Origin of the sequence: Pseudomonas lyxosi (assembly GCF_047758685.1) — a bacterium.
Classification (GTDB): domain Bacteria; phylum Pseudomonadota; class Gammaproteobacteria; order Pseudomonadales; family Pseudomonadaceae; genus Aquipseudomonas; species Aquipseudomonas lyxosi.
Map to the genome: position 1 here is coordinate 4948832 of NZ_CP180481.1, position 916511 is coordinate 5865342.

812 protein-coding genes, 7 tRNA genes, 3 rRNA genes, 31 pseudogenes and 2 riboswitches (2 of these 855 running past the window's edge) are annotated in these 916511 nt (G+C 58.7%); of the genes and pseudogenes, 401 read left to right on the forward strand and 452 right to left on the reverse strand.

Annotated elements, in window-relative coordinates; translation table 11 throughout:
- On the forward strand, positions 1-480 hold the 3' portion of the coding sequence (locus tag ACMXYI_RS22620; RefSeq protein ID WP_415769156.1) for a carbohydrate kinase family protein. It extends 459 nt beyond the left edge of the window; only the last 480 of its 939 coding nucleotides appear in the window; its start codon lies off the left edge, out of view; the stop codon is at positions 478-480.
- A gap of 116 nt (positions 481-596) precedes the next feature.
- Here the strand turns inward: ACMXYI_RS22620 and ACMXYI_RS22625 are convergent, their stop codons facing one another.
- Entirely contained in the window at positions 597-1898 is a 1302-nt protein-coding gene (locus tag ACMXYI_RS22625; protein WP_415769157.1) for an OprD family porin, read from the reverse strand.
- A 241-nt stretch (positions 1899-2139) separates the two neighbouring features.
- Between ACMXYI_RS22625 and ACMXYI_RS22630 the strand changes: the two genes are divergently transcribed.
- Genes ACMXYI_RS22630 through ACMXYI_RS22655 form a run of 6 tightly spaced genes read left to right on the forward strand, consistent with a single transcriptional unit; the run spans position 2140 to position 11275 of the window.
- Positions 2140-4194 (forward strand): type VI secretion system tip protein VgrG, encoded by a 2055-nt coding sequence (locus tag ACMXYI_RS22630; protein WP_415769158.1) that lies wholly within the window; start codon positions 2140-2142, stop codon positions 4192-4194.
- The gene (locus tag ACMXYI_RS22635) at positions 4185-5048 is read left to right on the forward strand and encodes a DUF4123 domain-containing protein (protein WP_415769159.1); all 864 of its coding nucleotides are present in this window, start codon (positions 4185-4187) and stop codon (positions 5046-5048) included. Before ACMXYI_RS22630 ends, ACMXYI_RS22635 begins: the two co-directional genes overlap by 10 nt.
- 36 nt (positions 5049-5084) lie before the next feature.
- On the forward strand, positions 5085-8324 hold the full coding sequence (locus ACMXYI_RS22640) for a hypothetical protein (protein WP_415769160.1): 3240 nt from the start codon (positions 5085-5087) through the stop codon (positions 8322-8324).
- A gap of 16 nt (positions 8325-8340) precedes the next feature.
- The gene (locus ACMXYI_RS22645) at positions 8341-9321 is read left to right on the forward strand and encodes a tetratricopeptide repeat protein (protein WP_415769161.1); all 981 of its coding nucleotides are present in this window, start codon (positions 8341-8343) and stop codon (positions 9319-9321) included.
- A 2-nt stretch (positions 9322-9323) separates the two neighbouring features.
- A complete protein-coding gene (locus tag ACMXYI_RS22650; protein ID WP_415769162.1) occupies positions 9324-10298 on the forward strand; it encodes a tetratricopeptide repeat protein in 975 nt (324 codons plus the stop codon).
- A gap of 5 nt (positions 10299-10303) precedes the next feature.
- Complete coding sequence (locus tag ACMXYI_RS22655; protein WP_415773954.1) at positions 10304-11275, forward strand: tetratricopeptide repeat protein; 972 nt, start codon at positions 10304-10306, stop codon at positions 11273-11275.
- A 118-nt stretch (positions 11276-11393) separates the two neighbouring features.
- Here the strand turns inward: ACMXYI_RS22655 and ACMXYI_RS22660 are convergent, their stop codons facing one another.
- A complete protein-coding gene (locus ACMXYI_RS22660) occupies positions 11394-11690 on the reverse strand; it encodes a hypothetical protein (protein ID WP_415769163.1) in 297 nt (98 codons plus the stop codon).
- 510 nt (positions 11691-12200) lie between these two features.
- Between ACMXYI_RS22660 and ACMXYI_RS22665 the strand changes: the two genes are divergently transcribed.
- On the forward strand, positions 12201-12470 hold the full coding sequence (locus ACMXYI_RS22665; protein ID WP_415769164.1) for a DUF2790 domain-containing protein: 270 nt from the start codon (positions 12201-12203) through the stop codon (positions 12468-12470).
- 91 nt (positions 12471-12561) lie between these two features.
- The gene (locus ACMXYI_RS22670; RefSeq protein WP_415769165.1) at positions 12562-12957 is read left to right on the forward strand and encodes a hypothetical protein; all 396 of its coding nucleotides are present in this window, start codon (positions 12562-12564) and stop codon (positions 12955-12957) included.
- Here the strand turns inward: ACMXYI_RS22670 and ACMXYI_RS22675 are convergent.
- Positions 12954-13223 (reverse strand): DUF1652 domain-containing protein, encoded by a 270-nt coding sequence (locus ACMXYI_RS22675; protein ID WP_415773955.1) that lies wholly within the window; start codon positions 13221-13223, stop codon positions 12954-12956. The genes ACMXYI_RS22670 and ACMXYI_RS22675 overlap by 4 nt on opposite strands.
- 305 nt (positions 13224-13528) lie before the next feature.
- Here ACMXYI_RS22675 and eco point away from each other — a divergent pair, with 305 nt between their 5' ends.
- Positions 13529-14011, forward strand: a complete 483-nt coding sequence (gene eco, locus ACMXYI_RS22680; protein ID WP_415769166.1) for a serine protease inhibitor ecotin — start codon at positions 13529-13531, stop codon at positions 14009-14011.
- 29 nt (positions 14012-14040) lie between these two features.
- Complete coding sequence (locus tag ACMXYI_RS22685; protein ID WP_074876451.1) at positions 14041-14346, forward strand: NIPSNAP family protein; 306 nt, start codon at positions 14041-14043, stop codon at positions 14344-14346.
- Between the two features lie 24 nt (positions 14347-14370).
- On the opposite strand, the pseudogene ilvA reads toward ACMXYI_RS22685, so the two are convergent.
- Positions 14371-15366 (reverse strand): annotated as a pseudogene (gene ilvA / locus ACMXYI_RS22690) (threonine ammonia-lyase, biosynthetic); the annotation flags it as partial.
- Positions 15367-15615: 249 nt separating this feature from the next.
- Here ilvA and ACMXYI_RS22695 point away from each other — a divergent pair.
- Positions 15616-15951 carry a DUF2834 domain-containing protein gene (locus ACMXYI_RS22695; RefSeq protein WP_415769167.1) on the forward strand — a complete coding sequence of 112 codons (336 nt, stop codon included), beginning with the start codon at positions 15616-15618 and terminating at the stop codon, positions 15949-15951.
- A 26-nt stretch (positions 15952-15977) separates the two neighbouring features.
- Here ACMXYI_RS22695 and ACMXYI_RS22700 read toward each other — a convergent pair whose 3' ends face one another.
- Together ACMXYI_RS22700 and ACMXYI_RS22705 are read right to left on the reverse strand one after the other, a co-directional pair.
- Positions 15978-17129, reverse strand: coding sequence for a PQQ-dependent sugar dehydrogenase (locus tag ACMXYI_RS22700; RefSeq protein WP_415769168.1), 1152 nt, complete (start codon positions 17127-17129; stop codon positions 15978-15980).
- A gap of 51 nt (positions 17130-17180) precedes the next feature.
- Complete coding sequence (locus tag ACMXYI_RS22705) at positions 17181-17537, reverse strand: hypothetical protein (protein WP_415769169.1); 357 nt, start codon at positions 17535-17537, stop codon at positions 17181-17183.
- 203 nt (positions 17538-17740) lie between these two features.
- Between ACMXYI_RS22705 and ACMXYI_RS22710 the strand changes: the two genes are divergently transcribed.
- Positions 17741-18589, forward strand: coding sequence for a Ku protein (locus tag ACMXYI_RS22710; protein WP_415769170.1), 849 nt, complete (start codon positions 17741-17743; stop codon positions 18587-18589).
- A 135-nt stretch (positions 18590-18724) separates the two neighbouring features.
- Here the strand turns inward: ACMXYI_RS22710 and lpxO are convergent, their stop codons facing one another.
- Entirely contained in the window at positions 18725-19624 is a 900-nt protein-coding gene (gene lpxO, locus ACMXYI_RS22715) for a lipid A hydroxylase LpxO (RefSeq protein ID WP_415769171.1), read from the reverse strand.
- Positions 19625-20107: 483 nt separating this feature from the next.
- Between lpxO and ACMXYI_RS22720 the strand changes: the two genes are divergently transcribed.
- Both ACMXYI_RS22720 and ACMXYI_RS22725 read left to right on the forward strand, forming a co-directional pair.
- On the forward strand, positions 20108-21697 hold the full coding sequence (locus tag ACMXYI_RS22720; protein ID WP_008149954.1) for an ABC-F family ATPase: 1590 nt from the start codon (positions 20108-20110) through the stop codon (positions 21695-21697).
- Between the two features lie 254 nt (positions 21698-21951).
- Positions 21952-23139: an MFS transporter gene (locus ACMXYI_RS22725; RefSeq protein WP_415769172.1), complete on the forward strand. Its 1188-nt coding sequence runs from the start codon at positions 21952-21954 to the stop codon at positions 23137-23139.
- A 162-nt stretch (positions 23140-23301) separates the two neighbouring features.
- On the opposite strand, the gene ACMXYI_RS22730 is transcribed toward ACMXYI_RS22725, so the two are convergent.
- On the reverse strand, positions 23302-24339 hold the full coding sequence (locus ACMXYI_RS22730; protein WP_415769173.1) for an alpha/beta hydrolase family protein: 1038 nt from the start codon (positions 24337-24339) through the stop codon (positions 23302-23304).
- 179 nt (positions 24340-24518) lie between these two features.
- Positions 24519-25130 carry an FMN-dependent NADH-azoreductase gene (locus ACMXYI_RS22735; protein ID WP_056740026.1) on the reverse strand — a complete coding sequence of 204 codons (612 nt, stop codon included), beginning with the start codon at positions 25128-25130 and terminating at the stop codon, positions 24519-24521.
- 128 nt (positions 25131-25258) lie between these two features.
- Between ACMXYI_RS22735 and ACMXYI_RS22740 the strand changes: the two genes are divergently transcribed.
- Together ACMXYI_RS22740 and ACMXYI_RS22745 are read left to right on the forward strand one after the other, a co-directional pair.
- Positions 25259-26167, forward strand: coding sequence for a LysR substrate-binding domain-containing protein (locus tag ACMXYI_RS22740; protein WP_415769174.1), 909 nt, complete (start codon positions 25259-25261; stop codon positions 26165-26167).
- Entirely contained in the window at positions 26164-26523 is a 360-nt protein-coding gene (locus ACMXYI_RS22745) for an MmcQ/YjbR family DNA-binding protein (RefSeq protein ID WP_415769175.1), read from the forward strand. The genes ACMXYI_RS22740 and ACMXYI_RS22745 overlap by 4 nt, the downstream gene beginning before the upstream one ends.
- Here ACMXYI_RS22745 and ACMXYI_RS22750 read toward each other — a convergent pair.
- Together ACMXYI_RS22750 and ACMXYI_RS22755 are read right to left on the reverse strand one after the other, a co-directional pair.
- Positions 26520-26936 carry a DUF1294 domain-containing protein gene (locus tag ACMXYI_RS22750; protein WP_415769176.1) on the reverse strand — a complete coding sequence of 139 codons (417 nt, stop codon included), beginning with the start codon at positions 26934-26936 and terminating at the stop codon, positions 26520-26522. The genes ACMXYI_RS22745 and ACMXYI_RS22750 overlap by 4 nt on opposite strands.
- Positions 26933-27763 (reverse strand): undecaprenyl-diphosphate phosphatase, encoded by an 831-nt coding sequence (locus ACMXYI_RS22755; protein ID WP_415769177.1) that lies wholly within the window; start codon positions 27761-27763, stop codon positions 26933-26935. The genes ACMXYI_RS22750 and ACMXYI_RS22755 overlap by 4 nt, the downstream gene beginning before the upstream one ends.
- A 294-nt stretch (positions 27764-28057) precedes the next feature.
- On the opposite strand from ACMXYI_RS22755, the gene ACMXYI_RS22760 reads away from it, so the two are divergent.
- From ACMXYI_RS22760 to ACMXYI_RS22800, 9 genes are all read left to right on the forward strand, one after another.
- Positions 28058-29692 (forward strand): methyl-accepting chemotaxis protein, encoded by a 1635-nt coding sequence (locus ACMXYI_RS22760; protein ID WP_415769178.1) that lies wholly within the window; start codon positions 28058-28060, stop codon positions 29690-29692.
- Positions 29693-29933: 241 nt separating this feature from the next.
- The gene (gene pnuC / locus ACMXYI_RS22765; RefSeq protein ID WP_415769179.1) at positions 29934-30497 is read left to right on the forward strand and encodes a nicotinamide riboside transporter PnuC; all 564 of its coding nucleotides are present in this window, start codon (positions 29934-29936) and stop codon (positions 30495-30497) included.
- Entirely contained in the window at positions 30494-31018 is a 525-nt protein-coding gene (locus ACMXYI_RS22770) for an AAA family ATPase (RefSeq protein ID WP_415769180.1), read from the forward strand. The genes pnuC and ACMXYI_RS22770 overlap by 4 nt, the downstream gene beginning before the upstream one ends.
- A gap of 330 nt (positions 31019-31348) precedes the next feature.
- Complete coding sequence (locus tag ACMXYI_RS22775) at positions 31349-31786, forward strand: hypothetical protein (RefSeq protein ID WP_415769181.1); 438 nt, start codon at positions 31349-31351, stop codon at positions 31784-31786.
- Position 31787: 1 nt separating this feature from the next.
- Entirely contained in the window at positions 31788-32360 is a 573-nt protein-coding gene (locus tag ACMXYI_RS22780) for an adhesin (protein WP_415769182.1), read from the forward strand.
- A gap of 51 nt (positions 32361-32411) precedes the next feature.
- Positions 32412-33929: a heme utilization protein gene (locus ACMXYI_RS22785; RefSeq protein ID WP_415769183.1), complete on the forward strand. Its 1518-nt coding sequence runs from the start codon at positions 32412-32414 to the stop codon at positions 33927-33929.
- A 62-nt stretch (positions 33930-33991) separates the two neighbouring features.
- The gene (locus ACMXYI_RS22790) at positions 33992-34672 is read left to right on the forward strand and encodes a C39 family peptidase (protein WP_415769184.1); all 681 of its coding nucleotides are present in this window, start codon (positions 33992-33994) and stop codon (positions 34670-34672) included.
- A gap of 34 nt (positions 34673-34706) precedes the next feature.
- Complete coding sequence (locus ACMXYI_RS22795; protein WP_415769185.1) at positions 34707-35447, forward strand: hypothetical protein; 741 nt, start codon at positions 34707-34709, stop codon at positions 35445-35447.
- A gap of 46 nt (positions 35448-35493) precedes the next feature.
- Positions 35494-36774 (forward strand): hypothetical protein, encoded by a 1281-nt coding sequence (locus ACMXYI_RS22800; protein ID WP_415769186.1) that lies wholly within the window; start codon positions 35494-35496, stop codon positions 36772-36774.
- 67 nt (positions 36775-36841) lie between these two features.
- Here ACMXYI_RS22800 and ACMXYI_RS22805 read toward each other — a convergent pair whose 3' ends face one another.
- A complete protein-coding gene (locus ACMXYI_RS22805) occupies positions 36842-38167 on the reverse strand; it encodes a sigma-54 dependent transcriptional regulator (RefSeq protein ID WP_123365003.1) in 1326 nt (441 codons plus the stop codon).
- A 342-nt stretch (positions 38168-38509) separates the two neighbouring features.
- On the opposite strand from ACMXYI_RS22805, the gene ACMXYI_RS22810 reads away from it, so the two are divergent.
- The 3 genes from ACMXYI_RS22810 (at position 38510) to nhaB (ending at position 41889) form a co-directional block, all read left to right on the forward strand.
- Complete coding sequence (locus ACMXYI_RS22810; RefSeq protein ID WP_008149930.1) at positions 38510-38779, forward strand: hypothetical protein; 270 nt, start codon at positions 38510-38512, stop codon at positions 38777-38779.
- A gap of 238 nt (positions 38780-39017) precedes the next feature.
- On the forward strand, positions 39018-40307 hold the full coding sequence (locus ACMXYI_RS22815) for a hypothetical protein (RefSeq protein ID WP_415769187.1): 1290 nt from the start codon (positions 39018-39020) through the stop codon (positions 40305-40307).
- Positions 40308-40386: 79 nt separating this feature from the next.
- A complete protein-coding gene (gene nhaB, locus ACMXYI_RS22820; protein ID WP_415769188.1) occupies positions 40387-41889 on the forward strand; it encodes a sodium/proton antiporter NhaB in 1503 nt (500 codons plus the stop codon).
- A 119-nt stretch (positions 41890-42008) separates the two neighbouring features.
- On the opposite strand, the gene ACMXYI_RS22825 is transcribed toward nhaB, so the two are convergent.
- From ACMXYI_RS22825 to gnd, 3 genes are read right to left on the reverse strand one after another with little or no spacing between them, the layout of a single operon-like run.
- Positions 42009-42830: an HAD family hydrolase gene (locus ACMXYI_RS22825; protein ID WP_415769189.1), complete on the reverse strand. Its 822-nt coding sequence runs from the start codon at positions 42828-42830 to the stop codon at positions 42009-42011.
- Complete coding sequence (gene zwf, locus ACMXYI_RS22830) at positions 42827-44350, reverse strand: glucose-6-phosphate dehydrogenase (RefSeq protein ID WP_415769190.1); 1524 nt, start codon at positions 44348-44350, stop codon at positions 42827-42829. The genes ACMXYI_RS22825 and zwf overlap by 4 nt, the downstream gene beginning before the upstream one ends.
- On the reverse strand, positions 44347-45327 hold the full coding sequence (gnd, locus tag ACMXYI_RS22835) for a phosphogluconate dehydrogenase (NAD(+)-dependent, decarboxylating) (protein ID WP_415769191.1): 981 nt from the start codon (positions 45325-45327) through the stop codon (positions 44347-44349). The genes zwf and gnd overlap by 4 nt, the downstream gene beginning before the upstream one ends.
- A 270-nt stretch (positions 45328-45597) precedes the next feature.
- On the opposite strand from gnd, the gene ACMXYI_RS22840 reads away from it, so the two are divergent.
- The 4 genes from ACMXYI_RS22840 (at position 45598) to ACMXYI_RS22855 (ending at position 50435) form a co-directional block, all read left to right on the forward strand.
- Positions 45598-45780 (forward strand): DUF6026 family protein, encoded by a 183-nt coding sequence (locus ACMXYI_RS22840; RefSeq protein WP_056739988.1) that lies wholly within the window; start codon positions 45598-45600, stop codon positions 45778-45780.
- A 200-nt stretch (positions 45781-45980) separates the two neighbouring features.
- Complete coding sequence (locus ACMXYI_RS22845; RefSeq protein ID WP_415769192.1) at positions 45981-47726, forward strand: phosphoethanolamine transferase CptA; 1746 nt, start codon at positions 45981-45983, stop codon at positions 47724-47726.
- Between the two features lie 168 nt (positions 47727-47894).
- Positions 47895-50132 carry a TonB-dependent siderophore receptor gene (locus ACMXYI_RS22850; protein WP_415769193.1) on the forward strand — a complete coding sequence of 746 codons (2238 nt, stop codon included), beginning with the start codon at positions 47895-47897 and terminating at the stop codon, positions 50130-50132.
- Positions 50133-50228: 96 nt separating this feature from the next.
- Entirely contained in the window at positions 50229-50435 is a 207-nt protein-coding gene (locus tag ACMXYI_RS22855; protein WP_415769194.1) for a hypothetical protein, read from the forward strand.
- 48 nt (positions 50436-50483) lie between these two features.
- On the opposite strand, the gene ACMXYI_RS22860 is transcribed toward ACMXYI_RS22855, so the two are convergent.
- From ACMXYI_RS22860 to ACMXYI_RS22880, 5 genes are all read right to left on the reverse strand, one after another.
- On the reverse strand, positions 50484-50975 hold the full coding sequence (locus tag ACMXYI_RS22860; RefSeq protein WP_415769195.1) for a GNAT family N-acetyltransferase: 492 nt from the start codon (positions 50973-50975) through the stop codon (positions 50484-50486).
- Between the two features lie 113 nt (positions 50976-51088).
- Positions 51089-51670, reverse strand: coding sequence for a DinB family protein (locus tag ACMXYI_RS22865; RefSeq protein WP_415769196.1), 582 nt, complete (start codon positions 51668-51670; stop codon positions 51089-51091).
- Positions 51671-51686: 16 nt separating this feature from the next.
- Positions 51687-52805, reverse strand: coding sequence for a cell division protein ZapE (gene zapE, locus ACMXYI_RS22870; RefSeq protein ID WP_415769197.1), 1119 nt, complete (start codon positions 52803-52805; stop codon positions 51687-51689).
- A 179-nt stretch (positions 52806-52984) separates the two neighbouring features.
- Positions 52985-53326, reverse strand: a complete 342-nt coding sequence (locus ACMXYI_RS22875) for a nuclear transport factor 2 family protein (RefSeq protein WP_415769198.1) — start codon at positions 53324-53326, stop codon at positions 52985-52987.
- A gap of 52 nt (positions 53327-53378) precedes the next feature.
- Positions 53379-54095 (reverse strand): helix-turn-helix transcriptional regulator, encoded by a 717-nt coding sequence (locus ACMXYI_RS22880; protein WP_415769199.1) that lies wholly within the window; start codon positions 54093-54095, stop codon positions 53379-53381.
- Between the two features lie 202 nt (positions 54096-54297).
- On the opposite strand from ACMXYI_RS22880, the gene ACMXYI_RS22885 reads away from it, so the two are divergent.
- On the forward strand, positions 54298-55350 hold the full coding sequence (locus ACMXYI_RS22885; protein ID WP_415769200.1) for an aldo/keto reductase: 1053 nt from the start codon (positions 54298-54300) through the stop codon (positions 55348-55350).
- Between the two features lie 49 nt (positions 55351-55399).
- Here ACMXYI_RS22885 and speB read toward each other — a convergent pair whose 3' ends face one another.
- Positions 55400-56359, reverse strand: a complete 960-nt coding sequence (gene speB, locus ACMXYI_RS22890; RefSeq protein WP_415769201.1) for an agmatinase — start codon at positions 56357-56359, stop codon at positions 55400-55402.
- Positions 56360-56372: 13 nt separating this feature from the next.
- The gene (locus ACMXYI_RS22895) at positions 56373-57464 is read right to left on the reverse strand and encodes a polyamine ABC transporter substrate-binding protein (protein WP_415769202.1); all 1092 of its coding nucleotides are present in this window, start codon (positions 57462-57464) and stop codon (positions 56373-56375) included.
- A gap of 101 nt (positions 57465-57565) precedes the next feature.
- Between ACMXYI_RS22895 and ACMXYI_RS22900 the strand changes: the two genes are divergently transcribed.
- From ACMXYI_RS22900 to ACMXYI_RS22910, 3 genes are all read left to right on the forward strand, one after another.
- On the forward strand, positions 57566-58459 hold the full coding sequence (locus ACMXYI_RS22900) for a LysR family transcriptional regulator (protein WP_415769203.1): 894 nt from the start codon (positions 57566-57568) through the stop codon (positions 58457-58459).
- Positions 58460-58656: 197 nt separating this feature from the next.
- Complete coding sequence (locus ACMXYI_RS22905) at positions 58657-60129, forward strand: nucleobase:cation symporter-2 family protein (protein WP_415769204.1); 1473 nt, start codon at positions 58657-58659, stop codon at positions 60127-60129.
- A gap of 57 nt (positions 60130-60186) precedes the next feature.
- Positions 60187-60660, forward strand: a complete 474-nt coding sequence (locus ACMXYI_RS22910) for an LEA type 2 family protein (protein ID WP_415769205.1) — start codon at positions 60187-60189, stop codon at positions 60658-60660.
- 10 nt (positions 60661-60670) lie between these two features.
- On the opposite strand, the gene ACMXYI_RS22915 is transcribed toward ACMXYI_RS22910, so the two are convergent.
- Entirely contained in the window at positions 60671-61594 is a 924-nt protein-coding gene (locus ACMXYI_RS22915; RefSeq protein ID WP_415769206.1) for a carbon-nitrogen hydrolase family protein, read from the reverse strand.
- Between the two features lie 85 nt (positions 61595-61679).
- On the opposite strand from ACMXYI_RS22915, the gene ACMXYI_RS22920 reads away from it, so the two are divergent.
- Complete coding sequence (locus ACMXYI_RS22920) at positions 61680-62615, forward strand: LysR family transcriptional regulator (RefSeq protein ID WP_415769207.1); 936 nt, start codon at positions 61680-61682, stop codon at positions 62613-62615.
- Here ACMXYI_RS22920 and ACMXYI_RS22925 read toward each other — a convergent pair.
- A complete protein-coding gene (locus ACMXYI_RS22925) occupies positions 62590-62841 on the reverse strand; it encodes a hypothetical protein (RefSeq protein WP_008155229.1) in 252 nt (83 codons plus the stop codon). The genes ACMXYI_RS22920 and ACMXYI_RS22925 overlap by 26 nt on opposite strands.
- A 164-nt stretch (positions 62842-63005) precedes the next feature.
- On the opposite strand from ACMXYI_RS22925, the gene ACMXYI_RS22930 reads away from it, so the two are divergent.
- On the forward strand, positions 63006-63323 hold the full coding sequence (locus ACMXYI_RS22930) for a DUF883 family protein (RefSeq protein ID WP_123364977.1): 318 nt from the start codon (positions 63006-63008) through the stop codon (positions 63321-63323).
- 91 nt (positions 63324-63414) lie between these two features.
- On the opposite strand, the gene ACMXYI_RS22935 is transcribed toward ACMXYI_RS22930, so the two are convergent.
- Complete coding sequence (locus ACMXYI_RS22935; RefSeq protein WP_415769208.1) at positions 63415-64455, reverse strand: Ldh family oxidoreductase; 1041 nt, start codon at positions 64453-64455, stop codon at positions 63415-63417.
- A 231-nt stretch (positions 64456-64686) separates the two neighbouring features.
- Here ACMXYI_RS22935 and ACMXYI_RS22940 point away from each other — a divergent pair, with 231 nt between their 5' ends.
- Together ACMXYI_RS22940 and ACMXYI_RS22945 are read left to right on the forward strand one after the other, a co-directional pair.
- The gene (locus ACMXYI_RS22940; protein WP_415769209.1) at positions 64687-69543 is read left to right on the forward strand and encodes a dermonecrotic toxin domain-containing protein; all 4857 of its coding nucleotides are present in this window, start codon (positions 64687-64689) and stop codon (positions 69541-69543) included.
- A 98-nt stretch (positions 69544-69641) separates the two neighbouring features.
- Positions 69642-70643 carry a FecR family protein gene (locus tag ACMXYI_RS22945; protein WP_415769210.1) on the forward strand — a complete coding sequence of 334 codons (1002 nt, stop codon included), beginning with the start codon at positions 69642-69644 and terminating at the stop codon, positions 70641-70643.
- Positions 70644-70698: 55 nt separating this feature from the next.
- On the opposite strand, the gene ACMXYI_RS22950 is transcribed toward ACMXYI_RS22945, so the two are convergent.
- On the reverse strand, positions 70699-73044 hold the full coding sequence (locus ACMXYI_RS22950) for a bifunctional acylase PvdQ (protein ID WP_415769211.1): 2346 nt from the start codon (positions 73042-73044) through the stop codon (positions 70699-70701).
- A gap of 245 nt (positions 73045-73289) precedes the next feature.
- Between ACMXYI_RS22950 and ACMXYI_RS22955 the strand changes: the two genes are divergently transcribed.
- Positions 73290-73661 carry a fe2+ zn2+ uptake regulation protein gene (locus ACMXYI_RS22955; protein ID WP_415769212.1) on the forward strand — a complete coding sequence of 124 codons (372 nt, stop codon included), beginning with the start codon at positions 73290-73292 and terminating at the stop codon, positions 73659-73661.
- Positions 73662-73680: 19 nt separating this feature from the next.
- On the opposite strand, the gene ACMXYI_RS22960 is transcribed toward ACMXYI_RS22955, so the two are convergent.
- Entirely contained in the window at positions 73681-73869 is a 189-nt protein-coding gene (locus ACMXYI_RS22960) for a hypothetical protein (RefSeq protein WP_033055104.1), read from the reverse strand.
- A gap of 157 nt (positions 73870-74026) precedes the next feature.
- On the opposite strand from ACMXYI_RS22960, the gene ACMXYI_RS22965 reads away from it, so the two are divergent.
- From ACMXYI_RS22965 to ACMXYI_RS22990, 6 genes are all read left to right on the forward strand, one after another.
- Complete coding sequence (locus ACMXYI_RS22965) at positions 74027-74164, forward strand: hypothetical protein (RefSeq protein WP_008155215.1); 138 nt, start codon at positions 74027-74029, stop codon at positions 74162-74164.
- 276 nt (positions 74165-74440) lie between these two features.
- The gene (locus tag ACMXYI_RS22970) at positions 74441-75682 is read left to right on the forward strand and encodes an MFS transporter (RefSeq protein WP_415769213.1); all 1242 of its coding nucleotides are present in this window, start codon (positions 74441-74443) and stop codon (positions 75680-75682) included.
- 21 nt (positions 75683-75703) lie between these two features.
- Positions 75704-76834 (forward strand): acyl-protein synthase, encoded by a 1131-nt coding sequence (locus ACMXYI_RS22975; RefSeq protein ID WP_415769214.1) that lies wholly within the window; start codon positions 75704-75706, stop codon positions 76832-76834.
- 1 nt (position 76835) lies between these two features.
- Positions 76836-79238 (forward strand): aldehyde dehydrogenase family protein, encoded by a 2403-nt coding sequence (locus tag ACMXYI_RS22980; protein WP_415769215.1) that lies wholly within the window; start codon positions 76836-76838, stop codon positions 79236-79238.
- A 62-nt stretch (positions 79239-79300) separates the two neighbouring features.
- Entirely contained in the window at positions 79301-80590 is a 1290-nt protein-coding gene (locus tag ACMXYI_RS22985) for a phenylacetate--CoA ligase family protein (protein ID WP_415769216.1), read from the forward strand.
- Positions 80590-81543 carry a GNAT family N-acetyltransferase gene (locus ACMXYI_RS22990; RefSeq protein WP_415769217.1) on the forward strand — a complete coding sequence of 318 codons (954 nt, stop codon included), beginning with the start codon at positions 80590-80592 and terminating at the stop codon, positions 81541-81543. Before ACMXYI_RS22985 ends, ACMXYI_RS22990 begins: the two co-directional genes overlap by 1 nt.
- Here ACMXYI_RS22990 and ACMXYI_RS22995 read toward each other — a convergent pair.
- Positions 81532-82458, reverse strand: coding sequence for a LysR family transcriptional regulator (locus ACMXYI_RS22995; protein WP_415769218.1), 927 nt, complete (start codon positions 82456-82458; stop codon positions 81532-81534). The genes ACMXYI_RS22990 and ACMXYI_RS22995 overlap by 12 nt on opposite strands.
- Positions 82459-82576: 118 nt before the next feature.
- On the opposite strand from ACMXYI_RS22995, the gene ACMXYI_RS23000 reads away from it, so the two are divergent.
- The 13 genes and pseudogenes from ACMXYI_RS23000 (at position 82577) to ACMXYI_RS23060 (ending at position 94331) form a co-directional block, all read left to right on the forward strand.
- Complete coding sequence (locus tag ACMXYI_RS23000; RefSeq protein ID WP_415769219.1) at positions 82577-83572, forward strand: aldo/keto reductase; 996 nt, start codon at positions 82577-82579, stop codon at positions 83570-83572.
- Between the two features lie 203 nt (positions 83573-83775).
- On the forward strand, positions 83776-84222 hold the full coding sequence (locus ACMXYI_RS23005) for a DUF411 domain-containing protein (protein ID WP_008155198.1): 447 nt from the start codon (positions 83776-83778) through the stop codon (positions 84220-84222).
- Positions 84222-84656, forward strand: a complete 435-nt coding sequence (locus ACMXYI_RS23010; protein WP_415769220.1) for a YqaA family protein — start codon at positions 84222-84224, stop codon at positions 84654-84656. The genes ACMXYI_RS23005 and ACMXYI_RS23010 overlap by 1 nt, the downstream gene beginning before the upstream one ends.
- An 85-nt stretch (positions 84657-84741) precedes the next feature.
- Positions 84742-85494, forward strand: a pseudogene (locus ACMXYI_RS23015) (alpha/beta fold hydrolase); the annotation flags it as partial.
- A 783-nt stretch (positions 85495-86277) separates the two neighbouring features.
- On the forward strand, positions 86278-86496 hold the full coding sequence (locus ACMXYI_RS23020) for a hypothetical protein (protein WP_415769221.1): 219 nt from the start codon (positions 86278-86280) through the stop codon (positions 86494-86496).
- A 121-nt stretch (positions 86497-86617) separates the two neighbouring features.
- Positions 86618-87127 carry a hypothetical protein gene (locus ACMXYI_RS23025; protein WP_415769222.1) on the forward strand — a complete coding sequence of 170 codons (510 nt, stop codon included), beginning with the start codon at positions 86618-86620 and terminating at the stop codon, positions 87125-87127.
- 47 nt (positions 87128-87174) lie between these two features.
- Positions 87175-89403, forward strand: coding sequence for a hypothetical protein (locus ACMXYI_RS23030; protein WP_415769223.1), 2229 nt, complete (start codon positions 87175-87177; stop codon positions 89401-89403).
- A 340-nt stretch (positions 89404-89743) separates the two neighbouring features.
- Positions 89744-90013 (forward strand): hypothetical protein, encoded by a 270-nt coding sequence (locus ACMXYI_RS23035; protein ID WP_415769224.1) that lies wholly within the window; start codon positions 89744-89746, stop codon positions 90011-90013.
- Entirely contained in the window at positions 90010-90210 is a 201-nt protein-coding gene (locus tag ACMXYI_RS23040; protein WP_415769225.1) for a hypothetical protein, read from the forward strand. Before ACMXYI_RS23035 ends, ACMXYI_RS23040 begins: the two co-directional genes overlap by 4 nt.
- Before the next feature lie 11 nt (positions 90211-90221).
- Positions 90222-90449, forward strand: coding sequence for a hypothetical protein (locus ACMXYI_RS23045; RefSeq protein ID WP_415769226.1), 228 nt, complete (start codon positions 90222-90224; stop codon positions 90447-90449).
- 593 nt (positions 90450-91042) lie between these two features.
- On the forward strand, positions 91043-92329 hold the full coding sequence (locus ACMXYI_RS23050) for a hypothetical protein (RefSeq protein WP_415769227.1): 1287 nt from the start codon (positions 91043-91045) through the stop codon (positions 92327-92329).
- 1044 nt (positions 92330-93373) lie between these two features.
- Positions 93374-93604: a hypothetical protein gene (locus ACMXYI_RS23055; RefSeq protein ID WP_415769228.1), complete on the forward strand. Its 231-nt coding sequence runs from the start codon at positions 93374-93376 to the stop codon at positions 93602-93604.
- Between the two features lie 151 nt (positions 93605-93755).
- Positions 93756-94331: a recombinase family protein gene (locus tag ACMXYI_RS23060; RefSeq protein WP_415769229.1), complete on the forward strand. Its 576-nt coding sequence runs from the start codon at positions 93756-93758 to the stop codon at positions 94329-94331.
- A 363-nt stretch (positions 94332-94694) separates the two neighbouring features.
- Here ACMXYI_RS23060 and ACMXYI_RS23065 read toward each other — a convergent pair whose 3' ends face one another.
- From ACMXYI_RS23065 to ACMXYI_RS23075, 3 genes are all read right to left on the reverse strand, one after another.
- Positions 94695-95561 (reverse strand): hypothetical protein, encoded by an 867-nt coding sequence (locus ACMXYI_RS23065; protein ID WP_415769230.1) that lies wholly within the window; start codon positions 95559-95561, stop codon positions 94695-94697.
- A 96-nt stretch (positions 95562-95657) separates the two neighbouring features.
- Complete coding sequence (locus tag ACMXYI_RS23070; RefSeq protein ID WP_415769231.1) at positions 95658-96263, reverse strand: hypothetical protein; 606 nt, start codon at positions 96261-96263, stop codon at positions 95658-95660.
- Positions 96260-97849 (reverse strand): recombinase family protein, encoded by a 1590-nt coding sequence (locus tag ACMXYI_RS23075; RefSeq protein WP_415769232.1) that lies wholly within the window; start codon positions 97847-97849, stop codon positions 96260-96262. The genes ACMXYI_RS23070 and ACMXYI_RS23075 overlap by 4 nt, the downstream gene beginning before the upstream one ends.
- A gap of 73 nt (positions 97850-97922) precedes the next feature.
- On the opposite strand from ACMXYI_RS23075, the pseudogene ACMXYI_RS23080 reads away from it, so the two are divergent.
- Both ACMXYI_RS23080 and ACMXYI_RS23085 read left to right on the forward strand, forming a co-directional pair.
- Positions 97923-98204: pseudogene (locus ACMXYI_RS23080) on the forward strand (alpha/beta fold hydrolase); the annotation flags it as partial.
- Positions 98205-98217: 13 nt separating this feature from the next.
- The gene (locus ACMXYI_RS23085) at positions 98218-99171 is read left to right on the forward strand and encodes a D-2-hydroxyacid dehydrogenase family protein (RefSeq protein WP_415769233.1); all 954 of its coding nucleotides are present in this window, start codon (positions 98218-98220) and stop codon (positions 99169-99171) included.
- Here ACMXYI_RS23085 and ACMXYI_RS23090 read toward each other — a convergent pair.
- Entirely contained in the window at positions 99168-99941 is a 774-nt protein-coding gene (locus ACMXYI_RS23090; RefSeq protein ID WP_415769234.1) for a class I SAM-dependent methyltransferase, read from the reverse strand. The two genes, ACMXYI_RS23085 and ACMXYI_RS23090, sit on opposite strands and share 4 nt — an antisense overlap.
- Positions 99942-100078: 137 nt before the next feature.
- Here ACMXYI_RS23090 and ACMXYI_RS23095 point away from each other — a divergent pair, with 137 nt between their 5' ends.
- Genes ACMXYI_RS23095 through pncA form a run of 4 tightly spaced genes read left to right on the forward strand, consistent with a single transcriptional unit; the run spans position 100079 to position 102617 of the window.
- Positions 100079-100612: a tetratricopeptide repeat protein gene (locus ACMXYI_RS23095; RefSeq protein WP_415769235.1), complete on the forward strand. Its 534-nt coding sequence runs from the start codon at positions 100079-100081 to the stop codon at positions 100610-100612.
- A 54-nt stretch (positions 100613-100666) separates the two neighbouring features.
- Positions 100667-101164, forward strand: coding sequence for a sigma-70 family RNA polymerase sigma factor (locus ACMXYI_RS23100; RefSeq protein ID WP_415773956.1), 498 nt, complete (start codon positions 100667-100669; stop codon positions 101162-101164).
- Positions 101161-101937 carry an anti-sigma factor family protein gene (locus tag ACMXYI_RS23105; RefSeq protein ID WP_415769236.1) on the forward strand — a complete coding sequence of 259 codons (777 nt, stop codon included), beginning with the start codon at positions 101161-101163 and terminating at the stop codon, positions 101935-101937. The genes ACMXYI_RS23100 and ACMXYI_RS23105 overlap by 4 nt, the downstream gene beginning before the upstream one ends.
- Before the next feature lie 50 nt (positions 101938-101987).
- On the forward strand, positions 101988-102617 hold the full coding sequence (pncA, locus tag ACMXYI_RS23110) for a bifunctional nicotinamidase/pyrazinamidase (protein ID WP_415769237.1): 630 nt from the start codon (positions 101988-101990) through the stop codon (positions 102615-102617).
- A 50-nt stretch (positions 102618-102667) separates the two neighbouring features.
- Here the strand turns inward: pncA and ACMXYI_RS23115 are convergent, their stop codons facing one another.
- Together ACMXYI_RS23115 and ACMXYI_RS23120 are read right to left on the reverse strand one after the other, a co-directional pair.
- Positions 102668-103969: an ATP-binding protein gene (locus ACMXYI_RS23115; protein ID WP_415769238.1), complete on the reverse strand. Its 1302-nt coding sequence runs from the start codon at positions 103967-103969 to the stop codon at positions 102668-102670.
- A 4-nt stretch (positions 103970-103973) separates the two neighbouring features.
- Positions 103974-104675, reverse strand: a complete 702-nt coding sequence (locus tag ACMXYI_RS23120) for a response regulator (protein WP_415769239.1) — start codon at positions 104673-104675, stop codon at positions 103974-103976.
- 293 nt (positions 104676-104968) lie between these two features.
- Here ACMXYI_RS23120 and ACMXYI_RS23125 point away from each other — a divergent pair, with 293 nt between their 5' ends.
- The 5 genes from ACMXYI_RS23125 (at position 104969) to ACMXYI_RS23145 (ending at position 111644) form a co-directional block, all read left to right on the forward strand.
- The gene (locus tag ACMXYI_RS23125; protein ID WP_415769240.1) at positions 104969-106126 is read left to right on the forward strand and encodes an efflux RND transporter periplasmic adaptor subunit; all 1158 of its coding nucleotides are present in this window, start codon (positions 104969-104971) and stop codon (positions 106124-106126) included.
- Positions 106127-106141: 15 nt separating this feature from the next.
- Complete coding sequence (locus tag ACMXYI_RS23130; RefSeq protein ID WP_415769241.1) at positions 106142-109234, forward strand: multidrug efflux RND transporter permease subunit; 3093 nt, start codon at positions 106142-106144, stop codon at positions 109232-109234.
- A 192-nt stretch (positions 109235-109426) separates the two neighbouring features.
- Complete coding sequence (locus ACMXYI_RS23135) at positions 109427-110068, forward strand: DUF1345 domain-containing protein (RefSeq protein ID WP_415769242.1); 642 nt, start codon at positions 109427-109429, stop codon at positions 110066-110068.
- A 76-nt stretch (positions 110069-110144) separates the two neighbouring features.
- Positions 110145-110984: an AraC family transcriptional regulator gene (locus tag ACMXYI_RS23140; protein WP_415769243.1), complete on the forward strand. Its 840-nt coding sequence runs from the start codon at positions 110145-110147 to the stop codon at positions 110982-110984.
- Between the two features lie 51 nt (positions 110985-111035).
- Positions 111036-111644 carry a LysE family translocator gene (locus ACMXYI_RS23145; protein ID WP_415769244.1) on the forward strand — a complete coding sequence of 203 codons (609 nt, stop codon included), beginning with the start codon at positions 111036-111038 and terminating at the stop codon, positions 111642-111644.
- Positions 111645-111704: 60 nt separating this feature from the next.
- Here the strand turns inward: ACMXYI_RS23145 and ACMXYI_RS23150 are convergent, their stop codons facing one another.
- Together ACMXYI_RS23150 and ACMXYI_RS23155 are read right to left on the reverse strand one after the other, a co-directional pair.
- Complete coding sequence (locus tag ACMXYI_RS23150; RefSeq protein ID WP_415769245.1) at positions 111705-115184, reverse strand: autotransporter outer membrane beta-barrel domain-containing protein; 3480 nt, start codon at positions 115182-115184, stop codon at positions 111705-111707.
- 41 nt (positions 115185-115225) lie between these two features.
- On the reverse strand, positions 115226-118045 hold the full coding sequence (locus ACMXYI_RS23155; RefSeq protein WP_415769246.1) for a hypothetical protein: 2820 nt from the start codon (positions 118043-118045) through the stop codon (positions 115226-115228).
- Between the two features lie 244 nt (positions 118046-118289).
- On the opposite strand from ACMXYI_RS23155, the gene ACMXYI_RS23160 reads away from it, so the two are divergent.
- From ACMXYI_RS23160 to ACMXYI_RS23180, 5 genes are all read left to right on the forward strand, one after another.
- Positions 118290-119312 (forward strand): LacI family DNA-binding transcriptional regulator, encoded by a 1023-nt coding sequence (locus ACMXYI_RS23160; protein ID WP_415769247.1) that lies wholly within the window; start codon positions 118290-118292, stop codon positions 119310-119312.
- Positions 119313-119368: 56 nt separating this feature from the next.
- Entirely contained in the window at positions 119369-120151 is a 783-nt protein-coding gene (locus ACMXYI_RS23165; protein ID WP_415769248.1) for a sugar phosphate isomerase/epimerase family protein, read from the forward strand.
- Positions 120144-121118, forward strand: a complete 975-nt coding sequence (locus tag ACMXYI_RS23170) for a sugar kinase (protein WP_415769249.1) — start codon at positions 120144-120146, stop codon at positions 121116-121118. The genes ACMXYI_RS23165 and ACMXYI_RS23170 overlap by 8 nt, the downstream gene beginning before the upstream one ends.
- A gap of 118 nt (positions 121119-121236) precedes the next feature.
- Positions 121237-122535, forward strand: coding sequence for an MFS transporter (locus tag ACMXYI_RS23175; RefSeq protein ID WP_415769250.1), 1299 nt, complete (start codon positions 121237-121239; stop codon positions 122533-122535).
- Positions 122536-122556: 21 nt separating this feature from the next.
- The gene (locus tag ACMXYI_RS23180) at positions 122557-123534 is read left to right on the forward strand and encodes an NAD(P)-dependent oxidoreductase (protein WP_415769251.1); all 978 of its coding nucleotides are present in this window, start codon (positions 122557-122559) and stop codon (positions 123532-123534) included.
- Between the two features lie 118 nt (positions 123535-123652).
- Here the strand turns inward: ACMXYI_RS23180 and ACMXYI_RS23185 are convergent, their stop codons facing one another.
- The 4 genes from ACMXYI_RS23185 to ACMXYI_RS23200 form a co-directional block, all read right to left on the reverse strand.
- A complete protein-coding gene (locus tag ACMXYI_RS23185; RefSeq protein WP_415769252.1) occupies positions 123653-124840 on the reverse strand; it encodes a pyridoxal phosphate-dependent aminotransferase in 1188 nt (395 codons plus the stop codon).
- A 41-nt stretch (positions 124841-124881) separates the two neighbouring features.
- Positions 124882-126507 carry a methyl-accepting chemotaxis protein gene (locus ACMXYI_RS23190; protein WP_415769253.1) on the reverse strand — a complete coding sequence of 542 codons (1626 nt, stop codon included), beginning with the start codon at positions 126505-126507 and terminating at the stop codon, positions 124882-124884.
- A gap of 375 nt (positions 126508-126882) precedes the next feature.
- Positions 126883-128025 carry a glycerate kinase gene (locus tag ACMXYI_RS23195; RefSeq protein ID WP_415769254.1) on the reverse strand — a complete coding sequence of 381 codons (1143 nt, stop codon included), beginning with the start codon at positions 128023-128025 and terminating at the stop codon, positions 126883-126885.
- Positions 128026-128297: 272 nt separating this feature from the next.
- On the reverse strand, positions 128298-129428 hold the full coding sequence (locus tag ACMXYI_RS23200; RefSeq protein WP_415769255.1) for a sugar diacid recognition domain-containing protein: 1131 nt from the start codon (positions 129426-129428) through the stop codon (positions 128298-128300).
- A gap of 170 nt (positions 129429-129598) precedes the next feature.
- Between ACMXYI_RS23200 and ACMXYI_RS23205 the strand changes: the two genes are divergently transcribed.
- The 3 genes from ACMXYI_RS23205 to rarD all read left to right on the forward strand — a co-directional run bounded on the left by ACMXYI_RS23205 (position 129599) and on the right by rarD (position 133083).
- Complete coding sequence (locus tag ACMXYI_RS23205; RefSeq protein ID WP_033055148.1) at positions 129599-130909, forward strand: MFS transporter; 1311 nt, start codon at positions 129599-129601, stop codon at positions 130907-130909.
- A gap of 125 nt (positions 130910-131034) precedes the next feature.
- On the forward strand, positions 131035-132042 hold the full coding sequence (locus ACMXYI_RS23210; protein WP_223429923.1) for an aldo/keto reductase: 1008 nt from the start codon (positions 131035-131037) through the stop codon (positions 132040-132042).
- Between the two features lie 153 nt (positions 132043-132195).
- Positions 132196-133083 carry an EamA family transporter RarD gene (rarD, locus tag ACMXYI_RS23215; protein WP_415769256.1) on the forward strand — a complete coding sequence of 296 codons (888 nt, stop codon included), beginning with the start codon at positions 132196-132198 and terminating at the stop codon, positions 133081-133083.
- 65 nt (positions 133084-133148) lie between these two features.
- On the opposite strand, the gene hppD is transcribed toward rarD, so the two are convergent.
- Complete coding sequence (gene hppD, locus ACMXYI_RS23220) at positions 133149-134225, reverse strand: 4-hydroxyphenylpyruvate dioxygenase (RefSeq protein WP_415769257.1); 1077 nt, start codon at positions 134223-134225, stop codon at positions 133149-133151.
- A gap of 252 nt (positions 134226-134477) precedes the next feature.
- Entirely contained in the window at positions 134478-135422 is a 945-nt protein-coding gene (locus tag ACMXYI_RS23225) for a DMT family transporter (protein ID WP_415769258.1), read from the reverse strand.
- Positions 135423-135501: 79 nt separating this feature from the next.
- Between ACMXYI_RS23225 and ACMXYI_RS23230 the strand changes: the two genes are divergently transcribed.
- The 3 genes from ACMXYI_RS23230 (at position 135502) to ACMXYI_RS23240 (ending at position 138619) form a co-directional block, all read left to right on the forward strand.
- Positions 135502-136374: a LysR family transcriptional regulator gene (locus ACMXYI_RS23230; protein WP_415769259.1), complete on the forward strand. Its 873-nt coding sequence runs from the start codon at positions 135502-135504 to the stop codon at positions 136372-136374.
- A gap of 113 nt (positions 136375-136487) precedes the next feature.
- Positions 136488-138023, forward strand: coding sequence for an EAL domain-containing protein (locus ACMXYI_RS23235; protein ID WP_415769260.1), 1536 nt, complete (start codon positions 136488-136490; stop codon positions 138021-138023).
- A gap of 233 nt (positions 138024-138256) precedes the next feature.
- Complete coding sequence (locus tag ACMXYI_RS23240; RefSeq protein WP_008155126.1) at positions 138257-138619, forward strand: histone-like nucleoid-structuring protein, MvaT/MvaU family; 363 nt, start codon at positions 138257-138259, stop codon at positions 138617-138619.
- A 173-nt stretch (positions 138620-138792) separates the two neighbouring features.
- Here ACMXYI_RS23240 and ACMXYI_RS23245 read toward each other — a convergent pair whose 3' ends face one another.
- Positions 138793-139317 carry a DUF4946 domain-containing protein gene (locus ACMXYI_RS23245; RefSeq protein ID WP_415769261.1) on the reverse strand — a complete coding sequence of 175 codons (525 nt, stop codon included), beginning with the start codon at positions 139315-139317 and terminating at the stop codon, positions 138793-138795.
- 145 nt (positions 139318-139462) lie between these two features.
- Here ACMXYI_RS23245 and gloA point away from each other — a divergent pair, with 145 nt between their 5' ends.
- The gene (gene gloA, locus ACMXYI_RS23250; RefSeq protein ID WP_017338616.1) at positions 139463-139984 is read left to right on the forward strand and encodes a lactoylglutathione lyase; all 522 of its coding nucleotides are present in this window, start codon (positions 139463-139465) and stop codon (positions 139982-139984) included.
- A gap of 81 nt (positions 139985-140065) precedes the next feature.
- Here gloA and ahpF read toward each other — a convergent pair whose 3' ends face one another.
- The 3 genes from ahpF to ACMXYI_RS23265 all read right to left on the reverse strand — a co-directional run bounded on the left by ahpF (position 140066) and on the right by ACMXYI_RS23265 (position 143407).
- On the reverse strand, positions 140066-141628 hold the full coding sequence (gene ahpF, locus ACMXYI_RS23255; protein ID WP_415769262.1) for an alkyl hydroperoxide reductase subunit F: 1563 nt from the start codon (positions 141626-141628) through the stop codon (positions 140066-140068).
- A gap of 125 nt (positions 141629-141753) precedes the next feature.
- Positions 141754-142317 carry an alkyl hydroperoxide reductase subunit C gene (gene ahpC, locus ACMXYI_RS23260; protein ID WP_129444510.1) on the reverse strand — a complete coding sequence of 188 codons (564 nt, stop codon included), beginning with the start codon at positions 142315-142317 and terminating at the stop codon, positions 141754-141756.
- A gap of 145 nt (positions 142318-142462) precedes the next feature.
- Entirely contained in the window at positions 142463-143407 is a 945-nt protein-coding gene (locus ACMXYI_RS23265) for a site-specific integrase (RefSeq protein WP_415769263.1), read from the reverse strand.
- Positions 143408-143585: 178 nt separating this feature from the next.
- Here ACMXYI_RS23265 and ACMXYI_RS23270 point away from each other — a divergent pair, with 178 nt between their 5' ends.
- Complete coding sequence (locus tag ACMXYI_RS23270) at positions 143586-144605, forward strand: DNA-binding protein (protein WP_415769264.1); 1020 nt, start codon at positions 143586-143588, stop codon at positions 144603-144605.
- Here the strand turns inward: ACMXYI_RS23270 and gorA are convergent.
- Positions 144602-145960 (reverse strand): glutathione-disulfide reductase, encoded by a 1359-nt coding sequence (gorA, locus tag ACMXYI_RS23275; RefSeq protein WP_415769265.1) that lies wholly within the window; start codon positions 145958-145960, stop codon positions 144602-144604. The genes ACMXYI_RS23270 and gorA overlap by 4 nt on opposite strands.
- Before the next feature lie 130 nt (positions 145961-146090).
- Complete coding sequence (gene galU, locus ACMXYI_RS23280; RefSeq protein WP_415769266.1) at positions 146091-146930, reverse strand: UTP--glucose-1-phosphate uridylyltransferase GalU; 840 nt, start codon at positions 146928-146930, stop codon at positions 146091-146093.
- Positions 146931-147196: 266 nt separating this feature from the next.
- Between galU and ACMXYI_RS23285 the strand changes: the two genes are divergently transcribed.
- Positions 147197-147385, forward strand: a complete 189-nt coding sequence (locus tag ACMXYI_RS23285) for a hypothetical protein (RefSeq protein WP_056739847.1) — start codon at positions 147197-147199, stop codon at positions 147383-147385.
- Between the two features lie 138 nt (positions 147386-147523).
- Positions 147524-147805: a hypothetical protein gene (locus ACMXYI_RS23290; RefSeq protein WP_056740098.1), complete on the forward strand. Its 282-nt coding sequence runs from the start codon at positions 147524-147526 to the stop codon at positions 147803-147805.
- Positions 147806-147816: 11 nt separating this feature from the next.
- Here ACMXYI_RS23290 and ACMXYI_RS23295 read toward each other — a convergent pair whose 3' ends face one another.
- Both ACMXYI_RS23295 and ACMXYI_RS23300 read right to left on the reverse strand, forming a co-directional pair.
- Positions 147817-148047 (reverse strand): hypothetical protein, encoded by a 231-nt coding sequence (locus ACMXYI_RS23295; RefSeq protein ID WP_415769267.1) that lies wholly within the window; start codon positions 148045-148047, stop codon positions 147817-147819.
- Between the two features lie 73 nt (positions 148048-148120).
- Entirely contained in the window at positions 148121-148477 is a 357-nt protein-coding gene (locus ACMXYI_RS23300) for a hypothetical protein (protein ID WP_123364929.1), read from the reverse strand.
- Positions 148478-148689: 212 nt separating this feature from the next.
- On the opposite strand from ACMXYI_RS23300, the gene ACMXYI_RS23305 reads away from it, so the two are divergent.
- The 6 genes from ACMXYI_RS23305 (at position 148690) to ada (ending at position 152363) form a co-directional block, all read left to right on the forward strand.
- Entirely contained in the window at positions 148690-148992 is a 303-nt protein-coding gene (locus ACMXYI_RS23305; protein ID WP_024164534.1) for a DUF1883 domain-containing protein, read from the forward strand.
- 29 nt (positions 148993-149021) lie between these two features.
- Positions 149022-149198 (forward strand): hypothetical protein, encoded by a 177-nt coding sequence (locus ACMXYI_RS23310; RefSeq protein ID WP_415769268.1) that lies wholly within the window; start codon positions 149022-149024, stop codon positions 149196-149198.
- Between the two features lie 126 nt (positions 149199-149324).
- Positions 149325-149831 carry a methylated-DNA--[protein]-cysteine S-methyltransferase gene (locus ACMXYI_RS23315; RefSeq protein WP_415769269.1) on the forward strand — a complete coding sequence of 169 codons (507 nt, stop codon included), beginning with the start codon at positions 149325-149327 and terminating at the stop codon, positions 149829-149831.
- A complete protein-coding gene (locus ACMXYI_RS23320; protein WP_415769270.1) occupies positions 149828-150532 on the forward strand; it encodes a 2OG-Fe(II) oxygenase in 705 nt (234 codons plus the stop codon). The genes ACMXYI_RS23315 and ACMXYI_RS23320 overlap by 4 nt, the downstream gene beginning before the upstream one ends.
- A gap of 4 nt (positions 150533-150536) precedes the next feature.
- Complete coding sequence (alkB, locus tag ACMXYI_RS23325) at positions 150537-151202, forward strand: DNA oxidative demethylase AlkB (RefSeq protein ID WP_415769271.1); 666 nt, start codon at positions 150537-150539, stop codon at positions 151200-151202.
- Positions 151203-151289: 87 nt separating this feature from the next.
- Positions 151290-152363 (forward strand): bifunctional DNA-binding transcriptional regulator/O6-methylguanine-DNA methyltransferase Ada, encoded by a 1074-nt coding sequence (gene ada / locus ACMXYI_RS23330; RefSeq protein ID WP_046047452.1) that lies wholly within the window; start codon positions 151290-151292, stop codon positions 152361-152363.
- On the opposite strand, the gene ACMXYI_RS23335 is transcribed toward ada, so the two are convergent.
- Positions 152327-152815, reverse strand: a complete 489-nt coding sequence (locus tag ACMXYI_RS23335) for a GyrI-like domain-containing protein (protein ID WP_415769272.1) — start codon at positions 152813-152815, stop codon at positions 152327-152329. The genes ada and ACMXYI_RS23335 overlap by 37 nt on opposite strands.
- A gap of 52 nt (positions 152816-152867) precedes the next feature.
- Positions 152868-153851 (reverse strand): acrylyl-CoA reductase (NADPH), encoded by a 984-nt coding sequence (locus ACMXYI_RS23340; protein WP_415769273.1) that lies wholly within the window; start codon positions 153849-153851, stop codon positions 152868-152870.
- 190 nt (positions 153852-154041) lie between these two features.
- On the opposite strand from ACMXYI_RS23340, the gene ACMXYI_RS23345 reads away from it, so the two are divergent.
- The 8 genes from ACMXYI_RS23345 to ACMXYI_RS23380 all read left to right on the forward strand — a co-directional run bounded on the left by ACMXYI_RS23345 (position 154042) and on the right by ACMXYI_RS23380 (position 160243).
- Entirely contained in the window at positions 154042-155106 is a 1065-nt protein-coding gene (locus ACMXYI_RS23345) for an NAD(P)H-dependent flavin oxidoreductase (RefSeq protein ID WP_415769274.1), read from the forward strand.
- 247 nt (positions 155107-155353) lie between these two features.
- Entirely contained in the window at positions 155354-156121 is a 768-nt protein-coding gene (gene modA / locus ACMXYI_RS23350) for a molybdate ABC transporter substrate-binding protein (protein WP_415769275.1), read from the forward strand.
- Positions 156122-156802, forward strand: coding sequence for a molybdate ABC transporter permease subunit (gene modB, locus ACMXYI_RS23355; RefSeq protein ID WP_415769276.1), 681 nt, complete (start codon positions 156122-156124; stop codon positions 156800-156802).
- A gap of 3 nt (positions 156803-156805) precedes the next feature.
- A complete protein-coding gene (gene modC / locus ACMXYI_RS23360) occupies positions 156806-157885 on the forward strand; it encodes a molybdenum ABC transporter ATP-binding protein (protein ID WP_415769277.1) in 1080 nt (359 codons plus the stop codon).
- Positions 157886-157960: 75 nt separating this feature from the next.
- Positions 157961-159001, forward strand: coding sequence for a DNA topoisomerase IB (locus ACMXYI_RS23365; protein WP_415769278.1), 1041 nt, complete (start codon positions 157961-157963; stop codon positions 158999-159001).
- Positions 159002-159073: 72 nt separating this feature from the next.
- Positions 159074-159295 (forward strand): hypothetical protein, encoded by a 222-nt coding sequence (locus ACMXYI_RS23370; protein ID WP_129444546.1) that lies wholly within the window; start codon positions 159074-159076, stop codon positions 159293-159295.
- A 125-nt stretch (positions 159296-159420) separates the two neighbouring features.
- Positions 159421-159651, forward strand: a complete 231-nt coding sequence (locus ACMXYI_RS23375) for a hypothetical protein (RefSeq protein ID WP_010460746.1) — start codon at positions 159421-159423, stop codon at positions 159649-159651.
- A gap of 307 nt (positions 159652-159958) precedes the next feature.
- The gene (locus tag ACMXYI_RS23380; RefSeq protein WP_046047412.1) at positions 159959-160243 is read left to right on the forward strand and encodes a hypothetical protein; all 285 of its coding nucleotides are present in this window, start codon (positions 159959-159961) and stop codon (positions 160241-160243) included.
- Here ACMXYI_RS23380 and ACMXYI_RS23385 read toward each other — a convergent pair.
- Positions 160240-160926 (reverse strand): TetR/AcrR family transcriptional regulator, encoded by a 687-nt coding sequence (locus tag ACMXYI_RS23385; protein WP_415769279.1) that lies wholly within the window; start codon positions 160924-160926, stop codon positions 160240-160242. The two genes, ACMXYI_RS23380 and ACMXYI_RS23385, sit on opposite strands and share 4 nt — an antisense overlap.
- 170 nt (positions 160927-161096) lie before the next feature.
- Between ACMXYI_RS23385 and ACMXYI_RS23390 the strand changes: the two genes are divergently transcribed.
- On the forward strand, positions 161097-161933 hold the full coding sequence (locus tag ACMXYI_RS23390; RefSeq protein WP_415769280.1) for an NAD(P)H-binding protein: 837 nt from the start codon (positions 161097-161099) through the stop codon (positions 161931-161933).
- Between the two features lie 172 nt (positions 161934-162105).
- Positions 162106-162315, forward strand: a complete 210-nt coding sequence (locus ACMXYI_RS23395) for a hypothetical protein (protein ID WP_415769281.1) — start codon at positions 162106-162108, stop codon at positions 162313-162315.
- A 223-nt stretch (positions 162316-162538) separates the two neighbouring features.
- Here the strand turns inward: ACMXYI_RS23395 and ACMXYI_RS23400 are convergent.
- Positions 162539-162646: transfer RNA gene (locus ACMXYI_RS23400), tRNA-Leu, on the reverse strand.
- 137 nt (positions 162647-162783) lie between these two features.
- Between ACMXYI_RS23400 and ACMXYI_RS23405 the strand changes: the two genes are divergently transcribed.
- Entirely contained in the window at positions 162784-163497 is a 714-nt protein-coding gene (locus ACMXYI_RS23405) for an SOS response-associated peptidase family protein (RefSeq protein WP_415769282.1), read from the forward strand.
- Positions 163498-163529: 32 nt separating this feature from the next.
- Here the strand turns inward: ACMXYI_RS23405 and ACMXYI_RS23410 are convergent.
- A pseudogene (locus ACMXYI_RS23410) lies at positions 163530-163861 on the reverse strand (cell wall hydrolase).
- Between the two features lie 83 nt (positions 163862-163944).
- Here ACMXYI_RS23410 and ACMXYI_RS23415 point away from each other — a divergent pair.
- Complete coding sequence (locus tag ACMXYI_RS23415) at positions 163945-165054, forward strand: acyltransferase family protein (protein ID WP_415769283.1); 1110 nt, start codon at positions 163945-163947, stop codon at positions 165052-165054.
- A 94-nt stretch (positions 165055-165148) separates the two neighbouring features.
- On the opposite strand, the gene ACMXYI_RS23420 is transcribed toward ACMXYI_RS23415, so the two are convergent.
- A complete protein-coding gene (locus ACMXYI_RS23420; RefSeq protein WP_415774011.1) occupies positions 165149-165316 on the reverse strand; it encodes a hypothetical protein in 168 nt (55 codons plus the stop codon).
- A 70-nt stretch (positions 165317-165386) separates the two neighbouring features.
- On the opposite strand from ACMXYI_RS23420, the gene ACMXYI_RS23425 reads away from it, so the two are divergent.
- The gene (locus ACMXYI_RS23425; RefSeq protein WP_415769284.1) at positions 165387-165569 is read left to right on the forward strand and encodes a hypothetical protein; all 183 of its coding nucleotides are present in this window, start codon (positions 165387-165389) and stop codon (positions 165567-165569) included.
- Positions 165570-165600: 31 nt separating this feature from the next.
- Here ACMXYI_RS23425 and ACMXYI_RS23430 read toward each other — a convergent pair whose 3' ends face one another.
- On the reverse strand, positions 165601-165753 hold the full coding sequence (locus ACMXYI_RS23430; protein WP_415774012.1) for a hypothetical protein: 153 nt from the start codon (positions 165751-165753) through the stop codon (positions 165601-165603).
- A 140-nt stretch (positions 165754-165893) separates the two neighbouring features.
- On the opposite strand from ACMXYI_RS23430, the gene ACMXYI_RS23435 reads away from it, so the two are divergent.
- Entirely contained in the window at positions 165894-166082 is a 189-nt protein-coding gene (locus tag ACMXYI_RS23435) for a hypothetical protein (protein WP_415769285.1), read from the forward strand.
- A gap of 11 nt (positions 166083-166093) precedes the next feature.
- Here ACMXYI_RS23435 and ACMXYI_RS23440 read toward each other — a convergent pair whose 3' ends face one another.
- From ACMXYI_RS23440 to ACMXYI_RS23450, 3 genes are all read right to left on the reverse strand, one after another.
- Positions 166094-166282 carry a hypothetical protein gene (locus ACMXYI_RS23440; RefSeq protein ID WP_415769286.1) on the reverse strand — a complete coding sequence of 63 codons (189 nt, stop codon included), beginning with the start codon at positions 166280-166282 and terminating at the stop codon, positions 166094-166096.
- A 175-nt stretch (positions 166283-166457) separates the two neighbouring features.
- On the reverse strand, positions 166458-166922 hold the full coding sequence (locus ACMXYI_RS23445) for a hypothetical protein (protein ID WP_415769287.1): 465 nt from the start codon (positions 166920-166922) through the stop codon (positions 166458-166460).
- 47 nt (positions 166923-166969) lie between these two features.
- Positions 166970-167224 carry a hypothetical protein gene (locus ACMXYI_RS23450; RefSeq protein WP_415769288.1) on the reverse strand — a complete coding sequence of 85 codons (255 nt, stop codon included), beginning with the start codon at positions 167222-167224 and terminating at the stop codon, positions 166970-166972.
- 100 nt (positions 167225-167324) lie between these two features.
- Between ACMXYI_RS23450 and ACMXYI_RS23455 the strand changes: the two genes are divergently transcribed.
- Both ACMXYI_RS23455 and ACMXYI_RS23460 read left to right on the forward strand, forming a co-directional pair.
- Positions 167325-167489 carry a type II toxin-antitoxin system HicA family toxin gene (locus ACMXYI_RS23455; protein ID WP_415769289.1) on the forward strand — a complete coding sequence of 55 codons (165 nt, stop codon included), beginning with the start codon at positions 167325-167327 and terminating at the stop codon, positions 167487-167489.
- Positions 167490-167556: 67 nt separating this feature from the next.
- Entirely contained in the window at positions 167557-168279 is a 723-nt protein-coding gene (locus ACMXYI_RS23460) for a type II toxin-antitoxin system HicB family antitoxin (RefSeq protein ID WP_415769290.1), read from the forward strand.
- A 278-nt stretch (positions 168280-168557) separates the two neighbouring features.
- Here ACMXYI_RS23460 and ACMXYI_RS23465 read toward each other — a convergent pair whose 3' ends face one another.
- From ACMXYI_RS23465 to ACMXYI_RS23475, 3 genes are all read right to left on the reverse strand, one after another.
- A complete protein-coding gene (locus ACMXYI_RS23465; RefSeq protein WP_415769291.1) occupies positions 168558-169016 on the reverse strand; it encodes a hypothetical protein in 459 nt (152 codons plus the stop codon).
- 125 nt (positions 169017-169141) lie between these two features.
- Positions 169142-169777, reverse strand: a complete 636-nt coding sequence (locus tag ACMXYI_RS23470; RefSeq protein WP_415769292.1) for an SGNH/GDSL hydrolase family protein — start codon at positions 169775-169777, stop codon at positions 169142-169144.
- Positions 169774-169944, reverse strand: a complete 171-nt coding sequence (locus tag ACMXYI_RS23475; protein ID WP_415769293.1) for a hypothetical protein — start codon at positions 169942-169944, stop codon at positions 169774-169776. The genes ACMXYI_RS23470 and ACMXYI_RS23475 overlap by 4 nt, the downstream gene beginning before the upstream one ends.
- 570 nt (positions 169945-170514) lie before the next feature.
- On the opposite strand from ACMXYI_RS23475, the pseudogene ACMXYI_RS23480 reads away from it, so the two are divergent.
- The 5 genes and pseudogenes from ACMXYI_RS23480 to ACMXYI_RS23500 form a co-directional block, all read left to right on the forward strand.
- Positions 170515-171369, forward strand: a pseudogene (locus ACMXYI_RS23480) (transposase); the annotation flags it as partial.
- Positions 171370-171857: 488 nt separating this feature from the next.
- Positions 171858-172019 (forward strand): hypothetical protein, encoded by a 162-nt coding sequence (locus ACMXYI_RS23485; RefSeq protein WP_415769294.1) that lies wholly within the window; start codon positions 171858-171860, stop codon positions 172017-172019.
- A 104-nt stretch (positions 172020-172123) separates the two neighbouring features.
- Complete coding sequence (locus tag ACMXYI_RS23490) at positions 172124-172279, forward strand: hypothetical protein (protein ID WP_415773957.1); 156 nt, start codon at positions 172124-172126, stop codon at positions 172277-172279.
- 277 nt (positions 172280-172556) lie between these two features.
- Positions 172557-173372: a DUF1206 domain-containing protein gene (locus ACMXYI_RS23495; RefSeq protein ID WP_415769295.1), complete on the forward strand. Its 816-nt coding sequence runs from the start codon at positions 172557-172559 to the stop codon at positions 173370-173372.
- A gap of 201 nt (positions 173373-173573) precedes the next feature.
- Positions 173574-173855 carry a hypothetical protein gene (locus ACMXYI_RS23500; RefSeq protein ID WP_415769296.1) on the forward strand — a complete coding sequence of 94 codons (282 nt, stop codon included), beginning with the start codon at positions 173574-173576 and terminating at the stop codon, positions 173853-173855.
- A gap of 501 nt (positions 173856-174356) precedes the next feature.
- Here ACMXYI_RS23500 and ACMXYI_RS23505 read toward each other — a convergent pair.
- Positions 174357-174518 (reverse strand): annotated as a pseudogene (locus tag ACMXYI_RS23505) (general stress protein); the annotation flags it as partial.
- A gap of 264 nt (positions 174519-174782) precedes the next feature.
- On the opposite strand from ACMXYI_RS23505, the gene ACMXYI_RS23510 reads away from it, so the two are divergent.
- The 4 genes and pseudogenes from ACMXYI_RS23510 (at position 174783) to ACMXYI_RS23525 (ending at position 176573) form a co-directional block, all read left to right on the forward strand.
- Entirely contained in the window at positions 174783-175340 is a 558-nt protein-coding gene (locus ACMXYI_RS23510) for an ATP-dependent Clp protease proteolytic subunit (RefSeq protein ID WP_415769297.1), read from the forward strand.
- Positions 175341-175409: 69 nt separating this feature from the next.
- On the forward strand, positions 175410-175544 hold the full coding sequence (locus ACMXYI_RS23515; protein WP_415769298.1) for a hypothetical protein: 135 nt from the start codon (positions 175410-175412) through the stop codon (positions 175542-175544).
- Between the two features lie 199 nt (positions 175545-175743).
- Complete coding sequence (locus ACMXYI_RS23520; protein WP_415769299.1) at positions 175744-176004, forward strand: hypothetical protein; 261 nt, start codon at positions 175744-175746, stop codon at positions 176002-176004.
- 39 nt (positions 176005-176043) lie between these two features.
- Positions 176044-176573, forward strand: a pseudogene (locus tag ACMXYI_RS23525) (cupin).
- Between the two features lie 10 nt (positions 176574-176583).
- Here the strand turns inward: ACMXYI_RS23525 and cydB are convergent.
- The 5 genes from cydB to ACMXYI_RS23550 all read right to left on the reverse strand — a co-directional run bounded on the left by cydB (position 176584) and on the right by ACMXYI_RS23550 (position 180755).
- Positions 176584-177585, reverse strand: coding sequence for a cytochrome d ubiquinol oxidase subunit II (gene cydB, locus ACMXYI_RS23530; RefSeq protein WP_415769300.1), 1002 nt, complete (start codon positions 177583-177585; stop codon positions 176584-176586).
- Between the two features lie 12 nt (positions 177586-177597).
- Positions 177598-178974, reverse strand: coding sequence for a cytochrome ubiquinol oxidase subunit I (locus ACMXYI_RS23535; protein WP_415769301.1), 1377 nt, complete (start codon positions 178972-178974; stop codon positions 177598-177600).
- Between the two features lie 298 nt (positions 178975-179272).
- Positions 179273-179719: a DUF421 domain-containing protein gene (locus ACMXYI_RS23540; RefSeq protein WP_415769302.1), complete on the reverse strand. Its 447-nt coding sequence runs from the start codon at positions 179717-179719 to the stop codon at positions 179273-179275.
- A 7-nt stretch (positions 179720-179726) separates the two neighbouring features.
- Entirely contained in the window at positions 179727-180245 is a 519-nt protein-coding gene (locus tag ACMXYI_RS23545) for a hypothetical protein (RefSeq protein WP_415769303.1), read from the reverse strand.
- Positions 180246-180254: 9 nt separating this feature from the next.
- Complete coding sequence (locus ACMXYI_RS23550) at positions 180255-180755, reverse strand: CinA family protein (RefSeq protein ID WP_415769304.1); 501 nt, start codon at positions 180753-180755, stop codon at positions 180255-180257.
- Positions 180756-180944: 189 nt separating this feature from the next.
- Here ACMXYI_RS23550 and ACMXYI_RS23555 point away from each other — a divergent pair, with 189 nt between their 5' ends.
- Complete coding sequence (locus ACMXYI_RS23555) at positions 180945-181394, forward strand: low affinity iron permease family protein (protein ID WP_415769305.1); 450 nt, start codon at positions 180945-180947, stop codon at positions 181392-181394.
- A 312-nt stretch (positions 181395-181706) separates the two neighbouring features.
- Here the strand turns inward: ACMXYI_RS23555 and ACMXYI_RS23560 are convergent, their stop codons facing one another.
- A complete protein-coding gene (locus tag ACMXYI_RS23560; RefSeq protein WP_415769306.1) occupies positions 181707-182897 on the reverse strand; it encodes a carboxylate-amine ligase in 1191 nt (396 codons plus the stop codon).
- 16 nt (positions 182898-182913) lie between these two features.
- Positions 182914-183225, reverse strand: coding sequence for a hypothetical protein (locus tag ACMXYI_RS23565; RefSeq protein WP_415769307.1), 312 nt, complete (start codon positions 183223-183225; stop codon positions 182914-182916).
- Positions 183226-183446: 221 nt separating this feature from the next.
- Here ACMXYI_RS23565 and ACMXYI_RS23570 point away from each other — a divergent pair, with 221 nt between their 5' ends.
- Together ACMXYI_RS23570 and ACMXYI_RS23575 are read left to right on the forward strand one after the other, a co-directional pair.
- Positions 183447-183704, forward strand: coding sequence for a DUF6555 family protein (locus tag ACMXYI_RS23570; RefSeq protein WP_415769308.1), 258 nt, complete (start codon positions 183447-183449; stop codon positions 183702-183704).
- Positions 183701-183934, forward strand: coding sequence for a hypothetical protein (locus ACMXYI_RS23575; RefSeq protein WP_415769309.1), 234 nt, complete (start codon positions 183701-183703; stop codon positions 183932-183934). The genes ACMXYI_RS23570 and ACMXYI_RS23575 overlap by 4 nt, the downstream gene beginning before the upstream one ends.
- A gap of 54 nt (positions 183935-183988) precedes the next feature.
- Here the strand turns inward: ACMXYI_RS23575 and ACMXYI_RS23580 are convergent.
- Positions 183989-184357, reverse strand: a pseudogene (locus ACMXYI_RS23580) (hypothetical protein); the annotation flags it as partial.
- A 281-nt stretch (positions 184358-184638) separates the two neighbouring features.
- Between ACMXYI_RS23580 and arcA the strand changes: the two are divergent.
- From arcA to ACMXYI_RS23595, 3 genes are all read left to right on the forward strand, one after another.
- A complete protein-coding gene (gene arcA / locus ACMXYI_RS23585) occupies positions 184639-185889 on the forward strand; it encodes an arginine deiminase (RefSeq protein ID WP_415769310.1) in 1251 nt (416 codons plus the stop codon).
- A gap of 485 nt (positions 185890-186374) precedes the next feature.
- The gene (locus ACMXYI_RS23590; RefSeq protein WP_415769311.1) at positions 186375-186614 is read left to right on the forward strand and encodes a hypothetical protein; all 240 of its coding nucleotides are present in this window, start codon (positions 186375-186377) and stop codon (positions 186612-186614) included.
- 1119 nt (positions 186615-187733) lie between these two features.
- Positions 187734-189029 carry an NRAMP family divalent metal transporter gene (locus ACMXYI_RS23595; protein WP_415769312.1) on the forward strand — a complete coding sequence of 432 codons (1296 nt, stop codon included), beginning with the start codon at positions 187734-187736 and terminating at the stop codon, positions 189027-189029.
- Positions 189030-189568: 539 nt separating this feature from the next.
- Here the strand turns inward: ACMXYI_RS23595 and ACMXYI_RS23600 are convergent.
- The 20 genes from ACMXYI_RS23600 to ACMXYI_RS23695 all read right to left on the reverse strand — a co-directional run bounded on the left by ACMXYI_RS23600 (position 189569) and on the right by ACMXYI_RS23695 (position 210439).
- Positions 189569-190600 (reverse strand): sensor histidine kinase, encoded by a 1032-nt coding sequence (locus ACMXYI_RS23600; RefSeq protein ID WP_415769313.1) that lies wholly within the window; start codon positions 190598-190600, stop codon positions 189569-189571.
- A gap of 9 nt (positions 190601-190609) precedes the next feature.
- A complete protein-coding gene (locus tag ACMXYI_RS23605) occupies positions 190610-192085 on the reverse strand; it encodes an RAD55 family ATPase (protein ID WP_415769314.1) in 1476 nt (491 codons plus the stop codon).
- Positions 192082-192516, reverse strand: coding sequence for a hypothetical protein (locus ACMXYI_RS23610; protein WP_415769315.1), 435 nt, complete (start codon positions 192514-192516; stop codon positions 192082-192084). Before ACMXYI_RS23610 ends, ACMXYI_RS23605 begins: the two co-directional genes overlap by 4 nt.
- Positions 192517-192672: 156 nt before the next feature.
- Positions 192673-193209, reverse strand: a complete 537-nt coding sequence (locus ACMXYI_RS23615) for a hypothetical protein (protein ID WP_415773958.1) — start codon at positions 193207-193209, stop codon at positions 192673-192675.
- 1076 nt (positions 193210-194285) lie between these two features.
- Positions 194286-194996, reverse strand: a complete 711-nt coding sequence (locus ACMXYI_RS23620) for a GntR family transcriptional regulator (RefSeq protein WP_415769316.1) — start codon at positions 194994-194996, stop codon at positions 194286-194288.
- A 67-nt stretch (positions 194997-195063) separates the two neighbouring features.
- Entirely contained in the window at positions 195064-196086 is a 1023-nt protein-coding gene (locus ACMXYI_RS23625; protein WP_415769317.1) for a proline racemase family protein, read from the reverse strand.
- Positions 196087-196099: 13 nt separating this feature from the next.
- A complete protein-coding gene (locus ACMXYI_RS23630; RefSeq protein WP_415769318.1) occupies positions 196100-197581 on the reverse strand; it encodes an aldehyde dehydrogenase family protein in 1482 nt (493 codons plus the stop codon).
- An 8-nt stretch (positions 197582-197589) separates the two neighbouring features.
- Positions 197590-198876: an NAD(P)/FAD-dependent oxidoreductase gene (locus ACMXYI_RS23635; protein WP_415769319.1), complete on the reverse strand. Its 1287-nt coding sequence runs from the start codon at positions 198874-198876 to the stop codon at positions 197590-197592.
- A gap of 105 nt (positions 198877-198981) precedes the next feature.
- Positions 198982-199863 (reverse strand): 4-hydroxy-tetrahydrodipicolinate synthase, encoded by an 882-nt coding sequence (gene dapA, locus ACMXYI_RS23640; RefSeq protein ID WP_415769320.1) that lies wholly within the window; start codon positions 199861-199863, stop codon positions 198982-198984.
- 22 nt (positions 199864-199885) lie between these two features.
- Positions 199886-200551 carry an amino acid ABC transporter permease gene (locus ACMXYI_RS23645; RefSeq protein ID WP_415769321.1) on the reverse strand — a complete coding sequence of 222 codons (666 nt, stop codon included), beginning with the start codon at positions 200549-200551 and terminating at the stop codon, positions 199886-199888.
- 10 nt (positions 200552-200561) lie between these two features.
- A complete protein-coding gene (locus tag ACMXYI_RS23650) occupies positions 200562-201233 on the reverse strand; it encodes an amino acid ABC transporter permease (RefSeq protein WP_339420497.1) in 672 nt (223 codons plus the stop codon).
- An 11-nt stretch (positions 201234-201244) separates the two neighbouring features.
- The gene (locus tag ACMXYI_RS23655) at positions 201245-202066 is read right to left on the reverse strand and encodes an amino acid ABC transporter ATP-binding protein (RefSeq protein WP_415769322.1); all 822 of its coding nucleotides are present in this window, start codon (positions 202064-202066) and stop codon (positions 201245-201247) included.
- 55 nt (positions 202067-202121) lie between these two features.
- The gene (locus ACMXYI_RS23660; protein ID WP_415769323.1) at positions 202122-203012 is read right to left on the reverse strand and encodes a transporter substrate-binding domain-containing protein; all 891 of its coding nucleotides are present in this window, start codon (positions 203010-203012) and stop codon (positions 202122-202124) included.
- A 401-nt stretch (positions 203013-203413) separates the two neighbouring features.
- The gene (locus ACMXYI_RS23665; protein ID WP_415769324.1) at positions 203414-204325 is read right to left on the reverse strand and encodes an AraC family transcriptional regulator; all 912 of its coding nucleotides are present in this window, start codon (positions 204323-204325) and stop codon (positions 203414-203416) included.
- A 25-nt stretch (positions 204326-204350) separates the two neighbouring features.
- The gene (locus ACMXYI_RS23670; RefSeq protein ID WP_415769325.1) at positions 204351-205319 is read right to left on the reverse strand and encodes an XdhC family protein; all 969 of its coding nucleotides are present in this window, start codon (positions 205317-205319) and stop codon (positions 204351-204353) included.
- Between the two features lie 3 nt (positions 205320-205322).
- Entirely contained in the window at positions 205323-207713 is a 2391-nt protein-coding gene (locus ACMXYI_RS23675; RefSeq protein ID WP_415769326.1) for a xanthine dehydrogenase family protein molybdopterin-binding subunit, read from the reverse strand.
- Positions 207710-208702 (reverse strand): FAD binding domain-containing protein, encoded by a 993-nt coding sequence (locus ACMXYI_RS23680; protein WP_415769327.1) that lies wholly within the window; start codon positions 208700-208702, stop codon positions 207710-207712. Before ACMXYI_RS23680 ends, ACMXYI_RS23675 begins: the two co-directional genes overlap by 4 nt.
- Positions 208699-209187 (reverse strand): (2Fe-2S)-binding protein, encoded by a 489-nt coding sequence (locus tag ACMXYI_RS23685; RefSeq protein ID WP_415769328.1) that lies wholly within the window; start codon positions 209185-209187, stop codon positions 208699-208701. The genes ACMXYI_RS23680 and ACMXYI_RS23685 overlap by 4 nt, the downstream gene beginning before the upstream one ends.
- A 219-nt stretch (positions 209188-209406) precedes the next feature.
- On the reverse strand, positions 209407-209742 hold the full coding sequence (locus ACMXYI_RS23690; RefSeq protein ID WP_415769329.1) for a hypothetical protein: 336 nt from the start codon (positions 209740-209742) through the stop codon (positions 209407-209409).
- A 109-nt stretch (positions 209743-209851) separates the two neighbouring features.
- The gene (locus ACMXYI_RS23695) at positions 209852-210439 is read right to left on the reverse strand and encodes a hypothetical protein (RefSeq protein WP_415769330.1); all 588 of its coding nucleotides are present in this window, start codon (positions 210437-210439) and stop codon (positions 209852-209854) included.
- Between the two features lie 61 nt (positions 210440-210500).
- Here ACMXYI_RS23695 and tnpA point away from each other — a divergent pair, with 61 nt between their 5' ends.
- The 3 genes from tnpA (at position 210501) to tnpC (ending at position 212816) form a co-directional block, all read left to right on the forward strand.
- The gene (gene tnpA, locus ACMXYI_RS23700) at positions 210501-210818 is read left to right on the forward strand and encodes an IS66-like element accessory protein TnpA (RefSeq protein ID WP_140682490.1); all 318 of its coding nucleotides are present in this window, start codon (positions 210501-210503) and stop codon (positions 210816-210818) included.
- Complete coding sequence (gene tnpB / locus ACMXYI_RS23705; protein ID WP_140682487.1) at positions 210815-211150, forward strand: IS66 family insertion sequence element accessory protein TnpB; 336 nt, start codon at positions 210815-210817, stop codon at positions 211148-211150. The genes tnpA and tnpB overlap by 4 nt, the downstream gene beginning before the upstream one ends.
- A 61-nt stretch (positions 211151-211211) precedes the next feature.
- On the forward strand, positions 211212-212816 hold the full coding sequence (tnpC, locus tag ACMXYI_RS23710; protein WP_415769331.1) for an IS66 family transposase: 1605 nt from the start codon (positions 211212-211214) through the stop codon (positions 212814-212816).
- Between the two features lie 390 nt (positions 212817-213206).
- Here tnpC and ACMXYI_RS23715 read toward each other — a convergent pair whose 3' ends face one another.
- Together ACMXYI_RS23715 and ACMXYI_RS23720 are read right to left on the reverse strand one after the other, a co-directional pair.
- Positions 213207-213809 carry a hypothetical protein gene (locus ACMXYI_RS23715; protein ID WP_415769332.1) on the reverse strand — a complete coding sequence of 201 codons (603 nt, stop codon included), beginning with the start codon at positions 213807-213809 and terminating at the stop codon, positions 213207-213209.
- Between the two features lie 182 nt (positions 213810-213991).
- Positions 213992-214738, reverse strand: a complete 747-nt coding sequence (locus tag ACMXYI_RS23720) for a YkgJ family cysteine cluster protein (protein WP_415769333.1) — start codon at positions 214736-214738, stop codon at positions 213992-213994.
- 337 nt (positions 214739-215075) lie between these two features.
- On the opposite strand from ACMXYI_RS23720, the gene ACMXYI_RS23725 reads away from it, so the two are divergent.
- The 3 genes from ACMXYI_RS23725 to ACMXYI_RS23735 all read left to right on the forward strand — a co-directional run bounded on the left by ACMXYI_RS23725 (position 215076) and on the right by ACMXYI_RS23735 (position 217668).
- Positions 215076-215918, forward strand: a complete 843-nt coding sequence (locus tag ACMXYI_RS23725) for an SDR family oxidoreductase (protein WP_415769334.1) — start codon at positions 215076-215078, stop codon at positions 215916-215918.
- A gap of 320 nt (positions 215919-216238) precedes the next feature.
- Positions 216239-217222 (forward strand): aldo/keto reductase, encoded by a 984-nt coding sequence (locus ACMXYI_RS23730; RefSeq protein ID WP_415773959.1) that lies wholly within the window; start codon positions 216239-216241, stop codon positions 217220-217222.
- 236 nt (positions 217223-217458) lie between these two features.
- Complete coding sequence (locus tag ACMXYI_RS23735; RefSeq protein WP_415769335.1) at positions 217459-217668, forward strand: hypothetical protein; 210 nt, start codon at positions 217459-217461, stop codon at positions 217666-217668.
- 115 nt (positions 217669-217783) lie between these two features.
- Here ACMXYI_RS23735 and ACMXYI_RS23740 read toward each other — a convergent pair whose 3' ends face one another.
- The 5 genes and pseudogenes from ACMXYI_RS23740 to ACMXYI_RS23760 all read right to left on the reverse strand — a co-directional run bounded on the left by ACMXYI_RS23740 (position 217784) and on the right by ACMXYI_RS23760 (position 222584).
- A complete protein-coding gene (locus ACMXYI_RS23740) occupies positions 217784-218518 on the reverse strand; it encodes an NADPH-dependent F420 reductase (RefSeq protein ID WP_415769336.1) in 735 nt (244 codons plus the stop codon).
- Positions 218519-218652: 134 nt separating this feature from the next.
- Positions 218653-219222, reverse strand: a complete 570-nt coding sequence (locus ACMXYI_RS23745) for a nitroreductase family protein (protein ID WP_415773960.1) — start codon at positions 219220-219222, stop codon at positions 218653-218655.
- A pseudogene (locus ACMXYI_RS23750) lies at positions 219199-219879 on the reverse strand (isocitrate lyase/PEP mutase family protein); the annotation flags it as partial. The pseudogene ACMXYI_RS23750 and the gene ACMXYI_RS23745, both read right to left, overlap by 24 nt.
- A 125-nt stretch (positions 219880-220004) precedes the next feature.
- Positions 220005-221312, reverse strand: coding sequence for a C4-dicarboxylate transporter DctA (gene dctA / locus ACMXYI_RS23755; RefSeq protein WP_415769337.1), 1308 nt, complete (start codon positions 221310-221312; stop codon positions 220005-220007).
- Positions 221313-221414: 102 nt separating this feature from the next.
- A complete protein-coding gene (locus tag ACMXYI_RS23760) occupies positions 221415-222584 on the reverse strand; it encodes a mandelate racemase/muconate lactonizing enzyme family protein (RefSeq protein WP_415769338.1) in 1170 nt (389 codons plus the stop codon).
- Between the two features lie 99 nt (positions 222585-222683).
- On the opposite strand from ACMXYI_RS23760, the gene ACMXYI_RS23765 reads away from it, so the two are divergent.
- Complete coding sequence (locus ACMXYI_RS23765) at positions 222684-223562, forward strand: LysR family transcriptional regulator (protein ID WP_415769339.1); 879 nt, start codon at positions 222684-222686, stop codon at positions 223560-223562.
- Positions 223563-223603: 41 nt separating this feature from the next.
- Here ACMXYI_RS23765 and ACMXYI_RS23770 read toward each other — a convergent pair whose 3' ends face one another.
- Positions 223604-223969 (reverse strand): histone-like nucleoid-structuring protein, MvaT/MvaU family, encoded by a 366-nt coding sequence (locus tag ACMXYI_RS23770; protein WP_415769340.1) that lies wholly within the window; start codon positions 223967-223969, stop codon positions 223604-223606.
- Positions 223970-224416: 447 nt separating this feature from the next.
- On the opposite strand from ACMXYI_RS23770, the pseudogene ACMXYI_RS23775 reads away from it, so the two are divergent.
- From ACMXYI_RS23775 to ACMXYI_RS23785, 3 genes and pseudogenes are all read left to right on the forward strand, one after another.
- A pseudogene (locus ACMXYI_RS23775) lies at positions 224417-224728 on the forward strand (hypothetical protein).
- 51 nt (positions 224729-224779) lie between these two features.
- Complete coding sequence (locus ACMXYI_RS23780; protein WP_415769341.1) at positions 224780-226348, forward strand: sensor domain-containing diguanylate cyclase; 1569 nt, start codon at positions 224780-224782, stop codon at positions 226346-226348.
- A 391-nt stretch (positions 226349-226739) separates the two neighbouring features.
- Entirely contained in the window at positions 226740-227489 is a 750-nt protein-coding gene (locus ACMXYI_RS23785; protein WP_415769342.1) for a substrate-binding periplasmic protein, read from the forward strand.
- 413 nt (positions 227490-227902) lie between these two features.
- Here ACMXYI_RS23785 and ACMXYI_RS23790 read toward each other — a convergent pair whose 3' ends face one another.
- The 3 genes from ACMXYI_RS23790 to ACMXYI_RS23800 all read right to left on the reverse strand — a co-directional run bounded on the left by ACMXYI_RS23790 (position 227903) and on the right by ACMXYI_RS23800 (position 230554).
- A complete protein-coding gene (locus ACMXYI_RS23790; RefSeq protein ID WP_415769343.1) occupies positions 227903-228202 on the reverse strand; it encodes an Arm DNA-binding domain-containing protein in 300 nt (99 codons plus the stop codon).
- A gap of 335 nt (positions 228203-228537) precedes the next feature.
- Positions 228538-229275, reverse strand: a complete 738-nt coding sequence (locus ACMXYI_RS23795) for an NAD(P)H-dependent oxidoreductase (RefSeq protein WP_415769344.1) — start codon at positions 229273-229275, stop codon at positions 228538-228540.
- Positions 229276-229306: 31 nt separating this feature from the next.
- The gene (locus ACMXYI_RS23800) at positions 229307-230554 is read right to left on the reverse strand and encodes an acyl-CoA dehydrogenase family protein (protein WP_415769345.1); all 1248 of its coding nucleotides are present in this window, start codon (positions 230552-230554) and stop codon (positions 229307-229309) included.
- A gap of 128 nt (positions 230555-230682) precedes the next feature.
- On the opposite strand from ACMXYI_RS23800, the gene ACMXYI_RS23805 reads away from it, so the two are divergent.
- Positions 230683-231675: a GlxA family transcriptional regulator gene (locus ACMXYI_RS23805; protein ID WP_415769346.1), complete on the forward strand. Its 993-nt coding sequence runs from the start codon at positions 230683-230685 to the stop codon at positions 231673-231675.
- Positions 231676-231771: 96 nt separating this feature from the next.
- Here ACMXYI_RS23805 and ACMXYI_RS23810 read toward each other — a convergent pair whose 3' ends face one another.
- Genes ACMXYI_RS23810 through ACMXYI_RS23820 form a run of 3 tightly spaced genes read right to left on the reverse strand, consistent with a single transcriptional unit; the run spans position 231772 to position 234147 of the window.
- Positions 231772-232668, reverse strand: a complete 897-nt coding sequence (locus tag ACMXYI_RS23810; protein WP_415769347.1) for an alpha/beta fold hydrolase — start codon at positions 232666-232668, stop codon at positions 231772-231774.
- 12 nt (positions 232669-232680) lie between these two features.
- The gene (locus tag ACMXYI_RS23815) at positions 232681-233682 is read right to left on the reverse strand and encodes an NADP-dependent oxidoreductase (RefSeq protein WP_415769348.1); all 1002 of its coding nucleotides are present in this window, start codon (positions 233680-233682) and stop codon (positions 232681-232683) included.
- 9 nt (positions 233683-233691) lie between these two features.
- Positions 233692-234147: a DUF2147 domain-containing protein gene (locus ACMXYI_RS23820; protein WP_415769349.1), complete on the reverse strand. Its 456-nt coding sequence runs from the start codon at positions 234145-234147 to the stop codon at positions 233692-233694.
- Positions 234148-234344: 197 nt separating this feature from the next.
- Here ACMXYI_RS23820 and ACMXYI_RS23825 point away from each other — a divergent pair, with 197 nt between their 5' ends.
- On the forward strand, positions 234345-235007 hold the full coding sequence (locus ACMXYI_RS23825) for a TetR/AcrR family transcriptional regulator (protein WP_415769350.1): 663 nt from the start codon (positions 234345-234347) through the stop codon (positions 235005-235007).
- Positions 235008-235181: 174 nt separating this feature from the next.
- On the opposite strand, the gene ACMXYI_RS23830 is transcribed toward ACMXYI_RS23825, so the two are convergent.
- Genes ACMXYI_RS23830 through ACMXYI_RS23845 form a run of 4 tightly spaced genes read right to left on the reverse strand, consistent with a single transcriptional unit; the run spans position 235182 to position 240346 of the window.
- The gene (locus ACMXYI_RS23830; protein WP_415769351.1) at positions 235182-236888 is read right to left on the reverse strand and encodes a GMC oxidoreductase; all 1707 of its coding nucleotides are present in this window, start codon (positions 236886-236888) and stop codon (positions 235182-235184) included.
- Between the two features lie 60 nt (positions 236889-236948).
- Positions 236949-238409: a class I adenylate-forming enzyme family protein gene (locus tag ACMXYI_RS23835; RefSeq protein ID WP_415769352.1), complete on the reverse strand. Its 1461-nt coding sequence runs from the start codon at positions 238407-238409 to the stop codon at positions 236949-236951.
- Positions 238410-238448: 39 nt separating this feature from the next.
- Entirely contained in the window at positions 238449-239375 is a 927-nt protein-coding gene (locus ACMXYI_RS23840; protein ID WP_415769353.1) for an alpha/beta hydrolase, read from the reverse strand.
- Positions 239372-240346 carry an enoyl-CoA hydratase/isomerase family protein gene (locus ACMXYI_RS23845; RefSeq protein WP_415769354.1) on the reverse strand — a complete coding sequence of 325 codons (975 nt, stop codon included), beginning with the start codon at positions 240344-240346 and terminating at the stop codon, positions 239372-239374. The genes ACMXYI_RS23840 and ACMXYI_RS23845 overlap by 4 nt, the downstream gene beginning before the upstream one ends.
- A gap of 211 nt (positions 240347-240557) precedes the next feature.
- Between ACMXYI_RS23845 and ACMXYI_RS23850 the strand changes: the two genes are divergently transcribed.
- Both ACMXYI_RS23850 and ACMXYI_RS23855 read left to right on the forward strand, forming a co-directional pair.
- Positions 240558-241406, forward strand: a complete 849-nt coding sequence (locus ACMXYI_RS23850; RefSeq protein ID WP_415769355.1) for an SDR family oxidoreductase — start codon at positions 240558-240560, stop codon at positions 241404-241406.
- A 131-nt stretch (positions 241407-241537) separates the two neighbouring features.
- Positions 241538-242215, forward strand: a complete 678-nt coding sequence (locus ACMXYI_RS23855) for a Crp/Fnr family transcriptional regulator (RefSeq protein ID WP_305489990.1) — start codon at positions 241538-241540, stop codon at positions 242213-242215.
- A gap of 130 nt (positions 242216-242345) precedes the next feature.
- Here ACMXYI_RS23855 and ACMXYI_RS23860 read toward each other — a convergent pair.
- Positions 242346-242528, reverse strand: a pseudogene (locus ACMXYI_RS23860) (acetyl-CoA C-acyltransferase); the annotation flags it as partial.
- A 472-nt stretch (positions 242529-243000) separates the two neighbouring features.
- On the opposite strand from ACMXYI_RS23860, the gene ACMXYI_RS23865 reads away from it, so the two are divergent.
- From ACMXYI_RS23865 to ACMXYI_RS23890, 6 genes are all read left to right on the forward strand, one after another.
- Positions 243001-244311: an outer membrane protein transport protein gene (locus ACMXYI_RS23865; RefSeq protein WP_415773961.1), complete on the forward strand. Its 1311-nt coding sequence runs from the start codon at positions 243001-243003 to the stop codon at positions 244309-244311.
- A gap of 480 nt (positions 244312-244791) precedes the next feature.
- Positions 244792-245451 carry a winged helix-turn-helix transcriptional regulator gene (locus ACMXYI_RS23870; RefSeq protein ID WP_415769356.1) on the forward strand — a complete coding sequence of 220 codons (660 nt, stop codon included), beginning with the start codon at positions 244792-244794 and terminating at the stop codon, positions 245449-245451.
- A 390-nt stretch (positions 245452-245841) separates the two neighbouring features.
- Positions 245842-247494 carry a GMC oxidoreductase gene (locus ACMXYI_RS23875; protein WP_415769357.1) on the forward strand — a complete coding sequence of 551 codons (1653 nt, stop codon included), beginning with the start codon at positions 245842-245844 and terminating at the stop codon, positions 247492-247494.
- A gap of 24 nt (positions 247495-247518) precedes the next feature.
- The gene (locus tag ACMXYI_RS23880) at positions 247519-248784 is read left to right on the forward strand and encodes an NADH:flavin oxidoreductase/NADH oxidase family protein (RefSeq protein WP_415769358.1); all 1266 of its coding nucleotides are present in this window, start codon (positions 247519-247521) and stop codon (positions 248782-248784) included.
- Positions 248785-248837: 53 nt separating this feature from the next.
- Entirely contained in the window at positions 248838-249719 is an 882-nt protein-coding gene (locus ACMXYI_RS23885) for an alpha/beta fold hydrolase (RefSeq protein WP_415769359.1), read from the forward strand.
- Positions 249706-250104 (forward strand): helicase, encoded by a 399-nt coding sequence (locus ACMXYI_RS23890; protein ID WP_415769360.1) that lies wholly within the window; start codon positions 249706-249708, stop codon positions 250102-250104. Before ACMXYI_RS23885 ends, ACMXYI_RS23890 begins: the two co-directional genes overlap by 14 nt.
- 226 nt (positions 250105-250330) lie before the next feature.
- Here the strand turns inward: ACMXYI_RS23890 and ACMXYI_RS23895 are convergent, their stop codons facing one another.
- The 4 genes from ACMXYI_RS23895 to ACMXYI_RS23910 form a co-directional block, all read right to left on the reverse strand.
- Entirely contained in the window at positions 250331-252703 is a 2373-nt protein-coding gene (locus ACMXYI_RS23895) for a hypothetical protein (RefSeq protein ID WP_415769361.1), read from the reverse strand.
- Between the two features lie 61 nt (positions 252704-252764).
- Positions 252765-253514 carry an ABC transporter permease gene (locus ACMXYI_RS23900; protein ID WP_415769362.1) on the reverse strand — a complete coding sequence of 250 codons (750 nt, stop codon included), beginning with the start codon at positions 253512-253514 and terminating at the stop codon, positions 252765-252767.
- 7 nt (positions 253515-253521) lie between these two features.
- On the reverse strand, positions 253522-254523 hold the full coding sequence (locus ACMXYI_RS23905; protein ID WP_415769363.1) for an ABC transporter substrate-binding protein: 1002 nt from the start codon (positions 254521-254523) through the stop codon (positions 253522-253524).
- Positions 254520-255359 carry an ABC transporter ATP-binding protein gene (locus ACMXYI_RS23910; RefSeq protein WP_415769364.1) on the reverse strand — a complete coding sequence of 280 codons (840 nt, stop codon included), beginning with the start codon at positions 255357-255359 and terminating at the stop codon, positions 254520-254522. Before ACMXYI_RS23910 ends, ACMXYI_RS23905 begins: the two co-directional genes overlap by 4 nt.
- A 136-nt stretch (positions 255360-255495) precedes the next feature.
- On the opposite strand from ACMXYI_RS23910, the gene ACMXYI_RS23915 reads away from it, so the two are divergent.
- Complete coding sequence (locus ACMXYI_RS23915; RefSeq protein ID WP_415769365.1) at positions 255496-256239, forward strand: GntR family transcriptional regulator; 744 nt, start codon at positions 255496-255498, stop codon at positions 256237-256239.
- An 80-nt stretch (positions 256240-256319) separates the two neighbouring features.
- Here ACMXYI_RS23915 and ACMXYI_RS23920 read toward each other — a convergent pair whose 3' ends face one another.
- From ACMXYI_RS23920 to ACMXYI_RS23940, 5 genes are all read right to left on the reverse strand, one after another.
- On the reverse strand, positions 256320-257702 hold the full coding sequence (locus ACMXYI_RS23920) for an LLM class flavin-dependent oxidoreductase (RefSeq protein WP_415769366.1): 1383 nt from the start codon (positions 257700-257702) through the stop codon (positions 256320-256322).
- Positions 257703-257849: 147 nt separating this feature from the next.
- Positions 257850-258317 carry a peptide-methionine (S)-S-oxide reductase MsrA gene (gene msrA, locus ACMXYI_RS23925; protein WP_095129322.1) on the reverse strand — a complete coding sequence of 156 codons (468 nt, stop codon included), beginning with the start codon at positions 258315-258317 and terminating at the stop codon, positions 257850-257852.
- Positions 258314-259234: a homocysteine S-methyltransferase family protein gene (locus ACMXYI_RS23930; RefSeq protein WP_415769367.1), complete on the reverse strand. Its 921-nt coding sequence runs from the start codon at positions 259232-259234 to the stop codon at positions 258314-258316. The genes msrA and ACMXYI_RS23930 overlap by 4 nt, the downstream gene beginning before the upstream one ends.
- Positions 259231-260280, reverse strand: coding sequence for an ABC transporter substrate-binding protein (locus ACMXYI_RS23935; protein ID WP_415769368.1), 1050 nt, complete (start codon positions 260278-260280; stop codon positions 259231-259233). Before ACMXYI_RS23935 ends, ACMXYI_RS23930 begins: the two co-directional genes overlap by 4 nt.
- Positions 260281-260295: 15 nt before the next feature.
- Entirely contained in the window at positions 260296-262296 is a 2001-nt protein-coding gene (locus ACMXYI_RS23940; RefSeq protein ID WP_415769369.1) for an ATP-binding cassette domain-containing protein, read from the reverse strand.
- Between the two features lie 310 nt (positions 262297-262606).
- On the opposite strand from ACMXYI_RS23940, the pseudogene ACMXYI_RS23945 reads away from it, so the two are divergent.
- A pseudogene (locus ACMXYI_RS23945) lies at positions 262607-262800 on the forward strand (helix-turn-helix domain-containing protein); the annotation flags it as partial.
- Positions 262801-262809: 9 nt separating this feature from the next.
- Here ACMXYI_RS23945 and ACMXYI_RS23950 read toward each other — a convergent pair.
- From ACMXYI_RS23950 to ACMXYI_RS23990, 9 genes and pseudogenes are all read right to left on the reverse strand, one after another.
- Positions 262810-263115, reverse strand: a pseudogene (locus ACMXYI_RS23950) (ABC transporter permease subunit); the annotation flags it as partial.
- Positions 263103-263282, reverse strand: a pseudogene (locus ACMXYI_RS23955) (LLM class flavin-dependent oxidoreductase); the annotation flags it as partial. The pseudogenes ACMXYI_RS23955 and ACMXYI_RS23950, both read right to left, overlap by 13 nt.
- A 165-nt stretch (positions 263283-263447) precedes the next feature.
- Positions 263448-263630, reverse strand: a pseudogene (locus ACMXYI_RS23960) (M20/M25/M40 family metallo-hydrolase); the annotation flags it as partial.
- The gene (locus ACMXYI_RS23965; RefSeq protein ID WP_123364891.1) at positions 263626-264027 is read right to left on the reverse strand and encodes an ExbD/TolR family protein; all 402 of its coding nucleotides are present in this window, start codon (positions 264025-264027) and stop codon (positions 263626-263628) included. The gene ACMXYI_RS23965 and the pseudogene ACMXYI_RS23960, both read right to left, overlap by 5 nt.
- A 1-nt stretch (position 264028) precedes the next feature.
- Entirely contained in the window at positions 264029-264751 is a 723-nt protein-coding gene (locus tag ACMXYI_RS23970; RefSeq protein WP_123364890.1) for a MotA/TolQ/ExbB proton channel family protein, read from the reverse strand.
- Positions 264752-264837: 86 nt separating this feature from the next.
- Positions 264838-265650 carry an energy transducer TonB gene (locus tag ACMXYI_RS23975; RefSeq protein WP_123364889.1) on the reverse strand — a complete coding sequence of 271 codons (813 nt, stop codon included), beginning with the start codon at positions 265648-265650 and terminating at the stop codon, positions 264838-264840.
- A 47-nt stretch (positions 265651-265697) separates the two neighbouring features.
- Positions 265698-266723 carry an ABC transporter substrate-binding protein gene (locus ACMXYI_RS23980; protein ID WP_415769370.1) on the reverse strand — a complete coding sequence of 342 codons (1026 nt, stop codon included), beginning with the start codon at positions 266721-266723 and terminating at the stop codon, positions 265698-265700.
- A 25-nt stretch (positions 266724-266748) separates the two neighbouring features.
- Positions 266749-267537 carry an ABC transporter ATP-binding protein gene (locus ACMXYI_RS23985; RefSeq protein WP_415769371.1) on the reverse strand — a complete coding sequence of 263 codons (789 nt, stop codon included), beginning with the start codon at positions 267535-267537 and terminating at the stop codon, positions 266749-266751.
- Between the two features lies 1 nt (position 267538).
- Positions 267539-268423, reverse strand: a complete 885-nt coding sequence (locus ACMXYI_RS23990; protein WP_415769372.1) for an ABC transporter permease — start codon at positions 268421-268423, stop codon at positions 267539-267541.
- Between the two features lie 476 nt (positions 268424-268899).
- On the opposite strand from ACMXYI_RS23990, the gene ACMXYI_RS23995 reads away from it, so the two are divergent.
- Together ACMXYI_RS23995 and ACMXYI_RS24000 are read left to right on the forward strand one after the other, a co-directional pair.
- Positions 268900-271335 carry a TonB-dependent receptor plug domain-containing protein gene (locus tag ACMXYI_RS23995; protein ID WP_415773962.1) on the forward strand — a complete coding sequence of 812 codons (2436 nt, stop codon included), beginning with the start codon at positions 268900-268902 and terminating at the stop codon, positions 271333-271335.
- A 27-nt stretch (positions 271336-271362) separates the two neighbouring features.
- On the forward strand, positions 271363-272451 hold the full coding sequence (locus tag ACMXYI_RS24000; RefSeq protein WP_123364884.1) for an LLM class flavin-dependent oxidoreductase: 1089 nt from the start codon (positions 271363-271365) through the stop codon (positions 272449-272451).
- A 61-nt stretch (positions 272452-272512) separates the two neighbouring features.
- Here the strand turns inward: ACMXYI_RS24000 and ACMXYI_RS24005 are convergent, their stop codons facing one another.
- Both ACMXYI_RS24005 and ACMXYI_RS24010 read right to left on the reverse strand, forming a co-directional pair.
- Entirely contained in the window at positions 272513-273307 is a 795-nt protein-coding gene (locus ACMXYI_RS24005; RefSeq protein WP_415769373.1) for a class II aldolase/adducin family protein, read from the reverse strand.
- 124 nt (positions 273308-273431) lie between these two features.
- Complete coding sequence (locus tag ACMXYI_RS24010; protein ID WP_123364882.1) at positions 273432-274337, reverse strand: LysR family transcriptional regulator; 906 nt, start codon at positions 274335-274337, stop codon at positions 273432-273434.
- 240 nt (positions 274338-274577) lie between these two features.
- On the opposite strand from ACMXYI_RS24010, the gene ACMXYI_RS24015 reads away from it, so the two are divergent.
- The 16 genes from ACMXYI_RS24015 to ACMXYI_RS24090 all read left to right on the forward strand — a co-directional run bounded on the left by ACMXYI_RS24015 (position 274578) and on the right by ACMXYI_RS24090 (position 296130).
- Entirely contained in the window at positions 274578-275186 is a 609-nt protein-coding gene (locus tag ACMXYI_RS24015; RefSeq protein ID WP_415769374.1) for a cysteine dioxygenase, read from the forward strand.
- Complete coding sequence (locus ACMXYI_RS24020; RefSeq protein WP_415769375.1) at positions 275183-276781, forward strand: rhodanese-related sulfurtransferase; 1599 nt, start codon at positions 275183-275185, stop codon at positions 276779-276781. The genes ACMXYI_RS24015 and ACMXYI_RS24020 overlap by 4 nt, the downstream gene beginning before the upstream one ends.
- Before the next feature lie 100 nt (positions 276782-276881).
- Positions 276882-277751 (forward strand): TauD/TfdA dioxygenase family protein, encoded by an 870-nt coding sequence (locus ACMXYI_RS24025; RefSeq protein WP_415769376.1) that lies wholly within the window; start codon positions 276882-276884, stop codon positions 277749-277751.
- Between the two features lie 94 nt (positions 277752-277845).
- A complete protein-coding gene (locus ACMXYI_RS24030) occupies positions 277846-280320 on the forward strand; it encodes a TonB-dependent receptor plug domain-containing protein (protein WP_415769377.1) in 2475 nt (824 codons plus the stop codon).
- A 340-nt stretch (positions 280321-280660) separates the two neighbouring features.
- Positions 280661-282271 carry an FAD-dependent oxidoreductase gene (locus tag ACMXYI_RS24035; RefSeq protein ID WP_415769378.1) on the forward strand — a complete coding sequence of 537 codons (1611 nt, stop codon included), beginning with the start codon at positions 280661-280663 and terminating at the stop codon, positions 282269-282271.
- The gene (locus tag ACMXYI_RS24040) at positions 282268-282645 is read left to right on the forward strand and encodes a 4Fe-4S dicluster domain-containing protein (RefSeq protein WP_415769379.1); all 378 of its coding nucleotides are present in this window, start codon (positions 282268-282270) and stop codon (positions 282643-282645) included. Before ACMXYI_RS24035 ends, ACMXYI_RS24040 begins: the two co-directional genes overlap by 4 nt.
- 12 nt (positions 282646-282657) lie before the next feature.
- Complete coding sequence (locus tag ACMXYI_RS24045) at positions 282658-283635, forward strand: ABC transporter substrate-binding protein (protein ID WP_123364875.1); 978 nt, start codon at positions 282658-282660, stop codon at positions 283633-283635.
- A 27-nt stretch (positions 283636-283662) separates the two neighbouring features.
- Positions 283663-285009 (forward strand): LLM class flavin-dependent oxidoreductase, encoded by a 1347-nt coding sequence (locus ACMXYI_RS24050; RefSeq protein WP_415769380.1) that lies wholly within the window; start codon positions 283663-283665, stop codon positions 285007-285009.
- Positions 285006-285689, forward strand: coding sequence for a peroxiredoxin-like family protein (locus ACMXYI_RS24055; RefSeq protein ID WP_415769381.1), 684 nt, complete (start codon positions 285006-285008; stop codon positions 285687-285689). The genes ACMXYI_RS24050 and ACMXYI_RS24055 overlap by 4 nt, the downstream gene beginning before the upstream one ends.
- Before the next feature lie 13 nt (positions 285690-285702).
- Entirely contained in the window at positions 285703-286713 is a 1011-nt protein-coding gene (locus ACMXYI_RS24060) for an ABC transporter substrate-binding protein (protein ID WP_313629324.1), read from the forward strand.
- Between the two features lie 36 nt (positions 286714-286749).
- Positions 286750-287937 carry an acyl-CoA dehydrogenase family protein gene (locus ACMXYI_RS24065; RefSeq protein WP_415769382.1) on the forward strand — a complete coding sequence of 396 codons (1188 nt, stop codon included), beginning with the start codon at positions 286750-286752 and terminating at the stop codon, positions 287935-287937.
- Positions 287934-288893, forward strand: a complete 960-nt coding sequence (locus ACMXYI_RS24070; protein WP_415769383.1) for a D-isomer specific 2-hydroxyacid dehydrogenase family protein — start codon at positions 287934-287936, stop codon at positions 288891-288893. Before ACMXYI_RS24065 ends, ACMXYI_RS24070 begins: the two co-directional genes overlap by 4 nt.
- Before the next feature lie 441 nt (positions 288894-289334).
- On the forward strand, positions 289335-291467 hold the full coding sequence (locus tag ACMXYI_RS24075; RefSeq protein ID WP_415769384.1) for a TonB-dependent receptor: 2133 nt from the start codon (positions 289335-289337) through the stop codon (positions 291465-291467).
- 34 nt (positions 291468-291501) lie between these two features.
- Complete coding sequence (locus ACMXYI_RS24080) at positions 291502-293076, forward strand: flavin monoamine oxidase family protein (protein ID WP_415769385.1); 1575 nt, start codon at positions 291502-291504, stop codon at positions 293074-293076.
- Between the two features lie 24 nt (positions 293077-293100).
- Positions 293101-293598 carry a RidA family protein gene (locus ACMXYI_RS24085; protein ID WP_123364867.1) on the forward strand — a complete coding sequence of 166 codons (498 nt, stop codon included), beginning with the start codon at positions 293101-293103 and terminating at the stop codon, positions 293596-293598.
- A gap of 36 nt (positions 293599-293634) precedes the next feature.
- On the forward strand, positions 293635-296130 hold the full coding sequence (locus ACMXYI_RS24090; protein ID WP_415769386.1) for a TonB-dependent receptor plug domain-containing protein: 2496 nt from the start codon (positions 293635-293637) through the stop codon (positions 296128-296130).
- Positions 296131-296196: 66 nt separating this feature from the next.
- On the opposite strand, the gene ACMXYI_RS24095 is transcribed toward ACMXYI_RS24090, so the two are convergent.
- From ACMXYI_RS24095 to gabT, 15 genes and pseudogenes are all read right to left on the reverse strand, one after another.
- Positions 296197-297759 carry a dipeptide ABC transporter ATP-binding protein gene (locus tag ACMXYI_RS24095; protein WP_415773963.1) on the reverse strand — a complete coding sequence of 521 codons (1563 nt, stop codon included), beginning with the start codon at positions 297757-297759 and terminating at the stop codon, positions 296197-296199.
- A 56-nt stretch (positions 297760-297815) separates the two neighbouring features.
- Positions 297816-298487, reverse strand: a pseudogene (locus ACMXYI_RS24100) (tyrosine-type recombinase/integrase); the annotation flags it as partial.
- Between the two features lie 172 nt (positions 298488-298659).
- Positions 298660-298746, reverse strand: a tRNA-Leu gene (locus ACMXYI_RS24105).
- A gap of 195 nt (positions 298747-298941) precedes the next feature.
- Positions 298942-299015, reverse strand: a tRNA-Cys gene (locus ACMXYI_RS24110).
- A gap of 248 nt (positions 299016-299263) precedes the next feature.
- Positions 299264-299359, reverse strand: a pseudogene (locus tag ACMXYI_RS24115) (DUF3079 domain-containing protein); the annotation flags it as partial.
- A 204-nt stretch (positions 299360-299563) separates the two neighbouring features.
- On the reverse strand, positions 299564-300004 hold the full coding sequence (locus ACMXYI_RS24120) for a CBS domain-containing protein (protein WP_415769387.1): 441 nt from the start codon (positions 300002-300004) through the stop codon (positions 299564-299566).
- The gene (gene nirD, locus ACMXYI_RS24125; RefSeq protein ID WP_415769388.1) at positions 300001-300381 is read right to left on the reverse strand and encodes a nitrite reductase small subunit NirD; all 381 of its coding nucleotides are present in this window, start codon (positions 300379-300381) and stop codon (positions 300001-300003) included. The genes ACMXYI_RS24120 and nirD overlap by 4 nt, the downstream gene beginning before the upstream one ends.
- Entirely contained in the window at positions 300381-302942 is a 2562-nt protein-coding gene (gene nirB / locus ACMXYI_RS24130; protein ID WP_415769389.1) for a nitrite reductase large subunit NirB, read from the reverse strand. Before nirB ends, nirD begins: the two co-directional genes overlap by 1 nt.
- Before the next feature lie 95 nt (positions 302943-303037).
- On the reverse strand, positions 303038-303283 hold the full coding sequence (locus tag ACMXYI_RS24135) for a hypothetical protein (RefSeq protein ID WP_415769390.1): 246 nt from the start codon (positions 303281-303283) through the stop codon (positions 303038-303040).
- Positions 303284-303303: 20 nt separating this feature from the next.
- Positions 303304-304647, reverse strand: coding sequence for an OprD family porin (locus ACMXYI_RS24140; protein ID WP_415769391.1), 1344 nt, complete (start codon positions 304645-304647; stop codon positions 303304-303306).
- Between the two features lie 66 nt (positions 304648-304713).
- On the reverse strand, positions 304714-305919 hold the full coding sequence (locus ACMXYI_RS24145; RefSeq protein ID WP_415769392.1) for a DUF1624 domain-containing protein: 1206 nt from the start codon (positions 305917-305919) through the stop codon (positions 304714-304716).
- Between the two features lie 28 nt (positions 305920-305947).
- A complete protein-coding gene (locus ACMXYI_RS24150; protein WP_415769393.1) occupies positions 305948-306718 on the reverse strand; it encodes a DUF4198 domain-containing protein in 771 nt (256 codons plus the stop codon).
- A gap of 384 nt (positions 306719-307102) precedes the next feature.
- Positions 307103-307591 carry an Lrp/AsnC family transcriptional regulator gene (locus tag ACMXYI_RS24155; protein WP_008055821.1) on the reverse strand — a complete coding sequence of 163 codons (489 nt, stop codon included), beginning with the start codon at positions 307589-307591 and terminating at the stop codon, positions 307103-307105.
- A gap of 45 nt (positions 307592-307636) precedes the next feature.
- Positions 307637-308293, reverse strand: coding sequence for an HAD family hydrolase (locus ACMXYI_RS24160; RefSeq protein ID WP_415769394.1), 657 nt, complete (start codon positions 308291-308293; stop codon positions 307637-307639).
- Between the two features lie 95 nt (positions 308294-308388).
- Positions 308389-309681 carry a 4-aminobutyrate--2-oxoglutarate transaminase gene (gabT, locus tag ACMXYI_RS24165; protein ID WP_415769395.1) on the reverse strand — a complete coding sequence of 431 codons (1293 nt, stop codon included), beginning with the start codon at positions 309679-309681 and terminating at the stop codon, positions 308389-308391.
- A gap of 272 nt (positions 309682-309953) precedes the next feature.
- Here gabT and ACMXYI_RS24170 point away from each other — a divergent pair, with 272 nt between their 5' ends.
- Positions 309954-310880 carry a 2-hydroxyacid dehydrogenase gene (locus tag ACMXYI_RS24170; RefSeq protein WP_415769396.1) on the forward strand — a complete coding sequence of 309 codons (927 nt, stop codon included), beginning with the start codon at positions 309954-309956 and terminating at the stop codon, positions 310878-310880.
- A gap of 123 nt (positions 310881-311003) precedes the next feature.
- Here the strand turns inward: ACMXYI_RS24170 and ACMXYI_RS24175 are convergent, their stop codons facing one another.
- The 13 genes from ACMXYI_RS24175 to ACMXYI_RS24235 all read right to left on the reverse strand — a co-directional run bounded on the left by ACMXYI_RS24175 (position 311004) and on the right by ACMXYI_RS24235 (position 327218).
- Entirely contained in the window at positions 311004-312083 is a 1080-nt protein-coding gene (locus ACMXYI_RS24175; protein ID WP_415769397.1) for a tartrate dehydrogenase, read from the reverse strand.
- A gap of 25 nt (positions 312084-312108) precedes the next feature.
- Positions 312109-313566 carry an NAD-dependent succinate-semialdehyde dehydrogenase gene (locus ACMXYI_RS24180; protein ID WP_415769398.1) on the reverse strand — a complete coding sequence of 486 codons (1458 nt, stop codon included), beginning with the start codon at positions 313564-313566 and terminating at the stop codon, positions 312109-312111.
- A gap of 242 nt (positions 313567-313808) precedes the next feature.
- Positions 313809-314966 (reverse strand): acetylornithine deacetylase, encoded by a 1158-nt coding sequence (argE, locus tag ACMXYI_RS24185; protein ID WP_415769399.1) that lies wholly within the window; start codon positions 314964-314966, stop codon positions 313809-313811.
- Positions 314963-316117: an NAD(P)/FAD-dependent oxidoreductase gene (locus ACMXYI_RS24190; protein WP_415769400.1), complete on the reverse strand. Its 1155-nt coding sequence runs from the start codon at positions 316115-316117 to the stop codon at positions 314963-314965. Before ACMXYI_RS24190 ends, argE begins: the two co-directional genes overlap by 4 nt.
- Positions 316114-317505: an NAD(P)/FAD-dependent oxidoreductase gene (locus tag ACMXYI_RS24195; protein ID WP_415769401.1), complete on the reverse strand. Its 1392-nt coding sequence runs from the start codon at positions 317503-317505 to the stop codon at positions 316114-316116. Before ACMXYI_RS24195 ends, ACMXYI_RS24190 begins: the two co-directional genes overlap by 4 nt.
- Positions 317487-317795 carry a (2Fe-2S)-binding protein gene (locus ACMXYI_RS24200; protein WP_415769402.1) on the reverse strand — a complete coding sequence of 103 codons (309 nt, stop codon included), beginning with the start codon at positions 317793-317795 and terminating at the stop codon, positions 317487-317489. Before ACMXYI_RS24200 ends, ACMXYI_RS24195 begins: the two co-directional genes overlap by 19 nt.
- Positions 317792-319633: an ABC transporter ATP-binding protein gene (locus tag ACMXYI_RS24205; RefSeq protein ID WP_415769403.1), complete on the reverse strand. Its 1842-nt coding sequence runs from the start codon at positions 319631-319633 to the stop codon at positions 317792-317794. Before ACMXYI_RS24205 ends, ACMXYI_RS24200 begins: the two co-directional genes overlap by 4 nt.
- Position 319634: 1 nt before the next feature.
- Positions 319635-320510: an ABC transporter permease gene (locus tag ACMXYI_RS24210; protein ID WP_033062146.1), complete on the reverse strand. Its 876-nt coding sequence runs from the start codon at positions 320508-320510 to the stop codon at positions 319635-319637.
- Entirely contained in the window at positions 320507-321463 is a 957-nt protein-coding gene (locus ACMXYI_RS24215) for an ABC transporter permease (RefSeq protein WP_033062145.1), read from the reverse strand. Before ACMXYI_RS24215 ends, ACMXYI_RS24210 begins: the two co-directional genes overlap by 4 nt.
- Before the next feature lie 45 nt (positions 321464-321508).
- A complete protein-coding gene (locus ACMXYI_RS24220) occupies positions 321509-323146 on the reverse strand; it encodes an ABC transporter substrate-binding protein (RefSeq protein ID WP_415769404.1) in 1638 nt (545 codons plus the stop codon).
- Positions 323147-323229: 83 nt separating this feature from the next.
- Positions 323230-324504: an NAD(P)/FAD-dependent oxidoreductase gene (locus tag ACMXYI_RS24225; protein ID WP_415769405.1), complete on the reverse strand. Its 1275-nt coding sequence runs from the start codon at positions 324502-324504 to the stop codon at positions 323230-323232.
- Between the two features lie 57 nt (positions 324505-324561).
- Positions 324562-325230 (reverse strand): haloacid dehalogenase type II, encoded by a 669-nt coding sequence (locus ACMXYI_RS24230; RefSeq protein WP_056743952.1) that lies wholly within the window; start codon positions 325228-325230, stop codon positions 324562-324564.
- Between the two features lie 515 nt (positions 325231-325745).
- Positions 325746-327218: an aldehyde dehydrogenase family protein gene (locus ACMXYI_RS24235; RefSeq protein WP_415769406.1), complete on the reverse strand. Its 1473-nt coding sequence runs from the start codon at positions 327216-327218 to the stop codon at positions 325746-325748.
- A gap of 242 nt (positions 327219-327460) precedes the next feature.
- Here ACMXYI_RS24235 and ACMXYI_RS24240 point away from each other — a divergent pair, with 242 nt between their 5' ends.
- Together ACMXYI_RS24240 and ACMXYI_RS24245 are read left to right on the forward strand one after the other, a co-directional pair.
- Complete coding sequence (locus tag ACMXYI_RS24240; protein WP_415769407.1) at positions 327461-328318, forward strand: GNAT family N-acetyltransferase; 858 nt, start codon at positions 327461-327463, stop codon at positions 328316-328318.
- Between the two features lie 40 nt (positions 328319-328358).
- Positions 328359-329072, forward strand: coding sequence for a cupin domain-containing protein (locus tag ACMXYI_RS24245; RefSeq protein ID WP_415769408.1), 714 nt, complete (start codon positions 328359-328361; stop codon positions 329070-329072).
- A gap of 27 nt (positions 329073-329099) precedes the next feature.
- On the opposite strand, the gene ACMXYI_RS24250 is transcribed toward ACMXYI_RS24245, so the two are convergent.
- Together ACMXYI_RS24250 and ACMXYI_RS24255 are read right to left on the reverse strand one after the other, a co-directional pair.
- Positions 329100-330326 (reverse strand): RtcB family protein, encoded by a 1227-nt coding sequence (locus ACMXYI_RS24250; protein ID WP_415769409.1) that lies wholly within the window; start codon positions 330324-330326, stop codon positions 329100-329102.
- A gap of 206 nt (positions 330327-330532) precedes the next feature.
- On the reverse strand, positions 330533-331468 hold the full coding sequence (locus ACMXYI_RS24255; RefSeq protein WP_415769410.1) for an AraC family transcriptional regulator: 936 nt from the start codon (positions 331466-331468) through the stop codon (positions 330533-330535).
- 265 nt (positions 331469-331733) lie between these two features.
- Between ACMXYI_RS24255 and ACMXYI_RS24260 the strand changes: the two genes are divergently transcribed.
- Positions 331734-332756, forward strand: a complete 1023-nt coding sequence (locus ACMXYI_RS24260; protein WP_415769411.1) for an alpha/beta hydrolase — start codon at positions 331734-331736, stop codon at positions 332754-332756.
- Between the two features lie 85 nt (positions 332757-332841).
- A complete protein-coding gene (locus ACMXYI_RS24265; RefSeq protein WP_415769412.1) occupies positions 332842-334041 on the forward strand; it encodes an MFS transporter in 1200 nt (399 codons plus the stop codon).
- Between the two features lie 74 nt (positions 334042-334115).
- Here the strand turns inward: ACMXYI_RS24265 and ACMXYI_RS24270 are convergent, their stop codons facing one another.
- Positions 334116-334859, reverse strand: a complete 744-nt coding sequence (locus ACMXYI_RS24270; RefSeq protein WP_415769413.1) for an SDR family NAD(P)-dependent oxidoreductase — start codon at positions 334857-334859, stop codon at positions 334116-334118.
- A gap of 11 nt (positions 334860-334870) precedes the next feature.
- Positions 334871-335281 carry a DoxX family protein gene (locus ACMXYI_RS24275; RefSeq protein ID WP_415769414.1) on the reverse strand — a complete coding sequence of 137 codons (411 nt, stop codon included), beginning with the start codon at positions 335279-335281 and terminating at the stop codon, positions 334871-334873.
- Between the two features lie 143 nt (positions 335282-335424).
- Between ACMXYI_RS24275 and ACMXYI_RS24280 the strand changes: the two genes are divergently transcribed.
- Positions 335425-335757, forward strand: a complete 333-nt coding sequence (locus ACMXYI_RS24280) for a winged helix-turn-helix transcriptional regulator (RefSeq protein ID WP_415773964.1) — start codon at positions 335425-335427, stop codon at positions 335755-335757.
- 39 nt (positions 335758-335796) lie between these two features.
- Here ACMXYI_RS24280 and ACMXYI_RS24285 read toward each other — a convergent pair whose 3' ends face one another.
- Entirely contained in the window at positions 335797-336726 is a 930-nt protein-coding gene (locus tag ACMXYI_RS24285; protein WP_415769415.1) for a LysR substrate-binding domain-containing protein, read from the reverse strand.
- Between the two features lie 229 nt (positions 336727-336955).
- Between ACMXYI_RS24285 and ACMXYI_RS24290 the strand changes: the two genes are divergently transcribed.
- Together ACMXYI_RS24290 and ACMXYI_RS24295 are read left to right on the forward strand one after the other, a co-directional pair.
- The gene (locus ACMXYI_RS24290) at positions 336956-338245 is read left to right on the forward strand and encodes a dicarboxylate/amino acid:cation symporter (protein ID WP_415769416.1); all 1290 of its coding nucleotides are present in this window, start codon (positions 336956-336958) and stop codon (positions 338243-338245) included.
- A gap of 10 nt (positions 338246-338255) precedes the next feature.
- Positions 338256-339737: an amino acid racemase gene (locus ACMXYI_RS24295; RefSeq protein WP_415773965.1), complete on the forward strand. Its 1482-nt coding sequence runs from the start codon at positions 338256-338258 to the stop codon at positions 339735-339737.
- Positions 339738-340046: 309 nt separating this feature from the next.
- Here the strand turns inward: ACMXYI_RS24295 and metC are convergent, their stop codons facing one another.
- The 10 genes and pseudogenes from metC to ACMXYI_RS24345 all read right to left on the reverse strand — a co-directional run bounded on the left by metC (position 340047) and on the right by ACMXYI_RS24345 (position 350293).
- On the reverse strand, positions 340047-342800 hold the full coding sequence (gene metC / locus ACMXYI_RS24300; RefSeq protein WP_415769417.1) for a cystathionine beta-lyase: 2754 nt from the start codon (positions 342798-342800) through the stop codon (positions 340047-340049).
- Positions 342801-342854: 54 nt separating this feature from the next.
- Positions 342855-342965, reverse strand: a pseudogene (locus tag ACMXYI_RS24305) (thiol:disulfide oxidoreductase); the annotation flags it as partial.
- Complete coding sequence (locus ACMXYI_RS24310) at positions 342962-343558, reverse strand: cysteine dioxygenase (protein WP_415769418.1); 597 nt, start codon at positions 343556-343558, stop codon at positions 342962-342964. The gene ACMXYI_RS24310 and the pseudogene ACMXYI_RS24305, both read right to left, overlap by 4 nt.
- Positions 343559-343575: 17 nt before the next feature.
- A complete protein-coding gene (locus ACMXYI_RS24315) occupies positions 343576-344412 on the reverse strand; it encodes an amino acid ABC transporter ATP-binding protein (RefSeq protein WP_415769419.1) in 837 nt (278 codons plus the stop codon).
- Complete coding sequence (locus tag ACMXYI_RS24320) at positions 344399-345187, reverse strand: amino acid ABC transporter permease (RefSeq protein WP_415769420.1); 789 nt, start codon at positions 345185-345187, stop codon at positions 344399-344401. Before ACMXYI_RS24320 ends, ACMXYI_RS24315 begins: the two co-directional genes overlap by 14 nt.
- Positions 345177-345911: an amino acid ABC transporter permease gene (locus ACMXYI_RS24325; protein WP_415769421.1), complete on the reverse strand. Its 735-nt coding sequence runs from the start codon at positions 345909-345911 to the stop codon at positions 345177-345179. Before ACMXYI_RS24325 ends, ACMXYI_RS24320 begins: the two co-directional genes overlap by 11 nt.
- Entirely contained in the window at positions 345908-347119 is a 1212-nt protein-coding gene (locus ACMXYI_RS24330; protein WP_415769422.1) for an aminotransferase class I/II-fold pyridoxal phosphate-dependent enzyme, read from the reverse strand. The genes ACMXYI_RS24325 and ACMXYI_RS24330 overlap by 4 nt, the downstream gene beginning before the upstream one ends.
- Positions 347116-348540, reverse strand: a complete 1425-nt coding sequence (locus tag ACMXYI_RS24335; RefSeq protein ID WP_415769423.1) for an FAD-binding oxidoreductase — start codon at positions 348538-348540, stop codon at positions 347116-347118. The genes ACMXYI_RS24330 and ACMXYI_RS24335 overlap by 4 nt, the downstream gene beginning before the upstream one ends.
- Complete coding sequence (locus ACMXYI_RS24340; protein ID WP_415769424.1) at positions 348537-349379, reverse strand: transporter substrate-binding domain-containing protein; 843 nt, start codon at positions 349377-349379, stop codon at positions 348537-348539. The genes ACMXYI_RS24335 and ACMXYI_RS24340 overlap by 4 nt, the downstream gene beginning before the upstream one ends.
- A gap of 71 nt (positions 349380-349450) precedes the next feature.
- Positions 349451-350293: a transporter substrate-binding domain-containing protein gene (locus tag ACMXYI_RS24345; protein WP_415769425.1), complete on the reverse strand. Its 843-nt coding sequence runs from the start codon at positions 350291-350293 to the stop codon at positions 349451-349453.
- A gap of 252 nt (positions 350294-350545) precedes the next feature.
- Between ACMXYI_RS24345 and ACMXYI_RS24350 the strand changes: the two genes are divergently transcribed.
- A complete protein-coding gene (locus tag ACMXYI_RS24350; RefSeq protein ID WP_415769426.1) occupies positions 350546-351415 on the forward strand; it encodes a LysR substrate-binding domain-containing protein in 870 nt (289 codons plus the stop codon).
- Between the two features lie 35 nt (positions 351416-351450).
- Here ACMXYI_RS24350 and ACMXYI_RS24355 read toward each other — a convergent pair whose 3' ends face one another.
- Both ACMXYI_RS24355 and ACMXYI_RS24360 read right to left on the reverse strand, forming a co-directional pair.
- Positions 351451-351666 carry a TOBE domain-containing protein gene (locus ACMXYI_RS24355; protein ID WP_008145745.1) on the reverse strand — a complete coding sequence of 72 codons (216 nt, stop codon included), beginning with the start codon at positions 351664-351666 and terminating at the stop codon, positions 351451-351453.
- Between the two features lie 136 nt (positions 351667-351802).
- On the reverse strand, positions 351803-353065 hold the full coding sequence (locus tag ACMXYI_RS24360; RefSeq protein WP_415769427.1) for an OprD family porin: 1263 nt from the start codon (positions 353063-353065) through the stop codon (positions 351803-351805).
- A 266-nt stretch (positions 353066-353331) separates the two neighbouring features.
- Between ACMXYI_RS24360 and ACMXYI_RS24365 the strand changes: the two genes are divergently transcribed.
- The 4 genes from ACMXYI_RS24365 (at position 353332) to ACMXYI_RS24380 (ending at position 359806) form a co-directional block, all read left to right on the forward strand.
- Positions 353332-354279, forward strand: coding sequence for a LysR family transcriptional regulator (locus tag ACMXYI_RS24365; RefSeq protein WP_415769428.1), 948 nt, complete (start codon positions 353332-353334; stop codon positions 354277-354279).
- Between the two features lie 91 nt (positions 354280-354370).
- A complete protein-coding gene (locus ACMXYI_RS24370) occupies positions 354371-355174 on the forward strand; it encodes a putative hydro-lyase (protein WP_415773966.1) in 804 nt (267 codons plus the stop codon).
- 604 nt (positions 355175-355778) lie between these two features.
- Positions 355779-356798, forward strand: a complete 1020-nt coding sequence (locus tag ACMXYI_RS24375) for a substrate-binding domain-containing protein (RefSeq protein WP_415773967.1) — start codon at positions 355779-355781, stop codon at positions 356796-356798.
- Positions 356786-359806, forward strand: coding sequence for an EAL domain-containing protein (locus ACMXYI_RS24380; protein ID WP_415769429.1), 3021 nt, complete (start codon positions 356786-356788; stop codon positions 359804-359806). The genes ACMXYI_RS24375 and ACMXYI_RS24380 overlap by 13 nt, the downstream gene beginning before the upstream one ends.
- A gap of 145 nt (positions 359807-359951) precedes the next feature.
- Here ACMXYI_RS24380 and ACMXYI_RS24385 read toward each other — a convergent pair whose 3' ends face one another.
- The 11 genes from ACMXYI_RS24385 to ACMXYI_RS24435 all read right to left on the reverse strand — a co-directional run bounded on the left by ACMXYI_RS24385 (position 359952) and on the right by ACMXYI_RS24435 (position 369681).
- A complete protein-coding gene (locus tag ACMXYI_RS24385) occupies positions 359952-360188 on the reverse strand; it encodes a hypothetical protein (RefSeq protein ID WP_415769430.1) in 237 nt (78 codons plus the stop codon).
- 313 nt (positions 360189-360501) lie between these two features.
- A complete protein-coding gene (locus ACMXYI_RS24390; protein WP_415769431.1) occupies positions 360502-361842 on the reverse strand; it encodes a putative bifunctional diguanylate cyclase/phosphodiesterase in 1341 nt (446 codons plus the stop codon).
- 41 nt (positions 361843-361883) lie between these two features.
- On the reverse strand, positions 361884-362108 hold the full coding sequence (locus ACMXYI_RS24395) for a hypothetical protein (protein WP_415769432.1): 225 nt from the start codon (positions 362106-362108) through the stop codon (positions 361884-361886).
- Positions 362109-362268: 160 nt separating this feature from the next.
- The gene (locus ACMXYI_RS24400; RefSeq protein WP_415773968.1) at positions 362269-363216 is read right to left on the reverse strand and encodes a Csu type fimbrial protein; all 948 of its coding nucleotides are present in this window, start codon (positions 363214-363216) and stop codon (positions 362269-362271) included.
- Between the two features lie 74 nt (positions 363217-363290).
- Positions 363291-365648, reverse strand: coding sequence for a fimbria/pilus outer membrane usher protein (locus ACMXYI_RS24405; RefSeq protein WP_415773969.1), 2358 nt, complete (start codon positions 365646-365648; stop codon positions 363291-363293).
- A 217-nt stretch (positions 365649-365865) separates the two neighbouring features.
- Positions 365866-366654: a fimbrial biogenesis chaperone gene (locus ACMXYI_RS24410; RefSeq protein WP_415769433.1), complete on the reverse strand. Its 789-nt coding sequence runs from the start codon at positions 366652-366654 to the stop codon at positions 365866-365868.
- A 30-nt stretch (positions 366655-366684) separates the two neighbouring features.
- Positions 366685-367185: a Csu type fimbrial protein gene (locus ACMXYI_RS24415; protein WP_415769434.1), complete on the reverse strand. Its 501-nt coding sequence runs from the start codon at positions 367183-367185 to the stop codon at positions 366685-366687.
- A gap of 4 nt (positions 367186-367189) precedes the next feature.
- On the reverse strand, positions 367190-367723 hold the full coding sequence (locus ACMXYI_RS24420; protein ID WP_415769435.1) for a Csu type fimbrial protein: 534 nt from the start codon (positions 367721-367723) through the stop codon (positions 367190-367192).
- A gap of 19 nt (positions 367724-367742) precedes the next feature.
- Positions 367743-368276: a Csu type fimbrial protein gene (locus ACMXYI_RS24425; RefSeq protein ID WP_432760531.1), complete on the reverse strand. Its 534-nt coding sequence runs from the start codon at positions 368274-368276 to the stop codon at positions 367743-367745.
- 109 nt (positions 368277-368385) lie between these two features.
- Positions 368386-368886, reverse strand: a complete 501-nt coding sequence (locus tag ACMXYI_RS24430) for a Csu type fimbrial protein (protein ID WP_415773970.1) — start codon at positions 368884-368886, stop codon at positions 368386-368388.
- Positions 368887-369096: 210 nt separating this feature from the next.
- On the reverse strand, positions 369097-369681 hold the full coding sequence (locus tag ACMXYI_RS24435; protein WP_415769437.1) for a Csu type fimbrial protein: 585 nt from the start codon (positions 369679-369681) through the stop codon (positions 369097-369099).
- Between the two features lie 675 nt (positions 369682-370356).
- On the opposite strand from ACMXYI_RS24435, the gene ACMXYI_RS24440 reads away from it, so the two are divergent.
- The 5 genes from ACMXYI_RS24440 to ACMXYI_RS24460 all read left to right on the forward strand — a co-directional run bounded on the left by ACMXYI_RS24440 (position 370357) and on the right by ACMXYI_RS24460 (position 375593).
- Entirely contained in the window at positions 370357-371208 is an 852-nt protein-coding gene (locus tag ACMXYI_RS24440; protein WP_415769438.1) for a sugar phosphate isomerase/epimerase family protein, read from the forward strand.
- A 14-nt stretch (positions 371209-371222) separates the two neighbouring features.
- A complete protein-coding gene (locus ACMXYI_RS24445) occupies positions 371223-372293 on the forward strand; it encodes an isopenicillin N synthase family dioxygenase (protein WP_415769439.1) in 1071 nt (356 codons plus the stop codon).
- 45 nt (positions 372294-372338) lie between these two features.
- A complete protein-coding gene (locus ACMXYI_RS24450) occupies positions 372339-373133 on the forward strand; it encodes an ABC transporter substrate-binding protein (RefSeq protein WP_415769440.1) in 795 nt (264 codons plus the stop codon).
- 64 nt (positions 373134-373197) lie between these two features.
- Positions 373198-374745, forward strand: coding sequence for an amino acid ABC transporter permease/ATP-binding protein (locus ACMXYI_RS24455; protein ID WP_415769441.1), 1548 nt, complete (start codon positions 373198-373200; stop codon positions 374743-374745).
- A gap of 59 nt (positions 374746-374804) precedes the next feature.
- Positions 374805-375593 (forward strand): SDR family oxidoreductase, encoded by a 789-nt coding sequence (locus ACMXYI_RS24460; RefSeq protein WP_415769442.1) that lies wholly within the window; start codon positions 374805-374807, stop codon positions 375591-375593.
- 134 nt (positions 375594-375727) lie between these two features.
- Here the strand turns inward: ACMXYI_RS24460 and ACMXYI_RS24465 are convergent.
- Positions 375728-377092: pseudogene (locus ACMXYI_RS24465) on the reverse strand (MFS transporter).
- Positions 377093-377162: 70 nt separating this feature from the next.
- Positions 377163-378359: a fumarylacetoacetate hydrolase family protein gene (locus tag ACMXYI_RS24470; RefSeq protein ID WP_415769443.1), complete on the reverse strand. Its 1197-nt coding sequence runs from the start codon at positions 378357-378359 to the stop codon at positions 377163-377165.
- Positions 378360-378478: 119 nt separating this feature from the next.
- Here ACMXYI_RS24470 and ACMXYI_RS24475 point away from each other — a divergent pair, with 119 nt between their 5' ends.
- The 3 genes from ACMXYI_RS24475 (at position 378479) to ACMXYI_RS24485 (ending at position 382805) form a co-directional block, all read left to right on the forward strand.
- Positions 378479-379438, forward strand: a complete 960-nt coding sequence (locus ACMXYI_RS24475) for a LysR family transcriptional regulator (RefSeq protein ID WP_415769444.1) — start codon at positions 378479-378481, stop codon at positions 379436-379438.
- A gap of 165 nt (positions 379439-379603) precedes the next feature.
- Positions 379604-381151, forward strand: a complete 1548-nt coding sequence (locus ACMXYI_RS24480) for a UxaA family hydrolase (RefSeq protein ID WP_415769445.1) — start codon at positions 379604-379606, stop codon at positions 381149-381151.
- Positions 381152-381224: 73 nt separating this feature from the next.
- Positions 381225-382805, forward strand: a complete 1581-nt coding sequence (locus tag ACMXYI_RS24485) for an aldehyde dehydrogenase (NADP(+)) (protein WP_415769446.1) — start codon at positions 381225-381227, stop codon at positions 382803-382805.
- 82 nt (positions 382806-382887) lie between these two features.
- Here the strand turns inward: ACMXYI_RS24485 and ACMXYI_RS24490 are convergent, their stop codons facing one another.
- Both ACMXYI_RS24490 and ACMXYI_RS24495 read right to left on the reverse strand, forming a co-directional pair.
- A complete protein-coding gene (locus tag ACMXYI_RS24490; RefSeq protein ID WP_415769447.1) occupies positions 382888-383760 on the reverse strand; it encodes a DNA/RNA non-specific endonuclease in 873 nt (290 codons plus the stop codon).
- A gap of 217 nt (positions 383761-383977) precedes the next feature.
- Complete coding sequence (locus tag ACMXYI_RS24495; RefSeq protein ID WP_415769448.1) at positions 383978-385021, reverse strand: GlxA family transcriptional regulator; 1044 nt, start codon at positions 385019-385021, stop codon at positions 383978-383980.
- Between the two features lie 126 nt (positions 385022-385147).
- Between ACMXYI_RS24495 and ACMXYI_RS24500 the strand changes: the two genes are divergently transcribed.
- The 3 genes from ACMXYI_RS24500 (at position 385148) to ACMXYI_RS24510 (ending at position 387486) form a co-directional block, all read left to right on the forward strand.
- Entirely contained in the window at positions 385148-385789 is a 642-nt protein-coding gene (locus ACMXYI_RS24500) for an HD domain-containing protein (RefSeq protein WP_415769449.1), read from the forward strand.
- A 98-nt stretch (positions 385790-385887) separates the two neighbouring features.
- On the forward strand, positions 385888-386769 hold the full coding sequence (locus tag ACMXYI_RS24505) for an NmrA family NAD(P)-binding protein (RefSeq protein WP_415769450.1): 882 nt from the start codon (positions 385888-385890) through the stop codon (positions 386767-386769).
- A gap of 96 nt (positions 386770-386865) precedes the next feature.
- Positions 386866-387486, forward strand: a complete 621-nt coding sequence (locus ACMXYI_RS24510) for a glutathione S-transferase family protein (protein ID WP_415769451.1) — start codon at positions 386866-386868, stop codon at positions 387484-387486.
- Between the two features lie 128 nt (positions 387487-387614).
- On the opposite strand, the gene ACMXYI_RS24515 is transcribed toward ACMXYI_RS24510, so the two are convergent.
- The 6 genes from ACMXYI_RS24515 to ACMXYI_RS24540 all read right to left on the reverse strand — a co-directional run bounded on the left by ACMXYI_RS24515 (position 387615) and on the right by ACMXYI_RS24540 (position 394825).
- Positions 387615-388211, reverse strand: a complete 597-nt coding sequence (locus tag ACMXYI_RS24515) for a DJ-1/PfpI family protein (RefSeq protein ID WP_415769452.1) — start codon at positions 388209-388211, stop codon at positions 387615-387617.
- Between the two features lie 308 nt (positions 388212-388519).
- Positions 388520-389839 (reverse strand): outer membrane protein transport protein, encoded by a 1320-nt coding sequence (locus ACMXYI_RS24520; RefSeq protein WP_415769453.1) that lies wholly within the window; start codon positions 389837-389839, stop codon positions 388520-388522.
- A gap of 160 nt (positions 389840-389999) precedes the next feature.
- On the reverse strand, positions 390000-391901 hold the full coding sequence (locus tag ACMXYI_RS24525; RefSeq protein WP_415769454.1) for an acyl-CoA synthetase: 1902 nt from the start codon (positions 391899-391901) through the stop codon (positions 390000-390002).
- Positions 391901-392857, reverse strand: a complete 957-nt coding sequence (locus ACMXYI_RS24530; protein ID WP_415769455.1) for a fumarylacetoacetate hydrolase family protein — start codon at positions 392855-392857, stop codon at positions 391901-391903. Before ACMXYI_RS24530 ends, ACMXYI_RS24525 begins: the two co-directional genes overlap by 1 nt.
- A 175-nt stretch (positions 392858-393032) precedes the next feature.
- A complete protein-coding gene (locus ACMXYI_RS24535) occupies positions 393033-394124 on the reverse strand; it encodes a VOC family protein (RefSeq protein ID WP_415769456.1) in 1092 nt (363 codons plus the stop codon).
- Between the two features lie 86 nt (positions 394125-394210).
- On the reverse strand, positions 394211-394825 hold the full coding sequence (locus ACMXYI_RS24540; RefSeq protein WP_415769457.1) for a TetR/AcrR family transcriptional regulator: 615 nt from the start codon (positions 394823-394825) through the stop codon (positions 394211-394213).
- A gap of 228 nt (positions 394826-395053) precedes the next feature.
- Between ACMXYI_RS24540 and ACMXYI_RS24545 the strand changes: the two genes are divergently transcribed.
- Positions 395054-396274 carry an NADH:flavin oxidoreductase/NADH oxidase family protein gene (locus ACMXYI_RS24545; protein WP_415773971.1) on the forward strand — a complete coding sequence of 407 codons (1221 nt, stop codon included), beginning with the start codon at positions 395054-395056 and terminating at the stop codon, positions 396272-396274.
- A 37-nt stretch (positions 396275-396311) separates the two neighbouring features.
- On the opposite strand, the gene ACMXYI_RS24550 is transcribed toward ACMXYI_RS24545, so the two are convergent.
- Together ACMXYI_RS24550 and ACMXYI_RS24555 are read right to left on the reverse strand one after the other, a co-directional pair.
- Positions 396312-396956: a TetR/AcrR family transcriptional regulator gene (locus ACMXYI_RS24550; RefSeq protein ID WP_415769458.1), complete on the reverse strand. Its 645-nt coding sequence runs from the start codon at positions 396954-396956 to the stop codon at positions 396312-396314.
- A gap of 2 nt (positions 396957-396958) precedes the next feature.
- Positions 396959-398617: a bifunctional 3-(3-hydroxy-phenyl)propionate/3-hydroxycinnamic acid hydroxylase gene (locus ACMXYI_RS24555; protein WP_415769459.1), complete on the reverse strand. Its 1659-nt coding sequence runs from the start codon at positions 398615-398617 to the stop codon at positions 396959-396961.
- 14 nt (positions 398618-398631) lie between these two features.
- On the opposite strand from ACMXYI_RS24555, the gene ACMXYI_RS24560 reads away from it, so the two are divergent.
- The 7 genes and pseudogenes from ACMXYI_RS24560 to ACMXYI_RS24590 form a co-directional block, all read left to right on the forward strand.
- Positions 398632-398898 carry a hypothetical protein gene (locus ACMXYI_RS24560; protein ID WP_415769460.1) on the forward strand — a complete coding sequence of 89 codons (267 nt, stop codon included), beginning with the start codon at positions 398632-398634 and terminating at the stop codon, positions 398896-398898.
- Between the two features lie 105 nt (positions 398899-399003).
- Entirely contained in the window at positions 399004-401901 is a 2898-nt protein-coding gene (locus ACMXYI_RS24565; protein WP_415769461.1) for an ATP-binding protein, read from the forward strand.
- Between the two features lie 120 nt (positions 401902-402021).
- Positions 402022-402237, forward strand: a complete 216-nt coding sequence (locus ACMXYI_RS24570; RefSeq protein WP_415769462.1) for a hypothetical protein — start codon at positions 402022-402024, stop codon at positions 402235-402237.
- A 117-nt stretch (positions 402238-402354) separates the two neighbouring features.
- On the forward strand, positions 402355-403869 hold the full coding sequence (locus tag ACMXYI_RS24575) for a TolC family protein (RefSeq protein ID WP_415773972.1): 1515 nt from the start codon (positions 402355-402357) through the stop codon (positions 403867-403869).
- A 30-nt stretch (positions 403870-403899) separates the two neighbouring features.
- Positions 403900-405012: an efflux RND transporter periplasmic adaptor subunit gene (locus ACMXYI_RS24580; protein ID WP_415769463.1), complete on the forward strand. Its 1113-nt coding sequence runs from the start codon at positions 403900-403902 to the stop codon at positions 405010-405012.
- A complete protein-coding gene (locus ACMXYI_RS24585; RefSeq protein ID WP_415769464.1) occupies positions 405009-408104 on the forward strand; it encodes an efflux RND transporter permease subunit in 3096 nt (1031 codons plus the stop codon). The genes ACMXYI_RS24580 and ACMXYI_RS24585 overlap by 4 nt, the downstream gene beginning before the upstream one ends.
- A 405-nt stretch (positions 408105-408509) precedes the next feature.
- Positions 408510-408800 (forward strand): annotated as a pseudogene (locus tag ACMXYI_RS24590) (HpcH/HpaI aldolase/citrate lyase family protein); the annotation flags it as partial.
- Between the two features lie 169 nt (positions 408801-408969).
- Here the strand turns inward: ACMXYI_RS24590 and ACMXYI_RS24595 are convergent.
- Entirely contained in the window at positions 408970-409470 is a 501-nt protein-coding gene (locus tag ACMXYI_RS24595; protein ID WP_415769465.1) for an Lrp/AsnC family transcriptional regulator, read from the reverse strand.
- Between the two features lie 119 nt (positions 409471-409589).
- Between ACMXYI_RS24595 and ACMXYI_RS24600 the strand changes: the two genes are divergently transcribed.
- The 3 genes from ACMXYI_RS24600 (at position 409590) to ACMXYI_RS24610 (ending at position 413318) form a co-directional block, all read left to right on the forward strand.
- Positions 409590-410624 carry a histone deacetylase family protein gene (locus ACMXYI_RS24600; protein WP_415769466.1) on the forward strand — a complete coding sequence of 345 codons (1035 nt, stop codon included), beginning with the start codon at positions 409590-409592 and terminating at the stop codon, positions 410622-410624.
- 51 nt (positions 410625-410675) lie between these two features.
- Positions 410676-411728: an ornithine cyclodeaminase gene (locus ACMXYI_RS24605; RefSeq protein ID WP_415769467.1), complete on the forward strand. Its 1053-nt coding sequence runs from the start codon at positions 410676-410678 to the stop codon at positions 411726-411728.
- Positions 411729-411902: 174 nt separating this feature from the next.
- A complete protein-coding gene (locus tag ACMXYI_RS24610; protein WP_415773973.1) occupies positions 411903-413318 on the forward strand; it encodes an amino acid permease in 1416 nt (471 codons plus the stop codon).
- 175 nt (positions 413319-413493) lie between these two features.
- On the opposite strand, the gene ACMXYI_RS24615 is transcribed toward ACMXYI_RS24610, so the two are convergent.
- Both ACMXYI_RS24615 and ACMXYI_RS24620 read right to left on the reverse strand, forming a co-directional pair.
- Positions 413494-414411 (reverse strand): LysR family transcriptional regulator, encoded by a 918-nt coding sequence (locus ACMXYI_RS24615; protein WP_415769468.1) that lies wholly within the window; start codon positions 414409-414411, stop codon positions 413494-413496.
- A 100-nt stretch (positions 414412-414511) separates the two neighbouring features.
- On the reverse strand, positions 414512-415711 hold the full coding sequence (locus tag ACMXYI_RS24620; protein WP_415773974.1) for an MFS transporter: 1200 nt from the start codon (positions 415709-415711) through the stop codon (positions 414512-414514).
- 377 nt (positions 415712-416088) lie between these two features.
- Here ACMXYI_RS24620 and ACMXYI_RS24625 point away from each other — a divergent pair, with 377 nt between their 5' ends.
- The 5 genes from ACMXYI_RS24625 (at position 416089) to ACMXYI_RS24645 (ending at position 421977) form a co-directional block, all read left to right on the forward strand.
- Complete coding sequence (locus ACMXYI_RS24625; RefSeq protein ID WP_415769469.1) at positions 416089-417288, forward strand: c-type cytochrome; 1200 nt, start codon at positions 416089-416091, stop codon at positions 417286-417288.
- On the forward strand, positions 417285-417758 hold the full coding sequence (locus tag ACMXYI_RS24630) for a (2Fe-2S)-binding protein (protein ID WP_415769470.1): 474 nt from the start codon (positions 417285-417287) through the stop codon (positions 417756-417758). Before ACMXYI_RS24625 ends, ACMXYI_RS24630 begins: the two co-directional genes overlap by 4 nt.
- Positions 417755-419992 (forward strand): xanthine dehydrogenase family protein molybdopterin-binding subunit, encoded by a 2238-nt coding sequence (locus ACMXYI_RS24635; RefSeq protein ID WP_415769471.1) that lies wholly within the window; start codon positions 417755-417757, stop codon positions 419990-419992. Before ACMXYI_RS24630 ends, ACMXYI_RS24635 begins: the two co-directional genes overlap by 4 nt.
- A gap of 149 nt (positions 419993-420141) precedes the next feature.
- A complete protein-coding gene (locus ACMXYI_RS24640; RefSeq protein WP_415769472.1) occupies positions 420142-421254 on the forward strand; it encodes an alkene reductase in 1113 nt (370 codons plus the stop codon).
- 222 nt (positions 421255-421476) lie between these two features.
- Positions 421477-421977: a helix-turn-helix transcriptional regulator gene (locus ACMXYI_RS24645; RefSeq protein WP_415769473.1), complete on the forward strand. Its 501-nt coding sequence runs from the start codon at positions 421477-421479 to the stop codon at positions 421975-421977.
- Between the two features lie 55 nt (positions 421978-422032).
- Here ACMXYI_RS24645 and ACMXYI_RS24650 read toward each other — a convergent pair whose 3' ends face one another.
- Positions 422033-427087, reverse strand: a complete 5055-nt coding sequence (locus ACMXYI_RS24650) for a trifunctional serine/threonine-protein kinase/ATP-binding protein/sensor histidine kinase (RefSeq protein ID WP_415773975.1) — start codon at positions 427085-427087, stop codon at positions 422033-422035.
- Between the two features lie 353 nt (positions 427088-427440).
- On the opposite strand from ACMXYI_RS24650, the gene ACMXYI_RS24655 reads away from it, so the two are divergent.
- Entirely contained in the window at positions 427441-428433 is a 993-nt protein-coding gene (locus ACMXYI_RS24655) for a response regulator (RefSeq protein ID WP_415769474.1), read from the forward strand.
- Between the two features lie 44 nt (positions 428434-428477).
- Entirely contained in the window at positions 428478-428843 is a 366-nt protein-coding gene (locus ACMXYI_RS24660; RefSeq protein ID WP_415773976.1) for a response regulator transcription factor, read from the forward strand.
- Between the two features lie 4 nt (positions 428844-428847).
- Here the strand turns inward: ACMXYI_RS24660 and ACMXYI_RS24665 are convergent, their stop codons facing one another.
- Positions 428848-429780, reverse strand: coding sequence for a helix-turn-helix transcriptional regulator (locus ACMXYI_RS24665; RefSeq protein WP_415769475.1), 933 nt, complete (start codon positions 429778-429780; stop codon positions 428848-428850).
- A 585-nt stretch (positions 429781-430365) separates the two neighbouring features.
- Here ACMXYI_RS24665 and ACMXYI_RS24670 point away from each other — a divergent pair.
- From ACMXYI_RS24670 to ACMXYI_RS24685, 4 genes are all read left to right on the forward strand, one after another.
- Entirely contained in the window at positions 430366-431715 is a 1350-nt protein-coding gene (locus tag ACMXYI_RS24670; RefSeq protein WP_415769476.1) for an MFS transporter, read from the forward strand.
- A gap of 98 nt (positions 431716-431813) precedes the next feature.
- A complete protein-coding gene (locus ACMXYI_RS24675) occupies positions 431814-432506 on the forward strand; it encodes a fumarylacetoacetate hydrolase family protein (protein WP_415769477.1) in 693 nt (230 codons plus the stop codon).
- 43 nt (positions 432507-432549) lie between these two features.
- Positions 432550-433308: an SDR family oxidoreductase gene (locus ACMXYI_RS24680; protein ID WP_415769478.1), complete on the forward strand. Its 759-nt coding sequence runs from the start codon at positions 432550-432552 to the stop codon at positions 433306-433308.
- Between the two features lie 33 nt (positions 433309-433341).
- Positions 433342-434298, forward strand: coding sequence for a 2-hydroxyacid dehydrogenase (locus tag ACMXYI_RS24685; RefSeq protein ID WP_415769479.1), 957 nt, complete (start codon positions 433342-433344; stop codon positions 434296-434298).
- 249 nt (positions 434299-434547) lie between these two features.
- On the opposite strand, the gene ACMXYI_RS24690 is transcribed toward ACMXYI_RS24685, so the two are convergent.
- The 3 genes from ACMXYI_RS24690 to ACMXYI_RS24700 form a co-directional block, all read right to left on the reverse strand.
- Positions 434548-437634, reverse strand: a complete 3087-nt coding sequence (locus ACMXYI_RS24690) for an efflux RND transporter permease subunit (protein WP_415769480.1) — start codon at positions 437632-437634, stop codon at positions 434548-434550.
- On the reverse strand, positions 437631-438752 hold the full coding sequence (locus tag ACMXYI_RS24695) for an efflux RND transporter periplasmic adaptor subunit (RefSeq protein ID WP_415769481.1): 1122 nt from the start codon (positions 438750-438752) through the stop codon (positions 437631-437633). The genes ACMXYI_RS24690 and ACMXYI_RS24695 overlap by 4 nt, the downstream gene beginning before the upstream one ends.
- A gap of 178 nt (positions 438753-438930) precedes the next feature.
- The gene (locus tag ACMXYI_RS24700) at positions 438931-439551 is read right to left on the reverse strand and encodes a TetR/AcrR family transcriptional regulator (RefSeq protein ID WP_415769482.1); all 621 of its coding nucleotides are present in this window, start codon (positions 439549-439551) and stop codon (positions 438931-438933) included.
- Positions 439552-439638: 87 nt separating this feature from the next.
- Here ACMXYI_RS24700 and ACMXYI_RS24705 point away from each other — a divergent pair, with 87 nt between their 5' ends.
- Positions 439639-441105, forward strand: a complete 1467-nt coding sequence (locus ACMXYI_RS24705) for an efflux transporter outer membrane subunit (protein ID WP_415769483.1) — start codon at positions 439639-439641, stop codon at positions 441103-441105.
- Positions 441106-441256: 151 nt separating this feature from the next.
- On the opposite strand, the gene ACMXYI_RS24710 is transcribed toward ACMXYI_RS24705, so the two are convergent.
- Positions 441257-442102 carry an SDR family NAD(P)-dependent oxidoreductase gene (locus tag ACMXYI_RS24710; protein WP_415769484.1) on the reverse strand — a complete coding sequence of 282 codons (846 nt, stop codon included), beginning with the start codon at positions 442100-442102 and terminating at the stop codon, positions 441257-441259.
- A gap of 151 nt (positions 442103-442253) precedes the next feature.
- Here ACMXYI_RS24710 and ACMXYI_RS24715 point away from each other — a divergent pair.
- Positions 442254-442424: pseudogene (locus ACMXYI_RS24715) on the forward strand (LysR family transcriptional regulator); the annotation flags it as partial.
- 91 nt (positions 442425-442515) lie between these two features.
- On the opposite strand, the gene ACMXYI_RS24720 reads toward ACMXYI_RS24715, so the two are convergent.
- Positions 442516-444084, reverse strand: a complete 1569-nt coding sequence (locus tag ACMXYI_RS24720; RefSeq protein ID WP_415769485.1) for a carbohydrate porin — start codon at positions 444082-444084, stop codon at positions 442516-442518.
- Between the two features lie 169 nt (positions 444085-444253).
- On the opposite strand from ACMXYI_RS24720, the gene ACMXYI_RS24725 reads away from it, so the two are divergent.
- The 6 genes from ACMXYI_RS24725 (at position 444254) to ACMXYI_RS24750 (ending at position 451091) form a co-directional block, all read left to right on the forward strand.
- Positions 444254-445528 (forward strand): ABC transporter substrate-binding protein, encoded by a 1275-nt coding sequence (locus ACMXYI_RS24725; RefSeq protein WP_415769486.1) that lies wholly within the window; start codon positions 444254-444256, stop codon positions 445526-445528.
- A gap of 21 nt (positions 445529-445549) precedes the next feature.
- Positions 445550-446512: a carbohydrate ABC transporter permease gene (locus ACMXYI_RS24730; protein ID WP_415769487.1), complete on the forward strand. Its 963-nt coding sequence runs from the start codon at positions 445550-445552 to the stop codon at positions 446510-446512.
- Entirely contained in the window at positions 446509-447351 is an 843-nt protein-coding gene (locus ACMXYI_RS24735) for a carbohydrate ABC transporter permease (protein WP_046048665.1), read from the forward strand. The genes ACMXYI_RS24730 and ACMXYI_RS24735 overlap by 4 nt, the downstream gene beginning before the upstream one ends.
- Positions 447352-447378: 27 nt before the next feature.
- Positions 447379-448524 (forward strand): ABC transporter ATP-binding protein, encoded by a 1146-nt coding sequence (locus tag ACMXYI_RS24740; RefSeq protein ID WP_415769488.1) that lies wholly within the window; start codon positions 447379-447381, stop codon positions 448522-448524.
- Positions 448521-450023: a glycoside hydrolase family 32 protein gene (locus tag ACMXYI_RS24745; RefSeq protein WP_415769489.1), complete on the forward strand. Its 1503-nt coding sequence runs from the start codon at positions 448521-448523 to the stop codon at positions 450021-450023. The genes ACMXYI_RS24740 and ACMXYI_RS24745 overlap by 4 nt, the downstream gene beginning before the upstream one ends.
- 75 nt (positions 450024-450098) lie before the next feature.
- On the forward strand, positions 450099-451091 hold the full coding sequence (locus ACMXYI_RS24750) for a LacI family DNA-binding transcriptional regulator (protein WP_415769490.1): 993 nt from the start codon (positions 450099-450101) through the stop codon (positions 451089-451091).
- Between the two features lie 467 nt (positions 451092-451558).
- Here the strand turns inward: ACMXYI_RS24750 and ACMXYI_RS24755 are convergent, their stop codons facing one another.
- The 12 genes from ACMXYI_RS24755 to ACMXYI_RS24810 all read right to left on the reverse strand — a co-directional run bounded on the left by ACMXYI_RS24755 (position 451559) and on the right by ACMXYI_RS24810 (position 470109).
- Complete coding sequence (locus ACMXYI_RS24755) at positions 451559-452179, reverse strand: hypothetical protein (protein ID WP_415769491.1); 621 nt, start codon at positions 452177-452179, stop codon at positions 451559-451561.
- A 365-nt stretch (positions 452180-452544) separates the two neighbouring features.
- On the reverse strand, positions 452545-452808 hold the full coding sequence (locus tag ACMXYI_RS24760; RefSeq protein WP_415769492.1) for a PAAR domain-containing protein: 264 nt from the start codon (positions 452806-452808) through the stop codon (positions 452545-452547).
- A gap of 66 nt (positions 452809-452874) precedes the next feature.
- The gene (locus tag ACMXYI_RS24765; protein WP_415769493.1) at positions 452875-453357 is read right to left on the reverse strand and encodes a DUF4265 domain-containing protein; all 483 of its coding nucleotides are present in this window, start codon (positions 453355-453357) and stop codon (positions 452875-452877) included.
- On the reverse strand, positions 453347-458032 hold the full coding sequence (locus ACMXYI_RS24770; RefSeq protein WP_415769494.1) for an RHS repeat-associated core domain-containing protein: 4686 nt from the start codon (positions 458030-458032) through the stop codon (positions 453347-453349). Before ACMXYI_RS24770 ends, ACMXYI_RS24765 begins: the two co-directional genes overlap by 11 nt.
- A complete protein-coding gene (locus ACMXYI_RS24775; protein WP_415769495.1) occupies positions 458029-460935 on the reverse strand; it encodes a type VI secretion system tip protein VgrG in 2907 nt (968 codons plus the stop codon). Before ACMXYI_RS24775 ends, ACMXYI_RS24770 begins: the two co-directional genes overlap by 4 nt.
- 131 nt (positions 460936-461066) lie before the next feature.
- On the reverse strand, positions 461067-461582 hold the full coding sequence (locus tag ACMXYI_RS24780; RefSeq protein ID WP_008153825.1) for an Hcp family type VI secretion system effector: 516 nt from the start codon (positions 461580-461582) through the stop codon (positions 461067-461069).
- Positions 461583-462064: 482 nt separating this feature from the next.
- Entirely contained in the window at positions 462065-463279 is a 1215-nt protein-coding gene (locus ACMXYI_RS24785; RefSeq protein WP_415769496.1) for an MFS transporter, read from the reverse strand.
- A 15-nt stretch (positions 463280-463294) separates the two neighbouring features.
- Positions 463295-463519, reverse strand: coding sequence for a tautomerase family protein (locus ACMXYI_RS24790; protein WP_415769497.1), 225 nt, complete (start codon positions 463517-463519; stop codon positions 463295-463297).
- An 11-nt stretch (positions 463520-463530) separates the two neighbouring features.
- Entirely contained in the window at positions 463531-467454 is a 3924-nt protein-coding gene (locus ACMXYI_RS24795) for an amino acid adenylation domain-containing protein (RefSeq protein ID WP_415769498.1), read from the reverse strand.
- A 180-nt stretch (positions 467455-467634) separates the two neighbouring features.
- Positions 467635-468384 carry a maleate cis-trans isomerase family protein gene (locus ACMXYI_RS24800; protein ID WP_415769499.1) on the reverse strand — a complete coding sequence of 250 codons (750 nt, stop codon included), beginning with the start codon at positions 468382-468384 and terminating at the stop codon, positions 467635-467637.
- Between the two features lie 71 nt (positions 468385-468455).
- Positions 468456-469337 (reverse strand): NAD(P)-dependent oxidoreductase, encoded by an 882-nt coding sequence (locus ACMXYI_RS24805; RefSeq protein WP_415769500.1) that lies wholly within the window; start codon positions 469335-469337, stop codon positions 468456-468458.
- 190 nt (positions 469338-469527) lie between these two features.
- On the reverse strand, positions 469528-470109 hold the full coding sequence (locus ACMXYI_RS24810; RefSeq protein ID WP_415769501.1) for a TetR/AcrR family transcriptional regulator: 582 nt from the start codon (positions 470107-470109) through the stop codon (positions 469528-469530).
- Between the two features lie 381 nt (positions 470110-470490).
- On the opposite strand from ACMXYI_RS24810, the gene ACMXYI_RS24815 reads away from it, so the two are divergent.
- On the forward strand, positions 470491-470922 hold the full coding sequence (locus ACMXYI_RS24815; RefSeq protein WP_415769502.1) for a RidA family protein: 432 nt from the start codon (positions 470491-470493) through the stop codon (positions 470920-470922).
- A gap of 570 nt (positions 470923-471492) precedes the next feature.
- A pseudogene (locus ACMXYI_RS24820) lies at positions 471493-472341 on the forward strand (transposase); the annotation flags it as partial.
- Between the two features lie 11 nt (positions 472342-472352).
- Here the strand turns inward: ACMXYI_RS24820 and ACMXYI_RS24825 are convergent.
- The gene (locus ACMXYI_RS24825; protein WP_415769503.1) at positions 472353-472529 is read right to left on the reverse strand and encodes a DUF2934 domain-containing protein; all 177 of its coding nucleotides are present in this window, start codon (positions 472527-472529) and stop codon (positions 472353-472355) included.
- 348 nt (positions 472530-472877) lie between these two features.
- Between ACMXYI_RS24825 and ACMXYI_RS24830 the strand changes: the two genes are divergently transcribed.
- Positions 472878-473174, forward strand: coding sequence for a hypothetical protein (locus tag ACMXYI_RS24830; protein ID WP_415769504.1), 297 nt, complete (start codon positions 472878-472880; stop codon positions 473172-473174).
- A gap of 670 nt (positions 473175-473844) precedes the next feature.
- Here ACMXYI_RS24830 and ACMXYI_RS24835 read toward each other — a convergent pair.
- Positions 473845-474459: an FMN-dependent NADH-azoreductase gene (locus tag ACMXYI_RS24835; protein ID WP_415769505.1), complete on the reverse strand. Its 615-nt coding sequence runs from the start codon at positions 474457-474459 to the stop codon at positions 473845-473847.
- A gap of 139 nt (positions 474460-474598) precedes the next feature.
- Between ACMXYI_RS24835 and ACMXYI_RS24840 the strand changes: the two genes are divergently transcribed.
- Entirely contained in the window at positions 474599-475498 is a 900-nt protein-coding gene (locus ACMXYI_RS24840) for a LysR family transcriptional regulator (protein WP_415769506.1), read from the forward strand.
- Between the two features lie 250 nt (positions 475499-475748).
- Entirely contained in the window at positions 475749-475991 is a 243-nt protein-coding gene (locus tag ACMXYI_RS24845; protein WP_415769507.1) for an AbrB/MazE/SpoVT family DNA-binding domain-containing protein, read from the forward strand.
- A gap of 202 nt (positions 475992-476193) precedes the next feature.
- Here ACMXYI_RS24845 and ACMXYI_RS24850 read toward each other — a convergent pair whose 3' ends face one another.
- The 3 genes and pseudogenes from ACMXYI_RS24850 to ACMXYI_RS24860 all read right to left on the reverse strand — a co-directional run bounded on the left by ACMXYI_RS24850 (position 476194) and on the right by ACMXYI_RS24860 (position 478027).
- Positions 476194-476700, reverse strand: coding sequence for an AAA family ATPase (locus ACMXYI_RS24850; protein WP_415769508.1), 507 nt, complete (start codon positions 476698-476700; stop codon positions 476194-476196).
- Positions 476701-476722: 22 nt separating this feature from the next.
- Positions 476723-476947, reverse strand: a pseudogene (locus tag ACMXYI_RS24855) (transposase domain-containing protein); the annotation flags it as partial.
- Between the two features lie 42 nt (positions 476948-476989).
- Positions 476990-478027 carry a GGDEF domain-containing protein gene (locus ACMXYI_RS24860; protein ID WP_415773977.1) on the reverse strand — a complete coding sequence of 346 codons (1038 nt, stop codon included), beginning with the start codon at positions 478025-478027 and terminating at the stop codon, positions 476990-476992.
- A gap of 320 nt (positions 478028-478347) precedes the next feature.
- Between ACMXYI_RS24860 and ACMXYI_RS24865 the strand changes: the two genes are divergently transcribed.
- Positions 478348-478659, forward strand: coding sequence for a hypothetical protein (locus tag ACMXYI_RS24865; protein ID WP_415769509.1), 312 nt, complete (start codon positions 478348-478350; stop codon positions 478657-478659).
- Between the two features lie 283 nt (positions 478660-478942).
- The gene (gene proP, locus ACMXYI_RS24870; protein WP_415769510.1) at positions 478943-480445 is read left to right on the forward strand and encodes a glycine betaine/L-proline transporter ProP; all 1503 of its coding nucleotides are present in this window, start codon (positions 478943-478945) and stop codon (positions 480443-480445) included.
- Positions 480446-480506: 61 nt separating this feature from the next.
- Here the strand turns inward: proP and ACMXYI_RS24875 are convergent, their stop codons facing one another.
- Positions 480507-481757, reverse strand: a complete 1251-nt coding sequence (locus tag ACMXYI_RS24875; protein ID WP_415769511.1) for an MFS transporter — start codon at positions 481755-481757, stop codon at positions 480507-480509.
- Positions 481758-481856: 99 nt separating this feature from the next.
- Here ACMXYI_RS24875 and ACMXYI_RS24880 point away from each other — a divergent pair, with 99 nt between their 5' ends.
- Positions 481857-482828, forward strand: a complete 972-nt coding sequence (locus ACMXYI_RS24880; RefSeq protein WP_415773978.1) for an AraC family transcriptional regulator — start codon at positions 481857-481859, stop codon at positions 482826-482828.
- 62 nt (positions 482829-482890) lie between these two features.
- Here the strand turns inward: ACMXYI_RS24880 and ACMXYI_RS24885 are convergent, their stop codons facing one another.
- On the reverse strand, positions 482891-483106 hold the full coding sequence (locus ACMXYI_RS24885; RefSeq protein ID WP_415769512.1) for a hypothetical protein: 216 nt from the start codon (positions 483104-483106) through the stop codon (positions 482891-482893).
- 223 nt (positions 483107-483329) lie between these two features.
- On the opposite strand from ACMXYI_RS24885, the pseudogene ACMXYI_RS24890 reads away from it, so the two are divergent.
- A pseudogene (locus ACMXYI_RS24890) lies at positions 483330-483527 on the forward strand (LysR substrate-binding domain-containing protein); the annotation flags it as partial.
- Positions 483528-483607: 80 nt separating this feature from the next.
- Here ACMXYI_RS24890 and ACMXYI_RS24895 read toward each other — a convergent pair.
- Together ACMXYI_RS24895 and ACMXYI_RS24900 are read right to left on the reverse strand one after the other, a co-directional pair.
- Positions 483608-484069, reverse strand: coding sequence for an HvfA family oxazolone/thioamide-modified RiPP metallophore (locus ACMXYI_RS24895; protein ID WP_415769513.1), 462 nt, complete (start codon positions 484067-484069; stop codon positions 483608-483610).
- A 280-nt stretch (positions 484070-484349) separates the two neighbouring features.
- A pseudogene (locus ACMXYI_RS24900) lies at positions 484350-484644 on the reverse strand (TolC family protein); the annotation flags it as partial.
- Positions 484645-484694: 50 nt separating this feature from the next.
- Here ACMXYI_RS24900 and ACMXYI_RS24905 point away from each other — a divergent pair.
- The 10 genes from ACMXYI_RS24905 (at position 484695) to ACMXYI_RS24950 (ending at position 494076) form a co-directional block, all read left to right on the forward strand.
- A complete protein-coding gene (locus tag ACMXYI_RS24905) occupies positions 484695-485687 on the forward strand; it encodes a ribose-phosphate diphosphokinase (protein ID WP_415769514.1) in 993 nt (330 codons plus the stop codon).
- Positions 485688-485705: 18 nt separating this feature from the next.
- Positions 485706-486818 carry a CapA family protein gene (locus ACMXYI_RS24910; RefSeq protein WP_415769515.1) on the forward strand — a complete coding sequence of 371 codons (1113 nt, stop codon included), beginning with the start codon at positions 485706-485708 and terminating at the stop codon, positions 486816-486818.
- A 484-nt stretch (positions 486819-487302) separates the two neighbouring features.
- Positions 487303-487893, forward strand: coding sequence for an amino acid synthesis family protein (locus ACMXYI_RS24915; RefSeq protein ID WP_053188241.1), 591 nt, complete (start codon positions 487303-487305; stop codon positions 487891-487893).
- A 43-nt stretch (positions 487894-487936) separates the two neighbouring features.
- On the forward strand, positions 487937-488770 hold the full coding sequence (locus ACMXYI_RS24920) for an alpha/beta fold hydrolase (RefSeq protein ID WP_046049786.1): 834 nt from the start codon (positions 487937-487939) through the stop codon (positions 488768-488770).
- Complete coding sequence (locus ACMXYI_RS24925; protein ID WP_033057762.1) at positions 488767-490248, forward strand: aldehyde dehydrogenase; 1482 nt, start codon at positions 488767-488769, stop codon at positions 490246-490248. The genes ACMXYI_RS24920 and ACMXYI_RS24925 overlap by 4 nt, the downstream gene beginning before the upstream one ends.
- A 12-nt stretch (positions 490249-490260) precedes the next feature.
- Positions 490261-490746, forward strand: coding sequence for a flavin reductase family protein (locus tag ACMXYI_RS24930; RefSeq protein ID WP_415769516.1), 486 nt, complete (start codon positions 490261-490263; stop codon positions 490744-490746).
- 61 nt (positions 490747-490807) lie between these two features.
- Positions 490808-492283: an NAD-dependent succinate-semialdehyde dehydrogenase gene (locus ACMXYI_RS24935; RefSeq protein WP_415769517.1), complete on the forward strand. Its 1476-nt coding sequence runs from the start codon at positions 490808-490810 to the stop codon at positions 492281-492283.
- Positions 492280-492669 carry a carboxymuconolactone decarboxylase family protein gene (locus tag ACMXYI_RS24940; RefSeq protein WP_033057758.1) on the forward strand — a complete coding sequence of 130 codons (390 nt, stop codon included), beginning with the start codon at positions 492280-492282 and terminating at the stop codon, positions 492667-492669. The genes ACMXYI_RS24935 and ACMXYI_RS24940 overlap by 4 nt, the downstream gene beginning before the upstream one ends.
- 88 nt (positions 492670-492757) lie before the next feature.
- On the forward strand, positions 492758-493510 hold the full coding sequence (locus ACMXYI_RS24945) for a GntR family transcriptional regulator (protein WP_056740516.1): 753 nt from the start codon (positions 492758-492760) through the stop codon (positions 493508-493510).
- Between the two features lie 2 nt (positions 493511-493512).
- A complete protein-coding gene (locus tag ACMXYI_RS24950; RefSeq protein ID WP_415769518.1) occupies positions 493513-494076 on the forward strand; it encodes an NUDIX hydrolase in 564 nt (187 codons plus the stop codon).
- Between the two features lie 6 nt (positions 494077-494082).
- Here ACMXYI_RS24950 and ACMXYI_RS24955 read toward each other — a convergent pair whose 3' ends face one another.
- Complete coding sequence (locus ACMXYI_RS24955) at positions 494083-494376, reverse strand: DUF1330 domain-containing protein (RefSeq protein ID WP_415769519.1); 294 nt, start codon at positions 494374-494376, stop codon at positions 494083-494085.
- A gap of 71 nt (positions 494377-494447) precedes the next feature.
- Between ACMXYI_RS24955 and ribBA the strand changes: the two genes are divergently transcribed.
- From ribBA to ACMXYI_RS24980, 5 genes are all read left to right on the forward strand, one after another.
- Positions 494448-495557 (forward strand): bifunctional 3,4-dihydroxy-2-butanone-4-phosphate synthase/GTP cyclohydrolase II, encoded by a 1110-nt coding sequence (ribBA, locus tag ACMXYI_RS24960; protein ID WP_415769520.1) that lies wholly within the window; start codon positions 494448-494450, stop codon positions 495555-495557.
- A gap of 241 nt (positions 495558-495798) precedes the next feature.
- Positions 495799-496824: an ABC transporter substrate-binding protein gene (locus tag ACMXYI_RS24965; protein WP_415769521.1), complete on the forward strand. Its 1026-nt coding sequence runs from the start codon at positions 495799-495801 to the stop codon at positions 496822-496824.
- Positions 496821-497765 carry an ABC transporter permease gene (locus ACMXYI_RS24970; protein ID WP_415773979.1) on the forward strand — a complete coding sequence of 315 codons (945 nt, stop codon included), beginning with the start codon at positions 496821-496823 and terminating at the stop codon, positions 497763-497765. Before ACMXYI_RS24965 ends, ACMXYI_RS24970 begins: the two co-directional genes overlap by 4 nt.
- A gap of 6 nt (positions 497766-497771) precedes the next feature.
- Positions 497772-498581, forward strand: a complete 810-nt coding sequence (locus ACMXYI_RS24975; RefSeq protein WP_415769522.1) for an ABC transporter permease — start codon at positions 497772-497774, stop codon at positions 498579-498581.
- A 17-nt stretch (positions 498582-498598) separates the two neighbouring features.
- Positions 498599-499747 (forward strand): ABC transporter ATP-binding protein, encoded by a 1149-nt coding sequence (locus ACMXYI_RS24980; protein ID WP_415769523.1) that lies wholly within the window; start codon positions 498599-498601, stop codon positions 499745-499747.
- An 883-nt stretch (positions 499748-500630) separates the two neighbouring features.
- On the opposite strand, the gene ACMXYI_RS24985 is transcribed toward ACMXYI_RS24980, so the two are convergent.
- Positions 500631-502037, reverse strand: a complete 1407-nt coding sequence (locus ACMXYI_RS24985) for a purine-cytosine permease family protein (RefSeq protein WP_415769524.1) — start codon at positions 502035-502037, stop codon at positions 500631-500633.
- A 324-nt stretch (positions 502038-502361) separates the two neighbouring features.
- On the opposite strand from ACMXYI_RS24985, the gene ACMXYI_RS24990 reads away from it, so the two are divergent.
- Both ACMXYI_RS24990 and ACMXYI_RS24995 read left to right on the forward strand, forming a co-directional pair.
- The gene (locus ACMXYI_RS24990; RefSeq protein WP_128872071.1) at positions 502362-502847 is read left to right on the forward strand and encodes a flavin reductase family protein; all 486 of its coding nucleotides are present in this window, start codon (positions 502362-502364) and stop codon (positions 502845-502847) included.
- Positions 502848-502959: 112 nt separating this feature from the next.
- Positions 502960-504003 carry an LLM class flavin-dependent oxidoreductase gene (locus ACMXYI_RS24995; protein WP_415769525.1) on the forward strand — a complete coding sequence of 348 codons (1044 nt, stop codon included), beginning with the start codon at positions 502960-502962 and terminating at the stop codon, positions 504001-504003.
- Between the two features lie 75 nt (positions 504004-504078).
- Here ACMXYI_RS24995 and ACMXYI_RS25000 read toward each other — a convergent pair whose 3' ends face one another.
- From ACMXYI_RS25000 to ACMXYI_RS25010, 3 genes are read right to left on the reverse strand one after another with little or no spacing between them, the layout of a single operon-like run.
- Positions 504079-504831, reverse strand: coding sequence for a PAS domain-containing protein (locus ACMXYI_RS25000; RefSeq protein ID WP_415769526.1), 753 nt, complete (start codon positions 504829-504831; stop codon positions 504079-504081).
- The gene (locus ACMXYI_RS25005; protein ID WP_415769527.1) at positions 504832-505503 is read right to left on the reverse strand and encodes a response regulator; all 672 of its coding nucleotides are present in this window, start codon (positions 505501-505503) and stop codon (positions 504832-504834) included. It lies immediately after the preceding gene.
- Positions 505472-506551, reverse strand: a complete 1080-nt coding sequence (locus tag ACMXYI_RS25010; RefSeq protein ID WP_415773980.1) for an ATP-binding protein — start codon at positions 506549-506551, stop codon at positions 505472-505474. The genes ACMXYI_RS25005 and ACMXYI_RS25010 overlap by 32 nt, the downstream gene beginning before the upstream one ends.
- Before the next feature lie 255 nt (positions 506552-506806).
- On the opposite strand from ACMXYI_RS25010, the gene ACMXYI_RS25015 reads away from it, so the two are divergent.
- The 10 genes from ACMXYI_RS25015 to ACMXYI_RS25060 all read left to right on the forward strand — a co-directional run bounded on the left by ACMXYI_RS25015 (position 506807) and on the right by ACMXYI_RS25060 (position 518656).
- On the forward strand, positions 506807-507319 hold the full coding sequence (locus ACMXYI_RS25015) for a dimethylamine monooxygenase subunit DmmA family protein (RefSeq protein ID WP_415769528.1): 513 nt from the start codon (positions 506807-506809) through the stop codon (positions 507317-507319).
- A complete protein-coding gene (locus ACMXYI_RS25020; protein ID WP_415769529.1) occupies positions 507316-508245 on the forward strand; it encodes a PDR/VanB family oxidoreductase in 930 nt (309 codons plus the stop codon). The genes ACMXYI_RS25015 and ACMXYI_RS25020 overlap by 4 nt, the downstream gene beginning before the upstream one ends.
- 9 nt (positions 508246-508254) lie before the next feature.
- On the forward strand, positions 508255-509271 hold the full coding sequence (locus ACMXYI_RS25025; RefSeq protein ID WP_415769530.1) for a heme-dependent oxidative N-demethylase family protein: 1017 nt from the start codon (positions 508255-508257) through the stop codon (positions 509269-509271).
- A gap of 34 nt (positions 509272-509305) precedes the next feature.
- Positions 509306-510436: an aminomethyltransferase family protein gene (locus ACMXYI_RS25030; protein WP_415769531.1), complete on the forward strand. Its 1131-nt coding sequence runs from the start codon at positions 509306-509308 to the stop codon at positions 510434-510436.
- Positions 510437-510467: 31 nt separating this feature from the next.
- Positions 510468-511334 (forward strand): formyltetrahydrofolate deformylase, encoded by an 867-nt coding sequence (purU, locus tag ACMXYI_RS25035; RefSeq protein ID WP_415769532.1) that lies wholly within the window; start codon positions 510468-510470, stop codon positions 511332-511334.
- Between the two features lie 51 nt (positions 511335-511385).
- Entirely contained in the window at positions 511386-512753 is a 1368-nt protein-coding gene (locus ACMXYI_RS25040) for an NAD(P)-binding domain-containing protein (RefSeq protein ID WP_415769533.1), read from the forward strand.
- 15 nt (positions 512754-512768) lie between these two features.
- On the forward strand, positions 512769-515111 hold the full coding sequence (locus ACMXYI_RS25045) for a DUF1989 domain-containing protein (protein ID WP_415769534.1): 2343 nt from the start codon (positions 512769-512771) through the stop codon (positions 515109-515111).
- Positions 515112-515186: 75 nt separating this feature from the next.
- Entirely contained in the window at positions 515187-516866 is a 1680-nt protein-coding gene (locus ACMXYI_RS25050) for an APC family permease (RefSeq protein WP_415769535.1), read from the forward strand.
- Between the two features lie 87 nt (positions 516867-516953).
- A complete protein-coding gene (locus ACMXYI_RS25055) occupies positions 516954-517862 on the forward strand; it encodes a bifunctional 5,10-methylenetetrahydrofolate dehydrogenase/5,10-methenyltetrahydrofolate cyclohydrolase (RefSeq protein WP_415769536.1) in 909 nt (302 codons plus the stop codon).
- A 572-nt stretch (positions 517863-518434) separates the two neighbouring features.
- Positions 518435-518656, forward strand: coding sequence for a hypothetical protein (locus ACMXYI_RS25060; RefSeq protein WP_415769537.1), 222 nt, complete (start codon positions 518435-518437; stop codon positions 518654-518656).
- Here ACMXYI_RS25060 and ACMXYI_RS25065 read toward each other — a convergent pair.
- The 5 genes from ACMXYI_RS25065 to glnT all read right to left on the reverse strand — a co-directional run bounded on the left by ACMXYI_RS25065 (position 518644) and on the right by glnT (position 524553).
- Positions 518644-519969, reverse strand: a complete 1326-nt coding sequence (locus ACMXYI_RS25065; protein WP_415769538.1) for an ammonium transporter — start codon at positions 519967-519969, stop codon at positions 518644-518646. The two genes, ACMXYI_RS25060 and ACMXYI_RS25065, sit on opposite strands and share 13 nt — an antisense overlap.
- A 209-nt stretch (positions 519970-520178) precedes the next feature.
- Positions 520179-521525 (reverse strand): FMN-binding glutamate synthase family protein, encoded by a 1347-nt coding sequence (locus ACMXYI_RS25070; protein WP_415769539.1) that lies wholly within the window; start codon positions 521523-521525, stop codon positions 520179-520181.
- Positions 521526-521545: 20 nt separating this feature from the next.
- Positions 521546-522229 carry a protein glxC gene (locus tag ACMXYI_RS25075; protein ID WP_415769540.1) on the reverse strand — a complete coding sequence of 228 codons (684 nt, stop codon included), beginning with the start codon at positions 522227-522229 and terminating at the stop codon, positions 521546-521548.
- Between the two features lie 11 nt (positions 522230-522240).
- Positions 522241-523146, reverse strand: coding sequence for a class II glutamine amidotransferase (locus tag ACMXYI_RS25080; protein WP_415769541.1), 906 nt, complete (start codon positions 523144-523146; stop codon positions 522241-522243).
- A gap of 72 nt (positions 523147-523218) precedes the next feature.
- Entirely contained in the window at positions 523219-524553 is a 1335-nt protein-coding gene (glnT, locus tag ACMXYI_RS25085) for a type III glutamate--ammonia ligase (RefSeq protein ID WP_415769542.1), read from the reverse strand.
- 272 nt (positions 524554-524825) lie between these two features.
- Here glnT and ACMXYI_RS25090 point away from each other — a divergent pair, with 272 nt between their 5' ends.
- From ACMXYI_RS25090 to ACMXYI_RS25120, 7 genes are all read left to right on the forward strand, one after another.
- A complete protein-coding gene (locus ACMXYI_RS25090; protein ID WP_046052997.1) occupies positions 524826-525425 on the forward strand; it encodes a helix-turn-helix domain-containing protein in 600 nt (199 codons plus the stop codon).
- Positions 525426-526387: 962 nt separating this feature from the next.
- A complete protein-coding gene (purU, locus tag ACMXYI_RS25095; protein ID WP_414883645.1) occupies positions 526388-527254 on the forward strand; it encodes a formyltetrahydrofolate deformylase in 867 nt (288 codons plus the stop codon).
- Positions 527251-528156 carry a bifunctional methylenetetrahydrofolate dehydrogenase/methenyltetrahydrofolate cyclohydrolase FolD gene (gene folD / locus ACMXYI_RS25100; RefSeq protein ID WP_415769543.1) on the forward strand — a complete coding sequence of 302 codons (906 nt, stop codon included), beginning with the start codon at positions 527251-527253 and terminating at the stop codon, positions 528154-528156. The genes purU (ACMXYI_RS25095) and folD overlap by 4 nt, the downstream gene beginning before the upstream one ends.
- Positions 528138-529379: an FAD-dependent oxidoreductase gene (locus ACMXYI_RS25105; protein WP_415769544.1), complete on the forward strand. Its 1242-nt coding sequence runs from the start codon at positions 528138-528140 to the stop codon at positions 529377-529379. Before folD ends, ACMXYI_RS25105 begins: the two co-directional genes overlap by 19 nt.
- 13 nt (positions 529380-529392) lie before the next feature.
- Positions 529393-529695, forward strand: a complete 303-nt coding sequence (locus ACMXYI_RS25110; RefSeq protein ID WP_415769545.1) for a sarcosine oxidase subunit delta — start codon at positions 529393-529395, stop codon at positions 529693-529695.
- Positions 529692-532589, forward strand: a complete 2898-nt coding sequence (locus tag ACMXYI_RS25115; RefSeq protein ID WP_415769546.1) for a 2Fe-2S iron-sulfur cluster-binding protein — start codon at positions 529692-529694, stop codon at positions 532587-532589. Before ACMXYI_RS25110 ends, ACMXYI_RS25115 begins: the two co-directional genes overlap by 4 nt.
- A gap of 3 nt (positions 532590-532592) precedes the next feature.
- Complete coding sequence (locus tag ACMXYI_RS25120; RefSeq protein ID WP_415769547.1) at positions 532593-533189, forward strand: sarcosine oxidase subunit gamma; 597 nt, start codon at positions 532593-532595, stop codon at positions 533187-533189.
- A 126-nt stretch (positions 533190-533315) separates the two neighbouring features.
- Here ACMXYI_RS25120 and ACMXYI_RS25125 read toward each other — a convergent pair.
- From ACMXYI_RS25125 to ACMXYI_RS25150, 6 genes are all read right to left on the reverse strand, one after another.
- Positions 533316-533391, reverse strand: a tRNA-Gly gene (locus ACMXYI_RS25125).
- 63 nt (positions 533392-533454) lie between these two features.
- On the reverse strand, positions 533455-534015 hold the full coding sequence (gene pgsA, locus ACMXYI_RS25130) for a CDP-diacylglycerol--glycerol-3-phosphate 3-phosphatidyltransferase (RefSeq protein WP_008150904.1): 561 nt from the start codon (positions 534013-534015) through the stop codon (positions 533455-533457).
- A 32-nt stretch (positions 534016-534047) separates the two neighbouring features.
- Positions 534048-535871 carry an excinuclease ABC subunit UvrC gene (uvrC, locus tag ACMXYI_RS25135; RefSeq protein ID WP_056741535.1) on the reverse strand — a complete coding sequence of 608 codons (1824 nt, stop codon included), beginning with the start codon at positions 535869-535871 and terminating at the stop codon, positions 534048-534050.
- Between the two features lie 2 nt (positions 535872-535873).
- Complete coding sequence (gacA, locus tag ACMXYI_RS25140; RefSeq protein WP_008015884.1) at positions 535874-536515, reverse strand: response regulator transcription factor GacA; 642 nt, start codon at positions 536513-536515, stop codon at positions 535874-535876.
- A 126-nt stretch (positions 536516-536641) separates the two neighbouring features.
- Positions 536642-537085 carry a GNAT family N-acetyltransferase gene (locus ACMXYI_RS25145; protein ID WP_415769548.1) on the reverse strand — a complete coding sequence of 148 codons (444 nt, stop codon included), beginning with the start codon at positions 537083-537085 and terminating at the stop codon, positions 536642-536644.
- Complete coding sequence (locus ACMXYI_RS25150) at positions 537085-537843, reverse strand: carbon-nitrogen hydrolase family protein (protein ID WP_415769549.1); 759 nt, start codon at positions 537841-537843, stop codon at positions 537085-537087. Before ACMXYI_RS25150 ends, ACMXYI_RS25145 begins: the two co-directional genes overlap by 1 nt.
- A gap of 160 nt (positions 537844-538003) precedes the next feature.
- On the opposite strand from ACMXYI_RS25150, the gene ACMXYI_RS25155 reads away from it, so the two are divergent.
- The 8 genes from ACMXYI_RS25155 (at position 538004) to ACMXYI_RS25190 (ending at position 546791) form a co-directional block, all read left to right on the forward strand.
- Entirely contained in the window at positions 538004-538132 is a 129-nt protein-coding gene (locus tag ACMXYI_RS25155) for a hypothetical protein (protein WP_024164522.1), read from the forward strand.
- Between the two features lie 336 nt (positions 538133-538468).
- Positions 538469-539557: a 3-deoxy-7-phosphoheptulonate synthase gene (locus ACMXYI_RS25160; RefSeq protein WP_415769550.1), complete on the forward strand. Its 1089-nt coding sequence runs from the start codon at positions 538469-538471 to the stop codon at positions 539555-539557.
- Between the two features lie 288 nt (positions 539558-539845).
- Complete coding sequence (locus ACMXYI_RS25165) at positions 539846-540727, forward strand: lipase family alpha/beta hydrolase (RefSeq protein ID WP_415769551.1); 882 nt, start codon at positions 539846-539848, stop codon at positions 540725-540727.
- A gap of 106 nt (positions 540728-540833) precedes the next feature.
- A complete protein-coding gene (locus tag ACMXYI_RS25170; protein ID WP_046048458.1) occupies positions 540834-541115 on the forward strand; it encodes a peptidylprolyl isomerase in 282 nt (93 codons plus the stop codon).
- Between the two features lie 135 nt (positions 541116-541250).
- Positions 541251-543119 (forward strand): extracellular solute-binding protein, encoded by a 1869-nt coding sequence (locus tag ACMXYI_RS25175; RefSeq protein ID WP_415769552.1) that lies wholly within the window; start codon positions 541251-541253, stop codon positions 543117-543119.
- A complete protein-coding gene (locus ACMXYI_RS25180) occupies positions 543119-544180 on the forward strand; it encodes a microcin C ABC transporter permease YejB (RefSeq protein ID WP_123368175.1) in 1062 nt (353 codons plus the stop codon). The genes ACMXYI_RS25175 and ACMXYI_RS25180 overlap by 1 nt, the downstream gene beginning before the upstream one ends.
- Positions 544180-545202, forward strand: a complete 1023-nt coding sequence (locus ACMXYI_RS25185) for an ABC transporter permease (RefSeq protein WP_046048461.1) — start codon at positions 544180-544182, stop codon at positions 545200-545202. Before ACMXYI_RS25180 ends, ACMXYI_RS25185 begins: the two co-directional genes overlap by 1 nt.
- A gap of 14 nt (positions 545203-545216) precedes the next feature.
- Positions 545217-546791, forward strand: coding sequence for an ABC transporter ATP-binding protein (locus tag ACMXYI_RS25190; protein ID WP_415769553.1), 1575 nt, complete (start codon positions 545217-545219; stop codon positions 546789-546791).
- Positions 546792-546793: 2 nt separating this feature from the next.
- Here the strand turns inward: ACMXYI_RS25190 and ACMXYI_RS25195 are convergent, their stop codons facing one another.
- From ACMXYI_RS25195 to ACMXYI_RS25210, 4 genes are all read right to left on the reverse strand, one after another.
- Positions 546794-548077, reverse strand: coding sequence for a hypothetical protein (locus tag ACMXYI_RS25195; protein WP_415769554.1), 1284 nt, complete (start codon positions 548075-548077; stop codon positions 546794-546796).
- Positions 548078-548172: 95 nt separating this feature from the next.
- Positions 548173-549453 (reverse strand): hypothetical protein, encoded by a 1281-nt coding sequence (locus ACMXYI_RS25200; protein WP_415769555.1) that lies wholly within the window; start codon positions 549451-549453, stop codon positions 548173-548175.
- A 34-nt stretch (positions 549454-549487) separates the two neighbouring features.
- Positions 549488-550426 carry a hypothetical protein gene (locus ACMXYI_RS25205; RefSeq protein WP_415769556.1) on the reverse strand — a complete coding sequence of 313 codons (939 nt, stop codon included), beginning with the start codon at positions 550424-550426 and terminating at the stop codon, positions 549488-549490.
- A 76-nt stretch (positions 550427-550502) separates the two neighbouring features.
- Entirely contained in the window at positions 550503-554303 is a 3801-nt protein-coding gene (locus ACMXYI_RS25210; RefSeq protein ID WP_415769557.1) for an RCC1 domain-containing protein, read from the reverse strand.
- Positions 554304-554763: 460 nt separating this feature from the next.
- Between ACMXYI_RS25210 and ACMXYI_RS25215 the strand changes: the two genes are divergently transcribed.
- From ACMXYI_RS25215 to ACMXYI_RS25230, 4 genes are all read left to right on the forward strand, one after another.
- On the forward strand, positions 554764-556179 hold the full coding sequence (locus ACMXYI_RS25215; protein WP_415769558.1) for a sigma-54 interaction domain-containing protein: 1416 nt from the start codon (positions 554764-554766) through the stop codon (positions 556177-556179).
- A gap of 287 nt (positions 556180-556466) precedes the next feature.
- On the forward strand, positions 556467-557858 hold the full coding sequence (locus ACMXYI_RS25220; RefSeq protein ID WP_415769559.1) for a GntP family permease: 1392 nt from the start codon (positions 556467-556469) through the stop codon (positions 557856-557858).
- A 7-nt stretch (positions 557859-557865) separates the two neighbouring features.
- On the forward strand, positions 557866-558651 hold the full coding sequence (locus ACMXYI_RS25225; protein ID WP_415769560.1) for a 3-hydroxybutyrate dehydrogenase: 786 nt from the start codon (positions 557866-557868) through the stop codon (positions 558649-558651).
- 157 nt (positions 558652-558808) lie between these two features.
- Positions 558809-560764, forward strand: coding sequence for an acetoacetate--CoA ligase (locus tag ACMXYI_RS25230; protein ID WP_415769561.1), 1956 nt, complete (start codon positions 558809-558811; stop codon positions 560762-560764).
- Positions 560765-560891: 127 nt separating this feature from the next.
- Here ACMXYI_RS25230 and ACMXYI_RS25235 read toward each other — a convergent pair whose 3' ends face one another.
- Positions 560892-562001, reverse strand: a complete 1110-nt coding sequence (locus ACMXYI_RS25235) for a PilT/PilU family type 4a pilus ATPase (RefSeq protein ID WP_415769562.1) — start codon at positions 561999-562001, stop codon at positions 560892-560894.
- 120 nt (positions 562002-562121) lie between these two features.
- On the opposite strand from ACMXYI_RS25235, the gene ACMXYI_RS25240 reads away from it, so the two are divergent.
- Both ACMXYI_RS25240 and ACMXYI_RS25245 read left to right on the forward strand, forming a co-directional pair.
- Positions 562122-564659, forward strand: a complete 2538-nt coding sequence (locus ACMXYI_RS25240; RefSeq protein ID WP_415769563.1) for a PAS domain-containing hybrid sensor histidine kinase/response regulator — start codon at positions 562122-562124, stop codon at positions 564657-564659.
- A gap of 52 nt (positions 564660-564711) precedes the next feature.
- Positions 564712-564987, forward strand: a complete 276-nt coding sequence (locus tag ACMXYI_RS25245) for a peptidylprolyl isomerase (RefSeq protein ID WP_007898282.1) — start codon at positions 564712-564714, stop codon at positions 564985-564987.
- An 11-nt stretch (positions 564988-564998) separates the two neighbouring features.
- Here the strand turns inward: ACMXYI_RS25245 and ACMXYI_RS25250 are convergent, their stop codons facing one another.
- From ACMXYI_RS25250 to ACMXYI_RS25295, 10 genes are all read right to left on the reverse strand, one after another.
- The gene (locus ACMXYI_RS25250) at positions 564999-565934 is read right to left on the reverse strand and encodes a sugar kinase (RefSeq protein ID WP_415773981.1); all 936 of its coding nucleotides are present in this window, start codon (positions 565932-565934) and stop codon (positions 564999-565001) included.
- A 160-nt stretch (positions 565935-566094) separates the two neighbouring features.
- Entirely contained in the window at positions 566095-567312 is a 1218-nt protein-coding gene (locus tag ACMXYI_RS25255) for an amino acid deaminase (protein WP_415769564.1), read from the reverse strand.
- 39 nt (positions 567313-567351) lie between these two features.
- Positions 567352-568116 (reverse strand): IclR family transcriptional regulator, encoded by a 765-nt coding sequence (locus tag ACMXYI_RS25260; RefSeq protein ID WP_415769565.1) that lies wholly within the window; start codon positions 568114-568116, stop codon positions 567352-567354.
- Positions 568117-568198: 82 nt separating this feature from the next.
- A complete protein-coding gene (locus ACMXYI_RS25265) occupies positions 568199-568588 on the reverse strand; it encodes a RidA family protein (protein ID WP_048392740.1) in 390 nt (129 codons plus the stop codon).
- A gap of 30 nt (positions 568589-568618) precedes the next feature.
- The gene (locus ACMXYI_RS25270) at positions 568619-569425 is read right to left on the reverse strand and encodes an amino acid ABC transporter ATP-binding protein (protein ID WP_415769566.1); all 807 of its coding nucleotides are present in this window, start codon (positions 569423-569425) and stop codon (positions 568619-568621) included.
- Positions 569422-570084 (reverse strand): amino acid ABC transporter permease, encoded by a 663-nt coding sequence (locus ACMXYI_RS25275; RefSeq protein ID WP_415769567.1) that lies wholly within the window; start codon positions 570082-570084, stop codon positions 569422-569424. Before ACMXYI_RS25275 ends, ACMXYI_RS25270 begins: the two co-directional genes overlap by 4 nt.
- A gap of 9 nt (positions 570085-570093) precedes the next feature.
- Positions 570094-570756 (reverse strand): amino acid ABC transporter permease, encoded by a 663-nt coding sequence (locus ACMXYI_RS25280; protein ID WP_008015908.1) that lies wholly within the window; start codon positions 570754-570756, stop codon positions 570094-570096.
- 52 nt (positions 570757-570808) lie between these two features.
- Positions 570809-571657, reverse strand: coding sequence for a transporter substrate-binding domain-containing protein (locus ACMXYI_RS25285; RefSeq protein ID WP_415769568.1), 849 nt, complete (start codon positions 571655-571657; stop codon positions 570809-570811).
- Between the two features lie 297 nt (positions 571658-571954).
- Positions 571955-572236, reverse strand: coding sequence for a type II toxin-antitoxin system RelE family toxin (locus ACMXYI_RS25290; protein WP_415769569.1), 282 nt, complete (start codon positions 572234-572236; stop codon positions 571955-571957).
- A complete protein-coding gene (locus ACMXYI_RS25295) occupies positions 572226-572474 on the reverse strand; it encodes a type II toxin-antitoxin system Phd/YefM family antitoxin (protein WP_095129765.1) in 249 nt (82 codons plus the stop codon). Before ACMXYI_RS25295 ends, ACMXYI_RS25290 begins: the two co-directional genes overlap by 11 nt.
- A gap of 391 nt (positions 572475-572865) precedes the next feature.
- On the opposite strand from ACMXYI_RS25295, the gene ACMXYI_RS25300 reads away from it, so the two are divergent.
- A complete protein-coding gene (locus ACMXYI_RS25300) occupies positions 572866-573309 on the forward strand; it encodes a thioredoxin family protein (protein WP_415769570.1) in 444 nt (147 codons plus the stop codon).
- Between the two features lie 123 nt (positions 573310-573432).
- On the opposite strand, the gene ACMXYI_RS25305 is transcribed toward ACMXYI_RS25300, so the two are convergent.
- Complete coding sequence (locus ACMXYI_RS25305; protein WP_415769571.1) at positions 573433-574299, reverse strand: LysR family transcriptional regulator; 867 nt, start codon at positions 574297-574299, stop codon at positions 573433-573435.
- Positions 574300-574402: 103 nt separating this feature from the next.
- On the opposite strand from ACMXYI_RS25305, the gene ACMXYI_RS25310 reads away from it, so the two are divergent.
- Positions 574403-575953, forward strand: coding sequence for an MFS transporter (locus tag ACMXYI_RS25310; protein ID WP_415769572.1), 1551 nt, complete (start codon positions 574403-574405; stop codon positions 575951-575953).
- Here ACMXYI_RS25310 and ACMXYI_RS25315 read toward each other — a convergent pair.
- The gene (locus ACMXYI_RS25315; RefSeq protein ID WP_415769573.1) at positions 575943-576347 is read right to left on the reverse strand and encodes a MerR family transcriptional regulator; all 405 of its coding nucleotides are present in this window, start codon (positions 576345-576347) and stop codon (positions 575943-575945) included. The genes ACMXYI_RS25310 and ACMXYI_RS25315 overlap by 11 nt on opposite strands.
- Positions 576348-576424: 77 nt before the next feature.
- Between ACMXYI_RS25315 and ACMXYI_RS25320 the strand changes: the two genes are divergently transcribed.
- Positions 576425-577651 carry an NADH:flavin oxidoreductase/NADH oxidase family protein gene (locus ACMXYI_RS25320; protein ID WP_415769574.1) on the forward strand — a complete coding sequence of 409 codons (1227 nt, stop codon included), beginning with the start codon at positions 576425-576427 and terminating at the stop codon, positions 577649-577651.
- 3 nt (positions 577652-577654) lie between these two features.
- Here the strand turns inward: ACMXYI_RS25320 and ACMXYI_RS25325 are convergent, their stop codons facing one another.
- The 5 genes from ACMXYI_RS25325 to cobW form a co-directional block, all read right to left on the reverse strand.
- The gene (locus tag ACMXYI_RS25325; protein ID WP_415769575.1) at positions 577655-579301 is read right to left on the reverse strand and encodes a phospholipase D-like domain-containing protein; all 1647 of its coding nucleotides are present in this window, start codon (positions 579299-579301) and stop codon (positions 577655-577657) included.
- A 25-nt stretch (positions 579302-579326) separates the two neighbouring features.
- Positions 579327-579866, reverse strand: coding sequence for a vWA domain-containing protein (locus tag ACMXYI_RS25330; RefSeq protein WP_415769576.1), 540 nt, complete (start codon positions 579864-579866; stop codon positions 579327-579329).
- 119 nt (positions 579867-579985) lie between these two features.
- Positions 579986-580984, reverse strand: coding sequence for an ATP-binding protein (locus tag ACMXYI_RS25335; protein WP_415769577.1), 999 nt, complete (start codon positions 580982-580984; stop codon positions 579986-579988).
- 151 nt (positions 580985-581135) lie between these two features.
- Positions 581136-584909, reverse strand: a complete 3774-nt coding sequence (cobN, locus tag ACMXYI_RS25340) for a cobaltochelatase subunit CobN (protein ID WP_415769578.1) — start codon at positions 584907-584909, stop codon at positions 581136-581138.
- A gap of 3 nt (positions 584910-584912) precedes the next feature.
- The gene (cobW, locus tag ACMXYI_RS25345; RefSeq protein ID WP_046048481.1) at positions 584913-585974 is read right to left on the reverse strand and encodes a cobalamin biosynthesis protein CobW; all 1062 of its coding nucleotides are present in this window, start codon (positions 585972-585974) and stop codon (positions 584913-584915) included.
- 98 nt (positions 585975-586072) lie between these two features.
- A riboswitch (cobalamin riboswitch) is annotated at positions 586073-586287 on the reverse strand.
- 92 nt (positions 586288-586379) lie between these two features.
- Positions 586380-586608: riboswitch (cobalamin riboswitch) on the forward strand.
- 121 nt (positions 586609-586729) lie between these two features.
- On the opposite strand from cobW, the gene ACMXYI_RS25350 reads away from it, so the two are divergent.
- From ACMXYI_RS25350 to cobM, 4 genes are all read left to right on the forward strand, one after another.
- A complete protein-coding gene (locus tag ACMXYI_RS25350) occupies positions 586730-586921 on the forward strand; it encodes a CbtB domain-containing protein (protein WP_415769579.1) in 192 nt (63 codons plus the stop codon).
- An 11-nt stretch (positions 586922-586932) separates the two neighbouring features.
- Positions 586933-587640 (forward strand): CbtA family protein, encoded by a 708-nt coding sequence (locus ACMXYI_RS25355; protein WP_415769580.1) that lies wholly within the window; start codon positions 586933-586935, stop codon positions 587638-587640.
- A complete protein-coding gene (locus tag ACMXYI_RS25360) occupies positions 587637-588050 on the forward strand; it encodes a cobalamin biosynthesis protein (RefSeq protein WP_415769581.1) in 414 nt (137 codons plus the stop codon). Before ACMXYI_RS25355 ends, ACMXYI_RS25360 begins: the two co-directional genes overlap by 4 nt.
- 83 nt (positions 588051-588133) lie before the next feature.
- Positions 588134-588880: a precorrin-4 C(11)-methyltransferase gene (gene cobM, locus ACMXYI_RS25365; protein ID WP_415769582.1), complete on the forward strand. Its 747-nt coding sequence runs from the start codon at positions 588134-588136 to the stop codon at positions 588878-588880.
- A gap of 78 nt (positions 588881-588958) precedes the next feature.
- On the opposite strand, the gene nfuA is transcribed toward cobM, so the two are convergent.
- Positions 588959-589543, reverse strand: a complete 585-nt coding sequence (gene nfuA, locus ACMXYI_RS25370; protein WP_008150988.1) for a Fe-S biogenesis protein NfuA — start codon at positions 589541-589543, stop codon at positions 588959-588961.
- A 188-nt stretch (positions 589544-589731) separates the two neighbouring features.
- Positions 589732-592026, reverse strand: a complete 2295-nt coding sequence (locus tag ACMXYI_RS25375) for a fatty acid cis/trans isomerase (RefSeq protein WP_415769583.1) — start codon at positions 592024-592026, stop codon at positions 589732-589734.
- Between the two features lie 155 nt (positions 592027-592181).
- Between ACMXYI_RS25375 and metH the strand changes: the two genes are divergently transcribed.
- Both metH and ACMXYI_RS25385 read left to right on the forward strand, forming a co-directional pair.
- Positions 592182-595892: a methionine synthase gene (gene metH / locus ACMXYI_RS25380; protein ID WP_415769584.1), complete on the forward strand. Its 3711-nt coding sequence runs from the start codon at positions 592182-592184 to the stop codon at positions 595890-595892.
- Positions 595893-596047: 155 nt separating this feature from the next.
- On the forward strand, positions 596048-596266 hold the full coding sequence (locus ACMXYI_RS25385; protein WP_046048490.1) for a DUF2970 domain-containing protein: 219 nt from the start codon (positions 596048-596050) through the stop codon (positions 596264-596266).
- Here ACMXYI_RS25385 and ACMXYI_RS25390 read toward each other — a convergent pair.
- Positions 596263-597336, reverse strand: a complete 1074-nt coding sequence (locus ACMXYI_RS25390; RefSeq protein WP_415769585.1) for an ABC transporter substrate-binding protein — start codon at positions 597334-597336, stop codon at positions 596263-596265. The genes ACMXYI_RS25385 and ACMXYI_RS25390 overlap by 4 nt on opposite strands.
- A 525-nt stretch (positions 597337-597861) precedes the next feature.
- Here ACMXYI_RS25390 and ACMXYI_RS25395 point away from each other — a divergent pair.
- Positions 597862-599520 carry a nitrite/sulfite reductase gene (locus ACMXYI_RS25395; RefSeq protein ID WP_415769586.1) on the forward strand — a complete coding sequence of 553 codons (1659 nt, stop codon included), beginning with the start codon at positions 597862-597864 and terminating at the stop codon, positions 599518-599520.
- Complete coding sequence (locus ACMXYI_RS25400) at positions 599504-599998, forward strand: DUF934 domain-containing protein (RefSeq protein WP_038982933.1); 495 nt, start codon at positions 599504-599506, stop codon at positions 599996-599998. The genes ACMXYI_RS25395 and ACMXYI_RS25400 overlap by 17 nt, the downstream gene beginning before the upstream one ends.
- An 83-nt stretch (positions 599999-600081) precedes the next feature.
- On the opposite strand, the gene sohB is transcribed toward ACMXYI_RS25400, so the two are convergent.
- Positions 600082-601107 (reverse strand): protease SohB, encoded by a 1026-nt coding sequence (gene sohB, locus ACMXYI_RS25405; RefSeq protein WP_283180488.1) that lies wholly within the window; start codon positions 601105-601107, stop codon positions 600082-600084.
- Between the two features lie 203 nt (positions 601108-601310).
- Here sohB and ACMXYI_RS25410 point away from each other — a divergent pair, with 203 nt between their 5' ends.
- From ACMXYI_RS25410 to ACMXYI_RS25435, 6 genes are all read left to right on the forward strand, one after another.
- Positions 601311-602021, forward strand: a complete 711-nt coding sequence (locus ACMXYI_RS25410; RefSeq protein WP_415769587.1) for a histidine phosphatase family protein — start codon at positions 601311-601313, stop codon at positions 602019-602021.
- A gap of 64 nt (positions 602022-602085) precedes the next feature.
- On the forward strand, positions 602086-602400 hold the full coding sequence (locus ACMXYI_RS25415; protein ID WP_008154977.1) for an SCP2 sterol-binding domain-containing protein: 315 nt from the start codon (positions 602086-602088) through the stop codon (positions 602398-602400).
- A 307-nt stretch (positions 602401-602707) separates the two neighbouring features.
- A complete protein-coding gene (locus tag ACMXYI_RS25420) occupies positions 602708-604555 on the forward strand; it encodes an amidohydrolase (RefSeq protein WP_415773982.1) in 1848 nt (615 codons plus the stop codon).
- A gap of 233 nt (positions 604556-604788) precedes the next feature.
- A complete protein-coding gene (locus tag ACMXYI_RS25425) occupies positions 604789-605652 on the forward strand; it encodes a LysR family transcriptional regulator (RefSeq protein WP_033061633.1) in 864 nt (287 codons plus the stop codon).
- A 107-nt stretch (positions 605653-605759) separates the two neighbouring features.
- On the forward strand, positions 605760-606905 hold the full coding sequence (locus tag ACMXYI_RS25430) for an SRPBCC family protein (RefSeq protein ID WP_415769588.1): 1146 nt from the start codon (positions 605760-605762) through the stop codon (positions 606903-606905).
- Positions 606902-607993: an SMP-30/gluconolactonase/LRE family protein gene (locus ACMXYI_RS25435; protein ID WP_415769589.1), complete on the forward strand. Its 1092-nt coding sequence runs from the start codon at positions 606902-606904 to the stop codon at positions 607991-607993. Before ACMXYI_RS25430 ends, ACMXYI_RS25435 begins: the two co-directional genes overlap by 4 nt.
- 56 nt (positions 607994-608049) lie before the next feature.
- Here the strand turns inward: ACMXYI_RS25435 and ACMXYI_RS25440 are convergent, their stop codons facing one another.
- Together ACMXYI_RS25440 and ACMXYI_RS25445 are read right to left on the reverse strand one after the other, a co-directional pair.
- Positions 608050-608265 (reverse strand): hypothetical protein, encoded by a 216-nt coding sequence (locus ACMXYI_RS25440; protein WP_415769590.1) that lies wholly within the window; start codon positions 608263-608265, stop codon positions 608050-608052.
- A gap of 110 nt (positions 608266-608375) precedes the next feature.
- Positions 608376-608618, reverse strand: coding sequence for a DUF465 domain-containing protein (locus tag ACMXYI_RS25445; RefSeq protein ID WP_033061630.1), 243 nt, complete (start codon positions 608616-608618; stop codon positions 608376-608378).
- Between the two features lie 217 nt (positions 608619-608835).
- On the opposite strand from ACMXYI_RS25445, the gene ACMXYI_RS25450 reads away from it, so the two are divergent.
- A complete protein-coding gene (locus ACMXYI_RS25450; protein ID WP_415769591.1) occupies positions 608836-609357 on the forward strand; it encodes a DUF4142 domain-containing protein in 522 nt (173 codons plus the stop codon).
- A 51-nt stretch (positions 609358-609408) separates the two neighbouring features.
- Here the strand turns inward: ACMXYI_RS25450 and ACMXYI_RS25455 are convergent, their stop codons facing one another.
- Positions 609409-609597, reverse strand: coding sequence for a hypothetical protein (locus ACMXYI_RS25455; protein WP_415769592.1), 189 nt, complete (start codon positions 609595-609597; stop codon positions 609409-609411).
- Positions 609598-609771: 174 nt separating this feature from the next.
- Here ACMXYI_RS25455 and ACMXYI_RS25460 point away from each other — a divergent pair, with 174 nt between their 5' ends.
- Positions 609772-611715, forward strand: coding sequence for a response regulator (locus ACMXYI_RS25460; RefSeq protein ID WP_415769593.1), 1944 nt, complete (start codon positions 609772-609774; stop codon positions 611713-611715).
- Positions 611716-611841: 126 nt separating this feature from the next.
- Here the strand turns inward: ACMXYI_RS25460 and uvrA are convergent, their stop codons facing one another.
- The 17 genes and pseudogenes from uvrA to ACMXYI_RS25545 all read right to left on the reverse strand — a co-directional run bounded on the left by uvrA (position 611842) and on the right by ACMXYI_RS25545 (position 632842).
- Entirely contained in the window at positions 611842-614460 is a 2619-nt protein-coding gene (uvrA, locus tag ACMXYI_RS25465; RefSeq protein WP_415769594.1) for an excinuclease ABC subunit UvrA, read from the reverse strand.
- 162 nt (positions 614461-614622) lie between these two features.
- Positions 614623-616734, reverse strand: a complete 2112-nt coding sequence (locus ACMXYI_RS25470) for a hybrid sensor histidine kinase/response regulator (protein WP_415769595.1) — start codon at positions 616732-616734, stop codon at positions 614623-614625.
- 335 nt (positions 616735-617069) lie between these two features.
- Positions 617070-617372: pseudogene (locus ACMXYI_RS25475) on the reverse strand (FCD domain-containing protein); the annotation flags it as partial.
- An 18-nt stretch (positions 617373-617390) separates the two neighbouring features.
- Complete coding sequence (locus ACMXYI_RS25480; protein WP_415769596.1) at positions 617391-620489, reverse strand: error-prone DNA polymerase; 3099 nt, start codon at positions 620487-620489, stop codon at positions 617391-617393.
- On the reverse strand, positions 620465-621880 hold the full coding sequence (locus ACMXYI_RS25485) for a Y-family DNA polymerase (RefSeq protein WP_415769597.1): 1416 nt from the start codon (positions 621878-621880) through the stop codon (positions 620465-620467). Before ACMXYI_RS25485 ends, ACMXYI_RS25480 begins: the two co-directional genes overlap by 25 nt.
- Positions 621881-621887: 7 nt before the next feature.
- Positions 621888-622505 (reverse strand): translesion DNA synthesis-associated protein ImuA, encoded by a 618-nt coding sequence (gene imuA / locus ACMXYI_RS25490; RefSeq protein WP_033061610.1) that lies wholly within the window; start codon positions 622503-622505, stop codon positions 621888-621890.
- Positions 622505-623122 carry a transcriptional repressor LexA gene (gene lexA / locus ACMXYI_RS25495; RefSeq protein ID WP_415769598.1) on the reverse strand — a complete coding sequence of 206 codons (618 nt, stop codon included), beginning with the start codon at positions 623120-623122 and terminating at the stop codon, positions 622505-622507. Before lexA ends, imuA begins: the two co-directional genes overlap by 1 nt.
- A gap of 160 nt (positions 623123-623282) precedes the next feature.
- Complete coding sequence (locus tag ACMXYI_RS25500; protein WP_415769599.1) at positions 623283-623576, reverse strand: DUF971 domain-containing protein; 294 nt, start codon at positions 623574-623576, stop codon at positions 623283-623285.
- Positions 623573-624535 carry a HEAT repeat domain-containing protein gene (locus ACMXYI_RS25505; RefSeq protein ID WP_415769600.1) on the reverse strand — a complete coding sequence of 321 codons (963 nt, stop codon included), beginning with the start codon at positions 624533-624535 and terminating at the stop codon, positions 623573-623575. Before ACMXYI_RS25505 ends, ACMXYI_RS25500 begins: the two co-directional genes overlap by 4 nt.
- Positions 624532-625380 carry an ABC transporter ATP-binding protein gene (locus tag ACMXYI_RS25510; RefSeq protein ID WP_415769601.1) on the reverse strand — a complete coding sequence of 283 codons (849 nt, stop codon included), beginning with the start codon at positions 625378-625380 and terminating at the stop codon, positions 624532-624534. Before ACMXYI_RS25510 ends, ACMXYI_RS25505 begins: the two co-directional genes overlap by 4 nt.
- Positions 625380-626153: an ABC transporter permease gene (locus ACMXYI_RS25515; protein ID WP_415769602.1), complete on the reverse strand. Its 774-nt coding sequence runs from the start codon at positions 626151-626153 to the stop codon at positions 625380-625382. Before ACMXYI_RS25515 ends, ACMXYI_RS25510 begins: the two co-directional genes overlap by 1 nt.
- Positions 626154-626281: 128 nt before the next feature.
- Complete coding sequence (locus ACMXYI_RS25520; RefSeq protein ID WP_415769603.1) at positions 626282-627688, reverse strand: ABC transporter substrate-binding protein; 1407 nt, start codon at positions 627686-627688, stop codon at positions 626282-626284.
- Between the two features lie 235 nt (positions 627689-627923).
- Positions 627924-628169 (reverse strand): 4Fe-4S dicluster domain-containing protein, encoded by a 246-nt coding sequence (locus tag ACMXYI_RS25525; protein ID WP_007946457.1) that lies wholly within the window; start codon positions 628167-628169, stop codon positions 627924-627926.
- Between the two features lie 26 nt (positions 628170-628195).
- Positions 628196-629926, reverse strand: a complete 1731-nt coding sequence (locus tag ACMXYI_RS25530; RefSeq protein WP_415769604.1) for a fumarate reductase/succinate dehydrogenase flavoprotein subunit — start codon at positions 629924-629926, stop codon at positions 628196-628198.
- 11 nt (positions 629927-629937) lie between these two features.
- A complete protein-coding gene (locus tag ACMXYI_RS25535) occupies positions 629938-630690 on the reverse strand; it encodes a GntR family transcriptional regulator (RefSeq protein WP_415769605.1) in 753 nt (250 codons plus the stop codon).
- 279 nt (positions 630691-630969) lie between these two features.
- Positions 630970-631938 carry a Gfo/Idh/MocA family protein gene (locus tag ACMXYI_RS25540; RefSeq protein WP_415769606.1) on the reverse strand — a complete coding sequence of 323 codons (969 nt, stop codon included), beginning with the start codon at positions 631936-631938 and terminating at the stop codon, positions 630970-630972.
- Between the two features lie 16 nt (positions 631939-631954).
- Complete coding sequence (locus ACMXYI_RS25545; protein WP_415769607.1) at positions 631955-632842, reverse strand: Dyp-type peroxidase; 888 nt, start codon at positions 632840-632842, stop codon at positions 631955-631957.
- Positions 632843-633146: 304 nt separating this feature from the next.
- On the opposite strand from ACMXYI_RS25545, the gene ACMXYI_RS25550 reads away from it, so the two are divergent.
- Entirely contained in the window at positions 633147-634772 is a 1626-nt protein-coding gene (locus ACMXYI_RS25550; protein ID WP_415769608.1) for an NADP-dependent glyceraldehyde-3-phosphate dehydrogenase, read from the forward strand.
- Between the two features lie 47 nt (positions 634773-634819).
- Positions 634820-635860 (forward strand): FUSC family protein, encoded by a 1041-nt coding sequence (locus tag ACMXYI_RS25555; protein WP_415769609.1) that lies wholly within the window; start codon positions 634820-634822, stop codon positions 635858-635860.
- A 14-nt stretch (positions 635861-635874) separates the two neighbouring features.
- Here ACMXYI_RS25555 and ACMXYI_RS25560 read toward each other — a convergent pair whose 3' ends face one another.
- Positions 635875-636771 carry a DMT family transporter gene (locus ACMXYI_RS25560; protein ID WP_046055161.1) on the reverse strand — a complete coding sequence of 299 codons (897 nt, stop codon included), beginning with the start codon at positions 636769-636771 and terminating at the stop codon, positions 635875-635877.
- A gap of 135 nt (positions 636772-636906) precedes the next feature.
- On the opposite strand from ACMXYI_RS25560, the gene ACMXYI_RS25565 reads away from it, so the two are divergent.
- Complete coding sequence (locus ACMXYI_RS25565; RefSeq protein ID WP_008155029.1) at positions 636907-637344, forward strand: Lrp/AsnC family transcriptional regulator; 438 nt, start codon at positions 636907-636909, stop codon at positions 637342-637344.
- A gap of 65 nt (positions 637345-637409) precedes the next feature.
- Here ACMXYI_RS25565 and ACMXYI_RS25570 read toward each other — a convergent pair whose 3' ends face one another.
- Positions 637410-638081 (reverse strand): Bax inhibitor-1/YccA family protein, encoded by a 672-nt coding sequence (locus ACMXYI_RS25570; protein WP_223432534.1) that lies wholly within the window; start codon positions 638079-638081, stop codon positions 637410-637412.
- 123 nt (positions 638082-638204) lie between these two features.
- On the opposite strand from ACMXYI_RS25570, the gene ACMXYI_RS25575 reads away from it, so the two are divergent.
- Positions 638205-638292 (forward strand) — tRNA-Ser (locus tag ACMXYI_RS25575).
- 398 nt (positions 638293-638690) lie between these two features.
- On the opposite strand, the gene ACMXYI_RS25580 is transcribed toward ACMXYI_RS25575, so the two are convergent.
- The 8 genes from ACMXYI_RS25580 to ACMXYI_RS25615 all read right to left on the reverse strand — a co-directional run bounded on the left by ACMXYI_RS25580 (position 638691) and on the right by ACMXYI_RS25615 (position 651678).
- Positions 638691-640028 carry a class I SAM-dependent methyltransferase gene (locus tag ACMXYI_RS25580; protein ID WP_415769610.1) on the reverse strand — a complete coding sequence of 446 codons (1338 nt, stop codon included), beginning with the start codon at positions 640026-640028 and terminating at the stop codon, positions 638691-638693.
- Positions 640029-640337: 309 nt separating this feature from the next.
- Complete coding sequence (locus ACMXYI_RS25585) at positions 640338-641981, reverse strand: fatty acid--CoA ligase (protein WP_415769611.1); 1644 nt, start codon at positions 641979-641981, stop codon at positions 640338-640340.
- Positions 641982-642012: 31 nt separating this feature from the next.
- Positions 642013-643791, reverse strand: a complete 1779-nt coding sequence (locus ACMXYI_RS25590) for an acyl-CoA dehydrogenase C-terminal domain-containing protein (RefSeq protein ID WP_415769612.1) — start codon at positions 643789-643791, stop codon at positions 642013-642015.
- A 7-nt stretch (positions 643792-643798) separates the two neighbouring features.
- A complete protein-coding gene (locus ACMXYI_RS25595) occupies positions 643799-646318 on the reverse strand; it encodes an efflux RND transporter permease subunit (RefSeq protein ID WP_415769613.1) in 2520 nt (839 codons plus the stop codon).
- Between the two features lie 31 nt (positions 646319-646349).
- On the reverse strand, positions 646350-647423 hold the full coding sequence (locus tag ACMXYI_RS25600) for a WD40/YVTN/BNR-like repeat-containing protein (protein WP_415769614.1): 1074 nt from the start codon (positions 647421-647423) through the stop codon (positions 646350-646352).
- Positions 647424-647571: 148 nt separating this feature from the next.
- Positions 647572-648930: a DUF1329 domain-containing protein gene (locus ACMXYI_RS25605; protein WP_134099679.1), complete on the reverse strand. Its 1359-nt coding sequence runs from the start codon at positions 648928-648930 to the stop codon at positions 647572-647574.
- Positions 648931-648971: 41 nt separating this feature from the next.
- The gene (locus tag ACMXYI_RS25610) at positions 648972-650984 is read right to left on the reverse strand and encodes a DUF1302 domain-containing protein (RefSeq protein WP_415769615.1); all 2013 of its coding nucleotides are present in this window, start codon (positions 650982-650984) and stop codon (positions 648972-648974) included.
- 127 nt (positions 650985-651111) lie between these two features.
- Positions 651112-651678, reverse strand: coding sequence for an RBBP9/YdeN family alpha/beta hydrolase (locus ACMXYI_RS25615; protein ID WP_415769616.1), 567 nt, complete (start codon positions 651676-651678; stop codon positions 651112-651114).
- A 355-nt stretch (positions 651679-652033) separates the two neighbouring features.
- Between ACMXYI_RS25615 and ACMXYI_RS25620 the strand changes: the two genes are divergently transcribed.
- Positions 652034-653083, forward strand: coding sequence for an AraC family transcriptional regulator (locus ACMXYI_RS25620; RefSeq protein WP_415769617.1), 1050 nt, complete (start codon positions 652034-652036; stop codon positions 653081-653083).
- Between the two features lie 289 nt (positions 653084-653372).
- Here ACMXYI_RS25620 and ACMXYI_RS25625 read toward each other — a convergent pair whose 3' ends face one another.
- From ACMXYI_RS25625 to ACMXYI_RS25660, 8 genes are all read right to left on the reverse strand, one after another.
- On the reverse strand, positions 653373-654383 hold the full coding sequence (locus ACMXYI_RS25625) for a YeiH family protein (RefSeq protein WP_415769618.1): 1011 nt from the start codon (positions 654381-654383) through the stop codon (positions 653373-653375).
- Entirely contained in the window at positions 654380-654706 is a 327-nt protein-coding gene (locus tag ACMXYI_RS25630; protein ID WP_415769619.1) for a Rieske (2Fe-2S) protein, read from the reverse strand. The genes ACMXYI_RS25625 and ACMXYI_RS25630 overlap by 4 nt, the downstream gene beginning before the upstream one ends.
- Positions 654703-655365, reverse strand: a complete 663-nt coding sequence (locus ACMXYI_RS25635; protein WP_415769620.1) for a DsbA family oxidoreductase — start codon at positions 655363-655365, stop codon at positions 654703-654705. The genes ACMXYI_RS25630 and ACMXYI_RS25635 overlap by 4 nt, the downstream gene beginning before the upstream one ends.
- Positions 655362-656690: an MFS transporter gene (locus ACMXYI_RS25640; protein ID WP_415769621.1), complete on the reverse strand. Its 1329-nt coding sequence runs from the start codon at positions 656688-656690 to the stop codon at positions 655362-655364. The genes ACMXYI_RS25635 and ACMXYI_RS25640 overlap by 4 nt, the downstream gene beginning before the upstream one ends.
- Positions 656691-656782: 92 nt before the next feature.
- On the reverse strand, positions 656783-657835 hold the full coding sequence (locus tag ACMXYI_RS25645) for a 3-keto-5-aminohexanoate cleavage protein (protein ID WP_415769622.1): 1053 nt from the start codon (positions 657833-657835) through the stop codon (positions 656783-656785).
- 87 nt (positions 657836-657922) lie between these two features.
- Positions 657923-658771, reverse strand: coding sequence for a TauD/TfdA dioxygenase family protein (locus tag ACMXYI_RS25650; protein WP_415769623.1), 849 nt, complete (start codon positions 658769-658771; stop codon positions 657923-657925).
- Positions 658772-658785: 14 nt separating this feature from the next.
- Positions 658786-659766 carry a quinone oxidoreductase family protein gene (locus tag ACMXYI_RS25655; protein WP_192407843.1) on the reverse strand — a complete coding sequence of 327 codons (981 nt, stop codon included), beginning with the start codon at positions 659764-659766 and terminating at the stop codon, positions 658786-658788.
- A 932-nt stretch (positions 659767-660698) separates the two neighbouring features.
- Complete coding sequence (locus tag ACMXYI_RS25660) at positions 660699-661100, reverse strand: DUF5329 domain-containing protein (RefSeq protein ID WP_415769624.1); 402 nt, start codon at positions 661098-661100, stop codon at positions 660699-660701.
- Between the two features lie 521 nt (positions 661101-661621).
- Here ACMXYI_RS25660 and ACMXYI_RS25665 point away from each other — a divergent pair.
- Both ACMXYI_RS25665 and ACMXYI_RS25670 read left to right on the forward strand, forming a co-directional pair.
- Entirely contained in the window at positions 661622-661825 is a 204-nt protein-coding gene (locus ACMXYI_RS25665) for a hypothetical protein (protein ID WP_415769625.1), read from the forward strand.
- Between the two features lie 120 nt (positions 661826-661945).
- Entirely contained in the window at positions 661946-662659 is a 714-nt protein-coding gene (locus ACMXYI_RS25670; protein WP_415769626.1) for a metallophosphoesterase, read from the forward strand.
- 99 nt (positions 662660-662758) lie between these two features.
- Here the strand turns inward: ACMXYI_RS25670 and ACMXYI_RS25675 are convergent, their stop codons facing one another.
- The 3 genes from ACMXYI_RS25675 to ACMXYI_RS25685 form a co-directional block, all read right to left on the reverse strand.
- Complete coding sequence (locus tag ACMXYI_RS25675; protein ID WP_007900300.1) at positions 662759-662956, reverse strand: YbdD/YjiX family protein; 198 nt, start codon at positions 662954-662956, stop codon at positions 662759-662761.
- A 14-nt stretch (positions 662957-662970) separates the two neighbouring features.
- The gene (locus ACMXYI_RS25680; RefSeq protein ID WP_134418055.1) at positions 662971-665028 is read right to left on the reverse strand and encodes a carbon starvation CstA family protein; all 2058 of its coding nucleotides are present in this window, start codon (positions 665026-665028) and stop codon (positions 662971-662973) included.
- A gap of 668 nt (positions 665029-665696) precedes the next feature.
- Positions 665697-667001 carry an IS4 family transposase gene (locus ACMXYI_RS25685; protein WP_415773907.1) on the reverse strand — a complete coding sequence of 435 codons (1305 nt, stop codon included), beginning with the start codon at positions 666999-667001 and terminating at the stop codon, positions 665697-665699.
- A gap of 291 nt (positions 667002-667292) precedes the next feature.
- Here ACMXYI_RS25685 and ACMXYI_RS25690 point away from each other — a divergent pair, with 291 nt between their 5' ends.
- Both ACMXYI_RS25690 and ACMXYI_RS25695 read left to right on the forward strand, forming a co-directional pair.
- Positions 667293-668660, forward strand: coding sequence for a cache domain-containing protein (locus ACMXYI_RS25690; RefSeq protein ID WP_056740519.1), 1368 nt, complete (start codon positions 667293-667295; stop codon positions 668658-668660).
- Between the two features lie 33 nt (positions 668661-668693).
- Positions 668694-669326, forward strand: a complete 633-nt coding sequence (locus ACMXYI_RS25695; RefSeq protein ID WP_033057767.1) for a response regulator — start codon at positions 668694-668696, stop codon at positions 669324-669326.
- A gap of 252 nt (positions 669327-669578) precedes the next feature.
- Here ACMXYI_RS25695 and ACMXYI_RS25700 read toward each other — a convergent pair whose 3' ends face one another.
- The 3 genes from ACMXYI_RS25700 to ACMXYI_RS25710 are packed head-to-tail and all read right to left on the reverse strand — an operon-like array spanning position 669579 to position 672819.
- Positions 669579-670925, reverse strand: coding sequence for a glutamine synthetase family protein (locus ACMXYI_RS25700; RefSeq protein WP_415769627.1), 1347 nt, complete (start codon positions 670923-670925; stop codon positions 669579-669581).
- Between the two features lie 24 nt (positions 670926-670949).
- On the reverse strand, positions 670950-671504 hold the full coding sequence (locus ACMXYI_RS25705; protein ID WP_129443513.1) for a helix-turn-helix domain-containing protein: 555 nt from the start codon (positions 671502-671504) through the stop codon (positions 670950-670952).
- A 25-nt stretch (positions 671505-671529) separates the two neighbouring features.
- Positions 671530-672819 carry an NAD(P)/FAD-dependent oxidoreductase gene (locus ACMXYI_RS25710; protein ID WP_415769628.1) on the reverse strand — a complete coding sequence of 430 codons (1290 nt, stop codon included), beginning with the start codon at positions 672817-672819 and terminating at the stop codon, positions 671530-671532.
- Between the two features lie 9 nt (positions 672820-672828).
- Here ACMXYI_RS25710 and ACMXYI_RS25715 point away from each other — a divergent pair, with 9 nt between their 5' ends.
- Positions 672829-673023, forward strand: a complete 195-nt coding sequence (locus tag ACMXYI_RS25715; protein ID WP_415769629.1) for a hypothetical protein — start codon at positions 672829-672831, stop codon at positions 673021-673023.
- Here ACMXYI_RS25715 and ACMXYI_RS25720 read toward each other — a convergent pair.
- Positions 672980-674182 carry an NAD(P)/FAD-dependent oxidoreductase gene (locus ACMXYI_RS25720; protein ID WP_415769630.1) on the reverse strand — a complete coding sequence of 401 codons (1203 nt, stop codon included), beginning with the start codon at positions 674180-674182 and terminating at the stop codon, positions 672980-672982. The genes ACMXYI_RS25715 and ACMXYI_RS25720 overlap by 44 nt on opposite strands.
- Before the next feature lie 283 nt (positions 674183-674465).
- Here ACMXYI_RS25720 and ACMXYI_RS25725 point away from each other — a divergent pair, with 283 nt between their 5' ends.
- Complete coding sequence (locus ACMXYI_RS25725; protein ID WP_415769631.1) at positions 674466-675035, forward strand: RrF2 family transcriptional regulator; 570 nt, start codon at positions 674466-674468, stop codon at positions 675033-675035.
- Positions 675036-675038: 3 nt separating this feature from the next.
- Here ACMXYI_RS25725 and ACMXYI_RS25730 read toward each other — a convergent pair whose 3' ends face one another.
- Together ACMXYI_RS25730 and ACMXYI_RS25735 are read right to left on the reverse strand one after the other, a co-directional pair.
- On the reverse strand, positions 675039-675374 hold the full coding sequence (locus ACMXYI_RS25730; protein WP_415769632.1) for a hypothetical protein: 336 nt from the start codon (positions 675372-675374) through the stop codon (positions 675039-675041).
- A gap of 69 nt (positions 675375-675443) precedes the next feature.
- Positions 675444-675662, reverse strand: a complete 219-nt coding sequence (locus ACMXYI_RS25735; protein ID WP_129443501.1) for a hypothetical protein — start codon at positions 675660-675662, stop codon at positions 675444-675446.
- Positions 675663-675832: 170 nt separating this feature from the next.
- Between ACMXYI_RS25735 and ACMXYI_RS25740 the strand changes: the two genes are divergently transcribed.
- Positions 675833-676072, forward strand: a complete 240-nt coding sequence (locus ACMXYI_RS25740) for a hypothetical protein (RefSeq protein WP_134417118.1) — start codon at positions 675833-675835, stop codon at positions 676070-676072.
- A 13-nt stretch (positions 676073-676085) separates the two neighbouring features.
- Positions 676086-676436 (forward strand): osmotically-inducible lipoprotein OsmE, encoded by a 351-nt coding sequence (gene osmE / locus ACMXYI_RS25745; RefSeq protein ID WP_415769633.1) that lies wholly within the window; start codon positions 676086-676088, stop codon positions 676434-676436.
- Between the two features lie 57 nt (positions 676437-676493).
- Here the strand turns inward: osmE and ACMXYI_RS25750 are convergent, their stop codons facing one another.
- Complete coding sequence (locus ACMXYI_RS25750) at positions 676494-676697, reverse strand: hypothetical protein (RefSeq protein WP_008154564.1); 204 nt, start codon at positions 676695-676697, stop codon at positions 676494-676496.
- Between the two features lie 211 nt (positions 676698-676908).
- Here ACMXYI_RS25750 and ACMXYI_RS25755 point away from each other — a divergent pair, with 211 nt between their 5' ends.
- On the forward strand, positions 676909-677271 hold the full coding sequence (locus ACMXYI_RS25755) for an NUDIX hydrolase (protein ID WP_415769634.1): 363 nt from the start codon (positions 676909-676911) through the stop codon (positions 677269-677271).
- 5 nt (positions 677272-677276) lie between these two features.
- Here ACMXYI_RS25755 and ACMXYI_RS25760 read toward each other — a convergent pair whose 3' ends face one another.
- The 8 genes from ACMXYI_RS25760 to ACMXYI_RS25795 all read right to left on the reverse strand — a co-directional run bounded on the left by ACMXYI_RS25760 (position 677277) and on the right by ACMXYI_RS25795 (position 684927).
- Positions 677277-678050: a 1,6-dihydroxycyclohexa-2,4-diene-1-carboxylate dehydrogenase gene (locus ACMXYI_RS25760; RefSeq protein ID WP_415769635.1), complete on the reverse strand. Its 774-nt coding sequence runs from the start codon at positions 678048-678050 to the stop codon at positions 677277-677279.
- 212 nt (positions 678051-678262) lie between these two features.
- A complete protein-coding gene (gene benC / locus ACMXYI_RS25765) occupies positions 678263-679276 on the reverse strand; it encodes a benzoate 1,2-dioxygenase electron transfer component BenC (RefSeq protein ID WP_415769636.1) in 1014 nt (337 codons plus the stop codon).
- Positions 679277-679286: 10 nt separating this feature from the next.
- Positions 679287-679775, reverse strand: coding sequence for a benzoate 1,2-dioxygenase small subunit (gene benB, locus ACMXYI_RS25770; protein ID WP_095129739.1), 489 nt, complete (start codon positions 679773-679775; stop codon positions 679287-679289).
- Positions 679772-681136: a benzoate 1,2-dioxygenase large subunit gene (gene benA, locus ACMXYI_RS25775; RefSeq protein WP_415769637.1), complete on the reverse strand. Its 1365-nt coding sequence runs from the start codon at positions 681134-681136 to the stop codon at positions 679772-679774. Before benA ends, benB begins: the two co-directional genes overlap by 4 nt.
- Before the next feature lie 281 nt (positions 681137-681417).
- On the reverse strand, positions 681418-682377 hold the full coding sequence (locus ACMXYI_RS25780) for an AraC family transcriptional regulator (RefSeq protein WP_415769638.1): 960 nt from the start codon (positions 682375-682377) through the stop codon (positions 681418-681420).
- Positions 682378-682492: 115 nt separating this feature from the next.
- A complete protein-coding gene (catA, locus tag ACMXYI_RS25785) occupies positions 682493-683422 on the reverse strand; it encodes a catechol 1,2-dioxygenase (protein WP_415769639.1) in 930 nt (309 codons plus the stop codon).
- A gap of 55 nt (positions 683423-683477) precedes the next feature.
- Positions 683478-683768: a muconolactone Delta-isomerase gene (gene catC / locus ACMXYI_RS25790; RefSeq protein WP_415769640.1), complete on the reverse strand. Its 291-nt coding sequence runs from the start codon at positions 683766-683768 to the stop codon at positions 683478-683480.
- A 10-nt stretch (positions 683769-683778) separates the two neighbouring features.
- Entirely contained in the window at positions 683779-684927 is a 1149-nt protein-coding gene (locus tag ACMXYI_RS25795; protein WP_415769641.1) for a muconate cycloisomerase family protein, read from the reverse strand.
- Between the two features lie 127 nt (positions 684928-685054).
- Between ACMXYI_RS25795 and ACMXYI_RS25800 the strand changes: the two genes are divergently transcribed.
- Complete coding sequence (locus tag ACMXYI_RS25800) at positions 685055-685939, forward strand: LysR family transcriptional regulator (protein ID WP_415769642.1); 885 nt, start codon at positions 685055-685057, stop codon at positions 685937-685939.
- Positions 685940-686115: 176 nt separating this feature from the next.
- Here ACMXYI_RS25800 and ACMXYI_RS25805 read toward each other — a convergent pair whose 3' ends face one another.
- The 3 genes from ACMXYI_RS25805 to ACMXYI_RS25815 all read right to left on the reverse strand — a co-directional run bounded on the left by ACMXYI_RS25805 (position 686116) and on the right by ACMXYI_RS25815 (position 688423).
- Positions 686116-686358, reverse strand: a complete 243-nt coding sequence (locus ACMXYI_RS25805) for a DUF1652 domain-containing protein (protein ID WP_056744830.1) — start codon at positions 686356-686358, stop codon at positions 686116-686118.
- 118 nt (positions 686359-686476) lie between these two features.
- Complete coding sequence (locus ACMXYI_RS25810) at positions 686477-687376, reverse strand: polysaccharide deacetylase family protein (protein ID WP_415769643.1); 900 nt, start codon at positions 687374-687376, stop codon at positions 686477-686479.
- A gap of 99 nt (positions 687377-687475) precedes the next feature.
- Positions 687476-688423: an ABC transporter substrate-binding protein gene (locus ACMXYI_RS25815; RefSeq protein ID WP_415769644.1), complete on the reverse strand. Its 948-nt coding sequence runs from the start codon at positions 688421-688423 to the stop codon at positions 687476-687478.
- A 296-nt stretch (positions 688424-688719) separates the two neighbouring features.
- On the opposite strand from ACMXYI_RS25815, the gene ACMXYI_RS25820 reads away from it, so the two are divergent.
- The 5 genes from ACMXYI_RS25820 (at position 688720) to ACMXYI_RS25840 (ending at position 692214) form a co-directional block, all read left to right on the forward strand.
- On the forward strand, positions 688720-689718 hold the full coding sequence (locus ACMXYI_RS25820) for an aliphatic sulfonate ABC transporter substrate-binding protein (protein WP_415769645.1): 999 nt from the start codon (positions 688720-688722) through the stop codon (positions 689716-689718).
- Positions 689719-689767: 49 nt separating this feature from the next.
- A complete protein-coding gene (locus ACMXYI_RS25825; RefSeq protein WP_415769646.1) occupies positions 689768-690604 on the forward strand; it encodes an ABC transporter permease in 837 nt (278 codons plus the stop codon).
- A gap of 3 nt (positions 690605-690607) precedes the next feature.
- A complete protein-coding gene (locus ACMXYI_RS25830; protein WP_415769647.1) occupies positions 690608-691321 on the forward strand; it encodes an ABC transporter ATP-binding protein in 714 nt (237 codons plus the stop codon).
- A gap of 301 nt (positions 691322-691622) precedes the next feature.
- On the forward strand, positions 691623-691895 hold the full coding sequence (locus tag ACMXYI_RS25835) for a hypothetical protein (protein ID WP_415769648.1): 273 nt from the start codon (positions 691623-691625) through the stop codon (positions 691893-691895).
- Between the two features lie 91 nt (positions 691896-691986).
- Positions 691987-692214, forward strand: a complete 228-nt coding sequence (locus tag ACMXYI_RS25840) for a DUF6555 family protein (protein WP_415769649.1) — start codon at positions 691987-691989, stop codon at positions 692212-692214.
- 63 nt (positions 692215-692277) lie between these two features.
- On the opposite strand, the gene ACMXYI_RS25845 is transcribed toward ACMXYI_RS25840, so the two are convergent.
- Genes ACMXYI_RS25845 through ACMXYI_RS25855 form a run of 3 tightly spaced genes read right to left on the reverse strand, consistent with a single transcriptional unit; the run spans position 692278 to position 693506 of the window.
- Positions 692278-692436, reverse strand: coding sequence for a hypothetical protein (locus tag ACMXYI_RS25845; protein ID WP_185753122.1), 159 nt, complete (start codon positions 692434-692436; stop codon positions 692278-692280).
- 60 nt (positions 692437-692496) lie between these two features.
- Entirely contained in the window at positions 692497-692808 is a 312-nt protein-coding gene (locus tag ACMXYI_RS25850; protein WP_415773983.1) for an AzlD domain-containing protein, read from the reverse strand.
- On the reverse strand, positions 692808-693506 hold the full coding sequence (locus ACMXYI_RS25855) for an AzlC family ABC transporter permease (RefSeq protein WP_415769650.1): 699 nt from the start codon (positions 693504-693506) through the stop codon (positions 692808-692810). The genes ACMXYI_RS25850 and ACMXYI_RS25855 overlap by 1 nt, the downstream gene beginning before the upstream one ends.
- Positions 693507-693925: 419 nt before the next feature.
- Here ACMXYI_RS25855 and dapA (ACMXYI_RS25860) point away from each other — a divergent pair.
- The 3 genes and pseudogenes from dapA (ACMXYI_RS25860) (at position 693926) to ACMXYI_RS25870 (ending at position 696175) form a co-directional block, all read left to right on the forward strand.
- A pseudogene (gene dapA / locus ACMXYI_RS25860) lies at positions 693926-694800 on the forward strand (4-hydroxy-tetrahydrodipicolinate synthase).
- 60 nt (positions 694801-694860) lie between these two features.
- On the forward strand, positions 694861-695235 hold the full coding sequence (locus ACMXYI_RS25865) for a DUF2784 domain-containing protein (RefSeq protein WP_415769651.1): 375 nt from the start codon (positions 694861-694863) through the stop codon (positions 695233-695235).
- A 22-nt stretch (positions 695236-695257) separates the two neighbouring features.
- The gene (locus ACMXYI_RS25870) at positions 695258-696175 is read left to right on the forward strand and encodes a LysR family transcriptional regulator (RefSeq protein ID WP_415769652.1); all 918 of its coding nucleotides are present in this window, start codon (positions 695258-695260) and stop codon (positions 696173-696175) included.
- 2 nt (positions 696176-696177) lie between these two features.
- On the opposite strand, the gene ACMXYI_RS25875 is transcribed toward ACMXYI_RS25870, so the two are convergent.
- The 6 genes from ACMXYI_RS25875 to ACMXYI_RS25900 form a co-directional block, all read right to left on the reverse strand.
- Positions 696178-697755 (reverse strand): sensor domain-containing diguanylate cyclase, encoded by a 1578-nt coding sequence (locus tag ACMXYI_RS25875; protein WP_415769653.1) that lies wholly within the window; start codon positions 697753-697755, stop codon positions 696178-696180.
- Positions 697756-698672: 917 nt separating this feature from the next.
- Entirely contained in the window at positions 698673-699440 is a 768-nt protein-coding gene (locus tag ACMXYI_RS25880; RefSeq protein ID WP_415769654.1) for an ABC transporter ATP-binding protein, read from the reverse strand.
- Between the two features lie 21 nt (positions 699441-699461).
- Entirely contained in the window at positions 699462-700175 is a 714-nt protein-coding gene (locus ACMXYI_RS25885; RefSeq protein WP_415769655.1) for an ABC transporter permease, read from the reverse strand.
- A complete protein-coding gene (locus ACMXYI_RS25890; protein WP_415769656.1) occupies positions 700172-700861 on the reverse strand; it encodes an ABC transporter permease in 690 nt (229 codons plus the stop codon). Before ACMXYI_RS25890 ends, ACMXYI_RS25885 begins: the two co-directional genes overlap by 4 nt.
- Positions 700862-700953: 92 nt before the next feature.
- Entirely contained in the window at positions 700954-701742 is a 789-nt protein-coding gene (locus ACMXYI_RS25895; protein WP_415769657.1) for an ABC transporter substrate-binding protein, read from the reverse strand.
- 39 nt (positions 701743-701781) lie between these two features.
- Positions 701782-702951, reverse strand: a complete 1170-nt coding sequence (locus ACMXYI_RS25900; RefSeq protein ID WP_415769658.1) for a M20 aminoacylase family protein — start codon at positions 702949-702951, stop codon at positions 701782-701784.
- A gap of 85 nt (positions 702952-703036) precedes the next feature.
- Between ACMXYI_RS25900 and ACMXYI_RS25905 the strand changes: the two genes are divergently transcribed.
- Entirely contained in the window at positions 703037-704026 is a 990-nt protein-coding gene (locus ACMXYI_RS25905) for a LysR family transcriptional regulator (RefSeq protein ID WP_415769659.1), read from the forward strand.
- Between the two features lie 204 nt (positions 704027-704230).
- Here the strand turns inward: ACMXYI_RS25905 and ACMXYI_RS25910 are convergent, their stop codons facing one another.
- Positions 704231-704758 (reverse strand): DUF3087 domain-containing protein, encoded by a 528-nt coding sequence (locus ACMXYI_RS25910; RefSeq protein ID WP_415769660.1) that lies wholly within the window; start codon positions 704756-704758, stop codon positions 704231-704233.
- A gap of 211 nt (positions 704759-704969) precedes the next feature.
- On the opposite strand from ACMXYI_RS25910, the gene ppnN reads away from it, so the two are divergent.
- Complete coding sequence (ppnN, locus tag ACMXYI_RS25915) at positions 704970-706343, forward strand: nucleotide 5'-monophosphate nucleosidase PpnN (RefSeq protein WP_415769661.1); 1374 nt, start codon at positions 704970-704972, stop codon at positions 706341-706343.
- Positions 706344-706507: 164 nt separating this feature from the next.
- Here the strand turns inward: ppnN and ACMXYI_RS25920 are convergent, their stop codons facing one another.
- Both ACMXYI_RS25920 and ACMXYI_RS25925 read right to left on the reverse strand, forming a co-directional pair.
- Positions 706508-707569, reverse strand: a complete 1062-nt coding sequence (locus ACMXYI_RS25920) for an alpha/beta fold hydrolase (protein WP_415769663.1) — start codon at positions 707567-707569, stop codon at positions 706508-706510.
- A gap of 64 nt (positions 707570-707633) precedes the next feature.
- Complete coding sequence (locus ACMXYI_RS25925) at positions 707634-707897, reverse strand: DUF2790 domain-containing protein (RefSeq protein ID WP_415769665.1); 264 nt, start codon at positions 707895-707897, stop codon at positions 707634-707636.
- Positions 707898-708081: 184 nt separating this feature from the next.
- On the opposite strand from ACMXYI_RS25925, the gene ACMXYI_RS25930 reads away from it, so the two are divergent.
- The 4 genes from ACMXYI_RS25930 to ACMXYI_RS25945 all read left to right on the forward strand — a co-directional run bounded on the left by ACMXYI_RS25930 (position 708082) and on the right by ACMXYI_RS25945 (position 710616).
- A complete protein-coding gene (locus tag ACMXYI_RS25930) occupies positions 708082-708822 on the forward strand; it encodes a response regulator (RefSeq protein ID WP_033057672.1) in 741 nt (246 codons plus the stop codon).
- A gap of 197 nt (positions 708823-709019) precedes the next feature.
- The gene (locus tag ACMXYI_RS25935) at positions 709020-709322 is read left to right on the forward strand and encodes a phage infection protein (RefSeq protein ID WP_415769667.1); all 303 of its coding nucleotides are present in this window, start codon (positions 709020-709022) and stop codon (positions 709320-709322) included.
- 230 nt (positions 709323-709552) lie between these two features.
- Entirely contained in the window at positions 709553-710284 is a 732-nt protein-coding gene (locus ACMXYI_RS25940; RefSeq protein WP_415769669.1) for a substrate-binding periplasmic protein, read from the forward strand.
- 107 nt (positions 710285-710391) lie between these two features.
- Positions 710392-710616 carry a hypothetical protein gene (locus ACMXYI_RS25945; protein ID WP_415769671.1) on the forward strand — a complete coding sequence of 75 codons (225 nt, stop codon included), beginning with the start codon at positions 710392-710394 and terminating at the stop codon, positions 710614-710616.
- Positions 710617-710855: 239 nt separating this feature from the next.
- Here ACMXYI_RS25945 and ACMXYI_RS25950 read toward each other — a convergent pair whose 3' ends face one another.
- From ACMXYI_RS25950 to ACMXYI_RS25980, 7 genes and pseudogenes are all read right to left on the reverse strand, one after another.
- A complete protein-coding gene (locus ACMXYI_RS25950; RefSeq protein WP_415769673.1) occupies positions 710856-712295 on the reverse strand; it encodes an FAD/NAD(P)-binding protein in 1440 nt (479 codons plus the stop codon).
- A gap of 23 nt (positions 712296-712318) precedes the next feature.
- Positions 712319-712405 (reverse strand): annotated as a pseudogene (locus tag ACMXYI_RS25955) (ABC transporter ATP-binding protein); the annotation flags it as partial.
- A 27-nt stretch (positions 712406-712432) separates the two neighbouring features.
- Complete coding sequence (locus ACMXYI_RS25960) at positions 712433-713338, reverse strand: AMP-binding protein (protein WP_415769675.1); 906 nt, start codon at positions 713336-713338, stop codon at positions 712433-712435.
- A 239-nt stretch (positions 713339-713577) separates the two neighbouring features.
- Positions 713578-714981 (reverse strand): LLM class flavin-dependent oxidoreductase, encoded by a 1404-nt coding sequence (locus tag ACMXYI_RS25965; protein ID WP_415769677.1) that lies wholly within the window; start codon positions 714979-714981, stop codon positions 713578-713580.
- Entirely contained in the window at positions 714981-715418 is a 438-nt protein-coding gene (locus ACMXYI_RS25970) for an acyl-CoA dehydrogenase (protein WP_415769679.1), read from the reverse strand. Before ACMXYI_RS25970 ends, ACMXYI_RS25965 begins: the two co-directional genes overlap by 1 nt.
- Positions 715419-715428: 10 nt before the next feature.
- Positions 715429-716631 (reverse strand): SfnB family sulfur acquisition oxidoreductase, encoded by a 1203-nt coding sequence (locus tag ACMXYI_RS25975; RefSeq protein WP_415769681.1) that lies wholly within the window; start codon positions 716629-716631, stop codon positions 715429-715431.
- A gap of 155 nt (positions 716632-716786) precedes the next feature.
- On the reverse strand, positions 716787-717350 hold the full coding sequence (locus tag ACMXYI_RS25980) for a helix-turn-helix domain-containing protein (protein WP_415769683.1): 564 nt from the start codon (positions 717348-717350) through the stop codon (positions 716787-716789).
- On the opposite strand from ACMXYI_RS25980, the gene ACMXYI_RS25985 reads away from it, so the two are divergent.
- From ACMXYI_RS25985 to ACMXYI_RS26015, 7 genes are all read left to right on the forward strand, one after another.
- On the forward strand, positions 717345-718373 hold the full coding sequence (locus ACMXYI_RS25985; protein ID WP_415769685.1) for a DMT family transporter: 1029 nt from the start codon (positions 717345-717347) through the stop codon (positions 718371-718373). The two genes, ACMXYI_RS25980 and ACMXYI_RS25985, sit on opposite strands and share 6 nt — an antisense overlap.
- Positions 718374-718614: 241 nt before the next feature.
- On the forward strand, positions 718615-721533 hold the full coding sequence (locus ACMXYI_RS25990; protein ID WP_415769687.1) for a monovalent cation/H+ antiporter subunit A: 2919 nt from the start codon (positions 718615-718617) through the stop codon (positions 721531-721533).
- Entirely contained in the window at positions 721533-721877 is a 345-nt protein-coding gene (locus ACMXYI_RS25995) for a Na+/H+ antiporter subunit C (protein WP_007986256.1), read from the forward strand. Before ACMXYI_RS25990 ends, ACMXYI_RS25995 begins: the two co-directional genes overlap by 1 nt.
- Complete coding sequence (locus ACMXYI_RS26000; protein ID WP_415769688.1) at positions 721874-723556, forward strand: monovalent cation/H+ antiporter subunit D; 1683 nt, start codon at positions 721874-721876, stop codon at positions 723554-723556. Before ACMXYI_RS25995 ends, ACMXYI_RS26000 begins: the two co-directional genes overlap by 4 nt.
- On the forward strand, positions 723553-724041 hold the full coding sequence (locus ACMXYI_RS26005) for a Na+/H+ antiporter subunit E (RefSeq protein WP_415769690.1): 489 nt from the start codon (positions 723553-723555) through the stop codon (positions 724039-724041). Before ACMXYI_RS26000 ends, ACMXYI_RS26005 begins: the two co-directional genes overlap by 4 nt.
- The gene (locus ACMXYI_RS26010) at positions 724038-724316 is read left to right on the forward strand and encodes a K+/H+ antiporter subunit F (RefSeq protein ID WP_008151692.1); all 279 of its coding nucleotides are present in this window, start codon (positions 724038-724040) and stop codon (positions 724314-724316) included. Before ACMXYI_RS26005 ends, ACMXYI_RS26010 begins: the two co-directional genes overlap by 4 nt.
- On the forward strand, positions 724313-724675 hold the full coding sequence (locus ACMXYI_RS26015) for a Na+/H+ antiporter subunit G (RefSeq protein ID WP_033057651.1): 363 nt from the start codon (positions 724313-724315) through the stop codon (positions 724673-724675). The genes ACMXYI_RS26010 and ACMXYI_RS26015 overlap by 4 nt, the downstream gene beginning before the upstream one ends.
- 143 nt (positions 724676-724818) lie before the next feature.
- On the opposite strand, the gene ACMXYI_RS26020 is transcribed toward ACMXYI_RS26015, so the two are convergent.
- Positions 724819-725256: a DUF3995 domain-containing protein gene (locus tag ACMXYI_RS26020; protein WP_415769692.1), complete on the reverse strand. Its 438-nt coding sequence runs from the start codon at positions 725254-725256 to the stop codon at positions 724819-724821.
- Between the two features lie 95 nt (positions 725257-725351).
- Here ACMXYI_RS26020 and ACMXYI_RS26025 point away from each other — a divergent pair, with 95 nt between their 5' ends.
- Positions 725352-725738 carry a DUF2946 domain-containing protein gene (locus tag ACMXYI_RS26025; protein ID WP_415769694.1) on the forward strand — a complete coding sequence of 129 codons (387 nt, stop codon included), beginning with the start codon at positions 725352-725354 and terminating at the stop codon, positions 725736-725738.
- 89 nt (positions 725739-725827) lie between these two features.
- Entirely contained in the window at positions 725828-727960 is a 2133-nt protein-coding gene (locus tag ACMXYI_RS26030; RefSeq protein ID WP_415769696.1) for a TonB-dependent receptor, read from the forward strand.
- A 5-nt stretch (positions 727961-727965) separates the two neighbouring features.
- On the opposite strand, the gene ACMXYI_RS26035 is transcribed toward ACMXYI_RS26030, so the two are convergent.
- The 3 genes from ACMXYI_RS26035 to ACMXYI_RS26045 form a co-directional block, all read right to left on the reverse strand.
- Entirely contained in the window at positions 727966-728982 is a 1017-nt protein-coding gene (locus tag ACMXYI_RS26035) for an ABC transporter substrate-binding protein (RefSeq protein ID WP_415769697.1), read from the reverse strand.
- A 118-nt stretch (positions 728983-729100) separates the two neighbouring features.
- Complete coding sequence (locus tag ACMXYI_RS26040) at positions 729101-729304, reverse strand: hypothetical protein (protein WP_415769699.1); 204 nt, start codon at positions 729302-729304, stop codon at positions 729101-729103.
- On the reverse strand, positions 729304-729774 hold the full coding sequence (locus ACMXYI_RS26045; protein ID WP_008151679.1) for a hypothetical protein: 471 nt from the start codon (positions 729772-729774) through the stop codon (positions 729304-729306). Before ACMXYI_RS26045 ends, ACMXYI_RS26040 begins: the two co-directional genes overlap by 1 nt.
- A 413-nt stretch (positions 729775-730187) precedes the next feature.
- Between ACMXYI_RS26045 and ACMXYI_RS26050 the strand changes: the two genes are divergently transcribed.
- From ACMXYI_RS26050 to ACMXYI_RS26060, 3 genes are all read left to right on the forward strand, one after another.
- Positions 730188-730436, forward strand: a complete 249-nt coding sequence (locus ACMXYI_RS26050) for a hypothetical protein (protein ID WP_415773984.1) — start codon at positions 730188-730190, stop codon at positions 730434-730436.
- Positions 730437-730593: 157 nt separating this feature from the next.
- On the forward strand, positions 730594-730824 hold the full coding sequence (locus ACMXYI_RS26055) for a hypothetical protein (protein ID WP_033057642.1): 231 nt from the start codon (positions 730594-730596) through the stop codon (positions 730822-730824).
- A gap of 131 nt (positions 730825-730955) precedes the next feature.
- On the forward strand, positions 730956-731195 hold the full coding sequence (locus ACMXYI_RS26060) for a DUF2789 domain-containing protein (RefSeq protein WP_033057641.1): 240 nt from the start codon (positions 730956-730958) through the stop codon (positions 731193-731195).
- Here ACMXYI_RS26060 and ACMXYI_RS26065 read toward each other — a convergent pair.
- The 15 genes from ACMXYI_RS26065 to ACMXYI_RS26135 form a co-directional block, all read right to left on the reverse strand.
- Positions 731192-731407 carry a hypothetical protein gene (locus ACMXYI_RS26065; protein WP_415769701.1) on the reverse strand — a complete coding sequence of 72 codons (216 nt, stop codon included), beginning with the start codon at positions 731405-731407 and terminating at the stop codon, positions 731192-731194. The genes ACMXYI_RS26060 and ACMXYI_RS26065 overlap by 4 nt on opposite strands.
- 889 nt (positions 731408-732296) lie before the next feature.
- The gene (locus ACMXYI_RS26070) at positions 732297-733901 is read right to left on the reverse strand and encodes a methyl-accepting chemotaxis protein (RefSeq protein WP_415769703.1); all 1605 of its coding nucleotides are present in this window, start codon (positions 733899-733901) and stop codon (positions 732297-732299) included.
- Between the two features lie 200 nt (positions 733902-734101).
- Positions 734102-734506, reverse strand: coding sequence for a TraR/DksA family transcriptional regulator (locus ACMXYI_RS26075; RefSeq protein ID WP_007907888.1), 405 nt, complete (start codon positions 734504-734506; stop codon positions 734102-734104).
- 328 nt (positions 734507-734834) lie between these two features.
- The gene (locus ACMXYI_RS26080; protein ID WP_008153855.1) at positions 734835-735857 is read right to left on the reverse strand and encodes an ABC transporter permease; all 1023 of its coding nucleotides are present in this window, start codon (positions 735855-735857) and stop codon (positions 734835-734837) included.
- Positions 735858-735914: 57 nt separating this feature from the next.
- Positions 735915-737480 (reverse strand): sugar ABC transporter ATP-binding protein, encoded by a 1566-nt coding sequence (locus ACMXYI_RS26085; protein WP_283188239.1) that lies wholly within the window; start codon positions 737478-737480, stop codon positions 735915-735917.
- Positions 737481-737550: 70 nt separating this feature from the next.
- Positions 737551-738477, reverse strand: a complete 927-nt coding sequence (locus ACMXYI_RS26090; RefSeq protein ID WP_415769705.1) for a sugar ABC transporter substrate-binding protein — start codon at positions 738475-738477, stop codon at positions 737551-737553.
- Between the two features lie 160 nt (positions 738478-738637).
- Positions 738638-739690 carry a Gfo/Idh/MocA family protein gene (locus ACMXYI_RS26095; RefSeq protein WP_415769707.1) on the reverse strand — a complete coding sequence of 351 codons (1053 nt, stop codon included), beginning with the start codon at positions 739688-739690 and terminating at the stop codon, positions 738638-738640.
- A gap of 135 nt (positions 739691-739825) precedes the next feature.
- On the reverse strand, positions 739826-740686 hold the full coding sequence (locus ACMXYI_RS26100) for a sugar phosphate isomerase/epimerase family protein (protein ID WP_415760175.1): 861 nt from the start codon (positions 740684-740686) through the stop codon (positions 739826-739828).
- A 157-nt stretch (positions 740687-740843) separates the two neighbouring features.
- Entirely contained in the window at positions 740844-741854 is a 1011-nt protein-coding gene (locus ACMXYI_RS26105; protein ID WP_415769708.1) for a Gfo/Idh/MocA family protein, read from the reverse strand.
- A gap of 39 nt (positions 741855-741893) precedes the next feature.
- Positions 741894-743825, reverse strand: coding sequence for a 3D-(3,5/4)-trihydroxycyclohexane-1,2-dione acylhydrolase (decyclizing) (iolD, locus tag ACMXYI_RS26110; protein ID WP_415769710.1), 1932 nt, complete (start codon positions 743823-743825; stop codon positions 741894-741896).
- A 147-nt stretch (positions 743826-743972) separates the two neighbouring features.
- Complete coding sequence (locus ACMXYI_RS26115; RefSeq protein WP_415769712.1) at positions 743973-744794, reverse strand: TIM barrel protein; 822 nt, start codon at positions 744792-744794, stop codon at positions 743973-743975.
- A gap of 25 nt (positions 744795-744819) precedes the next feature.
- A complete protein-coding gene (locus ACMXYI_RS26120) occupies positions 744820-746322 on the reverse strand; it encodes a CoA-acylating methylmalonate-semialdehyde dehydrogenase (protein ID WP_415769713.1) in 1503 nt (500 codons plus the stop codon).
- A 30-nt stretch (positions 746323-746352) separates the two neighbouring features.
- Positions 746353-747162, reverse strand: a complete 810-nt coding sequence (iolB, locus tag ACMXYI_RS26125) for a 5-deoxy-glucuronate isomerase (protein ID WP_415769715.1) — start codon at positions 747160-747162, stop codon at positions 746353-746355.
- The gene (iolE, locus tag ACMXYI_RS26130) at positions 747162-748052 is read right to left on the reverse strand and encodes a myo-inosose-2 dehydratase (protein WP_415769716.1); all 891 of its coding nucleotides are present in this window, start codon (positions 748050-748052) and stop codon (positions 747162-747164) included. Before iolE ends, iolB begins: the two co-directional genes overlap by 1 nt.
- Before the next feature lie 162 nt (positions 748053-748214).
- Positions 748215-750152 carry a bifunctional 5-dehydro-2-deoxygluconokinase/5-dehydro-2-deoxyphosphogluconate aldolase gene (locus ACMXYI_RS26135; protein ID WP_415769717.1) on the reverse strand — a complete coding sequence of 646 codons (1938 nt, stop codon included), beginning with the start codon at positions 750150-750152 and terminating at the stop codon, positions 748215-748217.
- Between the two features lie 311 nt (positions 750153-750463).
- Between ACMXYI_RS26135 and ACMXYI_RS26140 the strand changes: the two genes are divergently transcribed.
- A complete protein-coding gene (locus ACMXYI_RS26140; RefSeq protein WP_033057626.1) occupies positions 750464-751384 on the forward strand; it encodes a MurR/RpiR family transcriptional regulator in 921 nt (306 codons plus the stop codon).
- A gap of 77 nt (positions 751385-751461) precedes the next feature.
- Positions 751462-752073, forward strand: a complete 612-nt coding sequence (locus ACMXYI_RS26145) for a glutathione S-transferase (RefSeq protein ID WP_415769718.1) — start codon at positions 751462-751464, stop codon at positions 752071-752073.
- Between the two features lie 313 nt (positions 752074-752386).
- Here the strand turns inward: ACMXYI_RS26145 and ACMXYI_RS26150 are convergent, their stop codons facing one another.
- Entirely contained in the window at positions 752387-753325 is a 939-nt protein-coding gene (locus tag ACMXYI_RS26150; RefSeq protein WP_415769719.1) for a hypothetical protein, read from the reverse strand.
- A gap of 279 nt (positions 753326-753604) precedes the next feature.
- Between ACMXYI_RS26150 and ACMXYI_RS26155 the strand changes: the two genes are divergently transcribed.
- A complete protein-coding gene (locus ACMXYI_RS26155; protein WP_033058247.1) occupies positions 753605-754288 on the forward strand; it encodes a response regulator transcription factor in 684 nt (227 codons plus the stop codon).
- Positions 754266-755660, forward strand: a complete 1395-nt coding sequence (locus ACMXYI_RS26160) for a sensor histidine kinase (protein ID WP_415769721.1) — start codon at positions 754266-754268, stop codon at positions 755658-755660. The genes ACMXYI_RS26155 and ACMXYI_RS26160 overlap by 23 nt, the downstream gene beginning before the upstream one ends.
- 42 nt (positions 755661-755702) lie before the next feature.
- Here the strand turns inward: ACMXYI_RS26160 and ACMXYI_RS26165 are convergent, their stop codons facing one another.
- The 4 genes from ACMXYI_RS26165 to ACMXYI_RS26180 form a co-directional block, all read right to left on the reverse strand.
- A complete protein-coding gene (locus tag ACMXYI_RS26165; RefSeq protein WP_415768078.1) occupies positions 755703-756872 on the reverse strand; it encodes an IS4 family transposase in 1170 nt (389 codons plus the stop codon).
- 197 nt (positions 756873-757069) lie between these two features.
- The gene (locus ACMXYI_RS26170) at positions 757070-757825 is read right to left on the reverse strand and encodes an HvfC family RiPP maturation protein (RefSeq protein ID WP_415769723.1); all 756 of its coding nucleotides are present in this window, start codon (positions 757823-757825) and stop codon (positions 757070-757072) included.
- Positions 757818-758657, reverse strand: coding sequence for an HvfB family MNIO-type RiPP peptide maturase (locus ACMXYI_RS26175; RefSeq protein ID WP_415769725.1), 840 nt, complete (start codon positions 758655-758657; stop codon positions 757818-757820). The genes ACMXYI_RS26170 and ACMXYI_RS26175 overlap by 8 nt, the downstream gene beginning before the upstream one ends.
- 146 nt (positions 758658-758803) lie before the next feature.
- A complete protein-coding gene (locus tag ACMXYI_RS26180) occupies positions 758804-760138 on the reverse strand; it encodes an acetamidase/formamidase family protein (protein WP_415769726.1) in 1335 nt (444 codons plus the stop codon).
- Positions 760139-760578: 440 nt separating this feature from the next.
- Here ACMXYI_RS26180 and ACMXYI_RS26185 point away from each other — a divergent pair, with 440 nt between their 5' ends.
- Together ACMXYI_RS26185 and ACMXYI_RS26190 are read left to right on the forward strand one after the other, a co-directional pair.
- Positions 760579-761625 carry a class I SAM-dependent methyltransferase gene (locus ACMXYI_RS26185; protein WP_415769728.1) on the forward strand — a complete coding sequence of 349 codons (1047 nt, stop codon included), beginning with the start codon at positions 760579-760581 and terminating at the stop codon, positions 761623-761625.
- A gap of 89 nt (positions 761626-761714) precedes the next feature.
- A complete protein-coding gene (locus ACMXYI_RS26190) occupies positions 761715-762557 on the forward strand; it encodes an NAD-dependent protein deacetylase (protein ID WP_415769730.1) in 843 nt (280 codons plus the stop codon).
- 152 nt (positions 762558-762709) lie between these two features.
- On the opposite strand, the gene ACMXYI_RS26195 is transcribed toward ACMXYI_RS26190, so the two are convergent.
- Positions 762710-763624 carry a LysR family transcriptional regulator gene (locus tag ACMXYI_RS26195; protein WP_415769731.1) on the reverse strand — a complete coding sequence of 305 codons (915 nt, stop codon included), beginning with the start codon at positions 763622-763624 and terminating at the stop codon, positions 762710-762712.
- A gap of 151 nt (positions 763625-763775) precedes the next feature.
- On the opposite strand from ACMXYI_RS26195, the gene ACMXYI_RS26200 reads away from it, so the two are divergent.
- From ACMXYI_RS26200 to ACMXYI_RS26210, 3 genes are read left to right on the forward strand one after another with little or no spacing between them, the layout of a single operon-like run.
- The gene (locus ACMXYI_RS26200; protein WP_415769732.1) at positions 763776-764474 is read left to right on the forward strand and encodes a CoA transferase subunit A; all 699 of its coding nucleotides are present in this window, start codon (positions 763776-763778) and stop codon (positions 764472-764474) included.
- Between the two features lie 36 nt (positions 764475-764510).
- Complete coding sequence (locus ACMXYI_RS26205) at positions 764511-765176, forward strand: CoA transferase subunit B (RefSeq protein WP_054051104.1); 666 nt, start codon at positions 764511-764513, stop codon at positions 765174-765176.
- Positions 765177-765187: 11 nt separating this feature from the next.
- A complete protein-coding gene (locus ACMXYI_RS26210; RefSeq protein WP_415769734.1) occupies positions 765188-766369 on the forward strand; it encodes an acetyl-CoA C-acetyltransferase in 1182 nt (393 codons plus the stop codon).
- 266 nt (positions 766370-766635) lie between these two features.
- Here ACMXYI_RS26210 and ACMXYI_RS26215 read toward each other — a convergent pair whose 3' ends face one another.
- Positions 766636-767238, reverse strand: a complete 603-nt coding sequence (locus tag ACMXYI_RS26215) for an NADPH-dependent F420 reductase (protein ID WP_415769736.1) — start codon at positions 767236-767238, stop codon at positions 766636-766638.
- A gap of 111 nt (positions 767239-767349) precedes the next feature.
- Here ACMXYI_RS26215 and ACMXYI_RS26220 point away from each other — a divergent pair, with 111 nt between their 5' ends.
- Complete coding sequence (locus tag ACMXYI_RS26220; RefSeq protein ID WP_415769738.1) at positions 767350-768246, forward strand: LysR family transcriptional regulator; 897 nt, start codon at positions 767350-767352, stop codon at positions 768244-768246.
- A gap of 112 nt (positions 768247-768358) precedes the next feature.
- Here the strand turns inward: ACMXYI_RS26220 and ACMXYI_RS26225 are convergent, their stop codons facing one another.
- Positions 768359-769678 (reverse strand): Nramp family divalent metal transporter, encoded by a 1320-nt coding sequence (locus ACMXYI_RS26225; RefSeq protein WP_415769740.1) that lies wholly within the window; start codon positions 769676-769678, stop codon positions 768359-768361.
- A gap of 156 nt (positions 769679-769834) precedes the next feature.
- On the opposite strand from ACMXYI_RS26225, the gene ACMXYI_RS26230 reads away from it, so the two are divergent.
- The 3 genes from ACMXYI_RS26230 to ACMXYI_RS26240 all read left to right on the forward strand — a co-directional run bounded on the left by ACMXYI_RS26230 (position 769835) and on the right by ACMXYI_RS26240 (position 772358).
- Entirely contained in the window at positions 769835-770629 is a 795-nt protein-coding gene (locus ACMXYI_RS26230) for a hypothetical protein (protein WP_415769742.1), read from the forward strand.
- A gap of 58 nt (positions 770630-770687) precedes the next feature.
- A complete protein-coding gene (yddG, locus tag ACMXYI_RS26235) occupies positions 770688-771599 on the forward strand; it encodes an aromatic amino acid exporter YddG (RefSeq protein WP_415769744.1) in 912 nt (303 codons plus the stop codon).
- An 84-nt stretch (positions 771600-771683) separates the two neighbouring features.
- A complete protein-coding gene (locus ACMXYI_RS26240; protein WP_046049595.1) occupies positions 771684-772358 on the forward strand; it encodes a glutathione S-transferase family protein in 675 nt (224 codons plus the stop codon).
- A 313-nt stretch (positions 772359-772671) separates the two neighbouring features.
- Here ACMXYI_RS26240 and ACMXYI_RS26245 read toward each other — a convergent pair whose 3' ends face one another.
- Positions 772672-773040 (reverse strand): DUF6124 family protein, encoded by a 369-nt coding sequence (locus ACMXYI_RS26245; RefSeq protein WP_403139720.1) that lies wholly within the window; start codon positions 773038-773040, stop codon positions 772672-772674.
- Positions 773041-773594: 554 nt separating this feature from the next.
- Between ACMXYI_RS26245 and relB the strand changes: the two genes are divergently transcribed.
- The 3 genes from relB (at position 773595) to ACMXYI_RS26260 (ending at position 774878) form a co-directional block, all read left to right on the forward strand.
- Positions 773595-773786, forward strand: coding sequence for a type II toxin-antitoxin system RelB family antitoxin (relB, locus tag ACMXYI_RS26250; RefSeq protein WP_007902309.1), 192 nt, complete (start codon positions 773595-773597; stop codon positions 773784-773786).
- Positions 773776-774045, forward strand: a complete 270-nt coding sequence (locus ACMXYI_RS26255) for a type II toxin-antitoxin system RelE/ParE family toxin (protein ID WP_415769746.1) — start codon at positions 773776-773778, stop codon at positions 774043-774045. Before relB ends, ACMXYI_RS26255 begins: the two co-directional genes overlap by 11 nt.
- 245 nt (positions 774046-774290) lie before the next feature.
- Positions 774291-774878: a hypothetical protein gene (locus ACMXYI_RS26260; RefSeq protein WP_415769748.1), complete on the forward strand. Its 588-nt coding sequence runs from the start codon at positions 774291-774293 to the stop codon at positions 774876-774878.
- 3 nt (positions 774879-774881) lie between these two features.
- Here the strand turns inward: ACMXYI_RS26260 and ACMXYI_RS26265 are convergent, their stop codons facing one another.
- From ACMXYI_RS26265 to ACMXYI_RS26275, 3 genes are all read right to left on the reverse strand, one after another.
- Positions 774882-775598, reverse strand: a complete 717-nt coding sequence (locus ACMXYI_RS26265; RefSeq protein WP_415769750.1) for an alpha/beta hydrolase — start codon at positions 775596-775598, stop codon at positions 774882-774884.
- 189 nt (positions 775599-775787) lie between these two features.
- On the reverse strand, positions 775788-776900 hold the full coding sequence (locus tag ACMXYI_RS26270; RefSeq protein WP_415769752.1) for a succinylglutamate desuccinylase/aspartoacylase family protein: 1113 nt from the start codon (positions 776898-776900) through the stop codon (positions 775788-775790).
- A gap of 201 nt (positions 776901-777101) precedes the next feature.
- Positions 777102-777881: an ABC transporter substrate-binding protein gene (locus ACMXYI_RS26275; protein ID WP_415769754.1), complete on the reverse strand. Its 780-nt coding sequence runs from the start codon at positions 777879-777881 to the stop codon at positions 777102-777104.
- A 259-nt stretch (positions 777882-778140) separates the two neighbouring features.
- On the opposite strand from ACMXYI_RS26275, the gene ACMXYI_RS26280 reads away from it, so the two are divergent.
- A complete protein-coding gene (locus ACMXYI_RS26280) occupies positions 778141-778773 on the forward strand; it encodes a type 1 glutamine amidotransferase (protein WP_415769755.1) in 633 nt (210 codons plus the stop codon).
- Positions 778774-778883: 110 nt separating this feature from the next.
- On the opposite strand, the gene ACMXYI_RS26285 is transcribed toward ACMXYI_RS26280, so the two are convergent.
- A complete protein-coding gene (locus tag ACMXYI_RS26285; RefSeq protein WP_415769757.1) occupies positions 778884-779318 on the reverse strand; it encodes a rhodanese-like domain-containing protein in 435 nt (144 codons plus the stop codon).
- 101 nt (positions 779319-779419) lie between these two features.
- Between ACMXYI_RS26285 and ftrA the strand changes: the two genes are divergently transcribed.
- Complete coding sequence (gene ftrA, locus ACMXYI_RS26290; RefSeq protein WP_415769759.1) at positions 779420-780394, forward strand: transcriptional regulator FtrA; 975 nt, start codon at positions 779420-779422, stop codon at positions 780392-780394.
- Positions 780395-780519: 125 nt separating this feature from the next.
- On the opposite strand, the gene cobF is transcribed toward ftrA, so the two are convergent.
- The gene (gene cobF / locus ACMXYI_RS26295; protein ID WP_415769761.1) at positions 780520-781275 is read right to left on the reverse strand and encodes a precorrin-6A synthase (deacetylating); all 756 of its coding nucleotides are present in this window, start codon (positions 781273-781275) and stop codon (positions 780520-780522) included.
- The gene (locus ACMXYI_RS26300; RefSeq protein WP_415769763.1) at positions 781275-781847 is read right to left on the reverse strand and encodes a histidine phosphatase family protein; all 573 of its coding nucleotides are present in this window, start codon (positions 781845-781847) and stop codon (positions 781275-781277) included. The genes cobF and ACMXYI_RS26300 overlap by 1 nt, the downstream gene beginning before the upstream one ends.
- 341 nt (positions 781848-782188) lie before the next feature.
- Here ACMXYI_RS26300 and ACMXYI_RS26305 point away from each other — a divergent pair, with 341 nt between their 5' ends.
- The 8 genes from ACMXYI_RS26305 (at position 782189) to ACMXYI_RS26340 (ending at position 790393) form a co-directional block, all read left to right on the forward strand.
- Entirely contained in the window at positions 782189-783043 is an 855-nt protein-coding gene (locus ACMXYI_RS26305; protein ID WP_415769765.1) for a MurR/RpiR family transcriptional regulator, read from the forward strand.
- 2 nt (positions 783044-783045) lie between these two features.
- The gene (locus tag ACMXYI_RS26310; RefSeq protein ID WP_415769767.1) at positions 783046-783690 is read left to right on the forward strand and encodes an isochorismatase family cysteine hydrolase; all 645 of its coding nucleotides are present in this window, start codon (positions 783046-783048) and stop codon (positions 783688-783690) included.
- On the forward strand, positions 783687-785018 hold the full coding sequence (locus tag ACMXYI_RS26315) for a glutamine synthetase family protein (protein ID WP_415769769.1): 1332 nt from the start codon (positions 783687-783689) through the stop codon (positions 785016-785018). The genes ACMXYI_RS26310 and ACMXYI_RS26315 overlap by 4 nt, the downstream gene beginning before the upstream one ends.
- On the forward strand, positions 785002-785754 hold the full coding sequence (locus ACMXYI_RS26320) for an N-formylglutamate amidohydrolase (RefSeq protein ID WP_415769771.1): 753 nt from the start codon (positions 785002-785004) through the stop codon (positions 785752-785754). The genes ACMXYI_RS26315 and ACMXYI_RS26320 overlap by 17 nt, the downstream gene beginning before the upstream one ends.
- A 57-nt stretch (positions 785755-785811) precedes the next feature.
- Complete coding sequence (locus ACMXYI_RS26325; RefSeq protein ID WP_415769773.1) at positions 785812-787161, forward strand: APC family permease; 1350 nt, start codon at positions 785812-785814, stop codon at positions 787159-787161.
- A 119-nt stretch (positions 787162-787280) separates the two neighbouring features.
- Complete coding sequence (locus ACMXYI_RS26330) at positions 787281-788297, forward strand: arginine N-succinyltransferase (RefSeq protein WP_415769775.1); 1017 nt, start codon at positions 787281-787283, stop codon at positions 788295-788297.
- Between the two features lie 61 nt (positions 788298-788358).
- Complete coding sequence (gene astA, locus ACMXYI_RS26335; RefSeq protein WP_415769777.1) at positions 788359-789393, forward strand: arginine N-succinyltransferase; 1035 nt, start codon at positions 788359-788361, stop codon at positions 789391-789393.
- 130 nt (positions 789394-789523) lie between these two features.
- Positions 789524-790393, forward strand: coding sequence for an isocitrate lyase/PEP mutase family protein (locus ACMXYI_RS26340; protein WP_415769779.1), 870 nt, complete (start codon positions 789524-789526; stop codon positions 790391-790393).
- 68 nt (positions 790394-790461) lie between these two features.
- Here the strand turns inward: ACMXYI_RS26340 and ACMXYI_RS26345 are convergent, their stop codons facing one another.
- Positions 790462-791703 (reverse strand): M20/M25/M40 family metallo-hydrolase, encoded by a 1242-nt coding sequence (locus tag ACMXYI_RS26345; RefSeq protein WP_415769781.1) that lies wholly within the window; start codon positions 791701-791703, stop codon positions 790462-790464.
- Between the two features lie 150 nt (positions 791704-791853).
- The gene (locus tag ACMXYI_RS26350) at positions 791854-792927 is read right to left on the reverse strand and encodes a diguanylate cyclase (protein WP_415769783.1); all 1074 of its coding nucleotides are present in this window, start codon (positions 792925-792927) and stop codon (positions 791854-791856) included.
- A gap of 193 nt (positions 792928-793120) precedes the next feature.
- On the opposite strand from ACMXYI_RS26350, the gene ACMXYI_RS26355 reads away from it, so the two are divergent.
- From ACMXYI_RS26355 to hglS, 3 genes are all read left to right on the forward strand, one after another.
- A complete protein-coding gene (locus ACMXYI_RS26355; protein WP_415769785.1) occupies positions 793121-794575 on the forward strand; it encodes a flavin-containing monooxygenase in 1455 nt (484 codons plus the stop codon).
- A gap of 22 nt (positions 794576-794597) precedes the next feature.
- Entirely contained in the window at positions 794598-795539 is a 942-nt protein-coding gene (locus ACMXYI_RS26360) for an alpha/beta fold hydrolase (protein ID WP_415769787.1), read from the forward strand.
- Between the two features lie 279 nt (positions 795540-795818).
- Positions 795819-797204 (forward strand): 2-oxoadipate dioxygenase/decarboxylase HglS, encoded by a 1386-nt coding sequence (hglS, locus tag ACMXYI_RS26365; protein WP_415769789.1) that lies wholly within the window; start codon positions 795819-795821, stop codon positions 797202-797204.
- Between the two features lie 155 nt (positions 797205-797359).
- On the opposite strand, the gene ACMXYI_RS26370 is transcribed toward hglS, so the two are convergent.
- Positions 797360-798037 carry a type 1 glutamine amidotransferase domain-containing protein gene (locus ACMXYI_RS26370; RefSeq protein ID WP_415769791.1) on the reverse strand — a complete coding sequence of 226 codons (678 nt, stop codon included), beginning with the start codon at positions 798035-798037 and terminating at the stop codon, positions 797360-797362.
- A 444-nt stretch (positions 798038-798481) separates the two neighbouring features.
- Between ACMXYI_RS26370 and ACMXYI_RS26375 the strand changes: the two genes are divergently transcribed.
- The 9 genes from ACMXYI_RS26375 to ACMXYI_RS26415 all read left to right on the forward strand — a co-directional run bounded on the left by ACMXYI_RS26375 (position 798482) and on the right by ACMXYI_RS26415 (position 810116).
- The gene (locus ACMXYI_RS26375) at positions 798482-798997 is read left to right on the forward strand and encodes an Hcp family type VI secretion system effector (RefSeq protein ID WP_054051032.1); all 516 of its coding nucleotides are present in this window, start codon (positions 798482-798484) and stop codon (positions 798995-798997) included.
- A gap of 132 nt (positions 798998-799129) precedes the next feature.
- A complete protein-coding gene (gene tssI, locus ACMXYI_RS26380; protein WP_415769793.1) occupies positions 799130-801172 on the forward strand; it encodes a type VI secretion system tip protein TssI/VgrG in 2043 nt (680 codons plus the stop codon).
- Positions 801162-801902 carry a DUF4123 domain-containing protein gene (locus tag ACMXYI_RS26385; RefSeq protein ID WP_415769795.1) on the forward strand — a complete coding sequence of 247 codons (741 nt, stop codon included), beginning with the start codon at positions 801162-801164 and terminating at the stop codon, positions 801900-801902. The genes tssI and ACMXYI_RS26385 overlap by 11 nt, the downstream gene beginning before the upstream one ends.
- Entirely contained in the window at positions 801899-806881 is a 4983-nt protein-coding gene (locus ACMXYI_RS26390; RefSeq protein ID WP_415769797.1) for an RHS repeat-associated core domain-containing protein, read from the forward strand. The genes ACMXYI_RS26385 and ACMXYI_RS26390 overlap by 4 nt, the downstream gene beginning before the upstream one ends.
- Complete coding sequence (locus tag ACMXYI_RS26395) at positions 806878-807348, forward strand: hypothetical protein (RefSeq protein WP_415769799.1); 471 nt, start codon at positions 806878-806880, stop codon at positions 807346-807348. Before ACMXYI_RS26390 ends, ACMXYI_RS26395 begins: the two co-directional genes overlap by 4 nt.
- 801 nt (positions 807349-808149) lie before the next feature.
- Positions 808150-808620, forward strand: coding sequence for a hypothetical protein (locus ACMXYI_RS26400; protein WP_415769801.1), 471 nt, complete (start codon positions 808150-808152; stop codon positions 808618-808620).
- A gap of 268 nt (positions 808621-808888) precedes the next feature.
- Positions 808889-809224: a hypothetical protein gene (locus tag ACMXYI_RS26405; protein ID WP_415769803.1), complete on the forward strand. Its 336-nt coding sequence runs from the start codon at positions 808889-808891 to the stop codon at positions 809222-809224.
- Between the two features lie 166 nt (positions 809225-809390).
- Positions 809391-809687, forward strand: a complete 297-nt coding sequence (locus ACMXYI_RS26410; RefSeq protein ID WP_415769805.1) for a hypothetical protein — start codon at positions 809391-809393, stop codon at positions 809685-809687.
- A gap of 165 nt (positions 809688-809852) precedes the next feature.
- The gene (locus ACMXYI_RS26415; protein WP_415769807.1) at positions 809853-810116 is read left to right on the forward strand and encodes a hypothetical protein; all 264 of its coding nucleotides are present in this window, start codon (positions 809853-809855) and stop codon (positions 810114-810116) included.
- Between the two features lie 332 nt (positions 810117-810448).
- Here ACMXYI_RS26415 and ACMXYI_RS26420 read toward each other — a convergent pair whose 3' ends face one another.
- The 7 genes from ACMXYI_RS26420 to ACMXYI_RS26450 all read right to left on the reverse strand — a co-directional run bounded on the left by ACMXYI_RS26420 (position 810449) and on the right by ACMXYI_RS26450 (position 817027).
- Positions 810449-811261, reverse strand: coding sequence for a VanW family protein (locus ACMXYI_RS26420; RefSeq protein ID WP_415769809.1), 813 nt, complete (start codon positions 811259-811261; stop codon positions 810449-810451).
- 356 nt (positions 811262-811617) lie between these two features.
- Complete coding sequence (locus ACMXYI_RS26425) at positions 811618-812196, reverse strand: hypothetical protein (RefSeq protein WP_415769810.1); 579 nt, start codon at positions 812194-812196, stop codon at positions 811618-811620.
- A gap of 87 nt (positions 812197-812283) precedes the next feature.
- The gene (locus tag ACMXYI_RS26430) at positions 812284-812451 is read right to left on the reverse strand and encodes a hypothetical protein (RefSeq protein WP_415769812.1); all 168 of its coding nucleotides are present in this window, start codon (positions 812449-812451) and stop codon (positions 812284-812286) included.
- 11 nt (positions 812452-812462) lie between these two features.
- Positions 812463-812705: a hypothetical protein gene (locus ACMXYI_RS26435; protein WP_415769814.1), complete on the reverse strand. Its 243-nt coding sequence runs from the start codon at positions 812703-812705 to the stop codon at positions 812463-812465.
- 126 nt (positions 812706-812831) lie between these two features.
- The gene (locus tag ACMXYI_RS26440; protein ID WP_415769816.1) at positions 812832-813896 is read right to left on the reverse strand and encodes a lipocalin-like domain-containing protein; all 1065 of its coding nucleotides are present in this window, start codon (positions 813894-813896) and stop codon (positions 812832-812834) included.
- Positions 813886-816357, reverse strand: coding sequence for an ABC transporter permease (locus tag ACMXYI_RS26445; protein ID WP_415769817.1), 2472 nt, complete (start codon positions 816355-816357; stop codon positions 813886-813888). Before ACMXYI_RS26445 ends, ACMXYI_RS26440 begins: the two co-directional genes overlap by 11 nt.
- 1 nt (position 816358) lies before the next feature.
- On the reverse strand, positions 816359-817027 hold the full coding sequence (locus tag ACMXYI_RS26450) for an ABC transporter ATP-binding protein (RefSeq protein WP_415769819.1): 669 nt from the start codon (positions 817025-817027) through the stop codon (positions 816359-816361).
- 189 nt (positions 817028-817216) lie between these two features.
- On the opposite strand from ACMXYI_RS26450, the gene ACMXYI_RS26455 reads away from it, so the two are divergent.
- Entirely contained in the window at positions 817217-817525 is a 309-nt protein-coding gene (locus ACMXYI_RS26455; RefSeq protein WP_008153842.1) for an addiction module antidote protein, read from the forward strand.
- 13 nt (positions 817526-817538) lie between these two features.
- Here the strand turns inward: ACMXYI_RS26455 and ACMXYI_RS26460 are convergent, their stop codons facing one another.
- On the reverse strand, positions 817539-818351 hold the full coding sequence (locus ACMXYI_RS26460) for a class I SAM-dependent methyltransferase (protein WP_415769822.1): 813 nt from the start codon (positions 818349-818351) through the stop codon (positions 817539-817541).
- 447 nt (positions 818352-818798) lie between these two features.
- Here ACMXYI_RS26460 and ACMXYI_RS26465 point away from each other — a divergent pair, with 447 nt between their 5' ends.
- A complete protein-coding gene (locus ACMXYI_RS26465) occupies positions 818799-819185 on the forward strand; it encodes a hypothetical protein (protein ID WP_415769823.1) in 387 nt (128 codons plus the stop codon).
- 3 nt (positions 819186-819188) lie between these two features.
- On the opposite strand, the gene ACMXYI_RS26470 is transcribed toward ACMXYI_RS26465, so the two are convergent.
- From ACMXYI_RS26470 to ACMXYI_RS26490, 5 genes are all read right to left on the reverse strand, one after another.
- Complete coding sequence (locus ACMXYI_RS26470; RefSeq protein ID WP_415769825.1) at positions 819189-820619, reverse strand: sigma-54-dependent transcriptional regulator; 1431 nt, start codon at positions 820617-820619, stop codon at positions 819189-819191.
- Complete coding sequence (locus ACMXYI_RS26475; RefSeq protein WP_415769826.1) at positions 820588-822081, reverse strand: ATP-binding protein; 1494 nt, start codon at positions 822079-822081, stop codon at positions 820588-820590. The genes ACMXYI_RS26470 and ACMXYI_RS26475 overlap by 32 nt, the downstream gene beginning before the upstream one ends.
- Positions 822082-822183: 102 nt before the next feature.
- On the reverse strand, positions 822184-823206 hold the full coding sequence (locus ACMXYI_RS26480) for an SCO family protein (RefSeq protein WP_415769828.1): 1023 nt from the start codon (positions 823204-823206) through the stop codon (positions 822184-822186).
- Positions 823207-823223: 17 nt separating this feature from the next.
- A complete protein-coding gene (locus tag ACMXYI_RS26485) occupies positions 823224-826031 on the reverse strand; it encodes a multicopper oxidase domain-containing protein (protein WP_415769830.1) in 2808 nt (935 codons plus the stop codon).
- Positions 826032-826220: 189 nt separating this feature from the next.
- Positions 826221-827669: a sensor histidine kinase gene (locus ACMXYI_RS26490; RefSeq protein ID WP_415769832.1), complete on the reverse strand. Its 1449-nt coding sequence runs from the start codon at positions 827667-827669 to the stop codon at positions 826221-826223.
- Positions 827670-827952: 283 nt separating this feature from the next.
- Here ACMXYI_RS26490 and ACMXYI_RS26495 point away from each other — a divergent pair, with 283 nt between their 5' ends.
- The 3 genes and pseudogenes from ACMXYI_RS26495 to ACMXYI_RS26505 all read left to right on the forward strand — a co-directional run.
- Positions 827953-829299: a hypothetical protein gene (locus ACMXYI_RS26495; RefSeq protein WP_415769834.1), complete on the forward strand. Its 1347-nt coding sequence runs from the start codon at positions 827953-827955 to the stop codon at positions 829297-829299.
- A 35-nt stretch (positions 829300-829334) separates the two neighbouring features.
- Positions 829335-831578, forward strand: a complete 2244-nt coding sequence (locus ACMXYI_RS26500; protein ID WP_415769836.1) for an Ig-like domain-containing protein — start codon at positions 829335-829337, stop codon at positions 831576-831578.
- Positions 831579-831795: 217 nt separating this feature from the next.
- Positions 831796-832029 (forward strand): annotated as a pseudogene (locus tag ACMXYI_RS26505) (curlin); the annotation flags it as partial.
- A 275-nt stretch (positions 832030-832304) separates the two neighbouring features.
- Here ACMXYI_RS26505 and ACMXYI_RS26510 read toward each other — a convergent pair.
- Positions 832305-832622 carry a DUF6124 family protein gene (locus tag ACMXYI_RS26510; RefSeq protein WP_415769838.1) on the reverse strand — a complete coding sequence of 106 codons (318 nt, stop codon included), beginning with the start codon at positions 832620-832622 and terminating at the stop codon, positions 832305-832307.
- A gap of 733 nt (positions 832623-833355) precedes the next feature.
- Here ACMXYI_RS26510 and ACMXYI_RS26515 point away from each other — a divergent pair.
- Both ACMXYI_RS26515 and ACMXYI_RS26520 read left to right on the forward strand, forming a co-directional pair.
- Positions 833356-834699: a hypothetical protein gene (locus tag ACMXYI_RS26515; RefSeq protein WP_415769840.1), complete on the forward strand. Its 1344-nt coding sequence runs from the start codon at positions 833356-833358 to the stop codon at positions 834697-834699.
- Complete coding sequence (locus ACMXYI_RS26520) at positions 834696-835478, forward strand: hypothetical protein (RefSeq protein ID WP_415769842.1); 783 nt, start codon at positions 834696-834698, stop codon at positions 835476-835478. Before ACMXYI_RS26515 ends, ACMXYI_RS26520 begins: the two co-directional genes overlap by 4 nt.
- 456 nt (positions 835479-835934) lie before the next feature.
- Here ACMXYI_RS26520 and ACMXYI_RS26525 read toward each other — a convergent pair.
- From ACMXYI_RS26525 to ACMXYI_RS26610, 18 genes are all read right to left on the reverse strand, one after another.
- Positions 835935-837463, reverse strand: a protein-coding gene (locus ACMXYI_RS26525) for an IS3 family transposase (RefSeq protein WP_415768804.1) whose coding sequence is annotated in 2 segments (ribosomal slippage) — positions 835935-836998 and positions 836998-837463 — 1530 coding nt in all. Because the reading frame shifts where the segments join, the coding sequence is not laid out codon by codon here.
- 262 nt (positions 837464-837725) lie between these two features.
- Complete coding sequence (locus ACMXYI_RS26530) at positions 837726-838271, reverse strand: type II secretion system protein (protein ID WP_415769843.1); 546 nt, start codon at positions 838269-838271, stop codon at positions 837726-837728.
- A complete protein-coding gene (locus ACMXYI_RS26535) occupies positions 838246-838620 on the reverse strand; it encodes a type II secretion system protein (protein WP_056746582.1) in 375 nt (124 codons plus the stop codon). Before ACMXYI_RS26535 ends, ACMXYI_RS26530 begins: the two co-directional genes overlap by 26 nt.
- Before the next feature lie 4 nt (positions 838621-838624).
- Entirely contained in the window at positions 838625-839098 is a 474-nt protein-coding gene (locus ACMXYI_RS26540; protein ID WP_415769845.1) for a type II secretion system protein, read from the reverse strand.
- 2 nt (positions 839099-839100) lie between these two features.
- Positions 839101-840930, reverse strand: a complete 1830-nt coding sequence (locus ACMXYI_RS26545; RefSeq protein ID WP_415769847.1) for a secretin N-terminal domain-containing protein — start codon at positions 840928-840930, stop codon at positions 839101-839103.
- Positions 840927-841445, reverse strand: a complete 519-nt coding sequence (locus tag ACMXYI_RS26550) for a hypothetical protein (RefSeq protein WP_415769848.1) — start codon at positions 841443-841445, stop codon at positions 840927-840929. The genes ACMXYI_RS26545 and ACMXYI_RS26550 overlap by 4 nt, the downstream gene beginning before the upstream one ends.
- Complete coding sequence (locus ACMXYI_RS26555; RefSeq protein ID WP_415769850.1) at positions 841445-841993, reverse strand: GspMb/PilO family protein; 549 nt, start codon at positions 841991-841993, stop codon at positions 841445-841447. Before ACMXYI_RS26555 ends, ACMXYI_RS26550 begins: the two co-directional genes overlap by 1 nt.
- On the reverse strand, positions 841980-842525 hold the full coding sequence (locus tag ACMXYI_RS26560; protein WP_415769852.1) for a PilN domain-containing protein: 546 nt from the start codon (positions 842523-842525) through the stop codon (positions 841980-841982). Before ACMXYI_RS26560 ends, ACMXYI_RS26555 begins: the two co-directional genes overlap by 14 nt.
- 1 nt (position 842526) lies before the next feature.
- Positions 842527-843330, reverse strand: a complete 804-nt coding sequence (locus tag ACMXYI_RS26565; protein WP_415769854.1) for a hypothetical protein — start codon at positions 843328-843330, stop codon at positions 842527-842529.
- On the reverse strand, positions 843311-845017 hold the full coding sequence (locus ACMXYI_RS26570) for a GspE/PulE family protein (protein WP_415769856.1): 1707 nt from the start codon (positions 845015-845017) through the stop codon (positions 843311-843313). The genes ACMXYI_RS26565 and ACMXYI_RS26570 overlap by 20 nt, the downstream gene beginning before the upstream one ends.
- Positions 845018-845101: 84 nt before the next feature.
- Positions 845102-845635, reverse strand: a complete 534-nt coding sequence (locus ACMXYI_RS26575) for a response regulator (RefSeq protein WP_415769858.1) — start codon at positions 845633-845635, stop codon at positions 845102-845104.
- A 222-nt stretch (positions 845636-845857) separates the two neighbouring features.
- A complete protein-coding gene (locus tag ACMXYI_RS26580; RefSeq protein ID WP_415769860.1) occupies positions 845858-846811 on the reverse strand; it encodes a peptidylprolyl isomerase in 954 nt (317 codons plus the stop codon).
- A 15-nt stretch (positions 846812-846826) separates the two neighbouring features.
- Positions 846827-848377 (reverse strand): cytochrome c/ABC transporter substrate-binding protein, encoded by a 1551-nt coding sequence (locus ACMXYI_RS26585; RefSeq protein ID WP_415769861.1) that lies wholly within the window; start codon positions 848375-848377, stop codon positions 846827-846829.
- 9 nt (positions 848378-848386) lie between these two features.
- Positions 848387-849025: an SCO family protein gene (locus tag ACMXYI_RS26590; protein ID WP_415769863.1), complete on the reverse strand. Its 639-nt coding sequence runs from the start codon at positions 849023-849025 to the stop codon at positions 848387-848389.
- Positions 849022-849678: an SCO family protein gene (locus ACMXYI_RS26595; protein ID WP_415769864.1), complete on the reverse strand. Its 657-nt coding sequence runs from the start codon at positions 849676-849678 to the stop codon at positions 849022-849024. The genes ACMXYI_RS26590 and ACMXYI_RS26595 overlap by 4 nt, the downstream gene beginning before the upstream one ends.
- A gap of 14 nt (positions 849679-849692) precedes the next feature.
- Positions 849693-851645: a YncE family protein gene (locus ACMXYI_RS26600; protein WP_415769866.1), complete on the reverse strand. Its 1953-nt coding sequence runs from the start codon at positions 851643-851645 to the stop codon at positions 849693-849695.
- A gap of 36 nt (positions 851646-851681) precedes the next feature.
- The gene (gene mnxG, locus ACMXYI_RS26605; protein WP_415769867.1) at positions 851682-857513 is read right to left on the reverse strand and encodes a manganese-oxidizing multicopper oxidase MnxG; all 5832 of its coding nucleotides are present in this window, start codon (positions 857511-857513) and stop codon (positions 851682-851684) included.
- Between the two features lie 381 nt (positions 857514-857894).
- Complete coding sequence (locus ACMXYI_RS26610; protein ID WP_415769869.1) at positions 857895-858503, reverse strand: lytic transglycosylase domain-containing protein; 609 nt, start codon at positions 858501-858503, stop codon at positions 857895-857897.
- Positions 858504-858698: 195 nt separating this feature from the next.
- Here ACMXYI_RS26610 and gspG point away from each other — a divergent pair, with 195 nt between their 5' ends.
- The 3 genes from gspG (at position 858699) to ACMXYI_RS26625 (ending at position 861134) form a co-directional block, all read left to right on the forward strand.
- A complete protein-coding gene (gspG, locus tag ACMXYI_RS26615; RefSeq protein ID WP_415769871.1) occupies positions 858699-859133 on the forward strand; it encodes a type II secretion system major pseudopilin GspG in 435 nt (144 codons plus the stop codon).
- 12 nt (positions 859134-859145) lie between these two features.
- The gene (locus tag ACMXYI_RS26620) at positions 859146-860333 is read left to right on the forward strand and encodes a type II secretion system F family protein (RefSeq protein ID WP_415769873.1); all 1188 of its coding nucleotides are present in this window, start codon (positions 859146-859148) and stop codon (positions 860331-860333) included.
- A gap of 150 nt (positions 860334-860483) precedes the next feature.
- A complete protein-coding gene (locus tag ACMXYI_RS26625; protein WP_415769875.1) occupies positions 860484-861134 on the forward strand; it encodes a hypothetical protein in 651 nt (216 codons plus the stop codon).
- Positions 861135-861281: 147 nt separating this feature from the next.
- Here the strand turns inward: ACMXYI_RS26625 and ACMXYI_RS26630 are convergent, their stop codons facing one another.
- Positions 861282-862178: a LysR family transcriptional regulator gene (locus ACMXYI_RS26630; RefSeq protein WP_415769877.1), complete on the reverse strand. Its 897-nt coding sequence runs from the start codon at positions 862176-862178 to the stop codon at positions 861282-861284.
- Positions 862179-862317: 139 nt separating this feature from the next.
- Here ACMXYI_RS26630 and ACMXYI_RS26635 point away from each other — a divergent pair, with 139 nt between their 5' ends.
- Positions 862318-863337, forward strand: a complete 1020-nt coding sequence (locus tag ACMXYI_RS26635; protein WP_415769879.1) for an alpha/beta hydrolase — start codon at positions 862318-862320, stop codon at positions 863335-863337.
- Positions 863338-863474: 137 nt separating this feature from the next.
- A complete protein-coding gene (locus ACMXYI_RS26640; RefSeq protein ID WP_415769881.1) occupies positions 863475-864911 on the forward strand; it encodes a mechanosensitive ion channel domain-containing protein in 1437 nt (478 codons plus the stop codon).
- A gap of 195 nt (positions 864912-865106) precedes the next feature.
- Here the strand turns inward: ACMXYI_RS26640 and ycaC are convergent, their stop codons facing one another.
- From ycaC to ACMXYI_RS26670, 6 genes are all read right to left on the reverse strand, one after another.
- Positions 865107-865733 carry an isochorismate family cysteine hydrolase YcaC gene (gene ycaC / locus ACMXYI_RS26645; RefSeq protein WP_008032694.1) on the reverse strand — a complete coding sequence of 209 codons (627 nt, stop codon included), beginning with the start codon at positions 865731-865733 and terminating at the stop codon, positions 865107-865109.
- Positions 865734-865801: 68 nt separating this feature from the next.
- A complete protein-coding gene (locus ACMXYI_RS26650) occupies positions 865802-867640 on the reverse strand; it encodes an amidohydrolase (RefSeq protein WP_415769883.1) in 1839 nt (612 codons plus the stop codon).
- On the reverse strand, positions 867637-868230 hold the full coding sequence (locus ACMXYI_RS26655) for an antibiotic biosynthesis monooxygenase (RefSeq protein WP_415769885.1): 594 nt from the start codon (positions 868228-868230) through the stop codon (positions 867637-867639). The genes ACMXYI_RS26650 and ACMXYI_RS26655 overlap by 4 nt, the downstream gene beginning before the upstream one ends.
- The gene (locus tag ACMXYI_RS26660; protein ID WP_415769887.1) at positions 868223-868639 is read right to left on the reverse strand and encodes a DoxX family protein; all 417 of its coding nucleotides are present in this window, start codon (positions 868637-868639) and stop codon (positions 868223-868225) included. The genes ACMXYI_RS26655 and ACMXYI_RS26660 overlap by 8 nt, the downstream gene beginning before the upstream one ends.
- A gap of 503 nt (positions 868640-869142) precedes the next feature.
- Positions 869143-870063, reverse strand: a complete 921-nt coding sequence (locus ACMXYI_RS26665; protein ID WP_415769889.1) for a LysR family transcriptional regulator — start codon at positions 870061-870063, stop codon at positions 869143-869145.
- A 45-nt stretch (positions 870064-870108) separates the two neighbouring features.
- Positions 870109-871095 carry an MBL fold metallo-hydrolase gene (locus ACMXYI_RS26670; RefSeq protein ID WP_415769891.1) on the reverse strand — a complete coding sequence of 329 codons (987 nt, stop codon included), beginning with the start codon at positions 871093-871095 and terminating at the stop codon, positions 870109-870111.
- A 207-nt stretch (positions 871096-871302) separates the two neighbouring features.
- On the opposite strand from ACMXYI_RS26670, the gene ACMXYI_RS26675 reads away from it, so the two are divergent.
- Positions 871303-871743 carry a helix-turn-helix domain-containing protein gene (locus tag ACMXYI_RS26675; protein WP_415769893.1) on the forward strand — a complete coding sequence of 147 codons (441 nt, stop codon included), beginning with the start codon at positions 871303-871305 and terminating at the stop codon, positions 871741-871743.
- A gap of 211 nt (positions 871744-871954) precedes the next feature.
- On the opposite strand, the gene ACMXYI_RS26680 is transcribed toward ACMXYI_RS26675, so the two are convergent.
- Together ACMXYI_RS26680 and ACMXYI_RS26685 are read right to left on the reverse strand one after the other, a co-directional pair.
- On the reverse strand, positions 871955-872779 hold the full coding sequence (locus ACMXYI_RS26680) for an alpha/beta fold hydrolase (protein ID WP_415769895.1): 825 nt from the start codon (positions 872777-872779) through the stop codon (positions 871955-871957).
- Positions 872780-872810: 31 nt separating this feature from the next.
- The gene (locus tag ACMXYI_RS26685; protein WP_415769896.1) at positions 872811-873386 is read right to left on the reverse strand and encodes a flavodoxin family protein; all 576 of its coding nucleotides are present in this window, start codon (positions 873384-873386) and stop codon (positions 872811-872813) included.
- A gap of 320 nt (positions 873387-873706) precedes the next feature.
- On the opposite strand from ACMXYI_RS26685, the gene ACMXYI_RS26690 reads away from it, so the two are divergent.
- Complete coding sequence (locus ACMXYI_RS26690) at positions 873707-876511, forward strand: ATP-binding protein (protein WP_415769898.1); 2805 nt, start codon at positions 873707-873709, stop codon at positions 876509-876511.
- Here the strand turns inward: ACMXYI_RS26690 and ACMXYI_RS26695 are convergent.
- Positions 876476-877960 carry an ATP-binding protein gene (locus ACMXYI_RS26695; protein ID WP_415769900.1) on the reverse strand — a complete coding sequence of 495 codons (1485 nt, stop codon included), beginning with the start codon at positions 877958-877960 and terminating at the stop codon, positions 876476-876478. The genes ACMXYI_RS26690 and ACMXYI_RS26695 overlap by 36 nt on opposite strands.
- A 183-nt stretch (positions 877961-878143) precedes the next feature.
- On the reverse strand, positions 878144-879094 hold the full coding sequence (locus ACMXYI_RS26700) for a GlxA family transcriptional regulator (protein WP_415769902.1): 951 nt from the start codon (positions 879092-879094) through the stop codon (positions 878144-878146).
- A gap of 258 nt (positions 879095-879352) precedes the next feature.
- Here ACMXYI_RS26700 and ACMXYI_RS26705 point away from each other — a divergent pair, with 258 nt between their 5' ends.
- Positions 879353-880075, forward strand: coding sequence for a pirin family protein (locus ACMXYI_RS26705; RefSeq protein ID WP_415769903.1), 723 nt, complete (start codon positions 879353-879355; stop codon positions 880073-880075).
- Between the two features lie 160 nt (positions 880076-880235).
- Here ACMXYI_RS26705 and ACMXYI_RS26710 read toward each other — a convergent pair whose 3' ends face one another.
- Positions 880236-881111: a LysR family transcriptional regulator gene (locus ACMXYI_RS26710; protein WP_415769905.1), complete on the reverse strand. Its 876-nt coding sequence runs from the start codon at positions 881109-881111 to the stop codon at positions 880236-880238.
- 111 nt (positions 881112-881222) lie between these two features.
- On the opposite strand from ACMXYI_RS26710, the gene ACMXYI_RS26715 reads away from it, so the two are divergent.
- Entirely contained in the window at positions 881223-882437 is a 1215-nt protein-coding gene (locus tag ACMXYI_RS26715) for a YbfB/YjiJ family MFS transporter (RefSeq protein WP_415769907.1), read from the forward strand.
- Positions 882438-882511: 74 nt separating this feature from the next.
- Positions 882512-883510: an NAD(P)H-quinone oxidoreductase gene (locus tag ACMXYI_RS26720; RefSeq protein WP_415769909.1), complete on the forward strand. Its 999-nt coding sequence runs from the start codon at positions 882512-882514 to the stop codon at positions 883508-883510.
- Here ACMXYI_RS26720 and deoC read toward each other — a convergent pair whose 3' ends face one another.
- Positions 883511-884194, reverse strand: a complete 684-nt coding sequence (gene deoC / locus ACMXYI_RS26725; RefSeq protein WP_415769910.1) for a deoxyribose-phosphate aldolase — start codon at positions 884192-884194, stop codon at positions 883511-883513.
- Positions 884195-884315: 121 nt separating this feature from the next.
- Here deoC and deoR point away from each other — a divergent pair, with 121 nt between their 5' ends.
- Positions 884316-885086, forward strand: coding sequence for a DNA-binding transcriptional repressor DeoR (gene deoR / locus ACMXYI_RS26730; protein WP_178122705.1), 771 nt, complete (start codon positions 884316-884318; stop codon positions 885084-885086).
- Here deoR and ACMXYI_RS26735 read toward each other — a convergent pair.
- From ACMXYI_RS26735 to rbsK, 3 genes are read right to left on the reverse strand one after another with little or no spacing between them, the layout of a single operon-like run.
- Entirely contained in the window at positions 885079-886137 is a 1059-nt protein-coding gene (locus ACMXYI_RS26735; protein ID WP_415769912.1) for an aldose 1-epimerase family protein, read from the reverse strand. The two genes, deoR and ACMXYI_RS26735, sit on opposite strands and share 8 nt — an antisense overlap.
- On the reverse strand, positions 886134-887465 hold the full coding sequence (gene fucP, locus ACMXYI_RS26740) for an L-fucose:H+ symporter permease (RefSeq protein WP_415769914.1): 1332 nt from the start codon (positions 887463-887465) through the stop codon (positions 886134-886136). The genes ACMXYI_RS26735 and fucP overlap by 4 nt, the downstream gene beginning before the upstream one ends.
- 44 nt (positions 887466-887509) lie before the next feature.
- Positions 887510-888436, reverse strand: a complete 927-nt coding sequence (gene rbsK / locus ACMXYI_RS26745; RefSeq protein ID WP_415769916.1) for a ribokinase — start codon at positions 888434-888436, stop codon at positions 887510-887512.
- A 263-nt stretch (positions 888437-888699) separates the two neighbouring features.
- Between rbsK and ACMXYI_RS26750 the strand changes: the two genes are divergently transcribed.
- Positions 888700-889656, forward strand: coding sequence for an alpha/beta hydrolase (locus tag ACMXYI_RS26750; protein WP_415769918.1), 957 nt, complete (start codon positions 888700-888702; stop codon positions 889654-889656).
- 3 nt (positions 889657-889659) lie between these two features.
- Here ACMXYI_RS26750 and ACMXYI_RS26755 read toward each other — a convergent pair whose 3' ends face one another.
- Together ACMXYI_RS26755 and ACMXYI_RS26760 are read right to left on the reverse strand one after the other, a co-directional pair.
- Positions 889660-891474, reverse strand: a complete 1815-nt coding sequence (locus ACMXYI_RS26755) for an ABC transporter ATP-binding protein (protein ID WP_415769920.1) — start codon at positions 891472-891474, stop codon at positions 889660-889662.
- The gene (locus tag ACMXYI_RS26760; RefSeq protein WP_415769922.1) at positions 891471-892490 is read right to left on the reverse strand and encodes an AraC family transcriptional regulator; all 1020 of its coding nucleotides are present in this window, start codon (positions 892488-892490) and stop codon (positions 891471-891473) included. Before ACMXYI_RS26760 ends, ACMXYI_RS26755 begins: the two co-directional genes overlap by 4 nt.
- Before the next feature lie 165 nt (positions 892491-892655).
- Here ACMXYI_RS26760 and ACMXYI_RS26765 point away from each other — a divergent pair, with 165 nt between their 5' ends.
- From ACMXYI_RS26765 to ACMXYI_RS26775, 3 genes are all read left to right on the forward strand, one after another.
- The gene (locus tag ACMXYI_RS26765) at positions 892656-893507 is read left to right on the forward strand and encodes a 3-hydroxybutyryl-CoA dehydrogenase (protein WP_415769924.1); all 852 of its coding nucleotides are present in this window, start codon (positions 892656-892658) and stop codon (positions 893505-893507) included.
- Entirely contained in the window at positions 893494-894096 is a 603-nt protein-coding gene (locus tag ACMXYI_RS26770; RefSeq protein WP_415769925.1) for a TetR/AcrR family transcriptional regulator, read from the forward strand. The genes ACMXYI_RS26765 and ACMXYI_RS26770 overlap by 14 nt, the downstream gene beginning before the upstream one ends.
- Before the next feature lie 183 nt (positions 894097-894279).
- Positions 894280-894693, forward strand: coding sequence for a VOC family protein (locus ACMXYI_RS26775; RefSeq protein WP_123367371.1), 414 nt, complete (start codon positions 894280-894282; stop codon positions 894691-894693).
- A 222-nt stretch (positions 894694-894915) separates the two neighbouring features.
- Here ACMXYI_RS26775 and rrf read toward each other — a convergent pair.
- The 9 genes and pseudogenes from rrf to ACMXYI_RS26820 all read right to left on the reverse strand — a co-directional run.
- Positions 894916-895031: ribosomal RNA gene (gene rrf / locus ACMXYI_RS26780) — 5S ribosomal RNA — on the reverse strand.
- A gap of 156 nt (positions 895032-895187) precedes the next feature.
- Positions 895188-898079, reverse strand: a 23S ribosomal RNA gene (locus ACMXYI_RS26785).
- A gap of 252 nt (positions 898080-898331) precedes the next feature.
- Positions 898332-898407, reverse strand: a tRNA-Ala gene (locus tag ACMXYI_RS26790).
- Between the two features lie 27 nt (positions 898408-898434).
- A tRNA-Ile gene (locus ACMXYI_RS26795) sits at positions 898435-898511 on the reverse strand.
- 161 nt (positions 898512-898672) lie between these two features.
- Positions 898673-900211, reverse strand: a 16S ribosomal RNA gene (locus ACMXYI_RS26800).
- Together the 16S, 23S and 5S rRNA genes with 2 tRNA genes alongside form the textbook arrangement of a ribosomal RNA operon.
- 588 nt (positions 900212-900799) lie before the next feature.
- Positions 900800-901675, reverse strand: a complete 876-nt coding sequence (locus ACMXYI_RS26805; protein ID WP_415769927.1) for an SDR family oxidoreductase — start codon at positions 901673-901675, stop codon at positions 900800-900802.
- Positions 901676-901701: 26 nt separating this feature from the next.
- On the reverse strand, positions 901702-902850 hold the full coding sequence (locus tag ACMXYI_RS26810) for an acetyl-CoA C-acetyltransferase (protein WP_415769929.1): 1149 nt from the start codon (positions 902848-902850) through the stop codon (positions 901702-901704).
- 29 nt (positions 902851-902879) lie between these two features.
- Positions 902880-903935, reverse strand: a pseudogene (locus ACMXYI_RS26815) (acyl-CoA dehydrogenase family protein).
- 10 nt (positions 903936-903945) lie between these two features.
- A pseudogene (locus ACMXYI_RS26820) lies at positions 903946-905022 on the reverse strand (acyl-CoA dehydrogenase family protein); the annotation flags it as partial.
- A gap of 180 nt (positions 905023-905202) precedes the next feature.
- On the opposite strand from ACMXYI_RS26820, the gene ACMXYI_RS26825 reads away from it, so the two are divergent.
- The 6 genes from ACMXYI_RS26825 to ACMXYI_RS26850 all read left to right on the forward strand — a co-directional run bounded on the left by ACMXYI_RS26825 (position 905203) and on the right by ACMXYI_RS26850 (position 911670).
- Complete coding sequence (locus ACMXYI_RS26825) at positions 905203-906012, forward strand: response regulator transcription factor (RefSeq protein WP_415769931.1); 810 nt, start codon at positions 905203-905205, stop codon at positions 906010-906012.
- Between the two features lie 105 nt (positions 906013-906117).
- A complete protein-coding gene (locus tag ACMXYI_RS26830; RefSeq protein ID WP_415769933.1) occupies positions 906118-907245 on the forward strand; it encodes an ABC transporter ATP-binding protein in 1128 nt (375 codons plus the stop codon).
- A gap of 39 nt (positions 907246-907284) precedes the next feature.
- Complete coding sequence (locus ACMXYI_RS26835; RefSeq protein WP_415769934.1) at positions 907285-908427, forward strand: ABC transporter substrate-binding protein; 1143 nt, start codon at positions 907285-907287, stop codon at positions 908425-908427.
- 31 nt (positions 908428-908458) lie between these two features.
- Positions 908459-909376, forward strand: a complete 918-nt coding sequence (locus tag ACMXYI_RS26840) for an ABC transporter permease (RefSeq protein WP_095128547.1) — start codon at positions 908459-908461, stop codon at positions 909374-909376.
- Between the two features lies 1 nt (position 909377).
- Positions 909378-910205 (forward strand): ABC transporter permease, encoded by an 828-nt coding sequence (locus ACMXYI_RS26845; RefSeq protein ID WP_415769936.1) that lies wholly within the window; start codon positions 909378-909380, stop codon positions 910203-910205.
- A complete protein-coding gene (locus tag ACMXYI_RS26850; protein WP_415769937.1) occupies positions 910198-911670 on the forward strand; it encodes an aldehyde dehydrogenase family protein in 1473 nt (490 codons plus the stop codon). Before ACMXYI_RS26845 ends, ACMXYI_RS26850 begins: the two co-directional genes overlap by 8 nt.
- A gap of 241 nt (positions 911671-911911) precedes the next feature.
- Here ACMXYI_RS26850 and ACMXYI_RS26855 read toward each other — a convergent pair whose 3' ends face one another.
- From ACMXYI_RS26855 to ACMXYI_RS26880, 6 genes are all read right to left on the reverse strand, one after another.
- Entirely contained in the window at positions 911912-912868 is a 957-nt protein-coding gene (locus tag ACMXYI_RS26855; protein ID WP_415769939.1) for an NTP transferase domain-containing protein, read from the reverse strand.
- Between the two features lie 25 nt (positions 912869-912893).
- Positions 912894-914402: an aldehyde dehydrogenase family protein gene (locus ACMXYI_RS26860; RefSeq protein ID WP_415769941.1), complete on the reverse strand. Its 1509-nt coding sequence runs from the start codon at positions 914400-914402 to the stop codon at positions 912894-912896.
- Positions 914389-915456 (reverse strand): aminoglycoside phosphotransferase family protein, encoded by a 1068-nt coding sequence (locus ACMXYI_RS26865; protein ID WP_415769943.1) that lies wholly within the window; start codon positions 915454-915456, stop codon positions 914389-914391. The genes ACMXYI_RS26860 and ACMXYI_RS26865 overlap by 14 nt, the downstream gene beginning before the upstream one ends.
- Positions 915457-915461: 5 nt before the next feature.
- Positions 915462-915806 (reverse strand): cupin domain-containing protein, encoded by a 345-nt coding sequence (locus ACMXYI_RS26870; RefSeq protein ID WP_008145703.1) that lies wholly within the window; start codon positions 915804-915806, stop codon positions 915462-915464.
- A 191-nt stretch (positions 915807-915997) separates the two neighbouring features.
- Positions 915998-916366 carry a cupin domain-containing protein gene (locus ACMXYI_RS26875; protein ID WP_415769945.1) on the reverse strand — a complete coding sequence of 123 codons (369 nt, stop codon included), beginning with the start codon at positions 916364-916366 and terminating at the stop codon, positions 915998-916000.
- Positions 916359-916511: the final stretch of a nucleotide disphospho-sugar-binding domain-containing protein gene (locus ACMXYI_RS26880; protein WP_415769946.1), read on the reverse strand. Its footprint extends 1131 nt past the window's final position; 153 of the gene's 1284 nt are visible here — the last part of the coding sequence; the start codon falls outside the window, past its right edge; the stop codon is at positions 916359-916361. The genes ACMXYI_RS26875 and ACMXYI_RS26880 overlap by 8 nt, the downstream gene beginning before the upstream one ends.

Genomic DNA, 916511 nt, shown 5'->3' on the forward strand with positions numbered 1-916511 from the left:
CGCTTGATTAGCCTTGATCCGAACGTGCGGCTCAATCCTGAGCCGAATATCGACCTGTGGCGTTCGCGGATTGCGACCTTGGTTGAACTGGCCGACCTGATCAAAGTCAGCGATGAGGATTTGAGCCTGTTGTACCCCGAGCAGGATCCGCAACGGGTAATTGAAGGCTGGCTGCAGCATCGCTGTCAGTTGGTGTTTCTGACCCGTGGTGGCGAGGGGGCGACGGTGTTCAGCCGTATGCATGGCTCCTGGTCGGTGCCGGCGAGTTCAGTGAAAATTGCCGACACCGTAGGCGCTGGCGATACGTTCCAGGCAGCGTTGATTACCTGGCTGACGGAGCAGCAGCTGGATTCGGTTGAAGGTGTGCAATCGCTCGGCCGCGAGCAGATTGACGGGATGCTCAAATTTGCAGTGCAAGCGGCGGCGCTGACGTGCAGCAAGACCGGGCCGGATTTACCGTATCGCCAGCAGCTCACCTGACGATCGTTCCTACGCTCTGCGTGGGAATGCCTCAAGGGACGCTCCGTGTTCCAACTCGCGAAAGGGACGCGGAGCGTCCCGGGCTGCATTCCCACGCGGAGCGTGGGAACGATCAGTTAGAGCACCGAAAAGTTGTAACTCACGATCAACCTGGTCTCATCGACATCCCGGGCAAACTTCTCGTAGTTCGTCCGGTATGTCGCATTACGCAATCGCAGGCTGACATCTTTGAACGTCCCGCTCTGCACCACGTACTTGAGCTCGCTGTCGCGCTCCCACTCCTTTCCTTCCTGATCACTGCCCAGCACCTTGATGTGGTCACCGTTCACATAACGGGTCAGGAAACTCAGCCCGTTGATACCAATCGCCTTGAAGTCATAGTCATAACGCAGCTGCCACGAACGCTCCTGCGCAGCGGCGAAGTCGTTGACCTGTACATAGTTGACCAGGTACGGATTGGTCCCATCCAGGTACGGCATCGAATTGTCACCGTTCATGCGCTGCCAACCGGCGCTGAAGGTGTGACCGCTGATGGCGTAAGCGAGCATGCCGCTCAGGGCGCGGTTGTCGATGGAACCTGCACGAGCGGCGCCGCTGTCGGCACTCTTGAGCAGTCGAAGGTCAGCCTTGAGCATGCCGTCACCCAACGGCTGGTTGGCCAGCAAACCTACGAAGTGCTGACGGTAGATGTCCTCAAGCTCGGCGTAGTGATATTGGCCGGTCAGGCGCTCGTTGATCTTGTAGTCGAAGCCGTACATGTCGAAATGATCGGCGGTGACGTTGCAGGCATAACGCTTGTTCTTGCAGTGCACGCGGATGTCCTGGGAGTCGGTGGAATCCCGGGCGGTGTACTTGTCCAGCCGCGCCGCCATAAAGGTCAGGTCCTTGACCTCTTTGGAGGTGAGCATTGCGCCATTGAACATCGTCGGCAGCAAACGACCGTCGTTGTACTTGAGCAGCGGCACGTCAGGCAGCAGTGCGCCGTACTTCAATACGCTTTGCGAGAATCGCACTTTGGCGGTCAGTCCCAGTTTTGCGTATTCGTCTTTCGACCCACGCGGATCCTGCCCCGTGGACGGCAGCAAACCGCTGTTGCTGCTGTCGGCGCTGGAATCGAGCTTGAGCCCCAGCATGCCCAACGCATCGATACCAAAACCGACGGTGCCTTCGGTGTAACCCGATTGCAGATTGAGAATAAAACCTTGAGCCGACTCTTCACGCTTCGAAGCGCCCTGCTCGGCGGACGTGTGCCCATCCCGAAAGTCGCGATTGAAATACACCGTGCGCGACTCGAGTTTCGCCGTGGTGTCGTCGATAAAACCGCTCGCAAAAGCCGACCCGGTAAAACCGGCGCACAGGACTAAAGCGCCGAAGCCGAGTGACTGGCGCGCGGTGATGAGAGTAAAGGGGGGACGCATGAAAAAAAGCTCCAACAGTGCAGCGTTTGCGCAAGGCGCAATAAGCCAGAAAATAGCCTTCGCCCCGGACAAGTAACTTGCCAAGATGAAGTGGACACACAGAAGTGAGCGGCGATGATGGCAGAAGGCTGTTACGGGCTACAGACGACTTTAGTCGGTAAATGACTGTTCGTTTCCTTGAACGAGGCGCTTTAATCCTGCACCATCCGCCCCAGCTTATTCAAAGGACGGAATTAAAGGCATGCTGGACGCGAACGCAATCCATATTTCCCTGACGCTGGAAGGCGTTTCGGTTGACCTTCAGGTACTCAGCTTCGTCGGTCGCGAAACCCTCAATCAACCGTTCTGTTTCGACATCGAACTCGTCAGCGCGCGCCCCGACCTGAAACTCGAAGAGTTGCTGCACAAGCCTGGCTGCCTGACCTTCGGCGCCACCGGCAAAGGCATCATCCACGGTCTGGTCTACCGCATCGAGCAAGGCGATTCCGGCAAAAGCCTGACCCGTTACAGCATCAGCCTGGTGCCGCAACTCGCCTACCTGCGCCACAACCATGACCAGCAGATTTTCCAGCATTTAAGTGTGCCGAAGATCATCGCTCAGGTCCTCGAAGCGCGCGGTATCCTGGCCGACGCCTACAGCTTCCAGCTCGGCGCGATCTACCCGGAACGCGATTACTGCGTGCAGTACGACGAATCCGACCTGCATTTCATCCAGCGCCTGTGCGAAGAAGAAGGCATCCACTTCCACTTCCAGCACTCGTCCAGCGGCCACAAACTGGTGTTCGGCGATGACCAGACGGTGTTCCGCAAACTCGCGCCCGTGGCCTATCAGCAAGACTCCGGCATGGCCGCCAAGAAACCGGTGATCAAGCGCTTCAACCTGCGCCTGGAAACCCGCACCACCCGCGTCAGCCGCCGCGACTACGACTTCGAGAAACCGCGCATCCTTCCCGAAGGCGCCGCCAAAAGCGAATTCGCCCCGGACCTGGAAGACTACGACTACCCCGGCCGTTTCACCGACCGCGAACGCGGCAAACAACTGGCAACCCGCGCCCTGGAACGCCATCGCAGCGACTACAAACTTGCCGAAGGCAAAGGCGACGAGCCAACCCTGGTCAGCGGCCACTTCATGGCCCTGAGCGAACACCCGCGCGCCGAGTGGAACGACCTCTGGCTGCTGCTGGAAGTGGTGCACGAAGGCAAACAGCCGCAAGTGCTCGGCGCAAACGTCATCAGCGACGTCACCCAGAACAAAGACGATTTCCACCAGGGCTACCGCAACCGCTTTCTCGCCGCCCCGTGGGACGCGCACTTCCGCCCTGCCCTCGAACACCCGAAACCCAAAGTCTTGGGCAGCCAGACCGCCATCGTCACCGGCCCTAAGGGCGAAGAAATCCACACCGACCAATATGGCCGCGTCAAAGTCCAGTTCCATTGGGACCGCGAAGGCCAGGCCGACGACAACACCAGCTGCTGGCTGCGCGTCGCCACCGGCTGGGCCGGCAACGCCTACGGCGGCATCGCCATCCCGCGCATTGGCATGGAGGTGCTGGTGTCGTTTATGGAAGGCGACCCCGACCAGCCGCTGATCACCGGCTGCCTCTACCACAAGGAAAACGTCGTCCCCTACGACCTGCCGGCGAACAAAACCCGCAGCACCTTCAAGACCCTGAGCTCACCGGGCGGCAACGGCTACAACGAATTTCGGATTGAAGACAAGAAAGGCGCGGAACAGATTTATCTGCACGCCCAGCGCGATTGGGATGAAAACATTGAGCATGATCAGAAGATCCGCATCGGCAACGAACGGCACGACACAGTCGAGGCCAATGTTTTCAGTGAGTTCAAGGTTGAAGAACATCGGATTACCCATCTGGATCGCAAGACGGAGACCCGGGCTAATGATCACCTGACGGTTGCCGTGACTCAGCATGTGAAGGTGGGGACGGCGCAGTTTGTCGAGGCCGGTCAGGAGATTCACTACAACGCCGGGGAAAAGGTTGTGGTTGAGGGTGGCATGGAGCTGACGGCCAAGGCTGGCGGGAGCTTTGTGAAGATTGACGCGGGGGGCGTGACGATCAGTGGTGCGCAGGTGAAGGTTAACTCGGGGGGTGGACCGGGGTCGGGGACGCCTGCTGCGCCGTTGTTGCCGGGGCCGATGAAGGTGGCGGATGCGGATAAGGCCGGCAAAGTCCCGATACCACTGCCAAAACGGCTGAACGAGTCCGGCATCACTCCGTTGTGCGGAAAACAGAGCAACGGCGCCTGCAGCCGTAAGGATTGCACATGCATGTAAAAGCGTTGAACGCCCTCCTCGCCGAACCCCGCCATTCGTTCGAGCAACTGCCGAGAGAACCGTCGAGCCAGACGCTGTGCTTCATCATCGATCGCACCCGCCAGCCTGAGGCCATGAGCCGCCTCTACCGTGTCGGCGAACCGATGAACTCCCAAGGCTTGTTCATCGGCACCGATTTCGCCGAGATCGCCGCTGACGGCCCCTTGTGGCTCAACGCGCCATGGGGCAGCCGCTTGGCCGCCGAAGCCGCAAAGCTTTGTGAAGAAAACTTTTCCGGCATCGCCCTGACCACTGACGACCCGGTCAAGGCTTTGGCCCATGCGCGCTGGCTATTGCGCGCCAATGACGGTTCCGGCGGCCAAAGCCTGCTGAGCTATCACAAGCCAAGCCTGTGGGCCGCACTGGCCTACACCGCCGGCGAAACCTCGCATCAACTCTTCGGCCCTTGGCAACACGTCTACACCCCTGCCCCGGCTCATTTCGGTGCCGGCAACGGTCATTGGTTGAGCTGGGCCCCAACCTCGGAACTCGAATGGCTGGGCGACGTCTCAGCGTTCAACATCCCGGACGATGCACCAAAGGTTCAAGAGCCATTGGGTTGGGTCTACTGGGTCGATGAGCAATACACCGCATTTGGCGAGCCGACTGACGAAGAGCTGCCCAATATCGCGGAAAACCTTGATGTGCTGGTCAATCACAACATCTACGAAGGCCGGCATTTACTCAAACTGGCCCACATCGCCAACGGCCCGCTGCTCGAAACACAACCCCAGGCCATGGCCATCCTGCAATCCAGGGAAGAGTCGTTCATCAAGGTTGAACAGCTGAAGCAACTCGCTACCAGCGCCGCCTGATGAACCCGTCCGCGTAACGAATGAATGGAAGCATTTATGGAATCCAATACCAGCGCTGTACCTACTGCACCAACAGCCGAAGAAACCTGTGCGAAGCCGCCACGGGATCTGGGTGAACAGCCCAATGCACCTGATGAAACGCCAGGCTCTCATGACAAAGTAAAAACGCCGTGTTCAACAACCTACGGCAGCGCGATTTACGACACCGAAAATGAATCGTTCTGGCTACTGCCGGAACGCACAACTTCGGCGCTTAAAGAAGCGGCCAACGATCTGGAACAAAAAGTAAGTTCAAGCAAGTCTGCCGAGGAACGCAAAAAAGGCCTCTACAGCACAGGGTTGCTTGAATACTTCCTCGAACCCAAATTGGGCAACTTTCTCGCGGGCGAAGAGCAAGCGCGAATGCTCGAGATTGAAACGCAATACCCAAGCATCAGTGACCTGGATGCCACGTTGCTGGAGGCGCAGCAACAGAGAAAGGCTGCAACGCTACCGGCTCCGGCGCCCTCGACGCCTCTAACTCGACTTGAACAAGATGACATCAAAAAGTCCGAGTGGATGGCAGCGCAACAAGACGCAACGCGGGTGCACGGCGTTCATGCAGAATGGCAAAAGTTGAAGCGCACCGCCATCGTCGCCGCTAAAGAAAAGGGTTACGCCTACGAAAGCGGAAGTCTGTACTCCCCTGAAGCCCTTGCAGCGCGCGAGGGCGTTCAGAAATACCTCAAAGCTCGAGAAACCTTACTCAAAGAAAAAGACCTGGCCACATTAGGCTCGGCTGAACTTGCGCCGCTTCTGGCTGAAGACAAAAAGCGACTAGACGAGGTCGCGACTTGCGGGGCGAATAACCAACTCCCTCTTTGTACGTACGTGCGCGATCAGGAAGCACAGCGTTTAAAAAGAAAAGCGATCTATGTTGCTTACCTTGAGTCCATTACCAGTGTCGCTCAATACGGAATTGCCTTACCCGAATTCGCCCTGATTCCCGCGAGCGGTGCTTCGGTCGAAGGTGGCGTCGACCTGTTCAAGCAATACTTGGCGCTTGAGAAAAAGCAGACAGAGGTCAACGAACGCCTTAGCAAAAAATATAAAGGCTGGATCGAAGCAAGCGGCCGACAGGCCAAAGCGCCGGCCAATCTTGTTTCCCTCGAGCGCGCCGAATGGGACCGTCTGCAGGCAGATAAAGAAAAGTTACGACTGCAAGCCGAGAAAAACATGGAAACCGCACCTGTTCGCCGGCATCTGTTGTGGGAGCCCGAGCAGTTCCAGGCCAAGCCGATGGACCGGCTGGTCAAGGATGGTTTTCCGCTTCATGAAATGAGCATGCTGGATGACCTCAAAAAACCGCTGACTTACCTGAGCATGTATTCGCTTCCAAGACTTCAAGCCACCGTCAAGAACGACTGGAAAAAGGTCGGCGCCAAAGTCAAAGACTTGACCAAGCGTCCAGGCAACAGCACTGGCAAAGCCGCCACCGACAGTGAATTGAATTTGTTCGGCCAATGGCTCGAACAGGAAGGCGCTCTGCGGATCAAGGACCAGGAAAGCGACTGGTTTTCCCCCGAAGGCTGGTTCGAGATCGAAAAGTTTTACACCTTTCTGCAAACCAGGAATTACAAAGTCACTACCCTTGATAGTGCCGGCAGCCGCAAGGAATGGGGAGTACGCCTGCAACAGGTGTTGTTCAAAGACAACGTGCGCAAGACCTTTCGCATTTTTGATATCAGCCCCCAAGCGCAACTGGTTCGCTGCCTGACGTCGTCATCCACTGAGATCATTCACGGGTCAACAAAAGTCGAAGGCCCCGCTTTTAGCCTGGCGGAAGGATTTAAAGCTTCGGCCAAAGCGTCATTCGGCGTCGACCTCGCCCGAGGTGAAGTCGAACTGTTTAAAGTCGATTTGCCTGAACGCAGCAAAGCCAAAGAAATCACGTTTACCTATCTAGACGGCAATAGCGTCCAGCAAACACTCAATCTGGGCCGGTTTTCGTTGTATCTCGGCGCCAAGGCCTGGGGCTATGCCGGCGCCTCGCTGCTGCTTTCCTCCGAGATAGCGCTGGACGTTGGCAACGCGGGATTCCATTTGGCTCCGCCAGAACCCGTGGTGCGGACCGGAGACAAACGCGATTTCGTCCACACCGAAACCAGCGATCAAATCAAGGGAGTCAATAAAAACCTGCAAGTGCAGAATGGAGGCAAAGCCGCTTTCAATTTATTCGCCGGTTTGCAATCGGGAATCATGGTGACCGGCGCCTTGAACTGGGCCCCGCCCTCCGAAGTCGCCATGCTACAACGGGCACCCACATCGGGGTCCAAAGACTCGATGAAGACAAACGAGTGGTTCAGCCTCGCTCGTTTGACCGCCGAACTAAATGTGGCCGCAGGTTTGGGGGCAAAGGGCGAAGCGAGTATTTCGTTGTATGACGGCCGGTTGATTTTGGTACTGAAAGCTTCGTTGGTAGCCGGCCCCGGTGTAGGTGGGGCTTTCAAGTTCGAAGTGGGTTACGACGCAGTAACAGAGCTGATCAACTTGTTCCGTCGAGAGCTATATAAGAATAAGCAGAATCCGTTTATTTCGGTTGATGACCAGGCATTTACTTTGATGTCGAACCTGAATACTTTGGCTGTTTGTGGGTTTGATGTTGGGATGGTGTATTTGCAGGGGATTGACATGGTGATGTCACTCTACGAATCGCTGACTGCCACGGGTAAAGGTGGACCGATTGCAGATGCTATTATTTATTATGGGAACCAAGCAGAATTGGAGGAATGGTGCGTTAACGCGATTCCGGGAGCGTTGGGTCCACTATTAATGACTTTAATTAGTCCTGCAGACGAGTTCAGCATTAACAGTACCAACTCATCGGGCGATACAGCGAAAACAGAACGCAAATACGACAAAAGCCAAGCGTACCTGATTCAACAAAAAGCTATTGAGCAAGTTCTTAAGTGGATATTAGATAACGCAAAAAAACAGAATACCCTCGATAAAGCCCAGAACCAGTTCGAGGAGATCTGCATGCGGATGAATCGCTTTGGATTAAAGCCAGCAAATGAAAGGCAATTTTATTGCGAAAATCGACTAGCGCTTGATAACTTTATGTCAGATGCAGTCCTAAGACTTGCCGATCCAGAAAACGACAAAATGCGTACTCGCTATGCTCAACATGTGAAATTATTAGGCGCCAATAGTGATAATTACTGCCAACGCAGCCAATTTTATGGCCGGACATATTTACCCGCCGGCAAAGCCAAGTACATTGGTCCAGACCAGTAGAAACTGAGGACAACACATGCGCCAAAAACTCACACTCGTTACTGCAATTTTTTTCCTGCTTTTTTCTTGCCAATTGTTTGCAAAACCTACAGCTGAATTGAATGCAGCCAAGCAAACGGGAATAGTTCTTTACAATCAGTACAAGATGGCACCTGCAATACAGTATTTGACGATAGCCGCAACAGGTGGGGATGCGGAATCCCAGTACTATTTAGCTGAATCAATAAGAAATACAAAACGCTACATGACCGAGGATGCGCAAAAGTGGTACGAGGCATCAGCAAACCAAAATAACGTTTATGCGATGATTCAGCTCGGACGAAGTGATGATAATCTCTGCGTCAACATGGGCAACTGCCCTGCAAGTACAAAAACACCGGCGCAATGGTTGAAACACGCGCTAGATTTGACGAAACCTATTGCTGAAAGTGGTGACCCCGAAGCGATGTACTTAATGTATGAACTAACGCTTAAGGAGGAATGGCTTGAGAAATCTGCAAATTCTGGATATGCATTAGCTCAATACTGGATGGCAATTGGAGCTCGACAAGGAGACGGTTTTTTCTTGCCGTGGAAGCGGCATGAGGCAGTTGGAAACTGGCTGAAACTATCTGCGGAAGGAGGATACCCCCCTGCAATGATGGAATATGCTGCGTTTATTTATGAAGATCAAGGTGATTTAACAGTCGCTCGCCATTGGATTGTCGAAGCAGCTAAAAAGGGGTACAAGTCAGGCGTCAGCAGTTACGGCGCCTATTCGGCCCACTCACCATCGCTTTATGACTTCCCATTAGATAGGGTTAAAGGTTATGCGTTGACCTCGCTACTATCTGAACTTGACGGGGGCGGAAATGTACAGGTTTACGTAAACGAAACCCTTCCGGAAATTGCCGAAAAAATGACACCGGATGAAATTTCAGAAGCTAACGATTTTGCAAAGAACTGGAAGGCCACTCATCCCCCCCTGTCGTTTTTCCCGGAAAAATTGAGCCGTTAACGTTGATAAAGAAAAGTCTACTTACCGCACTGTTGATTATTGCGTTTGCAAATCCAGTATCCGCCGAACTCTCCTCGGAACAGCAAGCAGCAAAAACACAAGGAATAATTTTCTATAATCAATACAAAAGTGTTTCTGCCACCCCCTTCCTGACCATTGGTGCGGAAGCCGGCGATCAAGAAGCACAGTATTATCTGGGAGAATCGCTCAGGAGGAAAAATCACTTTATGAATCCTGAAGCTCGAAAGTGGTATGAGGCCTCTGCTGAACAGGGAGACCTGTACGCAATGATTCAGCTAGGGCGGAATGACGACGATCTATGCAAAAAATTAAAAAATTGTGCGCCCGAGCAAAAAGAACCCGTTGAATGGTTGAAGCAAGCGCAAAGCATCGCCAAACCAAAAGCAGAAAACGGCGATGCAGAATCAATGTATATAATGTACGAACTCACAGTTGATAAAAATTGGCTGAAGAGAGCGGCAGAGGCTGGGCACCCAATTGCGCAATATTGGATGGGTATAACGGAGAAACAAGGGGAAGGTTTTTTTCTCCCCTGGCAACGTCAAGACTCTATTGAAAAATGGTTTAAAGCATCTGCAGAAGGAGGATATCCAAAAGGGATGAGGGAATATGCAATACTTCTTGGAGAAAAGAATGATATTGAGGGCTACCGCCAATGGAACGAAAAATCCGCCCTCACCGGTTATGCATCCACAATATTTGAGTACGGTTCGGATTTAGCTCACGAGCCTGATTTATATGGATATCCTCTAGACGTTGTAAAAGGCTACGCACTAATTTACCTACTAAAAGAACTGGACGGCGGCGGAGGGATGCAAGCTGACGTAAAAGACCAACTGCAAAAAATCTCTTCAAAAATAACTCCCGAACAGATCATTGAGGCAAAAAAACTTGCCGAGACATGGACGGCAACCCATCCTCCACTGTCGTTTTTCCCGGAAAAGTTGAGCCGTTAACGTTGATGAAGAGAAGTCTATTTACCGCATTGTTAATTATTGCGTTCGCACATCCAGCATCCGCCGAACTTTCCTCGGAACAGCAAGCAGCAAAAACACAAGGGATAACTTTCTATAATCAATACAAAGCAGCTTCCGCCACCCCCTTCCTGACCATTGCTGCGGAAGCCGGCGATCACGAAGCACAGTATTATCTGGGAGAATCGCTCAGGAGGAAAAACCACTATATTAATCCTGAAGCTCGGAAATGGTACGAGGCGTCCGCTGCCCAAGGTGATCTATATGCAATGATTCAACTTGGGCGCATAGTGAAGGATCTTTGCACACTTTCAGACAACTGCCCTCCTAATCAAAAAATGCCAGTCGAGTGGTTAAATCAAGCTGAAAAAATAGCATTGCCAAAAGCAATCCAGGGTGACGCGGAGGCCATGTATATTATGTACGAATTGACCCTGGACGAATCATGGCTTGAAAAATCCGCTATAGCGGGCCATGCACTTTCTCAATATTGGATGGGGGTAATCTATAAACAAGGAAAAGGCTTTTTCTTGCCTTGGAAGCGAGGAGAAGAGGTTGAGAAATGGTTTAAAGCATCTGCCGAAGGTGGCAATCCAAGATCGATGATGGAATATGGAGCGATTTTGTTTGAGAAAGGAGACATTGAAGGTTATCGGCATTGGAATGAACAAGCGGCTTTAGCAGGTTATGCATCCACTGTCTATGGTTATGGATCAGACCTTGCCCACGAACCGGACCTGTATGGCTTCCCATTCGACATTATTAAAGGATATGCACTTATATATTTGCTGGGGGAGCTAGACGGCGGCGGTGGTCTGCGGGAGATGGCCGAAAGTAAACTCCAAAAAATTGCCGAAAAAATGACATCTGAACAGATAGTAGAAGCTAAAGAATTTGCGAAGGAATGGAAGACTACTCAAGCCCCCCTATCATTCTTTCCTGACAAGCTGAATCTCTAAGGCCAATTGGATGTCGCCTGACCGGCATGCTACCAATCCGCAAAAGTAGGGAGCAGCAAAATAGAAAGAATTGATTCTTCCTAAAGTCTTACTGCTTCCACTTTCTTACCGCATAGCGTCAGACCGGCGCCTTCCACCCCATCATCTGCTGCTGCGCAACCAGCAGCAAATCGCACCCATCCTGCGTCAGCAGATAAAGTGCATGAGTAATGTGCGGAATATCTTGAACATCACCGTTCTTGAAACACTGGCAATGGAGCGTTTCAAGCAACTGGCTGGCGGCTCGGACACGCTGTAAAGCGGCTTCGAGTATGTCTTGGGGATCGGCCTCGGTGTCGATGACCATGGGGTTTGAGTCGGTAACGCTGCTTTTGATTGAGCGATAGCGATCGGGAAACGGGTTGAACGTTGGCATAAGAATTACTCATACGTTAGTTAAGTAACCGTCAGCACCGTGACCAAACGATGGAGGCGGACTGTGTACAGGCTTGGTCAACCGATAACCCGCACAACTCGGCTCGCCCGAAGGCGTCCAGCACACAGCCGCCATAACAACGCACAACGAAGACAAAGATGTCCGCAGGGCGAATGATGGCACATATGTGTGCGGGATATCAGGTGACCAAACCTGCTCGCTGATTTTGCAGCGAGGTCAAACAGTAAACGCTGGTAGCTTGCGGGCGAAAGACGACAAAGAGTCCGAGCGTGTAGGAACTCGCCGAAGCTCCCTCAGTTTTTTTACCTACATGAAACCTCTGTCAGAAACCTCCTCACGACAGGCGGCATTCAGTGGGGTTAACCATCGCTTAACCCCGCGGTCCAAAACTTTACTGGACCGCACGCCCTCAGAGTTCTCTGACGCCCAGTGCGGCAGGTTCGACGCCTAGACGTCGAGCTGACTTTAAGCCTGCATCGGAGATCGTTCATGAACATGCGCACCTTGCTGATCACCACCGCCCTCGCCTGCACCACGTTTGCCGGCCTGGCCCAGGCCAATGACACTTCGAGCTCCCAGGCGGTGCCGTACCACTACGGTATGCCGCTGCACGTGGGCAAGGTCATTACCTTGACCGAACCGTCGACGCTGGACTGCAAAGTGGTCACAGCCGACATGAAGTACATCGATAGCACCTCGGGCAAGCCTGCGGAAATATCCTATCGGAAGCTTTCTGACGCTTGCAGTTATCAAAACTGACGGAAAGGTCTGATTCAATACTTTGCGGTATTCCTGTGAGGGGTTCTGGCGCTATGCTCTGCGCCTCCCCCCACTGCCGCAAGGATTCGCCATGCAGTTATCGTTTCGCGCCTTGTCGACCTTCACTTCCCTTCTGTGTTTTCTGCTGGCCCTGGTCTGGGGTTTGATGCCCGACTGGTTGCTGTCGATCTGGAGCATCGAATACTCGTTGGCGGTGGGCGTTGTCGCGCGGCGCAGTGCAATGCTGTTTGCGGCATTGGGCGTGATGTTTTATCTGGTTCGAAACGAGGCGCCTTCGATCACCCGCAATGCGTTGACCAATGGTTTCATGGTCGGCTGCTGGGGGCTGGCAGCACTGGGCTTCGGCGAATGGCTCAATGGCCATGCCGGTCCGGGCATATTGCTTGCGGTGGTGGTCGAACTGGCGCTGGGTCTGGCGTTTCTCCAGACCAAGCGCGTGTCGATGGAACTCGAAACCGTGGGTTAAAGGGCTTTCCTGGCTGGATGCAGCGTCTCGGCAACGGCTTGATGCTGCATGTCAGAGCGCAGTCCAGCAATCAGGTCATTGATTTCTCGGCAACCATTCAGCTGCTTGGCATTTATTCCGGTTTTCATGAGATCAAGGTGATCGGTTTCACGATCGGAATACACCTTAACGGTCATCGACAGGTCCGGCGACAGCGTGCATTGACAACGTTTCGGCAGAAAACTGCTTTCAATGATGTTGCGAAGTTCCAAGGCAGAAAGAAACATGGCGACCCTCTCCTTAATGTGAGACTGCCAATCAACGATCGATACTGACGCAATGAAATCCCCGGTCAGCTTAAGACCAGCTACAGCATAAAACATGCCTTGAATTCCGCACTGCAGCTCATCGGTAAATCAACGATTTAGCGAAACCGCGCGTAAATAGCCCATGCAATATGCAAGAAAGGCGTTTTGGTGCCTCTGCAATTTGCATACATCCAGCGACAAGTTTGCATTGGCCGACCACGCCAGTAAGAATGCGGCCAATCAATTCAGTATCCGCTGACCCCACTCGTACGCAAGGAGGCATCATGGGTTCTTTGACCTGTATCACTACCGTCGGGCTGATTCTTGCCGGGCTGTCGACCATCGCTCACGCCGCGAAACTCGAAGAAGTCGCGCCGTTTCCCAAAGCTGAAAGCGGTTTCACCCGCCAGGTCATTCACCTTCCGGCACAGACACAGGAAGACAGCTTCCAGGTCGAAGTCCTCGCCGGAAAAACCCTGACCGTCGACTGCAATCGCCAACGTCTGGGCGGCATTCTCGAGGAGAAAAACCTCGAAGGCTGGGGCTACCCGTTCTACCGACTGGAAAAAGTCATCGGCCCGATGAGTACGCTGATGGCCTGCCCGGACGGCAAAAGTAAAAAGGACTTTGTGCCGGTGGTCGGTGACGGTTTCATGCTGCGCTACAACAGCAAACTGCCAATCGTGCTCTACGTGCCCAAAGACGTCGAAGTCCGCTACCGGATCTGGTCGGCGTCGAGCAAAGTCGAGAAAGCCGTCCAGGAATAACCGTTCTATCCCGTTACAGGAGCGCCATTTTGATTACCTGCCACGTCAAATATGTGATCGATCCGTATCAACTCAGCGAATTCGAAGCCTACGCCAAGGCCTGGCTCGGCATCGTCGAGCGTTTGGGCGGTACGCACCACGGGTATTTCCTGCCTTCCGAGGGCGCGAGCAATATCGCCTACTGCCTGTTCAGCTTTCCTTCGCTGGCGGACTACGAAAGCTACCGGCATATCGCGATGACTGACGCCGAAAGCGCCGCGCTCGTAGCTTCGCTGGTCGAAAAGAAATTTATCGTCAGTTACGAGCGGACCTTCCTGCGTCCGCTGCTGGCCTGACACCGCTCACGCCGGGGCGCCGCTCAATGCCGCGCGCTCGGCCACATGGCGCAAACTGTCGAAATTGATATTGGCGCCTGAGTCGATCGCTACCAGTGTCTGACCACGGGCACCGGTTTGCGCCACGTATTTTTTGATTCCGGCCACGGCCAAGGCACCGGAAGGTTCGGTGATCGAGCGGGTATCGTCGTAGATATTCTTGATGGCGGCGCAGAGTTCGTCGTTGCTGACCGTCAATACCTCATCGACACAGAACCGGCAGACTTCGAAACCATAAGCACCGATCTGGGCGACGGCCACACCGTCGGCGAAAGTACCTACGGTTGGCAGGACAACTCGCTCGCCGGCCTGTAATGCCGCATGTAAACAGGCGGAATGCTCCGACTCGACGCCGATGATGCGGACTTCTGGTCGCAGGTATTTGACGTACGCCGCGATGCCGGCGATCAAGCCACCGCCGCCCACCGGGACAAAGATCGCGTCCAGCGGACCTTGATGCTGGCGCAGGATCTCCATGGCGACGGTGCCCTGCCCAGCGATCACGTCCGGGTCGTCGAATGGCGAGACAAAGGTGCGGCCGGTTTGCCGCGCCAGGTTCAGTGCATAGTCCAGGGCAAACGGAAAACTCTCACCGTGCAGCACGGCATCGGCGCCCCGACTGCAAACACCGAGCACCTTCAGTTCCGGCGTCGTACGCGGCATGACGATGGTCGCCGCAATTCCCAGTTCACGGGCCGCTAATGCCACGCCTTGAGCATGATTACCTGCGGAAGCGGTGATTACCCCGCGAGCCTTTTGCTCATCGCTCAGTTGCACCAGTTTGTTGTAGGCACCGCGGATCTTAAAGGAAAAAGTCGGTTGCAAGTCTTCGCGCTTGAGCAGGATTTGATTGCCGAGCGCCTCGGACAACGCTGGCGCCGGTTGCAGCGGCGTACGCACCGCGAGTTCATACACGGGCGCGGCGAGGATCTTTTTCACGTAATGCTCAAGCAAGGTCTGCTGGGCGGTGGTGCTGCTCATGGTCGTCTCCTGACTTTGATCGGAACCCAGGAGGCAGAAAGTAAAAACCCGCCTCTAGGGCGGGTTGGGTGCTGCAGTCGTGAGCTAGCCCGCCAAATAAGGAATGGCGGTAATAATGCTTGGCTGGCAGCGCAATACAGTGGAAGTCATGCCCGGAAATTAGCCGGACGCTGATGGCAAGTCAATGGCCAATTTTACTCGGCCTCTGTAGGCTGACGACTCTGCTCATTGTCCCCAAGGAAGGAAACCATGAAGTCTGTCGCCCTGCCCCTCATTGCCCTGATCGCGTTCGCCGCCTATACCGTTTCGGTGATGCTTCAGGCCGAACAGTCATTGATCGACTTCGGCATCAGCCTGATGTCACGCCCCGACACGGCGCAGGTGGTGATTGATTTGTACCTGCTGGCGGCGCTCGCAGGCATCTGGATGTACACGGATGCGCGCAAGCGAGGGCAGTCGGGATGGTCGGTGGTTCCCTACCTTTTGATCACCGCTATTTTCGTCTCTATCGGACCGTTGTTGTACTTGGTGGTGCGTGGGCTGCAGGATCGGAAAAAACCCGTAATCGTCCATCAAGTGACCTGATCCTGGAGTTTTGGGGCGGTGGATTTTTACTTCAATCCGACTTTGTACAACGCCCCATCGTCCTCATCGGTCAGCACATACAAATACCCGTCCGGGCCTTGCCGCACATCGCGAATGCGCTTGTTGAGTTCGCCCAGCAATCGCTCTTCGTGAACGACCTTGTCGCCATCGAACTGCAAGCGGATCAACTCCTGGCTCACTAACGCGCCGATAAACACGTTGTGCTGCCAGGCCTTGAAGCGGTCAGCGTCGTAGAACGCCATGCCGCTGAGGCCGGGGGACTTTTCCCAGACGTGGTGCGGGGCGACGGTGCCTTCGGCGGTCTTGCCCTTGGCTTCCGGAATCGGCTGGCCGGAGTAGTTGATGCCATGGGTTGCCATCGGCCAGCCGTAGTTCTTGCCACGCTCGATGATGTTGATTTCATCGCCACCCTGAGGGCCGTGTTCGTTTTCCCAAAGGGTGCCGGTCCAGGGATTGAGCGCCGCGCCTTGCGGATTGCGCTGGCCGTAGGACCAGATTTCCGGGAGTACGCCGGCCTGACCGACAAAAGGGTTGTCATCCGGCACCTTGCCGTCCGGGTAGATCCGCACGACCTTGCCTTGCAGCTTGTCGAGGTCCTGGGCGGTCGGCCGGTCATTGTTCTCGCCAAGGGTGATGAACAGATAGCCGTCGCGGTCGAACACCAGGCGCGAACCAAAGTGGTTACCGAGCGAAAGCTTGGGCTCCTGGCGAAAGATCACTTTGAAATCCTTGATGGCCGTCAGGTCGTCAGACAGACGTCCGCGACCGACCGCCGTCCCGGCCTTGTCGCCCTCACCACCGCCCTCGGCATACGACAGATAGACCGTGCGGTCTTGCTTGAAGTCGGGCGACAACGCTACATCCAGCAAGCCGCCCTGCCCCCTGGCCCAGACCTTTGGCACGCCACTGAGCGGTGCGGAAAGTTTACCGTCGGCGCTGACCACCCGCAGGTTGCCGGGCCGTTCGGTCACCAGCATCCCTTGGCGATCGGGAAGAAACGCCAAGGCCCAGGGATGTTCGAGCCCCTTGGTTATTGTCGTCACCTCAAGGGTGCCCTGTTCGCTTTTCAAATTCTGGGTCGGCGCCGCGAAAACGGGCGCGGTGGCGGTGATCAGTGCGCTGGCACACAGTGTGGCCAGCAGGGTTTTACGCAACATGCACGATTCCTTTTGTCGTTCGAATGGCTTGAAAGAGCGCTGTCCTGCCGTTCAACGGTTGCTGGTGTCTGCGTCTCGATGAGGTGGATTGGGAATGAATTTCGGTGGGGTGGCGGGAGGCGGCCGGTCTTGGGGATAGCGGTTGCCGATGCCACCATTATCAAGCGTCGGTGGCCGCGGCGCGGGCACTGTGTTCGGCCCACGAATGGCCGGCGCGCTGGGTTGCGTGCCTTGCATGCTGTTGGGGTTGGCCCGGCGAATCGGGCTGTTGTAAGGATTGCTGGTTTGGCCCGTCGGGCTCTGGGCCAACAGCAATGAAGAAGGTGGCGATGCGGTGTCAGCCTGGGCCAGATTGCTCAGCCAGCCGCTCAACGCCAACGCGGTGCAGCCGAGTACAAATCTGTTCATGGGGAGCCTCTCGACATCAGCGTGGATAGGAACTTCGATATCACGCTACGCCCGGGGTTCGGATTTGTTAACTAAAACCTCCTTCACAAGATGTAACACGAGTTGACCCGACCGCCGATACGCCCGCAGGACCGGGCCGCAGCCCGCTGAAACTTTTGCACAGCGTCACCGGTCACCTGAACATCACTCGCGAGAAGACGACCATGGCACGGGCAATCTGGAAAGGCGCGATCAGTTTCGGTCTGGTGCATATCCCTGTGGCGCTGGTCTCGGCGACGTCCTCGCAAGGGGTGGATTTCGACTGGCTCGACAGCCGCAGCATGGACCCGGTGGGCTACAAGCGCGTCAACAAGGTCACCGGCAAGGAAGTGACCAAGGAACACATCGTCAAAGGTGTGCAGTATGAAAAGGGTCGATATGTGGTCCTCAGCGAAGAGGAAATCAAGTCGGCGCACCCACTGTCCACTCAGACCATCGACATCTTTTCCTTTGTCGACAGCGAGCAGATTCCCCTGCAAAACATCGATACGCCCTACTACCTCGCGCCGGATAAACGCGGTGGCAAGGTCTATGCGCTGTTGCGCGAAACGTTAAGCAAGACCAATAAAGTCGCCCTGGCTCATGTTGTGCTGCACACGCGCCAGCACCTCGCCGCGCTGATGCCGCTGGAATCGGCAATGGTATTGGTGATGCTGCGCTGGCCCGCCGAAGTGAGAAGTCTGGATACGCTGGAGTTGGGCAGTGAAGTTACCAAGCCCGAACTGGCCAAGGGCGAACTGGACATGGCCAAACGACTGGTTCAGGACATGAGCGCAGACTGGAAACCCGAGGATTATCGGGACAGTTTTGAAGACAAGATCATGGCCTTGGTGGAGAAAAAGGCCAACGAAGGAAAAATCGAAGATGTCGAAACGGCGACTGGCGAAGAGGAACGGAAAACCGCTGATGTTATTGATTTGACCGAGCTGCTTAAACGCAGCCTAGGCGGCAAGAGCTCCGGTAAGGCCAAACCTGCTGCACAGAAAAAAGCCACGAAGACTTCTCGTGGCTGATTGATGATTTTGCGGTGAATGTTATGGCCCCATCGTCGGATCGCCGCCCGGAGACAAGCTCGCTCCCACAGGGAATCGCGGTTAACTGTGGGAGCGAGCTTGCTCGCAATGGCGTCTCCCGACGTAACGCAAAACTCAGATCAAAACGATAATCGCCAACAAACCACCAAAAATCGCCCACTTCTCCAGGTAATAGAGCTTGCGGTTGTGCTTCTTGAGCGCTTTGCCGCGCAAGCGAATCTTGTAGATTTTGGCGAACAAACGGTTGATACCGCCGGTCTTGTCACCCGCATCGTTCGGTGCGCCCGCCGCCGACATAACACTACGGCTGAACCAGCCATTGAACGCCGCCGCCCAGCGATACTTCATCGGCCGCTCCACGTCGCAGAACAGAATGATGCGGTTCTGCTCGGTGGTGTTTTCGGCGTAATGAATGAAGGTCTCGTCGAACATGACCGCTTCACCGTCGCGCCAGTGGTAGTTCTCGCCATCGACGTTGATGTAGCAACCGGCATCGTTCGGTGTTTCCAGGCCCAGGTGATAGCGGTAGGAACCGGCATACGGATCGCGGTGACGGACCAGTTTGGAACCTGGTGGCAACTCGGCGAACATCGCAGCCTTGATCGAGCCGATGCTTTGCACCAGTTCGGTGGTACGCGGGCAGAGTTTCATTGCCGAAGGATGGCTGTCGCCATACCACTTCAGGTAGAAACGTTTCCAGCCAGTCTTGAAGAACGAGTTGAAGCCGACATCGTCGAATTGATTCGAGCGCTTGATCTCCCCGGCCCTGAGCAGGTTCTGGCCCTCGGCGCGAATTTCTTCCCAATGCTGCTGCAACGGACTCAGATCAGGAAAGTCGGCCGGGTTGAGATAAGGCTTGTTGGGGATCTTCGAGAACAGATAAAGAAAGCAGTTGATCGGCGCCAGGAACGTCGAGTGGTCGCTCAGTTGGCGGCCCAACTTGTGGCGCACGCGTCCGCGCAAGTGGACGTACGCAATGGATACAACGTAAATAGCGGCAATGATCAATTTCACAAAAATCGTCACACGTCAGAAGTGAACATACTGCGTCCCTTGCCGGCCGATCGCCCCGAGGGTCTTGTGCAGCGTCTGAATACGAAACAGCGCGTCCTTGAGCCTATGCCGTCTGTCGGCATCAGGTGATAGATGGCATTTTAGCCACAGTTTGTAACCAATAGTTAACCTTCAGATGTGAAAATCTGTCCACTGATGCTGCCAAAGTGGCCGTGCGGCCTTAACGCCCTATCGTTTAAAGAGCCAGACCAGTACAATCGCCGCCAAACATTACGCGCCCCCCTTGGTTGATGACGGGAATGAACCCCGTCTCAGCGCACTTCGACTCGGGCCAAGCGCTCCATATGCTGCTGTCCACTTATTGCCAGATGGACCTTCCGCTTCTGACCGGGATGCATTTCCTGTGGTTCGAAAAGCGGAAACGGGTACTGAATCGGTACTGCCGCAACCCTAGCTACTCTGAATGCTTCGCAGGAAAAACCTTTGATCTCTACAGCTAACATCACGATGCAGTTCGGCGCCAAGCCGCTATTCGAAAACGTTTCGGTCAAATTCGCCGCGGGCAACCGCTACGGCCTGATCGGCGCCAACGGTTGCGGCAAGTCGACTTTCATGAAAATCCTCGGTGACGACCTCGAGCCGTCCGGCGGCCAGGTCATGCTCGAGCCGAACGTGCGTCTGGGTAAATTGCGCCAGGACCAGTTCGCCTACGAAGAATTTACCGTGATCGATACCGTGATCATGGGCCACGAAGAGCTGTGGAAGGTCAAGGCCGAGCGCGACCGCATCTACTCGCTGCCGGAAATGACTGAAGAAGACGGCATGGCCGTGGCCGAGCTGGAAACCGAGTTCGCCGAAATGGACGGCTACACCGCCGAATCCCGCGCCGGCGAACTGTTGCTGGGCCTGGGTATCGGCATCGAGCAGCATTTCGGCCCGATGAGCGAAGTTTCCCCAGGCTGGAAACTGCGCGTATTGCTGGCTCAGGCGTTGTTCTCCGATCCTGAAGTGCTGTTGCTCGACGAACCGACCAACCACCTGGACATCAACACCATCCGCTGGCTGGAAAACATTCTGACCCAGCGCTCCAGCCTGATGATCATCATCTCCCACGACCGTCACTTCCTGAACAGCGTGTGCACCCACATGGCTGACCTGGACTACGGCGAGCTGCGCCTGTTCCCGGGCAACTACGACGAGTACATGACCGTGGCGACCCAGTCCCGCGAGCAACTGCTGTCGGACAACGCCAAGAAGAAAGCGCAGATCTCCGAACTGCAATCGTTCGTCAGCCGCTTCTCGGCCAACGCCTCGAAAGCCAAGCAGGCCACTTCCCGCGCGAAGGCGATCGACAAGATCCAATTGGCCGAAGTCAAGCCGTCGAGCCGTGTGAGCCCGTTCATCCGTTTCGAACAAACCAAGAAACTGCACCGTCAGGCGGTCATCGTCGAGCGCATGGCCAAAGGCTTCGACGGCAAGACACTGTTCAAGGACTTCAGCTTCCAGGTTGAAGCCGGCGAGCGCGTGGCGATCATCGGCCCGAACGGTATCGGCAAAACCACCCTGCTGCGCACCCTGGTCAACGAACTGACCCCGGATGCCGGCACTGTGAAGTGGACCGACGCCGCGGAACTGGGCTACTACGCCCAGGACCACGCGCACGACTTCGAAGACGACTGCAACCTGTTCGACTGGATGGGCCAATGGACCCAGGGCGGCGAGCAAATCGTTCGCGGCACCCTCGGCCGGATGCTGTTCTCCAACGACGAGATCCTCAAATCGGTCAAGGTCATCTCCGGTGGTGAGCAAGGTCGCATGCTGTTCGGCAAGCTGATCCTGCAAAAGCCGAACGTGCTGATCATGGACGAACCGACCAACCACTTGGACATGGAATCCATCGAAGCGCTGAACCTGGCGCTGGAGAACTATCCGGGCACGCTGATCTTCGTCAGCCACGACCGTGAGTTCGTATCGTCGTTGGCCACCCGCATTATCGAACTCAGCCCGAGCGGCGTGATCGACTTCAGCGGTACGTATGACGACTACCTGCGTAGCCAGGGCGTTGTGTTCTAAATAGCTGCTGAAACTGAAAAGCCCTGTCCATGTGACGGGGCTTTTTTTGCTCTGATCGTTCCCACGCTCTGCGTGGGAATGCCTCAACGGACGCTCCGCGTTCGACTCCGGAAGGGACGCGGAGCGTCCCGGGCTGCATTCCCACGCAGAGCGTGGGAACGATCAGCCTGGGAGAAAGTAGTTAGCCTGCTTTCTTTTATTTAGCGCCCGCGCCATGATGCAGCTCTCCTACCGCCGCCCGCGAACGAGCCCTCATGTCTGTGCAGCAACTGCCACCACAAAGCTCCATGGCGATCACCCTGCAGATCGTCTCCATCGTCTTTTATACCTTTATTGCCTTCCTCTGCATCGGCCTGCCGATTGCGGTATTGCCAGGCTACGTCCACGAACAGCTGGGTTTCAGCGCGATCATCGCGGGGTTGACCATCGGCTCGCAGTACCTGGCCACCCTGCTCAGCCGCCCGATGGCCGGGCGCCTGTCGGACAGCATCGGCACCAAACGGGCGATTGTTTACGGGTTATCGGGGATTGTGTTGAGCGGCGTGCTGACGTTGATTTCAACGCTGCTGCAAAGTCTTCCGTTGCTGAGTCTGTTGATCCTGATCGCCGGCCGCTTGTTGCTGGGGATTGCCCAGGGCTTGATCGGGGTCGGCACCATCAGTTGGTGCATGGGTCAGGTGGGCGCTGAACATACCGCGCGCTCGATCTCCTGGAACGGCATCGCCTCCTACGGCGCCATCGCCATTGGTGCGCCGCTGGGCGTGGTGATGGTCGGCGAGCTGGGGTTCGCCAGTCTTGGGATCTCGCTGTCGGTGCTGGCGCTGGCGGCGTTGTTGCTGATCCGAAACAAACCCTCGGTGCCGGTGATTCGCGGCGAGCGCCTGCCGTTCTGGGCGGTGTTCGGGCGTATTGCGCCGTTCGGCGCGAGCCTGAGCCTCGCCTCCATCGGTTACGGCACGCTGACCACCTTTATTACCCTGTATTACGTCAGCCGTGGCTGGGCCGGCGCGGCTTATTGCCTGACGGTATTCGGCGTGTGTTTCATCCTGGCGCGACTGCTGTTCATCTCCAGCATCAGCCGTTTCGGTGGGTTCACCTCGGCCATTGCCTGTATGAGCATTGAAACAGTGGGCCTGGTTTTGCTGTGGCTCGCGCCTTCGACCGGTTATGCGCTGATCGGCGCTGGCCTGACCGGATTCGGTCTGTCGCTGGTGTATCCGGCGCTGGGGGTCGAAGCGATCAAGCAGGTGCCCAATTCCAGTCGCGGGGCGGGATTGAGTGCTTACGCGGTGTTTTTCGATCTGGCGCTGGCGATTGCCGGGCCATTGATGGGCGCGGTGGCGTTGAACCTGGGGTACACGTGGATTTTCTTCAGCGCGGCGTTGTTGTCGATAACAGGATTGGGCCTGACCTTACTGCTGAAACGTCGATCAATTGCTTAACCGCCGCACGATCCATGTAGCAGCTGGCGAAGCCTGCGTTCGGCTGCGAAGCAGTCGTAAAACCTGCTTGCACGGTCTTCCTGAAACACCGCAGTGGCTGATATTACGACTGCTTCGCAGCCGAACGCAGGCTTCGCCAGCTGCTACAAAGGTTTGTGTTATTTATTGATCGGCGGTCTGCATTCCGGCCCGGGTCGGCTTGGCGAGCGCATGAGAGAAGAAACGCCCGGCTTCGGAAATCATGTTGCGATGGATGTCTTTGCGATCGACACCATCGGCATCCGTGCACAGCGCCGGCATGGCGATGATCTGCTCTTCGTTGCAAGGCGCCAGGAACACGAAGTGCCCTGCCCCCGCCAGCAACTTGAAGTCCGGTGCAATCGGCAGTTTGCGCGCCAGGGCGGCGGCATTCTTGTCGAACGCCACCAGTTTGTCGCCGTCGCCGCTGTAGAGCAGCACCGGCACATGCACGTCGGCCAGGGTATGGCGGCCAAACTTCAGGCTCAGTGGCGCCATGAGCAGCAAGGCGCGAACCCGCGGGTCAGCCACCGGTTGCAAGTCATCGCGGTCAGCAATCAATTCACCTTGGGTGTTGCAGGCATCGCGGTCGTCCGGGCGTTCCTGACAATAGCGGCGCAGACGGTCCAGATCTGGCGTCGCGCCGGACAGAATCAGCGCCGTCTCCCCGCCCGCCGAATAACCGATCACACCGACCTGATCGGCATTGACGAAGGGCGCGAGCATTCGATCACCCAGCGTCGCGGTAATGGCTTCGGAAATCTGGATGGGCCGACCGTAAAGGTTACTCAACGTACCGAGGCGGCTGTGGTCTTTGGAGTTGTCACCGGGATGGATCACCGCCACCACCACAAACCCTTTGCGTGCCAGCGACGTGGCTAGATCGTTTAAAGCCAGCGGGGTTCCGGTGTTGCCGTGGGACAGCATCAGCATCGGGAAACGACCAATCGCGACCGGGGTGTCTTCGCCCGCTTCGACCGTGTAGCCCTCGATGAGGCTGGAGTGCTCCTTGTCGCTGGAGGGATAGAAGGCGATGGCGCGCATCGGCTGCAAGTCCAGAGGGTCAAGAAAGCTCATCTCATGGAAACCGACGCTCCAGTGAGGATGCGGCGCAGGCGCGGCGTGCACTGAGTTCAGGCTGCTGAGCAGGCAAATCAGTAAAGTTGCACAAAGACGCACCATGGGAGGCTCCACCTGGCTACTGACCGGGGACGTTAATCCTCGACTGCATAACTCGGGCCACTATTTAATGAAATTTCGAAACAGCCAGAAACAAAAAACTCCGTACCTGGCACTTGCGTGATCAGAATACAGAGTTTTTTTGGTATTGCCCGAGCTGTTTGATTTTCTTTACAGAAGCCTTACGCAGCGGCGAACAACTGCTCGCTGATTTGCGTGTGAGCGTCGCTCATGGCTTTGGTACGGACTTCGTCGCCGTAGGCAAGGCCATGGGCACGGACAAACTCGAGGTCAGTGATACCGATGAAGCCGAACAGCACCTTCAAGTACTCTTCGTGAGCTACACCCGTGGCCTGACCGGCATGCAAACCGCCGGAAGTCGATACGATCACGACTTTCTTGCCACCGCACAGGCCTTCAGGGCCGGCTTCGGTGTAACGGAAGGTCTGGCCGGCAACGGCGATGCGGTCGATCCAGGCCTTGAGTTGGGTCGGGATGGTGAAGTTGTACATCGGAGCTGCAATCACCACGGCATCGGCGGCGAGGAATTCGGCCAGGGTGGTGGCGCTCAGTTCAGCTTCGTGCTGCTGCGCAGCGTTGCGCAGTTCAGCGGTGGTGCCGGCGGCAACCAGGGTGGTGGCGGAAAAGTGGCTGATGGCATCAGCGGCCAGATCGCGGTAGGTCACCACGGCAGTCGGCTCGGCGGTTTGCCAGGCTTTAACGACTTCGCTGCTCAACTGACGGGAAGCCGAGTTGTCACCAAGAATGCTCGAATCGATATGCAGCAGTTTCATGTGGGATCTCCAGGTGAGGATCGCTACGCGGCGATCTGATGGAGAGAATCCTACAGGCGAAACCAATGGATGATTAGACCGCAACAATGCGATAGTTCGTCCCACTGATAGAACAATCGAGTTCAACCATGCAAGACCTCAATGATCTCTACTACTTCGCCAAGGTGGTTGAAGCCGGTGGCTTCGCGGCGGCCGGGCGTTTGCTCGGAATTCCCAAGTCGCGATTGTCGCGGCGCATCGCCGAGCTGGAAGAGCGTCTCGGCGCGCGCCTGCTGCAACGCACCACCCGACAACTGAAGCTGACCGCCGTGGGTGAACGTTACCTGCGGCACTGTCAGGCGATGCTGCTGGAAGCCGAGATGGCCGACGAAGCCGTCGCCAGCATGTCCAGCGAACCTCGCGGGCGTTTGCGGGTGTCCTGCCCCGTCGGGTTGGCCCACGAAATTCTGCCGACAGTGATCAGCGATTTCCTTGAGAAGTATCCTCAGGTTCAATTGGAGGTCATGTTGCTCAACCGCCGCGTCGACCTGGTGACCGAGGGCGTCGATGTGGCGCTGCGGGTGCGTGAGTTGGGCGATGAGGATCCGCTGCTGGTCACCCGACGTTTGCGCCAGGCACAGATGGCAATGGTCGCCAGTCCCGGGTTTTTGCACGGCCGTGAAATCAACTACCCCGAAGACCTGAAAAACCTGCCCGTGCTCGGCGCCCTGGAAGCCGACCGCCTGGTGCATATCCGCCTGCTCGACCAACAGGGCAAAAGCTGCGATCTCACCCTCGAAGCGCGATTGGGCATCGATGACTTTATCGTGCGCAAGGCCTGCACCCTCGCTGGCCAGGGTTTTACCATGCTGCCGATGATGTATTGCGAGCAGGAGCTGGAAAACGGCTCGCTGGTGCAGTTGCTGCCCAACTGGTCGTTGCCTGGCGGCTGGCTGCAAGCGGTCTACCCTCATCGACGCGGGGTGATGCCGGCCGTACGTGCCTGGCTCGACCATTTGATTGAATCATTCAATGAATGTGGGGACCGACTGATATGAAGGCTGGACGTATGAGCGAAGAGGATGTCGCGCAATTCTGTCTCGCGCTACCGGGTGCGCGGGAGGACTACAAATGGGGTGGCGTACGGGTGTTTTCGATTGCGGGGAACAAGATGTTTGCCTTGCAGAACCTGCGGGGCGAATCCCTGGCCTTCAAGGTCGACAAGGATTTGTTTCTCGGTCATTGCGACCGCCCGGGGATCCGCCCGGCGCCGTATCTGGCGCGGGCTCAGTGGATCATCATGGAAACGCCCTACCCGTTGGGCACTGAAGAGTTGCAAGGCTTGTTGCAGCGTTCCCATCAATTGGTGGTGAGCAAGTTGCCCAAGCGCACCCAGGTCGGGCTGCTGCTTTAAAACAGCGCGAACAGATGGGCGCCAAGAAATAGCTGGTCGATCCAGAACACCTGATGCATCAACACGATGATCCAGAACACCAACTGAAACGAGAGCTTGCGCGTCTTGTGACGGAACAACTGCTGCGCCAGCAAGGCACCCGGCCAGCCGCCGGCGAGTTCCACCGCATGCAGCACGTTCTCGGGTGTGCGCCAATGGTCGGCGCGAGCCTTGCGTTTGTCGCTCCAGTACAGCAAGAACGCCAGCAGGCTGACGCCCCCGTACGCAGCCAAGGGAATCACGGAAACACCGCGCAGCCACAACGACATTGAGCCGAACAGCGGCAGCGCGCACAGGACCGCGAACACCAGCAGTTTCAGCCGTGGTTGCTGGATCTCGCGTCCGGGGTTGTTGCGCGCGCTGGCGTCATTCATGGCTTGACCGCGGTCCAGTCGACCCAGCCGAACTGCCAGGTGGCCAGGATGACCAGGCCGAACGCGATGCGATACCAGGCAAACGCCGCATAGCTGTGGCTACCGATGAACACGAGCAAGGCTCTGACGGCAATCATCGCGAAGATGAACGCCGTGACGAAACCGATCGCGAACACCGGAAAATCAGACGGCACGAACAGGTCGCGATATTTGTACCCCGAGTACACCGCCGCGCCGACCATGGTCGGCATCGCCAGGAAGAAAGAAAACTCGGTGGCAGTCTTGCGCGACAAGCCGAACAGCAAACCGCCAATGATCGTCGAGCCGGAACGCGAGGTCCCGGGAATCATTGCCAGGCACTGGGCAAAGCCAACTTTCAGCGCGTCTTTCCAGGTGATTTCGTCGACGGTGTGGGCATGCACTTCATGCTGACGCTGCTCAGCCCACAGCATGACGATACCGCCCACGACCAACGCCGTGGCCACGGTGATCGGGTTGAACAGATACTCGTGGATCAGATCAGCGAAAATCACCCCCAATACCACGGCCGGCAGGAAGGCGATCAGCAGGTTCGCGGTAAAGCGTCGAGCGCTCGGCTGGGTCGGCAAACCGATGACCACGTCGAAAATCTTGCGGCGGAACTCCCACACCACCGCCAGGATCGCCCCCAACTGAATAATGATGTTGAAGGCCATGGCCCGCTCGCCACCGAAGTCGAGCAGGTCAGCCACAATGATCTGGTGCCCGGTACTGGATATCGGCAAAAACTCCGTCAGCCCTTCTACAACCCCAAGAATCAATGCCGAAAAGGCAGTCCAAAGATCCATCAATCCCCCAAGAAGCAATGCGCCACGGCATGCCCCGTTAATATTTTTCCAGAACGTTTACTGCGATCAGCCTAGCTGAAGTCCCGCGCACACAGGATCCAGACGGAACCATAAAAATTCCGTGAAAAATCAACTTGGATTCAGGTTTTTCCGTGCGGGGCCGAAATCCTATCAGACAAGTCTGATTAACGCTGCCGCGTTATTGGACTTGGGTCGGATATGACCGATCGGCAAAGTGTGATTGGATGCTGGCGATCATTTATTACAAGAAAAAGAAACCGGAGTGACAGCGTTATGAACAGCTTGCGCAATATGTCGATCAGCCGACGCTTGTGGCTCATCTTGATCGTGGCCGTCCTGATGCTAATGACGTTGGGCGTCTTGATGCTCAAGCAGATTCACGATGACCTGTACCACGCCAAGGCTCAGAAAACCCAGCATGTGGTGCAAACCGCCAGCGGTATTCTGACCTATTACCACGACCTCGAAACCGCCGGCACCCTCACCCGCGACGCTGCGCAGAAGCAGGCGCTGAGCGCCGTTCGCGGGCTGCGTTATGACCAGAACGACTACTTCTGGATCAATGACCTGACGCCGGTGATGATCATGCACCCGGCCAACCCGAAACTCGATGGCCAGAACCTCTCGGCGATCCGCGACCCGGACGGTTTTGCCCTGTTTAACGAAATGGTCGCCGTCGCCAAGTCCAAGGGGGCCGGCACCGTCGACTATCGCTGGCCGAAACCGGGCGCCAGCGCGCCGGTAGAAAAAACCTCCTACATCAAACTCTTCGAGCCTTGGGGCTGGGTGATCGGTTCGGGCGTGTATATCGATGACATGCAGGCCGAGTTCTATGGCCAGGTCTGGAAGGCCTCGTTCGTGGGGCTGGTGATCGCCCTGATCATGGCGCTGCTGGTCATCCTGATTGCCCGCAGCATCGTGCGTCCACTACAGGAAACCGTGAACGCCATGGCCAACATCGCCAGCGGCGAGAGCGATCTGACCCACAGCCTCGATTCCCATGGCCAGGATGAAGTCACGCAACTGGCACGCCACTTCAACGCCTTCACCGCCAAGCTGCGGCTGGTGATCAAAGAACTGCAAGTGTCCGCCAGTGCCCTGGGCCAGTCTTCCAGCGAACTGGGCAACGACGCCGCCCAGGCCCAGCAACGCAGCCAGCAACAGTCCCAGCAAATGGAACTGGTGGCTACGGCAATCAATGAAGTGACGTATGGCGTACACGACGTCGCGAAAAACGCCGAGCACGCCGCCAGCGAAATGCGCGATGCCGAGTCTCAGGCGCAACAAGGCCAGGTCAACATTGATGGCAGCCTGCAACAGATCGACAAGCTGTCGTCGACCATCGATCAGGCGGTGGAAGTGATTCGTACCCTGGCCGCCGAAAGCACGCAGATCGGCAGCGTTCTCGAAGTGATCCGTTCCATCGCCGAGCAAACCAACCTGCTGGCCCTCAACGCGGCCATCGAAGCCGCCCGGGCCGGCGAGCAAGGTCGCGGTTTTGCGGTGGTGGCCGATGAAGTGCGACTGCTGGCCCAGCGTACCCAGAAGTCCACGGCCGAGATCCAGTCGATGATCGAACGCCTGCAAAGCCACTCCGAAGCGGCGGTCAAAGTGATCGGCGACAGCAGCCGTGCATCGCAGTTGACCATCGAGCAGGCCGGCCTGGCCGGTGCAAGCCTGAATGCCATTGCCCAGGCGCTGCGCAACCTCAACGGGTTGAACGCCTCCATCGCCAGCGCAACCTTGCAACAGGCGCATGTGGTCGAGGACATCAACCAAAACGTCACCCAGGCGGCCGGCTTGTCCCACAGCACGGCGCTGGCGGCCGAACAGTCGAGCGTGGCCAGCGTTCACCTGAAGGAATTGAGTGAGCAATTGAACGGGCTGCTCAAGCAGTTCCGGGTGTAACCGCCTGCCCCTGTAGCAGCTGCCGAGCCTGCGAGGCTGCGTTCGGCTGCGAAGCAGTCGTCAATCCTGCCTGCAAGTTTTTTCTGACACACCGCGGTGTCTGATTTCACGACTGCTTCGCAGCCGAACGCAGCCTCGCAGGCTCGGCAGCTGCTACAAAAAGGACGGCGCACGCCGGTTCTACTTGGCAGCGCCTGCCGTTACAATCCGCCCCCTCTTCGACTTCCCCCAAGGAACCCCCATGTCCGGGCTTGAACTGTTTGCCGCTGCCCTCGGTGTCATTGCCGTCTGGTTGACCGTCAAACAGAACCCCTGGTGCTGGCCGATCGGTCTGGTCATGGTGCTGCTTTATAGCTGGATCTTTTTTGAGGTGAAGCTCTACTCGGACATGCTCCTGCAGGTGATCTACGCCGCATTGCAGCTCTATGGCTGGTGGCAGTGGACGCATGCGGGGGACGCGCGCCATGGTCGGCAGGTCAGCCTGCTCGACGGTAAATCGGTCGCTATCAGTCTGGTCATTGGAGCGGTCGGCAGTCTGTTGCTGGGCGCTGCAATGGCGAACTGGACCGATGCCGCACAACCCTGGCTCGATGCGGCACTCACTGGCTTCAGCCTGGTGGCGCAGTTATGGATGGCGCAAAAACGCGTTCAATGCTGGCCGCTGTGGTTCACCCTGGATGTGATCTTCGTCGGGCTGTTTATCTACAAAGACCTGTACCTGACCGCCGGGCTCTACGCGCTGTTCGCCCTGATTGCCGTGCAAGGCTGGCGGGAATGGCGGGCCGATCCGGCGTTGCGCACATGAAAGTTCTGGTACTCACAGGCCCCGAATCCAGCGGCAAGAGTTGGCTGGCAGCCGAGTTACAACAGCATTTCGGCGGGGTCCTGGTGGACGAATATGTACGCTGGTTCATCGAACAAAATCCACGAGACACCTGCCTGGCCGACATTCCGGAAATCGCCCGAGGACAGCTGAAATGGGAGGACGAGGCACGCGCCCGGCAGCCGCATTTGCTGATTCTCGACACTCACTTGCTGAGCAACATCCTCTGGAGCCAGACCTTGTTTGGCGCTTGCCCGACGTGGATCGAGCAAGCATTGCTGGCACGGCACTACGACCTGTATTTGCTGCTGAGCCCCGAAACAGTGGCCTGGCATGACGACGGGCAGCGTTGCCAACCGCAACTGGCAGAACGCCAGGCGTTTTTCCAGGCCAGCCGCCAATGGCTTGACCTGCACCGCCAGCCTTATCAGGTGCTGCAAGGTGATTGGCAACAGCGCAAGGATGCAGCATTCGAGGCTGTGATGCGTCTGGTCAGGGCCTGACAGCGGTACCGCGCCCTGCCGCAAATGTCCATTCCTGAAACACCATCCCCTGCGCAAACCCGCGAACTAAAGCGGCTCAAGCGCTCCAGCAAGAAAATGTTAAGCCACTGATACAACCTGCGTTCAGCGCCCTTAGCGAGCAATACCGCCAGCATAGACGGCGTTTTTGCGTGGCTTTGTCTCAGTGGCGTTACAAAACTTATTGACCACCTCGACAATTAAAGCCAACCCACTGTTTTTAAAAGAAAAGCGAAAACCGGCACACCTTCTGCTCTCTTCCTCGCAACGCTGATAAGGGCCAGCGTTCCACTTACAGAAGGAATTGCCGCCGTGGGGAAACTTGAAAACAACTTTTATAGCCTCCTGCTGATCGGATGCGCACTGGGCTCAAGTGTCTGCCTGCCTGTACAAGCTGACAACGGCATCATCATTATCAAACGTGATGTCCAACCACGCATGGCAACGCGTGCGCCGATTATTCCCGACCCTAGCCCCACGACCGCCAATGCCAACCCGTCCAAACAGATCATCAGTCAAACGAACGAATTGAGCGACGGCGACTTTGCCGGTGTCGCCAGTGGTGCAGGCATCTCCCGCCTGGTCACTCAAAACACCAACAACCTGGGCGGCAATATCAGCAATCAGACCCAGCTTTCCAACCTCCCCGCTGGACGTTCGGGAAATGCCGGCAACGGTATTGCCAACATGGTCAATTCAAGCGTCCAGCAAGGCCTGGGTGCTCTGAAAGTCATAACGGGAGACCGTTAAGATGAATCGTACGCTGCTGATTATCGCCATGTTTTGCAGTGCATCGACCTTTGCCCAATCTCCCGTCATCAACAACGCCGAAATCGACGGTTCGGGCACGCAGTACCAGGGCAACCTCGGGGTCAACCAGGCTGCCGGCGATCTACAGCAACAGGCTAACGCCCGGGCTATCGCCGTGGGCCATGGAGCCAGCGCGACCACACAGATTCGTCAACGGCTGCGTACGGTGGTCGACCCCAGGATCGATGCTCGATCCAGCATTCAAGGCGACTCCTTCAGCCACGGCAACGGCGTACTGGGCGTCAACCAGAGCGCGGGTGCCAGCAACCAGCAAGCCAATGCCCTGCGGATAAGCGTCAGCACACAGCCGCAAAGCATCGACGACAGCGTCCTCAGGCAACAGAACGTGACGCTGATCATCAACTCCGATCCAACTGACTCTGCACCAGGCTATCGCCAGGTCGCTACCAGCGATCAGGCCTTCACCGGTAGCCGTGGGGTGATCCAGTTGAATCAGAGCGCCGGGGTGGGAAACCGAACGGCCAATACCCTGAGCGTACGGGTCACGGATTGACCCAAACAGGTAGGTACAACACTTAACCTAAAATAAGTACGGAGAACCACCATGAAACCTTCGATGGCAATAAAACCTCTGGTTTTTGCAATCGCTGCGGTCTTGGCTGTTGCTGCACAAGCTGGACAGAACGATCGGCGTGGTCACCATAATGGTCATCACAACAATCACCACACTCCTCCTCCAACATGGATCCACACCGACGCGACCGCCAATGCGAACGACAGGCAGTCCAGTACCGGCAACCGCATCTACAACGAAGGGACTGAGAACTCAGCCGAGATGAGCAGCTCTGCCTCAGGCGCGAGCGGCAACGTCGGTGTCAACGTGGCAGCAGGCGCCGGCAACCAACAAGACAACGCGGCCGCCATCGCAAACGCTGGTTCCACCTCCACTCTCGATAACAGCTTCGTGTTCGGCAATGCCGACGCCAGCGCTCGAGTCACGCAATACAGCAACAACAACAAGGTCTGGAACTACGGCACCCAAAACTCTGCCGTGATGAGCGGATCGGCCGATGGCAGCAGCGGCAATATGGGGGTCAACATTGCTGGCGGCGACCTCAACCAACAGAAAAACACCATGGCAATTGCCAACTCCAATGCTCCATTGGGTAACGCATCAGCCACTGCCTCTGCCAATCAAGGCGGTCCTGGCCTGACAGTGAATAACAACGCTGATCGGACCTACCGCGTAGATACGATTACGGTTACCAAAACGGCCAGCGGTAGTTTCTCTAAAGATAAGTCGTTCGAGGTTAGCGGCAGTGAAAGCGCTTCGTCGAGCTGGGCCGCGGCCGGTGCCAAGAGCTCTGAATCCAGCGGTTCCCTTAGCGTTGATATAAGCGGTTCGAAGAGCAGCAATGCGAGCGGTTCCAACAGCAGTTCTGCGAGCGGTTCTAACAGCAGTTCTGCAAGCGGTACCAACAGCAGTACTGCAAGCGGTTCCAACAGCAGCAGTGCAAGCGGTTCTTCGAGTGCATCCTTGAACGCTTCCCTGGGCGCTACATTGGACGTGGATGCGGCGGCTTCCAGTTCCACTACCTTCAATAATGGCTTTGGCGATCGCACCCGCAGCAGGAGTTCCGAGGCATCGCTTAGCGCATCGCTTGACGCAACGCTTGACGTAGCGGTAAACAAATCGTTCGACAAATCGCGCGAATCCTCGTTCGACAGATCTCGCGACTCCTCGTTCGACAGAACTCGCGACTCGTCGTACGACAAGTCTCGCGAATCCTCGTACGACAAATCGCGCGATTCCTCGTTCGAAAAATCGTTCGATAAGTCGTTCGAGAAATCGAACGCCTCCTCGTTCGAAAAATCGGCCAGTAAATCGTCCGAATCCGAGTTCGCAAAAGCGGGAAGCTTCAGTGAGAGCAGTTCATTTGATTTGAGCAACACCTATTCCTATCAAGTGCTGACTCCAACTGGCTGGGCTAACCCTGTGACCAACACTGCAACCCTGAGCGGTTCGGTGAATGGCGGCAGTGGCAACCTGGGCGTCAACGTGGCTGCCGGTGTGGGTAACCAACAAAGCAACTCGCTGTCCATTGCCAACCAGTCGTTCTAATTGTTGTCTCTTGAGGCCCCCTTATGGGGGCCTTTTTCAACACAACCAGAAGGCGTCCCACTATGCGCATTATCGCCTTGGCATTTTTGCTTTGCGTGGCCAGTGTGATCGAGGCTGCACAACTGCCGCTTTCCATCCTGCCGGGCGGCGCGGTGGTGTATAAGCCGATCCAGAGCATACGCGAGCGTAAATTTGCCGACCTGGTGCAACAGAAAACAGACTTCAGTTGCGGCGCAGCTGCGCTGGCGACCGTATTGCGCCAGGCCTATTGGCTGGACGTGAACGAAGAACAAATCATCGAAGGCATGCTGGCACACTCCGATCAGGATCTTGTCCGCGTCCAGGGCTTTTCCATGCTCGACATGAAGCGCTACGTGGAAAGTATCGGCATGCGGGCCCGTGGCTACCGGGTAGCGACGGAAACGTTGAGCCAGATCAGAATTCCGGTGGTGGTGCTCATGGATATCCGTGGCTACAAACATTTTGTGGTCATGCAAAGAGTCCATCAGGGCTGGGTATATATCGGAGATCCGGTACTCGGTCATAAACGTTACAAAGTCGACGACTTTGTAAAAGGCTGGAACGGCATCATCTTTGCCGTCATCGGCCAGGGCTACGACAAAACCAATGCGTTGCTCACTCCCCCCCTGCCACTGACCGCCAAGAACCGCATCAACACCTTCAGCCCGGTGCAAGACGCAGAGTTGATGGATTTCGGATTCATCCAAAGCGACTTCTTCTAATAACAAGGGAGCACGACGCTCCGGGAGCATTCCAATGAAGACTCCAATCTGGCTGGCGATGGTTTGCCTGGCCGCCAGCCTGCCGACCCAGGCACAGATATTCAAACCCATTGAACTGAACGATCAGGAATTGGCGAGCCTGCGAGGCCGCTATGTCATGCCGGGGCGGATCATCAGTTTCGGCATTGTCATGACCAGCACTTGGCAAAATGCCAACGGTGAAGTGATCGGGGCAACTTCCTCGATGCAAATTCAACAATCGACCATCACGCCACAGTTCTATGTGTCGATAATCAACGAAAAAGGTAATGGCTCAACGAGTTCGCAAGGCACCGGTACCGTCACTGGCGGCAGCGGCCTCAATAGCACCGAAGGTGTCACTCAAGTCGTGCGTGCTGCCGGCGACCATAACACTGCCTACAACAACGTTGATATCAACGTCACAAGGGCTAACCAAGCGCCAACAACGCAACAGCAGGGCCAGGCATTGGCCGCAGGTTCGACGTTGGTCGACGCCAATGGCGCGGGCTCGCTGAGCATTTCCTCGACCGGTACTGGCGTGCAACTCAACATCGTGGCCAACAACAACCAGGGCAGTACCGTACAACGCCTGGCCCAGGGTGGGCTGATGCAGAATACGACTTTGCTCGGCGGTGGCAACCAGGTCCGCAACCTCACGTCCCTCAATGTCGTGCTGCGTGACAACATGGCGACAGGCGGGTCGCTGAACGGCAACCTGGACCAGCTCAAAGGTCTTCGCACTCAAGGATTCTGATCTACGCTCAGTCTCATCAGATGAAGTCAGAAGGGACGGCTAACCCATGCACCGATCGTTAACGTTCAGAGCTATCGTTTGTTTGAGTAGCCTGGCCCCGGCGACACTGCTGTACGCAGCACCGGACCCCCAGGTCGAGATACTAAAACAAGAACTCATGGAGTTGAAACAGCGTTACGAAGCACAACAGAACGCGCTGATGGTACTCGAGCAACGCGTTCGCCAAGTCGAAGAAACACCTGCGCCACCGGCTCCCAAACGCCTGACCAAATCCCCTGCCGAAACGACCAAGGGTGGCCAGACGGTGGCCGCCGGTGCGCCGGGAACCACAGGCAGTTCATACGGCCAATCGCTCAAGGATGATTCGGAGCCTGCGCAAAGCGTTTCCAACTTGTATGACGAAGCCAGCGGCTTCTTCGGTGGCGGCAAGTTCAGTTTCGAAACCGGCGTGACCTACACGCACTACGATACCCGTGCATTGGTACTTAACGGCTTCCTGGCACTGGACTCGATTTTCCTCGGCAACATCAACATCGACCGTATCAAGGCGGATAACTGGACACTGGACCTGACCGCCCGCTACAACACGGGACAACGCTGGCAGTTCGACATTAACGTCCCCGTGGTTTATCGCGAATCAACGTACTCCTCCGGTGGCGCTGGTGGCGCGGGCCCGGTGACGTCGGACGCAACCGTTACCCGCGACCCGACCATTGGCGATGTGAACGTTGGCGTTGCTTACAAGTTTCTGGATGAGTCGGCCAATCTGCCCGACGCGGTCGTTACACTGCGCGTCAAGGCGCCGACCGGTGATGACCCTTACGGCATCAAGCTGGTCAATGATCCGTCCAACGATAACCTCTCGGTACCCGAGGACTTGCCTACCGGCAATGGTGTCTGGTCGATCACCCCGGGTATCTCGCTGGTCAAGACCTTCGACCCGGCCGTGCTGTTCGGCAGCCTGGCCTACACCTACAACATCGAAGACTCTTTCAGCGACATCAGCCCTCAGGTCAACTCCAAGGTACCCGGGGACGTGAAACTGGGTAACTCCTGGCAGGTCGGCGCCGGCATTGCATTCGCCTTGAACGAGAAGATGAGTATGTCGTTCTCGTTCACCGATCAGTTCGCCCGCAAGAGCAAGATCAAGCCGGACGGCGGTGATTGGCAATCGATTACCAACAGCGATTACAACTCGGCCAACTTCAACATCGGCATGACCCTGGCAGCAACCAATAACCTGACGATCGTTCCCAACCTGTCCATCGGCCTGACCGACGACTCGCCAGACTTTTCCTTCAGCCTGAAATTCCCGTACTACTTCTAATCCACAACAACAAAGCCCCGCTGCGACTTCAATCGCAGCGGGGCTTTTTTTTCTTTGGATCTTGCGTCTAACGTATCTGATGCTTGTGCAACAAACGGTAGAAGGTAGGCCTGGATATCCCCAACACCTTGGCGGCGATGCTCAAATTATCGCTGTGGCGGTTAAGTACATCGCACAAGGCCTGGCGCTCTGCCCGGTGTTTGTAGTTTTCCAGCGTGCCCATCGGCGCGGCAACGGCCTGCTGGCTGATCAGCCCCAGGTCTCGCGCTTCGATCTGCCGGCCTTCGGCCAGTACCAACCCGCGACGTACCCGGTTGGCCAGCTCGCGCACATTGCCCGGCCAGTCATGCTTGCCCATGGCAATCAAGGCGTCTTCACTAAAGCTGCGCGGACGGCGGCCGGTTTCATGGCTGTAGAAATGGGAAAAATGGTTTGCCAGCATCGACAGATCGCCATTGCGCTCACGCAGGGGCGCGGTCGCGACCTGCAACACGTTCAGGCGATAATACAAATCTTCGCGAAAACGTTTCTTCTCGATCGCGGCCTCAAGATCGACATGGGTCGCGGCCAACACCCGCACATCCACGGGAATCGGCTGACTGCCGCCCACCCGCTCGATGTGCTTTTCCTGGAGGAAACGCAACAGGTTCGCCTGCAGCTCCAGGGGCAGATCACCGATTTCGTCGAGAAACAGCGTGCCGCCGTTAGCCGCTTCGATCCGCCCGACCTTGCGTTGATGGGCACCAGTAAAAGCACCCTTCTCGTGGCCAAACAGTTCGGACTGGATCAAGTGTTCGGGAATTGCGCCGCAATTGATCGCGACAAAGGGTTTGCTGTGACGTTGGGATTGTCGATGGAGCGTGCGGGCGACCAGTTCTTTACCGGTACCGCTTTCACCACGGATCAATACCGGAGACTCGGTGGGCGCCAGCTTGCTCAGCAACTTGCGCAGTTCGCGAATGGGTTTGCTGTCGCCAAGCAGTTCGTGTTCAGGCTGATCAATGTGAACCGTGCCCTGCCCACGCAGGCGTGCCATCCCGAATGCCCGGCCCAGCGTCACCTGAACCCGGGACACATCGAACGGCAAGGTATGGAAATCGAAAAACCATTCGCAGACAAAGTCCCCGACATTCTGCAATCGCAGGACTTCCTGGTTGAGTACGGCGATCCACTCGGTACCGCTACGGCTGATCAGCTCTTTGACGGCTTCCGGGCGTTCGAGGTGAAAAGGCTGCAAACGCAACAGGCCGACATCGCAGGTTTTGTCGGCTACGTTTTCCAGCGTGCAGCTGTCAACGTCCCAACCCACAGAGCGCAAAACCGGCAGCAGGCGATGACAGTCGTCGCAAGGGTCCACTACTAACAGACGTCGTAAGGCAGGCGCTTCGATCATGACTGTTCCTTGGCGCCAAATGTATGAAATATTATTAAAAACAGTCGTTTGGCGGACCTGGCTGTAACGTTAGCAATAATTTGACGTGACCTTGTACCGTTTGACTATAGAGCAGTTGCATTATTAGTTATAAGAAGCGACTTAGTTAGTTACCTAACGACTCCTTCCTTTCATTCAGCTTTCAAACCCTGTCCAAACCTTGAGCCCATGAAAGAAAGTTGATATTTCTTTTAATTGTATGTGACCCGCCCCCCGGTTGCGGGCATCAGTACAAGTAACCAGCCGAACGGTAAGCCCAACCGACGGCACATCACTTGATTGGGCATACAGAGAGAAAAACCCATGAACGCCCCGCTCCGCATCAACGAAGCTCTTTTGATTGCCGACCGCGCATTCCAACCGTTCCAATGCGTGGCCTGGGCTCCACAAGACGGCAATGGCGAACTCAGCCTGACCGTCATCGATCGCACCAACACCCGCAGCATCGGCCGTAAGCAGATCCCAAGCAGCGCCTATACCGATCCTGCGCAACTTGAATGCCTGCTTGAAGCGGCACGTGCGGAATTGAGCGAGGAGGGTTACAAACTCCAATCGTGGTCGATGCCACACTAAGCGTTTTGCGGGTTACTTAACGGTAACCCGCACCCTCCCCGATTATTATTCGAACTTACACGCGCCCAACTACTTGGCAGGCTTGTCAGTGGGTCGAAAAGACACTGTTCTGGCACACAGCGACCCTCCGTCTGTTAGTTATGACAGTTGTGCATCCAGGCGTTCAGGGATTGAATGTTTCCTTATACAGTCGCCACCCAAATTCCCGGTTCAGGACGACTCGCAAGGAGCTGCGTGCATGTCAATCCAGACCGCGTTTGCATTACCGGCAACCCTGAACAACGCTGGCAAACTTGATACAACCTTTGCCTCGGCTGGCAAAACCCAAGTGTATTTCGCTGGCAGCCTCTCAAGCATGGCCAACGGGGTCGCGATTGATTCACGTGGCAGGTTGTTAGTCGCGGCGAAGGTAGGAACGCCAGGCGGTAGCCGCTTCGGCGTGGCACGCTTGCTCGAGGATGGCTCGGCGGATCTGGCGTTCGGCAATCAAGGCAGCGTCATCGGGCAATTTGAACACGGCTTCGAGGCCATGGCCGGCAAAGTCCACGTACTGCCTGATGGGCACATTCTGGTAGCCGGCCTGCACTACGAAAATGCTCACCGGACACTGCCCGCCCTCGCCCTGTTTGATCAGCATGGTCGGCCGGCTCAATGTTTTGGCGACAATGGCCGCTGCGTCGTGCGTCTGCCGGGCGATCTTTCCCAAGGCGTGCGTGACACCTGGCTCCCTCCCGGCGTATCGGGCGCAGAAGGTTGTGATATCTGCGTGCAGGAGGATGGTCGAATCCTGCTGCAGGCCAATCATCACTTCGAACTGTCCGATCATGTCGGCATGCTGATACGCCTCAACACCGACGGCTCGCTGGACAACACCTTCAACGGTCGTGGCTTCGTGATTGTCAGGCACTTGTTGATGAACACCTGGCTCAGCAGCCTGATGGTGCAACGAGACGGCCGGATCCTGGTGGGCGGGTCGATCAACTTCCCTGAAGAAGGTCTGCTGGCCCGCTATCAAACCGACGGCAGGCTCGACGATAGTTTCGCCGTGGATGGTTTCATGACCTTCAAGGCACGTGGGTATAGCGCTCAGGTCAGCCGGATCGTCCAACAGGAAAATGGCGATGTGCAGTGCTTTGGCAGCAGCCGCGACCCGATGCATTGCCTGGCACTGAAAGTACACAGCAACGGCCGCCCGGACATTCATTGCAATGGAGGCCAGGCCCGACTGCTGGAAATCGGTCACAGTGGCTGCCAGTGGACCGACGCAAAGGCACTGTCGGACGGCGGCGTGGTGACGGTCGGTGCCACGATCGGCGGCGTCGAAGCGGATTTCATTCTGGCGCGGCATCTGCCCGACGGGCAACTCGATCGCAGCTTCGGCAATGGCGCCGGCTGGGTTCGCACCCGCCTTGGCCGCAGCCTGGATACCGCGACTTCAGTGGTCATGCAGGCCGATGGAAACATTGTCGTCGGAGGCTATTCACTGGACGGCAACTATCGAGCGATCGTCGCACGCTATCTGGGGTAGGCCAGCACAGCTTTTCCAACACTTGATCTTCCCTTCCGCTTACGGCAAGTTGCGCGCTTCTTAATACAAGGAGTAGCCGATGCCCGGTTCAATGGCTCAGGCGTTCGCGCACAATTTTCTCGGGCATTCACCCCGCTGGTACAAGGCAAGCATTGTCGGTTTCCTGATTCTCAACGCACTGGTGTTGTGGACCGTCGGCCCGGTGGCGGCTGGCTGGCTGTTGGTGCTGGAGTTCATCTTTACCCTGGCCATGGCGCTCAAGTGTTATCCATTGATGCCCGGCGGCCTGCTGTTGATCGAAGCACTGTTGCTGAAGATGACCACGCCCCAGGCACTCTACGACGAGCTGGTGCACAACTTCCCGGTGATCCTGCTGCTGATGTTCATGGTGGCCGGCATCTACTTCATGAAAGACCTGCTGCTGTTTCTGTTCTCACGACTGCTGCTCGGGATTCGCTCCAAGGCGCTGCTGGCGTTGCTGTTCTGCTTCCTGTCGGCGTTTCTGTCGGCGTTTCTCGATGCCCTGACCGTGACCGCCGTGATCATCAGTGCAGCCGTCGGGTTTTACTCGGTGTATCACCGCGTCGCCTCCGGCAACGATCCGCGTCAGGACAGCGAGTTTGGCGATGACCAGCACCTGCCCACACTCCATCACGCCGACCTCGAACAATTCCGCGCCTTTCTGCGCAGCCTGCTGATGCACGGTGCCGTGGGAACCGCACTGGGCGGTGTTTGCACATTGGTCGGTGAGCCGCAGAACCTGCTGATCGGCCACGAGATGGGCTGGCACTTCTCTGAGTTCTTTCTGAAAGTCGCCCCGGTTTCATTGCCGGTCCTGGTGGCAGGCCTGGTGACCTGCGTCCTGCTGGAGAAACTTCGCTGGTTCGGTTACGGCACGCTGTTGCCGGACAACGTGCGTGCGGTTCTGGCCAATTACGCCGCCGAAGACAATGCCGAACGCACCTCGCGCCAACGTGCAGCGCTCATCGTGCAGGGATTGGCAGCGCTGATTCTGATTGCGGGGCTGGCGTTCCACATTGCTGAGGTCGGCCTGATCGGCTTGATGGTGATCGTGCTGATCACCGCATTCACTGGCATCACCGACGAGCACCGTATCGGCAACGCGTTCAAGGACGCCATGCCGTTCACAGCGCTGCTGGTGGTGTTTTTCGCGGTGGTGGCGGTGATTCACGATCAGCAACTGTTCACGCCTTTGATCCAGTGGGTGCTGGCGCTGCCAGCGGATCAACAGCCGGGCATGCTGTTTATTGCCAACGGCTTGCTGTCGGCCATCAGCGATAACGTGTTCGTCGCGACCATTTACATCACCGAAGTCAAACAGGCCTTCATCTCTGGCCACATGAGCCGTGAACATTTCGAGACGCTGGCGATTGCGATCAACACCGGAACGAACCTGCCGAGCGTGGCGACGCCCAATGGTCAGGCTGCGTTTCTGTTCCTGCTGACCTCGGCGATTGCACCGCTGATTCGACTGTCGTACGGGCGGATGGTGTGGATGGCGTTGCCGTACACCGTGGTGATGGGTGTTCTTGGCTGGTACGCAGTGAGTTTCTGGCTGTAACACCAATCAACCTGTAGGAGCTGTCGAGTGCAACGAGGCTGCGATCTTTTGATGTTGCTTTTACAAGCGAAGATCAAAAGATCGCAGCCTCGTTGCACTCGACAGCTCCTACAGTGGTTTCAGCGTTTCAGGATATAGCGCTCGATTGCTTGCGCCGCTCCGTCCTCGGTATTGGCGCCCGTCACCACGTCCGCCTGGCGCTTTACCGCCTCTTCCGACTGCCCCATGGCAATCGACAAGCCTGCGCGGTGAAACATCGCCGGGTCGTTGCCGCCATCGCCCAGCGCCGCGGTCTGCTCCAGCGGCACACCGAGAAATTCGGCCAGTGTCGCCAGCGCCGCCCCCTTGTTGGCTTGCATCGCGGTCACATCCAGATAAATCGGCTGCGAACGGGAGACCTGTGCCTGGCCTTCCACTTTGGGCAGCAGGAGCGCTTCCAGCTCAATCAACAACTGCGTGTTGTTGCTGGTGGCGACGATCTTGTCGATGCGTTCCAGGTGCGGCTCAAAACTCTCGACCACCACTGGCGGATAACCCAGGCCGTGCTGTTCACGAGGCACCATTGGGCCGTTCGGATCTTTCAGCAACCAGTCGCCACCACTGAACACCCAGATTTCGATGTCCGGCCGGTCGGCAAACAGCGCCAATGCCGTCAGCGCCGCCGTCGCCGGCAAGTAATGCGCGACCAGCAAACTGCCGTCCGGATTGACGATGGTGCCGCCATTGAACGCTGCCGTTGGCAGGTCGACGCCCAGTGCTTCAATCTGCTGCAACATGGCCTTGGGTGGACGACCGGTGGCCAGGGTGAACAGCACGCCGGCCTCGCGCAAGGAGCGGACCGCTTCAATGGTGCGCTGGCTGAGGCTGTGATCGGGCAGCAACAAGGTGCCGTCCATGTCGCTGAGCAGAAAACGGATGGGTTGTTGCGTCGGCTCACTCATCCGAGGCCGTGCCAGACGCGACCGTCGCGAGTCAGCAGATCTTCGGCAGCCTGCGGGCCGTCTTCGCCAGCGGCATAGCTCTGCACGCTCGCGTCCTGCTGCCAGGCATCAAGGAAAGGCTGCACGGCGCGCCAGCCGTTCTCGATGTTGTCGGCGCGCTGGAACAGCGTCTGATCGCCGGTCAGGCAATCGTAGATCAGGGTTTCGTAGCCGGTGGACGGCTGCATTTCAAAGAAATCCTTGTAGGCAAAGCCCAGTTCGATATTGGCCATTTTCAAGGCCGGGCCTGGCCGTTTGGCCAGCAGGTCGAACCACATGCCTTCGTTGGGTTGAATCTGGATTCGCAGATAGGTCGGTTGCAGTTCATCGACTTCGGTATCGCGGAACTGCGCATACGGCGCCGGTTTGAAGCAGATGACAATCTCGGTGTCGCGCACGCTCATGCGCTTGCCGGTGCGCAGGTAGAACGGCACGCCGACCCAGCGCCAATTGTCGATCATGACTTTCAGCGCGACGTAGGTTTCGGTATTGCTGTCGGGCGCCACGTTGTTTTCCTGGCGATACCCCGGCGACTCCTTGCCGTCGATCTCACCAGCGGTGTATTGGCCGCGCACCGAGTTGGCCAGCGCTTCCTCAACTGTCCAGGGGCGAATCGCACCGACCACCTTGGCTTTCTCGCCGCGTACCGCATCGGCGCCGAAGGCGGCCGGCGGCTCCATCGCGACCATCGCCAGCAATTGGAACAGGTGATTGGGCACCATGTCCCGCAAGGCGCCGGTGTGTTCATAAAAACTGCCACGGGTTTCCACGCCGACAGTTTCAGCGGCGGTGATTTGTACGTGGTCGATGTAGTGATTGTTCCAGAACGCTTCGAACAGGCTGTTGGAAAACCGGCTGATCAAAATGTTCTGCACGGTTTCCTTGCCCAGATAGTGATCGATCCGGTAGATCTGGTTTTCCGTCATCACCTTGAGCAAGCAAGCGTTCAAGGCTTCGGCAGTATGCAGATCGGAACCGAAGGGTTTTTCGATAACTACCCTTCTGAACGCTTCTGGCGACTCTTGCAGCAAGCCGGCGGCGCCGAGACGACGCACCACCTCGCTGAAGAAACGTGGCGCGGTGGCCAGGTAGAACACCGCGTTGCCAGTGCCGCTGGCGGCGATTTTCGCCGCCAACGCTTGATAAGTGCTGTCGTCCAGGAAGTCGCCCTGGACGTAGCTGATGCCTTCGGCCAACTTGGCCCACAAGTCCGGGTCAAGGGCTTGATCGCCCTTGCCGACCTTGGCGGCCACCTCGGCCCGAATGAAGTCTTCGAGTTTTTTCGCAAAGGCTTCATCGGTGATGGCGTTGTGGTCAACGCCGATGATCCGCAGTCCATCCCCAAGCAGACCGTCACGACTCAGGTTGTACAGCGCCGGCATCAGCAGACGCTTGACCAGATCACCATGGGCACCGAACAGAAACAGCGTGGTCGGTGGTGCGGGTTCTGCCTTGGATTTATTGCGGATCAGACGGGTCATTTTTTCGAAGTCTCCACGTGGCCGCCGAAGCCGAAGCGTTGGGCCGAGAGAATCTTGTCGCCAAAGGTGCCTTGCCCGCGCGAACGGTAGCGGGAGAACAGCGAGTTCGACAGCACTGGTACAGGCACCGATTGCTCCATGGCGGCTTCGATGGTCCAACGACCTTCACCGCTGTCAGCCACTTCACCTGTGTAACCGTCGAGTTTCGGATCGCTGGCCAGCGCGTCGGCGGTCAGGTCGAGCAACCAGGACGACACAACGCTGCCACGACGCCAGACTTCGGCGATGTCGCCTACGTTCAGGTCGAAACGCTGATCTTCCGGCAGGTTGGTGCTTGCCTTGGTCTTGAGGATGTCGAAGCCTTCGGCGAAGGCCTGCATCATTCCGTATTCGATGCCGTTGTGGATCATTTTCACGAAATGGCCCGAGCCGGCCGGGCCTGCGTGGATGTAACCGCGCTCGGCACGATCGTCTTCGGACTTGCGGTCCTTGGTCCGAGGAATGTCGCCCAGGCCCGGTGCAAGGCTCTCGAACAGTGGATCAAGGCGTTTAACCACCTCGGCTTCGCCACCGATCATCATGCAGTAGCCCCGCTCCAGACCCCAGACGCCGCCGGAGGTACCGACGTCGACGTAGTGCAGGCCTTTTTCCGCGAGGGTTTTCGCCCGGCGGATGTCGTCCTTATAGAAGGTGTTGCCGCCGTCGATGATGGTATCGCCAGCTTCGAGCAAGGTGCTCAGGGTGTTGATGGTGTCTTCGGTCGGTGCGCCAGCCGGCAGCATGACCCACACCGCACGTGGCTTGGCCAGGCCAGCGACCAGCGCCGGCAGGTTGATGACGCCAGAGGCGCCTTCTGCGGCCAGGGTGTCGACAAAGGCGGTATTGCGGTCGTAAACAACGGTGGTATGACCGTTGAGCATCAGGCGCCGCGCAATATTGCCGCCCATGCGGCCCAGTCCAATAATCCCGAGTTGCATGTTCTGATGCTCCCTACTACAAATAATGTGTGTCAAAGGTTATAGCCCAACGCGACTATTGAGGGTTAGTCCAGAGCGCTGGCACATAGTTTCCGGGCATTGTGCCCGATCCAGATTGATAACGTCGGTAATCGCGCCGAAGACACAACGACCATGAAAAATAAAAAAGTTCCCTTCCGGGGCAAAAGAAATCAAAATCGCAGCCGATAGTAAATAAGCACCGATGTCGGGGCGGATTTACAGTTGAGCCAGCCATTTGCGAGGTGAGCAATGGGCACAGTACACGCAGCACTGCCAGCACAGACCCTTTACGTCACGATTCGTCGCGATGAATTGCGCCAGTTGAAAGACGAGCGCGACCAGTTGAAGCAGGAGCTCGCGCAATTGCGCTTGTTGACACAAAGCAATCAGGCCCAGCCTTTGCCCGTCACTCACCGTGTGCCTCACGCCTGATCCCCTCGCTTGATTCGGAAGCAGCCCACTGCTGTTTCCGACCTGCCATCCCCCTTTTGACAACCCCGGCAACTCACGAAGTTTTCACATCCGCTTGTTGATACTCCCGCGCCCTATGGCCGTTCGGTATCCGCGCGGCGCCCGTTCGTCGGTGATATTGATGTCGCGGCGATGGAAGTGATTATCGGCTGGAGCGCTGAATGGCTTTGTTTAAACGCAGCAGTACGTCTGCGAAAGGTTTCGACTGGACAGGATTTCTCTGGCTGTTCCTGTTCTTCTGGTATTTTTCCGGCATTACCCAACTACTGATCCAACTGACAGGCACCTCCGGTTTTACCGGGTTCCGCCAGGCCTTTGTGATGAGCGCCATCTGGCTTGCGCCGATGCTGCTGTTCCCCAAACAAACACGTGTCATGGCTGCGCTGATCGGTGTGGTGCTGTGGGCCTGCTCAATGGCCAGCCTGGGTTACTTCTTCATCTATCAGCAGGAGTTTTCCCAAAGCGTCATCTTCATTATGTTCGAGTCGAACGTCTCTGAAGCCGGCGAGTACATGACTCAGTACTTTGCCTGGTGGATGGTGGCGGCGTTCCTCGCTCACACCGCTTTCGCTTACTTCCTCTGGACTCGCTTGCGCCCGGTGTACATGCCTCGCGGTCGGGCGCTGGTGGCTGCAACGGCGATTGTGGTTGCCGTCGTCGGTTATCCGCTGATCAAGCAGACCGCGCGTACCGGCAGCCTTGCCGGCGGTTTCGAGAAGTTCGAAACCCGCATCGAGCCCGCCGTGCCTTGGCAGATGGCCGTGGCCTATCACCGCTACCTCGATACCCTGGCCGGTATGCAAGACATGCTCAATAGCGCCAGCAAGATTCCACCGCTGCACAATCTCAAAGATTCGGCGGCCAATCAGCCGGCGACCCTGGTGCTGGTGATCGGTGAGTCCACCAACCGTCAGCGCATGAGCCTCTACGGCTACCCTCGGGAAACCACCCCGGAACTGGACAAGCTCAAGGATCAATTGGCGGTCTTCGATAACGTCATCACCCCGCGCCCTTACACCATCGAGGCGTTGCAGCAGGTTCTGACCTTCGCCGACGAAGAAAACCCGGACCTGTATCTGTCGACTCCGTCGCTGGTCAGCATGATGAAACAGGCAGGCTACAAGACCTTCTGGATCACCAACCAGCAGACCATGACCAAGCGCAACACCATGCTGACGACCTTCTCCGAGCAGGCCGACCAGCAGGTGTACCTGAACAACAACCGCAACCAGAATGCCGCCCAGTACGATGGCGACGTGATCGAGCCGTTCAACAAGGCCTTGGCCGACGCTGCACCGCGCAAGCTGATCGTCGTGCATTTGCTCGGCACGCACATGAGCTACCAATACCGTTATCCGTCGTCCTTCGATAAGTTCAAGGACCGCAAAGGCGTTCCGGACGGTGTGCGCGACGATCAGGTGCCAACGTATAACAGCTATGACAACGCGGTGCTGTACAACGACTTCGTGGTTTCGAGCCTGATCAAGGACTACGCCAAGTCTGATCCGAACGGGTTCCTGCTGTACCTCTCCGACCACGGTGAAGACGTTTTCGATTCTCCTGGCCACAGCACCCTTGGGCGCAACGAAAGCAAACCGACAGCGCCGATGTACACCATTCCGTTCATGGCCTGGGCCTCGCCGAAATGGCGCGAAAACCATGACTGGAGCTTTGCCGGTGATCTGGGGCGGCCTTACAGCAGCTCGCACCTGATCCACACCTGGGCTGATCTGGCGGGTCTGAGCTTCGATGAACTGGATCGCAGCAAGAGCCTGGTCAGCGACAGTTTCAAGCCACGGCCATTGATGATTGGCAATCCTTATGAGCGTGAACAAAAGGCATTGATCGACTTCAGCCTGATGAAACCCAAGGCGGTGGCAGGCGCCCCGGCAGTCGTTCAGAAGTAATCCTTTCAGGGGCCGGTTCCGGCCCCTTTTTCATTGCGTCAATGGCGCGATTGCGTTGTCCGAAACACTTACAAATAACAATAATTCTCGTTAATCGCTAAATCCCTCCTCCCCTCTTCGTCTTTGAACAAACGGAATTTTTCCCTCGAAGACAAGGAGTCGGCTGCGATGTTCGCGCCTATCACCCGTTCCATGACCTTTACCCTGGGCCTGTGCAGTGCCGCCCTGTGCCCCGACTTGCTGGCTGAAACCGGCCCTGATAAAGAGCCCGGTCGCCCCCTCGAACTGGGCGCCACCAATGTCACCGCCCAAGGCTTGGGCAGCACCACCGAAAACACCGAGTCGTACACCACCGGCGCCATGAGCACGGCCACGCGCCTGAACCTGTCGATCAAGGAAACGCCGCAATCGGTGTCCGTAGTCACGCGCCAGCAAATGGACGATTTCAAACTCGGCACGCTGTCCGAAGCCATGAGCCAGACCACCGGCGTGGTCGTTCAGCACAACGATTCGGACCGGGTCAGCTATTCGTCACGGGGTTACTCGATCACCAATTTCCAGATCGATGGCATGCTGAACACCTTCAGCTACATGAAGTCCGATTCCGACACCATCATCTACGACCGCATCGAAGTGGTTCGCGGTGCCACCGGCCTGACCACTGGCGCGGGCGATCCTTCCGCCACCATCAACATGGTGCGTAAACGGCCGACGTCGCAGTGGCAGGTCCAGACCGGTGTCAGCGGCGGCAGTTATGACGACTACTACAGTTATCTGGATGTCGGCGGCCCGCTGGCTTTCGACGGCCGTTTGCGCGGACGCAGTGTGCTGGCCTATCGCGACAGCGATTCGTTCCGCGACAAGTACCAGCAACAACGGGAGGTCGGTTACGGCATTCTCGAAGCCGACCTGACCGATGACACCGTGTTGGCCGTGGGTTACGACTATCAGAACAAACACGTCCAGGGCACGTCCTGGGGCACGGTGCCGTACTGGAACGCCGACGGTGGCAAGGCCAACCTCGGACGCTCCACCAACATGGCCACGTCGTGGAGTTCCTGGCCGCTCAAGGACAAAACCGCGTTCGCCACGCTGGAACACCAATTGGGTGCCGGCTGGCACGCCAAGGCCGCCTACACCCATCGCGAGAGCGACACCGACGGCAAGATCTACTACGGCGGCGGGGGTTTCCCCGAGGCAGATCGCAGTGGCATGAGCGCCAACGTCAGCCACATGCTCAGTACGCAAAAAATGAAGGCTTATGACTTCAACGTGGCTGGCCCTTACTCGCTGTTCGGACGGGAACACGAAATGATGATCGGCTATGGCGAGGCCGAGCGTCGGGAAGATTCCCCCTACATGGTGGACGGCCCCCGGGCGGCGGATTACGAAAACATCCGCGACTGGAAATACATGGGCGACATCGCCAAGTTTCCCGACACCGTCACCAGCCTTTCAGGTTCAAAAGACAGTACCCGCCAGAAGGCCGGTTACCTGGCCACTCGCCTGAGCCTGACGGATGACCTGCACGCCGTGCTCGGCAGTCGTTATGGCAGCTGGAAGGTGTCGAGCAAGACCAACAAGTACGACGACAACCTGCAACTGAACAGCGTCGATGCCACCAGTCAGGAACACAACGACATGTGGACGCCCTACGCCGGGCTCCTCTATGACCTCACCCCCGAATACACCGCGTACGTCAGCTACACCGACATCTTCAAGCCGCAAGACAACCGCGACAGCCATCGCAAATACCTCGAGCCGGTGGTGGGCAGCAACTATGAACTGGGGCTTAAGGGCAGCCTGCTTGAAGAACGTCTGAACCTCGCCACCGCGCTGTTCTGGAGCAAACAGGACAACGTTGCCGAACGCGACGACTCGGTACCGCCGGACCCGGCGACCGGCGAGGAGTTCTTCAAGTCAGGCGGCAAAGGCAACAAGGTTCAGGGCTTCGAAGCCGAGGTCTCGGGCGAGGTCATGGTCGGCTGGAACATGACGGCCGGCTACACCTACACTCACTCGGCCGATGGCGAAAAGAAACGCGCCAATACCAACCAGCCGCTGAATATGTTCCGGCTCTCCACGGCCTATCGTCTACCCGGCGACTGGCAGGCACTGACCGTGGGTGGCGCGGTGAACTGGCAGAGCGATGTGTTCCGCGCCGCCAGTCGCCCGGCGGGACGTAATGCCAACGGTGCGGTGATCACCGAAAGGACCACCATCCGGCAGGAGGCCTACACCGTGGTCAAACTGATGTCGCGGTATGAGTTCGACAAGCACCTGTCCGCCTCGCTGAACGTCGATAACCTGTTCGACAAGAGGTATTACGACAACGTCGGGTTCTATAACGGTGTGTTTTGGGGTGATCCGCGCACGGTGACCCTGAGCCTGGACTGGAAGCTCTAGGCGCAGGTAATTCCCATTTAACGGAATCGGCGGATAATGTCCTTTCGACATTGCTTCATGGACGAAAGGACCCGACAACTCGTAGTGGGGCACACCATGAAACGTACAACCATGATCCTCGCCGGCCTGATGATGTTCAGTTCAACCGCTGCATTCGCCGAAGGTGGCGCTGAACGCATGCGGTATTACTTTGAGAGCCTGCGGTTCAGCCAAGAGGCGAATCAAAGTAACGCCAGCAACACCACTGAACTCAGGGTTCCGGATGATCAAACTGCGCAAGTGACGGAGCACTACAAACCGTAACGACAAAGGGCGTCCTGATGGACGCCCTTTTTCTTTGCCCGTAGTACCTTAAAGTGCCTTGATCCAGAACAACATCCGACCGTGCGCCGGGTCGAACATGCCTGCGGCAAAACCGAACTTGCCATAGGAAGCCTGGGCGATTGCATTACCTTCCAGCACCTCCAGCGTGATTTTGCAGCAGCCGCGCTGGCGGGCGATGTCCTCGACCTTTTGCAGCATCTTCTGGCTCAACCCCAAGCCGCGAAACTTCTTCACCACCATCACATCGTGCACATTGACCAACGGCCGACAGGCGAAGGTCGAGAAACCTTCAAAACAATTGACCAGCCCGGCCGGCTCGCCGCCGACAAAGGCCAGAACGCTGAACGCGTGGGGACGCTTGGCCAGTTCCGCCGGCAGTTGCTTCAACAAGTCGGCGGGCAACGAGTGGCCGCCGCCCATCGGGTCTTCGGCGTAAGCATTCAGCACCAGCCCAATAGCCTCGGCATGCACCGGATTGGTGTAACTGGCCTGAAGCACAAGAATTTCTGCGGATTCCATTTCCACCCTCGTTCACACATTAAGTTGCCCCAGTGCATCTCGCACTGAAGGGCCGACCGACAATATCGCGGGCACAGCCGTGTCGACAACCGGATCCTGCTGTAATTTTTCGCTCAAGCGCCCCAGATCAGCGCCTCGGTCCACCCCAGCTCGGCAAAATCCTCAGCCCTCAGGCCTGACTCACCGGCACAGAAAAACTCGTCCAGTTGCGGTGGTTTGACCGAGGTGCCGCTGAGCATGGCGTGAACCTGCCCGCGATGATGAATCTGGTGCTCGAACAGATGGGAGAGCATGCGTACGCGGCTCTCATGTTGCGGCGTGTCCCGGGCGATGGTCACGATCTTCCCAAGGTCGGCGTCGCGCATTTGCTCGCAGTAGGCGATCAGTCGAAGGTCCACCAGCGCTTGTTCGCGCTTGAGGTCTACTGCGTGCGTAAACGGCTCGTCCTGATTGAAAAACACATAACATTCGGGATGCGGGTCATCGCCGCGCAACTCCCGCTCCAACGCATCCAGGTAAAACCAGTCGCAGGTCAGGATGTGATTGAGGGTGGCGCGCAGACTGGGAAAGAAGCTGACCCGCGGTGCCGCCAGATCGACCGGGCTCAATTGGCTCCAGGCCTTGGCGAGTCGATGATTGGCCCAGGCGTTTTGATAGGCCATGGTCAGCAAATGATGCGACAAAGGCTGATTCATGTTCGCGGCTCCTTGTTCAAGCTTCGGCGAAACGTTGCAGCTGCATTTCCTGTAAACGGCTGAGGGTGCGGCGGAACGGAAACTCCAGATAACCTTCGGTGTACAACGATTCCATGGGCACCTGCGCTTCGAGGCACAGCGGCACCTTGCGGTCGTAGCACTCGTCCACCAGGGCAATGAAACGCCGTACACCGTCGTCATGCACCGACAATTGCGGCAACTCGCGATCGCCCGCCACCACCCGCTCGACGCCGTCTTCAGTGCCTCGGGCGATGCGCCCTTCGCGCTTTTGCGCGCTGAGGTTGGGCACGTCACTCAACAGAATAGCGCTGAAGGTGTCGCACAGGGCGATGAAATCCATGGCGGCAAAAGGCTGCTCACAGAGATCGGCATAACGAGTCCAGAGCACGGTTGGACTGGCCTGCACGACATTGAGTGAGCGGTAGCCCACCTTGATCGGGTCACTGGATACCGACTGGCCAACGGTCAATGCCTTGAACACTTCACCCAGCGCGCTGGGCTGCCCCGGTGCCGTCACCCAGTAACGTTGCAAACCTTTGCCGGGGTGCAGGCGATGATCTTCGCCACCATCCACCGCAATCACCTGCATATGTTTCTTGATGGCCTCGATGGCGGGCACGAACCGGTCGCGATTAAAGCCATCGGCATACAGCTGATCCGGCGGCTGATTGGAGGTGCAGACCACCACCACGCCCTGCTCGAACATCACCTGAAACAAACGCCCGAGAATGATCGCGTCGCCGATGTCGTTGACGAACAATTCGTCAAAGCACAGGACCCGCACTTCCTCGCTCAGTTCGCGAGCCAGCGCCTTCAACGGATCGGCGGTGCCGGTCAGCTGAAACGAACGCTGATGGACCCAGCCCATAAAGTGGTGAAAGTGTTGACGACGGGCCGGGACCTTCAGGCTTTGGTAAAACTGGTCCATCAACCAGGTCTTGCCGCGCCCGACCGGGCCCCAGAGGTACACGCCAGTGATCGGCGTGCGCCCTTCATGCAGCGCCTCGTAGCATTTCTGCAGCGCCCACACGGCATGTTCCTGGGCTTCGTCCTGGACGAAGCCCTTCTGTTCGATGGCGTGTTGCCAGGCGCTTAAGGGGGAGTCGATTTTCATGCGGCCGAGTATACGTCCCTGTAGCAGCTGGCGGAGCCTGCGTTCGGCCGCGGAGCGGTCGCCATCGGAATCGCGGATCTTGCTGAATTACCGCGTTTTCAGGTTTAACGACCGCTTCGCGGCCGAACGCAGGCTTCGCCAGCTGCTACAGGGGCTCTCGTTGCGACCTTGGTTTGCGGTTAGAGAGAGATGTCTAGCCGGGCAATCTTGCCCTGTTCATTCAGGCGAAACATGTAGCGCAATTCCAGAGGGCTGCCGGGAAACGTTCCGGAGATCAGGTTATGCACCAGCACCTTGCCGGTGCGCAGTTGCACGTCCAGCACTTCGACCCGTGGCTGGTAACGCTGGGCAGTGTCTTGCATCCATTGCGCGATAGCGTGAGTACCGACCTGGTGCTCACCTTCATCGAACACATTGGCATCCTCAGCGAAAAAACTGGCGACCCGCGAGGTGTCGCGGGCATTGGCAGCAGCAATGTAGGCGGCGATGGCGGGTGCCAGTGAAGAGGCGGGATTGGACATGGTTACGGCTCCTTGTTTGTTGATTCTGGAGCCATGCTAAAACAAGCCTGTGTCAGTTCTTGTCAGGAGTGAAGCGCCCTGCTTCGTCCAGTTGCATCTGCTTGCGCCAGGTGCGCAACAGGTCGCTGCGCCGCCCCGGATAACGCTCGCCCTGCTCGTTCGCTGCCGAGATCCGGTCAGTGCGAAAGGTGCGATAGGCGCTGCGCAATTCACACCAGGCGACGATGATTCGCACCTCGTTCAGAAACCCCAGGGCCAGCGGCCAGATCAGCCGCTGACTTGGCACCTGGTTGGCGTCCGCATAATCGATGTGCAGCTTGATCTGATCGCGGATGGCCTGGCGAAACACATTCAGTGGCACCGCGTTGGGCGCAAAGCCATAGCCGGGCGGCCCCGGCAAAACCGTCGGGTTGCGTAACGCGTCCAGCGCTTCAGGCGCCAATACAGCAGCAATCTTGGCCAGCGCATCCGCCGCAGCCCTGCTCAACACTTCATCGCCGCGCTGATCCACATAGCGCAACCCCAGCACGATGGCTTCGGTTTCATCGGCGTTGAGCATCAACGGCGGCAGAAACAAACCGCTGCGCAACACGTAGCCGATCCCCGCTTCGCCGTAGATTGGCGCGCCGAGGGCGGTGAGTTCGGCGATGTCGCGGTACAGCGTGCGTTCAGAAATCTCCAATTCGCCGGCAAGTGTTGCCGCGGTCACCGGACGACTTTTGCCGCGCAGCACTTGCAACAAGGTCAGTAAACGAGTGGTACGCGACACGATCGGCAGGCTCTGTCCGTAAAAGTTGTCGGAGCTTAGCAGAGGACCCTGTCAGAAAGTGGCAGTAGCAATGAGGCCGGTGGTCGGCCTTTCTTTTACGAATGAAAAAGCGCCTTGACGGCGAATATTACTCACATCATATTAAATACATGTCGATAGACATTTATATTCGACCCAGCGTCTTTTCCTTCAGGAGTCACCCATGCATTACAAAGTCTTCGGCCGTAAAACCGGCTTGCGGGTCTCGGAACTGGCGTTGGGCGCCGGCAACTTCGGCACCAGTTGGGGCCATGGCGCCGAGCGCGACGAGGCCAAACGCATCTTTGATGGCTACCTGGAGGCCGGCGGAAATTTCATCGACACCGCCAATGGCTATCAGGCGGGCCAGTCGGAAGCCATGCTCGGCGAGTTCATCGCAGCGGAACGGGATCGCCTGGTCATCGCTACCAAATACACCCTTGGGACAACGCCGGCTGCGGGCATTTCCCACACTGGCAACAACCGCAAGAACATGGTTCGCGCCGTGGAAGAAAGCCTGAAACGACTCAACACCGACCACATCGACCTGTTCTGGGCCCACATGAGCGATGGCGTGACGCCGATGGAAGAAATTCTGCGCGGTTTCGACGATCTGGTGCGCGCCGGCAAGATTCATTACGCCGGGCTGTCGAACTTCCCGGCGTGGCGTATCGCTCGGGCCGATTTGCTGGCCGAGATCCGTGGTTTCTCACCGATTGCTGCAATTCAGGTGGAATACAGCCTCGCCGAACGCACGGCCGAACGTGAACAGCTGCCGATGGCCGAAGCCTTGGGCCTGGCCGCTACGTTATGGTCACCGTTGGGTGGCGGGTTCCTCACCGGCAAGTACCGCACCAACGATGGCGACAACCGCGCCGCCAAACTCGGCATGCTGATCCACGCCGAGAAAAGCGCCCGTGAAACCGCCCTGCTCGACACTTTGCTGGCCGTCGCCGCAGAACTGGGCGCCAGCCCGACACACGTGGCCATTGCCTGGCTGCGGGAAAAAGCCAAGCGTTCGACCACGGCGCTGATTCCGATCCTCGGCTCGCGCACCCGTGAACAACTGGATGCGACATTGGGTGCTTTGGATGTGCAGTTGAGCGGGGATCAACTGTCGCGGCTTGATGGGGTCAGCGGTGTGACGATGGGCGTGCCCCATGAATCCATTGCCGGGTCGACGGCGCGATTTACCGGGGCTGAAACCCTGGATCTGCCAATCATCCCAGTGGCCTGACACAGATTAATTGTGGGAGCGAGCTTGCTCCCACATTTTGGTTTGTGTGTTACCGGTCGACCTTATGCTTCGCTGCATAGAGGCACAGCATTTCCATCGCCAACGTCGCTGCCGCCAGTGAGGTAATGTCCGCACTGTCGTAGACCGGTGCCACTTCCACGACGTCCATTCCCACCAGATTAATCCCGCGCAAGCCACCCAGGATTTCCAACGCCTGCACCGTGCTCAACCCGCCGCACACCGGCGTTCCGGTCCCTGGAGCGAAGGCCGGATCGAGGCAGTCGATGTCGAACGTCAGGTACACCGGGTGATCACCGACCCGCGCCCGAATGGCCTCGACGATCGCATCAACACCACTTCGATGCACTTGCCGCGCATCCAGCACCTGAAAACCCTGGTGATCATCATTGGTGGTGCGCAAGCCGATCTGCACCGAACGCGACGGATCCACCAAACCTTCCTTGGCCGCGTGCCAGAACATCGTGCCGTGATCGACACGCTTGCCGCCTTCGTCCGGCCAGGTGTCGCTGTGGGCGTCGAAGTGGATCAACGACAGCGGACCATGTTTACGCGCATGGGCCTTGAGCAGCGGATACGTGATGAAGTGATCCCCGCCGAACGTCAGCATCGCGCTACCGGCGTTGAGTATGTGTTCGGCATGGGCTTCGATGCTTTCCGGCACCGACTGCGGTGTGCCGTAATCGAAGTCGCAATCGCCGTAGTCGATGACCGCCAGATGATCGAACGGGTCGAAAGTCCACGGCCAATGGCGTTCCCAGGCAATCCCGGTGGACGCAGCACGAATGCCCCGTGGTCCGAAACGCGCACCGGGACGGTTGCTGGTGGCGGTGTCGAACGGGACACCGCTGACCGCTATATCAACGCCGCGCAAGTCGCGACTGTAGCGACGACGCATGAAACTGGTGATGCCGGCGTAGGTACTTTCGGCGGCAGTGCCGTAGAGGCTGTCGCGGGTCATGGCCTGATCGTTTTGCATCGGGACGTCCATCTCAGGTTCCTTATTATTGGCGGCTACGGAAAGTGGTCCACACGCGCGTGCGTTGACGCATGTCCTTGAGGCTCATGCTGCGGTCGGCGTACAGCCGGACACGCACGTCGGCGGGCGGGTAAATGTCCGGGTCGGTGCGCACGGCCTCATCCACCAGCGGCGTGGCGGCCTGGTTGGCGGTGGCAAAGAACAAGGTGTTGGTCAACGCCGCGACGGACTCCGGACGCAACATGAACTCAATGAACTGGCGTGCGGCTTCGGGATGAGGCGCGTCCTTGGGGATCGCCAGGTTGTCCTGCCACACGAGGGTGCCTTCCTTGGGAATCCGGTACACGATTTCGTACGGTTTGTTGGCCTTGCGCGCCTGATCGGCGGCCATGCTCGCGTCACCGTTATAGGCCAGGGCCAGACAGACGCTGCCGTTGGCCAGATCGTTGATCTGTCGGCCACTGGCGACGTACAACACGGAAGGCTGCAATTGATGCAGTAACGCTTGCGCCGCTTCAAGATCGTTCTTGTCTGTGCTGTAGGGATCTTTACCCAGATAGTGCAACGCCAGACCGATCACCTCCTGCGGCGAGTCAATGATCGCAATGCCACAGTCCTTCAGTTTGCTGGCGTACTCCGGTTTAAACAGCAGGTCCAGGCTGTTGAGCGGCACGTTCGGCAAGCGTTTCTGCACCGCTTCGACATTCATTCCAAGCCCCAGCGTGCCCCAGGTATAGGGCACACCATAGAGATTGCCCGGGTCGACCGCGGCGAGTTTTTCCAACAGATCCGGATCAAGGTTGGCGTAGCCCTTCAGGCCTTCGTGAGGAATGGCCTTCAGCGCACCGGCCGCCAACCCGCGTGCCAGAACACTGGACGACGGCACCACCACGTCATAACCGCTGCCACCGGTGAGCAGTTTGGTTTCGAGCACTTCCGGCGCGTCGAACGTGTCGTAACGCACGTGAATGCCGGTTTCCTGCTCGAACCGCTGCAAGGTTTCCGGCGCCACGTAATCGGCCCAACTGTAGAGATTGACGACTTTTTCCTCGGCCTGGGCCGATACAGCCATGGCGAGAAACAGCGCGGATAAACACAACTTGAAGGTGGGAGCCATGACGAACACCTGACCAGAGGAAGTGGATGCAGAATGCGTCGTCGGATACATTGGTAAAATACCAAGTTAATTATCCTGACTTTATCCGCGAGTAATGTTTGATGCTCGGCCAACTCCATGATCTCGATCTGCAACTGCTGCGCCTGTTCGTCAACGTGGTGGAATGCGGCGGCTTCAGCGCGGCTCAGGGTGAGTTGGGTTTGAGCCAGTCGAGCATCAGCCAGCAAATGGCCAAACTGGAAACCCGGCTCGGCTATCGCCTGTGCAGTCGTGGCAAGGGCGGCTTCAAAATCACGCCCAAGGGCGAACAACTGCTCAGCGCGACTCGCAACCTGTTCGAGTCCATCGAACCCTTCCGCCACCAATCCAACGGCGTGGCCGGGCGTTTGATCGGCGAGGTGCGTCTGGGGCTGTCCGAAGCACTCGACCAATCGGTGCTGCAACGGGTGGCCGATGCGATCCGGCGCTTTCGTGAACGGGACGAATCGGTCCGCATCGAGTTGATCAGCGCCATGCCCGGCGAAATGGAACGGCTGCTGCTACAACAACGACTGGACCTGGCGATCGGTTACTTCTCACAAGTGCAAAGCGCTTTTGACTACCGCGAACTGTTTACCGAAACCCAGCACTTGTATTGCGCATCCGGCCATCCGTTGTTCACCGACGATGCACCTGACGATCTAGCGCTACAGGCGTGTGATCGGGTCGATCACCCTTACCGCTTCCTGCGCAGCGACGAACCCTTCCAGGGGAAGATGTGTTCGGCGCGCTCGGAGCAAGTCGAAGGCACCCTCGCCTTCATTCTTTCCGGCAAGCATGTCGGTTATTTGCCCAGCCACTTTGCCCGGAGCTGGGAAGACAAAGGCTTGCTGCGGGCCGTGCGCCGAGGCGATATGAGTTTTGACGTGGCGTTCCACCTGGCCCGCCATCGCGCCCAGGTGCCGGGGGATGCGCAAAAGGCCTTTGAAGAGGATTTACTCGCGGCGTTCGCTTGATGATCGTTCCCACGCTCTGCGTGGGAATGCAGCCAGGGACGCTCCGCGTCCCAAGAGCGGACGCAGAGCGTCCGGTGAGGCATTCCCACTCGGGAGCGTGGGAATGATCAGTACGTTGTGCGTTGCCCTCGATGCCCGCTGCTGGCATCCTGCGCCTCCATTTTTTACCCGGCCCGCCTTCTGGCATGCACACCACCATGACCGCCTCTGAAAAAGCCCCTGCCCCGCGCAATAACGACCTGATTTACGGCCTCGACGATCGCCCGCATCTGACCGCCACCGTCTTCGCCGCCCTGCAACACGTGCTCGCCAGTTTCGTCGGCATCATCACCCCGACCCTGATCATGGGCGGCGCCCTCGGCTTGCAAAGTGAAGTGCCGTACCTGATCAGCATGGCGCTGTTCGTTTCGGGTCTGGGCACGTTTGTTCAGGCGCGACGTTTCGGCCCGATCGGTTCCGGCCTGCTGTGTCTGCAAGGCACCAGCTTCTCATTCATCAGCGTGATTCTCAGTGCCGGTTTCATGGTCAAGGCCCGGGGCGGCGGCACCGATGAGATCCTGTCGACCATCTTCGGTGTGTGCTTTTTCGCCGCCTTCATCGAAGTGGTGTTGAGCCAGTTCATCGGCAAATTGCGGATGCTGATCACCCCGGTGGTGACCGGCACGATCATCACGCTGATGGGCCTCTCGCTGATCAAAGTCGCCATGACCGACATCGCCGGTGGTTTCGGTGTGGCGGATCTCGGCGCGGCCAGTCATCTGGCCCTGGCGGCCCTGGTGCTCGGAACGATTGTGCTGTTGAACCGGGTCGATGTGCCGTTTCTGCGTCTCGGTGCAATCGTCATCGGCCTGACCCTCGGTTATGTCGTGGCCTGGCTGATGGGTGACGTCAACTTCGCCAGCTTGCCCGACGTCCCCCTGATGAGCGTGCCGGTGCCGTTCAAGTACGGCTTTAACTTCGATTGGGTGGCGTTTGTGCCGGTGGCGGTGATTTTCCTCGTGTCGCCGCTGGAAGCCGCCGGTGACTTGACGGCCAACTCGATGATTTCCCGGCAGCCAGTCAAAGGCCCGATCTACATCCGCCGGATCAAGTCCGGCCTGCTCGCCGACGGCCTCAACTCAGCCATGGCCGCCGTGTTCAACAGCATGCCGATGGTGACCTTCGCCCAGAACAACGGCGTGATTCAGCTCACCGGCGTGGCCAGCCGCTACGTGGCATTTTTCATAGCCGGTTTGTTGGTGCTGCTGGGGTTGTTCCCGATGATCGGCGCGGTGCTGCAACTGATGCCCAAACCGGTACTCGGTGGTGCTGAACTGGTGATGTTCGGCACCGTCGCCGTCGCCGGGATCAAGATCCTCGCCGAAGCCGGCCTGCATCGGCGCAACATGCTGATCGTGTCGATTTCGCTCGGCATGGGTCTGGGTGTCGCGGCGGTTCCGGAAGTGCTGCGCGAGTTGCCGAAGGCGCTGCACAACATCTTCGAATCGCCGATCACCGTCGGCGCGTTGTGCGCTATCGTGCTGAATATCTTCCTGCCCGAAGAGTTCATTGAACTGGAAGAGGACGATTTCGATCCGGAAGCCTCGATCCTGCGGGTCATGGAAAACCCGGATGTCCCGGCCAAGGGTGAACCCGTCTCGCCCGCAGCTGTCGCACCCTTGAACCGCTAGAAAATGCTCGAGGCCGAGCCACTGGCGGTTCGGCCTTTTCTTTAAGAGAGCATGTCCATGCGCAGTGTCCACGCCGTTATCCTTTCCCTGCTGTTGCTCTCCCTGAGCGCCTGCGCCCTGCTGCCCAATCGCGATCCGCTGAACATCAACGTGGTCGGCTTCGAGCCGTTGCAAAGCCAGGACATGGAAGTGCGCTTTGCCGTGAAAATACGCGTACAAAACCCCAACGAAACCGCCATCAATTACAACGGCGTGGCCCTGGACCTGGAAGTCAACGGCCAGCCACTCGCCTCCGGTGTCAGCGATCAATCGGGCTCGATTGCACGCTTTTCCGAAACCGTGCTGACCGTGCCGGTCAGCGTTTCGGCGTTCTCGGTGCTGCGTCAGACCCTGGGCCTGAGCAAAACCCAAACCCTCGACAACCTGCCCTACGTCCTGCACGGCAAACTCGCGGGCGGCTTGTTCGGCACCATGCGTTTCGTGGACAGTGGCAAACTCAGTCTGCCAACATCGACCACCGGCACCTGGTAATCCACAGAGATTATGCGTTGAAGCGGACACCCGGTTTGGCCCGCTCATCCACCGACAACTCAAACACGTCCGGGCGCGCGTAGTGCCCCACCACGTCGAAGTCGTAACGGGCACGGACCAGATCATCGGTGTCGATTTCTGCGGTGAGCAAACCGGCGCTGTCACGCAGCGGCCCCGCCAGAATGTCGCCCATCGGCCCGACGATCACGCTGCCACCGGCAATCAATGGCCGGTCCGCCGGCCAGTTGGCAACCTCCACGCCCAAGGATTGCGGTGAATCCTGAACCTGACAGGCGCTGACCACAAAGCAGCGCCCTTCATGGGCGATATGGCGCATGCTGACCTGCCACATTTCCCGCTCGTCCACCGTTGGCGCGCACCAGACCTCCACGCCTTTGGCGTACATCGCGGTGCGCAGCAGCGGCATCATGTTTTCCCAACACACCACCGCGCCGATCCGCCCGACCTGACTGTCGATCACCGGCAGCGTCGAGCCATCGCCTTTGCTCCAGATCAACCGTTCTGTGCCGGTGGGCATCAGTTTGCGGTGCTTGGCGACCAGCCCGGCCTGCGGATCGAAATACAACGCGGTGCAGTACAAAGTGCTACCGGCGCGTTCGATGACACCGATCACCAGGTTGGCGCCGGTGCGCGCTGACAACCCGGCCAACGCTTCGGTTTCCGCGCCGGGCACGTCGATCGCATTGGCGAAATACCGGGCGAAGGCTTCACGCCCTTCCGGCAGTCGATACCCCAATTGAGTGCCAAAGCCTTCGCCCTTGGGGTAACCGCCGAGCAACGCTTCCGGCATCACCACCAGCGCAGCGCCGGATTCGATAATCGCGTTTTCCCAGGCAAGAACCTGCTCCAGGGTCTCGACCTTGCCACCGGGCAAGGCGCCGATTTGCAGTGCAGCAACGATTGACTTGGGCATCGCAGTAACTCCGAAAGCAATGAGGTGTTGCTCATTCTCAAGCGTCACAGGATCATGAATAAAGCCCCATTCACTGCTGAATGATATGAACCAAATGAATATCGCCTCCATTGATCTCAACCTGCTAAAAGTCTTCGAAGCGCTGCATGAAGAGTCCAGCGCCAGTCGGGCCGCATTGCGTCTGGGCGTGACGCAATCAGCCGTCAGCGCCTCACTGCGTAGGCTTCGCGAGGTGTACGGCGATCAGTTGTTCGTGCGCACCGGCCGAGGACTCGCGCCCACGCTCAAGGCCAACCAGTTGAAACCGGTGGTCAGCGATGCCCTGAACAAATGCCGGCAAAGCCTGGCGATGGTCGATCCGGCCGCCCACCATTACGACGGGCGCTCGGTGACCGTGGGTATGTCCGATGATTTCGAAATCGCTTATGGGCGCCGGCTGATCGAGGAAATCGCCCGCGTCGCACCGAAGCTGCGGCTGATCTTTCGTCAGACCCACAGCCAGATCGTCGCTCAGGCGTTGATGGAGCGCAGCATTGATCTGGCGATCACCGCCGGTGGGTTTGCCGAGCGCTTGCTCAGCCGTCAGGTGCTGGGAGAAGGCGGTTATCTGTGCCTGGTGGACCCGCTCAGTCTGGCCGAGGGACAACAGACCCTCAGCCTTGATGAGTTCGTCGCCCGTGAACACATTCTGGTGTCGTCGGGCGGCTTTATCGGGATCACCGATGAGGGGCTGGCGGCGCTGGGGTTGAGCCGGCGGGTATGCGCTTCGACCACACACTTTGCGGCATTGCCGCACTTGCTCAAGGGCAGTCAGGCCGTGGCGACCATTCCGGCCCATGCGGCCCAAAGCATTGCCTCACTCAGCGGACTGGCACTGCTGCCCTGCCCTCTGGCGTTGCCGCGATACCCGATCGAACTGGGCTGGCGCACCAGTACACGCCTCGATCCGGTGGTGCTGAAAGTGCGGGAAGCGATTGTCGCGAGTTTTGCGAGCGCTACTTGGCAGCCATCAGGCGATTGACTTCACTGCGCACCATGTTCGCAAATTCCGGGGGCGACATGCCGTCAAGTTCGGCGCGGACCCACTCCGCCCATTTGCCTTTGCGCTTGGCGCGTTCACCGAACAACCGCGCGGCTTCGCCCTTGGACTTGCCCAGGTTGCTTTGCCAGAGATCGAACAGACGGGATTTCTCATCTTCAAGCGCAGCGCGCTCGGCAAGGGGTTTGTCGGCCAGATTGAAGCTCATGGGAGTTACCTGCTGCGTAAAATAGGCGACATCTTACACTGTAGGAAGAAATGTCCGACTCAGGATTTTTCCTCAGGGTTGGGTCAACGCGAAATCCACTGCAACTTTTTCGCTGACGACAGACTCCACTGTTCACTGTCCATTTATCTGCAAGGAGTACCTCAATGGCCCGGAAAACCGCCGCACAAGTCGCCGAAGACCAGATCAAGGATCAAGCCTTCAGCGAACTTCAGGCTCTGATCGAAGAGTCGGAAAAGCTGCTCAAAAGCAGCGCCTCACTGGTGGGTGAGGAAGCGGACACACTTCGTGGGCAGATCGCCCAGAAACTTCAGCAGGCTCGGGACTCCGTCACCAGCGTTCGTGACCGGACCAAACCTGCGGTCGAAGCCACTGAAACCTACATCGGTGGTCATCCGTGGCAAACCGTGGCGATCTCTGCCGGTTTCGGCCTGGTAGTCGGGTTGTTGCTGGGTCGACGGTAAGCGGTTCTGCTTTAGGTACAAAAGCAAAAAGGCGAGCATTGAGCTCGCCTTTTTCTTGCCCGGCTTTATGCAGACTGAGAGTATGCAGGACTCAGAGTCCGGCCAATTCCCGCAAACTCGCCAACGTCTGATCGTCGAGCCGGATGCCTTCGGTGCTGGACTTGGCCCGTTGTTGGTGACGTCGATCCCCCGGCAAACGCTTGAGCCCCACACCGTGCATCTGTCGGACCAGTTCCTGACTGCGCTCGGCAAAACTCTGCCCGGCCGCCTTGCTCGGGTCGATCACGATCAACAGTTGGCCAGTCCACGGCGTCTTGGCGCCCGGATGATTCGACCAATCGAACTCGAAGGAAAAGTTGCCGCCGGTCAACGCCGCCGCCAACAGTTCCACCATCATCGACAGCGCCGAGCCTTTATGCCCGCCAAACGGCAGCAACGCGCCGCCCTCAAGAATCGCTTTCGGGTCCTGGGTCGGCTGGCCAAGACCGTCCACCCCCATGCCTGGCGGCAAACGCTCGCCCTTGCGTGCGGCGATCTGCACATCGCCATGGGCAATGGCGCTGGTCGCCAGGTCGAAGACAATCGGATCACCGTCAGCCCGAGGGGCGGCGAAAGCAATCGGGTTGGTCCCGAACAACGGACGATCAGCGCCGTGCGGCACCACGCAGGTCATGCTGTTGACCACGCTCAGCGCCACCAGCCCTTCATAGGCGAAGGGCTCGACATCCGGCCACAAGGCCGCGAAATGGTGGGAATTACGAATCGCCAGCACCGCAATGCCCGCGCTGCGGGCCTTCTCCACCAACAGTGCGCGTGCTGCGGCGAGGGCCGGCTGGGCGAAACCATTACCGGCATCGACCCGGACAAAGCCCGAAGCCACGTCCTCGACCACCGGCACGGCCTGGCCATTGACCCAGCCGCTCCGGAGCGTCGACACGTAACCGGGAATGCGGAACACGCCATGACTATGGGCGCCATCGCGTTCGGCGCCGGCGCAGTTGAGGGCCAGTGTCCTGGCCACCTCGGCGGAGGTGCCATGGCGCTGAAAAATCTGCTCAAGCAAAAGAACGAGCGCGTCGAAATCGAGCGTTTGAGTGTTCGAACTGACGGCCACTTCGGGCGTTGCGGTCATCTGAAGCTCCAGTTTTATTATTGAGTACGGGCAACAGGGTGAAGCGAGGTTGCAGGGCAACCCAAAACAGTTGTCGATTAAGCGCTGTTCTACCGGCTTCCTGTCAAGTCTCGACAGCCTGTTCGCATCAAGCAATATGTACCGCACCCGAGCCTTCCACTGACCGTACTGTTTTTCCTCAATCCAACGACCGGCGATTACCCGCCGATCGCAGCACAACGAGGAAAAACCATGTCTGCTCCCCCACTGCCGTATTTTTTCGACGAAGCAGAACTTGCATCCAATGCCAGACAGCCTGATGAACGCGAAAATGAACTGTCCTTCACGATTGATGACCTGAAGTGGTTGAAGGTTGTTTATCTGGCGACGCATCAAATCCGTATCGCCAATAGCAAGCCCATGCACGTCGCCCAGCTGCTTTTAAGCGTGCCTGATGCACCCGATATTCCCCTGGCCGGCGCTTTTGCCATGAGCCGGCCCAACGATGGAGAAGTCACGCTCTACACACCGTGGAAAGGCCTGATCAAATTCGCGGACATGGAGGACCTCAAAAGCAGACTCAAGGAATGGTTGGCACAGCCCACCGGGAAGCGTGAGTTATTGCGCTTTCTCTCCATCGAGCAACGCAGCACTTTACCCCCCGCCACTGCGCCAGACATTGCCACGCAAACAATCGAAGGTGCGGTGTTCCAGGACCAGGAGCTCACCCTCGAGCGCAATCAGGCTCAGAACCTCAAGACGATGATGGGTGAGCTGCTCAAGCTGCCAACGCTGCAATCGATGCTGGACGAGACCCTCAAGAACGCATTGAACAAACCGTTCCCCAGTCTGGACCAGCGCCTTACTCGACTGAAGAGCTTTGTCATGACGACTTCAGCTTTAGGCAGAGATTACCAACACACGCTTTCCTCGCATTCACTGAGCGATGCCCTGCTGCATTACTACCTGACCAACGAGTGGCCGACTGGCGATTCCAGAGTCTTTTCCAATCCCCAACACAGTGTGAGCAGCGACGCCGATAACCAGGCCTGGGAAAGCGCAGTCAAAGAGCTCGCGCAAAGTTTTACCCCTCACTTGCAGAGCCTGCTCAGAACGTTCTGGAACACACCGATGAGCAACGGGCAGTCACGCTCGGCGTTTTTTGCCGAGGGTTTACGCGACACCTTTCACGTGAAGCTTTTGCTTCAGCGTCAGCAAGGTGTTCTAACGACGCAGGAATACCTGCGACTGATGAATGTCAGCCTCGAACCTGAAACCGTCGATCCTCTCCGCATCGAAAAAGTGCGTATCACCGCGCCCTTCAAGCATTACGCGCAGCTGGCCTCGACCTTGATGATCGGCAGCCGCGAAACCCTGGGCTTTCTGTACACACAGTCCAGAGGCATCGAGGCGACGACCGACCTGCCCGCGGTCAGGGAAATCGTCCTGGAGATGATGAAAAGCGAAGGCCACGAAGACACGCTGCTCAACTTCATGTCTTTGGACGAACGCGGCACGTTTCTTTCATTGGAGCCGAATGAGCGCGTCATTGTCGGTGAACCGATCATCAGCCCGGTTTTTGCACAATTGATGGACGACATCCTTGGCAAACAACGGGAGAACCTGTCCCACGCGCTGAGCCGTTACCGTGAAAGCGAAGGTACACAGGATCCTCATGCCTTGATCGACAAGGCACTGGATGTCCGGGGACTGATCGACGATCGACTGCTGGCGGCCGATGCCGCAGGACGCTGGAGTACACGCGCCGACCAGCGCTGGAGCGCGCAACCGGCCACCGTTCGTGCCGAATCAGCCAAAGAGCAACTGGCCCGGCTTTCCTCCGTTAAGGTGGCGCTCGACCAACTCCTCGACAACCATCCGGTCATTCCCACAACAACCCGCACGATTACCGAGGCGCAGCGCATCGTCGATTCTTCGCTCGGGAGCTTGCAATCGAGTTTCACTCACACCCTGTCAACGGCATTGCGCAGTGAATTCAAGCTGCACGCCGTCACGCGCACCCTGAGTGCGACGGAACAGGCGATCATCAAAACCGTGCTTGATACCCCGGTACGCTTGCAGCGAGCTGCATTGAACGGCTTTTTGCCGGACGTATTTTCCTTGGCGTTGAAGGCAAGCGAAGCCACGGCCCCGTTGAAACTGGCCAGTTGTTTTGTGCTGACTGAACGTGGAGGCCTGGACCCGAAGCATTCGGGCAAGGCGATTTTGTGGACGCCGGCGTCGGGATTTGAAGCCTTCAGGGCATTGACTCCGTTGCTGACCGAGCTGGATCGACGCCTCAAGGACGCCGAAGATCGCACCACCCTTCTGGAGAACCTTGTACGTAGCGAGAGAGTGGCTGGGCAGACTTACACCCTGGCACCGCTGCACCGAATAGATGAGCATTTTCTCGATCACGTGCAAAAGCCCTATGTTCAGCTGGACCAGGCGTGCGTTACCCGTGCGCTGGCCACCAGGCTTCCCGCGACGACCCTGGCCAGTCTTCTGAAGCTGGTGGCGCTGCGTCAACCGATGACGGGGTTAGACCGTGCGACGGACATTGCCCAATCCCTGACGACCCAGCAAAAACTGCCGGCATGGTTGGCCAAGGCGTCCATTCAAGACCAGATACTGCATGCGGAGCTGCTTCAGCAATACCTCGACAACGTCACCGACGACCAGGACTACCTCACCGGCATACGCTCCCTGGCACGCACGGCACACCATGCACTTGAAAAACAACTCAAGGCAGATACGTTCAACATCGATCCGGATAAGGTCCAGATCCAGATCAGCGCACGCTCGAGGTCTGCGGCCAGCACCCAAACCCTGACCGACTTCGCACTGACCCATTTCAAGGATCTGGACAAAACCCATTTCAAACTGGTGTCGCTTGATAACACCAAGATTCCCGAGGACATGGACCAAAGCTACATCAGAGACCTGATACGAAACTTGAAGCTGGGTGAACATCAACAAAAGACATTGAACGAAGCATTTGCAGACACCCAGGCGGATGCAACGGACCGCAGGAAGCGGTTTTACACGCAATTACCCTGGCAGCTGATGCATTACGCCCACACGGAAAAACTGCAGGAGCGCCTGAGCGAGACGGGGTTTGATCTGATACGCCAAGTCATGGATATGCCCGACGCCATCGCCCGCGCGGCAGTCGACGGCGCCCACGCGATCATCCGCCCACTTGAGCTCCTGGGCATCAAGAGTCAACAGGCGGTCAAAGTGCCAGGCGTCTATCTGATTGGCTCATCGGCCGATAGCACCGCGCCACAGGTCCTTGTCGCGCCTCATAGCCCTCGGCACGGGGTGAAAGAATATGAAAACGAGAAACAATTGCTGACAGAGCTGAAGACCCGCGGTTCGCTGCTCGATTGGGTACTCATGAATCTGCCGCAGCCTGATCGGATGCTGTTGGAAAACCGGATGGCGACCAGCAGCACCCGTGTCGCCAGAGCCGCACCACAGACCAACGTTAGTCGCGAAACCAATGTCACATTGGCGTCCAACCCGATCAAGGGGAGCCTGTTAAAGCACTTGTTCGATGATAACGCCGCGCTGTTGGCCCGATTGCTCGGTTGTCAGTCCGATGACAACAAGCAGGGCGAATGGGCAACCATCAAGCATGTGCTGGGTGAAGATTTGCATGAGGCATCTACGTTCTTGACGGGCAAGCTTGCCTACCCGATCACGGTGTGGCGCAGTTATCGCGACATCAAGCAATCCGCCGAAGACCTTCAAACGCACAAATGGGGGGCGGCGATAAAGGAATTTATCAGCGGCATTGCACAACTGGCCACGTTGCGACAATCGCTGGAAGCGCAAACGAAGCCATTTTCCACGCCAAGTGCACCTGCGCCAGAAACGCCCGATACCCGGTTCAAATGGCAGAATGTTGCCATTACAGCCCCCGAACGTACGCAGTTGAAGCGTCATGAAAGCATCGACGTCGATCTGAATTCGCTCACATTAAACTCAAGTCTTGGGCTCTATACCCATCCGACGACAAAAAAAACCTACGCACCGGTTGAAGGAAAGGTATATCCGGTCGCAAAGCGCGGCACACGCTGGCGCATCGCCGACACAAACATTCGCGGCCCGCGGCTGAGTCAGAACGTGTCGAAACAATGGGTTCTGGATAGGGAAACGCCAGCGCCCCGTTTCAGCATCGGCAATCGGTTGAGCACCGCATTTTTTGTTTGGCAAGGCATGAACGTTGATGCCAATGGAATGCCCGAAATCCGTCGACTGTTTCCACAAAAGGCTCGTCAGATTGACGAGGCGCTCGACCTGGCAACCACCTATGCCTGGAACTGCTTTCAAAACCTGCAATTGCTGAAGTCTTCCGACCACACGGTTACCCCCGTGCATCAACTCATCATGGATTTTATTGATGTACCGCAAGTGCAGCCCGCGCATGTGGAACAGCTTGAAAAAGTCATGAGCGACATTTTTGCGGCCTTGTTGGACCCCTCACTCAGAAAGCCGAAGACCAGTCGTTTTGTAATCGGCAGGCTGCTCAGTGGCGCGCAAACATCATTCGGTTTCACCGTTCCAACGGATGCAAAGCGGAAAATTTATCTGGCAGAAAAGTTCTTCGACACCGTTTTCGACAATTACCGCCCACATCTTACCGACCCTGCCTTCCCTCTCAACACCCATGCTCGAGCTGCAACCCTTATTCATGAGCTTTCCCACATCGTCTGCAACACCGAAGACATTGCTTACCTCGATTCCGGCAGACCATTCTCCCATCTGATCGATACGACCAGCCCAACCGGCCATGACCTCAAGGAGGCGTTGACTACCCTTCAGGACACCGCACTCTCGATCAAGACACCCCTGACTCAGCTGTTCATGACCGAGGATCCTGATACCGGTGTGTGGGAGGATCCGGGCAGCACTTCATATGAAAATACTGATCGGGTAAAAGCGCATATATTGACCTTGACTGGCGGAGAAAACCTGAGCGGTGCCCGCAAAATTTTCAAGAGAGATCCACTGGTCAGACTCAAGGTGCAACTCGGCAACGCCGACAGCGTTGCATGGCTCATCAGCCATATGGGGCGCCAACTGCACACCAGCATCCCGTGAATCAGAAAAATAAATTCCCATTTGATGGGTAATTGCCATGACGGTTGTTCTCGCAGACTTCCTCACAAGGTTAGAATGCAGGAAATCAGGATGAGTCAATGACCGACAACCCTCTCTCGCAAGCCCAATATGACGCAATCACCGATGCCGCTGCGCATTGGTGCATGCGTCTGCACGCCAACGATTGCACTGCTGAAGAGCGGCTGGCTTTCGAGCAATGGCATGACGCTCATCCGCTTCACGCGTTCGAGTACGAGGCCATGCTGGAGATCTGGGATGTCGCGGGGGACCTGCCACGTCCAGAAACCGTGGTCCCGATGGTCCGCGCCAAACCTGCCACGCCTTGGCGCACTTTCGGTATCGCCGCCGCGGTTTGCGCCATGGCATTGCCGCTGGCGGCCTATAGCGGCTGGAACCTGGGCTGGCTACCCAATTCCTACCAACATTTCGAGGCGAACGACAATGTCCGCCAGGTCACCCTGAGCGATGGCAGTCAGGTGGAACTGAACCTGGGCAGTGAGCTGACGTTCAGCAACTACAAGGATCAACGTCGGATTACGCTGAAAAAGGGCGAAGCCTTCTTCAGCGTCAGCCACGACACTCGGCACCCCTTCATTGTCAAAGCGGCCGAAGGCAGGATTCGGGTCACCGGAACCAAATTCAACGTCTGGATGTATGAAGATCAGGTACGCGTGAACCTGATAGAAGGTTCGGTGCTGGTGAGCAGTAATGACGCCGTTGCGGGTGACGGTTTGCGCCTCGAGCCAGCGATGCAGGCTAGCTATAGACGCGGCGACTTCACTCCCCGGATCAGTCAGACTTACGACAATGACAACTCACTGGCCTGGCGCAGCGGAAAACTGGTGCTCGATGATCTGGCGCTGACCGACGCATTGCCATTGATCAATCGCTACTTGAGCAAACCGGTGATGGTGGCCGACAACAGCACTGGCTCGATTCGCATCGGCGGCATCTACAACATCAAAGAACTCAACAACCTGGTGGCCTCCCTGCCCAAGGTATTGCCGGTCTACCTGACCCGCAACAAGGATGGCAATCCGGTCCTCAATTCCATTCCGCAACAAGCCCCAAAAAGCTGAAGGCCACAACCTTTGCAAGGTGCGGCCTTCATTCTTGGTTCAAACACCATCAGCGTTACTGTACGGCCACCTTCCCGGCTTTTTCATCCTGCTCGCGGATCGTCTGAACCTGGTACTGCGGATCGGACGTGATCTGCTGTTCGGTGAACGGCAACACACTCAACTGCTTCCTGGAAAATGCCACGGTCTGATCTCTGGAGTACCTGGAGGCCGGGTCACTGGATAGCGAGAATGCCAGCAGCCCCTGGGCCTGCGGCCCCTTGTCATCGAAGGTCACCACCTGCAAATAGCTGGTACCGCTGACGACCTCGAGTTTACCGTCGGTTCTCGGCACGCTCTGAATGGCGTTATAGACTCCAAGAGTGCCAGGTCCACCGTGAATCGGCGTCTGCTGGCCGCCGCTGCTGACCACCTGGATATCACCCCAGCGGCTATCGGCCTTGAGCCCCATCTTGTTCACCTGAGCTACCGACGCCAGCATCGCTTCGCGAACCGCCTTTGCGACTTCCGGACGATCGACCGCCAGGCCACGCGGGGTGTGTTGCGGGTCTTTCGGATCGAACGCTACACGCCACGGATCAGGCGTTTCCTGTAGCGACGCCATGACATTCTGGAAATGCACAAACCCCAGACCACTGTCCAGATTCGCACTGCGATCCCAAGCCTTGAGACTGGCACACAGCGGCGCGAGCGCTGGTGCATCGCTACCCAGTGCCGCCATACAGAACTGCAGCAGGTCCGGCATCACTTGTGCCGCCTGATACACCTGATCGTCCATCACCATGTGTTGCAGATCTGTCGCTGCTATCGGGCCTGCCTTGTTCAGCGTATTCAGGCGATCCAGCGCAAAACGCGAGCGCAGCCCCAATGGCTGGCCGTCCTGGCTGATCAGCGGCGAAAAACCGGTAAGCGGTTGCGCCGGGTTGGCCATCCAGGCCGAATCGTTGGAGTGCTGCACAAAATCCTTGCGCAACAGCTGCGGCAACTTGTCTGCGGCAAAAATGCCTTTTTGTGCAGCCGTCGGGTCGATGTCCCAGGCACACGCACTGCTGGAACCGTCGAGGACGATCATCTGTAATCCGGCCCGCGGATCACTGCACTTGGCCAGTTTGTCGGCACTGACGTTCGGCACGACCGAAAGATTCATGTACAGCGTCTGTCCCTGATCATCCGTCGCCAGGGTGTTGACCCACGGGATCCCCTGGACCTTGTGCACCGAGGCCTGCAAGTCCTTGAGGCTGACCGCGCGGTTCATCGCATACCACTGCTGCAAGACCCGGTCGTTATCCAGATTGGCGTCGCGCAAGCTGTAGGCGAACTGGTTGTCCCAGTCGAGCTTTCCGGGCCATTGCACGATCGGACCGAACTGCGAACTGTAGACCACATGAGAAACCGGTCTGGTCCGGCCATCCGGTTGTTTCACGTTCACGGTCAGGGTCTGTTTCTTCATCGGCAATGACTTGCCGTCGAGCAGATAACGGGTCGAATCCTTGGGATCGAGTTGCAGGCGATACAAGGTGAAATGCTTGGACGAGTCCACCGTGTGGGTCCACGCCAGGTGCTGGTTGAAACCGATGTTGATCATCGGCAGCCCCGGCAGCGCCGCGCCCATGACGTCCAGTTTGCCGGGAATGGTCAGGTGCATTTGATAGAAACGCATCCCGCCGACCCAAGGGAAATGCGGATTGGCCAGCAACATGCCGCGGCCATTGAACGAACGTTCACTGCCGACCGCCACGGCGTTACTGCCGCGATCCAGGGCAAAACGCTGCATGCGCGAGGCGGCCATTTGGAACGACACCGGTACGTCTGCCACATGTGCAACGGTTTTAGGGGGGGGGGCGCCGGCCAAGGCTTCGGCAAACTGCCCTACTCCGCCCTCGACCAGCAGACGTCGCGTCAACTTGACCAGATCCTGGGTGGTAATCTCGCGTACCCAGTCGCCCTGACACTGCTGCGGCAAACCCTGTGCCCGACGCTCGGTCAGCGAACGGTTATAGCCCGCCACATACCCTTCAACGAGATCGCGCACTTGCGGGGTTTGCGCCTGCCAGAAACCGGAGACGGCCTGTGGCGTATTCAGCCAATTGAAAAACAGATCGCTGACCAGGTTTTCGCGTTCTTCGACTGTGAACTGATCCGGGCCGAAATAGCGTGAACGCTCGCCGTTCACGGTAGTGATCTCATTGGCCAGCAGGCACAGGTTGTCCTGAGCGTAGGCGTAACCAATGCCATAACCGAGCCCGCGCTCGTTGTCGGCACGGATATGCGGCACACCGAAACTGGTCCGGCGAATGTCCGCGCTTGCCTGCTCCGGCTGACTGCGTGCGTTTGCCGCAAGACTCAAGCCCACCAACACGCCTGCAAGGCTCAACCGGGTTAACTGCCTGGAAATAATCACGCTCGCTCCTGATCGAAAAGACAAACACCCTGCGTCATACACGCACAGCGCCTTCCCCTAGGAACGAAACAAATGACAAAAATTTAAGCCCTGAAAGGCGCTTTTTCACGGGCATCTCACAGGCCGCTGACGTGATGGCGACAAAATTTCTACATTCGGGGCTTCATTATTTGTCCTGCTCGTACGTCTTATTGAGTGAGAGCACCCATCACATTTCCTGGCCGGCTCGGAAAAGGAGTTTTTGCATGTACAACTCGCAACTGCCAACGGACGGTAGCAATGCGCCAAAGGGCTCTGCCATGGGCTCCGGTGTTTTCAGTCAACGGGGCGAGCGCAATGGCAACGAGCGGATCAGGTTGCTGCTCAAAAGCTATGGTCTGCGAACCAGTCTGATCCGCCTGAAAGTCATCGACGCCTTGCTGACTGCCGCCGAAAGCGACCGTAGCCTTGGCGTGCGCGGCGTGCACAGCCACTTGCTGGACCTGGATATTCCCCTGTCCTTTCTCAGTGTGCGGGAAGTGTTGAAACGCTTGTGCAGCGAAGGCGTGATCACGCTCAATGCGGACAAAAGCTACAGCCTGCATCCGCACGCTGCAGCCATGCTCCATCGCGAGTGATCCGCTCAAGGTGCGTCGTTCAGGGTTTGACCTTGCGACGCATCATGCCATTGATCACCACCACGATCACCGCCACGCCGATGGCGATGTACTGAAACAGCTTCTCGCTGATGACGCCTGCGTTTTGCAGATACGAAAGGCCGAACATGATCCCCAACACCACGAGGGAGATCAGAATCGAGTATTTCAAACGTTGCGACTGAGTCATTGCGAGTTCCTGAACCTGAAAAATGTATCCGGTTTGTATCAGAACGCATGCCAAGCCCCTACCTTTCTCCGGGGATGGGACGCTACAAACGGGGTCTCATGTTACAGCCGATGAAGAGATTTGGCTTCATAGTGGCGATAACCATGAGGATTTTGAAATGTTCCGTCGAATCACACTGCTGATTCCCCTGCTCGCTCTCCTGACACTGAGCGGCTGCATCGTTTTCCCCCACGGCGGCTGGCACGGCGGTCACCATTATGACCGTGGCGGGCCGGGTTATTACCAGCATCGATAATGGTTGGTTGTGTCATAAAGCGTGAATAATTGAACATTCATTCGTAAGACAAATACCCCACCCAATAACTACTGAACAAATGCCCGCCCTGTCGCGGGCATTTTTCGTACATGCATATTCACTTCTTTTTTCCTTCCCTGTGCACATCGAAACATAGCGATAACCATTGAAGCTTTCGGTCTCAATCGTCCATTTGAGCTATTCATATTCGATGATTACTCTCGATGCATCGCAATAAAACCCGCTATTAAATTTTGAGCAAAGAACAGGGATGCCATGCACAAGCCTTTAATCAATATCAGCCCCCATCATTTGTTTGGCTTTTGCCTTGCAATCACTTTTTTCGAACTGCTGACCTATATGGCCAGCGACATGATTATGCCGGCTATGTTGACCGTCACCCGACAACTGGATGCCAGCCCCGACCATGTCCCCTACGCCTTCACTCTTTATCTGGCCGGCGGCATGCTTCTGCAATGGCTGATTGGCCCGCTGTCTGATCATTTCGGTCGCCGCCGGATGTTGCTCATCGGCTGTGCGGTATTCGCCCTGGCCTGTGTCGCAGCGTTCAACGTGCAAAGCATTTATGCGTTCAACGGCTTGCGACTGATTCAGGGCATGGGGTTGGGGTTTGTCATCGCGGTCAGCTACCCGGCCCTGCAAGAAGTTTTCTGCGAAGCCGACGCGGTCAAAATCATGGCGTTGTTGGGGAATGTTGCGCTGCTCTCCCCGCTTCTGGGGCCGTTACTCGGCAGTCTGCTACTGGAGTGGTTGTCCTGGCGGGAATTGTTTTTACTGCTGGGTATCGGCGGCGTGATGGTCTGGCTCGGGCTTTACCTGTTCATGCCGGAAACCGTGGGCACCCTGCGCCACGACGGTCAGCGAACGGAAGCCGTGCGCTTTGAATGGCACGGCACCGTGCGCCGCTATGCCGTTTTGCTGACTAACCCGCAATTCCTTTGCGCCGCTGTCGCGCTGGGCGTGATGAGCCTGCCCTTGATTGCCTGGATCGGGTTGGCGCCGCTCTTGCTGATCCACAACCAGGGGTTTTCAACTCTGCACTATGGCCTGTGGCAAATCCCGGTGTTTGCGGCGGTCATTCTGGGCAATCTGATCCTCAACCGACTGATTGCCAACATTGAACTGCCACAACTGATTCGCTACGCGCTTTGGCCGTTTTGCGGCGGGCTGATCGCGTTAGTCGCCGTCAGCTTCTACGGCGCTTCGACAGCCGTGCTGATCAGCTGCCTGGCGCTTTACGCCGTGGGTCTTGGCATGAGCAATGCGGCGCTGTACCGGCTTGCGCTGTTCGCCAGCGACGATAGCAAAGGTCTGGTCTCGGCCATGATCGGCATGATCTCGATCGCCGTCATGGGTGGCGGCGGCTCGCTTATTGCGGCCGTCGGTGCCGGTGACAGCCACGAATCCTTCGCCCTGATGGCGGGTCTTGCGGGGCTTCTGTGCCTGGCGCCCCTCAGTCTGTTTCTGCGGCGCTCTCACATCGCGCTTGCGGTCTGACACCACACAGTAGGTCTTTTGATGATCCATTTACCTCACACCGATGCGTTCTGCGCGTTAACGCAACCCTATTGCCTGGATTCCGTACCCGAGGGCCTGTTCGACCAGGCGATGGGGGAAATCAGCCTGTTTCATTGTCACCACACGCCTGGTTACGAACGCTGGCTAAACGCCAACGGGCTCGATGCAAAGGACCTGGAGACACTGGATGACTGGTCCAGGTTGCCACCGATTTTCGCCAACTATTTCAAACGTCACTTGTTGTTCGGCCCCACCGGCGAAGGCGCGCTGGAGCTGACATCGTCTGGCACCAGTGGCCAGAAGAGTCGCATGCGCTATGACCTTCGCAGCATGACAGCAGCTCAAGGCATGGTGAGCCACATTTTCCGGCACTACGGCTGGGATACTCCGCAAAGCCCCTGCAATTATTTGCTCCTGAGCTACGAGCCCGAGGCGGCCATCACCTTGGGCACCGCTTACACCGACCAGTTTCTTTGTAGCTATGCGCCCGTCAATCGGGTCGTCTACGGATTGCGCCGGACGGGTAATGGTCACGAGTTCGACCTGTTTGGCGTGATTCGCGCCTTGCAGGAGTTTTCCGACGAGGGATTGCCCGTGCGGATTCTCGGATTTCCAGCGTTCCTTTCCCATGCGCTACAGCACATGGAAGACACCAGTGCACCGAGTCTCAAGCTACCGGCCCAGTCGCTGGTGTTTCTGGGTGGCGGCTGGAAAACCCAGGCCGCGCAAGAGATCCCCCTGCTTGAATTGTATGCCCGACTCAATCGGCAATTGGGTATCGACCTGTCCCGCTGCCGGGATGGCTACGGTGCCGTCGAGCATGCCGTGCCCTACATTCAATGTGCCCGCCATCATTTTCATGCCCCCATCTACTCGAAGGTTTTCGTGCGCAACCCATCCGATTTCACGGTCCAGCCATATGGCCAGCGCGGCTTGCTGGAATTCGTCTCCCCGTACATTTCGTCAAGCCCTGCTCACGCGGTGGTCATGGGCGATCTGGCGACATTACACCCCGGCGCACATTGCGGATGCGGCCTGACGACCGATTGGTTCGAGCTGCACGGACGTGCCGGCACCACCGCCAGTCGCAGCTGCGCCATGGCGGCCTCTGAACTGCTGGGAGGGGCTTGATATGTACCTCATCAATGGCCAACTGCGTGACGACGTTACCCCGGAAAGCGCCCTCGAGCGCCTTCAGAAACAATTGCCCGGATTGCTTTCCGCACCGATCGACAGCGAGACCGTCATCAAGGCCGCAGCTCATTTCGCCACTCAATTACACACTCGCAGCCTGGATCTACCTCTCGATGACAATCAATGTCAGGGGCTGATCGAGTTCTGCCAGCGCAGCAACCTGAGCAGGAAGCTTGAGCGGGAACTGGGTTCGCAACCCCGTTCGCTGAGGCGTATCGACTACCGGCAGCCGCACTTTGAAAGCTGGCACCCCTTGGGGCTGGTGGTGCATGTGACGCCAGGCAATGCGCCGATGCTGGCGTTCTGCGCGATTCTCGAAAGCCTGCTGGCCGGTAACATTAACTGGTTACGCCCCAGCGCCAGCGATGCGGGTTTGACTGCACAATTGCTGGCCGCCCTTGTGCAGTGCGACACCAGTGGCAGGCTTGCCGAATTCGTCGCGGTGCTGCCCGTGGCCACTTCCCGAATAGCTGAACTCTGCGCTCGGGCCGATGGCGTGTCAGCCTGGGGCGGTGAAAAGGCGCTCAAGGCGATTCGTCAGCAGATCCCCACCGGATGCCGCTGGATCGACTGGGGGCACAGGATCAGTTTCGCTTATCTGTCGCCTGACGCGGCCAACTCTTCGGTGCTGGATGCGTTGGTGGATGAGGTGTGCAGTCTGGATCAGCAAGCGTGTTCCAGCCCGCAATGGGTGCTGGTGGACAGCAACGACCCGGCCATCCTGCAGGACCTGGGCGAGCGTTTGAGCGAAGCCTTCAAACGTCGCGCGTCGCACTGGCCGGCGCTGGTGCCCACGGACCAAGAGGCTTGCGAGATCACCACCCGTACCGCCATGGCGCAACTGGATTACTGTTTTGCGAACCAGAGCGGCCAGGTCTGGGCCGGCCACGGATGGCGGATCATCTGGGAACACCATCAAACGCTCGCACCGTCGCCGCTGTTTCGCACGGTGCTGCTCAAACCCGTACCGCAACACTTGATCGCCAAGACGCTGTTGCCCTGGCGCACCGTCCTGCAAAGTTGCGCGCTGATTTGCTCTCCGACAGAAACGCCAGGACTTGTGCGAACGCTGGTCAACGCTGGGGTCACCCGTATTGCGCCTTGCGCGGGGATTCATGACGGCTACGCCGGTGAGCCCCATGACGGCGTCTACGCGTTGACGCGCCTTAGTCGCCGCCTCTCGGTGAGTCTGTCGCCGGATGTTTTGCCTGGCCGGGCAACGCTCGACCCGGTCCCGCCCGCCCCTGACACCGCCCATGCGCCGATCATGGACAAAAACACCTTCACGACCCAGCCGATGGGCGCCGCGGCGCAATTGTATTTTCGCTCAGGAGGGAGCAGCGGCACTCCGGCCCTCGCCGGTTTCAGCTATCGCGACTTCCAACGGCAGATGCGCGCAGCGGCCGACGGCCTGTTCGCCGCCGGGCTCGATCCTTCACAGGACCGGGTCATGAACCTGTTTTACGGCGGCAGCCTGTACGGAGGTTTCCTCAGTTTTACCAAAATACTGGAACAGATGGGCGTCACACATTTCCCCATGGGTGCGCCCCAGGACGATGACTTCAGCGAAATCGCCCAACTGATCGTTGACCAGCGTGTCACCGTGCTGATTGGCATGCCGAGCACCTTGCATCGTCTGTTCTTCAACGAGCAGGCCCGACTCCGCACGTACGCAGGTATTGGCAAAGTGTTCCTCGGCGGCGAGCATCCGGGCCAAACCAGCCTGAGCCTCATGGAAAGCTGCGGGGTCTCGATGATCCGCTCGGCGATCTATGGCTCCGTCGACGCCGGTCCCTTGGGGCATGCGTGCGCAGCCACCGCGAATGGGGTGTTTCACTTGATGTGCGACACGCAGCATCTGGAAATTGTGCAGATCGAACGGGATGAACCGGTTCAGGCCAATGAGATCGGGCGCCTGTTGTTTACTTCTCGAGCGCGGCAAGGCCAAACCGTGCGCCGATATGACGTGGGCGACACCGGTCGCTGGATACCCGGAGCCTGCCCGTGCGGACTGGACTCACCCCGGTTCGAACTGCTCCAGCGCCACGGCAAACTGGTTCGAATGGGCACGGAGTTCATTTCGCCGTCGGCTCTGCAGGATAACGTCGGCGCACCCATTCAGATTGTTCTGGACCACACCCCTGACGGCGTCGAGCGACTTAAAGTTCTAACGGATGCGAACATCAACCAGGTTCGCAACGCATTGCTGAGCCATGAAGCACTGGCAAATGCCGTAAACGCCAAACTGTTAACTGTCGACGTTCAAATGTGTACCGAGCAAGCGTTCTTTCGAAACAAACACAGCGGCAAAACACCTTTGGTTATTGATAAAAGAAAATAAAGATATCGCCCACTAACTTGTCTTTAGTCACCAAAGACGCCTGATATAAAAAAGAGAATCCAGTGAAATCAACTTATTCGCTCGAACAACTGCTGCCTTATATCCGACAACATTCAAACTTCTATAGCAAACAGCTGGAATACTTACCGCCGCAGGGAATTACACTAAATGATCTACCGCTGACCAATGCGGCAGACTATTGGGCTGACAGCCATGACTTGAGTCATTGGCCGGTCCTGACCGGAAAGGTCGACGATGCGCTGGTGTTTAAAACCGGTGGATCGACCAGTCAGGGCAAACTGACGGTGTACACCTATAACGAATGGCAAGTACTGGTCAGTACGTTTGGAGAAAGTTTTTCCTCTCAACTGAACGACGGCGACCGTGTCGCCAATCTGTTTTTTTCCGGTGATCTCTACGCCAGTTTTCTGTTCATCCACGACTCCCTGGCACATGTCAGGCGATCCATTTGCGAGTTTCCGTTTACCGGGCACGTCGAACTGGACGTACTGGCCGATGCGATTGATCGGCATCGGATCAACGTGCTGGTCGGCGTACCGGCACAGCTGCTGCGATTTGCGGCCTACCTGAACCAGCATCGGCGAGTACTGTGCGGGGTTGAAACGTTACTGTATGGCGGCGAAAGCCTGTTTGCCCCGCAGCTGGCAATCCTCACCGACGTGTTTCCCAACGTGCGCATTGCTTCCATTGGCTACGCCAGTGTAGACGCCGGCCTTATCGGGGCCAGCGGTCGCGACTGCGCCTTGGGCGAGCATCGGGTGTTTGAACCACAAACCTTGCTGGAGATCGTCGATGAACTCACCGGTGAAGTCATCGAAGAATGCGATCGTACCGGATTATTGGTGGTGACCAATCTGACTCGCCGGCTCATGCCATTGCTGCGTTATCCGGTGGGCGACCGCGCGTGCTGGCGCGAACCCGGCTCAACCCCGAAGCGCAAATTCGCCCTCAAGGGACGTAGCGTGCACAGCCAGCGAGTGCGAGTCGGGGTGCTGTCGCTGCTGATCGACGAAATCCAGGAAATCGTCCAGCGCATCGCCCACAACGACCAATGGCAATTGCTGATCGAACATGATGGATATAAAGATATTTTGAGTGTGAAGTGGGTTCCCTCGGCTCAATCCATGGCCACCGTACCGGTATGCCGGGCGCTGTACGAGGCACTGGTTGAACACTATCCCGCCATCGAGGAACTGAGCCGCGAGGGTCTGTTGGAGTTGCGAGTGTTGTCCTGTGCGGTCACCGCATTGAAGCTTCACCCACGCTCCGGCAAACAACTGCGGGTCCTGGACTTGCGCGTGTATGACGCACCGTCGCCGGAGCCCGCATGATGCCGCATTTGATTTTTCGACCCTATCGGCCATCCGACGCACGTGCCGTGAGCCAGTTGTTTCGCGAGGTCTATGGCGATCATTACGTTCAGCCGGATGTTTACCTGCCGAACATGATCAATCAGCACAATGCCGAGGGGCGCTGGAAGTCGATGCTGGCGGTGGACGACGTACGCGTTCTAGGGCATGCCGCGTTGTGCCATGACACACCCGCGGACACCACCGAGCTGGCACTCAGCGTGGTGCATCCCGCCGCGCAGGGCCAGAGTATCGCAACCCGTCTGGGCCGGGAGTTACTGTCGCGGTCGGGTTCCCTGGGATTCAAGGGCATCTCGATCAAACAAGTGACCCACCATCCTTATACGCAACGCATGGCAGCAAACATCGGCTTCCACAGCACGGGTTTGCTTCCTGACTACGTCCCTTCGCCCTTCGCTGAGCCGCTGCCGGAAACCATCGTGATGGGTTGTCATGTAGTCGAAGGACATACGCGACCGCTCCCCGACATCCCATGGCCTGACAGCTGCCGCAGGTTTATGCAGCACTTGTGTTCCGTGTTCGGGACTCATCCGGACACGACGCCGCAGTCTTCTCTGCCCTTGCAACTCAAGCAACACCATAAAAGATTCGACATGGTCATTCAGCGTTTGACCAAACGTCTGCTTGAGCAGATCCGGCAATTGCCCAAGCACTGGCTGATCTCGGTCAAACTTCAATTGTCACGGTGTTTTGCCGGGGACTTGCGCAATTTGGCGGCCCTTGGCTTCGCCTTTACCGGGCTGATGCCTACGCCCTCCAGCAAAGGGTGGTTCGCACTGTTTCATCGAGGGGTACTGGCTCGGCACCTCAACCTGCACTGCCCGCATATGCAACGGTTGCATGACGATTTGCAGCAAAACGCCAACACGCAAAGTAGCGCCGGAGCGCTGAAAAGAGCCCGTTCAGCCGCGTGAGTCTTTTCGATAAAAATCATTGCCCGGTTGCGCGCAAAGCTCCACCAACCAATCGACAAACACCCTCACCCGCCGGGACAACTGGCGGTGTGGCGGGTAGAGCGCCGTCAGCGGCATCCCCGGTGTCGGCACCGTCCTGAGGACTTCACACAAGCGGCCTTCGCTCAGCTGGCGGGCTACGTGGTAATACGGGGTCTGGACCAGACCATACCCCGCCTCACAAGCGGCCAGATAACCATCGGCGCTGTTGACCGAGACTTGCTTGGGTAGATTAATGACCTGAACCTGATCATTGACCATGAATTCCAGCCCATAACGTTTGCCATTGCTGCTGGAGAAGTACTCCACCATCTGATGACCTTCAAGGTCAGCCAGACACTGAGGCGTTCCGAATCGCTTCAAGTAGTCGGGGCTGGCACACGTGACCTGGTCCAGCATGGCCAACGGCCGCGCCACCAGTGAATCGTCCAGTGAGTCGCCGCCCCGCAGCACGCAATCGACGCCTTCGCGTATCAGGTCGACAGGCCGGTCATTCAAGCCGATTTCCAGCTCGATCAAGGGATATCGAGCAGTAAATTGCGGTAATGCCGGGATCACCATCAAGCGTCCCACGCCCGCCGGCATGTCCACGCGCAACAGCCCCTTGGGGTTGTTGCGCGCAGCGCTGAACACCGCTTCGGTTTCCTCCAGGTCCGCCAGCAACCGCACGCAACGAGGGTAATAGGCCGCACCGTCGAGCGTCAGGCTGATCTGCCGCGTCGTGCGTTGCAGCAGTTGCACACCGAGATGCGCCTCCAGCTGCTTGATCAGAATGGTCACTGAGGCCCGGGGCAATTGCAGGCTATCCGCCGCCTTGGCAAAGCCGCCCAGTTCGACGATTCGGGTGAATACGCGCATGGCGTTAAAACGGTCCATTGCTTTTGCTTACCGGCTGATTATTTAGAAATTACGAACAGTGATAGCAGTTTTAGCCGGTTTATCTTGTTTCTGTCGAGGTCAACAATGGACTCCACATTCACAGGGAGCTGATTTCATGCAAACACGTCAACTGGGCAAAAACGGTCCACAAGTGAGCGCGATAGGTCTGGGCTGCATGGGCATGACCGATTTCTACACGACTGGCGTGGACATCCGCGAAGCCACGGCCACTCTGCACCGCGCGTTGGAGCTGGGGATCAACCTGCTCGACACCGCCGACATGTACGGCCCGCACACCAACGAAGAACTGATCGGCAAAGCCATCGTCGGCAAGCGCGACCAGGTGTTTCTGGCCAGCAAATTCGGCATCGTCCGCGACCCGGGCAATCCGGTTGCGCGGGGCGTCAACGGCCGACCGGATTACATTCACGCCTCTATCGACGGCACCCTCAAGCGCCTCGGTGTCGAGACCCTGGATTTGTACTACCAGCACCGCATCGATCCGCAGGTGGCCATCGAGGAAACCGTCGGCGCCATGGCCGACCTGGTGAAAGCCGGCAAGGTTCGGTACCTGGGTTTGAGCGAGGCCTCGGTCGCAACGCTTGAGCGGGCACACAAGGTTCATCCGATCAGTGCACTGCAGAGCGAGTATTCGTTGTGGAGCCGTGATCAGGAGGAAAACGGTTGTCTGGCCGCGTGTCAGCGACTGGGGGTCGCCTTCGTCCCCTACAGCCCTTTGGGTCGTGGCTTTCTCACCGGAGCGCTGAAAAGCCCTGATGATTTCGCGGCAGACGACTACCGTCGTTTCAGCCCGCGTTTTCAAGGTGAGAATTTCGCCAAGAACCTGTTGCTGGTGCAGCAAGTGCAGGACCTGGCCGCAGAAAAAGGCGTGACCGCCGGCCAACTGGCGCTCGCATGGGTACTGGATCAGGGTGATTACGTGATCCCCATTCCGGGAACCAAACAGCGTAAATACCTGGAAGAAAATGTGGCCGCGCTGGACTTGAAACTGAATCGCGAAGAGTTACACGCTCTGGAAGCAATATTTCCGGCCAATGCCACCGCCGGCTTGCGTTACCCGGAAGAGGTCATGAAGTTGCTCGATCGATAATCCCGCCTTACCCTGAGTGCCGTCCCCGGCACTCAGCGGCCAACCTGACAATCTTGTAATGTGCGCCTCATCTGACTGACAGCTTTGATCTACGATGATCAAGCTGCCCAGTTTTGTATTACTTCGAAACACACCTTGAATGTCTGCCCGCTAAAAATGGTCAGAATGCATTTTTTTGGCCGCAATTCGAAACGAGATTCCCCATGCGAACCCACCTGCGTCTGGTCGCCCTGAGCGCCCTGTTCATTTCCTCTCTGGCCCAGGCCGCCGACCTGATCCCGATCGAGGTTCACCGCGATGCCAATTGCGGTTGCTGCAAAAAATGGATCAGCCATCTGGAAGCCAACGGCTTCAAAGTCGACGATCACGTCGAAGCCAATATGAGCGAATTCAAGCAACAGCACGGCGTGCCTCCGCGCCTGGCGTCGTGCCATACCGGCTTGATCAACGGCAAATTCGTTGAAGGTCATGTCCCCGCCGATCAGGTGCTGGCCTTGAGCAAGCGCGACGATCTGTTGGGCGTTGCCGCCCCCGGCATGCCCATGGGTTCACCTGGCATGGAAATGGACGGCATGAGCGATGCGTATCAAGTGATCGGCCTGAAAAAAGACGGCACTGACGTGGTGGTGGCGGACTACCCTGCCCATTGATGTTCGGGGCGTACATCGGGCTATTCTTCGCCGCATTCGGCGCAGCCACCTTGCTGCCCTTGCAGTCCGAAGCGGTGCTGGTGGGGCTGTTGCTCAGCGGCAAGTATTGGCTCTGGTCGCTGCTCGCCGTGGCGACATTGGGCAATGTGCTGGGGTCACTGCTGAACTGGTGGCTGGGGCGCGGTATCGAGCGTTTTCGTGATCGGCGCTGGTTTCCGGTCAGCCCGCGCCATCTGGAAAAAGCCCGAGTCCACTATCAGCGCTACGGTCATTGGTCGTTGCTGCTGAGTTGGGTGCCCGTGATCGGTGATCCGCTGACCCTGGTGGCCGGCGTGATGCGCGAGCCGCTGGGGCGATTCCTGCTGATCGTGACCCTCGCCAAAGGCGCCCGTTATGGTGTGTTGGCCATGGCCACATTGGGCTGGATGGGTTGAACGATCATCCACGGCGATTGCCTGTGTTTAATGTCGCCCTAATCATGCCGATCCAGCATCGGCCGATTTCCAATGGAGTTCACCCATGTCCCTCACCCGCTCCAGCTGGCTGCCCGGCCTGCTGCTGACCGCTGCATTGCCTGTCATCGCCCACGCCGAAGGCCCGGAATATGGCCCGGAGCTGCAAGGCTTCGAGTACCCCTACACGGTCAAGCATTTCGCCTTTGAGTCCCAGGGCAAATCCCTGCAAATGGGTTACATGGATGTCGCCGCTCACGGCAAGGCCAATGGACGCAGCGTGGTGCTGATGCACGGCAAAAACTTCTGCGGTGCCACTTGGGACACTTCGATCAAGGCCCTCAGCGAGGCCGGTTACCGGGTCATCGCCCCGGATCAGATCGGCTTCTGCACCTCCAGTAAACCGGACAGCTATCAGTACACTTTCCAACAACTGGCGACCAATACCCAGCAACTGCTCAAGGCCCTGGGCATTCAGAAGGCCAGTATTCTCGGGCATTCCACCGGCGGCATGCTCGCGACTCGCTATGCGCTGCAATACCCCGATCAAGTTGAACAACTGGCACTGGTCAACCCCATCGGCCTGGAAGACTGGAAAGCCCTCGGCGTGCCCTATCGCACGGTTGATCAATGGTACGAACGCGAGCTGAAACTCACGGCCGAAGGCATCCGCACCTATGAACGCAACACCTATTACGGCGGCCGCTGGAAGCCGGAATTCGATCGCTGGGTAGACATGCTCGCCGGGATGAACAAAGGACCGGGGCATACACAGGTGGCGTGGAATTCGGCGCTGATCTACGACATGATCTTCACCCAACATTCTGCAAGGTGGTGTTAACGACAACGGCAGCCTTATATCAGGTAATTTCTCACAAGGCAAGCGTAAGTGAATGTTTTTCTTGACAAAATGTGAATATCGCGGTACAATATGTAAAGAGCTAAGGAAATGTGTTCTAAGTTTTATTCTTAGCCGAACTGCTCTGGATATACATTTCCCAACTCTCCAACGGCAGAGTGTAGAGCCTTCTACATTACGTTCAGTTCTTCCAGCAGAACGCCAAAAGCTGGACACTTTCCTCCATAGTTGTAGTTGTTATCAGGGTAACGGCTGTAGCTATTAAGACCGCAGGGACTCGATATCCTCAAGCAGCTTCTGACAGTAAGCTGGCGGCAAGACTGTCCTATCTCATTCATCAAACAATATTCGCAGAGGCTTAAAAGCCTGATGGCAACTCCGCCGGTAGTTGCTGCGTAACCGGCATTCAAACACAACACTTGCAGACTGCGTCCTCCGACATACACCTGCATTCTTTAAGCCAGCCCCGTGCTGGCTTCTTTTTAAGCCTCGTTCAAAATACTCACATATCCCACACACAAGGAGACTATATGTCTAATTCCCTACTCGTTCCCTGTGCCTGCTGTAACAAGCTGGTTATCACAAAGAACCGTTCTAAACGCCGTACCTGTAGTCATAAATGCTTTATGCGTCTTTGGCGTGCAGACAAACGAGACGCACAAGCCGCACAACAAGCAGCCAGTGCAGAACAAACCGTAATTTAAACCCCTCATCACTCTCGAATACATCAATAGGAGAAGTCAAATGAACATCACACTTAACATCAACATCGAAAGCATCAACATCACCTTGAATGCACAAGCTCCACTAGAGCCAGTGCTAACAGCAGAGCCAGAAGCCGTACAAGAAGACGTGCAAGAGATTGATACAGCCCCATCTCTTTTCAATAAGTATCGTCTATCTGAAAAGCTACGTGCAATGTTGGGCAATGAAGCAGCTAACAGATACCTAGGTGGCATTTAATGGTTACTGCCTTATCTCTGCTCTACGCCAGCGTTCCACTGGCATTCCTGGCCAAAGCTGTGACAACAGCAACAGACGCTACAAAACAAATCATTCACACCTATAAATTTGGAGAAGTAAAATGACAAAGTACGCACCCGAACAATTCCGCAAAATCCTAAAGTCTGAACAGGCGGAACACATCGAACAAGCAATTGAGATTGCCAGAACAGCCCCAGCCCAATACGAAGGAAGTGTTAACCCTACAGGCTCCACAGAGTTCTATCACAGAACAGTGCATGAATCCCTTGAGCATTACGCTGATTTGAAAGCTAATGGCTGGACACTAGAACACACAGCACCAGCGTTCTACAACAAACTATACAGTTTTGTTGCAGTCAAACCAGATCACGTATTTGAAGCTGATAAGGCTCTAATTGCCCAACGTGCAGAACAGGCTTATATCAAACAAGTTGAAGATCACAACAAAGAAGCTCAACGCCTGAAAGACAAAGCTACATTTGTCGAGTCTGAGTTCCAACGTCTTGAAGCTGAACGACTAGCTGCTCTACGTGCAGAACTAGAAAACCAATACGAAAATCGTGGTCGTATCCAACGTGTTAACAGCACAGACGTGAAACTCCACGCTTAATCAAAGAGGGACATTTGTTGTCCCTTTCATCAAGAGGATAACAAACAATGAGTATGAAGGAAGAGATTGCCCAGCTAACGGGTACGCTGAGGCTTAATGTTGAGAATTCTGGATTCCAACGCTTTAACCAAATGATGAGACGTGTATCCCAACAGATGCTACAGCTTGGCAAAGACGTTGATAAACTCTCTGTAAAGATGAGCAAGTCTCTGAAACTGAACGTGGATACCACAGGAGTTGATAAGGCTAAACAGAAACTTGATGCAGCCTTGAAACGACAAGCCCGTGCTGAAGCTGCCCTTAGTAATCAAGAACGAAAAACATTTGCAGAAAAACTGTCTCAGCAGAAGTTGAAGTATGTAGCAACAGAGAAACAAGCTCAGGCTGCGTCTAGTGTACTCAAGGCACAGCAAGAAGCCGCCGTAGTCGCCTCTAAGGCCCACGCAGCTCAAATGCGTAGTGCAGGAGTAACTAAACAGCAGCTCGCCTCACAGGACGCTGTAACGGCTTCTATGACCAAACAAGCAAGACTGGCTGCTATTACTCAGAAGTTGCAAGCTGCCACACAGAAAGCCAATGACCAACACCTGGCCTCAATGACAAAGCTGCAACGTATTCAGCAGCAGATGAACCACGCAAAGCAACAAGCACATATTCGTTCTCAACAAGTTGCTAACAGAGCAGCAGCACAACAACAAACAGCTCAGAACAAAACACAGAACGCTAATCAGAGTGCAGCACGCTTTCAGATGTCACAACAGCGTCACGCTGCATGGCAAGCTCGACAGAACGCCCCAGCCTCTAGCGGCGGTATGTTTGGTGGGTTAGGTGGTATGTCTGGCGGAATGCTCGCCCTTGGTGGTCTTGGTGCAGCCCTAACAGGCTTGACGATGGCACTTGGTGGCATGAATGAACGTATCCAACAGCGTAAAGCTGGTGTAGTTGATGCTGAGGCTTTTGAAGGAGTATTTACACCACTGGGTAAGACACCCGAAACTCGCAAGATGTGGCGTGACCAATACATCAAACTCTCCAATAAAACTGGTGCACCAATCGACAACGACTCTGCTAAAGAGTTCTCCAGTTTTGTGCAGATGCAGTCTAGTAAGAAAACCCCCGACCAAATCCTAGCTGAGTACGAACGTCGTAGAACAGCCATGACAATCTCCGGGTTAAATAGAGAACAGGGCCAAAGGCTCAACCGCCAACTTAACCAAATGTCTGGTGGTGACCAGCGAGGCGATAAGGCCGATTGGAATGAAATTTCTGAGAACGATACACTTCTCGCCAAGTATGTGATGAAGGCTTATGGCGAAAAGGCAGGTATCAAGGACGATGACAAATCGGCTGCTGAGTTCAACAAGAAGCTTAAGAAAGGCGAAGGCTTTAGTAACGATTTGGTGGTAAGAGCCCAAGAAATGATGATCTCTGAAAACCAAGAGACCCTAGCCGCCAAGAAGAAAGGTGTAGCCTACTCTCAAACTCTTGCTGATAGCCAATCCTTCCTAAACGAAGTGGGTATTAACAATAGTGCTGAACTGAATGAGGCAATGCGGGACAACATTCAAGCTCATAAAGAGCTGAATGAAGCTCTCCAGCCAACCAAACAACTTCTAAGCGATTTTGACGAAGGATTGACCCAAGCTCAGACAGGTTTGATTAGGTTTGCACTTGGTCTAAACATGGATGGGAGTAAGAAGTCTGAAAACCAACAAACTCAAGAGCGGATGACAACGGCAGACATGCCAGTCTCTCTAAGCATGGTTGGTACGCACGACTATTCCAATGTTGATGGCAACTCACAACATCAGGGCGGGCCAATTGGCGGCTTCTGGAACTGGGCACTTGGCATCAAAGACAAACGCGATGAATACAAGAAGCAAGCAATGGATTTGGCTCCTGACACCTTGGGACAACAAGTGACTCCAATGCCTGGGATCACTCCACAATTCCAAATCAGTGCAGACACTGTCAAACAGATGGCTGGCTTGTACAACAGATATGAATCTCCTTCTATCGCTCCTATTGCCGCTGCTAATTCTGCTAACTCTGGTGGTCCACAGATCAGTGCTCCAGTAACTATCGAAGGCTCTAACATCCATATTGAATTGCATGGTAGCGCCACAGACGAAGACAGAGCCAAGATTATGGATGCCGTAACAACAAAGCTTGACGAGCGAACTGCTGCACTCACAATGCAGATGCCAGCCCTTGCTGACAGTGCTATTCGGAATGCCCTTGGTGCAGCTAGATCACAACAGGCAGAACGCCAATAACTGTTAGGAGTGCAACGCTCCTAACATTCCACCCACTTTTAAGAATCCATCCCCAACAAATGAAAACTTTATACAACCTAATCAGAGTGATGCTCCTATCGCTCATCCTGCTCTTCTCGTTCTCTACGTACAAATCGCAACAAGAGCTGACAGAATCAATCAAAGAGTCAAGGACATACACCGACAATCGTATCCTCGCCAACAACGTGCAGCTATTGTCAGTTATTGGTGACGTATCCAAAACCACTTCACTTATCGCCTTAATCGAGTGCAAGAGGAACACACCTGATGACTATTGTGACATGCGTTTCAATCAACACATCCACCATAAGGAACCATTATGAATATCCAAGAATTGAAAGACAAAGCCTTCGCTCAATACCAGAGGCAAGGTCGGTACGAAGTGATTTACACAAACTACATCACAGATATGTTCAAGCAGTATGACGCCCTTGTAGCTAAAGGCTACACCCGTGCAGATGATGCCCATATCACAGCAACCAATATCAACTTTGCCGTACAGCAAGTGATTCACATGGTTAAGCCAGAGAAGCTACAAGCCCAAGAGTTGCAATCCATCTACGACAATATTGAAGGAGAGTCTAAATGAACAACAAAATCCAGTATCACCAAATCAGACATAGCCCTGACCCATACGAAGCTGCGTATATCTACCTTGAACAACAGTTCGGCACCCATGTTCCCTACATGTTTGCGGACCTCACCGGGCACCTTGTACGAGCTGTTGAGTACAACATTCTAGAGTCTGTATTTAAACGTGACGCACAACGCATGTACAACCTGTAAGGAAACCCCAAATGAAACCTTTTGATCCAATCCAACTAATGCTAAAGGCCGAATCACTCGGCCTTGGTGAACACCTTAGAGGTTCTGAGATTGCCTTCCACCTTGAAGCTATCCAATCTCTACTAACCAAAGAACAGACAGTTGCAAAAGCTGTTACACAGGATGCACAAGAGACGGACGTTGATATCACAGTGCGGATTCTTCAAGAGAAGTATGGCAAGAATGAACGACGATTTTGAAGACGAACAGCACACACCCAAGAGCAACACCAAACGTAATGGGAAACGTCGTAAGAAACCTGATGACGAGCATTCACACAAACAATCCAAATGGCAGTAGCCAATTAAAAATATTCACAGATAGTTGCTCTAAGCTATTGACGTGTGAACATTTCGTGGTAAAACTATAATAGTAGAGGTAGTTTTATTCATTCATCGACGCAACGTCGCATGTCTTCCTCTTCTTCCAGTAATTTCCTGAACTCACATATGCCTCTGTAAGCTCCTATAATGCGTTATAGGACGCTCTACTTTTAGAGCATTCTGCCCTACAGACCCCAACTCTTGCACACCTAGAAGCCGTCTTATACGAGCTTCCAAACTGCATTGTCTGGCATATCTAAGCTCTACACACCACTCACCATACATCAATGGAGAAAACTCTATGTCCGTTCAGAACAAACGTGCTGGCACGTTGAGAATCCTGACTTGCCGTGTTTGCAATAAGCAGTTTGCACGCAGAAAGGTTCAGGCCGTTTGCTGCCATGACTGCCACCTGATTTACAAAGAAGACAAAATCAAATCCCTAGCCGACCTTGAAGGAGCTATTAGCAATGACATCCAAGAACACCACAACTGCCGTTAAGAAGACACACCGCCGTACATGCAAGAACGTAGAGTGCAAAGCCAAGTTCAGCACTACAGACAGCCGCAAAACCTTCTGCACCAGAGAGTGCAAAGATAATTCCAGCAACACTGTCAAACGTTCCAAGACATACGAAATCCCAAAGACAAACCACTTCTTCATCTACATCACAAAGGAAGTGATTCGCTCCGGCACTCTCCACGTCCTGGACCCGCTGAGGAACTCCGTAGAAGCCCTACAAGCCCTGTATGAAGTCGTTAAAGGTCGTATGGTGGCTAATGTCCTTTCTGGTACAGAGTTGTTCAACGTGGCTCACATCGCCCCAAGCAAGCATGAATATGTGCTGGGCATGCTCAGTGCTGAAAACCTAATGATTGCTCCCGCATCTTTGAACAAACGCCACGCCAACACCCACGCTAACAAAGCTGGCGTCTTCATGTACCGTGCAGACATGGAAATCAAGAACACAATCCTCTCTGATGACAAAGATGTTCTAGATCAAATCATTGATTACATCGGCCTAGACACCATCATTGCTTTCTGCAAGAAGTCCAAGCTGACCCACTCCCAACGTCAAGCGGCTATCAAGAAACTGACTGGTCTTGTAGATGTTAACAACCAAGATCACGCGCAGTTCATCGCCCTGCTATCTGACACCAATGCCAAGACTCCACAGCTTGTTGCTGCAATCGAAGCCATCAATGGTGCTAAGGAATTCAAAGCCATGATGAAAGGACAGCGCCTGTCTGAGAGTGCAATGCTGATCAAAGAGCTAATCCGTCATGCTGAATTCCGTTGTGAACTAGAAGACTATGCAGCGATTGCACGCAAGTACACCCGTAGCAACTTCGCACACGTCGGCTTGAGCATTGATGCACAGAAGACTCTCTTCAACCTCCTACACGGCTACCTAGAGCCTGAAATGGAGAATGAAGTGGATTGCCTTATGTACGAACTGAGAGCGCCTGTGAGAGCTACTGAGGAGCTTGCAAGAGAAGCTGTAGTGCGTAGTCAAGAAATGTCTGAGAGACGTGCTGCCAAGCTTGAAATTGAGACTCTAGAGAAGGCCAAGCACATTGCCTACTTGAAGACTCCATCTGTTCAGTACGATAGTGCTGAGTTTGAGGCTATCCATTTCTACTCTACTGACTTCTGCCTGATTCCGTACATGGCTCACCCTACCTTGAACACCACCAAGGAACGTTATGCACCAGAATCCGGCTCTATGCTTCTTTACGGTGATATTGCGTTTTAACTCCTGCCAACAATCTGTGCCAAGGGCTGTCCTTTCGAGGATGGCCCTTTTTGTTTACTCGCAATCTACGTGCAAGACATTTTCAAATAGCACCCTCTAGGTGCTCTTATTTCTATTCCGAGATTGAAGGTGTAATCCTCTCTAGCCCTTGTGGCATAAGGGTTCCAGCCACTTAGGTCGTGCAAAACCAAGAGCGAGTAACAACACTTCAAGTAGTAACTCCGTGAACGTCAGTTCACAGTGGGACACTCCCCCGGCCTACAGCCAGACCAATTTATTAAAATAGTTCTTGACAGAGTTCAGCCTTCTTAAGACACTCCGTGTCAACGGAGTGGCTACACTCCAACTGGAATTGTGACCTGACATACTGTCAGACGATTACGCACTGTCAGACGTACATTGATAAATACAACAATCAACACAAATCAAAGCTCTTGCTCTTGATTGTCCGTAGGACAGAGTGTTCTTCCTTTACTGGTTTACCGTGTCGGTTACGACACAGTGTTACACCCCCCAAGAACGTCAGTTCTTTTGGTATTGGTTGTTATGTTTTGTTTTATCTGGTTGTAACACTTCAAGAGTGTCAGCTTGAACGGACGTTCAGAGTAATTAACCTTGAAGTGCGAACTGACGTTCGGTTTGCTGAACAATCAGCCAATACCAATACAAAATAACCTTCCAAAACATGACTGAAACTGAGGTTTTAGTCACATCCCCCTAGAGCTGTCCGCCCTTCTCCTGCACCATCGAGCAACGTCCTCCAGAACACTCAACGCACTCCCAAGCACCTCAAGCCCTGTATATCAAGGCTTCCAGCCATGTGTGAATGTTTTGTTTTCAGGCTTTGTGCCACTTGAGCGTCACGCTACACAGGGGCCAGCATCAAGCAAACCGCTTTCTCTCTCGCCAAATTTCAAAAATTGGCAATTCCACAACCAACCACAAGCAGTCGCTTGCACATCCTTGCGATTTTGTCAATGCTTTTTCTCTTGCTCGTTGAAATTTTCTGTGCGAAGGTTTCTCCACACAAACTGGAGAGACAGCATGACCAACTACAACGAAGACGATTTGAAAACCGCACTCACTGCCATTGCCAATGGAACCCTGACTCAGTGCAAAGAGAAGTTTTCGACTTCAAACGGCCTCTACCAAGATCTCTACAAAGAACGATTCATCACCGGGGCGAATTGTTCGACCATGGACAGCTTTGTACTTGATGGCGTGTCGCTCACCCGGAAAGGCCAACTTTGCTTGGAGTCATTCGCCACTGCCTGACAGCTCCACTGTGTGCAATAGATCAGGGTCTAGGGCACACATTCATTGCATACAGGATCAGCCGAAAATCCGTGTGCTTTAGGCTTGACTCAGATAATGCACACAGGCACAATGCACACATCTAGAGGCAAAAGCACACAGAGGCCCTGACATGACCAACATCGCCTACATCCGAGTTTCGACAGTTGATCAGAACACTGATCGTCAACTTGACGGCATGACATTCGACAAGACGTTCACTGACAAGCAGTCAGGCTCTAACGCAAACCGTCCTCAGTTGATCGCCATGATTGATTGGGCACGTGCAGGAGATGTCGTTCATGTGCATTCGATTGACCGTTTGGCCCGCTCTATGGTTGACCTGCTCAAGATCGTTGCTGAACTGAACGCCAAGGGTGTGCATGTCAAGTTCCACAAAGAAGACATGAAGTTCACTGGCGAAGACTCGCCTATGCAGAAACTCATGCTGAACATGATGGGCAGCTTTGCCCAGTTTGAACAGGAAGTGATGAAGGAGCGCCAGCGTGAAGGCATCGCCAAGGCCAAGGAGAAAGGTGTCTACAAAGGTCGAGTGAAAACAGTTGATGATGCTGCAATCCTGGCCCTGCTGAATGCTGGTAAGTCTGTTCGTGCTGTCGCAATGGAGTTGGACATAAATCCATCCACTGTCCAGCGTGCAAAGAAAGCAGCAACCTACGTGCAGGCATTTTCAAACACCCCCGTCTAGGAGGGTGTAAATCTATTCCTAGATGAGAGCACAACTCACCTGTAAGCTACGTCTTACAAGGGCTCCAACCCACACCCGCTTGCAAATTGTCAGTGCGAACAGCCTTACAAGGTGCGTCAATCGTCCGCCTGTTGCTCTCTCAGACTGCCACAGCAGGTACATCCTACAGACGGGCGTCAGGTTAATTTAGAATTACGAACGGTTCTCATTAGGCCGGTTGCACTTGATTGAATAGCTCTCGCTTGAAACCCACTTTCCAAATTTATATTTTCCAAGCCAAACTCCAAGACAATCAACAAGTGCTCACCTCTCGCGGCGCGGGATTTGGGTTTTGGTGCAGAAATGGCCTTGCAGCTATTCGAGCTATGTTTCTTCTTTCGCACCTTCAAGTTTAATACTTTCCTTCACTAGTAGTGCGTACTCAATCAATGTAGTGAAGAGACCACCCATCTCATCGTGACACGCCCCAGTAAGGGCACCCGGCCCGTCTTCTACAGGTAACTCAAGAAGATCAACCAGCTTGGCTCCCCGGTGTGGAATAAAGTATGACTCAACGTAAGAACGCACACCCTTCATGCTCACACCGTCCAACTCTTTCTGTATCAACCCCATCAAACTATTAAAATCATTGCAATATCCGCCTTCATGCACAATCAAGTGTCTTAGCTTCTCAATCAGAACAAATTGAACTCGGTAGTGATTTCCTTTTCTCGCTTCGTACTCGCGGAAATGTGCGGATCGTTCCCGAAGTGCCTTGAGCTGTAGGAATGGTGTTCCACTGCTTTTACGGCGTGGGTTGTAATAGTGGTTCAGGTCTGTTGACCCATCATACTTCCAGCCATCAGGCCGCACCCATAGGCTACTGCCTCTTACTCCACAGTCCGCATAAACTCTCTCAATAAAATCTTCAAACGCTTCGTATGCCTCTGCCAAAAGCCATTGATACGTTTTTAGCTTGTGAAGTGTGTTAAGTTCAAGCTGGTCGTCAAGCTTGTACGTCTTGGTTGTGATGGTGGTTTCCACCGCCGTCGATGGGGAAGAATATCTTACATAGTACGCTGGCCCATGTTTTTCTCGGTTGATCCAGTCGGGAAGCTGTTCATGGTGTTCGATTAGTCTGGTTTCGTGGTGTTGAAAGATTTTTGCAGTTTCTCTTTTGTACACGTCAGCGTTGATGATTTTTTCAAGGAGTTTATCAAACTCTTCTTGTACAAATGTCTTGCTGGTCATTCGTCACCTATTGTTCTGTTGACGTTGCGTCAAAATCCTTGCTGACTTGCTCATAATCACCCACACCTATATGCAGTTGGTGTGGAAACACTAACATTAGAAGAACGTCCAGCCCCTAACATTATGGAACCTGAGATAGTCCTTGAGCTGGTCTTCCAAGGCTAGTATATCCTTCTCCATAACACGGAAAGCTTCTACAGACTTTTCATAAAGGGCTCTAACAAGATCGTTTTTAGTCAAAGGGTCCAACTTGGACTCGTGCTGAGTCAAGATAACACCACCTGCCTTTTGTATCCGACTTAGCGTTTCATGAACCCCATCCTTCTCATCAAAGAGGAACCTTGATTCCCTGCACGCCTGTGTCAGCTTATTAAACTTATCTTTAATGCCACCTTTGGAACTGGTGCAGGCGCACTGATAAAGCTCCAACGCTGCTACATAAACACCAAACCTTTTGTTGTACAAATCAAGCTTAGTCTTAGCACTCGCAATCTTCATCTGTGACCATGCAACAGTTAGTGCAATCAATCCGACAACAGCACCAACAACACTTACAATCACCGTAACTTGTGAAGTTGAATCTGGAAGCTTTTCCGCCACCTTAGCAGCATGCTCTAGCACTATCACAAGGTTTCCATCCGCCATAACAGCCCCACTCCCCAACATCCCAACAAGTGCAGCCGCCATCAATCTTGTTTTCATTGTGCATCCTTTCCTTTTGGGAACCCTTTCACTGTGGCCTTTGCCAGCATTGTAGCCAACCTGGCCTTGATCTTATCCGCCGCACCTGTTGCATCCTTCATAGGCTTACGTTCTACGCCTAGACGATGAATTGGCAGCTTCATCATCTTTCCTTCAGGTGTAACAACCTTATGTACATCCTCAGCACGTCCCCAACCTTCATACCTGTATGTGCCTGACTCACTAACAACTGTAGAATCCTGATTGCAAACAATCCTATAACCAACAGACTGAAGCATTGCGTTAGCTTTAGCAGGATCAAGGTTAAACTTTACGACATCAACAATTTTGTCATAGGTTGAGACAGCAGAGTGTGCCAACCCTGCCTTCTCAGTCTCCAACGCTAAACGTTGAGCTTTTAAACCCCTAACCAATACAAGAATCTCTTCAGCATCATCGCCTAACTCAACAAGGGCGTGTGCAGCACGGGCAAGCTTCTTGTTAAGCTCCACCACCTCACCATCAATCTCAACTTCACGCTTTTGTGAAGCTGACAACACTTGACCCTGCAAGGCTCTCAGAGCGCCTCCACTAAACGATAGCGAGTAAACAAGGGCAATGACAGGCTCAGGAATAGAGCGACTATTATCACACGCTGTAGAGCCTCTACGGGCACGACTAGAACATTCCATAACAGACAATCCAGTCGCCTGATAATGTTTAGTGTTGAAATTCTTCCCACACTCACCACACACCACCAATCCCGTATACTTGTGTTTGGTTGGCGCTCCCCTTGGGGAGAATTTTTCTTCCATTCGTTTCTGTACACGATAGAACAATTCAGGCTCAACAACTTTAGGATACACACCAGCAATTCCTTGCCACTCACCTAACACAGTACGGTTTGTCATCCAACGCTTTACAGTGCTGGGTGCCATTCTTACAAAACAAGAATGAGCATTACCACCGTTCTCCAAGATACGTTCATAGATTCGACGTTCGCCCAATCCTGCTGCATAGTCTTCAAATGCCTGTTTGACGAATGGTGCAATGTCTTCTTTCAACTTGCCGTCTGATGTCAACCACACAGGTGTGTTACGTTTTGGCGTCTCCCCTTTTACAGCCTTCTCGTTACGGCTCTTATAGCTGGCCTTCATTCGCTCACTCAAAGCTTGCGAGTAGTTGAAAGCGGCCTGCACCTTACCCGCAAGAATATAAACGTTGCCGCCTTGCAGAGACTCACTTGTGTAAACAGCTTTGTCATCCAGAGTGATGATGGTGACGCCCTTTAACAGAATGCCTGTCAGGATGTGCAGCATCATGGCTGGTTCCATCCGCCCTGCCCGGTCGATAGCTTCAACTAGTACAACGTCCCCGGCGCCAATACCGCCCTTCTCGATTGCCTCCAGCAGCTTGCCAAACCCATTCTTGAGGTGCTTCCCGCTACGGCCAGAGATACCCAAGTCTTTGAACGTCAGCTCACGATTCAGGGTGTAAGTGGGGTTGGCTTCAGCCCATTCATCCAACATGGCTTGCTGACGCTCTAGGCTGCTACCCTTGAGCTGCTTACCGGTTGAGAAGCGAATGTATGAGTAGGCGTTGTTCACGATTACCTCTGTATCTATTGGGCTTACGGCCTATGGATTGGAGTCTATCACTCTTCTACACATTGCCGCTTCTTTCACCCAACCTGTGTACTACGAGTTCAAGGACCTGAAGGTGCCGACCCTGCTGCTGATCGGTACATCCGACATCACGGCCATCAGCAGCGACATCGCACCGCCCGAGGTCAAGGCGAAACTCGGTCATTACGACGTCCTCGGCAAGCAGGTGGCGAAACTGATTCCCCGGTCGACACTGGTCGAATTCCCCGGCATGGGCCACGCGCCGCAAATGGAAGAACCGGCGCAATTCCACCAGGCCCTGCTCGCCTGGCTGAACAAAACCAACCCCGTTCATTGATGAGGTAAGGCTGATGGCAGTGCAGATTGCGGTGATTGATGACTGGCAAGACGTGGCCCGTGACGTGGTGGACTGGTCGGTGCTGGACGACATCGGCCCGGTGAGCTTCATCCACGACTTCCCTGCCGACAACGAAACCCTGGCGGCCCGGTTGGGCGAGTTCGAGGTGATCTGCGTGATGCGCGAACGCACCCGGTTCGATGAGGACCTGCTGCGGCGCTTACCGAAACTCAAGCTGCTGGTCACCGGCAGCATGCGCAACGCCGCCCTGGACCTGAAAGCCGCCGCCGCGCTGGGCATTCAGGTCTGTGGCACCGACAGTTACAAGCACGCCGCGCCGGAACTGACCTGGGCGCTGATCATGGCGGCGACCCGCAACCTGGTGGTCGAAGCCAACGCCCTGCGCGCCGGTTTATGGCAGCAAAGCCTGGGTGGCGACCTGCACGGCAAGACCCTGGCCATTCTCGGTCTGGGCAGCATTGGCACTCGCGTTGCCCAGTTCGGTCAGGTGTTCGGCATGCGGGTGATTGCCTGGAGCGAGAACCTGACTGCCGAACGCGCAGCCGAAGTCGGCGTGACCTACGTCAGCAAGCAGGAACTGTTCGAACAGGCCGATGTGCTGTCGGTCCATCTGGTGCTCAGCGATCGCAGCCGAGGCTTGGTGGACGCCCAGGCGCTGGACTGGATGAAACCCTCAGCACTGCTGGTCAACACGGCCCGTGGTCCGATTGTCGATGAGGCCGCGTTGATCAAGGCGTTGCAGAAACGGCGACTGGCCGGCGCTGCGCTAGATGTCTTCGAGCAGGAACCCTTGCCGCCTCATCATCCGTTCAGAACCCTGGACAATGTGCTGGCCACGCCCCACGTCGGGTATGTCAGCCAGCAGAACTATCACCAATTCTTTTCGCAGATGATCGAGGACATTCAGGCCTGGTCTGCAGGAGAACCGATTCGGTTGTTGGGCTAACCGCCCTTCACCGCCACAAACGCTGCCGTCTCATAGGGTACCGTGACTACGTCTCTGCCACGCAGATCAGGCTCCGCCGCAATCAGCGCCCTGATCTGCTCATCCACCTTCGCCCGCTCCACCGCCGGTAATGCCGCCACAAAACTGGTGGAGCGCACGCGGTTGAAAATCACATCTTCCGGCGAACCTGTATGCCCATGGCTGAAACGCTGTTCTGCCAGCGGTCCGAACGCCACATGCGGAAACGCCTGCCGCCAGGCCCCGGTGTAATAGCGCGGCGTATCGCCCTCCAGCGCATTGACGATCGCATCCAGTTTCGGCACCCAGCTCACCCGGGAATCACGCAGGTTCCACACCAGTCCCAGCTTGCCGCCGGGTTTGAGTACACGGGCAATTTCGGTCAGCGCTTCGGTGCTGGCGAACCAGTGAAAGGCCTGGGCGCAGATCACCACGTCCACCGACGCATCCGGTAGCGGCAGGTCCATGGCGGTGCCGCTGACGGCCAGCACTTCGGGAAAGGCTTCGGACAATTTCTCGAGCATCTGCGCCACCGGCTCCACCGCGATCACTTGCGCACCGGTCGCCACTAGCCGACCGGTGAACTTGCCAGTGCCGGCGCCCAGATCAACCACGGCTTTGTCCGCGTTCAAACCAAGGGTGCCCGTCAACCAATCGGCCACTTGCGGCGGATAGTCCGGACGACCGCGAACGTAGGTCTCGGCACCGGTTTTATAGCCGGCGGCCGCCGAGTGATGGACCTGATCTTTCATGGCAGTGCTCCAGATCGACAACGAATGCTGTCGAGCATAGCGCCTCGATTTGAGCTTTCCTTGCACAGACCGCCAGAAAGAAATGAATAATTGTTCACCCTGTGGTGTTCACCTTTCACCGACCATGAGAATTGCCCATGACTATCCGCTTAGCTGTTTTTACCGTCCCGCTGTTGCTCGCTGCCGCGTTTTCCAGTTCGGTCGCATTCGCCAACGGCGATGACGAAGAACCGGCCAAACCCAACTGCCCAAAAGGCCAGGTCTGGGACAGCAAGCAGCAAAAATGCCTCAAGCAAACCAGCAGCCTGGTACCGGACGCCGACCGCACCGATTACGCTTATCGCCTGGCCAAGGACGGTCGCTACGAAGAAGCCTTGTCCCTGCTCGACACCCTCAAACAGCCAAACACCGCCAAGGCGTTGAACTATCGCGGCTACGCTACACGTAAACTGGGGCGCACCGACGAAGGCATCGGCTATTACCTGCAATCGGTGAAACTTGATCCGCACTACGCGCAAGTTCGCGAATACCTCGGCGAAGCGTATGTGGTCAAAGGTCGACTGGATCTGGCGCAGGAGCAGTTGCAGCAGATCAAAACCATCTGCGGCAGCACCACCTGCGAGGAATACCAGGACCTGGCCGAAGCCATCAATGATTCATCGAAAACCTGACACACCGAGCAGACGGAGGTCGCCATCGCCAGCGATCAGGCAATACGGGCGGAACTGGGCCAGCACCTGGCGCGTTTATGGCGCTACGGCCTGCTGTTGTCCCGGCAACGGCATGTCGCCGAAGACCTGGTGCAGGCGACCTGTGTGCGGGCACTCGAGCGAGCCGGGCAGTTTGTCCCGGGCAGCCGCATGGATCGCTGGTTGCTGAGTATTCTGCACTCGATCTGGCTCAACGAAGTTCGCTCCCGAAGAGTGCGTCATGGACAGGGGCTGGTGGATGCCGACAACGCCTTGTCGTTCGATGGTGAATACGCGGCGCAAACCCATGTCCTCGCGGCGCAGGTGATCCGGCGCGTTGATGCCCTGCCCGAAGCCCAGCGGGAAACGGTGTTTCTCGCCTATGTCGAAGGTTTGTCCTACCGCGAAGTGGCCGACGTGCTGGACGTGCCCATCGGTACCGTCATGAGTCGCCTGGCCGCTGCACGCGCGAAACTGGCCGAGTACCCGCCATTGCACACCGTGCCGAACCCTTCCACTGGAGAACGTCGATGAACGATCACGCACGCCCGACGACACCCTCGGATGAGCAACTGGTGGCCTACCTCGACAACCAGCTCGACAGCGAACAGCGCACCCGCATCGACGCAGCCATCCTTGAATACCCAACGCTCAACCTGCGCCTGCAGTGGCTGGCCCGCAGCAGCCTGCCGTTCAAGGAGGCCTACGATGAATTGGGCCGACAGGCGCCCGTGGACCGCTTGCAATCGATGCTCGACACCCTGCCTTCACCTGAACGCCCGGCCATGAATCGGCGCTGGTTTCTCGCGGCGGCCGCCGGGTTGGTGGTGAGTGGTGTGCTGGCGGATCGGCTGTTCCTCGGTTGGCAGTTGAGCCAGCAGAAGGAAAACTGGCGCGGGCTGGTGGCCGAGTACATGTCGCTTTACGTGCCGCAAACCCTGGACCACTTGGCCACTGACGAAGCCGCTCAGCGGGCGCAACTGCGGACCATCGATGCACGTCTTGGCCTGAATCTTGTGCCGGCGAAACTGGCCCTGCCACGGTCCGAGTTCAAGCGCGCGCAAATCCTCGAGTACGACGGCGTCGCCATTGCCCAAATCACCTACCTGGACCCGGCGCACGGCCCCATGGCACTGTGCGTCACCCGCTCCAACAGCGGCAGTCGGCATTTCGCCCAGGAGCGCCGGTACGGGATGAACATTGTCTATTGGGCTGACATGCAACATGCCTGGATGCTGATTGGGCATAACCCGGTGGCGGATCTGGAGGACATGGCGAAATTGTTGAGAAGTCGGCTGAGCGCGTGATCCAGTTTGTCACTATGCTGAGTGTCTCAATTCCAAGGAGGAACCTACCCATGCCGATTTCTTCACGCACAGCCTTACTGGTCATCGACGTACAGAACGACTTCATCCCCGGCGGCCAGTTGCCGGTACCCGAAGGTGACCTGATCGTCCCGCTGATCAACCGCCTCGGCGCCCGGTTCACCCAAGTCATCATCGCCCAGGACTGGCACCCGGCCGGACATGCGTCCTTCGCCTCCAGCCACCCGGGCCACGCACCTTACGACGTGATTCAACTGCCTTACGGCAAACAGACGCTCTGGCCGGACCATTGCGTGCGGGCCACGCCCGGTGCCGAGTTGCACAAGGATCTGGACTTGCCCCAGGCCCAACTGATCATCCGCAAGGGCTGCAACCCGGACATCGACAGTTACTCGGCGTTTCTGGAGGCCGACCGAACGACCACCACAGGTTTGGCCGGGTACCTGAAGGAGCGCGGTGTCGACACGGTTTATCTGGTGGGGCTGGCACTCGATTTCTGTGTGATGTTCTCTGCCCTGGATGCGCGGGCAGCAGGGTTCAACGCGTTTGTGGTGATGGATGCGTGTCGGGCGATTGATCTGGACGGCTCACTGGCCGCGGCGATCGAGCGGATGCAGGTGGCTGGGGTTGGGTTGATTTCAGCGGAGGAAGTGCCGGGTTAAGTCTCTGTAGCAGCTGCCGAGCCTGCGAGGCTGCGGCTACACTGAGTGCGTCAGGCTGAGGTGGGCAACCACAAACGAAACCGTGCCCCACCCAGCGGCGACGCTTCAACGGTCAGCGTACCGCCCTGCGCTTCCAGCGCCCGCCGACTGATCGCCAGCCCCAGACCAAACCCGCCAGTGGCCCGATCCCGACTGCGATCCAGCCGATAGAACGGTTCGAAAATCCGCTCACGCTCCTCATCCGGAATGCCGATCCCGTCATCGTCCACCCAGATTTCCGCCCCCTTGGCACACACCCGCACACCAATCTGAATGCGTTTTTCGCAGTAGCGCATTGCATTGCGCAGCAGGTTCTGAATAGCGCGGGCAGTCAGCCTTGGGTCGAGGGCGAAGCGTTCAAGTTGTCCGTGCAGGAGCACATCGATAACGATGTCCGGGGATTCCAATTCTTCGTCAACGCTGCCGAGGATGCTGTCGATAAACTCATCCAGCGACACCTCGACCCGCTCCGGCAGCCGCGCCGGGTTTTGCAGGCGGCTGTAGGACAACAGTTCCAGCACCAGCTCGTCGAGTTCGCGAATGTGCGCGACCAGACCTTGCAGACGCTCGCGACTGGCTACGGGTAAATCGTCGGACAGCGCCAGCGCCAGGCCGAAATCCAGTCGTGTCAGGGGCGTGCGCAATTCGTGAGAGACGGCATTGAGCAGGTCGCGCTGCTGGTTGAGCAGGTTCTCGATATCGCCGGCCATGGTGTCGAAGACGTTGGCCAGGCTACCGATGTTGGAGCTTTTGGAAATCTGTGTGCGCTCGCTCAAGTGACCCTTGCCGAAACGTTCAGCCGTACCCTTGAGGCGTTCCAGGTCGCGCCAGTGCGGGCGCAGCCACAGCAACAGGCAGGCGAGCATCGTTGCGCCGATCAGCACGTTGATGCTCCAGTACAACAGGCTGACGTCCATCGGGTCCGGCGGCACGACCATCTCCACCACCGTCCGCTCGTTCAGCGGCGACACCGCCAGGGTGCGCCAGCCCCAGTCGCCAATGCGCACGACGTTCTCGCCACGCTGCAGACGTTTGCGCTCATCAGGGGTGAAATCGGCATCGTCGTTACCGGTCAGGACGATGTGCAGCGGCTGGAATTCCTTGTCCATCTCCGCGGCCAGTGCCGGCCATTGCTCCGGGGGCACAGCGTGAAACTGTTTGACGATGAGGGTTTGCAGCCCGCGCGAGTAATCGAGGTTGTAGGTGACAAAGCGCTCCTGGAAGACCTTGATCACCAGATCCGGCACCAGATAGATCGCCGCGCTGTACGAAACGATGGTCACCAGATACAGGCGAAACAGGATTCTGAACATCGCCTCAGCATTCCCACTCGGAACGGCTGAACAGGTAACCCTTGCCCCACACGGTCTTGATCTTGCGCGCCTCGCCAGCGTGGTCGTCGAACTTGCGCCGCAGCTTGGAGATCGCCACGTCCACCGAGCGATCGGTGCCATTGAACTCGATGCCGCGCAGGCGTTGCAGAATCTGGTCGCGGCTGAGCACTTCGCCGGCATGTCGAGCGAGCACCACCAGCAGGTTGTATTCGCCGCTGGAGAGCTCGACCAATTGCTCGCGCCAGGTCACGGTGCGTTCGGACAGGTCGATGCACAGATTGCCCATCAGAATGCGGTCGTTGGCCGTCTGCGGTTCGGTGAGGCTGCTGCGCCGCAACAAAGTCCGCACCCGGGCCAGCAACACCCGCGGTTCACAGGGCTTGGTGACGTAGTCGTCGGCGCCCATTTCCAGGCCCAGCACCTGATCGTGACTGTCGTCGCGGGCGGTGAGCATCAGGATCGGCAACGTGGCCGAATCGGCGCGCAGCAAGCGGCAGACTTGCAGGCCATCGAGCCCCGGCAGCATCAGGTCGAGGACCACCAGATCCGGCGGATTGACCCGCGCACGCTCGCGCACATGGTCACCACGGCTGATCACGCTGACGCTATAGCCGTTGCGTTCCAGGTAACTGGCAATCAATTCGGAGAGCGCGGTGTCGTCTTCGACCAGGAGGATGTTGGGCATGGGGTGTTTCCAAAAAGTGCGGTGGCGACTGTCAGGGCCTCTTCGCGGGCAAGCCCGCTCCCACAGTGGTCGGTGGTGTTCACAAAATCTGTGTCCACATCAGATCCCTGTGGGAGCGGGCTTGCCCGCGATAGCGGTACATCTGTCGCAATAGAAATCAAGTCGCCAAGGATATACGCCCTCACCCATGCCTGAGTAAAACCCTTACACAATTTCACACAGCGCCTACAAAGCTTCACCGCTACCCTCGTCGCCTCCCCGTAGGATGCTGGGGGTCATTATTGGGGTATTACATGTCAAAGAATCTGCTTGCCAGGCTCAGCCTGATTGCACTGGCGGTGACGCTGAGCGCTTGTGACAAGGCCTCGACGGCCGAAGAACAGGCGCCTCTGGCCACGGTTCGCATCGAAACCATCCAAGCCAGCCCCCTGTCGATCACCAGTGAACTGAGCGGGCGGATTGCCGCGCCACGCATTGCCGAAGTCCGCGCCCGGGTTGCCGGGGTGGTGTTGCAACGGGCGTTCCGCGAAGGCAGTGATGTGAAAAAAGGCGAAGTGTTGTTCCGTATCGACCCGGCGCCGTTCAAGGCTGACCTGGACAGTGCCGAAGCGGCGCTGCGCAAGGCTGAAGCCAATGCGTTCCAGGCGCGCCTGCAAGAGCAGCGTTACGCGCAGTTGATCGAAGGCAATGCCATCAGCGGCCAGGATTATGACAACGCCCGGGCCAGTGCCCGGCAAACCGCTGCCGACGTCGCCGCGAACAAAGCCGCCGTCGAACGGGCGAAACTCAACCTGGGTTACGCCACCGTCACAGCCCCGATTTCCGGGCGCATCGGCCGTGCGTTGGTGACCGAAGGCGCACTGGTCGGGCAGAACGAAACCACACCGCTGGCATTGATTCAGCAACTGAACCCGATTCACGCCGACCTCACTCAATCGACCCGCGAACTCAACGACCTGCGCCGGGCGTTCCGTTCCGGCCAGTTGCAGCAGGTCGGTCAGGACCAGGCCAAAGCCACGCTGATCCAGGACAACGGCAGTCTCTATCCGTTGCCGGGCAAGTTGCTGTTCGCCGACATCACCGTCGACCCGGGCACCGGTCAGATCATTCTGCGCAGCGAATTCCCCAACCCGGACCTCGACTTGCTGCCGGGCAGCTTCGTGCGCGTGCGTCTGGAGCAAGCGGTCATTCAGCAAGGCATCAGCGTGCCGCAACGGGCCATCCAGCGTGACAGCGCCGGCATCGCCCAAGTGCTGTTGCTCGACGCCGAACAGCGGGTCGGCCAGCAACCGGTCGAACTGGGCGCCGTGCAGAACGATCGCTGGATCGTCATCGGCGGCCTCAAGCCCGGCGACCGCATCGTCACCGAAGGCCTGCAGCACGCTCGTCCCGGCGAAAAAGTGCAGATCGACGACACCCCTCTTCCACTTGCCCAGGCTTCTGGTCAGTAAGCAGGACGCTTCTTTATGCCGCAGTTCTTTATCGATCGCCCGGTGTTCGCCTGGGTGGTTGCCCTGTTCATCCTGTTGGCCGGCGCCCTGGCCATTCCACAGTTGCCGGTGGCGCAATACCCCAACGTAGCGCCGCCGAAAGTCGAAATCTACGCCGTGTACCCCGGCGCTTCGGCGCAAACCGTGGACGAAAGCGTGGTCAGCCTGATCGAGGAAGAACTCAACGGTGCGGACCATCTGCTGTATTTCGAATCCCAGAGCAGCCTCGGCAGTGCCACCATCACCGCGACGTTCCAGCCGGGCACTGACCCGGAAATGGCCCAGGTCGATGTGCAAAACCGCCTGAAAGTGGTCGAGTCGCGTCTGCCTCAAGCAGTGACGCAGCAGGGTTTGCAGGTGGAGAAAGTTTCCGCCGGTTTCCTGCTGCTGATTACCCTCACCTCCAGCGACGGCAAGCTCGACGACGTGGCGCTCAGCGATTACCTGGCGCGCAACGTGATGAATGAGATCAAGCGCCTGGACGGCGTCGGCAAGGCGCAGCTGTACGGTGCCGAACGGGCGATGCGGATCTGGATCGACCCGCAAAAGCTGATCGGTTTCAACCTGACCCCGGCTGACGTCAACGCCGCCATCGTCGCGCAGAACGCGCAAGTGTCGGCGGGCAGCATCGGCGACCTACCGACCCGCACCACTCAGGAAATCACCGCGACCATTCTGGTCAAAGGTCAGTTGTCGACGCCGGAAGAGTTCGCCGACATCGTCCTTAAAGCCAATCCGGACGGCTCAACTGTGCGCATTAAAGACGTTGCGCGCGTCGAGATCGGCAGTCAGGAGTATCAGTTCTCCACCCGCCTTAACGGCAAACCGTCGACCGCCGTCAGTGTGCAGTTGGCACCGGGCGCCAATGCCTTGAGCACTGCCACGTTGGTGCGGGCGAAGATGGACGAACTGGCGCGCTACTTCCCGGCTGGCGTGGAATACAAGATCCCGTATGACACCTCGCCCTTCGTCAAAGTCTCGATCACCAAAGTGGTTTACACCCTCGGCGAGGCGATGTTGCTGGTGTTTGCGGTGATGTTCCTGTTCCTGCAAAACATCCGCTACACGCTGATTCCGACCCTGGTGGTGCCGGTAGCGCTGATGGGCACCTTTGCGACCATGTTGGCGCTGGGGTTCTCCATCAACGTGCTGACCATGTTCGGCATGGTGCTGGCGATCGGCATCCTGGTGGATGACGCGATTGTGGTGGTGGAAAACGTTGAACGGATCATGGCCACCGAAGGCCTGTCGCCCAAAGAGGCAACGCGCAAGGCGATGAAGCAGATCACCGGGGCGATCATCGGCATCACGCTGGTGCTGGTCGCGGTGTTCATTCCAATGGCGTTCATGCAGGGGTCGGTCGGGGTGATTTACCGGCAATTCTCGCTGTCCATGGCCACTTCGATTCTGTTCTCGGCGTTCCTCGCCCTGACCTTGACCCCGGCGTTGTGCGCGACGCTGCTCAAGCCGATTGCCAAGGGCGAACATCACGAGAAGCGCGGGTTCTTCGGCTGGTTCAACCGGCGTTTCGAGCAACTGACCGAGCGTTATCAGGGCTGGGTCGCCTATGCGTTGAAACGCTCTGGCCGTTACCTGCTGATCTACGGCGTGCTGCTGATCGGATTAGGCGTGTGCTTCAGTCGACTGCCCTCCTCGTTCCTGCCGGTGGAGGATCAGGGTTACACCATCACCGACATTCAACTGCCGCCGGGTGCGAGCAAGAACCGCACAGTGCAGGTGGTTGAGCAAATCGAAGCGCACAACGCTACTGAACCCGGCGTTGGCGACAGCACGGTAATTCTTGGTTTCAGCTTCTCCGGCAGCGGCCAGAACGCGGCGTTGGCGTTTACCACGCTCAAGGACTGGTCTGATCGGGGTAGCGACGACTCGGCCAGCTCCATTGCCGATCGCGCCAACATCGCGCTGAGCCAGATCAAGGACGCCGTAGCCTTTGCGGTACTGCCGCCGCCGGTTGACGGCCTTGGTACCTCCAGCGGTTTCGAGTTCCGCTTGCAGGACCGCGGCGGCCTCGGCCATGCCACGCTGATGCAGGCGCGTAGTGAATTGCTGGCTGCCGCCGAGAAAAGTCCGATCCTGATGAACGTGCGCGAAAGCGCCCTGGCCGAAGCGCCGCAGGTGCAACTAGAAGTCGACCGCAAACAGGCCAACGCGCTGGGCGTTTCCTTCGCCGACATTGGCAATGTGCTGTCCACCGCCGTCGGTTCGGCCTACATCAACGACTTCCCCAATCAGGGGCGGATGCAGCGAGTGGTGGTTCAGGCTGAAGGCGATCAGCGCAGTCAGGTCGCCGATCTGCTGAAGATTCACGTGCGCAACAACGCAGGGAAAATGGTGCCGCTGTCAGCCTTCGTCCAGGCCAAATGGACTCAGGGCCCGGCGCAATTGACTCGCTACAACGGCTACCCGGCGATCAGCATTTCCGGTGAACCGTCGCCCGGTTACAGCACCGGCGAAGCCATGGCGGAAATCGAACGGCTGGTGGCGCAAGGGCCGGCGGGATTGGGCCAGGAATGGACCGGGTTATCGTTGCAGGAACGGTTGTCCGGCAGTCAGGCGCCGATCCTGCTCGGGCTGTCGCTATTGATCGTGTTTCTGTGTCTGGCCGCGTTGTATGAGAGCTGGTCGATTCCGACTTCGGTGCTGCTGGTGGTGCCGCTCGGCGTGCTCGGCGCGGTACTGGCCGTGACTTTTCGCGGAATGCCCAACGACGTGTTCTTCAAGGTCGGGCTGATCACCATCATCGGGCTGTCGGCGAAGAACGCGATCCTGATCATCGAATTCGCCAAGAGCCTGTACGACGAAGGCCATGACCTGATCGACGCCACCCTGCAAGCCGCACGCCTGCGACTGCGGCCGATTGTGATGACGTCGATGGCGTTCATTCTCGGCGTGGTGCCGCTGGCGATTGCCACCGGTGCCAGTTCGGCGAGCCAGCAAGCCATCGGCACCGGGGTAATTGGCGGGATGATCACCGCCACGCTGGCGGTGGTGTTTGTGCCGGTGTTTTTTGTGGTGGTGATGAAACTGGTAAAAAAACGCCACGGATGAAGATCGTTCCCACGCTCTGCGTGGGAATGCCTCAAGGGACGCTCTGCGTCCCCTAGCAGCAGGTGACGCGGAGCGTCACGGGCTGCATTCCCACGCAGAGCGTGGGAACGATCATGTTCGGCTTCAGGACTGTGGTCACAACGAACTGCGCTGGGCTAAGGTGTTTGCAAAGCCCTGACGTATCGAGTTCACATGCCCTTCCTCGCCCGCACCCACCCTCGCCTCTCCTCCGCCGCCGCGCTTGGCATTGCCGTGGGCATTCTGACTCCAGCCGACTCGATCATCAGCAAAATCCTCTTCGGCTGGAACGCCGGGGTCTGGACTTACCTGGTCCTGATGCTCTGGCTCACCGCGCGCTCCAAAGCTCCGGATGTGAAGCGCATCGCCGAGGTCGAAGACGAAAACGCCGGGCTGGTGCTGTTTGTTGTATGCATCGCCGCGGTGGCGAGCCTGGCGACCATCGCCTTTGAACTGGCCGGCAGCAGGGACCTGGAAACGACCCGCAAGCTGTTGCACTACGGCTTTACTGCATTGACCGTGATCGGTTCATGGCTGCTGATCGGGGTGATTTTCAGCGTGCACTACGCCCGCCTGTTCTACACCTGGGGCGGCAAAGACCCGGCACTGCGTTTTGCTGAAGGTCTGACAACGCCCAATTACTGGGACTTCCTGTACTTCTCGTTCACCATCAGTGCGGCGGTCCAGACGTCCGATGTTGGCGTGGCGACGCGTGATTTGCGCAAGATTGTCCTGGCGCAGTCGCTGATCGGCTTTCTGTTCAACACGGCCATTCTCGGTTTCTCGATCAACATCGCGGCGGGACTGTTCAACTGATCCCTGCACAAACGTTCTAGTCATCACGCTCGGCGCGGGCGTTAAATAAGTCGGCTATCCGTCTCACAGGTGCAGCATGACGACTCACAACTGGATCGACCTGGCCCAGGACGCCGACACCGGCATCGAGACCCTGCGCGCGCATTTCGAAGGCCATGCCTATGACCCGCACTGGCATGACAGCTATCTGGTGGGCGTCACCGAACAAGGGGTTCAGCAGTTTCACTGTCGGCGGGCAAAGCACCAAAGCACGCCGGGCAAGGTGTTTCTGCTCGAGCCGGGTGACATCCACGACGGTGAAGCGCCAACCGAAGACGGTTTCACCTACCGCATGCTGTACCTCGACCCGCAGTGGCTGAAACGTGAACTCAGTGCAGTCTTCGAAAATGCCCCCGACAACAGTCAATTGAGTTTCGCCAACACCCTGGCCAGCGACTCGCGACTCGCCCACGCCACCAGCCTGGCGTTTCAAACCCTGCATCACGGCGAACTGAAAATCGTCCGCCAGACCGCCCTCGACGGTTTGCTCGAACGCCTGACCAGTCACCTGCACTGGCGCGCCCGCTATGGCGAGGATCCGCGCCTGCCGCTGGTGGCGCAGAAGGCTCGGGAATACCTGCACGCCAACGCTCAATACGATATCGGCCTCGACCAACTGGCCGCCGCAACGGGCGTTGATCGCTTCCGCCTGACCCGCGCCTTCAAGGCCGCTTATGGTATGGCACCCCACGCCTACCTCGTGCAATTGCGTCTGGCCACCGCCCGGCGAATGCTGGCCCGTGGCGAGCAACCGGCGACGGTGGCGATGGAGCTGGGGTTTGCCGATCAGAGTCACCTGGGCCGCTGGTTTGTCCGGGCTTATGGTTTGACGCCAGCACTGTATCGCAAGCGCTGCTCAAATCTTCCAGACGCATGACCCGGACTTTGTGAGGATCGGCTCCTGAGATCATTCACGGAGTCCGCTGCCATGTTGTCCACCTTTCCCACGCTGCTGCCATTTTTGCTGTTCGCTTTCGTCGCCTCCATTACGCCGGGGCCGACAAACATACTGGTGCTGAGCAAGAGCGCGAGGTACGGTTTCAAAGCCGCATTGCCGATCATTTTTGGCGCCTGTGCCAGTGCGGCATTGATTGTGTTGTTAGTAGGCAGCGGTGTTGGTCAATCGCTTGCCGGACTACCACGGGTGCAATCGCTGATGCAATGGAGCGGGATCGCCTGGCTTAGTTACTTGGCCTGGCAAATATTCCATACACCGGTCACGACCTTCGATGTTGATGAAGGACACAAGCAAAGGTTTGGATTATGGGCGGCCGCTGGCTTACAACTGGTCAATCCCAAGACCTGGATGATGGCATTTGCCGTGGTCGGTGTATTTGCCGGATCCGGCGATAATCATCAGCTTCAAATTGTCTGCCTGTCGCTGGCGTTTTTCCTGGTCTCGCTGCCGTGTCTGGGTGTTTGGGCATTGCTGGGAAAGGGAGCAACCAGATGGTTTGGCTCGGCAAAAGCCATCCAGCGTTTTAATCAGGTAATGGCACTGCTGCTACTGGGTTCTGCCTGGCTCACGTTGACTTGACGTACTGTGTCAGCACAACAGGTACAAAAATGCCCCGAAACACTCGGGGCATTTTCTCAATTAGAAGAAGTAACTCAGCCTCAAGCTACCGCTCCAATCCTGACTGACCGTTGTTCCTTTGCTGCCACCCACCTGGCCGGAAACCTGCCAGTTGCGTTGCGCCGGTGTCCACTTCAAGCCGGCGCCATATTCGATAGAGCTGCTGGCGCGATCATCATCGAAGCTGTCGTCGTTGATCTTGACCTCGTTGGTTTTCACAAACTCATGATTGACCGCGGTGGACAGGCTCGGCTCTAGAAGGCTGCCGTTGTCGAGGGTGATGACACGCCCACCACGGACACCCACCTTGCCTTGAAAGGAACGCATGGTATCGGCTTTGACTTCGAGACCATTGTCGAGCCTGTAGCGCTCGCTTTGGATGACCCCCGTCGAGACCTGTACTTGAGGCTCGACAAAATAATCATCCTTGAGACGGATGTGCTTGCCTACGGCCACCGACCCACTGGCGCCCAAGGCCCTGTAATCACCCTTGGCCCGGGTGCCATCACTCATGGTGACCTTGGCCTTGTTATCGAACTGGTTGATCTTGGCCATGACATTGACGAATACACCGCTTTCAACATCGAACGTGCTGCCGTAAACACCGGCATTCAGGCTGTCGACGGTGGCGCTGGAGCCGTATTTGAGATCCATTTTGGTATGGCTTGTTCCGACAAATCCGCCCAGCACCCACGACCTGCCAACAAGATCCACTGTTGTGTCGGCACCACCAGTAATTCCGGTCTGATTCTGGGTGTAGCCATCACCATAGGCGTTACCAACGTTGTACTGGTTGCCATAAGTGCGAACCCAGACACTGTTGCTGAGGTTTTTCACCGAGCTGTCGTTCATCGAGCGCATCGATGCTTCCGGTCGGACGCTCAGGCTCCGGTCTCCCAATTGGTCGCTAAGCATGGCCCCTTCAGCATTCAGAACACTGCGCGCACTCCCGGCCAGGGCCAACGCAGTATTACTAGAGGTACTGACCGTTTCCTTATCTGGATTCAGGTACAAACCCTGACCTTCCCTGGCCAATCGGTACACAAACGTACCTGCGTCCACGGTTTCACGACCGCCCAGCGAGAAGCTCGCGTCGCCAGCGGCGATAGTACCGACCTTCACCGCTTCAGACGTGACAGGTGTCGTACCGGTAGCGCTGATCTGCAGTTGATGTTGCCCGCTCGCATTGCCGGTGACGTTCAGGAAATCGGTGTCACCGTTGCCCAGATCGCTGCCCATCACAAACGTACCCTTACCGGAAAGATCACCCACGTTCAGTTGCTGGAACTGCTCGTTGGAACCCATGCGAACCACGCCGTCATTCAGGGCAAGACGTTGCACGTTACTGTCACCGGTCATCACCCACTGCGCTGCGTTGTTGATATTGAGGTTGCCGGAATTGTTGATCTGGCCGGTCAGTACCGAACTGTTATCCAGCAGCACGATGCCATTGGTCTCCGTGTTGACGTCCCCGCTCATGCTGCTCGCATTGTTCAGCGCCAGACTGGCGACATTTTCGACATTGCCGTTGATCGCAGAGCCGTTGTTCAGGTCGACCGTGGCACCAGTGCCTGCAACGGCCAGCACATTGCCGTTCAATACGCTGCCGGTGTCGAGATTTACCCGCGAGCTGCCATTGGTACCCGTGTTGACGTCCCCGGTCATGCGGCTCGCATTGTTCAGCGACAGACTGGCGACATTTTCGACATTGCCGTTGATCACAGAGCCTTTGTTCAGGTCGACCGTGGCACCAGTGCCTGCAACGGCCAGCACATTGCCGTTCAATACGCTGCCGGTGTCGAGATTTACCCGCGAGCTGCCGTTGGTACCCGTGTTGACGTCCCCGGTCATGCGGCTCGCGTTGTTCAGCGACAAACTGGCGACATTTTCAACATTGCCGTTGATCGCAGAGCCGTTGTTCAGGTCGACCGTGGCACCAGTGCCTGCAACGGCCAGCACATTGCCGTTCAATACGCTGCGGGAGTCGAGATTTACCCGCGAGCTGCCATCGGTACCCGTGTTGACGTCCCCGGTCATGCTGCTCGCATTGTTCAGCGACAGACTGGCGACATTTTCGACATTGCCGTTGATCGCAGAGCCGTTGTTCAGGTCGACCGTGGCACCAGTGCCTGCAACGGCCAGCACATTGCCGTTCAATACGCTGCCGGTGTCGAGATTTACCCGCGAGCTGCCATCGGTACCCGTGTTGACGTCCCCGGTCATGCTGCTCGCATTGTTCAGCGACAGGCTGGCGACATTTTCGACATTGCCATTGATCGCAGAACCGTTGTTCAGATTGACCGTGGCACCAGTGCCTGCAACGGCCAGCACATTGCCGTTCAATACGCTGTGGGAGTCGAGATTTACCCGCGTAACGTTTTGAAGATTGCCTTCGATGGACGCGGCGTTTTGCATCGACAGCGCGACGGTACTGCCGGTGTCGACAATCACATTACCGCTCAAGGCACTGGCGTCGACGGTAAGGTTGGCCGCGGAGCGATTAGTCGCCTGCAACAGCGTGCCATTGCCACCCATCAGTTCAGTGCTGCCGAGGACATTGATGTTGGCGACTGTGCCGGGGGCCCCGGACGAACCCAGAACGATTGCCGACCCCGTTCCGCCCGTCACGCGGGTATTGTTGAGTGTTACCGTGCTGGCGTTGGCACCGGTATTGTCGGTAATGATTTGCAGGCCATCCTTCCCACCAGTAATCGTGCTGTCCGTCGCCGATAGCGTTGCGCCGCCCAATTGCACGCCGTAGCTGGTGGCACTTGTGCCGCGAACGGTTGAGTTTTCGAGGTTCAACACCGCAAAACCAACGGCATTGACGCCGCCTGGAGCGCCGGTGATTACACTTCCACCGGTGACCGTGGCGCTTGATGAGGCTGGGGTGTTGATGTTGCGTCCTAACAAAAGCCCAAAACTGTTGGTGCTGGTGATCGTGCTGAAGTCGATAGTGGCAGAACTATCGATCAGCTGAATTGCCCCCCTTCCGGCAGCGCTGTCGACTGTAGCCCCCGAGAGATTCAAGGCCGAGGTATTGGCATCTATGCGAAGGCTCTGGCCACCATTGAAAACGACATTTGCACGTTGTGCGCTGATTGTAAGAGCCTTCCCCCCCTCGATAGTAAGCGTTCCGCCATTGGAAACACCCCAGTTCTCAAGGGGAGATGCATTGTTGACTGTGGCGCTGTCACCGGGTGGAAGTATTGCAGCGAAAGCGTTGGAAGAAACTAAAACTACGGAACTGAGTAAACCAGCGGCTGTGCCACCGCGAACCAAACACGAAATACGAGACATTGTGTTTACCTGACAAAAAACGACACCGCAAAAATGATTTTTCCGACAGGATATAAAGATCCCTCCCAGAAAGCGTCCGACAGAATAGTTACCGACCCCCGCCCTGAATGTAGGAATAATCCTGCATGCAAAGCGGAAAATCCGAGCGCTGTTGTGCGTTAATTCGCTAATGTCGCTGCGACACATAACGACATCTGCCAAGGGAGATAACTCTCCCCTGACAGATTCGACCCTTGCTTTTGTTACGGCGCAGGAGGTGCAGGCAATCGATCGCAGTAATCGAAACTGGTATTAATGATGTCAAACGACTTGACCACCGGGTCCGAGGTCTGAACACCACCAATATCTGTTTCGTACCAATACTTGCCGAATGCTACTGCACCTTGTACTGGTTGGTTTAATTTGAACTTCGCAGCAGTACCCACCTGGGCAATATCAGGTGTACCGGCCGCCTTGATGGTGTAAGGCTGCGAGTCGCGAGTTCCCGGAACTTCGGTTGCCCCAGTAATATCGGTCACGCCAGCAAAGTAAACAGTGATATTTTTGCCTGTTGGCAAATTTACTGGATCTTTGGGGATGGTTACCGCCAACGTCCAGTTGGTCGTGGCATTATCCATTGCATAGCAAGCGATTTCATCACGACTGCGGACCCGGATGGTCGGATCTTTTAGCGGGATCTTTCTGGCGTTGACCACTACGCTCTGTAGTCTGGACTTAATTATGTTTTTATCGCTGCCCGCGAACTTGATCGTCCAGTAAGCCTCTACTGTGCCAGTTGGCAGCGCCTCAAGAAAAGCGGCCTCAACACCCGCCTCAAATTCGGTCTCACCTCCAAAGGGCTTGAATTCGCCGGCGATCTTACCGTCGATGTAAAATTCGATGTGTTCACCACCCACAATGGCCGGCAGACCAAACCATGCGGGGACTTTGATCTTGCCAGGCTTGTCTCGATCACCCGGTAGAATGGTGTTATCCGTATTGGAAGCGCCAGTCACCGTTACCAGGTCCAGATCAGGGTTGATCAGGTCAGGTAAATCAGGGTTTGTCGGGCCGGCGTGCACAAAGTCCAGATAAATAAAAATACCCGGGGCATCCACTATTTTCCCAGCCCGAACATGCTCGTACCAAATTTTTACTTCTTTAGGATCAGTGGCAGTGGCAAACAGCGTTGCAAGTTTGGCGTAATCAAGGGTGAAGTTTAAATCTGCGGTACCGAGCGGAAGCGGACCGAACTCAACGAACACCGTCGGATCAGCAGCATCTTCGACGATCAGTGTGATTTCATCCGTTGCGATACCATGCAGTGGTTGTCTGACCACCGCTAGAACCGGAGGAGCGCCGGCTACAAAGTCATCCAGATAAAGAGGAATGCTCTGGTCTGGATCGGTCTTGGGTACTTGCGGGGGGAGCAAAACAGGGTCCTGTGCAAGCCGAAGATCAAAAACAGGTGCAGCATCAGAGCGCAAGCTCAGGTTGCCAGGCAAATCCTGCCATTCGTACGAGTGAGAAACCCGTGTCAGATTTGGCAGTTTGCGTAGCTCGGCGGTGTCAACCTCAAACGCACCTGTTGTGGGAATCGCACCTTTGAAAACCTCAACGACGGTAGTTCCGGAACTCAGAAAATACCGAAGTTCATCATCAAGTCGCCGCAATGGGTAAGCGACGGGCACGATGCAAAGCAGTTTCGGGTTAGCTGTCATCCATGCCTCATCTACAATACGTCCCGGCGCTGCAGGCGGATTGGAAATGGTCACGGCTGGGGTTGGTTTGTTTTTTCGACGTGCGGGGGTTTTGACTTCGAACGGGGCTGTACGGTCGATGACAAACTCGATGACGTTCGAGTCATCGGCGTTACCACCACCCCCTTTAAAAAGCTCATAGCGAACTTCATAGCGGGTTGGCGCAGCAGGCGTTGGCTGTTCTGGAAACAGACTTGCATCCACTTCAAGTTCAACCGGGTATTGGCGTCCTGCTGCTGCTCCCAGCCTAAACGTCCCAGCTACTGTATCCGTGCCGCCCACGACCTTGAAATGAACATCAATTTCGTCGCCATCTTGTGGATCAGCAAAATTATTCGCCTTGAAAATTATCGTTCCCGAATCCAGAACGCTGACTGGAATAGAGTCATCTGCCAGTTTGTCGACAGACGCATCGACCGAAAGCACTCCGGAGCGCGCTGACATCAACCGAAGTATAGGAGGCAACATTTCATATTTCATTTTTGAAACTCCTTGTATACCAAATGAACTTACGCCTAAGCCATACGGCCCATTTTCTCCAGGGGTTACCCTATCGATCTTTACTAATCCTTTCTTGGATTCAGCAATCAGGCGACTGCCTCTGAACAGGCGACAAACAACAACTGCCGAGTCATTATCAATCAATGGTCTCACGTATTTTTCGAATGGAATCGTCTGCGAATAGCCTCTTTCAATATCATTCGAATTTAATTGCTTTGACCAAACACCCTCAGTGCCTTGCACTGGATTGCCACTGCCATTGAGACTGGAATATCCCGTCCAGTGCACTTCATTAACATCATCAACAAGAGCAATATTTCTACCGGGCGGAACAAACACAATGACCCCTTGGGTTAATGGCGGCACGGTGTTGTTATTGAGATACCCCCATAGCGTTGCATGAGGAAACTTTGGCTCTTTCATCACCAGCAAGGGTGTGTGATCGATGGTCAGTTTACGAAGGGGAGAATCATCCGAATTACCACCGCCGCGTTTCCAGACCCGGTATTGGACAAATGCAATTCCATCCATAGACATTTGTTGTGGTGATAACGGCACTTCAATATACGGGTCGTTTATCCTCGCGCGAAGCACATCATCGAAGATGATGGTCTGGAAGTTACCTTGCAGCCAAGTCACCACCAGTTGATCGTTGATTCCGGGATCCGCCCAAAGCGGAATAATAATGAGCGTGCCTTTTAATAGTAGCTCCAGAGGTACATGTCCGTCCGGATCGTTTTTATCCACACCATTGACAACCAGAGGATCAGCCAGAATACCAATAGAGCTGAGTTCTGATGATGGCGATTGTGAACTTGTCATAAATCAACTCCGGTCTGACTCTCGTGCAAATACATCGAAGACTCGTAAAACATTGCATGGAGAAATTAAGCGCTAGCGCTAACGTTTCGCCAACTGTCATATATGACAGGTTTTGCTACCGCTCGTCGGATACACCGCTGTTTTAACGTTTCCTATGGGGCTTCCTTCACTTGACGTAATACGGCAAGGTGGTGTTCTATGAAACCGGTTTCAGGAAACACCACCAATAACAAGAGTCCATGCCGTGAACGACTTCTCCGCCGCCCAACGCAGCCGCGTCACCATGCTCGACGTCGCCGAACACGCCGGTGTATCCAAAGCCAGCGTCTCGCGCTTCATCGGCGATGACCGCGCCCTGCTCTCCGATGCCATCGCCCTGCGCATCGAGCAGGCAATCGCCGAACTCGGCTATCGCCCGAACCAGATGGCCCGCGGTCTGAAACGTGGGCGAACCCGCCTGATCGGCATGCTGGTCGCCGATATCCGTAACCCTTATTCGATTGCCGTGATGCACGGGGTGGAAACCGCCTGCCGTCAGCACGGCTACAGCCTGGTGGTGTGCAACACCGACCGCGATGACGAGCAGGAACGCCAGCACCTGGCCCTGCTGCGCTCCTACAACATCGAAGGCTTGATCGTGAACACCCTCGGTCATCACCGCGACGAATTACGTGAACTGCATCGGGAAATGCCGCTGGTGCTGGTGGATCGCAAGGTCGAGCAGCTCGAGAGCGATCTGGTCGGGCTGGACAATCCTGCCGCCGTTGAAATGGCCCTCACCCATTTGCAGGAGCGCGGCTATCGCGATGTGCTGATGGTCTCCGAACCGTTTGATGGCACCAGTTCGCGGATTGAGCGGGTCAGCAGCTTCAAGGCGCAGATCGAACAACGTCCGACCCTGCGCAGCACCCTCGTCGAAACCGGTAGTGAACTGACCGCCAAACTGAAAACCTTCCTCGAAACACCCGGCCCCGGCCCGAAAGCGCTGTTCTGTGCCAACGGCATCGCCGCGTTGGCCAGCACCCATTCGTTGCGTGAACTGAAGTGCAACCTGTTCGAGGACGTCGGCCTGATCGCCCTCGATGATCTGGATTGGTACCCGCTGGTGGGCAGCGGGATCACCGCCCTCGCCCAGCCGACGGCCGAAATTGGTGCCAGCGCGTTCGAGTGTTTGCTCAAGCGTTTGCGCGGTGATGACGGGCCGGTGCGGACCCTGGATTTTTCGGCGCGGTTGATTGTGCGTGGGTCGACGAAAATCGCCACATAAGTCAGCAGCCCTATTTTTTTGAACAAAAATGAAACCGGTTTCAGAGGTATACAACAATGAATAAACCACCCGTTTCCATCAGCCTGTCGAGCTACGGCGCCGACCTTGTTCGCCAACGCGGCCAGGGATCGTTTATCGACGTGTTGGCCGCCGCGGGCGCCACGCGCATCGAATGGCGCGAAGAACTGCTGACCGTCGAAGACCCCGCCCAACTGGCCGATGCCACTCAGGCCCAAGGCCTCGAAAGCGTGTATTCCTCACCGATGGAATTGTGGCTGGCCGGCCAGTCCAAACCCAATCCCGAACTGATCTCTGCGTTACAGCGCGCCCAGGCATTCGGTGCCAAATGGCTGAAAGTGTCCCTGGGTTATTTCACCGACAACAGCGACCTCCAGACCTTGGCCCGCGTACTGGGCAAAAGTGCGGTGCAGTTGCTGGTGGAAAACGACCAGACCCTGCACGGCGGTCGCATCGAGCCCTTCCAACGATTTTTCGCTGACGTCGAGCAACACAACCTGCCGGTCAAAATGACCTTCGACATCGGCAACTGGCATTGGCAAGACCAGTCCGCCGCCAGCGCCGCGCGGTTGCTCGGTCGCCACGTCGGCTATGTGCACTGCAAAGCCGTGTCGCGTCGGGCCGACGGCAAACTGGTCGCCATACCGCCGACCGCCGGTGACCTGCATCTGTGGGAACAACTGCTGCGGCACATGGCCCAAGGCGTAATGCGGGCGGCGGAATATCCGCTGCAAGGCGACGACCTGGTGCAGTTGACCACCGAGCATGTCGCCACCCTCGCCCGCCTCGGTCAAACCCGTTTGGAGAGCGCTCATGTCTGAGATCGATATCCTGTCGTTCGGCGAAACCATGGCGATGTTCGTCGCCGAGCAGAACGGTGATTTGGCCGACGTCGGCCACTTCCACAAGCGTATTGCCGGGGCTGACAGCAATGTCGCCATTGGCTTGTCACGGTTGGGTTTTAATGTGGCCTGGTTGAGCCGGGTGGGCGCTGATTCGCTGGGACGGTTCGTGATCGACACCCTGGAAAAAGAAGGTCTGGATTGCAGTAACGTCGCCATAGACACCGCACACCCCACCGGTTTTCAACTCAAGTCACGCACCGACGATGGCAGCGATCCGGTGGTCGAGTACTTCCGCCGTGGGTCGGCGGCGAGTCATCTGTCGCGGCAGTCGATCGCGCCTGAATTACTGAACGCCCGACACTTGCACGCCACCGGCATTCCCCCGGCGCTGTCCGAAACGGCCCGGGAAATGTCTTTCGAGTTGATGACCCGCATGCGCGATGCCGGGCGTAGCGTGTCCTTCGACCCGAACCTGCGCCCGAGCTTGTGGGCCAGCGAACAACAGATGATTACCGAGATCAACCGACTCGCCGCCCTCGCCCATTGGGTGCTGCCGGGGTTGAGTGAAGGCCGCTTGTTGACCGGTTTTGAAGACCCGGCCGACATCGCGGCGTTTTACCTCGACCAGGGCGCTGAAGCCGTGGCGATCAAACTGGGCCCGCACGGTGCGTATTACCGCACGCATCTGGACCAGGGTTTCGTGGCGGGCGTGCCGGTGGAAACGGTGGTCGACACCGTCGGTGCCGGCGATGGATTTGCCGTCGGCATGATCAGCGCCCTGCTGGAAAACCACAGCTTTGCCGACGCCGTAAAGCGTGCCAACTGGATTGGCAGCCGCGCGGTGCAGAGCCGTGGGGATATGGAGGGGTTGCCAACCCGGGAAGAACTGCCACCGCCCTTAATTGATCGTTCCCACGCTCCTGCGTGGGAATGCAGCCCGTGACGCTCCGCGTCACAGGGGACGCGGAGCGTCCCTAGAGGCATTCCCACGCAGAGCGTGGGAACGATCTACGAATACCGTTACCTGCTGCGACAAAAACAACAAGCTCGGGAGCACCACTATGAAAACCGCAACACTCGCCGCCCGCCGCTGGTGGTACATCATGCCGATCGTGTTCATCACCTACAGCCTGGCGTACCTGGACCGCGCCAACTACGGGTTCGCTGCCGCCTCCGGGATGGCCGCCGACCTGATGATCACTCCGGGCCTGTCGTCGATGCTCGGCGCACTGTTCTTCCTTGGCTACTTCTTCTTCCAGGTGCCGGGCGCGATCTACGCCCAGAAGCACAGCGTCAAGAAGCTGATTTTCGTCAGCCTGATTCTCTGGGGTGGACTGGCCACGTTGACCGGGATCGTCTCCAACGCCTATTGGCTGATCGTCATTCGCTTCATGCTCGGCGTGGTCGAAGCCGCAGTGATGCCGGCGATGCTGGTGTACCTGTGCCACTGGTTCACCCGTGCCGAACGCTCGCGCGCCAACACCTTCCTGATCCTCGGCAACCCGGTGACCATGCTCTGGATGTCGGTGGTGTCGGGCTATCTGGTGCAGCATTTCAGCTGGCGCTGGATGTTCATCATCGAAGGTCTGCCAGCGGTGCTCTGGGCATTTATCTGGTGGCGCCTGGCCGATGACCGTCCCGCTCAAGCCAAGTGGCTGAGCGATCAAGAGAAGCAGGATCTGCAAAGCGCCCTGGCGGCCGAACAGGTCGGTATCAAAGCGGTGAAGAACTACGCCGAAGCCTTCCGCTCACCGAAAGTGATCATCCTGGCCCTGCAGTTTTTTTGCTGGAGCATTGGCGTTTACGGCTTCGTACTGTGGCTGCCGTCGATCCTCAAGGCCGGCGCGCAGATGGACATGATCGAGGCCGGCTGGCTCTCCTCGCTGCCGTATCTGGCGGCGGTGATCGGCATGTTGCTGGTGTCCTGGGGCTCGGACAAATTGCAAAAGCGCAAACGCTTTGTCTGGCCGCCGCTGCTGATCGCCTCGATTGCGTTCTACGGTTCCTACGCTCTGGGCGCTGAACACTTCTGGTGGTCCTACACCTTGTTGGTGATCGCGGGTGCCTGCATGTACGCACCTTACGGACCGTTTTTCGCCATCGTCCCGGAAATCCTGCCGGCCAACGTCGCGGGTGGCGCCATGGCGCTGATCAACAGCATGGGCGCGCTCGGTTCGTTTGGCGGTTCGTATCTGGTCGGTTACCTGAACAGCTCCACCGGCTCGCCGGGTGCTTCTTATCTGTTGATGAGCGGCGCGTTGATGCTCTCGGTGGTGCTGACGATTTTCCTCAAGCCCGGTGCCAGTGACCGGGTCGTGGCCAAGGCCGTTGTGCAACGGTCGACGGCTGCTCATTCCTGAATTGAAGTTGAGATGATGACGATGAAAAAGCAGGTTGTGCTGTACAAGAAACTCTCGCCGCTGCTGATGGCTCGCCTTCACGAGCAGACCGAGGTGACGCTGATCGACAACCTCAACGCCGACGGCCTGGCTTCGCTGCGCGAGGCCCTGCCCCGCGCCCACGGGTTACTCGGTGCGAGTCTGAAACTGGATGCCGGATTATTGGATCTGGCACCTGACCTGGAAGCCATCGCCAGCGTCTCCGTGGGGGTCGACAACTACGACATCGACTACCTGACCGAACGGCGGATCCTGCTCAGCAACACCCCGGACGTACTCACCGAAACCACGGCCGACACCGGTTTCGCGCTGATCCTGGCAACCGCCCGGCGCGTGGTGGAACTGGCGAACATGGTTCGCGCCGGCCAGTGGAACCGCAATGTCGGTCCCGCGCAATTCGGTACCGATGTGCACGGTAAAACCCTGGGCATCATTGGCATGGGGCGGATCGGTGAGGCCTTGGCCCAGCGTGGGCATTTCGGGTTTGGGATGCCGGTTATCTACCACAGCCACTCGCCGAAACCGGCGGTGGAACAGCGATTCGACGCGCAATACCGCAGCCTGCCGGAGCTGTTGCAGCAGGCGGATTTCGTTTGCCTGACATTGCCGCTGACCGCTGAAACCGAAGGGCTGATCGGCGCAGAGCAATTCGCCCTGATGCGCCCCGAAACCATCTTCATCAACATTTCACGGGGCAAGGTGGTGGACGAAGCGGCGCTGATTCAGGCCTTGCGTGACGGGCAGATTCGCGCTGCGGGGCTGGATGTGTTCGAACGCGAACCGCTGAACACTGACTCGCCACTGTTGCAGCTGAACAACGTGGTGGCGACGCCGCACATTGGCTCGGCGACGCATGAGACGCGGGAGGCGATGGCCGCCTGTGCGGTGGACAATCTGCTGGCGGCGCTGGCGGGTGAGCGGCCGGCGAATCTGGTGAATACGCAGGCGTGGAAATCCTGAGTAGACGATCGTTCCCACGCTCCGCGTGGGAATGCAGCCCGTGACGCTCTGCGTCACATGGGACGCGGAGCGTCCCTAGAGGCATTCCCACGCAGAGCGTGGGAACGATCGGGTTCGATCAGGCCCGGCGCGCCTCCAGAAGGTCCGCCGCACACAACGCTATCCGCTGGCACGCATCCGCCAGCTTCAGCTGATCCACCACCAACCCCAGTCGAATATGCCCCGCCGCACTCGGGCCGAACGCTTCACCCGCCAGCACCGACACGCCATAACCTTCCAGCAGCCGCTCGGCAAAACTCTGGGCACACAACCCGGTCTGGCGTACATCGATCATCACGAACATCCCGCCATCAGGCCGGATCGGCCGGATGCCCGGGCAATCCCTCAGGCTCGCGCACACCAGGTCGCGACGCTGGCGATACTCCTCGCGCATCAACGCCACTTCAGGCAGATCCTCATCCAGCGCCAATTGCGCGGCGTTCTGAATGAAATCCGGAATGCCAAACAGCATGCACAACGACAGGTGCACCAAATGTTCGGCCAAAGGTTTCGGCCCGATCACCCAGCCCACACGCCAACCGCTCATGGCGTGGGATTTGGACAGGCTATTGATGGTCGCCGTGCGCTCGGCCATGCCCGGCAGACTGGCCGGGCTGATGTGCTCGCCTTCGTACAACAGATCGCTGTAAACCTCATCGCTAATCAGCCACAGGTCGTGACGAACACACAGCGATGCCAGTTCCTGCCAGACCATCAGCGGCAAACTGGCGCCGGAAGGATTGTTCGGACTGTTGAGCAAAATGGCGCGGGTCTTGGGTGTGATCAGTGCCGCGACATCCGCCGGATCGACCCGAAAGCCGTTCTCGGGGCGCACCGCCACCGGCACCACTTTGGCGGCGCAGGCACCGAACACGCCTTCATAGGTCACGTACATCGGCTCGGCGACGATCACTTCATCGCCCGGGTCGAGCAGGCATTGCGCGACCGAATACACCGCACATTGCGCACCCGGCAGCACGATCACATGATCGGCATCCACTGCTTGACCACTGCGACGTCGATGGCGGTTGGCAATGCTGTCGCGCAACCCCCGACTGCCACGTACTGACGGGTAGTGGGTGTCACCGGCCAACAAGCTATCGATGCACGCCTGAACGATGGGCTGCGGCGTATCGAAGTCGGGATCGCCGATCGATAGCAGCAGCACATCAACGCCCTGCTCAAGTAATTCCAGTGCTCGGTCATGAATCTGCCAGGCTGCTGCGCCGTCACCGGCGATTCGTTTGGTCAGGGCTGAATAGCGCATGTAATTCTCCAGTCGCGCGGGTTCCAAGCCACAACCCTATCTCAAATCACGAAACGCGCCACCATGGCATTTAAATCCACGGCCAGGCGCGACAGTTCGTGAGTGGCGGCGCTGGTCTGGTTGGCGCCAGCGGCGGACTGGGTGGCCAGGTCGCGGATGTTCACCAGGTTGCGGTCAACTTCGCGGGACACCTGGGCCTGCTCTTCGGACGCGCTGGCGATCACCAGGTTGCGCTCGTTGATCAATTGGATCGACTGAGTGATCTGCTCCAGCGCCACACCGGCGGCACGGGCCATTTCCAGGGTGCTTTGGGTGCGTTGATTGCTTTGCTGCATTGAGGAGACCGCGTGGCCAGTGCCGTTCTGAATGCCGGCGACCATTTTTTCGATTTCCTGGGTCGATTGCGCCGTGCGATGGGCCAACGCCCGGACCTCGTCCGCCACCACCGCAAACCCGCGCCCGGCTTCACCGGCACGGGCGGCTTCGATCGCGGCGTTCAGCGCCAGCAGATTGGTCTGTTCGGCGATGGCGCGGATCACGTCCAGCACCTTGCCGATGTCGCGCCCCTGAGCGGCCAGGCCTTCGATCATCACCGAGGTGTTTTGCACATCGTGGGTCATGGTCTGGATCGCGCCGACGGTTTCCACCACACGGTCGCGACCTTCGCGGGCGGCTTGGGTCGACTGGTTCGAGGCTTCGGATGTCGACACTGCGTTGCGCGCGACTTCTTCCACGGCAGCGGTCATTTCGTTGACCGCAGTGGCGGCCTGTTCGATTTCGTTGGTCTGCTGTTGCAGACCGCGGGACGCTTCTTGGGTGACCGTGCTGAGTTCTTCAGCGGCGGCACCCAGTTGGGTGGCGGAACCGGCGATCTGTTCGATGGTTTTGCGCAGACTGGCCTGCATCGCGGACAAGGCACCGAGCAAACGGGCCGGTTCGTCCTTGCCGTCGTCCTCGATGACGTTGGTCAGGTTGCCGCCCGCAATGGTTTGCGCCGCCAGCAACGCACGGTTCAGCGGCGTGACGATGCTGCGGGTCAGCAGCCAGGCCAGCAGCACGGTCATCAGCGCCGCAATCACCGCTACCACAATGATGCCGGTAATCGCGCTGCGATACTGCTCGCCCGCTGCGGCCGAGGCGGCTTTCGCATCGGAATTATTGAGCGCCACCAGTTTGTTCAGCTGCTCGCCCATCTGGTCCGTACCTTCCTTGATCCGGGTGTTGATCAGCGTGCGAATCTCATCGAGCTTGTTCTGCCGCGACAGCTCCAGCATCTGGTTCTGGGCTTGCAGGTAGCTGTCCAGCGTTGCCGTGAACGTCTTGTACAGCGCGGCTTCTTCCGGGGTGGCCGACAACGCGGCATAACTCGATTGTGCGCTGCGAACCTTGTCGACCAGCACGCCGATACGCGTCTGGGCTTCCTGCAACGCGGCCGGATCACGGTTGACCAGCACCCGGAAAGAGAGAATGCGCAGACGCAGGACGTTTTCCGTCAGGTTACCGAGAAACCCGACGCTGGGCAGCTGCGTGGTTTCCATGTCGATGGAGGCTTGGTGAATGGTTGTCATGCGGTTCACGGCAAACACACCCAGCACGATGACGAGCAAGGCAATGAAAGCAAAACCCAGGAACGCTCGAGGCGCGATATTCAGATTACGCAGTGACATAGGATGATTCTCGGGTGATGGGGCTACGAGCATCCTTGCGTGATCACTGAATGGCGGGCGGTGGCGCACGCGCTTTCAGGTTGGCGCCACTGTTGGAATAGGTTTGTGTGGGCCTATTGGCTGTATCGGCTGGGGATGAGGATTCATGCGGGGGATTGGAGAAAAATATTTCACCGGATTACGAGTGCTTCAACCATGAAACACTCTAGCTCTATGTAGCAGCTGCCGAGCCTGCGAGACTGCGTTCGACTGCGAAGCAGTCGTGAAGTCATGCGGCGCGGTGTGCCAGGAAAAACCGGTTGCCGGATTTACGACTGCTGCGCAGCCGAACGCAGCCTCGCAGGCTCGGCAGCTGCTACAGGTGATCGTACGGCTTCAGGCTTTGCGAGCGGCCACCCGCCAGACCCGCGCCACATCACTCGCCCGCTCCCGCAACAACCGCGGCGCCTCGGCACATGCCTGCTCCAGCGTCATCGGTCCACTGGCCAAGGCAAACGCGGCATCGATGCCATGTTCGTACAGCGCCTGATAACCCTCACCCAGTGTTCCGGCGAGGACAATCACCGGCACGCCGTGCTGGCGAGCAATACGCGCCACACCAAACGGCGTCTTGCCACGCAGGGTCTGGGCATCGAAACGGCCTTCGCCGGTGATCACCAGGTCGGCGCCCTTGACCGCATCGTCCAGGCCGACCAGTTCGGCGACCACTTCGACCCCGGCCTTGAACTGCGCCCCCAAAAACGCCTTGGCGGCGAACCCCAGGCCGCCTGCCGCACCGCTGCCCGGTTCGTCACGAACGTCTTTGTTCAGGACCTGAGCGCACCGTTCGGCAAAGTGCCCGAGCGCGCGATCCAGTTGCTGGACTTGCTCGGGTGATGCGCCTTTTTGCGGGCCGAAAATCGCTGAGGCACCGTGAGGGCCGCACAGTGGATTATTGACGTCGGCGGCGATGTCGAATTGCACCTCGGCCAGGCGCGGGTCGATTTCACTCATGTCGATTCGCGCTAGTTGCGCGAGGGCCAAGCCGCCCGGTGCCAGTATTTGGCCCTGGGCGTCCAGCAGTTTGACGCCCAAGGCTTGCATCGCACCCGCCCCGCCGTCATTGGTGGCGCTGCCGCCAATCGCCAGAATCACCCGTTGCGCCCCGGCATCGAGCGCCGCGCGGATCAACTCGCCGGTGCCGAACGTGCTGCTGATGCAGGCATCACGCTTGCCCGGCGGAACCAGTTGCAGGCCGCTGGCCTCGGCCATTTCGATGATCGCGGTGTGGCTCTGGGGCAGCCAGCCCCAAACGGCCTCAACCGTTGCACCGAGCGGCCCACGAACAGGGGTTCGGCGCAGTTCGCCCTCACACGCCGCCAGAATCGACTCGACGGTCCCCTCCCCGCCGTCAGCCATCGGGCATTTGACCAGGAGCGCATCGGGCCAAACCTGCGCCAACCCCAGAGCAATGGCATCAGCCACACCCTGAGCACTCAGGCTGTCCTTGAACGAATCGGGGGCGATGACGATTTTCATGCGAGTTCTCCAGTTCCAATGCGTTCCATGCTGCCAGCAGGCAAGAACAATAACGCCGGTCCGCTGCACAAGCGGCCATGACGATTATTGTTCATTTCCACAAAACCTATCTGTCCCTACACATTCCTTGTAGCAGCTGCCGAGCAGCGCGAGGCTGCGTTCGGCTGCGCAGCAGTCGTCAATTCTAAAAGCAAGGTTTACCTGATGCTCCGCGGCGCATGATTTCACGACTGCTGCGCAGCCGAACGCAGCCTCGCGCTGCTCGGCAGCTGCTACGGGTTGGCGTTTGGGGGGTCGGTTTGGGGGAGGAGTTGGACGCCGAGGTAAAGCGCGAGCATTCCGTCCAGCCTTAGCGGATCAACACCGCTGAGTTCGGCAATCCGCTCCATCCGGTAGCGCAAACTGTTGCGATGGATGCCCAATGCATCGGCACACGCCTGGCTCTGCCCGTCGTGATCGCACCAGCTGCGCAAAGTCGCCAGCAGTTGGCCGTTGCCATCCTTGGCGATGACTTTGCGCAGCGGCTTGAGCAACTCGTCCAGCGCGTCGTCGTTGCGGTGCCGCCAGAGCATCACCGGCAACCGATAACGGTTGAGCGTCAGCAAACGGGAGTTCGGCAACACATCTCGCCCATAAGCCAGCAAATCACCGACACGTCGATAGCAACGACGTAGCCCGGACAGCCCATCGGCTTGCCCACCCACGGCAATGCGCAAAATGTTCCAGCCGAGCCCGTCGAGTTTTTCCAGCAACCGGTCATTCTCGATCGCCTGCGCCGCCGGTCGGCACCAGAGCAACGAGGACTTGGCCGAACTCACGCACCAACTGTCCGGGTAGCGTGAGGTCAACCAGGCGCTGAGCGCCTCGACGGTTTGCCCCGGACCGTGTTCCATCCCTAACTCGAACAGGTACGGCACTCGCGTCATCTGCGGCTTGAGCCCCAGTTGTTGTGCTTCGTCGATCAACCGCGGCGAATCCCCGGCCTCGCTGAGCAGCAACGCCAGCAGATCGTCGCAACGCTGGCGCCGCCATTGCTGTTCGGCCTGCTGATTGCGCTGGCCGACCAGCATCTCGGCGGTCATCCGCACCAGTTCGGCGTAGGTGCGCAATTGCTCGGGTTCACCGGTGATGCCCAGCACGCCAATCAAGCGCTGATCGAGCAACAACGGCAAGTTGATGCCCGGCTGCACACCTTTCAAATGAATCGCCGTTTGGGCGTCGATCTCCACCACTCGCCCGTTGGCCAGCACCAGTTGCGCGCCTTCATGACGGGTGTTGACGCGCTCCGGTTCGCCGCTGCCGAGAATCAGGCCCTGGCTGTCCATGACGTTAACGTTGTACGGCAGGATGGCCATCGCCCGGTCGACGATGTCCTGGGCCAGGTCGTGATCGAGTTCGAACATAGCGGTGATCCTTGAAAGCGTGATGGAGCGGATTGTTCACCCGCACAGGCCTTGGTTGCAAACCCTGTGCTCAGGCACAAAGACAATGACCCAAGCGGTGGCCGAGACTCACTGGGCGGTCAACGTTACCCTTTGCATCGCAAAAAATCATAATAAAGAGAGAGCCCGCCATGTCACAGAGCGCCGCCGCTACCCAGGCCATCGTTGACGAGAAAAACGCCGTCTACAAACGCATTACCCTGCGTTTGATTCCCTTCATTTTCATCTGCTACCTGTTCAACTACCTCGACCGGGTGAACGTTGGATTTGCCAAGCTGCAGATGCTCGACGCACTGAAATTCAGCGAAACCGTGTACGGCCTCGGGGCCGGGATTTTCTTTATCGGTTACGTGTTGTGCGGCGTACCCAGCAACCTGGCCCTGACCAAATTCGGCCCGCGCCGCTGGATCGCGCTGATGATGATCGTCTGGGGCTCGCTCTCGACCTGTTTGCTGTTCGTCACCACCCCGACCGAGTTCTACACCTTGCGCCTGTTCACCGGCGCGGCCGAAGCCGGGTTCTTCCCGGGCGTGGTGCTCTACCTTTCGCAATGGTTCCCGACCTTCCGCCGTGGCCGCATCATGGCGTTGTTCATGTCGGCGATACCGGTGTCCGGCCTGCTCGGCAGCCCGTTTTCCGGCTGGATTCTCAATCACTTTGGCGCAGGCCAAGCGGGTTTGGCCGGCTGGCAGTGGATGTTCTTGCTGCAAGGCATTCCGACCGTGATCCTCGGCGCCCTCGCCTACTTCCTGTTGAGCGACAGTTACGCCAATGCCAAATGGCTCACGCCGTTCGAGCGCTCGGTGCTGGAAGCCGACCACGCCGAAGACCTGGCCAACAAACCGAAAACCACCACCGACTCGCTGCTGGCCGTGTTCAAGAACCCGGCGATCTGGGCCTTCGGCCTGATCTATTTCTGCATCCAGAGCGGCGTCTACGCGATCAACTTCTGGCTGCCGTCGATCATCAAAAACCTGGGCTTCAGCGATAACCTGGTGATTGGTTGGCTCAGTGCGATTCCATACCTGCTGGCCGCGCTGTTCATGTTGATGGTCGGCCGCTCGGCGGACCTGCGCAAAGAACGCCGCTGGCACTTGGTGGTGCCGATGCTCATGGGTGCGGTCGGTTTGCTGATCGCGGTGAACTTTGCGACTACGCCGGCCATTGCCATCCTCGGTCTGACCATCGCCACCATGGGCGCCCTCACCGGCCTGCCGATGTTCTGGCCGGTGCCAACTGCGCTGCTCAGCGCGGGCGCTGCGGCGGGTGGTTTGGCGTTGATCAACTCCATGGGGCAGATGGCCGGGTTCTTGAGTCCGTATCTGGTGGGTTGGGTCAAGGACAGCACCGGGTCGACCGATGCCGCGCTTTACCTGCTGGCGGGCGTGATTGTTTGCGGGAGTTTGTTGGCGTTGCGTATGACGCGGACGTTGCGGGTTTAACGCATAGATCGTTCCCACGCTCTCGTGGGAACGATCGGCACCGGGTGTTCGATATTTCCGTTTGCCCCGCCCCACCATTCTGGTATTTGATTGAGCCTTTCTCCCACCGGTAAAAGGATTTCGTCATGAGCTATCGCACGCTGGGTCATTCGGGTTTACAGGTTTCCACCCTGACCCTGGGCACCATGATGTTTGGCGAACAGACCAGCACCGAAGATTCCTTGCGGATCATCGACAAGGCCTGGGACCAGGGCATCAATTTCATCGACACCGCGGACGTTTACACCAACGGCCGCTCCGAAGAGATCGTCGGCGAAGCGATTGCCGGTAACCGCCACGAATGGGTGCTGGCGACCAAGGTCGGTTTCGGTCCGGTGGACGGTGTGCCGAACCGCAGCGGTCTGAGCCGCAAGCACCTGTTCAATGGCATCGATGCCAGCCTGACGCGTTTGGGCACCGACTATCTCGACATCTATTACCTGCACCGCGAAGACCACAACACGCCGCTGGAAGTCACGGTGTCGGCCATCGGCGATTTGATCCGCCAGGGCAAGATTCGCTATTGGGGCTTGTCGAACTACCGAGGCTGGCGCATCGCCGAGGTGATTCGTGTGGCCGATCAACTGGGCGTCGACCGGCCGGTGATCAGTCAGCCGTTGTACAACATCGTCAACCGTCAGGCGGAAACCGAGCAGATCACCGCCGCGCAAAACTACGGCCTGGGCGTGGTGCCTTACAGTCCGCTGGCGCGTGGTGTGCTCAGCGGTAAATACGCACCGGACGTGAAACCGGACGCCAACAGCCGCGCCGGCCGCGCAGATAAACGCATTCTGGAAACCGAATGGCGCGTCGAATCCCTGCGCATTGCTCAGCAGATCCAGCAGTACACCCAGGGTCGCGGCGTGGGCATCGTGGAATTCGCCATCGCCTGGGTGCTGAACAACAGCGCCGTGACTTCGGCCATCGTTGGGCCGCGAACCGAAGAACAATGGGATGCCTACACCAAGGCGCAGGCGGTGAAGATTACGGCTGAGGATGAGGCGTTTATTGACTCGCTGGTTGTGCCTGGGCACGCGTCGACACCGGGGTTTAATGATGTGAGCCACTTTGTGTCAGGGCGTAAACCGCGCTAACAGCAAAAGATCGCAGGCTTCGCCAGCTCCTGCCTGGATCGGTGCACCCCGGTAGGAGCTGCCGAAGGCTGCGATCTTTTATCTGGCGACACATTCTCCGGCCGAACCACGTATCCTCTGCGCCCGTTTCACGTTCAACTTCGCGAGGACAGTTTGTCTAAAGGTATCGCTCTATCGGTTTCAGCCTCGGTGCTGTTTGCCGTCATGTATTACTACACTTCGTTGCTCACGCCTTTGAGCGGCGTAGAAATCTTCGGCTGGCGCATGCTGCTGACCCTGCCATGCATGACCGTGTTCATGGTGGTCTCCGGTGAGTGGAAACTTGTGGCCGCCCTTTTTCGGCGGCTGGTTGGCCAACCAAAATTGCTCGCCGGCCTGATCGTTTCCGCGACGCTGCTTGGCCTTCAGCTCTGGTTGTTCATGTGGGCGCCGCTCAACGGCTATAGCCTCGACGTGTCCCTGGGTTACTTCCTGTTGCCGCTGTCCATGGTGCTGACCGGGCGGTTTGCCTATGGCGAGCGACTGTCTTACCTGCAAAAGGTGGCAGTGTTTTTTGCGTCCCTCGGCGTGCTCAACGAGTTGTATCAGGTCGGCGGTTTTTCCTGGGCGACCTTGCTGGTCGTCATCGGTTATCCGCTCTACTTCATCCTGCGCAAGCGACTGGCGACCGACAACCTCGGCGGTTTGTGGATGGACATGGCGTTGATGTTGCCCGTGGCGTTCTGGTTCGTTCAGGGCGGTGAACAGGGTTTCGCCGTGTTCGATCAGCACCCGTGGCTGTCGCTGCTGATCCCGTTGCTCGGCGTCATCAGCGCATCGGCGCTGGTGGTTTACATCATCGCCAGCCGACTGCTGCCGTTCAGCCTGTTCGGGTTGTTGAGTTACGTCGAACCGGTGCTGTTGCTCGGCGTCGCGCTGCTGCTGGGGGAAAGCATCAAGCCCGGTGAGTGGCTGACCTACATCCCGATTTGGTTGGCGGTGGTGGTTCTGGTGTTTGAAGGGTTCAAACATCTGGTCCGGCATCGACGAAAATCGATGTAAGGACCGACACGAAAAAGCCCGGCCAGCATTGCTGCTGACCGGGCTTTTTTTACATCTGAAACGGCTTAGTCAGTGGAAAGCACACCACGACGAACCTGGTCGCGTTCAATGGATTCGAACAGCGCCTTGAAGTTGCCTTCGCCGAAACCATCGTCGCCTTTACGCTGGATGAATTCGAAGAACACCGGGCCCATCAGGGTTTCCGAGAAGATCTGCAGCAGCAGACGCTTGTCGCCCGACTCGGACGAACCGTCCAGCAGAATGCCGCGCGATTGCAGTTGATCAACCGGCTCACCGTGGTTCGGCAAACGACCTTCAAGCATTTCGTAATAGGTTTCCGGCGGCGCGGTCATAAAGCGCATGCCGATGCTTTTCAGGTGATCCCAGGTCTTGATCAGGTCATCGCTGAGGAAGGCAACGTGCTGGATGCCCTCGCCGTTGAACTGCATCAGGAACTCTTCGATCTGCCCGGCGCCCTTGGACGACTCTTCGTTCAGCGGGATTTTGATCATGCCGTCCGGGGCGGTCATGGCCTTGGAGGTCAGACCGGTGTATTCGCCCTTGATGTCGAAGTAACGGATCTCGCGGAAGTTGAACAGCTTCTCGTAGAAGTTGGCCCAGTAGGCCATGCGACCGCGATACACGTTGTGGGTCAGGTGGTCGATGATCTTCAGGCCAGCCCCGACCGGATTGCGGTCAACGCCTTCGATGAATACGAAGTCGATGTCGTAGATCGAACTGCCTTCGCCGAAACGGTCGATCAGGTACAGCGGCGCGCCGCCGATGCCTTTGATCGCTGGCAGGTTCAGTTCCATCGGGCCGGTTTCGATGTGAATCGGCTGAGCGCCCAGTTCCTGAGCCCGGGCAAACGCCTGCTGGGCATTCTTGACGCGGAACGCCATGCCGCACACCGACGGACCGTGCTCGGCCGCGAAGTACGAAGCAACGCTGTGCGGTTCATTGTTGAGGATCAGGTTGATCTGGCCCTGGCGATACAGGTGCACGTCTTTGGAACGGTGGGTCGCGACCTTGGTGAAGCCCATGATCTCGAAGATCGGCTCCAGGGTGTTCGGAGTTGGCGATGCGAACTCGATGAATTCAAAGCCCATCAGGCCCATTGGGTTTTCGTATAAATCTGCCATGGTTGGCGCCTCATCATTTTCTTGTCAATTAACGGATCGTTAGTTGCTAGCAATGCTGAGACCGGCGGGTGGCGCGCAGGAGATGCCCCGCACGCTGCGGGCGAGGAAGTCACCGTAGATCAATTGAAACCCAAAACTCTTCATTGTCGACCCAAGGCTATTGCGGGCGAGGCTTCTGCTGCCAGAAGACGATTATTCTTATATGCGTAACCCGATTCTACACAGCGTAAATAGGTTTGTCCGCCTTCTGTATCAAATCCCCTTTTTCCCTGCTCGCGCAAGGGGTTTGTTGCACAGGAAAATCCCCGCGAGGATCAGCCCTCCTCCCAGGCACATCGCCTGGGTCAACTGCTCGCCTAACAACAGCGCACCAAGGATCACCGCGGTCAGCGGGTTGAGGGCAATGAACACGCCTGAACGCGTTACGCCGATTTTGCGAATGCCGTCGTAATAGCCGATATAGGCCAGCGCCGAACCCAATACGCCCAGGTACATCAGGCTCAACCATTGCGTTGGTCCGAGGCTGGTGAGTGCAGCAACACTCAACTCACCGCGAACAGCACTGGTCACCCACAGCATCAGCGTGCCCAGCAGAATCGAGTACGTCACCGTTTGCAGCGGGCCCAGGGTTTGATTCAGGTCTTTGGAGAACAGCGAATAAACGCCCCAACCGAGCACACAGCCGAAAATCAACAGATCGCCGATCCACGCGTCGGCGTTGCCGGCCAACAACTGCGGGTTGCGGCTGACGATCACCAGGCTCGCCCCGGCAATGCAGATCGCGATCCCGAAAACCTTTGCTCGACTCAAGCGCTCCTTGAACAACAGCCATGACGCCAGCCCGATCACGGCCGGGTTCAACGCCACGATCAATGACGCCCGTGAGGCATTGATGTAGTGAAGGCCATAAAAGAAGCACAGGTTGTAGAAAAAGATCCCGAAAAAGCCCAGCAGCGCCAATTGCAGCCATTGCCTGGGGCTAGGCCTTGCGAGAGGCACGCGGGCCAGTAGCAGAAACAACAGCAACGCCACGCTGGCCAGCAAGAACCGCAGACTGGCGGCAAACAAGGGGCTGAGGCTCTCGGCCAGAAACCGCCCGGCGACAAAGGTGCCGCCCCAGATCATGGTGACGGCAGCCAGTTTCAGATAAACCGGCACGTCCGAAGGGTTGGACAGGCTCTGCTCATAGGTCGTCATAGGTTTCCAGAACGAGAAATCGGGGGAGATGACGTATCATTCGACTAATACTTTCTCATCGTAAAATGAGTAAATACTCATGACCCTTACCCAGTTGGAGATTTTTTCTCTGGTCGCCGAGCTTCACGGTTTTACGGCGGCAGCCAATCGCTTGGGGATTTCCCAATCCGCGGTCTCTCACGCCCTCAAGTCGCTGGAACAGGAATTGGGCGTCGAGCTGCTGCGCCGGCATCAGTCCCGGGTCGAACTCAGCGACATCGGCCAACAGCTTTTGCTGCGCGCCCGGGCGATGCTGGGCCTGGCCAACACCTTGCGCCAGGAAGCGGCCGATGCCCGCGGGATGAAACGCGGCACGTTGCGCATCGGCTCGTTTGGCCCGACCTCATCGATCAAACTGCTGCCACTGATCCTGCAGCACTACCGTGCGGCTCATCCGGGCATCGAGGTCCATATAGACGAAGGCCCGGACCGGCAGGTGATCCAGTGGCTTGAGGAGCGGCGTATCGATGTCGGTTTCGTGGTGTTGCCCGAGGAGCGGTTCGACACCTTTGCGCTGATCGAAGACCAAATGGTCGCGCTGCTGCCCGTCGATCATCCGCTGGCCCGTCGCGACAGCCTGACCCTGAGCGATTTGTGCAACGACCCGTTTGTGTTGACTGAGGCCGGCTCGTCGGAACTGGTGTCGCGGATGTTCAGTGCCGCCCGGCTGACACCGAACATCCGTTATCGCTGCTCGCAACTACTGAGTACGCTGGACACCGTTGGCCGAGGCGATGCGCTGACGGTCGTCGCCGAAGGCTCATTGCCCGATGATCGCGACAGTCGCTACGTGAAAAAACCGCTGTCGCCACCGGTCACACGCCAGGTGGGTCTGGCGGTACTCGACCAGCGCCAGTCATCCCCTGCGGCGCTGGCTTTTATCAAACTGGCCGAGCGCCTGAATGACCGTTGAGCGGCACACACGCCGAGGGCCAACTATCATGGCCTTCTACCTGAACTCTTTTTGGAAGGCGACCCGTCCTGCCAGCATTTGAGAGCCCTATTTCATCGTTACAGGTTTCGCAAATGCCACTGAACGCCAAAACCCGCCGCAAACGCGGTATCAGGATGGCTGTGACGCTACTGAGCGGATTACTCCCGGTGTTGTTGGGACTCGCCATTCTTTATATGCAAGCTGAGCGTACGCTCAAGCAAAGTACTGAACAGACGGCCGAAGAAGCCACTCGCCAATTCGAATTGATGCTCGACAACACCGCCCAAGCCGCTCAGGAACTGCTGCCGCTGGCCGGCCAAAACTGCAACGACGTCAAACTGGCCTTGCGCGAACAGGTCACCCGCCGGCCGTTCGTGCGCTCGACCAATCTGGTGTGGGACAACACCATTTACTGCAGCTCTTTGTTCGGTGACGTTCAGGAAACGATCGTTTCCGGCGACTACAGCAAAGGCGCGTTATTGCTGATGAAAGGCAACCCCGTCACGCCTGATACCGCATTGCTTGTGTATCGGCTCAGCAAAGAAAAACAGGGCGCGATGAGCACCCTGGACGGGTATCACCTGAGCAACGTACTGCGGCTGATTGGCCGCAAGACATTGCTGCTATTGCAAGTCGGCCCCCATTGGTTGTCCGCCGATGGCAAATTCCATGACGGTGCCCTGCCTGCCTTTGCGGTGGCACAAACCAGATTGGCGTCCTCGCGTTACGACTTTTCGGTGGAGGCCGGATTTCCTGAAGGTGAAACCTGGCGCTTCATGAGCAGTGAGTATCCGCCGCTGTTCAGCTTGCTGATCTTCTTCGGTGTGATTTCCGGATTGATCGGGCACTTTGTCCAAAAACGTTCGTCATCACCGAGCAATGAAATGCGGCGCGCCCTGGATGCTGCGGAGTTCATTCCATACTTTCAGCCTGTGGTGCATGGCGACAACAAGAAGTGGTCCGGCGCCGAGGTGCTGATGCGCTGGAATCATCCAAAGGAAGGTCTGGTGCGCCCGGAGCTGTTCATTCCGCTTGCCGAACACTCCGGGCTGATCGTGCCGATGACCCGCTCGCTGATGCAGCAGACCGCCGAATTGTTGGCGCCTGTTTCACCCTCCTTCGAGGGCGTTTTTCACATCGGCATCAACATTACCGCCAGCCACTGCAAGGACCTGGAACTGGTCGAGGATTGCCGTCAATTCCTCGCGGCCTTCGAGCCGGGTGCCGTCAGCCTGGTGCTGGAACTCACCGAGCGCGAACTCATCGAACCCACGGCCATCACCCACCAACTGTTCGAGCAGCTTCACGCGCTGGGCGTGATGATCGCGATCGATGACTTCGGCACCGGTCACTCAAGCCTGGGTTACCTGCGTCAGTTCAATGTGGACTTTCTGAAAATCGACCAGAGTTTTGTCGCCATGATCGGTGTTGACGCCCTCTCACGGCATATCCTGGACACCATCATCGAACTCTCGGCCAAGCTCGATCTGGGCATCGTCGCCGAAGGCGTGGAAACCACGGAGCAAAGTGATTATCTGACCGCCCACGGCGTGAACTTCTTGCAAGGTTATCTGTTCGGCCGGCCGATGCCCGGCGCGGACTTCATTAACGCATTAAGTCACCATTAACTAGCGGCGCTAAGCGGCAAGACAAGGAGGTGGCGCACCTATTTGAATCAAAAGACTACTGTTGTTACATGAAGAAAAAGACAGGATTTACTCTTGGCCAATTAACTACTACAATTTTTCTTGCCTGCGCTAGATTGGCAGGTGAGCCATTATCACCGAGTCGCTACAAGGCCCTTGGCTTATAGCTTTGTTTGCGGTTGGTATCAGCCAAACACACTATTGGAGTAAAGATATTGTCCAGACTCGCTGAATTTCGTGCAGCTGAAAAGGCCCTTCAAGAGCAGCTCAAGCAGCTGGAAACCCTGAAGAATGATGCCGGGCTCAAGAAAGAAATCGAATTCGAAGAAAAGCTCCAGGGGCTGATGAAAACCTACGGCAAGAGCCTGCGCGACATCATCGCCATACTCGATCCGAACCCGGCAAAATCCGGTCTGCAACAAGCAACGCCTAAAACCCGCCGCGCTCGCGTGGTCAAGGTTTATCAGAACCCGCACACCGGTGAACTGATTGAAACCAAGGGTGGCAACCACCGCGGCCTGAAAGCCTGGAAGGAACAATACGGTGCAGCTACCGTTGATTCCTGGCTGCGTGGCTAAGCACTCGCGGTGACAAAAAAGCCCTGCCAATGCAGGGCTTTTTCATGGACGCCTTCTAAATGCAACGATTGGCGTCGATCAACTCGCTACTTGTCGAATAACTTTGTGCTTAATCCCTTTGGTATCTAAAAATTTCCGAATGCCCTGAAACCGGCAGCCATTGAAATCTTTAACTAAAGTTTCAAGCTGTTACGAGCTGCCTCTATTTCATCCTGACTTGCCTTATAAACCTCTGCCTGCCCCGCGTAGGAAAGAACATAGGCCTTATCGGCATCCACGGCGGCAACCAATGTTTGAGAGAGCACATGCCTTCCGTTCTGCGTGATCGTGCAGGTAGTTTCCAGCGCTGATAAGCGGCTCAACGTCGTCGGGTGAATCTTGTTGCAGACACTTTGATAACCGCCTTGAAAGAAGTCCTTCTGCACCGACTTGCGCATCTCCAGCAATACGCCTTGCAGATTCACCTGATGACCACTTTCCACCTGAGTCATGGTCAACTCCATCACCATTACCGGCGTGCCGCCTTGATCGTTTTTCACCGCGCGCTGACGGGAAACGTGGGTGTTGGCGTCATCTTGCGGGACAGCTTCGACTTCCCAGCCGATCGGCCAGGTAATGACTGGCTCGTCTGCGAGAGCGCTGTTAACACCTGAAAGCACGCCGATCAGGACGAACATCGATTTACAGAAACGAATCATTGCAATGAGCACTCACGGATTGAACCGTAAAGTCTGAGCCTCGCCCGTCTGTCAGGCAAGAGCCGACGCTTTGGGTTTGGTGATGTCCGAACCCTTGCGTATCATTGTCGCCATTCGTTAGCCCCACTTATTTTCCGGAGGGCCCATGAGCCTGCACGAATTGAACACCTTCCCAGGCGTGACCGCCCAACCTGACACCGCCACCCAGAAGTTCGTCTTCAACCACACCATGCTGCGGGTCAAGGACATCACCAAGTCCCTGGATTTCTACACGCGCATTTTGGGTTTCTCGCTGGTGGAAAAACGCGACTTCCCGGAAGCCGAGTTCAGCCTGTACTTTCTGGCGCTGGTCGATAAAGACCAGATCCCGGCCGACGCTGCTGCCCGCACTGAATGGATGAAGTCGATCCCCGGCATTCTCGAACTGACCCACAACCACGGCACCGAGAACGACGCGGATTTCGCTTACCACAACGGCAACACCGACCCGCGCGGTTTTGGCCACATCTGCATCTCGGTGCCGGATATCGTCGCTGCGTGCGAGCGCTTCGAAGCGCTGGGCTGCGATTTCCAGAAACGCCTGAATGACGGCCGCATGAAGAGCCTGGCGTTCATCAAAGACCCGGATGCGTACTGGGTTGAGATCATTCAACCGGCACCGATGTAAGCCCGCTCCCACACTGGAATGTGTGATGCACAAAAAACCCCATGATCGCTCATGGGGTTTTTGTGTTTTCAGCGTCGGGTTTTATGCCGGAGCCGAGGTCCGGATCAGGTGATCGAATGCGCTCAAGGAAGCCTTGGCGCCCTCGCCCACCGCAATCACGATCTGCTTGTACGGCACGGTGGTCACGTCACCGGCAGCGAATACGCCCGGCATTGAAGTCTCACCGCGGGCATCGACGATGATCTCACCGCGAGGCGACAGCTCGATGGTGCCTTTGAGCCAATCGGTGTTGGGCAGCAAACCGATCTGCACGAAGATCCCTTCCAGCTCGACGGTACGCAACTCGTCCGACTGACGATCCTTGTAGCGCAGGCCGTTGACCTTCTGACCGTCGCCCAATACTTCAGTGGTTTGCGCACTGGTGATGACAGTGACGTTCGGCAGGCTGTGCAACTTGCGCTGCAAGACCGCATCGGCGCGCAGCTGCACGTCGAACTCCAGCAGTGTTACGTGGGACACGATGCCCGCCAGGTCGATGGCCGCTTCGACGCCGGAGTTACCGCCGCCAATCACCGCCACGCGCTTGCCTTTGAACAGCGGACCGTCGCAGTGCGGGCAGTACGCCACGCCTTTGTTGCGGTATTGCTGCTCGCCCGGGACGTTCATTTCACGCCACCGCGCACCGGTCGCCAGGATTACGGTCTTGGCTTTCAGGGTCGCGCCGCTGGCGAAGTGGACTTCGTGCAACTCGCCGTTCTTGCCCGGCACCAACCTGTCGGCGCGTTGCAGGTTCATGATGTCGACGTCGTACTGTTTGACGTGTTCTTCCAGTGCCACAGCCAGTTTCGGCCCTTCGGTTTCCTGCACGGAGATGAAGTTCTCGATGGCCATGGTGTCGAGCACCTGCCCACCAAAACGTTCAGCCGCCACACCGGTACGAATGCCTTTACGGGCAGCGTAGATCGCGGCCGAAGCACCGGCCGGGCCACCGCCGACGACCAATACGTCAAAAGCTTCTTTGGCGCTGATCTTCTCGGCTTGACGCTCGATGCCGCTGGTGTCGATCTTGGCGAGGATCTCTTCCAGGCCCATGCGACCCTGACCGAAATTCACGCCGTTCAGGTAAATACTTGGCACGGCCATGATCTGACGGTCATCGACTTCGGCCTGGAACAGCGCGCCGTCAATGGCGACGTGGCGGATGTTCGGGTTAAGCACGGCCATCAGGTTCAATGCCTGGACCACGTCCGGGCAGTTCTGGCAGGACAGCGAGAAGTAAGTCTCGAAGTTGAACTCGCCTTTGAGCGAACGGATCTGTTCGATCACTTCAACACTGGCCTTCGAAGGGTGACCGCCGACTTGCAGCAAGGCCAGCACCAGCGAAGTAAATTCGTGGCCCATCGGGATGCCGGCGAAACGCAGGCTGATATCGGCACCCGGGCGGTTGATCGAGAACGATGGTTTACGTGCATCGTCACCGTTGTCGAGCAAGGTAATTTGGGTAGAAAGACTGGCAACGTCTTTGAGTAATGCGAGCATTTCCTGGGATTTCGCACCGTCGTCGAGGGATGCAACGATCTCGATCGGCTGGGTGACCCGTTCCAGGTATGACTTCAACTGGGCTTTAAGATTGGCGTCCAACATACGGGCGATTTCCTTTTAACGTAGACATAAAAAAACGCCCGAGCGAATCTCGCCCGGGCGTTTTTATTGGGCGGTTGCAGCTTACTTAGGTGCGGAAATCCGCCCTGATGATGCGATCCACAGACTTAGATCTTGCCGACCAGGTCCAGAGACGGAGCCAGAGTGGCCTCGCCTTCTTTCCACTTGGCTGGGCAAACCTGGCCTGGGTGAGCAGCGACGTACTGAGCAGCCTTGATTTTGCGCAGCAGCTCGGAAGCGTCACGACCCACACCGCCGTCGTTCAGTTCGACGATTTTGATCTGGCCTTCTGGGTTGATCACGAAGGTGCCACGGTCAGCCAGACCTGCTTCTTCGATCAGTACGTCGAAGTTGCGGGAGATGGCGTGAGTCGGGTCGCCGATCATGGTGTACTGGATTTTGCTGATGGCTGGTGAAGTGTTGTGCCAGGCAGCGTGAGCAAAGTGGGTATCGGTGGAAACGCTGTAGATCTCGACGCCCAGTTTCTGGAACGCGTCGTAGTTGTCAGCCAGGTCTTCCAGTTCGGTCGGGCAAACGAAGGTGAAGTCGGCTGGGTAGAAGAACACGACAGACCATTTGCCTTTCAGGTCAGCGTCCGACACTTTTACGAAGTCGCCATTTTTAAAGGCGTCAGCTTTGAACGGTTTAACTTGGCTGTTGATGATAGGCATCGATGACTCTCCGTCAGGGTTGAAAAGTTTGGTTGAGAAGTTGATGGAGTGAATCCTACCGACTCGATTGCCGGATGGCTCATTGGCAAAGCTCATGCTGCTCATTGGTTTTCGCTATTAGCCGTACGTATTAATAGAAGAAAACTTACTTAGCAGCGCCAATGGTTTTTTCCGCGAGCGGTGTCATCCCGAGAAACGGGCTGGCTTCAACATAGCGCATGGCGGACTTCATATCCTTCCAGCCCACGTAACTCATCAACGACTTCAAGTCCCAACCGCTCTGATGAGCCCAGGTGGCAAAGCCGCGCCGCAAGGAGTGACTGGTGTAGTGCTCGGCCGGGATGCCGGCGCGCTCCAGGGCCTGGCGCAGTAACGGGATCACGCTGTTGGCGTGCAGCCCCTCCTCGCTCAGGTGGCCCCAACGGTCGATGCCCCGGAATACCGGTCCACGGACCAGCGCGGCTTCGGTAATCCAGTCGATGTACGCCTGCACCGGGCACAGGCGCTGCAATGCGGGTGTCTGGTAAGTCTTGCCGAGGTTTTCGCGGTCGCTCTTGGTTCGTGGCAAATAGAGCGTGATGCCTGAGCCGGCAGCCGCTTGCACGTGCTCGATCTGTAACCGGCACAACTCATCGCTACGAAAGCCGCGCCAGAAGCCCAACAGGATCAACGCCCTGTCGCGCCTGGCCCGCAACAGAGCCGGTTGATCGTGTTCAGATTTCGCGGTTTGCGCTTCTTGCTCCAACCAGGCAATCACTTGCTCCAGATGTTGAAGCTGTAACGGCTCGGCCTGTTTTTCTTGAGCCGGGTGCAGCGCGCGAATGCCCTTGAAGACCTTGCGCACCACTGGCGCCTTGGTGGGGTCAGGAAAACCCTGACTGTTGTGCCATTGCGCCAGTGCTGACAAACGCAACTTCAAGGTATTGATCGAAAGCACACCCGCGTGAGCGACCAGGTAACGCGCGACGCTGTCGCTGGTTGCCGGCAGGAAGCCGCCCCAACTGACTTCGAAATGCTCGATAGCCGCCCGGTAGCTGCGACGGGTGTTGTCGCGGGTGGCGGCTTGCAGGTAACGATCCAGCTCAGTCATCGGCTCAACTCTCTAAAACGTACCGCTTTGGCGGGTGAAAACGCGCCACAGGGCTCATCACACGGGGTAATACCAGTATATCCCGTACGAATACCCATCGTATTTTAAGTTTTTTGTTAGCGTGGTACATTGTGTACTTAGGTGGCATGTACCACAGTACGAAATCGTAGGAGAACTCATGGCTCGTGGCGGCGTTAATAAAGCAGTGGTGCAAGCGGCACGTTTGGCAATTCTCGCCCGAGGCGAAAACCCCAGCATCGACGCGGTACGGATCGAGATGGGCAACACGGGCTCGAAAACCACGATTCATCGCTATTTGAAGGAGCTGGATGACGGCGCCGAGCGCGCCGAAGTGGCGCCGGAACCGATTGATGACGAGCTGGCGGGACTGGTTTCGCGGCTGGCACAACGACTCAAAGAGCAGGCGCAGGAGCCCATCGATCAGGCTCGCGAGCAGTTCGATCAACAAAAGAAAGCGCTGGATACGCAACTGCATGAAGCCCAACAAGCCAACACGCAATTGCAGCAGCAGTACGAGATTCAAAGCCTGGCACTGACTCAAGAGTCCGAGGCCCTGCTAGAAACCCGCGCCATGCTGCAGACCGAGCAAACCCGCAACGCCGGTCTGAACCAGGCGCTGGCCGATTTCGAATTACGCTTGCAAGACAAGGATGAGCAGATCCGCTCACTGGAAGAAAAGCACCTGCACGCTCGCGATGCCCTGGAACATTATCGCAACGCTGTCAAAGAACAGCGTGAGCAGGAGCAACGTCGCCACGAAAGCCAGGTGCAGCAGATTCAGATGGAGTTGCGTCAAGCGCAGCAAAGCGCATTGGTGCGTCAGGATGAGATCACGCAACTGCACCGCGACAACGAGCGTTTGTTAACGGAGAACCGTGGCACCCTGAGAGAGTTGAGCCTGCTGCAGGATCAACTCAAGCAAACCAACGCTCGACAGGATCAGCTGCTGGAACAGGTAAACCGTATCGACAGCGAACGCACCCTCCTCCAGGAACGCTTGCGCGCTGCCCTGCTGGAAAGTCAGTCGTTGAAACAGAGCGTCGATGAGCAGTCGCAGATAAACAAAGCGCTGGAAATTGAGTTGCTCAAGACTCAGGCGAGCCTCGATGAGAGCGCGCGCCTGGCGGCCGTCATTGCGACAGCGCCAGACGCATCAGAGCCCCAAAAGGACGATTAACCCGCGACCGGCGTGCGCATGGTGACGAACTCTTCGGCGGCAGTCGGGTGCACGCCGATGGTTTCATCGAAATCGCGCTTGGTGGCACCCGCTTTCAAGGCGATCGCCAAGCCCTGCACAATTTCCCCAGCCTCCGGACCGACCATGTGGCAACCCAGAACCTTGTCGGTCTTGGCGTCCACCACCAGTTTCATCAGGGTGCGTTCCTGGCATTCGGTCAGGGTCAGCTTCATGGGCCGGAAGCGGCTTTCGAAGACCACCACATCGTGACCGGCCTCCCGGGCCTCTTCCTCGGTGAAACCGACCGTGCCGATGTTCGGCAAGCTGAACACCGCGGTCGGGATCATCTTGTAATCGACCGGGCGATACTGCTCAGGCTTGAACAAACGTCGCGCCACAGCCATGCCTTCCGCCAACGCCACCGGCGTCAGCTGAACCCGACCGATCACATCACCAAGCGCCAGGATCGACGGCTCAGCAGTCTGATACTGCTCGTCGACCTCGACGAAACCTTTCTTGTCGAGTTTGACGCTGGTGTTTTCCAGCCCAAGATTGTCGAGCATCGGACGCCGACCGGTGGCGTAGAACACACAATCCGCTTCCAGCTCACGACCGTCCTTGAGGGTCACCTTCAGGCTGCCATCGGCCTGCTTGTCGATACGTTCGATGTCGGCGTTGAACTGCAGGCCCATGCCGCGTCTGGTCAGTTCTTCCTGCAAGTGTTTGCGCACCGCACCGTCGAAACCGCGCAGGAACAGTTCACCGCGATAAAGCAACGTGGTCTCGGCGCCCAGACCGTGGAAGATCCCGGCGAATTCGACGGCGATGTAACCACCACCCACCACCAGAACGCGCTTGGGCAGTTCTTTGAGGAAGAACGCCTGGTTGGAACTGATTGCATGCTCATGCCCCGGAATCTCCGGAATCTGTGGCCATCCACCGGTAGCAATCAGGATGTTTTTGGCGGTGTAGCGCTCGCCGTTGATCTCGACCTGGTGCGGATCAACGATTTTGGCGTGGCCCTCATGCAAGGTCACGCCGCTGTTAACCAGCAGATTGCGATAGATACCATTCAGGCGATTGATCTCGCGATCCTTGTTGGCGATCAGCGTCGCCCAATCGAATTTCGCCTCACCTGGCGTCCAGCCAAAACCCGAAGACTGCTCGAAGTCTTCGGCGAAGTGTGCGCCGTAGACCAGCAGTTTCTTCGGCACACAGCCGACATTCACACAAGTGCCACCCAGGTAGCGGCTCTCGGCCACCGCCACTTTCGCGCCAAAACCGGCAGCAAAACGCGCAGCTCGCACACCGCCGGAACCGGCGCCAATCACATAAAGGTCAAAATCGTAGGCCATTTTCAATCTCCTCGGCAGTCCACAAGCATACCCGCAGACATCCGTTGGGCAAGCGCTGCAATCGATATGGGGACGGAAAATGAAAAAGCCACCCGAAGGTGGCTTTTCAATACAAGTGGGTCAGAGGCTATTAGTAGGCCTTGCCAGTCTTGTAGAAGTTCTCGAAGCAAAAGTTGGTGGCTTCGATGTAGCCTTCAGCGCCACCGCAGTCAAAACGCTGGCCCTTGAACTTGTAGGCAATCACGCAACCGTTTTTCGCCTGCTTCATCAGGGCGTCGGTGATTTGAATCTCGCCGCCTTTGCCTGGCTCGGTTTGTTTGATCAGGTCGAAAATATCCGGCGTCAGGATGTAACGACCGATGATCGCCAGGTTCGACGGTGCGTCTTCCGGGGCTGGTTTTTCGACCATGTTGCGAACGCGGTACAAATCATCAGCGATCAGTTCGCCGGCGATCACGCCGTACTTGTTGGTTTCCTGCGGATCCACTTCCTGGATCGCAACGATGGTGCAGCGATACTGCTCGTACAGCTTGACCATCTGGGTCAGGACGCCGTCGCCTTCGAGGTTGACGCACAAGTCGTCCGCCAGCACTACCGCGAACGGTTCGTCACCGATCAGCGGGCGGCCAGTCAGAATGGCGTGGCCCAGGCCTTTCATTTCGGTCTGGCGAGTGTAGGAGAACGAGCACTCGTCCAACAGTTTACGGATGCCGACCAGGTATTTTTCCTTGTCGGTGCCTTTGATCTGGTTTTCCAGCTCGTAGCTGATGTCGAAGTGGTCTTCCAGAGCGCGTTTGCCGCGACCGGTAACGATGGAAATTTCGGTCAACCCAGCGTCCAGTGCTTCTTCGACGCCGTACTGGATCAGTGGCTTGTTTACCACCGGCAGCATTTCTTTGGGCATGGCTTTAGTCGCTGGCAGGAAGCGAGTACCGTAACCGGCTGCTGGGAACAAGCATTTCTTGATCATAAAAGTCCTTGATAGGGCTGTGTGTACGAGTTTCGGCGCAGTCTAATCAGGCGGCGTGCACCTTACAATGCCCCGCACTGGCTAACCAATGCCATCATAGAGAAATATTCTCGCGGATAGTTCCCGAGATAGCTCCGCAGCCTTTATAGATAGCACAGACCATCAGATCTGCACGGCCGCGAATCGCACAACCCTACACCATCAGCACCGGTTGAGTGCATTTGGCGCTATCATTGCGCGATTGAACCAGTCAACGAGGCAGATAGATGTCGGAAGCAAAAAGTGTCAACGGGTTCCTGATCAATCAGGCGAAAGACGGCCAGTGGTGGGTAGACAGTGCCAGCGGCGAGAATATTGCAGGGCCTTTCCCGACCGAGGCGTCGGCGATTGAAGTAGCATCCGTATTGGAGCTCGAACACCCAGCCCCGAAGCGTCGCGGCAAGGACAAGTCCTGAGAAGCACCCGGCTCGACCCAAGCCCTGCTCGCGCAGGGCTTTTTTGTGATTGGCTGCAAACAAGTGGCCATTCGCTATAACCTTTTGATGCCAGCGCTGTCACAGGCTCAGCCCCTTCATCCTGACGACGACAACGACATGAATAAATTTTTGCCCCTGATCGCGGCACTGGCCCTGAGTGGCTGCGCCACTTCGGAAACGACCTACCTGAACAACGGCGAGCAAGGCCTGGCGATCGACTGCTCCGGGGAAGCCAATTCCTGGGCGACCTGCTACGAAAAAGCCGATGCCTCTTGCGCCGGCACCGGCTATCGGATCGTCGGTACCGACGGAACACCTTCGACCAAGGAAAGCGACAAGACGCTGGGCGTGGACGTCGGCAACTACAAGAACCGCAGCGTCGTGGTGGTCTGCAAGTAAGGTGCCCTGCCCTACATGTGAATTTCGGCGAACTTGATCCCGAGGCCGCGCACCGTCTCGATCAATTCATCGAGGCTACTGAAGGATTCGACTTCATCGTTTTCATCCACCAGAAAATAACTGCGCCCGGCGCTTTTCTTGAAAAACACGATCCATTCTTCCGGATCCGCCGGATTCTGAATCACGTGGGTGGCAGAGATGTGACCCTCTGCATGGCGCTCCCGTACCTGCTCTCGCTTCATGCTCGACTCCAGAAATGACAATGCCGCCAAAGCGCTGCTTTTGGCGGCATCGGTGCTGACGGGCGACAGTCTATCAGCCGGAAATGCACGCCGTAGCGGCATTGCGTACATCCATGGGGCGCAACGGCACATTGGAAATGCGCTCATGCAGCTTGATGCTGCTGCCAGTGGAGCGGTCTTCGATATCAAATACTGCCGCCGGGCCCGAGGAGAACTTCTGCGGCACGATAACTCGCATTCCGTCCTTGTGCGGCTCGACTTGCAGGGCTCCCCGGCTGCTGGCCAGTTTTTCGGTCAGGCATTGCGCGTACTCATGAGGCTTCTTGCCTGAAATCACGCTCATGGTCGGCAGCGTCTCATTGATTTCCGAGACACTCGCACAGCCACTCATCGCTATCGCCATAGGCAGGAACAGCACACCCCACTTCATACAACACCTCCGATAAAGACACTCCGACAGTACAAATCCTGTTTTTCTCCGAGGCTCGCTGCGTTTATCGCTCATAGAATTCCGTATTACTGTTTTTAATTGTCAAAGCAGAGCTCGACGACCGGATAATAACCCGTTCGGGCTGATAAACTGCGCCAATCGCACATGCTATCGTTTTGATTTTGTAGAAAAAGCCCTTCTGGAGGCGCCTCATGAAATTTATCCACCAGCGCGAGCACCTCAACGAAGACGATATCGTCGTCATTCAATGCTCCCAAACATGCAATATCCGCTTGATGAACGACGCCAATTTCCGCAGCTTCAAGAATGGCGGCCGCCACACTTACCATGGCGGAGCATTCGACACTTTCCCTGCCCGGATTACTGCACCGAGCACCGGTTTCTGGAACATCACCATCGACACGGTCAACCGCCGGCCGATCAGCGTGACTCGCAAACCGACCCTGACTCACACCATCAAGATCATCCGCCGCTCCAGCACGAAACTGAGCTGAGTGACACCCAAACACCAAGACAAGCAGGTATGACCGTGGCCCAAACGACCAAATACGTCATCAAATACAAACTCAATGGTGAGCGTCGCTTCGAATTTGCCCAGCTTGAAAACGGCACCGAAGAAGAAGCCAAGGCCGCGCTGGACGCCATTCATGGTTCGAGCGAAGACGTCATCAGCGAAATAAGCGTCAGCAAAGCGTTGTAACGGGATCCGGAGCGACAACATGGACGTCTGCTCCCCCGTATAAAATTCGACCGCAAGCGCCGGAGTGTTCACTCCAACCCCGTTCCCTAGACTGGCCACCTCAACCTTTGGTTAAGGAGTCAGAACATGCCTACTTCCTCGATTCGCTTCATCAGCGGCACTTCCAGCCTTGGCGTCTTGCTGCTCGCGTTCAGCGCCGAGGGTTTGTGTGCGCTGCTGATCGGTGATGATCTGGCCATGCTGGAACGCGATCTTTCGCAACGCTTCCCCGGCCAACAAGCACCGCAGCGCGATGAAGGCTTGATGCCTGCGCTGGAGCAAACCCTGCGCCACCTCGAAGACCCGCGCACCACCCTGGATTTTCCGCTGGATCTGACAGGCAGCGCTTTTCAACGGCGAGTCTGGGAGGCCCTGCGGCAAATACCGGTGGGTGGAACCGCCAGCTATCTGGATATCGCGCGACAATTGGGACAACCCACGGCTTTTCGGGCGGTGGCCAATGCCTGCGGAGCGAACCCGCTGGCGGTTATCGTGCCGTGCCATCGGGTGCTGCGCCAGGATGGCAGCCTTGGCGGCTACCGTTGGGGGCTGGAGCGTAAACGGCAACTGCTGGATCGTGAGGCGCAGCGATGAGCGAGCGTTCTCTCGATGGACTGGACTGGGAAGCGCTGGCACAGCAACTCGATCAGGATGGCTGCGCGATCATCCGGTCGCTGCTAACTCACGAGACGTGCGATGAAATCAGCGCTCTGTATGCCAGTGGCGAACCGTTTCGCTCGCAAGTGATCATGGCTCGTCACGGCTTTGGCCGTGGCGAGTACAAATACTTCAAATACCCGTTGCCAGATGTCGTTGCCCGTTTGCGCAGCGCGCTCTACCCTCGCCTGGTGCCGATAGCCAATCGCTGGTACGAGCACATGGACCTGCCGACCCGTTTCCCTGAAACCCACGAAGCGTTCCTCGAACGCTGCCATGCCGCCGGTCAGGAACGCCCGACGCCGTTGTTGCTGCAGTATGGACCGCAGGACTACAACTGCTTGCATCAGGACTTGTACGGCGAACACGTCTTCCCGCTGCAAGTGGCGATTCTGCTGTCAGAGCCCGACGAAGACTTCACCGGTGGCGAGTTCGTACTGACGGAACAGCGCCCACGGATGCAGTCGCGCCCCCAGGTCATCGGCCTGAAGAAAGGTGACGCGCTGATCTTTGCCGTCAACCAACGGCCGGTCAAAGGCGTTCGTGGCTATTACCGGGTCACCCTGCGCCACGGCGTGAGTCGCCTGCACAGTGGAAAACGGCATACCCTTGGAATCATCTTTCACGACGCGTTATGACCCTATGAACCCGATCACCTTCGACTTGTTTGCCGACGCCGAACCCGAGCAGCAACCTAGGCTCGATCGGATCGGCGAACAGTCCTGCGTCCTCAGAGGCTTTGCCCTGCCCTGGCTGGATCGGTTGCTGCCCGCACTGGACGCGGTTTTGGCGGCTGCGCCGTTTCGGCAGATGATCACGCCCGGGGGCTTTACCATGTCGGTCGCCTTGAGCAGTTGCGGCGCGCTGGGCTGGACCACCGACCGCAGCGGTTATCGCTATACCCGCCATGATCCGCTGACCGGAGAACCCTGGCCGAAAATGCCCGAGGTGTTTTTCGAACTGGCACAAGCCGCGGCGCGGGAAGCAGGGTTTGCGGATTTCGTGCCTGATTCCTGCCTGATCAACCGTTATGTTCCCGGGGCCAAGATGTCGTTGCACCAGGACAAAGACGAAGTTTCCTACGCAGCGCCTATTGTTTCAGTGTCCCTGGGATTGCCGGCGATGTTCCTGTTCGGCGGTTTCGAACGCAGCGATAAAAGCCAACGGGTACCGCTACTGCATGGCGACATCGTGGTCTGGGGTGGCGTGGATCGCTTGCGTTATCACGGGGTCTTGCCGATCAAGGACGGCCAACACCCGCGACTGGGCGAGCAACGGATCAACTTCACCTTTCGTACCGCTGGATGAAGCCTTCGAATTCGACCGCAAGACCCGGGGTGCAGCGACCCCGGCGGCTGGTTAATCTGCATGAAACGGATCAACGGACATGAAGCCATGACAAGCCATTCGACAAAGATTGCCACCGAGAACGATCCTCGCTGGGCCGCCGTCGTCGCGCGTGATCCCCGGGCAGACGGACAGTTTGTGTATGCGGTGAAAACCACCGGCATTTACTGCCGTCCCAGCAGCCTGGCACGTTTGCCGAAACCGCAGAACGTCGAATTCTTCGACACCGCCGAGCAGGCCCAAGCGGCGGGTTATCGCCCCAGCAAACGAGCGGCGAAAGATCAAAGCGACGTCGCCGCACAACATGCCGCGACCGTGGCGGCCGCATGCCGCCAGATCGAAACCGCGGAGAATCTGCCTGTTCTGAGCGAGTTGGCTTCTGCTGCGGGCCTGAGTAGCTTTCACTTCCATCGGGTGTTCAAAGCGGTGACCGGCCTGACGCCCAAGGGTTACGCCACGGCTCATCGTTCACGCAGGGTCCGCGAACGCCTCGCGGACGGAGACTCAGTGACCGACGCGCTGTATGACGCCGGCTTCAATTCCAACAGCCGTTTCTATGAAGCCGCCGATCAGCTATTGGGCATGAAACCCGGTGATTACCGCGCGGCCGGTCAGAACAACGACATTCGTTTCGCCGTCGGCCAGTGTTCCCTGGGGGCGATTCTGGTGGCGCAGAGTGAACGGGGTGTTTGCGCGATCCTGCTGGGCGATGATCCGCACCAACTGGTCTGCGATCTGCAGGACAAGTTTCGACGTGCGAATCTCATTGGCGCCGACCAAGAGTTCGAGCAACTGATCGCCAAGGTGGTTGGTTTTATCGAAGCGCCGGCCCTGGGCCTGGACTTGCCGCTGGATGTTCGTGGCACCGCTTTTCAAGAACGGGTCTGGCAAGCCCTGCGGGAGATTCCCGCCGGTTGCACCGCCAGCTACGCCGATATCGCTCAACGAATCGGCGCGCCAAAAGCGATGCGCGCCGTGGCTCAAGCCTGCGGCGCGAACAACCTGGCGGTGGCGATTCCGTGCCACCGCGTGGTGCGCAGCGACGGCAACCTTTCGGGTTATCGCTGGGGTGTGGAACGCAAGCGTCAGTTGCTTGAGCGCGAAAACCCGTCTGAGTCCTGAATGCCGATATAGACCGACACTGAATCCGGACTGGTATAGACCTCGAAATCTGTGGCGAACGAGCGGCAAACCTGCGGGTTGTCCTTAAAGTAGGCCCAGATCAGGCCCCACGTCTGAATGACGCTATCTGGCATCGCCCCTTTGGCGCTGAACACCAGGTATTCGCCTCCCTCCACCTGAACCTGCGGAAAGTCCTCGGAGGGCGCGGTGACCGCCGCCCCCGCGGTCACATCGAAGTGGCCCGAAGCGTCGGACTCGTAGTTGGAATAGACACCGTACATAAAGGAATCCGGCTGCTTGTGGGCGATCTTGTCGAAGATTCCCTCAACGAAAAATTGTTCCCACATCGGGCCGATGCGCGCCGTGTCTGGTTGCTGCTCTGCGGCATTGCAGGTGCGCACTTGCAGGCCCGAGACACTAAAGGGCCGCACTTCACGCTGCTTTACATCCATGGTCGATAGTCCTTGTCTCTGTCGTTTGTCAGTTTGATTGGCGGCGAGAAAGTCAACGATTGACGTCGACCACCACCCGACCACGCAATTGACCGGCGAGTAATCGCGGTGCAGCCTCGATCACTTCGCTCAAGCCGATTTCGTGGCTGATCAGCGGCAACAAGGTGAAGTCGAGATCCTTGGCCAGACGATTCCAGGCCAGTATCCGCCTGGCTTTGGGTTGAGTCACGCTGTTGATCCCGGCCAGGGTCACGCCGCGCAAAATGAACGGTGCGACTGAAGCCGGGAAGTCCATGCCTTGCGCCAGGCCACACGCGGCGACAGTGCCGTTGGCCTTGGTGCTGGCACAGGCATTGGCCAGGGTGTGGCTGCCGACCGAGTCGATGACCGCCGCCCAACGCTCCTTGGCCAAGGGTTTGCCCGGCTCGGACAGCGTGGCGCGGTCGATGATTTCGCTGGCGCCTAGTTGCTTGAGGTAATCGTGTTCGGAGGTGCGGCCGGTGGACGCGACCACCCGATAGCCGAGCTTGCTCAGCAGTGCGATGGCGAAACTGCCTACACCGCCATTGGCGCCGGTGACCAATACTTCGCCCTGATCGGGCGTCACGCCATTATGTTCCAGCGCCAGGATGCTCAGCATCGCCGTGTAACCGGCCGTGCCGATGGCCATCGCTTGCGCCGTGGTGAATGCCTTGGGTAACGGAATCAGCCAGTCGCCGTTCAAGCAAGCCTTCTGCGCCAGTCCGCCCCAATGTCCTTCGCCAACTCCCCAGCCATTGAGTACGACTTGATCGCCGACCTTGTAGTCCGGATGCCCGCTGACTTCGACAGTCCCTGCCAGATCGATCCCCGGCACCATCGGGAATTTTCGCACCACCGGGCTGCTGCCGGTGATTGCCAGGCCATCCTTGAAGTTCAGCGTGCTGTACGCAACCCGCACTGTCACATCGCCCTCGGGCAGTTGATCGTCATTGATCTCTTGCAGTGTGGCCCGGTAACCGCTGTCGTCTTTGTCGATCAAAATGCCTTGGAACATTGCTGCCTCCAGATGGAATCACTCAGTTGTCGTGCAATTGAAATAACACATTAGCAACATTTCACCGTACTCGACTTTAAGCCAAGAGTGGCACACGAACTGAAAACTCGACTGGCCTTATGTCAGTCATTGCTGATACAAAAACGGTCCTACCGTCCCTGCCCTGTTATGACGTCGGAGAACCCTTCAAATGAGCAAATGGCCAGACACCCGCATTCTTGATCTGCTTGGCATTGAGCTTCCGATCATCCAGGCGCCCATGGCCGGCGCGACAAATTCGGCCATGGTTATCGCAGCCAGTAATGCCGGCGGCCTGGGCTCGATGCCGGCAGCCATGTTGAGCATCGATCAGTTGCGCGAGGAGCTGAAAACGATTCGCCAGCACACTCAGCGTCCGATTAACGTCAACTACTTCTGCCATCAGACTCCCGCCGCCGATGAGCAACGCGCACGAGACTGGAAGAATCTGCTGGCCCCCTACTACCGGGAACTTGGTGTGGACTTCGACGCGCCGACGCCAGTGTCCAATCGAGCGCCGTTCGATAGCGCGGCCTGCGAAGTGATCGAAGAATTTCGCCCGGAAGTCGTGAGTTTCCACTTCGGCCTGCCGGAAAAATCCCTGCTGGATCGCGTGAAAGCCACTGGGGCGAAAATCCTTTCCTCGGCCACCACCGTCGAAGAGGCCATCTGGCTCGAACAGCAGGGTTGTGACGCGATCATCGCCATGGGGTACGAAGCCGGTGGCCATCGGGGCATGTTTCTCAGTGATGATCTGAGCAGCCAGGTGGGCCTCTTTGCGCTGGTGCCGCAGATCGTCGATGCGGTGAAAGTGCCGGTGATTGCTGCCGGCGGGATTGCCGATGCACGAGGCGTCGCGGCGGCTTTTTTGTTAGGGGCTTCGGCGGTGCAAGTGGGCACGGCGTACTTGTTCACGCCAGAGGCCAAGGTCAGCGCGTCTCATCACAAGGCGTTGCGCACGGCCAAAGAAAGTGAGACGGCCGTCACTAACATTTTCACCGGGCGCCCGGCGCGCGGCATTCTCAATCGGGTGATGCGCGAACTCGGGCCGATGAGCGCCAAAGCACCGGCCTTCCCGCTGGCGGGTGGTGCGCTGATGCCGTTGCGGGCCAAGGAGGAAGCGGATTTCAGCAATCTCTGGGCGGGTCAGGCATTCACGCTGGGCGCTGAAATGACCACGGCTGAACTGACCCGGCGTCTGGCTGATGAAGGATTGGCCAAGTTGTTGGGTCGGTAATGCACTCACCTGTAGCAGCTGCCGAAGGCTGCGTTTGGCCGCGAAGCGGTCGTAAATCCTGCTGCCACGATTAATCTGAAAGATTGCGGTGTCTGTTTCCACGACTGCTTCGCAGCCGAACGCAGCCTTCGGCAGCTGCTACAGGTTCAGCGTGACCTCAACAACGTTCCGTTTGCAGGCATTTCGCTATATATTCCGCTATATAGCGTTTCACCCCCTCGTTGCATGCCTACCACGGAGCCGTTTCATGACCATTCGTGCCTCACGTTTTGCCCCCACCTGCCTGGCAACCCTGCTGGCAGCGTTCGTTTTCGGGTCCGCCCAGGCGGACGAAGTCCAGGTTGCCGTCGCTGCCAACTTCACTGCACCGATTCAGGCGATCGCCGCCGATTTCGAAAAAGACACCGGGCATAAACTGGTCACCTCCTTTGGTGCCACCGGCCAGTTCTATACCCAGATCAAGAACGGCGCGCCGTTTGAAGTGTTCCTCTCGGCGGACGACACCACCCCGCAAAAACTCGAAACCGAAGGCGACACGGTCAAGGGCTCGCGCTTCACCTACGCCATCGGCACCCTGGCGCTGTGGTCGGCGAAAGAAGGTTACGTCGATGCCAAGGGCAAAGTGTTGAGCGACAACCAGTATCAGCATCTGTCCATCGCCAACCCGAAAGCGGCGCCTTACGGTCTGGCCGCTACTCAGGTGCTGGCCAAGCTAGGCCTGACCGACAAGGTCAAAACCAAGATCGTTGAAGGCCAGAACATCACTCAGGCCTACCAGTTCGTCTCCACCGGCAACGCCGAACTGGGTTTTGTGGCCTTGTCGCAGATCTACAAAGACGGCAAAGTCACCGGCGGCTCGGCCTGGATCGTTCCGGCCGATATGCACGAGCCGATCAAACAAGACGCGGTGATTCTCAACAAAGGCAAGGACAAGCCAGCTGCCAAGGCACTGGTTGAGTACCTCAAAGGTCCGAAAGCCGCCGCTGTCATCAAATCCTACGGTTATCAACTCTAAATGACGCTATCAAGTGCCGACTTTTCCGCCATCTGGCTGACCCTGAAACTGGCGTCGCTGACGACGGTCATCCTGCTGGTCATCGGCACTCCGATTGCGTTATGGCTGTCGCGCACCCGCTCGTGGTTGCGCGGCCCGGTCGGGGCGATCGTCGCTCTGCCCCTGGTGCTGCCGCCGACGGTCATTGGTTTTTACCTGTTGCTGGCGCTCGGCCCTAACGGGTTTGTTGGCCACTTCACCCAATCACTGGGACTTGGCACCCTCACTTTCAGTTTTGCAGGGTTAGTGATCGGCTCAGTGATCTACTCGATGCCGTTCGTGGTCCAGCCCCTGCAAAACGCTTTTTCTGCCATCGGCACTCGCCCATTGGAAGTGGCCGCGACCTTACGCGCCAATCCCTGGGACACGTTTTTCAGCGTGATCCTGCCGCTGGCCCGCCCCGGGTTCATCACCGCTGCCATTCTCGGTTTCGCCCACACCGTGGGTGAGTTCGGCGTGGTGCTGATGATCGGCGGCAACATTCCAGACAAGACTCGCGTGGTCTCGGTGCAGATCTACGATCACGTCGAAGCCATGGAATACGCCCAGGCCCATTGGCTGGCCGGGGCGATGCTGGTGTTCTCCTTTATTGTGTTGCTGGCGCTCTACTCCAGCCGTAAAACCAAAGCGGGCTGGAGCTGATCGATGATTCATACGCGTCTGAAACTGAGGTATTCGGGGTTCACCCTGGAAGTGGATCTGCAATTGCCCGGCCGCGGCGTCACTGCCCTTTACGGTCATTCCGGTTCGGGCAAGACCACTTGCCTGCGCTGCATCGCCGGCCTGGAGAAGGCCGAGCAGGGTTTCATCCAGGTCAACGATGAAGTCTGGCAGGACAGCGACAAGAAGATTTTCGTGCCGCCACACAAACGTGCGTTGGGTTACGTCTTCCAGGAAGCCAGCCTGTTTCCCCATCTGTCGGTGCTGGCCAACCTGGAGTTCGGCCTCAAGCGCATTCCTCGCCCGCAGCGACGGGTCGACATGGCACACGCGACTGAACTGCTCGGGATCGGCCATTTGCTGGATCGCCATCCGCAGCACCTTTCCGGCGGAGAACGGCAGCGGGTCGGCATCGCCCGCGCCCTGCTCACCAGCCCGAAACTGTTGCTGATGGACGAGCCGCTGGCGGCATTGGATAGCCAACGCAAAAACGAAATTCTGCCTTACCTGCAGCGACTGCACGATGAACTGGACATCCCGGTGCTGTACGTCAGCCACTCACAGGATGAAGTGGCGCGGCTGACCGACCACATCGTCTTGCTGAGTGAAGGCAAGGCGCTGGCCAGCGGCCCTATTGGCGAAACCCTGGCCCGTCTCGACCTGCCCCTGGCGCTGGGCGACGATGCCGGCGTGGTAATCGAGGGGCACGTCAGTGCCTATGACCCCGACTATCATTTGCTGACCCTGCAACTGCCGAACACAACCTTGAACATTCGCGTGGCTCACTCACCGATGACTCCGGGTCAGGCGCTGCGCTGCAAGGTTCAGGCGCGGGATGTCAGCCTGAGCCTGCAAAGCGTCGAGCAAAGCAGCATCCTCAATCGCCTGCCGGTCACCGTGATCAGTGAAATGGGCGCGGACAACGCCGCCCATGTGCTGATCCGTCTGGACGCTGGTGGCACACCGCTGCTGGCGCGGATCACCCGTTACTCCCGGGACCAATTGGGCGTGCACCCCGGCCAGCAACTCTGGGCACAGATAAAGGCGGTGGCGGTGCTGGCATAAATCCGCTGGCACGACTGCAACGGCATGCGGTCAATGGCTGTAACGGCCCCTGATCCCTCGCCAAGGACTACCGCCATGCCCGATACCGCGCTGCCCGATGCGCTGCCATCCGACCTGCATTACGTCGATGACACCCAGCCCGGCATCACCCGCAAGAAACTGCGCGGCAAGTTCTGCTATTACGACCCTGCGGGTCAGCGCATTACCGATCAAGACGAGATCAAACGCATCAACGCCCTCGCCGTACCCCCGGCCTACACTGATGTGTGGATCTGCGCAGATCCGCGCGGCCATCTGCAAGCTACCGGTCGTGATGCCCGAGGTCGCAAGCAATACCGTTATCACCCGCGCTGGCGAGAAGTGCGCGATGCCGACAAGTACTCACGTTTGCGGGACTTCGGGTTGGCGCTGCCGAAACTGCGCAAACAGCTTGAAGCACTGCTGGCGGCTCCCGGCTTCAGTCGCGACAAAGTCATGGCCACGGTCATCACCTTGCTCGATGCGACGCTGATCCGGGTCGGCAACACCCAGTACGCTCGGGACAACCGATCCTACGGCCTGACCACCCTGCGCAACCGTCACGTCGAGGTCAACGGCAATGCGATCCTGTTCCAGTTCCGCGGCAAGAGCGGCGTAGAGCATCAGATCACCGTGAAGGACCGACGCCTGGCGCGGATCATCAAACGTTGCCTGGAAATTCCCGGCCAAAACCTGTTTCAGTACCTGGATGAAAACGGTGAGCGACACACCGTCAGTTCCTCCGACGTCAACGCCTACCTGCAAACACTCACCGGTGCCGACTTCACTGCCAAGGATTACCGCACCTGGGCCGGCAGCGCGTTGGCGTTGGCGGTGTTGCGGAAACTGCAGTGGGAACCCGAGTCGGACGCCAAGCGGCATGTGGTGGAGATGGTCAAGAACGTTGCCAAACAACTGGGCAACACCCCGGCCGTCTGCCGCAAGTGCTACATCCACCCGGCGGTGCTCGATGGTTTTCTTCTGGGTGCGTTGGCTGAACTGCCCAGGCCTCGAGCGCGTAAAGGGCTCAGGGCAGAGGAAGTCGGGCTGGCGATGTTTTTGGAGAGGCGGGTCGCAATGGCTGAGGCGACGAACTGACCTGTCTATTTTTTGCATGATCGCCAATGGCTTCTATAGTTGATGTGAACCTGAATTAGCTGCGGTGACGCCATGGAAGACATTTTCGTTGTGAAGCGATGCAACAAGATCATCATCCATGGTCGCCGGGCCGGAGAACCCGATCATCCACCACCCGACGCCGCCGTCTGGTATCGCATCGCCGATACTCGAACCCGCGGCTTCATCGGTGACGGTTTCGATCGTGAAGAAGACGCCCTGCGTGAATGCTGGCAGCTCAATGCCAGGTCGCAAGTGACGGCCCGACAAGGCTGAGGTCACCTGCCATTTAGGGGTCTATACTGAAAAAGCTGAAGGAACAGCGACCCCAACGGCTGAAAGCTCGCTCCCTGCGGGCTTTTTGCTGCCAAATACAGGTTTCTTGAACGGAGGTGTTTGCCATGTCCGAAAAAGAGTCCATCACCACTCTGCTCACCCTGCTCGACTCCCGTCAGGCTCGCCTGGCAGCGGCATGCAAGGAAATCGCCGACTGGGTCGATCATCAAGGTGGTCATCCGACGGCCCTCAGAATTCGTGATCGTCTGAACGACATCGAGAAGGACGCGCCACTGATTCGCAATACGCTGTCGTCGCTCAAACCTGTCGACCCGCCCCTGCCGCGGTTCAGATGATTCGATCTGGACATCCTCAAGGACACGACCTGATTCAGGACGCATGAACGGCGACCTTATCGTCACCGGGTGCGTCCTTGCCTGAGCGCTTCCTGCTACATCCCCAACCCAGCCTGGCGCTGGGCTTTTTTATGGCTGCGCAGTCTGTTTCACACTGCGTTCACATCTCAGGCTCTAGATTGACCGGACTCCTTTGAAGAATTCCCCTGGCCCGCCCGCATGCGGGCCTTTTTTTTCCATTACGCAGGCAACGAACGTCACCGTATGCTGGAGGTCAAACGATTACACGTCACCAAGGAGGCGTCTGATGGTTACTCACTTCAAAGTCGGCGGGCATCTGGCCTGCGGTCACAAAGGCAGCAAGCTCGTTTCAACCAGCGAACTTACCCGGGTGAAATGCAGAAGCTGCCGCAACACCGACGCGTTCAAGGATGCGCGCAAAGACCAACGCAACGCTGCACGCCGCGCCGCACGCAAAGCCAAAGTTACGCATACAGCCAATGACTGGCGCGCGGCTTGGGTCGAACGGCTCACCGCCATGGAAGGACTGCAACGATTGCCTCGTGGTTTTACCGGTCAGCCTTTCGTTTAGCTGACAGCATCGGCGGCTGAATCGAATTCACTCGATCCGGCCGCTGGCGCCATGATTTCCAGCAACGACATGCGTTTGAAGGCCTCGACCAGACCACGCCCCTCCTCGGGTGCGCATGAGATGGCCAGCCGCATGGTCGCCTCCCCCAAATGCCAGATCAGAAACGCAGATTCCCGAACCCGCAACGCATCGCTGTCGGGGAATACCCGAAGCATCGCGTCGGCCAACAACCCGCCCGCAATACGACTCTCCTGCAGTTCCAATGCCATGAGCTGTTTGTCCGCCTGCATCCCGGACCAGATATCACGCATCGCCGGTGTAGCAAAAACGATCTCGTAATACTGATCGACCAGTTCCGAATAGGCTGCTTGCAATCCTTGCGCGTCCTCGACCGCACCTAACGCCTCTTCGAAGCAGCGACGGCTTTCGGCGTTATAGCGCTCGGCCAGCATCCGAATCACCGAACTTTTGTCGGGAAAGTATTGATAAAGCGATCCGATCGATATCTCTGAACGCTCGGCAATTTCACTCATTTTTAATTGATCGCTGCCCTTGGTCTCGATCAGCTGAGTTGCCACGGCCAGAATTCGCTCCTGCCGCTCTCGACTGCGTTGTTGTGTGGGGGTGCGCCGAGTCGGTTCTGAAACAAGGGGCTCGAGCACCTCTGGAATTTTCTTGGGCATGGGTGCACTTCCCGTTCAATAAACATGACATAGGCTCACCTTAGCACCGCTCAACAGGTAGCTTCCATACGTCGGTTTCCAGGGTTCTGTTGATTGACGGCATAACGTGAGGGTTTATCATTTTTTTTAACGTGAGCATCACTCACATTAACCCGATGGAGATGAACGCGATGAAAACCACTCAAGAGAGCATCCTGATTCTCGGCGCGACTGGCAAAACCGGTCGGCGAATTGCCCAACGACTGGAAGCTGCCGGCGTGCCTGTCCGCCTCGGTTCCCGTGTGGCGACCCCAACCTTCGACTGGGAAGATCGAGCTACCTGGGAAGCTGCGCTTGATGGCATTCACGCGGTCTACCTCTCCTTTCAACCAGACCTCGCCGTCCCCGGCGCGCTCGAAACGGTTCAGGCATTCACCGATCAGGCGGTCAAAAGCGGTGTCAGCAAACTGGTGCTGTTATCGGGGCGCGGCGAGGTCGAAGCAGAACAGGCCGAACGCGTCATCCAGAACAGCGGAGTCGACTGGACAATCCTGCGGGCCAGCTGGTTCTTCCAGAATTTCAGCGAGGCGCACTTCCTGGAACCTATCCTTCAAGGGGAACTGGCCCTCCCCGTCGGTCATATCGCAGAGCCCTTCATCGATGCAGAAGACATCGCCGAGATCGCTGTCGAGGCGCTGACCAAACCAGAACACTCCGGCCAACTCTATGAACTGACGGGCCCACGAGCGCTGACGTTTGCCGAAGCCGTCGATGAAGTCGGCCGTGCGACAAACCGTGAAATCCGTTTCGCCGCAGTGCCGCTGGAGGCTTATCGTCAGGCACTGGAACAGGAAGAACTTCCTGCACAGCTGATCGACCTGGTGCTGTATCTCTTCACCACCGTGCTTGATGGCCGCAATACACCGGTTGCCGATGGCGTACAGCGTGCGCTGGGTCGGCCTGCGCGGGACTTTACCGACTATGTTCGGCGCACGGCTGCTACGGGCGTCTGGGCAAATGAGGGATGAAATCGAAGCAGCCTGCGCTTTCGATCGGGATAACGGGTGTGCGTTAGTTAGATGATTCTTAAGCCCCTGGCACCTTGCCATTTTTTGGCGGCAAACAGATTTCTCGACTAGGGTTCTATCGAATCGAAATTGCGCCGACGGTGTTGGCGGGCACTCATCAAGGAGGGGACAGATGACATCAATTCGAGATACCGAGAAAACCTATCGCACCTGGTCCAGCCCAATCTTGCTTGAACTCAAGGAGAGAGAGGATCAGCTAGACGCTGCAGCCCGCCAGGCCCTTCAAAATGTCTTGGTAGAGAGAAGGCTTGTCAATATCGGCAACCCTGCTGGCGAAGATCGACGCGGCGCTAATCCAGGGGCTAGCGGCCGGGGTCAATAACTGCCGCGTGATAAAAAACAGCAAGCCAGAAACAAACAAGGGTTTGCATCAGCTTTCGCTCGCAAGCCCTTGGTTTCAGATGGCACTACAACGACAAACGCCGGATCATTTGTCAGGCGAGGACTTGGACGAGCGATAAAAGAACCATAAACGATTGACCAGGATGAAGAGCAAACAATCAAGGGTTTACGTCAGCTTTCGCCTTCAAACCCTTGATTTTAGATGGTGCCGAAGCCGGAATCGAACCGGCACGCCCTTACGAGCGGGGGATTCTAAGTCCCGCGCCAGAATCAAGCAGGTAGCGGCCTGAGGTGCGCGCTGAGATTTCAGCAGTGGCGCTCGACCCTCGACGACTTGCCTCGATCGTTTTGATCGGCGTGAAGATTGCCCGACTTGCGCTGACAGAGGGTTTGTAATGAAGCCGACGGCCACTGGTCTACCCTGAATGTACAGCCGGAGGGTTCAACCATGTGCGGACGCCTTTCACAGTACCGGGGCATTCATGACTTCGTCGCGGCGCTCAGCATTCCCAACGCATTGATCAACTATGCCGGCGACCAACCTTTCGAGCGCTATAACGCCGCGCCGACCACGCAGCTTGCCCTCTTTCACCAAGAGGGTCAGTTTCTGCGCGCTGACATGGTTCGCTGGGGCTGGCGCCCGCACCGGGCCAAGGACCGCGTCGCGCCGATCAATGCCCGAGTTGAGAAAGTCGCCCACGGGCCATTCTTCAAAGCCATCTGGCCTCATCGGGCGATCATCGCCATCGACAACTGGTTTGAGTGGGTTTATGAAGGCGGACCGAAGAAGCAACCCTACCTCATTCGCCACCGTAACCGGATACCAATCCTGTGTGCCGCAATCGGTCAGTACCCCATCGCCGAGCGTGAACCGAGCGAGCATGACGGCTTCGTTATCATCACCGCAGACAGCGCGGGCGGTATGGTGGACATTCATGACCGCCGCCCGGTGGCACTGTTACCCGAACTCGCTCGCGAATGGCTGGACCCGGCCACGCCGAAAGAGCGCGCCGAGGAGATTGTGCTGCTCCAGGGTGAGCCCACTGAGGCGTTTGAGTGGTACCCGGTGGACCGAGCTGTGGGCAATGTTCGAAATCACGGCCCTGAACTGATCGAGCCAATCGGGGAAATTACCGGCGGAGATGAGAACGGTATCGGGTGATCAGCTTCAGCACGTTACCAGCGCTCCGAGACTTAGGGCACATCCTTGAAAAATAAGTGGCGGCCGAGCTTCAGCGTCTGCTTGGCCCCCTTCGGCCAGACTGGTGGCTTCGGCATGGTGATCGCGTAGTAGTGCGTGGCGCCGCCGGTGGATCGGGCACCTTTCCGGCCATCAATTGGTCAGCAGCGATCTGCGCCTGAGCAAACTCGCGAAACGGGATCGGCTTCGCGCCACTCAGGTAAGCAAAGTTCGGGTCGCTCTTGTTCCAGCATCTGAACTGATACCTGGCCTGACAGACACCGGCGTAGCCCTCACCCCACAGCGTTCGGGCGAGGATGTCTCGGTCTCTTTCTGTTGTGGTCATCACTTTTCTCCAGGCAAAAAAATACCCGCCGATGCAGGTTGGTCATAGGTGCTATGGTGCTCGGCTTAAAAATGGATTTTCCGATGCCTGAACCTAGAAATATTCCTGCTCTAACATCACTTAGATTCTTTGCAGCTGCCGCGATATTCGCGCTTCATACAACGCAATTTTCCGGTTTTCCAACCAGCGATTTTCTGGGATTCACCCTGCCTCAGGGAGTGGCTTTCTTCTATGTACTATCCGGTTTCATTTTGCATTACAACTATCGAAGTCGATTGCAAAATATCAACTGGGCAAGTTTCTTCGTTCTTCGATTCGCAAGGATATGGCCACTACATGTCGTGACTCTTGCCGGAGCTGCAGCACTAGCATGGTCGGATATGCTAAGCTGGTATCATGGTTATTTGTCGCCTTATTCACTAGCAAGCATTATCTTGCTACTGCATGCGTGGTCCGTTAACAGTGCAGTTTACTTCGCAATAAACGGCGTTTCATGGTCTATCTCCGTCGAGATGTTTTTCTACGCAAGTTTCATCCCTCTAGCCTTCTGCATAAAAAGAAAGCCAATAATCACTTGCCTCGCTTATCTATGCTTCTTGGCTCTGTATATAATAATAGTTTGGGAGACCCCCTCTTTACGCACATTAAAAGACGCGCTACTTTCAATCAATCCGTTTTTCAGGCTAATCGATTTTATCGTTGGCATATTGGGGGCGGAGTTGTTGATACGCAGAAAGCACCGCCCTGATAACAGCACGCTGCAAATGACGTGTACAGAATTGCTCGTTTTAGCCGCTGTAATTTTTGCAAATTTCTTTAATCAAACAGCAGTGACAATTGGCATCCTGCCATTAAGAACTATTGCCTACACCTCTTTGACTGATCCTTTTTTTATCGTGATGATTTGCATTTTCGCACATAGCAAAGGGCTTGTTTCAAGACTGCTAAACTACAAGGCCCTCGTTGTACTTGGACAGTGGAGTTTTGCTATTTACCTAGTGCATCAACCATTGCAGCGATTTATTAGCGTTCACTTGGCAAGCTATTCTCCGTGGACCATGACGGCCTTTGCTATCGTTGCCACATTGGTCGTTTCTGCGGCATGCCATTATTGGGTGGAATTACCAGCATACGGCCTGGTTAAACGCCTCGTCGCCCATAAGGCCAATAGAACTGCGTATGCTGGTGCATGAATATTTTTTTGGGGCTCTTGGTTCGTTTTAAATCAGGCGGGGATAACAGATGTTCTCGGCGAAGCTGTCGTTGAGACCTGCGTACTTGCTCACGTCACTTCCTCAACTGAACGGTCCAGGTCGCGCCGATCGGGTCTTGACTCACGTTCAAAGCGCGCTTTCCGCCGATGATGCTTTGGGTCGATACGATCTCTCGGATGGAAAGCAGCCCGGCCCGGTAGGCGCGTTCGATTGCCTCCCAGTCGGGTTGCTTGGTTGTCATCGTTTGTCTCGGGACTAAAATTGATAATGAGTGAAGGTGCCAAGCAGCCCCATCTTTCGAGGGCATAGCCATGCGCAAGACTGAAGAATCGATAATTGCAGCAGCAAGATTGCGTGCCGCCTACAGGGGGGAGAACGAGGCAATGGCTGCGGCCTCAGCCCTAGAAAATCTAGCAGTTCTGAAAAAGTCATTATCGGAAGACCAGTACGAGGAGGCGCTCGAAAAGCTGTACCTCGAATACACAGCTTCCTGATATGCCCTTACCGCACTCACCTGCGGCACACCTACCCTTCTGCGTCGCGACCGCTCCCAGTACGCATGCCACAGACCGAGAAGGCTTCACGCTCACCTGACTCAAGGTCATCAGCGATCTTGCGCAGCGTATGAACAGCGTCACGCCAGCCTTCACGCTTGAACTCCAGCAGCTTAGCGGCCATTCAGTTCACCATCGGACTCATCGCCATCGTTGAACAGGCCAAGGCCCGCTGGAGGACAGGGACGTTTCATCGGTCCACCAACTCGCTCGGGACGATTGGTTTAGGGTTAATATCTGATCACGTCACAGAGGTAATAGGAAATGATCGAGCGCATACATGAAGACCTGGTAATTCAGGCCGCTAGAGAATGGGCGGCGCGAGCAAATAAAAACGATGTAGCAGCGGCCGCGAATGCCTTGGACGAGATTAGCGCCCTCAAGGCCAAACTCACCGGCGATGAGTACGATCAAGCAATAGAAAGACTTTATCGTGAGTACGATGAGTCGTAGTGGATGCGTATTCAGCTCACCATGATCGTGGTTTGTGAATGAACCTGGCCAGGAAGCAACGCGACGACCGGCCCCTGTGGCATGCCGGCGGCCTTGGCGTTATCGATCGCCTTGCGCAGGCGCTCATCCATCTCGTTGATCGCTTTCACGATCGCGGGACTCAGTGGCAATGCGTGATGCAGTCGGGTGATGTTGGTCATGCTCACTCCAATGTCTCCTACACATCAGGGGCTGGTGTTAGGCGGATACCGAAGTCGGATAACTCAGACAGGTCAAGCAGTGACGCTGGTGAGTGCGGCCTGATTATGCTTCACCTCAAAAACTAAAAACCCCGCAGATAAGCGGGGCATGATCAGCAGGCTTTGTTGTTGACGGCTAGTTGGCGCCTATTGAATAGAGCATGGACAGCCCGAGTCGGGCGACATCATTGTCCGAGCTTCCAGGATAACTGTCGCGGATCTCAACAGGTTCACCACCCTCATCTCCCGGATATACAACTCCATCATTGCTTATACGGACATGCCACACCGCTCGCCATGATTCTGCGCCATCAGAGTTCTTGACTGCTTTCTCGATCAGATATCGCCCAAAGACACCTTCTTTCCCTACATGCACGGTTGTGCTGGCGCGTGCGCGGCCAAAAGGTGACGTCAAGCTTGCAGTCTTGCCTGCGCCTTCCTGCACAAACGACAACCCCCAATATTCCTTTGCGTGAGCGCCACTAAACAACTGTGCGAACCGTTCGCCCAGGATACGAGCCGTTTTCAGTACTTGTTCCGACTCGCGGACCAGGTATCGAACCTTGTTTTGATCTTGCTCAGTCACCACTGGAAAACCCATACGAACCTACCATCCTAATTGGACGGGCAGTATGCCAGCCTAACGAGTCAACCGACCATGATGTTGATAGGTAGGGCGTGGCGCAAGCGGGTGACGTTGCTCATGCTCTTCTCCAATGTCGCGACACAATTTGCTGATTCGCGAAACGGTAAGGTCGACTCTTGCCTTGCCTCCGCAGGCAACCTCGGCAGTACAGGACTTTCGGGCGGCAATGAGGTCGGTGATTTGCTGCTGCAGGCTGCGAGCAGCCCAGCTGTGAACCCTGTATCCAACCTGTCGAGCAGGCGGTAGAGAAGCTCCATGCGCTCGACTCTGTGGGCATGATTGAAAAAATAACACATATTTGTAGTATTAACACAAAAGTGTTGTAAAGTAGACTCATCCAAACAACGAGGCGAGGTGATGAAGTTCAGCGAGTTCAGACGATGGTTGAAGGCCCAAGGGGTCACGTTCGAAGCAGGCAAAGGAAGCCACCTCAACGTCACCGCCCCAAACGGCAACAAGACCACCTTCGGGGATCACGGCAGCAAGGAAATGCCAGAACCGACCCGCAAGGCGATTCATTAAACAACTGCGGCTCTGAGCCCCCTTCACCACATCTGAATTGAACTCACCATCTCCAAAAGGAGTGACTATGTACGACTATGCAATTCGCTTTGAGGAAGTCGAAACCCCAGGACTGGCCGTCTTCTGCCGAGATCTTCCACAGCTCAACAGCTATGGTGACGACAAAGAGCACGCTATCCGGGAATCCATCAGCGCGGTCTACACCACCCTCTCTCTCTATGTCGATCAGCGCTGGGAGATTCCGGAAGCGACACCACCGAAGGATGACGAATACGTCGTTCCTCTGCCGGCTGTTACCGTGGCAAAGATCGCTCTCTGGAACGAGATGATCAAACAAGGCATGCGCAAAGCAGACTTGTGCCGGGCCCTTGGTGTGCACCAGGCCCAAGGCGATCGTCTTGTGGATTTCCTACACACGTCGAAGATGGAACAATTAGAAGCTGCACTTGCAGCGCTGAAGACTTCGATCCGCGTCAGTCCTGCGGAACCTGACTGGATTGATCTTCCATATGGTGGTGCCCAGGGCGGGTTTTATATCGAGCGCTTGGTGGATGCGTATCAGGAGGCTGGCGTGACCGAAATGCCTATCGGAAAAAACCGTGAAGGCCTAGCGAAGATCAAGCCGTACTCACTGGATTTCATCCTACGCACACGCTATGCGCGCCAACCAAACACGATGCAAGCGGTGGATGCCGTCCTCGATCAGATCGTGGTAACCGGTCGTTTCCGTCGCTCGTCAATGACAGATCAGGTAACAGGAAAACCCGTGGAAAGCCTCGCTCTGGTCTGAATAAATGCGCAGTCTTTCCCGCTGTCTGCCGTAGACTTTCACCGCGTCGACGCCCTATCGCATCGATCTCGCTGATCCAGTCGGCTCAGGCTTGGACGGAACAGAACCTTGTGTTTGATCCTCGAAACTCGAATCAATAGACATACCCACCTCGCTATTGAGGTCCAGCTTTTCTGGGCCGTATAGGTTTGAATTCCGCATTAGCGCAGGGTGCATTCGAGTTGATGAACGAGCACAAAAAACCCCGCACAATGACGGGGTTCTCAAAAGCGGATGACTTACCAAGCACCAGTCCCACAAGGGTTTTCTTTCGAAGCATAAGGTTTGGTCAATTTGCTGAACCCTTTGGCTGGGATCGAGCTGGTCAAGCCGTCAGCTTTCAACTCAATGGTTTTTGCCTTGCGCATTGCAGCCCAAAACGCAGGAAAGTTTCCGGAGCAGGCGTTGCACTCAACATAAAACGGATTGCTGTACTCGACACCGTCAACGATAACGTCGAAACCGCCTTTATCGTTGTGCGAGTAGAACTCCTTGCCCGAAATAGTTGCCGATCCGCTCACCGGGCTCATCTCGTCATTTTCGTCACAGGCGAAGTTGAGGTAACTCTTTGCTTCATCGCCAGCAAAAAACTCAGTCTTTCCTTGGCCCCAGCCAGTTTGCCATTCGTTGGTTGCGGCTGTTGCTGAAGCACAAGCCAAAGAAAGCAAAATCGCAAATGCAGCTCTGTTCATATCCATATCCCTATCATGTTCGGCTGGCCAAATGATGCCAAAGCGATATTACATGGATATCTTGGGAAAATTGAATTTCGCAAACGAAAAACCCCGCTGATTGGCGGGGCTCAGAATGATTTGAAGCCGGATTACAGTTGTTTGCTGATGCTCTTCGCAACGCTCTCTGCAATCTTTTTGTAGCCTGCTTCGTTGTAATGCACGTCGTGAGGCTCTCTGAACAGACTGTTCGGGAAAGCCTTGGTTTGGGCATGAAGATCATTTACCGGAATGCCGTGCTTGTTCATGACGCGAATTGCAACAGCGTTGTAAGGGTCTTCGTCACCGGCGTAACGGTTTGGCTCGCCTTCCGGGATAACCGTAATTGTCTGCCAAACCAGCTTGGCGTTAGTGAGTTTCAGCCTGGCAATGATCGCTTCAAGGTTCGACTCATACTTTGCAAGCGGCACGGCGACAGGTCCTTCATGACCCTGACCAGGGTACAGCGGGTGAACCTTACCAATATCCCATATCCCGAAGTTGAAGCTGATCACATCCCACTTCTTGGTACCGATCCAGGTATCCATGTTGGCCAGGCCGTAGTTCGTGTCTCGGGAATTGTCGTCGTAGTGGGTAACGACAGCACGATCGCCCATGATCTGTTGCACAAACGGCGTATACCCCAGGGAAATTGAGTCACCGATAATCAACACATTCGCCGCCATCGCATTGATCGAGAAGATCACCGAGAAGAACAGAGCGATTTTCATCCAAAAGCGTTTGATCATTGGTTGGCATCCACATCGACCATTTCTTCATCGACAGGCGCTTCGTCGTCCGGAGGCAGCGGAACCTCAGGTTCATTCCCCTTAGGATCATGGCCTGTTTCGTTATCAGTGCCGCCCGTTACGCCCTGCTGAGATTTGTTTCCAGGGGCATTCTCATCAATGTCCATGCTGGCTCTCCGTTTTGATGCACGGGATGTCCGTGCTTGTACATGAGAGACGACAAAGCATTTGCAAGTGCCGAGCTTTCGACGAACGGCGGGAACAAAAAAACCGGCGCGATGGCCGGGTTCAGGTATTCGTGTGCGTATTGCGTGAATTGCGCACTATGGAAAAAGCACGCGCAAACCCTTGATTTTAGATGGCGAAGCCGGAATCGAACCTTTCTCTTTGTTATTGAAAATAAAGGGAATTTTTTAGTTCGAAAATTTTTCTACCTCTATGTGTACCCTCACTGGGCCTCCAATGGTACGACTGGAACGCAGTGGGGCACCGCGTAGACGAAAATATCCCGGGTATTTTTTTCGTTCCTCGTGGAATTCGTCAAACTCCATGGAGCAATATTTGGAGCGGGAAACGAGACTCGCATCTGGCGTCCGACCCATTGAAATCTAAGGGGTTTACTTTCTTGCCAAAGCAGGAAAAGACTCAATTTTGGACTTGTTATGGAGGTGTTTCAAGAGCAAAAAAAGAGCAATTCCAAGGCAAGCTATTGGCTTCTGCTCCTAACCCCAGTTGACCGCTTAATCATCTACGGCTATCTCAACCGTATTCAATCGAGTCGGCGGCGGGAACGAGAAGCCCAACGCAACGTCGAACTGATGTGGTTGAGCGGGCGTTTGGCGCCGGACTTCAAGACCATCGCCAACTTCCGAAAAGACAACAGCAAGGTCACCCGAAGCCTCTGCTATCAGTTCGTTGTGCTGTGTCAACAGTTGGGATTGTTCGGAGAAAATCTGGTCGCCATTGATAGCAGTAAATTCAAAGCAGTCAACAACCGCGACCGCCATTTCGCCAGCGCCAAACTGAAACGGCGCATGGAAGAAATTGAATCGAGTATCAATCGTTACCTGGCGGCACTCGATGCTGCCGATCGGCAAGAACCCACATCGTCTGAGCCCCGCGCCGTGCGGCTGGAAGAGAAAATCGCCAAGCTCAAAACTCAAATGAAGGAGCTTCAAGCGATCGAAATCCAGCTCAATGAATCGCCGGATAAACAGGTCTCACTTACCGATCCAGACGCCCGTTCCATGGTGACGCGCGGCGCAGGAATCGTCGGCTACAACACAGCGGTCGATACTCAGCACCATTTGATCGTTGCACACGAGGTGACCAACGTCGGTTCCGACCGCGATCAACTCAGTTCAATGGCCAAGCAGGCCCGCGAGGCGATAGTGTCAGAAACGTTGTCGGTGCTGGCGGACCGAGGTTATTTCAAAAGCGAACAAATCCTCGCTTGTCACGATGCCGGCATCACCGCCTTTGTGCCCAAGCCGATGACCTCTGGAGCCAAGGCTGGCGGGCGTTTCAATAACGATGCCTTTGTCTATGACGCGGCAAAAAACGAATACACTTTCCCGGCTGGAGAAGCGCTGTCCGCACCCTGTTGCCCGTAAATGCGAGACGGTCCTACAGCGATATTGAAAGCCATCGCGGTCAATCACCTCTCCATAGAACGTGTGCCCAAGGGGACTCGTAAGCATTACAACCCAGTTCATATCGACTTCCGTTACCGGATCGACCGCCCGGAACTCAAGCAATACTCCACTTCAACGAATCACGCCAGCTGGCGAAGATCCTTATGACCCTGCAATTGATTTTTTCGCCGGACTCGACTGAATAAACAGCGCATTTGAACGACCCACTGATCCCGCTGGTCAACATAACCTGTTGGCCAGGCGGATCCCTAACGCTGAATTGCACACGACGGGCACCTGTTCCCACCCAAGCCGAAACCATCGACCCCATCATCATGTCGTTTCTGTCCGGCGTCGCGCACGTCGAAGAGCCGCTTGCTGAGCTCACTGACTCGAACGACCTTTGCGCTATCTAACCATCCGGCTCCAACCGTGAGGATCCCATTATGAAATTCCAAGTTGTCGATCGCTCTATCAATGGCACCGCGAAGTTCTCGGTCGATACCGAGTGCGGAAAGAACGTGGATTCATTCTCGACCATCGAGGAGGCTCGGGACCGCGCGGCCTGGCTGGAATCCGAATATGAGCGGATCAGTGAGACTCTCTAGCCGCGTCCTACTCGAAGGAATAACTCCGCCTCAACGAATCCAAAGCCCGGGCATGGCCCGGCATGGGACGTCCCGTGTCTACAGAAACCGCAAGATGATTTTATATCAGCGGCCCGATGACCGGCTTTGCTGACTTCAATTTCACAGCCTTCAAAGATATGGCCGGCACCCTGCGCGCCGCCGGCGCACTAGAACATCAACCCGAAGACGAGGCGCCAAAGGTTGGGTTTGCCGACTGGAAACCGGCGAGAGCCAAGTAGAATGGATAGGTTTGTCCGAAAAAAACGAGCTGGTTTTGCAGGCAAGCCAAGAGCGGCGTGGTGAAGTCATGGATACAGCACGTCACCTGACGTTCATGTTGGGTATCCTGAAACTCGGCAACGCTATGGAGTGGTTCGGAGCATGAAAAGCTTGAGCGCCTGCTAAATGAGCTTTGATACCGCAATGGAAATAAAGAATTGATCTAGACCTCCCTTCAATCGAACCCCTCACGTCTCAATAGGTCTGCTCCTGTATTACCTCTCGGGAATACATCCAATGTCCGCGCAATATAGCCTTGTTGTACTCGCTCGGGGCGGATATGCCGCTCGAGGCGTTCTTTATCTGATCATTGGGATCTTCGCTCTGCTGGCAGCACTAGATTCGACAAAATCGAAGGATAGTCACAGGAGCTTGGAGGCACTGTTAAGCCAGCCATTCGGTTATGTTCTAGTCGGGCTAGTGGTGGCTGGTCTGCTCGCCTTCGCCGCTTGGCGCGTTTTGCAGGCAACGCGTGACATTGATCATCACGGTAAAAAATTCAAGGGATGGGTGATTCGTGCAGGCTTGTTGGCGGGAGGGGTAGTCAACGGCGCGCTGGCGTTTTTTGCGTTGGGCCTACTGATGAGCGGCCTCAAAAGCTCCGGCAATTCCGGAGGTGGGCAAACCAAGGATTTACTGGCGCATCTTTTATCTTGGGAGCACTCAAATTTATTGGTGTACCTCGTCGCCCTCATCCCAATGGGAGTAGGCATTGCTCACATCATCAAGGGATGGAAGGCCTCGTTCGAGAAATACTTTGAAGCCGATGAAGACGTCATGCGGTATGTACGCCCCGTGTCTCGGTTCGGTCTTATAGCCCGTGGAATCGTCTTTATTGAGATCGCCCTACTGCTGATAATCAGCGGCTCGAATTACAAAGCCATGAATCCACCGGGCATGAAGGAGGCCCTCGATGCTCTCCAGAATCTGCCGGCCGGAGGTTTGATTTTGATGGTGATGGCCTTGGGGCTGATCGCTTTTTCGGTTTATAGCTTTTCCGAAGCCTTTTGGCGCAAGATAAACATGGATGTGCCTGGGGTATCGAGAGCATAGGGACGCAGTGGATACCGGACGGAACACCCCTAGCATCTGCAATTTGACACGTGAGTTGTGTTGGAAGTAATTGAAGTGTCGCTCCCTCTTTTCGAATCCCAAGGCCAGTGGCTGCCCCCGCAGTCCAAAAAGCTTGGAATTCCACCAACCAGTCACTCCCAGTCAATAACTGGGTACTTTGTTCCTGATAGGAGTAACAAATTGCTGAGTCGACCCGACAAAAATGCGCTTCGTTCGATGCTGGAATCTCAAGTTCAAGAAAAGCTACAGCACGACCCTGACGCGGTAACAACTTATGCGGCCAAACCTGAACCAGATCGAAAACCATACACCAGCAAGCCAACGGTTCAGGACAAGGCATTCCACAAGGAGCTTGATCAGATGCGTGCGGACGCCGAAGCAGGAGTAATTCATAGGCCGAAGCGCGAGCCGGAGGACAGAGGTGTGTCTAGCCTTGCGCTGGATGATTATCCGAATTTATAAAACGTACCACCGAGAGGCTAACCAAGTGTAGAACGGCTTGGTGCCCGCCCGACATCATTCGGTGAGCCCGCAGTTATTCATGGTGGGCCATCCTGGCGATCGGCATTCGCCTCTACGAATTGCCCCCCAACATATTCGTTGCTGAGTTTGTGAACCAAGGCTCGGATCTCCTGTCCGGCAATATCGAAATCGAGCCCCGAAAGATTCGGGGCTCGATGGGGTCAGACGGCATCAGGGTTTGCGGCCTCCACCTCCGCTCATCCCACCATCCTTGCTTCCCATTTCAGATGATTTATCGCGGTCATCGGCAAGGTTGCTGCCGCGTCCGCTTCCTTGCCCACCGCTGGACGATTGATCAGCCTTGTTGGGCTGCTGTCCACCTGAAGCCTGGCCGCCTTTTTGGCCGGGTTTGGACATGTTTTCTTTATCGTCGGCAAACTCGCCTCCGCGATTCGTACCCTGCCCGCCTCCAGACATGCGATCGCTATCGCGAGATTGTTGCCCGCCGGAAGCTTGACCACCTTTTTGGCCTGCTTCAGACGCGCGTTGTGGATCGTTGGCAAAATTTCCGCCAGAGGCTTCTCCACCTTTCTTTCCGGCTTCAGAAGCCTTGTCCCTGTCACTAGAAAAATTGCCTGGATTTTTGTTTCCTGTATTGGCCATTTTTGTTCACCTCTACATCGTTAGCACGAGCATGGGCTCGTCTAATTCGGAGGACGCACAAAACAGAAAGTTTGAACGGAAATATGGGGCTCGCGACGAGTGGATTCGGGTATTTGGTTCCATTGAAAATACGCGCATTCGACTGACGGCGTGTCGCCGTCCATCGATGGTGCCTTACGCCGGCTTTCGTACCAAATGTTCGATATTTACTAGACTTAATAACTCGTAGAAGCCCTCCACGCATCACACTCAGGAGGTCAATCGATGACTGAACACATCGTGCATTTTCATTGCCAGATCGATCAGGGAACGACTGAGCGCTTCCGGGACTGTTGCCTCGAAGCCATCGATCAAGGCGCCACCTCCTTGCTCCTTAATCTTTCTACAAGCGGGGGCAGCACCAACTTTGGCTTCACCCTATACACGTTCCTGAAGTCATTGCCGGTACCGCTGTGCGCGATCAATGCGGGCAATATCGAGTCGATGGGCATCATTATGTTTTTGGCGGCAGGCCGTCGAATTACCTCGCCCCACTCACGCTTCCTGATTCACCCGATGAATTGGTACTTCAGCCAAAAATCAGTCGACCATCAGCGCCTGCGTGAATACCTGTCGAGCCTCGACAACGACCTCGCGCGTTACGTGCAAATTTTCACACTCGAAACTGCTGACGCAGAGACCAAGCTCGATATTTTTCATTGCCTTTCAGCAGAAGAAAAAGTCATCGCTGCACACGAGTCTCTGGCATACGGGATTGCTCATGAAATGAAGCAAATGATGTTCGCTGATGATATCAAACATTGGAAAGTCAGCGGTGGATGAGCCGAGCCCTCTCCGCGATATCCTTGTATATCAAAGACTAATCACGAGAGAGCAATAGTTGCTGCCATCATGGAATTGACGCTTTGGGTTGAGCAGCGCGGATCTGCGGACGTTGCCGAAAACGTCCGTGGTGCTTTGGACACGATCCGCAAGAATGAGGAGTTCATCAACATTAGTCTCGCCGCGCTCATGGCACCTGAGTGATTTGTCCAGAGGCGTCGCTACCGGGCGAGGCTTAGGCTAAAGCAGTCAAATAGCCTAGGAAAACGCACGCCAAGCAGTGAGCATCGAAATACACCGTTGGGCCTTGGAGTTGAACTCAACCGTCACACGCTCCGTCTAGCGCATAGGTGGGGCAAAAGCTTAAGCCCTCTCATCCCTTGTACATTTCAAGGAGATTGCCATGGCTACCACTGCCGGACGCTTGAACTACTTCCACGACACTCTTTTCGGCCCTATAGCGAAAAGCGTTGATTGCGACCTTGTCATTACGCCTATCACCCCCGGCGCTTTTCAGGTGCAGGTGCTTTCTCCAGTACCAGATGACCTGCACAAGGCACATACCTTAACCATAATCCTTTCCCCCAAAGAACATCTGACAGGCACGGTGGCTCAGATGCGCAAGTTAGACAACGGTGATCTGGAATTCCAAATCGACGTATGAACATCCGTTGGCGTAGAGCTGAATGTCGGAGATCCTTTGATGAGTAAATCGCAAGCTATGACAGCTGCCGTGCAAATCCTAATGTTTGATCGCAACGAATGGGTTCCCAATAACCCTCGCTTGCCGGTACTCATTTACCCCAAAGCAATTGCCGTCCAGGACAGCGATCCAGCCGCACTGTTCGAGAAAGCCTTCATAGCCAATGGTGGCCGCCACAATGGCGATACGGGGTTTATAGCTACCACCACTACCATACCGAAGGACATGAAGTGCTTGGCATCGCCAGCGGCCAGGCTCGGTTGATGCTGGGCGGCCCGGATGGCCATGTACTTGAAGTCAGTCCAGACGACGTGTTGCTACTGCCTGCCGGCACCGGCCACTGCAATTTAGACTCAAACGAAGACTTTCTGGTCGTCGGTACTTATTCGCCGGGGCAGCATGCAGATATCTGCCGCGAGGCGCCAACCAGGGCCCAACTAGCGAGCATCGACACGCTGCCGTTTCCCGACCAGGATCCGGTGCAAGGCTCGCAAGGCGCCGTACACCGGTATTGGGCTGGCCAGCGTTGAGATGCTGCAGTCAATCACGAACGGCGCGAACCTTTCCGCTGAAGACTCTGAAGCCGTAGGTGTTGTAGATGAGCGTTACGGGGATCAGAACCGCAAAACCCACCAAAATGAAAATCTGACTGCTGGGACTGGATGCGGCAGCGTGCAAGGTGAGATGCGGTGGAATAATCAGTGGGTAAAGCGCCGTGATCATCAATGCAAACGCCAGTACGAAAACGCCCAATGCGGCGAACAGTGGCAGAGCATGACGACGACTTCGAAGGCCCAGCGCAAAGCCGATCAGCAGTGCAATGAGAAGTATGACTGCAGGCAACCACACAAGCCGATCTGAAAGCCGTTGCGCATAGCGAGTGTTCAGTGTGGCTGTCCACGCAACCAACGCGATCAGCAACACCACAGTCACGAGGGCCAGCGCCTTCGCCTGAAGACTGGATCGCCGTTGGAGGTCGCCTACAGTCCGCCAATATAGCCAGCAGGCCCCTAGCCACGTGTAGCCCACCACAAGCACTGCGCCGCAATACAGCGGGAACACGTTCAGCCACTCCGTGCTATCACCAATGTACTGCCCACCGTCATTAGGTACGCCTTGTACCAGCGTGCCCAACACCACTCCCTGAGATCCGCCGGCGAGCAGTGAACCGACGAGCAGCAAGCCGTCGACCATGCGCTTGAATCCGTCACTGGGCGAGTAATCACGAAATTCCAGCGCTACTGCTCGAAGAATCAACGCCAAAAACATCAAAATAAAAGGCAGGTAAAGCGCCGGCAACAGGATGGCGTAGGCTAACGGAAACAATGCCAGCAGGCCGCCGCCTCCTAGCACGAGCCACGTTTCATTGGCGTCCCAGATCGGCAGGATCGTCACGGCCATGGCCCGACGCTCCTTGCCGCAACGAGTCAGGCCCATCAGTACCCCAACACCCAGATCAGTGCCATCAAGTAGCACGTAGTTCATCACCGAGAACGCTAGGGCTCCAGCAGAAAGCAGGACTATCCAGTCAGTGTCCAACATGGATTCAGCTCCTCAGGAATGTCCTGTCTCGTCCGCCAGGGTCGGCTGTGGCCCGGCTTCGTCTTCGTGCGGTGGCTCACGCAGTATTCGCAGGAGCACCCAGAGGCCGATGCCGAATATCAGCAGGTAAAACACTAGGATCAACCAGGTTGAGTGAACCACCTGCTGTCTAGACACCGACGACAGACTGTCGGCTGTACGCAGCAAGCCATAGACGGTGAAAGGCTGGCGGCCAACCTCTGTGACTACCCAGCCACTGAGCATCGCGAGAAATCCAGCCGGCGCCATCAACACACACCATCGGAGCATCCAGCGCGTTGCGTAAAATCGTTGTCGCCATCGCAGTATCAAACTGGTCACGCCCTGCCCCAACATCAACAAGCCCAGACCGACCATGATGCGGAATGCAAAAAAGACCGTCGGGACAGGAGGGATATCCTCAGGTGGAAATTCGTCCAACGCGGCGATGGTGCCACTGAGGTCATGCGTCAAATACAGGGAAGCAATGCGGGGAATCGCCAATTCCCAATGGTTTTTCTGTTCAGTCATGTTTGGTAAAGCAAACAAGCGTAACGGCTCCCCTTCTCCTTCCGGCGGGCGAGTCCAAGAGCCTTCTATTGCGGCGACCTTCTGCGGCTGAACTTTGAGGCTGTGCTCACCATGAAGATCTCCCACCACGATTTGCACGGGTGTTAGCAAAACAATCACCCACAACGCCATGGAGTATGTAATCCGTGCTCGCGGATTCTCAGGCGCACGTAACAACTGCCAAGCACTGACGCCGGCCACCAGCGTGGCGCTGCCGAGCAGCGCGGCCAACGTCATGTGCACAAGTCGGTAAGGGAATGACGGATTGAAGATGATCGCCCACCAGTCCTCGGCAATGAAGCGGCCATCGGCGCCAATGACGTAACCAGCTGGTGTCTGCATCCAGGAATTGGCTGACAGGATCCAGAATGCGCTGATCAGCGATCCGAGCGCTACTGCGCAAGTGGCGAAGAAATGAAGGCGAGGCCCCACCTTCTTCATGCCGAACAGCATGATGCCCAGGAAACCCGCCTCCAGAAAAAAGGCAGCGAGCACTTCATAGAACATCAACGGGCCGAGAATATCTCCCGCCTGAGTTGACAGCCGAGACCAATTGAGCCCGAACTGGTACTCCAAAATCAGACCTGAGGCCGTGCCCACCGCCACGTTGAGGGCAAACACTTTTAGCCAGTAACGGTAGACGTCCAGATAGATCTTTCGCCCACGCCACAGCCAAAGCGCTTCAAGCACCATCAGAAAATTAGCCAAACCGATGGTGAATGCCGCCAGGACAATATGAAAGCTGATGGTGATTGCAAACTGGGTACGCGCTGCCACCAGCGCTGAATCAACCGCGTCCATACAGTCCACCCACAGTAAGTCGACCTTCATCGAAATCAGCTGTCGGCAGCAAGTGAAGGTCAGAAAGATAGTGAAAGGTGTTGGCAGATATGGGCATGACACCTATCCGGTGCAGTATTTGTCGGTTGACTCTCCCCGCTACGAATGATTCCGAAAGCCATAAGTTTGTTACGTAGGAATTTTTCAATAGTTAAAGGACGAGATCTCGCGCGAAGGTCTGAGATCTCGTCCTGCTTTTTAAAAGCTGGTCTTTTCAGACTAAAAAGCTAACTCCAGACATTCAGGTTGGATGGGTTACTTATGACTCGCGAGGTATCACCGAAATCTTACCGTTTCGCTCAAGGATCGCGAACTTGATCTGATCCAGTGTTTCGATACCCTGACTCGAACGGGCTGCCTCCATGACATCTGCCTCCCCCACTCGCGCATGTCGCAAACGTTGATGTAGAAGCTTGCCATTCTCGACGATGATCGTCGGCTCTCCCGAGATCAGGCGCGACACCCAGGTTGAGCGCTGTTTAAGTAACGACAGCCCAACATCGATTGCGAACAACGTCACAATCACGACCACCGAGTTGGTCAGTGAAAAGTCATCACCTAATAGCGCCTGCTGCGTTGCTTCGCCAATGATCATCAGCAACACAAAATCAAAGGTGGTCAATTCTGATAATGAACGTCGGCCTGCAATCTTGAACAACACCATGAGCGCTACGTACATCGCTGCGGCACGCAATACCGAATCCATAAATCACCTATGGAAGGACAAACTGATGGAGGTTCAACGTTTGCGCACCAGGGGACTTGAGACTTGTGCTAAATAGTCCTAGCCCGTCACCGCGCAGCGTCAGATAAATACTTGCTCGACCTTGAGCATCGGTTTGCAGCCACAACTTGATACCCCGCCCTGCACTGCTGGAGCGCACGGGCTCAGGTTGCATCGTCTCGATACTGAATCCTTCCATTAAACCGCCATCCAACTCCAGCTCGACAGTGGAATCCGGCGCCCCTATAACACTGATCTTCATTGGATTGGAGGAGCCATTGCGATGGAATAATTCATATTTGACAGTGAGTTTTCCATCGATGCCACGAGATTCCTGAATGCTCAGCGGCCCACGCGAGAACACTCCTGCCAATGCAAGCAGAACTACAAGCACCAAGCCGCACCAACCCCAGCGCTCGAAGCGCCATACTTTGACCTGATACGCCATGTCTTCGCGAACGGGGTAGTCGCGGCTTTGATAATCGGGATCGTCAGATTTTTCGCTCATTGCGTGTCCCTATCCTCGCTCGCCGGCCAACGCACGTTGATGAAAATACGGAAGTAGCTGTAATGAGTGATCTGCCGCCAAACGCTGCACCTGACAGCGGGAACCCATGAACCGATGCGCACGACTGAATACGCTCAGCCCCGATTCAGTCTGATAGGCCCAGGCAAAACAAATGGTGCCGGCGGGTATCCCGTCGACATCCTCTGGGCCGAGGATGCCTGTCGTCGCGACGGCTACATTGGCGGTGCTGTCGTGCAACGCGCCCAACGCCATTTCTCGTGCGACTTCACAACTGGTCAGATTGAAGGTTTCGATGGTGTATGGATTGACGCTCAACAGTCGCTGCTTTGCCTCGGGAGAGTAAACAACATACCCACTCTCGATCAGCTCCCCACTGCCCTCCACCTCAGAAAGCAGCGTGATGATTTTCCCCGCCGTGCATGATTCAGCCGTTGTCAGCAGCAATGAGTGTTTGCGCAGGTAGTGAACAGTATCGCCGGCGATAGACATGGCAATTGTCCGAGGTGGTCATACAAACGACATCAGAGGAAACGATTCATTCCCTCAATTCATGCGCTTCGGGTTTTCGCTTCTGCCTGACAAACCGAGCCGCTGCTGTCTAACGGAAAAAAGAAAACGGTAAGAAAGAATTTCAAGAATCTACGGTGGTCTATCTGTCACCATCGTAGAGGTACATTCATGAAATTTGCTCAATTCTGTCAATCCCTGTCCAACAGGGCTGGCAGTTCGAAGACGTTCCTAACCGCCATCGTTTTAATCGTTATCTGGGCACTGACCGGGCCATATTTTCATTACAACGACACCTGGCAACTGATCATCAATACGTCGACGACGATCATCACATTTCTGATGGTGTTCCTGATTCAGAACACGCAGAACCGGGACAACGACATTTTGCATCTGAAAATAGATGAGCTAATTCGAGCAACCAACGAAGCTCAAAATGCCACCTTATGCTTGGATAAAATGGGCTCAAGAGAACTGAGAAAACTGCGAGAGCATTACAGCGCCTTAGGTGCAGCCGATGAGATCAAATTCAACGCATCTGAGGAGGATGTTGCTGCAAGCCAGATGCCTCTTTCGTCCGAGTCACCCGAACCAGACCAAAGTGGCTCCGGAAAAAAATGAATTCTCATCTGCTGGTACAACGAAATCACCCAGCGTTTTCAACCTTTGGTTTTTTGTGGGTCAGCGGCTCGAGGAAAAATCCGTTCTTCCTGAATTTTGCCGCCCTCCTTATGAATCTTGAGTGACGCGGTTTTGTCCTCGCTACCGCAGTAATCTCCACCTTAGTAGTCGCCGTCTTGAAGCCCTTTGTGCGCCTTCCGTGGTCAGTACCCAGAGATTATCGCTCTTGGTGATGTGGTAGTTGTCCATCCGACCTCCTAGCGCAGTTGAGGGCATTTGCGATAGGTGGACGATTGCCTGCTTAAAGTTGAGTCATGGTGCCAGCGTTACCGAAGATGGCTGAACATGGCTCTGTGGGTGACACGACTTGGGTTCGTGTTGTACTGCTGCTGTTTCCATCAGCAAATGATCAACTACGTTTGAAAGGGCTTCATGGACACTGCGACCGCTGCCTACGGCTTCTTTGTAGACAAAACGTTGTCGCTCTGCACTGCTGCCGTCCCGGATAATTTTCCGAAGATGAGAAAAAACGCTCTCTACGCCAAGTGCCCGTGCTGTTTCGCCAAAAATCTGCTCTGCCATGACAAGCCATTGTTCAATCGTAAAAGGCCGGTCGTGCCCCTCAACCAGGAACTCTGCATAGATTCCTGATCTTTTGGCTCTCCATCGATTCTCCATCAATATCCATCTGGATTTTTGCGAGTAGGCCAATCCTGGGTGAGATTGATCGATAGCGTAAGCGATCATCAATCGGAAAAAAGACGCGATGCACAAAGCGTCATCTAGACGGGGACATGCGTCTGTCATTCGCAATTCCAGCGTTGGATACCTGGCGGAGGGGCGTACCCCCCACCAACAATCGCTGGGCTGTTTCATCGAGCCGGTTGAGATCAAAAATGCGATGTAGGCAGCATAGGCGACATCACCCTCGAGAAATTCGGGGACACCCATCCGGGGCCATTCATCACAGGCTGTCTGGCGATAGCTTGCAAATCCGCTGTCGTCACCATCCCAATAGGGTGAGGAGCTACTGAATGCCAATAAAAAAGGTATCCATGGGAGCACCTCGTTCATCACCTGAATTCGATCCAGGTGATTCGGAATCTCAACGTGCACGTGCAGACCCGAAAGCAGACTACGCCGAGCTACCCGTTGGTAATCTCTGAACAGCTGCTGAAAATGATTCTGGTCTGTCGCGTGTTGAACACGCCAGTCCGCCAAAGGATGACTGCCGGCACAAAGCAAACCTAGCTCAAAGAATTTGAGAGAGTGCTGCAATGTGCCGCGCGCGTTGGCTAGATAATCCGCTGCTTGCACAAGACTCGTGAAAATAGGTGAAGCCACTTCGATCTGTGCCTGGAACATCTCATACGCGAAGCTTTGCCCCAATTCAGCTTTGCACTTGTCACTCACCGCGCGAGATAGATTCCCTGGCATCTGTCGGGTGTTTAGGTCGGTGATGAAATACTCCTCTTCGATACCGAATTTCAGCTGGCCGTTCATTGCTCCTCCCCATGCCCTAAACGATTGTTAGATGAATCGACATAGCTGACGTCTCGCACGTTGTCTTATTGGGATCTGTCGAGTGGTAGTCCTCTCCTGCGACCGCACGTAAGTAAGCCTGGTCTGCCTCGACTCGTAAGTCTCTCCACTCCTCCCATTCAACGATACCTTGACGATCCATCTCATCCGCCTGTCGAAGGAGTTCCTCGTGATAGGTGTCCGGGCAGTCCATACGCAGCGGCCAATTCTCTAGCGCGCGATGCCACGAATCCAAGGCTTGGAGTCTTCGTTCTTGAGCTGGCGTCAGCAGATTTTTAAAAGAGTTCATGACTGCATGAGTCCTGGATTCATTTCTGAATGGATCAGCAGAGTTCGCCATGGGTTCATGAGGGCCGACCAGAGGTGTTTAATCTGTGTTGGCTATCCAGCCTGGTATCGCCCACTTCTGAAACAAAAAGCAGACGATTCAAAAGCCTGTCGGCTCTGAAAAACAGTTTGAATTTTTTTTGGTGCGCTCACTCCTTTGACTATGAGCATAAGGAGCGCCTCATGAACCGCACTGATCTTTTCGTCATTGAGTACAAGCTCCATGGAGAGCCGAAGTCCTTCATCATTCGGACAAAGACGATGCGCAATGCGGATGCTTGGCATTGGGCAAGCTGTGATGCTGGATTGGCCCCTATTCCGAAACCAGGAAGGCCGCCACTTAAAGTCGATTCCAAACCTCAAGCGGAAAGGAACGGGGTAACCGACGTGAAATGGCGTGAGTCTGCAACGTTGGATTGGACGGAGGTTTTAACGCCATGAGAGCAAAGATTTTGGCCGGTGATTCAAATCGAAGCGATCCATTAGCTCAAGCCGCTGAGCTCTTTTTTGAGGCGGATCGACTCGACTCCGCCGCTTACAGCATTCTGGAGGCAGAGTCGAAAACCGAAGCTGTGTGGAAAAAATTCACCGCAGCCAAGGCTCTTCAGATGCCAAACGAACGGAGGCTTACCAAAACTGGATGCGCATCAGACGGGAGAAAAAAACTCTAGCTCCACGGCACAGGGAATAGAGGAACACTCGATGCTGAAAAATTGGAAATACGCCTAGGCTCCAGGATTTGTGACCTCGGATGAATACCGCCCACGTTCCCAGCAGTATCCAAGTCGCAAAGATCCAAGGTGTACGCACCGAGAATAGCAGTGCCTTTCGGTACCCCTTATGAGTGGATTCGCGCTCACAAAACAAAGGTGATTCATCATACGCCAGTCCCATGAGCGGCTCGCTGCGCAGTAGTTCGCTCTGCTTGAAATACCAGTGATCGATGATGTCATATGCCGCACGAATACCAGGCAAGCATTAAGTGAGCTGAGCAGTCCCAATAGCGCGAGAAACGGTGGCACCACCAGTCTAAACAGCTTGCCCCACTCGGGATTGAGATTGGACATGCAAGATGCAAAGGCAATAACCTGAAATCTACATCGCGCAGGAAAACTCACATCCTCAGTAGAGTTATTTCGTAATTTTTTGAATCGTTCAGTAACTCCACTTGGCGGCTGACTGTTTACGTATGGTCGTCAGGAAGGGAGCGTGCGATCCCTTGACGAATGGAGCAAAACTATCGGAGCGACGGTCGATAGATTGAGCAGCACTGTGACTTCAAAAAAAATCGCCGAAGTCAGATCGACTTGCCCAATCCGCTCGCGTGCGTCGGGGCACCTCCTCCCGCGTGAATGTGAGTACGTGAGGAAAGACCATGACAAAACTCAAATTGGGCGTCCATTCCGAAGCCGGCAAACTTCACAAGGTCATGGTGTGCTCTCCTGGCCTGGCCCATCAGCGTCTGACACCGGACAACTGCGACGAATTACTGTTCGACGACGTACTCTGGGTCGCACAGGCCAGGCGCGATCATTTCGACTTCGTCGCAAGGATGCGCGAACGCAACATCGACGTACTCGAAATGCACAACCTGTTGACGGACATCGTGTCCACCCCTCACGCGCTCGACTGGATTCTGCAGCGCAAGATCACCGCCAATTTAGTTGGCTTTGGTTTGATCAATGAGGTGGATTCCTGGTTGCGTAGCCTGGAGCCGCGCAGGATTGCCGAGTACTTGATTGGAGGCGTTTGTGCAGAGGATTTGCTGACCAGCTTCGGTCGGAAGACCCTAGAACTGTTTCGCGATTTCCACGGCCAATCGAGCTTCATTCTCCCGCCATTGCCCAATACCCTATTCACGCGCGACTCGACTTCGTGGGTCTACGGCGGGGTGACGATCAACCCGATGTATTGGCCGGCGCGGCGTCAGGAAACTCAGCTGATGAGTGCTATTTACAAATTCCATCCCGAATTCACCGATGCCAACTTTCAGATCTGGTACGGCGACCCGGATCGAGAGCATGGCAACGCCACGCTAGAGGGCGGTGACGTCATGCCAATCGGTAACGGTGTCGTGCTGGTAGGGATGGGCGAACGGTCTTCCAGCCATGCCATCGGCCAATTAGCGCTGAATCTGTTCAAGCATGGGGCAGCGAAGCGGGTGATCGTAGCCGGACTGCCGAAATCCCGAGCGGTGATGCATCTAGACACCGTCTTCACCTTCTGTGACCGCGATGTCGTGACCGTCTTCCCGGAGGTGGTGAATCAAATCATTGCCTTTTCACTGCGCCCGGACGAGAGCAAACCCGATGGCATCGACATCCGCCGTGAAAAAACCAGCTTCCTCGACACAGTGGCAAAGGCATTGGATCTCAAAACATTACGCTTCATAGAAACGGGCGGGAATAGCTTCGCCGCCGAACGTGAACAGTGGGATGACGGCAACAACATTGTTGCCTTGGAACCGGGCATCGTCATTGGCTATGACCGAAACACTTACACCAATACGCTAATGCGAAAAGCCGGGATAGAGGTCATTACCATCAGTGCGGGTGAACTCGTTCGCGGACGCGGGGGTGGCCATTGCATGACTTGTCCTATCATTCGCGACCCTATCGATTATTGAATTGCTCAGTGCGGAATTTAGGTTCGAGCTCCGAAAATACGCGAAGAATTTTGCATCTCTCTGCTATGGATGAAGGAGCTATTGGATACAGCTGATCGGCTTTTTACCGCACGTCTCTTTTGACGAACTTCGGGCATTCCAGATGACGGAGCGCGTTATAGGGAGTTCCAATGAAATGATGAGTGAAGCAACCTGCTCCCTAGGTGCGGAAGGCTGAACGGACGGCCCCAGCGATCTGTACGCCTTTACGTCAGATCAATGGAATATTGTCTACAGCCCGTCCTCTATCGGCTTTTCTGAAGCCGCCTGGCGCAAGATAAACATGGACGTGCCGGGTGTGTCGGAAGCATAGCGCCTCTTCTCCTATGAAAGCAGTTGGAACTTTCGCGCGATGCTAACCCCATACAAGCAGCCCCAACAATCTTGGGTAGTGAATTTTGCGCATTGCGGCACAGCTTCGCAGTGGCAATTATCAGGAGATCCAAATGCTTGTACTCACGGACATGCAGCGCGCATACCTCAGGAAACTACGCGCCCTCGCAACTGACCTTCAGGGCAACGAAATATTTGCTGGCCTGACTATCGAGGAGTCAATGCGGTTCAATTTCTTGAGTGAGTCGCTTTTGGGGCAGGAGCATCGCACACAGGAAGACGTGAACGAGTATCTCAACCTCCACGAAAAACACGAACATGACCGACGTCAAGCGTCAAGCGTCAAGCATTAGGCGCAGAAACAGAGGCGCGGCAGAACGGATCGGCACGTCATTAAAAGTCATCTGACGTTGATAGATCCTGGCTTCCACTTGGTCGACACACTTGTCCAAGCGAATAGATCCAAAATACTTTAGCTACCAATATCAGCGTAACAGTGACTGAAGTCACCGGGAGCAGATGTTGTGGACAGAAGCGTGGATCCGCAGAGGTACCTTAGTTCTTAGGCTCCTCATCAGCAAAGACGGCTCTAAACCTGCAAACGAGGAACAATACCGTGAATCTAGAAGGTGTCCCGATGTGAGGGAACCCTTTGCAGCGGTCTCAAGTTAAGCCACTGGCATTCAGCCTCAGCCTCTTCACGGGTCAGAAAGGTAGCCTGTGAACGCAACTTTTTCTCGTTGTCATAAATGTTAAAACCTAAAGGGGCTGTTTTGCTGTAGGCGCGCGTTCCATTAAATGAGGAACCAGTTTCCGTGGGGACTGCAGGGACAACAACAAATCTCGAAATCATCTTCACGCCCTCTCCAAGCACCTCCTCACTATTAGCGGCTATAAGCCACCACAGCAAGTGAACGTCGACAGTTTCCGATGAGAAGCACGAGCGGCCTTTTAGCCGTCGGCTGCAACGCTGCATTTTACCTGTGCACTGGTTCGCCGCATTGAAAGGCACATCGTCGCGATATCCGCTGGCGCAAATATTTCTGAACGGGACATAGGTTCGCCTCGGGCGGCATGATCGACTACCATGCCGCCGCCGGTTTCCAAATGGGATTAATAGGGAATCCGTGATGCTACCAACGCATCAAACGGGTCATACCTTTGTTCAAGGCCATCCATTTGATCCGCCTGATCATGATGTAGCGACAAAAAGCCATTGTGGCACCCTGCCACCAAGGCGAACAATCGAATTGTACGCGCGAGAGCCCGCAAAACTTCTACGAATCGTTCTTGCCTCAAGGTCACATCCGAAGGACTCCCAATGATCTATTCGGAGCTGGTGATCGGCAGCCTTTGCCCAGAGCAGCCATTCCCCATGGGCAATACGCCTTCCTGAATTCTGCCAAGGAACTCCCGTTGAAGGGCCTCAGTCAAAACTTGGTGTGGCATCCGGTGCCCCTGAGAAATCAAAAATGAATAAGAAAGAGCTCATAGGCAAGCCTCTGGCTGTTCCCCATCGTTCGTGGATGAAAAAACTAGGGCCCGGCCTTATCACAGGCGCGGCGGATGATGATCCAAGCGGTATAGCGACCTACTCGCAAGCAGGCGCGCAATTTGGCTTTAATACGCTCTGGACGTTGTTTTTCACCTTTCCCCTGATGGTCGGCATTCAGATCATCAGCGCAAAAATAGGCCGAGTCAGCGGGCATGGGCTCGCTACCAATATCCGCAGCAATTACCCTTGGCCTTTTGTATATGGCATCGTCACCCTATTGATGTTTGCCAATACCATCAATATTGCAGCGGACATCGCAGCGATGGGGGCGGCGTTAAGGCTGTTGATAGGCGGATCGTCTCAATTCTACGCAGTCGGCTTTGGTCTGGTTTCTCTGCTTCTGCAGGTGTTCATTCCGTATAAGCGCTATGTGCGGGTACTCAAGTGGCTGACACTAGTGTTGCTGGCTTATGTCGGCATTATGTTTGCCGTGCAGATTCCATGGGGGCAGGTCGTTCGCCAGACTGTGTGGCCTCACATGTCCTGGAAGCCGGAGTATATAACCATGGTGGTTGCCATTTTTGGCACAACCATCAGCCCCTATCTCTTTTTCTGGCAAGCATCACAGGAAGTTGAAGACATGGAAGCTGACCCCAAGGCTCAGACGCTGATTGATGCGCCAGACCAAGCGCGAGCCAACTTTACTCGCATCAAAATTGACACAATAGTGGGTATGGGAATTTCGAACCTCATTGCGTTTTTTATTATGTTGACCACTGCTGTCACGCTAAATATGCATGGCACCACAGATATTCAATCGTCCGCACAGGCGGCGGGTGCTTTACGACCGATTGCGGGGGAGTTTGCATTTTGGTTGTTCAGCGCAGGCATTATTGGCACCGGCATGTTAGCGGTTCCCGTGCTGGCAGGCTCTGCTGCTTATGCCGTGGCCGGTACCTTTAGATGGAGAAATAGCTTGGCGGCCAAGCCGGAAACAAACAAAGCGTTTTATAGCATTATCACTGCGGCAACATTATTGGGTGTATTGATCTGCTTTGCTCCTATCGACCCCATCAAAGCATTGTTTTGGAGTGCAGTAGTCAATGGCGTGATTGCGGCGCCTGTCATGTTCATCATGATGTTGATGGCTTCACACAAAGAAATAATGGGGTCTTTCGTCATTCACCCTGGACTGAGGGCATTGGGCTGGATCTGTACTATAGCAATGGCTCTTGTCGTGACAGGTATGCTCTGGGGCATGTTTTCAGCGTAGAACCTTTTTCTGATATTTAGTCAGGTATCTCAGTCATAGCCAGTGGGTGGTTCCCCAGGAGAATCGTGACTTGGGCCATCATCCATAGCATTCAAGGCTTGGCCCGGTTGGTCGCACGACCGCTCTCTTTTCGATCAGTGACCCAGAGGTGATTTCTCGGACTTAAAGGATGGGAGCGTTCGGTAGAGATGACTCATTCAGATGAGAATTCCAAGCTGCATACGCGTCCGAATGTTGGGTTACAGCCGTACACCACCTTTCACCGGAAAGCTCGCGAGTTGCGACCAACATCATCATTTGGCTAATAGCTGCATCCAGATCTAAAAGCAGCTCATGAGATTTAAATCTAAAGTCGTCCGCTGCGTTCATGTCGGATCCTGTGCTCAGCGGGTCTGACTCGATGTTACGAGTTGCAGTACCCGCCAAGAATCTTGATTGCGGTTTTTTATGGATCAGCCAGAGCGATGGGCGGCAATAATCTTGTCTGGTGAGAGCTGGCCTACGCCCCTGGACTTAGATCAATCACTGTCCACGCCTTTTTATCCGTTTGAATGGATCACCATCGGTAACGTGACCACGAATTCGCTACCCATGCCATCACCCTCGCTCATACCGGTAACTTCGCCGCCGTGCGCCTCAACCAGCTCGCGGACTACTGTCAGTCCGATGCCCAAGCCTGACCCATTGAATCCGACGGCATGCACGTCTTGAACATAGGGATCGAAAATAAACGGGAGCGCTTTAGCGGAAATACCGATTCCATTGTCGGAAATGGTTATTTTCAAAACGTCGGACGCTACCGTTACAGACAGTTTGATCCTACCGTGGGTCGGGGTGTATTTCGCCGCATTCGCCAGAAGGTTGTGGAGAATCTGCGCGAGGCGCCCTGGGTCACCATTGACCATCAAGATCCCATCGGGAAGATGGACGTTGAAATGCTGCTCTTGTGCGCTCATCAAAGGGCGGCACGCATCAATGGCTTCACGCAGAACTTGAATTATGTCGACATCGCGGCGATTGAGTCGCAACTTGCCAGTGCTGGCACGGGAGACATCCAGCAGATCATCGACCAGCTGTGACATATGTTGCACTTGGCCTTCGATCAACTCCCGCATCCGAGGCAGCTGATCGCTAGGCAAACGCACCATACGTTCTGCAATCATACTGATAGGCGTTAATGGGTTACGTAGCTCATGAGCCACCGTCGCCAATATGCTTTTTTGCTGACTCAGTGCGCGCTCGGCTACAGCCTGAAGGTCTTGAGCGCTGAGTGCGGCTATGACCAGCTGGGCATTAGCCTCACGCAGTTCCTGGTACAAACGTTGCTCTTCCAAGCGTGGGGCGACTATAGCGTCTGACTGCACCAGCAGTTTCGCAGGTACTGGCTGCTGATTAGCCTCAATCACCTGCTCGACCTGCTGACTATCCACCAGCCGGCTGCTGGTGTCGCTCAACTCTTTTTGAAGTGCTGCCAGCACGGCGCGTGCTTCAACGGTTTTCTGGCCAAGCAGGAAGAGTTCGTGAGCAGCATTAGCGATCTCACGCTCATTCGTGCCATCGACATTACTCATGAGTCGGGCTCAAGCATTTTTATCTCCTGGATGTGATACACCTGAAATCCGCTTTGTGGGTCGGCCTCCGAGCAGACCTTCTTGGTCATGAAGCATTTCGCCAATCTGCAAGCCGTTTTCGTCGATGCGGTAAAGCCGTAACTCATCAGAGTGGGCGCTAGCCCGCAGCTTGACCACGGCCATGATGCGGAGCAAGCGGCTCTCTACTTCAATATAGCGCTGGACGATGATGGCGTCGGTCAGGAACGCCGTGCCGTAAGGGCTGAAACGCAGGTCGGTGTGGCGGTCTTCCAGCTCCGAAGTCATCAATACACTGACCCCAACACTGGTCAGCGCAGTGACCATGCGTGACAGCGATTCACGGAAGTCTTCGCGGAAAGTCGGGGCCAGCGCCAGTTCGAAGCCCGACAACGAGTCGATCACCACCCGAGTGGCTTTCAGTCGGCGAATCTCGCTGAGCAGCAACTGGACGATTTCGGCGATAGACAGATCCGGCGCGCTGCTGTCCACCAAGCCGACCTGACCGCTTTGGATCAATTGAGTGAGAGTGGCATTTTGAAAATGATTGGGCCGTTGTTCGAACACCGCGATCACACCGGTTTCGCCATTGCGAGCTCCTTCGGCGAGGAAGGTGGCCGCCAGAACGCTCTTGCCCGAGCCCGACGGCCCTGCCACCAGCAAGGAATAACCACGGGGCAGGCCGCCACCGAGCATCTCGTCGAGCTGCGACACGCCCATTTTCAGGCGTTTGATCGGGAATTCCAGCGGCGCTTCAGGCGCTTTGAGCACTGCCGGCGCAAAGACCTTGACCCCCGATGTCGTAATGCGGAAGGTGTGCAAGCCCGGTAATGTGGGCTGGCCGCGCATCTTCATGATTTCAATCTTGCGTACCATGGAATTGCGCTGCACGCTCTGGCGCAGCCAGATCAGGCCGTCGGCCACGGTGAAAATCGGGTTGGTGTCGGTTTCGGTGAAATATTCGCCAATCAGGAAGGTCGTCGCCTGCCAGGTGGTCATCAACATGCCCAATTGCTGAACGAACTGCGGCAGGTTGTTGTTCGGGTTGTCCTGGGTCTGGCTGGCCAGCACCACCGAACGGAACGAGTCGACGAACACCAGTGACGGGGAGTGAGCCTCCACCTCGCTGACGATGCGCCGCAGCACTTCGTCCAGATTCCCGGCCAGGGTGTCGTCAGCCAGGTTGATGTAGCGGATCGACTGGTTGATCGCTTCGCTGTCGAAAAAGTCGAATTGCTGCTGATACCGCAGCATCTTCAGCGGCGGCTCGCCGAGCACCGTAAAAAACAGTGCCGGGCGCTCGGGCGTCGCCAGGGCGAACATCATCTGATGCGCCAGGGTGGTTTTGCCACAGCCAGGGGGACCTGCGATCAGGTTGAACGAAAATTCCGGCAATCCTCCGCCCAGCACCTCGTCCAGTCCTGGCACGCCGGTGGCCAGGCGGTTGATAGTCACTTTGGTGCTCATGGCGAAATTTCCTGCGAAGGGGTGTCGCTCAAAGAAGGTTCCCACACGCCACGAAGCAAACGTGCGGTGAGCGAGGGCCCGATCAGCGTGGTCAGCAGTTCGTAAAACGTGGTCAGCAACATTTCACCGAAAAACAGCGCATCGGTTTCGCTTTGCTCAACGATTACGGACTTGAGGGCAGTCAGATCCATGCCGGGGGGCGCTCTGTCACAAGTGCCGGCCAGACGCGGATGGTGGGAGGCGCACAGATGAAGGCTGCGGCGATAAAGCGCGGCCCCCCCTTGCTGGCCGATAATGGGCGTGAGGGCTACATCCATATCCCGCAAGGTTGAAATGATCGCCTGGGCGATCCTTGCAGTGTCAGCGTTGGGGCCAACACGGTGCGCCAGAGAAGCTACGATCTGGCGGCTCTCTTCGCTTAGCGTGGACATGGCTCACTAATTTTTGATGGGCGCCTATCGATGGTACACCCTATAACCTGTGACCGAGTTTTCATTTGGACGCAGAGCTGATGATGTCCGGATACCAGCTCCGTGGCTGAAGAAAAGTAGTCCAAAACAGCAAGGATTTGCCTCTCTGTCCACGTCTCAAACACCTGGATTTGCGATTTGGATATAAACCGACCAAATGCCAAGCAATATCCAGAACGTCGCAAAGATCCAAGGTGTGCGAACCGAAAACAGCAACGCCTTTCGGTACCCTTTGTGCGTGGACTCTCGCTCACAAAACAAAGGCGATTCGTCATACGCCAACCCCATCACAGGCTCGCTATGCAATAGCTCGCTCTGCTTGAAATGCCAGTGGCCGATAATGTCGTATGCCGCACGTATACCGGGCCAAGCATTCAGCGAACTTAGTACCCCAAGCAACGTAAGAAACGGTGGTACCACTAGCGTGAATAACTTGCCCCATTCGGGGTTTAGATTGCCCATACAAGAGGCAAATGCGATGACCAAAAAGGACTGAGATGCCAGATAGGCGTCAGTTCGATTGGCCAAGATGCTGGTCTCGTACTGAATCTCCCTTCGGTAAAAATCCAAGCGCTCCTTTGGCGACCCGAACATCCTGGCATTGTGCTCGCTTAGTGCAGTGTCACTTATCTGGGAAGTCAAAATTCTCGGCAAGGCGGGCTCATCCTGATCAAATATGTGAAGCTCCGGCTTACTCCCCCATCCCAATCCGCGAATTGAACTGGATATCTCCCTCATCAGCGTTGGTCATTCACTAACGCCTGCCGAAGGGCATTTATTTCTGATTTCACCTTTGCACTAAAAGCTCCGCAATCATCCGCGCCCCGAACTCCCGTTCAGCAACCTGCACGAGCCCATGGTTATGGAAAGTCTGGTTACCCGCTACAAACGGAATCACCACCTCATCTATGCGCTTCAGCTTGACGTTGATCCGTCAGACTTCCTGGACTTCATCGTCCTCCTTGAACGTCATGTAATTCCAGAGCCGAAGGCCTTCGCGTCCGTCATAAATATCGTGTTTGGTCATGCGCCACAATGATGGCCGTATGCTCTACACAGAAAAAGAAAAAGGTGTGGTTCATTAGTTGACCGAAGGCCGCAGCGATCCGGTCATGTCGGCAAATTTAGATCAGCCTACGTTCTTAAATGTGCGATTAGCGTGGATTGTGGATCGGCGAGGACGCTGGGCGCGAAAGTCATCACACCGTATCTGAGAGGCTTCGGCCCGACTCGCTTCCTGGACAAACAAACACTTGGGTCAGGTCAGCAAGTGGCTAGGGACTAAGCCTCACAATTTTCCGTAAGCAGCCTGAATATGTGGAACCCCCATCTCGCTTGCCGATCAATCCAGTATGGGGAGCAAAGATGGTGATCTATGACGGCAAACGAAGACTTAATGGATTGGAATGCCCACTGGCGACTCTCTAACGGCGTCGTATCTTGCCGGGCGTGCGAATCGCAGCAACGAGAGTTGATCGGGGCGCCGCGTTTACACACTCTCCGGGCTGTGAACATGCAGGACAGAGGCGCAATCCGTGGGATGACCTGGATTCCATATGTAAAAAATTCGGCGGCAACATCTAGGCCCACACCTAAAACCGCCCTGGATAACTGTCATCAAAAAGGGCCATCACAGGGCCCTTTTGTACTCAAACCAAACTCACTTGGTCAGCCAGGACTCGAAAATGACCAGCTTATAGCCTTCGTTCGGAACAACTACAAAAAGTTGTCTACTTCACCGAAACAGCTTGGGTCAGATTTTGCTGCATATAAGCGAGAAAACGGCGCTGGAAGAGCATTGTATGCTCGTGAGCTGCTTGCTCAGCCTCGTCGGGATTTCGAGCAGCGATAGCCTCAATAATTTCATCATGGTCACGACCGAGACGTGTGGTAGTGCTCGCAGCACTGATGATGTAATCAAAATGCAAATGCGCAAGTCTTTGCCCCTCTCCTAGCAGCTTCTCGTAGTAACTGATGAAGTAGGGGTTTTTTCCTGCCTGAGCAATTGCAATGTGAAAGGCTTTGTTCGTCTCCGACATCGCCTGAAAATCGCCTGAGGTCACTGCATCGAGGTAGACAGCGTCAGCCGTGCGAATCCGCTCCAGATCCTCATCGTTATGTTGAGTCGCAGCCAGCCGCGTAACGGCTCTCTGAATGAGATCAAGCGCCGAAATATAGTTTGGAAAGTCTTCAATCTCGAATGGCGTTACCAGCGTTGTCCTGTTGGGCAGGATAGTGACCAGCCCCTCGCTGATGAGTCGCGCCAGCGCATCCCTTACCGGAGAACGAGAAAGACCGAATTGTGCGGCCAACGACACCTCATCCAGTGGAGATCCGGGCTTTAGCTTGAGCGTCAGTATTTGTTTACGAAGCTCTTCGTAGATGTAACGCCCACCATGGCGTTTGATGCTTCCGTTCGTCTCAGCGGTATCGTTGCTCATTGAGTTGCTCTCAGCGTACTGGCTGGTCGTTTGACCGAGTGTAAGACTAACACCAGCCATAGCCTGGTTAGAAACCTTCGCCCCAAGTGTCACTCAACATAAACCCATCGGCCAGTGGGTCATCAGGGTCGACGCCAATTTGATGCATGCCATACACCCAGGCTCGCCCGGTTATTCGAGGCAGCACTGCCGCCCGATCTCCAACTTCCGTCAAACCAAGAAGCTCGACCTTGAACTCGCCCCCAATAGTTGAGCGAGAGATCAGTTGATCGCCTGGCGTCACTTGCCCACGGGCGCTCAGGGTTGCCAGGTTCGCTGAGCTGCCAGTACCGCATGGAGAGCGATCTACGCGACCAGGGGGCAATGTCGTGCAGGTTTGCCAAGTAAGTTGATCAATACGATTGCGGAACATCACATACGCAACCTCATTCAGACTATCGATCAGCGGATGCTTCACGGACACCTGCTCGTTGATGATGCCTCTCAAGCGCACACCCGCATCCGCAAGTTCTCGAGCCTTACCGGGCTCGATACTCAGCCCGACCTGATCAACATCAATCAGGGCGTAATACACACCACCAAAGGCAATATCCGCTTTGATGGGGCCAAATTCGTCAGTCTGTATAACAGCATCCAGATGCTCCACAAACGACGGCACCATATCCAGCGAGACACTCACACAGCGACCCTCTGCACATTGCGCACGCGCGGTGACCAGACCGGCTGGAGTATCCAGAACAACGGTCGTGTATGGCTCTTCCATCGGCAGGATGCCGAGCTCAAGCAATGCTGTGACGACGCAGATGCAGTTACTGCCTGACATCGGGTGAGCCTTGTCAGCCTGCAAAACAATGAAGCCCGCCTGGGCCTCAGGTCGCGTTGGCGGCAGCAACAGATTGACCGACATCTGCAAGCATCCACGCGGCTCCAAAACCACCAGGCGACGAAGGCTATCGTCGACCTCGTTGATATAGTTCATCTTGTCGAGCATGGTCTTGCCGGGGATGTCGAGGACACCTCCCGTGATGACTTTGCCGATCTCGCCTTCGCAATGCACGTCGACCAATTGAAGCGTTTTCTTCCAGCGCATGGCGCCCTCCCCCTTACTTGATGTACCAGCCCCACGGTTGTTCACTGTCGTACCGGGTGATCTGTTTGGTTTCGAGGTAGTTATTCAACCCCCACTCCCCTAACTCCCTGCCGATTCCGCTTTGCTTGTAGCCACCCCAGGGTGCTTCGGTGAACGTCGGTTGGGAGCAATTAACCCAGACAATACCGGCTCGAAGGCGGCGCGCGACCCGCTCCGCGCGAATCAGGTCTTTCGACATGACCGCCGCTGCCAGACCGAAGCGTGAATCGTTGGCACTTTTCAGCGCTTCCACTTCATCGTCGAAGGGACGTACGCAAACCACCGGGCCAAAGATCTCTTCATTCCAGATCCAGCTATCGACTGGCACATCTGCAAAGATAGCGGGAGTGATGAAATACCCCGACTCGCAATGCGCCGGCCTCGTGCCACCGTACAGCAGAGTGGCGCCCTCTTCCTGGCCACGTGCAACAGCTTCCAGAATTTTGTTGTATTGACCGCTGCTGACTAAAGGCCCTAGCAGAACACCATCCTTCAATCCATCGCCAATGCTGAGCTTGCTCGTCTCCTCGACCAGGCGTTTGAGCAAAGGCTCATACAGACCGCGTTGTACCAGGACACGTGAGGTCGCCGAACATACCTCTCCCTGGTTCCAAAAGATTCCGAACATGATCCACTCGACAGCCGCTTCAATGTCGCTGTCATCAAAAATGATGAAAGGTGATTTACCACCCAGCTCAAGACTGATGTTTTTGATGTCGCGAGCGGCTGCTTGCATGATCCTGGAGCCGGTTGGAACACTGCCAGTGAACGCTAACTTATCGATGCCCGGATGCTCACTCAGGGGAGCGCCTGCGTCAGGCCCCAAGCCCGTTACCACGTTCAATACCCCTGCCGGCAGCCCAGCCCCATGTGCAATGTCAGCCAACTCAAGCGCTGTCAAAGGTGTGAGCTCCGATGGTTTGAGCACCATGCAGCAACCAGCGGCCAAAGCAGGTGCCACCTTCCAGGCGGCCATCAGCATCGGGAAGTTCCAGGGAATGATCGCCCCTGCCACCCCCATCGGCTCCTTGCGAGCTATGCAGCTGAATCGCTCATCAGAAAGGTTGATGCGCTTCTCTTGCTGAACATCAAGTTCTTCTGCAAGGTCGGCATAGAAATCGAAGCATCCTGCCGTGTCTCCGATGTCCCATTGAGCCTCGGGAAGCGGTTTGCCATTGTCACGCACCTCGAGCTCTGCAAGAACGTCCAGGCGCTCCCGAATACCCGCTGCGATACGGCGCAATACAACTGCCCGTTCCGCGCCGGCCATCTGCGGCCAAGGGCCGTCGTCGAAAGCTCTTCGTGCCGCTATAACTGCCAGGTCGACATCTTTTGCGGTGGCTGCAGCAACGCGCGTAATGACCGATTCATTACTGGGATCGATAGTTGCGAAAGTCCCGCCCAAGGCAGGTTTTACCCATTGGCCGTCGATGTAGAGATGGTCGTAGGATTTCATGATGAACCTCAGTTGAACGCAAAGCGTTTGGCGCTGAAAGGAGTCAAGTCTTGTGTAGGTTGGCGCCCGGCGACCATGTCGGTGATGAGGCGTCCAGTCGTTGCCCCGAGTGTCAGTCCAAGCTGGCCATGGCCGAACGCAAGGAAGACATTCTTCAGGCGCGAGCTTCGATCAATCACAGGCTTTGTGTCCGGCAGAAATGGCCGATAACCGATGCCGTATTCGATATCGTCGAGCTTCAGCTGCGGAAGGATTTTGCGGGCCTTTTCCAGAATGATTTCGGCACGTTTGAAATTCGGCTTGGCGTTGGGGCCGGAGAACTCGATAGTGCCGCCGATCTGCAAACCACGAGTCATCGGTGCAAAACAGAATCCGCCGTCGGCATAGATAACTGAGTGACGTACTTCCACGCCCGAGTGGGGTAACAGCACCTGGTATCCAGCAATGCCTGCAAGTGGCACTGAACCACCTATCTGGGAGAAAAACTGACTTGAACCAGTGCCAGCTGCAATGACGACGTGGTCAGCTTGGTAACGCTCACCATTGACCAAAGTTATGCCGCTGGCACGGTCAGAAACTTCGTCTATTTTTTGAACCTGCCCACGTACACGGACACCGCCCTGCTCAATAAAGCTTTGTGTGAGGGCGCCGATGAACCCTTTGGTATCACTGACCGCGCGCCAATCTGGGAACAATAAACCGTGACTGAATTTTCCAGCCAACGCAGGTTCCAGATCCGATATCGCCGCACGATCGAGCACTTCTGATTTGAAACCCAAGGATCGACGTAGATCCATATGGGGCCCCTCTTGGGCTAACCCCTCAGAGGTGTCAAATACCTCAATGATTGGACGTTCGCCCATTAACGTTTTGTCAGCGCATCGCTCCAGTAACGGCGCGTAGTCTTCGTAGACGTGGTGAGTCAATGTCGCCATCTCATTGGCAATTTCGACTATGCGCGAATGACGAGCGCAAGCAACGAAACGCAGAAACCAAGGCAAGATCCCGGGAAGAGCGCTAGGCCGAAGCGCTAGCGGGCCCTTTTGATCAAGCAACCAGGCAGGTATTTTTTTTAGAATTCCCGGCTTGGACAGAGGGATAACCTCACTCACCGCCATCTGCCCGCAACTCCACTTGGCGGTGCTGTCACCCGGTGCCTGAGGATCGACCAAGGTGACCCGGTAACCTTCGCGTTGCAGGTACAAGGCGCAGCACACCCCAACAATGCCACCGCCAATGACGACGGCTGATTCGCCACTGATGGCCTGATGGGTGGGCGGTTGCATAGTGATCATAAAGACTCTCGATTAGCGCAGAACCTGCATGCATGAATCCATCATGGACATTGACCAACGACTGAAAAACCCGCATCAGCACCTGGTGCCGATGCGGGATCGATATCAGCCCTGAAGCTTTTCGAACTCTTTGCGGAATTCGGATTTTTCCTCATTGGTCAGTGGCAACAACGGCATGCGCGCGACGCCCACATTGAAGCCTGCGAGCTCACAACCGTACTTGACCTTTTGAATGAACTTGCCGCTTTCCAAGTTGTTCATCAGCGGGAACAGCGAGCGCACGATCTGCTGGGCACCGGCGAGTTGCCCGCTGACGTAGTTTTCATAGAACGCCACAATTTGCGGCGCCAGGAAATTCGCCGGCGCGCAGATCCAGCTGGTGGCGCCCCATAGGAAGAAGTCCAGAGCCTGGTCATCAGAACCGCAAGAAAGCTGGATCTTCCCCTTGTAGCGGTCATCGATTTCGATGGCCCGCAGCAAGTTACCGGCGCTTTCTTTGATGGCGATGACCCGGTCATGATCCTTGAGCGCATCCATGACGCTGTAACCCACCTCCACGTTAGTGCGGATCGGGTAGTTGTACAAAACGATGTTCACGTCAGGTACCGCATCAAGGATGGCATTGTAGTGACCGATGAGTTCGTCCTGAGTCGGAATGGCATAGTACGGCGGAGCAATCAGCAAATTGCTGTATCCGGTATCCCGAGCCTGCTTGACCTGCTCGATGACTTCGCGGGTGCAAGAGCCATTCGCACCGGCAATCAACATAACGCGATCATTGGCGACTTCCCGAACAGTGGCCATAACCCGGCGTCGCTCTTCATTGGTCAATGCGTAGTATTCACCGGTTGAACCCAAGGGTACCAAGCCGCCTACACCCTGCTTGATTTGATATTCAACCAAGGAGGCCAGCACGTCGTAATCGACTGCGCCGGTTTTGTCGAAAGGGGTCACCAGGGCTGGCATGATGCCGTTAAGTTGCTGCATGGGAGAATCTCCAGTGTGATTATCAGTATGCGTAGCGTTTGAGCATCCGGGTTTCGACCACCCCGACCAGTCGGGTCAGGGGGAACGCCACAAGGAAATAGATCACCGCCACCGCCGATAAAAACTCCACCGGGCGTGCGGTACTGTTCGAAATGTTTTGCCCTACGAACATCAGGTCAGCGATGCCGACAGATGAAATCAGTGCACTCTCTTTGAAGAGGCTCACTACGTTGGAAAGAAGCGGTGGTACCGCTCTGAGAAGCGCTTGCGGGAAAATGACGTAGAGCACTTTGTTCCACTTGGCGACACCAAGGGCCGTGCAAGCATCGTGTTGCTCGCTGGGAATGGATTTCAGCGCGCCACGAAATGTCTCGCTGGTAATGGCCGTCATGTACAGGGTCAATGCCAACATCACGGAGACGTAAGGCGCAACAGAAATGCCGAACACCACAGGCAGGCAGAAGAAAATCCAGAACAATTGGATCAACAACGGCGTGCCGCGAAAGAGCTCCACATAAAGCCCCGTGGGAATGCTGATAAACCGGTTTTTTGAGAGACGTAGAAGACTCAAAAAAAAGCCGAAAACACTACCCAGCACCGCGCAACTGACCGTGAAAGCCAGCGTCAACGCGAGCCCTTTTGCCAAGACCTGCCAATAAGAAAAAACGACCGTAAAATCGAGTTGCATGACGATCTCCTCAGCGCGCGAGCGCAGTGTCCTGACGACGTTCGATCCACTGCACCAATTGCGCGATGGGCAGTGACAGAGCGAAGTAGATCAACGCAATGAGTGAGTAGGTTTCCAGTGGTCGATAGGCTTCTGTGGCAATGCTTTTACCGACGTACATCAGATCGGCAACAGCGACGATGGCGACCAGCGCACTCTGCTGAAGGATTGAAATGCCATTGGTCATCAACACCGGCAATGCGGTACGAAACGCCTGCGGCAAAATCACATAGATCGTTCGCTGCCACGGACGCAGGCCTAACGCGACACAAGCATCTTCGTGTTCCCTTGGAACAGCCTGTACACCTGCCCGATACGCTTCAGCATTGAACGCGGTGAGATTCAGGCCCAGGGCAAGCACGCCCATGGTGATCGGATCGATGAACACGTTGAACAGCATTGGCAAGCAGTAGAAGAACCACACGATCTGCAGCAGCGCCGGCGTGCAACGAAAGAACTCAATGAATAGCTGCGCCGGCCAGCGAATGAAGAACCATTTGCTCAGCGTCAACAGACAAAGACCAAACCCCAGTACCAAGCCCACCACATTCGATATCAAAGCGAGCTGTAAAGTGACCTTCAGGCCATCCCAGAGCACGCCGTAATTACCGGTCAGAAAATGAAAATCGAATTCATAATTCATGGACGCGAGCCTCAATCCAAGTGCAAGACTTTTTCCAGGAATTCGCGGGTACGCGGCTCCTTGGGTTTGGTAAAAATCTGCTCTGGCGGCCCTTGCTCGACGACTTTCCCGTTGGCGCAGAACACCACACGCGAAGCGATACTGCGGGCAAAGTGCATGTCGTGAGTGACTATGATCATGGCCATTTTTTCTTCTGCCAATTGCATCATCACGCTCTGCACTTCGGTGACCATTTCCGGATCAAGCGCCGAGGTGACCTCATCGAAAAGCATCAGTTTGGGTTCTAGCATCAAGGCGCGGGCGATTGCCACTCGCTGTTTTTGCCCGCCTGAAAGCTGACTCGGATAAACATTCAGTTTGCTTTCGAGGCCAAGTCGAGCGAGGAACACACGCGCCTTTTCTGTCGCTTGAGCTTTAGACAGGCCGTGTACCTTCATGGGCGCGAGAATCAGATTGCCCAATACAGAAAGGTGCGGGAACAAGGTGTAGTGCTGAAAAACCATACCCACCTGAGCCTGCAACTTTGCATCCAAAGGCTTACCGGCTCCACGCGTTGAACCATCAATGTAAGGCTTGCCCTGGAAGGAGATCTTGCCCCCTTGAATGCTTTCAAGGCCCATCATGACTCGCAGCAAGGAGCTCTTGCCGCTACCGCTCGGGCCAATGATGACCAGGCGATCATCCGAGCGCATATCGAGATCCAGGTGATCCATTACCACCAAGCCTTCGCCATACGATTTGTACACTTCACGCAACTGGATAAAGTCGCCCTTAGCCGAATTAAGGGTGAGCGAATCCTGCGGCTGAGCAGCCACCAGATAAGGAGCGGTCATAGAACTTTCTCCAGGAGAACGCTAATTCAAAGCCGTTCTCGGGATCGTCGGAAAATTACTGAGGGGTTTTATCGCCGGCATTGGCGAGCGCAGAAGCCTTATCAACAAGAGCGGATATCTCCCCTGTTTCTCGACGTTGCGTGAGATAGATGTTCAATACTTGAAGATCAGACGGTGTGGCATTGCGTGACAGGCCAAACGCAACCCCCTGCTTTGCCAGTGCGGGCACGGGCAATATTTCCTTCGTCCAATCAGGGTTGGCAATGGCGAAGAGGTGATTGGTATCGCTGGCATCGACCAGCACATCAGCGCGCTTGGACATCACAGCCAGACGTGTTTCGTCCATACCTGGCAGACGCATGATCGTGGCGCTTTTCACAACCGCTGTGATGGCTTTGTCGGCAGCAGTGCCAGACATCACGGCAATCGAAACTCCGGGCTTGTCATAGTCAGCGACGGCGTTACCCGCGCTCGCAAACTTGGGATTGTCTTTGTTGGTTAACAGGGAGATTTGGTAATCGGTTGCTGGCACCGAGAAGGTCACTGCCATCGCACGCTCAGGTGTCTGATTCAGCGCCATAGCCATATCCCACTTGCCGCCCTGAAGGCCTGCCACCAGGTTGTCCCAGTTCGTGTCCACGAATTCAACCTTGACCTTGAGAACCTTCTCTCCGAAGTCACGGCATAGATCTACAAAGTACCCACTGTATTGACCAGAGCGCGCATCACGCATGACGTACGGTGCAGCCACTGCCGCCCCGCATCGCAGAACACCTGCCTTCTGAATGCCTTGCCAAAGCGTTGAATCTGCTGCGTTCGCGGGTGCTTGGGCTAACAATGCGCCAAGAAAAGAAACGCCCACGAGCATTTTGCGGAGGGGGGAAGAAAGGAGCCGTGTCATGTTGACCTCACCGATATTTAATTTTTCTTGGGCAGAAAGGTACAAGCGTTTAAGCTGTGTGCGCCGTCATGTATGCAGCGCTGTATGCAGAGTAGTTTTGAACGAATTGATGTGTCAACAGTGCTCGTGAAATTTTTGCTATGGGGTGATTGACGGTCGGAGGTATGGCGCTGAAGAGCGCTAGGCGTCGCGAGGGAATAAAATTGCGTTTAAGCCAATGCTGGAGGGCGAAATTCTAGAAATAGATCAATGGGCGCGTAAGAGCGTTAGCTAGGATTTCCGAGACTCGCGCTCTAGATACATGTCATGCGCTCTCTTGGTCATGGATGCGGATGCAGGGTGTGAAATTTAGGTGTCCACAAATAAGGGCCCTCGCTGGGCCCTTATTTGTACACAAACCAAAATCACTTGGTCAGCCAGGACTTGGCGATGCCGAAGCCATACGGCTATTGCACACGCATGCGTTTTATATCCCTTTGAGGCGGCTCACCAAACAGGCGGCTGTACTCACGACTGAACTGCGATGAGCTTTCATATCCGACCAGACCGCCGGCACTACTCGCATCTACATTCTGACTCAACATCATCTGCCTGGCAGCTTGCAGCCTGAGCTGTTTCTGATACTGCAGCGGACTCATTCCGGTCACCGCCCGGAAGTGCTGACGAAATGTGGAGGGGCTCATATAGGCGGTAGCTGCCAGGTCATCCATGCGCAGCGCCCGACTGAAATTGAGCTTGAGCCAGGCCACCGCCTTCGCGATGTGTTGGCTCGGTGAGCCGGCACTGACGATGTGGAGCAATTGCGGCCCATGGGCGCCGTTCAGCAATCGAACGACGATCTCTTCTGTGATTAGCGGAGCAATTGCAGCGATCAAAAAAGGCTCATCGAGCAGTGCAACCAGCCGTTCAAAAGCGTTCAGCACTGACACGTCCAGTGTCTGCACAGTGACAGGTCTGAAGCCATCGTCCTTCATGCGTTGAGATAGATGCAGACGCTCAGCTACCTGCATAACCATGGTGTTGTCGAAAGTCAGCATGATGCCCAGATACGGATGCGCGAAACTGGCTTGGGTGACATTCGCTATCACTGGAAGGTCTACGCTTGTGACCAGCGACTGCCCCGGTGCATAAGTGAGCACCTCCTCACCGACCATGACTTGCTTGCTGCCCTGCAAGCACAAACCGATACCCAAGCCATATATGCAGTGCAAAGGCTGTGTAACCGCATTACGTCGATAAAAGCTCAGACCCGGGATGGCTGTCTGGTAATCGCAATCGGTGCGCACAATCTGGCTCACCAAATCAACCAGATGACCCGTGTCACCGGCGGCGAGATTCCTTTTAGAAGCAGCTTGCATTTTCATCTCCTAAAAACTCCCGACGCTATAGCGCGTCACGAACAATTCCATTTTTCACCCTTACGATGTCGGACATAACCGCAAGCGCGATCTCAGCTGGGGTTTTGCTCCCGAGGTTCAGACCAATAGGAGCATGGATACGGTCGACACTTTGATCATCCAAACGAGCAATTCGCCTGATCCGCGCCAGGCGGTTCTGACTGTTACGTCTTGAGCCCATGGCGCCAATATAGAACGCGGGGGTCGTAACGGCTTCCATGAGTGTCAAATCATCCAGCCGAGGATCGTGAGTCAGTGCTACGACGGCAGTCGCGGCATGACAGCCGCCTTGAGAGATGTAAGTCGCTGGGTGGACTTCAATCAGCTTCACGCCTGGCATATTGAAATGCGCAGTCAGTTCCGAACGTGGGTCACACACCACTACCTCAAAACCCAGCGCCGCAGCAAAGCCCGCGCAAAATTCGGCGACGGGTGAAAGCCCCGCAATAAGCAGCCTCTGAGCCGCGCCTATCCGTATACGAACATGATCGGGCTCGACAGAAATCGGCGCACACGCCGTAGTGTCTGCCTCGATTTGCACTTGGTCGGAATCTAATTTCACATGGCGAACTACCTGCTGACGCCCCTTCAGCGCATCCAATAGAACCGCGCAGTGTTCGCGACTCTGGCAGTCCGGTTCAAAGCGCTCCACCAGAACATCCAGTACGCCGCCACACGGCAGAGCAAGGTTTGGAGCAAGTCCACCCTCGCCATAGCGAATGATCTGGCTGCGATGAGCAAACTCCTGGCGACCCAGTCGCTCCAGGAAGTCCTCTTCAACACAGCCTCCTGACAGCGATCCGCAAAAGTCTCCCGTATGCAGCGCCACCAACATTGCACCTGGGCTACGCGGAGCCGACCCATAGGTGGCCAGGACAGTGCAGAGCCAGACGACCTGCCTCTGCTCAAGCCACTTCGCCGCCTGCTCGATTACCTGAAGATCAAGATTGTTCATGGGTCAGGAGAGCAGCTTGTCCATGGTGATCGGTAGATCCCGAATACGCTTTCCTGTGGCGTGGTAAACCGCGTTGCTGATCGCTGCTGCGACCCCAACGATTCCCAATTCACCCACCGCTTTCCCGCCCAGTACACTGGCGGCCAAGTCAGGTATGCCGACATCAATCGTGACGATTTCCGGGACATCGGCATTCACCGGAACCAGGTAGTCCGCGAGGCTTGCGTTCACGACGCGACCGTCACGCCGATCAATGTGGCCTTCCTCAAATAACGCTTGGCCGAGCCCCATGATCATCCCGCCCATCCATTGGCTCTGGGCAAGCTTCGGGTTGTACACCCTGCCGCTGTCGAACGCTGCAACCATGCGCTTGACCCTGACCGTACCGAAGTCCTCGTCAACCCGAACTTCGACGAAATGCACGCCCCAGCTATGGGCCGAGACTCCGCCGCTGGTTGCCGATTGCATTTGGCTAAACCCATGCGCTGCAGCGTCACGATCAGCCTCCGTAGCGCCGGCCTTGAAAGTGTCCGTGGATATCTCGAATCGATCCTTGCCAAGCGCCTTCAGCAGATCTGTCAATGCTATACCGTCGCCCGGTCGTTGTGAGGGTTTGATCCGACCGTTCTTGAACACCAGATTGCCAATGTCCATCCCGTGTAGAGGCGATTTCGGATCGGTTGTTGCGAGCCGCAGCAGTTCGATGCGTGCGACTTTCGCTGCCTTATACACGGCGCCAGTCAGATTGTTCGCCAACTGAGAGCCCCCCGCAACGGGTGCACGGGGCAAATCCGTATCGCCAAGGATCACCTTGACTGAACTCGTCGGAACATCCAGTACCTCGGCGGCGGTTTGCGCAAGGATCGTGTAGGTGCCAGTGCCCAAATCGGTGCCTCCACTGAGTACCTCAATCCGTCCATCTCGATGGATGATGATTTTGGCTTCTCCGGGAGTGCGCCAGACCGGGTAAGTACCTGCTGCCATCCCCCAACCAATCAGTTCGCGACCTTCGCGCATTGAGCGCGGCTGCGGATTCCGGCTGGCCCAACCAAATGCGTTAGCGCCGGCGGCATAGCCCTCCCTAAGACGCCGTGTCGACCACGGGATGTTGGCTTTCGGATCTTGAGAAGCCCAATTGCGCAGCCTTAACTCAATGGGATCGAGCCCGACTTTATAGGCCAGTTCATCCATGGCTGTTTCAAGCGCATAGGTGCTGATGTTTTCACCAGGCGCACGCATCCAACCTGGGTTGACGGTATTCACCGGGATAATGCTGTGGCGAGCGAGCATATTAGGCGTGGCGTACATAAGTGCTGTCACTGAAGTGCTTGGCTCCAAATGAGTATCGTCAATTGCGGTCTCGTTCCAACCCTCATGCACCACCGAGACAAGCACACCCTGTTTCGTGGCACCCAACGCCAATCGTTGGCTGGTGCGAGGCCGACCACCGTACCCGGTGAACGTTTGTGGACGTGTCAGCGACACCTTCAAAGGCCGACCCAATGCCTTCGATGCCGCACAGGCCATGGCGACATGCGGGTGTGGCGCCACTTTGCAACCAAACCCACCACCGATAAATGGAGAAATAACACGGACGTTTGCCATGTCCACCCCCATCCACTGAGCGATAACGTTGCGGGCACCGCCCACCCACTGACTTGACTCGTAAACTGTCAGATTGTCCCCACTCCAATGAGCGATGCACGCATGGGGTTCCATCGGCACGTTGTATTCGCGGGGCGTGGTGTAGATGCCTTCTACCTTGACCGCAGCTGACGCCAGGGCCGATGTCGCATCACCCCATTTCGCTTGTAGATCATCAATGAGCTGTGGCTTTGCGCGTGGATCATCAGGATCGATGATCGCATCGGTTGGCTCATAGCTGACCTTGATCAAGGTCGCGGCCTCAGTGGCTTGTTCAAAGCTTTCGGCAACTACCAAGGCGATATGCTGACCATTCCAGCGCACCAGGTCGTCCTGCAAAGGTGTAAAGTTTTCGGTGGCGGCTCCGCCTTTAATAAAGGGTGTGGCTTGCTGAATCGCCAGTCGGGTAAGGTGCGTATAGATGGCAACTACACCGGGCGCTTTTTCGGCCAGGCTAGTGTCGATGCCAGCGACCCGTCCGGCGGGAATGGTCGATTGCAGCGCAACGCCGTACAACATGCCATCGATGGCATGCTCAATGGCATAGCGCGCTTCACCTCGCACCTTAAGGCCGCCCTCTTGCCTGGGTGCACGCTCGCCAAGAGAGCCGTTGGGCTCTTTCTCAACAAGCTGCGCCGCCTCCCCGGTCAACGGGTTGAACACGAGGCCGGTGTATGCGACAGCAGATCCTGCAGCGACAGTTTTCAGCAGTGTCCGCCGATCAATTTTCGGGTTGAAGAGATCGTTCATGACAAGCCTCCGACGGTCATCAGTGCGCGCGCGACAATGCGGGGGGCTAGCACTATCTTGAAGGCGTTGTGCTCACGAGCTTGAGCACCATCGACGGCATGACGAGCTGCATCACGCAGCACTTTCTCAGTGAGTGGCTTACCGATAAGCGCTTGCTCGACCCCGCGTGCCCGCCAAGGCTTGGTGCCGACTCCACCCAGGGCAATGCGGACATCTTTGATGGTGTGGCCATCGTCCTCAAATTCGACACCGACTGCTGCGCTGGCAGCAGCAAATTCATAGGAAGCGCGATCACGCACCTTGAGGTAATGAGAGCGTTTGAGAGCTGGCACTACCGGGACTTCCACGCCGACGATCATCTCTCCTGCAGACAGATCATGCTCAATGTCTGGGTGGGCTCCAGGTAACTGATAAAAGTCATCTGCCGCCACTTGGCGATCTGTCACACCACGAATCAAAATTTTGGCATCGAAAGCAACCAATGCCACAGCCAAGTCACCGGGATAGATGGCTATGCAAGCATCGCTTACCCCTAGCACGGCATGGTTACGGTTGATCCCGTTGAGCGCCGCACACCCAGAGCCAGGGTTGCGCTTATTGCAGTTGGGGTAGGCCGCAGGATCGCGAAAGTAGCTACACCGGGTGCGCTGCAAAAGGTTGCCACCAATCGACGCCATATTGCGCAATTGCGGGGAGGCAGCACGCCACAGGGCTTCACTCAGAACGGGCGCCTGGCTCTGTATCGGAGCATGGGCTGCAACATGGCTCATCTTTGCCGAGGCACCAATATGGATCTGCTGAGTGCCGACAGTGATATCGCTCAAACCTTGTAGATGACTGATGTCGACCAAGCGTGCTGGACGCTCAACTCCACACTTCATCAAGTCGAGCAATGTCGTGCCCCCTGCCAGGAACCGAGTCTCGGGGAGACCAACTTCCTGGAGCGCGGTACTGATATCGTTGGCGCGAACGTAATCGAAGGCCCTCATGCCTTGCCCTCCTGCAAACGTACCGCCGCAGTCCGCACTGCCGTGACGATGTGCGGGTATGCGCCACAGCGGCAGATGTTGCCGCTCATGTACTCACGTATGGCATTGTCCGACCCCGTGTGTCCTTCACGTATGCAAGCAACAGCTGACATGATTTGGCCAGGGGTACAGAAACCACACTGGAAGGCATCGAACTCGACGAAGGCGGCCTGCACGGCATGCAATGTGCCGTCAGCCTGAGCTAAACCTTCAATGGTGGTCACGTTACGCCCTTCAACCTGTGCAGCTAGGGTAAGACAGCTCAATACCCGCTCGCCGTCGACATGTACCGTACAAGCCCCACACTGCCCCTGATCACATCCCTTCTTGGTTCCAGTGAGAGAGGCATGCTCACGAAGGGCATCCAGTAAAGTGGTACGAGAGTCGAGTTCAAGGGCCCGATGTTCGCCATTGATCGTGAGCTGAAGCCTGTTACGGTCTGCCATGGTGGCCTCTCCAATAAAATCCAACGGCGCTTAGCCAGGCGGGTACAAGCGCCAACTCTGGTTTTAAGTATGCTTCGTTGCGGGCTGTGAGGATTGCCTGATCGGCGGGGTTTGTTGCCTAATCCGATTGGGATTTTGTAGGCAACGTGCCCGTAACAAGATGTTACGGAGCACGTCAATGCTCGAAACGACGAGCGCATGTGCCCCCCATAAGCCGGCTCAGCAAAGAGTCCGTATGTCAGCGGCAACAACGAAGGTGCGGAAGATCATGGCGCTGGCCTGTAAATCGCTCGCAATTTGGAAGAGATCCAGCTCACCGTCTTTTGTCTTTGCCAAGGCTTCTTCACCGAACTTCCTTGATACCCAGCTGAGCTGCATGTGGACTGCATCCTCCTGCTCGCTCACCTGCACGAGCGCCCCGATGAACCCTGAGTAGGTACGAGTGAATTGATCTATCCGCGCTGTAAGTACGCTGACTAGCGCTGGAACATTGAGCGGACGGACTACGATTTCAACTGATTGGGTAAATCCAATTGGGCAAGGTGAACGACTCATGGAAGCTCTCCAACTAAGCTATCCAGCGACAAAAGGGACTATGTGAGGGCCTACATACGCTTCGCTGACTCCCGAATCTTTAAGGTCGAATCAAGAGCGCCGCAAAGATTCAACCAGCCCAGCTTTGCAGCCAATATGCGTATGGCGTCGGAAGTACAGAGGCTGGGTCAGGGATGTTCAATGTGCGAGCCGCCTGAAATGGCCAATGGGGGTTTGCTAGCATCGTCCGAGCAAAGCAGACCAGGTCGAGCTGACCATCTCGCACGAATCCATCCGCTTCATCGGCGTCAGTAATCATCCAGCTTGCACCTACTGGCAATCCTGTCTCAGCCCGCACGCGCTCCGCATACGGCACCATGAAGTTGGGCCCCCATGGCACGGGTTCACCAGCTGTTGCGAGCGAAAGAGAACAATCCACAAAGTCCACCCCAGCGTCTTTCAACCATTGAAGAACCTGAATTGACTCCGCCATGGATACTTCAAGATTGTCTCCGAAATCGACAACACCGAAACGCACAGTTAACGGGAGGTTGCCGGGCCATATCTGCTTCACTGCATCGACGGTTTCCAGCAAGAACCGCGCACGATTTGGCAGCGATCCACCGTATTGATCCGAGCGTGTATTGGACTTGGAAGACAGAAAGCTCTGGCCGAGAAAAGTAAGGGGCCGGCGAACACACCTTCCGAACTCCAGCATTAAGGGCGATGGTGTCCGCGTATTTTTAAGCGGACGCGATAGCCCTTACGTCAGGATTTCCATGCGCCAACGAAGCTCTTACCCGAAACCCTTCAAGGCCCAGGTTGTGCAGGAATGCCTGCAACCGGGCGCAACCCTATCCAGCGTTGCCATCAGCCACGGCATCAACGCCAACGTTATCCGCAAGTGGCTACCACTTTACCGAGACCAGCCGCCAGCGGCGTTGCCGGCTTTCGTTCCGTTGAGAGCTACGCCCAAACGGCAGGCGGAAGCGTTGGCGATTATTGAGCTGCCGCTTGGCGAGCAATCGATCACAGTGAAATGGCCAACTTCCGATCCTGAAGGCTGCGCCCGCTTTGTCCGTGGACTCGCGCAATGATTCGCGTCGATGCCATCTGGCTCGCCACCGAGCCCATGGATATGCGTGCCGGCACTGAAACTGCGCTGGCCAGGGTGATTGCGGTGTTCGGCGCGGCGAAGCCGCACTGCGCTTATCTGTTCGCGAACCGCCGCGCTACTCGTATGAAAGTGCTGGTGCATGACGGGATTGGCGTCTGGCTGGCTGCTCGCAGGTTGAATCAAGGCAAGTTTCACTGGCCAGGCATTCGACAAGGCTGCGAGATGGAGCTGGATACTGAGCAACTTCAGGCCTTGGTGCTCGGCCTACCTTGGCAACGCGTTGGGGCTGGCGGTGCAATCACACTGCTTTAACACCCGCCATTAGCCCATTAGTCTATCGCCGCGAACGGCCTGCTCTGGCAAAGTTCGCGGCATGACGTCCTCACCCAACCTCGACCAAATGTCCCCCGACCAACTGCGTGCCCTCGCGGTGCAGTTGCTGTCCCAGGTTGATTCTCTTGGGCAGCAAGTCGACAGGATGGGCAAAAAGAACGATCGCGACCAAACCATCATTGAGCAACTCACTCACGAAATCGCCTGGTTCAAACGTAACAAGTTTGCCAAGCGCAGTGAGCAATTGAGCCCTGTTCAAGGCAGCCTGCTCGACGACCTGCTCGACACCGACATCGCAGCCATCGAAGCCGAGCTGAAGGCGTTGAATCCGCCGGCTGCGCCGGCCGAACCACGCAAGCAGCCCAAGCGTGTTTCCTTGCCCGCGCAGTTTCCGCGTACTGTGATTTATCACGAACCCAACAATACCCAGTGCCCCTGCGGCTGCCAGCTCCAGCGCATCGGCGAGGACGTCAGCGAGAAGCTGGATTACACGCCGGGCGTGTTCACCGTTGAGCAACATGTGCGCGGGAAGTGGGTCTGCCGCGAGTGCGAAACGCTGACTCAGGCACCGGTTCCGGCCCAGGTAATCGACAAGGGCATCCCGACCGCAGGGCTGCTCGCTCACGTGATGGTGGCCAAATTCGCCGACCATTTGCCGCTGTATCGGCAAGAGAAAATCTTTGGCCGCGCCGGCCTGGCTATCGCCCGTTCGACACTGGCGCAATGGGTTGGCCAAACCGGTGTGCAGCTCCAGCCCTTGGTCGATGCGCTGCGCGAAACAGTGCTTGCTCAAGGCGTGATCCACGCTGACGAAACGCCGGTGCAGATGCTCGCACCGGGCGAGAGGAAAACCCACCGTGCTTACGTCTGGGCCTACTGCACCACGCCTTTTTCGGCACTCAAAGCTGTGCTTTACGACTTCAGCCCAAGCCGTGCGGGCGAACATGCACGCAACTTTCTTGGCCAGTGGAATGGCAAGCTGGTTTGCGATGATTTCGCAGGTTACAAAGCAAGCTTCCAGCAAGGCATCACTGAAATCGGCTGCATGGCCCACGCCCGCCGCAAGTTTTTCGATCTGCACGCGACGAACAAAAGCCAACTGGCCGAGCAGGCGCTGCACTCAATTGGCGGGTTGTACGAAATTGAACGGCAAGCGCGGGAGATGACCGTTGAAGATCGCTGGCGAATACGGCAGGAAAAAGCGGCGCCCGTTATCGACGCACTGCATACCTGGATGATGGCCCAGCGCGACCTTGTGCCCGAGGGGTCGGCTATCGCCAAAGCTCTGGATTACAGCCTTAAGCGCTGGACGGCACTGACTCGATATCTCGAAGACGGCGCTGTACCCATCGATAACAACGCGGTCGAAAATCAGATAAGGCCGTGGGCACTTGGACGCTCGAATTGGTTGTTCGCAGGTTCGCTGCGCAGTGGCAAACGGGCGGCGGCGATCATGAGTTTGATCCAATCGGCGCGGCTCAACGGGCATGATCCGTATGCTTATCTGAAAGACGTTCTGACGCGCTTGCCGACGCAGCGGGCGAGTGAAATCGAAGAGCTTCTACCTCATAAGTGGAGCGAATCACACTCGGACTGGATTGGTGAGCGCTACGTCTCGAATAGGGCCATTCCAAGCGATGGGTGAGAGTAGGAATACTACGATAAGAAAAGCTACCTGGGACAGGTAGAACGGCTCCAGCCACTGCTGCTTCAATGCGACGTAAAAAGTGTTATGAGTTACGTCGACCAAAATAATCGCTACCGTAAGCACGATTCCGGCTCTTGGTTTGATGAAAAGTAGCAGTGCTGCAAGCGGGTCAAAAAACGTAAGCGCCCCCCAGAAAATACGGCTAGCCAAGTAAGTGCTAGGCCCGTATCCGTAGTCCCAGAGCAATCCATGCGAAACGTCTGCACGGATGTGATTAGCGGTTGCGATGAAAAGGCAGCATGCGAACAAAATTCTGACGGCGAATGACAATCTTGGCATAGCGTTATCTACATTCGTGATCTACGCCCTGCATGATAGCGGGATCGATCAACGGCGCCAGCAGTTGCAATGGGAAGGTGTGATCGCTGAACGCTTACCGAGAAAACCGTGTGCAAAATGTAGCTCCAGCCAGTCATATCCTGCTCTGAAAGCCCGTGATGCGGCGTGCATGAAGTCGGCCTGGGTACGCCGAATATCGTCCACAGTCATTTCGCTAGGTATGTGGGGAGAGTCTGGCATGTATGGCAGAGCACTCGGGGCAACGGGCTGCCAAGCCTGCGAGTCAGATTCCGGCAGTGGATGCCCACCAAGCCAAGGTGGGGTACAGCCAGCCTTGCGTCCCGCATGACCTAGCTGTATGCCAGGAACAGCTCCGGCGTCCTTGATGGCCAACGCAACGGACGCGAGATTAGCAATGTGAGAGTCGCTCCATATCCCAGCATCTCCGGGAGTGATGCGCCCCCGAGGACAAACAGCGGTGGCCTCTACAATTACCAAACCGGCACCGCCCTTGGCCAAGGTTTCATAATGGGTTTGGTGCCAATCGGACAACAGCCCGTCATGAGCTTGGTACTGACACATCGGTGAAGCCACGATACGGTTGCGCAACGTGACATCTTTTAAGTGAAAGGGTGAAAACAGAGAAGTCATTAATCTATCCACGTCGAGATACGAATGAGTAGATTATGAATGTGACAACCTCTTTCATTTTTGCCTGATAAGAGCAACAAATTGCATTATTTGACGAGCTTCATATCGAGTCGGTGCTTCTACGCCTGTTATTTCAAGATGTTTCGTAAAGATCGAATGCATAAACCGAGCGTCTATATGCCCTACAGTTTGTGGAAGATGTAGCTGGAGGGTTCCGTTGTATCGACTTGCACACCCCTGTTTCTGACTGCCTCTCGCAACTCGTGATCTGCGATGCGCACGCGCCACGAGGTATGGGCCACTCTTTGAATTCCTGAATCATAATGATCGAATGCAGTCATCAGACGCTGTCTATCCGGCAGATACACAGCCAAAGCGTTTTCTTTCCACGCCGCAACCGTCATATCCATGGATTCGCAGATAGCTACTTTCGCGTGAGCATCTACCGTGTCCGCGTCCCTGGACTGCGCGATCTTAACTTGCAGCGCAGGGCTGGCTACCCGATCAGACACGATTATCTCCCCCGCCTCCCAAACCTCAGGGGGGCACACCTTATCCGCAGGATCCAAGGAAATGAACGGTGAAATTTCCGCAGGATAAATCCTGCACACCAGCGGCCTCTCCTCATAGATCACACACTGATTCTGATCGTCCAGATTTGGGCATTGGGTAAGCGCGTTCGCTGCGAAAATCGCAATAACGTTGATCTTGGCGTTACCACTGTCAATCTGCGCTGCACGTTTAGCGTTATGCCTGAATTTCTCAGACTCAGCGGGCCAAAGGGATTCGTCAAATGCTTCAAGTATCACGGCGACGTCATGACCCCGCTGTAGCCACTGTCTCGATTCTTTCAAGGTCAGAGGAATCAGGCGCCCCTTGCAACACACTCCACATCCATTGCAAGCAAATCGTAGTGCAGTATTTTCCATGCCTATCCTCGAGCTATTTATCCACGGGCATGAGCGGTTGGTACCGCTACATTCGGGCGAACGTGGCTTAGCCGAAAATTATGTCGGGGAGGCACAAGGACTGATTGCCCATTCCATCGGGATGGTTGCCTGTTCCAATTTAAATACTGTTGATCCAAGCCGCAGGCTTCAGGCGATGATGCTGAGGGCGATTCGATTCGTCGTTTTAGGCAATCTTTTACCCAGACCATGCAAACCTTCGCACCTTCTGAACGAGAGAATGGATCTTCGTGGTGACCGGGCGATATGGCCCCCGGCCAGACCAGACACAAGATCCTCAACCTCTAAGGAAAATCGTATGGCTGACAAAAAGGTTTGGCTCATCACTGGCGCAAGCAGAGGCCTTGGCGTCCACTTGGCTCAAGTGGCTTTGACAGCAGGCCACGCCGTGGTCGCCACCGGACGCGACCCCAAGAAGGTGGAGGCTGCCGTAGGTGCCCACAAAAACCTACTGACGGTGAAGCTCGATGTCACCCATCCTGAGGATGCAGAAGCAGCTGTAGCAGCCGCTATCAGCGAGTTTGACCGGATCGACGTATTGATCAACAACGCCGGCAATTTCTATGCTGGTTTTTTTGAAGAACTCACGACGGAGCATGTTCGTAGGCAGATCGAAACCGTGCTCTTCGGGCCCATGAATGTGACACGTGCGGTACTGCCTGTTTTTCGCAAGCAACGGTCTGGCCTGGTGGTAACCATTTCCTCCACCGCAGGCATCGTCGGCGGCACCTTCTGCAGCGCCTACGCAGCGGGCAAATTCGGGGTCGAGGGATGGATGGAGTCACTGGCCCCAGAGGTTGAGCAATTTGGCATCAAAACCATGCTGGTCGAGCCTGGCTTCTTTCGTACCGAGCTACTCACCACTGATTCCACTACCTTCGTAGATCCGGTAATCGAAGATTACGTGGAAAAGACGCTTGAAACCGTCAAAGCCTTGAGCAGCCTCAGCGGTAAGCAAAGTGGAGACCCTGCGAAACTGGCAGTTGCCATTGTTCAGCTCGCCACTAGCGAAACCCCGCCAGCTCGATTCATCGCTGGCGCAGATGCAGCCGAGGCTACCGAGAACAAGGCCAGGGTTCTTCTCGAGCAAGTCAGCGCCTACCGCTCACTGTCATCCTCACTGGCACACGATGAAGCTTGATCTGAAGTAGCCAGATTGCAATGACCTTTTCCGCCCACGGGCAAGCCCGTCGTAGTGGCTGTCTTGTCAGTGGATGACAGTTCTGTGCGCATAGAAGTGCGCCCCGCGAACAATTTTTCAGGAGTTTATCCATGGACAGCGATAAGCCAGAATCCAATTCAAGTTCTGACTTTTTCAAAACTATTGGACGCCGCGAGTTTGTGGCTAAAGCCACGCTTGCAAGTGTGGCATTGGCGATCGGTGCTTCGGCGTGGGCAGGCGCCTCAGTCCCCTCCTCCTCAATCCCACTACCAACAAGCCCGTCGAGAGGAATTGGAAAAATGAGTAAACGTCATCTAGGCAATCTGCAGGTTTCAGCCATCGGTGCCGGCTGCATGAGCATCAGTGCAAACTATGGCCCACCGGCTGATATCGACCAAGGGATCAATACCCTGCGAACCGCTTTCGAAAAGGGTGTTACTTTTTTTGACACCGCCGAAGTCTACGGCCCCTACACCAACGAAGAATTGGTTGGTAAAGCTCTCAAGCCGTTCCGAGACCAAGTGAAAATAGCCAGTAAATTTGGCTTCGCCATCGATGGCACTATTGGCCTCAACAGCCGTCCAGAACACATAAAAAAGGTTGTAGAACAGTCGCTAAATCGTCTACAAACCGACCACATCGACCTGTACTACCAACACCGCGTCGACCCGCACGTACCGATTGAAGACGTAGCGGGCGTCATCAAAGATCTGATCGCCGAGGGCAAGATCCTGCATTTCGGCTTGTCTGAAGCCAGTGCCCGAACCATTCGAAGAGCCCATGCCGTACAGCCTGTCTCGGCCATCCAGTCTGAATACTCGTTCTTCTGCCGTGATCCAGAACATAACGGTGTTCTTGCCGCGTGTGAAGAGTTGGGCATTGGCTTTGTGCCATGGGCGCCGCTAGGCGAAGGCTATCTCACCGGCAAAATGGATCAAAATACGAAGTTCGATACGAAGACTGACTTCCGGGGAACCTTTCCCCGGATGTTGCCAGAAAACATGGCGGCCAACATGCCAGTCGTGGATATCCTGAGGACGGTGGCCACCACCAAAAACGGAACACCGGCCCAGGTAGCTCTCGCCTGGTTGCTCGCACAAAAGCCGTGGATTGTCCCAATTCCAGGCACACGCAGAGTCGATCATCTGACAGAAAACCTGGGAGCATTGGATATCCAGCTTACGAATGAGGATCTGCTTGCAATGGAAGACGCATTTTCCAAACTCGAGGTGCACGGCGAACGAATGTCTGAAATGCACATGCAGCAGATTGATCCAGACTGAGCCGTCTTACCTTATTGCCACTTGCTTGGACTCAGTAACGGTAAGCTGTGAAAAAGAGATCCGCTGCGGCACAGAGCGTTGCTGGCGGCACAAATTTTTAACCAATAAAAAAGGCCCTCGACGGGCCTTTTTTTGTACTCAACCCAAATTCACTTGGTCAGCCAGGACTCGACGGTGTCCGTACTTTCCATCCGCTCTCATGCTGCTACGCTCTCCTCTTCCACGGAGGATTCGCGATGCCAAATTCAGACCTGCTCCCTTCCCTACTCTTAAAAATCAATCAAATCCAGCTTGCCCTTGAGGCCGCCATCATGGAACTCACGCTCTGGGTCGAGCAGCGTGGATCGGGCGAGGTTGGAGGCAACGTGCGTGGTGCGCTGGCGACGATCAGCAAGAACGAAGAGTTCATCAACGTGACGTTAGCCGTGCTAATGACGCCTAAGTGAGTAGTCTCTTAGTAGGCTACCCGTCTGCACCGTACCCTTTTTATGTAAACAGCGGAGCTTACCGACGTGGTCAAGCAGGTGGGAGTCTAAACACGGCTCCCACCTAATCCGATAGTCAAGCCGTCATGGCGCGATTGGTGGCAACAATTTGCTCGTGTGTAAACTGACTGCCGGGAGCCATAAACTTAGCGATCAGTGCGTCGCGGTTTTGAGGCGCCCGTGCCTTGTCTGCCGTGTTCAGTGCCAATTTCAGCTCCGGCAATGTCAGTTCGGTACAGTAGGCTGGTGTACCTGGTTGCTGACGCCACGAATCTTCAAGGCTGCCAGCGGCAAGCGCAATAAAGCCCGTATCCTCAACGAGATCCTGCGCGATTGCCTCAGCGGTGATGTTCCCCCCAGCTACAGGTAGGGCTATACGCGTTGAAGACCCGGCTGGTTGGCCTTTGTCGGCAAGGGTCGCTGCGAGGACGGCGTTCCATGCCTTTACGACCGGGCAGCCAATCTGCTCGCTTACCCAGACGCTCTCGGGCTTGCCGTCGTCAACTTCTTTGATCGCCCCGTCACGCCCCGGATAGTAATTGGATGTGTCAATGACGACGGTTTTCTCCGGAACATTACTCAAGGTCTGCTTGAGATCAGGGTAGTTTGCGAAGGGGATCGAGAGGATCACAACGTCTACCTCGGACACAGCATCTTCCTTAGTCACCGCATGTGCGCCGATTTCATTGGCAAGGTTCTGAATGCTCTGAGGGCCTTTCGAGTTTGCCAGTTTAACTTCATGGCCGCACGCAGCGAGCTTGCGGGCAAGGGTAGTTCCAATGTTGCCGGCGCCGATAATTCCGATTTTCACTTCAATAAACTCCTAACTACAACCAATACTTAAGTGACTGCTTGGCTGGTTGTGCGAATGAGTTAAGCGTGTCGCAAAGCCACAGCAATCTGGGATGTGTACGCATGTCGCTTGACTCAGGTAAATTCGAATCTTCAAGAATGAAAGGTCACGCTGTCGGTGATCGGCACACGATCCATATGGATGCGGTTGCCCGGAGCGCTCTCGTCTGGGTAGCCAAATGACATGCCAAACAGCATTTTCATTTCTTCAGAAATGCCTAGCGCCTCTCGGATCGTTGATGCATAGAAACCAAGCGAGGTTTGCGGAATGCCGCCTAACCCTCGGGCAGCAAGTGACAGTAGGAAGGTCTGCCCGTACATGCCAACGTCGCCAGCAGTTCGAACACTGTCGCCAAACACCGGCATGAATAAAAAGACTGCCTGGGGGGCATTGAAAAAGGACAAGTTCAGGGCTGCCGCACGTCGGCGCCCCTCCTTGTCTTCGCGCATAACATTCATAGCCTCGTAGTAGGCTTTACCTTGTGCATTCTTGCGATCCCCATAAATGCCGTAAAAAGCATCCATATCGAACGAAAAGTCTGGCGTGAATTCGCCTGCAGTATTTTTCGCGTGGAGAATTTGCGAAAGCTCTTTCAGTTTTTGGCCACGAACGATGTGTACATCCCAGGGCTGGGTGTTGTTAGCCGCACTCAATTTCTCCACATCGCTCAGTGCGGGATTACCGTAGTTGATGAGCATGATCGGGAGGCAGAGATGCGCTGTGAGTGCTTCCAAGTGCTGGAAGTCCTTAACGCCAACCAAGCAAATAGCATCTGCTCCAGCCTTTTGATAGGCCGTAGTCCGGGCAATCGAATCTTCCAAAGTGGTAACGGCCACATTCGTCCTGGCGATGATGCAAAGTGCATCATCTGACCGAGCAAATCGTGCCGCGTAGATCTTGCTCGCGGCCTCCTCCATATTGATGAGCACGTTCGATTGCTCGTCGTACTTGGCTGGCAGGTGCGTGTCTTCCAGTGTCAGCGCAGCAACACCGGCCTTCTGTAATTCTGTGACCGTTCGCATCACATTGAGCGCGTTTCCGAATCCATGGTCAGCGTCCCCAATGATCGGGATTTGGCTAGCGCGACCAACTCTGGAAACTTGCTCTGCAAATTCATCGAGAGTGAGCAACGAGATGTCTGGGGCACCGAGCACTTGAAGCGAGGCGACGGATCCACCCTGGATAGCGACCTCAAAGCCAAGGTCAGAGGCCATTCGAACGGAGATCGGATCGAATACGGATGCGGCAAATTTACAGGCTGTTCCATGAAGCAAATCACCGAACGCCTGACGCAGTTCATGATGTGATCGTTCAATCATTTTTTCGGCTCCATCACATTTCAACTGAGTACATCGCTTGAATCGTCCTGCGGGAACGAAACATCAAATCGGCTACCGGTCATTGCGCTCTGTTCGAAGCGGAATGGCCGGTAAGGCGATGCAGGTTACTTTTGCGCTAATAACGCTTTTCGCTCTGCCTTTTCGTTTTTCATTGCCGCAATTTCACGCTCGCAGGCCTCGACATCGAACGAGTTGTCCCACTTGGCAATCGCGATGGTGCCGATACCGTTGCCGATCAGGTTGGTCACGGCTCGCGCTTCGTTGAGGAACCGGTCGATGCCCAAGAGCAGGACAAGGCCGACCAACGGAATGGAGTGGATGGTTGTGAGCGTTGCCGCAAGGGTTATGAACCCGGCCCCCGCCACGCCAGCTGAGCCTTTCGAGGTCAGCAGAAAGACGCCCAACAGAATCATCTGATCCATAAACGTCAGCGGTGTATTGGTTGCCTGCGCGATGAAAATCGCCGCCATGGTGAGGTAAATGCAGGTGCCATCCGCATTGAAGGTGTAGCCAGTCGGCAGCACCATACCCACCACTGACTTCTTGCAGCCCAGCTTTTCAAGCTTGACCATCATTCGCGGAAGCACAGCCTCAGTCGAGCAGGTTCCGAGCGTGATCAGAATCTCGTCCTTGAAGTAACGGAGAAACTGAAACAAGGGCATTCCTGACCATCGAGCAACCGTGCCCAGCACTATCACAATGAAGATCAGGGTGGTGGCGTAGAGTGCTATCAACAACTGGCCGAGCGACAGCAACGTACCGATCCCGTACTTGCCGATAGTGAAAGCCATACCGGCACCAGCACCAATTGGAGCCAGACGCATGACCATTGCCACGATCTTGAACAGGCCTTGCAGGAACAGGTCGATCGTATTGATCAGCGGCTTACTGGTTTCACCCATTTGAACCAGGGCAACCCCCATCAAGACCGAAAGCAAGATGACCTGAAGCATGACGCCGTTCGAGAACGCGCCGACAAAAGTTTGCGGGATGATGTTCATGAAAAAATCGACGGTGCCACCCTGCTCACTGGCAGCTTGACTGTACTTAGCGATAGCACTGCCATCCAGCGTGTCGACATTGATGTTCATTCCAACGCCTGGCTTTACGACGTTGACCACAATAAGGCCGATGACCAGTGCGATGGTTGAAAGAATCTCGAAGTAGAGCAGCGATTTAACGCCAATTCTCCCTACCTCTTTGATGCTGCCCATCTTGGCTATACCGACAACCACGGTGCCAAAAATAATTGGGGCCAACAGCATTTTGATGAGTCTGATAAAGCCGTCTGCAAATGGTTGAAGCTTGGCTCCGAATTGCGGTTCAAAGTGACCAATTGCTGCACCGATTACGATACCGATCAGTACCTGCACATACAGCTGGCCGTACCAGCGGGACTTGGAGATTTCCACGGGAGCACCTCATTTTATTTTTGTGATGGGCGTGTGGCGTGGCGTCAGCGGGTGACGCCTGATAACTGTGGCCTCAACCAAGAGGCCACAGTTCGGGAGCTATCAGCCCTCACCCAGCTCGCGCATTACGGCGTACAAGGCGGATTTGGCTTCGAAGCCGACACCCGGAATATCCGGCAGACCCACGTAGCCATTTTCTACGCGAATCCCGTCAGCGAACCCGCCGAAAGGCTGGAACACGTCTGGATAGGATTCGTTGCCACCAAGGTGCAAACCTGCGGCGATGTTCAGGGACATCTGATGGCCACCGTGCGGAACTACGCGACGCGAAGACCAGCCCATGTCTTCCATCACTTTCAGGGTGCGCATGTACTCAACCAAACCGTAGGACAGGGCGCAGTCGAATTGAACGAAGTCGCGATCAGGACGCATGCCGCCGTGGCGCAGCAGGTTGCGGGCATCTTGATGGGAGAACAGGTTTTCGCCAGTGGCCATCGGCAGGTCGTAGTGCTTGGCCAGCTCTGCCTGGAGCGCGTAATCGAGTGGATCGCCCGCCTCTTCGTACCAGAACAGGTTGTACGGTTTCAGTGCTTCGGCATAAGCGATGGCGGTGTCTTGATCGAAGCGACCGTTGGCATCCACTGCCAGGCGACGGCCATCACCTACTACTTTGAGTACCGATTCGATTCGACGAATATCGTCCGCCAGAGGCGCGGCACCGATCTTCATTTTGACCACGTCATAGCCGCGATCCAGGTAGCTGCGCATCTCGTCTTGAAGCTTTGCGTCATCTTTGCCTGGGTAGTAGTAACCACCGGCAGCGTAAACCCAGACTTTATCGTCGGCCACGCCGTTACGGTAACGGTCAGCCAGCAGGCGATACAGTGGCTTGCCTTCGATCTTGGCGACAGCGTCCCATACGGCCATGTCGATGGTGCCCACCGCAACGGAACGCTCACCGTGGCCGCCTGGTTTCTCGTTGGTCATCAGGGCTTTCCAGATGGCGAACGGATCCAGGTTGTTATTTTCTTTATCGATCAGGGACTCCGGTTCGGCTTCAGTGATACGAGCCAGGAAGCGATCACGCATCAATGCGCCTTGACCATAGCGACCGTTGGAGTTGAAGCCGTAGCCGATGACAGGTTTACCATCGCGAATCACATCCGTGACGACAGCGACCACCGAGCAGGTCATTTTGGAAAAATCGATGTAGGCGTTGGCAATTGGGGAGGCAATAGAAACAGTTTTTTCACGGATGTCTACGATACGCATGACGGGTTCCTCTTGTTGTTGGTGGCCCCACGTTATGCTTTGCGATGACACCCGCCCAATGCTATTAATGCCGCACCCTATGCACAGGAGGCATGGCCCTTGGAACTCGTTTGGCTCGAGGATTTTTCAGCCCTTGCGGAGTACGGCAGCTTTGTTCGCGCGGCTGAAGCTCGGCACGTTACTCAGCCGGCATTCAGTCGCAGAGTCCGCTCTCTAGAGAATTGGATGGGGGTACAGCTGTTCGTTCGCACCCCTCAAGGGGCGACCCTGACCGAGGCTGGGAGGCAAATTTTGCCAAGCGCTCAGGAGGCAGCCAGACGCTTGTACAGGATGCGCAACGAAGCTCAAGAGGTGGCGGGAATGGCCGCTAAATCGCTGCACTTCGCTGCAACTCACTCCCTGTCGTTTACCTTTTTTCCAAGGTGGCTTCGAAGCGCAGAAAACGGTGCCCCAATCGAGGCTGTACAGCTGCACTCAGATAGCATGGCGGTCTGTGAGCAGATGCTGATACACGGCCAAGTTCAGTTTCTGCTCTGCCACCGCCACCCCGACGTCCCGCCATTACTGGCCCCTGATCAGTTCATCGGCAAGAAGGTTGGCGAGGACGTTCTCGTTCCGCTGGCGAGTGCTTCCGCCGACTTCGGCACTTCCCCAGCGGCATTGCCTTACCTCGCTTATACCCATGAGTCCGGACTGGGGCGTATCGTCGCTCACCGACTGCATGGCAAGGAAGATTACCTTCACCTCAAACCACTTTTCAGCAGCCACCTCGCGGCAGTGCTGATGTCTATGGCTCTGGAAAGCAAAGGCGTGGCGTGGTTGCCCAAGAGCCTCACCGAGCAAGAAATAATGGATGGGCGCTTAGTCAGAGCACTAGACGAAAGCTGGGATATCCCTCTGGAAATTCACCTGACCCGTCCAGCAGCGCCACTCAGTTCATCTGCCGAAGAGTTCTGGGCCAGGGTGGGCAGTGACTGATAACGCATCCAATAAAAAAGGCCCCTTGTACTCAAACCAATTCACTTGGTAAGCCAAGACTCGACTTTGTCCGAGCCATATTTTGCTTTCCATTCTTTCAGTGTTTTGTGGTTGCCACCCTTGGTTTCCACGACTTCGCCAGATTCCGGATTTTTGTAGACCTTCACTTGGCGAGGCTTGCGAGAGCTGCTCTTCGACTCAGCAGCGGGTGCGCGACGACCTGCCTTTGGATCAAGTAGGTTGACGATGTCTTTTAAGCTGAAGCCGTACTTCGCCAACAAGGCACGGAGCTTCGTTTCGAATTCGATTTCTTGCTTCAAGCCAGCGTCACCTTTGAGGGCTTCGAGTGCTTGAAGCTGTTCTGCCAGGTGTTTTTCGAGCTGGCGGAACTCTGCGAGCTTGGACATGAGAAATCTCTCCGTGATTGTTATTCTAACGTTACACCAAAAACTCCGATTTGCATGAAGTAAGAGCGTTTACTTTGCTCATTAGTTCGTATCCGTTGCAGGGTTCGCACTTGAGCAAATGTCCATTTATAAGCATTTAGAGACGAGAGAAGGTTCGTAATGTCGCAACGGAACATTGGTGTGATGGCGCCGAATCGGAATCTGGTTTGCGGAACGGAATAGCCAGCGGAGGTGTCGTTTGTATTAGACACCTTTGTGTCGAAATCCCGTTCAGATAAAGAGGTTGGTTTCATGAACAATATCATCTACATCGTTGGGGCAGTGGTGATCGTCCTAGTTATCCTGTCGTTTGTCGGTCTTGTATAGACTGCCAGCTGAAACCCATTCTGGTGGCGCCGGTAGCGGTTCAGTACGAGCCAAACCACGGAACTCGAAGGCATTTTACACATGTATCCGACGACTCCCGACGGTCGCTACTTTGTGGTCAAAGAGCAGCTTTGGCGTTGCACCAACCCTTCACTGATAGCGGATGCACGGCAGCGCCTCGTCGACGAACTCATGGCAGGGCGACGCCAGGTAAAGGCAGCGAAAGCCTCAGGTGATTCTGGGAGTTATCGGCAGCAAGGACAAAGGTTCAGAAGACCAAGGTTCAGCTCGGTGAGCGCGGGCCTGTTTGGTGGGACGATGGTAGTCCTGATTTTCAATAACCAGGTTGCCAATACACCCTATGCTGATTGGTACCTTTCCATAATGCACTAACCGCATGCATCCAGAGGGGCGTGTGCAGATCAGTCGTAGAAGGACAACTAGATGCTCGGACGCAAACAGCCAACGCAAAAGGCCGACAGCTCCACTGAACCCTACTCTGCGAAAGCTGTGCAGGCTGGAGCTACGTTCCGACTCACAGTGAGCTTCATGCTGGTGGTAATTGTCGCATTCGTGGCCGTTGAGGGTTGGCGGACGTGGCGCGACTATCGTTCAGCCTTTGCATCTGCCCGCGACTCCGTGACGAATCTTGCGCGTGCGACGGCTCAGCACGCGGAAGATACCATTCGGCAAGTAGATGTGTTGACCGCCGCGCTTGGTGAACGAGTGGAAGGAGACGGCTTACAGAGCATCAACATCCCTCGCATCCACAAACTATTGGTTCAGCAATCCAAAATAATGCCCCAGCTGCACGGACTTTTTATTTACGGCCCTGACGGGCAGTGGATCGTGACGGACAAGGAAGTCACTCCAGAGCCCGTGAACAACGCCGACCGCGATTATTTCCAGTATCACCTTGCGCACAATGATCGAAACGTACGCATCGGCGAAGTAGTCCGGAGTAGATCAACCGACGATCTCATCATTCCTATCTCTCGCCGCTTGAACAACCCAGATGGGTCGTTCGCGGGCGTACTGCTGGGGACGATCAAGGTCAGTTACTTCGTGGACTACTACGGCGATTTCAAAATTGATGACAAGGGCGCTTTGGTTCTGACCATGCGCAGCGGAACAATCCTGGTGCGTCGCCCCTTCATTGCATCCGTTGTTGGTAAAAGCTTGGCGAACAGCGAGATCTTCAAGCGCTACTTGCCAACGTCCAACGAAGGCATCGCTGAGGTTAAGGCCGTCATAGACGAGACCGAGCGCCTGTACGGTTATAGAGCATTGACTACCTATCCTCTGGTCGTTGAAGCCGGGCTGTCTCGTGATTCCATCACTGCACCTTGGCGCCGTGATCTACTGAAAACAGGGCTCGTGCTGGTGTTCTTGATCGCCGTGCTTGTGGTTTTTGGACTCATCGTTTTGAATCAGCTCCGTCAAAGAATGATGGCGGAAAGAGAGTTACGTCACGCGCACCAAGCCATGCGAGACATGGCCCTGACTGACAGTCTGACCGGACTGGGCAATCGTCGACGGCTGGATAGCGCACTGCTGGATGAGATTCGCTTGGCGACGCGCCAAGGCTCATCGCTTGCATTGGTCATGCTCGATGTCGATTACTTCAAACGCTACAACGACAGGTATGGACATGCGGCCGGCGATGACTGCCTGAGCGCTGTTGGAGGCGCGATCCAGCAAGCGGTCAAAAGACCCGGGGATCTGGCCGTCAGGTACGGTGGAGAAGAATTCACGGTTCTACTTCCCAACACCGACAGTGCGGGCGCAAAACAAGTCGCCCAGGATATCTTGGAAGCCATTCGATCATTGAACATCGAGCACTCCGAACATCCTTTGGGAAAGGTGACTGCCAGTGGAGGTATTACTACAAGCCAGCCGAGCGTCGAGGAAGTGACGCCGGCCACCTTGCTGAAGTCGGCTGACGCGCAGCTCTATTCAGCAAAACAGAGAGGACGAAATCGTTGGTGCTCCGCTGATGAGTCAACGCAATGATGGGCAGTGCTTTTTTCGACGTTTACAGCGTAGGTAGATAGGTGTGTAGCGTCGCCCCAAGATAATCGGTTCCCTAGATGTTCACCTTGGATAAAGCGCTTCATGGGCGATCCTTGCGATGAAATCCTCAGAAATCATCGCCAGGGTTCGCGGAGGCGTCTTTACACACTCTGTGTCGAAAGCAGACTCTCAAGCTATTTTTATGAACATCCACCTAGCGGCCCATTGGCCACTCTTATTGCATGATTGCGCGATGGATCGTTTGTATCAATCGCCGTGTTGATGGTTTACGGGACTGCATCAGGCGTTTGACGTATGTCAGGTTCTGTACTGATTCACCCTTTGAATCAGATCCACCCTTGATCACCGCACAGCCCACTAGGCAGAACACGTGAAACATTCGACACTTACTGCCGCGCTGCTCTGTCTATTACTCGGCACTCCCGTCAGGGCCGAGCAGTATCAGGTCGTTACTGAAGAGTGGGCGCCGTACAACTACCAGGAGAACAATCAGCTCACCGGCATGGCCACGGAGATCGTTTGGGGCATTATGGCGCTGACCGGGGATGACTTTGAGGTGGTGCTGCTGCCCAGTATGCGAAGCACCCGCGTATTGAAGACCCGGCCCAAGACCATAATGTATTCCCTGTTCCGCACGGCGGAGCGCGAACCGTTATACAAGTGGGTCGGACCGATCGTGGAAGAGTCTATTCACCCCTACCAGTTAGCCAATGCGCAGCAGCCGGTGAACTCCTTAGAGCAGCTACTGCACGCCCCACAGATCACGACGAGACATGCCGGCCTAATACCCGAGATTCTGCAGTCGCGGGGCTTCAACAACCTCGAAAAAAGTGCAACCGAGAGTCTGCAGCTCTATCGAATGCTGCTAGCCGGGCGCACCGACATCATCATTGGCGACACCGCTGCGGGGGTGACTTTCTACAGCCGCCAGTTGAACATCACTCCCGGCACGCTGCGGCAGATTCCCATCGAGCTCTATCGCTCATCGCTGTACATCGCCTTCAGCCGCGACTGTGAAGACGAACTGGTAGCGTCCTGGGCCAACGCCCTGGAGCAGATGCGCCGATCGGGCGAGCTGGAGCGTATCCAGGATCGATACAATCAACCCATCGGGCAATGAAAGCGCGGAACCAGCGCAAGCCCCCTTCGCACTTATCCACCCTTGCTCTCACTCAACGAGGAAGATAAGCCATGAACATTATGGCTACATACAGCCATCAACCTTGGAACAAGAGAATGGCTTGACCCGGCCACGCCAAAGGAGTGTGCCGAGCAGATGATGCTTCAGAGATGTATCCTTTCCCCGATTTTTATAGCCCGGCCCTGCGCCGGGCTTTTGGTATCTACCTGTCATGCCTTCGTCACACCCACCAAGCACAATGCGGTCAGCCAAAGGGATTTGGCCCCGCCTACAGAGAGCCCGGCCTGGCGCCGGTTTGTTTCGTTCCGCCACCACCCACCTGCTACGCTTTCCCCTACAACTGGAGGAACAGCCATGCCTGCGTACCACTTTCAATGCTGAACAACCGTTTCTTAGGCGTTGTCCGTGGCCATGCGCCTGGCATTACGCTCCAGCTGCCGATGGACACGCGGATCAATGCCCCTGGCGACCAGTGCCCGCGCAACATCACGCAGAGCACGAGCATCTCGTAAGCTAATTTCAGGATAGGTACCGAGAGAAATACGGGGTTGCTTATCCGCCCAGGAAAAGCGGAAGTGCCAACACTTGGCGCCTTTCGTATTCACGAAAAGGGCGAGGCCGTTGTAGTCAGGGAGGGTGTAGTCCTTGGCACGGGGTTTGGCGTGCCGGACTGCCGTATCGGTGAGAGCCATCGTACAATCTCCGTCTCGTTTGAATAGAGGAGATTTGTACGGCTTCCAGAGAGGCGAGTCCCACGAAAAAGTGATCTACCAAGCGCCAGATTAATGTACAAAAAATGTACTAAAAAAACGTGGATGGTAGTGTTTTTGAGTGGAGCTTACTGGAACGAAAAAAGAGGCCGAAGCCTCTTTTTTCAGTTTCTACAGACCTCAATAGAAGCCTGTAGAACAATAATTGGAGCGGGAAACGAGACTCGCATCTGGCGTCCGACCCATTGAAACATAAGGGGTTTCTTTTATTCCTGAAGCAGGAATGGACTTGATTCTGGACTTGTTTTCAGTGGGTATCAAGAAGAGAAAGGACGTGCCTGCTTGGAATTGGGAGCGGAAATCGGGTGCAATTTCTCATCGAACTCATCAAGTGAGACGAATGAAAGCGCTTGCAGTGTGTCCAGCGAACGCAGGTGCTGTCGATACATCGCTAACTGAGTGACACGTGCTTCCTGGGAAATGTACGGTACGTGATAGGCAACAAAGGTCGGAAGCACTGTCATCCCGGTATAGGCCAACGTTCCACGCAGGATAGGCCGGAGCATGTCGTTGAGTTCACCGTGCACGCCTCCGCTCACCAACATGTGTGGTTGACCGCCGACAGTAATGGCGAGCATGGCCTTCTTGCCAGCCAGGCCTCCCTGGTCGTAAAAGCGCTTTCCGCCATAGCAGACGCCAGAAACCAATACCCGGTCTATCCAGCCTTTCATGATCGCCGGCATCGAGAACCAATAAATTGGGAAGTTGAAGATCACCAGATCGGCCTTCAGCAACTTGTCCAGCTCCGCCTGGATATCCGGCGCCAGTGTGCGTTGCGAGCAATTGTGACGCTGTTCCAAGGCATACGTCAGGTACTCTGAATTTACGCGGCTGCCAAAGTCAGCCGCGCTGGCGATCGGATTCCAGCTCATGGCATACAGGTCAGACACTTCGACAGAGTGCCCTTGCTCCCGTAGTACTTCGACAGCCAGTTCTTTCATGGCCGCATTGAACGATTGCGGCTCGTTGTGCGCGTGGACAATGAGGATGTGCATTGGACAGCTCTCCATTGGGTTGGCCATCCAATCAGCCGGTGATGTCTTTACCGAAGATGGCACGTGCGATGACTAGCTTTTGAATCTCATTGGTTCCCTCATAGATTTCGGCGATCTTGCAATCGCGATAGATCTCTTCGACACGGTAGTGCGAACCATCCGCCGCGAGCTCGCGCATAAAGCCATAGCCACCAAAGATCTGTACCGCGTCGCGGGCGAATTCACCGGCAAGGTTGGTGCCGTACCATTTGGCCATCGCGGCCTCGGGCTCCGGAAAAGCGAGCCCTTCGTCCATGCGCAACGCCGCCTTGAGATACAGGTTGCGGGCGTTCTCGATTTCAGTGGCGCGCTCGGCCATCTTGAACTGCCAGTGTTGGAACTGTGCGATAGCTTTGCCAAACGCCCGGCGCGTCTTGAGCCGCGCGATACTGTGATCAAACAATGCCTGAGCCATGCCGGTCCCACTCGCGGCAATCCCGATGCGTCCGAACGTCAGTGTTTGCAACGCTATCTTGAGACCTTCACCGGGCTGGCCAACGACGTTCGTCATGGGCACTTTGACGTTGTCGAAGTAGATATCCGCCGTCAGTTGACCATGGTTGCCCATTTTCTTGTCGGGTTCGCCAACACGAACACCTGGCCAATTCAACTCGACCACCAACTCGGTCATGCGCGCGCCATCGACACAGAGCAGTACAACAAAGTCGGCAACTGGGGCATTGGAAATGAAACGCTTGCGGCCGTTGACGATGTAGCCATCTTCGGTGCGCGTAGCGTGGGTGCCCATGGCTTCAACGCTCAAGTCGGTACTGGCATCCGGCTCGGTAGTCGCGAAACTCCCGATCTTGTCGCCGCTGAGCAAAGGCCTGAGATAGCGTTGCTTGATCGAGTCCGACCCGTGGTTCAGCGCATTACCCGCGAGAATGCAGTGCACGTCCACGATGGCGGCCACCGAGTTCGAATGGTAGGCCAACTCCTCGATCATCACGGCAGTGGCCGTGGTGGGGTATTTGAGCCCTCGCCCACCCACATCGGCGGTAAAGGGAATGCCAAACAAACCGGCCTTGGCCATTTTGGCGAACAAGTCATGCGGGAACGCTGCAACGGACTCCTCTGTGTGGCCAATGGCGTAGGCCACCGGGGCGACGTGTTCGTCGGCGAAGCGACGAATCTCCTGGCGGATAGCCAGGATTTCCTGCGGGGTATCCAGGTCGTGATACAGGCGATCCTGGTGACGCGCAACAGTCGCATTGACCGAAGTATTGGCAAGATGGGTCATGGTTATCTCTTCTGTAGCCTGGGGAAGCAACGTGGTGTGAACGGTATGGAAACTGATGGAATGACGTAATAGGCAAAAACGACGGTAAATATGCGAATATCGCCATCTATGCCAAAAAAGGCTCCGCCATGACCACCGTTGCGATTCTGGGTTTTGACGACTCCTATGCCTCCGTTGTGGGAGGTTTTGCTGACATGCTTCAGGTTGCCAACGCGCACATGTCAAAACAGGGGATGCCACCGTCAGGTCTGTTTGAATGGCATTTCATATCGCAGAACGGGTTGCCTGTGCGCGCGAGCAATGGCCTCGAGCTTGGCATGCGGGCGCTGCCGAAGAACCAGCATTATGATTTGGTCTTTATTCCCAGCCTGCATTATCGCGGCTGGCAGCATTTCCAGGGCTTCCTGGAAAAACAGGGAGCGGTGCGTGACTGGCTGGTTAGCCAATGGCGAAATGGTGCATGGCTCTGTGCCAATTGCACGGGTACCTTCCTGCTTGCTGAGACGGGTTTGCTCGACAACAAAGTGGCGACGACCACTTGGTGGCTGGAGGGGCATTTCCGCAACAGATTCCCGAAGGTTGATCTGCAAATGCGTCCAGTGGTGACTGAATCTGAACGTCTGGTATGCGGTGGCGCACATGCCACATTTTTGTTGCAAGCGGTTCACGTGCTTAACAAATTCGCGGGAGAGGCCATCGCCAGGCAATGCGCCCGCAGCATGCTGATCGATTTGACCCAAACGACGCAGACACCTTTCCAGCCGCTTATCGCCGACAAGACCCACAATGATCCCTTGATTCAACGCGCGCAAAAGTGGCTTCAGGATCACTTGGCGGAACAGGTGCGCATGACAGACCTGGCGCAGAAGTTGGCCGTCAGCGAACGTACATTGATACGCCGCTTCAATAAGGTGCTTGAGCAGTCACCGCTCACCTATCTGCAGAACCTACGCGTTGATACGGCGCGAGCTTTACTGGAGGCTGGCGACCTGAGTACCGAGCGAATCGCTCACTATGTCGGTTACAGTGATATCAGCTCGTTTGCACGCCTGTTCCGTGAACGCGTTGGATTCACTCCGGGCGCTTATCGAGCCAGGTTTCAGTTACCCATGGAGGACTGACCAAGCACTGTCGCCAGCAGATCGCCTGACCCATTCGCTGCAAACCGCTACCCTCGCCTACCGTGCTGGCGAGGACGAAGAGTGCACGGGAGGTTTTCAGCAAGATTGCAAGGGATGGCTTGCCAAAAATGCGGCGACTCGCTCAATGACCTCGTCCGGCCGGGAATCAGCAAAAAAATGTCCGCCTACTATCGCAGAAGCCTCCATCATCGTGCAGCGATCCACCCAAGTGGCGGGTAAATCATAGTGCTTGGCCATCGCACCTGAGGCGCCATAGAGGATCAGCGCGGGCGCGGTGATGCGTCGTCCGGAATCGGACATGTCGTCTGCCAGATCCACAGTGAGTGCGGCGCGATAGTCGTTGCAAAACCCAGCGATCGTTGCCGGATCACGCCAGGCTTTCCGATACGCCGCCAGTTGGTCAGCATCAAAATCCTCCGGCCCTGCGGCACCCCAGCCGAAAAGGCAGCTCTCGAAAAAGAAATCGGGATCCGCCCCAATCATGCGCTCCGGAAAGGGTGCGGGCTGAGAAAGAAAAAACCAATGCCAGTAACTGTGGGCTATGTTCTTGCGCAGATCTGTCAGCATCACAGCCGTAGGAACGATGTCCATCAGCGTGACGCTCGCCACCACGTCTGGATGATCCAGTGTCATCCTGTATGCAGTGCGCGCGCCACGGTCGTGTCCCACAAGATGGAACCGTTCATGTCCGAGCACACGCATCAGTCCGACCTGATCCGCGGCCATGGCGCGAAATCCATAGTTTGACAGATCCGCTTGAAGCGGCGGCTTAGCCGATGCCCCATACCCACGCAAATCAGCACAGACAACCCGATAGCCACGCGCGACCAGCCCAGGTGCGATACGTGCCCAGAGCGCCATGGTCTGCGGAAACCCGTGGAGCATCAGGATGGGGTCGCCTTTACCCGCTGCAACACAGGCAATTTCCACATCGCCTACGGTAATTTGGTGCGTTTCGAAGTTTTCGAACATGGGGTCGTCTCGTTATTTCACCTTAACGATGACCTTGCCTTTTGCCCGACCGGTTTCAACATAAGCCAAGGCATCCGGGGTCGATTCGAATGGAAAAACCCGGTCCACCACCGGGCGTATGACACCGGAATCGATGAGCGCAGTAAGCTTACGCAACTGGTCACCGCTGGCTTTCATGTAAAGGAATGAATAGCTGACGCCACGGCGTTTAGCTTTTTTCCTGATCCCGTAACTCAACAGGCCCATGACCAGTTTCAGGAATCCGGACAATCCAGCGTTTTTCGCAAAATCAGCATCCGGTGGTCCAGAGATCGAGATGAGCTTTCCACCAGGCTTGAGTATGCGCAACGATTTCTCAAGTGTATCCGTGCCCAGGCTGTTCAAGACCACATCGTAATCGTGCAGGACCTTTTCGAAATCGTCTTTGCGGTAATCGATCACGATATCTGCACCGAGGTGCTTCACCCACTCAACATTCGCCGTGCTCGTGGTCGTCGCGACAGTCGCCCCCAGGTGCTTGGCCAGCTGAATGGCCAATGTTCCCACGCCACCGGAGCCCGCATGGATAAGCACCTTTTGACCTTTCTTCAGGTTCGCTTTTTCGACCAGCGCCTGCCAGGCCGTCAAGCCCACCAGAGGGATCGAAGCTGCTTCTTCCATTGTGAGACCTTTCGGCTTGATCGCCAGCGAGCCTTGATTGATCGCAATGAATTCAGCAAATGCACCGATTCGATCGTCATCTGGCCGCGCATAGACCTCGTCGCCCGGCTTGAATTGCTGCACTTGTGAGCCAACCCGCACGACGACCCCGGCCAAATCATTGCCCAGAATAAGCGGCATGCGGTAAGGCAAAATCATTTTGAACTCACCGTCCCTGATTTTTAAATCCAGAGGGTTCACACCCGCCGCATGAATCTGGACTAAAACGTCATCCTTGCCCAATTCAGGTTCTGGCATTTCGGTCGCCCGTAACGCAACTTTTTTTCCATAGCGTTCGATAATGAATGCTTTCATCGTACTTCCTTACTCCTGGCGTACCCAGGTCTGTGAACGCCCCAGCAGCGGCGTGCCAATGTAGCCGCGCACGCTGAGTTTTTTACCGTTGTCGATCAGGTGGACTTTACTGCTATAGACCTTGCCGTTATCCGGATCGAGGATTTCGCCATCGGTGTATTCTTCGCCGTCCTTGCGCAAACCGGTGAGAATGGTCAGGCCTACAATCGACGCATTCTTGTTCACGCCATCACATTTACCGCACTTCGGATTCTGGTCTTCGCTCGGGGCGGGAAACGCTTTTTCGATAACGCCCTTCAGAGTGCCATCGGACTCGGTGATTCGAATCAATGCCCTCGGCTTGCCACTGACGTCGTCGATGTTTTGCCACAGGCCAACCGGCGAATTGTCGTCTGCCCACAGTGCCGATGACATGACTGCTGCTGCCAGGGTGAGTCCGAAGACACCTGCTTTGAGCGTACGCATTGTCTGAATCCTCATGATTGAGCGAATTTTCTTGTCGGCCTGATGCCATTTTTCAGAGTATGAGATTGGCCCTGTGGCTCACGGCTATCGGATTGCGCTCGCTGTGTTCAGATCGCTTTCTGAGCAAGCTTCCAGTCGCGCCAGTAATATAACGCTGTTATTTGATTAACATAACGCCGTTATGGCAGTATTGCAACATGACCACTGATAACTCACTTCCTAATGCCCCCACCCGCCTCGTCGAGGCAACCATCCGTGTGCTTGCGACTAACGGCCCATCCGAAGTCAAGGCCCGTTCGGTAGCGAGCGAAGCCGGCCTGTCGACGATGGGGGTTTACACACACTTCGGCGGAGTGCCGGAACTTCTACAAGCAGTCGCTGACGAGGGATTCAAGCGGTTGGCTGCAGTCTTCAAGCGTGTGCCAATCACGGATGATCCGATAACGGACTTGTGTGCGATGCTCCTGGCTTGCCGAGACCTTGCACGAAGCAATCCCCATCTGTACGACTTAATGTTTGGTCTTTCGATTGACGGCAGATATAGCCCCTCACGAGGTACCATGAAATCGATTGCAGATGGGCAATCGGAAGCCTTCAAGGCGACATACGCGATTCTGATCAACGCGTGCGCTCGCTTGGTTGATGCCAAATGCGTTCGGAAAATCGATCCTGCCCTCATCGCGCCACAGCTGTGGAGTGCCGCGCATGGGTTCATCATGCTCGAACTCGCTGGCCACTTCGCAGGCACGGCCAATCCTGCTTCGCAGATCCTGGTAGCGACGTGTAACAACATTGTTGTCGGCTTGGGAGCGAAGCGCGAAAAAGTGGAATCTTCCACTGCTGGCGTAATTGCCGGGTAGGCAACTCCGCTAGAACCTTGAAAAAACCGCGCAACCCTGCAGTAACGCGCAGCGAACAGTATTTCAGTTCAAGTACGCAGCCACTCGGCATGTTCAGAGGTTGGGTCAACCGGTTCGCTCATGCAGAGAAGGAACCGGTCATGACAGATGCTCGTATGCTTTGCGGCTCAATGCTCATATGCGCAGCAGGATAGGGATCTGTATCGAGGCCACGCGCTGATTATCAGGATGGCTGAGCACGCCACTGGACGGTTTCGTAGCTACCGCCTCACCTCGCTCATGAACACCTTCGTTATTGCGGGCCTGTGGAATCTGCGCCATTGCGTACTCGGCGAGTGCCGTGATGGTCAGCGCAGGATTAACCCCAGGATTTGCAGGCATCGCAGCGCCGTCACAGACCAACATGTTCTGGTAACCAAAAACGTGTAGGTTCTGATCAATCACACCGCTTTGGGCATCGGCGCCGATCACGGCACCGCCCAGCACATGGGCTGTTGTCGGAATGTTGCCCAGCGCTTCCAGTACGTTGCTCTGGGCAATACCGCCGGTGTGCCTGGCCAACCATTGAGCCGCCTGGTTGCCCATCTCGATGTAAGTCGGATTTGGCTTGTCGCGATTCTGCTCGGTGACGAGGCGGTAGCCGCGACCCAGCCAACGCTTGCGGGGGCGAAGTGCGATCGCATTGTCCAATGTCTGCATCACCAGCAGCATCACCATGCGTCGGCTCCAGCCCCATGGCCATAGCGACTTGAGCCATCGCGCTGGGTGCAACACGATATTCCCCAGCCACTTCAGCGGCCGCGTCACGCGGTTACCCTTACCGACCAGCAACGTGCAAAGCAAACTGAGGAAGTCGGCGTTGCGACCGTAGGTGAGAAACTCGATGTGGGTATCCTGATCGACGTGCACACTGCTGCTGGCGGTAACATCGTTCCAGGTCTTGCGGTCCTCGGGCAAGCGCACGTTCAGAACCGATTCGCTGTTGGTGCGCACCAGTTCACCAAGGCGATCGCTGACCCGGGGCAACGAGCCGCCGTGCTTGCAGTTGGCCAATAATTCGTTGGTACCGAGAGCCCCGCCGGCGAAGATCACTCCGCGGGCGGTGTAAGTACGGCGATCACGAGTGAACCAGGCGCCGGGGCGCTGGGCGGTCACACGGTAACCGTCACTACCATCGGCTGCCCCGAGTGGGCTCACATCAACGACCTCACGCTCTGCCAATATCTGCACGCCGCGTTTCTCTGCGAACCACAGGTAGTTTTTCACCAGCGAGTTCACGGCACCGACGCGACATCCCACCATGCAGGCGCCGCAACGAATACACCCGGTACGGTCAGGCCCTTCCCCACCGAAATAGGGGTCCTTGACGGTTTTGCCCGGTTCGCCAAAGAACACTCCGGTGGGTGCTCGAGTGAATGTGTCTTCGGTTCCGAAGTGTTGCGCCATCTCCCGGGCCAGTTGCTGGTTCGTCGAGTCGAATGGCACCGTCTTTACCCCAAGCATGTGTTCGGCCGTATCGTAGTGAGGCTGCAATAGCCTTTCCCAGTGGCCGAGCTCCCGCCACTGCACGTTTTCGAAGAACTCTGGCTTGGCGCGGTACAACACACCGCCATACACGGTGCTGCCGCCACCGACACCTGACTGGCTGGGAAAAAAGACATGGCGAAACAGCGACATGCGCATGATGCCCTTCAAACCCAATGCGGGTGCCCACAGATACTTGTTGAACTGCCAGGCCGACTTGGGGAGGTCTTCGTCGCGATAGCGACGGCCGCGCTCGAGTACCCCGACGCGATAGCCTTTCTCCACGAGGCGCAGCGCCGAGACGCTGCCGCCAAATCCCGATCCGATCACCAGCCAGTCGAAGTCTGCGTTTTTCATGATGTGTCCCCTTCTACGTGCCGATTGCTTTGCGCCTAAAGTCCATCAGGTAATTACCTGTCAATCGACATATTCGGTCCACATCTTGCGCAGCCTCAGCTTGTCGACTTTGCCCACGGCATTCTTTGGCAGGCTGTCGATGATGTTGATCGTGGAAGGTCTTTTGTAACGGGTCAGCCGGTCAGTGCAGTGCTCGCTCAGGCCCTCCTGGGTACCGGCGAATCCCGCACGAAACGCGACATAGGCAACAACAATTTCGCCAAGGGTCTCGTGAGGGACACCAATCACTGCTGCTTCAAGAACCCCCGGAAATTCGAACAACACATCCTCGATCTCCTTCGGGTAGATGTTCTCGCCGCCGCGAATGATCATCTCTTTAAGGCGCCCGACGATGACCAGATAACCGTCTTCGTCGATCCGGCCAATGTCGCCGGTGTGCAGCCAGCCATCGACGATGGTCTTCGCTGTTTCCTCGGGCTTCCCAAGGTAACCACGCATGACGTTAGGACCTAGAACCAGCACCTCGCCAGTGGCGCCCTGCGGCAAATGCACACCGCTCGGGTCGGCGATTGCAATGCGTTGCCCGATGAAGGGCAGCCCGACCGTACCGACCTTGCGTAGGCTGTCGAAGGGGTTGATGGTCGAAGCGCACGTGCCTTCGGACAGGCCATATCCCTCAAGCAGCGGAAAACCGAAGCGAGCTTCAAATTTTTTCAGTAGTTCCGCCGATGCAGGCGCCGCGCCGCAGATGCCATACCGAAGACTGGAGGTATAAGGTTTTACCTCACGAGGTAACGCGTTAAGCATTGCGTAGATGGTTGGCACTGCAGAGAAGTACGTGGGTCGAAGCCACTCGACATCCTCAAAAAACGTGTCGACGTTGAAACGCTTGCGAATCGAAACCCGACCACCGCTTGATAGCGGGACGAGCGTGCTCACCACAATGCCGTTTACGTGAAAGAGTGGAAGTATCAATAAACAGTGGTCTGCTGCCGTGACCTTGAGTGAGTTTCGCCCCATTTCCGACATAGCCTCAATATTGGCGTGATCGAGCATCACGCCCTTCGGCAGGCCGGTAGTGCCACTGGTGTAGATCAACAGTGCCAGTGCGCCAGGCTCTTCAAAGGGTACGCCGGTGTAGGACGCCCCCGTTTCCAGAGTGGCAACAGGCAGGGACTGCAGATTCGGGACGATGACTTCGCCGCTGACGTTGATGAGCAGCTTCGCCCCCGAATCAACCAGTTGATGGGTTGCTTCCTTGCTGGTCAGCCCAGGATTGATCGGCGTGACCGCCGCCCCCAGACGCCAGGCGGCGAACATCGCCACTACAAACTCCACCTGGTTTGGCAACATGATGGCGACGACGTCTCCAACGCCTACCCCCCTATCCGCGAAGACTCCCGCCGCTGCGAGGACCCGGGAATGGAACTGCCGGTTAGTCAGATTGCTGCTGTCGTCAGCGATGCACAGACCATCAGGCTCTGACACCGCGCGTAAATCTGAAAGCTTGGAAAAACACATTATTGTTGTTCTCTCTGAAAAGTGACGAAAACGCTTGAATCAGTAGGTTGAAGAGCCGAGAAGATGTTTCGTCAGAAACTGGGTCTGATCCTTCACCAGTTCTTCGAACGCCTCGCCCATGTAGAACTCGAAATGCCCAGCGGAATAAAGCCTGGTCTCTCCATGCGGCGCCTTGCGCACCAGGGCAATCGTCTGTTCCGGTGGCGTGACGGTGTCAGTGGTGCTGACGCAAAACAGGATGGGAAACTTCACCTTGGAGGCGGAGCGTCCGGGTCGATAAGCCATGATCTCCGGGAGCACCCGCGCGGCGACGTGATTGACGAATACCATCCCTTTCGGCACCAAGGCCAGATAACCCGGCAGGGCATCATGGGCATTCATCAAGGCCGGCTGACCGGGAGCGGCAGCGATTGGCACCATCACTGGCGGACGACCCAGCAGCTTGGCCGCAAAATCACGCAAGAGCACCGGGGCTACCTGCAGCGATCCCTTCACACCCAGTGCGGCGGCGGAGGCCAGACCGTCGGTAAAGGGGCACTGACTGATGGCAGCCAGTAACTCGGGATGCCGACTGGCCACGGTGATCGCATGCCCTCCCCCAAACGAGCTTCCCCATACGGCAACCCGTCTCCCATCGACATCCGCGCAGCCTTTGACGAAGTCCAGCGCCGCATCCCAATCAGCAAGTTGCCGCTTCACAGACATCAACTGCCTGGGGCGACCACCACTGTCTCCGAAATAACGGTAGGTAAAGGCCAATGTAGCGATTCCCGCAGCGGCGAATCGCTCAGAAAAGGCGTCGAGGCGCATCTCGCGAACCGCACCGAGTCCGTGACCGAGTACTACAATCGGCGGTTTCTCTACTCCGACCGGCAGGTAGAGCCAGGCCGAACAGTAGGTTTCACCCGAGTCAAAGCGGATGTCTTGGCGAGTGAATAGGTAGGGAAGCTGTGACATTTGATTCATTTCGTGCCTCCCCCGCCTTGCAGGGGCAAGGAGCCTTGCGAGAGCGTTTGCTCGAAAATGGCCGGGCTGTAGAACGGCACATTGCCGTCGCGAACGGTGCGTTCAAGGTATTCGACCATTAGCGATTGCGCAGTCTCGGAAGGCGAGATCTTGATGAATTCGGTGCGCTCCATGTGCAACCCCTCATCGAGAGTGGCTGATCCGCCGAAGTACACAGCCCGCTTGATAGCCTCAATGGCACCCTTGGGTCGAGAGCCCAGATACCGGGCCAGCTCAATGGCTCGCTCAAGCAGCGCATCCGGAGCAACCACTTCGTCGATATAACCTATTTCGAGCGCTTTCTGTGGCGACACCGGCCTGCCTTCGAGCATCAGCATAAGCGCTCGATGGGCACCGACCAGCCGTGGTAATCGCTGAGTGCCCCCGCCACCGGGAAGGATTCCAAGAAGCACCTCTGGCTGCCCGATGAAGAAATCGCCATCCGCCATCAGGCGGGCGTCGCAGGCTAGCGCGAGTTCGCTGCCCAGCCCCAGCGCAGACCCGTTCAGAGCGGCGATGAAGATGACGCCGCTGCGGTTCATCCGCAGAAAAGTGTCGTGCAGCTTGTCAAGCTGCATCCCGCCCTCCAGCGGTGTCAGAGACGCAGCTGCCGCCAAAGGCGGAACTCCGCGAACGCTCTTTGCAGTTCGAGCGATAGCCGAGGCAGCAGTGCGCCCGACCGACGGGATACTCTTTCCACCTTCCTGCAGCCAACGAACGTCTGCATGACCGATGAAACGCTCAGGATGAGTTCCGGTGAGCACCACCGCTTTTACCGCGGTATCGGACTCTAGCTTGTCCAATAGCTCCGAAAGCTCATTGGCCATCTCCAACCCCATCAGCCCGTGTGGACCTCCATCCAGCCGCGCAACCAGGACAGAGCCTCGGGGCTCCACTTCAAGGTGCTCGGGCGGCGTATGCGTCTTCGTCATCTCTTAGATCCTCCGGGACAAGCGTGGAGAGCAAGCGCGCCCCCCATCATTAGCCTCCGGACAGTCATCAAATCAGCCGGAGGAACAAAATAACACTGTTATGAAGCAAACATAACACTGTTATATTACCGTCGCAATATGTACTCTTATGGCTCGCCCCCCCCCCCCCCCGAGTAATGCACCAACCAGCACCTGAAGGGAACTTCATAAAATGAAACCGCACATCACTGTGGTACAGATTAATCCGGCCACCAGGAATCCGTCTGAATCCCCTCTTCCAGAATGGAGGCCCGCAATCCTCGTCACAGGCGCTGCTTCCGGAATCGGTCGTGCCTGCGCTGAGTTGTTTGCGCTGCGCGGTTGGTTCGTTGGTCTATACGATATTGATTCAGAGGGTGTCGCCGCGGTCGCCGCGACCTTGGGAGAGGGAAACGCCATCTCTGGAGCTCTCAACGTAAGCGATCCTGCAGCATGGGAACGGGTACTTACGGATTTCTGGGCGCAAAGCGGCCAGCGGCTTGACGTGCTGCTCAATAATGCGGGGATTCTCACAGCCGGGCAGTTTGAAGCCGTTCCGTTGACCAGACACCATGCAATGCTTGACGTGAACGTTCTGGGAATGATCACCGGCTGCCACAGCGCCTTCCAATACCTGCGAGGGACGCCCTCCTCTCATGTCATCAATATGGCCTCGGCCACCGCAATCTATGGCCAGCCTGAACTGGCAACCTACTCGGCGACCAAGTTCGCCGTGCGCGGATTCACCGAAGGGCTCGACCTCGAATGGAGCAAGTTCGGCATCCGCGTGAGTGATATCTGGCCGAGCTTCGTAAAGACCGCAATGGCTGATGATTACGGTCGTATCCCCAGCGCCAAATCGCTGGGCATTCGGCTCACACCACATGACGTCGCATCCACGGTATGGGCTTGCGCGACGGCAAAACGATGCATCCACAAACCCCACTGGACTGTCGGTCTGCAAGCCGGATTTCTAGCGATCGCCACTCGTCTCGCGCCGCCGGCCCTCAGCCGCTGGATCGTCCAACGCATTGCGCGATAAAGGAGAGGTTTACGACTCTCGAAAACGAACCAGGACGAGACATCCGAAAGCGCGACCGGCCAGGCCCGGATCAACATCGCTTTCCATCAGGATTCCGATGCACATTGCCTACAATGGAGCTGCCACCAAAAATGAAAGGCTTCAACTGGATCGATGAACTGAGCCCTCAAGTACGGGATACCGTTCTGCGATGCGCTCATCCAAGAACCGTTGCCGATTCGAAGATCCTGTATCAAAACGGCGATCGTGTAACAGAAATTTTCCAGATCGTTTCTGGGGCCATCCGCAAATGCATTCTCACCGAGGATGGCCAGGAGGTTCTGCTCTATGTCTACGGACCCGGCGACATAGTAGCCGATGCTCCCGTGACTGATGACGAGCCTTCCCCCGTCACGCTGACTACCCGGGGAGAAACCAAATTGAGGGTCTGGTCGGCGAGTGACTTGAAACTGCTGCGCGAACAGCATCATGAAGTTGAAACGGCACTCGCATGCCAGATCAACCGCCGCTTGCGGGTAGCACTTCAGTTGATCGAGGAGCTGCTGACCTTGCCGGTCGCGGCGAGAATCGCGTCCCGCTTTGCTCAACTCAGTGACCTGCAGAAGCCTTCTGATCGAGGGATCGATTTACTGCTTTCTCAAGTAGATATAGGCCTCATGGTTGGAAGCACACGCCAAAGCGTCAATCGAGTGGTCAACGAACTGAGAGGGCTGGGCCTGATAGAGCCGCTCTACGGCAAGATCATTATCAAGGACCTGCCAGGGCTGAACCGTTACGTTCGAGAGCATCACCGCTTGAACGAACGATAGCCTACACAATGTAAGCCGGAATCAGAGAAGGTTACTGCTATCAGTGGCTTTCAAAAAATGGGGCGACGTAAAGGGACGTGGCTCCTTTCCGTCACCCCAAAACCTTGAGGCGAGGGTCTTGTTAAACGACCTAGACGACCTCGAATAACCCCGCTGCGCCCATACCGCCGCCGATGCACATCGACACCACTACAAACTTCACTCCTCGACGTTTGCCCTCGAGCAGTGCGTGCCCAACAAGGCGCGCGCTAGTCATGCCATAGGGATGACCAATCGAAATGCTTCCACCGTTGACGTTATAGTGCGCAGGATTATTGAGTGGCGCTTCCGAGACCGATGGTAGGAGACCCTAGAGTTCAACAACGTCGTCCAGAAGACATTGTTGTGTTTTTTTTCTATCACTCAGCTGTAGGAGATCCAATCACTCAGAAGCGAAATGAAAAATAGCTTACACAATGTAATCTGGAAGACGTTTCCTCCCAATAACGCACCCTACCATCAACTCCGTAAGCGCCATTGCCATAACAATAATCCAGGCGCTACCGGAGATCTCTTATGTATGCACCAACGCTCGTCACTATCCCTCGTCCCCCCGTCCCACCGACGTCTCATCGCACAGCCCATTTTTTACCCACCAATCTGTCAAGACCGCCAATGCCGCCATCGCTGATCTAGAGCCCCTTGTGAGCCTTGGACAGCATGAAGATGAGCACTCATTACGGTTACATCAGATCCGCTTCTTTGCACCTGTGCACGACGGAAAACGTGATCGCCTCAAAGTGGTGATGAGCCACGCTGTCACCCTGTTCGGAGTAAAAGCAGTGAACAAGATTATTCTCCAAAGCACTTTCGTACTGACCGCCTGCGCGTTTTGCGCCACCGCTGTTGCCAATGGCTTGGCCGTCAACGAGCAAAGCGCCAGCGGCGCCGGCACTGCCTATGCCGGCCGCGCCTCAACGGCGCTGGATGCCAGCACTGTCTATGGCAACCCCGCCGGCCTGAGCAAGCTCAAGCGCACCGAGGTCAGTGGCGGTTTTGCGGTAATCAGTGCCAAGGTCAATATTAGTGACGCTCAGAGCAGTGCCTCGGGTAGCAACAAAGGCGACTCAGTACCACTGGTTACGGTGCCTTTCGGTTACTTCTCTACGCCGATCAATCAGGACTTCACCTTCGGAATGGGTATTTATGTCCCCCAAGGCCTGGTCAACGATTATGAACGCAACTTCCAAGGCCGCTATCATGGCTCCTATAGCAAGGTACAGGTGATCACCTTGCAGCCGACTCTCGCTTATCGTATCAACGAGCGCATCACCATCGGCGGCGGTCCAACCATCAATCGCATAGAAGGCGATCTGCAGAGCGAACTGGCCACCGGCGCACTGAATGCCGGCACAGACACCCAGATCAAGATCAAGGGCGACGATACCGCACTCGGCTACAACGTTGGTCTGATGGTCGATCTGAGTGACGCCACCACCTGGGGCATTACTTACCATTCCAAGGTCGACTACCACCTCACAGGCCATACTGAAGTGAGCGACTCTCCGAGCGCGTTCGGCCTGAACGGCAAGTACAAGACATCGATGGATGCGACCCTTCCGGAGTCGGTGAATACCTCTTTCACTCATCGCTTCAACGAACGTTGGACCGGTTACCTGGGTACCACCTGGACGCGCTGGAGCCGTCTGCCAAAGCTCGAGGCAAAGAATAAAGGTGTGCCAGCGCTCGGGCAGCAACTCGGTTTTGACACCATTGGCGAAGAGCTGAACTGGCACGATACTTTCTCGGTGGCAGTGGGTGCATCCTATCAGCTTGATAAGCAGTGGGTGCTGCGTGCGGGCTTTGCCTATGATCCGTCACCGACCACCAATGCAGACCGGGAAGTGCGCATTCCTGTAGGCAATCGCCGAGCCCTGACCTTGGGAGCCGGTTACTCACCCAACGAGGATCTCACCGTCGATCTCGCCTACGCCTACCTGTGGGAAGGCAGCAGTTCGGTTAGCCAGGCCAACACCTCCGGACTCCAGCCAGCCTACAGCGCCAAGTACGAGAACAGCGCCAACGGCCTGGTGGCGCAACTGACGTATCGTTTTTGAGTCCAGCACACCGCTCTATCTGACATGGGTTGGCTCTTGATAAGCAAACCCATGTCAGCGTGCGGCCCAGCACGTGTAAAAACACATCCAATCTCATCGCGCAAATGCCAGACATAACTGAAGGCTTGTTCGGCAGGTGAAAGCCGCCCTATGAGCCATCAGTGATGTCGCCTTCCCGGACAACGCCCTCAGCAATCTCGAGACTATATTTTTCGTATAGTATTAAAGCTATATAATATGTATAGTTTGATCAATGGAGCCTCCCAACCAACTCAGGCAGTGAGCAATACATGACAACGGCTGTGAGATCAGCGGCAAAAGGCGCGGAAACGCTGCCCCCTTTCCATTGGGGGGCGGTGCGGTTAGCGGCGCTGCCAGAGGGCAAAATTTCTGGCCTTGAACTGCTGGAGAATTTCCAGCTTGGCTATCGGCTACCGCATTGCGCCGCGTATCGGCTGAGCGGAATATGTACAATGAGACATGACAAACAAAACCTACGGTCAACTCTGCCCAATAGCCCGGTCGCTGGACGTACTGGGAGATCGCTGGACGCTGCTCTTGATTCGCGAGTTCCTGTTGGGTCCGAAGCGATTCAAAGACCTGCTCGCGATTCTGCCTGCAATGGGTACAAACCGGCTGTCCGAACGCCTGGCCATGCTGGTGCAGAACGGCGTCATTCAACAAGTTACGCTACGCACGCCCCCAGCTACGCCAGCTTACGAGCTGACGGCTTTGGGCGAGCAACTACGCAAGCCAGTGCTCGCGCTGGGATTCTGGGGACTGGGTCTGCCGATCGACGAGCGCATCGATCCGGCCAGTGCTCGTGCGGAGCTCATAGCACTTTGCCTGACAGGCTCGAACGATTCGGCGGCGAGCGCAGGCTTACAGGAGTTGTACGAGTTCCAGGTGGAAGCAGAGGTCTTCCATGTTCAAGTAAACGACGGGAACCTGTTGGCGCGGTCTGGGCCGAGCGCAGAGCCCACCGACGTCAAGATACAGTGCGACATGGAAACCTTCATCGCGCTGGTCCTACGCCAGATCACTCCAACGCGTGCGCTTCGCGAAGGGCACGTAAAGCTGCTGCAAGGGGATCGTCCAGCGTTTACGCGAGTGTTCAAAGTACTCGAGTACAAGCCCTAAGACCGCAAGCCCTCCCCCTCCTTCCCTCGCATCATGCGAGTCGGGGGATGGCAGGCCTGAATGAACGGGTCGTTTCCAGCCCTGTATACCGTGGAGCAAATCAACTCCGCCCGGGTACCCACCGCCACCTCATTACCCGTGCTCAGCCCGCCGTGTTAGACGCGCACGCGCAACCCGGTCTTGGCTGCGAGCCGTACCTCTTTTCCTTTACCTATCCGAATCCGAATCCGATGTTGCCCGGTGGTGAGCCTGTGCTCGTCATACGGCAGACAACCCTCTCAGTAGTGCCTGTCCTGTAACTAGTGTCCGAAGCACCATTACAAAAATAAGGAGACGCAGCATGACCAGTTTTTTCACACCTGAAGGCGGTGCTCGCCTGAGCCGCACGCAATGAGTCCATCTTTCGATTTCGACTACATCGTTATCGGCTCCGGATTCGGTGGCAGCGTGTCCGCCTTCCGGTTGACCGAAAAGGGCTATCGCGTTGGCGTAATGGAGATGGGCCGACGCTGGACGGCTGAGGATTTCCCCTCATCCAATTGGGATGCGCGTCGCTGGATGTGGCGACCCGGACTGAAAATGTTCGGCTTCTACAACATGCGCCTGTTCCGTCACGTGATGATCGTCAGCGGCAACGCAGTCGGTGGCGGATCCATCACCTATGCCAACGCCTTGCTGACACCGCGCGATAGCGTATGGAATGAGGGTTCCTGGGCCGGCCTGGTGGACTGGAAACGAATCATGCCGCAGTACTACGCCACGGCGGAGAAGATGCTGGGCGTGACAGAGAGCAAGATCATGGGCGAGGCTGATCTACGCCTCAAGAAAATGGCGGATTTGCAAGGCGTGGGCCATACGTTTCACGCCCCCCGCGTAGGGGCCTTCTTTGCTCCCGACGGTGAAGCAGGCGGCAAGAGCTACCCGGATCCCTACTTCGAGGGTGAGGGCCCGGAGCGAGGGACTTGCACCGGTTGCGGTGGCTGCATGATGGGTTGCAAGCACAACGCCAAGAACACACTCGACAAGAATTACCTTTATCTCGCAGAAAAACGTGGCGCCCAGGTTTTTGCCGAAACCAGGGTGGTGGACGTGCGGCCGCTCAACGGAAAGGAGGATGGCAGTGACGGCTATGAAGTCCTCACTGAGTGCTCGACCACCTGGTTCGACAAGCAGCGCCGCAGCTTTCGCTGCCGCGGCGTGGTCTTCGCCGCGTCGTCGTTGGGCACGATGGAATTGTTGTTCCGGCTCAAGCAAAACGGGTCGTTGCCGCGCATCAGCGACGACCTCGGAAAACGTGTGCGCACCAATGCAGAATCCCTTATCGGCGTACGCTTCCCGGCAGCGGACAAGAGCATGTCGCCGGGACTGGCGGGGGGTGGCAGCATCTATCTCGATGAGCGCACACATATCGGAGTCGTGCGCTACCCGGAAGGCTCGGACGCCATTGGCCTCATGATGACCTTGCTGTGCGGCGGGCGCCCGGGATGGACGCGAATATTGACCTGGCTGTGGACGCTGCTCAAACATCCGCTGCAAGCATTGCTCGTGCACAACCCCGCCGGTTTCGCCCGTCAGACCATGTTATTGCTGGTGATGCAGACAGTGGACGCGTCGCTCAACATGCGGCTCAAGCGTCGCTGGTTTTGGCCGTTCGCAAAACAGCTCGCCAGCGAGGGTGGCCCCATCCCAACCTTCATTCCAGAGGCGAACGCGTTTGCCGAAAAGGGCGCAAAAGCGCTCGGTGGCATACCGACCACCTTTCTGTCCGAGATCTTATTCAACATCCCGACCACGGCCCACTGCATGGGCGGCTGTGCGATGGCGGACTCGCCGGAACGCGGCGTGATGGACGTACAGAACCGGGTCTTCGGCTATCAGAACTTGCTGGTTTGCGATGGCTCGATGCTCAGCGCCAATCTCGGGGTTAATCCAAGCCTGACGATTACCGCGCTGACCGAGCATGCCATGTCGTACATCCCATTGAAAAACACGCAATCCCGGCGGGTATCGGACTCCATCCCGCTGCACACCCTTCAATCATGAAACAGCCCTTATTGAGAACTCACCATGACCGCCTCCGCGCCTGAAGAAAATCTGCTGAACCAGCCTTTGCAACTCCCGAACGGCAGCGTTTTTCGCAACCGCCTCGCCAAGGCGTCCATGAGCGAAACGTTGGGCACCTACAACAATCACCCGACGTTGAAACTGGTCGAGTTGTACCGGCGCTGGTCCGCCTCGGGCATTGGTTTGCTCATCACCGGAAATGTGATGATCGACCGGCGTGCGCTCGGCGAACCAGGCAACGTGGTGATCGAGGATGTAACTGACATGCCTATGCTGCGCCAGTGGGCCGGTGCTGCAACCGAGCAGGGAGCCGCGATCTGGGTGCAGCTTAATCACCCTGGCAAGCAGTCGACCAAAGGCCTGAATGACAGCAACCTCGCGCCATCAGCGGTCCCGTTCCGCGAGGACATGGCCGCACTGTTCGAGACTCCACGCGAAGCCACCACAGCCGAGATCGAAGACATCATTCGGCGCTTTGGACGCAGCGCAGCCATCTGCAAGGAGGCCGGCTTCAGCGGCGTGCAAATCCATGGCGCGCACGGTTATCTGATCAACCAGTTCCTTTCGCCACACCACAATCGGCGTACGGATGAATGGGGTGGCAGCCCGGAAAAACGTCGACGTTTCGTGTTGGCTGTTTACGCCGAGATTCGCCGCCAGGTCGGCGCCGAATTTTCCGTCGGCATCAAGCTCAACTCAGCAGATTTCCAGCGCGGAGGCTTCACCGAAGAGGAATCAATGGCGACGATTCATGCACTTGCCGAAGCAGGCATCGACCTGATTGAGATTTCGGGGGGCACCTATGAGGCTCCAGCCATGAGCGGCGGGCTCCAGGAGACGAAAAAAGCATCCACCGTAGCGCGCGAGGCTTACTTTCTTGAGTTTGCTGAAAAGGTGCGCGCCTCGATCAAGGTGCCATTGATGGTCACTGGCGGTTTTCGCAGTGCCGCCGCCATGAACGCTGCGCTGCGTTCCGGAGCGCTCGATGTCATTGGCCTCGCGCGGTTATTGGCCATTGATCCCGAGGCACCGGCGGCCCTGCTGCAAGGTCAGGACAGTTCACACCGTGTACGGCCGATCACCACAGGCATCAAGCAAATCGATCAGATGGGCGTCATGGAAATCTTCTGGTACACGCTGCAGCTCAAACGAATCGCCAATGGCGGTGATCCGCGTCCCAACGAAAGTGGGCTGTGGGCACTTTCGAAATCAGTGATGAAAAGCGGCTGGGGCACGTTCCGTACTCGGCGCATGCGCGCACGGGCCTGAGCCCGAGGCTCGCTCGCATCGATCGCCACAATAACCACCTGGAAGACCTCAACATGACCGACACCCATTTCACCACCCCTACCCGCTTCGTGGAAGTTGATGGTGACCAATTTGCCTATCGCCGCTGGGGCAACAATACGACAGGCCAGCCCCCTCTGTTCTTCCTTCAACATTTTCGCGGCGGGATGGATCATTGGGACCCACTTATGACGGATGGTCTGGCTGCGGGGCGCGAGGTCATCCTCTACAACGGTCGAGGAATTGCCTCTTCTTCCGGCAAACCGCGTAACCGGATCGAACATATGGCCGATGACGCGGCTGCGGTGATCCGCACGTTAGGCCTGTCCAAAGTAGATGTTCTAGGCTTCTCACTGGGTGGTTTTCAGGCCCAGGACCTGACACGACGCCATCCCGACCTCGTCCGCAAGCTCATGCTGCTCGGCACCGGACCTCGTGGCGGTAATCCGGATTCAGACCCTGGAGTGCTGGAAGCTGCACCGCGCCCCGTTCCGACCCTCGAAGACTTTCTGTTTCTGTTCTTCGGTCGATCCGCGGCAGCGCAGCAGGCCGGGCGTGATTTCTGGGAGCGCCGTCATCAGCGTGTCGACCAGGACCCACCCAGCTCTCCTGAAGTGATCCAGGCCCAGATCGAAGCGAATATGTACTATTTGCCAAAGCTGGACCCGAACGATCCTTTCAATCATCTGCGCGAGATCAAACAGCCGACGTTCATTCTGAACGGTATGAATGACGTTATGGTTCCAACGGTCAACTCCTGGTACATGGCTCAGAACATCCCGAACGCCCAACTGTTCCTGTACCCGGATGCCGGTCATGGTGCTCAATTCCAATGCCCTGAGCGTTTTCTCAAACACGCCATTCAATTCCTTAACGAGTCCCACCCTGCGGAGAAAGCTCACCATGCTGAAGTTTAAATTTTTGTTATGGGCGTTGACCAAGCTATTACAGAGAACAATCAAAAAAAATCCTGACTGTGCAACATACGTTAAAGGCAAGGAGCTGGTCTTTCAAATCCAAACGCATGACGGAGTGGGTCGCTACTTCACCCTTAAAAACGGCAAGATAAAATCCTCTGCCGGTTTGACTGAAAAGCCAAAATTCACCCTGTCGTTTAGAGATGCAGCAAAGGGTTTCGCCATTCTGTCTGCCAAAGATAGTAAAGATGCATTTCTGACAGGATTGCGTAAAGAGGACTTGGTTATCCGCGGTGACTTTGTTGAAGTGATGTGGTTCCAGGGATTAACTGAATACTTGCAGCCCGGTAAAAAAACATCAGCATTTTACCCTTCGACGCGCTAGGAATTTGATGCAGTGAGCCCTACTTGATCTGACAGTCACCCGCTTTTTTAGGGTGCCTGTCAGATCTGACTTTCGCGAACCATGGCCAGCTTCTGGTCGGCACTCCAGCGGCGTCGGCGTTCCTGGTCGAGCAGCTCACCACCCTTATCGTTGCTGTTAGTCATAAACATACCCGTTTGCCTATCCCTTATCGTATCCAACGACGGTATTTTCCTCGACTACGACATTAGGCAAGCGTCAGGAATAACGCCGAGGTCCAGACTCTGGACTGATCCCGCTGACGCGCGCAGATGAACAACGGATGCTCACGACCCGGTTGCAGGTTGAGTCGCGCCAACTCGATCTTGCCTTGCAGCTCGCGCGGCAGCGGCGAAGCGGTTGTTCGTTCAAGCGAGACTTTCAACTCGGCGCCCGGCAATTCTTCAACCACTTGGGATTGCGCCAGCAGTTCTTCACCGGACAGTTCCATCAGTACGGTCGGCGCGTGCACGTAGGGTTGAGGTTCAGACGGGTCGCCGACCTTGATGTAGTTGTCGATGCGGCTGCGGATCTGCAACGTCGCGCCGGCCAATTGCGACAGGTCGATCTCGATGCTGTCGGTGTCGCCGTTGGTGTCGGTACGAAAGGCCAGGACCGTTGCATCCTTGCGCCAGACGGTTTGCTCGGGGTGATCCAGACCCAGGGCACGAAAGCCATTGATGACGGCCCCGGTCACGCGAATTTCGCCGGTCCAGTAAGCGCCGCGATAGCGGTCCTTGATCCGCGCACCACCGAGACGCAGACGAATGCGCTGGGCGGAAAACCCTAACTCCTGGTGCAAGTTGCGCGACCAGATCAGCTTGTCGCCATCGAACAGATCAACCTGCTCCCAGCCCGCTTCGCCCAGCAGTCGATAATCCAGCGTGGCATTCGAATCGGCGCTGAAGACTTCCCCCATAAAGTATTGGCCCTGGCGCAGGCTGGCAAATGAACGCTCGCCGGTGGTGGCAAAGGTGCGACGGGCGCGAAGTGCCTTGCCGACACTGGCGCGGTCGAACGCCTCAGCGACCACACCGGTCAGTCCGCCGCGAGAGCCGAACACCGCCGTGGCCGGCACCCCGCCGCCGCAACGGCCCTGATGCTCATCGCTGTTGGCTGCGGCACCGACCCGATAACCGCGCTGAAGCGCCTCAGCGTAGACCCAATGGAACTGGCCCCAGGCCGAGCCGACTTCGATCAACCGTTCCAGCTCCGGGTGATGCCAGTCGAGATTGCAACGGCGCCCACCGACGTGGGGCATCATCAGGTGGCCTTCGGGATCCTTGGCGTACGCGGCATACAACTCGTCCACCGGCCAGGCGCCGGGTTTGATGGTGCCGGCAGTGAACTCATTCCACTCAAAAGAGCGCACCAGCCGCCCTTGATTGTCGAAAGGAAACTCGGGCTTTCGATCGTGCAGGAACACCACATTGCGGTCGCCGCCGGCACAGGAGTTACCGCACCATTCGGTGCCGGGATAACACACAAAACGGCCCGGCTCGTTGAGTTCGTGAATCAGATTGACCGCCTGATCCCAGCGTTGCTCGGTGATATTGAAATCATTGGCGGTGTAACCGAGGACATCGAGGCCGGCGACATCGCGGCCGTAGCTGAGGTTGTACAAGGTGTCGTTGGTGCCCACGGTGTCATCGGAGTGCACATGCAGGTCGGCGTACAACGGACGCAATGCCGTGCCCGCCGGGTCGACGGTGACGAAAGCCTGGGCACCGCGCACGCCAGGCGTCTGCACCTCGGCGGACAATCGCCACTCGCCCACGGCCCCGAGATCAAAACCCTCGAGCCGCGCCGTCGCCCAGCCTTCATTCGCCAAAGTAAACGGCTGTTGGCGCTCGCCGCCTTCGGGATCAACGAGGATCAGGACACCACCAAGCGGCAAGTTGCGGCAAGTGTTGCCCCAGGCATCGTCCACCCGCAGCAAAACGTCGAACGCCTCACCAGCGCTGACCAGACGCGGCACAATGACCTGCACGCTTTGCGCCGGTCCCGGCACGATGTTCAACAACGGATCGCCTGGCACCTCGGCAAATTTCGAGCTGCCCAACGGGTCGATAAACAGCCGGAAACGGAAGTCTTTCTCGACGAAACTCTGCACCCGCGTCCCCGCGCCGCCCTGACGACGATCGCCCAGGCGAATAGTGATTTTGTCCCCGGGATTCAGGTAACCGTCGACGATGTCGATGATGATCGCTTTCTGGAACGGCCTTTCGTGGCCCTTCTGGTCGAAGCGTACTTTCAGGTGCTGCACGGTGGCCTGGCTCTGGCCGGGCGCCAGTTCGCCCGCCTGATATTCGGCGCTGACGTAGTTGGGCCCGGCCGGATTCGAAGTCTGGAACAGTGCCCAGTCGGAGTAGAACTTGAAGGCCAGTTTCAACCAGGCGCCATCCGCCAGACCACTGCCGCCGACCTCATATACGAGGGTGATTTCATCCCATTGCCCGGCAATCAACGTGTCTCGGTCACAGTCGATGCTGCCCAGGAACGGGCGTTTTTTGTTGCGTTCGTAGAGGCCTTGCGGGGCGATGTAATGCCCGGCTTCGCGGGGATCGAAAACGTTACTCACATGACACCTCGTGCAGTGGTCAACTGAAGGTTTGAAAGGGATCGAAGACAAAGGACGATGCTTACTGCACGCGCCATTTCTGGTAGTGACGCTCGATGCACCGGAAAACGAAACTCTCCATCAGCCACGCAATCAGGCCGATCAGCACGATGCCGAGCAACACCTGACTGCTGTTACCGATCTGTCCGCCCGTGGACACCATCCAGCCAATGCCTTGGGACGCACCGATCATTTCCGCCGCGACCAATGCCCGCCAGCCCTGGCTGAAACCGATGCGTAAGGCCGCCGTCACGAAAGGTAATGACGCCGGCAAATAGACATGTGCCAGCAATTGCCAGGCATTGGCGCCCAAGGTTCGTGCGGCGCGAACTTCGCCACCGCGAATGCTCTGCACGCCCTCCTGGATCGTCACCGTCATGGGGAACACCGCCGCGATGAAAATCACCAGCACAATCGAGACGTAGCCCAAGCCGAAAATGATCATGATCAGCGGCGCCCAGGCGATCGGCGGGATCGCCATGAACAGGCTATTGAGCGGCGAGATGAAATCGCGAAAGCGTGATGACAGGCCACCGGCCGTGCCCAACAAAATCGCAATAATCACTGCGGCGCAGAAGCCGCCGACCTCTTCAAGGACACTCGCCCTGAGGTGCTGCCACAGCGAACTATCGCTGAGCCAGCGCACAGCCTCGCGGGCGACATCCCATGGCTGCGGCAGGATGTAAGTGGGAAAACGACTCGCCAGGGCGATCCAGATCAACAGCAGGAACGGCAGCGAAGCCCATCCCCAATTCGGTTTTGGCAAGGACATGACAGACTCAGCGCGAGGCTTTTTGCAGGTAGGAGGTGTCCACGATCTGCTCGGTCTTGAGCGTGGTATCGATAAAACCGAGGTCGTGGGAGTAATTCATCAGGCGCTGGATGAATTGAATATCCGAAGCCTGCAAGTCGGCCGACCAGCCCAGTCGTGTCCGCGCCTGGGCGACGATGGTTTCTGGCGCGATGGTCTTGCCGTCGGGGCCTGGTACCGCTTCAAGCTTGAACGCCTCGGCGATGATGCGATTCGACTCGTCGGGATGCTCATTGAGGAACGCTATGGCCTTGCGGTGCGCACGCAGCAACTTGACCACGTCGTCCGGGCGCTCCTGCAAGGTTTTGGGTAGCGCGATCACTACGTACCACGGGTAATTCGGCAGCACCTGGTTGACGTCGAGCAAAATCCGGCTCGACCCGCGCAGCAACGATTGGCTGACAAAGGGTTCCCAGGAAAACGCCGCGTCGACGATGCCCCGCTCCAGTGCCGCGTTCATGTTGCCGGGGGGCATGTCGATGATGTCCAGGTCCTGGTCGGGGTTAAGCCCGGCCTTTTCTTTCAGCACATAACCGCGCAGCAGTACGTCCATGCCACTGCCCTTCTTGACCCCGGCGAGTTTTTTGCCCTTGAGTTGATCCAAGCTGGTAACCGGGCTCTTGGCGTCGACAATCACCGCCGCCTGGCCGTAATTGACCTTGGCCAGAATCCGGCTTTGCAGCCCTCGGGAGAACCATTGGTAAACCGGTGGCGTGCCGACATAGGCCACATCCAGCTCATTGGCGGCCAACGCCTGCTGGATAACCGGGCCATCGCCCAAGGCCTTGAGATCGACATTCAAGCCTTCCTCGCGGTAGTAACCTTGTTTGTCGGCGATCAGCGCCGGGGCATTGGCCATGGCGAAGACATAACCCACACGCAGGGGCTTTTCCTCGGTGGCCACGGCAAATGTGCTGCTTGCCAGGGCGGCAACAGACAATGAAAGGGCAAGCAGCGAACGTTTGATCATGCGGTTAACTCGGGTTGTCGGGTGGTGTGGGGAGTGGCTGCGGACACTTCCATGACATAGGAAATGCGCTCCATCAGCTCATTGCGGTAATCGAGAAAGTCCGGCAAGCGGCGGGTGTTCAGGTTGGAGCGAGGGCGCGGCAGATTGATCTTCAGCTCACTATGGATTCCGCCCGGAGCGATGTTGAGCACGATCACCCTATCCGCCAGAAACACCGCTTCGTCGATGTCGTGGGTAATGAACAACACCGTCTGACCCAGCTCGGCCCAGATACGCAGGGTTTCTTCATTCATGCTGTTGCGGCTGATGGCATCGAGCGCGGCGAAGGGTTCATCCATCAGCAGCACGCTGGGCTCCAGGGCCAGAGTCCTGGCCAGGGAAATGCGTTGCTGCATTCCACCCGAGAGCTGATGCGGCAATCGATGGGCCGCATCCTCCAGACCGACCAGGCGCAGGTACTGCAGCGCTTGGGCACGCTGTTGCGCCTCGCTGAGTTGCGCCGTCATCCGCAAACCAAAGCGGACGTTTTCCAGCGCGCTCAACCAGGGAAACAACTGCGGCGCCTGAAACACATAACCCAGCTCCGAACGCTCCGGCTTCACCGCTGTCTGGTTGATGCTGATCTGACCGCTCTGGGGTTGCTGAAAACCGGATAGCAAGTTCAACAACGTGGTTTTCCCGCATCCCGACGGCCCCAGAATCGCAACAAATTCGCCAGGCCGGGCGTTCAGGCTGAAAGCAGAAAACACCCGATGCCCGTTGGGGTAGCTGAAGCTGATGTCATCGACCGTCAGCGCGTCGGCTTGCTGCTGCAGGTAGGCGTTTGTTTTGAGCATGGCAAGTGTCGTCAGGTCGTTTACAATGGGAACGCCTGACATAATACGTATTAATACAAGTTATCCCAATAACCTATTTTTATAACCTTAGAAGTGACGGCGCACCGCCCCACTCCAAGGACCCTGGAAGCCGACCGTGTCCACGTCCATTCTTCGCGACAGCAGCACCTCGCTCTACGAACAGATCGCCCATCGTTTGCTGGAAGAAATTCAGCGCGGCGATTTCGAACCCACCGGCAAACTGCCGTCAGAAGCCGAACTGGGCGAACGCTTTGGGGTGAGCCGCGTCACGGTGCGCCTGGCGGTGGGCAAGCTCAGCGATGACGGCGTGGTGGAGCGCAAGCAAGGCAAAGGCACCTTCGTGGCGGCCAAGCAGGTTCGCCACGGCCTGGATGCATTGCGCAGCTTTCACGAAGCCTTGTTGCTGCAAGGTCTAAAACCGAGCATGCGGGTCATCAGCAATGCACAGCAGCCAGTCCCGGAGGCATTGCGTGGATTGTTTGAAGCAGCGGACGATTGCCTGCTGCTGGAGCGACTGCACTTTGTCGATGACGAACCCATCGCACTCGGGCGCAGCTATTTGCCGGCAGAGCTGGCCAGCGTGGTGTGGACTGATGTCGAGCACCAACCGATCTACTCCATTCTGGAGTCGATCACCGGCATGGCGGTCACCCGTGCCGATCTGGCGATCCGCGCTCAAGAAGCGGACAAAAGCCTGGCCAGTGCCTTGCACATCAAACGCGGCGCGGCGCTGTTGGTCATGGAACGCACCTCGTACTTCGCTGACGGCCGCTGCTGCGATCGCACGACGTTTTTCATCCGACCTGAACGCTACGCCTTCGTCCTCAGCGGTGTATTCAAATCCACAAGCGGCCGTTAGAACGACCGTTTGTGCACGGAGATTAATTATGCCTTCCCGACTGAATGGTCACCGGACGCATAAGCCGTAGTTCTACCGGCCTAGAGGTCACTGTCGAAACGGAACGACGCGCCATAAGCTGACGCTGGCAAATGGCTCGAACCGTCACCCCGTAACCGCGAACGAAAGGTACCGCTTTGCGGTTGGCTGCGGTATAGGCCACGTTTTTGCAGTTCAGGGATGACCAGCTCGACGAAGTCTTCAAGACTGCCAGGGCTGATCAACGGATTGAGCATGTAGCCGCTGGTGCCTGAAATGCGTGCGTGCTCTTCGATGCGCTCGGCCACCTGTTGCGGGGTGCCTACGAGGATTAGATCGCTCCCTCGGGTAACGTTGGCAAAGCGCTGTTTGACGTCGCCCGCGGTCAACGGTTTGCCACTGCCATCGGGACGCATCACATAAGAGGTCATGCCTTCCGTGTGGGTTGAAAGCGCGTCGCTGTCGGCGTAGCGGCTGATATCTATGCCGGTGTCGCCGGCGTAGCTCACCAATTGCGCCTGCAAGTGATAGTTGCTTTGCAGCTCATCATATTTGCGCTGAGCTTCGATCTCGGTCTTGGCCGTGACGATACGCAGCACTGTTAAAGACTTCACATCCTCGGGCTGACGACCACGAGCCTGAGCCTGGGCCCAGATGTCTTCCAGCCCCTGACGAATTTCCAGTGGGTTGGATTTGGCGACGAAGATAAGTTCTGCGTGCTTGGCCGCGAACTCCCGGCCACGCCCTGACCAGCCGGCCTGGATCAGTAAAGGTGTGCGCTGGGGCGATGGCGAGGTCAAGTGCGGCCCGGCCACCCGGTAATGCTCACCCACGTGATTGATTGGCCGTACACGATCACCCCGCGCGTAGAGCTGGCGAGCCTTGTCCGCGACCACGGCGTCGCCGGCCCAACTGCCTTCCCAGAGTTTGTAGACCACATCGAGGAACTCTTCAGCGCGCTCGTAGCGATCATCGTGCTTGATCATCTGTTCCAGGCCGAAGTTGCGGGCGGCACTGGACAGGTATGAGGTGACGATGTTCCAGCCCACCCGGCCATTGGTGAGGTGATCCAGCGTGCTGAAGCGTCGGGCATGGGTAAAAGGATGTTCGTAGCTGGTGGTCACGGTTACGCCAAAGGCCAGGTTTTCCGTCACGGCCGCCAATGCAGGAATGATCATAAGCGGATCATTGGCGGGTGCTTCCACGGCCCATTTCATCGCCGCATCGGCGCTACCGCCAAATACGTCGTAGAAACCCAGGACATCACCAAAAAAAAGCATGTCGAGGTGAGCCTGGTCGGCAATGCGCGCCAGGTTCGACCAATAGCCCAAAGAATTGATGGCTAGTCGTTCGTCAGCCGGGTGCGTCCAAAGGCTTGGCGCACCGCCACAGCCCACACTGGCTTGCTCATAGAGCGCAAACAAAAGAGGTTTTGGATCGGACATCGTGGTTCCTGTAAATAAAGTCATTAAACGGGGCGGATCACCGCTGAGGGCAAAGCCCCTTGTTCGAAAAAACTGACGGGAAAAAAAACGCCACAGAATCGAGTCAGTGGCGCTTGTATTGTTCAACCCGGAAACGCTGTTGCCTGTTCAAAGAGAGCAGGCACTGCCACCGTGCTTTTCAAGGTATCGCTGCTGAGTTTCATCCGCCTTTTGGAATTCACCCAAGGGAAGAATGACCGTCGCCACCGGTCTTTTCAGCTGACCGGAAGCGTCCAGGCGCTGTTTGGCGACCAGCGCCAACTGGGCCTGTTGAGCGGAGCTGAAAAACAATGCTGAACGGTATTTCTCCCCGACATCCGCGCCCTGGCGGTCGATGGACGTCGGATCATGCAGCGTCCAGAAGTGCTCGATCAGGCGGCTATAAGTAATCACCCGCGCATCGAAGTCGACCTGCACCACTTCGATCAGTGTCGCCTCCCCTTTGGCCGACCGTGCAAAACCGACCCTACTGTCGAGTACGCCCGGCAACTCCCTGAATGACGCTTCTGCGCCCCAAAAACAGCCGGCGCCAAACGTTGCCTGCTCAACCAGGGCTTCTCGCTGAAAATCAGTCATGCGCTGACCACCTCTTTGTAGGGCAGCAGATGCAGGTGCAACTGCGCAATATGTTCAGGACCGATGCCACAACATCCGCCGACGATGCTGGCGCCCGCGGCAACCCACGACCTCGACCAGTCAAGGTAGGACTCGGGGCCCAGATCGCGACGAATCTCCAACAACGTGCTATTGGCCTCGGCCTGTGCGCTGACGGGCGGGAAGGCGTTGGCGTAAACCCCCAGTTCAATGGCTTGGCCGAGGCTCTGGATAACATCCCGGGCCTCAGCCAATGCCGCTGCCATCACTTCCGGCTGGCTGCAATTGAAGAGCACCACTGTCGCGCCCAACTCCGCCGCCACGCGCACCGCATCGGCGACGGGCTCGGATGAACGCAATCGCGACGCCTGCCCAACTTCATCCAGAAGCGTAAACGACAGCCAAAGCGGCTTGGGTTGTGCACCCAGCGCCTCGGCTACTGCCCGAACTTCAGCGATGGAACTCTGGGTTTCCGCCAACCAGACATCGACGTGGGCCTGCAGTCCGGCGATCAGTTCCCGATGAATCGCCACCGAGCGTTGGTGATCAAACAGGTCCGGTCGATATGACCCCAGAGCGGGAGGCAAAGAACCCGCCACCGTGACCGGTTCAGTGCTCTCGGACGCCGCCTGGTGCGCGAGCCGACCAGCGCGCTCGGCCAGCGTTCGCCCCTGTTCGGCAAAGCGCTCATCACCAATGTGAAAAGGCACCACCGCGTAGCTGTTGGTCGTGATGATCCGCGCGCCAGCAGCAATGAACGCTTTATGCGCCTGAAGCACAAACTCAGGCGCCTCGATCAACGCAAGCGCTGACCATTGCGGCTGACGAAACGGTGCGCCTATACGCTGCAACTCGCGGCCCATACCGCCATCGAGCAAACGCAAGGAAGCATGGCTCATTGGGCCGAACTCACTTTTGGCGCCGACGCTGCCAGCCATTGATCAACCGTGGCGCTGTTCGCCTGTACCCATGCTTTGGCCGCGACGTCCGCCGGCTGTTTTTCCTTTTCGATCTTCAGGATCAGCTCATTGAGTTGCGCCGGATCGATAGCGACATTGCGCAAGAACTCGGCAATTTTCGGTGCGCGTTTCTGCAAGGCAGCGGAGGCCAGGACATGAACCTTGGCATCCGGGAAGGCGCAGGTAATCTGGCTCTTGTTCAGCCAGTCCGGGTCGACCGTCGGGCTGATGAATTTCCAGCAACCATCGGCCTTATACAACGGGTCATCCTTTTTGTTGTCCTGGGCGTAGCCGTCGAACGCCGGTTCCTCCAGGCGACGCAAGTCGAAGGCCGAGAAGATCCAGTCCGGGGTGTAGGCATAGAACACCACGCCACGTTGTGCCTTGTAAGCAGAGGCCAGTTTGGCGTAGGTCACCGAGGCTTCCGTGGACACCGACTCGAACTTATCGGCAAACCCGTAATCCTTGGCCTTGATCTGGCCGATATAAGTCGACTCCCAGCCCGCTGGCCCCACCAGCAACTCAGCCTTGCCGCCGCCCAGTGGTTCGAAGAGCTTGGTCACTTCCGGTTTTTTCAGGTCATAGATGGATTTGACCCCGTACTTGTCCTGCAAATAGCCAGGAATGTAAAACCCTTGTTCGCCCGCATACGGAAGCGTGTTCGGCACCAATGACCGGGTCCCGCCAGTGACGTACTTGGCCCAAGCGGCCGATTGATTGGGCAACCAGATGTCGGTCAGCACATCCACCGAGCCATCGCCTTTCGCCGCGGCACTGAACAGTACCGGGACATCCCCTGCCAGATACGACACATCGCCATCCAGGCGACTTTTGATCACTTCGCCAAGGATGTGCTGGATGGCGATAGCCCCCGTCCAGTTCTGCTCGCCAATGACTATTTTGTCCTTGGCCCAGACAGTGGCGGGAAGGATCAGGGAGGTCAGCAGTGCGGCGGCGCCCAAGGTGCGCAATACGTGTGTCTTCACAATAAGTCTCACTGTTCAGTTGTGCAGATGATCTTGCTTGCGCAAGCTCGATTGAATGATTCGATCAGGGATCAGCGCGCACAGGACGATCGCCACACCGGCCAGAACACCCTCGCCCCCCTTGATGTTGCGCAACGCCGTCATGACGTCATAACCCAGGCCGCCAGCACCGATCAGGGCGGCCACGACGACCATCGACAGGCTCATGACGATGGTTTGATTGATGCCCAGCAACAGCGAGCGGCGAGCCAGGGGCAGTTGCACCTTGATCAGGGTTTGCCAAGGGCTGGCCCCATGGGCGACCGCCGCTTCGACGGCATCCTTCGGGACTTCCTGGATACCCAGCGACGTCAGGCGAATCATCGGCGCCAGGGCGAAGATCACGGTCGCGATCACCGCGGGAGTCTTGCCGACAGAGAAGAACGCCACCGCAGGAATCAGGTACACGAACGTTGGCAGGGTTTGCATGACATCCAGCAAGGGTGTGATCAGGCGCCGTACAAGCGGGCGCTTCGCCAGCAGAATGCCGGTTGGTACACCGATGGCCAGGGCAATCAATACCGACGAGCCGACCAGCGCCAGCGTGGCAATAGTCCTCTCCCAAAAGCCGAACAGGCCGATGTACAACAAGGCTGCGCTACTGGTCAGCGCCAGCGTCAGGCCCGCCGAACGCCACGCCAGCAACACCAGCGCCAACGCCGAAACCGGCCATGGCAACCAGCCCAGCAGGTTTTCGATGCCTTCGATGACCGTGCGAACGGCCACGATCACGCCGACGAAAGCGCTCTCGAACGTGACCTGCGACCAGCCGATGAATTCATCAATGCTCTGCGCCGCCAGCAGCAGCGCCTGGCGATTGGCCGGGAACTGCAGCAGCACGTGAGTGGTATCAGGCGTAAACACGCGCCAGATCACCAACGCCTGACTGACCAGCAGCACCGCCAAAGGCAGCCCCCAACCCGATACGTTGCGTCGCACAGGCAGGCGGCTTAACGAGAACACTGTGAAGCGACTGGCCGCGAACACAATCACAGCCGCCAGAATCGCCAACCATGACGAATTGGCAATGCCTTGGCCCACTGCCGCCAGCGCTGCGAGCTCAGCAGCGAACCCGAGCCAGAAGAAACCGCCCTTGCCTCGCGCGGCCAGCGCTGCAGGCCCCAGCAACAGTGCTTGCCACCCGCGCAAGCCGGGGTGCGAGGGTTGCTCGCGCGGAACCGTTTCGGGAGCCTGGAAGTGACCGCTGTCGACGCTGCGCAGCGGTGATGGGGTTGGGGTGCAATCCCGGAAAAAGTCCGCAACTTCAGCATCAACCGGATGTTCAAGCAACTGTTTGGGTGTGCCCAACTGCACCAGGCGGCCACGGCGCAGCACGGCGATACGGTCAGCAAGACGTATTGCCTCCGTCGGGTCGTGTGTCACCAGCAATGTGCTGATACCGCGCTCACGCACCAAGGCCAGAAAATGGCTTTGCAGATCGCGCCTGATGGTCGGATCCAGCGCACTGAACGGCTCGTCCATCAGCAGGATGTCCGGATCGGTCACCAATGCCCGTGCCAGGCCGACCCGTTGCTGCATGCCACCGGACAGCTCATGGGGATAATGCTCGCCCCAACCTTCCAGGCCTACCGCCTGCAACTGCAGGATTGCCGCCGCATGACGAATCGACTCGGATTCGCCACGCAGCTCGAGGGGCAACGCGACGTTGTCCAGCACCGTGCGATGAGGCAACAGGCCAAAATGTTGGAACACCATCCCGATGCGTCGCGATCTCAGATCGCGCAAGGCCGTGTGACTCAAACCGCTGATGGCCTGCCCTTCGATCAATACCTCGCCACTCGAGGGTTCGATCAAGCGATTGATATGCCGCAGCAACGTGGACTTGCCGCTTCCGGATGTCCCCATCAGGCACAGAACTTCCCCGCGACGCACCTTCAAGCTGACATTGCTGACGGCCGGCAGCACCGACGAACCTTTGCGCAGATAGGCTTTGGTGACGTCTCGCAGCTCAAGCACAACGTCGCCCTCATTTGTGTGATCGCTGGAGGGTTGCGCAAGCCGTTTAGAGGAGTCGATCCGGGCAGTCGGCAAAGAGGTTTGAATAAGTGTCACAGGAGCTCCGGGCAAGCGACCCCTGGATGCGGGCAACGCGCTCGCCCCAGAGTAGGAAAATTGGCTGAGCCTCAGGCCATGACCCGAATACGGTTAGCCTGAAGCAAAAAAGCGCCGCGTGTGGACCGCAGCACTTCCCTGAGACATAAAGCTAATCGATCTTAAAAAACAGAAATAAATATCTTTTTGGAATTAGCTTAGGCCTTCTTTTCCGAAGGAATCGGTGGCCGCGTTTCTCCAATATCGGGCCTTCGAAGGCGTGGCCGCGCTGTCGGCGAGCCAGAGCTAACGCCTGGTCAGCGCCAACGATGCGTTTATCAGCCGCGCGCAGTCCCCATCGACGTGGCGCACCAATCGAAACTCTATGAACTACGCCTGAGCGCGCTGGGTGAGGATCAGTCCGAAGGAAAAACCATATCAACGTCGATGGACCAAGGAGCGCACCAGCCGATCGCCGAGGCTTTGCACGCTCTGGACCAGAATCACCAGCACCACCACCGTGGCGACCATCACTTGGTTGTTGAAACGCTGATAGCCATAGCGAATCGCCAAGTCCCCCAGCCCGCCGCCACCAATGACGCCGGCCATGGAGGAAAATCCGATCAGCATCACCAAAGTCAACGTGATGCCCGCCAGCAACGCCGGCAGTGCTTCGGGCAACAGAACCTTGAAAATCACATGCCAGATATCACCGCCCATGGCGAGGATGGCAGATGATCGGCCATGAAGAACGCATCGAAGCGAGCACGCTCCAGTGTTTGAGCAAAACGCTTGAGATGAGCAAAGTTGAAGTTGGCGTCACCATAAGCGCCGGGATAACGCCAAGCGCCGGTATGGATGCTGACCGGACGCATGAAGGCGCCAAGTTTGAGTTGGCGTCGAGCTGTCATGAAGAACTCCCTATTCAAGATGATCCCCAGAATCGGCCGGGCGGACTTTCCCTGTCCAATAATCAAACGTGCCGACTTATGCCGTATGGTCGAGAGTGGTGGTTCGGTGCAGCACTACCTTGGCCCTCGACAACCACGGCACGGACGAAATTATCCCGCTGACGGTCAGACGCCAGCCTTGGCCAGCATCGAAATCAGCAACACATCGACTCCGGCAGTGGCCCAGTGAGGATGAATCTCCTCGGCTTCGTTATGGCTGAGGCCGTCCACGCAAGGCACGAAGATCATCGCAGTCGGGGCCACACGGTTCAGGTAGCAGGCATCATGCCCGGCGCCGGGCCTCTTACTTCGCCGTAATCACCGACAACTTGGTAATCCCTGCCCGCTCGATAGAGGCCATCGCCCGCGCCACTTCGCCATAATTCACCCCGTTGTCGGCCTGCAGTTGCACGCGCACATCAGGGTTTTTCGCTTTGGCGGCTTGCAGGTTGAACTCGAGCAGATCCGGCTGGATTTCATCCTTGTTGATGAACACCTTGCCCTTGTCGTCGATGCTCACCACCAGAGGATCTTTCTGTTCCACCGGCGCCACCGCTTCGGTCTTCGGCAGGTTGATCGGGATCGCGTTAGTCAGTAGCGGCGCGGTGACGATGAACACCACCAGCAATACCAACATGACGTCCACCAAAGGCGTGACGTTGATTTCGCTCAGCACTTCATCGCTGTCTTGTGTGGAGAAGGCCATCTCAGGAGGCCTCCTTGACTTTCTGCCCGGCGACGGTGGCGCCGGACTTGCTCAGCACCGGGTGCAGCAGCACGCGGAATGAATGTTTCTGCGCCAGGCTATAGAAGTCGTGGGCGAAGTCGTCCAGATCGGCGGAGGTCAGTTTCAGACGACGCAGGAAGTAGTTGTAAACCAGCACCGCTGGCACCGCGACAGCGATCCCCACACCGGTGGCGACGAGTGCGGCACCAATCGGTCCGGCCACGGTTTCCAGGCTCGCCGAGCCGGCCGCACTGATGCCTTTCAAGGCCGACATGATGCCCCAAACGGTCCCGAAAAGACCGATAAAGGGCGAGGTGCTGCCAATGCTGGCGAGGATAGCCAGGCCCGTTTCCAGCGAGCGTCGTTCACGCACGATCTGCTGACGCAAGGCACGTTCGAGACGGTCCTGGTGATTGATCGACTGGCTGAGGTCGGCGTTCTGGTGGTCGCTGACCTGAATGGCCGCATAACCTGCCAGCGCCACACGGGCCGCAGCGCCAGGCAGGCTGTTGGCGAATTCGGCGGCAGAGTCAAGGCTTGAAGCGGCCCAGAATTGCTTATGGAATTTTCGATCCTGCGTCTTGAGTCGGGTGAACTGCACGCCCTTTAACAAGGCCAGGCCCCAGGTCGCAACGGAGAAGAGGATTAATAGCCAGATGACGGTGTGTTCGATGGATTCGAAGGGGGATGCGATCAGGTTCATGGTCAGGCTCTCCAACTAGGCATTAAATCGGTTGTAGCGATGCGCCTTTTGTCAGGTGGCCCGCGGTGTCTGTCTATAGGATTGAATTACTTTATTTTGAAGTCGATGGGCACGCTGACCCAGCCGTCCTGGGCGACATCGCCCTGCTTGGCTGGCACGAAACTCCAGCGTTTGACGGCTGCCAGTGCGGCGTCGTCGAGTTGATCGCGGCCACTGCTTTTCTGGATCTGGATCTCACCGGGCTTGCCGCTGGCCAATACATGCACCCGCAACATCACCGTACCTTCCCAGCCGCGACGCATCGCCAGCGACGGGTATTCCGGTGCCGGGTTCTTCAAGTAACCCGCGCTGGCCGACGCCGGAGTCACCGGTTTCGGTGCCGGGGGTGCCGCTGGAGCAGGCGCGGCGACTGGTTGTTGCGGCGCTGGCGGTGCGGGTGGCTGCTCCACAGGTTTGGCCACGGGTTTGGGAGTCGGTTTAACCACAGGTTTGGGCTTTGGAATCGGTTTCGGAGGTGGCGGCTTCACGGCCAGCTCATCTTCAACCGGTGGTGGCGGTTCGACCACTGGCTGCGCAATCGGCTCGGGCGGCGGAGGCTCCACCACGGGTGGCGCTGGCTGCGAGAACTCAATAGTCATCGGCGGGATCTCCGGCGGCACCACGGGCAGTGCCGCCGGTGGGTTCTGGTTGACCCAGACAATCACCGCGCCGTGCAACACCAAGGCAAATACCCCGAGCAAGACTCCTTCACGGCGACTCAACACCCGTTTAGGCGTGCTGTGCAGCCGCGACTGCGCCAGGGGTTCCCGGAGGACCCGGCCAAGGTCGAGCAGTTCGCCGCGAGATGCCGGGTGTCGGAACACCTCGAAGGCATTGGTGGCGCTCTGGACATTGCCCATTTATTTACTCCTGTAAGCCTTTGGATTGAACATGCGCCGGCACCGGATTACCGCGCTGGCACCGATTGAGTCACCGTCAAAGGCGTCAGGGAAAACACCTCAGAGTCCGTCAACTTTTCCACGTCGACGCGATGGGGAAAGATCTTCTTTTCCACGAACAAATCGTCGACTTGCTGCAGAGCCTGCACATCCCGCGGCTCCACCGGCAATAGCGACTCGTCGCCCCAACTGCGCAGCCGCTGCGAGACTTCAAGGGGGATGTCGTTGACCTTGGCGAAGACCCGGGCGTACTCATCAGGGTTTTGTCGGGCCCATTCGAAGGCCTTGGCAAACCGCTGCAATACGTCGCTGAGCGCCTTGCGTTTGAGCGGGTCGGTCAGCACTTCATCGGAAGCCGTGATAAACGTCAGGCCAGTGTTGATCCCCTCGCCGCTGATCAACACCCGGGCGCCCTGCTGCTCGGCAAATGCTTGATAGATACCGAACGTGGCCCAGGCTTCGATCTTCCCGGCATTGAACGCCGACAAGGCATCGGTCGGCAGGACGAAACCGACGTTGACGTCCTTCTCATCTACCCCGGCATTGGCCAGGGCGCGAATCAACAGGTACTGGGAAATGCTGCCGCGGGCCGACGACACCACGACGTTGCGGCCTTTCAGATCCGCGACGCTACGAATGGGCGAATCGGCTGGAACCAGGATCGCAATGCCTCGTGATTGGCTGCGCCGTACCGCGACGATGCGCAAGGGTGTGCCACCGGTTGCAGCGGCGAGCACCGGGGTATCACCGGCCGGCCCAAGATCTACCGCGCCAGCGCGCAAAGCTTCAAACAATGGCGCGGCGCCCTGAAAATTGGCCCACTCAACCTTGTAGTCAATGCCCTCAAAGGCATTCGCCGCCTCGACCACCGTGCGCAGGCCCTTGGCCTGATCGCCCAGCACCAGCGTGACGCCAGACAAATCTGACTGGGCGGTGGATGGGGCTTTGGTCTCGACGACATCGCCGCAGCCGCTGAGCAGCAACGCCGCGCCCGACAGCAGCAACATCGCAGATCTCCAGACACGAATCGGCATCGCGCAAACTCCCTGTTTCAAATGATCAACCATGGGCAAACCGCCGGACTGTGCTGTTCGTGGCCTGACGCTCAGCCACCGCGACGGTTTCCACCTCAACCCCCAACAGACTCAGCAGCCGCGCACGAATGGCCTGAAAGCCTTCCTGCCCGGTGTCTCGGGCACGTGGCAAGTCGATCGTCAGTTGCTCGGCGATCTTGCCGTTGGCCAGCACGATGACCCGATCGGCCAGCAGGATCGCTTCGTCCACGTCATGGGTCACCAGCAGCACGGCCGGTGTGTGTTTGCGCCACAACTCAATGATCAGCCGATGCATGCGAATCCGCGTTAGTGCATCGAGTGCAGCGAACGGCTCGTCGAGCAGCAACAGCTTGGGCTCGCGCACCAGACCACGGGCCAGCGCCACGCGTTGCGCTTCGCCGCCGGAGAGCGTGGCCGGGTAAGCTTCCAGTCGATGGGCCAGGCCCACCTCTGTCAGGGCCTGCACCGCACGCGCCTTGGCGTCCGGGATGTGCAGCCCGAGAATCACGTTCTTCCAGGCACGTTTCCAGGGCATCAACCGAGGCTCCTGAAACACCGCCGCCCTTGCCTTGGGCACCAACAACTGGCCGCTGTCGATACTGTCCAGCCCGGCCAGGCTGCGCAGCAACGTGGTCTTGCCCGAACCGCTCGCCCCGAGCAGCGCGACGAATTCGCCCGGGGCGATGTCCAGGTCCAGGCCGTCGATCACCCGTTGTTGGCCAAATTGGCGCACCACATTACGCAGTTGTACCGGTGCTTCTGACTGCAGGTTTTTTGCGGCGATAGTCGACATGTCAGTTCCTCACAAAAGATGGGCGCCAGGCCAGGGCAAAACGCTCCAGCGTGCGGATCAGTCCGTCGATCAATAAGCCGAGGACGCTGTAAATAAGCAGGCAGATGACGATCACGTCCGTGCGCATGAAGTCCCGCGCATCACTGGCCAGAAAGCCGATGCCGGCGGTGGTATTGATTTGCTCGACGAACACCAGCGCCAACCAGGAAATCCCCAGGGAGTAACGCAGGCCGACAAAGAAGGAAGGCAAGGAGCCCGGCAGGATCACGTGCCAGATCAACTCGCGACGATTCAGGCCCAGGGTGTTGGCGGCCTCGATCAGTTTGGGGTCGATATTGCGAATGCCGGCGAACAGGTTCAGGTACACCGGGAAGGTCGTACCGGTCACGATCAACGCGATCTTGGTGAACTCGCCGATGCCGAACCAGAGAATGAACAACGGCACCAGCGCCAGGGAAGGAATGGTGCGCAGCATCTGCATCGGCGAATCGAGGATCACCTCGCCGCGCTTCGACAGGCCGGTAATCAGTGCCGCAACGACACCGACGCTGACCCCGATACTCAAGCCCAGCAATGCGCGCTGCAGCGACACCAGCAAATGCTTGCCCAGCTCCCCGGAAACGATCATCGCCCAGAGCGTGCCGCCGATCTGCGACGGCGCTGCGATGACCCGTTGCGGAATAAGCCCGGCCTGAGACGCCAGTTCCCACAACAGCAGCAGCGCGATCGGGCTGAGCAAGCGCAGCAAGACTTCAGGGGTGCGCCAGTTGCGCACCCAGTTGGGGATCAACCTCGACGCGCCCTGCAGATCACCTGTGAGGCGTGCGGCCTTATCGACGGAAAACGAGCTACTGGCGCTCTGGGTATCGAAAGTCTTTTCAGTCATCAGGCTTCCTTCCTTATAAAGAACATGGCCGGAGGCGCCATGCATCAGCTTCGGATTCATGCTATTCGCATAAAAAACCGCAGTGAAATTCTTTTTAGGAATAACCTAATATGATTAAAAATCAGATAGCCGATCATCCAGATAAGTTATTTGCATAGTAAAACGGCTCAGCCCGCGCCCTTTGCCGTCTGCGTCGGATGAGCATCGTAAAATGCGTATTACTGATATCTAAAATTAACAATGATTAATTAATTTAATAATTAACTTAGAACAAAACGGCATTTCACAGCCTCACCCGTTACGCCTACTTTCGTCACCACAGACCGACCCCGATGCCAGGTGGAGGATTGAATCACGCCTATCCATGACCTGAAACGAGAGTCGTACCCATGCCCGCAACACCCTCCACCCTGTCTGACGCCACCCGGTATCACCGTCTTCGCTCTCCTTTCATTGTCAGCCTGGCCGCCTGCGGCATGGTCTTCGGCAGCTCGGCACTCAAGGCCGAAGACATCGAGCGCAGCGAGGACAAGGAGACCCGCCTGGAGAAGGTCACCGTGATCTCCACCGGTGTTCGGGGCACTCAGCGAACGGTCGCCGAGAGCCCGGCCCCGATCGACATTGTCACGGGCGAACAACTGCTCAGAACCGGTCGCGCCGATCTGACCGAAGCCATTTCCAAGCTGTTGCCCTCGTTCAACTATGGCACCAACATCGCCGGCTACAACTCGACCATTCGGCCCTTGTCCAATCGCAGCCTGGCGCCGGCCTATACCCTGGTGCTGGTCAACGGCAAGCGCCGGCATAACAGTGCCCTGCCCGCCAACGGCTCGACCGATAGCAGCGGCGCCAACTCGGTCGATATCGACATGATCCCGATCAGCGCCGTGGAGCGTATCGAGGTGCCCAAGGACAGCGCCGCCGCGCAATATGGCTCGGATGCGATTGCCGGGGTGATCAACGTGATTCTCAAATCCGGCGCCCAGGGAGGTCATCTGGGCCTGACCTACGGCAAGCTCTACAGCGGCGAAGGTGAGGTCACCAAGTTTGAGGGCGATACCGGATTTGCCCTGGGCGATGGCGGTTTCCTGCACCTGTCGGGCGATGCCCGCAAACGCGGCGATGCCAGCTGGAACGAAAAAGCCTCGAACACCGCCTACTTTCCGGGCGATCCCCGTGAAGCGACCTGGGACAAGGTGGGGGTGAAAAACGGCGACCCGCAGATCAAGGCGTTCAACCTCGGCTACAACGCCGAACTGCCCCTGGACGAGCAAACGAAACTCTATTCCTACGCCACCTATGGCGAGCGCAAGGCAATCATCAACAACTACTTCCGCTACCCCAATGGCAACGCCAACATCCCGGAACTGTTTCCCGACGGCTACTACCCGCTGAACAACCTGGACGACAAGGACTACCAGTTCCTGTTTGGTGGCAAGGGACTCGCGGCGGGTTGGGACTGGGATCTGAGCACCACCTATGGACGCAACACCAACCACCAGTACAGCGACCTGACCATCAACCCGTCGTTGGGACCGACCTCCCCGACTTCCTTTGACGACCTGGCCACCTACCGCTTCGATCAGTGGGTCAACAACCTGGACATCACCCGCGCCTTCGACGGGGTCTTCGGTTTTCCGCTGCAAGTGTCCGCCGGCCTCGAGCATCGCTGGGAGCGTTTCAGCACCTTCGCCGGTGACGCCCAGGCCTACACCATCGGCGGCTATCGCTTCCCGGCGACATTGCCCAACGGTCAGCCCAATCCGCTGGCCGGGCAGTTGGCGGCGATTGCCGCGCAGGCCGCCGCCACCATCGCGCCGCAGGATGAAACCAGCATCAAGCGCAACAACTACGCCGCCTATATCGACTTCGGCATCACCCCGATCGAGCGTTTGTTCATCGACGTGGCGGCCCGGGCCGAACACTTCGATGACGATTCGGGCAACACCGTCAGCGCAAAGGTCAATTCGCGTTATGAACTCACCGAAACCGTGGCCGTACGCGGCACGGTGGGCAGCGGGTTTCGGGCTCCGTCCCTGACCCAGATCGGCTACAGCATCACCGACAATCGCGTGGGTGCTGCACCTGACGGCACCATCGTCCCGGCCGTGACACGCATCGCCCCGGTGGACTCGCCATTGGCCCAAGCCTTGGGGGCGAGCAGCCTGGACCCGGAAAAATCGCGCAACTTCGGGCTCGGGGTGACGTGGCAACCGGCGCGACGCACCAGCTTGACCGTCGACGCCTACTGGATCGAAATTTCCGACCGTATCGCCCGTACCGAAAGCCTCTACGGTCCGGCGTTGGCGCCGACTCTGACGGGGCTCGGCATCGACACGTCCACTTGGACGTCCTACTACGCCAACGCCTTTGACACCCGCACCCGGGGCGTGGATGTGGTGGCCGATCACTTTACCGATATCGGCGCCTGGGGCGAGGTTCGCTGGAACGCCGCTTTCAATTACAACGACACCGTGATCACCGACCTCAAGGACGCACCCGCAGCCCTGCAAGGACTGGGTAGCAACCCCGGCGGCAGCCTGACCTGGGTCGGCCGCGCGCGTCAGGGCGACTTGACCGATGCACAGCCCCGGACCAAATGGATCCTGGGCGCCAACTGGAGGCTCGCGGACCTTGCGATCAATCTGCAAACCACCCGCTACGGCAAGGTCAAGACCCTACAGCAACTGGAGAGCGGCGATCGCAGCTTCGGCGCGAAATGGATCACCGATCTGGATATCTCCTACACCCTGCTCGACAACATCACCCTGAGCCTGGGCGGCACCAATATTTTCGACGTGCGCCCGGACAAGCATGCCATTCCCTCGGCCGTCGGCCTGAACCTGTACGGCAATCCGCCGTTCTATCCCGGCGGCGGGTTCTGGTACACGAAGCTGGCGTATGACTTCTGATTACCCCCCAACGACAAGGAACTCACCATGAGTATTGAATTCATCGGTTACATCGGTGGCCACCACGCTTCAGAGATCCACCCCCGCAGCGGCCCTGTCTTACAGCCTGAGTACGTGGAAACCGTCGCCCGAGCTCATGACGAGGCGGGTTTCGACCGTGCGCTGGTGGCCTTCCACTCCAACAGTCCGGACAGCACGCTGATTGCCTCGCATGCCGCCAGCGTGACGAAAAACCTGAAATTCCTGATTGCCCATCGACCGGGTTTTGCGGCGCCAACCCTGGCCGCGCGCCAGTTCGCTACCCTGGATGTGTTCAACGGTGGTCGCACCGCCGTGCACATCATCACCGGCGGTGATGATCGCGAACTGCGGGCCGACGGCAGTTACATCGGCAAGGACGAGCGCTATGCGCGCACCGATGAATACCTCGATGTCGTGCGCCGGGAATGGACCAGCGACAAGCCCTTCGACTATGAGGGCAAGTACTACCAGTTCGAAGGCGCGCACTCAGCCGTGAAGTCGCCGCAACAGCCGCACATCCCGCTGTATTTCGGCGGCTCGTCGACGGCGGCCATCGAGGTGGCGGGCAAGCATGCGGATGTTTATGCGTTGTGGGGGGAAACCTACGAGCAAGTGCGCGAGGTGGTGAATCAGGTGCGTGCCGAGGCGGCCAAACATGGCCGCGAGATTCGTTTCAGTCTTTCGTTGCGCCCAATTCTGGCGGACACCGAAGAGCTGGCCTGGGAACGTGCCGAGCGCATCCTGCAACAGGCCACCGCCCTGGCCGAACAGAATGGCTTCGTTCGCCGTGAGCCACCGAACGAAGGCTCCCGACGCCTGCTGGCGGCAGCGGCCCAGGGTTCGCGCCTGGACAAACGCCTGTGGACCGGCATCGCTGGATTACTCGGTGCGCAAGGCAACTCGACCTCACTGGTGGGCACCCCGGAACAAGTGGCCGAGGCCCTGCTCGATTATTACGACCTGGGCATCACCACCTTCCTGATCCGCGGCTTCGACCCGCTCGACGATGCCATCGACTACGGCAAGCGCCTGATCCCGCTGACCCGCCAATTGGTGGCCGAGCGTGAGCGGCAGGCGGCGGAAAAAGTGGCCTGATCCGATCAGCAAAAAAGGGGGTTTACCTTGCGGTAAGCCCCCTTTTTACTCCGAATCCTGATTACTCTTTATAAGCGGTATCGCTGCGCTCCAGCTGACGAATCAGCGCGCTCCAATGCCGTGCAACTCCCGGCCCCTCGCCGCTGGCGAATACTTCAGCCTGCTTCTCGACTTTGGCCACGACCTCTGCAGGCGGGAAGATCAACTCGGCATTGCCGCCGGCCTGAGCCGCGATTTGAATGTTGCAGGCACGCTCCAGCTGCTGAAGTTGCTGGAACGCATGTTCGACACTGACGCCCGCCGTGAGCAGTCCATGATTGCGCAGGATTAATACGCTCTTGGCCCCCAGATCCGCCACCAGTCGTTCACGCTCGTCCAGGTCCAGAGCGATGCCTTCATAGCCGTGATAGGCCACCCGCCCGGAAAAACCAATGGAATGCTGGGAAATCGGCAACAGCCCGTCGCGCTGCGCCGACACCGCGATACCGTCGCGGGTGTGGGTATGCAGCACCGCTTGCAGGTCGGGACGTGCACCGTGAATGGCGCTGTGGATCACGTAGCCGGCGTAGTTGATGCCCAGCCCTGTCGGGTCGTCGACGATAGTGCCATCGATGTCGACCTTGACCAGGTTGGAGGCGGTGATTTCGTCGAACAACAACCCGAAGGCGTTGATCAGGAAATGCTCGTCTGGCCCCGGCACCCGCGCCGAAAAATGCGTGTAGATATGATCGGTCCATTTGAACAGGGCCGCCAGCCGATAGGCCGCGGCCAGTTTGACACGCACGTCCCATTCTTCAGGGCTGACGCGCTGGCGAACATTTTTCGAGACGCTGGATAATGGACTGACGCTGCTCATGGCAAAACTTCCTGGATGGCCTTAAGGATTTCCAGCAAGCCTATGGGAAGTCAAAAAATAATAAAAAGCACATTTTAATCTAAGCTAATTATCATTTTTTTTTATTATATTTCGCTCCCCTTCTTCACGCCGCGCTCTTGATCTTCTGCAGCGATCCAGCGACCAGTTTGCCAAAGGCATCGACCGGCCCTTGCAGGTTGCCAAGAAAATGCGGGTAGATCAGCCACAAATCCATCACCGGTTTGAAATCCTTGAGCGGCATGACCGCCAACTGATCGAAATGGGCACTGCGCTCCAGCAACGGACGCGGCACCAACCCAAGCCCCAGACCGTCGGCAACCAAACCCAATTGCAATTCAGTACCGAAGGTTTCCAGGTTGACCCGCAGGGCCAGGCCCTGGTCCGACAGGGTGCGTTGCAAGCCGGCGCGGAAGCCGCAGCCATCGGGGTTGAGAATCCAGCCACTCTGGTAAACGTCGGCGAGTTTGCACGGACGCTTGGGCAACTGATCCTTGGCGCACACCACCACCAACTCCATCTTGCCGATGGACTCTCCAATGATGTTGTCCGGGAAAATCTTGCCCGCCGGGAACAGCGCCGCTGCGGCATCCAGTTCGCCGCGCTCGATTTTACCGACCAGTTGACTGCCCCAGCCCGTGGCCACCTGGGCGCGCAAGTCGGGGTATTCGATGCGCAGATGCTTGAGTGCGTCGAGCAGCACCACGTCACCGATGGTTTGCGGAACGCCGAGGCGCAACAGCCCGGTAGGCGGCGCATCGGTGGCAACCAGTTCGCGCAACGCATCCATTTCCCGCAGGATCAAACGGCACTGTTCGTACACCCGGGTGCCGATCAGCGTGGGCTTGAGTGGCTTGGTGTTGCGGTCGAACAACTCCACGCCCAATGCCTGCTCAAAGTTCTGCACGCGCCGCGTAATGGCCGGCTGGGTGAGTTGCAACGACTCGGCGGCATGGCTGATGGACTGGCAACGAATCACTTCGACAAAGGCATCGATATCATCAATTTTCATTTGGCCCGCACATAGAGAACAGTCAATAAGATGTCTGAAAAGCATAGTTCTATTGTTGGAATCTGGATAGCCCACAACCCTGCGAACGCTCTGCAGTGGCGATCAATAACCCCCAACGCTATACAACCAGTTTCTAAATTCCTTTCAGCTATAACCTAATCATTAAAAAATAGCATATTAAGATAAATCATTATGCTTAAATCAAGACGTCAACATTCAGAACGAACAATGGAAATCGCCATGACCCAGGCCCGACACCCGGAGAGACTTAGAGCATTCATAGGCGCCCTGGCGGAATTGATCGACGGTAACCCCCGCGAGGGTGATCTGTTGCATCGCGGCGGCAAGCTCCTCGCCCAACTGGTCAGTCATGACGACTGGCTGCCTGAAGAGTTTGCCCGGCCAGATCCAGAGCGCTATCAACAATTTTTGCTGCATGCCGATTCACGGCAGCGCTTCAGTATCGTCAGTTTTGTCTGGGGGCCGGGACAACGGACACCGATCCATGACCATCGGGTCTGGGGCCTGATCGGTATGTTGCGCGGCTCGGAGCACTCACAGGGTTTCGCACGCAACCCTGACGGCACATTGGTGCCCGAGGGCCAGCGGATACAGTTGCAGCCCGGTCAGGTCGAGGCGGTGTCGCCCAAGATCGGCGACATCCATCAAGTCAGCAACGCCTTCGATGACCAGGTCTCCATCAGCATCCATGTCTACGGCGCCAACATCGGTGCAATACGCCGCGCGGTGTATCAGGCCGATGGCAGCGAAAAACTGTTCATCTCCGGTTATTCCAACGCCTATCTCCCCAACATCTGGGATGTGTCCAAAGAGAGCCAAGCCCTATGAGCCCAAGTCCTGACAAAAGTGTACTGACCCGCTCCTTCGCCGAGATTCGAAAGGCACTGCTGAACAAAGAAGAACTGGCGCTGGTGGACGTACGCGAAGAGGCGTCCTTCGCCGAGGCGCACCCACTGTTTGCGGCCAACATTCCACTGTCAAAACTGGAACTGGAGGTGTACTCAAGAATTCCACGGCTCGATACCCACGTGACCGTCTACGACAACGGCGAAGGTCTGGCGCAGATTGCCGCTCAGCGCTTGCAGGGCTTGGGCTATGTGAATGTCAGCCTGCTGGAAGATGGTCTGGACGGTTGGCGCATCGCCGGTGGCGAGTTGTTCATCGACGTCAATGTGCCGAGCAAAGCCTTTGGTGAGCTGGTGGAAAGCCAGCGTCACACACCGTCCCTGGCCGCTGAAGACGTTCAAGCGCTGCTCGACAACGAGGCCGACGTGGTGGTGCTCGATGCCCGACGTTTCGATGAGTACCAGACCATGAGCATTCCCACAGGCATCAGCGTACCGGGGGCGGAACTGGTGTTGCGTGCCCGAGAGCTGGCGCCGGACCCGGCCACGCGCATCATCGTCAACTGCGCCGGGCGCACCCGCAGCATCATCGGCACTCAGTCGTTGATCAATGCCGGCATTCCGAACCCGGTGTCGGCCTTGCGCAACGGCACCATCGGCTGGACCCTCGCAGGTCAACAACTGCAACACGGTCAGTCGCGCCGGTTTGCACCCACCAGCGAAGAACACCGCCACATTGCCGCCCAGGATGCCCGTCGCGTTGCGGACAAGGCTTTGGTCGGTCGCGCCAGCCTGGCTGATCTTAAGCGCTGGCAACAAGAGTCGAGCCGCAGCACTTACCTGTTCGACGTGCGCACTCCGGAAGAATTCGAAGCCGGCCACCTGCCCGCCGCGCGCTCGACACCCGGCGGCCAACTGGTGCAGGAAACCGATCACTTCGCCAGCGTACGCGGTGCGCGCCTGGTGCTGGTGGATGACGACGGCGTGCGCGCCAACATGTCGGCGTCCTGGCTCTCGCAATTGGGTTGGGAGGTGCATGTGCTGGACGATGTGCAACCGGCGCATTTCAGCGAAAAAGGTGCCTGGCAGGCACCAGTTCCCGCGCCCCGACAGGCCGAGGAAATCAGCCCCGAAACCCTGGTCGAATGGCTGACCCACGGCGACAGCGTGGTGCTGGATTTCACTAGCAGCGCCAACTACGTCAAACGCCACATCCCCGGCGCGTGGTGGGCATTGCGCGGGCAATTGCGTGAAGCCCTGGCCAATGTGCCTAAAGCGGAACGCTATGTACTGACCTGTGGCAGCAGCCAATTGGCGCGGCTGGCCGTTGCCGATGTCGAGGCCTTGACCGGCAAACCGGTGTTCCTGCTCAAGGGCGGCACCGCCAGTTGGGTCGCTGCGCAATTGCCGCTGGAAGACGGCGAAACGCACCTGGCCTCGTCGCGCATCGACCGCTATCGCCGCCCGTACGAAGGCACCGACAGCCCGCGCGAAGCGATGCAAGCGTATCTGGATTGGGAATTTGGCCTGGTGGCGCAACTGGCTCGCGACGCCACCCATGGCTTTTTTGTGATCTGAGTTACCCGCCCCTGTGCCTTGTTGGTACAGGGGCATATCCACCCCACATCCGACCCCTCTCCAGGCGGAGGCTGAACCCACAACCGAGAGGAGTTACACCATGTCCGCTGTCTCGCACCGCACCGATTTACAGCCTCAACCGACTTTGCACATCACCCGCTTGGAACCGACGATCGGCGCCGAAATCAGCGGGATCGACTTGAGCCAGCCGTTGACGCCAGCCCAGCGCGATGAACTGCGCCAGTTGCTGCTCGAACACAAAGTGATTTTCTTCCGCGACCAGGTGATCAGCACCGAACAGCAGATTGCCTTCGCTCGTGAGTTCGGCGAGCTCTACGTTCACCCGACCACCCAGCAAAACGACCCGACGCAACCGCAAGCGCATCTGATTCAAGCCCAGGACGAACGCAAACTGTACGGCCCACGGATCAGCGGCCGTTGGCACACCGACACCAGTTGGCTGTTGCAACCCACCCTCGGCGCCGTCTTGCGCGCAGTCGATTTGCCCCCCGTTGGCGGCGATACCTTGTGGGCCGACACGGCCGCGGTCTATCGCGCCTTGCCCGATGAGCTACGCGAAGAAATCGATGACCTGCATGTAGTTCACGACTTCAAGTCGTCATTGGACAAGGTCGGCTACGACTACCCGATTCTGGCGCACCCGTTGGTGCGGACCCACCCGGAAACCGGCGAGGACGGCCTTTTCATCAACTTCTCGCAGAACCCTTCGGTGATCGGCTGGACGCCCGAGCAGAGCAAGCAACTGATCGCTCGGTTGCTGCTCGAGTTCAACAAACCCGAACATCAAGTGCGTTTCAAATGGCGTGAAAACTCGGTGGCGTTCTGGGACAACCGCTCGACGCTGCACTACCCGGTCTACAACTACGGCGATTACCCGCGCCGCATGGAACGGGTACTGATCGCCTATGACGACATTCCTCATCGGGTAAAACGCGCCAACGCGGCCTGACCCCACCCTCTAGAAAAGACCTGGCAACCCCTGCTATTCGCGAACACTCGCGAAGGGGTTTGCCTGTGCGTGCAATCTTTCAGGAATTCGCGTCATGAGCTCATCCAGCCCCCGAGTGAAATACGATTGTTACGCGGTCGCCGCCTTCAGCCTGCTGGCCGCCAGCCTCCAGGCTCATGCAGAGACCGCCGAGCCGGACAAGACCCTGAGCACGGTGGTGGTGACCGGCAACCGAGGCGGTCAACCCCGCACCATCACCGACAGCCCCTCGCCAATCGATGTGATCAGCGCCGAGCAACTGCAAGCCAGCGGCAAGGTCGGTCTCAAGGAACTGCTCGCCCGCCTGCTGCCGTCCTTCAATCTGCCGGCGATCAACGGCGGCGGGACGTCCTGGTCGGTGCGCGGCGTGACCATGCGCGGTTTGTCCGGGGACCAGGTGCTGGTGCTGGTCAACGGCAAACGGCGGCATAACACGGCACTGATCAACAACCTGGCGCGCATCGGCACGGCGGCGGTGCCGGTCAACCTCGACCTGATTCCGGTCTCGGCGATCGATCACATCGAGGTACTGCGCGACGGCGCCTCCGCGCAATATGGGTCGGACGCCATCGCTGGGGTGATCAACATCATCCTCAAGGAAAACGACAGCGGTGGCAGCGCCGAAACCTCATTCGGGCGCTACGGCAGCGGCGATGGCGACACCGTGCACCAGACGGTCAACTACGGCCTGGCGCTGCCCAACGACGGCTTCGCCAACCTGGCGCTGGACAGCAAGGAACAAGAACCCTTCGACCGCACCGGCAGCGCCACCGGCAACCTGTACTCATTGCCCGGTTTCCCCGACAGCCGCGACCAGACCGTCAATCGCCACGGCTGGAACCCCAGCTATGGGCTGGGCCGGGAGAAGGTCACCAATGCCAGCTATAACCTCGAGCTGCCAATACAGGACGACCTGACCTTCTATTCTTTTTCCACCGCCAGCTACATGGAAACCACCAAAGTCACCGGCAACTACCGACCCAACGACATCGTTTCCCTGGCCGGCGACCCGAATACGCCCTACCCCGACGGCATTCATGCCCAGCGTCACAACCGCACCAAAGACTTTCAGGTGGCGGGTGGCTTCAAGGGCGAGGTCGGTGGCTGGAACTATGACGCCAGTTCGACCTGGGGCGAGGACGATTCGACGCTCAATGCCAGCAATACCCTCAACCCATCCTTGGGACCGACCAGCCCGACCTCGTTCCATCTCGCTTCACAGATTTTCGATCAATGGACCAACAACCTCGACTTCACGCGTGGCTTCGACATTGGCCTGAAAAACCCGCTGCAAACCTCGTTCGGCTTCGAGTACCGCTGGGAAAAATACCAGATCGAACCCGGCGACTACGCCTCCTACACACCGGGCAACTACGTGATCCCGAGCGGTCCGTTTGCCGGCAGGACACCGTTGCCCGGGCTCGCCTCCTACAACGGCACCAGCCCTGCCGATGCCGGGAAAATCAGTCGCAGCAACGTCGCCAGCTACGTCGATCTGGGCCTGGATGTGACGGACAAATGGTACGTCGGCGTGGCGGCTCGCTACGAACGCTACACCCAGGACATCGGCAGCACCTGGAGCGGCAAGTTCTCGACCCGCTATAAAATCACCGACGCCTTCGCCCTGCGCGGCACGGTGAATAACGGCTTCCGCGCACCGTCCCTGGCGCAAACCATTTATGCCTCGTCGACCTTCACTTCTGGCGGCGTGGTTAACGGCCAGCAGGTTTCGGTGCCGGTCAAGGTCTTGCCGGTGGACACCACCGAGGCCCAGGCGCTAGGCGCGGAGAAGCTCAAACCTGAAAAGTCCTTGAACTACAGCTTCGGTTTCACCTACGAACCGACGCAGAACTATCGACTGACCACCGACCTCTATCAGATCGGCATCCGCGATCGCATCGTCTCCACCAGCCTGCTGGGCGGCCCGGAGGTCTCGCGGATCCTCGTTGCCAACGGGCTGTCCCCCGGCCTGTTCGCCCAGTACTACACCAACGCGGTCGACACCCGCACCCGCGGCATCGACATCGTCAACGAGTTCCGCCAGCAGCTGGACGAATACGGCCAGATCCGCTGGAGCGCGGCCTATAACTGGAACCAGACCAAGATCGAAAAGCTCCAGAGCAACCCGCCAGAACTTAGCGGCCTGGGCCCGAACTACCAGCTGTTTGACCGGCGCCTGCAGAAGGACCTGACCGTTGCCACGCCGCAATCGAAACTGATCCTGGCGGCGAATTGGAAAGTCACGGACTACAACCTGAACCTGGCGCTCACCCGCTTCGGCAGTTACATCGAGGGTGACAACAACCCGGTGAACGACCGTAAATTCAGCGCCAAGTGGATTACCGACCTGGACGTGGCCTACGACCTGAGCAAACACCTGACCGTGGCGCTGGGGGCCAACAACCTGTTCAACGTGTACCCGGACAAGAACGGCATCCAGGACTGGGCCGGAGGCTACAAATACGGACAGTTCTCGCCGTTCGGTTTTGGCGGGGCCTATTACTACACGCGATTGGCTTACAACTTCTGACGGTACTGCCCGCTGAGTCAGATCAATCACCGCGAACCTGTGGGAGCGGGCTTGCCCGCGAAGAGGGAGTGTCAGTCGACATCAATACCGCCTGGCACACCGCCTTCGCGAGCAAGCCCGCTCCCACAGGTTATGCGTTGGAGTTGATGAACTTTGGCCTCCTTTTAAATGCATTAATTTGATAATGACAAACACGATAATCAGCTAATTTAATAATTAGCATATAACCATAAAGAATTTCACAGCTGGTTTTTATAGAGATAACGTCAACTACAGGCCGACCCCTTTCTCCAGGTGGAGGTGAACCAACGTATCAAGACCTGCCTGGAGCCTGTATTTCATGACGATCAACTCGGCACACGCTGCCTCCCAACCGACGCTCGACCTGGTCACCGATGTGCTGGTCATCGGTGGTGGCCTGGCCGGCACGTGGGCAGCCGTCGCCGCTGCCCGTGAAGGCGCGCGGGTGGTTCTGGTCGATAAAGGTTACTGCGGCACCAGCGGTGTCACGGCCACCGCCGGCCCGGGTCACTGGTGGGTACCGCCGCAGCCCGGCGCACGCGAAGCAGCCATCGACAAACGTCTGGCCAGCGCTCATGGCCTGGCCGATGCACGCTGGATGGCGCGGATCATCGACACCACCTGGACCAGCCTGCCGACACTCGCCGGCTACTACGATTTCCCGAAAAACGAACAAGGCGTGACCCAATATCGCGGGCTGCGCGGGCCGGAATACTTGCGCGGCATGCGCCGCCTGGTACAGGACAGCGGTGTGACCATTCTCGATCACAGCCCGGCGCTGGAATTGCTGCGCAACGATCAGGGAGAAGTGGCCGGTGCCCGAGGCTGGCGTCGACAAGCCGGCGGCAACTGGCAGGTTCGCGCCGGTGCCGTGGTGCTGGCCAGCGGCGGGTGCGCCTTTCTTTCGCGGCTGCTGGGTTGCCACACCAATACCGGTGACGGTTACCTGATGGCCGCCGAAGCGGGCGCCGAATTGTCCGGCATGGAGTTCTCCAGTTACTACTGCATCGCCGCGTCAGGCAGCAGCATGACCCGTTCGATGATTTACAGCTTTGGCGAGTACTTCGATGCCGCCGACCGCCCCCTGCACTTCCCCACCGGACCGGACTTCACTGATGCCCTGGCCAAGGCCCTGCTCAACGGCCCGGTGTTCTGCCGCCTGAATCGGGTACCGGCGCAGATCCGCGCTCAGTTACCGGGCATTCAACCGAACCTGATGCTGCCGTTCGACCGCCGCGGCATCGATCCCTATCGCGACAGATTCGCCGTCACCCTGCACGCCGAGGGCACCATCCGTGGCGTCGGCGGCCTGCGGGTGATTGACGACACCTGCCAGACCACGGTGCCCGGGGTATTCGCTGCCGGGGATGCCGCCAGTCGCGAATCGATTGCCGGCGCCACCTCCGGTGGTGGTGCACAGAATTCCGCCTGGGCCTTGTCCTCCGGCCAATGGGCCGGGCGTGGCGCCGCGCGATTGGCCCGCCAGAAGCCCGACCACAGCACTTCGCTGCATGGATTTTCAGGTGCGGGCCTGCAGTCTCGGCCAGCACTGACCAAGTCGCGACCCAATGAGTTGATCCAGCGAATCCAGGCCGAAGTCCATCCGCTGGAGAAAAACCTGTTCCGCTCCGGCAACCAGATCGGTCGCTCTTTGCAGGCGCTGGAAAACGTCTGGGATGAGGTGCGTGAGGGGTTGCAGGTCGATGAACACAACCCGCTGAGAGCCCGGGAAATCGCCGCCATGGCCGCCACCGCTCGTTGGTGTTACAGCGCCGCGCAACAACGCAAGGAAAGCCGTGGCATGCACCAGCGCAGCGATGCTCCCGAACAGAATCCGTTGTTAGACGCCCACCTGCGCATCGCTGGCGTCGACCAACCCTGGACGCGCCACGACCCCATCAATCCGCTGCCACAAGGTCACGCCCAATGATCGAATTGATTTACCAGGACCTGTGCAGCGGCTGCGGCAAGTGTGTTGAGGTCTGCCCGACCAACACCCTGCGCCTCGACACGCAAGCCAAACCGCAGATCGTCGATCAGCAGGCCTGCCAGACCTGCTTCATGTGCGAACTGTATTGCGCCAGCGACGCGCTGTACGTCGATCCCGATTGCGAACACGTTCGCCAACCCGACCCTGACGCCATTCGCGGTGCTGGCCTGCTCGGACAGTACCGACGTGATTCGGGCTGGGACGAGTGGGCCGCTGACCCCAGACACAGCAATCAACACTGGCGCATGGACGGCATTTTTGCCTTGGCTCGCGACCTCGCCGACGCCACTCCGATTCCGACAAAAGCTCAATAAAAGGACGCCATCATGGCTACTCAACGACTGCCCTTCAAATACCTGCTATTGGGCGCCGTCCTCACGCTGGGACTGGGTGCGATGGCCCAGGCTGCCGACCTTCAACCGCTGCTGGTGGCCAATCAGAAGTCCTCGATCAAGGTGCTGCTGGAGGTGTCCGGTGAGCTGAAGAATGTGCCTTACGACATCCAGTTCTCCGAGTTCCCCGCCGCCGCACCTTTGGGTGAAGCGCTGAATGCCGGCGCCGTGGACATCGGCGCACTGGGCGACGCGCCCTACGTGTTCGCCCTCGGCGCCGGTGCACCGATCAAGGTCGTCAGCATCGTGCATGCCGAGGGTCGCTACACCACTGCCATCCTCGCGCCCAAGGATTCGCCGCTGAACAACCCCGTCGACCTCAAGGGCAAGAAGATCGTCACCACCCGCGGCTCCATCGGCCACTTCCTGGCGATCAAGGCCTTGCGCAGTGTCGGCCTGAGCACCCAGGACGTGCAGTTCATCTACCTGCTGCCGAGCGAATCGCGAATCCTGCTGGACAACGGCAGTGCCGACGCCTGGTCGACCTGGGACCCTTACACCACCATCTCGACCACGCAGAGCCAGGCCAAGGTGCTGGTCAGTGGCAGCAACCTGCTGACCAACCATTTGTACCTGGCTGCCACCAGCCAGGCCATCGCCGGCAAACGCCAGCAACTCGAAGACTTCGTCGCCCGGGTCGATCGTGCCTATCGCTGGACCAACGCCCACCCCGAGGAATACGCCGCCGCCCAGGCCCGCGTGACCGGCTTGCCGCTGGCCGTGCATATCGCCGTGGCCAAAGGCACGCACATGGAGCCGGTGGAGATCGACGACAAGGTCATCGACGGCCTGCAAACCACTGCGGACATCTATCAGGAAGAAGGAATCCTCACAAAACACATCGACGTCTCCCAAGGCTTCGACAAGAGCTTCAACGCCAAGCGCGCCCAACAAAACCAGGCATCTCGATAACGATGCGACTGATCCAGGAGTAGAACCATGAGCAAACAACGCCAACTGAAACTCGGAGCAATGGTCCATGGCGTCGGCCACGGCTGGGGCGAATGGCGCCACCCGCAAGCCCTGGCCAATGCCAGCGTGAACTTCGATTTCTACAAGCAACAGACGCAACTGGCCGAGGCGGCGAAGTTCGACTTCGTGTTCATCGCCGACAGCCTGCACATCCATGAAAAGTCCAGCCCGCACTACCTCAACCGTTTCGAGCCGTTGACCATTCTCTCGGCGCTGGCCGCCACCACTCGCCACATTGGCCTGGTGGCAACCGTCACCGTCAGCTACACCGAACCGTTCCAGGTCGCTCGCCAATTCGCTTCGCTGGACCACATCAGCGGCGGTCGCGCCGGGTGGAACGTCGTCACCTCGTGGCTCAGCGGCACCGCCGATAATTTCGGCAAGGCCGAGCACCCACCGCACGCCGTGCGCTATCGCATCGCCAAGGAACACGTAAATGTGGTCAAGGGTTTGTGGGATTCCTGGGAAGACGATGCCTTCGCCTACGACAAGCAAAGCGGCGAGTTTTTCACCCCCGGCAAACTGCATGCCCTGGAGCACAAGGGTGAATTTTTCTCGGTGAAAGGCCCGCTCAACATTGCCCGCTCCCGGCAAGGTCAGCCGGTGATTTTCCAGGCCGGCACCTCTGAGGACGGACGCAATTTCGCCGCCGAGAATTCCAATGCAATTTTCGTCAGCCCCGAGGGGCTCGACGACGCACGCGCCTACTATCAGGACCTGAAAAAACGCGCCAGCGGCTTCGGCCGGGATGCACAGAAGCTGTCGATCCTGCCGGGCATCCGGCCAATTGTCGGGCGCGATGAGGCGGAAGTTGAAAGCCGCTATCAGCAAGCGGTGGAACTGGTGACTATCGAGGATGCCATCGTCGCCCTCGGCCGACCGTTCAACGACCATGACTTCAGCCAGTACCCGCTGGATGCACCGTTCCCCGAGCTGGGCGATCTGGGCTCCAACAGCCAGAAAGGCGGATCGGACCGGATCAAACAACTGGCCAAAGACGAAGGTCTGACCTTGCGCGAAGTTGCCCTGCGCTTCTCCCGGCCACGGCGCGATTTCGTCGGTACGCCCGAGCAGGTCGCCGATGCGCTTCAAACGTGGTTTGAACAAGGGGCTGCGGACGGTTTCATCATCAATTCGTTGCTGCCGGATGGCCTGCAATATTTCACCGAGCTCGTCGTACCAATCCTGCAACAACGCGGGCTGTTTCGCGACGAGTACAGCGGCACCACCCTGCGTGACAACCTCGGCCTCGACGTACCCGCCAACCGTCATACCACTACCAACGTTCAAGAGAAAAGCGAGGCACTGGCATGAGCGAATCCCTCAACAGCCTGTTGGCGAACCTGCATGCCGAACGAGTGGCGACCTGGGAACCGGCGGCCCTGCAAGTCAATATCGATCAACGCCAGCGCCTGGTAGACGAAGCCAGGGTCGAAGACTTCGTCAAGGCTGGCGACTCGCTTGAGCCCTTCACCCTGTTGAAGGTCGAAGGGGGCAGCCTGAGCAGCGACGAGTTGCTCGCCAATGGCCCGGCGGTGCTGATTTTCTTCCGCTTCGCCGGCTGCCCGGCCTGCAACATTGCCCTGCCCTATTACCAGCGCCGGCTCTATCCGCACTTGCACGCCCTGGGCGTGCCGCTGGTGGCGGTCAGCCCGCAAGTGCCGGAAAAACTGGTGGAGATCAAGACCCGTCACAACCTCGGACTGCAAGTAGCCAGCGACCCGGACAACAATCTCGGCCGGCGTCTGGGCATTCTTTACAGCTTCGATGAAGCCTCGCGTAAGGCGGCACTGGCAAAGGGCAACGGCATCGGTGAAACCACCGGCACCGGCACCTGGGAATTGCCGCAGCCTACTGTGGTGGTCATCGCCAGGGACGGCTCAGTGGCCTTCGCCGAAGTCAGCCCGGACTGGCTGGTGCGTACCGAAGCCGACCCGGTGTTGCACGCGGTCGAACAATTGCTCGGGCAAACACCCTTGCGACTCGCCATCTGACCAGAGCCTGACCATGACGAAAAACATCACACAGAGACAGCTCAATCGTCGCGGCTTCCTCACGGCCAGTTCGATCGCCCTCGGGGCGCTGGGGCTGTCCTCCCTGGGGCTGGCCCCGCGTGCGTTTGCCCAAACCAACAGGTTCTCGGACCTGACGCTGGGCGTCGCCACCTACAGGGGCCAGGACTCGTATTTCACCGAAGACGCCGGCACCGCCAATACACCCTACAAGGTTGATTACTCGGAATTTGCCGGCGGCAACCTGATCGTCGAAGCCTTGGCTTCGGGCAGTCTGGACGTTGGCGGGATGAGCGAGATCCCACCGATCTTCTCGATTCAGAGCCATCGCCAACCGCGGCTGATCGCAGTGTTGCAAAGCGATGTGAACAACCAGGTGTTCCTCATACCCAAAGACTCGAAACTCGAATCGGTCGGGCAGTTGCGTGGCAAACGGGTCGGCTACGTGCGGTCTACCACGTCGCACTACTTCCTGATCAAGGCGCTGAAAGAACAAGGCCTGACCATGAAGGACATCACGCCAGTGGCGCTCACGCCGCAGGATGGTTTCAGTGCGTTTCAGAGTGGCCAGCTCGATGCCTGGGTGATCTACGGCGTGTTTATCCAGCTGGCGAAATTCCGCAGTGGCGCCCGGGTATTGAAAACCGCCCTGGGTTATCTGTCGGGCAACTATCTGATCGCCGCGCGCCCCGCCGCACTGGAAGACCCACTGCGCAAGCAAGCGATTCAGGACTACCTGCAGCGCCAGGCGCGCACGCTGGAATGGATCAACAACAACCCCGAGCCCTGGGCCGCCAAATCGGCGCAACTGCTGGGCGTCGACAAAGCGGTGTTTCTCGACATGTTCAACAACCGCAGCCAGCCATCGCGAATCATCGAAGTGAATGATCAGGCCATCACCTCGCAGCAGGAAGTGGCTGACTTGTTTTTCGACGCGGGCGTGTTGAGCGAACGGCTCGATGTCAGCCCGTTGTGGGACAAAAATTTCCCGTTGCTGCCCCTATGAGCCGACGCCTACCTTTTTTGATCGAGTGAATTCACCATGAGTCTTTCCTCTCAACACCCGCCTCTGCTGCGATCGGCCGAGGCGGCCAACTTCGAAGCGTTGCTTGCCCGCATCGGCGAACAACTGGCCGCCACTGCCCACGTGTATGACGAGAGCGGCGCCTTTCCGCAGGACAACTTCACGTTGCTGCACGAACATGGCCTGGTCGCGTTGACGGTGCCCAAAGCCCTGGGCGGTGGCGGCGCGAGTCTGGCGCAGGCGCGTAAGGCGATCAGCGCGATCGCCAAGGGGGAACCCTCGACAGCGTTGATTCTGGTGATGCAATACCTCCAGCACTCACGCCTGCAAGACAGTCGAACCTGGCCGGAAGCGTTGCGCCAGCAGGTGGCCCGGGACGCCGTCGAAAATGGCGCGCTGATCAACGCCTTGCGCGTCGAACCCGACCTCGGCACCCCGGCCCGTGGCGGTCTGCCCGCGACTATCGCTCGGCGCACCGCCGCCGGTTGGCGCATCAGCGGCCGAAAAATCTACTCCACCGGCAGTCATGGCCTGACCTGGTTCAGCGTCTGGGCGCGCAGCACCGATGAAGACCCGTTGGTCGGCGCCTGGCTGGTGCGCAAGGACACGCCCGGCATCCGCATCATCGAGGATTGGGACCATCTGGGCATGCGCGCCACCTGCAGCCATGAGGTGGTGTTCGACAATGTGCTGGTGCCACTGGAGCACGCCGTCAGCGTCAGTCCGTGGAGCGCCCCGCAACCCGAGCTCGATGGCGACGGGTTTCTGTGGATGTCGGTGTTGCTGTCATCGGTCTACGACGGTGTCGCCCAAGCGGCCCGTGACTGGCTGGTGGGCTGGCTGGAAACACGCAAGCCGTCCAACCTCGGGGCGACGTTATCGACCCTGCCACGCTTCCAGGAAACCGTCGGCCACATCGACACTCTGCTGTTCGCCAACCGCAGCCTGCTCGACGCCGCGGCTGAAGGTCACACGCCAGCGGCTAACGCGGCACAACTGAAATACCTGGTGACCGGCAACGCCATCCGCGCCGTCGAGTTGGCCATCGAGGCGTCCGGCAATCCCGGTCTGTCCCGCAATAACCCGCTGCAACGACATTATCGCGACGTGCTGTGCAGTCGCGTTCACACGCCGCAAAACGACGCCGTTCTGCAAGGCGTCGGCAAAGCGGTCTTCGCCCAGCGCCAGCCAAAGGAACGCCCATGAGCCAATTTGTTATCGCCAGCCAACTGGATGAAGACTTCAACGAAGTGATCCGCCAGCGCCTCGCTCAATCGCACCCCGGCGCCCGCGTCATTGGCGTGCCGGCCGGAGTGCCCAGCGATCTGCCGGCGGAAGTCGGCATCCTGCTCGCGCGGCCGATCAATGTGCGCGGTTATCTGGCGCCGGACACGCCGCCACCCGGCTGGCCCTATGGCTTGCAGTGGATTCAAGTGGTGTCTTCAGGCATCGACTTCTACCCGAAATGGCTGTTCAACGGCCCATCAGTGAGCACTTCGCGCGGCAGTGCTGCGGAGAACATCGCCGAATTCGCTTTGGCCGCGATCTTCGCTGCTGCCAAGCGTCTGCCGGATATTTGGGTGCATGACTCGCAATGGAATTTCACCGCGCTGACGCCTCTCAAAGGCACGACCCTGGGGATTCTCGGCTTCGGTGCCATCGGCCGCAGCCTGGCGAGCAAGGCTCACGCCTTGGGCATCAACGTACTGGCGCTGCGTCAGAGTCAGACGCCGTTCGAGGTTGAAGGTGTGGAAGCGGCGCGGGATATCCATGACCTGTTTGCCCGCGCCGATCACCTGGTGCTGGCCGCTCCGTTGACCGACTCGACCCGGCACATCGTCGACAGCGCCGTACTCGCCAGCGCCAAACCCGGCCTGCACCTGATCAACATCGCCCGTGGTGGCCTGCTCGACCACGGGGCGCTGCTGGAGGCACTGGAAACAGGCAGCGTCGGCCTGGCTTCACTGGACGTCACCGAACCCGAACCCTTGCCGGACGGACACCCGCTCTACGCCCATCCACGAGTTCGCCTGTCACCCCATACCTCGGCGATTTCCAGCAATAGTCGTCACGAGATTGCCGACAGTTTCCTGGCCAATCTCGAGCGCTACCTCAATGGCCTGGCATTGGAGAATCAGGCGAACGTGCAACGCGGGTATTGAGTACAACCGATCTACCGTCATCGCGGGCAAGCCTTGCTCCTACAGTTTTGTGTCGTTTGCAGATGTTGCATCCAACCGATACCTGTAGGAGCAAGGCTTGCCCGCGATTGCGTTATATCTGCCAAAAACAAAACATCAGATTTACGCATTTATATTATTAACTTAATGCCTATTTTTTATAATTAACTTATAACTAATCGGACTTTTACAGCGCGTATTTATACAAATATTGTTACAACCATCACCGACCCCTGACCAGGTGGAGGCCCACGGAACTGCACGTTTTTCCGGCCGACACCACCCCACGGTCAACGCCTCAGCCAAACCTGAAACCGGCTCAAGCCGCCACCGCCATGGCTTTCGAACCATGGCCCCGGCAACGCTTTGCCAAAAAAAAAACATAACAACGCCAACGCTGCACTTACACATCTGGGGTTCACCATGCACAACACTTTCCGTTCAAACCGTCTGACGCTGGCCGTGTCGCTGGCGCTGTTCGGCTTGTCGGCCCACGCCGACGAAAACACCAAGGATGGTGCCCTGCCTGTTGTGACCGTCACCGCTGAACACCACAGCGAAGACCTGCAAAAGACGCCGCTGGCGATTTCCGCGTTCGACGAAAAAGCCCTTGAAGACAAGCAGATCAAAAGCATCCGCGACCTCTCCGGGCAAGTGCCGAACCTGACCCTGAGTCGCCAGTCGATCTCCTACAGCGCCCAGACCTACGGAATTCGCGGTATCGGTGAGACCGATCCGATACAGGAATCCGCCGTCGCGGTCTACGCCGATGACCTGTACATCCCGCGGGCGATTTCCTCGATGCTCGACTTCAACGACGTCGAGCGCGTCGAAGTGTTGCGCGGCCCGCAAGGCACGCTGTATGGACGCAACAGCAGCGCCGGCGCGATCCGCGTGATCACCCGCGATCCGACCCAGGAAACCCGGGGTTTCTTCGAGCTCGGCGCCGGCAATTACAACGCGCAGAACGGCCGATTCCTGATCAGTGGTCCGCTGGTGGACAACACGCTGTTTGGCAGTTTTTCGGCGATTCGTCTGACCCGTGACGGCACCGTCTCCAACCCGACCCGTGGCGAGGATGTGAACAACGTCGACATCCAGTCCTACCGCGGCAAGTTGCGCTTCAACCCGATCGATTCGCCATGGGATGTGCAACTGACCCTGGCCGGCACCTTCGACCGTGGCGACACCACCAGCTACACGCCGTTTGATGCCGACGGCCACTTCGACAAATTCAAGAGTTACAGCAGCCTCGACCCAAAAAACCGCCTCGATCAGGGCCGTTCGGTGCTGCGCGCCATTTATACGATCAACGACAACCTGAGCTTCAAATCGGTGAGCGCCTATTCGGCATTCAACCAGCCAGTGGACTATGACAACTCCGGTCAGGCGGCGCTGATCCAGAACAACCTGATCACCTACAAACAGGACTACGCCACCCAGGAATTCCAGCTCAACGGCGACTACGACAAATTCAGCTTCAGCACCGGCCTGTACCTGTACCGCGAAAAATTTGAAGCCGACCGCGACAACCTCACCTATTCCGTCGCGCGCAACCGGGTAATCGGCCAGGGCCAATACAGCACGACCAATACCGAAAGCTACGCGTTGTATGGCCAGGGCAGTTACAAGATCACGCCGCAACTGTCGCTGATCGCCGGGCTACGGTTTACCCGCGAACACAAGAACTTCGACTACACCAACTACGCGATCAATACCAATCGGCAGATCACCGGGACCAACTTCAGCGCCGAGTCGAGCAAGTCCTGGCAGTCCACCAGCCCGAAACTCGGCTTCGAATACGCCTGGACACCGCACCTGAACCAGTACGCCTACGTGGCCAAAGGGTTCAAGGCCGGTGGCTTCGACAACCGTGCACCGACCCAGGCCGCCGCCGAACAGGCGTTCTCGCCGGAGGACGTAACCACCTGGGAAACCGGCTTCAAGGGTGACTTCTTCGACCAGCGCCTGCGCGCCAACCTTGCGTTGTTCTACAACGACTACAAGGACCTGCAAACCAATGCCTACGACCCGGCGCTGGGTGTCAGCCTGCGGACCAACGTCGGCAAGGCGCACACCTATGGCGTCGAGCTGGAAACCCTGACCGCGCTGACTCGCGACCTGCAACTGACCGCCAACGTTGGCTATCTGCAAAGCCAGTACGACGACTTCGAAAATGCCAGCGGCGCCGGTGTCGATGCCAACGGCAAACAGCTGGTGTTCTCGCCGCGCTGGAACGCCAGCGTCGGCCTCAACTACACAATCCCGGCCGGATTGCCCGGCACCTGGCTGGCCGGCACCGATGCCCAGTTCCAGACCAAGTCCTTCGCCAACGCGCTGAACGACGATGTTCAGGAAGTCCCCAAGCAGACCTTCTGGAACGCCAACACCCGCTACATCTCCGGTGACGGTCACTGGACCACCACGCTCGCGGTGAAAAACCTGCTCGATCGCGCTTACCCGCAATCGGTCGGCTTCGTGCCGTCAAGTGGCGCCCGTTACTACGCGATCAACGACCCGCGAACCCTCTTGTTGTCTGTGCGCTACGACCTTTAACCCCCAAACAAACAAGCATGCCAAGGAGCACTTTATGGCTTTCACTCGCAGGGAACTGATCTCCCGTATCGCCGCCGTCGGTGGCTACTCCGCCGCTGTCAGCGCCCTGGGCGCGCTGGGGCTGACGCCACAGGCGGTGGCAGCAACTTTCAATCCGTTGCAGCTGGGCAGCAGTGGCAAAGGCAAACATGTGGTGGTGGTCGGCGCCGGAATTTCCGGTCTCGTCAGTGCCTATGAGCTGCGCAAGGCCGACTTCACGGTGACGATTCTTGAAGCCCGTGAGCGGGTGGGCGGACGCAACTGGACCCTGCGGCGCGGCACCAAAGTCGATTTCGACGATGGCGTCAGCCAGACCGTCGACTTCGATGACGGGCAGTTTTTCAATGCCGGTCCCGCGCGCATTCCCAGCCACCACCAGACGATCCTCGGCTACTGCCGCGAGTTGGGCGTAGAGCTGCAAGTGCTGGTCAATAGCAGTCGCAATACACTGGCCTTGCCGGACCCGAAAAAACCGGCGTTCCAGTTGCGCCAGGCTGTCAACGACACCCGCGGGCAGTTGTCCGAACTGCTGGCACGAACGGTCAGCCGCAAAGCCCTCGACCAGGACTTGAGCGTCGAAGACCGCCAGGCGCTGTTGAATTTCCTCAAGGTCTATGGCGACCTCAACGCCGACTTCAAATACAAGGGCTCGGTGCGCTCGGGTTACGACCGTGTACCCGGTGCCGGTGATCAAACCGGCATCACCCGCGCGCCGCTGGAGCTGAAAACCCTGCTCAATCCCAAGCTCTGGGGTGCGCTGGTGTTCGATGAAATCCCGGAGTTCTCATCGACCATGTTCCAACCGGTCGGTGGCATGGACCGGATTCCCTATGCGTTCTACGAAAAGCTCAAGGACGCGGTGCGCTTCAACGCCGAAGTCAGTGACATCCAGACCTCGGAACAAGGCAGCCGCATCACCTACCGGGATCGCAAGACCGGCGCCACCCAGACCCTGAGCGCCGATTACGCCATCGTCACGGTGCCCCTGCCGTTGCTGGCCAAGCTGCCGAGCAACTTCAGTGCGCCCTTCAAGCAAGCGATTCTCAGCGCGCAAAGCGATCAGGCGAACAAGGTTGCCTGGCAGGCGCCGCGTTTCTGGGAGACCGACTTCAACATCTACGGCGGATTGTCTTACCTGGATCATGAAGTCAAAGGTTTGTGGTACCCCAGCGACCGGTTGAACAGTGCCCAGGGCATTCTGGTCGCGGCCTACAACACCAGCGAGTCGGCCCAGGCCTTCAGCAAGAAATCCCTCGCCGAACAGTTCGCCTCCTCCCGGCAAGCCGTGGAATTGCTGCACCCCGGCCACAGCGCCAAGCTGCAAAAACCGGTGGCGATCAACTGGGCCAAGGTGCCCTTCAGCAAAGGCCCATGGATCGTTAACGACGAGGTGGGCGAAAGCGCCTATCAGCTCCTCAACGAACCTCAAGGCCGAACGTATCTGGCCAGCGACGCCCTCGCCCACGGCGGCGTCGGCATCTGGCAGAACAGCGCCGCCGATTCGGCACGGCGCATCGTTTCGCTGATCGGCCGACATGCTGAACGCAAGCAACAGGGCGTTGCCGCCTGACATTTTCAATAAAAGGACTGAACGATGAAATCCATTACTTTGCTCACAGGACTCCTCATGACCGCGACCGCCCTCAGCAGCCAGGCCGACGAGATCAAACGCATCGCCCTGCCCAACTCCAACTTCCCGATTTCGCTGGCGGTGTCAGTGCCAGCGCAAACCGACCTGCTGTTCGTCAGCGGCCTGCTGGCTGACCTGCACGACCCGAAAGCACCGAAGGATTCCTTTGCGGCTTACGGCGATACCGCCACCCAGACCACCTCGATCCTCAACAAACTCAAAGGGGTCTTGCAGGGTCAAGGTCTGGACCTCGGCGATGTGGTGCAACTTCGGGTGTTCCTGGTGGGTGATCCGGCCAAGGGCGGCAAGCTCGATTTCGCCGGGCTGCAAGAAGGCTATACGCCGTTCTTCGGCAGCGCCGCGCAACCGAACAAACCGGCACGCACCGCCATTCAGGTCGTGGCCCTGCCGCTGCCCGGCGGACTGGTCGAAATCGAAGCCGTCGCCGCTCGCAAGAAGTGACACGGACATCACCCGCCATTCAGGAGCTTCACCTTTATGTTCAACCACCACGAGCGCCGAACAGCGCCGACGTACCGCCCACTATTGCTGCCACTGTCGATTGCCTGCGGTCTCGCCTCGTTCAACATCGAGGCCGCCGAAACCAGTTCACCGACCCTCAACACGGTGGTCGTCACCGGCAACCGTGGCACGGAGCAACGCACCGTCACCACCAGCCCGACACCGATCGATGTGGTGACCGGTGAACAGCTGCGCTCGGTCGGCAAACCGAGCCTGTTGGAGGCGCTGAGTAAATTCATCCCGTCCTTCAACCTGCCCGACCGCGCGGGCTGGGATGCCAGTGGCGTGGTTCGCTCGGCAACGCTGCGCGGGCTGACCGCCTCCCATGTGTTGGTGCTGGTCAACGGCAAGCGCCGGCATACCAGCGCCACGTTGAACATCAACGGTATCAACAGCGGCGCAGCGCCCAGCGACCTCGACCTGATCCCGGTGGCGTCCATCGATCACATCGAGGTGCTGCGCGATGGCGCGGCGGCCCAATACGGTTCGGATGCGATTTCCGGGGTAATCAACATCATCCTCAAGCAGACCACCGGCGGCAGTTCCGACACGACCCTCGGCCAGGGCTACGACGGTAAACGCGGCACCGGGCAAGAGGCGATCAACTATGGCTTTGAAGTCGGCGAAGCCGGTGTGCTCAATGTCTCGCTCGACACCCGCTATCAGGAGCGCGACAACAAGGCCGGCAGCAACGGCTACAGCTCGCACTACTATCCACTGGCCGATGGTTCGCCCGACCCGCGTGAGGCCGACGCCAGCCATCACACCTACAAAGGCTATGGCCTGCCCCGCAGCCAACTGGCAGATGCGGCCTACAACCTCGACCTGCCACTGAACGATGCCGTCACGCTCTACTCGTTTTCGACCGTGGCCACGCGCGAGAACAACGACGGCCAGAACTTCCGCCTGCCCAGCGGCCGCAACACCATCACCACCGGGCCCAATGGTTTTCCCGACGGTTACAGCCCTTATTGGATGGTTAATGAAACCGACTTCCAGTCCGCGTTCGGTGCCAAGGGCGATAACATCGGCATCGGCGGTTGGGCCTGGGACCTGAGCAGCACCTATGGGCGCAACTACGCCAAGCAACGGACCTACGACAACCAGAACCCGTCACTGGGCGAAAACACCCCGAACAAGTTCACCTCCGGCATTTACATCGCTGACCAGTTGACCAGTAACCTGGACCTGAAAAACAGCTATGAGATCGGTCTGGCCAAGCCACTGGATGTCGCCTTCGGTTTCGAGCATCGGCGTGAAAGCTACGAGACACGCGCGGGGTCCGAAGCGTCGTATATCGACGGTGGCTACGTGTTCCCGGCCGGTCATCCGCGTGCCGGGCAACGGCCTGATCCAGGTGCTCAGGTCACCAACGGCATTACCCCGGACGATGCGCAGAAAGTCAGTCGTAACAGCGTCGCCAGCTACATCGACCTGGGCTTTTATCCCGTCGAGCAGTGGTACCTTGGCGTCGCGGCGCGCTACGAGCACTACAACGAAGGCGTCGGGGGTACCCGCAGCGGCAAGCTCAGCACCCGATATGAATTCAACCCGGTGTTCTCGATACGCGGCACTATCAGCAATGGCTTTCGCGCGCCGTCGTTGGCCAACGAGATCTTCACCGCGCGCTCGACCGGGTTCGACACCATCAATGGCGTCTACCAGGCCTATAACTATGTGATCCTGCCAGTGGACTCGGCAGGCGCCCAGGCGCTCGGCGCCAGTGCGTTGAAACCGGAACGGTCGACCAACTTCAGCCTCGGTTTCGCCCTGACCCCCAGTGACGACCTGAGCCTGACCGTCGACGGCTACGTGATCAACCTGCGCGACCGCCTGGTGCTCAGCGAACGCTTCCAGGGCCCGGGCGTTGCCGCCCTGCTCGACAGCATCGGCGTGCCCGCCACCGCCGGGGCGCAGTACTTCACCAATGGCGCCAGCACCCGCACCTCGGGGGTCGATGTGGTCGGCAACTATCGGCAGAACCTGAACCAGTTCGGCTCGGTGCGATGGACCGCGGCGCTGAACTACAACCACACGCAAATCCTCAGCGTCAACGAAACCCCGTCGCAACTCACGGCCCTGGGCAGCAACTTTCAATTGCTCGGCCGCCAGTCACGAGCGCTGATCACCACAACCTCGCCCAGCAGCAAAATGATCTTCTCCGCCGACTGGGCGATCCACGACTTTGACGTCAATCTGCGGTTGACCCGTTATGGCACGTACACCGAGGTCAACAGCTCGAGCAATCCAAGCCTGGACCGCGAGTACTCAGCCAAATGGATTACTGACCTCGACGTGGCGTATGCGCTTACCAAGCAGCTGACCGTGGCGGTCGGTGCACAGAACCTGTTCGATAAATACCCGGACCATATCGGCGTACCGAACTCCTCGTTTGGCGATAACTGGGGTAGTTACTCACCGTTCGGTTTCACGGGCGGCTATTACTACACGCGGTTGCAGTACGCGTTCTGATTGCTCGGGAAACAGATCAAGAGATCGCAGGCTGCGCTGCCGCCTGCGACCAGGTCCAGCCGCCGTTCATGCCCCTGCGGCGGCGAGTTCGAAGGTGCGGCCAGAGGCCTCGAGGCTATGGCGCCGGCCCGGAATATCCGCCAACAGACTGCGCGTGTAGTCACTGGAAGGCGCCTGAAAGATCTGCTCACAGGCCCCCTGCTCCACCACCCGGCCCGCCTGCATCACAACCACCTGATCCGAAATCTGCCGAACCACCGCCAGATCATGGGAGATAAACAGATAACTCAGACCAAGCCTTGCTTGCAGTTCCCCCAGCAACTTCAGAATCTGCCCCTGAACCGAAGCATCCAGTGTCGACAAAGGCTCATCGAGCACCAGCAGTTCCGGTTCCAGCGCCAGCGCCCGGGCAATCGCTACACGCTGACGCTGGCCCCCGGACAATTCGGTGGGACGACTGCCGAGCAACCGCGCCGGCAGCTCGACCTGCTCCAGCAGGGTCGCCGCCCGTTGCCGGCGCCAGGCCGCATCCCCTACTGCAAAGGCTTGCAGCGGCTCACAGATAATCTGCTCCAGGTTCAAACGCGGATTGAGCGACGCATAGGGGTTCTGATAGACCACCTGAATCCGTCGGCGCAGGGCCAGCCACTCGCGCTGTGAAACCTTGCTGATGTCCTGACCATCGAACACCACACTCCCCGTATCGGGTCGCTCAAGACCGAGAATCAACCGCGCGGTGGTGGACTTGCCCGAACCCGACTCGCCCACCAGGCTGGTGGTGCCGTGTCGGGGCAAATGAAAGGACACCCCATCGACCGCCGCTGGCCCAGGGTTACGCCAGGTGGAGAAATCCTTGCTCAGGTTCTTCGCCACCAGTAGCGCGGCGGACTGCCCAGCAACCTGCGGCACTGCCGTCGGCGCACGCCGTAGTTGCACGGTCAGGCTCGGTGCGGCGTTGAGCAGTTGTTGGGTGTAGGCGTGTTGCGGCGCCTGGAAAATTCGCCGGGCATCGCCGGCCTCGACGATTCGCCCCTGGTGCATCACCAACAGCCGATCGGCGCGGTCCAGCGCCACCCCAAGATCATGGGTAATCAGCAACACGGCGGTCCCGCGCTCGCGGGCCAGTGCTTGCAAGCGGTCGAGAATCTGGCGCTGCACGCCGACATCCAGCGCACTGGTGGGCTCATCCGCGATAATCAGCGGCGGATCGTTGGCCAGGGCGATGGCAATCAGCACCCGCTGACGCATGCCGCCCGATAACTGATGGGGATAGCTGCGCGAAATCCGCTCGACCTCCGCCAGACCGACCTCGCGCAGCAGTTCCAGGCTGCGCTGGCGAGCCAGCGCTTTCGGCACCCCGTGCAGGGTCAGGGCTTCAATCAGTTGGCTGCCGATACGTTTGACCGGATCGAGTGACAACCCAGGGTCCTGGGGGACGAAGCCGACACGGCGTCCGCGAATCGATTGCCACTGCCGCTCGTTGGCCTGCATCAACTCCTGACCCGCCAAGCGGATACTGCCCGCCTCGATCCGCGCGTTGGTGGCGAGCAAACCCACCAGCGCCGCCGCCGTGGTCGATTTGCCCGAGCCGGACTCGCCGACAATCGCCAGTATTTCACCGGCCTGCAGCTGGAACGCCTACTTCATCGCACCACGTTTGACTTTTAATTGTGTGGCATTCCGGCCAGCCTGATTCCCAAATTCATGAGGCGTGACAGGGGCAATGCAGGCCGATGGGAGACTCGCGGCGGTTTGATCAAGCGCTGAAGATCGTACGCAGGGTTTATCGGAATAAGACGAAGGCGTTTTGCCTCACGCATAATACTTTGCAGGTATCTTTGTACCCTTAAGGCGACGTCAATCGTTCCTCGTTTCCTGATCGTTTCCAAAGGTTGCATCAGATCATAAGTATCGAGATCAGCAATCGCGCGAGCACCGATAAACGGGAAAACATAGTTATTCAGACGGTTCAACACATTCTTGGAATGGTCGGGTGTCCATCTGGCCGACATGTTCTTGTGCCAGTCCAACGCAACGCTTTCAAAGGTACGGCCGTTGACAGCATTTTCCGTTTTGGCTTTACGCTTGTTCTCGACGGGATCAATGCCGTCTGCGAGCATCCGCTTCGCCTCTAAACGCTTCTCGCGAGCTTCGGCCAGGCCAATCACGGGATAGCTGCCGAGGGAGGTCAACCCCTCCCGGCCGTCAGGCTTTACGTACCTGAGACGCCAGCCTTTACGGCCATTGGGTTGGATTAGGAGATAGAGACCGTCGCCGTCGAAAAGCTTGTAGGGACGGTCAGTTGGCTTGGCTAAACGGCAAGCAGCGTCGGTAAGCGGAGCAGTTGTGCGCGACATAAGGGTATCATCCTTAATCGAACCAAAGACTACCCCTAACTTTGCCCTCTAAATGACTGGATTCCAGAAGAATGGGCAAGACTCCGACGGAATGCTAAAACGAAAAAACCCGCCAGAAGGCAGGTTTTTCAAGGCTTCCAAAGAATTCAAAAGCGCTCAGTGGAATGCAAGATGGTGCCCGAAGCCGGAATCGAACCGGCACGCCCTTACGAGCGGGGGATTTTAAGTCCCATGCGTCTACCAGTTTCGCCATTCGGGCGGTAGCGCGGTGAAGCAGTCTGAAGACTGTCAAATAACGATCTGGCAGTTCTGACGCCTGTGCGGCAGAGGAGGAAATATATACATCCCGCTCCGGCGAAGCAAGTTCGCGACTGGCCTTTTCAAGACTAAATCTTGCAGCACAGGTCAAATAAAAAAGCTCCGTAAATCATAGATCTACGGAGCTCGTTTAAAGTGGAGGCCGAGGTCGGAATCGAACCGGCGTAGGTGGATTTGCAATCCACTGCATAACCATTTTGCTACTCGGCCTCAAACATCTGATGTCATGTAGCACAACATCAGACGCGTACAAACTTGGAGTAAGGTTCGTGATCTAACTCCTTGAAAACATTGAGCTTTTTCAGCGGTCAGTGCTTTCGATGGCGTGAATTATGTACTGATTTCCCGAGGCTGGCAACCCCTTGATTTCAAAAAAAATTCCGCCAGGTGGTTTCCATGTTTCCAGGGGGTTGCTCAGCCCTTTAGCCCGGGATCGTCCATTACATCTTCTACCGCGATCAACGGGTCAATGCCCAGTCGCCATGCAGATACCAATCGTCTCCGATCATTTCGACCGGATGCATTGTCCTGTCGGAGCCATTGCCGCACGCCAGGGGAATTGGCTGGAAAACAATGAGGCCAGTGGTGAGGCCAGGGCTGGCAAGTAGCGCAACCAGACCAAGCCCAGCCCCGCACCGAACAACACCAGCAGCAACCACGGCATCAGCGAGCGGGCGCGGCGGCCGTTACCGCAGGAATGGATATGTACCCCAACCTTAAAGTGAACAGCATTACCTCTCACCGTGGCGCCAACCCATTCAGTGCCCGCGAATGTAATGCTCCAACTGCCGAATCAGATCCGCCTGTTCAACGATGGCCTCCTTGACCAGATCCCCGATCGATAACAGACCGATCAGTTCACCACCGTCCACCACCGGCAGGTGACGCAGATGGCTGTCGGTCATGACCGCCATGCAACGCTCGATGCTCTGCTGACTGTCGGCAGTCACCACGGGCGCGCTCATGATGTCGCGCACCGGCGTACCAACCGAAGAGCGCCCCTGCAGCACCACCTTGCGCGCATAGTCACGCTCGCTGATCACGCCGACCACCTGCCCGCCCTCAATCACCGGAAGCGCGCCCACGTTCTTTTCGGCCATGATCCTCAAGGCTTCTAGCACCATTTCATCGGGCGCGATGCTATGCACCTGCCGGTTTTGCACGACCTTGAGTTTGAGCAGTTGAGCGGCTGTTTTCATACGTGTACCCCGACTTCCACCACGCCGCTGTTCAACCGCACGGGCCAGACACGCAAACGCTGTTGCGGATACTCCAGGCAGCTGCCGTCCTCAAGCCGGAAATGCTGTTTGTAGATCGGCGATGCAACCACCAGATCCCCCTTGATGCTGCCCACCAACCCGCGACCGATCACATTCGCCCCGGATTGCGGGTCATGGTTGTCGATGGCGTAGAGGGTCCGCCCCTCGGCACCCGGCAGGTAGAACAGCGCCACCTGTGCGCCATCGAGCCATACGACAACGCCGGAGTTGCTGACCAGGTCCTGTTGCTCGCACACCGTTTGCCAGGCCTCGGGGTTTTCCAGGGAATCGATGCGTTGGGTATTGGGCTGGCTCATCAGGCAATCTCCTCGATAACAGGGATAAGGTTAAGTTCGGCGGCCATGATCGGGCGCCGCTGGCCGCGTTCCTGGACAAAGTGGATGTCCGGGTCCGGGCGTTTATCGTTGACGAAGGTACGGAAGCGCTTGAGTTTTTCCGGGTCTTTGAGGGCGTTGGCCCACTCGCATTCATAGCGGTTGACCACCAGTTGCATCTGCGATTCGAGCTCTTCACCCAACCCGAGGCTGTCGTTGATGATCACATCCTTGAGGTAATCGAGGCCGCCCTCCAGGCTTTCGCGCCACACCGAGGTGCGCTGCAATTTGTCAGCGGTGCGGATGTAGAACATCAGGAAGCGGTCGATGTAGCGGATCAGGGTTTCATCGTCGAGGTCGGTAGCGAACAGCTCGGCGTGACGTGGGCGCATACCGCCGTTACCTGCGATGTAAAGATTCCAGCCTTTCTCCGTGGCGATCACGCCAACGTCTTTGCTCTGGGCCTCGGCGCATTCCCGGGTGCAACCGGACACCGCGAATTTGAGCTTGTGCGGCGAGCGCAGCCCCTTGTAACGGTCCTCGATGGTCAGGGCCATTTGCACGCTGTCTTGCACGCCGTAACGGCACCAGGTGCTGCCGACGCAGGACTTCACCGTCCGGGTCGATTTGCCGTAGGCGTGACCGGTTTCGAAACCGGCTTCAATCAGTTCAGCCCAGATGTCCGGCAGTTCATGCAACTGCGCGCCAAACAGGTCGATACGCTGGCCGCCGGTGATTTTGGTGTAGAGGTCGTATTTTTTCGCCACCACACCGATCGCGATCAGTTTGTCGGCGGTGATCTCGCCACCTGGGATGCGCGGCACCACCGAATAGGTGCCGTTTTTCTGCATGTTGGCCATGAAGGTGTCGTTGGTGTCCTGCAGCGGCACCAGCGACGCGTCCATGATCGGCTGGTTCCAGCACGACGCGAGGATCGAGCCCACCGCTGGTTTGCAGACGTCGCAACCGGTGTGGCCACGGCCATGCTTGGCCAGCAGTTCTTCGAAGGTGATCACCCCTTCTACTCGCACCAGCGCATAAAGCTCTTGGCGGGTATAGGCAAAGTGTTCGCACAGGCTCTTGTCGACGCTGACACCACGGGCAATCAACTCATGCTCGAAAACCTGCTTGAGCAGCCCGGCACAACCGCCGCAACCGGTGCAAGCCTTGGTCTGCGACTTGAGCAGGCCGAGGTCGGTGCAGCCACCGTCGATGGCCGAGCAAATGGAGCCCTTGGTGACGTTATGGCACGAGCACACCGTGGCCGACTCGGGTAACGCGCCCGGGCCCAGGGTCGGCGCGCCTTCGGACGACGGCAGAATCAGGCTGGCGGGTTCCGCCGGCAGCGTAATCGCGTTCTGCATGTATTGCAGCAGCGTGTCGTAGTAGCTGTTGTCACCGACCAGCACCGCACCGAGTACGTGTTGGCCCGTCGCGTCCACCACCAGGCGTCGATAGCTGGCCGTGGTTTCGTCGATGAACTGATAACTGCGCGCGCCCGGCGTGCTGCCGTGGGCGTCGCCGATGGAACCGACATCGACGCCCAGCAGCTTGAGTTTGGTCGACATGTCCGCGCCCATGAACGGCTCGGCGGTTTCGTTGCACAGCAGTGCGGCAACACCGCGGGCCATTTGGTAGCCCGGAGCGACCAGGCCAAAAATGCTGCCATTCCACGCGGCACACTCGCCGATGGCATAGATGTTCGGATCGCTGCTCAGGCATTGGTCGTCGATCACGACACCGCCGCGCGGGCCGACTTCCAGCGAGCATTGACGGGCCAGTGCGTCTTGCGCACGGATACCGGCGGAGAACACGATCAGGTCGGTTTCAAGGAATTCGTCATTGGCGAAGTTCATCCGGTAGCGATATTCCTCGCCTGCGCTGATCGATTGCGTGCCGCGTGACAGGTGCACGCCGACGCCGAGTCGTTCGATCTGCGCCTTGAGCGCCAGGCCGCCGTATTCGTCCAACTGCACCGGCATCAGGCGCGGGGCGAATTCCACCACGTGAGCTTCCAGCCCCAGGGTTTTCAGCGCGTTGGCGGCTTCCAGGCCCAGCAAGCCACCGCCGACGACCACACCGCGTCGGGCGTTGCTTGCTGCGGCACGAATGGCGTCGAGGTCTTCAAGGGTGCGATACACCAGGCGCGAATCGCCCTCGGCGCCTTCGATTGGCGGTACAAACGGATAGGACCCGGTGGCCAGCACCAGTTTGTCGTAGGAGACACAGCCTTGCGCGGTGATCACCTGGCGGCGTGCGCGGTCGATTTCCAGGACCGGCACCTCCAGATGCAGCGTGACGCCCGGGGTCTGGTACAGCGAGGCTTCACCGAGGGCCAGCGACTCGGCATCACGGCCAGAGAAATACTCGGAAAGGTGCACGCGGTCGTAGGCCCGCATCGGCTCCTCGCTGAAGACGTGCAGCCGATAGTGATCAAGGGCACCGCGTTCGATCAGCTGTTCGACACAATGATGTCCGACCATGCCATTGCCGATCACGATCAGCGTTTGCAGCTTGTTCAAAGTGGCAACATTGGAATTCATAAGAGACACCCGTCGATAGCTGTTCAAAAAGCAAAAAAAAACGCCTGAAACCTTGCGGTTCCAGGCGTCTTTGCCTGTTCGTTTACGGTGCTAAGTCAGGCATCTATGCCGGAGCCACCGATGTTGCCCGCGACCTGTTCGGCCAATCGATCGTCGTTGACCGAGGGGGCTGCCCACTCGACTGCATTCACAGTGGGCCTGAACAGTGTCTTGCAGACTTTGTGCCAGTCGGCCATTGGCAGTCCTTGGGCCAGTAAACGTTGACCACGGGTGCCCAGGAATGCCCGATGTTTGCCTTCGCATAGTGCAGAGGCGTGTTGCGCGGCCTTATAAAAGTGCACAAAGGCGATCCCGATCCGGATCAGAATTTGCCACCCAGCGGGTATTCGATCGCCAGGCGGATCTGATTGGCGTCCAGTTCTGCTTGGGCCGCATTTCCGCGATGAACCGCATGGCGCAGGCTGAATGCGAGGTTTTTCGCGACGCCCGACTGCACCACGTATTTGGCCTGCAGATCACGTTCCCAGTGCTTGCCGCCCTGCCCGTAACCCAGCCATTTGTAACCACCATTGGGGTCCATGTGCGTACCGTCGATGCCGCTGCCGCGCACGTACAGTGCGCCGAAGGTCAGGCCGGGAATGCCGTAACCGGCCATGTTCAGATCGTAGCGCGCTTGCCAGGAAGCCTCCTTGGGCGCGTTGAAATCGGACAGCGCCACGGCGTTGCTCAAGTAGATCGCGCCACGGGTCACGTAATCGAAGGGCGTGTCGCCATCGACCTTTTGATAGCCCAGGCCGAAGCTGTGGGCACCGAGCTTGTAGGTCGACAGCAAACTCCAGGTGGTGTTGTCGATGCGGCCGGACAAGGCCTTGCCGGTGTCCTGGGTTCGGTACAGATTGAGATCAAAGATCAGGTCCTGGCCTTCCGCCAATGGCTGGGTGTAAACCGCGCCCAGATAGTGCTGTCGCCAAGTGTCGGCGTAGTCCGCGCTGAACAGGCTGGCGTTGAGTCCTTTGACCGCCGTGTTGCGCACCCCCACCAAGTCGAAGCTGTCGCCCTGTTTGCCGTTGGAGTAATTGACCACAAACCCTCGGTCATGACTGGTGGCGTTGCGGTCGGTGCTCTCGTTGAAATGCCCGCCATACAGGGTGGTGGTGGGCAGTTCGCGACTGGTCAGCAGCCAGCCGGTGGCGGTCTCCGGGAGCAAGCGGCTGTCGGATGAACCGAAGACGGGCGTTTTCACCCGCTGCTCGCCGTAACGCAATTCGGTGGAGGAAATCCGCAGTTTGGCCACCGCGCCACCACGGCTGAATTCGTCTTTGGGATGCCCGTCATTGTCCACGCCCAACACCCGCGCCTTACCGGCCCGCCCGCCCCCACTGTCCAGTTCCCAGCCGGAATACACATGAGCATCCATACCCAAGCCCACGGGGCCGGCAGTGTAGCCGGAGGTGAAGTCGGCCATCAGGCCGTAGGCCCACTCCTCGGCCAGGTCGCTGCGTTCGGCGCGGGGCTTGAAGGCATTGCGCGCGCCATTGCTCAGTGAGCCGTGTTCATAGTCGCGACGGTCGTAGAGGCTGCGGTTGAGCAGGCTCCATTGGCTGTCCTCGATAAAGCCTTTTGCGGTGTCTTGCTCTGAAGCCAGGGCGAGCAGGGACTGCCCGCCCAATGCCAATAGCAGGGTATGCGTCGATAGGGTTTTCACAGTGCAACTCCACAGAATTCGGGGTCTGCAAGGTGTCCCGCCGAACGGGGGACACCGTAGGTCACCTCAGAGGTATTTGAGGATCGCGATATCGCGGCGGCGCTGTTTGAGGTTGGCGAACCAGCGCGTCGGGAAGAACAGCAACACCCCGAGGATCACACTCCACAGCCACACCGTGGGCAGGTTATCGAAGCCATAGTAGGCACCCTGATTGGTGCCCCAGATCGCGACTGCCACCAGGTACATGGCCTTGAGTACGTACAAGTGCAGCAAATAGAAGAACATCGGCGCCCCGCCGTAAATCGCCAGGGTCGCGGTGGACCAGCGATCCTGCAGCTTCTCGAACAGCGCCAGCAAGATCAGCGAAAGGCCAATCGTCGGCATCAGGAACATCAGCGAGGGCGGGTACTTCTTGGCGCTCATGAAACTCATGAAGGTGCGCAACGAGTCACCAGTCTGCACCCAGGGTTTCTCGCCATAGACGTTCAGGTAGCGAATGAACACGAACGCCACCAGCAGGCCTGCCCCCAGTTTGAGCAGGCGGGAAATCCGCTCGGCCGGGTCCATGTCCTTGCCGAACCACGGCCCGATCCCCCACCCCAGCAGGATCACGCCAATCCAGGGCAATACCGGGTACGTGGTGCGGGCCCGGGTGAATTCGGTGATGTCGATGAACACCCGCTGATGCAGGATCGACCACGGTACGAAGAACGGCGACTCCGGCCCCACGGTCACGCCATCGAGCAGGTTGTGCCCGGCGACAATGGCCACGCCGAGCACGATCAGCCAACTGCGTTTGAAGTGCAGCAAACCGGCGAGCACGATCATGCAGATGCCGATGCACCAGATCACCTGCAGCCACAGGGTCTTGGGCGGGAACTCGGCGTTCCAGGCAAAGCACACGAAGGTGACTTCGAGAAACACCAGGAACAACCCGCGCTTGAGCAGGAACACCGAGGTTTCTTTCGCCGTGTGTTTCTGGCTGTAGAGCCAGGCCGACAAACCGGTGAGGAGGATGAACGCCGGGGCGCAGATCTCGCTGAGCATGCGGGTGAAATACAGGTCCGGCGTGACGCTCAACGCATCGATCGGGTCGGTGACCTGACGGTGCAGCAGAAAGGTCTCCCGCACATGGTCGATCAGCATCAACAGCATGACGAAACCACGCAGGGCGTCGATCGCCAGCATGCGGGTGTTGGCCTTGACGGCACTGGTTGCAAGCGCAGGGGAAGCGGTTGTCGCCTGCCCTGCCAATCCTGAAGATGGGGTCATATCAGTCACTCATGTAGTGGTCGAGGGATCAGGCTTGTTTCTTCAGCCTGGCGACTTCCGATGCCGGCAGCTGCGACGGCGCGCGCGGCAATGGCGTCTGGCCCTGTGATCGATAGAACGACAGTGTCGAACTGAAGCTCTTTATATCGAACGGTTCGGCCTTGCCTTGAGGACTGATACGTTCGCCGGGCGTGCGGTCCTTGTATTCGACGGCCACCACGTAGGTGCCCTGCCACGGCAGCTCGAAGCTGATTTTGCCCGCGGCATCGGTGCGTTGGGTGAACACTTTACCGGAGCCGGTTTCCAGCACCACGTCCTGGTCGGCCAACGGCTTGGACGCATAGAACACCTGGAATTGCGCCTTGTCAGCATCGGTGACGCCGGTGGGCACGATGTCCAGGGTCAGTTCCGGAGTGCGGGCACGCAAGTCGCCAACCCAACGGGTTGCCGGCGTCCAGTGAGTCTTCAGCGCCTTGTCGGCCTCATGAATATCGAAGATCGGATAGTGCGGGTCCTGGGCCAGCAACGAGTCATCTGCCCGGGTTTGATGCGCTACCGCAAACGCCTGGCGCTGCAAGGTCAGTGTCAACGGCTGGGACCGGTTGCTGATCGACCAGCCCTTGAGTTGCTGGAACCGGTCCATCCCGCCCGGCGTGACTTCCAACATGTTCTTGTCATATTCCCCGTAGTACAACGCCAATGGCTGCCCGGGTGGTTGTTCATACCAGATTTGATGCGCCTCGCTGCTGCTCGCCAGCAGGAAGACGCCGTAACCCAATAGTGCTTTTGCGTTGCTCATTCGCATTTTTTCGCTCCGATTGGTGTTATTCAGCGATTTGTTGCAGCCGTCTCATTCTGTCAAATCAGCGACTTCAAAAACCGCGCCCCTCTCTCTGTACGCATTACAGCGCAGAGACTTTTGCGCTTTGCTCTGAAATCAGTGCATACGGGGCAATCGGCAACTGTTTTTGTGGCTTGAAACAGCCGTTTATGCGGCTTGCGCCAGGATGAAGCGCCTTGGTCGGTTCTGTGGACCGAATGTCCAAACGCAGTGCAAACTGTGGGAGCGGGCTTGCTCGCGAAGAGGCCGTGTCAGTCGGTAGAAATGTCGACTGACAAACCGCTTTCGCGAGCAAGCCCGCTCCCACAGGGGGATTCGTGTTGGTATTGGGAATGGAGGCTGTCAGTGGCGCAGAAGCTTGCGCAGCGGCACGCCGTCCTTGAGCACCGGGGACTTGATGACGATGTAACTGAAATACTTGGAGATGCCGATGTTCTTGTCCAGCAGGCTTTCGATCACTTCCTGATAATGCTGGATGCTGCGGGTCATGAAGCGCACCAGATAATCGTAGCCACCGCTGATCAAATGGCATTCGAGCACTTCGTCCACCAGACGGATATTGGACTCGAACTTGGCGAAGTCTTCGCGCTTGTGGTCGCTCAAGGTGATTTCGGTAAACACCGTCACCGAATCGGTGATCTTGGCCAGGTTCAGGTGCGCCTTGTAGCTGGAAATATACCCGGCCGACTCAAGCCGTTTGACCCGTTGCAGGCAGGGACTGGCCGACAACCCCACCGCATCGGCCAGGCTGACGTTGGTCATGCGCCCGTCCTTTTGCAGCTCCACCAGGATACTGATGTCGATTCGGTCCAGTTTGACTAACCCTTCCATTGCGTACCTCTTGACTGCCGTTTGTAAGACAATCTTCTAGCAAAATCAGCGCCGTAAAGACAGCTGATGCTGAGCCACCAGATCCGCCATGCTGTTAATACAGTAATCCGCCGCGCACGGCGTGGGGTGTTTTGAGCGGCCGCGACAGATCAGGCACACGTCTTTGGCCGCTTGTCGACCGGCCGAAGGACGGGTCACATACAGGATGCTGCCGACTTCAAGGTCGTTGGCTTTTAACCACTGCGGATCGAGCAAAGGGTCGCTGGCCAGTGAGATGAAATCGTCGGGCATGATCCCCAATCGCTCACACAGCAACCCTCGATCTTCGGCATCCCGGTCGCCGTGCACCAGCAAGCGATAGAACTTGCGCAGGTACAACATCGCCCCGGGCGCGTCCTCGAACAGCGACCAACCGGCCACCGAACGGGCAAAGCTCATGCCCTCCTCCCAGCTGGCTTTCAGGCCCCAGCGCTCGGCCAGTTGGCGATGGGCGAAACACAGCACGCCACTAAAGCCCAGCTCAGCGAAACGCGGATACAGCGCACGCACCACCTCGCTGTATTCGGCCAGCACCTGTTCCTTGTCCGGGTGACCGCCTCGGCTGTCCAGCAGCGGTTGCAGTGCCGTCCAGACACCCGAGTCCCGATCGACCAGGACCTCATCGCAATCGATGAGCAGCGCTCGATAATCAGTCAGCCCCATTGTGTGCAAAGCCTCCGATGATGCATTCCATCAATCCATGCTCCATAAACGCTCACGGGCGATGCCTTGTGGCACCGCCCCGAGCGGCCATGAGCTCAGTTCAAGACCCGTGCCAATGCCGCTTCAAGAATCTGCAGCGCTTCATCGACCTGTGCTTCAGTGGTCACCAGCGGTGCGAGGAAGCGCAACACGTTGCGGTACACCCCGCATTTGATCACCAGCAAACCGCCGGCCCGGGCTTCATCGATCAGTCGCTGATTCAGGTCAGCGTCCGGTGTGCGGGACGCGTCATCCTTGATCAGTTCGATCGCCAGCATGAACCCAGCGCCGCGCACGTCGCCGATTTGCCCGTGACGGGCCTGCAAACGCAGCAGCCCCTGACGCAAACGCTCACCGAGTGCTTCGCCTCTGGCCAGCAATTGTTCTTCTTCGAAAGCATCGATTACCGCCAGTGCGGCGGCGCAGGACAAGGCGTTGCCTCCGTAAGTGCCGCCCAGGCCACCGGGCAGCGGCGCGTCCATGATCTCGGCCTTGCCGACCACCCCGGACAACGGCAAGCCACCGGCCAGGCTCTTGGCGACGGTCACCAGGTCCGGCTGAATGCCGGCGTTCTGGAAACCGAACCACTTGCCGGTCCGGCCAAAACCGGTCTGGATTTCATCGAGGATCAGCACGATGCCGTGTTTCTCAGTCAGCACGCGCAGAGCCTGGAGAAACTCCGCCGGCGCTGACAGGAAACCACCGTCGCCCTGCACCGGCTCAATGATGATCGCGGCGACACGCTCAGGGGCAACCTGGGTGGCCAGCAACTCGTCGAGGGCCTTGAGCGCCATCTCACTGGTGACACCGCGATAGGCATTCGGATACGGGGTGTGGAAGACCTCCGGCGCGAACGGCCCGAAGTTCTGCTTGTACGGCTGGCTCATGCCGGTCAGCGTGGTGCCGAGCAAGGTACGACCGTGGAAGCCGCCGCGAAAGGCGATCACGGCCGAACGGTTGGTGTGGGCGCGAGCGATCTTCACCGCGTTTTCCACCGCCTCGGCGCCAGAGGTGAAGAACGCCGCTTTATACGCTTCCTTTCCACCGATCATTTCGCACAGGCGCTGGGCCAAATCGAGATACGGCTTATAGGCCACCACCTGGAAACAGGCGTGAGAGACCTTTTGCAATTGCGCCTGCACCGCAACGACCACCTTCGGGTGGTTGTGACCGATGTTCAGCACACCGATGCCGCCGACAAAATCCAGGTAGCGCTTGCCGTCCACGTCCCACAACTCGGCACCTTGGGCGCGATCGATCACCAACGGGTGAGCGGTAACCAGGCCACGCGGCACGAATTGATCGCGCTGACGGAGCAAATGAGGGGTTTCGTCGACTTTGCTATTCATGGCATTTCCCATCGTGAGTCCGGCAACCGGGAGGTGGTTGCGATGGTGTTCAGGTTAAGCCTTGCGCGAAACGATCTACGCCGAACTTGGCCCCTGAGAAATTCGGATCGACTGTTTTCACCCTGCCAAACGGCAGATTCCTTTCACCCGCCGAATCTGCCGGGGCGTCGCCGATCGAACATCGCGAAACCCGTTTAACCCGGCCCTTTCGACAGATCCTGCGCCGACGTTGCGCGATGATGGACAGCACCTTCATCCTTCAGGACATGCCCATGGCCCTGCTTTATAAAGCTGACCCTGTGCGCGGCGAACAGTGGAAAGCACTGTTCGCCGCGCACGCCCCGGATATCGAATGGCGCGCCTGGCCGGACATCGGTGATCCCGCGGACATCGAATACGTCGCCGCGTGGCAGGCACCCGACGATTTAGATGATTTGCTGCCGAATCTGAAAGTGTTATTCGCGTTGTCCGCCGGCGTCGATCAACTGGACCTCAGTCGCTTGCCCGCGAGCTTGCCGGTGGTGCGCCTGCTGGACCCTGGCATCACCCGCGGCATGTGCGAGTACGCCAGTTTCGCGGTGCTGAGCCTGCACCGGGACATGCTTCGCTATCGCCAGCAGCAAATGGCCCGGTGCTGGCAGGCGCACTTGCTGCAACCGGCGGCCACGCGGCGGATCGGTGTGATGGGCCTTGGCACCCAGGCTCGGCAGATTCTGGCGACATTGCAGCCATTAGGTTTTGCCTTGTCGGGTTGGGCGCGCAGTGCGCATCAGGTCGCTGGCGTGGAATGCTATGCCGGGCGCGAGCAACTGCCGGCGTTTCTCAGCCAGTGCGACATTCTGCTGTGCGTGCTGCCGCTGACTGAGCAGACCCAGGGCATTCTTGATCGTGAGTTGTTCCGGCAATTGCCCCATGGCGCGGCGTTGATCAACATGGGCCGTGGCGGGCATCTGGTGGAAAGTGATCTGCTTGAGGCGCTGGACAGCGGGCAGCTCAGTGGCGCGGTGCTCGATGTGCTGCAGGAAGAACCAGCGCCGGCGGATCATCCGTTTTGGGACCATCCGCAAATTCTGCTGACACCGCATATTGCGGCGATGACGCAGCCGGAGAGTGCGTTTGGGGTGTTGTTGGAGAATATTCGGCGGTATGAGCGGGGGGAGTTGATGGTAGGGGAAGTGGATCGAAAGCGGGGCTACTGATCGTTCCCACGCTCCGCGTGGGAATGCAGCCCGGGACGCTCCGCGTCCCTTTCGAGAGCTGGAACGCGAAGCGTCCCTTGAGGCATTCCCACGCAGAGCGTGGGAACGATCATTCACGGTAGCTTAGAGAATGTCGGCGATGGCTTTGCCAACCTCCTGAGTCGACCCCTTCCCCCCCAAATCCGGCGTAATCGGCCCCTCCGCAATCACCCGTTCAATCGCCTGCAAAATCCCGTCGTGCGCCGCGCGATAGCGCTCGTCCCCATTCCCCAGAAAATCCAGCATCAACGCCCCGGACCAGATCATCGCAATCGGGTTGGCGATGTTCTGCCCATAGATGTCCGGCGCCGAGCCATGCACCGGCTCGAACAGCGACGGAAACCGCCGCTCCGGATCAAGATTGGCCGACGGCGCGATGCCGATGGTTCCGGCGCAGGCCGGCCCCAGGTCGGACAGAATGTCGCCGAACAGGTTCGACGCCACCACCACATCAAACCGGTCCGGTTGCAGCACAAAACGCGCGCACAGAATGTCGATGTGCTGCTTGTCCCAGGTGATGTCCGGGTACTGCGCCGCCATTAATGCGGTTCGTTCATCCCAGTACGGCATGCTGATGGAAATCCCGTTGGACTTGGTCGCCGCCGTCAGGCGCTTGCGGGGTCGGGTCTGGGCCAGCTCGAAGGCGAACTTGAGAATCCGGTCCACGCCGCGCCGGGTAAACACCGACTCTTGCAGCACGAATTCATGCTCGGTGCCTTCGAACATCTTGCCGCCCACCGACGAATACTCGCCCTCGGTGTTCTCGCGGATCACCACGAAATCGATGTCCCCAGGTTTGCGTCCGGCCAAGGGGCACGGCACGCCGGGGAACAGCCGCACCGGGCGAATGTTCACGTACTGGTCGAAGTCGCGGCGAAACTTGAGCAGCGAGCCCCACAGGGAAATGTGGTCCGGCACCTTGTCCGGCCAGCCCACGGCGCCGAAGTAAATCGCGTCGAAACCCTTGAGCTGTTCGAACCAGTCGTCGGGCATCATTTGCCCGTGTTCCAGGTAGTAATCGCAATGCGCCCAATCGAGCACTTCGATGCTCAGATCCAGCTGCCATTTTTTCGCGGCTTGCTCCAGTACTCGCAGCCCTTCCGGCAGGACTTCCTTGCCGATGCCATCGCCGGCAATCGCGGCGATTTTGAATGTCTTGCTCATCAACCTGCCTCCCCGTGTCTGTGAATTACAGCCCACCGATGTGGAAGGCTTTGACTTCAAGGTATTCGTCCAGACCGTACTTGCTGCCTTCGCGGCCCAGGCCCGACTGTTTGATGCCGCCAAACGGCGCGACTTCCATGGAAATGATCCCGGTGTTGAGGCCGACCATGCCGAATTCCAGCGCCTCGCCGAAACGCCATGAACGACGCAAGTCCTGGGTGAAATAGTAGGCACCCAAACCGTAAGGCGTGGCATTGGCCAGCGCGAGGGCTTCGGCTTCATCGGTAAAGCGCATCAGCGGCGCCACCGGGCCGAAGGTTTCTTCGTTGGCCAACAGCATGCCCGCGTGGGCTTCCCCGAGGACCGTGGGCTGGACAAACTGGCTGTCGCCCTCGGGAATGCCGCCGCAGAGCAAACGCGCGCCCTGGCTCAGGGCATCGTCGATGTGCCGGGCGACTTTGCTCACCGCCGCCGGGTTGATCAGCGGACCGATAGTGACGTCGGCGTCCAGGCCGTTGCCGACCTTGAGCTTGCCCACCTCCTCCACCAGGCGCCGGGCGAAGCGTTCGTAGATGCCGTCCTGCACCAGAATGCGATTGGCACAGACGCAGGTTTGTCCGGCGTTGCGAAACTTGCTGAGCATGATGCCGGCCACCGCCTGCTCAAGGTCAGCGTCGTCGAACACAATGAACGGCGCATTGCCGCCCAGTTCCAGGCTCAAACGCTTGATGTGTTCGGCGCTCTGGCGCATCAGCAAACGGCCGACGGCGGTCGAGCCGGTGAAGGAAATCTTGCGCACGCTCGGGTTGCCGGTCAGCTCTTCGCCGATCCCGGCGGGCATGCCGGTCAACACGTTGAACACCCCGGCCGGGATGCCCACGCGTTCGGCCAGTACCGCCAACGCCAAAGCAGACAACGGCGTCAGGTCCGAGGGCTTGACGATGATCGGGCACCCGGCCGCCAGGGCTGGCGCGCATTTGCGCGTGATCATCGCGTTGGGGAAATTCCACGGAGTGATCGCGGCGCACACACCCACTGGTTGCTTGAGGGTCAGCAGTCGGCGGTCACCGCTGGGGGCCGGCATGGTTTCGCCGTAGACCCGTCGGGCCTCCTCGGCGAACCATTTGACGAAACCGGCGCCGTAGCGAATTTCGCCCTTGGCTTCGTTCAGCGGCTTGCCCTGTTCGCAGGTCATGATCAGTGCCAGGTCGTCGAGATTGTCGATCATGGCCTGATACCAGCGCTCCAGAAGCGCCGCACGTTCCGCCGCCGGGCGAGTTCGCCAGGCCGGCCAGGCTTTTTCGGCCGCTTCGATGGCGCGACGGGTTTCCGCGCCTTGCATCGCCGGTACGCGGCCAATCAACTGACCGTTGGCCGGGTCGATGACGTCCAGGGTCGCGGCGTTGTCGGCGCCGATCCACTGCCCGTCGACATAGGCGAGTTCTGCCAGAAGGCTGGGGTCTTTCAAACGATTCTTGAGCATGGTCGAGTCCTGATCCGAGACATGCTCCAGTCTAGGGAGGTGCTGCGGGTGAGGATGCTGAAAGTGCCGATTGGGCGGTGTTGGATGCTGAAATTCGGGATGGGACGGCAGGCTCTACCGAGGGCTTTATGATCGTTCCCACGCTCTGCGTGGGAATGCCTCTTCGGACGCTCCGCGTTCGGCTCTAGATGGGACGCAGAGCGTCCCGGGCTGCATTCCCACGCGGAGCGTGGGAACGATCATCACTGCTTCAGGGACCCGAGCAGGCCTTCCAGAAACCGCTCCGCGGCCTCCATCTGGCTGATCTCGATAAACTCGTCCGGTTTGTGCGCCTGTTCGATCGAACCCGGCCCGCAGACCACCACCGGCACATCGAGACGTTGCTTGAACAGCCCGCCTTCGGTGCCGAAGGAAACCTTGGCGGTGCCGGTATCCGGCGCAGCGAAGTTCTTCAGGAAGCGCACCGCTTCGACGCTCGGGTGCGTATCGAGGCCGGGATACACGTTGACGGTTTCAATGTCGATCGCTGCGACACTGGACAGTTTTTTGGCCTCACGCACGATGACTTCGGCACGCTCGCGCATCTGTTCCAGGAACTGATCCAGATCGTCCGCCGGCAAGTTGCGCACTTCGAAGTCCAGGGTGCACAGGTTCGGCACAATGTTCAGCGCCTTGCCGCCAACAATCTGCCCGACATGCACGGTGCTGTAGGGCACGTCGTAGTCAGCATCCTGGGCGCCCTGCTCTTGCAACTGCTGCTGGCTTTGACGCAGCGCGGCGATGAAATCGCAAGCCACGTGAATCGCATTCACCGAGCGCGGGGCCAGCGATGAGTGAGCCTCCAGGCCCCGACAATACGTGCGGTAAGAACCCTTGCCCTTGTGCCCCAACACGAACTGCATGTTGGTCGGTTCACCGATCAGGCACAAAAACGGTCGCACCGGCGCCAGGTGCAACACGTCCAGCAAACGGCGCACGCCGACGCAACCGGTCTCTTCGTCATGGGACAGCGCCAGTTGCAGCGGCCGGCTCAAGGGGCTGTCCGCTGCGTCGAGCATGGCGTCGATGGCCAATGCAATGAAGCCCTTCATGTCGCAACTGCCACGGCCGTAAATCCGCCCGTCCTGCACCGTCGCCTGAAACGCCGGGAAGCTCCAGGCCTGCCCCGCCGCCGGCACCACGTCGGTATGCCCGGACAGCAGAATCCCCGGCAACTCGCGAGGGCCGGTGCTGGCGAACAGGTTGGCCTTTTTGCCGGTTTCATCCTTGACGATCAGCGACTCGATGCCTTTGGTCAGCAGTAGCTCACGCACGTAGTCGATGAGGGCCATGTTCGACTCCGAAGACACGGTGTCGAAGGCCATCAGGCGTTTGAGAATATCCAGTACACGGGGTTTCATGAGGCCTTGCTCCGTTGCTCGGCTGAGAGGGCGAACCGGTTGATGGAGAACGGCTCAATCGACGTGCTGGTGCTGCCGGTGCTGATCAGTTCGGCCATCACATCGCCGACGCCAGGACCGAGCTGGAAACCGTGGCCGCAGAAGCCGAAGGCGTAGAACAAGCCATCGACAGTGCCGCTGGGGCCCATCACCGGCAGGGAATCGGGCAGGTAGCCTTCGATGCCGCTCCAGACCCGAATGATGTTCAGGTTGCCGACACCCGGCAGCAGGCGGCGCATCTGCTCCATCTGATTGAGGATGCTGCGTGGCTCGACATAGGCCCGGCGATTGAGCATGTCCGGTTTGCTGCGATAACCGCCGCCGATGACGATGTTGCCGCGCGGGATCTGGCGGAAATAGATCACTTCCTCGGGTATTTTGGTGTACACGCCGATCACCGTCGGCAAGGCGTAAGGCACCGGTTCGGTCACGGCCATTTGCGGGCCATGGGTGTCCAGCGGCACCGGCTCGCCGAACTGCGCCGACAGTTTCTGGCCCCAGGCGCCGGCGGTGATCAACAGCTGGGCGGCGCTGAATTGGCGGCCATCGGTGGTGGTGACGCTGAACTCGCCACCGACCTTTTGCACTTCGGCGACTTCGGTCTGTTCTTCGATCCGCGCGCCGAGGCGTCGGGCGGCACGGGCAAATGCCGGGGCGGCCAAACGCGGATTGGCGTGCCCATCGTGGGGTGCGTAGGAGCCGCCCTTCACGTCTGGCCCGAGGAACGGGAACCGCGCGTGCAACTCGGCGCCGCGAAAGATTTTCAGATCCAGTTGCGCCGCTTCGGGTGCTGCCGCGTAGGCTTCCAGCTCAGGGATTTCGTCTTCGCGGTAGCACACACGCATGTGCCCGCTGGCGATGAATTCGAGGTCGTCGTCGATCAACTCCGGCAAGCACTTCCACAGCGCCCACGAACGGTTGGCCAACGCCAGTTGCCCAAGGAACCGGCCCTGGCGCCGTACGTTGCCGAAGTTCACGCCGCTGGCGTACTGACCAATCTGGTCGCGCTCCAGCAGGATCACCGACTGACCGCGCTGACGCAGAAAAAACGCCGCCGCCGAGCCCATCAGGCCGCCGCCGACAATCACGACATCGGCTTTGTGAACCGTCATGGCGACACCTCCTCGGTGAGCATCGAAAGGGGTTTGACCGGCGCCTGACCGCGCTGTCGGCCGACCTGTTGCACGCTGACGCCAGCGGCGGCTGCAATCACCTCGGCCCCGGCCTGGGAGCAATAACGGCCCTGGCAACGGCCCATGCCGACCCGGCTGAACGCCTTGGCCCGATTAACTTCGCAGGCACCCTTTTCGCTGACGGTGCGGCGCAACTCCCCGGCGCTGATCATCTCGCAACGACAAACGATGGCGGTATCCGGCAAGGCTTTGGCTTGCGCCGACGGCCAAGGAAACGCCTGGGCCAGCCCCAGGCGAAACTGATCCATCACCGCCAGCGCGTGGCGTTGTTCGTCGCGCAACCCGGCATTCACCGATTGGTGCAGATCCTCCAGCAGTGCCATGGCGACCAGCCTTCCGGCGTGTTCAGCGGCGTCCGCGCCACGAATCTTCGAGCCGTCCCCGGCCGCGTACACACCACTGACCGAGGTTCGGCCGTCTTCATCAACCGCCAGCAACCATTGGCTGGACGCCTCATCGAAACGCAGGCGACAACCGGCCAGGTCGGCCAATTGCGTTTCCGGACGCAGGTGATAACCCAGCGCCACGGCATCGCAATTGACCGTCAGGGTTTCCCCGCGCGCCGTACTGACCCGCACGCCACTGACACCGCTCGCCGCGTCACCCAGCACTTGCTGAGGTTTGATCCCAAGATGTACCGGGATCTTCGCCTGATACAACTGCGCAAAGAGTTTCATTCCGATGAACAGTAATCCGGGACGCGCCAGCAGTTTGGGCATGGCAAGGATGCGTTTGCTCAGCGGCGAGGTATCGAGCACTGCCGCCACGTTGGCGCCGGCCTTGACGTATTGACTGGCGACCAGATAGAGCAAGGGCCCGCTGCCCATGAACACCACGCTGTGACCGATGGAAACCGCCTGGGATTTGAGCGCGATCTGCGCCCCGCCAAGGCTGTAGGTGCCCGCCAGTTGCCAGCCTTCGATTGGCATCAAGCGATCGGTGGCGCCGGTGCAGAGGATCAACGCGTCGTAATCCACCGTCGTATGCTTGCCCTGTTTCACACAGCACAATTGCCCCGGTGTGAGGTTCCACACCAGCGTGTCCGGTCGGTAGTCGATCGACCCGCGCAAGCGATCGAAGCTTTGGTGCAGGTCCCGGGCCTTGGCGGCTTCGGTGCCGTATAGCGTGGCGTAATCGCGGGTAAAACCTTCCGGCTGGCGACGGTAGATCTGCCCGCCATCCCGGCGATTTTCATCGATCAGGATCGGCTTTAAACCCGCGGCCAGCAGGGTTTCAGCACAGCGAATCCCGGCCGGCCCGGCGCCGACAATAACGACTTTATTAGAGCTCAGCCGTGCAGTGGCCATGTCGCCTCCGGTTGTGTGGTGACGATGTCCAGCCCTTCACGGACTTCGTTGGAACAGGCACGCAGGCGTTCGCCACTGCGAGTCCAGACCCAGCAATCCTGGCAGGCGCCCATCAAACAAAAACCGGCGCGGCGGCCCGAATCGAATTCCGACTGGCGCAACGCCGAGCCCTGGGTCAGCAACGCAACCATCAGGGTGTCGCCCTGCAACGCCTCGATGGGTGCGCCGTCCACCTTCAAATTGACGGTCGGCCGGCCCTGCTCGGCCAGCCTCACAAATCGCCCCTTCATGCGTAGGCTCCCTGGGTCATGATGTTCAAATCCTGCTGGGTTTTCAGCAGCTCGGCGGTGTCGTGGTGGCATAGGATTTCGCTGCCACCGGCGATGGTCCGGCGGTTCGGCGCGGTGCGATTGCACAGGCCGTCGACCCGCACCGGGCACCGATTGAGAAAGGTACACAGCTCCGGCACGTTGGCCTTGGCGCCGATCGGCGGCAGTTCGCCGCAAGTGGTGCCGCAGTTCTCCAGCCAGCCCTGACGCAGCTCCGGCACCGAATGGATCAACAGGTCGGTGTAAGGATGAAACGGTGCCTGGGCGAACGATTGACGAGTGCCCGCCTGAACCTTGTGGCCGCTGTACATCACCACAATGTCATCGCACAGCGCGCGGACGGTGGAGATGTCGTGACTGATGAACAGGTACGAAACCCCCAGTTCCTGACGCAGGTCGCGCAGGAGTTCGAGAATCGCCGCGCCGACCACGGTGTCGAGCGCCGAGGTCACCTCATCGCACAGAATCAGATCCGGTTTGGCCGCCAGGGCCCGGGCCAGGTTGACCCGCTGCTTTTGCCCGCCGGACAGTTCATTCGGACGCCGTTCAGCCATCGTGCGCGGCAAACGAACGAGATCTAGCAGCTCGCCGATGCGCTCGCGCAATGCGGCGCCTTTGAGACCGAAATACATCTTCAGCGGCCGGCTCAGAATGGTGCTGACGCTGTGCATCGGATTGAGCGCAGTGTCGGCGTTCTGGAAGACCATTTGAATGCGGCGGAACTGTTCGGCGGTGCGCTCGGACAGGCTGCCGCCCAGCGGTTGACCATCGAAGGTCAGCCCGCCGAGCGCCGGGGTCAGCAACCCCGCCACCACCCGCGCCAGGGTCGATTTACCCGAGCCCGACTCACCGATCACGCCAATAGCCTGGCCCCGGCGCACGGTCAGGTCGATGTCTTCCAGCACCCGAATCGACGGCATGCCGTGCAGGTTCTTGTTGCCGTAACCGGCGGTCAGGCCCTGGATGGTCAGCAATGGCGTGTCTTGCGCCACATCGCAGGGCGGGCGAATCGTCGTGTCCGGCCGCGCCGCCGCCAGCAGGCTGCGGGTGTATTCATGGGCCGGGCCTTTGAGTAACGGCGCAGTGGCGCTTTGTTCGAAAATTTCGCCGCCGTTGAGCACCACAATCTGATCGGCCATCTGCGCGACCACCGCGAGGTCGTGGGACACGTAAACCGCCGTCGCCCCACGTTCGCGCACCACCCGTTTGAAGGCACGCAGAACATCGATCTGGGTCGTCACATCGAGTGCCGTGGTCGGCTCGTCGAGCACCACCAGCAGCGGATCGCTGATCAGCGCCATGGCCGCCATGACCCGTTGCAGTTGCCCGCCGGAGACTTGATGGGGGTAACGCTGGCCGATGCGATCGGGGTCCGGCAGCGCGAGGTCGCGGAACAGCTCGATGGCCTTGGCTTCGAGCACGGCCCGGCTGCCCAGGCCATGAATCAATGCGCCCTCCACCACTTGATCGATGAGTTTTTTCGCCGGGTTGAACGCCGCCGCCGCACTCTGGGCGATATAGGACACGCGGTTGCCACGCAGGCCTTGCAGCTCGCTTTCGCTCAACGCGAGCATGTCGTGCTCGCCGATCTGCACCACGCCGGACGCCAGGCGACAACCGCGCCGGGCGTAACCGAGCAGCGCCAGAGCGATAGTGGTCTTGCCCGAACCGGACTCGCCGATCAATGCCAGCACTTCACCTTTGGCCAGGGAGAAACTCACGCCCTTGACGATTTCTACCTCGCCGCGCTCACCGCAAGCGACCACGCGCAGGTTTTCGACTCGAATCAATTCACTCATTTCAATGGCCTCCCGAACGTCGACTACGTCGCGAAGACAGGCGGTCGATAAACAGATTCACACCGATGGTCAGGGTGCCGATGGCCAGGGCCGGAATCACGATGGCCGGCGCGCCCTGATTGAGACCGCCGATGTTTTCGCGCACCAGTGAGCCGAGGTCGGCATCCGGTGGTTGAACCCCCAGACCGAGGAAGCTCATGCCGCTGAGCAGCAACACGATGAAACCGAAACGCAGCCCCAGGTCCGTCAGCACCGGGTTGAGCATGTTCGGCAGGATCTCCACGCACGCGATGTACAGCCGACGTTCACCGCGGGTACGGGCCACTTGCACGTACTCCAGGGCTTCGATGTTCACCGCCATGCTGCGGGCGATGCGGAACGCGCCGGGCGTGAAGCTCAGCACCGCGGTGCAGATCAGCAAGGTCACCGAGGAGCCGAAGGCCGAGACCATGATCAACGCCAGCATCTTGCTCGGGATCGAGATGAAGGCGTCCATCAAGCGACTGATCACCTCGTCCAGCCACTTCGGCGACACCACCGACAGCAGCGCACAACTGGTGCCCAGACCGCTGGCCAACACGGCCGCGACCAACGCCAGGCCGACAGTGAAGCGTGCGCCGACGAGGATGCGGCTGAGCATGTCGCGACCCAGGTAATCGGTACCGAACGGGTAAACGGCGCTGATGCTGTCGAAGACATTGTCAGAGACCACTTCGCCCACCGGGTGCGGCGCCAGCCAGGGGCCGAATATCGCCACCAGCAACCAGATAACGCACATCGCAGCCCCGATCAGACCCAGCCAGGCCGGGCCATGAGACACCTTGCCAACCGACAGGTCGGGGGTCGCAGGCGTCGATTTCACAATGAGATTGTTCATTGGTTTCTCAGCCTCGGATTGGACAGAATCGCGCACAGGTCGGCAATCAGCACCAACCCCAGGTACGCCGTGCAAAACAGCATGGTGCAGGCCTGGACCAGCGCCATGTCGCGGTTGGTCACCGCATCGACCATCAGGCTGGCGATGCCGGGGTAGTTGAAGATCGTCTCGACGATCACCACCCCGCCCAACAGGTAGGAAAGACTCAGGGCGATGGCATTGGCGATCGGCCCGATGGCATTGGGCAAGGCATGGCGCAGCACGATCCGCATCGGGCTCACGCCTTTGAGCCGGGCCATTTCCACGTAGGGACTGTCCAGTTGATCGATCACCGCCGCCCGGGTCATGCGCGCCATTTGCGCGACAATCACGCAGCACAGCGTCATCACCGGCAAGGCGTAAGTGCGCATGAATTGCCAGGGTGAGGTGATGTCGCTGGCGTACGACAGCGCCGACAACCAACCCAGGTTCACCGCAAAAATCAGCACCGCCAGGGTTGCCACCAGAAACTCCGGCACGGCGACCATGGCCAGGGTGAAGAAGCTCAGGAAGCTGTCAATGCGCCCGCCGCGACCCATCGCCGAGCCAATGCCCAGAATCAACGCCACCGGCACTGACACCAGCGCCGTGGCGGCCGCCAGCATCAGGGTGTTGGGCACCCGCCCGGCCATCAACTCGCTGACCGGCATGGCGTTGGAGACCGACTGGCCCATGTCGCCGCTCAGCAGGTTCATCAACCAGTGCAGGTAACGCAACACACCGGGCTGATCCAGCCCCAGTTTCAGGCGCAACGCCGCCACCTGTTCCGGCGTGGCGAACTGCCCGAGCGATTGTTGCGCCGCGTCCCCCGGCAGTACCGCCGTGATCGCAAACACGACCATGGACACGATCAACAAGGTCACGATCGCGGCGCCCAGGCGCCGGCCGATCAACCACAGTGTGTTGCTATTCATCGCCCTACCCTCATGCAATGTCCCCGTCGCTTCAATCACCGCTCATCAAGCGTCCAGCCAGACCTGCTCGGCGAACATGTAGCCCATGAAACCGCCCAGTGGGTTGCTGCCGTAGCCTTTGATGCGCTGGTCGACACCGTCGATGTTGCTGATGAACACCGGCACGCCGATACCGCTGTGGTCATGCACCAGGGTCTGCATGTCGGCGTACATCTTGGTGCGCTTGGCGTCGTCGGTTTCACCTCGGGCAAGCATCAGCAGCTGATCGAACTGATCGTTCTGCCAGCCCGATTCGTTCCACGGCGCTTTCGACTGGAAGAACTGCGAGAACATCACGTCGGCGTTCGGCCGCGGGTTGATGTTGCCGAAGCTCAGCGGGTGCTTCATCCAGTGGTTGGACCAGTAGCCATCGCTCGGCAGGCGATTGACGTCGAGCTTGAGCCCGGCCTGTTTCGCCGACTGCTGCAACAGCACCGCGATGTCCACCGAACCGGTGGCGGCCGGCGATGCGACCAGCGGCATGGTGATGCTTTCCATGCCGGCCTTCTTCAGCAGGAACTTGGCTTTTTCCGGGTCGTAGACCCGTTGCGGCAGGTCGGCGTTGTAGTAACGCGAACCGGGGGAAATCGGATGGTCGTTACCGACCACGGCAAAGCCCCGGAACACTGCGGATTTAACCTGTTCACGGTCCAGCAGGTGCTTCATGGCCTGAGTGAATTCGGCGCTTTTGCCCGGCATCTGGTCCTGGCGGATGATCAGGTCGGTGTAGTTGCCCGATGGCGCATCGACGACCCGGTGCTTGGGGCTGGCCTTGATGCGCGTGGTTGAGCGCGGGTTGACCTCGTTGATCATGTGTACGTCGCCCGACAACAGCGCGTTGACCCGCGACGGTTCGTCGGCAATGGCAATGAACTCGATTTCGTCCAGGTACGGCAGGCCCGGTTTCCAGTAGCCGGTATTGCGCGCGGCAATCGAGCGCACGCCCGGTTTGAATTCCTTGACCTTGAACGGCCCGGTGCCGATGCCCTGGTTGAAATCGGTGGTGCCTTCCGGAACGATCATCAGGTGCGACACGGCGAGGATCGACGGTAGCTCGGCGTTCGGCGCGCTCAGACGGATTTGCACTTCGTTGGGGCCGGTGGCTTTGATTTCTTCGAACTGCGCCATCAGCGGCATGACCTTGGAACCGGTCAGTGGATCCTTGTGGCGCGACAGCGAATACACCACGTCGGCGGCGCTTAGGGTTTTGCCGTTGTGGAAGGTCACGTCCTTGCGCAGGGTGATGGTCCACAGCGTGGCGTCGGTGTTGTCGATGCGCTCGGCCAGCTCCAGTTGCGGCACCAAGTGGGCGTCGAAACGGGTCAGGCCGTTGTAGAACATGAAATGGCGCACGTAGTCGGTCGACAACGCGCCTTTGGCCGGGTCCAGGGTATCGGCGGTAGAACTGGACATGCCGGCGACGCGAATCCGCCCGCCCGGTTTACCTTTGCCGGGGGTGGCGGCTTCTTCGGCGAACAGTTTACCGGCGGCGCCGAACAGGCTGCCGGCGCCCGCTGCGGCGACACCCGCCACGCCGAGCATTTGCAAGGCATTACGGCGCGACATGCCGCGATTGAGGCCTTCAAAGACTCGCAGGCTTTCTTGGCCGGAGATCAGTTGAGAGTCGATCTTTTTGTCAGTCATATCAGTTGTACCTGTCGATAATGAGAAGGCTCGGGTTGTCCGGAGCGTTGAAACGCAAACGACGGTGACGCCACAACATCAACTCAATGCAAATAATCCTGGAAGCGGTAATAGGCACCTACGAACGGCAGGAACCACGGTTTGCCGAAATGGCCTGGAATCGCCGGCCATTCGAGTTCACGCCAAGGGTTGGCTTCGACGTTGCCGGCCATGACATCGGCCATGACCTGGCCCATGTGCACCGACATCTGCACCCCGTGGCCGCTGTAGCCCATGGAGTGATAAATCCCGCCGTGCTGACCGGCACGGGGCAAGCGGTCGGAGGTCATATCCACCAGCCCGCCCCAGCAGTAGTCGATCTTCACGTTGGCCAACTGCGGGAACATCTGCACCATCGCCGCTTGCAGCACCTTGCCGCTTTTAGCGTCATTGACGCTGTCCGACATGGCGAACCGCGCACGGCCGCCAAACAGCAGGCGATTGTCCGGGGTGAGGCGGAAGTAGTTACCGATCATGCGGCTGGTGACATAGGCGCGGCGGCCCGGCAACAACTGCTCGATCAGCGACGGTGGAAGGACTTCGGTGGCAATCACGAAACTGCCCACCGGCACGATCCGCCGCCGATACCAGCCCAAACCACCATGCTGACAGGCGCCCGTGGCGAGCAATACCTGACCGGCGTGCAGCGATCCTTTGCTGGTGTTGACCTGATAGCCGCCGGCCTGGGCTTTCCAGTCCACAACCGAGGTGCCTTGATGGATCAACGCACCGTGGCGAGCCGCCGCCTCGGCCAGACCGACACCGAAGCGCCCGACATGCATCTGCACGCCGTTGCGCTGCAGCAAGCCACCGTGGAACTGGGCGGAATTGACTTCCGCACGGGTCTGCTCCGCGGACAGCAATTCGACGTCGGCATCGACTTCCTTGCGAATCAGGTCGCAGGTCCGCGCCAGGCCCTCGTAGTGCATCGGCTTGGCCGCCAGTTTGAGCTTGCCGTTACGAATCAGGTCGCAGGCGATCTGCTCCTGTTCCACCAACGACACCACGCTCTGCACCGCGCTTTCGTAGGCCTGGTAATAGGCCCGAGCCTTGTCGGCTCCGAGGCTGGCGCTGAGCCCGGCGTAGTCCTGGGCAACCCCGGTGTTGCACTGGCCGCCATTGCGCCCGGACGCTTCACCGATGACCCTTCCGGCCTCGAGCACCACCACACTGGCGCCCTTCAAGGCCAACGCCCGGGCCGCCGCCAGGCCGGTGAAACCACCACCGACGATGGCCACGTCGACCTGCCCGGGCAATGCGCCGAGCTGAGCACCGCTGAACGCCGGTGCGGTGTCGAGCCAGTAGGATTCACTGCCCATGTCTAACCCGCCTTTGCCAAAAAAAGAATGCGTTGAAGAGCACCGTTACCGTTCGACTCAGAGACCCACCAGCGCCGCCAGCCCGCCGATGTCGGTGATCTGCTGGTAGCCGTAGAAGGCATTGCCCGGGACTTCGTGACCACGGGCGACGAAGGCCTTGTTCTTGATCTTCATGTCGTGGGCCGGCATCAGGTCGTAACGGAAGCTGGAAGACACATGCAAGATGTCTTCCGGCCCGCAGTTGAGGTTGTCGAGCATGTACTCGAACGCCGCCAGACGCGGCTTGTAGGCCTGGGCCTGTTCGGCGGTAAAAACCTTGTGGAACGGCGCGCCGAGCTTGTCGACGTTGGACATGATCTGGCTGTCGCTGGCGTTGGAGAAAATCACCAACGGGATCTTGTCGGCGATTTTCGACAGGCCGGCCGGTACATCGGGGTGCGGGCCCCAGGTCGGCACGGCGTCGTAATACAGCTGACCTTCGTCACGGTACTCGATGCCCCAGCGCTTGCAGGTCCGCGCCAGTGCGGTCTTGAGAATCTCGTCATAGGGCATCCAGTCACCCATGACCTGGTCCAGGCGGTAGGCCGAGAAGTCCTTGACGAACTGATCCATCTGCTCGGGCTTCACGCGATCGGCGAACAGTTCGCGAGTCATCGTGCCCATGTGGAAATTGGTCAGCGTACCGTAGCAGTCGAACGTAATGAATTTGGGGCGAAGAAAGCTCATTGAGTGCGGTCCTGAAGTTCGTTGAGGTCATGGCGTGACAAGCATTCGCTCCGTTTCCGAAGCTGTGATGCAACGCTGCAGCACACCGTCATTACAACACTGTGAAATCAGCAGATGGCGTTAAAAGCGACCTTCGCTTGATACAAACCACCGTTTTAACACCCGCCCTCAGCAGACTTTGCGGCGCGCACAAGCCTTGGGCAAACCCCGTATTTATGCGCTCTAATGGGCCTTTATCGCCCTACAAGGGCCGATCACGCACCGATCTGCCGCAGAACCTGCGCCGGGCTGAACGAAAACGGGCGCTTCCTTGCGGAAGCGCCCGTTGGGGTGCGGTTTGAAACTTCACTCATGTAGCAGCTGCCGAGCCTGCGAGGCTGCGTTCGGCTGCGCAGCAGTCGTGAAATCATGCACCTCGGTGTGTCAGGTAAACCATGTCATCACGGTTGACGACTGCTTCGCAGCCGAACGCAGCCTCGCAGGCTCGGCAGCTGCTACAGATGGCGTGCTGTGTGTTACTGCACGATATCGATCAGCACACTCTTGAAGCGTAAATTGGCTTCGAACGCTTCGCGCCCCAGGTCCTTGCCGATGCCGGAGCGTTTGTAGCCGCCGGTCGGCAGGATGTAGTCGTTGCTGCGCCCGTAACGGTTGACCCAAACGGTCCCCGCCTCCAGCCGCCGGACCAGACGCAGGGCGCGATTGATATCGGCGGTGTGTATGCCCGCCGCCAAGCCGTAGGTGGCGTGCGCGGCCAGGCTCAGCGCCTGCTCTTCATCATCGAAAGCCTGCACCGTCAGCACCGGGCCGAAGATTTCTTCGCAAATGGCCGGGTTGTCATTGTCCAGACCCGCCAACAAGGTTGGTTGGTAATAAGCACCGCCCAGACCTTCAAATAATCCGCCGCCGGTCAGCACTTCAGCACCAGCCTGGCGCGAGCGTTGGACGATACCGTCGATGCGGCTGGCTTGCAGTCGGGAAATGATCGGCGACAACGTGCTCTCGGATGACCAGGTCGGCCCCGGGCGCAGTTCCTCGAAATACGCCTGCAAATGCGCGATAAACGGTTCCATGATCGAGCGCTGGATCAACAACCGCGAGCCGGACACGCACACCTGCCCGGCGTTACCGGTGATGGCCAGCGCCACGGTTCGCGCGGTTTTGGCGATGTCCGGTACGTCGGCGAATACCAGTTGCGGGCTCTTGCCGCCGAGTTCCAGTGTCACCGGTTTCGGCCCCACCAGCGCACAGGTCGACATGATGCTCGACCCGGTCGCCGTGGACCCGGTGAACGTCACCTTGGCCACGCGCGGATGCCGACACAACGCGTCACCGGTGATGCGGCCATCGCCCTGAATGACGTTGAAAATCCCCGCCGGAATGCCCGCCTGCAGCGCCAGTTCGGCAAAGCGCAGGCTGGAGAACGGCGTCAGCTCCGACGGTTTGAGCACCACGGCATTACCGGCGGCCAACGCCGGGGCGACTTTCCAGGACGCCATGCTCAAGGGGAAATTCCACGGTGCGATGGCGGCAATGACGCCGTAAGGTTCGGCGATCTGCATGCCCAGTCGATCGGTCTGGGTCGCCGCCACGTGGCCGCCATGCTTGTCCGCCAGTTCGGCGAAGAAGCGAATGCCTTCGGCGACATAAGGAATATCCCAGGCGATCACATCTTTATGAGGACGCGTCGAGCCCACGGCTTCCAGCGGTGCCAGGATGGCGGCGTCCGCCTCGATCAGATCGGCCCAGCGGCGCATCACCCGCGCCCGCTCCCGGGGTGGACGACTGGCCCAGTCACTGCGGTTGAACGCCTGCCAGGCATCAGTGACCGCTTCATCCACCAGGTCGGCATCGGCGATTGGCAACTGGGCATAGACCTGGCCGTCAGAGGGGCGCACCACCTCAAGCCCGGGTTGTGCGTCGCGGTACTTTCCAGCAATGAAGTGAGCGCTGCGCACAGCGATAAGGCGGGGATCGAAGCTATCCATGGAGCACTCCAAATAAGGGACGACGCGTCGTGAACTCAGGTCTCCATCGTAGAAAAAAAGCCCTGGCATTTGCTGCCGACCTTGCGGTGCATTTAAGTAGGAAGTGTGGTCTGTCGGCCTCGGGGTTGCGGAATCTGCCGAATGCTCCAGCCCCCCTTGTCAGGCCTTCGCACAGATGGGATACAGGCACCATCGCACTGGAAATCCGGTCGCTTGCGCACATTGTCCAACGGAGACTCGCCATGTCCGCCTTGCAACAACCTGCTTATGTCTATCGGCCGATGACGGCCGCCGACCTGCCCTCGGCCCACGCCTTGTCCGTGCAGTTGAAGTGGCCCCATCGCCTGGACGACTGGGCGATGCTGCAACGGGTCAGCGACGGCTTTGTGGTGCTGGATGGCGAGCGTCTGATCGGCACGGCATTCGCCTGCCCCCAGGGTGGCTTCACCACTATTGGCCTGGTGATCGTCAGTGATGACTATCAAGGCAAGGGCATCGGCCGCAAGCTCATGGAACAGGCGCTGGATGCCTGCCAGTCACGCACTCCCATGCTCAACGCCACACTGGCCGGCGCACCGCTTTACGCCAGCCAGGGCTTTGTCGAATTCGGCCGGATTCAGCAGCATCAGGGCAACGTCAATGCACCTGCACCCGCCGCACTGGCGGACGGCGAACAGTGCCGTGTGCTGAACTCGGCTGATCAGGCTCGCGTACTGGCTTTGGCCAACGCCGGCAGCGGGCTGGATCGCGAAGCGGTGCTCGCGGATCTATTTGAGGTGGTCGAGCATTCGGTGGGGATCGAACGCGACGGCCAGTTACGCGCCTTCGCCTTGCTGCGCCCCTTCGGCCGTGGTCGTTGCATCGGCCCGGTGGTCGCCGAAAACCTCGAACAGGCCAAACACCTGATCGCGGTGTTGTTGGCGCAAGTACCGGACGCCTTCGTGCGCATCGACATTCCGGCAGACAGCGGCCTGGCCGAATGGCTGGAGTCGGCGGGTTTGAAGCCGGTCGATACCGTGGCGCAAATGGCCAAAGGCACGCCACCGCAAACAGCCAATGGCGTCCAGCAGTTCGCTGTGGTGACTCAAGCCATTGGCTGATCGCTGTCCCCACAGTCCTTTTTTATGGAGTGTCACCCATATGTCTGAACCTACCGTTCTGCTGTTGGCTCGCGCCGACGGCAGCCGCGTTACCACGTCTTTTACAGCAGCGTCTTTGGGGGCTTTCGATCCGTTCAAGGACGGACGCCAGGTGGCCTACAACGGCCCGGACGGCGTGTCAGCGGGCATCGTGCACACCAGCGGAACGCTCGATAGTGATGATTTTCCACACACCGAAGTGATCGTGGTCCACGCCGGCCACGTCGTGCTGCATTCCGAAACGCAGACACTGGAATTGGGTGTCGGGGCCAGTGCCGTGATCGGTCGCGGCACAGCGCTGCGACTCCAGGCTCAAACGGATACGTGCTGGGCCTTTTGTGCCGTCACCAGCCCCAGCGCACAGCCGACACCCGGCCTGACCGCGCTCGACCCGCTGGACATGCTCTCGCCTTCGGCCGCACCGGAACCGCAGATTTTGATCGGGCCGACGCCGCAGTGCCGGTCACACAATGCCTTCGAAGACGACGCTACCCAACTGCGCGTCGGTGTTTGGGATTCGACACCGTATGAGCGTCACGGCCGGCCCCACAAACTCCATGAGCTGATGAACCTGATCGAAGGCAGCGTCACCCTGCTGACGCCTGATGGAACGAGCGTGGAGGTCAACACCGGCGACAGCGTGTTTGTGCCGCTAGGGGCACCGTGCGCGTGGAAAAGTACGCGGTATGTGCGCAAGTTCTATGCGGTGAGGTAGTGCAAGGCATACCCGTGCCCATTTCCCCTATCCCTTTACGCACACCAACTGACGCAAGGTGTGCAGCACTTCAACCAGCTCGCGCTGGGCGTGCATGACGTCGTCGATGTCCTTGTAGGCCATCGGAATTTCATCGATGACGGCAGCGTCCTTGCGGCACTCCACGTGGGCGGTGGCACGGATCTGATCTTCGACGGTAAACACGCTTTTCGCCTTGGTACGACTCATGGTGCGACCGGCGCCGTGACTGCAGGAACAGAATGAATCCTCGTTACCCAGCCCGCGGACGATGAAGCTTTTGGCGCCCATCGAGCCCGGAATAATCCCCAGCTCGCCCTTCCTGGCCGATACCGCGCCTTTGCGGGTGACCAGAATTTCCTGACCAAAATGGCGCTCTTTCTGCACGTAGTTGTGGTGGCAGTTCACCGCTTCCAGCGCAACCTCAAAAGGCTTGTTGATCACTTTCCGGGTCGCCTGAATCACCGCTTGCATCATCAATGTGCGGTTCTGCCTGGCGAAGTCCTGAGCCCAGCCGACCGCTTCGACGTAGTCATTGAAGTGCCGGCTGCCCTCTTTAAAGTAAGCCAGGTCACGGTCCGGCAAATTGGCGAGGTGCTGACGCATATCCGCCTGAGCCAACTGAATGAACAGGTTGCCGATAGCGTTGCCGACGCCACGGGAACCGCTGTGCAGCATGAACCAGACCCGGTCGGTTTCATCCAGGCACACCTCGATGAAGTGGTTCCCGCTGCCCAGCGTGCCCAAGTGCCCACGGTTATTGGTGTTGGCGAGTTTCGGGTACTTGCCGGTGATCGCCTTGAACCGCGAGTCCATTGCCGCCCAGGCCCGGTCCGCCTGATGCGGAACGCTGTCCCAGGCGCCCTTGTCCCGAACGCCGCGCCCAATGGTGCGGCCATGGGGCACCGCTTTCTCGATCGCGCAGCGCAAGCCATGCAGGTTGTCCGGCAAATCGCTGGCGGTCAGCGACGTGCACGCGGCGATCATCCCGCAACCAATATCTACTCCGACGGCGGCCGGAATGATCGCGCCAACCGTGGGAATCACGCTGCCGATGGTCGAGCCCTTGCCCAGGTGTACATCGGGCATCACGGCCAGATGCTTGAAGATGAACGGCATCTTGGCGGTGTTCATCAATTGCTGTCTGGCTTCGTTTTCTACCGGGACGCCTTCGGTCCAGAGCTTGATCGGTTTGCCGTTGGCGACTTCCAGCAGTTGGTAGGTATGTGCTTGCATGACTTCGATTCTTTTCGATTGGTCGACTGTTCGACGTTGTTCTGGCGCCGCTTTGATTTTCCTACTTTGCGGAGAAAAGGGGACAAATTTATTTACTCACCGTGTTCCCGCCTCCTGGCAATCGATTGTCATCGGCAGGTAGCGCTCAATCACCGCGATAATGCATTCCATGAATGTGAATCTGTCACGGTGCCCCCATTGATTTCTCATGACTGCTTTCGCGTTGCAGTGCCATTGGCGTTGCCGCGCAACACCGCAATATCCCGCTTGGGGGGTACGCCATACAGACGGCTGTATTCGCGGCTGAACTGGGACGGACTTTCATATCCGACCTTGTAAGCCGCACTGGATACGTCCTGATGTTCATTGAGCATCAAACGCCTTGCCTCGTTCAGTCGCAGCCATTTCTGGTATTGCAAGGGGCTCATTGTGGTGAGTTGGCGGAAGTGGTGGTGAAAGGTCGGAGTGCTCATCTGCACTCGGGCCGCAAGCTCCTCGACGCGAAGCGCCGAGGTGTAATTCAACTTCAACCAATCGATGGCTTTGGCGATCCGATAACCTTGTCCATCGACAGAAGTTATTTGTCGAAGCCGGCTCGCCTGATCACTCTGCAAGAGACGGTAGTGAATCTCGCGCTGGATCAAGGGGGCGAGAACGGGGATGGACTCCGGCTCATCGAGCAGTGCCAATAAGCGCCCGAATGACGCCAGCATTGCAGGGGTCACTGAACCAATTCCTACCCCCTTCGCAACTGAACGATCACGGGTTGGCGGCAGATCGCTTTGCGCTATCAGCTCTGCCAGCATGCGCAGATCGAGTTTCAAAGTCAGCCCCAGGCATGGCTGTTCCGGGCTTGCTGCCAGCACTTCTGAATTGGCAGGCAAGTCCAATGAGGTGATCAGAAAACGTGACGTGCCATACGGGTAACCCTCGCCCCCCACCCAGAGCTGCTTCTCCCCCCGGGCGACAATGATGATGCTTGGCTCGACCATGCAGACGACGGGCGGCGATGGATGTTCGCGCCTGAAGAAGCCGAGGCCCGCAATGGGCGTTCCGAAATCCCCTGGTCTGGAAACCTGCGTACCAATGACTTGGGCAAGCGCTTCCTGGGGCGATGTGGCGGTTGCGTGTTGGGTCGTCATGTTCATCTCGTACCTCTCGCTGAACTGTATCTCGCCAGCACACGACCGTCCTGCAAAAAAACAGAGACTCATAGAATCAGGCAAGTAATCCAGCGCAATGCACTACAGGGAGTTGGGGCAGCACGGGAGAATGTTCATCCGACAAACTCATTGAGGAATTGCCCATGACGTCATATCGCTTCTTGATCAACCCTCCCGACCTGGCTGACTAAACGCCGGGTCAAAAAACTCCAGCCGACAACTATTCAATCGAAAGGAATATCCAGTGAAAGGAATTTTGCTTGCCCTGGGGCTTCTCGTTACCTCGTTTTCTTCAATGGGAGCCGATATGTCAAACGGTGCGGACAACTTCTACAAAAGCGACAAGGTGACCGTAGAAAAGGTCACCTTCAAGAATCAATACGGCATGAAGGTGGCGGGCAACCTGTTCACCCCGAAAGACCTCGACCCCAAATCCAGGAACGCGGCCATCATCGTCGGCCATCCCATGGGGGCGGTGAAGGAGCAGAGCGCAAACTTGTATGCCACCAAAATGGCCGAACAAGGATTTGTCACATTGTCGCTGGACTTGTCCTTCTGGGGCGAAAGCGAGGGCACGCCTCGCCATGCAGTCTCGCCAGATATCTACGCGGAAGACTTCAGTGCTGCTGTCGATTTTCTCGGCACTCGACCGATTGTCGACCGTGAGCGAGTCGGCGTCCTCGGCATCTGCGGCAGTGGCAGCTTCGCTATCAGTGCGGCCAAGATCGATCCGCGTTTGAAGGCCATCGCCACCGTCAGCATGTACGACATGGGTGCGGCCAATCGTAATGGCCTCAAGCACGGCGTAACGGCTGAACAACGCCAGCAGATCATTCGCGAAGCGGCGCAACAGCGCGATGTGGAGTTCCAGGGTGGGCAGACCCGCTATACCAGCGGTTCACCACTCAAGCTGACCGGCAACGCCGTGGGTGACGAGTTCTACGACTTCTACCGCACGCCGCGAGGGGAAGTCACTCCGCCCGGCGCATCGGCGCAGACAACCACCATGCCGACACTGACCAGTAACGTGAAGTTCATGAACTTCTATCCGTTCAATGACATCGAGAGCATTTCCCCGCGCCCACTGCTGTTTATTTCCGGTGCCCAGGCACACTCACGCGAGTTCAGTGAGGATGCCTACAAGCGAGCCGCCGAGCCTAAAGAGCTGCTCATCATTCCAGATGCCGGACACGTGGATCTTTACGACCGAGTCAACCTCATTCCATTCGCCAAGTTGACCACGTTCTTCAAAAGCAACCTGAAGTAGCCCGATCGTGCCTTAGCCGGGCACCGGTTCTCTCGTAGCCCCGTGCCCGGGGTTGCGACGCTTCGCGTAATACAGGATTCAAACAATGACTGATCACCTCCTCCCAGAGCCCCATAAATCATGGGGCGCCGTATTCGCCATGTCGCTCGCCGCCTTCGTGCTCGTGGCGTCGGAGTTCATGCCCGTCAGCCTGCTGACACCGATTGCCGCAGATCTGCATATCACCGAGGGGCAAGCCGGCCAGGGAATCTCTGTCTCGGGGCTGTTTGCCTTGTTCGCCAGTCTTCTGATCGCATCGGTGGCTACGCGGGTTGAGCGTAAGCCGCTGCTCCTTTCACTGACACTGTTGATGATCCTTTCCGGAACAGTGGTCGCGTTCGCGCCGAACTACTGGGTGTTCATGATCGGCCGCGCGCTGATCGGTGTGGCGATAGGTGGGTTCTGGTCATTGTCGGCGGCAACCGCCATGCGCTTGGTGCCTGATGACCAAATCACTCGCGCCATGGCAATCGTCAACGGCGGCAACGCTTTGGCGACAGTGATTGCAGCGCCGTTGGGCAGTTTTCTCGGCGCCTTGATCGGCTGGCGCGGTGCATTCTTGTGCGTCATTCCGGTCGCGGTAGTCGCCTCTGTCTGGCTTTTGTTTAGCCTTCCAGCGATGAAGTCGCAAAGCGGTTCAGGCACTGGAAATGTCTTCAGGTTGATGAAAAGCACACCGGTCGCGTTAGGCATGGTGGCAGTCAGTGTCTTTTTCATGGGCCAGTTCATGCTATTTACCTATCTGCGCCCGTTCCTTGAAACGGTCACGCACGTCAGTGTTTCCATGCTGTCGCTGATGTTGCTCGTCCTGGGTCTGGCGGGTCTCGCTGGAACCTTTCTGATTGAAGCGTTCTTGAAAAATGGCCTGCATCGAACCCTCGTCGTCATCCCGATCTTGATGGCGGTGATTGCACTGGCGCTAGTTTCATTCGGTAGCTCGGTGTCCACCACGACTGTCTTGCTTGGCCTCTGGGGACTGGTTGCGACTGCCGCGCCCGTGGGATGGTGGACATGGTTGGCAAGAACGTTACCAGACGCTGCTGAAGCGGGAGGCGGCTTAATGGTGGCGATCATCCAACTGGCCATTGCGTCTGGTGCAACCATTGGCGGGCTGGTCTTTGACGCAAGCGGCTATCGAGCGACCTTCGAGTTGAGCGCAGCCTTGCTGGGCGTGGCAGCCGTTCTTGCATTACTGGCAGCACGCGTAGCAAAGCGGGAGTCTCCTGCATTGGCGAACATCGCTTGAAAATAACCACAAGACACGCCGAGGCATGTCTTGTGGTTTCGGTTGAGCATGCGCTCGGAAGTTGGACGTGTCAGTCAGCGTGCGCTGTCGATGATTTGGCCACCGTCCGGCGTCAGGCTGTATCCCGTCAGGAATTGTGCATCCTTGCTGGCGAGGAATAGCACGACCGGCGCGATGTCCTCTTCGGGCGATCCATAACGGCCAAGTACGTTCGTGGGCGCAGGCACATCGGCCGCAGTACCCCAAGTGTCTGCGACCGGCATGACATTGTTGACAGTGATCTTGTCAGCCCCCCACTCCCTTGCCGCCGAGCGAGTCAAGGCACGCACCGCCTCCTTCGCCATGTTGTAAGGGGCGTATCCCTGCAGGCCGATGACACCGGCCAGCGAGGCGAAGTTAATGACCCTACCTTCCCCGCTGGCTTTGAGGTGGGGGTAACAGGCTTGCATCGTGCGCAGATAGGCAATAGGCCCCATTTCCAAATTGCGTTGCAATTGCTCGGCCGACAGATCGAGAACCGATGAAAGAACCACCGAGGGGTCGAAGGCATTGTTCACAAGAATATCGATCCGGCCATACGCGGCCACCACCTTTTCTACGGCAGCTTTGATTTGATCCGGGTCGGCGATATCACAGACTACTCCGAGGGCGATCCCACCCGTAGCCTGGATCTCAGCGACAACGGCAGCGACATTTTCAGCCGTGCGTGAAACGACCGCCACCTTCGCACCTTCCTCCGCGAAAAGCTTCGCTGTGGCTCGGCCGATGCCGCGACCGGCTCCGGTGATAATGGCAACTTTTCCATTGAGTCGAGTCATATAAATCTCCTTTATTTAAGAGGCGTTTGGATGACTGCCGTCGCCAGTGCGTAAGGCGACGGAAGATCGCGAACAGCGTTTTGTGTCATGAAGGAGACGACCAAGAGGATGAGTCCTACGACCGCCGGGAGAGAGCCTTTGGGTTTGCGAACACCCAGGTGTGCTAAAGCGGAGAGCAGCAGGTGATAAAACATGCCGGCATAGGCAAGATCACTGAGCGCCACGTTAAAGCGCCACAGAATCGCGGCAGGACCCAGTACCTTGACCACGATCATGAAAGGCACCAGGTGGGACGCTGAATAGCCCAACTCCGCCTGTGCATTTCGAACATAGTCGCCCTTGGCGATGTACATGGAAGCAGAAGCGAAATAGAGCAGCGACAACAGCGTCGTGCTGATCCAATAAACATAGTTTTCGATCATCAGGTTTTCCTAAGCAGGTATTGTTACGTCGACTTAGGGCAAAGATGTCGCCTAACATGAAAACCCACAAGTAGGATGAAAAAGTGGTGCTTAGTATGGAAAACCAGACTATTGGCGACGATCAGATCAACATGCACGAGGAAATGCGCCGTGCATTTGCGCTGCTTTCAGGCAAGTGGAAGCTGGAAATCATGTGGTTGTTGAACCAGCGAATCTATCGTTTCGGAGAATTGCGCAAGGCGATCAGCGGCATCACCCAACACATGCTGACCGCGCAACTTCGTGAGCTCGAAAACGATGGCCTGGTATTGCGAACAGTCTTCGCGGAAGTGCCCCCGCGCGTCGAATATGAAATGACGGCAAAGGCCCGTGCCCTTGGGCCGACGATGGAGGCACTCGCGTTATGGTGGAGCGAGTATGGGAAGAGCGTACCGGTGAAGCCAGGCTCGCGCGGACGCAAGCCCAAAGGCACGTGAGCAGTAAACAGGGATAGTTTTCGAGCCTTGAAGCTTCGATCAATTGGCTATTTTGCCATGGAGATCACGGGAAGCTCCTTCGAGGGTTCTCCATAGGCTGCGCATCGTAGGGTTTTCATTGGTGATGGAGCAGTAGGAGCGGATCTCCAGTCGCGTACTCCATTCATCACCACCCGCTTTTACCAACTGACCTCGCTGAAGCTCGTCGATGACGGCGCTTTGTGGCAACCATGCCACGCCATACCCCTCTATCGCCATTCGCATCAAAAGCATCGCCATGTCTGCCTCATAGCACCGCTCCAGCACACTCACACTTGGGCCATTTTTGATGACTATGTCTGCTACGCGACCTAAAAAAGTGGTGGCCGTATAGGCGAGGTGAGGGACTGCTTTGGCTGAGGTGCCGGGCAAGCGATACAGCGGTTGCCCGTTGTTGTCAGGGGCACACAACGGAATAAAGGCGTCATGTCCCAGCGTCAGGCAACCGAATTTTTCCGGGTCCAGAAGAATGGGTGCCAAGGGATGGTGGTAGACGATCATCAGATCGCAACTCCCCTCCTCCAAGGCTATAACGGCGTCATGAATGTTCGCGGCAACGACTCGGGCGTTGAACTGCTCATTGTGCTGCTGAAATTGGGTTAGCCATTTCGGCAGAAACGTCATTGAAAGGCTGTGGCCAGCTGTGACCTGGATGGATCGCCCGGGCATTCGCTCAACCTCTCGCAGGGCTGAACGCAGCCTCAATAACCCCGCCAATGCCTCGCGGCCCTCTTCACAAAAACTTCGCCCCGCAGGCGTGAGCTGGACGGGATAAGTTCCGCGATCTACCAACTCTGCTCCGACCCATTCCTCAAGTGACCGTATGCGACGCGACAGTGCTGACTGGGTCACGCACCGTACCTCCGCAGCACGAGAAAAGTTTTTCCACTCGGAAATCGCTAACAGATCATCCAACCATTTGATTTGCATACCGGCACCTCACGCTCCGAATGCGCAGTGTACTGCGCCTCAGTCAGGACGAAGCAGCAGTTTCGAAAACTATTCCAAAAGCGCATGAGGCTATCGGGATTACTCATCACGACGCATCAAACCCGACCCTAGAATCGTAAACGTTGAAGCGAGGCCAGAGAGCTTCAACCCAATGACACTTGTCTCCTGCCAAGTAACAAAAGCAAAAAAACCACTTGAGGAAAGCTCCGTGAAGAAAAATAAACTTCCGCGTCGGATCGCAATTGGCATCGCCTCAGGCGTGCTTGTCGGTTGGGCGTGTCACCATTTCGCAGGGAGCGAACAAAGCGCCAAAGAGATCGCCTCTTACTTCTCGATGGTCACCGATATCTTTTTACGCATGATCAAGATGATCATCGCGCCTCTGGTGTTCGCGACCTTGGTCGGCGGCATCGCGAGTATGGGTAACTCCCGCTCTGTTGGCCGGATTGGCTTAAGAGCCATGGCCTGGTTCGTCACCGCTTCGGTGATCTCGCTGGCCATCGGCATGGGCCTGGTCAACCTGTTCCAACCCGGTGCGGGACTGAACATGGAGGTTGCCCAGCATGCGGCAAGTCCCATGGTGGTCAACACTGGGGATTTCAGCCTCAAGGTTTTCATCAGTCACGTGTTCCCTCGCAGCATTGCTGAAGCAATGGCCAACAACGAAATCCTGCAAATCGTAGTGTTCTCGTTGTTCTTCGGGTTTGCCTTGGCGGGTGTGAAGCGAGCGGGTCACACAAGGATTGTCGATAGCATTGAAGAGCTGGCCAAGGTGATGTTCAAGGTCACGGACTTCGTCATGGCCTTCGCGCCAATTGGAGTATTCGCAGCCATCGCATCGGCTATTACCACGCAAGGGCTTGGCTTGATAGTCGATTACGGAAAACTGATTGCCGAGTTCTACTTGGGCATTGTGATTCTGTGGTGCGTGTTGTTCGGTGCCGGCTACCTGTTTTTGGGTCGTTCAGTGCTTACCTTGGGCAAGCTCATTCGCGAACCCATCCTCCTCGCATTTTCCACTGCCAGCAGCGAATCCGCTTACCCGAAAACCATGGAGGCGCTGGAGAAATTTGGTGCGCCCAAGCGCGTATCCAGCTTTGTCCTTCCGCTGGGGTACTCATTCAATCTTGATGGTTCGATGATGTATCAAGCGTTCGCCATCATGTTCATTGCTCAGGCCTACAACATCGACTTGAGCTTCACACAGCAACTGCTCATCTTGCTGACGCTGATGATCACCAGCAAGGGAATGGCGGGTGTAGCCCGTGCCTCGGTGGTCGTGGTGGCGGCTACGTTACCCATGTTCAATCTTCCCGAAGCCGGCATTTTGCTGATCCTTGGCATTGACCAATTCCTTGATATGGCCAGGACGGCCACCAACGTCGTTGGCAACAGCATCGCGACGGCTGTGGTTGCCAAATCAGAGCCACATGAAGAAGCAGAAGACGCGCCCGGCGCTGCATCTCCGCGCCCAATTCACACTGCAGCCACCGCCTGAGAACCGAACCATGAAAGGTAAATCAAAGCCGTCCAGCGGGTCATCGTTTTCTCGCAAACTGGGCATTGTCGGCGGGCTAGGCTCACTGGCCGGCGGCGATCTTTTCTACAAATTGGTGAAGTCCAGAGCGGTTCTGGAGGATCAAGGTCGCTATCACTTTCTGTTTGAACAACACCCCTTCAAGGACGTGCTGATGCCTCTTGATCAGGGTGCCAGCATGACCTCCAGAAAGTTCTACGTATTTCAGGTTTGCCAGACGTTCGAGGCGAGCGAAGCCAATGCCGTCTTACTGCCTTGCTTTGCCAGTCACACCTTTCGGGAGGAGATCCAGGAGGAAATCGGGATACCCGTTCTGGATATGATGGCGGCGTTACGCAAGCATGTGGATCATGTCGCTGCCCCCGGCACAACACTGGGCATCATCGCGTCCGACTATGTTCGGCACTCCGGGTTGTTTGAGCGCTATTTCGGCACTGATTTCGAGCTGGTTTATCCAAACGAGAACGAGCAATCCGGGTTGATGGACGCCATGTACGGGGTTAACGGCATCAAGGATGGATTCCTTGACGGGGTACCACTCGAATGTGTTTATCAGGCCTGCCTGTCGCTTCAGGATCAGGGGGCCACAATCATCCTGCCTGGCATGACTGAGCTATCGTTGGTCTGCGGTGATCTTCAACGGCGTGGCTTGACTGTCCTGGATATCAACGAGATTTATGCCGCTTTCGCCACCTTGGAGAAAGGCCAGTCGACCCGTCCGCCTTTCAAGCTTGGGATCGTGGGTGGAGTTGGGCCAGCGGCAACGGTCGACTTCATGGGTAAGGTTGTGGCCCACACCCCGGCAGGTCGCGATCAGGAACACATCAAAATGGTGGTGGAACAGAACCCCCAGATCCCTGATCGCACAGCCAACCTGCTGAACGACGAAACTGATCCGACGATGGCGATGTACGCAACGTGCAAGCGACTGGAAAGCGCCGGCGCCAATGCCATTGCGATTCCGTGCAACACAGCTCACGCCTTCGTCGAGCGCATCCAGGCGCACCTGCGTGTACCTATTGTGAATATGCTGACCGAGACGGTAGAGGCTATCGTGCAGCGGTACGGTGCCGGCAAAACCGTCGGGCTGCTAGCGACGTCCGGCACAATCAAAAGTCAGGTTTATCACGAGGCTGCTCGCCGAGCAGGCCTTCAAATAATTGCCCCTGGCGTGGATTACCAAGCGTTGGTTATGCAGTCGATTTACGGAGATCACGGCATCAAAGCAGGTTTCACAGAGGGCATATGCAAAGACCAGCTCCTGACCGCCGCAGAGCACTTATGTGAATTGGGTGCTGATGTGCTCATCCTGGGATGTACGGAGCTGCCTCTGGTGCTTGAGCATAGCGAATCCTACATGATTAAAAATCATGAGGTCGCATTGGTCGACCCGACAACTATATTGGCATTGAAGTGCATTGAGCTTGCCCGAGTAGCGCTGAGTACACCGTAGAAAACAGCCGCCGACACTTTTCTCCTGTCAGCACCGATAACAGAAACGCCGCTTGCTGTTCACTTAAGCCGTAATGCGATCTGTAGCAGCTGGCGAAGCCTGCGTTCGGCTGCGAAGCAGTCGTGAGTCCGGCCGCCGTGGTGTACCTGACGCACCGCAATTGCTGATTTTACGACTGCTGCGCAGCCGAACGCAGGCTTCGCCAGCTGCTACAAAGAATGCGTCGCGGCTGAAATTGCTTAAGTGGACAGCGTTAGCTCAATGAGCGGCGTTTTTTGTGGAGCACCATTCAGCTGTTAGCGGTGGAACCTAGTTATCCATAGCCGCAAACCCGCGCTGCAGGTCCTCAATCAACGCCTCGACATCCTCAAGCCCGATATGCAACCGCAGCACCGGATTCAATGAACGATCCGCAGCACTGTCGCGATCCGTGGTATCGGCGACGGTGATCAGGCTTTCGTAGCCGCCCCAGGAAGCGCCGAGCCCAAACAACTGCAGCGAATCAATAAAGCGTTCGACGTAGGTCGGGTCTGCATCACGCAACTCGAAGGACAGCAAACCGTTGCTGCCATTGAAGTCGCGCTGCCACAAGGCATGACCGGGATGCTCGGGTAACGCGGGATGGAACACCCGGCTCACCTGCAGTTGCGCTTGCAGCCAATGGGCGATTTCCAGCGCCTGGCGCTCGTGAACTTCCATTCGCGGCGCCAGGGTTCGCGCGCCGCGCAGCACCAGATAGGCGTCGTCAGGGCTGACGGTGGCGCCAAAGGTGTCGCCCATGGATGCCAACGGCTGCCAGACTTCTTCGCGGGTGCAGACGCTGCCCATGACCACGTCGCTGTGGCCGCACAGGTACTTGGTCAACGCCATGATCGAGATGTCCGCGCCGAGGGTCAGCGGTCGATACAGGTAACCCGAGCCCCAGGTGTTGTCGACGGCCAGGAGAATGCCTCGCGGTTTGCACAGGGCGGCGATGGCCGGCAAGTCGCAGAGTTCATACAGCAAGGAACCCGGCACTTCGGTGTAGACCATTTTGGTGTTGGCTTGCAATTGCGCTTGAAGGCCGCTGCCATCCGGCGCGAAGTAGCTGATCTGGATGCCGAACGGCTCAAGAAACTCACGGGCCAGCCGCCGCACGGGTGCATAGACCGCGTCGCTGATCAGTACGTGATCGGCGGGCCGCAGGTAGGCCAGGAAGGTCTGCGCGATCGCCGCCAGCCCGGTGCCGAACAAGCGAGTGCGATAACCGCCCTCCAGCTCCGTCACCAGATCTTCCAGGGCGAAGGCGGTCGGATTGCCTCGGGCGCCATAGCTCAGGACCCGCTCGCTATCGCGGCGAGCACGGGCGTCGCGCATTTGCGCCAGGTTATCGAACAGCACCGTGCTCAACCGCGTGACCGGCACGTTGACTGCCCGACCGCCATTGCCCTGTTCGGTACGCGCGGAATGGACCAGACGCGTACGCACCCGGGCATCGCGAGGCACTGTGACGCGCAGCGGCTTGAGACTGGCGATCTCGTCGTCGCTCATCTGCGCCAACAAACCGATTTCCCAGGCCAGGTATTGGCGCGCTGCGTCTTTGTTGCCGGCGTGACGGTCATGGGTGAAGAACAGAAAATCGATGCACTGCTGATCGGGCGGTGTATGGACGGAGTCCTGCACGGAAAGGTCTGCCGCACGCCAGGCATCGAGGCCGCCGTCCAGTAGCCGCACGTGCAGACGCTGAGCTTCAGGCAATTCCAGCGCCGCGAAAGCGGCCAGCCGCGAATCATCGGCGACCAACACCAGTGGCCGTTGCTCACCGGCCACTTCAGAGGCCAGCAACGAGCGAATCGACCAGCGTGACCCGGCGATATGGCCTTTGCGATAAGTCATGCTCGGTCGCAGGTCAATCAGTGCCACCGCGTCATCCTTCAGCGCATCGGCCAAGGCCCGCGCCGTGATCGATGGCAGCGCCTCGTGATCGGCAACGTCGACAACGGCTAACGACAGACCGCTGCTCACGCCGCCCTTCAGGACATACGCTTCATGCCCCAATTGCCGCAACCAACTGGCAACAATCGGTGCCCGCACACCATCACTGTCGAGCAGCACCAACCGCGCCTGACGCACGCCGACATACAGATCCGTGGATTGAATCAACTGCCCGCCCGGCGTGTGTTGTGCTCCGGCCAGACTGCCCGCGGCAAACTCCTCGGCGGTGCGCACATCGCACAAAAACAGGCTACGGCCGGCTTCCTTGGCCCATTGTTCAACCTGCGCAGCCGCAACGGTCTTCACCCCGGCCCGTTCCGCCAGTTGCGCAGCAGCCAGTCGCTGCCCCGGCAACGTGCCGATCGACACCTCCTCGGCGTAACGTCGGGTACTGCCATGCTCCAGCCGAAAATCTTCCAGATACCAACCCTGGGTTCCGTTTTCCAATGCGTAGATCGGATTCTTCAACCCCAGATTGATCAACGTCTGGGCACCGATGATGCTGCGGGTCCGACCGGCACAATTGACCACGATCGGCGTGCTTTCGTCCGGTACCAGATCGTGGACGCGATAACCCAGCTCGCCATTCGGGCAGCACACCGAACCGGGAATCGTCATCTTGCGATACTCATCGAACGGTCGACCGTCGAGCACCACCAGCGGCTCGCCCCGGCGTTGCCATTCGGCCAGTTGTGTCGCAGTGACATGCGGCGTATGGCTGGCCTCTTCCACCAATTCACCGAACGCCTTGGAAGGCACATGCACCCCGGCAAACAGCTGAAAACCGGCAGACTGCCAACCATCGGCACCGCCATCGAGCACATGCACCTGGCTATATCCGAGCGCCCGCAGACGCTGAGCGGAACGCGCCGCGACATCCCCGCCGTCCTGGTCGTAGATCACCAGCCGAACCTGAGGATTCGGCGCCAGACGCCGGACCTCCAGCTCCAGACGGCTATAGGGCAAGTTCACCCCGAAAAACAGGTGCGCTTCGCCATATTGGCCGTGCTCGCGCACGTCAAACAGGGCAATTTCCTGCCCGTCGAACAGCCACTGCTGCAGTTGCCCTGGAGTTACGGTCTGGCTCATGAGAGTCCCGTTTTAAAAAGTTATTGAAGCGCTAGAGAGCGCTCATTGGCTCTACTCGCCTTCACGGATATTGACCGGCAGCACGCGGTACTCAAGCTCCAGCTCTTCAAGCAGGATGCCGATCTTCAAGCCATTGCCAGTCGGCCAGTAATACAGATCGATCATGCGTAGGCCTTGATCGACGGTGCCATTTGCGAGGCGTTGTAATTGAGAATGCGCCCGTCGGCCTCGACGCCGTAACGGCCGTTGAGGGACTCCAGCGGCAAACCGTACAGGTGGAAATGCAGGGTCGCCTGCTCGCCTTCGACACGAATGCCATGCAGGTCTTCGCCGAGAAACGAGATGGAGGTGCCGGGTTGCACGATCACTTCCTTTTCCAGGTGCAAGGTAGTGAAACCGGGCTCGCGGCCTTCGTCATCACGACGGTAGACGTAGTTGATTTCCTGGCCTTCGACGGCGCTGATGATCGCCCAGGTTTCATGGTTATGAGGGATCGTACTTTTGCCCGGCAACAGCGAGTTCAGGTACAGCGTCGGGGTGTCGCCGTCGTCATTGAGACGGTAGCGGAACGCTGTGCTGCCCTGCCCTGGCACTGGCGCGGGGAACTCGTCGAAATTGAACAGATCGCGGCGCTCGGCCAGGACTTCAAGCAAGGAAACGATTTCCACCAGCGCGGCGCGGTCGACGCCACGTTGATGGATGACGCGGATTTTCTTCAGGAAATCCTCGATGACGGCGGCACGGTTAACGGTACTCATGAACAGGCTCCTCGGTATTAGACGGACAGGCTGTAGCGACTCAGGTTGGTCAACAGATACGGATCATTGGCGATGGCCGGCCGGCGGCCCGGATCACCCAGGGCGTGACGCAAAAACTCTTGGGTGCGTTCACTGGTGGGGTGCTGAAAGATTTGCGCGGCGCTGCCGTGCTCGACGATCACGCCGTTCTCGGTGAAGTAGACGATGTCGCTGATCTCTTCGGCGAAACGCATTTCGTGGGTGACCAGCACGCAGGTCATGCCTTCTTCGGTCAGCTCACGAATCACCGTCAGCACTTCGCCGACGGTTTCCGGATCGAGGGCCGAGGTCACCTCATCAAACAGAATCAGTTCCGGACGCATGGCCAGGGCGCGGGCAATCGCCACCCGTTGCTGCTGACCGCCCGAGAGTTGGCCCGGATAGGCATCGGCCTTGTGTTCCATACGCACCTTGGCCAACAAGGCACGGGCGTCTTTCTCGGCTTCGATCCGGTTGCGACCCAGCACCTTGCGCGGGGCAATCACCAGGTTCTCCAGCACTGACAAATGCGGGAACAGGTTGTATTGCTGGAACACAAATCCCACGCGCTTGCGCAACTCGATGCGCTGGGCTTCCTGGGCCAGGGTGTGAACCTCGGTCGTACCGACGCGGATGCTACCGCGCTGGGGCTGCAACAGCCCGGTAATGCAGCGCAGGATGGTCGATTTGCCGGAGCCGGACGGGCCGATGATCGACACGGCCTGGCCGCGATGTACGTCAAGGTCGATGCCTTTAAGCACAGGGTTGTTGCCAAACGACAGGTGCAGGTCGCTCAGACTGACCAGGGGCTCGGCGACGGTTTCAGTAGAAGGCATAACGTCGCTCCAGGCGTTGGGTGAGTCGGGAAATCGGGTAGCAATAGGCAAAGAACAGCACCAACAGGCTCAGGTAAATCACCACGGTGAAGCCGGTCATGTTCACGGTGTTGCTGGCGATTTGCGCGGTGTCGATCACATCATGCACGCCCACCAGGGACGCCAGCGCGGTGCCCATGGTGATCACCGCATACAGGTTCATCCACGGCGGCAACATGCGTTTGAAACACTGCGGAAGGATGATCGAACGGAAAATCTGCCCACGAGTGAATGCCAGGGAACGTGCGGCTTCCCATTGGGTGCTGGGGATCGAGGCAATGGCGGCACGGAAGATTTCCGCGACGTTGGCACTCGCCGGCAACGCCAGGCCGAGGGTTACCTTGACCCAGTCCGGAAACGAGACATAGGCACTGCCGATGTGGATCTCGAACGGGAACACATAGGTGGTGAAATAGATCAGCACCAACCAGGGCGCATTGCGGAAAACCTGCACCCAGATCTGTGCCGGCAAACGCAGCAGTCGCAGTGGCGATAGCGCCAACGCGCCGACCAACAGCCCCAGCAACGACCCCAGGCCGATGGCGACGAGGCTGATCAGAATGTTCTGGCCAAAGCCTGCGGCCAGCGCCGGCGACCATTGCAGCAAGGCCTTGAACACCGGGCTGTGCGGGGTGAAATACACCAGCCACAGTACGACGCAAACCAACAACAGCAGCTTGCCGACATGCCGCCGAGGCCAGGCCAGCGGTGCGCTGACGGTCGATTCAATGGCCATAGCCGGGCATCCTCAGGCGCGCTTCAAGGTAGCGCCCCACACAATTGACGATAAAACTCAGCAGGCCGAAAAAGCTCAGGATCAGAATCATCAGCTCCAGCACGTTGTCGCTTTGGGTCCAGATCATGATCGCCGCGTAGGTGATGTCCCCCACGGCAATGGCCGAGGCCACGGCGGTCATCTTCACCAGGTCGATCAGGTTGTTGATCAGCGACGGCAAGGCAAAGCGCAGGGCCAACGGCAGTTGCACATTCCACAGCAACTGACGGCTGCTGAACGCCAGTGAACTGGCCGCTTCCAGGGTCACGGTCGGCACCGCCTCGATGCCGGCGCGCAAGGCTTCGGCATGGAACGCACCCTTGTGCAACGAAATCACGATCACCACCCAGGCGAACGGCGTCAGCGGGTTGGCCGCGCCGACGGCCTGAGTCAGCAACATGTTCAGCACCAGGAAGGCGCAATACAGCTGCACCAGCGTCGGTGTGTTGCGGGTGACCTCAACAAATATTCGGGCCGGTTTTGCCAACCAGGGTTTTCCAGAGGTCAGCATCGCCGCCAATCCAACACCGGCCAGCAGGCTGCCGACAATGGTGAACAAGCAAAGCAGCACTGTGGTCAACGCGCCCTGCTCCAGGGTTCCGCGTTGGTAGGCGTCCAGCAGAAAACCGTAGTTCAGGCCAAACCCGGCAGTCCATTGGACGAAAAGCGCCAGCCAATGACTCATGGTTCGCCCCGCAATTGCGCGCAGGCGTGAGCGATGCGACGTCCGGCTTCGGCAACGCTGTCGGTCGCCGTGGCGATGGACAGACGAAACCACGGCGACAAGCCATAAGCACTGCCCGCCACACCGGCCACGCCCTCCTCCAGCAAATACGCCACGACATCGGCGTCGCTGTTCAGGCATACGCCGTCCGGACGATAACGCCCCAACAACCCGGCGCAGCGGACAAACACGAAGAAGCCACCTTGAGGTTCGAGCACCTCGAGACCTTCCACTTTGCGTAAGGCGCTCACCAGTAAATCCCGGCGTTGCTGATAGGCCGTCACCTGTTCCGGCAAGAAATCCAGGCCACCCTCGAAGGCCGCCAACGCCGCGGCTTGTCCCACCGAAGAGGCCCCCGACGTGGATTGCGATTGCACGACCGCCATGGCGTTGGTCAGCACTTGCGGCCCGGCACCGAAACCGATGCGCCACCCGGTCATGGCGTACGTCTTGGACACACCGCCCACCAGCAGGCAGCGCGGCTGCAAGTCCGGCGCGACGTTGAGCAGGCTCTGGGCCGGATGACCGTCAAAGCGAATATGTTCGTAGAGTTCATCCAGCAGAATCAGCACCTGCGGATGGCGACGCAGCACCTCGGCCAAGGCTTGCAGCTCGGCCGCGCTGTACACCGCGCCGCTGGGGTTGCCGGGGCCGTTGAGGATCAACCAGCGCGTGCGTTCGCCAATGTGTTGCTGCAGCTGTTCTGCCGTGAGCTTGCAGCCCTGCGCCAGCGCGCACTCGATGAACACCGGCTCACCGCCATTGAAGCGCACGCTGTCCGGGAAGCTCGGCCAGTACGGCGTCGGCACCAGCACTTCATCGCCGTCGTCGAGGGTCGCGGCGAAGGCATTGAAGATGATTTGCTTCGCCCCATTGGCAATCACGATCGATTCCAACGCATAGTCCAGATGGTTTTCCTGCTGGAGTTTGCGTTGCACGGCGACACGCAAGGCTTTTACCCCAGGCGTCGGGGTGTACTTGGTGGCACCGGCGGCGATGGCGGCATAAGCGGCCTGCTTGATGTGTTCGGGGGTGTCGAAATCCGGCTCGCCGGTGGTCAGGTCGAGGATGTCGCGACCGGCATCACGCAACGCCGTGGCTTGGGATTTGGCGGCGGCATTGGCCGACAGCGAGACGCGCTGAACGCGTTTGGACAGGCGAAGACTCATGACTGAACCACCTCCAATACCTTGCCCGGATTGAGCAGGTTTTTCGGGTCCAGCGCCTTTTTGATGCGGCGCATCAGGTCGAGCTCCACCCGGCTTTTGTAGCGCCCGAGCATGTCCCGTTTGCGCTGGCCGATGCCGTGTTCCGCGCTGATCGAGCCGCCATGGGCGTGGGCGCTGTCATGAACCAGCAAGCTGAGCGCCGCGTAGTGAGCCATATGCGCCTCGACCGTCGAATCAAGCGGATGAGCAACGTTGTAGTGCAGGTTTCCGTCACCCAAATGACCGAACGTAAAATGGCGGACACCGGGGAAATGCACCTGCAACAACGCATCGGTCTGGGCGACAAACGCCACGACCTGGGAAATCGGTACTGAAATGTCGTGCTTCATGTTGCGACCGGCGCGCTTCTGCGCCTCGCTCATGTTCTCCCGCAACAGCCACAGGGCCTCGCTCTGGGCCAGGCTTTCGGCGATCAACGCATCGGCCAGCAACTCGCGCTCGAAGGCCTCCCCCAACACTTCTTCAAACGCTTCGCGGGCATGGGCTTCGCTGTGGTTATCGGACAATTCCAACAGTGCAAACCAAGGCTGCCTGGCGCCGAGAAAGGGTTGCGGACCTTCGGGGAATTGCTCGCGCAGCAGCGCGAGGCAGTCGGCACTGAGCAGTTCGAACGCCGTGAGGTTGGCACCGAAACCGGCGCGGGCATGGGACAGCAATTGCACCGCTTGGTCCAGGGAGTCGAAGGCCAAGAGTGCCGTCGCCTGAGCCTTGGGCAGCGGGAAAAGTTTCAGGGTCGCGGCGGTGATGATGCCGAGTGTGCCTTCGCTGCCGATGAACAGGTCGCGCAGGTCGTAGCCGGTGTTGTCCTTGCGTAACCCGCGCAGGCCATTCCAGATTTCACCCTCGGCGGTGACCACTTCCAGGCCCAGGGTCAGCTCGCGGGTATTGCCATAGCGCAGCACTGCGGTGCCACCGGCATTGGTGCCCAGATTGCCGCCGATGGTGCAACTGCCTTCGGCGCCCAGACTCAGGGGAAACAGCCGGCCGGCGTCCCGCGCAACGTCCTGGACGGTTTGCAGAATGCAGCCCGCTTCGACGGTCAGGGTGTCGTTGTCGGTGTCCACCGTCCGCACACGATTCAGCCGATCGAGCAACAGCAACACTGCTCGGCCGCTGGCATCCGGGGTTGCGCCGCCCATCAGCCCGGTGTTGCCGCCCTGCACCACCACCGGCGTATCGCTGGCCACGCACGCGCGAACCACAGCCGCGACTTCCTCGGTGTTCGCCGGATGCACCGCAGCGATGACCTGCCCGACGTAACGGCCCTGTTTGTCGGTCAGGTAGTGCGCGGCCTCTTCGCTGCTCTGCACATGGCTGGGGCCGAGCAGTTGCTGCAAGGCAACAAACAACGGCGAACTCATGGTTGCGACGCCAGCGGTGGCGAATTGCGGTATTGCTCATGCAGATCACGCAACGCCTTGGACGGCGTCATACCGGTGCGCTCGCCCAATTCGATCAGCCAGCCGCTGCGGTGCCAGTCGCGCACGATGGCATCCAGTTTTGCCTGGGTATCGTGTTCGCCTTTGCGCAGCCAGATCACCGAGTTGGACGGGATCAAATCACCCGGCAGCGGAATTTCATACTCAGCCCACTCGGCATCGCTCAACAGCGCATGCATGGTCGGGCTGACATGCACCGCCGCCACGCAACCATTGCCGCGCAGCGACAACAACGATTCGGATTGGCTGCGGAACGCCTTGATCTCTGCGCCGTAGGTTTCCTGCAAGGGCTTGATGAAGTTGCTGCCCTGGGACACGCATACCGGCTTGCCCTTGAGATCAGCCCATTGAGTCACGCCAGCGCCTTTGCGAATCAACGCGGCGCCGCCGACTTCTTCATAAGGCGTGGGCACGTAATCGAGAATCTCGCCACGCTCTTCGGTGAACTGCATATTGGCGATCAGGATGTCGACCTTGCCCTGCTGCAGGAACTGCACGCGGTTGGGCGCCAGCACCGAAACGGTCTTCGCTTCGACGCCCAATGCCTTGGCGATGCCCTTGGCCAGTTCGACGTTGTAGCCCAGGTGTTCGCCGCTCTTCGGGTCGATGGTGCCAAATGGCGGACCACTGAGAATCACCCCGACGCTGATGGCGTGGCGTTGCTCGATCTTGTCCAGCGTGGCATCGGCCTGGGCCAGGTTCGCACCCAAAGCAGCGCACCAGGCGAAGCACAGGGCTTTAGCGGAAAAATAACGGTTCATACACGACTACCTTGAACGACCGTCCGGCAAAAGGACGGTCTGTTGAAAACGATGAGGTGGAGAACCGGAGGTCAGGCGCCGTTGGCCTGGAACTGTTTCTGCAGTTCCACCAGAGCGGGCGACGCGGGCGTGATGTGGTTGCGGGTCTGGGCCTCAATCAACCAGCCGCTGCGGTGCAGTTCCTTGACGATTGGATCGAGCTTGGCCTGGGTATCGCTTTCTCCGGGACGGGTCCAGATCACCGACGGCGCGGGGTTGAGTTCCGGTGTAAGCGCGCGATAGCCCTGCCATTCGGCGGAGCCGGCGAGCAGCGGATTGATCAGCGTGGCGTCATGCACCGCCGCGACGCAGTTGTTGCCGCGCAGGGCCAGCAAGGATTCCGAAGAGCTCTTGAAGGCTTTGATCTCGGCGCCCAACTCGGTGAGCGGTTTGATGTAGCTGCTGCCCTGGGAGGTGCAGACCGGTTGGTTTTTCAGGTCTTCCCAACGGGTGATCTTGCTGTCCTTGAGCACCGCGGCGGTTCCGCCAACGCGGTAGAACGGTGTTGGCACAAACCCGAGGATCTCGCCGCGTTCGGCGGTCCACTCCATGTTGGCAATCAGCAAATCGACTTTGCCCTGCTGCAAAAACTGCACGCGGTTGGCGGGCAGTACCGGCACCAGCTCCACTTCGGCATTCAGTTGCCGGCCCAACTCCTGAGCGAGATCGACATTCAAACCGCGCGGCTTTTGGCTCGTAGGATCAATCCCGCCAAACGGGCCGCCGGACAGCAATACGCCGACCACCAGCACATGCCGTTGTTCGATCTTGTCCAGGGTTGCATCAGCCCGGGCACCGGTGCTGGCAACCAGCGAGATCAAGGCGCCCAGCATCACAGGTAAAATTTGTTTAACGGCTGAGCACTTTTTCGACATGGATCTTCCCCTGATGATTGATCGGCGTACCCCGACCTGATGTGGAGGCATCCTAGGTACAGCGTTGAAGTTACGGAAATTCAAATATCTAATATCGTTATAACTTCCCGTGTTCACTCCGAGAGCGATTTTCCACAAAGCCTGTATTTACTGGCGATAAAGATTCACCAAAGAAAAAACCAACAAAAATACATAAATAATCGTAATGTTTATGTTTTCAGCCTTGATATAAAAACAGTCCCGGAAATGGCCATGTCGACCTCACCCACCCTCGATCTCGAATTGCTGCGCACCTTCATTGCCGTGGTTGATCACCACAGTTTTGCCGAGGCCGGCGCGCAACTGGCCCGCACGCAATCGTCGGTCACCCAACACATGCAACGCCTGGAACAGCAAGTGGGGGTCAGCCTGTTCGAAAAGCGCGGACGGCAAAAACAACTCACCGAACCCGGCTTGCAGTTACTGCGTCATGCCCGGCAGATGCTGTCGCTCAACGACGAGGCGTTGAACTCACTGCGTGAAAGCAGCTTGAGTGGTGTGTTGCGCATCGGTTCGCCCCATGACATTGCCGACACCATCCTGCCGCCGATCCTCAGCCACATCGCCCGCTCGGCACCGCGCTTGCGCCTGGAAATCGATGTCGGGCGCAGCCCGTTTCTGATGGACGACCTGCACGGAGGCAAGGTCGACATGGTGATTTCTACCCGCCAAGACCCGAGCCTGGAAGGCTTCGCCTTACGCACTTCGCCGGTGTGGTGGATCTGCTCGGCGCAGTACATTCACAACCCCGGCGAACCGTTACCACTGATCCTCGTGGATGAACCGAGCATCTATCGGCGCTATGCCCTGGAGGCACTGGAACGCGCCAATATCAGTTGGCGCCAGGCGTACCTGGCGTCGAATCTGATTGGCATCAAGGCGGCGACACGTGCTGGTTTGGGTGTCACCGCCCGAAGCATGGAGATGCTCGGTCCAGACATGCGCGTGCTGGGTGAAAATGACGGATTGCCGCGACTGCCGGACGTGACCTACTACCTGTGGATCAGGCCCAACACCGCGAACTTGATTGCCCGAAAGGCCTATGACTTGATTCGCGCGAGCCAAGGGTTGTCCTTTTCTTGACGTGAGAGGCTCCGCGGATTCAAGCCCTGGCCATTTCAGAGCTTGGCGATCGAGACTTCGGTGGATTTGACGAAGGCAATCACCTCGCTCCCCACTTTCAATTCAAGATCGCGCACTGAACGGGTGGTGATCACCGAAGTGACAATGCCGGAGGCGGTTTGCACATCGATTTCGGAGACCACTTCGCCTGTCACAATTTCCTTGATGACACCCTTGAACTGGTTGCGGACGTTGATCGCTTTGATGGTCATGATGAGGCTTCCTGTCTGATGTCGAATACATCCGCACGGATGTGCAGGCCTTCAAAATGAACCTCCCGGATCAATATTAAAAGGAATATATATTGATTTGCTTATTCCTAAATCGAATATAAAGTCCGCCCGGCATTTACCACAGCGCCACGGTATAGCTGACGATCAGGCGGTTCTCATCCAGGTCATTACCGAAGTTCGAGCGCACTGACGCGTTGCGCCATTTGAGGCCGAGCCCTTTCAACGAACCGTCCTGCACCACGTAAGCGATATCAGTATTGCGCTCCCATTCCTTGCCTTCGCCCGGCGCAGTGCGTTGCACATTGTCGCCAGAGATGTAGCGGGTCATGAAGGTCAATCCCGGCACGCCGAGTGCGACAAAGTTGTAGTCGTAGCGCGCTTGCCAGGAATGTTCGTCGATGTTGGCGAAGTCACCGATCTGCACGAAGTTGACCAGGTACGGATCGCTGCGGCCGATATACGGAAACGGATCGTCGCCGCTCATGCGCTGATAGCCGAAACCCAGCGCATGACCGCCCAGGCTGTAGGTGAACAGCGCGCCGAAGGCTTGGTTGTCGATATCACGAAAGTTGCCGTCTTCGGTGCTGCGCGCATAGCGTACGTCGCTCTTGAGCGACTGGCCGGCGCCCAGGTCCAGCACGTGCACAAGCCCGAGGTAATTTTGCCGGTAGATGTTTTCCAGCTGGCCGTAGCGGTACTGCGCGGTCAGGTTCGGCAGGAACTGATAGTCCGCCCCGGCAAACTGAAACTTGTCACTCTGCCCGCCAATGCGGTTGGCGGTCATGTCCTGATAGTCGGTGGAGTCGACAAAATTGATCTGCGTGAGCTGACCGGCCGTGAGCTTCAAACGATCGATTTCCTGCACATTCACCAGGCCACCCTTGAACGTGCTCGGCAACAGGCGGGTGTCGTTGGAATTCACCACCGGGTCCTTGATCTGCAACGTCCCGAACTTCAGGGTGCTGTTGGACACGCGCATTTTGCCCGTCAGGCCTAACTCGCCATAGCGATCCTGTGAGCCACCGGACAAATCCGGTGGCAACAGATTAGTCCCCGCCGTCCCGCCACCGGAGTCCAGCTTGAAACCGGCCATGCCCAAAACATCCAGGCCAAAACCAAACGTGCCAGCGGTGTAGCCCGACTCCATCCGCAACAGAAAACCCTGCGCCCATTCCTCGGCCTTGTCGCGCGAACCGTCCTGGCGAAAATCACGATTGAAGTAGAAGTTGCGCGCTTCCAGGCTGCCTTTACTGTCCGCGACGAAATCCGCCTGAGCGGCCGGCGCACAGAGCAGACTCAGGCCGAGCAATGTGCCAACCGGGACGCACCCATTGAATGGGCGGGTGCGACCCGCTTTTGAAGGCACGTGGACAGTCATGATTTTTCCCATGGAAGAGGTTCCTGCGGCAGCAAGCGAAGATGACGGACACGCCTCATTGTTTTTTTGTGAAGGCGTTGTCGTGGGGGGCGGACGCAGTGACCTGCGTCGTGAGGCGGATTCTTCGTGCCGGGGCAGAACGGCGTCAAACGGGAAAAAGACGAGGTTATGCATAAGAAAATTTGATGCCCGCGATGGCGAACTCTGGAGTAACAATTGCAACACGCCCCTTCATTACAAGAGCCACAAGCGCCAAGGGAACCGCCATGAACCTCAAATTCCTCGAAACCTTCGTCTGGGTCGCCCGCCTGCAAAGCTTCAGCCTGACCGCCGAGAAAATGTTCAGCACTCAGGCCGCGATCTCCAGCCGGATCGCCGCACTGGAAGATGAGTTGGGCCTGCGCCTGTTCGTGCGCGATTCACGCGGGGTGTCGCTGACGCCCGAAGGTCTCAAGGTGCTCGACTACGCCGAGCAGATGCTCGAGGTCCAGCGCGCGTTGAAACACTCCCTGGACAACACCAGCCCGCAGCAGGGGCTGGTGCGCATCGGCGTGATGGATACGGTGATTCACACCTGGCTCAGCCCGTTGATGTCGACCCTGATGCAGACCTTCCCCGCCGTCGAAATCGAAATTACCGCCGACGCCGCACGCAATCTCTGCGAGCAACTGCAAAAGGGCTATCTGGACATCGTTTTCCAGACCGACCTGATCCGCCACGAAAGCGTGCGCAACCTCGAACTGGCGCACTACCCCATGCACTGGATCGCCGCCAGCAACTCGATCTACGCCCGGCCTTATGCCTCGCTCACCGAGATGGCCGGTGAGCGCATCATCACCTTCGTCAAACACTCACGACCGCATCAGGATGTGCTCAACCTGTTGCACGCTAATGGCATCAGCACACCGCGCGTCAGTTGCGTCAACTCGGTGTCGGCCATGACCCGGCTGATTCGTGACGGCTTCGGTATCGGCGCCTTGCCGGCGGCACTGGTGGCCAACCCCCTGGCCAGCGGCGAGCTGATCCAGCTGGATCCCGGCAGTCGCTTGCCGCAACTGGATGTCGTGGCCTCGTGGCGTGCGGGGGTCGGGCTGGAACTGATCGAGAACATCGTCGAGATGAGTCGCCAGGTGGTCTGCCAATACGCGGCGGATGTCGGTCCGTTGCTCATGGTGGCGGCGCCGGGCCTCGACAGCCGACTGCCCCCTGAATAACTTTTAGTTGTCTGGGGGCAACAACATTCCTTGTTGGACGGCATCACCGCGGTTTTCTAAAAAGGCTCAACGAACCTGCCGAGATGCCATGATGAATCAGCCCGCCCTGTCCTTCGAACAACTGCAGCGCAGCACCCCTCTCGCCCTGCGCCAAAGCATCGCCGCCGGGCACTATCAGGGTCACACCAGCGGCCTGGGCCAAGGCCGGGTGCAAGCCAATATCGTGATTCTGCCCAATGATTGGGCCAACGAGTTCCTCAGGTATTGCACCCTCAATCGTCAAGCCTGCCCATTGCTCGACATTACCGAGCCGGGTGATCCGTACTTCCGCAATCTCGGGACAGCCATTGATATTCGCCATGACGTGCCCCGATACAAGGTCTATCGCCATGGCGAACTGAGCGAAGAACCGCTGGATATCGAGCACCTTTGGCAGGATGACCTGGTGGCCTTCGCCATTGGCTGCTCGTTCTCCTTCGAACAACCGCTGCTGGATGCCGGCATCCCCCTCAAGCACATCGATCTGGGGCGCAATGTCGCCATGTACCAAACCAACATCGACACGCGCCCCACCGCTCGCCTCGGTGGCAAGCTGGTGGTGAGCATGCGGCCGATGAAAGCCGCGGCCGCCATCCAGGCCATTCAAATCACCGCGCGCATGCCCAACGTCCACGGCGCTCCCGTGCACATTGGCGATCCGTCGCTGATCGGCATCCACGCGCTCAACACCCCGGACTACGGCGATGCCGTTCCCATCGAAGCTGACGAAATACCGGTATTTTGGGCGTGCGGCGTGACGCCTCAATCGGTCGTGCAGGCCTCACGCCCGCCACTGAGCATCACCCATGCGCCCGGTTGCATGCTGGTGACGGATTTGTACAACAGTGCTTTGTAATGGCGTGGGTGTGCCGTAATGCCAATCAGTTAAGGAACGACAACATCCGTAGCAGCTGGCGAAGCCTGCGTTCGGCTGCGAAGCAGTCGTGAAATCAGACGATGCGGTGTTTCAGGAAGACCGCAAACGCAGGTTTTACGACTGCTGCGCAGCCGAACGCAGGCTTCGCCAGCTGCTACAAGGTTTGCGTTGCGGCTGAAATAGCTTAACTGATCGGCATTAGTCGAAGCCTTGTAAAACCACTCAATGTAGTCAACGATGCAATTGGCCTTCGTTCCTTGTTTTGTGCCATGGACCCTGCCCCATTTCCTGATTGTTCAGGACTAAAGTTCGCGCACATTACCCACAAAAGACCTGATGGCAGCAGAACCGACTATCCTTTCGGACAGTGAACGCTGCACTCTTGGCAAAAAGGGACGCCATGCCAGACCATGATCGCGCTATCGGCTCCAGACCCGGCATCACATGCGGTGATCGAACCTGTCTGATCAGGCCCGGGCTACCCTGGATGGCTTTAATTACGGTTTTCTGTCTTTTCACCGCAACTCCCGGATTCGGCCAGAACCTGCCAACCGCAGCGGCTGTCGAAAACGCCACGGTTACGGTGATTCAAGCGCAGGAAATCGTGTCCAGGGCCACCCTCGACGCCGTTCGCTGGAGCGGCCCTGAATCCGGCCCGCAAGCCCTGCGGGGCAAGAGCATCGCCTTTGTCGCAGAAGATTTGCGTAACGGAGGAATTGTCGGTGTCGCGCAGGGCGCTCGCGAGGCAGCCAAGGCGATGGGCTGGACGCTGAAGATATTCGATGGCGCGGGATCATCGGCCGGGCGCGCGAAGGCCTTTTCCGATGCCCTGGCAGCGAAACCCGACGGCCTCATTCTGTGCGGCTCCGATGCCGTTGAGAACAATGCGGCGCTGATCCTCTTCGCCAACAGGGATGTGCCGGTGGTTGGCTGGCACGCCGGGGCACGACCCGGGCCGATTGACGGCACGCCGGTGGCCATGAACGTCACGACCGACCCGCTCGAAGTGGCTCGCCTCACGGCCATGGCGGCAGTGGCACAGTCAAACGGACAGGCCGGCGTGGTCATCCTGACCGACTCCAAGTACAGCATCGCCATGGCGAAAGCCAAGGCCATGGAAAACGTCATTCGGGCCTGTCGGGAATGTACATTGCTGGAAGTGCGCGATGTCGCGATCTCTGAAAGTGGCGAGAAGATGCCTGCGATCACCAAGGAGCTGCTTCAGCGCTATGGCAAGCGCTGGACCCATGCGCTGGCCATCAACGATATCTATTTCGACTACTCGATCGCCTCATTGACCAACGCCGCAGTACCCAGCGACGGCATCAGCCTGTTGTCTGCCGGTGATGGCAGCGCTTCGGCTTTTTTGCGCATACAGGCAAAAACCTACCAGACCGTCACCGTGGCCGAGCCGCTCAACCTGCATGGCTGGCAAGTGATGGATGAATTGAACCGGCTGTTTGCAGGTCAACCGGTGAGCGGCTTCGTCGCGCCGATTCACCTGGTCAATGCCGACAATATCGCCTTCGACGGCGGGAAGAAATTCCAGTACGACCCTGACAATGGTTATCGAGACATCTATCGCCACCAATGGAACCCCTGACATTGGACGTTATTTCCCGGCTCGGACGCCGGCTATTGCCGCAATCGCTACGCGCACAGTTCACGCTGGCGTTTCTGACGCTGGCGCTACTGATTCTGGCGAGTGGTGCAACGGCGGTCTACGCGTTGCGCACGTCAAACAGCGCCACCCGCCAGCTGACGGATGAACGACTGGTCCGCATGCAAGATGGGCAAGACATGCTGCAGCGTACCTTGCTGATCGAACGCCAGACCGATCAGCTTCTGACAACCCGCTCCCCCGACACCCTGCGTTCAAGCTATGCGGCGACCGTCGAACAGCTTGAAGCCCTTGATCAACTGGTGCAGCAGCTGACTGCCGCGAACAGTGGCGTGGCGATACTCGACATGCATCAGTCGAGTCAGATGTTCCGCAATACCGCCAACATCGTTGCGCAGCTGCGAGAAAGCCTGCTGCAAACCGAGGTCACCTTCGAGCAAACCATGGAGGATCGCACCACCAGGTTAACCGCGACTCAGATCCGGGCCAACCTGGAACTGGCGGTGTTGCTTTTCGATCTGCCGCAGGCTGTTGACAGTGATGCCGTGCAACGGCTGCGGGTCCGATATGAGCGCCTGTCACGCACCGCAGGCAAGTTACCCAACGCTGATGTGGAGACGCCCGATCTCTTCTCCCTGCGCCTGAGGCTCATCAATCAGCACAACGTCATACAGCACTTCAATGAGGAACTGAAGAATGAGGCCGGGGTTCTGGTCGCGGTGGCCCGTGCGCAATCCAGTGCTTACACCGAAGACTATCGCGAAGCCCTGCAGCGCCTGGTCGAAGCCTCAAGTCGTAGCCAGCAATGGGTGCTGATCATGTTGGGCGCCAGCCTGGTGTTCGCCTGGTTCGTGACCCGGGTCTTCATGGGCCGTCATGTGCTCGTGCGTCTGAATGAAATCAGTCGGCAATTGCGTCAGGAACACACTGACAAAACGCATTTGATGATGGCGGAACATGGGAAGGACGAGATCGGCAATATGGCTCGCGCGGTGAATCAATTCCTCAACGATCGACTTCAGCTGGAAAAAAGAACAGTCCAATTGAGTATCGCCACAGAGCGGCTCGCCCTGCAAAACAGCCGATTAGAGCAAGAAGCCGTCATCCGTGCCGGACAACGTCATGTCCTTGAGCTGATCGCCAGGAGCACCGAGCTTGCAGAAGTCCTCGACAGCCTGGCTCACCTGGTGGAGTCCCAGCTGGTGGGGATGATGGTGTCCATCCTGGTGCTGGATGAGGATGGCAAGCACCTGCTGCACGGGGCTGCCCCCAGTTTGCCGAAAGCCTATAACCAGCTCATTGACGGGATTGCGATCGGTCCGAACGTCGGTTCATGCGGCACCGCGGTGTATCGACGAGAACCGGTCATCGTCACGGATATCGAGCTGGATCCGCTGTGGGAGGAGTACCGTTCAGCCGCTGCGCCCTATGGATTTCGCGCCTGCTGGTCGACGCCGATTCTGTCCCATGAGCGAAAGGTATTGGGTACGTTTGCCTTGTATTCCAACACCGTACGCAGCCCAAGCTCGACCGAGACGCGACTGATCGACATGGCGACACCGCTTGCCGGCATCGCGATAGAACGCCAGCTTACCGAAAAGCGCATTCGCTATATGGGCGACCATGACGCTCTGACCGGGCTGCCGAATCGCACACTGCTCGAAGACCGTCTCAAGCAGGCAATACTTTATGCTCAGCGCTACAACCGCCTGGTGACGGTGGTGTTTCTCGATCTGGACAAATTCAAACTGGTGAATGACAGCCTTGGGCACAGTGCTGGAGACGAACTGCTGAAAACCGTCGCCCAGCGCATGCAGGAGTGTGTACGCCGCACCGACACCGTCGTGCGATTGGGTGGCGACGAGTTTGTGATCATCCTGTTCGACCAGCCCTCAGACCTCGACGGCGTTACTCCAGCCCTGCACAAAATCCAGGAAGCCATCCTGCGGCCGATTCAGCTCAGCGGACATACACTCCACGTCACCTGCAGCATGGGGTTGGCCACCTACCCTGCCGACGGCAGCGACACCGACACGCTGCTCAGCAACGCGGACGCCGCCATGTACCGGGCCAAGGAACTGGGTCGCAACAGCTACCAGTTCTATACGAGCGAGATGAAAAACAAGGTTCAGGGCAAGCTCGCCATGCAAGACGGGCTTCGAAACGCACTCAACCATGACGAGTTCCTGCTGCTGTACCAGCCACAGGTGGACTTGCAGTCGGGTCAGATTATCGGCGTAGAGGCACTGATCCGCTGGCAGCACCCCGAGCTCGGCATGGTGTCTCCCATCAAATTCATTCCGCAGGCCGAAGAGACCGGGTTGATCGTGCCCATCGGCGACTGGGTGATTCATGCCGCGTGCAGACAGAACAAGGACTGGCAGGATGCGGGCTGTCCGCCGATCACCATGTCGGTGAATATTTCAGCGCGCCAGTTCATCGAAAGGGACCTGATTGACCGGGTGAGGCATGCCTTGCAAGAAACCGGACTGGACCCGATGTACCTTGAGCTGGAGCTGACCGAAAGCCTGATCATGCAAGACCTTCAGCAAGCCATCAGCAAAATGAAGGAACTGCAATCAATGGGGATCAGTCTCTCGATCGACGACTTCGGCACCGGCTACTCCAGCCTCGCCGCATTGAAAAGCTTCCCGATCGCGAGACTCAAGATCGACCAGTCTTTCGTGCGCGATCTGCCCGACAACGAGAACGACAAAGCCATCGCCACCGCGGTGATTTCGTTGGGGCACAAACTGAACCTCAAGGTCATTGCCGAAGGCGTCGAAACCGAAGAGCAGCAAACCTTCCTGCGTGAAAACGGCTGCGATGAAATTCAGGGCCACTTTTTCAGCAGAGCGGTCAGCGCAGAGGAAATCAGTCTGTTACTGCGTACGCCCCGGGTGCCTCAACCGAGCCGTATTGCGAGCCCTGACTCGGCAAGGCGGAAACGCGATGTAAAACGCCCAAGCAGTCCAATGCCGGGGCATTAATGACTCAGCGTACGGTAAAATGCTGCTGTGTCAGAAGCCGATCGCCCTGGAACGAGGCGCGAGTCGGGGAAACAATTGCAGAGCGTTTCCGTGGTCTATCGAAACATGCTCCGCTTTCGCGCATTGCTCGTCGCTGCACCTGGCATCAACTGGATTGATCGACGACCTTAATCTGCGTCAAACCTACCAGCTCAGCCTGTTCTAAAATCTCCTCCGGCGTCGCGTCCGCAGTGGGCATGATCAGGCTGTTTTCTCCATCCCCAAAATGCAGCTGTAGCAGGTGCATCGCCGCCTCATGTACGGGCAACTTAGGCTGTTTGAGTTCAAATATGTATGTGCGGGGCTCGCCGTTGAACAGGTATGCCAGGGTGTATTTACGCATGGTGGGATCCTCAAAACGGGAGAAGTGCAGCTGACTATCCTGACTAATAGTCAGCTTTTATATCAACTGCTGAAGACGGTAGCCGTCCGGGCATCGCACCTTGCGCTGCGATGCCGGTCAATTAAGACGATCTATTTAACGTCGGGATCCGCCGATCCACCCGGTTTGGGTCGATATCCTCGGCGCTCACCCGTTCAATTTAACTAATGCGCAAACGCGCTGGATATCGTCGAGATATCGGGCAGAAGCAATCCCTGGGCAATGCAATCGTATGTCATCGGATGTACCCCCGGGTCTGTGAGAGGCTGCTGAACTACTTGCGCTCTCGCTCTTCATACCACTGCATGAACGCTTCGGCGCTTACCGGTCGGCAGACGTGAAAACCCTGGGCCATGTCGCAGTGGTAACCGCACAGTGCATCAAGCACGTCGGATGTTTCTACGCCTTCGGCGATGACCGCCATGCCAAGATTGTGACCAAGATCGACAACGCTCCGTACGATTAACTCATTGGCTTGATCGCTTTGCATGGCCAGTACAAAGGATTTGTCGATCTTGAGTTCACTGATGGGCAAATCCTTCAACTGAGCCAGACTGGTATAGCCGACGCCGAAATCATCGATGGTGATATGGATGCCCAGCGTATGCAGCTGCGTCAGGATGGTACGAGCAGCATCGGAATCGAGCATGATGGCGGACTCGGTCACTTCGAGTACGAGCATGTTCGGGGTCAGTTTGTGGTATTCAAGCAGATCGACGATCTGAGCCACCAACTTGTCGTCCAGCAGGTTGCGTGCAGAAATGTTCACGGCAACCGGTATGCATATCCCGGCATCGGCCCAGGCCCGCACTTGAGACAGCGCGAGGTTCAGCACGTATTGAGTCAGGGAGCCGATGATCCCGGTGAGTTCGGCAAACGGAATGAACTCATCCGGATTCACGCGGCCGCGCACCGGATGCTGCCAGCGCACCAACGCCTCGACGCCGGTGACTTCTCCTGTGCTCAGACTGACCTTGGGCTGGTACTCCAGGAACAATTCGCCGCGATCCAGACCTCGGCGCAATTCGCCGAGCATGGCCAGGCGTTCCGGAGAGCGTCGATCCCCTCCCGGGTCGTAGGCGAGTATGCCCTTGCCCTGCTTCTTGGCCGCATACATGGCGATGTCGGCGCGCTGCATGAGCGTCGAAGGATCGTCGCCGTGCAGACCCGAAACCACCACCCCAAAACTGGCTTCGACATCCAGTTCGATCCCGTCGATTTCGAACGATGCGGTAATCGCGGTGTGCAGCCGTTGCGCTGCTTTCAATGCCCCCTCCAGGCCTTCGACGGCGGGAAGCAGAATCGCAAACTCATCACCTCCCAACCGGGCGACCGTGTCGATTTCCCGCGCTTCACTGATCAGCCGCTGGCCGATCTGGTCGAGCAGGCTGTCCCCGTAGTGGTGCCCCAGGGTGTCGTTGACGTCCTTGAATCGGTCAAGGTTGATCAGCAACAGGCCCGTGATTGAACCCTCGCGACGTCCCAAGCGCAGTGTCTGCTCGAAACGGTCGGCCAGGAGAGTCCGGTTGGCCAGCCCGGTGAGCTTGTCGTGCAGCGATGTGTGCAAGGCGTCCTTGCGTTGACTGTCGAGCTCGACACGTGTGCGCCGCAGCACTTGGGCGAACAGGCCGGCAAGAAGCAGCCCAGCGATAAAAACTAGTGGTCGGACAGAACGCTCGAGGCGATCGCCTCCTGCCCCAGGCGTCCGGTGGTAATAGAAGACCACACCGCGAAGCCGCTGATTGTCAGCAGAACGGCGACCAGACCATAGCGCGCCCACCTGCTGGGTACTGTTTTACTCCAGCGCATAAGCGTGGGTATGGCAATCCCCTGCGCAAAAGCTTCAGCATGCTGAGGACGTGCTGGCGGTAAATTGCTCATACGCTACTCCAGGGAAATGCAGGTGACGGCAGTCTTGTGGACCAACTGCAGACTGCCGATCAATCAAATAATCGACAGTGGTTAATTCCGGGCATTCTTAGTCGAACTCAGCCGGGCGGCCAGCTCCTACAACGGTCGCAATCCTGTATTCAGGCTCTTTCTAAAACCCCACATCCAGCACCACACTGTCCAGATAGGTTCCCGGTGGCGGCGTGCTTTGGTCGGTGTAGATTTTGGCGGTGTAGTTGAAGATCTGGCTGCCGGTGCCCAGGCCGTTGCCGGGGTTGACCTCGGCATCGGAACTGGCGCGGCGCGCCGTGCTGACGTTGCCCCAACGGGTGGTTCCGGCACTCTTGAAGATGTCGTAAGCCAGGTAATTGCCGCCCAGGATCATCCGCCTGCGCCCGCCCACGCCGACAGCATGCTGACCATCGTCCAGCCCCACTGTGTAGGCACTGCCCTTGGTGCACGCCAGGTTGATAGTCTGGCCAGTGACAGTGGCGAAGGAGCTGATTATCGAGGCGCTGCCAAAGCTGATGTTCGGTGCGGTGATCGTGCAGTCGTTGTCCACGGTCATATTGACCGTCAGGCTGGTGGAACCGCTGTTGATGTCTCGCCCCTGACAACTGCCGCCTCCACCATAGTCATGGCAATAATCCCAGCTCCAGAAAATGTTCAGGGTTTCAGAGTAAATCCCGGCGGCCACGTTGCTGCCAATAATCGTACTCAGGTAAATCGGAACGGCCTTGGCAACCACTGGATTGGACAGCAGGCCGAGGTTATCGATGATTGAGTGTCGGGCGAAGTCGAACGCCACGCCGCGAGTGATTGGATAGCTGGTGCTGTTGTTGGCAAACAGTGTGTAACCAATCACATCACTGGTCGGCCCGACCGCCCCAGCGGTTGCCGAGGTAATGGTGGCGTAAAAATAATCATCGCTGGCCAACGACGACGCCAACGAACCGGTGCAACTCAAACCGGCATTGGTGGTGGAACTGGTTTGCAAAGTGGTACGCACCGCGATCGAACTCATTGAGCCAAAACCAGCCGGTGAAGTGCTGACCACTTCGCACAAGGCATAGGCCTGCCACGGCAGAAAAATCGCCATCAGCCCGATCACTTTACCCGGCCATCGATTAGAAAATTGCACAATCCACCTCCCTGTTCTATTCATTGGCGTTTTCATTGACACAGCAGCGGTCCGATCAACGGCACCTGGTCCTGCTTCATCTCCAGCGTGAACTGCGCCTGGCAGGTCCGGCCATCGGCCAGGGTCACCTGCAAACTGTTGTGCTCTTCCAGGTTTTCCAGATAGACCAGCCCGTCCCACCCGACCACCGCATACGCCCCGCTCTGCTCGTGCCGCACACGGCTGCCCAATGGCAATTCGTGCTGCTGCGCGTCCACCAGCACAACACTTGCGGCGATGATCCGACTCAGAGAAAACTCCAGCAGGTAGCCACTGCCACGGCGCACCGAGACCCGTTGTTCGACATTCGAGCTCTGTACATTGCTCGGCAGGTTCAGTGGATCGATTTCATATTTTCCGCGGTAGTAGGCGCTGCTCCATGGCACCAGCAGGTGACCATTTTTATCCGTTTGGCCAACCCGTTGATTCTCGTAACGCACCGGAACATCGGCATATCCACCGGTGCTGACCACGACGAAGGCATCATCGATACGATTGGCGACGAACACCTGGCGATCCATCCACACCAGCGAACCGCTGGCATCGGCCCAACGCGTTTCGGCATCGCTGCTGCCGTAAACCCCAGCCTGCAATTGCACCGATTGCAGGCGCCAGGTCAGGTCGGCCTGACGATAATCCGGGCCTTCGTCGTGGGCATAACCGAGGTTGAAGCCCATACCGCCTGCGCTGGGCACAGCGCGACTGTAATTGACGCGCTGACGGCTTTCGCCGGTCTTGCTGCGCTCGCCACTCAGACTCAGGCTGCCATGCAGGTCGAAGGGGATCACCAGTTGCGCCTGCATCGCCCAGTCGCTATCGCCGATCTCGCGATTGGCCGACAAGTAAAAACTGGTATTGCGCCACAGTGGCTTGCTCCAGGTCAGGTTGAGTAACCGGGTACGCGAATCATCGGCCGCCCGCACATCGAAATAGCCCGCGCCGAGGCTGCCCCAGCCGTTGAGACTGACGCTCAGGGTCAACTGCTCGCTGCGCTGGCTTAGGCTGATAAAGGGGCTGTCGACAACAGTCAGGTCGGCGTACTGGTCGCGGCGCTGCATACGCTGATAAGAAACGCTGTAGTGCTGGCTGCTGTATTGATAACCGAGGCTGACTTGCTGACCGCGATTGCCATCGAACCGGCTTTGACTGACCGCCGTGTTGAGCACGCCGAAATTGCCCAGGCGCAGATTGCCGCCAACGCCGCCGAGGGTCAGCGCGTCCGAGGCCTCGGCATGGCTTTCGAGGGTCAGACTGTCGTCCAGACCGTAACGCAAGCTGCCGGAGGTCACACCCGGACCATAACCGAAATCACGAATCCCGAAGTCACGGCGCAGGGTACCGGCGGCCAGCGAGAAATCCACCAGGCCTTTTTGCAGCAGGTTGCTGGTGACATAAAACGGCACGGTGGTCGAGACCTGTCGACCAAGGGCATCGGTAGTCACCACCACCGCTTCGCCGGCACCGTTGATGAACGGAATGTTGGTCAGCGTGTAGGGACCGGGCTGTAGCTCGGCGCTACTGGATTTGAAGCCGTTGATGAACAGGTCGACCGAGGACGGTACCGCCGCTTCCCCGGCGAACTGCGGCAAAGGGTAGGTCACCAGGTCCGGGCGTACGCCGAAATCGCGCGACATCTGCACACCGCCCAGGCGCACCGAACTGCTCCAGGGCAAGGCGCCGCTGACCAGATCACCCGCCTCGTAAGTCAGCAGACGCTCGTCATCGGAGTAACGCCAGGTGGTGTCATAACGCCGATAACCATTGTTCAGTGTGCCATTGCTGATTCCGGAAATCGTGCGCCGGTATTGCCCGGTGTTGGACAGCGTGCCCCAACTGTCGAATAGCCGCACCTCATTCCAGGCCGCGAGGTACGTGCCGCTGTCGTCGGTGTCATTGAGGTACAGGTCGTAGTTGAGCAAGGCGCCAAAACTGCTCAACGCAGGGGTACGCGGGTACACTTCTTGACTGCCGACAAACTGCTCTGGCAACCAGTCCGGCGGGACGTTCAACAACAGCCGCTGACCCTGGCTGTCATAGTCGCTATGCAAGCCTTGCAGGCTGTCGAGGGCGACCTCACCGCCGAGCTCTTGTGGCAATTTCATACCGGTTTCGCGCAACGCCACGACGGGTACAAAGTAGCGCCCGCCGCGCTGTTCCACCGCCACCACACGCCCGGTATTCATTTGATTGACGACCAGTTCCAGAAACAGGTGTGCATCGGCCATCGCCTCCATGCCGCTGGGCGCTGGCGGCAGGTCGCCCGCCAGGCCTTGGTGGGCGAATACAAGACAGTACAGGCCAATCGCGGCCCACAGCGGACGCTTGATACTGCGAGCCCAATCCTGGCTCATCACCGCTTTACGTCCGTCAATGGACATTTCCTTACTGTGGCGATCAAGAGGCGCGCACAACACCTGTGGCGAGGGAACTTGCTCCCGCTGGGTCGCGGAGCGGCCCTAAAATCGGCGACATCACTTTGTCAGGTAGAACCCATCTGCCGGTTTTGCGACTGCTTCGCAGCCGAGCGGGAGCAAGCTCCCTCGCCACACTGTTTCCATTGCCGGGCTATCACCGCCCCGGCGCAATACTCTGAACCTGCGGCGCACCATTGACCCGTACTTGCAATGCCTGATCCGCAGTGATCGATTCCGGTGCCGGCCAACGCATGATCGCCCCCGGCAACACATAACCGAGCAACCCCTCAACCAGCGGCCGTGTCTGACCGCCCTGCTTGAACGCGACATCGGTCAGCCGGGCATGCACCGCGCCCTGATTGCGCACTTCAACGTAGGAGCGTCCATCGACCGCCACTTTGCGCCAGCTCAGATCTGCCACGCCGGCGCCTTTGGGGTCGCGTTTACGGGTCATGTCTTCTTTGCTCCACAGACCGGCACCGTAGGCAAACAGCGGCACTGAATAACGCATCTGAAACCGAATGGCCGCAGCGGTTTTGCCGTCTTCAGCCGTCACGGGTCTGGCCGAGGGGATTTCATCGATAATGATGCGGTAGGCCAGCTCCTGCCCCGGCGGTATATCGCGGGTACGGGTCAGGCGCACGAGTTGCTTTTGCCCGGGTTCGATTTTCGCTACCGGCGGGCTGCCAATGACATCGCGCTGGTTCTGATACTGATCGCTGAAACCACTCTGGCTCCAGGCAAACACCCGGATCTGCAGATTGGCCGTCTCGTTGCCGCGATTTTCCAGCCACAGCGCACTCGCCTGTTGATCGGCCTCCAGCACCGGATCGATCGGCCAGATCAGCACCGAACTGGCCGCCTGCACGTTGACCGCGCCCAGCAAGGCCATCACCAGCACGGCGCAACGCGCGACCGGTAACCTGCGAAAAGGTGAACACATATGCCTGCTCCTTATGCACGAATGACCGTGCTACCACGACAGCTGCACCTGCAGCACGTCGCTGTAAATCCCCCCGGGCTGATCACCCGGTAACTGCACTTGTCCGTAAATAGGCAATCTGATGTTGTTCGCATCGCTGTAGGCCACGGCCACGCTCTGACCGATGCCCAGGCTCTCACTGAAGGCCGGGTCACTGAATAACTGATAGGCCACCCGGGCACTGCCACCATCGAGCTGCAGGTGCCGCCCGTTGCTGTTGTACTGGCCGCCATCGACGCTCATGTTCAGGGTCACGCCCGGCGTGCATTGCAACTGCACGCCGGCGCTCAATTGCACCTGCACGGTGTTGCTCGCCAGCGCCGATTGAGTTCCGAAATCGAGGTTGCCGTAATTGGAAACCCCGCCCATCACCAGACAGGCCGCCGTCACTGTCGCGCTGACCTGAAAACTCTGACTGGTCACCGCCGCCAGCGGCAGCGGCAAACCGGTCGCGCAGAGCAGGATCAGGGCGGCACGACCGTGACCGGCCATCGCACTAGAAGCTCAACTCGACAGCGACGGTGTCGGAGTAGATGCCTGCGGGCAAGCCTGCCTTGCCCACGGCCTTGCCATAGATGTTCACGGTCTGCGCCGAGCCGTCACTGGGATCGAGGTTAATCACCCCGTCAATCGCCAGGATGTCCTGATGACCGGAGTCGGTGTACAGGTCGTAAGGCACGAAGTTGTTGCCGCTGACATCCATCAGCGCCCGGGTACCGCCGTCAGATCCGCCGTCATGGGCACCGGCGCGGACTTTCACCGCTGGTGTAGTACCGCTGGAGCAGAGAATCGACAGCGCGCCGCCGCCAGAGAGCACCTGCCCGTTCGCTGTGGTGAACAGACTGCCGGTGGAGCCGAAGTCCAGCGCACCGAAGTTCATCCCGCTAGTCCCGCCGGCACCATTGATCTGACAACTGTTGCTGAGCGTCATGCTGGAGGTGATCTGGCCGGTCGTCGTGTCCGCCTGAGCATTGCTGGCCAGTGCCAGAACTAGCACTGAAAATCCAATCCTTGATACAAGCATATGCATGATGTCCATCCTCTGGGGTTTACCAATCCAGCGTGACCGTCAGGGTGTCGGTATAGACCCCCGCCGGGACTGCGCTGGTATTCGCCACCACGGAGCCAAATACCGGGATTGGTATCTCGGCTCCATTGGTAACAGCGAAATAGCGTTGCTGGCCAATGCCGTAGCTGTCGCCACCGGAAGCATCGAAGAACAATCGATAAGGGATGGTCTGGTTGCCGTTGCTCAGGCGCCGTGTGGTGCCGTCGCCATGGGCGCCGCCATCGATGGTCACGGTGAACCCGGTGACCGAAGGGTTGCAGGAGACTTTCAGCTTGCCGTTGCCGGTATCGCTCAGGTTGGCATTGATCGGGTTGGTCCAGGTCGGACCTTGCGAGCCGAAATCCAGCAGGCCGAAATCACTGATCGGGCTGCCGGTGGAGTGGGTGGCACCATTGATCACTTCACAACTGGCGATGAGTATCAGCCGCACATCAATCTGCCCGCTGATCGCCGCTTGCGCCTCCTCAACCAGAAGTAGCGCTGTGCCAAGGGTCATCACCACCCAACTCTTCATCGTCTTGCACCGATCCTAATTCCATCAGGATTCAAACATTGGTCGTCCGCTACGAACGACGTTCCTTGTGCTGCCCGAATCCATCGGACAGGTGTCACTCAACGCCTTGCTACCAGCTCACGGTCACTTTCAAAAGGTCGGAATAACGGCCGGCATTGGGGATCTCGGCCAGCCTTTCAATACGTGCATACAGGGGCAAATCCACCGTGCCTGAATCCGGCACCCGTGCGCTCAATGACACGTTCACCGGCAGCGGAATCTGCCGCGCGGCGTCTTGATAGAGACGATAAGGAATGAGTTTGCTGTGCTCTGCGCTGCCCGCCAGATAGCGGACCTCGCCTGTGCCGCCATGCAGGCCACCGTCGACCTGCAATTGGTAAGGGGTATCGGGATTGCATTCCAGACGCGGCAGGCGTGCGTCAAGCAGTGCCGCGCTCAATGGCCCGGCCGGATCGTCCAGGCGGGCGGTGGTGCCGAAGTCGAGCACACCCAATTGCTCGATACCCGCCTCGCGCTGTTGACCAACCAACTGGCAACCGCGCTGCACATTGACCCGGACCTCAACCTGAAGCTGCACCGCCAACGCCGTCGCACTGAGCATCGTGCCCATGACTGCCAAAAAACCGAGTCCATTCAAATGCCCATTCCCTATAAGGGGTTATTCGCAAGCGGAGGTTAGCATCCAAGGGGGAAACAACCAGTCAAGGCGGCATTTAACACGTCAAATCCGCACCTTTGCGACGAAGGGGCATATTTCGTGTGTATCTGTGATTGCTTTGGTATCGATAGGATTTCTGGAGGGAAGACACGGCCCTTGAAGTCAAAAGGTGATGGTGGCCGTTATTGTGTCGGCGTACGTGCCCGGCGGACTAAGCAGCCCTGCCGTCATCCGGCCATAGACCGGGATCACCTGGGCGGAGCCACTGCCGGTTCCGGTGATGAGACCCGTGCCACCGGTGTCGCCCCAATTGATCGTCCGCGCGAGGTCCGAGTACAGCGCGTAGAACAGCTTGATACCCGGAGTACCGGACATCTGCATCTGCCGGGCTGTCGCGGTCCCGCCGCTCGTCCCGGCACCGAGGCCGACGCTATAGGCCAGAGTGTTGGTGCAGTTGACCGAGAGGCTAGTCTCGACATCGGTTTGCACGCCTGAATAGGCGCCGAAGGCCAAGGGAGAGGCCGTGATCCCGCAACCAGCCACAACGCTCGCGGAGACGGCGATGGTTGCGGTGTCGGAGGCTGACATGGCCGGAGTGGGCAGCAGACTGAGCGCGAAAGCCCCCAGGATACCGACACCGGTGTGAACGACCCGGTTGCGCCGCATACGAGCCTCCTTGCCTACCAGAATATCGCTACCGTCCAAATGGGCTTGTGAGGAGGACTGCGTGCAATGCGAAAACGGCATGGTCATAACTCCCTGTAGTACTTAGCGGAAGGTAAGGTTTTTTCAGTGCCCTGAAAGAATCTGAACTTTCCAGCCTGGAGTCCGAAGCGTAGTCCACATGTGAGTCTCACACGGATGTTTTCGTGGCACGGACGACTGGGGTCTGCCCCTATCCAATCGGAGGAATGTCATCAAGCTGGCGATAGCAATTGCGCAGGATTGACTCAAGATAAGTCCTCACCGAGAAGACGCTCCACCCAACTCACCGGTTAATTCACAACCGACTGTTGGCGATCCAAAGCTGTCTGTGGTGACGGGCAGCAATCGGCCCAGAAGCGAACCATCAACACCCCAGTGTCGCTTGGGACTCTTCAAAATGATGCCGTAACAATGGCACTCCTCGCTAATAGCCAGCGTAGACACCTGCTCGCCCATAAAACCTCTCTTGAAAACCGCGATAAATAGCTAGCTATTTGTTGACGAAAGTCTGAAGTATTCATTTGAATTTTCAGATTCTTCCACCCCGCCGCCTATGCCTAACATCGGCTCCACAGCGAACTGGCCTCGGCAGCGCTTAGTGGGACCCATCAGGCAGAGACCCGGCTCAAAGATCTTCCGCCGTTACTGGCCCTTGATCGCCGACTGGCTTTGTCGAAGTGCTTTTGCAGTAGGCCTAAGGATTTTCGAGGATCACCGATGAAGCTGGAAATTTTCCGCACGCTGTGGGGTTACACCGCCAGCAAGGCCCAGGCGCTTGAAGAGCTGCTGCAGGCGGGCTTTGATGGAATGGAAGCACGTTTGCCACTGGACGCCCGTGAACGGGCTGAGTTCGCCGCCTTTCTCCAGGCCAATCGCCTGGGCTATATCAGCACAGTCTTCACCGCTTACGACGTGCTGCCGGACCAGTCGGCGACCCCTGCCGTCCACCTCAATGACCTGGATCAGAAACTCGCCTGGGCCGCCGAACTCGGCCCACGTTTCGTCAACGTACTGGCGGGCAATGATCGCTGGTCCTTGCCACAACAAGTGGAGTTCTTCGGTCAGGCACTGGATCTGGCGCGCAAGCATGGTCAGGTCTGCAGTTTCGAAACTCACCGCTCGCGTTCGCTGTTCAACCCCTGGGTGACCCTGGAGTTGATCCGGCAATTGCCCGATCTGTTGTTCACCAGTGACATCAGCCATTGGGTCGTGACCTGCGAGCGTCTGTTGAATGACCCGGCCGATGATCTGAGCGCTTTCATCGAGCGGGTTCACCATATCCAGGCACGGGTCGGTTACGACCAGGGCCCGCAGGTTCCGCACCCGGCGGCTCCCGAATATGCAAAAGAACTGGCTTTTCATCAGCAGCACTGGGAAAGCATCTGGCGCTCGCAGCAAGCCCGCGGTTACCAGGTCAGCACCCTGACCCCGGAATTCGGCGCCGACGGCTACCTGCATCATTTGCCCTTCACCAATGTCCCGGTCGCCGACCTGTGGTCATTGAACGTGTGGATGGGCCAGACCGAGCGCGAACACTTCGAGCGTTTCCACCACTCAAGCAATCCTTAGGGAGCCGATGCGTCATGCCTGACAATAAAAACAACAGCGCCAGCACTGACACACACAAAGCCAACTTCAATAGCATTCCGGTGGTCAATATCGCCGGTCTGTTCAGCGTCGAACTGGAACACCGCCTGGCCGTGGCCCAACAATTGGGCCGCGCCGCCAGCGAAGTCGGGTTCCTCTATATCACCGATCACGGTATCGACCCGCTACTGATCGCCAACCTGCGCAAGGCTGCCAAGGACTTTTTCGACCAGCCCTTCGACACCAAGATGCGGCACTACATCGGCACCTCGCAAACCCACAAGGGCTTTGTACCCGAAGGCGAAGAGGTCTATTCCAAAGGCAAGCCAGACCACAAGGAAGCCTTCGACGTCGGCTTCGAAGTCCCGGCCGATGACCCGCTGGTGCTGGCCAACACCCCGTTGCTGGGGCCCAACGACTGGCCGCAGCTGCCGGGTTTCAAGGCGTCGGTGCAGGCCTACTATGAAGCGATCTTTGCCTTGGGCCGGCGCCTGTTCGGCGGCTTTGCCCTGACCCTGGGCCTGGAAGAAAACTATTTCGACAGCCTGGTCACCCGCCCGCCGTCCAAGCTGCGCCTGATCCACTACCCCTTCGACGGTGCCGCCCATGACGCACCGGGTCTTGGCGCCCATACTGATTATGAGTGCTTCACCATTCTCTTGGCCGACAAACCAGGCCTTGAGGTGATGAACAATCTTGGACAATGGATCGATGCACCACCGATTGCCGATGCCTTTGTGGTCAACATCGGCGACATGCTGGAAGTGATGACGGCAGGCGCATTCGTTGCCACTGCGCACCGGGTACGGAGCGTGAAGGAGGAGCGTTATTCCTTCCCACTGTTTTATGCCTGCGACTATCACACCCAGATCAAACCGCTGCCCGGGTTCGCCCAGGGAGGTAACGACTACGAAGAAATCACGATCGGCGAACACATGTATGGCCAGGCACTGCAGACCTATCAGTATCTGCGCCAGAGGGTGGCCAATGGGGACGTTCAACTGCCAGGCAAGGCACGCAAGCCCGCCAGTTTCGGACATTTGAAAAATCAGGCTCAACCGTCCTGATTGAAGTTTTCAGTTTCCCCTTACCTACGCCGGAGTCAGTAAAAAATGAAAAACAATAAAAAGAACCTGTTGAGCTTGGCTGTATTGGCAGCCGGTATGCTCGGTGCCTCAGTGAGCATGGCCGCATCAGACACGTTCAAGGTCGGCATGGAAATCACCTACCCTCCTTTCGAGTCCTATGACAAAGACAAAAACGTGGTGGGTTCGGATCCCGAACTGGCAACGGCCCTGGCCAAGCACATGAACGCCAAGGTGGAGTTCATCGACACCAAGTTCCCGAGCCTGATCCTGGGCTTGAACTCCGCCAAATACGACGCAGTCATTTCCGGCATGTACATCACGCCGGAGCGCCAGACTCAGGCCCAAACCATCGCCTATGCCAACACCGGTGCCGCAGTCATGGTGCCCAAGGGCAGCGAGATCAATGCGAAAAAACCTGAAGACCTGTGCGGCTTGAAACTGGGCCTGGAACAGGGCACCACCTGGGTCAAGGAATTCAAGAAGCTCTCCGATGAGTACTGCGTGCCGAACAACAAAGGCGCCATCACCGTCAGCGAGTACCCCTCGGCGCCCGAAGTGACCCAGGCCCTGCTGTCCAAAAACATTCAGGCCCAGGTTGAAATCGCTGGCGCTGCAAAAATGATCGCGGAAAAGACCAATGGCCGGGTAGTGATCACCACCGAACACCCGATCTATCAGCAAACCCTGGGTATCTTCGTCAAGAAAGGTAACGACGAAACATTCCAGGCCGTGCAAAAAGCCTTCGAAGAGACCAAAAAGAGCGGTGAGTACGCCGCTATTCTTAAGAAATATGGCTTGGAAGAACCGACTGCCCACTAAGAACGTGTCCTTGTAGTCTGGTCATCTGCCGCCCCTGCACCGGGGCGGCAGATCGAGGTGCCCTATGCAATTCGATTGGTCGTATTTCATCTCCCTGTTCTCCCTGCCGGACTTCTGGAAAGCCTGCGTCACGGTGGTCCAGCTCAGTGCCCTGGCCTGGTTCATCGGCATGCTCCTGGGTTTTGTCCTGGCCACGGCCAAGCTGTCCCAGTCGCCCTTACTGCGCATTCCCGCGGCGGTCTACATCTGGTTCTTCCGCAGCATCCCGTTGCTGGTGCTGGTGGTCTTCGTCTACAACTTGCCGCAATTGTTTCCCGGTAGCGGACCGATCCTGTCAAACCCCTTCTACTCCGGTTTGCTTGCCTTGGTGGTCACGGAAGCGGCTTACATGGCGGAGATCCACCGTGGTGGTCTGATCTCCGTGGCCAAGGGCCAGAAGGAAGCAGGCCGCGCGCTGGGTGTCGGCCTGTTCGGCATGCAGCGTTTGATCGTGATCCCCCAGGCTTTCCGTATCTCGCTGCCTACGTTGATCAATGAATACATCACGGTGGTCAAGCTGACGTCGCTGGTCTCGGTCATCTCCCTGACCGAAATCCTCACGGTCGGCCAACGCCTCTATGCCACCAACTTCCTGGTCATGGAAACCCTGGCGGCGGTGGGCGTGTACTACGTGCTGATCGTCACCGTGTTCGGCTTTTTCCTGCAGCGCCTGGAGCGCTACCTGGACCTGAACTTCCGCAAACCGCATACACTCGATACCGTCGCCGTGGCCAAGCTCAAGGCCTGCGCCGAAGCCTTGCCCGACAATGCGCGTAAAGCCGCGGGCAGCAACGCGACGCCAATCCTGCAACTGAAGAACATCCAGAAGAGCTATGGCACGCACCAAGTGCTGATGGGTATCGATCTGAATGTCGAATACGGCCAGGTGATCTCGATCATTGGCCCATCCGGTTCCGGCAAAACGTCGCTGATCCGCACGGTCAACGGTCTGGAAACTATCGATACAGGCCACATTCTGTTGTTCGGTGAAAAATTCATCGAAGCGTCGGACAAACCCAACAGCTCCCGTCTGCGCAAAGGCGTGCGGCACATTGGCATGGTGTTCCAGAACTTCAATCTGTTTCCGCACCGCACCATTCTCGACAACGTCACGCTGGCGCCGCGTTACCACGGCATCCCGGGCGAGCTGAGCGAACACCTTGCTTATGCGCTGCTGGACAAGGTCGGCCTGCTCGCCCACGCCCACAAGTACCCGCACCAGCTCTCCGGCGGACAGCAACAGCGCGTGGCGATCGCTCGTGCTTTGGCCATGGAGCCGGACATCATGCTGTTCGACGAGCCTACGTCAGCGCTCGATCCAGAGCTGGTGGGCGATGTGCTGAACGTCATACGCGACCTTGCCAGTGAAGGCATGACCATGATTATTGTCACCCACGAAATGGACTTTGCCATGTCGATATCCGACAGGGTCGTCTTCATGGAGAACGGTAATATCCAACTGGATGCTGCACCTGAAACCATACGCTGCGATGCCGAAGGTGAGAGAGTGCGGCGTTTTATGGGAATCAGTACTCGATCGCCAAACCTGCCTGTCACTGCGAATCATGCGTGAGCAGGGTTCTGCAGTAGGCAACTACTTTCTTTGAGCTTCCTTCTTTCAGGAAAACACGCATGAATCTCGGAATAGCAGGACGCTGGGCACTGGTGTGCGCGGCCAGCAAAGGCCTGGGTAAAGCCTGCGCACAGGCACTCGTCAGCGAAGGCGTGAACGTGGTGATCACCGCCCGAGGCGAACAGACGCTGAATGAAACAGCCCGTCAGCTCAGAGCGATCAATCCTGAAGTGACTGTCATTGCAGTAGCCGGAGACATTTCAACGCCTGAGGGTCGCGCGGCAGCCCTCATGGCCCATGAGCATTTCGATATTTTGATCAACAACGCTGGAGGCCCTCCTCCCGGGGATTTCCGCGAATGGAACCGCGACGCCTGGCTCAAGGCGCTGGATACCAACATGCTCACCCCTATCGAGTTGATTAAGGCAACGGTAGACGGCATGGCGACACGCGGATTTGGCCGAATCATCAACATCACGTCGAGTGCCGTGAAGTCCCCTATCGAAAGCCTGGGTCTTTCCAATGGCGCGCGCAGTGGTCTGACGGGATTTATCGCTGGGCTTGCCCGGCAGGAAAACATTGCCAGTCGTAACGTGACGATCAACAACCTGCAACCGGGCTCATTCGACACCGATCGACTGCGTGACAACCTGGTCGCTGCTGCCCAAGAGTTGGGGCAAGACAGTGAGGCATTCCTCGGCGAATGCCGTAGCGAAATTCCTGCTAAACGCTTCGGCTCACCCGAGGAGTTCGGCGCTCTGTGCGCTTTCGTTTGCAGCAGTCATGCGAGTTACCTGACCGGGCAGAACTTGTTGATTGATGGAGGGGCCATTCGCTCCAGCCAATAAAGACGACTGAGCGCCTTATCCCGCTGGTTCAGCCGGCTCTTCGATTGCACCGGCAGGATTAATGGGCAATAAAAAAGCCGAAGCCCTTAAAAGGCTTCGGCTGTTTTTATCGGTCTATTGTCGACGCTATGACTTCAAGGATTCGAAGGTGCCTGGGCGTTACTCGCCATCCCGTCCAGCGGACCTTGATTGACCTGCAGTTGCCCCTTCGGCACGCGCAACGTCCATAGCAGGTAAACCCCGACCAACCCCGCGGCCGACAACGACAACATCCCTGCCCGTGGATCGGTGAACCAGACCTCCATATTGGCCTTGAGCATTGGCGCAACGAAGCCGCCGATGTTGCCCATGGAACCGATCAGGGCAATACCGCCTGCCGCGGCGACCCCACCGAGGTAGCCGGTCGGCAGTGTCCAGAACAGCGGTTGAACAGTCACGAAACCAGCCGCTGCAAAACAGAAGGCCAGCAGTACCGGAGCAAAGCTGTTGAGCAAGGCCGAAGCGGCAATACCAAGGGCCGCCATACCGAGCATGCACATCGCCATCTTCAGGTGCGCCCCATGTCGGTCGGCATAACGCGTCACAAAGTACATGGCGATGGCGGCGCACAGCCATGGCAATGAAATGAACATGCCCACCTCCAAGCCGACCTTGGTCCCCAGCAGCTCCGCAATTCGGGTTGGCAGATAGAAGATGACCCCGTACACGCTGACCTGAACGCTGAAGTAGATCAGGATGAACTTCAGCACTCGCTTGTTGCGAACCAGCCCCAGCAGGCTTTTCGGTCCATGAGCCAGTTTGAGCTTGTCTTCCGCCTCGAGCTCCTGGCTCAGAGCGGCCTTCTCCTCGCGGGTCAGCCACGGCGCATCCTGTGGCTTACTCTTGAGGTAGAACAGCGCAATGATCCCCACGACGACAGCCGCCAGGCCTTCCACCAGGAACATCCACTGCCAGTTGGTCAGGCTGAACATGCCATGCATTTCCAGCAACCAGCCCGACAGCGGACTGCCCAGCATCAAGGCCATTGGCAAGCCGAAATAGTAGATGCCGATAGCCTGACCGCGACGCTGGGCCGGAAACCAGTAGGTCAGGTACAGGATGACACCTGGGGAAAAGCCCGCTTCGGCCACGCCGAGCAGAAATCGCAGTACGTAAAACGTGGTTTCATCCCGGGTGAACATCATGGCGGCGGACACCAGCCCCCAGGTGATCATGATCCGGCTGAGCCAGAGTCGTGCGCCGACCCGGTGCAACATCAGGTTGCTGGGGACTTCGAAGATCGCATAACCGATAAAGAAAATACCCGCGCCCAGGGCGAAGGCGGCATTGCTCAAACCGATATCGGTCTATAGTGCCGCCTTGGCGAAGCCGACGTTGGAGCGATCGATCATTGCCAGGGCGAACATCAATGCCAGGAACGGCAACAGCTTCCATCTGCATTTGGCGATGGCGCTCTCGATGGCTGCCGCGTGATCCGGTCTTGTTGTGTTTTTGGTCATCATTTGTGTGCCTTATTATTATTGTCCAGCGACCACTGTTTTTATCTGTCAGGAACCTCTGGCAGGCAAATCAGTGGATTGATTTACCTGCCACCAGACCGCGAGCAGCCAGGTTGCCCATCAATGCACGCACGCCAAACGTCCAGGGTGTGGCTTGATTGCTGTAGGTGACGCGATTGTGCAGCGTGCCCAGCAACGGGCTGCCGATGCTGACGCTATCGCCCTGTTTGTGGGTGAAACCGCTGCCCTGCTCTTCACGATCCTGCGTCGGAGCAAACAGGGTGCCCAGGAAGAGCATGAAACCGTCCGGGTACTGGTGATTGCTGCCCACAGTCTGGGCTACCAACTCCAGCGGATCGCGACTGATCTGCTCCATCGAACTGCTGCCGCGCAGGATAAAACCGTCATCACCTTCGACGACCAGGTCGACCACGCAGCGGCGCACATCATCCAGAGAAAAGCCTTCGTCGAACAGGCGAATAAACGGGCCGATCGCGCAAGACGCATTGTTGTCCTTGGCCTTGCTCAACAGCAATGCGCTGCGGCCTTCGAAGTCACGCAGATTGACGTCGTTACCCAGGGTTGCACCGAGTATCCGGCCTCGGCTGTTTACCGCCAGGACGATTTCCGGCTCAGGGTTGTTCCATTTCGATTCAGGATGAATCCCGACCTCGTTGCCGCTACCGACGGAAGCGAGTACCGGCGCCTTGGTGAAGATCTCGGCATCAGGGCCGATGCCCACTTCGAGGTATTGCGACCACAACCCCTGCCCGATCAACGCCGTCTTCAGCCGCGCCGCTTCGCTCGAACCCGGTTTGATCGAACGCAGGTTATCGCCGATAGCTGCCTTGACCACGTTGCGCACGCTCTCGGCCTTGACCGCATCACCACCGGCCTGCTCTTCAATCACGCGCTCGATCATACTGGAAGCGAATGTCACACCGGCGGCTTTGATCACTTGCAGGTCAGACGGAGGCAACAAGAACGCTTTGGCGGGGTCGGAGCCCATTCCTGTATTGGCCAACAATTCGTCAACACTGCCAATGTATCGACCCCGGACGCTGCGAACAGCCTCGAGCGGTGACGGGCTCTCAAGCAGATCGCTCAATGTCGCAAACTCCTGCGACACATCAAACACGCCGTCGGCGCGCAGTACCACTGGCGACGGGCCTGCGGCCTCCCCCGGTACCCAGGCGCGACCGATCAGCGTGCCTTCCAGGCCATCGATCGGGAGCGTGTTTTTACCAGTCAAATTCAGCTTGGGCATATGCAGATCCAGGTCAATTCGATAACGATCGGGCAAAACTAGTGGACTGGACCGATAAATCCCAATGACATATTTTCAGCATTTGATATCGTTTCGTTATCAATCAGATTGAGCGACTTATGGAAAACGACGAGATTTCCTACGCCAGCGTCAGCAAATGGCTCAAGATCAAGCACCTGATGCTGGTCGATACCCTGGCCCGGACCCGCAACATGCATACCACCGCCGAGCTGATGAACCTGACCCAGCCCGCCATCAGCAAGATGTTGCGCGACATCGAACTGTTGCTCGGCTTTGCCTTGTTCGAACGGCAGACCCGCAGCATGGTCCTGACCGAGCTGGGCGAGTTCGTGGTCCGCTATGCGCGGATGACCCTGGACGACACGCAATCTTTCGTCGATCAGCTCAATAAGCTGCGCAAAGGTGGACATGGCCATTTGAAAGTCGGCGCGATTTTCGCTGCGACCTCGGTCGTGCTGCCCGAGGCCATCACCCGGATCAAGCTGGACCGCCCGATGCTGTCCATCGAAGTGATCGAGCAAACCAGCAATCAACTGCTGGAAATGCTCGAGCATAAAAAACTCGATCTGATCATTGCCCGCTTCACCGATGAACGTTATCAGCAACCCTTCGAGTTTCGTGCGCTCGGGCCCGAGCCATTTTGCCTGGTGGTCAACAGTCGCCATCCCCTGGCGCAGTTCGATGAAGTGGCGACCGATCAGCTCGGTGATTGGCCCTGGGTCATGTACCCCTTCAATGCCCCCATACGGCGGCGAATGGAAAGTGCCTTCGCCGAGTTCAATGTGCGCACGCCCACCAATACGGTCGAGACCATCTCGATGCCGACCTTCCTGCAACTGCTGCAATCGGGACCGATGCTCGCGATGTTGCCCGAATCCATGGTCCAGTCGCAGGTCCAGAGCGGTTTGCTCAAGGTGCTCAACACGCCGTTCAAGGTCGAGCCCCAGGACTACGGCATCATCACGCGCAAGGATGAACCGCTGAGCGAAGCCGCCCGGGAGTTCGCCGATACGTTGCTGGAATGCGCCAGGCTGCGACGGGAAGCGGGCGACCGTTGAGCGATGTTTCACTCAAAAAACCCTGAACCAATGAGAAAAGGTTATCGATCAATCCAAAGGTCTCATTAGGCAGCCACGGGCGGAGGCTCTTATAGTGCGGCAACAAAGGTATGGCGCGGCCCGATTGCCAGCGACCTCCCACGCTTCATAGCCAGTGAGTTTCCGATGGAATTGATCATGAAAACCGGTGCAGCCGCCGTACTGCGCCTCAATCCTCTGGACGATGTATTGATCGCCCGTCGGCCGTTGGTGGCGGGTGAAGTACTCGAGCAGGAAGGCGTGACCGTACGCCAGCCGGTACCCGCCGGCCACAAGATCGCCGCACGCCGTGTCGAAGCGGGCCAGCCCTTGCGTCGTTACGGACAGATCATCGGTTTTTCCACCGGGGTTATCGACGCCGGCGATCACGTGCATGTGCACAACCTGACTATGGGCGATTTCGCCCGTGACTATGCCTTCAGCGTCGATGTGAAACCTGACAAGCCCTTGAACGACGAGCCCGTGTTCATGGGGATCGTGCGCCAGGATGGTCGAGTGGCGACGCGCAACTACATCGGCATCCTGACGTCGGTCAATTGCTCGGCCACCGTGGCCCGCGCCGTTGCTGACCACTTCCGCCGGGACATCAACCCTGCCGCGTTACTGGCGTACCCCAACGTCGATGGCGTGGTCGCCCTGACCCATTCCGCCGGTTGCGCCGTGGACCCCGCCGGCGAAGGCCTGGCACTGCTACGCCGAACATTGGCCGGCTACGCCACCCATGCCAACTTCGCCGCGGTGCTGGTCATCGGGCTGGGCTGCGAAACCAACCAGATCGAAGGGCTGCTCAGCACCCAGGGCCTGAGCCGCAGCGATACGCTGCATACTTTCAGCATCCAGGACAGCGGCGGGACCTCCAAAGCGGTCGCCAGCGGCATCGCCCAGGTCAAGGCGTTGCTTGAGGAGGCCAACCAGGTCAAGCGCGAACCCGTAAGTGCCAGGCATCTGGTGATTGGATTGCAATGTGGCGGCTCGGACGGTTATTCCGGTATCACCGCCAACCCGGCGCTAGGCAATGCCGTCGATCGTCTGGTCGCCTGTGGCGGTACGGCCATCCTTTCCGAAACCCCGGAAATCTACGGTGCCGAACACCTGCTGACCCGTCGGGCCGTCAACCGCGCCGTGGGCGAAAAACTCATCGCCCGTATTCATTGGTGGGAGGCGTATTGCGCGCGCATGGGCGCAGAGCTGAACAACAACCCTTCGGCCGGTAACAAGGTCGGAGGCTTGACCACCATCCTGGAGAAATCCCTGGGTGCCGTGGCCAAGGCAGGCTCCAGTAACCTGGTCGATGTCTATGAGTATGCCCAAGTAGTCAGCGCCAAAGGACTGGTGTTCATGGACACCCCCGGCTACGACCCGGTATCGGCCACAGGCCAGGTGGCCGGCGGCGCCAACCTGATCGCCTTCACCACCGGACGTGGCTCGGCCTACGGTTGCGCCCCCACGCCATCGATCAAACTGGCGACCAATACTGCCTTGTGGAACCGCCAGCGCGAAGACATGGACATCAACTGCGGCGAGATCGCCGAAGACACCATGACCATCGAAGAATGCGGTGAAGCCATCTTCAAACTCATGCTGCGCATCGCTTCGGGCGAACGCAGCATGAGCGAGCAGCACGGTTACGGGCAGAACGAATTCGTGCCCTGGCAGATCGGTGCTGTCACCTGACACCCTGCTCTCCTCCCCTATTGCCCTGAAATCCCCGCAAGGGGGATTCGAACACTCTTTTCTGGAGCCAGAAATGCCCACGATCATCGGCCAAAACTACATCGCCGGTCAGCGCAGCGCTGCCGGCACTATCATCGTCAACAGCGTTGATGCCAGCACGGGCGAAGCCTTGCCTCACGATTTTTACCAGGCCACCCTCGAAGAAGTCGATGCCGCTGCCAAGGCTGCCGCTGCCGCCTACCCGGCCTATCGCAGCCTGAGCGCCGAACGTCGGGCGCAATTTCTCGATGCGATTGCTGATGAACTGGACGCGCTGGGTGATGACTTTGTAGCGCTGGTCTGTCGCGAAACCGCGCTGCCCGCCGCACGGATTCAAGGCGAGCGCGGTCGCACCAGCGGCCAGATGCGCCTGTTCGCCAAGGTGCTGCGGCGTGGTGATTTCTACGGTGCGCGGATCGATCAGGCACTGCCGGATCGCCAACCGCTGCCGCGTCCGGACTTGCGCCAATACCGCATCGGCCTCGGGGCAGTCGCGGTGTTCGGTGCGAGCAACTTTCCGTTGGCGTTTTCCACGGCGGGCGGCGACACCGCGTCGGCGTTGGCCGCCGGTTGCCCGGTGGTGTTCAAGGCTCACAGCGGTCACATGGCCACCGCTGAACGGGTCGCTGATGCGATCATCCGCGCGGCGGAAAAAACCGACATGCCGGCTGGTGTGTTCAACATGATCTACGGCGGTGGCGTCGGCGAAGCGTTGGTCAAGCATCCGGCGATTCAGGCGGTAGGCTTTACCGGTTCGCTGAAGGGCGGTCGTGCGTTGTGCGACATGGCGGCCGCGCGTCCACAACCGATCCCGGTGTTCGCCGAGATGTCGAGCATCAACCCGGTGATCGTGTTGCCGCAGGCGCTGCAAGTTCGCGCCGAATCGGTCGCCCGCGACCTGACCGCTTCGGTGGTTCAGGGCTGCGGTCAGTTCTGCACCAATCCCGGTTTGGTGATTGGTATTCGCTCTCCGCAATTCAGTGCGTTTGTGCAGCAGGTGGCGGGCCTGATCGGCGATCAGCCGGCGCAAACCATGCTTAATGCCGGGACCTTGAGCAGCTATGGCAAAGGTCTGCAAAAACTCCTCGCGCATCCCGGTATCGAGCACCTGGCCGGCAGTCAGCAACAAGGCAATCAGGCGCAACCGCAGCTGTTCAAGGCCGATGTCAGCCTGTTGATCAAGGGCGATGAAGTGCTGCAGGAAGAAGTGTTCGGCCCGACCACGGTGTTTGTCGAAGTGGCGGATCAGACGCAACTCAGCGCCGCACTGAACGGCCTGCACGGGCAACTGACGGCGACGATCATTGGCGAGCCGGCAGACTTCGAGCAGTTCGCTGAGCTGACGCCGTTGCTGGAACAGAAGGTCGGACGGATCCTGCTTAACGGTTATCCGACTGGCGTAGAAGTCTGCGATTCAATGGTTCACGGCGGTCCGTACCCGGCAACTTCCGATGCGCGCGGCACCTCAGTGGGCACCTTGGCCATCGATCGCTTCCTGCGTCCGGGGTGCTTCCAGAACTACCCCGACAGCCTGCTGCCGGATGCGTTGAAGAATGCTAATCCGTTGCGCATTCAACGCCTGGTGGACGGTCAACCGTCCCGCGACGCCCTCTAACGGTTAAATGCAATCAATGTGGGAGCAGGCTCGCTCCCCCCATCGGTTGCATCCAGCCTTTGAGGTGCAATTCATCAAGCCATCAAGAGCGCCCTACGGAACCTGTGACCGGTAGATTCCCCAGCAAGTGGAGCCCGGTACTCTTCACGAAAGCGTCATAGTCCATCGGTCTCTCGATACGGGTTTCAGCGTTGGGTAGTACGTATGCCCAGGCACGCTTGGACGATGCGTCGTAAACCAGCTTGAACAGGCGGGTCGGCACCCAGACCTTGTTGTCGCCAATGGTGGTGTGGCCTGAGTCAAAGAGCGGGCCGGTAAAGACAAACACATTGCCATCGGCTCGCTTGGCAAATTTTCTGACATCCGCCTCGACCTTGCTCCAGATCTTCCGGTTGTTGGTGGGGTCTTGCGGCACCATGTTCGACAGCGCAAAGGATTGGGCCATTGCATTGGGGTTCGGTGCATCGGCTGCCGGGGATTGATGACCGCGGTCCACGGCCGGATGTTGGCTTCGGTAATCGCTCAACTCTGCCCGCCCACTCTTGGGGATACGTGGGTCCGGGTAGAACTGGTTGGTGCGCTCCTCCCCTTTGGCATCCTGCAGCTGTGCGGCATTAAGGCGCTCGACCACTACCAACGGCGTCTTACTGGTTTGCGAGTACAGCACCGCGAAGTTGTCCGAACACAGGGCCAAGGGTTTCATGGTCGCAGGCACAGTGGCCATGTTGATCGGTTTCGCAGCCGGGAACAGATCTGCGCAGCCGTCAAACGATGCCTGTTTCTGTTTGTTTGAATAGAGTTCCAGGGCCGCGTTCTGGCTGATCGAGCCCGAGCGCGACACTTGTTCCTGATGCTGGGTGGGCGGCTTGAGGAGATCCAGCAGACTGCGGGCTTCTGCCCCGGTCGAGAGCAAAACAAGGGCCGACAGCCCAACTGCAATTTTGCGTAGGTGCATGCTTTTAATCTTCGAATTGGATTGAGGGGTAAACGTACGGCGAGTCCCGATTCACGGAACCAGGTGGAGGCGGTTGCTGATTATCTTGCGGCGAGCATGCTTTCACTGTCCTTGATCAAAATGCCGATGCGGATCCGGTCGGCTCCGAGCAGTACGACCGCTGGCGGTCGTGCGGGATTTATTGACCATGACAAGTCACATAAGTGCTGAGCAGCGTTTACATTCTGCTTGCCAATGCCTGAGCGGGCTCGTTAACTGGCGCGAAACGTTGTGCGTACTCCTTTGGACTCACCCCCATGCGTCGCACGAAGGCTTTTCTGAGCACGTCGACACTGTGATAGCCGCATCGGCGCGCAACCTCCTCCATCGACCGCCTTCCCAGTTCTATTTGCCGACAGGCCGCTTCGACCCGGACGTCCTCGACGTACTTCGCAGGCGTTGTCTTGAATTCCCTCTGAAACATGCGAATCAAGGTCCTCACACTGGTGGCGAGCCTGTCTGCAAGTATCTCGACCGTAAGCTCCGAATGCAGATGCTCACTGATCCATACGCATAACTCATCCAGGTTCGAACCTGTCGCATGCTGCGACTGGAGTGCGACGCTGAACTGTGCCTGGCCGCCTGGACGTCGCAGAAACAGAACCAGATTTTTCGCGATCTCCAAAGCGATGTCGTCACCCAGGTCTTCGCTGACCAATGCGAGCGCAAGATCGATTCCCGCCGAGATGCCTGCCGAGGTGTACACGTTGCCGTCCTTGACCCAAATCGGGTTGGGGTCCACCTGCACGTTGGGATAACGATCGGCCAGGCTGCGCGCCATCCGCCAGTGGGTTGTTGCCTTTCGACCATCCAAAAGCCCTGTTTCGGCCAAGGCGAACGCCCCGACACAGATCGAGCACACACGCCTGACGCTCTTGGCTCGCACGCGAATCCACTCGATGGCCGTCTGATCCAGCTGATCCATGGCTTTCCAGCCCGACGTCACGATCAACGTGTCGATGGCCTTGTTTTCAAGACGCTCCTGTTCAAGCGTCTTGTGCGCCATGAGTGCGATGCCGGTGCTGCTCTCCAGGTGTTCATTAGCACCCGCGCAAACGAGCTCAAGTACATAGGGAGCAGAGTCGCCGCGATGCAGGTTGTTTGCATAGGCAAACACCTCTGCCGGGCCGATCACATCAAGCGAGTCCACGGGCGGCAAACCCAAGATCACCACTCGTTTTTGCGCCACGCCGACAAAGGAATGTTTTGATTTCGTCGTCATTTGCACAGTGATCTCCCGCATTGACCTGGCAGGAATATTGGCACAAATCATCTGAAAATAGTCAATTTTGCCAACCGTGCCTATTTAGAATGAACTGCGAGCCAACCTCATCCCCCGGGAGCAAACATGAGTACACCTGTGATCATCGGCGGCTTCAGCGCTCCAGACTCTGAACTCGCTCGCAAGGCCTCCTTCCTCGTCGAACGCATTCACTCGACAGTGCTCCTGCACCATGTGCATCGCACGTGGTGGTTTGCCGAATTCCTCGGCCAGCAGCGAGGCCTGAAATACGACCGCGAGGCCGTCTATCTCGCCGCACTGCTGCACGACCTGGGGCTGACGTACGAATTTGCAGGCGACCAACGTTTTGAGGTCGACGGCGCCGACGCTGCCAGCCGCTTCCTGTTGGAAAACGGTTATTCGGAATCGAAAGCCGAGCTGGTTTGGGATGCGATCGCCCTTCACTCTAGCGCCGGCATCGCCGACCGCAAACAGCCAGAGATCGCCCTGATCTACATGGGCGCCCATGTCGACGTGATGGGATTACGGCTGGAGGAAATCACGCCATCGCTGGTCGAGGATACGCTGGCCCTCTACCCCCGCATTGGAATGAAAACCGCGTTTACCCAAGCGCTCGCCGAAGTGGCCCGGAACAAACCTCTCACGGCGATTGGCACTGGGCTCGCGGATGTCGGACGTCGTCACGTACACGGGTTCGATTGCCCGAATGTGTGCGACCTGATTGATCACGCTCCTTTCGATAGCTGACTGCGGTGCGCTTCTGCGCAACATTTCCTGAATTGGTAACGCCTGATACGTGATATCGGCGCGAGCAATGTGTGTTCCTTTATTTTGGAGTATTCACCATGCAGCAACGTAAATACCTCGTCACCGGCGCTACGGGAAAAACCGGCGTATACACCATTCGCCACCTTCTCAACGGAGGCCATGCGGTTCGGGCTTTTGTGCACCAGGAGGACGAGCGCAGCGCAGCGCTTCAAAGCGAGGGCGCCGAAATATTTGTGGGCGACCTCCTTGAACATGACGACATCATTCGTGCGATGGAGGGGGTCACAGGTGCATACCTGTGCTATCCCGTGCGTCCTGGCTACATTCAGGCGACCGCCTATTTTGCCGATGCCGCCCGGCGAGCCGGCGTCGAGGTCGTTGTGGAAATGTCGCAGATTTCTGCTCGGGAAGACTCTTTGAGTCACGCCGCGCGCGACCACTGGATTGCAGAACGCGTACTCGACTGGTCGGGCGTACCCACCGTGCACATCCGGCCGACGTTCTTTTCCGAGTGGCTGATCTTTCCGTGGGTGCTTGATCAGATCAAGAAGGAGAACAAGATCACGCTGCCATACGGCACCGGCCGACATGCCCCCATTGCCGCTGAAGACCAGGCGCGGCTAATCGCCGCCGTTCTCACGCAACCGTCTGGCCATATCGGGAAAACCTATCCGCTGTACGGCCCTGTCGAGCTGAGTCATCAAGAGATTGCCGACGAAATCAGCGGCATCACAGGCCGCACCATCACCTACAGCCCTTCGACCCTGGAAGAGTATCGTCAGCATCTGGAGACCTACGATCTGCCGGAGTTTGTGATCCAGCACTTCCTGGCAGTCGCGGTCGACTACCAGAATGGAATCTTTAGCGGTGAGGACGGGGTTATCGGCGAAATCACCGGGCAAGCGCCTCAAACGGTGGGTGACTTTGTACGCGCAAACCGACAAGCGTTCGAGGTGTGATCACTATGGGCGTATGCACTTGGTCTTGAAGACATACGCATACGCCGCTTTTCACTTAGCATCCAGATTGTCCATTCATTTCCAATGGAGTGCCTGATGAACCCCAAAATAGAGCTGTATGGCGCTCAAACCGGCAACAGTCTGAGGGCTGCGATAGCCCTGGAAGAAGCGGGTATCCCCTACACGGCACGGAGACTGAATCTGCAAGCGAATGAGCAGCGCGACCTGGCGTACCTGGCGCTTAATCCGGCAGGAAAAGTCCCGACCCTGGTCGACCATACGTCGACACCGGCATTGGTCATCAACCAATCAAACGCAATCATTCAGTTCGCTGATTCCAAAGCTCCCGGTCGACTCGCACCAGCACATCCCGGACCGGAGCGCGACCGGGTGTTTGATCGTTACTTCTTTTTCGTAACGGACGTAATCGGGCCCAGCCATGCGGCATTTTTCCTGCGCCAAGCGGGATTAATTGATGCGGCCACAATCATCGATCTGCGCGTCATTGAACAACTTGTCTATGCAGAACGGTTTCTTACCGGAGACTTTATGGCCGGAGATCAGTTTTCCATGGCGGACATCTCTGCGTTCACCATTGCGGCATCAATTCGTGACCGGCTGGATTGGGCAGTGCTTTCACGCTTATCACGCTGGTTCGACGCGATCGAAGCCAGGCCCGCCGTACAGCGAGGATTGAAAGCGTTTCAAAATCACTGAGCGCTACCCCGCAGACCTGATTGTGTGCGCAAAAGAGCTTGACGACTCCTGCACGGACGTTGAAAAAAACTCTAGCCGAAGCCTCTCTTTTCAACGCGGAACGTAAATGTCACGCACAAAAAAACGCCTTAAAGAAACGGCGAAATGTTCGCCATTGCACGCGCCACATAAACCTCCTTCTCTCCCACCGGTGCCACATAATCAATCGCACTGCGTGCAGCCTCGACGCCTTCCAGGCGGGCGATGAACCAGGCGGCCAGATACTGCGATGACAGGCATCCGCCGGCCGTCGCAACGTTTCCCTTGGCCACGAACGGCTGATTGAGCACTGCCACGCCGGCCTCTTCGACCCACGGCTTGGTGGTCAGGTCCGTGCAGGCCGGAACGTCGTCCAGTAGGCCCAACTTGGCGAGGATGAGCGTGCCCGAGCACTGAGCCCCCAGTAGCTGTCGCGTCGGGTCGAGTTTCAGGCGAGACATCAGCGTGGCGTCAGCGACGACGTCCCGGGTCTTTCTCCCGCTACCCACCAGAACAGCGTCCGCGCTGCAGGCGTCTTCGAGCGATGTCTGCGCCTCGATCACCACGCCGTTCATCGACAGCACCTTGTCCGTGGGGCTGGCGATGGATACCCGCCAACCGGGCCGCTGGACCCGGTTGAGGATGCCGAGCGCGATCAGCGAGTCGAGTTCGTTGAAACCGTCGAAAGTCAGGATAGCGATGTGCATCAGGAGCCTCGTGCGAGTAGAGACGTTGTTGGCATCATCGTAAAATCGATAATCAATTCACTCAAAAAATTGTCATGGATACACTGGTCGACAATTTGGACTGACTCAGAAGACTCACGCGGCAAACTCATGGATTACAAGTAATAAAATGAAAACCCACCCACTACCGCGAAAGTATTCGCGGCAACGGGTGTTGATTGACAGGCAGAACGTCACCAAGCCCCGTTGGGATAGTTGATTAACGATCAAAGGTAAACTTTCAGGAAGGCTCGCAAAAATTGACTCTATTGAAAATAGAGTCGTGTCGATCAGTACCGATAGGTTGCCTGCACTGAAACTCCATTCGCACTATTGTCGTAGTTGGCACTGTATTCCGGTTGAAGACCGGAGTTGTTCGACTGCTTTATCGAGACTTTGGAATCCCAGAGATAACCATAAGCAAAGTCTATGGTCAGATCGGAATTCGGCGAATAAGCACCGCCCAGGGTCACGGCCTGGCGATTGCCAACTGGAATGCGCACGCTGCGATCGGCATTCCTGATAGGCGATGGATCATAGGCGTAGCCCGCGCGCAGGAGCCATTGCTGGTTCACTTGATAGGAGGCGCCAACTGCGGTGGACCAAGTGTCGCGCCAGTTCATTTCTTCGATCACCGTGCTCATGCCAGCCGCCTGGCCCACGGGGGAAAGACCGCTGTTGACTGCCTCGACCTTCTGGATCCGGCTCCAACGTTTCCAGGTGGTTCCCAGGTATCCCGTCCAGCGATCATTGAAATGATGGGTGATAGACGTGTCCACGGATTCGGGCATCGTGAGGTCTATCTTGTTGTCATAATTTCCGTCCAGCGGGATAACGCTCGGGGAGCCAGAAACCTGAGTATGCCCCTTAAGTTCATAGTCCACCTTCGAGTGATAGTTAATTCCCCAACTGGTTGCCTCAGTAAAGTCAATCAAGATGCCGACGTTGTAGCCAAGTGCCGTGTCATCGCCTTTGATGGTGACCAGTGTGTCCTCGCCGTTGTTCAGGGCGCCGGTGGCCAGGTAATTCTGAAGCTTTGCATTGAAACGGTTTATGGTCGGTCCCCCACCAATGGACACGTAATCATTGATCCGCCAGGCAATGGTGGGCTGCAGGGTTATTTCCTTGGTCGTGCTATAGGAGCCATGGTAGCGACCCTGAAAAGTGCTCTCGTAATCATTGATCAAACCACTTGGAGCATAGAGGCCCAGACCAATCGAAAAGCGATCATCAAGTGGCGTCGACATATAAGCGAAGGGCACAACCCCCAAAGGTACCGAGTCCCCCTCATTCGTTCCTGGGGCACTGCTCTGCGCATCACTGATGTCATCGCTCACCGAGACCACCGCTGCCCCGCCGGAAATCTCACTGCGCTTCAACTTGGTCAAACCTGCTGGATTTCCAAAGATGGTGCTGGCGTCCAGCGCGGAAGACGACCGTCCCGCATAAGCAGTTCCTGCACTGCTTGCACTTTGTTCGTTAAGGGCAATGCCATTGGCGCCTGCAATTGTAGAGGCGCTGAGGAGTGCCATGGCACTGGTGAACTTAATCCAGACAGCACACTTTCGCTGAGCAGAAAGACACGGGATCACACGGCTATTCAGTTTCATTGTCCACCTCTTGTTTATTGTTTTTGTTGATTGCACGCAGGCAAGGCTTCGCCGTCCTGTGCACTTCTCAGTGCCGGTTGGAGTTGATCGAAGTTGTGTAAAACGCCCTGGCTGAACAGCGCCAGGGCATGATTGCTGGATTTACAGATGCATCAGAGACTCAATTAAGCCACTCGATTTGAAAGCTATAGCGCCCCAGGAGCGGAGCCAGGATTTCCTGGTCAGTTCCGGCCCTGATGCAGGCGACATGCCCACGGCGATTGTCCTGCACGACCTCGACAGTAATATTCGAAAGCGCCAGGCGCTCCACTTCCTGCTGGACGACTTTGGCAATCTCCCGCTGTTGCAAAGCGGGCTTGAATATCTTGCCCACGGCCGTCAGTGGCAACGCTTCGAGGATTTCAATGCGCTTGGGAACGGCTGCCCGCTCGCTGATGTTGAGATGTGCGAATGCCTCAAGTTCTTCGGCGCTGCACACTTGCCCGGGGCGCAGTTGAACGTAGGCGACCGGTACCTCGCCCGAGTAGGCATCGGGGCTGCCGATTGCAGCGGCCAAGGCAACGGCGGGATGCGCCTGCAGAGCCTCCTCGATTTGCTTCGGATCGATGTTGTGACCGCCACGGATGATCAACTCCTTCTTGCGTCCGGTCAGCCAGAAGTAACCCTGCGCATCCTGACGACCCAAATCACCCGTGTTCAACCAGCGCTGACCGTCGATATCGATCCAGAGGCCATGGTTATGACGCTCCTCCAGATAGCCCTCGAAGAGGTTCGGGCCACTGATCGCAATGAGGCCGATCTCATCCACGTTGGCGTCGCGCAGGAACTCTCCAGAATCATTGAGCACCACCGCGCGCATATTCTGGTAGGCGATCCGTACCCCAATGGAGCCGATACGGCGCTCGCCATGGGGCGGATTGATTGAGGAGACGCAGGCGCCCTCGGTTAGACCGTAACCTTCAAGGATCTTTACCCCGGTCCGGCGCTCGAACTCTCGGAAAAGCTCAGCCGGCATGGGTGCGGCGCCACAGATTGCATAGCGAAGACTGGAGAGGTCGCGGCCCTGCCATTCATTTTGCAGAAGTGCAGCATAGACAGTGGGCACGCCGGAAAAGAGGTTGATACTGAAGTGCTCGACTATCTCCCAGAATCGTGGGATCACCCCCTCGCCACGATACCCATGAGGCGTCCCGAGGATCACGTGGTCGCCTTGAGTCCAAGGCATCAGTCCAGTCACCAGCTGGCCATTGACATGAAATAGCGGCAGGCCACAAAACATAACCTGGACACCACTGCGTGGCTGCATGTGAGCGGCGATGGCCCATGCGTTGAAGACTTCCGAGCCATGGGTACGCGCGGCGATCTTGGGGAGTCCGGTGGTGCCGCCCGTACAGATGTAGGAGGAGCACTCATCCCGGCGGATTTGCCGACCGCTCTTGAGGTGTGTGTGCGGCTGAGCATTCATCAGCGATTGCCAATCGTGGATCGCGATACCGCTGTGTAAGTCTCGCTCTTTCAGTGCCGCGGCTTGCAGCGCCTCACGCACAGGTTCGGCGACATAAGGTTCCATGCTGACCCAAACGACAGACCTGACCATGGGTAGCTGATCCAGCTGCGAAGCCAGTTTGGGCCACAGATCACTGCCCGTAGTCGGCGCAAGCGTTACCACCACGGATGCCTTAGCGGCATTCAGCAAGCCTGCCATCTGCTTGGCCTCAAGCAGAGGATTGATCGCCATGACGATCCCCGCCGCCTCCCCGCCCCATATCGTGAAATGGGTTTCCGGCAGATTGGGCAACATAAAGGCAATCACTTCGCCCGGTTTTATGCCCAGGTCATGGAAGGCATTTGCCGCGCGGGTGATATCCGCGAAGAGCTGGGAGTAGTTCCACTCGTAGGTGCGCTTGAAATCAGCGGCATCGGCGAAGAAACTCAGCGCTGGTGCCTGGGGGTTGCACTCGGTCGCCTGTCGCAGCGCTTCATAAGTGCTGCAAGCCAGGCCACGCTCCGACAAGGGGATTCGTTCGAGACTTTCGATGTCGTTCAGGGTCTGCACCACCATCAGGCTTCCCCCACGACTCGGTTGCGTTGCACACCGAGGTCGACCACTCCATCGGCGCTGCGAATGCGCGCCTCGACCACGTCACCGGCCTTGAGATACTGCGTCCGGCCCTCTTGCGCCTTGAGGAAAAGCTTCCACTTGGTGGCTTCGGGCAGCAGGGCTGCAATACGCATTTTCCCAGGCGATGGGATCGTTAGTGCGCAGCCGGCAGGTGTACCAGTGGCGATCAAGTCTCCAACGGCGAGATCTTGCAAGGCGGAGAGTTCGGTCAGGGTTTCAGCGGGACCGTAAACCAGGTTGGCCGTGCTGTCGTTCTGTCGCACCTGGTCGTTGACCGTCAGGCGCAGCTGCAGATCTTTCAGGTAATGAATGTTCGAAGCATCCAGAAGGCAGAGGTACGGGCCGACCGGGCCGAAAGTGCGGTAGCTCTTGCCCTTGTAGAACTGCATCTGGGGAATCTGAATGTCACGCGCCGAGTAGTCATTGACAATGACGACGCCTGCAATGAACTCATGCAGATTGGCGTCGGTGACAGCAACAGCGCCGGTGATCGAGCGCTTCATCACAAGGCCCAGTTCGATCTCGTAGTCAAGGAAGCGCACGTGGCGCGGTTTGATCAGGTCGCTGTCAGCCGCCACCAGGCAACTCGTCGCTTTGGTGAAGATCATGTTGAATTTCTTCGCATCCGGGTCCATGCCCGACTCGATCATGTGCTGCCGATAGTTGGCACCCTGGCAGACAAACTGCTGATTACGGGTCACCGGCGACAGCAGTTTTACTTCGCCCTCCGCAAGCTCCGTACCTTTCAGTTGAGCGAGGTCGTCGAGACTGTTCTGGCGAAGGAAGTCACCGGTGGTTTCAAACACACCGGGGATGACCGTGATACGGCCCTGGCGAAGCACACCCCAGTGGATACCGTTCTGATATTCAAAGCGGACTACGTGTACAGCAGACATTGAAGGTACTCCTGGAGCGGCGTTTGTCCCGCGTTCGGTGGCGTGGGAACTGTGGTGTTGTTCTGAAGGGGGGCTGGCAACGGTGTAGACCCACGCACTGCCAGCAATCAAAGCGCCGGCTTTAAGCACGTCCCGCCGGCCAAACCGGGTTGAGTTGTCCGACATGGCGGCAGCTCTACCCGAACATCCGCATGAGTGTTACCAACTTGCGAATGGTCAAGTCAGGGCTGCGTCGCAGGTTGCGGATCAGCAGACGCACATTGGTCAAGTTCATCTTGGGTTTTGTAAAACTCTTGGGCATGCGCTGACCCCACTGGGCCATTGCCTCGGGGCTTACCGGATGAATGCCCGTCGGCCGAGTGGCCGTGAAAATATCCCCGTCGCAGTAATGCTCGTGCTTATCGCCCCATCCGTCTTGCCAGTAATCGAAGATCTGACTGCCCAGAATGTGTCGGCCGATTCCCCATGAGTGTTCCCAACCGCGCTCGCGCAGGACGCGCTGCCCCATCCCCACCGCGTCTGCATCGACGACCTCATAGGCGCTATGGCTATAGGTCGCCATGAACCCTTGCGCAATCGCGAGCGTATGGTGATCCGCGGGAATGTCACCGAGATCAAGGCGCATGAAAGTGACGATAGGCGTGCCGTCGGGGAGTACCTGCACATCGCTGGGAATAAACCCGAAATGCTGCGTATACCAGGCACAGGTCGCTTGATAGTCGGCCACTTCAATGACGATGTGACCCAGTTTGAGTACTTCAGGGGGAGCAATCGGCGGGCGTTGCGTGGCGTTGACTCGCGGTTGCTCGTGCACCAGGTTCCAGTGCAGAGGGGCTCTATGTGCCAGCGTCTTGCCTGGAGCCTGGTCGCAAACGGCTTCCACAATGAAACCGGACGGATCAGTCAGTCTGACGCAATACCCTTTGCCAGGATGTGCGGACGTCTCTAGCGATGACGCACCTGGGATTCGAGTGAGTTTTTTCAGATCCTCTAGAGACTGCACTGCAAGTCCGAACCCGATAAAACGTGCCTGTTCGGCACGTTGGACACGGTAACAGTATGAAGTGGCGTCGGTGGCGCGTAGATAGAGCGTATCGGCGTCCTGCCGACTGACCGTCAGGCCGAAGTCGGTCAGGAAACGCGCCGCCTCATTCAAGTCCGGCCGTTGAAAGATCAGGTGAGTCAGAGCCTGGGCCTTCACCGTCGGCTGCGGATGCCGCGCGGGGTGTGGTGTCGCCAACCGGTGCAATTCGTTTTTGTTGTTCATTGTTCTTGTTTTCCGGGTTTTTAGGGCAAAGCTGTCCCGTACCCCTGAAAAACCAGGGGTGTTGTCTAGTTGAGTCAGTTAGGCGCTCAGTCGAGAGACGGAAGTGCCGGCAACTCTTTGGTCGCCAGCGCACGAGCCTCCTCTGGCGCCACACCCAATGCCCGCAGTACCAGCTCGGCGGTATCAGAGCCCGATTCGCGCCACGTTCTGTGACCTTCCAGTACCAGGAAAATCGAGCCGAGCACGCTGCTCGATATCAGCGTCAGTACCGAGAGCAATTGCTCCTGCGCAAACGTGTAGCGCCCAGTGGTAAGCCCGCTCAGAAGATCCTTCGTCGCCTGGCTGCTGAACATTTCGCGCAACGAAGAATTGCTCATGGCGAATTTATGGATGAACGCGCCCCACTGGGAGTCCTCGTGCGCTCGACGAATGAAGAATCGAATGCCATTGGCAAGGCGATGAGCCGGGTCCGAGAGGGAATCGAAGCTCTTGTTGACGCGCTCATGCATCTCCCTCGCGAGATGGCTGGCGACCGCCTCGAACAGGTTTTCCATGCTGTCGATGTTGCTATAGACCGTTCCGCGCGCCACGCCTGCCTCTTGTGCGAGGTCGAGAATGTTCACTTGCGAGGTGCCTCTCTCGGCAAACAGGCGAAAGGCGGCTTGATGGATGCGGCGCTGTGTTGGATTTAGGGATTCCACGGTTCTCTCTCCAGGATTACCTTATGGATCGATTGAACACTCGTGTTCATTTCGCGTCAACCATATTTTTAAGCAGTTCGGTTTTTTTGTCTGAAAACTGGCCTGAATCCTAATAATCTGGATGCAAGGATTGAGGTCGCCGGAGCAATCAAAGCCCTGAACATTGACATAATTGAACACGCGTGTTCAATTATGCTGGCCGACTTTTTATCAGCTGAAGGACAGAACATGACCGGCTCAAATCTCTTCAACCCGCTTCGATTGCCCAACGGCACGGTGATTCCAAACCGGATCGCCAAGGCTGCCATGGAGGAGAACCTTGCCAATGAGGATCACGCTCCAGGGGAAGCGTTGGTCAAGCTCTATCGGAGTTGGGCGGAGGGTGGTGCCGGTCTGATCATCACTGGCAACGTCATGGTTGACCGTCACGCCTTGACCGGACCCGCTGGCGTAGTGCTTGAGGACGATCGGAACCTGGGCAAATTCAAGCTATGGGCCGATGCTTGCCGCAGCCGCGGAGCCCAGGCCTGGATGCAAATCAATCATCCCGGACGGCAGTTGTTGGCTTCAATGGGGCAACCGGCAAGGGGCCCCTCCGCAGTGGCGGTCGATATCCCCGGCCTTTCAAAAGCTTTTGTGCCGCCCAGAGCTTTGGAGGAGCAGGAGATCGAAGAGCTGATCGGGCGCTATACCCAGGCGGCGGTGCTGGCCGAGCGTGCCGGATTCACCGGCGTGGAGATTCATGCCGCGCATGGCTACCTGTTCAGCCAATTCCTTTCGCCCCTGACCAATCGGCGTGACGACCGCTGGGGCGGCAGCCTCGAAAATCGTGCGCAAATCCTATTGAAAACCATCGACGCAATTCGCCAGCGAGTGGCACCGATCTTTTGCGTTGCTGTAAAGCTCAACTCCGCGGACTTTCAGCGCGGCGGGTTCGATGCCGCGGATGCGGCTCGCGTGGTGGAAATGCTTAACGCCAAGGCGGTCGATCTGGTCGAGTTGTCGGGCGGCAGCTACGAAAGCCCGGCCATGCAGGGGCAGACCCGCGATGGCAGCAGCCTGGCTCGAGAGGCCTACTTTCTCGAATTCGCGGAGAAAATAGGAGAAATAGCGCGCATGCCGCTGATGGTCACCGGCGGCGTGCGCAGAAAGGAGGTCGCGGAGCGAGTGGTGAGCGGCTCGGTGTCGATGGTGGGGCTTGCCACTGCACTGGCAATCGAGCCAGCCCTGCCGAGACAGTGGTTGGCAGGTCGGGACGCCAAAGTGGAGCCCATCGTCGTCCGCTGGAAAAACAAGACGCTGGCATCGCTGGCAGTGGCGTCGGTGATCAAGAAGCAGCTCGGCTTGCTGAGTCAGGGGAGACGGACAAAACCCGGGACGTCGCCACTCATCGCATTGATCGGCAATCAACTGAAGGCTCGTCGCCAGGCCAAGAACTATCGGCAATGAATTGACCGGGCTTAGCCGGCCGAGGATGACATCAGGACTAGGGTAGCGGCTTACCGGCGATTTTCTTGGCTTTGGCAGGTGTTACGCCCAGAGCCTTGAGAATCATCTCGGCGACTCGCTGGTCATGCTCCGCCACCACACGCCCTTCGACAACCGAGCGCATGGCTCCGGTTGTGCACGATACGACCATGTCCAGGGCGATCCCTTCGTCCTCGTAAGAGAAAGTCCCCGCGCGCAAACCGTCACGAAGATCGCCCAGCACATGGGCAGCCAAGCGCGAGCGCATGGCCTGATCGGAATGAATGATGCGCAGCAGTGCGTTGGCCCATTGATGGTCGTACGCGGCCCGGCATACGAACATGCGCACACCAATCGCCAGCCGCTGTGCACCGCAATGCACGTCCGAACTCAGGGCGGAAATAGCATCAGAGAACTCGCTCGCCATGGCGATGCCAACCGCCTCGAGTACTTCGTCGCGCGTTCGAAAATAGTTGTAGATTGTGCCGTTGGATACCGCCGCCTCCGAGGCGACATCGAGCAGTGCAATCTCCCCCACCTCCTTACGTGCGATAAGGCGCAATGCCGCGTCCACCAGGCCGCGACGGGTGCGCTCACGCTTCTTGTGGCCTCTCGTGAGAGGTTCTGGCGCATCAGCTTCTAAAGGAAGTGTGGGGGAATGCATGATCAAGCTCGTAATCTAATGGGCTCGTTGATGGTAATGGAAACGCTGTCCGGAGTGGCGCCTTCGCTAGCCAGCAGGTTCCTGCAGTCTCGAAGAAGGCTGCCGGCCTCTGAGCCAGGGGCGTGGTGCATGATGATACGGTCGGGGCGAACCGCGACGAGCGTTCCCTTGGCAGCCAGCGGCAGGATCTCATGGTTCATGTCTTCGATGAAGTCACAGCTGCCGCCGGAGCGTTGGCCACGTGCTCTGACCTCTAAAAAGTGGCCTCCCATTTTTTCCCAGGAAACGATCTGATCAGGGGTGAGCAGTGACAACGGGTCAACACCGAATCCAACCAGGGTCAGGCTATCTCCCAGAGCATCGTCGCTCAGTTTGATCTGCTTTTGCAGGTTGCGGGTCCAGGCCTGGGGAAACAGGCTGCCACGTACCAGTTTGTCGCCCCGACGATGCTGTACGAACAGGCCGTGTTTGAAGGTGTTCTTCGGCTTGATGTCCAACTGTTCGAAGTACCTCCTGGTAGCGGGAGTCAACGCCAGCGTGCGCATCAAGCCGTGGATAAAGAAAGCTGCGATCTTGTTTTTGGGCATCACCAGGCGACCCATGAGTTTCGCCAGATTGATCATCGCCTGGGCATGGGGGCGGCGCTCTACGTCATAGGTTTCGAGTATTGCAGGCGCGGCATGGCCGCGAATGACCCAGGCCAGTTTCCAGGCAAGGTTGGCGCCATCTCGAAGTCCCGCAACGAGGCCCTGTCCGACAAAAGGAGGGGTGATGTGCGCTGCGTCGCCGGCGAGAAAGACGCGCCCCTTGCTGAATCTGTTGCAGCAGCGCGCGTGAAATCGATACACCGCCTTGCGTTCGATTTCCAGCTCCTGCGGGTCGATCCATGGCGCGATCAGCCGGGCTATGCTTTCCGGGCTTTCCAGCTCTTCCCGGGACTCGCCGGGTTGCAGCATGAACTCCCAACGCTCCCTGCCGCCGGGTGCAGGCATGTGCGGCGTCGGGCGGCGCGGATTACAGAGAAACTCAACGTGATCAATCGCTGACTTATGCCGGTTCTTGACATCGACTATCAGCCAATCCTCCACATAGGTCTGCCCTTCGAATTCCTGGCCAATCAGACCTCTGACCCTGGAGCTAGCGCCATCCGCTCCGATCAGGTACTGGGCGCGAACGGAATGCAACTGCCCATTCTCATCCCGTACGGAAGCGAAGACGCAGTCTGACACCTCAACCAGGCTCTCCAGCTCGAAGCCACCCAGGCTGGTCACGGTTTTTAGCCGGGAAACCTGGCCGCGCATCGCGTGCTCGAGGTCGGGTTGATAGAACGTCACGAGTTTCGGATGGCCGTCGACGCACCCCTCGGTATTGGCTCGACCGAACTGCCCGAGTACCGGGGAGTGCATCCTCACTTCAGGGATAACGATCTTCTCAAAAGCGTCTTCCGACAAACCGGCTTGTTGCAGGATGCGCAGCGCCTCGTTGTCCAGTGCAATGGCACGCGGCATCAGTACGACGTCATGGACCTTGTCCAGTACCAGGGTCGTGACCCCATAACGGCCGAGCAGCGCAGCGATGGTCGCACCTACCGGGCCATAACCGATAACCAGCACGTCGACGGCGGCGGGAGGCAATTCGCAAACTTTCTTGTTGTTGTTCATCTCGAGCCCTTGTTGTGATTGAAGTCGTGAGACGCGAGGTCTCATCGTCAGGCAAGGTCAAGGTATTCAATATTGATGGATATTTCAATATTGATATTTTTGTCATTAATTTTTTGGGATCATGCTCAACCTGCGATGGGGCCAAGGGGCGAGCCGAAGTGCGCGGCGTGAACCGAGTTTGCGCGTGTGCCAGTTTCCGACCGGCGACGCTTGGCTTCTGCGCCGATCAGCGTTGTGATTGGACCAATGGTTCAAGACTGCTGAGGCTGGAGAGCCGTTGACTCAATGGCTGGTCGACAGGGAAGTCGGGCACACCCGTTTTCGGCATCGAACCCCCTGTGAAGCTTCCCGGCGCACAACCCTGTTTTAGTCTTTAGGAATCAACCGTGGCACGTCCGCAGCCCCATCCAGATCCAGTCTTGCTCTGCTTCTTCGAATTCGAGCTCGACGAGTCCAACGCCTGCTTGTTGCGTAATGGGGAAACCGTTGCAGTGGCACCAACGCCTTTCACGCTGTTATGCGTGCTGGCACGCCAGCCAGGGTCGCTGGTAACCAAGGATGCCTTGCTTGATGCCGTGTGGGGGCATCGGTTCGTCAGTGATTCGGTCCTGAAGACGGCCATCAGCGATCTGCGCAAGGTACTGGGCGACGACCCCAGGCAGCCCCGCTATATCGAGACCGTGTCGAGGCGCGGCTATCGCTTCATCGCCGCGCCCTCCTCCGCACTTTCGCTGCCGCCTGCATCCGCGACGGTTACAGCGACCGGCACACCTTCGTCACCGTCATTCATCGGTCGCACTGACGAGGTCGCGAGGCTGCAAAGGGCCTGGGAGCGGGCGAATGGCGGCCAGCGCGCAGTGGTCTGGCTCGCCGGAGAGCCGGGGATCGGCAAGACCACGTTGATCGAACATTTCCTCACTGGCCTTGGCGACATCGCCTGCGCACGCGGCCATTGCGTGGAGCACTTTGGCGCCGGCGAGCCGTATCTGCCGGTGCTGGAGGCGTTAGCCGATCTGTGCCGCAGCGACCCCACCCTGCCGGCGCTGATGCGCGCCGTGGCACCGGCGTGGCTGCTGCAACTCCCGTGGCTGAGTACCACGCAGGAGAAAGACGCGTTGCGGCGCGAGCTTGCCGGCGTCGGCCCGGATCGCATGCTGAGGGAAATGGGCGAATTGCTGGACCGCTACACGGAGCAGCGACCGCTGTTGCTGGTGACTGAAGACCTGCACTGGAGCGATCGGGCGACGGTCCAGCTCATCAACTATGTGGCGCGGCGACGTAGCCGCACGCGGCTGATGTGGCTGTCGAGCTTCCGCCTCGCCGAGGTGGTTGCGCTCGATCATCCCCTCAGCTCGTTGCGCCACGAACTGCGCCTGCAACGTCTGTGCGAGGAAGTGGTGCTCGATCCGTTCTCGGAAACCGAGGTCGCTGACTATGTGGCGCTGCGTTCGGCCTCGCTGGCATGCGATGAAACCTTCGTGCGTGCCCTGCACGAGCGCACTGACGGTGTGCCGCTGTTCGTATCGTCAGTCATCAGTGAAGTGATGGACCCAACGGACGACGATGCCACCATCGAGGCTCGGCTTGCAGATCTGGCGGTTCCCGAAAACCTCGCAGCCATCATTGATCACTACATCGCCAGGCTGGGTCCGGAGCAACGTACCCTCCTCTCGGCCGCAGCGGTGTGCGGGGTTGAATTTCGAATCGAGACGGTTTCGCTGGCCCTCGAGCGCGACCTCGCTTCGGTGGCCCACGCCTGTGAAGAGCTAATTCACGAGCAGGTTTGGCTTATACGGTCACGGACCACGGAAGGTGAAGAGACGGAGGAGCTACCCCACTCTTTCCGACATGCGCTTTTCCGCCAGGTGCTGTACGACCGCACGCCGCGCTCATTGCGCACCCAGCTCCATCGCCAGGTTGGCACTGCCCTCGAACGCGAGCGCGCAATCGGCGTACCGGTTGCGGCCTCAGAGCTGGCGATGCACTTCGATCGGGCTCGGCAGCCGATGATTGCGCTGCGTTACTACGCCGAGGCCGCAGAAGCTGCTCTGCTGCATTTCAGCCCGGACTTGAGCTACGGCCTCACTGAGCGCGCCTTGGTCCTGCTCATGCAGGCACCAGACGGGACGGAGCGCGATGTGCTCGAAATTACCTTGGCCACGCTGCAAGGAGTTTCGGCTTTCCACCGGTTCGGTGTCGGCAGCGAAGCCAAGAGCGCCTTCGAACGTGCATACAGGCTGTTGGCGGATGTACCCGAGCACCCCACGCGGGGTCGCCTGCTGCATGGATTCGGCTATCTGCTTGGTCTGCGCGGCGACTATGCGCTGGCGCTGGAAGTGGCGGAACGTGCCGAAGCCCTCTCCTGCGAAGCAAATGATCAAGAGCTCAGGCTGGCGGCATGCATCGTCCAGGGCGAGGTGCATCACCTCCAGGGACGCACGCAGACGACCCGCCGTTGGCTGGAGCGCGCCCTCGCGATCGCCGAACCGCTGGACATTGGGACGAACGAGATTTTTGCGGCTGATCCCCAGGTCATGCTGCACGGCATGCTGGCGATAGAACTCTTGCGTTCTGGTCTGGTTGAGCAAGCCCGAGTCCACCTGCAGCAGGCGCGGGTTCGCGCGCAGGCGTTGCGCCAGCCCATGACCTGGCTGGTCGCCGCCTGGCACGAGGTGTTGATCGAGGTGAGGATGGGGAACCACGTGCGTGTAGCAGCGCTGGCTGACGACATGCAGAAGTTAGTCGATGAATATTCGCTCGCACTGGGGCGTACGGCTTGCCGCTGGTGGCACGGTTGGGCCGACGCGCGCAGCGGCTCCCCGAGCGACGGCTACCGTCGCATCCGCGAAGCCTACGAAGAACACACCGGACTCGGCATGCGCTCCGGAGCCAGCGAGGTACTTGGCTACGCCGCTGAGGCGCTGCTGCTGGCAGGCGATTGCAACGCAGCGCAAGTCGAGCTACAGGAAGCATTACGGGTGGGAGAGGAATTGGGCGAGCGCGTCTACCTGCCGCAGTTATTGCTGCTGGAGGCAGCGATCGCGCGAGCGCAGGGTCGGCCCGACGCCGGCATCGCAGCGGAGCGGCGCGCGGTTGAAGAAGCTCGCGCCCAGGAAGCACCGTGGCTGGAGCTGCAAGCGCTGGTCGAACTGTGCGAGCACCCTGACGCTATGGCCGAGGACCACCAGGCATTGTCGACGCTGATTGACCAGTCACCCGAAACTGACGGAACCGAGCTGGCGAAACGTGCGCGCTCGCTGATTCACGCTGCCAAACCGACTTGAAGCGACGCGATTTCTCTGCTGTAAGAGTACTGTCCCGACCGAAGTCTGACCTTTCGCTTACGACTCGCCTCAGGGGGCGGCCTACGCTGTCGCCGAACTTTCTTGATCCCCTGGTCTGCGATGAGCCTGAACCCTGAATCCAAATACCCGAGCCGCCGCTCGTACGTAGTGAAGCTGCGTAGCGACGCCGCGCCGGGGGCCCTGGTGGGCCGCCTCGAAAACCTGGTCACCGGACGACAGCGCGAGTTTTCGTCCGCCGAAGAGCTGCTGGAGTCGATTGCCTCGGACCTCGCGTTGGCAGCCGGCGAGCACACGACCGATTCCGGCGACGAGTGACGCCTCCACCACGAACGAGCGCTCGATATGGCGACCGAACGGCGACCCTTCGCTGACGACTTCGCGCACACCGAGCCCTACGCTGATGCCACCTCGAATCTTCACGAGTCCAATCCGATGCCGCGACTTCAAACTTTCCGTCTGTTGACCCGCAACGGGCAGACGCCCCTGCAATATGCCGAACGCGTGGTCAGCATCGTCATGGGGGCAGCGCTCGCCGCGTCTGTTGCCCTGGTCTTGACAGGTTGCTCCACGGAGGTGCTCACGCCGTCGGTAGACCTGCCGAGCAACTTCTCCGCGAGCACGGCCTCCGAAATGGAACCCGAGGCGGCATGGTGGGAGGTTTACCACGACCCGGTGCTGACGGATCTGGTGCGCCGGGCAGCGCGCGAGAATCGCGACGTCAAGATTGCCGCCGAGCGCTTGCGTGCCGCGCGTGCCGGAGAAACGGTCAGCCAATCCTGGCTGTTCCCGAGTGTCGGCGCATCCGCCTCTGGCAGCGATCGCAGCAGCGGCTACAACTCAGCCACGAAACAGGGTTATCCGGATACCAAGACCACCAGTGTGGGTCTGGACGTGTCGTGGGAGCTCGACCTGAGCGGCCGTCTGCGAGCCGGCGCAGCGGCGGCTGACGCCGATGCGCTAGCCGCGGAGCACAGCATGCGCGGCGTGCGCCTGCTGGTGATGAGCGATGTCGTCAGCAACTACTTCACACTGGTCGGCGCTCAGCGCCAGGTCGCGACACTTCGCGCAATATCGGCGATGCAGGATGAAACGCTGCGTCTGGTCACCGCGCGTCAACAGGTGGGACTGGCATCCGCCTTCGACGTCGAACGCGCGCAGACCGACGCCTTGTCGGCGCGGGCGCAGATTCCGCCGCTGGAAACGCAGGTGGCTGTGTCGCGCCATCGTATCGCGGTGCTGATTGCCGACCAGTCCTTCAATACCGCGAACATCCAGACTTCGATCAGCGATGTGACAGTGGTGCCCGAAGCCAAGCCGGGCCAGCCCGCCGAACTGCTGCAACGCCGACCTGACGTGCTGGCGCTGATGGCGCAACTCGATGCAGCCAATGCGCGCCGCAAGCAGGCCGCGGCCGAGTGGTTCCCGCGGCTGTTCCTCGATGCCTCCTTCGGCCGCCAGGGCTTGAGCCTGAACGGCGCCGATCTCGGCGTTGCGCGCTTCACCAACGTGGCGGGTCTGCTGGCGATGCCGCTCTTCAACGCCGGGCGCACGCAAGCAATCAACGATGCTGCCGAAAGTGCTCAAAAAGAGGCGCTGCTGCGCGCCGAAGACGGCATCGTACGGGCGCTCGAGGATGTGGAGAACGCCCTCGTCACGCTGGCGCAGGAGCGGCGCCGCGCCGGGTCGCTGCAATTGGCCGCCGCGTCCTCCGAGGCTGCGCAGAACCGCGCCCAGTCGCTCTATAACCGCGGGCAGATTGACCTGTTGCCTCTGCTGGATTCGCAGCGGGCGCGCCTGGCGGCACGCCTGAACTCCAATGAAAGCAACACCCGCCTGCTGATCGATAGCGTGCAGCTTTATAAGGCACTGGGCGGGGGCTGGCAGGTGTTCGAACAACCTTCCAACCCAACCGCATCCGCCAAAGCCGACCGGCCACCACTTTCCTAAGAATCTGTCGTTTTCCAAAGAGGAACCGCCTTGAAAACCTCCCTTACTGCGGCCGGCGCCTTGGCCGTCGCCGTCATGCTTTGCGCGTGTAGCCCGGACCACCCGACCGTGCAGGCACCACGACCTGTACGCACCGTTAAAATCAACTACGACAATGCCCGCGACATCAGTCGCTACGTGGGCACCGTACAGTCGCGACATGAAGTCGACCAGGCCTTCCGCGTGGGTGGCAAGGTAGCCCAGCGCAAGGTCGATGTAGGCCAGTTTGTGCGTGAAGGCGACATCCTGGCTGTACTGGATGACAGCGACTACCGCCTCGCTGAGGAAGCGTCGCGACAACAGTGGACGGTTGCCGTCGAGCAGACGCGCCAGGCCGACTCGGACCGCCAGCGCCTGACCGCGCTGAAGGCTGACGGCTCGGTCAGTGCGGCCGACGCCGAACGCGCGCAGACCAATGCCCAAACCGCACATGCGACTGCCGAGGCCGAGGCTCGAAAGCTCGAGCTTGCGCGCAACCGGCTCAAGTACACCCTGCTGCGGGCTTCGCGTAGCGGTGTCGTCACGGCTATGCGCTTTGAGGCAGGCCAGGTCGTGGCGGAGGGCCAATCGGTTATCTCGATCGCGAATCCGGATGAATCGGAGATCGTCATCGACGTGCCCGAAGATCAGTTGTCCGTGTTCAAGGACGCGCGTTTCAAGGCGTCGCTGGCCAGTGCGCCGAACGAGACCTTCGATGCCACGCTGCGCGAGCTGTCGCCGCAGGCTGCAACGCAGACGCGCACCTATCGCGCGCGGCTCAAGCCGATGCAGGCGCTGCCGCTGGGCGCCACTGCCACGGTCATGGCCGAGCGCGAGATGACCAGTGTTTCGGTGGCGGCGGTACCCGCCACGGCACTGACGCAAATCGGTGGTCAGCCGGCGCTGTGGGTAGTCACGCCCGCGGGCAAGGATCCGGCAGGCATCGTCGAACTGGAGCGTGTGGCCGTTTGGGGCTACCGCAACGATGAGGTGCTCGTCTCCGGGCCGCAGGCTGGCGTATTGGTCGTCACCGCCGGCGTCCAGAAGATGACGTCCGGACTGAAAGTCGCCCTCCCCGACACGGCGATCGTTAACGCGAACACCACGCAGCAGGCCACCCGATGAACAACTTCAACCTCACCGACTGGGCGCTGCGTCATCGCGCCATTGTTCTGTTCATGCTCCTCATTGTCGCGGTGGCTGGCGCCTTCAGCTTCACCCGGCTCGGCCAGCTCGAGGATCCGAACTTTTCCGTGCCTTCCATGACCGCCATGGTCATCTGGCCGGGCGCCACTGCCCAGCAGTTGCAGGACCAGGTCCTCAACCGCATGGAGAAGAAATTCGAGCAGATCGACAACTTCGAGAAGGTGGTCACCTACGCACGGCAAGGCTATGCAGGCATGACGCTCACCGTGCGCGGCGGCACTTCCAAGGCTGACCAACGCGAAGCCTGGTATCAGGCGCGCAAGAAACTCAACGACCTGAGCCTCGAGATGCCTGACGGCGTGATCGGCCCGATCCTGAACGACGAGTACGGCGACGTGTATGGCCTGATGTACGCCATCAAGGGCGACGGCGTCGGTCACGCCGACCTGTCGCACGCGGCCGAGGACATCAAGCGCCAGATGTTGAAGGTGCCGATGGTCAAGAAGATCGATCTCATCGGCAAGCAGGCCGAGCGTGTCTACGTCGAGTTCTCGCACGAGCGCCTGGCCGCGCTGGGCATCACACCACTGGCCATTGCCGAAAGCCTCAAGAGCCAGAACACCATGGTGCCCGCAGGCCAGATCGACACCCGCGGCGACCGCGTCATGGTGCGCGTGAGCGGCCAGTTCGCCAGTGAAGCGGCTATCCGCAACGTGCCCATCGCCGCGGGCGGCAGGCAGATCAAGCTCGGCGACATTGCGACCGTTACACGTGGGTTTGAAGATCCGCCCACCTACACGGTCCGCCACAACGGCCAGCCCGTGCTGATGCTCGGCATCACAATGACCAGCGACGGCAACATCGTGGACCTTGGCAAGGCGATGGACACGGCAGTTGCCAAGATCCAGTCGGAACTTCCGCACGGCGTGGAGCTGGAGCTGGTGGCCGACCAGCCGACCACGGTGAAGGATGCAATCCTGGACTTCGGGCGTGCGCTGGCCGAGGCGCTGATCATCGTGATCGCGGTGAGCCTCGCCAGCCTGGGCTGGCGCGCCGGCCTCGTGGTCGCGGCCACGGTGCCGCTGGTGCTGGGCGGCGTGGCGCTGGTGATGCTGGCGATGGGCTGGAACCTCGAGCGCATCTCGCTCGGCTCACTGATTATCGCGTTGGGACTGCTGGTGGATGACGCCATCATCGCCATCGAAATGATGGTGGCGAAGATGGAAACCGGCATGGACCGCGTGAAGGCGGCCGCCTTTTCCTATCAGTCCACCGCCATGCCGCGCCTGACCGGCGCGCTGATCACCGTCGTAGGCTTCCTGCCGATCGGCCTCTCGAAGTCCACCACCGGCGAGTACGCGGGTGGCATTTTCTGGATCGTTGGCGCCGCGGTGCTGTTCTCGTGGATCTGTTCCGGCATCTTCACACCGTACCTGGCAGTCAAGATGCTGCCCAACGACTTGGGCACGCACCAGCACGCTGATCCGCACGACACCAAGTTCTACCGCAGCCTGCGCCGTCTGATCGACGCCGCCATCGAGCGCCGCTGGGTGGTCATCGGTGCGACGGTTGGCGCTCTGGTGCTTGCTCTGGCCTGTATCAAGCTGGTGCCGCAGCAATTCTTCCCCAACAGTTCGCGTCCTGAACTGGTCATTGATCTGCGCGTGAAGGAAGGTTCCTCGTTCGCCGCGACGACCGAGCAGGTCAAGCACATGGAGGAGATCCTGGCGAAAGACGAGGACGTGCGTTTCTATACCGCCTACACCGGCGCTGGCGCACCGCGCTTCTATCTCTCGCTCAACCCCGAGCTGCCCAATCCGGGTTTTGCCCAGTTCGTTGTGATGACCAAGGACCTGGATGCACGCGAGCGAGTACGTGCGCGGCTGGTGGCCTCGGCTGACCAACAATTCCCACAGGCGTGGGTACGTGTGACCCGGCTCGAGTTGGGGCCACCTGTCGGCTACCCGGTGCAGTTCCGCGTCGTAGGGCCTGATACCCAGAAGGTGCGCCAGATCGCCCGCGAGGTGGAGAAAGTGGTTGCGTCCAACCCGAAGGTGCGCGACCTCCAACTCGACTGGAACGACCCGGTGCGCACGCTGAAAGTCGAGCTTGATCAGGACAAGGCGAGCGCGCTCGGCCTCACGCCGGCCGATGTGTCGCTGGCGACCCAGACCGTGATGAACGGTGCAACCCTGTCGCAGCTGCGTGAACACGAGGAACTGATCGACATCGTCGCCCGTGCCGTGCCCGCTGAGCGCCTGAGCCTCGACACACTGAAGGACATCAACCTCTACACGCGCCAAGGCACGGTGGTGCCGCTATCGCAAGTCGCACAGGTGCGCTCTGAACTGGAGGAGCCAGTACTGTGGCGCCGCAATCGCGACATGGCGATCACGGTGCGTGCCGACGTGAATGATGGTGAGCAGGGTGTATCGGTGACGCAGGAAATCCAGCCGTTGCTCAAGGACATCGAAGCGAAGCTGCCGTCGGGTTACCGCATCGATGTGGGCGGAGCCGTTGAGGAAAGTGACAAGGCCAACAAGGCGCTGATCGCGGTGGCCCCGCTGATGATGATCACCATCCTGCTGTTGCTCATGCTGCAACTGCAGAACTTCTCCCGCATGTGGATGGTCGTGCTGACCGCACCGCTGGGCCTGATCGGTGTGGTGCCGGCGCTGCTGGTGTTCCAGTCGCCGCTGGGCTTCGTTGCGATCCTGGGCATCATCGCACTGGGTGGCATGATCATGCGGAACGCGGTGATCCTGATCGATCAAGTACAAATCGAGATCGCCGAAGGGCGCGATCCGTGGAACGCGGTGCTGGATGCCGCCATTCACCGGGCCCGTCCGGTGATGCTGACGGCGCTGGCCACCGTGCTTGCAATGATCCCGCTAACGCGCAGTGTGTTCTGGGGACCGATGGCAATTGCGATCATGGGCGGCCTTACCGTGGCGACGCTGCTGACGATTTTCTTCGTCCCGGCGTTGTACGCCGCATGGTTCAAGGTGGGTCGCCAGACAGCCGCTGACACCCAACAAGTACGGGGGGACGCCACGCTCGCCTCTAACTGATGAGTGCCGCGGCGTTGTTCCCCCGGTCCTCGCCGCTATTAGAACGGCTTGTTCAACGCCGTTTCTGACAACAACCGAGGTCACCCGCGAGGTCCTGCGAACGTTACTTTCTTTCGCTCCCTCGCGGTGGGCGCGCCCAGAATACTGAACTATTTCAATGCCCCCCGGCGTGGGGGGGCGTCAAGGGTATCGAACTCACTATTTTGGGGTGGTGCAGGAAGCGGTGTCATTTATCGCTTTGCCCTTCTGCGAACTGTCGTGCGTTGCCCCGCCTGTTTTAGTTCTCACCGTGCGATGTGTCTGAAGCACCAAGCGCCGGATTAATGTACTGGATTATCCCATAGGGGCTGGATTTGAGTGTTTTCAGAAGATCTCTACGTTTTGTCACCGATTGTTCCTCCCCCCGGCCTGGCCCCGGCGCTGGACGGTGTTTTCCCCTCAATCGAGGACACCGTCGGCCTGCACGATGCCGTTCAATTTGCCCGCGACATGGGCTTTGGTGGCGCGTTGTGCATCCATCCGAACCAGGTCGCAATCATCCATCAAGCGCTAAAACCCAGCCCTGAAGAATTGCACTGGGCGCACCGCATCATGAATGCCGCAAGCTCGGGAGAAGGTGTATTCGTAATGGATGGGCAAATGGTCGATGCGCCGGTCATTGGTCGTGCACAAGCCATTTTGGCGCGCGCGAACTAGCCCTGCGGCATCAATTTTTAATCCCCTGAGCAGCAGGACGGTGTCATGTGTCTAGTCCTGAAATAGGTTTACACCTTCTGATCTGTTTTTCAGGAGGACATGATTGTTCAGCGGCTGTCGCCCAATGTTGCCTGGGTCATCGTCGGGGCTCCGGACTACCTCAATCGTTTTACCCCCTGCTGGATTTGGGTATCGCTATACGGCTACTGGTCTTGACCTCGCGTAACGACAAACTGGACTGGATGGATGCAATTCCCACCTGACGCCTGAGTACCTGCTCGATAAAGTCGCTGTAGCTATCAAGATCCTCTGCCAGCACTTGCAGCACGTAATCGGCATCCCCGGTGATCTTGTGACAGGACAACACTTCGGGCAGTTGCGCAATCACCGCCTCGAAGGCGTCTGGAGCGTGATCGGCGTGGGTGGAAAAACGGATGTGCACGAAAGCCAGGATGTCCAGCCCCAGCATTCGTCGATCAAGGTTGGCCTGGTAGCCCTTTATCACGCCCGCCTCCTCCATTCTCTTACGCCGCCGCCAGCAAGGCGTAAGGCTTAACGACAGCCGCTCACTGAGCTCGGCGTTGGAAATACTCGCGTCCTCCTGCAGCAACGCGAGAATCGCCAGGTCGGTGTCGTCGAGACTGATGCGTTTGGATAATTTTTTCTGCATTACGCCACTTCTGAGTAAAAACTTCCGAATAATCTAGCAAACCACAAAAACAAAGCAAAGAAAGCGCCTCCCAGCCGGAACAGAATATTTGCACTGGCTCACATCAACGGATGCGCACAATGTTTACAGTTTTCAGTGATTCCCACCGTTTGCACCATGGCACCGAATTGAAAGACGGCGTGCTCAAGCCGTCCTTCGAACAGCCCAGTCGGGCCGATACCGTCCATCATCGGGTCAAACAGGTAGGGCTTGGCCAGGTCATCGAACCGCGAGTATTTGACAGGGCGTGCTATGTCAACGCACACAGCGAGCGCTATGTAGCCTTTCTGGAATCAGCCTGGTCTGAATGGAGTGCAACCGGACGCACCCACGATGCCTTGCCGCTGGTATGGCCAGTGCGTGATCTGGCCAACGAGCAAGTGCCGACTTTCATCGACGGCAAGCTGGGTTACTACGCCATGGATGCCGGGTCCCCGATTACCGCCACCACATGGCAAGCGGTAAAAACCAGTGCCGATATCGCGCTGACCGGACTGGCGCTGATCGATGAAGGCCACGACAGTGCCTTTGCCCTATGCCGTCCGCCGGGCCATCACGCCGCGCGTGAATACATGGGCGGCTATTGCTATCTGAACAACGCAGCCATTGCCGCACAGCAGGCCATTACCCAAGGCGCCAAACGCGTCGCGGTACTGGATGTCGACTTTCATCATGGCAACGGAACCCAGAACATTTTCTACGGACGCAGCGACGTCATGTTTGTCTCGCTGCACGGCGAACCGACGGTGTCCTATCCGTACTACTCAGGCTACAGCCACGAAGTCGGCGCGGGTCACGGCGAAGGTTACAACCTGAACTATCCGCTGCCGAAGAACACCACATGGGAAAGCTACCGCAACGCCTTGCTCCACGCCTGCAAGAAACTCCAGCAATTTGCCCCCGAAGTGCTGGTTATTTCACTGGGCGTCGACACGTTCAAGGACGACCCCATCAGCCACTTCTTGCTGGAAAGCGAAGACTTCATCGGCATCGGCGAGCTGATAGCGGGCGTGGGCTGCCCCACCCTGTTTGTGATGGAAGGCGGCTACATGGTCGATGAAATCGGGATCAATGCGGTCAACGTGCTGCATGGCTACGAGAGCAAACGCGCCTGAGTCATCCCCCTGAATCGCAGCGCTTCAACTAATGAATCGGAGAATAAAAACATGACTCTTTTTATAGACGTCGATCATGCCGCACGCCTGTTCGCCAAGGTGGGAATCCGCCGGGCTATCCGCGAAATGGCGGCGTACATCGAAGCTGACTATTCACGCTGGGCGCAGTTTGATAAGTCGCCCCGCACCGCCAATCATTCGGCCGACGGTGTGATCGAGTTGATGCCGACCGACGATGGCCAACAGTACTCGTTCAAATACGTGAATGGCCACCCGGACAACGGTCAAAGGAATTTGCTGACGGTCATGGCCTTCGGTGTCCTGGCCGATGTCCACAGTGGCTATCCAACCTTGCTCAGTGAACTGACGCTGACCACCGCCGTGCGCACTGCCGCGACCTCTGCCTTGGTTGCGAAGTCCCTGGCGCGGCCCGGTGCAAGCATCATGGCAATCATCGGCAATGGTGCTCAGAGCGAATTTCAGGCCCTCGCCTTCCACGAAATGCTGTCCATCAAGGAAATACGCATTTTCGATATCGATCGCGACGCTTCACTCAAGTTGAAGCACAACCTGTCCGCATTCCCGGATATCGAAGTGATTCTGGCCAACTCGGTACAGGAAGCGGTCAAGGGCGCGCACATCGTCACCACAGTCACCGCAGACAAAGCCTATGCGACGATTCTGACGCCCGAGATGATTGAGCCGGGCATGCATATCAATGCCGTCGGCGGTGACTGCCCGGGGAAAACCGAACTGCACGCCGAGATCCTGCGCAATGCTCGAGTCATTGTTGAGTTCGAGCCTCAAACCCGAATTGAAGGCGATATTCAACAACTGGAGCCCGACTTTCCGGTCGTAGAGTTTTTCCGGATTGTTCAGGGCGAGGCACTGGGCCGCGAGAACGACGCACAGGTCACCGTTTTCGATTCGGTGGGTTTTGCCCTGGAAGACTTTTCGTCACTGCGCTACGTGCACGACCTAGCGCGAGAGCATGCCATCGGTGAGCGCATCCATCTGGTGCCGACGCCTGCCAACATAAAAAATCTCTACCAACTGCTTGGGCAGCAACCAGCAGTTCTCTCGCGCCTGCGCACAGTCAGCTGATAGCCATAGGTGATACCCCTGAACAAGGTGCCAACGGACCACGCACCTTGTTCGTTGAGGAGAAACTCCGAGGCCTGCAAACCTCCACCGTCAGTAGCCGTTGCATCTCTAACAAGAACGCTAGACACCCACTTTCTGCCAAAACTCAAAAACATAAAATCAAGAGGTTTTGTAATGAAATCGACTCCGTCCGAGCGGGTTGAACAGCCCGCGCTGCAGCGCACGCTCAGCAATCGTCACATTCAATTAATGGCCATGGGAGGCGCCATCGGTACAGGCCTGTTCATGGGTTCCGGGAAGATCATTGCCCTCTCAGGCACGTCGATCATCCTCATTTATATGATCATCGGGATGTTCGTCTACTTCGTCATGCGCGCCATGGGCGAACTGTTGCTGTCCAACTTGAACTTCAAAACCTTCGCGGATTTTGCCGGCGCCTACCTCGGCCCGCGAGCGGCATTTTTCCTCGGCTGGTCGTACTGGCTGAGCTGGAGCGTCGCGGTGGTTGGCGACGCCGTGGTGGTAGGCGGATTCTTTCAGTACTGGTTCCCCCATGTACCCGCCTGGATCCCGGCCATCGGTATGCTGATGACGCTGTTCGCCCTAAACGTGCTGACCGTCAGGCTTTTCGGTGAAGTGGAGTTCTGGTTCGCGATCATCAAGATCATTGCCGTCGTCACTCTGATTGGCGTCAGCATGGTGATGATTGCCAGCTCCTTTGTATCACCTAGTGGCGTTACTGCATCCCTGAACCACCTGCTGGATAAACAGGCAGCCTTCCCCAATGGCCTGTTTGGTTTCTTTGCCGGATTCCAGATGGCAATCTTCTCCTTTGCCGGCACTGAGCTGATCGGTACTGCAGCCGCCGAAACCCGTTCCCCCGAGAAGACCCTGCCTAAAGCCATCAACTCGATTCCGCTGAGAATCATCCTGTTTTATGTGTTGGCACTGGCCTGCATTATTGCAGTGACTTCCTGGCAGCAGGTTTCGCCCAACAAGAGCCCCTTCGTCGAACTGTTTCTGGTTGCAGGATTTCCCGCAGCAGCAGGTATCGTCAACTTTGTGGTGCTGACGTCTGCCGCCTCATCGGCTAACAGTGGCGTATTTTCATCCAGTCGCATGCTGTTTGGACTGGCCAGTCACGACAATGCGCCTGGGATTTTCCGGCGTTTGTCGGGTAATAGCGTGCCTCTGCTGAGCCTGGCGTTTACCACACTGTTGATGCTGGTGGGTGTACTGCTGCTGTTCATCGTTCCTGAAGTCATGACAGCGTTCACCATCGTCTCTACCGTGTCGGCAATCCTGGTGATTTTCACTTGGTCGACCATCCTCGCGTCGTACATTGCCTATCGCAAAAGCCGACCCGACCTGCATGCGCAATCGACCTACAAGATGCCTGGCGGCGTGCCGATGGCCTGGTTCTCCCTGGCGTTCCTGGGGTTTGTTCTTTGTCTGCTGGCATTGAGACCTGACACTCGTATTGCCTTGCTGGTCATGCCAGGGTGGTTCATTTGGTTGGCAATTGCTTATCAGCTGACCCATTCCAGGAAGCTGAAATCCGCTGCTGGTTCGGCAAATCAGTACAGCTGATATTCACCTGCCGCCTCCAGGTGCCAATGCAGTGAAACGCGTTTGAGCAACGTGGCGTTTGTGGGGCGGCTGCAGGTTGAAGAGCGGCAAGCGGCAGGGCTCTTCACGCCGGACGTGTTCAATGTCGATTGCAGCCCTTCGCTTCAGGCGGCACTTATGTCTGCCACCCAAGGGACTATCGGTTATTCAATCGACCAGAAGTGAGGATCTCCTCAAGGAAATCGATGAACACATTGATGCGACTGGAACCCCGGTGATTGGGCAAATACAGCGCATTGATACAACTGCTCGCACTGCCGGGATTGACTTCGTAATGCTCCAACAAACGTGTCAGCCGGCCTTCGGCGACATCGTCGCGCACCAGCCAGTCGGCCAGAAGGGTCACCCCGCCGCCAGCGATTGCCGCTTCGCGCAAGATGTCGGCGTTGTTACTTTGCAGGCGGCCGTGCACGTTTAGCTGGATAGTTTGCTCGTCGCCCTGGAACGTCCAGTGATGATGCGAACCACCGTAATCGAAGCGCAGGCATTGGTGCTCGAGCAGATCACGGGGATGACACGGCACTGCATGACGGCTCAGGTAATCCGGGCTGGCCACCACCCAGCGCTGGAAGACCCCTACCCGTTTACTGACGATGTCCTCACTGACCACCGACGATCCGAGACGCACGGACACATCGATCTGCTCGCTCAACAGGTCACTGACCTGATCGCTCAACGACACGCTTATTTCCAGTCCAGGATGGCGCTCGAGCAATCGGCCCAGATGCGGCGCGATGATCCGCCGACCAAACTCGACGGGGACGCTGATCCGCAGGCGTCCTTGCGCCTCGCTGCCACGGTCGGCAACCACGGCATCGGCTTCGTCGATGGCGTCAAGAATGGCCACAGCCTTTTCGAAATAGGTTTGCCCGGCGACGGTCACGCTGGTGTTGCGTGTCGTGCGATTGAGCAGACTGGCGCCCAGTTCGTTTTCCAGTCCCGCCACCTGGCGAGTGACCGAAGACGTCGAGATCCCGAGTTTGCGTGCCGCCGAGGAATAACCGCCGCAACGCACGGTTTCAACAAACATCTTCAGTGCCAGCAACTTGTCCATAAGCGGAGCCCGGTCGAAAAGGAACGGTGATGATTGTGCATCACCGTTCGCCAGCCGTCTTGTACGACCGTGCTTCACCGGACTCCCCTGCGCCCGGCGCTCAGGCATTGGCCTTGCGACCCAGGAACATCGTCAGGGCCAGAGCCGGGAGCAATGCCACCGACACAGCAGACAGGCTCCAGCCAAAGTGTTCGTAGAGCGGGCTCGCCACCAGCGATCCCAAGGCACCGCCAACGAAGATGCTGGTCATGTACACGGCGTTGAGTCGTGCCCGGCTGTGCGGGTCGATGGCGTACACCTCGCGCTGGCCCAGCACCATGTTCAGTTGCACGGCGAAATCCAGCAACACCGCGCACACCACCAACCACAGGTAGCTGCTGCCGGGCAGTGCAGCGATCAACAATGAAACCGGTGCCAGTAGCAGTGCGACCAGTGTCCCGGGACGGCTGTGACCGGCATCGGCCAAGCGCCCGGCAATCGGCGCAGCGACTGCACCTACCGCTCCGACCAGAGCAAAAATCGCGACCTGCGCCTGGCTGAAACCGTGGTGACGCATCAGCTCAATGGGCGCGAGGGTCCAGAACAGGCTGAAGCTTGCGAACAACAACCCCTGATACAACGAACGTTGACGCAGCACCGGGTGGCGACGAGCAAGGGCAAACACTGAGCCGATCAACGCAACGTAAGTCGCCTGATGAGTCGGCACACGGCGCGGCAGCACAACCGCGGTGATCAGGGCGATGACCGCCATCAGTGCCGCCGCGCTGTAAAACACTCCGCGCCAGCCGAACACGTCCACCAGCAGGCTGGACAGCGGACGCGACAACAGAATGCCCAGCAGCAGCCCGCTCATGATATTTCCCACCACGCGGCCACGCGTTGCTTCAGGCGTCAGGTGCGCCGCCAGCGGCACCAGAATCTGCACCGCGACTGAAGTAAGGCCGATCAGCAATGAAAAAACGAGGAACATCGACGGCGAATGCGTCAGCCCGGCACACAACAGCGTAACGCTCGCCGCGAGGGTGAAGCCCACGACCAGACGCCGGTTTTCCATCAGGTCGGCTAGCGGCACCAGCAACAGCAGGCCCAACGCATAACCAAACTGTGTGAGTGAAACGATCAGGCTGGCATTAGCGCTGGACAGGCCGATCTGCGGCGCGATCAATTCGACAATCGGCTGGGCGTAATAGAGGTTGGCCACGACCGCACCACAGCAAAACGCCAGGAACGCGACCATCAGGCCGGAGAGTGAAGCAGGCTGTTCGGCCTTGGCCGCCGCTGCGGGGTTACCCGTAAGCATCATGACACCTCGTTGAGTTCGAGAAAGTGGTGGCAAGGCTAAGGGCACGGGTCGACGCAGAGAATCCATCCCCCGGGCAATGGAGTGATGCGCCATCCGCAACGACCCCGGCGTTGCTGTTGGCGCAATGCGCTATTGCACGACTTGGCAATACTCCGGCGTTTGCGCCTTCTCTACCCTTGGGCACTTGGCGCAGGGCTCTCCATCAGCGCCCTTCCGCGGCTGCTCAAGGAGCTGTTCATGATCCCGAATCCATCATCAATGCCCACCGCGCGTCTCTCGCGCTTCCAATCCTCATGAAGGGCAACTTCCTGAAGTCCAGCCCCCTATGGATCAGCGCGGCCGTCCTCGCTTCGATAGGCGCAATCGGTGCGGCGATGCTGATGTGGCGCCCGGCGATAGAGCCCATTGAGCGCCCCCGAGCGTTCGATGCCGCGCAATTGCAGCGCGGTGCGCGGGTTGTCGAGGCTGGCGATTGCGCGGTGTGCCATACGCGTCCCGGCGGTCAATACATGGCAGGCGGACTGGCGCTGGTGACGCCGTTCGGCACGCTCTACAGCACCAACATCTCACCTGACCCGCAGACCGGAATTGGCCAATGGTCACTGCCGGCGTTCGAGCGGGCGATGCGTGAAGGGATCGCCCGCGATGGCCACTTCCTGTACCCCGCCTTCCCGTACGTTCACTACCGGCGCATGACCGCAGGAGACATTGCTGACGCCTATGCGTACTTGATGAGCGGCCCTGCCGTGAACTCACCGGCCAGGCAAAACCGGATGAATTTCCCGATGAACATCCGGCCGCTGGTGTCGTTCTGGAATCTGCTGTTCCTGCATGCAAAGCCGCTGACGCCTGTGGCGCAGCAATCTGAAGCGTGGAATCGCGGACGTTATCTGGTTGAAGGCCCCGGCCACTGCGCAGGCTGCCATTCACCGCTGAACCTGATCGGTGCCGAGAAGTCCGGTGAAAGTCTCGCGGGCGGTGAGGTGGATGGCTGGGAGGCGCCTTCGCTGCTCGGCATGGCCCGTCGCGCAAACCCGTGGAGTAGTGATCAGTTGGTCCGCTATCTGCGGGCAGAAGTGGTAGACGGGCACGGCACAGCCGCAGGCCCTATGCGCCCGGTCAGCCTCAGTCTGGCTCGCTTGCCAGTCAGTGACGCAGAGGCGATTGCCGAGTATTTGCTGAGCCTGCAAACCAAGGCCGTGATCACCGAAACCCAACCCGGCGCTGCGAGCACCGAGCCCTCAGATCAGGCCAGTGGCCCCCGGCTGTTCGCCAGCGCCTGCGCGGGCTGCCATGCCCCGGCAGCGCCGATGCGCGAAATCGACGGACGTCCGGCGCTCGATCGCACGTCGGCACTGCAAGCTCCGAGCGCACGCAATTTCCTGAAAACCGTGCTCGAAGGCGTGCCGGCAACGCCGGGCCTGCCCGGACCGGTCATGCCGCCGTTTGCCGCCAGCCTGGACAACGTTCAACTCACAGCCCTGGCGTCATACCTGCGCCAGCAAGCCAGACCTGACCAACCCTGGACAAACCTTTCTTCCACTATTGAAGCGATACGTCAGGAGACGAAATGACCTCAGTCACGCTCAACGTCAACGGCTCGGCCCAAGCCTTGGAGCTGGAACCTGACATGCCGCTGCTCTATGCGCTGCGCAATCACCTGGGGCTGAACGGCGCCAAGTACGGGTGTGGTTTGGGGCAGTGCGGCGCCTGTACGGTCATCGTCGATGACAAGCCCGTCTTTTCTTGCGTGACGCCCTGCGCGGGCCTTGAAGGCAAAAAGGTTCGAACGGTTGAAAGCCTCGGCACCGCCGAGCGTCCCGGCCCTTTGCAAAAAGCCTTTATCGACAAACAGGCGGCCCAGTGCGGCTACTGCATCGCCGGTATGTTGATGCGCGCGCAGTCATTGCTGGAAAGCAATCCGCACCCGGACGAACAGACCATTCGCGAGTACATGGCAGGCAACCTGTGTCGCTGCGGAACGCACCTGCGGATTATCGAGGCAATCAGCCTGGTGGCCAGGCAACACGGGAGCGCGCTATGACGGTGGTTAAAGAGGTCGATCACAGTCGCCGCGCTTTCTTGCGTGGGGGCGCCTTGCTGGTGGCGTTTACTTTGGTGCCGGTAACGCGGCGTGCATGGGCGGACACCGAAGTCGATACGCTTGGCACAGTGGTGCTGGCGCCGGATCTTCCCGGCAGTCTGCGCACCAACCCCTATCTCGATGCCTGGATCCGCGTTGATCCTGAAGGTATCACCGTCTACACCGGCAAGGTCGAATTGGGCACCGGCGTCAAAACTGCCTTGCTGCAAATTGCCGCTGAACGTCTGGAAGTTGCCCCGACGGCGATCAACTTGCTCACCGCCGACACGGCGCTGACGCCCAATGAAGGCTACACCGCCGGCAGTCACAGTATTTTCGACAGCGGGACCGCGCTGTTCAACGCGGCGGTGCAGGTGCGTGAGTTGCTGCTGGAGTCCGCCGGGCGTAGCTGGGAGGTTGCGCCGGCACTATTGACGACTCAGGAGGGCATCATTCACGGCCCCACAGGACAACAAATGTCCTACGCCGACGCCGTCAGAAAAGTCGATCTGCACCTCTTCGCCAAGTCCGAATCGCCGACAATGGCTGCGACGCAGTTCAAACTGATCGGTCATTCGCTGCAACGGCTGGATATTCCGGCCAAAGTCAGCGGCGGCCCCGCATTTGTTCAGGACATTCGGCTGCCGGGCATGCTGCACGCTCGGGTCATTCGCCCTCCTCGTCCCGGCTGCACGCTGGAAGCCTTCGACGCGGAGTCGATCAAAACGTTGCCTGGGGTTGTGCAGGTGATTCGCGACGGCAATTACCTTGCCGTGGTGGCGCGTGATGAATGGCAAGCGATCAAAGCCATGCGCAGCGGATATGAATCAGCGCGCTGGAGCGGCGGACAGGCGATACCCGAGTCACGGGACATCCACGGATTGCTCGAACGCCTCCCTTCGCGCCGCTATCCGATCAGCCATGAGGGCACGCCACAGGTCGCGACCGACAGCAGCTATCGAGCGCGCGTAACCAAGCACTATCTGATGCACGGATCCATCGGCCCGTCCTGCGCCGTGGGCTGGTTCAAGGACGGCACCCTCACCGTCTGGACCCACACCCAAGGCGTGTATCCGCTGCGCGCCGGGATCGCCGAAATGGTGCAGCTACCTCCCGACCGCGTTCGCTGTATCCACACCGAAGGCTCCGGTTGTTATGGCCACAACGGCGCAGACGATGCAGCGGCCGACGCGGCGTTGATTGCCATGCGAATACCGGGCACGCCGGTGCGGGTGCAGTGGATGCGCGAGCAGGAAAATCTCTGGGAGCCCTATAGCTCGGCGATGGTGACCGAAGTGCAAGCCAATCTTGATGCGCAAGGTCGATTGCAGGACTGGAACTATGAACTGTGGACCACGCCGCATAACGAACGCATCGTCAATGCGGGTCGGTTGCTGCCTGCGCGACTACTGGCCCGCCCGTTCACCTCCGCGTCTTCAGTGCCCATCGCTCAACCTGAAGGCGACGGTGATCGCAATGCCGTGCCGCTGTACACGCTGGCCTCCACTCGCATCAACATGAACTTCGTCACTGAGATGCCGTTTCGCACCTCAGCCATGCGCTCGCTGGGTGCGCATATCAATATCTTCGCGATCGAAGCTTGCATCGATGAGCTTGCCACCAAGGCTGAGGTCGATCCGGTTGCCTTGCGCCTTGCCCATCTGGCGGATCCCCGGGCACGGGCCGTGGTGGAGCGGGTTCGCGACGCCATTAACTGGCCGCAAAAAAGCAGCGAGCCTGGCGCAGGCATCGGCTTCGCGTTTGCCCGCTACAAAAACATCATGGGCTATTGCGCGATTGCGGTGCGTCTTCAGGTACATCCGCAGACCGGCGAAGTGCAGATCGATCACGTCGTCACGGCGGTGGACGTCGGGCAGATCGTCAATCCCGATGGCCTGCGCAACCAGGTGGAAGGCGGGATCGTCCAGTCCACCAGTTGGACGCTGTATGAAAAAGTCGCCTATGACGCCGGGGGCATTCGCAGCTACGACTGGAGTGGCTACCCGATCCTGCGCTTTTCGCAGTTGCCTAAAAAGGTCGACGTTCATCTGCTCGATCAACCGGGACAACCGTTTCTCGGCGCCGCCGAAATCGTCCAGGGGCCAATGGCCGCGGCCATCGGCAATGCCGTGGCGAGCGCCACCGGCCGGCGCTGGTTGAACCTTCCACTGACCCGCTCGGAGCAGCCGTCCTGACCTGCGCAGCGTTGCGCTTTCCGCAATGCAGTGTGCTGGTTTTTACGGATTATCAAGCGGCATCCCGCAGATTAACTTACAGCCATCCGGTGCCTGGCCAAGCGTCCATCGCCGCCCTGCTTCCTCTTTTCGAAACCTGGAGAAATTCTATGACGCAGCAGCTGTTCCAACCCATCGCATTAGGCCCCTACACACTCCCGCATCGAGTGGCGATGGCGCCGTTGACACGCTCACGCGCCGGGCAACCGGGCGATATTCCAACGGCCATGAATGCCGAGTATTACCGCCAGCGGGCGAGCGCTGCGTTGATCATTACCGAGGCGACGCAGATTTCCCGGCAGGGCCAGGGCTATGCCTGGACGCCGGGAATCTACAGCGATGAACAGGTGCAAGCCTGGCGTGAAGTCAGCACCCAAGTGCACGAGGCCGGCGGCCTGATCTTCATGCAACTCTGGCACGTGGGCCGCGTCTCGCACCCCAGTTTTCAACCTGACAACGCACTCCCGGTTGCCCCGAGCGCATTACCCGTGCCGGGCAAGACGTTCATCGTCGACGCGGATGGCAACGGTGTCTGGGGTGATGTGCCGGTGCCGCGAGCACTGCAGACCTCAGAGATCGCGGACATCATCAGCGACTACCGCTGGGCCGCTCGCAATGCGCTGAACGCCGGAATGGATGGTGTGGAAATTCATGCGGGCAACGGTTACTTGCTGGACCAGTTCATCAACAGCAACAGTAACCAGCGCGAGGATGCTTACGGTGGCAGCCTGGAAAACCGTGCACGCCTGTTATTGGAAGTGGTCGCTGCAGTGGTCGACGAAGTAGGCGCAGAGCGCGTGGGCGTACGCCTCACGCCGATGGGACGCTTCATGGGCATGGGCGATGAGTCGCCGCAAGCGACGTTCGGCCACATCGTGCGCTCGTTGAACCAATGGACGCTGGCCTATTTGCACCTGGTCGAGCCAGCTGTCGTCGGCACCGTCAAGGACGAGAACTTCGATCCGCGCTGGGATGAAATTATCGGTCAATTGCGTGCGGCATGGGACGGCGTGTTGATGATCGCCGGTGGCTACGACCCTGAGACGGCGGAACAGGCCCTGATCGACGGCCGCGCGGACATCATTGCGTTCGGCAGACCGTTTCTGGCAAATCCTGATCTGCCACGGCGAATTCGCGACGGGTTGTCGCTCAATACGCCGGATCCGAGCACCTTCTTTGGTGGCGATCAGCGAGGATACGTGGATTACCCGGTTCATTCCTGACCTGGGTTCAATGGAGTTGACCGGGCTGAAAGTCGGCCGCCACCGTGGCGGCTAACTTCATCTCGGCCCGCAAAGTTCGCGGATCTGACGCTTCGTCCTGGCCATCGCCCATGAGCACACGCTAAAGCGGTGTGGCCATGAGTTTCATAATTTTTAAGGCTTGTTTAAGGACTTTAAAGGTCACCGGCGGACAGACTTTCCCTAACGATCAGGAGAGCTGCCATGAACCCGCAATCGGTGAATTCAGACCATCCATGTGAACTTGCGCGACCACTGGGCGCCTTGTCCAGCTGGCAAGAGCGCCGCGCCAAGGAACTGATGCTGCGTGATATGGGCAGCTGCGTTCGCATCAGCGAGATTGCCGAACACTGCAACCTGTCGCGCAGCCATTTTTCCCGGGCGTTCAAAAAGGGTACCGGCCACTCACCGCAAGGTTGGCTGGTGAGGATGAAAATCGAAAAAGCCAAAAGCCTGCTGATCACCTCGATGCCGATCACCGACGTCGTCTATGAATGCGGTTTCGCGGACCACTCGCATTTCACCCACACCTTTAGCCGGCTGGAAGGGATGACACCCAAGGCCTGGCGGCGGGCCGTTGATCACGTGATCACAAACCGACCTCCCAACACGCCAATGATTGATCGGGACATGCCCGACAGGAGAATTCCCGATAGCGTGGCCAACGGTTTGAGACAACCTAGCGCGCAGGCGCTGCACGCGTGAACTGATCGACTGATAGAACGAACTCCTCCCTTTTGGCCGCTCATGCGGCCTTTTTTTATCCGACGCTGGCCGCCGCGACCGGCAGATTGAAACAGATCCTGGCGCCCTGCTCGCTGTCCTGGACCACCAGCGTCCCGCCGTGCGCACCGATCACTGACCTGCAGATGGCCAGCCCCATCCCCATGCCGCTGCCTTTGGTGGTGTAGAACGCATCGAAGATTTGCCCGCGCTGTTGTGCGCCAATTCCCGGTCCATTGTCCTGGAAGCAGACTTGAACATGATCGTCCTTGACCGCTGAGCCGATGATGATGCGTCCGTCTGGCAACCCGGCTCCGGCGATGGCTTCCTGCGCATTGGTGATCAGGTTGAACACCACTTGCTGGATCTGCACCGCATCGACCCACACCGGGCATTGCGCATCAAGCCGGGTTTGCAGTTGCACGTTGCGGTTTGCCAGATCGGTGGCGGTCAGGCGCACGACGTCACCGATCAACTCGTCGATCTGCACCGGTAGCCGTTGCAACGGCGCCTGTTTGGCGAGCGCGCGAAGCGCCTGGATAATATCGGCGGCGCGGGCGCTGTCTGAACGAATGTCTTCCAGCCCCTGAATCGCCTCTTCCAGATCGGGCTGATCGCGTTTAAGCCAGCGCAGGCTCGCCGAGGCGTTAGACAAGATGCCCAGCAGCGGCTGGCTGATTTCATGGGCAATCGAAGCAGACAGTTCGCCCATGACTTTAAGGTGCGAGCTACGCGCCAGTTCTGCCCGGGAACTGCGCAAGTCCGCTTCCATTTGCGCTCGCAGCTCGGTGTCCTCGACCAGCCGCGCATACAGCCGGGCGGTTTGCAGTGACACGGCGGCCTGGGAGGCTAGAATTTCCAGCATGGTCAGGCGCTCGGCGCTGAACAGTTTGGGGACCAGGTTGTTTTCGAGATAGACCAGACCGATCAATGTGCCTTGTCTGAGCAACGGCAGGCACAACATGGAACGCGTCTGGCGCTGTAGAAGGTCGGCGCTGTAGGCCTCGGGACAATCTGCCCGGGCATCGTCGAGCACCAGAGTGTTGCGCGTGCGCATGCTGGCGTTGAGCACCGAGGTCGGCGCCATCTGTTCGAGCGGCTGCCCGGTGTCCAGCGCGACCCGCACGTTGCCGGCCTCGACAGAAGCGGTTGCCGCGAGTTGCAGCTCGGCGCCGCTGACGATCATCAGAGCGCCATGATCGGCACCCGCCTGAATCATCAGGTGGTTCATCAGGGTTTCGACCAGTCGTTCCAGCAATACTTCTTGCGAAAGTGCGCGCGCCGCCTCGATTCCCACTTCAAGATCAAGGCGGACCTGGGTCACAGGCCGGACAGGTTCGAACGACAACTCTGCGCTCAGAAACGGGTGCAAGGCTTCCAACTGGCGGGCCTTGCCGTCGGCACCCCAGAGGTTGTAACAGTCGCGCGCGACGCGCAGGTGGTGATTGGCACCCGACACCAGCCCGTTTGGTAAGCAGATCTCAGCCAGCTGCTCATGGGCCAGCGCCTGCTCGTGGATGAAACCGGCCGCCGCAGCAGCGATCTGGGACTGATCAAAGCAGCGGATAGCAACCAGTTCCTGACCGCGCAAACGGGCGATGACCCCTTCAATCAGCAGCAATTTGTTGCGGAAGGTTGTCGGGTTGAGCTCGACCCATGGCAGAAACCGCAGACGTTGCCGCTCGAGTTGTTGCAGTTTTTCGGCCACCTCTCCCGGAGCCTGCGCACTGCCCAGCGCCAGGCTGTAGAACAGGTAGTAATCGGCGAGATTGATGTGCGCCGGAATGGACCAGGCCAGCGCGGCCGCCTCTTCGAAGCGCCGCAATGCGTAAGGGATATCGCCGAAATGAAACGCAGACATGCCTGAATACAGCCACGTCCAGAACAGCGTCGGCTGTGACACGCTGGTGCGGTCGATGGGGCCGAAACGGTCATGTTCAGTGCCGTCCAGTTCGGTCAGCGGCCGGTGCGGACGCCCATCGCGCAGATCGCTGGCGTAGGCCTGTTGCGCCAGCAGGATGCGTTCGATGTCGATGTAGTGAAACTGACGCACCCAGGCCAGGCCATGCTCCAGCTCGTTCAACACGCCTTGTAAGGGTTCGCCCATGAACAACAGATCGGAGCCTATGTGGTTGCAGGCATAACAGGACATCCCCAGGTCACCGCCGGCCTGACCGCACTCGAATGCTGCAAACGCCTTCTGTCGGGCGTACGCCATCGGTCGGGTCCACGGGCTGACCTGATCAAGCGCCACCAGCGTACCTGTACGTCCGGCTTCGTAGCCGTGCTTGTCAGTGAGTTCAAGGGCCACTTCGGCGAAGGACTGCCCGTCCACATACTCGCCATAGCGCTCGGCAATCATCACGCCAAACCAGGCAAACCCGTAACCGCTACTCGGCGTGGTGCCATGCATCAACGTAAGTTCGACCATTTTCGCCAAATGCAGAAAACGAATGTCGTCGTTGACGAAGAACGAGGAAATCAACGTGCTGAGCAACTCCATAGCCACTTCGACAGGCGGGTCATCGGCCTTGGGCAAATGCACCAGATCGGCGATGCGGCGCGCGCCCACGAGTGCGCGTACCTGGGCAAACGCGAGGCTCAGCTGTTCGTGCGAGGGCTTGCGCTGCAGGGGAATATCCAGCAGGGCCAACCCGGTCAACGCCTCGGTTATCGCGCCCTCGTAATCGGAGTGCAACGTGCGCAAGGTGGCCCGTAACCGATAGGTTTTCGCGCGGTCGAGCGCTGTGGTGGCGTGATTCAGGCAGTCGTCGAGGCGGCGTTGGGCGCCGGCCAGATCGGCCAGCAGCATGTCACATTCGGCAGCCAGCCATTGGGTGGCGAACGCCTGAGTGTAAAGGTTCGACCACCCCGTCTGCCCGAGCAGTCGCTCGGCCGTGCGCAGATAGCCCACGGCCTGCTCGACAGCGGCGGTGTCCCTGGCACGTTCGGCGGCTTCGACCAACAGCTCGACGAACGCGGCGCGGCGATGCGCCTCCGGGTTGTCCACGTCAATGCGCTGAACCTGGCTGGCGACTTCAAATACACGCTCATGGATCTGCTCACCCCACTGATCAAGCATGGCGGCGGCAATACGGGCATGCTCGGCGGCGCGTCCCGCTGGCGCAGCCAGTTGACAGGCTGCTTCAAGTACCCGGTCGTGGGGAAACACCAGTTGCTCGCGCTCGCGCAACAGAAAACCGGCATCGAGCAGGCTTTGCACATCACGGTTGATCTGCTGCGGATCACACGGCAACAGCCGGTGCAGCAGCAACTCATCACAGCGCCCGCCGATATATCCAGCCGTACGCAACACTTCGCGTTCCATCGGCGTCAGCCGTTCGAGTCGCTGCACCATCAAGTCCGCGACGTTATCGGCGTAACGGTAACCCTCCACCTCCTCCTGGTTCCAGGCCCAGCGGCGACAGTGTACGTCGAAGCGCACCAGACGTTCATCGATCAACGCGCGCAACACCTGGCTGACGAAAAGAGGGTTGCCGGCCGTCTTGTAGTGCACGACTGGCGCGAGCGAGTCGATAGCCTCGGGGTCGGTGTCCAGTTCGGCGGCGATCAGTTCCGCGACTGCTGGCACCGACAGTGGACCGAGCATGACGCTTGCACAGGGTAACGATTGCCCATGCTCCAACACCTGCAGCAACCCACCCTCACGCTGGAGGGACTGCGATTCGGCCTCACGGTACGCCAGAATAAGCGCCAGATGCCGGGGCGGCCGGGCGATGAAGGCGTGCAAGAACGACAGCGTCGAATCGTCGGCCCACTGCACGTCATCGACGAATAGCACCAGGGGTCGTCCCGGCTGAGCGAAGACTTCCAAAACATCGAGTAGCGTTTGATTGGCACGATCAAGCGCATGCCGGGCCGGCATGTTCGGCAGTTCAGGCGCGACACCGATGACCAGCTCGGCCTCGGGCGCCAGCTCCGCCAGGAGTTTGCCCCGCCCCTTGAGGCGTTCAATCAGTTGCTCGCCCAGCGTCTCCAGTTCCAGAGCCGGCTTGCCCAGCAATTGGGTCATCAGCGACTTGAAGATCTCCGCCAATGGCGCGTAGGGAATTTCCTGCTGCAGCAGATTGCTCTTGCCGCTGGCCCAGTAGCCGGGCGCCAGAGGCCGGACACCCTGGTGGATCAGCGTCGACTTGCCGGCACCCGGCGCGCCACCGACCAGCAGGACCCGGGCGATGCCATCGCTGCGCACCTGACTTATCTGCTCGATCAACTGCGTGCGTTCCGACTCTCGACCAAACAGAACATCACCGCGGGCCACAGAAGGCAACGAATCGAAGGCACCCAGCCGAAACCCATCGATGCGCTCGTGTTCCAGCCACTGCTGTTGGCACCAGGCCAGATCCGCGGCCATCGATTCGGCGCTCTGATAGCGGGCACCCGGTTCCTTCGCCAAGCCTTTGAGCAGCACTTGGCAGATGCCTACCGGCAGATCGGCAACATGGACTGCCGGTGATTGCGGTTGCACGGCGGCGTGCACGTGCAGCCATTGCGAGGGGTCGCGGGCGGTGAGCGGCAGTCGGCCGGTCAGCGCTTGATAGAGGATGACGGTCAGGGCGTAGATATCGCTGCGTGCGTCAAAACAGGCGGCATCGCGCCGTACCTGTTCGGGCGCCAGGTACGGCCAATGTTCCAGGCCGGGCAATTCAGCGGTGGGCACCTCTGCGGCATGACTGTGAAAACCCAGGAGTCTGACCGAATCGGCGGTTTCCACCATCAAGTGGTGGGGCAGCAGGCTGGAATGTCGCACACCCGTTTTCTGGGCACAGGCCAGCGCGTTGGCCGCCGCCACGGCGATGGCCAGCAAGCGCCCCAGCGGCAGCGTGGTGTCACCGACCAGGTCCATCAGCGGCGTCCCCGAGGCGGGATAGATCAACAAGGGCCCCTCGGCCGAGCGGATAAACGCAACTGGGGCAATCGCCCAGGCCGGATCCAGGCGCAGATGAAAATCGCGCTCCAGCCGCTGGCACGTGGCGGGCAGCTGAATCGGTGCCCGGGCGGCGAGCCAGTGTGTGCCCGACGGCGGGTCCTGAAGCGTGAACCAGGTCAGGTCATTTTCCCGACGCAGCATGGAGAAGGTGCAGCGTTCCAGCCAGGCTTCATCGTGGACGACATCAAGACTGCGGGAACCGGATGTTGAGAGAGGACGGCTGGACATGAACAATCACCGCTGAAGATTCGTTTCGGGCTGGGCCCTGGAGTATACGCAAGGCTCTGGCCCGACGGCTGCATGCGGGTAATCCTGTCCGTCATCGGCACCATGATGGCTGTCGTAATGCCCTGTACCCGATAGTTTTTGCGCACTGAAATCACGGTGTGTTATCCCTCGGGATAATTGCATTATGCGAGGCCGTCCCCTAGCGTGTAGCCCTGATGAATCGATGCTCCGGCGTCACTCTCCGTCAACGCAGTGCAGAGGAACGCATGATCCGACTCGGCCAAGCCACTATTTCCCTGGAGCGGCGCGAAGCCTTTCTTGATGGGCGGCCGCTGCGTGTCGGGGGCCGCGCGTTCGAAATCCTCTCGGTGCTGATGCGGGCCGATGGCCGGATTGTCAGTAAAGATGAATTGATCACACAGGTCTGGCCCGACACCGTCGTCGAGGAAAACAATCTGCAGGTGCAGATCTCCTCACTGCGCAAGTTGCTCGGAGAAAAAGAACTCATCCAGACGGTCCCGCGTCGAGGTTACCGACTATTGAAAGAACGTGAACCGCCCCTGCCCCTGTTCCATCCGGTGGCACTGGGCCCTTTGGCGTCGGAGGATCAGGAGACGATCGATCCTGACAGCGTGCCGGTGTTCATCGTCGACGATGAAGCGACCGTGCGTACAGCACTCAGCCGACTGCTGCGGGCCGAAGGCATCGCGCACCGGATATTCGCCTCGGCCGAAGAACTGCTCAACGCTGACCTCGACGTCGGCCCCGCTTGCCTGTTGCTTGACGTCAGTCTGCCCGAGGCGACAGGCCTGGAACTGCAATCGGCGCTCGGACAGAGCGGTCATCCGTGGCCGGTCATTTTCATGACCGGTTTCGGCACCATCTCGATGTCGGTGCAGGCCATGAAAGCAGGTGCGGTCGAGTTCCTGACCAAACCATTCAACGACGACCAATTGTTGGACACCCTGCGCGCCACCCGTCAACGTGCAGCGACGGCGTTCGAGCAATGGCAACGCATACAAAGCGCACGTCAAAGGGCCGCCCTGTTGACCCCCCGTGAGCGCGAAGTGCTGCCACTGATCGTCGCGGGTCTGTCCAACAAGCACATCGCCAACCAGCTGGGCACCAGTGAAGTCACCGCCAAGGTCCATCGCAAACACATCATGGAGAAAATGCAGACGCGCTCGCTGGTCAATCTGGTCAAGCTGTATGGCTTGATCAGCACGGAGCCAGCGTTTGGCATGCAGGGTTCTTCATGACTATGGAGACTGGCTGCGCCCCCCCCGAATTATCCCGTAGCGCCATGATCATCGTCTGCATCGTGGACGACGATGCGTCCGTACGCAAAAGCCTGGCCAACCTGCTCCGGTCGGCCGGGTACCGTTCTCGGGTGTTCGCCTCGGGCGAGGAATTCCTGGCCCTCGAAAACTTCGATGACGTTGCCTGCCTGCTGCTGGATCTGAAAATGAACGGCCTCTCAGGGCTGGACGTCATGCGCGCGCTGACGCTCAAGGGCAGAAAATTTCCAGTGATTTGCATGTCGGCACACTGGGATGAAGCCACACTGGCCGAATCCAGCCGCTATGAGCCCATCGAGTGCTTGCGTAAACCCTTCAGCGGCGATGTCTTGCTGAGCGCCGTCGAGTTTGCGCTGCAATGTGAGCGATGAACAATCACGTATTGGACGGCGATTGCGGCGTATCAGGATTGAGTTGCTGACGCCTGAATTGTCCTGGAGGCTGGCCGTGGATCTGGCGGAAGCGTCGCGAAAAATAAGCCTCGTCAGCGAAACCGCACAATCTCGCCACCTCCCCCACCGGCCGCGTTCCATTGAGCAGATAATTGCGCGCCGCGTGCATCCGGCGTTCGAGTACCAGTTCAGTGAAGGTCTTGCCGATTTCCTTGCGCAACCAGTGCGTCAGATACGTCGGTGACAGGTAAGTCGCAGCAGCCACCTTGATCAGGTTGAGGTCGGGGTCGGCGATGTTCTTGCGCAAGTATTCCGACATCCTGCTCAGCGCATCGCGTCGGCTGACTTCGGCGGCATTCTCTTCGGCCAACCGTTTGAGCGGCTCGGCATACAGGGCACAGACGCTCCCCACCAATTGCAGCAGCAAGCCCTTGAGCATCTCGCGAGTGCCGAACTGACGGTTTTCATCGAGCACACGCATCTGTTCGATCAGGGCACAGACTTTGCTGAAATCTTCATCGGCCAGAATGAAATCCAGATGTTCCTGAAAGCGGAACGGCGATAACTCCGGGGCCAGGAGAATCGAGACTTCCTCCAGATCCATCGGGTCGCACTGCAAATGCGGCAGCAGGAAGGTCTGGGAAAAATTGATCACCATGAAATTACTGTCGGCCGGATGCGGAATCACGTGCACGCGATGCGGCAGGATGAAGGCCAGCGTATTGCGCGGAAACGGACGTTCGACGTTGCCGATGTGCTGCACGGTATCGCCACCGAGGTTGACCTGGATCTGGAAATACTCATGGCGATGCGGGTTGGTTTCGGCGCGCCGGCCCTTTTTGTCGCGGATGTAAAAGTCCGTCAATTCGCTGCGTTGCTGCATGACGTAAGTGGGCACTCGATCGGGTGACGACATCGCCTGGGATTCCTCGACTGGTACATGGACAGGTTGTCGTCGCGCCGGAATGCAAGCGGCGACTGCGGTGATTGTGAAGGCAGACACCGCTGGCTTCAACACGTCATAGGATGACAACGAAATTCAGAGAATTAATTGTATCGGTGTGTGATGTGTCGTCTGTCCAAAAAACTACGAGCACACGTAAATATTTAATCCTTTAAAAACAATAAGTTATTAAACACATGAAGCATAACGAAGGAAATGAGCTGATTTGGTTTTTCTTGGACACCTGCATTAATCGCCTTTTTCAGAAGAAAAAACGATCTAACGCCTCCGTTGATTTTGAGAGGTTGTACGACCACTGTGACAATCAATGCAGCCCGATCCTTCCAAAAACAATCAAAAGGTGCGCACGTGATGAACCTGTTTTTCCCCCTCGCCAACCCTCCCCCGATCGAGCCGATCCGAAGGCGTATCTGAGCGCCTGACAGCGGCTGTCCGCGCCTCTCATTCAAGTAGCGATTGCTCTGCCCGAACACTGAGGGCATCGGTTTCGGCTGCGCGCGAACATCTCGATTCTTCTAACAATAAAAAGGTCTACTCATGTCGAACTCGCAAACCTCCCCGTCCACCGCGCCGTCGGTGAACGCCGGCGCCCGGGACGCCCTGCTGCCTCAGCGACTGCCGACGCGTCGGCGCTGGTTCATGCTGTCGTTGCTGCTGATTGCGACCATCATCAACTACATCGACCGCGTGAACATCTCGATTGCCGCACCGTTCATGGCCAAGGACCTGGGCCTGGACAAGATCGAAATGGGCCTGATTTTTTCCGCGTTTGCGTGGACCTACGCACTCGCCTTGGTCCCCGCCGGGTTCATCGCCGATCGCTTCGGTTCCCGGTTCACTTACGGGGTGTCGCTGATCAGTTGGTCGACGGTCACCGTGTGCCAAGGCTTTGCCACAGGATTCGCTTCGCTGTTCGGGCTGCGACTGGCCGTCGGTGCCATGGAAGCTCCAGCGTTTCCGGCCAACAGCCGAGCGGTCACGGTGTGGTTCCCGGCCCGGGAACGGGGCCTGGCCAGCAGCATTTACGTGTGCGGCCAATATCTGGGCACGGCACTGTTTACCGGCGTGCTGTTATGGCTGGCCACGACCTATGACTGGCGCCATGTTTTCTACAGCACCGGGATACTCGGCATTGTGTTCGGTGTGATCTGGCTCTACTTGTACCGCGATCCGCTGAGCTGCAAGAACGTCAGCCCGGAAGAACTGAAGTACATCGAAGCCGGGGGTGGTCTGGTCAAGAGCAGTCAGGAGCGCACCCGGTTCAACTGGCGGCAGATCGCCGAGCTGTTCAGCTATCGGCAGATCTGGGCGATTTGCATTGGCAAGTTCGCCAGCACCTCGGCGCTGTACTTCTTCCTGACCTGGTTCCCGACGTACCTGATCGAAGAGCGCAAGCTGACCATGATCAAGGCCGGGATCTTCGCAGTGCTGCCGTTCGTGGGCGCAACGGTCGGCATTTTGCTCGCCGGCATCGTCTCTGACTTGCTGATACGCCGTGGTTACTCAATGTCCTTCGCTCGCAAGTTGCCATTGGTAGTCGGATCGATGCTGGGCATGTCGATTGTGCTGGTGAATTTCACCGACTCGAACGTGATCTGCATCGCCGTACTGACCATAGCCTTCTTCGCCCAGGGAATCGCCTCGTCGTCGTGGGCGGCGGTGTCGGAAGTCGCGCCCAAGGAGTTGATCGGACTGACCGGCGGGGTCACCAGCCTGGCCGCCAACATCGGCGGGATTGTCACCCCAATCGTGATTGGCGGCATCGTCCATGCGACAGGCTCGTTTGCCTACGCCTTCTGGTTCATTGGCGGAGTGGCGCTGATGGGGACCTTGTCCTATTCGTTGCTGCTCGGTCGCTTGTACCGCATCGAACTCAAGGTGCGCTGAGCCAAGAAACCGTTTTTCTCCAACACGAGGCGGCTTTCGTCCAACTTTGCAAAAGATTGCCGCCGTACGCTGACGCTTCAAACAGGACGACTACAAAAATGACGATGACCGAATATGTGTTTACCCCGGATCTGCCCATGACCTTGCCGGTTGCCGGCAGTCAGCAGCGCTTTCCCGTTGGCCGGGTATTTTGCGTCGGTCGCAACTACCCTTGGCCAGACACCCAAGGCCAGTCCCGCCAGCCGCCAGTGTTCTTCATGAAACCCGCGAGCAGCGTGGTGGATGCGGCGGGTGAAGTGACTTTCCCGCCGTTGACCGAAGAATTTGTCCACGAAATCGAATTGGTCGTGGCCATCGGTGAAGGCGGCGCCAATATTCCGGAGAGTCAGGCGCTGGCCTATGTCTGGGGCTATGCCGTCGGTCTTGACCTGACCCGTCGTGATGTCCAGCGCGCGGCCAAAAGCAATGGTTTGCCGTGGGAAGGCGCCAAGGTGTTCGACGGCGCCGCGCCGATGACCGCCATCGTGCCAGTGACTCGCGCCGGACACCCGGACGGCGATTTGTGGCTGAACGTCAACGGCGAAGAGCGCCAGCGCGACAGCCTGGACAGTCAGATCTGGTCAGTCAGTGAAATCATCAGCCGCATCTCGCAATCGGTAGCGCTCCGGGCCGGTGACTTGATCATGACCGGCAGCCCGGCAGGCGTCGATGTGCTGCAACCGGGCGACATCATTAACGCCGGGATTGACGGCATCGGCCAACTGGAAATGCGCGTCGGTCAGCGACCTTGAACCCGACATACGCGCTCGTGAATTACAAAGAGGAGATAACAGCATGTCCAGTCCTTTGAAAGTGGCCCTGGTCACCGGCGCCGGTAGCGGAATCGGCCGCGCCGTGGCGCTGGCTCTGATGGCCGACGGATTCACCCTGGTATTGGCCGGACGTCGGCCGGAGCCGTTGCAGGCCTTGGTCGAATTGGCACTCAGCGAAGGACACGAAGCGCTGGCGGTGCCCACTGATGTGCGCGACCCGGTCAGTGTCGATGCGCTGTTTGCCACCATCACCGAGGTATACGGACGCCTCGACGTGGTCTTCAACAACGCCGGGGTCAATGCCCCTCCCGTGCCGCTCGATGAGCTGACGTTCGAGCAGTGGCGAAACGTGATCGACACCAACCTCAACGGCGTTTTCCTCTGCGCCCGTGGTGCCTTCGCACTGATGCGCCGGCAACAGCCACAGGGCGGACGCATCATCAATAACGGCTCGATCTCGGCGCATACCCCACGCCCCTTCAGCAGCGCCTACACCGCCAGCAAACATGCGGTGCTGGGGCTGACCAAATCCCTGGCCCTGGACGGGCGCGAATTCAACATCGCCTGCAGCCAGATCGACATTGGCAACGCCCTGACCGAAATGTCGGTGCGCATGACCAAAGGCGTACGCCAGGCCAACGGCACCATAGCCGTGGAGCCGATGGTGGACGTCAAGCATGTCGCCGATGCCGTGCGCTACATCGCCGGCCTGCCGCTGGAGGCGAACGTCCTGAACATGACCGTCATGGCCAGTGCCATGCCGTTTGCCGGTCGCGGTTAAACCGGCCTTTTTATTCCGTTACGCGAGGTTTACATGAAGCCAGAAGTCTTGCAGCTCAGCCCGATCCTGATCCCTGAAATCAACGCGCGGCTCGATGAACTGTTTACCGTCAGACGTTACTTCCAGCAGGCCGACAAGCAGGCTTATTTGCAGGCACACGGCGCGAACATTCGCGGGGTAATCACCGGCGGGCATACCGGGATCAGCCAGGCACTGATGGCGCAACTGCCCAAACTGGAAGTGGTGGCGGTCAACGGCGTAGGTACCGATGCGGTGGATCTGGCGTACGCCCGGGATCGCGGAATTCGCGTGACCGCGACCATCGGCGCGCTGACCGAAGACGTCGCCGACCTGGCCATCGGATTGTTGATTGCCGTGTGCCGGGGCCTGTGCACCAGTGATCGTTATGTGCGTTCGGGGCAATGGCCCCATAGCCCGACGCCGTTGGCCCCGTTGCCGTTGGCGCGCCAGGTGTCGGGCATGCGCATCGGGATCGTCGGCATGGGCCGGGTCGGCCGTGCAGTGGCGACCCGGGCCGCGGCGTTCGGCTGCCCGATCAGTTACACCGATCTGCAGCCGATGAGCGATGTGAACCACACGTTCATCGCCGATCTGAAGCAACTGGCCAGCAACAGTGATGCGCTGATTCTCGCGGCCGCTGCCGACAAGACTGAAGCCATCATCAATGCCGAGGTGCTGCAAGCGCTGGGCAAGGACGGGTATCTGATCAACGTGGCGCGCGGCAAACTGGTCAACGAGGTGGATCTGGTGGCGGCGCTTGCCGCTGATGAGATCGCGGGTGCGGCACTGGATGTGTTTGTCGATGAACCGAACGTGCCCGAGGCCCTGTTTGGTAACGAGAACGTGGTGCTGCAGCCCCATCGCGCGAGTGCGACGCTGCAGACTCGCACGCGAATGGGAGAGATGGTGGTGGCGAGCCTGGTGGACAGTTTCGCCGGGAGAATACCGCAGGGTTCCGTGACTGACTGAACGTTGGCCACCGTGGGGACGTTGCGTCCCCTCGGTGGCTCGGTGTCAGGTAAACAGATCGACGCCCAACTGGAAGGCGACCCACAGCGCGAGGCCTGTAGCAAAGAGCAGCGTTAAATACCGTTCCACCCTGCAACCAATAAGCAGGAGCCTCAAATGGCTCACCGGGATCAAATTGCTCCACCAACCGGGCCAACGAAGTCATCTTGGTTCTCCTCTGCGTCTCGAAGCGGTCCAGGCTCGCATTGCTCATGCGGATTGAGTACGCGCAGCCACATCACTTGCAGACTCAGGTCTGATCTTGAACCAGAGGGAGTACATCGCTGGCAGGAACACCAATGTCAGCACTGTGCCGGCAAACGTACCGCCAATCAGCGTGTACGCCAGCGTGCCCCAGAACACCGAATGGGTCAGCGGAATGAAAGCCAACATCGCTGCCATCGCCGTGAGGATCACCGGCCGCGCCCGCTGTACAGTGGCTTCGACCAATGCGTCATAAGGCGCCAGGCCGGCTTGCTCATTGGAATGAATCTGACCGATAAGGATCAGCGCGTTGCGCATCAGAATCCCTGACAACGCAATCAGTCCCACCAAGGCGTTGATCCCGAACGGCTGTTGGAACAGCAGAAGAATCGGCACCACACCAATCAGCCCCAGGGGCGCGGTGGCGAAAACCATGATCATCGCCGACATCGAGCGCACCTGAATAATGATGGTCAGTAACATCAGCGCGATCATGATCGGGAACAACGGCAGCAATGCCTTGTTCGCTTTACCCGACTCCTCGATCGCGCCTGCCAACTCAATCCGGTAGCCCACAGGCAACTGTTCAATGATCGGTTGCAGTTGCTTCATCAAGGCGCTGGAGACATCCGGGGGCTGAAGACCTTCAGCTACATCACCGCGTACGGTGATGGTTGGAGTACGGTCACGGCGCCGCAGAATGGGCTCCTCCATGCGCGCATCCACCGTCGCGACCTGAGACAGCGATACCCGTTGACCCTGGGCACCAGTCAGCGTGAAGGCGTCAATTTTTGAAGGATCCAGACGTGTATTTCCCGCAGAGCGAGCGACCACCTGGACCGAACGGATGTCTTCACGCACTTGGGTGACAGGCGCTCCGCTCAACAGGAACTGCAGCTGCTGAGCAACATCAGTGGAGGTCAAGCCAAAGGCCTGCAAACGGTCCTGATCCAGTGTGAGATGGAGTGCCGGAGCGCGCTCGCCCATGTCGGTGTTGACGGTTCTCATCATGGGACTGGCAGCCATGACCTCGCGCACCTGTGCGGCGATATCGCGCAACACTGTCCGGTCCGCGCCCATAACCCGAAAGGCCACCGGGTACGGCGAATAAGGACCGAACACCAACTGTGTTACACGCACCCGTGCTTCAGGCGCCAAGCCATCAGCCACGGCTTGCCGGAGCCGGATTTTGAGCGCCTCGCGCTCTTCCTGGCTCGCCGTCAGCACGACGATTTTTGCAAACGAAGGATCGGGCAACTCAGGTGCCATCGCCAGATAGAAGCGTGGCGCGCCCTGACCAATGTAGGCGGTAACTATTCGAGCCTCCGGTTGTTTTGCCAACCACGCCTCGACTTTGGCCGACGCCGAATCGGTTTGCTCGATCGACGTCCCGTATGGCATCTGCACCTCAACTAGCACCTCGGGCCGGTCTGATGTAGGGAAGAACTGTTTCTTTACCACGCCCATGCCAAGAATCGCCACAATGAACAAGGCCACGACGGATATCGCTACAAGGCCTTTACGGCGAATAACCGCCCCCAACAGACGCCTGAAACGCAGGTAATTCGGTGTACCGTAAATCGCTGCATGCCCCCCCTCAGGCACCTTGATCTGCGGCAGCAGTTTGACGCCCAGGTAAGGTGTGAACACCACTGCCACCACCCAGGAGGTAATGAGCGCAATGCCGACGATCCAGAACATATTGGCGGTGTATTCACCGGCGGTGGACTTGGCAAAACCGTTTGGCATAAAGCCAATGGCAGTGACCAGCGTGCCGGACAACATGGGGGCAGCAGTATGGCTCCAGGCATAGGCGGAGGCTTTGATTCGGTCGTAGCCCTCCTCCATTTTCACCACCATCATTTCAATGGCAATGATTGCATCGTCCACAAGTAGCCCCAGCGCCAGAATCAACGATCCCAGCGTAATCCGGTCAAAGTCTTTACCTGTGGCGGCCATGACAATGAACACCGCAGCCAGAGTCAACGGCACCGCCGCAGCGACGACGATACCGACTCGCCATCCCATGCTGAGGAAGCACACCAGCAACACCACCCCTAGCGCCGCGAAAAATTTGACCATGAACTCGTTGACGGACCCGCCAATATTCACCGCCTGATCGGTGACCTTGGTCAGCGTCATGCCTAAAGGCATTTGCTCATTGATCGACGTTGTCTCGGCGTCGAGCGCCTTACCTAAATCAAGGCCGTTCCAGCCATCGCGCATCACTACGCCGAGCAACAATGCCGGCTCTCCGTTGTTGCGCACCGAGAACGTAGAGGGGTCCTCATAACCACGCTTGACCTCAGCCACATCGGATAATTTGAGGGTTCTGCCCTGCACTACCAACGGCGTATCTCGAATCTTCTGCAAGTCATCAAACGCACCATCCAGTCGGATGAATACCTGTGGGCCCTTCGCCTCGACCGAACCGGCCGGAGTCATCATGTTCTGCGCGTTCATCGCACTGAAGATATCTCGTGCGGAAACACCCAGTGTCGCCAGACGCTCGTATGAAAACTCGACAAAAATGCGCTCGGACTGCTCACCGATGATATTGACCTTCTTCACTCCCGCCACATGCAGCAGACGCTGGCGCAAGACCTCAGCCTCGCGCACCAGCAAGCGTTGCGGTTCACCCTTGGCCTTTAGCGCATATAGAGCGAAGGTGACATCAGCATACTCATCATTGACCATCGGGCCGATCACCCCGGACGGCAACCCCTTCTCCTCATCAAGGATTTTCTTGCGTGCCTGGTAAAACTCCTCCGGGACGGCGGAGGGCGGCGTGCCGTCGAGCAGATAAACTGTGGTGAAAGCCAAGCCAGGTCGGGTAAAGGTCTCGGTCCGGTCGTACCAACGCAGTTCCTGCATGCGCTTTTCCAGCTTTTCAACCACCTGGTCCTGCATCTCCTGAGCAGTCGCCCCAGGCCAAGCAGTAACCACCGTCATTTGTTTGATGGTGAAGGCAGGGTCTTCCGCGCGCCCCAGTTTGAAGAAGGCATACAGCCCACCTACGGAAATCAGCAGAATCAAAAACAGCGTGATCGAACGCTCACGCACCGCCAGTGCGGACAGATTGAACCCGATCATCGGCGCACCTCGGCCACCGGTGCTTGGGCGCTGACTGCCGTTTGAGACCTGACCCGCTCCCCTTCACTTAACAGATGCGCGCCCAGCGCGACGATACGATCGTCGATCTGGAGGTTGCCCGTAACTCGAGCAGTTTCTGCATTGCTTAGGCTGAGGATCGTGACAGGGCGCCACGTCACCTGCTCAGGCTCGCCTCCAACGGCCCAGACACCAGGACCTTTACCCGCGTCGTAGAGGGCAGCGATAGGCACTTGTAATTCATTGGAATTGGCGACTGGCGAACCGTCTATAGCAACTGAGATGGTCGAACCCAGGATGGCATCAGCAAGCGCGCCCTCCAACACATAGCGCGCCTCAAATGTACGGGTTTGCCGGTCAGCCGAATCGGACAACTGGCGTAAACGCGCGCTGCCTGCACGTTGGTTTTGCCCATAAAGTTCAACCGTCGCCGACGACCCTAACGCAGGACGTAGCGTTTCAGGCAACTGGATCACCGCCTCGCGCTGCCCGGAATGGGCAACACGGACCACTACCTGACCTGCGCCTATCACCTGCCCCGGCTCTGCCAAGGTCTCCACAACAACCCCGTCAGCATCAGCCAGCAACGTCGAATATCCGGTAGAGTTTCTCGCCACATCAGCCTGGGCTTTGGCCGCGTTAAGCTGCGCTTTCGCCGACTCGGCAGCCGCTTTGAACCCTGCGTAAGCAGAAGCAGAAACAGCACCAACAGACACCAAATCACGGTAGCGAAGCTCGTCATCGGAGGCCTGCCGGGATCGGGCCATGGCGGCCAGCACCGCTTCCTGCTGCGCCCGCGCGGTCAGCGCCAGATCATTAGCATCGATTCGCATGAGTGGCTGCCCGCGCTTGACACTCTGCCCAGTGTCCACCAAACGTTCCAGCACTTTGCCAGGAACTCGAAATCCGAGATCGCTCTGAACTCGAGCTGCGACGATACCGGTGAATACGCGATCTGCTGGCACGGAGGGTTGAACCACCGCGATGCGCACCAAGGGCGTTTGGAGGCGAGGATCTGAAGGTATGGCCTCGTTGCATGCGGCTAAGGCAAACGGCAATAAGCCAATGAAAATGAATGACATGTGGCGGCGCTGGATCATAGAGACCTCTTGGAAGCGGATGCACCATGCTTATTCAAGTGACCAATTATGTCAATGGTCACAATTCAGACAAATGAAAGTTGCCCTGATGATCAGGGCAACACAGAGGGGTTTGAGATCTGATTATTTAGATACGCATGCTGCTGCGGATGCGCAACGGGTCCATCAGCCAAGCCTTTTAAGGCATCAGGCCGCGTAGAATCAGGTTGGAAATGAGCCCAGGAGCCTCTTCAACAACATCGAGGTTGTACTGCAACAGCAAAGGATTGATGAAGGGCCGTAGAGCGAGATGAATCGATTCCACTGTCTCGTCCAGCGGTGTCTTGCGCTCAAACTCACCGAGTTCCCGCCCCTCTCGCACAATCTGCAGCACGAAGCTCTTGATACGCGCGTCATAAACTCGTGAGCTGGGCCAGCTTTCCGAAGCGGCGAACGCCGCGATGTCATAAAGTTTTCGGTCGTTAAAAAACAGGTCTACACCCTTGGCGATCAAGGTTTTGACCAACCGCCGAAAGCGCTCAGTCGGGGAGATACCCTCAACATTGGTGGCCTGCTCAACAGCCGAAACGATTTCCGACAGACAATTTCTACAAATAGCCTCACCAATCGCCTGCTTGGAATCGAAGAACTTGTAGATGTAAGCCTTGGAAAAGCCGATGGCTTTGGCCAGGTCGGAGACTGTTGTCTTGCTGTAACCGTATTGACTGAAATGTTCGTTGGCCGCCGCGACAATCTGGTCTCGGATCTCGTGATCGGCTGGGCCACGGGCGCTGGGCGAAGAAACTGATGGCTGGTTCATGCGAGCAGCTTACGCACCCTGAAGGTAGTTGACAACTTGTGACCAAATTGTAATATCGTCACAAATCGATCATTCCGAAGGTATCACATGCACCCTCCTCGTTTTGCCGTCTTGCTGTGGTTCGGTATGGTTGCGGGTTGCGCAGTGGGCCCTGACTATTCAGAGCCCGATGTGGAATTGCCTGAGCATTTTTTGGCGCAAACACCTAAAGCACACCAAGTTGATACAGCACCAACTGATCTCGCCGCTTGGTGGAACGCGTTCAATGACCCCGTGCTCAGTCAGTTGATCAATCGAGCACTTGAACAAAATCTCGATTTAGCTCAAGCAACAGCAAGGATCGAGCAGGCTCACGCGGGTTTGGGGGCCGCTAATGCAGCGCTTTTGCCATCGGCTACCGTCAATGGCCAAGCGGCCAGAGCCCGGCAGTCCGTGGAGACACCTTTGGGCCAAGTACTGAGTTCAGACCCATCCTTTAATCGCTACGGTAGCGCCTATGAGGCGAATCTGAATGCAAGTTGGGAACTGGACGTATTTGGCGGACTACGCCGAGGCAAAGAGGCAGCCTTCGCCGATTATCAGGCCTCCCAAGCCGGAGCGGTTGCCACACGCCTCGCGGTGGTAGCGCAGACTGCAGACCTTTACATCAGCATCCGTGGCCTGCAAGCACGCCTGGAAATTGCCCGAAAGCAAGTAGACACGCGACAACAACTGCTCACCACCATCGAGCACCTGTATGCAAAAGGAATAGCTGCTGAACTGCAGTTGAACCAGACCCAAGGGTCGCTGAATCAAGCACAGGCCACCGTGCCGGTACTGCAGGCTGGCCTTGCAGCTGCGATGAATGCGCTGGATGTCATGTTAGGCAAACCGCCGGGTACTTACAGCGCGCAATTGATTAAGTCGGCGCGCATCCCTGATGTGCCAAGTCTCGCCGACATAGGCTCTCCGGCCGATCTGCTGCGTCGACGTCCAGATTTGATCGTCGCTGAGCGCCGACTGGCGGCATCGAATGCTCGCATCGGCGAAGCCATCTCCGAGTACTACCCCAAGTTTTCTGTGGGTGCGCTGCTTGGCAGCGCTACATCGGTATCCAGCGGGAATCTTTTCAGCAACGGTGCCAGCCAGGCCTCGGCGGTCCTGGGACTACGCTGGAGGCTATTCGATTTTGGCCGTATCAACGCCCAAATTGACTTGGCGAAGGGTCAAGAAGCCGAAGCGATAGCCGTTTACCGCCAGTCAGTTCTGCGGGCCTGCGAGGATGTCGAAACCGCTTTTTCGGCACTGATCAACCGCGAGCAGCAATCCGAAAAGCTAGCCCAGGGCGAATCTGCTTATGCGGAAGCACGAGCGACGTCGTTTACCGCGTATGAAAAAGGCGTGGTCAGTCTGATAGAAGTATTGGACGCCGATGAAAATCTTTTAGCGGCATCTGATGGTAGAGCCCAAGCACAAACTGAATCGGCTCGCGCTGCAGTGGCCACATTCAAAGCATTGGGCGGCGGCTGGCAGCGCGAAGACTCAAATGGCCGTTCGATCTCGAGTGCACAATGAGCTTGCACGTGCTCGTCTACAACCTGAAACGGGTCATGAAAATCTTCGGTACCCATCACTTGATGAAGGCGTTAACGGCGTAAAAACCGGTCTGTTTTTTACTTCTCCCGGTGATCTGATGCGCAGACGCAGCTCTTCCTGAGCAGGAATTTCAACACTCCTTGATGTGGTCCCACAATTGAGCAATTTGCTCGGCGCTGGATGCCTTGACCCGGGCCAGGTCGACGGGATAGTCGACGCTCTCATTCTCGGAAAACCGTGTAGCGGTGAATTGGCCATTACTGGCTCGCAGAATGTAACCGGTGTCCTGACACAGCTCCGAAGCCAGGAAAATCACACCGGGAGCCACCCACTGAGGCTTCAGATTGTCCGGTTCCCCGGTCACGCCCCACATTCTGGTTTTGGCAACGGGCGATACCGCATTGACCAGGATGCCATCGGTCGCGCCTTCCATGCTCAGCGCGTTCATGATGCCCAGTTGCGCCATCTTGCCAGCCGCATAAGCCACCAGGCCTGGCTGAGCATATTGTTGATACATCGCCCGATCTGAAGAGGTCAGCACCACGCGCGCAGCCGCAGATTGCCGGAGGTATTTCCAGGCATGCTTGCACAACCAGATGGGCGTATAGATATTGATATCCACCGCGCGCTCGATAAATGACAACTCGGCCTCTTCAATCGATTGATAACCGACCCAACCGGCGTTGTGAATCACGATATCGAGTTGGCTGTAGGCCTCGATGGCCGTCTCGATCAATTGCCGACAACCGTGCTCGTCAGCCAGGTCACCGTGGTGACCGACAACGCTGTAACCTTCGGACTGAAGCGTTCGTGCAGCATCGAGGGCAATGGACGTATCCGCACCTTCGCCGATATTGTCCGAGCCGATATCACTGATCACGACATTGGCGCCCAGCCTTGCCAATTCCCGTGCGTAGATGAAACCCAGGCCTCGGCCAGCGCCGGTTACAATCGCAGTCTTTCCTGTAAAGTTCATTGATTCCCCCTCTTGATTGCCACCTCACCTTAACAATGAACAACTGGCTTGTTTAATACTAATGAGGGGCGAAGTTGATACCTGGCTCATATCAAATCAATGTCTGGAGCAAGCTCGCAGCACTGATCAATTCAAATGAAGGAACGGAAGAATGATCGAAACCCGACTGCTCAGGCAGTTCATCGCCGTGGCTGAAGAATTGCATTTTCACAAAGCCGCGATTCGCCTGCACATGGCCCAGCCGCCCCTGAGTCAGGCCATCAATCGCCTGGAAGACAAATTGGGTTTCAGCCTGTTCACGCGTAATAAGCGCGGGGTAAAGGCGCCCTGGCCGAACAGGTTCGCTAGAGCGCCAGGTTGTAGTCCTTGAGTCAAGCGTTACAGCACGAAGCCTGTCGCAGATGAAGCGGATATCAAAACCAGGTTTCCATCTGTATGCCGTACTGCCATACACCTCCGGCGTTGAAGTCCGACTTGCCGAAGTTGTCTGTGGAACTATATCTGTCCAGGTCCGAAGACCAATTCATGAGGCTTGCGAATACTCGCAATTCGGGACGTGTGAGCAGGTCTCCAACGTCAGGTTTGAATGTCGGGGCGATAGTGAATTTCCAGAAGTTGCCGTCGACCGCATTACGTTGTAGATAACCCTTGGGGTCGAGGTTCATGGTTTGCCAGCTCAACTCGTAGGCCATCTCGAAATTGCTGTTGATTTCATTGGCCAAACGCACGTTCAGTGTCATCCAGCGGTAGTCATCACCTTTGACGTATCGATCCTTGCTCTGTTCGGCCAGCAAACTGGGGCCGACTCGCCAACCAGACGCAAGGGGTGTCTCGCCATAAAGCGCCAGCCGCAGAGCGCGGGCGTCGTCGATCAGTTCGCCATCCGAGCCAATGTTTTTGACTTCTGCTCCCAGACCTTGCCCATAGAGCAGTGCCGTTTTGAAGAAGCCTTCCCTGCCGAAAAAGTCTTTCTGGTGATTGGCCAGCATGCTGTGCAAGCCGGAATCCGCGGGCGTCAGGCCCGCTTCATTGGTGCGGGTGCCGATGTCGTTTTTCTTTGAGCCAATACCATTGAACATCCACTGCCACTGACCACTGTCGAAGAACTGGTTGGAGGTCAGGATGTAGCTTTCCACATCGGCATTGACACCGCCCTCACTGAAATCCCCGTAGTTACGCCCGATCAAGGAGTAATTCGAGCGCCAATCCTTGTTCATCTGCACATCGTAGATACCTCCCCCGGTGCCAGCCAGAAAGACGACGTCCGAGTCCAGCCAGTGGATATCGAAATTGTCCCTGTCGAATCGCTTGCCTGCCCACAACGTGGAGTTTTCGAACACCGAGCTCCCCTTGAAGGCGGCGAGATGATCGAGCTCGGTGAATACCTGACGCACGTTCAGATTGCTTTCGTCGGCCGTCCAGTCATTGGAACTTTCCACACCATCGGCGATGGAAACCGTGAATTTGGAACGGGTGCCGTTCTGCGCATAGGCTTCTTTCGACAGGTCGATGCGCATGTAGGTGTCGTCTTCATTGCCGAGTCGCCCGACGGCGCCACCGACTGACCCGGCCGGGGTTGTATAGGGACCGCCACGCCCACCCCCCAGCCCATCGTTGATCAGTAATCCGGAGCGAGCGTAACCCTTGAAGCTGAACCCGTCAGTGAGGTGTCCTCCGGTACCGCCCTGCTTTTCCATGCTTTGCTGACGCGCTTCGAGTTTTGCCAGCCGGGTGTCCAAAGTGGGCCCCACAATGGCTGTCGCAGTGGACGCGGCGGGGTGCAATGCGGGAGCGGCGAGTTTGATCTGCTGCAATTCCCTGGCGAGTGCCTGGGTTTGCTGTTCGGCTGCGGCTGCACGCTTTTCCGCGGCGCTGGCACGGGCTTCAAACGCGGCCATGCGTTCTTCCAGAGTCGCGGCCTGAGAGGTCGCCGCCGAGGTGCCGAGCACGCCTGCGAGTAGCCAGCTTGATGCTTTCTGCATGTGGATTTCCCTGTTTTGTTTTTATTGTTTTGTTCCCGCGACCGGCCTTTTTTTCCTTAGGTATGAATTGTCAAAATCGACGAAAAAAAGGATGCCTCATCGCAAATACGCTGCTACATTTGGCGATGTTAACGTTAACTTTTCTAAAAACAAAAATAAAGAGGGCTTTATGAAACAGCTGAAATCTCTCCTTCCAGCAGCGCTGCTCACCCTCTGCGCCGGGCTTCCATCCCTCTCGAGCGCAGCCGATTTAACGATCTCGTGCGGTGCGGTAGGTGCGGAATTGCAACTCTGCAAGGAGGCTGTCGAGGCGTGGTCGAAACAGACTGGCAACAACGTCGAGGTGGTTTCCACGCCTAACTCGGCAACCGAGCGGTTGTCGTTCTACCAACAGATTCTCAGTGCGCAATCCAGCGACATCGACATCATTCAAATAGATATGGTGTGGCCGGGGATGCTGGCCAAACATCTGATGGATCTGCGCGAGGTGCTTCCCGCCAACCCGACCCAAGGCTACTTCCAGGCACAGGTGGATAACGCCACGGTGAACGGACGGCTGGTGACGATGCCGTGGTTCACCGACTCGGGTCTGCTGTACTACCGCAAGGACTTGCTCGAGAAGTACAACCAGCAGGTGCCACAGACCTGGGAAGAAATGACCGCTACCGCCAAGAGTATTCAACAGGCCGAGCGCACTGCCGGGAATCCCAATGCATGGGGTTACGTATTTCAGGGGCGCGCCTACGAGGGCCTGACGTGCAATGCGCTGGAGTGGATCAGCAGCCAACCGGAAGGCGGACTGGTCAATTCACGAGGCGACATCGTGGTCAACAATCAGGCCTCAAGAACAGCTTTGACCCTGGCGAAAAGCTGGGTCGGAGACATCTCCCCGCGGGGCGTGCTCAATTACACCGAGGAAGAAGGACGTGGCGTATTCCAGTCGGGAAATGCGTTGTTCATGCGTAATTGGCCTTATGTCTGGGCCCTGGTGCAAAGCCAGGACAGTGCCGTAAAAGACAAGGTCGGGGTCGCTCCCCTGCCCCGCGGCGGCGAGACCGGCAGCCATGCCTCCACCCTCGGTGGCTGGGGCCTGGCGGTATCGCGTTACAGCGCCCATCCAAAACTTGCCGCAGAGCTGGTGAGCTACTTGACCAGTGCCCAAGAGCAAAAACGTCGTTCCCTGATAGGCGCCTATAACCCGGTTATCGAGTCGCTGTATCAAGATCCCGAATTGCTCGCGGCAATGCCTTATTACAGTCAGCTGCACAGCATTCTCAACGATGGAGTGATGCGTCCCGCCTCCATCACTGCCGATCGCTATCCACGGGTCTCCAATGCGTTCTTCGATCGAGTGCATGGCGTGCTGGCGGGCGAGTTACCTGTCGATCAGGCGCTGGCCGAACTGGAAAGCGAACTCACGCGCATCAAACGCCGGAACTGGTAAGCCACAAGGAAGGAAATCACCATGTCTGTCTCTGCTACTTCTACCCCCTATGACGAGCACCTAATCACCCGGGAAACACCTGTACAGCGTCGCCGAGTACGCGCTGCCTGGTTGTTTCTGACTCCGATGTTGCTGTGTCTGGCCCTGGTGGCCGCCTGGCCGCTACTTCGCACATTCTGGTTCAGCCTGACCGACGCCAACCTGGCGGATACCGGTGGCGGAACCTTCATTGGCTTGAGCAATTACCTGTTCCACAACGGTACCAGTTGGTCGGGCATCCTGGTCGATCCGCAATGGTGGAACGCTGTGCGCAACACCTTGCATTTCACCGTGGTGTCCGTGGGACTGGAAGTCGTACTGGGGCTGCTGGTGGCGTTGTTGTTGAACATCAAGTTCACCGGTCGTTCCCTGGTGCGTGCGTTGATTCTGATTCCTTGGGCGATTCCTACCATTGTCTCGGCGAAGATCTGGTCATGGATGCTTAACGACCAGTTCGGCATCATCAATCATATGATGCTGAGCCTCGGCCTGATTGACGCGCCCCTGGCCTGGACGGCGGATGCGGACCTGTCGATGTGGGCGGTGATTATCGTCGACGTCTGGAAGACCGTCCCTTTTGTCACGCTGCTGATGCTGGCGGCTTTGCAGATGTTGCCGAGTGATTGTTACGAAGCCGCCAGGGTCGATGGCATTCACCCGCTGAAGGTGTTCTGGCGTGTCACGCTCCCCCTACTGATGCCCGCATTGTTGGTGGCGGCGATCTTCCGCATCCTCGATTCCCTGCGGGTATTCGACGTCATCTATGTGCTGACCTCGAACTCTTCGAGCACCATGAGTATGTCGGTGTATGCCCGCCAGCATCTGGTGGAGTTCCAGGACGTTGGTTACGGCAGCGCGGCCTCGACGCTGCTGTTTCTGGTCGTTGCGGTGATCGCCATGCTTTATCTCTACCTCGGACGCCGTCAACTGGAGGTCCGGTCATGAGCCCCCGCCTACTGAAAAAAGCGCTGTTGCGCCTCGGATTCTGGTGTCTGATCGGGGTGTTGCTGCTGTATGCGGTCTTCCCTTTCTACTACGCCATCGTGACTTCGCTGAAGCCGTCCAGCGCCTTGTTCGAGGTGAGCTACTGGATCGATAACCCCGACTTCTCCAATTACGCGGCGGTACTCCATCAAGCCTCATTCCTGCGGGCTATCGGCAACTCGCTGGTAGTTGCACTGTGCGTGGTGACGCTGGCGCTGTTCCTCAGCCTGACCGCTGCCTATGCCTTGGGTCGGGTGAAGTTTCGTGGGCGTGGCACGGTCTTGATGATGGTCCTTGGCGTGTCGATGTTTCCCCAGGTCGCGGTGCTGTCGGGGCTGTTCGAAGTGATCCGCGCCCTGGGCCTGTACAACACGTCCTGGGCATTGATCCTGAGCTACACGATTTTCACCCTGCCCTTCACCGTCTGGGTGCTGACCACCTTCATGGGGCAACTGCCCCATGAACTGGAAGAAGCGGCAATCATGGATGGCGCGTCCCCATGGGTCACGCTGACCCGCGTGCTGTTGCCCCTGCTCTGGCCCGCACTGGTCACCACTGGTTTATTAGCCTTCATCGCAGCGTGGAACGAGTTCCTGTTTGCCCTGACCTTCACCCTCACCGACACACAACGCACGGTGCCAGTCGCCATCGCCTTGATTTCCGGCGGCAGCCCCCATGAGTTGCCTTGGGGACTGCTTATGGCCGCATCGGTGCTGGTCACCGTCCCGTTGGTGATTCTGGTGCTGATCTTCCAGCGCCGCATCGTTTCCGGTCTCACTGCCGGCGCGTTAAAGGGTTGATGCCCGACAATTACAAGGAACAGCATCGTGATCAAATTGAAGCTAGACAATGTGAACAAACAGTTGGGCGGCATGCGGATTCTTCGCGACGTCAGCCTGGAAATCGCAACGGGTGAATTCGTGGTGTTCGTCGGCCCTTCGGGCTGCGGAAAATCGACCCTGCTGCGGCTGATCGCCGGACTGGATTCGATCTGCGGCGGTGACCTGCTGATCGACGGGCGTCGGGTCAACGACCTGGAACCGCGCGAGCGTGGCGTCGGCATGGTGTTTCAGTCTTATGCGCTGTACCCGCACATGAGCGTCTACGACAACATCAGTTTTGGTCTCAAACTGGCCAAGACTGAAAAGACCAGCATGCGCGAGCGCGTGCTGAAAACTGCGCAGATCCTGCAATTGGACAAACTGCTGCAACGCAAGCCAAAGGAACTGTCTGGAGGACAGCGTCAGCGTGTAGCAATGGGCAGAGCTATGGCACGGGAGCCGGACATTTTGTTGTTCGATGAGCCGCTCTCCAATCTGGATGCATCGTTGCGGGTGCAGATGCGCAATGAAATCGCCCGGCTGCATGATCGACTGGGCTCGACCATGATCTACGTCACCCACGATCAAGTGGAAGCGATGACCCTGGCCGACAAAATTGTCGTGCTCAATGGCGGTCGCGTGGAGCAGGTCGGCTCACCGCGCGAACTTTATGAACGCCCAGCGAGCCGCTTTGTTGCCGGCTTTCTTGGTTCGCCCAGAATGAACTTTCTGGCGGCGCGCCTGCATGCCTCAGGCAAAACCAGTCTGGTCGATTGCCCCGTATTGGGTATGACCTCCCTGCCCTTTGACAGCTCGAACCTGGCAGCGGACGCGCAGTTGAGCCTGGGGATTCGCCCGGAACACGTGTCGCTCAAGGCGGCAGACGGAACCGCCGGCGTCGTCGTGACAGTGGTCGAATACCTGGGCAGCGAAACCTATGTGCACCTCGATACAGGTCAGGACGAGCCACTGATCTGTCGTTGTGAGGTTAACGCCGGATGGCAGGTGGGTGATCGGGTCGAACTGCAACTGGAGATCGGCAATCTGCACTTGTTCGACGCCGACGGCGCGGCCCTGGAGCGCCACCCACAAGCCATTGAAAACCCGCCAAATGACGTCTCTCTGCGCTCAGTCCGAGCACGCGCCTTATGACCTTGTCTTTGAATACTATGAGCGATCCAACGTCTTCTTCTCTTGACCTTGCGCAGCATGCACTGAGTGACGGCCTGTCTCGCGTCATCCAAGATTATCGACCCGGTTATCATATTGCTCCCCCGGCAGGCTGGATGAACGACCCTAACGGGGTGGTGTACTTTCGTGGCGAATATCACGTGTTTTATCAGCATTACCCCTTCGAAGCGAAATGGGGGCCTATGTATTGGGGGCACGCCAAAAGTGCTGATCTGGTTCATTGGCAGCACCTGCCCATTGCGCTGGCACCCGGCGATGACTTCGACCGTGACGGCTGTTTTTCCGGTAGCGCGGTGGTGTGTGGAGATACCCTGGCGCTGATCTACACGGGGCACACTTGGCTGGGGGACGTGGGTGACGAGCGCTCGATCCGTCAAGTTCAGTGCCTGGCCACCAGTGTCGACGGCGTCCGGTTCGTCAAGCATGGCGCCGTCATCGAGACCGCGCCGCAAGACACGATCATGCACTTTCGTGACCCCAAGGTATGGAAGGAGGATGACTACTGGTTCCTGATTGCCGGCGCACGTCTGGACGATATGCCGCTGCTTCCGCTGTACCGTTCCACGGATCTGCATACTTGGGAGTTCCTTGATTATGTGTCCAGCGGCAGCGAGGGCGATGGCTATATGTGGGAGTGCCCGGATCTGTTTCGACTGAACGGCCGCGATGTGCTGCTGTACTCCCCCCAGGGCATGCAACCCCAAGGTTACGAACGGCTCAACAAGTACCAGACCGGTTATCGAGTGGGCCGACTCGACAGCGAGTGGCACTTCACCGGCGGGCCTTTTATCGAACTGGATAACGGCCACGATTTCTATGCCGCGCAAACGCTCCTGGCCGCCGATGGTCGGCGCCTTGTGTGGGCGTGGCTCGACATGTGGGAAAGCCCTATGCCGAGCCAGGCCCATCACTGGTGCGGCATGCTCGGTTTGCCGCGCGAACTTGAACTGTGCGCAGATCGTCTTTGTGTGTTTCCGGCACGGGAACTCACCGCTCTGCGCAAGACGCTATTGCCGGGTACGCTCTGGTGGGATGAAGCGGGAACCCGGTGGGTGCCGGAAGTGAATGGAGATATGCTCGAAATCCATGTGCATCTGGATTTGCTCGGCTGCACCGACGGCCACCTGGGAATCGCCTTGCGTTGCAGCGAAAATGGCCAGGAAGAAACCCTGCTCTACTACGATGCGTCACTACAGCGTCTGGTGCTTGACCGTAACCGCTCGGGTGCGCAAGTCACCGGTCAGCGCAGCGTGGCGATAGACCCGACACAAGGGCAACTGGAACTGCGTGTGTTTCTCGATCGTTCGTCCATCGAGGTGTTCGACGAAAACGGGCGATTCAGCCTCAGCAGTCGCGTCTATCCGCTGCCCGACAGTCTGGGTGTGAAGCTTCTTGCAAGCGGGAGTGGCGGGCGTGTCTCGATTCCCAGGGCATGGCCTCTCGCCTCGGGATGGCTATGAGCAGCCTCATTCGAGTCGCGAGAAGCGCGGGCGATGTGTCATGATTCTGCGTCAACCTGACCGGCCTCGCCTCGCATGACTTCAGTGAAAGACGTTGCACAGCTGGCCGGCGTGTCCCTGATGACGGTTTCTCGAGCGCTCAACAACCCGGAAAAACTGAGCCCCGAAACCCTTCTGCGGGTGCGTCGCGCCATTGATGAACTGCAATTCGTACCGAGCCTGTCGGCGCGCAGGATGCGCGGCGACAACCTCCAGTCGCGAACCATCGGTGTGTTCGCTCTGGACACCGCGACCACACCGTTCGCGGTCGAGTTGCTGCTGTCCATCGAACAGACCGCGCAGCAGGCGGGCTGGAATGTGTTCATCCTTAACCTGTTGAGCAACCCGCCCACCGACCAGAACATCGACCTGATGTTGTCGCACCGTCCCGACGGGTTGATCTTCAGCGCCATGGGATTTCGCCAGGTGTGCATTCCCGAACGCTTGAAGAGCAAACCACTGGTACTCGCCAATTGCCTGGCCGATGACAGTCGCCTGGTCAGTTATGTGCCAGACGACGAAAAGGGGCAGTATCGAGCCGTACATCACGCGTTAAGCAAAGGCTATCGGCGCCCGCTGTGTATCAATCTGCCAAAACAGAGTCTGGCCTGGGACCTGCGACAAAAAGGCCTGCAACGTGCCTGTGAGGCATTCGGACTGGCGCCAGAATCACTCCTGCAATACGACCTTTCCGATCATGACGCCTACGGTGAAACCGCAGCCATCCTCGACCGGCACATCATTGAGGGTCGCCCCCAATTCGACATTCTGATCTGTGGCAACGACCGCATTGCCTTCTGTGCCTATCAGCTGTTGTTGGGCCGGGGCCTGAAAATCCCCGACGATGTCGCCGTGCTCGGCTATGACAACATGATCGGCATCGCCGAACTGTTCATCCCGCCGCTGACCACAGTGCAACTGCCGTACTACGAGATCGGTCGCAATGCTGCCCGGCACCTGATCGAGGCCCTCGAGGCATCGGGAGCCCAGCCAGTCGATTGTCCATTGGTGGACAGGGCGTCGCTATGACAGATTGCGCCAGAAAATCCCGATGACCCAGGCAGGACATTTCCGGCTGCCTCGGCTCACTGTCGTAGCAGTCTTGGATGGCCTCTATGAGAACAATGGGCAAGAAAGCCCTAGCTGCGATCTGCCGTATTTTTCAAGTAGGTTGAGTCGATAGCTTCGGATCGATAGCCGTCAATCTGCGGAGGCCGCTTACGACCCAAGGTAGTGTCAGCACCCGCCCGCAGTTGAAGACTAGAACGCACCCTCTGACGGCCATTCCAGTTAGCATTGAGCCATTGTTTTCCGTCGGGGCTCTCGGCATAGAGCACGCACTTCACGCTCGAATCCGATCATCAATATTATTGTGTTTGACCACGTTGTGTAGAAAGCCCGCGACCACGGCGACGTTGGCCTTTCTAATCGTTCAAAGGCGACCCTGTCGTAGGCAATGAGAATAGCCAGGGGAAAATCTATTCTTTCCGATTCGCTCAATTGACCGCGGCTACCCGCCATACGCCTGATGCAGGTATAGCGGAAATCGGTTTACGGTAATCACATGCTGAAACGCCCATCTTCAGCCCGTTGAGACGAGTCACTCGACTTTTGAAGCTCGGGATGAGGATGGTTTGACTGACTTCATTAGACGTCAGCGATTCGTAATCGATGAGGAAAAGCCTGTCCTGCAGGTAGTACGCAAGGCCTTTGTACCGAGAGCGATCAAGATCATCGACCCCCGGGATACTGGACTGTAAACGCTCATGACGTTCATAAACGAAACAGTCGTCACTCTCCCGCATATGCACCAGCGAGCACGCGATGAAACCTGGATCCGACATTGCGTAGTAGTACCCCAGTAACGCCCGCATATGTGGTGATGATTGCTGTTGAAGATGTTCAATCGCTCGCTGCGCTGGAGTCAGTTCCAGAGACGTGCTTGACCGTTGGACCGGGCGCCTATTAGGTTGACGAACTGCTCTACGCAACGCCGCACGCCAGATGTCATCCGCACGCTTGATGCCCCATCCGATGGCCTTTAATTGCCCAGAAGGCAACGTAAGCGTTAAACAAGAAAACCCCAACCAGCGAGTGAGTTGAGGGGGCTTGGGCATTCCACTTACCAGGACCTTGGACGCCTGCCCTGCTCAGTCAACGGCTATCAACCCGTTGGAAGCAATGTTTAGAGACGCACAGGTGGAACCCAACCATTTCACCAGGCGAGAACTCTGAAAAGCTCCCTGATTCATTGGAACATCCCGCTATACCAGCACTGCAAAATGGCAGTTGCTGCCTTCGTCCGAGTCATGCAGGTTCAGTCCTTGTACCAATCCAAATCCAGGCATACACCAGCGCCATCACTTGGCCGGTATCGCATATCACGTACTGGCACTGGCAGGTTGGGTTCGATATCGACGGCCTTCACGCGACGAAAGGCCACTCAACTCGGACGCGTAGAGATATACAAATGAGTGGGGAATTAGCTGATTACCGCGCCATTGGGACCACTGGCAATCAGGCTGGCACCGCAGGTGGTTTTCATGCCGTGCAGTGCGATGGGAGTTCCGTCGACTGTGTAGGTGCTACTGCCCTCGGCGATGGGAAAAACTCCTTTGCACAGAGGGCAACTGACCTTATGGCCGACACCGGCAATGGGTTTGCCATTGAGGTCGGTTTGAGAGAATGCTTCTAGCACCACCCCACCATGACTGGTGGAGTCGCCTAGGCGAATGATGTCTTTCACTGTGTTCATCCTTAATCAGAGGTGATATCCATCACGCTAGGCGCTCGCCGATCACGACAGTAACCATCAACTATCTAGCCACCAGTTCAAAAGCGTATCGTCGTCATCATCGTCGAAATTTTTGTAAATGTTCGCGTAATACCACTGAATGCCGGTTTTTTCGCGGAACCTATCGAAAAAATTATTGATTTTATCCATCCCGTTTTTTGCAGGGACGGCTAACGATAAATTGCCTCCAAATATGCCGTCCAACGTCCCATTCAATTCACGAATGACGTCGTTTTCGAGTGCTGAAATATCTTCCGGAGGAATGTAGTCGGCGTAAATCTGAATACAGAAATTGCCACCTCGTTTCAAAACTTGCGCAGGCGCATTTTTATTTTTGATTGAAACAACATCTCCTCGCGCCAGATTCAGCGCGAGACCAGGTGAGGAGAGTAATTCGTAAGTATCCTGATCAATCTGACGAACAGGCAGTTCCTCAAAAACCGGGCCGTCGTCATCTGCCACATACACCTCAATCAGAAGAGGTGATTGTTTATCGTCCATAGGGTGCTCCACAGCTTCCACGTTCAACACACGACATCCCTTCTTTTACGTAACCACTATTCCCTGCGCTAAGGTTACACGATGCCCCTTCAAGATCCACGTTGACGTCTGCCAGGTTCCCCCCTTTTGAGGTCGGCACATTCTTGTGGCCAAGGTGCATATCATCTGGGTTCGTAGAGGTATGCCCACACCGCCAGCATTTGTAGACCCCTACAGGCTTACTTTTCTTGAACAACCTTTTACGGCAAGCGGTTTGCCCTGTTCGATCACCCCCACCTACTTTACTCGCGGCGATATCCTTTGGAGTTGCCCCGGCACCATCCTTGAGTGCGTATTTTGAGGGTGGCTTCTTCGCCAAACCAAGCGGGTCAATCCACTGAGTCGGATTGGGAGCGTATTGGTAGAGGTTGATACCACCTGCATACCCAACAGGATCTTTGGAGATAAAGCGTCCAGTTTCTGGGTCGTAGTACCGGTACCGGTTGTAGTGCAGGCCCGTTTCAGAGTCGTGATACTGCCCTTGAAACCGGATCGGATTGGTCAATCCGTGTTGCAGCGCCAATGCTGAGCGTTGTTCGCGAACTCCGCCCCACGCTTTGTACTGAGCACTCCAGATAATTTCGCCATGCTGATCAGTTAGCTCTAGAGGCGTGCCCAAGTGGTCGCACTGATACCAGGCCAAGACATCAAACGGTTGTGCGGTGACGGCATGGTTCCACAGCGGATCGTCGTCCAAGCTGTAATCGCCGCTGTACTCGGGCTGTCCTGGTAGATGAATCGCTTTATGCCGAAGTGCTTGAGCCACCGGCACGAAGGTGCCTGGCTCAAAGATATAGTGTACGGTGCGTCCCGCATCACCATCCAACTGAGCCGGGCTGCTCTCCCAAGCCAGGTTGTCGCCGTCCCAACCATACAAAGTCAAACCGCAGCCAAACTCGCGCTGTTTGCGGGCGTGCTCGTTCCGGTTCCACTGAGAACCAGCCTCAGGGCGCTGTTTGTAATGTGCACTGGAGTTCTTGTGCAGGCGTCGGCCTAAAGCGTCATAGGAGTAATCCACCGCCAGGCGAGCATCTTCAAAATGCACCAGACGGTCGAACAGGTCCCACTGCATTTCACTGTGGCTGCCATTGTGCCAGCGCTGGACTTGGTTACCGCATTCGTCGTACTTGTAGTGGGTGCCTGCGTACTCACGCAGTAAGTTGTCGACCAATTTGTTGCGCGGCAAATCCTGATCCAGCGGTCGTCGGACTTCTGTGTTCTTGTCATCCAGCAGATTGCTGGCTGGGTCGAAGGCGAAGGTTTCAATGCCGAGGCGACTGGTGGTGCTGAGCAGTCGTCCCACCGGATCATAACGGTAGGCTAACGGACCGCGACGACTGTCGTTGAGACCGGTTAACTGGCCAGCTGCGTCGTAGGTGTATTCACGCTTGAGCAATATGGACTTGTCATCGCTACGCCCAAGCAGTTGTTCCTGCAGGCGCCCCGCCGGATCCCACTTTTGCGTTTGCAGCAGTCGATTGCCCTGGTGGCGAGCCACCTCGCGGTGCAGATCGTCACGCTCGTAGCCGATCAGGTCATGCTCATCCAGTCGCAACCCTAGCAAGTGCCCGCTGCCGTAAGTCAGCGAGCTGACGCGATGACCGTCCGGACGGATAGTGGCGATGCACTGGTTGAGCACATCGTATTCGTGCCGCCAGACCGCAACCATCGGTTTTTCCAGCCCCAGATAGTGTTGGTGCTCGCGCACCAGGTTCCCTACCGGATCATAAAACCACTGCAACCGGCTCTGCTCGTTGGTGGCGAGCACCATATTGCCGTTGCCGTCGTAGGCGAAAGTTTCGCTCTGCGACCTGTCCCTTAAACTGGCGCGACGTTCGATCAACCGACCCATGGGGTCGAAGCTCACCGCGATGATACGCTCACCATTTGAGGTACTGGCCAATCGACCAGACTCAGGATCGTATTGATAGCGAGTGGTGCGTCCATCAAAGCCGGTTTCTTCCAGTAGTCGGCCGACTGGATCGTAATGGAACCGAGTGTGCTGCTCGTTTTCGTTTTCCAGTGCCAATAATCGGCCGAGGCGGTCCCAGCGATAGCGCAGGGTTTGTTCGGCGGCATCCACCCTTTCGGCAATCAAACCGGCAGCGGTGTAGCTCCAGGTGGTGCAACGATCCAGGCCATCGACGTGGGCCAACAGCCGACCCTCGGCATCACGTTCGAAGCGCTCCTCGGTCTTGTCCGGGTGTTTGATCAACACCAACTGCCCGGCCTTGTATTGGTATTCAGTGCCCTGCCCTGCAGGGTCGGTGAAGCAGATCATCTGCCCCAGTTCGTTATATTCCCAGGCGCTGGTCTTGCCCGAGCAATCGACGTATTCCACCAACTGACCGGCATCGTTGTAGTCCAGGGCCTTTTCGTTGCCGTTCGCGTCCTTGATAGCGATCGGCAGGCCGGCCTTGTTGTACGCGTACTCGGTTTTGTTACCCAGCGGGTCGACCGCTTCGACCAGATTGCCGTGATCGTCGTAAGCACGCTGCCATTGCCCACCCTCGGCATCGCTGATCTTGATCAGTTGATCCTGGTCGTCATAGGCGTAATGGGCCACGCTTCCATCAGGGCTTATATGTTCAAGTAGGTTGCCACGCTCATCGTAGCTATAGCGATTGGTGCCGCCATCTGTGCGAACGTGGCGGATCACGTTCTTGGCATCATCACGGAAGAACCATTCCGTACGCTCGTCGGGGTAGCGAATACGGTATGTGTAGCCAAGTATGTCGTAGTAGTGCCAAGTCTCGTTGCCGTGGGCGTCAGTGACGTAAGTGAGGCGGATATTCTCGTCCCACTCCAAACGAGTGTCGAAGCTGCCGTCGTCAGCCCATTCGCGCACCGCTTTGGCGTCAGCACCATGGCCTTGCCATTCCAGATTCATGCCTCGGCCAGTTCGGTCGGTGTAGCGAGTAATCAGGTGATGCTGGTACTGATACGACCAGGCCGCTCCATTCTCATCCTGCCCCTGGATGAGGTCGCCATAGGCGTCGTACTCATAGGCACATAGTTGGCGCTGCGGTACGCCGTCGCGAATGTCCCAGAGGCCGATCAACCGACCGTGATCGTCGATCATTGTGCCGAGGTGCAGATGGACTTTGGTGATTTCATCCTGATAGGTGATCAGGTCCGAGAGCACCGACAATTCGCCGTGACGATGTTCGTAATGCAGCATGATCCCGGCGCCGTTGCGCAGTACCACGCCGGTCAGCAGATAGCGCTGACCCCGGCGCACATAAGTTTCCTTACGTTCGAAGCCAAAGCAGACTAACAACTGGTCTTCGCTGGTGCGCACCAGAGTCAGGTTCTCGATGGCGTCATAATGGAGCAGGCCGACCTTCGGCAATGGGTAGTCGCTACTGCGGCCGTCGGCACCATAAAACACTAGGCCATCACCCTGACAGTCAAAACGGGTGGTGAACTCAGTCACCCAGCGTGCGCCGAGCTCGCTGTTATCGAAAGCATCGAAGCGTGAGCTATAGGTGCGCGTCCATTCGACGGGAAATGGTCCGGGCAGACTGAAATCGGTGTGGCTGAGGTTCTCCGACCCCAATGCAAAACTGATGCTATTGCACGTGCCGGTGCACGTGGCGTTTTTCTCTCCATTGGCTGCATTCGTTGCCGGCGCTTGACGACTAGTGGCCTCCAGCCGACCTTCACCAGCCTTGTGCTGTGCTTGACTAGTTGCTGCGGGCTTAACACTCGCACCCTGCCCATGGGATCGACGCTTGCGCCAGGTGGCAACAGCGCCGCCCAGCATCTGCAACAACCAGCCAATGGAATGCCGAGTACCTGGGTCTCCCAGCTTGCTCAGCTGTTTATTGATCTCCGGGCCCATCGTGCGCAGTGGACCGGTGTGGCTCAGTACCAGTTTTTTGGCTTGATCGGGCAGCAGATGTTTCGCCGCGCTGTTGGCCATGCCCTTGCCGACAGCCTTGTAGGCACTGTAAGTGGCGCCGAGAAAATTACTGATGGCGGCCTTGGGATCACTCAATAACTGACCGCCGGCCGCCGTTATTTTTCTACTGGCCGCCTGAGCGTCACCCTTTGTATCCAGGCTGCCCTTGACCACCGCCTCCAGTCCCGTGGCGATCTCGTCGACGACTTGTTCACCGAGCTTGCCGGCATCCGAAAGAATGCCCGACAGTTTGCCTTGCGCCTGCTTTACGAAGTCATCCAGGGTACCAATGATGGTCGCGTTGAGGTGCCCGACCAACACCTCAATCATTGAATCACCTAACAGCATTTTGGCGCTGTTACGCAGTTCCTGACGCACTAGGAATAGCGTCGGACGCAGACTCATCCGAGCCGCCGCCATGGTCGGTGGTGCCGGTAAAACCCCAATCAGGTTGATGCCCAGACTGACCCAGTCAAGCAACTCTCGTTGTTTGCTTTTAGTCAGCGTGACGATGTCGCCCAAGGCATCGACCAGCGCCATGATGTTGCCGATCACGGGCAAGCCACCGGCAACGTTTTTCAAACGTTCGAGGGTGACCACGCCGCCACTGATGGACTGCAGCCACGCATCGAATACCGCCGCACCGCGTCCGACATCCTTGATGTCGATGGTGTTGAGCGGGACGACCGCCACCTGGGGTTCACGTTTTACAACAGCAGCTTCCGTCGTCATGAGAGCATCTCACCCGCCAACAGGCCCGGGGTTTTAAAGGAAGTCTTGGGAGGTGTCACGGCCGGCAGACTCGGCAACTTGCCGCTCTTGCTCGCCGCGCCGAGGATGCTCGACGCACTCGGCATGGCCGCACTGGCAAGCTTCGGCAATCCAGCCACCCCACCCTGCACCGCGCCTTTGACTTGTTGTGCGTTTTGCATTGCGCCTTGGGCGGTTTGCACGGCGTTCATACCGGTCTGGGCCAGACTTTTGCCTTTCTCCAGCACGTCCCAGTTCTTGCTCGGCAAGGCCTGTGCGACCATGGCTTGCACCTGGCTTGGCACGTCATCGGCGCCCGGTGGGTTCAGCGGCCATTCCGGTTTGCCGATGTAGCTGCCGTCGCTCCAGGTGTCCGCCGGATCCTTGCCGAACAGCACGCGAGCCGGGCCCGGTGCGGCGCCGGAGACGCTGGCAAAGCCCTTCGCATCGAGCTTGCCCTTGATGCTCTTGCCCAGAGCGTCGATGACTTCATAATCGCCTTCCTTGATGCCCTGACGCCCGGCGTACTGGTTGAACAGTTCGAGGTTGCCCTTGCCCGGTTTCGGCTGTTCGGGGAACACGCCCGCGAGACTTTTCGCCCCGGTATAGGCGAAGTTCGCCGCGTGCGCGGTATACGGCCCGGTGGTGGCGTGGGTAATGCCGCCGGCGTTGTAAGTGGTGGCGCTGCCGCCGCCCTGAATCACCAGTTCGGTTTTGGCAGTAATGGTGATGCGATCGGCGTTGGCGGTGATGTTGAGCTTGGCCAGCAGGTTGATGCTGTCCTTCAGCGCGCGTACGTCGATGTCGCCGGAAGCGGCGACCAGTCGCCAGCCCATGCTTTGCACGAACAGGCGCATGCCGCGACTGGCGCTGGCGAGGAAGCGCTTGCCGATCGACAAACTGGTGTGGCCGGTGCTGCTCAAGGCCAGGTGTTCACCGGTGGCGATGTGGCTGGAGCGCGGGGTGCTCAGGGCAATGCCGGCGGGACTGGCGAGTACCAGATGCGGCTCGGTGAATTCCGGAAACTCGTTGGCGCTCATGTTCGCCGGGCCGCTGCCCAGAATGCCTTGATGCTGTGCGTGTAGAGCCTTGGCCACGTCATCCTGATCGCCCGCTTCCTGCGCCTGCACTTCACGAGCCTGCATGCCGAAGCCATCCTGCTGCTCGCTCGCGGTGGCCAGGCGTTCGGCGGTTTCCGGCAGGTCCTTGTGGTGCCTGGATTCGTTCGGTCGCGGTTCGGTGGTGATCAGCAAACCGGCGGCCGCACGCACCGCGCCATGGCGGTCAGTACGCAGCTCAAACCCTTCGCCGCGCGGCTGACCGCCGGACGGACGTGGATGGGTCAGATAACCGAGGTTGATCGCACTGGCGCCGTGGTCACTGCGCAGCGCGATGCTGATTTCGCTGGTGGTGTCGTCGATGCGCAGTTCGTTGGCGCGGCTGCCCTTGTATTCCTTGCTCTTGACCGTGGCCAGAGTCTTGAAGTCAGGCAGTTTGTACGGTGGCAAATTCACGCCGTGGTACAGGCAACCGGTGATCAAGGGCTGATCGGGATCGCCTTCAAGGAAGGTGATCAGCACTTCCATGCCGATGCGTGGCAGGTTGATCGAGCCAAAGTTCTGGCTGGCCCAGTTCGACGCCACACGCATCCAGCAACTGGTCTTGTCGTCGTGCTGGCCTTCGCGGTCCCAGAAGAACTGCACCTTCACCCGACCGTATTGATCGCAGAAAATCTCCTCGCCTTCGGGGCCGGTGACCACCGCGCTCTGGGTGCCGAGGACTTTGGGTTTCGGGTGATCGAGCGGCGGACGGTACGGCACGTCCCACGGGATCGCGCTGAAGCGGTTGCGATAGCCCTGGTGGAAATCGTCCTTCTGATCGGTAACGTCGCTGCTGATGACTTCTTCCAGCACCTGCGGTTGCTTGCCTTCGTGGAGGATTTCAGTCAGCAGCCAGAGGTCGTTCCACGCTGGATTGGCGTGCGCGGTCAGGGCGAGGAAATGCCCGGTGACCAGCAGCGGCTGATCGCCGGTGCCTTCGGCCAGGCGGTAGTCGCTGCGATGGCGTTCCAATGCGCGAGTGGCCAGGTGTTTGCCACGCTCGCGATCGACAAAACGGCCGGGGTAATCGTAATCCTCGAGGTCCGGTTTGGCCGCGCTTTTGGCGTCGCTTTCCAACTCGATTTTCGGTTTGGTGAAGTCGTAATCACGCCGGGTAGTGCGGCTGGTGCGGGTGGTCATGCGCAGGCCGAAGCGCTTGATCACCGCCTGATCGGCGACCAGCCCCGTGTCCTGCTGATAGGCCACCGGTGCCAGTTTCGGGAACACGGTCTGGTCGTCGCCGAACATCAGCAAATGGCCGCTGGCGCTGTGCTGGAAGTGGTAGTGAATCCCCTCCTCCTCGCACAGGCGCTGGACGAATTGCAGGTCGGATTCGTCGTACTGCACGCAGTAAATGCGCTCGGGGTACACCGCGTTGAGCTGGAACTTGTGCTCGCTGGCGAGGATGCCGTGCTCTTCCAGGACCTGGCTGATGATCTGCGGCACGGTCATCTGCTGGAAGATGCGCTGATTGACCCGATGCGCCAGGTACGCCAGTTGCGGACGCAGGGAAATCCGGTAGCGGGTCAGGCGCTTGCCGGCCTCGCCTTGGGCAATGCTGTAGACCAACCCATGAATGCCGGTGCCCGAGGGTGACAGCTGCAGAAAAGCCAGTTTGTGCAACACGCTTTCGAGGTTGATCGAGGCTTTTTCGCTGACCAGTTCCAGTTCGAACTCGAACGGCTGGTTGAGCGCTTCCCGGCCGGTGAAGGACAGCACCTGAAAATAGCTGTCCGCCCCATCGATGGTCAGGCTGAAATGGGTCTGATTGGCCGGTGCGAACATTCCTTGTTCCTCATGCGATGTTGCGGCACTCGTCGATGCCCGTTGGCGATCAACGACTGCAAAAATTCTTTAGGGGACAACAACCCGCCTCGACCAGCCGTGCTGGCCGAGGGGGAAACGGTCAGCCTGGATCAGGCGACCGGAACGCGCCAGTCATCGGAACCCGAAGTACCGGATACTTCGTGGGTCCAGGTGATTTTGCGGTAGGTGAATTGCACTTCTTCCAGGTGAGTGAAGTGCGAGTTCGACGGGTCCTGGCAGTTGTGCATTTTGTTGTTGATGGCGACGATGATCGCGTCTTCCAGTTTGGTGGTGTAGTAGTGCTCTTGGGTCCCTTGAGCCGAGGTGCGGTACCACTGGATAACGATTTCGCTCATGCGCTCGCCGGAGGTCAGAGCCGCCTGCAGCAGTGGCGAAGCCTTGTCGTACACCTTGGTGATCACGACTGGCTTGTGGACGCGCTGACCGGTCGGTTGGCCGGACTGCGGGTCACGCGGGATGATCACGTCGTGGCTGAAAGCCTGAACCATGACCTGGTCTTCGTGACCTTCCTGGTAGGTGTTGCCAACCGAGTCGGCGGTGAATGCGCCGGCAGTGATCAGACCTTGTTTCTCGCCAGTGACGGACATGTACGCTGGTGTTGCCATGGGAGGCTCTCCTTGCTCAAAAGACAGGACCGGACGGCGTGATTGCCTGCCCAGGTGTCGGCGGTGAGATCAAAATCCATACCAGCCATCATCTAGCCATTACGCATCAAGGGTTTGCGCGACATTCGCCGAATTTCTCTTCAACTTTTTCTGTAGGAAATAACGCCAAGTGCGCAAGAAGTTGCGCAGTACTGCGCAACTTCTTGCGCACTTGGCTGTAAGCCTCTAATGGCGTGGTCTGTAGCGACTTATCAGGCAGATTTTGGCAGTTGACTGCGCAACTTTTTGCGCACATTCGCAAAATGTCACCACTTCACGTTTGCCCTGTTCATGAGTGACTAAATTCAAGGCAAATGTCGGCTGTCTAATATGACCGCAAGGTCAAGCAGCACGGTAAGGCTGCAGCACTCCCGTAAAACAGGAGTACCACATTAGCTGTGACAAAGCCGCCAAATAATACGCAGTCGACAGTTCAAAAATACTTATGAACGACGACCAGGTTGGAATCCATGACTACTCGCATTCCATACGGCCAGTAGACTCAGGACTGCAAGAACGAATAGAGCCCAAGGGAAAGAGCCAGGACCTGCATACTGAAGTAACACGCCCCCTAGAAGCCCGCCGCCGGCGACCGCGAGATTAAACACGGTGACCAACATTGATTGTGCGACATCAGTCCCCTCACCCGCATTATCCGCGATAGCCGTCTGTAACAGCGTTGGCGCCCCACCAAAGGTCAGCCCCCACAAGGCGATACCCACCAGAGTGATAGTTGAGCTGCCATTGGCGATGCCAATGATTAATGCAGCCACGGCAAACAGCGCAAGACTAAGAATAGTCAGAGTCCTGAGTGAGCGATCTACAAACACCCCGGTTATCCAGATTCCCAGGACGGAAGACGCACCAAACAAAAACAACACCAAATCAACATACTCGGCGAGGCCGACAGACGCCAGGTAAGGCGCGATATAGGTGTAGAGAATGTTGTGGGCCAAGATCCAGGCGAATATCACGAAGAGCACTGACCGGATACCCGGAGTAAGAAAAATGGCTCGAATGGATTGACGCTTTGAAGACGACTGGCCTGGGAAATCCGGAACACAGGATCTGACCCAAATCAACAGAGCAAATGAGAGCCCTGACATTATCCAAAATACACCCCTCCAATCCGAAAGGCCGCCCAACCAGGTCCCCAAGGGAACGCCAATCGACAGAGCAATGGGTTGGCCCACACCGACAATGGCCAACGCTCGCCCCTGAAGATGGTTAGGTACCATACGTCTGGCATAGCCAGCCAGCAGTCCCCAAATAAGACCCGCGGCCATCCCCGCGATAAAACGCGAGACAAGTATCACGACGAAATTGGAAGAAAGCGCCGTAATCGAGTTGAAAACCAGCAAGCCAAAAATAGCCAGAAGAAACAGTGGTCTCCTCCGCCAGCTGCGGGTGGCCGCAACGATAGGGATCGCCGCTAAAACCGAACCCAAGGCATAAAGGGTTACCAACTGACCGGCAAACGCTTCTGAAACTCCGAGGCTCAACCCAATCTGAGGTAACAGGCCCGCCGGCATTGTTTCAGTCATGATGGCAATGAAACCCGCTAACGTAAACGCCAGCAGCTTCCAAATGGGAATACGCTCGCTATAGTCGATATCGGAAATCGGTCGACTGGAAAAGCTATTATCCTGAGCTGTCATAATACATTCACCGCTTTAATAATTTGGGACTTTGCAAAGTAGATGTGCACGCTGCAGGATCTCGGGCTCATAAACCTCCGCGTGCCATCCAAGGGGGTCAATAGGCTCGAGCGCTATTGATATTACATTTGCACTGCACGAAAAAATCGACTCCAGTAACTGCGAAACACTTTCGTTGATCTGTCGCTTCTGCTCTTCAGAAATGTCGTTACGAAAATACTTAATATTGACATGGGGCATGACGGCACCCTCTACAAAGAAATTGAAGCTTTAGGTGCCACCGCTTCAAGCTGCATCATTCTTGATGCAATCGCATCAACCAGGTTATTTACTCCTGCCTCCTTTAGAATTTCATAGTGATCAAAACCAAGTTCAAACACCTGATGAGTTGCTGTGAGACCGCCTAAAGAGGCCTCAAGGAACGAGTAATCATCACCAATCGCCTTGAAAATTGAAATCGGGGCAATGATCGTGTGTTCAGTCAGCTCCTTGAATGTGTATTTAAACTCATAGGTCAACTCAACAATTTTTACGATCCTTTCAATAACACTCGACTCTAAGCTTGGGTACCGAGCGGCCACAAACTCGATGAAGTCTTCATTCGTCGTCACCGACGACAAGCACTGAGCAAGTTCAGGATCTGAGATAGAACTGGAAAAAACAGAATAGAGAATTGTCAAATAATCCCGATTAAGTCTGTTTGTCGAGTGCACCGATACAGAATTTTCTGATTTCCGTGCTTCAGGTGAACCTGGAGCAATCAAAAACAAATTATCAACAATGTCCCCTGCCTGCTCGAGTTGATACGCAACCTCAAAGGAGACTCGCGCACCAAAAGAGTACCCCCACAGCGTATACGGACCTTGTTTTTGATGTTCCTTGATTAGTTTAATATCTTGCGCCGCCATCGCTTTGATCGTTGAATAGGGAACCTCCCCTTCATTGATACCCAGTGCCTGCACAGCAAAAAACGGCCTGTTCAAACCGTTACTTGTTGCAAGCAAGCGCAAATTCATTGGATATCCGCCAAGTCCTGGCCAGCAATAAATTGGCGCACCGGTTGATTCAACATTCAATTTAATTAAACGAGAAATTTGCTGTGTTTTCCTTTCCTCAAGAAGCATGGCAAGTGATTCAACCGTTGCAGCTGAGAAAATGGTTTGCAGAGGCAGCGAAGCTTTCAAAGCTTTATTGATCTTGTTGATTAACACAACAGCAAGCAGCGAGTTCCCGCCCACTTCAAAAAAATCATCGGTTACTGACAATGACTCACAACTCATAACATCTTGCCATATCCGCGCAACTTCTTTCTCCATGACAGAGCGGGGCAAGATATATGCTCTTTTTACGCGCTGCCCCTCAACGAGAGATTTAAGCAGCTGAATATTAACTTTCCCATTGGAGGACAGAGGTAATTTATCAAGTACAATAATTTTATTGGGAATCATGTACTCAGGCAAAAAACTGATCAAATCCTGCTTTATTATTTCCGCTGGCCCTTTTGAATGCACAGCATCTTCTTTCATCCCTTCACTACGAATCTGCTCTTCACTGACTCGACCAGCCAGGGCAAAATACGAAGGGCCAGAGCCGAAATCTGCATCTTTCAAGATCGCGTTCAATCTCTTGGCGGTCAGCAAATCATTTCCGGTCTTGCTGCTGTATCCAGAGGACATCAACCCGATATTAATTCCATTTTGCTGTAGTTGTTGAAGTCTTCTACCGAGGTCAATATAGTTGCTCCAACCGTCGAAGGTTTTACTGACAATTGAGATACCGAAACTTGAGTTTTCATACGTCCGCTGATTAATTGCAATCACATGCTTTTTCAATATCAAATCAGAGGAAATCTTCAAGAACTCACCGTTTGAATATCGATACTGACCTTCGTTAAGATCCATTACTTTACCTGCATGGGCCTGGACCAGTAACTCTACCGCCCCACCCAAACGTCTATCCGCCGAAGGCACGACATCGTAACTGCCGATATAAAAATTATCACTTGTACAATCCAAAAACATCCTGACATTAGGCGTAAAATGTCCAATTCCAATACCTAATCCATAAGCGGGCAAAACACAGTCGAGCAATCCGAGTATGTGCCCTGCTTCCATATCCAGAACTTCAATTACATTATTCTTGTAGACCGCTTCGATGGCTGACTTTTTGCCCATAAAGTGGATGGTTAATCCGTGAGTGCGCCCTCCCTCGATCGGTTGAATTAAAACGAGCTCATGGTCAACCGGTGAAAAATAGTAGTAACCTGAAATAATGCCTGCGACATTGTGAATTTCGAGATAAAGCTGCGTCGCATAAAGAGCACCTGGCGACGCATAAGCATACTTCGGTAACAAACGCTCCTGGCTTGTAAAGGGGCCGAGCGTTCGAAGTATTTCTCCGAGCGTGCTAATGGAAACTTCGCTGATACTTGTCGACTCTGTTGCGATGATGCGGTGCTCCAGCAATTCTAAAATATCTTTTTTACAGATCGCTTCGCCTTCGAAAAAACGGTATGTTTTCCGAGCAAACGCTTGCTTCCTTTGTTGCTTTGAAGCCATTTTATGAGGAAGAACGATGACCGGTTTCCCTGCATTTTCCGCATCGCTTCGCAACCCAAGGTTGCTCAGTTGTGCCTTGACCTGGACTCGACCCTCCTTCGATTGATGATGAGCACCATGGTTTCCTTGATCCATCAGCGTTGCCTCACGTGGATTCAACTCTAAACACGCGATTAGAGTCTGAACACCCGTGTGTGAATCACTATCAATAATAGCGGCAGCGCTTTTTACCCAATCATGATTCTCAATGGCCACACGAATTTCGTCCAACTCAATACGATAACCCCGTAGTTTTACTTGGTTATCGACGCGACCAACGAATTGAACACTGCGATCCCTATTCCAGCTTGCGAGGTCGCCAGTTCGATAAAGTCGAATCTTTTGTTTGGCGTCGCCTACCGATAAATTTATAAATTTTTCGGCCGTCTGCTCCGGCTTATTCAAATAGCCACGGGCGACCTGCAGACCACCAATATACAACTCACCGACCCTGCCAACTTCTGTATTCGGGACAACTTCATGACCATCGACAATATAATAACTAGTGTTACTAACTGGAAAACCGATGGAGATTACCTTAGGGCCATCTAAAACCATCTGGTTATCGACCGTGACGGCCGACGCATTGATCGTGCACTCAGTAGGGCCGTAAAGATTTATCAGGCTGCACCCCGGCATCACCTCGAGGCAGCTTTTCGCAAGCTTTCGCGTGAGTGCTTCACCGCCACTAAAAATCTGCGAAAGAGTTGTACACGCTACGAATTCTGGCTCATCAATCAGTGCCTGTAATAATGTAGGAACGCACTGAATAGTGCTGACTTTGAATTGTTGTATGGTTTCTATCATCGCGCAGGGATCGCGATAGATACCTGACTTGCCCATCACTATTTTGGAACCCAGTGCGACAGAGAGAATTTCCCATTGCGCAGCGTCAAAGCTCATGGGTGTTTTGCGCAAGATCGTTTTCTTACTATCAATTTTGTATTCTTTATTCAACCACAGCAACTGGTTAAGAATGCTACGATGCTCAATCTCAACGCCTTTCGGTTTTCCGGTTGTACCCGACGTGTAAATAACATAGGCGAGGCAGCTACCTACCAGCCTTTTAGTCCGCGCATTTGAGGAGTCGGCCTCAAAATTTGATTTCAGCTTGACGTCGTTCAGCGTGACAATGATCACGTCAGAAAGAGCCAGCTCCTTCAGCTTTTTGACTAAATGAACCTGGGTAAAAATCACTTTGATCTTCGAGTCCTCAATCATATAACGGACTCGTTCATCGGGATATTCTGGAGCCAACGGCAGATAGGCACACCCGGCGCGGAGAATCCCCCATGTACCAATCATCATATCCATTGAGGGCTCAGCATAAATGCCGATACATTCATTTACTCGAACACCGAAACTTACAAACTCATCAGAAAGCAACTTGCTTTTTACTTCCAGCTCTGAATAGGTCAAAGCTCCTTCCTCTCCAGTCACCGCTACAACTTCTGGAGACTCCGAGCATTGATGTAGAAACAAATCCACCAGTGTCAAGTCACTACCATCTGAAAATTTTTTGTACTTTTCTTTATCGGACGTCTGTTTCCCTACAGTGATTGAATCTGCGACCTTCATTTGATTCCTTTCCTTTATTTTAGTATTTGAAAAATCGGCACAGCAAAGCTAGACACATCATTAACATGATCGCCAAGTCAGATATTTCATTCGAACATTAGTCGGCGACTAGCAGTCGTCGCACCGATTTTCATGACGCAGAGTTCCGAAACGAAAGCTTCAGAACTGTTTAAATATTTATTAGTGATTTTCTAGAAGAGACCCAAATCCGCTGAAAGAGTCTACTAGGCCACTCTGTCTCAGCGCATGCCAATAGAGCACAACATTATTGGAGATGACTGGTTTATTTAACCAAGCCTCAGCAATCGCAGCCGCACGAGCCATTGCGACATTTGTACCTACCTGGACAATGGCTTCCACATCAGCGCTATCAACTTCCTTGATAGTCTGAAATATTTTCTCTTGGGAGATGTGCGATATCTGGGCTGGGCTGTAGGCTCCAAGCCCCTGAATTGCAACGACCTCATAACCATTATCCGTAAAGAACTTGCTGACAGTATTATCACCCACTGGCAGGTACGGGGTTATTACCGCGATACGCTTGATATTGCCAAAGGCTCTAAATGCCGCTTGATAGGCATCCGGACTGGTCGTTACGGGTACACCTCCGGTCATGGTCAAAAATGAATCCATTACACGTTCATGGCTCCCGGGGCCATCCCAATAACTCTCGGGTGAAACACCAATAATCACCCTGTCTGGCTTGCACGTGAGCAAGCTATGAATAGCATCCCCTGTGGACGTTCGGATATTGTTCAAGACACTATTGAAACCAGCTTGCTTGTCCATCAACTGGTCTTGAATCAGCATCCTGCTTGCATGATTGGTAACTCCCTGCACCCTGAGAGAGTCTGTTTCTGGCTGCATGGAAGTGTTAGTTGAAGGGAGTACAATCCCTACTTTCAGGCGAAATCCAAGTGCATCAAACATAATTTATCTCAAAGCCGATGGTATTAGCATCGGCCTATATAGTTCGTGGGGTCTACACAGTACTGCTGCTATTATTTAGCAAGGTACGAAGCGGCCATGTCCTTGTCGCCATGACCGGCTTGCAGAGCGCGGTTGAAACGATTGAGCCCGGCCGCTACAGCATCTACTTTTACGCCAGCCTCCTTGGCTGCCTCAACGACCAGCTCAGCGTCTTTGACAGCGTTCGCCACCGAGAAGCTAACGGTGTAATCGCCGGACAGAATCGACGCCGCCTTCAGCTGAAAATACATGCTGTCCATAGGACCGCCTTTCACAACATCAACCACTAGAGCAGGATCAACGCCTAGCGCCTCCGCGATAGACAAACTTTCTGCAATGCCGTGAGTGAGGGCGAAAGCCCAGCTATTAAGGGCCAATTTCAACTTGCTGCTAACACCGCTTTGCTCAGAAACCCACAAGGTGCGTTTGCCGATCGCATCGAAGATTGGTTGAATCGCTTCACGTTGCGACAGACTGCCGGATGCAATGATAATCAGTTGCCCTTGTTCGGCAGGTCCACGAGTGCCTTGAACCGGTGCGTCATAGAACTCGAGACCATGTTGCTCGGCAAATGCAGTCAGTTCTTCATTCGCTTTGACACCTACGGTGCTCAACTGAAGCCAAACTGTACCTTTTGCAAGGCCTGGCAGCGCGGCTTTCATCGCCTCAAGTACTGCTGGACCGTCTTTCAACACAGTCAGGACAATACTTGCACCACGTACCGCATCTTCTGCTTTTTCAAACACTTCGACGCCCGAAACCGAAAGAGCTGTTGCTTTCTCATAAGTACGGTTCCACGCATTTACGTTGAATGCATTTTTTTGGAGGTTACGCGCTACCGCAGCCCCGATAATGCCAGTCCCAAGTACCGCAACCGTTTTGGATTGAGCGGATGCTTGCGAAAAGTTAGTCATTTTATATCCCTATCGATCGTTAGCTTAAGTTTATCAATCAGTACAGCAAAGGCGCTTTAGCAATAGATATGCTCAGCGCCCGTTTACATCCCATTAACACGTTTGTCTAAAACAGCCTGCATTCTGGAACGATCGGTACAATACTAGGCAAAAAAAATCTACTCACCTAGCCACTGCAAAATCTTTGCTCTCAAAGAGCGCTTATTGCGACATCAACAATATCTTCCAGTCTTTCCGCGCGTTCTTCTTGTTCACTCCCTTTGCCGAGCACCCTAATACCCTGAATGGTACTGACAAAAAATCTGGCGAGGGCGCCCGGTTTTTTTTCTGCTGATATTTCACCGCTCTCCTGGCCTCGTTTTATCAACTCCTTGAGGGCACGCTCCATACGGGTAAAGTTTTGGGCGACCAAATTTGCTATGTCTTGGTCATGCCTTGCCAACTCCAACGAGGCATTGGCGACCATGCATCCCAGACTCTCTTTATCATTGAGTTCTTCCGAAACAATCTTCATCAGCAATTTGCGCACGATATCTCGTACCAACCCTTCCTCGGATAAAATCGAGATGTTTGGCGCAGTGAGTTGGTAATAACGACGTAGCGCAAACTCGTAGAGACCCAGTTTGCTACCGAACGCATTGTAGAGACTTCCGCGTCCAAGCCCTGTTCCTTCTACAAGATGCTGAATGCTTGCCCCGCTATACCCTCGCAACCAAAAAACACGCATAGCCGCTTCGGCTATGGCATCTGAGTCAAACTCCTTGGGTCTCATAGGGTTGCGCGCTCTGGAATGATCGTTCCAAATAATTTAAAGCTTCTATTTCAGATAGTCAACACCCGATTCCCACCTTGAAATCCGGGCTCCTGCCGTCCACCCCAGACAGCGCGATGGTTCAAGGAACAATCTTCACAGCAAAAAAACTCAGTGGACCTCCGCAAGTTTTTTTCATCTCTGGGGATTGTTTCGAAATTTCTTGCAACAAGGTTTGAAATCGTGCAGCGTAAAAAAAGCTCAGGCCTTGAGTTAATGCTGTTCACTTGATTTTTACTAAAGCTCATTCAACTCTCACGCTTACTCCGTACAGTTGCGTCCTCGATACTGTAAATCGAGCGGCTAGCTGACGTTAAAAACCTATCAGCAAAGGATTTATATATGAATATGGACATCGTGCGCACCGGCCTTGAAACTGCGGCGTATTCAGAGACTGTGACTATCCCGGCCACATCCTCTCTTACGTACGTCAGCGGTATTCTGGCGGATATTTCTGATATTGAAGCACCTCCAGGCACAGTATCGTCCTACGGCGACACAAAAACACAGACCCTTTCGGTGTTCAATAAAATCAATAAAATCCTGCAAGGGCGCAATTTGTCCATGGCGGATATTATTCAAATTCGAGTCTTTCTTGTGGGAACCGTAGAGTTGGAGGGAAAACTCGATTTCTCAGGCTTCCAGCAGGGTTACAATATGTTTTTCGGGTCTTCAGATCAGCCAAACAAGCCAACTCGAACCGCTGTTCAGGTTGTCGCCCTGCCGCTACCAGGTACATTAGTAGAGGTTGATGTTATTGCTGTTGGCAGTTGAGGACCAAGAGAGCATCTCAAAACTTTTTGTTGTTGTTATACATGGCCGATTCACCCCTTTGTATATCGACGCTCTGGTAACACCCAAGACGAGACGCAGTTGTAACTAGGGTGCAGTTTTAGAAAGATTTTACCCGCCGGCCTGTGAGGCCATCGCCTCACCGGCTCGCTGAATATTGCTCAAGATATTATTCGCCCCGACCTGGATTTCGACCGGATCGTCGGCGCCTCCTTTGGCTGGGCTGTTCTTGTCCTCACTACGTAACGATCTGTGCAAACTCAATCGCATCAGATTTTTCAGCCCCCCCTATCAGAGTCGAAAGCCGCCCTCCACGACCGGCCACTTCACGCCCTGAGGAAGTCAGCCGCGACAGGCAGAAAACGGCCCAGAGTGTGTAAAAACGCCTGCCACTCTCTCGCCGCCGACTTCAGGCGGAGCAGAATGCCAAGCTATCAAGATCAATCTCGGCGTAGCTCCCCAAATCGCCCTTGTAAAGAGAGATCCTGGACACTCCTAGCTCGGATTGTAAGAACTCAACAAGCTTTCTAAGGCTACCGTTTTTAGACATCGTTTGAAGGTACCATTCCAGCCGATACTGGCCGGCCGGCTTACCACCCCGCGATCTTGCTGAAGATCTACATCTACGGCTATCTCAACCGCATTCAGTCGAGCCGATGTTTGGAGCGAGAAGCCCAACGCAACGTTGAGCTGATGTGGTTGACCGGGCGTTTGGTGCCGGACTTCAAGACCATCGCCAACTTCCGAAAAGACAACAGTAAGGCGATCCGAGGCGTCTGTCGCCAGTTCGTTATGCTGTGTCAGCAGTTGGGACTGTTTGGAGAACATCTGGTCGCCATCGATGGCAGCAAATTCAAGGCTGTCAACAACCGCGACCGCAATTTCACCAGCGCCAAACTGAAGCGGCGAATGGAAGAAATTGAATCGAGCATCAACCGTTACCTGACTGCACTCGATGCTGCCGATCGGCAAGAACCCACATCCTTCGAGCCTGGCGCTGTGCGGCTGGAAGAGAAAATTGCCAAGCTCAAAACTCAAATGAAGGCGCTTCAGGCGATCGAAATTCAGCTCAGCGAATCGCCGGATAAACAGGTCCCACTGACCGATCCAGACAGCCGTTCCATGATGACGCGCGGCACGGGAATCGTCGGCTACAACGTGCAGACAGCGGTCGATACGCTGCACCATTTGATCGTTGCGCATGAGGTGACCAACGTCGGTTCCGACCGCGATCAACTCAGCTCAATGGCAAAGCAGGCCCGCGAGGCGATGGCGTCAGATACGTTGTCGGTAGTGGCTGACCGAGCTTACTTCAAAAGCGAACAAATCCTGGCTTGTCACAATGCAGGCACCACCGCCTATGTGCCCAAGCCGATGACCTCTGGAGCCGAGGCTGACGGGGATCGATAGAGCTACGCGGCTCTTCGCTTCGCTTGAGGCCGGATCAGGTGTGCGGCGTTAATCGACTGCACTTTGGCCTCGAGTTGTTCTTGGGCGAGACGCCAATAGAAAAGATCAGCACCTTCGGGACAAGCATCCTTTTCCCACAACGCATAAGCTCTTTCCCGGATTTTCGATTCTTCAATCATTGGACTTCCCTGTGATCGAGCTGCTGAAATGTTATGTGAATGCTGAACAACGTGCCCAAAGGCTGACGGTTACACTGCTTCGCCACGGTTTGTACAACAAACCCAATTAAAGCAGGTGATCTCTCTTTAGCAATGATCACCGTCGGCCGACTGGAGCTGGCGATCTCGGCAGCCCGAGAAACTAACGCGTGCGAATGGCGCAGCTAATGGTAGTGAGCCTCCCCACTTTCACTGCGCCTAGGGGCCTATTTTTTGGCTCCTGATATCAGCCCCAGCTAGACTGAACTATCGACGCCAGGCATCTGGTTTGACGCAATGCCGGACATTTGCTCGAAAGGAGATTCTCCTATGCCGCGCCCCGTCGACTCGCATGAGCTGCTCGACCCACGGCCCGTGCGCCTGCCGACCCCTACCCTGCAACGCGCTTGGCAACAAGCGCTACTAGGCATAGATCGGGCCACGAACACGCTGGTGATCCTTCATCATGTATCAACCGCCCAAGGCTTTGTCTGGGCCGTGCAGATTAGCAATCTGGTGACTGATGACGAGGCCCGGGAGATGAACGCGGCAATCAGTCACGCCGAGCGCGCCGCCTTCCTGTGCCTTGCGGGAGGCGGGCATCCTGACGACACCGGATTGACGTAAAGCGACTGCTCGTCGCCTCCCCCTCGCCGGATCGTCACGCCTACATTACTGTGCATACAACCAGTATCCGTACAGCGATCCCATCACATGAATTTCGACCAGGCTAAAGCGCTGAGACTTCAGCAGTGGCGCCGCGAGCACGCTTGCCGACCGTACGCGATCCTCCTACGACGGGAAGATCTACCGCGATGCCACTGGAGCGAACCTTGTGTCCACTCCATCCGGGGCTGTGGCGAGAATCATCGGGCGTACCTTGAACGCCTTTCCCAGTATCGGGGCATTCACGACTTCGTCGCGGCACTCAGCATCCCCAACGCCCTAATCAACTATACCGGCCGGAGCAAATTCGCAAGTTGCATCGTCGACGTCCGCGCAGCACACAATCCGGACACCGTCGCTTGTGGCGATAGTGTCCGCCTACGCGGACTCAAATACCCTTATCGGCCAGGCTCGGAAGGTGTGTTCGCCGGCCCCTTACGTTGCTGTTGATTCAACGGTGGAGTGACAGGCACGTTGTTCTGTTCCGTAGAGACAATGTTTCATGCAAAGTGTGGATGTTGGAGAGGCTATGACTGAGCAGGTGAGACAGGATCTAGCTTTTCGGGATTGGGCAGATGACTTGGCCGGACGCATACAGAGCAGAATCTGTAGGGGCTAAGAGAAATGCTGCCTAAACCAGCGACTTTTGAATTTGATGATCAAATGTATCTAGAAAATCGTGCATGCTGATTTCTCCGAGATCTACAGCTTTAGCGCCGCCGGCCGCAATAAAGGTGACATCAGTGATACCCAGGACGTTCAGGATCAGTTTCAAATACTGGGTCGCAATGTCACGGTCGCTAATCGGCGAGCCGCTGGTGTATACCCCGCCCGAGGCGAGCAGCACGGTTGCCTTTTTACCGGTCACCAGCCCTTTACCATCGAAGCCCAAGGTCAGGCCTTTACGTACCACGTGATCCACCCACGCCTTGAGCGCCGCAGGGACGTTGTAATTGTAGACCGGCGTTGAAATAACCAGGTGATCGGTTTCCAGCAACTCGGCCGCAAGCTCATCGGATAGCTGCAACACGGCTTTCATTTCAGGCGAATGTTGGGTTTCTGGGGTGAAGTAAGCCTGTAACCAGGGGGCCGACACGAACGTAAGTGGAGTGTCCGTTAGATCCCGTATTTTGATGGCGCCCCTAGGGTGTGCAGCTTCCCACGCGGCCACAAATCGGCGAGTGAGCTGCCGGGAGATTGAAGCATCCGCACGTGGGCTGGTTTCAATGGTGAGAAGCCTGGACATGAAAGTAACTCCTGCGCGGTGACGCGGCGGTATGTTTTGCGTTGTCGCTATAGGCGATGTGCGACACACTCTACCCAATGCGATCTCTAAGCAGGAGTGATGTAAATATGATTGAGTCCATCTGTTTAAGTGATGGTTCATGATCGGAAATCTCAGCTTGGATCAGTTGCGGATCCTGGTAACCATTGCTGATACAGGCAGTTTCTCGGCAACGGGACGTCTCCTGCGGCGTGCTCAATCTGCCATTAGCCAGTCGATTGCCACACTTGAGTCAGTTCAAGGTGTGAGGCTGTTTGATCGGAGCGGCCATCGTCCAACTCTCACTGAGGTAGGTAGAGTGCTAGTGGTTCAAGCGCGCGCAGTGCTGGCAAGCGCTGCCCAGTTTGAAGCGATGGCCGCAAGTACGGCAGCAGGGGTTGAACCGGAGTTGGCTCTCGCCATAGACCCTTTAGTCCCTAGCGCACCGCTCATTGAAAGCCTGCGCGCTATCCGTGAGGCTTTTCCGCATCTGGCAGTGAGTTTTTCCACAGAAGGCTTAGGCGGCGCAGAGCGCCGATTGCGCAATGGCGATGCGGCACTGGCGCTTTGCACATTGATTCCGACAGTGCCCGACGATGTCACCGCACTGCCGCTGCTCAGTGTCGACTTGAGGCCAGTAGTAGCCAGCGGGCATCCCCTGGCTATGTTAGGTCGTCGGGCAACAAGTGCAGACCTCAAGCCTTATGTGCAACTGGTACTTTCCGATCCGGTTTCTCCTGACGGCCCTAGCTATGGGGTGACGGGCAGTCACCAGTGGCGGTTTGTAGATTTGGCACGGCGGCTGGATTTTTTGCTCGCCGGGTTCGGCTGGTGCCGAATGCCAGAGCATCTGATTGCGGATCATCTGGCTTCAGGACGCCTCCTACCGCTTGAGTTAACCGCCGAACTTCAGCGCACACCAGACACACTTACGATCTACGCAGCGCACATGCAAAATCGCTCTTTAGGGAAAGCAGGACGATGGCTTCTGAATGATCTGACCCGTCGTCTGTGCATGTGATGATGCGAAGACGACTAACGTCAGCGGTTCGGTTATCCCGTTGGCCAAAGGGCTGATGCGGTTAATCGAACCGGTTGTGCAGGGACTGCCCGGGCCGTGATCGTTTGTGTGTATTTCGCAAGCCAAGGTGTGATGCCTGCCCGCTTACAGTACCTCTGAGCGTGTACAACTCGAACGTTGCTCGCTGCGCTCTGAGTCTGTACGCAAAAGCACGTTACCATTGACGACTCAGAAGCAATGGAGACCACACGTGAGAAAGCCACCTATGAAAATCATCATCGAAGAATGGGATGGTGACGGTGCGATTCGAATTCCTGATGAGGCGTTGCAGGAGCTGGAGCTGGATGTTGGCGACGCTGTGTATCTGATAGAAGAATTTGTCGGCAACACGCGCTGCCTAGTCCTATCAAAAGAACCTCAAATCACGGATCGAATAGACGAGCTCACTGAAGCCTGGAATAGCGAACAGCGCGGCAGCCTTGAAGACAAATGAGGAAGCCAAAAAATGCTTCGCTGAACCAGTACATCAGGCTGAACTTCAGAGTCCTCCGCCAAGCCGGAAACGCATATCTGGACACATCACCTAAGGCGCGAGATCAAACCGCAACACCAAATTACTCATCACTCTATTTAGATGCAGGAGCAAGGTAAGCGTCTGCTGATCACCCCTTGCTACGTTGGGCTTTTAGCTGGCGCTACTCCCCGGATAAAAATCGTCTAGTGATCATTGCCACTGCCTCCGCCGGAGACGTCAGGGCTGTGTCTATATTAAACGGAGCGTTATCCCACACCTCATATTCATGATCCAATACAGACTGCCAAGTTGGTGGAGTCAGCCCAGGAATATCAATCTTCCTGGTTTCTACCCGTCGTTGGTGTTCATGTTTATCAGAGCAAACCACCTGGATATTCACTAATGGAGCACCAGAACGTGTGGCGATTTCGCTCCACGCCTTTCGGCTTTCGATTACTGGGTTAACGCAGTCAACTATGACCGTGCTACCAAAACGAAGATTGCTCAGAGCAAGCTCATTAGCGACCATGTAACCGCTCCGCCCCACGTCTTGTGCCAGAGCACCGGAGTTTCGGATAGCCTGCTCAATCGTATCGATCCGCAGATACACGGCACTTGTTCTGGTGGCCAGGTCACTTGCGATGGTCGTTTTTCCGGTACCTGGAAGGCCGCTGAAGACAATGAGCATTCTATGTCCTTCGGTTAGTGAGTTAATCCAGTCTAGGTGGCTGCCAGTTATGCGGCAGCATTTGCGAAATATCACTCGCCCGTTGAGTCGGCAGGCATGTGAGAACGTCCTTCAGATAAGCATACGGATCATGCCCAATGAGCCGTGCCGACTGGATCAAGCTCATGATCGCCGCCGCACGTTTACCGCTGCGCAACGACTCCGCGAACAGCCAGCTCGAGCGTCCAAGTGCCCACGGTCGGATATCCTGCGCAGCTATGTGATTGCAGCTAGAGCCCGAACACCAGTTTCAATTCACTCGGTTGCGCCCGCTGCGCTTGGCTAGATAGAGCGCATCATCGGCCCGAGTCAGAAGGCTTTCCACATCGTCACCCGCTTTGGCGAGGGCGACACCCAAGGACGCAGTTACAGTGTCTAGCACTTCATCCGTGCCACGAACCTTGATCCGCAACGCCTGAATTTTCAGGCGCATCTGCTCAGCAAAAGTATGAGCACTGGTGAGATCAAAACACTCTTGCAGGACTACACAGAACTCTTCACCACCATAGCGTGCCGCCAGGGCCTGAGGCGGGATTGAGTTCCGTAACACCTGACCAACATGCTCAAGTACGCGGTCGCCCAAAGGATGGCCATACCGGTCATTGAACTGCTTGAAATGATCAATATCCAACATGACCAATGCCACCCCATGAGGAGCGTTGATCAATGCATGCTCCAGCAAGCGAGTGAAGGTAGCTCGGTTCAACACCTTGGTCAGACCATCCAAAGATGCAGCCAGTTGGGCTCGCTCGAGCTTGTCTCTCAGACTCTTGATTTCATTTTGCGCTGAGTGCAACTGGGAGAGGAAAAGCGCTTGCTGATCCTGCATGACCTGGGTGCTCTGTTGCAGCTCGCTCAGAATGGCGGGCAACCTCTTGTCGACCGGCTCCGCGAGCATTTCCATGCAATGGCCAAGACTGGCTTGAAAGTTGGAACTGCCATTCACGCTACGCGAGACATTACGCTCCATGTCGTCAACCAGATCGATCGCTTGTTGCTGCCCTGCGCGCGCCTCCTCCAATTCGTCACGAATGATGTAGTCGCGAAAAAGCTTCGTAGCGGATTCTGGAGGGAAACAGTCGAAGTCTTTGACCACCCTGTCCAGATGGCGATTAAGCTCTGGCTCCTGACCTTTGCTGTAGGTGTACCAGAGAGCATAGTGCACGGGATTTGGTGGAATGTTGTGACGCACCATCAGTGGTACGGCCTGCTTCAGCAGAGCCGCCGCCTCGCGGGAGTCCTCTGGATACAGCGCTAGGGCAGTCGCACGCGTCTCTGATTGGCTCATAACGTCACTGTGGTTGGTTTTATTGGCATATATGAAGTCGGGGGGCAGCATATCCTTACGTACACCAAGCAGCCATATATAAGTCCATCAGCAAGACGTCCAGCGTTCCTGTCGATTACGAAATCATCCCAGGCATGTACCCAATTTGACACGATCGCCGCGTTGGAAGAAATTGATGATTCGCCTCTTCTCTTCGACCTGAAATCCTGTGGCTGTATCTGCAGCCCAAATTCTCGACACGATCGATTGGATGTTCCCCAACCGGCCACTGGCTCAGTCGATTACTGGGCGCCTGGTTTTCCTATAATAGGAGTGACAAATTGCTGACTCGGCCCGACAAAGACGCACTACGTGCGATGCTGGAATCACAAGTTCAAGAAAAGCTACAGCATGACCCTGACGCGGTAACGACTTATGCAGCACAGCCTGAACCCGAACGAAAGCCGTACACCAGCAAGCCAACGGTTCAGGACAAGGCGTTTCACAAGGAGCTCGAGCAGATGCGTGCGGATGCTGAAGCCGGAGTGATTCATAAGCCGGAATCCGGCCTGGTTGAAGACGGCAAACCTCGTCTTGCCCTTGATGATTACCCGGGTTTAAGAGAAGCAGGCTCTACATCAAATCAATGGTAATACCTCAACACCTGATTTGCGGTGATTGGTACCTGCCAAATTCAGACCTGCTCCCTTCCCTACTCTTCAAGATCAATCAAAACTAGATCGTCCTTGGTTGACAGCTGTTGCCAGTAGCAAAAAATAACGGCGAAATATGAATTTTCTCGTGTCCTCGTGTATCTGATCAGAAAGAAGCCGTGCTATCAAAAAGATGGCATCGGTAAAGGCAAACCCGTCTGGCCTGCGCCACACCGGAGCTCAGCGGTTTGCATCAGGACGGATCAGTTACAGAGTGGCTTGCATGAAATCACGTGAGAAAGCCGTCAATCCGATCGGATTGGAAGACATCACCATTGTCGACGACGCGAAAATGCGCAAGGCGATCACGGCCGCTGCACTCGGCAACGCGATGGAGTGGTTTGATTTCGGCGTCTATGGCTTTGTCGCCTATGTTCTCGGCAAGGTATTTTTCCCCGGCGCTGATCCCGGTGTGCAGATGATTGCCGCGTTGGCCACCTTCTCGGTTCCCTTCCTGATCAGGCCTCTGGGTGGTTTGTTTTTCGGTACGTTGGGCGATAAGTACGGTCGGCAGAAAGTCCTGGCCGCCACCATCGTGATCATGTCGCTCAGCACCTTCGCCATCGGACTGATTCCGTCGTATGCCTCGATTGGCATCTGGGCGCCGGTCCTCCTGCTGCTCGCTAAAATGGCCCAAGGTTTTTCAGTGGGCGGTGAATACACCGGCGCCTCGATCTTCGTCGCCGAATATGCCCCGGATCGCAAGCGCGGTTTCCTCGGCAGTTGGCTGGACTTCGGTTCGATCGCCGGCTTCGTCTTCGGCGCAGGCCTGGTCGTGCTGATTTCCACCATTCTGGGCGAAGAGCAGTTTGAGGCATGGGGCTGGCGCCTGCCCTTCTTCCTCGCCCTGCCCCTGGGCATGATCGGGCTCTACCTGCGTCACGCGCTGGAGGAGACACCGGCGTTCCAGCAGCATGTCGAGCAATTGGAACAGGGTGATCGCGAGGGCCTTGCCAGAGGCCCGAAAGTGTCTTTCAAGGAGGTGGCCACCCAGCACTGGCGCAGTCTGATGACCTGCATCGGCGTAGTGGCGGCCACCAACGTTACTTACTACATGCTGCTCACCTACATGCCGAGCTACCTGACACACAACTTGCACTACAGCGAAAATCACGGCGTGTTGATCATCATCGCGATCATGGTCGGCATGTTATTCGTCCAGCCGATGATCGGTTTCATCAGCGACAAGATTGGCCGCCGCCCTTTCATCATCTGCGGTAGCGTCGGTCTGTTCTTCCTCGCCATCCCGGCCTTCATGCTGATCAACAGTGGCAAGATCGGCCTGATCTTTTCCGGGTTGCTGGTGCTGGCGGTGCTGCTCAACTTTTTCATCGGCGTGATGGCTTCCACCCTTCCGGCGATGTTTCCCACTCACATCCGCTACAGCGCCCTGGCCAGCGCCTTCAACGTCTCGGTGTTGATCGCGGGTCTGACCCCTGCCGCCGTGGCTTGGCTGGTGGAAAGCACGCAAAATCTGTACATGCCGGCCTACTACCTGATGGTGATTGCCGTGGTGGGTCTGATTACGGGCGTGACGATGAAAGAAACAGCAAACAAACCGTTGCGTGGTGCGGCTCCAGCGGCTTCCGACATTGAAGAAGCGCAAGAACTGCTGCAGGAACATCACGACAACATCGAGCAAAAGATCGAGGACATCGACGCAGAAATCGCCGAGCTGGAAACTAAACGTGAGCATCTCGTGCGGCAGCATCCGCGAATCGAATAAAGGGGTGCACTATCGGCCCAAAAGCAGCTATTCGCTGAACCCGAACAAGCGATCGCACATCTTAAAGCTGCGCAACCGGACTGCCCCCTGCGCCGTGCCCTGGCGCTTCGACCTTGACCCGCATCCCGATCAGCAGAGCTGCGAGCAGCATCAGGATGCCGGCGGCGACAAATACGCCGGCGATGCCACTGAAACTGAACATAGCGCCCCCGGCAGCGGCACCCGCAGCGATCGCCGACTGCACCGAGGCCACTACCATGCCTCCCGCGCTTTCCGCCTGATCTGGCACCGCCCGGGCTACCCAGTTTGACCACGCCACTGGCACACCGCCGAAAGCCATACCCCAGAGTGCCAACAACAACGCCTGACACGGCACAGAAGCAGGCAGCAACACCAGGGCTAATGCTGCAACGCCGACCAGCGTTGGCATCAGCACCATCGTCCCGCGCGGGCTGCGTTCAAGTAGCCAGCCGGCCAGCAGCGTGCCGACGAAGTTAGCCCCGCCGAAACCCAGCAACATCAGCGCCAATCCTTCGGCCCCCACGCCGGTTGTGCTTTCCAGAAACGGCCGGATGTAGGTGAACAACGCGAAGTGCCCTGTGTGCACCAACACGCAACCCAGCATGCCCACGGCAATGCCCGGACGCAGCAGCACTTCAAGCACCGTTCTCAACCGCGCCGTCCTGCGCGGTGCCAGAGGCGGCAGCGTGAACAGCTGGAAAACCAGCGTTATCACCCCGACGGCGGCGGCCGCCACAAAAGCACTGCGCCAGCCATACAGCCCGCCCAAATAACTGCCGAGCGGCACCGCCACCACAGTGCCCACGGCAATACCGCTGAAAATAATCGACAGAGCCCGCGGCAGCAGCGCCGCCGGCACCAGGCGCATCGCCACTGCCGCCGCCATGCTCCAGAAGCCGCCCAGTGCGATGCCTAGCAAAATCCGCATGATCAGCAGCACCAACAGGCTGGAAGAGAAAGCCACCAGCAGGTTGGAGGCAATCATCAGCGTGGAAAAGCACAGCAATACCACTCGCCGGTCGATCCCTCGCGTCAAGCCTGGCACCAGTAACCCGGAGAACAGCGCCACCACCGCCGTCACGGTCACCGCCTGCCCAGCCAAGGCTTCCGACACCCCCAGTTCAACGGCCATCGGCGTCAGCAAGCTGGCCGGAAGGTACTCCGCCGTCAACAATCCAAACACGCCCATCGCCAGCGAAAATACCGCCATCCAGGCCGGCGTCGCCGCTTCTACATCAGCCTCGTTGCCAAAGCGCGCATCGCCTGCAACCTCACACACCCCATTACTCATCACAAAATACCTCTGGAATTTATCTCAACCAGAAGTCTATGGACGCAGGCCCGGATGTTCTATGATGCAAAGTCTTTAGTTTTTGACCGAACCCCCGAAATGACATCTCTAGACCAGTTCGCCTTATCGTCCGATCTCATCAACGAACTGTTGCGCGGCATGCGCCTGCGGGGCGTCGAGTACCGTCGCATCCAGGCCGGGTCCTCTTTCGGGCTGGGCTTCGCTGCCAAACCGGGACACGCCTACTTCCACTTCCTCGCCGTCGGCACCGCCGTCCTACGTGCGGAAGACGGCACTTTGTACGAGTTGTCGGCCGGCAACGCCGTGTTCATCGCCCAGGGTGAAGCCCATCAGCTTCTCTCAAGCCTGGACGTCCCCGCCCAGGACATCGGCAGCTTCGACGCGGCCCCTCTTGGCGACGCGGTCTGCGCCGTGGATGCTTCCCCCGGTGCCGATGTCAGCCCCAGCACCATTATCTTCAGTGGCTGCATGGAGTTCGAACTCGGAAGCATGCAAGGTCTCGGCGGGTTGATGCCTGATCTAATGCTGATTGATGCCAGAGGGCAGCGTTACCCTGGGCTTATGCCGATTCTCGCTTCCATGGAGCGCGAAGTTCGCTCCGCACGCGTCGGCTTCGCAGGCATCCTCGCTCGCCTCGCCGACGTAGTGGCGGCGATGATCGTGCGCGGCTGGGTTGAATGCGCCTGCGGCAACGCCTCTGGCCTGGTGGCCGCGTTACGCGACCCCAGGCTGGCCGGCGCGCTCCTCGCCTTGCACCGAGAGCCGGCGCGTGACTGGACCGTGGCGGAACTGGCGGCGCAATGTAATACCTCTCGCTCGGTCTTCGCGGAACGCTTCCAGGCCACTATCGGCATCCCCCCGCTGCGCTACGTGACGGAACTACGGATGCGCCTCGCCAGTCAATGGCTGAGCCTCGAGCGACTGCCTATCGAGACTGTCGCGCAGCGCCTGGGCTACACCTCGCAGGCGGCCTTCAGTCGCGCCTTCAAGCGCATCACCGGCCAGCCACCCGGCGCCAGCCGGAAAATGGCTCGTTCCATTGCCTCCTGAAGTACGAAGATGTGGCGCGAGGGGCGACGGTCAAGCGCTGCGTTGGGCGCGCCAGCGGCCGGTCACGCGAGTTTGATGGAGACGCCCTGGACATCGTCGCGCGCCAATCGCAAATCATTGGCGTCCTGATTGAGCCTGTGAATCAGATTTAGCAACCGCTGGCGCAGCACATCATCTTCGAGCTGCTCAGTTGCGCGCATAACGTCCAATGCTGCGACCTCATTGTTGGAGGCGACCGAGTCGAGCAGTTTCCGCAAGTTTCTTGATGGTCGATTCATCTCTAACACCTTGGGTTTCCGTGATGCGGATCATACGGCCCGAATGTTTCGCCAGTGTTTCAGTTGGAAAGAGCCGGTTTTGCGCCACCGGTGGTCAGCGAATCTAAAGCCGAATTTTATGTAGGTCCTTCCGGTCCCGGGAAAGGATCTTCCGGTCGATAGGGTCCACCCCATCATCGACCAATGAAGAAGAGAGATGAGCAACCTGACGGATCAGCGGCGGCGAGCGTCGAGGGGCTGGGGCAACATGCCGATGGTTCGCGAAGATCTCGACACCGGGCGACTCGTGCACCTGAACCTGCCCGAATACCAAAGTGGAGCCTACGCCTTCGACGCCATCTATCGCAGTGATCTGCCGCCGGGTCCCGCTGCGCAGTGGTTGATTGACCGGTTTGTAGAACAAATCCCGGAGCAGGAGTAACTAATAAACACCAGTGCTGGCGTGATAGAAAAAAACCTATCTCGCCACACCGGTGTCGTAGTTGTTCGCGGCACCCACTATCAGCCCTGCGCTTTGCTCATTTTGGTGAACAGCTCGGTAGGCACTTTCTTGCCGTTGGAGGTGAACTGGTTGGTGCGGAATTTGTAGACCTCACCTTCGGAGAGGAATCCGTCGTTGTTGGTGTCCATCGCCTTGAACTCTTCAGCGCCCTGCGGGGCCACGGTCAGCAATTCTTTCAAGGAAACGCGGCCGTCGTCGTCGGTGTCGGTACGGGCGAAGGAAGCATCGCCGCATTTGCCTTCACCGCACTTGCCTTCACCGGCCTTGGTGACTTTGGCGCCGGTTTCGCTGGCGCCGCACTTGCCTTCGCCACACTTGCCTTCACTGGTCTTTTCCGCCGCGGCGAGTTGGTAGCCTTGAGGCAGTGCGTCAGCAGCGAAGGCGGATGAAGCGAGGTTCATGCAGCCAACCAGTGAAACAGCGATCAGACCAATACGGGATTTGTTCGAGAAACGGGACATGGTTATTACTCCGGATACTGTGTGCGGTGAGGCCGCTTAGGGTCATGCCACAAAGGCGAAAGCCGTGGTGCGAGGTGCGTTTGCTTTCTCGCCAAGGCCAGGCTATTTGACTGCATCCGTGTATCCCGGATGTATCCGGTTCGAGGGGCATTTGTACACCAGCATCCTTAAAGCGGGCCTGGATACACAGCGATACACATGCCCCGCTCTTTTCATCTTGGCGGTCAGCAACCCCGACCTCGGCATCATTTGGCGGCCACGACCTGTTGCCCCCACTATCCCACCCTCCCCCTAACGCTTTATAGATCGCGACAATTCCCCGGTACTGATCAATTTCACCCTGTGCCTGAGCGTCCTCGGCGTTCAGCCGTTCACGCTGTGCATCCAGCAACACCAGATAATCCACCGTGCCTTCCTTGTACTGGATAGCCGCCAGGTCTGCCGCGGCTCGACTCACTTTGCTTGATCAACGACAGCAGCCGCTGCTGGCGTTTGCCGTAGTCGCTGAAGGCGTTTTCCGACTCTTCCAGTGCCAGCAGCACTTGCTGCTCATAGGTGGCCAAGGCGCCTTCGGCATTGGTCAATGCGCTATGGTTAAACAATCAGTCACCATCAGGAGACTTCTATGCCGACCACACACGCGAGACGCCCTCTTCTGTTCGCTCTGCAAGGCAGTGAGCACTACGCTACCCGCGTGGCGCAACGGCTCGGCTGTCAACTGGCGCTCCACGAAGAACGCGACTATGAGGATGGCGAACATAAATGCCGACCGCTGGAGTCGGTCAACGGCCGCGAGGTAGTAGTGTTTCATGCTCTGTATGGAGATGACCGACAGAGCGCGAACGATAAACTGTGCCGCCTGCTCTTCTTCTGTGGCGCACTCAAGGATGCCGGTGCTCACCAGGTCCAAGTGGTGACTCCCTACCTCTGCTACGGGCGCAAGGATCGCCGCACCCAGCATCAGGATCCAACAATCACTCGTTACCTGGCGGCCATGCTCGAAGCGTGTGGCGTAGATCGTCTGGTTGCACTGGAGGTCCACAACCCGTCGGCGTTCGACAACGCCTTTCGCATTCCCACATGGAACTTGCAGTGCACGGAATTGTTCGCCGAGTATTTCGCCGGACTGGTCGGTGACACCGAGGTGGTTGCGGTTTCCCCCGACACCGGAGGTGTCAAGCGCGCCGAACAATTTCGCCAGGCCCTGGAGCGGCGACTGGGTCGCCCGGTCGGCGGTGCGCTGATGGAAAAGCACCGACAGCAAGCCACGCTCACTGGCTCACTGCTGGTGGGCGAAGCCCTGGGCAAGACCGCCATCATTTTTGACGACCTGATCAGCACCGGTAATACGCTGATGCATGCTGGCCGCGCCTGCCAGAGGGCCGGCGCCGTCCGCTTGCTCGCAGCAGCCACCCATGGCTTGTTCACCGGTGGCAGCGATCTGCTCGACAGCACGCTGTTTGAACGGATCGCCATCTGCGACAGTGTGCCACCGTTTCGCCTGCCACCCGACCGGGTGACCCAACGCTTGCACGTCCTCGACAGCACGGCACTGGTTGCCACCCTATTGGCTGAAAATGGAGCATGGGTTTCAGAGGAACTGACCCAGCCCCTCTGAACGCAGACTGAGGGTGCCATGGCAGCTATTACCGATACGCTGAAGCTGTTTCTCGCCGGCGACGTCATGACCGCCCGCGGCATCGACTCAATACTGCCGCATCCTGGCGATCCGCGGCTTTACGAAGCTTTTGTCAAGAATGCCGGCGATTACGTCCGGCTGGCAGAAAGACTCAATGGCTCGATTCCCCGCCCAGTCGATTTCACCTATGTCTGGGGCGCTGCGCTGGATGAATTCGAACTTCGCCAGCCACACGCACGCATCATCAATCTGGAAACGGCGGTGTCCCGCCGCGGACGACCGGAGCCAAAGGGCATCAATTACCGCATGACCCCGGAGAACTTCCCGGCCATCGGCGCAGCCGGCATCGACTGCTGCGTGCTGGCCAACAACCATGTGCTGGACTGGGGGGCCGTCGGCCTGGCCGATACGCTAGATACCTTGGCGAGCAACGGTATGTGCAGCGCCGGCGCCGGGCACAACCGGCAATCTGCCGAAGCGCCCGCCGTGCTGCCGCAGCCTGGCGGGTGGCGCTTGCTGGTGTTTGGCCTCGGAGCACCCGACAGCGGCATTGCGCCGGACTGGGCCGCCACGGATAGGCGCGCGGGCGTCGCGCGGCTGGAGGATCTGTCGATGCAAAGCCTGCGCCTTGTGGCCAAACGGATTCTCGAGGGTAAAAATCCGGGGGATCTAGTGGTCGCCTCCATTCACTGGGGCGGCAACTGGGGGTTCGATATCCCGCGGGAGCAGGTCCGGTTCGCCCATGCCTTGATCGACGAGGCCGGAGTCGACGTGGTGCACGGGCATTCCTCGCACCACGTCAAGGGCATCGAGGTGTACCGCGAACGCCTGATTCTCTATGGCTGCGGTGATCTGCTGAACGATTACGAAGGCATCGAGGGCCACACCGCCTTTCGCGGCGACCTGGGGCTTCTATACTTTGCCTCGTTGGACCCGGGCGGGCACCTGCAATCACTGGACCTGATACCCACCCGCCTCCATCGATTTCGCATCTGTCGCGCCGAAGGGGATGACCGTCAATGGCTGCACGACACCCTTTCTCGCGAGTGCGCACGCTTGGGCAGCAGCATCCATCCGGGCGCGAAAAATGCCTTCGAGTTGCGTTGGTAGGAGCGTCAGGACCCGACTAAAGTAACCGCTCCACAAATCCCCACCCTATCCAAGGCGGGGATAACTGCACTTGCCTTCGGATTCGAACGTCACCTAACTCATCGAGCATCGAATTCGATAGAAGCCGCAATCCAGAATCCTACGTACAGGTTGACCGATGTCCAGATCAAGGACGTCAACAGCAGCAGCGCGATCATGGCCTTCCCAAGGCGTGACTCCGAACAGCAACAAATCCCGGTGCAATGAACATCCTGGTTTTCAACCCAATAGTTACCGTAGTCGTACGCCTCACCGCCCATCAACCATCGACCGCTACAAGATCGATAGAACCAGTCCCGATGCAGCGATGTACTCCGAGCAACGGGGCAATACCTGCCCTCCTTTTATCGCCTTCCGACCAGAAACTCATTTCAGGGACTTGCGCTGCCGGTATTATGGTATACCATCAGACGCACAGACACTCTCACCCTACACGGAGCAGCTCATGAGTTTCGAAATCCGCAAGATCGTCAGCTATGTCGAAGAAACCTTTATCGAAGGCGGCAAGGCCACCGATAAGCCAGTGACCATGGTCGGCCTGGCCGTCGTGATGAAAAACCCCTGGCTGGGCCGCGGCTTTGTCGAAGACCTGAAACCGGAAATTCGCGCCAACTGCTCCGACCTCGGTGCACTGATGGTCGAGCGCCTGGTCGGCATCATCGGCGGTGCCGAGAGGATCGAGGCTTACGGCAAGGCCGCTGTCGTGGGCGCCGACGGTGAAATTGAACACGCCTCCGCTGTCATCCACACCCTGCGCTTTGGCAACCATTACCGCGAGGCAGTGAAAGCCAAGAGCTACTTGAGCTTTACCAACAAGCGTGGCGGCCCGGGCACTTCGATCCAGATTCCGATGATGCACAAGGACGACGAAGGCCTGCGTTCGCACTACATCACCCTGGAAATGCAAATCGAAGATGCACCGCGCGCCGACGAAATCGTGGTGGTGCTGGGTTGCGCCGATGGCGGCCGCCTGCACCCACGCATCGGCAACCGCTACATCGATCTGGAAGAACTGGCTGCGGAAAACGCCCAGTAATCAAGGTCGACAAGAACAACAAAAAGGCATGCAGGAGCGCTCCATGATTCGGCTCACCGCTGAACTCACCCCGGCTGGCACCAGTTACCTGGCGACCGGCCAAGGCCAGCCCGTGGTTTTGATCCACGGCGTGGGCCTGAACAAAGAAATGTGGGGCGGCCAGGTCGTTGGCCTGGCCACGAAGTACCGCGTGATTGCCTACGACATGCTTGGCCACGGCGCCAGCCCGCGCCCGGAAAGCGGCACGCCCCTGCTCGGCTATGCCGACCAGTTGCTGGAGCTGCTCGATCACCTGCAATTGCCCCAGGCGACGGTGATCGGCTTTTCCATGGGAGGGCTGGTCGCGCGGGCATTTGCCTTGCATTACCCGCAACGCCTGCAAGGTCTGGTGGTGCTCAACAGCGTGTTCAATCGCAGCCCCGAACAGCGTGCCGGCGTCATCGCCCGCACCGCTCAAGCGGCCGAACACGGACCGGATGCCAACGCCGAAGCCGCCCTGTCGCGCTGGTTCAGCCGCGAATATCAGGCGGCCAATCCGGCGCAGATCGCGGCCTTGCGCCAAACCCTGGCAGACAATGACCCGCAGGGTTACCTGACCACCTACGAACTGTTCGCGACCCAGGACATGTACCGCGCTGACGATCTGGGCAGCATTCAGGTACCGACTCTGATCGCCACCGGTGAACTGGACCCGGGTTCGACACCGGAAATGGCCGAGCAATTGGCCGCACGCATTCCCGGCGCGACAGTTGCCGTACTCGCCGAGCAGCGGCATATGATGCCCGTAGAATCACCGCGCTTGGTCAATCAGCTGCTGCTGGAGTTTCTCGACACCGCGCACTCCCGACAAAACCAAATAAAGGGGATCGTTGCATGACACTCGCACGCTTCCAGATGTGCATCGGCGGTGAATGGGTCGATGCCCTGTCCGGCAAGACTTTTGAAAGCCTGAACCCGGCGCTGGCCCAAGCCTGGGCTGAATTGCCCGATGCCGACGAAGCCGACGTCGAACGCGCTGTGCAAGCGGCGCAAACGGCCTTCGACAGCCCGGCCTGGCGCGGTCTGACCGCCACCGCCCGCGGCAAACTGCTGCGGCGCCTGGGCGATCTGATCGCTGAAAACAAGGAACACCTGGCGCAGCTGGAAAGCCGTGACAATGGCAAGCTGATCCGCGAAACCCGTGGTCAGGTCAGCTACTTGCCGGAGTTCTTCCACTACACCGCGGGGCTGGCCGACAAACTCGAAGGCGGCACCCTGCCCCTCGACAAGCCGGACCTGTTTGCCTACACGGTGCACGAAGCCATGGGCGTGGTCGCCGCGATCATTCCATGGAACAGCCCTCTTTATCTGACCGCGATCAAACTCGCCCCGGCCCTGGCCGCGGGAAACACCATCGTGATCAAACCGTCGGAACACGCTTCAGCAACCATTCTTGAACTGGCGCGTCTGGCGCTGGAAGCCGGCATCCCGCCGGGTGTGGTCAACGTCGTTACCGGCTACGGCCCAAGCACTGGCGCGGCCCTGACCCGCCATCCGCTGATCCGCAAAATCGCCTTCACCGGTGGTGCCGCGACGGCGCGGCACGTGGTGCGCAGCAGCGCCGAGAACTTCGCCAAGTTGTCGCTGGAACTGGGCGGCAAATCGCCGAACATTATCTTCGCCGACGCCGACCTCGACAGCGCGATCAACGGCGCGATTGCCGGGATCTACGCGGCCTCTGGTCAGAGTTGCGTCTCCGGTTCGCGATTGTTGGTACAGGACGAAATCTACGATGAGTTCGTCGATCGTTTGGTCGAACGCGCCAAACGCATTCGCATCGGTAACCCGCAGGAAGACAGCAGCGAAATGGGCCCCATGGCTACCGCGCAGCAACTGGCCGTGGTCGAAGGCCTGGTCGCCGATGCCATCGCCGAAGGTGCGCGCCTGCGCCTGGGCGGCAAGCGTCCGCAGAATCTGGGCGATGGCTGGTTCTACGAGCCGACCTTGTTCGAATGCGACCGCAACTCGATGAAGATCATGCAGGAAGAAGTCTTCGGCCCGGTGGCCTCGGTCATCCGTTTCAAAGATGAAGCCGAAGCTTTGGCGATTGCCAACGACTCGCAGTTCGGCCTAGCCGCCGGCATCTGGACCCGCGATTTGGGCCGCGCTCATCGCTTGGCCCGGGACGTGCGATCCGGGATCATCTGGGTCAACACCTACCGCGCCGTGTCGGCCATGGCGCCGATCGGTGGTTTCAAGAACAGCGGCTATGGACGCGAGAGCGGCATCGATTCGGTGCTGGCCTACACCGAGCTGAAAACGGTGTGGATCAACCTCTCCCAGGCGCCAATGCCTGATCCGTTTGTGATGCGCTAGGAGATTGACGAAATGATCGAACCCGGCATTTACAAAGACGTCATGAGCTCGTTCCCATCCGGGGTCACGGTGGTCACCACCCTGGACCCGGACGGCGGCATCGTCGGCATTACCGCCAGCGCTTTCAGTGCGCTGTCGATCGATCCTGCACTGGTGCTGTTTTGCCCCAACTATGCCTCTGACACCTACCCGATCCTGCGCGACAGCAAGCAGTTCGCAATTCACTTGCTGTCCGCCGACCAGACCGCCGAAGCCTATGCGTTTGCCGGCAAAGGCAAAGACAAGGCCAATGGCATCGACTGGCACTTGAGCGCGCTGGGCAATCCGCTGCTGGGCAACGCCACGGCGATCATCGAGTGCGAACTGTGGCGCGAATACGACGGCGGTGACCACGCAATCATCGTCGGCGCGGTGAAGAACCTGATTCTGCCCGAGCAAGCGGTGACGCCGATGATCTATCACAAAGGCAAGCTGGGTCCCCTGCCCACCCTTGCTTGACGCGCTTCTTCAGGGCCGCACACGTGATTTTCGCGGCCCTTTTTAATTCTTGGGAGCCGGCATGAACCCAGCAACCTCGCAACTGTTCCGCCAGCAGGCCTATATCGACGGCCAATGGCTGGATGCCCCGGACGGCGCCTGTCAGGACATATTCAATCCGGCCACCGGCGAGTTGATCGGCCAAGTGCCGAACCTTGGTGCCTTGCACGCCCGTCAGGCCATCGCCGCCGCCAATAAGGCATGGCCGGCCTGGCGTGCGCTGACCGCTAAAGAACGCAGCCAGACGCTGAAACGCTGGCACGCGCTGATGATTGAAAATGCCGATGCGCTGGCAGAAATCCTCACCCTCGAACAAGGCAAGCCACTGGCCGAAGCCAAGGGCGAAATCCTCTACGCCGCGAGCTTTATCGAGTGGTTTGCCGAAGAAGCCAAGCGCATCTACGGCGACACCATTCCCAGCCACAAAGGCGATGCGCGCATCGTGGTCAGCAAGGAGCCGATCGGCGTTGTTGCGGCCATCACTCCGTGGAATTTCCCGGCGGCGATGATCACCCGCAAGACCGGCCCAGCGCTGGCGGCGGGTTGCCCGTGCATTGTCAAACCGGCACCGGAAACGCCGTTCTCGGCATTGGCCATGGCCGCGCTGGCGGAACAGGCCGGCATTCCACCGGGCATTTTCAACGTGATCACCGGCGACGCCGTGGCCATCGGTGGCGAGCTGACGGCCAGCCCGTTGGTGCGCAAGCTATCGTTCACCGGTTCCACCGCGATCGGCAAATTGCTGATGGCCCAGTGCGCGCCGACGCTGAAAAAAGTCTCGCTTGAACTGGGGGGCAATGCGCCCTTCATCGTGTTTGACGACGCCAACCTGGAGCGTGCCGTTGAGGGTGCGCTGATTGCCAAATTCCGCAACACCGGGCAGACGTGCGTGTGCGTCAATCGCTTCCTGGTGCAGGATGGCATTCACGATGCCTTCGTCGCTCGCCTCGCTGAGCGGGTCAAGCAACTGCACGTCGGCAGCGGTTTTGAAACCGGCGTGAATCAAGGTCCGCTGATCAACGAGCGCGCCGTGGCCAAAGTCGAAGACCACGTTCAGGACGCGCTCGCTCAGGGTGCCCAACTACTCTGCGGCGGCGAACGTCATGCCCTCGGACACGGATTCTTCCAGCCGACGGTGCTGGCCGGCGTGACCTCTTCGATGAAAGTCGCCCAAGACGAAACCTTTGGTCCGCTGGCAGCCGTGTTCCGCTTCGAGACTGAAGCAGAGGCGATCCACATGGCCAACGACACCGAATTCGGCCTCGCCGCCTATTGCTACACCCGTGATCTCGGTCGCGCGTGGCGCATGAGTGAAGCACTGGAGTACGGCATGGTCGGGATTAACGAAGGGCTGATTTCCACTGAAGTTGCGCCCTTTGGCGGCATCAAATCCTCGGGCCTGGGCCGTGAAGGATCCAAGTACGGCATCGAGGACTATCTGGAACTCAAATACACCCTGATGGGCGGATTGGAAGACTTCGGGAGCACACCGCGATGAGCAACGAGAAATATAAACAGGGGCTGAAAATCCGCACCCAGGTGCTGGGCGAAGCCTACGTGAAACGCTCCATCGAGAACGCCGACGACTTCACCCGGCCGCTGCAGGAAATGGTCACCGAGTACTGCTGGGGCCATGTCTGGGGCCGTGAGGGTTTGTCGCTTAAAGAGCGCAGCATGATAAACTTGGCCATGATTTCGGCCCTCAATCGGCCTCACGAACTCAAGCTGCATGTACGTGGCGCCTTGCGTAACGGACTGACTCGTGAACAAATACGCGAAATTCTGCTTCAGGTCGGTATTTATTGCGGTGTCCCCGCTGCCGTAGACAGTTTCCGGCTCGCCCGTGAAGCGTTCGCCGAAGCCGATGCCGAGGCCTCCAGTTAACCCTTGGCTGTTTGATCTGACCGAGCACGGAGATTCTTGCAATCAAAGTGCTCTTTTTGCATGGACAGCCACATTCAGAGCGGACCCCATGAAACGCCTGCCACTCGACGACAGCTTCAAGGTCAATCGCAACCCCGTTACCCTGCGCGAAATCGTGCTGGATAAACTGCGAAGCGCCATCATGAACTTCCAGCTCATGCCGGGAGACCGTCTGGTCGAACGCGATCTGTGCGATCGCCTGGGCGTCAGCCGCACGTCCGTACGCGAAGCCTTGCGTCACCTGGAATCCGAAGGCCTGGTGGAATTCGCCGACGCCAAGGGCCCACGGGTCGCCATCATTACCCTCTCTGACGCCGGTGATATCTACGAGCTGCGTTGCGTGCTCGAAGGCCTGATCGTCCAGTTGTTCACCCTGCGCGCCAAGGCCAAGGACATCAAGGCCCTGGAAAAAGCCCTCGAGGAAAACCGCAAGGCCCTCAAGGACGGCGAGCTGCAACAGGTCATCGATTCGGTTCAGGGCTTCTACGATGTGCTGCTCGAAGGCTCCGGCAACCATGTCGCGGCCACTCAGCTGCGTCAGTTGCAGGCTCGGATCAGCTACCTGAGGGCGACGTCGGTATCCCAGGAAAATCGTCGCGGTGCAAGCAATCAGGAAATGGAACGCATGGTCGAGGCGATCAAGAGTGGCGACCCCCTCGCCGCCCACCAGGCTTGCGTCGACCACGTGCGCGCCGCCGCAACCGTGGCCCTCGATTACCTCAAGCGCAAACAGGAAGAGACCGGGAAAATTCCTGAGATCACCCTGCCGATCGCGCTTAAAGAACCGCGCATAGGTCGCTAAAGATGTTCAGCCCGAGCTTTTGCCCAAAGTGCGGCGGCAATGACCTCAGGTCTCAGCTGCCGCCGGGCGATACGCACGAGCGCCTGATGTGCCGCGGTTGCGGCTACATCCATTACATCAATCCGAAAATCATTGCCGGCTGCATCATCGAGCAGGACGGCAAATATTTGCTGTGTCAGCGCGCCATCCCGCCGCGTCCTGGTACCTGGACGCTGCCGGCGGGCTTCATGGAAGGCGGCGAGACCACCGAGCAAGCAGCGCTGCGCGAAGTCTGGGAAGAGAGCGGCGTGCGCGCGGAAATTCTCTCGCCGTACTCGATCTTCAGCGTGCCGAAGATCAGCGAGGTGTACATCATCTTCCGCGCCATTGCGTTGGAGATCACCGGCCAGTACGGGCCGGAAACCCTCGACTACAAATTCTTCGCGCCCGAGGACATTCCCTGGGACAGCATCTACTACCCGGCGATCCGGCAGATCCTCGAACGCTATATCGAGGAACGCCAGGCCGGGGTTTACGGCATCTACATCGGCAACGACGATACCGGCAAGATCCACTTCATCCGCTGACATCCCTCAGGGCGCCACGCCCTCGACAATAATGATCTGAGCCCGGGCCACGCCCTCGCGGTGCCGTTTCGCCTCCTGATATTCCGCCGACTGGTAGCAAGCCAGTGCCCGTTCGTACGAGTCGAATTCAATCACCACGTTGCGCTGCGGCGTGGGCCCGCCTTCCAGCGCTTCGCTGCGCCCGCCCCGGGCCAACATCCGCCCGCCATACAACGCGAAGGCTGCCGGCGCCCGCTGGGTGTATTGGCTGTATTGATCGGGGTCGGTGACATCTACATGAGCAATCCAGTACGCCTTCATAGTGACCTCTCGGTTTATTTTGTATTATGGTATACCACAAAATATTTCCATCAAACACTGAGAATCCTGACATGGCCTTCAACAGCATCGAAGAAATTATCGAAGACTATCGACAAGGCAAGATGGTGCTCCTGGTCGATGACGAGGACCGTGAAAACGAAGGCGACCTGCTGCTGGCCGCCGATTGCTGCACGGCCGAGGCCATCAGCTTCATGGCCCGGGAAGCGCGTGGTCTGATCTGCCTGACCTTGACCGACGAGCACTGCCAACGCCTCGGGCTGGAACAGATGGTGCCGAGCAATGGCAGCGTGTTCAGTACGGCGTTTACCGTGTCCATCGAGGCCTCCGTGGGCGTGACCACCGGCATCTCCGCCGCCGACCGGGCGCGTACCGTGGCAGCCGCCGTCGCCGTTAATGCCGGGCCCGCCGACCTCGTGCAACCCGGTCATATTTTCCCGCTCCGTGCCAAGGAAGGCGGCGTGCTGACTCGCGCCGGTCATACCGAGGCCGGATGCGATCTGGCACGCCTGGCCGGCTTCACCCCGGCCTCGGTGATCGTCGAAGTAATGAACGATGACGGCACCATGGCCCGCCGCCCGGACCTGGAAGTGTTCGCGCGCAAGCACGGAATCAAGATCGGCACCATCGCCGACCTGATTCACTATCGCCTCAGCACCGAAAGCACGGTCGTGCGTATCGGTGAACGTGAACTGCCCACAGTGCATGGCACTTTCCGGCTGATCACTTTTGAAGACCGCATCGAAGGCGGCGTCCACATGGCAATGGTCATGGGCAAGTTGCACCGGGACGAACCGACGCTGGTGCGCGTGCATGTGATCGATCCGCTGCGCGATCTGGTGGGCGCCGAATACAGCGGGCCGTCCAACTGGACGTTGTGGGCGGCGTTGCAGCGAGTGGCCGAGGAAGGTCGTGGCGTGGTGGTGGTGCTGGCCAATCATGAGTCGTCACAGGCGTTGCTGGAGCGTGTGCCGCAACTGACCCAGCCGCCACGGCAGTTCAGTCGTTCGCAATCGCGCATCTATTCTGAAGTAGGGACCGGGGCACAGATTCTGCAAGATCTCGGCGTGGGCAAGTTGCGTCATCTCGGCCCACCGCTGAAATACGCAGGCTTGACCGGTTACGACCTGGAAGTGGTCGAGAGCATCCCGTTCACCCAGTGATCCCCTCGCCACAAAAAAACCGCTTTTGGCTGATAGCCGGTAAGGCAAAGTGCTTGCACAAAGTTTGGAATACCATAATATGATATTCCATAGACCGAACGCTTCAGCCAAGTGCGCCCGACAGGGAAAGCACCAACAACAGCCCTTGGCACGGTCGCCTTTGAAGGCCAGATGGACCTACTGCTCCCGATAGGCGGGCACTACAAAGCCCGCTCAAAACACAACAAATGAGGGCGTGAAAATGGTGTTGAACAAACGTGCAACCGCAGTACTGTTCGCGGGTTTACTGGCCACGGCCAGTCACGTGGCAATGGCGGCCGAAAGCGTCAACTTCGTCAGCTGGGGCGGTAGCACCCAGGATGCGCAAAAGCAGGCCTGGGCCGATCCGTTCAGCAAAGCCAGCGGCATCACCGTGGTCCAGGATGGTCCGACCGACTACGGCAAACTCAAAGCCATGGTCGAAAGCGGCAACGTGCAGTGGGACGTGGTCGACGTCGAAGCGGACTTTGCTTTGCGCGCCGCCGCCGAAGGCTTGCTCGAACCCCTCGATTTCTCGGTCATCCAGCGCGACAAGATCGACCCGCGTTTTGTCTCCGATCATGGCGTCGGTTCGTTCTTCTTCTCCTTTGTCCTCGGCTACAACGAAAGCAAGCTCGGCGCCAGCAAACCTCAGGACTGGTCCGCGCTGTTCGACACCAAGACCTATCCCGGCAAACGCGCCCTCTACAAATGGCCAAGCCCAGGCGTGCTGGAACTGGCCCTGCTGGCCGATGGCGTAGCCGCCGACAAGCTCTACCCGCTGGACCTGGATCGCGCCTTCAAGAAACTCGACACCATCAAGAAAGACATCGTCTGGTGGGGCGGCGGTGCCCAGTCGCAACAGTTGCTGGCCTCTGGCGAAGCCAGCATGGGGCAGTTCTGGAACGGCCGGATCCACGCCCTGCAAGAAGATGGCGCACCGGTGGGCGTGAGCTGGAAACAGAACCTGGTCATGGCCGACATTCTGGTCGTGCCCAAAGGGACAAAAAACAAGGCTGCGGCCATGAAGTTCCTGGCCAACGCCAGCAGCGCCAAAGGACAAGCTGACTTCTCCAACCTGACCGCCTATGCGCCGGTCAACGTCGACAGCGTGGCGCGCCTCGATTCGGTGCTGGCCCCTAACCTGCCGACTGCCTACGCTAAGGATCAAATCACTCTTGATTTCGCGTACTGGGCCAAAAACGGTCCGGCCATCGCGACACGGTGGAACGAATGGCTGGTCAAATGAAAATGACGGCAACTGCGTCCCGCCAACCCGCGCAGACCGGGAGCGCCACTGGCGCTGCCGGCTCGGCACTCGGCAAGGCGGCTGCGATGAACCAATCCCCTTCACTGGCACAGCGCTGGCGTGGCGCAAGCAACCTGATTCCCGCCCTGCTGTTCCTCGGCTTGTTTTTTCTGGCGCCGCTGATTGGGTTGCTGTTGCGAGGCGTGCTGGAGCCGGTGCCGGGGCTGGGCAACTACGAGCAGCTGTTCGCCAACTCGGCGTATGCCCGGGTCTTGCTCAACACCTTCTCGGTGGCCGGACTGGTGACCCTGTTCAGCCTGCTGCTCGGTTTTCCACTGGCCTGGGCGATCACCCTGGTCCCCCGTGGCTGGGGGCGCTGGATTCTCAACATCGTGTTGCTGTCGATGTGGACCAGCCTCCTCGCCCGGACCTATTCCTGGCTGGTGCTGTTGCAAGCCTCCGGGGTGATCAACAAGGCGCTGATGGCGATGGGCGTCATCGATCAGCCGCTGGAGATGGTGCATAACCTCACCGGCGTGGTGATCGGCATGAGCTACATCATGATCCCGTTCATCGTGCTGCCGCTGCAGGCGACCATGCAGGCCATCGACCCGATGATCCTGCAGGCCGGTTCGATCTGCGGCGCCAGCCCTTGGACCAACTTCTTCCGGGTGTTCCTGCCGCTGTGCCGGCCGGGGCTGTTCTCCGGTGGCCTGATGGTGTTCGTGATGTCGCTCGGTTACTACGTCACCCCGGCGTTGCTGGGCGGTGCGCAGAACATGATGCTGCCCGAGTTCATCATTCAGCAGGTGCAGTCGTTCCTCAACTGGGGCCTGGCCAGCGCCGGCGCCGCGTTGCTGATCGTCATTACGCTGGTGTTGTTCTACTTCTACCTGAAGCTCCAGCCGGAATCCCCGGTTGGCGCCAGCAACGCGAGGTAAGCCGTCATGCTCCTGACCCCCAATGCCATGAGCCGCCGGATGCGTTTCGGGCTCTACTTCACCACGGGCTTGATCGCGCTGTTCTTGCTGCTGCCGATCGTGTTTATCGTGTTGCTGTCCTTCGGCTCCTCCCAGTGGCTGGTCTTCCCGCCACCGGGCTGGACGCTGAAGTGGTACGGCCAGTTCTTCTCCAACGCCGACTGGATGAACGCGGCCGTAGCCAGCCTCAAGGTCGCGGTACTGACCACATTTTTTGCTGTGGCCCTGGGCTTGCCCACCGCTTTCGCTTTGGTGCGCGGACGCTTCCCAGGACGGGAAATACTCTACGGCCTGTTCACCCTGCCGATGATCGTGCCGCTGGTGATCATCGCGGTGGCGGTGTACGCGCTGTTTCTGAAATTGGGCTACACCGGGACGATGTTCGCTTTCGTGGTCAGCCACGTCATTGTTGCGTTGCCGTTCACCATCATCTCGATCATCAACTCGCTGAAGCTGTTCGATCAGTCGATCGAGGATGCCGCGGTGATCTGTGGCGCCTCGCGCCTGCAGGCGGTGTTCAAGGTGACCTTTCCGGCCATTCGTCCGGGCATGGTGGCCGGCGCCCTGTTCGCGTTCCTGGTGTCCTGGGATGAAGTGGTGCTGAGCGTGATGATGGCCAGCCCGACCCTGCAAACCCTTCCCGTGAAAATGTGGACCACCCTGCGCCAGGACCTGACGCCCATGATCGCCGTCGCCTCGACGCTGCTGATCGGCCTCTCGGTATTGGTCATGGTGATCGCCGCCGCCCTTCGCCGGCGCAATCCAATCAGCGCCTGAGCGCCCAGGAGTACGACATGAGTGCAGTGATCAAAGCCCAACAAAACGATCAACCGTTAGTTAGCCTGCGTAACCTGAACAAGTACTACGGCGATTTTGCCGCCGTGGACAACATCTCGCTGGACATCAAGGACGGTGAATTCCTCACATTTCTTGGCTCTAGCGGCTCAGGTAAAAGTACAACGCTGTCGATGCTCGCCGGCTTCGAAACCCCGAGCAGCGGCGAGATCCTGGTCAATGGCCAATCGCTGGTCAACGTGCCGCCGCACAAGCGCGACATCGGCATGGTGTTCCAGCGTTATTCGCTGTTCCCGCACCTGTCGGTACGCGACAACATCGCGTTCCCGCTGGCCATTCGCAAACTGGCCAGCGCCGAGCGCGAGCGTCGGGTCGATGCGATGCTCAAACTGGTGCAGCTTGAGCAATTTGCGCATCGCCGCCCTTCGCAACTGTCCGGCGGCCAGCAGCAACGTGTGGCGATTGCTCGGGCGCTGGTTTATGAACCACGCATTCTGCTGATGGACGAACCGCTCGGTGCGCTGGACAAGAAACTGCGCGAAGACTTGCAGGATGAACTGCGTCAGCTGCATCGGCGTCTGGGCATCACCATTGTCTACGTGACCCACGACCAGGAAGAAGCCATGCGTCTGTCCCAGCGCATCGCGATTTTCAGCCACGGCAAGATCGTCGGTTTGGGCAGCGGTTACGACCTGTACCAGAACCCGCCGAATGCCTTTGTTGCTTCGTTCCTTGGTAACTCGAACTTCCTCAAGCTCAAGGCTCAAGGCAATGCGGTCGCTACGTTTGAAGGGCAATCGTTGTCGATTCGACTGACCGCAGGATTGCAAACCAATCAGGATGTTCTGCTGATGGTGCGCCCTGAAAAGGCTTTGGCATTGAGCGTTGAGCAAGCGGCTCAGGAACCGCTGGCGGCAGGCTGGAATGAAGTGTCGGCCATTGTGGGCGAAGTGCTGTTCCTCGGTGAAAGCCAGACCTGCACGGTGATGACTTCGGGCGGCACCTCGATGACCGTCAAGGCGCTCTCCGCTGCCGGCATGCCGCTGAAGACTGGCGACCCGGTGCGCGTGCGATGGGCCACTGCGGATGCTTGCGTTTATACCGAATGGGCTGAGAGTGATCTGAACAAGGCTGCTGGGGCTCATTGATTTGGCGCCGGTCCATGCCAGTGGGCCGTGATTTATCTGTCACCCTCAGGTCGCTGCAACGTCGGGTTGTGGCGGCCTTTTTTTTGCTTTTTGGGTTGGGGGCATATCCATTGTTTTGGTAACGGCGGCTGACGGTTTCGCTTTTACAGCGAGTCACTTTCGAAAAGCCTGCGCGGCCCGGCGGAAAGTAACCAAAGCGCTTTTGCCCCTCCATTCGGTGCCTCGCCTAGGCTCGGCATGCCCTCACTCCGGCATTGCTCCGGGGGCCCGCCGCCATCGGCCATCCATGGCCGGGGGCGGCTACCGCGGCATCCTTGCCGCGGTGCCCCCTGCGCAACGCCTGCGTTCGGCCTCTGGGAAAGGGGCAACAGATCAAAATCAAAATCAAAAACCAAAGCAACGGCAACGGCAACGGCAACGGCAACGGCAACGGCAACGGCAACGGCAAGATCAACAGCTTCGCGAGCAAGCCCGTTCCCACATAAAGCAGATCGGCGTACAGCTTTTGCTTCTCACCACTCAACAGGCCGAGCGTTAGCTCGCCTGCAGCTTTTGATCTTGATGCACCGCCCCCTCGAGAGGCCGAGTGGAGGTTCTGCGCAGTGGGCAACCCGGCATGGATGCCGGGTTAGCCGCCCCCGGCCATGGATGGCCGATGGCGGCGGGCCCACGGAGCAGGACCGGAGCGAGGGCATGCCGAGCCTAGGCGAGGCACCGAACGAAAGGGGCAAGAGCGTTTGGTTACTTTGCGCTTTTCAAAGTGACCCGCCGTAAGGGCGGAACCAATAGCCGCCGTTACCGAAGAAACGGATACACACACAACCTAGCGCAAATAAAAATGCCCGGCAGAGACCGGGCATTCCAGACGAACTCAAGTCGGGCGCTAGTTTGTGTAACCCAGTTTCGCTGCCTTGCTCTCTTGCCCCTGCCCACGCGTCGCCAGGCAGTAATACAACGGACAAGTCACCACCAACCCCACCAGCCACGACAAATCAGCACCTTCCACCAGATTGGCATACGGCCCGACATACAACGACGTATTGGCAAACGGCAGCTGCACGATAATCCCGATGAAATACGCAACAATCGCATGCAGATTAAACCGCCCGTAAATCCCGCCATCCGCACGGAAGATCGAGGCAATGTCATAACTGCCACGCTTGATCAGATAGAAATCAATCAGGTTGATCGACGCCCAAGGCACCAGCACCAACAACAGCGCCAGAATCAGCCCGATGAACTGCGAGATGAAGTCCGACGAAGCGCCCAATGCGATAAAACAGCAACCCGCCAGCACAACACTCGACAACACCACGCGCACTTTGATGCTCGGCGTCCACTGACTGGCGAAGGTCTGGATCGAGGTGATGATCGACAGCACGGCGCCATACAGATTCAAGGCGTTGTGGCTGATGATGTTGAGCAAGAACAGCACCATCAGGATCGGCCCCAACCAGCCGGTAGACTGCTTCACCGCGACCATCGCTTCGGTGCCTTCCGGGGTGGCCAGCACTGCCACCGCGCCGAAGGTGAACGACAGAATAGTGCCCAACGTCGCGCCCAGATACGTGGCGAAAAACGGCCGGGCGATCCCGATATCCGCCGGCAGGTAACGCGAGTAGTCCGACACATAAGGCGAGAAACTGATCTGCCAGATGATCCCCAACGACACCGTTGCAAGCCAGCCCGACAGGTTGAAACCGCCGCGGGTGAAGAAGTCCGCCGGCAGGTCATGGGCGAAGATGTAAAGGAAACCGGCAAGCAAGGCACTGCCCATGACCCAGGTCCCGATGCGGTTAAGGGTGTGAATGAAGCGGTAACCGATCACCCCGATCGCGGTGGCGCTCAAGGCGCCGATGAGGATGCTCGCCGGCACCGGAACCGAAGGTGCAATGCCGACAATGGACTTGCCGGCCAGCACGATGTTGGAGATGAAAAAACCGATGTAGATGATCGCCGCAAAGAACACGATCAGCAGCGCACCATAACGACCGAACTGGCCGCGGCTCTGCACCATCTGCGGAATCCCCATGCGCGGACCTTGAGCCGACGCGAGGGCAATCACCAGACCGCCGACCATATGCCCGAGCGCAATCGCCAACAGCCCCCAGAACAGATCAAGGTGGAACACTTGAACCACCATGGCGCCAGTCACGATGGGCAACGGCGCGATGTTGGTGCTGAACCATAATGTGAAAAGGTCGCGGGCCTTCCCGTGGCGTTCCGCGAGTGGGACGTAATCGACCGTGTGATTCTCGATCAGGGGGTCTTGCCGGGACATCTGGGACATGTGCATGAACTCTAGTTTGTCTGATCTTATAGTTGTACGAAGCCAAACCGGGGGAGCTCTTCGGCTACCCCTCAGATGCCGGCCATATTATGGTATTCCATCTTTTAAACAAGACTGATCCGGTCTTTTAGCGCCCATCTGCCTCGTAATCGTGGCGCCTCAGCGCCCGCAGAGACGGGTTAAAAGCCCCGTAAACATTGACTTAAAGACCCAAGGAGCACGTTTATCGGGTCGAAAAAAAAGCCCTTGCAAACTATGTATTACGGTATACCATCAGACCTACAAACACATAAAAACCGCATTACACCGCCAGAGGACCGTCCCATGATCGATGCCGCCATCTACAAACAAGTGATGGGTTCGTTTCCGTCCGGCGTGACCGTGATCACCACGCTGGATGACGACGGCCAAATCGTCGGCCTGACCGCCAGCGCCTTCAGCTCGCTGTCCATGGACCCGGCCCTGGTGCTGTTCTGCCCCAACTACAGCTCCGATTCCTATCCAGTACTGATCAAGAACAAACGCTTTGCCATTCACGTCCTGTCCGGCGGCCAGCAGAGCGAAGCCTATGCCTTCGCACGCAAAGGCAAAGACAAGGCGCAAGGCATCGAATGGACCTTGAGCGAACTGGGTAACCCGATTCTGGCCAATGCTACGGCGGTGATCGAATGCGAGCTGTGGCGCGAATATGAAGGGGGCGACCACGCGATCATGGTCGGCGCGGTGAAGAACCTGATCGTGCCCCAGCACAACGCCGGGCCACTGGTGTATTGCCACGGAAAAATGGGCGCCCTGCCCGTGCTCGCCTGATTCGACAATACTCAGAGATAGCTTGCGTACATTGCGAATATCCAGACTCCAATAATCAGCCCGGTCGACTCTCGATCGACCGGCCAACAACAAAAGATCCGAGGTAAGCGTCATGAAGTTTTCCCTGTTCGTGCACATGGAACGTTGGGACGAAAGCGTCAGCCACCGTCAGCTGTTCGAAGACTTGACCGAACTGACCCTGATGGCCGAAGCCGGCGGTTTCAGCACTGTCTGGATCGGCGAACACCACGCCATGGAATACACCATCTCGCCAAGCCCGATGCCGCTGCTGGCCTACCTGGCGGCCAAAACCACCACCATTCACCTCGGCGCCGGCACCATCATCGCGCCGTTCTGGCACCCGTTGCGGGTCGCCGGCGAATGCGCACTGCTGGACGTGATCAGTAACGGTCGCATGGAAGTCGGTCTGGCCCGTGGCGCCTATCAGGTGGAGTTCGACCGCATGGCCGGCGGCATGCCCGCCTCCTCCGGCGGTCAAGCACTGCGCGAGATGGTTCCGGTGGTGCGCGCCCTGTGGCAAGGCGATTACGCTCACGATGGCGATATCTGGAAATTCCCGACGTCCACCAGCGTGCCGAAGCCGATCCAGAAGCCCAATCCGCCGATGTGGATCGCCGCCCGCGACCCGGACTCGCATAACTTCGCCGTGGCCAACGGCTGCAACGTCATGGTCACGCCGCTGATGAAGGGTGACGAAGAAGTCCTCGACCTGAAGAACAAATTCCAGGCGGCCCTGGACAACAACCCGGACGTACCACGCCCGCAACTGATGGTGCTGCGTCACACCCACGTCCACGCGGCCGATGACCCGGACGGCTGGAAAGTCGGGGCCAAGGCGATCTCCAGGTTCTATCGCACGTTCGATGCCTGGTTCGGCAACAAGGAAGTGCCGGTCAACGGCTTCCTGGCACCGAGCCCGGAAGAGAAGTTCGCCGAACGTCCGGAGTTCAAACTGGAGAGCCTGCACAAGACCGCCATGATCGGCACCCCGGAAGAAATCATCCCGCGCATCAAGTATTACCAGGAACTGGGGGTCGACGAGTTCAGCTTCTGGTGCGATAACAGCCTGCCCCACGCGGAGAAGAAAAAATCCCTGGAGCTGTTTATCAAGCAGGTCGTTCCCGCGTTTCGTTGATTTAATGTGGGAGCGAGCTTGCTCCCACAGTTGATCTGCTGTGTTTTACAGATCTCAACTACCCAATGAATCGACTCAGGGCTGACCCGCCCTGCGCTCGAAAATCGCGCCCTCGATACCCAGCACTTCCCGGGTGTCGGCATAAATCCCCACACCCTTTTCCCAAACATGCTTGATCGACTGATCTGCGCAGCGTATCCGGTAATTGAGTTCGAACGGTTCCTGCCGTGACAGGGCATATTGCACCTCGCGCCAGACGTAGTCGGCATCCTGGGCCAGGATCAGGCTGTTGTAGGTGAACTCATGGTTGTCCACCAGCCGCTCCGGTGGATACCCGGTCAGTTGCAGGCAACCGGCACTGACGAATTCCATGGTCCAGTCGCGGTTGTTGCGGCCGCGATAGATCAGCCCCGGCATGCTGTCGAGCAGGCTCATGCTGCTGCGCTGGCTGGCCTGCAAGGCAATCTCGCGCCGCTTGTGCGCAGTGATGTCGCCGGCCACCAGATAGAAAGCCTGAAGCCCGCGCTTCAGGCTGACGTCGAACCAACGCAGTTCCCCCGAAGGATGAACAAAACGCAGCCGCTGGTTGAAGGAGGTTTCGGGGCGCCGACGCAGTTCATGCAGGGCCTGACGCCACAACGAACGGTCTTCGTGGTGCACATAGTCGATGAGGTTGCGTTCCGTACCCGGCAGATCCATCAGCTCGACCCAGGCCAGGTTGAAGTGGGCGATCTGACCGTTATCGCGCAGTTCGAGCAACGCCGCAGGAAAGCGATCCATCAGGTGCAAGGGCAGTGTCTGCACTAATGCCTCTGGCCGTTCCATCATCTAATGACGCTCCTCGTGTCTTACCGACGCGCCGTTGTGCACCCACGCAGCCAGCTCCAGGCGCGAGTGCAGGCTGAGCTTCTGCAAGAGATTCCTCACATAGATCTTCACCGTGCCATCGCTGATCCCCAGTTCCCGGCCGATCTGTTTATTGCTCATGCCGGCGGCGATCAGGGCCAGAGTCTGCCCCTCACGCTCGGTCAGGTTGCCGGTGTCGAGCGGATCCGAATCGTGCGCAGGCCGGGTCACCGACTGGCCCTGATCGGCCAGCAGCGCAATCAGGGTTGAATCCAGAACGATCGCGCCCTTGTGGCAATTGCGCATGTAAGCCAACAACGCATCAGGCTCGGTTTCCTTGAGCACATAACCACTGGCGCCCAGGCGCAGGGCCGTCAACAGCTCGGCGCGATCCATCGATGCGGTGAGCACCACCACTTGACAGTCGAGGCGCAACTGACGCAGTTCATCGAGCACCTGCAAACCGCTCAAGCCGGGCATGTGCAGATCCAGCAAGACCTGCTGCGGTGCCAGGCTCACGGCCAGGTTGATGCCTTCGCGGCCGCTGGCGGCCTGCCCCACCACTTCGAAGTCGTCGCTGGCACCGAACAGCTGTGCCAGGCCTTTGCGAAACAACGGGTGATCATCGATCAGTAATAAGGTCGTGCAGTCCATCGAAACTCCCCTGTGGCAGGTCTTGGTGGCGGCGAAGGCCAAGGTGTACGCGAACCCCGTGCGGGCGGATCGCCTCAATGGTCAGTCGGGCGCCAATGCTCGCGGCGCGCTCGCGGATAATCGCCAGGCCGAAATGGTTTTCCTCCCCTGACGCCGGGCTCAGTCCGATGCCGTCATCCTCCACCGATACGCAGGCTTCACCGTCCTGGTTTTGCCGCAACTCGATGCGCACATGCCGTGCATGGGAATGGCGTACCGCGTTGGCCAGTGCCTCGCGAATGATCTGCAGAATCTGCAATTCGGTTTCCGGGCTCAAAGCATCATCAGTCAGGCGATTGTCCAGTTCAAAAACGATGATGCAGCGCCGCGAGAACTCAGCGACAGAGTCGGCCAGAGCCTGACGCAGCGAGCGCCCGTCCATGGTCAGACGAGCGCTGGTAATCAGCTCCCGCACCTGACGCTGCAACTGACTCAAGCCGCCGCACAGTTCCTGCAACGCGGCGTTGGCGTGCGCAGGCTCGCCCAACTGCGACTGCAGCAAACGCGCCTGGAATGACAGATAACCCAACTGCTGAGCCACCGAATCGTGCAACTCACGAGCCAGGGCGCCGTGCCGGGAGGTCGCCTGTTTGCGCTGTTGCTCACGGGTGTAGCAGCGCAAACGCACGGTGACGCCGACCGCCTGCGCCGCCTCTTCCAACAACTGGCGCCAGCTTGCGTGGACCGGTTGTGGGGTATCCAGCAACAACACCCCTTTGCTCGAATCATCACTTTGCGGCAAGGCACACACCAGGCGATGAACGCCCCGTTGCCGACAAGGGCCACAGACCTGAGCCACATCATCCAGTGTTGAATCGCGCCAAGGGCAGCGTTCCACGTCCTGGCAGCCCTCGATCAATCCGCGCCGCGCCGGCCCCAGGTCTTCGCCGCCCAGGATCAGATTCAGCTTGCAGGTCGGCAACACTGCTTCGAAACGGTCCAGAAAACCTGACAAGGCACCGTCAGCGTGCACCTGACACAAGGGCAATCCGGTCAGTAGTTTGCGCACGCTGCGTGCCTGTTCGGGGCGGATACGCCCCAACCAGAGCGGCCACCACTGCGGTTGTGTTCGCACTATCGATAACTCCCCGTCCGGTTGCTCAGCCTTGAACAAAGACCAGCAACTTCCATGCCCCGGACAGGCGTTGTTCAGGGCTTATCTCCAAAGGCATAGCCCTTTTTCCGGATTGAGAAGATTTTCCCCATAGGAAAGTATCTTCCCCAACAGGAAACAAATTCCCAGTTCAACGCCAGGAAAGCTCACATGACGGATAGACACAGCGCCGCCCCGGACCGACTTCACAGCCTCCCGTGCTATCGCCAACCGCTGCCTCGTGAAAGCGTCACCCGGCACATCGTGGTCATGCAATCGGCGGCCGTCTGCACGCCCTTTGTCGGGGAACTGGAACAGCCCTTGGTGCTGAATGGCGAGAGCGCCGACTTTTCCCGCCGCCTGCATCAGGTGCTGGTTAGCGCCACCGTCGGCAGCCATCTCTACATCATGGGCGACGAGGCCTTTATCTGGCGTATCCACGGCGAGGCCCGCAGCGCCGGACTGGAAGATGACGAGATCGACATCACCCGTACGATTGCCGGCCAGCGCCTGGTGTATTGCGTGCACTGCGGCCTGACTCAGGCCGCCGGGCCGGAGCCGCTGCTGAGCTGCATCGGTTGCGCCGTCGGGCTGGAAGTCCGCGAACACTTTTCCCGACGCCTCGGGGCGTACCTCGGCGTCTGCACCGACCCCGACCAGCCTTACGCCGGAGTCCGGTCATGAGCGCCGTCATCGAGGTGCGGGTCAGTGCGGCGAGGATGCTTACCCCAGTGGTGCGCGAATTTACCCTGCAGACGTGCGCCAAGCCCCTGCCGGCATTCTCCCCCGGCAGTCATGTGCAGGTTCACCTGCCGCTAGCCGAAGGCAAGGTGCGCAATGCCTATTCACTGACCAGCGACCCTGCGGACAACCGCCATTACCGCATCGCCGTGCGCCTGCAGGAAGTCTCCCGCGGCGGCTCGCACTACCTGCATCGGCAGGTCCAGATCGGCGACACGCTGCAGATTTCGCCACCGGCCAATCTGTTCGCCCTGCACTCGACCGCCAGCCTGCACATCCTGATCGCCGGAGGCATCGGCATCACGCCGTTCATGGCCTACATCGCGGCCCTGGAACAACGCCAGGCTCACTTCGAATTGCACTACCTCTGTCGTCCGGGCCTGAGCGATGCCTATGTCGAGGCGTTGCAACAGCGGCTGGGATCGCGCCTGCACACCTACGCCAGCCGCCCGGACCTGAGCCGGATCCTGCGTGATCGACCGCTGGGCAGCCACCTTTACACCTGCGGCCCGCAACCGTTGCTCGACGCGGTTCGGCAACAGGCCAAGGCACTTGGCTGGCCGCCCAGTCGCGTGCACTGGGAAGCGTTCAATGCCGCACAACCGGGCCGCCCCTTCGAGCTGGAACTGCTGCGCAGCGGCCGGCGCCTGCGGGTCGGCACCGATCAAAGTCTGCTCGAAGCCCTGGAATCCGCTGGGCTGCAGATCCCCAACCTGTGCCGTGGCGGGGTCTGTGGCCAATGCATGACCCGCCACGTGGGCGGCGACATCGAACACCGCGACAGTTTCCTGAGCCCCGCCGAGCAGGCCGACTTTCTCATGCCCTGTGTCTCCCGCGGCTGCGGCCCTACCGTTTCGCTGGATCTTTAGGAGTCGACCATGACCATTCAACTAAGCCCCGTGCAGAGCTATCGAGACGATTTCAGCTTTCGCAACAGCCCAGCTGCCATCAGTCGTTTCCCTTTCCCCTTCACCGAGGACAGCTACCTGTATTCGGTGAACATCGAACCAGCGACTTCCCGGGATCCCGGCTCGATCTACCAGCACGGGTTCGACATCGACGAACACTACCGCTCGGAAATGGCCGAACGCGCCCTGGTGCTGGACAAGGATCCGCGCCGCTACCTGGTGATGCCGCACATGCAAGTGGCGGCCTGGGATGCGCTGCAGATGCTCATGGAGCACCTGGCCGCCGACTATCCGCAGTGGTTCACCCTTGAGCGTGACGCTGAACACTGGCATTGGCGCAACACCCTGCTGGATATCGATCAGCGCTTTGTGTTCGGTGATGCCGCGACCCTGCCTTGCGAACCGCTGGAGTTCATTGGCCGACAGGTGCAGGGGGATTTCGCCCTGCTCGATCAACGCGACGGCGATCTGTACATGGACGCCGGCCTGGTCACCAGCCCGGCCGACTGGTCCCTGGCCTTCGACGCCGGCATGAGTTTCAAGCAGTGGCATTCGCCGGTGCCCATGGCCCACCAGATGGGCATCTTCGACCGCGCGCTGAAGTACCTGCTCAACCTGCAGGTGGGGCAGCCGGTGCGGCGTCTGAACTGGACGCTGACCATCAACCCGCGCCTGGACTCCTCCCCCGAGACTTTCCATGAATGGGGCGCCGACCGCGGCCGCATTACCGCCGAGAACGTCGGGCAACAGGTTCACTTGCGGGTCGAGTTGCAAGTGATGGTCCGTCTGCCCCGCAGCAACGCGGTGATGTTCAGCATCCGCACCTACCTGATCAGCATGCAGGAACTGGTCACTCAGCCCGGCTGGGGCTGCCGCCTGCACCGTGTGCTGCGCGACCTGCCCGAGCCGATCGCCGACTACAAGGGCATGAGCCGCTACCGACAGACCCTGGTCGAGTGGCTGAGCCGCTTCGATCCGCAAGCCTGAACCCTGACCCACTCTCACCGACAAGGATCTTCACATGGCGCATTCATGGCGTATTTCTGCACTGGCCGAACGGCACCGCGCACTCGGCTCGAACCTCGAAGACTGGAACGGCATGGGCACTGCCTGGACCTACGACAGCGACCTCGCCGATCACCATCAGGCGATCCGCACCCGGGCCGGGCTGATGGACGTGTCCGGGCTGAAAAAAGTCCACTACGTTGGCCCCCACGCCGAGAGCCTGCTGCAATGGGCGACCACCCGCGACATCGCCAAGCTCTACCCCGGCAAGTCGGTGTACGCCTCGATGCTCGACGAGGAAGGCAAATTCGTCGATGACTGCATCGTCTACCGGACCGGACCTAACGCGTTCATGGTGGTGCACGGTGCCGGCAGCGGCCACGAAATGCTGGTGCGCTCATCCCAGGGCCGGCAAGTGGCGGTGCTGTTCGATGACGACCTGCACGACCTGTCGCTACAAGGGCCGCTGGCGGTGGACTTTCTCGCCGAGCACGTGCCAGGGATCCGTCAACTGCCTTACTTCCATCACCTGCAAACCCGCCTGTTCGACCGTCCGGTGATGATCTCTCGCACCGGTTACACCGGCGAGCGCGGCTACGAGATTTTCTGCAAGGCCGCCGATGCCCCGGCGCTGTGGGACACGATCCTTGAACAAGGCGCGGGCCTGGGCATCATCCCGTGCGCCTTCACCGCCCTGGACTGGTTGCGGGTGGAAAGCTCGCTGATGTTTTTCCCCTACGACAACTCGCAGATGTACCCCTTCGCCGATCAGAAGGCGGGCGACACCCTGTGGGAAATGGGCCTGGATTTCACTGTCTCCCCGGACAAGCGCGAATTCCGCGGCGCCGAAGAACACTTTCGCCTGCGCGGCCAGGAGCGCTTCAAAATCACCGGCGTGTTGCTCGAAGGCGTGCGCGCCGCCGAAGCCGGCGACACCCTGTGGCAAGGCAACCAGCAAGTCGGAGTGATCACCTGCGGCATGTATTCGCGCTTGAGCAAACGCTCGATGGCCATCGCCCGCATGAGCGTCGACTGCTCGGTCCCAGGCATTGCCCTGCAGGTGCGCGGCAGTCAGGAAAGCGCCGCCGTGACCCACGCCCTGCCCTTCGACGATCCGGAAAAAACCAAGCGCACGGCCAAGGGCTGAGCCTCCAACCACTTTATCCAAGGGACCTTCGATGGACACTTCCAACGAGCATTACATCCTCAAGATCAATTGCCCGGCAGCGTCCGGCATCGTTGCCGCGATCACCACCTGTCTGGCCGGACAGCAGTGCTACATCAGCGAGCTGGCGCAATTCGACGACGAGTTCACCGGGCAGTTTTTCATGCGCGCGGTGTTCCGCTTCAACACCGGCGTGACCGGCGATGTCGGTGCTCTGCGCGAAGGTCTAGGCGACTTGGCCGGCGGCTTCGACATGCAGTGGCAGCTGTTCTGCAGCAGTCAGCCGACCCGCGTGCTGCTGATGGTCAGCAAGTTCGACCACTGCCTGACCGACCTGCTGTACCGGCACCGCAAGGGCGAGATGGACATGCACATCACCGCCGTGGTTTCCAACCACCTGGACCTGCGGGCCATGGCTGAACGCGAAGGTATTCGCTTTATCTACCTGCCGGTCAACAAGGACAGCAAGGCCAGCCAGGAAGCCGAGTTGATGCGCATCGTCGAGGACACCCAGACCGACCTGGTGGTACTCGCCCGCTACATGCAAATTCTGTCTGACGGTCTGTGCCAGCAGCTGTCCGGCCGGGCCATCAATATCCATCACTCGTTCCTACCCGGTTTCAAGGGTGCCAAACCCTATCACCAGGCCTACGACCGTGGCGTGAAGCTGATCGGCGCCACCGCCCACTACGTCACCAGCGACCTCGACGAAGGCCCGATCATCGAGCAGGAAATCCAGCGAGTCGATCACACCTACCTGCCCGATGCGCTGGTCGCCATCGGCCGCGACACCGAAACCGTAGCGCTTTCCAAAGCCCTGAAATACCACCTGGAACACCGGGTGTTCATCAACCAGGACAAGACGGTGATTTTTCGCTGAGCGAGCCCTTTTCCGATCCATAGCCACGAGATACAGCCACGAGAGACGACCATGACCACACGCGTAGCAATCATCGGCGCCGGCCCTTGCGGCATGGCTCAACTGCGGGCATTTCAATCGGCCAGGGACCAGGGAACGCCCATCCCGGAACTGGTCTGCTACGAAAAACAGCAAGACTGGGGCGGCATGTGGAATTACACATGGCGCACCGGCCTGGACGAGAACGGCGAACCGGTCCACGGCAGCATGTACCGCTATTTGTGGTCCAACGGACCGAAAGAGTGCCTCGAGTTCGCCGACTACAGCTTCGAGGAACATTTTGGACGCCCTATCGGCTCGTATCCGCCACGGGAAGTGCTGTGGGACTACATCAAGGGTCGCGTCGAAAAAGCCGGGGTTCGCGACTACATCCGTTTCAACAATGTGGTGCGCCAAGTCACCTTTAGCGAAGAGACTCGCCGCTTCACGGTGGTCGCACACGACCATGGCAGCGATACCCGGACTTCGGAAGAGTTCGACTATGTGATAAACGCCTGCGGGCATTTTTCGACGCCGAAGATGCCGCACTTCCCCGGGTTCGAGCAGTTCGGCGGGCGTATCCTGCACGCCCATGATTTCCGCGAGGCGCTGGAGTTCAAGGGCAAGGATCTGCTGATTGTCGGCAGTAGCTATTCCGCCGAAGATATCGGTTCCCAGTGCTACAAATACGGCGCCCGCAGTATCACCAGCTGCTACCGCACCGCGCCCATGGGCTATGACTGGCCCGCCAACTGGGAAGAAAAGCCGCTGTTGCAACGCCTGGAAAAAAACCGCGCGTACTTTATCGACGGCACCCACAAGCACATCGATGCAGTGATCCTCTGCACCGGCTACAAACATCACTTCCCCTTCCTGCCGGACGAACTGTGCCTCAAGACTGACAACCGACTGTGGCCGATGAACCTGTACAAAGGCATTTTCTGGCAGCCCAATCCGCAACTGATCTACCTCGGCATGCAGGACCAGTGGTACTCGTTCAACATGTTCGATGCCCAGGCCTGGTACGCCCGCGACGTGATCCTGCAACGCATCGCTCTACCCGACCAGACACGAAGGGCCGCCGATATCCAGGAATGGCATGCCCGCGAACAGCAGCTTGAAACCAACCAGCAGATGTTCGAATACCAGGGTGCCTATATCCAGCAACTGGTGGACGCCACCGACTACCCGAACTTTGATATCGCCGGGGTCAACGACACCTTCCTGCACTGGAAGCACGACAAGGCCCACAACATCATGGGTTACCGCGACAAATCCTACCGATCGCTGATGACCGGCACCCAGTCGCCACCCCACCACACGCCTTGGTTGCATGCCCTGGACGATTCCATGGCGGCGTACCTCGCTGAACCGCCGATGTCCGTCAAGTCGATCGGTTGACCCGGGAGCCCCACCATGAATGCACCTCGTGTTTCCCGCCCGCGGGAGCCCGGACTCTTTGCCCGGGCCCCGGCCCTGGAGCGCTATCGAGTGGCCGCCGGCGGCCTGACCCTTGTCGCGTTGCAGCCCGGCGACAGCCTTCAGGTGATCGACCTCGAAGGCCGGCAACCCTGCGAATTGCTGGCCGTCGATACGCTGGGCCGCAGCGCCCTGGCGGCCTGGGCGCTGAGCGGTTCGACGGCCTGCGGGTTCATCGGCGCACGGCTCGCCGAGCCGACCTTGCAATCGCGTCGCATTGGCCAGGCGCTGAGCCGACGTGCGATTGATCCACATCACCTGCCCAGCGCCGCGTCACTCTGGGACGAGGAAAGCCCTGCCGACTTCAGCCGTCACTTCGTCGCCAGCGATGAGCTGCTAGTGATCGTCGCGGCACCCGCCGGGCCAACGGCCGTCGACCGCCAGTATCGGCCCAGCGAGCTGCGACTGCTGGTGACACGGGCCAATCCCTCGCCCCTGCTGCTGCCACACTTGCCCGAGCCGCTGGGTGAGCTGCTGGACGAGTTCACCATCGGCGCCGGCACCGCCCACAGCTACACCGTCGGCAAAGGTCAGTACGTGCAGGTGCTGGATGTCGCCGGTCGCCAGTGCTCGGACTTCGTCGCTCTGGATCGGCGGGCACTGGATCGCGGTCTGGAACTGGACCTTGACCAGACCGTGACCCGCACCCTGAACGGCAGCGCCTACCCGGCACCAGGACTGTTCTCAAAGTTTTTCGACCGACAGATGCAACCGATGCTCGAGGTGGTGCGTGACACCGTCGGCCGCCACGATTCCTTCGCCCTGGCCTGCGCCGCGCGCTACTACGAGAGCCATGGCTACTTCGGGCACGACAACTGCAGCGACAACCTCAGCCGAGTGCTCGCATCCCATGGGGTCAAGGCCCGCAATGGCTGGCCGGCGATCAATTTCTTTTTCAATACCGGAATCGACGCGCACCAGCAGATGACCCTCGATGAACCCTGGTCGCGCCCCGGCGACTACGTGCTGCTGCGGGCCATGACCGACCTGCTGTGCGGCAGTACCTCGTGCCCGGATGACATCGACCCGGCCAATGGCTGGAACCCGACCGATATCCATATCCGCATCTACAGCGAAAAGGAGCGTTTTTCCATCGCCATGAGCACTCGAACCACGGCCGATGCCGACCCGATACTCACCCGTGAGTCCGCGTTTCACTCACGCACCAGCGCCTTGACCGGCAGCTTCGTCGACTACCGCAACTGGTGGCTGCCGCTGCGCTATGACGGCTATGGCGCAATCGAGGAATACCTTGGTTGCCGCGAGCGAGTGGCGGTGATGGACCTGACCGCCCTGCGCAAATTCGAAATCATCGGCCCCGACGCGGAAGCCTTGTTGCAGTACTGCCTGACCCGCGATGTGCGGCGCCTGGCGGTGGGTCAAGTGGTGTATTCGGCGATGTGTCACGAGCACGGCGGCATGCTCGACGACGGCACCCTGCTGCGCCTGGGCCCGGACAACTTTCGCTGGATCTGCGGCGAGGATTACGCCGGTGTCTGGCTGCGCGAACAGGCGCAAAAGCTCGGGATGAAGGTCTGGGTCAAATCCGCCAGCGAGCAGATTCACAACTTGGCGGTGCAAGGCCCGATGAGCCGCGAGCTACTCAAACAAATGATCTGGACCGCGCCCAACCAGCCGAGTCTGGAAACCCTGGGCTGGTTCCGTTTCCTGGTGGGCCGCCTGGACGGTTACGACGGCTGCCCGCTGATGATCTCGCGCACCGGCTACACCGGCGAACTGGGCTACGAAGTCTGGTGCCAGCCCGAGGATGCCGAGCGGGTCTGGGACCGGATCTGGCAACTGGGCCAACCTTTGGGCCTGGTGCCGCTGGGCCTGGAAGCGCTGGACATGCTGCGCATCGAAGCCGGGCTGATTTTTGCCGGTTACGAGTTCAGCGACCAGACCGATCCGTTCGAGGCCGGTATCGGCTTTTCCGTTCCGTTGAAAGGCAAAACCGATGACTTCATCGGCCGCGACGCCCTGCTACGGCGCAGCGCTCATCCCGCTCACAAGCTGGTGGGCCTGCAACTGAGCGGCAATGAAGGCGTCCACCACGGCGACCCGGTGTACCGCGGCCGAGCCCAGGTCGGGGTCATCACCAGTGCCTGCCGCTCGCCGCTGCTGGCCAGCAATATCGCGCTGTGCCGGGTGGACGTGGCCTGCGCCGACGTCGGCACAGCGTTGGAGATTGGCAAAGTCGATGGCCTGCAGAAGCGCATCAGCGCCACGGTCACCGCAGCGATTTTCTACGACCCGGACAAGAGCCGGGTACGCAGTTGATCGATCACATGAGCTTAAGCGCCACCCGACTTTGACTGCCCCACTACCACTCTACTCAGACATGGGAATACGAAGATGGAAGCGACTACGTTCGAGGCCGTACCGCAGGCCGCCAGCTCAGTGGGCAGCCTGCACCGCAAGATCGATTGGCGCGGGGCTTTCTGGGTCGCCAGTGGCGTGCCCGCCCTGGTCCTGTTCTCTATCGGCGCAATTGCCGCCACGGTAGGCAAACCGGCCTGGATCGTCTGGATTGTGTCGATTCTGTTCGGCTTCATCCAGGCCTTCACCTATGCCGAAATCGCCGGGTTGTTCCCACACAAATCCGGTGGCGCGTCGGTCTACGGTGCAGTCGCCTGGGTGCGCTACAGCAAGCTGATCGCACCGGTCTCGGTGTGGTGCAACTGGCTGGCCTGGTCCCCGGTTTTGTCCATTGGCTCGGGGCTGGCAGCCGGTTACATCCTCACCGCATTGTTCCCCGCTGATGCGCTGATCAATACCTGGCAACTGACCCTGCTTGACCTGGGCTGGGTCAAGAGCGGCCTGTCGCTACGGATCAACGCGACGTTCGCCATCGGCCTGCTGATTTTACTGACAGTGTTCGCCGTGCAGCATGGCGGCATCTTGCGCTCGGCACGCCTGACCCTGGTGCTTGGCGTGACCTCGCTGATTCCTCTGTTGCTGGTGGGCGTGGTGCCGTTGTTCACCGGGGACGCGGCCCAGGCCAACTTCCTGCCTTTGTACCCGCTGGCCCATGACGCGGCCGGGCAAGTGATCGACGGGCCATGGGACATGTCCGGCTGGTCGTTGATGGCCGGCGGCCTGTTCATGGCCGCATGGTCCACTTACGGCTTCGAAACCGCGGTGTGCTACACCCGGGAATTCAAGGACCCTAAGCGTGACACGTTCAAGGCCATTTTTTACGCCGGCCTGCTGTGCATTCTGGTGTTCACCCTGGTGCCCCTCGCGTTTCAGGGCAGCCTCGGTCTCGGACAGCTGGTGACCCCGGCGGTGCTGGATGCCAGCGGCACGGTGGTCACACCGGCGGTCTACAACGGTCTGTTGTCGCCGGCGATCTACAGCGGCATGGGCGTCGGCCAGGTCATGGCGGACAGCATCGGCGGCGGCAAGCTGGTGGCCAACATCGTGCTGATCATGTTGGTCCTGGCCACGTTGCTGGCGATCATGACCTCGATGTCCGGCTCCTCGCGCACTCTGTATCAGGCATCGGTGGATGGCTGGTTGCCGAAATACCTGGGGCGCACCAACGAACACGGCGCGCCTACCGCAGCGATGTGGACCGACTTGTCGTTCAACCTGCTGCTGTTGCTGATGTCCGATTATGTGTTCGTGCTGGCCGCGTCCAACGTCAGCTACATCATCTTCAACTTTCTTAACCTCAATGCCGGCTGGATCCATCGCCTGGACCGTCCCGACTGGATACGCCCGTACAAGGCCCCGACCGTGCTGTTGGTCGCGGGTGGCGTACTGAGCTTTGTCAACCTGGCGTGCATGGGGCTGGGAGCCGATATCTGGGGCGCCGGCACCCTGGTGACCGGCCTGTTGCTGGCGTTGTTGATCCTTCCGGTGTTCTGCTTCCGGCACTATGTGCAGGACAAGGGACGCTTCCCTGAAGCGATGCTCAGCGACCTGTACATTCAGACCGATGCCGGTCAAAAACGCGCCGGCTGGTTGCCTTATGCCACGCTAATCGCGGGTGTACTGGTGGTGTACGGTTGCCATCAACTGGTAGCCTGAGCGCCCTTGCCTGCTGGTCTCTGATGGATCATCGGGGCGCAACGACGCCTCGATGATCACTTCGCCCCCCTATCAATCAAGACGACGGTGACTCTTTTGATCAGCACCACCCCTGCACTTGCCCGTGTTATCGACGGCAAAGCCATCTCTGCCCAGGTTCTCGACGAAGTTCGAGAAGAGCTTCTGGTCCTGGCCGGACAGCAGATTTACCCCGCCCTGGCCGTACTGCTCGTCGGTGAAGACCCGGCCAGCGAGGTCTATGTGCGCAACAAATTGCTGCGGGCCAAAGAAGTCGGGATTCGCTCCCTTGAATACCGTCTGCCGGACGACGCCAGCCAGGCGCAAGTGCTGGAACTGATTGCCCAACTGAATGCCGACGTCACGGTGAACGGCATTTTGGTGCAGTTGCCCCTGCCGGGACATATCGACGAGCCGGCAGTGATTCACGCCATCGACCCGATCAAAGACGTGGACGGTTTTCATCGGGAAAACGTCGGCGGCCTGGTGCAAGGCATCGAAGTCCTGACACCCTGCACGCCCAGCGGCTGCATGCGTCTGCTGCACGAAACCTGCGGTGAGTTGAGCGGCTTGCACGCGGTGGTCATCGGTCGTTCGAACATTGTCGGCAAACCCATGGCGACCCTGTTGTTGCAGGCCAACTGTTCGGTCAGCGTGGTGCACTCGCGCAGTGTCGATGCACCGGCGTTGTGCAGGTTGGCGGACATCGTGGTCGCGGCGGTGGGTCGACCAGAGTTGATCGACGCCAGCTGGCTCAAAGCCGGGGCGGTGGTGATCGATGTCGGCATCAATCGCATTGCCAGCGAAACCGGCCATCGGCTGGTAGGTGATGTCAATTACGCCAGTGCGCGCACCGTTGCCAGCGCGATCACGCCGGTACCCGGTGGGGTCGGGCCGATGACCATTGCTTATCTGCTGAAGAACACCCTGATCGCCAGTCAGTTGCAGCGTGCTGCTGGGCGGCCTCTGGTTTGTTGATCGAGTACATATCCGTTTCTTCGGTCACGGCCGCTATAGGTTCCGCCCTTACGGCGGGTCACTTGGAAAAGCCCCAAGTAACCAAGGGCTCTTGCCCCTTTCGTTCGGTGTCTCGCCTAGGCTCGCCATGCCCTCGCTCCGGTCCTGCTCCGTGGGCCCGCCGCCATCGGCCATCCATGGCCGGGGGCGGCTAACCCGGCATCCATGCCGGGTTGCCCACTGCGCAGAACCTCCACTCGGCCTCTCGAGGGGGCGGTGCATCAAGATCAAAAGCTGCAGGCGAGCTAACGCTCGGCCTGTTGAGTGGTGAGAAGCGTGCGTACACCCACTCCCCCCCGGCCTTGCTCGCGAAGCTGTTGATCTTGCTGTTGCTGTTGCCGTTGCCGTTGCCGTTGCCGTTGCTTTGGCTTCAGATCTGCCGCCCCTTTCCCAGAGGCCGAACGCAGGCATTGCGCAGGGGGCACCGCGGCAAGGATGCCGCGGTAGTCGCCCCCGGCCATGGATGGCCGATGGCGGCGGGCCCCCGGAGCAATGCCGGAGTGAGGGCATGCCGAGCCTAAGCGAGGCACCGAATGGCGGGGCAAGAGCCCTTGGTTACTTGGGGCTTTTCCAAGTCACTCGCTGTAAAAGCGAAACCGCCAGCAGCCATCACCGCAGAAACGGATATGTACTCAGACAACAAAACAAAGGTCGGCTATCAGGCCGCTTTCGCAAAAAACCCGGTCAGTAATGCCAACCGGGTTTTCAGTGGTTCAAGCGAGACAACGATCAACCATCAAGATCAATGGTTATAGGCACTCTCGTTGTGCTCGGCCAGGTCCAGCCCCATCTCTTCCACCGACTCGTCGGCACGCAAGCCGATCACCGCGTTGATCACCTTGAGAATGATCCAGCTGATGACGAAGCAGTACACCGTCGTCAGCAACACGCCCTTGATCTGCGCCACAACCTGAGCGCCCATGGTCACGCCTTCCACCAGTCCGCCCAGGGACGGAACACAGAAAACGCCAGTCAACACCGCGCCAATCATTCCGCCGATGCCGTGCAAGCCAAACACGTCGAGGCTGTCGTCATATCCGAAGCGGCGTTTCAGCACAGTGACGCTCAAGTAGCAGAACACCCCGCACAGCAGACCGATGGCCAACGCGCCGCCGACGCCCACATACGCACACGCCGGAGTAATGCCGACCAAACCGGCCAAAGCACCGCTGGCCAGGCCCAAAGCACTCGGCTTACCGACCTTGAACCACTCGGTGAACATCCAGCCGAGAATCCCGGCGCAAGCCCCCAGTTGCGTATTGAGCATGACAATGCCCGAAGTGCCATTGAGACCGCCGCCGGAACCGATGTTGAAGCCGAACCAGCCGACCCAGAGCATCGCCGCGCCGGCCATGGTCAAGCTCAAGTTGTGGGCGGGCATTGGCGTATTCTGGTAACCCTTGCGCTTGCCGAGAATCAGGCACGCGGCCAACGCGGCAACGCCAGCATTGATATGCACCGCAGTGCCGCCGGCAAAATCGAGGACACCCCAGTTATGCATCAAAGCGCCCGAACCACCCCAGACCATATGGGCGACGGGCGCATAAACCAGGGTAAACCACAGCGCCATGAACCACAGCGCCGCCGAGAACTTCATGCGCTCGGCGAATGCACCGGCAATCAGCGCCGGGGTAATGATCGCGAAGGTCATCTGGAAGGTCACAAACACGCCTTCCGGAATGTCACCGACCAGGCTCTCCGGGGTCATGCCAGCCAGAAATGCCCGACTCAAACCACCGACGAAACTGTTGAATGTCACCTGTCCCTCGACCATGCCGGTGCTGTCCACCACCATGCTGTAGCCATAGATCACCCACAGCACGCCGACCAGGCCGGCGATGCCGAAGCACTGGGTGAACAGCGAGAGCATGTTTTTCGCCCGCACCAGACCTCCGTAGAACAAGGCGAGGCCCGGCAGACACATGAACAGCACCAGCACCGCTGCGGTCACCATCCAGGCGGTGCTGCCGGTGTTCAAGGTGGGTGCATCGGCCGCCTGGGCGAGCGGCGCGAGCGCGCCGGCCGCCAATAAGACAAGAAGGGATTTGCCGAGAAGACGATTGACCATTTTCAAAGCTCCTGCAAAAGAATGGAAAGTGTCTGGCAGCGAGCAAAGTGAGTATGCACGGGCCTCTTGGTGGGCCCCTTGATCTGATCGTTCCCACGCTCCTGCGTGGGAATGCAGCCCGTGACGCTCTGCGTCACAAAAGCGGGACGCAGAGCGTCCCAAGAGGCATTCCCACGCAGAGCGTGGGAACGAGCGTCATCAGCCGCGGTTCAGTAACCAGAACCGGAACCGGAACCCGGAATCCAGTTGGTTCCCGCCAGCGGCACCCGCGCCATGGCAGCCGACTCCACCGTCAGCGCCACCAGATCCTCGGGATCGAGGTTGTGCAGGTGCGACTTGCCGCAAGCCCGGGCCATGGTCTGGGCTTCCAGCACCAGCACGCGCAGGTAGTTGGCCAGACGCCGACCACCTTCCACCGGGTCCAGACGCTTGGACAGCTCCGGGTCCTGCGTGGTGATCCCGGCCGGGTCGCGGCCGTTTTGCCAGTCATCGTAGAAACCGGCGGCCGAGCCGATTTTCTTCAGTTCCTCGTCCAGGCGTGGATGGTTATCACCCAAGGCAATCAGCGCCGCCGTCCCGATGGCCACCGCATCCGCACCCAGCGCCATCGCCTTGGCGACGTCGGCACCGTTGCGAATCCCTCCGGAAACGATCAACTGAACCTTGCGATGCATGCCCATCTCTTGCAAAGCTTGTACCGCTTGCGGAATGGCCGACAAAATCGGGATACCGACGTGTTCGATGAACACTTCCTGAGTCGCTGCGGTGCCGCCTTGCATACCGTCGAGCACAATCACGTCAGCCCCGGCTTTTACCGCCAACTTCACGTCGTAGTACGGCCGGCTGGCGCCGATCTTCACGTAGATCGGTTTTTCCCAATCGGTGATTTCCCGCAGCTCGGCAATCTTGATCGCCAGGTCATCCGGGCCGGTCCAGTCCGGGTGACGGCAGGCGCTGCGCTGGTCGACACCGATCGGCAAGGTGCGCATACCCGCCACGCGCTCGGTGACTTTCATGCCCAGCAACATACCGCCGCCACCGGGTTTGGCGCCCTGCCCCAGGACGATTTCAATGGCGTCGGCCTTACGCAGATCGTCCGGGTTCATGCCATAGCGGGACGGCAAATACTGATACACCAAATGCTGCGACTGGCCGCGTTCTTCCGGGGTCATGCCGCCGTCACCGGTCGTGGTGCTGGTGCCGGCGATGGTCGCGCCACGGCCCAGGGCTTCCTTGGCATTGGCCGACAAAGCACCGAAGCTCATGCCGGCGATGGTCACCGGAATCTTCAGGTGAATCGGCTTCTTGGCGAAGCGGTTGCCGAGGATTACATCGGTACCGCACTTCTCCCGATAGCCTTCCAGCGGGTAGCGCGAAACGCTGGCGCCGAGCAGAAGCAGGTCATCGAAATGTGGCAGTTTGCGCTTGGTGCCACCGCCGCGAATATCGTAGATGCCGGTTTCCGCGGCACGCTGGATTTCCTGGATGGTCAGGCGGTCGAAGGTGGCTGACTCGCGCAGTACCGGAGGCGCTTTTTGGCTGATTGGGTCGCTCATATCTATTCTCCTCGCGCGGATCAGTACGCGGACGCGTTATCGACTTTGAAGTTGTACAACTGACGGGCCGAACCGTAGCGCTTGAAGTCAGCCGCCTTGTGCTCGAAACCGGCGCGGTCGAGCAGCCCTTGCAGCTCCTCCAAGTGCTCGGCACGCATCTCTTTTTCGATGCAATCCGAACCCAGGGACTCAACGGTCCCTTTCACGTAGATGTGGGTTTCATACAACGAATCGCCCAGCGCATCGCCGGCGTCGCCGCAGACCACCAGACGACCGGCCTGCCCCATGAAGCAGCTCATGTGGCCGATGCTGCCGCCGACAACAATGTCAATGCCCTTCATGGAAATCCCGCAACGCGCCCCGGCGTCGCCTTCAATCACCAGCAACCCGCCATGGGCCGTGGCACCGGCCGCCTGAGAGGCGCTGCCTTTGACCCGGACGTAGCCGGACATCATGTTCTCGGCACACCCGACACCGACGTTGCCGTGGACGGTGATCGAGGCCTTTTGATTCATCCCCGCGCAGTAGTAGCCGGCGTGGCCCTGGATATCGATGGACACCGCTTCATTCACCCCGACCGCGAGGTTGTGCTTGCCATCGGAGTGAGTCACCACCCACTCGTGATCAATCACGTTATTGACCTGATCGTGCAGCGCCTGATTGAGGTCACGCACGGTGGCAGTGGAAAGATCGATGGTTTTCATGTGTGCGCTCCTTAAGCTGACTCGCGTTCCCAGATGTAGAGAGTGGCCGGTGCAGGCTCCCAGATTCTGGCGTTTTCGATTCCCGGCAGGCTCGACAAGGCCTGATACTCGGATGCCATGGCGACGTAGTCGTCCGTCTCGGCAAGGATCGCCGGCTTGCAGGCGACCGGGTCGCGGATCACCGCAAAACCGTTGCGGGTGCCGATGGCGAAGGTGAAGAAACCGTCGAGATCCTCCAGCGAGTGATCCAGCGCTTCCTTCAATGAATCGCCCTGCTGCAGGCGCCAGGTCAGGTAGCCGGCGGCCACTTCGGTGTCGTTGTCGGTTTCGAAGTGGATGCCTTCACGCTTGAGTTCCTGACGCAGACGGAAGTGGTTCGACAACGAACCGTTGTGCACCAGGCACAGGTCGGCGCCTGTGGAAAACGGATGGCTGCCTTCCATGGTCACCGCGCTTTCGGTGGCCATGCGGGTGTGACCGATGATGTGGCTGCCCTTCATGCCGGCCAGGCCGAAGCGTTGGGAAATTTCCTGGGGCAAGCCCATGCCCTTGAGGATTTCGATGCTTTGCCCGGCGCTCATGATGCGCAGGCTCGGTGCCAGTTCAGCGAGGGCCAGGCGTACCGGCGCCTCTTCGGCATGGATCTTCAACACCGCGGCACTGGCGTTCTGGAACCAGTCCAGCGAACAGCCCAGGCGCCCTTCCAGTTCGCCCAACAGGGTTTTCCAGTCGAAGCCTTCGGTGGTCGCCTGCAAGGTCAGCTTGACCCAGCCGTCCGCCACTTCATCGCCGTAAATGGCGAAGCCGGCACTGTCCGGGCCACGATCGGTCATGGCCTGCAACATCGGTTCGAAAAGCTTGCCGAGCTGGGATTCCAGCTGCGGATTTTTCAGATAAAGGCCTACGATTCCACACATATCAAGTCTCCTTCGGAGGCAGTGAACGCCCGGCGCCGTGCCGGGTGCCCGAATGGTTGTCAAAATGGAAAATCAGAAAAATTCGGTGTAGCGCTGGATCTCCCAATCGGATACGTGGCGGCTGTATTCCACCCACTCCATGCGCTTGAGCTTGATGAACTCGCCAACGATCTGCGGGCCAAGCACCTCGACGAACAATGGGTCGGCTTCGAGCGCGTCGCAGGCTTCCTTGAGCGATTGCGGCAGAGTCTTGATGCCCCGCGCGGCGATCTGCTCGAGGTTCAGGCTGTAGAGGTTTTCATTGCAGACGTGGTCGATTTCCAGCTGCCGATCGATGCCATCCAGGCCGGCGGCGATGATCGCGGCGCTGACCAGATAGGGGTTGCAACCAGCGTCCGGCAGACGGAATTCGAGGCGCCCGTAAGGCACTCTCACCATGGCCGAACGGTTGTTGGCGCCGAAGGCGATAAAGGCCGGTGCCCAGGTTGCGCCGGACAACGAATTACCGACCACCAGACGCTTGTAGGAGTTGACCGTCGGCGCGGCAAAGGCACACAGCGCCGGGCCGTGGGCAAGCAGGCCCGCGGCGAAGTGATAGGCCAGTTTCGACAGCCCCATGCCGCTCGGATCACTGGCGTCATGGAACAGGTTCTTGTTGTCGGCGCTGCTGATCGACAGGTGAAAGTGCATGCCATTACCGGCGCGCTTCGGGTCGGGCTTGGGCATGAACGAGCAGATCATGCCCAGGTCATTGGCGATTTCGCCGGCGGCCATGCGGAAAAACGTGAAGCGATCCGCCGAGGTCATGGCGTCGCTGTAGGTGTAGTTGATCTCGAACTGGCCGTTGGCGTCTTCGTGGTCAATTTGATAGACCTCGAAGTCCACAGCCTGCAGGGCTTCGGTCAGCCGCTCAAGGAAAACGCGGGAGCGCGACAAGCCTTTATAGTCGTAGCAAGGCTTGTCGAGATTGTCGCTGGGGTCGACCAATTGCAGCTTGCCCTGCTCGTCGCGCCGCATCAGGTTGAACTCGGGTTCCAGGCCGGTGTTGAGGGTCCAGCCCTTTTCTTCCAGGCGTTGCACTTGTTGCTGCAGCACATAACGGCTGTCATACGGATGCGGCTTACCGTCGACGTGGCCGACGCACACCACCCGCCCGTAACCCGGCTGCCAGGGCACCGGGGTCAGGGTGGACAAGTCGCCGCGAGCCATGAAGTCCGGACCGTGGGGCTCCATGCCCATGCCACTGATCGCGAAACCGGCAAAACCCGCCCCCTCTTCGGCGACGGTCTTGAGCCCACAGATCGGCACCGACTTGGTCTTGGCCGCACCGTGAATATCCACAAATTGCGCAAGCACGTACTTGATCCCGTGCTTGTCGATGATGCGCTGGGTTTCTGCTGGCAACATTGCTGGTCACTCCTCGCGAAAGGCAAAACATTCTGGATGGGCCTTGACCGTCTTTTTATTCCTAAAAAGAAAGTTATTTTCCCAATAGGAATGCAAAGCCCTTGCCAGATTCGCGAGTGAAACGTCGAAACGCCGTGACAGGCGCTTTTGTGCTGTATATATGGGAATATTCTTTTCCCTGTGGGAATACTGCCCGCAGGGCAGGCGCCATTTGCACTTTCTCAGTGCGAAACTAATATTACTGAACGGAAAGTGTGCAGGATCTGATGACTATGTCGACCGAAACCGCCCCGCGCCTCAAGCTTGAGCAATATCTGGGATTGCAGATCAAGCGCCAGCGCCAGGCCCAAGATCTGAAATTGTCTGACGTGGCCAAGATTGCCGATATCAGTCAGGGCATGTTGAGCAAGATCGAAAATGCCCAGGTGTCCACCAGCCTCGATACCCTGAGCCGTCTGTGCGACGTGCTTGGCCTGCCACTGTCCAAGTTGTTCAGCGAATATGACCAGCAGGACGGCAGCGCGCTGTTGGTCAAGGCCGATCAGGGCATGGAAGTGGTGCGCCGCGGCACCGAGAAAGGCCATACGTACCATCTGCTCAACCATACCCGTGGGCCGAAGAAGAGCTTCGAGGCCTACATGGTCAGCATGGACGACGCCAGTGAAGAGTTTCCGACCTTCTCTCACCCCGGCACCGAATTCCTCCACCTGCTGGAAGGTGAACTGATCTATCGGCACGGCAATCAGCTGTACCGCATGGAGGCTGGCGACAGCTTGACGTTCGAAGGTGAAATTCCTCACGGGCCGGAGCAGTTGGTGCACGTGCCGATCCGCCTGCTGTCGATCATGAATTATGGGAGTGATAAGGAGTGAGCCCGGAGATTTGGGGTTTGAGGCTGCCCCTTCGATTTTGATCGTGTACATATCCATTTCTGCGGTAACGGCGACTTAGGGTTCCGCCCTTACGGCGGGTCACTTGGAAAAGCCCCAAGTAACCAAGGGCTCTTGCCCCGCCATTCGGTGCCTCGCTTAGGCTCGGCATGCCCTCACTCCGGCATTGCTCCGGGGGCCCGCCGCCATCGGCCATCCATGGCCGGGGGCGGCTACCGCGGCATCCTTGCCGCGGTGCCCCCTGCGCAACGCCTGCGTTCGGCCTCTGGGAAAGGGGCAACAGATCAAAATCAAAAGCCAAAGCAACGGCAACGGCGACGGCGACGGCAACGGCAACGGCAACGGCAAGATCAACAGCTTCGCGAGCAAGCCCGCTCCCACATAAAGCAGTTCGGCGTACAGCTTTTGCTTCTCACCACTCAACAGGCCGAGCGTTAGCTCGCCTGTAGCTTTTGATCTTGATGCACCGCCGCCTCGAGAGGCCGAGTGGAGGTTCTGCGCAGTGGGCAACCCGGCATGGATGCCGGGTTAGCCGCCCCCGGCCATGGATGGCCGATGGCGGCGGGCCCACGGAGCAGGACCGGAGCGAGGGCATGCCGAGCCTAGGCGAGGCACCGAACGAAAGGGGCAAGAGCCCTTGGTTACTTGGGGCTTTTCCAAAGTGACTCGCTGTAAAAGCGAAACCGCCAGCCGCCGTGACCGCAAAAACGGATATGTACACGATTAATCACCCAGGCCGACTATCAGGCCGCCCTCTCATAATTTCCTCCCAGTTAAAAAACTTTCACAAACCCCCTAGACGCCACGCACCCATTTCCCCTATAAAGCCACCAACAGGAATAATTTATTCCTCACAAGAAAACGCGCTCATGGAATGAGCCTGCTGTCCGCTGACACTTTTTTCGCTATGCGATGAGCTGCCGCCATCATCCCGAGGACGTGTCATGCAACACGAAAAAAACCATTTCATCATCAAGATCACCTGTCCCGCGGTGTCCGGCATTGTCGCTGCCGTCACCACCTACCTGGCGGACAACAGTTGCTACATCGGGGAGATGGCGCAATTCGACGACGACTTCAGCGGCCGTTTTTTCATGCGTGCAGTGTTCCGTTTCAACGACGGCCATCAGGGCGACATTCAACAGATCAAGGACGGTTTCGCCGACGTCGCCAAGGCGTTCGAGATGACCTGGGAATTGCATGACACCCGCGAGCCGATGCGCGTGCTGCTGATGGTCAGCAAGTTCGACCACTGCCTGACCGACCTGCTCTACCGCTACCACAAGGGCGAGATGGACATGACCATCACCGCCATCGTCTCCAATCACCTCGACTTGCGGCCCATGGCCGAACGCGAGGGCATTCGCTTCATCTACTTGCCGGTGACGAAGGACACCAAGGCTCGACAGGAAGCCGAGCTGATGAAGATCGTTGACGACACCAACACTGAACTGGTGGTGTTGGCGCGCTACATGCAGATCCTCTCCGATGACCTGTGCAAGCAACTCTCGGGGCGGGCGATCAACATTCACCATTCGTTCTTGCCCGGCTTCAAAGGCGCCAAGCCTTATCACCAGGCCTACCAGCGTGGCGTGAAACTGATCGGCGCCACGGCCCATTACGTCACCAGCGACCTCGACGAGGGACCGATCATTGAGCAGGAAGTGCAGCGTGTCGATCATGTCTACCTGCCCGACGACCTGGTCGCCACCGGCCGCGACACCGAAACCGTGGCCCTGTCCAAGGCGGTCAAGTACCACCTGGAGCACCGGGTTTTCCTCAACCAGGACAGAACGGTGATCTTCCGGTGAACATGCACAAGCTGATCGACGGCAAAGCCACCGCTGCCCGCGTGCTGGTACAGGTCCGCAAGGACGTGGAGCGCCTGCGCGAGCAAGACATTCAACCGGCACTGGTGGTGATTCTGGTGGGCAGCGACCCGGCCAGCCAGGTCTACGTGCGAAACAAGATCCTGCGCGCCGAAGAGGTGGGTATCCGCTCGCTGGAACATCGGCTGTCCACGGACACCAGCACTGAACAGTTACTCATTCTGATCGCCCGATTGAATGCCGATCGCTCGATCCACGGCATTCTTCTGCAACTGCCGCTGCCTTCGCATATCGATGAATTACGCGCACTGGAGGCTATCGCTCCGGACAAGGATGTAGACGGGTTCCACAGTCAGAACGTCGGTGGTCTCAGTCAGGGGCGCACGGTACTCGCACCCTGCACCCCCAGTGGTTGTTTGTATTTGCTGGAACAAACCTGCGGCGATCTGCGCGGCAAGCACGCGGTGGTGATCGGCCGCTCGAACATCGTCGGCAAACCCATGGCAGCGTTGTTGCTGCAGGCCGACTGCTCGGTGACCGTCCTGCATTCGCGCAGCCCGGATCCGCAGACTCTGTGCCGGCAGGCAGACATCGTCATCGCCGCCGTGGGTCGACCAAGGCTGATCGACGCCAGTTGGCTCAAGCCAGGCGCCGTGGTGATTGACGTCGGCATCAACCGCATCGAAGACGATGGCCGCAGCCGTCTGGTAGGCGATGTCGACTTCGACAGCGCCTTGCCCCATGTCGCAGCGATCACCCCGGTCCCTGGTGGTGTCGGGCCGATGACCATCGCCTTTCTGATGAAAAACACTGTCACCGCAGCCCTTGCGCAACACCAGGCTCTACACAACCAATCGGAGGCCCTATGCCATTCAATCTATTGAAGTACGGGCTGAGTTCGGAGTACCCGGTGGAAGTGGATTTGCCACCACCGAAGGAACTCAAGTCGAGCTATGACGTGGTGATCATCGGTGCCGGCGGCCACGGTCTGGCCACCGCTTACTACCTGGCCAAGTACCACGGCATCACCAACATCGCGGTGCTGGAAAAGTCTTACCTGGGCGGCGGCAATACCGCGCGCAACACCGCGGTGATTCGCTCCAACTACCTGACCAGCGAAGGTGTGCGCTTTTATGCCGAGTCGGTGCGCATGTTCCAGTCGCTGTCCAACGAGTTCGACTTCAACATCATGTACTCCGAGCGCGGCCAACTGACCCTGGCTCACACCGATGCCACGGTGCGTTCGTTCCGGCAGCGCGCCGAGGTCAACAAACACTTTGGCGGCCGTACCGAGATGATCGACCGGCAGCAGATCCGCGAGCTGGTGCCCAGTCTCAACCTCGATCCTGGCCACTTGCCGGTGATCGCCGGGCTCTGGCATATCGACGGCGCCACCGCGCGCCACGACGCGGTGGCCTGGGGTTACGCCAAACAAGCCGCCAAGCGCGGCGTGGAAATCCATCAGCTCACCGAAGTCCAGGACCTGATCATCGAGAACGGCGCCATCACCGCAGTCAAGACCAACCGAGGCACCATCAAATGCGGTTGTGCGGTGCAGGCGATTGCCGGGCACAGTTCTTTGCTGATGGCCAAGGCCGGGATCCGTTCGCCGATCCAGACCTTCCCGCTGCAAGCGATGGTCACCCAGCCGTTCAAACCGTTTCTCGATCCGCTGGTGAGTTCCTCCGCCCTGCACTGCTACGTTCAACAGACCAGCCGCGGTGAAGTGGTTTTCGGCGGTGGCTCCGATCCCTATCCGCTGTTCAACACCCGCTCGACGCTGGACCTCAAGGAAAGCCTGCTCGCCCATGCGATCGAGATGTTCCCGTTCCTGGCCAACGCCAAGCTGATGCGCCAATGGGCCGGCATCACCGACATGACCCCGGATTACAGCCCGATCATGGGCCTGTCGCCGGTGAAGAATTACTACCTCGACGCCGGCTGGGGCACCTGGGGTTTCAAGGCCACGCCGATCTGCGGCAAGACCATGGCCGAGTTGGTCGCCAGCGGCGGCAAGGTGCCGGATCTGATCAAACCTTTCGGCCTCGAACGTTTCTCGACCTTCCAGCAAGTCAACGAAATGGGCGCCACGGCGGCCAGTCACTGACGGAGAGCGGACTATGAAAATCATGAATTGCCCGCTCAACGGGCCGCGCAATATGAGCGAGTTCACCTATGGCGGCGAATTCAAGCCGATGCCTGATCCCGTCAGTTGCAGCGATGCCGAATGGGCCGATTACGTGTTCAACACCGACAACCTCGCCGGCGTGGTGCGCGAGTGGTGGATGCACACCCCCTCCAGCTACTGGTTTCTCGCGGAGCGGCACACCGTCACCGACGAAATCCTGCGGACCTTCGATCCCAAAGAACTCTTCAGCACCCGTGTCGAATTCAACGCCGCCGCCAAGGAGATCGCAGGATGAATCGCCTACCCGCCCCCATGGGCTTGCTGATCGACCGTGATCAGCCGCTCGATTTCAGCTTCGACGGCCAGCGCTACCAAGGCTTGCAGGGCGACAGCATCGCCAGCGCCTTGCTGGCCAACGGGCGTTTCCTGATCTCCCGCTCGTTTAAATACCATCGCCCGCGTGGCCCTCTGACGATGGCCGGCCAGGACGCCAACAGCCTGGTGCAATTGCCCGAAGAACCCAACGTGCTGGCCGATGCCCACACCTTGTCCGCCGGGTTGCAGGTGACGGCGCAGAACGTCAACGGCTCACTGGACAATGACCGCGACGCCTACCTGGGCAAGTTCTCCAAATTCATGCCGGTGGGCTTCTACTACCGTTCTTTCTACAAGCCCAAAGGCATGTGGAAAGTCTGGGAGCCGATCATTCGCAAGAAGGCCGGCCTCGGCGTGCTCGACCTGAAATTCCAGCCGGAGTACTACGACAAGGCCTACTTGTTTACCGACGTCGCGGTAATCGGCGCGGGTCCCGCCGGGCTCCATGCGGCGCTAATGGCAGCCAACGCAGGGGCCAAGGTGTTGCTCATCGAGCAACAACCCGTTCTGGGTGGTTCGCTAACCTATGCCCGCTTCGATATCGAAGGCGACAGGGCTGAAACCCTGCGCCGAAAATTGCTCGCGGCGGTAGAGCAACACGCCAATATCCAGATCCTGACCGAAGCCACTTGCAACGCCTGGTTCACCGACAACTACCTGCCGGTGATTCAGGGTAAACGCATGTACAAGGTCCGCGCCCGGCAGTGCCTGGTGTGCAGCGGCTCCTTCGATCAGCCGGTGATCTTTCGCAACAACGACCTGCCGGGTGTGATGCTGACCAGCGCGGCGCAACGGCTGATGAAGCTGTACGCGGTCAAACCGGGTAAACGCGCCGTGGTGCTGACGGGCAACGACGACGGTTACTTCGCCGCGCTGGATCTGCACGACCAGGGCGTGGAGGTCGTCGCTGTGGTGGACCTGCGTCATGGTCCTTCGGACGAATCCCTGCTGCGCGCACTGGCGCAACGCAAGATCTACCGCCAGGGCAACAGCACCGTCTATGAAGCCCTGCATGAGAAAGGCATGCGTCATATCAACGGCGTCGACGTGCGCAAAATCACCGCACAAGGCCAGGTCGCCGAGAGCGGACAACGCCTGGAGTGCGATTTACTGTGCATGTCCGCCGGCTACATGCCGGTCTATCAACTGCTTTGCCAGGCTGGCGGCAAGCTGGCCTACGACGATCAGCGTGCCGAGTTCACGCTCAGCGGCCTGCCAAAGAATCTGAATGTCGCCGGCTCGGTCAACGGTCGTCACCAGCTCGATAACGTGATTGCCGATGGCGTGAATGCCGGTGCCGAAGCCGCCCTCGCGCTGGGCCTGACAGTGGGCACGCAACGCGAGCCATTGAGCGGCGAGGCGCGGGTCAACTTTAATTGGCCAATCTTCCCGCACCCCAAAGGCAAGGACTTCGTCGACTTCGACGAGGATCTGCAAGTGGCCGACATCGTCAACGCCACCCGGATCGGCTATCGCGACGTGCAACTGGTCAAGCGCTACTCCACCGTCGGCATGGGACCGTCTCAGGGTCGTCACTCGGCGTTGCCGACCGCGCGGTTGGTGGCCTGGGCCACTCAACGCAACATCAGTGAAACCGGCGTGACCACGGCGCGACCGCCGTTTGTTGCGGAAAAGCTGGCGCATGTCGCCGGTCGCGCGTTCGACCCGTACCGGCAAACGCCGATGCACGCTCGTCACCTGCAAGCTGGCGCGAAGATGATGCCTGCGGGCATCTGGCAACGCCCGGCCTACTACGGCAACGCGAAGGATCGCGAGGCGTGCATGCAGGCCGAAGCCCTGCACGTGCGCAACAAGGTCGGCATCATCGATGTCTCGACACTCGGTGGCCTGGATGTGCGCGGTCCGGACGCGGCCGAACTGCTCAATCGGATGTACACCTTTGCGTTCCTCAAGCAGCCGATCGGCCGCTCCCGTTATGCGCTGATGACCAATGAGCACGGCGTGGTAATCGACGACGGCGTCTGTGCGCGGTTTGCCGAAAACCATTTCTATGTCACTGCCACCACCAGCGGTGTCGACCGGATCTATCAGCAAATGCTTAAGTGGAACGCGCAATGGCGCCTGGACGTGGACGTCGCCAACGTCACCGTGGCCATTTGTGCGGTGAACCTTGCCGGGCAGGACTCGCGCAAGGTGTTGGAACAGGTCTGCACCGACCTCGACCTGAGCGCCGAAGGGTTTCCTTATCTGGGCGTGCGTCAGGGCACGGTCGCGGGGATCAAAGCGCGCTTGTTGCGAGTCGGATTCGTAGGCGAACTGGGGTATGAAATCCACGTTCCTGCACGCCACGGTCTCAAGCTTTGGGATGCGCTGATAGAAGCCGGCAAGGCCTATGACATCCGCCCCTTTGGCGTCGAAACGCAGCGCCTGCTGCGCCTGGAAAAAGGCCACGTGATCATCAGCCAGGACACCGACGGCATGACTCACCCGGCGGAAATCGACATGGGCTGGGCGATCAGTCGCACCAAGCCGTTCTTCGTCGGCCGCCGCTCGGTAGACATCCTCGAAGCCCAGCCACTGAAACGCAAACTGGTAGGTTTCAGCCTGCCCAAAGGCAGCCTGCAACCGTTGGAAGGCCATCTGGTGCTAAACGGCCCGGACATCAGCGGCAACGTCACCTCCTGCGAGTATTCCGCCTCCCTGGGCAAGATCATCGGCCTGGCCTACGCCGGCATCGACCAGAGCACGCCTGGGCAACGGATTCCGATCCGCGTCGAAGGCGGCATCGTGCTCCAGGCCGAGGTGGTGCAGTTGCCCTTCTTCGATCCCGACAACCAACGCCAGGAGCTTTGAGTCATGACCAGTCTGAGAGAACAACACAGCATCGCCCGGCAAGCCCTGGCACCGTTGCCGGGGTGCCGCCTGGCGGACCTGACCGACCTGCCGCGAGTCGGTTTCCGCGGCTCCCACAGTGCCGAGTACCTGCGCAACCGCGGCTTCGTCCTGCCGGATACGCCCAACCGTGCGGTGATTCAAGCCGATGGCACTCAGGTAGCGCGGCTGTCGCAGACCGAATACCTGCTACTGGGCAGTCCCGAGGATCAGGGCCAACGAATGGCGGATGAAGAGGCCCGCTGGCAACTTGATCATCAAGCCAACTATCTGCTGCCTCGTCAGGACAGCCATGCCTGTTTTCAGCTGACGGGGGATCATCTGAGCGAAGTATTGGCCAAGCTCTGCGGGGTTGATCTGAGCCCGCAGGCGTTCGGCCCGGGAGCGGTGGCCCAGACGTCGGCGGCACGCATCAACGTGATCGTCATCAATTCAGGCACCGTGCAACAGACGAGCTTGCACATCCTTTGTGACCGGGCGTCGCGGGAGTATTTTCGGGAGACGTTGGAGGATGCAATGCAGGAGTATTCAGATCTGGCTACGGCTGTGACAACGCGCTGACTCTGCCACCCTACTGGTCATGCATGCTGAGACGAAATACCGTTCCAAGCATGCATGGGCAGATGCCGACAGTAAATGTCACGCACAAAAAAACGCCACTCATTGAGTGGCGTTTTTTGTGAAACTTGGAGCGGGAAACGAGACTCGAACTCGCGACCCCGACCTTGGCAAGGTCGTGCTCTACCAACTGAGCTATTCCCGCGTCTTGGTGAGGCGCATTCTATAGAATCCAGATGCCCCGTCAACCCCTTGATTCAAAAAAGTTTTATTTCTTTTCCACGTCGGTCTTCAGATGCGGCCAGGCAGCCCGCAAATACTGGACCATGGACCACAACGTCAGGCCCGCGGATATCAGCAGCAAGGCGTAACCCAGCAGCACCCAGAACGTGAAATCCGACGGATTGGCCAGCAGGATCACCAGCGCCAGCATTTGCGCGGCGGTTTTCCATTTGCCCAGGTTCGACACCGCGACGTGAGCGCGGGCGCCGAGTTCGGCCATCCATTCGCGAAGTGCCGAGACGACAATCTCGCGACCAATGATCACGGCGGCCGGCAGTGTGAGCCACAGGTTGCCATGTTCTTGCACCAGCAATACCAGCGCAACAGCGACCATCAACTTGTCAGCAACAGGATCGAGGAAAGCCCCGAACGGTGTGCTTTGTTCCAGTCGGCGGGCCAGATACCCATCCAGCCAGTCTGTGGCGGCGGCAAATGCGAACACCGAGGCGGACGCCAGGTAGCTCCATTGATACGGCAGGTAGAACAGTAAAATGAAGATCGGAATGAGCAGGACGCGTAGTACGGTAATCAGATTAGGGATATTCATCGGCACAACTGGCTACGAGGTGAGGGGGCATTCTACTCGCTGTGCAGATTGGCATAAATCAACTCTGCGAGCTTTTTACTGATCCCGGGTGCTTTGGCGATCTCTTCGATGCTGGCACGAGACAGCTCCTGCAATCCACCAAAATGTTTCAACAAATCGCGGCGACGGGTCGGTCCGACACCGGCAACGCCCTCCAGTGTAGACGTGCGGCGAGTTTTCCCACGACGTGCGCGGTGCCCGGTAATCGCGAAACGGTGAGCTTCGTCGCGTATCTGCTGGATCAAATGCAGCGCGGGGGAATCGCCGCGCAAGGTGAATTCGTGGGCAGCATCGTTCAGGTACAGGGTTTCGAAACCGGCCTTGCGCGTGGCACCCTTGGCTACGCCCAGCAGAATCAGATCAGGCACGGCCAGTTCATTGAGCACGTCGCGGGCCATGGACAACTGCCCCTTGCCACCGTCCACCAGCAAAATGTCCGGTAGCTTGCCCTCCCCGTCCTTCAGCTTGCTGAAGCGTCGGGTCAGGGCCTGGTGCATCGCGGCGTAGTCATCGCCCGGGGTGACGCCTTCAATGTTGTAACGACGGTAGTCGGACTTGATCGGACCTTCGGGACCGAACACCACGCAGGATGCCACGGTCGCTTCGCCGCTGGAGTGACTGATGTCGTAACACTCCAGGCGCTGTGGTGGCTCATCCAGGTTCAACACTTCTGCCAGGGCATCGAAACGTGCAGCAACGTGTTGACGGTTGGCCAGTCGCGCTCCCAGTGCCTGTTCGGCATTGGTGACCGCCAACTGTTGCCAGCGTGCTCGCGTGCCACGAACCCTATGACTGATGGTCAATTCGCGACCGCGCAGCTCATCGATGGCCGCGATCAGGGTCGGGAAGTCTTCATGAACCACGTTGACGATCAGTTCGCTCGGCAAGTCGCGCTCGGGACTGCTGATGAAGTACTGGCCGAGAAACGCCGCCATGACTTCGGAAACGTCCTCTTCAATACCCACCTGCGGAAAGAAGTTCTTGCTCCCCAGCACCCGCCCGCCACGCACACTGATCAAATGAACGCAGGCACCACCCGGATTGACAAACGCGGCGATCACGTCGACATCGCCGGTCCCGCCTTCCATACTCTGCTGGTCCTGAACCCGGCGCAGTAATGAAATCTGATCGCGCAGCTCGGCCGCACGTTCGAACTCGAGGTTGATCGCCGCCTCTTCCATTCCTGCGGACAACTCGTCCGTCAGCGCATTGCTGCGCCCCTCGAGGAACATCACCGAGTGCCGTACGTCTTCAGCGTATACCTCAGGCTCCACCAGCCCGACACAGGGCGCCTTGCAGCGTTTGATCTGGTATTGCAGGCAAGGGCGCGTGCGGTTCTTGTAATAGCTGTCTTCGCACTGACGAACGAAAAACGTCTTCTGCAGCAGGCTCAGGCTTTCACGAATCGCACCCGCGCTGGGATAAGGGCCGAAATATTTGCCCTTGGCCTTTTTTGCACCGCGATGGATGCTCAAGCGAGGGAACTGGCCATCCGAGAGAAAGACGTAGGGGTAGGATTTATCGTCGCGCAGCAGGATGTTGTAGGGCGGACGCCACTCCTTGATCAGCGTCTGCTCAAGCAACAAGGCTTCGGTTTCATTGGCCGTAATCGTCGTTTCGACTTGAGCGATACGCGCGACCAGCGCCGCGGTCTTGGGTGCAAGACCGGATTTGCGGAAGTAACTCGACAGACGATTCTTGAGGTTCTTGGCCTTGCCGACGTAGAGCAGGCGTGCCTCGCTGTCGAACATGCGATACACACCGGGACGCCCACTGACCGTCGACAGAAAGGCGCTTGGATCGAAGACTTCAGTCATTTTCAGAGACTGGCATCGACCATGCCGTGACGAACCGCCAACAGCGTCAACTCGACGTCGCTGCTGATCGAAAGCTTTTCGAAAATGCGGTAACGGTAAGTGTTCACGGTTTTTGGCGACAGACACAGTTTGTCGGAAATGATCTGGACCTTCTGACAGCCGACAATCATCAACGCGATCTGGATTTCACGCTCCGACAAGGCATCGAAAGGCGAGTCATTGGTCGGCTGGAAGGATTTGATCGCCAGTTGCTGTGCAATTTGCGGGCTGATGTAGCGCTGCCCGGCAAACACCAGGCGGATAGCCTGGACCATTTCCGGCAATCCGGCGCCCTTGGTCAGATAGCCCGCGGCCCCTGCCTGCAACAACCGAGTCGGAAATGGATCTTCTTCGCACACAGTGACCGCGACGACTTTGATATCCGGATGACTGCGCAATAATTTGCGCGTGGCTTCAAGACCGCCGATGCCGGGCATCTTGACGTCCATCAGTACCACATCGGGTTTCAACTCACGCGCCTTGAGCAGGGATTCTTCGCCTGACTCGGCCTGGCCGACTACTTGCAGGCCATCGATGTCAGCCAGCATTCGTGTAATGCCTGTACGAACGAGATCATGATCATCGACTACTAGCACCCTAATCAAGCAGACACCTCGCGATATGGTCTTATTGGGTTGCCGACACCTTAGCAAAAAGCAACTGGCAGACCTAGCGGCAAGCGTCATATAAAAAGTTTCAATACATCTTGAAAGGCTTGTCGTAAGCGTGTTTCAGCCGGGCGAGGCATCGATATCACGCTGCATTCTCAGGAAACACTCGTCCGTGCCGACCACCTTCAGGCCCTTTCTCTCATACAACGCTTGCGCGGGATTGTTTTCAAAAACCGTCAAACGCAATGCCGGACGCCGTTCCTTGCACGCCATGTCAAATACCTGATCAATGGCCCAGGAACCGGCGCCCTGCCCTCGAAACGCTTCGATGACGTGCAACTCGCGAATGTACAGGGCCTTGGCATCACGACTCAGACTGACGAAGCCCACCAACGTCTCGCCGCGCACAATCAACCAGTTCTCGCGCCCTGCCCAGCCTACATCGAACCCTTCGTCCTGCCACAGCAGATCGTGCTGAATGTAATAGCGCAGCATGTTTTTGCGGGTCAGTTCACGAGCGAAGTCGAGGTCCCGGAACGTCGCCGGACGTAATTCAAATGCCATCAAGCCTCCGCGACAGCCACTATTTGCCCGTTCCAGCCATCAGCATCGCGGCGAGCCACGACCATCAGGTTGCCTGTACCCGGTGCGGCCGCAATCAGCGAGCCGTCCGAGGCCCAGATCGCACTGCGTCCCGCCGACTCCCAGCCACCCGTTGCACCACCATGGTTGGCCATCAGCACCGTCATCGAATGAGTGCGGGCGTAGCCTTGCAACAACGCGGTATCCGGGGCGTAGCCGTTTTCGGTGATCAGTACGCCCGCCGCATAGAGATCGGCACCTTGCTGCGCCGCCGCGGCTGCATGACTGGCGTGAGAGAAATCCGCGCACACCGCCAACGCGACCTTATCGGCACCGATGGTCAGGGGCGAACCGCCGGTGCCCGGTGCAAATGCCACTTCCTCGCCTGGATGCAGATGTTGCTTGCTGTAGATCCCGAGCGATCCATCAGCGCCCAACACCAGCGCCCCAATCAATACTGGAGAATCCTGCGACAGGCGAATCGGCATCCCGACGACAGTGGTCACACCGACTTCCCGCGCGAAATCCCGTAGCGGTTGCAGAGCCTCGGCATCTGGCGCAATGGCCAACTCAGCCGCAAGTCCACGCTCGTAGCCGGTCAGCGATAACTCCGGGAACACCAGCAATTGCACGCCCTGCTCCGCGGCAAGTTGCATGAAGCGCTGATGCCACACAATGTTTGCGGCAAGGTCACCGGCGATGGAGATCGATTGAGCAGCGGCGATGATCAGGGGCGTCATGCTTCGTCCTTGTGACGTTGTATGTAAGCGGAACACAAAGTGTGTCACAACCGGCGACGCACTCAAGCGATAGAAAATGCCGTCGGTGATCGATAGCATTTTCTGATTGAATCCGTGTACCGGCCTCTAGTAAGCTCGGCGCACTCATTGGAGACAAATCATGTTCAACGCCCTCTCACAGCTTCGTACCGTCAGCGCCCTGCGCTCGGTGGCGGCTGCCCGGGTGAATGACGTTTGTGCTCCGGTCAGCTTTTATTTTGGGTATTGGTTTAGCCACTGGCGCGCCTGATACCCACACGGCGCCCACTTTAAACGGGTCGCCACCAGAGAATTCTCAACCCCCGGTCGGCTTCCCGACCGGGGGTTTTGTTTTTTCAGCCCCGCACATTTTTAGCGACACACCAGACAACCAGAGGATTCAACAATGAACTACGCCACTTATTACCGTTACGACAGTTTTACCGCCTGGCGATTTAGCAGCCTCCGCTCGGGACAGCCTGCCGCCTCCGATCGGTCACCCACAGGTGGCAAGCACACACACGCAGCCAATCCGGCCAATTGTCGAACACCCCAGTAGGGCCGAGTGCGCGGGAACGAACCCGCCGCCAGCCCAGGAAGCCCGAATATGAACTCGTCCGTCTCTGCTCTGCCGCTGTCCACCTTGAGCCCTGCCAATGAAGCGCTGACCCTGCGTCTGCCCAGCTCATTGCAACTCAAACAACAATTGCCACTCAGCAACGTCCTGAGCCAGCAAGTCGCCGCCCACCGCCAAGCGGTTCGCGCGATCCTCAACGGTGAAGACTCCCGTCTGCTGGTCATTGTCGGCCCCTGCTCGATTCATGATCCTCAGTCCGCCCTCGAATACGCCGGCAACCTCGCCCGCCTCGCTGCCGAGGTCAATGATGAAATGCTGCTGGTGATGCGCGCCTACGTCGAAAAACCCCGCACCACCATTGGCTGGAAAGGCCTGGCCTACGACCCGCAGCTTGATGGCAGCGACGACATGGCCGGCGGCTTGGCGCTGTCCCGCGAGTTGATGCGCGAAATGCTCCGCCTGGGACTGCCGATTGCCACCGAACTGCTGCAGCCGATGGCTGCCGGCTACTTCGACGATCTGCTGAGCTGGGTTGCTATTGGCGCTCGCACCACCGAATCGCAGATCCACCGTGAAATGGCCAGCGGCCTGAGCATGCCGGTCGGCTTCAAGAACGGCACCGATGGTGGTGTCGGCATTGCCAGCGACGCCATGCGCTCGGCCGCCCATCCGCATCGCCATTTCGGTGTCGACAGCCAGGGGCATCCGGCAATCATTCAAACGCCGGGCAATCCCGACACCCACCTGGTGCTGCGTGGCGGACACCGCGGGCCGAACTACGACCGCGACAGCGTCGCCCAGGTGAACAGCGACTTGACCAAACTGAAGATCCCGGCCCGGATCATGGTCGACTGCAGCCATGCCAACAGCGGCAAAGACCCGTTGCGTCAGCCAGCGGTGTTTAACGATGTGCTTGAACAGCGCCTGCAAGGTGATCGATCACTGATCGGCATGATGATTGAGAGTCATCTGTTCGAAGGCTGCCAACCGCTGAGCCCATCGCTGCGCTACGGCGTATCGGTGACGGACGGCTGCCTTGGCTGGAGCGGGACGGAATTATTGTTGCGTCAGGCCGCCGACCGGCTCAGAGCGCAGAACAACGATCAACAATCGGCGTGAGCCACACCCTCGTCCAGTCCTCCCATCGAGGACTGGACGTCGGAATCGAGACACGATTAACAGGCAAAGGGTGTTCCCGGAGTAGGCCATCGCAGTAAAACGCTCTGTTACAGATAAAAAGATGTCCAAATATTCCGACCAAGACCTCATGTACTTTCGAATTTTCGTACATTTTCTATTCCGTTTTCATCAGGTTACAGCGGCATCTTCATACAACGCCGAACAGCTGGTGTGCTTTAGAGTGAGCCCATCAACACACCTCTGAACGACTGCGAATAAGGAAAGAACATGCTACGGAATGCAACTACTCAGTATCCGATCCTGTTGGTCCACGGGCTCTTCGGCTTTGATCGCATCGGCAAGGTCGAACTCTTTCATGACGTCAAGCAGGCCCTCAGGAGTGCAGGCGCAAGAGTGTTTATCCCGCATGTGTCGGCTACCCATAGCAATGAAGTCCGCGGCGACCAACTTCTGGCGCAGATCGAACGGGTACTGGAAGGAACCGGTGCAAACAAAGTCAACCTGATCGGCCACAGCCAAGGCGCACTCGCTGCACGTTATGCGGCAGCGACAGCGCCGGAGGCAATCGCATCGGTGACTTCCGTCAGCGGACCGAATCACGGCTCGGAACTGGCCGACTTCTTGCGCAAGGCGCTGACACCCGGGCGTCTGCCGGAACACGTCGCCGCGACGGTTGCAACGTTGTTTGCAGACTTTCTGTCGTTGCTCAGCGGCCACCGTCACCTGCCGCAGAACGCCATCGCCGCTCTGAATGCCCTGACCACCGAAGGCGTAGGCGCGTTCAACGACAAGTACCCCCAGGGGTTGCCGAAAACCTGGGGTGGCAAGGGTCGCGAACTGGTCGACGGCGTACGTTATTACTCATGGAGCGGCACCTTGCAGGGCGACACCCTCGACAAAGGGCTTGATGCACTGAGTCCGCTGCACGGGTTCCTCCGCGCCTTTTCCCGATACTTCACCACCGAACCCGAGCAGAACGACGGCCTGGTTGGCCGCTACAGCTCCCATTTGGGAAAAGTCATCCGGTCCGACTACCCGTTGGATCATCTGGACAGCCTCAGCCAGACCGCCGGTCCGTTGCGTAAGGGCATCGACCCGATTGCCCTGTATGTGCAGCATGCCGAGCGCCTGAGAAATGCCGGCTTATAAAGGAATGCCCGCGATCTGTGCGGAGTGGAGGGAACTTTGAGGAGAAATAGACCACTGAATCCGGTAGGCTCCGCACTTTACTGAACATTGAAAGGAGTATTTTTCCATGGCCAAAGCCACTGCCCGTCACATCCTCGTTGCCAGCGAAGCCAAGTGCAACGAACTGAAAGCCCAAATCGAAGGCGGCGCTGATTTCGCCGAAGTCGCCAAAGCCAACTCCACTTGCCCTTCCAGCCGCCAGGGCGGTGATCTGGGTTCGTTCGGTCCAGGCCAGATGGTCAAGGAATTCGACGCCGTGGTCTTCAGCGCACCGATCAACGTGGTGCAAGGCCCGGTCAAGACCCAGTTCGGTTACCACCTGCTGGAAGTGACCAGCCGTCAGGACTGATCAACCTTTAAGTTTTCTGCACAGCGGCCCGCCTTTTGGTGGGCCGTTGTGTTTCGGTTACGTGATACGAGTGGCGAGGGACGCGCCGCTAGCGTACAAATTGCGGTTATTGACCACCCGGCTCTAAGGCTGACAATGCGACTGGCGTTCCCTACTTTATTGTTCACGGCCGTGGCCCTGTTGTTGAGCGTCACCGGTGTGACTGCAGCACCGCAACATGCGTTGACCGTGTACGGTGAACCGGCGAAGTATCCTGCCGGCTTTAGTCATTTTGCCTACACAAACCCGCAAGCCCCCAAGGGTGGCACGATGCGCCGCTCGGCCGTCGAAATCGGTCATTTCGATCATATGTTGCCCTATATCGATAAAGGCATTGGCGTCACACAGATCGACGGCCTGCTTTACTCGCCCCTCGCCCAGCGTTCGCTGGACGAGCCTTACACCGTGTATGGCCTGGTGGCACAGAAGATGGAGCGCTCGGACGACGGTTTGTTCCTGCGCTTCTACCTGAATCCCAAAGCCCGTTTCGCCGACGGCAAACCGATCACGGCCGAAGACGTGCGCTACACCTACGACCTGTTGATGACCCAGGGCAGCCTGCGTTATCGCACCCAATTTGCCGACGTCAAAGGCGTCGAAGTGGAATCACCTCTGACGGTTCGGTTCGACTTCAAAAGCAATGAAAACCGTACCCTGCCCCTCGATATCGCAACCTTGCCGGTGTTTCCCGAGCATTGGTGGAAGACTCGCGACTTCGCCAATGGTGGCGGTTACGAGCCACCTTTGGGCAGCGGCCCCTACAGGGTGAGCAAAGTCGACTCCGGTCGCAGCATCACCTTCACGCGCAATGCCGATTGGTGGGGCAAGGATCTATCGGTCAGCCGCGGCCTCTACAACTTCGATCTTTTCAGCATCGAGTACTTCGGCGATACCGACGTCGCCCGCCAGGTGCTGCGTGGCGGTGCCTACGACTACAACCGGGAATTCTCCGCCACCGGTTACTCCATCGGCTACGACGGCCCGGCCCTGAGTGACGGGCGCCTGCAAAAGGCGCACCTGGCAACGCAAGCTCCCCAAACGGCTCAGGGCTTTGTGTTCAACCTGCAAAACCCGCTGTTCCAGGACCGTCGAGTGCGTCAGGCGCTGGCCATGCTCTGGGATTTCGAGTGGAGCAACCGGCAGATGATGCGCGACATGTACATCCGCCAGCAGAGTTACTTTTCCAACACCGACCTCGCCGCCCGACACCTGCCGGACGCCGGCGAACTGGCGATTCTCGAACCGCTGCGCGGGCAGATCCCCGACGAGGTTTTCACCCAGGTTTTCCAGGCACCGAAAACCGATGGCAGTGGCGTGATACGCGACAAACAATTGCAGGCACTCGATTTGCTCGAACAGGCCGGCTGGAAACCCGATGGCGATCAGCTGGTCAACGCCGAAGGCAAGTCATTGAGTTTTACTTTCCTGGTCAGCCAGAACGGCATGGATCGATTGCTGCTGCCTTATAAGCGCACCCTGAAACAGATCGGCATCGACATGAACATCCGCCGCATCGACTCGTCCCAATACGTGAATCGCCTGATGAGCCGCGACTACGACATGATCGTGACCGGCTACCCGGTCACGACGTCGCCCGGGGGTGAACTGCTCAATTACTTCGGCTCGGTCTCGGCCAACGACCCTGGCGCCAATAACTACATGGTGTTGAAAAATCCGGCGGTCGACACATTGATCGCCGGGCTGATTCGCGCCACCACCCAACCCGAAATGCTGCACTACGCCCACGCCCTGGACCGGGTGCTGCAATGGAACTATTACTGGATTCCCAACTATTACCCACCGGGCAGCTCCACCGTGTGGTGGAATCGTTTCGGCAGGCCCAACGAGCAAGCGAGCAATGACGAAGCCATCGAGAGCTGGTGGGAAATCAGCACCACGCCGCTGACCAACCAACAGATGACCGCTGAGCAAATCAGCCGTGGCAAACCCGGAGGGCCGCACTGATGTGGGCTTACATACTGCGGCGTCTGCTGCTGATCATTCCGACGTTGGTGATCATTCTTCTGGTCAACTTCATCATCGTTCAGGCCGCGCCGGGCGGTCCGGTGGAACAGGCCATCGCGCACTTGCAAGGCATCGGCGGCGCGAGTGTCGGTGGCGGTTCCGGCGAACGCATGTCCGGTACCTCCCGATCCAGTCGCGGCCTCGACCCGCAACTGATCAAGGACATCGAAAAGCAATACGGCTTCGATAAGCCGGCGCACGAACGCCTGTGGCTGATGCTCACCAGTTACGCGCGTCTGGACTTCGGCAAAAGCTTTTTCCGTGGTGCGACCGTCACCGACCTGATCCTGGAAAAAATGCCGGTGACCATTTCCCTTGGGCTCTGGGCGACGCTGATCACCTACCTGGTGTCGATTCCGTTGGGCATCCGCAAGGCCGTGCACCACGGCAGCCATTTCGATATCTGGAGCAGCACCGCGATCGTCATCGGCTACGCCATGCCGGCGTTCCTGTTCGCGATGTTCCTGATCGTGGTCTTCGCCGGTGGCACCTCGCTGAACTGGTTCCCGGTGCGCGGGCTGGTCTCGGACAACTTCGAATCGCTGTCGACCGTGGGCAAAATCGCCGACTACTTCTGGCACCTGGTATTGCCGGTGACCGCGCTGGTGATCGGCGGGTTCGCCACGCTGACCATTCTGACCAAGAATTCCTTCCTCAATGAAATCACGCGCCAGTACGTGGTCACCGCCCGCGCCAAGGGCCTGAGCGAACGCCGAGTGCTTTACGGTCACGTGTTTCGCAATGCCATGCTGCTGGTGGTCTCGGGGATTCCCCAGGCGTTTATCAGCGTATTTTTTGCCGGCTCCCTGTTGATCGAAGTGATCTTCTCCCTCGATGGCCTGGGTCGCATGAGTTACGAAGCCGCGGTTTCACGGGACTATCCAGTGGTATTCGGTTCGCTGTTCATCTTCACGCTGTTCGGTCTCTTGATAAAACTGGTCGGCGACCTCTGCTACACCCTCGTCGACCCGCGCATCGACTTCGCCGCGAGGAACGCCTGATGTTCAAGCTCTCGCCGTTAGGTCGTCGTCGTTTTGAGCGGTTCAAGAAAAACCGTCGCGGCTGGTGGTCGCTGTGGCTGTTTGTCGGCCTGTTCCTCTTGACCCTCGGTGGCGAGCTGATCGCCAACGACAAACCGCTGATCGTCAGTTATCAGGGATCCCTCTACTTCCCGGCCCTGAAGCGTCATACCGAGCAGGAGTTTGGCGGGCAGCTGCCGTTCCAGGCGGACTACCGCAGCGACTATGTGCAGAAGCTGATTCACCAGGACGGTGGCTGGATGTTGTTCCCGCCAATCCCCTTCAGCGACGACACGCCGAACTATGACCTCAACCAACCCGCGCCCAGCCCGCCGACGAAGGTCAACTGGCTGGGCACCGACGATCAGGCGCGGGACGTGTTGGCCCGAGTGATTTTCGGTGCGCGGGTGTCGATCCTGTTTGCCTTGATGCTGACGTTTGTCAGCGCACTGATCGGCATTGCGGCCGGCGCCCTGCAAGGCTATTACGGCGGCTGGGTCGACCTGATCGGCCAACGGTTGCTGGAGGTTTGGTCGGGGCTGCCGGTGCTGTATCTGCTGATCATCCTGTCGGGTTTCGTCGAGCCTAATTTCTGGTGGCTGCTGGGGATCATGGCGCTGTTTTCCTGGCTGGCCCTGGTGGATGTGGTGCGCGCCGAGTTCCTGCGCGGGCGCAACCTTGAATACGTCAAAGCCGCCCGGGCGCTGGGCCTGACCGACCGCAAGGTGATCGTCCGGCACATCCTGCCCAATGCGATGAATGCGACCCTGAGCTACCTGCCGTTCATTCTGACCGGAGCAATCTCGACCCTCACAGCGCTGGACTTCCTCGGTTTTGGCATGCCCGCTGGCAGCGCATCGCTGGGTGAGTTGATCGGTCAAGGCAAGCAGAACCTGCAAGCGCCGTGGCTGGGGCTGACGGCGTTTTTCACCCTGGCGCTGATTCTTTCTTTACTGGTGTTTATTGGAGAGGCATTGCGAGATGCCTTTGATCCCCGGTCATGAAGCGGACTGTTGATATGAGTAACAACCTGATCGAAATCCGTGACCTGCGCGTCGCCTTCAGTGGCCAGACCGTGGTGCGCAATCTGTGCCTGGACATCCGCCCTGGCGAATGCCTGGCGCTGGTGGGCGAGTCGGGCTGCGGCAAGTCGGTGACCGCTCACTCGATCCTGCAACTGCTGCCCGAGACCGGCACCGAAACCACGGGCAGTATTCGCTACCGTGGCCGGGAGCTGGTCGGCGCTTCGGCCAAGGTGTTGCGAGAACTGCGGGGTAACCGCATCGCGATGATCTTCCAGGAGCCGATGACCTCGCTCAACCCATTGCACAGCATCGAAAAGCAGATCGGCGAAACCCTGCTGCTGCACAAGGGCCTGGCCGGTAAAGCGGCGCAAGCGCGAATACTCGAGTTGCTGCATCTGGTCGGCATTCAAAAACCCAAAGAGCGGCTCAAGGCCTATCCCCATCAATTGTCCGGTGGCCAACGGCAACGGGTGATGATCGCCATGGCCCTGGCCTGCGAACCGGAGCTGCTGATCGCCGACGAACCGACCACAGCGCTGGACGTGACGGTGCAGCGCAAGATCCTGCTGCTGCTCAAATCCCTGCAACAGCGTCTCGGCATGTCGCTGCTGCTGATCAGCCACGACCTCAATCTGGTGCGCAGCATTGCCCAACGAGTCTGCGTGATGAAGGCCGGGGAAATCGTCGAGCAGGCACCTTGCGAAACATTGTTTACCGAACCGAAACATCCTTACAGCTGCGTGCTGCTGAACGCGGAACCGGAAGGTGAAGCCCTGCCTCGGGATGAGCGCGAGAACGTGCTGGAAGTGGACAATCTGCGGGTGCAGTTCGCCCTCGGTGGCGGGCTTTTTCAGCGCAAGACCTACCTGAAGGCAGTGGACGGCATCAGCCTCAACATTCAACGCGGCAAGACGCTGGGCATTGTGGGCGAATCCGGTTCCGGCAAGTCGACGCTGGGTCAGGCGATCCTGCGCTTGCTCGACTCCGAAGGCAGCATTCGCTTTCAGGGTGCAGCGCTGGACGGCCTGACGCAAAAACAGCTGCGGCCGTGGCGCAAGAAAATGCAGGTGGTGTTCCAGGACCCGTTCGGCAGCCTCAGCCCACGGATGTCCGTGGCGCAGATCATCAGCGAAGGCCTTGAGGTGCATAGCCAGTTGACGGCTGACGAATGCAAAGCCGAAGTGATTCGGGCACTGGAGGAAGTCGGCCTCGACCCGCAAAGCCGTCATCGATACCCCCACGAGTTTTCCGGCGGCCAACGCCAACGCATCGCCATCGCCCGGGCGCTGGTGCTGAAACCGGCGCTGATCCTGCTGGACGAACCGACCTCGGCGCTGGATCGCACGGTGCAAAAACAAGTGGTCGCCCTGCTCCGCCAACTTCAGGAAAAACATGGCCTGACCTACCTGTTCATCAGCCACGACCTGGCGGTGGTGCGCGCGCTGGCTCACGACATGATCGTGATCAAGGACGGCAAAGTGGTGGAAAGCGGTGCCAGCCACAACGTGTTTGAATCGCCGCAGCATCCGTATACCAAAGAGCTGTTGGCGGCGGCGCATCCACGGTAGTCCTACTGCACGCCCTGCTCCTGAGGGTTGAAGACGAACACTTGCCCAGCGGCGGCACCGAGCGTTGCTCGCAGGATCGGTACATAGCGACCCGTCACCTGAAAATAGTCCTTCTGATCATACTGAGCGCCAATCAGACCACTTCCCGGAACAAGCGCCTGCACGTTCCAGATGAAGGCTTCGATGGGCAGTTGCACCGGATTATTCTGGGGCCACGCAGCGACCATGAATTCATTCCAGCCGTAAAAGTCACCGCGATTCTGGCGCACGTCGATACTCAGTTGAAACTGCTGTGGATCCAGATCAAATGCACACGTACGGTTGACACTAGCACCGTACCTTGCCACCCACGCCTGGACACTGGTCACCCCCAACTCGCTGCAAAGTCCACCGTGTGTCCTGCAAACATCTTTGCTGCCACCTGTGCCGGCGTCGTAGGGGTAGGCACACCGTAAACGCATGGGATTTCCGGTTGGAGCAGCCTGCTCACGGATGACAAACCCCTGGGATTTGTAGAATCTGCTTATACCGGCGTCGGCTCGTAGATAGCTGAACGATGCACCATCGCCGCGTACCGATCCCGGACTCGGATTCCACGAATGAAACGCCGTCGACTGATCAGTCGTGCGGACCAGCACCCCATTGCAATAAAACGCTGCCCGACCATCCCGGCAGGTCGGTGACGTATCGGCATACCGTGCATTCAATCGGGCTGCCACCTGATACCCCACGTACAATTGATCCACCTGATTGAACCCAAACAGGCTCTGTTGTGCCTCATCGCGCTGCAACCGCAGAATCGGCAGCCACTCACCGGTCGCCTGGAAGTAGGCCAGTTGGTCTCGTTGCGCCCCACGCAATGCGCCTGCTGTGCCCAAGTCATAGAACAGCGCCTGCAACGGAATTCGGGTCGGTGCCGCATCGTCCCAATTTTTGACCAACGCCTCGGAATCCGACGCTGCCGGCAGGACGTCCAGCTGCTTGCCCAGGCCAATCGCCGTGAACACATCGGTAAACACGAAACCGTTGGGCCGACCCGCAATGACCGGGGCACGATCAAGCCGCCAATAGTCAAAGCGTTCGACGCCCGAGCCGACCGCCTCCGCGCTGAGTTTCCAGAAGCCGACTGTCGGCGCATTCTGCGAGCGACGCACCAACACGCCACTGCAATAATGCACCGCCGTGGCACCGACACAGGCACTGGGGGTCAGCCGATAACGGACATTGAGCAACTGCGCCACTTCCGGTCCCGTGACCGCCCAGGCGCCGTGGATCGTGAACAACATCAGAAAAAACCCGACGAACCACCTGACACTCCGCTTACCTGATTCCATGGCGAATGCGCTCCTAGTGAAAGTTCCTTGCCGACTGTGACGGCTGCTTACGGCGTGCTCTGATCGAACGGTTCGTAGACAAATGCGTTTGCATCGGGGGCGTTTAGCGCTACCCGAACGATTGGCACCGTTCGGCCGGCTTGCTGATAGAAATCGCGCTGAATGAACTGGGCGTCCTTTAGTCCCGCCGTACCGGCGACCACAAAAATCGCCTCAAGCGGCAGTTGCTGCGGGATGTTTTGCGCCCATGCGGCGATGATGATTTCGTTCCACGCTGGATTGCGGTTCCGCACGTCGATACTCAGCTGTACCTGTGCGGGCGTTACATTGAAGGCACAGGTGCCGCCCTGTGCCCGGTAGGCGGCGACCGTGGTAACGCCCAGTGCGTCACAGTACGTGCGGCAACTATTGGGAATACTGCTGGTGCCGGCGTTCGTCGGGTAGATGCAACGAAGCGTGGCGTTGTAGGGCGTCGGTGCAGCCGATTCCTTGAAGATCAGCCCCTGGTTACCAGCGATCTGCACCATCCCCACATCGACCCGGGCCCAAGAGAACGAAACGCCATTGCGCCCCACGGAGTTGGGACTGGGGTTCCACGCATGAAACTGGGTTGAAGCGGCAGTGCCGCGTATCAGCACACCGTTGCAATAGAAAGCCGCACGGCCATCGCGACAGGCGATGGCGGTATCGCGAAATCGTGCATTGAGCCGGGACGCGACCTGGTACCCGAAATACAACTGATCCTGTTGATTGAAACCAAATACCTGTTGCCCTGGGTCATTCAGATCAAGACGCAGAATGGGTAACCACGCGCCCGTCGCCTGGAAGTAATCGCGCTGATCACGCTGCGCGGCGAGCAAGCCTGTGGGCCAGCCACGTTCGTAAAACACCCCCTCGACCGGTAACGATTGTGGCGCCAGCTCGTTCCAGTTTCTGACCAGCACTTCACCGTTCAGGCTCGGCTGCGACACCTCCAGCGGCTTGCCCTGGCCAATGGCGGTGAATTTGTCCGTGAACACATACCCGTTCTGCAACACGGACGGATCTCTCGCGATATCTTTGCGCAGATAAGCGAATCGCTCGAAACCGGTGCCGATCGCCTCCGGGCTGAGCATCCAGAAAGGTCGCCCCTGACTGACCGGCGAGCCACGTACCATCACCCCACTGCAATGGTAAGGCGCCGTATCGCCAACACATGTGGGGGTGTCGATGGCATAGCGACTGTTGAGTACTTGCGCGACTTCCGGGCCAGTGACGGCCCGGGCGAATCCGCCAAACAGCAGGCAAAGCAATAGCGTGCTGTGAATCAGCAAACGATAGACGTTCATGGAATTCCTCCTGGTGCTACGCCATGAGCTTTTCTCAGCGCATGGAAATGCCCAGAACCTGATGCAACTCGCTCAGGTCGACTGAGGAAGGATTGGGATCCAGCGGGTCGTTTTCCGATTTATCCAGGTCGACGACCCAGGCGGTGTTGGCCCCGTTGAGTTCACCTGTCCAAAATGGATAAGGCAGGCGCCCGAAGTAATCGGTCAGTGACCCCGCACTTTCCTTGTAAATGCTCATCAACTGTCGCAGTTGGGCCAGAGTGGCCGGTTCCAGCCCCGCTGCGGCACAGGCGTCGCGCATTCCAGACCAATTAGCGGTGGCCGTCAGGAAGTGCAGCTGGCCTATTCCTGTAACGCTCAGTTGGTAGCTCTTGGCCTGGCCAAGGCTATCGGTCGCACGGATCGTGCAGAGGCCATTGCCAGTGGCGCTCACCTCCCCTTGTCGTCCCGCGCTGGCGACCGTGGTATCGCTGCTGGTGTAGTCATAGGGTGCGACACCCCATGTGGCCTCGCGAGTAAAACGGCTGTACGAAGGCGAGTTGAGCGGCGGTTTACCGGTGACCACCACATAGTTGAAAGTACTCAGATCCAGCGTGTAATCACCTTCGAAACCGGCCTTGATTTCAAGGCGCAACTCCCGCGAGTCATGCAGGCGCTTGCCACCGAACCATACTTCGTAGCTCACCCCAATCACGCGGCCCAGGTGCTGGGTGAATTGTTCAGCGGGGACACTGAACCAGGGCGGTGTTTCACCCTGGTTCGCCCTGATTTTGATCTTGTCGATCAACACTCTTGGTGCCCCTTCCGGGGTGAAGTACAGATGCACCTCATCATTGAATTTCATCCCGGTGTACGCGGCCAGGCGCACTGCCGTTCTTTCTGCAAGCGCCTGCGGATCCAGTGTTCCGTCGACGGCACCGTCGACAGTCGGGGCAGCGAGGGTTGCCATGACGCCATTGATTTCTTCGAGCATTTTCGGTCACCTCAAAGTCGGTCAGGCACTCGGCGCCCTCACGAGGCGACGAGTGACAAACGGGTTAACTGGGTTGTTATTGGGACTCGGTGAGCTCGTCGGCCTGAGCACTGGCCATTTCCATGCTGGTGGCCGTGCTGTCGACGTAGGAAACGAATCCATTGAGACCGGCGGCTCCCGCCATGGCCGTTGGATGTCCCCAGGTGACCACACGCTTATCGGAGGTGAGCGCTATGAATCCGTGGGAGTTGGTGTAAATGGCCACGACGTTGACCAGTTGCGCAGCCACCGGTGTGGTATCACCGCCCAGTGTTGCGTTGCCCCACGCAAAGACCCGGCCATCGGCACACAGCACCGCAAATGCATGCGCGCTACCCACAATCTGAATGGCATTGGTCAGGCTGGCGATTTGCGCGGGTACAACCCCTGCTGGCGCCGCGCCCCACGCGGCGACGCGATTGTTTTCGGTAATACCGGCAAACGCGTGCCAGGTGGACGCGACATCCACGAATCGCAACGCTGCAATACCGGGATAGCTATTGAGATTTCCGCCATAAGCGTTATCCCCCCAGGCGACGACATTTTTCCCAGTGGTCAGCGCTACAAAGGCACGTGCGTTGGCGCAGCACAGCCGCTGGATGTCCGTCCGGTTGGCGAGGTCCTGCGGAATATTGCCACCGTAAGCTGCCTCACCAAACGCAAACAGACGCTTGGTCTGGGTAATGCCGGCAAACGCATTGAAGGAACAGATAATCTTGTCCACGTTATTGATGCCAGGGACGGGATTAGCCACGCCGCCGCTGCCCGCTGAACCCCAGCCTGTGAGACTGCCGTCCATTCGTTCTGCCACGAACGCCAGGCCGCCATTGAAAATACGCTTGATATTGCTCAGCCCCCCCGCAGGCAGCGTCCCACCGTATGCGGCATTGCCCCAGCATCGCACGTCACCGGTAGTGGTCAGCCCGGCAAAAGCGTAACTGTTGCTGGCGATCGTTTTGAACCCGTTGGGGTTGACCGCTCCCATGTTGCCGCCACTGCCGGCTTCCCCCCATGGCAACGCGACGCCTTCCTTGGTCAATGCCACAAAAGCACCACCGGAACAAAATACTCCCCGCAGGTTCTCGAGAATCAGATACACCGGTGGAATATTGCCGCCATATGAAGCGTTGCCGAACCCGACAAGATCACGACCTCCAATCGCCCCGCCACCCGAGACCCGGGCATCGCGCAGTACGACGACCGCTGCCGCGCCGCTGATATTAGAGTCCACACCATTGCCACAGACGTTGACGGGATTGAGCGTCACTTGGTCAGTCGAAGAGCGCACTTGCAACGCCCGTGCGGAGTCCGTATCGATGAATTGAGTGCCCGCTATCCACGTGGTGTCGCCGACATAGCGCCACTCTGACAACATTGGCTGGAGCGTCTGCGCGTTCAGCGCCCACATCAGGCAGGGTGCACTTGAGGAGCGATATGTATTGGAATTGTGGCGTGCGCCCATGACTTTCAATTTGCCCGAGCCAATCACCCGACGCACATCGAAATTCTTGAAATCCGATTGTTCAACGGGGCCGCCGACTTTGCGCTGGATGGTGTACCCCAGCGTGAAGCTGGCGCCATTGAACCGCTCGATGACACTGCGCGCAATTTTGACAATCAGCTCCCGACCTTCATCACTCTTGAATACCGTGCGGACGATGGGGTTGGCTCCACTCAGCACCAGCGTGACGACGTCCCCTTCTTTGAGTTGCGCGGTTGTTCCAATCCGGGCATTCGCGCCATCGGCAGGCACATCATCAGGGTTGATCTGATCGCGGTTCGGGCCCTGAGCCTCGCTGATCGCAGGCAAAGGCAACGCCGCAACCTGCACGCTCAATATCAGAACGTCGGACGGTTGTTCTCCACCCTCCGAACGCTCAACGGAGTACGACACCCGCACCCCCAAATTCTGATTGGCACGCACATACGCGTAAGGAACCTGGTGAGTGAAGGGTTTATTTTCGTCATTGAACGAAATGGGTCGCTCGTAGGAATAGTCGCCGTCCGCCGCGTCGCCATCCCATTTTAGTATCAGGTAGTCGCCACTTTTCAGGTCGGCTCCTTCGATGACCACCGAGGCGCCCTTGCTGACAGTGTCACCGGGGTTCAACACACCGTCCTCACTGGCCTCAGTCACTTTGGGCACGGGCAACGGTTGTTTTGCGCTTGCACCGACACTCACACTGGTCGTAGCACCAATACGCTCCGCACCCGAGCCATCGGTGGCCTGTACCGAATAGCCGATGGTCAACGAGTACCCAATTTGCAATTCGAGATAATCCCGCGGAATGAAAAATGACACGGGAATGTCCAAGTCGCGATCATCGATATCCACCGAGTCTTCGTAGAGTTGCGAGTCCGCAGGATTGTCGGAGCGATACCACAGGTAAACCGTATGCCCCTTCATTTCGTTGAAAGGAAGTACCTGAACTTCTGCGTCGGCAAACGGCGGTAGCAGATCCGGGTCCACCACCCCATCCTGTGCATCCACCACGATCGGCGCCTGCAAGTCAGGTTGAGGCTCACCGACCCTCACACTGTGGCGCAATGACTGGGCGGCCAGTGGATCTCCCTGGCTGGATCCGACCGTGTAATACGCCTCAAGCGCGCCCCCATCGACCTTCGAGAGAAACGCCACTGAAAGCGGAAATGTCATGTCCCGCGAAGCCTGGGAACTGCTGATGCGCCGCCCGTTGTCAAACAGGTGCACCACGCCGCCGGGTGCCGTGCCGATGCCGTAGAAGTGCAACCAGACCTGAGGTGTAATCGCTGCATGAGGCGAGACAATTCCGGTAGCCGCCTTGGCGGGGCTCACCACTACCCCATCGATCGGCAGGATCTTCGGTGCAGGCAAGTTCACCGCTGTCCCTTTGAGCCACACGGTGGTGCGACTGGAACGTCGGATTTCGCCGCTGCTTCTATTGTTCAGTTCATAACGAAAGTAGATGTGTTCTCTGGCCAGTTGCTGAACCGTGGCGTTAGGCAGAAAAAACCGCACGGTACTGTTGATTTGCGTAACCGTTTTGCTCTGGGTGAACACCACGGACTCGACGCCGTCCTTGATCTTTGAGACCGACAGCTTGACGGTGTCTTGCAGTTCGAAGGTCACCGGCCGGGTGACAACGTCGACCTGAATGTCCTTGATACCCAACGCTGCAAGGTCATAAAACAACTCACCGGTGTCCGGGTCGACCTGCACCGCTTCCAGGATGACTGGACGCAACAGATCACCAATCACCTCGACATACACGGTGGTGCGCAACGACCAATCGCTGGCACGGTTATGCACTTCATCGAGCGGACGCCAGATGAAAATCTGGTCTCCGTTGCCGGCCTTCTGGATGACGTCCAACGGTACCTTTTGCTGGATTTCCTGGCCAACCTGATCAAGACCCACCGTGATGTAAAACTCATACCCACCCCAGCTGCAGGTAATGACGTCAAATGGCCGCATGTTCGGATAAGGCCGGATAGCGAATCTCACCCCTTCTGCGGACTCCGCCAGCTCCTTGGTCACTCCGCCGGCCGGAACATTGAGCAATACAGGCGCCAGAAGCCGGTAATGACCGGGGCGATCCGGCTGTGGATCCGCACCGCCGGGTAGCAGCGTCCTGATAAATACCTCCAGGGGTGGAGATGTTCCAAAGTTTTGGCTATTGCGAGTAATGACGTACCAAATGGTCTGAAAACCCGCTACGAGCAAATGCCCCGGCAAGAACACATGGGAGATTTCATTTTCCTGACCGTCCAGCAGGTTGAACGACAACAAAGGCGTTGGATCGAGGCTGGAGAATATCTGGATGTTGTCACCCGGTTTGGAATCGGCGTAGGGGTCCACGTTCACCAACAAGCCTTTGGCATTGGAGGTGATCATGCTGCGGTTGACGCCGACCCGGTTGGGGTTGGGTGTACCGTCGGCATCGTGGATTTCCGGAATCTGCCCCGGAATGTAAATCGGCGCCAGCGCCAGAACTCCCGCACTTTGTTCTGAAAGCAATTCCGGCAACAACTCTTCCGTGGTCATTTGCAGTCTCCCGTCTCAAGTAAGGCGCTCACTCGATCAATAACCATCGGCGCCGGATGAGTGCATTGAGAACCTGTAGCGACGTAGGCACAACTGTCACAAATAACAGGTCAACGAGTGTTTCCGACGAGCGGTATCACCCTCCTGTATCCACGTGCGGAATGAAAAAGAACACTGAAATGGTATCCAGGGAGCCCTCCCCGGCATAATGCCGCCCACGCCAACAGGCTCATTGCACGCATGCCGGCGAGCCCACTCATTCTGGAAATGCGCCATGAACTCCACCGAAAGCCTCAAGGACTATCAGCGCGTTCGCCTGCTGGCGATCCGTTCGTTGTTCGAGATCATCGAGCAGTCCAGCGAAGGCACGGTGATTGTCGACCGCGATGCGAACATCGTCTGGATGAACGAGCGTTATGCCCGACGCTTCGGCCTGGAATCGGCGGAAGTGGCGATCGGCAAGGCCTGCGAAAGCGTGATCCCCGGCAGTCTGTTGCGCGAGGTGGTGCGCACCGGTCGGCCGATCTTGCTCGACATGCAGGACACCCCCAAAGAACCACTGGTGGTGATGCGCCTGCCGATTCATGACGACGCCGGCGTGGTGATCGGCGCCATCGGGTTTGCGCTGTTCGACGAATTGCGCAGCCTCTCGCCGATGCTCAAGCGCTACATGAGCATGCAGGAAGAATTGGCCTCCACCCGCTCGCTGTTGCGAGCGCGGCAGACCAAGTACAACTTCGCGCACTTCATCGGCACCAGCGCCGCCAGCCTCGAAGTCAAACGCCGCGCCCGACGCAGCGCGAGCGCCGAATCTCCGGTGTTGCTGCTCGGTGAAACCGGCACCGGCAAAGAGTTGCTGGCCCAGGCGATCCACGGCGCTTCGCCGCGCGCGCACAAAGCCTTCGTCAGCATCAACAGCGCGGCGATTCCCGAATCGTTGCTGGAAGCGGAATTCTTCGGCACCGCGCCCGGCGCGTTTACCGGTGCTGATCGCAAGGGCCGCACCGGCAAGCTGCAAATTGCTCAGGGCGGCACCCTGTTTCTCGATGAAATCGGCGACATGCCGTTGCCACTGCAAAGCAAATTGCTGCGGGTATTGCAGGAAAAGGAATTCGAACCAGTGGGCTCCAACGAAGTGATCCAGAGCGATGTGCGGGTGATTGCCGCGACCTCCACGGATCTGGAAGCCGCGATCAAACGCGGCGAATTTCGCGCCGACTTGTATTACCGCCTCAACGTGCTGCCGATCCAGGTCCCGCCGCTGCGTGATCGACTCGACGATCTTCCGGCCCTCAGTGAAGCGATCCTTGAGGAACTGCGCAGTCAGCACGAATTGAACCGTGAAGCGCTGGAACTATTGGGTCAGCACGCGTGGCCGGGGAATATTCGTGAACTGCGCAACGTGCTGGAGCGGGCGGCATTGCTCAGCGATGACCTGATGCTGAATGCCGCAGATATCCGCGCGGCGATTGGTACGTTCACACCGGTAGAGCGCGTGGCGCCTGTAACGATTGAGCCAGTTGCGCATGAGACTTTCAGTGAGGCTCGGGAGCGGTTTGATCGGCAGTTGATTGAAAGCACCCTTGCGCAATGCGGGGGGAAGGTGATTGAAGCAGCGGTGCGATTGGGGCTGGGGCGGTCGACGTTGTACAAGAAAATGGTGGCGTTGGGGATTGCCGAGTCTCTATAAAGAGACATACATCTCCACTTATAGACAGAGCATCGCGAGCAAGCTCGCTCCCACAGGTTGACCGAGTTGCGCGTAAGAATGCGGTCAAATGTGGGAGCGAGCTTGCTCGCGATGAGGCCGGCATTACCGATACAAGTCTCAAACTAGAGACACCCAACTGAAGCTCAACTCAAACAATCTACATATATCCTTATATTTCAACAGCTTGCGTGTCTGGCACGAAACTCGCTAAAGCCCTCTCCCACAACAGATCCACCCTACAAAAATAACAATCCAGGAGACACACCATGAGTGTGATCATTGCCTTGGCAGCTCTCACGCTGCTAATGCTCGCGGCTTACCGTGGCTACAGCGTTATCCTCTTTGCCCCGATTGCCGCCCTCGGCGCCGTGCTGCTCACCGACCCTTCCGCCGTCGCCCCCGCCTTCACCGGGGTGTTCATGGAGAAAATGGTCGGCTTCATCAAACTGTATTTCCCGGTGTTCCTGCTCGGTGCAGTGTTCGGCAAGCTGATCGAGCTGTCGGGCTTTTCGCGCTCCATCGTCGCCGCGGCGATTCGCCTCCTTGGCACGAGTCAGGCGATGCTGGTGATCGTGCTGGTCTGCGCCCTGCTGACTTACGGCGGCGTGTCGCTGTTCGTGGTGGTGTTCGCGGTCTACCCATTTGCCGCTGAAATGTTCCGCCAGAGCAATATTCCCAAGCGACTCATCCCGGCGACCATTGCCCTCGGTGCCTTCTCGTTCACCATGGACGCCCTGCCCGGCACCCCGCAAATCCAGAACATCATCCCCAGCACCTTCTTCAACACCACCGCCTGGGCCGCGCCCTGGCTGGGCCTGATCGGCGCGATCTTCGTGGTCTGCGCCGGCATGCTGTTTCTCCAGCGCCAACGCAACAAGGCTCAGCGCGCCGGTGAGGGTTATGGCACCGAACTGCGCAACGAGCCGGAAACCGCTGCCGACATCAAACTGCCAAATCCATGGATTGCACTGTCGCCTCTGCTGGCGGTGGGCATCATGAACCTGCTGTTTACTCAGTGGATTCCGCAGTGGTACGGCAAGACCCACAGCCTCGCGCTGCCGGGCATGGCCGCGCCGGTGACCACCGACATCGCCAAGCTCACCGCGATCTGGGCCGTTCAAGCTGCTCTGCTGGTTGGCATCATCATGGTGTTGGTGTTCGGCTTCCAGGCGATTCGCGGCAAGTTGGCCGAAGGCAGTCGAAGTGCGGTCAGCGGTTCGTTGCTGGCGGCGATGAACACCGCGTCGGAGTACGGCTTTGGTGCGGTGATCGCCTCCTTGCCGGGTTTCCTGGTGCTGGCCGACTGGCTCAAAAGCATTCCCAATCCGCTGGTCAACGAAGCGATTACCGTAACCCTGCTGGCCGGCATCACCGGTTCTGCGTCGGGAGGTATGAGCATTGCGCTGGCGGCCATGGCCAATGACTTCATCGCAGCGGCCCATGCGGCAAACATTCCGCTGGAAGTGCTGCACCGGGTGGCCGCGATGGCCAGTGGCGGCATGGACACCCTGCCGCACAACGGCGCGGTGATTACCTTGCTGGCGGTCACCGGCCTGACCCACCGCGAAGCCTACAAAGACATTTTCTGTATTACGCTGATCAAGACCCTGGCGGTCTTTGTGGTGATCGGTACTTTCTACGCCACTGGCATTGTGTGAGGTATTCATGACAACTCTTTCGGGCAAGACTGCACTGGTCACCGGTTCCACCAGCGGTATCGGCCTGGGCATCGCCCTCAGCCTGGCCAAGGCTGGCGCCAACCTGATCCTCAACGGTTTCGGTGATGCGTCCAAGGTGATTGCCGAGGTTGAGCTGCTCAATAACAAAAGCGGCGGCAAGGTCGGCCATCACCCGGCCGACGTGAGCAACCCTGAGCAGATCGCCGACATGATCGCCTACGCCGAGCGTGAGTTCGGCGGCGTGGACATCCTGGTCAACAACGCCGGTATCCAGCATGTGGCGCCGGTGGAGGATTTCCCGGTGGAGCGCTGGGATTCGATCATTGCGATCAACCTGTCATCGGTGTTTCACAGCACTCGTTTGAGCCTGCCAGGCATGCGCGCCAAGGGCTGGGGACGGATCATCAACATCGCCTCGGTGCACGGTCAGGTCGGCTCGGTGGGCAAGGCGGCTTACGTGGCGGCCAAGCATGGCGTCATCGGTTTGACCAAGGTGGTGGGTTTGGAAACGGCGACCACCAACGTCACCTGTAACGCCATCTGCCCGGGTTGGGTACTGACGCCGCTGGTGCAGAAGCAGATTGATGACCGCATCGCCAAAGGGATCGACCCGCAGCAGGCGCAGCATGATTTGCTGGCCGAGAAACAGCCGTCGCTGGAGTTTGTGACGCCGCCACAATTGGGTGAGCTGGTGCTGTTTTTGTGCAGCGAAGCCGGTAGCCAGGTGCGTGGCGCAGCGTGGAATATTGATGGTGGGTGGTTGGCGCAGTAACCAACCGGACCGCGTACTGATCGTTCCCACGCTCCGCGTGGGAATGCCTCAATGGACGCTCCGCGTCCGCTTTTGGGACGCGGAGCGTCCTGGGGCTGTATTCCCACGCAGAGCGTGGGAACGATCTGAACAAGAGAACAACAAGAAGAGGCAAGCCATGTCCGACATCCTCTGGCAACCCAGCGCCAAGCGCATCGGCAAGACTCGCTTGGAGGCCTTTCGGCGCTTCATCAATCAGAGACACAACCTCCACGTCGACGACTACCCTGCCCTGCACCAATGGTCCATCGATCAGCGTGAAGCGTTCTGGCAGGCCATCGTCGATTTCTTCGACATCCGTTTCCACGATCAACCGGACGCTGTGCTGGTTGAGGGCGCGCAAATGCCCAGCGCCCAATGGTTTCCCGGCGCCACCCTGAACTTCGCCGAGCATCTGATGCGCCGTCGCGACGATGCCGTGGCGGTCATTGCCATCGGCGAGAACGGCCAGCGTGAACACCTGACCTGGGCAGAACTGGCCGAACATGTCGCCGGGTTTCAGAACAGCCTGAAAGCCGCCGGTGTCGGCCTCGGTGACCGCGTCGCGGCATGCATGCCCAATACCTGGCAAACCCTGGTGGCGATGCTCGGCACCACCAGTTTGGGAGCGATCTGGTCCTGCTCCTCACCGGACTTCGGCACCCAGGGCGTAATCGATCGCTTCGGCCAGATCGAGCCCAAAGTGCTGATCACCTGCGCCGGTTACCGCTATGCCGGCAAAGAGATCGACCAGACCGCCAAGGTCAATGAAATCCTCGAACGCTTGCCGTCCTTGCAGCAGTTGATTGTTGTGCCTTACGCCCGGCCGCAAGCGCACATCGAACACTTCCACACCTGGGCCAACGTGACGCTCTGGGATGATTTCTACGACGTGGGCGGCGAACCGGATTTCGTCCCCGTGCCCTTCGCGCATCCGCTGTACATCCTCTATTCCAGCGGCACCACCGGCGTGCCGAAATGCATCATTCACAGCACCGGCGGCGTGTTGCTGCAACACGTCAAGGAACACGGATTGCATTGCGATCTCGGCCCCGGCGACCGGTTGTTCTACTACACCACCTGCGGCTGGATGATGTGGAACTGGCTGGTCTCGGCGCTGGCCGTAGACAGCGCGGTGGTGCTGTATGACGGCTCGCCGTTTCATCCTGCCCCCGAGCGTCTGATCGACCTGATCGACGACGAATGCATCAGTGTCTTCGGCACCAGCCCCAAGTACCTCGCGACCCTGGAAAGCAGCGGCATCAAACCTCGCGAAAGCCATGACCTGAGCAGCCTCAAAACCGTGCTCTGCACTGGTTCCGCGTTGTCGCCGCAGAGTTACGACTACGTCTACCGCGACCTCAAGCCTGACCTGTGCCTGGCCTCGATGTCCGGTGGCACCGACATCGTGTCGTGTTTTGTGAACAGCAATCCGCTGCAACCGGTACGCCGTGGCGAGATACAAGGCAAAAGCCTGGGCATGGCGGTGGAAGTCTGGAACGACGACGGCCAGCCGGTGATCGGCGAAAAAGGCGAGTTGGTGTGCACTCGGCACTTCCCGGCAATCCCCATCGGGTTCTGGAATGATCCTCAGCAGGAAAAACTCCGCGCCTCGTATTTCAATCAGTTCCCCGGCGTCTGGGCCCAAGGCGATTACGCGGAACAATTGCCCCACGGCGGGATGATGATCCACGGACGCTCCGACGCCGTGCTCAACCCCGGCGGCGTGCGCATCGGCACTGCGGAAATCTACCGTCAGGTGGAGAAAGTCCCACAGGTGCTGGACAGCGTGGCCATTGGTCAGCAATGGCAGGATGACGTGCGGGTGGTGCTGTTCGTGCGGTTGCGCGAGGGTGTCGAACTGGACGAAGCACTGCAGCAGCAGATCCGCCAGGTCATCCGCGCCAACACAACACCGCGGCATGTGCCGGCGAAGATTGTCGCGGTGACCGACATTCCACGGACGATCAGTGGCAAGGTTGTCGAGTTGGCCGTACGAAATGTGGTGCACGGGCAGAAAGTGAAGAATACCGATGCGCTGGCCAATCCCGAGGCATTGGAGCAGTTCCGCGACCGCCCCGAACTCAACGATTGAATACAAAGACCTACTGTGGGAGCGAGCTTGCTCGCGATAGCGGTGTATCAGTCAACCTCAATGTTGACTGACCCGGCGCCATCGCGAGCAAGCTCGCTCCCACATTTTTTGATCGTCGTCGCCCGACTTAATCCATCAGTCCCCATTCACCCGGCGGTGCGTGGGGGCCCGGTGATGCTTCGGCGTGCAGCTTCAGCCGCAGGCGCAAATTGTTCACCGAATCCGCATGCTTCAACGCTTCCTCCTCATCGATAGCCCCCTCTGCGACCAACTCGAATAGCGCACCGTCAAACGTCTGCATCCCCTGCTCCACAGACTTCTCCATAATCCCCTTGAGTTCGGAAAACTCATTGCGCCGGATCAGATCGCCAATGGTCGGCGTGCCGATCATCACTTCCACCGCCGCCCGTCGCCGACCGTCCCGGGTGTGTACCAACCGCTGGGACACGAACGCCTTGAGGTTGTTGCCCAGATCATGAAGCAACTGCGTCCGGCGTTCTTCGGGGAAGAAGTTGATAATCCGGTCCAGCGCCTGATGGGCGTTGTGGGCATGCAGGGTGGAAATCACCAGATGACCGGTATCGGCAAACGCCAGCGCATGCTCCATCGTCTCGCGGTCACGGATTTCGCCGATCAGCACCACGTCAGGTGCCTGGCGCAGGGTGTTTTTCAAGGCGGTGTGAAAACTGCGGGTATCGACGCCGACCTCACGCTGGTTGATGATCGACTTCTTGTGCCGATGGATGTATTCGACCGGGTCTTCAATGGTGATGATGTGGCCGCTGCTGTGGCGATTGCGGTAGTCGATCAACGCGGCCAGCGAAGTTGACTTGCCCGAGTCGGTAGCGCCGACGAACAGCATCAGTCCTTGTTTGAGCATCACCGTTTCGAGCAGCACCGGTGGCAACTTGAGGTCTTCGAATCGCGGAATGTCGAGTTTGATATTGCGCGCCACGATAGACACATCGTTGCGTTGTTTGAAGATATTGACCCGAAAGCGCCCGACACCGGTCAAAGAGATGGCCAGGTTCATCTCCAGCTCCCGGTCGAACTCCAGACGCTGTTCGGCGTCCATGATGGACGCGGCAATGGCCGCAACTTCTCCCGGTTTGAACGGCTGATCGGCCAAGGGTTTGAGCACACCCTCGAACCGTGCGCTGGGTGGCGCACCGGTAGACAGATAAAGATCGGAGCCATTCTGGCTGGCCAGGAGCCTTAACAGTGCATCGATTTCCATGGCAAAAAGCACCCGCGAAGCATTCAATGAATAAAAATGACCCAAAACGGGTCATTCCGCGTCTACTGCGGTACAAGGATAGTTGACACCGCTACACCGACTTAAGTGCAGGACATTTTGATGAACGCATCACCGACCGGCAGCGATGCCCAGGCCTTGATTGCCCGACTGGACTGGAGACGCAGCCCGCTGGGCGCCGCCAGTACCTGGCCGCAGAGCCTGCGAACCGCCGTGGATATCGTGATTCATTCGCCGATGCCCATGCTGTTGCTGTGGGGGCCGCAGCTCACGCAGATCTACAACGACGGCTTCGCCCTGCTGGCCGGCAGCAAGCATCCACATGCTTTCGGACAGCCGACACACCTGATCTGGCCTGAGTTAAAAGACTTTACCGACCCCATTTACAGCGCCGTCCTACAAGGGCAGGTGCGGACCTACAGCGAACAGCGCTTCACCTTGCAGCGTGATGGCCATGATTCCGACTTCTGGCTGGACCTGACCTACAGTCCCATCCGCGATGAACGCGCCCAGGTCGCCGGGATTCTGGTCACGGCCATCGAAACCAACGAACGCCGACGTATCGCCCTCGAGCTCGAACAGCGTTCGGCCGCCAGCCTCAAGGCCCAGCACGAAACCGAGGAGCGTCTGCAACTGGCCCTCGCCGCCACTGACGCCGTCGGCACCTGGGACTGGGACATAAACGAAGACCGCTTCATTGCCGATACCCACTTCGCCCAATTACACGGCATCGACCCGCTGCTCGCCAATCAGTTGCCCATCAGCGCCTACCTTCAGGGGGTGCACCCGGAAGACCGCGCCATGGTCGCCCGCAGCATCAAGCACTCCATCACCCACGGCACCGAGTATGCCGAGGAATATCGCCTGCTGCAGGCCAACGGTCAGCTGCGCTGGGTATTTGCCCGGGGTCGTTGCTACAAGGACCACCATGGCCGGCCGATCCGCTTCCTCGGCGCCGCCCTGGACCTGACCGAACGAAAACACACAGAACAAGCCTTGCGGCAAAGTCAGACCGAGCTGCAACTGATCATCAACGCCATGCCGATCCTGATCAGCTACGTGGACCGCGAGGAACGCTTTCGCCTGAACAATGCGGCCTACCTCGACTGGTACGGGCTGACACCTCAGGAGCTCTTTGGCAAAACCATCCGTGAAGTACTGGGTGAAGAAGCTTACGCCTTGCGCGCCGAGCACATCGCCCAGGCGCTGTCCGGCAAGCCTTGTTGTTTCAGCATCAGCACCCCGCACCGTGACGGCAGCGTCCGCCATGCCCTGATGAACTACTTGCCGCGCCACGGCGCGGATGGTGCGGTCAATGGTTTCTACATCTTTGTGATTGACGAAACCGAGCGCAAACAGACCGAAGAAGCCCTGCGCAACCTCAACGAAACGCTCGAAGAAAGAGTCGCCGCCCGCACCCAACAACTGGCCGAAGCCAACCAGCGACTGCAGAACGAGATGTTTGAACGCGAGCGCGCCGAAGAGGCGTTGCGGCATGCGCAGAAGATGGAAGCGCTCGGCCAGCTCACCGGCGGCATCGCCCATGACTTCAACAATATGCTCACCGGGATCATCGGCAGCCTCGATTTGATGCAGCGCTACATCGCCGACGGGCGCGCCGCCGAGGTGAGCCGTTTCACCGAGGCGGCAGTGTCCTCGGCCAACCGCGCCGCCGCCCTGACCCATCGCCTGCTGGCGTTTTCCCGACGTCAGTCACTGGACCGCAAACCGCTGAACGCCAATGATCTGATCCATTCCCTGGAAGATCTGCTCAGCCGGACCAAAGGCGACCACATCGAGCTCAAACTGCAACTGGCCGATGACGTCTGGCCCGTCAGCACCGACGTCAGCCAGCTGGAAAATGCCCTGCTCAATCTGGTGATCAACGCCCGGGACGCCATGCCCGATGGCGGCGAGTTGCGGATCGAAACTGCCAACGTTTATCTCGACAGCAGTGACATCAACACTCTGGAACCGGTCAAGGCCGGGGATTACCTGATGATTGCCGTCAGCGACAACGGTAGCGGCATGACACCGTCAGTGCTGGCCAAGGCCTTCGACCCGTTCTTCACCACCAAACCCATCGGCCAGGGCACCGGTCTTGGGCTGTCGATGATCTATGGTTTTGCCCAGCAGTCGGGTGGGCATGTCAGCCTGTTCAGCTTGCCGGGCCAGGGCACCAGCGTCCGCCTGTATCTGCCGCGGCTGCACGCCGCAGAGCCCGAAAACATCCTGATGCCGGTCACCAGCGAGGCACCGGCCGCGATTGCCGGTGAAACCGTGGTGTTGGTGGAGGACGACCCGGCGGTGCGCATGCTGGTGCTCGACCTGCTCAACGAGCTGGGTTATCACGCCCATGAAGCCAAAGACGCGAAGACCGCCCTGCCCCTGCTGGAATCCGACCTGCGGGTCGATTTGCTGGTCACCGATGTAGGGCTGCCAGGGATGAACGGTCGGCAACTGGCGGAGATTGCGCGCCAGCATCGCCCCGAGCTCAAAGTGCTGTTCATGACCGGTTACGCGGAAAAAGCCGCCGAGCGCCAAGGCTTTCTGGAGGAAGGCATGGACATGGTGGCCAAGCCCTTTTCCATTGACCTGTTGGCCAACAAGATTCGCGAGATGATCGGTCAACCGGACTGAGTTAAGGCATAATCGCGCGCCCCGCTGCCACCGCCGTTGCAAGGTACTGCCCATGAAAGCTCAAGCCCGCCATATTCTGGTGAAAACCTCGGAAGAAGCCGAACAGCTCAAACAACGCATCGCCAAGGGCGAAGCCTTCGATGTGCTGGCCAAGAAGTATTCCACCTGCCCGTCCGGCAAGCGCGGCGGCGACCTGGGTGAAGTGCGGCCCGGGCAGATGGTCGGGGTTATCGATGCCGTGATTTTCAAAAAACCGCTGCGCGTGGTGCACGGGCCGATCAAGAGCAAGTTCGGGTATCACCTGGTGCAGGTGTTTTACCGGGATTGATCGATCGTATTTCAGTTTCGGGGGATCAATGCCCCCGGCACCTGAATCACCCGACTCGCCAACCGATGCCCCGCTTCAGCAGCCTCTACCGGGCTGCCTCCTTTCAGGCGACTGGCCAAATACGCCGCGCTAAATGAATCCCCCGCCGCCGTGGTGTCCACCACCCGCTCGACCACCTGCGCCGGCACTTCAAACGACTCGCCATCACAACGAATCAGACACGCCTCGGCGCCACGCTTGAGTACCACTTCAGGCGTGCCAATCTGTTCGTAAGCGGCAAACACCGCCTCGCAATCGGAAAAATGAAACAGCGCCTGCTCGTCGTCGACGGTCAGCAACGCGAGGTCGACATAGGGCAGAACGCTGCGATAGGCCGCCCGTGCGTCCTCGATCGACGCCCACAAACGTGGCCGGTAGTTGTTGTCGAACACGATCCGCGCGTCCCGCTGCCGGGCTTCGATCAGGGTTTCCAGTAACTTCTCCCGACCTTGCACACCCAGTACCGCCAGGGTGATCCCGCTGAAATACAGCACATCGTAATCCGGCAGAGCCGCCAGAATCGGCGCGGCGGCCGGGGTGGTGAAACAATCACGGACCGCCGCCTCGTTGCGCCAGTAGAGAAAACGCCGCTCACCAGCGGCGTCAGTCTGGATGCAATACAAGCCGGGCAATCGGCCGGGCAAGCGCTGGACCATTCCGAGCCCGATGTTTTCATCGGCCCAGCTCTGGCACATGGCATCGCTGAAACTGTCGTCGCCCAGGGCGGTGACGTAATCCACCGTGCCGCCCTCCCCCAACTCCCGGGACAGGTAGACCGCCGTGTTCAAGGTATCGCCGCCGAAACTCTGTTGCAGACTGCCGTCGGCGCGTTGCTGCAACTCGATCATGCACTCGCCGATCAGGGCGATGCGCGGGGTGTTGGGCCCGAGGGTGCTGATGGTGTTCATTAATTGAATTCTCATGGTGACCCGCTCACGACTGCTGCGCAGCCGGACGTAGCCTGCGGCAACTGCTACAAGTGCGTGGCGAACCCGCTTTATGTAGCAGCTGGCGAAGCCTGCGTTCGAGCGCGAAGCGGTCGCAAAACGGCCGGACGCGAATCAAGCCTTAGAAACAGGTTTCCATGGTCTCGATGACATTCAGTTGCTCATCCACCAGACACCCGATCCGCCACTTGTCGAACGTCAGGCACGGGTGCGAAGTACCAAAGGAAATAATGTCCCCCACCCGCAACTCAACCCCCGGCGCCACGGTCATGAACGCATGCTGGTCCATCACTGCCGTCACCTTGCAGGCGCTGACGTCGTCGCCCGTCGCCGGCACCACGCCCGCCTTGTAACGCAACAGCGGCACCGGCAACCCGGCGTCGTAGGCCACGTCGCGTTTACCCAGGGCGATCACCGCAAAGCCCGGTTCCGGCAACGACTGCACGTGAGCCCAGACTTCCAGCGCCGGGCGCAGGCCTTCGTGCAGGTCGCTGCGGCGGTCGAGCACGCAGCATTGCGCTTCTTTGTAGATGCCGTGATCGTGGGCCACGTAGCTGCCGGGACGCAGCACGCTGAGGAAACGCCCGCTGGCGTTCTGCGCTTCGAAGGATTCAGCGATCAGGTCATACCAGGACGAACCCGATGCAGTGATGATCGGCTTGGGAATGGCGAACGCGCCGCTGTCCTGCAATTGCACGGCCAGGCGCACCAAAGAATCAGCGAACGCACGGATGCCGCTCACCGCGTGATCACCGTGAATCACCCCTTCGTAACCTTCGATCCCGGTCAGCGCCAGGGCCGGTTGTGCAGCTATGGCCTTGGCCAGCGCGACCACTTCGTCTTCCGTACGGCAACCGCAACGACCACCGACCACGCCGTACTCGATCATCACGTTCAAGCGCACACCGCGGGAGGCAAAATACGCTCCGAGGTCAGCGACGTTGTCCGGGTGATCGACCATGCAATGGAAGTCAAAAGCCGGATCGGCCAGCAGATCGGCGATCAACGCCATGTTCGGCGTACCGACCAATTGGTTGGCCATCAGCACCCGATGCACGCCATGGGCGTAAGCCGCGCGGGTTTGCGTGGCGCTGGCCAGGGTGATGCCCCAGGCACCGGCGTCCAGTTGGCGGCGAAACAGTGCCGGGGTCATGCTGGTTTTGCCGTGGGGGGCGAGTTCGGCACCGCTGTTGCTGACAAAGGTCTGCATCCAGCGAATGTTGTGTTCCAGCGCTTCGCGGTGCAGCACCAGCGCAGGCAGGCTGACGTCGCGCACCAGATTGGCGCCTGTGTGGGCAAAGCCCTTTTCCACGGTGGCAGTATTTTTGGCAGAAAACATGGTCGAACTCCTCACATTCGCGGCCGCAGGCAGCCGCTGTTATTCGTTGATGCGACGGGCCAGGCTGTTGGCGCTGTCAATCAGCACCCGGCGGTAGTCGTTGTAATTGTTCTTGGCATCGACCCGTGGGGCGACGATACACAGGGTCGCAATGGCCACGCCGTTCGGGTCTTTCACCGGGGCGGCGAAGCAATGGGTAAAGGTGTCGGCAACGCTATCGAAAGAGAAGAAGCCATCGATATCGGCCTGACGGATTTCACCGAGAAACTGTTCAAGCGGCAGGCGTTCACCGTTGGGCAGGATGAAGTCGTCGTGGTCGATCAGGTCGACGATTTCCTGGTCACTCAAGTGCGCCAGCAGCAGGCGCCCCGAAGCGGTCCAGGGAATCGGCGCGTTCTCGCCGATGTCCGAGGAAATGCGGAAATGCCGCTCGCCCTCTTTCATCAAGGCCACGGTATATTTTCGTCCGTTGAGCAGGCACATCTGCGCGGTTTCGCGGGTCTGGCTGACGATCTCCTGCAAGGCATGGTCGGCTTCGCGGGTCAGATCAAAATGGCGTAAATGCGCCTGCCCGAGGAAGTACAGCTGACGGCCGAGGTAGACGTGACCGTCCTTGCCCACGGCCTCCAGAATCCGTCGCTCCAGCAAGGAGGCAACCAATTCGTAGACCGTGGATTTCGGGCTGCCGATGCCGCTGGCGATTTCGTTCGGGCGCAGGGGCTTGCCGACTTCCTTGAGGAAATCGAGGATATCGAACGCCCGGTCCAGACCGCGAGCCCGGCGCTTGATGGTGTCTTCGGTCATTGCTTCAGGTTCCCATTCAAAGTGGCCGGGAGTTTACCGCCAATGATCGTTCCCACGCGCTGCGTGGGAACGATCTATAGCCTCAGGTCTTTTTCTTGTACGCGACGCAGTCAATCTCGACCTTGCAATCGACCATCATGTTCGCCTGCACACAGGCCCGGGCCGGGGCGTGTTCGCTTTTGAAGTATTCGGAAAACACCTTGTTGAAACTCCAGAAATCCCGCGGGTCTTCCAGCCACACACCGGTGCGCACCACATCTTCGAGGCCATAACCAGCCTCTTCGAGAATCGCGATCAGGTTCTTCATGGTCTGGTGAGTCTGTTCGACGATGCCACCCACAATGATTTCGCCATCCAGCGCCGGTACTTGCCCGGACACGTGCAGCCAGCCATCGGCCTCAACGGCACGGGCGAAAGGACGGGGCTGGCCGCCACCGGCGGTGCTGCCGGTGCCGTAACGAGTAATGCTCATGAATAATTCTCCTGATTGAAAAGTGGATATTTAAAAACGCGTGTTCTTGAGAAATTCCGCCAGTCGTGGCGATTGCGGGCGTTCGAACAGTTCCTTGGGGGGCCCCTGCTCTTCAATTCGCCCCTGATTCATGAAGACGATCTTGTCCGAGACCTCGAAGGCGAAGCGCATTTCGTGGGTCACCAGCAGCATGGTCATGCCGTCCTCGGCCAGGCCCTTGATCACGCTCAACACCTCGCCGACCAGTTCCGGATCGAGGGCCGAAGTGACTTCGTCGAACAGCATCAGGCTCGGGTTCATCGCAATCGCCCGGGCAATCGCCACGCGCTGCTGCTGACCACCGGACAACTGACCGGGGAAGTGATCGCGACGTTCCAGCAAGCCGACCCGCTCCAGCCATTTTTCCGCCAGGGCCACCGCTTCATCCTTGTGCAGCTTTTTGACCTTGAGCAAACCGAGGGTGACGTTCTGCAACGCCGTGAGGTGCGGAAACAGGTTGAACTGCTGGAACGCCATGCCGGTCATGGCCCGATGCCGGGAGATGACTTTTTCCGGGTGCCGCACGCGTTTGCCGTTGACCTCGTCATAACCGATGGACTCGCCATCGAGCATGATCTGCCCGCCCTGAAACTCTTCGAGCATGTTCACGCAACGCAGCAGCGTGGTCTTGCCCGAACCGCTGGAACCGATCAGCGTCACGACGTTGCCGCGCTGCATGGTCAGGTCGACGCCCTTGAGCACTTCGAGCTGGCCGTACTTTTTGTGCAACCCGCGAATGTCCAGCAGGGGCTGACTGTTTTGAGCATCTTTTGCGTTAGAGAGCGAAGATTGAGTCATGGCAAGGCCACCCGCTTTTCAATGTGCCGGCCGAGTAATTCGATGGCGTAGTTGATGACGAAAAACAGAAATCCGGCGAACAGGTAAAACTCGAGGGTCATGAAGGTCCGGGCGATGATCTGCTGCGTACTGAGCAACAATTCAGCCACACCGATCACCGACAACAGCGTCGAAGCCTTGACGATCTCGGTGGACGAGTTGACCCAGGTCGGCAAGATCTGCCGCAACGCCTGAGGCAACAGGACGTAACCGAGTGCTTGATAAAACGTCAGGCCAATGGCCTTGCTCGCTTCCATCTGACCACTGGGCAGTGCTTGCAATGCGCCGCGCACAATCTCGGCGACGTGGGAGCCGCAAAACAGCGTCAGCCCCAACGCACCAGCCTGAAAGGCACTGATCTGCCAGCCCAGCGCGGGTGCCATATAGAAGCAGGCGAGCACCAATACAAACACCGGCGTGCCGCGAATGATGTCGACGTAAAACCGAAACGGCGCACGCATCCAGAAACTGCCGTACGTCAGCACCAGACCGGCGACGATGCCGACCATCGTGCCCAACAGAATCGCCAGCGCCGAGACCTGCACACTGGTCAAAAAGCCTTGCCACAAAACTTCCCGGGCAATCCATAACTCATGCAACCAACTGGGGGATTCGTACATGTGGGCCTCCTATCGGCGAATCGCCAGGCGCTGCTCGAGGTAACGCAGCATCATGGCAATGAGGTAACAGGCCGCCACATAGAGCGCTGTGGTCACCAGCCAGGTTTCAATCACCCGGTAGCTCTCGACATTGATCTTGCGCGCGTAATAGGTCAGCTCCGGCACGGCAATCGCCGCGGCCAGCGAGGTGTCCTTGAACAGCGAGATGAAATTGTTCGACAGGGCCGGCAGCACATTGCGCAGCATCACCGGCACGGTGACATACGCCTTGACCTGCCACTCGCCCAGACCGATTGCCAACCCCGCTTCGCGCTGGCCTTTGGGAATGCTCAACAGCCCGCCGCGGAACACTTCGGTCAGATACGCCCCGGCATACAGCGACAGCGTGATGATGAACGACGGGATCTTGTCCAGACGAATGCCCAGACTGGGTAAGGCGAAGTAGATCAACAGAATCAACACCAGAATCGGCGTGTTGCGGATCACCGTCACATACACCGACGCCAGCACCCGCAACGCGCGGTGCTTTGACAGCAAAGCAAACGCCATCATCAGGCCGATCACGCAACCGATGGCGATCGACACCAGCGCCAGCTCGAGGCCCAGACCGAGCCCCGCCAGCAAGGTGTCGAAATCGCGCCACACGGCGGCAAAATTCAACTGATAGTTCATGGTCAGCGGTACCTTGAACGGGGCGATTTATGACCGCCCCGCTCTCACGGGATCATTTGAATTCGACGGGAAAACCGATGGCTGGAGTTGGGAGATCGACACCGAACCACTGCTTGAAGGAGGCCGCGTAGGTCGGGAACTCCACGCCGGTCATGGCTTCATGCAGGGTGGTGTTGACGAAGTTCAGCCAGTCCTGATCGCCGCGTTTGACGGCGCAAGCGTAGGTTTGCGGGCTCCAGGCGTAGGCCGGGCTGCGATAGCGCCCCTGGTTCTGCACCATCAGGTATTTCACCGACGACTGATCAGTGGCCGCGGCGTCGGCGCGACCGGAGTTCACCGCCTGATACATCAGATCAACGCTGTCATACTGATCGACCTTCGCCTTGGGCAACGCTTGATGCACCAGCTCTTCGGCGTACACGTTCTGCAGCACCGCCACGGTCACGCCGTCACCCGCGGCTTTCAGATCCTCGATTTCCTTGTACTTGCTGTTGGCCGGCAACAGCAGGCCGACACCTTCGCGGTAGTACGGCAGCGTGAACGCCACTTGCTGCGCACGACTGGCGGTGACGGTAATGAACTGGCAACTCATGTCGACCTTGTCGGTCAGCAGGTTGGGAATCCGCGCATCGGACGACTGCACCACGAACTCGACCTTGCTTGGGTCGTTGAACAACCCCTTGGCCACCATCCGCGCGATATCGATATCAAAACCCTGCAACTTGCCATCCGCTCCCTGGAAGTGCCACGGCGCATTGGTACTGCCCGTGCCCACAATCAGTTTCCCGCGGGCCAGCACGCTATCGAGCTTGCTGTCCGCTGCCTGGGCCACGCCCATAGCAGCAGCCGAAGCCGCGAGAACAAAAACACACGCTTTAAACAAGGAAGGTCGGCGATGCATGGCAAGCACTCCAGGGTGATGTTATTCCGTTATACCGGATGTTGGTGTGTAACAACGGAATAGACAGCAGAAAGTGTGCCACAGGATGTGGACGGAATGTTGGGGAGATTGAAAAGTGTTTTGAATCAAATGGATGGAGGAAATACAAGACCGGACGTTACGAAATGCACAGGTCAACGACCGCTACCGTTGACTACAAAATGCGGGTACCAGATTCACAGTTGGAGTTTTGGTGGGCTAATTCGGTGCGGCGCTGCGTTAGACAAGGCAGCCGGAAAGTAAATTTAACAAGGCCAATCAGCGATCGGCTGCATCCTTGTAAACATCGCCCCTCTCTCTTTTCCCCACTGCTATTACGGTCACTACCAGCACATCATCGAGCACGCGATATACCATTCGATATCCGGCGCTACGCAGCTTGATCTTGTACGCATTTCCAAGCCCGCTGAGTCGGTCAGCGGGAACGTGCGGGTTTACAAGACGCTCCTGAAGTTTCCTTTTGAACTGGTCCTTCAGATTTACTCCGAGCTTTTTCCATTCTTTCCAGGCTTTTTCTGAAAACTCCAGCTCATAGGTCATCAATCGAAACCTTTATGGTTGGATCGTTTTCCCGCTCTTTACAAAGGGCAAGTAACTCCAAGTCATCCAGGCGATTCATCATGGCTTCGTACTCTTTTGCGGGAACACAATAGAAAGCCGGCTCATTGCGGTTAAGGATCGCAACAGACAGGCCACCGCCGGCAGCGACCGTTCCCATCGGATTTTTTTTCAATTCAGAAATGCTGGCCACCACCTGCGAAAGCACGATATGTGTCATGAAGTTATTCCTTAGGGTGCTTTTAGAAGTGCTAAAAATAGCACCCCGAAGCGTATCTGCCTCTATCCTTTTGTCATAAAGAAGGCGCTCAGAACTTGCCGCTTTTTGCCCTTCGATTCGCGGATTGATCTTGTGCTCCAGGTTCGTACTCATCTATTCGGACACTCCTTTCCCACAGTCCATGACTGTCTCCATTGAAGAATGAACAAAAGTATCACGCCACACGCTTCCAGCTTTCCGTGTGTCCTGTCGGGTTGGTCCTGTAACACGGTAAGGAGTGTCCAAGTCTACGTAGGAAAACCTACCTGTTATTTCTGACAGTAGACCCATCCCTGCGCCTTCCTTTACCGTCGACGGACCGTCAATGGCCGTTGTGAAAAAGGAGATTTCAATGAGCTCGACAAACACCCATGCAGCGCTAGCCCCGGTCTACCAAAAGGCCCTGAAAACCTGGCGGCCGGTGATCCTGTATTTCGGCAATGAACACTGCCCGGCCTGTGATTGGGCGGAACCGGTCTTTCGCCAGGTTGCCGAGCGATACCGTCATCATGCGAACATCTATGTGTTGAACACCTCCGAATCCCCCCGCCACCCGGACGTCACCGGCACACCCACTGTGCTGTTTTACAAGGAGGGGAAGTTGCTGAAAAAGCTCAAGGGAATCGGCACCGAGCAAACTCTGCAGGAAAACTTCGCCAGGCACATTGGCAAGGTGAAACCGGCAACGGTGAAGCGCAAACCGGTTCACGATCTGGCGTGGTTGCGCCAGACCCTGCGAAGGTTGCGCACTGTGCCTCGCGCAACCCGGCAGTTGAATCGGCGGGTTGGCGGTTAATCCGTGTCATTTCCAGTGTTTGAAAGATCGCTTTCGCGAGCAGGCTCGCTCCCACAGATGACCGTGACTGTTTGGGTAACTCGGTCAATTGTGGGAGCGAGCCTGCTCGCGAAGCTTTTGCGCTTAGCGATTCTTGACCTGTTCGATATACCTGGCGACCGCCGCGGATTTTTCGAATCGCCGATAGATCAACGACAACCAGGAACTCGCCTCATACCTATTGATCGGCCGGTACAAGACACCCGGCAGACTGACATGCCCGACCACCGATTCTGGCACCACCGCCAAGCCCTGCCCCAACGACACCAACGCAATGACCGCCACCAACCCACCCGGTTGCGCGCCCAGTTTCGGCGCAAATCCGCCTTCGGCGGCGACTTGCAAGGTGCCGCTGATTTGCTCCGGCAGGATGAACGTCTCGTTCTGCAAGTTTTCCGGGGCAATCTCTGGCAGACGGCATAACCAGGACTCGGCCGACAGCGCCAACACAAAACCTTCTGCATCCAGGCGAATGGCATCCAGGCCTTCGGGCAAGGTCATGGGTGAGCGGACATAGCCAATATCGAAACGCCCCTCGACCACCATCACCGGCAATGACGCCATGGGACTTTCCCGTACGTTGAGGCTGACGTCAGGACACTCGCGGCTGAAGGCTTGTACCTGTTTCTGCAGCAAGCCCGAATACACTGCCGAAGCCACGTAACCCAGTTCGATATGGCCAATATCCCCGCGCCCGGCACGCTGAGCGTTGTATTGCGCGTATTCGAATTGCCGCACGGTCGCCTCGGCCTCGATCACCAGCGCGGCGCCGGCCTCGGTCAGGCTGACTTCACGTGTCTGGCGCACGAACAATCGCGTGCCGAGTTCGTTCTCCATGTCCTGGATCTGTCGAGTCAAGGTCGGCGGAGCGATACCGAGTTGTTCGGCGGCGCGGGTGAAGTTGCCTTGCCGGGCAACGGCGAGGAAATAGCGAAAGTGGCGAATATCCATCGATGCGTTAGCTCAAAGGTAATGAAGTGACAAGGCGTACCTAACAAGGAAAGTAGCAACCGGCGATAAGCTGCACTGACTTTTACAGTAGAGAAACGCTGCCATGCCCGTCAAACCCAAGGTGAACCCGCGACTGACATTACTCACAGCCTCAGGCGTTTGCTCGCTGATCGTTCTCGACACCAACATTGTCGCCGTCACCCTGCCTACGATCGCCCGCGACCTGGGTGCAAACTTTGCCGACATCGAATGGGTAGTCAGCGCTTACATGTTGGCCTTCGCCGCCCTTTTGTTGCCGGCTGGCAGCATCGCCGACCGCTTTGGTCGGCAGAAAACCCTGCTCTGCGGGTTGGCCATTTTCATCCTCGCGTCCATCGGTTGCGGTGCCGCGCCCAATGCGCTGTTCCTCGACATCGCCCGGGCGATCAAGGGTGTCGGCGCCGCCTTGCTGCTGACCTCGGCCCTCGCCTCCATCGGCCACACCTTTCACGATGAAGTGGAACGGGCCAAGGCCTGGGCGTTCTGGGGCGCGTGCATGGGGGTGGCGATGACCGCCGCGCCGACGGTCGGCGGGCTGATCACCGAATACCTGGGCTGGCGCTGGATTTTCTACCTTAACCTGCCCGTCGGTTTGTTCCTGATGGTGATGGTCTGGCGCGCCGTGCCGGAGTCCCGCGACACTCAGTCCGCCCGCCTCGATCCCTGGGGCAGCCTGGCGTTCAGTGCGAGTTTGCTGTGCCTGATCTGGGGCCTGATCGAGGCGAACCGGATCGGCTGGAGCAACCCGCTGACCTACGCCCGGCTGATCGGTGGCGCTCTGTTGCTGGGGCTGTTCGTGGTGATTGAACGGATGCAGCGGCGGCCGATGGTCGACCTGCAACTGTTCAAGCATCCACGCTTCATCGGCGCGCTCTTGGGCATGTTTGCCTACGCCGGTTGCGCCCAGGTGATGATGACCCTGCTGCCGTTCTACCTGCAAAACGGCCTGGGTTTCTCGGCCATCGCTTCAGGCCTGGGGATGTTGCCGTTTGCCCTGACGATGCTGATTTGCCCGCGCATCGGCGTACGTCTGGCGAGTCGATTTGCCCCCGCCACATTGATGGCCGCCGGTTTGACCCTGGTCGGCAGCGGCAACCTGCTCAGTGCCTGGGCGGTCAGCAGCGGCGGTTACCTGCCCTTCGCCCTGGCGATTGCCGTGACGGGCGCCGGTGCCGGACTGCTCAACGGTGATACGCAAAAGAACATCATGGCTTGCGTGCCACGGGAGCGCACCGGCATGGCCTCAGGCATGAGCACCACCATGCGTTTCAGCGCCATCGTGCTGGCCATCGGCGTGTTCGGCGCGTTGCTGTCCAGTCATACCGAGCTGTTGTTGCGCACCAGTCTGTCGGAGCATGGCACGCAATGGCTCGATCAAACACAGAGCATTGCTTCACGGGTGGTGGCCGGCGATATGACGGCGGCGATGGGCCTGTTGCCGGAAACCGCGCGCACCGTGGTCGAGCCGTTGGCCCGCCAAGCCTTCGTCGGCGGCTTCAGTCTGTTGTTGTGGGTCGCGGGATTGTTGGCATTGCTGGGTGCGCTGGTGGTGGGCACGCTGATGCGCAATCCGATCCCTGCCCCCTCGACTGCAACCCTCGGCGCTAAGGCTTGAACCTCGCCAATACCCGCTGGGCATTCGCTTCGCAACCCATGCGCTCGGGCCGCGACTGAATGTTGTCGATCACCTCCAACAGCTGCGCCTTGCTGTGCGCCAAGTGCAGCTGCATCTCTTCGATCTGTTCGACTTTGCGCGTAAGCCCCGCCAGCAATTCGTCCTGCTTGAACTCACCGGTCGCGCTGTCCGGCAACAACTGCTTCAACTCTTCCAGGCTGAACCCGGCCTGCTGGGCGCAAAGGATGATTTTCAGGGTTTGCAACGCTTGGTCGGGGTAATGCCGGTAACCGTTGGCCCGGCGTTCCACCTGCCGAATCAAACCCTGAGCCTCGTAAAACCGAATGCGCGACGCGTTCAACCCGCTTAACTGCGCCAATTCACCAATCTTCATCTAGGCCTCATTTGCCTGCTTGACATTAAAGTTAACTTTAAGCTTAGCCTCTACTCATCACTGATGAGGAGTCAAGCATGTCGCCCTTCCAAGCATTGAATTTGCCCAACGGCCAGACCATCGGCAACCGCATCGCCAAAGCCGCGATGGAAGAGAACCTCGCTGACAGCGAACAGGCACCCGCAGAGGCCTTGTTCCGGCTGTATCAGGCGTGGGCCGAAGGCGAAACCGGCCTGTTGCTGACCGGCAACGTAATGATCGACCGCCGCGCCATGACCGGCCCCGGTGGTGTGGTACTGGAAGATGAGCGGCACCTTGAACGCTTTCGCCAATGGGCCAGCATCGGTCGGGCCGGTGGCGCGCAGTTCTGGATGCAGCTCAATCATCCTGGCCGTCAGACCATGGCCAACCTCGGCCAGCAAGCGCTGGCGCCTTCGGCGGTGGCACTGGACCTGGGCGCGTTCTCGAAGATGTTTGCCGAACCCAAACCCATGAGCGAGCGCGACATCGAAGAGGTCATCCAACGTTTCGCCACCAGCGCCGCCCTGGCGGAAAAGGCCGGTTTCACCGGGGTGCAGATTCATGCCGCGCACGGTTATCTGATCAGCCAGTTCCTCTCGCCCTTGACCAACCGCCGAACCGACCGCTGGGGCGGTTCTCTGGAAAATCGCGCGCGCTTGTTGCTGGCGGTAGTCAGCGCCGTGCGCAAGACCGTGTCGCCGACATTTTGCGTGGCGGTGAAGCTCAACTCCGCGGATTTCCAGCGCGGCGGTTTCGACGCGGACGATGCCCGGCAAGTCATCCAGTGGCTAAACGATCAACCGATCGATCTGCTGGAACTCTCCGGCGGCAGCTACGAAGCCCCTGCCATGCAAGGCGAGGCCCGGGATGGTCGGACCCTGGCGCGTGAAGCGTACTTTCTGGAGATGGCCGGAGAATTGGCCAGTGTGGCGAACATGCCGGTGATGGTGACGGGCGGGATTCGACGCCTGGCGATCGTCGAACAGGTGCTCGACAGCGGCATCGCCATGGCCGGGATCGGCACGGCGCTGGCGCTGGAACCTCAACTGGTCAAACGCTGGCGCGAAGGTCAGAACAGTCACCCGCAACTGCCGCCGATTCGCTGGAAGCGCAAACCCCTGGCGGCACTGGCGAGCATGGCCGTCGTGAAATTCCAGCTCAATCGCCTGAGCCGTGGGCGCAAGACCCGTCCCGATGTTTCGGCGCTATGGGCGTTGATTCTCGATCGCGTGTACATCGTCCGGCGTACTCGTCAGTACCGGCAGGCGATGAACAGGTCATAGCGCTTATCGCCCCGAGAAGCGCACTCTCGACAGCATCCGCAAATCCCCCGCGCGATAGTAATCATCGGTCCAGCTGTCATCCGCCGCCAACGGATGGACCTGCTTGAGCGCGAGTTTCCTGGCGAAGTAGCGAAAGCGGTAATGCTCGTAGAACCGCAGCAGTTCCAGACCATAACGGTCTGCCAGATCGGTATCACCGCGAATGATCAGGTAGTTCTCGTCATTGCCATTGCTGGCCGCGGCACTGAGGTTGTGGCTGCCGCTGATGATCGTCGGCGCATCGCTGGTGAAGTCCGTCACCACGGCTTTGGTGTGCACCAACAGGTTGCCCTTCTGGCCTTTCATATTCTCTCGCAGCCAGCCTTCCAGCCCGGTGTTGAGCAGCGCGGTGGCGGCGAATTCGGCGGTGCGGTCGGCGTGGAAACCGGTGATGCGGCTGGCGGTGTTTTGCAGGCCGTAACGCAAAATGTCGTCGTGGGGCTGGCCGAGCAAGGCGTTCAGGATGTCGTCGGGCAAGGCGAACGCGGTGACGAACAGCACGTCTTTTTTCGCCGCGTTGATGATCTCGACGAACGCTTGCAGATCCCCTTTGCCCGAGCGCGGAGAGAAACCGGCGAACATCGGCTGCAGCGAATCCATCGGATTGTTTTGGGTGATCCAGTTTCGGGTGGCGCCGACATCCGCCGGGTTTGCCCAGACCTGCTCGAAGGTGTGCAGATAGCTGGCGCTGACGCGTGCGTCGTCCAGCACATGCACCACGTTGGCCTGGCGGTAAACGCCGTTGGGCGTGAAATTGGTGCTGCCGCAAAGCACCGATTCGGGCTGACGCTGCCCCGCTGCGTCGAGCCGGCTCAGCACCATGAATTTGTTGTGGAAGATATTGTGGGTGACCCGCCCGCGCTTGTTCTCTGCCGGGATTTTTTCCAGGCTGGCCTCGTTCATGGTGGTGTCTTCATCGCCCGGTTGAGCGTGATACAGGACTCGAACGTTTACCCCACGCTCGAACGCGGCATTGACCGCATCGACAATGGCCTGCAATTCATACTCGTAGATGGCAATGTCCAGCGCCCACTGGCCATCCGCCGCACGCTCGATAAACCCCAGCAAACGCCCGAGCAAACCGTTTTCCAGCCATTGCCGCGGGACATCCGGCCAGGCTTCGATGGGCAGGTTCTTGTTGGCGCTGATCATCGCGTCGAGTTCGGGAAACTTGCGCTGGAACGCCTGGCTGGCAGCCACCGCGCGATTGAAGATCACACTTTGGTTATTCGGCTGACCATTGTCGGAGGTGACCGTCACTTCCAGGAATTCACCCAGTTGCGGCGCATCAACGCTGCCGTAGGCCAGGTGGATTCGGTAATGGATCGTCATCCCCGGATTGACCGCGTAATCGGCCCAGCGAAATTTCTGCAACGGTGCGATGTCGCTGGGGGTGGCGTGAAACTGGGGAAAGGTATGCACCTTGCCGGGGAAGGTCAGGCTGTTGAACAGGAACAGCCAGGGCTTAGGGCCTTGCTGTTTTTCGATGGCGAAACCCAAGAGGCCTTTGCGGCGGTGTTCGGCCAGGTCCATGGCCAACAGCACGCCATTGGTGCCGGCGTAGGCCTTGACGCGAAAATCATCCTGATGGTTGACGGCTAGAACGCGCATGACTCACTCCTGTGATCTTTCCGGTTCACTCCATATCATCGATATGCCGATACTCGGCCTGCAACTCGGTAGCCATCACCTTAGCCCGCCCAAGTCGAATCGGCCCGCGCTCGATGTCAATCAACAGCCCTGGACAATCAAGCGCCGGCAACATCGACCAGTCCTTCAATCGGCCATCGGTCACCAGCAACAAGCGCTGATGCTCCGCCGGAAAACGCTTCTGCCTGACCGTCAGCCAGCGCCCTGCCTCACCCAGCGCCGCCAGCAACGGCGTACCACCGCCGGCTCCCAGGCCATCAAGCCAGTTGCGTAAACCGGCGGAGGCTTTCAACCCTTGCACTTGCCATTTCGGCACATGACCACTGGCGGTGAGCAACGCCAGGCGCGCGCGTTGGCGATAGGCATCGTCGAACAGTTGCGCGAGCAAGCCCTTGGCATCGCTCAACGCCTGATGGCGACGAGTCGAAGCCGAGGCGTCGACGATCACCAGCCACAGTTCGTGGGGCGAACGGGTGCGCAGGTGAAACAAGACATCGTCGCGTTGACGCGGGCGGCCGTTCAGCAATGTGCCCGGCCAGTTGATCGAGCCGCTGCGTGCTGCGTGACGTTTACCCTGTTTACCATTGTCCAGTCGTCCGGCGCGGGGTCTGGCATTCGCCCCCGCGTCAGATCGAGGGCGAATGCCTAGGGCTTTTTTGGCCAGCTCGGCACTTCACGGCGTGCGCCGACCGGGAGCGCCTGGGCGGGCATTTCACCCCATTGGCCCTGGCCTTCGCTCGGGTTGGAATGCTGGGTAGAAGGCGGCTGACTTTGTTGCGGCGCCGGTGGCGATGGCTCACGGCGGCGATGGCGCAAGGCAAACTCGGCGACCGCGTCGATATCTTCCTCGGCGATAGCGCCCGCCCCACGCCACGCTGCATGGGCACGCGCCGCGCGCAACCAGACCAGGTCAGCGCGCAAGCCGTCGACGCCGGCGGCAAAGCAGCGCTCGGTAATCTGCGCCAGCGCATGATCGTCGAGCGGAATGCTTGCCAGCGCGCTGCGCGCGTTCTGGCAACGTTCGCGCAGCGACTGCTGTTGGCTTTCCCATTCGGCGCAGAAGCGCTGGGGATCGCTGTCGAAATCCAGCCGTCGCCGGATGATCTGCCCGCGCTCGGTTGGTGCTGTGTGACCACTGAGGGCGACGTTCAGGCCAAAGCGGTCGAGCAATTGCGGACGCAGCTCACCCTCTTCCGGGTTCATGGTGCCGATCAGCACGAACTTCGCCGAATGCCGATGGGAAATGCCATCACGCTCGATCAGGTTAGTGCCGCTGGCGGCCACATCCAGCAGCAGGTCCACCAGGTGATCGGGCAGCAGGTTGACTTCATCGACGTAGAGCACGCCGCCGTCGGCCTTGGCCAGTACGCCGGGGGAAAACTGTGCGCGGCCCTCGCTCAGGGCGGCGTCCAGGTCGAGCGTGCCGACCAGCCGTTCTTCGGTGGCGCCGAGCGGCAAGGTGACAAATTGGCCGCTGGCGAGCAAGTCGGCCAGGCCTCGGGCCAGCGTTGACTTGGCCATGCCGCGGGGGCCTTCGATGAGAACGCCGCCGATTTTCGGGTCGATGGCGGTCAGGTACAGGGCGAGTTTCAGATCGTCAGCGCCGACCACGGCGGACAGCGGGAAATGCGGGGTGTCGGTCATGTCGGGTTTCTCATCATGGTCGGTGATTGATCGTTCCCACGCTCCGCGTGGGAATGCCTCAACGGACGCTCCGCGTTCGGCTCTGGATGGGACGCGGAGCGTCCCGGGCTGCATTCCCACGCGGAGCGTGGGAACGATCAGCTACGGTCAGCTACCCGTCTTCTTCTATATCCAGCAACAAATTCTCCAGCGCCTCCCGATACTCGCCCGGCTCCTTCCACATCCCTCGCTGCTGCGCTTCCAGCATCCGCTCGGTCATGTCGCGCAACGCATGCGGATTATGCTCACGAACAAAATCCCGGGTCGCCGGATCCAGCAAATACGCATCCGCCAGCAACGCATACTGGTGATCGTCGATCAGCTGCGTAGTGGCATCGAACGCAAACAGATTATCGACCGTCGCCGCCAGTTCAAACGCGCCTTTATAGCCGTGGCGCTTCACGCCGTCGATCCACTTCGGATTGGCTGCCCGGGAGCGAATCACCCGGTTCAGCTCTTCCTTCAACGTGCGGATCTTCGGCAAGTCCGGCTGGCTGTGATCGCCATGGTAACTGGCTGCCGCTTCACCGCTGAGGCTTTCCACCGCCGCGAGCATGCCGCCCTGGAACTGGTAATAGTCGTTGGAATCGAGCAAGTCGTGCTCACGGTTGTCCTGGTTTTGCAGCACAGCCTGAACCTGGCTCAGGCGCTGGGCGAACTGCTCTCGCGCTGCGGTGCCTTCGTCAGAACCGCCGTAAGCGTAGCCGCCCCAGTTCAGATAAACCTCGGCCAGGTCGTCGCGGCTTTGCCACAGGCGACCATCAATGGCGCCCTGCACGCCCGCGCCGTAAGCACCGGGTTTGGCACCAAAGATGCGCCAACCGGCCTGACGCTTGGCCGAGTCTTCATCCAGCCCCGATTGCATCAACGCTTCGCGCTCGGCACGCACTTTGGCGGCCAAGGGGTTGAGGTCGTCCGGCTCGTCGAGGGCGGCGACCGCTTGCACGGCGGCGTCGAACAGGCGGATCAGATTGGCAAAGGCATCGCGGAAGAATCCGGAGACGCGCAACGTCACGTCCACGCGCGGACGGTCCAACAGACTCAGCGGCAGAATTTCGAAGTCATCGACCCGCTGACTGCCCGTGGCCCAGACCGGGCGCACGCCCATCAGCGCCATGGCCTGAGCGATGTCGTCGCCGCCGGTACGCATGGTCGCGGTGCCCCACACCGACAGGCCGAGCTGACGCAGGTGATCGCCGTGGTCCTGCAGGTGTCGTTCAAGAATCAGGTTGGCCGACTGGAAACCGATACGCCACGCGGTGGTGGTCGGCAGGTTACGCACGTCCACCGAGTAGAAGTTGCGCCCGGTTGGCAGCACGTCGAGCCGTCCGCGACTCGGCGCACCGCTCGGGCCGGCCGGCACGAAGCGGCCGCTGAGGGCGTCGAGCAGACCGCGCATTTCCGCCGGGCCGCAGGCGTCCAGACGCGGGGCGACGACTTCACGCAGGCTGTCGACGATGGCTTTCACCTCTGACCAGCCGGGCTCGCTCAGTTGCTCAACCTCAGTGATCAAGGCTTGCTCGATCAGTTGCCCGGCAAACAGTTCCAGACGTTCGCGGGTATCACCTGCTGTGCGCCAGACTTCATCGGTGAGGGTTTGCAGTTCAATCGGACGCGGCCCGATCCAAGGCTCGGCAAGCGCACAATCCAGTGGATCGAAGCCCAACGTGAACGCCTTGGCCAAGGCCCGCAGCAGACTCGATTGCGCACCACGCCCATCGCCACGCGGAATGCGCAGCAACGCCAACAACGTATCGATACGCAAACGCCCGGTCGGCGACTCGCCAAACACATGCAGACCGTCGCGGATCTGCGACTCTTTCAAGTCGCACAAATAGGTGTCCAGACGCGGCAACCAGATCGCCGCATCGGCATCACTGTCGAGCTTTTCGTCCAGTTGCAGTTCGCGGTCGATGTGCGTATCGCGCACCAGTTGCAGGATGTCGCGCTGCAATTCCCGGGCGCGGCGCGGATCGAGCAATTGCGCTTCGTAATACTCGTCGGCGAGTAATTCGAGGTTGCGCAACGGGCCGTAAGTTTCGGCGCGGGTCAGCGGCGGCATCAGGTGATCGATAATCACCGCCTGCGTACGGCGCTTGGCCTGGGCGCCCTCGCCCGGATCGTTGACGATAAATGGATAGATGTTCGGCAGCGGACCGAGCAGCGCATCCGGCCAGCAATGCTCCGACAGCCCGACGCCTTTGCCCGGCAACCATTCAAGGTTGCCGTGCTTGCCGACGTGGATCACGCCGTGGGCGCCATAGGTGTTGCGCAACCAGAAGTAGAACGCCAGATAACCGTGAGGCGGCACCAGGTCCGGGTCGTGATACACCGCGCTCGGATCAACCTGATAACCCCGCGCCGGTTGGATGCCGACGAAGGTCAGGCCAAAGCGCAGCCCGGCGATCATCATTCGCCCGCCACGGAACATCGGATCGTTTTCGGGCGAGCCCCACCGCTCCAGCACGGCTTGGCGATTGGATTCGGGCAAGGCGTTGAACATCAGGTTGTAGTCATCCAGCGCGAGGCTTTGCATACACGGGCGCTGGTCGAGGGTGTCGAGGTCATTGCTGACGCCACCGAGCAATTGCTGGATCAACGCGGTGCCGCTATCAGGCAACTCGGCCGGCAGCGGATAACCTTCTTTATGCAGCGCACGCAGGATGTTCAGCGCCGCGGCCGGCGTGTCGAGGCCGACGCCGTTTCCAATACGCCCGTCGCGGGTCGGGTAGTTGGCGAGGATCAGAGCGATGCGTTTTTCAGCGCTGGGCACACGCGCCAGATCGATCCAGCGCCGCGCCAGTTCGGCGACAAAATCCATGCGCTCCGGTTGTGGTCGATAGCAGACCACATCGGATTGGCTGCGCTCGCTGCGCCAGGCCAGGTCTTTGAAGCTGATCGGTCGGCTGATGATCCGCCCGTCCAGTTCCGGCAATGCGATGTGCATCGCCAGATCGCGTGGACCGAGGCCCTGTTCGCTGGCGCGCCAACCGGGTTCGTTGTCCTGGGCACAGATCGCCTGGATCACCGGGATGTTGCGGCGAAACGGTCGCAGGTGCGGCGCTTCGGGGCTGGATTGCGCGAAACCGGTGGTGTTGAGAATCACGCGGGCTTCGACTTCCTCCAACAGGTCCTCGACCACCGTCAGGCAGCCGGGCTCTTTCAAACTCGCCACGGCAATCGGCAACGGATTCAACCCTGCCGCCTGCAAACGCTGGCAGAAAACATCGATGAAGCCTGTGTTGGCCGCTTGCAAATGCGAGCGGTAGAACAGCACCGCCGCGACCGGTTGATCGGCCTGCCAGTCGGCTTGCCAATCCTTCAGTTCAGCGGGGCTTTTTTGCGAGTGGTAGATCGCTGTGCGCGGCAGGGTTTGCGGATCGGCCCAGGCGTAGTCGCGGTCCAGCCAACGATTGGCGAGGCAGCGGAAGAAATCCAGGGCATTGCTCATGCCGCCTTGACGCAGAAATTGCCAGAGGCGGTCGCGGTCTTCCGCGCCCACCGTGCTTAGCTCGCTGAGTTCCGGGTCTGGGCGGTCATCGCCGGGGACCAGAATCAGCTGCACACCGCGCTCCGACAGTTGCACCAGTTGCTCGATGCCATAGCGCCAATAGGCGATGCCGCCGTGCAGCGAAATCAAAACGACCTTGGCGTGGCGCAGCACTTCGTCGACATACAGATCGACCGAGGCGTGATTCTGCACCTGCATCGGATTGGCCAGGCGCACGCTGGGGTAATCGTCGGGCAACTGCTGCGCGGCTTCGGCGAGCAGCGCGAGGCTGGAGTCGCCGCTGCACAGGATCACCAGCTCGGCGGGGGTTTGTCCAAGGTCGGCAATGTTGTCATCCGACACGAAACCGCCGGGCTGGGTCCTGAGCAGGTGCATGGCTTAAACGCTGAGCGCAGCGCGCAATTGCGCTTCAAGCAGAGTGGCGTCCAGCTCCTGACCAATCAGCACCAAACGCGTGGTGCGCGCTTCGTCGGCGCCCCACTGACGGTCGAAATGCTTGTCAAAACGCGTGCCCACGCCCTGGATCAGCAGGCGCATCGGTTTGTTCGGGATCGCCGCAAAACCTTTGACGCGCAGGATGCCGTGCTGGACCACCAGTTGGGTCAGCGCGTCCAGCAGCAGGCTTTCGTCGGCTTGCGGCAGTTCGATGGAGATGGAGTCGAAGGCATCGTGGTCGTGATCGTCTTCGCCTTCATGGTGGTGATCGTGATGGCTGTGACGGCTGTCGATGTGTTCTTCAGAACCGGCGCCAAGGCCGATCAGCACGTCCAGTGGCACACGACCGCTGCTGGCTTCGATGACTTTTACGGCAGGCGGCAGTTCTTCAGCGACTTCCAGGCGCACACGGGCAAGGTCTTCAGGGCTGATCAGGTCGGCCTTGTTGAGGATTACCAGGTCAGCGCTGGCCAGTTGGTCGGCGAACAGCTCGTGCAGTGGCGATTCGTGGTCCAGGTTCGGGTCGAGTTTGCGCTGGGCATCGACCTGGTCCGGGAAAGCCGCGAAGGTGCCGGCGGCGACCGCTGGGCTGTCGACCACGGTGATGACCGCGTCAACGGTGCAGGCGCTGCGGATTTCCGGCCACTGGAAGGCTTGCACCAGCGGTTTTGGCAGGGCCAGGCCCGAGGTTTCGATGAGGATGTGGTCGAGGTCGCCGCGACGGGCGACCAATTCGCGCATCACCGGGAAGAACTCTTCCTGAACGGTGCAGCACAGGCAGCCGTTGGCCAGCTCGTAGACGCGGCCGTTGGCTTCTTCTTCAGTGCAGCCGATGGAGCATTGCTTGAGGATTTCGCCGTCGATGCCCAGCTCGCCGAACTCGTTGACGATCACCGCAATGCGACGGCCCTGAGCGTTGTCGAGCATGTGCCGCAGCAAGGTGGTTTTGCCCGAGCCGAGGAAGCCGGTAACGATGGTGACGGGGAGTTTGGCCAGTGTTTTCATCGGATGCCCTTTGGCAAGGTGGCGGGCATACGGGACGACAATCGCTGCGACGGGCGCGCGCGGAAGAGTTCGCCACCGGATCACCCCGCCCGGTTGTAGTGAGAATCTGTGTCGAGGCAGGTCTCCTGGCTGACGGTGTGCCGGGCTTGTGGGCCTGGCATTCGCTGCGCCTTCCCGCGAACCCGTTGCACAGGGTTTGCAGTGGCGTGGCAGCGAACATCACCGTTCACAGTTGCGGGGGCAGCCGCGGCATCGACCGCGTTCCCTTCTTAGCTTCGGCAGACGCCGAAGAACCTCGAAAGCGCAAGGCTACGCATCGTCTGGGGGCGGGTCAATGTCTGAGGAGCAGCGCGACATCCAATTGAGAACCCATGCCAATTGACGCCCAACCCCCGCCCATGCTCTCCTACACGCCTTGTTACGGGTGCCCTTCACAGGGTGAAACGGGAAACCGGTGAATCATGTGCTTTACTCTAAAGTCATGTCAGTCCGGTGCTGCCCCCGCAACGGTAAGCGAGCGAAGCGTCAGATCCACTGTGCCAGCAGTTCGGCATGGGAAGGTGATGCTTGCAGGTCAAGGCGAAAGCCAGCGCCCCTCGTGAGCCCGGAGACCGGCCCGCAACACAAAGTGACCATTACGATCACTGAATAACAAACCCGCGGTGGGCGGGCGCTGTTTGAACCTCTGCGTGCCCGACTCGCAGGGGTCTTCCATGCGCTCTATTTCACCCGCTGACAGACCAGAGGGAAGCGCCATGTCGATCATCAGCAGTACCGACCACAGCACCGCCAGCACGACCACGACCTTGAGCCAGCGCCTGACCGTCGCCGTATGCGCGTCAATTCTGGGCGCGTGCCTGGTGTATTTCGCCGGTTTCTCGCACATCGAAGCGGTGCACAACGCCGCTCACGATACTCGCCACAGCTCTGCATTCCCGTGCCATTGAGACCTGCTGACATGATCAAGCGTATTGCGCAAACCGCAGGGTTCACCGGGCTGCTGGCCGCCCTGTTGCTGACCCTGCTGCAAAGCTTCTGGGTGGCTCCGCTGATTCTGCAGGCCGAGACCTACGAAAAGTCCGAGCCGGCTGCTGTTGAAGTCCACGAACACGCCCCGGGTACTGTCGCCGCTCACACCCACGACGCCGAAGCCTGGGAACCGGAAGACGGCTGGCAGCGCGTGCTGTCCACCACCGGCGGCAACCTGGTGGTCGCTGTCGGTTTCGCCCTGATGCTGGCCGCTCTCTACACCTTGCGCGCACCGACCAAAACCTCCCAAGGCCTGCTTTGGGGCCTGGCCGGTTACGCGACGTTCGTGCTGGCACCGACCCTCGGTCTGCCGCCTGAGCTGCCGGGCACTGCCGCCGCTGATTTGGCGCAGCGGCAAATCTGGTGGATCGGCACGGCTGCCTCCACCGCGGTCGGCATCGCATTGATCGTGTTCAGCCGTCACTGGCTGATGAAAGTGCTCGGCGTGGCCATTCTGGCTGTTCCTCATGTGATCGGCGCACCACAACCGGAAGTCCACTCGATGATGGCTCCGCAAGCCCTGGAAGCTCAGTTCAAAATCGCTTCGCAGCTGACCAATGTGGCATTCTGGCTGGCCCTGGGCCTGATCAGTGCCTGGTTGTTCCGCCGCAAAAGCGATGGTCAATACCACGCATGACTGAGATCAGCACAGCGCCGACGTTAGTGGTCGGCCTGGGCTGCCAGCGCGGCTGCCCCGTCAGCACGCTGCGGGCGCTGCTCGATCAGGCGTTACAGGCACATAAAATCGAACTTCACCAGGTCAAGGCCCTGGCCAGCATCGACCTGAAGCGCGAAGAGCCTGGCTTGATCGAATTGGCCGAACAGCTTGCGTTACCCTTGCAGTATTTCAGCTGTGAACAATTGGCTGTCTATCAACCGCAACTCAGCCATCGTTCAGACATCGCGTTCGAACGCACCGGCTGCTACGGCGTCGCGGAAAGTGCCGCCCTGGCCCTGGCCGAACACCTGGCCCAGGCACCGGCAAAATTACTGATCTCCCGACAAAAATATGCCCAGGCCACCTTGGCATTGGCCGGCGCTGCATAAAATCCCCGATAATCCCCGCCATCGATCATGAGCAATCTTCATCTGAAGCCTTGCCCAGCCCCTTTTTCTCACAGGAACCGACGATGACCGTCTACTTCATTGGCGCAGGTCCCGGCGACCCGGAACTGATCACGGTCAAAGGCCAACGGCTGATTCGCAGCTGTCCGGTGATCATCTATGCCGGCTCCCTGGTGCCCGCCGCCGTGCTGGATGGCCATCGCGCCGAACAGGTGGTCAACAGCGCCGAGCTGCACCTGGAACAGATCATCGAGCTGATCAAATCCGCCCATGCCAAGGGCCAGGACGTGGCCCGGGTGCACTCTGGCGACCCGAGTCTTTATGGTGCGATTGGCGAGCAGATTCGCTACCTGCGCGAACTCGACATCCCGTTTGAAATCATTCCCGGCGTCACGGCCACAGCGGCCTGCGCGGCGCTTCTGGGCGCGGAACTGACGTTACCGGACGTGTCGCAAAGCGTGATCCTGACCCGCTACGCCGACAAGACCGCGATGCCCGCCGGCGAAGAGCTCGGCAGCCTGGCGCAGCACGGGGCGACCATGGCGATCCATCTGGGGGTCAATCATCTGAACAAAATCCTGGCCGAATTGCTGCCGCATTACGGCGCGGACTGCCCGATCGCGGTGATTCACCGGGCGACCTGGCCGGATCAGGACTGGGTGGTGGGGACGCTTGAAGACATTGCCGCGAAGGTTGAAGCCAAGGGGTTTCGGCGCACGGCGTTGATTTTGGTGGGCCGGGTTTTGGGCAGTGATCACTTCAGTGAGTCATCGCTGTATCGCGCGGGGCATGCGCATCTCTTCCGTCCCTGAGCCACAGGTTATCTATCACCCATAAAAAAACGGCGCTCACGGGGCGCCGTTTTTTTATGTCTGCAGCGAACACCTTACTTAGTAGTAGGCGTTTTCTTTCTGCGTGTGGTCGGTGACGTCACGAACGCCCTTGAGCTCGGGAATGCGCTCGAGCAAGGTACGCTCGATGCCTTCGCGCAAGGTGACGTCTGCCTGGCCGCAGCCCTGGCAACCACCACCGAACTTCAGCACGGCGATGCCGTCTTCGACCACATCGATCAGGCTGACCTGACCGCCGTGGCTGGCCAGCCCCGGGTTGATCTCGGTTTGCAGGTAATAGTTGATACGCTCGTTGACCGGACTGTCGGCGCTGACCATCGGTACTTTGGCGTTTGGTGCCTTGATGGTGAGCTGGCCGCCCATACGGTCTGTGGCGTAGTCGACTACCGCATCGTCCAGGAAAGCTTCGCTGAACGAGTCGATGTAAGCGGTGAAGCTTTTGAGCCCCAGCGCCGTGTCTTCAGGTTTTTCTTCGCCCGGCTTGCAATAAGCAATGCAGGTTTCGGCGTACTGGGTGCCAGGCTGGGTGATAAAGACGCGGATGCCGATGCCTGGGGTGTTCTGCTTGGAGAGCAGATCAGCCAGATAATCGTGAGCGGCGTCGGTAATGGTAATAGCGGTCATGGAAACTCCTCGCAGGCTTGGACGCAGTTTACGCCAATCATCGCGCCGTACAAAGTCCTAGTATTTTTGTCGGGAAAGAGCGGTTATAGCCATCTTCACCGGTTCACCGTCAATCCGGCCTTTAAGCCACCGATCGCCGCATTTTCCCACCCATTCAAATCCGACACCGGCGCACCATCAAAGGTCGATCAAAGATTCTCGTACCGGTTCATGTCCAGCACGCCCTCTTCCACCGGTTCTGTCTCATGGACGTACCGGCTCAGGTCATGGAAGTAGAACCAGAACTGCGGATGGCTGCGGCGAATCCCCCAGCGCTCGACGATTTTCTCGAAGCGATTGGCGTCCTTGGCGTTTTCCATCTCGTCCACGAACTCAGGCACTTGCTCAGCCGGAATGTTGAACATGAAGTTCGGATAGCTGCTGAGCACGCCCGGGTAAATAGTCACTGTGTCGAGCCCAGGCTGATACCGCAGCGATTCACCGAGCAGGAACGCGACGTTACTGTGCGCGCGATTGCGCAGCAGGCTGTAGACCTCGCGCTTGCCGCTCGCGGTTTCGATGCGCAGCAGGGTCGCTTCCGGCAACTGATCGATAACCTTCAGCCCGGCCGCCGGACGCGAAGTCAGGCGACTCAACGCCTGCTCGGCGCTCTGCAAGGCCAGATCGATGTTCGGCCGCGAGCAATAAGCACCGTCACAACGGTTGATCGGATCAGGCTTGGCGTTGAGGTCGCCGTAACGGGTGAGCAATTGCAGGGCGAAATCGCGTTTCGGGTCCTTTTCGTCCAGTACCAGCGCCGTCTCTTTGTCATTATCGATGGCTTCGTAGTCCAGCCACATCTTGAATTTGCCGCCGCTCTGGTACCAGTCGTCGAGGTAATCGTCGCGCGAATCGGCCGGCATCAGGCGCAGGAAGTTCTGCTCGGCACCGTTGCGGATCAGGTCGAAGTACAGCCGGGTCTGTGCCTGATGGGAAACATTGCCGAACACGTCGAAGTTGACCGCCAACTGATAATACGTGCGTTCCAGCAGCGGGAAGTCGAACAGCCACATCGTTTGCGGCACGTCACCGATCAGGCCTTTGTTCACCGAGGCACTGTCGAAATGCCGGAAGATCGTCAGCAAGGCGTTATCGTTACCGGCCCACAAGGTCGACCAGCTCGGCGCCGGCGCATCGGCGTAACTGTCACGGCGCAGCGCCTCGTACTCGTTACGCTTGTCGCGGTAGTCATGCCACAGGCTCAGGACGCTGCCGACATCGTCGTTCTGCCCCGGCATCGCCAGCAACGGCGTGGCCTGGCCGCGGTAGTTCGGATCGATGATGTAGAGGTCGTGTTCAGGCGCCTGGAACATTGCCCAAAAGTTATCGCGGATCACGTCGGTGGCGATCTGCCCACGGCACACTGGGCCGCGAATAAACGTACGGACGAAGTATTCGGCGTTATCGAGCATGAATTGATAACGCGCCTGGGCCGGGATCGCCTCGAACGTGGTGAACGGATTGGCCCGACGCTCCGGCCCGTAGCCCGGCAAGGCGTTGACCTGCCAGTTGCCGTTATAGAAGAGGCTTTTGATCCGAGCCATCTTCGCCGCGCTCAACGGGTAGGTGATGTGGGTCTTCTGCACAATCACGCCTTGCACCGGCCACAAGCGGTAATACACCTGAGTGCCTGGATCGTCATTCGGGCGGCGTGTGTTGATCAGATCGATCGGCTGGCCGGTCGGCGTGCGCGAACGCACCCACTGAAAGAAATGCCCCGGCTCACCGTCCTTGAAATAGAGATGAGCGAGAAACCAATGCTCGAACAACCAGCGCCCCACCAGGCTTTGCCGTGCGCCCGGTGCGTTGAGCAGGTTTTCCCACTGCACCACCTGCAACGCTTCTTTGGCGCTCGGCACAAGACCCTGCTCGTCAATCGGCGCGCCGGACGCCAGCCAGCGTTGCAGTGTCTGGTATTGCTGGTCGGTCAGGCCGGTGACCGCGAGCGGCATGCCCTCTTTGGGATGTGATTTGGCGTAGCCGTCAAACTCGGCCGGCAGGGCGCACATGTTTTCCCGGTTCAGTCCAAGGACGATGTCCTCCGGCAACTTGGCGTTGGGTTGCAAGGGGGTTTTGTGGCCCTGCTCAAGCATCCGCGCCATCAACGCGGCCTGACTGCCCTGGGCGTCGAGCACCGAATAGAAGTCCTTTTGCTGCCAGGTGCGTTTGCCGAAGGCGTCATAAAACAGCCGGGTCGGTGCGGCAGCCTGGCGGCGTTCGCCGTCGTAGACCGGGATCTTGGTCGCGCCACGGGCAGCCCCTTCGCCACTGCCCAGATTGAGCTGACAGGCGGAGTCATAGCAGGCATGGCAGGCCACACACTTTTCGGTGAAGATCGGTTGTATGTCGCGACTGTAGGAAATGGCAGAAGAAATGGCCGGATCCTGCGCGGCAGCGCCCCAGCTTAAAAACAGCAAAACCATGCTGATGACGCGATAAGACATATCCCTGGTCCCGATCATGAAAAAACGCCGCGATTCTACCGGTCTGCACCCCACTCCAACATGAGCGATATTCATGCAAAACCGGGACATGCTCTAAAACCGCACAGGTTTGCTATTATCCCGCCCCTTCGTCATGGTCTTTCCGAGTAGTCCAAATGTCCGATCGCAGTGTTCGCCTTCAAGCTCTCAAGCACGCCCTCAAAGAGCGCATCCTGATTCTCGATGGCGGCATGGGCACTATGATCCAGAGCTACAAGCTCGAAGAGCAGGATTACCGCGGCAAACGCTTCGCCGACTGGCCAAGTGACGTCAAGGGCAACAACGACCTGTTGATCCTGACGCGCCCGGACGTGATTGGCGCCATCGAGAAAGCCTACCTGGATGCCGGCGCCGACATTCTTGAAACCAACACCTTCAACGCCACCCAGGTGTCCCAGGCCGATTACGGCATGCAGGGCCTGGCGTACGAGCTAAACGTAGAAGGCGCACGTCTGGCGCGCAAGGTGGCAGACGCCAAGACCCTGGAAACCCCGGACAAGCCGCGTTTCGTTGCTGGCGTGCTCGGTCCTACAAGCCGCACCTGCTCGCTGTCGCCTGACGTGAACAACCCCGGCTACCGCAACGTAACCTTCGATGAACTGGTGGAAAACTACACCGAGGCCACCAAAGGCCTGATCGAAGGCGGCGCCGACCTGATCCTGATCGAAACCATTTTCGACACCCTGAACGCCAAAGCGGCGATCTTCGCGGTGCAAGGTGTGTACGAAGAACTCGGCGTCGAATTGCCGATCATGATCTCCGGCACCATCACCGATGCCTCCGGCCGTACGCTCTCCGGCCAGACCACCGAAGCGTTCTGGAACTCCGTGGCCCACGCCAAGCCGATTTCGGTTGGTCTGAACTGCGCCCTCGGTGCCAGCGAGTTGCGTCCGTACCTGGAAGAGCTGTCGAACAAGGCCAGCACCCACGTTTCCGCGCACCCGAACGCCGGCCTGCCGAACGAATTCGGCGAGTACGACGAACTGCCGTCGGAAACCGCCAAGGTCATCGAAGAATTCGCCCAAAGCGGCTTCCTCAACATCGTCGGCGGCTGCTGCGGTACCACGCCAGGTCACATCGAAGCCATCGCCAACGCCGTGGCCGGTTATGCGCCGCGTGAAATCCCGGACATTCCAAAGGCCTGCCGCCTGTCGGGCCTGGAACCGTTCACCATCGATCGCAACTCGTTGTTCATCAACGTCGGTGAGCGAACCAACATCACCGGCTCCGCCAAGTTCGCCCGCCTGATCCGTGAAGACAACTACACCGAAGCCCTGGAAGTCGCCCTGCAACAGGTCGAAGCCGGCGCCCAGGTGATCGACATCAACATGGACGAAGGGATGCTCGATTCGAAGAAGGCCATGGTGACCTTCCTCAATCTGATTGCCGGCGAACCGGACATCTCCCGCGTACCGATCATGATCGACTCCTCCAAGTGGGAAGTGATCGAAGCCGGCCTCAAGTGCATCCAGGGCAAGGGCATCGTCAACTCGATCAGCATGAAGGAAGGCGTCGAGCAGTTCATTCATCACGCCAAACTGTGCAAACGCTACGGCGCCGCCGTCGTCGTGATGGCCTTCGACGAAGCCGGCCAGGCCGACACCGAAGCGCGCAAGAAAGAAATCTGCAAACGCTCCTACGACATTCTGGTCAACGAAGTCGGCTTCCCGCCGGAAGACATCATCTTCGACCCGAACATCTTCGCCATCGCCACCGGCATCGAAGAACACAACAACTACGCTGTGGACTTCATCAACGCCTGTGCCTACATCCGTGACGAACTGCCGTACGCGCTGACCTCCGGTGGCGTGTCCAACGTGTCGTTCTCGTTCCGTGGCAACAACCCGGTGCGCGAGGCGATCCACTCGGTGTTCCTGCTGTATGCAATCCGCAACGGCCTGACCATGGGTATCGTCAACGCCGGTCAGCTGGAGATCTATGACCAGATCCCGGCCGAGCTGCGTGACGCCGTGGAAGACGTAGTGCTCAACCGCACTCCGGAAGGCACTGACGCCCTCCTTGCCATTGCCGACAAGTACAAGGGCGACGGCAGCGTCAAGGAAGCCGAAACCGAAGAGTGGCGCGGCTGGCCCGTCAACAAGCGACTGGAGCATGCACTGGTCAAGGGCATCACCACGCACATTGTTGAAGACACTGAAGAATCCCGTCAGTCGTTCGCTCGCCCGATCGAAGTGATCGAAGGCCCGCTGATGTCCGGCATGAATATCGTCGGCGACCTGTTCGGCGCCGGCAAAATGTTCCTGCCGCAGGTGGTGAAATCCGCCCGCGTGATGAAGCAGGCCGTGGCTCACTTGATCCCGTTCATCGAGCTGGAAAAAGGCGACAAGCCGGAAGCCAAGGGCAAGATCCTGATGGCGACGGTAAAAGGCGACGTGCACGACATCGGCAAGAACATTGTCGGCGTGGTGCTGGGCTGTAACGGCTACGACATCGTCGACCTCGGTGTGATGGTGCCGGCGGAGAAAATCCTGCAGGTGGCCAAGGAGCAGAAGTGCGACATCATCGGCTTGTCCGGTCTGATCACGCCTTCGCTGGATGAAATGGTCCACGTCGCACGCGAGATGCAGCGTCAGGACTTCCATCTGCCGCTGATGATCGGTGGCGCGACCACCTCGAAAGCGCACACGGCGGTGAAGATCGAGCCGAAGTACAGCAACGACGCAGTGATCTACGTCACCGACGCTTCCCGCGCCGTGGGCGTGGCGACGCAATTGCTGTCCAAGGAATTGAAACCGGCGTTCATCGAGAAGACTCGCCTGGAATACATCGAAGTCCGCGAGCGCACTGCCAACCGCAGCGCCCGTACCGAACGCCTGAGCTACCCGGCGGCCATCGCCAAGAAGCCGCAGTTCGACTGGAGCAATTACGAGCCGGTCAAACCGACGTTTACCGGTGCCAAGGTGCTGGACAACATCGACCTGAAAGTCCTGGCCGAATACATCGACTGGACACCGTTCTTTATCTCCTGGGACCTGGCCGGCAAGTACCCGCGCATCTTGCAAGACGAAGTGGTCGGTGAAGCCGCCACCGCGCTGTTCGCCGATGCCCAGGAAATGCTCGCCAAGTTGATCGACGAGAAACTCATCAGCGCCCGTGCGGTGTTCGGCTTCTGGCCGGCCAACCAGGTGCGTGAGGATGACATTGAAGTCTATGGCGATGACGGCAAGCCGACTGCCAAGCTGCATCACCTGCGTCAGCAGATCATCAAGACCGACGGCAAACCGAACTTCTCCCTGGCTGACTTCGTTGCACCGAAGGACAGCGAAGTGACCGACTACGTGGGGGGTTTCATCACCACCGCCGGTATCGGTGCCGAAGAAGTGGCCAAGGCCTATCAGGATGCCGGCGACGACTACAACTCGATCATGGTCAAGGCCCTGGCCGACCGCTTGGCCGAGGCGTGCGCTGAATGGCTGCACCAGCAGGTCCGTAAAGACTACTGGGGTTATGCCAAGGACGAGACGCTCGACAACGAGGCGCTGATCAAAGAGCTATACACCGGTATCCGCCCTGCCCCGGGCTACCCGGCCTGCCCGGATCACACCGAGAAATCCACGTTGTTCAAGCTGCTGGACCCTGAGGCCTCGGAAATGAAAGCCGGCCGTAGCGGCGTGTTCCTCACCGAGCACTACGCCATGTTCCCGGCGGCAGCGGTCAGCGGTTGGTACTTCGCTCACCCGCAGGCGCAGTATTTTGCCGTGGGCAAGATCGACAAGGATCAGGTGCAGAGCTACACCTCGCGCAAGGGTCAGGAGTTGAGTGTGACCGAGCGCTGGTTGGCGCCGAACCTGGGTTACGACAACTAACCCCCCTCCCCTGTGGGAGCGTGGCTTGCCCGCGATGAAAGATGACGCGGTTTCCCTGTGAGACCGCGGCGCTTCCATCGCGGGCAAGCCACGCTCCCACAGGTTCGGGGTGGATTGTCTATGCTTATGGCTCACACATGTGTGACGAGGGGTTTATGGACGATCCAGGCGACAACAAGCCGCCCACTTTCTGGCAGATGCTGCACAGCGTCATGGCGGCGGCGTTCGGGGTGCAGAGCGGGAAGAACCGGGCGCGGGACTTCACTCATGGCAAGCCCAGTCATTTCGTGATTCTGGGGATTTTGTTCACGGCGGTGTTCGCCTTGACGCTGTACGGCATCGTGCAACTGGTGGTGCATCTGGCCGGGGTCTAGCGCATCAACATTTGCAGACTGAACGGATAGCGATATGACGTCGGCCGGCCCTTGGCTGAAAGACGACGGAAGTCCACACCGTAATCCGGTGATTCCCCCATCGCCAGCAATCGCCTGGCCTGCGCCTTGTCGATCAGTTGCAGCAACGGGATTCGCCGGTCTCGGCCGCCGTAATGGCTGAGATCCACGCCCTCCTCAAGATCATGTAACTCCACCAGCGCCCAGCCGCCCAACGTGAAGTGCCCGCCCACCAGCACGCTGATGCGTCCGTCTACCGTCGCCTGTAACGCCGCCGGCGAGGTGTTGACCGCACTGAACAACGCATCCTTGCCGGGTGTCCCACCCGTCTCCGAATACGCCTGCATGACGCCAAACGCCATTTCGTCATTGGCTGACCACACCAGCGAAACCTTCGGGTAACGCCGGAACAGCAGTTTGGCCTGTTCATAGGCCCGTTCCCGGGTCCAGCCGCTGTAAACCAACTGGCGCAAGCGCACTTCCGGGTGTTCGGCCAAGGCCCGCATCATGCCTTGCTCACGCAATTGCGCCGAAGGGGTGATCTTCAGACCGGAAAACGCCAGCAACTCGATGACCTGACCGGGCGCCACGGGCGGATGCTGGCGAATCAGTTCCTTGAGCATCAGGTAGCCACCCTCCTCGTCGTTGGGCACCAGGCTGCCCAAACGCTCAGGGCGCTCGCCCAGCAGGCTCATTTGGTTGGCCGTCAGGGACGCATTGACCATAAACAGCTTCACCCCGCTGCCTTGGGCCAGGCGAATGATCTGTGGGGCGACGTACTGTTCGTTGGCGAACACCAGATAGTCCGGACGATCAGGGCCTTGCAGCGCCTGACGGGCTTGCGCCAACGTGAGCTCCGGCATGCGCCGGGAATAGAGAATTCGCAGATCAATGCCCAGATCCGTCGCTGCCGCGTACATGAATTGCGAATAGCTGTTCCAAAAGGCTTCGTCAGTCTTTCCGGGGCTCAGGAACAATACCGATTCCGCGCGCGCAACGGGGCCGTAAACCGCGCCAAACATCAGCAGGAATGAGTAGAAAAACTTCAACATTGATCGTCCGAGCCCCCCGGCAATTCGCCGCGCATTATAGCCAGCGAAGTCCCGGGAAACGGCGTTTATTCGGGTTATTGTCCGACAATCGTCGGTATCGGGCCCGGACGGGGTCGGTTATTGATGGCTGACCCAAAATACCGCTGTGCCCACGACCAGGATGATCAGGAACAGAATCGCCCAAGCATCGACCGTGCTATCGGGTTTTGACGTTTTGGTAGGGTTGCTCATTGCATCGCCTCTTGTCGGTTTTATCGGTGATTGCATAAAGACTCGAGCACAGTTAAGACGATGATTGCCCGCACCACAAATGTGGGTTTTGCCTCATTGGATCTCATTAGTCGTTTTGGTTCTTTACATATACTCAAACATCACTTTTGCGCATAACTGCAAACTGGTATCTTGCCCCGGCTCCGTTGGGAGTGCGCGGCCGTGCGCGCAGAATTGCCGAGGCAGTATCGGAGACTTCAGCAAGCGAAAAACGCAACTGGATCCGACCGGCCCAAGCCTGAGAACAGGACTTATATGTACGTATACGACGAGTACGATCAGCGGATCATCGAGGACCGCGTCAAGCAGTTCCGTGATCAGACCCGACGCTATCTGGCAGGCGAGCTGAGCGAAGAAGAATTCCGCCCCCTGCGCCTGCAAAATGGCCTTTATATCCAACGCTTCGCGCCGATGTTGCGGGTGGCGGTGCCTTATGGCCAACTGACTTCGCGCCAGACGCGAATGATGGCCAAGATTGCCCGTGATTTCGACAAGGGCTATGCCCACATCAGCACCCGGCAGAACGTACAGTTCAACTGGCCGGCGCTGGAAGACATCCCGGACATCCTTGCCGAACTGGCGACCGTGCAGATGCACGCGATCCAGACCAGCGGTAACTGCTTGCGCAACGTCACCACCGACCAGTTCGCCGGTGTCGCTGCCGACGAGCTGATCGATCCGCGCCCGTGGTGCGAGATCGTCCGCCAGTGGACCACGTTCCACCCGGAATTCGCTTACTTGCCGCGCAAGTTCAAGATCGCCATCAACGGTTCGACTTCCGACCGTGCGGCCATCGAAGTCCATGACATCGGCCTTGAGCCGGTGCACAACGCCGCTGGCGAACTGGGCTTCCGTGTGCTGGTGGGTGGCGGTCTCGGCCGTACCCCGGTGGTGGGCGCGTTCATCAATGAATTCCTGCCGTGGCAAGACCTGTTGAGCTACCTCGACGCCATCCTGCGGGTCTACAACCGCTACGGCCGTCGTGACAACAAGTACAAGGCGCGGATCAAGATCCTGGTCAAGGCCCTGACACCTGAAGTCTTCGCGCAAAAAGTCGATGCGGAAATGGAACACCTTCGCGGTGGCCAGACCACATTGACCGACGCCGAAGTGCATCGCGTGGCCAAACACTTTGTCGATCCGGATTACAAGGCTCTGGAAAACCAGGCCCTGGCGTTGGCCGAACTCGATAAAGAACACCCGGGCTTCGCGCGCTGGCGCACCCGCAATACCCTGGCTCACAAGAAGCCGGGTTATGTGGCTGTGACCCTGTCCCTGAAGCCGACCGGTGTTGCACCGGGCGACATCACCGACAAGCAGCTCGATGCCGTTGCCGACCTGGCCGATCGTTACAGCTTCGGTCAGCTGCGCACCTCCCACGAGCAGAACATCATTCTGGCCGACGTTGAACAAAGTCAGCTGTTCGCGATGTGGGGCGAGTTGCGCGAGCAAGGTTTCGCCACGCCGAACATCGGTTTGCTGACCGACATCATCTGCTGCCCGGGCGGCGACTTCTGCTCCCTGGCCAACGCCAAGTCGATCCCGATCGCCGAGTCGATCCAGCGTCGTTTCGAAGACCTGGATTACCTGTTCGATATCGGCGAACTGGACCTGAACATCTCCGGCTGCATGAACGCCTGTGGTCACCACCACGTCGGCCACATCGGCATCCTCGGGGTGGACAAGAAAGGCGAAGAGTTCTACCAGGTGTCCCTGGGTGGCAGCGCCAGCCGTGACGCCAGCCTGGGCAAGATCCTTGGCCCGTCCTTCGCCCAGGAAGCCATGCCTGACGTGATCGAAAAGCTGATCGACGTGTACATCGAACAACGTACCGAAGACGAGCGTTTCATCGACACCTATCAGCGTATTGGCATCGACCTCTTCAAGGAGCGCGTCTATGCAGCGAATAATTAAGAACAACGAAGTCGTCGACGAAACCTGGCACTTGTTGCCCAAGGACTTCAACATCGACGAGATCAGCAACTGCGACGACCTGATCGTCCCGTTGCAGCTGTGGCGCGAACACAGCCGCATGCTCAAGGCCCGCGATGGCGGCCTGGGCGTATGGCTGGATGCCGATGAAGAAGCCGAAGAAATCGGTGACGACGTGGAAAATTTCCAGGTGATCGCCCTGAATTTCCCGGCCTTCACTGATGGCCGCAACTACTCCAACGCCCGCCTGCTGCGTGACCGTTACGGTTTCAAAGGCGAACTGCGGGCGATTGGCGATGTGCTGCGCGACCAGCTGTTCTACCTGCACCGCTGCGGTTTCGACGCCTTTGCGATCCGCGCCGATAAAGACCCGTATGAAGCCCTTGAAGGTCTCAAGGACTTCTCGGTGACCTATCAGGCTGCTACCGACGAACCGCTGCCGCTGTTCCGTCGCCGCTAAGTACGCGTAAAACAAAAAGCCCTGAATCGGAAATCCGGTTCAGGGCTTTTTTGTGTCCGGCTTAAACGATAACGCGACGGTGCTTACCAGAAGCGTTGCTGGGTCAACCGGCTCCACCAGCTCAGCAGCACACGATCGACCGAGCCGCTGGCCGCCATGCCGATGCGTTCCTGCAGGCTTTTACGTTCGGCGTAGTGCAAGTGGTACAGCTCGGACTTCTTGGCACGTTCAGCGAGGTATTCATCGCTGGTTTTCAGCTCGTCCACCAGTTGTTTATCCAGCGCTGCGATGCCGAGCCAGATTTCACCGGTGGCCACTTCGTCGATGGCCAGTTGCGGGCGATAGCGGGAAACGAAGTTCTTGAACAACTGGTGAGTGATGTCCAGGTCTTCCTGGAACTTCTCCCGGCCCTTCTCGGTGTTTTCGCCAAACACCGTCAGGGTGCGCTTGTACTCGCCCGCGGTCAGCACTTCGAAGTCGATGTCGTGCTTTTTCAGCAGGCGGTTGACGTTAGGCAACTGCGCCACGACGCCGATCGAGCCGAGAATCGCGAACGGCGCACTGATGATCTTCTCGCCGATGCACGCCATCATGTAGCCGCCGCTGGCCGCGACCTTGTCGATGCACACAGTCAACGGCACACCGGCATCACGGATACGCGCCAGTTGCGAGGACGCCAGACCGTAGCTGTGAACCATGCCGCCGCCGCTTTCCAGACGCAGCACCACTTCATCCTTGGGCGTGGCGAGGGTCAGCAGCGCGGTGATTTCATGGCGCAGGCTTTCGGTGGCCGAGGCCTTGATGTCGCCGTCAAAATCCAGCACGAACACCCGAGGTTTGGCTGCCTCAGGTTTTTTCTTTTGCTTTTTCTCGGTTTTAGCTTCGACCTTGCGCAAGGCCTTGAGCTGGTCCTTGTCGAGCAAGGTTTGCTCCAGGCGTTCGCGCAGCCCTTTGTAGAAATCATTGAGTTTGCTGACTTGCAACTGGCCGACCGACTTGCGTCGACCTTTGCTGCGCAACGCCGCGAAACTGGCCAGGACCACCAGAATGGCGATCACCAGTGTCACGGTCTTAGCCAGAAAAACTGCGTACTCGGCAAAAAACTCCACAGGGACTCCTTTAATACGATGCGCTGCAAAAACGCGCGCGGGATACCTCCAGCATACCCATGCACCGCCCCGGCGGCCAGCCGTGAAACCTCTGGCAACAGCCCTGTAACGGGCATTTCAAACAAGCGTATGTTTTTTCATTGACAGCTCACCCTCATCCTCATAACCTCGCCGAACCTTCAACGTACCGGGATGACGCGGACGTGGGCAGTATCTATTTGATTCGACATGGCCAGGCCTCCTTTGGTGCAGACGACTATGACGTCCTGTCGCCGACCGGTATTCGCCAGGCAGAAGTCCTCGGCCAGCACCTCGCCGAGCTGGGTATCAGCTTCGATCGCTGCCTCTCGGGCGACCTGCGCCGCCAGCAACACACGGCCAACAGCGCACTGGAACAGTTCGCTGCGGCAGGCTTGCCGGTTCCCGTCCTGGAAATCGATTCCGCTTTCAATGAGTTCGACGCCGACGCGGTGATCCGCGCGCTGCTGCCGGCCATGTTACCGGACGAACCCGAAGCGCTGCACATCCTGCGCAATGCCGCGCAAAACCGCGGTGAGTTCCAGCGCATCTTCGCCCTGATCATCGAACGCTGGCTCGCCGGCACCTATGACACACCGGGCCTGGAAAGCTGGCTGGGGTTTGTCGAACGGGTGCAAGCCGGTCTGCAGCGCATTCTCGAACAGGCCGACAACACCCAGAAAATCGCCGTGTTCACCTCCGGCGGCACCATCACGGCCCTGCTCCACCTCATTACGCAAATGCCGGCAAAGCAGGCGTTTGAACTGAACTGGCAAATCGTCAACACCTCGCTCAACCTGCTGAAGTTTCGCGGTCGCCAGGTGGCTCTGTCTTCTTTCAACAGTCATGCGCACCTGCAACTGTTGAAGACCCCGGAACTCATCACGTTTCGCTGAGTCCGGACTATTGTGACCCTGGCTGTATTCACCCAGCTCTAATTACCCAAGAAAGGATCGAACCATGACCTCCGTAGCTGATGCCGTACAAGCAATGAAAGCCAAGTTCAACCCAGCCGCTGCTGCCGGTCTGGACCTGGTATTCGGTTTCCGCATCGACGACACCAAGAACTTCTCGCTGATCGTCAAGGACAGCACCTGCGAGCTCCAGGAAGGCGAAAACCCGGACGCCCAGGTGACTCTGGTCATGGACGGCGAAACCCTGGAAGGCATCGTCAGCGGCGAAACTGACGGCATGCAAGCCTTCATGGGCGGCAAACTGCGCGCCGAAGGCGACATGATGCTGGCCATGAAACTGTCCGAGCTGTTCCCGGCCTAAGCGCGCCGCTCCCGACCTTCGGGGGCACGCCTGGCTGCAAACGAATCCCGCCCCTCGTGGCGGGATTCGTCGTTTTTCGCCATTGGAAAACGGCTACCTGTGGATTTGCCGTCTATATTCCTTCTGGCCGCATGCGTCAGACATCGGCTGTTTGCCCTCGCTCTTTTATGAAGAGCCTTTGCGCGGAGCACTGCCCATGAGCCCACCTGACGACCACGACGGATTTAACCGCCGCCGTGTACTGCAAGGCCTTTCGGCAGGCGCCGTCGGTGCCTGGATCAGCCCGCTAATCGCAGGGAGTAAAACCATGCCCGACGCCCCCGCCGACCTCATCCTGTACAACGGACGCCTGCACACCGTCGACCGCAAAAAACCTCAAGCCAGTGCCGTCGCGATCAAGGACGGACGCTTCGTGGTGGTCGGCAGCGATGCCCAAGCCATGGCCCTGCAAGGTCCCGGCAGCCAAATTATCGACCTGCACGGTCGCACGGTGATTCCCGGTCTCAACGACTCGCACCTGCACCTGATCCGTGGTGGCCTCAACTACAACCTCGAACTGCGCTGGGAAGGCGTCCCTTCACTGGTCGACGCGCTGCGCATGCTCAAGGATCAGGCGGATCGCACACCCACGCCGCAATGGGTGCGAGTGGTCGGTGGCTGGAACGAGTTCCAGTTCGCCGAAAAACGCCTGCCGACGATTGATGAATTGAACAAGGCCGCGCCGGATACCCCGGTGTTCGTCCTGCACCTCTACGACCGTGCCCTGCTCAACCGCGCGGCATTGAAAGTGGTCGGCTATACCCGCGATACGCCAAATCCGCCGGGTGGCGAAATCCAGCGCGATGCCAATGGCGACCCGACGGGCATGCTGATCGCCCGCCCCAACGCGATGATTCTCTACTCGACCCTGGCCAAGGGACCGAAACTGCCGCTGGAATACCAGGTCAACTCCACCCGGCAATTCATGCGCGAACTCAATCGCCTGGGTGTCACCAGTGCCATCGATGCCGGCGGCGGTTACCAGAATTATCCGGACGACTATCAAGTCATCCAGCAACTGGCCAAAGACCAGCAACTCACGGTGCGCATTGCCTACAACCTCTTCACCCAGAAACCCAAGGAAGAGCTGACCGACTTCAAGAACTGGACCAGCACCTCCCACTACGGTCAGGGCGACGATTTTCTCCGGCACAACGGTGCCGGGGAAATGCTGGTGTTCTCGGCGGCCGACTTCGAGGACTTCCTCGAACCCCGCCCCGACCTGCCGCAAACCATGGAGCAGGAGCTGGAACCGGTGGTCCGCCATCTGGTGGAACAGCGCTGGCCGTTCCGTCTGCACGCCACGTACAACGAATCCATCAGCCGCATGCTCGACGTGTTCGAAAAGGTTAATCGCGACATTCCGTTCGACGGTTTGCCGTGGTTCTTCGACCACGCCGAAACCATCACTCCACAGAACATCGAGCGGGTCAAAGCCCTCGGTGGCGGCATCGCGATCCAGGACCGCATGGCATTCCAGGGCGAATACTTCGTCGACCGTTACGGCGCCAAGGCTGCCGAAGCCACGCCGCCCATCGCTCGCATGCTGGCCGAAGGCATTCCGGTCGGCGCTGGCACCGATGCCACGCGCGTCTCCAGCTACAACCCCTGGACTTCGCTGTATTGGCTGGTCAGCGGTCGCACCGTCGGTGGTCTGGCGCTGTACCCGCAAGGCTTGAGCCGCGACACCGCGCTGGAACTCTTCACCCACGGCAGCGCCTGGTTTTCCTCCGAGCAAGGCAAGAAAGGCCAGATCAAGGTCGGGCAACTGGCCGACTTGATTGCGCTGTCGGCGGACTATTTTCACATCGAGGATGAAGCGGTCAAATGGATCGAATCGGTACTGACCATCGTTGATGGCAAGATCGTCTACGGCAGCGTCGAGTTTGAAAAACTCGGGCCGCCTCCCGTCCCGGTGGTGCCTGAGTGGTCGCCCGTCGCCAAAGTACCGGGCCATTGGAAACCCCTGGCGCCGCTGACGGCGCAGGTTCATCAATGTGTCGGGGCTTGCGCGGTGCATGCGCACAGTCATGAACGGGCGCGGCTGTCCTCGGCGCCGGTCAGTGATTTCGCCGGTTTCTGGGGGGCTTTTGGTTGTTCGTGTTTTGCGTTTTGAAATGAGCCGCTAAAAGATCGCGGCCTGCGGCAGCTCCTCGATCCCTGTAGCAGCTGCCGAAGGCTGCGTTCGGCTGCGAAGCAGTCGTGAATCCTGCTGCACGGTCGTCCTGACACACCGCAGGTGCCGATTTTACGACTGCTACGCAGCCGAACGCAGGCTTCGCCAGCTGCTACATAACTGATGCGGCGGTATCCGTTTACAATGCCTGCACTTTCCCCTCCGGCCGCCCCATGGACATCGATCTCGCCCGCACCTTTCTGGAAATCGTCCGCCACGGCAGCCTTGCCGCAGCCGCCGAAAAACTCCACGTCACCCAGACCGCGATCACGGCGCGCGTGCAGAAACTCGAAAGCCAGCTAGGCAGTACGTTGTTCGTGCGCAACCGCGCCGGTGCGCGCCTGACGCCGAACGGTGAAGCCTTCGTGGTCTACGCCAATCAACTGGTCGAAACCTGGGAAGCGGCGCGACGGGACTTGCCGTTGCCCGAGGGTTACCGTGACGTGTTGCACATCGGTGGCGAGGTCAGTCTGTGCAACCCGCTGATGCTCAGTTGGGCCGGCGCGCTGCGCGAGAAGATCCCCAGCCACGCCCTGCGCATGGAAATCCGTGACGGTGAAAACCTGCTGCGCCAACTGGAACTAGGGGTTCTGGATGCGGCGCTGGTTTACCAGCCCGAGTATTGGCCACGCTTGCAAGTCGAACAGGTACTGGAAGAAAAACTGGTCCTCATCCGCCTGGCCGCAAGACCCGATCCCTACGTGTACATCGACTGGGGCCCGGACTTCCGCCGTCAGCACGATGCGGCCCTGCCGGAAAAAGCCAAAGCCGCGTTGAGCTTCAACCTCGGCCCACTGGGCTTGCAGTACATTCTGGAAAACGGCGGCAGTGGCTACTTCCGCACCCGGGTGGTCCAGAGTTATCTGGAAAGCGGTGTGCTGGAGCAAGTGCCCAAAGCCCCGGAATTCAGCTACCCGACCTATCTGGTTTACTCCCGCGACCGCGACTCCGCGACCTTGCAAAGAGCCTTCGACCTGCTGCGCGAAGTGATCAAATCCGACGATGACTGGTCGCAGCGCTGGAACCCGCTGACCTGAGTCCCGTTTGCACCGGATCATGACATTTGTGACCTCACGCTTCGCCCCGCCTGAAACGCCGGGATCGTCTAATCTGCTGGAGATAACAATAACCACAGGTGATTGCAGTGAGGCAGACCACCGAAGCATTCCGCGCCCGCTACCGCGCTGCTATTCATCCGCTCTACAACCCATGGCTGCACGGCGCTTTTGTGCTGCTGTTCGGGTTGCTGGCCATCGGCGGATTCTGGAGCACCGTGCACCAGGTTCAGCCACTGGAATGGCTGGCAATTCCGTTGACGTTGTTGTTCTTCAACTTCGGCGTGTACATGGTCCATCGGCACCTGGGGCATCATAAAAAAAACTTCGCGCGAATGTTCTACGCCCGCCATGCCGGCGACCATCACAGTTTTTTCGCCCCTGGCCACATGACCTACGACAGTGCCCGGGACTGGCGGGTGATTCTGTTTCCAGCCTGGTTGATCGTGTTGCACACGGTCGTCATCACCCTGCCCGTCTGGTGGCTGCTTGAGCAGTTCGATGCCAACGTCGCCGGGTTGTTCGGCGGCTGTCTGGTCCTCGGCTACCTGACCTATGAAGTATTCCATGCCTGCGAGCACCTGCCGCCGAAGAACCCCGTCACACGGTTGCCGTGGATCCGCCAGATGCGCCGCCTGCATGAACTGCATCACCGTCGTGAGCTGATGCAGGAACGCAATTTCAATATCGTTTTTCCACTGATGGACTACCTGTTCGGCACCCTCTATTGGGAACCGGAGCCGACTGACCTGCACCCGACGAGAACGACCATGACCCGCATGCAGCATCAGATCGACATTGCTGGAGACCCGATTGACGTGCTCGCCTATGCCAGCACCGTGACCCGTTGGCCGGAGTGGCATCCTTCGTCCCTCAAGGTCGATGGCCAGAGCGGTCCGCTGCATGCCGGGGGGCGGTTCGAGGAAGATATCAAGGCGGGCGGGCGTGAGGGACACTTGCACTGGGAAGTTAACGAATACCTGCCAGGACGCCGCTGGAGTGCCTGGGCCCATGACGATCACGGGTTGTCTTTAGTGGTGACTTACGAGTGCGAGGCCTTGGGCGATGGCACACACTTTGTCCGCACCCTGGAGTATCGGTTCAGCGGCCTGGCGATGCGCATTGCCAATCGACTGCTGCTCAAGCGTCGCATCGATCGTGAGTCGGCAGCGTCGATGTTGGCATTGCGCGAGATGGCGCAAAAACAATTGGCCCCGGCAGGAGTCAGCGCGTGAGTCGAACCGTCAAGTTTCGCCATGTGGTGTTGCTGGTAATCGTCGCCATCGGCGCCTTTCTGCTGCTGATGCCGACCAAGGTTCAACCGGTAGCCTGGACACCGCCACCGGCGCCCTCCCTCACCAGCGGCATCTACGCCGACAATCAGCGCCTCAAAGGCGTGGAGCGCGTCGGCGCCGCGGATATCGACGGCCCGGAAGCGTTGCTGCTGGAGGAAGACGTCCTCATCACGGGTTTGCATGACGGCCGATTGATCCGCACCAGCCTCGACGGCAAGGTCACCAAGGTTCTCGCCGATACGGGCGGCAGACCCTTGGGCCTGGCCCGTCATCCCAACGGTCTGCTGGTGATTGCCGACGGGGTCAAGGGCTTGCTGTCACTGGATGCCCAGGGCCGATTGATTCCATTGACCACGGCGGCCAATGGCGTGCCCTTCGGTTTCACCGACGACGTGGCGATCGACAAATCCGGGCACTACGCCTATTTCAGTGATGCCTCCAGCCGCTTTGGCTACGGCAGTGACGGCGAAGCGATCATCGAACATGGCGGCGATGGCCGCTTGCTGCGTTATGACTTCCAGACCGGAAAGACCGCAGTCCTGCTGGATAAGCTGGAATTCGCCAACGGCGTGACCTTGGGCCCGGACGATGCCTTTGTGTTGGTCAACGAAACGGGCGCCTATCGCATCAGTCGTTACTGGTTGAGCGGGCCGAAAGCCGGCACCCGTGATCTATTCATCGACAACTTGCCAGGGTTGCCGGACAACCTCGCGTTCAATGGTCGCGACCGCTTTTGGGTGGCGCTTTATGCACCGCGCAACGCATTGCTCGATGGCACCGCGCCGCATCCCTTCGTGCGCAAGATGATCGTGCGGGCCATGACTTTCCTGCCTGAACCGGTGGAGGAACGCGCCTTCGCGCTGGGCCTGGATCTGGACGGCAAAGTCATCGCCAACTTGCAGGACGGTAGCCGCGACAACTATTCGCCGATCACTACCGTTCGCGAGTATGGGGAGTGGTTGTATTTCGGATCGTTGAAGGCCAAACACATGGCGCGATTGCCGTTGAGCAAGGCATTGCAACAGTAAACGTGCCTGACTCAACGCGGATCCACCTCACCATCGCGCACCGCGTTATCCGTTTCTTAACGCACCCTTTCCGGGTCCATGGCGGTGGAGTCATCCTCGTCCATCGGGATGGCACCTTCGTTGTTGGGCAGTTCGTCGATGCCCGGCTCATCTTCCGGATTGACGGTGGTGCGTCCCGGACTCAAAGGCTCGGGATGTGTGGGGATGGGGTCGTAGCCACCCTGCTCTTCGCTGGGGAACTTTTCTTTACCGGGGATGAGTGGTTGGGTCATGTGGCACCTCGCATGGAGCCGTAAATTCGGACTCTGAACATTCGAGGTGCCGGTATTTATCGCCGTTCCAATTTTTCAGTCACCGATCGTCGGTGACCAGACAGGGCGCGTCAGGACGGCGTCTGGAGTCGATCAACGATCTTTTGCTTAACCTCCACGCGCTTCGCCTTGAGTTTCTTTAATGCGTCATCGCTGGGCGCATCCGATTGGGCGGTTTCAGCCTTGACCACCTCGGCGTCCGCCTGCGAATACTTGTTGATCAGTGAATCCAATAACGGATCCTTGGTGCGTTTTTGCTGGATATCTTCCTTTGAAAGCTTGAGATCCTGATAAAGGTCGTGTGGCACCGGCATGGAACACCTCCGTTTGTTGATCGGAGGCAAACGCGATCAATTGCGTTCACCAACTATCAGAATGGCCTCGGTTAGCCGGTTCTGTCGACCGCCTATCAGACCAGCGGTGCCCGTTCGTCGCCATGCCGTAAACGCAATAAAACCTTTTCCCGCTCGTCGGCCTCCACAGATTAACGATCAATCGATCGCCCATGAAAACCTGTGTGGAGAATAACCAATGGACGGATTTACCCTGCGCCACCTCAGTTTGGCCGTTGCCTTGAGCATCAGCATGGGCACGGCTTTCGCTGCCACTTCCAATGACTTCGTCGACAGCGCGGCCGCGGGCGGCATCGCGGAAGTCGAAACGAGCCGACTGGCCTTGGAAAAAAGTAAATCGGCGGACATCAAGGCATTCGCCAACATGATGATCACCGACCATTCCAAGGCCAACGATGAACTGGCGGCGCTGGCTAAAAAGAATGACATCGAGGTACCGGACAGCACGACCCTGGTCAAACAGGCGAAAGAGAAAATCCTCGACTTGCGCGATGAATCTTTCGATGCGGCCTACGCCAACAATCAGGTGAAGGCCCACGAAGACACCCTCGAGCTGTTCAAGAAAGAAGCCAACACGGTGACGGACGACAGAACCAAAGGTGCCACGGACTTGAAAGGTTTCGCGCAAAAAATGCTGCCGGCGCTGGAGAAGCATCTGGATATGGCGAAAAAACTCCAGGCTGCTCATCCGAGCAAATAACCCTCCCACAAAAAGGCCGCACCATTTGATGCGGCCGTTTTCAATGCCTGCCTAGCCGCCATCGGTGTCGATGTCGGCATCGGTGTCATCCCCGGGTTCGGGCCGGTCGGGATTCGGCTTGAAACCCGGGCTGAACTCATTGTCGTTATCGGTATTGAGTTGCTTCTGGTCGACCGCTTTGTCTGCGCTTTCCGGTTCCGCGGTTTTCGCGTCTTCCTCAGGACTACTTTCTTCTTTCATAAGTACCTCGTTCGTCACTGCATGTGCGCGGCTGAAACAGTCGAGCCTTGAAGATTCGAAGCTTTCCAGCAAGCAACGTTCCATCGAATGGATCGCCGCCCCTTTGACTATGCTCAAGTGAACGGACACTTATTGATTATGTACAGCTGTTGGTCATTGCTCTGGAGCCTGTCGATGAAGCGTGACATCCGTTTGCTGATCGTCGACGACAACGTCGCCACGCGCTACGCCCTGCGCCAGCGCCTGGAGCGCCACGGCTATGAAGTGCTCGAAGCCGGCACCGGCACCGAGGGCCTGGAGCTGATCGACAGCGTGACGATCGACGCGCTGATCCTCGACGTCAATCTGCCAGACATGAGTGGCTTCGACATCGTGCGCAAACTGCGCGCCGAACCCGCCACCGCCCTGCTGCCGGTGATTCACGTCTCGGCGGCCTCGATCCAGACCGGCGACATCATTACCGGCCTGGACGCGGGTGCCGATGCCTACCTGATCCACCCGGTGGATCCGGATGTATTGCTCGCGACCTTGCGTACCTTGCTGCGGGTGCGTGATACCGAAAATGCCCTGCGCGAAAGCGAGGCGCGGTTTCGGGAAATCTTTGTCAATGTGTCGGCGCCCATCGCGGTGCTGGATGCCGAGTTGAAGGTGCATGAATGCAACCATGCCTTCGCGCAACTGATTCAGGACAACCTCAACCCGGACACCCTGCGCGAGTGCTTTGCCGAGGATCAGGACGTCGTCATCGAGGAACTGCGCCTGCGCCTGGCCTATGGCGAGCGCTGGAAAGGCACCCTGAGCATGCGGGTCCACGGCGAGACTCGCGAAACCGAGTGGCAAATTTCGCCGTACCGCACGCCCGAACTGAGCCTGGTGTTTGTCGAGGATGTCACTGAACACCGGCACCGCGAACGCTCGCATCTGGCCCGGCTTGACGATGCCACCACCCAGTTGGCCAAAGAAGTCGCCGAGCGAGCGCGAGCCGAAGCTCAGCTGCTGCAAGTGCAGAAAATGGATGCACTGGGCAAGCTGACCGGGGGCATCGCCCACGACTTCAATAACTTGCTGACCGGCATCATCACCAGCCTGGAATTGATTCAGAAACGGATCGCCGCCTCACGCACCGACAAGGTTCAGTTCTACGCCGAAGCCGCCTTGAACTCGGCCATGAGTGCCGCATCCTTGACCCATCGCCTGCTCGCCTTCGCGCGCCAACAACCACTCGATACCCGGCCCGTGGACATCAACGAACACGTGCGTTCCCTTGAAGAATTGCTGGTGCGCACCATCGGCGAGCGCATCGCGCTGAAACTCGAATTGACCTCTAAACCCGCCATCGCCCTGGTCGACCCCATTCAGCTCGAAAGCGCGATGCTCAATCTGGTGATCAACGCTCGCGATGCCTTGCCCCAGGGCGGCAATATTTGGGTCAGCACCTATGCCGCCTATTCCCATGGCGACCCCAATCTGGCCGATGGTGCGTATGTCGCGCTGTCGGTGCGCGATGACGGTACCGGTATCGAACACAGCGTGATCAACAAGGTGTTCGACCCGTTTTTCACCACCAAGCCGCTGGGCCAGGGCACCGGGCTGGGGTTGTCGACCCTCTACGGTTTCGCCCGGCAATCGGGTGGCGATGCACACATCCGCAGCGTCGCCCGGCGCGGCACCGAAGTCACCATCATGCTGCCGGCCAGTCCAGACCTCACGGCCGGCGAACTCGAGCCAGCCACCGGCGATCATCAGGGTGCCGGCGAACATGTGTTGATCGTCGAGGACACGCCATCGGTGCGCATGTTCGTGGCCGAAGTGTTGGTGGATGCCGGTTACCGTTGCACACAGGTGGGCGACATCGAAGGTGCCCTCGAGCGCCTGCAAAACGATGAATCCATCGACCTGCTGCTGACGGACGTCGGACTACCGCGCATGAGCGGCCGCGAGCTGGCCGATGTGGCACGGGGCTGGCGCGAAAAGCTGCCGATCCTGTTCATGACCGGTTATGCCGAAACCGCAATCAACCGTCAGGTGTTCCTCGGCGATGGCATGGAGATGCTGATCAAGCCGTTCCAGATCAATGAACTGCTGGACAAGGTGCGGCGCGCACTCGACAGCGCCTGAATTCGGGCAACTGATCGTTCCCACGCTCCGCGTGGGAATGCAGCCCGGGACGCTCCGCGTCCCTTTCGCGAGCTGGAACGCGGAGCGTCCCTTGAGGCATTCCCACGCGGAGCGTGGGAACGATCATCAGCCGAGGGTTCTTGCGAGGAATGGTGCCGTCCGGCTCTTTTTGCTGTTGGCGACTTTCTGTGGCGTGCCACTGACGACAATCTTCCCGCCCTGATCCCCTGCCCCCGGCCCGATATCGATTACCCAGTCACTCTGCGCCACCACGCGCATTTCATGTTCGACGACGATCACCGTATGCCCCGCCGTCACCAGCGTATTCAACTGTTCTAGCAAGCGATCGACATCCCTTGGGTGCAAACCGGTGGTGGGCTCGTCGAGCACATACAGGGTTGCCCCGCGCTGGTTGCGTTGCAGCTCGGTGGCCAGTTTGATCCGCTGGGCTTCGCCGCCCGACAACTCGGTCGCCGGCTGGCCGAGGCGCAGGTAACCCAGGCCGATATCGCGCAGCACCTCCAGCGAGCGGCGAATGCCCGGTTGCTCGGCAAACACCGTGACCGCCTCGTCCACCGTCAGCTGCAACACCTGGGCGATGTTCAACCCTTGCCAGATGATTGCCAGCGTCTCGGGGTTGTAGCGCGCGCCGTGGCAGGTCGAGCACGGTGCATAGACGCTGGGCATGAACAGCAACTCGACGCTGACAAAGCCTTCACCTTCGCACGTCGGGCAACGGCCCTTGGCGACGTTGAAGGAAAACTGGCCCGCGTCATAACCCTCGGCCTGCGCCTCGGGGGTGGCGGCGTACAGTTTGCGAACGTTGTCGAACAGCCCGGTGTAGGTCGCCAGGTTTGAGCGTGGCGTGCGGCCGATAGGTTTCTGATCGACTTGCACCAGGCGCTTGATCGAATCCAGCCCCGCCGTGACCTGACCGTCGCTCACTTGCGGTGCGTCGTCCTCAAGGCTCAACTCTTGTGTCTCGCTGTCACTTGCCGCGCGCCCGAGATGCGCGCCCACCAGTTCCAGCAGCGCCTGACTGACCAGGCTCGATTTACCGGAACCGGAGACACCCGTCACCGCGGTAAAACAGCCCAGCGGAAACTCGACGCTGAGGTTGTTCAGGTTATTGCGAGTGATGCCTTCCAGCCGCAGCCAATCGGTCGCCTTTCGGCTGGCTTGGGGCTGAGTGACCTGCTCGGCGAACAGATAAGCGCGCGTCTGCGAGTTCGTCACCTGCGCCAACCCTGGCGGCGGTCCGCTGTACAGGACTTGGCCGCCATGCTCGCCGGCCGCCGGGCCAACGTCGATCAACCAGTCGGCGCGGCGCATGGTTTCCAGGTCATGTTCGACCACGAACAAGGTGTTGCCGGCAGCCTTCAGGCGTTGCAGCGCTTCGAACAATGCTTCGCCATCCGCCGGGTGCAGACCGGCCGACGGTTCATCCAGCACGTAGATCACGCCGAACAGCTGCGAACCCAATTGCGTCGCCAGGCGCAGACGCTGCAACTCGCCGGACGACAGCGTCGGCGTGCTGCGTTCCAGCGCCAGGTAACCGAGCCCCAGATCGGTCAACGTGCTGACCCGTTCGAGCAAGTCCTGAGCAATCCGCTGCGCGGCCAGGCGTTTCTCCACTGACAGGTTCGGTGTGTGGCGTACATCTGGCGCGTTGGCGTGACCACTGGCGCCGTGGGCCACTCGTTGCTCGCGGGCCTCGCGGGTCTGGTCGTGCGTCAATACTTCGCCCGCCGCCTCGGTCTGTTCGAGGTAGCTGTGAGCGGCCACTGGTTTCAAGACTTCGGCCACTTGCAACAACGGCATCTGCGACAGTTCGCCAATGTCGTAACCGGCAAAGGTCACCGACAACGCCTCGCGTCTGAGCCGTTTGCCATCGCACAACGGGCACGGGCTGCCGAGCATGAATTGCGAGACGCGCTTCTTCATCAACGCGCTTTGGGAATGGCTGAAGGTGTGCAGGATGTAACGCCGGGCGCCGGTGAACGTGCCCTGGTAACTCGGTTCCATGTTGCGTTTCAGCGCGACTCTGGTTTCTTCGGGGGTGAGCCCGGCATACACCGGAACCGTCGGTGTTTCTTCGGTGAAGAGAATCCAGTCGCGCAGTTTTTTCGGCAGATCGCGCCAGGGTTTGTCGACGTCGTAACCCATGGTCACCAGGATGTCGCGCAGGTTCTGTCCCTGCCAGGCGGTGGGCCAGGAGGCGACCGCGCGCTGGCGAATGGTCAGGCTCGGGTCCGGGACCATCAGGGCTTCGGTGACTTCATACACCCGCCCCAACCCATGACATTCGGGGCACGCGCCCTGGGGCGTGTTGGGCGAAAAGTCTTCGGCATACAGCATCGGTTGCCCCGGCGGATAACTGCCGGCCCGGGAATACAGCATGCGGATCAGGCTCGACAACGTCGTCACGCTGCCCACCGAAGAGCGCGTGCTCGGCGTACCTCGTTGTTGCTGGAGCGCCACTGCGGGCGGCAAGCCTTCGATGGAGTCGACGTCCGGCACGCCGACCTGATCGATCAGGCGCCGCGCATAAGGCGCCACGGATTCGAAATAGCGGCGTTGCGCTTCGGCGTAAAGGGTCGAGAACGCCAGCGACGATTTCCCCGAACCGGACACGCCAGTGAACACCACCAGGGCATCCCGGGGGATGTCGACATCGACGTTTTTCAGATTGTGTTCCCGGGCGCCGCGCACCCTGACCATGCCGGAAGGAGGATTGGAAGTCATGGGCCAGCCTTGGTTAGATAGCGGAAAGAACTCTGACGCATGATCGTTCCCACGCTCCGCGTGGGAATGCAGCCCGGGACGCTCTGCGTCCCTTTCGCGAGCTGGAACGCGGAGCGTCCCTAGAGGCATTCCCACGCAGAGCGTGGGAACGATCAAATCGGTTCAGCCATTGAGCACCGTGCGCACCATTTGGGTTAGCGCCTCCGGGCCATAGGGTTTGCTCAGCAAGTAAGTATCCGGGCTGAGTTGGTGATTGCGCGAGATAATGTCACGGGTGTGGCCCGAGGTGAACAGCACGGCCAGCGGCGGCGTCTGCATCTTGGCCCAGGCGGCCAGGTCCGAACTTTTGATCAGGCCGGGCATGACCACGTCGGTGAAAATCAGGTCTACCACGGCGCCATCCAGCAACATCTGCATTGCGACATCACCGTTGGCCGCCGTCAGCACGTGATAACCTTCTTCACGCAGTAACTCCACCGCTGAGCTGCGCACCGCCTCGTTGTCCTCGACCACCAGAATGGTCTCGTGTCCGCCTCGCTGTAGCGGGTCATGACGTGGCGTTTCGTTGAGCATCGGGCGCAGGCTGCGCGGGAAATACAGCTGCACCCGAGTGCCCTGGCCGACCACGCTGGAAATCTCGATATGCCCGCCACTCTGCTTGACGAAACCGAACACCATGCTCAACCCCAGCCCCGTGCCCTGGCCATCGGCCTTGGTGGTAAAAAACGGTTCGAAAGCCTGCGCGAGCACCTGCGGCGACATGCCGATACCCCTGTCAGCCACCGCTACGCAGACATAGTCGCCGGCGACGATGCCCTTGCCTGCACAAAACTTGCTATCAAGGACGATGTTCTCGGCGTTCAAGTCAATGGTCCCTTCGCCATTCATGGCGTCCCGGGCATTGATCGCCAGATTGAGAATGGCGTTTTCCAGTTGATTGTGGTCCACGTAGATGTGCCACAGAGCTTCAGCCGCGGTGACATTGATCTGGATGGTTTCCCCCAGCGCCCGCTGCAACAATTCCCCGAGCCCATCGAAGACCTGCCGCAGGTCGCAGACCGCTGGCGACAAGGGCTGACGACGGGCGAACGCGAGTAATTGCGAAGACAGTTTGGCGCCACGTTCGACCGCGGCAATCGACGCACTGACCCGACGCTGCACGTTGGCGTTGTCCGGTTCATGCCGCGCCAGCAAGTGCAGGTTGCCGGCGATCACCTGCAACAGGTTGTTGAAGTCATGGGCCACGCCGCCGGTGAGACCGCCGATGGCTTCGAGTTTCTGCGATTGACGCAATTGTTCTTCAGCGGCCAGCCGCGCTTCGACTTCGTCGGCAACGCGTTGCTCCAGGTTGCGGGTGAACTTGAGCAGGGATTCTTCGGCGGTCTTGCGTTCGTGGATGTCGATCAACACCCCGGGAAAACGGAACGGTTCGCCCTGCTCGTCGAACTCGCAGCCACCACTCGCCTGCACCCACAGATAACTGCCATCCGGGCGCAGGACCCGATACTCGGCGTTAAAGGGTTCGCCGGTTTCCACTGATTGATTGATCCGCTCCTGCACCCAGCTGCGGTCATCGGGATGGATCCGCGCTTCGGCGATGTCCGTTGGCAGGTCGGCCAGGTTTTGCTCCGGCGGGTAGGAAAAGGTGCGGGCGAAACGCTCGTCACCGGAGAGCGCATTGCCCTTGATGTCCCAGACGAACGAGCCGAGCAAAGCCCCGGCATTGAGCGCCAGCCGCACCCGTTCGTTGTCGGCGTGATAGGCGTCCTCGGCGGCCTGACGGCGGCGCTCGGAAATCACATGCTCGGTGGTCTCGACCACCATCGCCATGACCCCGGCCGGTTTCCCGTCATCATCCGCCACCGGGCTGTAATAGAGGTCCAGCCAGACGTCTTCGGGTATCCCGTCGCGCAGCAACTCCAGGACTTTGTTGCGATAGGACAAGGTGCCGCCGGCCAGGCAGGTGTCGACCACATGCCGATTGAACTCGGCGACTTCCGGCCAGCCCAGTTCCACCGGGGAACCCAACAGGTAAGGATGGCGGCCACCGGCGAACTTCGAGTACGCATCGTTATAGATCATGTAACCGGGGCGGCCCCACAGCATCACCATCGGCAGTGGCGACGCGAGCATCAACTGCACCGCGCTGCACAGGCTTGCGGGCCAGGTGTCGATGCTCCCCAGCTCGGTCAGGCTCCAGTCGAACGCGCGGATGCGCCCGGCCATTTCACCGTTCCAGCCTGCACACCCATGGCTATCGTCTAGAAACTGCATCGACTGACTCTGTATCCCTGTAGATGACTGGCTTAAGGGATCGCAACTGCATGAGGACGGTGCGTGCCCGTTTGTTTCGAGCATCGCCGTCGCCAATGGTTTCATAGAGGTTAGCTGATTCTTGATTTGCAGATTTTTGTGGGTTTGACCTGAGGGCTTTGTAGCAGCTGCCGAGCCTGCGAGGCTGCGTTCGGCTGCGAAGCAGTCGTGAAATCAAACACCTCGGTGTGTCAGGACAAACTCGCATGCAGGGTTTACGACGGCTTCGTCCGAACACGGCCCGCACCGAACGCAGCCTCGCGCTGCACGACAGCTGCTACAAGGCTTCAGCGTGGCTACACCTCAATCAGGTGCTTGAGCGGGTGGTAGCCGGTTTTCAGCGTGGCGGCGACGTCGAGGATCGCCTTCTCGATGCCATTCAAATGCATGCAGGTCAGTTCGATCGCGGCGCTCTGGTTGCCGGCTTCGATGTACTCGATCAGCCGCAGGTGTTCGTCGTCGCGGCAAGCTTCATGGCTGTCGTCATCCAGCGCTGCGGCATACAGCGAAGCGCGGGAAATCAGCTTGCGGAACCAGTCCAGCAACACCGGGTTGTTCAGGCTTTGCGCGAGTTTGATGTGGAACTCGCCGAGCAGATGTTAGGGGTGGTTTTAAGGTCAACGAAAATCCCGGCTACGTACACTAATGCCGTCGAGTAATGGACTCAGATCACTCAACCGTCCAGCAATCAAATGCCGCACCTCGCCCTCCTTCTCCCAGCGCCCATCAACCTTGAGCAATTGCGAGCCGACCAACACCTGGCGCTGCCGATCGGCCAGGTCGCGCCAGACAATGACGTTAACGTTGCCGAACTCATCTTCAAGGGTGACAAAGGTCACACCACTGGCGGTGCCCGGACGTTGTCGACCGGTCACCAGCCCGGCGACGCTGACCGGTCGCCCATGCTCGACCTCCAGCAGTTCCTTCGAACTGCGGCAGCGCCGGGCTTTCAATTCACCCCGCAATAGAGCCAGTGGATGCGGACCAAGGGTGGTGCCGACGCTGTTGTAATCGGCTAGCAGGTCCTCGCCGACGGTGGGTTTGGGCAACGACACCGCGCCCTCCTCCTGACTCGGCAGACCGGCAAACAAGCCGAGCTGTTTCTGCACACCTGCCACTTCCCAGCGAGCCCGATGACGGTCCCCCGCCAGGCCGCGCAGCGCACCGGCATCGGCCAGTTGTTCCTGGGCGCGGGCATCGAGTCGCGCCCGTTCGCCGAGGTCGGCAATGTCGATAAACGCCCCCTTCGACCTCGCCGTTTCGATGCGCCGGGCATCGTCCTCACGAAAGCCCTTGATCATCCGCAACCCCATGCGAATCGCCGGCTGGGCACCGGTGATCGGTTCGAGGCTGCAATCCCAATCGCTGGCGCGCACGTCCACCGGGCGAATCTGCAAATGATGCCGGCGCGCGTCCTGCAGAATCTGGTCCGGGCTGTAGAAGCCCATGGGCCAGCTGTTGATCAGCGCACAGGCGAAGGCCGCCGGCTCGTGGCATTTCAACCAGCAACTGGCGTAGGTCAGCAAGGCGAAACTGGCGGCGTGGGACTCGGGAAAACCGTAACTGCCGAAGCCTTTGATCTGCTCGAAGATCTGCGCGGCAAATTCGGCCGTGTAGCCGTTTTTCTTCATCCCGGCGGCCAGGCGATCCTTGTGCGGTTCCAGCCCACCGTGGCGTTTCCAGGCGGCCATGGAGCGGCGCAACTGATCGGCCTCGCCGGGGCTGTAGTCGGCAGCAACGATCGCAATCTGCATCACTTGTTCCTGGAACAGTGGCACGCCCAGCGTACGCTTGAGCACGGTTTCCAGTGCCGGGGACGGATAGATCTCCGGTTCTTCCTTGTTTCGGCGGCGCAGATACGGATGCACCATCCCGCCCTGGATCGGCCCCGGACGGACAATCGCCACTTCAATCACCAGATCGTAGAAATTCACCGGTTTGAGCCGGGGCAGCATCGACATCTGCGCCCGGGACTCGATCTGAAACACGCCGATGGTGTCGGCACGACCAATCATTTCGTAGGTGGGCGCGTCTTCGGACGGGATCGTCGCCAGGCTCAGGTCCCGATGGCGATGACGGCGCAACAGATCGAAACAGCGGCGGATCGCACTGAGCATGCCCAACGCCAGAATATCCACCTTGAGCAGCCCGACGGCATCGAGGTCGTCCTTGTCCCACTGGATGATGGTGCGCTCGGCCATGGCGGCGTTTTCCACCGGGACCAGGCTGTCCAGAGGCTGCTCGGAAATCACGAAACCGCCGGGGTGCTGGGACAGGTGTCGGGGAAAACCGATCAACTGCCCCGTCAGGCTCAGCACCCGGCGCAGCACCGGGCTCTCGGGATCGAATCCGCCTTCAAGCAGGCGTTCCACGGGCGGTGTTTCATCACTCCAGTGGCCACAGCAATCGGCCAAGGCGTTGATCTGATCCGGCGGCAAACCCAAGGCCTTGGCCACATCACGCACCGCGCCGGCCGCGTGATATGTGCTGACCACCGCCGTCAACGCTGCGCGGGTCCGGCCATACCGCTGGAACACGTACTGCAGGACTTCTTCGCGGCGTTCGTGTTCGAAATCGACGTCGATGTCCGGCGGTTCGTTGCGTTCCTTGGAAAGAAAGCGCTCGAACAACAGCGTGGTGCGATCCGGATCGATTTCCGTGATGCCCAAGGCAAAACACACCGCCGAGTTGGCCGCCGAACCACGGCCCTGACACAGGATTTTTTGCTCACGGGCGAATCGCACAATGTCGTGAACCGTCAGGAAATAGCTTTCGTAGCCCAGCTCGGCGATCAGCTCCAGTTCCTTGTCGATCTGCGTCAGCACCTGGGCCTGCGGGCCTTTTGGCCAGCGCCACGCGATGCCCTCTTCGGTCAGATGACGCAACCAGGATGTAGCTGTCTGGCCTTCTGGCACCAACTCCCGGGGATACTGATAACGCAACTGCCCGAGATCAAAAGTGCAGCGCCGGGCGATGTTCAGCGTTTCGTCGAGCAGTGTTTGCGGATAGATCGATTGCAGCGCATCGAGACTGCGTAAATGCCGCTCGCCACTGGGATGAAGACGCAGCCCGGCCTCCGCCACCGGCAGGTGGTGACGGATCGCGGTCATGGTGTCCTGCAAGGCGCGCCGCCCACGAGCGTGCATGTGCACATCGCCGCTGGCCACCGCCGGGATTCGCAGCTCCCTCGCCAAGGCCAGTAGTGCGCCCAGTCGCCGGGTATCGTCCTGGCCGCGATGCAGCTGGACGGTCAGCCACAGGCAATCGACGAAGGTCTGTTTCAGCCAGCGGCCCTGTTCGAAGTCATCAACAGCGTCCGGCACCCACAACGCCAACAGCCCCGGCAAGGGTTCGCTGAAGTCTTCCCGCAGCACTTGATACTGGCCTTTCTGCGTGCGGCGTCGGGCCCGGGTAATCAGTCGGCACAGGGTCTGGTAACCCTCGAGGTTTTCCACCAGCAACACCAGTTTCGGACCGTTCTCGATGCGCACTTCGCTGCCGATGATCAGCGGCAGCTCCACGGATTTGGCCGCTTGCCAGGCGCGGACGATACCGGCCAGGGTGCATTCATCGGTGATCGCCAGGGCCTGATAGCCCTGCTTTTTCGCCCGCTGAAAGAGTTCGAGGGCACTGGAAGCACCGCGCTGAAAACTGAAGTTCGACAGGCAGTGCAGCTCGGCATAGTCGACGCTCATGCGAACCAGCCTTGCAGCCACAACGGGCCATCCTCACCGACCGCGCGATAGGCCCAGCCCTGCTGTCCGGAACGGGTTTCGACCAGGAAGTAATCGCGGCGCACATCGGCGCCGTCCCACCAACCGGACTCGATGCGTTCCGGGCCCATCAGGATACGCGCCGAACCTTCATGCACCGCCAGCGGTTCAGTCAGCAGCCAACCCGGACGTTGCACGCCAGGCAGCCCTGCACAGCGCTGACTGTCGACACTGGCCTGCCACGCGCATTCCGGCCGGTGATCGGCCTGGAACCGCAAGCCCTGCACCGCGTCATCTCCCAACCGCGCGCGCAAGCGTTCGCGCAATTGCTCCCACGGCAAGGACTGCTGCGGGCGGTCGTCGAACAGCTCCTGATACTGGGGAACGAAGGCCGGCAAGTCTTCGGCGCGCAGGCGAAAACCGCGCACCGGGGCCTCGACCTGAACGTGCTCCAACCGGCCCCGGGCCAGTTCAAAGAGCATCGCCGGATCACGTTCGGCGCTGATCAGGCCGACCTTGATGACAGTGTCCGGCAACCCGGCGTGTTCCAGGTGCAGGTCAAAACGCTGCACGCCGCTGTCCCGACCGCAAAGAAACGCCGACAGGTCGCCGGTCAGCCGGCGTAACGGAAACAGCAGCGCCTGATGGGACTGCACGTCGAAGTTGAGCTCGATGCGCACATCGAACCGGTCCGGCGGCAGGTAGAACGCCAGCGCCAGCCGCCGTAACCCGAGCAAGGCGTCCAGATGTTTGAGCACCTGGGCCTCGAAACGCCGGGCCAGGCTATGGCGAGGCAACGCCTGAACCTGACTCAAAGTGCGCAACCCCATGCGCGACAACGCGGTGGCAACGCTGGCCTCCAGCCCGATCCGGTCGATGGGCAACTGCCCAAGATGATGGTGCAAGGATTGATCGTCGGGCACTACCAGGCCGTCATAAGCGTTGGCCAGCACCCGCGCTGCTACCGGATTGGGCGCGGCAACAATCCGATGGCGAAACCCCAGCTCGCCGAGCTCGGTCCGCAACCGCGCCTCGAATTGCGGCCAGGCGCCGAACAATCCCAGGCTGGACTCGATTTCAAACACCACCGCACGCGGGTAATGCACGCTGACTTGTGAACTGAATCGATAAGCCCAGGCGGCCAGAAACTGCTGCCAGTGCTCGATCTCGGCAGCGTCGTACTCAGCCGTGACAAACCCTTTGCTCAAGGCCTGGGCGGCGATCATCGACTGGCCCGGACGCAAGCCCAGCGCGCGGGCCGAAGCGTTGACCGCTTGCAACACCCGACGCTGGGCCGGGCCGGTCAGCAACGCCAGCGGCTCATCGGGATCGGCGCGCTGACGCAGTACCGCGTCCAGCGCCAATTGCGGGAAGAGAATGCAGACCCAGCGCATGGCAACCTCAATGTCCCACGGGGAAGGCAATCGGCGCCGAACGCGCCAACCCACCCCGGCACTTGAGCACGCGCAATTGCGCAGGCCTGGCATCGATGGCGATGCGCAGCGCCGCTGGCGAAGGGTTGATCGCCTCATTGATCGAGCGGTAGGCAAACGCCAGGGTCGAGCCGGTTTCCGCCGCCACCTGCAAGCGCCGTAACGCCCGGTCATCGGCCTTGTGCGGCCAGCACAGCACTGCGCCGCAACTGCCCGAACGCAGGCATTGTTCCGCTGCCCACAAGGCATCGCGCTCGCTGGCCTGGATGATCGACAACTGACGCAGATCGACCCCCGCGTTCTGCCAGGCCTGGGGATATGGCACGTAAGGCGGCGCCACCAGCACGATGCGCTCGCCCGCGGCGGACAACCGCGCCAGCGCCGGCCACACCAGTTGCAGCTCACCGACGCCCTGCCCGGCCAAAAGGATTTCGGTCAGCGCCGCTTCCGGCCAACCGCCCGTAGGCAACGCCGCATCCAGCGCGGCATGCCCGGTGGGTTGCGGGCTGACGGCCGGGGGCGCAGGCCGACCCTTCCAGACCTGGCCGCCATTGAACAGCGTATCCAGCGCAACGACGGCGCCCATCACCCTTGCCTCACCAGACCGCAGAACACCCCTTCGATGGCCAGGTCCTGACTGGCTTCGACGATGATCGGCTTATAGGCCGGATTGCGTGGCAGCAATCGGACAACCTCACCGACCCGTTCGAAACGTTTGATGGTGACTTCGCCGTCGAGTCGCGCGACGACGATCTGGCCGTTGACCGCCTCGGGATTGCGGTGCACGCCGACCAGATCGCCGTCGAGAATGCCGTCTTCGATCATCGAGTCACCCTGGACCCGCAGCATGTAATCCGGCACCCGCGAGAAGATCGACGGGTCGAGCAGCAAGCGGCTGTGAACCTCGGCATCGGCACCGATCGGCGCACCCGCCGCCACCCGGCCGAGTACCGGAATGTCCAGCAACTCGGGCCGCGCCGGTTGCCCGAGCAAACGAATACCCCGGGCCTGATGCGCATTGACCTCGATGAAACCGGCCTCGGTCAGCGCCAGCACATGCTTGCGCGCGACGCTACGGGAGGCGAAACCGAACGCCTCGCTGATTTCAGCGAGGCTCGGGGACTGACCGTGCTCGGCGATTCGATCGCGGATAAAGGTCAGGATGGCGGTACGGCGGGGAGTTAAAGTCGTCATGGAGTACATTTGTACTCTTTTGGCTTTTTTCTGGCAAGGACCGCCAGTCAGCTCACTTCCCAGACCTTGTGGTTTCCCCTGTGGGAGCGAGCTTGCTCGCGATAGCGGACTGACATTCAACATTGATGTTGACTGTTATGACGCCATCGCGAGCAAGCTCGCTCCCACATTAGATTTCAGTAGGTTCGGGGGCGAGTTGTGCCAGGTAGGGCCATGGGTAGATCCCGCGCTCATGGCCGTCGCTGAAGATAAGTTGAAGGCCGTAGCCTTGGGCGTTCAGTTCGGTCACTCGAATGCGAGGATCGACTTTCACCGTCAGCCCTTGCAGGCGAAACGCCCGGCACTGCGAGCACGGGCATTGGCGGCGCAACTCAGCGTGGTCCAGCAACTGTTCGCGACCATCCGGCCAGTTCAGCCGCAGCTGCTGTTTGCCTTGGGAATTGCCAATCGCCACCGGGTTCATTGCAGCTGACTCAAGGCAATGCGTACAGCTTTGCGCACTTCCGGATCACCGTCGTCCTGCGCGGCTTGCAAGGGCGCGATGGCGCCTCGGTCGTTCAACTCTCCGAGCGCCAGGGCGGCTTCCTTGCGCAGGTTGCTGATGCGGTGGCCGAGGGTTTCGATCAACGCTTCAAGGGCCGGGACGTAACGTAAACGGCCGAGGCTGCGGGTGGCGCGCAGACGGACTTGCCAGTAATCGTCACTCAAGGCTTCAACCAAGGCCGGGCCGGCGTCGACGTGACCGACCTTGCCCAGCGTGGTGGCGGCTTCTTCGCGGACTTGCCAGGCTGCGTCCTGCAAGGCATGGCGCAGCGCCGGCAGCACGTCGGCGTCGGAGGCCAGGCCAAGGGCGCCGGTGGCGGCGCGGCGGACTTCGGTGTCCGGGTCGTCACTGACCAATCGAGCAAGCGCCGGCAACGCATCGAGCTGCTTGAGCCAGCCGAGTACGCCGACGGCTTCGCGGCGAACACTGGCGTCTTCATCGGTCAATGCCCCTAAAGCCGCAGCGGCGGCATCGGGAAAGCGCAACTCACGCAAGGCCCGGAAAGCGGCGATGCGCACACTGATGTCGGCATGCCCGGTCCACGGCAGAATCACCCTGCCCGCCGCCTCGGTCTTGAGCAGACTAAGGCTTTGCGCGGCGGCCGCTTGCACGGCTTGGGAAGGATCGGTCAGCGCCTGGCACAGCGCTTCGACCACAGGCTCGTCCTCCCAGGCTTCGAGCAAGCGTGCGGCTTCGGCGCGGACTTCTTCGGTCGGGTCTTCAGCCAGTCGATTGACCAGCCACAGCAAACCGTCCGGCTCTTCAAGATCGGCCAGTTCGATCAGCGCGATCCGGCGCACGACGGGGTCGTCATCAGTCAGGCGCGGTTGCAGGGCGAGAATGTCGTCGTTATCGGTTACATCGAATAGAGAGGTCATAGGGCAAATCGCGGCAGTTTGTTTTCAAGGGGAAGTCCGAGAGGGTTCAGGCGCGGTAACTGCCGACCGTCTTCGTGACGCAGCAACTCGAGGCAATGACGCTTCAAGCGGGAGAACTCGTGGCTGGTGACCAGTTCGGTGGTGCGTGGCCGTGGGAAATCGAGGCGCAGGTCTTCGATGATCCGGCCCGGGCGCGAACTCATGACCAGCAGCCGATCGGCGAGGAACAGCGCTTCATCGATGTCATGGGTGACGAACACCACGGTGGTGCGAATTCGCGTCCAGATGTCCAGCAGCAGCTCCTGCATGTTCAGCCGGGTCAGCGCATCGAGGGCGCCGAAGGGTTCGTCCATCAGCAACAGGCGCGGGCGGTTGATCAGCACCCGGGCGATTTCTACCCGCTGCTGCATGCCACCCGAGAGCTGGTCAGGCCAGCGATCGGCAAACCCTTCGAGGCCCACCAGGGCAAGGATTTCGTCGGCGGCTTTGTGGCGCTCGGCTTTGCCGATGCCGCGCATTTTCAGGCCGAAAGCAACGTTGTCGCGCACGGTGCGCCAAGGGAACAGCGTGTGGTGCTGGAACACCATGCCGCGCTGCGGGGACGGGCCCGAGACCGGCGCACCGTCGACTTTCAGGGTGCCGGTTCGCGGTTGCAAGTGACCGGCCAGCGCGCCGAGCAAGGTCGATTTTCCGCAACCGGACGGCCCGAGAATGCACACGAATTGCCCCGGCTCGATCTGGCAATCCAGGCCTTGCACGGCTTCGAAGGCTTGCTTGTCTTCGCCGAGGACAATGGACAATTGTCGGATGTCGATCCGCCCTTCAGGGGTTTGCATCACGCTCATCAGGCTTTTCCTCGTGGTCGGTGCCAGGGTGTGAACAGCCCGCCCAGACGTTTGATCAGCAGGCTGCTGCCCATTCCGAGTACGCCAATCAGCAACATGCCGACCACGATGTCGGCGTAGTTCTGGATGGTGTAGGACTCCCAGGTGTAATAGCCGATGCCGTACTGGCCGGAGATCATTTCGGCGGTCACCAGGCAGAACCATGAGGTGCCCATGCCGATCGCCAGGCCGGTGATGATGCTTGGCGCAGCGCCTGGCAGGATCACCTCCAGCAGAATCGCCCGGCGCCCTGCCCCGAGGCTTTTCGCCGAGGCGATCAGCCGTGGGTCGACGCCTTCGACGCCATGCACGGTGTTGAGCAAAATCGGGAACAGCGCGCCGGTAAAGGTGATGAAGACCATCGACAGCTCTGACGAGGGGAACATCAGGATCGCCAGCGGAATCCAGGCCACGGCGGGGATCGGGCGCAGGACTTCCAGCGGTGGTAGCAGCAGATCTTCAGCCCATTTCGAACGACCGATGGCCAGGCCCAACGCGATGCCGATGATCAGTGCCGCGAGGTAACCGGCGAAGACTCGGCTGAGGCTGCTGCTCAGGTGTTGCGCGAGCTTGCCGGAGTCGCCAAGGCCGAGGGCGGCTTCTATGACCGCCAGCGGCGTCGGGACGTTGGCGAAGGTGACCAGGCCGAGGTTCCAGTGGTGACTGGCGGCGAGTTGCCAGAATACAAGGCAGAGCAGCAATGAAGCGGCTCGGGGGATCCAGCGTGAAAACATATATCACCTCTGATCGTTCCCACGCTCTGCGTGGGAATGCATCCCGTGACGCTCTGCGTCACATTGAAGAGCGGAACGCGGAGCGTCCCTGGCGGCATTCCCACGCAGAGCGTGGGAACGATCTGACTTCAGCGGGTGGCGACTGCTTGGGTGGTGGCGTCGGTGAAGTCGAAGACTTTTCCGCCCTGGGTCGTGGCGAACTGTTGGGCCTGGCCTTTGAGCAGGAACGCGCTGAGGCGCCCTTTCGCATCACTGGCAAACCACGCCTGATCCGCCAGCAACTTGATCCCGCTGTCACTCGCCTGGGCATACACCGCGCGGATGTTTTTGCCTTCCTGCTTCAGGCTGGCCAACGCAGTGAACGCCGACTCTGCCGAGGCGTACTGCCGAACCTTCGGTTCACCTCGTACCCAAATTTCCGCCACATGGCTGAAATCGGTGATGGCTTTGCCACTCGACGCATCCACCGCCTTGAGCGGCGTCTGCCCGTAGTTGGCCAGTTGAGCGGTGTAATCCAGGTTCGAGGCCTTGAACGCGGCGCGGATGTATTGGTCGTCAATGAAGGTATTGAGGTCCAACCCGCGATCAGCCTTCTTCAACAGCTTGAGGGTGTCGATGGCAGTCCCGACGGCCTGACGGTATTCCGGCTTCCAGCTCAGGTCGCGGGTTTGCACACCCAGCGGACCGTGGAACAGGTAATTGACCTCGGCATCGACGCCGGTGACCTTGGCGATCAACTCGCTGTACTTCTCCGGCTCAGCCGCGAGCAACTGATTGGCTTCAATGCTCGCCCGCAGGTAAGCCACAACGATTTCCGGGTACTTCTTCGCATAGGCCTGATCCACCAGCGCACCGTGGAAGGTCGGCGCATTGGCCTGGGCGCCGTCATAAATCTTGCGAGCGAAACCACGGCTGGGGAACAGTTCGGCGAACGGCACGAAGTCGGCGTGGGCGTCGATCTTCCCGGCCTGCAAGGCCGAGCCGGCAACTTCCGGCGGCTGGGCGATGATGTTCACGTCTTTCAGCGGGTCCCAGCCTTGGGCAGCCACGGCCCGCAGCAACATGCCATGGGCCGTCGAGGCGAACGGCACAGAAATGGTCTTGCCCTTGAGTTCGGCCAGCGACTGCACGCTCGATGCGCTAGGCACCACGATCCCGTTGCCACTGCCCTTGATGCTGCCCGACAGCACGCTGATAAACAGGCTGTGTTTGCCCGCGGTTTCGAACGCCACACCATTGAACGAACCGGGGAAATCGGCCATGGCGCCGAAGTCGAGTTTGCCGGCGACCATCTCGTTGGTCAGAGGCGCGCCGCTGGTGAAGTTTTTCCACTCCACCTCGTACTTGGCGTCTTTGTAGGGGCCGTCGTGGGGCAGGTATTTGCCCAGCAGGCCCAGCTCGCGAATCAACAGACCGCCGGCGGCACAGTTGATCGTGGTGTCCTGGGTGCCGATGGCAATGCGGATGGTTTCGGCCGACGCCGACAAGGTGAATGAAGCCAGTACCAGACCGGCAAACGCTGCACGCAATAACATAGGTGTTTCCCCTCGAATCATTTTTAGGATATTCGTCTCCGCCACGATCAGGGCGTGGTGGGAAACGAGGGGTGTTTTGAAGCAAGCGTCCGGTGTTGCCGGGTAGCTATTCTGTTTTCTGTGGCGGCCTCATCGCGGGCAAGCCCGCTCCCACAGTGGATCGAGGCCAGCCGCAAATCTTGTGTACACCAGGCAACCTGTGGGAGCGGGCTTGCCCGCGATGGCGTCCGGTCATTCAGCGCAATAAGTAAGGTATTTCGACCTTCACCGCCCCGGTCGGACAGTCCTTTTCACACGGCATGCAGTACCAGCATTCGTCGAACGCCATGTAGGCCTTTTGCGTGGCCGGGTTGATCGCCAACAGGTCCATCGGGCACACATCGACACACACGGTGCAGCCTTTATGGGCAATGCAAAGGTCCTCATCGACCGTGACGGGCGCGTTGGAGCGGAAGAAGATTTCCTGGGGTTGATAGGCCATTTTTGCGGTCTCTCTTTTTGTGAGGCTCAGGCAGCACAGGCACCGACTCGCAGCCGGTCGTAGGCCTGCATTTCATCGGCGTCCAGCGGGATGATGTAAGGCTCGACGGCTTTCTTGAAACTGGTCATCTGGCCGTTTTCATCCTTCTTCAGGTGGCAATGGCAGAACCAGTCGCTGTCGTTGCGTTGCGGGTGATCGACCCGATAGTGGTAAAGCCCCCAGCGACTTTCGGCGCGGAACAGCGAAGCGCGGGCGGCCATTTCGGCGCAGTCGCGGATCATGCTGACTTCCATCGCGCGCATCAGTTCGTGGGCGTTGTGGGCCTTGATCTGATCGAGATCGCGCTGGATATCGCTGAAGCGTTGCAAGCCGATTTGCATCTTCTTGGTTACTTTCGGCGGTTGCAGGTAGTCGTTCACAAAACGTCGCAGCTTGTATTCCACTTGCGCTGGCGGCAAACCGTGTTCGCGATCCAGCGGTGCGTAGACCCGGGCTTTTTCTGTTTCGATTTGCTGGGCATCGACCGCTGAAAACCCGCGACCGACGACAAAATCCGCCGCGTTGGTGCCGGCAAACCAGCCGTAGGTGAACGCGCCGAGCATGTAGTTGTGCGGCACCGCGGCCATGTCACCCGCCGAGTACAAACCCTTGACCGAGGTTTCGGCCTTCTCGTTGACCCACACGCCGGAGGCCGAGTGACCGCTGCAAAAACCGATCTCGGAGATGTGCATCTCGACCATTTGCGTGCGGTAGTCGGTGCCGCGATTGGCGTGGAACTGGCCGCGACTCGGGCGTTCGTTGCTGTGCAGGATTTCTTCGATGTTCTGGATGGTTTCCTCGGCCAGGTGATCGAGTTTGAGGAACACCGGACCATTGCCGCTTTCGAGTTCCTGGTGAAACTCCCACATCATCTGGCCGCTCCAGTAATCGCACTCGATGAAACGTTCGCCCTTGTTGTTCGCGGTGTAACCGCCCAACGGACCGGTGACGTAGGCGCAGGCCGGGCCGTTGTAATCCTTGATCAGCGGGTTGATCTGGAAGCATTCGAGGTTCGCCAGTTCTGCCCCGGCGTGATAAGCCATGGCGTAACCGTCGCCGGCGTTGGTCGGGTTTTCGTAGGTGCCCATCAGGTAACCCGAGGACGGCAAACCGAGACGCCCGGCGGCGCCGCAGCAGAGGATCACGGCTTTGGCCTTGATCACATGGAAGTCGGCGGTGCGGCAGTCGAACCCCATCACGCCGTTGACCGCGCCCTCTTCGTCCGTCAGCAATCGCGTGCAGACCAGCCGATTGGTGATGCTCACCCGCGCCCGCTTCAACTGGCGGTACAGGACTTTTTTGATGTCATGCCCTTCCGGCATTGGCAGCACGTAGGCGCCCATGTGGTGGACCTTTTTCACCGCGTAGTCGCCGGTTTCATCCTTCTCGAACTTCACGCCCCAGCGGTCCAGTTGCTCGATGGTTTCGAAGCTGTGGGTCGCGTAGGCATAGACCGCCGCCTGATTGACGATGCCGTCATTGGCGATGGTGATTTCCTTGGTGTATTGCTCCGGCGTCGAGTGACCGGGAATGATCGCGTTGTTCAGGCCATCCATGCCCATGCTGATCGCGCCACTGCGTTTGACGTTGGCCTTGTCGATCAGCAACACGCGTAAATCGCGGTTGCGTTCCTTGGCCTTGATCGCCGCCATCGGTCCTGCGGTGCCGCCGCCGATCACGACGATGTCGTATTCCTGTTCGAGGGTACTTCTAGTCATTGAGCCGTGAGTCATGCCTGCGCCCCTTTTTGCCGGTCGATCCGCAGGCGGTACTGGAAGGCATCGCCGCGGTAGTAAAGGTGTTCGAAGTCCACGGGTTGGCCGCTGGCATCGTGGGTCAGGCGCTCGATGCGCATGATCGGCGAGCCGGGTTCGACGTTCAGCGCCTGGGTCAGGTCGCTGTCGGCCAGCACCGCGTCGATGGCCAGATCCGCGTGACCGAGGGCCAGGCCGCAGTCGTTTTCCAGGATCAGGAAAATGTCGCGGGTGACCAGATCGGCCTTCTCCAGACGCTCGCCGATGGCCTTGGGCAGGTAGGTGATCTCGAGGGAAATCGGCTCGCGGTTGATCAGCCGCACCCGTTTGATCTGCGCCACAATCTCGCCTTCGGCGACTTGCAAGCGCTCGGCAACGAGTTTGTCGGCGGGAATGAATTTGAAACTGCGCAGGCGGTTGATCACCTCATAGCCGCGACCGGTCATGGACTCGGCGAGCCCTTGCAGGGTGCTGACGTTCTGGAAGGTTTTCGGCTTGGCGACGAAGGTGCCCTTGCCGTGGATCTTGAAGATCAGCCCTTCTTTCTGCAGATCCCCCAAGGCCTGGCGCACGGTGATGCGGCTGACTTTGAACAGCGCGCCGAGTTCGCTTTCGGAAGGCATCTGGCTGTCTTGCGGGTATTCGCCGTCGAGGATGCGGGCGCGAAGCACATCCCGCAGTTGGGTGTGCAGCGGAACGCTACTGAGGGAGAGAACGTTATCGGTCATGGAAGATCACTTGTTATAACGAGTTATGACGTGATCTTAAAGTTCTAATGACGGGCTTGAGAAATACTGTTTGAGCATAAGGTTAGATTCGCCGAACGACCGCGGACTTGTAGCAGCTGCCGAGCAGCGCGAGGCTGCGTTCGGCTGCGAAGCAGTCGTGAAATCAGATAGCGCGGTGTGTCAGGGTAATCTTGCATGCAGGGTTTACGACTGCTTCGCAGTCGAACGCAGCCTCGCGCTGCTCGGCAGCTGCTACATCGGCGGGGCATTCAGTGAGCGTTAGCGGCGCTTGAGGATCTGGTCCATCACCCAATCGGTTTTCAATGCCTGTTCGGCCACGGCCGGATGCTGCGCCTCTCCCCGAATGTGCGCGTTCATGCCCAGCACGTGATGCCACTGGATGTGCTCGTGATTCTCGATGTGCAGGCTGAGGCTTTCATCGGCTTCAAGCTGAACCGGATGCTCATCGAATACGGAAAAGGTAATCCGGCCTTTGCTGCCGATCAGCTCGACCCGATCTTCGCGGCGGTCCGCAACGAAATTCCAGCAGCCCATGCCCAGGGCGCCCGACGCAAACCGCCAACTGGCGCTGACGGCATCCTCGGCGGCATACAAACCGGCCTGGTGCGCGGTAAACCCGGCGACTTCGACGATGTCGCCAAGCAGGTACTGGAACAGGTCGAAGCCATGGCTGGCCAGGTCGGCGAAATAACCACCACCGGCAATGGCCGGGTCGGTGCGCCAGTTATTCGTACCGCCAAGATCGGTCGGAGATGGCGCTTTGGTCAGGGTCCAAGTCAGGTGCCGGACCTCGCCGATCCGCCCTTCCTCCAGCCATTGCCGTACTTGCTGGAAGCGCGGCAATGAGCGTCGATAGTAGGAAACAAACAGGTGCAGCCCGGCATCGGCAAAGACCTTTTGCATCTCACGGCTTTGCCCGGCATTCAACGACATCGGTTTTTCGACGCAGCAATGTTTGCCGGCGGCGGCCACCCTCAAGGCGTAAGCGTGATGACTGTCAGGTGGCGTGGCGATGTACACCGCGTCGACCTCGGGATCATTGATCAGCGCGTCGACATCGGTATAGACCCGAGCGATGCCGTGGCGCGCGGCGTAATCCGTCACCGCCTCCAGACGCCGGCCCATCACCGCCACCAGCGCCGAGCCGGGCGCCTTGTAGAAGGCCGGCCCGCTCTTGCGTTCAGCGACGCTGCCACACCCGATCATGCCCCAGCGCACCACGTTCATACTCACTCCCTGATATTTAGCCGATGCGCAGAGCGCGCAGGTCCAGATGACCGTCCTTGAGCGGCGGGCACCAGTAGTAGCCGCCAGTGATTGGCCGGCTGATGCGGTACAAACCGTCGGTGATGCCGTCTTCCAGACCGCTCATGCGGCGCAGTTGGGCTTCGAAGGCATCGAGGGAGAAACCAAAGGCCAGGAACATCAGGCCGGCGCGATCGCCTTCGATCCAGGGCATGGAACGGCGCACCACGAACGCCTCGGGGGCGAAGCTTTCCTGGGCGGTGCGTTTGACGTGAGCGGAGATCGGCGCGTCGTCGATCTCTTCGTTGTCGCTCAAACGACGGCCCATGATGTTGTCCTTCTCATGGGACGGCATCGCGTGGAAACCTTTCAGATCATGCTGCCACTGTTGGATCGCGGCGAAGCTGCCGCCGACCATTCCGTCAGCGCCGTCACTCACCAGCGCTGCGGCGACGGCGGCTTCGTCGTGAGGGTTTTCGGTGCCGTCTTCATAACCGGTCAGGTCGTGGCCGGTGAGGTGGCGGAAGGTTTCGTTCATCTGCACCAGGCGCAGGGCCGGGGCCAGCGCGGCTTCGATGGCGTTGCTGCGATTGAGCAATTCGCCACGGTCGACACCGTGCAACCAGCACCAGAGCGCGTGCTGAGTCGACGGGTTGTCGACGCCGACACCGGTCAACGCTGGAAAGGTGCGCAGGCCTTCGATTTGCCCCTTGAGGGCCTTGACCAGGGACTCACCGAAACCGACCACTGCCGACTTCCCGTCCACCAGCCCCTTCAGATTCTCCAGCGCGGCCGGCAAGGCAGCGGCGGATTCGAGTGCGAAGAACATATGACGGGCTTGAGGCGGAACTGGGGTGGCGAGAATGCCCGGCTGGTAGTAACTCATATGAACTCCTTTAGAAAGAGCGCGAAGTTTAACCGTAGCATTGGCCGTTGTGTGTTTTCAGGTCAAAAACCACCACTTTCATCCCTCGTTCAACCAATCAAGACAGCGAGTGCTGTAGGTCATGACAATCCGTGTTGCCATCTGGTAAAACGATTCAGCTATGCTGATCGAGCGCGCCGCCTGTAATAGGCAGCCTCTCGCCACCACTTTCGACAGCCGCGTTGTCATCAGGCCTTGACCTGACAGCAGTGCGTAGCGATAACAGACCTTATCCGCATCACCCAAATCCATACGGGGTAGCGACATGACCACAGCACACATTCTTGGCAACCTGTTTCCCGACGCCACCGACATCCCGGAAAAATACCGACTCGACGGCCAGACCGAGCAGCGTGAATACCTGGTCGACGGCGAGCTGAAAACCTGGTCCGGGCCCCTCGCCCAAGTCCGCAGCCCGGTGTACCTGACGGGTGAAAATGGCGACGAACAAGTGATCCTTGGTAGCACGCCGCTGCTCGATGCCGACACCGCATTGACCGCCCTCGATGCCGCCGTCCGCGCCTATGACCGGGGCCAGGGTCTGTGGCCGACAATGCGCGTGGCCGAGCGCATCCAGCACGTCGAAGCCTTCCTCGGACGCATGCGCGAACAGCGCGAAGCCGTGGTCAAGTTGCTGATGTGGGAAATCGGCAAAAACCTCAAGGACTCGGAGAAAGAGTTCGACCGCACCTGCGATTACATCGTCGACACCATCAACGCGCTCAAGGAGCTCGACCGCCGCTCCAGCCGCTTCGAACTGGAACAGGACACCCTCGGCCAGATCCGTCGCGTCCCGCTGGGTGTGGCGTTGTGCATGGGACCTTACAACTACCCGTTGAACGAAACCTTCACCACGCTGATTCCGGCGCTGATCATGGGCAACACCGTGGTGTTCAAACCGGCCAAGCTGGGTGTGCTGCTGATTCGTCCGTTGCTGGAAGCGTTCCGCGACAGCTTCCCGGCCGGGGTGATCAACGTGATCTACGGCAGCGGCCGCGAGACCGTCAGCGCGCTGATGGCCAGCGGCAAGATCGACATCTTCGCGTTTATCGGCACCAACAAAGCCGCGAGCGACCTGAAAAAACTCCATCCAAAACCGCACCGCTTGCGCGCAGCGTTGGGCCTGGATGCGAAAAACCCCGGCATCGTGCTGCCCGAGGTGGATCTGGACAACGCGGTCAGCGAAGCGCTCACCGGCTCGCTGTCGTTCAACGGTCAGCGTTGCACCGCGTTGAAAATCCTCTTCGTCCATGAAGACGTGGTCGACGCTTTCATCGAGAAATTCAACGCCAAACTCGCCAGCCTCAAACCCGGCATGCCGTGGGACAGCGGCGTGGCGCTGACGCCGTTGCCGGAAGCGAGCAAGGTCGATTACCTGCACTCGCTGGTGGCGGATGCCGCCGGCAAAGGCGCCACCGTGGTCAACCCCAATGGCGGTGAAGCCCGCGCATCATTCTTCTACCCCGCCGTGCTGTACCCGGTGACGCCGCAGATGCGTGTCTATCAGGAAGAACAGTTCGGCCCGGTCGTGCCGATCGTGCCTTACCGGCATCTGGACACGGTGATCGATTACGTCCTGGAATCGGACTTCGGCCAGCAGTTGAGTATCTTCGGCACCAACCCGGTAGCCGTCGGCCGGCTGGTGGACACCTTCGCCAACCAGGTCGGCCGGATCAACCTCAACGCCCAGTGCCAGCGCGGCCCGGACACCTTCCCGTTCAACGGCCGCAAGAACTCCGCCGAAGGCACGCTGTCGGTGCATGATGCGCTGCGGGTGTTTTCGATTCGCACGCTTGTGGCGACCAAGTTCCAGGAAACCAACAAAGAACTCATCAGCGAAATCATCAGCGGACGCAGTTCGAGTTTCCTGACCACCGATTACATCTTCTGAGGAGACCGAGACTGAGTACATTCAGAGACAGCCGACTGCCACCGCTAATGCGCCGACTACTGCGTCCGTTGCTGGACCCGTACCGGCGCTATCGCCACGCCAGAGTGATCCACGCGGTACGTGTGTCGTTGGGGTTGCTGGCAACGATCCTGCTGACCACCGGCATCAATCTGCCCCACGGTGAGTGGGCGTCGGTGACGATGCTGGTGGTGATCGGCGGTTTGCAGCACCACGGCAACATCGGCAAAAAAGCTGCCGAACGCGCCATCGGCACCTTGATCGGAGCCGGCGTTGGCTTGCTGCTGGTGGCGCAACAGGCCTGGCTCGGGTTGCCGTGGCTGACCTATTTCGCGATGGCCGTGGTTTGCGGGTTCTTCTCGTACCACGCCATCGGCAAGGGCGGTTACACCGCGTTGCTCTCGGCGATTACCGTGTTTATCGTCGCGGGACATGGCGATAATCCGATCACCGACGGGTTGTGGCGTGGGGTGGACATCCTGATCGGCATCGCCCTGGCCCTGGCATTTTCTTTCGCCCTGCCGCTCTACGCGGTTTATTCCTGGCGCTACAATCTGGCCGATGCCTTGCGCGACTGCGCAACGATCTACGGGCGCATCATCAATGGCCAATCGGTCACCGATGACGAACACCATAAACTCGTGGGTCGCTTGAACACGGTGATGGTGCAACTGCGCTCGTTGATGCCGTCGGTGTCCAAGGAAGTGCGGATCTCCATGACCGAACTCGATGCCATTCAGCGCCACTTGCGGATGTGCGTCAGCACCCTGGAAATCCTCGGCAACACCCGACCTGACGTCAGTGACCCCGATGCCATGGCCCATCTGCAATCGGCCTTGAAAGCCGAGCATCGACTGATTCGGGTGCAACTGATCGGTATGGCCCGAGCACTGAAATCCGGTGCGTCCCAGCGGCTCAGCCGGCCCGTCGAACTGCCGCCGGATTCAAGCCTGACCGCGCCGGTTTACAATCCGCTGGACGGCTACCGGTTATTGGTCCGGCAATTAGCCGCCAACATCGGCGAGATGCGCCAGCGCTTGGCCAAGACAGCACCGCGCTGGAACATCTGACATTTCTTTACGGCTTACTGCGTCGTCACCGTCCGACGAAACTTGAGACTCCAACCCTGTTGCATGCCGGCAGCGGCCAACAGAATCGCGGCAACGCCAATCCATTGCAGCGGTTCCAGGCGATGGCCGAAGGCAAACCAGTCGACGAAAATCGCTGCAATCGGATAGATGAAGGACAGCGCACCGGTCAATGCCGTCGGCAGTTTTTGAATCGCGCCGTAAAGCAGCACGTACATCACGCCGGTGTGGACAATGCCCAGGGTGACCAGGCTGGCCCACGCGCTCGGCGCTTGCGGCAGTGCCGAAAAGTGCGCGAATGGCGCGAGTAACAGCACGCCGGTGGTGACCTGGATTAATGCAATCAGATGCGGCGGTGTACCGGTCAGGCGTTTGATGATCAACGCGGCAATCGCATAAAGAAATGCCGCCCCCAGCGCCAGCGCGATGCCCATCAGGTAATCGTTGCCGCTCTCGCCCTGCCCGCCATGTGCGCTGACAATCGCCAGCATCCCGAGAAACGAAATGCCCAGCCAGAACAGTTTCTGCAGGGTGATTTTCTCATTGAGGAACAACGCGGCCAACCCCACCAGCATAAACGGCTGAACGTTGTATACCGCAGTTCCGATGGCAATCGAGGCGCGGGAGTAAGAAGCAAACAACAGCACCCAGTTGCCGACAATCGCCACGCCGCTGAGCACGGCCAGCAAGAACGTGGTGCGGGTCAGAATGCCGGGGCGCAGGAAGCCGAATGCCGCGCAGATCAGCAACAACGTGCCGGCGCCGAACACGCAACGCCAGAACACTACGTCCAGCACCGGTTGCCCGGACACCAGCACAAACCAGCCGATAGTCCCGGAAATCAGCATGGCGGCGGTCATTTCGAATGACCCGTGACGTATTGTTTTGTCCATCATCAGACTCCTGTGTTTGAGCCCAAAGTATGCCAATCCGCCGAGGGGCTTCTCCAGAGCAAAAAGCAGGCTAAACTCGATTTCTGCCTTTTTTATCAAGGCAGTTTGAATTTATTGCCTAATAGGGGTTTCGCCATGACCGACGATATCGACCAAGTGCTGATTACGGCATTGATGGAAGACTCACGGCGCTCGCTCAAGGCTCTGGCGCAAATCAGCGGCCTGTCTTCGCCCAGCGTCGCCGAGCGTTTACGCCGCCTCGAAGAGCGTGGCGTGCTCAAAGGCTATACCGTCGAGATCGACCCAAAATGCTTCGGCTATCAACTACAAGCCATCGTCCGCATTCGCCCGCTGCCGGGCCAATTGCAGGAAGTGGAGCGGCAGATTCAGGCCATTCCCGAATTTACCGAGTGCGACAAGGTCACCGGCGACGACTGTTTCATCGCCCGCCTGCACGTGCGTTCGATGGAGCAACTGGACACCCTGCTCGACCGCCTCAACACCCACGCCGAAACCAACACGGCGATCGTCAAGAAAACCCCGGTCAAGCGCCGCTTGCCACCGATGGCGTGACCCTTTACTCAAATCGCAGGCAAGAAAAAACCCGCCGAAGCGGGTTTTTTCCTCAAGGCTGACGATTAGTCATCGCGGCTCATGATGCCAAACAGCTGCAACAAGCTGATGAACAGGTTGTAGATCGATACATACAGGCTAATGGTCGCCATGATGTAGTTGCGCTCGCCGCCGTGAATGATGGCGCTGGTCTGGAACAGAATGCAGACCGAGGAGAACAGAACGAAACCTGCACTGATCGCCAGTTGCAGACCGCTGATCTGGAAGAACAGGCTCGCCAGCGTCGCACCCAGCAGCACGAAGAAGCCTGCGGTGATGAAACCACCCAGGAAGCTCATGTCCTTGCGGGTAATCAGCACGTAAGCCGACAGACCGCCGAACACCAGCGCAGTCATCGCGAAGGCCGAACTGACCACCTCGGCACCGCCCTGCATACCCAGGTAACGGTTCAGGATCGGGCCGAGCAGGAAACCCATGAAACCGGTCAGGGCAAATGCCGACACCAGGCCCCAGGCCGAATCACGGAGTTTGTTGGTGAGGAAGAAAAGGCCGTAGAAACCGATCAGCACCACGAAAATGTTCGGGTAGCCGACACGCATCTGCTGAGCGACAAACGCCATCACGCCGCTGAATGCGAGGGTGAGAGCGAGTAAGCCGTAAGTGTTGCGCAGGACGCGGCTAACCTCTAGCTGCTCAGCCTGCACGCTGTTATTAACTGCGTAATCCTGTTCGCGCATGGCGACACTCCTGTTGGTTTGAAACGTTCAGTCGCAAAGATCATAACAGACGCTCTGTAACAAGCTATGCAGAGAGTTTGACAGTGTGTTTCATTCAGGTATTATGGCGCCCGCAACGCAAACGGAGGTGTGGCCGAGTGGTTTAAGGCAACGGTCTTGAAAACCGTCGACTGTAACAGGTCCATGAGTTCGAATCCCATCGCCTCCGCCATATTTGTACCGATAGAGCCCTGATTATTCAGGGCTTTGTCGTTTCTGGGGTGTGGTGAAAATCCTGCCGCTCTGCATGCGTAACAAAACTATTTAGTAACCGTTACAAAACCTTCCTGATTTACCCCTTCCTTCCGGCGTCCTGCCCACAAAAAACTCCACCTCTTGCCACGCTGGTTTCGTCCACCGAGGAAACCGAAATGCCGGACGCGGAACGTGATCCTGAAGAGGTTCGATCTCGTGGCGCTCGACGATTCTAATGGCGGGTTCGAGCGCCAACTGACCCACGAACTACGAGTTCCCAGGCGACTCTGGATGCGAAGGCCTCTCATGACGAAAAAGAATGACTTTCTTCCTTTCGCCGCAAGCAAATTCAGGGCATCGAACCCTTAATCGTTTTTAGGCCGAAATCATGCAACCCTGGAACAGTATGGGCCCACGCGAAACGTCTGCCTCAACGGCAATTCTGGTAACGTCGCACCCGATGCGAATGCTAACGGAGTGACTTCGATGCCACGTATGTGGTTTTGATCTGACCAACACGTCAATTTCGATGTCTGTAAGATTTTCGTCATTGATCTTCAATGTCAATTTGCCATCTTCGTTGGGCGCGTTGAAGATCAAGGTAACGTCCTGAACATAGGCTGTAGGCATCTCGCACTGCCATGTAGCACGCCCCCGCGCGAGTATGACGGCGGGCAGATGCCAGAACGATGGCGGGTCGTCAAACAATGCCCATTTGGGCCAAAACGGGGAGAAGTATTTGCAGCGCTTCTGAGGTGCGCTTTTCCGCGAAATGACGAAGTCCAGCCACGAGCGAGAAAATGCGGCTGCATTGATTTCCGCTGCGTTGGCAGATAGATAGCCATAAAGGGAAAAATCTTGATTAGTGAACGGTTCCATATTCATCAGTTCCGCATCAAAGCCATCGACGTCGAATGAATAGCTGTCGAGCGGAAATCGCAGGTTAAGCACGAAATCGTGATAGCTAACGCCGCGCCCTGCACGTGCGAGCATAGTCTGCGCAGCAGGGTCATCCCAAGGCCTCAGCATCGATCTGACTTCCGTATTTGCCGCACCCGTTTTTGCCAGGTTATTGGCTATCTCATCGGGCAGCCAGTTGTAAAACTGAATACCAGTAGTATGTGAGTCATACGGAATGAGCCTGTTTGGTGTTTCCATCACCAGCACGGAGCCGCCCCCATCCATGACTTCGTCTGCCAGCCCGATGACTGTTCGCCTCTCGTCGTTCGTCAGATGCTCAAGGACTGCATATAGAACGAGTACGTCGATACGGTCTGGAATCTCATATTTCTTCTTGTCACGAAGAACGTCCGCGGCATTTCCTGCAATGAATCGCGTGTCGGGCGTTCCATACAACCGGTTTCGCTCCTCTGCCTGCTTGACCTGGTCATGATTGATCTCAATGCCTATATAAGTGCCGAAAAGACCGCAAAGAGAAAGCGATTTAGCCCCAGCACCACATCCGATCTCGACCGCGGTTTTGTCTTTTCCTGTTAGACCTTTACGCGTCAGCAGTGTACGCAGATAAAATATCGCAGATGCTATACGGTCCAGATCGTAATCCACGGCTCCCGCGTCCCGCATGCCAGTATAAAAGGTCATGAACCGCTCATTGATGCCTCTTGCAAGTTCCGTTTGCGAGTCCTCGTCACGGTTGTCTAGATGGAGCACCCGTGGATTGATCATTGCAAGCCTGTTGTTATCCATTGACATTATCGGCCTCCCTCCTACTGGTTTATCTGCGTATAGGTGAATCGTCCCTGATCGCCTAGATACTTCCGTACCTCGCGAAATGTTATCGCTCAGACTCTAGCGGAGACGGCTGATTGCCGCTGCGAATTTTAGAACTGACCGCAATCATCTGATCCACCCCCACTTTCTGCCGCCACGCACGGCATGGAGCATCGCTATGGCAAATGAAACTCTCTCGGACGAAGAGCTGGCGGATCTCACCGGCTACAAGGCTAGGAAATAGAACACCTCGTGACGTGTGATCAGGGTTGACGTAGCCCCGCACCTTTTTCAGCCCAATTCACTTTCCCGAATGAGCTTCTTGTTAATCTTCCCAACGCTGGTTTTAGGGATCTCGGCGACGAACTTGAACTGCTTGGGGATCGCCCATTTGTTGATGCGGCCACGCTCGACAAATCCTTGCAGGTGCGCCTCCAGGATCTTGCGGTCGAGATACTGTCCAGGCTCGCACACCACCAGCGCCATCGGCCGTTCACCCCATTGCTCATCGGCGATGCCCACGACCGCGACCGACATGACGGCCGAGTGTTCGCTGATCAGGCTCTCCAGTTCCAGGGAGCTGATCCATTCCCCGCCCGTCTTGATCACATCCTTGATGCGATCCTTGATTTCAACTCCACCCAACGCGTCGATAGAGGCCATGTCGCCGGTGTGCAGCCAGCCGTTGTGCCACAACTCGGCGCCCTTTTCGGGCTCCTTCAAATAGCCTTGGGTCAGCCAGGGCGCGCGCACCACGATCTCGCCCAGAGACTCGCCGTCGTGTGCAACGTCATTGCCACTGGCATCGATGATTTTCAGGTCGACCATAGGCACTGGCGTGCCCGTCTTGATCCGCGTGGCCAGTTGGGTTTGCGTGGATTGATCGAGGTCTTCGTCACGCAGGTAAGTCAGGCACAGCAACGGGCAAGTTTCCGACATGCCGTAACCGCTGTGCACCTGAATACCTTTGGCACTCGCTTCGCTGGCGATACCTAATGTCAGCGCGCTGCCGCCCAGGAGCACTTTCCAGCCATCGAAACGAGTTCGTTCAGCCTCCTCGCAGTTCAGGATCATTTGCAGAATGGTCGGCACACAGTGGGAGAACGTGACCTTCTCCTCTCGATACAGCCTGACCAGGCTGTTGGGCTCGTAGCGACCGGGGTACACCTGCTTGATTCCCATCAGGGTGGCGACATAGGGCACACCCCAGGCATGCACGTGAAACATCGGTGTGATCGGCATGTAGACATCATCGGAGCGCAGCAGCGGCAACCCCTGATAGACGCCCAAAGTGCCGACGGCATTCAAGGTGTGCAAGACCAATTGGCGGTGGGTGAAATACACGCCTTTAGGGGCGCCAGTGGTGCCCGTGGTGTAGAAAAGGGTCGCGACGGAGTTTTCATCGAAGTCGGGAAAGTCGTACTGGTCTGCCGACCCGGACAACAGGTTTTCATATTCCCCCAGCACCGGTAGCGACGTGTGAGTGGCTGTGTCGTCCGTAAGCTGCAGGTAACCTTTGACGGTTTTGAGCTGCCCCTGAATCTGTTCAACCAGAGGCAGAAAATCGTCATGCACCAGCACCAGGTCATCCTCGGCGTGGTTCATGGTGAAGAGCACCTGATCCGGCGAAAGACGGATGTTCACGGTGTGCAGCACCGCGCCGATCATCGGTACGGCAAAGAAACATTCCAGGTAGCGATGGCTGTCCCAGTCGAGCAGGGCCACCGTGTCCCCGGCCTTGACGCCGGCAGCGGTCAAGGCGTTGGCCAGCCGGCGAATCCGCTGGTTGAGGGTCTGGTAGCTATAGCGCAGTTTGTCGGCATACACGATTTCCCGACCCGGCTCGTAGCGCACGCCTGAGAGCAGCAATTGCTTGATCAGCAAGGGATAGGCATAAGCGCCGTCGGCGGGCGGAATTATTTTTGTCGCCATCATGGTTGTGGTTCCCCGTCCTTTTTACGTGAGCTCAGAACTGCTCTGCATCCAATTGATAGAGGCATTCACTGCCAGCCTTGGCCGACGCGCTCAACGAGTGGATACGTGGCAGCAGACGGGCGAAGTAGAAGCGCGCGGTGGCCAGTTTGCTGGCGTAGAAATCGTCTTTGGAATGCGTGCTCATGGCAGCCTTGGCCATTCGCGCCCACATGTAGGCGTACGCGGTGTAGCCAAACACGTGCAGGTACTCGACCGAAGCTGCGCCGATTTCATTCGGGTTGCTCTGGGCTCGATCCAGCAGCCATGCGGTCAGTTCGTCGAGGGTGTCGACGGCGGCGTTCAACGGTTGGGTGAACTCGCCGAGGTCAGCGCAGGCATTGGCGGTAAAGTTGCGGACTTCCGAAGCGAACACACGGTACAGCGCCCCGCCGCTGCCGACGATTTTGCGCCCGGCCAGGTCCAGTGACTGGATACCGTTGGTGCCTTCGTAGATCTGGGTGATGCGCACGTCGCGAACCAATTGCTCCTGGCCCCATTCGCGGATGTAACCGTGACCGCCGAAGATCTGCTGGCCATGCACCGTGGTTTCCAGCCCCATGTCGGTGAGGAACGCCTTGGCCACGGGGGTCAGCAGCGACACCAAATCTTCCGCGCGCTTGCGGGTGGTGGCGTCATCGCTGTACTTGGCGGTATCCAGTTGCAAGGCGACGTAGCTGGAGAACGCCCGCCCGCCTTCGTTCAAGGCCTTCATGGTCAACAGCATCCGCCGTACATCCGGGTGAACGATGATCGGATCGGCGGCTTTGTCCTTGTTCTGCGCGCCCGTCGGCGAACGGCTTTGCAGACGGTCACGGGCGTATTCGACGGCGTTCTGGTACGAACGCTCACCCAACGCCAGACCCTGGATACCCACGCCCAGACGTTCGTAGTTCATCATCGTAAACATCGCCGCCAGGCCCTTGTTCGGCGCATCGATGATCCAGCCAGTCGCCCCGTCAAAGTTCATCACGCACGTGGCAGAAGCCTTGATGCCCATCTTGTGCTCGATGGAACCGCAGGACAGCGAGTTGCGCTCACCCAGCGAGCCATCGGCATTGACCAGCACCTTGGGCACCAGAAACAGCGAAATACCTTTGGGGCCGGCGGGCGCATCCGGTAACCGGGCCAGTACCAGATGGATAATGTTTTCGGTCAGGTCGTGCTCACCGCCGGTGATGAAAATCTTGCTGCCGCTGATCTTGAAACTGCCGTCGGCCTGAGGTTCGGCTCGGGTGCGAATCAGGCCCAGGTCTGTGCCTGCATGCGCCTCGGTCAGGCACATGGAACCGGTCCAGGTGCCGGCGTACATGTTCGGCAGATAGCGTTCCTTGAGTTCCTGACTGGCATGGGCATTGATCGACAGGCACGCACCGGCGGTCAGCATCGGGTACAGGCCAAACGACAGACTGGCCGAGTTGACCATCTCCTCGACCTGAGCCGAAATGGCCTTGGGCATGCCCATGCCACCGAACTGCGGATCACCGCCAACACCCACCCAACCGCCGTCGGCGAATGCCTGGTAAGCCGCGACAAAACCGTCCGGCGCCGTGACCGCGCCATTGCTCCAGGTGCAGCCTTGTTCATCACTGCTGCGGTTCAGCGGTGCGATAACTTCGCCACTGATTTTGCCGGCCTCTTCAAGGATTGCGGCGGCCGTTTCTTCATCGATCACCTCAGCCAGGCCAGGCAATTGGGCCCATAGCCGGGACACCTGGAAGACTTCGTTGAGTACGAAGCGCATATCGCGCAAAGGAGCTTTGTAATCGGACATGGTTGGCTTACTCGGAAGTGGTCAGGGCATGCGGCACGCCCTGGCGTTGAGAGATTTCAGTGTTAGCGGTCTGCGCATCAGGACCCGGCTGAAGCGCCCGTTCGCGCAGGAGGAAATAAGACAGGGCAGGAATCAGCACCAGCGCGCCGAGCATGTTCCACAGGAACATGAAGGTCAGCAGGATGCCCATGTCGGCCTGGAACTTGATCGGCGACCAGACCCAGCACACCACGCCCGCCGCCAGGGTGATGCCCACCAGGCCCACGACCCGGCCGGTAAACGACACGGCGTTGCGGTAAGCCTGAGACAGCGGCAGGCCCTGGCGCTGGTAATGCAACTGCACGCTGAGCAGGTACAACGCGTAATCCACGCCGATCCCCACGCCCAATGCGATCACCGGCAAGGTTGCGACCTTCACGCCAATGCCCATGGCCACCATCAATGCTTCGCAGAGGATCGACGTCAGCACCAGTGGCAACAGGGCGACCAGGGTCGCGCGCCAACTGCGGAAGGTGATCAGGCAGAACAACGTCACCGCCGCATAGACATACAACAGCATCGTGCGATTGGCCTCCCGGACCACAATGTTGGTCGCCGCTTCAATCCCGGCCGACCCAGCCGCCAGCAGAAACTGTCGATCTTCGCTGTTGTTCTCGCGGGCAAATTTTTCGGCGATGTCCACCACGGCATCCAGGGTCTCGGCCTTGTGGTCCTTGAGGAAGGTGATCACCGGCATCAGCGAACAATCGGTGTTGAACAACTCCGGGGAGTTGACCGAGGCTTGCTGCGCGGCGTAGTTCAGCACGTCCTGATTGCGCTGGATGCTGTTGAGCTTGGGGTTGCCTTCGTAGGTGCCGGCGGTGATTTGGCGCACCGCGTTGACCAGCGAAGCCGTCGCCTGTACGCCCGGATACTGCTGCAGCTCCCAGGCCAGTCGGTCGGCGAGAATCAACGTCTTGTAGTTCAAGCAACCTTCCGGCGCAGTCTTGATCATCACCGCGAACAGGTCGCTGGACAGCGCGTAGTGGCTGGTGATGTAGGCGTTGTCACGGTTATAGCGAGAGTCGGCACGCAACTCCGGTGCGCCACTTTCCAGGTCGCCGATCTTCAGTTGCAGGCTGACCATGAAGCCGCCGATGCCCATCAGCACCGCGACCAATACCGCGCCCGTGGCCCACTTGCGCGTGGTGAAACGGTCGAGCAAGTCCCACAGTTTTCCGAAGCCTTTGTGCCCTTCTGCACGCGTGTCGATTTTCAGCGCACGCTCGGCAGCCCTGGCGCCGACACCGACATAAGACAGCGCCACCGGCATCAGCAATAGCGAGGTGAAAATCAGCACCGCCACACCGATACTGGCGGTGATCGCCAAGTCGCGGATCACCGGAATATCGATCAGCATCAGCACCGCGAATCCGACGGCGTCGGCCAGCAGCGCCGTGACGCCGGCAATGAACAGACGACGGAAGGTGTAGCGTGCGGCGATGAGTTTGTGGGTGCCACGGGCGATGTCTTGCATGATGCCGTTCATTTTCTGCGCCGCGTGAGACACACCGATGGCGAAAATCAGAAAAGGCACCAGCACCGAGTACGGATCGATGGCATAGCCGAGCCAGGCGACGATACCGAGTTGCCAAACCACCGCGATCAGCGAGCAGCCGACCACCAGCAAGGTGCTGCGCACACAACGGGTGTAGAGGTAGATGATGACCAGCGAAGTGACCACGGCCAGGCCGAAGAACATCATCACCTGAATCAGCCCATCGATCAGGTCGCCCATCAGTTTGGCGAAACCGATCACCCGCACTTTGTACTGACCCTTGCCCTCCTCCCCGGCCTTGCGTGCAGCGCTGTCGCCGGCGAATTCGATCTTGTCGCGCAACTGCTCTTCGAGCATCTGCGAAAAGGCGTGGTAGTCGATGCGTTGACCACTGGCCGTGGCCTTGTCCAGCAGCGGCACGATCAGCATGCTCGACTTGTAGTCGCTGGCCACCAGACTGCCGACGATACCGGCGCGGGAAATGTTCTGGCGCAGCTGTTCGATTTGCGCAGGCTTGCCCTCATAGGTATCGGGCATCACCGGACCACCCTGAAAACCTTCCTCGGTGACTTCTGTCCAGCGCACCGCCGGGCTCCACAGCGACTTCATCCAGGCGCGGTCGACGCCTTCGGTGAGGAACAATTTGTCATTGACCTGCTTGAGCACGTCCAGGTAACCGGGGTCGAAAATATCGCCCTGAGTGTTCTCCACCACCACCCGCACCGAGTTGCCCAAACCGCGCAACGACTGGCGGTTTTCCAGGAAGTTCTGGATATACGGCTGGCTCTGCGGAATCATTTTCTCGAAGCTAGGCCGCAGCTCCAGGCGAGTCGCGGCCATGTAGCCCAACACCACGGTGGCCAGCGCCATCAGCAGCATGAACAGCGGACGGTAGTTGAACACCAGCCGCTCCAGCCGATTGCCGGACTGGCGGTCGAAGTCTCGCAGATCGCGGATCACCGGCATGGTTTCTTGTTTGATATTGCCCATGTCTGGGTTCTCGCTCTAAGGGTTCGAGGGCTTATTCAACGGACAGCGTCCGTGCACCACGGCTGCCACCCACCACCAGCGCACCGTCGGCGGCGCGTATGACGCCAGTCACCGGGACCGGCTCGGCTTGCCGCACCCAGTGCATTTGCGCACCGGTGCCCTGGCTCACCAGCATCTGCCCGCCCTGGGTGAACAAGCGGTAATCACCCTGCGCATCGACGATGCCGGCGGTGATGCTGACGTGCAGGCCACTGTCCTGCGGGATCCAGCTGAGACCGCCATCGGTGCTGCGCAGCACATTGCCGCGCAAGCCATAGACGAGCGCTTCCCCGGGTTTGCCGAGCACACCGAAAAAACTGCCCTGATAACGTGTCTGCACGGCGGCGAACCGCTGTTGGGCGTCATCCCATTTCAGCAACAAGCCCTGCTCGCCGGCGATGTACAGCGCATCGCCGGTGGAAGCGATGGCGTTGAGGTGAAAGCCCTGCGGGTTGTCGGTGCGGTCCTGGAACGGGGTCCAGCTCTGGCCGCCATCCTCGGTGCGCAGGATCAGGTTAAACACCCCGACCACATAGCCGAGGCGGTCGTTGGCGAACCAGACATCGAGCAAGGGTTTGTCGGCGCCCTGCGCCACCAGGCGCTCACCTTCGGCGACCAGCAGTGGCCATTGTTCGTTGCCAGGTTCTGCACGGGCCAACGCCTGGTAATGCTTGACCAGCAAGGCACCGATTTCGCGGCCGTCCAGTTGCTTGCGCCAAGTCGCACCCGCGTCGTTGCTGTGCAACACCACGCCGTCGCCGCCCACCGCCCAGCCTTGGGTAGCGGAAGGAAAACTCACGGCATTGAGGTCGGCACTGACCGGCACGGATGCCTGTTGCCAGTGCTTGCCGGAATCATCGGAAAACAGAATATGGCCACGCTGGCCGACGGCGATCACGCGCTCACCGGCGCGGGCCATGCCGGACAACGGACTGTTGATGGCCAACGCACTGACCCTGGCGGGCAGGTCCAGCACATCGACGTAATCGGCCGCGTGGGTGACGCCCTGCAACAGGCCGAGCACAACGCCAAACGCCACCTGCAAATAATTCTTATACGAACACATACCGCGTCCTCTTCGGAAAACCGCGCCGGGACACACATCCGTGTGTCTGACGTTCACACCTGGCGCCCGCGACGATCGGCGTGCACCGACCACCGCACGGTCCACGCCTTGTGAGCAGTGGACCCTGTGGGCGCTTTTTTGCGGGGGCTTAGCGAATGCCGCTGCCGGCCAGGGATTCCGACGACCATTGCGCCTTGGAAAGCGGATCGATGTACTTGATGCCGCCGTAAGGCCCGACCACGCCGTTGATGTTGTAGGAGCCACCCACCAGGTCGTAGATCATGAAGGGCGTGGAATCCGGGATCTGCTTGTCGTAGCTCTGGCTGAGGAACGCGAAGGAGCCACGGTACAGCTGACCACGGGCGTCGTATTGGTCAGAGGCCAGAGCGGTCCAGCTGTCTTCATCGAGGTAGAAGCGGCGCTTCTGATAGATGTGTCGGGCGCCGGCCTTGAGGTTGCCCTCCACCACCCAGACGCGGTGTTTTTCCCAACGCACGTAATCGGGAGCCAGGTGATTGGCGGTGGTCAGCGACTTGGGGTCCTGGGCGTAAGTCAGCTTGTAGGTGTTGTAGGGCACGATCATTTCCTGCTTGCCCACCAGCTTCCAGTCGTAGCGGTCCAGTGCACCGTTGAACACGAAAACATCGTCGTAGGTGCCCGCGCCGGCGGTGCCGGGGTTAGGCGTGTCGTAGGCCAGGTTCGGTGCCAGTTTGACCCGACGCTGGCCCGGCAAGTACTGCCAGGCACGGCGCGGTTGCTGCAACGGGTTGGCGGCGTCCTTGAGCATCACCGCTTCACCGGCCCGGCGTGCGGGGCCGGTGTAGGACAGCTTCATCTGGTAGTACACGTCGGCGCTGCTGATCGGCTGCGCGAGGTTTTCGTAGATCGGATAGGAGATGAACGCCTGCCCGGTGGTCGCCAGGCTCGGCACGCCAGCGGAGTCGACGTTCCAGGAGTCGTACTTGGAATTGATGCTCACGCCTTGATAGCGCAGCAGGAAGTTCCACATCGCTTCGTTGCCCGACTGCGGGATCGGGAACGGCACGCCCGGCAGCACGTTATCGATGGCCAAACCGCCTTCGAGGGACTTGGCGCCGCTGGCATTCTTCACGCCGTTATCGAGGATGGCTTTGGGCAGCGAAACGGTGCGGTGGGTCGGGTAGACATTGACGTGGAAACTCGGGAAACGTTTGGCCAGTTCCGCCGTGGTTGCGCTGAGCAAGCCCTTGTACTGATCGACGTTTTTACCGTCGATTACCAGCAACGGTTTTTCGTTGACGAAGGGATCCGGACGCATGCTGTCACCGGATTTGAAACTGGCCGGCGGCGTGGTCAGGCCACCGTCATAAGCGGGGATGGAACCATCAGCGTTCCCGGCCTTTTCGGCGCCCACCAGGGTCAGGCTACTGCCCAATTTGGCAGCGTCCTGGGTTGAAACAGCGGCCTGTGCCTGGGCGGCAAGGACCATGGCCAGCGAAGCGGCCAACACGGTTTTTGCGAATTTCATCTTGTTATTCTCCTGCTTGCATTGAGCAAATCAGTGGTGAATCAAAAAGTGGTTTTCATCGTCAGGTAAACGGCGCCACGGTCCTCAGTCGTTGCACCACCACCGGAGAAGGCCGAGTAGCCACCGGCGTAACAGGCGTAGTTTTCATTGCCGCTAAAGGCATTGGGTGTGGAGCCGTCGCCGCTGCCGGCATTGGCCGCGCCGGTGCTCAGACCGCTGGCGTCGCACTTGTCGGTCTTGCCGAAGGAGTCCACGTACTTCAGATCAACGAAGTATTTGTTGTACACAACGGCCCCGAGGCCGATGGCGTAGTTGCCGGTGTCTTTGGCACCGCCACCGGACACCGGTGCGACGCCGTCGAGACCGACGTTGATGGACATCGGCGCGTTGAGGTCGACGCCGGGAAACACCTGGTACCAGGTCGGTGTGAAGTTGACCGCGATGCCCCAGTTGTCCCCGGTCGGCTGGTCGATGCCGCGATAGGTGTCCTTGCCCTTGTAGAGCGCTTCGTTCTTGCTATCGAGCTTGAGCAGGTTGCTGTAATACAGCTCGCCAAGCAGGGTTGCCGAATCGAACACCGGCGTTTTGGCAATGGTCATCAGACCGTTGAGCGTCCAGTGCAAGGTGTCGCCGGTGGCGGCCATACTGTCGCCCTTTTGCGGGGTGTCGTAGACCACACCGGTGGCGGCCGTACGCGCCGGCAACAGACCGAGGCCCGCGCCCAAACCCAGCGGACTGTTGGTGCTGACAACAGCCGGAATGCTGGCCAGTGGCATGTTGTGACGAATGTTCAGGTCCGAACCGACGCTCACCCCGCCCACATCCTTGGACAGGCTCAGGCCAACGATCTTGATGTTGTCGGCATAGGCCATTTGATAGGTGGCTGTGCTCAGCGAGTTGAGCGTATTGACCACCGCAGGCACTTGCCCTGCCGGCCGGGTGCCGTTGGGGTTGGCCGAACTCAGACCTCTGGCATCCAGCCAGGCTTGCGGCAGGATTTCCGAGGTTTCGCGGTAGTAAACGCCGAGGGTGCCATCCAGCCAGGCCGGCGACCACTTGGCCATAACGCCCCAGTCACCGCGCTTGTCCGGCGTCAGGTCATGCCCGCGACGCACGTTGGTCAAGCCGTTGCACGGCGCGAGGCCACACCCCAGCGGACTGCCCGGCACCACGCCATTGGTGTTGCCCAGCAGGAAAGATTGCGCACCGAAACCGACCAGATCGGAACCACCGTAATAAGTGCCTGCTTCCGGCAGGCGCGCGGCGTCCCAATCGAGGAAATACTGGGCACCCACGGTCAGCTCGGGATTGACGGTGAACGACATCGACAACTGGTTACGCGGAACGAACAGCTCCTTCGCTTCAGTGCCCGGCGAGGCGGCCAGTTTGGCCAGGTCCAGGCCGGATTGGCCGTAACTGATCGAGTGCACCGGGTTGAGAATGGTCTCGCCCCAGAACACGTTGTGCTGACCGGCCTTGACGCTCAGCAGCGACTCCTCGCCCACTTCGGTGCTGTAGAACACGAAGGCATCGAGGATTTCGCCGGACGGACCGGTGTAGTAACGCTGGGCATAGTTGCTCAGGTGCGGGCTGCCGTTGCCGACGTTGTCGCCGGTGACCGCGGCCAGACGCGGGTCGTTGGCGACCAGCCCCGACCTTGCGTCGTTGCCGTTGACGAACGGGTTGGAATTGGAACCGGTGTTCTCGTAGGCCTTGTCGTACCAACTGGCGGCGCTGACGCGAAAACCCATGTGGTTCTGGTAGACCACATCCATCTCGGTCAACAGGTCAACACGGTTGGTGATGTTGGTCCCGGCCTTGCGGAAGTTGTAGTCGCCGTCGTTGTTGTTCGGCGTTGCCAGCATGCGTTTGTCAGCGCTTTCGGTGCGCACGCCGTAGTTGTATTTCACGGTGTTATCAAGACGCACGGTCCAGTTCGGGTTACCGGTGTCGAGCTCGACCGCCTGCGCGACCGGCATGGCTGCGGCCAGAATGGCCGAGGCCAACAAGGTGTAACGCGAGGGTGCGAACCCGTGACTCTTATTGTTGTGCATTGCGTTGTCTCCGCCTTTTTGTATTTGTTTTAAGCGCAGCCGCCCTCGCGCAACCCCTTGTTCCAGGGGTTTACGTTTTCAGGAGTGAGGGCAATTACCGGATGGCGCGGGCCAACCGGCGCCTGAACTAGCGATCCAGCTCGAGGATGAGTGCTTCGGCGCGTGGCCAGCGCCCATACCCGGCAGCAGGATTGAGATGACCGACTTCGCCGAGGTTGAGCAGTTCGCTGCCCCAGCCTTCGGCCATGCGCGTGGCGGCGTCCAGGCTGGCGAGGTGGTCGTTGGTACTGGCGGCCACCAGACTGCGGAACGGCAGTAGCTCTTTTGGTAGAGGATTCCAACCCTGGGTACGCAGGGTTTCAGCGGAGGGGTAGCCTTGCGGCCAATGAGCATCGAGATCCGGAGGAGTGGCCAGCAGCGCGCCCTTGATCGGCCCACTGTGCTGCGCAGCCCAGTGCGCGACCATCAGCACTCCGGCGCTATGAGCAACCAGAATCACCGGCCCGTCGATCTGCTCCAATTCATGCTGAATCGCTTCGACCCGCTTGCTGCAATCGAGCTTGTCGGTGTCCAGCGGCGGCACACTGCGTACCTTGCACAGCCTGGCTTCAAGCAGCGTTTGCCAATGCTCGGCAACGTGCTCGCGCAGACCCGGTACGATCAGAACGGTTGCGGCAGTTTGCAGTTTGTCCACGTCAACACCTTCGCTTTCTCGATGACTCGACTGGCTCTATTCGCCAGGGGCTTTTTGTAGGACTGACATTAAAGAGCGCCCGCCCGAGGCGCTTTTCATTGGACGTCAGGCACTTTTCTTTTCATGACAAATTTCCAGGTGTTGGCGCACAGCGACCATTGGTCGAATATCCCCGCAGGTTCTCTACAGCTCACTGTAATCAATGGGTGAGCGTCGATCGCGCCACAACGACGGTGTGATTTTGGACAGCATTGGGCGAGCGCCCTCGACAACGTCACAACTGTTCAATTGTTGATGTGCTGGATATAGTCGCCACGCAAATTTGAATCGCAACCGGCCCAGGAAAGACCTTCGCATGCCCAAGCTTGTTCGCGCCGCCGTCTTGACCAACTACCTGGAGGTCACTCAGTACCTGGGGTTCAACCCGCGCGATGTACTGGCCGGCGTCGGCTTGAGCAAAGCCAAGCTGCAAGCCCCTGAACATCGCATTCCCATCGACGCCGCCGTGCGTCTGCTGGAGGATTCGGCTGCCGCCAGCGGCTGCCAGAGCTTCGGCCTGAGCATGGCCGAGTCGCGCCAGCTCTCGGACTTCGGCGTGGTCAGTCTGCTGCTCAGCCACCAGCGTACGCTGCGTGATACGTTGCAAGTGTTGGTGCACTACCGTCATCTGATGAACGATTCGCTGGCCCTCTTCATCGAGGAGGCTGGCAAGATGGTGATCATTCGCGAAGAGGTGGTCACCGAATCGCCGATGCCTTGCCGACAAGCCAATGAACTGGCCATCGGGGTGATGTTCCGACTGTGCGCCGCCCTGCTCGGCGCACACTGGCATCCCTACAGTGTCAACTTCACCCACCAGCCCCCCGACAACCTGCAACTGCATCGCCGTCTGTTCGGTTGCAAGCTGGAGTTCGGCAGCGAGTTCAATGGCATTGTCTGTCCCAATGCCAGCCTCGACATGACCAACCCTCATGCCGACCCGGCCATGGCGCGTTACGCCCAGAGTTACCTCGACTCGCTGCTGAACCACGAAGGCCCTTCGATGCTGTTCGAGGTGCGCAAAGCCATCTACCTGTTGTTGCCGATGGGACGCGCCACCATCGAGCAAATCGCCCAGACCCAGGGCATGAACGTTCGGACCCTGCAGCGCCGCCTCAAAGACGACGGCTGCGCCTTCAACGACCTGATCAACGACGTGCGCCGTGACCTAGTGTTGCGCTACCTGGAAAACCCGAATTACTCGTTGGGCCGGATCGCCGACATGCTCGGCTACTCCATGGCGAGTTCCTTCACACGCTGGTTCATCACCCAGTTCGGCATGCCGCCGGCGGCTTGGCGCAGCGCGCAAAAACAACCCAAGGCACACAGCGAGCCGAATACCCTGCCCGGCTCCTCGGCCCCCTGAATCGACTGAAAGGGACGCAAAAAAAACGGCGACTGCTGGTACAGTCGCCGCAAAAAACCAGTGTTTGTGACACCGGTCGGGAGCGACACTGCGACTAGGAGTCGACCGCAGTGCAGCCCTCTGTAGCAGCTGGCGAAGCCTGCGTTCGGCTGCGTAGCAGTCGTAAAAACTAACTACGCGGTTTTCCTGAAGCACCCTATCGTTTGAATTCACGACCGCTGCGCGGCCGAACGCAGGCTCCGCCAGCTGCTACAAAAAGGTGCGCCGCAGCCAGTATTTTTTAACCGGCTTAGAGACCCCAGCGCAGCAACAACAGCACCAGTACGACGAGGAACACCGTCTCCCCCACCATCAACAGGATCGGCTTGATGCCTACCGCCGCCAACTCCTTGAGCTGGGTCTTCATACCCAGGGCGCTGATGGAAACCACCAGGCACCAGCGCGACAATTCATTGACCGAACCCTGCACCACCGGGGCCACCCATCCGGTGCTGTTGATACAGGCCAGAATCAGAAAACCAACGGCGAACCATGGCAGCAGCGGCGGTCGTTTACCGGTCGGGTCGGCGCCCTGCATGCGCGTAATCATGGCGGCGCAGACGATCACCGGCAGCAGCATGGCAACCCGCATCAACTTGACCACCGTGGCCGTATCGCCGGTCTCGGTCGACATGCTGTAACCGGCACCGACGACCTGGGCGACATCGTGGATGGTGGCGCCGAGGAACACGCCGGCCACTTGTGGCGACAACGACAGCCAGTTGGCAATCATCGGGTACACGATCATCGCCAGGGTCGACAGCGCCGACACCCCGATCACCGTGAATAACGTCGCGCGTTCTTTCTGCGGATGGTTCGGCAATGCCGCCGCTAGCGCCAACGCGGCCGATGCACCACAAATCGCGGTGGCGCCACCGGTGAGCATGCCGAACAAACGCTGGAATCCCAGCGCCTTGGCCGCGATCACCGAAACGCCGATGGTCACCACCACCAGAATCACCACCAGCGCCACAGGCTTCCAGCCCAGCGCCACCATCTGTTCGAGGGTAATGCGCATGCCCAGCAAGGCCACGCCAATGCGCAACACCGTGCGTGCGGTGAACTCGATGCCGGCCTTGCAGGCACTGTCACCGGCCAGGAAGTTCAGCGCCATGCCCAGCAACAAAGCGAACAGCATCACCGGCGCGCCGTAGTGCTCGGACAAAAAGGACGCTGCGGCAGCAACGATCAGACTGACGACAAAACCCGGCGCCAGTTCGCGCGTTCGGCTGTGGATACGGGTGAGAGCGATGGCGCTCATGGCGCGGCCTCCTCGGGAACGATAACGATGAATGCCTGGCCGTCGATGATCTCGACCGGGTAGTTGGCGACTTTGACAGCAGTGGAATTGAGCAAGTAACCGCTGCGCAGATCGAAGCGCAGGCCATGGGCGCAGCACTGAATCACCCGCCCCTCAAGACGCCCGCTACACAGCGAGGCGCCCTGGTGCGGGCAACTGTCGTCGATGGCGAACACGTCACCTTCGACGTTGAATAACGCCAGGCTTTTGTCATCGAATTCGAACAGTGCACGACCGCCCGCCTGCGGGAGTTTTCCGGCAGGTACGGGGATACGCCACGTCATGCCGGATGCCGCTCGCGCTCACTTTCCTTGAGTGCTTCGTTCATGGCCCCGAGCAGCGCCTGAGCAGGTTGTGCACCGATCACCGTCATGCGGCGGTCGAACTGAAAGCTCGGCACGCCACTGGCCGCGCCGGGGAAGCCTTCAAATGGCGTGGCGTCGCCCTTCAGGCAATCGAGCACCACGTCCGTATCGACGCCGCAGGAGCGGGCAATGGCGAGCAAGGTCTCGCGGCACCCCAGGTTTTCGCGTTTGCGGAAATAAGCGGCGAACAGCCGTTCGAGCAACATTTCACGCTGAGTAGCATTGCCCAGTACGCTGACTCGTTCGAACAAACGATGGGCGTCTGCGGTGTTGGGCATCGTCTCGATGTGGCTGAGGTCGATGGTCAGTCCAACCGCCGCGGCAGCCTGCTGTACCTGGGCCTGGCGCATGGTCATAGCATCGGCATTGCCCAGACGCTTGCGATAGAAGTCGGCGAAGGGCTCACCTTGTACCGGCAACTGAGGCAGCAACTGCACGCCATGCCACACCGTGGTGATCTGCACATCCGGGTGGCGACTGCGAAACTGGACCTGCGCATGCTCCAGTTGACGCTTGCCGATCAGGCACCAGGGGCAGATGAAATCGAAGATCACATCAATACGTAAACGACCACTCACAACTTCACCTCTAACACCGCTTTGCTAATCGAATCGTGGACTTGCTCGCCCTTAAGCCGGGCAATGTCCTTGTGGTAATGACACTTGGCATAAAAGAACACGGCCGCAGCCGCGATGCTGACCAATGGCACAAACTGAAAGGCGGCCTGCAAGCCGATCACATCGGACAGCTTGCCGGTGATGAACGGCCCCGGCGCCAGCCCCAGCATGTTGTTGGCCAGGGTCAGCGTGGCGAAAGCTGTGCCGTGAACCGAGTAATGGGTCAGGTTGGCAACCATCGCTCCGCAAGGGCCGGTCGTGCCGGCGGCAATCAACATGCCCAGGCAGATCAGCACCAATTGCACAGGCCCTGCCGGCAGGGCGAACGCCGCCGACAACAGCAGGCAACTGCCCAGGCAATAGGTGATGGCCAAGGTGACTTTGCGCTCCGGCGAATGGCGCGACAGTCGATCGCTGAGCATGCCGCACAGGATCATCCCCGCACCGCTGCACAGCACGATGATCGCCGCGACACCGCCCGCCTTGTCCGTGGCCATGTCGTAATAACGATTGAGGTAGCTGGGCATCCACACAATCACGGTGCCGCCGACGAACAGTTGCAAGCCACTGCCGACGTAGGCAGCGATTACCGAGCGGCTGGAAAACAGCGTACGCAACGGACGCTTGACCGCTGCCGCCGCCTTGTTCGCCGCCAGGGAGGCACGTTGCGGCGCAATGCGCGCTTCCTTGACGATGACCGGGTAAAGCACTGCCAACAGCAGGCCGAACAGCGCCATGCCGGCAAACGACCAGCGCCAGCCCAGCTTGGCGGCGATTGCACCGCCCAGCGCCATCCCTAATACCGAACCGAACATGCCGCCCGCCATGAAGGCACTGGCCAGCGTTGCACGCAGGTGTTTGGGAAACACCGAAATCACCACCGCGATGCCGACGCTGCCGTACGCCGCTTCGCCGACGCCGACCATGAACCGTGCAATGAACATCTGCTGATAGTCCTGCGCCACTGCGCAGCCCAGTGTCGCCAGACTCCACAGCAAAGCCATCAGCGCCAGGCTCTTGACCCGGCCGAAGCGATCCGCCAGCAATGAAAGGGGAAACGTCAGCAGCCCCACCATCAGCGCGACAATGCCACTGAGCAGGCCGAGCTGGCCGTCGCTCAGGGCCCATTCGCCCTTGAGCATCGGGAACACCGCGTTCAGCACCTGGCGCGACATGTAATCGGAAATCAACAGCCCGAACGTCAGTGCGAAAACGATCCAGGCATACGGTCGCGCAACACCGACAGCACAGTCGTCATCGTCTGCGGCGATTGGGTGAAAGGCCATGCAGCCTCCTCAAAGCTTTGTTTTATTGTTGTTATCAAGCGTGTTGCAGTGCAGCGAGCGGGAGGCCATTGACCTCCCGCCTCGTCTGCCGATCAGCCGCGTTGCGGCACACCTTTCTGCCCAGCCTTGCGGTTGGGGGCCATACCGTTGGCCAGCAGCGTTTCTTCGATGCTCTGGTACTGCACGCCGATGCGGTAGATCTCACGGGCTTCTTTGCCGGTGGCGATTTCGCGACCCAGTTCATGAGCGATGCGCACGGTCTGCTTGATCTGCGCAACTGAGCCGAAACGATCGCCCTTGTGATCAATGATAGTGTCTTCATTGCCCACACGCGGGTGCATACCCATGGCCATCGACATGGTGTTGAACGGCATGACGTTCTTGAGCAGCGACTCGGAGGTCAGGGTGCAACCGTCTGGCGCGCGGTGGATGAAGTTGAAGAAATTGAACGGATTGGGGCCATCGAAACCGCCACCGATGCCGATCCAGGTCAGGTTCAACGGGCCCTTGTAGACGCCCTTGCGCACCAGACGCTCGAGGGTTTCCATGGCGTGCATGCCGGTCAGCTGGAAGTGCGGCTGGATACCGTTGTCCATCAGACGCTTGAGGTGCTCGGCGACCCAGGCCGGGCCTGCCGGTACGGTCATTTCGCTGTAGGCGGCCTGAAACAGAGGATTGGCCAGGGACGTGCCTTCCAGGTATTCCGGATACAGCAGTTCCATGATGTTCATCTGGGTGGTGTTGATCGCTACCGTGACCTGATCCGGTTTTGGCGTCAGCTCGGCCAGCATGTGTCGCGTATCGTCAGACAGCCACTTGGCGGCTTCGCCATCGCTTTCCGGCGCGAAGGAAATCGAACCACCGACCTGGATAATCATGTCCGGCACGGCTTCACGCACGCCGGCGATCAACTCGTTGAACTTGGACAGTCGCTTGGAACCCTTGCCGTCCAGTTCGCGTACATGCAGGTGCAGAACCGTGGCACCAGCCTCATAACATTCGACCGCTTTTTGCACCTGTTCGTCCATGGTCAGCGGGATGTCTTCGGGGAAGTCTTCCGGCATCCATTCCGGGCCGTACGGGGCCACGGTGATGACCACCTTTTCCATGTTTTCCGGGTGCAGGGAATCGTCGAAGAATTGCATGAGTTACTCCTGTTCTTATGATTGTCGCGCCCACCCGGGATCGTGCCGGGCAGACGTGTTTACGAGTGCGAATGCAGAAGGGGTCGATCAGTAGGTCTTGTCGCCGATGATTCCGGCACGCTCCATCTTGCGATGGCACGGCGGGTAATCCATGACGGCGTAGTGCTGGGTGCTGCGGTTGTCCCAGATGGCGATGCTGTTGGGCTTCCAGCGCCAGCGCACCTGATACTCGGGGATGTAGGCCTGGCTGATCAGGTAGCGCAGCAACTCGCTCGCGCCAGGGTTGGCGTCCTGGCCGAAGCGCACCCGCTCGGGGGTGTGGTAGTTGCTCAAGTGCGTCGTGAAGGCGTTGACGAACAGCACCTTTTCCCCGGTTTCCGGGTGGGTACGCACCACCGGGTGCTCGGCATCCGGGTACATCGCCTTGAGCGCCAGACGCTTTTCGATTGGCATGGCGGCGCCAAAGCTTGCTTCGATGCTGTGGCGGGCGCGCAGGTCGGCAATCTTCACCTTCACGTCCTCCGGCAAACGCGCATAAGCCTCGACCATGTTGGCCCACATGGTGTCGCCGCCCACCGGTGGGCACTCTACGCAGCGCAGTACGCAGCCCATCGGCGGCGCCTCGCGCCAGGTCGCGTCGGTGTGCCAGGCGTTTTCGTAGCGGTCCATCGGCTGGTCCGGGTTCTTGTAGATGCGCACCAGCCCTGGGTGATCCGGATCGCTGCCGGCCACCGGATGATCCTCCAGTTCGCCGAAGCGACGGGCGAAGGCCACGTGCTCGGCGCGAGTGATGTCCTGATCGCGCAGGAACACCACCCGATGCTTGAGCAACTGAGCACGAATCTCGGCAAAAAGACCGTCGTCATGCACCGCGTCGGCAAGGTTGACGCCCACCAACTCCGCGCCAATGCTGCAGGTCAATTGTTCGACTTTCATGGCAGACGACTCCCTTAAATGACGAAAATCGACGAGCCCGTGGTCTTGCGTGATTCCAGATCGCGATGGGCCTGGACGGCATCCTGCAAGGCGTAGTGCTGGTTGATCTCGATCTTGATCCGACCGCTGCCGACATGGTCGAACAATTCGCCGGCCAGGGCGGCTTTTTCCGCCGGGTCGGCGATGTAGTCGGCCAGGGCTGGACGGGTCATGAACAACGAGCCTTTCATCGCCAGCAGTACCGGATCCAGGGCCGGGATCGGACCGGATGCCGTGCCGACGCACACCATCAGGCCACGACGCTTTAGTGAATCCAGCGAACCCATGAAGGTGTTCTTGCCGACGCTGTCGAACACCACGTTGACACCGACGCCGTCAGTCAGCTCGCGCACGCGCTGGGCGACGTCTTCATGGCTGTAATTGATGACATGGTCGCAGCCATGGGCCCGGGCAATTTCACCCTTGACCTCGGTGGACACGGTGCCGATGACGGTCAGGCCGAGCAGCTTGGCCCACTGCGAAACGATCAGGCCCACGCCACCGGCAGCGGCGTGCAGCAGAATGCTGTCGCCGGCCTTGAAATCGTAAATGCGCCGCATCAGGTACGACGACGTCAGGCCGCGCATGGTCATGGCCGCGGCGGTCTCGAAACTGATGGTTTCCGGTAGCTTGATCAACGGCGCGGCCGGGATCAGGCGCTCGGTGCTGTAGGCCCCCAATGTATTGAGAAAACCGGTGTAGGTGACGCGATCACCCACGCGGACATTGGTAACCCCCTCGCCGATGGCCTGGACCACACCGGAAGCTTCAACCCCCATGCCATTGGGCATCGGGATCGGGTAAGTGCCATTGCGAAAGTAAGTGTCGGCATAGTTCAGGCCGACCGCCACATGACGAAGACGGACCTGGCCTGGACCGGGGTCGCCAACTTCGACCTCCTCATAACGGAGGACTTCGGGACCACCGGTTTCGTAGAAGCGTACGGCTTTGGCCATTTTTTCTTATTCTCCAGTCTGCAAGATGGGCGTGCTGCGTCGAATTGCGCTGATTGGACTGTAGGACGCCGTCTGGCGAGTCGCTTCTCATCAGACGACAATGGCTTTTCATTTCATGACAACTACCTGGCTGTACGAATCCCGGAAACGAAAAAGCCCGGCAAGTGGGGCCTGATGCTGTTCACTTAAGGTTGGGGGGGACATATCCGTTTCTGCGGTCACGGCTGCTGGCGGTTTCGCTTTTACAGCGAGTCACTTTGGAAAAGCCCCAAAGTAACCAAAGGGCTCTTGCCCCTTTCGTTCGGTGCCTCGCCTAGGCTCGCCATGCCCTCGCTCCGGTCCTGCTCCGTGGGCCCGCCGCCATCGGCCATCCATGGCCGGGGGCGGCTAACCCGGCATCCATGCCGGGTTGCCCACTGCGCAGAACCTCCACTCGGCCTCTCGAGGCGGCGGTGCATCAAGATCAAAAGCTGCAGGCGAGCTAACGCTCGGCCTGTTGAGTGGTGAGAAGCGTGCGTACACCGCCTCCCCCCGGTAGGAGCTGTCGAGTGAAACGAGGCTGCGATCTTTTGATCTTGCTGTGGCTGTGGCTGTGGTTTTTGATTTTGATCTGCCGCCCCTTTCCCAGAGGCCGAACGCAGGCATTGCGCAGGGGGCACCGCGGCAAGGATGCCGCGGTAGCCGCCCCCGGCCATGGATGGCCGATGGCGGCGGGCCCCCGGAGCAATGCCGGAGTGAGGGCATGCCGAGCCTAGGCGAGGCACCGAATGGAGGGGCAGAAGCGCTTTGGTTACTTTCGCGCTTTTCGAAAGTGACCCGCCGTAAGGGCGGAACCGTAATCAGCCATCACCGCAGAGCCGGATATGTACCCCAACCTTAAACAAACAGCATTACGGCAAACGGGCCGAGCTTTCTCGTTTCGGGGGGTAGCCTCAATGGAGCTGGCGTTGTCTCTGCAGCTCTGTCTTCAGCCAGGTGCTCGTCGGCTGGACGCCTGCTGAGCAACGCACTTCATAGGCTTTGCCACTCATGCTGCTTTTAGTAGCAGCAAGATCGATGAAGTCTTCTGCGCTACTCACCATGTTCTTGCCTTCGAGATATTCCAGCTTCTTTTCGAGATGTACCCGAGCCTGGGGCCCCGGGTATTCACTGCCGTTGCGCACGAACTTGCACTCACTGCGCTCCACAAAATCCAGCAAGCCCTTTATCTCCTGGTTCGCCTGTGGCGAGGTTTGAGCCTGCGCACCGCCCGCCACTGCAAAAAGGCCGATAGAAGCCGTGATCAACCATTGGCGAAAAATGGGTCGAGTCACCGCTACTTTCAAAATCCACATGATACTTCCCTGTCCTAAAAGGCGTGACTGTAGCGCGGCATCGCCCGAGCAGCCAGCAGAACGCTGAGCGATGTTGTTCGTTCGAAAGGATCAACCTGTGGAAGAAAAAGGGGATCAATGAGCCCAATGCCTCTGTGCGCGAGCAGTTGGCCAAAGTCGCAGTTACTTATCCCTGTATCGGCATCAGACTCATTGATCGTTGCCCAGCTCAATGTTGGGCGATTTCCATCTAACCGAATGGAGATGCATTGGCGCGTCATTAGCGGCCATGCACTATTTTTTTAACAAAACAACTTCGGCACGTCTAATCACCTTTTTCCCCGGCCTTATAGGCTCAGGAAATATCGGCACCACCATTCGTCGCATCAGAAACGCTGCGCGATTTTTTTGACTATTCCTGGCTTAAGGTTTGCACAAGACGCTCGTAGCAGCCCCAGAACGACGTAATTCTGACACGGCAGCACTTTAATTAACGCTTAGGACGCCAGCGATGCGCTTGGTCAGTCACCGGGAGATGTAACGTGTCAACTCTCAACGAAATCGCAGCGAACCACGCGAGAATGGCCAAGGCTCTTGTCGAAGCATCGACCGGGCTGAGTGAGCGCCCCACCCAGATTGTGGAAAGTTTCGAAGTTCCATCCATGGATGCGCAACGCATGCCCCTGCACCTTATCGCCGGCGTGCAGGACAACCATTTCGGGCAAGCGACGGCCTACTCGCTCTGACGATGCTTGATCCGGGCAGGCGGTAAAGGACTGCCTCCCGGCGCGCTACCGGTCGAGTACCACTTTCTGGCCTAAACTCAACTGACTAGCCCGTTGGGGAGCTGCCGGAGTGGCATTCCCATGCTCGAAACTGTAGAGATGTCGCGCGTGAAGCACTTCGCCGCAAATGTTGCCGGCCGGGATTTCGCGGTCGGTGATATTCATGGCCATTTCACTGGGGTGCAGGCCGCTCTGGATGCAGCCGGGTTCAACCGTTTGGTAGATCGGCTGTTCAGTGTTGGCGATCTGATTGACCGCGGGCCCGAGTGCCGTGACGCGCTCGATTGGCTGGACAAACCATGGTTCCACCCGGTGCGAGGCAACCATGACGACTACGTGGTGTATTTCGATACCTGCGACATCGACAGCTGGCTACTCAACGGGGGGTCATGGTTCACGGGCCTGTCGTTGATCGAGAAGCAAGCATTCGCGGCGCAGTTCGCCAAGCTCCCTATCGCGATCGAAGTCGAAACGGCACACGGCCTGATCGGCATCGTGCACGCCGATTGTCCATTTCCATCATGGCAGCAACTGCGAAAGGAACTGGAGTCGCCGGAAAGCAATAGGCGTCTGCAGGAGCTGCAGCATTACTGCATGTGGTCACGAAGGCGCATCGATCAGCAGGAAACGCATGGCGTTGAAGGCCTGCGCGCACTGGTCGTAGGGCATACGCCGCTTTATATGCCCGTCAGCCTGGGCAATGTGATTCACATCGATACGGGTGGCTGGCGGCCGGACCGTGGTTATTTCACCCTGCTGGATCTCGAAACGCTCCAAACCATCCCAGCAAGCTGACTCAATACAGATCGGCCAACACCATTCACTCAAAAAAAACCCGGCCTCATCAGCCGGGTTTTTTATTAGCTACTCAGGTGGCATCACTGCCACCGACCATCAACAGCACTTCGGCCCAGCCTTGCTTCCGTAACGAGCTTCCTGGCGTTCCCGAAAGAACACCTCATAACTCATCACCGGCTTGTCCGGGTGTTTGGTTTGCATGTGCTCGACGTAGGTGTCGTAGTCGGGCATGCCGACCATCAGGCGCGCGGCCTGACCGAGGTATTTACCGAGGCGACTCAGGTCATTGAACATGCTGCAATCCTCGATCAAGCGTCCGGCAGTGCCTGGAATGGCGCTTCTTTATCCGTACGTTCTTTGGTGCCCCAGGCGGCGATACCGACCTTGAGTGCAAAGAACAGGATGCTGAAGACCACCAGCAAGAACAGCGCGGTCAGCGTTGCGTTGGTGTAGGCGTTGTAGATCACGTGCTGCATCTGGTCGATGCTCTTCGCCGGGGCGAGGATCTGACCGTTGGCCAGCGCATCGCTGTACTTCTTGGCCAAGGCCAGGAAACCGATCGCCGGGTTGGCATCGAACAGCTTGATGAAACCGGCGGTGGTGGTGCAGATCAGCAGCCATACGGCGGGCAGCATGGTGACCCAGACGTAGCGCTGGCGTTTCATTTTGATCAGCACAACGGTCGCCAACATCAGCGCGATACCGGCCAGCATCTGGTTGGAGATACCGAACAACGGCCACAAGGTGTTGATGCCACCCAGCGGATCGATCACGCCCTGGTACAACAGATACCCCCACATCGCCACACAACCGGCGGTTGCGATCAGGTTGGCGGTCCAGGATTCGGTGCGTTTCAGCGCCGGCACGAAGGAACCCAGCAGGTCCTGCAGCATGAAGCGTCCGGCACGGGTACCGGCATCGACCGCGGTCAGGATGAACAGCGCTTCGAACAGGATCGCGAAGTGGTACCAGAACGCCATGGTGTTTTCACCCGGCAGAAGGTGGTGCAAGATCTGCGCGATACCAACCGCGAGGGTCGGCGCACCGCCGGCACGGGCCAGGATCGTGGTTTCACCGATGTCCTTGGCCACCGCTTGCAGGGCTTCCGGGGTAATTGCAAAACCCCAGCTGCTGACGGTCTGAGCCACCGAAACAGCGTCAGAGCCGACAAGCGCCGCCGGGCTGTTCATGGCGAAGTACACGCCCGGCTCGATCACCGACGCAGCAACCATGGCCATGATGGCGACGAAGGATTCCATCAGCATGCCGCCGTAACCGATGTAACGGGCATGGCCTTCGCTGGCCAACAACTTCGGTGTGGTACCGGAAGCAATCAGCGCGTGGAAACCGGAGACTGCGCCACAGGCAATGGTGATGAACAGGAACGGGAACAGACCGCCCTTCCACACCGGCCCGGTGCCGTCGACAAACTGGGTCAGCGCCGGCATTTTCAAGTCGGGCATGGTGATCAGGATGCCGATCGCCAGGGCCACGATGGTGCCGATTTTCAGGAAGGTCGACAGATAATCCCGCGGCGCCAGAATCAGCCACACCGGCAGGACCGCTGCGACAAAACCGTAGCCGATCAGCATCCAGGTGATCTGGATCCCGGTGAAGGTAAAGGCCTTGGCCCAGACCGGATCAGCGGCAATCTGCCCGCCCAGCCAAATCGAACCGAGCAGCAACAGCACGCCGACCACGGAGATTTCACCGATGCGGCCCGGGCGGATGTAGCGCATGTAGATGCCCATGAACATCGCGATCGGGATGGTCGCCATCACCGTGAAAATGCCCCACGGGCTCTCGGCCAGGGCCTTGACCACGATCAGCGCCAGCACCGCGAGGATGATGATCATGATCAGGAAGCAGCCAAACAGCGCGATGGTCCCGGGGATGCGGCCCATTTCCTCACGAACCATGTCGCCGAGGGAACGACCGTTGCGGCGGGTGGACATGAACAGGACCATGAAGTCCTGAACGGCACCGGCCAGCACCACGCCGGCAATCAGCCATAGCGTACCGGGCAAATAGCCCATCTGCGCCGCCAGGACCGGACCGACCAGCGGCCCCGCGCCAGCAATGGCGGCGAAGTGGTGACCGAAGAGAACGTGTTTGTTGGTCGGCACGTAGTCCAGACCGTCATTGTTAACGACAGCGGGCGTGGCACGATTAGGGTCGAGTTGCATCACTTTGGTAGCGATGAACAGGCTGTAGTAGCGGTATGCGACGAGATAGATAGCGACTGCTGCGACTACGATCCAGAGGGCATTGATCGCTTCGCCGCGGCGCAGGGCCACGACACTTAGCGCAAACGCTCCCAGGACAGCCACGGCAAACCAGGCGAGGTGTTTAGCCAGACGGGGCATAGCGTGTCTCCTGCCGACAGCCAGTGGACTGCGGCGGTAATTTTTATAATTGTGTCCGCTGTGCGGAGCTGGCCCAATATCCCCGCATGCCGTCTACAAATAAATCCGCGTTACTACGTACGTGACGCCTACGTAGTTCTACGTAGATGACGATGAAGTTCTTGTAGGAGCGAGCCTGCTCGCGAATGCAATCTGTCATTCAACATTGATGTCGCCTGATATACCGCCTTCGCGAGCAAGCTCGCTCCCACAGGGGATTGGTGTCATCTGCCAGAGATTGGTCGGCTGTCAGGCCGCCAAGGTCAAGATCAAAAGATCGCAGCCTCGTTGCACTCGACAACTCCTACAGGGGGATCGGCGTACACGTTTTGCTTCTCACCACTCATCAGGCCGAGCGTTAGCTCGCCTGCAAGCTTTTGATCTTGATCCACCCGCCCCTTCGGGAGGCTGAGTGGAGGTGTGCATCCGGGAGTGGCGCGCAGGCGCCGTTCGACGTAGTCGAACACGCTGCATGTAGGTCGTCGCGAAGCAGACCGGAGGGCAGTGTCCCCGGATGGATACCGGAGCGAAGGAACGCCGAGCCTAGGCGAGGGGCCGGACGCTCGGGGCGAGACCTTTGCTTCCTTTGGGGCGTTTGCCAAAGGGAGTCGCCGTAAGGGCCATCCCTTTCAAGGTCTTTTAATTTTGGCGGCCTTGAGCACCCGATCCGTCGACACATGGGCATGCACTGCTTTGCCTTCAAGCCACTCTTTGGATTTGGGTACCTTCGGGCCACGTTTACTTTTGGCGATCTGTTTGGGTGGGATGTTTCTAGCCAGCGCCAACAAACGCTGAGCCAGTCCTTCTGAGGGGGGAGTGATGGGCAAATGCTCTGGCGGCAAGGCAATCTGCATGCCCTCATAACCGCTACGAACCTGTATCACCAAATGGTAAATCGACGCTTCCCAGTCCTCGGGTTGGGTCTGGCGATGGGCCTGTTCAACGCTGCGCTTAAGCACTGATAAAACGTTGTAAGCCAGCACAGCCGAAGCAAACCCCAGCAGGGCTGCCTTGGGGCTGCCCAAGGTTTCGATCTCACTTTCCAGCACCGATTCCAAGCGCTGGAACATGCCTTCGATACTCCAGCGACGACGGTACAAATCGTTGATTTGTACGGCGCTGATGGTCTCGGGCAGGTTGCTCCAGAACAACAGCATGGTGTCGCCTGATTCGGTGGGGGTTTGTAGGTTCAGTTCGACGCGTCGCCACTGACGCCCACCTTTCACGCCAATGGTTTGCTCGCGCACGCTTCCTGTCGAGACTTTGACAGACTCCTGCCATTGGCCTTCCTGAAGCAGGCGCGGATGCTTACTCGGCTCACGAATAATGAACGAAGCCCCGGCATCTTCGCAGGCCTCCATGACCGGGAGGGTGCAGTAGAGTCGATCAGCCATCCACAACTGGCCCGCACTGGCGTTTTCCAGCAACGGCAGCACACCGACGCGCTCACTGGCATAAGCATCTTCACAGGGCTGAAGGTCGACGACCTGGTCAAGATCCGGGTCGTACACTACGACCGAAAAACCAGGCCGGGCGGCGCCCCGTTCACGGCGCAAAGCGCCCAGACGCTTTTCGCTGGAAGGCAGATGGTTACCGTCAACGATCCGCAGTTGCCAGCCAGGTAAAATGGCTGAGCAGCCCAACTCTTCAATCGTCGGAGCCAGGCGTTGCGCACTGCCAGTTACCAGGGCGCGCAGCAGCGCAGGTTCCGTGCGACTGACCTTGTCATACAACGCCGCCAAGCTGACGGGAAGATCATCCATCTGCCGTGCGGCAGCATGTAGCGAAGGTCGCAAGCCCAATGAAACAAGGGACATCAGCTCAACGATGGTCGAGAATAAAAGCTCACGCGGGTACTGTCGTTGACGATGTTCTTCGAACACCTGATCGACCCACTCGGCTGCAACAGCCTGTTCCAACACCAATTTGGCCATGACACTGGCCGGTGCCTTTTTCTCGAACCGCGCTAAAACCTCTACCCACATCGTCTCGTCGTCCTGACCGGATTTTTAGTGGGTTCTAAACGAAGACCTTGAAAGGGATGGCCGTAAGGGCGAAACCATTAGCGGCCGTTACCGCAGAAATGGATATGTACTCAGCCAACAACAGCATGGTCGGCCCTAAGGCCGCCACAGGTCATTCCGTCCAGCACCGCTACTGGACCCGCGTATCTTTGGCATATGATGCCGGGCCTTCGCCTTCCCTCGGTCCGGACAGGAGCAGAGATGCAGCTCAAACACAAAATCGTCGCGCTCGGGATTCTGCCGCTGGTGTTGGCCATCGCCGTCATCTGCGCGCTGGTGATTTCCATGAACCGGCAACTGGGTGAACAACAGGCGCAACTGATCGAAGACAGCATTCTGGCGAGCAAGCGCGCAGAACTTAAAAACTACGTCGAAATGGCGCAAAGCCTGATCGAACCGCTATACGACGACGGCCACGGTGACGAACACGCACAGCAACAAGTGCTGGAAGAACTGCGCAAGCTCAGCTTTGGCATCAATGGCTACTTCTTCGTCTACGACCACGAAGGCCGCAGCCTGATGCACGCGCGCCAGTCCGAGCTGGTGGGCAAATACCTTTGGGACATGAAAGACCCTCACGGTTTGCCAGTGATCCAGGCGTTGCTCAAAAGTGCGCAATCGGGCGAAGGCTTTCAACGCTATGCCTGGAACAAACCCTCTTCCGGCCAGGTGACCGACAAGCTCGCCTATGTGGTGATGCTGGATCGTTGGGGCTGGATGCTCGGCACCGGCATCTACCTTGAAGACGTTGAGCGCGCGACCCAGCAGGCGCGTGACGAAGTGGCCCAGGGCATTCGTAAAACCATGCTGGCGATTGCCGCGGTGGCCCTCGTGGCGGTGCTGTTTGTCTTCGCCAGCGGCATGACACTGAACGTCAGCGAGCATCGTCTGGCCGACAAAAAACTGCAGCGCCTGACTCAGCGTATCGTCAGCTTGCAAGAGGAAGAGCGCTCACGGGTTTCCCGTGAACTGCACGACGGCATCAGCCAGCTACTGGTCTCCATCAAGTTCCAGTTCGAGCTGGCCAGCCATCTGCTCGAGAATGGGCAAGCACACGACAAGGGTTTAAGCACGCTGAGAGACGCCACGGAACGCCTGGGGGAAGCAATTGGCGAGGTTCGCAGCCTCTCCCACGACCTGCGTTCCTCGCTGCTCGACACCCTGGGCCTGCCGGCGGCGATCGGTCAACTCGCCGCAGAATTCGAGCAACGCAGCGGCCTGGTGGTGACCTACAACGACAACGAATTCGACTGTCATTTGGTCGATGGGGCAGCGGTCTCGCTGTTCCGCATCGTGCAAGAAGGCCTGACTAATATTGAACGACACGCCCAGGCTAAAAACGTCTCCATTACCCTGCACGGGTCCGAAGATTCCATACGATTGACAGTGGTCGATGACGGTATCGGTTTCAACGTCGCCCAGGTCGAACGTCGTCACGCGGGCATTGGCCTGCGTAATATCCGTGAGCGTGTCGAGCATTTTGGTGGACGATTCGACCTGATCTCGATGCCGGGACGAAGTGAGCTGGACGTTTGGCTACCAATGAAAATGCCCGGTACAACACGCTGACTCGCCCCCTGACAACAAGAGTGAATACCCGCGATGAACCTGCCCTACCCGATCCGCGTCGCCCTGGTCGACGATCACGCCCTGGTCCGCGACGGGATCAAAGCACTGCTGGCGGTCATGGCCCCCCTGGAAGTGGTGGGCGAAGCCGAGAGTGGCGCGGATGCCATTGAAATGGTCGGACGCTGCCAGCCGGACCTGTTGCTGGTCGACATCAGCCTGCGGGACATGAACGGGCTCGAGCTGACCCGGGTGTTACGCAGCCAGTACCCGTCGCTCAAGGTGCTGGTGCTCAGCATGTACGACAATAATGAATACGTGAGTGAGTCCGTTCGCGCGGGGGCCAGCGGCTATGTACTGAAGAACTCACCGTCGCGGGAAATCATCGCGGCGATCGAAGCCATCGCCAGTGGCGGGACGTTCTACAGTGCCGAGATCGCCCAACGGCTCATCGCCGATAAAAATACCGACAACGAGCTGACACCGCGCGAAAGCCAGGTGTTGTACAAGATGGCTCAAGGGCTGAACAACAAAGAAATGGCCCGCGAACTGGACATCAGCGTTCGCACGGTAGAAACCCATCGCCTGAGCATCCGTCGCAAACTCAACATCGACAAACCGGCGGCCCTGGTCAAATACGCGATCGATCACGGGATCATCTCGCGGTAGCGGATATGCATCATTTGCCGCTGTGATTGTGGTCTTGTGCACACCGGTCCGAATTTCAGGCAAAAAAAATCCCAGGCAGCTGATGGACGCCTGGGACTCAAAATGCATAAACCGTGGTGGTGAACGCGGGGCGAATATTACTTAATATTTCCGCCTGTAACAAGATATTTTGATTCACTATCCAGTTACTAAAACGTCTAACTCATTAAATATCCACACATTTTTTATGGTCGAGCGCCGACAAGGACTGATTTAGAGGTACCAGCGATACTCCCGCGCACTGATGTCCTGCAGGAATGCCAAATGGTCCTGGCGCTTGTTTTCGCAGTAGACATCCACAAACTCTGCCCCCAAACCCTCGCGCAGCTGCACGTTGTTTTGCATCGAACGCACGGCCTCCAGCATCTCCAATGGGAAATCGATTCCGCTGCCACGATCTTCGTTGAGGGGTGCAATCGGCTCACGACCCGCTTCCAGCCCTTGTTCCAGCCCGACCAGAATCGCCGCCAACACAAGATATGGATTGGCATCCGCGCCCGCCAGGCGATGTTCGATGCGCAGATTCTTAGCGTCCGACTCAGGCACCCGCAGGCAGGCGTCACGATCTTCAAAGCCCCAACTGGCACGCGTCGCGACATTCACCGTGCCGCTCAAGCGACGCATTGCGTTGTGATTCGGTGCAAAGATCGGCATGCAATGCGGCAACACTTCAAGGCAACCGGCCACCGCATGGCGCAGCGCCTGCTGATCGTTAGCCGCCAACAGGTTGGTTCCCGCCTCGTCGTAAAGGCTCACATGCACATGCATGCCGCTACCGGGGTGCTGCAAGTAGGGTTTGGCCATGAAGCTGGCGCGGTGGTTGTGCTTGAGGGCCACCCCCCGTGTGCTGCGGCAGAACAGGGCCGCCCAATCGGCCGCACGCAGGCCGTCGTCAAGGTGACCGAAATTGATCTCGAACTGGCCCGGGCCCAGCTCCGCAGTGATCACTGTGGCATCGATGCCTTGCGCCCGCGCCGTCTCGACCATGTCATCGAGTACCGGTGAAAATCTCGACAGCCGTTCGATGTGCATATTCGGCTGATCATCGGCATCGTCGGTCAACTGATCGCGAGGGAACTGTGGCAAGCCGTCACGTAGCTGGCGATCGAACAGATAGAACTCCAGTTCGAACGCGACCACAGGAAAAATCCCTTTTCGGCCAAGGCGCTCGAGCACCTGCGCCAACACTTCGCGCGGCTCGAAGACGATGGGCTTTTCAGTACCGCTTGAGGTAATCAGCATTTGCCCCAGCAGTTGTTTTTCCCAGCTCACTGGCTTGAGCGTACCGGGCACCAGGCGGCGCGGAGCATCCGGGTCGCCGTCGTTGAAACAGTAGTCGCCGATTTTGAACAGACCGCCCTGCGTGCCCAGCAGCACACAGTTTTGCGGCAGCTTGAGCGCGCTGCCTGCGGCGACCTTCTCGAGCATTTCTATCGGATAGCGTTTACCGTAAAAATGACCGGGGATATCCAGGGAAATCAGGTCAACGTAACGCACCTGCGGGAAGCGCTGACGAAACGCGCGAACCTCAGCAACCAGATCAGAGCAGACAGCATCCATCGTTAGTATTCCTTGTTGTTTTTATCAGGTGTAAACCCAAAGCACCCGGGCGAGCTGATCCGAGAGGTTGCCGTAGCGACAATGCGTGTGGCTGGCCAGCTGAAAACTGTCGCCGGTGCGCAATGTCACCGGTTTATCGTCGTCCAGCCACAGCGTCAGCTCACCCTCGAGGACATAGCCACCTTGCTCCGAGCTGTCGTTCATGTGCCGATCACCACTGCTGGCGCCGGGCTCCAGCTGGCTTTCAAGCATTGAAAAGGACGCCCTCATCTTCGGAGAGACGAGGATGTCGGTAATCCCGTCGGCGTAATACAGCGTGCGTCGCTCATCCGGACGGGTCACCCAAGGCAATGCCATGGGCTTGGGCAAGCTGTAGAAATAGGTAGTCGGCACGCCGAGTGTTTCGCTGATGGCGGTCAAGTCCGCCACCGTGGGACGTGACAACCCCCGCTCAACTTGCGAGAGAAAGCCGACCGAACGACCGATTTTGTCCGCCAGGTCTTTCAGCGTGTATTTTTTGTGTTTGCGCAGGTCCTGGATCAGGATCGCCAGCGCCGAGATTTCTTCTTGCATGTCCATCTGAAGGCTTCCCGAAATTAATGCTTCAAATACTGTCGCGCAGCCGATACCAGGCCTTGCCGATGGCTTCCAGCGGTGCTGCCAGATACTTTCCACCGGGAAAACTGCAGTTGGTCAAACCTTGATACAACGCCAGCTCATCCGGCTGGCCAAGTATCGCGTCGGACACGGCACGCGCCCCGGCCAAAGTCGGCAGCACGCCGTGTCCGGAGTAGCCCTGTAGCCAGTAGAGATCGCCACGTCGACCGATATCAGGCGTGCGCTTGAGGGTCAGATCGATGTGTCCTCCCCAGGCAAAGTCCAGTTCTACGCCCTTGAGCTGGGGAAACACGCGCTCCAGATAAGGCCGTGTCGCGGCGGCGATGTCCTTCGGCATGCCGCCCAAATAGGTGCAACCACCACCAAACAGCAGGCGGTTGTCCGGCGTACGGCGGAAATAATCGAGAACAAACTGGTTGTCGGTGACGCACACATTGCCGGGCAGCAACGCGGTCGCCTGTTGCTCTGAAAGTGGCGCGGTGGCCACCTGATAAGTGCCAACCGGCAACACGCAACTCGACAGCTTCGGATCAAGCCGATCAAGGTAGGCGTTGCACGCCAGCACCAGCACGTCAGCGCGAATGCGACCGCGCTCAGTGGTGACTACGTACTGACCACTCTCTTCGCGATAACTCAACGCCTTGCTCTGTTCATGAATGCGTCCACCGGCCCGTTCAATCGCAGCGGCCAGGCCGAGCGCCAGTTTCAGCGGATTCAAATGCCCGCCTTCAGGATCAAACAGGCCTGCCTGGTAACGCTCACTGGCGACCCAATCAGGCAACGCCTCGCGCGAAATGAACTGCAAACCATCGTGGCCCCACTTGTGGCTGGCCTCGTGTTGCCATTCTGTCAGCAGACTCACCCGACGCGGCATCACCGACGTCCAGAGGTGGCCGGGCCGATAGTCACAATCGAAACCATGGCGCGCGGGCAAGTCTCGCAACTCCCGAGCAGCCCAACGCATGCTGTCCCATAACCGGCGCGCACGCTCATAACCCAGCGCCGCCTCCAACGGCGGCATGTCACACGACCAACCGAGAATGGCCTGACCGCCATTGCGGCCCGAGGCGGCCCAGGCCACCCGACTGGCTTCCAGCAACGTCACGCGCTTACCGGCCAGGGCGAGGCGCAACGCCGTATGCAATCCACTGAAGCCCGCCCCGATGATCAACACTTCGGTGTCCTGCTCACCCTCCAACGCGGCTCGATCGAACAGGCGATCGGCGCAGGTGTGGGCGTAATAGCTGGCGACGTGCTGGGTAGATTGCTGAAACATGCAGGCCTCGTGAATTTTTATACTTATATTTTCATGAAAAAGTACACGCTAAATTTCACGACCGCAACCGTTCAAGGCGCAAAAAAAAATCCCGCCCAAGAGAACCCGGGCGGGATTTTTTCCAAGCAGGCAGCGTTATCGAAGCAACACTGCCGACGTTTCAGGCGACAGGAATCATCGGATCCGCTGAAGCCAGCGCAGTGACACGATCAGCCGCGGGCGGGTAGATCCACATCGTGTTGATCTGGGTCTTCAACGCCTTGGCTTCCTCCTTGACCAACTTCACCTGGCGGTCCCAACCCTCGGTGTAGACCGCTCCCCAGGCGCCCAGATCCAGGCAGGTCACGTATTTAGGCTGGCTGTACGGGGTCGGGTCCACGCCCAGGATCTGTGCAGCCACGTTGTTGCCGGCATGACGACCCAGCGAGATGGCGTGCTGACAGGTCATCAGTGCGAAGTTGCCGATGTCATCGCTGGCGGCGTAGGCGACGTCGCCGGTGGCGAAGATGTCTTCCTGGCCAATGACTTTCAAGTGCGCGTCGACGTGCAGACGGCCCAGGTGATCGCGTTCGGCCGGGATCTGCTCGGTCAACGAGCTGGCGCACACACCGGTGGTCCAGACCACGGTTTTGGCATCGATGCGCTGACCATCGTCCAGGGTCACGCCATTTTCATCGACGGCGACCACCGACGATTTCAAGCGCCATTTCACCCCCGTTTCAATACTGGCTTCAGCGATCGACTTGGCGATCTCGGTGCCCATGGACCCGCCAACCTTCTCGCCACGATCAACGATGATCACTTCGATGTCGGCACGATCACCCAGGATGGCACGCAAACGCGCAGGCATTTCAGTCGCGGTTTCAATCCCGGTGAAGCCACCGCCGGCCACCACTACGGTGTTGCGAGCTTTGCTTTCTGGCAGGTTGACCAGGGACTTGAGGTGATTTTCCAGGCGTACAGCCTGTTCGATCTGATCCACGTCGAAGGCGTGTTCCGCCACACCTGGCGTGTTCGGCAGTGCCAGGCGGCTGCCGGTCGCCAGAACGAGTTTGTCGTAGCTGCACACTTGCTGGTTGCCCGACGCATCGAGGTAGCCGACACGTTTTTGCTCAACGTCGATGGTCTCGGCAGAGCCCTTGATGAAGTTGACGCCGACCGCATCGAACAGCTCGCCGATCGGTGCGGCCAGTTGGTGAGCATTCGGCTCGTAGAAGCGCGGACGGACTCGCAGCTCGGCCTGAGGGGCCAGAACGGTCACTTCAACGTCGTTGTGACCATGAATGTCGAACAGACGCGTGGCGCTCAAAGCCGTCCACATGCCACCGAAACCTGCGCCGATAACCAGGATGTGCTGTTTCATTTTTAACTCCGGGGAGAAAGACCAAGTGATGAATTCGTTAAAGGTCACGCTCTTCGGTAGCGACTGCTGACCACTGCTGACCGGACAACGGCGACTATATTGATCCTAGTTACTTGGCACAAAACGAAATTACTGATGGTTAGTATCGAAAAGTTTGATTTGTTCATAAAGGCTTATAAACAGCCAACTCCGACGCACAACGAGCAGTGAATACGCGACCGGATGCGTTGCTCGGCTCGCTTTCCGCTGTTAACATTTACGACAACTTCAGTCGGAGATTGATATGTCTCTTTACAGCGCAGGCGTTGAGTACGGCATTCATTGCCTGATTTTTTTGGTGGGCAATAGCGGCGATACCCGTGAGGCGAGCGTGCGTGACCTTGCCGAGCTGCAAGGCGTGCCTCAGGACTATCTGGCAAAAATTTTCACCAAACTGGCCAAGGCAAAACTGGTGGTCGCCACTGAAGGCGTGCGCGGCGGGTTCAAGCTGGCCCGGCCTTCTGACGAAATCAGCATTCTGGATATCGTCAATGCCATTGACGGCCAGAAGCTCATCTTCGATTGCCGGGAGATTCGGGGACGTTGCGCCTTGTTCGAAGGTTCCGCACCGGCGTGGGCGCTGGCGGGTCAGTGCTCGGTGCATGCCGCCATGATGACCGCACAGAAACGCATGGAAGACGCCCTCGCCCAGCAGACCATTCTTGATCTCGCCAGGAAGGTAGGACGAAAAGCGCCGGCGCAATTCAATGGTCAGGTGGACAACTGGATGAACGATCGTCGGGAAAAGAAAATCGGTGCGAGCACTCAGGCAAGCGACGACCCGATCATCCAGGTGACCGATATCACCGACTAAACCTTACAGACAATCACGCACTGCCTGACGCAACGCCCCGGATTTCGCCCAGGGCGGCCCCTGATAAAGCGATACGTGACTGCCATCCTTCGATTTCACGATATCCACGATCTCATCGGCCGTGATGATGCTCGGCGCCGTGACCCTGTAGCCATTGGAAATCGCCGATTGGGTCGTGTTGGGTATCTCCTTCTGCCACGCCGGCAGCACGCACGCGGCATAGTCTTTTGGCGCCTTGTTGCTGTACTTGCTGACATTGGGCTCACCTGGCACCAGGGACGTGGGCAACGAACAGCCCGCCAGCAACGCCAACCCTACTCCCCCAATCAATTTGCGCATGACGCGTCCTTATCCCGAAAAAAGGGAATGTAGCGCGTCGCTGTCCAGACATCCATCCGTTGCACAGACTCAACAAGGGGCGTTGTGATCGCCGGGATCCGGATACGACCTCTCGTTCAGATAAGTCATCCATCTTTCATACGCTTCATGCTGCCATTGAGTAACCCGCTCCCATTCCGGGCCGCTCAGCTGATGTGCAGAAATCAGTTTCATCATTTCCGTGGTGGCCGCGTCCAGATCAACCATCAGCTCATGGGCATGAAATCTAAAGTCATCAGTAGCCGTCATTTGAAGTTGCCTCGCCCTAGCAAAGATTCACTACCTCACTACGACATCAGATCTGCGGGTTCGCGTTCATTTTCCCGACAAAAGGCTGTACCTACGGTCCAGACGAACAAAACGCCCTGACCCGGGAAATGGGACTAAAATTTCGTAGCGGGGATTGGCAGGAGGTCATCATGTGGCTTAACGAATCTGAAAACGAACTTCGGCGTAACCTGCAAAGCGTTGCGTCGGATTTGAGATGGTCAGCGGTAGAGCTTTTGCGTATCGCAGAGCAGCTACGCCTGGCCGGCAATGATGTGGATGCGCAAGCAACCCTGAAACTGTGCGAGTTATTTCAGGGAGATGAAGAACGACTGAAGGGTTATGCCGAGGAAGTGAAAGCCAAGGTGATCACTCGTACGAAAGCTCATTAGCAGGAGCACTGCCATGCACAAGCCTCTATGCGCGCTGGTCGTTGTATTGGCCGCGTCGGGTGGCTGCAGCTCCGAATCGCGTGTCTATCGGGATCAGCCGCTGGTCGCAAAGGTCGAGACCGGCATGAGCAAGGATCAAGTCCAGCAGATCGGCGGCCAGCCATTATCGATAACGGGTCGCACCGTTGAGCCTGGCACTTGCTTTGACTACAAGCTGACGCAGACCGGCCACCAGCAAACGTACAACGTCAGTTTCGATGGCAGGGGCAAGGTCGACCATAAAAGCTTCATGACCTGCGCAGAATGGAGTAACACGCAGCAAAAAGCCCGAGAGCCCTCCCGCAGCACCGGCGGCGGTTATTAGCCCGGGACTTCAGCGCCCAGCAAAGAAAAGCCCCGGCGAACCGGGGCTGCAAGTGCGCTATTTATCTGATTTCTGGCTGCGTGCAGGCCGACTTGCCTTGGCCTTGTAGCCGGGAAGAGCGGCCGCAAAGGCCAATGCTTCCTCTCTACTGCCAAAGGCTCCAAGCCGGTCACCTTTGGTGCACACCCGCCACGGGCCGTTGTTCACGCTGAGCACGTCATAACCGTTCATGTGCATTTTGGTCAGCATCGGAACGCTCATAGTCACCTCCATTTCGGCAGTGATGATCCTGGATTCACTTGAATACCTTACACCCGACCTTCCATGAAGTGCCGACCAGACGTCGCGCCAGGATTCCGACATCCGGTTGCACTTTCAACTTCGTCCATCACTCCAACCAGTGAGACAGACACCTCGGCTCGAATATTGCATTTTTATGACTGATTTATGACAAACGGCAATCAGGTAACACATGAAAGTACGCGCGACCGTCATTTGCGAGCAGGACCGGCACATTCTCCTGGTGCGCAAGCCAAGGAGTCGCTGGATGCTGCCCGGCGGAAAGGTTGAGCGTGGTGAAGCCATTGCCGACGCCGCCACGCGAGAGCTTCAGGAAGAGACAGGGCTTGGAGCCGACGGGTTGCTGTATCTGATGGAGTTGCAAACGGGCAGCACCCGACACCATGTATACGAGGCCTTTGTGGCGAACACGGATGAGGCCCGCCCGCAAAACGAAATTTTCGATTGCATCTGGTATCCGCTGGACGCAGTCCAGAACCTGAACACAAGCGACGCCACGCTCAGAATCATCAAAGCGTTTCAGCGTCGCCTGTAGTTTGCTCAGCCCTGGTCGCCGCCACCGACCGGCATGATCATGCCGGTGATATAGGACGCTTCGTCGCTGGCCAGAAACAGAATAGCGCTTGCCTGTTCATCCAGCGTGCCGTAGCGCTTCATCAAACTGCTGTCGAGCGTCTGGTCGACAATCTGCTGATACCAGACCTTCTCTTGCGCGCTCTGATCGGCGCTGTTGCGCGGAATGACCCGCGGCGGTGCTTCGGTGCCACCGGGCGCGGTGGCATTGACCCGAATCCCGCGACCGGCGGTTTCGAAGGCCAGGCAAGCGGTCAACGCGTTGACCCCACCCTTCGCTGCACCGTACGGCACGCGATTGACACTGCGCGTGGCGATGGACGAAACGTTGACGATGGCGCCACTCCCCTGCTCAAGCATGAACGGCAGCGCGGCATGACAGCACCAGAGCGTCGGGAACAGCGAACGGCGCACTTCGGCCTCGATCTGCGACGCTTCGTAATGCTCAAAAGGCTTGGTCCAGATCGTCCCGCCCACATTATTGACCAGCACATCCAGACGCCCGAAACGCTCGACGGCGGTTTGCATGACGCGGCTGCATTCGCTGTATTGCTCAAGATCGGCGGTCAGCGCCAGCACCTGGCTCACAGCCCCCAATTCCTTCTGCACCTCGAATACCAGCTCGGAGCGATCGACCAGAATCAACCGCGCCCCTTCCGCCGCCATGCGCTCGGCAACGCGCCGACCGATGCCTTGGGCAGCTCCAGTGATCAGCGCGACTTTCTCTTTGAATCTGTTCATACATACCTCGATGCGAAGATCAATTTCGCAGGGAACGGCTATCTGTAGCAGCTGCCGAGCCTGCGAGGCTGCGTTCGGCTGCGAAGCAGCCGTAAGATCAGTGCATGCGGTGCATCAGGAAGACCGTGCACTCAAGTATCACGACTGCTTCGCAGCCGAACGCAGCCTCGCAGGCTCGGCAGCTGCTACACAGACGGTGTCGTTGCTGATACTTACGCCGCGCTGGCGGCAAATTTCTCGTAGTAAAAGTTTGTCGGCGCGATGCCTTTTTCACGGATGAACTGGCTGACGGCCTCGACCATCGGCGGCGGGCCGCACAGGTAGACATCGACGTCGCCTTCGTTCAAATGCTGCGGCTCGATGTGCTGGGTCACGTAGCCCTTGAGCGGGTGCTGACTGTCCGGGTTGGCGACGCAGGCACTGAAGCTGAAGTTAGGGATTCGCGCGGCAAACGCTTCGAGTCGATCCATTTCCACCAGATCGAAATCGTTGGTCACGCCGTAGATCAAATGCAACGGATGCTCACTGCCCTGTTCGGCGATTTTTTCCAGCATCGCCGTGAACGGTGCCAGCCCCGTACCACCGGCCAGCAGCAACAACGGACGGCGAATGTCGCGCAGATAGAAACTGCCCAACGGCCCAGCCAGACTCATGCTGTCGCCGGCCTTGGCCATGCCGGTGAGGAAGCTGCTCATCAAGCCGCCGGGCACGTTGCGGATCAGGAAACTGACTTCGCCGTCGCGCTGCAACGAGCTGAACGAATAGGCGCGGGTCTGCTCGCTGCCGGGAATCCCGAGGTTCACGTATTGCCCCGGCAGGAACGCCAGTTTGCTCAGGGCTTCGCCCTTGATCGACAGCGCAATGGTGCTGTCGGACAACTGGCGCACGGCACTGATGGTGGCGTCATAGCTGGCCTGAGGGGTGCGGCACACCTCGGATGAGGTCGGCACGCGCACCACGCAATCGCTCTGGGCGCGCATCTGGCAGGTCAGGACGAAACCTTGCTCGGCCTCTTCCGCGCTGAGCGCATCTTCGATGTACTCCTCGCCCAAATCATAACGGCCGGCCTCGGCGAAACATTTGCAGGTACCGCAAGCGCCGTCGCGGCAATCCAGTGGAATGTTGATGCCCTGGCGATACGCGGCGTCGGCCACGGTTTCGCCGACATTGGCGTCGATGAATCGGGTGACGCCGTCTTCAAAATTGAATGCGATGGAATGAGTCATGACCGCTGCCTCACAGGTGGTAGACATCGATGACCTGGCGAACGTAATCGTTCTTCAGGATCACTTTCTTGGCCTTGATCAGCGGGTTTTCACCGCGCACATCGAGGGTGTAGAAACTGCTGCCGAAATAGCTGTCGACGGTCTTGTAGCGAAAGCTCAGGGTGTGCCAGTTGAAGCGCACCTTGCAGAAGCCGTCGGCCTGCTCGAGCAGCTCGATGTTGCTGATGTTGTGCGAGGTGCGGGTGTCCGGCATGGTGGCGCTGGAACGCTCGGTCTTGATGCGGAAAACGCGGTCTTCCAGGCCGGTGCGGTTGCCGTACCAGATCAGTGAGATTTCCCGCTGCGGGTCTTCGGTCAACTCGTCGTTGTCGTCCCAGGACGGCATCCAGAACGTCGCGTCCGGGGCGTACAACTCCAGCCATTCGTCCCACTGCCGGTCGTCGAGGTAACGGGCTTCGCGGTAGAGAAAGTCGCGCACGGTGTCATAGGTGATGGTCATTGCACGGCCTCCACAGGAATCAGGTCGGACTGCTCGGCGGCCAGGGCTTTGAGCATGGTCTGCTGCCAATACTTGTGTTGCAGCACGAACAGGCCTTCGTCTTCGGTGCGCACACCGCTGAGCAGCGGATGCAGGTCGATTTCCTTGGCCGCCTCATCGGCGCCTTCGATCCAGTGTTCGGCGCCACGGGACATGTCGTTCCAGGCGGTCACGCTGCCCTGATAGCTGGTCTGGCAGGAACGAAATTCTTCCAGATCATCCGGAGTGGCCATGCCGCTGACGTTGAAGAAATCCTCGTACTGACGAATCCGGCTCGAACGGGCGTGGTCGCTTTCGCCTTTGGGGGCGATGCAGTAAATGGTGATTTCCGTACGGTCGACCGAGATCGGCCGGGCGATGCGGATCTGCGAACTGAACTGGTCCATCAGGTACACGTTCGGGTACAGGCACAGGTTGCGCGAGTTCTCGATCATCCAGTCGGCGCGGGCCTTGCCGAAGTCCTGGGCCAGCTCATCGCGACGCTCGTACAGCGGACGATCTTCTGGGTTGGACCAACGGGTCCAGAGCAGCATGTGGCCCTTGTCGAAGGAATAGAAACCACCGCCCTGCTTGGCCCAACTGCCGGCACTCATGGTCGGGTTGCAATCGCCGGCCTCGCGCTGCTTGCGCTGGTTCTGGGTGGCGGCGTAGTTCCAGTGCACGGAGCTGACGTGATAACCGTCGGCGCCGTTTTCGGCGGTGAGTTTCCAGTTGCCTTCGTAGATGTAGCTGGAGGAACCGCGCAGCACTTCCAGGCCATCGGCGGACTGGTCGACGATCATGTCGATGATCTTCGCCGACTCGCCCAAGTGTTCAACCAGCGGGACTACATCAGCCTTGAGACTGCCAAACAGGAAGCCGCGATAAGACTCGAAGCGCGCGACTTTGGTCAGGTCGTGGGAGCCTTCGCAGTTGAAGCTCGCCGGGTAACCCGCTTCGGCCGGGTCTTTGACTTTGAGCAACTTGCCGGAGTTGTTGAAGGTCCAGCCGTGGAATGGGCAGGTGTACGAACTCTTGTTGCCGGACTTGTGCCGGCACAGCGTCGCGCCACGATGGCTGCAGGCGTTGAGGAACGCATTGAGCTCACCGTCCTTGTTGCGCGCGATGAAGATCGACTGGCGCCCCATGGTGGTGGTGTAGAAGTCGTTTTTGTTGGGGATCTGACTTTCGTGGGCCAGGTACAGCCAGTTGCCTTCGAAGATGTGCTGCATCTCGAGATCGAACAGCCGCGGGTCGGTGAACATCTCGCGCTTGCAGCGATAGATGCCCTGTTCTTTGTCATCTTCGAGCAGGGAGTGAAGGTATTCGGGTCGCAGGGACATGGCCGCCGCCTCCATTGTTTTTATTCAGGCAGGGCCATGCTAGGACGGGGGGAAGTGGCGGACTATCCGCTGGGTGCAGACCTGTATCCGTTTTGTGCAATGGGCGGTGTGCACGTACACGTAGCAGCTGTCGAGCCTGCGAGGCTGCGTTCGAGTGCGCAGCACTCGCAAAATGGCTAGCACGGTATTTCAGGCAGACCGCATTGTTCCGGTTGGCGAGCGCTACGCACTCGAACGCAGCCTCGCAAGCTCGGCAGCTGCTACAGGTGATTTGCGGTGTTTCAGTGGCGGCGTTTGAGGGTGTCCGACGGCAGTTCGCCAAACTGTTTGCGGTAGCTGTCGGAGAACCGGCCCAGGTGCAGGAAGCCGTAATCCATCGCCACTTCCGTGACGTTGCGCACGTTGCAGGTCGGGTCGCTCAGGCAGGCGTTGATGCGTTCAAGGCGTTTTTGCCGGATGTAGTTTTTCGGCGTGGTGCCGGCGTTGCGTTCAAATAATCCGTACAACGAGCGCAGACTCATCCGCGCCTGGCGCGCCAGTTCTTCGCTGTCGATGTCCTGTTTGAGGTGGCCCGCGATATAGTCGGCAATCACCTCGAACGTGGCCGTCTGTGAGCCGAGACTGATCCGGCTGACATTGGTCTTCATCAGGCTGAGCATCTTGCTGACGATGATTTGTGCGTAGTGCTCCTGCACCTTGGGAATCTGCTCGGTGGCCTCGGCTTCCTGGCAAATCATCGCCAGCAGACCGACAAAGCCTTCCAGTTCATCGAGCTGATAACGGTTCTCCAGAAACCGCACGCCCTGCCCCGGATAGCGCCAGCGCTGCTCATCGCACACGGATTCCAGCAACGTAGTGGGGACTTTGAGGATGAATTTTTCGCAATCGTCGGAATACGTCAGGTCCACCGGATCGTCAGGATTGATCAGCAGCAATTCGCCGGGCGCGAAGTAGTGTTCCTGGCCGTGGCCGCGCCACAGGCAGTTGCCGCGCAGCAACACTTGCAGGTGATAGATGCTTTCCAGCGCGCCGGAGGTGACCCGTACGCTGCCGCCATAGCTGATGCGGCACAGGTCGAGGCTGGCAAACTTGCGGTGATTGAGGCTGGCCAGCGGTCGCCCGGCCCGGGGCATCAGAATGCAATGGTTACCGACATGCTGATTGACGTAGCCCGACACCGCGTAAGGGTCGGCGTGGTCGAATACGGTGCTGCGCTGACTCAACAGTTGCGCTTGCATCATCGGGTCACTCTCATTGTTGTTATAGGTAACGTCGGGCCATTCCAGGGTCGAAACGCCGAAGACCACGAGATAAACAGTCGGTTATCTCGTGGCCCGGTTCCGTTGTTCGAGGATATCAGTCCTCGAGTGCGCGGACCCGCTCGTGGCGTTGCTGCTCGTCGGGTTGCGCGGAGGTCTGCAAGGTGAAATCGAAGTCGATTTCGGCAAAACGACCGCTGACGCCATGGGCCGCTGCACGCTGTGGATCGTCGCTGAAGGTGATTTTGGCAATCAGCTCATCGCGAGTGGCATAGGCAAAATCGTCGTGCAGGTACTGATCGCCATCGAGGTTGATCTGGGTGGTCAGGTGACGATGATCCGGCGCCGAGATGAAGAAGTGAATGTGCGCCGGCCGTTGACCATGACGGCCCAGTTGATCGAGCAGTTGCTGGGTCGGACCGTCCGGCGGGCAGCCATAGCCCGACGGCACGATGCTGCGAAAGCGATAACGACCCTCGACATCGGTGACGATACGACGACGCAGGTTGAACTCCGATTGAGTGGTATCGAAGTAGGAGTAAGTACCGCCGGTGTTGGCGTGCCAGACATCCACCACCGCACCGGCCAACGGTTCGCCGGCGGTGTTCTTGACCTGGCCCTGCATGAACAACACCACACCCGGATCGACGCCGTCATCCAGTCGCGCTTCGCCTTCCGACAGCGGCGCACCCGCCACGTACAGCGGGCCTTCGATGGTCCGCGGTGTGCCGCCGGCCTTGCCGGCCTGCTCGTCTTCGGCGTCCATCAGCAGGTCGAGGTAATGCTCCAGACCGAGCCCGGCCACCACCAACCCAGCCTCTTGACGCGCACCCAGCACGTTGAGGTAGTTGACGGCTTTCCAGAACTCTTCCGGGGTCACGGCCAGGTCTTCGATGATGTTCACCGAATCACGCAGGATGCGGTAAACCAAGGCCTTGACCCGCGGGTCGCCGGCATCGTTGAGCAGGCCGCTGGCCTCTTCGAGAAACTTCTGGACACTGGCAGTGTGGGAAATCTTGACGTTCATTTTGGTGGGTTCCTCATCTTGTAATTATTAGCGTAGCGAACTGAACAGGCTGGGTTCAGCGGTCATCCTCGCGAATGGAAGAAGGATGCCGGCACATCGCGTCGACCTCGATCGCCATGTACGGAAACAGCGGCAATTGCATGAGCAGGTCGTGCAGTTCCTGCACGCTGTCGACGTCAAAAACGCTGTAATTGGCATAGTGACCGGCGATGCGCCACAGGTGACGCCACTTGCCCTGCTCTTGCAGGCGCTGGGCCAGGGCTTTTTCGTCAGCCTTCAATTGGGAGGCTGCTTGCGGATTCATGTCGACCGGCAGGTTCACGGTCATTTTTACGTGGAACAGCATAGTGCTCTCCTCAGGCGTGATGAATGGCAGTAGACGTTTTGTCACGACGGAAGAACGCCAGACGTTCTTCATCGAGGCTCAGGCCTAGGCCTGGTGTTTTCGGCACGTGCAACTCGAAATCGCGATAGACCAGCGGTTCGCTGAGAATGTCTTCAGTCAGCAGCAATGGACCGAACAGCTCGGTATCCCACGCCAATTTGTTCAGCGTGATAAAGGCATGGGCCGAGGCCAGGGTGCCGATGCCACCTTCGAGCATGGTGCCGCCATACAGGCCGATACCGGCCGCTTCGGCAATCGCAGCGGTTCGCAGCACGGCACGCGGGCCGCCGTTCTTGGCGATTTTCAGGGCGAACACCGAGGCCGCGCCTTCACGGGCCAGGTTGAACGCATCTTCCACGCACTCGATGGATTCGTCGGCCATGATCGGCGCCGGGCTCATGGCGTTCAGGCGCGCCATGCCGGCGCGGTTGTTGCGCGAAATCGGCTGTTCAATCAGGTCGATGCCGTTGGTTCCCAGGATCCGGCAGGCGCGCAACGCGACCGCTTCATCCCAGGCCTGATTGACATCGACCCGCACGCTGGCGCGGTCGCCCAGGGCTTTCTTGATCGCAATGACGTGGGCCAGGTCGCGGTTGACCTCACCGGCACCGATTTTCAGTTTGAAAATCCGGTGGCGGCGCAGGTCGAGCATTTTTTCCGCTTCGGCGATGTCCTTGTCGGTGTCACCACTGGCCAGGGTCCACGCCACTGGCAGAGCATCGCGAACGCGGCCGCCCAACAACTCGCTGACCGGCAGCCCAAGGCGTTTGCCCTGAGCGTCGAGCAAGGCGGTTTCGATACCTGATTTAGCGAACGTGTTGCCACGGATGCTGCGCTCCAGGCGCAACATCGCGGCATTCACGTTAGCGCTGTCCTGGCCCAGCAGCAGCGGCGCGAAGTGTCGGTCGATGTTGGTCTTGATGCTCTCAGGGCTTTCGTTGCCATAGGCCAGGCCACCGATGGTGGTGGATTCGCCAACACCTTCAATGCCGTCGGCGCAGCGCACGCGAATGATCACCAGGGTCTGGTTCTGCATGGTGTGCATCGCCAGCTTGTGCGGGCGGATGGTCGGCAGATCGACGATTATCGTCTCGATCGATTCAATGGCTGTTGCAAGCATGTCGATACCCGTCAGGTTCTTAAAGTTCTGGAACCGATTCTGGTACGGCTTTTTTCGGGAAGCCAATATAGAATTGGTCTGACTTGATACCTTTAAGGTATGCAACCGACTTGCATCTGGAGGCTCCATGGAACTGCGTCACCTGCGGTATTTTCAGGTGTTGGCTCAAACCCTCAATTTCACCCGTGCCGCCGAGCTTCTGCACATTGCCCAACCGCCCCTGAGCCGGCAGATGCAGCAATTGGAGGATGAACTCGGGGTGTTGTTGCTGGAACGCGGGCGGCCGCTGAAGCTGACCGACGCCGGCCGGTTTTTCCATGAACACTCCACCGCCCTGCTCGAGCAACTGAGCAAGGTCTGCGACAACACGCGACGGATCGGACTGGGCGAAAAGACCTGGCTGGGCATCGGTTTCGCCCCATCGACGCTCTACGGCGTGCTGCCGGAACTGATTCGCCGTTTGCGCAGCGGCGAGCCCCTGGAGCTTGAACTTGGGCTCTCGGAAATGACCACGTTGCAGCAAGTACAGGCGCTCAAGGCCGGGCGCATCGACATTGGTTTCGGCCGAATCCGCATCGACGACCCGGCGATCATCCAGACTGTTTTGACTGAAGACCGGTTGGTCGCCGCCCTGCCCGCCGGCCATCCGCTATTAGCCGGGCCGATCAGCCTTCGCGAATTGGCGAAAGAACCCTTCGTGCTGTACCCCGGCAACCCACGGCCGAGCTACGCCGACCATGTGATCGCGTTATTCGAATCCTATGGCGTGAGCATCCATGTGGCGCAATGGACCAATGAGCTGCAAACAGCCATCGGTCTGGTGGGAGCGGGAATCGGCGTCACCCTGGTGCCGGCCTCGGTGCAATTGCTGCACCGCGACGACATCGGTTTCACGCCGCTGCTGGAAGACAACGCGACCTCGCCGATTATTCTCAGCAGGCGCGTGGGCGACGTATCGCCGGGGTTGAATCATTGCTTGCAGATGATTGATGAACTGCAACCGCGGGAGTAATTGCAGATGTAACGCGATCCGTAGCAGCTGGCGAAGCCTGCGTTCGGCTGCGCAGCAGTCGTGAAATCAGGCACTGCGGTGTTTCAGGTGAACCGTGGATGTCAGTTTTACGACTGCTACGTCCGAACGCGGCCCGAACCGAACGCAGGCTACGCCAGCTGCTACATGGATCAACTTCAGCCGGCGAAAGCCCGACGACCGGCGCGCATCTCGATGCGCAACTCGCCAATCAGATTGGAGATATCGCGAACGCTGGTCAGCCGTTCGGGTGATACACCGGTAATCAACAGATCAATGCGCCCGGTGGCGGGTTCGTAGACTTTGATCCGTAACGTTTCGTCGGGATTTACCGTGCAGGCACAGGAAAGCGGTTGAAAACCGGACTCAACAATGCGGCAAAGCTCAGGAACTGAAACCATGACTGGCGCCTCCGTGGCAGGTAATCGGATCCAACTTGCTCAGCATAGATGCGCTTTTCCAATCCTGCGCCCGCCAATGGTCGAAAAAGTGTTAGCTGTTTCTCACTTTGGCGACCTTTCAGTGAGAATCCCCACCCCAGATCCAGTTCCAGAGCCCCGGTAATTTAACCGGCTGTGAACTGTCGCGAACAGTACGCGCCATGGCGGCCCGTTGCAGTGCTGCCGTGTCGTCGTAAAACGGCTTATCGGCGGTTTTCACACCGGTTGCTTGTGCGCTGTCGAGAAGGATTTGCAGGTATTCGCGAGTATGCCGGGCGGTGTAGCGATTGAGGTCGTGGAAGGTCACCACCACCGGAATCACCCCGTCCACCACCGGCAACTCGCCAAGGGCGATGCGCTCGCGCACTTCGGACATTGTGCGCAAGAAGTGGGCCCGCCGCCGGGGGCTGGCGTTGAAGCCCCAGATCTTGCCGTCATTGGCGCTCAGGTCGGTCAGCAATACGTGCATGCCGTGCTGCTGATAGGCGGCGAAGACCCGTTTGTCATAGTTCCAGAATGGCGGGCGCACCAGGGTCGGTGGCGCACCGGTGATCGCGGCGATGTCGGCGCTGCCGTTGGTGAGGGATTGTTCCAGTTCCTGTGGGTCCAGGGAGCGATGGTTGGTGTGTCCGGGCGTGGCAGTGTGGAAGCCCAGGATCTGACCGTCGGCCTGTTCGCGCTGCATGACCTGGCGACCTATTTCACTGCCGCCGGCTCGTGAGGCACGGGTCTGCACGAAGAACACCGCCTTGAGGTTCGGCTGCACCGGGTTCGTCGCCAGACTGTCGAGCACCGTCATCGTCGGATTCCAGAAACTCGAGGCGCTGGGACCGTCGTCGAAGGTCAGCAAAAAACGGATCGGTGGTTGTGCGCTCAGACGCTGTTCGGTCTGCGGCGTCATTTCGATGGGAGAAGCGATACACCCAACCAGCCCTGTGGCGATGATGAGTGCAGAGAGAACCTTGAACAGCCGTTTCATGTTTTGCCCATTTATCCTTCGTCGGCCCGCAGGTCGCTGCAGGCCGAGGTTGGATAAGGGTACACAGTGTTTGGTTCCAGTGCTGCCCGGCATCGTGGGTTACTGGGCAAACGCCTGCTGAAACGAGCTGTCGATAATCGGTGCAGTCGCCAACGCAGCCGGCAGCGCTTTTACCTTGAACAGGAAGTCCGCGGTGCTTTGCAGATCCTTGGCGGCCTGCGCATCCACCGGGCCGACGGTCATGTGGGCCTGACGCAACCAATGGCGCGAAACGTTCTGGTCAAGGTTGGCTTTCTTCGCCCAGAGATCGGCGTACTCGTCGGTGTGGTTGTCGACCCAGGCCCGGGCCTTTTTCAGGCGCACCAGAAAGTCGGCAATGGCTTCGCGTTTGCTGTCGATCGACGGTGTCGACGCGGCGATGGCGCTCAGGCCGGGCATCAGGTTCTTGGCGGTGAGGATCGGCCGGGCGCCGGAGAACAGAATCTGCTGGGAGATGTAAGGTTCCCAGACCGGGAACGCGTCGATACTGCCCTGAGGTAACGCGGCGGCGGCATCGATCGGCATCAGTTTGATGAAGTCGACATAGTCTTCCGGCAGGTCGGCTTTTTCCAGGGCGCGCAGGGTCAGTTGCTGGCTCCAGGCGCCGGGCCAGTAAGCGACTTTCTTACCCTTCAGGTCGGCGATGGTTTTGACCGGCGAATCCTTGGGCACCAGCAAGGCGATGGTGTCGGGGTTTTGCCGCGACACGCCGATCAGTTTCACCGGTGCCTGCTTGGCGGCGAGGAACAGAAAACCCGAATCGCCGAGAAAACCCAGATCCAGCGCGCCGGTATTCAGCGCTTCGGCCAGTGGCGCGGCGGTCTGGAAGTGCTTCCAGTCGACAGTATAAGGCGCGTCTTTCAGTACGCCCGACGCCTCCACCGAAGCGCGAACGTTGTAGTAGTTCTGATCACCGACGTGCAGGACGACGGGCTCGGCGGCGTAAGCCAGCGGTGCGGCGAACAGTGCGCTGGCCAGCAGACTGCGCACGAATCGGGACAGGTTCATCGGGGGCTCCTTGAGGGTTATTGAGATAGACCATAACGCTCTTACAAGAAGCTTTTAAAATTCGATTAATGCATAAGCTCATGACCAGCAGCGAACGGTGTTTGCCCAGCAACAGCGACTAAACAGACTGTTTTCCCTTGAACATTTCTCTGCCCCTGCTTCAGCGCCAAGGCCTTCAAAACACTCGTCACGTAAAACATGGCACAGAGCCTGCAATATTCCTTTTATGCAGGAAGCATTTATAAAAATTGATTTTTTGGAAATAAGAACCTCGCCGCCTTGCCTGGAGCTGTCCCATGAAAACCACCTTCCGTTTTCCCCACGTCAGGTCTCTGCTCAGCGCCTGCGCCCTGGCGCTGAGCCTGCTACCGCTTGCCCAGGCCGCTGAAGCGCCACCGGCCGAAGTGCATCTGGATTACGCCTATTACTCGCCCGTGAGCCTGGTGCTCAAACACTTCGGCTTTCTGGAAAAAGCCCTGCCACAGACCAAGGTCGGCTGGGTGCTGAGCCAGGGCAGCAACCGCTCGCTGGAATACCTCAACAGCGGCGGCGTCGACTTCGCCTCCTCCGCCAGCCTCGCCGCTGTGCTGAGCCGCGCCAATGGCAGCCCGATCAAATCGGTTTACGTCTACAGCCGCGCCGAATGGACGGCGCTAGTGGTGCGCAAGGACTCGCCCTACAAGACCGTGGCCGATCTGAAAGGCAAAAAAATCGCCGCCACCAAAGGCACCGATCCATACCTGTTTACTCTGCGCAGCCTGCAACAGGCAGGCCTGAGCAAAGACGATGTGGAACTGGTGCATTTGCAGCACCCGGACGGTCGCACCGCGCTGGAAAAAGGTGACGTCGACGCCTGGGCCGGACTCGATCCGCACATGGCCGCGAGCCAGGTTCAGGCCGGTTCCCGGTTGCTCTATCGCAACACTAATTTCAACAGCTACGGCGTGGTCAGCGTCACCGACACCTATGCGAAAGAGCATCCGCAGACCATCGAAACCGTCCTGAAAGCGTACGAAAAGGCACGCGACTGGGCGGTAAAAAATCCTGACGAACTGGCGAAACTGCTCGCCACCGAATCCGGTCTGCCGCTGGAAGTGGCCAAGCTGCAATTGTCGCGCACCGACCTGAGCAACCCGCAATTGACCGCCAAGGACGTGATCGCCTCCAAGGCTGCCGCACCGATCCTGGTTTCCGAAGAACTGGTTCGTCGTGGGGTGAATGTCGATCAAGTGATCGATCAACTGATCCACACCGGCTTCAAAGAAACCGTGGCTCGTGCAGGAGCTGTCGAGTGAAACGAGGCTGCGATCTCTTGATCTTGATTCGTCGTGACCGGAGAACCCAATGACCAGCAAAAGCAAACACCTGTCCGCCCCGCTGGCATTGCCCGCATTCCGACGCCTCAACAACGCCTGGAAACTCCGCCTCAAGGCCCTCGCCCTACCGGTGCTGATCATCCTGCTGCTGGAATTCGTCGTGCGTATCGGCTGGTTGCCGTCTTACCAAATGCCGGCCCCCAGCGAGATCGCGCTGACCTTGAGAGACCTCGCCGAAGGCGCGCTGTGGAAGCACATCAGCGCCAGCCTGTTGCGGGTGCTGCTGGGTTTCGCCATCGGTGCCGGTCTGGCCCTGGTGTTCGCCACGTGGGTCGGTTTGAGCCGCGAAGCCGAAGCCTGGCTGGAGCCGACGTTCGCCGGCCTGCGCTCGATTCCAAGCCTGGCCTGGGTGCCGCTGTTGCTGCTGTGGCTGGGCATCGACGAGACCTCGAAAATCGTCCTGATCGCCATCGGCGCCTTCTTCCCGGTGTACCTCAATGGTGTCGCGGCGATCCGCGACATCGACCGCAAACTGGTGGAAGTCGGGCAGATGTACGGTTTCAGCCGTCGCCGACTGGTGCGCCGCATTCTGCTGCCCGCCGCCCTGCCCGGCCTGTTCACCGGGTTGCGCAGCGGCATGAGCCTGGCCTGGATGTTTTTGGTCGCCGCCGAACTGATCGCCGCGACCAAAGGCTTGGGGTATCTGCTCAGCGACGGCCGCGAGACTTCACGCCCGGACATCGTGCTGGCGGCAATCATCGTGCTGGCGCTGCTGGGCAAACTCAGCGACGGCATCCTCGCCGGCCTGGAGAAACGTTTCCTCGCTTGGCGCGACACCTTCAACGGCCAAAACGCAGAGGATTGAGCCATGACCGACCACCTGCTGGACATTCGCGTCGAGCGCAAAACCTTCGCCGCCACCACCGTGCTCAAGAACATCCATTTGCAATTGCAACCCCGGGAAGCCATCAGCCTGCTGGGGCCCAGCGGCTGCGGGAAAAGCACGTTGCTGCGGATCATTGCCGGCCTGGAAAAGGACTTTGAGGGCGAAGTGCTCAGCAGCGCCGGGGAAGTCGCTTTTGTGTTCCAGGAGCCGCGACTGATGCCATGGCTGACGGTCGAACAGAACATCGGTTTCAGTGCCGACAACCAATACGACAAAGCCTGGGTCGCGCAACTGATCGACGAAGTCGGCCTCGGCGGTTTTGCTCAAGCTCTGCCCAAAGCGCTGTCCGGCGGCATGGCGCAGCGGGTGGCGATCGCTCGCGGCCTCTACTCACGACCGCAGGTGCTGTTGCTCGACGAACCCTTCAGCGCGGTGGACGCCTTCACCCGCATGAAATTGCAGGACTTGCTGCTGCAACTGGCCGAACGTCACGCCATCGCCCTGCTGCTGGTGACCCACGACGTGGATGAAGCGCTGTACCTCAGTGATCGGGTGCTGGTGATGGACAATCGTCCCAGCAGCATTCGTCAGGAGCTTGCAGTGCAACTGGCCCATCCCCGTGACCGGCGCGACCCGCTGCTCGCTCGCCTCAAGGCCTTGTCGTTGACCGAGTTGCAGCGCGCCCATGTGATCTGAGCAACTAAGCTGAAATCTGATTGATGAAATGCCATAAACATATCAATACAGACATATATGCAGGCATAAGCAACAGTTATATATACATATTCCACACTTAATCGTTACACATGTCGTTTCACCCAAGAAAAACTTGCCTTTGTTTGGCGATTTAACTATTAACCGCCTGTCTGACATTTCGATACATTTCGAATAACTATGGATAGCATGCGCGCCGCATTCCCTTCGGCACCCCGCAATTGACCAAAGAGTCAATAAACCAAGGAAATCCTTACAACAACAAGCCTTGCAGAGAATTAAATTGCGCGACGATTTCACAATTAATCAAGTCGATGGTCTGGCGTGTGTTTATGTTTCGAAGACAGAACATTACCCACTCGACTGTTTTATCGGGCAATACATACAGACCCGCAACCTGAATTCAATTGCCACTATCGGCGACCTCCTGCGTACAACCCTCGAACGCTATCCGGGTAAACCTCCGGTCATGGTCAACGAGCTGAACGCCTGGATCGACAAGACCTTGGGTTATCGGGCCTCCCACCCCGATTTTCTGGCGTTGGAAGAGGTTTGAGTTGATGGGCCGGGTTCATTCAGTCAAAGAACTGAACGAACCCGACATCGAGCCACTCTCAATAACTGAGCTTCGGTCCAAGGAGGAATACATGAGCAAACTCATCCCCTATGCCGTGCACTATATGTTCGACGGCGTTCGCCAGCACTTTTTCAAACTGGCCGAACAGTTCTCGGATGTCGAGGCAATACATTCGGCGTCCGCCCATGCTTATCCCGACTCCGGTCGTCAAATCGCCGCACACGCCGACCTCGAAACCGCGCGCATCAAAGCGCAGCAATTGGGTATTACGCACATTCGCTGGAATGAAGCGATCTGATTTAATAATCGCCCAACGAAAAGCCCCGCTTGATAGCGGGGCTTTTTTGTATGTGCTGATCGGTCAAGGCTTCAGCGGACGCTCCTGGTCGCGATCTGACAACTCTTTACCGTCGTCGGGGTGCTTCCAGTCCGGCGTCGAACGCCTCTGGCGCTCGATTTCCTCTTCCGTGGGTTCATCCAGCTCTTCATCCGGGTCCGGACGCTTTGGATCATTAGCCATGCTCACCTCTCTTCCTGTAGGGGTCCCTTTTAAGCGTAGAACAGTTTCGACGGGAACGACTTAGAGCCACCAACGCAGCAAAAAGAAAAACCCCATGCTCAACAACATGCTGAGCAAGGTATTGCGGGTGTAAAGCACCAGCCCCACCGCCACCAGCGAACTGATCAAGTACGGGTTGTCCCACTGCAGATTCAGCTGCTTGTCCGGCATGAACACGATCGGCCCACAGATCGCCGTCAGCATGCCCGGCACCGCAAAACCCAGGAACTGCCGCGCATTACTGCTCAAGCGCAAGGGCAGCCGCGGCTCCAGAAACACATAGCGGTTGAGGAACACCAATAGCCCCATGCCAAAAATAACCGCCCAGACCATCATGTGCGTCCACCGTAGAATTTGTTGCAGATAAAGCCGGCGGTCATGCCCGCCAACCCCGACAGCACCAGCGCCGAGCCCCATTGCCAGTAGCTGAATAGCACCGAGCAGAACAACGACACCGCCACGCACACCACGGTCGGCACGTTCCGCACCACCGGGGTGATCAGGGCAATAAAGGTCGCCGCGATGGAGAAATCCAGCCCCAGGTGTTCCAGGCCCGGAATGCTGCTGCCCAGCACAATGCCGGCCAGGGTGAAGAGGTTCCAGGCGATGTAAAACGTCAGGCCGACACCCAACGCGTACCAGCGGTTGAACTGTTGTTTGTCATGCGCACTGGTCAGGGCGAACAACTCATCGGTGAGCAAAAAGCCCAACCCCACACGCCAGCGGCCCGGCAACGGCGAAATCACCGAACGCATGCTCATGCCGTAGAGCAAATGCTGGGAGGTCAGCAGCAGCGTGGTCAGCAAAATCGAAAAGATCCCGGCACCGCCCTTGAGCATGCCGATCGCCACCAGTTGCGCCGCCCCGGCAAATACGATGCTCGACAACCCCAGGCCTTGCAGGGGCGTGAGATTGGCCTCGATGGCCATGGAGCCGGCCAGCAGCCCCCACGGCGCGGTGGCGAGGGACAACGGCATGATCGCCGCAGCGCCGCGAAGAAAGGCACTGCGCGGCATGAGTGAATTGGACATAACGCTCTACAACCAGGGAAAGACCTCAGACTGTGCCAGCAGTCGCTGGCCGAAGGCTTGAACAATCTTGCGCACTTGGTCCGCGGCCAGGCACAACGGCAGAATGCGTGCGGAGCTCGCTGATTTTCGCGATTGACAAACATCGCGCCGGCTTTTAAAACTGAGCGCCTCATTCAGGGTGTAAGCAAGTATGTCCGCAACCTTCAACCTCAACACTGTCGTCATTGGCTTGAATGCCAAGGCGCAAGGTTGCGTTGCGCACGCCCTCAAATCGAAGAAACAGTCGCTCATGTGACCGGGGCGCGCTGTCCCGTCAGATGAGCTGACAGGACATTGAGCGCGACGGACACCCTCCCCTTGCTTTCTGCCTTCTACGCTTCTGACGGTGACGAATTCGGTCAACCTTCAGGAGTCAGTGCATGTCATCGTTTCAAGGTATTTGGGTTCCCCTCGTTACGCCGTTTCGCAACGGTGCGATCGATTTCGTCGGCTTGCGCCGGCTGGTCAATCATCTGCTGGAAAAAGGTGTCGATGGCGTTGTGGTCTGCGGCACCACGGCGGAAGCGGCAGCACTGAGCAAACACGAGCAACTGGCGGTGCTCGATGCGGTGCTGGTGCAGGTGCCGGCTGAACGGGTGGTCATGGGCCTGGCCGGCAACAATATGACCGAGCTGCTGCAATTTCAGAGCGAAATCCTGAAACGTCCACTGGCCGGTTTGCTGGTACCGCCGCCGTATTACATCCGCCCTCCCAGGCGGGCCTCGAAGCGTTTTTCAAAACTGTCGCCGATGCCTCCAGCGTTCCGCTCATTCTTTACGACATCCCTTACCGCACCGGCGTGGCGTTCGAGCAGGCAACCCTGCTCAACATCGTCGCCCATGAGCGAATCGTCGCGATCAAGGATTGCGGCGGCAATCAGGCCAACACCCTGGCACTGCTAGGCAGCGGCAAGGTCGACGTGCTGTGCGGCGAAGATAACCAGATCTTCAGCGCTTTGTGCCTGGGCGCCAAAGGCGCGATTGCCGCTTCGGCGCATGTTCATCCGGAGCTGTTCGTGGCGTTGTATCAACAGATCCGCGACAACCGGTTAGCGGCGGGTCGAGCGACATTCTTCCAACTGCTGCCGCTGATTCACAGCCTGTTCATCGAGCCCAATCCCGCCCCGGTGAAAACCGCCCTGGCCCTTGAAGGCTTGATCGACGACGAACTGCGCGCACCGATGCAACGCAGCAGCGAAGCCATGGCGGTGCGTCTGAAGGAGGTGCTGGCGGCGTTGAACAGCAACAATCGATAGAGCGCCAGCAACCAGCCCGAGTACCATGGAGCCATTCGTATAACGCGTCAGGGAGTCGACATGCTTTACCGAATCGCCGCCGACGGGCTGGTCCTGTTTCATCTGTTGTTCATTCTGTTCGTGCTGTTCGGCGGGCTGCTGGTGCTCAAATGGCGCCCCTTGATCTGGTGGCACCTGCCTGCGGCTGCGTGGGGCGTGTCGGTGGAAGTCTTCCACCTGATCTGCCCGCTGACCGAGTGGGAAAACCTCATGCGCGACGCGGCCGGGCAAACCGGCTATGGCGGCGGATTCATCGAACATTACGTGTGGCCGGTCATTTACCCGGCGGGCCTGACACCGGCGATTCAGCTGGGACTGGGCAGCGTGGTGTTGGCGATCAACGTGCTGGTCTACCTTAGATTGTTCAGGCTGTGGAAGTTACGTCGGGCAACCTGAAGCCGATTCGAGGATTCAGACCATGTTGTCGATTGAAGATCTCACCTTGCTGGAAGCCATCCGCGAAACCGGCAGCCTGTCCCGGGCCGCGGCCCACTTGGGCAAGGCGCCCTCGACAGTGTCCTACGCGGCGCGGCAACTGGAGGAACGCTTTGACGCCTTGCTGTTCGACCGCCGTCGCTACCGCTTGCAGCTGACCCCGGCGGGTGAATTGCTGGTGAACGAGGCAGCGAGACTGATGCAAGACGTCTCGCGGCTGACCCAGCGGGTGCAACAAGTGGCCAATGGCTGGGAGAGCCGGCTATGGATCGTCACCGATGAGTTGCTCGAATTCGAAGCGTTGATCCCGGTGATTCACGAGTTCGATGCGCTGGAATCCGGCGTGCCGTTGCGCATCACTCAGGAAGTCCTCAAAGGTGTTTGGGAAGCCCTGCGTGAAGGCCGCGCAGACTTGATCATCGGCGCCACCAACGAGCCACCGGCGATCCCATCCTTGCGCTGGATGCAACTGGGGGAAATGGAATGGGTATTCGCGGTGTCGCCCAAGCACCCGCTGGCCAAGGCCCAGGAGCCGATTTCACGCGCCATGGTTGCGCAGCACCGGGCGATTGTCGTGGCAGATTCGTCCAGGGTTACCGAGGGCAGCACTTACGGCGTCTCCGGCGGCCAACCGGTGCTCGCTGTGCCGACCATGCGCGCCAAGATCCTCGCCCAGTGCGACGGGTTGGGCGTGGGTTGGTTACCGAAGCACCGGGTCGGCTCGCTACTGAAAAACGGCACACTGATTGAAAAACAGATGGCCGATCCGCGCGAGCCGAACATTTTGTATGCCGGTTGGCGTGGCGATCATGACGGCCGCGCCCTGGGCTGGTGGCTGGAAAAACTCAAGCAATCGTACCTGTCCACCAAACTGGTTCAGGGCAGTGACCGGTTTGTTTGAACTCAGTTGGCAATGACGCTCATGTTCCGGCCGCTGGCCTTGGCCACATAAAGCGCCTTGTCGGCGGCCCCTACCAAATCATCGGGCTGGACCTGGGACGCCGGATCATAAGCGGCGACGCCCAGGCTGACCGTCACCGTGCCTTCAGCCCCTTCACTGTGCTCGATGCCGGCCTGTTGAACCGCGCGACGGATCTTTTCCGCCACCAGAAACGCCCCCACATAGTCGGTCCCGGGCAGGACCACCGCAAACTCTTCGCCGCCATAGCGCGCAGCCAGATCGCCGGGGCGCTTGATGTTGTCCCTGATGATCGTGCTGATGTTGCGCAAACACTCATCGCCGGCCACATGGCCGTAAAGATCGTTGAAGCTCTTGAAGTGATCGACATCGATCATCAGCAGCGCGAGGTGGGTCTGGTTGCGCCTGGCGCGGCCCATTTCGGCGAGGATGAACAGGTCGAACTGACGCCGGTTGGACAACCCGGTCAGGGCATCCTCCAAGGCCAGCAACTCAAGACTGCGGTTGACCTCGATGAGTTTTTCCTGTGCATCCAGCAATACGCTCTGCATGTGATTCTGCTGCGTCATGAGGCGAATGAGGCGATAACCGAGGACGCCCAGAAACCCCAGGAATAACGAGAAGATCCCGGCACTGAGCAATGCCTCATCCCGCCAACCTTTCAGAACTTCATCTTTATTCAGCGCAGCGAAGATGATCAGCGGATAACCGTCGACCCTGCGAAATCCGACCACGCGCTCGACCCCATCCACATAGGACTTGACCGTTGCCGTGCCGGAATTGCCCTTGGGCAACAGTTGCGTAAACAGCGGTCCCTTGGCAACGCTGAGGCCGATTTCTGTTTCTTTGAACGGTCGGCGAACGACGATTGTGGCGTCGGCGGCAATCAGGTTGATCACACCGTTGCCGCCCATGTCGATGCTGTTGTAGAGCTCAAGGAAATGGCTGAGATAGATGGTTGCCAGCGCCACGCCGGCAAAGCTGCCATCCGGATGATTGATACGGCGGGAAACCGTCATGATCCATTCACCGCTCGAACGGCTCTTGATCGGCGGGCCAATGTGAGGCCCACGATCAGGATGATCACGGTGGAAGATGAAGTACTCACGGTCGGCATTGTTCGCATTGGGCACGACGGCGCCATTGGAATTGGCGATCCACCGACCTTTTTCGTCATACACGAACAAGCCATGGAGTTGGCCCAACTCACTGCGCAGGACCCTGAGCAATCGCTCCAGTTCGGGCAGCCGGGCCTGCTCCACACCGTCGTTTTCGAGGCGATCCACCACAGTAAACAGCAGCGTATCGGCCTGCTTGATCGACGCCTGCGCCTGCGAGGCCAGGGTCTGGGCAAGGTTGGACATCGCCACTTCTTTGTCGTGCAGATGGTACTGGCGCGAGTTCCAGGACTCCCAAATCACGATAGCCGTCATGGACAGGCACACCGCGACCAGCAGAATCACCACAGAGCGGACCTTGATCGTTGCCCCGACCTGCTCGGCGACCCGAGGCACGCCATGGCGGGATTGTTCAATTTGATTGTTAACGGACGGATGACCCATGACGCTCCCTGAATCCTGATCACAGGGCGAATCTTCCCGTTCGCCCTTTTTATGCCCCCTGACGGGTATGAGCCGCCTGATGCCAGGCGACTATGCCTCATCAAACACCCGAAAGGTTGATCTACGCGAGAAGATTCGCATGGTTGTCTCGACCAACGGCGTAATGCTGCTGACTTACGGTTGGGGACATATCCGTTTCTGCGGTCACGGCTGCTGGCGGTTTCGCTTTTACAGCGAGTCACTTTCGAAAAGCCTGCGCGGCCCGGCGGAAAGTAACCAAAGCGCTTTTGCCACTTTCGTTCGGTGCCTCGCCTAGGCTCGGCATGCCCTCGCTCCGGTCCTGCTCCGTGGGCCCGCCGCCATCGGCCATCCATGGCCGGGGGCGGCTAACCCGGCATCCATGCCGGGTTGCCCACTGCGCAGAACCTCCACTCGGCCTCTCGAGGCGGCGGTGCATCAAGATCAAAAGCTGCAGGCGAGCTAACGCTCGGCCTGTTGAGTGGTGAGAAGCGTGCGTACACCCACTCCCGCCTGTAGGAGCTGTCGAGCGAAGCGAGGCTGCGATCTTTTGATCTTGCCGTTGCTGTTGCTTTGCTTTGGCTTCAGATCTGCCGCCCCTTTCCCAGAGGCCGAACGCAGGCATTGCGCAGGGGGCACCGCGGCAAGGATGCCGCGGTAGCCGCCCCCGGCCATGGATGGCCGATGGCGGCGGGCCCCCGGAGCAATGCCGGAGTGAGGGCATGCCGATCCTGGGCGAGGCACCGAATGGCGGGGCAAGAGCCCTTGGTTACGTGGGGCTTTTCCAAGTGACCCGCCGTAAGGGCGGAACCCTAAGCAGCCGTAATCGCAGAAACGGATATGTACACGATCAACAAAAGACAGATCGGCCGCCTCGACAACCGGGCAAGGGTTTTACGCTACTTGAGACTTCCCGCCAAAAACTGCTGCAACCGTTCACTCCGAGGCTGCTCCAGCACGGTATTCGGTGCGCCCTGTTCTTCCACCCGGCCCTGATGCAAAAACATGACGTGGTTCGATACCTGCCGGGCAAACGCCATCTCATGGGTGACCACCACCATTGTCCGGCCCTCTTCGGCCAGCTGCTGCATGACCTTGAGCACCTCGCCCACCAGCTCGGGGTCCAGGGCGGAAGTCGGTTCGTCGAACAGCATCACTTGCGGTTCCATGGCCAGCGCACGAGCGATGGCAACGCGTTGTTGCTGGCCACCGGACAGCTGAACCGGATACTGAGTCTCGACCTTAGCCGGCAAGCCCACCTTGGCGAGGTAATGCCGCGCCCGGTCCAGAGCCTCCGCCCGATCGACACCCAGCACGCTCATCGGGCACTCGATGATGTTTTCCAGCACCGTCATGTGGCTCCACAGATTGAAGTGCTGGAACACCATCGACAACTTGCTGCGCATGACCTGCAACTGCGCGGGATCGACCGCACACAAATCGCCCAGTGAATTCTTGCGGGTCAGCAGCTCTTCGGCATTGACGATGATGCGCCCGGCGGACGGTTGTTCGAGATGGTTGATACAGCGCAAGAAGGTACTTTTCCCCGACCCCGAAGAGCCAATGATGCTGATCACATCACCCGCCCTGGCCTTGAGTGAGACACCCTTCAATACTTCATGGCTGCCGTAGTTCTTATGCACATCTTCAACGATCAATTTATACATTCGAGCATGTCCAGTGAGGGGTCAGTGCGTCCGCGGTTTGAGGTAGCCGAGCCAATGCAGTTCGCCGCGACGAAACAGCCAGATCAGGAAAAACGCGCTGCTGGCATACAGCACCCCGGCGATTCCGAATGCGGCAAAGGATGCATAGGTCGCCGAGTTGACGTCCCGGGCAATCTTCAGCAAATCAGGGACTGTGGCGGTAAACGCCACCGAGGTGGAATGCAGCATCAGAATCACTTCATTGCTGAAAAACGGCAGGGCCCGACGCAACGCCGACGGCAGAATGATCCGACGATAGAGGGTGAACCGGCTCATCCCGTAGGCGCTGGCGGCTTCGATTTCGCCATGGGCGGTCGCCCGGATGGAACCGGCGAAAATTTCGGTCATGTAGGCACAGGTATTGAGCGCGAACGCCAGCACCGTGCAGTTGAACCCGTCACGGAAAAACGCGTTGAGAAAGTCCTGGGAACGAACCACGTGCAAGCTGTACACCCCGGTGTAGAAAAACAGCAGCTGGATGTACAACGGAGTGCCGCGAAACACGTAGGTGTAGCACCAGACCGGTAGACGGATCAGCGGGTTGCGGCTGACGCGGGCAATCGACAACGGCACCGCGAGCAGGAAGCCCGTCACCACCGAAAGAATGAGCAGCCACAAGGTCACTGCCAACCCGGAAAAGTGTGGCCCGTCACTCCACAGATACGCCTGCCAGTAATTTTCGAGAATGCCGGTCATAGCGCCGCCTTCCTGACACCCACCGAATAGCGGTGTTCAAGCCACATCAAGACAACGTTGGACACCGTGGTGATGGCGAGGTAGATCAGGCCGCCGACCAGCGTGAAATAGAAGAACTGCATCGAGCCCTTGCCCGCATCCTGCGTGGCTTTGATGACATCGGTCAGGCCGATGATCGATACCAGCGCGGTCGACTTGATCAACACCTGCCAGTTATTGCCAATGCCCGGCAGTGCGTGACGGAGCATTTGCGGGAACAGGATTTTGCGAAAGGTTTTGCCACGGGTCATGCCGTAGGCCCTTGCCGCTTCGAGCTGGCCAGCCGGGACGGCCTGGAAGGCGCCGCGAAAGGTTTCGGTAAAGTAAGCCCCGTAAATGAAAGCCAAGGTGATGACACCGGCCAGAAACGGGTCGATGTCGATCTGAGCGATGCCCAGCCAATCGGTCATCCGGTTGAGCAGCATTTGCAGGCTGAAGAACAGCAACAGCATGATCACCAGGTCCGGCATGCTGCGAATCACCGTCGTATAACCGGTGGCCAGCGCTCGCAACAAACGGTTGGAGGACAACTTGGAACTGGCGCCGAGCAGCCCGGCCAGGACCGCGATCAACAATGACCATAACGCCAGTTTGATAGTGGCCAGGGTGCCCAGCAGGATCTGCGGGCCAAAGCCTTCCAGAAGCATTTCACTCTCCTTGTTCTTATTAGGTCGAGGTGAAGGGGGATGCTGCGATGGAGCAGCCAGGCGACCGCTCTGTTTCAAAGGTCGAAGGGGCGTTACTTCGCGCCGTAGACGTCGAAATCGAAGTACTTTTTATTGATCCGCGCGTAAGTGCCATTGGCGAGAATCGTCGCCAGGGCTTTGTTCAAGTCTTCGCGTAACTCGACATCGCTCTTGCGCAAACCGATGCCGTCACCGACGCCGAAAAAGGTCGGGTCATCCAGGGTGGCGCCGGCAAATTCATAGTCCTTGCCCTGCGCGGTGTTGAGGAACCCGTAGCTGGCTTGAATGGCCCCTTGCAACGAGGCATCGAGTCGGCCCACCACCAGGTCCGCGTACACCTGATCCTGATTTTGATAGGAGAGCACGTCGATGCCCTTCGAACCCCAGACGGCTTTGGCATACGCCTCCTGAGTCGAACCCTGCTCCACGCCAATGCGTTTGCCCTTGAGCGACTCGAGGGTGGGCAGCAGGCCCGATCCACGCTTGACGACCAACCGGGCCGGCGCATTGGAGACCTTGTCGGTGAACGCAATCTGCTCCAGGCGCTTGGGCGTCACGGTCATCGACGACGCCACCGCATCGAACTTGCGCGCCAGCAGCGCCGGGATCATGCCGTCCCAGCTGCTTTCAACCCAAATGCAGCGGGCCTTCAACTCGGCACACAGCGCCTCGGCGATGTCGACCCCGAAGCCGGTCAGCGTGCCATCCTGGTTCTTGTATTCCAACGGTGGATACGTGGGGTCTACCCCCAGCTTCAGGACTTTGCCAGACCAGTCGGCCGCGCCAGCCAGCCCCGTGGCCGTCAACAACACCAGTGAAACAGCCGCAATCATCTTGTTCATTATTTTTGTTCCTCTCAGGCCCAACGAAAATACGGCGACTCAACCCAGAAAGCGCTCGACCAACTTGACCCAGTAACTCGCACCGATCGGCAGGCAGGCATCATTGAAGTCGTAGCCGGGGTTGTGCAGCAGACACCCGCTATCGCCCTCGCCGTTGCCGATCACCAGGTAACTGCCGGGGCATTTTTCCAGGACAAAGGCAAAGTCCTCACTCGCGGTGAAAGGCCGCAGGTCGTCGATCAGTTGCCCTTCTCCCAGCCAGTCGCGAGCGACTTCACGGGCAAACGCGGTTTGCTCCGGATGGTTAATCAACACCGGATGACAATGCTGATAATCGATGTGGGCCCGGGCGCCGAAACTGGCCGCCTGACCGTTGACCAATTCGGTAATCCTGACTTCGAGCAAGTGGCGAATCTCGGGAGTCAGGGCACGTACACTCAGGCTCATCTCGGCGCTGGACGGAATGACGTTCGAAGCGCTGCCGGCATGAAGGGAGCCCACCGTGATGATCGCCATTTCCTGCGGATTGACGTTGCGCGAGACGATGCTTTGCAGGGCGATCACGATCGAGGAGCAGACCAGCACTGGGTCGACCGCCTTGTGCGGCACTGCACCATGGCCGCCGTTGCCGATGATTTTGATGTTCACCGTATCGGCAGACGCCATGAACGGGCCGCTGTAGAACCCCAGATGCCCGACGGGATAACCCGGCACGTTGTGCATGGCGAAGATCGCATCACACGGAAACCGTTCGAGCAGGCCCTCCTCGAGCATTTTCCGGGCACCGCCCAGGCCTTCTTCGGCCGGCTGAAAAATCAGGTTCACAGTGCCGTTGAACGACCGGGTCTGCGCCAGGTGTTTAGCCGCCGCCAGCAGTGTTGCCGTATGGCCGTCGTGGCCGCAGGCATGCATGACGCCGTCGATCCGGCTGGCATAGGGCAAACCGGTGGTTTCCTGAATCGGCAGTGCATCCATGTCGGCGCGCAGACCAATGGACCGCCCCTCGCCATTTTTCAGGGTGGCGACGACGCCGGTCTTGCCTACACCCGTGCTGACCTCAAACCCCCACTGCGTCAAACATTCTGCAACCCGCTCGCTGGTGGCGAATTCTTCGAAGCCCAACTCGGGGTGCGCGTGAATGCTGTGACGCAACGCGATCATTTCCTCTTGGATGGCTGCAATACCCGGCAAGACTGGGTCGGCGATCATTGTTGTATTCCTTCGATAAGACCTGAGCGGTTGTTGAGTCGGATCTTAGGGAACGGGCTCTGGGCTGGGGAGGCCCAGTTTGGTTATGATGACAACCCTAGGTTGTCACCAGGGTGAGCAGATGAAACTCCATCAATTACAAGCACTGATTGCCAGCGCCGAAACCGGCAGCATCCGCGCAGCGGCGCGTTCGCTGGACATCTCCCAGGCCGCCGTGACCAAAGCATTGCGCGAACTGGAAACCAGCCAGCAGTTACCGCTGTTCACCCGAACCCCCAGCGGCCTGAACTTCACGGAATACGGAAAAGTATTGCTGACCCACGCCCGGCTCGTGATCAAGCAACTGGAGCATGCGCAGACCGAGCTCGATCACATGCGTGGCAAGGCCCAGGGGCGGCTCTGTGTCGGGGTTACGCCCTGGATCGCCCTGACCTTCTTGCCCGAGGTGGTCCTGGCGTTTCGCGAGCGAATGCCGGAAATCCGCCTGGAGCTGTACGAAAGCCTGATGGCCGTGGCCCAGCCGCTACTGCGCGATGGCAGCATGGATTTTGCGATTGGCCAGTTGCACCCGGCGCAATCGACCCAGGAGTTTGCCTGCGAAACCTTGCTCGATTACCAGACGTCGGTGCTGGTCCGTCAGGGCCATGCCCGCCAGGACGCTCGGTCAATCCATGAGTTGCTGGAGCAGAACTGGACACTGAACTACGCGCCGGACGGACACGACGGGCTGATGCAGGCGTTGTTCTGGAAACACGGTGCGCAAATCGATGAGAACCGAATCGTTCGGGCCCATTCACTGGCTATCTTGCAGATGATGGTCGAGCGGGCCGACATGTGTACCTGGGGACCGTCCATCGTGAGCGTTGCCCCGCCCTTCCTCGGCCGAGTGGTTGCCCTGGATCTGGCCGAGCAGTTCGAACCCCGGCAGTTGAGCATCGTGACCCGCCGCAATGGCTCGCTGAGCAATGCAGCGCTGTGCTTTACCGATTGCCTGTTGCAGGTCATTCGGCGCCATGCGCGCTCGGCCAAAAAGGAAGACAGGGAACTGTTTGAAACCCTGCGTCTGCGGGTTTAGGAAGGGCGACGCGGCGTAAGCCAAGCCGCGATCCGTAGCAGCTGGCGAAGCCTGCGTTCGGCTGCGCAGCAGTCGTAAACCCTGAGTGTCCGGTGGGACTGACACACAGCATTGACTGACTTTACGACGGCTTCGCCGCCGAACGCAGGCTTCGCCAGCTGCTACAAGGATTGCGTTGCGGCTGAAACGGCCTGCCCACAGGTCTTACCGAGGCGTCTGCTTCACGGCCTCGATCCAGGCGGGATTCAATTGCGTCTGATCAGTCTCGATGCCCAGCGCTTCCATCCGCGCCTTGTGCTGATCCATCTCGCGGGTCAATTGGCTGTGATCACTGGAGTTGCCGTCCAGTTCGTGCATCTGGCTCAACCCCAGATGGTAGAAACGCAGCAGCTTCATGGCCGTCGGATCCTCCTTCTCCACCGCCGCCGTCACCTGATGCATGACGTTGGTGATGCTCATCAGGCTGCGCTTGAGCTGCCAGCCGTAAACCGCCGGGGCCATCCATGGCTGGGTCCAGAACATGCCACGCATCAGCGCTACCATCAGCAGCACCGACACAAACACGCCGCCGACGTTAAATCGCAGATTGTCGCCACCGGGCTCACCGAACAGCGCCACCGCCGTGGTGGACAACACCATCGCCAGGGCCAGGAAAATCAAGGCTATGATTATCGTGCTGCGTCGCGTCTGGCTTCGATAGCGTTCGGGGTTCTGCGGCTGGATTTCGAACATCGCGACGGGGTTCCTTGAGGGCATGGGTAAAAAGGCTGCGGGGCATTATCGCCTCTGCAGGGGATTTAGCTATGCTGAGGCTCCTTTTCATCTTTTCATCGTCAAACGGGGAAATGGCGATACAGCGCAGTTCGTGCCATCTTCTTTCATGGATACATACTATTCGGATGCCATTTGCCTGTATGAATGGCATCGTTTTAAGGATCATTGAATGACCCAACGACAAGTAATCAACGCCTCGGTCAGCCCAAAAGGCAGCCTGGAAACCCTTTCTCAACGTGAAGTACAGCAACTGAGCGAAGCCGGATCCGGCAGCACCTACACCTTATTCCGCCAGTGCGCCCTGGCCATTCTCAATACCGGCGCCCATGTCGATAACGCAAAAACCATCCTCGAAGCCTACAAAGACTTCGAAATCCGCATTCACCAGCAAGACCGCGGCGTACGCCTCGAACTGCTGAACGCCCCGGCCGACGCCTTCGTTGATGGCGAAATGATCGCCAGCACCCGGGAAATGCTCTTCAGCGCCCTGCGCGACATCGTCTACACCGAAAACGAACTCGACGCCCAACGCATCGACCTGAGCACCTCCCAGGGCATCAGCGACTACGTGTTCCACCTGCTGCGCAACGCCCGCACCCTGCGTCCCGGCGTCGAGCCGAAGATCGTGGTGTGCTGGGGTGGCCACTCGATCAACACCGAAGAATACAAATACACCAAGAAAGTCGGCCACGAACTGGGCCTGCGCAGCCTCGACATCTGCACCGGTTGCGGTCCTGGCGTGATGAAAGGCCCGATGAAAGGCGCGACCATCGCCCACGCCAAACAGCGTATCCACGGCGGCCGCTACCTCGGCCTGACCGAGCCGGGCATCATCGCCGCCGAAGCGCCGAACCCGATCGTCAACGAACTGGTGATCCTGCCGGACATCGAAAAACGTCTGGAAGCCTTCGTCCGCGTCGGCCACGGCATCATCATTTTCCCGGGCGGCGCCGGTACGGCCGAAGAGTTCCTGTACCTGCTCGGCATCCTGATGCACCCGGACAACGCCGGCCTGCCCTTCCCCGTGGTCCTCACCGGACCGAAACATGCCGCGCCGTATCTGGAGCAACTGGATGCGTTTGTCGGCGCCACGCTGGGTGAAGCCGCGAAGCAGCACTACGAGATCATCATCGACGACCCGGCTGAAGTCGCGCGTCAAATGACTCAAGGCTTCAAGGCGGTCAAACAGTTCCGTCGCGAGCGCAATGACGCGTTCCATTTCAACTGGTTACTGAAGATCGACGAAAGCTTCCAGCGCCCGTTCGATCCCACCCACGAAAACATGGCCAACCTGAAACTGAGCCGCAACCTGCCGGCCCACGAACTGGCCGCCAACTTGCGCCGTGCGTTCTCCGGCATCGTCGCCGGCAACGTCAAGGACAAGGGCATCCGCCTGATCGAAGAACACGGGCCGTACCAGATCCGTGGCGACGCGGCGGTGATGCAACCGCTGGATCAACTGCTCAAGGCCTTCGTCGCCCAGCACCGGATGAAACTGCCAGGTGGCGCGGCGTATGTGCCGTGTTATCAAGTGGTTGCGTAACAAAGCTAATAAAGATCGTTCCCACGCTCCCGCGTGGGAATGCCTCAACGGACGCTCCGCGTTCGGCTGTTAAGGGACGCGGAGCGTCCCGGGCTGCATTCCCACGCAGAGCGTGGGAACGATCTCGCACCGCCATTCGCGAGCAGGCTCGCTCCCACAGTGGTCTATAGGTGATCCGCATCAATGATTGCCTTGGCAAAAGCCTGCGGATCTTCCTGCGGCAAGTTGTGGCCGATGCCGCCGTTGATGAGTCGGAACTCATATTTGCCGGTGAAGCGCTTGGCATAATCCTCGGGAGCCGGATGCGGCGCCCCGTTGGCGTCACCTTCCATCGTGATGGTCGGCACCGTAATGACCGGGGCCTTGGCCAGCCGCTGCTCCAGCGCTTCATATTGAGGTTCGCCCTGAATCATGCCCAACCGCCAGCGATAGTTGAAGATGGTGATAGCGACGTGGTCTGGGTTTTCCAGGGCAGCAGCACTGCGGTCGAAGGTCGCGTCGTCGAATTTCCATTTCGGCGATGCCAGCTCCCAGATCAACTTGGCGAAGTCGTGGCGATTTTTTTCGTAACCGGCCTGGCCACGTTCGGTAGCGAAGTAGAACTGGTACCACCATTGCAGCTCGGCCTTGGGCGGCAACGGATTTTTGCCGGCGGCCTGATTGCCGATGAGGTAGCCGCTCACCGAGACCAGCGCCTCCACCCGCTCCGGCCAGAGCGCCGAAACGATGCCCGCCGAGCGCGCGCCCCAGTCGTAGCCACCGAGCACCGCCTTCTTGATCTTGAGCGCATCCATAAAGTCGATGACATCACTGGCCAGCGCGGCAGGCTGACCGTTGCGAACAGTCTTGTCGGACAGGAAATGCGTGTCGCCGTAGCCCCGAGCATACGGGATCAGCACCCGGTAACCCTTGGCCGCCAACAAGGGCGCCACTTCGCTATAGCTGTGAATGTCGTAGGGCCAACCGTGCAGAAGAATCACCACCGGACCATCGGCGGGGCCGACTTCGGCGTAAGCCACATTCAGCAACCCGGCGTTGACATGCTTCAGCGGGCCGAACGAGTCAGCCTTGAGGGTGGCGGCGCTGGCCACCACGGGCTCTGGCGTCGCGGTTTGCGCATTGGCAGCACCAAGGGCACCTAACTGCATCAGCGCGAAAGCGAGGACCGATGGGCCAAAGAAACGACGACGTGAGTCGTTTTTTTTGCTCAACACATTGATCTTCATGGTGATTTCCCTGGAAGTGATTGACCGGGTGTTTTGGACGACAGCGATAAGCGTAGTGGAACGATCAGCCGCGCTGATTGCCGCACTCGGCGAATTTGCTGTAATCGAGGACTTTCTGCGCGCCGCTGGAATCGAGGTAGGTCAGGCGGGCATCGACAATGCCGCAATTGGCGCCGCCGTTGTCGACGATGGAAACCACTTTCTTGATATCCAGGTGGGTGCCGTGAGAAGTTGTCTGCGATGGAGTTTGAACATCGGCATGGGCCGAAAAGGCTGCAACGTTCAGGACCGCGAAGAAGCTGGCGGCAATCAGTTTGTTCCAGTTCATGGTGATTTCCTCAGGGTTGCAATGGGCAGTGGTTGTGAGGCAAGTCGTCTTGCCTCGATGGAACCCATTTAATCGGCCCGAGGTATCTGCCATGTGTCGTAAAACCGGGCGTATTGAGGCGTAAGGTGTCACACAGGGCGCCAGATACAGTGCGATACAAAGCGAATAACAAGAGGCTTGTGCGATGGAACATGTGAACCACATCCTGATCGTCGACGACGACCGGGAGATTCGCGAACTGGTCGGCAATTACCTGAAAAAGAACGGGCTGCGCACCACCGTGGTCGCCGATGGCCGGCAGATGCGCAGCTTTCTGGAAACCAATCAGGTGGACCTGATCGTGCTGGACATCATGATGCCCGGCGATGACGGCCTGCTGCTGTGCCGCGAATTGCGTTCGGGCAAACACAAAGCCACGCCGATCCTGATGCTCACCGCACGCAACGACGAAACCGATCGCATCCTCGGCCTGGAAATGGGCGCCGACGATTACCTGACCAAGCCCTTCGCCGCCCGCGAACTGCTGGCGCGGATCAACGCCGTGTTACGCCGCACCCGGATGCTGCCGCCCAACCTGCTGATCACCGAAACTGGCCGACTGCTGGGTTTCGGCCGCTGGCGCCTGGACACCACCGCCCGGCACTTGCTCGACGAAGACGGCACGATGGTGGCCCTCAGTGGCGCCGAATACCGTCTGCTGCGGGTGTTCCTCGATCATCCGCAACGGGTGCTCAGCCGTGACCAGTTGCTCAACCTGACCCAGGGCCGCGACGCCGACCTGTTTGACCGCTCGATTGATTTGCTGGTGAGCCGTCTGCGCCAGCGATTGATGGATGACTCACGGGACTCGACCTACATCAAAACCGTGCGCAGCGAAGGCTACGTGTTCTCCTACCCGGTGGAATTGCTTGGCGCAGAATCATGAAGCTCTCCCCCCGCAGAACCTGAGGAGCGTTTTTCATAGGGTTTTGTATCCGTCTGTATAAGAACCCGCGACAGATACGCAGACACCGATTTCGGCTTGTTCGAGCACACATCACCGATACACCCGAGCGTTTAACTGTGATCACCGGATAGCAGCAGCTACCGACCCACTCAAACTAAACGCACGGAGAATCACCCATGTTCAACTTCTCGAAAGTCTCGTCCCTGGCACTCGGTCTGGCACTGGTTAGTGGTCTCGGCCTGTCGAGCCTGGCGTCGGCCCACACCGGCAATGCTGCGTCCCCTGGCCAGGTTCAACAACTGCTGGTGGAAGGCGGCTCCGATCGTCTGATCGAGAATCGCGTGGCCGAAGGCGGTGCCGACCGTCTGCAAGAACTGCGCGAACGTGTGGCGTCGGTCAGTCCGAGCAACGCCCTGCGCGGTGGTGTGGTTGTAGCGGAAAACCGCGCCGAGTTCGGCTCGAAATATCAGCGGTACTGATCGAGATCTACACAGCGGCAGAGATTGATCGTTCCCACGCTCTGCGTGGGAATGCAGCCCGGGACGCTCCGCGTCCCTTCAAAGCCGAACGCGGAGCGTCCGTTGAGGCATTCCCACGCAGAGCGTGGGAACGATCAGTCCTGAAATCTGACGCAATAGTCCGACAATTCCTCGGGACAGTTGTACCTCGCCCGTCTAAGATTTGCGTTTCACTTCATCAAGGACGATTCATGAAGCGCATTGCCGGTTGCCTGTTGGCTTTCCTGACCTTTACGGCGGTCGCGGCGGATCTGAACCTGCTCACCGACAACCATCCGCCCCTGCATTTTCAGCAAGGTAATCAACTGGTGGGGTTTGGCGTGGACGTGGTGCAGGCACTGGCCGAACGCACCGGCGACCAGGTGCACTTGCAACAAGTCCCTTTGCTGCGCGCCCTGCACGTCGCCACGACCGAGCCTGCCACCGGGGTGTTTACGGTGTTGCGCACCGCCGAGCGCGATGGTCTGTATCAGTGGGTCGGTCCGCTGATGGACGTGGAAACGGCGCTGTATTCCGCAAACACCCAGCAACCGGTGCGCAGTTTGCAGGATGCCGCCAGCCTGGGTCGTATCGCCGTCCCGCGAACATGGCTGGCTTACGACTACTTGCGCAAGCAGGGTCTGAACAATCTGTACGGTGTGGAAACGCCCGAACAAATGATGCGTCTGGCACGTCTGGGGCGCATCGAATTTGTGGTGGCCGACACCCTCTCCATCGCCACCCTCGCCCGGGAAGAAGGCTTGGCGCCCAGCCAGTTGCACTATCAGATGCCGCTGATGAAGCAAGGCACCTACATCGCGTTTTCCCCGCAAACCGATGCGCGCCAGGTCGCGCGCTGGCAACAGGCGCTGGACGAGATGAACCGCGATGGGCGTCTGGAACAACTCAAGCAGCGCTGGCTCAGCGACAACCCACCCCGCTGACGATGGATCAACGCTCTCGATAACAACTATGCGTCAGGGTGTTTTTTCATCGCGATGCTCCAGCACTACAGTGGCGACATCTTCTCCCCACTCTCTGGAGCATCATCATGAAAAGCATCATCGGTCTGGGTTTCGCCCTTTCGGTTCTTGGCGCTACCTCCGCCATTGCCGCCCCTCACGCCACCTCGCAAGTCGTTGCAGTGGCCAAAGTCAGCCAACCGGCCACTCTGAACGTGAACACCGTCAGTGTTGATCACAAAGACAGCCAGGCGAGCAAACTCTACGTCGCTGAAAACCGCCCTGAGTTCGGCTCGAAGTATCAGCGTTATTGATCAACGGCGTTGCGCCGCTTGAAACAAGAAACCCCGGGGAGATCCGATCTACCCGGTTTTTTTTGTCTTTAAAGTTGAAATACAGGCTCGAGATATCTGTAGCAGCTGCCGAGCTTGCGAGGCTGCGTTCGAGCGCGTAGCGGTCGTAAAACCTGAGTGCACGGTCTGGCTGAAAAAACGCATCACCTGATTCTGCGACCGCTACGCGCTCGAACGCAGCCTCGCAGGCTCGGCAGCTGCTACAGGGGCGGCGTTGTTGTCAGGCGTGCGGCGAGTGCCTTGGCCTGGCTCGCCACGTCAGTCACCGCCGTACTTTCCCACCACATGCCGCGCAACGGTGGCCCCATGGCAAACAGACGGCTGGCGACGTGCTCATCGGCGCCCAACACCGCGCCATCGACTGCCGCTGCAATCCCCAGCGCCAACGGCCCCGGCCGGACAAGTCCGCGCGCCAGCAGTTGCTGTGGCAGAGGTCGGGCGACCCGCCGCCAGTCGTATTCGATGCCGCTGGAATTGATCAACGCAGCGCCGCTGACAACGGTAGTTTCTGCTTCACCCCGGGGCCGAATGCGGATACTCACTGCTCCGTCCACTGAAGGCTCCAGCCCTTTGAACGACGCCGCCTGAATCCGCAATCGGCCTTCCTTGTGCAACCGTTCCACCAGTTCGGCACTCAACGGCGGCGAGCGGTGGTGATGGCTTTCCCACCACGGCCGCACATGCCGCACAAACTGTCGACGCTGCACGTCCGTCGCCTGATTCCACAAGCGGCCGATATGCGCCCGTACGGTGTCGAGCGGCGCCTGCCAGTCGATGCCTTGAGCTATGGCGTCCCGGCAATGCCGACGCAGTTCGCGCACCAGCTGTCGCGGCGTACGAATGCTCTGATCCTCGGCGAGAAAATCTGCCCAGGCCGGTGGCTGACGACGCACATGAGGCAGCAAGCCATGCCGGGAAAACACTTCGATCGGCCCGCGATGCCCGGCCTGTTCCAGCGACACCACGGCATCGACCATGGTCAGGCCCGAACCGATGATAAGCACGGTCGACTGCGGATCGAGTTGTTGCATGGCGGCGACATCCCACGGATCAAGCGCGGCGGCGTTCAAGCCACTGGACTCGGTCTGTGGGGTACGCGCAGCGGGGAACATCCCGGTCGCCAGTACGGCATAGGCGCCCTGCAAGCGTTGCCCGTCGCTCAAGGTCAACCGCACCGAATCGTCCGTCGTTTGCAGGTCAACCACCTCAGCCCGCACATGCTCGACCGTAGACCCGTTCAACGCCCCCACCGCTTGCGCTTCCGCCAGGCGCTGCTGCACGTACAGGCCGAAAATCCCCCGCGGCGGGAACAATTCGCTGACCGGCACATGTTGCTCGTCAGACTCCGGCCAGCCACCGGCCGCGATGTACTCGGTCAGCCATTGGGTCAGGTCATCGGCGTTGTCCGGGTCGACGCTCATCCGCGCCGCATTGCCGTTGAGCGTATGGCCCAATTCGACCGCGCTGTACGCCTCGCCCCGTCCCAGTTCGGCGCGGGGTTCGATCACCAGCACTTGGCGTTTGCCGGGCAGGCGCAACAACTGCGCCGCCAGCATTGCACCGCTGAGGCCGCCGCCGACGATCAGGATGTCCGCGTGGCGAATGGCGTCGGTGGCCTGTCCGCTTTGGGTTTCAGTCATGGCGTTCTCACTGATCAATGTTTCATCTCGAAAATCTCCTGGACGATAATAGGCGCCAAACCCATGAAAGGCTCATCAAGCAGTACCAAAGTAGGACAGAGAAATACCGCTGACTTGCTGGATGGAATCGGTCGAGCTCATGCGATGTCCCGTTTGAATTCGGATAGCCAGGCAGGCGCAGGTTGCGCGTCGGGGGCGCGCGTGGCTTGCCAGATGAAATGCAGGTTTTGAAAGCCCAGCAGTCGGCGAACGCGGTTTTTGATCAGCCGTTGCAGGCCTTTTTCCGGGTGGGCGATGGCCCAATCGCAGAGGCGTCGCCGCCAGGTGCCTTGGGGGGCGAGACGGCTGTCGATTTCGGCGGCCAGCAATTGCAGGCGCTCGGCCGATAACAGCAATCCCGAGGGTGCCACTTCACGACGGTCACGACTGGCACTGCCGGGGCTTTCCGGGAAGGCCAGTGATTGGCCGCTGGTCAGCCAATGCTCCAGCAAAACGCTGAGGCCGGCCTGCCATTGGGTGCCCTCTTCGCTCCACAATGGCTTGCCTTGTGCCCAGCGACTCAGGCGTTGCGGGGGTTCGACCGGGCCGAGCAGATCATCGAAGTTCAGCAGCGACTGGCCTTCGTTGAGCCAGAGTTGTCGGGTCTGTCGGTCCTGGACGAACGCGTGAGTGGGACGGCTGCGCCATAGATTTTTGTGCAGTGATTCGGGGTCGAGGTTATCCGGCAAGGTCAGCAGTTCACCGCCGATGTGTAGCGCCGCCAGGGCCAGCAGCAATAGATTCGGCTCGAAGGCGCCGCTCAACGCCAGACGCGATTCTTTTGCAAATCCTTGCTGACTCAAGCCGTCGGCCAAACGCTCGACATCGCGCAAGGCATCGATCCAGCGCCAGACGAACCACTGACCATGGCGCTTGTGCCGCAAGGCCGGTTGCAAGGGGCTGACCTGAGCCCAGTGGCGCAATTGCTCCAAAGCCTGGGGCGCCTTGACCCGCCACTCGGTGGTGTCCGTGATTGGCGGACGTTTGAGTTCGTGCACGCTCATGGGATTGACCTCCTGTTCCTGGGCAAAAGCGCGCGGTGGTCCGCCGGCCTGTATGGTCTTGAAGCACCCTGTAGCAGCTGGCGAAGCCTGCGTTCGGTTCGGGCCGCGTTCGGACGAAGCAGTCGCAAATCCTGCCAGCGCGGATTACCTGACACACCGCAGTGCCTGATTTCACGACTGCTGCGCAGCCGAACGCAGGCTTCGCCAGCTGCTACAGAGTGTGTTTGTCTGAGATCTGATCAGGAAGACACTAACTTCTTTTCCTGCTGCCGCAACGCCGCCAGGTCTCGATAACCCGCGCCCGGATGAATCTCCGGCAAGCGCGGCCCTTCCCCAAACAACTTCTCGCGCAAGGTCCCCGGCGCGTATTCGGTTTTGTAGACCCCGCGTTTCTGCAGCTCCGGAACCAGCAGTTCCACCGCGTCGATGAAGGTTTCGTGAGTCAATGCATAGGCCAGGTTAAAGCCGTCCACATCGGTCTCCTCGACCCACTCCTGAAGCAAATCGGCGACGGTCTCGGGGCTGCCGACAAACAACGGACCAAAACCGCCAATGCCCACCCAGTCAGCCAGTTCGTTGGGGGTCCAGACCTTGTTCGGGTCCGCCGTGGAAAACGCTTCCACCGCCGATTGAATCGCGTTGGTGTGCACGTGCTTGAGCGGTTCATCGGGTTTGAACTGACTGAAATCGATCCCGGTCCAGCCAGAGATCAACGCCATCGCGCCTTCATAACTGACCCAGGTTTTGTATTCCTCGAACTTGGCTTTGGCCTTGGCGTCGGTCTCGCCGAGGATCACGGTTTGCAGGTTGAAGATCAGAATCTTCGACGGATCGCGTCCGGCCTCGGCAGCACGACGACGGATGTCGGCAACGGTTTTCTTCAGCAGCACTTTCGACGGTGCAGCAACGAACACACACTCGGCATGCTCGGCGGCAAACTGCTTGCCGCGACTCGATGCGCCAGCCTGATAGAGAACCGGCGTGCGTTGCGACGAAGGTTCGCAGAGGTGAATGCCCGGTACCTGGAAGTGCTTACCGACGTGCTGGATTTCGTGGATTTTGCTCGGGTCGCTGAAGACCCGCCGCTCGCGATCGCGCAGAATCGCGCCCTCTTCCCAACTGCCTTCCCAAAGTTTGTAGCAAACCTCCAAATATTCTTCGGCGAAGTCGTAACGGGCGTCGTGTTCGGTCTGGTTTTTCTGGCCGAGGTTCTTCGCACCACTTTCCAGATAAGAGGTGACGATGTTCCAGCCGGCACGGCCCTTGGTCAGATGGTCGAGCGTCGACAGGCGTCGGGCGAACGGATACGGGTGTTCGAACGACAGTGACGCGGTCAGACCGAAACCCAGATTCTCAGTGACCAGCGCCATCGGCGGAATCAATTGCAGCGGATCGTTGACCGGCACTTGCGCCGCCTGACGGATCGCCGCGTCACCATTGCCGTTGTAGACGTCGTAGATGCCCAGCACATCGGCAATGAACAAACCGTCAAACTTGCCGCGCTCGAGGATTTTCGCCAGATCGGTCCAGTACTCCAGATCCTTGTATTGCCAGGAGCGATCCCGCGGATGCGCCCACAGACCCGGCGACTGGTGGCCGACGCAGTTCATGTCAAACGCGTTGAGACGAATTTCACGGCCCATCAAACAGCACTCCTAAAACTTGGGGGATGGATGCCGTTGAGGCGGAAATTACCGATGAGGTGGAGTTTCCGGTGCAATGGGTCATGCAGCGATCCGGGTAACACGGTGCGTTGGCCGGTGAGTTCGAATTCAGCGTTGCTGACGGCGTTTAAAGCATCCGCGCTGGCGAGGTGTGATTCGGCGATGGCGACGCTGATTTCCGTGTCGTCATCAACGCTGTTCAGATAGTCTTCGGCGCGTTCGAGCAGCGCGGCGGCGACTTCAATGCGGATGTGCAAATCGCCGAAGCGGCTGATGACGTAAGGATCATCCGTGGCTTGGGCCTGCTGCCGGACGAAACGCAACGTCGCATCAAGCAAGCTGCGAGCGTTGTGCAAATCATGCTGACTTTTGGCCAGGGACTGCCCGGCAACAATCGGTTGAGTCAAAGCGTTCATGGTGGGCTCCTCAGTTCCAGGCGTGGCGCGCAGGCTTCACGCCGTTGAGCAGGTAGTTGCCGATCAGGTGGTATTTCCAGCGTGCCGGATCGTGCAGGGTGTGCGTCCGGGCGTTGCGCCAGTGGCGGTCGAGGTTGTATTTGCCGAGCACCGAGCGAGTACCGGCCAGCTCGAAGAGTTTGCTGCTGGCAAGCAAGGCGATCTCGGCGGACAGCACTTTCGCCTGGGCAACCACCACCGAAGCACGGGCCACCGTTTCTTCGTTGGGGTTGAGCAAGGCATGGTCAATGGCGCGGCCGGCCTTTTTGAGGATCGCTTCGGTGCCGTGGACTCGCCATTCCAGATCGCCGATCGCAGCGATGCTGAACGGGTCCTGCCAGCCGTGATCCTGCCCGCTGTCGATCCATGGCCGGGCTTCGCGGGCGTAGCGCTTGGTTTCTTCCAGGGCGCCGACGGCAATGCCGGTGTCCACGGCTGCCTGAATGATTTGTGAAATCGGGCCATCGGCGGTGGGCTCGTCGAAGGCCTTGTGGGCCGGGATCACCGCGCTGAGCGGGACTTTCACCGCGTTCAGGGTGACACCGCCGCTGGCCGTGGTGCGCTGGCCGAAACCGTCCCAGCTGTCGATGACGGTCAAGCCGGGAGTGTCACGCTCGATGAAGGCGATGAAGGCCTTGTTCTCTTCATTGACCGCCACTGCTGGCACGATGTGCGCGAACAGAGCGCCGGTGCAGTAGAACTTTTCGCCGTCGATCTGCGCGGTGTCTTTATCGAAACGGATACGGGTTTCAAAGGCACCGGCATTTTTGCTTTTGGATTCGGAGAAGGCGTTGCCGAAACGGTAGCCCTGCAAGACTTTGTCGAAGTAGTAGCGCTTCTGCTCCTCGGTGGCGGTTTGCAGCAGGATGTCGAGCACGCCGAGGTGGTTTTGCGGGATCTGGCCCAGGGACGAATCGGCGGCGGAAATGATCTTGATCACTTCGGCGACGGTCACGTAGGACACGCCAGCGCCGCCGAACTCCTTGGGAATGGTGATGCCCCAGAGGCCGCTGGCGGAGAACTCGTCGAGCTCGGCGACCGGCAAGCGTCGCTCGCGATCCCGCACGCTGGCCTCGATGGCAAAGCGTGCGGCGAGTTTGTGCGCGACGGCAATCGCCTCGGCGTCCGAGCGGATCACATGGGCGGTGCGAAGGGGTTGGGCAGAGACTGTCATGGGCCGACTCCGGGATCTGGTGAATGCACCAGAGCTTTTGCAGGAGTCGTGCCTGAAACTAAATCAGTTTATTTTCAATAGGTTAAAGAAATATCCGAGAAAGGATCGCAGCTTTAAAACAGCAAAGTGTCTATCCAGTGTTGGTCCACAAACAGTTAGATCACTACATTTCGCACAAACCGCGCCGCCACCGGCCCATCGTTGCGATAGGCGTGGGGCTGGTTGCTGGCGAACATGTAGAACTCACCGGCAGCGATCTCATGTGGTGTATCGCCCAGCATCAGTGTCAGGCAGCCTTCGAACACATAGATCTGCTCACTCCAACCCTCGGCGTCCGGTTGCGACGGGTAAATTTCCCCTGGTTGCAGGCACCATTCCCATTGTTCCACTTCACGGGTGGCGGTGGCTTTGGAGAGTAAAACGGCTTTGCTGCCAGGAATCGTCCCGGCCCAGGCCACTTCATTGATGCGACTCGGGTCGCGTGCATCCGGGGCCTGGATCAGGTCGCTGAACGCCACGTCCAGCGCTTCGGCCACGCGGTCGAGGGTGGTCAGGCTGACGTTCTTCTCGCCGGCCTCGATGGCCACCAGCATCCGGCGGCTGACCCCGGACTTTTCCGCCAGCGTCGCCTGGCTCATGTCGGCGGCGTGGCGCAAGCGTCGAACGTTTAGGCTGACGTGCTGGAGGACCGAAGCCCGCTGGATAGAATCTTTGTGCACTATATTGCTCACTTGGTGGGGTTGGGCAGTATACTGCGCAACATTCGGCGCATTGTGCGTCCCCCTCAGGTAGCGCGCAAGGTCATGACGTCGGTGAATACCCCTCACACTTCCCCCCGTTTCTCGCGGTTCAGCAAGGCCGAGTGCGTGCTGGTGCTGATCACCATGGTCTGGGGCGGCACCTTCTTGCTGGTGCAACATGCGATGACCGTCAGCGGGCCGATGTTTTTCGTCGGTCTGCGTTTTGCCGCGGCGGCGATCATTGTTGCGCTGTTTTCCTGGCGTCATCTGCGGGAGCTGACGCTGTTCGAATTGAAAGCCGGGACCTTTATCGGTGTGGCGATCATGCTCGGTTATGGTTTGCAGACCGTCGGGTTGCAGAGCATTCCCAGCAGTCAGTCGGCGTTTATTACCGCGTTGTACGTGCCCTTCGTGCCGTTGCTGCAATGGCTGGTGCTGGGGCGGCGTCCGGGGTTGATGCCGAGCATCGGGATCATGTTGGCGTTTACCGGGTTGATGTTGCTGTCGGGACCGGCCGGCGCTTCGTTCAATTTCAGCCCGGGTGAAATCGCCACGCTGATCAGCGCCGTGGCGATTGCAGCGGAGATCATTCTGATCAGCACGTATGCCGGCCAGGTCGATGTGCGGCGGGTGACGGTGGTGCAATTGGCGGTCACCTCGGCGCTGGCGTTTTTGATGGTGGTGCCGACTCAGGAAAGGATTCCGGACTTCTCCTGGCTGCTGTTATGCAGCGCGCTGGGGTTGGGCGCGGCCAGTGCGGCGATTCAAGTGGCGATGAACTGGGCGCAGAAGAGTGTTTCGCCGACCCGGGCGACATTGATCTATGCCGGTGAGCCGGTGTGGGCCGGGATTGTCGGAAGGATTGCCGGGGAGCGGTTGCCAGCGATTGCGCTGGTGGGTGCGGGGTTGATTGTGGCGGCGGTGATTGTCAGTGAGTTGAAGACCAAGCGTAAGACAGTGCCCGAAGTTGGAGAAGATTCGGTAGGGGAAACCGAACACTGATCGTTCCCACGCTCTGCGTGGGAATGCAGCCCGGGACGCTCCGCGTCCCTTCAAAGCCGAACGCGGAGCGTCCGTTGAGGCATTCCCACGCGGGAGCGTGGGAACGATCGAATCGGTCCTTTGAAACAATGTGAATCAGGAATTTTCCGTCTACCTTGTAGGATTCTGCGACAGCTTGGCGTTTGGTGATCCGGGAGCTGGCACGTATGATGCTTCACAAACTTCCGCAGATTAGAAGCCTATGTCCCTGATAGTTCTACTGCTTCTGCCTTTTATCGGCAGCTGTCTGGCAGCCTTGCTGCCGCACAACGCGCGTAACACCGAATCTTTGTTGGCTGGTCTGGTTGCCTTGATAGGCACCGTTCAGGTCGCCCTGCTGTACCCGCAAATCGCCGATGGCGGCGTGATCCGCGAAGAGTTTTTCTGGTTGCCCAGCCTTGGCCTGAACTTCGTCCTGCGCATGGACGGTTTCGCCTGGCTGTTCTCGATGCTGGTGCTGGGCATCGGCACGCTGGTTTCGTTGTACGCCCGCTACTACATGTCGCCGGACGATCCGGTGCCGCGGTTCTTCGCATTTTTCCTGGCGTTCATGGGCGCCATGCTCGGGCTGGTGATCTCCGGCAACCTGATCCAGATCGTGTTTTTCTGGGAGCTGACCAGCCTCTTTTCATTCCTGTTGATCGGCTACTGGCACCACCGCGCCGATGCGCGACGCGGTGCTTATATGGCGCTGATGGTCACCGGCGCAGGCGGTTTGTGCTTGCTGGCGGGGGTCATGCTGCTCGGCCATGTGGTCGGCAGCTATGACCTGGACAAGGTCCTGGCCGCCGGCGACCTGATTCGCGCACACGCCCTCTACCCTATTCTGCTCCCCCTGATCCTGATCGGCGCCCTGAGCAAAAGCGCGCAATTCCCCTTCCACTTCTGGCTGCCCCACGCCATGGCGGCGCCGACACCGGTCTCGGCCTATCTGCACTCGGCGACCATGGTCAAGGCCGGGGTGTTTCTCCTCGCACGGCTGTGGCCGTCGCTGTCCGGCAGTGAAGAATGGTTCTACATCGTCAGCGGCGCCGGTGCCTGCACCCTGTTGCTCGGCGCGTACTGCGCGATGTTCCAGAACGACCTCAAGGGGTTGCTGGCCTACTCGACCATCAGTCACCTGGGCCTGATCACCCTGCTGCTGGGCTTGAACAGTCCGCTGGCCGCTGTGGCCGCGGTGTTTCACATTCTCAACCACGCCACGTTCAAGGCCTCGCTGTTCATGGCCGCCGGGATCATCGACCACGAAAGCGGTACCCGGGACATTCGCAAGCTCAGCGGCCTGATCAAGCTGATTCCGTTCACCGCCACCCTGGCCATGGTCGCCAGCGCTTCCATGGCCGGCGTGCCGCTGCTCAACGGTTTCCTGTCGAAAGAGATGTTCTTCGCCGAAACCGTGTTCATCAATGCCACGGCCTGGATCGAGATGACGCTGCCCATCGTCGCGACCATCGCAGGTACCTTCAGCGTCGCCTACTCGCTGCGCTTCACGGTCGACGTGTTCTTCGGCCCGACCGCCACCGACTTGCCGCACACCCCGCACGAGCCGCCCCGCTGGATGCGCGCACCGGTGGAATTGCTGGTATTCGCCTGCCTGGTCGTGGGGATTTTCCCGGCGCAGGTGGTCGGCCCGCTGCTGGCCGCTGCTGCCCTGCCGGTGGTGGGCGGCACCTTGCCTGAATACAGCCTGGCGATCTGGCACGGCTGGAACGCGCCGATGATCATGAGCCTGATCGCCATGTCCTGCGGCATCGTGCTTTATCTGCTGTTGCGCAATCAGCTCAAACACGGGCGTTTCAAGTACCCGCCGATCATTGACCGGTTCAACGGCAAGCGCCTGTTCGAACGCTGCCTGGTGATCATGATGCGCCTGGCCCGTCGTCTCGAGCGGCGGATCAGCACCAAGCGCCTGCAAACCCAATTGTTCCTGGTGGTGCTCGCGGCCGTGTTGGCCGGGTTGATCCCGATGCTCCACAGCAGCCTGAGCTGGGGCGACCGGCCGAAGATTCCGGGTTCGATTGTGTTCGTGACCCTCTGGCTGCTGGCGATTGCCTGCGCCCTCGGCGCGGCGTGGCAGGCCAAGTATCACCGGCTCGCGGCCCTGACCATGGTCAGCGTCTGCGGCCTGATGACCTGCATCACCTTCGTCTGGTTCTCGGCGCCGGACCTGGCGCTGACGCAATTGGCGGTGGAAGTGGTGACCACGGTGTTGATCCTCCTCGGTCTGCGCTGGCTACCTCGACGGATCGAAGAGGTGTCGCCGCTGCCAAGCACCCTGCGCAAGGCACGCATCCGCCGTATCCGCGACTTGCTGCTGTCGACCGTGGTCGGTGGCGGCATGGCGCTGCTGGCCTACGCGATGCTGACGCGCCAGACCCCGAACGACATTTCTTCGTTCTACCTCAGCCGTGCCCTGCCCGAGGGCGGCGGCAGCAATGTGGTCAACGTGATGCTGGTGGACTTCCGCGGCTTCGACACCCTCGGTGAAATCACCGTGCTGGTGGCTGTGGCCCTGACTGTATTTGCCCTGCTGCGACGCTTCCGTCCGCCAAAAGAAAGCCTGCAGTTACCAGCCCAGCAGCGTTTGCTGGCACCGGACGTGGTCACCGACCTGGTCAACCCGCGTCACGCCAGCGATACCGCGCTCGGTTTCATGATGGTGCCGGCGGTGCTGGTTCGCCTGCTGCTGCCGATCGCCTTTGTCGTGTCGGTCTACCTGTTCATGCGCGGCCACAATCAACCGGGCGGCGGTTTTGTCGCGGGTCTGGTGATGTCCGTAGCGTTCATCCTGCAATACATGGTCGCCGGCACCCAGTGGGTCGAGGCACAAATGAGCCTGCGACCGCTGCGCTGGATGGGCACCGGTCTGCTGTTTGCCACCGTCACCGGGCTTGGGGCGATGGCGGTCGGGTATCCGTTCCTGACCACCCACACCTGGCATTTCGAACTGCCGGTGCTGGGTGACATTCACATCGCCAGTGCGCTGTTCTTCGACATCGGCGTGTACGCCGTGGTGGTCGGTTCGACCCTGTTGATTCTCACCGCACTCGCTCACCAATCGGTACGGGGTCACAAGACCGCTGCCCTGCCCAGATCCGTCGCCACGCAAGGAGCCGTCTGATGGAAGAAGTCATCGCAATCGCCATCGGCGTGCTGGCCGCGTCCGGGGTCTGGCTGATCCTGCGGCCACGGACGTTTCAGGTGGTGATGGGCCTTTGCCTGCTGTCCTATGGCGTCAATCTGTTCATCTTCAGCATGGGCAGCCTGTTTATCGGCAAGGAGCCGATCATCAAGGACGGCGTGCCGCAGGATCTGTTGCACTACACCGACCCGCTGCCGCAAGCGCTGGTGTTGACCGCGATCGTGATCAGCTTCGCCATGACCGCGTTGTTTCTGGTGGTGCTGCTGGCCTCCCGGGGCCTGACCGGTACCGACCATGTGGATGGCCGGGAGCCTAAAGAATGAATCTGATGCCGCACCTGATCGCTGCACCGATTCTGCTGCCGCTGCTGACCGCCGCCGTGATGCTGATGCTGGGGGAGAAACACCGTCCGCTGAAGGCCAAGATCAACCTGTTTTCCAGCCTGGTGGGGTTGGGCATTGCCGTGCTATTGCTGCAATGGACTCAGGAGACGGGCGTCCCCGGCTCCATCGGCGTGTACCTGCCAGGCAACTGGCAGGTGCCGTTCGGTATCGTGCTGGTGGTCGATCGCCTGTCGGCGCTGATGCTGGTGCTGACCGGGATCATCGGCGTCAGCGCCCTGCTGTTCGCCATGGCCCGTTGGGACGGCGCCGGCTCGAGTTTTCACGCGCTGTTCCAGATTCAGATGATGGGCCTGTATGGCGCGTTCCTGACGGCGGACCTGTTCAACCTGTTTGTGTTTTTTGAAGTGTTACTGGCGGCCTCTTATGGCCTGATGCTCCACGGTTCGGGTCGGTCGCGGGTGTCGTCGGGGCTGCATTACATCTCGATCAACCTGCTGGCCTCGTCGCTGTTTTTGATCGGCGCGGCGCTGATCTACGGCGTCACCGGCACCCTGAACATGGCCGACCTGGCGCTGAAAATTCCGCTGGTGCCGGAAGCCGATCGCGGCCTGCTGCATGCCGGCGCGGGGATTCTGGCCGTGGCGTTCCTGGCCAAGGCCGGGATGTGGCCGCTGAACTTCTGGCTGGTGCCGGCCTATTCCGCGGCGAGCGCGCCGGTGGCGGCGATGTTCGCGATCATGACCAAGGTCGGCGTCTACACCTTGCTGCGCTTGTGGACCTTGCTCTTCTCGGGTCAGGCCGGCGCCTCGGCGTACTTTGGCGGCGACTGGCTGATCTACGGCGGCATGGCGACCATCGTCTGCGCGGCGGTGGCGATCCTCGCCGCACAACGTCTGGAGCGCCTGGCCAGCCTGAGCATTCTGGTGTCGGCCGGGATTCTGCTGTCGGCCATCGGTTTCGCCCAGCCCAACCTGATCGGCGCGGCACTGTTCTATCTGGTCAGCTCGACCCTGGCGTTGAGCGCGTTGTTCCTGTTGGCCGAGTTGATCGAGCGTTCGCGTTCGGCCAATGAAATGCCGTTGTTCGATGACGGCGATCTGCCGCGACCGATGGAATCCTTGCAGCCGCCCAAAGGCATCAACCTCGATGACGAGCAGAAAGCCGTGGTCGGCCAGGTGATTCCCTGGACCATGGCGTTCCTCGGGTTGAGCTTCATTGCCTGCTCGCTGCTGATCATCGGCATGCCGCCGCTCTCGGGATTCATTGGCAAACTCGGCTTGCTCAGCGCCCTGCTCAATCCGTTGGGCCTGGGCAATGGCAGCGACGAGCCGATTTCCAATGCCGCGTGGGGCTTGCTGGCGTTGCTGATCCTGTCCGGGCTGGCGTCGTTGATCGCGTTCTCGCGCTTGGGCATCCAGCGGTTCTGGACACCCGAGGAGCGGCCGTCGCCGTTGCTGCGACGTTTCGAATGCGTGCCGATCATCGCGCTGCTGGGCCTGAGCATTGCGCTGACCTTCAAGGCTGAACCGCTGCTGCGCTATACCCAGGCGGCCGCCCAAGCCTTGAACAACCCGCAGCAATATGTGATGGCGGTGCTCGGTACCCGTGCGATTCCAAGCCCCGAAGCCAAAGCCGCGATCGCGGAGGTCAAACCATGAAGCGTCTGTTTCCCGCTCCCTGGTTGTCGCTGGCCCTGTGGTTGCTGTGGTTGGTGCTGAACCTGTCGATGAGCCCCGGCAATCTGCTGCTGGGCGCGGTGCTGGGGTTCTGCGCGCCGTTGATGATGCGCAAGCTGCGGCCACTGCCGATCCGCATTCGTCGGCCGGGCGTGATTGTGCGTTTGTTCTTTCTTGTCGGTCGCGATGTGGTGGTGTCCAACCTCGTCGTGGCCTGGGGCGTGCTCAACGCCGGTCGCCGTCCACCGCGTTCGCGCTTCATCAAGGTGCCGATGGACTTGCGTGACGCCAATGGCCTGGCCGCGTTGTCGATGATCTGCACGGTGATTCCCGGCACCGTGTGGTCGGAACTGGCGCTGGACCGCAGCATTCTGTTGCTGCACGTCTTCGATCTGGACGACGAAGCGCTGTTCATCCAGCACTTCAAGGCGACCTACGAGCGCCCCTTGATGGAGATCTTCGAATGAGCGCCTTGCTGTCGAACGCGATCCTGCTGAGCCTGTTCATCTTTTCGCTGGCGATGATTCTGACCCTGATCCGGTTGTTCAAAGGGCCATCGGCGCAGGACCGGGTTTTGGCGCTGGATTACCTGTACATCATCGCGATGCTGATGATGCTGGCGCTGGGCATCCGTTATGCCAGTGACACTTACTTCGAGGCGGCGCTGCTGATTGCGCTGTTCGGTTTCGTCGGCTCGTTTGCCCTGGCGAAATTCCTGCTGCGTGGCGAGGTGATCGAATGAGCGCTGAACTGTCTCTGTGGGTTGAAATTCCGGTGGCGATCCTGCTGGTGCTCAGCAGTCTGTTTGCGCTGATCGGCGCCATTGGCCTGGTGCGGATGAAGGACTACTTCCAGCGCATGCACCCGCCGGCGCTGGCGTCGACCTTGGGCGCGTGGTGCGTGGCGTTGGCCTCGATCATTTACTTTTCGGCACTCAAGTCCGGGCCGGTGTTGCATGCCTGGCTGATTCCGATTCTGTTGTCGATTACGGTGCCGGTGACCACGCTGCTGCTGGCGCGGGCTGCGCTGTTTCGCAAGCGCATGGCGGGGGATGATGTGCCGGCTGAGGTGAGTAGTCGGCGCACGGAAAGCGGGAGTTAAGGTTAAGGCTTTGTGTTGATTGGTAGGGCCTCATCGCGAGCAAGCTCGCTCCCACATTGGATCTTCAGTGAACACAGATTTTGTGTGCAACAACGATCAAGTGTGGGAGCGAGCTTGCTCTCGATAGCGGTGTTCCGGTCGACTCAGATCCAGGCGACTGCCAACAACCCCGCCCCCAACACCACACACAACGGCGAATAAGCCCAGGTGTCGAGCCGGGCAAACTTCGAATCCTTCACCTGCTTGAAGAACCCAATCAAATTCGAATCGCCGATCGCCCTGGCGAACATCACCATCGCAATGGCGCTGATCACCCATTGCAGCGCCGAGTGATGCACCGTCGGCAAATACAGGCCGACCCGCATGCACACCAGCATCGCAATCAGCAACAACCCGACCGCCACCAGCAACGTGGCAAAGCCTGAAGGCTTGAAGGCCGGCCTGGGTTCTCCGCCGTCCTCCGTGGATATTCGCGGGACCGCCGCCTCGCTACCCAACTTGCCACCTGCCGCCCAGTACAGGTGGATCAGGCTGATCAACAGGAAGATGGCAGCCATCCATTGCGCGATCAATAGGCTCATGTTCGGACTTCCAGCGTGAAATGTCGCAGCAGAATGAACTTCCTTGAACGATTTTGTAAGGGTATTCGTCATCGGCGATGATAAAGTGCCGCTCCATGAAACTCGCCCGAACTGATCGCACATTGATGGCCTGGATGCTTTATTGCTGCGTCCTGTTCAACGTGTTCGCCTGCAGTATCGGTCACGGGCAAATGGTCGGGATGCAGCTCAACGGCATCGGCGGCCAGTTCTGTACCGTCGACCCGGCCAGCCAGCTGCCGGCCTCGTCGAACACCTCCGAAGACAAACTGCCGACCCTGTCCAAGGCCTTCGGCTGCCCGCTGTGCTCCACCGGCGGCATGGGCCCGGCGCTCAACTCCAGCCTGACCCTGGCAATCCTCCCGCAGCAACACAGTCCGCCCTTGGCCATCGTCGCCAATGCTGACCTCCCTGCCCGCTTCACTTGGCCCTCGGCCAATCCTCGCGCTCCGCCTGTCGCCTGAATTTCTTCGCCTTTTCCGATCAGCCCACCTCGCCAACGCGTAGCGTTCGCCTGTGCGCTGTTTCCTAGTCAAGCATTCAGGATTCATCGATGAAACGCATTCCTTTACTGGCAAGCCTGTTCGGCTGCCTGTCTGTAAACGCTTGGGCGCAATCCACTATCGACCTCGCGCCCACCACCATTGATGGCGAAGCGGCGGCTGAGCTGGGGTTGAGTCTGGATCAGTCCAGCGGCATGGCGTCGCGGCTTGGCCTGAGCGTGCGCGAAACCCCGGCCTCGGTGGCCGTGGCCAACCGCAACGACATCGAGCGCCACGGCGCGCAGAACTTCCAGGACGCCGCCAACACCTTGCCGGGCGTCAACGCCAGCGCACCGCCGGGATTCGGTGGGTTCGTCTCCTATCGCGGTTTCACCAGCAGCCAGATCACCCAGATGTTCAACGGCATCAATGTCTCCGGCGGCCTCGCCCGGCCGGTAGACGCCTGGATCTATGATCGCGTGGAGCTGGTGGGCGGCCCGTCATCGCTGATCAATGGCGCCGGTTCCGTGGGCGGTTCGCTGAACTACGTGACCAAACTGGCGACGCGTGAAGAGCAAGCCATCGAAGGCCGGGTCAGCTACGGCAGTTACGACACCACCGAGACCGCATTCGGCCTCAACCACGCCCTGAGCGATGCCAGCGCGGACGTGCAGCACTACGCGCGGCTCGACGTCAGCCATAACACCGGCAACGGCTACATCGACCGTCAGGAGCGTGATGCGTGGAGCGTGGCGTTCTCGCTGCTCAGCGACCTGACGCCCAACCTGTCCCACACCCTGGCCCTGGAATATCAGGATGAACACGAAGACAGCCCTTACTGGGGCACCCCGGTGCTCAACCCCAAGGCCGGCGAATTGAAGATCGACAAGCACAACCGATTCAACAACTACAACGTCGAGGACGGCCGCTACGAGCAGCGCACAATTTGGGTGCGCTCGATCATCGACTACCGGATCAACGACAGCACCACCCTGCGCAATACCCTTTACCACCTCGACAGCCAGCGCGATTACCGCAACCTGGAAACCTACCAGTACAACGCCGACAACAGTGCGGTGAATCGCTCCACGGCGTATCAGGTCCGGCATCAGGGCGAGCAGAACGGCAACCAGTTCGAACTGCGTCACGACAACACGCTGTTCGGGCTGGACACGACCTGGTCCGGCGGCTTCGAGTACAAGGTCAACCAGACCACCAACTCGCCGCTGAACGTCAAAGGTGCCAGCACCGTCGACCCGAACAACTTTCAGCCGGGTCACTTCTACGACATCCCGGGCACCCGACCGGGTTTTGTCAGCGACAAGACCAACGAAGTCACCACCAAAGCCCTGTTCGCCGAGAACCGTTTGGCCCTCACCGACAAACTCGCGCTGCTGACCGGCCTGCGTTACGACGACATTGACCTGGACGTGACCAACCACCGAGTCGTGACCGCCAGCAATCCCCGGTACCTCAAGCGCAGCTGGGAGCCAGTGACCGGCCGGGTCGGCCTGACTTACCAGTTCATTCCCGAAGCAAACGTCTATGTGCAATACAGCACCGCCGCCGAACAACCCAACGGCACACAAGACTTCGACGTATCCACCGGCAAGCAATGGGAAGTCGGCAGTAAATTCGATTATCTGGACGGTCGCGGCTCGGCGACAGTGGCGGCTTACACGATCGAGCGAAAGGACTTCGCAGTCACCGACCCGCTGGATCCGACCAGCAGCATTCCCGTAGGTCAACAGACCTCCAAAGGGATCGAACTGGCCAGCTCGTTGCGGATCACCGACAAGCTGTTGGCCGAAGGCAACTTCGCCTGGGTCGATGCGCAGTACGACGAATTCAACGAGAAGAATGCGGCGGGTGTGGTGGTTTCACGCAAAGGCAACACACCGACCAACGTGCCGGACCGGGTCGGCAATCTATGGCTGACCTATGACTTTGCGCCGCAATGGCAGGGCGGTGTCGATGCGCGGTATGTGGCCTCGGTGTTTGCCGACAGCGCAAACACCCTGACCGTGCCGTCGTACACGCTCTACGGAACGTTCCTCAGCTACAAGGTCGATCAACACACCACCGTCACCGGCCGGGTGCGCAACCTGACCAATGAGGTGTATGCCGAGTTTGCCCATGTGTCACCGGCGTATTACCTCGGCACACCGCGCACCTTCGAGTTGGCGGTACAGACCCGGTTTTAAGCGCGCTATTTCAACCCGGCGGAGACTTTATCCGCCACATCCTTGGGCACCCAGGCCTGCCACACGTCCGGGTGCGCCTTCATGAACGCCTGCGCCGCCTGCCGTGGCGGAGTGTGTTTTTCGCTCATCTCGGCCAGCGCCTTGTTCAATGGATCGATCGGCAAGTCGACCTTACTGAAGAACTCTGCAATCTGCGGATACTGTTTCCGGAACGGCGTGGACACGCCAATGGACAACTTCGAGGGCAGTGAGCGAGTCGGTTTCGGATTCGGGTTGTCGGCGTCGGTCAGGGTTTTCCAGGCATCGGCATCGAACGGCGGCTCTTCGAGTTGAATCAGTTTGAAGCGGCCGAGCAACGGCGTAGGCGACCAGTAATAGAACAGCACCGGTTTGCCGCGACGAATCGAAGAGCTGATCTCCGCATCCAGCGCTGCGCCGGAGCCGCTGCGGAAATTCACATAGCTGTCGTCCAGCCCATACGCCTTGAGTTTCTGTTTGTTGACCACTTCCGACGTCCAGCCAATCGGGCTGTTGAGGAAGCGCCCCTTGCCCGGGGTTTCCGGATCTCTGAACACGTCCTTGTATTTCGGCAGGTCGCTGACACTGCGCAGGCCCGGCGCCAGCGGCTTGATGCCTTTCGCCGGGTCGCCCTTGATCACATACTCGGGCACCCACCAACCTTCGGTGGCGCCCTTGACCGTATCGCCGAGACTCGCGACTTTGCCTTCGGCCTCAGCCTTGACCCAGACCGGACTGCGACCGGCCCACTCTTCGCCAATGACCTGAATGTCATTGTTGGCCAGTGCGGTCTCCAGGGTGATGGTCGTCCCCGGCAATGTATCGGTCGGCAGCCCGTAGCCCTTCTCGACGATGATCCGCAGGATATCGGTAATCAGGCTGCCGCTTTCCCAGTTCAGGTCGGCGAAGTGGATCGGCGCCTGGGCAGCGAACACTGGAACGGGTGAAGCCAACAATCCGAAAGTGGCCAGGGTAGCGGCCAGCAACCGTCGAAATCCGTTCATGCTTTTGCACCTCGTGCTGTTCACAGCAATAGCAGGATGGCCTGGCAGAAGACCGCAAAGCCTCTGAATACTCAGTCCACTGACTGTAGTAGAGGTTCCTGCTTTCGAGGGAGGTGAATCAGTTTTCGGAAGGTTCCTGCAAGCGCGCCAACGCTCTTCGTACCATGCTGGCGTACTCCGCCGGACGCAACGTATAGATCTGTGACGCCACCCAACCCAGCCATGCACCTTGCAAAACGGCCTTCTGATCGAACATCCGCTGGGCTTCGGCTTGCGCACTGGCCTGGTTCTGTTCGTGGAAGTCGGCGCGGGTCAGGGGCATTATTCGCTGGCCTTGAAGGTGACCAGTTCACCCTTGCGCCACTTGGCAGCCTTGGCGGTCACGGCTTTCAGGGTTTTGGTCAGACCTTCCTGCAACTGTTGGTGAGCGGCGAACACCATCACCACGCTATGACCTTCCTTGAACACGATCCCGTGACCATCAGCGGTGGTGACGAAGGCGTAATCACCCAGGCCGTAAACCGTCAGTTTGATTTCGCGGAACTTGATGTCCAGTTTGCCGCCTTCGCGACTGGGCAATACAGAGGCGCTGAAATGATCGCCGACCTTGAGTTTAAGCCCTGGTTTGTCATCAACCACCAGCGCCTCTTCGGTGTCGATCTCGGCAATATAAATGCCTTCAGCGTTCTGTTCGGTGATGTAAACAAAACGTGACTGGAACTGTTTAACCAGCTTTGCGCGCAAATCACCCAGCACGAACAAAGCATGCATATCGAGATTACTTACTGCCAAGGAAACATCCCCACATCTGAAAATGATGCTGCACGCAGGAAAACAGCGCACAGCAGAAAAAAGCGGCAATGCCGAAGGTGTCGCAAAAAGACCCGGGTTGAAATCCTGAAACGAGCAGAGCGCTCATCCATCGCGAGGTTTGAGAAGACTACTGGAACAACACTCACGTCGTCTTGCCTGGCGTTCGTCAGAGGTTGAAGGAAAAAGCCCTTCCGACGGCCAGAAAAACGGGACTACCAACTTTAGGGAAAAAACTCTTTAAAAAAAGCACTTTTCCGACATATCGCCAGCAAAAAATTGCTTTAGATGAACATCGATCGCCAAACACTGACGGTGATTCTAGAGCAGCGATGCTCATCGAGACTACCCAAAACCACGTACACACGTCGGTAAAACAACGAAAAGGACTTCATATGTGCACGCTGACACATTTTGCTCACCCCCAGGCACCCAACACGAACAGCTCGACGACACTGCCCCCTGGGATGTTTCAATCGCATGAATACTACCCTGAAGAGCTCGCCCGGCCACGCTTTCAGGTCATTCTGGCCGGCAATGCCTTTTTTCATATCAAGGAAATTTCCACCGGCCGCGTCAGAGGTTTCCGCGGTAATCATAACGAAGCCTGCGCCCTTGCCCGCTCGCTCGAGTTACGCGGTTGACGGTCCCGCCACATTCATTTCCATAGACGCTTCGTCATGCCGGCGACTTAACTCAGCCGCCGGCATGCAACTACTGCCATACTGCCCGACCAATGAAACCCGTCCCCAGGGTGGGCGGCGTTCAAAACAACAGAATATTTCAAGGGAAGGCTGCTACGTGACGGAATTTGATATCGGTGAATTTTTTATCCGGGGCGAAGCCAGAGAAGTCGAAGGCGAATTCCAGGCAGTCATTATCATGCGCGCCAAACCACCGCTGACCACCGTGACGTATCACCAGGTCGAGAAGGATCGCTGGTTCAAGACCTCGGACGTCGCCGCCATCGCTGCGCAGGAAGCCGCCAAGGCGCTGAAGCTTGCAGTCGATGAAGGCGCATTGAAAGCCTGATAGTCGGTTTGCAGTCTATGCTCTCTTCTGCTTTCGAACATCGCCATCGAACCCCTGAAGCGCGGCGATCTCAGATGTATTGAAGCCGCCCCTCAGATCTCGCACTCGACGCGACCCGCAAGGAGATGAACATGGATTCACCGACACATGACTTGAAAGGTTTGTTCGACCAACTCGGTCTGGACTCCAGCGAGAAGGCCATCGACGATTTCATTGCCAGCCATTCGCCCCTGGCCGACGACAAGAAACTCATCGATGCCGAGTTCTGGACCCCGCAGCAAGCAGGCTTCCTGAAAGAACAATTGCGTGAAGACGCGGATTGGGCGCGGGTGGTCGACGACCTGAACCTGCGCATGCATCAGATCCACTAGCCTCTGATTCCATGCAGGCTGTCGGGTGTTTCGGCGTTCAGTTGCGCCAACCAGGCAGCCCTGCACTCCTGCGCCTCTTCGCGACTTGAGAATGCCGTTCCCCGGCGTTCGCCATTGAGCAGCACCACCCAACACACGCTCTTCCCCATCGAACGCAAACTGGCAGGCACACCGCTGCCTATCATGACTGCGACATCGACTTTGCTTTGCATGCTGACCTCTCGAATTTCATTAGCAACCTAACTATGTAGGCATGGTAATGAGTTCATCGGCGAGGAAACAGCAACGGCGCTGCACAGATTAATTGCCAGAATCGCAACAATGCCGTGACGTTGTTCACTTACGTGTGTATGTGGTTTTGCCGTGATAGTTTCGGCGGCTGGGTGCATATCCGTTTCTGCGGTTACGGCGGCTATCGGTTTCGCTTTTACAGCGAGTCACTTTGGAAAAGCCCCAAAGTAACCAAAGGGCTCTTGCCCCTTTCGTTCGGTGCCTCGCCTAGGCTCGCCATGCCCTCGCTCCGGTCCTGCTCCGTGGGCCCGCCGCCATCGGCCATCCATGGCCGGGGGCGGCTAACCCGGCATCCATGCCGGGTTGCCCACTGCGCAGAACCTCCACTCGGCCTCTCGAGGCGGCGGTGCATCAAGATCAAAAGCTGCAGGCGAGCTAACGCTCGGCCTGTTGAGTGGTGAGGAGCAAAAGCTGTACGCCGATCAGCTTTATGTGGGAGCGGGCTTGCTCGCGAAGCTGTTGATCTTGCCGTTGCCGTTGCTTTGGCTTTTGATTTTGATTTTGATCTGTTGCCCCTTTCCCAGAGGCCGAACGCAGGCGTTGCGTAGGGGGCACCGCGGCAAGGATGCCGCGGTAGCCGCCCCCGGCCATGGATGGCCGATGGCGGCGGGCCCCCGGAGCAATGCCGGAGTGATGGCATGCCGAGCCTGGGCGAGGCACCGAATGGCGGGGCAAGAGCCCTTGGTTACTTGGGGCTTTTCCAAGTGACTCGCTGTAAAAGCGAAACCGCCAGTCGCCGTGACCGCAGAAACGGATATGTCCCCAATCCAGGCCCACCCCCAACCCCCGTTAACAACAACGCCAAACAACTCAACGAGGGTTTTCCGGCTTGTAACCCAACCGCAAACCACCCCAATGCCGGCCCTTGAGCATGATGGGCACCGAAAGGTCATGCATCAGCTCACCGGTGTCGCGGGTGTAGGTTTGCAGCAGTACGGCCTGCTGGTGACTGCCGCAGCGGATCCCGGTGCGGTCGGCGAATTTGCGTTTGGTGCGGTTCTGCAAGGTATCGACCTGCGCATCACCGGTCAGTGGTTGGCTGAAGACCTTGTTGTGGGTCGGCACATAGCCCTGCTGCGTACAGGCGATGGCGAACACCAGGCCTTCATGACGCGGCAACAAGGGTTCCTGGATCGCCGGCAAGACCTGATCGGCGTAGCGATCGAAGCGAGTCTGGAACTTGGCCGGACTGGTATTGGGAATGGTTTGGTAACTGCGGTCAAACAAGTCATCGAGGCTGACGCGGCCCTCATCGATATCCGCTTCAAAGCGCGCTGCGATCTGACTCGCGCCTTCGCGGGCCAGGTCATAAATCCGTTGGTGGTAGTCATCCAGCCCGACTTCGGCGAGGCGTTCGCTGATGGTTTCGGCCTGACCTTCCATTTGCACGGCGGCCTGGGCCAGGCGCTGGGTCTGTTGGTCGCTGATCGCCAGGTCGCTGCGCATCTGTTCGATGGCGTGAAACAGGCTATCGAGTTGTTCGCGGTTGGTGTCGGCGCCCCTGGCGATTTCCCCGACCTGGCTTTCGACGCCGGCAGCCAGACGCGCAATGTTCTCCAGGTGCTGACCAGTGTGCTCGACCTGCTCGACACCGGTGTCGAGGTCGCTGGACAGTTGACGGATCTGCTCCACCACTTGCGCGGTGCGTTGCTGAATATCAGCGACCATATCCCCGACTTCGCCAGTGGCCGTCGCCGTGCGCGCGGCCAGACCACGAACCTCATCGGCCACCACCGCAAATCCACGACCATGCTCCCCGGCCCGCGCCGCCTCGATAGCCGCGTTCAAGGCCAGCAGATTGGTCTGGCTGGCGATGGACTGGATCACCAGGGTGACCCGTTGGATATCATCACTGCGCAGGCTCAGGGCTTCGATCAGTTCACGGCTGTTACTGGCGCGCTGACTGAGTTGATGCATACGGGCGATGGACTCGATCAGCTCTGTACGTCCTGCCGCGCTGCTCCGATGAGCCTCGCTGGCCGCACTGAGGGCTTCCCGGCTGAGTGTCGAGGTGGCTTGTTCGGTCGCGATCATCACTTCGGCGTTGCTGACAATCTGCGCCGCGGCACCGAGCTGCGATTGCAGTTTGTCGGCCAGTTGCTTGACCGAAAAGGCCACACCGGCGGCAGACAACGCGTTATGACTGGTGGTGTAGGAAAGATCGCGAGTCAACTCGGCAATCGCGCTGGCGCTGTCGACGGGGGTTGCCTCAGGGATGGCGCGCGAGCGCAAGCGAGGTAGCCAGATCACCAGCACGGCCAATGGCAGGCCAAGGTAAAGCGACCAGCCGCCCAGCGTCATGCCGCACAACAAGAGCATCAGGGCGATGCTTTGGAGAGTCGGCGCCAGCCAAAGGTTTTTCGGCAAAAGCACGGGTGCAGACGCTGCTGCAACCAGAGATCCGTCACGCGTCATCTTCGTCACCCCACCCATAATTCTAATTGTTGTATCGGCATTAAACGCCACTACAAGGCCATTATCTATGGTCCATTAGTAGTGGGTCTTGCAGCAGATCAATAGAAGTGCGCGGGTTTTTCGCAGACGAAAAAAAGCATCGCGGGCAAGCCTTGCTCCTACAGGAGTGAGGCTTGCCCGCGATGCGGGGCGTTACGAAATCAGGCCTGACGCTGGTGCTTGTCGATCTGTTCGTGACGCTCTTGAGCTTCGATGCAGTACTTGGTGGTCGGGCTGATCAGCAGGCGCTTCAGGCCAATGGCCTCGCCGCTGTCGTCGCACCAGCCAAAGCTGTCTTCCTTGATGCGTTCCAGAGCCTGTTCCAACTGAGGCAGCATGCGTTGGTCGCGATCGATCGCGTTCACCAGCCAGGTGCGCTCTTCTTCAACAGAAGCAGCGTCGGCCGGATCGGCCGGGGTGTCCAGGCTTTCGATGGCGATGCGGTTCTGCTCGATGCGCTCATGGGTTTCGACTTTCATGTTCTGCAACAGCTCAGAGAAAAAAGCATGTTGCTCGGCATTCATGTAGTCATCCGCCGGCATGGCCAGCAACTTGTCCTTTGTCATTGATATCTCTATAAAAAAACGTGCATTAAGGCGAATTAGGGAGCGTTCCGGCAGACCTGGGTCGGCCATCGGAACGGCGCCGTTTAATTCCAAGCGCCACCCGGCACTCAATTTACGAGGGGCGGCAGTCTAAGGCCGACTTGAGGCCTCAGCAACTGAAAAGACAGCGGATTTGTCCGACAAAGCCCTGAAAGTGCTCTACGGCAGCCTTTGCGATGGTTATCGGAGTGCGTTTATAGCAAGAAATTCAATCGAGCGGCTGTATATAGAAGACAAACGGCTGCGCCACGCGGGTCAGGCGTGGCGCATTGGCTGCTTTATCTGAGGCTCAGCGCTTGAGTTTGCGCTTGTTGCGGTACTGATCGATGACCACTGCCACCACGATGATCAGGCCTTTAATGATGTCCTGAATGTAAGCATCGACGCCGACGAAGGTGAAACCGCTGGCCATGACCCCGAGGATCAGTGCGCCGATGACCGTGCCGGTGATGCGCCCTACTCCGCCGGCCAGGCTGGTGCCGCCGATCACTGCTGCGGCAATCGCGTCCAGCTCATAAGACATGCCCATCCCGGCTTGCCCGGTCGCGGCCCGTGCCGACGCCACCACACCCGCCAGGCCTGCCAGCAATCCGGCGATGCTGTAGACGATCACCAGATGCCGCTTGACGTTGATCCCCGAAGTACGCGCCGCCTGCATGTTGCCGCCGATGGCGTAGGTGTACTTGCCGTACTTGGTGTAACGCAGTGCGATGTGAAAGATCACCGCGACCACCAGGAAAATGATCACCGGCATCGCGCCGTGTCCGATAGCCGTGTAGGAATCCGAGAGCATGCTCACCGGTTGGCCTTCGGTGTAGTAACGCGCAAGGCCACGGGCCGAGACCATCATGCCGAGGGTGGCAATGAACGGCGGGATACCGGTGATGGCAATGATGCTGCCGTTGATTGCCCCCGCCAGCAGTCCCACCCCGAGCCCGGCAATCACCGGGATCCACACCGGCAAGTCAGTCAGCGACGGGAACACCGCCCGGGCGAAGTCCGACGTCTGGGCCAGACTGGCAGCGATCATCGCCGACAGCGCCAGCACCGAGCCGGAAGACAGGTCGATACCCGTGGTGATGATGACCTGGGTCACGCCGATCGCCAGCAGACCGATGATCGACACCTGCAGAATCATCAGCACCAGACGCTGGGAGTTCATCAGGAAGCTCTGGTCGCGCACGATCCAGCCAAACACTTCAAAGACCAGGCCGATGCCAATCAGCACCAGGAAAATACTCAATTCGGTCGGAAAGCGCCGGCGACTCTTGACCGGTGCCGTTGCTGGCTTGTTTTCCAGTATCGCGTTCATAAACACTCACCCTTCTATCGCGTCGCCGACGCTGGCCAAAACCAACGCCGGCATCCATTAGTGAACCGCGGACATGCCCGAGGCCAATTGCATCACTCGTTCCTGGGTCGCTTCGCTGCGGTCGAGGGTGCCCATCAGGTCGCCCTCGTGCATGACCATCACCCGGTCGCTCATGCCGAGTACTTCCGGCAGCTCCGAGGAAATCATGATCACCGCCATGCCTTCGCTGGCGAGGTAGGAAATGAGCCGGTAGATCTCGGCCTTGGCGCCGACGTCGATACCGCGGGTCGGCTCGTCGAGAATCAGGATCCGTGGATTGGTCATCAGCCAGCGAGCCAACAATGCCTTCTGCTGATTACCGCCGGACAAGGTGTCGATGCACTGCTCCAGCGACGGGGTTTTGACCCGCAGCTTCTTGCACATGTCTTCGCACAAGGCGCGCAGGGCTTTTTGCTGGATGAAACCGTGGCCGGCGTAATGCGGCAATACTGCCATTTCCATGTTCTCCAGCACCGACAGGCACGGGAACAGGCCGCTGAGCTTGCGATCTTCGGTCAGTAATGCGAAGCCCTTCTCGATCGCCATGTGCGGATCGCTGATGCGCACCACTTCGCCGTCGAGACGAATCTCGCCACCGTCGCTCGGGGTGATGCCGAAAATCGCTTCGGCAACGTTGGTACGTCCCGAGCCCATCAACCCGGCAATGCCGAGGATCTCGCCGGCGTGCAGGTCGAAGGAAACATCCTTGAAAATGCCGTCCAGTTTAAGGTCGCGCACCGACAGCAGCAGATCGCCGATCGGCTTTTCACGCACCGGGAACAACTGGCTCAGTTCGCGGCCTACCATCATCGAAATCAGGCTGTCGCCGTCCATGCTGTCGGCCCGCTGCAGGCCGATGTAGGCGCCGTCACGGAACACCGCCACCTCATCGGCGATGCTGAACACTTCGTTCATCTTGTGGGTGATGTAGATGATGCCTTTGCCCTGACTCTTGAGGTCGGCAATGATCGAGAACAGATGCGCAACTTCCTTGTCGGTGATGGCCGAAGTCGGTTCATCCATGATCAGGATGTCGGAATCGTAGGACACGGCTTTGGCGATCTCGACCATCTGCCGTTCGGCGATGCTCAGGTTGCCGACCTGCTCTTCCGGATCGAGGTTGATCCGCAGGCGTTCCAGCAGTTTCGCCGTGCAGCGATGCATTTCACGGTGGTCGATCATGTGGAAACCGTTGAGCTGCTCACGGCCGATCCAGATGTTCTCGGCGATGCTCATGTGCGGCATCAGGTTGAGTTCCTGGTGAATCATCGCGATCCCGGCCTGGAGCGCTGCCAGTGGCGTTTCGAAAACCACCGGTTTGCCTCTCAGGCGCAGTTCACCGGCGTCCGGCTGATAGATGCCGGCAATGATTTTCATCAGGGTGGATTTGCCCGCGCCGTTTTCGCCCATCAGGGCCAGCACGGAACCGGGGCGTACCCGAAGCTGCACATCGGACAAGGCCACCACACCGGGAAATCCCTTGCTGACGTTGATGATCTCCAGCAGGTACGGCTCATCGACAGGTGTTGCAGCTGGCTGGATACCCACCAACGGGGTGCTCGAAGCAGTCGCTGAAGCGAACATGATCAGGTACTCCATCAGCAAGGTCGCGGTCGCAACCTTGCGTATTTATTGTTGTTATTGAACGGACGGGCTATTTGAACGTGTCGACGTTTTGCGGGGTGATCAAGCGGTATGGCACCCACACGGCCTGTTCAACTGGCTCGTTCCTGGCCATTTTCACGGCGGTGTCGATCGAACCGTCGGCCTGACCTTTGGCGTCCTGAAATACTGAGACCGCCATGTTGCCTTTCTTAATCGCGTTCAACCCGTCGGGCGTGCCGTCGACACCGGCGATCAAAACGCTGCCTTTGTCGACACCGGCCTGACTCAGGGCCATGGCGGCACCGATGGCCATTTCGTCGTTGTTGGCCACGACTGCATCGAACTTGCGGCCTTGGGTCAGCCAGTCGTTGACCAGGGTCATACCCTTGTCCCGCGACCAGATGCCCGTCTGCTCTTGCTCGATCTTGATGTTCGGGTATTTGGCCAGAACGTCTTTGACGCCCTTGGTGCGGTTGGTGGTGGAGTTGTTCGCGAGGTCGCCCAGCAGAATCACGATGTCGCCCTTGCCGCCCATTTTGTCGGCCAGGTACTGCATCTGCATTTCACCGGCCTCCAGATCGTTGGAGGCGACAGTCACTACGCCTTTGGGCAGTTTCAGGTCATCGGGGCGGCGGTTGACGTAGACCAGCGGGATGCCGGCCTTGACGGCGGCTTCAGTGATTTTCTTGGTGGCGGCGGTATCCACCGGGTTGACCACGATGGCATCGACCTTCTGGCTGATGAAGCTTTCGACCTGGCTCAACTGCTTGACCACGTCGCTGCGGGCGTCTTCGAATTGCAGCTGCACGCCCTCGGGATAGGACTTGGCTTTCTTGTCCATGGACTCGCGCAGGTAGGTCAGCCAGGTGTCATCGAATTGGGACATGCTGACGCCGATCTTCATATCGGCGAGCGCCGCGCCACTGGCAAACATCAGGGACAAGGCAAGTGAGGCGAAGCGGATCTTGGTCTTCATGAAAAGTCTTTCTCCACATTCTTGTTGGTTTTATGGATGAGGCGTGACGATTTCAGTAAGCAGGCAAGCAAGCAGGAAAATGGTTGAAACAGGTTACGAGGCAGGTCGCTGAAAATGACTTTATTAGAAAATAATTTCTATATCAACTCATTTTAGAATTTTATTCTGATTTTATTCCATGGCTCTTGAACGGGCTCAATTCCACCACTTGATGCCGCTCGGCGCTCAGTCGCGCAGCGTCTAGCACGCGGGTGGTCGCCAGTGCATCACGGGCATCCACCGGCAGTGGGCCACCGCTCTGTAACGCGGCTTGTAGCTGTAAATAGAACTGATTCCAGCAACCGCGTTCGGAAGGAACCCGCTCGCGCACCTCACCCTGTTCGAACCAGCCCCAGCTGCGATGTTCTTCAACGCCCCAGCGCTCACCTTCGGATTTCGGCGAGAGCCCGGCGAGTGCCGATGCTTCTTGCCCGTCCAGGCCATCGACGCTGTAACAGCCTTGGGTGCCGGTCACCCGAAAGCGCGGGCCGGGGGTGTTTTGCAGGCAACTGCCGCCCAGGTGTGAGGTCACGCCACTGGCATGGGTCAGGGACATAAAGAAGCCGTTATCGAAGACCTGGCCTTTTTCCAGGTAATCCAGTTCGGCGTAGACCCGTGTCACCGGGCCGAACAACAGCAACGCCTGATCCACCAGATGACTGCCCAAGTCGCGAAGGAAGCCACCGCCACTGCCGTTGTTCACCGCCTGCGGTGAGTAACGCTCGATCCGCGATTCGAAACGGGTGACCTGACCCAACGCACCGGATTCGATGAGTTTGCGCACGGTCAGGAAGTCCGAATCCCAGCGACGGTTCTGGTAGACGCTGAGCTGCACACCCTGGCGCTCGGCCATGGTGATCAGGGTTTGGGCTTGCTGCGCATCAGCGGCGAACGGTTTGTCGCTGACCACCGCCACACCGTGTTCGATGCCATCGAGCACCAGCGCCGGACGGCCCTTGAGCGGTGTGGACACCACCAGCACATCAATCCCGGCCTCCACCAGTTGGCCAATGCTGTCGAACGCTGGCACCCCGGGGTGCTCGGCCGCCAACAATTGTCGGCGTTCCGGTGAACGGGTGACCACACCGACGAACTTCGCCGCCGGCAAGCTGCTGATCAGCGGAGCATGGAAAAACCGGCCGCCATGGCCATAACCGACAAGTCCGATACGCATGATTCAACTCCTTCTTGATCGTTCCCACGCTCTGCGTGGGAACGCATCAATGGACGCTCTGCGTCCGCTTTTGGGACGCGGAGCGTCCCGGGCTGCATTCCCACGCAGAGCGTGGGAACGATCGGTGTACACAAGTCAGCGGCACAGTTCGCGGGTCACTCGTTCAAGCATCATCCGGTTGGATTCATCCGGCCGGTCTTCCCAGGCAAACACCGAGACCGTGGCGATGCCGTCGAACTGGATCTCGCGCAGGGTACCGAAAAACGCGTCCCAATCGACTTCACCCTGACCGATGTCCAGATGCTGGTGCACGGTGGCAACGACACCTGGCGGGTTGACGATGTAGCGCAACCCGGAAGAAGCCTTGTGGTTGTATGTGTCGGCGATGATCAGGTGGCTCAGCTTCGACCCGGCATACTTGAGCATCGAGGCGATATCGCCTTTGCCATCGTCATAGAAGAAGGTGTGCGGCGCCGCGTAAAGGTAGTTGATCCACTCGCGATCCAGACCGCGAATGATGTCCACCGACTCGTTGTTGCGCTCGCAAAAGTCGTAAGGGTGCGCCTGGATATCCAGCTTGATGCCTTCGCGCTCGAACTCCGGGATCAACTCGTCCATGGAGCGCATGAACTGGTTCTCACAGACCAGCGGGTTGTCTGACTGGCCAGTGAACTCGGTGTTGACCAGCTCGCAGTCCATCTCCACGGCAATCTGGATCGCCCGTTTCCAGTTGCGTACGGCGGCAACACGCAGGCCTTCGTCGGCAGCGGCCCAGTGGTACATCGGTAACAAGGAAGAGAGCTTGACCCCGGTATCGCTCAGGGCTTTGCGAAATTCCTTGATCCGCGCCTTGTCGACCCGCGGAGCTTTGTAGAACGGCAGGAAATCTTCCCGGGGTGAGAGTTCGATGTGTTCGTAACCGAGCTCGGCGACCTTATCGACCATCTTGCCCAAGGACAGGGTGCGGTACATGTAGGGGTCTAGTGCGATGCGCATGTTCTGGTTCTCCTGACCAAGGCCGCAGTCTTGACACTACCCCTGTGGGAGCGAGCTTGCTCGCGATGATGGCAGCACATCCAACATCTAGATGACTGTCAGACCGCAATCGTCGGAACGCCGCCCGGAGCAAGCTCGCTCCCACAGGGGATGGTGGTTAGCCGTAGAAGTGTGGGCGGTCAGGGAGAGCAACTTTAACGATCGCACCGCTGTTCTGCGCCTCGATGCAGGCATCCGCCGCCACCGCTGCCGCAAACCCGTCCCACGCCGAAGGCCCACCGACCTGCCCGGCCCGCACACCATCGATGAACGCCTGCAACTCGACGTCGTACGCCGCGATGAAACGATCCTTCCAGTCCATCAAAATCGCGTTGGACAACTTCGCCCCGCTACGCAACTGAACCTGCGACGGTTCCGGCAGTTTGGCGATGCCGGTCTCCCCCACCACTTCGCACTGGATGTCGTAGCCGTATTGGCAGTTAACGAACACTTCCACGTCGATGCGCGTGCCCTTGGCGGTTTCCAGCAGCACGATCTGCGGGTCTTTCAAATGTGCGAGCGCCTTGCTGCTCTTGCGCGGGAACACCACTTGCACCGACACGTAATCGTCATCGAGCAACCAGCGCAACACATCCAGCTCATGGATCAGCGTGTCGGTGATCGCCATGTCGGTCTTGTAGTTTTCACCCACGGTCGGGTTGCGGTGCGCACAGTGCAACATCAGTGGCTCACCAATCTGACCGCTGTCGATCACGCCTTTCAGTGCCCGATAACCTTCGTCATATGGGCGCATGAAGCCGACCTGCACCAGGCGTTTGCCGTGGGCCACTTCGGCCTCGACGATTTTGCGGCAGCCTTCAGCGGTGACGGCCAGCGGCTTCTCGCAGAACACCGGTTTACCCGCCGCAATCGCCGCCAGCACGAACTCTTCGTGGCTCGGGCCCCAGGAGGTGACGAGGATCGCTTCGACTTCTGGCGCCTTGATCAGCGCGTGGCCGTCGGGATAGACCTCGGCGGTCAGCTTCAGGTCGGAAACCACGTTCGCTGCTTGTTGCAGGTTGATGTCGGTCACTGCAACCACCTGGCTGTTGAGCAAGGTCTGGCTGCAACGACGAATGTGATCCTGGCCGATGGCCCCGGTACCGATGACTCCAAGCTTCAAAGACATTTAATGACTCCTAGATTTGTTGTTGTTCGTTCAGGGCAATCAGTACTGACGGGCCTCGGCCAGTCGTTCATTCAGGGTCTTGGCCACCGCATCGGTGCGGGCGCTGGTGGAGACTTGCGCCACGCCGACCCGCCACCACGACAGGTATTTGTGAATCATGGTTTTGGGCAGGACCTTGATGTCGATCAGCGTCGACACCGTCTGCAACCGCGCATCGGCCAATGCCGCTTGCAGTTCTTCGACCGTGTTCACCTTGTAGGTCTTGCAGCCATAGGCCGCCGCGCTCATGGCGAAATCCACCGGCACAAAACCGCCGTCGAGCTTGCCGGTTTCCGGATTGCGGAAGCGGAACTCGGTGCCGAAGCTGTCCATGCCGTGTTCCATCTGCAGGTTGTTGATGCAACCGAAGGTCATGTTGTCGAGCAACACCACGTTGATCTTGCGTCGCTCCTGAATCGAGGTCGCCAGTTCGGAATGCAGCATCATGTAGGAGCCATCGCCAACCAGCGCGTAGACCTCGCGATCCGGCTCGGCGAGTTTCACGCCCAGTGCCGCGTTGACCTCGTAACCCATGCAGGAATAGCCGTACTCGACGTGATAGGTGTTCACCCCCTTACTGCGCCAGCTGCGCTGCAAGTCACCGGGAAGGCTGCCGGCAGCGGCGACGATCACCGCGTCATCGGCCAGGGTTTCATTGAGCACGCCGAGCACGCGGCTCTGGGTCAGGCAGGAACCGGTCAGCTCGATGAATTCGCGCAGCACCGCCAGGTCCATGTGGTCGTTGATTTCCGGGATGAAGTCTTTGCTCTGGTATTCGACCTGATAGATACGGTCGACTTCCTCATCCAGTTGCGCCTTGGCCTGGCGCGGTTGATCGCCCCACGCAGAACGGTAATCGCCCAAGGCTTCAGCCAAGGCTTGCAAGCCGACTTTGGCGTCCGCCAGCAGTTGCACGCCGTCGAGCTTCAGGGCATCGCAGGGACTGATGTTGAGGTTGAGAAATTGCACGTCCGGATGCTGGAACAGGGATTTCGACGCGGTGGTGAAATCGCTGTAGCGGGTGCCGACACCGATGATCAGATCCGCGTCCTTGGCCAACAGATTCGCCGCCAGACAACCGGTTTCGCCAATGCCGCCAACGTTCAGCGGATGAATGGACACCACCGCGCTCTTGCCGGCCTGGGTTTCGGCGAAGGGAATTTCGAAGCGCTCGGCAAACGCCTGCAAGGCGGCATTGGCGCCGGAGTATCTGACCCCGCCACCGCAAATGATCAGCGGCTTGCGCTTGCCTTTGAACAGCGCCAGCGCATCGCCGAGCATCGCTTCAGTCGCCGGACGACGCTCGATGCGGTGCACGCGTTTTTGCAGGAAATAATCGGGGTAGTCGTAGGCTTCGGCTTGCACATCTTGTGGCAAGGCCAGGGTCACCGCGCCGGTTTCGGCGGGGTCGGTGAGCACACGCATGGCGTGGATCGCCGCCGTCATGAGTTGCTCGGGACGGTTGATGCGATCCCAGTATTTGCTCACGGCCTTGAACGCATCGTTGGTGCTGATGCTCAGGTCGTGGAACTGCTCGATCTGTTGCAGCACCGGGTCCGGCTGGCGGCAGGCATAGACATCGCCGGGCAACAGCAGCAAGGGAATGCGGTTGGCGGTTGCTGTCGCGGCGGCGGTCAGCATGTTCGCCGCGCCCGGCCCTACCGATGAAGAGCAGGCGTAGATCTTGCGCCGCAGGTGTTGCTTGGCGAAACCGATGGCCGCGTGGGCCATGCCCTGCTCGTTGCGGCCCTGATGGACGATCAGGTCGCCGCTGTCCTGCTCCAGGGCTTGGCCCAGGCCCAGCACATTACCGTGGCCGAAAATGGTAAAGATCCCGGCGACGAATTTGCTTTGAACCCCATCGACCTCGATGTACTGGTTATCGAGGAATTTCACCAGGGCCTGGGCCATGGTCAGTCTTGTTGTGGTCATAACCGATCCTTCAATAAACGAAGAAACCCTGTGGGAGCGAGCTTGCTCGCGATGGCGGCAGCACATTCAACACTGATGTCGCCTGACACTCCGCTATCGCGAGCAAGCTCGCTCCCACATTGGATCTCCATCAACCTGATAACAGTGTCAGGTCAGGGATTTTTGCAGGTGATCCATGCTCGCGCCGATCGCCTGCTGGATATCCGCCAGGCCATGGACGCTGTCGGCAAACGGCTCGAACGACAGGTAGCCGCTGTAACCGCTGCTGAGCAAGGTGTCGATTTGCGCCGCGTTGCCGAGGATGTCGCCCTCGCCCACCAGCACCCGGTGGCCATCGCGAATGGTCGCCAGCGGTGCCTCGGCATCCTCGACACCGGAGATGTGCACCAGCCCGGTCAGCTCGGGGAAGAACTCATGTTCGCTGGCCAGGTGATGGTGGAAGGTGTCATGCACCAGACGGAACACATCCAGCCCGCCGATGGCCTTGATCGCGTCCACTGCCGTGCGCTTGCGGCGTAGCGAGCACTCTTCGAAACCCAGCGGTTCGATGAAGCCGAGGATGCCGTGTTCGCGCAGGATCGGCGCCAGTTCTGTCAACGCCGTGCGCAGACCTGAAGCACGTGCGGCCTCGTTACGCGGATCGGCACGGTCGTTGAGCGGACACATGACCAACCCTTGCGCGCCGCAATCACGGGCGTAAGCGGCCAGCTTCAAGGCGTGTGCACGGCGCTCGTCATTCCACACATCAAACGGATACAGCGCGTTGATCGACAGCACGGTAATGCCTTTGGCGGCACACAACTCACGGACGCGCTCGGGGGCGGTGCCGTCTTCGATCTCGACACCTTTAAGGTCGTTGCGAATTTCGATGGCGTCGGCCTTGAGGGTCACCGCCAACTCGATGAACGCCGGCAGGGACAAACGTGGGGCGACCATACGGTTCAGGGCGAAACGCAGGGGTTTGCTCATTATTGTTGTTCTCCGCACAGGTGAATTAGTTGGCCGTTGGCATGCTGAATTCAGGGCCCTTGGCGATGCTGTCAGGCCAGCGCTGCATCACGCTTTTGTAGCGGCTGTAGAAGCGGATGCCTTCTTCGCCGTAAGCATGGTGATCGCCGAACAGCGAGCGCTTCCAGCCACCGAAGGAATGCCAGGCCATTGGCACCGGAATCGGTACGTTGATGCCAACCATTCCGACCTTGATCGTGCGGGCGAAAGCTCGGGCGATGCCGCCGTCGCGAGTGAAACAGGACACGCCGTTGCCGAACTCGTGGGCGTTGATCAACGCGACGGCGCTGGCGAAGTCCGGCACCCGCAGGATACCCAGTACCGGACCGAAAATTTCCTGTTGGTAGATGCTCATCTCGGTCGTGACGTTGTCGAACAGCGTGGCGCCGACGAAGAAGCCGTTCTCGGCGCCCGGCACCTTGAAGTTGCGACCATCGACAATCAGCTGCGCGCCCTGGGCCACACCTTCGTCGATGAAACCTTCGACTTTGGCCTTGTGCTCGGCGGTCACCAGCGGCCCCATGTCGCTGTCAGCCTTCAGGCCGTTGCCGACTTTCAGTTGATCGATACGCGGCAGCAGTTTGGCAATCAACTGGTCGCCGACATCGCCCACCGCCACGGCAATCGAAATTGCCATGCAGCGCTCGCCGGCCGAGCCGTAAGCCGCGCCGATCAAGGCGTCGGCGGCTTGATCCAGATCCGCGTCGGGCATGACGATCATGTGGTTCTTCGCCCCGCCCAGTGCCTGCACACGCTTGCCGCGGGAGGTCGCTTGCTGGTGGATGTACTCGGCAATCGGCGTCGAGCCGACAAAAGAAATCGCCTCGATGTCCGGGTGTTGCAGCAACGCGTCGACGGCGGTCTTGTCGCCCTGGACCACATTGAACACACCGTCCGGCAACCCGGCTTCGCTCAACAGTCGGGCCATCAGCAAACTGGCGGACGGATCGCGCTCGGACGGCTTGAGGATGAAGCAGTTACCGGTGATCAGCGCCAGCGGGATCATCCACAGCGGCACCATCACCGGGAAGTTGAACGGTGTCACGCCGGCACACACGCCCAGCGGCTGACGCAGGTTCCAGTTATCGATGCCGCCGCCGATGTTGTCGCTGAAATCGGTTTTCAGCAGGTTCGGCGCACCGCAGGCGTACTCGACGATTTCGATGCCCCGGGTGACTTCGCCCTTGGCGTCCGAAAACACCTTGCCGTGTTCGCGGCTGATGATTTCTGCCAGTTCATCGTGATGTTGGTCGAGCAATTCCTTGAACTTGAACATCACCCGCGAACGGCGCAGGGAAGATTGTTCGGACCAGGCCGGAAAGGCTTTCAGGGCCGAGGCGACGGCTTCGTCGACGGTCTTCTGGCTGGCCAGCCCGACGCGCGCCTGGACGCTGCCGGTGGCCGGATTAAAGACGTTGCTGAACCGTTCGCTGTTGCTGTCTTGCACTTGACCGTGGATGTAATGGCCGATTACCGGGGCGTCGCTCATTGATCGTGTTCTCCGTGCAGAGGTAGGAATTCAGAGATCCATCAGCCAGCTGTGCTGCGGATCGTTATGGAACTGCCAGACACGTTTCGGGCCGGCCATCACGTTCAGGTAGTACGACTCGTAGCCGTACGGCACGCTGACCGGGTGATAGCCTTTGGGCACAACCACGAGGTCGCTGTTTTCCACGGCCATGGCCTGATCGATGCTGCGGTCATCGGTGTAGACCCGCTGGAACACGAAGCCCTGGGGCGGGTTGATCTGGTGGTAGTAGGTTTCTTCGAGAAAACTCTGGTGCGGCAAATCGTCGGTGTCGTGCTTGTGCGGCGGGTAGCTCGACGAGTGACCCGACGGCGTGCGCACTTCCACCACCAGCAGCGAATGGGCCGGCTCGGTGTCCGGCAGAATGTCGCAGACGTAACGGGTGTTGGCGCCTTTGCCGCGCACGCTGCGCTTCATGGTGTCGGGTTTGATCAGCCGTGGGCCGAGGCCGTTGCTCGTCGAACCGGGCGCGGCGCACACGGCGATTTGCACATCGCTGAGCGCGACCACTTGCGCCTGACTGCCGGGTGGCAAGTACGCGGCGAAGGGGGATTTGTCTTCGAACACCGACTGACGATCACCGATGTTGTCCCAGTCGAACGCGCCCTGCCCCGGCGCTTCGCCCTTGATGCTGACTCGACCGCTGAGCAGCACCAGGCACAGTTCTTTATCATCGGCGGAAACCGGCAGGGTTTCGCCCAGGCTCAGGCGGTAAGCGGCGAAACCAACGTATTCCAGCTCACCTTTACCCAGTTCGACCATGGTCCGGCCACGGGCATTGCTTTTGACCAGCAGGCTCATCACTTAGTCCTCTCGTCGAGCAGCGTGCGCAAGGTGTCGTGGCCTTTTTTGGCATAGACATAACTCGGCGCCACCGCTGGATCCTGTTCCGCTTCGACCACCAGCCAGCCGTGGTAGTCGGCAGCCAGCAGCACGTCGAGCAAGGCGCCGAAGTCGATGTCGCCATCGCCGGGTACGGTGAAGGTGCCGTTAATGATGCAGTCCGGAAAGCTCCACAGATTGTTGCGGGCCAGTTGCACCACCGGTTTGCGCACGTCCTTGAAATGCACGTGGCAGATGCGTTCGATGTGTTTGCGCAACACCTGCAACGGTTCGCCACCGCCCATGTAGCAATGGCCCGAGTCGAACAGCAGGCCGACTTCGCTACCGGTCAGCGCCATCAATTTGTCGATGTCCGCCGGGGATTCGACGTAGGCGCCCATGTGGTGGTGGTACGCCAGGCGTACGCCTTGGGACAGGGTGAAGCGCGCCAGTTCGGTGAGCTTGTCGGCGTATTCCTGCCAGGCGTGTTCGGTGTGGAAACGCGGGCGTTCAACCAGCGGGATGCGCTGGCCTTGAATGGAGTCGGCGACTTCACCGTACACCAGCACCTTGGCGCCGTTCTTCGCCAACAGCTCGACATGGCTGCCGATGGCGTCGATTTCTTCGGCCACCGAGCGGCGGGCCAGACGGCTGGAATACCAACCGGACACCAGCGCCAGGTCGTAAGGCCGCAGCACGTCACCGACGCCTTTGGCATCCTTGGGGAACTTGCCGTTGAGTTCGAAACCTTCGTAGCCGATTTCCTTGCCTTCGCTCAGGGCGGTGCTCAGCGGCGTCTCGCCACCGAGGGACGGCAGGTCGTCGTTGCTCCAGGAGATCGGGTTGATGCCAATTCGAATAGCGGGCATGGCTGCACCTTTTATTGTTTTTACATAAATCAGTAAGACCGGCACGGAACCCCTGTGGGAGCGGGCTTGCTCGCGAAAGCGGTGTATCAGGCGACATCGATGTTGCATGTGCCGCCGTCTTCGCGAGCAAGCCCGCTCCCACATTGGGTTTGCGTCAACCCATCACGCGCGGGCTGTGCGCCAGGCATCGATCAGTTCAACGAACGTGCCCTGCACCTGACGGATCAGCGCTTCATCGTCGATTTCACCGGCCATCCACGCGCGGCTCGGCTCCTGGAAAATCGTCCGGCCGACTGCAAACCCGCGGCAAGTCTGGCTCTGGCGGGCCTGTTGAAACCCTTCGGCCAGTGCCGCTGCCGGTGCATTCAGCCCCAGCAACACCACGCCTCGGCAGTACGGATCACGCTCCTGAATCAGCTCGTCGAGCTGTTTCCACTCCTCGGCGCTCTGCGCTTCGATCTTCCACCACGCCGGGTAAATGCCCAGGTTGTAGAGGCGTTTCAGCGCGCGATACAACACGTCCGGATGGGTCGAGGGGTGATCCTTGGGCGGGATGATTTCCAGCAGCAGCTCATGACCGCTGACCTGGGAGGCCTGATACAAACCCTTGATCTGCGCTTCCTGTTCCAGACGCAACAACGGCTCATCATCCGGGTGGAATTGCACCAGGCACTTGATGATTTGTTCCTGCGGCCAGGCAATCAGGTTGCTGCCGATGGAGCGCCCGTGTTCGAAAGCCAATGGCCGCGAACCTTGCACTTCCACCGGTCGCGCCACCCACCAGCCGCGACCGGTGGCGGCGTTCAGCGAGTCCTGGCCGAAGCGTTGATCGGCCAACAGTCCGACATCGGCCTCGATGCCTTGCTCGCGCAAATCGGCTTCGACCCGCTCCACGGCTTTGATAAACAGTTGCTTGAGTTCGCCGATGGCGCTCAGGTCGCGACCGCCCTTGTGCGCCAGTTCCACCAGTTGCCCGCGATGGTCGAAGGCAAAGATGAACAGCTGCTTCCACTGTTTGCGCGGCACGCTGACCTGATGCAGACGCTGCAACACCGCGTCCTGATCCGGCCGGGTAATCGGCACCGGACTGTTAAACAAATAGTCGAGTTCGGCGCGGGTCGGCATGGCCGGCGCGCAGGCATGGCGTGACACCACCAGACCGCCGCAGGCATTGGCCAACTGGCAGCAGCGCTCGTCGCTCGCGTCCTCCAGCCAACCGGCGAGGAAGCCCGACATGAACGCATCGCCGGCCCCCAGCACATTCAACACTTCCACCCGAACGCCGGGATAAATCGCGCCGTCTTCGAGACGTTCCGGGATCACCCCGTGAATCACCGTGCAACCTTGCGGACCGAGCTTGACCACCAGGGTCGCAGCGCTCAGGCGCCGTACATTGCGCAGTGCGGTGAGCAAATCCTCGGAGCCGCCAGCAATCAGGAATTCTTCTTCGGTGCCGACGATCAGGTCGAAACGCGGGAGGATTTTCTGCACATGCTGGCTGACGTTCTGGTCGGCGACGAAACGGGTTTCGCCGTCGGCCTTGCCGGCCAGGCCCCAGAGTACCGGGCGATAGTCGATGTCCAGCACCCGTTTGACGTTGTGCTTCTCGGCGTAATCCAGCGCCTGGATGCTCGCCTTGTAGACGCCGTCGGCGGAGAAATGGGTACCGGTGATCAGCAAGGCTTTGCTGGAAGCAATGAAGGCTTCGCTGATGTCTTCGGCCCGCAGCGCCATGTCGGCGCAGTTTTCGCGGTAGAAGACCAAAGGAAAGGTTTCGCGATCCTTGAGGCCCAGCAGGACCATGGCGGTCAGGCGTTCCGGATCGACCTTGATGCCGCTGACGTCGCAACCTTCGCGGGTCAGGGATTCAACGAGGAAGCGGCCCATATGGTCGTCCCCTACCCGGCTCAACATCGCCGATTTCAGGCCCAGCCGAGCCGTGCCGAAAGCGATGTTGGCGGACGATCCGCCGAGGTATTTGGCGAAGCTTGAAACATCTTCCAACCGCGCTCCGACTTGCTGCGCATAGAGGTCGACGCCTAGGCGCCCCAGGCAAATCAGATCCAATTGACGCCCACTGGCAAAACGAGTCTGGCCCATGCTGGCTCCTGTTATTTTTATCAGCCTGCGTCCGGGGCGATGGCCGCGCCGAACACTCTTGGTGGATGCAGACTAAAACGTCCGGGACCGAACAATCAATAATTATTCTAAATATTTTTTATGTAGAATATTTTTTCCAATAAACGTTGGTACAGGCGTTTCAGTGGCAGTGCATCGTTTCAGCACACCTCGTACTGACCGCAAGCTCAAGATTTTATTCCGGCCTACCCTGTAGACTGCGCACAGCCAACCTATTGTCAGGGGATGACGCAATCCGTCCTCCCTATAAGAACAAGCCAGAAGGATTCCTTATGACCCGCACCGATCAGCCGGCGACGACCGAGAGCACGCCCGACAGCGATCTCGCCAGCCCCCCGATCAATGCCGAGCGTCTGCTGCAGCTGATCACCAATGAATACGAAAGCCTGCCGCGCCAGCTCAAACGCATCGCCAGTTACATGAGTCAGCAGAGCGACCGGATCATGGTCGACCGCATCAGCGACATCGCCCGCGAGTGCGAAGTGCACCCGTCGGCGATCGTGCGGTTTTCCCAGCGTTTCGGCTTCAGCGGCTTCAGCGAAATGCAGGCGCTGTTCCGCGAGGCGTATACGCACAAGACCACGCCGGTTCAGAACTACCAGCAGCGCATTCGCAGCATGATCGCCAACAAGTCGCAGAAGGCCAGCGGCGGCGACCTGGCGCGCGAGTGCATCAATGCGACCCTCTCGGGCATCGAACGGCTGGGGCTGGAACTCGATGACCAGGCCTTCGACAAGGCCGTCGACCTGGTGGTGAATGCCGACAACATCTACGTGGTCGGGGTGCGCCGTTCGTTCGCGGTAGCCGACTACCTGGTCTACAACCTGCAACACACCAACAAGCGTATCCATCTGGTTTCGGGGCTCGGCGGCAGCTACCGCGAGCAAATGCGCAGCGTGCGCGCCAATGACCTGGTGATCGCCATCAGCTTCACGCCCTACGGCAAGGAAACCCAACACTGCCTGCGCATTGCCCAGCACCATCAGGCCAAAACCCTGATCATCACCGACAGCAACCTCTCGCCTCTGGCAAAACGCGCCAACACCGTGCTGCTGGTCAACGAAGGCAGTTCGTTTGCGTTCCGTTCGTTGAGTGCGACGCTGTGCCTGTGCCAGGCGCTGTTTATCGCTGTGGCCTATAGGCTGGAATTGAAGGTCGATGAGATCCACGAACAGGTCGGCTTCGAAGATTAGCGCCCACGCCGTTTGCAACTCGCTGAAGCTAAACTAAGGTTGTCCACCCCGAAATGGACATCTGAAGGAGCGGTTCAATGAAGCTGATCGGCATGCTGGATTCACCGTACGTGCGGCGCGTCGCCATCTCTGCCAAACGCCTTGGCATCCCACTGGAACACCAGTCGGTTTCGGTGTTTCGGCATTTCGAGCAATTCCAGCAGATCAACCCGGTGGTCAAGGCGCCCACCCTGGTGCTGGACGACGGTGAAGTGTTAATCGACTCGACGCTGATCATCGACTACCTGGAAGCCTTGGCCGGTCCTGGCAACAGTCTGATGCCCGACGATCTCGATCAACGCCTGCGCTCATTGCGCCTGATCGGCCTGGGGCTGGCGGCGTGCGAAAAGTCTGTGCAGCTCTACTACGAACGCAACCTGCGGCCAGCGGAGATTCAGTTTGAACCCTGGGTGGAGCGGGTTGAAGGGCAATTGGCGGCCGCCTATTCGGCGCTGGAGCGGGAGCTGGAAATGCAGCCGCTGAAAACTGACGGGACGATTGGTCAAGACGGGATTACGTTGGCGGTGGCGTGGAGTTTCACCAATCTGGTGGTGCCGGATCAGGTGGATGTGAATCGGTTTCCACAGATCAGTGCGTTTACGGCGTATGCCGAAGGGCTTGAGGATTTTGTCAGTACACCGATTGAGTAGATGGATTTGCTGTGCCTAATCGGGCCCCATCGCGAGCAAGCTCGCTCTCACATTAGATCTGCTGTGAACACAGAAGTTGTGCACGCCGCGGTCCAACTGTGGGAGCGAGCTTGCTCGCGAAGAGGCAGTCACATTCAACATCAAGGTGGCTGCCAGTCCGCTCACACAAAAACGCCGCTTCTACCCAAGGGAGAAGCGGCAAAGGCAAGTGCCCCAGCGTAAGTCAGTGCATGAACAGGGCGATCAGGATGATGATCGGGATCGGTACGCCGAGAAAGAACAGCAGTAGTGAGCGCATGGTAGTTCTCCTGGGTTAGCGGACAGGCAGCGAAGTGGTGGTCTCGTAAGCGTCGGACTCCAGATACACCACGGCATCCCGACGACGGCCGCCAAAGGTTGCAGCGAGGCTGGCGAAAAACGCACCGATCAGCAGCGCGATGAACATCCACAGCGAAGTCCAGGCAGCGACTTTGGCGGCGGTGTCGGCGGCTTGTTGGGCGGCGAGTTTGGCGTCGGCTACGGCTTTTTGCGTGCGGGCATACACTTCATCAACGCGACGTTCCGCGTCCGCTTGAGTGAGGTTGGTCCGTTGGGCGACCAATTGCGCCAGGTAGACGCGATCTTCGGCAGCCAGTTGACCGTCGTTGCTCAGGTTACGCACGAAGATGCGCGTCACGGTGCCATGAACGGCGTCATCACTGACCGCCGCCGGACGGTCATCGCGGAACAGGCTGTCGACGAAGTAACCGTACTGGTCACTGTCAGTGTTGCCGACAGCCGTGCCGGCTGCTTGAGTCGCGGCACTCGCGGCGCCACCGACCACACTCGCCCCGGCCTGCACACCACCGCTGACAACGCTGCTGACCGAACCGACCACCAGCGTCGCCGTCACCAGCGTTGCCACGCACCAGGCCAGGAAGCCATGGGCGGTGTCACGGAAGTAAACCTCATCACCGTGCATGTAAGCCCACTTCACCCGCAGACGACCGGCGATATAACCGCCAAGCCCGGACGCCACGATTTGCGTAGCCGCCAGCCAGACAATCGTTGAAATGCCCAGGCCCTTGGCGCTCATCCCTTCATTGGCCCACGGCGACACCGCCGAAAAACCCAGGCCAAATCCGAGCAGCACGAGAATCAAAGACAACGCCGCCGCAGCAGCAGCCCCCGCGAAGATCGCCCCCCAAGACACGCCAGAGAGCGTGCTCGTTTCTTCGAAGGCAGGATAGAAACCATCAGAGGATCTATTCATTGTTATATCGCTCCAGGCAGGAAAGATGGTGTTACAACTCTTCAACGGAGGAATTGCAGTCACCGTGCCAGTCGCCGACTTTAAATAAATCTCGGGATTTCAGTGATTTAGAAAGTTTGAACTTCCAATGGCCATGCAATTTGCAAGGAAGCGGTCTGTAGCGGCGGGTTTTATGCATTGACCCAAAAGGCACCTGCATGAAGTTTTATTTAGAAAGCCTGCGGTCATTTCTTGGCAAAATGCCGCTCAACGTTGAGTACTCCTAATCAGGCCCGCCCTATGACCCGCATCTTGACCATCGAAGACGACGCCGTGACCGCCCGGGAAATCGTCGCCGAACTGAGCAGCCACGGCCTCGACGTGGATTGGGTCGACAACGGCCGCGAAGGTCTGGCGCGCGCGGTCAGCGGCAACTACGACTTGATCACCCTCGACCGCATGCTGCCCGAGCTCGATGGTCTGGCGATTGTCACCACGTTGCGGACCATGGGCGTGGCCACGCCGATTCTGATGATCAGCGCCCTCTCCGACGTCGATGAGCGTGTGCGCGGCTTGCGCGCGGGCGGTGACGATTACCTGACCAAACCGTTCGCCACCGATGAAATGGCCGCCCGGGTCGAAGTCCTGCTGCGTCGGCAGAACACCGTTACCGCCCAGGCCACCACGTTGCGGGTGGCGGATCTGGAGTTGAACCTGATCAGCCATGAAGCCAGCCGCGACGGTCAGTTGCTGACGCTGTTGCCCACCGAGTACAAGTTGCTGGAATTCCTGATGCGCAACACCGGGCAGATTCTGTCGCGGATGATGATTTTCGAAGAGGTCTGGGGTTACCACTTCGACCCCGGCACCAACCTGATCGACGTGCACATCGGCCGGCTGCGCAAGAAGATCGACCCGCCAGGCAATGTCCCACTGATTCGGACCGTGCGAGGCTCGGGTTATGTCATTGCTGAACCCCTCTAACGGCTGGCGTTCATCCAGCAGCCGTTTGCTGGCGCTCTACAGTTCGCTGTTCGTGATCTGGAGCGGGATTCTCATGGGGGTCATGTACTACGATGTTTCCTCTTATCTGGACAACCTGGCCAAACACTCTCTGATGCAACGTCAGCATTTGTTTTCGCGCTTTCAAGGCGAACAATTGATGGACGCTCTCGCCGTCAGCATGACCTTCGACATTCGCGGCATCGACGCCTATGGCCTGTTCGATGGTCAGCATCGCTACCTCAATGGCGCCCTGCGGCACATTCCCGAAGGCCTGCCGCTGGACGGCAAGATTCACATGCTCAGCGACTGCGCCGACTCCGACGACCCGACCCTGCCCGCCGACAGCTGCGACGCGGTTGCGACACAGACCAAGGACGGCCGCTGGCTGATCCTGGTGCGGGACAACGGTTCGTTGTTCGCCGTCACCCGGATCATCCTCCACGCGTTGTTCTGGGGTGTGACCCTGACGATCCTGCCGGGCATCGTCGGTTGGCATCTGTTGCGCCGCCGACCTCTGCGGCGGATTCGTGCGATCCAGGCCAGCGCCGAGGCCATCGTCGCCGGCGACCTGACCCGCCGTCTGCCATTGTCCAATCGCCGCGATGAGCTGGACATGCTCGCCGCCATCGTCAACGCCATGCTCGAACGTATCGAACGCTTGATGAACGAGGTGAAAGGCGTCTGCGACAACATCGCCCACGACCTGCGCACGCCGCTGACGCGCCTGCGGGCGCAGCTGTACCGGATTCAGCAACAGGCTGATGAGGGTTCGACGCTGGCGGTGCAACTGGACTCGGTGCTCGGTGAAGCGGACACCTTGATGGCGCGCTTTCGAGGGTTGCTGCGGATTTCCGAGCTGGAAGATCGTCAGCGCCGTTCGGGTTTTGTGCAGCTGGATCCGGTGCCGTTGCTGCAAGAGCTGCACGACTTTTATCTGCCGTTGGCGGAAGAAGGCGAACTGGTTTTCAAGCTGCAACTGCCTGACGTCTTGCCGCCACTGAATGGCGACCGCGCTTTGCTATTCGAAGCGGTGGCGAACTTGCTGAGCAACTCGATCAAGTTCACGCCGCCGGGTGGCGAGGTGATTTTGCGGGGGGTCAATGAGGGGGAATTTACGCGGATCGAAGTGCTCGATTCGGGTCCTGGCATTCCGATGGCCGAACGAGAGGCGGTGTTCCAGCGTTTCTATCGTGCCGACGGCGGTAACCAGAAAAGCGGGTTCGGGCTGGGGCTGTCGATCGTTGCGGCGATTGTGAGCTTGCATGGGTTTGCGCTTGAAGTCGGTACGAGTGAACTCGGCGGTGCGCGGTTAGTGCTGGATTGCCAGCAAAGCTTGATGCCCCCCGCTTGATCGTTCCCACGCTCTGCATCACTAGTGTCCGGTAAAACCTTTTCAAAGCTGAAGGCTGCCTTGGGCAGCCTTCAGCTTTGTTCGCTTTTGCCTTCGCTGTTCAAGGTGTTCAATGCTTAATGGGCGTTCGAACAAGCTGTGGGTTAGCCGAATGGCAAAGTCTGAAATAGATCCCGAGCAACCTGAACGGCGCTGATAAAGATGCAGCAAAAGATAGGTAATCAAGGCGCTGTAGATCTGCAAACGAACGGCATTTTCAGAGAAGCCGAAATACCGTTTGAGCTTGAGGTTTTGCTTGATCCACTTAAAAAACAGTTCGATCTGCCAACGTTGTTTGTACAGATCGGCGATCTCCTCCGCTGAGCGAGAGAAGTCGTTGGTGACCAGAATCAATGGCGTTTCGTGGTCCTCTCGGCGGATCTGAACCCGACGCACAGCCTGATTTTGGTAGAGATTCGGACGTCGAGTGTTCAGGTATTTCTTCCCGAACAATACCGATTCGTCCGCCTCAATGAATTCGGGTGCATCCTTTTCCCTCAAATTTTCTACCGGCTTTAGATTGGCGTTTTTCTTCAGTCGGGTGACGAAGAAAGAACCCATCTGATCAATCTGGTGCCACCAGTTGTAGTCGCAGTAACCCTTGTCGAAAACGTACGTCATACCTGCTTCAAGCGGCATGGTCAGGGCATCGCTCAGATCGTTGACGTTGGCGGCGGTGATGTTTACGTAAGTCGGGGCTGTTTGCTGTGGATCGATGGCCACATGTACCTTCAAGCCTTGGGTTATGCGGGTTTTCGTCGCGGTGGTCCATTCGTCAAAACCGGGTCCGCGCAGGCTGATCGAGGTCGAATCGATCAGGGTGATCATGGCTTCGAGCGACTTGCGCTGCTTGCGGCCAATGCCTTGAAGCAAGTGCTCACAGGCCAGCCGAAACGGCTCTGAGCTGCGCTTGTTCAACGCATCACAAAGGGTCGAACGCACCATGTTCTTGGCGTTGAGGTGGTGGCGATGGGGTTGCAGCGACTGCGAGGCTGTCGCCAACGTACGCAAGCTTTTGGCTTGCGTCAGCTGACCGTAAATCAGCGTGACGAGCAGATCCCAGGACGTGAATTGTTTGGCGTAACGATCAGCGCCACAGCGTTTGACGGCGGCTTTGAAGAGCTGATGAGGAAGGGCTTGAAGCATTTGCGCAAATCGAGTGCTGCTGAACATGGGCGAAAATCAAGTCTGAAAACCTGATTATTGCTTACGAAGCAGGCACAGCAAGGGGGAGCAAGCTCCCCCTTCGGTTTTTACCGGACACTAGTGACGCTCTGCATGGGAATGCAGCCCGGGACGCTCCGCGTCCCTTTCGAGAGCTGGAACGCGGAGCGTCCCTTGAGGCATTCCCACGCAGAGCGTGGGAACGATCATGCCAAGCCCACCACCCCTTCTTCATGCATCTGCCGCAACAACACCGCCCCACTTTCCATAAACTCCGGCGACCCAGCCATCCCCGCCTCCACCGCCAATCCTTGCAGCTGCTCACGCCCGTCCAGTTGAGGAAGTTCCTCAATCCGCTGCAACAACCGCCACGCCAGCGGGCTCAGTGCAGAGAACTTCACACTCCAGTCCTCAGCCCGACGCACCAGCAACAATGTCGGCTGAGCCGGCGCTGTCTCCGGTTGATAATCCGGCCCCACCAACTGCACCGGCCAGGCATACGCCAACGGCCAGGCCAGCGGCGAAACCTGTAACGGTCGGTCCAGCAGCAACCCGGCATCGCTCAGCGGCAACGGTTCGGCCTCGGACTGCTGCAACGCCATCTCGATCCATTCGTAATGCGCCAGTTCCACGATGAACGGCGGCCATGCCCCTTCGGCCAACGCTTGCGGTTCCGAGGCCAGGAACTCGACAAACTCCTTGGCGATCTCGCCGAATTTCGGCGTGTGCGCGCGGTAGTCGCGCAGGAAAATCCGTACCAGTAAACGCCAGTGTTCATCACCGAGAATCTTGATCAGCACCGGAAAAGTCCCGCTGAGCAACGACGACAGGTTCACGAAAATCAGGTCGCGGTAAACCTGCGCCCGGGTCACGTCCATCCCGGCCGGTGGCGCGCAATGATCGGGATCGCGCAGGTAAAGGCCCAGGGTGTTTTGCTGCTGCAACAGGCTCGGCTTATCCACGGATCACCCCCTCGGTTTGCAGGCGGCGAATGGTCTGCAACTCGGCCAGCAGTTCGGAAAATGCCGGAAAGTTGAAATCCCGTTCCAGCAGCGTCGGCTGCGCGCCGAATCGAGCGTAAGCCTCAGCCAGCAACGACCAGACCACCGGTTTGACCGAAGCGCCGTGGGTGTCGATTTTCAAGGTGTCGGACTCATCGAAATGCCCGGCCACGTGCATGGCAACCACCCGGCCCGAATCAATGCCGGCCAGAAAGGTCTGCGGATCGAAACCGTGATTGATCGAGTTGACGTAGACGTTGTTGACGTCCAGCAGCAGGTCGCAATCGGCTTCGCGCAGCACCGCGTTGGTGAAGGTCACCTCGTCCATATCCTGTTGTGGTGCGGCGTAGTAGGAAACGTTTTCCACCGCCAGGCGCCGACCAAGAATGTCCTGGGCCTGGCGAATTCGCGCGGCGACGTGATGCACCGCTTCTTCGGTAAAGGGCAGCGGCAGCAGGTCGTAAAGGTGACCGTCATCGCGGCAGTAGCTCAAGTGTTCGCTGTACAGCGGCACCTTGTATTGATCGAGGAAAACCCGGACTTCCTGTAGAAACCCGACGTCCAGCGGCGCCGGGCCGCCCAAAGACAGGGACAAGCCGTGACAGGACAACGGAAAACGCTCGGCCAAGGCACGCAGCGCATGACCATGAGCGCCGCCGATGCCAATCCAGTTTTCCGGCGCGACTTCCAGAAAATCGAAATCGCCCACACGGGCTGCCTGAAGGTCCTTCATTAAACCGCGACGCAAACCGAGCCCGACGGTCGCCTTCGCTGATGTGATGGGGGTCTGCATGATGTCGATCTCAATGATTGTCAGAACGGAATCACAGTTAACCGGAAGGGTGTATCGGGTCTGTGTTGCGCTCCGGCAGAAAATCGCAGTGGTTGTATCGCCAGCGGGTCTGTACACACTGTGGTACAGACCCGCCGTTGCGCGCGTTACGCCAGGTCGTACTTCTCGCGCACCAGATGGCCAATGCCGATGCGATCCAGCACGGTCATCGGGCACAGGAATGTCACGCGGACGGTGCCCGGCAAGCGGCTGATGTCGATCGAGCCGGTGATGGTCGCGCGGTTGAGCACTTCGTCGTACGGCAGACCGGTGACCGAGGCGGCGCGTTTCAAGCCGTTCTCTACCGCGACGTTGAGGTTCTCGCCGCTGCCGATAAAGGTGATCGGCCCGCTCTGCTCAATGTCGTGCTGACCCCAGCGCTCACCCAACTCGTGGACTTTCTGCCGCTGCTGGGCATTCATCGGCCGGGCCATGGGCGGCAAGTCGTCGAGGTTTTGCAGCAGGATCGGCCCTTCCAGCGTCAGGTTCTTCACCACTTCCACCACCACTTCGGTTTCCCCGGAGCAGTCGGTGGCATGCCCGGCGATCTCGCCGTTGCCCTGCTGGGCGTGCATGTCGCCCATGTACACGCCGGCGCCTGGCACCTTGACCGGGCAGATCAACACGCAGCCCTCGCGGATCGAGTTGGTGTCCATGTGACCGTCAGTCTTGGCCGCGTGCAATTCTTCGCGGGTCATGCCGAAACGGTGCGGCGCGCCGATCAGGTATTGGCCGAAATCGGCGCAGTTGTGGGAGTCGGGCAAATCACGGGACGGCGTCGTGCCGATGTTGCCGAGGAACGGCCGCATGTGCGCCGCCACACCGGGGATGTCGGCGCGCGCCAGGGACAGGATCGAATGCTGCGCGGCGAATTCCGGCAGCGCCGACATCTCGGCTGCGTTACCGGCCAGTTGATTGGCGACGTCCTGATTGACGGTCAGGCTGACCTGATTCTGCGCATCGAACACGATTACGTAGCCGTGGCTGAAGCGAAACGCGCTGACCTCAGCGCCACAGGTGTTACAGCGAATCGCGTCCTCACCGATGCCTTCGACATGGCTGGCCGGATGTTCGGTGCCGCACTTGGCGCAGAATTTGGAAACGAACGGATCGCCGTGGTAGCGACCTTCAACGAATTTCATCACCCCGGACGAAGTGGCCAGCGAAGTGACGCGCATGCTTTTGATCTTGATCGCCACCGCGTCGCCGATTTCCGCACCGGCAATGGCCACCGGTTGCGTCACTTCGTGGCCACCCTCGAAGGCCGGCGTGATCATCGGCCCCCAACAGCCCGGCGGTGTGCCGGTGATCAGGGTGCCGCCGTCGGCCAGTGGCCCGAGCATCGGCTGGCTTGGGCCGATGATGCCGCTGGTGTAGTGGTCGACGCGCAGGCGATTGACGGGTGTAGATTTGAGGTCGGTTTCAGGCAGGAGCGTGGTCATTGTTGTCCCCTTCACGGTGTATAGGGTGCCAAATGGCCTATGCAGTTCATCGCAGGTTTGTATCTCGCCTGTGTTCGGCAATGCCACGGTGTTCGGGGGAACTGTATCGAGAAGCCAGTTAGATACAGTGCAATACACGCCACAAATCCCCTGTAGGAGCGAGGCTTGCCCGCGAAGGCGGAGTGTCAGGCAACATCCTTGTCGACTGACACTCCGCCTTCGCGGGCAAGCCTCGCTCCTACGGGGGGCGGTGGCAGTCAGGGGAAATGGGGCCCACAAGGGCTTTCGTCGCTCCAGCCTGCGCTGTTCGGCCCCCGGACTAAACTTAGTGCACGCAGGGCGTGGTTATCGTCCTGTTCATCCCCACGACCACCGTCCAGAGGTGAACGCCTCGAAAAAAAAGGCCTCTGGACTGTGATCCTGCTGAAGGAGCACACGTGATGGACGAGGCCAGACTCAATGATTTCATGGGCAAACTGGTGAGCGACATGGGCGGCGCGGCGATGCTCGCCAACGTCATCCTCGGCGAAGAACTCGGACTCTACCGGGCCATGGCCGACAGCAAGCCAGTCACCCCGGAAGCCCTCGCCAACAAAACCGGCTGCAACACCCGCCTGCTGCGCGAATGGCTCAGCGCCCACGCCGCTTCAGGTTACATGGAACACCGCGACGGCCAGTTCCGCCTGCCCGAAGAGCAGGCCCTGGCGTTGGCGATCGAAGACTCACCGGTCTATATCGCGGGTGGCGTCGGGGTAGTCGCATCGTTTTTCCATGACAAGGACAAACTGGTCAACGCCATGCGCGGCGACGGTGCCCTCGCCTGGGGCGATCACCATCCGTGCATGTTCAGCGGCACGGAGCGGTTCTTCCGGCCAGGTTACAAAGCGCACTTGGTCGCCGAATGGCTGCCAGCACTCGAAGGCGTGGTCGCCAAACTGGAGACTGGCGCCAAAGTGGCGGATATCGGCTGCGGCCACGGCGCATCCACCGTGATCATGGCCCAGTCGTTTCCGGATTCGCGGTTCGTCGGTTTCGACTACCACGCGCCCTCCGTCACCGTCGCCACCCAGCGCGCTGAAGCCGGTGGCGTGTCCGGGCGTGCGCGGTTCTTCCAGGGCACGGCAAAAAGCTTCCCCGGCGACGACTATGACCTGGTCTGCTACTTCGACTGCCTGCACGACATGGGCGACCCGGTGGGCGCGGCGCGGCACGCTTATGACGCACTGAAACCGGACGGCACGGTGCTGCTGGTAGAACCGTTCGCCAACGACTCGCTCGACGACAACGTCACCCCGGTTGGCCGCTTGTTCTACGCCGCCTCGACCTTCATCTGCACCCCGAACTCGCTGTCCCAGGAAGTCGGCCTCGGGCTCGGCGCCCAGGCTGGCGAGGCGCGGCTGCGCAAGGTCTTCACCGAGGCGGGGTTCAAGACGTTCCGGCGGGCTACGGAAACGCCGTTCAACCTGATTCTGGAGGCGCGTAAATAGGGGCCGGATCATCACCCGGACAGGCAACCTGTCCGGGTGACCGGCAGATGCTACCCTGCAAACACTCATGGCCCTCCGGAGTGTTGAACATGCTCGACAGCCCCATCCGCGAACAACTCGACCACCTTCAGCAGCTAATGGCTGACCAGCCGTTTGTGGTCCTGACCGGCGCCGGCATCAGCACTCCGTCGGGCATTCCGGACTACCGCGACAACCAGGGCGTGCGGCGTGGCCGGCAGCCGATGATGTATCAGGAGTTTCTCTCGGCGCCCGAATCCCGGCGACGCTATTGGGCGCGGGCGATGCTCGGTTGGCCGCGGGTGCGCCAGGCCCAGCCGAACGTAGCCCACGAGGCCTTGGCCCGTTTGCAAAGTTCGCAGCAGATCAGCGGGCTGATCACTCAAAACGTCGACACCCTGCACGACCAGGCCGGCAGCCATGACGTCATCGAACTTCACGGCAGCCTGCACCGGGTGTTGTGCCTGGACTGCGGAAAACGCAGCGAACGGGATTCGATCCAGCAATTGATGGAAGTGCAGAATCCGTATCTGGCAGGGGTGGATGCGGTGCAAGCCCCGGACGGTGACACCCTGCTGGATGCGGCGTTTGAGGCGCGGTTTCAGGTGCCGCATTGCCCGCATTGCGCGGGGGAGCGGATGAAGCCGGACGTGGTGTTTTTTGGCGAGAATGTGGCGCAGGTGACGGCGGCCAAAGCAATGGCGGCGGTCGAAAAGGCTGCGGGGTTGCTTGTGGTGGGGTCTTCGTTGATGGCGTATTCGGCGTTTCGGTTGTGTCGGGCGGTGGCGGATCAGGGGAAACCGTTGATTGCGATTAATCTGGGGAAGACTCGGGCGGATGACCTTCTGGATTTGAAGATTGAGGGGTCTTGTGAGCGGCTTTTGCCGGAATTGGCGCAGAGGCTGGATCGATGATGTCTTGAGCTCGGGGTTCGACTTTAGATCCACCCCTCACCCCAACCCTCTCCCCAGCGGGGAGAGGGGGAAAGGGGGCAGATCTCCATGCTTTTCAAAACTTGAGTTCGACTCTCGGTCGCAGGTCGCAGGACACCTCCCTTGCAACTCGGTCAGTCCCCTCGCCCCTCTGGGGAGAGGGTTAGGGTGAGGGGTGGTTCTCTCAGAATGTCGAACAACGCCTGAGCCGCAGCCGACAGCTCAACCCCAGGCTTCGTCAACACCCCAATCGCCCGCTCCACCACCGGATCACGCAAGGTAATGCACCGCGCCCCGAGTTCCAGCATCTGCCCGACACACAACGCCGGCACCGCACTCACACCCAACCCGCTCGCCACCATCCGCCCAACCGTCGCCAACTGATGGCTTTCAAACTCCACCGGCAATTTCATCCCTCGCGCCTGCAAGTGTTCTTCCAGCATCACCCGCACCGTCGATGGTCGCTGCAAAGTGATGAACGGCTCCGTGAGCAAGGTCTGCCAATCGATGTCTTCCCGCTCGGCAAAAGGAGAGTCCTTCGGCACAACGGCCACAAACCGGTCCATGTACAACGGCGTGAATGCCAGCGATGAACTCTGAGTCGGCTCAAACGCCACCCCCAGCTCAACCTGCCGGTCACGCACCATCTCCAGCACCTGCTCGTTGATCACGTCATTCACCGTGACGTTGACCTTGGGATAGCGCGCGCGAAAGGTTTTCAGGATCGGCGGCAGCAGGTTACCGGCAAACGACGGCATCGCCGCCAGCGTCACACGACCGCGCTGGAGGGTGAAGCGTTGCCGCAGTTCATCCTCGGCGTTATCCCAGTCGGCGATCAGACGACGTGCCAGTGGCACCAGCGATTCTCCCTCCGCCGTCAGCGCGACATTGCGCGTATTGCGGGTGAACAGCCGCCCGCCCAGCCCTTCCTCCAGCGCCTTGATCGTCAGGCTCAACGCCGATTGCGACAGGTGCAACCGCTCGCAGGCCACGGCGAAACTCAAACTCTGGGCCACGGCCAAAAATGCCCTGATCTGCTTGACTGTCACGACCACTGGCTCCAACGTAGTACGGATGATTGATTGGTGAGTTTTATCTATCAATCAACCTTAAAAATCAACTTAACAAATGAATCCTTCAGCGAGACACTCCTATCCCATACGGCTAGCCAGCCGCCCACAAAGAATAAAAGAGGTGCATATGGCAGGTTTCGACAAGCGCGTGAGTTCCTACGAGGAAGCTCTGGCAGGTCTTGAAGACGGCATGACCGTGATCGCCGGCGGCTTCGGTCTGTGCGGGATCCCGGAAAACCTCATCGCCGAGATCAAGCGCAAAGGCACGCGCGACCTCACCGTGGTTTCCAACAACTGCGGCGTCGACGGTTTTGGTCTCGGTGTCCTGCTGGTAGACCGGCAGATCAGCAAAGTAGTGGCCTCCTACGTCGGTGAGAACAAACTGTTCGAAGACCAACTGCTCAAAGGCGAAATCGAAGTCGTCCTGACCCCCCAAGGCACCCTCGCCGAAAAAATGCGCGCTGGCGGCGCCGGCATCCCCGCGTTCTTCACCGCCACCGGCGTCGGCACCCCAGTGGCCGACGGCAAGGAAGTCCGCGAATTCCATGGCCGCAAGTACCTGATGGAAGAGTCCATCACCGGTGACTTCGCCATCGTCAAGGGCTGGAAAGCCGACCATTTCGGCAACGTCATCTACCGCCACACCGCCCAGAACTTCAACCCGCTGGCCGCCACTGCCGGCAAGATCACCGTGGTCGAAGTCGAAGAAATCGTCGAACCCGGCGAGCTGGACCCGGCGCAGATCCACACCCCTGGCATCTACGTCGACCGGGTCATTTGCGGCACGTTCGAGAAGCGCATCGAACAGCGCACCGTGCGTAAGTGATCCCCTGCCCCCGGACCGAATGAAGGAATAACAACAATGGCACTTTCCCGCGAACAAATGGCTCAACGCGTCGCCCGCGAAATGCAGGACGGCTTCTACGTGAACCTGGGCATCGGCATTCCGACCCTGGTCGCCAACTACATCCCGGAAGGCATGGAAGTCATGCTGCAGTCGGAAAACGGCCTGCTCGGCATGGGTCCCTTTCCTACTGAAGAAACCATCGATGCCGACATGATCAACGCCGGCAAACAAACCGTGACTGCACGTATCGGCGCGTCGATCTTTTCCTCGGCCGAGTCCTTCGCGATGATCCGCGGTGGTCATGTCGACCTGACCGTGCTGGGCGCCTTCGAAGTCGACGTCGAAGGCAACATTGCCTCGTGGATGATCCCCGGCAAACTGGTCAAGGGCATGGGCGGCGCCATGGACCTGGTGGCCGGCGCAGACAACATCATCGTCATCATGACCCACGCGTCCAAGGACGGTGAGTCCAAGCTCCTGTCCAAATGCAGCCTGCCGCTGACCGGTGCCGGTTGCATCAAGCGTGTGCTGACTGACCTCGCCTACCTGGAAATCGAAAACGGCGCGTTCATTCTCAAGGAACGTGCACCGGGCGTCAGCGTCGAGGAGATTGTCGCCAAGACCGCCGGTAAACTGATCGTGCCGGATCACGTTCCGGAAATGCAGTTCGCTGCTCAGTGAGGAATCATTCCATGCAAGAAGTCGTCATTGTCGCCGCCACCCGTACCGCCATCGGCAGTTTCCAGGGTGCCCTGGCGAATGTTTCCGCCGTTGACCTCGGCGCTGCGGTTATCCGTCAGCTGCTGGCGCAAACCGGCCTGGACATTGCTGAAGTCGATGAAGTGATCATGGGCCAGGTGCTGACCGCCGGCGCCGGACAAAACCCTGCGCGCCAGTCTGCGATCAAGGCCGGCCTGCCCTTCACCGTGCCTGCGATGACCCTGAACAAGGTCTGCGGCTCGGGCCTGAAAGCACTGCATCTGGCCACTCAGGCGATTCGCTGCGGCGATGCCGACGTGATCATTGCCGGCGGCCAGGAAAACATGAGCCTGTCCAATTACGTCATGCCCGGTGCGCGCACCGGTCTGCGCATGGGTCACGCGCAAATCGTCGACACCATGATCAGCGACGGCCTGTGGGATGCGTTCAACGATTACCACATGGGCATCACCGCGGAAAACCTGGCTGACAAGTACAACCTGACCCGCGAACAGCAAGACGCCTTCGCCGCAGCCTCGCAGCAGAAAGCCACGGCCGCCATCGAAGCCGGGCGTTTTGCCGACGAGATCACGCCGATCCTGATTCCTCAGCGCAAGGGCGATCCGGTCGCCTTCCAGGTTGACGAGCAGCCACGGGCCGGCACCACGGCTGAAGCGCTGGGCAAACTGAAACCGGCCTTCAAGAAGGACGGTTCGGTGACCGCCGGTAACGCCTCGTCCCTGAACGACGGTGCCGCCGCCGTGATCCTGATGAGCGCCGAAAAAGCCAAGGCCCTCGGCCTGCCCGTGCTGGCGAAAATCGCGGCTTACGCCAATGCGGGCGTCGACCCGGCGATCATGGGTATCGGCCCGGTCAGCGCGACTCGTCGTTGCCTGGACAAGGCCGGTTGGTCCATCGACCAGCTGGACCTTATCGAAGCCAACGAAGCCTTCGCCGCACAATCCCTGGCGGTGGCCAAGGACCTGGAATGGGACCTGAACAAGGTCAACGTCAACGGCGGCGCTATCGCCCTGGGCCACCCGATCGGTGCGTCGGGTTGCCGAGTACTGGTGACTCTGCTGCATGAAATGATCAAGCGTGACGCCAAGAAAGGCCTCGCCACCCTGTGCATCGGTGGTGGTCAGGGCGTGGCACTGGCGATCGAACGGGCGTAAAGCGTTCAACAGACGGCGCGGGGACCCACGAATATCCGTTCGCCGCCTGGCAAAACACCCGGTGCGACTCACGTCGCACCGGGTTCTACAGTCAGTCATAAATTTACGCTGCGCCGCAAACTTTGTAGCAGCTGGCGAAGCCTGCGTTCGGCTGCGAAGCAGTCGCCAAACCTGAACACGCGGTACTCCTGATGCACCGCACTGCCTGATTCCACGACTGCTGCGCAGCCGAACGCAGGCTTCGCCAGCTGCTACAGGTTGCGATGTCAGGCGAATTTCACGAGGTTCAGCACCGGCAGCGGCCCGCCCGGAAACTGCACCAGCCGCGCCCCGACGTTCAATTCCCCCAGATCAATCCCGAAGAAGCCCAGCTGTTCAATCAGCGCCGCCACTTGAGCTTTCGCATCGGCATCATCCCCCGAGAGAAACAACACCCGCCGCCCGCCCTCCGCTGCCGGATCGCTTTCCAGAAAACGCGCCTGAAGGTGATTGAACGCCTTCACCACCCGCGCACCAGGCACCCATTCGGCAAACACTTCGCTGGACATCCGCCCCTGCAAATCCACCGCCTTGAACGATGGCGCCTCGATTGAGTTGTTGGCGTCGATGACAATCCGTCCGCCAAAATCCGGCAGCCCGGCGAGCGCGGTCGGCAACTTCGACCAGTTGACCGCGACCAACACGATGGCTTGTGCGGCGGCCTCCTCGCGGGTTCCGGCACGCGCCGTTGGCCCGAGCTCTTCCACCAGCGAGGCCAGGCTTTGCGGGCCACGGCTGTTGGCGATCACCACTTCAATGCCTTGACGTGACAGTGCTCTGGCAAAGGCTGCGCCGATTGCGCCGGCGCCGATGATTCCGATGGTGCTCATGGTTGTTCACTCCGAGGGTTGTCGTTGGAGTGAATACTGCACTTGCCATTAGCGCTTGATTAGCGGGTAATGTTTTGAATGATTTTCAAGCATGACTAGCAGGTGCCTGCCATGGAAACCCTCGCCAACCTGGAATCTTTCGTCCGCAGTGCCGAAACCGGCAGTTTCTCCGCCGCCGCACGGGTGCTCGCGCTGACCCCTGCCGCTGTCAGCCGCAACGTGGCGATGCTCGAACGTAACATCGGCGTGCGGCTGTTCCAGCGCTCGACCCGCAAGCTGTCCCTGACCGAAGCCGGGGAACGCTTTCTGACGAGCATCGGCGGCAATCTGGAAGCGTTACAGACAGCAATCAGCGCAGTGAGCAGTGATCAAGGCGAGCCGGCGGGCGTGCTCAAAGTCAGTCTGGCGCCGACGTTTGGCATCGGTCATGTCTTGCCACTGCTGCCGGCGTTCCTGGCGCGCTACCCGCTGATTCGCCCGGAATGGCACTTCGAAAACCGCCCTGTGGATTTGATTGCCGAAGGGTATGACGCGGCCATTGGTGGCGGCTTCAAGTTGACGCCCGGGGTGGTGTCGCGGACGTTGGCGGCGGCGCATGTGGTGGCGGTGGCCTCTCCCGCCTACCTCGCAGGACGCAGCCTGCCCGACAGTCCGGCAGACCTGTCCGGACATACCGGCATTGTGATGCGCGGCACCCGCACCGGGCGGATTCGCCAATGGCTGATGCACGATGGCGCGGGCAACGAAGTACCGGCCAATCTGAATGAAAACATTGTGCTCAATGATCCGGCCGCCATGCGCGAAGCGGCGATACTCGGCCTGGGCGTGACACTGCTGGTGTTACCGGATGTGCTGACACATATCCAGCGTGGCGAACTGGTGCGCCTGCTGCCCGACTGGCACGCTGATGCGGGACCGATTTCGCTGTACTACCCGAGCCGGACGTTGATGCCGGCCAAGACCCGGGTGTTTATTGATTTTGTCGTTGAGGCGTTTAAGCACAATTGATCGTTCCCACGCTCCGCGTGGGAATGCAGCCCGGGACGCTCCGCGTCCCTGCCGAAGCGGACGCGGAGCGTCCATTGAGGCATTCCCACGCAGAGCGTGGGAACGATCACGGTTAAGCCAAAAACTGCAAGATCAACCAGCTATTCGCCCCGCTGATCACCACAAACAACCCCCACGCCAGCACCCGCGTCGGCCACCGATTCACCAACGGTCCCATCAATTTGTGATCGTTGGTCATGCGAATCAGCGGATATAACGCAAACGGCAATTGCAGACTCAACACCACCTGACTCAACACCAGCAGCTTACCGATCGCGTCGTCGCCCATCATCCAAACACCAATGAACGCCGGGATCAGCGCCAGCCCGCGCGTGAGCAATCGTCGTTGCCAGCAGGGAATCCGCAGGTTCAGGAAGCCCTCCATGATCACTTGCCCAGCGATGGTCCCGGTGAAGGTCGAGCTCTGACCCGAAGCCAGCAACGCGACGCCAAACAACACACTGGCCAGCGCCCCGCCCACCAACGGGTCGAGCAGATGATAAGCGTCCTGGATGTCGACCACGTCGGTATGTCCGGTCTTGTGGAACGCCGCCGCGGCGAGGATCAGGATGGCCGCGTTGACCAGCAACGCCAGGGCCAAGGAGCCGATGGTGTCGATGCGCGCCAGTTTCACCGCATCCTGCTTGCTGGCCAGGTCCTTGCCGATCCTCCGGGTCTGCACGATGGAGGTGTGCAGGTACAAGTTATGCGGCATCACCGTGGCCCCGAGAATACCGATGGCCAGGTACAGCGGCGCGGCATCGCCGATGGCGGCCAGTGACGGCGTGAACCCCCGGGCGACGTCCGGCCAGTAGGGTTTGATCAGTAGCAATTCAACGAAGAAACACACGCCGATGGTGCCCACCAGCACCAGCATGATCGCTTCGAGTCGGCGGAAGCCACGGTTTTGCAGGGCCAGCACCAGCAAGGTGTCGAACGCCGTGAGCGCGATGCCGAAAGTCAGCGAACAGCCCAGCAGCAAATGGAACGCCAGGGCGCAGCCGAGCACTTCGGCCAGGTCAGTGGCGATGATCGAGATTTCCGCCAACACCCACTGGGTCCGTGCGGTCCGCGTGCTGTAGCGCTCCCGGGACAACTGCGCCAGATCACGCCCGGTGGCAATGCCCAGGCGCGAACACAAACACTGCACCACCATCCCCGCCAGGCTCGCCAGCAGCACCACGAACAACAAGCTGTAACCAAACCGCGAGCCGGCCTCGATGGCGGTCGCCCAGTTGCCCGGGTCCATGTAGCCGATGGACACCAGCAAGCCAGGACCGGCAAAGCGCAGCATCCGGTTGAAGAACGAGGCGCGGGGATCGACGGCAACGCTGCCGGCCACTTCCGGCGGACAGAACGGCGCCGTGGCGGTTTTTGGCAAACTGAATTTCACACAAACATCCAGAAACAAGTGGGAGGGGGCAGCTTAGACGTTTCACCCTGCGCCCCCAAGGGGCAGTAGCTTTGTATACAAAATCCGGCAATCTATAGAGCAATCCACCGTCCGCAATGCTAACGTTGCTGCCTCACTCAGGTCGGAGGTGCGTGCGTGCTGCTACTCAAACTGCTGGTCATCCCAGGGTTTCTCTTGTTTATTTCCCTGGCCGGTAAACGCTGGGGACCGAGTGTCGCCGGTTGGCTGTCGGGGTTGCCGGTGGTGGTCGGGCCGATTCTGTTCTTTCTCGCCATCGAACAAGGCCCAGAGTTCGCTGCTCAATCGGCAACGGCAGCGCTATCGGCGATGTTCGCGATGATTGCCTTTTGCGTGACCTACGCTCAGGTTGCACAGCGCGCGGGTTGGCCGTGGGCGCTGGTGATTTCGCTGTTGGTCTGGGCCACGGCGGCCGTTGTGCTGTCGTTGATTCTGCCGTCCCTGGTGTTCTCGGTGATCGCCGCCGCGACCGCTCTGCTGGCGGCGCCGTATCTGTTTCCCTCGGTACAGCCGATCGTTTCAGGCCCGGCGCCGAAGTCCGACAAATTGCTGTTGCGCATGATTGCCGGCGCCCTGCTCACCCTCGCTGTCACGTTGCTAGCCAGCACCGTTGGTGAACGCTGGAGCGGTCTGCTCGCGGTGTTCCCGGTGCTGGGCAGCGTGATGGCGGTGTTCTCCCAGCAAACCCGCGGGCCGGCGTTTACCGCTGCGTTGTTGCGGGCCACCGCTACCGGGATGTATTCGTTCGCCGCGTTTTGCCTGGTGTTGGCGCTGGCCTTGCCAGGCATGGGTTTGAGCGCGTTCGCCCTGGGCGTCGCGGTGTCAGTGGGTATGCTCGGGGTGACCAAGCGTTTGTTGGCCAAGCCGGCGAGCCCGATACCGGACGCTGGACGTACGGCGATCAAACGCTAAGCTGCTTGATGTCATCGGGCCAGGATGGTCGCCCGCTCATCGCGCTGAAGGAACAGACATGACTCCGCTTCGAAACAGCCACAGCGCGACGGCCGTCGGCGTGATTGCGATAGTGCTCTGGTCCTCCCTGGCTTTGCTGACCACCCTCACCGAAGGTATTCCACCGTTTGAACTGCTGACACTGGGTTTCGGCGCGGCGTTCGCGGCGAGCCTGGTGATTCTGGGCCGACGCGGGATCGCAGGGTTCACCAGTTGGCGCCAGCCTTGGGCTGTATGGGCGACCGGGTTCGTCGGAATTTTCGTTTATCACGCGCTGTACTTTTTCGCGCTCAAAGCCGCTCCGGCGGCCGAAGCCAGCCTGATCAACTACCTTTGGCCACTGTTGCTGGTGTTGCTGTCGGCGTTCTCGGTCGGAGAAAAACTGCACAAGCGACAATTGCTCGGCGCACTGCTGGGCCTGGCCGGCACGGCCTTCATCATGCAGCAGCGTGCCCCGAATGCTGATGCCGCGATGCCCATCGCCGGGTATCTCGCGGCGTTCGGTTGTGCGCTGATCTGGTCGGTTTACTCGGTGATCAACCGCCGGTTCAGCGAAGTACCGAGCAGCATCATTGGTGGCATCTGTGGGTTGGTCGCCGTGGCCGGACTGGTCTGTCACCTGGCCTTCGAAACCACGGTACAGCCCGACGTCAGCCAATGGACCGCGATTGTCGTCCTCGGGCTTGGACCGGTAGGGCTGGCTTTTTTTGCCTGGGATCACGCCACCAAACACGGCAGTCTGGCGACGCTGGGGGCGCTGTCCTACCTGGCGCCGCTGATTTCCACGTTGTTGCTGATCACCGTGGGGCGCAGCCATGCCAACCCGATTCTGATCGTCCCCGCGCTGCTGATTATCGCCGGCGCCGTCATCGCCACGTCGCGATCAACTGCCAAAGTCCCGATAACACGTTCGATAGTTTCGAACGAGTAAAGCAAAAAGCTTGCACATCATTCGAACGGGTTTACTTCAACATCAGCCTCAGATGAACACCCATCACTGACTGAGGCCTACACCATGAAGTTCTTTTTCCACCCTTCGCCCAACCCGATGAAAGTCGCCCTGCTGCTCGAAGAACTGCAAACGCCCTACGAATTGATCGGCGTCGACACCTTCAAGGGCGAGCAACACCTGCCGGCCTTTTTGGCGATCAACCCGAACGCCAAGGTGCCGGCCCTGGTCGACGGTGACGCCACCGTCTTCGACTCCCAGGCGATCCTGCTGCATCTGGCGCAGAAACATCAGCGCTTCCTGCCGACCTCCGTGGCCGGGCAAGCCGAGTTACTGTCCTGGCTGATGTTCATCGCCACCGGGCTGTCGCCATTTTCCGGCCAGGCGGTGCATTTCCTGCACCACGCGCCGGAAGACCTGGCGTATGCGAAAAACCGCTACCTCAAGGAAGTCGAACGCCACTACCGCGTGCTCGATCAGCGTCTGGCCGACCATCAGTACCTGGCCGGCGACACCTACAGCATCGCCGACATGGCGCTCTGGGGTTGGGCCAATTACGCGCCGTACATCCTCGGCGAGAACGGCCTGGCGGCGTACCCGAACGTCAAGCGCCTGTTCGATGAAATCAGCGCCCGTCCGGCCGCCCAACGTGCCCACGGTCTTAAAGAGAAACTGGTGCTGAAGGCTGAATTCGACGAAGAAACACGTCGCAACCTGTTCCCGCAGAACCAGGCGCAGTAACCCATTCACAGCATTCGAAGGTGATGAAATGAGATCAGCTCGCAGCTGGCACTGTTGAAGGGGAACTTGAGGGTGAAGCTAATTGCGTCGGTCATCAAAGGTGCTCCAAATGGGGAGCCCTGATGATGTCGCTTGGCGTCGATGCTGGATTCTAATCGGGTTTAAGGAAGGGATTTCGTGTGCGAACTTCGCCGCTACGGGACTGATGACCTGATTGTGGTGTAGGAGCGAGGCTTGCCCGCGAAGAACGATAACGCGGTGTGTCAGACCTGACGCCTTCGCGAGCAAGCTTCGCTCCTACAGTGCCTGGCGACTACCCAGGCTTGTGGTTATCCAGTACGCGATTGACCGCTAACTCACCCAACATGATCACCCGTTGCAGTACCAGCATCGTTTGGCGTCGTGGGCCGTCCGTTAAGTCGGTGAGATCGTTGACTATGGCGCTGGCTGCTGCCAACGATTCGCAAGCCTCGACGAGCAACGTTTCGTCATCCACCGCTGCGTCGATGGTGAAAATGGTGCTGGGTTTGCGGGGCGGTATCTGCGTTTTCGACGCCCCGGGGTTGAGGTAAAAGCTGAGTGCGCGGTCGGCCGCCTCGTTCATTTTCTTGGGGTCAAGATCAAGAAAGGCGTCGTAGGGTAACGGACTGGTATTCGGGGGGTTGGGCGTAACTTTGAACATAGATGGAACTCCGATGCTACTTAATTGGAGCCATCACCATCTCGCTACCAAACGGAGGGTGGCGGCCATACGGAGGTTGGTAGACCGGGCATCGGAACCGGCGCCCCCGGAGGAGCCCTACGCATGGCCACCATGAAACCGCAACCCTGGGAAAGGACCGCCAAAGGTGACGCTATGCGTCGATGCTACGGGTCTACCAAACCCGATCACTGTTTTTCAGTGACAGGGAAACGATATAGCCCGCCCCACAGCCGCACAAGCCAGCGGATTCTGGCGTACGCGTAGGCAACGGCGCAAGGCGTTGTAGCCGTTAGGACGTAACAACGAGTGTCTTTAAACGCGTACGTTAAACGCATGAAAGCGTTCAAAAAATTGAGGAGGTGTCCGACATTTTTTAGGGGTTGGCTGTCGCAAGCGAGAGGTTTAGTGTGGTTGCTCCCATCAGGTAGAGACATGGGACCACGTGGTGCTTGGCAGGGTGCACTTCATCTTGACACCCACGACACTGAGCCACATACCGATTAGACTGCTAGCTATTGATTCCGGAGGTCACTATGAGCGCCGAACTTTCCCCCATCGTTTCAGAGTTTGAAACCGAAGAGCAGGCCGCCAGCTACGACCGTTGGTTCCGTGCCAAAGTGCAGGCGTCGCTCGATGATCCACGCCCGAATGTCCCGCACGATCAGGTAATGGCTGATATGCGATCCCTTCTCGAAGCCAAGCGCAATAAGCGCGATGCTGGTTGAGTGGCGGCCCGAAGCGCGGGCTGAACTGTGGCAAATCATTGATTATATTGGCGACCGCCACCTTGTAGCCGCGAGCGAGCTATACCAAGCCATCGAGGCTGCTACCTCAGCCCTTCCGCAACATCCCTACCTTTATCGATTTGGTCGTGTACCCGGTACGCGGGAAATTGTTGTGCACCCCAATTACTTGGTGGTCTACCGGGTGACGGATCGAATCGAGATCGTGACCGTTTTGCATGCCAGGCAGGAATACCCCTGACTCCCAATCAGGGCTGTTTGCTATGGTCTGTGCAAAAGTTTTCCAAGAATCGAGGTCGCGTCCGACATTTTTTTGGGGAGTGTTGCGGTGTGGCCGCACCGTAAGCAAACAGTGAACCCATCTTTCCATCCCCGCTAAGCTGGCCAAAGGAACGTGACCGTCCGTTAGACTGCGCTGGAATGCGCCGCAACCTCCATGGGATGATCGCCCCCCACCGCGAGACCGACCATCCCTGGAGTTTCTGAATGTCTTTGTTGAGTAAAAAAACCGTTGTCCTGTTGCTGACGGCGGTAGCCAGTCTGGGAGCGCTGAATGCGCAGGCCGCCAAGGCCACTGCCAGCGATACCGCGCCCGCACAGAAAGTCTCGATGCTCGGCGGCAAGTTCACGTTCACCCTGCCTAAAGGCTTCGTCGCCAACCCGTTGCCTGCCGGCGACGCGGCCACCGGGACCGCCGGGGCCACGGGCACCATGTACACCAATCAGGCGACTAAAACCGTAGTGATCGCCGCTGAAAACACCATCCCCGGCGGCCTCAACGTCAAAGACAACGACGGTAAGTTCCTCGACTCCGTGGCGTCTGACTTCGCCACCGAACAAGCCACGGCGCTGCCGGACTTCACCAAACTCAGCGAAAAAAGCCTGACCCAGAAAGGTACCGGCCTGGGATTGCGGCAGATCGACAGCACCGCCACCCAGGGCGGCGGCAAAACCCTCGACACCACAGTGATGGCCGCGTCCAACACGCGCATGGCGATCGTTCAGGTGATTTCCCGCCTCAGTGACAATGCTGGCCACGAGACGCTGGTCAAGCAGATCGTCACCGGCAAGTAAGCATCAGGGATTGAGGCGCTGCAACCAGGCGCTCAGGTCCTGCATTTCGGTGGCAGTGATGCTGTGACCGACGCCAGGGTAGGCATGAAATTCAGGCTTGAGTGACAGGCTTTGCAACAGGCTGTCGGCGTCCGTGCCGTCAATGTACGGAAGGCGTTTGTCCGCTGTGCCATGACCGATGAAAATCGCCAGCTTCTGGCGCTTTTCATCCGGTTTCAGTTCGGACCTGAGCACCGGCAGAATCCGCCCGCTCAACGCCGCGATCCCGCCCACCGCCTCGGGATGACGCAGGGCCACCTCGTAGGACATGATCGCGCCCTGGCTGAAACCCACCAGGAACACCTTGTTCGGTTCGGTGTGATATTTCTTCGCCGCCTGTGCGACAAAATCCTGCAGCACCTGGCCGCTGGACTTCAGATCATCGGTCTCACCGTTGTAGGCACCGTTGCCCTTCTCGCGAAACCACTTGTAACTGTCCTCCTCCATCACTATCGGTGCGCGTACCGACAGGTAGTTGTATGACGCGGGCAATTCATCCTTGATGTCGAACAGGTCCTCCTCGTTACTGCCGTAACCGTGGAGGAAAATCACCAGGGGCTGATTGCGCGATTCGGGGTTGGCCTGCTCCAGGTATTTGAGCGGCAGATCGGTTTGCAGCGGGGTTTGAGCGTGGACGGCGGCGGACGCCAGGAGTGTCAGCAGAGCGAGAAACTTCAACATAAACCTTCCTTCACAGAGCGCAGGATTCGGGGCAGAGCCTAACACTGTGAAGCTTGCCGGGGATTGATCGTTCCCACGCTCTGCGTGGGAATGCCTCAACGGACGCTCCGCGTTCGGCTTCTGGGACGCGGAGCGTCCCGGGCTGCATTCCCACGCAGAGCGTGGGAACGATCAGCGATCGGGGAAACCTCAATCGTTAATGAGTTTTCCGACCCGAATCGGCTCACGCCCCGCGACCTTCGCCTGCCAGGTGCCCGGCTGCGTATAGCGCCCGCGATCGATGGCAAACAACACGCCACTGGTCCCGGCGCAAACTGTGGTAACTCGATCATTCAACGGATCAACCACTTCAAACAGCGCATCGCCCTTCTCCACCCACTCACCCGAATCGCGCAGGAAACTGACGACCCCATGATGCGGCGCGAACAGGTATTGGGTGCCTTCGAACGGCATGCCTTCACAGCATTCGCTCGGGGCCGCAGGCCAAGTGCCTTTGATGAAACCCTGCTCGGCGAGGAACCCGAGAATCGCCTCGCAATTGGCCTGAGCCTGATCGACTCGCGTATCACCCATGCTGCCCAGCTCCAGCGTCGTCGCCAGGTTGGCCGGCGGAATCGCGGCCTCAGGGAAAGCCCTTGCCAGACGCAACCACGGCGTTGAACACGATTCATCGAATGAGCTGCCGCCGGAATCTTCACAGAGCAACGCCACCCCAGCCTTCAAACGCGCCGCCAGGGATTGCCACTGCGGCCAGTGTTGCGGCAAGGCATACAGATGAATCGCCGCGTCGAAATCACAATGCAGATCGAGGGTGAAGTCGGCCTCACAGGCGTGGCGCAGCAGCAAGCGGTGCATGGCTTCAAGCTGCGAGGCCGGTGCCGGCAGGCCGTCGAGTACCTGGCCCATGGTCTGGCGAATCAGCGCAATGTTGGCAGCCGCATCACTGCCCAAGCGATCACCGATCAACTCGGCCACCGGTGCGCTGAGTTCAACGAAGGAGCGGTTGAAGTTCTTGCCGCTACCCAGCTCGAAGCGGCCCATGTGGCTGCCTTGCAGGTGCTGATCGAGGCCGATGGGATTGGCCACCGGGACCAGTTCGATCACGCCCTGCAACTGACCCTGGGTTTCGAGTTCGGCCAGACGCTTCTTCAGCTCCCACGCCGTGCGCATGCCCGGCAGTTCATCCGCGTGCAGACTGGCCTGGATGTAGACCTTGCGAGTGCCCGCGCCAAAACGAAACACGCTGAGGGTGCGTTCGGTGCCCAGGTGGCTCCAGGGCAGTGAATGATCGATGCGTTGCATGAGAACTCCTGAATATCTGAACGGCGAAAATCACCTGTGGGAGCGGGCTTGCTCGCGAATGCGATAGGACAGTCGACATGAATGTTGAATGGTAAACCGCATTCGCGAGCAAGCCCGCTCCCACAGGTTTTTCTTCTTAGAAAGAGAGCATAAAAAAAGTGGCAACCGCGTCAACGGTTGCCACTTTTTTGAACGGCGTGATTACTGGCCGTAAACGTCAAAGTCGAAGTACTTGTCTTGCACTTGCTTGTACTTGCCATTGGCGCGGATTTCGGTGATGGCGGTGTTGAATTTGTCCGCCAGCTCTTTATCACCCTTGCGCACAGCAATACCGGCGCCGCCGCCGAAGTACTTGGCGTCTTCGTAAGTCGGGCCGACGAAAGCGAAGCCTTTACCGGCGTCGGTTTTCAGGAAACCGTCGTCCAGGTTGACCGAGTCGGCCAGCATCGCGTCGAGACGACCGGCGACCATGTCCAGGTTGGCTTCCTGCTGCGAGCCGTAACGAACCAGATTGATACCGGCCGGCACCAGCACTTCAGTGGCGAAGCGGTCGTGGGTACTGGCGCGCAGCACACCGACTTTCTTGCCTTTGAGTTCGGTCAGCGGGTCTTTGATGTCGGTACCTTCCTTCATCACGAAGCGCGCCGGGGTGTGGTAGTACTTGATGGTGAAGTCGACGTTCTTTTTGCGATCGTCGGTGATGGTCATGGACGACAGGATCGCGTCGATTTTCTTGACCTTCAGCGCCGGGATCAGGCCGTCGAACTCTTGCTCGACCCAGGTGCACTTCACTTTCATCTGCTCGCACAGCGCGTCGCCGATGTCCACGTCGAAGCCGGTGAGTTTGCCGTCAGGGGTTTTCATCGAGAATGGCGGATAACCGGCTTCGATGCCGAGGCGGATCGGCTTGGCGTCTTCGGCCACAGCCGTCAGGGACAACATCGACAGTGCCAGGGCACCGAACATCACTAGCTTCTTCATTTATAACTCCTGTATGCGGAGGCTTTTATTGGCAGCTTTCGATTGGCTTTCGGTAGCTGCTTCCGATTGGAGAGCACCGAAGTGGCCGGCAGTCTAGAGCGGCTCAAGGAGGGCAAATTGTGTTTAAGCGACAAATACTTATAGAAAAGTGGCCGACGGATTCAAGTCCCTTGAAGCGTGCGCCAAGCCGGTGCAAAGACTGTAGGACAAGCCCTTTTTTCAGACAAAACCTACAAGCAAAAACTACAAGAGAGCCCTTATGCCCACGTTGAACCTGATCCAGCACCACCCCGCCGAAGGTCCCGGCGCCATTGCCGCGTGGGCGGCTTCCCGAGGTTTGACCCTGAACGTGTTTCGCGCCGACCTCGGCCAGTTGCCGCCAGTGAGTGCAGCCCCGGTGATTCTGTTGGGCGGACCTTATGAGTCCAACGGCGGGCCGGCCTGGCTGGAAGCTGAACGCCAGTGGTTGGCGGGCAGCCTGGATCAAGGCGCGGCGGTGTTTGCGATTTGCCTGGGGGCGCAGTTGCTGGCGCTGAGTCTGGGCGGGAATGTGCGGCGGATGGATCGAACCGAAACCGGTTGGACCCGCGTGACGTTCGTCGATGGTCAGCCTCTGAACGTGCTGGAATGGCACGAAGACGCCATCGACCTGCCGCCAAACGCACAGTTGCTGGCCAGCAGTGATCAGTGTGAACAGCAGATGTATTGCGTCGGGCCGACGCGGGTGGGGTTGCAGTTTCATCCGGAGTGGACGGCTGAATCGGTGGCAACGCTCAATGAGCACTTTGCCGACGAGTCTCCGCTGCCCCGGGGTCAACAGGACAGCGCCGCCTATGCAGCCGTGTTCGAGTGGTTGCAGGCGACGCTGGATGGGTGGTGGGCATCCGTTTAGAAGCAAGATCAACAGATCGCAGCCTCGTTTCACTCGACAGCTCCTACAGGGGATCGCGTAGACCTGTAGGAGCTGTCGAGTGAAACGAGGCTGCGATCTTTTCGACTACATCAACATTCGCAACCGATCACAGTGCTGGCAGGCCGTTGCACCGCAACACTCAACTCAAACCCTTCGTCCAGCCACCCGGTCACCCCGCCGATCATTTCCTTGACCGGGTAACCCAGCGCCGCCAGTTTCACGGCAGCCTTGTTGGCACCGTTGCAGTGGGGCCCGGCGCAATACACCACGAACACGCTGGTTTTCGGGTAGGCCGCCAGACTTTCAGCGGTCAGCAGTCGCCCCGGAATATTGATCGCTCCCGGCACATGGCCACGCTCGAAGGCGAGCGGGCCGCGCACGTCCACCAGGACAAAATCCACTTCGCCGGCCTGTTGGCTGCCGTGGACGTCGGAACAGTCGGTTTCGAAGGTCAGACGGTTGCTGAAATGCATCAGGGCGATGGCCGATGGGGCGGCGGGAATCTCGCGGACCAGGCTGGTCATAGGCTGTACTCCAAAGTCTCGGTGGGTGTGGGAAGACTTTATCCGCCCGACGCTTGCGGCTACAGTGGCGCACAAGACACTCACCGGGAACTTTCCGCCAAATGCAGCCCACCCCTGGATTGGTCGCGATTCTGGCCTACGACGGCCTCTGTACATTCGAATTCGGCATCGCCGTGGAGATCTTCGGCCTGGCCCGTCCGGAGTTCGACTTCCCTTGGTACGAGCACCGGATCGCCGCCGTGGATCAAGGCCCGATGCGCGCCATGGGCGGCATTCAGGTACTGGCCGATGGCGGCATGGAACTGCTCGAAGAAGCCCGGACCATCATCATTCCCGGCTGGCGTGATCGCAGCGCCCCGGTGCCTGAGGCATTGATCGCAGCCTTGCGTCAGGCCCACGCACGGGGTGCGCGGCTGTTATCAATCTGCTCGGGGGTGTTCGTGCTGGCGGCCACCGGTTTGCTCGACGGTCGCGGCGCCACAACGCACTGGCGCTACACCGCTGAATTGGCCGAGCGTTTTCCGAACATTCTGGTGGACCCGGACGTGCTCTATGTCGATTCAGGCCAGCTGATCACCTCGGCCGGCAGCGCTGCCGGTATCGATGCCTGCCTGCATTTGGTGGCGCGGGACTTCGGTACGCAAGTAGCCAACTCAGTAGCGCGGCGGCTGGTGATGTCGCCGCAACGCACCGGCGGTCAGGCGCAGTTCATTCCGACACCGGTCAGTCCTACGCCGCGTAGCGATTTGTCCCGCGTCATGCAGTGGGCGCGCGAGCGTTTGCACGAACCGCTGGAGGTGCGCGAGCTGGCGAGCGAAGCGGCCATGAGTGAACGGACTTTCCTGCGCCGCTTCACTGAAGCCACCGGCATGCCGCCCAAGGCGTGGTTGCAGCATGAGCGACTGGGCCGGGCTCGGGAGCTGCTTGAGAGCACGAATCAGAACACCGACCAGATTGCCCAACGCTGCGGTTATCGCTCGGTGGAGAGTTTCCGGGTGGCGTTCCGCAGCGTGGTCGGGGTGCCGCCGTCGGTGTATCGGGAGCGGTTTGGGCGGGAGGTTAAAGCAATCATTTGAGGTGTGTTTGAGGGCCTCATCGCGGGCAAGCCCGCTCCCACATTTAATCCGGTTCTCCCGAAGGAATGCGGTCGAATGTGGGAGCGGGCTTGCCCGCGAAGGCGTCAGCCCCGACACCGATGCACTCAAGGCTTACGCAACAAATAGGTATCCATAATCCACCCATTCTCCAACCGGGCCGCCTTGCGCACTCGCTCGATCTCATCCGCCACATCCTTGAGCTTGCCGCTGATCAGGATTTCATCCGGCGTCCCCAGGTAGGCCCCCCAGTAAATCTCCGTCTCCTGGTCCGCCACCCGATGGTAGGAATCTTCTGCATCCAGCATCACCACCAGGCTGTCGGTATCGCTCACCTGCCCCGCCGCCAAGCGCCGGCCGGTGGTGATTTCAATCGAGCGGCCAATGCGGTTCAGCGGCACCTTATGCTGCGCCGCCAGTGCCTGGACACTGGTGATGCCGGGGATCACTTCAAATTCGAAGACGCACCGGCCCGAGGCCAGAATCGCCTGCAAGATCCGAATGGTGCTGTCGTACAACGCCGGATCGCCCCACACCAGGAAGCCGGCGCACTGGTCGTCAGTCATTTCCTCGCTGATCAACCGTTCGAAGGTCTGTTGCTTGGCCAGGTTCAGGTCTTCCACGCTGGCCTTGTAGTCCACATCACCGCGCTCGCGCTCCGGGCTGTGGGCTTCAACGAAGCGGTAGTCGCGATCGGTGATGTAGCGCTCGCAGATCTCGCGGCGCAGGTCGATCAGTTTGTCTTTGCTCTGGCCCTTGTCCATGAGGAAAAACACGTCGGCGAGGTTCAGCGCTTTCACGGCTTGCATCGTGATGTAGTCGGGGTTGCCGGCGCCGATGCCGATGACCAGAAGTTTTTTCATCAACGTGCTCCCTCAGGGTCAGTGCCCAGCAAGCGTAAGCGCCAGCGGCCGTTGAACCGCAACTCGATGGCCGACAGCGGTTCAACGTCGATCAGGTTGAACGCTGCGCCTTGCAGCACCTGCGTCAGCGCGGCGCGAATGACAAACGGATGGGTGATGGCAACAATGTGTCCCGGTGTGGCCTCCAGCGTTTTCAGCCAAGCGGCCACCCGTTCACCGAGATGCACCACCGACTCGCCGCCGTGGGGCGCCGAATTTGGGTCATCGAGCCAGATCTGCAGCGCTTGGGCTGAGGATTTTTGCAGATCGTCGATCCGCGCGCCGTTCCAGTTCCCGAAATCGCAATCCCTCAATGCCTCGACAATCTCCACGTCGCTGCCGAACAGCTCGGCGGTTTGCCGGGTTCGCAGTTCAGGTCCACACATCAGTCGCGGCGTCCCCTTGAACTGAGCACGACGCGATCCCCTTGCCGATTGCCAATCCATCTCTATGGGCTCATTCGTAGGAAAACACGCCAATTTTTGTGCGACGGTTCGAGCGTGGCACATCAGGGTCAAACGGGTCGCCTGCACGAAGGATCACTCTGTCGATGGAAATTGAAACGGCGTCACGCCGAAAATAATTGCCCAATTGTGCCGCAAGAAGCGCGATCCAGGGCGTTTCGTTTGATCCGGCCATCCAGTTTCGAAAACTTAATACACCTGAAAAAATCGGCGATATCCGACACCACTATGGGCGATGGCCTACAAACTCAGTCGACATCCATGTAGCCCAATGCTCACGGGGTTTTCGCCCTGTTTTGGGGCTTTAAAAAACCATCGAAAAATTCACTAGACATGTTGAGTCCGCTACATAAATACTGTTTTAGCAATTTATGAAATGAAACCGACATATCCATCCAGCAGGAGCCCGGATGCCTTCTCTCAGAGACCTGATCACCGATCCCGGCCTGGACCTTACGCCGTCGGAACGCAAAGTCATCCGTGCCTTGCTGGACCAGTATCCGCGTAACGGACTGGGACCGATGTCACGTTTGGCCGAACATGCCGGTGTCAGCGATCCCACCATCGTGCGACTGGTCAAAAAACTGGGTTTCAGCGGTTATGGCGATTTCCAGGATGCCCTGCTCAGCGACATGGACCACCGCCTCCGTTCCCCCAGCGCACTGTTGCAACCTCGTGCTCATCTTCAGAAAGGCGACGCCTGGAGCCAATATCTGGCGCACAGCTATCGAGCGCTGGTGGACACCCATGCGCTGACCCAACCCGAAGATGTGCGGATTCTGGTGGAATGGCTGCTCGACACCCGCCATCAGGTGCATTGCTTCGGGGGGCGCTTCAGCAGTTTCCTCGCCAGTTATTTACTCAATCACCTGCGCTTGCTGCGTCCGGGCTGTTTCGCCCTGGAAGACAACGCGCAACTGCCCGACCGATTGTTCGACGTGCAGCGTCAGGACGTGGTGCTGGTGTTCGACTATCGCCGCTATCAGTCACAAGCCCTGCGCGTGGCCAATGCGGCGAAAAGTCGATATGCACGCGTGGTGTTGTTCACCGACATCTATGCTTCACCGTTGCGGGAAATGGCCGACCTGATTATCAGTGCGCCGGTGGAGTCGGTGTCGGCCTTCGACTCCCTCGTCCCGGCGCTGGCCCAGGTTGAGGCGCTGATTGCCTGCATCTCCCTGCGCAGTCCGGGTCTGGCCGATCGCCTGGAAGGCATCGACGCCCTGCGGACCGACTTCGACACCCACCTGCTGGAGGATAAATAAGGATGTTCACGCTCCCCCACCACTCGCCTCGGGATTTGCCATTCGTCACCGATCACACCGCGCTGTTGCTGGTGGACATGCAACGCGCCTGGCTTGAGCCGCAGTTCGACCCGCACCTCAACGGACCGGACGCCGAGTACTTCCTGACCCGCACCCACATGCAGGTGGTGCCCAATCAACGCCGGCTGCTCAGCGCCTTTCGCAGCGCCCGGCAAAACGTGCTGCACACGATCATCGAAAGCCTCACCGCCGATGGCCGCGACCGCTCGCTGGACCACAAACTTTCGGACATGCACTTGCCCAAGGGCAGCCCGCAAGCGCGGATCATCGACGACCTGAGCCCGACAGAAAACGAAATCGTGCTGCCCAAGACCTCGTCCGGGGTCTTCAACTCCACCAACATCGACTACGTGCTGCGCAACCTCGGGACGCGGCACCTGATCATCGCCGGCATCGTCACCGACCAGTGCGTGGACATGGCCGTGCGTGACGCCGCGGACCGCGGTTATCTGGTGACGCTGGTGGAAGATGCCTGCGCGACTTACACGCCCGCGCGGCATCAGGCCTGCCTGAATGCAATCAAGGGTTACTGCTGGATCACCGACACCCAGACTGTGCTCGGCCGATTGCAGGAGATGCAGCCATGAGCGAGCGCCTGTTGCCACTGCCCATGACCACCCTCGTCACCACCGACCTGATCGGCGTGACACGCGGGCGCTCCTTTCCCACGGACGAACTCGAACACTATCAAAGGACCGGTTGTGGCTGGGTGCCGGCCAACAGCGCGCTGACCCCGCAAGACATCATCGCCTACGCCAACCCGTGGGGCGCTTATGGAGATTTGCGGCTGATGCCCGATCCGGCCAGCCGAGTGACGGTCAGTAACGGCCCGGACGCCAACGCTCCGGTGCTGGATTTTATGCACAGTGACATTCGCGAAACCGATGGCCGCCCGTGGGGTGCCTGCCCGCGTACGGTGTTGCGCAACGAGGTAGAGCGTTATCGCGCCGAGTTGGGCTTACAGGTCAATGCGGCGTTCGAGCATGAATTCAACTTGAACACCGGCGACGTTGAACACCTGGCGTTTTCTCTGCAAGCCCAGCGTCAGGGTGCCGAGTTTGGCGGTTGGCTGCTCAGCGCCCTGCGTGCCGGTGGCGTCGAGCCGGAAATGTTCCTGCCCGAGTACGGCAAGCATCAATACGAAATCACCTGTCGGCCGACCCTCGGTGTGGCCGCTGCCGACCGCGCGGTGAACGTTCGTGAAATCACCCGCGAAATCGCCCGGCAAATGGGCCTGGAATTGAGCTTCGCGCCCAAGACCTCGGAGCATGCGGTGTGCAACGGCGTGCACCTGCACGTCAGCCTGCTGGACCTGGCTGGCCAACCGGTGATGTACGACGCCGGCACCACCAATGGCTTGTCGCCCCTCGGCCAGCACTGGGCCGCCGGCATCTTGCATCACCTGCCCGCACTCTGTGCGTTTACCGCGCCTACGCCGGTGTCCTACGAGCGTTTGCAGCCTCATCACTGGAGCGCGTCCTACGCTTGCCTCGGACAACGCAACCGCGAAGCGGCGCTGCGAATCTGTCCGACGACAAGCCTGGGCGGCAAATCGGTGGCAGCGCAATACAACCTGGAATTTCGCGCCATGGACGCCACGTCCTCGCCGCACCTGGCCATGGCCGCGGTGCTGATTGCCGGTCGGCTGGGCATCGAGCAACGCCTGGCCTTGAACGCAATCACCGATGAAGTCCCCGACTCCCTGAACGAAGAACAACGCCAGGCGCGTGGCATCGTCGCCCTGCCCGCTTCCCTTGCCCAGGCCCTGGACTGCCTGCGCAACAGTGAGGCACTGATCGAAGCCCTGCCGAGCGCGTTGCTGGACACCTACTTCGCCCTTAAAGCCGAGGAACTGACGCTGACGGAACAGCTGTCGTGCGCCGAACGCTGTGAACACTATGCGCGCCTGTACTGAATCCGCTGAGCTCGGTCTTTACACCGGGCCCGTGTACACGCTGAGCCGGGAAGACTCCGGCCACCCGTTGATTCTGGTGTGCGAGCACGCCAGCCGTTTTATTCCGGCCGGGTTAAATGACCTGGGCCTGAGTCACGAGGCGGCCCGCGAGCACATCGCCTGGGACATCGGCGCCCTGGCGCTGGCCGAGGGTTTGTCCCGAGCATTGGGCGCAACGCTGTTGGCGGCCAATTATTCGCGACTGTTGGTCGACCTCAACCGACCGCGCCAAGCCCCGGACAGCATTCCGGCGCAGAGCGAGATTTATCAGGTGCCGGGCAACCGGGATCTGGACGAGGCCACCCGCGAGTACCGTCGGCAATCCCTGTTCGAGCCGTTTCACTCGCGTCTGACAGACTTGATCGACGAACGTGTCGCTCAAGGACGACCGGTGCGGGTGGTGGGGATTCACAGCTTCACGCCGGTCTATCACGGCCAGCCCCGCGCGCTTGAAGTTGGCGTGTTGTATAGAGATGCAAAGGAATATGCCCAGCGCTTGATCGATGGCTTGAGCCAGCATCCATTGAAGGTTGCCGGTAATGAGCCGTACAAAATCAACCCGCTGAGCGACATGACCGTGCCGGTCCACGGCGATACACGCGGCCTGGAATCGGTGTTGATCGAAGTGCGCAACGACCTGCTGCGTACGCCTGAAGACGTCCGTCGCTTTACCGAATACCTGGCACCGTTGTTGTAAAGAAATCGCGTCAAACTCGCAGCTTGCAGCTGCTTTCATCCCAAGGAGAAAGGCTTCATGGAAATAGAAGAATTCGGCTACAAGCAAGAGTTGAAACGCAGCCTGTCACTGACCGATCTGGTGGTGTACGGGATGATCTTCATGATCCCCATCGCACCGTTTGGTGTTTATGGCTACGTCAACGCCGAGGCACCGGGGCTGGTACCACTGGCCTACATCATCGGCATGGTGGCGATGCTCTTCACGGCCCTGAGTTACGGCAGCATGGCTCGGGCCTTTCCGATTGCCGGTTCGGTTTATTCCTATGCACAACGGGGCCTGAACCAGCACGTAGGGTTTATCGCCGGTTGGCTGATGCTCCTCGATTACCTGCTGATTCCGCCGCTGCTGTATGTGTACGCGGCCATGGCCCTGAATCATTTGTACCCGGACATTCCGAAGGTCGGTTTCATCCTGGCCTTCCTGGTCAGCGCGACCTTCGTCAATTTGCGGGGCATCACCTTCACCGCGCGGATGAACATCATCTTTCTGCTGGCGCAACTGGTGGTGCTGGGGATCTTCCTGTTTTATGCCTGGAACGCGCTGCACAGTGGCGGCGGCAACGGCCAGCTGACACTGGCGCCGTTGTACAACCCCGAGACGTTCAACTTCGCCCTGCTGATGCAAGCGGTGTCGATTGCGGTGCTGTCGTTCCTCGGTTTCGATGCGATTTCCACCCTCGCCGAAGAGATCAAGGGTGACCCGGGCCACAGCGTCGGCAAGGCCGCGCTGATCACGCTGGTGGTCATGGGCGTGATCTTCGTCGTGCAGACCTGGATTGCGACAGATCTGGCGGCCGGCATGGGTTTCAAATCGGCTGACACGGCTTTTTATGAAATCGCTGAACTCGCGGCCGGCAGCTGGCTGGCCACCCTGACCGCCGTGGCGACAGCGCTGGCCTGGGGTGTTGCGGTGGCAATCACCTCCCAAGCGGCAGTGTCTCGCCTGCTGTTCGGCATGGCCCGAGACGGCAAGCTGCCAAAGGTACTGGCCAAGGTTCATCCCAAACACAACACGCCGTACGTGAGCATCTACCTGGTGGCTGTGCTGTCGCTGGTGATCTGCTACCTGTTCATCAACTCGGTGGACACCCTCACCTCACTGGTGAACTTCGGCGCGCTGAGCGGTTTCATGTTGCTGCACCTGACGGTCATCAACTACTACTGGCGTCGGCAGAAATCCGGCCAGGTGATCCGTCACCTGATCTGCCCGGTGATCGGCTTCATCATCGTCGCGGCCATCATGTACAACATGGGCGTCGATGCACAGAAACTCGGCCTGATCTGGATTGCCCTGGGCCTGGTCTACCTGTTTGTACTCAACAAACTGGGCACCCGTACGGTACTGCCCGACCCAAGCAACGTCTGACAAGAAAAAGAGCGGCGTCTGACAAAAATTCAGGCGACCGCCGATTTAACGCGTGGAAACCGACAGTGATAGTCAGGTTCGGTGCCAACCGCCGAACCCTTTGATACAGGAGTGCATCCATGCTGGTCTTACGCCCAGTCGAGTTAACCGACCTGCCCCAGTTGCAGCAACTGGCGCGCGACAGTCTGGTAGGCGTCACGTCCTTGCCGGACGACACTGAATGCCTGCGGGAAAAGATTCTCGACTCCTGCGCCTCATTCGAAAAAGACGTTGAGGGTCATGGCCCGGAGAACTACTTCTTCGTGCTGGAAGATCTGACCCGAGAACGCTTGGTGGGCTGCTCGGAGATCCTTGCCACCGCCGGTTTCAGCGAGCCGTTCTACAGCTTGCGCAACCGGCATTTCACCAGCGCCTCGCGGGAGCTGAACATCGAGCACGGCGTGCCCGCGTTGTCGTTGTGTCACGACCTCAGCGGCCATACCTTGCTGCGGGGTTTTCATATTGACGCAGCGCTGGTTCGAACACGGTTCTCTGAACTGTTGTCCCGGGCGCGGCTATTGTTCATCGCCGCCCACTCGCGGCGCTTTGCCGAAGCCGTCATCACCGAGATCGTCGGCTTCAGCAGCGATGAAGGGCACTCGCCGTTCTGGGATGCGGTGGGCAAGCACTTTTTCGACCTGCCCTATGCCGAGGCCGAGCGGCTCTGCGGCCTGGAAAGCCGAACCTTCCTCGCTGAACTGATGCCGCAATACCCGATCTACGTGCCGATGCTGCCCCAGGCTGCACAGGACTGCATCGGCCGCATCCACCCCGATGGCCAGGAGGCCTTCGATATCCTCGAGCGCGAAGGCTTCGAAACCAACAGCTACATCGACCTGTTCGACGGCGGTCCGACGTTGTATGCGCGCACTCCGGGCATCCGCTCCATCGCCCAGAGCCAGACCGGCACGGCGAAACCGGGCTCGCCGATCGACGCCCGTGGCAGCTATCTGGTGAGCAACGATTCGCTGAAGGACTATCGCGCCATCGTCGCCGATCTGGATTACCAGGCCGGACAACCTGTGAAGTTGAGCGCCGAGATGTGCGCCGCCCTGAACGTGACCGAAGGCAGCCCGATCCGGCTGATCGCCCTGTGAGCATCACCCGGCCCCGCGCCCAACGACAGCGCCCGAGCGGGCGTGCAGAAGGAGTTGCATCATGATTGTCCGCCCGGTTCACGTCACCGACCTGCCCGCCTTGCTGAACCTGGTGCACCAGGCTGGCCCCGGCTTCACCACCCTGCCGGCCAACGAGGAACGCCTGAGCCACCGGGTGCGCTGGGCGCAACGAACCTTCGCCGAACAGGTCGAACGCGCCGATGCCGATTACCTCTTCGTGCTCGAAGACGACGATCAGCAACTGGTGGGCGTCAGTGCCCTGGTGGGCGCCGTGGGCCTGCGCGAGCCCTGGTACAACTACCGGGTCGGGCTCACGGTCAGTTCCTCACCGGACCTGGGTATCCGGCGACAGATTCCGACGTTGTTCCTGAACAATGAAATGACCGGCCAATCGGAGATTTGCTCGCTGTTTCTGCGACCCGATCAACGCCATGGCAGTAACGGTCGATTGCTGTCGCTGGGGCGTTTGTTGTTTGTGGCCGAGTTTCCGCACCTGTTCGGCGACAAACTCATCGCCGAACTGCGTGGCAGCGCCGACGAACAGGGCTGTTCACCGTTCTGGGACAGCCTGGGCCGGCACTTCTTCAAGATGGATTTCAGCCACGCCGATCACTTGTCGGGGCTTGGCAGCAAGTCGTTCATCGCTGAACTGATGCCACGCCAACCGCTCTACACCTGCCTGCTCACCGAACAGGCCCAGGCCGTGATCGGCAAGGCGCATCCGAACACGGAACCGGCGCTGAAAATCCTCACCGCCGAAGGGTTTGCCCATAAGGGTTACATCGACATCTTCGACGCCGGCCCGGTGATCGAAGCCCCGGTCTCGAATATCCGCACCGTGCGCGACAGCCAACCGCTGCTGCTGGCCATCGGCACACCCGACGAGCAGGCCCCGGTGTGGCTGATCCACAACCGTCGCCTGGAAAACTGCCGCATCACCGCCGCCCAGGCCAGGCAGGTGGGCAACAGCCTGATCGTCGACCGCCTCACCGCCAAACGCCTGCAACTGCAACCTGGCAACTCGGTACGCGCCGTGCCGCTGCTCAATCAACAACAGCAGTCGGTGGCGGCGTGACCGACGGTGGTCCGTCCGCCTCTGCAAAATCGTCATCATCCTTCCCCCGCTCGCGTGATAGCCTTTTGTTCCTTCGGCGTTGACACTTTTGCTCAAGCCCTTCCATTCCCATTGCAGTGGTGGAACTCATATGTCCAGGCTTTCTCATCAAGATTTGCGCCGTAACTTTCGCGAGCTGTTCGCCTCCAACACCTGCTATCACACGGCGTCGGTCTTCGACCCGATGTCGGCCCGTATTGCCGCAGACCTGGGTTTTGAAGTGGGGATACTGGGCGGTTCGGTCGCATCGTTGCAGGTACTGGGCGCCCCCGACTTTGCCTTGATCACCCTCAGCGAGTTTGCCGAGCAGGCCACTCGCATTGGCCGTGTTGCCCAATTGCCGGTCATCGCCGACGCCGACCACGGCTACGGCAACGCGCTCAACGTCATGCGCACCATCGTCGAACTCGAACGTGCCGGTGTAGCCGCCCTGACCATCGAAGACACGCTGCTGCCCGCCCAGTTCGGCCGCAAATCCACCGACCTGATCGGGGTGGCGGAGGGCGTCGGCAAGATTCGTGCGGCGCTGGAAGCACGGGTCGATTCGGAGATGGCGATCATCGCCCGCACCAACGCCGGGATTCTGCCGGTGCAGGAAGTCATCAGCCGTACCTGTCATTACCAGCAGGCCGGTGCGGACGGGATTTGCATGGTGGGCGTGCGGGACTTCGACCACCTCGAACAAATCGCCGAGCACCTGAGCGTACCGCTGATGCTGGTCACCTACGGCAACCCGCTGCTGCGCGACGATAAACGTCTGGCCGAACTGGGTGTGCGGGTCACCATCGACGGTCACGGCGCCTACTTCGCCGCGATCAAGGCCACGTATGACAGCCTGCGGGAACAGCGGCAGATCTTTACCCAGGCGTCGGACCTGAATGCGACCGAGTTGACTCACACCTATACGCAGCCTGAGGAATACATCCGTTGGGCGGAAGAGTTTATGAGCGTCAAGGAATAACGGATACCACCGAAGGCTAAGATGTTGATCGTTCCCACGCGGGAGCGTGGGAACGATCAGCGGTGAGATCAGGGTTTAGCCAACTCCATAATCATCCGCGACAACAGATAAATCCGCGGCGCCACACTCTCAACCTCCGCGTATTCCTCCGGCGTATGAATATTGCCGCCAACAATCCCGAAGCCATCCAGCGTCGGCGTACCCACACCCGCTGACAGGCTGGCATCCGCAGCCCCACCACTTCCCTCTTCCGTCAACTTGCGCCCAATCTCCCCATAAATCCCCTGAGCCATGGCCATCAACCGATCCGATTCCGGCGTTTGCGGCATCGGCGGCAATCCGCGCTGCAGTGTGGTGGTGACTTCGGTGTCAGCAATCAGCTTGTCTTTGGAAACCCGCGCCAGGTCCTTCTCGATCCGGTCAAACTCTTCCGGCACCGCCGCCCGCACGTCAGCCTTGGCGGTGGCTTGATCCGGAATCACGTTGGTGCGATCGCCAGCCTTGAGTACGGTGAAGTTGATGGTGGTTTTCTTCTCCGCGTCACCCAGTTTGCCGAGCTGCAAAATCTGGTGCGCCGCTTCCATGGCGGCGTTGCGTCCCAGCTCCGGCGCGACACCGGCATGAGCCGCTTTGCCCTTGACCTCGACCACGGCGGTGGCACTGCCTTTGCGCCACACCACCAGACCATCCGCCGGGCGGCCCGGTTCGAGGTTGAGGGTGACGTCGTGGGCCTTGGCGGTTTTCTTGATCAGGTCGGTGGCGATGTCCGAGCCGGTTTCTTCGCTGGCGTCGAGCAGGAAGGTGATTTGCGCGTAGTCCTTGAAGTCGAGATTTTTCAGGACTTTCAGCGCGTAGATCCCGGCAACGATGCCGCCCTTGTCATCCATCACGCCCGGCCCGTAGGCGCGGCCGTCCTTGATGTGGAACGGACGCTCGGCGGCCGAACCTTCCTTGAAGACGGTGTCCATGTGCGCCATCAGCAGGATTTTCGCCTTGCCGGTGCCTTTCAGGGTTGCGATCACGTGGCTGCTTTTGTCCGGGGTATTGGGCACCCGCTCGATGGTTGCGCCGAGTTTTTTCAGTTCGTCGATGGCGATGTCGCTGACTTTCGTCAGGCCCGGTTCATAGCCGGAACCGGAGTCGATGTTCACCAAACGTTCGAGTAACTTCAGGGCTTCGCCCTTGTACTGTTCGGAATCGGTGAGGACTTGTTTGTGCGGTTCGGCGAAAACGGCGGGAGCGAAAGCGCCGAGGGCGAGGGTCAGGCCAAGGCTGGTGGCCAGCAGGGAGCGAGGGAGTTTGAACGTCATGAATCGATCCTTGTTTCGTGTCGGGGGTGAAAAACACCCTACCTGACTACGGCGCAAGGCTCTAGACCGAATGCGACACTTGCAACGCGAAGAGCGGACGCGGAGCGTCCATGGCTGCATTCCCACGCAGGAGCGTGGGAACGATCAGTTTCACACCGAATCAAGTAATTCGTGATGCGTTTCACCATCGCCGCAACAGATGACGCGGTTGCGACCGGTGGCTTTGGCTTCGTAGAGCGCCTGGTCGGCGTCGTTGAGCCACCGGGTCGCGTCGGTGTGGGCCGGGTTGAAGGCGGCCAGGCCGATGCTCAGGCTGACCGTCAGCGCCGGGCTCTGCTCATAGCCCAAGCTGGCGAAGCGATCACGCAGGGCATCCATCGCGGCCGCAGCACTCGTGAGGGGAAGGTCCGGGAGGATCACGCAGAACTCGTCACCACCGTAGCGCCCGGCAACATCCGCCGCACGCAGGTTCTGCTTGAGCATTTTGCTCAACTGGCGCAGCACGATGTCCCCGGCAACGTGGCCGTAGGTGTCATTGATGGTTTTGAAATGGTCGATGTCGATCAGCGCAATCGCCCCGCCCTGCTGATGACGTTTGCAACGCTGGAGTTCGATCTCCAGTTGATCTTTCCAGGCGCCATGGTTCAGCAGGCCGGTGAGGCTGTCGGTGCGGCTCAGGGCCAACAATTCACGCTTTTGTCGGCCGAGGGTGTAGGCCTGGCGGAAGCAGATCCAGCCCAATGCCAGCGGATACAAACACATCAAGGGCAAGCAGGCATACATCTGCAGTTGGCTGGTTTGCGGGATGAAGGTGGGGGAGAAAATCAGCAGTCCGACGCCCATCCCGAGAATCTGCGCCACGGTTCCCGCCAACAGGAAACGTAAACCGCCAATTGCCACATTGTTCATCGCCATCATGGCCAGGGTCGTCGCGCCGGGCAGCGGATTAAAGTGCATGGCGGCGACCCAAAAGCCGCCGAGAAAGGCGTCCACCAGCAGGTTGCGGTGTTCGGCGTGATAAGGCACTTGCGCGCGGCGCGCCCATTGATAAGCCAGGTGCGGCCAGAGTACGGCATTGAGCAGCATCGCCACCCAGACCCACGGTGCAGGGTTGAGTGGATACATCGCCGCGCTCACGAGCAACAGCCCCAAAGCCAAACCCAGGATTCGCGATGTATAGAGCCTCCTGGCCAGTGAAAGTCCTTTTCCTCCCGTTTTTTCCATAGAGGCCTCTGCGCCACTGAACGGAACCTGAAAACACAAGGGTTTCAAGTGTGGTGAGAGTCTATCAGGGCAACGGCAAATAGCCATCACCGGCTGGCGGTCTGAATACCAAGGCATAGGCATGAGGCGAGTGCCCAATGTTTGGCTATACATGAAAGGAGGGTTCGATCAATAACGATAAAAAAGGAGGCCCATGCAGACCTTTGAAGTGTTGATCATCGGCAGCGGTTTTGGCGGCCAGTGCGCGGCGATCAATTTGCTCAAGGCAGGCATCAGCGATTTCCGCCTGCTGGAACGACGTGACTTTTTCGGCGGCACCTGGTGCCAAAACACCTACCCCGGTGCCGCGGTCGACGTGCCCTCGCCGCTCTATTCGCTGTCCTTCGCGCCCTACCGCTGGACGCAAATGTTCGCCGAGCAGGCCGAACTGCACCACTACACCCAGTACGTGGTGGAGCACTTCGGCCTGCGAGACAAGGTGGAACTGCAGGCCAATGTCGAGTGCATCGAATGGGACGACGACGGCAAACGCTGGACGGTGCACACCGCCAGCAAAGGCACGTTTCATGCGCAGTTCCTGATCAACGCCACCGGGCCGCTGAGCCAACCCGTCGTTCCGCACTTCGAGGGCCAGGAGCGGTTTCAGGGCAAGACTTTTCACACCAACAACTGGGATCACGCCTACGATTACCGGCAAAAACGCGTGGCCATCGTTGGCAGCGGCGCCAGCGCGGCCCAAGTGATTCCGACGATTGCCCCGGACGTCGAGCATCTGCATGTGTTCCAGCGCACGCCTCACTGGGTATTGCCTCGGGCCGACCGCGCCTTTGGGCCTTTCCAGCGTTGGTTGCTGGGGCTCAAACCGGCCTACAAACTGTTGCGCTGGATGATCTACTGGCTGTTCGAAACCCGAGTGATTGCCTTCAAGTATTCGAAACCAGCGATCCGCCTGGTCCAGCAAAACGCCCTGCGCTTCCTCAAACGGCAAGTGCCCGACCCACAATTGCGGCAGAAACTGACACCCGACTACGTCATCGGCTGCAAACGGGTGATCATCTCAAGCACCCTGTACCCGGCGCTGGGTCGCAGTAACGTGAGCCTGCACAGCCGCGAGCAAGGCATCGCCGCCATCGATGAAACCGGCATCGTCACCCAGGACGGCCAACACATCGACCTGGACCTGATCGTCTGGTCCACCGGTTACGACGCCACCGACGGGGTGATTTCCTACCCGGTCACCGGCAAAAACGGCACACAACTCAAAGACTTCTGGGCTCAGTATCCGCGGGCCTACCTCGGCACCACCCTGCCGGACTTCCCCAACCTGTTTATCGTCACCGGCCCCAACACGGGCATCGGCCACACCTCGGCGCTGTTCATCATCGAGTCTCAGATGAACTACATTCTCGATTGCATCCGTACGTTAAAAGAACACGGTTTGCGCAGCATCGAAGTACGCCCCGAAGCAGAACGTACCTACACTGAAATGATCCACCGGGAGATGGAACGCACAGTATGGAAGTCCGGGGGCTGCCACAGTTGGTATCAAAGCAAGAGCGGTCATGTGATTGCGATGTTTCCGGGGTTCAGTTTCAGCTATCACCGGTTGACCAGGGCGCTGAAACCCGCCGATCACATTCTGTCCTGATCACGTAGAAGGAAGATGCCTGATGCTTTTGTTGGTTGTCGCAATCGCAGTTTTCGTGGCCTGGAGCTGGTTGAGTTACCCGGCCATCGGTCATTGGCTCTATGACTTGAACATGTCGATAGAGGCCAAGCTGTATGGACTGCACAAAATTGTCGTGCCGATCGCCGAAATGACCGTCTCGACCTGGCAAGGCGGGCCGTACGAAGCGTCCAGCAGCGTGCTGATGCTCCACGGCTACAGCGCCGACAAAAATATCTGGCTGCGCTTTGCCCGGCACTTTGTCGGCAACTATCGGGTGATCATCCCCGACATCGCCGGCCATGGCGAAACCGGCTTCAAGGCGGGCGGCGGCTACGACATCCCGTTGCAGGCCAAGCGGATGATCCAGTTGCTCGATGTCTGCGGCGTCGAGAAAGTCCACGTGATCGGCAACTCGATGGGCGGCTACATGGCAGCGTGGCTCGCGGCCACGTACCCGGATCGTATTGTTTCGGTGGCCCTGATCGACCCCGCGGGTGTCACCGCCCCCGAAGCCAGCGACCTGGAGCGGCATTTGGCCAAGGGCCACAACCCGTTCCTGATTCATTCACGGGAAGAATTCCAGCGCTTATACGCCATGACCATGGCCGAACCGCCGTGGGTACCCAAGGTGGTGCTGGACGCCATCGCGCAACGCTATGAACAGCAATGCGAGGAGCTGGAAGAAATCTTCAGGGACTTTCGCGCCAGCCCGCCGATGGAGCCGAAACTGCCCGACATCAAGTGCCAGGCGCTATTGCTGTGGGGACACAAGGACCGCTTGATCGATGTCAGCAGCGTGGCGATCTGGAGCAAAGGCATCGCCGATCTGCGAGTGGAAGTCTGGGACCACACCGGCCATATGCCGATGGTGGAACAACCGACGAACACGGCGCGGCTGTATCGGGAATTTTTGGCATCGCTGCGCTCGGAACTTCCTGTGTAGCAGACAAACACCGCGCCCCTGTAGCAGCTGCCGAGCCTGCGAGGCTGCGTTCGGCTGCGCAGCAGTCGTGAAATCAGCCACTGCGGTGTGTCAGAACGAACGTGCATAACAGGGTTTGCGACTGCTTCGCAGCCGAACGCAGCCTCGCTGGGGCTCGACAGCTGCTACAACATGCAGTCCTTTGCAGAATGAAGTCCGTAAGATTCTTCGTTTGTCGGCGCCGCGCAAGGCTGCGATCTTTTCCTGCATCCTTTACGTCACCGCGCCAGGAATTCTTTCATGAGTCACCCGAACTTCGTCAGCCCTGACCTGATCCGCCAACGCTTTTCCAAAGCGATGTCCGACATGTACCGCGAAGAAGTGCCGCTGTACGGCGCGCTGATGGAACTGGTGGAACAGACCAACCGTCACGTACTGGACAGCGATCCACAAATCGCCCGGCAGTTGAACAGCACCGGTGAAATCCAGCGCCTGGACCTGGAGCGACATGGCGCGATCCGTGTCGGCACCGCCGATGAACTGGCCACCCTCGCCCGGCTGTTTGCGGTGATGGGCATGCAGCCGGTGGGTTATTACGACCTGACCCCGGCCGGCGTACCGGTGCACTCCACGGCTTTTCGCGCGGTGCATGAAGCGGCGTTGCAGGTCAGCCCGTTCCGGGTATTCACCTCCCTGCTGCGCCTGGAACTGATCGAAGACCTGGAACTGCGAGCGTTCGCCCAATCGGTGCTGGATAAGCGTTCGATCTTCACGCCCACTGCGCTGATGCTCATCGATCGCGCCGAAACCCAGGGCGGCCTCACCGAACAGGAGGCCCAGGACTTCGTCGAGCAAGCGCTGGAAACTTTCCGTTGGCATCACACCGCCACCGTGACCGCCGAGCAGTACCGCAAACTCAGCGCCCAGCATCGCCTGATCGCCGACGTGGTGGCGTTCACCGGCCCGCATATCAACCACCTGACGCCGCGCACCCTGGACATCGACATCGTCCAGGCGCAAATGCCCGCCCACGGCATCACCCCCAAAGCGGTGATCGAAGGCCCGCCCCGCCGTCAGTGCCCGATCCTGCTGCGCCAGACCAGTTTCAAGGCCCTGGACGAGCCTGTCGCCTTCACCGATCAAGCCCAGACTCATGGCAGCCACAGCGCCCGTTTCGGCGAAATCGAGCAACGCGGCGCGGCGCTCACCCCCAAAGGCCGGGCGCTTTACGACCGTTTGCTCAACGCTGCCCGGGATGAATTGAAAGACTTCCCCAATGAGGCCAATGCCGCACGTTACAACGCGCTGATGGCGCAGCACTTTGCAGAATTCCCTGACACCCTTGAGGGCATGCGCCGAGAGGAACTGGCGTACTTTCGCTACTTCGTCACGGAAAAAGGTTTGGGGGCCGATGAGCTGAAATCGTGGTCGCTGGAGGACCTGCTCAGCGGCGGGTATTTGCGGGTTGAACCGTTGGTGTACGAAGATTTCCTGCCAGTCAGCGCTGCGGGGATTTTTCAGTCGAACCTGGGCGATGCGGCGCAAACCCACTATGGCGTGCATTCGAACCGGCAGGTGTTCGAGAAGGCGCTGGGGCGATCGACGATTGATGAGTTGGCGTTGTATGCCGAGACGCAGCGGCGCTCGATCGAGGAATGTTTCGCGGCGTCGAGCCTCGCGATCTGAGGCGTGGCACGAACATGTAGCAGCTGGCGCAGCCTGCGTTCGGCTGCGAAGCAGTCGTTGTTTCAGCCGCCGCGGTCTTCAGACAAACCGTGTTTGCCGGTTTTACGACTGCTCCGCAGCCGAACGCAGGCTACGCCAGCTGCTACACATCAGATTTAGCGGAGCTTCGCCAACAGTTCTTGTGCCGCTGCTTCAGAGGAAGCCGGATTCTGACCGGTAATCAGCAAACCATCAGTCAGCACATAACTCGCCCAGTCAGCACCTTTGGAATAGACACCACCCTTCTCCTTAAGCATGTCCTCCACCAAAAACGGCACAACCTTCGTCAGTTGCACAGCCTCTTCCTCCGTGTTGGTAAACCCCGTCACACGCTTGCCTTTGACCAGCGGCTGGCCGTCCGCGCCCTTGACGTGACGCAACACACCCGGTGCGTGGCAGACGGCCGCGACCGGTTTGCCTGCCTTGTAAAACGCCTCGATCAGAGCGATCGAAATTTTGTCTTCGGCCAAATCCCACAGCGGGCCATGGCCGCCCGGGTAGAAAATCGCGTCGTAATCTTCAGCTCTCGCGCTGCTCAGCAGAGCGGTAGACGCCAATGCGGACTGGGCGGCGGAGTCTTTGCGAAAGCGCTCGGTGGCCGCGGTTTGCGCGTCCGGCTCGTCGCTTTTTGGGTCCAGCGGTGGTTGACCACCCTTGGGTGAGGCCAGGGTCAACTGAGCGCCGGCGTCTTTAAAGGCAAAGTACGGTGCGGCGAATTCCTCCAGCCAGAAGCCGGTTTTCTTGCCCGTGTTACCCAATTGATCGTGTGACGTTAGAACCATCAGGATTTTCATGTCGTTCTCCTTGAGTTCGCAGATGTTCATTCATCTCGGCGCTGAGTTTGACCTCCAGGCTGCAGCATTCGTTGCACCTGTCACCCTAGCGGTTCTGATACCGGTTTTCGGCAAATCAGACGATGGGTCACCGAATGATGGCTAACCGCCTTGATGCGCAAGAAGTTGCGCACTCGACACTGCGAAAGCCCTTTCCGGGGCGCTGATCGCCCGGCCCGTCAGGCGCTCCAGCCAAGTGCGCAAGAAGTTGCGCAGTACTGCGCAACTTCTTGCGCACATTCACAGGTGATCGCTGCCGAAGATTCTCCGCGAGCTCTGAAAATCCTCTCAATCACCTGATTTATATAGCCTTAACCGTTTCTGGCACGGACCTTGATAACAGTCAGCCACCCACCGGGCGATACCGCCTCCCGGGCACCCTAACTTTTAGCAAGGAGCACATCCATGGCTACACCAGCGTACATGTCCGTCACTGGCGAGAAACAAGGTCTGATCACTGCCGGCGCATTCACCGCCGACTCGGTTGGCAACACCTACCAGGAAGGTCACGAAGACCAGGTCATGGTTCAGGCTTTCAGCCACGACGTGATCATCCCGCGTGACCCGCAGTCCGGCCAACCGACCGGTCAGCGCGTCCACAAGCCAGTCGTGATCACCAAGGTGTACGACAAGGCTTCGCCACTGCTGCAGGCGGCTCTGACCTCCGGCGAGCGCATGAGCGAAATCGTTATCCAGTGGTACCGCACCTCGGCTCAAGGGACCCAAGAGCACTACTACACCACCAAACTGGAAGACGCGATCATCGTCGCCATCAACAACAAAATGCACAACTGCCAGGACCCGTCGAACTCGCACTTCACTCACCTGGAAGAAGTGCAATTCACCTACCGCAAAATCACCTGGACCCACGAAGTATCTGGTACTTCGGGTTCCGATGACTGGCGTCAGCCGGTCGCCTAACTCAGGCCGACCGTCTCAAGCATCGGCCAGCTCTGCTGGTCGATGTTGTTTTCGCCCTTCCAGAATTTTCGCGTCCGCAAGCTCCCTGCACGGGTGCCGGCGAGCGCCGCTGCACTGCACGAGGAACAAGGGATGTTCGCGCCGGCCAATCAAACTCACTTTGCCCTGACCATTGAAGGTCTTTCCAGCGACTTCCAGGTTTTCTCCCTGCAAGGTCGGGAAGCCATCAGCCAGCCTTTTGTGTTTGAGGTGGAGCTGGTCAGTGAACAGCCGTCCCTGGACCTCGAGACCCTGTTGCACAAACCGGCCTTCCTGCAGCTCTCGCCTGACGGCAGCGGCATCCATGGCCAGATCTACCGCGCCGCCCAGGGTGATTCCGGCAAACGCCTGACCCGCTACGCGGTGACCCTGCGCCCGCAACTGGCTTACCTGGCGCACCGCATCAACCAACGCATCTTCCAGAACCTCACGGTGCCGAAAATCATCGGCAGCGTCCTCGAAGAGCACGGCATCCAAAGCAATGCCTACGAATTCAAAGTCGGGGCGATTTATCCGGAGCGCATTTACTGCGTTCAGTACGATGAATCGGACCTGCAGTTCGTCCAGCGTCTGTGCGAGGAAGAAGGTATTCACTACCACTTTCAGCACAGCGCCACCGCCCACAAGCTGGTGTTCGGCGATGACCAGACGGTGTTCCCGAAACTCCCCCCCGTGGCCTATCAGCAAGACTCCGGCATGGTCGCCAACGACCCGGTGATCAAGCGCTTCGACCTGCGCCTGGAAACCCGTACCAGCCGCACCACCCGCCGCGACTACGACTTCGAAAAGCCGCGCCTGACCCTGGAAAGCGAAAACCGTGGCGACGCCCTGCCCGACCTCGAAGACTACGACTACCCCGGTCGCTTCATCGACCGCGAGCGCGGCAAGCACCTGGCCAAACGCGCCCTCGAACGTCACCGCAGTGACTTCCAGCTCGCCGAAGGCAAAAGCGATCAGCCGTTGCTGGTCAGCGGCCACTTCCTGGCCCTTACCCAACACCCGAAAGCCAAATGGAACGACCTGTGGCTGCTGACCGAAATCCTCCACGAAGGCAAACAGCCGCAAGTGCTGGAAGAGTCGGTCACCAGCGACACCACCAAGCTGAAAGACGATTTCCACCAGGGCTACCGCAACCGTTTCCAGGCCACCCCGTGGGATGTGCCGAACCGTCCACCGCTAACGCAAAAGAAACCGCGCATCCTCGGCAGCCAAAGCGCCGTGGTCACTGGCCCCAAAGGTGAAGAAATCCACTGCGACCAATACGGTCGCGTCAAAGTGCAATTCCACTGGGACCGCGAAGGCCAGGCCGACGACAAGACCAGCTGCTGGCTGCGCGTCTCCTCTGCCTGGGCCGGCGCCCACTACGGCGGCATCGCCATCCCGCGGATCGGCATGGAAGTGCTCGTCACCTTCCTCGAAGGCGACCCCGACCAACCGCTGATCAGCGGCTGCTTGTACCACAAGGAAAACGTCGTCCCGTACGCCCTGCCGGCGAACAAAACCCGCAGCACCTTCAAAACCCTGAGCTCACCGGGCGGCGGCGGTTACAACGAACTGCGCATCGAAGACAAAAAGGGCCAGGAACAAATCTTCCTGCACGCCCAGCGCGACTGGGACGAAAACGTCGAGCACGATCAGAAAATCCGCGTCGGCAACGAACGCCACGACACCGTCGAGCAAAACAGCTACAGCGAATTCAAGGCCGAAGAACACCACACCGTCTACGCCGACCGCAAAGTCGAAACCCGCGCCAACGACCACCTCACCGTGGGCGTCAACCAGCACATCAAGGTCGGCACCGGCCAATTCATCGAAGCCGGCCAGGAAATCCACCTGAGCAGCGGCATGAAAGTCGTGCTCGAAGCCGGCAGCGAACTGACCCTCAAGGGCGGTGGCAGCTTCATCAAGATCGACGGCAGCGGCGTCACCCTCAGCGGCCCGGTGATCAACATGAACTCGGGTGGCAGCCCCGGCAACGGCACCGGCGCCGCACCACTGATGCCTGGCGTGCTGAAACAGGCCGACGCCGACAAGGCCGGCGCGGTCCTGACCCCGGCGCAGATCAACACCCTCAAACGCAACGCGCCGTTCTGTGAAGAGTGCGAAAAATGCAAGGCAGGTGCTTGTGCGATCTGATCTTTTGACCCCGCAGGATTGGCTGGCGGAACGGCCGTTGCAGGCTAATGAACGTCTTTATTTGATTGTCAGTGCGGCGAGCGATGCCGAGCCACTGAAGGCCTTCTACCAGCAGGAGATGGCGCCTGAACTGATCCCGATCTGGAGCGGCACGCCGTACGCCGATTGGCAGCCAGTGATGCCCTACCTCGCCGAGCTGAAGTCCAATGCCGGTTTCCTTCAGTGGATTGCTGAAACCGACGCTCAGGATTGGGGCTGGCTGGCGGTGTCCACCAGCACTCCGGATGTGGTGTTCGAACATCTTCGCAGTTTGACCCAAGTGCGTATGCCCGATGGCACCGAGGTGTTTTTTCGGTTCTGGGATGGGCGACACATCTTCCCGATTCTTGAAGGATTGGGTGCTGGCGCGGGTGAAGTTTTGCCAGTGTTCGACCGCTACCTGATCAATGGCCAGAAACTGGAAGTGGGACCGAGGGGAGTGCCACCGGCCAAGGCCTGGCCGTGGTGGGAGGTGCCGCAGAAGTTAGTCGACACGCTGGCGGAAAAAGACCACACCACCGTTGTCGACAACCTGATGCAGTGGTTGGGAGAGGACTGCCCGGAACTGTTCTTCGCCTTCCCCGAAAGTAACTTGCGGCACAAGGTCGAGCGCTTCGTGCGCCAACAATCCAATACAGAAGATATGGCAGAGCGTCTTGCTGCTCAGCTGACAAAGGAAGTCACGTCATGATTGATCCCATCGGTAAATTGGTCCTTCAAGTCCTGGACGCCAAGACGCCTGACGTGAATGTCATCCTCAAGGATTTCAATAATTGCCTGAGCGACTACAAGACCTGGGCCGACGGCTTCTGGACTGGCTGGGCAATGGATGTAGATCAAAAGTTCAAAGTGGGCAACGAAGTCAGCGTCACTGAGCGCAAGACCAAGACAGGGCCCGTTGAAACCTACGCCACCTGTCCGTTGATGGGTGATTTCACGCTGATCCACATGTTTGAAAGCGCGCGGTACGTGCCCATTGGCAATACGCCGGTCAAGCTCGAACCCGTCAAAAAAGCTATGTTCGGCGGATACGACGTTGTCGGCCCGGTGATTCCCGCAAATATCGGTCCGAGCGGCATTGAAGTCATCAAAGGCTGCAAGCCGGGTCAGATGTACCGAATTACTTTTTTCCCGAACGTTTCTGAAAGCAACGTCAAGGCGCTGTATGCCTCGTACCAGGGTGTTATCGGCAATCTTGACGGCTGGTTGAAAAGCGAGTGGTCGAGCAAGTTCCAGCCGCAATGGGTGAGCTACACGGCAACTGACCGGTCGGGGCGCTCGGTCATTTTGGTGAAATCTGCACTTGATAGTCTTGAGAAAGCGCTTCTGGGTCTCTGGGATGACATCAAAAGCCTATTCGAATTGTTAGCCCACCCCGTCGACAATGCGAAGAAACTTCTCCAGTACCTGAATGAAGACGAGGTAAAAAAACTCTATTCAGCGTCGAAAGAGGCCATTGCTACCGGGCTGCTGATTCTCAGCGACGAGCCTCTGATGTTCATCTATCTCTCGGCCATTGTCGCGTGGGTCGGCATGTTGCCGCCGCAAGTCTGTGTGGAAGTGATTACCGCCATCAGCACTTCCTTTCTGATCAACGTGGTGCTGGGGATCTGTCTTTCCGGTGGCGTCGGGCTGGCGATTCGTGTTGGCACAAAAACCTTGGTCAAAGTCAAATCGGGTACCGCAGTACAAATGCTGCAAGAGTTTGCCGAAAAACTGTTGGCGACGAGTAAGGGACACGCCTTGAAGGCTCACGGTGAAACCGTGAAACCCCTTGTTGCTAGCGCGCAAGGCGTGCCGATGAATGCCGCCAAAAAGGCCGCACTGAAAATCGAACAAGCGACTAAGGCAACCGCCAAAGGTCCAGTGCCTATCACCAGCGACACGCCTACCCTGCTGGAGAAAAACGCCTCTGTATTTGCTCGTAAGAAAGCAGAAAAACAATTCGTTCTGGAGCCAAAGGAAAAGATCGACGACGTTTCTACTCAGTCGAAAACACCTGACGACAAAAGCGCCACATGCGCCAAGAAAACCTGCACCAATGGCTGCCCCGTATCGATGGTCACTGGCGAAGAACTGCTGACCCTGACCGACGGCGAACTCGGCGGTCTGCTGCCCTTCAGCTGGACGCGCCTTTATCGCACCAGCGCTGCGGAAATCGACTGCGGCCTCGGCTACGGTTGGAGCCACGCCCTCGCGCAACGCGTCGACATCAACGGCGACGAGGTGATCTGGACCGACCACGAAAACCGCGTCACCACCTTCCCGTTGCCAAGTGTGCAGCGCCCGGCGATCACCAACAGCCTGTCGGAAGCGGCGATTTTCCTCGGTGATGACCCCTCCGAACTAATCCTCACCCAAGCCGGTGAACGCACCCAGTTCTACCACTTCCGCTACAACACCAAAGGCGCAACGCTGATTGCCATCAGTGACGATTATGGCAATCGCCTGCACATTACTCGTGACATCCACGGTCGAATCAAACGTGTCGATAACGGTGCCGGGCGCGCGCTCCTCGTGCGTTACGATCGAAAGCACATCGTCGCCATCGACCATCAGCAGTTCAGCCCGGCTGACAATCTGGAAGATGCCTGGAGCACCATCCAGACGTTGGTCACCTATGGCTACGATGCCCAGCACCGCCTGATCGAAGCCAAAAACGCTGCCGGTGAAGCCGAGCGTTATGCCTACAACGACCAAAACGTCATTCTCGAGCGTCAACTGGCCGGGGGCGCCAGTTTCTACTGGGAATGGGAAAAAGAAGGTAAATCGGCGCGCTGCATCCATCACTGGGCAAGCTTCTCGCAGATGGACGCGCATTACGTCTGGGATGACAAGGGCAGCGTCACGGTTACCAACGCTGACGGCAGCGAAGAGGTCTACACCCACGACGATAAGGCTCGACTGGTCGCCAAAGTCGATCCGGACGGTGCGGAATACCTCAAGGCCTACGACGACAAGGGCCGCCTGATCGCGGAGAAAGATCCACTCGGCGCCGTCACCGAATACCAATACAACGAAGCAGGTCGACTGGTCGCGGTCATTCCACCGGAAGATGCACCGACTACCTACGAGTACTACCGCGGCTTCGTCCGCGTTGTGAACCGTGGTCCGGCAACCTGGAAATACTGGCGCAACGACCAAGGCGACATCACCGAACAAATCGACCCAGACGGCAATTCGACCCATTACAGCTACGACCGTCAGGGCCGCTTGCTGGAAATCCGCCACCCCGACGGCAGCCGTCATCAGCTGGGTTGGAACAGTCTCGGCCAACTGCTCGAAGAACAGCTGCCGGACGGCGGTCAGCGCAAGTACCGTTACGACGCGTTAGGGCGGCAAATCACTCGCCAGGACGAAAGCGGCGCGATCACTCAATACCAATGGGACGCGGCGAACCGCCTCGCGCAAATCACCCTGCCCGGTGGCGCAACCCGTGCATACACCTACAACGCCTACGGCAAAGTCACCGCCGAACGTGATGAACTGGGTCGCGTCACCCGCTTCGAATACGCCGATAACCTGCACCTGGTCAGCCGCCGCATCAACCCGGATGGGAGCCAGCTGCGCTATCGCTACGACAACCCGCGCCTGCTGCTCAGCGAGATCGAAAACCAACGTGGCGAGCACTACCACCTCGACTATTACCCGAACGGCCTGATCCAGCAGGAAACCGGTTTCGACGGTCGACGTACCGCTTACGAATACGACCTCAAAAGTCAGTTGCTGAAGAAAACCGAATTCGGTGACGACGGCAGCGAACTGGTTACCGAATACCAACGCGACACCGCTGGCCGCTTACTGGTGAAAACCCTGGCTGATGGTGAAGAAGTTCACTACAGCTACGACGCCCTCGGTCGCCTCGTGAGCGTCGACGACGGCCACTGGCCCCTCGCCTACGAATACGACCTGCAAGACCGTATGATCACCGAACACCAGGGCTGGGGCACCACACGTTACGAATACGACAACCTCGGCCAATTGAGCCACAGCCGTCTCCCCGACGGCAGCAAACTCGACTACCGTCACCAAGCCGGCGGACGCCTGAGCAGCATCGATCTCAACGGCTCGCGCCTGACCACCCACCAGTTCAGCGCCGGTCGCGAACAGCAGCGTCAACAAGGTCTGCTGCTCAGCCAATACCAGTACGACGAACAAGGCCGACTGCAAGCTCACAGTGTCAGTCAGCAAGACCGAAACCTGTTCCAGCGTCGATACGCCTACGACGCCAATGGCAACCTCGCCGGCATCGACGACAGTCGCAAAGGCAACCGCAGCTACCACTACGACCCGCTCGACCGCCTGATCAACGTCCGTGGCACCACCCCGGAAAGCTTTGCACACGACCCGGCGGGCAACCTCCTGGGTCAAGGCGACCAGCCAACCACGAACCTGGCCAACGTCAAAGGCAACCGCCTGCTCATGCAGGGTGATCGCCATTACGACTACGACGCCTACGGCAACCAGATCCGCGAACGCCGCGGCACCGGGCAAAAGCTTGTCACCGAATACCGTTACGACTGCCAGCACCGATTGATCGGAGTCAGCCTCCCGGGTGGCAGCATCGCGAGCTACAAGTACGACGCCTTCGGCCGTCGTATCGCCAAAACCGTCGACGGTCACACCACGGAATTCCTGTGGCAAGGCGAACGCCTCATCGCCGAAAGCGCGGACAACCGCTATCGCAGCTACATCTACGAGCCGGGCACCTTCCGCCCCTTGGCGATGCTCGATGGCGAAGGCCCGCTAAAAGCCGAGCCGTTCTACTACCAACTCGACCACCTCGGCACACCACAGGAACTCACCGATTACAGCGGCGAGATCATGTGGTCAGCGAAATACCGCGCCTACGGCAACCTCGCCACCCTCGACGTTGCCGAAATCGACAACCCGCTGCGCTTCCAGGGTCAGTACTTCGATGCGGAAACGGGCTTACATTACAACCGGCATCGCTACTACAATCCGGGCACTGGGCGGTATTTGACGCCGGATCCGATCAAGCTTGCAGGTGGGTTGAACAACTACCAGTACGTGCCTAACCCTACGGGGTGGGTGGATCCGTTGGGGTTGAGCTCGGGGTGTCCTGGCCCCGACTGCAAGTTACCTAGTAACTCCGCAAATGCTACAAAACCTGATCATTTGCCGATGTCACAGGAGAAATTCGACGAAATTATTGACATGAATAAGTCGGATCGGCCGCCAAACCCTGGGGACTATCTCCCAGACAATTACGTCAGCGCACACCGGGAACTCTTTGCAAAAGAGGGAGGATCTTTCGTGGTGATTGAAAGCTGGATCAAAGGCTCGAAATTCCCAAGCTTTCCGCAACGAAAGTTTGTGGGGCTGTCCTCCGAAATGGAAGACGTTGTCGCAAAATATCGAGCCGCGGGTAACGATTGGAGAGTGCTAAACAACGAGCTAAACCTAGGAGCGAAAAGTCTGGAAGGTGACGGCATTTATATCGTTAGAATCAAGCCTGACGACCCAAGATTCCGCTATGAGATGCCTAATGGAAAGGAAAATGGTGCGTATCCGAATGAATGGGTTCCAGGGGGCGCCACCAAAAGTGGAACAAAAGAAGCAGCGCTGATCGGATCTGAAAGCATCACCCATGATAGTGACGTGGGAACGCTGTTGAAAAACTTTGATGACTGGGAAAAACTTCAATGAAAACCACGTTCGAAACCGCCTTAGATCAGCATGAAATTTCCAATTTTTTCAAAGGCGATGGCATCTATTTCGCAAGAGGATCCGAATGGGGCGACCATCTTTACATAAGCAACTGGCAGGAGATGTGCGGTGTACTAAAAACCCAAAACGCAGCGCAGAGCCTACTGACAACTATATTTCAAGAGTACGTTCGATACTTGGATGAAAACTACGAAGATGCTGAAGGTCTACTTTCCAACATAGCAGCCTATTACATAGCAAGAGGTATGTTTAAATTTTTATCGGCCGACAACTATGACCTTATTGATAGCCTCGAGACAAAAAACAAAGAAAACATAGGTCGCCTGTTTAGACTCTTAAGAAAAGAGTACGACATAAAGAACAAAGACCTACCAAATTACTCATTCGATCAAGAAATTCAAAAATTAAAAAGCAACGGCTGCACCATCGAACTTGAGGCTCTTTAAGAAAAAAGTGAACAGATGTATTTTCCACACGACCACAAAAACAAATCTGACCTTTTAGTAAAGCTCTTTAAACAGGAGATCAATGACTGAGAGCAACTTCAATAATCAGCAATTTCGAAAAAGCGCTAGACAGAGATGAACTCCCGGAATACTTCAGAGGTAGTGGCATTTACTTTACGAGAGACCCCTACTGGGGAATCCAGCTACACGTCATTAATTGGCAAGACCTTTGCGGGTTTCTCAAAACACAAAAAAATCCAGTTGCAACCCTGAAAAATGCGTTCGAAAAATACCTAAAAACCATCACAAACAGTATAGAAGATGCAAACGATCTTCTCGAAAATATAGGCTGTTACTACTACATGCGAAAAAAGATCCCAATCTTATCTGAAAACGGGCTTGATCTAATTCGCGACCTATCAAACAACGAAAAACAAATAATTGCGAAATGCATGGAATTTCTGCATCAAGAGATTCATAAAATTAATAATGCACAGGATATTGAAACTTACAATCGACGCATAACAAAGCTTGCCGATGATGGTGGACCAAAAAATTTGAGAAACCTGCAACCATAAAAAATCGAATGCCACAATGTATTACGAGTGCGGGTTAAAGGAGATAAAGGGGGACAGATTCATTTCTACGAACTCACAAAAATAAATCCGTTCCTTTTAGTTAGTCCCATTTTAGCTACCAAAAGCGGAACAAAGAAGCAGCGCAGATCGGATCTGAAAGCATCACCCATGATAGTAACGTGGGAACGCTATTGAAAAACTTTGACGACTGGGAAAAACCCCAATGAAAACCAAATTTCAGATCGCACTAGAACACAATGAACCGTCAGAATTTTTCAAAGGTCAAGGACAATATTTTTCGCGAGACCCTGACTGGGGAAACCATCTCTATATTAACAACTGGCAAGGGGTCTGCGGATATCTAAAATCTAAAGACAACTCAAATAAAATACTACTTGAGGCATTCAGTAAATACTTAACATCGTTGCGGAGCAGTTACGAAGATGCCGATTCCTTGCTGCTAAATATAAGCTGTTACTTTTTGATTCGGAACGACACATCATTCATGTCCGAAAATCGCTTTGACTTAATAGCTAGCCTTATTGAGCGAAACAAAAAAACAATCGGCGAACTGTTCAGACTACTACGTAGAGAGTATGCCAACCAAAATGCTGGAAAGCCTGTGATTAGCCTTGACCAATTTCTGTCTCAAATAAAGGCAAATGGTTGCCGATTTGATCTAGAAAAATTTTAGCTGATATCAAGGAAATAGAAAGCAAACAAATGGGTGTCCCTTTTTAACACTGTTTTTTAAGGCAAGGGTCATGGACTGGGTGGGACAGCGGTGCCAGCTTGCAAAGCGAAAAGACCTCAGTGGTTGGCGATATTCGCGGCATTGGACGTGGAGTGGCTTCTGGACTTTATAGAAGCGGCGCGATACACATCCGAAGAGGTATTTGTCCTGACGTTGAGCGCGAAAATTGGCTCGCTTAGCGTTCGTCGATATTAAATGAGGACTGTACGTGAATAATCATTCAGTCAAAGCCTATGTCACCCAAGCAGATGGCGGTTACGTCCGATTAAAGCTACTTGATACGGAGTTGAAAAATACGTTGCTCGACCTTGGTTTTTCCCAAGAAACAAACGTTGGCGAGTACAAAATTTCAAGCTCGGATGATGCCATCAAGGCCAATATTTTTGCCAAACTGCGAACCCTGGATATTTGCTTTGCTCATGGACGTGAGTGGTGCCCTGCTGAGGTTTTTAAACACCTCAGAGATATCGGGGTGCTGAGCGGTGGATTCAGAGTGATCATCTGGACCGATCCCGGCCGTTACGTGGTGAGGGACGAAAAATAACAATTGAAGTTTCCTCAACGGCGACAAAAAAACGGGACACCCATTAGCCGGTCTCAAGTCAAGGCTAAAAGCCCACTCGCCCTGGTAGTTAACTGCCCCAGATAAACGTTGGTACCCCCTGTTGGTCCTTCAATCAGCGCTTTCACCCCGGACAGGACTCCACCACATGCCTTACCCCGATCTGCAAAACGCTGTTCAACGTGCCGGATTCACCATCACTGATTACTCGGATCAACGAGCCTACTTCGGCTGTTGGTCGCTGACCGTCGAAGGTCATGGGCACACCTACTTGATCGTCAACGAAGGTCGAGACGGTTGGCTGATGTTTTATCGCGCCGGTGCGGCGGGGACAATGACTGAGTTGGACAAGAAAGAATCGGCCTGGATGGATGACGCCGACAAAGCAACCCAATGCTTGATCTGGTTTTCTTACAGCCCCACAAAGTCCGCAGTTACTACGTGATTGCGGAAAAGGATCTTGTACCGCAGTAGCCCCATAGTTCTGATTGACCCAAGTTGATCGGCTACTGCTATGACGATGCTTTCTTCCTGTTTTTTGAAGGCAAGGGTCATTGTCTGGGTGGGACAGCAATACCCATGAATAACGACTGGAACTCTTCTTTTAAAGATGATATTCAACGACACACAAATCAATACAGGTGAGCGCTTCACGATCGGCATCGAAGAGGTATCAGGAAAACCTTACATTTCGATACCCGTGAGCAATCGCATGGTGGACTACGATGAGTACGATCAGATTGATAGAGCTACTCATGATTTGTACCTGGCCAACTCAACCGCCGCGCTGGAATTTGTTAAGCGCTGCAGGAATCGCGAGGTAGACGAGTTGCTCATTTTTAAACCAAGAATAGATCGTGGAGTGGCCACATAAAAGCCCGAAAAAATGGATGATTTACACTCTCAGCCGAAGGCTGGAATCTGGTTTTGCAAGGACCGCAAGGATGAGGATTTCCCCAAGGTCTGGGAGGAATACCTGCTGATTCGGAGACGACAACTGGATGAGCTTTATTTCAGGAACTGAACCGTCAATATTGTTGCAATACTACCGCTGCAATCTCAGCGAGCAGTTTTGACAGACCGAACACGATCAAGGCATGCAAATGCCGCTTTGCGGCTCCGTTGATTCAAGAGCGTCACCATGAAAAACTTTCCAACCGACGCCCAAAAAAAGGGCGATCTAACGATCACCCGTTTTTATGCATTTCAAGTCAGCAAACTTTCCTCAACCTCATACTTAACCACCGCCCGATTCTTATAAAGCCGCTCACTCCTCAACACCTGACTCTCCTGTCCCTTGCTCCTGACCTCCCGCCATATTTCGTTCTCCCGAAAAACCCGGCCACCGTCTCGCACAAACCGATGCCCAAGTTGATAAACGTGATACCGAAACTCTCTCACCTGATCGCACAACAACTCCCCTTCCAACTGTTGCTCGGCGACATTCAGCTTCAACTGAAAATGGCGATCGGTCGGGTTATGCAACACCAGATCAATATAGTTGTAAAAGATTGCAGCCCCGGAACCGAATGGCAGTACCCGCCCTTCGTCAGGAAAGGGATCGAAGCTGTGGTTCGACCGTTCAACCACGATCAGTGGCGAGTGAATCGCCATCCAGTGAATCAGGTTGCTCAGTTGGCAGATCCCGCCGCCGATGCCGCTGCGTGCTTCACCAAATGACAGCTCCATGCCTTCGACATAGCCGCGTTTGCAGGTGGGTCGACCCACGAGGCGGCAAAATGAAAAATACTCGCCAGGGCCGATGACGACGCCGTCGATCGAAGCGACGGCCAGTTTCAGGTTGATGACTTTGTTGTGTTGCAGGGCAAGATCGGAGTTGCCGAGTTTGCGGATCAGTTTGGAGGTGTGCTTGAGATAGCGAAATGGCAAGCGGGAGACGGTGTTCAGCGAAACAGCGTATTGCTTGCGGGAGAAGCGCCAGGCCAATTGCCGGAACAGTCTTTTTTGCCACACGCGGAGCCAGTAAAGCGCCGGGTGGTAGAGGGAGAGTGGTTTCATCCGTGTCAGAACGGCGGCAGCCGTTTTCTTCCTTGATCTGCAAAATGCCGCGCATCTTAACGTATTGCTGCAGGTGTGTATCGCACGTCGATAAGGTGTTCGCCCAGTGTAATGGCCTGGCAATCCATGCACCGGTAAAGAGCCCTGACACTGGGCGAACGGGAAGTATTCTAATAGAAAGTTTCGAATAAGTCCGCGTATATGAACATGAAATTTATCGAAACAACATTGATTAAATGTCGGCCTAAATACTATTTAAAGACCGCCAAAACTCACCAGTTAGACCATTAAAACTGATTGTTCTTATACAGAAAAGTTGTACAAGAACAATCAACATATAGAGCTAATTCTCAACTTCAGTGCTTGCTGGTCACTGTCAATATGTCGGTATAGGTCACAACGACACTCTGCCCAACTTTCAGGTCTTTCAATTTCGCTTGAACTTCGGGTCTTACGACGTCAACGGTCTTGGACTGGCCGGCGGGGTTTTCGAAGGTTACCTGGTTTTTCTTCACGTCGATTTTGGTGATTTTCAGTTGGACCTGCACCTGACGGTAGGCTTCGCCGCCCGGGTTGTCGCTGCCGGGGGCTGCGCGGACTTCGCCAGCGCGTTCGACGGTGCCAGGCAGGCCTTTGTCGACATCGGTGTCGAGATAGGCGGCGACAGCGCTAGTAACCTTGACATCGACTTGGTCGCCGACTTTCAAGTTGCCGAGGTTTTTGGCCTTGTCGGTCAATTGCACATGGACCTGACGACCTTCCGGCCCCTCCAGGACGACCTGATGTTTGGCAGCATCGACCGAGACAACTTTGGTGATGACCTGATCCGCCTCCACAACGGCAGACAGCGGGATGTCCGCAGCCATGGCGCCAAGGCTGGCGGCAGACAGCAGCGTTGCGAGGGTGATGGCTTTGCTCAGTGCGTGAAGTTTCATAAGCGGTACATTCCCTGTGAACTGGAGGCAGCAACGAGCGCTGAACCACCGTCCAGCGCCCTCTGCGCAGATGAGCATAGACGTTGATCAGGGAGTGTTCGCAGTTTCTTGTGCGGTGGATTCACCGCTGTCCGTGCCCTTGCCGCTTTCCTTGCGTCGGGTCGGATCGGTCGGGCGCAGGGCGTCGTTGTCGCGCTCGACTTCACCCGGTGGCCGCGGTTCGTCAGGGTGTTCAGTGGGGGTCGTTGGTTTCATGTGGGTTCTCCTCAGGCTTCAGGATCGTCAACTTCCTGAGCAACATTCACGGCAGGCGTGCCCTTATGGGATTGATCGGCCTTGGCCTTCAAGGCTTGCCACTGTTCCAGGTCAATGGCGCCCTGCCCCAGCAAGTCGTCGGCCACCCGCAGCAGTTCGGCGTAATGGGCGTCGGGGGATTGTTGCCAGTAGGCCTTGTCTTCGAACAGCCGCTGCCACGAATCGAGGTCGGGCGGTTTCAGGTCGTCGCTCATGTGTGGGCTCCTGCGGGGGTTCTCACGGTAGAGGGTTGGGTGTCGCGAGGAGTTCCGGTGGGATTTCGGGGAGATCAGGATCAACGTCAAAAGATCGCAGGCTTCGCCAGCTCCTACAGGGGTGCCTTAATACCCGGTCATTTCCAGATAACCCTGCCCACCATGGCTGCCGCTCAATTGCACCGGCCCTTCCCAATAGGGAATGCGCAAAGCCATCCATGCATTGGGGTTGAGCGCACTGATCGTGATGTCGAGGTGTTTGTCGGGGATTTTGATCGACCAGCGCACCGGCATCGAACGACCGGCAACTTTGGCAGTGTCTTGCGGTGTGAGACTGATATCGGCGGCGTGCAGTAGCTGCGTCTGGCCTTGAGCGTCGATCCAGGTGCCGGTGAGGTAAGGCGCATCGTCCTTCTCCCGCATGCGGTAGAGCATCACCTGCTCGCCGCTGTCCAGGTGCAGGGAAAACCAGTCCCAGCCAGTCTGGTTGGCGGTTAGGGGCTGGCTGCTCCACTCGCGGTCGAGCCAGGCCGGGCCGCTGACTTGATACGTTTTGCCGTCGATTTCCAGCGTGCCGCTGGCCTGAAAAAACGGCTGACTGTAGTAGTACGATGCCTGCCCTTGTTCGGATTTCTGGCTGAAGCCTTTGTCGCCCTGAAGCACCAAAGGACGTGTGGAGGTCAGCCGCAGTTGATAGCCAAAATCCTTGTCCCGGGCGCTGAGTTGAAGATCCGCCATAGGGTCGGAACCCTGACTGCTGAAACGCCAATCATCGATCCACGCGTTGAACGGCGTGAGGCTCACGCCAGCCTGGCCAACGCCGCCACGGGCGTAACGCTCGGCGGCGTGATGCACTGTCGCCGATGTCACGGCCGCGTGGCCAAGCCAGATAATTTGATTACCCCAGCCAGCTACTTCGGGCGTCGCTTTCAAGGCGCTGCGAAACAACGTCCACTGTGCGCCGAACTCGCGTCCCTGATCGTCCTTGAGGTTGGCGGTGACGTACCACCATTCAATGCGAAAACCGTCATGAGGACCGTGATCCGCCGGAAAGCTGAACACCCGACCAGGCACCACCGGGGTAAATGCTGCCGCTTGCTGGCCGAGACCGGAGAAGCCTTTTTCAACAGGCGCCGAGTTATCGCACCCGCCCAACAAAAACAATAACAACACGCCGACCTTAATCTTCATGAGCAAACGTCCTCAGCAGATCCGCCGGTTGCGTGCGGTACAGCGAGTACAGCGGCCACGCCGACGCCAACAAAGTCGCCAACAGCGCCAACCCCATCAACTGCAACAGTTGCAGCGGAAACACCCGCAGCGGCAAGCGCCAGCCGAAGGCCTGGACGTTGATCACCGTGTCCAGGCACCACGCCAGCGCGATCCCCAACGGCAACGCCAGCACCAGGGTCAGCACCGCCAGCAACCAGGTCTGCCCGAGATTGAGCAGCATCAGTTGCCGGCGAGTCACGCCGAGCGCCCACAGGGGGGCGAGTTGCCCGAGGCGGCTCTGGCTTTGGGTCAACAGGCTGATGAACAGCGCCACGCCCGCCACACAGAGGGTCAGGCTGTTGAGCGCGGCGGTCGCGGCAAAGGTGCGTTCGAACACTTGCGTGGACCAACCCTTGAGCCGGGCCTGGTCAACGATGCGGCTGTCCTCCAGCGTGAAGCGTGTTTGCAGCGCGGTCAGGAAAGCGGGGATCAACGTTGGGTCGATGCGCAGGTTGAAACGGCTCGGTGTCAGCTGCGGCCAGCCGCGCAGCAGATGGTTGACGTTGACCAGCATGTGGCCCTTGGGATTGCCGTAATCGGCGTAGATGCCGACGATCCGCGGCGACCAGGCGCCGTTCGGTGTGGGAATCGTCAGGTGATCGCCAAGGCGCACCTTCAGCCGACGGGCCAGTTGCTCGCTGAGCATCAGTGCGTCGTCCTTGGCCAGTCGGTCCCACGGGTTGTCGCCCAAGGCTTCCAGCAGCGGCCAATGCTGGCGATACGTCGGGTGATCGATCACGCCGAAGACGTCCACCGGCCAGCCTTGCAACTGGATCGACACCTGCCAGCTGGGCAGCACCGCCGTGAGTCCGGGTTGCTGCTTGAGCCAGGTTTGCAGTTCTCTGGCCTGGGCCGGATTTCGCGGATTGACGTACAGTTCGGCGGTCAGGCGTTGTTCGAGCCAATCGCTGAAGGTCTGACGAAAACCGGCCGTCATGCTGCCCGCTCCAATGTTCGCCGCCAGTGCCAACAACAGCGCCATCAGCGCCAGGCTCAGGGCCGGCAGTTGCTGACGGCAGTCGGCGAGAAACCATTGGCCGAGCACCGAGCGACTGCGATGCAGCACCAGGTTCAGCACCCAGTTGAGCACCACCGGCAACGCCAGCGCAGCGCCGATCAACAGTGCCGCCATCAGCACGAAGCCACTGCTCAGGCTGTCGCCAAAGCTCAACGCCAGCAGTGCGATCACCGCGGCGATCACGGCAACCCACCCCTGACGCCGCAACCAGTGCGCGTGAGCCTGATGCCAGGCTTGCGGGTCGGCCAGGGCCAGCAAAGGCAAGCGCGCGGCCCGCAACAAACTGTTGGCCCCCGCCAACAACGCGCCCAACAGACTCAGGCCGACGCCGCTGAGCCACCACCACGGACTGAGGCTCAACTGCCCCGCCACTTCGGCGCCGTACAACCCGCGCAGACTCGCGGCGACATCCGGCAACAGCACGCTGGCCAGCAGGTAGCCGCTGGCGACGCCGACCAGTCCGCCGATCAACGCCAGACCGCCCAATTCAACCGCCAGACAAGCAATCAGCATCCGTGCGCTAACACCGCAGGCGCGCAGGGTTCTGAGCAAGCCACGGCGTTGTTCCAGCGCCAGACCGATCGCGGCGTGGACGATGAACAGACCGACCACGAACGAAAGAAAACCCAGCGCATCGAGGTTCAGGTGAAAGCTTTCGGTGAGGCGCGACAAATTGTTCTCTTCGCCGCTGGTCTTGAGCTGCAGCTGCCCTTTGAATTGATCAGGCAGGGTCGCGGTGAAATCCTTCGGCAGCAGCAGGCGCGACAGCTGATCCGGCAGGCCAAGAATCTGCTGGGCGAAGCCGATGTCCACCAACAACACACCGGGCGCCATATCGGGTTGGGCATGCAGCGGCGGCAAGGCCTGACCACTCAAAGTCAGCGGGCGTTCGCCCTCGTGCAGACCCAGAGCCTGCAACGTCTGCGGCGAAATCCAGGTACTGCCTGGCGGGCTGAAAAACTCGACAACCTGCTCAATCGCCAACGCCTGCCCCGCCACGGAGGAACCGACGGGCAACGACACCGGCTCGATACCCATCAGCTGCAAGCGCTGGTCTTCATGGCCCTTGAGCGTCACCCGACCTTGCAGGACCGGCGACACCGGCCAACCCGCACGGCGCAGGTCGACAAACACGTGCTGGGAAAAGGTTGCGCCACTGGGTGAACTAAGGCTGGCCTGGGGTTCGCCGCCGATCAACTGACTGGCCCGGGCATAGCTTTCGCGCGCCTGGCTGTTCAGCGCCTGCACGCCGGTCAGCAGGCTGGTGGCGAGCCAGAGCCCGGTCAGCACACTGAAAAACTGCACCGGATGCTGCCGCCAATGACTGAGCAGCGCCCGCAGCGTCTCGCGAAAGACCCGCACCTCAGCGCTCGTCCGCGCCAGCCAGACGACCACCGTGGAGCACCACTTTTTCGGCCAGCCGCGCGGCAACCCGCGGGCTGTGGGTGACCATCAACAAGGTGGTGGGACTGTCGTCGAGCAACTCCAGCAACAACTTCAAGACCTCATCGCTGGTGGCTTCATCGAGGCTGCCGGTCGGTTCGTCGGCCAGCAGCAATTTCGGCTGCGACGCCAGGGCACGGCCCAGTGCGACCCGTTGCTGCTGGCCGCCGGACAGCTGTTCCGGATAACGGTGCAGCAAATCAGCCAAGCCCAGACGTTGCACCAGATGCGCCTGCCAGCGCGGATCATGGCGCCCCGCCAGTCGCGCCTGAAAGGCCAGATTGTCCTCCACGCGCAAACTGCCAATCAGGTTGAACTGCTGAAACACCAGGCCGATTTCGGTCCGCCGCCAGTTCGCCAGTTGCCCTTCGCTCATCTGCTCCAGCCGATGTTCGCCGCTGCGGATGCTGCCGCGATCGACCTTGTCCAGCCCGGCAATCAGGTGCAGCAAGGTGCTCTTGCCACTGCCCGACTCCCCCATCAACGCCAGGCTGCTGCCGGGTTTCAAGGTGAGGTCGACACCTTGCAGAACCGCTAATGGGCCCTGGGGAGTGGCGTAGCTTTTGAAGACGCCTTGGACCGAAAGCATGGGGGAAACCGTTCGATGTGCGTGGAGCAAGGATAGCGGACGGTAGCGGCACCGCGAATAGGTCCGCTCAGACAGCCCATAGCCCACACACTTCAGGGAAAAAACATACACAACCAAGGAATTGCCTGACTGCTCATTCGTATCCAGATGGATACATTTGCGCAATGAATTTTGGAAGGAGGTTTAAACATGAGCCAGACTTTGACTACTTTCGATATGGCGGCTCTGCTGGACAGTGACGAAGCCATCAGCGAGTACCTTTCGCAAGTGCTCGCAGACGGCGACAACGAAGAATTTCTTCGCGCTATCGGCTACGTGGTGAAAGCGCGTGGAATGACACAGATAGCCAAGGATTCGGGTATGGGCCGCGAAAGCCTTTACAAGGCCTTCGCACCAGGCGCAAAACCACGTTTCGATACGGTTTTAAAGGTCATTCACGCCCTTGGCATCGATCTCTGCGCGCAGCCGGGTCATTCAGTCAATCACTCGACGCTCTAAGAGTCTCTTCTGACTAGACTGCTCGCTTGCGCGCAACCAACGTAAAACACAACGGCAACTGCGCCGTCTGCTGCTCATACCGATCATAGAGTTCCTCGCGGTTGGAATGCGGGTACTCCTTGAAGTGGCTGATCTGCAATCCGGCGTCGATCGCGCCGGTGAAGATGGCGCCCAGGGTGTGGACGAACCAGTAGGACGGAGCCGCCTGCTGGTCGACTTTGCCTTCGTAGACGATCGGTTGGTCCTGCACGAAAGGTTCGCTGCGAAAGTACGAGCTGTCCGGCCGATACGGATCGGCGGACTCGGGGTCGAACATTTCGAGGAAGGGATGGGTTTCGTACACCACCAGGCTGCCACGGGGCTTGAGGGTTTGCGCGACGTGGCGGAAGAATTCGCCGATGTCCGGCATCCAGTTCAACACGCCGATGGTGATCAGGGCCACGTCGAAGCGGCCATGAAGTTCTGTCGGCAAGTGATGGATGTCTGCCTCGATGAACTCAGGCGCATGGGGCGAATGTGACGTCAGTTCCCGCGCCTGATCGAGAAAGGCCTCGGACTGGTCGACGCCCACGACGTGGCGGGCACCCAACGCAAACAACGACAAGCTTTCGCGTCCGTTGTTGCAGCCCAGTTGCACCACGTCCTTGCCGTCGACACCCACTTGTTCCAGCAAACCTCGGAGGGTGTCGTCCATGCAGCAAAAATCCCTGTCACCCACAGCCGTCAAACGGGCCTGCCATTCGGGGGTGTCCTTGTGGTGTCGGGCGGAGTCATTCCAGGCATCGCGGTTGCTGGCGATGGCTTTTTCTTTTGTCGGCATTTCCATTGCGCGCTCCAGACGGGGGTCTTGATTGACCGGCACGAGTATAGGGGGCGTTCTCAATTAGTTTCCACGCCGCGTTGTCGCCTTAAAGCGGGCCAGGCAAGGCGCAGGCCGCTGGGAATGGTTGTTCCCTTTCCAAGGCCTGCAACGCAGCCTGGCCCGCTTTAAGGCACAACCCGAAGGGCCGGGCCTGCTGTTGTGCAGGGCTGCGTTGCTCGAAGCTTATTTGGAATGACCAAACCACGCTTCTCGCGCCTTGCCCTGCACAACAGCAGACCCGGCGCGGTGTGGAAACTAATTGAGAACGCCCCCTAGATCAGGGTTTCGAAAATCCCCATTGAGTCTTTGTTCAAATCTTGTAATCCGGGCATCGCGAACGCGCGCTCATACGGGAGCTATAGTTAATGACCTTGGGGAATTGCGGGAAAAACCGATTTCGCAGGTGCTGCCATGAAAACCACCGATCCGAGGCTACTGCTCGCCCTCTGCCTGATCACCACCACCGGTGCTCACGCGGACGATAGCCTGACACCCACTACCGATTACAGCAGTGAGTTCAACTATTACGGGGCCGACCAACCCTTCGCCCACCCCGTGCCACCGTCACTGAGCACGGTGCCGCCCGGCTCGTACATCCCGACAGCGCCTCAGGACTTCATCCCCATTTCGAGTCAGCATGAGTTCTACGACTCAAGATTGCCGACGGTAGCGGATGCCACGGTTCGAGTGTTCATCCGCTCCTACGATCAGCAACGCGGTGTCTACGTGAACGAAGAAGTCCTCGACCCCACGTGCCTGCTCGCGTGCCTCAGCCGTCAGGGGCCATTGATGCAATAAGGCCTACCACTGGCGTTTCTCCGGGCGCGCGAGACCGAGCTTCTCGATTCGGTAGCGCAGCATGTCGCGGCTCAGGCCCAGCAGCCGTGCGGACTTGGTGACGTTCCAGTCGGTCTTGTCGAGCATCTTGCGCACCATGTCGCGCTCCACTTCCGGAAGGTTCATGGACTCGGTGCCGTTGTAGACCGGACGCGGCTCGTAGTGTTGCGGCTCTTGCTGGAACACCAGCGGCTCATCCACCAGACTCAGGCACACGTTCAATTGATGGGCGGCGATGGTGTCGCTCTGGGCCAGCAACACGGTTTGCTCAAGCATGTTGCGCAACTCGCGCACGTTGCCCGGCCAGCTGTAGCTGAGCAGCAATTCCTCGGCCTGATCGCTGAAATACAGGTTCGGTTTGCCATAGCGTTTGCCGTGGACCGCCAGGAAGTGTCGAGCCAGCAGCAGGATGTCTGCACCACGGGCATACAGGCGCGGCACCTTGATCGAGATGATCCGCAAACGGAAGAACAGATCACGGCGGAACTTGCCCTGCTGGACCATTTGTTCGAGGTTGCAGTTGGTCGCACTGATCACCCGCAAATCGACCTTGCGCTCCTTGACCGAGCCGACCCGGCGGATCGTCCGGTCCTCCAGCAGCTTCAGCAGTTTGGCTTGCAGCAACAGGTCCATCTCGCCGACTTCATCGAGAAACAGCGTCCCGCCATCGGCCGCTTCCACCAGCCCGACGCGGCGGTCCTTGGCGTCGGTGAAGGCGCCCTTCTCGTGACCGAACAGCTCTGACTCCACCAGGTTGGAAGGAATCGAGGCGCAGTTGAATTCAATGAACGGACCTTTGCTGCGCGGGCCGTCGAAGTGCAACGCACGGGCCACCAGTTCCTTGCCGGTGCCGGTCTCGCCTTCCACCAACACCGGTGGCAGATCGGTATTGGCCATGCGCCGCTCGGCGTCGAGTAACTGGCCAATGGTGCTTTTCAGGTACTGCATCGGTGCCGATTCACCGATCAATGCCTGCACCCCTGACTTCTGCGCTTCGCGCTCCTGATAGAACGACAGTGTGCGCTCCATTCGGTCGGTGGCCAGGGCCTTGTCCAGCAGCAGCTTCAGTTCCGGCAGCGCCACCGGTTTGGTGACGTAATGGAAAGCGCCCTCTTTCATCGCCACCACGGCGTCTTCGACATTACCGTAGCCGGTCATCATGATCACTTTCAGATCCGGCGCGCTGATGCGCAGCTTCTGGATCAGGTCGTGACCGCTCATGCCCGGCAGCGAGTTATCGGTCAGCACCACGTCCGGGACGAAAGTGCCCAATTGGTCCAGCGCGTCCTCAGCCGAGTGGCAGACCGTCACCTCGAAGTCCTTGCGCTCCAGGTAGGTCTGAATATTCTCGGCGAGGAGTTCATCATCCTCGACCAGCAGAATGCTGTGCTCCATATACCCCTCCCGTTGCCACTTTAAAATTGAGACAAACGCGGGTTCCTTCCTGCTCTCGGCTGGTCAGTTCGACCGAGCCTTCGAAACGCTCCATTATTCTTTTGGCCAGGGCCAGGCCCACGCCCAACCCTCCTTGTTTGGTGGTGAAAAACGGCTTGAAGGCCATTTGTTGTTGCTGTGTGGTCATGCCCTTGCCGGTATCGCTCAGGGTCATGCGCACGAGTCCGGGCTGCGGCGTTTCGATATCGATACTCAGCACGCCGCCCTTGGGCATGGCTTCCAGGGCATTGGCAAACAGGCTGTTAAGAATTTGCGTGAGCAACACCTGTTGGCTGATGACTGGCGGACAACTCTGAGGGGTGAAATGCACGTCGATGCCGGAGCGTTTAATCAGCGCGTCAAACGCACTCAACGTGTCGTCGATGACCAGCACCAGGTCTACCGTTTCGTAGTCGTCGTTCACGGGGCGCAATGACACCAGCAACTCCCGAACCCAGCGCGACATGCGGTCGACCTGACTGATGATGTCGCCGATGTTCTTCTGCGCATTCTGGCTGGCGATTTCCTGAGCCAGTTCGGCGCTGGAACGAATGTTGGCCAACGGATTGCGCAAGCTGTGGGCCACCGCCGAGGACATTTCCCCCAGCGCGACGAAGGTCTCGTTGCTGATCAGTTGTTTCTGCTGGCTCTGCAGCAGCCTGGCCGCATGCCGTACAATCCAGAACAGTCCGAGGTAGATGGCCAGGCCGCCGAGCAGGGTTGCCAGCCAGATCGACTTGAAGCCACGCTGGATGCGTTCCACCAGGTCCACGGGTTCCTTGTAGATCTCCACCATGGCGATCACTTTGCTTTTGTCGGCATTGAACATCGGGATGTAGTTCTCGATGAACAGGTATTCAGGCTCGCGCAGCAGTTGCTGCTCGGGACGTTCCTCATCGATTTCGTGGTAGCTGGTGGACACGGGTTCCTTCATTTCGAAAGACTCGTCCAGTTCCTCATCACCTTCGACGCGCATGCCAATCATTTGCGCATTGGTCGACCAGACCACGGTGCGATCCAGGGCGTACACCACCGCCAACAGCGTGTCCGGCAGGTGTTCGACATGATCGAGAAACTCTATGCGGGCAGCGGCACGGGCCGCCGGGTCTACGTCGGGATAGGCAATGTCATCGCGCGGATCGAGCATTTCACCCATGGTTCTTTGCAGGGTGATGCCGGCATGGCGAATTTCTGCATCACCAATGGCCTGAATGAACTGCGCAGTCAGCATGGAATCACGTTCGATACTCTCATCGAGGACGAAACGCGTGGACACGTAGCCCAACCCCAGCGCCACGACGGCGATGATGAAAAAGCTGCCCAGGGAAAACCAGCGCAGCAAATTGAACTGTCCTCGCCAGCCCTTGCCTTCTGCTGCCGACATAGCCGACGCAGGTATTTTTTGTTGTTCTGGTATCTGCATAGGTCCTTCCCGGATGCCTTGCATCAAGCCTTTTCAGCCGTGTTCCGGATCAGTGTAGGTGGCATTGATCGAGACTGACGGCCCCAATGTAGTATTAAGCCGCTATTGCGTTTGCGCCGCCTGCAGCGGTTGCTGACGATCGGTCTCTTCTTGCAAAAACCCCACGATGGACTGCGCAGCGTTCTCATCCAGGCGCAGGTTGGGCATGGGGATTTTGTCGAAACGTTCAAACAGCTCCAGCGCGATCGGGTCTTTTTCCGCCAGCATGCGGTCCGGCTCGCGAATCCAGCGACTCAGCCAGGCCGGATCACGCAAACGAGTGACGCCGATCAGGTCCGGGCCAATGCTGCGCATGCCAATGCCCTGCCCGTCCATCGGACCCAGGCTGTGACACGATGCGCAACGGGTGCGAAACAGTTCTTCGCCGTTGCTCGGCGGGCGAATATCGGGCGCATTCGCGTAGTTTTCTTCAATGCTGGGCTGTTTCCAGTTGTGCAGCGTGTTGGCCAACTGATCGGCCAGAATCCACGGATTTTCGAAAGGTGAAGCTTTCATCCAGCGGCCCGTGGTCTGGTTGCCGACAATCAGGCTCAGGTTGTGGTCCTTGCTGCGCCCGTTGTCGACGCCTTCGATAAACAGCCCGAGTTTTTTCCGCAGATCGGTGACGTCGGCAAACTCCCCGGTCAGAAACTTCCAGCCCGGCCCGACCTTGAAGCGTTGTGCGTAGGCCTTGAGCACTTCAGGTGTATCGCTCAAGGGATCAATGCTGATGGAGTAGAAAAAAATGTCCTGGCCGACCCGGTCCCCCAGCAAATTCTGCACCTGACGCAGGCGCGCGGTTTCCAACGGACAGGAGTCGCTGCACGTAGTGAAGATGAAATTGATCACCACCACCTTGTCCTTGATCAAATCATCGAAGAAACGCACCTGCCGACCGTCCTGATCGGTCAGCAAGGTGTTGGGGAAGTAATCACCGGCCCAAGGCGTCGCCGACTCCGTCGGTGACGCTGACACCGACGGAGCAGCGTCATGTGCCACCAGCACCCAACTGGCCAGCAGGCAGGTGATCAACATCAAAATCAGGTACATGCCCAGGGCGCGGGAGCGCGGCGTATGCATTTTCATGTCGGCTCCCTCGCGGCTCATGGTTTGGCCACCGCTTTAGGGCCATAGCCGTCGCCAATGCGGAAGGTTGGCAGCGCGGCGGAGTTCACGTAGCGCACACCATCCCAACTTGGCAGCGGTGTCGGCATCAACTGGAATTGCCCGGGTTTCTCAATGTCCCAGCGCAGCAGCATGGAGTTGTCCTCATGCTGAGTGTTGTGACAGTGCTCCATGTATGTCCCGGCGAACTCGCGGAAGTTGATCGCTATTTCGACGTTGTCCAGGCCATCCTTTTCCGGGCCGATGCGGTACACGTCCTTGCGTGCCCATTTTTCCCATTCCGGTGGCGCCTTGCCGCCGCGGGTGATGATGACCCCCTCCTCGAAGTGCACATGCACCGGATGGCTCCAGCCCTCGCCGCCGAGCTTGATGTTCCACACTTCCAGGGTGCCGAAACCGGCGACACCGGCATCGGTGGGGCCACTGGCCAGTTGGAGCGCCGCGTTCAAACGCCGTGGGTCCATGGAGAAACCGAAACCGCCATCCGTCTTGACCGTCCACGGTGCTTCATCGGTGCCGTCGGAACGGCCGAAGGTGAAGGTGCGGTGACGGGCTTTGGCCAGCAGCGCCTTGTCGGCGATGTTGTCGCGGTGAATCTTCAGCGGGATCATCACCAGGCCTTCAGCCTTGCCCGGTTTGGCTGGTTCATAAGCAGCCGGGTCCATGGCCAGGTCCTGACCGGTGTACGCCTTGACGTTGAATTGCAACACCTTGCCTACCGCAGGATCACCGTCTTCCCACTTCGGCCCCTTGCTGGTTTGCTTGATGATTGCCTTGTATTTCTCGGACAGCACGTCAGCCAGGGAGACGGGTTCTTCCGGGCCCTTGCCGTCTTCGTGCACCAGCAGGTTGACGAAGAACAGCTTGTCGCCCGCCTTGACCCCGTTTTTCGCGAAGTTGACGATGATGTCGAAACGTTCGGCGATGCCCATGGTTGGCAGGATCGCGTTGTGGTTCTGTTTATCGCCGTCGGCATCCAGGTCCATGCTGCCGTCGAACGGCACGCTGTGTTCCATGATGTTGCCGTCGTTGGCAATCATGTGGAACGGCACGCGGGCATACGACACGCCCGACCCGGCAGGCCCTTGAAACTCCCCGCCGGTGCCCTTGATCTCGCGCACCAGCGCCAGTTTGAAGTAGCGCGACACTGAGCCATTGAGCATGCGGAACCGATAGCTGCGGGCGCGCACATCCAAGGACGGTTTCCACTGCCAGTTGACCAGCACCTGATCACCGAGGAAGCCATCGGTATTGAACGGGTTGAACCACAATTGACCGTTCTTATCCCACGCCTTGTCGGCAAACAGCAGGTTGACGTCGTAGTCACGGTTACCCCAGGGCAAGGCGCTGCCACTGGGAAGACGCAGGTTGACGCCGTCATTTACCGATTCATTGCCGCGGTCCAGGGCGCTGTAGTAGTTCATCATCGCCGCGTTGCCCTTGTAGACGTTCTGCGCGGTGAAATCGAGCATGTGGTCGTGGAACCAGTGGGTGCTCATGGTTTCGCGCCAGTCGCCGCGGATCTTGATCGTGCCGTTGTCGCAGGTCTTGCGACTGGGGATGAGGTCGTTGGTCCACAGGGTTTCGCCAGGCGCGCACGGAAACGCTGCACGCGGGTCTTCAGCCTTGGTGTTGATGCTGTCGTAGCCGGCCAACTGGATCGGCCAGCGATAGTCGTAAAACTGCCCGGGGAAGAAAAACGCGTTGGCATAACCGTCGCTTTCCGCCGGTGCGTGGCCGTTGTGTTCGTGGGTGGTGATGGTGTGCAGACCAAAACCCATGTTCGCCGACGGGTCGATCGGCAAGCCGTTGTAATGGCGCATCAACACGGGTTGCCCGTAACGCACCATGAGCAATTTGGGCGGCAAGGTGCCGTCGAACGTCCAGACCGAGTTGTGTTTCTGCACCGGCATTTTCGGGTGAAAACGAGCATCGACACCTTTGGCGGTGCCTGCGGTCGCCGGCACGCCTGCCACATTGTAATAAAGGCCACCGGGGCCAAACTCTCCCATGGCATAGCGGTGCATCTGACGACTGTCACGCAAACCGGTATTCAACCGTGCGCCGACTTGCACGGTCTTGTAGGCCATCTGCGGGTAAAACTCGTTCCAACGCTGGTGCGACCAGCCTTTTCCTGGCGGACGGCCTTCAGCCGAGGAGCCGATACGGCGGTTGAGGAAAAATTCAATCTGCTTCTGCCAAGGGTTGCGGTCGACCACGTTGGAATACAGGCTGGGGAACGGAGTCAAGCCCGGTTGACGCAAGAACGCGTCGAGAGCCGCACTCGGCGGAGCGCTGCGTGCGACGCTGGTGGGGTCTTGTTGCGGCAGCGGGCCGATGGTGGCGGGTGGAAAGGGCAACGGCGCCGCCGGGGTAGTGGGGTCGAGTTTTTCCGGGCCGAACTCTTCGAACAGCACCAACTGCTGAGTGAACGGCAGCGCACCGTACAGTGGGCTGGGCTTTCCGTTAGTTGGGTAATTGAAACTGGTCTGCAGCACCGGCGGCAGGATATTTTCTACCCGCGTGGTGTTTTTGCTGCCTTTGACGCCAGCCGGCAAATCGAAGGAATCCAGGTTAGCCGGGGGCATGGTCAAAATGGCGTTCAACGCCGCGGCTTTGTCAGCCGGTTCATCGTAGTAAGCCGAGGGGTCGGAAGGTTCTGGCTGTCGCTCGTCGTCGATGGGGCTGGCGCGCAGAGTCGCTGTGCCCAGCGTCATTGTCAGAAGAACGCTCAGAGGCGTCAGGAGGCCGAGCAATTTGAAGGGGTACCGCGTTTTTCTGTCCATCACCAGCCGCCTCGTAGTCATGCGTCATGAAGGGGGTAATGGGGGTGGTGCAAGGAACTCGCCAGATGCAACCGCTTTTTACGAAAGTATTAATACTCATCAAAACAATGGCTTATAAACATCAATGTGCCATTACTGGGGAACGACTGGGGGATGACACCCGCTAACGGGGAAAGTTCACACCCGTTTTCAGGGGACCAATTTGAACGACAGACGGACACTCGTGCCCTCGCCTTCACGGCTTTCCAGGGTCACCGCACCGCCAAACCGCTCCATGATCCGCTTGACCAGCACCAGCCCGACACCCAGCCCGCCTTGTTTGGTGGTGAAAAACGGGCGGAAGGCCATGCTGCGCTGTTCTTCGCTCATGCCTTTGCCGGTGTCGCTCACCACCACGCTGAGGCCACGGGAATCGGTCGGCTCCAATGTGATGGTTAACGTGCCGCTCTTGTCCATGGCTTCCAGTGCGTTGGCCAGCAAACTGTTGAGGATCTGCGTCAACTGCACCTGCTGGCTCAGGACCATGGGCGTCAGCTTCGGATCGAACACCACGTGGACCGAGGCTTTGGCAATTTGATGCTCGAAGGCCATCAGGCTGTCATGCAGCGCCGCCACCAGATTGACAGGCTCGGCTTCATCGTTGAGCGGCCGCAAGGATTGCAGCAGCTCCCTCACCCACTTCGACATGCGATCCACTTGGCCGATGATGTCATTGATGTTCTTGTGGGCCGGGCCGCTGTCGAACTCCAGCGCCAGTTCGGCGCTTGAACGGATGGTCGCCAGCGGATTACGCAAACTGTGGGCGACCGCCGACGACATCTCGCCCAGGACGACAAAGGTTTCGTTGGTGATCAGTTGCTTTTGCTGCGTCGCCAGCAAAATGGCCGCCCGGCGCACGATCCAGTACAGCCCCAGGTAAATCAGCCCGCCACCCAGTGCAGTGGCCAGCCAGATCAACACCAGGCCGCGCTCCATGCGGCTGATCAGGTCCTTGGGTTCCTTGTAGATCTCAACCATCGCCGTGACTTTGTCGCCGTCGGCATCGAACAACGGAATGTAGTTCTCGATGAAGATGTATTCCGGAGGCGTCACAAACTTCTGTTCCAAGCGGCTCTTGTCCACATCGTGATAACTGGCCGACACAGGAATTCTGGAAGCAAAGGCTTTCTCCAGGTCTTCGTCGGCGTGGATCGTGGTGCCCATTAACGCCGGATTGGTCGACCAAATCACCATGCGGTCGGGGGCATAGATGTTGGCCAGAATCACGTCCGGCAAGTGCGCGATATGGTCGAGGAATTCGCCCCGGGCAATGGCGCGGGCCAGCGGGTCGACGCCGGAAAAGTTTTTGTCGTTACGCGGATCGAGCAGTTCGCCCATGGTCCGCACGTTGGGAATCGATACGTGGCGCACCTCGACCAAGGCAATCGCCTGAATGAACTGGGACGTCAACAACGCATCACGCTGCACGCTTTCGGTAATCACGAACCGGGTAGACACCGCCCCCAACGCCACCGCCACCGTGCCAATCACCGCCATGCTGATGAGCGAAAACCAGCGCAGTAAATTGAACGGCTGCTTGCGCGAGCTCAGGCGAATATCACCCTCCTCGGCCTGGAGTGTTTGAGTAGGCATGTCCATGGACGTGTTCCCGACGATTCCCCCTATAGGGTTATAGCCCACTCAGGGTCGTTTGCCCGACGTTGGGTCTCGTCCCCCCCACTTTGTCCTTATCCCCATCTACCCCCAATCCTGGGGACAGTGGCCCGCGCCCAAAAACCGCGCGCCGATGCCGTTTGTGAGTGACACGCCCGCGCCTCGGGCCTCTGCCGACCGTTTTCGCCGGTTGGTATGGAAGTTGCCGACCCCCTCCCAACTGACCCGTCTCCATGGGGCAGGCATTCCGATATAGAGGGCTTAACTCATGCACCCTTTACTGTCCAAAACCGCGGCCGCGCTGGTCGTTAGCGCACTGGCCCAAGGCGTCGCCCAGGCGGCGCTGTTTGCCGTCGACCCCGGCCCCTACGTGCCAGCCAACGGCGCGTTCGCCGCCTGGTATCAGGACACTCATGGTCGAACCCTCGAGCTTTGCCTGTCCAAGGCCGTCAGCTCGCGAGTGCCCAGCGCACCGGGCGCACCGACGTACATGTGCAACTTGCTGCCGGCACCCGGGATCTTCGACGACACGCAACCGCTCGTCTTCCCGACCAACTTCCCCGATGAGGCGTTCTGGTTCACCGGCGACGGCACCATCGTCGACGCAGCCCGAGGTATCGACCTGACCTATGTCAGCGCCGTTGAAGCCGCCTTCAGCGGTGGCGACCCAGTCGAAGGTGACCAGATCAGCTTCGCCCGCATCCGCCTGCGTGTCGATGTACCGAGCGCGGGCACCTACGTCATTACCCACCCCTACGGCGTCGATGTCTTCAACGTCGACACCCCCGGGCGTCGGGCGATCAACATGACCCGGGACATCGGTATCGGCGTGCCGAAAACCTACGACGGTGCCCTTAAGGGCGATGTCGGGCCGTTCCTGCGCAGCGTCAATGGCCCCTACACCGAGACCAATCCGGTCACCGGTTCAGCCGAGCAATTCGTCGGCGACCCGAACCTGGTGGAAGCCTTCACCGGCAGCCCTTTCAATACCAACTACATCCGCATTGAAGGACCCAACGGGCTGGATTTGCGCACTACGGTGATGGCCATCTCCGGCAAGTTGGCGACAATGGCACGGCCGACGCCAATGATCACCCAGCGCAGCACCTACTCGCGTAAACCCGGCGCCAGCGCTCCGGTGGCCCAGCAAGACGTGTTCGTCCTGGCCCCGCCGCCACCGGCCAAAGTGACTCTGGACAGCAACAACCCGGTATTGAACCTTACCGAGGCCAACACCACCGGCAACTGGTATGCGCAGTCTTCGACCAACCCGAGCTTGCCGAGCACTTTGCAAGTAACCGCCGACAACCACCTGGCCATCGCTAGCAGCACACCGACCACCTTACCCATGCCCCTGACGGACCTGGTGGTGATTTCACGTGCCGAATACAGCCTCAGCACCGGGCAAATAACGGTCGTGGCCTCGACCAGCGACGAAACTTCGCCTCCGGTGCTCACTGCCACCTCTGGCACAGGTGTCGCCATTGGCGCCCTCAGTGGCGATGGCGCAGTGAAATCCCTGGCCACCGGCATCTCGCCGATACCACCAGCCAAGGTTCGGGTGATGTCATCCAATGGCGGCAGCGACACCGAAGAAGTGGTCATCGTGCAATGAACGCTCACATGCCCAGATCCTCATCAGGAGGCATCATGAATAATTGGCCACGCCTGGCGCTCAACGCACTGGGACTGACTCTATCGCTGTCCGGCAGTGCATTCGCGCAACTCGCTGCCGTCGACCCCGGTCCTTACACCTTCGCTACCGGGAAATTCCCGATGTGGTATCAGGACAACAATATGCTGTCGATGGAACTGTGCCAGTCCCGGGCCGCGAGCTCGCGAGTGCCGGCTGCCACGCCACCGGCCTACATGTGTACCCTGCTGCCGGCACCGGGCATTTTCGACGACACCCTGCCGATGGTATTCCCGGATAACTGGCCAGACGAAGCCTTCTGGTTCCTCGCCGAGACCAACATTCCCAACAACGCCGCTGGCTATGGAATGGACGCCTACGTGGCCGGGATAGAAGCCGCTTTTGCCGGCGGAAATCCGCTCGATGGCGATCAAATCAGCTTTGCGCGGATTCGTATGCGGATCAACGTGCCCGTCGCCGGTACCTACACCATTACTCACCCTTATGGCGTGGAAACGGTCAATGTCACCACACCCGGTCGTCGCGCAATCAACATCACCAGAGACATCGGCGTCGGTGTGCCGGGAGTTTTCAACGGGGCATTGAACGGTGCTATCGGACCCTTCCTGCGCAGCGTCAACGGCCCCTACACCGAAGTGAACCCGGACACCGGCGCGATCGAAACCTTCGTCGGCGACCCGAACCTCACCGAACAAGTCACCGGCAGCCCCAACAACACCAACTTTGTACGCATCCAGGGCCCGGCCGGGACGATCCAAAGCAACCTGTTCACGCTGTCCGGCAAAGTCCTCGACAATCGTGCGCAAACCCATGTCGACCTTAGCCGTGCAACCTACCGTCGCATCACCTCGGGCACCGGTACCAGCACCCGGGTCGAAGTCTTTGGCAAAGCGGACAACAGCTCTACCTTGTGCTTCCGCGAAACCCTCGCCCTTGTGCCAGGCCCACCGCCTTCACCCTGCCTGACCAATATGGTGGGTGACGGCACCGGGTTGTACTTCGGTCAACGCCTGCTCAGCGGCCCCGTGCCTCCGGTCGTGGTGCTCACCGCCACCAACCCGGCCGGCACCACCCGCCCTACGGCGGTCTCGAGCAAGCTCACCGACCTGGTGAAAATCCAGACTGCTCGCTACAACTGGAGCAATCACAGCCTGCTGATCGAGGCCACGTCCACTGACGAAGTGGCGGTGCCAGACATGGTCGCGCAGGGTTACGGACGCCTGTCGAAAACCGGCACCCTGCAAAAAATCACCGTCGCTGATCTGTCCCAGCCACCCGCCACTGTGACGGTCAAATCCGCCGCGGGCGGCAGTGACACCGAGCCTGTCGTCGTGGTTGGTTCTGCACCGAATACCGGTGAGAACCAGGCGCCACTGTCCGTGGCCGACACCGGCAGCACCAGCTTCGGCGTGCCGATCACCCTTAACCTGCTGGCCAACGACAGCGATCCGGACGGCAACACGCCGCTGAGCATCACCGCGCTGACCCCACCGGCCGCAGGCCAAGGCACCGTGGCGTTGAGCGGCACGACTGCGGTGATCTACACCCCGCCCGCCGTGGTCACTGTGCCGTTAACCACGACCTTCACCTACAAGGCTCAAGACATCAAAGGCCTGGCTTCGGCTACCCCAGCGACCGTGACCATCACCGTGGCGCCTAACCGGCCACCGGTGGCGGTTGCCGACAGCATCGCAACCCTGGGCGTGGCGGTTCCGATCAACGTGTTGGCCAACGACACCGATCCGGAAGGCAACGTGCCTTTGGCGGTCGCCAGCCTGACCCAACCTGCGGCCGGCCGTGGCACGGTCAGCAGCAACGGCACGGTGATCACTTACACCCCACCGGCCACGGTCACGACGGCCTTCACCACGACCTTCACCTACATCGCCCGGGACAGCTTCGGCGCCCTATCGACACCGGCCACGGTCACCGTGCAAGTCTCGCCAAGGCCTGCTGCGGAAACCTTCACGGTGACCACGGCGACGGTGTCGGCTCGCTCCAACAACCGCTTCACCTGGGACTTTGCAGGGACCTCATCGGTGACCACCGGCAACACCATCACCATCAAGGTTTCCACCCCGACCGGGCTGGCAACCCTGGGCACCACCACGGTACCGGCGAACGGTCGCTGGAAGCTGACGGTGAACAACACCACCACGGTGATTCCGTCGGCGAACCCGACAGCCACCATCACCTCGTCCCAAGGCACCGTGCGCACGGTCTCGGTGATCTCGAACTGAGCCCTCGCCCCACCCGCCGATTCGGTGGGTGGGGCCGGCGTCTTCCCAAAGGACGTAGCCATGAAAACCTCGAAGCGCCACCCTGCTCTGCCTGCTTGTGCTTTGCAGCAGTGCGGGTGTGCGCGCCGATGACTTGATGGAAAACGATGACCTGGGCCCCGGTGGCGATCTGGGAGAGTTACCACCACCGGTTGGCCAGCACGCGCTGATCGACCAGAACGGCAACAACACCAAATTCGACCAGTTCGGCACCGGCAATCAGGCGTTCACCACGCATCTGTATGGCAGCGACAACCTGATCACGGTCAAACAGACTGACACCATGAACGTGGCCTATATCACTCAGGGCGGCACCGGCAACATTGCCACCGTCACTCAGAGTGGCATGACCCAGACGGCGACCGTGCAGCAGCTGGGTACTGACAACAAGGCGACTGTGCTGCAGCAATAATCGCAAGGCGTAAAAAAACCGCGACCCTGGGTGGGGGGCGCGGTTTTTTTTGGCTTGTGAACACGATCCCTGTAGGAGCATGGCTTGCCCGCGAAGAACGATGACACGGTCAAACTGCCGAATGCCTAACTGTGGCGAGGGAGCTTGCTCCCGCTCGGCGGCGAAGCCGTCGTAACACCAGCGAATGCGGTGTGTCAGTAGAAATGTGTTTGCCGGGTTTGGGGCCGCTTCGCAGCCCAGCGGGAGCAAGCTCCCTCGCCACAATGGTTCAGCGGTTAGTCCTGCTGATCGATGTTATCCAACGCCCGATTTACCGCCAGGTCGGCCAGCATGATGACCTGCTGGATGCCCAATAACATGCTGCGCTGTGGCCCCTCCACAAACACCGCGAAATCACTGGCCATGACACTCGCCGAAGCCAGCGATTCACAGGCGTGAGCCAACAGGCTTTCAGTGTCCATGTCCGCGACGATAGCGAACATTCTGCTGGGGTTGTGGGAGGCGGAGTTTTTGAGAAAGGCGGGGTTGAGGTGGAGGTCAGCGGTAGTGCTTTCGGTTTCTGATTCGGGGGGATTGGGTGTGGGTTTGAACATGGTGAAGCTCCTTTGGAAAATAGCGCCACCAGAACCTGTCGCTAAACAAGTAAGGGTGGCGACTGTATGCAGGTTAGCGAACCGGTCAAAGGCACCCGGTAGATCCGAAGATCTCCCGCATACAGCCACCATAACGTAATTGCAGACGTCAAAAGTCTGCAAGAAAGTCTGGAGCACTGATGCACTTTGAATAGTCCGGGTCGCTAAACCCGGCCGCTGAATTCAGCGGCCCGGAAACGATAAAGACCCGGTACAAAGCGCACAAGCCGGCGGATTCTGGCGCAGTCGTAGGCAACGGCGCAAGGATCTGTAGCTTTCAGGAAGTAACTCTAAACACCATTAAACACGCCCCTCGAATCAGTACACATTCCCTGTGGGAGCGAGCCTGCTCGCGATTGCGGTGTGTCATTCAACATTGATGTCAGCTGACCCATGTCATCGTCGGAACGCCGCCCGGAGCAAGCTCGCTCCCACAGGGGATTGAGTACGGCCGGGAACAACTGCTCGGCTGTCAGGCCGTCTCGCGTGTTTTGTGCACGACGCGGATCAACTGTGGGAGCGTGGCTTGCCCGCGATTGGCCCTGTCATTCAGCCAGTAACCCGCTGACAAACCACCCTCCCCCTAACACCGCAAAAAATTCGGACTTCCCCTACAAGCCAAACAGAATCCCCCGGCATCCACCCCAGAGCCCGATCGCCAAAGTGCCCCGTTTCCAAGGACCGGGCGACAAGCGTGACCAAACTCATCCCCCAACACCAACTCGCTGGCCAGCGCGGCCAGGTACTCGACAGCCATCAAGCTGCCGATGCGCTTCGTCAGGCCCTGAACTACCCGTATGACTTGCAAGGCTTCGACGACCTGCTGAATGCCGTGGGCGCCAACCACTCCAACTACATGCAGACCGCCCACCAGCAAAAACTGATCAACGCCGTGAGCAACGGTGATTGGGTGATGGTCACGCCTCGCGCCAAACTAGATAACGGTGGCGCTTCATGGAACGGTTTCAAGACCAAGCCCGAACCATCACCGGCGCAACATCTGGTCGAAGATCACGACTTCACGCAGCCCAAACCGGCGGAGTCGGGATTTTATATTGTTGAAAAGCCCATGAGTCTTGAGTCGCTGGAACGCTCGCTGTACGAGAGCTCGCCAAGCGATGCGTTACGTCGCGAATTTCGTTCGCTCAATCGCCATCTGGGTGAGCACATGAAGCCGGGGCAAATGGTGATTTTCAGCGATTCACGGCACTACATGTGCCGGCGTGAAGAGGCGCAGATGATGATTGCTGCGCAGAAGGTCAACGACGCGCTCAAGGATCTGAGTGATGAAGAAGCTTCGTTCATGGTTGAGCACCATGAGGTGATTGAGCCGTTTCTGGAGGTGTCGGCGGGGTCGTTGGGTGTGGCGTCGTTCATGATCGGGCAGCATCTGGAAAGCCTGAAATCTACGCTTACCGAGCTCGAGAAATTGCATCAGCAACAGTACCGCCAGCACGGGCATTTGCGTTCAAGGGATTTCTTTACTCAGCGTAAACGGATGCTTGCGAAGGTAAATGCGAGCCTTGGTCCTATGGTTCGCAAAGGAGCTGGTATTCCGGATCACCCCAAGCTCAAGCGGGCATTGGGACTTTCCAGTCGCCGTACGCTCCACCATTGGGGTAAGGCGGGCTCTCCGACGCAGTTGCCAGGTTATGCAACAAACATTGAGGGCGTTGCTCGTGCAGCAAAGTACATGAAGGCTGGTGGATACGTCGGGATCGGGCTGGCAATAGGTGCGGCGGGAATGAGAGTTGAGGAAGTATGTCGCGCCGGAAATGCGGAAAAATGCACGCAGTCCAAATATGTCGAGGGAGGTAAGCTGACCGGTAGCATCAGTGGCGGCGTTGCTGCAGGCTATGCCGCAAAAAAACTAATGAATTACGGGGTTTGCGCAGCGATTGGTTTGGAAACAGCCGGGGTGGGCGGCATTGTCTGTGCGTTGATTGTGTCCGGCGCTGTCGCAAGCGTTACAGGAACAGCTGGCTCTGAAATAGGCGGTGAGGTGGGTGAAAAATTGTTTGAGATTTCACGACCATGAAAGACATCGAAAACCTCAGACTTCTGGCATGGACGAGCATATTTTTTCTGATTTTTCTTAGCCAGGCCATCCTGTTCTACGTTGCCTACTTCAAGCTCGACGAGTTGGAAAAACAGTTCAGCATCTCCGATGGTGTCGAAGTCAATCTCAGAATTATGGGCAGCGGACCGGCAGGTCGTTTTCACCGATTGCGTCATATAAGCGCCTTGTTGGGGTGCACCAACCATCTGCACTTGAATGACCCCGGCGCGTTCATCGCCGCTGAACTTGTGCCAGATAATCTAAAAAAATGGATCACCTTCCCGGACGGCCTGTTGTTCATAGGTGTCTCGGGTGGCGCATTTCTTTGGACCCTTGATAAGTTCCGGAACCTACAAATAAACATCGAAAGCCCTATGAGCGAACTTCAACTTATCTACGCGGCGACATGGATAGCACTGCTGGTTCTGACGTTCATGAGTCTGGCGGTGATGGTGTTCGTGGGATGTTTCAAACTCGAAAAAATCGAGATGCATCTTGAGAACTCCCGGTTTGTGGAGTACTACCGCAAGGTAAAGGGCAATGGCTTTTTCGGTCGCAAGTATCGTCTGGGCCACATCAGGACCCTACTACAGGCTCCCGATTCTTTTCTGCTGGAGATAGACCCAGACTCTATCGATGACCTGAACTACTTTCCCCAACAACTGGAACGCTGGGTCATCATTCCTCATCGAATGGCTGCCTTCTCTATTCTCGGACTTCTGGTTACATGGGGATGGGGCACACATTTTGGATTATGAAGAAACACGCGCCCCCACAAACATGGTCGGCTGTCAGGCCGCCATCGCAGCGATGCGGCGACCCGACAAGCCAGTTCCCACATTTGATCTTCAGAGGACACGAATTTTGTTAACGACGAAAATCCACTGTGGGAGCGTGTACACCCGACGCTTCTCACCACTCAATAGGTCGAGCGTTAGCTCGCCTGCAGCTTTTGATCTTGACCCACCCGCCCCTTCGGGAGGCTGAGTGGAGGTGTGCATCTGGGGGGAAGGCGCGAAGCGCCGTGCGGCGAAGCCGCACACATCGAGAGGAGGTTGAAGCGAAGCCAACCGGAGGCGATGCCCCCAGATGAATGCCGGAACGAAGGAACGCCGAGCCTAAGCGAGGGGCCGGACGCTTGGGGCGAGACTTTTTGGTTACTTTTGAGGCGTTCGGTACGTGTCAAGGTACCTGTCGCCTTGGTATTCCTACGGCTAACCCATTGCGGCCTTAACGTCAGGGCGTTCGGGGTTCAAATACACCGTATCTGCCAACTTCCAGTTGCGTGTGCTGGTACTCCAGCGGCTCGGATTAGCTTCCCTGGCATCTTCATACAGCGCTGCTCTGGCCTGTAATAGAGCTGTTGCTTTGCCTTCATGGCGCTCGTTCGGCGTCACGTATTTCAAGGCACTATGACGATGGTCTTCGTTGTACCACTCAATAAATTTTTGCACCCAAAGCCTTGCTTGCGTGACCGTATCAAACGGTTGATCCGGCCAGAGCGGGCAGTACTTTGCCGTGCGAAAAAGTGCTTCGGCGTAGGCATTGTCGTTGCTCACACGAGGTCTGCTAAATGACGGCTCGACGCCCAGAGCAACCATGCTTTCACGCAGCAAAGAACCTCTCATGACGTGGCCATTGTCTGAGTGCAGCACCAAGGGACGACCGGCTGTGTGCTCGCGTAAGCAGCCTTTTTCAAGCAGCTCACACGCATGCTCGCTGCACTCCGATTCATACACTTCATTGGCGACCAATTTACGGCTGTAGATGTCCTTGACCATGTACCAGTAGAAAAAACGGCCCTTAACTGTGCTCGGCAACCAGGTGATATCCCAGCACCACACCTGATTGGGGCCGTCAGCACGATGCGTCGTCAGCACCTTGCGTTTCGGGGCTTTGGCACGACCACGGCGCACGTTTTGATTAGCCGCTTTTAACACACGGTAAAAAGTCGATTCCGAAGCCAGATAGATACCTTCATCTGCCAGCTTGGGAACGATTTGGTGCGGTGTGAGGCTGGCATAGCCAGCCTGATTGGCCGCGCCAAGCACCGCTTGGCGCTCTGCCTCGCTGAGCTTGTTTGATGGCGCTACCCGCTGAGCCACCAGGCGCTTGTCGCAGTCAGTGTGTCGCCAACGTTGAACCGTGCGCAGGCTCAGTCCCAGCTCGTTGCACGCCCGATATCGACGAGCTCCACCCAGTACTGCCTCGGCAATCAACTTCATGGCTTGCGTACGATCAGAGGCACTGATCAGTCTTCCTTGTCCTTGCCCCAGATCGCATTGGCTTTTTTTCTGAGTTCCAGCAAAGCCTCCGCCTCAGCACGTCCAGCATCTGATCGAATCAACTGACGTTCCAGCTCTTTGATCCGTAGTTGCTCGGCAGTTTTCTCTGCGCTGGGTTTCAGGTCAGCAAGGGTATTGGCGTTTTGGCAGGCTTCGCGCCACTGCTGGATTTGCTCAGGATAAATACCTTTGATTCGGCAATATTGAGAGATTTCCACCTCGCTCAACGGCGCGGTTTCCATGACGGCATTGAATTTATCGGCGCTGGACCATTGATCACTGGTCTTCCCGTTTCCGGGCACGATCAAACCTTTATCTCTAGCCATTTGCCTCCAATTACGCAGTGCCTGTGGCGTGACATTGAGTGCAACAGCGAGGTCCGCCACTGAACGATTGAGGGGCGGCATCATTTGCTGTACGGCCCAGTCTTTGAAGTCGTCGGTATAACGCATAGGCATTGTCGTGCACCTTCGCCCTCTTGAGTGAATGAGTCAATCAACAAGGGCGACAAGTAGCCTGACACGGAGGGCGTTTGCCAAAAGTGCCTCGCCGTAAGGGCGAAACCATTAGTGGCCGTTACCGCAGGAATGGATATGTACACCTGAAAGAAATAGGTCGGCTATCAGGCCGCCTTCGCAGTCAAGCCAGCTCCCACAAGGGTTTCGAGTACATATGATGAAGCCATCAGCACCAGCATCTGGGCCGGTAGCCAGTGCCTGTTCATGGCGTCACCGCCCCAACGCCTGAGGCGTTTTTGGATTGGCCTTTGGGCGCGGACGCGCCATCGAGGAAGGCCTTCTCGGCGACGAACTGCCAATCCTTGTAGCTCGCCATGCCGGTGAAGTCCGACCATTGACTGGGGAAATCCGCCTGCTTGAGCGGCGTGTCCGTGGAGGGGCTGCTGAGGCCGGTGATGCGCCCGTCAAAACCGCGCATCAACGTCCATTCGCCACCCCCAATCGGGTCCGGGTAGAGGTTGCGCAAGTGGTGTTTGGGCGACGGAAAACGCTCGTCCTGCAGCAGGTCCGCCAGCGCTTGAGGGTACTGGGCCAAGCCAGGTGAACTGCGGTAATAACTGCGCAATGCCTGAGCGTATTGAGTACCGACCCAGAGCAACTGGCGTTCACGATCACGGCGCGACGCGGTGGACCACAACTCGCCGGCGCTGGCCAGGCCCAGGCCCATCAACATGATCAGAAACAGCACGCCCAGGTAAGTGAACCCGGCCTCATTCGAGGGCTTACCACTCGGAATAAAGGCTGCCATCACGCGCCCTCCCTGTGGCCCCACTTTTGATATCGGCGACTCCGCCCGGGACGCCATCAGGCGGCGCGACCAGCACCCAGAGGTCTTTGCGTTCGGCAATCGGGTCCATCGGCGGGTTGCGCAGGTAACGCTGCTCAACCAACTGTTCGATGGAGTCGGGATAACGCCCGGTGTCGCCGTAGTAGTGATCCAGTGCTTCGCGCATGGCCGACAGGCTCTGGCGCAGCGTGGTCTCTTTCGAGACCTCGAGGCTGTTGAAATAGCGTGGCAAGGCGATGGTCATCAGGGTGGCGATGATTGCCATGACCACCATCAGTTCGAGCAGGGTAAAACCCTTTTCCCGACGCATAATCTCACCACTCCCGGTAGGCGATGCCGTTGAGACCCTTGCCGCGCGCCTTGGAGTAGACGTCAAAGACGTCTTCGCCTTCGCGCGGGTTCTGAGCCGTACTGTCGTAGGAGCGCACGCCCCAGCCGCCTTCGTCGTTACGCTTGACCGGCGCTAGCGGGTCATGGGGCACGCGCCGCAAAAAGAAGAACTTGGCACCCTTGGCGCTGCGCACATCGCGCACACCGTCCACCAGCACTTGCAGGTTCGGCGGGTAGCCGCTGCTGTCCAGGGATTTCTCGATGTAGCCGGCGTCGAACGCACGTTTGTAGGCGTCGATGGCATCGCGAATCTGATACAGCGCCGTGCGCAGTTCCTGCTCCTTGCCCCGGCGCACCACGGTCTCGGTCAGCGGCGCGGCCATGCCGGCCAGCAGGCCGATCAGGGCCAGCGTCACCACGACTTCGATCAGGGTAAAACCGCGTTGCGAGGCCTTCATGATCAAGGCTTCTCGACGACAACGCGGGTGGATGCAACCGGGGCACCGAGGGTTTCTGTGGGGCTCGTCGAGTCCATCCCACGTTCCGGTGCCTGAATGTGCATGCTGGTTTCAGTGCCGGTGGTGAACTCCATGTCCGACGGGCTCTGGTACGGCAGGTTGCGCACGATCCGCGGCGTGATCGACAGCACCAGCTCCGACTTGCCGACGGTGTCCTTGTTGCTGCCGAACAAACGGCCAAGACCTGGAATGTCGCCAAGGCCGGGGATTTTGTTGCCGGTGGCACCATGGTCGTTGCGCATCAGGCCGGCGAGGATCTGGGTTTCGCCGTCATGCAGACGCAGGGTGGTCTGGGCGTTGCGGGTGTCGACCTGAACCGGAATCGTGCCCTGGCGGGTCGGTTCCAGCGGCGTGGCGTTACTCACTTCCAGGGCGATTTTGATCGCCACTTCGTTGTTCAGGTGCACGGTCGGCTGTACTTCAAGTTTAAGACCGACATCGAGGTAGGTGACGCTTTCGGTGATCACCGGCCCTTGAGTCGAAGGCACCGAGGTGGCGCTGATGATCGGCACGCGCTGACCAATGTGGATGCGCGCCTGTTCGCGGTTGCTGACGCGAATCACCGGGCTGGCCAAGGTGTTGATGTCGTTGTCCTGGGCGTTGATCTTGGCCTGCGGCGACGGCGAGATCGAGATTCGGCTGGAGTTGATGCCTTTGAGTTGATCGAGCAGGGTCACGGCCGAGCCGTCGCTGTTGACCACGCCGAAGGTGTTCGGCCATTGCAGGCCAAGGTCGAGAATCCGCTGGGTGGCGACTTCCATCACCTCCACTTCCAGCACCACTTCAGGGTTGGACTGGTCCTGCGATTGCAGGAGTTTTTCGGCCATGCGGACAGCGTCTTCAGAGTCGCGCATGGTCAGGGTATTGAGGCGCTCGTCGACGAACACATCGCGGGTCTTGAGCATGGTTTTGATCATGTTCAGCGCGGTGTTGGCATCGATGCTGGTCAGGTAGAAGGTGCGCATCACCAGCTCTTGGTAATCCTTGAGCTTCTGTGGTGAGTCCGGGTAGATCAGCAAAGTGTTTTCGTTCACCACTTTCTGGTGCAGCTGGTTCTGTTGCAGCAGCAGTTCCACGGCGTCTTCGATGCGCACGTCACGCACGAAAATAGTGGCTTTCATGTCCGGGCGCAGGTCCTTGTCGAAGATGAAATTCAAACCGGCGACCTGCGACAGCACTTCGAAGATGGTTTTCAGGTTGGCTTCGCGAAATTCCAGGGTCACCGGCCGATCGAGACGGGTCCGCAGTTGTGGATACGGAATCACGTTGCGGCTTTGCACCAGGCGGACGTCGCTTTGCAGCTCCAGCGCCCCTTCATTTTTCGGGTCCAGTTCGAGGATCTGTTTGACCTGGCGGTCGGCGCCGTAGATGTCACCGCGACGCAGGTCACCACGGGCCAGTTCGAGTTTTTCATCCAGGCTGCGCATGTGATCGAGCTGGCGCAGCGAGTCCTGGGCACGGCGGTTGTTCGGTTCGATGGTCAACACCCGGCTGTAAGCCTGGCGGGCTGACGCGAAATCACGCTGGGCGCGATCCATGTCGCCCTGGGTCAACAGCGCCGTCACTGCACGAGCACGGCTGCTGTTCAGGGCCAGGTGCAGCTCGGTGTCGCGAGGGTTTTCCTTCAGCCCTTCCTCGATGCGGGCCAGGCCGGCTTCGTATTGTCCCGACTCCATCAGGTCGGTCGCCTCTTGCTTGGCGACCTGCGCCGAACTGCACGCGGCCAGTCCTGCACAAAGGCAAAGGTTCATCAGCAAACGGGATCTGTTCATTGCGTGCTCCCCACAGACAAAGTCTGAGACAAATGCAGAGGCAGATAGACAAAGCTGAGTTCCACGTCGGAAATCCCCTCGATCCGCCAGGTGTCGTCGATCACATCCCCCTTGCGCACGACGTATATTTTTTCGCCGTTCTGCAAAAACACTTGCAGGTCGGAACGGTCATTCAGCTTGCCAATGAACTGGAAAGGCATCGGTGGTGCCGTGGGGACTTGCACCTCCGGGGTCAGGTTGACGGGTTGTTCGGTGACGGTGGCGAGCTGCGGCGCAGCCTTCCAGCTGCGGGCGGCGAACAAGTCACCAACCGGGCTCAGGTCCTTGACCGCTGTCGATGTTTTGCCGGCGGATGTTGCGGGCAGCACACCACGGGTTTTGCTGTTGGTCGGGGTGGCCGCGGCGGCAACCAACGCATCGCCCTCCTCGGACGACGTGAAGTATTCAGGCAACCATGTCAGCGCCGCCGCCACGCCGAAGAACGCCACCCAACCCACTGCGCGTTTGGTATTCATCATGACCTCGACAGGTAAAGGGTCATGCGGATCCGCCCGGTCAGATCGGTGTCGGCGATTTTTTTACGCTGGAACTCCACGTCCTCCACCACCACTGCCGGTAACTGGCCGAGCAAGGCATGCAGGAAGCGCCGCAGTTGCGGGTAGCTGCCGCGCACCGGCAGCAGAATCTGATAACGGGCCAGGTGCGTCTTGGGGTCGATGCCCAGGGAATATTCGCCACGGGCCAGGGTGATGTGCTCCTGAGCGGCCAGTGCGTAAATCTTGTCGATGGCCACGGTGGCCTGCGGCTGGGACGGCAACTTGCTGCGGAAGTCGTCGAGCTGACGTTGCGGCACCACCGGCGCGGCGATACTGCCGTCTTCGACTTTGGCCAGGTACTCGCCGGCTTCGCGCGTCTGCTGGCTGAGCGTTTGCAGCGACTGCCAGTCCGGCATCAGGCCCACCAGGCCATACACCAGCGCCAGCAGCAACATCGCCAGCCCTGCCAGACCGGGAATGCCCAAGCCTTGCAGGTATTCGTGGACGATCAATCTAGGGATTTGCATCGCCAATCTCCCAGCTAGCCGACAGGTTGAATTGCACCGGGTGTTCCGGCACGTTCGCGACGATTTCGTGGCTGAGCAGCGACACATCGGACAGCTCGTCGCTGGCTTCGAGGCTGCGGTGGAAGTCGAGCATGGCTTCCAGATCCCGCGCTTCGGCGCTGATTCGCACCTGGCCTTTGCGGGCATCCGGGGTCAGGGTCAATAACGCAATATCGTCCCGTGGCATGGCTTCGAGCATGGCGAACAGACGCTCCCAAGGCCGGCGCAATTGCTGGGACACCTTGCGCATCTCGGCCAGGTTGTGCGCCTGTTCGCGGGTTTCGGCCGGGGTCAGGCTGACCTTGCCGCCCGTGTCACCGGTGAGTACGCGCTGAGTGGTTTGCAAATGGCCTTGCTGTTGCGCGGCCTGTTCGCTGAGGTGCTGCTGAACCAGCACGCAGGCCAGCGTCAGCACCACGCCACCGACCAGCAGGCTCCAGCCCAAAGGGCCCGAGCGACGGCGCGGCTGGAAGTCGAGCATCAGGGCGCGCATGTCAGGCCACCGCCCGGGACATGACGTACAAGCCATCGCGTACGGATGCCCGGTTGTCGTCGAGGGTGCGCAGGTGCACACCGGGTACGTCAGGGTGCGAGTCAATGCGTGCCGGCGCGTGCAGGTAAACGTTCAGCGGCCGCTCGCTGGTGGACGCCTGCAATTGGCTTTCACGACCGATCAACGCGGTCAGCGCGGCGTCGCTGTCGCTGCTGCCCACCGAACGCACCGATGCCCAGCACCCTTCCCGCGCCAGCAACAACACACTGCGCACCGGTTCGGCGACGACGAACAGGAAGTCGCCGGCGTCGAAGCTTTTATCGAAGTGATTGAACGCCGCCATCAGGTACGGCTGCACCGAACGCAGGCGCAGACCACGCCCCGTGGCCAGCGTACGCAGATGCGTCAGCAGGTCTTGCGGCAGTGCGGTGGCGACCCGGTCGTAACCCGCCGGCTCAGCCGACAGCACCATGCTCCAGGGTTGCGTCGGTACGCCGTAAAGGTCTTCGAAACACAGTTGGGCAAACCCGAGCAATTCGGCAGGGCTGCTGATCTGTTCGCTCCAGGGCACCAGACAGAAGCGGCTGAAGTGTCCGGAGATCACCACACTCAATTCGGCACCGGGACGGGTGTATTCGCCTAGCAGACGGTCGAGGGTTTCCAGCGCCACGGCCCAGGCATGGAAGCCTTCGTCGATAAAACCGACGCTGCCCAGCCACTGGGTTTCACTGCCAAGGCGCTGGCCCAGACCGACACCACTGGCGCCGAGCACGGCGACAAAACGATCACGAGATAAAAGTGACACGATTGATCTCCTCGAGCGTGGTCCGCCCCTCTGCAACCAGCTCCAGTGCCGACTCGCGTAACAGGCGCAAGCCACGGCTGCACGCCAGGGCCTTGATTTTCGAAATGGGTTGGCGCTCGACGATCATTTGCCGCAGCTCGTCGTCGAGGTGCAGCAGTTCGGCAATCGCCGTACGCCCGCGGTAACCGGTGCCGCGGCAATGACCGCAGCCCTTGCCGTGGACAAAGTGGTAGTGATCGACCTGTTGCGGATCGAGACCGGAGAGGCGCAACTCTTCATCAGTCGGGTATGCCGGCGCGCTGCAACTGGAGCAGACCAGTCGGATCAAACGTTGGGCCAGCACCGCATTGAGTGCGGACACGAGGCTGTAAGGGTCGATTTCCATCTGGGTGAACCGGCCGATCACGTCGAACACGTTGTTGGCGTGAATGGTGGTGAACACCAGGTGCCCGGTGAGCGCCGATTGCACGGCGATCTGCGCGGTGTCGGGGTCGCGGATCTCACCGACCATGATCTTGTCCGGGTCATGGCGCAGGATCGAGCGCAAACCACGGGCGAAGGTCAGGCCTTTCTTTTCGTTGACCGGGATTTGCAGCACGCCCGGCAGTTGGTATTCCACCGGGTCTTCAATGGTGATGATCTTTTCCACGCCGTGGTTGATCTCGGTGATCATCGCGTACAGCGTGGTGGTTTTGCCGCTACCGGTGGGGCCGGTCACCAGCACCATGCCGTAAGGTTCGGCCGCCAGCCGACGCAGATGACGCAGGGTTTCTTCTTCGAAGCCCAGGGCTTGCAACTGCACGCCACAGACCTTGTCCGCCAGGTCCTGTTTGTCGAGGACCCGCAGCACCGCGTCTTCCCCGAAAATACTCGGCATGATCGACACCCGAAAGTCGATCTGCCGGCCGCTGATGCCGATCTTGAAGCGACCGTCCTGGGGCACGCGCTTTTCGCCGATGTCCAGTTCGGCCATGACCTTGACCCGGGAAATCACTTGCTCGGCGAATTCGCTGCCCTGGATTTTGCTGATGTTGTTCAGCACGCCATCGATCCGGTACTTGATCACCAGGCCGCTGCCGGTGGTGCCCAGATGGATATCGCTGGCGTGCATTTTCAATGCGTCGTAAAGGGTCGAGTTGACCAGTTTGACGACGACGCTGGCGTCCTCGCTGATGCTGGTCAGGGACAGGCTTTGCAGGGTATCGATTTCGACATTGGCGTCGGCCTGGGCGTTGAGTGATTCCACGGCGTGGAAGCTCTCTTCGTGGCGTGCCAGGTAGGCTTTCAGGTCGTCGGCATGCACCAGGTACAGCGGCGCGCCGTGCAGGCAGTCGTCGATCCAGGCCAGGCGTGAGGTATCGAAGGGGTCGGCAAACACACCGATGACCGCATCGTCGTGACGCAGCAGGATGAATTCGCGCTTGATGCATTGGGCCAGGGTGACCCGGTCGAACACCGGGGTGGCTTTGAACAGGCTGTCGGTGTCGAGCACCGGATAATGCAGGGTCGCGCCGAGGCACTGGATGAAGGGCATGGGGGCCAGTTCGCACAACCCCCCGAGGGCTTCCAGTACCCGTTCGCCGGAACTGGCGGCCAGGGAACGTGCCTGGGCCAGTTGTTCACTGGAAAAGCGAGACGGTACACAGTCCAACAGCGCCGGTTCGACGGCAAGGAATAGACGGTCCATGGCATGCTCTCCAACGCCGGGGGCTTTGAGCCCTGTCGACGCGGCAGGCCATTGCGGCGGATGCCGGAACGTCTTGTCGCGCCACTACTCCCCGGTGAGCAATTGTTCGTCGTCTGGTGCCATGGAGGTCGATAGACTTCGTCGACGATCTGCCAGCACCCAACTGCCGTCGTACAACTGCAGCGGGAAACTCTCGGTCCTGCTCTGGCGTCGTTCGACAAAACCTTGCGAATTGCTCATGCCTGCTTTGGGTTCGCGCTCCATCCCCAGAAGGTCGCAGACTGCTCGGGCCAATTCCGCCAATGGAAACGGTTTGAACAGGATATGGCTGACTCCCAGTTGCCGGGCCCGCTCACAGACTTCAGCGGTTGGGTGCCCGGTAATCAGCACAAAATGACACTTCCTGTTCAGGCGGACAGCATCGAGCACCTCAAAGCCTTCCATGTCGGGCAAGCGGTAATCGAACACCATCACATCGGGTGCAAAACGCTCGGCCTCGCCGATTGCCATCGCACCATCGTGAGCTATCCGGACGTCCAGCGCTTGCGCCTGAAGGTAATCCTTGAGGTTTTCGGCAAGCAGCTGTTCGTCTTCGACAACCAGTATTTTGTTTAACAAGGTCGACTCCTTGAAGCCGCAGGTCCGATGTTCCAGCCCTGGGAGTACGCGCCTTCACTGAGGCTAACGCACACTTCATGCCAGGCTGAGCGCCGGTTTTTTACCGTTGCACGTCTTTGATTTTCATGAAAAAACCATTTCGTCCAGAAACTCCATCCCCCAAAGGCGGGGAAGCACTCGGATACGCCTTGAAGCTTTTCCCCACTATTGGGGGGGGAACCTTCAATCATCGTCAATCCGTTCGATTCGATTGCTTGATCGCAACTGTGCGAGAACCTGAAGACGAGCTTGAGCCTGTTGCTGTCGGGCAAGGTAAGCCCGGACCATTTCAAGCCCTTGCACCTCTGAGACATCGGTCGCCTCCAAGTGGTTCTGCAGGTAGATTAAATGCCAGCCCAACGGCGTACGCACCGGTGCACTGACCGCCTCCGGTGCCAGGGCAAAGGCAGCGGCTTCGAATTCAGGCATCATCCGCCCACGAGGAAAATAGCCTAGATCTCCGCCCTCGCTAGCGGAAGCGTCTTCGGAACCGGTCCGGGCCACGCTGGCAAAATCCTCACCCGCACTGATTTTCACACGCATCTCCTCTAAGCGTAGCCGGGCTGTTTCAACTGTGGCGGCATCAGCGCCTTGAGGCACTTTGATCAGGATGTGCCGTGCCTGGATTTGTTCCGGCCGGCTCATCTCGGCGCGATGCTCTTCATAGAACGCACGGACCTGTTTTTCGTCAGGCCCGGCGACCTGGGTGAGGTCGGCAAACACTTGCTGGGCCGCGAGTTCACGGCGGGTGTACTCGGTGTAACCGACTTCGTCGAAACCGGCCTCTTCCAGGCGCTGGGCGAACACGTCGCCACCGCCCATGGCCTGCCGGGTCTGATCGACCTGGCGTTGCACCACCGCGTCACTGACCACCACCCCGCGCTTGACGGCTTCTTGCCAGAGCAATTCTTTGTCAATCAAGGCTGTCAGTGCTGCCTGACGTAATTTCTTGTAGGCCTTGGGGTTGCGGAGGCTGCCCACCGCCCGGCCCTGATCCTCCAGGTATTCGGCGAAATAGCGCTCCAGGCGAAACTCGGAAATTTCCTCGCCATTGACCCGCGCGGCGGCCGGGCCATTGCTGCAGAACGCCACGGGAACCCACAGCGTGAGCAGGAGCAACAGAGTCTTGAGCGCCATGATCGAGACCTCCAGTCAGGGTGTAGCGGCAATGGGTTTATAAGGCGCGACCAGATAAAAGCGCTGGTCGGGCAAGTCCACGGTGACGATATGCGCGCCGCGCAAGCCGAGGCGGCGGCCCGGACCGAAGCTGATCAGCGGGGTCAGCCCGGTATCGAAGTCATGTAGGCCTTCCAGCGCACTGATGAGTTTCTCCCGGCTGGCGTTGCGCCCGGCCTGCTTCATACCTTCGCTGAGCAGCAACATCGAACTGAACGCGCCGACTTGCAGCATCGCATGCTGACCGCCGAGCCCCTGGCGTTGGCGCAGTTGGGTCAGGGCCAGGCGTCCGGCCAGCGTCCAGTCACTGGGCACGAACGGATAAGCCAGAAACACCCGCCGGGAAAAATCACTGGGCACCTGCAACAGATCACCCGCCACCTGGTTCGACGCAGCGAACAGATAAGGCACCTGCCCCGCCGCCTGCAAGCGCTCGGCGAGGCGACTGAAACCGCCGCCGCCGCCCAGGTAAAACACCGACCGCGAGCCCAGTGGCAGTTCGTCTTGCGCCGAGTCGTAGACTTTCAGACTGACCTTTTGCCAGGCGTGATCCTGCAAGTACTGGCCGAGGCTCTGCGCCGCCAACCGTTGACTGGGCTCGTCCGGGTAAGTGATCAGCGTCGGTCCCTGGATCACCCGTAAATTAACGGTGGCGTACTCGGCCAGGGCGATCAGTTGCTCGCGCAACCCCGGCAGCGGTTCGAAAATCTGCCGACTGGCCTGCGCCGTGCCCAGCAATGACAGCGGTCCGATCAGCGGAATGCCGGCCCGTTCCAGGCGCGCGGCCAGGTCCGAGTCCAGTGCCGGCGCCAGCGGCGCGATCAGGGCGAACACCTGTTCCTGCTCGATCAATTGATCCAGTGCCTGCTCGGCACTGGCTCGGTCCGGGCCCGGATCGACGATGGTCAGGCGCAACTGTCGGCCATGAATCCCACCCGCTTCGTTGATTCGCGCCACGCTGCCCCGGAGCACCGCCGCCACCGTGGCGCCCTCCTCGCTCAACAGCCCCTGACGTGGCAACAACGTGCCCAGGTGCAGACTGTCGGCGGTCAGGCCGGGGTCGCGGTCCTCGGTCACGCGCTTGAGGTAGGCCGTGAGGTTGCGCTGATCATTCATCGACAGGACGAAGCGCGGCATCGCCGGGTCGAGCCGATTGTTGCCCGGATCACGCCCTTCCTGAATGGCACGCACCAACGTGCCTTCGGTATACGCCGGGTAATTACGGCCATTGATTTGCTGCTGGCCGTAAGTGCTGGTGAGCCGCGACCAGCTGAGATCCGGCGGTCGCACCCCGCCTTCGGGCCGCCCGAGGCCATCGGCGCCGTGGCAGTTGGCGCACGGCAGGCTGGTGGCGGGCAACAGTATGCCCGCCGCCCCGACCCGCGCCATGATCGGCTCGCCACTCGCGGACACACCCTCGCGATACAGCCGTTTGCCGGCGCTTTCGTCAGGGCTCAGCGGCAACGCATCAGCGGCGAAATGCAGGCCGCCAAGCAGTAGCAGGCCGAGAGCGAGTGAAGTTCTCATGGCGCGGGCTCAACGACCGGCCACGGGCATTGTCAGCAACTGCAAGCGCTGGGCAATGGCGGCGGCCGGGGCATCGGGACGGATTTTGCTCCAGCGTTTGTTGGCCACGTCACCCACGATCAATTGTGTTGAATGCTGCTCGGGGGTCGGCACGATCTGACCGATGCGCCCCAATACAAGGTCCATCTGTGCCTTGTCGCCGGTAAGAAAAAGCCAGTGAGGGCCATCGACGCCCTGCTTCAAGGTGTAAGCCTTGAGTACCGCCGGGGTGTCCCGCAGCGGATCACTGGTAAGGGAGATAAAAGTGATGCCGTCCGCCTTGTCGCCCAGCAACTCACGCACTTCCTTGAGCTTGCGGGTGATCAGCGGGCAGGCATCGTTGCAACGGGTGAAAATCACATTGAGCAGCACCACGCGGTTCTGCAGCGCGTCGCTGTAGAAACGCAGGGTCTCGCCGTTCTGGTCCTGCAACGGCGTGTCGGTGAACCAGGTTTTCGCATCGCGGGTGCCAGTGCCCGTAACCAAGCCGGGCGGTACGGCAACGGCGGACACCGCCGGTGCCGGCTCTTCGTGCCCTTCGTGGGCGGACGCCAGTGAACTGAACAGGCAAAAGCAAACCGTCAGAGTGATCCAGTCGAGGGCTCTCATGGCTGCTGCTCCATCGCGATGGCCGTGTGCTTGGCGTGGATGTTGCGCTGACCGCTGAGTTTCTCCACTTCACGGGCCAGCACCTTCGGGTCAGTGAAGCCGTAGTAGCGGGTCCAGTGACGGCTGTTGCCGTCACCCACCAGAATCAGTGGCTGATGGTTTTTGAAGTCCCCGCTGAAGGTGCCCAGTCCCTTGAGGGTTTCGTTGATCGATTGCGAGCTGCCGGTCAGCCAGCTCCAGCCCGGGCCTTTCTGGAAATTGCGGGCGTAGTCGTTCAGGCGTTTGGCGTCATCGCGCTGCGGGTCGATGCTGATCGACACCAGTTGCACTTCGCCGCCGACCCGGGCACCCAGCTGTTTTTGCACCTTGCCCATGATCGACGACACCACCGGGCAAACAGTGGTGCAGCTGGTGTAGATGAAGCTCATGACCACAATCTTGTTGGTCACCAGGTCTTTTTCCAGGCGCACCGCTTTGCCGTTCTGGTCCACCAGCATCACGTCGGCGAACTTGACTTGGGCGCTTTCCGAACGGGCGCTTTTGGCCGGCATTTCGTGACTGGCGTGTTCATCCGCCGAGTGGGCCAGCGCCTGGCCGATACCGGCGGCCAGCAGGCAGAACGTCAGCAGTCCACGGTGTGCGAATCGGTTCATGTCGAAACTCCTTTTTAGTGGGCATCGCCGGGCAGGACCCGAACGCTGGCAAAAGTCTTGTCGTCGAAACTCGCGCCCAGCGACGCCGCGCGTACGTGCAGGTACCAGGCGCCGTTCTGGTCGAGGGTCACCGGGGCTTCATAAACGCCGTCGCCCACTTCCAGCGCGGCGACTTGCTGGACCCGGGACGTCGGGGCCCGGAAGTAGCGCACCTGAACGTCCTTGACCCCGCTGCGCTGTGCCTTCTGCTTGCCCTGAACGATGCGAAAACGCACCACGTAAGGACTGCCGAGGGCGGCCGTGGACGTGTCGAGCATGAATTCCACCTTCGGCACATCCGGGTGCCGGGTGAGGGTTTTATCCGGCTCAACCAAAGCCGTGAAGCAATGGATGATGTTCGGCTGGTTCAGCAGGAAGGCCACGTCGAAACGTCCGGCGGCGGGCAGTTTGATCCGGGCGCTGTACAGCCCCGGCTCGACTTCGCGCAGGCTGCGGTCGATGACCATCGCCGCCCGCGCCACCTGCCCGCGATTGGGGTAGCCGGACATCGGCGCATTCATGCCTTCGGCGTAGAAGTAGGTGGTGTTGTCCACCGGGTTGACCACAAACACCGCGTTGTCGTCCCGCGACACCGCCAGGCTCGATGCCAGCGGCAGGTCACCGGCCAGCCGTGGCGCCTGAGGTCCGGCTTCGAAGCCCTGGCTGATCGGCGTGCGGCCATCACCCAAGGACGACAGGTTGATCATCGTGACCTTGGCCGACGCCAGTCCGCGAATGTAGGCGTAGGCCTTGGTGAACACCACTTGATAAGGTTCGGCGGACACGTCCGATTCATGGATCAACGAGTCGGTAGCCGCGTCGATCACCGAGGCCTGGTTCTCCAGGGTGTTGAGCGCGATGCCGAAACGACCGTCAGCGCTGAAACCCATCGGGCCCAGGCCCTGTTTCATCTTGATCACCCGCCGTACCGCGAGGCTGGTGGTGTCAACCACGGTCACCGTGCCGTCCTTGCCATCGGCGACATACACCGCCTGGGACAGCGGCGAGTACGCCACGGACAACGGGTGCGAGCCGGTCTTGAGTTGCTTGCTGATGGTCAGGCTGGCGATGTCGATAATGCTCAGCGTCCCGTCATCGCGGTTGGTGACGAAGGCAAAACGACTGTCCTTGCTGAAAGCGATTTCGTGATGCCCGGCACCGGTGGCCAGGTGTTTGAGAGTTTTGAGGCTGTGCGTGTCGATCACCGTCACCCCGGACGCCTCGGGCGATTTCGCGTTGTTGCCGACCCACAGCAGACGCTCATCCGGTTGTAATGCCAGCCGTACCGGGTTGCTGCCAGCCGCGACCGAGTCGATCAACTTGAATTGCTCGCTGTCGATCACCGCAATTTCATCGGCGGTCGGCATTGAGACGAACGCCCGCTTGTTGTCTCTGGGCGTGACCCAATCCATCGGCGGTTGCTTGATGTCGATCCGCGCCATCGTGCTGGTGATCCCGCCCACCGACACCGACGGGTCGACCACCGAGACGCTGGCATCGCGGTTCATCACCAGCAGGAAGTAGCTGTTCAGATCGAGCAACGGCCGCGCGCCAATGCTCGATTTCAGAAACACCCCGACCCGGGATTTGCAGCTGTGTTCGCGGCCCTGGGCCTGGTCGGCGGCGACGGTTTCCGGATCGAGCCAGGCACCGGGGGCGACACCCGACAGTGGCTGGCCCGAAGCGCTGTCAGTGACCCGAAAGCGCACGTCAGCGAATCCACCCTCGCGCAGCACGCCGTCCTGCGCCAACGGCCGCACCTCGAGCGCCACCGACACCCCGTCACGCTCAAGCGTCTGGCCGCTCCAGGTGTCCGGCAGTGCGACCTCGCTCAGCATGGTCGGGGCCGTCGTGCGCCACACTCCCAGCCAGATCAGCGCCAACCCCACAACCAGTGCACATCCGGCGATTTTGATGGTCCTGTTCATAACACTTCTCCCCTTCAGATCTGTGTCTGCTATGGCTCAAGGTGCCGGAGCCGGTTCAGGTTCGTTGGTCACCCGCAGCAATCCCCAAAGCCCGGCGGTGTTGCCGTAGGCCCCGTAATCACGGAACAGGTAGTCGCCCGGTATCGCGTTGCTGCCCCCGGCGCTCGGGTGCATGAAGCTGAAGTGCGCCGCCGGCAAGATGCTTTCGTGGGCGCCGATGTACATCGACATCGGGTTGTAGCCGAACCGCACCGAGCCCACCCCTGGTGTACTCATCGGATAGCCACCGGTATCGCTCTTCTCCGACTGGAACGGGTTGACCGACCAGACGTGACCATCCAGTTGGAAGGTCGTGCCACGGCTGCCACCGGTGGGCATCATGATGTGCGTGCGGAACGGTTGCCCCGGCTTGACGTACAGCACCGGCGTCTGCGGATCGCCTCCCACCAGCGCATTGCTGTACGCCATGTGCGCGTTGGGCACGTCGCCATAACCATGGCCATCGGCGTGACCGAACGGCGCATCCGGCGCCAGCCCGAAGCGGTACCACAGTGGCTCGGCCCTGTAGTTGATGGCCATGCTCGAGTTGTCCTGCGGATCGGTCGGTACACCGGCCTCCGAAGCAATACCTTCCACCGGACGACCATTGGCCCAGCGCATGTTCAACGCCTTCTGCCAGACCATCGCAAAATCGCGGTAGGTGGTCTGCCCCGGTGCGGTGACCGTCGCAGAGACTTTGCGTGCATCGTCAACCCAGGTGGCGCCGACCGGCAGGATGCTCATCGCACCGCCAAGGCCTTTCTGCGGTTGCTTGATGACGTCCGCCGGGGTGAAATTCAGCCCGCCAAACTCCACCGCCGTGGCGTTGATGTTGTCGACACTGCGGCCCAGTTGCGTGACCGGTTTGCCTTCACGCTCCAGGTGCCCGGCGTAGTACTGATAGGTACGCGTCGGGTACGCGCCGACATTGCCGACACGCGGCGGCACGGTCTGGATCGGGTTGGTGCCGACGTTAGTCCCGTCGGATTTGGTGATGTCGTACGCCAGCAGTTGTGCGTGCAGGCCCACTGTGCTGGACGGCCGCATCAGGTTATTGCTGAAGGTGGTCGAGCCCTCGCCATCGTGGCGGTCACGCTTGACCATGCCCATCACCGTAGCCGTCTGAGTCAGGTCCGGCATCACCATGGGCAGACGATTTTCCAGGGTGATGTTGATGCAATCGCCGGCCGCCGCGCGCAGCACCAGCGGTTCGACCGGCACACCAGGTTTGAGCTTGCCGGTGATCGGATCGAGGTCGCCCTTGCGTACATAAAGGATCGCCGTCGGGTCATGTAACGGGCCACTTTGCCCGCCGATGGTGAAGGTCGTCCCGTCCTCGGGGTCGTTCACCGTAACCTGAGGAATGTTCATGGGCCGCGAGTTGAACACCAGGGTACCGCCCGCCGGATTCAATGGCCCGCCGACATGCTGCCCCACCCCCGCCGGATCACCGATGGCCAGGTTCAACGGATTACGAAGGATGTCGTTGGCCAGCGCCGCGACCACTTCATAGTTGCGTTGTGGTGTCGGCCGGGTGCCGATGCCATTGGGGTTGGCGCCGATCCGTGGGCAGATGCCATCGAATGCCACGGTGTTGCGCATACCGGCCGGTTTCGCGTTGTTCGGCAGCGCGAACAGGTCGCTGCGTTGGGCCGTGTAGTTGCGCATCACGCCCCAGATCCCGCTCCAGTAACCTTCCAGGGAGGCGTCCATCGAGTACAGGTAATCCCCGGTGGTCGCGGTTGCGCTGGAGATCATCGACACCGGCGCATTGAAGCCCATCTGCTCGGAGATCCCGATCATTTGCGACGAGCGCCAGCCGGAGTTGGAGCTGTTGCCAAAACCGGAACCGCTTTGCAGCCACTTCACACCGTGCAGGGTTACGTTGTGCTCTTCTTCGTGACCACCGGCATGCACCCGCAGCCGCACGTTGTCCCCGGTGTAGGTGCGCAGCATCGGGGTGAACGGATCACCCGGTTCGGCGCCGCCACGGTTGATGTGTGGCGGAAACAGCGTGGTGCCGCCGGTTGGACCGGTGGCCGCAGTCACCAGGTTGGGCGCCAGGTTCATCGCCGGGATGGCCCGGTCGGTACGGCTTTGCATGGCGTACGCGAGGTCGCCGCCGAGGCCGTCGGCCTGCATGCCGCGCTTGCCGTCCGGCCCGACCTTGTTCGGGTCGTACACCCGCAGGGCCAGCGGTTCGTTGCGGTAATTGACCACGAACATGCCGGGGTCATCGACCGAGATTGCTTGTGGGCATGGCCGGCTTGGGCAACCGGGCATCAGTCCACCGCGGGCTTCGACCACCTGTTCAAGCAAGGTCTCGGCTTCTTTGCGCACCGGTGGGTTGATCGCGTAGCGGAAGCTGTCAGCCGTGGCCGGGAAAGCTTGCGGATTAGGCACGCCATTCGGACCAGCGCCCACGTACACACCCGCTTCATAGGCGTGCTGGAAGTCGCTGTATTCGAGGAAGAACTCACGGAAGCTGTCGTTCTTGCCGTCGCCGTCCAGGTCACCGGTGGACACCACCGCTTGCCACGAAGTGGGTCCGCCGTCCTGCCGCGCGCCGCTGTACAACGGCTCGCCGGTTTCGGCGTGGAACCAGGTCGAACCGGCCGGTTCTGCCAACACGGTGGCGTACAGACCGATCTGTTGGTGAGTCGATGGGCCGAGGTGGTCGTGGGTGAAAATGGTCCCCAGGCCACGGTCGACGCCTTTGGCGTTCACCACCGGATCGACAAACCAGCGCTGCATCGCTGTCCGCGCGCCAACCCAGTCGGCCCGGCCATATTGGCCGAAGAACGGGTGAGCCTTGGCTTTCGGGCAGGCCGGCGTGCCATCACGCGGATCGGTGCCTTGGCACTGGTTGAACTCGCGAATGGCGTGGATGCGTTCTTGCACTGCACCGGGGGAAAGCACGCCGTCTTCGTAGTTCCAGCCGTTGGCCGAACCGTCGGCGGCCGTCAGGTCCCATTTCGGCAGGTGAATGTGCTGGCCGATCACGTCGGTCGGCGTGCGCACCTGATAGTCGTCCATTTCATAGGTGGCCGGCACCAGGTTGGTTTGCTGGTACTGCACGCAGTCGAAGGTGTTCATGCGCATCACCAAAGGCTCTGGCGGACGCTGCTTGTTGATCACCGGCCAGGCGTCTTCCCACAGCGCGAGAATGCGCGCTTGCGGGAAGTGGTAACCGACCTTGTTGTAGACCGCGTCGAACTGAATGTTCGCGGCTTTATAGACCCGTGGACGGTCGGCGGTGAATGTCGAAGAACCGCTGAAGGACATGCCGTCGACCCGCTCACCGCTGTTGAACTCGCCGGTGCCGGCGCTGCTGGTCAGACGTTTTTGCCGGTCATCCATGCACGGTTCGTAATACGGTGCGCCCGCGATCGGCAAGGCGCCGTTGGTGCGGAAGTTGCGCGCCACGATTTGATTACCGGGCAGCACGGCGAAGCTTGGGTGGTCTTTTTTGGCGTGGAACGCCATGGCCGCCTGTTCGACTTCGGTGCCCTCTTCCGGCATGTAAATCGGCTTGGCGCGCGTCACTTCCTTGGAGAAATCCAGGGACGTGGTAATGGTGCGCGCCTGGCCACCGGAGGAGAAGCCGTCCAGAGAATGGCGCCCCAGGCCACCGTCCCAGCCACCGGACTGAGCCGGGTCGAGGTTGGCCCACAAGGCGTTGCCGCTGGTTTTCAAGGCCTGCGCCTTGGCAGCGTCGAGCATGTCCAGCGGTGGGGTCGGTGGGCGTTGGCCGACCGAGCTTTCCATGCCGCCGATCCAGAACGGATAGCCAGGGTTTTTCAGGCTGCCGTCGGCATTGCGGTTGGCTGCACTGCGATCCACCAGGGCCAGGGAACCGATGGCCTGAACGCCGCCGTTACCGCTGAGTTGTTCGTCGTCGTCATCGTCATCCTCCTCGTCATCGTCGTCATCACCACCGGCCACCAGGGTTGCACCGATTTTCGGCACGACCGCGACTTTGCCCGGCATCGGCGCCATGGCTTTGCCTGGCAACGGCACGACGGCTGGAATCGGTGTACCGGCAACGATCTCGCCATCGGGCAAGGCCCGGGCGCCTGCCGCCGGTTTACCGCTGCGCAGTGCATAAGGTTCGCTGTGATAACCGTCGGCGCCCTGTTGGGAAACCTCGAGTTTGGTGCCTTCTTCGAACACATCATGCACCCGCCACATGCTCCACATGCCTTGGGCAAAGTGCGGATAGAAGTGGCAGTGATAGATCGCATCGCCCGCGACCCGGTTGCGGTTGCCCGAACCACCGTTGGCGATTTCGTAGGTGTAACCGGCGCCCGGACCGATGCCTTGGGCGTCCACATAGTCGGAGTTGTCGTCGTTGGGGTTGAACAACCACTGGTGCCCGTGCAGGTGGAAAATGTGCTGCTCGTGACCGTTGTGGGTGTTGCGGAATTTGATGAAGTCGCCGATGTAGCTGTGGTTGACGTTGGACGGCTCGGACGGGTACAGCGCCATGGTCGCCTTGACCCCGATCTGATCGGCGCTTGGCGTTTCACCGGGACGAATATTTTCCAGGCCGGCGTTGGCCGGCACGTCCACCAGCATCGCCACGTCGCCGACGGTGTGCGAGCTGAGGAAGAATTCTTCATAGGCGCAGGACAGGCAATCGTGCATCGGCCCGACACCCAAACGGTTGGCGACCACTTCGGCGCCCATGCCTCCGGAGCCATAGTTGATCATGAACGAGTCGCGGGTCGGCTCCAGCACGTGGGCCATCACCGGGTCCGCCCAGTAAGCAGGGAACGCCTGGGTCGCGGCGGTTTCATCCTGGAACTGCGAGGCGAAATCGCGGAACGGTTCCAGACGATTCGGGATCGCCGGGTTGCGTTTGCCGATGGCTTCCAGCGGATAAGTCGACGGCGGGAAGCTGCCGTCGGCGTTGCTGCCCATCACGATCGCGTCGCTCTCACTGGAAATGATTTCATTGCCGTCGACCATGTTGATGATCGGCGTGCCTGCCTTGCCCTCACGGATCCACGGTTCACGCTGCGGGTAGCGCGCCTGGTAATCGACAATCGGTTGACCGGCCGGGGTGCGGCCGACGCTGGCCAGGCGCATCTCTTCTTCGGTCACGGTGTTGCGATAGGTGCGGCCGCCCTTGGGCACCACCACCACTTGGCCGAATAGCCCGTTGGCCACGTTGCCTGCATCCCCTTCTCCGCCGAAGGTCGCGCCGCGGCTGCTGGCGGCAAACGCCCCTTCGCGCTCGGCGTACAAGGTGTAGGAACGGGTCGCGCCGGGGGCAATCAAGGTATTGGCGTTGCGCCCGGTATAGGACGCAATGTCGTCGATGCTGTTGACCGCTTGCATGCCGTTGACCTGGAAGCCGACGTGGCGGTCGGCGACCTGCTCATCGACCTTGAATTGGTCTACGTTGCCGATGGCGACTTCGCCCTCAATCTCACCCTCCTCCCCGTTTTCGTGACTGCCGGGGTTGGCCTGGTAAGCGAGCAGGTTCTGCAGGTTGATGGTCAGGCAGTCACCGGCAGCGACGCGCAGTACCAGTGGACGAGGACGCTTGTCGGGCCGCAGCGAGACTTTGCCCGGCACCGCCGCCCCGCCCTGGGCCAGGGATATCTTATGGTCATCGACCACATCGCGGCGCAGGGCGAACATCATGCCGTTGACGTTTTGCGCGCCGAGGCGGTTGAACATCAGCGGCTGATCCAGCGCCACGACGTTGGCCACCAGATTGCGCTCGCAACGCACGGCCGCTTCGGCCAGCCCAATGCCCAGCATCGACGCCACCAACAGCAGCAGATTTAACAAGGACGGAGCGTAGGGTATGCCGGTCATGATCACGGGCCTCGCTATGGTACTCATTAGGAATAAGTCTCGACAAACCCCTTGAGCAATCCGCATGCCACAAATAATTTAGTTATTTTTCAATTGGTTATACGAACGACTTAACAACTCGGGGGATATTCCCCACCCATTCCCCCCACCATTCGGGGCTGAAGATAACTTCCCCAAAACGCACATCCCGTAGCAGCTGCCGAGCCTGCGAGGCTGCGTTCGGCTGCGCAGCAGTCGTAAAACCTGAGCAGGAAGTTTTCCTGAAACACTGCGTTGTCGGATCTCACGACTGCTTCGCAGCCGAACGCAGCCTCGCAGGCTCGGCAGCTGCTACCGGTTGTGTTGCCCCACTATTGGGGGAACGTGCCCCACGGTCCCCAATCACAGCGGCGCATCCGCGGCCAGACCCTGCAAGCGTCGGTATTGGCGCAAGACACTGGGCACGTAACGCTGGGTTTCGGCGAACGGCGGGATCACCCCGCCACGGCTGAGCACCGCTTGCGGCCCGGCGTTGTAGGCCGCCACGGCGAGGCTGATGTCGTTATCGAACAGGGTCATCAGGCGCTTGAGATATTTGGCGCCACCCTGAATGTTGGCTTTCGGGTCGTAGACATTCTTCACCCCCAACTCCCGGGCGGTGCCAGGCATCAATTGCATCAACCCTCCAGCCCCTTTGGGTGACCGCGCACGGGAGTCATACGCGGACTCGGCCTGGATCACCGCATGCAACAGCGCTGCCGGTAATTCATTGGCCGTGGCAGCCGCCGAAACCAGCTCGGCATAGGGCTGCCGGGCAATCATCTGCGGTTGCTGATCCATGCTGACCCGGGTGGGTTCTGGCTCGTGAATCACCCGTTCATAGGTGCGGCCGGGACGGTGGACATTGGACAGAACGTAGCTGCCCTTGGCGTCCACGGAAACGAACACATCGGCCTGTACGACGCCGGTCAGCACCAGCAGACCGAGCAGTCCTGTGGTGAGTGTTTTCATTTTTTCGCCTCCCCTGCCCGGCCCCGAAAAATGGGGCTAATGCCCCAATGGCCGGTAGTAAACCAGCCGTATGCAAGCACTGCGCCGGATGCGCAAAGGCCCGTAATGCAGGGGTTGCAGAAGAATCTCCGGGCATGTGCATGGCAATTGCATAAGCCTTCACGGCGACCCTTCTGCCGACTGTGTGAGGTCATCATGAATCAGCGTTTGCGTTCCGCCCCGCGTACTCAACGCGGGTTCACCCTGCTCGAACTGTTGGTGGTGTTGGTGGTGCTGGGGCTGTTGGCTGGCATCGTCGCGCCGAAGTATTTCGCCCAACTGGGCCGCTCCGAAGTGAAGGTGGCCAAGGCGCAAATAGAAGGCCTGGGCAAAGCACTGGACCTGTACCGTCTGGAGGTCGGTCATTACCCATCGACCGAACAGGGTTTGCAGGCGCTGGTCACCGCGCCCAGCGATGAAACCAAATGGACCGGGCCTTACCTTCAGAAAAAACTGCCGCAGGATCCATGGGGCCGTAACTACACCTATCGCTACCCCGGCGAAAACGGCGAATACGACTTGTTGTCCATGGGCAAGGACGGACAACCCGGCGGCGAAGGCGAAAACGCCGAAGTCACCAGCTGGCAATGACGGGAGGCGATCATGCGTTTTCATCTCAAAGCCGTTGGCAAGGCCGGCGTCGTCTCGATGACCGTCGAGGCGCTCGGCCACAGCGAAGCCCGGCGCATCGTCGAAGACCAGGGCTATCGGGTGATCAGCCTGTACGCCGAGCGTCACTGGCGTGCGCTGCGCGTCAGGCAGCGCGAGACCTTCAACCTGGTGCTGTTCAGCCAGGAACTGACCACGTTGCTCAATGCGGGCCTGCCGTTGATCGATGCGCTGGAAAGCCTCGCGGAAAAAGAGAACGCGCCCCAGGCCCGCAAGACCTTGAGCGAACTGGTGCGCCTGCTTTATGAAGGCAAATCGTTCTCCCAGGCACTGGCCCAGTTGTCGGCGGTATTCCCTCCTCTTTACGTTGCGTTGGTACAGTCCAGCGAGAAGACCGGCGCCGTGGGCGATGCCCTGGGCCGCTATGTCAGCTATCGCCAGCGCATGGACGAGGTTCGGCAAAAAATCGTCAGCGCTTCGATCTACCCCCTGCTATTGCTGGTGGTGGGCGGTGGCGTGGTGTTGTTTCTGATGGGCTACGTGGTGCCGCGCTTCAGCCTGGTGTTCGAAGGGCTGGGCTCGAACCTGCCGTGGCTGTCGCAGATCCTGATGAGCAGCGGGATGTTCCTGCACGCCCATCAGGGCGAATTCTTCGGCGCATTGCTGGCGATCATCGTCGCCCTCACCTTGCTCCAGCGCCAACCGGCCTTTCGTCGGGGCCTGGACCGTGTGATTGAAAAACTTCCGGCGGTCCATCAACGCATTTTCATGTACGAACTGGCGCGCTTCTACCGCTCGCTGGGGATTCTGCTGCAAGGCGGCATTCCCCTCGTCACCGCCATGGGCATGGTGCGCGGCCTGCTCACCGTCGCCTCCCGCGCGCGCCTGGACCAGGCCTGCGAACGGGTGCGCGAGGGCCAGTCGCTGTCGACCGCCCTGGAACTCAATCATCTGGTGACACCGGTGTCCCTGCGCTTGCTGCGCGCTGGCGAGCAGTCCGGCAACCTGGGGCAAATGATGGAGCGCAGCGCCGACTTCTACGACGAAGAAATCAGCCGCTGGATCGAATGGTTCGTACGGCTGTTCGAACCCTTGCTGATGACCTTCATCGGCCTGCTGATCGGGGTGATTGTGATCCTGATGTACATCCCGATTTTCGAGCTGGCCTCGAGTATTCACTGACCCGCTGGAACAGGGTCGAGTTGTACCGTTCATCGTTCATCCACGTTGCAACTGAATTAATCAGCGCGCTGCGGTGTTCACCCATTGAATCGAGCAGCAAGTTGCATTGTTCATCAACGTTCCAACCTGAATAAGAAGACGGAGAACGACATGCACATCAACAAGCTTTTACTGGCAGTAGCGATTGGCGCAGTTCTGTCGGCGTCTACCGTATTGATTCCAGACAGCCTGTCCGGTGTATCGAGCGCACAGGCCAAGGATGGCGGGAGTGGCGGAGGGGGCGGCTCTGGTGGCGGGGGCGGTGGTGGCTCTGGCGGTGGAGGTGGCGGGGGCTCTGGCGGCGGTGGTGGAAGCGGTGGCGGCGGCAATGGCGGCGGTCACGGCGGAAGCGGCAGTGGCGGCAGTCACGGTGGAAGCGGCAGTGGCGGCAATAGCGGCAGCGGTCACAGTGGCAGCGACCATGGCTCGGGCCATTCGGGCAACTCGGCCTCATCCTCTTCCGGGCGCAGTGGCACCCACGCCGAACCGGGGGATGATCACGGCGTTCACCACGCGGGCGAAGTCGGCCACAATCGCGGGGTTCATCACGCCGGTGAAATCGGCGACGATCACGGTGTGCATCGCGCCGGTGAAGTAGGCGACGATCACGGTGTGCATCGCGCCGGTGAAGTCGGCGACGATCACGGCGTGCATCGCGCGGGTGAAGTCGGCGATGACCACGGCGTGCATCGCTCCGGTGAAGTCGGCGACGATCACGGCGTGCATGTCGGCGGTGAACCGGGCGACGACAAAAAGAGCTGACAAACACTGATCACAAGAACCCCACAAACCCTTTGTAGGAGCGAGGCTTGCCCGCGAAGGCGTCGTGACATTCAACACAAGCGTTGACTGATACGACGCCTTCGCGGGCAAGCCTCGCTCCTACAAGGAATTCTGTGATCCGGCGCGCTACAACCCACCCTGAGTCTGATCCAGCCGCTCCCGCAAAAACTCGATCAGCGCCTGCACTGGTCGCGAACTCTGGCGATGCTGCGGATAGACCGCCGACAACGTCAACGGCTCGGAACCAAACGCGTCCAACACCGGCAACAGCCTGCCGTCCTTCAGCGCCGAACCCACTATGAAGGTCGGCAAGTAAGTAATCCCCATACCGGCAATCGCCGCATCCCTGAGCAGTTCACCATTGTTGACCCGCATCCGCCCGGTGACATTGACCACCATCGGCTTGCCCTGCCCTTCGAAACGCCATTGCACCTGACGCCCGTGGCCGTAAGGCAGGCAGTCATGATTGTGCAAATCTTCGGGTTTGAGCGGCGTACCGCGTTCAGCCAGGTAAGCCGGGCTGGCGCAGTACACCCGCTGGATGGAAGCGATGCGTCGGGCGATCAGCGTCGAGTCCTCCAGAATGCCGATGCGCAGCGCCAGGTCATAACCCTCACTGAGCAAATCCACCGGCCGATCACTGAGGTCGACCTCCACCGTGACATCGCGATAACGCTGCAAAAACACCGGCAGCAAACAGCCCAGATGCGCCACCGCAAACGACAACGGCGCGCTCATACGAATTGTGCCGCGAGGCTCGGTGGTCTGGCCGGCGATGCCCTGCTCCACTTGCTCGACTTCGCCCAGCAGGCGCAAGGCTGACTCGTAATAACTCTGCCCCAGTGGCGTCACGTCCAGTCGCCGCGTGGAGCGATTGAGCAGCCGCACCCCCAGACGCTCTTCGAGTTGCATCAACCGCCGGCTGACGAACTGCTTGGACAGGCCCAATTGATCGGCCGCCGCGGTGAAGCTGCCAGAGTCCATGACCTGGCAAAAAATACGCATATCTTCGAACGGGTTCATTGTCACGCCTTGGTTGACAGTCAAACACTTTATAGCCGCTTTTTCCTTTTTAGACACCTTATTAATCTGTGTCCACGGTGCAGCGACAGCCGCTGCTTCTACACCAAAACCCGAACGCACAATTAAAAAGGAATTAACCATGAACATCGTGAAAAAAACCCTGACCGCTTCCCTCCTCGCCTTGGCCGTAGGCAACGCCTTTGCCGCTGGCAGCCCGGGTGTCGAACACAACACGCAAGCCTTCCTCGAAGCCCTCGCTGCCGGCGGTGGCAAGCCGCTTGAGCAACTGAGCCCTGCAGATGCCCGTGCAGTACTGACCGGCGCGCAAAACTCGGTGAAGGTTGATCTGGCGGGTGTGGACGTCAGCGACCGTGCGATCAAGGTCGATGGGCAAACCATCAACCTGAAAATCGTGCGGCCGGCCAAGGTCAAAGGTGAATTGCCGGTGTTCATGTTCTTCCACGGTGGCGGCTGGGTGTTGGGCGATTACCCGACTCACCAGCGTCTGATCCACGACCTGGTGGTCGGCTCCGGTGCTGTCGCGGTGTATGTCGATTACACGCCGTCGCCGGAAGCGCACTACCCGACCGCAATCAACCAGGCTTACGCCGCGACCCGTTGGGTGGCCGAGCATGGCAAGGAAATCGGCGTCGATGGCAAACGCCTGGCCGTGGCCGGCAACAGCGTCGGCGGCAATATGGCGGCGGTCGTGGCCTTGATGGCCAAGGAACAGAAAACTCCGGCGCTGCGCTTCCAGCTCTTGATGTGGCCAGTGACCAACGCACAGTTCGACACCGGATCGTACCGGCAATTTGCTGAAGGCCACTTCCTGACCAAGGGCATGATGAACTGGTTCTGGGACAGCTACACCACCGACACAGCCGAGCGTGCGCAGATCCATGCCTCGCCGTTGCAAGCCAGCGCCGAACAGCTCAAAGGTTTGCCAGCGGCCCTGGTGCAAACCGCCGAGTTCGACGTGTTGCGTGACGAAGGCGAAGCCTATGCGCGCCACCTCGACGCGGCCGGGGTGCCGGTCACGGCCGTGCGCTACAACGGCATGATTCACGACTTCGGCCTGCTCAACCCGCTGAGCCAGATTCCGCAAGCGAAAGCGGCGGTTCGTCAGGCGGCATTGGAACTCAAGACTCACTTGAACTGAGTCCACCTCGCCACACAGCAATGTGTGGCGAAGCTGCTTGCCCTTGTAGTAGCTATGTGGCGAGGGGATTTATCCCCTCGCCACAGTTCGACAGCTGCTACATGAATCGAAAGCGTTATTTTAGCCGGAGTTTCCCCATGTCCTTTTTCCTCGCCCATCTGCTGTCCTGGAGTGCCTTGCTGCTGGTGATCGACGCCGTGCTCTGGCACCTCGCGCCTTTCCGGCATCGCGTCACGCGGGTTGGCGTGCGGCTTGCGCTGTTCGCGATGTTCAGCACCCTGGTGATCAATGCCGGCGTGAGCCCGTTGCAGGCGCCGCTGTTGGCTGAGGACCCTGTCGCGCAACTGAGCGCCACGGCGCTGGGGATTCTCTGGTGGCTGTACGCCGCACGGGTGCTCACCGAGGTCATCGGTCTGGTACTGATGCGCCGCATCGGTCACAGCGGTCGGTTGCTGCAGGATGTCATCGGCGCGCTGGTGTTTCTGATCGCCATCGTCGCGGCGGCTGGTTATGTGCTGGAGCTGCCGGTGAAAGGTTTGCTGGCGACTTCCGGCGTCGTGGCCATCGTCGTGGGCCTGGCATTGCAAAGTACCTTGAGCGACGTGTTTTCCGGGATCGTGCTCAACACCACCAAGCCGTATCAGGTGGATGACTGGATCATGATTGACGGCGTCGAGGGCAAAGTGCTCGACATCGACTGGCGCGCCACCCACCTGCTGACCAGTGCCGGCAGTACGGCAGTGGTGCCGAACTCGGTGGCGGCCAAGGCAAAAATCGTCAACCTCAGTCGGCCGAACAACATGCACGGCGTGTCGATCAGCATTAAGGTGCCTAACCACATTCGCCCGCGTCGGGTGCTGGATGCACTGGACCGCACGCTTCAGGGCAGCAGCAGTTTGCTGCTCAACCCGGCACCGAAAGCAGTGCTGAAAGAGTCTGGCGAAACCATGTCCGAATACGTAGCCAGCGGGTTTATCGCCGAGTTGGGTAAAAAAAGCGAAGTGCGCAATCAACTGTTCGACCTGGTGCATCGGCACCTTGAAGCGGCGGGGATTTCCCGGCAGCTCGATGGCGTGATTGAACCGACGACCCGCGCACGGGCGTTGCTCGATGAAGTGAAAATCTTCCGTTCCTTGAGCGAGGATGAGCGTGATCAGATCGCCCAGTCGATGGTCCCGCAGCAGTACGCGGCAGGTCAGGTGGTATTGGAATTGGGCGAAGTGCCAGACAGCTTGATGGTGATCGCCACCGGCGTGGTCAGCGCCACCGTGCCCAATGGCACTGGGCAAACCGAAGCCGGGCGTATGGGGCCGAGCGAAGTCATGGGCGAGCAAAGCATTCTCGCCGATACGCCCTCGCAGGCGACCTTCACCACATTGACCTCGTGCATCATTTACCGGATCGACAAATCCCTGACCCGTAACTGCATGGAACAACGTGTCGAAGTGGGTCGGGCGTTGAACAAGCTGCAGGCGGTCAGACAGCAGAGCAGTCGGTTGGCGTTGATGACCACACCGGTACCGATCAGGAAAAGCGGATTCCTGAGTTGGCTGCAGAAACGTCAACACGATTAGTTTTTGTGTTGAGGAGCTTTTGTGGCGAGGGAGCTTGCTCCCGCTGGGCTGCGAAGCAGGCCCATTTTCTTGTGAGCGCTGCGCACTCAAGCGGGAGCAAGCTCCCTCGCCACAAAAAAATCATCACAGAAAGGTGTTGTGTCAGACACAAAAATGCCCGCGCATTCGCGGGCATTTTTCTGTGCGATCGCAAACTTATTTCGACGTCAGCACCGAGTAGCTGTTCATCAAATTGCGGTAGTTCGGAATGCGCGGTGACAGCAGGTTCGCCAGGCCTTCCATGTCGTTGCGCCAGTCGCCCTGCAGCTCGCAGGCCACCGAGAACCAGTTCACCAGTTGAGCACCGGCCGCCGCCATGCGCGCCCAGGCTGCTTGTTGCACGGTTTCGTTGAAAGTACCCGAGGCATCGGTCACCACGAACACTTCAAACCCTTCAGCCAGCGCCGACAGCGTCGGGAACGTCACGCAAACGTCGGTGACTACACCGGCGATGATCAGTTGCTTACGGCCAGTGGCTTTAACGGCTTTGACGAAATCTTCGTTATCCCAGGCGTTGATCTGGCCTGGACGCGGGATATACGGCGCGTCTGGGAATTGCTCTTTCAACTCGGGAACCATCGGGCCGTTCGGGCCGTTTTCGAAGCTGGTGGTCAGGATGGTCGGCAGCTTGAAGAACTTGGCCACATCGCCCAGGGCCAGTACGTTGTTCTTGAATTCGTTCGGCGAGAAATCCTGAACCAGCGAGATCAGGCCCGTCTGGTGGTCGACCAACAGGACAACGGCGTCATCTTTGTTCAGGCGTTTGTACGGAACGTTGCTCATGTGAAACTCCTCGGTGGATGGGTATTACATACGGCGCCGACGTGAAGGGTCGGCGCTTTTTTTGATCGTCAGAACGCGAAGCACGAGCAGCCAAACGCGCCCCAGAAACCCGCAAAATCGCTGACCGGCGCATTCGACAACCGCGCCTTTTCATGGCTATGGGAATGCACGCCGCACGGCCCGCTGCAATGGTGAACCTGCGCCTGCATCGGTGAGGTCGGACGCCAGTGCCCCGGCACTTTCACCACCGGTGACCAGTCCGGCAGCACCGGTACGCTGGCCGGCCCGAGTTTTTCGAAGTCACCGGCGGCGTACACCACCTTGCCACCGACCACGGTCAACACCGACTCGATCCACTTGATCGCTTCTTCGTCGACGCTGAAAAAATCCGCGTTCAAGGCTGCGACGTCAGCCAGTTGGCCGACCTTGATCATGCCTTTCTTGCCCTGCTCGGAAGAGAACCAGGCGCTACCGTGGGTGAACAGCTCCAGTGCGGTTTGACGAGACAAGCCCTCGGCATGCAGTTCCAGGCCCCCGACCGTGCGACCGCTGACCATCCAGTACAGCGAAGTCCAGGGGTTGTAGCTGGACACGCGCGTGGCATCGGTGCCGGCGCCGACCGGTACACCTTCGGCCAGCATGCGTTTGATCGGCGGGGTCGCTTCGGCGGCTTTGGCGCCGTAACGCTCAACGAAATATTCGCCCTGGAATGCCATGCGATCCTGAATCGCGATACCGCCACCCAGCGTCCTCACCCGCTCAATGTTCTGCGGTGTAATGGTTTCGGCGTGGTCGAAAAACCACGGCAAACCGTTGAACGGAATGTCGCGATTGACCTTCTCGAACACGTCGAGCATGCGGCTGATGGATTCGTTGTACGTGGCGTGCAAACGGAACGGCCAGCGCTGCTCGACCAAGTGACGCACCACCGGCTCCAGCTCGTCTTCCATGGTTTGCGGCAAGTCCGGACGCGGCTCAAGGAAATCCTCGAAATCCGCCGCTGAGAACACCAGCATTTCCCCGGCGCCGTTGTGCCGCAGGTAATCGTCGCCCTGATGCAGGGTCACGCTGCTGGTCCAGTTTTTGAAATCGGTCAGCTCTTCCTTGGGCTTCTGGGTAAACAGGTTGTAGGCGATGCGAATGGTCAGCTGCTGGTCCTTGGCCAACTGCTCGATCACCTGATAATCGTCCGGATAATTCTGGAAACCGCCGCCAGCATCGATGGCGCTGGTCAGGCCGAGACGATTGAGCTCGCGCATGAATTGGCGGGTGGAGTTGACCTGATACTCCAGCGGCAACTTCGGCCCCTTCGCCAGCGTCGAGTACAGAATCATCGCGTTGGGCCGGGCGACCAGCATGCCGGTCGGCTCACCGTTGGCATCGCGCACAATCTCGCCACCCGGCGGGTTCGGCGTGCTGCGGGTGTAACCGGCCACGCGCAACGCGGCACGGTTGAGCAAGGCGCGGTCGTACAAATGCAGGACAAATACCGGGGTATCCGGCGCGGCCTGATTGAGTTCTTCGAGGGTCGGCATGCGCTTTTCAGCGAACTGGAATTCGTTCCAGCCACCGACCACACGCACCCATTGCGGCGTCGGCGTGCGGTCGGCCTGATCCTTGAGCATGCGCAGTGCGTCGACCAGTGAGGGGACGCCTTCCCAGCGCAATTCGAGGTTGTAGTTGAGGCCACCACGGATCAGGTGCAAGTGCGAGTCGTTGAGGCCGGGAATGACGCAGCGACCCTTGAGATCGATGACCTGTGTGCCCGAACCGCGCAGGGCCATGGCGTCGGCGTCGGTGCCAACCGCGACGAAGCGACCATCGCTGATCGCTACAGCGCTGGCGCGTGGGTTTTCACGGTCAACGGTATGAAATTGGCCATTGAATAAAATCAGATCGGCGTTCATCGCGTTTCCTTGGGCTGAGTGGAAGAGGACAGCCAAGGCGCGAACAAACGCGTCGCCATCGGCATGAACAGGTACACCACCGAAACGACGATGGTCAGCGTGATCAGGAACGTCGCGACCACGTAATTGGACAGGAAGGCGCTGAGCTGCAGCAGCGGCCCCCAGATCAGCGGCACCAGCAAGGTATGCGGCAAAATCACCAACAACGTCACCACGGCCTGCTTCCAGCGCGGCGGTGGCGGAGAAGCGGCGTCGGCTTGCGGCGCGAACCAGAATTCGTTGACCGGATTGACCTCGGTCTGGTCGCCGTCAGCGAGCATCGGCGTGGCTTCGTTGACCAGTTCCAGCCGTTGCGGCGAATCGAGCCAGCGCTGCATCGATTCGGTCGAGCAGAAGCGCAGCACGCAGGTGTACAGATCAAGACCGGCACTCTTGCCGCGAATCACATCGACGCCCAAGTGCCCTTCCTGCTGCCCGGCAATGCTGACAATGTTGCGCAACCAGGCTTCGTAGGGCATTTCAAACCCCGCCTTGATCCTGTGCTTGATGACCAGGGTCACGACTTCCTCGAAACGATTGGATTCAGGCATAACGCAAAGCTCCAGGGAAACGGACATTGAGCGCCAGCCGTCCCGGCCCGGCGATAAGAAGGCTGGTGAACAGAATCAACAGCAGCCAACCGAACTGCCCTTCATCAAGACTCCATTGCGCATGCACCACCAGCAGCGCGATCAGCAACACCGCCAAAATCGGCAGACACGCCAGACGCACCAGCACCCCGGCGATGATCAGCAGCGGGCACAGCACCTCGGCAAAAATCGCCAGCATCAGCGTGGCGTTCGCGCCCAGGTGGAAAGGGTCTTCGATGACTTGCAGTTGAGCGTTGTAGTTAAGCAGTTTCGGCAAACCATGCACCCACAGCAGAAACAAACCGCCGCTGACCCGCAAAAAAAACAACCCGAGATCCTGGGCTCGTTCATCCCATCGCGAAGCGTTCATGGGCCACCTGCTCTAATGAAAAACCACCGGCAGCGATGTGCCGGAACGTCATTCGATAGTGCCGGTGTGGGGGCGGGAAAAATTGGATGTGTGTGCTCTTTTTGTGTATGAGCCTGGATCTGAAAACTGACGAAGATCCCCCGAGGGCGCGGGCTTGAACTGGCCTACGATGGCGGAGGGTCAGCCAACATCACTGTCGACTGGAAAGACCGCCTTCGCGGGCAAGCCGGATCGCCGCACCGCTGCTCCCACAGGGGATTGGTGTACATCTGCACGAGATTGGTCGGCTGGCAGGCCGATCGCAGCCTCGTTGCACTCGACAGCTCCTACAGGGGGATCGGCGTACACGTTTTGCTTCTCACCACTCAACAGGCCGAGCGTTAGCTCGCCTGCTTTTGATCTTGATCCACCCGCCCCATCGGGAGGCTGAGTGGAGGTGTTCATCTGGGGGGGCAGGCGCGAAGCGCCGTGGGGGAATGTGATCGGCCCGAAGGCCGCCACGTTCAAGCCGAAATCGGCAAAGGCTTCGACATGAACTCACTGATCCGCAACCGCAACCATCGCTCCGCCGGATCGTTGTCATGCACCCCGCTCCAGGCCATCGAAAGCTGCGCCGCTTCAATCGGAAACGGCGGGGCTTCGGCCCGCAACGCACAACCCTCGACCAACGCGCACGCTGCGTAATCCGGCACGGTAGCGATCATCTCGGTCCCGGCCAGCAACGCCCGCAACCCACTGAACTGCGGAACGCCCAACACCACGCGGCGGCTGCGGCCGACCTTGGCCAGATCCAGATCGATGTTGCCGCTCAGGTCGCCGGAGAACGACACCATGGCATGCGGTCGTTCGCAGTATTCGTCGAGTGTCAGCACCCCCGGGCGTTTGTCCCCGCGCAGCACTTTGCAGGGGATGTCCCGCAACTTCTTGCACTTGGCATTCGCCGGCAAATCCGTGGTGTAGCTCACCCCCACGGAGATTTCTCCCGAGGCCAGCAATGCCGGCATCAGCAGGTAGTTGGCACGGCGCACCACAACCACGATCCCCGGAGCCTCTTCTTGCAGTTGCCGCAGCAACGGCGGAAACAAGCCAAACTCGGCGTCGTCCGAAAGGCCAATGCGAAACACATCGCAGCTTGTCGTCGGGTCGAATTCCTTGGCCCGGCTCACCGCCCCGGAAATCACATCCATCGCCGGTTGCAGCTCCTTGAGGATCGCCAGTGCCCGCCCCGTCGGCTCCATCCCGCGGCCATTGCGCAACAGCAGCGGATCGTCGAACAGATCCCGCAACCGCCCCAGCGCCGCACTCACCGCCGGCTGCCCCATGAACAGTTTTTCAGCAACACGGGTGAGGTTCTTTTCGAACATCAACGCTTCGAAAATCACTAACAGATTCATGTCGACGCGGCGCAAATCGTTACGGTTCACAGGCAGATTCCCTCGTGTGTTCAGCCAGGCACCCGGCGGTGGACTTTATTCGATCAGCGGTACGTTGGCCGCACGTTTGTAAGGACCGTACTCCACTGGTACCCATTGGAAATGCTTGCCCTGCGCCGCGATATGGCCGATGCCCGGAAACGGCAAATGCGCCGCCGTTACCCAGACTTTGCTCGCCGCTGCATCGCTGAAAACCTTGGCGCGACTCTTGATCGCTTGCTGACTGTTGACGTCAAAGCCAATCGACACTTCCGGATGCTCGAACTGCACCGCGAGGTTATGCACCAGGTCGCCCATGAACAAAATGCTCTGCCCCTGCGAGGTGAAGCGGTACGTGGTGCTGCCCGGCGTGTGACCGGCCTCCAGTTCCGCATTGACCACACCCGGCACGGGCGACTGACCGGCATCGAACGTCTTGAAGCGACCCGCGGCGACGTAGGCCGCGGTCGAGTCCTGGGCGATTTTGAAGTACGGCTTGGCACCCTCGGGCGCCTTGGCGAGGGCCTGCGGATCAAGCCAGTAGTCGGCTTCTGCCTTCGCAGCAAAGACCGTGGCGTTGGCGAAAATCGGCTTCTGTTGGCCATCAACCAGTCCGCAGACATGATCCAGATGCAGGTGGGTCAACAAAATCGTATCGACCTGCGCAGGCTCATAACCGGCGGCTTTCATATTGTCTGACAGCATCCCGGCTGTAGCACCAATGCACTGGCCGGCGCCGGTATCGACGAGGATCAACTGCTTGCCAGTGTTGATCAGAAAGGCGTTGAACGCGGTTTGTACGCCCGGCGTTTCAATCGAACGGCGAGCCAGAAGCGCGCGGATCTGACTTTGGGTCAGGCCCTTGAGCAGTTTCGGCGACAGATCGTTGTAGCCGTCGAACAACGCCGTCACCTCGTAATCGCCCACCGCCAACCGGTAGTAACCCGGCACTTGTGTGCCGACTTGCGCCGGTGCCTGAGCCGAGGAAATACCGGACGCCAGCGCTACCGCGAGCCCCAGCGCGCAAACCAGAGAATGTTTCATGCCACCACCTTGCTCGAGTCAGAAGAGCGGCCACGCACAACACCGCCAGATGACGTCGATTTTGCACGGATCGCCCCCGTAGAAATTGCAGCAATGTGCTGAGTTAGCGCCGTTGGTTGCCACCTGCACGGACGGAATTAACAACGTTTAACTCGCCTGCCAGAGCCCTGCGGCCAAAGATGAAGCTCACCGACACGGACATTTGTCATGGCCCATTCTCAGCAAAACGTTGCCCGCGCGACGGCCACTGAAACGCGAAAGAAAAACACCGGCGGCCTGACCCCGTGGCGCGAAAGCCTGGCCAAGCAACTGATCCTCGAGCGCCTCGGTGAAACCGTTGAAGTCACCGAATTGGCCCGCGCTTGTGCCCTTTCGCGCAGTCATTTCTCCCGCGCGTTCAAGTGCAGCACCGGGCTCTCGCCTCAGGACTGGATTCGCAACCAGCGCATCGCCCGCGCCAAGCAATTGATCCAGAGCACCGACCTGACGCTGACGCAAATCAGTCTCGAATGCGGCTTCTGCGATCAGGCACATTTCTGCCACATCTTCACTCGCAATGAAGGCATCACTCCGTTTGCGTGGCGTTGTCAGGTAATGCGCTCCCTGCTCCAACGCCCCGCCTACACCGCTCAAATTCACGCGCAATAAAGCTCGACACCGTACGCTTCGTAGCAGCTGTCGAGCCCCGGCGAGGCTGCGTCCGGCTGCGCAGCAGTCGTAAAATCAGCCAACGCAGTGTTTCAGGTAAACCGCGTCATCAGGTTTCACGACTGCTTCGCAGCCGAACGCAGCCTCGCCGGGGCTCGACAGCTGCTACAGAGCTTCCATGGCATAGGATCGGAGGGCCAGGGATTAACGCTTAGTCCTTCAAGAACGCCAACAGATCAGCGTTGAGCTGATCCTTATGGGTATCCGTCAAGCCATGGGGAGCGCCGGGGTAGATCTTCAACGTAGATCCTTTCACCAGTTTTGCAGACGCAATGCCCGCCGCTTCGATCGGAACCACCTGGTCCGCGTCGCCATGCACGACTAGCGTCGGTATGTCGAACTTCTTCAGGTCTTCGGTGAAGTCGGTTTCGGAGAACGCCTTGATACAGTCATAAGCGTTCTTGTGGCCGGAGGTCATGCCTTGCATCCAGAACCAGTCGATCATGCCCTGAGATGACTTGGCGTCCGGTTTGTTGAAGCCAAAGAACGGACCGCTGGCGAGGTCGATGTAAAGCTGAGAACGGTCGGCCAGGGATGCCTCGCGAATGCCGTCGAACACTTCGATTGGCAGGCCGCCAGGGTTGGCTTCGGTCTTGAGCATCAGCGGCGGCACCGAGGAAATCAGCCCGGCCTTGGCCACACGACCAGTACCATGGCGACCGATGTAGCGCGCCACCTCGCCGCCGCCGGTGGAGAAGCCGAACAGCACGGCGTTTTTGAGGTCCAGCAACTCGATCAACTGCGCCAGGTCATCGGCGTAGGTGTCCATGTCGTTGCCCGCCCATGGCTGGCTGGAGCGACCATGGCCACGGCGGTCGTGGGCGATGACCCGATAACCTTTGGAGGCCAGGAAGATCATCTGCGATTCCCAGCTGTCGGCGTTCAATGGCCAGCCGTGACTGAAGAGGATGGGCTGACCGGTGCCCCAGTCCTTGTAGTAAATCTCGGTGCCGTCGCGGGTCGTGAATGTACTCATGCAATTTCTCCTTAGCGAGTGTTGGGGTGTTTCAAACCGGTGAGTGGCCCATGCGTTCGGCGAGTCGCGCCACCCGCTCGCCGAGATGGGCGGCGGTGCAGCGGTCTTCGGGCGGTGGGGCAAAGTCCGGGGACTGTTCGACATTCGACTGGGCCATGGCGCCGAGCGAGCTGCCCAGGCGATTCAATTGCCCATCGAACATGCCCGTGCCCGAACGCGCCGGCAGCAAGTCGAGGCCGACCCAGATCATTGAATGCTGCGCGGCGAACACCGCCATCTGCAGCAATGTGTTGAGTTTGTCGCCGCACGGGCAGCCGGAGTTGGTGAACCCGGCCGCGAGCTTGTCGCGCCACGGCTGGGCGAGGTAGAACGCCGCCGTGGCTTCCATGAATCCCTTGAAGGACGCCGACGCGCTGCCCATGTAAGTCGGGGCACCGAAGATGATGGCGTCAGCGTTGTGTAAACGGTCCCAGTGCTGGTCCACGTCCTCGACCGGAATCAGCAGGCAGGTGCTGCCCAGGTGCCGTTCCACACCCTGGGCCACGGCCTCGGCCATGACCCGGGTGTGCCCGTAGCCGCTGTGATAGACCACCACCACGTTGCTCATTCCAGCGTCCTATTGAGGTGTTAATCCCTTTGCAACACCACCGTTCCCACAGACCGGCGGAAGTTGAAGCAGCAGAGTTTTGGGCGTAGACCAGATGCAGCACGAGTTAAACGTTGTTAATTTTCATTGGCGCGCCAAAAGCCGCAACACGAGCTTTGCTACGGTGGCGCCCAATAAACGCGGCACCTGCCATTGGCGCCGGGCACAGGCAGTCGCAGCGAACACCCGACAGTCAGGCGAACCCTCGTTGCGTTGAAGGAAAAACCTGAGGAATATGCTCGAAAACCGCTTACCAGACGGCTGCAAGCAGGAGTGACCCGTTGACCCTTTCCCCCGTAAAGGCCATCCATTTCGGCCCCTACCGCATCTATCCCGGACGACGTCTGGTGATGGAGGCCGACCAGCCTTTGCGCTTGGGTCGACGGGCGATGGACATCCTGTTGATCCTGCTGGAACACGCGGGGAACGTGGTCAGCAAGCAAGAACTAATGGCCAGGGTCTGGCCCAGAAGCGTGGTGGAAGACATCAACTTGCGCGTGCACATGGCGGCCCTGCGCAAAGCCCTCGGCGACGGTCAGGCCGGTCAGCGCTACATCATCACCGTGGCTCAGCGTGGCTACAGCTTTGTGGCACCGTACTCGCTGGAACAGATCGAACAACCGCCCGAGGGCGAACGGCCCATGCCAAGCGGCCACAACCTGCCGATCCGCCACACGCGCATGATCGGACGCCAGGCCTTGGTCGACAGCCTGATGACGCAGCTGCCACGCCAGCGCTTCATCACCCTCGTCGGCCCGGGCGGGATCGGCAAGACCACCGTGGCCCTGCGCGTCGCTGAACAACTGATCGGTCGCTACCAGGACGGCATTCGCCTGCTGGACCTGGCGCCGATCACTGACCCGATGATGATCACCGCGCATCTGGCCACGCTGCTGGATTTGTCCTTGCACGACACCGAACCGATGAGCGGTCTGGCGGCGTTTCTGCGCGAGCGCCAGATGTTGCTGGTGATCGACAACTGCGAACACTTGCTCGACGCGATTGCCTTGCTTTGCGAAAGCCTTCTTCGCGCAGCGCCGCAGGTGCACATTCTGGCCACCAGCCGTGAGAGCCTGCGCGCCGAAGGCGAATTCGTTCAGCGTCTGGAGTCACTGGATTTTCCGCCGCCCATCGCCGTGCTCGATCGCGCCCAGGCATTGACGTTTTCGGCGCTGCATTTGTTCGTCGAACGGGCCATGGCCAGCCATGACAGCTTTGAATTGACTGACGATGAACTGCCGCTGGCGATTGAAATCTGCCGGCGCCTGGACGGCATTCCATTGGCGATCGAACTGGCCGCTGCACAAGTCGGCAGCTTGGGTGTGAGCGGTTTGCTCGCGCAACTGCAAGGCAGTTTTCGCCTGCTCACCCAGGGCTGTCAGTCGGCGCTGGGTCGCCACCAAACGCTGCGCGCGACCCTCGACTGGAGTTTCGAACTGCTGAACGCCTGCGAGCAAACCTGCCTGCGTCGACTGGGCGTGTTCCGCGGCGGGTTCACGCTGGAGTCAGCAGCAGCGGTGATCGTCGGCGAACACATCGAGCCCGACGTGGTGCTCGGTTCGATCACGCAACTGGTGGCCAAGTCGCTGCTGAACGTCGAGGTGGGCGACGAAGAGGTGTTCTATCGATTGCTCGACACGACCCGCAGCTACGCCTTGGAAAAACTCGACCAGGCCGCTGAAATTGCAGACACCCGAGGACGCCACGCGGAACTCTGCCTGGCCTTGATGCATCAAGCGCAGACTGACTGGGAGCTGATCTCCACGGGCCTGTGGATCGAGCGTTACGCGCGCAGCCTGGAAGACATTCGTTCGGCCCTCGACTGGGGCTTGAATGGACAAGGGCCGCAGACGCTGGCGATACGCTTGGCCGCGACGTCGACGCCACTCTGGCAGGAGTTTTCGCTGCTCAAGGAACATGGCGTTTACGTACGCAAAGCGCTGGCGTTGCTTGAGGCGGCGCCCGAGCCCTGCCCTCGTCTGCACATGACGCTCAAGCTCGCCCTCGGTAGCTCCTGCTATCACACTCAGGTCGGCACGACGGAAACCGTCGAGGCGTTCGTCAGCGCCAGAATCCTGGCCAGACATTGCAACGATTTAGCCGGTCAGTTGCGGGCGGTGTCCGGGCACATGGCGGTCAACCTCTGTTGCGCCAATTATCAAATGGCCCTGGAACAGAGCCGGCAATTCGATCGGTTGGGGCTGCACGGCGATGCGGTGTTGTCCCTCAGCACGCATCGCTTGCGGGTGCTGGCGTTGCACTTTGCCGGGGACCAGCAGCAGGCGCGGATGAATGCCGAACAGGTCCTCCAGCGCATGGCCCAGAGCGGCCACCTCAACCGTTTCACCTACGGTTTTGGCGTGCACTACGATCAGAGCGTCGCCGCCCTGACGATTCTGGCGCGCATCCTCTGGCTGCAGGGACAACCGGAACAAGCCTGGCGCACCGCCCGGCAAGCGCTGGACATCGCGATCCAGATCAACCATGGCACCTCCATTTGCTACACCCTGGCGCTGGCCGGTTGCCTGATCGCCCACTACAACGGGGACAGCAAAACCGCCCGCAAACTTTTGCGTCTGCTACTGGAGCAAGCGCAGAAACATTCGGTGCTGCTGTTCTACACCTGGGCCCGGCACTATGCGCAGGTGATCGACCGCGCCGAGGCGCACTTGCCTCTTCAGCCAGGTGTGGGGCTGATCAAGGACATCATGGTCACACTGGATAGCGGTTTCGTCGATGACGCCCTGTTGCAACGGGCCGACTCCGGTACGGCAGGCTGGAGCACGGCAGAAATTCTGCGGGCCCGGGCTGATGCGCTGCTGGCCGAAAATTGCCCACTGAAAACCGAAGCGGCCGAGGCCGTGCTGATCAGGGCATTGAACGTGGCGAAACATCAGGGCGCCCTGGCTTGGGAACTGCGCAGCGCCACCTCGCTGGCTCAACTTTGGCAGCGTCAGGGCCGCTATCAGCACGCCCATGATTTGCTGGCGCCGATCTACAACCGGTTCACCGAAGGTTTTGCCACGCCGGACCTGCATAAAGTCCGGCGGTTACTCGACGAGCTCCATGGGCAATTGCATGCCTGAAACCCATTGCCCCCGGCTGATGTACTGCGAGTAACGCCGCTCGAACACACGCAGGTGACCGCTGTGTTCGAGCTTCTCCTGTGCATACGCGCGCGTCGTGTTGAGAAAGCGATAACGGGTGGTGCCGTTGACCTGATCCATCGAGAGCAACGATTTGGCCACCAGCCGCTCCACCAGCGACGCCAGTTGATCCGGTTTGAGCATCGCGCAACTGCTCACGCCCATCGCGGCCTCGAGGGTGAAGGACATCTTGAACACCGACAGGCGCTGCAACACGGTCTGTTCCAGCAGGTTCAGTCGCTCATAGCTCCAGTCCAGCGCCGCCTTGAGGGTTTGATGCCGGGGCACGGCGGTGCGCCGGCCCAGGGTCAGCAATTGAAAGCAGTTGTCCAGTTGCGCTTGCAAGCCCACCAACGCCAAGGCATCGATCTGCGCCGCCGCCAGTTCAATCGCCAGTGGCAAGCCGTCGAGCCGCCGGCAGATTTTGCGGACCGCCTTGAGGTCTTGTTCGCGCAGGGCAAACCCTTGCTGGCGGGCCCGGGCACGGCTGACGAACAACTGCACCGCCGAGTACCCCATGGCTTCGGCGACACTGCGCAACGCCGATGCAGGCGGCACCGCCAGTGACGGCAGACGCAGGACCGTTTCCCCCACCGCCTGCAACGGTTCGCGGCTGGTCACCAGAATGGACAGCCGAGGCGCCGACATCCGCACATCCTCGACCAGGGTTCGGCAGCGTTCGCGCAGGTGTTCACAGTTGTCGAGCACCAACAACGCGTGCCGATTTGCCAGCACGTCCAGCGTGGTGCCGGTCTCCAGTTCCAGGCTCTGGATCAGATGATCGACCACTCGCGCGGGATCATCGATCGCCGCGAAATCAACCAGCCACACGCCATCTTCATAATGCTGCAACAGCAGTTCGGCGACACGCAACGCCACCGTGGTCTTGCCAATGCCGCCGGGGCCGGTCAGGGTCATGAGACGCCGTACCGGCAACTGCCGCACCAGACTGCCGACTATCGAATCCCGACCAGTCACCGGCGTCAGCCGTGCAGGCAAATTGTGCTGATGTTTTTGCACGGTCTGGATCAAGGCCAGCGTGCTCGCGGGCACCTGTTCCACCGGGGCGATAAAGCTGTAGCCGCGCTGGGGAATATTGACGATGTAACGCTGGCCATCCTGCCCGTCGCCAAGCGCCCGACGCAGGGCTGCAATGTGCACACGCAGGTTGATTTCCTCGACCACGGACGTCGGCCAGACGTGGGCAATCAATTCGTCCTTGCTGACCACGTCGCCGGCGCGCTCGACCAGCACCTGGAGGATATCCAGTGCCCGACCGCCCATGCGCAACGGCCGGTCACCTTCCAGGATCAGCCGTTGCCGCTGGTGGAATGCGTAGGGGCCGAATCGCAACACCGCATCGCTGTTTAAATCTCTGAGGCTGTTCATGCACATTCTCGTGCTGAAACCTGGCCCGGCTCACCGTGCAGCACATCCATCGCACGCGCCCTCCAGACTCCCGCATCTCCATTGCAAAGCGTTCACCCGTATCTTGGCAGGCCTCAGTGACGGTACAACTGCCACGGTGGGAGTGTCACCGCCATCTGGGTGCGCAGAACGGACAAGAACGCTCTAACTGAACTGTTCACGGTATTGGGACGGGGTCAGACCGAGCTTTTCACTGAACAGAAAACGCATGTGCCGCACGCTGCCGAAGCCACTTTTGAAGGCCACGGTCTTGAGGGGCAAGTCGCTGGTTTCCAGCAGGCTCCTGGCGCAGTCGATACGCGCACTTTGCAGAAATTCCATGGGCGTCATGTTCACTTCCCGAGCAAACATCCGGGCGAAGTGCCGCGCACTCATGTTCGCGAGGCTGGCCATGCGCTCGATGCTGAATGCTTCATCGAGGTGTTCCAGTACATAGTTCTGCACGCGAGTGATCGGCGTTTCCTGCGGTGCGACAGCGGCCATCAACGGGCTGAACTGCGCCTGCCCACCCTGCCGCTTCATGACCACCAGCAATACCTTGGCCACGTCCTGGGCGACTTTCTTGCCGTGGTCTTCGGCAACCACCGCCAGCGCCAGGTCAATACCGGCGGTGACACCGCCGGAGGTGATGAGGTTGCGGTCCTGCACGTAAATCTGATCGGTTTCGACGGTGGCCTTTGGGAAGCCTTTGATCAGTCGTTCGGTGTAATGCCAGTGGGTGGTCACGCGATAACCGTCCAGCAAACCGGCATGCCCCAGCACAAACGCGCCAGTGCAGATCGAGCCGTATCGCTCGGCGCGACCGACTGCGGCTTTGAGCCAACACAACAACGGTGGATGTTTTTCGTTGTAGGCACCCGGACCGCCCGGCACCAGCAACAGGTCAAACGCCCGATCCGCCTGATCGATGTGCATATCGGCCTGGACGCTGACGCCGTTGGAGGCACGCAGTGCACCATGTTCGGTGCCGACGGTCGACAGTTCGTAACGATCATCCGCTGCCAGGTATCGATTGGCGATGGAAAACACTTCCATGGGGCCGGCCATGTCCAGCAGGAGGAAGTCGGGAAACAACACCATAGCCACGGTTTTCATGGGTTCAAATCACTGAAGTCATAAGAAGGTCAGTCTGCGGGACACTCAACTTTTGATGGGAGTGCCCGGTATCCGAAGAATGCTGTGCATTATGGCCAAATGTGGCATCAGCGTCGGAGAAGAATACGTGATCGCTTGCCGATTACTGTCAACCTCAACGGGACAGTATTTCAATTTTCATCTACTTATTGCACCAGCCAGTAACCATTAACCTTCTCCTCACTCGGACGAATCAACGTCCCCACAGGAGATTTCATCATGCTGACCCTTCGCAAAGCTTCCGATCGCGGCGCGGCCAATCACGGTTGGTTGAAGTCGTTCCATACCTTTTCCTTCGCCAACTATCGCAACCCGAAAGAGCAGGGTTTTTCCGACCTGCTGGTGATCAACAATGACCGGGTTGCCGCAGGCAAAGGCTTCGGCCAGCACCCACACCGCGACATGGAGATTTTCTCTTATGTGCTCGAAGGTGCTTTGGAACACAAAGACACCCTGGGCACCGGCTCGGTGATCCGCCCAGGCGACGTGCAGTTGATGAGCGCCGGCAGCGGCGTGGCGCATAGCGAATTCAACCACTCGACCACCCGGCCGGTGCACTTCCTGCAAATCTGGATCGTGCCCGAAGTCAGCGGCGCCAAACCGCGTTATCAGCAAGAGCACTTCAGTACGCAGAAGAAACGCGGCCGTCTGCAACTGATCATCTCCCCCGACGGGGCGAAGGGTTCGCTGAAGGTGCGTCAGGATGCACGGGTGTATGCCGCGCTCATCGACGGTAAGGAAAGCGCCACTCTGGAGTTGGCCGCAAACCGCTATGCCTATGTGCATGTGGCCCGTGGCAGCGTCGAGCTCAACGGCGTGCCGTTGCAGGAAGGCGATGGCGTGCGGGTTCGCGATGAACAGGTGCTGACGTTGAGCAACGGCGTGGATGCTGAAGTGCTGGTGTTTGACCTGCGCCCTCAAGAACTGCCGGAAATGCCATAAAGGTCACCGCGATCCCTGTAGCAGCTGGCGAAGCCTGCGTTCGGCTGCGAAGCAGTCGTGAAATCAGACGCTGCGGTCTTTATGACACACCGCGTGCGCTGGGTTTACGACTGCTTCGCAGCCGAACGCAGGCTTCGCCAGCTGCTACAGGTTCTGCGTTTCACTCGCCAGTACCAGAAAACACCGCGACAATTTCATCAATCACTACACGGATTCTGGCGGTATGCCGCAGGTCTGCGTGGGTCACCAGCCACACGTCATACGGAACCGGTCGTGTGCGCTCCGGCCACAACCTGATCAGCCCGTCCCTCTCCCCCATGTACACCGGAATTTCCCCGAGCCCGAGCCCTGCAGCAATGGATCGGCGCACCAGCAGGCTGGAACTCAGGCTCGAGACGATGCGCCCTCGACCCAACGGTTCCGAGACCAGCGTCATGTCTTTGTTGCCTTGCAGATACGGCTGATACACCACCAGGTCATGCCCCTCAAACGCCGAGCCCGGCTCCGGCGCACCATGGGCATCGACATACGCTTGAGACGCGAAAAGACCCACCGGCCAGCGGGCGATGCGCCGGGCGATCAGGTCCGGGTTGTCCGGCCGGGTATTGCGCACGGCGATATCGGCTTCGCGTTTGGACAGGCTGAGAATCTGCGTCGAGGCGTCCAGTTGCACGCGCACGTCGGGGTGCCGTTGATGCAGGCAAGCAATCGCCGGGATCAGGAAGTCGATGGCCAGGGAGTCCGTGGTGCTGACCCTTACCAGCCCGGTCAGTCGATCGTCGAGGCCTTGAATCCGGCGCTCCAGTTCGAGTGCCGAATGCTCCATTTTTTCCACTGCCCGCAACGCGGCTTCGCCGACAGCCGTCAACGCATAACCCTCGGAGGTGCGCAGGAATAACGTGGCACTCAAGGACTTTTCCAGCGCCGTGATCCGCCGTCCGACCGTGGCCTGATCGACACCCAACACTCGCGCCGCGCCCCTTAGCGTCGACTCTCGGCACACCGCCAGAAACACCCGCGCGTCATCCCAGTTCATACGGCTCTCCAACTGATGCATAGATGCATCACTCTAGCGCGAAATCGCTGCATTATTGCATTCGTAAACCACGATAGGCTGGAGGCCAGCAAAACTTACAGGATCGTTATCATGCACAGCACCTCGCCCACCCCGCGCAACGCGATCTGGCTGCCGATCTTTGCCGGCCTCTGCGCCAGCCTGGTCAGCATTGGCCTGGCGCGGTTTGCCTATACACCGTTGATTCCCTCATTGATCCAGGCGCACTGGTTTTCGGCGAGCGACGTGGTCTACCTCGGTGCCGCCAACCTGGTCGGCTATTTGATCGGCGCACTGATCGGCCGCCCCGTGGCCCAGCGCACGTCCAATACAACGGCCCTGCGTCTGATGATGTTTGCTGTGACCTTGTCGTTTTTTGCCTGTGGTTTTCCGTTGTCGGTGAGTTGGTTCTTTGGCTGGCGTCTGCTGTCGGGCATTGCCGGTGGCGCAATCATGGTGCTGGTGGCTGCAACGGTGCTGCCCCATGTGCCGGCATCCCGCAGAGGCCTGGCCAGCGGTGCGATTTTTCTGGGCATCGGCCTGGGCATTGCCGGGTCGGGAACGATTGTTCCGCCGTTGCTGAGCCTTGGCTTGCAGCAAACCTGGTTTGGCCTCGGTCTTCTTTCGCTGCTGCTGACCGCTGCAAGCTGGTTCGGCTGGCCATCAGACTCGCACCACGCGACCGCCACGGCGCCGGACAACACTTCGTCGACAACGACTGACTCGCGCGTGTACCTGTTGTTCGCCCAATACGCGTTCATGGCCGCCGGACTCGTGCCAGCGATGGTGTTCCTGGTGGATTACGTGGCCCGCGGGCTCGGTGCCGGCTCGCACATCGGTGCACTGATCTGGGTGATGTATGGCGTTGGCGCGATTATCGGGCCGGTGAGTTATGGCTTTCTGGCCGATCAACTGGGCGCGAAACAGAGCATTCGACTGGTGCTGGTGGTGCAGGCGATTGCCGTCGGCCTGCTTTCGATATCGAGTTCTTTCGCAGCGCTGGCCTTGCTGGCGGTGATCCTCGGCTCATTCCCGCCGGGCATCGTCCCACTGGCACTCGCACGGGTTCACGAACTGATCCCACAGCATCATCAGCAGCAAATTGCCTGGAGCCGCGCGACGGTTTCCTTCGCCACGTTTCAGGCCATCGCCGGGTTTGCGTATTCGGCGTTGTTCAACACCAGCGGCGGCGATCACGCGTTGTTGTTTGTCATTGCGGCCGGCGCCCTTGTGGTCGCACTGTTACTGGAACTGGGGATGGGTTTGTTGAATCGTCGCGATCAGCCGATTCCGTTGAGTTGCCCATGAAGCCTGCGATCTTTTGATTTTCCCCGCCAAGACGCGGTCCCACTTTCTGAACACCTTCACAACAGGACGCCGACATGACTCTGCCCCAAACCATGACCCTGATTGAAATCACCGAACCCGGTGGCCCGGAGGTTTTAAAGCCACGCCAGGAACCGGTCCCGACCGCTGGCGCAGGCGAAGTGCTGATTCGCGTGCACGCTGCCGGGGTCAACCGCCCCGATGTGATTCAACGCGCCGGTAAGTATCCGATGAAACCCGGCATGAGTCCGATTCCCGGCCTGGAAGTGGCCGGTGAAGTGGTAGCCATCGGCGCAGGCGTCAACGAATTCATTGTCGGCGATAACGTCTGCGCACTGACCAATGGCGGCGGTTACGCACAGTATTGCGTCGCACCGGCCAGCCAGACGTTGCCGATTCCTGAAGGGATGGATTGGGTGCACGCCGCGGCGGTGCCAGAAACTTTCTTCACGGTGTGGGCCAATCTGTTCGACATGGGCGGCGCCAGTAAAGGTCAGCGCGCGTTGATTCACGGCGGCACCAGCGGCATCGGTACGACCGCACTGATGTTGTGTCGCGAGTTTGGCATCAAGGCATTCGCCACGGCGGGCAGTGAGGACAAGTGTGCGGCGATCCGCACGTTGGGGGCCGAGGCGATCAACTATCGCGATCAGGACTTCGTCCAGGTCATCCAGGAAAAAACGGCCGGCAAGGGCGTCAACGTGATCCTCGACATTATGGGCGGTTCGTACCTGAATCCGAATATCGCGGCGTTGGGCATGGACGGTCGGCTGGTGATGCTGGGCTTTCTCGGTGGCGCTCATGCCAAAGATGTCGATCTGCTGGCGATCCTGGGCAAACGCGCGACGGTCACTGGCTCACTGATGCGCGCGCGCACCCGCGAAGAAAAAGCCTCGATCGCCGAACAGTTGCGCGAGTACGTCTGGCCCGTACTCGCCGCCGGGCGTTGCCTGCCGATGATCGACAAGGTCTATCCCTATACCGACGCGGCACAGGCTCATGCCCGGATGGAAGCGGGTGATCACATCGGCAAGATCGTCTTGCGTGTGGACTGATCAGTAGCCCTCACCCGCCGCCTGGGCCCCGCTGATGATCGCGATGCCCGAGCTGGTGCCCAGTCGGGTGGCGCCGGCCTCGATCATCGCAATTGCGGTCGGGTAATCGCGTACGCCACCGGAAGCCTTGACCCCGATGACCGCGCCGACGGTGCGGCGCATCAGGGCGACATCTTCCACGGTGGCGCCGCTGCGGCTGAAGCCGGTCGATGTTTTGACGAAAGCGACATTCAGATCACGGCAAATCTCGCAGGCCTTCACTTTTTCGGCGTCGGTGAGCAGGCAGTTTTCCAGGATGACTTTCAGCGGCACACTGCCGCAGGCCTGTTTGACCTGGGCGATGTCGTCCCGCACCTGATCGAACAAACCATCTTTCAACCCGCCGATGTTCAACACCATGTCGACCTCCCCGGCACCGGCGGCAATCGCCCGCTCGGCTTCGAAGGCTTTGGTCTCGCTCAAACCGGCGCCCAGCGGGAAGCCGACCACCGCGCAGATGTTGACGCGTTGCCCGGCAAGGCACTGAGCCGCATGAGGGACTTGCCCCGAGTTCACGCACACCGAATAGAAGCCGTGTTCTACGGCTTCGCGGCACAGCGTTGCGATTTGCTCGCGGGAAGCATCGGGCGCCAGCAAGGTATGATCGATGTACTGCGCCAACGCTTGGGGTTCTAGGTGTGCCATCGCGAAAACTCCTGTTTGTATATTCAAATGCCCCTGCGCCACAATCGAGGGTGATTCGCGCAAAAACGTTACAAATCTCACAAATAATGCTACTTAAATAACACCAACAATCAACCCCGGAATGCCTGTGGACAGTAAAAAAGCCGAGCGTCTCAAGCTTATTCAACAAGCCCTGCAAGACCAGAGCGCCATTCATCTGCGCGAGATGGCGGCGTTGCTGGACGTGTCCGAGATGACCCTGCGCCGCGACCTGAGCAAGTACACCGACCACCTGCGGCTGCTTGGTGGCTACATCACGAAAATTCACGACGGCAGCGAGCCCGGCGATTACCGCGTGGCCGAACAGGACACCCGGCACGTTGAAGAAAAGCGTCGCATCGGCAAACTCGCCGCCGGGTTTATTCAACCGGGCGACACGGTGTTCTTCGACTGCGGCACCACCACGCCTTTCGTGGTCGATTTCATACCCGACGAACTCGAGTTCACCGCGGTGTGCAACTCCCTGAACGTGCTGCTCAAACTCTCGCAAAAGCCCAACTGCCACATCGTGGTGTGCGGCGGCACGTTCCACCGCAAGAACCAGGTGTTCGAGAACCAAAGCGAAACCGGCATCCTCGACAGCGTGCGCCTGACCTGGGCCTTCGTTTCCGCTGCCGGCATCAGTCAGGACTTCGGCGTGACTTGCTTCAACTTCAATGAAGTGGAGGTCAAGCAGAAGGTCCTGCGTCAGGCGCAACAGCGGTTGCTGCTGGCCGACCACAGCAAGTTCGACACGGTGCGCACTGCGCACTTCGCCAACCTTGAAGACTTTCAGTTCGTGGTCAGCGACAAGAAAATCCCCAAGGCCTACCGCGACGCCATTACCGCCAGCGGCGCGCAGTTGATCATCTGATCAGGGCCTGTCGTTCCGCTGCACTGAGGTAACCGGTGGTGACGCTGAAATCAGCCGTCGCCCCCGCTGCCAGTGAACGCACGTGGCCCTTGGCGGACTCGGCGCGATAGCCTTCCGGTTCGCAGGTGGACGGCAGCACGAACGCAGCCACGTGTTGATCGGCGTTGTGCAGAATCCAGCGTGCTGCATGCTCGAATTGGTCGGGACGATAGCGGGTGTAGAACGCCGCACCGTCCGGATGGCTCAGCAGAAAATGCGCATGACCGCTGTCATCCGCTCGCACGCCGTCGAAGAAAAACACGATCTCGGGATCGTAGAGCTGCGGCTGATCCAGGCATGTGAGCTGCTCCGGGTCTTTCGCCAGCACCTGCATGTACTCAGTCCAGGCCGGCGTCGGTTTCACGTGCGCCGGTATACTGCTGCGCAGGCGCACACGTTCAAAACCCAAGGGCTCGATGAAACGAGCGCCTTCGACATAGGCGTAATTCATGTGCGCCATGTACATCAGGTCCATCGGTTTGCCCGCGAGATTGGTCACCTGCATGGCGATTTCGAACAGCCCCGAATCGGCACGTAAAGTCACGCTCGGGCTGGCCCGATATCGGTCACCAAAACCCTGCACGTATTCGTACTCGCCACCCAATCGCAGGTAGTGACCGACGCTGTCCTCACCGACCTCCAGCCAGGCGCGATCCATGGCCGCGCAGGGCATCTCGCCGTGTAACGGATGATCGTCCTCGGGGCTCGGGCAACCGTTGCGCAGCAGGCCGCTGTGAAACATGAAGCAGCCGTAGGTGCCGATCACCGTCGGGCTGGGTTTGGGCTGGCTAAACAGGTTGCGCATGGTCAGGTCGCAACCGTCGAACACCGCGGACCAGATCATCTGCCCTTGATACGGCAGCACCACGAGACTGCCGCGATGGTTGGCCAATTCCACGGCCAGCACACCACTGGGATAGACCCAGGCGCTGACCGTGAACGCCTCAGATTCCAGCAAGGTTTTGCGCGTCTCGCCAAACTGCGACAGATGAAGATTGATCCGCGTATTCATGACGCGACCACCGCACCCACCGGTGCCCGTTCGCTGTCGGAATGACGCAGGCAACGCACCGCGTACATCACGATCACGATGAAGCACAGCAGCGGCACGCTATAGGCCAGTTGCATGTTGCCGCCGCTGTAGTCAGACAGCAGGCCCTGGAAGATCGGAATCACCCCGCCACCGACAATGCTCATCACCAACAGCGAACCGCCGACACCGGTGTCTTCACCCAAGCCGTCAATCGTCAGGCCGTAGATGGTCGGCCAGCATGGACCGAGGAATACGCTCACGCCAACGGCTGCGTATACCGCGGTGATGTTCGGCACCAGAATGGTGTAGGCCAGCAACGCGATGCACAGCACGCCGTACACCGCCAACACCTTGGCCGGATGCAGTTTGCGCATCAGCACGTTGGCGATCAGCTTGCCAACGAAGTACGCCGCAAACGTGGTCAGCAAAAACCACGACGCACTGCGCTCGTTCATGCCGCCCAACTGCATCGCCAAACGAATGGTGAAACTCCACACCCCGACCTGGGCCCCCACGTACAGAAACTGCGCCAACACACCAAAGGTGAAGCGTTTGTTGCGCCACAGCCGCGACAGGCTCTGGCCGAGGCTGGCGGTTTTCGTGCTGCTCGGTTGATTGCCCTTGCACTTCGGAAACCGGGTGATCGCGATCAGGATGAACATCAACACCAGCACTGCGATCATCCATTTGTACGGCAGCAACGTGGATTGGATCATTTGCAATTGCTGGATCGCCGCGTCCGAGGCGCTCATTTGCGTGAGCTGCTCGCGGGTGGCGTCGGTGTCCTTGAACATCACAAAGCTGCCGACATAGACCCCGGCCATCGCACCGAACGGGTGGAAAGTCTGGGAAATATTCAGGCGACGGGTGCCGGTTTCACGCGGGCCCATCAACGTCGAGTAGGTGTTGCAGGCGGTCTCGAGGAACGACAGCCCCGCCGCAATCACAAACAGCGCCAGCAGGAACATGCCGTACTTAGCGGTCGATGCCGCCGGGAAAAACAGCAGGCAACCGAACATGTACAGCATCAGGCCGATCAGGATGGTGGTCTTGTAACTGAAACGGCGGACCACCAGCGCGGCCGGAATCGCCACGAAGAAGTAGCCCAGGTAAAACGCCGACTGCACGAACGCAGTCTGAAAATCGCTGAGCAGAAAGGCCTTCTTGAAATGCGCGATGAGCACGTCGTTCATGCTCGCGGCCGCCGCCCACAGCGCAAAGATGCTGCACAGCAAAATGAAGGCGAACCAGGGCGTGCGGTTCAGGTAGAAACCATCGGGCGTCTGTTGGAGCGGAGGCTTTGTCATTGTTGTTCTCCGTGGTGAGCGTTAAGGGGTGAATCAGCTCGACGTCAGGCGTCGAATTGGCGCTGGAATTCAGCGAATGCAATGGCGTCCGGGTAGGAGGTTTGAGTACCCAGGCCCGTTACCGAGCAGGCGGAATACGCCACGGCCTGGGTCATGGCGGCGCGGATATCGCGGTCACGACTCCAGTGATGGATGAAGCAACCGATGAAAGCGTCTCCTGCCCCGGTGGTGTCGCGTGCGGCGACAGACAGGCCGGGAATCTGAAACTCGCCCTCCTCGCCGACGTACAGCGCGCCTTGCTGGCCGAGGGTCACAATCACGTGGCGGATGCCGCTGGCAACCAATGTCTGGGCGGCTTTGTGGGCCGACGCCGGCGAGTCCACGGTTTGGCCCGTAATCAACGCCAACTCGGACTCGTTGGGCACCAGGAAATCCAGTTGCGCCAGGTGTTCACGGCTCAGGCCTGACAAGGCCGGCGCCGGATTGAGCAGCACCGGAATGTTGTGCGCGTGGCCGAACTCGATGGCGTAGTAAACGGTGTCGACGTTGATTTCGAGCTGCAGAACGATCAGCGAGCACTCGTGCAATGCCTGCGCGGCCGCGTCGATATCTGCCGGGAGGAGATGTGCGTTGGCGCCTTTGACGATGAGGATGCTGTTGTGCGAGTCAGCCTGAACGAAGATCGGCGCCACACCGCTGGACACGCCGGGGACACGCTGCACGTAACGGGTGTCGATGCCAAAGTGCTGGAAGTTGGCCAGGGTGTTGTCGGCAAACAGGTCATCGCCGACCTTGGTCAGCATCAACACATCCGCCCCAAGCTTGGCGGCGGCAACCGCCTGATTGGCGCCCTTGCCGCCACACCCGAGGGCAAACCCCGGCGCTTCGAGCGTCTCACCCTGGGCCGGCATGCGATCGATGTAGGTAATCAAATCCACCATGTTGCTGCCGATGACTGCGATCTTGCTCATTGCTATCCCACCTTGATCCGGCTTGCCAGGCTGACGCTGGCGCTGTTGTTTTGTTATTTAAATAACATTTAATGTGATTATTCAATCTTTTTGTTGGGTGGGGGGCTTAGGCAAAGACAAACGGCTTTGCGCACGGCTTCGACGATGAGGCCCTGAGCATCACCGACTGATCTGGACCATTCATACGACTGTCGAATTTATCCCCACCTTTCCCCACGCTTCTGTTAAAACCCGAGCTTTCCTTTTCATCCTCCGGACCCTGCATGTTTTCGAATTTGATGAGCCGCTTGGGCCGACGCTGGCTGCCGCTGCTGTGCATGGCCGTGCTAATCGTCGGCTTGCCGGTGAGCTGCGGCGTACTCAAGTACACAGAGCGCGAGCTGCTGTTTCGTATCGAGCCGGGCAACGCTGGTTGGTATCGCGGCCTGCCGCAGGACGTTCAGGAATTCGACATCAAACCCGCCAGCTTCAAGGCCGGGCAAAGCCTGCATGCCTGGTGGTGGCCGGCCGCGCGTCGCGATGCGCCGTCGATCCTCTACCTGCATGGCGTGCGCTGGAACTTGACGGGCCAGGCGTTCCGCATCGAGCAATTGCGCGCCATGGGCTACTCGGTGCTGGCAATCGACTACCGCGGGTTTGGCCAGAGCAAGGGTGATCTGCCGTCGGAAGCCAGTGTTTATGAAGACGCTCGAGCCGCTTGGGAGCGCTTCACCAAGATGCAACCGGACGCCAGCAAGCGCCTGATCTACGGTCACTCACTCGGTGGCGCGGTGGCTATCGACCTGGCGGCAGACCTGGCCGCACAGGCGAAAAAGGACCATGGCGTGGTGCAGGTGCGCGGTCTGGTGATCGAATCCACTTTCACCTCGCTGGGCGATGCAGTGGCACAAGTGGCCGACAGCAACCTGCCAGTGAAATGGTTGCCGGTGCGCTGGCTGCTGTCGCAGAAATTCGATTCCATCGACAAGATCGTCGACATCAACATGCCGTTGCTGGTGGTCCATGGCCTGGCCGACCCGTTCATGCCATCGCGATTCAGCCAGCAGTTGTTCAATGCCGCCAACGAACCCAAGCACCTGTTATTGGTGCCCGGTGGTACGCACAACAACAGCATGAGCCGGGGCGGTACCCAGTATCGCCAGGCACTCGACGGCTTGATGAAACCAAAACCAACACAAATGGCCGGGCCGGCGGTGACGCGGGTTTCTCGGGAGTCTTGAGATCTATCGGTAACCGCGGGCCTGCAAATCAAACAACTGCGCATAGCGCCCGCCCGCGGCCACCAGACTGTCGTGATCGCCCCGCTCAAGGATCGCTCCCTGATCCAGCACGATGATGTGGTCCGCATTGCGCACGCTGGAAAACCGGTGAGAGATCAGCAACGTCATGCGGCCTTCGGTGTGCTCACTGAAATGCTCGAACACCGCCGCTTCCGCCGCCGGGTCGAGTGCCGAGGTCGGCTCATCCAGAATCAGGATATCGGCATTGCGCCGCATGTAGGCGCGCGACAACGCGATCTTCTGCCATTGCCCACCGGACAGTTCCTGGCCGCCGGCAAACCACCGTCCCAATTGCGTGGCATACCCTCGATCCAGCCCCTCGATAAAGGGTGCGGCCATGCCCTCGGCGGCGGCCTCCTGCCAACGCTGTTCATCGTTGAACGCCAGGGTGTCACCCACACCGATGTTCTCGCCGACGGAGAATTGGTAGCGAATGTAGTCCTGAAAAATCACCCCGATGCGCCGCCGCAGCGCATCTTCTTCCCACGCTTGAAGATCGCTGCCGTCCAGCAGGATACGGCCCTGATCAGGACGGTACAGCCGAGTCAGTAACTTGATCAGCGTGGTCTTGCCCGAACCGTTCTCCCCCACCAGGGCCACACTGTGGCCAGGCACAAGGTGAAGATCGATGCTTTCCAGCGCGGCGCGACTGGCACCCGGATAACGGAAACCGACGTTCTCGAAGCGCAGGCCATCGCCGGGGACCGCGCCCACGGTGAGGTTGCCGGTATCCGCCACAACAGGCTCGGCCAGGTATTCATAAAGACTGGAGAGGTATAGGCCATCTTCGTAGAGACCGCTGATGGCACTCAGGCTGCTGCTCACCGCCGTTTGCCCCTGCTTGAACAATACCAGGTACATGGTCATCTGCCCGAGGCTGATGCTGCCATGAACGGTATCGACCACCACCCAGGCGTACGCTAGATAAAACGCGCCGGTGCCCAGTAGACCGAGAACAAAACCCCAGCTATCTCGACGTAGCGTCAGCCGCCGGTCTTCGGCATAGAGCCGGGCAAACGTCTCGCGATAACGCTTCAACAGCAGCGGCGCGAAGCCGAACAGTTTGACCTCTTTGATGTAGCCCTCGTGGGAGAGCAGCGTTTCGATGTAATTCTGTTGTCGGCTCTCCGGCGCGCGGCGAGTGAAAAGCCGAAAAGCATCACCGGAAAAATGTGCTTCGGCGAAGAACACCGGCAACGCACCGACCACCAGCAGCACCAGCGCCCAGGGCGAAAAATGCACCAGCAATACACCGAAGCTGATCAACACGATCAGGTTCTGGATCAGCCCCAACGACTTCATCACCAGCGCCAACGGCCGGGTCGAAGCCTCGCGGCGCACCCGAACCAGTTTGTCGTAGAACTCGGAATTCTCGAACTGCACCAGCGATAACGTCTGGGCCTTCTCCAGAATCATCGTATTGACCTTTTGCCCCAACTGCACCCGCAACAGCGATTGCTGGACCGACAACGCCCGCTGAGCCCCGGACAGCAACGCGAGCACGCCCGCTTCAAACAGCACATAACGCACGACCGGCCACAACGGCGCACTGCCTTGCTGCGCGTGCAACTGCATGGCGGTGACGACCGCATCGACGATACGTTGGCCCAACCAGGCCGCCAGTGCGGGGAGTACACCGGCAATCAGTGTCGCCAGCACCAGTCCCAGAAACAGTCCGCGAGACGTTGCCCAGACCAGCAGCAAGGCGCGTCTCGCCTGGTCGAGTAATGAGGTAAAACGATCAAGAACAGGGTTCACTCCGTGAGCTCCCCCTGATACCTCGCCCGATACCGGCCCGGGCTTTCTCCCGTCCACTTTTTGAACGCCCGATGGAACGCACTCGGCTCCTGAAAGCCAAGCTGCTCGGCAATGTCACTGATGCTCGCTCGGCTCTGGCGCAGCTGCTCGAAGGCAACGCCACGCCGCACCTCGTCCTTGATCTCCTGATACGAACACCCTTCCCGTTCGAGTTTACGGCGAAAGGTGCTGGGGCTCAGGTGCTGTTCCAGGGCGAAGGCCTGCAAGGTCGGCCATTGGCTGTAATGGCTGTTACGCAGGCGCTGATGGACCTGCGACGCCAGGCCGTGCTGATTACGAAAACGGATCACCAGCCATTGCGGCGCGGTGCGCAAAAACACTTTCAGTGATGCCAGATCCTGAACCACCGGCAGACGCAGGTAGTGGCTGGCGAACTCGATTTCGGTGCGCTCTGCGCCAAAGGTCAGGTTCGGTCCCCAGAGCAAACGGTCATCGCTGAGCGACACACGCTCATGGCGAAAGTCTGCGCGATCGATAGGGATGCGCCGCCCACCCAGCCAGCACAGCAAACTGATCATCAACACCAGAAACGTCTCCTCGCCCAAACGCCTGACGTCGCTGTTTGGCGAGTGGTTTTGCAAGCTGATCACCGCACGTTTGCCGCGCACCGTAAGCGTGCCGCGAAAGTCGTGGAGGAATAGCGCGAAATTGGCCAGGCACTGGCGCATGGCTTTGTGCAGGTCAGGTTCCTGAATCAAAGCCCGGCAGATCAGGGCGAAACTACCCGGCGGCATGCCATGGGAGTCGAGCCCGAAGAACTCATCGTTGAGCTCGCGGATCTGAATCAACCACAACGCGGCAAACGCACTCGCCGGCACACGCGCAGTAGGCTGCTCCATCAACGTCGGGTCGATGCCGGCCTGTTCAAGCGCAGCCCTCTGACGTTGCGGATTGTTTCCCAGCCCATGGATCATTGCCTGCACGAAGTAGGCGGAAACCGAGTCCTTTTCCCGCATGTGAACGCTTCTCTCCCCATCACCCGAATGGCAAAAAACATCAGTGCCGTTGAACAGTTTCGGCATAGGACAACCGCCCTGCCGGCTCTAGACTCGCGGCCAATAGTACGCCTTCGGCCACTACGGCGGCCAAGGTATCGCGGGATTTGATCGGAAGGACAGAACATGAATCTGCAAAACATTGGCGTGATCGGCGCGGGCACCATGGGCAATGGCATTGCGCAAGTCTGCGCCTTGGCCGGTTTTAACGTGACCTTGCTCGACATCTCCGAAAGCGCCCTGCAAAAGGCCGTCGCAACCGTCAGTAAAAACCTCGATCGACAGATCGCCAAGGAAACGCTGACGCAAGAGCAAAAGTTCGCCGCTCTCGACAAGATCCGCACCAGCACCGACTACAGCAACCTGCAGAACGTACAACTGGTGATCGAAGCTGCGACCGAAAACCTAGAGCTGAAACTGCGGGTGCTGCAACAGATCGCCGCGCAGGTCAGCGCCGACTGTGTGATCGCTTCCAACACTTCTTCGCTGTCCATTACCCAGCTCGCTGCCAGTGTCAGCCAACCTGAGCGCTTCATCGGCCTGCACTTCTTCAACCCGGTGCCGGTGATGGGCCTGATCGAGGTGATTCGCGGTTTGCAAACCAGCGACGCCACCCACGCCCTGGCGCTGGACATGGCGACCACTCTCGGCAAAACCGCGATCACCGCAGGCAACCGTCCGGGTTTCGTGGTCAACCGAATTCTGGTGCCGATGATCAACGAAGCGATCCTGGTGTTTCAGGAAGGCCTGGCCAGCGCCGAAGATATCGACGCCGGCATGCGCCTGGGCTGCAATCAGCCGATCGGACCGTTGGCGTTGGCGGACCTGATTGGCCTGGACACCGTGCTGGCGATCCTCGAAGCCTTCTACGACGGCTTCAACGACAGCAAGTACCGCCCTGCTCCACTGCTCAAGGAAATGGTCGCCGCGGGTTACCTGGGGCGCAAAACGGGGCGTGGCTTCCATGCCTATGCCTGAGCGTTGCTCGCGCTTTGCCGAGTACCGGGACAAGGTGCTGGAGCTGTTCGCCTGCAAGGGTTTCGGACAGGTCGGCATGCGTGAGCTCGCGACCTGCCTGGGGCTCGCTCCCGGCTCGTTGTATCACCATTACCCCAGCAAACAGCACTTGCTGCTCGACCTGATCGAAGAGTTCTACGAAGAGCTGTTGGCAACCTTGGGGCGGATCGAGCAAAAGGCCCCGGCAAAACGTGACAAACTCCATGCCCTTATCCGAGCGCATTTGAACCTGCATCAGGAGATGCCCTGGCATTTTCGTCTGGCAGAGCGTGACAGCGGCTGCCTGAATGAAGAGCAACAGGAACGGGTTCGGCAGCTGCGCGAGCAATACGAGCGCAAATTGTTGCTGATGCTCGGGGCCCGGTCCCACTTCAGTGAACAGGGTCTGCTGGCCGCCGGACATGCAATCGCAAACTTACTCAACAGCGCGCCCGGCTGGTTGGCGCAACATTCGCTGGATGAGCGAGAGCGCGTTGAGCTGTTGGAGAGTCTGGTGAGCGGAGCCATCGAACGTTTGCTGCGCCCCTCGGTTCCACGCGCAGCAGCTTGAGCACCCAGGACCGTGGATCGACACAGGCGTCGGAAGCCATAAGCCACGCCGCTTCAATAGAAAAAACATCTAAACGATTCCTGCCAGTCACGACATCTAACGCTTTGCTAAAGGGAGCCCAATCACTGCGGAGCCTGAGGTGAATTCGGCCTCTCTTCGCCTCTTCGTTACCGGGAGCAAAGCATGAAAATCAATCCCTACCTGATCTTCAACGGCGACTGCAAAGCCGCCTTCACCTTCTATGCCCAAAGCCTGCCAGGCCAGATCGAAGTCATGATGACCTTCGGCGAAAGCCCCGCGCGCGAGCACTTTCCGGCGGACTACCACAACCTGATCATCCACACCCGCCTGCTGGTGGGTGATCAGGCGATCATGGGCTCGGACACAACACCTGATCGCCCTACTGACGAAATGAGCGGCTGTTCGGTATCGCTGAACGTCGACAGCATTGCGGAGGCTGAACGGGTGTTTTCTGCGTTGTCGGACGGCGGCAAGGTTGAAATGCCACTGGAAACCACGTTCTGGGCGGCTCGCTTCGGCATGTTGGTTGATCGGTTTGGTGTGTCGTGGATGGTGAATTGCGAAAAGGATCAATGAAACTCAACTTTCTCAAGGCATGAAAAAGCCCAACCTGAAAAGGTTGGGCTTCTGGCAACTGCCGGACCGTCTGCTACCGTCAACACGCTACCTCGTACAGCAGCGGATTGTTCGGAGGAACCCCACTATGCCTGCCCATGACGTGCCTTGGTCCGTTCGCACTTTCCTGCGGACAAAACAAAACCCCTACCTGCATACGCAGATAGGGGTTTCGGAATTTAATCTTGACGATGACCTACTCTCACATGGGGAAACCCCACACTACCATCGGCGATGCATCGTTTCACTGCTGAGTTCGGGATGGGATCAGGTGGTTCCAATGCTCTATGGTCGTCAAGAAATTCGGTAGCCAGGTCGTGGGCCTTTTCAGGTTCACGCTCCAGCGAATGGGTAGGTGATAGATTTGTGTGTTGCCTTGCGAATTTTCGACTGCTGTCGTCTTCACACACCGCAATCTGGTGCCTCTTCAGGTCAGCAAATTGCTTGGGTGTTATATGGTCAAGCCTCACGGGCAATTAGTATTGGTTAGCTCAACGCCTCACAGCGCTTACACACCCAACCTATCAACGTCGTAGTCTTCGACGGCCCTTCAGGGGACTCAAGGTCCCAGTGAGATCTCATCTTGAGGCTAGTTTCCCGCTTAGATGCTTTCAGCGGTTATCTATTCCGAACATAGCTACCCGGCAATGCCACTGGCGTGACAACCGGAACACCAGAGGTTCGTCCACTCCGGTCCTCTCGTACTAGGAGCAGCCCCTCTCAAATCTCAAACGTCCACGGCAGATAGGGACCGAACTGTCTCACGACGTTCTAAACCCAGCTCGCGTACCACTTTAAATGGCGAACAGCCATACCCTTGGGACCGGCTTCAGCCCCAGGATGTGATGAGCCGACATCGAGGTGCCAAACACCGCCGTCGATATGAACTCTTGGGCGGTATCAGCCTGTTATCCCCGGAGTACCTTTTATCCGTTGAGCGATGGCCCTTCCATACAGAACCACCGGATCACTAAGACCTACTTTCGTACCTGCTCGACGTGTCTGTCTCGCAGTCAAGCGCGCTTTTGCCTTTATACTCTACGACCGATTTCCGACCGGTCTGAGCGCACCTTCGTACTCCTCCGTTACTCTTTAGGAGGAGACCGCCCCAGTCAAACTACCCACCATACACTGTCCTCGATCCGGATAACGGACCTGAGTTAGAACCTCAAAGTTGCCAGGGTGGTATTTCAAGGTTGGCTCCACGCGAACTGGCGTCCACGCTTCAAAGCCTCCCACCTATCCTACACAAGCAAATTCAAAGTCCAGTGCAAAGCTATAGTAAAGGTTCACGGGGTCTTTCCGTCTAGCCGCGGATACACTGCATCTTCACAGCGATTTCAATTTCACTGAGTCTCGGGTGGAGACAGCGCCGCCATCGTTACGCCATTCGTGCAGGTCGGAACTTACCCGACAAGGAATTTCGCTACCTTAGGACCGTTATAGTTACGGCCGCCGTTTACCGGGGCTTCGATCAAGAGCTTCGCGTTAGCTAACCCCATCAATTAACCTTCCGGCACCGGGCAGGCGTCACACCCTATACGTCCACTTTCGTGTTTGCAGAGTGCTGTGTTTTTAATAAACAGTCGCAGCGGCCTGGTATCTTCGACCGGCATGGGCTTACGCAGTAAATGCTTCACCCTCACCGGCGCACCTTCTCCCGAAGTTACGGTGCCATTTTGCCTAGTTCCTTCACCCGAGTTCTCTCAAGCGCCTTGGTATTCTCTACCCAACCACCTGTGTCGGTTTGGGGTACGGTTCCTGGTTACCTGAAGCTTAGAAGCTTTTCTTGGAAGCATGGCATCAACCACTTCGTCACCCAAAGGGTAACTCGTCATCAGCTCTCGGCCTTAGAATCCCGGATTTACCTAAGATTCCAGCCTACCACCTTAAACTTGGACAACCAACGCCAAGCTGGCCTAGCCTTCTCCGTCCCTCCATCGCAATAACCAGAAGTACAGGAATATTAACCTGTTTTCCATCGACTACGCTTTTCAGCCTCGCCTTAGGGACCGACTAACCCTGCGTCGATTAACGTTGCGCAGGAAACCTTGGTCTTTCGGCGTGGGTGTTTTTCACACCCATTGTCGTTACTCATGTCAGCATTCGCACTTCTGATACCTCCAGCAAGCTTCTCAACTCACCTTCACAGGCTTACAGAACGCTCCTCTACCGCATCACCTAAGTGATACCCGTAGCTTCGGTGTATGGTTTGAGCCCCGTTACATCTTCCGCGCAGGCCGACTCGACTAGTGAGCTATTACGCTTTCTTTAAAGGGTGGCTGCTTCTAAGCCAACCTCCTAGCTGTCTAAGCCTTCCCACATCGTTTCCCACTTAACCATAACTTTGGGACCTTAGCTGACGGTCTGGGTTGTTTCCCTTTTCACGACGGACGTTAGCACCCGCCGTGTGTCTCCCATGCTCGGCACTTGTAGGTATTCGGAGTTTGCATCGGTTTGGTAAGTCGGGATGACCCCCTAGCCGAAACAGTGCTCTACCCCCTACAGTGATACATGAGGCGCTACCTAAATAGCTTTCGAGGAGAACCAGCTATCTCCGAGCTTGATTAGCCTTTCACTCCGATCCACAGGTCATCCGCTAACTTTTCAACGGTAGTCGGTTCGGTCCTCCAGTTAGTGTTACCCAACCTTCAACCTGCCCATGGATAGATCGCCCGGTTTCGGGTCTATTCCCAGCGACTAGACGCCCTATTAAGACTCGCTTTCGCTACGCCTCCCCTATTCGGTTAAGCTCGCCACTGAAAATAAGTCGCTGACCCATTATACAAAAGGTACGCAGTCACCCAACAAAGTGGGCTCCCACTGCTTGTACGCATACGGTTTCAGGATCTATTTCACTCCCCTCTCCGGGGTTCTTTTCGCCTTTCCCTCACGGTACTAGTTCACTATCGGTCAGTCAGTAGTATTTAGCCTTGGAGGATGGTCCCCCCATATTCAGACAAAGTTTCTCGTGCTCCGTCCTACTCGATTTCATGACTAAGAGATTTTCGCGTACAGGGCTATCACCCACTATGGCCGTACTTTCCAGAACGTTCCGCTAATCTCAAAGCCACTTAAGGGCTAGTCCCCGTTCGCTCGCCACTACTAAGGGAATCTCGGTTGATTTCTTTTCCTCAGGGTACTTAGATGTTTCAGTTCCCCTGGTTCGCCTCTTAAGCCTATGTATTCAGCTTAAGATAACCATCTTATGATGGCTGGGTTCCCCCATTCAGACATCTCCGGATCAAAGTCTGTTTGCCGACTCCCCGAAGCTTTTCGCAGGCTACCACGTCTTTCATCGCCTCTGACTGCCAAGGCATCCACCGTATGCGCTTCTTCACTTGACCATATAACCCCAAGCAATCTGGTTATACTGTGAAGACGACATTCGCCGAAAATTCGCATGCTTGCTCAATTAAGAGCTACTCACAAATTTTACCTTAGCCTGATCCAACACCAGTGAAAGTGTTGTTCAGTCTATCTTTCTATCACATACCCAAATTTTTAAAGAACGATCTAATCCAAAGACTAGAAATCAACATTCACCATCATCACGATGGAATGCTCATTTCTAAGCTTTCAACAAACAGAAGCAGTAGTGGTGGAGCCAAACGGGATCGAACCGTTGACCTCCTGCGTGCAAGGCAGGCGCTCTCCCAGCTGAGCTATGGCCCCGTATTTCTACAGGTTCCCACACAAAATTGGTGGGTCTGGGCAGATTCGAACTGCCGACCTCACCCTTATCAGGGGTGCGCTCTAACCAACTGAGCTACAGACCCAATTTCGAGCTTTAAGGCCGACCTCACCCTGCTCTTTACCACAGAGCATGGGGTGCGCTCCAACCAACTAAGCTACAACCTGTTAGGGCTGCTTCTTATCGTCTTCTTCAATGAATCAAGCAATTCGTGTGGGAACTTATGGAGCAGCTGATGTCGTCGATTAAGGAGGTGATCCAGCCGCAGGTTCCCCTACGGCTACCTTGTTACGACTTCACCCCAGTCATGAATCACACCGTGGTAACCGTCCTCCCGAAGGTTAGACTAGCTACTTCTGGTGCAACCCACTCCCATGGTGTGACGGGCGGTGTGTACAAGGCCCGGGAACGTATTCACCGCGACATTCTGATTCGCGATTACTAGCGATTCCGACTTCACGCAGTCGAGTTGCAGACTGCGATCCGGACTACGATCGGTTTTCTGGGATTAGCTCCACCTCGCGGCTTGGCAACCCTCTGTACCGACCATTGTAGCACGTGTGTAGCCCAGGCCGTAAGGGCCATGATGACTTGACGTCATCCCCACCTTCCTCCGGTTTGTCACCGGCAGTCTCCTTAGAGTGCCCACCATGACGTGCTGGTAACTAAGGACAAGGGTTGCGCTCGTTACGGGACTTAACCCAACATCTCACGACACGAGCTGACGACAGCCATGCAGCACCTGTCTCAATGTTCCCGAAGGCACCAATCCATCTCTGGAAAGTTCATTGGATGTCAAGGCCTGGTAAGGTTCTTCGCGTTGCTTCGAATTAAACCACATGCTCCACCGCTTGTGCGGGCCCCCGTCAATTCATTTGAGTTTTAACCTTGCGGCCGTACTCCCCAGGCGGTCAACTTAATGCGTTAGCTGCGCCACTAAGAGCTCAAGGCTCCCAACGGCTAGTTGACATCGTTTACGGCGTGGACTACCAGGGTATCTAATCCTGTTTGCTCCCCACGCTTTCGCACCTCAGTGTCAGTATCAGTCCAGGTGGTCGCCTTCGCCACTGGTGTTCCTTCCTATATCTACGCATTTCACCGCTACACAGGAAATTCCACCACCCTCTACCATACTCTAGCTTGTCAGTTTTGAATGCAGTTCCCAGGTTGAGCCCGGGGATTTCACATCCAACTTAACAAACCACCTACGCGCGCTTTACGCCCAGTAATTCCGATTAACGCTTGCACCCTCTGTATTACCGCGGCTGCTGGCACAGAGTTAGCCGGTGCTTATTCTGTCGGTAACGTCAAGACACCAACGTATTAGGTTAATGCCCTTCCTCCCAACTTAAAGTGCTTTACAATCCGAAGACCTTCTTCACACACGCGGCATGGCTGGATCAGGCTTTCGCCCATTGTCCAATATTCCCCACTGCTGCCTCCCGTAGGAGTCTGGACCGTGTCTCAGTTCCAGTGTGACTGATCATCCTCTCAGACCAGTTACGGATCGTCGCCTTGGTGAGCCATTACCTCACCAACTAGCTAATCCGACCTAGGCTCATCTGATAGCGCAAGGCCCGAAGGTCCCCTGCTTTCTCCCGTAGGACGTATGCGGTATTAGCGTCCGTTTCCGAGCGTTATCCCCCACTACCAGGCAGATTCCTAGGCATTACTCACCCGTCCGCCGCTCGCCACCAGGTACAAGTACCCGTGCTGCCGCTCGACTTGCATGTGTTAGGCCTGCCGCCAGCGTTCAATCTGAGCCATGATCAAACTCTTCAGTTCAAACATCTTTGGGTTTTTAAGAAACCCTAAACTTGGCTCAGCAATCGTTGGTTACATCTTTGATTTCTCGCGGAGTAACTTGTGATGCTGATAATCTTGTTGACTATCAGTCTGACTCCACAAGCACCCACACGAATTGCTTGATTCAGTTGTTAAAGAGCGGTTGGTTAAGAGCTTTCGTCTCAACCGAGGCGCGCATTCTACAGCAGCCTCTGTTGCTGTCAAGCGGTTATTTTCCGAAGTTTTCAAAGTTTCCTTTGCAACTTCAACCACTTGCGCTTGCGATCTCTCGTCAGCGGGAGGCGAATTCTACAGCGTTACTCGCTGCTGTCAACACCTCTTTTTCAACCCCTTTCGCGCTTCGATGATCTGAAGCAACTCGCTGTCGAAAACCGTGTAACTCATTGTTTACCAAGGAGTTTTCAGTTTCGACTGCGCCGGAAGTGGGGCGAATTATAGACTTCCAGAATCTGCCGTCAACTCTTAATTATGCTTTTCTATCAATCACGTGCAGAACGCCGGAAAACAGCCCGTTTCCCCTCTATATAGAAGAGCAAAACGAATCCTTCTATATAGAGGGCGGCCCAATCAGCTGCCGTACACTTTCGCCGCGGGCACCGCCCTGGCCATCAATTGCTCTACCGCCTGCCCCACCTCTTCCACCGCCCAACGCCCTTGTCTGTCCAGTTCCGGACCTCTACGCCAGCCATCGGCAATCGACAACTTGCCGCCCTCGACTTCGAACATCTGCCCGTTGACCGCACTGGACGCTTGCGAGCCGAGCCAAACCACCAACGGCGCAACGTTCTCCGGAGCGAAGTAGTCGAAGCCCTCTTCAGGTTTTTTCATGGTATCGGCGAACACCTGCTCGGTCATTCCGGTGCGCGCGGCCGGGGCCAGGGCGTTGACGGTTATGCCATAGCGACCCAGTTCGGCCGCCTGCACCAGCGTCAACGCAGCAATACCGGCCTTGGCAGCGGCATAATTGGATTGACCGATGGAGCCCTGCAAACCGGCCCCGGAACTGGTATTGATGATCCGCGCACTCAGCTGCGCACCACCCTTGGCCTGCTCGCGCCAGTAACGCGCAGCGTGGCTGGCAATACAGAAGTGGCCTTTGAGGTGCACGGCCACCACCGCATCCCAGTCGGCTTCGGTGAGGCTGGCGAACATGCGGTCGCGGCAGATGCCGGCGTTGTTGACCACCACGTCCAGGCCGCCGAAGGTTTCGATGGCGTGGCGCACGATCAACGCCGCATCGTCGTAGCGGGTGATGTCGTTGCTGTTGGCCACGGCGCTTCCACTCTGCCCGAAAATTTCGCCGACCACGACCAGCGCCGCTTCACGATTGATATCGTTGACCACCACTTTAGCGCCCTCGGCGGCGAAGGCCAGTGCGTAGGCCCGGCCCAGACCACCGCCGGCGCCGGTGATGATCACTACGCGGTTCTCACAGATTTTCATGTTCCTGCTCCCTTCAAATACATCGCTTACAAGCGTTCGATAATCGTCACGTTGGCCTGGCCGCCGCCTTCGCACATGGTCTGCAAACCGAAGCGTCCCCCGCTGCGCTCCAGTTCATGCAACAGCGTGCACGTCAACCGGGTGCCGGTGGCGCCCAGCGGATGGCCGAGGGCAATCGCCCCGCCGTTGACGTTGGTCTGTTCATGGGGATAACCCGTCTCCTTGAGCCAGGCCATGGCCACCGAGGCGAAGGCTTCGTTGATCTCCACCCGATCAATGTCTTCCAGCTTCATCCCGGCTCGCTTGAGTGCATAAGCGGTGGCCGGGATTGGAGCGGTGAGCATCCAGATCGGGTCTGCGGCGCGCACGCTGAGGTGATGGATACGCGCGCGCGGTGTCAGCCCGTAGCGTTTGAGTGCCGCTTCAGAAACGATCAGCATCGCGCTGGCCGCGTCGCAGGTCTGGCTGGACACCGCTGCGGTCACCCGGTCGCAGCCAAACAGCACGTCCAGTTCGGCCATTTTCGCCAGGCTGGTCTGGCGCGGCGTTTCGTCGTGCAGAACTCCGGCCAGTGGCACGATTTCCCGGTTGAACCGCCCTTGCTCGATGGCCCGTAATGCCCGCTGATGGGACTCCAGTGAATAGGCTTCCAGTTGTTCGCGAGACAGCCCCCACTTCTCGGCAATCATCTGCGCCGAACGGAATTGAGTCGGCGGTTGTGCGCCATAGCGCCGGACCCAACCTTCGGAGCCGCTGAACGGATCACTGAAGCCCAGCGGTTCGGCAGCGATCATCGCCGAGGAAATCGGAATCTGGGTCATGGTTTGCACGCCGCCGGCGACGACCACATCCTGGGTGCCGCTCATCACCGCTTGGGCGGCAAAGTGCACCGCTTGCTGGGACGAACCGCACTGGCGATCGATGGTGGTGCCGGGTACCGCCTCCGACAGGCCGGCGGCCAGCCAACTGGTCCGGGCAATGTCCCCGGCCAGCGGGCCAATGGTATCGACACAACCGAAGATCACGTCGTCGTAATCGTCATCGGGGATGTCGTTGCGTTGGACCAGTGCGCGCAATACATGGGCGCCCAGATCGGCCGCGTGAATCTGGCTCAAACCACCCTTGCGCCGTCCGGTGGGCGTGCGCAGGGCGTCGACAATATAGGCTTCAGGCATGTTGTCTCTCGAAAAAAAGGTGGAACTCATCAGAAGGTCTGGCCGGCACCTAACGCCGGTTTGCCGTCGAACAAAGCCGCGCGGATCCGCCCTTTATGATGGCCGCGATCACCCCAGACCTTGTCCAACGCCCAGGCGCGTTTCATGAACAAGTGCAGGTCGACTTCCCAGGTGTAACCCATGGCGCCGTGAGCCTGAATGGTGTTTTTCGCGGCGAGCATGGTGGCTTCCGAAGTTGCCAACTTGGCATGGGACACCAGCACTTCCTGCCCCGGTTGCTGCTCTGCCAGTGCATAGGCGGCGCGATACAGCGGCCCTTTGGCGAACTCGATCTGCACCGCGACGTTGGCCATCAAATGCTTGACCGCCTGGAACGAACCCACCGGTTTGCCGAACTGTTTGCGCTCAAAGGTGTAATCCACCGCGAGGTCGACCATACGCTTGGCCAGCCCCAGCATTTGCGCCGCACAGCCCAGCGCGCCACGATTAAACGCGGCGGCCCACAAGCGTTGGCCCTATTCACCAGCGGCAACGCAAGTGGCGGGCGTTGGCGTCCAGTCGACCTGAAACAGCTGACGACTGGGATCGACCGACACATTGTGGGTCAGGCGCACCGCGCCAGGTTCGACCGCATGCACCTCATCGCCATGAGCCAGCAACAGCAAATCGGCGACATGAGCATCGCTGACCAGCGGGTTACCCGGTTCGGCAATCGCCAGTCGCGCGCGGCCTTCTGCGACCCGCCCCAGCCAATGTTGTTTGAGTGCCGCGTGGCTTTCATCAAGGGCGGCAAGCAACGGCACGCCAATCAGCATCGTGTCCACCAGCGGCTCGGGCAGACCCGCATAACCACATTCCTGAGCGAGCAGAATGAAGTCCAGCTCATTCATGCCCATCCCGTCATGCGCCTCGGGCACGGTCAGCGCGGTCAGGCCCAACTCCACCAGTTGGGCCCAGAGCTGATCGCTGCGCCCGCTGTCGCTGAGCCACAGTTCGCGAATACGCTCCGGGGTGACCTCGTTGATCAGAAAACTTCTGACGTTGTCCTGGAACAGCAATTGGTCGCGGCTGAAACTAAAGTCCATGGTCTATTCCTCAGGCACGCGGCATGCCGAGCATGCGTTCGGCAATGATGTTGCGCTGGATCTCGTTGGTGCCGGCATAGATCGGTCCGGCCTGGGCAAACAGAAAACCTTCCAGCCAATGGCCGACATCGCCCGCAGCGGGTGCTTCGGGCAGTAGCTCGCCACGCAAGCCGAGAATGCTCATGGCGGTGTCGTGCATGCGCTGATCGAGTTCCGACCAGAAGATTTTGTTGGTCGAAGACTCCGGCCCGATCTTGCCGCCCTGCACCAGTTGCGAGGCGGTCATGTAGGTGCTCAGGGTGTAAGCCTCGGCGTCCAGCCAGGCGCGCATCACCGACTCGCCAATGGCCGGGTCGCGGTCAGCCTGCTCGCGGTTGGCCTGGTACAGCTGCACCAGTCGCCGAGCGGTTTCCTGAAAACGTGCGGGTGAACGCAGCAGCAAACCGCGCTCGAACCCGGCGGTGGACATCGCCACATGCCAACCCATGCCCTCGCCGCCCAGCGCGTTTTCCACCGGAACCTTGACGTCGTCGAAGAAAATCTCGGCGAACCCCGGCAAGCCATTGAGCTGAGGAATCGGCCGTACCGTGATCCCCGGACTGTCGAGCGGCAGCAGAATAAACGTCAGGCCCTGATGGCGCTGCGAATGAGGGTCGGTGCGGAAAATGCCGAATACCCAGTCGGCCCACACGGCGCGAGTCGACCAGGTTTTCTGGCCGTTGATCACGTAATGGTCGCCCACCCGTTCGGCCTTCGAGCGGATTGCCGCCATGTCGGAACCCGCGCCCGGTTCGGACCAGGCCTGGGCCCAGATGTCTTCGCCAGTGGCCATGCGTGGCAGAAAGCGCGCCTTCTGTTCCTCGCTGCCATATTCCATCAGCGGCGGGCCGAGCAGGAAAATGCCGTTCTGGTTAACCCGTGCAGGCGCGCCAGAGCGGTAGTACTCCTCCTCGAAGATCAACCACTCGATCAAGTCGCAACCGCGCCCGCCGAGATCGATCGGCCAGGTGACCATGCCCCAGCGACCGTCGTTAAGCCGGTTTTCCCAGGCACGGTGCTCGGCAAAGCCTTGCTCGGTGTCGAACGGGCGATGTCGAGGCCGACCCCATCACTTCTGATACCAACCCTGTAGCACTCAGTAACATCCGGCGCTGTTACGGTGCGTCTTTTCACCGATTCGACGTCACGCGCCCCGCCCTGCAAGGCCAAAAACAGCCATGGCGTAAATTGTGCATCTAAACGCAATCCAATCTTGCTTGAAGCCGCCATGCGCCCCAAGGAACTGAAACTCTGGACTACCGGTGTTGCCCATTTACTGGACCTTCCTCCCGGGCATGCGCGGTTAGCAGGCTTAAGTCACTGGTTGCGGCAAGTATGCCCGGTCGATCACTTCGTTCTGTTCGTCTACGAAGGCAATCATCGGCCGTTGGCGCTTTTCGACACCTTCGCAGCCGATAAGCGTGCGGTGTATGTCGATGACTATCAGTGCGGGCCCTATTTGCTTGATCCGTTCTACCTGGCATGCACTCGCGGGCAAGCGCCTGGACTGTGGCGTTTGCGACAGTTCGCACCCGACCACTTCTACCTCGGCGAGTATTACCTGACGTATTACCAGCAAACCGGGCTGGCTGAAGAAGTGGCGTTTTTCGTCGACCTCGGTGGCGGCGCCATGGCCGTTCTGTCGTTGATGCGATCCACCGCCAGCTGTGCTTTTGGTCGTGACGAGATGCAGTTGATCGAGTGCGCGCAGGCCGTGGTCGAACAGGTCATCAATGAAGCCTGGCGTTTGCGTCAAGCCCAGCAACCACGCCCGGCGCAGGACCTGGACTTCAAGATCCGCGAAGCCTTCGATCAGTTCGGCGCGCACATCCTCACCGGCCGCGAACAAGAGATTGTGCAGTTGCTGCTACGCGGTCACTCCAGCGCCTCGGTCGCCGAACAACTGAGCATCAGTCCTGGCACAGTGAAGATTCATCGCAAGAACATCTACGCCAAGCTCGGCATCGGTAGCCAGTCCGAATTGCTCGGGCTGTTTATCCGCGACCTTACCGGCCAAGAGCTGATCGTCGAAGCCTGACACCTGAAAACGACTCTATCCCCCAAGGGATATATACAGCGCAAAACCCCGATTGCTAGTTTGGCCCCCGACGCACTGATTCATCACTGCAAGGGAGCCCGCCTCGTGAACAACAGCGTGAACGACACTTCGCCAAGCGATATCGAATTCTGCAATGTGGTCAAACGCTATGGCGAGGTGTCGGCCGTCAATGGCCTGAACTTCGCGGTGCGTCGCGGCTCGTTCCATTCCTTCCTCGGCGGTTCCGGCTGCGGCAAAACCACCACCCTGCGCATGATCGCCGGCTTCGAACAGCCCAGTAGCGGCGAAGTGCGCCTGTCGGGCAAGAACGTTGCCGGAGTGCCGGCGTTTGAGCGGCCAGTGAACATGGTGTTCCAGCATTACGCCCTCTTCCCGCACCTGACAGTGGCGCAGAACATCGCCTATGGGCTGCGTTATCGCACCCCGCGACCCGACAAAAAAACCCAACTGCGCATGGCTGATGAAGCATTGGAAATGGTGCGCCTGAGCGGCTTCGGCCAACGCAAGCCGAGTGAACTTTCCGGCGGTCAACAGCAGCGTGTGGCCCTGGCCCGGGCGCTGGTCAACAAGCCGACCGTGTTGCTGCTGGACGAGCCGCTGGCGGCGCTGGACCGCAAGCTGCGCAAGGAAATGCAATCCGAACTGCTGCGCCTGCAACGCGAAGTCGGCATCACCTTTGTGCTGGTCACCCACGATCAGGAAGAAGCCTTGTCGATGAGTGACAGCATCAGCGTGATGCACAACGGTTCGATCATCCAGACCGCCACCCCGGAACAACTGTATGAAGCGCCGGCCAGCCGTTACGTGGCCGATTTTATCGGCGAATCCAATCTGTTCAACGGCACGGTTCGTCAAATGCAGGGCGATTCAGTTGTGCTGCGCACCGAGCAAGGACTGGAACTGACCAGCCCACTGACGCCCACCGGCAAAGCCTTAAGCGCAGACGCCGCCGGTTGCATCGCGGTGCGCCCGGAGCTGATCAGCATCGCCAGCGCCAACGCCGACATGACCCGCGAAGTGAAGCTGCAAGGCCACGTGGAAGACCGCATCTACCTCGGCAACTCCACCGAATATCGCGTGCGCACCCAAGCCTTTGGCGTGGTTTGCGTGCGTGTGCCGCGCCAGCAGGATCACGGCGCCAATGCATTCGAACACGGCGCGGCAGTGAGCGTCGGCTGGGATCACGCCAATGGCCTGGCCATGGCGTTGTAAATCATCGATTCGTTTCATCAACCGAATGTGGAGCGTGCTATGGACCGGAAGACGTTTATCAAAACCCTGCGTAGCTGGCAGAACGGCTCGATCAGCCGCCGCGAGTTCCTTGGCCGCACAGGCCTGGGAATTGCCGCAGCGGTGGTCGCAACCAACATGCCCGGCCTGCTGACCTCCACCGCCGAGGCTGCCGAGCAGGCCAAACTGGGCGATCGCTTGTCGCTGGCGACTTGGCCGAATTACCACAGCCAGGAAAACCTCGACACCTTCGCCAAAACCACCGGTGCGCGCGTTTCGATGAGCGTGTTCGGTTCCAACGAAGAGATGCTTGCCAAATTGCAGGCCGGTGGCAGTGGCTGGGACGTACTGGTGCCGACCAACTACACCATCAGCACTTACGTTGGCCTGGGCCTGATCGAACCATTGGACCTGTCGCGCATTCCCAACTTTGAGGCGTCGGCCTTCCAGCAAAAATTCATGGCCCAAGGAACGGTGGACGGCAAGGTGTATGCGGTGCCGAAAAACTGGGGCACTACCGGCATGCTCTACGACGCCGGCAAACTGAAGAACGGCCCCGCCAGCTGGAAAGAATTCTGGGCAGCAGCTCAAGGCCCCGCCAGCGGCCGGACGATGGTTCACGACTACCAACTGACCGCCATCGGCAACGCGCTGAAAAGCTTCGGCTATAGCTTCAATTCCCTGGACCCGAAAGAACTGGCCGATGCCGAAAAACTGCTGATCGAGGTCAAGCCGCACCTGTTCGCCATCAACTCCGACATCCAGCCGTCAATGCGCAGCGGCGATGCCTGGCTGGCGATGTCCTGGACTGGCGATGCCTCTCAGTTGCACCGCGACAACGCGCAGATGCAGTTCGAACTGGGCAAGGAAGGTGGCGAACTGTGGAGTGACTTCTTTGCCATTCCCAAAAGCTCGGAGCACAAGGACGCGGCCTACGCCTTCATCAACTACCTGCTCGATCCGCAGCACAACAAGCTCGAAGTGTTGAGCCACGGCTATCCGAGCGGCGACAAGCGCGTCGATGCGTTGCTGCCCACCGCCATGCTCGACGATCCGATCATGTACCCGGCCGCCGAAGCGCTCAGTCCTCTGGAGTTCGGTGCCGCGGCGACGCTCACCAGCCCGGCGCGCGCTGAACTAATGGCTCGCTTCAAGTCCGCCTGATCGCCTGGCCATGGCCAATGAGGAGTCCCCCATGAACGCCACCACCCACCCGCAAACGGTGCAGCCGGGCAATGCCCTGTCGGTCGAGGTTCGCCAACGGCGCAGCCTCGGCCGGCGGATCACCCTGCTGATGCTCTTGCCCTCGACCTTGTGGTTCCTGCTGCTGTTGTTGATGCCGCTGGTGATCATCCTGGTCTTCAGTTTCGGCGAGCGCAGTGCCGTGGGCGGTTACGCCGGTGGCTTCACGCTGGCCAACTACCTGAACCTCGGCTCCCGTGGCGCGGCGTTCAGTAACACGCTGATGCTGGCGCCGCTGGGCACGCTGGTGTGCCTGGTGGCAGCTTACCCGCTGGCGTATTTTCTGGCGGTCAAGGTCAGCAAGAACCGCTCGCTGCTGCTGACGCTGGTGATTGTGCCGTTCTGGACCAGTTTCCTGATCCGCACTTACGCCTGGATTTTCATCCTCAGCGGCAAGGGCATCCCAGCCTTGCTCGCCAGCCTCGGCCTTGAAGACGTGCGGCTGATCAATACGCCGTGGGCGGTGCTGATCGGCATCGTTTACGGCTACTTGCCGCTGATGGTGTTTCCGATTTACGTCAGCCTGGAAAAACTCGACAAGCGTCTGCTCGAAGCCTCGGCGGACCTGGGTGCCAGCGCTTTCGAAAGTTTCCGGAGGATCACCCTGCCACTCTCCGCGCCCGGGATCATCACCGGGGTGATGCTGGTGTTCATCCTGTTGATGGGCGAGTTCCTGATCCCGGCCATTCTCGGTGGCGGCAAAGTGTTCTTCGTGGGCAACGCACTGGTCGACCTGTTTCTGCAATCGCGCAACTGGCCCTTCGGCAGCGCGCTGGCGATGACCCTGGTGGCGATGATGCTGCTGATCATCGGCGTGTATTTGAAACTGGTGGCGCGCTATGGCGGCCGCCCTGCCGACGGAGGGTTGTGACATGTGGCTGCGCAGCTATTCGACTTCGCTGTACCTGTTTCTCTACGCACCGATCGCTTTGATCGTGCTGTTCAGCTTCAACGCCGGGCGCAGTGGCCTGGCGTTCGAGTGCTGCTCGGTGCAGTGGTTTGGTCGCGCGTTTGGCAACCCGTTCATCATGGAGGCGCTGGGCCATAGCGCGTTCATTGCCTTCACTTCAGCAGTGATTGCCACGCTGTTCGGCACGCTCGCGGTGTTCGGTTTGCAACGTGCCGGCGCCAAAGTGCGGTTGCTGTTCGATGCGCTGACCTATTGCGCAATCATCGTGCCCGGGATCGTCATCGGCATCTCGACGCTGATTGCGTTCATTAGCCTGTTCGACCTGATCAACCCGTTGCTGGCGAGCTGGATACCGAGCGTGCCACGGTTGAACATGGGCTTCTTTACCGTGATCGCCGCGCACTCGTTGTTCACCATGGCGTTGGTCATGGTGATCGTGCGCAGCCGCGTCGACTCGCTGGACAAGGCTTTGCTCGAAGCTTCGGCCGACCTCTATGCACCGCCGATGCAAACGTTCTGGCGGGTTACCCTGCCGCAAATCAGTCCGGCGATCATGGCCGGGTTTCTGCTGGCATTCACCTTCAGCTTCGACGATTTCATCATCGCGTTCTTCGTCGCCGGCTCCGAAACAACCTTGCCGATCTACATCTTTTCATCCATCCGCCGCGGCGTGACCCCGGAGATCAACGCGGTTTCGACCGTCATCATCTGCGTGTCGCTGGCGCTGCTGTTCACTTCCCGTCACCTGCAAAACCGCCGCACCGGCGTCCAGGAGTCTCACCATGCATGATCAGCTTTACATCAACGGCGAGTGGGTCAGCCCGGATCTGGGCGGTTACCTGGACGTCATCGACCCGGCCACCGGACAGGCTTTCCATCGGGTAGCCGCGGGCACCGAAGAAGACGTCGATCATGCGGTGCGTGCCGCCAGGCGAGCGTTCGATAACGGCTGGAGCCAAACCACTGGCGCCGAGCGCGCGCAGTGGCTGGAAGCGTTGGCCGATGAACTGGACCGTGGCCAACAGGCGTTGGCTGAACTGGAAGTGCGCGACAACGGCAAACCGTTGCCCGAAGCGCAGTGGGACGTTGGCGATGCGATCGGTTGCTTGCGTTACTACGCCGGGTTGGCCCGGGAACTGGATCAACAGCAGGACCAACCGCTGGCGTTGCCGGATGAACGCTTTCGCTGCCGCATCCGTCATGAGCCGATCGGTGTCGCCGGGCAGATCATCCCCTGGAACTACCCGCTGCTGATGGCTGCGTGGAAGGTCGCCCCCGCCTTGGCTGCCGGGGCCACGCTGGTATTGAAACCGTCCGAACTGACACCACTGACGGCGCTGGAACTGGCCGCGGCCGCCGACCGCATCGGTTTGCCGGCCGGGGTCCTTAACGTCGTGACCGGTCTTGGAGCCGACGCCGGCGGTCCGCTCACCGAACACCCTGGCGTGGACAAACTGGCCTTCACCGGCAGCGTGCCCACCGGGGCAAAAATCATGTCAGCGGCCGCTCGCGACATCAAGAACATCAGCCTGGAGCTGGGTGGAAAGTCTGCGTTCATTGTGTTCGACGACGCCGATGTCGAAGCGGCGGTGGAGTGGATTCTGTTCGGGATTTTCTGGAACCAGGGCCAGGTGTGCAGCGCCACTTCACGCTTGCTGGTGCAGGAAAACATCGCCTCGCGGTTGATCGAGCGACTGGTTGAGGAAACCCGCAAGATCACCATCGGCCGCGGGCTGGAACCCGGTGTGTTGTTGGGCCCTTTGGTTAGCCGGGGTCAACACGACAAGGTCCTCGGCTTTATCGATCAGGGACTGGCCAGCGGTGCACGCCTGCTCACCGGAGGTCGGCAACCGGCGTATCTGCCAGAGGGTTATTTCATCGAACCGGCCATCTTCGACGAGCCCGGACACAGCAGCATCCTCTGGCGCGAAGAGGTGTTCGGCCCGGTGCTGTGCATCAAGCGCTTCAAGACCGAAGAGCAAGCCTTGCAAATGGCCAACGCCAGCCGCTTCGGCCTCGCCGCCGCCGTGATGAGCGCTGACTTGCAACGTACCGCCCGCGTTGCCAACCAACTGCGCGCCGGAATTATCTGGGTCAACTGCTCGCAACCAACCTTCGTCGAGGCACCGTGGGGCGGCATGAAACACAGCGGTATTGGCCGGGAACTCGGCCAATGGGGGCTGCACAATTATCTGGAGGTGAAACAAGTGACCGAATACGTCAGCGACCAGCCATGGGGCTGGTATCTGAAATAGCGGTGCCCTATTACCAGCCAAACACGCCCCTGTAGCAGCTGGCGAAGCCTGCGTTCGGCTGCGCAGCAGTCGTGAAATCAGGTGACGCGGTGGATCAGGAAGACCGCACGCTCAGGTTTAACGACTGCTGCGCAGCCGAACGCAGGCTTCGCCAGCTGCTACAGGGGTGTGGAGTTAACGGGCGCTTCAGTTCAAATACCAGCCCCAGTCCCATGACAGCCGCTGCCAGGCCGAAGGCGATTTACCGCCCAGCTCCCAGCGGCTGCTCCAGCCGAATATTTTCCAGACGACTGAACGCGTCGACCCGCACCCCGCTGCCCACGCTCACCCCCGGTCCAAAGACCACACAAGGTTCGATGCATACGTCCCTGGCCAACTGCGTATCAGCACTGAAGAACACCGTATCCGCCGCCATCAGGCTGACGCCCGACTGCATGACGGCCTGGCGTCGACGCTGCTGGAAAAGCTGTTCGGCAGCATGCAATTGCTCGCGATCATTAACCCCGAGCACGTCGTCTTCATCGACCTCCACCGCCGTCACCTGCAGCCCGGCGCTGTTGGCCACGGCCACCGCGTCGGTGAGGTAGTACTCGCCTTGCGCGTTTTGGTTGCCGATGCGTTCCAGCAACCAGAGACAGGTGTCGGCACGCAAACCCATGACACCGCCATTGCAGAAGCCGACTTCCAATTCTTGCGGGCTGGCGTCCTTGGCTTCGCGGATCGCCAGCAAACGCCCCTCTTCCACCAGCAGTCGCCCGTAAGGCCCGGGACGTTCAGTGTGAAACCCGGCAACCGCAACCGCAGCACCGTCGATCAGCGTCTGACGTAGCTGCAACAACGTCTGCGGACTGATCAACGGTGAATCGCCAAACAGCACCAGCACGCAGCCCTGCTCATGAGTCTGTAACGCGGCGCGAGCCGAGAGCAATGCGTGCGCTGTGCCCAATTGTTCGTGCTGGGTAAACAGCTGCGCAGTGGGCGCAGCCAATTGCAAGTAGTCGGCAACCGGTCGACTGCCAGCCCCCAGCACCACCGCCACTTGCTCGATACCCGCCGCCTCGACCGCCGCCAGCACATGGCCAAGCAGCGGTCGATTACCCACCGGGTGCATGACTTTCGGCAGCTGCGAACGCATGCGAGTGCCCTGCCCGGCCGCGAGAATCACCGCCAGGGTTGACCAGGAAATGTTGTCGCTCATTGCGATCCTCCCAAGTACCGCCGCGTTAAACCTGATCGCGATAGAACACGTCGTCGGCATACGGATACCACCAGTCCTGAATCTTCGGCTGGTGATCGATGATGACCATTTTCGAGCGACGGAACGCTTCAAGGCCCTGACGCCCGAGTTCGCGTCCCAGGCCCGACATCTTCCAGCCACCAAACGGCAGCGCGTCGTTGTCGATCAGTGGGTTGTTGACCCAGACCATCCCGGCTTCGAGACGCTCGGCGGCTTCCATGGCTTCGGCAAGATCGGTTGTGAACAGCGATGCGCCGAGACCGAACGGCGAGTCATTGGCCAGACGCACCGCTTCGTCGAAATCGCTGACACGGCAAATCGCCGCGACGGGGCCGAAGCACTCTTCCTGGAGAATCGCCATGTCGCGGGTCACGCCGGTGAGAATGGTCGGTTCGAAGAACCAGCCCACCGTGTGCTGCGGCGGAATCCGCCCGCCGCAGACCAGTGTCGCGCCCTTGGCCACGGCGTCGTCGACCAGGCGCATGACCTTATTGCGTGCGGCCTCACTGACCATCGGCCCGATTTCCGTACGCTCCAGACCATGGCCAATGCGCAAGGCGCGCGTACGTTCGGCGAACTGCTCGACGAACTCATCGTGGACCTCATCGACCACGTAGAAGCGTTCTGCCGAGGTGCAAATCTGCCCGCTCAGGTGAAACGCAGCGGTCACCGCTCCCGCCGCTGCGACGTCTAGTGGCGCGTGTTTTGAGATGATCAGCGGGTCGCTGCCACCGGCCTCGATCACACACGGTTTCATCTGTTGTGCACAGGCCACCGCCACCGCTTTGCCCGCCGCGACGCTGCCGGTAAAAGCCACGGCGTGAGTCCCGGTCGACTTCACCAGCAGCTGTGCAGTCACCGCATCGCCCGGCACGCAAGACACCAGCCCCGGCAACAGCGAGGTGAAATGCTCCATGAACTTGAGCGTGCAAAGGGTTGTGGCTTCGGCCGGTTTGACGATGCAGGCGTTACCCGCCGCCAGCGATGCCGCGACCGTCCAGCACATCAACAGGATCGGAAAGTTGAACGGCATGATGTGCACGCTGACGCCGTACGGCTCATAACGCACATGCTGGAACGAGCCGATCTGCGTGGTGCCGGCGACCTTGCCCGCATCGTCCCGGGCCATTTCCGCGTAGTAACGAAAGATCGGCGCGCAGTTCGCCAATTCGCCCATGGCTTCGGGAAACGGTTTGCCCATTTCCAGGGTCATCAACCGCGCGACTTCACGATTACAGGCAACGTTCTGTTCGATGGCATTGGCCAACTGATGCAAACGCGCGGCACGGCTTTTGGCGTCGATCAACCGCCATTGTTTTTGCGCGGTGGTGGCCGCATCGACGGCAGCTTGCACGTCGGCTTCGCCGCACAGGCCGACCTGCCCGACCGGTTGCAGCGTCGCCGGGTCAAGCACTTCGCGGGCGCGGGTATTCGTCAGGGGCAGGTATTCGGCGTTGATGAAACGCAAGGCGGCGTCAGTGTTAAACGTGGTCATGGGATGATCCTTGAACCAATCGATAAGGGGTTTCTCGCAACGTCGCCAAGGTCGCGGGCGATAGATCCTCGCGCCAACCCGGTACGTGCCGGTTGAGCCAATCGCGCAGCGGAGCAAAGGCCTCAGCGTCCAGCGCTCGAACAAACAAACCCAGGGTGCGCGGCAGATGCGCCAGGTAACCGTGCTTGCCGTCGCGGCCCGCCAGGCGCACAAAAATCCCCAACACCTTGGCGTGACGCTGTGCGGCCAGCCGCCGGTAATCCTCGAGAAAACGCGGCGCATTGAGCTCCGGACGTTGCATCAGGTAGTGCGTCAGCAGCGCCACGCGTAATGCTTCGGGCACGTCGCGGCGAGCGTCTTCGAGCAACGACATCAAGTCGTACGCCGCCGCACCGATCAGGGCGTCCTGAAAATCCAGCAGCCCGCAGGCGGCGACGCCTTCGCGGCCTTCCAGCAGCATCAGGTTATCGACGTGAAAGTCGCGCAACACCAAGGCTTCGCGACGTTGCGCGACATCGCCGCAAGCGTCGGCGAACAGTTTCAGAAACGAATCACGCAGGCCCAGCGCTGCGTCCTTGCCAATCAACAGCGGGATGTACCAGTCGATCAGCAGCGCACACTCGTCACTCAGTTGTCGGGCATCGTAGGGCGCCATTTCTGCGGCCGGTGGCACGCGATGCAACGCCACCAACGCATCGACGGCCAAGCGATACAACGCCGCTTCCGGATGCCCGGCCGCGAGCAACCGGGTGTAGGTGTCGTGACCGAAATCTTCGATCAGCGCCAAACCCGCCTCTTCGTCAACCTGCACCAGGGCCGGTGCGGAAAGCCCCAGCCCGTGCAAGTGACGGGCAACCTGCACAAACGGACCGATCGGCTCGCTGTGCGGTGGCGAGTCCATCAGCAACAGACCTTCGCCGCTCAAGCGAAAATAGCGCCGGGTCGAGGCATCCGCCGGCAACGCTACCAACTGCGCCTCGGCGAAGCCGGCACGCGCCAGAAAGGCTGCGCGCTGGTCCTCACGAGTTGGCGATAACGCACGTGTTTCAGTCATGGCAATCACCGGATCATGTAGACCTTTTTCACCGTCTCATGGACGGTGCATACGCCTTTCCAGTCCTTGCGGAAAAAGGCGGCCGTGTCGGGTTTGATCTCGATCACTTCGCCGGACTCATGGACGTATGTGCAGCGGCCTTCGAGGAAATGGCAGAACTCGTCGCTGGTGACATGGCAAAACCATTTACCCGGCGTGCAGATCCACACACCGCACTCGGACTGGCCTTCGGGGCCTTTGTGCAACACCACGCCGGAGACATGGGATTGACCTTCGAGCATGGTCGGGATCACGCCCCAATCCTTGACGTCAGTGATGCTCAGCGGGTCGTACAGAAACGGGGTAGTCATTGTTGCTCTCCAAAAAAAATAAAGGTCAGGCGAAACACGCTCTGTGTAGCAGCTGGCGAAGCCTGCGTTCGGCTGCGAAGCAGTCGTAAAATCGGGCGACGCGGTGTTTCAGGAAGACCTCGCGCTCAGGTTTCACGACTGCTCCGCAGCCGAACGCAGGCTTCGCCAGCTGCTACAAGTCGCGTTACGGTTCAAGCCAGCATGTAAACGTTGCGCAGGGTTTCCCGGACGTGGCATTCGCCGGTCCAGCCAGCCGGGAACAACACCAGTGTGTCGGGACGAACTTCGATCACTTCGCCGTCGTCATTGCGGTAAGTGGCATTGCCTGCGATGAAATGGCACAGCTCGTCGCGGGGAATCGACAGCCGCCAGCGACCGGGGGTGCAGACCCAAAGCCCGGTTTCGGGGCTGTTGTTCGGGCCTTTGAATAACAGTCGCCCGCTGGAGTGCGAGACGCCTTCGACGGCATCGCTCTGCACGCCCCAGTCCACCAGGTCGGTGCGACTGCTGACGGCTTCGAGGTACGGCGTAAAACCCGCCGTGGTGTTTTGATCAGGCATTGTTAAGCACCTTGTCGAGAATGGCGGCCGCGTCCGCTGGCCCTTTGCGTGATTGCATTTGCACGCTGGTGTGCTGCAAACGTTGGCGCATCGCTTCGTCGTTGAGGCAGGCGGCGAGTTTTTCCGCCAACTGCGCTTCGCTCCA

What these genes read in the sequence shown, in the direction of transcription:
- ACMXYI_RS23120 (WP_415769239.1), bottom strand. Translation starts at nt 104,675, where the DNA reads ATGCCCAACATCCTCCTGGTCGAAGACGACACCGCGCTCTCCGAATTG.
- ACMXYI_RS24385 (WP_415769430.1), bottom strand. Translation starts at nt 360,188, where the DNA reads ATGCGTAAATACACCCTGGCATACCTGTTCAACGGCGAGCCCCGCACA.
- ACMXYI_RS25425 (WP_033061633.1), top strand. Translation starts at nt 604,789, where the DNA reads ATGGACATCGATCTCGCCCGCACCTTTCTGGAAATCGTCCGCCACGGC.
- ACMXYI_RS25060 (WP_415769537.1), top strand. Translation starts at nt 518,435, where the DNA reads ATGGCGGGGCAAGAGCCCTTGGTTACTTGGGGCTTTTCCAAGTCACTC.
- ACMXYI_RS25280 (WP_008015908.1), bottom strand. Translation starts at nt 570,756, where the DNA reads ATGAACTATCAGTTGAATTTTGCCGCCGTGTGGCGCGATTTCGACACC.
- ACMXYI_RS23595 (WP_415769312.1), top strand. Translation starts at nt 187,734, where the DNA reads ATGAATAAGAAAGAGCTCATAGGCAAGCCTCTGGCTGTTCCCCATCGT.
- ACMXYI_RS24895 (WP_415769513.1), bottom strand. Translation starts at nt 484,069, where the DNA reads ATGTCCCGTTTCTCGAACAAATCCCGTATTGGTCTGATCGCTGTTTCA.
- ACMXYI_RS22920 (WP_415769207.1), top strand. Translation starts at nt 61,680, where the DNA reads ATGAACCAAATGAATATCGCCTCCATTGATCTCAACCTGCTAAAAGTC.
- ACMXYI_RS24525 (WP_415769454.1), bottom strand. Translation starts at nt 391,901, where the DNA reads ATGGTGGTGCAGACCCTGAACGACATCGAAAGTCTCGAACGAATCCCC.
- tnpB (WP_140682487.1), top strand. Translation starts at nt 210,815, where the DNA reads ATGATTCGCGTCGATGCCATCTGGCTCGCCACCGAGCCCATGGATATG.
- ppnN (WP_415769661.1), top strand. Translation starts at nt 704,970, where the DNA reads ATGACCCAACGACAAGTAATCAACGCCTCGGTCAGCCCAAAAGGCAGC.
- ACMXYI_RS24780 (WP_008153825.1), bottom strand. Translation starts at nt 461,582, where the DNA reads ATGGCAACACCAGCGTACATGTCCGTCACTGGCGAGAAACAAGGTCTG.
- ACMXYI_RS22745 (WP_415769175.1), top strand. Translation starts at nt 26,164, where the DNA reads ATGAAGGCTGGACGTATGAGCGAAGAGGATGTCGCGCAATTCTGTCTC.
- ACMXYI_RS22850 (WP_415769193.1), top strand. Translation starts at nt 47,895, where the DNA reads ATGTTCGCGCCTATCACCCGTTCCATGACCTTTACCCTGGGCCTGTGC.
- ACMXYI_RS24175 (WP_415769397.1), bottom strand. Translation starts at nt 312,083, where the DNA reads ATGAGCAAGACATTCAAAATCGCCGCGATTGCCGGCGATGGCATCGGC.
- ACMXYI_RS26540 (WP_415769845.1), bottom strand. Translation starts at nt 839,098, where the DNA reads ATGAAGGCCTCGCAACGCGGTTTTACCCTGATCGAAGTCGTGGTGACG.
- ACMXYI_RS23645 (WP_415769321.1), bottom strand. Translation starts at nt 200,551, where the DNA reads ATGCAACTCGATTTTACGGTCGTTTTTTCTTATTGGCAGGTCTTGGCA.
- ACMXYI_RS24010 (WP_123364882.1), bottom strand. Translation starts at nt 274,337, where the DNA reads ATGAAAATTGATGATATCGATGCCTTTGTCGAAGTGATTCGTTGCCAG.
- ACMXYI_RS25705 (WP_129443513.1), bottom strand. Translation starts at nt 671,504, where the DNA reads ATGGACATGCAAGAAGAAATCTCGGCGCTGGCGATCCTGATCCAGGAC.
- ACMXYI_RS24085 (WP_123364867.1), top strand. Translation starts at nt 293,101, where the DNA reads ATGAAATCCATTACTTTGCTCACAGGACTCCTCATGACCGCGACCGCC.
- ACMXYI_RS25015 (WP_415769528.1), top strand. Translation starts at nt 506,807, where the DNA reads ATGACGGATAGACACAGCGCCGCCCCGGACCGACTTCACAGCCTCCCG.
- ACMXYI_RS25515 (WP_415769602.1), bottom strand. Translation starts at nt 626,153, where the DNA reads ATGTTTTCACGCTGGATCCCCCGAGCCGCTTCATTGCTGCTCTGCCTT.
- ACMXYI_RS23930 (WP_415769367.1), bottom strand. Translation starts at nt 259,234, where the DNA reads ATGAGCCATGCTTCCTTGCGTTTGCTCGATGGCGGTATGGGCCGCGAG.
- ACMXYI_RS23850 (WP_415769355.1), top strand. Translation starts at nt 240,558, where the DNA reads ATGAAACCGCACATCACTGTGGTACAGATTAATCCGGCCACCAGGAAT.
- ACMXYI_RS23310 (WP_415769268.1), top strand. Translation starts at nt 149,022, where the DNA reads ATGACCGTGGCCCAAACGACCAAATACGTCATCAAATACAAACTCAAT.
- ACMXYI_RS24880 (WP_415773978.1), top strand. Translation starts at nt 481,857, where the DNA reads ATGACATCTCTAGACCAGTTCGCCTTATCGTCCGATCTCATCAACGAA.
- galU (WP_415769266.1), bottom strand. Translation starts at nt 146,930, where the DNA reads ATGATCAAGAAATGCTTGTTCCCAGCAGCCGGTTACGGTACTCGCTTC.
- ACMXYI_RS22695 (WP_415769167.1), top strand. Translation starts at nt 15,616, where the DNA reads ATGAAGTCTGTCGCCCTGCCCCTCATTGCCCTGATCGCGTTCGCCGCC.
- ACMXYI_RS25690 (WP_056740519.1), top strand. Translation starts at nt 667,293, where the DNA reads ATGCAGCTCAAACACAAAATCGTCGCGCTCGGGATTCTGCCGCTGGTG.
- ACMXYI_RS23815 (WP_415769348.1), bottom strand. Translation starts at nt 233,682, where the DNA reads ATGAAAGCATTCATTATCGAACGCTATGGAAAAAAAGTTGCGTTACGG.
- ACMXYI_RS25450 (WP_415769591.1), top strand. Translation starts at nt 608,836, where the DNA reads ATGGACGGATTTACCCTGCGCCACCTCAGTTTGGCCGTTGCCTTGAGC.
- ACMXYI_RS23335 (WP_415769272.1), bottom strand. Translation starts at nt 152,815, where the DNA reads ATGGATGTAAAGCAGCGTGAAGTGCGGCCCTTTAGTGTCTCGGGCCTG.
- ACMXYI_RS26165 (WP_415768078.1), bottom strand. Translation starts at nt 756,872, where the DNA reads ATGTTCAGCAGCACTCGATTTGCGCAAATGCTTCAAGCCCTTCCTCAT.
- ACMXYI_RS22755 (WP_415769177.1), bottom strand. Translation starts at nt 27,763, where the DNA reads ATGGATCTTTGGACTGCCTTTTCGGCATTGATTCTTGGGGTTGTAGAA.
- ACMXYI_RS23635 (WP_415769319.1), bottom strand. Translation starts at nt 198,876, where the DNA reads ATGATCACTATGCAACCGCCCACCCATCAGGCCATCAGTGGCGAATCA.
- ACMXYI_RS23555 (WP_415769305.1), top strand. Translation starts at nt 180,945, where the DNA reads ATGAAATTTGCTCAATTCTGTCAATCCCTGTCCAACAGGGCTGGCAGT.
- ACMXYI_RS24720 (WP_415769485.1), bottom strand. Translation starts at nt 444,084, where the DNA reads ATGCAGAAAGCATCAAGCTGGCTACTCGCAGGCGTGCTCGGCACCTCG.
- ACMXYI_RS25875 (WP_415769653.1), bottom strand. Translation starts at nt 697,755, where the DNA reads ATGGGTCATCCGTCCGTTAACAATCAAATTGAACAATCCCGCCATGGC.
- ACMXYI_RS23455 (WP_415769289.1), top strand. Translation starts at nt 167,325, where the DNA reads ATGAAGTTCAGCGAGTTCAGACGATGGTTGAAGGCCCAAGGGGTCACG.
- ACMXYI_RS25945 (WP_415769671.1), top strand. Translation starts at nt 710,392, where the DNA reads ATGAAAAGCATCATCGGTCTGGGTTTCGCCCTTTCGGTTCTTGGCGCT.
- ACMXYI_RS25560 (WP_046055161.1), bottom strand. Translation starts at nt 636,771, where the DNA reads ATGGACAAAACAATACGTCACGGGTCATTCGAAATGACCGCCGCCATG.
- ACMXYI_RS26545 (WP_415769847.1), bottom strand. Translation starts at nt 840,930, where the DNA reads ATGAACAGATCCCGTTTGCTGATGAACCTTTGCCTTTGTGCAGGACTG.
- zwf (WP_415769190.1), bottom strand. Translation starts at nt 44,350, where the DNA reads ATGACCCGTCTGATCCGCAATAAATCCAAGGCAGAACCCGCACCACCG.
- ACMXYI_RS25065 (WP_415769538.1), bottom strand. Translation starts at nt 519,969, where the DNA reads ATGGTCAATCGTCTTCTCGGCAAATCCCTTCTTGTCTTATTGGCGGCC.
- ACMXYI_RS23010 (WP_415769220.1), top strand. Translation starts at nt 84,222, where the DNA reads ATGTTCGGGGCGTACATCGGGCTATTCTTCGCCGCATTCGGCGCAGCC.
- ACMXYI_RS25760 (WP_415769635.1), bottom strand. Translation starts at nt 678,050, where the DNA reads ATGAACAGATTCAAAGAGAAAGTCGCGCTGATCACTGGAGCTGCCCAA.
- ACMXYI_RS23090 (WP_415769234.1), bottom strand. Translation starts at nt 99,941, where the DNA reads ATGAAAGATCAGGTCCATCACTCGGCGGCCGCCGGCTATAAAACCGGT.
- ACMXYI_RS25600 (WP_415769614.1), bottom strand. Translation starts at nt 647,423, where the DNA reads ATGTGTTCGTATAAGAATTATTTGCAGGTGGCGTTTGGCGTTGTGCTC.
- ACMXYI_RS22705 (WP_415769169.1), bottom strand. Translation starts at nt 17,537, where the DNA reads ATGAACAGATTTGTACTCGGCTGCACCGCGTTGGCGTTGAGCGGCTGG.
- ACMXYI_RS24210 (WP_033062146.1), bottom strand. Translation starts at nt 320,510, where the DNA reads ATGAACAATCTCATTGTGAAATCGACGCCTGCGACCCCCGACCTGTCG.
- ACMXYI_RS23265 (WP_415769263.1), bottom strand. Translation starts at nt 143,407, where the DNA reads ATGACTGAGCTGGATCGTTACCTGCAAGCCGCCACCCGCGACAACACC.
- ACMXYI_RS25565 (WP_008155029.1), top strand. Translation starts at nt 636,907, where the DNA reads ATGACCGACGATATCGACCAAGTGCTGATTACGGCATTGATGGAAGAC.
- ACMXYI_RS24915 (WP_053188241.1), top strand. Translation starts at nt 487,303, where the DNA reads ATGAGTTTCGAAATCCGCAAGATCGTCAGCTATGTCGAAGAAACCTTT.
- ACMXYI_RS23045 (WP_415769226.1), top strand. Translation starts at nt 90,222, where the DNA reads ATGAAACCTTTTGATCCAATCCAACTAATGCTAAAGGCCGAATCACTC.
- ACMXYI_RS26160 (WP_415769721.1), top strand. Translation starts at nt 754,266, where the DNA reads ATGTCATTGCTGAACCCCTCTAACGGCTGGCGTTCATCCAGCAGCCGT.
- ACMXYI_RS25625 (WP_415769618.1), bottom strand. Translation starts at nt 654,383, where the DNA reads ATGAGCGCCATCGCTCTCACCCGTATCCACAGCCGAACGCGCGAACTG.
- ACMXYI_RS25670 (WP_415769626.1), top strand. Translation starts at nt 661,946, where the DNA reads ATGCTCGAAACTGTAGAGATGTCGCGCGTGAAGCACTTCGCCGCAAAT.
- ACMXYI_RS25310 (WP_415769572.1), top strand. Translation starts at nt 574,403, where the DNA reads ATGCCCGTCAAACCCAAGGTGAACCCGCGACTGACATTACTCACAGCC.
- ACMXYI_RS22625 (WP_415769157.1), bottom strand. Translation starts at nt 1,898, where the DNA reads ATGCGTCCCCCCTTTACTCTCATCACCGCGCGCCAGTCACTCGGCTTC.
- modB (WP_415769276.1), top strand. Translation starts at nt 156,122, where the DNA reads ATGACGCTATCAAGTGCCGACTTTTCCGCCATCTGGCTGACCCTGAAA.
- ACMXYI_RS26420 (WP_415769809.1), bottom strand. Translation starts at nt 811,261, where the DNA reads ATGAAACCACTCTCCCTCTACCACCCGGCGCTTTACTGGCTCCGCGTG.
- ACMXYI_RS26610 (WP_415769869.1), bottom strand. Translation starts at nt 858,503, where the DNA reads ATGAAAACACTCACCACAGGACTGCTCGGTCTGCTGGTGCTGACCGGC.
- ACMXYI_RS24195 (WP_415769401.1), bottom strand. Translation starts at nt 317,505, where the DNA reads ATGGCCACTGCACGGCTGAGCTCTAATAAAGTCGTTATTGTCGGCGCC.
- ACMXYI_RS22940 (WP_415769209.1), top strand. Translation starts at nt 64,687, where the DNA reads ATGTCTGCTCCCCCACTGCCGTATTTTTTCGACGAAGCAGAACTTGCA.
- ACMXYI_RS23800 (WP_415769345.1), bottom strand. Translation starts at nt 230,554, where the DNA reads ATGACCCATCTTGCCAATACTTCGGTCAATGCGACTGTTGCGCGTCAC.
- ACMXYI_RS26140 (WP_033057626.1), top strand. Translation starts at nt 750,464, where the DNA reads ATGACCCGCACCGATCAGCCGGCGACGACCGAGAGCACGCCCGACAGC.
- cydB (WP_415769300.1), bottom strand. Translation starts at nt 177,585, where the DNA reads ATGTTGGACACTGACTGGATAGTCCTGCTTTCTGCTGGAGCCCTAGCG.
- ACMXYI_RS25305 (WP_415769571.1), bottom strand. Translation starts at nt 574,299, where the DNA reads ATGGATATTCGCCACTTTCGCTATTTCCTCGCCGTTGCCCGGCAAGGC.
- ACMXYI_RS23695 (WP_415769330.1), bottom strand. Translation starts at nt 210,439, where the DNA reads ATGCTGGAGTTCGGAAGGTGTGTTCGCCGGCCCCTTACTTTTCTCGGC.
- ACMXYI_RS24330 (WP_415769422.1), bottom strand. Translation starts at nt 347,119, where the DNA reads ATGAGTCTTCGCCTGTCCAAACGCGTTCAGCGCGTCTCGCTGTCGGCC.
- ACMXYI_RS26480 (WP_415769828.1), bottom strand. Translation starts at nt 823,206, where the DNA reads ATGAAAATGCATACGCCGCGCTCCCGCGCCCTGGGCATGTACCTGATT.
- ACMXYI_RS22905 (WP_415769204.1), top strand. Translation starts at nt 58,657, where the DNA reads ATGACCGCCTCTGAAAAAGCCCCTGCCCCGCGCAATAACGACCTGATT.
- pncA (WP_415769237.1), top strand. Translation starts at nt 101,988, where the DNA reads ATGCCGATTTCTTCACGCACAGCCTTACTGGTCATCGACGTACAGAAC.
- ACMXYI_RS22675 (WP_415773955.1), bottom strand. Translation starts at nt 13,223, where the DNA reads ATGTTTCTTTCTGCCTTGGAACTTCGCAACATCATTGAAAGCAGTTTT.
- ACMXYI_RS26360 (WP_415769787.1), top strand. Translation starts at nt 794,598, where the DNA reads ATGCTTTTGTTGGTTGTCGCAATCGCAGTTTTCGTGGCCTGGAGCTGG.
- ACMXYI_RS22660 (WP_415769163.1), bottom strand. Translation starts at nt 11,690, where the DNA reads ATGCCAACGTTCAACCCGTTTCCCGATCGCTATCGCTCAATCAAAAGC.
- ACMXYI_RS23870 (WP_415769356.1), top strand. Translation starts at nt 244,792, where the DNA reads ATGACAAACAAAACCTACGGTCAACTCTGCCCAATAGCCCGGTCGCTG.
- ACMXYI_RS23670 (WP_415769325.1), bottom strand. Translation starts at nt 205,319, where the DNA reads ATGAACAATCTTGATCTTCAGGTAATCGAGCAGGCGGCGAAGTGGCTT.
- ACMXYI_RS25965 (WP_415769677.1), bottom strand. Translation starts at nt 714,981, where the DNA reads ATGGGCCGTGAAATTCGTCTCAACGCGTTTGACATGAACTGCGTCGGC.
- ACMXYI_RS24860 (WP_415773977.1), bottom strand. Translation starts at nt 478,027, where the DNA reads ATGAGCCAATCAGAGACGCGTGCGACTGCCCTAGCGCTGTATCCAGAG.
- ACMXYI_RS23300 (WP_123364929.1), bottom strand. Translation starts at nt 148,477, where the DNA reads ATGAAGTGGGGTGTGCTGTTCCTGCCTATGGCGATAGCGATGAGTGGC.
- ACMXYI_RS25720 (WP_415769630.1), bottom strand. Translation starts at nt 674,182, where the DNA reads ATGAAACAGCACATCCTGGTTATCGGCGCAGGTTTCGGTGGCATGTGG.
- ACMXYI_RS23175 (WP_415769250.1), top strand. Translation starts at nt 121,237, where the DNA reads ATGAAAACCGCAACACTCGCCGCCCGCCGCTGGTGGTACATCATGCCG.
- ACMXYI_RS23145 (WP_415769244.1), top strand. Translation starts at nt 111,036, where the DNA reads ATGTTGTCCACCTTTCCCACGCTGCTGCCATTTTTGCTGTTCGCTTTC.
- ACMXYI_RS24700 (WP_415769482.1), bottom strand. Translation starts at nt 439,551, where the DNA reads ATGAACCAGCCATCAGTTTCTTCGCCCAGCGCCCGTGGCCCAGCCGAT.
- ACMXYI_RS23855 (WP_305489990.1), top strand. Translation starts at nt 241,538, where the DNA reads ATGAAAGGCTTCAACTGGATCGATGAACTGAGCCCTCAAGTACGGGAT.
- ACMXYI_RS23900 (WP_415769362.1), bottom strand. Translation starts at nt 253,514, where the DNA reads ATGTCCTTGCCAAAACCGAATTGGGGATGGGCTTCGCTGCCGTTCCTG.
- ACMXYI_RS26770 (WP_415769925.1), top strand. Translation starts at nt 893,494, where the DNA reads ATGCCTATGCCTGAGCGTTGCTCGCGCTTTGCCGAGTACCGGGACAAG.
- dapA (WP_415769320.1), bottom strand. Translation starts at nt 199,863, where the DNA reads ATGCAGCAACTTAACGGCATCATGCCAGCCCTGGTGACCCCTTTCGAC.
- ACMXYI_RS25000 (WP_415769526.1), bottom strand. Translation starts at nt 504,831, where the DNA reads ATGATGGAACGGCCAGAGGCATTAGTGCAGACACTGCCCTTGCACCTG.
- ACMXYI_RS25040 (WP_415769533.1), top strand. Translation starts at nt 511,386, where the DNA reads ATGACCACACGCGTAGCAATCATCGGCGCCGGCCCTTGCGGCATGGCT.
- ACMXYI_RS23000 (WP_415769219.1), top strand. Translation starts at nt 82,577, where the DNA reads ATGCAAACACGTCAACTGGGCAAAAACGGTCCACAAGTGAGCGCGATA.
- ACMXYI_RS25795 (WP_415769641.1), bottom strand. Translation starts at nt 684,927, where the DNA reads ATGCTTGCAACAGCCATTGAATCGATCGAGACGATAATCGTCGATCTG.
- ACMXYI_RS23140 (WP_415769243.1), top strand. Translation starts at nt 110,145, where the DNA reads ATGACGACTCACAACTGGATCGACCTGGCCCAGGACGCCGACACCGGC.
- ACMXYI_RS23315 (WP_415769269.1), top strand. Translation starts at nt 149,325, where the DNA reads ATGCCTACTTCCTCGATTCGCTTCATCAGCGGCACTTCCAGCCTTGGC.
- ACMXYI_RS25935 (WP_415769667.1), top strand. Translation starts at nt 709,020, where the DNA reads ATGTTCAACTTCTCGAAAGTCTCGTCCCTGGCACTCGGTCTGGCACTG.
- ACMXYI_RS23130 (WP_415769241.1), top strand. Translation starts at nt 106,142, where the DNA reads ATGCCGCAGTTCTTTATCGATCGCCCGGTGTTCGCCTGGGTGGTTGCC.
- ACMXYI_RS23005 (WP_008155198.1), top strand. Translation starts at nt 83,776, where the DNA reads ATGCGAACCCACCTGCGTCTGGTCGCCCTGAGCGCCCTGTTCATTTCC.
- ACMXYI_RS22770 (WP_415769180.1), top strand. Translation starts at nt 30,494, where the DNA reads ATGAAAGTTCTGGTACTCACAGGCCCCGAATCCAGCGGCAAGAGTTGG.
- ACMXYI_RS26075 (WP_007907888.1), bottom strand. Translation starts at nt 734,506, where the DNA reads ATGACAAAGGACAAGTTGCTGGCCATGCCGGCGGATGACTACATGAAT.
- purU (WP_415769532.1), top strand. Translation starts at nt 510,468, where the DNA reads ATGGACACTTCCAACGAGCATTACATCCTCAAGATCAATTGCCCGGCA.
- ACMXYI_RS26080 (WP_008153855.1), bottom strand. Translation starts at nt 735,857, where the DNA reads ATGAACGCGATACTGGAAAACAAGCCAGCAACGGCACCGGTCAAGAGT.
- ACMXYI_RS24745 (WP_415769489.1), top strand. Translation starts at nt 448,521, where the DNA reads ATGACCTTGTCTTTGAATACTATGAGCGATCCAACGTCTTCTTCTCTT.
- ACMXYI_RS26715 (WP_415769907.1), top strand. Translation starts at nt 881,223, where the DNA reads ATGCACAGCACCTCGCCCACCCCGCGCAACGCGATCTGGCTGCCGATC.
- ACMXYI_RS23560 (WP_415769306.1), bottom strand. Translation starts at nt 182,897, where the DNA reads ATGAACGGCCAGCTGAAATTCGGTATCGAAGAGGAGTATTTCATCACC.
- ACMXYI_RS26155 (WP_033058247.1), top strand. Translation starts at nt 753,605, where the DNA reads ATGACCCGCATCTTGACCATCGAAGACGACGCCGTGACCGCCCGGGAA.
- ACMXYI_RS22710 (WP_415769170.1), top strand. Translation starts at nt 17,741, where the DNA reads ATGGCACGGGCAATCTGGAAAGGCGCGATCAGTTTCGGTCTGGTGCAT.
- ACMXYI_RS25420 (WP_415773982.1), top strand. Translation starts at nt 602,708, where the DNA reads ATGCCCGACGCCCCCGCCGACCTCATCCTGTACAACGGACGCCTGCAC.
- ACMXYI_RS26060 (WP_033057641.1), top strand. Translation starts at nt 730,956, where the DNA reads ATGGATTCACCGACACATGACTTGAAAGGTTTGTTCGACCAACTCGGT.
- ACMXYI_RS24075 (WP_415769384.1), top strand. Translation starts at nt 289,335, where the DNA reads ATGCACAACACTTTCCGTTCAAACCGTCTGACGCTGGCCGTGTCGCTG.
- ACMXYI_RS26185 (WP_415769728.1), top strand. Translation starts at nt 760,579, where the DNA reads ATGGACGAGGCCAGACTCAATGATTTCATGGGCAAACTGGTGAGCGAC.
- ACMXYI_RS22935 (WP_415769208.1), bottom strand. Translation starts at nt 64,455, where the DNA reads ATGACCGCAACGCCCGAAGTGGCCGTCAGTTCGAACACTCAAACGCTC.
- ACMXYI_RS25755 (WP_415769634.1), top strand. Translation starts at nt 676,909, where the DNA reads ATGAAAGTACGCGCGACCGTCATTTGCGAGCAGGACCGGCACATTCTC.
- ACMXYI_RS25020 (WP_415769529.1), top strand. Translation starts at nt 507,316, where the DNA reads ATGAGCGCCGTCATCGAGGTGCGGGTCAGTGCGGCGAGGATGCTTACC.
- ACMXYI_RS26280 (WP_415769755.1), top strand. Translation starts at nt 778,141, where the DNA reads ATGCCCACGTTGAACCTGATCCAGCACCACCCCGCCGAAGGTCCCGGC.
- ACMXYI_RS24425 (WP_432760531.1), bottom strand. Translation starts at nt 368,276, where the DNA reads ATGAAGAGTTGGGTGGTGATGACCCTTGGCACAGCGCTACTTCTGGTT.
- ACMXYI_RS24595 (WP_415769465.1), bottom strand. Translation starts at nt 409,470, where the DNA reads ATGCAGAAAAAATTATCCAAACGCATCAGTCTCGACGACACCGACCTG.
- ACMXYI_RS23125 (WP_415769240.1), top strand. Translation starts at nt 104,969, where the DNA reads ATGTCAAAGAATCTGCTTGCCAGGCTCAGCCTGATTGCACTGGCGGTG.
- ACMXYI_RS25375 (WP_415769583.1), bottom strand. Translation starts at nt 592,026, where the DNA reads ATGTCTTATCGCGTCATCAGCATGGTTTTGCTGTTTTTAAGCTGGGGC.
- ACMXYI_RS23210 (WP_223429923.1), top strand. Translation starts at nt 131,035, where the DNA reads ATGAGCTATCGCACGCTGGGTCATTCGGGTTTACAGGTTTCCACCCTG.
- ACMXYI_RS25115 (WP_415769546.1), top strand. Translation starts at nt 529,692, where the DNA reads ATGAATCGCCTACCCGCCCCCATGGGCTTGCTGATCGACCGTGATCAG.
- ACMXYI_RS24170 (WP_415769396.1), top strand. Translation starts at nt 309,954, where the DNA reads ATGGCCCTGCTTTATAAAGCTGACCCTGTGCGCGGCGAACAGTGGAAA.
- ACMXYI_RS24650 (WP_415773975.1), bottom strand. Translation starts at nt 427,087, where the DNA reads ATGCTGCGTCGGGAAAATGACCTGACCTGGTTCACGCTTCAGGACCCG.
- ACMXYI_RS26500 (WP_415769836.1), top strand. Translation starts at nt 829,335, where the DNA reads ATGAATAATTGGCCACGCCTGGCGCTCAACGCACTGGGACTGACTCTA.
- ACMXYI_RS26015 (WP_033057651.1), top strand. Translation starts at nt 724,313, where the DNA reads ATGAGCGCTGAACTGTCTCTGTGGGTTGAAATTCCGGTGGCGATCCTG.
- ACMXYI_RS24280 (WP_415773964.1), top strand. Translation starts at nt 335,425, where the DNA reads ATGCGCCGTGCATTTGCGCTGCTTTCAGGCAAGTGGAAGCTGGAAATC.
- ACMXYI_RS23025 (WP_415769222.1), top strand. Translation starts at nt 86,618, where the DNA reads ATGACAAAGTACGCACCCGAACAATTCCGCAAAATCCTAAAGTCTGAA.
- ACMXYI_RS24640 (WP_415769472.1), top strand. Translation starts at nt 420,142, where the DNA reads ATGACGCAGCAGCTGTTCCAACCCATCGCATTAGGCCCCTACACACTC.
- ACMXYI_RS24695 (WP_415769481.1), bottom strand. Translation starts at nt 438,752, where the DNA reads ATGATCCAGCGCCGCCACATGTCATTCATTTTCATTGGCTTATTGCCG.
- ACMXYI_RS22960 (WP_033055104.1), bottom strand. Translation starts at nt 73,869, where the DNA reads ATGACTCAGTCGCAACGTTTGAAATACTCGATTCTGATCTCCCTCGTG.
- ACMXYI_RS25525 (WP_007946457.1), bottom strand. Translation starts at nt 628,169, where the DNA reads ATGGCCTATCAACCCCAGGAAATCTTCTTCCGCTCCAACGCGCCCGTC.
- ACMXYI_RS26425 (WP_415769810.1), bottom strand. Translation starts at nt 812,196, where the DNA reads ATGAAACTTCACGCACTGAGCAAAGCCATCACCCTCGCAACGCTGCTG.
- ACMXYI_RS23770 (WP_415769340.1), bottom strand. Translation starts at nt 223,969, where the DNA reads ATGTCCAAGCTCGCAGAGTTCCGCCAGCTCGAAAAACACCTGGCAGAA.
- ACMXYI_RS22875 (WP_415769198.1), bottom strand. Translation starts at nt 53,326, where the DNA reads ATGTCCAATCCCGCCTCTTCACTGGCACCCGCCATCGCCGCCTACATT.
- ACMXYI_RS23875 (WP_415769357.1), top strand. Translation starts at nt 245,842, where the DNA reads ATGAGTCCATCTTTCGATTTCGACTACATCGTTATCGGCTCCGGATTC.
- ACMXYI_RS26010 (WP_008151692.1), top strand. Translation starts at nt 724,038, where the DNA reads ATGAGCGCCTTGCTGTCGAACGCGATCCTGCTGAGCCTGTTCATCTTT.
- ACMXYI_RS26375 (WP_054051032.1), top strand. Translation starts at nt 798,482, where the DNA reads ATGGCTACACCAGCGTACATGTCCGTCACTGGCGAGAAACAAGGTCTG.
- ACMXYI_RS25110 (WP_415769545.1), top strand. Translation starts at nt 529,393, where the DNA reads ATGAAAATCATGAATTGCCCGCTCAACGGGCCGCGCAATATGAGCGAG.
- ACMXYI_RS24055 (WP_415769381.1), top strand. Translation starts at nt 285,006, where the DNA reads ATGAGCGAATCCCTCAACAGCCTGTTGGCGAACCTGCATGCCGAACGA.
- ACMXYI_RS24675 (WP_415769477.1), top strand. Translation starts at nt 431,814, where the DNA reads ATGACGATGACCGAATATGTGTTTACCCCGGATCTGCCCATGACCTTG.
- ACMXYI_RS25810 (WP_415769643.1), bottom strand. Translation starts at nt 687,376, where the DNA reads ATGAAACGGCTGTTCAAGGTTCTCTCTGCACTCATCATCGCCACAGGG.
- ACMXYI_RS24975 (WP_415769522.1), top strand. Translation starts at nt 497,772, where the DNA reads ATGCTCCTGACCCCCAATGCCATGAGCCGCCGGATGCGTTTCGGGCTC.
- ACMXYI_RS24500 (WP_415769449.1), top strand. Translation starts at nt 385,148, where the DNA reads ATGAGTACACCTGTGATCATCGGCGGCTTCAGCGCTCCAGACTCTGAA.
- ACMXYI_RS26640 (WP_415769881.1), top strand. Translation starts at nt 863,475, where the DNA reads ATGTCCTTTTTCCTCGCCCATCTGCTGTCCTGGAGTGCCTTGCTGCTG.
- ACMXYI_RS24825 (WP_415769503.1), bottom strand. Translation starts at nt 472,529, where the DNA reads ATGATTGAAGAATCGAAAATCCGGGAAAGAGCTTATGCGTTGTGGGAA.
- pgsA (WP_008150904.1), bottom strand. Translation starts at nt 534,015, where the DNA reads ATGAATATCCCTAATCTGATTACCGTACTACGCGTCCTGCTCATTCCG.
- ACMXYI_RS24605 (WP_415769467.1), top strand. Translation starts at nt 410,676, where the DNA reads ATGACTCTTTTTATAGACGTCGATCATGCCGCACGCCTGTTCGCCAAG.
- ACMXYI_RS23290 (WP_056740098.1), top strand. Translation starts at nt 147,524, where the DNA reads ATGAATAAATTTTTGCCCCTGATCGCGGCACTGGCCCTGAGTGGCTGC.
- ACMXYI_RS24930 (WP_415769516.1), top strand. Translation starts at nt 490,261, where the DNA reads ATGATCGAACCCGGCATTTACAAAGACGTCATGAGCTCGTTCCCATCC.
- ACMXYI_RS25155 (WP_024164522.1), top strand. Translation starts at nt 538,004, where the DNA reads ATGTTCAACGCCCTCTCACAGCTTCGTACCGTCAGCGCCCTGCGCTCG.
- ACMXYI_RS22740 (WP_415769174.1), top strand. Translation starts at nt 25,259, where the DNA reads ATGCAAGACCTCAATGATCTCTACTACTTCGCCAAGGTGGTTGAAGCC.
- ACMXYI_RS25680 (WP_134418055.1), bottom strand. Translation starts at nt 665,028, where the DNA reads ATGCCCCGTCTGGCTAAACACCTCGCCTGGTTTGCCGTGGCTGTCCTG.
- ACMXYI_RS25570 (WP_223432534.1), bottom strand. Translation starts at nt 638,081, where the DNA reads ATGCGCGAACAGGATTACGCAGTTAATAACAGCGTGCAGGCTGAGCAG.
- ACMXYI_RS26345 (WP_415769781.1), bottom strand. Translation starts at nt 791,703, where the DNA reads ATGACGTTCAAACTCCCTCGCTCCCTGCTGGCCACCAGCCTTGGCCTG.
- ACMXYI_RS24340 (WP_415769424.1), bottom strand. Translation starts at nt 349,379, where the DNA reads ATGAACCGTTATTTTTCCGCTAAAGCCCTGTGCTTCGCCTGGTGCGCT.
- ACMXYI_RS23680 (WP_415769327.1), bottom strand. Translation starts at nt 208,702, where the DNA reads ATGAGGGCCTTCGATTACGTTCGCGCCAACGATATCAGTACCGCGCTC.
- ACMXYI_RS25455 (WP_415769592.1), bottom strand. Translation starts at nt 609,597, where the DNA reads ATGAAAGAAGAAAGTAGTCCTGAGGAAGACGCGAAAACCGCGGAACCG.
- ACMXYI_RS22855 (WP_415769194.1), top strand. Translation starts at nt 50,229, where the DNA reads ATGAAACGTACAACCATGATCCTCGCCGGCCTGATGATGTTCAGTTCA.
- ACMXYI_RS25395 (WP_415769586.1), top strand. Translation starts at nt 597,862, where the DNA reads ATGTACGTATACGACGAGTACGATCAGCGGATCATCGAGGACCGCGTC.
- ACMXYI_RS24250 (WP_415769409.1), bottom strand. Translation starts at nt 330,326, where the DNA reads ATGCAAGCACATACCTACCAACTGCTGGAAGTCGCCAACGGCAAACCG.
- ACMXYI_RS24215 (WP_033062145.1), bottom strand. Translation starts at nt 321,463, where the DNA reads ATGAATAGCAACACACTGTGGTTGATCGGCCGGCGCCTGGGCGCCGCG.
- ACMXYI_RS22990 (WP_415769217.1), top strand. Translation starts at nt 80,590, where the DNA reads ATGCCGCATTTGATTTTTCGACCCTATCGGCCATCCGACGCACGTGCC.
- ACMXYI_RS24275 (WP_415769414.1), bottom strand. Translation starts at nt 335,281, where the DNA reads ATGATCGAAAACTATGTTTATTGGATCAGCACGACGCTGTTGTCGCTG.
- ACMXYI_RS26265 (WP_415769750.1), bottom strand. Translation starts at nt 775,598, where the DNA reads ATGTTGAAGTTTCTCGCTCTGCTGACACTCCTGGCGTCCGCCGCCGTC.
- ACMXYI_RS26685 (WP_415769896.1), bottom strand. Translation starts at nt 873,386, where the DNA reads ATGAGCAACGTGGTGGTGGTCTATCACAGCGGCTACGGGCACACCCGG.
- ACMXYI_RS25580 (WP_415769610.1), bottom strand. Translation starts at nt 640,028, where the DNA reads ATGTCAATGGATAACAACAGGCTTGCAATGATCAATCCACGGGTGCTC.
- ACMXYI_RS24830 (WP_415769504.1), top strand. Translation starts at nt 472,878, where the DNA reads ATGCCGCGCCCCGTCGACTCGCATGAGCTGCTCGACCCACGGCCCGTG.
- ACMXYI_RS26595 (WP_415769864.1), bottom strand. Translation starts at nt 849,678, where the DNA reads ATGAACCGATTCGCACACCGTGGACTGCTGACGTTCTGCCTGCTGGCC.
- ACMXYI_RS24520 (WP_415769453.1), bottom strand. Translation starts at nt 389,839, where the DNA reads ATGAAACTGAATAGCCGTGTGATCCCGTGTCTTTCTGCTCAGCGAAAG.
- ACMXYI_RS23825 (WP_415769350.1), top strand. Translation starts at nt 234,345, where the DNA reads ATGACCACTGATAACTCACTTCCTAATGCCCCCACCCGCCTCGTCGAG.
- ACMXYI_RS23845 (WP_415769354.1), bottom strand. Translation starts at nt 240,346, where the DNA reads ATGACGAAGACGCATACGCCGCCCGAGCACCTTGAAGTGGAGCCCCGA.
- ACMXYI_RS26760 (WP_415769922.1), bottom strand. Translation starts at nt 892,490, where the DNA reads ATGCGGGAAAAGGACTCGGTTTCCGCCTACTTCGTGCAGGCAATGATC.
- ACMXYI_RS25290 (WP_415769569.1), bottom strand. Translation starts at nt 572,236, where the DNA reads ATGACCTATGAGCTGGAGTTTTCAGAAAAAGCCTGGAAAGAATGGAAA.
- ACMXYI_RS25530 (WP_415769604.1), bottom strand. Translation starts at nt 629,926, where the DNA reads ATGACTAGAAGTACCCTCGAACAGGAATACGACATCGTCGTGATCGGC.
- ACMXYI_RS22865 (WP_415769196.1), bottom strand. Translation starts at nt 51,670, where the DNA reads ATGAATCAGCCTTTGTCGCATCATTTGCTGACCATGGCCTATCAAAAC.
- rbsK (WP_415769916.1), bottom strand. Translation starts at nt 888,436, where the DNA reads ATGAGCAAGATCGCAGTCATCGGCAGCAACATGGTGGATTTGATTACC.
- ACMXYI_RS24005 (WP_415769373.1), bottom strand. Translation starts at nt 273,307, where the DNA reads ATGAGCAGCGTCAGTCCATTATCCAGCGTCTCGAAAAATGTTCGCCAG.
- ACMXYI_RS23425 (WP_415769284.1), top strand. Translation starts at nt 165,387, where the DNA reads ATGCGCAAGACTGAAGAATCGATAATTGCAGCAGCAAGATTGCGTGCC.
- ACMXYI_RS22955 (WP_415769212.1), top strand. Translation starts at nt 73,290, where the DNA reads ATGTACAACTCGCAACTGCCAACGGACGGTAGCAATGCGCCAAAGGGC.
- ACMXYI_RS25960 (WP_415769675.1), bottom strand. Translation starts at nt 713,338, where the DNA reads ATGAGCGTGCACGAACTCAAACGTCCGCCAATCACGGACACCACCGAG.
- ACMXYI_RS24470 (WP_415769443.1), bottom strand. Translation starts at nt 378,359, where the DNA reads ATGCCCAAGCTGAATTTGACTGGTAAAAACACGCTCCCGATCGATGGC.
- ACMXYI_RS23715 (WP_415769332.1), bottom strand. Translation starts at nt 213,809, where the DNA reads ATGACTTCTCTGTTTTCACCCTTTCACTTAAAAGATGTCACGTTGCGC.
- msrA (WP_095129322.1), bottom strand. Translation starts at nt 258,317, where the DNA reads ATGACTGATTTTCAGCGAGAAGCCCTGGTTGAGCAGGCAACGTTTGGC.
- ACMXYI_RS24795 (WP_415769498.1), bottom strand. Translation starts at nt 467,454, where the DNA reads ATGAAGGTCGCAGATTCAATCACTGTAGGGAAACAGACGTCCGATAAA.
- yddG (WP_415769744.1), top strand. Translation starts at nt 770,688, where the DNA reads ATGACTCCGCTTCGAAACAGCCACAGCGCGACGGCCGTCGGCGTGATT.
- ACMXYI_RS24600 (WP_415769466.1), top strand. Translation starts at nt 409,590, where the DNA reads ATGTTTACAGTTTTCAGTGATTCCCACCGTTTGCACCATGGCACCGAA.
- ACMXYI_RS23205 (WP_033055148.1), top strand. Translation starts at nt 129,599, where the DNA reads ATGTCACAGAGCGCCGCCGCTACCCAGGCCATCGTTGACGAGAAAAAC.
- ACMXYI_RS25845 (WP_185753122.1), bottom strand. Translation starts at nt 692,436, where the DNA reads ATGGCTAATGATCCAAAGCGTCCGGACCCGGATGAAGAGCTGGATGAA.
- ACMXYI_RS23820 (WP_415769349.1), bottom strand. Translation starts at nt 234,147, where the DNA reads ATGCGTACGCTCAAAGCAGGTGTCTTCGGACTCACCCTGGCAGCAGCA.
- ACMXYI_RS24685 (WP_415769479.1), top strand. Translation starts at nt 433,342, where the DNA reads ATGAAGCCAGAAGTCTTGCAGCTCAGCCCGATCCTGATCCCTGAAATC.
- ACMXYI_RS22910 (WP_415769205.1), top strand. Translation starts at nt 60,187, where the DNA reads ATGCGCAGTGTCCACGCCGTTATCCTTTCCCTGCTGTTGCTCTCCCTG.
- ACMXYI_RS23450 (WP_415769288.1), bottom strand. Translation starts at nt 167,224, where the DNA reads ATGGAGCTTCTCTACCGCCTGCTCGACAGGTTGGATACAGGGTTCACA.
- ACMXYI_RS26455 (WP_008153842.1), top strand. Translation starts at nt 817,217, where the DNA reads ATGAGCCAGACTTTGACTACTTTCGATATGGCGGCTCTGCTGGACAGT.
- ACMXYI_RS26350 (WP_415769783.1), bottom strand. Translation starts at nt 792,927, where the DNA reads ATGGAAAAAACGGGAGGAAAAGGACTTTCACTGGCCAGGAGGCTCTAT.
- ACMXYI_RS26620 (WP_415769873.1), top strand. Translation starts at nt 859,146, where the DNA reads ATGCGTTTTCATCTCAAAGCCGTTGGCAAGGCCGGCGTCGTCTCGATG.
- ACMXYI_RS26305 (WP_415769765.1), top strand. Translation starts at nt 782,189, where the DNA reads ATGCCTTCTCTCAGAGACCTGATCACCGATCCCGGCCTGGACCTTACG.
- lexA (WP_415769598.1), bottom strand. Translation starts at nt 623,122, where the DNA reads ATGTACTCCATGACGACTTTAACTCCCCGCCGTACCGCCATCCTGACC.
- ACMXYI_RS24240 (WP_415769407.1), top strand. Translation starts at nt 327,461, where the DNA reads ATGTCCGCCTTGCAACAACCTGCTTATGTCTATCGGCCGATGACGGCC.
- ACMXYI_RS22780 (WP_415769182.1), top strand. Translation starts at nt 31,788, where the DNA reads ATGAATCGTACGCTGCTGATTATCGCCATGTTTTGCAGTGCATCGACC.
- ACMXYI_RS23180 (WP_415769251.1), top strand. Translation starts at nt 122,557, where the DNA reads ATGAAAAAGCAGGTTGTGCTGTACAAGAAACTCTCGCCGCTGCTGATG.
- ACMXYI_RS23805 (WP_415769346.1), top strand. Translation starts at nt 230,683, where the DNA reads ATGACCACCGTTGCGATTCTGGGTTTTGACGACTCCTATGCCTCCGTT.
- ACMXYI_RS25105 (WP_415769544.1), top strand. Translation starts at nt 528,138, where the DNA reads ATGCCATTCAATCTATTGAAGTACGGGCTGAGTTCGGAGTACCCGGTG.
- ACMXYI_RS24730 (WP_415769487.1), top strand. Translation starts at nt 445,550, where the DNA reads ATGTCTGTCTCTGCTACTTCTACCCCCTATGACGAGCACCTAATCACC.
- ACMXYI_RS24475 (WP_415769444.1), top strand. Translation starts at nt 378,479, where the DNA reads ATGGAAAACGACGAGATTTCCTACGCCAGCGTCAGCAAATGGCTCAAG.
- ACMXYI_RS26765 (WP_415769924.1), top strand. Translation starts at nt 892,656, where the DNA reads ATGAATCTGCAAAACATTGGCGTGATCGGCGCGGGCACCATGGGCAAT.
- ACMXYI_RS26325 (WP_415769773.1), top strand. Translation starts at nt 785,812, where the DNA reads ATGGAAATAGAAGAATTCGGCTACAAGCAAGAGTTGAAACGCAGCCTG.
- ACMXYI_RS24850 (WP_415769508.1), bottom strand. Translation starts at nt 476,700, where the DNA reads ATGCTCATTGTCTTCAGCGGCCTTCCAGGTACCGGAAAAACGACCATC.
- ACMXYI_RS23060 (WP_415769229.1), top strand. Translation starts at nt 93,756, where the DNA reads ATGACCAACATCGCCTACATCCGAGTTTCGACAGTTGATCAGAACACT.
- ACMXYI_RS24355 (WP_008145745.1), bottom strand. Translation starts at nt 351,666, where the DNA reads ATGACCATCAAAGCGATCAACGTCCGCAACCAGTTCAAGGGTGTCATC.
- ACMXYI_RS25160 (WP_415769550.1), top strand. Translation starts at nt 538,469, where the DNA reads ATGAACTCGTCCGTCTCTGCTCTGCCGCTGTCCACCTTGAGCCCTGCC.
- ACMXYI_RS23440 (WP_415769286.1), bottom strand. Translation starts at nt 166,282, where the DNA reads ATGACCAACATCACCCGACTGCATCACGCATTGCCACTGAGTCCCGCG.
- ACMXYI_RS24230 (WP_056743952.1), bottom strand. Translation starts at nt 325,230, where the DNA reads ATGAGCTTTCTTCGCCCCAAATTCATTACGTTCGACTGCTACGGTACG.
- ACMXYI_RS25510 (WP_415769601.1), bottom strand. Translation starts at nt 625,380, where the DNA reads ATGAGCGTGATGCAAACCCCTGAAGGGCGGATCGACATCCGACAATTG.
- ACMXYI_RS25185 (WP_046048461.1), top strand. Translation starts at nt 544,180, where the DNA reads ATGTTCAAGCTCTCGCCGTTAGGTCGTCGTCGTTTTGAGCGGTTCAAG.
- ACMXYI_RS25080 (WP_415769541.1), bottom strand. Translation starts at nt 523,146, where the DNA reads ATGTGTGGAATCGTAGGCCTTTATCTGAAAAATCCGCAGCTGGAATCC.
- ACMXYI_RS26470 (WP_415769825.1), bottom strand. Translation starts at nt 820,619, where the DNA reads ATGGAGCACAGCATTCTGCTGGTCGAGGATGATGAACTCCTCGCCGAG.
- ACMXYI_RS23520 (WP_415769299.1), top strand. Translation starts at nt 175,744, where the DNA reads ATGGCTACCACTGCCGGACGCTTGAACTACTTCCACGACACTCTTTTC.
- ACMXYI_RS24980 (WP_415769523.1), top strand. Translation starts at nt 498,599, where the DNA reads ATGAGTGCAGTGATCAAAGCCCAACAAAACGATCAACCGTTAGTTAGC.
- ACMXYI_RS26630 (WP_415769877.1), bottom strand. Translation starts at nt 862,178, where the DNA reads ATGAACCCGTTCGAAGATATGCGTATTTTTTGCCAGGTCATGGACTCT.
- ACMXYI_RS26065 (WP_415769701.1), bottom strand. Translation starts at nt 731,407, where the DNA reads ATGCAAAGCAAAGTCGATGTCGCAGTCATGATAGGCAGCGGTGTGCCT.
- ACMXYI_RS23230 (WP_415769259.1), top strand. Translation starts at nt 135,502, where the DNA reads ATGACCCTTACCCAGTTGGAGATTTTTTCTCTGGTCGCCGAGCTTCAC.
- ACMXYI_RS23085 (WP_415769233.1), top strand. Translation starts at nt 98,218, where the DNA reads ATGGCAGTGCAGATTGCGGTGATTGATGACTGGCAAGACGTGGCCCGT.
- imuA (WP_033061610.1), bottom strand. Translation starts at nt 622,505, where the DNA reads ATGGGCGCCGTCGTTGCGCTGGATACGCTGTTCAATGGCGGCCAGGTC.
- ACMXYI_RS22970 (WP_415769213.1), top strand. Translation starts at nt 74,441, where the DNA reads ATGCACAAGCCTTTAATCAATATCAGCCCCCATCATTTGTTTGGCTTT.
- ACMXYI_RS23610 (WP_415769315.1), bottom strand. Translation starts at nt 192,516, where the DNA reads ATGTCCACGCTAAGCGAAGAGAGCCGCCAGATCGTAGCTTCTCTGGCG.
- gloA (WP_017338616.1), top strand. Translation starts at nt 139,463, where the DNA reads ATGAGCCTGCACGAATTGAACACCTTCCCAGGCGTGACCGCCCAACCT.
- ACMXYI_RS24265 (WP_415769412.1), top strand. Translation starts at nt 332,842, where the DNA reads ATGACTGATCACCTCCTCCCAGAGCCCCATAAATCATGGGGCGCCGTA.
- ACMXYI_RS24070 (WP_415769383.1), top strand. Translation starts at nt 287,934, where the DNA reads ATGAGCCAATTTGTTATCGCCAGCCAACTGGATGAAGACTTCAACGAA.
- ACMXYI_RS23395 (WP_415769281.1), top strand. Translation starts at nt 162,106, where the DNA reads ATGACATCAATTCGAGATACCGAGAAAACCTATCGCACCTGGTCCAGC.
- modC (WP_415769277.1), top strand. Translation starts at nt 156,806, where the DNA reads ATGATTCATACGCGTCTGAAACTGAGGTATTCGGGGTTCACCCTGGAA.
- ACMXYI_RS23185 (WP_415769252.1), bottom strand. Translation starts at nt 124,840, where the DNA reads ATGCGCTATTCAGCCCTGACCAAACGAATCGCCGGTGACGGCGCAGCA.
- ACMXYI_RS26145 (WP_415769718.1), top strand. Translation starts at nt 751,462, where the DNA reads ATGAAGCTGATCGGCATGCTGGATTCACCGTACGTGCGGCGCGTCGCC.
- ACMXYI_RS24040 (WP_415769379.1), top strand. Translation starts at nt 282,268, where the DNA reads ATGATCGAATTGATTTACCAGGACCTGTGCAGCGGCTGCGGCAAGTGT.
- cobM (WP_415769582.1), top strand. Translation starts at nt 588,134, where the DNA reads ATGACCGTCTACTTCATTGGCGCAGGTCCCGGCGACCCGGAACTGATC.
- ACMXYI_RS23600 (WP_415769313.1), bottom strand. Translation starts at nt 190,600, where the DNA reads ATGAGTAATGTCGATGGCACGAATGAGCGTGAGATCGCTAATGCTGCT.
- ACMXYI_RS23965 (WP_123364891.1), bottom strand. Translation starts at nt 264,027, where the DNA reads ATGGCCTTCTCCACACAAGACAGCGATGAAGTGCTGAGCGAAATCAAC.
- ycaC (WP_008032694.1), bottom strand. Translation starts at nt 865,733, where the DNA reads ATGAGCAACGTTCCGTACAAACGCCTGAACAAAGATGACGCCGTTGTC.
- ACMXYI_RS26705 (WP_415769903.1), top strand. Translation starts at nt 879,353, where the DNA reads ATGCTGACCCTTCGCAAAGCTTCCGATCGCGGCGCGGCCAATCACGGT.
- ACMXYI_RS26025 (WP_415769694.1), top strand. Translation starts at nt 725,352, where the DNA reads ATGAAACTCGCCCGAACTGATCGCACATTGATGGCCTGGATGCTTTAT.
- ACMXYI_RS25500 (WP_415769599.1), bottom strand. Translation starts at nt 623,576, where the DNA reads ATGAACCCGGTGGCGATTGGCAATTCCCAAGGCAAACAGCAGCTGCGG.
- ACMXYI_RS26090 (WP_415769705.1), bottom strand. Translation starts at nt 738,477, where the DNA reads ATGAAGACCAAGATCCGCTTCGCCTCACTTGCCTTGTCCCTGATGTTT.
- ACMXYI_RS24550 (WP_415769458.1), bottom strand. Translation starts at nt 396,956, where the DNA reads ATGCATTCCCCCACACTTCCTTTAGAAGCTGATGCGCCAGAACCTCTC.
- ACMXYI_RS25540 (WP_415769606.1), bottom strand. Translation starts at nt 631,938, where the DNA reads ATGAACGTGGTGCGCTGGGGCATGATCGGGTGTGGCAGCGTCGCTGAA.
- ACMXYI_RS26150 (WP_415769719.1), bottom strand. Translation starts at nt 753,325, where the DNA reads ATGAATAGATCCTCTGATGGTTTCTATCCTGCCTTCGAAGAAACGAGC.
- ACMXYI_RS23510 (WP_415769297.1), top strand. Translation starts at nt 174,783, where the DNA reads ATGACTGAACACATCGTGCATTTTCATTGCCAGATCGATCAGGGAACG.
- uvrA (WP_415769594.1), bottom strand. Translation starts at nt 614,460, where the DNA reads ATGACTTCCAATCCTCCTTCCGGCATGGTCAGGGTGCGCGGCGCCCGG.
- ACMXYI_RS22655 (WP_415773954.1), top strand. Translation starts at nt 10,304, where the DNA reads ATGAAGAGAAGTCTATTTACCGCATTGTTAATTATTGCGTTCGCACAT.
- ACMXYI_RS25950 (WP_415769673.1), bottom strand. Translation starts at nt 712,295, where the DNA reads ATGACTGAAACCCAAAGCGGACAGGCCACCGACGCCATTCGCCACGCG.
- ACMXYI_RS24480 (WP_415769445.1), top strand. Translation starts at nt 379,604, where the DNA reads ATGGAATTGATCATGAAAACCGGTGCAGCCGCCGTACTGCGCCTCAAT.
- ACMXYI_RS23970 (WP_123364890.1), bottom strand. Translation starts at nt 264,751, where the DNA reads ATGAACCTGATCGCATCCCCCTTCGAATCCATCGAACACACCGTCATC.
- ACMXYI_RS25895 (WP_415769657.1), bottom strand. Translation starts at nt 701,742, where the DNA reads ATGAACAAGATGATTGCGGCTGTTTCACTGGTGTTGTTGACGGCCACG.
- ACMXYI_RS23590 (WP_415769311.1), top strand. Translation starts at nt 186,375, where the DNA reads ATGCTTGTACTCACGGACATGCAGCGCGCATACCTCAGGAAACTACGC.
- ACMXYI_RS22840 (WP_056739988.1), top strand. Translation starts at nt 45,598, where the DNA reads ATGGGCACAGTACACGCAGCACTGCCAGCACAGACCCTTTACGTCACG.
- ACMXYI_RS25780 (WP_415769638.1), bottom strand. Translation starts at nt 682,377, where the DNA reads ATGATGCAAGCGCAACTGTTGAGTCAGCGCAGCACCGTATTCGACCAC.
- ACMXYI_RS23795 (WP_415769344.1), bottom strand. Translation starts at nt 229,275, where the DNA reads ATGCACATCCTCATTGTCCACGCGCACAACGAGCCGCAATCGTTCAAT.
- ACMXYI_RS24750 (WP_415769490.1), top strand. Translation starts at nt 450,099, where the DNA reads ATGACTTCAGTGAAAGACGTTGCACAGCTGGCCGGCGTGTCCCTGATG.
- ACMXYI_RS26825 (WP_415769931.1), top strand. Translation starts at nt 905,203, where the DNA reads ATGCGCCCCAAGGAACTGAAACTCTGGACTACCGGTGTTGCCCATTTA.
- ACMXYI_RS25605 (WP_134099679.1), bottom strand. Translation starts at nt 648,930, where the DNA reads ATGAAATTCGCAAAAACCGTGTTGGCCGCTTCGCTGGCCATGGTCCTT.
- ACMXYI_RS24735 (WP_046048665.1), top strand. Translation starts at nt 446,509, where the DNA reads ATGAGCCCCCGCCTACTGAAAAAAGCGCTGTTGCGCCTCGGATTCTGG.
- ACMXYI_RS26085 (WP_283188239.1), bottom strand. Translation starts at nt 737,480, where the DNA reads ATGTTCGCTTCAGCGACTGCTTCGAGCACCCCGTTGGTGGGTATCCAG.
- ACMXYI_RS26395 (WP_415769799.1), top strand. Translation starts at nt 806,878, where the DNA reads ATGAAAACCACGTTCGAAACCGCCTTAGATCAGCATGAAATTTCCAAT.
- ACMXYI_RS25650 (WP_415769623.1), bottom strand. Translation starts at nt 658,771, where the DNA reads ATGAAAGTCGAACAATTGACCTGCAGCATTGGCGCGGAGTTGGTGGGC.
- ACMXYI_RS23605 (WP_415769314.1), bottom strand. Translation starts at nt 192,085, where the DNA reads ATGAGCACCAAAGTGACTATCAACCGCCTGGCCACCGGCGTGCCAGGA.
- ACMXYI_RS24160 (WP_415769394.1), bottom strand. Translation starts at nt 308,293, where the DNA reads ATGGGGCTGACTGATTATCGAGCGCTGCTCATCGATTGCGATGAGGTC.
- ACMXYI_RS25275 (WP_415769567.1), bottom strand. Translation starts at nt 570,084, where the DNA reads ATGTACGAATCCCCCAGTTGGTTGCATGAGTTATGGATTGCCCGGGAA.
- ACMXYI_RS23920 (WP_415769366.1), bottom strand. Translation starts at nt 257,702, where the DNA reads ATGTCCGATCCAAAACCTCTTTTGTTTGCGCTCTATGAGCAAGCCAGT.
- ACMXYI_RS22945 (WP_415769210.1), top strand. Translation starts at nt 69,642, where the DNA reads ATGACCGACAACCCTCTCTCGCAAGCCCAATATGACGCAATCACCGAT.
- ACMXYI_RS25120 (WP_415769547.1), top strand. Translation starts at nt 532,593, where the DNA reads ATGACCAGTCTGAGAGAACAACACAGCATCGCCCGGCAAGCCCTGGCA.
- ACMXYI_RS26255 (WP_415769746.1), top strand. Translation starts at nt 773,776, where the DNA reads ATGCTGGTTGAGTGGCGGCCCGAAGCGCGGGCTGAACTGTGGCAAATC.
- ACMXYI_RS23885 (WP_415769359.1), top strand. Translation starts at nt 248,838, where the DNA reads ATGACCGACACCCATTTCACCACCCCTACCCGCTTCGTGGAAGTTGAT.
- ACMXYI_RS23905 (WP_415769363.1), bottom strand. Translation starts at nt 254,523, where the DNA reads ATGATCAAACGTTCGCTGCTTGCCCTTTCATTGTCTGTTGCCGCCCTG.
- ACMXYI_RS26495 (WP_415769834.1), top strand. Translation starts at nt 827,953, where the DNA reads ATGCACCCTTTACTGTCCAAAACCGCGGCCGCGCTGGTCGTTAGCGCA.
- ACMXYI_RS24885 (WP_415769512.1), bottom strand. Translation starts at nt 483,106, where the DNA reads ATGAATCGACCATCAAGAAACTTGCGGAAACTGCTCGACTCGGTCGCC.
- ACMXYI_RS23155 (WP_415769246.1), bottom strand. Translation starts at nt 118,045, where the DNA reads ATGACAAGTTCACAATCGCCATCATCAGAACTCAGCTCTATTGGTATT.
- nhaB (WP_415769188.1), top strand. Translation starts at nt 40,387, where the DNA reads ATGCCCGGTTCAATGGCTCAGGCGTTCGCGCACAATTTTCTCGGGCAT.
- ACMXYI_RS26475 (WP_415769826.1), bottom strand. Translation starts at nt 822,081, where the DNA reads ATGCAGATACCAGAACAACAAAAAATACCTGCGTCGGCTATGTCGGCA.
- ACMXYI_RS24555 (WP_415769459.1), bottom strand. Translation starts at nt 398,617, where the DNA reads ATGAACAACAACAAGAAAGTTTGCGAATTGCCTCCCGCCGCCGTCGAC.
- ACMXYI_RS26485 (WP_415769830.1), bottom strand. Translation starts at nt 826,031, where the DNA reads ATGGACAGAAAAACGCGGTACCCCTTCAAATTGCTCGGCCTCCTGACG.
- ACMXYI_RS24755 (WP_415769491.1), bottom strand. Translation starts at nt 452,179, where the DNA reads ATGCCCAAGCCCCCTCAACTCACTCGCTGGTTGGGGTTTTCTTGTTTA.
- ACMXYI_RS26330 (WP_415769775.1), top strand. Translation starts at nt 787,281, where the DNA reads ATGCTGGTCTTACGCCCAGTCGAGTTAACCGACCTGCCCCAGTTGCAG.
- cobW (WP_046048481.1), bottom strand. Translation starts at nt 585,974, where the DNA reads ATGAAAACACTGGCCAAACTCCCCGTCACCATCGTTACCGGCTTCCTC.
- ACMXYI_RS23880 (WP_415769358.1), top strand. Translation starts at nt 247,519, where the DNA reads ATGACCGCCTCCGCGCCTGAAGAAAATCTGCTGAACCAGCCTTTGCAA.
- ACMXYI_RS26100 (WP_415760175.1), bottom strand. Translation starts at nt 740,686, where the DNA reads ATGCGCATCGCACTAGACCCCTACATGTACCGCACCCTGTCCTTGGGC.
- uvrC (WP_056741535.1), bottom strand. Translation starts at nt 535,871, where the DNA reads ATGACTGAAGTCTTCGATCCAAGCGCCTTTCTGTCGACGGTCAGTGGG.
- ACMXYI_RS26835 (WP_415769934.1), top strand. Translation starts at nt 907,285, where the DNA reads ATGGACCGGAAGACGTTTATCAAAACCCTGCGTAGCTGGCAGAACGGC.
- ACMXYI_RS25750 (WP_008154564.1), bottom strand. Translation starts at nt 676,697, where the DNA reads ATGAGCGTTCCGATGCTGACCAAAATGCACATGAACGGTTATGACGTG.
- ACMXYI_RS24270 (WP_415769413.1), bottom strand. Translation starts at nt 334,859, where the DNA reads ATGACTCGACTCAATGGAAAAGTTGCCATTATCACCGGAGCCGGTCGC.
- ACMXYI_RS22735 (WP_056740026.1), bottom strand. Translation starts at nt 25,130, where the DNA reads ATGAAACTGCTGCATATCGATTCGAGCATTCTTGGTGACAACTCGGCT.
- ACMXYI_RS24430 (WP_415773970.1), bottom strand. Translation starts at nt 368,886, where the DNA reads ATGGGCACGATGCTCAGTGCGACGGCGTTGGCGGTGCAGCTTCAGGTT.
- ACMXYI_RS24490 (WP_415769447.1), bottom strand. Translation starts at nt 383,760, where the DNA reads ATGCACCTACGCAAAATTGCAGTTGGGCTGTCGGCCCTTGTTTTGCTC.
- ACMXYI_RS25360 (WP_415769581.1), top strand. Translation starts at nt 587,637, where the DNA reads ATGACTGAGATCAGCACAGCGCCGACGTTAGTGGTCGGCCTGGGCTGC.
- ACMXYI_RS26215 (WP_415769736.1), bottom strand. Translation starts at nt 767,238, where the DNA reads ATGAGCACCATCGGAATCATCGGCGCCGGCGCAATCGGCGCAGCCTTT.
- ACMXYI_RS23165 (WP_415769248.1), top strand. Translation starts at nt 119,369, where the DNA reads ATGAATAAACCACCCGTTTCCATCAGCCTGTCGAGCTACGGCGCCGAC.
- ACMXYI_RS24660 (WP_415773976.1), top strand. Translation starts at nt 428,478, where the DNA reads ATGATCATCGTCTGCATCGTGGACGACGATGCGTCCGTACGCAAAAGC.
- ACMXYI_RS26875 (WP_415769945.1), bottom strand. Translation starts at nt 916,366, where the DNA reads ATGCCTGATCAAAACACCACGGCGGGTTTTACGCCGTACCTCGAAGCC.
- ACMXYI_RS22885 (WP_415769200.1), top strand. Translation starts at nt 54,298, where the DNA reads ATGCATTACAAAGTCTTCGGCCGTAAAACCGGCTTGCGGGTCTCGGAA.
- ACMXYI_RS24045 (WP_123364875.1), top strand. Translation starts at nt 282,658, where the DNA reads ATGGCTACTCAACGACTGCCCTTCAAATACCTGCTATTGGGCGCCGTC.
- ACMXYI_RS25215 (WP_415769558.1), top strand. Translation starts at nt 554,764, where the DNA reads ATGAACTCCACCGAAAGCCTCAAGGACTATCAGCGCGTTCGCCTGCTG.
- ACMXYI_RS25270 (WP_415769566.1), bottom strand. Translation starts at nt 569,425, where the DNA reads ATGACTCAATCTTCGCTCTCTAACGCAAAAGATGCTCAAAACAGTCAG.
- ACMXYI_RS23810 (WP_415769347.1), bottom strand. Translation starts at nt 232,668, where the DNA reads ATGTTCGAAAACTTCGAAACGCACCAAATTACCGTAGGCGATGTGGAA.
- ACMXYI_RS26735 (WP_415769912.1), bottom strand. Translation starts at nt 886,137, where the DNA reads ATGAATACGCGGATCAATCTTCATCTGTCGCAGTTTGGCGAGACGCGC.
- ACMXYI_RS24220 (WP_415769404.1), bottom strand. Translation starts at nt 323,146, where the DNA reads ATGACTGACAAAAAGATCGACTCTCAACTGATCTCCGGCCAAGAAAGC.
- ACMXYI_RS26175 (WP_415769725.1), bottom strand. Translation starts at nt 758,657, where the DNA reads ATGCAGACCCCCATCACATCAGCGAAGGCGACCGTCGGGCTCGGTTTG.
- ACMXYI_RS23305 (WP_024164534.1), top strand. Translation starts at nt 148,690, where the DNA reads ATGAAATTTATCCACCAGCGCGAGCACCTCAACGAAGACGATATCGTC.
- ACMXYI_RS26695 (WP_415769900.1), bottom strand. Translation starts at nt 877,960, where the DNA reads ATGAACAGCCTCAGAGATTTAAACAGCGATGCGGTGTTGCGATTCGGC.
- nirD (WP_415769388.1), bottom strand. Translation starts at nt 300,381, where the DNA reads ATGAGCCAGCCCAATACCCAACGCATCGATTCCCTGGAAAACCCCGAG.
- ACMXYI_RS25400 (WP_038982933.1), top strand. Translation starts at nt 599,504, where the DNA reads ATGCAGCGAATAATTAAGAACAACGAAGTCGTCGACGAAACCTGGCAC.
- ACMXYI_RS23405 (WP_415769282.1), top strand. Translation starts at nt 162,784, where the DNA reads ATGTGCGGACGCCTTTCACAGTACCGGGGCATTCATGACTTCGTCGCG.
- ACMXYI_RS25940 (WP_415769669.1), top strand. Translation starts at nt 709,553, where the DNA reads ATGAAGCGCATTGCCGGTTGCCTGTTGGCTTTCCTGACCTTTACGGCG.
- ACMXYI_RS22900 (WP_415769203.1), top strand. Translation starts at nt 57,566, where the DNA reads ATGCTCGGCCAACTCCATGATCTCGATCTGCAACTGCTGCGCCTGTTC.
- ACMXYI_RS25205 (WP_415769556.1), bottom strand. Translation starts at nt 550,426, where the DNA reads ATGCTCGAAGAAATCAATGGCGTCATGGCAACCCTCGCTGCCCCGACT.
- ACMXYI_RS23515 (WP_415769298.1), top strand. Translation starts at nt 175,410, where the DNA reads ATGGAATTGACGCTTTGGGTTGAGCAGCGCGGATCTGCGGACGTTGCC.
- ACMXYI_RS24725 (WP_415769486.1), top strand. Translation starts at nt 444,254, where the DNA reads ATGAAACAGCTGAAATCTCTCCTTCCAGCAGCGCTGCTCACCCTCTGC.
- ACMXYI_RS23565 (WP_415769307.1), bottom strand. Translation starts at nt 183,225, where the DNA reads ATGAACTCTTTTAAAAATCTGCTGACGCCAGCTCAAGAACGAAGACTC.
- ACMXYI_RS22800 (WP_415769186.1), top strand. Translation starts at nt 35,494, where the DNA reads ATGCACCGATCGTTAACGTTCAGAGCTATCGTTTGTTTGAGTAGCCTG.
- ACMXYI_RS23685 (WP_415769328.1), bottom strand. Translation starts at nt 209,187, where the DNA reads ATGGCAGACCGTAACAGGCTTCAGCTCACGATCAATGGCGAACATCGG.
- ACMXYI_RS22640 (WP_415769160.1), top strand. Translation starts at nt 5,085, where the DNA reads ATGGAATCCAATACCAGCGCTGTACCTACTGCACCAACAGCCGAAGAA.
- ACMXYI_RS24020 (WP_415769375.1), top strand. Translation starts at nt 275,183, where the DNA reads ATGAGCCCAAGTCCTGACAAAAGTGTACTGACCCGCTCCTTCGCCGAG.
- ACMXYI_RS26040 (WP_415769699.1), bottom strand. Translation starts at nt 729,304, where the DNA reads ATGCCCCTGACCCGCGCCGACTTCCACGAACAGAACCAGGCCAGTGCG.
- ACMXYI_RS25925 (WP_415769665.1), bottom strand. Translation starts at nt 707,897, where the DNA reads ATGAACTGGAACAAACTGATTGCCGCCAGCTTCTTCGCGGTCCTGAAC.
- ACMXYI_RS25595 (WP_415769613.1), bottom strand. Translation starts at nt 646,318, where the DNA reads ATGGGCAATATCAAACAAGAAACCATGCCGGTGATCCGCGATCTGCGA.
- ACMXYI_RS26270 (WP_415769752.1), bottom strand. Translation starts at nt 776,900, where the DNA reads ATGCAACGCATCGATCATTCACTGCCCTGGAGCCACCTGGGCACCGAA.
- ACMXYI_RS26310 (WP_415769767.1), top strand. Translation starts at nt 783,046, where the DNA reads ATGTTCACGCTCCCCCACCACTCGCCTCGGGATTTGCCATTCGTCACC.
- hppD (WP_415769257.1), bottom strand. Translation starts at nt 134,225, where the DNA reads ATGGCAGATTTATACGAAAACCCAATGGGCCTGATGGGCTTTGAATTC.
- ACMXYI_RS25025 (WP_415769530.1), top strand. Translation starts at nt 508,255, where the DNA reads ATGACCATTCAACTAAGCCCCGTGCAGAGCTATCGAGACGATTTCAGC.
- ACMXYI_RS24180 (WP_415769398.1), bottom strand. Translation starts at nt 313,566, where the DNA reads ATGCTCAAGAATCGTTTGAAAGACCCCAGCCTTCTGGCAGAACTCGCC.
- ACMXYI_RS25975 (WP_415769681.1), bottom strand. Translation starts at nt 716,631, where the DNA reads ATGACAGTCTCTGCCCAACCCCTTCGCACCGCCCATGTGATCCGCTCG.
- ACMXYI_RS25005 (WP_415769527.1), bottom strand. Translation starts at nt 505,503, where the DNA reads ATGGACTGCACGACCTTATTACTGATCGATGATCACCCGTTGTTTCGC.
- ACMXYI_RS26415 (WP_415769807.1), top strand. Translation starts at nt 809,853, where the DNA reads ATGATATTCAACGACACACAAATCAATACAGGTGAGCGCTTCACGATC.
- ACMXYI_RS25550 (WP_415769608.1), top strand. Translation starts at nt 633,147, where the DNA reads ATGACCACAGCACACATTCTTGGCAACCTGTTTCCCGACGCCACCGAC.
- ACMXYI_RS24310 (WP_415769418.1), bottom strand. Translation starts at nt 343,558, where the DNA reads ATGAGTACCGTTAACCGTGCCGCCGTCATCGAGGATTTCCTGAAGAAA.
- ACMXYI_RS25175 (WP_415769552.1), top strand. Translation starts at nt 541,251, where the DNA reads ATGCGACTGGCGTTCCCTACTTTATTGTTCACGGCCGTGGCCCTGTTG.
- ACMXYI_RS26710 (WP_415769905.1), bottom strand. Translation starts at nt 881,111, where the DNA reads ATGAACTGGGATGACGCGCGGGTGTTTCTGGCGGTGTGCCGAGAGTCG.
- ACMXYI_RS24530 (WP_415769455.1), bottom strand. Translation starts at nt 392,857, where the DNA reads ATGTCTGCTGTACACGTAGTCCGCTTTGAATATCAGAACGGTATCCAC.
- cobN (WP_415769578.1), bottom strand. Translation starts at nt 584,909, where the DNA reads ATGCACCTGCTCAGGACCCAGCCCGGCGGTTTCGTGTCGGATGACAAC.
- ACMXYI_RS26870 (WP_008145703.1), bottom strand. Translation starts at nt 915,806, where the DNA reads ATGACTACCCCGTTTCTGTACGACCCGCTGAGCATCACTGACGTCAAG.
- ACMXYI_RS23380 (WP_046047412.1), top strand. Translation starts at nt 159,959, where the DNA reads ATGGTTACTCACTTCAAAGTCGGCGGGCATCTGGCCTGCGGTCACAAA.
- ACMXYI_RS23675 (WP_415769326.1), bottom strand. Translation starts at nt 207,713, where the DNA reads ATGAACGATCTCTTCAACCCGAAAATTGATCGGCGGACACTGCTGAAA.
- ACMXYI_RS22980 (WP_415769215.1), top strand. Translation starts at nt 76,836, where the DNA reads ATGTACCTCATCAATGGCCAACTGCGTGACGACGTTACCCCGGAAAGC.
- ACMXYI_RS23910 (WP_415769364.1), bottom strand. Translation starts at nt 255,359, where the DNA reads ATGCTCAAAACAAACGCCTACCTGCAGCAGCAAGCCGACGCGCTGACG.
- ACMXYI_RS25930 (WP_033057672.1), top strand. Translation starts at nt 708,082, where the DNA reads ATGGAACATGTGAACCACATCCTGATCGTCGACGACGACCGGGAGATT.
- gabT (WP_415769395.1), bottom strand. Translation starts at nt 309,681, where the DNA reads ATGAATAGCAAAGTCGACGAAACCCCTCATTTGCTCCGTCAGCGCGAT.
- ACMXYI_RS23620 (WP_415769316.1), bottom strand. Translation starts at nt 194,996, where the DNA reads ATGAGCAACGATACCGCTGAGACGAACGGAAGCATCAAACGCCATGGT.
- ACMXYI_RS24800 (WP_415769499.1), bottom strand. Translation starts at nt 468,384, where the DNA reads ATGTTTGATGCACTTGGATTTCGCCTGAAAGTAGGGATTGTACTCCCT.
- ACMXYI_RS25320 (WP_415769574.1), top strand. Translation starts at nt 576,425, where the DNA reads ATGTCGCCCTTCCAAGCATTGAATTTGCCCAACGGCCAGACCATCGGC.
- proP (WP_415769510.1), top strand. Translation starts at nt 478,943, where the DNA reads ATGAAATCACGTGAGAAAGCCGTCAATCCGATCGGATTGGAAGACATC.
- ACMXYI_RS23170 (WP_415769249.1), top strand. Translation starts at nt 120,144, where the DNA reads ATGTCTGAGATCGATATCCTGTCGTTCGGCGAAACCATGGCGATGTTC.
- ACMXYI_RS23890 (WP_415769360.1), top strand. Translation starts at nt 249,706, where the DNA reads ATGCTGAAGTTTAAATTTTTGTTATGGGCGTTGACCAAGCTATTACAG.
- ACMXYI_RS25645 (WP_415769622.1), bottom strand. Translation starts at nt 657,835, where the DNA reads ATGCAATTCTTCGACGATTCCCTGCACCCGGAAAACATGGAAAAGGTG.
- ACMXYI_RS22810 (WP_008149930.1), top strand. Translation starts at nt 38,510, where the DNA reads ATGAACGCCCCGCTCCGCATCAACGAAGCTCTTTTGATTGCCGACCGC.
- ACMXYI_RS26510 (WP_415769838.1), bottom strand. Translation starts at nt 832,622, where the DNA reads ATGTTCAAACCCACACCCAATCCCCCCGAATCAGAAACCGAAAGCACT.
- ACMXYI_RS24245 (WP_415769408.1), top strand. Translation starts at nt 328,359, where the DNA reads ATGTCTGAACCTACCGTTCTGCTGTTGGCTCGCGCCGACGGCAGCCGC.
- ACMXYI_RS23345 (WP_415769274.1), top strand. Translation starts at nt 154,042, where the DNA reads ATGAGCAAATGGCCAGACACCCGCATTCTTGATCTGCTTGGCATTGAG.
- ACMXYI_RS26865 (WP_415769943.1), bottom strand. Translation starts at nt 915,456, where the DNA reads ATGACTGAAACACGTGCGTTATCGCCAACTCGTGAGGACCAGCGCGCA.
- ACMXYI_RS24585 (WP_415769464.1), top strand. Translation starts at nt 405,009, where the DNA reads ATGAACAACTTCAACCTCACCGACTGGGCGCTGCGTCATCGCGCCATT.
- ACMXYI_RS25260 (WP_415769565.1), bottom strand. Translation starts at nt 568,116, where the DNA reads ATGACCGAAGACACCATCAAGCGCCGGGCTCGCGGTCTGGACCGGGCG.
- ACMXYI_RS26550 (WP_415769848.1), bottom strand. Translation starts at nt 841,445, where the DNA reads ATGAATACCAAACGCGCAGTGGGTTGGGTGGCGTTCTTCGGCGTGGCG.
- cobF (WP_415769761.1), bottom strand. Translation starts at nt 781,275, where the DNA reads ATGAAAAAACTTCTGGTCATCGGCATCGGCGCCGGCAACCCCGACTAC.
- ACMXYI_RS25865 (WP_415769651.1), top strand. Translation starts at nt 694,861, where the DNA reads ATGCTTTACCGAATCGCCGCCGACGGGCTGGTCCTGTTTCATCTGTTG.
- ACMXYI_RS25390 (WP_415769585.1), bottom strand. Translation starts at nt 597,336, where the DNA reads ATGTTGAAGTTTTTCTACTCATTCCTGCTGATGTTTGGCGCGGTTTAC.
- ACMXYI_RS22635 (WP_415769159.1), top strand. Translation starts at nt 4,185, where the DNA reads ATGCATGTAAAAGCGTTGAACGCCCTCCTCGCCGAACCCCGCCATTCG.
- ACMXYI_RS24360 (WP_415769427.1), bottom strand. Translation starts at nt 353,065, where the DNA reads ATGACTGTCCACGTGCCTTCAAAAGCGGGTCGCACCCGCCCATTCAAT.
- ACMXYI_RS24455 (WP_415769441.1), top strand. Translation starts at nt 373,198, where the DNA reads ATGCAATTCGATTGGTCGTATTTCATCTCCCTGTTCTCCCTGCCGGAC.
- iolE (WP_415769716.1), bottom strand. Translation starts at nt 748,052, where the DNA reads ATGCCCGCTATTCGAATTGGCATCAACCCGATCTCCTGGAGCAACGAC.
- glnT (WP_415769542.1), bottom strand. Translation starts at nt 524,553, where the DNA reads ATGTTGCCAGCAGAAACCCAGCGCATCATCGACAAGCACGGGATCAAG.
- ACMXYI_RS25850 (WP_415773983.1), bottom strand. Translation starts at nt 692,808, where the DNA reads ATGGTCTGGGCGGTTATTTTTGGCATGGGGCTATTGGTGTTCCTCAAC.
- ACMXYI_RS24225 (WP_415769405.1), bottom strand. Translation starts at nt 324,504, where the DNA reads ATGGGCAGTGAATCCTACTGGCTCGACACCGCACCGGCGTTCAGCGGT.
- ACMXYI_RS26120 (WP_415769713.1), bottom strand. Translation starts at nt 746,322, where the DNA reads ATGAGCGACGCCCCGGTAATCGGCCATTACATCCACGGTCAAGTGCAA.
- ACMXYI_RS22665 (WP_415769164.1), top strand. Translation starts at nt 12,201, where the DNA reads ATGAACATGCGCACCTTGCTGATCACCACCGCCCTCGCCTGCACCACG.
- ACMXYI_RS25230 (WP_415769561.1), top strand. Translation starts at nt 558,809, where the DNA reads ATGTCCGACATCCTCTGGCAACCCAGCGCCAAGCGCATCGGCAAGACT.
- benA (WP_415769637.1), bottom strand. Translation starts at nt 681,136, where the DNA reads ATGTCCCTGCGACCCGAATACCTTCACTCCCTGCTCGAAGATGACAAA.
- ACMXYI_RS25880 (WP_415769654.1), bottom strand. Translation starts at nt 699,440, where the DNA reads ATGTATAAATTGATCGTTGAAGATGTGCATAAGAACTACGGCAGCCAT.
- ACMXYI_RS25200 (WP_415769555.1), bottom strand. Translation starts at nt 549,453, where the DNA reads ATGAACGTCTATCGTTTGCTGATTCACAGCACGCTATTGCTTTGCCTG.
- ACMXYI_RS23995 (WP_415773962.1), top strand. Translation starts at nt 268,900, where the DNA reads ATGGTCTTCGGCAGCTCGGCACTCAAGGCCGAAGACATCGAGCGCAGC.
- ACMXYI_RS23865 (WP_415773961.1), top strand. Translation starts at nt 243,001, where the DNA reads ATGAGCCACGCTGTCACCCTGTTCGGAGTAAAAGCAGTGAACAAGATT.
- ACMXYI_RS24485 (WP_415769446.1), top strand. Translation starts at nt 381,225, where the DNA reads ATGCCCACGATCATCGGCCAAAACTACATCGCCGGTCAGCGCAGCGCT.
- ACMXYI_RS23040 (WP_415769225.1), top strand. Translation starts at nt 90,010, where the DNA reads ATGAACAACAAAATCCAGTATCACCAAATCAGACATAGCCCTGACCCA.
- ACMXYI_RS22860 (WP_415769195.1), bottom strand. Translation starts at nt 50,975, where the DNA reads ATGGAATCCGCAGAAATTCTTGTGCTTCAGGCCAGTTACACCAATCCG.
- ACMXYI_RS24025 (WP_415769376.1), top strand. Translation starts at nt 276,882, where the DNA reads ATGTCCGCTGTCTCGCACCGCACCGATTTACAGCCTCAACCGACTTTG.
- ACMXYI_RS23200 (WP_415769255.1), bottom strand. Translation starts at nt 129,428, where the DNA reads ATGTTCGAACTCGATCACGACCTGGCCCAGGACATCGTCGACCGGGCG.
- modA (WP_415769275.1), top strand. Translation starts at nt 155,354, where the DNA reads ATGACCATTCGTGCCTCACGTTTTGCCCCCACCTGCCTGGCAACCCTG.
- tnpC (WP_415769331.1), top strand. Translation starts at nt 211,212, where the DNA reads ATGACGTCCTCACCCAACCTCGACCAAATGTCCCCCGACCAACTGCGT.
- ACMXYI_RS24535 (WP_415769456.1), bottom strand. Translation starts at nt 394,124, where the DNA reads ATGAACAACAAAAACGAATTGCACCGGTTGGCGACACCACACCCCGCG.
- ACMXYI_RS24955 (WP_415769519.1), bottom strand. Translation starts at nt 494,376, where the DNA reads ATGAAGGCGTACTGGATTGCTCATGTAGATGTCACCGACCCCGATCAA.
- ACMXYI_RS25520 (WP_415769603.1), bottom strand. Translation starts at nt 627,688, where the DNA reads ATGTTATTGCGTGCAGCGTTTGCCGGTCTGGTACTGGCTTCATTCACC.
- ACMXYI_RS26450 (WP_415769819.1), bottom strand. Translation starts at nt 817,027, where the DNA reads ATGCTTTCGGTCCAAGGCGTCTTCAAAAGCTACGCCACTCCCCAGGGC.
- ACMXYI_RS26720 (WP_415769909.1), top strand. Translation starts at nt 882,512, where the DNA reads ATGACTCTGCCCCAAACCATGACCCTGATTGAAATCACCGAACCCGGT.
- ACMXYI_RS23470 (WP_415769292.1), bottom strand. Translation starts at nt 169,777, where the DNA reads ATGATCAAACGCTTTTGGATGAAAATCGCTCTGTTCTTCTCGGTGATC.
- ACMXYI_RS23385 (WP_415769279.1), bottom strand. Translation starts at nt 160,926, where the DNA reads ATGCCCAAGAAAATTCCAGAGGTGCTCGAGCCCCTTGTTTCAGAACCG.
- ACMXYI_RS26320 (WP_415769771.1), top strand. Translation starts at nt 785,002, where the DNA reads ATGCGCGCCTGTACTGAATCCGCTGAGCTCGGTCTTTACACCGGGCCC.
- ACMXYI_RS22895 (WP_415769202.1), bottom strand. Translation starts at nt 57,464, where the DNA reads ATGGCTCCCACCTTCAAGTTGTGTTTATCCGCGCTGTTTCTCGCCATG.
- ACMXYI_RS26840 (WP_095128547.1), top strand. Translation starts at nt 908,459, where the DNA reads ATGAACGCCACCACCCACCCGCAAACGGTGCAGCCGGGCAATGCCCTG.
- ACMXYI_RS22790 (WP_415769184.1), top strand. Translation starts at nt 33,992, where the DNA reads ATGCGCATTATCGCCTTGGCATTTTTGCTTTGCGTGGCCAGTGTGATC.
- gnd (WP_415769191.1), bottom strand. Translation starts at nt 45,327, where the DNA reads ATGCAACTCGGGATTATTGGACTGGGCCGCATGGGCGGCAATATTGCG.
- ACMXYI_RS24060 (WP_313629324.1), top strand. Translation starts at nt 285,703, where the DNA reads ATGACGAAAAACATCACACAGAGACAGCTCAATCGTCGCGGCTTCCTC.
- ACMXYI_RS26635 (WP_415769879.1), top strand. Translation starts at nt 862,318, where the DNA reads ATGAACATCGTGAAAAAAACCCTGACCGCTTCCCTCCTCGCCTTGGCC.
- ACMXYI_RS24935 (WP_415769517.1), top strand. Translation starts at nt 490,808, where the DNA reads ATGAACCCAGCAACCTCGCAACTGTTCCGCCAGCAGGCCTATATCGAC.
- ACMXYI_RS26775 (WP_123367371.1), top strand. Translation starts at nt 894,280, where the DNA reads ATGAAAATCAATCCCTACCTGATCTTCAACGGCGACTGCAAAGCCGCC.
- ACMXYI_RS25990 (WP_415769687.1), top strand. Translation starts at nt 718,615, where the DNA reads ATGTCCCTGATAGTTCTACTGCTTCTGCCTTTTATCGGCAGCTGTCTG.
- ACMXYI_RS26625 (WP_415769875.1), top strand. Translation starts at nt 860,484, where the DNA reads ATGCACATCAACAAGCTTTTACTGGCAGTAGCGATTGGCGCAGTTCTG.
- ACMXYI_RS26020 (WP_415769692.1), bottom strand. Translation starts at nt 725,256, where the DNA reads ATGAGCCTATTGATCGCGCAATGGATGGCTGCCATCTTCCTGTTGATC.
- ACMXYI_RS25920 (WP_415769663.1), bottom strand. Translation starts at nt 707,569, where the DNA reads ATGAAGATCAATGTGTTGAGCAAAAAAAACGACTCACGTCGTCGTTTC.
- ACMXYI_RS25660 (WP_415769624.1), bottom strand. Translation starts at nt 661,100, where the DNA reads ATGTGGATTTTGAAAGTAGCGGTGACTCGACCCATTTTTCGCCAATGG.
- ACMXYI_RS24570 (WP_415769462.1), top strand. Translation starts at nt 402,022, where the DNA reads ATGAGCCTGAACCCTGAATCCAAATACCCGAGCCGCCGCTCGTACGTA.
- ACMXYI_RS26675 (WP_415769893.1), top strand. Translation starts at nt 871,303, where the DNA reads ATGGCCCATTCTCAGCAAAACGTTGCCCGCGCGACGGCCACTGAAACG.
- ACMXYI_RS24205 (WP_415769403.1), bottom strand. Translation starts at nt 319,633, where the DNA reads ATGAGTGAATTGATTCGAGTCGAAAACCTGCGCGTGGTCGCTTGCGGT.
- ACMXYI_RS24840 (WP_415769506.1), top strand. Translation starts at nt 474,599, where the DNA reads ATGATCGGAAATCTCAGCTTGGATCAGTTGCGGATCCTGGTAACCATT.
- ACMXYI_RS25070 (WP_415769539.1), bottom strand. Translation starts at nt 521,525, where the DNA reads ATGAGCGACCCAATCAGCCAAAAAGCGCCTCCGGTACTGCGCGAGTCA.
- ACMXYI_RS26660 (WP_415769887.1), bottom strand. Translation starts at nt 868,639, where the DNA reads ATGAACGCTTCGCGATGGGATGAACGAGCCCAGGATCTCGGGTTGTTT.
- ACMXYI_RS25195 (WP_415769554.1), bottom strand. Translation starts at nt 548,077, where the DNA reads ATGTTGTTCACGATCCACGGCGCCTGGGCGGTCACGGGACCGGAAGTG.
- ACMXYI_RS26285 (WP_415769757.1), bottom strand. Translation starts at nt 779,318, where the DNA reads ATGACCAGCCTGGTCCGCGAGATTCCCGCCGCCCCATCGGCCATCGCC.
- ACMXYI_RS24610 (WP_415773973.1), top strand. Translation starts at nt 411,903, where the DNA reads ATGAAATCGACTCCGTCCGAGCGGGTTGAACAGCCCGCGCTGCAGCGC.
- ACMXYI_RS22795 (WP_415769185.1), top strand. Translation starts at nt 34,707, where the DNA reads ATGAAGACTCCAATCTGGCTGGCGATGGTTTGCCTGGCCGCCAGCCTG.
- ACMXYI_RS23980 (WP_415769370.1), bottom strand. Translation starts at nt 266,723, where the DNA reads ATGCCGATTCGTGTCTGGAGATCTGCGATGTTGCTGCTGTCGGGCGCG.
- ACMXYI_RS23035 (WP_415769224.1), top strand. Translation starts at nt 89,744, where the DNA reads ATGAATATCCAAGAATTGAAAGACAAAGCCTTCGCTCAATACCAGAGG.
- ACMXYI_RS26460 (WP_415769822.1), bottom strand. Translation starts at nt 818,351, where the DNA reads ATGGAAATGCCGACAAAAGAAAAAGCCATCGCCAGCAACCGCGATGCC.
- ACMXYI_RS24785 (WP_415769496.1), bottom strand. Translation starts at nt 463,279, where the DNA reads ATGACAGCTCAGGATAATAGCTTTTCCAGTCGACCGATTTCCGATATC.
- ACMXYI_RS26845 (WP_415769936.1), top strand. Translation starts at nt 909,378, where the DNA reads ATGTGGCTGCGCAGCTATTCGACTTCGCTGTACCTGTTTCTCTACGCA.
- ACMXYI_RS22645 (WP_415769161.1), top strand. Translation starts at nt 8,341, where the DNA reads ATGCGCCAAAAACTCACACTCGTTACTGCAATTTTTTTCCTGCTTTTT.
- ACMXYI_RS22925 (WP_008155229.1), bottom strand. Translation starts at nt 62,841, where the DNA reads ATGAGCTTCAATCTGGCCGACAAACCCCTTGCCGAGCGCGCTGCGCTT.
- ACMXYI_RS25335 (WP_415769577.1), bottom strand. Translation starts at nt 580,984, where the DNA reads ATGACCGACACCCCGCATTTCCCGCTGTCCGCCGTGGTCGGCGCTGAC.
- tnpA (WP_140682490.1), top strand. Translation starts at nt 210,501, where the DNA reads ATGCGCCAACGAAGCTCTTACCCGAAACCCTTCAAGGCCCAGGTTGTG.
- ACMXYI_RS23365 (WP_415769278.1), top strand. Translation starts at nt 157,961, where the DNA reads ATGCCCGATACCGCGCTGCCCGATGCGCTGCCATCCGACCTGCATTAC.
- ACMXYI_RS24015 (WP_415769374.1), top strand. Translation starts at nt 274,578, where the DNA reads ATGACCCAGGCCCGACACCCGGAGAGACTTAGAGCATTCATAGGCGCC.
- ACMXYI_RS24615 (WP_415769468.1), bottom strand. Translation starts at nt 414,411, where the DNA reads ATGGACAAGTTGCTGGCACTGAAGATGTTTGTTGAAACCGTGCGTTGC.
- ACMXYI_RS25970 (WP_415769679.1), bottom strand. Translation starts at nt 715,418, where the DNA reads ATGAACGCTTTGACTCAACCGATTGTTGCCGGGCAGTCCCTGGCCAAA.
- ACMXYI_RS24545 (WP_415773971.1), top strand. Translation starts at nt 395,054, where the DNA reads ATGACCGGCTCAAATCTCTTCAACCCGCTTCGATTGCCCAACGGCACG.
- ACMXYI_RS23545 (WP_415769303.1), bottom strand. Translation starts at nt 180,245, where the DNA reads ATGAGCGAAAAATCTGACGATCCCGATTATCAAAGCCGCGACTACCCC.
- ACMXYI_RS26855 (WP_415769939.1), bottom strand. Translation starts at nt 912,868, where the DNA reads ATGAGCGACAACATTTCCTGGTCAACCCTGGCGGTGATTCTCGCGGCC.
- purU (WP_414883645.1), top strand. Translation starts at nt 526,388, where the DNA reads ATGCAACACGAAAAAAACCATTTCATCATCAAGATCACCTGTCCCGCG.
- metC (WP_415769417.1), bottom strand. Translation starts at nt 342,800, where the DNA reads ATGAGCCAGACCGTAACTCCAGGGCAACTGCAGCAGTGGCTGTTCGAC.
- ACMXYI_RS25325 (WP_415769575.1), bottom strand. Translation starts at nt 579,301, where the DNA reads ATGCGCGTTCTAGCCGTCAACCATCAGGATGATTTTCGCGTCAAGGCC.
- ACMXYI_RS25385 (WP_046048490.1), top strand. Translation starts at nt 596,048, where the DNA reads ATGGACGATCCAGGCGACAACAAGCCGCCCACTTTCTGGCAGATGCTG.
- alkB (WP_415769271.1), top strand. Translation starts at nt 150,537, where the DNA reads ATGAACCCGATCACCTTCGACTTGTTTGCCGACGCCGAACCCGAGCAG.
- ACMXYI_RS24710 (WP_415769484.1), bottom strand. Translation starts at nt 442,102, where the DNA reads ATGAACTTTACAGGAAAGACTGCGATTGTAACCGGCGCTGGCCGAGGC.
- ACMXYI_RS26750 (WP_415769918.1), top strand. Translation starts at nt 888,700, where the DNA reads ATGTTTTCGAATTTGATGAGCCGCTTGGGCCGACGCTGGCTGCCGCTG.
- ACMXYI_RS23070 (WP_415769231.1), bottom strand. Translation starts at nt 96,263, where the DNA reads ATGAAAACAAGATTGATGGCGGCTGCACTTGTTGGGATGTTGGGGAGT.
- ACMXYI_RS25610 (WP_415769615.1), bottom strand. Translation starts at nt 650,984, where the DNA reads ATGCACAACAATAAGAGTCACGGGTTCGCACCCTCGCGTTACACCTTG.
- ACMXYI_RS25415 (WP_008154977.1), top strand. Translation starts at nt 602,086, where the DNA reads ATGACCTCCGTAGCTGATGCCGTACAAGCAATGAAAGCCAAGTTCAAC.
- ACMXYI_RS23780 (WP_415769341.1), top strand. Translation starts at nt 224,780, where the DNA reads ATGCTCGGACGCAAACAGCCAACGCAAAAGGCCGACAGCTCCACTGAA.
- tssI (WP_415769793.1), top strand. Translation starts at nt 799,130, where the DNA reads ATGTTCGCGCCGGCCAATCAAACTCACTTTGCCCTGACCATTGAAGGT.
- ACMXYI_RS24035 (WP_415769378.1), top strand. Translation starts at nt 280,661, where the DNA reads ATGACGATCAACTCGGCACACGCTGCCTCCCAACCGACGCTCGACCTG.
- ACMXYI_RS24575 (WP_415773972.1), top strand. Translation starts at nt 402,355, where the DNA reads ATGCCGCGACTTCAAACTTTCCGTCTGTTGACCCGCAACGGGCAGACG.
- ACMXYI_RS25050 (WP_415769535.1), top strand. Translation starts at nt 515,187, where the DNA reads ATGGAAGCGACTACGTTCGAGGCCGTACCGCAGGCCGCCAGCTCAGTG.
- ACMXYI_RS24335 (WP_415769423.1), bottom strand. Translation starts at nt 348,540, where the DNA reads ATGAGTTCGCCGTTGTTTGTTGCCTTGCAGCAACTGCTCGGCCCCAGC.
- ACMXYI_RS26435 (WP_415769814.1), bottom strand. Translation starts at nt 812,705, where the DNA reads ATGAGCGACGACCTGAAACCGCCCGACCTCGATTCGTGGCAGCGGCTG.
- ACMXYI_RS25585 (WP_415769611.1), bottom strand. Translation starts at nt 641,981, where the DNA reads ATGATGGCGACAAAAATAATTCCGCCCGCCGACGGCGCTTATGCCTAT.
- ACMXYI_RS24680 (WP_415769478.1), top strand. Translation starts at nt 432,550, where the DNA reads ATGTCCAGTCCTTTGAAAGTGGCCCTGGTCACCGGCGCCGGTAGCGGA.
- ACMXYI_RS26340 (WP_415769779.1), top strand. Translation starts at nt 789,524, where the DNA reads ATGTCCAGGCTTTCTCATCAAGATTTGCGCCGTAACTTTCGCGAGCTG.
- ACMXYI_RS26410 (WP_415769805.1), top strand. Translation starts at nt 809,391, where the DNA reads ATGCCTTACCCCGATCTGCAAAACGCTGTTCAACGTGCCGGATTCACC.
- ACMXYI_RS23655 (WP_415769322.1), bottom strand. Translation starts at nt 202,066, where the DNA reads ATGACCGCTCCTTATCTGGTGGCTGCTCAGCCGCAGGATTCGCTCACC.
- ACMXYI_RS26190 (WP_415769730.1), top strand. Translation starts at nt 761,715, where the DNA reads ATGCTCGACAGCCCCATCCGCGAACAACTCGACCACCTTCAGCAGCTA.
- ACMXYI_RS25855 (WP_415769650.1), bottom strand. Translation starts at nt 693,506, where the DNA reads ATGTCCAATTCACTCATGCCGCGCAGTGCCTTTCTTCGCGGCGCTGCG.
- ACMXYI_RS24380 (WP_415769429.1), top strand. Translation starts at nt 356,786, where the DNA reads ATGGAACCCCTGACATTGGACGTTATTTCCCGGCTCGGACGCCGGCTA.
- ACMXYI_RS23535 (WP_415769301.1), bottom strand. Translation starts at nt 178,974, where the DNA reads ATGGACGCGGTTGATTCAGCGCTGGTGGCAGCGCGTACCCAGTTTGCA.
- ACMXYI_RS23725 (WP_415769334.1), top strand. Translation starts at nt 215,076, where the DNA reads ATGGCTGACAAAAAGGTTTGGCTCATCACTGGCGCAAGCAGAGGCCTT.
- ACMXYI_RS24790 (WP_415769497.1), bottom strand. Translation starts at nt 463,519, where the DNA reads ATGCCCCATGTCAATATTAAGTATTTTCGTAACGACATTTCTGAAGAG.
- ACMXYI_RS23570 (WP_415769308.1), top strand. Translation starts at nt 183,447, where the DNA reads ATGAACCGCACTGATCTTTTCGTCATTGAGTACAAGCTCCATGGAGAG.
- ACMXYI_RS25640 (WP_415769621.1), bottom strand. Translation starts at nt 656,690, where the DNA reads ATGGCCTTTCACCCAATCGCCGCAGACGATGACGACTGTGCTGTCGGT.
- ACMXYI_RS24415 (WP_415769434.1), bottom strand. Translation starts at nt 367,185, where the DNA reads ATGGCCGGTCACGGTCGTGCCGCCCTGATCCTGCTCTGCGCGACCGGT.
- ACMXYI_RS24645 (WP_415769473.1), top strand. Translation starts at nt 421,477, where the DNA reads ATGAACCCGCAATCGGTGAATTCAGACCATCCATGTGAACTTGCGCGA.
- ACMXYI_RS23285 (WP_056739847.1), top strand. Translation starts at nt 147,197, where the DNA reads ATGTCGGAAGCAAAAAGTGTCAACGGGTTCCTGATCAATCAGGCGAAA.
- ACMXYI_RS22700 (WP_415769168.1), bottom strand. Translation starts at nt 17,129, where the DNA reads ATGTTGCGTAAAACCCTGCTGGCCACACTGTGTGCCAGCGCACTGATC.
- ACMXYI_RS26315 (WP_415769769.1), top strand. Translation starts at nt 783,687, where the DNA reads ATGAGCGAGCGCCTGTTGCCACTGCCCATGACCACCCTCGTCACCACC.
- ACMXYI_RS24325 (WP_415769421.1), bottom strand. Translation starts at nt 345,911, where the DNA reads ATGAGTCATTGGCTGGCGCTTTTCGTCCAATGGACTGCCGGGTTTGGC.
- ACMXYI_RS23055 (WP_415769228.1), top strand. Translation starts at nt 93,374, where the DNA reads ATGACCAACTACAACGAAGACGATTTGAAAACCGCACTCACTGCCATT.
- ACMXYI_RS26105 (WP_415769708.1), bottom strand. Translation starts at nt 741,854, where the DNA reads ATGTCTTTGAAGCTTGGAGTCATCGGTACCGGGGCCATCGGCCAGGAT.
- ACMXYI_RS25590 (WP_415769612.1), bottom strand. Translation starts at nt 643,791, where the DNA reads ATGTCCGATTACAAAGCTCCTTTGCGCGATATGCGCTTCGTACTCAAC.
- ACMXYI_RS24625 (WP_415769469.1), top strand. Translation starts at nt 416,089, where the DNA reads ATGCTGATGTGGCGCCCGGCGATAGAGCCCATTGAGCGCCCCCGAGCG.
- ACMXYI_RS25245 (WP_007898282.1), top strand. Translation starts at nt 564,712, where the DNA reads ATGAAAGCTCAAGCCCGCCATATTCTGGTGAAAACCTCGGAAGAAGCC.
- ACMXYI_RS26245 (WP_403139720.1), bottom strand. Translation starts at nt 773,040, where the DNA reads ATGTTCAAAGTTACGCCCAACCCCCCGAATACCAGTCCGTTACCCTAC.
- ACMXYI_RS24320 (WP_415769420.1), bottom strand. Translation starts at nt 345,187, where the DNA reads ATGGCCATTGAATCGACCGTCAGCGCACCGCTGGCCTGGCCTCGGCGG.
- ACMXYI_RS25255 (WP_415769564.1), bottom strand. Translation starts at nt 567,312, where the DNA reads ATGTTTTCTGCCAAAAATACTGCCACCGTGGAAAAGGGCTTTGCCCAC.
- ACMXYI_RS25165 (WP_415769551.1), top strand. Translation starts at nt 539,846, where the DNA reads ATGCTACGGAATGCAACTACTCAGTATCCGATCCTGTTGGTCCACGGG.
- ACMXYI_RS24665 (WP_415769475.1), bottom strand. Translation starts at nt 429,780, where the DNA reads ATGTCGTCACCCGATCGAGTGCCCACTTACGTCATGCAGCAACGCAGC.
- ACMXYI_RS24940 (WP_033057758.1), top strand. Translation starts at nt 492,280, where the DNA reads ATGAGCAACGAGAAATATAAACAGGGGCTGAAAATCCGCACCCAGGTG.
- ftrA (WP_415769759.1), top strand. Translation starts at nt 779,420, where the DNA reads ATGCAGCCCACCCCTGGATTGGTCGCGATTCTGGCCTACGACGGCCTC.
- ACMXYI_RS25170 (WP_046048458.1), top strand. Translation starts at nt 540,834, where the DNA reads ATGGCCAAAGCCACTGCCCGTCACATCCTCGTTGCCAGCGAAGCCAAG.
- ACMXYI_RS22750 (WP_415769176.1), bottom strand. Translation starts at nt 26,936, where the DNA reads ATGAATGACGCCAGCGCGCGCAACAACCCCGGACGCGAGATCCAGCAA.
- ACMXYI_RS25820 (WP_415769645.1), top strand. Translation starts at nt 688,720, where the DNA reads ATGAAAACCACCTTCCGTTTTCCCCACGTCAGGTCTCTGCTCAGCGCC.
- ACMXYI_RS26095 (WP_415769707.1), bottom strand. Translation starts at nt 739,690, where the DNA reads ATGCGTATCGGACTTGTCGGTTATGGCCATGGCGGCCGGTTTTTCCAT.
- ACMXYI_RS22785 (WP_415769183.1), top strand. Translation starts at nt 32,412, where the DNA reads ATGAAACCTTCGATGGCAATAAAACCTCTGGTTTTTGCAATCGCTGCG.
- ACMXYI_RS25265 (WP_048392740.1), bottom strand. Translation starts at nt 568,588, where the DNA reads ATGAGCATTACTCGTTACGGCACCGGCAGCACCGCCGGTGGCGGCCAG.
- ACMXYI_RS24970 (WP_415773979.1), top strand. Translation starts at nt 496,821, where the DNA reads ATGAAAATGACGGCAACTGCGTCCCGCCAACCCGCGCAGACCGGGAGC.
- ACMXYI_RS24630 (WP_415769470.1), top strand. Translation starts at nt 417,285, where the DNA reads ATGACCTCAGTCACGCTCAACGTCAACGGCTCGGCCCAAGCCTTGGAG.
- ACMXYI_RS26490 (WP_415769832.1), bottom strand. Translation starts at nt 827,669, where the DNA reads ATGGACATGCCTACTCAAACACTCCAGGCCGAGGAGGGTGATATTCGC.
- ACMXYI_RS25825 (WP_415769646.1), top strand. Translation starts at nt 689,768, where the DNA reads ATGACCAGCAAAAGCAAACACCTGTCCGCCCCGCTGGCATTGCCCGCA.
- ACMXYI_RS24690 (WP_415769480.1), bottom strand. Translation starts at nt 437,634, where the DNA reads ATGATCGGGTTCAATCTGTCCGCACTGGCGGTGCGTGAGCGTTCGATC.
- ACMXYI_RS25460 (WP_415769593.1), top strand. Translation starts at nt 609,772, where the DNA reads ATGAAGCGTGACATCCGTTTGCTGATCGTCGACGACAACGTCGCCACG.
- ACMXYI_RS24450 (WP_415769440.1), top strand. Translation starts at nt 372,339, where the DNA reads ATGAAAAACAATAAAAAGAACCTGTTGAGCTTGGCTGTATTGGCAGCC.
- ACMXYI_RS26465 (WP_415769823.1), top strand. Translation starts at nt 818,799, where the DNA reads ATGAAAACCACCGATCCGAGGCTACTGCTCGCCCTCTGCCTGATCACC.
- ACMXYI_RS25315 (WP_415769573.1), bottom strand. Translation starts at nt 576,347, where the DNA reads ATGAAGATTGGTGAATTGGCGCAGTTAAGCGGGTTGAACGCGTCGCGC.
- ACMXYI_RS25910 (WP_415769660.1), bottom strand. Translation starts at nt 704,758, where the DNA reads ATGTTCGAAATCCAGCCGCAGAACCCCGAACGCTATCGAAGCCAGACG.
- iolD (WP_415769710.1), bottom strand. Translation starts at nt 743,825, where the DNA reads ATGACCACAACAAGACTGACCATGGCCCAGGCCCTGGTGAAATTCCTC.
- ACMXYI_RS23550 (WP_415769304.1), bottom strand. Translation starts at nt 180,755, where the DNA reads ATGTCTATCGCCGGCGATACTGTTCACTACCTGCGCAAACACTCATTG.
- ACMXYI_RS26050 (WP_415773984.1), top strand. Translation starts at nt 730,188, where the DNA reads ATGTGCACGCTGACACATTTTGCTCACCCCCAGGCACCCAACACGAAC.
- ACMXYI_RS24505 (WP_415769450.1), top strand. Translation starts at nt 385,888, where the DNA reads ATGCAGCAACGTAAATACCTCGTCACCGGCGCTACGGGAAAAACCGGC.
- pnuC (WP_415769179.1), top strand. Translation starts at nt 29,934, where the DNA reads ATGTCCGGGCTTGAACTGTTTGCCGCTGCCCTCGGTGTCATTGCCGTC.
- ACMXYI_RS24120 (WP_415769387.1), bottom strand. Translation starts at nt 300,004, where the DNA reads ATGAAAACAGCCGCTCAACTGCTCAAACTCAAGGTCGTGCAAAACCGG.
- ACMXYI_RS25150 (WP_415769549.1), bottom strand. Translation starts at nt 537,843, where the DNA reads ATGACGCCCCTGATCATCGCCGCTGCTCAATCGATCTCCATCGCCGGT.
- ACMXYI_RS24515 (WP_415769452.1), bottom strand. Translation starts at nt 388,211, where the DNA reads ATGCACATCGCTATCCTGACTTTCGACGGTTTCAACGAACTCGACTCG.
- ACMXYI_RS24440 (WP_415769438.1), top strand. Translation starts at nt 370,357, where the DNA reads ATGAAGCTGGAAATTTTCCGCACGCTGTGGGGTTACACCGCCAGCAAG.
- speB (WP_415769201.1), bottom strand. Translation starts at nt 56,359, where the DNA reads ATGGACGTCCCGATGCAAAACGATCAGGCCATGACCCGCGACAGCCTC.
- ACMXYI_RS23445 (WP_415769287.1), bottom strand. Translation starts at nt 166,922, where the DNA reads ATGGGTTTTCCAGTGGTGACTGAGCAAGATCAAAACAAGGTTCGATAC.
- ACMXYI_RS24705 (WP_415769483.1), top strand. Translation starts at nt 439,639, where the DNA reads ATGCACCCTCCTCGTTTTGCCGTCTTGCTGTGGTTCGGTATGGTTGCG.
- ACMXYI_RS25740 (WP_134417118.1), top strand. Translation starts at nt 675,833, where the DNA reads ATGTGGCTTAACGAATCTGAAAACGAACTTCGGCGTAACCTGCAAAGC.
- ACMXYI_RS23985 (WP_415769371.1), bottom strand. Translation starts at nt 267,537, where the DNA reads ATGTCGACTATCGCCGCAAAAAACCTGCAGTCAGAAGCACCGGTACAA.
- ACMXYI_RS25815 (WP_415769644.1), bottom strand. Translation starts at nt 688,423, where the DNA reads ATGAACCTGTCCCGATTCGTGCGCAGTCTGCTGGCCAGCGCACTGTTC.
- ACMXYI_RS24400 (WP_415773968.1), bottom strand. Translation starts at nt 363,216, where the DNA reads ATGGCGATTTTTCTGCCGTGGCAGGCCTATGCCTTGTGCGAAGTGGTC.
- ACMXYI_RS23665 (WP_415769324.1), bottom strand. Translation starts at nt 204,325, where the DNA reads ATGCAAGCTGCTTCTAAAAGGAATCTCGCCGCCGGTGACACGGGTCAT.
- ACMXYI_RS25535 (WP_415769605.1), bottom strand. Translation starts at nt 630,690, where the DNA reads ATGACCGATAACGTTCTCTCCCTCAGTAGCGTTCCGCTGCACACCCAA.
- ACMXYI_RS24155 (WP_008055821.1), bottom strand. Translation starts at nt 307,591, where the DNA reads ATGGAAGGGTTAGTCAAACTGGACCGAATCGACATCAGTATCCTGGTG.
- ACMXYI_RS25030 (WP_415769531.1), top strand. Translation starts at nt 509,306, where the DNA reads ATGGCGCATTCATGGCGTATTTCTGCACTGGCCGAACGGCACCGCGCA.
- ACMXYI_RS26585 (WP_415769861.1), bottom strand. Translation starts at nt 848,377, where the DNA reads ATGAGAACTTCACTCGCTCTCGGCCTGCTACTGCTTGGCGGCCTGCAT.
- ACMXYI_RS24670 (WP_415769476.1), top strand. Translation starts at nt 430,366, where the DNA reads ATGTCGAACTCGCAAACCTCCCCGTCCACCGCGCCGTCGGTGAACGCC.
- hglS (WP_415769789.1), top strand. Translation starts at nt 795,819, where the DNA reads ATGAGTCACCCGAACTTCGTCAGCCCTGACCTGATCCGCCAACGCTTT.
- ACMXYI_RS25805 (WP_056744830.1), bottom strand. Translation starts at nt 686,358, where the DNA reads ATGGTTTCAGTTCCTGAGCTTTGCCGCATTGTTGAGTCCGGTTTTCAA.
- ACMXYI_RS24875 (WP_415769511.1), bottom strand. Translation starts at nt 481,757, where the DNA reads ATGAGTAATGGGGTGTGTGAGGTTGCAGGCGATGCGCGCTTTGGCAAC.
- ahpF (WP_415769262.1), bottom strand. Translation starts at nt 141,628, where the DNA reads ATGTTGGACGCCAATCTTAAAGCCCAGTTGAAGTCATACCTGGAACGG.
- ACMXYI_RS24090 (WP_415769386.1), top strand. Translation starts at nt 293,635, where the DNA reads ATGTTCAACCACCACGAGCGCCGAACAGCGCCGACGTACCGCCCACTA.
- ACMXYI_RS22730 (WP_415769173.1), bottom strand. Translation starts at nt 24,339, where the DNA reads ATGGTGCGTCTTTGTGCAACTTTACTGATTTGCCTGCTCAGCAGCCTG.
- ACMXYI_RS23245 (WP_415769261.1), bottom strand. Translation starts at nt 139,317, where the DNA reads ATGATTCGTTTCTGTAAATCGATGTTCGTCCTGATCGGCGTGCTTTCA.
- ACMXYI_RS23370 (WP_129444546.1), top strand. Translation starts at nt 159,074, where the DNA reads ATGGAAGACATTTTCGTTGTGAAGCGATGCAACAAGATCATCATCCAT.
- ACMXYI_RS26260 (WP_415769748.1), top strand. Translation starts at nt 774,291, where the DNA reads ATGTCTTTGTTGAGTAAAAAAACCGTTGTCCTGTTGCTGACGGCGGTA.
- ACMXYI_RS26805 (WP_415769927.1), bottom strand. Translation starts at nt 901,675, where the DNA reads ATGAAAATCTGTGAGAACCGCGTAGTGATCATCACCGGCGCCGGCGGT.
- ACMXYI_RS23415 (WP_415769283.1), top strand. Translation starts at nt 163,945, where the DNA reads ATGCCTGAACCTAGAAATATTCCTGCTCTAACATCACTTAGATTCTTT.
- iolB (WP_415769715.1), bottom strand. Translation starts at nt 747,162, where the DNA reads ATGAGCCTGCTGGTCAAAAGCAATGCCCGTGGCCGGACCATGGTCGAA.
- ACMXYI_RS26430 (WP_415769812.1), bottom strand. Translation starts at nt 812,451, where the DNA reads ATGAAACCAACGACCCCCACTGAACACCCTGACGAACCGCGGCCACCG.
- ACMXYI_RS22915 (WP_415769206.1), bottom strand. Translation starts at nt 61,594, where the DNA reads ATGCCCAAGTCAATCGTTGCTGCACTGCAAATCGGCGCCTTGCCCGGT.
- ACMXYI_RS23835 (WP_415769352.1), bottom strand. Translation starts at nt 238,409, where the DNA reads ATGTGTTTTTCCAAGCTTTCAGATTTACGCGCGGTGTCAGAGCCTGAT.
- ACMXYI_RS24985 (WP_415769524.1), bottom strand. Translation starts at nt 502,037, where the DNA reads ATGTCCCAGATGTCCCGGCAAGACCCCCTGATCGAGAATCACACGGTC.
- eco (WP_415769166.1), top strand. Translation starts at nt 13,529, where the DNA reads ATGGGTTCTTTGACCTGTATCACTACCGTCGGGCTGATTCTTGCCGGG.
- ACMXYI_RS24810 (WP_415769501.1), bottom strand. Translation starts at nt 470,109, where the DNA reads ATGAGACCCAAGGAGTTTGACTCAGATGCCATAGCCGAAGCGGCTATG.
- ACMXYI_RS26850 (WP_415769937.1), top strand. Translation starts at nt 910,198, where the DNA reads ATGCATGATCAGCTTTACATCAACGGCGAGTGGGTCAGCCCGGATCTG.
- ACMXYI_RS24200 (WP_415769402.1), bottom strand. Translation starts at nt 317,795, where the DNA reads ATGAAGGGGCGATTTGTGAGGCTGGCCGAGCAGGGCCGGCCGACCGTC.
- ACMXYI_RS26520 (WP_415769842.1), top strand. Translation starts at nt 834,696, where the DNA reads ATGAAAGACATCGAAAACCTCAGACTTCTGGCATGGACGAGCATATTT.
- ACMXYI_RS23720 (WP_415769333.1), bottom strand. Translation starts at nt 214,738, where the DNA reads ATGGAAAATACTGCACTACGATTTGCTTGCAATGGATGTGGAGTGTGT.
- ACMXYI_RS23790 (WP_415769343.1), bottom strand. Translation starts at nt 228,202, where the DNA reads ATGGCTCTCACCGATACGGCAGTCCGGCACGCCAAACCCCGTGCCAAG.
- ACMXYI_RS24150 (WP_415769393.1), bottom strand. Translation starts at nt 306,718, where the DNA reads ATGAGCAACGCAAAAGCACTATTGGGTTACGGCGTCTTCCTGCTGGCG.
- ACMXYI_RS25180 (WP_123368175.1), top strand. Translation starts at nt 543,119, where the DNA reads ATGTGGGCTTACATACTGCGGCGTCTGCTGCTGATCATTCCGACGTTG.
- ACMXYI_RS24345 (WP_415769425.1), bottom strand. Translation starts at nt 350,293, where the DNA reads ATGTCGAAAAAGTGCTCAGCCGTTAAACAAATTTTACCTGTGATGCTG.
- ACMXYI_RS23465 (WP_415769291.1), bottom strand. Translation starts at nt 169,016, where the DNA reads ATGGATATGAACAGAGCTGCATTTGCGATTTTGCTTTCTTTGGCTTGT.
- ACMXYI_RS25295 (WP_095129765.1), bottom strand. Translation starts at nt 572,474, where the DNA reads ATGACACATATCGTGCTTTCGCAGGTGGTGGCCAGCATTTCTGAATTG.
- ACMXYI_RS26200 (WP_415769732.1), top strand. Translation starts at nt 763,776, where the DNA reads ATGGCAGGTTTCGACAAGCGCGTGAGTTCCTACGAGGAAGCTCTGGCA.
- ACMXYI_RS24920 (WP_046049786.1), top strand. Translation starts at nt 487,937, where the DNA reads ATGATTCGGCTCACCGCTGAACTCACCCCGGCTGGCACCAGTTACCTG.
- astA (WP_415769777.1), top strand. Translation starts at nt 788,359, where the DNA reads ATGATTGTCCGCCCGGTTCACGTCACCGACCTGCCCGCCTTGCTGAAC.
- nfuA (WP_008150988.1), bottom strand. Translation starts at nt 589,543, where the DNA reads ATGACCGCTATTACCATTACCGACGCCGCTCACGATTATCTGGCTGAT.
- ACMXYI_RS24255 (WP_415769410.1), bottom strand. Translation starts at nt 331,468, where the DNA reads ATGACGACCCAACACGCAACCGCCACATCGCCCCAGGAAGCGCTTGCC.
- ACMXYI_RS23575 (WP_415769309.1), top strand. Translation starts at nt 183,701, where the DNA reads ATGAGAGCAAAGATTTTGGCCGGTGATTCAAATCGAAGCGATCCATTA.
- ACMXYI_RS24410 (WP_415769433.1), bottom strand. Translation starts at nt 366,654, where the DNA reads ATGTGTTCACCTTTTCGCAGGTTACCGGTCGCGCGTTGCGCCGTGCTG.
- ACMXYI_RS24965 (WP_415769521.1), top strand. Translation starts at nt 495,799, where the DNA reads ATGGTGTTGAACAAACGTGCAACCGCAGTACTGTTCGCGGGTTTACTG.
- ACMXYI_RS23690 (WP_415769329.1), bottom strand. Translation starts at nt 209,742, where the DNA reads ATGAGTCGTTCACCTTGCCCAATTGGATTTACCCAATCAGTTGAAATC.
- ACMXYI_RS25620 (WP_415769617.1), top strand. Translation starts at nt 652,034, where the DNA reads ATGCCCAAGCTTGTTCGCGCCGCCGTCTTGACCAACTACCTGGAGGTC.
- ACMXYI_RS22670 (WP_415769165.1), top strand. Translation starts at nt 12,562, where the DNA reads ATGCAGTTATCGTTTCGCGCCTTGTCGACCTTCACTTCCCTTCTGTGT.
- ACMXYI_RS23975 (WP_123364889.1), bottom strand. Translation starts at nt 265,650, where the DNA reads ATGGGCAATGTCCAGAGCGCCACCAATGCCTTCGAGGTGTTCCGACAC.
- ACMXYI_RS25675 (WP_007900300.1), bottom strand. Translation starts at nt 662,956, where the DNA reads ATGTTCAATGACCTGAGTCGCCTCGGTAAATACCTCGGTCAGGCCGCG.
- ACMXYI_RS25350 (WP_415769579.1), top strand. Translation starts at nt 586,730, where the DNA reads ATGTCGATCATCAGCAGTACCGACCACAGCACCGCCAGCACGACCACG.
- ACMXYI_RS25840 (WP_415769649.1), top strand. Translation starts at nt 691,987, where the DNA reads ATGAGCAAACTCATCCCCTATGCCGTGCACTATATGTTCGACGGCGTT.
- ACMXYI_RS25695 (WP_033057767.1), top strand. Translation starts at nt 668,694, where the DNA reads ATGAACCTGCCCTACCCGATCCGCGTCGCCCTGGTCGACGATCACGCC.
- ACMXYI_RS24050 (WP_415769380.1), top strand. Translation starts at nt 283,663, where the DNA reads ATGAGCAAACAACGCCAACTGAAACTCGGAGCAATGGTCCATGGCGTC.
- ACMXYI_RS23420 (WP_415774011.1), bottom strand. Translation starts at nt 165,316, where the DNA reads ATGACAACCAAGCAACCCGACTGGGAGGCAATCGAACGCGCCTACCGG.
- ACMXYI_RS25440 (WP_415769590.1), bottom strand. Translation starts at nt 608,265, where the DNA reads ATGACCCAACCACTCATCCCCGGTAAAGAAAAGTTCCCCAGCGAAGAG.
- ACMXYI_RS26180 (WP_415769726.1), bottom strand. Translation starts at nt 760,138, where the DNA reads ATGACCACGCTCCTGCCTGAAACCGACCTCAAATCTACACCCGTCAAT.
- ACMXYI_RS25190 (WP_415769553.1), top strand. Translation starts at nt 545,217, where the DNA reads ATGAGTAACAACCTGATCGAAATCCGTGACCTGCGCGTCGCCTTCAGT.
- ACMXYI_RS25485 (WP_415769597.1), bottom strand. Translation starts at nt 621,880, where the DNA reads ATGCGCTGGGTCTGCATTCTCTTCCCGCAATTGGCGCTGGACGCGGTA.
- ACMXYI_RS24285 (WP_415769415.1), bottom strand. Translation starts at nt 336,726, where the DNA reads ATGCAAATCAAATGGTTGGATGATCTGTTAGCGATTTCCGAGTGGAAA.
- ACMXYI_RS26070 (WP_415769703.1), bottom strand. Translation starts at nt 733,901, where the DNA reads ATGACGCGTGACGGATCTCTGGTTGCAGCAGCGTCTGCACCCGTGCTT.
- ACMXYI_RS26370 (WP_415769791.1), bottom strand. Translation starts at nt 798,037, where the DNA reads ATGAAAATCCTGATGGTTCTAACGTCACACGATCAATTGGGTAACACG.
- ACMXYI_RS26440 (WP_415769816.1), bottom strand. Translation starts at nt 813,896, where the DNA reads ATGAAGATTAAGGTCGGCGTGTTGTTATTGTTTTTGTTGGGCGGGTGC.
- ACMXYI_RS26355 (WP_415769785.1), top strand. Translation starts at nt 793,121, where the DNA reads ATGCAGACCTTTGAAGTGTTGATCATCGGCAGCGGTTTTGGCGGCCAG.
- ACMXYI_RS24145 (WP_415769392.1), bottom strand. Translation starts at nt 305,919, where the DNA reads ATGACCCCATCTTCAGGATTGGCAGGGCAGGCGACAACCGCTTCCCCT.
- ACMXYI_RS24995 (WP_415769525.1), top strand. Translation starts at nt 502,960, where the DNA reads ATGAAGTTTTCCCTGTTCGTGCACATGGAACGTTGGGACGAAAGCGTC.
- ACMXYI_RS24815 (WP_415769502.1), top strand. Translation starts at nt 470,491, where the DNA reads ATGAATATGGACATCGTGCGCACCGGCCTTGAAACTGCGGCGTATTCA.
- ACMXYI_RS24635 (WP_415769471.1), top strand. Translation starts at nt 417,755, where the DNA reads ATGACGGTGGTTAAAGAGGTCGATCACAGTCGCCGCGCTTTCTTGCGT.
- ACMXYI_RS26210 (WP_415769734.1), top strand. Translation starts at nt 765,188, where the DNA reads ATGCAAGAAGTCGTCATTGTCGCCGCCACCCGTACCGCCATCGGCAGT.
- ACMXYI_RS25685 (WP_415773907.1), bottom strand. Translation starts at nt 667,001, where the DNA reads ATGGCCAAATTGGTGTTGGAACAGGCTGTTGCAGCCGAGTGGGTCGAT.
- ACMXYI_RS24435 (WP_415769437.1), bottom strand. Translation starts at nt 369,681, where the DNA reads ATGCCGTTTTCGCATTGCACGCAGTCCTCCTCACAAGCCCATTTGGAC.
- ACMXYI_RS24190 (WP_415769400.1), bottom strand. Translation starts at nt 316,117, where the DNA reads ATGACGGTTCACAAAGCCGATGTCGTGATTGTCGGCGGCGGCCTGATG.
- ACMXYI_RS26680 (WP_415769895.1), bottom strand. Translation starts at nt 872,779, where the DNA reads ATGAGTACATTCACGACCCGCGACGGCACCGAGATTTACTACAAGGAC.
- ACMXYI_RS23270 (WP_415769264.1), top strand. Translation starts at nt 143,586, where the DNA reads ATGGCTCGTGGCGGCGTTAATAAAGCAGTGGTGCAAGCGGCACGTTTG.
- ahpC (WP_129444510.1), bottom strand. Translation starts at nt 142,317, where the DNA reads ATGCCTATCATCAACAGCCAAGTTAAACCGTTCAAAGCTGACGCCTTT.
- ACMXYI_RS24910 (WP_415769515.1), top strand. Translation starts at nt 485,706, where the DNA reads ATGGCAGCTATTACCGATACGCTGAAGCTGTTTCTCGCCGGCGACGTC.
- ACMXYI_RS22760 (WP_415769178.1), top strand. Translation starts at nt 28,058, where the DNA reads ATGAACAGCTTGCGCAATATGTCGATCAGCCGACGCTTGTGGCTCATC.
- ACMXYI_RS24655 (WP_415769474.1), top strand. Translation starts at nt 427,441, where the DNA reads ATGATCCGACTCGGCCAAGCCACTATTTCCCTGGAGCGGCGCGAAGCC.
- ACMXYI_RS25555 (WP_415769609.1), top strand. Translation starts at nt 634,820, where the DNA reads ATGCGCCGACTACTGCGTCCGTTGCTGGACCCGTACCGGCGCTATCGC.
- ACMXYI_RS25735 (WP_129443501.1), bottom strand. Translation starts at nt 675,662, where the DNA reads ATGACGGCTACTGATGACTTTAGATTTCATGCCCATGAGCTGATGGTT.
- ACMXYI_RS22805 (WP_123365003.1), bottom strand. Translation starts at nt 38,167, where the DNA reads ATGATCGAAGCGCCTGCCTTACGACGTCTGTTAGTAGTGGACCCTTGC.
- ACMXYI_RS23135 (WP_415769242.1), top strand. Translation starts at nt 109,427, where the DNA reads ATGCCCTTCCTCGCCCGCACCCACCCTCGCCTCTCCTCCGCCGCCGCG.
- ACMXYI_RS25870 (WP_415769652.1), top strand. Translation starts at nt 695,258, where the DNA reads ATGTTGTCGATTGAAGATCTCACCTTGCTGGAAGCCATCCGCGAAACC.
- ACMXYI_RS24000 (WP_123364884.1), top strand. Translation starts at nt 271,363, where the DNA reads ATGAGTATTGAATTCATCGGTTACATCGGTGGCCACCACGCTTCAGAG.
- ACMXYI_RS26590 (WP_415769863.1), bottom strand. Translation starts at nt 849,025, where the DNA reads ATGAGAGCCCTCGACTGGATCACTCTGACGGTTTGCTTTTGCCTGTTC.
- ACMXYI_RS25220 (WP_415769559.1), top strand. Translation starts at nt 556,467, where the DNA reads ATGAGTGTGATCATTGCCTTGGCAGCTCTCACGCTGCTAATGCTCGCG.
- mnxG (WP_415769867.1), bottom strand. Translation starts at nt 857,513, where the DNA reads ATGACCGGCATACCCTACGCTCCGTCCTTGTTAAATCTGCTGCTGTTG.
- ACMXYI_RS25225 (WP_415769560.1), top strand. Translation starts at nt 557,866, where the DNA reads ATGACAACTCTTTCGGGCAAGACTGCACTGGTCACCGGTTCCACCAGC.
- ACMXYI_RS25285 (WP_415769568.1), bottom strand. Translation starts at nt 571,657, where the DNA reads ATGCATCGCCGACCTTCCTTGTTTAAAGCGTGTGTTTTTGTTCTCGCG.
- ACMXYI_RS23630 (WP_415769318.1), bottom strand. Translation starts at nt 197,581, where the DNA reads ATGAAATCCTACGACCATCTCTACATCGACGGCCAATGGGTAAAACCT.
- relB (WP_007902309.1), top strand. Translation starts at nt 773,595, where the DNA reads ATGAGCGCCGAACTTTCCCCCATCGTTTCAGAGTTTGAAACCGAAGAG.
- ACMXYI_RS23650 (WP_339420497.1), bottom strand. Translation starts at nt 201,233, where the DNA reads ATGAATTATGAATTCGATTTTCATTTTCTGACCGGTAATTACGGCGTG.
- ACMXYI_RS24945 (WP_056740516.1), top strand. Translation starts at nt 492,758, where the DNA reads ATGAAACGCCTGCCACTCGACGACAGCTTCAAGGTCAATCGCAACCCC.
- ACMXYI_RS23475 (WP_415769293.1), bottom strand. Translation starts at nt 169,944, where the DNA reads ATGGACATTGATGAGAATGCCCCTGGAAACAAATCTCAGCAGGGCGTA.
- ACMXYI_RS26555 (WP_415769850.1), bottom strand. Translation starts at nt 841,993, where the DNA reads ATGCAAATCCCTAGATTGATCGTCCACGAATACCTGCAAGGCTTGGGC.
- ACMXYI_RS26700 (WP_415769902.1), bottom strand. Translation starts at nt 879,094, where the DNA reads ATGAAAACCGTGGCTATGGTGTTGTTTCCCGACTTCCTCCTGCTGGAC.
- ACMXYI_RS25470 (WP_415769595.1), bottom strand. Translation starts at nt 616,734, where the DNA reads ATGCAGTTTCTAGACGATAGCCATGGGTGTGCAGGCTGGAACGGTGAA.
- ACMXYI_RS22725 (WP_415769172.1), top strand. Translation starts at nt 21,952, where the DNA reads ATGTCTGTGCAGCAACTGCCACCACAAAGCTCCATGGCGATCACCCTG.
- ACMXYI_RS26205 (WP_054051104.1), top strand. Translation starts at nt 764,511, where the DNA reads ATGGCACTTTCCCGCGAACAAATGGCTCAACGCGTCGCCCGCGAAATG.
- ACMXYI_RS22825 (WP_415769189.1), bottom strand. Translation starts at nt 42,830, where the DNA reads ATGAGTGAGCCGACGCAACAACCCATCCGTTTTCTGCTCAGCGACATG.
- ACMXYI_RS24770 (WP_415769494.1), bottom strand. Translation starts at nt 458,032, where the DNA reads ATGACGACGGAAGCTGCTGTTGTAAAACGTGAACCCCAGGTGGCGGTC.
- ACMXYI_RS23050 (WP_415769227.1), top strand. Translation starts at nt 91,043, where the DNA reads ATGACATCCAAGAACACCACAACTGCCGTTAAGAAGACACACCGCCGT.
- ACMXYI_RS24350 (WP_415769426.1), top strand. Translation starts at nt 350,546, where the DNA reads ATGTCGACCTCACCCACCCTCGATCTCGAATTGCTGCGCACCTTCATT.
- ACMXYI_RS23840 (WP_415769353.1), bottom strand. Translation starts at nt 239,375, where the DNA reads ATGAATCAAATGTCACAGCTTCCCTACCTATTCACTCGCCAAGACATC.
- ACMXYI_RS25300 (WP_415769570.1), top strand. Translation starts at nt 572,866, where the DNA reads ATGAGCTCGACAAACACCCATGCAGCGCTAGCCCCGGTCTACCAAAAG.
- ACMXYI_RS24395 (WP_415769432.1), bottom strand. Translation starts at nt 362,108, where the DNA reads ATGAGCAATTTACCGCCAGCACGTCCTCAGCATGCTGAAGCTTTTGCG.
- ACMXYI_RS26220 (WP_415769738.1), top strand. Translation starts at nt 767,350, where the DNA reads ATGGAAACCCTCGCCAACCTGGAATCTTTCGTCCGCAGTGCCGAAACC.
- ACMXYI_RS23225 (WP_415769258.1), bottom strand. Translation starts at nt 135,422, where the DNA reads ATGACGACCTATGAGCAGAGCCTGTCCAACCCTTCGGACGTGCCGGTT.
- ACMXYI_RS26030 (WP_415769696.1), top strand. Translation starts at nt 725,828, where the DNA reads ATGAAACGCATTCCTTTACTGGCAAGCCTGTTCGGCTGCCTGTCTGTA.
- ACMXYI_RS23065 (WP_415769230.1), bottom strand. Translation starts at nt 95,561, where the DNA reads ATGACCAGCAAGACATTTGTACAAGAAGAGTTTGATAAACTCCTTGAA.
- ACMXYI_RS25655 (WP_192407843.1), bottom strand. Translation starts at nt 659,766, where the DNA reads ATGGCCAAAGCCGTACGCTTCTACGAAACCGGTGGTCCCGAAGTCCTC.
- ACMXYI_RS24510 (WP_415769451.1), top strand. Translation starts at nt 386,866, where the DNA reads ATGAACCCCAAAATAGAGCTGTATGGCGCTCAAACCGGCAACAGTCTG.
- ACMXYI_RS24030 (WP_415769377.1), top strand. Translation starts at nt 277,846, where the DNA reads ATGAGCTCATCCAGCCCCCGAGTGAAATACGATTGTTACGCGGTCGCC.
- ACMXYI_RS25830 (WP_415769647.1), top strand. Translation starts at nt 690,608, where the DNA reads ATGACCGACCACCTGCTGGACATTCGCGTCGAGCGCAAAACCTTCGCC.
- ACMXYI_RS26400 (WP_415769801.1), top strand. Translation starts at nt 808,150, where the DNA reads ATGAAAACCAAATTTCAGATCGCACTAGAACACAATGAACCGTCAGAA.
- ACMXYI_RS22815 (WP_415769187.1), top strand. Translation starts at nt 39,018, where the DNA reads ATGTCAATCCAGACCGCGTTTGCATTACCGGCAACCCTGAACAACGCT.
- ACMXYI_RS23320 (WP_415769270.1), top strand. Translation starts at nt 149,828, where the DNA reads ATGAGCGAGCGTTCTCTCGATGGACTGGACTGGGAAGCGCTGGCACAG.
- ACMXYI_RS22845 (WP_415769192.1), top strand. Translation starts at nt 45,981, where the DNA reads ATGGCTTTGTTTAAACGCAGCAGTACGTCTGCGAAAGGTTTCGACTGG.
- ACMXYI_RS26650 (WP_415769883.1), bottom strand. Translation starts at nt 867,640, where the DNA reads ATGAACGCCGATCTGATTTTATTCAATGGCCAATTTCATACCGTTGAC.
- ACMXYI_RS24445 (WP_415769439.1), top strand. Translation starts at nt 371,223, where the DNA reads ATGCCTGACAATAAAAACAACAGCGCCAGCACTGACACACACAAAGCC.
- ACMXYI_RS25900 (WP_415769658.1), bottom strand. Translation starts at nt 702,951, where the DNA reads ATGATCGCCGACCCAGTCTTGCCGGGTATTGCAGCCATCCAAGAGGAA.
- ACMXYI_RS25145 (WP_415769548.1), bottom strand. Translation starts at nt 537,085, where the DNA reads ATGGCATTTGAATTACGTCCGGCGACGTTCCGGGACCTCGACTTCGCT.
- ACMXYI_RS24905 (WP_415769514.1), top strand. Translation starts at nt 484,695, where the DNA reads ATGCCGACCACACACGCGAGACGCCCTCTTCTGTTCGCTCTGCAAGGC.
- zapE (WP_415769197.1), bottom strand. Translation starts at nt 52,805, where the DNA reads ATGAAAATCGACTCCCCCTTAAGCGCCTGGCAACACGCCATCGAACAG.
- ACMXYI_RS23235 (WP_415769260.1), top strand. Translation starts at nt 136,488, where the DNA reads ATGCCACTGAACGCCAAAACCCGCCGCAAACGCGGTATCAGGATGGCT.
- ACMXYI_RS24495 (WP_415769448.1), bottom strand. Translation starts at nt 385,021, where the DNA reads ATGACGACGAAATCAAAACATTCCTTTGTCGGCGTGGCGCAAAAACGA.
- ACMXYI_RS25905 (WP_415769659.1), top strand. Translation starts at nt 703,037, where the DNA reads ATGATGACAACCCTAGGTTGTCACCAGGGTGAGCAGATGAAACTCCAT.
- catC (WP_415769640.1), bottom strand. Translation starts at nt 683,768, where the DNA reads ATGCTGTTCCACGTAAAAATGACCGTGAACCTGCCGGTCGACATGAAT.
- ACMXYI_RS26390 (WP_415769797.1), top strand. Translation starts at nt 801,899, where the DNA reads ATGATTGATCCCATCGGTAAATTGGTCCTTCAAGTCCTGGACGCCAAG.
- ACMXYI_RS23760 (WP_415769338.1), bottom strand. Translation starts at nt 222,584, where the DNA reads ATGCGTATCGTAGACATCCGTGAAAAAACTGTTTCTATTGCCTCCCCA.
- ACMXYI_RS23020 (WP_415769221.1), top strand. Translation starts at nt 86,278, where the DNA reads ATGAACATCACACTTAACATCAACATCGAAAGCATCAACATCACCTTG.
- ACMXYI_RS25800 (WP_415769642.1), top strand. Translation starts at nt 685,055, where the DNA reads ATGGAACTGCGTCACCTGCGGTATTTTCAGGTGTTGGCTCAAACCCTC.
- ACMXYI_RS24235 (WP_415769406.1), bottom strand. Translation starts at nt 327,218, where the DNA reads ATGGATAGCTTCGATCCCCGCCTTATCGCTGTGCGCAGCGCTCACTTC.
- ACMXYI_RS24405 (WP_415773969.1), bottom strand. Translation starts at nt 365,648, where the DNA reads ATGAGCCAGGATTGGGCTCGCAGTATCAAGCGTCCGCTGTGGGCCGCG.
- ACMXYI_RS22965 (WP_008155215.1), top strand. Translation starts at nt 74,027, where the DNA reads ATGTTCCGTCGAATCACACTGCTGATTCCCCTGCTCGCTCTCCTGACA.
- ACMXYI_RS23485 (WP_415769294.1), top strand. Translation starts at nt 171,858, where the DNA reads ATGAAATTCCAAGTTGTCGATCGCTCTATCAATGGCACCGCGAAGTTC.
- ACMXYI_RS26570 (WP_415769856.1), bottom strand. Translation starts at nt 845,017, where the DNA reads ATGGACCGTCTATTCCTTGCCGTCGAACCGGCGCTGTTGGACTGTGTA.
- ACMXYI_RS26240 (WP_046049595.1), top strand. Translation starts at nt 771,684, where the DNA reads ATGAAGTTCTTTTTCCACCCTTCGCCCAACCCGATGAAAGTCGCCCTG.
- ACMXYI_RS24805 (WP_415769500.1), bottom strand. Translation starts at nt 469,337, where the DNA reads ATGACTAACTTTTCGCAAGCATCCGCTCAATCCAAAACGGTTGCGGTA.
- ada (WP_046047452.1), top strand. Translation starts at nt 151,290, where the DNA reads ATGACAAGCCATTCGACAAAGATTGCCACCGAGAACGATCCTCGCTGG.
- ACMXYI_RS24065 (WP_415769382.1), top strand. Translation starts at nt 286,750, where the DNA reads ATGAGTCTTTCCTCTCAACACCCGCCTCTGCTGCGATCGGCCGAGGCG.
- ACMXYI_RS25885 (WP_415769655.1), bottom strand. Translation starts at nt 700,175, where the DNA reads ATGACCGGCATTCTCGAAAATTACTGGCAGGCGTATCTGTGGAGTGAC.
- ACMXYI_RS25505 (WP_415769600.1), bottom strand. Translation starts at nt 624,535, where the DNA reads ATGACCTCTCTATTCGATGTAACCGATAACGACGACATTCTCGCCCTG.
- ACMXYI_RS23830 (WP_415769351.1), bottom strand. Translation starts at nt 236,888, where the DNA reads ATGAAAAACGCAGACTTCGACTGGCTGGTGATCGGATCGGGATTTGGC.
- ACMXYI_RS26670 (WP_415769891.1), bottom strand. Translation starts at nt 871,095, where the DNA reads ATGAAACATTCTCTGGTTTGCGCGCTGGGGCTCGCGGTAGCGCTGGCG.
- ACMXYI_RS25725 (WP_415769631.1), top strand. Translation starts at nt 674,466, where the DNA reads ATGTCTCTTTACAGCGCAGGCGTTGAGTACGGCATTCATTGCCTGATT.
- ACMXYI_RS23105 (WP_415769236.1), top strand. Translation starts at nt 101,161, where the DNA reads ATGAACGATCACGCACGCCCGACGACACCCTCGGATGAGCAACTGGTG.
- deoC (WP_415769910.1), bottom strand. Translation starts at nt 884,194, where the DNA reads ATGGCACACCTAGAACCCCAAGCGTTGGCGCAGTACATCGATCATACC.
- ACMXYI_RS25235 (WP_415769562.1), bottom strand. Translation starts at nt 562,001, where the DNA reads ATGGAAATCGATGCACTGTTAAGGCTCCTGGCCAGCCAGAATGGCTCC.
- ACMXYI_RS24420 (WP_415769435.1), bottom strand. Translation starts at nt 367,723, where the DNA reads ATGCATATGCTTGTATCAAGGATTGGATTTTCAGTGCTAGTTCTGGCA.
- ACMXYI_RS25250 (WP_415773981.1), bottom strand. Translation starts at nt 565,934, where the DNA reads ATGAACACCATCAGCACCCTCGGGCCCAACACCCCGCGCATCGCCCTG.
- ACMXYI_RS26005 (WP_415769690.1), top strand. Translation starts at nt 723,553, where the DNA reads ATGAAGCGTCTGTTTCCCGCTCCCTGGTTGTCGCTGGCCCTGTGGTTG.
- ACMXYI_RS23435 (WP_415769285.1), top strand. Translation starts at nt 165,894, where the DNA reads ATGATCGAGCGCATACATGAAGACCTGGTAATTCAGGCCGCTAGAGAA.
- argE (WP_415769399.1), bottom strand. Translation starts at nt 314,966, where the DNA reads ATGAAACCCCGTGTACTGGATATTCTCAAACGCCTGATGGCCTTCGAC.
- ACMXYI_RS25075 (WP_415769540.1), bottom strand. Translation starts at nt 522,229, where the DNA reads ATGAAAACCATCGATCTTTCCACTGCCACCGTGCGTGACCTCAATCAG.
- ACMXYI_RS23990 (WP_415769372.1), bottom strand. Translation starts at nt 268,423, where the DNA reads ATGACTGAAAAGACTTTCGATACCCAGAGCGCCAGTAGCTCGTTTTCC.
- nirB (WP_415769389.1), bottom strand. Translation starts at nt 302,942, where the DNA reads ATGAATTCCAATGTTGCCACTTTGAACAAGCTGCAAACGCTGATCGTG.
- ACMXYI_RS24365 (WP_415769428.1), top strand. Translation starts at nt 353,332, where the DNA reads ATGAACCTCAAATTCCTCGAAACCTTCGTCTGGGTCGCCCGCCTGCAA.
- ACMXYI_RS24370 (WP_415773966.1), top strand. Translation starts at nt 354,371, where the DNA reads ATGAATCAGCCCGCCCTGTCCTTCGAACAACTGCAGCGCAGCACCCCT.
- gspG (WP_415769871.1), top strand. Translation starts at nt 858,699, where the DNA reads ATGAATCAGCGTTTGCGTTCCGCCCCGCGTACTCAACGCGGGTTCACC.
- arcA (WP_415769310.1), top strand. Translation starts at nt 184,639, where the DNA reads ATGACAAAACTCAAATTGGGCGTCCATTCCGAAGCCGGCAAACTTCAC.
- ACMXYI_RS25240 (WP_415769563.1), top strand. Translation starts at nt 562,122, where the DNA reads ATGAACGCATCACCGACCGGCAGCGATGCCCAGGCCTTGATTGCCCGA.
- ACMXYI_RS24925 (WP_033057762.1), top strand. Translation starts at nt 488,767, where the DNA reads ATGACACTCGCACGCTTCCAGATGTGCATCGGCGGTGAATGGGTCGAT.
- ACMXYI_RS22930 (WP_123364977.1), top strand. Translation starts at nt 63,006, where the DNA reads ATGGCCCGGAAAACCGCCGCACAAGTCGCCGAAGACCAGATCAAGGAT.
- ACMXYI_RS26275 (WP_415769754.1), bottom strand. Translation starts at nt 777,881, where the DNA reads ATGAAGAAGCTAGTGATGTTCGGTGCCCTGGCACTGTCGATGTTGTCC.
- ACMXYI_RS26000 (WP_415769688.1), top strand. Translation starts at nt 721,874, where the DNA reads ATGAATCTGATGCCGCACCTGATCGCTGCACCGATTCTGCTGCCGCTG.
- metH (WP_415769584.1), top strand. Translation starts at nt 592,182, where the DNA reads ATGTCCGATCGCAGTGTTCGCCTTCAAGCTCTCAAGCACGCCCTCAAA.
- ACMXYI_RS22995 (WP_415769218.1), bottom strand. Translation starts at nt 82,458, where the DNA reads ATGGACCGTTTTAACGCCATGCGCGTATTCACCCGAATCGTCGAACTG.
- ACMXYI_RS24295 (WP_415773965.1), top strand. Translation starts at nt 338,256, where the DNA reads ATGAAAGGTAAATCAAAGCCGTCCAGCGGGTCATCGTTTTCTCGCAAA.
- ACMXYI_RS24460 (WP_415769442.1), top strand. Translation starts at nt 374,805, where the DNA reads ATGAATCTCGGAATAGCAGGACGCTGGGCACTGGTGTGCGCGGCCAGC.
- ACMXYI_RS23115 (WP_415769238.1), bottom strand. Translation starts at nt 103,969, where the DNA reads ATGTTCAGAATCCTGTTTCGCCTGTATCTGGTGACCATCGTTTCGTAC.
- ACMXYI_RS23375 (WP_010460746.1), top strand. Translation starts at nt 159,421, where the DNA reads ATGTCCGAAAAAGAGTCCATCACCACTCTGCTCACCCTGCTCGACTCC.
- ACMXYI_RS25355 (WP_415769580.1), top strand. Translation starts at nt 586,933, where the DNA reads ATGATCAAGCGTATTGCGCAAACCGCAGGGTTCACCGGGCTGCTGGCC.
- ACMXYI_RS25700 (WP_415769627.1), bottom strand. Translation starts at nt 670,925, where the DNA reads ATGGATGCTGTCTGCTCTGATCTGGTTGCTGAGGTTCGCGCGTTTCGT.
- gorA (WP_415769265.1), bottom strand. Translation starts at nt 145,960, where the DNA reads ATGGCCTACGATTTTGACCTTTATGTGATTGGCGCCGGTTCCGGCGGT.
- ACMXYI_RS24620 (WP_415773974.1), bottom strand. Translation starts at nt 415,711, where the DNA reads ATGCTTACGGGTAACCCCGCAGCGGCGGCCAAGGCCGAACAGCCTGCT.
- ACMXYI_RS23730 (WP_415773959.1), top strand. Translation starts at nt 216,239, where the DNA reads ATGAGTAAACGTCATCTAGGCAATCTGCAGGTTTCAGCCATCGGTGCC.
- benC (WP_415769636.1), bottom strand. Translation starts at nt 679,276, where the DNA reads ATGACTCATTCCATCGCATTCAATTTTGAAGACGGCGTCACCCGATTC.
- fucP (WP_415769914.1), bottom strand. Translation starts at nt 887,465, where the DNA reads ATGACAAAGCCTCCGCTCCAACAGACGCCCGATGGTTTCTACCTGAAC.
- ACMXYI_RS23495 (WP_415769295.1), top strand. Translation starts at nt 172,557, where the DNA reads ATGTCCGCGCAATATAGCCTTGTTGTACTCGCTCGGGGCGGATATGCC.
- ACMXYI_RS24835 (WP_415769505.1), bottom strand. Translation starts at nt 474,459, where the DNA reads ATGTCCAGGCTTCTCACCATTGAAACCAGCCCACGTGCGGATGCTTCA.
- ACMXYI_RS25890 (WP_415769656.1), bottom strand. Translation starts at nt 700,861, where the DNA reads ATGCTTCTGGAAGGCTTTGGCCCGCAGATCCTGCTGGGCACCCTGGCC.
- osmE (WP_415769633.1), top strand. Translation starts at nt 676,086, where the DNA reads ATGCACAAGCCTCTATGCGCGCTGGTCGTTGTATTGGCCGCGTCGGGT.
- ACMXYI_RS26860 (WP_415769941.1), bottom strand. Translation starts at nt 914,402, where the DNA reads ATGACCACGTTTAACACTGACGCCGCCTTGCGTTTCATCAACGCCGAA.
- ACMXYI_RS25710 (WP_415769628.1), bottom strand. Translation starts at nt 672,819, where the DNA reads ATGTTTCAGCAATCTACCCAGCACGTCGCCAGCTATTACGCCCACACC.
- ACMXYI_RS25045 (WP_415769534.1), top strand. Translation starts at nt 512,769, where the DNA reads ATGAATGCACCTCGTGTTTCCCGCCCGCGGGAGCCCGGACTCTTTGCC.
- ACMXYI_RS25630 (WP_415769619.1), bottom strand. Translation starts at nt 654,706, where the DNA reads ATGACGTGGCGTATCCCCGTACCTGCCGGAAAACTCCCGCAGGCGGGC.
- ACMXYI_RS24315 (WP_415769419.1), bottom strand. Translation starts at nt 344,412, where the DNA reads ATGCCTTCTACTGAAACCGTCGCCGAGCCCCTGGTCAGTCTGAGCGAC.
- ACMXYI_RS23295 (WP_415769267.1), bottom strand. Translation starts at nt 148,047, where the DNA reads ATGAAGCGAGAGCAGGTACGGGAGCGCCATGCAGAGGGTCACATCTCT.
- ACMXYI_RS23030 (WP_415769223.1), top strand. Translation starts at nt 87,175, where the DNA reads ATGAGTATGAAGGAAGAGATTGCCCAGCTAACGGGTACGCTGAGGCTT.
- ACMXYI_RS25090 (WP_046052997.1), top strand. Translation starts at nt 524,826, where the DNA reads ATGTCGACCGAAACCGCCCCGCGCCTCAAGCTTGAGCAATATCTGGGA.
- ACMXYI_RS23735 (WP_415769335.1), top strand. Translation starts at nt 217,459, where the DNA reads ATGCCAAATTCAGACCTGCTCCCTTCCCTACTCTTAAAAATCAATCAA.
- ACMXYI_RS24080 (WP_415769385.1), top strand. Translation starts at nt 291,502, where the DNA reads ATGGCTTTCACTCGCAGGGAACTGATCTCCCGTATCGCCGCCGTCGGT.
- ACMXYI_RS23340 (WP_415769273.1), bottom strand. Translation starts at nt 153,851, where the DNA reads ATGTTCCAAGGCATTTTGATCGACAAAGACGACAGCGGTTACCGGGCC.
- ACMXYI_RS24950 (WP_415769518.1), top strand. Translation starts at nt 493,513, where the DNA reads ATGTTCAGCCCGAGCTTTTGCCCAAAGTGCGGCGGCAATGACCTCAGG.
- ACMXYI_RS26580 (WP_415769860.1), bottom strand. Translation starts at nt 846,811, where the DNA reads ATGGCGCTCAAGACTCTGTTGCTCCTGCTCACGCTGTGGGTTCCCGTG.
- ACMXYI_RS23190 (WP_415769253.1), bottom strand. Translation starts at nt 126,507, where the DNA reads ATGTCACTGCGTAATCTGAATATCGCGCCTCGAGCGTTCCTGGGTTTT.
- ACMXYI_RS24775 (WP_415769495.1), bottom strand. Translation starts at nt 460,935, where the DNA reads ATGTTCGCACCGGCCAATCAGACCCATTTCAGCCTGACCATCGATGGG.
- ACMXYI_RS25445 (WP_033061630.1), bottom strand. Translation starts at nt 608,618, where the DNA reads ATGCCGGTGCCACACGACCTTTATCAGGATCTCAAGCTTTCAAAGGAA.
- ACMXYI_RS23095 (WP_415769235.1), top strand. Translation starts at nt 100,079, where the DNA reads ATGACTATCCGCTTAGCTGTTTTTACCGTCCCGCTGTTGCTCGCTGCC.
- ACMXYI_RS24765 (WP_415769493.1), bottom strand. Translation starts at nt 453,357, where the DNA reads ATGGACGATAAACAATCACCTCTTCTGATTGAGGTGTATGTGGCAGAT.
- ACMXYI_RS26600 (WP_415769866.1), bottom strand. Translation starts at nt 851,645, where the DNA reads ATGAACAGGACCATCAAAATCGCCGGATGTGCACTGGTTGTGGGGTTG.
- ACMXYI_RS25730 (WP_415769632.1), bottom strand. Translation starts at nt 675,374, where the DNA reads ATGCGCAAATTGATTGGGGGAGTAGGGTTGGCGTTGCTGGCGGGCTGT.
- ACMXYI_RS23430 (WP_415774012.1), bottom strand. Translation starts at nt 165,753, where the DNA reads ATGGCCGCTAAGCTGCTGGAGTTCAAGCGTGAAGGCTGGCGTGACGCT.
- ACMXYI_RS26530 (WP_415769843.1), bottom strand. Translation starts at nt 838,271, where the DNA reads ATGGCAGCCTTTATTCCGAGTGGTAAGCCCTCGAATGAGGCCGGGTTC.
- ACMXYI_RS23625 (WP_415769317.1), bottom strand. Translation starts at nt 196,086, where the DNA reads ATGCGCTGGAAGAAAACGCTTCAATTGGTCGACGTGCATTGCGAAGGC.
- ACMXYI_RS23540 (WP_415769302.1), bottom strand. Translation starts at nt 179,719, where the DNA reads ATGGATTCGGTATTGCGTGCCGCAGCGATGTACGTAGCGCTCATGGTG.
- ACMXYI_RS26035 (WP_415769697.1), bottom strand. Translation starts at nt 728,982, where the DNA reads ATGAACGGATTTCGACGGTTGCTGGCCGCTACCCTGGCCACTTTCGGA.
- ACMXYI_RS22975 (WP_415769214.1), top strand. Translation starts at nt 75,704, where the DNA reads ATGATCCATTTACCTCACACCGATGCGTTCTGCGCGTTAACGCAACCC.
- ACMXYI_RS22630 (WP_415769158.1), top strand. Translation starts at nt 2,140, where the DNA reads ATGCTGGACGCGAACGCAATCCATATTTCCCTGACGCTGGAAGGCGTT.
- ACMXYI_RS26115 (WP_415769712.1), bottom strand. Translation starts at nt 744,794, where the DNA reads ATGAGCAAACCCCTGCGTTTCGCCCTGAACCGTATGGTCGCCCCACGT.
- ACMXYI_RS25995 (WP_007986256.1), top strand. Translation starts at nt 721,533, where the DNA reads ATGGAAGAAGTCATCGCAATCGCCATCGGCGTGCTGGCCGCGTCCGGG.
- ACMXYI_RS23195 (WP_415769254.1), bottom strand. Translation starts at nt 128,025, where the DNA reads ATGAAAATCGTCATCGCCCCCGATTCGTTCAAGGACAGCCTGAGTGCT.
- deoR (WP_178122705.1), top strand. Translation starts at nt 884,316, where the DNA reads ATGCCTGTGGACAGTAAAAAAGCCGAGCGTCTCAAGCTTATTCAACAA.
- ACMXYI_RS26655 (WP_415769885.1), bottom strand. Translation starts at nt 868,230, where the DNA reads ATGCCTGAATCCAATCGTTTCGAGGAAGTCGTGACCCTGGTCATCAAG.
- ACMXYI_RS26135 (WP_415769717.1), bottom strand. Translation starts at nt 750,152, where the DNA reads ATGGGCCAGACTCGTTTTGCCAGTGGGCGTCAATTGGATCTGATTTGC.
- ribBA (WP_415769520.1), top strand. Translation starts at nt 494,448, where the DNA reads ATGGCCTTCAACAGCATCGAAGAAATTATCGAAGACTATCGACAAGGC.
- benB (WP_095129739.1), bottom strand. Translation starts at nt 679,775, where the DNA reads ATGACCATCACCTATGACACCGTGCGCGACTTTCTCTACCGCGAAGCC.
- catA (WP_415769639.1), bottom strand. Translation starts at nt 683,422, where the DNA reads ATGAACGTCAAGATTTCCCACACTGCCAGTGTCCAGAAGTTTCTCGAA.
- ACMXYI_RS26560 (WP_415769852.1), bottom strand. Translation starts at nt 842,525, where the DNA reads ATGCGCGCCCTGATGCTCGACTTCCAGCCGCGCCGTCGCTCGGGCCCT.
- ACMXYI_RS25545 (WP_415769607.1), bottom strand. Translation starts at nt 632,842, where the DNA reads ATGAGTTACTACCAGCCGGGCATTCTCGCCACCCCAGTTCCGCCTCAA.
- ACMXYI_RS23390 (WP_415769280.1), top strand. Translation starts at nt 161,097, where the DNA reads ATGAAAACCACTCAAGAGAGCATCCTGATTCTCGGCGCGACTGGCAAA.
- ACMXYI_RS26535 (WP_056746582.1), bottom strand. Translation starts at nt 838,620, where the DNA reads ATGCGTCGGGAAAAGGGTTTTACCCTGCTCGAACTGATGGTGGTCATG.
- ACMXYI_RS23460 (WP_415769290.1), top strand. Translation starts at nt 167,557, where the DNA reads ATGTACGACTATGCAATTCGCTTTGAGGAAGTCGAAACCCCAGGACTG.
- ACMXYI_RS26810 (WP_415769929.1), bottom strand. Translation starts at nt 902,850, where the DNA reads ATGCCTGAAGCCTATATTGTCGACGCCCTGCGCACGCCCACCGGACGG.
- ACMXYI_RS24990 (WP_128872071.1), top strand. Translation starts at nt 502,362, where the DNA reads ATGATCGATGCCGCCATCTACAAACAAGTGATGGGTTCGTTTCCGTCC.